The organism is Streptomyces sp. MGP-BFMKR1 (assembly GCF_057766585.1).
The window spans coordinates 3,762,501-4,685,246 of the sequence record NZ_CM173408.1 but is presented as its reverse complement, the minus strand read 5'-3'; the positions used below and the strand labels follow the sequence as shown (position 1 = coordinate 4,685,246).

At 73.0% G+C, this 922,746-nt stretch carries 743 protein-coding genes, 22 tRNA genes, 1 other RNA gene, 11 pseudogenes, 2 CRISPR repeat arrays and 1 riboswitch (1 of these 780 cut by a window edge); of the genes and pseudogenes, 422 read left to right on the top strand and 355 right to left on the bottom strand.

Features of this window, described 5'->3' with window-relative positions; genetic code table 11:
• From AC3CHW_RS18245 to bldG, 10 genes are all read right to left on the bottom strand, one after another.
• A protein-coding gene (locus AC3CHW_RS18245; RefSeq protein ID WP_488467153.1) for an alpha/beta hydrolase crosses the window boundary here: on the bottom strand, positions 1-614 show its 5' portion. Its footprint begins 1,105 nt before the window's first position; only the first 614 of its 1,719 coding nucleotides appear in the window; the start codon lies at positions 612-614; its stop codon lies off the left edge, out of view.
• Positions 615-878: 264 nt separating this feature from the next.
• A complete protein-coding gene (locus AC3CHW_RS18240) occupies positions 879-2,189 on the bottom strand; it encodes a DNA polymerase III subunit delta' (RefSeq protein WP_488467152.1) in 1,311 nt (436 codons plus the stop codon).
• 392 nt (positions 2,190-2,581) lie between these two features.
• Positions 2,582-6,400 (bottom strand): dTMP kinase, encoded by a 3,819-nt coding sequence (gene tmk / locus AC3CHW_RS18235; RefSeq protein ID WP_488467151.1) that lies wholly within the window; start codon positions 6,398-6,400, stop codon positions 2,582-2,584.
• Positions 6,401-6,774: 374 nt separating this feature from the next.
• Positions 6,775-9,672, bottom strand: coding sequence for a type I DNA topoisomerase (topA, locus tag AC3CHW_RS18230; protein ID WP_488467150.1), 2,898 nt, complete (start codon positions 9,670-9,672; stop codon positions 6,775-6,777).
• Positions 9,673-9,935: 263 nt separating this feature from the next.
• A complete protein-coding gene (locus AC3CHW_RS18225) occupies positions 9,936-10,133 on the bottom strand; it encodes a hypothetical protein (RefSeq protein ID WP_277321305.1) in 198 nt (65 codons plus the stop codon).
• A gap of 575 nt (positions 10,134-10,708) precedes the next feature.
• Positions 10,709-12,373 (bottom strand): DUF7059 domain-containing protein, encoded by a 1,665-nt coding sequence (locus AC3CHW_RS18220; RefSeq protein ID WP_488467149.1) that lies wholly within the window; start codon positions 12,371-12,373, stop codon positions 10,709-10,711.
• Positions 12,374-12,750: 377 nt separating this feature from the next.
• Complete coding sequence (locus AC3CHW_RS18215) at positions 12,751-13,356, bottom strand: small secreted protein (RefSeq protein ID WP_488467148.1); 606 nt, start codon at positions 13,354-13,356, stop codon at positions 12,751-12,753.
• A 474-nt stretch (positions 13,357-13,830) separates the two neighbouring features.
• Positions 13,831-16,233, bottom strand: a complete 2,403-nt coding sequence (locus AC3CHW_RS18210; protein ID WP_488467147.1) for a sodium-translocating pyrophosphatase — start codon at positions 16,231-16,233, stop codon at positions 13,831-13,833.
• Between the two features lie 1,282 nt (positions 16,234-17,515).
• Positions 17,516-17,965 (bottom strand): ATP-binding protein, encoded by a 450-nt coding sequence (locus AC3CHW_RS18205; RefSeq protein WP_187064160.1) that lies wholly within the window; start codon positions 17,963-17,965, stop codon positions 17,516-17,518.
• Positions 17,966-18,105: 140 nt separating this feature from the next.
• Positions 18,106-18,447 carry an anti-sigma factor antagonist BldG gene (bldG, locus tag AC3CHW_RS18200; RefSeq protein WP_098752640.1) on the bottom strand — a complete coding sequence of 114 codons (342 nt, stop codon included), beginning with the start codon at positions 18,445-18,447 and terminating at the stop codon, positions 18,106-18,108.
• Positions 18,448-18,501: 54 nt separating this feature from the next.
• Here bldG and AC3CHW_RS18195 point away from each other — a divergent pair, with 54 nt between their 5' ends.
• Complete coding sequence (locus AC3CHW_RS18195) at positions 18,502-21,027, top strand: DEAD/DEAH box helicase (RefSeq protein WP_488467146.1); 2,526 nt, start codon at positions 18,502-18,504, stop codon at positions 21,025-21,027.
• Here the strand turns inward: AC3CHW_RS18195 and AC3CHW_RS18190 are convergent.
• The 7 genes from AC3CHW_RS18190 to ssd form a co-directional block, all read right to left on the bottom strand.
• Positions 20,975-21,604 (bottom strand): Rv3654c family TadE-like protein, encoded by a 630-nt coding sequence (locus AC3CHW_RS18190; RefSeq protein ID WP_488467145.1) that lies wholly within the window; start codon positions 21,602-21,604, stop codon positions 20,975-20,977. The two genes, AC3CHW_RS18195 and AC3CHW_RS18190, sit on opposite strands and share 53 nt — an antisense overlap.
• 64 nt (positions 21,605-21,668) lie before the next feature.
• Positions 21,669-22,103 (bottom strand): TadE family type IV pilus minor pilin, encoded by a 435-nt coding sequence (locus AC3CHW_RS18185; protein ID WP_488467144.1) that lies wholly within the window; start codon positions 22,101-22,103, stop codon positions 21,669-21,671.
• On the bottom strand, positions 22,090-22,302 hold the full coding sequence (locus tag AC3CHW_RS18180; RefSeq protein WP_488467143.1) for a DUF4244 domain-containing protein: 213 nt from the start codon (positions 22,300-22,302) through the stop codon (positions 22,090-22,092). The genes AC3CHW_RS18185 and AC3CHW_RS18180 overlap by 14 nt, the downstream gene beginning before the upstream one ends.
• Before the next feature lie 44 nt (positions 22,303-22,346).
• The gene (locus tag AC3CHW_RS18175; RefSeq protein ID WP_488467142.1) at positions 22,347-22,925 is read right to left on the bottom strand and encodes a type II secretion system F family protein; all 579 of its coding nucleotides are present in this window, start codon (positions 22,923-22,925) and stop codon (positions 22,347-22,349) included.
• Between the two features lie 306 nt (positions 22,926-23,231).
• Positions 23,232-24,197 carry a type II secretion system F family protein gene (locus AC3CHW_RS18170; RefSeq protein ID WP_488467141.1) on the bottom strand — a complete coding sequence of 322 codons (966 nt, stop codon included), beginning with the start codon at positions 24,195-24,197 and terminating at the stop codon, positions 23,232-23,234.
• An 11-nt stretch (positions 24,198-24,208) separates the two neighbouring features.
• Entirely contained in the window at positions 24,209-25,366 is a 1,158-nt protein-coding gene (locus AC3CHW_RS18165) for a TadA family conjugal transfer-associated ATPase (RefSeq protein WP_381160545.1), read from the bottom strand.
• Positions 25,363-26,466 (bottom strand): septum site-determining protein Ssd, encoded by a 1,104-nt coding sequence (gene ssd, locus AC3CHW_RS18160; RefSeq protein WP_488467140.1) that lies wholly within the window; start codon positions 26,464-26,466, stop codon positions 25,363-25,365. The genes AC3CHW_RS18165 and ssd overlap by 4 nt, the downstream gene beginning before the upstream one ends.
• 449 nt (positions 26,467-26,915) lie before the next feature.
• Here ssd and AC3CHW_RS18155 point away from each other — a divergent pair, with 449 nt between their 5' ends.
• On the top strand, positions 26,916-27,770 hold the full coding sequence (locus AC3CHW_RS18155) for an HAD family hydrolase (RefSeq protein ID WP_398608148.1): 855 nt from the start codon (positions 26,916-26,918) through the stop codon (positions 27,768-27,770).
• 451 nt (positions 27,771-28,221) lie between these two features.
• On the opposite strand, the gene AC3CHW_RS18150 is transcribed toward AC3CHW_RS18155, so the two are convergent.
• Entirely contained in the window at positions 28,222-29,067 is an 846-nt protein-coding gene (locus tag AC3CHW_RS18150; RefSeq protein WP_488467139.1) for a Fic family protein, read from the bottom strand.
• Positions 29,068-29,169: 102 nt separating this feature from the next.
• Here AC3CHW_RS18150 and AC3CHW_RS18145 point away from each other — a divergent pair, with 102 nt between their 5' ends.
• Positions 29,170-30,159 carry an ATP-binding protein gene (locus AC3CHW_RS18145; protein WP_466307903.1) on the top strand — a complete coding sequence of 330 codons (990 nt, stop codon included), beginning with the start codon at positions 29,170-29,172 and terminating at the stop codon, positions 30,157-30,159.
• Here the strand turns inward: AC3CHW_RS18145 and AC3CHW_RS18140 are convergent.
• Positions 30,140-31,576 (bottom strand): polysaccharide deacetylase family protein, encoded by a 1,437-nt coding sequence (locus AC3CHW_RS18140; protein WP_488467138.1) that lies wholly within the window; start codon positions 31,574-31,576, stop codon positions 30,140-30,142. The genes AC3CHW_RS18145 and AC3CHW_RS18140 overlap by 20 nt on opposite strands.
• 478 nt (positions 31,577-32,054) lie before the next feature.
• On the opposite strand from AC3CHW_RS18140, the gene AC3CHW_RS18135 reads away from it, so the two are divergent.
• The 6 genes from AC3CHW_RS18135 to AC3CHW_RS18110 all read left to right on the top strand — a co-directional run bounded on the left by AC3CHW_RS18135 (position 32,055) and on the right by AC3CHW_RS18110 (position 40,989).
• Entirely contained in the window at positions 32,055-34,850 is a 2,796-nt protein-coding gene (locus tag AC3CHW_RS18135) for a SulP family inorganic anion transporter (RefSeq protein WP_488467137.1), read from the top strand.
• Positions 34,851-35,000: 150 nt separating this feature from the next.
• Entirely contained in the window at positions 35,001-36,962 is a 1,962-nt protein-coding gene (gene acs / locus AC3CHW_RS18130; protein WP_217201660.1) for an acetate--CoA ligase, read from the top strand.
• A 541-nt stretch (positions 36,963-37,503) separates the two neighbouring features.
• A complete protein-coding gene (gene nhaA, locus AC3CHW_RS18125) occupies positions 37,504-38,898 on the top strand; it encodes a Na+/H+ antiporter NhaA (RefSeq protein WP_488467136.1) in 1,395 nt (464 codons plus the stop codon).
• Between the two features lie 101 nt (positions 38,899-38,999).
• Entirely contained in the window at positions 39,000-39,464 is a 465-nt protein-coding gene (locus AC3CHW_RS18120; protein WP_381160529.1) for a phage holin family protein, read from the top strand.
• Complete coding sequence (locus AC3CHW_RS18115) at positions 39,461-40,396, top strand: alpha/beta fold hydrolase (protein ID WP_488467135.1); 936 nt, start codon at positions 39,461-39,463, stop codon at positions 40,394-40,396. Before AC3CHW_RS18120 ends, AC3CHW_RS18115 begins: the two co-directional genes overlap by 4 nt.
• Before the next feature lie 407 nt (positions 40,397-40,803).
• Positions 40,804-40,989 carry a hypothetical protein gene (locus AC3CHW_RS18110; protein WP_232109925.1) on the top strand — a complete coding sequence of 62 codons (186 nt, stop codon included), beginning with the start codon at positions 40,804-40,806 and terminating at the stop codon, positions 40,987-40,989.
• A 533-nt stretch (positions 40,990-41,522) separates the two neighbouring features.
• Here the strand turns inward: AC3CHW_RS18110 and AC3CHW_RS18105 are convergent.
• The 3 genes from AC3CHW_RS18105 to nth form a co-directional block, all read right to left on the bottom strand.
• Complete coding sequence (locus AC3CHW_RS18105; RefSeq protein ID WP_488467134.1) at positions 41,523-42,722, bottom strand: MarP family serine protease; 1,200 nt, start codon at positions 42,720-42,722, stop codon at positions 41,523-41,525.
• A 12-nt stretch (positions 42,723-42,734) separates the two neighbouring features.
• Positions 42,735-43,685 carry an NUDIX hydrolase gene (locus AC3CHW_RS18100; protein ID WP_488467133.1) on the bottom strand — a complete coding sequence of 317 codons (951 nt, stop codon included), beginning with the start codon at positions 43,683-43,685 and terminating at the stop codon, positions 42,735-42,737.
• Between the two features lie 209 nt (positions 43,686-43,894).
• Positions 43,895-44,719 (bottom strand): endonuclease III, encoded by an 825-nt coding sequence (gene nth / locus AC3CHW_RS18095; protein ID WP_488467132.1) that lies wholly within the window; start codon positions 44,717-44,719, stop codon positions 43,895-43,897.
• Between the two features lie 274 nt (positions 44,720-44,993).
• Between nth and AC3CHW_RS18090 the strand changes: the two genes are divergently transcribed.
• Positions 44,994-45,668: a Crp/Fnr family transcriptional regulator gene (locus tag AC3CHW_RS18090; RefSeq protein WP_030027155.1), complete on the top strand. Its 675-nt coding sequence runs from the start codon at positions 44,994-44,996 to the stop codon at positions 45,666-45,668.
• Between the two features lie 558 nt (positions 45,669-46,226).
• On the opposite strand, the gene AC3CHW_RS18085 is transcribed toward AC3CHW_RS18090, so the two are convergent.
• The 6 genes from AC3CHW_RS18085 to sp36 form a co-directional block, all read right to left on the bottom strand.
• Positions 46,227-47,057, bottom strand: a complete 831-nt coding sequence (locus tag AC3CHW_RS18085; protein WP_176162615.1) for an MBL fold metallo-hydrolase — start codon at positions 47,055-47,057, stop codon at positions 46,227-46,229.
• Entirely contained in the window at positions 47,054-48,034 is a 981-nt protein-coding gene (locus AC3CHW_RS18080; RefSeq protein WP_488467131.1) for an NUDIX hydrolase, read from the bottom strand. Before AC3CHW_RS18080 ends, AC3CHW_RS18085 begins: the two co-directional genes overlap by 4 nt.
• 426 nt (positions 48,035-48,460) lie before the next feature.
• Positions 48,461-48,871 (bottom strand): VOC family protein, encoded by a 411-nt coding sequence (locus AC3CHW_RS18075; RefSeq protein WP_398608158.1) that lies wholly within the window; start codon positions 48,869-48,871, stop codon positions 48,461-48,463.
• A gap of 71 nt (positions 48,872-48,942) precedes the next feature.
• Complete coding sequence (locus AC3CHW_RS18070) at positions 48,943-49,302, bottom strand: helix-turn-helix domain-containing protein (protein ID WP_488471098.1); 360 nt, start codon at positions 49,300-49,302, stop codon at positions 48,943-48,945.
• Positions 49,303-49,560: 258 nt separating this feature from the next.
• Complete coding sequence (locus AC3CHW_RS18065; protein ID WP_176162617.1) at positions 49,561-50,028, bottom strand: RidA family protein; 468 nt, start codon at positions 50,026-50,028, stop codon at positions 49,561-49,563.
• Entirely contained in the window at positions 50,025-50,186 is a 162-nt protein-coding gene (gene sp36 / locus AC3CHW_RS18060) for a Sp36 family protein (RefSeq protein ID WP_176162618.1), read from the bottom strand. The genes AC3CHW_RS18065 and sp36 overlap by 4 nt, the downstream gene beginning before the upstream one ends.
• Positions 50,187-50,258: 72 nt before the next feature.
• On the opposite strand from sp36, the gene bagA reads away from it, so the two are divergent.
• The 3 genes from bagA (at position 50,259) to bagB (ending at position 53,334) form a co-directional block, all read left to right on the top strand.
• The gene (bagA, locus tag AC3CHW_RS18055; protein ID WP_488467130.1) at positions 50,259-51,236 is read left to right on the top strand and encodes an ATPase BagA; all 978 of its coding nucleotides are present in this window, start codon (positions 50,259-50,261) and stop codon (positions 51,234-51,236) included.
• Between the two features lie 338 nt (positions 51,237-51,574).
• Complete coding sequence (locus AC3CHW_RS18050; protein WP_459247819.1) at positions 51,575-51,727, top strand: hypothetical protein; 153 nt, start codon at positions 51,575-51,577, stop codon at positions 51,725-51,727.
• Positions 51,724-53,334, top strand: coding sequence for an ATPase BagB (gene bagB / locus AC3CHW_RS18045; protein WP_488467129.1), 1,611 nt, complete (start codon positions 51,724-51,726; stop codon positions 53,332-53,334). The genes AC3CHW_RS18050 and bagB overlap by 4 nt, the downstream gene beginning before the upstream one ends.
• A gap of 792 nt (positions 53,335-54,126) precedes the next feature.
• Here the strand turns inward: bagB and AC3CHW_RS18040 are convergent.
• Positions 54,127-54,480: a WhiB family transcriptional regulator gene (locus AC3CHW_RS18040; RefSeq protein WP_176162621.1), complete on the bottom strand. Its 354-nt coding sequence runs from the start codon at positions 54,478-54,480 to the stop codon at positions 54,127-54,129.
• A gap of 386 nt (positions 54,481-54,866) precedes the next feature.
• On the opposite strand from AC3CHW_RS18040, the gene AC3CHW_RS18035 reads away from it, so the two are divergent.
• Positions 54,867-57,161, top strand: a complete 2,295-nt coding sequence (locus AC3CHW_RS18035; RefSeq protein WP_488467128.1) for a transglycosylase domain-containing protein — start codon at positions 54,867-54,869, stop codon at positions 57,159-57,161.
• A 201-nt stretch (positions 57,162-57,362) separates the two neighbouring features.
• On the opposite strand, the gene AC3CHW_RS18030 is transcribed toward AC3CHW_RS18035, so the two are convergent.
• Positions 57,363-57,827, bottom strand: a complete 465-nt coding sequence (locus tag AC3CHW_RS18030) for a GatB/YqeY domain-containing protein (RefSeq protein WP_488467127.1) — start codon at positions 57,825-57,827, stop codon at positions 57,363-57,365.
• 77 nt (positions 57,828-57,904) lie between these two features.
• Between AC3CHW_RS18030 and AC3CHW_RS18025 the strand changes: the two genes are divergently transcribed.
• The 7 genes from AC3CHW_RS18025 (at position 57,905) to AC3CHW_RS17995 (ending at position 70,950) form a co-directional block, all read left to right on the top strand.
• A complete protein-coding gene (locus AC3CHW_RS18025; protein WP_187062841.1) occupies positions 57,905-58,846 on the top strand; it encodes a metallophosphoesterase in 942 nt (313 codons plus the stop codon).
• Positions 58,847-59,274: 428 nt separating this feature from the next.
• Positions 59,275-59,348 (top strand) — tRNA-Pro (locus tag AC3CHW_RS18020).
• 1,420 nt (positions 59,349-60,768) lie between these two features.
• Positions 60,769-62,439 carry a TIGR02677 family protein gene (locus tag AC3CHW_RS18015; RefSeq protein ID WP_488467126.1) on the top strand — a complete coding sequence of 557 codons (1,671 nt, stop codon included), beginning with the start codon at positions 60,769-60,771 and terminating at the stop codon, positions 62,437-62,439.
• Positions 62,436-63,809 carry a TIGR02678 family protein gene (locus tag AC3CHW_RS18010; protein WP_488467125.1) on the top strand — a complete coding sequence of 458 codons (1,374 nt, stop codon included), beginning with the start codon at positions 62,436-62,438 and terminating at the stop codon, positions 63,807-63,809. Before AC3CHW_RS18015 ends, AC3CHW_RS18010 begins: the two co-directional genes overlap by 4 nt.
• On the top strand, positions 63,806-68,044 hold the full coding sequence (locus AC3CHW_RS18005; protein ID WP_488467124.1) for a TIGR02680 family protein: 4,239 nt from the start codon (positions 63,806-63,808) through the stop codon (positions 68,042-68,044). The genes AC3CHW_RS18010 and AC3CHW_RS18005 overlap by 4 nt, the downstream gene beginning before the upstream one ends.
• The gene (locus AC3CHW_RS18000) at positions 68,041-69,303 is read left to right on the top strand and encodes a TIGR02679 family protein (protein ID WP_488467123.1); all 1,263 of its coding nucleotides are present in this window, start codon (positions 68,041-68,043) and stop codon (positions 69,301-69,303) included. The genes AC3CHW_RS18005 and AC3CHW_RS18000 overlap by 4 nt, the downstream gene beginning before the upstream one ends.
• A gap of 405 nt (positions 69,304-69,708) precedes the next feature.
• Positions 69,709-70,950 carry a beta-ketoacyl-[acyl-carrier-protein] synthase family protein gene (locus tag AC3CHW_RS17995; protein WP_488471097.1) on the top strand — a complete coding sequence of 414 codons (1,242 nt, stop codon included), beginning with the start codon at positions 69,709-69,711 and terminating at the stop codon, positions 70,948-70,950.
• 132 nt (positions 70,951-71,082) lie between these two features.
• Here AC3CHW_RS17995 and AC3CHW_RS17990 read toward each other — a convergent pair whose 3' ends face one another.
• A complete protein-coding gene (locus AC3CHW_RS17990) occupies positions 71,083-71,928 on the bottom strand; it encodes a class I SAM-dependent methyltransferase (RefSeq protein ID WP_488467122.1) in 846 nt (281 codons plus the stop codon).
• A gap of 70 nt (positions 71,929-71,998) precedes the next feature.
• On the opposite strand from AC3CHW_RS17990, the gene AC3CHW_RS17985 reads away from it, so the two are divergent.
• Entirely contained in the window at positions 71,999-74,137 is a 2,139-nt protein-coding gene (locus AC3CHW_RS17985; protein WP_488467121.1) for a S9 family peptidase, read from the top strand.
• Between the two features lie 258 nt (positions 74,138-74,395).
• Here AC3CHW_RS17985 and AC3CHW_RS17980 read toward each other — a convergent pair whose 3' ends face one another.
• The 10 genes from AC3CHW_RS17980 to ffs all read right to left on the bottom strand — a co-directional run bounded on the left by AC3CHW_RS17980 (position 74,396) and on the right by ffs (position 87,349).
• Entirely contained in the window at positions 74,396-75,355 is a 960-nt protein-coding gene (locus tag AC3CHW_RS17980; protein ID WP_488467120.1) for an SURF1 family protein, read from the bottom strand.
• A gap of 266 nt (positions 75,356-75,621) precedes the next feature.
• Positions 75,622-77,247, bottom strand: a complete 1,626-nt coding sequence (locus tag AC3CHW_RS17975) for a hypothetical protein (RefSeq protein WP_488467119.1) — start codon at positions 77,245-77,247, stop codon at positions 75,622-75,624.
• Positions 77,244-77,819, bottom strand: a complete 576-nt coding sequence (locus AC3CHW_RS17970) for a SigE family RNA polymerase sigma factor (protein WP_222624680.1) — start codon at positions 77,817-77,819, stop codon at positions 77,244-77,246. The genes AC3CHW_RS17975 and AC3CHW_RS17970 overlap by 4 nt, the downstream gene beginning before the upstream one ends.
• Before the next feature lie 1,260 nt (positions 77,820-79,079).
• On the bottom strand, positions 79,080-80,168 hold the full coding sequence (locus AC3CHW_RS17965; RefSeq protein WP_488471096.1) for an aspartate-semialdehyde dehydrogenase: 1,089 nt from the start codon (positions 80,166-80,168) through the stop codon (positions 79,080-79,082).
• 68 nt (positions 80,169-80,236) lie between these two features.
• Positions 80,237-81,508 (bottom strand): aspartate kinase, encoded by a 1,272-nt coding sequence (locus AC3CHW_RS17960; RefSeq protein ID WP_176162662.1) that lies wholly within the window; start codon positions 81,506-81,508, stop codon positions 80,237-80,239.
• Positions 81,509-82,129: 621 nt separating this feature from the next.
• Positions 82,130-82,798: a DUF5063 domain-containing protein gene (locus AC3CHW_RS17955; RefSeq protein ID WP_176162663.1), complete on the bottom strand. Its 669-nt coding sequence runs from the start codon at positions 82,796-82,798 to the stop codon at positions 82,130-82,132.
• Positions 82,791-83,390: a recombination mediator RecR gene (recR, locus tag AC3CHW_RS17950; RefSeq protein WP_176162664.1), complete on the bottom strand. Its 600-nt coding sequence runs from the start codon at positions 83,388-83,390 to the stop codon at positions 82,791-82,793. Before recR ends, AC3CHW_RS17955 begins: the two co-directional genes overlap by 8 nt.
• A gap of 441 nt (positions 83,391-83,831) precedes the next feature.
• On the bottom strand, positions 83,832-84,167 hold the full coding sequence (locus AC3CHW_RS17945) for a YbaB/EbfC family nucleoid-associated protein (protein ID WP_176162665.1): 336 nt from the start codon (positions 84,165-84,167) through the stop codon (positions 83,832-83,834).
• 315 nt (positions 84,168-84,482) lie between these two features.
• Positions 84,483-87,095: a DNA polymerase III subunit gamma and tau gene (locus tag AC3CHW_RS17940; protein ID WP_488467118.1), complete on the bottom strand. Its 2,613-nt coding sequence runs from the start codon at positions 87,093-87,095 to the stop codon at positions 84,483-84,485.
• A 155-nt stretch (positions 87,096-87,250) separates the two neighbouring features.
• Positions 87,251-87,349: signal recognition particle sRNA small type (gene ffs / locus AC3CHW_RS17935), an RNA gene on the bottom strand.
• Positions 87,350-87,459: 110 nt separating this feature from the next.
• On the opposite strand from ffs, the gene AC3CHW_RS17930 reads away from it, so the two are divergent.
• Positions 87,460-87,547 (top strand) — tRNA-Ser (locus AC3CHW_RS17930).
• Positions 87,548-88,071: 524 nt separating this feature from the next.
• On the opposite strand, the gene AC3CHW_RS17925 is transcribed toward AC3CHW_RS17930, so the two are convergent.
• Positions 88,072-88,245 (bottom strand): hypothetical protein, encoded by a 174-nt coding sequence (locus AC3CHW_RS17925; protein WP_488467117.1) that lies wholly within the window; start codon positions 88,243-88,245, stop codon positions 88,072-88,074.
• A gap of 123 nt (positions 88,246-88,368) precedes the next feature.
• Here AC3CHW_RS17925 and AC3CHW_RS17920 point away from each other — a divergent pair, with 123 nt between their 5' ends.
• Complete coding sequence (locus tag AC3CHW_RS17920) at positions 88,369-89,907, top strand: helix-turn-helix domain-containing protein (protein ID WP_488467116.1); 1,539 nt, start codon at positions 88,369-88,371, stop codon at positions 89,905-89,907.
• 314 nt (positions 89,908-90,221) lie between these two features.
• On the opposite strand, the gene AC3CHW_RS17915 is transcribed toward AC3CHW_RS17920, so the two are convergent.
• Both AC3CHW_RS17915 and AC3CHW_RS17910 read right to left on the bottom strand, forming a co-directional pair.
• A complete protein-coding gene (locus AC3CHW_RS17915; RefSeq protein WP_488471095.1) occupies positions 90,222-91,106 on the bottom strand; it encodes an IS5 family transposase in 885 nt (294 codons plus the stop codon).
• A 131-nt stretch (positions 91,107-91,237) separates the two neighbouring features.
• Positions 91,238-91,555, bottom strand: a complete 318-nt coding sequence (locus AC3CHW_RS17910; protein ID WP_488471094.1) for a tyrosine-type recombinase/integrase — start codon at positions 91,553-91,555, stop codon at positions 91,238-91,240.
• Between AC3CHW_RS17910 and AC3CHW_RS17905 the strand changes: the two genes are divergently transcribed.
• Complete coding sequence (locus tag AC3CHW_RS17905) at positions 91,451-91,678, top strand: peptide deformylase (protein ID WP_488471093.1); 228 nt, start codon at positions 91,451-91,453, stop codon at positions 91,676-91,678. The two genes, AC3CHW_RS17910 and AC3CHW_RS17905, sit on opposite strands and share 105 nt — an antisense overlap.
• A gap of 240 nt (positions 91,679-91,918) precedes the next feature.
• On the opposite strand, the gene AC3CHW_RS17900 is transcribed toward AC3CHW_RS17905, so the two are convergent.
• The gene (locus tag AC3CHW_RS17900; RefSeq protein WP_488467115.1) at positions 91,919-94,558 is read right to left on the bottom strand and encodes a P-loop ATPase, Sll1717 family; all 2,640 of its coding nucleotides are present in this window, start codon (positions 94,556-94,558) and stop codon (positions 91,919-91,921) included.
• Between the two features lie 674 nt (positions 94,559-95,232).
• Between AC3CHW_RS17900 and AC3CHW_RS17895 the strand changes: the two genes are divergently transcribed.
• From AC3CHW_RS17895 to AC3CHW_RS17885, 3 genes are all read left to right on the top strand, one after another.
• A complete protein-coding gene (locus AC3CHW_RS17895) occupies positions 95,233-96,237 on the top strand; it encodes a DUF4241 domain-containing protein (protein WP_488471092.1) in 1,005 nt (334 codons plus the stop codon).
• Entirely contained in the window at positions 96,137-97,084 is a 948-nt protein-coding gene (locus AC3CHW_RS17890; RefSeq protein WP_488467114.1) for an excalibur calcium-binding domain-containing protein, read from the top strand. Before AC3CHW_RS17895 ends, AC3CHW_RS17890 begins: the two co-directional genes overlap by 101 nt.
• Positions 97,085-97,505: 421 nt before the next feature.
• On the top strand, positions 97,506-98,027 hold the full coding sequence (locus tag AC3CHW_RS17885; protein ID WP_488467113.1) for a DinB family protein: 522 nt from the start codon (positions 97,506-97,508) through the stop codon (positions 98,025-98,027).
• Between the two features lie 174 nt (positions 98,028-98,201).
• Here AC3CHW_RS17885 and AC3CHW_RS17880 read toward each other — a convergent pair whose 3' ends face one another.
• The 6 genes from AC3CHW_RS17880 to AC3CHW_RS17855 form a co-directional block, all read right to left on the bottom strand.
• On the bottom strand, positions 98,202-99,350 hold the full coding sequence (locus tag AC3CHW_RS17880; protein WP_398608172.1) for a hypothetical protein: 1,149 nt from the start codon (positions 99,348-99,350) through the stop codon (positions 98,202-98,204).
• The gene (locus AC3CHW_RS17875) at positions 99,347-99,676 is read right to left on the bottom strand and encodes a helix-turn-helix domain-containing protein (RefSeq protein ID WP_488467112.1); all 330 of its coding nucleotides are present in this window, start codon (positions 99,674-99,676) and stop codon (positions 99,347-99,349) included. Before AC3CHW_RS17875 ends, AC3CHW_RS17880 begins: the two co-directional genes overlap by 4 nt.
• A complete protein-coding gene (locus AC3CHW_RS17870; RefSeq protein WP_488467111.1) occupies positions 99,673-100,416 on the bottom strand; it encodes a hypothetical protein in 744 nt (247 codons plus the stop codon). Before AC3CHW_RS17870 ends, AC3CHW_RS17875 begins: the two co-directional genes overlap by 4 nt.
• The gene (locus AC3CHW_RS17865; protein WP_488467110.1) at positions 100,413-100,904 is read right to left on the bottom strand and encodes a hypothetical protein; all 492 of its coding nucleotides are present in this window, start codon (positions 100,902-100,904) and stop codon (positions 100,413-100,415) included. The genes AC3CHW_RS17870 and AC3CHW_RS17865 overlap by 4 nt, the downstream gene beginning before the upstream one ends.
• Positions 100,901-101,749 (bottom strand): hypothetical protein, encoded by an 849-nt coding sequence (locus AC3CHW_RS17860; protein WP_488467109.1) that lies wholly within the window; start codon positions 101,747-101,749, stop codon positions 100,901-100,903. The genes AC3CHW_RS17865 and AC3CHW_RS17860 overlap by 4 nt, the downstream gene beginning before the upstream one ends.
• A 169-nt stretch (positions 101,750-101,918) precedes the next feature.
• Positions 101,919-102,545 (bottom strand): Crp/Fnr family transcriptional regulator, encoded by a 627-nt coding sequence (locus AC3CHW_RS17855; protein WP_488467108.1) that lies wholly within the window; start codon positions 102,543-102,545, stop codon positions 101,919-101,921.
• Positions 102,546-102,971: 426 nt separating this feature from the next.
• Here AC3CHW_RS17855 and AC3CHW_RS17850 point away from each other — a divergent pair, with 426 nt between their 5' ends.
• Complete coding sequence (locus tag AC3CHW_RS17850) at positions 102,972-103,895, top strand: aminoglycoside phosphotransferase family protein (protein ID WP_488467107.1); 924 nt, start codon at positions 102,972-102,974, stop codon at positions 103,893-103,895.
• A 121-nt stretch (positions 103,896-104,016) separates the two neighbouring features.
• Complete coding sequence (locus AC3CHW_RS17845) at positions 104,017-104,913, top strand: phosphorothioated DNA-binding restriction endonuclease (protein ID WP_488467106.1); 897 nt, start codon at positions 104,017-104,019, stop codon at positions 104,911-104,913.
• A 67-nt stretch (positions 104,914-104,980) separates the two neighbouring features.
• On the opposite strand, the gene AC3CHW_RS17840 is transcribed toward AC3CHW_RS17845, so the two are convergent.
• The 10 genes from AC3CHW_RS17840 to AC3CHW_RS17795 all read right to left on the bottom strand — a co-directional run bounded on the left by AC3CHW_RS17840 (position 104,981) and on the right by AC3CHW_RS17795 (position 113,256).
• On the bottom strand, positions 104,981-105,619 hold the full coding sequence (locus AC3CHW_RS17840) for a hypothetical protein (protein WP_488467105.1): 639 nt from the start codon (positions 105,617-105,619) through the stop codon (positions 104,981-104,983).
• Positions 105,616-106,326: a hypothetical protein gene (locus AC3CHW_RS17835; RefSeq protein WP_488467104.1), complete on the bottom strand. Its 711-nt coding sequence runs from the start codon at positions 106,324-106,326 to the stop codon at positions 105,616-105,618. The genes AC3CHW_RS17840 and AC3CHW_RS17835 overlap by 4 nt, the downstream gene beginning before the upstream one ends.
• Positions 106,327-106,579: 253 nt before the next feature.
• On the bottom strand, positions 106,580-108,580 hold the full coding sequence (locus tag AC3CHW_RS17830; RefSeq protein ID WP_488467103.1) for a M6 family metalloprotease domain-containing protein: 2,001 nt from the start codon (positions 108,578-108,580) through the stop codon (positions 106,580-106,582).
• Between the two features lie 434 nt (positions 108,581-109,014).
• On the bottom strand, positions 109,015-109,149 hold the full coding sequence (locus tag AC3CHW_RS17825) for a hypothetical protein (RefSeq protein WP_488467102.1): 135 nt from the start codon (positions 109,147-109,149) through the stop codon (positions 109,015-109,017).
• Positions 109,150-109,197: 48 nt separating this feature from the next.
• Entirely contained in the window at positions 109,198-109,386 is a 189-nt protein-coding gene (locus AC3CHW_RS17820) for a hypothetical protein (protein WP_488467101.1), read from the bottom strand.
• Positions 109,387-109,391: 5 nt separating this feature from the next.
• Complete coding sequence (locus AC3CHW_RS17815; protein ID WP_488467100.1) at positions 109,392-110,156, bottom strand: DUF5994 family protein; 765 nt, start codon at positions 110,154-110,156, stop codon at positions 109,392-109,394.
• 80 nt (positions 110,157-110,236) lie between these two features.
• Complete coding sequence (locus AC3CHW_RS17810; RefSeq protein WP_488467099.1) at positions 110,237-110,371, bottom strand: hypothetical protein; 135 nt, start codon at positions 110,369-110,371, stop codon at positions 110,237-110,239.
• Positions 110,368-110,844 carry a DUF5994 family protein gene (locus tag AC3CHW_RS17805; protein WP_398608186.1) on the bottom strand — a complete coding sequence of 159 codons (477 nt, stop codon included), beginning with the start codon at positions 110,842-110,844 and terminating at the stop codon, positions 110,368-110,370. The genes AC3CHW_RS17810 and AC3CHW_RS17805 overlap by 4 nt, the downstream gene beginning before the upstream one ends.
• A gap of 223 nt (positions 110,845-111,067) precedes the next feature.
• Positions 111,068-112,495: a pyridoxal-dependent decarboxylase gene (locus AC3CHW_RS17800; protein ID WP_488467098.1), complete on the bottom strand. Its 1,428-nt coding sequence runs from the start codon at positions 112,493-112,495 to the stop codon at positions 111,068-111,070.
• Between the two features lie 131 nt (positions 112,496-112,626).
• Positions 112,627-113,256, bottom strand: coding sequence for a TetR/AcrR family transcriptional regulator (locus tag AC3CHW_RS17795; protein WP_488467097.1), 630 nt, complete (start codon positions 113,254-113,256; stop codon positions 112,627-112,629).
• A gap of 97 nt (positions 113,257-113,353) precedes the next feature.
• On the opposite strand from AC3CHW_RS17795, the gene AC3CHW_RS17790 reads away from it, so the two are divergent.
• From AC3CHW_RS17790 to AC3CHW_RS17775, 4 genes are all read left to right on the top strand, one after another.
• The gene (locus AC3CHW_RS17790) at positions 113,354-115,072 is read left to right on the top strand and encodes an MFS transporter (RefSeq protein WP_488467096.1); all 1,719 of its coding nucleotides are present in this window, start codon (positions 113,354-113,356) and stop codon (positions 115,070-115,072) included.
• Between the two features lie 158 nt (positions 115,073-115,230).
• Entirely contained in the window at positions 115,231-116,832 is a 1,602-nt protein-coding gene (locus tag AC3CHW_RS17785; RefSeq protein ID WP_488467095.1) for an ABC-F family ATP-binding cassette domain-containing protein, read from the top strand.
• Positions 116,833-117,125: 293 nt separating this feature from the next.
• The gene (locus AC3CHW_RS17780) at positions 117,126-118,085 is read left to right on the top strand and encodes a hypothetical protein (RefSeq protein ID WP_488467094.1); all 960 of its coding nucleotides are present in this window, start codon (positions 117,126-117,128) and stop codon (positions 118,083-118,085) included.
• Between the two features lie 279 nt (positions 118,086-118,364).
• A complete protein-coding gene (locus AC3CHW_RS17775; RefSeq protein WP_488467093.1) occupies positions 118,365-119,123 on the top strand; it encodes a sulfite exporter TauE/SafE family protein in 759 nt (252 codons plus the stop codon).
• A 705-nt stretch (positions 119,124-119,828) separates the two neighbouring features.
• On the opposite strand, the gene AC3CHW_RS17770 is transcribed toward AC3CHW_RS17775, so the two are convergent.
• Positions 119,829-120,626 (bottom strand): VOC family protein, encoded by a 798-nt coding sequence (locus tag AC3CHW_RS17770; RefSeq protein WP_488467092.1) that lies wholly within the window; start codon positions 120,624-120,626, stop codon positions 119,829-119,831.
• Between the two features lie 705 nt (positions 120,627-121,331).
• Between AC3CHW_RS17770 and AC3CHW_RS17765 the strand changes: the two genes are divergently transcribed.
• A complete protein-coding gene (locus AC3CHW_RS17765; protein WP_488471091.1) occupies positions 121,332-123,602 on the top strand; it encodes an ATP-binding cassette domain-containing protein in 2,271 nt (756 codons plus the stop codon).
• Between the two features lie 133 nt (positions 123,603-123,735).
• Here the strand turns inward: AC3CHW_RS17765 and AC3CHW_RS17760 are convergent, their stop codons facing one another.
• The 8 genes from AC3CHW_RS17760 to AC3CHW_RS17725 all read right to left on the bottom strand — a co-directional run bounded on the left by AC3CHW_RS17760 (position 123,736) and on the right by AC3CHW_RS17725 (position 128,476).
• Complete coding sequence (locus tag AC3CHW_RS17760) at positions 123,736-124,527, bottom strand: SDR family NAD(P)-dependent oxidoreductase (protein WP_488467091.1); 792 nt, start codon at positions 124,525-124,527, stop codon at positions 123,736-123,738.
• A gap of 79 nt (positions 124,528-124,606) precedes the next feature.
• The gene (locus tag AC3CHW_RS17755; RefSeq protein WP_488471090.1) at positions 124,607-125,137 is read right to left on the bottom strand and encodes a cupin domain-containing protein; all 531 of its coding nucleotides are present in this window, start codon (positions 125,135-125,137) and stop codon (positions 124,607-124,609) included.
• A gap of 358 nt (positions 125,138-125,495) precedes the next feature.
• Positions 125,496-126,668 carry a methyltransferase domain-containing protein gene (locus AC3CHW_RS17750; protein WP_488467090.1) on the bottom strand — a complete coding sequence of 391 codons (1,173 nt, stop codon included), beginning with the start codon at positions 126,666-126,668 and terminating at the stop codon, positions 125,496-125,498.
• Between the two features lie 27 nt (positions 126,669-126,695).
• The gene (locus tag AC3CHW_RS17745; protein ID WP_488467089.1) at positions 126,696-126,917 is read right to left on the bottom strand and encodes a DUF397 domain-containing protein; all 222 of its coding nucleotides are present in this window, start codon (positions 126,915-126,917) and stop codon (positions 126,696-126,698) included.
• Complete coding sequence (locus AC3CHW_RS17740) at positions 126,907-127,122, bottom strand: DUF397 domain-containing protein (RefSeq protein ID WP_488467088.1); 216 nt, start codon at positions 127,120-127,122, stop codon at positions 126,907-126,909. Before AC3CHW_RS17740 ends, AC3CHW_RS17745 begins: the two co-directional genes overlap by 11 nt.
• Positions 127,123-127,190: 68 nt before the next feature.
• Positions 127,191-127,400, bottom strand: coding sequence for a DUF397 domain-containing protein (locus tag AC3CHW_RS17735; protein ID WP_387596561.1), 210 nt, complete (start codon positions 127,398-127,400; stop codon positions 127,191-127,193).
• 52 nt (positions 127,401-127,452) lie between these two features.
• Positions 127,453-127,674, bottom strand: a complete 222-nt coding sequence (locus AC3CHW_RS17730) for a DUF397 domain-containing protein (RefSeq protein WP_488467087.1) — start codon at positions 127,672-127,674, stop codon at positions 127,453-127,455.
• A complete protein-coding gene (locus AC3CHW_RS17725) occupies positions 127,661-128,476 on the bottom strand; it encodes a helix-turn-helix domain-containing protein (RefSeq protein ID WP_488467086.1) in 816 nt (271 codons plus the stop codon). Before AC3CHW_RS17725 ends, AC3CHW_RS17730 begins: the two co-directional genes overlap by 14 nt.
• Before the next feature lie 116 nt (positions 128,477-128,592).
• Between AC3CHW_RS17725 and AC3CHW_RS17720 the strand changes: the two genes are divergently transcribed.
• The 4 genes from AC3CHW_RS17720 to AC3CHW_RS17705 all read left to right on the top strand — a co-directional run bounded on the left by AC3CHW_RS17720 (position 128,593) and on the right by AC3CHW_RS17705 (position 132,145).
• Positions 128,593-128,976 carry a hypothetical protein gene (locus AC3CHW_RS17720; RefSeq protein ID WP_488467085.1) on the top strand — a complete coding sequence of 128 codons (384 nt, stop codon included), beginning with the start codon at positions 128,593-128,595 and terminating at the stop codon, positions 128,974-128,976.
• A complete protein-coding gene (locus AC3CHW_RS17715) occupies positions 128,973-129,206 on the top strand; it encodes a DUF7848 domain-containing protein (protein ID WP_488467084.1) in 234 nt (77 codons plus the stop codon). Before AC3CHW_RS17720 ends, AC3CHW_RS17715 begins: the two co-directional genes overlap by 4 nt.
• A 235-nt stretch (positions 129,207-129,441) precedes the next feature.
• Positions 129,442-131,289 (top strand): alpha/beta fold hydrolase, encoded by a 1,848-nt coding sequence (locus AC3CHW_RS17710; RefSeq protein WP_488467083.1) that lies wholly within the window; start codon positions 129,442-129,444, stop codon positions 131,287-131,289.
• Positions 131,290-131,314: 25 nt separating this feature from the next.
• Positions 131,315-132,145: a M55 family metallopeptidase gene (locus AC3CHW_RS17705; protein WP_488467082.1), complete on the top strand. Its 831-nt coding sequence runs from the start codon at positions 131,315-131,317 to the stop codon at positions 132,143-132,145.
• Positions 132,146-132,266: 121 nt separating this feature from the next.
• Here AC3CHW_RS17705 and AC3CHW_RS17700 read toward each other — a convergent pair whose 3' ends face one another.
• Positions 132,267-132,854, bottom strand: coding sequence for a TetR/AcrR family transcriptional regulator (locus tag AC3CHW_RS17700; RefSeq protein ID WP_488467081.1), 588 nt, complete (start codon positions 132,852-132,854; stop codon positions 132,267-132,269).
• A gap of 168 nt (positions 132,855-133,022) precedes the next feature.
• Between AC3CHW_RS17700 and AC3CHW_RS17695 the strand changes: the two genes are divergently transcribed.
• Positions 133,023-133,985: an alpha/beta hydrolase family protein gene (locus tag AC3CHW_RS17695; protein WP_488467080.1), complete on the top strand. Its 963-nt coding sequence runs from the start codon at positions 133,023-133,025 to the stop codon at positions 133,983-133,985.
• Between the two features lie 185 nt (positions 133,986-134,170).
• On the opposite strand, the gene AC3CHW_RS17690 is transcribed toward AC3CHW_RS17695, so the two are convergent.
• A complete protein-coding gene (locus tag AC3CHW_RS17690; RefSeq protein ID WP_398608205.1) occupies positions 134,171-134,560 on the bottom strand; it encodes a Dabb family protein in 390 nt (129 codons plus the stop codon).
• Positions 134,561-134,646: 86 nt separating this feature from the next.
• Between AC3CHW_RS17690 and AC3CHW_RS17685 the strand changes: the two genes are divergently transcribed.
• The gene (locus AC3CHW_RS17685) at positions 134,647-135,273 is read left to right on the top strand and encodes a TetR/AcrR family transcriptional regulator (protein WP_488467079.1); all 627 of its coding nucleotides are present in this window, start codon (positions 134,647-134,649) and stop codon (positions 135,271-135,273) included.
• A 96-nt stretch (positions 135,274-135,369) separates the two neighbouring features.
• Here AC3CHW_RS17685 and AC3CHW_RS17680 read toward each other — a convergent pair whose 3' ends face one another.
• A complete protein-coding gene (locus AC3CHW_RS17680; RefSeq protein WP_488467078.1) occupies positions 135,370-136,347 on the bottom strand; it encodes an NAD(P)-dependent oxidoreductase in 978 nt (325 codons plus the stop codon).
• A 283-nt stretch (positions 136,348-136,630) separates the two neighbouring features.
• On the opposite strand from AC3CHW_RS17680, the gene AC3CHW_RS17675 reads away from it, so the two are divergent.
• Both AC3CHW_RS17675 and AC3CHW_RS17670 read left to right on the top strand, forming a co-directional pair.
• Positions 136,631-141,655, top strand: coding sequence for an AfsR/SARP family transcriptional regulator (locus tag AC3CHW_RS17675; protein WP_488467077.1), 5,025 nt, complete (start codon positions 136,631-136,633; stop codon positions 141,653-141,655).
• Positions 141,656-141,828: 173 nt separating this feature from the next.
• Positions 141,829-142,317: a beta-class carbonic anhydrase gene (locus AC3CHW_RS17670; RefSeq protein ID WP_176162727.1), complete on the top strand. Its 489-nt coding sequence runs from the start codon at positions 141,829-141,831 to the stop codon at positions 142,315-142,317.
• 46 nt (positions 142,318-142,363) lie between these two features.
• Here AC3CHW_RS17670 and AC3CHW_RS17665 read toward each other — a convergent pair whose 3' ends face one another.
• Complete coding sequence (locus AC3CHW_RS17665) at positions 142,364-143,053, bottom strand: NAD-dependent epimerase/dehydratase family protein (protein ID WP_488467076.1); 690 nt, start codon at positions 143,051-143,053, stop codon at positions 142,364-142,366.
• Positions 143,054-143,404: 351 nt separating this feature from the next.
• On the opposite strand from AC3CHW_RS17665, the gene AC3CHW_RS17660 reads away from it, so the two are divergent.
• The 3 genes from AC3CHW_RS17660 (at position 143,405) to AC3CHW_RS17650 (ending at position 145,250) form a co-directional block, all read left to right on the top strand.
• Complete coding sequence (locus AC3CHW_RS17660) at positions 143,405-144,091, top strand: HhH-GPD-type base excision DNA repair protein (protein WP_488467075.1); 687 nt, start codon at positions 143,405-143,407, stop codon at positions 144,089-144,091.
• 113 nt (positions 144,092-144,204) lie between these two features.
• Complete coding sequence (locus AC3CHW_RS17655; protein WP_003986294.1) at positions 144,205-144,501, top strand: type II toxin-antitoxin system VapB family antitoxin; 297 nt, start codon at positions 144,205-144,207, stop codon at positions 144,499-144,501.
• A gap of 119 nt (positions 144,502-144,620) precedes the next feature.
• Positions 144,621-145,250, top strand: coding sequence for a LytR C-terminal domain-containing protein (locus AC3CHW_RS17650; protein ID WP_488467074.1), 630 nt, complete (start codon positions 144,621-144,623; stop codon positions 145,248-145,250).
• 132 nt (positions 145,251-145,382) lie between these two features.
• On the opposite strand, the gene upp is transcribed toward AC3CHW_RS17650, so the two are convergent.
• Positions 145,383-146,018, bottom strand: coding sequence for a uracil phosphoribosyltransferase (upp, locus tag AC3CHW_RS17645; RefSeq protein WP_176162730.1), 636 nt, complete (start codon positions 146,016-146,018; stop codon positions 145,383-145,385).
• 158 nt (positions 146,019-146,176) lie between these two features.
• On the opposite strand from upp, the gene AC3CHW_RS17640 reads away from it, so the two are divergent.
• The 5 genes from AC3CHW_RS17640 (at position 146,177) to AC3CHW_RS17620 (ending at position 149,136) form a co-directional block, all read left to right on the top strand.
• The gene (locus AC3CHW_RS17640) at positions 146,177-146,362 is read left to right on the top strand and encodes a hypothetical protein (protein WP_176162731.1); all 186 of its coding nucleotides are present in this window, start codon (positions 146,177-146,179) and stop codon (positions 146,360-146,362) included.
• 424 nt (positions 146,363-146,786) lie between these two features.
• The gene (locus AC3CHW_RS17635; protein WP_488467073.1) at positions 146,787-147,335 is read left to right on the top strand and encodes a tRNA adenosine deaminase-associated protein; all 549 of its coding nucleotides are present in this window, start codon (positions 146,787-146,789) and stop codon (positions 147,333-147,335) included.
• A 60-nt stretch (positions 147,336-147,395) separates the two neighbouring features.
• On the top strand, positions 147,396-147,860 hold the full coding sequence (tadA, locus tag AC3CHW_RS17630; RefSeq protein WP_176162733.1) for a tRNA adenosine(34) deaminase TadA: 465 nt from the start codon (positions 147,396-147,398) through the stop codon (positions 147,858-147,860).
• Positions 147,861-147,996: 136 nt separating this feature from the next.
• Positions 147,997-148,083, top strand: a tRNA-Ser gene (locus AC3CHW_RS17625).
• 294 nt (positions 148,084-148,377) lie between these two features.
• Positions 148,378-149,136, top strand: a complete 759-nt coding sequence (locus tag AC3CHW_RS17620) for a DUF4232 domain-containing protein (RefSeq protein ID WP_488467072.1) — start codon at positions 148,378-148,380, stop codon at positions 149,134-149,136.
• 224 nt (positions 149,137-149,360) lie between these two features.
• Here AC3CHW_RS17620 and AC3CHW_RS17615 read toward each other — a convergent pair whose 3' ends face one another.
• The 3 genes from AC3CHW_RS17615 to AC3CHW_RS17605 all read right to left on the bottom strand — a co-directional run bounded on the left by AC3CHW_RS17615 (position 149,361) and on the right by AC3CHW_RS17605 (position 152,692).
• The gene (locus AC3CHW_RS17615) at positions 149,361-150,749 is read right to left on the bottom strand and encodes an APC family permease (protein WP_398608216.1); all 1,389 of its coding nucleotides are present in this window, start codon (positions 150,747-150,749) and stop codon (positions 149,361-149,363) included.
• A 235-nt stretch (positions 150,750-150,984) separates the two neighbouring features.
• Complete coding sequence (locus tag AC3CHW_RS17610; protein WP_488467071.1) at positions 150,985-151,542, bottom strand: DUF4232 domain-containing protein; 558 nt, start codon at positions 151,540-151,542, stop codon at positions 150,985-150,987.
• A gap of 202 nt (positions 151,543-151,744) precedes the next feature.
• A complete protein-coding gene (locus AC3CHW_RS17605) occupies positions 151,745-152,692 on the bottom strand; it encodes an ornithine cyclodeaminase family protein (protein ID WP_488467070.1) in 948 nt (315 codons plus the stop codon).
• 703 nt (positions 152,693-153,395) lie between these two features.
• Here AC3CHW_RS17605 and AC3CHW_RS17600 point away from each other — a divergent pair.
• From AC3CHW_RS17600 to AC3CHW_RS17585, 4 genes are all read left to right on the top strand, one after another.
• On the top strand, positions 153,396-154,778 hold the full coding sequence (locus AC3CHW_RS17600; protein ID WP_488467069.1) for a GNAT family N-acetyltransferase: 1,383 nt from the start codon (positions 153,396-153,398) through the stop codon (positions 154,776-154,778).
• A gap of 262 nt (positions 154,779-155,040) precedes the next feature.
• A complete protein-coding gene (locus AC3CHW_RS17595; protein WP_398608220.1) occupies positions 155,041-155,286 on the top strand; it encodes a hypothetical protein in 246 nt (81 codons plus the stop codon).
• Positions 155,283-155,636, top strand: coding sequence for a DUF1036 domain-containing protein (locus tag AC3CHW_RS17590; RefSeq protein ID WP_459246609.1), 354 nt, complete (start codon positions 155,283-155,285; stop codon positions 155,634-155,636). Before AC3CHW_RS17595 ends, AC3CHW_RS17590 begins: the two co-directional genes overlap by 4 nt.
• A 150-nt stretch (positions 155,637-155,786) precedes the next feature.
• Positions 155,787-159,188 carry a hypothetical protein gene (locus tag AC3CHW_RS17585; protein WP_488467068.1) on the top strand — a complete coding sequence of 1,134 codons (3,402 nt, stop codon included), beginning with the start codon at positions 155,787-155,789 and terminating at the stop codon, positions 159,186-159,188.
• Here the strand turns inward: AC3CHW_RS17585 and AC3CHW_RS17580 are convergent.
• The 4 genes from AC3CHW_RS17580 to AC3CHW_RS17565 form a co-directional block, all read right to left on the bottom strand.
• Positions 159,176-159,907, bottom strand: coding sequence for a C39 family peptidase (locus AC3CHW_RS17580; protein WP_488467067.1), 732 nt, complete (start codon positions 159,905-159,907; stop codon positions 159,176-159,178). The genes AC3CHW_RS17585 and AC3CHW_RS17580 overlap by 13 nt on opposite strands.
• A gap of 50 nt (positions 159,908-159,957) precedes the next feature.
• Entirely contained in the window at positions 159,958-160,665 is a 708-nt protein-coding gene (locus tag AC3CHW_RS17575; protein WP_488467066.1) for a peptidoglycan-binding domain-containing protein, read from the bottom strand.
• A gap of 440 nt (positions 160,666-161,105) precedes the next feature.
• Positions 161,106-161,777, bottom strand: coding sequence for an NAD(P)-dependent oxidoreductase (locus AC3CHW_RS17570; protein WP_488467065.1), 672 nt, complete (start codon positions 161,775-161,777; stop codon positions 161,106-161,108).
• 205 nt (positions 161,778-161,982) lie between these two features.
• Positions 161,983-163,044, bottom strand: coding sequence for an EamA family transporter (locus AC3CHW_RS17565; RefSeq protein WP_488467064.1), 1,062 nt, complete (start codon positions 163,042-163,044; stop codon positions 161,983-161,985).
• Between the two features lie 79 nt (positions 163,045-163,123).
• Here AC3CHW_RS17565 and AC3CHW_RS17560 point away from each other — a divergent pair, with 79 nt between their 5' ends.
• From AC3CHW_RS17560 to AC3CHW_RS17520, 9 genes are all read left to right on the top strand, one after another.
• Complete coding sequence (locus AC3CHW_RS17560) at positions 163,124-164,017, top strand: LysR family transcriptional regulator (RefSeq protein ID WP_488467063.1); 894 nt, start codon at positions 163,124-163,126, stop codon at positions 164,015-164,017.
• A 46-nt stretch (positions 164,018-164,063) separates the two neighbouring features.
• Positions 164,064-164,756 carry an alpha/beta hydrolase gene (locus AC3CHW_RS17555; protein ID WP_398608226.1) on the top strand — a complete coding sequence of 231 codons (693 nt, stop codon included), beginning with the start codon at positions 164,064-164,066 and terminating at the stop codon, positions 164,754-164,756.
• Between the two features lie 250 nt (positions 164,757-165,006).
• Positions 165,007-165,336, top strand: coding sequence for an ArsR/SmtB family transcription factor (locus AC3CHW_RS17550; protein WP_176162745.1), 330 nt, complete (start codon positions 165,007-165,009; stop codon positions 165,334-165,336).
• A complete protein-coding gene (locus AC3CHW_RS17545) occupies positions 165,333-165,602 on the top strand; it encodes a hypothetical protein (protein ID WP_176162746.1) in 270 nt (89 codons plus the stop codon). Before AC3CHW_RS17550 ends, AC3CHW_RS17545 begins: the two co-directional genes overlap by 4 nt.
• Before the next feature lie 248 nt (positions 165,603-165,850).
• Entirely contained in the window at positions 165,851-168,226 is a 2,376-nt protein-coding gene (locus AC3CHW_RS17540; protein ID WP_488467062.1) for an MMPL family transporter, read from the top strand.
• 284 nt (positions 168,227-168,510) lie between these two features.
• On the top strand, positions 168,511-171,123 hold the full coding sequence (locus tag AC3CHW_RS17535; protein ID WP_488467061.1) for a sensor histidine kinase: 2,613 nt from the start codon (positions 168,511-168,513) through the stop codon (positions 171,121-171,123).
• Positions 171,120-171,791 carry a response regulator gene (locus AC3CHW_RS17530; protein ID WP_488467060.1) on the top strand — a complete coding sequence of 224 codons (672 nt, stop codon included), beginning with the start codon at positions 171,120-171,122 and terminating at the stop codon, positions 171,789-171,791. Before AC3CHW_RS17535 ends, AC3CHW_RS17530 begins: the two co-directional genes overlap by 4 nt.
• Positions 171,792-171,917: 126 nt before the next feature.
• Positions 171,918-172,238: an SCO4225 family membrane protein gene (locus AC3CHW_RS17525; protein ID WP_488467059.1), complete on the top strand. Its 321-nt coding sequence runs from the start codon at positions 171,918-171,920 to the stop codon at positions 172,236-172,238.
• Between the two features lie 272 nt (positions 172,239-172,510).
• Positions 172,511-172,738 (top strand): hypothetical protein, encoded by a 228-nt coding sequence (locus AC3CHW_RS17520; RefSeq protein WP_488467058.1) that lies wholly within the window; start codon positions 172,511-172,513, stop codon positions 172,736-172,738.
• A 28-nt stretch (positions 172,739-172,766) separates the two neighbouring features.
• On the opposite strand, the gene AC3CHW_RS17515 is transcribed toward AC3CHW_RS17520, so the two are convergent.
• Complete coding sequence (locus AC3CHW_RS17515) at positions 172,767-173,309, bottom strand: GNAT family N-acetyltransferase (protein ID WP_488467057.1); 543 nt, start codon at positions 173,307-173,309, stop codon at positions 172,767-172,769.
• Between the two features lie 251 nt (positions 173,310-173,560).
• On the opposite strand from AC3CHW_RS17515, the gene AC3CHW_RS17510 reads away from it, so the two are divergent.
• From AC3CHW_RS17510 to cpt, 5 genes are all read left to right on the top strand, one after another.
• Complete coding sequence (locus AC3CHW_RS17510; protein ID WP_488471089.1) at positions 173,561-175,621, top strand: bifunctional serine/threonine-protein kinase/glutamate ABC transporter substrate-binding protein; 2,061 nt, start codon at positions 173,561-173,563, stop codon at positions 175,619-175,621.
• Between the two features lie 169 nt (positions 175,622-175,790).
• Positions 175,791-176,621 (top strand): helix-turn-helix domain-containing protein, encoded by an 831-nt coding sequence (locus AC3CHW_RS17505; protein WP_488467056.1) that lies wholly within the window; start codon positions 175,791-175,793, stop codon positions 176,619-176,621.
• Positions 176,618-176,836: a DUF397 domain-containing protein gene (locus AC3CHW_RS17500; RefSeq protein ID WP_488467055.1), complete on the top strand. Its 219-nt coding sequence runs from the start codon at positions 176,618-176,620 to the stop codon at positions 176,834-176,836. The genes AC3CHW_RS17505 and AC3CHW_RS17500 overlap by 4 nt, the downstream gene beginning before the upstream one ends.
• Before the next feature lie 39 nt (positions 176,837-176,875).
• Positions 176,876-177,691, top strand: coding sequence for a M23 family metallopeptidase (locus AC3CHW_RS17495; protein ID WP_488467054.1), 816 nt, complete (start codon positions 176,876-176,878; stop codon positions 177,689-177,691).
• A gap of 40 nt (positions 177,692-177,731) precedes the next feature.
• Positions 177,732-178,265: a chloramphenicol phosphotransferase CPT gene (gene cpt, locus AC3CHW_RS17490; protein WP_488467053.1), complete on the top strand. Its 534-nt coding sequence runs from the start codon at positions 177,732-177,734 to the stop codon at positions 178,263-178,265.
• A gap of 55 nt (positions 178,266-178,320) precedes the next feature.
• On the opposite strand, the gene AC3CHW_RS17485 is transcribed toward cpt, so the two are convergent.
• The 6 genes from AC3CHW_RS17485 to AC3CHW_RS17460 form a co-directional block, all read right to left on the bottom strand.
• Positions 178,321-179,220, bottom strand: a complete 900-nt coding sequence (locus tag AC3CHW_RS17485; RefSeq protein WP_488467052.1) for a class I SAM-dependent methyltransferase — start codon at positions 179,218-179,220, stop codon at positions 178,321-178,323.
• Positions 179,221-179,383: 163 nt separating this feature from the next.
• Positions 179,384-180,016 carry a helix-turn-helix domain-containing protein gene (locus tag AC3CHW_RS17480; protein WP_488467051.1) on the bottom strand — a complete coding sequence of 211 codons (633 nt, stop codon included), beginning with the start codon at positions 180,014-180,016 and terminating at the stop codon, positions 179,384-179,386.
• 81 nt (positions 180,017-180,097) lie between these two features.
• Positions 180,098-180,316 (bottom strand): hypothetical protein, encoded by a 219-nt coding sequence (locus AC3CHW_RS17475; protein ID WP_398608239.1) that lies wholly within the window; start codon positions 180,314-180,316, stop codon positions 180,098-180,100.
• A 955-nt stretch (positions 180,317-181,271) separates the two neighbouring features.
• The gene (locus AC3CHW_RS17470; protein ID WP_488467050.1) at positions 181,272-182,285 is read right to left on the bottom strand and encodes a CU044_5270 family protein; all 1,014 of its coding nucleotides are present in this window, start codon (positions 182,283-182,285) and stop codon (positions 181,272-181,274) included.
• On the bottom strand, positions 182,282-182,935 hold the full coding sequence (locus AC3CHW_RS17465; protein WP_459246593.1) for an RNA polymerase sigma factor: 654 nt from the start codon (positions 182,933-182,935) through the stop codon (positions 182,282-182,284). The genes AC3CHW_RS17470 and AC3CHW_RS17465 overlap by 4 nt, the downstream gene beginning before the upstream one ends.
• 154 nt (positions 182,936-183,089) lie before the next feature.
• A complete protein-coding gene (locus tag AC3CHW_RS17460) occupies positions 183,090-184,586 on the bottom strand; it encodes a hypothetical protein (protein WP_488467049.1) in 1,497 nt (498 codons plus the stop codon).
• A gap of 1,166 nt (positions 184,587-185,752) precedes the next feature.
• Here AC3CHW_RS17460 and AC3CHW_RS17455 point away from each other — a divergent pair.
• The 6 genes from AC3CHW_RS17455 (at position 185,753) to AC3CHW_RS17430 (ending at position 191,860) form a co-directional block, all read left to right on the top strand.
• On the top strand, positions 185,753-187,282 hold the full coding sequence (locus tag AC3CHW_RS17455; RefSeq protein WP_488467048.1) for a hypothetical protein: 1,530 nt from the start codon (positions 185,753-185,755) through the stop codon (positions 187,280-187,282).
• Positions 187,283-187,463: 181 nt separating this feature from the next.
• On the top strand, positions 187,464-188,279 hold the full coding sequence (locus tag AC3CHW_RS17450) for an NUDIX hydrolase (protein ID WP_488467047.1): 816 nt from the start codon (positions 187,464-187,466) through the stop codon (positions 188,277-188,279).
• Positions 188,280-188,543: 264 nt separating this feature from the next.
• The gene (locus AC3CHW_RS17445; protein WP_176162760.1) at positions 188,544-188,708 is read left to right on the top strand and encodes a hypothetical protein; all 165 of its coding nucleotides are present in this window, start codon (positions 188,544-188,546) and stop codon (positions 188,706-188,708) included.
• 100 nt (positions 188,709-188,808) lie between these two features.
• Positions 188,809-189,102, top strand: a complete 294-nt coding sequence (locus AC3CHW_RS17440; protein WP_187089972.1) for a Dabb family protein — start codon at positions 188,809-188,811, stop codon at positions 189,100-189,102.
• 656 nt (positions 189,103-189,758) lie between these two features.
• Positions 189,759-190,841: an RNA polymerase sigma factor SigF gene (locus AC3CHW_RS17435; protein WP_488471088.1), complete on the top strand. Its 1,083-nt coding sequence runs from the start codon at positions 189,759-189,761 to the stop codon at positions 190,839-190,841.
• Positions 190,842-191,029: 188 nt separating this feature from the next.
• Positions 191,030-191,860: an RNA polymerase sigma factor SigF gene (locus tag AC3CHW_RS17430; RefSeq protein ID WP_176162762.1), complete on the top strand. Its 831-nt coding sequence runs from the start codon at positions 191,030-191,032 to the stop codon at positions 191,858-191,860.
• 399 nt (positions 191,861-192,259) lie between these two features.
• Here AC3CHW_RS17430 and AC3CHW_RS17425 read toward each other — a convergent pair whose 3' ends face one another.
• Positions 192,260-192,463 carry a hypothetical protein gene (locus AC3CHW_RS17425; RefSeq protein ID WP_398608246.1) on the bottom strand — a complete coding sequence of 68 codons (204 nt, stop codon included), beginning with the start codon at positions 192,461-192,463 and terminating at the stop codon, positions 192,260-192,262.
• A 547-nt stretch (positions 192,464-193,010) separates the two neighbouring features.
• Here AC3CHW_RS17425 and AC3CHW_RS17420 point away from each other — a divergent pair.
• The 3 genes from AC3CHW_RS17420 (at position 193,011) to AC3CHW_RS17410 (ending at position 197,573) form a co-directional block, all read left to right on the top strand.
• Positions 193,011-193,604 carry a MarR family winged helix-turn-helix transcriptional regulator gene (locus AC3CHW_RS17420; RefSeq protein ID WP_488467046.1) on the top strand — a complete coding sequence of 198 codons (594 nt, stop codon included), beginning with the start codon at positions 193,011-193,013 and terminating at the stop codon, positions 193,602-193,604.
• Positions 193,605-193,718: 114 nt separating this feature from the next.
• Positions 193,719-196,349, top strand: coding sequence for an MFS transporter (locus AC3CHW_RS17415; RefSeq protein WP_488471087.1), 2,631 nt, complete (start codon positions 193,719-193,721; stop codon positions 196,347-196,349).
• 420 nt (positions 196,350-196,769) lie between these two features.
• Positions 196,770-197,573, top strand: a complete 804-nt coding sequence (locus AC3CHW_RS17410) for a YceI family protein (RefSeq protein WP_488471086.1) — start codon at positions 196,770-196,772, stop codon at positions 197,571-197,573.
• Positions 197,574-197,714: 141 nt separating this feature from the next.
• On the opposite strand, the gene AC3CHW_RS17405 is transcribed toward AC3CHW_RS17410, so the two are convergent.
• The 3 genes from AC3CHW_RS17405 to AC3CHW_RS17395 all read right to left on the bottom strand — a co-directional run bounded on the left by AC3CHW_RS17405 (position 197,715) and on the right by AC3CHW_RS17395 (position 201,154).
• Complete coding sequence (locus AC3CHW_RS17405; RefSeq protein WP_398608249.1) at positions 197,715-198,521, bottom strand: TetR/AcrR family transcriptional regulator; 807 nt, start codon at positions 198,519-198,521, stop codon at positions 197,715-197,717.
• 44 nt (positions 198,522-198,565) lie between these two features.
• Positions 198,566-200,173, bottom strand: a complete 1,608-nt coding sequence (locus AC3CHW_RS17400; protein WP_488467045.1) for an MFS transporter — start codon at positions 200,171-200,173, stop codon at positions 198,566-198,568.
• Positions 200,174-200,332: 159 nt separating this feature from the next.
• Positions 200,333-201,154 (bottom strand): response regulator transcription factor, encoded by an 822-nt coding sequence (locus AC3CHW_RS17395; protein ID WP_488467044.1) that lies wholly within the window; start codon positions 201,152-201,154, stop codon positions 200,333-200,335.
• 172 nt (positions 201,155-201,326) lie between these two features.
• Here AC3CHW_RS17395 and AC3CHW_RS17390 point away from each other — a divergent pair, with 172 nt between their 5' ends.
• The 3 genes from AC3CHW_RS17390 (at position 201,327) to AC3CHW_RS17380 (ending at position 203,447) form a co-directional block, all read left to right on the top strand.
• A complete protein-coding gene (locus AC3CHW_RS17390) occupies positions 201,327-202,226 on the top strand; it encodes a TIGR03620 family F420-dependent LLM class oxidoreductase (protein WP_488467043.1) in 900 nt (299 codons plus the stop codon).
• Positions 202,227-202,407: 181 nt separating this feature from the next.
• Positions 202,408-202,950, top strand: coding sequence for an NADPH-dependent FMN reductase (locus AC3CHW_RS17385; protein ID WP_488467042.1), 543 nt, complete (start codon positions 202,408-202,410; stop codon positions 202,948-202,950).
• 134 nt (positions 202,951-203,084) lie between these two features.
• A complete protein-coding gene (locus AC3CHW_RS17380; protein WP_488467041.1) occupies positions 203,085-203,447 on the top strand; it encodes a DUF4180 domain-containing protein in 363 nt (120 codons plus the stop codon).
• A 46-nt stretch (positions 203,448-203,493) separates the two neighbouring features.
• Here AC3CHW_RS17380 and AC3CHW_RS17375 read toward each other — a convergent pair whose 3' ends face one another.
• Both AC3CHW_RS17375 and AC3CHW_RS17370 read right to left on the bottom strand, forming a co-directional pair.
• Positions 203,494-204,459 carry an amidohydrolase family protein gene (locus AC3CHW_RS17375; RefSeq protein WP_488467040.1) on the bottom strand — a complete coding sequence of 322 codons (966 nt, stop codon included), beginning with the start codon at positions 204,457-204,459 and terminating at the stop codon, positions 203,494-203,496.
• 114 nt (positions 204,460-204,573) lie between these two features.
• Positions 204,574-204,647, bottom strand: a tRNA-Met gene (locus AC3CHW_RS17370).
• Between the two features lie 273 nt (positions 204,648-204,920).
• Here AC3CHW_RS17370 and AC3CHW_RS17365 point away from each other — a divergent pair.
• A complete protein-coding gene (locus AC3CHW_RS17365) occupies positions 204,921-205,487 on the top strand; it encodes a hypothetical protein (protein ID WP_488467039.1) in 567 nt (188 codons plus the stop codon).
• A gap of 284 nt (positions 205,488-205,771) precedes the next feature.
• Positions 205,772-206,518, top strand: coding sequence for a class I SAM-dependent methyltransferase (locus AC3CHW_RS17360; protein WP_488467038.1), 747 nt, complete (start codon positions 205,772-205,774; stop codon positions 206,516-206,518).
• A gap of 483 nt (positions 206,519-207,001) precedes the next feature.
• Positions 207,002-207,579: a CRISPR direct-repeat array (repeat unit 29 nt; unit sequence GTGTTCCCCGCGCGAGCGGGGGTGGTCCG).
• 393 nt (positions 207,580-207,972) lie between these two features.
• On the opposite strand, the gene AC3CHW_RS17355 is transcribed toward AC3CHW_RS17360, so the two are convergent.
• Positions 207,973-208,743, bottom strand: a complete 771-nt coding sequence (locus AC3CHW_RS17355) for a GntR family transcriptional regulator (RefSeq protein WP_488467037.1) — start codon at positions 208,741-208,743, stop codon at positions 207,973-207,975.
• Between the two features lie 844 nt (positions 208,744-209,587).
• Here AC3CHW_RS17355 and AC3CHW_RS17350 point away from each other — a divergent pair.
• The 3 genes from AC3CHW_RS17350 (at position 209,588) to AC3CHW_RS17340 (ending at position 211,989) form a co-directional block, all read left to right on the top strand.
• The gene (locus tag AC3CHW_RS17350; protein WP_488467036.1) at positions 209,588-210,346 is read left to right on the top strand and encodes a GntR family transcriptional regulator; all 759 of its coding nucleotides are present in this window, start codon (positions 209,588-209,590) and stop codon (positions 210,344-210,346) included.
• Between the two features lie 140 nt (positions 210,347-210,486).
• A complete protein-coding gene (locus AC3CHW_RS17345; RefSeq protein ID WP_488467035.1) occupies positions 210,487-210,972 on the top strand; it encodes a hypothetical protein in 486 nt (161 codons plus the stop codon).
• 222 nt (positions 210,973-211,194) lie between these two features.
• A complete protein-coding gene (locus AC3CHW_RS17340; protein ID WP_488467034.1) occupies positions 211,195-211,989 on the top strand; it encodes a hypothetical protein in 795 nt (264 codons plus the stop codon).
• Positions 211,990-212,036: 47 nt separating this feature from the next.
• Here AC3CHW_RS17340 and AC3CHW_RS17335 read toward each other — a convergent pair whose 3' ends face one another.
• Together AC3CHW_RS17335 and AC3CHW_RS17330 are read right to left on the bottom strand one after the other, a co-directional pair.
• Entirely contained in the window at positions 212,037-212,786 is a 750-nt protein-coding gene (locus tag AC3CHW_RS17335) for a glycosyltransferase family 2 protein (protein WP_488467033.1), read from the bottom strand.
• Between the two features lie 2 nt (positions 212,787-212,788).
• Positions 212,789-213,574 carry a GntR family transcriptional regulator gene (locus tag AC3CHW_RS17330; protein ID WP_488467032.1) on the bottom strand — a complete coding sequence of 262 codons (786 nt, stop codon included), beginning with the start codon at positions 213,572-213,574 and terminating at the stop codon, positions 212,789-212,791.
• 213 nt (positions 213,575-213,787) lie between these two features.
• Between AC3CHW_RS17330 and AC3CHW_RS17325 the strand changes: the two genes are divergently transcribed.
• The 11 genes from AC3CHW_RS17325 to AC3CHW_RS17275 all read left to right on the top strand — a co-directional run bounded on the left by AC3CHW_RS17325 (position 213,788) and on the right by AC3CHW_RS17275 (position 222,285).
• The gene (locus AC3CHW_RS17325; protein WP_488467031.1) at positions 213,788-214,300 is read left to right on the top strand and encodes a hypothetical protein; all 513 of its coding nucleotides are present in this window, start codon (positions 213,788-213,790) and stop codon (positions 214,298-214,300) included.
• 116 nt (positions 214,301-214,416) lie between these two features.
• Positions 214,417-214,656 (top strand): hypothetical protein, encoded by a 240-nt coding sequence (locus tag AC3CHW_RS17320; RefSeq protein WP_488467030.1) that lies wholly within the window; start codon positions 214,417-214,419, stop codon positions 214,654-214,656.
• 47 nt (positions 214,657-214,703) lie between these two features.
• A complete protein-coding gene (locus AC3CHW_RS17315) occupies positions 214,704-215,480 on the top strand; it encodes a DUF2637 domain-containing protein (protein ID WP_488471085.1) in 777 nt (258 codons plus the stop codon).
• Between the two features lie 72 nt (positions 215,481-215,552).
• Entirely contained in the window at positions 215,553-217,673 is a 2,121-nt protein-coding gene (locus AC3CHW_RS17310; protein ID WP_488467029.1) for a cell division protein FtsK, read from the top strand.
• Positions 217,674-217,814: 141 nt separating this feature from the next.
• Positions 217,815-218,066, top strand: coding sequence for a hypothetical protein (locus AC3CHW_RS17305; RefSeq protein ID WP_488467028.1), 252 nt, complete (start codon positions 217,815-217,817; stop codon positions 218,064-218,066).
• A 44-nt stretch (positions 218,067-218,110) separates the two neighbouring features.
• The gene (locus AC3CHW_RS17300) at positions 218,111-218,299 is read left to right on the top strand and encodes a hypothetical protein (protein ID WP_488467027.1); all 189 of its coding nucleotides are present in this window, start codon (positions 218,111-218,113) and stop codon (positions 218,297-218,299) included.
• A 35-nt stretch (positions 218,300-218,334) separates the two neighbouring features.
• Positions 218,335-218,535 (top strand): hypothetical protein, encoded by a 201-nt coding sequence (locus AC3CHW_RS17295; RefSeq protein WP_488467026.1) that lies wholly within the window; start codon positions 218,335-218,337, stop codon positions 218,533-218,535.
• Positions 218,532-218,768: a hypothetical protein gene (locus AC3CHW_RS17290; protein ID WP_488467025.1), complete on the top strand. Its 237-nt coding sequence runs from the start codon at positions 218,532-218,534 to the stop codon at positions 218,766-218,768. Before AC3CHW_RS17295 ends, AC3CHW_RS17290 begins: the two co-directional genes overlap by 4 nt.
• Positions 218,769-218,991: 223 nt before the next feature.
• Positions 218,992-220,668, top strand: a complete 1,677-nt coding sequence (locus AC3CHW_RS17285) for a DnaB-like helicase N-terminal domain-containing protein (protein WP_488467024.1) — start codon at positions 218,992-218,994, stop codon at positions 220,666-220,668.
• A gap of 262 nt (positions 220,669-220,930) precedes the next feature.
• Positions 220,931-221,143, top strand: a complete 213-nt coding sequence (locus AC3CHW_RS17280) for a helix-turn-helix domain-containing protein (protein WP_488467023.1) — start codon at positions 220,931-220,933, stop codon at positions 221,141-221,143.
• Positions 221,140-222,285: a site-specific integrase gene (locus AC3CHW_RS17275; protein ID WP_488467022.1), complete on the top strand. Its 1,146-nt coding sequence runs from the start codon at positions 221,140-221,142 to the stop codon at positions 222,283-222,285. Before AC3CHW_RS17280 ends, AC3CHW_RS17275 begins: the two co-directional genes overlap by 4 nt.
• A gap of 56 nt (positions 222,286-222,341) precedes the next feature.
• On the opposite strand, the gene AC3CHW_RS17270 is transcribed toward AC3CHW_RS17275, so the two are convergent.
• Together AC3CHW_RS17270 and AC3CHW_RS17265 are read right to left on the bottom strand one after the other, a co-directional pair.
• Positions 222,342-222,414 (bottom strand) — tRNA-Arg (locus AC3CHW_RS17270).
• 698 nt (positions 222,415-223,112) lie between these two features.
• Positions 223,113-223,202 (bottom strand) — tRNA-Ser (locus tag AC3CHW_RS17265).
• Between the two features lie 257 nt (positions 223,203-223,459).
• Here AC3CHW_RS17265 and AC3CHW_RS17260 point away from each other — a divergent pair.
• The 7 genes from AC3CHW_RS17260 (at position 223,460) to AC3CHW_RS17230 (ending at position 234,828) form a co-directional block, all read left to right on the top strand.
• Complete coding sequence (locus AC3CHW_RS17260; protein ID WP_398608258.1) at positions 223,460-223,906, top strand: SSI family serine proteinase inhibitor; 447 nt, start codon at positions 223,460-223,462, stop codon at positions 223,904-223,906.
• 607 nt (positions 223,907-224,513) lie between these two features.
• Complete coding sequence (locus AC3CHW_RS17255) at positions 224,514-229,493, top strand: response regulator (RefSeq protein WP_488467021.1); 4,980 nt, start codon at positions 224,514-224,516, stop codon at positions 229,491-229,493.
• Between the two features lie 300 nt (positions 229,494-229,793).
• Positions 229,794-229,973 carry a ribbon-helix-helix domain-containing protein gene (locus tag AC3CHW_RS17250; protein WP_398608260.1) on the top strand — a complete coding sequence of 60 codons (180 nt, stop codon included), beginning with the start codon at positions 229,794-229,796 and terminating at the stop codon, positions 229,971-229,973.
• Between the two features lies 1 nt (position 229,974).
• Complete coding sequence (locus tag AC3CHW_RS17245) at positions 229,975-230,313, top strand: VOC family protein (RefSeq protein ID WP_387604662.1); 339 nt, start codon at positions 229,975-229,977, stop codon at positions 230,311-230,313.
• Between the two features lie 52 nt (positions 230,314-230,365).
• On the top strand, positions 230,366-231,244 hold the full coding sequence (locus tag AC3CHW_RS17240) for a class I SAM-dependent methyltransferase (protein ID WP_488467020.1): 879 nt from the start codon (positions 230,366-230,368) through the stop codon (positions 231,242-231,244).
• A 346-nt stretch (positions 231,245-231,590) separates the two neighbouring features.
• Positions 231,591-233,252 (top strand): ABC-F family ATP-binding cassette domain-containing protein, encoded by a 1,662-nt coding sequence (locus AC3CHW_RS17235; protein ID WP_488467019.1) that lies wholly within the window; start codon positions 231,591-231,593, stop codon positions 233,250-233,252.
• A 376-nt stretch (positions 233,253-233,628) separates the two neighbouring features.
• The gene (locus tag AC3CHW_RS17230; RefSeq protein ID WP_488467018.1) at positions 233,629-234,828 is read left to right on the top strand and encodes a polysaccharide lyase family 7 protein; all 1,200 of its coding nucleotides are present in this window, start codon (positions 233,629-233,631) and stop codon (positions 234,826-234,828) included.
• 74 nt (positions 234,829-234,902) lie between these two features.
• Here AC3CHW_RS17230 and AC3CHW_RS17225 read toward each other — a convergent pair whose 3' ends face one another.
• From AC3CHW_RS17225 to AC3CHW_RS17215, 3 genes are all read right to left on the bottom strand, one after another.
• Positions 234,903-236,555 (bottom strand): long-chain fatty acid--CoA ligase, encoded by a 1,653-nt coding sequence (locus AC3CHW_RS17225; RefSeq protein WP_398608264.1) that lies wholly within the window; start codon positions 236,553-236,555, stop codon positions 234,903-234,905.
• 617 nt (positions 236,556-237,172) lie between these two features.
• Complete coding sequence (locus AC3CHW_RS17220) at positions 237,173-237,370, bottom strand: hypothetical protein (protein WP_488467017.1); 198 nt, start codon at positions 237,368-237,370, stop codon at positions 237,173-237,175.
• 3 nt (positions 237,371-237,373) lie between these two features.
• Complete coding sequence (locus tag AC3CHW_RS17215) at positions 237,374-237,793, bottom strand: helix-turn-helix domain-containing protein (RefSeq protein ID WP_187087822.1); 420 nt, start codon at positions 237,791-237,793, stop codon at positions 237,374-237,376.
• A 546-nt stretch (positions 237,794-238,339) separates the two neighbouring features.
• Between AC3CHW_RS17215 and AC3CHW_RS17210 the strand changes: the two genes are divergently transcribed.
• Positions 238,340-238,672: a hypothetical protein gene (locus AC3CHW_RS17210; protein ID WP_488467016.1), complete on the top strand. Its 333-nt coding sequence runs from the start codon at positions 238,340-238,342 to the stop codon at positions 238,670-238,672.
• Positions 238,673-238,780: 108 nt separating this feature from the next.
• On the opposite strand, the gene AC3CHW_RS17205 is transcribed toward AC3CHW_RS17210, so the two are convergent.
• The 3 genes from AC3CHW_RS17205 to AC3CHW_RS17195 form a co-directional block, all read right to left on the bottom strand.
• Entirely contained in the window at positions 238,781-239,320 is a 540-nt protein-coding gene (locus AC3CHW_RS17205) for a SigE family RNA polymerase sigma factor (protein ID WP_488467015.1), read from the bottom strand.
• Positions 239,321-239,660: 340 nt separating this feature from the next.
• Positions 239,661-240,887 (bottom strand): DUF1906 domain-containing protein, encoded by a 1,227-nt coding sequence (locus tag AC3CHW_RS17200; RefSeq protein WP_488467014.1) that lies wholly within the window; start codon positions 240,885-240,887, stop codon positions 239,661-239,663.
• Between the two features lie 729 nt (positions 240,888-241,616).
• On the bottom strand, positions 241,617-241,931 hold the full coding sequence (locus tag AC3CHW_RS17195; protein ID WP_488467013.1) for a hypothetical protein: 315 nt from the start codon (positions 241,929-241,931) through the stop codon (positions 241,617-241,619).
• 473 nt (positions 241,932-242,404) lie between these two features.
• On the opposite strand from AC3CHW_RS17195, the gene AC3CHW_RS17190 reads away from it, so the two are divergent.
• Positions 242,405-242,572 carry a hypothetical protein gene (locus AC3CHW_RS17190; RefSeq protein ID WP_187059829.1) on the top strand — a complete coding sequence of 56 codons (168 nt, stop codon included), beginning with the start codon at positions 242,405-242,407 and terminating at the stop codon, positions 242,570-242,572.
• 156 nt (positions 242,573-242,728) lie between these two features.
• On the top strand, positions 242,729-243,625 hold the full coding sequence (locus tag AC3CHW_RS17185; protein ID WP_488467012.1) for a LysR family transcriptional regulator: 897 nt from the start codon (positions 242,729-242,731) through the stop codon (positions 243,623-243,625).
• A gap of 62 nt (positions 243,626-243,687) precedes the next feature.
• Here the strand turns inward: AC3CHW_RS17185 and AC3CHW_RS17180 are convergent, their stop codons facing one another.
• Both AC3CHW_RS17180 and AC3CHW_RS17175 read right to left on the bottom strand, forming a co-directional pair.
• Positions 243,688-244,431 carry an SDR family oxidoreductase gene (locus tag AC3CHW_RS17180; protein WP_488467011.1) on the bottom strand — a complete coding sequence of 248 codons (744 nt, stop codon included), beginning with the start codon at positions 244,429-244,431 and terminating at the stop codon, positions 243,688-243,690.
• Positions 244,432-244,558: 127 nt separating this feature from the next.
• Positions 244,559-245,338, bottom strand: a complete 780-nt coding sequence (locus tag AC3CHW_RS17175; protein WP_488467010.1) for an SDR family oxidoreductase — start codon at positions 245,336-245,338, stop codon at positions 244,559-244,561.
• A 2,558-nt stretch (positions 245,339-247,896) separates the two neighbouring features.
• On the opposite strand from AC3CHW_RS17175, the gene AC3CHW_RS17170 reads away from it, so the two are divergent.
• Entirely contained in the window at positions 247,897-248,685 is a 789-nt protein-coding gene (locus AC3CHW_RS17170; RefSeq protein ID WP_488467009.1) for a GntR family transcriptional regulator, read from the top strand.
• Here the strand turns inward: AC3CHW_RS17170 and AC3CHW_RS17165 are convergent.
• Entirely contained in the window at positions 248,669-249,802 is a 1,134-nt protein-coding gene (locus AC3CHW_RS17165; RefSeq protein WP_488467008.1) for a helix-turn-helix domain-containing protein, read from the bottom strand. The two genes, AC3CHW_RS17170 and AC3CHW_RS17165, sit on opposite strands and share 17 nt — an antisense overlap.
• 1,031 nt (positions 249,803-250,833) lie before the next feature.
• Between AC3CHW_RS17165 and AC3CHW_RS17160 the strand changes: the two genes are divergently transcribed.
• The 16 genes and pseudogenes from AC3CHW_RS17160 (at position 250,834) to AC3CHW_RS17085 (ending at position 262,713) form a co-directional block, all read left to right on the top strand.
• Complete coding sequence (locus tag AC3CHW_RS17160) at positions 250,834-251,079, top strand: DUF6284 family protein (RefSeq protein WP_488467007.1); 246 nt, start codon at positions 250,834-250,836, stop codon at positions 251,077-251,079.
• Entirely contained in the window at positions 251,076-251,732 is a 657-nt protein-coding gene (locus AC3CHW_RS17155) for a GGDEF domain-containing protein (protein WP_488467006.1), read from the top strand. The genes AC3CHW_RS17160 and AC3CHW_RS17155 overlap by 4 nt, the downstream gene beginning before the upstream one ends.
• Entirely contained in the window at positions 251,729-252,076 is a 348-nt protein-coding gene (locus tag AC3CHW_RS17150; RefSeq protein ID WP_488467005.1) for a hypothetical protein, read from the top strand. Before AC3CHW_RS17155 ends, AC3CHW_RS17150 begins: the two co-directional genes overlap by 4 nt.
• Positions 252,073-252,954 carry a DUF2637 domain-containing protein gene (locus AC3CHW_RS17145; RefSeq protein ID WP_488467004.1) on the top strand — a complete coding sequence of 294 codons (882 nt, stop codon included), beginning with the start codon at positions 252,073-252,075 and terminating at the stop codon, positions 252,952-252,954. The genes AC3CHW_RS17150 and AC3CHW_RS17145 overlap by 4 nt, the downstream gene beginning before the upstream one ends.
• Positions 252,954-253,325 (top strand): RRQRL motif-containing zinc-binding protein, encoded by a 372-nt coding sequence (locus AC3CHW_RS17140; RefSeq protein WP_488467003.1) that lies wholly within the window; start codon positions 252,954-252,956, stop codon positions 253,323-253,325. Before AC3CHW_RS17145 ends, AC3CHW_RS17140 begins: the two co-directional genes overlap by 1 nt.
• Before the next feature lie 198 nt (positions 253,326-253,523).
• Entirely contained in the window at positions 253,524-253,976 is a 453-nt protein-coding gene (locus tag AC3CHW_RS17135; RefSeq protein ID WP_488467002.1) for a hypothetical protein, read from the top strand.
• A gap of 15 nt (positions 253,977-253,991) precedes the next feature.
• A pseudogene (locus tag AC3CHW_RS17130) lies at positions 253,992-254,111 on the top strand (plasmid transfer protein TraA); the annotation flags it as partial.
• 8 nt (positions 254,112-254,119) lie between these two features.
• A pseudogene (gene traA, locus AC3CHW_RS17125) lies at positions 254,120-254,539 on the top strand (plasmid transfer protein TraA); the annotation flags it as partial.
• Between the two features lie 17 nt (positions 254,540-254,556).
• A complete protein-coding gene (gene traB / locus AC3CHW_RS17120) occupies positions 254,557-256,629 on the top strand; it encodes a plasmid transfer protein TraB (RefSeq protein WP_488467001.1) in 2,073 nt (690 codons plus the stop codon).
• A gap of 171 nt (positions 256,630-256,800) precedes the next feature.
• Positions 256,801-257,250, top strand: coding sequence for a hypothetical protein (locus tag AC3CHW_RS17115; RefSeq protein WP_488467000.1), 450 nt, complete (start codon positions 256,801-256,803; stop codon positions 257,248-257,250).
• An 18-nt stretch (positions 257,251-257,268) separates the two neighbouring features.
• The gene (locus AC3CHW_RS17110) at positions 257,269-257,979 is read left to right on the top strand and encodes an exonuclease domain-containing protein (RefSeq protein ID WP_488466999.1); all 711 of its coding nucleotides are present in this window, start codon (positions 257,269-257,271) and stop codon (positions 257,977-257,979) included.
• 276 nt (positions 257,980-258,255) lie between these two features.
• The gene (locus AC3CHW_RS17105; RefSeq protein WP_488466998.1) at positions 258,256-259,158 is read left to right on the top strand and encodes a bifunctional DNA primase/polymerase; all 903 of its coding nucleotides are present in this window, start codon (positions 258,256-258,258) and stop codon (positions 259,156-259,158) included.
• Between the two features lie 352 nt (positions 259,159-259,510).
• On the top strand, positions 259,511-260,761 hold the full coding sequence (locus tag AC3CHW_RS17100) for a DUF3631 domain-containing protein (RefSeq protein ID WP_488466997.1): 1,251 nt from the start codon (positions 259,511-259,513) through the stop codon (positions 260,759-260,761).
• A 108-nt stretch (positions 260,762-260,869) separates the two neighbouring features.
• Positions 260,870-261,043: a hypothetical protein gene (locus AC3CHW_RS17095; RefSeq protein ID WP_488466996.1), complete on the top strand. Its 174-nt coding sequence runs from the start codon at positions 260,870-260,872 to the stop codon at positions 261,041-261,043.
• Between the two features lie 2 nt (positions 261,044-261,045).
• Positions 261,046-261,234 (top strand): helix-turn-helix transcriptional regulator, encoded by a 189-nt coding sequence (locus AC3CHW_RS17090; protein WP_488471084.1) that lies wholly within the window; start codon positions 261,046-261,048, stop codon positions 261,232-261,234.
• Between the two features lie 72 nt (positions 261,235-261,306).
• The gene (locus AC3CHW_RS17085; RefSeq protein WP_488466995.1) at positions 261,307-262,713 is read left to right on the top strand and encodes a tyrosine-type recombinase/integrase; all 1,407 of its coding nucleotides are present in this window, start codon (positions 261,307-261,309) and stop codon (positions 262,711-262,713) included.
• A 144-nt stretch (positions 262,714-262,857) separates the two neighbouring features.
• Here the strand turns inward: AC3CHW_RS17085 and AC3CHW_RS17080 are convergent.
• Positions 262,858-262,944, bottom strand: a tRNA-Ser gene (locus AC3CHW_RS17080).
• A gap of 138 nt (positions 262,945-263,082) precedes the next feature.
• The gene (locus AC3CHW_RS17075; protein WP_488466994.1) at positions 263,083-264,807 is read right to left on the bottom strand and encodes a S1C family serine protease; all 1,725 of its coding nucleotides are present in this window, start codon (positions 264,805-264,807) and stop codon (positions 263,083-263,085) included.
• A 256-nt stretch (positions 264,808-265,063) separates the two neighbouring features.
• On the opposite strand from AC3CHW_RS17075, the gene AC3CHW_RS17070 reads away from it, so the two are divergent.
• The 3 genes from AC3CHW_RS17070 (at position 265,064) to AC3CHW_RS17060 (ending at position 267,952) form a co-directional block, all read left to right on the top strand.
• Positions 265,064-265,894: a glycerophosphodiester phosphodiesterase gene (locus tag AC3CHW_RS17070; RefSeq protein ID WP_488466993.1), complete on the top strand. Its 831-nt coding sequence runs from the start codon at positions 265,064-265,066 to the stop codon at positions 265,892-265,894.
• A 38-nt stretch (positions 265,895-265,932) separates the two neighbouring features.
• Positions 265,933-266,649, top strand: a complete 717-nt coding sequence (locus AC3CHW_RS17065; protein WP_488471083.1) for an ATP-binding protein — start codon at positions 265,933-265,935, stop codon at positions 266,647-266,649.
• Positions 266,650-266,968: 319 nt separating this feature from the next.
• The gene (locus AC3CHW_RS17060) at positions 266,969-267,952 is read left to right on the top strand and encodes a DUF5926 family protein (RefSeq protein WP_488466992.1); all 984 of its coding nucleotides are present in this window, start codon (positions 266,969-266,971) and stop codon (positions 267,950-267,952) included.
• A 3,154-nt stretch (positions 267,953-271,106) separates the two neighbouring features.
• Here AC3CHW_RS17060 and AC3CHW_RS17055 read toward each other — a convergent pair.
• Positions 271,107-271,790, bottom strand: a complete 684-nt coding sequence (locus AC3CHW_RS17055; RefSeq protein ID WP_187062876.1) for a bifunctional DNA primase/polymerase — start codon at positions 271,788-271,790, stop codon at positions 271,107-271,109.
• A gap of 831 nt (positions 271,791-272,621) precedes the next feature.
• On the opposite strand from AC3CHW_RS17055, the gene AC3CHW_RS17050 reads away from it, so the two are divergent.
• Complete coding sequence (locus AC3CHW_RS17050; RefSeq protein ID WP_488466991.1) at positions 272,622-274,331, top strand: PP2C family protein-serine/threonine phosphatase; 1,710 nt, start codon at positions 272,622-272,624, stop codon at positions 274,329-274,331.
• A gap of 354 nt (positions 274,332-274,685) precedes the next feature.
• Entirely contained in the window at positions 274,686-276,143 is a 1,458-nt protein-coding gene (locus AC3CHW_RS17045) for an aminopeptidase P family protein (RefSeq protein ID WP_308117933.1), read from the top strand.
• 221 nt (positions 276,144-276,364) lie between these two features.
• Here AC3CHW_RS17045 and AC3CHW_RS17040 read toward each other — a convergent pair whose 3' ends face one another.
• Complete coding sequence (locus AC3CHW_RS17040) at positions 276,365-276,997, bottom strand: TetR/AcrR family transcriptional regulator (RefSeq protein WP_459246562.1); 633 nt, start codon at positions 276,995-276,997, stop codon at positions 276,365-276,367.
• A gap of 205 nt (positions 276,998-277,202) precedes the next feature.
• Between AC3CHW_RS17040 and AC3CHW_RS17035 the strand changes: the two genes are divergently transcribed.
• Both AC3CHW_RS17035 and AC3CHW_RS17030 read left to right on the top strand, forming a co-directional pair.
• A complete protein-coding gene (locus AC3CHW_RS17035; protein WP_488466990.1) occupies positions 277,203-277,697 on the top strand; it encodes a hypothetical protein in 495 nt (164 codons plus the stop codon).
• Between the two features lie 82 nt (positions 277,698-277,779).
• On the top strand, positions 277,780-278,616 hold the full coding sequence (locus tag AC3CHW_RS17030) for an NmrA/HSCARG family protein (RefSeq protein ID WP_459246560.1): 837 nt from the start codon (positions 277,780-277,782) through the stop codon (positions 278,614-278,616).
• Here the strand turns inward: AC3CHW_RS17030 and AC3CHW_RS17025 are convergent.
• Complete coding sequence (locus tag AC3CHW_RS17025; RefSeq protein ID WP_488466989.1) at positions 278,520-279,638, bottom strand: DMT family transporter; 1,119 nt, start codon at positions 279,636-279,638, stop codon at positions 278,520-278,522. The two genes, AC3CHW_RS17030 and AC3CHW_RS17025, sit on opposite strands and share 97 nt — an antisense overlap.
• A 68-nt stretch (positions 279,639-279,706) precedes the next feature.
• Here AC3CHW_RS17025 and AC3CHW_RS17020 point away from each other — a divergent pair, with 68 nt between their 5' ends.
• Complete coding sequence (locus AC3CHW_RS17020) at positions 279,707-280,585, top strand: AraC family transcriptional regulator (RefSeq protein ID WP_488466988.1); 879 nt, start codon at positions 279,707-279,709, stop codon at positions 280,583-280,585.
• A 30-nt stretch (positions 280,586-280,615) separates the two neighbouring features.
• On the opposite strand, the gene AC3CHW_RS17015 is transcribed toward AC3CHW_RS17020, so the two are convergent.
• Positions 280,616-281,848: a hypothetical protein gene (locus AC3CHW_RS17015; protein ID WP_488466987.1), complete on the bottom strand. Its 1,233-nt coding sequence runs from the start codon at positions 281,846-281,848 to the stop codon at positions 280,616-280,618.
• A gap of 321 nt (positions 281,849-282,169) precedes the next feature.
• Complete coding sequence (locus AC3CHW_RS17010; protein ID WP_398612146.1) at positions 282,170-282,685, bottom strand: ATP-binding protein; 516 nt, start codon at positions 282,683-282,685, stop codon at positions 282,170-282,172.
• A gap of 608 nt (positions 282,686-283,293) precedes the next feature.
• Between AC3CHW_RS17010 and AC3CHW_RS17005 the strand changes: the two genes are divergently transcribed.
• The 6 genes from AC3CHW_RS17005 (at position 283,294) to efeB (ending at position 289,929) form a co-directional block, all read left to right on the top strand.
• The gene (locus AC3CHW_RS17005; RefSeq protein WP_488466986.1) at positions 283,294-284,145 is read left to right on the top strand and encodes a hypothetical protein; all 852 of its coding nucleotides are present in this window, start codon (positions 283,294-283,296) and stop codon (positions 284,143-284,145) included.
• Between the two features lie 93 nt (positions 284,146-284,238).
• A complete protein-coding gene (locus AC3CHW_RS17000; protein WP_488466985.1) occupies positions 284,239-285,075 on the top strand; it encodes a YcnI family copper-binding membrane protein in 837 nt (278 codons plus the stop codon).
• 252 nt (positions 285,076-285,327) lie between these two features.
• Positions 285,328-285,990 carry an SCO family protein gene (locus AC3CHW_RS16995; protein WP_176162813.1) on the top strand — a complete coding sequence of 221 codons (663 nt, stop codon included), beginning with the start codon at positions 285,328-285,330 and terminating at the stop codon, positions 285,988-285,990.
• A complete protein-coding gene (locus tag AC3CHW_RS16990; protein ID WP_488466984.1) occupies positions 285,987-286,511 on the top strand; it encodes a copper chaperone PCu(A)C in 525 nt (174 codons plus the stop codon). Before AC3CHW_RS16995 ends, AC3CHW_RS16990 begins: the two co-directional genes overlap by 4 nt.
• Before the next feature lie 5 nt (positions 286,512-286,516).
• Positions 286,517-288,670: a copper resistance CopC/CopD family protein gene (locus AC3CHW_RS16985; RefSeq protein WP_488466983.1), complete on the top strand. Its 2,154-nt coding sequence runs from the start codon at positions 286,517-286,519 to the stop codon at positions 288,668-288,670.
• Complete coding sequence (efeB, locus tag AC3CHW_RS16980; protein WP_398612141.1) at positions 288,667-289,929, top strand: iron uptake transporter deferrochelatase/peroxidase subunit; 1,263 nt, start codon at positions 288,667-288,669, stop codon at positions 289,927-289,929. The genes AC3CHW_RS16985 and efeB overlap by 4 nt, the downstream gene beginning before the upstream one ends.
• Before the next feature lie 259 nt (positions 289,930-290,188).
• Here the strand turns inward: efeB and AC3CHW_RS16975 are convergent, their stop codons facing one another.
• Complete coding sequence (locus tag AC3CHW_RS16975) at positions 290,189-291,535, bottom strand: NsdA family TPR-like regulatory protein (protein ID WP_488466982.1); 1,347 nt, start codon at positions 291,533-291,535, stop codon at positions 290,189-290,191.
• A 167-nt stretch (positions 291,536-291,702) separates the two neighbouring features.
• Between AC3CHW_RS16975 and AC3CHW_RS16970 the strand changes: the two genes are divergently transcribed.
• Positions 291,703-292,821, top strand: a complete 1,119-nt coding sequence (locus AC3CHW_RS16970; protein ID WP_488471082.1) for a methyltransferase domain-containing protein — start codon at positions 291,703-291,705, stop codon at positions 292,819-292,821.
• A gap of 171 nt (positions 292,822-292,992) precedes the next feature.
• On the opposite strand, the gene AC3CHW_RS16965 is transcribed toward AC3CHW_RS16970, so the two are convergent.
• The 6 genes from AC3CHW_RS16965 to AC3CHW_RS16940 form a co-directional block, all read right to left on the bottom strand.
• Positions 292,993-294,177, bottom strand: coding sequence for a Gfo/Idh/MocA family protein (locus AC3CHW_RS16965; protein ID WP_488466981.1), 1,185 nt, complete (start codon positions 294,175-294,177; stop codon positions 292,993-292,995).
• Positions 294,178-294,264: 87 nt separating this feature from the next.
• Entirely contained in the window at positions 294,265-296,028 is a 1,764-nt protein-coding gene (locus tag AC3CHW_RS16960) for a type 2 periplasmic-binding domain-containing protein (RefSeq protein ID WP_488466980.1), read from the bottom strand.
• Between the two features lie 65 nt (positions 296,029-296,093).
• Positions 296,094-296,957: a carbohydrate ABC transporter permease gene (locus tag AC3CHW_RS16955; RefSeq protein WP_176166239.1), complete on the bottom strand. Its 864-nt coding sequence runs from the start codon at positions 296,955-296,957 to the stop codon at positions 296,094-296,096.
• Positions 296,958-297,064: 107 nt separating this feature from the next.
• Positions 297,065-297,961: an ABC transporter permease gene (locus AC3CHW_RS16950; RefSeq protein ID WP_232110316.1), complete on the bottom strand. Its 897-nt coding sequence runs from the start codon at positions 297,959-297,961 to the stop codon at positions 297,065-297,067.
• Between the two features lie 416 nt (positions 297,962-298,377).
• Positions 298,378-299,160 carry a DeoR/GlpR family DNA-binding transcription regulator gene (locus tag AC3CHW_RS16945; RefSeq protein WP_176162819.1) on the bottom strand — a complete coding sequence of 261 codons (783 nt, stop codon included), beginning with the start codon at positions 299,158-299,160 and terminating at the stop codon, positions 298,378-298,380.
• 580 nt (positions 299,161-299,740) lie between these two features.
• Entirely contained in the window at positions 299,741-300,127 is a 387-nt protein-coding gene (locus AC3CHW_RS16940; RefSeq protein ID WP_459246547.1) for a VOC family protein, read from the bottom strand.
• 283 nt (positions 300,128-300,410) lie between these two features.
• Between AC3CHW_RS16940 and AC3CHW_RS16935 the strand changes: the two genes are divergently transcribed.
• Positions 300,411-301,415 (top strand): helix-turn-helix transcriptional regulator, encoded by a 1,005-nt coding sequence (locus tag AC3CHW_RS16935; protein ID WP_488466979.1) that lies wholly within the window; start codon positions 300,411-300,413, stop codon positions 301,413-301,415.
• Positions 301,416-301,623: 208 nt separating this feature from the next.
• Here the strand turns inward: AC3CHW_RS16935 and AC3CHW_RS16930 are convergent, their stop codons facing one another.
• Positions 301,624-302,511 (bottom strand): SIS domain-containing protein, encoded by an 888-nt coding sequence (locus AC3CHW_RS16930; RefSeq protein WP_488466978.1) that lies wholly within the window; start codon positions 302,509-302,511, stop codon positions 301,624-301,626.
• 798 nt (positions 302,512-303,309) lie between these two features.
• On the opposite strand from AC3CHW_RS16930, the gene pheA reads away from it, so the two are divergent.
• The 3 genes from pheA to AC3CHW_RS16915 all read left to right on the top strand — a co-directional run bounded on the left by pheA (position 303,310) and on the right by AC3CHW_RS16915 (position 307,184).
• Positions 303,310-304,245, top strand: coding sequence for a prephenate dehydratase (gene pheA, locus AC3CHW_RS16925; protein WP_398612160.1), 936 nt, complete (start codon positions 303,310-303,312; stop codon positions 304,243-304,245).
• An 846-nt stretch (positions 304,246-305,091) separates the two neighbouring features.
• The gene (serS, locus tag AC3CHW_RS16920) at positions 305,092-306,369 is read left to right on the top strand and encodes a serine--tRNA ligase (RefSeq protein WP_488466977.1); all 1,278 of its coding nucleotides are present in this window, start codon (positions 305,092-305,094) and stop codon (positions 306,367-306,369) included.
• Entirely contained in the window at positions 306,366-307,184 is an 819-nt protein-coding gene (locus AC3CHW_RS16915) for an HAD family hydrolase (RefSeq protein ID WP_387599260.1), read from the top strand. The genes serS and AC3CHW_RS16915 overlap by 4 nt, the downstream gene beginning before the upstream one ends.
• A gap of 157 nt (positions 307,185-307,341) precedes the next feature.
• Here AC3CHW_RS16915 and AC3CHW_RS16910 read toward each other — a convergent pair whose 3' ends face one another.
• Together AC3CHW_RS16910 and AC3CHW_RS16905 are read right to left on the bottom strand one after the other, a co-directional pair.
• Positions 307,342-307,794: a phospholipase gene (locus AC3CHW_RS16910; RefSeq protein WP_187060146.1), complete on the bottom strand. Its 453-nt coding sequence runs from the start codon at positions 307,792-307,794 to the stop codon at positions 307,342-307,344.
• A gap of 302 nt (positions 307,795-308,096) precedes the next feature.
• Positions 308,097-309,149, bottom strand: a complete 1,053-nt coding sequence (locus tag AC3CHW_RS16905; protein ID WP_488466976.1) for an Lrp/AsnC family transcriptional regulator — start codon at positions 309,147-309,149, stop codon at positions 308,097-308,099.
• A 126-nt stretch (positions 309,150-309,275) separates the two neighbouring features.
• Between AC3CHW_RS16905 and AC3CHW_RS16900 the strand changes: the two genes are divergently transcribed.
• From AC3CHW_RS16900 to AC3CHW_RS16890, 3 genes are all read left to right on the top strand, one after another.
• Positions 309,276-311,225: an MFS transporter gene (locus AC3CHW_RS16900; protein WP_488466975.1), complete on the top strand. Its 1,950-nt coding sequence runs from the start codon at positions 309,276-309,278 to the stop codon at positions 311,223-311,225.
• Between the two features lie 453 nt (positions 311,226-311,678).
• Positions 311,679-312,092: a peptidase inhibitor family I36 protein gene (locus AC3CHW_RS16895; protein ID WP_187059933.1), complete on the top strand. Its 414-nt coding sequence runs from the start codon at positions 311,679-311,681 to the stop codon at positions 312,090-312,092.
• A gap of 182 nt (positions 312,093-312,274) precedes the next feature.
• Positions 312,275-312,712 (top strand): hypothetical protein, encoded by a 438-nt coding sequence (locus AC3CHW_RS16890; protein ID WP_488466974.1) that lies wholly within the window; start codon positions 312,275-312,277, stop codon positions 312,710-312,712.
• Between the two features lie 55 nt (positions 312,713-312,767).
• On the opposite strand, the gene AC3CHW_RS16885 is transcribed toward AC3CHW_RS16890, so the two are convergent.
• Positions 312,768-314,066: a glycosyltransferase gene (locus AC3CHW_RS16885; protein WP_488466973.1), complete on the bottom strand. Its 1,299-nt coding sequence runs from the start codon at positions 314,064-314,066 to the stop codon at positions 312,768-312,770.
• A gap of 670 nt (positions 314,067-314,736) precedes the next feature.
• Between AC3CHW_RS16885 and AC3CHW_RS16880 the strand changes: the two genes are divergently transcribed.
• The 3 genes from AC3CHW_RS16880 to AC3CHW_RS16870 all read left to right on the top strand — a co-directional run bounded on the left by AC3CHW_RS16880 (position 314,737) and on the right by AC3CHW_RS16870 (position 318,948).
• On the top strand, positions 314,737-315,933 hold the full coding sequence (locus tag AC3CHW_RS16880) for a S1 family peptidase (protein WP_488466972.1): 1,197 nt from the start codon (positions 314,737-314,739) through the stop codon (positions 315,931-315,933).
• 264 nt (positions 315,934-316,197) lie between these two features.
• Positions 316,198-317,493 (top strand): XRE family transcriptional regulator, encoded by a 1,296-nt coding sequence (locus AC3CHW_RS16875; protein ID WP_488466971.1) that lies wholly within the window; start codon positions 316,198-316,200, stop codon positions 317,491-317,493.
• Between the two features lie 486 nt (positions 317,494-317,979).
• Positions 317,980-318,948: a LysR family transcriptional regulator gene (locus AC3CHW_RS16870; RefSeq protein ID WP_488466970.1), complete on the top strand. Its 969-nt coding sequence runs from the start codon at positions 317,980-317,982 to the stop codon at positions 318,946-318,948.
• Between the two features lie 249 nt (positions 318,949-319,197).
• On the opposite strand, the gene AC3CHW_RS16865 is transcribed toward AC3CHW_RS16870, so the two are convergent.
• Positions 319,198-319,638, bottom strand: a complete 441-nt coding sequence (locus AC3CHW_RS16865; RefSeq protein ID WP_488466969.1) for a VOC family protein — start codon at positions 319,636-319,638, stop codon at positions 319,198-319,200.
• A gap of 239 nt (positions 319,639-319,877) precedes the next feature.
• On the opposite strand from AC3CHW_RS16865, the gene AC3CHW_RS16860 reads away from it, so the two are divergent.
• Together AC3CHW_RS16860 and AC3CHW_RS16855 are read left to right on the top strand one after the other, a co-directional pair.
• Positions 319,878-320,594 carry a FadR/GntR family transcriptional regulator gene (locus AC3CHW_RS16860; RefSeq protein ID WP_398610842.1) on the top strand — a complete coding sequence of 239 codons (717 nt, stop codon included), beginning with the start codon at positions 319,878-319,880 and terminating at the stop codon, positions 320,592-320,594.
• A 202-nt stretch (positions 320,595-320,796) separates the two neighbouring features.
• Positions 320,797-322,119 (top strand): CynX/NimT family MFS transporter, encoded by a 1,323-nt coding sequence (locus AC3CHW_RS16855; RefSeq protein ID WP_488466968.1) that lies wholly within the window; start codon positions 320,797-320,799, stop codon positions 322,117-322,119.
• Positions 322,120-322,437: 318 nt separating this feature from the next.
• Here the strand turns inward: AC3CHW_RS16855 and AC3CHW_RS16850 are convergent, their stop codons facing one another.
• The 4 genes from AC3CHW_RS16850 to AC3CHW_RS16835 all read right to left on the bottom strand — a co-directional run bounded on the left by AC3CHW_RS16850 (position 322,438) and on the right by AC3CHW_RS16835 (position 325,620).
• Positions 322,438-322,944 (bottom strand): beta-class carbonic anhydrase, encoded by a 507-nt coding sequence (locus tag AC3CHW_RS16850; RefSeq protein WP_398610844.1) that lies wholly within the window; start codon positions 322,942-322,944, stop codon positions 322,438-322,440.
• A 411-nt stretch (positions 322,945-323,355) separates the two neighbouring features.
• Entirely contained in the window at positions 323,356-323,745 is a 390-nt protein-coding gene (locus AC3CHW_RS16845) for a hypothetical protein (protein WP_488466967.1), read from the bottom strand.
• A 109-nt stretch (positions 323,746-323,854) separates the two neighbouring features.
• A complete protein-coding gene (locus AC3CHW_RS16840) occupies positions 323,855-324,823 on the bottom strand; it encodes a dihydrodipicolinate synthase family protein (RefSeq protein WP_488466966.1) in 969 nt (322 codons plus the stop codon).
• The gene (locus AC3CHW_RS16835; RefSeq protein WP_459246532.1) at positions 324,823-325,620 is read right to left on the bottom strand and encodes an aldolase; all 798 of its coding nucleotides are present in this window, start codon (positions 325,618-325,620) and stop codon (positions 324,823-324,825) included. Before AC3CHW_RS16835 ends, AC3CHW_RS16840 begins: the two co-directional genes overlap by 1 nt.
• A 338-nt stretch (positions 325,621-325,958) precedes the next feature.
• On the opposite strand from AC3CHW_RS16835, the gene AC3CHW_RS16830 reads away from it, so the two are divergent.
• Positions 325,959-326,531 (top strand): helix-turn-helix domain-containing protein, encoded by a 573-nt coding sequence (locus tag AC3CHW_RS16830; RefSeq protein ID WP_176162838.1) that lies wholly within the window; start codon positions 325,959-325,961, stop codon positions 326,529-326,531.
• A 300-nt stretch (positions 326,532-326,831) separates the two neighbouring features.
• Here the strand turns inward: AC3CHW_RS16830 and AC3CHW_RS16825 are convergent, their stop codons facing one another.
• From AC3CHW_RS16825 to AC3CHW_RS16805, 5 genes are all read right to left on the bottom strand, one after another.
• Positions 326,832-327,320: a hypothetical protein gene (locus AC3CHW_RS16825; RefSeq protein WP_488466965.1), complete on the bottom strand. Its 489-nt coding sequence runs from the start codon at positions 327,318-327,320 to the stop codon at positions 326,832-326,834.
• A 410-nt stretch (positions 327,321-327,730) separates the two neighbouring features.
• On the bottom strand, positions 327,731-328,450 hold the full coding sequence (locus tag AC3CHW_RS16820) for an ABC transporter permease (protein ID WP_176162840.1): 720 nt from the start codon (positions 328,448-328,450) through the stop codon (positions 327,731-327,733).
• 18 nt (positions 328,451-328,468) lie between these two features.
• On the bottom strand, positions 328,469-329,386 hold the full coding sequence (locus tag AC3CHW_RS16815; RefSeq protein WP_488466964.1) for an ABC transporter ATP-binding protein: 918 nt from the start codon (positions 329,384-329,386) through the stop codon (positions 328,469-328,471).
• 151 nt (positions 329,387-329,537) lie between these two features.
• Positions 329,538-330,476, bottom strand: coding sequence for an ABC transporter permease (locus AC3CHW_RS16810; RefSeq protein ID WP_488466963.1), 939 nt, complete (start codon positions 330,474-330,476; stop codon positions 329,538-329,540).
• Positions 330,466-331,575, bottom strand: a complete 1,110-nt coding sequence (locus tag AC3CHW_RS16805) for an ABC transporter ATP-binding protein (protein ID WP_488471081.1) — start codon at positions 331,573-331,575, stop codon at positions 330,466-330,468. The genes AC3CHW_RS16810 and AC3CHW_RS16805 overlap by 11 nt, the downstream gene beginning before the upstream one ends.
• A gap of 431 nt (positions 331,576-332,006) precedes the next feature.
• On the opposite strand from AC3CHW_RS16805, the gene AC3CHW_RS16800 reads away from it, so the two are divergent.
• The 5 genes and pseudogenes from AC3CHW_RS16800 (at position 332,007) to AC3CHW_RS16780 (ending at position 338,366) form a co-directional block, all read left to right on the top strand.
• Entirely contained in the window at positions 332,007-332,876 is an 870-nt protein-coding gene (locus AC3CHW_RS16800; RefSeq protein ID WP_488466962.1) for a M24 family metallopeptidase, read from the top strand.
• Between the two features lie 298 nt (positions 332,877-333,174).
• Positions 333,175-335,004: an SDR family oxidoreductase gene (locus AC3CHW_RS16795; RefSeq protein ID WP_488471080.1), complete on the top strand. Its 1,830-nt coding sequence runs from the start codon at positions 333,175-333,177 to the stop codon at positions 335,002-335,004.
• A 179-nt stretch (positions 335,005-335,183) separates the two neighbouring features.
• Positions 335,184-336,188, top strand: a complete 1,005-nt coding sequence (locus tag AC3CHW_RS16790; RefSeq protein WP_488466961.1) for a metal-dependent hydrolase — start codon at positions 335,184-335,186, stop codon at positions 336,186-336,188.
• 234 nt (positions 336,189-336,422) lie between these two features.
• A pseudogene (locus AC3CHW_RS16785) lies at positions 336,423-337,175 on the top strand (MerR family transcriptional regulator); the annotation flags it as partial.
• Positions 337,176-337,946: 771 nt separating this feature from the next.
• Complete coding sequence (locus AC3CHW_RS16780; protein WP_459246525.1) at positions 337,947-338,366, top strand: hypothetical protein; 420 nt, start codon at positions 337,947-337,949, stop codon at positions 338,364-338,366.
• A 258-nt stretch (positions 338,367-338,624) separates the two neighbouring features.
• Here AC3CHW_RS16780 and pspAB read toward each other — a convergent pair whose 3' ends face one another.
• The 6 genes and pseudogenes from pspAB to AC3CHW_RS16750 all read right to left on the bottom strand — a co-directional run bounded on the left by pspAB (position 338,625) and on the right by AC3CHW_RS16750 (position 345,542).
• A complete protein-coding gene (gene pspAB, locus AC3CHW_RS16775; RefSeq protein WP_176162848.1) occupies positions 338,625-339,209 on the bottom strand; it encodes a PspA-associated protein PspAB in 585 nt (194 codons plus the stop codon).
• Between the two features lie 444 nt (positions 339,210-339,653).
• A complete protein-coding gene (gene htpX / locus AC3CHW_RS16770) occupies positions 339,654-340,556 on the bottom strand; it encodes a zinc metalloprotease HtpX (RefSeq protein ID WP_488466960.1) in 903 nt (300 codons plus the stop codon).
• A 498-nt stretch (positions 340,557-341,054) separates the two neighbouring features.
• Positions 341,055-341,957: a class I SAM-dependent methyltransferase gene (locus AC3CHW_RS16765; RefSeq protein WP_488466959.1), complete on the bottom strand. Its 903-nt coding sequence runs from the start codon at positions 341,955-341,957 to the stop codon at positions 341,055-341,057.
• 325 nt (positions 341,958-342,282) lie between these two features.
• A pseudogene (locus AC3CHW_RS16760) lies at positions 342,283-343,270 on the bottom strand (IS481 family transposase).
• Positions 343,271-343,389: 119 nt separating this feature from the next.
• Positions 343,390-344,292: an LLM class flavin-dependent oxidoreductase gene (locus AC3CHW_RS16755; protein WP_459246522.1), complete on the bottom strand. Its 903-nt coding sequence runs from the start codon at positions 344,290-344,292 to the stop codon at positions 343,390-343,392.
• A gap of 347 nt (positions 344,293-344,639) precedes the next feature.
• Entirely contained in the window at positions 344,640-345,542 is a 903-nt protein-coding gene (locus AC3CHW_RS16750; RefSeq protein ID WP_488466958.1) for a DUF72 domain-containing protein, read from the bottom strand.
• A 332-nt stretch (positions 345,543-345,874) separates the two neighbouring features.
• Between AC3CHW_RS16750 and AC3CHW_RS16745 the strand changes: the two genes are divergently transcribed.
• Positions 345,875-346,795, top strand: coding sequence for a Cof-type HAD-IIB family hydrolase (locus tag AC3CHW_RS16745; RefSeq protein WP_488466957.1), 921 nt, complete (start codon positions 345,875-345,877; stop codon positions 346,793-346,795).
• 40 nt (positions 346,796-346,835) lie between these two features.
• Here the strand turns inward: AC3CHW_RS16745 and AC3CHW_RS16740 are convergent, their stop codons facing one another.
• Positions 346,836-348,338 carry an MFS transporter gene (locus AC3CHW_RS16740; RefSeq protein ID WP_488466956.1) on the bottom strand — a complete coding sequence of 501 codons (1,503 nt, stop codon included), beginning with the start codon at positions 348,336-348,338 and terminating at the stop codon, positions 346,836-346,838.
• A gap of 258 nt (positions 348,339-348,596) precedes the next feature.
• Here AC3CHW_RS16740 and AC3CHW_RS16735 point away from each other — a divergent pair, with 258 nt between their 5' ends.
• A complete protein-coding gene (locus tag AC3CHW_RS16735) occupies positions 348,597-349,304 on the top strand; it encodes a TetR/AcrR family transcriptional regulator C-terminal domain-containing protein (RefSeq protein WP_488466955.1) in 708 nt (235 codons plus the stop codon).
• Positions 349,305-349,487: 183 nt separating this feature from the next.
• Here the strand turns inward: AC3CHW_RS16735 and AC3CHW_RS16730 are convergent, their stop codons facing one another.
• From AC3CHW_RS16730 to hisC, 5 genes are all read right to left on the bottom strand, one after another.
• The gene (locus AC3CHW_RS16730) at positions 349,488-351,386 is read right to left on the bottom strand and encodes a sensor histidine kinase (protein WP_488466954.1); all 1,899 of its coding nucleotides are present in this window, start codon (positions 351,384-351,386) and stop codon (positions 349,488-349,490) included.
• Positions 351,387-351,425: 39 nt separating this feature from the next.
• Positions 351,426-355,310 carry a thiol reductant ABC exporter subunit CydD gene (gene cydD / locus AC3CHW_RS16725; protein ID WP_488466953.1) on the bottom strand — a complete coding sequence of 1,295 codons (3,885 nt, stop codon included), beginning with the start codon at positions 355,308-355,310 and terminating at the stop codon, positions 351,426-351,428.
• A gap of 295 nt (positions 355,311-355,605) precedes the next feature.
• Positions 355,606-356,610, bottom strand: coding sequence for a cytochrome d ubiquinol oxidase subunit II (gene cydB / locus AC3CHW_RS16720; protein WP_488466952.1), 1,005 nt, complete (start codon positions 356,608-356,610; stop codon positions 355,606-355,608).
• Between the two features lie 24 nt (positions 356,611-356,634).
• A complete protein-coding gene (locus AC3CHW_RS16715; protein ID WP_488466951.1) occupies positions 356,635-358,236 on the bottom strand; it encodes a cytochrome ubiquinol oxidase subunit I in 1,602 nt (533 codons plus the stop codon).
• 670 nt (positions 358,237-358,906) lie between these two features.
• Entirely contained in the window at positions 358,907-359,992 is a 1,086-nt protein-coding gene (hisC, locus tag AC3CHW_RS16710; protein WP_398610864.1) for a histidinol-phosphate transaminase, read from the bottom strand.
• A gap of 360 nt (positions 359,993-360,352) precedes the next feature.
• Between hisC and AC3CHW_RS16705 the strand changes: the two genes are divergently transcribed.
• From AC3CHW_RS16705 to AC3CHW_RS16695, 3 genes are all read left to right on the top strand, one after another.
• Complete coding sequence (locus tag AC3CHW_RS16705; RefSeq protein WP_470509013.1) at positions 360,353-361,453, top strand: LacI family DNA-binding transcriptional regulator; 1,101 nt, start codon at positions 360,353-360,355, stop codon at positions 361,451-361,453.
• Between the two features lie 1,050 nt (positions 361,454-362,503).
• Positions 362,504-363,625, top strand: coding sequence for a metallophosphoesterase (locus AC3CHW_RS16700; protein ID WP_488471079.1), 1,122 nt, complete (start codon positions 362,504-362,506; stop codon positions 363,623-363,625).
• Positions 363,626-363,814: 189 nt separating this feature from the next.
• A complete protein-coding gene (locus AC3CHW_RS16695) occupies positions 363,815-364,705 on the top strand; it encodes a hypothetical protein (protein ID WP_488466950.1) in 891 nt (296 codons plus the stop codon).
• 287 nt (positions 364,706-364,992) lie between these two features.
• Here AC3CHW_RS16695 and AC3CHW_RS16690 read toward each other — a convergent pair whose 3' ends face one another.
• Entirely contained in the window at positions 364,993-365,892 is a 900-nt protein-coding gene (locus AC3CHW_RS16690; protein WP_488466949.1) for a LysR family transcriptional regulator, read from the bottom strand.
• Positions 365,893-365,968: 76 nt separating this feature from the next.
• On the opposite strand from AC3CHW_RS16690, the gene AC3CHW_RS16685 reads away from it, so the two are divergent.
• Positions 365,969-366,787, top strand: coding sequence for a CTP synthase C-terminal region-related (seleno)protein (locus AC3CHW_RS16685; protein WP_459246510.1), 819 nt, complete (start codon positions 365,969-365,971; stop codon positions 366,785-366,787).
• Here AC3CHW_RS16685 and AC3CHW_RS16680 read toward each other — a convergent pair.
• The 3 genes from AC3CHW_RS16680 to thiC form a co-directional block, all read right to left on the bottom strand.
• The gene (locus AC3CHW_RS16680; RefSeq protein ID WP_398610868.1) at positions 366,784-367,203 is read right to left on the bottom strand and encodes a PIN domain-containing protein; all 420 of its coding nucleotides are present in this window, start codon (positions 367,201-367,203) and stop codon (positions 366,784-366,786) included. The genes AC3CHW_RS16685 and AC3CHW_RS16680 overlap by 4 nt on opposite strands.
• Positions 367,200-367,421, bottom strand: a complete 222-nt coding sequence (locus tag AC3CHW_RS16675) for a type II toxin-antitoxin system VapB family antitoxin (RefSeq protein ID WP_488466948.1) — start codon at positions 367,419-367,421, stop codon at positions 367,200-367,202. The genes AC3CHW_RS16680 and AC3CHW_RS16675 overlap by 4 nt, the downstream gene beginning before the upstream one ends.
• A gap of 124 nt (positions 367,422-367,545) precedes the next feature.
• Positions 367,546-369,336, bottom strand: coding sequence for a phosphomethylpyrimidine synthase ThiC (thiC, locus tag AC3CHW_RS16670; protein ID WP_232544161.1), 1,791 nt, complete (start codon positions 369,334-369,336; stop codon positions 367,546-367,548).
• Between the two features lie 551 nt (positions 369,337-369,887).
• Between thiC and AC3CHW_RS16665 the strand changes: the two genes are divergently transcribed.
• A complete protein-coding gene (locus AC3CHW_RS16665; RefSeq protein WP_488466947.1) occupies positions 369,888-371,297 on the top strand; it encodes a YibE/F family protein in 1,410 nt (469 codons plus the stop codon).
• Between the two features lie 191 nt (positions 371,298-371,488).
• Here AC3CHW_RS16665 and AC3CHW_RS16660 read toward each other — a convergent pair whose 3' ends face one another.
• From AC3CHW_RS16660 to AC3CHW_RS16645, 4 genes are all read right to left on the bottom strand, one after another.
• The gene (locus AC3CHW_RS16660) at positions 371,489-371,926 is read right to left on the bottom strand and encodes an SsgA family sporulation/cell division regulator (protein ID WP_187060338.1); all 438 of its coding nucleotides are present in this window, start codon (positions 371,924-371,926) and stop codon (positions 371,489-371,491) included.
• Between the two features lie 102 nt (positions 371,927-372,028).
• Positions 372,029-372,862, bottom strand: coding sequence for an IclR family transcriptional regulator (locus AC3CHW_RS16655; RefSeq protein WP_488471078.1), 834 nt, complete (start codon positions 372,860-372,862; stop codon positions 372,029-372,031).
• A gap of 385 nt (positions 372,863-373,247) precedes the next feature.
• A complete protein-coding gene (locus AC3CHW_RS16650; protein ID WP_488466946.1) occupies positions 373,248-373,469 on the bottom strand; it encodes a DUF5326 family protein in 222 nt (73 codons plus the stop codon).
• 548 nt (positions 373,470-374,017) lie between these two features.
• Positions 374,018-374,335, bottom strand: a complete 318-nt coding sequence (locus AC3CHW_RS16645; protein ID WP_277321085.1) for a cupin domain-containing protein — start codon at positions 374,333-374,335, stop codon at positions 374,018-374,020.
• 43 nt (positions 374,336-374,378) lie between these two features.
• On the opposite strand from AC3CHW_RS16645, the gene AC3CHW_RS16640 reads away from it, so the two are divergent.
• The 4 genes from AC3CHW_RS16640 (at position 374,379) to AC3CHW_RS16625 (ending at position 378,368) form a co-directional block, all read left to right on the top strand.
• Positions 374,379-374,756, top strand: a complete 378-nt coding sequence (locus AC3CHW_RS16640; RefSeq protein ID WP_398610871.1) for a phage holin family protein — start codon at positions 374,379-374,381, stop codon at positions 374,754-374,756.
• A 252-nt stretch (positions 374,757-375,008) separates the two neighbouring features.
• Positions 375,009-376,241, top strand: a complete 1,233-nt coding sequence (locus tag AC3CHW_RS16635) for a cystathionine gamma-lyase (RefSeq protein ID WP_488466945.1) — start codon at positions 375,009-375,011, stop codon at positions 376,239-376,241.
• 467 nt (positions 376,242-376,708) lie between these two features.
• Positions 376,709-377,614, top strand: coding sequence for a LysR family transcriptional regulator (locus AC3CHW_RS16630; protein WP_187059757.1), 906 nt, complete (start codon positions 376,709-376,711; stop codon positions 377,612-377,614).
• 229 nt (positions 377,615-377,843) lie between these two features.
• Positions 377,844-378,368 carry an NUDIX domain-containing protein gene (locus AC3CHW_RS16625; RefSeq protein ID WP_488466944.1) on the top strand — a complete coding sequence of 175 codons (525 nt, stop codon included), beginning with the start codon at positions 377,844-377,846 and terminating at the stop codon, positions 378,366-378,368.
• Positions 378,369-378,454: 86 nt separating this feature from the next.
• On the opposite strand, the gene AC3CHW_RS16620 is transcribed toward AC3CHW_RS16625, so the two are convergent.
• From AC3CHW_RS16620 to AC3CHW_RS16610, 3 genes are all read right to left on the bottom strand, one after another.
• Positions 378,455-380,518 (bottom strand): pyridoxamine 5'-phosphate oxidase family protein, encoded by a 2,064-nt coding sequence (locus tag AC3CHW_RS16620; RefSeq protein ID WP_488466943.1) that lies wholly within the window; start codon positions 380,516-380,518, stop codon positions 378,455-378,457.
• A 75-nt stretch (positions 380,519-380,593) separates the two neighbouring features.
• Complete coding sequence (locus AC3CHW_RS16615; protein WP_488471077.1) at positions 380,594-382,270, bottom strand: globin domain-containing protein; 1,677 nt, start codon at positions 382,268-382,270, stop codon at positions 380,594-380,596.
• A 1,041-nt stretch (positions 382,271-383,311) separates the two neighbouring features.
• Positions 383,312-383,953: an HAD family hydrolase gene (locus tag AC3CHW_RS16610; RefSeq protein WP_488466942.1), complete on the bottom strand. Its 642-nt coding sequence runs from the start codon at positions 383,951-383,953 to the stop codon at positions 383,312-383,314.
• 267 nt (positions 383,954-384,220) lie between these two features.
• On the opposite strand from AC3CHW_RS16610, the gene AC3CHW_RS16605 reads away from it, so the two are divergent.
• Positions 384,221-384,724, top strand: a complete 504-nt coding sequence (locus tag AC3CHW_RS16605) for a DUF2269 domain-containing protein (protein ID WP_381158594.1) — start codon at positions 384,221-384,223, stop codon at positions 384,722-384,724.
• Here the strand turns inward: AC3CHW_RS16605 and AC3CHW_RS16600 are convergent.
• Complete coding sequence (locus AC3CHW_RS16600; protein WP_488466941.1) at positions 384,714-386,012, bottom strand: MFS transporter; 1,299 nt, start codon at positions 386,010-386,012, stop codon at positions 384,714-384,716. The two genes, AC3CHW_RS16605 and AC3CHW_RS16600, sit on opposite strands and share 11 nt — an antisense overlap.
• A 376-nt stretch (positions 386,013-386,388) precedes the next feature.
• Between AC3CHW_RS16600 and AC3CHW_RS16595 the strand changes: the two genes are divergently transcribed.
• Positions 386,389-386,826, top strand: coding sequence for a MarR family winged helix-turn-helix transcriptional regulator (locus AC3CHW_RS16595; RefSeq protein ID WP_398610926.1), 438 nt, complete (start codon positions 386,389-386,391; stop codon positions 386,824-386,826).
• 21 nt (positions 386,827-386,847) lie between these two features.
• Entirely contained in the window at positions 386,848-387,321 is a 474-nt protein-coding gene (locus tag AC3CHW_RS16590; RefSeq protein ID WP_488466940.1) for a GNAT family N-acetyltransferase, read from the top strand.
• 264 nt (positions 387,322-387,585) lie between these two features.
• Here AC3CHW_RS16590 and AC3CHW_RS16585 read toward each other — a convergent pair whose 3' ends face one another.
• Both AC3CHW_RS16585 and AC3CHW_RS16580 read right to left on the bottom strand, forming a co-directional pair.
• The gene (locus AC3CHW_RS16585) at positions 387,586-388,992 is read right to left on the bottom strand and encodes an SGNH/GDSL hydrolase family protein (RefSeq protein ID WP_488466939.1); all 1,407 of its coding nucleotides are present in this window, start codon (positions 388,990-388,992) and stop codon (positions 387,586-387,588) included.
• Positions 388,993-389,449: 457 nt separating this feature from the next.
• Positions 389,450-390,877 carry a serine hydrolase domain-containing protein gene (locus AC3CHW_RS16580; protein ID WP_488466938.1) on the bottom strand — a complete coding sequence of 476 codons (1,428 nt, stop codon included), beginning with the start codon at positions 390,875-390,877 and terminating at the stop codon, positions 389,450-389,452.
• Positions 390,878-391,291: 414 nt separating this feature from the next.
• Between AC3CHW_RS16580 and AC3CHW_RS16575 the strand changes: the two genes are divergently transcribed.
• Entirely contained in the window at positions 391,292-391,699 is a 408-nt protein-coding gene (locus AC3CHW_RS16575; RefSeq protein ID WP_488466937.1) for a VOC family protein, read from the top strand.
• A 283-nt stretch (positions 391,700-391,982) separates the two neighbouring features.
• Here AC3CHW_RS16575 and AC3CHW_RS16570 read toward each other — a convergent pair whose 3' ends face one another.
• Positions 391,983-392,696, bottom strand: a complete 714-nt coding sequence (locus tag AC3CHW_RS16570; RefSeq protein ID WP_488466936.1) for a helix-turn-helix transcriptional regulator — start codon at positions 392,694-392,696, stop codon at positions 391,983-391,985.
• Between the two features lie 251 nt (positions 392,697-392,947).
• On the opposite strand from AC3CHW_RS16570, the gene AC3CHW_RS16565 reads away from it, so the two are divergent.
• Entirely contained in the window at positions 392,948-393,709 is a 762-nt protein-coding gene (locus AC3CHW_RS16565; RefSeq protein WP_488466935.1) for a B3/B4 domain-containing protein, read from the top strand.
• Positions 393,710-394,475: 766 nt separating this feature from the next.
• Positions 394,476-394,994 (top strand): DNA-binding protein, encoded by a 519-nt coding sequence (locus AC3CHW_RS16560; protein WP_488466934.1) that lies wholly within the window; start codon positions 394,476-394,478, stop codon positions 394,992-394,994.
• Positions 394,995-395,282: 288 nt separating this feature from the next.
• Here the strand turns inward: AC3CHW_RS16560 and AC3CHW_RS16555 are convergent, their stop codons facing one another.
• Both AC3CHW_RS16555 and AC3CHW_RS16550 read right to left on the bottom strand, forming a co-directional pair.
• Complete coding sequence (locus tag AC3CHW_RS16555) at positions 395,283-395,939, bottom strand: M15 family metallopeptidase (protein WP_488466933.1); 657 nt, start codon at positions 395,937-395,939, stop codon at positions 395,283-395,285.
• Between the two features lie 493 nt (positions 395,940-396,432).
• Positions 396,433-396,915: a hypothetical protein gene (locus tag AC3CHW_RS16550; RefSeq protein WP_488466932.1), complete on the bottom strand. Its 483-nt coding sequence runs from the start codon at positions 396,913-396,915 to the stop codon at positions 396,433-396,435.
• A 971-nt stretch (positions 396,916-397,886) separates the two neighbouring features.
• On the opposite strand from AC3CHW_RS16550, the gene AC3CHW_RS16545 reads away from it, so the two are divergent.
• Positions 397,887-399,218 (top strand): DUF5933 domain-containing protein, encoded by a 1,332-nt coding sequence (locus AC3CHW_RS16545; RefSeq protein WP_488466931.1) that lies wholly within the window; start codon positions 397,887-397,889, stop codon positions 399,216-399,218.
• A gap of 255 nt (positions 399,219-399,473) precedes the next feature.
• Here the strand turns inward: AC3CHW_RS16545 and AC3CHW_RS16540 are convergent, their stop codons facing one another.
• A complete protein-coding gene (locus tag AC3CHW_RS16540) occupies positions 399,474-399,776 on the bottom strand; it encodes an immunity protein TriTu family protein (protein WP_488466930.1) in 303 nt (100 codons plus the stop codon).
• A gap of 282 nt (positions 399,777-400,058) precedes the next feature.
• Between AC3CHW_RS16540 and AC3CHW_RS16535 the strand changes: the two genes are divergently transcribed.
• The 4 genes from AC3CHW_RS16535 to AC3CHW_RS16520 all read left to right on the top strand — a co-directional run bounded on the left by AC3CHW_RS16535 (position 400,059) and on the right by AC3CHW_RS16520 (position 402,413).
• Entirely contained in the window at positions 400,059-400,619 is a 561-nt protein-coding gene (locus AC3CHW_RS16535; RefSeq protein ID WP_488466929.1) for an RNA polymerase sigma factor, read from the top strand.
• Positions 400,616-401,665 (top strand): hypothetical protein, encoded by a 1,050-nt coding sequence (locus AC3CHW_RS16530; protein WP_488466928.1) that lies wholly within the window; start codon positions 400,616-400,618, stop codon positions 401,663-401,665. The genes AC3CHW_RS16535 and AC3CHW_RS16530 overlap by 4 nt, the downstream gene beginning before the upstream one ends.
• Positions 401,666-401,862: 197 nt before the next feature.
• Positions 401,863-402,165 (top strand): beta-ketoacyl synthase N-terminal-like domain-containing protein, encoded by a 303-nt coding sequence (locus AC3CHW_RS16525; RefSeq protein WP_488466927.1) that lies wholly within the window; start codon positions 401,863-401,865, stop codon positions 402,163-402,165.
• Positions 402,162-402,413, top strand: coding sequence for a hypothetical protein (locus tag AC3CHW_RS16520; RefSeq protein WP_488466926.1), 252 nt, complete (start codon positions 402,162-402,164; stop codon positions 402,411-402,413). Before AC3CHW_RS16525 ends, AC3CHW_RS16520 begins: the two co-directional genes overlap by 4 nt.
• A gap of 69 nt (positions 402,414-402,482) precedes the next feature.
• Here the strand turns inward: AC3CHW_RS16520 and AC3CHW_RS16515 are convergent, their stop codons facing one another.
• Both AC3CHW_RS16515 and dnaB read right to left on the bottom strand, forming a co-directional pair.
• Positions 402,483-403,079, bottom strand: coding sequence for a hypothetical protein (locus AC3CHW_RS16515; RefSeq protein ID WP_488466925.1), 597 nt, complete (start codon positions 403,077-403,079; stop codon positions 402,483-402,485).
• 415 nt (positions 403,080-403,494) lie between these two features.
• Positions 403,495-404,973, bottom strand: a complete 1,479-nt coding sequence (dnaB, locus tag AC3CHW_RS16510; RefSeq protein ID WP_277324159.1) for a replicative DNA helicase — start codon at positions 404,971-404,973, stop codon at positions 403,495-403,497.
• 465 nt (positions 404,974-405,438) lie between these two features.
• Here dnaB and AC3CHW_RS16505 point away from each other — a divergent pair, with 465 nt between their 5' ends.
• Positions 405,439-406,776, top strand: coding sequence for an MATE family efflux transporter (locus AC3CHW_RS16505; protein ID WP_488466924.1), 1,338 nt, complete (start codon positions 405,439-405,441; stop codon positions 406,774-406,776).
• A 582-nt stretch (positions 406,777-407,358) separates the two neighbouring features.
• Here the strand turns inward: AC3CHW_RS16505 and rplI are convergent.
• The 4 genes from rplI to rpsF all read right to left on the bottom strand — a co-directional run bounded on the left by rplI (position 407,359) and on the right by rpsF (position 409,090).
• Entirely contained in the window at positions 407,359-407,805 is a 447-nt protein-coding gene (gene rplI, locus AC3CHW_RS16500; protein ID WP_176162894.1) for a 50S ribosomal protein L9, read from the bottom strand.
• Positions 407,806-407,824: 19 nt separating this feature from the next.
• Complete coding sequence (gene rpsR / locus AC3CHW_RS16495) at positions 407,825-408,061, bottom strand: 30S ribosomal protein S18 (protein WP_004950692.1); 237 nt, start codon at positions 408,059-408,061, stop codon at positions 407,825-407,827.
• A 54-nt stretch (positions 408,062-408,115) separates the two neighbouring features.
• Complete coding sequence (locus tag AC3CHW_RS16490) at positions 408,116-408,718, bottom strand: single-stranded DNA-binding protein (RefSeq protein ID WP_488466923.1); 603 nt, start codon at positions 408,716-408,718, stop codon at positions 408,116-408,118.
• An 81-nt stretch (positions 408,719-408,799) separates the two neighbouring features.
• Positions 408,800-409,090, bottom strand: a complete 291-nt coding sequence (rpsF, locus tag AC3CHW_RS16485) for a 30S ribosomal protein S6 (RefSeq protein ID WP_006604399.1) — start codon at positions 409,088-409,090, stop codon at positions 408,800-408,802.
• Between the two features lie 249 nt (positions 409,091-409,339).
• Here rpsF and AC3CHW_RS16480 point away from each other — a divergent pair, with 249 nt between their 5' ends.
• From AC3CHW_RS16480 to AC3CHW_RS16470, 3 genes are all read left to right on the top strand, one after another.
• Positions 409,340-409,657 (top strand): hypothetical protein, encoded by a 318-nt coding sequence (locus AC3CHW_RS16480; RefSeq protein ID WP_176162896.1) that lies wholly within the window; start codon positions 409,340-409,342, stop codon positions 409,655-409,657.
• Positions 409,658-409,932: 275 nt separating this feature from the next.
• A complete protein-coding gene (locus AC3CHW_RS16475; protein WP_176162897.1) occupies positions 409,933-411,051 on the top strand; it encodes a lipid II:glycine glycyltransferase FemX in 1,119 nt (372 codons plus the stop codon).
• Positions 411,052-411,180: 129 nt separating this feature from the next.
• The gene (locus AC3CHW_RS16470) at positions 411,181-412,212 is read left to right on the top strand and encodes an alanine racemase (protein ID WP_176162898.1); all 1,032 of its coding nucleotides are present in this window, start codon (positions 411,181-411,183) and stop codon (positions 412,210-412,212) included.
• A 136-nt stretch (positions 412,213-412,348) separates the two neighbouring features.
• Here the strand turns inward: AC3CHW_RS16470 and AC3CHW_RS16465 are convergent, their stop codons facing one another.
• Both AC3CHW_RS16465 and AC3CHW_RS16460 read right to left on the bottom strand, forming a co-directional pair.
• A complete protein-coding gene (locus tag AC3CHW_RS16465) occupies positions 412,349-413,881 on the bottom strand; it encodes a glycosyltransferase family 87 protein (protein WP_488466922.1) in 1,533 nt (510 codons plus the stop codon).
• Between the two features lie 250 nt (positions 413,882-414,131).
• Entirely contained in the window at positions 414,132-416,924 is a 2,793-nt protein-coding gene (locus AC3CHW_RS16460) for a transglycosylase domain-containing protein (protein WP_488466921.1), read from the bottom strand.
• A gap of 381 nt (positions 416,925-417,305) precedes the next feature.
• On the opposite strand from AC3CHW_RS16460, the gene AC3CHW_RS16455 reads away from it, so the two are divergent.
• From AC3CHW_RS16455 to AC3CHW_RS16445, 3 genes are all read left to right on the top strand, one after another.
• Positions 417,306-417,998 carry a PadR family transcriptional regulator gene (locus tag AC3CHW_RS16455; protein ID WP_488466920.1) on the top strand — a complete coding sequence of 231 codons (693 nt, stop codon included), beginning with the start codon at positions 417,306-417,308 and terminating at the stop codon, positions 417,996-417,998.
• Positions 417,999-418,051: 53 nt separating this feature from the next.
• On the top strand, positions 418,052-419,134 hold the full coding sequence (locus AC3CHW_RS16450; protein ID WP_488466919.1) for an inositol-3-phosphate synthase: 1,083 nt from the start codon (positions 418,052-418,054) through the stop codon (positions 419,132-419,134).
• A gap of 82 nt (positions 419,135-419,216) precedes the next feature.
• On the top strand, positions 419,217-420,533 hold the full coding sequence (locus tag AC3CHW_RS16445; protein ID WP_488466918.1) for an MFS transporter: 1,317 nt from the start codon (positions 419,217-419,219) through the stop codon (positions 420,531-420,533).
• A gap of 78 nt (positions 420,534-420,611) precedes the next feature.
• Here the strand turns inward: AC3CHW_RS16445 and AC3CHW_RS16440 are convergent, their stop codons facing one another.
• Positions 420,612-422,102 (bottom strand): CCA tRNA nucleotidyltransferase, encoded by a 1,491-nt coding sequence (locus AC3CHW_RS16440; RefSeq protein ID WP_488466917.1) that lies wholly within the window; start codon positions 422,100-422,102, stop codon positions 420,612-420,614.
• 188 nt (positions 422,103-422,290) lie between these two features.
• Between AC3CHW_RS16440 and AC3CHW_RS16435 the strand changes: the two genes are divergently transcribed.
• The 7 genes from AC3CHW_RS16435 (at position 422,291) to trxA (ending at position 432,540) form a co-directional block, all read left to right on the top strand.
• Positions 422,291-424,648 carry a DUF6049 family protein gene (locus tag AC3CHW_RS16435; protein ID WP_488466916.1) on the top strand — a complete coding sequence of 786 codons (2,358 nt, stop codon included), beginning with the start codon at positions 422,291-422,293 and terminating at the stop codon, positions 424,646-424,648.
• A gap of 639 nt (positions 424,649-425,287) precedes the next feature.
• Positions 425,288-427,477, top strand: a complete 2,190-nt coding sequence (gene murJ, locus AC3CHW_RS16430; RefSeq protein ID WP_488471076.1) for a murein biosynthesis integral membrane protein MurJ — start codon at positions 425,288-425,290, stop codon at positions 427,475-427,477.
• Between the two features lie 110 nt (positions 427,478-427,587).
• Positions 427,588-429,315 (top strand): protein kinase family protein, encoded by a 1,728-nt coding sequence (locus AC3CHW_RS16425; protein ID WP_398610927.1) that lies wholly within the window; start codon positions 427,588-427,590, stop codon positions 429,313-429,315.
• Between the two features lie 37 nt (positions 429,316-429,352).
• Positions 429,353-430,042 (top strand): RNA polymerase sigma factor SigM, encoded by a 690-nt coding sequence (gene sigM, locus AC3CHW_RS16420; RefSeq protein ID WP_398610901.1) that lies wholly within the window; start codon positions 429,353-429,355, stop codon positions 430,040-430,042.
• On the top strand, positions 430,039-431,034 hold the full coding sequence (locus tag AC3CHW_RS16415) for a zf-HC2 domain-containing protein (protein ID WP_488466915.1): 996 nt from the start codon (positions 430,039-430,041) through the stop codon (positions 431,032-431,034). The genes sigM and AC3CHW_RS16415 overlap by 4 nt, the downstream gene beginning before the upstream one ends.
• Positions 431,035-431,203: 169 nt before the next feature.
• Positions 431,204-432,163, top strand: coding sequence for a thioredoxin-disulfide reductase (trxB, locus tag AC3CHW_RS16410; RefSeq protein ID WP_176162910.1), 960 nt, complete (start codon positions 431,204-431,206; stop codon positions 432,161-432,163).
• Between the two features lie 47 nt (positions 432,164-432,210).
• Positions 432,211-432,540, top strand: a complete 330-nt coding sequence (trxA, locus tag AC3CHW_RS16405; protein WP_176162911.1) for a thioredoxin — start codon at positions 432,211-432,213, stop codon at positions 432,538-432,540.
• 70 nt (positions 432,541-432,610) lie between these two features.
• Here the strand turns inward: trxA and AC3CHW_RS16400 are convergent, their stop codons facing one another.
• From AC3CHW_RS16400 to rpmH, 9 genes are all read right to left on the bottom strand, one after another.
• Positions 432,611-433,228 (bottom strand): GNAT family N-acetyltransferase, encoded by a 618-nt coding sequence (locus AC3CHW_RS16400; protein ID WP_176162912.1) that lies wholly within the window; start codon positions 433,226-433,228, stop codon positions 432,611-432,613.
• A 258-nt stretch (positions 433,229-433,486) separates the two neighbouring features.
• The gene (locus AC3CHW_RS16395; protein WP_488470928.1) at positions 433,487-434,653 is read right to left on the bottom strand and encodes a ParB/RepB/Spo0J family partition protein; all 1,167 of its coding nucleotides are present in this window, start codon (positions 434,651-434,653) and stop codon (positions 433,487-433,489) included.
• Complete coding sequence (locus tag AC3CHW_RS16390) at positions 434,650-435,798, bottom strand: ParA family protein (RefSeq protein ID WP_198427423.1); 1,149 nt, start codon at positions 435,796-435,798, stop codon at positions 434,650-434,652. Before AC3CHW_RS16390 ends, AC3CHW_RS16395 begins: the two co-directional genes overlap by 4 nt.
• A gap of 296 nt (positions 435,799-436,094) precedes the next feature.
• A complete protein-coding gene (gene rsmG, locus AC3CHW_RS16385; protein ID WP_176162915.1) occupies positions 436,095-436,835 on the bottom strand; it encodes a 16S rRNA (guanine(527)-N(7))-methyltransferase RsmG in 741 nt (246 codons plus the stop codon).
• A gap of 103 nt (positions 436,836-436,938) precedes the next feature.
• Entirely contained in the window at positions 436,939-437,445 is a 507-nt protein-coding gene (locus AC3CHW_RS16380) for a Jag family protein (protein WP_176162916.1), read from the bottom strand.
• A gap of 14 nt (positions 437,446-437,459) precedes the next feature.
• The gene (yidC, locus tag AC3CHW_RS16375; protein WP_398610904.1) at positions 437,460-438,686 is read right to left on the bottom strand and encodes a membrane protein insertase YidC; all 1,227 of its coding nucleotides are present in this window, start codon (positions 438,684-438,686) and stop codon (positions 437,460-437,462) included.
• A gap of 3 nt (positions 438,687-438,689) precedes the next feature.
• On the bottom strand, positions 438,690-439,007 hold the full coding sequence (gene yidD / locus AC3CHW_RS16370) for a membrane protein insertion efficiency factor YidD (protein WP_398610905.1): 318 nt from the start codon (positions 439,005-439,007) through the stop codon (positions 438,690-438,692).
• Entirely contained in the window at positions 439,004-439,426 is a 423-nt protein-coding gene (gene rnpA / locus AC3CHW_RS16365) for a ribonuclease P protein component (RefSeq protein WP_176162919.1), read from the bottom strand. The genes yidD and rnpA overlap by 4 nt, the downstream gene beginning before the upstream one ends.
• Positions 439,427-439,443: 17 nt before the next feature.
• A complete protein-coding gene (gene rpmH / locus AC3CHW_RS16360; RefSeq protein ID WP_003949374.1) occupies positions 439,444-439,581 on the bottom strand; it encodes a 50S ribosomal protein L34 in 138 nt (45 codons plus the stop codon).
• A 543-nt stretch (positions 439,582-440,124) separates the two neighbouring features.
• Between rpmH and dnaA the strand changes: the two genes are divergently transcribed.
• The 11 genes from dnaA (at position 440,125) to AC3CHW_RS16305 (ending at position 456,009) form a co-directional block, all read left to right on the top strand.
• Positions 440,125-442,095 carry a chromosomal replication initiator protein DnaA gene (gene dnaA / locus AC3CHW_RS16355; RefSeq protein ID WP_488471075.1) on the top strand — a complete coding sequence of 657 codons (1,971 nt, stop codon included), beginning with the start codon at positions 440,125-440,127 and terminating at the stop codon, positions 442,093-442,095.
• 1,322 nt (positions 442,096-443,417) lie between these two features.
• The gene (gene dnaN, locus AC3CHW_RS16350) at positions 443,418-444,548 is read left to right on the top strand and encodes a DNA polymerase III subunit beta (RefSeq protein ID WP_176162921.1); all 1,131 of its coding nucleotides are present in this window, start codon (positions 443,418-443,420) and stop codon (positions 444,546-444,548) included.
• A 229-nt stretch (positions 444,549-444,777) separates the two neighbouring features.
• Positions 444,778-445,713 (top strand): phosphogluconate dehydrogenase (NAD(+)-dependent, decarboxylating), encoded by a 936-nt coding sequence (gene gnd / locus AC3CHW_RS16345; RefSeq protein ID WP_488470927.1) that lies wholly within the window; start codon positions 444,778-444,780, stop codon positions 445,711-445,713.
• A 70-nt stretch (positions 445,714-445,783) separates the two neighbouring features.
• Positions 445,784-446,929 (top strand): DNA replication/repair protein RecF, encoded by a 1,146-nt coding sequence (gene recF / locus AC3CHW_RS16340; protein ID WP_488470926.1) that lies wholly within the window; start codon positions 445,784-445,786, stop codon positions 446,927-446,929.
• Entirely contained in the window at positions 446,926-447,537 is a 612-nt protein-coding gene (locus tag AC3CHW_RS16335; RefSeq protein ID WP_387599506.1) for a DciA family protein, read from the top strand. Before recF ends, AC3CHW_RS16335 begins: the two co-directional genes overlap by 4 nt.
• A 695-nt stretch (positions 447,538-448,232) precedes the next feature.
• A complete protein-coding gene (gyrB, locus tag AC3CHW_RS16330) occupies positions 448,233-450,293 on the top strand; it encodes a DNA topoisomerase (ATP-hydrolyzing) subunit B (RefSeq protein WP_488471074.1) in 2,061 nt (686 codons plus the stop codon).
• Between the two features lie 61 nt (positions 450,294-450,354).
• On the top strand, positions 450,355-452,964 hold the full coding sequence (gene gyrA, locus AC3CHW_RS16325; RefSeq protein ID WP_176162924.1) for a DNA gyrase subunit A: 2,610 nt from the start codon (positions 450,355-450,357) through the stop codon (positions 452,962-452,964).
• A 135-nt stretch (positions 452,965-453,099) separates the two neighbouring features.
• On the top strand, positions 453,100-453,693 hold the full coding sequence (locus AC3CHW_RS16320) for a DUF3566 domain-containing protein (RefSeq protein WP_187061973.1): 594 nt from the start codon (positions 453,100-453,102) through the stop codon (positions 453,691-453,693).
• 355 nt (positions 453,694-454,048) lie between these two features.
• A tRNA-Ile gene (locus AC3CHW_RS16315) sits at positions 454,049-454,122 on the top strand.
• 157 nt (positions 454,123-454,279) lie between these two features.
• Complete coding sequence (locus tag AC3CHW_RS16310; protein ID WP_208809277.1) at positions 454,280-454,414, top strand: DLW-39 family protein; 135 nt, start codon at positions 454,280-454,282, stop codon at positions 454,412-454,414.
• 221 nt (positions 454,415-454,635) lie between these two features.
• The gene (locus AC3CHW_RS16305) at positions 454,636-456,009 is read left to right on the top strand and encodes a hypothetical protein (protein WP_488470925.1); all 1,374 of its coding nucleotides are present in this window, start codon (positions 454,636-454,638) and stop codon (positions 456,007-456,009) included.
• A gap of 2,221 nt (positions 456,010-458,230) precedes the next feature.
• Here AC3CHW_RS16305 and AC3CHW_RS16300 read toward each other — a convergent pair.
• Positions 458,231-459,106 (bottom strand): annotated as a pseudogene (locus AC3CHW_RS16300) (serine/threonine-protein kinase); the annotation flags it as partial.
• A 74-nt stretch (positions 459,107-459,180) separates the two neighbouring features.
• A complete protein-coding gene (locus AC3CHW_RS16295; RefSeq protein ID WP_176162927.1) occupies positions 459,181-459,729 on the bottom strand; it encodes a helix-turn-helix domain-containing protein in 549 nt (182 codons plus the stop codon).
• 113 nt (positions 459,730-459,842) lie between these two features.
• Here AC3CHW_RS16295 and AC3CHW_RS16290 point away from each other — a divergent pair.
• Positions 459,843-459,915: transfer RNA gene (locus AC3CHW_RS16290), tRNA-Ala, on the top strand.
• 277 nt (positions 459,916-460,192) lie between these two features.
• Here AC3CHW_RS16290 and AC3CHW_RS16285 read toward each other — a convergent pair.
• From AC3CHW_RS16285 to AC3CHW_RS16275, 3 genes are all read right to left on the bottom strand, one after another.
• A complete protein-coding gene (locus AC3CHW_RS16285) occupies positions 460,193-460,765 on the bottom strand; it encodes a Uma2 family endonuclease (protein WP_488470924.1) in 573 nt (190 codons plus the stop codon).
• Between the two features lie 206 nt (positions 460,766-460,971).
• Entirely contained in the window at positions 460,972-462,066 is a 1,095-nt protein-coding gene (locus AC3CHW_RS16280) for a sensor histidine kinase (protein ID WP_488470923.1), read from the bottom strand.
• The gene (locus AC3CHW_RS16275; protein ID WP_398610913.1) at positions 462,059-462,754 is read right to left on the bottom strand and encodes a response regulator transcription factor; all 696 of its coding nucleotides are present in this window, start codon (positions 462,752-462,754) and stop codon (positions 462,059-462,061) included. The genes AC3CHW_RS16280 and AC3CHW_RS16275 overlap by 8 nt, the downstream gene beginning before the upstream one ends.
• Before the next feature lie 236 nt (positions 462,755-462,990).
• Here AC3CHW_RS16275 and AC3CHW_RS16270 point away from each other — a divergent pair, with 236 nt between their 5' ends.
• On the top strand, positions 462,991-464,103 hold the full coding sequence (locus AC3CHW_RS16270) for a lipid II:glycine glycyltransferase FemX (RefSeq protein ID WP_488470922.1): 1,113 nt from the start codon (positions 462,991-462,993) through the stop codon (positions 464,101-464,103).
• Between the two features lie 122 nt (positions 464,104-464,225).
• Here AC3CHW_RS16270 and AC3CHW_RS16265 read toward each other — a convergent pair whose 3' ends face one another.
• Positions 464,226-465,569 (bottom strand): UDP-N-acetylmuramoyl-tripeptide--D-alanyl-D-alanine ligase, encoded by a 1,344-nt coding sequence (locus AC3CHW_RS16265; RefSeq protein WP_488470921.1) that lies wholly within the window; start codon positions 465,567-465,569, stop codon positions 464,226-464,228.
• Positions 465,570-465,741: 172 nt separating this feature from the next.
• On the opposite strand from AC3CHW_RS16265, the gene AC3CHW_RS16260 reads away from it, so the two are divergent.
• The 4 genes from AC3CHW_RS16260 to AC3CHW_RS16245 all read left to right on the top strand — a co-directional run bounded on the left by AC3CHW_RS16260 (position 465,742) and on the right by AC3CHW_RS16245 (position 469,855).
• A complete protein-coding gene (locus AC3CHW_RS16260; RefSeq protein ID WP_459250310.1) occupies positions 465,742-466,719 on the top strand; it encodes a D-isomer specific 2-hydroxyacid dehydrogenase family protein in 978 nt (325 codons plus the stop codon).
• Positions 466,712-467,752 carry a D-alanine--(R)-lactate ligase gene (gene vanA / locus AC3CHW_RS16255; protein ID WP_488470920.1) on the top strand — a complete coding sequence of 347 codons (1,041 nt, stop codon included), beginning with the start codon at positions 466,712-466,714 and terminating at the stop codon, positions 467,750-467,752. Before AC3CHW_RS16260 ends, vanA begins: the two co-directional genes overlap by 8 nt.
• The gene (gene vanX, locus AC3CHW_RS16250) at positions 467,749-468,357 is read left to right on the top strand and encodes a D-Ala-D-Ala dipeptidase VanX (RefSeq protein ID WP_488470919.1); all 609 of its coding nucleotides are present in this window, start codon (positions 467,749-467,751) and stop codon (positions 468,355-468,357) included. Before vanA ends, vanX begins: the two co-directional genes overlap by 4 nt.
• Positions 468,358-468,466: 109 nt before the next feature.
• Positions 468,467-469,855 (top strand): MFS transporter, encoded by a 1,389-nt coding sequence (locus AC3CHW_RS16245; RefSeq protein ID WP_488470918.1) that lies wholly within the window; start codon positions 468,467-468,469, stop codon positions 469,853-469,855.
• Positions 469,856-469,917: 62 nt separating this feature from the next.
• Here the strand turns inward: AC3CHW_RS16245 and AC3CHW_RS16240 are convergent, their stop codons facing one another.
• Positions 469,918-470,640 carry a DUF5324 family protein gene (locus AC3CHW_RS16240; RefSeq protein ID WP_398610920.1) on the bottom strand — a complete coding sequence of 241 codons (723 nt, stop codon included), beginning with the start codon at positions 470,638-470,640 and terminating at the stop codon, positions 469,918-469,920.
• A 257-nt stretch (positions 470,641-470,897) separates the two neighbouring features.
• Here AC3CHW_RS16240 and AC3CHW_RS16235 point away from each other — a divergent pair, with 257 nt between their 5' ends.
• Both AC3CHW_RS16235 and AC3CHW_RS16230 read left to right on the top strand, forming a co-directional pair.
• Positions 470,898-471,431 (top strand): peptidylprolyl isomerase, encoded by a 534-nt coding sequence (locus AC3CHW_RS16235; protein ID WP_176162937.1) that lies wholly within the window; start codon positions 470,898-470,900, stop codon positions 471,429-471,431.
• 226 nt (positions 471,432-471,657) lie between these two features.
• On the top strand, positions 471,658-472,554 hold the full coding sequence (locus tag AC3CHW_RS16230) for a rhomboid family intramembrane serine protease (RefSeq protein WP_398612179.1): 897 nt from the start codon (positions 471,658-471,660) through the stop codon (positions 472,552-472,554).
• 653 nt (positions 472,555-473,207) lie between these two features.
• On the opposite strand, the gene crgA is transcribed toward AC3CHW_RS16230, so the two are convergent.
• The gene (gene crgA / locus AC3CHW_RS16225; RefSeq protein ID WP_176162939.1) at positions 473,208-473,465 is read right to left on the bottom strand and encodes a cell division protein CrgA; all 258 of its coding nucleotides are present in this window, start codon (positions 473,463-473,465) and stop codon (positions 473,208-473,210) included.
• A gap of 145 nt (positions 473,466-473,610) precedes the next feature.
• Between crgA and AC3CHW_RS16220 the strand changes: the two genes are divergently transcribed.
• From AC3CHW_RS16220 to AC3CHW_RS16200, 5 genes are all read left to right on the top strand, one after another.
• Positions 473,611-474,381 (top strand): DUF881 domain-containing protein, encoded by a 771-nt coding sequence (locus tag AC3CHW_RS16220; RefSeq protein WP_381158501.1) that lies wholly within the window; start codon positions 473,611-473,613, stop codon positions 474,379-474,381.
• Between the two features lie 302 nt (positions 474,382-474,683).
• Entirely contained in the window at positions 474,684-474,842 is a 159-nt protein-coding gene (locus tag AC3CHW_RS16215) for a hypothetical protein (RefSeq protein WP_176162941.1), read from the top strand.
• Between the two features lie 46 nt (positions 474,843-474,888).
• Positions 474,889-475,563 carry an aminodeoxychorismate/anthranilate synthase component II gene (locus AC3CHW_RS16210; protein WP_488470917.1) on the top strand — a complete coding sequence of 225 codons (675 nt, stop codon included), beginning with the start codon at positions 474,889-474,891 and terminating at the stop codon, positions 475,561-475,563.
• Positions 475,560-476,816 carry a class E sortase gene (locus AC3CHW_RS16205; protein WP_488470916.1) on the top strand — a complete coding sequence of 419 codons (1,257 nt, stop codon included), beginning with the start codon at positions 475,560-475,562 and terminating at the stop codon, positions 476,814-476,816. The genes AC3CHW_RS16210 and AC3CHW_RS16205 overlap by 4 nt, the downstream gene beginning before the upstream one ends.
• A gap of 84 nt (positions 476,817-476,900) precedes the next feature.
• Positions 476,901-477,650, top strand: coding sequence for a class E sortase (locus tag AC3CHW_RS16200; RefSeq protein ID WP_488470915.1), 750 nt, complete (start codon positions 476,901-476,903; stop codon positions 477,648-477,650).
• 424 nt (positions 477,651-478,074) lie between these two features.
• Here AC3CHW_RS16200 and pknB read toward each other — a convergent pair whose 3' ends face one another.
• The 6 genes from pknB to AC3CHW_RS16170 form a co-directional block, all read right to left on the bottom strand.
• Positions 478,075-480,132, bottom strand: a complete 2,058-nt coding sequence (gene pknB, locus AC3CHW_RS16195; RefSeq protein ID WP_488470914.1) for a Stk1 family PASTA domain-containing Ser/Thr kinase — start codon at positions 480,130-480,132, stop codon at positions 478,075-478,077.
• A 170-nt stretch (positions 480,133-480,302) separates the two neighbouring features.
• Positions 480,303-481,769 carry a peptidoglycan D,D-transpeptidase FtsI family protein gene (locus AC3CHW_RS16190; protein ID WP_398612184.1) on the bottom strand — a complete coding sequence of 489 codons (1,467 nt, stop codon included), beginning with the start codon at positions 481,767-481,769 and terminating at the stop codon, positions 480,303-480,305.
• Positions 481,766-483,181 carry an FtsW/RodA/SpoVE family cell cycle protein gene (locus AC3CHW_RS16185; RefSeq protein ID WP_359320569.1) on the bottom strand — a complete coding sequence of 472 codons (1,416 nt, stop codon included), beginning with the start codon at positions 483,179-483,181 and terminating at the stop codon, positions 481,766-481,768. Before AC3CHW_RS16185 ends, AC3CHW_RS16190 begins: the two co-directional genes overlap by 4 nt.
• A gap of 21 nt (positions 483,182-483,202) precedes the next feature.
• Positions 483,203-484,741: a Stp1/IreP family PP2C-type Ser/Thr phosphatase gene (locus AC3CHW_RS16180; protein ID WP_398612199.1), complete on the bottom strand. Its 1,539-nt coding sequence runs from the start codon at positions 484,739-484,741 to the stop codon at positions 483,203-483,205.
• 66 nt (positions 484,742-484,807) lie between these two features.
• A complete protein-coding gene (locus AC3CHW_RS16175; protein WP_187089277.1) occupies positions 484,808-485,329 on the bottom strand; it encodes an FHA domain-containing protein FhaB/FipA in 522 nt (173 codons plus the stop codon).
• A gap of 10 nt (positions 485,330-485,339) precedes the next feature.
• Complete coding sequence (locus AC3CHW_RS16170) at positions 485,340-486,218, bottom strand: FHA domain-containing protein (RefSeq protein WP_176162948.1); 879 nt, start codon at positions 486,216-486,218, stop codon at positions 485,340-485,342.
• Positions 486,219-486,598: 380 nt separating this feature from the next.
• Between AC3CHW_RS16170 and AC3CHW_RS16165 the strand changes: the two genes are divergently transcribed.
• Positions 486,599-486,682: transfer RNA gene (locus AC3CHW_RS16165), tRNA-Leu, on the top strand.
• Positions 486,683-487,254: 572 nt separating this feature from the next.
• Here the strand turns inward: AC3CHW_RS16165 and AC3CHW_RS16160 are convergent.
• Complete coding sequence (locus AC3CHW_RS16160; protein WP_398612185.1) at positions 487,255-487,899, bottom strand: FMN-dependent NADH-azoreductase; 645 nt, start codon at positions 487,897-487,899, stop codon at positions 487,255-487,257.
• A 166-nt stretch (positions 487,900-488,065) separates the two neighbouring features.
• Here AC3CHW_RS16160 and AC3CHW_RS16155 point away from each other — a divergent pair, with 166 nt between their 5' ends.
• Entirely contained in the window at positions 488,066-488,428 is a 363-nt protein-coding gene (locus AC3CHW_RS16155) for a winged helix-turn-helix transcriptional regulator (RefSeq protein ID WP_187089280.1), read from the top strand.
• A gap of 273 nt (positions 488,429-488,701) precedes the next feature.
• Here AC3CHW_RS16155 and AC3CHW_RS16150 read toward each other — a convergent pair whose 3' ends face one another.
• Positions 488,702-489,136, bottom strand: coding sequence for a MarR family winged helix-turn-helix transcriptional regulator (locus tag AC3CHW_RS16150; RefSeq protein WP_398612186.1), 435 nt, complete (start codon positions 489,134-489,136; stop codon positions 488,702-488,704).
• A gap of 575 nt (positions 489,137-489,711) precedes the next feature.
• On the opposite strand from AC3CHW_RS16150, the gene AC3CHW_RS16145 reads away from it, so the two are divergent.
• The 3 genes from AC3CHW_RS16145 to AC3CHW_RS16135 all read left to right on the top strand — a co-directional run bounded on the left by AC3CHW_RS16145 (position 489,712) and on the right by AC3CHW_RS16135 (position 493,024).
• Positions 489,712-491,175 (top strand): DUF2252 domain-containing protein, encoded by a 1,464-nt coding sequence (locus AC3CHW_RS16145; RefSeq protein ID WP_488471073.1) that lies wholly within the window; start codon positions 489,712-489,714, stop codon positions 491,173-491,175.
• A gap of 44 nt (positions 491,176-491,219) precedes the next feature.
• Positions 491,220-492,065: a hypothetical protein gene (locus AC3CHW_RS16140; protein ID WP_398612187.1), complete on the top strand. Its 846-nt coding sequence runs from the start codon at positions 491,220-491,222 to the stop codon at positions 492,063-492,065.
• A gap of 614 nt (positions 492,066-492,679) precedes the next feature.
• The gene (locus tag AC3CHW_RS16135) at positions 492,680-493,024 is read left to right on the top strand and encodes a rhodanese-like domain-containing protein (RefSeq protein ID WP_387599569.1); all 345 of its coding nucleotides are present in this window, start codon (positions 492,680-492,682) and stop codon (positions 493,022-493,024) included.
• Positions 493,025-493,240: 216 nt separating this feature from the next.
• On the opposite strand, the gene AC3CHW_RS16130 is transcribed toward AC3CHW_RS16135, so the two are convergent.
• The 5 genes from AC3CHW_RS16130 to paaA are packed head-to-tail and all read right to left on the bottom strand — an operon-like array spanning position 493,241 to position 496,941.
• Positions 493,241-494,410 carry a 2Fe-2S iron-sulfur cluster-binding protein gene (locus tag AC3CHW_RS16130; protein WP_488470913.1) on the bottom strand — a complete coding sequence of 390 codons (1,170 nt, stop codon included), beginning with the start codon at positions 494,408-494,410 and terminating at the stop codon, positions 493,241-493,243.
• Positions 494,407-494,925 (bottom strand): 1,2-phenylacetyl-CoA epoxidase subunit PaaD, encoded by a 519-nt coding sequence (gene paaD / locus AC3CHW_RS16125; RefSeq protein WP_488470912.1) that lies wholly within the window; start codon positions 494,923-494,925, stop codon positions 494,407-494,409. Before paaD ends, AC3CHW_RS16130 begins: the two co-directional genes overlap by 4 nt.
• Positions 494,919-495,635, bottom strand: coding sequence for a 1,2-phenylacetyl-CoA epoxidase subunit PaaC (paaC, locus tag AC3CHW_RS16120; RefSeq protein WP_488470911.1), 717 nt, complete (start codon positions 495,633-495,635; stop codon positions 494,919-494,921). Before paaC ends, paaD begins: the two co-directional genes overlap by 7 nt.
• A complete protein-coding gene (gene paaB / locus AC3CHW_RS16115; RefSeq protein ID WP_176162955.1) occupies positions 495,632-495,919 on the bottom strand; it encodes a 1,2-phenylacetyl-CoA epoxidase subunit PaaB in 288 nt (95 codons plus the stop codon). The genes paaC and paaB overlap by 4 nt, the downstream gene beginning before the upstream one ends.
• A complete protein-coding gene (gene paaA / locus AC3CHW_RS16110) occupies positions 495,916-496,941 on the bottom strand; it encodes a 1,2-phenylacetyl-CoA epoxidase subunit PaaA (protein ID WP_176162956.1) in 1,026 nt (341 codons plus the stop codon). The genes paaB and paaA overlap by 4 nt, the downstream gene beginning before the upstream one ends.
• 644 nt (positions 496,942-497,585) lie before the next feature.
• Here paaA and AC3CHW_RS16105 point away from each other — a divergent pair.
• Genes AC3CHW_RS16105 through AC3CHW_RS16095 form a run of 3 tightly spaced genes read left to right on the top strand, consistent with a single transcriptional unit; the run spans position 497,586 to position 500,304 of the window.
• Positions 497,586-498,263, top strand: a complete 678-nt coding sequence (locus tag AC3CHW_RS16105; protein ID WP_488470910.1) for a DUF5819 family protein — start codon at positions 497,586-497,588, stop codon at positions 498,261-498,263.
• Positions 498,264-498,271: 8 nt separating this feature from the next.
• Positions 498,272-499,612, top strand: coding sequence for an HTTM domain-containing protein (locus AC3CHW_RS16100; RefSeq protein WP_488471072.1), 1,341 nt, complete (start codon positions 498,272-498,274; stop codon positions 499,610-499,612).
• On the top strand, positions 499,609-500,304 hold the full coding sequence (locus tag AC3CHW_RS16095; RefSeq protein WP_217195679.1) for a TrmH family RNA methyltransferase: 696 nt from the start codon (positions 499,609-499,611) through the stop codon (positions 500,302-500,304). Before AC3CHW_RS16100 ends, AC3CHW_RS16095 begins: the two co-directional genes overlap by 4 nt.
• Positions 500,305-500,533: 229 nt before the next feature.
• Here the strand turns inward: AC3CHW_RS16095 and AC3CHW_RS16090 are convergent, their stop codons facing one another.
• The gene (locus AC3CHW_RS16090; RefSeq protein ID WP_398612194.1) at positions 500,534-500,848 is read right to left on the bottom strand and encodes a DMT family transporter; all 315 of its coding nucleotides are present in this window, start codon (positions 500,846-500,848) and stop codon (positions 500,534-500,536) included.
• 20 nt (positions 500,849-500,868) lie between these two features.
• The gene (locus AC3CHW_RS16085) at positions 500,869-501,273 is read right to left on the bottom strand and encodes a DMT family transporter (RefSeq protein WP_488470909.1); all 405 of its coding nucleotides are present in this window, start codon (positions 501,271-501,273) and stop codon (positions 500,869-500,871) included.
• 218 nt (positions 501,274-501,491) lie between these two features.
• On the opposite strand from AC3CHW_RS16085, the gene AC3CHW_RS16080 reads away from it, so the two are divergent.
• Entirely contained in the window at positions 501,492-501,971 is a 480-nt protein-coding gene (locus AC3CHW_RS16080; protein ID WP_488470908.1) for a MarR family winged helix-turn-helix transcriptional regulator, read from the top strand.
• Between the two features lie 162 nt (positions 501,972-502,133).
• Here the strand turns inward: AC3CHW_RS16080 and paaN are convergent, their stop codons facing one another.
• A complete protein-coding gene (paaN, locus tag AC3CHW_RS16075; RefSeq protein WP_398612197.1) occupies positions 502,134-503,855 on the bottom strand; it encodes a phenylacetic acid degradation protein PaaN in 1,722 nt (573 codons plus the stop codon).
• Positions 503,856-504,028: 173 nt separating this feature from the next.
• Between paaN and AC3CHW_RS16070 the strand changes: the two genes are divergently transcribed.
• A complete protein-coding gene (locus tag AC3CHW_RS16070; protein WP_488470907.1) occupies positions 504,029-505,831 on the top strand; it encodes a 3-hydroxyacyl-CoA dehydrogenase in 1,803 nt (600 codons plus the stop codon).
• A 2-nt stretch (positions 505,832-505,833) separates the two neighbouring features.
• Complete coding sequence (locus AC3CHW_RS16065) at positions 505,834-506,421, top strand: TetR/AcrR family transcriptional regulator (RefSeq protein WP_176162964.1); 588 nt, start codon at positions 505,834-505,836, stop codon at positions 506,419-506,421.
• A 488-nt stretch (positions 506,422-506,909) separates the two neighbouring features.
• Here AC3CHW_RS16065 and AC3CHW_RS16060 read toward each other — a convergent pair whose 3' ends face one another.
• Positions 506,910-507,404, bottom strand: coding sequence for an Lrp/AsnC family transcriptional regulator (locus AC3CHW_RS16060; RefSeq protein WP_176162965.1), 495 nt, complete (start codon positions 507,402-507,404; stop codon positions 506,910-506,912).
• Positions 507,405-507,575: 171 nt separating this feature from the next.
• Between AC3CHW_RS16060 and pdhA (AC3CHW_RS16055) the strand changes: the two genes are divergently transcribed.
• From pdhA (AC3CHW_RS16055) to AC3CHW_RS16015, 9 genes and pseudogenes are all read left to right on the top strand, one after another.
• Entirely contained in the window at positions 507,576-508,715 is a 1,140-nt protein-coding gene (gene pdhA, locus AC3CHW_RS16055) for a pyruvate dehydrogenase (acetyl-transferring) E1 component subunit alpha (RefSeq protein WP_488471071.1), read from the top strand.
• Positions 508,712-509,791 (top strand): alpha-ketoacid dehydrogenase subunit beta, encoded by a 1,080-nt coding sequence (locus AC3CHW_RS16050; protein ID WP_488470906.1) that lies wholly within the window; start codon positions 508,712-508,714, stop codon positions 509,789-509,791. Before pdhA (AC3CHW_RS16055) ends, AC3CHW_RS16050 begins: the two co-directional genes overlap by 4 nt.
• Positions 509,791-511,536, top strand: a complete 1,746-nt coding sequence (locus AC3CHW_RS16045; protein WP_488470905.1) for a dihydrolipoamide acetyltransferase family protein — start codon at positions 509,791-509,793, stop codon at positions 511,534-511,536. Before AC3CHW_RS16050 ends, AC3CHW_RS16045 begins: the two co-directional genes overlap by 1 nt.
• Before the next feature lie 371 nt (positions 511,537-511,907).
• Positions 511,908-512,852: an NTP transferase domain-containing protein gene (locus tag AC3CHW_RS16040; RefSeq protein WP_488470904.1), complete on the top strand. Its 945-nt coding sequence runs from the start codon at positions 511,908-511,910 to the stop codon at positions 512,850-512,852.
• A pseudogene (locus tag AC3CHW_RS16035) lies at positions 512,849-515,506 on the top strand (molybdopterin molybdotransferase MoeA); the annotation flags it as partial. The gene AC3CHW_RS16040 and the pseudogene AC3CHW_RS16035, both read left to right, overlap by 4 nt.
• 479 nt (positions 515,507-515,985) lie before the next feature.
• Entirely contained in the window at positions 515,986-517,041 is a 1,056-nt protein-coding gene (locus AC3CHW_RS16030) for a potassium channel family protein (RefSeq protein WP_359320491.1), read from the top strand.
• Positions 517,042-517,448: 407 nt separating this feature from the next.
• On the top strand, positions 517,449-518,429 hold the full coding sequence (locus AC3CHW_RS16025) for an NAD(P)H-quinone oxidoreductase (protein WP_459248439.1): 981 nt from the start codon (positions 517,449-517,451) through the stop codon (positions 518,427-518,429).
• A gap of 470 nt (positions 518,430-518,899) precedes the next feature.
• Entirely contained in the window at positions 518,900-519,832 is a 933-nt protein-coding gene (locus AC3CHW_RS16020; RefSeq protein WP_488470903.1) for a hypothetical protein, read from the top strand.
• A 66-nt stretch (positions 519,833-519,898) separates the two neighbouring features.
• The gene (locus AC3CHW_RS16015) at positions 519,899-520,459 is read left to right on the top strand and encodes a bacterial proteasome activator family protein (RefSeq protein WP_488470902.1); all 561 of its coding nucleotides are present in this window, start codon (positions 519,899-519,901) and stop codon (positions 520,457-520,459) included.
• A gap of 325 nt (positions 520,460-520,784) precedes the next feature.
• On the opposite strand, the gene AC3CHW_RS16010 is transcribed toward AC3CHW_RS16015, so the two are convergent.
• Complete coding sequence (locus AC3CHW_RS16010; RefSeq protein ID WP_488470901.1) at positions 520,785-522,440, bottom strand: Stk1 family PASTA domain-containing Ser/Thr kinase; 1,656 nt, start codon at positions 522,438-522,440, stop codon at positions 520,785-520,787.
• 306 nt (positions 522,441-522,746) lie between these two features.
• Between AC3CHW_RS16010 and AC3CHW_RS16005 the strand changes: the two genes are divergently transcribed.
• Complete coding sequence (locus tag AC3CHW_RS16005; RefSeq protein ID WP_488470900.1) at positions 522,747-524,378, top strand: protein kinase domain-containing protein; 1,632 nt, start codon at positions 522,747-522,749, stop codon at positions 524,376-524,378.
• A 246-nt stretch (positions 524,379-524,624) separates the two neighbouring features.
• On the opposite strand, the gene AC3CHW_RS16000 is transcribed toward AC3CHW_RS16005, so the two are convergent.
• From AC3CHW_RS16000 to AC3CHW_RS15990, 3 genes are all read right to left on the bottom strand, one after another.
• Positions 524,625-525,866, bottom strand: coding sequence for a phosphotransferase (locus AC3CHW_RS16000; protein WP_488471070.1), 1,242 nt, complete (start codon positions 525,864-525,866; stop codon positions 524,625-524,627).
• A gap of 81 nt (positions 525,867-525,947) precedes the next feature.
• The gene (locus AC3CHW_RS15995) at positions 525,948-526,412 is read right to left on the bottom strand and encodes a pyridoxamine 5'-phosphate oxidase family protein (RefSeq protein WP_488470899.1); all 465 of its coding nucleotides are present in this window, start codon (positions 526,410-526,412) and stop codon (positions 525,948-525,950) included.
• A gap of 443 nt (positions 526,413-526,855) precedes the next feature.
• A complete protein-coding gene (locus AC3CHW_RS15990) occupies positions 526,856-527,515 on the bottom strand; it encodes a response regulator (protein ID WP_176162974.1) in 660 nt (219 codons plus the stop codon).
• Positions 527,516-527,862: 347 nt separating this feature from the next.
• Here AC3CHW_RS15990 and pdhA (AC3CHW_RS15985) point away from each other — a divergent pair, with 347 nt between their 5' ends.
• From pdhA (AC3CHW_RS15985) to AC3CHW_RS15960, 6 genes and pseudogenes are all read left to right on the top strand, one after another.
• Positions 527,863-529,014, top strand: a complete 1,152-nt coding sequence (pdhA, locus tag AC3CHW_RS15985) for a pyruvate dehydrogenase (acetyl-transferring) E1 component subunit alpha (protein ID WP_468059713.1) — start codon at positions 527,863-527,865, stop codon at positions 529,012-529,014.
• 1 nt (position 529,015) lies between these two features.
• A complete protein-coding gene (locus AC3CHW_RS15980) occupies positions 529,016-530,005 on the top strand; it encodes an alpha-ketoacid dehydrogenase subunit beta (RefSeq protein ID WP_398608486.1) in 990 nt (329 codons plus the stop codon).
• A 20-nt stretch (positions 530,006-530,025) separates the two neighbouring features.
• A complete protein-coding gene (locus AC3CHW_RS15975) occupies positions 530,026-531,516 on the top strand; it encodes a dihydrolipoamide acetyltransferase family protein (protein WP_488470898.1) in 1,491 nt (496 codons plus the stop codon).
• Between the two features lie 528 nt (positions 531,517-532,044).
• On the top strand, positions 532,045-532,983 hold the full coding sequence (locus AC3CHW_RS15970) for a (2Fe-2S)-binding protein (protein ID WP_488470897.1): 939 nt from the start codon (positions 532,045-532,047) through the stop codon (positions 532,981-532,983).
• 42 nt (positions 532,984-533,025) lie between these two features.
• On the top strand, positions 533,026-533,667 hold the full coding sequence (locus tag AC3CHW_RS15965; protein WP_488470896.1) for a DJ-1/PfpI family protein: 642 nt from the start codon (positions 533,026-533,028) through the stop codon (positions 533,665-533,667).
• Between the two features lie 105 nt (positions 533,668-533,772).
• A pseudogene (locus tag AC3CHW_RS15960) lies at positions 533,773-534,663 on the top strand (S41 family peptidase); the annotation flags it as partial.
• 72 nt (positions 534,664-534,735) lie between these two features.
• Here the strand turns inward: AC3CHW_RS15960 and AC3CHW_RS15955 are convergent.
• Positions 534,736-534,945 carry a hypothetical protein gene (locus AC3CHW_RS15955; RefSeq protein WP_488470895.1) on the bottom strand — a complete coding sequence of 70 codons (210 nt, stop codon included), beginning with the start codon at positions 534,943-534,945 and terminating at the stop codon, positions 534,736-534,738.
• 201 nt (positions 534,946-535,146) lie between these two features.
• On the bottom strand, positions 535,147-536,034 hold the full coding sequence (locus tag AC3CHW_RS15950) for an NAD(P)-dependent oxidoreductase (RefSeq protein WP_488470894.1): 888 nt from the start codon (positions 536,032-536,034) through the stop codon (positions 535,147-535,149).
• Positions 536,035-536,552: 518 nt separating this feature from the next.
• On the opposite strand from AC3CHW_RS15950, the gene AC3CHW_RS15945 reads away from it, so the two are divergent.
• Together AC3CHW_RS15945 and AC3CHW_RS15940 are read left to right on the top strand one after the other, a co-directional pair.
• Positions 536,553-537,332 (top strand): GntR family transcriptional regulator, encoded by a 780-nt coding sequence (locus AC3CHW_RS15945; protein WP_488470893.1) that lies wholly within the window; start codon positions 536,553-536,555, stop codon positions 537,330-537,332.
• Entirely contained in the window at positions 537,329-538,651 is a 1,323-nt protein-coding gene (locus tag AC3CHW_RS15940; protein WP_398608493.1) for an MFS transporter, read from the top strand. The genes AC3CHW_RS15945 and AC3CHW_RS15940 overlap by 4 nt, the downstream gene beginning before the upstream one ends.
• 234 nt (positions 538,652-538,885) lie before the next feature.
• Here AC3CHW_RS15940 and AC3CHW_RS15935 read toward each other — a convergent pair whose 3' ends face one another.
• Complete coding sequence (locus tag AC3CHW_RS15935) at positions 538,886-539,707, bottom strand: maleylpyruvate isomerase family mycothiol-dependent enzyme (protein ID WP_488470892.1); 822 nt, start codon at positions 539,705-539,707, stop codon at positions 538,886-538,888.
• Positions 539,708-539,845: 138 nt separating this feature from the next.
• Here AC3CHW_RS15935 and AC3CHW_RS15930 point away from each other — a divergent pair, with 138 nt between their 5' ends.
• The 4 genes from AC3CHW_RS15930 to AC3CHW_RS15915 all read left to right on the top strand — a co-directional run bounded on the left by AC3CHW_RS15930 (position 539,846) and on the right by AC3CHW_RS15915 (position 545,448).
• Positions 539,846-540,667 (top strand): carbon-nitrogen family hydrolase, encoded by an 822-nt coding sequence (locus tag AC3CHW_RS15930; RefSeq protein ID WP_488470891.1) that lies wholly within the window; start codon positions 539,846-539,848, stop codon positions 540,665-540,667.
• 198 nt (positions 540,668-540,865) lie between these two features.
• Positions 540,866-541,393 (top strand): TM2 domain-containing protein, encoded by a 528-nt coding sequence (locus AC3CHW_RS15925; RefSeq protein WP_398608496.1) that lies wholly within the window; start codon positions 540,866-540,868, stop codon positions 541,391-541,393.
• Positions 541,394-541,502: 109 nt separating this feature from the next.
• A complete protein-coding gene (locus tag AC3CHW_RS15920) occupies positions 541,503-543,416 on the top strand; it encodes an NHL domain-containing thioredoxin family protein (protein WP_488470890.1) in 1,914 nt (637 codons plus the stop codon).
• 223 nt (positions 543,417-543,639) lie between these two features.
• The gene (locus tag AC3CHW_RS15915; protein ID WP_488470889.1) at positions 543,640-545,448 is read left to right on the top strand and encodes a cytochrome c biogenesis protein DipZ; all 1,809 of its coding nucleotides are present in this window, start codon (positions 543,640-543,642) and stop codon (positions 545,446-545,448) included.
• Positions 545,449-545,607: 159 nt separating this feature from the next.
• Here AC3CHW_RS15915 and AC3CHW_RS15910 read toward each other — a convergent pair whose 3' ends face one another.
• Positions 545,608-546,372 carry an anti-sigma factor gene (locus AC3CHW_RS15910; RefSeq protein WP_488470888.1) on the bottom strand — a complete coding sequence of 255 codons (765 nt, stop codon included), beginning with the start codon at positions 546,370-546,372 and terminating at the stop codon, positions 545,608-545,610.
• Positions 546,369-546,953 (bottom strand): sigma-70 family RNA polymerase sigma factor, encoded by a 585-nt coding sequence (locus tag AC3CHW_RS15905; RefSeq protein WP_187061324.1) that lies wholly within the window; start codon positions 546,951-546,953, stop codon positions 546,369-546,371. The genes AC3CHW_RS15910 and AC3CHW_RS15905 overlap by 4 nt, the downstream gene beginning before the upstream one ends.
• A 426-nt stretch (positions 546,954-547,379) precedes the next feature.
• On the opposite strand from AC3CHW_RS15905, the gene AC3CHW_RS15900 reads away from it, so the two are divergent.
• Positions 547,380-548,057, top strand: a complete 678-nt coding sequence (locus AC3CHW_RS15900; RefSeq protein ID WP_488470887.1) for a fasciclin domain-containing protein — start codon at positions 547,380-547,382, stop codon at positions 548,055-548,057.
• A gap of 187 nt (positions 548,058-548,244) precedes the next feature.
• Here AC3CHW_RS15900 and AC3CHW_RS15895 read toward each other — a convergent pair whose 3' ends face one another.
• From AC3CHW_RS15895 to AC3CHW_RS15880, 4 genes are all read right to left on the bottom strand, one after another.
• A complete protein-coding gene (locus AC3CHW_RS15895; RefSeq protein WP_488470886.1) occupies positions 548,245-549,093 on the bottom strand; it encodes a DUF4232 domain-containing protein in 849 nt (282 codons plus the stop codon).
• A gap of 245 nt (positions 549,094-549,338) precedes the next feature.
• Positions 549,339-551,753 carry an AfsR/SARP family transcriptional regulator gene (locus AC3CHW_RS15890; protein ID WP_488470885.1) on the bottom strand — a complete coding sequence of 805 codons (2,415 nt, stop codon included), beginning with the start codon at positions 551,751-551,753 and terminating at the stop codon, positions 549,339-549,341.
• Between the two features lies 1 nt (position 551,754).
• Positions 551,755-553,050 carry a M18 family aminopeptidase gene (locus tag AC3CHW_RS15885; protein WP_398608503.1) on the bottom strand — a complete coding sequence of 432 codons (1,296 nt, stop codon included), beginning with the start codon at positions 553,048-553,050 and terminating at the stop codon, positions 551,755-551,757.
• Between the two features lie 466 nt (positions 553,051-553,516).
• Positions 553,517-555,343 (bottom strand): acyl-CoA dehydrogenase, encoded by a 1,827-nt coding sequence (locus AC3CHW_RS15880; protein ID WP_398608504.1) that lies wholly within the window; start codon positions 555,341-555,343, stop codon positions 553,517-553,519.
• Between the two features lie 164 nt (positions 555,344-555,507).
• Here AC3CHW_RS15880 and AC3CHW_RS15875 point away from each other — a divergent pair, with 164 nt between their 5' ends.
• The 7 genes from AC3CHW_RS15875 (at position 555,508) to AC3CHW_RS15845 (ending at position 561,450) form a co-directional block, all read left to right on the top strand.
• A complete protein-coding gene (locus tag AC3CHW_RS15875) occupies positions 555,508-556,014 on the top strand; it encodes an SseB family protein (protein WP_398608505.1) in 507 nt (168 codons plus the stop codon).
• 237 nt (positions 556,015-556,251) lie between these two features.
• Positions 556,252-556,410 carry a hypothetical protein gene (locus AC3CHW_RS15870; protein WP_187089397.1) on the top strand — a complete coding sequence of 53 codons (159 nt, stop codon included), beginning with the start codon at positions 556,252-556,254 and terminating at the stop codon, positions 556,408-556,410.
• Positions 556,411-556,469: 59 nt separating this feature from the next.
• A complete protein-coding gene (locus tag AC3CHW_RS15865; protein ID WP_488470884.1) occupies positions 556,470-557,435 on the top strand; it encodes a pirin family protein in 966 nt (321 codons plus the stop codon).
• A 250-nt stretch (positions 557,436-557,685) separates the two neighbouring features.
• Positions 557,686-558,948: an AI-2E family transporter gene (locus AC3CHW_RS15860; RefSeq protein WP_488470883.1), complete on the top strand. Its 1,263-nt coding sequence runs from the start codon at positions 557,686-557,688 to the stop codon at positions 558,946-558,948.
• A gap of 866 nt (positions 558,949-559,814) precedes the next feature.
• The gene (locus AC3CHW_RS15855) at positions 559,815-560,141 is read left to right on the top strand and encodes a hypothetical protein (protein ID WP_398608509.1); all 327 of its coding nucleotides are present in this window, start codon (positions 559,815-559,817) and stop codon (positions 560,139-560,141) included.
• A 54-nt stretch (positions 560,142-560,195) separates the two neighbouring features.
• Positions 560,196-560,513, top strand: a complete 318-nt coding sequence (locus AC3CHW_RS15850; RefSeq protein WP_398608510.1) for a hypothetical protein — start codon at positions 560,196-560,198, stop codon at positions 560,511-560,513.
• A 103-nt stretch (positions 560,514-560,616) separates the two neighbouring features.
• Positions 560,617-561,450: a CPBP family intramembrane glutamic endopeptidase gene (locus AC3CHW_RS15845; protein WP_398608511.1), complete on the top strand. Its 834-nt coding sequence runs from the start codon at positions 560,617-560,619 to the stop codon at positions 561,448-561,450.
• Between the two features lie 135 nt (positions 561,451-561,585).
• Here the strand turns inward: AC3CHW_RS15845 and AC3CHW_RS15840 are convergent, their stop codons facing one another.
• A complete protein-coding gene (locus AC3CHW_RS15840; RefSeq protein WP_488470882.1) occupies positions 561,586-564,147 on the bottom strand; it encodes an ATP-binding SpoIIE family protein phosphatase in 2,562 nt (853 codons plus the stop codon).
• Positions 564,148-564,391: 244 nt separating this feature from the next.
• On the opposite strand from AC3CHW_RS15840, the gene aspS reads away from it, so the two are divergent.
• Positions 564,392-566,221 (top strand): aspartate--tRNA ligase, encoded by a 1,830-nt coding sequence (gene aspS, locus AC3CHW_RS15835; protein ID WP_488471069.1) that lies wholly within the window; start codon positions 564,392-564,394, stop codon positions 566,219-566,221.
• Positions 566,222-566,343: 122 nt separating this feature from the next.
• Here the strand turns inward: aspS and AC3CHW_RS15830 are convergent, their stop codons facing one another.
• Both AC3CHW_RS15830 and AC3CHW_RS15825 read right to left on the bottom strand, forming a co-directional pair.
• On the bottom strand, positions 566,344-567,903 hold the full coding sequence (locus tag AC3CHW_RS15830) for a hypothetical protein (protein ID WP_488470881.1): 1,560 nt from the start codon (positions 567,901-567,903) through the stop codon (positions 566,344-566,346).
• Between the two features lie 159 nt (positions 567,904-568,062).
• A complete protein-coding gene (locus tag AC3CHW_RS15825; protein WP_398608514.1) occupies positions 568,063-568,521 on the bottom strand; it encodes an Lrp/AsnC family transcriptional regulator in 459 nt (152 codons plus the stop codon).
• A gap of 63 nt (positions 568,522-568,584) precedes the next feature.
• Between AC3CHW_RS15825 and AC3CHW_RS15820 the strand changes: the two genes are divergently transcribed.
• The 3 genes from AC3CHW_RS15820 (at position 568,585) to AC3CHW_RS15810 (ending at position 570,787) form a co-directional block, all read left to right on the top strand.
• Positions 568,585-569,334, top strand: coding sequence for an AzlC family ABC transporter permease (locus AC3CHW_RS15820; RefSeq protein ID WP_488470880.1), 750 nt, complete (start codon positions 568,585-568,587; stop codon positions 569,332-569,334).
• Complete coding sequence (locus tag AC3CHW_RS15815) at positions 569,327-569,656, top strand: branched-chain amino acid transporter permease (RefSeq protein WP_488470879.1); 330 nt, start codon at positions 569,327-569,329, stop codon at positions 569,654-569,656. The genes AC3CHW_RS15820 and AC3CHW_RS15815 overlap by 8 nt, the downstream gene beginning before the upstream one ends.
• Positions 569,657-569,983: 327 nt before the next feature.
• Positions 569,984-570,787 (top strand): hypothetical protein, encoded by an 804-nt coding sequence (locus AC3CHW_RS15810; RefSeq protein WP_488470878.1) that lies wholly within the window; start codon positions 569,984-569,986, stop codon positions 570,785-570,787.
• A 28-nt stretch (positions 570,788-570,815) separates the two neighbouring features.
• Here AC3CHW_RS15810 and AC3CHW_RS15805 read toward each other — a convergent pair whose 3' ends face one another.
• The 3 genes from AC3CHW_RS15805 to AC3CHW_RS15795 all read right to left on the bottom strand — a co-directional run bounded on the left by AC3CHW_RS15805 (position 570,816) and on the right by AC3CHW_RS15795 (position 575,053).
• Entirely contained in the window at positions 570,816-571,283 is a 468-nt protein-coding gene (locus AC3CHW_RS15805; protein ID WP_232109887.1) for a DNA-binding response regulator, read from the bottom strand.
• Positions 571,284-571,540: 257 nt separating this feature from the next.
• The gene (metG, locus tag AC3CHW_RS15800; protein ID WP_488470877.1) at positions 571,541-573,184 is read right to left on the bottom strand and encodes a methionine--tRNA ligase; all 1,644 of its coding nucleotides are present in this window, start codon (positions 573,182-573,184) and stop codon (positions 571,541-571,543) included.
• Positions 573,185-573,310: 126 nt separating this feature from the next.
• Positions 573,311-575,053, bottom strand: coding sequence for a vWA domain-containing protein (locus tag AC3CHW_RS15795; protein ID WP_488470876.1), 1,743 nt, complete (start codon positions 575,051-575,053; stop codon positions 573,311-573,313).
• A 426-nt stretch (positions 575,054-575,479) separates the two neighbouring features.
• Here AC3CHW_RS15795 and AC3CHW_RS15790 point away from each other — a divergent pair, with 426 nt between their 5' ends.
• The 4 genes from AC3CHW_RS15790 to AC3CHW_RS15775 all read left to right on the top strand — a co-directional run bounded on the left by AC3CHW_RS15790 (position 575,480) and on the right by AC3CHW_RS15775 (position 580,324).
• Positions 575,480-577,573, top strand: a complete 2,094-nt coding sequence (locus AC3CHW_RS15790; RefSeq protein ID WP_488470875.1) for a PhoX family protein — start codon at positions 575,480-575,482, stop codon at positions 577,571-577,573.
• A gap of 415 nt (positions 577,574-577,988) precedes the next feature.
• Entirely contained in the window at positions 577,989-578,702 is a 714-nt protein-coding gene (locus AC3CHW_RS15785; RefSeq protein ID WP_488470874.1) for an NUDIX domain-containing protein, read from the top strand.
• 210 nt (positions 578,703-578,912) lie between these two features.
• Positions 578,913-579,464: a cupin domain-containing protein gene (locus AC3CHW_RS15780; RefSeq protein WP_488470873.1), complete on the top strand. Its 552-nt coding sequence runs from the start codon at positions 578,913-578,915 to the stop codon at positions 579,462-579,464.
• Between the two features lie 134 nt (positions 579,465-579,598).
• Entirely contained in the window at positions 579,599-580,324 is a 726-nt protein-coding gene (locus AC3CHW_RS15775; protein WP_488470872.1) for a class I SAM-dependent methyltransferase, read from the top strand.
• A 19-nt stretch (positions 580,325-580,343) separates the two neighbouring features.
• Here AC3CHW_RS15775 and tgmC read toward each other — a convergent pair whose 3' ends face one another.
• The 4 genes from tgmC to AC3CHW_RS15755 form a co-directional block, all read right to left on the bottom strand.
• Positions 580,344-581,306, bottom strand: coding sequence for an ATP-grasp peptide maturase system methyltransferase (gene tgmC, locus AC3CHW_RS15770; RefSeq protein WP_488470871.1), 963 nt, complete (start codon positions 581,304-581,306; stop codon positions 580,344-580,346).
• 389 nt (positions 581,307-581,695) lie between these two features.
• Entirely contained in the window at positions 581,696-582,265 is a 570-nt protein-coding gene (locus tag AC3CHW_RS15765; protein WP_488470870.1) for a GNAT family N-acetyltransferase, read from the bottom strand.
• A gap of 146 nt (positions 582,266-582,411) precedes the next feature.
• The gene (locus AC3CHW_RS15760; protein ID WP_488470869.1) at positions 582,412-583,017 is read right to left on the bottom strand and encodes a flavoprotein; all 606 of its coding nucleotides are present in this window, start codon (positions 583,015-583,017) and stop codon (positions 582,412-582,414) included.
• A gap of 297 nt (positions 583,018-583,314) precedes the next feature.
• On the bottom strand, positions 583,315-584,544 hold the full coding sequence (locus AC3CHW_RS15755; RefSeq protein ID WP_488470868.1) for a helix-turn-helix domain-containing protein: 1,230 nt from the start codon (positions 584,542-584,544) through the stop codon (positions 583,315-583,317).
• A gap of 217 nt (positions 584,545-584,761) precedes the next feature.
• Here AC3CHW_RS15755 and AC3CHW_RS15750 point away from each other — a divergent pair, with 217 nt between their 5' ends.
• Positions 584,762-585,583, top strand: coding sequence for an ATP-binding protein (locus AC3CHW_RS15750; RefSeq protein ID WP_488470867.1), 822 nt, complete (start codon positions 584,762-584,764; stop codon positions 585,581-585,583).
• Complete coding sequence (locus tag AC3CHW_RS15745) at positions 585,580-585,885, top strand: DUF7848 domain-containing protein (protein ID WP_488470866.1); 306 nt, start codon at positions 585,580-585,582, stop codon at positions 585,883-585,885. Before AC3CHW_RS15750 ends, AC3CHW_RS15745 begins: the two co-directional genes overlap by 4 nt.
• Positions 585,886-586,159: 274 nt before the next feature.
• On the opposite strand, the gene ligD is transcribed toward AC3CHW_RS15745, so the two are convergent.
• Entirely contained in the window at positions 586,160-587,065 is a 906-nt protein-coding gene (ligD, locus tag AC3CHW_RS15740) for a non-homologous end-joining DNA ligase (protein ID WP_488471068.1), read from the bottom strand.
• Positions 587,066-587,320: 255 nt separating this feature from the next.
• Here ligD and AC3CHW_RS15735 point away from each other — a divergent pair, with 255 nt between their 5' ends.
• Positions 587,321-588,151 (top strand): MerR family transcriptional regulator, encoded by an 831-nt coding sequence (locus AC3CHW_RS15735; protein ID WP_488470865.1) that lies wholly within the window; start codon positions 587,321-587,323, stop codon positions 588,149-588,151.
• A 62-nt stretch (positions 588,152-588,213) separates the two neighbouring features.
• On the opposite strand, the gene AC3CHW_RS15730 is transcribed toward AC3CHW_RS15735, so the two are convergent.
• Together AC3CHW_RS15730 and AC3CHW_RS15725 are read right to left on the bottom strand one after the other, a co-directional pair.
• Positions 588,214-589,215 carry an endonuclease/exonuclease/phosphatase family protein gene (locus AC3CHW_RS15730; RefSeq protein WP_488471067.1) on the bottom strand — a complete coding sequence of 334 codons (1,002 nt, stop codon included), beginning with the start codon at positions 589,213-589,215 and terminating at the stop codon, positions 588,214-588,216.
• Between the two features lie 620 nt (positions 589,216-589,835).
• Positions 589,836-590,921 carry a CAP domain-containing protein gene (locus tag AC3CHW_RS15725; protein WP_488470864.1) on the bottom strand — a complete coding sequence of 362 codons (1,086 nt, stop codon included), beginning with the start codon at positions 590,919-590,921 and terminating at the stop codon, positions 589,836-589,838.
• A gap of 588 nt (positions 590,922-591,509) precedes the next feature.
• Between AC3CHW_RS15725 and AC3CHW_RS15720 the strand changes: the two genes are divergently transcribed.
• Complete coding sequence (locus AC3CHW_RS15720) at positions 591,510-591,935, top strand: DoxX family protein (RefSeq protein ID WP_488470863.1); 426 nt, start codon at positions 591,510-591,512, stop codon at positions 591,933-591,935.
• Between the two features lie 215 nt (positions 591,936-592,150).
• On the opposite strand, the gene AC3CHW_RS15715 is transcribed toward AC3CHW_RS15720, so the two are convergent.
• Complete coding sequence (locus tag AC3CHW_RS15715; protein WP_488470862.1) at positions 592,151-593,074, bottom strand: LysR family transcriptional regulator; 924 nt, start codon at positions 593,072-593,074, stop codon at positions 592,151-592,153.
• 74 nt (positions 593,075-593,148) lie between these two features.
• Here AC3CHW_RS15715 and AC3CHW_RS15710 point away from each other — a divergent pair, with 74 nt between their 5' ends.
• The 4 genes from AC3CHW_RS15710 (at position 593,149) to AC3CHW_RS15695 (ending at position 597,144) form a co-directional block, all read left to right on the top strand.
• The gene (locus tag AC3CHW_RS15710; RefSeq protein ID WP_488470861.1) at positions 593,149-593,457 is read left to right on the top strand and encodes a hypothetical protein; all 309 of its coding nucleotides are present in this window, start codon (positions 593,149-593,151) and stop codon (positions 593,455-593,457) included.
• 575 nt (positions 593,458-594,032) lie between these two features.
• Positions 594,033-595,085 carry an ATP-binding cassette domain-containing protein gene (locus AC3CHW_RS15705; protein ID WP_217189374.1) on the top strand — a complete coding sequence of 351 codons (1,053 nt, stop codon included), beginning with the start codon at positions 594,033-594,035 and terminating at the stop codon, positions 595,083-595,085.
• On the top strand, positions 595,082-595,954 hold the full coding sequence (locus AC3CHW_RS15700) for an ABC transporter permease (protein WP_398608533.1): 873 nt from the start codon (positions 595,082-595,084) through the stop codon (positions 595,952-595,954). The genes AC3CHW_RS15705 and AC3CHW_RS15700 overlap by 4 nt, the downstream gene beginning before the upstream one ends.
• A 404-nt stretch (positions 595,955-596,358) precedes the next feature.
• The gene (locus AC3CHW_RS15695; RefSeq protein ID WP_488470860.1) at positions 596,359-597,144 is read left to right on the top strand and encodes a VOC family protein; all 786 of its coding nucleotides are present in this window, start codon (positions 596,359-596,361) and stop codon (positions 597,142-597,144) included.
• 154 nt (positions 597,145-597,298) lie between these two features.
• On the opposite strand, the gene AC3CHW_RS15690 is transcribed toward AC3CHW_RS15695, so the two are convergent.
• A complete protein-coding gene (locus AC3CHW_RS15690) occupies positions 597,299-597,970 on the bottom strand; it encodes a class I SAM-dependent methyltransferase (protein ID WP_488470859.1) in 672 nt (223 codons plus the stop codon).
• A gap of 408 nt (positions 597,971-598,378) precedes the next feature.
• Positions 598,379-600,715: a heavy metal translocating P-type ATPase gene (locus AC3CHW_RS15685; RefSeq protein ID WP_488470858.1), complete on the bottom strand. Its 2,337-nt coding sequence runs from the start codon at positions 600,713-600,715 to the stop codon at positions 598,379-598,381.
• Between the two features lie 304 nt (positions 600,716-601,019).
• Between AC3CHW_RS15685 and AC3CHW_RS15680 the strand changes: the two genes are divergently transcribed.
• A complete protein-coding gene (locus AC3CHW_RS15680) occupies positions 601,020-601,232 on the top strand; it encodes a hypothetical protein (RefSeq protein WP_488470857.1) in 213 nt (70 codons plus the stop codon).
• 451 nt (positions 601,233-601,683) lie between these two features.
• Here the strand turns inward: AC3CHW_RS15680 and AC3CHW_RS15675 are convergent, their stop codons facing one another.
• The 8 genes from AC3CHW_RS15675 to AC3CHW_RS15640 form a co-directional block, all read right to left on the bottom strand.
• Positions 601,684-603,054, bottom strand: coding sequence for a response regulator (locus AC3CHW_RS15675; protein ID WP_488470856.1), 1,371 nt, complete (start codon positions 603,052-603,054; stop codon positions 601,684-601,686).
• A gap of 219 nt (positions 603,055-603,273) precedes the next feature.
• Positions 603,274-604,125, bottom strand: a complete 852-nt coding sequence (locus AC3CHW_RS15670) for a class I SAM-dependent methyltransferase (RefSeq protein ID WP_488470855.1) — start codon at positions 604,123-604,125, stop codon at positions 603,274-603,276.
• A gap of 127 nt (positions 604,126-604,252) precedes the next feature.
• Positions 604,253-604,879 (bottom strand): dihydrofolate reductase family protein, encoded by a 627-nt coding sequence (locus tag AC3CHW_RS15665; protein ID WP_488470854.1) that lies wholly within the window; start codon positions 604,877-604,879, stop codon positions 604,253-604,255.
• Positions 604,876-605,454, bottom strand: coding sequence for an SRPBCC domain-containing protein (locus AC3CHW_RS15660; protein ID WP_488470853.1), 579 nt, complete (start codon positions 605,452-605,454; stop codon positions 604,876-604,878). The genes AC3CHW_RS15665 and AC3CHW_RS15660 overlap by 4 nt, the downstream gene beginning before the upstream one ends.
• Positions 605,451-605,789 carry an ArsR/SmtB family transcription factor gene (locus AC3CHW_RS15655; RefSeq protein ID WP_176163029.1) on the bottom strand — a complete coding sequence of 113 codons (339 nt, stop codon included), beginning with the start codon at positions 605,787-605,789 and terminating at the stop codon, positions 605,451-605,453. Before AC3CHW_RS15655 ends, AC3CHW_RS15660 begins: the two co-directional genes overlap by 4 nt.
• A 91-nt stretch (positions 605,790-605,880) precedes the next feature.
• The gene (locus tag AC3CHW_RS15650) at positions 605,881-607,221 is read right to left on the bottom strand and encodes a wax ester/triacylglycerol synthase domain-containing protein (protein ID WP_488470852.1); all 1,341 of its coding nucleotides are present in this window, start codon (positions 607,219-607,221) and stop codon (positions 605,881-605,883) included.
• Positions 607,222-607,383: 162 nt separating this feature from the next.
• Positions 607,384-608,133 carry a class I SAM-dependent methyltransferase gene (locus AC3CHW_RS15645; RefSeq protein WP_488470851.1) on the bottom strand — a complete coding sequence of 250 codons (750 nt, stop codon included), beginning with the start codon at positions 608,131-608,133 and terminating at the stop codon, positions 607,384-607,386.
• A gap of 310 nt (positions 608,134-608,443) precedes the next feature.
• Positions 608,444-608,701 carry a hypothetical protein gene (locus tag AC3CHW_RS15640; protein WP_176163032.1) on the bottom strand — a complete coding sequence of 86 codons (258 nt, stop codon included), beginning with the start codon at positions 608,699-608,701 and terminating at the stop codon, positions 608,444-608,446.
• Between the two features lie 316 nt (positions 608,702-609,017).
• On the opposite strand from AC3CHW_RS15640, the gene AC3CHW_RS15635 reads away from it, so the two are divergent.
• On the top strand, positions 609,018-609,611 hold the full coding sequence (locus AC3CHW_RS15635) for a helix-turn-helix domain-containing protein (protein ID WP_398608544.1): 594 nt from the start codon (positions 609,018-609,020) through the stop codon (positions 609,609-609,611).
• Between the two features lie 299 nt (positions 609,612-609,910).
• On the opposite strand, the gene AC3CHW_RS15630 is transcribed toward AC3CHW_RS15635, so the two are convergent.
• Positions 609,911-610,852: a hypothetical protein gene (locus tag AC3CHW_RS15630; protein WP_488470850.1), complete on the bottom strand. Its 942-nt coding sequence runs from the start codon at positions 610,850-610,852 to the stop codon at positions 609,911-609,913.
• A gap of 5 nt (positions 610,853-610,857) precedes the next feature.
• The gene (locus AC3CHW_RS15625) at positions 610,858-611,481 is read right to left on the bottom strand and encodes a papain-like cysteine protease family protein (RefSeq protein ID WP_488470849.1); all 624 of its coding nucleotides are present in this window, start codon (positions 611,479-611,481) and stop codon (positions 610,858-610,860) included.
• Positions 611,482-612,252: 771 nt separating this feature from the next.
• Between AC3CHW_RS15625 and AC3CHW_RS15620 the strand changes: the two genes are divergently transcribed.
• Positions 612,253-612,948 (top strand): hypothetical protein, encoded by a 696-nt coding sequence (locus tag AC3CHW_RS15620; RefSeq protein ID WP_488470848.1) that lies wholly within the window; start codon positions 612,253-612,255, stop codon positions 612,946-612,948.
• Positions 612,949-613,111: 163 nt separating this feature from the next.
• On the opposite strand, the gene AC3CHW_RS15615 is transcribed toward AC3CHW_RS15620, so the two are convergent.
• The 3 genes from AC3CHW_RS15615 to AC3CHW_RS15605 form a co-directional block, all read right to left on the bottom strand.
• On the bottom strand, positions 613,112-616,507 hold the full coding sequence (locus AC3CHW_RS15615) for a helix-turn-helix transcriptional regulator (protein ID WP_488470847.1): 3,396 nt from the start codon (positions 616,505-616,507) through the stop codon (positions 613,112-613,114).
• Between the two features lie 341 nt (positions 616,508-616,848).
• Positions 616,849-617,391, bottom strand: coding sequence for a hypothetical protein (locus AC3CHW_RS15610; protein ID WP_488470846.1), 543 nt, complete (start codon positions 617,389-617,391; stop codon positions 616,849-616,851).
• A complete protein-coding gene (locus AC3CHW_RS15605) occupies positions 617,388-617,897 on the bottom strand; it encodes a SigE family RNA polymerase sigma factor (RefSeq protein ID WP_187059642.1) in 510 nt (169 codons plus the stop codon). Before AC3CHW_RS15605 ends, AC3CHW_RS15610 begins: the two co-directional genes overlap by 4 nt.
• 220 nt (positions 617,898-618,117) lie before the next feature.
• Between AC3CHW_RS15605 and AC3CHW_RS15600 the strand changes: the two genes are divergently transcribed.
• Complete coding sequence (locus tag AC3CHW_RS15600) at positions 618,118-618,603, top strand: hypothetical protein (RefSeq protein WP_488470845.1); 486 nt, start codon at positions 618,118-618,120, stop codon at positions 618,601-618,603.
• A 295-nt stretch (positions 618,604-618,898) separates the two neighbouring features.
• On the opposite strand, the gene AC3CHW_RS15595 is transcribed toward AC3CHW_RS15600, so the two are convergent.
• Positions 618,899-619,921, bottom strand: coding sequence for an AraC family transcriptional regulator (locus AC3CHW_RS15595; protein ID WP_488470844.1), 1,023 nt, complete (start codon positions 619,919-619,921; stop codon positions 618,899-618,901).
• A 91-nt stretch (positions 619,922-620,012) separates the two neighbouring features.
• Here AC3CHW_RS15595 and AC3CHW_RS15590 point away from each other — a divergent pair, with 91 nt between their 5' ends.
• A complete protein-coding gene (locus AC3CHW_RS15590) occupies positions 620,013-620,861 on the top strand; it encodes an NmrA family NAD(P)-binding protein (protein ID WP_488470843.1) in 849 nt (282 codons plus the stop codon).
• A gap of 83 nt (positions 620,862-620,944) precedes the next feature.
• Here the strand turns inward: AC3CHW_RS15590 and AC3CHW_RS15585 are convergent, their stop codons facing one another.
• Positions 620,945-621,889: an NADP-dependent oxidoreductase gene (locus tag AC3CHW_RS15585; protein ID WP_488470842.1), complete on the bottom strand. Its 945-nt coding sequence runs from the start codon at positions 621,887-621,889 to the stop codon at positions 620,945-620,947.
• Positions 621,890-621,961: 72 nt separating this feature from the next.
• Here AC3CHW_RS15585 and AC3CHW_RS15580 point away from each other — a divergent pair, with 72 nt between their 5' ends.
• Positions 621,962-622,432, top strand: a complete 471-nt coding sequence (locus tag AC3CHW_RS15580; protein ID WP_488470841.1) for an SRPBCC family protein — start codon at positions 621,962-621,964, stop codon at positions 622,430-622,432.
• Positions 622,433-622,534: 102 nt separating this feature from the next.
• Positions 622,535-623,085 (top strand): annotated as a pseudogene (locus AC3CHW_RS15575) (GNAT family N-acetyltransferase).
• Positions 623,086-623,113: 28 nt separating this feature from the next.
• On the opposite strand, the gene AC3CHW_RS15570 reads toward AC3CHW_RS15575, so the two are convergent.
• The gene (locus AC3CHW_RS15570; RefSeq protein WP_488470840.1) at positions 623,114-624,124 is read right to left on the bottom strand and encodes a GNAT family N-acetyltransferase; all 1,011 of its coding nucleotides are present in this window, start codon (positions 624,122-624,124) and stop codon (positions 623,114-623,116) included.
• A gap of 78 nt (positions 624,125-624,202) precedes the next feature.
• On the opposite strand from AC3CHW_RS15570, the gene AC3CHW_RS15565 reads away from it, so the two are divergent.
• Complete coding sequence (locus AC3CHW_RS15565) at positions 624,203-624,814, top strand: TetR/AcrR family transcriptional regulator (protein WP_488470839.1); 612 nt, start codon at positions 624,203-624,205, stop codon at positions 624,812-624,814.
• 51 nt (positions 624,815-624,865) lie between these two features.
• On the opposite strand, the gene AC3CHW_RS15560 is transcribed toward AC3CHW_RS15565, so the two are convergent.
• From AC3CHW_RS15560 to AC3CHW_RS15545, 4 genes are all read right to left on the bottom strand, one after another.
• On the bottom strand, positions 624,866-625,120 hold the full coding sequence (locus AC3CHW_RS15560; RefSeq protein WP_488470838.1) for a DUF6332 family protein: 255 nt from the start codon (positions 625,118-625,120) through the stop codon (positions 624,866-624,868).
• 140 nt (positions 625,121-625,260) lie between these two features.
• Positions 625,261-625,878: a YdcF family protein gene (locus tag AC3CHW_RS15555; RefSeq protein ID WP_488470837.1), complete on the bottom strand. Its 618-nt coding sequence runs from the start codon at positions 625,876-625,878 to the stop codon at positions 625,261-625,263.
• 51 nt (positions 625,879-625,929) lie between these two features.
• Complete coding sequence (locus AC3CHW_RS15550) at positions 625,930-627,195, bottom strand: helix-turn-helix domain-containing protein (RefSeq protein ID WP_488470836.1); 1,266 nt, start codon at positions 627,193-627,195, stop codon at positions 625,930-625,932.
• A 28-nt stretch (positions 627,196-627,223) separates the two neighbouring features.
• Entirely contained in the window at positions 627,224-628,402 is a 1,179-nt protein-coding gene (locus tag AC3CHW_RS15545) for a helix-turn-helix domain-containing protein (protein ID WP_488470835.1), read from the bottom strand.
• A gap of 208 nt (positions 628,403-628,610) precedes the next feature.
• Here AC3CHW_RS15545 and AC3CHW_RS15540 point away from each other — a divergent pair, with 208 nt between their 5' ends.
• Genes AC3CHW_RS15540 through AC3CHW_RS15530 form a run of 3 tightly spaced genes read left to right on the top strand, consistent with a single transcriptional unit; the run spans position 628,611 to position 629,760 of the window.
• Positions 628,611-628,847 (top strand): hypothetical protein, encoded by a 237-nt coding sequence (locus tag AC3CHW_RS15540; RefSeq protein WP_488470834.1) that lies wholly within the window; start codon positions 628,611-628,613, stop codon positions 628,845-628,847.
• Complete coding sequence (locus tag AC3CHW_RS15535; RefSeq protein WP_488470833.1) at positions 628,844-629,281, top strand: hypothetical protein; 438 nt, start codon at positions 628,844-628,846, stop codon at positions 629,279-629,281. The genes AC3CHW_RS15540 and AC3CHW_RS15535 overlap by 4 nt, the downstream gene beginning before the upstream one ends.
• Positions 629,278-629,760 (top strand): NUDIX hydrolase, encoded by a 483-nt coding sequence (locus tag AC3CHW_RS15530; protein WP_488470832.1) that lies wholly within the window; start codon positions 629,278-629,280, stop codon positions 629,758-629,760. The genes AC3CHW_RS15535 and AC3CHW_RS15530 overlap by 4 nt, the downstream gene beginning before the upstream one ends.
• 191 nt (positions 629,761-629,951) lie before the next feature.
• Here the strand turns inward: AC3CHW_RS15530 and AC3CHW_RS15525 are convergent, their stop codons facing one another.
• Positions 629,952-630,422, bottom strand: a complete 471-nt coding sequence (locus tag AC3CHW_RS15525; protein ID WP_387599880.1) for an NUDIX hydrolase — start codon at positions 630,420-630,422, stop codon at positions 629,952-629,954.
• A gap of 483 nt (positions 630,423-630,905) precedes the next feature.
• On the opposite strand from AC3CHW_RS15525, the gene fxlM reads away from it, so the two are divergent.
• The 5 genes from fxlM to AC3CHW_RS15500 all read left to right on the top strand — a co-directional run bounded on the left by fxlM (position 630,906) and on the right by AC3CHW_RS15500 (position 638,609).
• Positions 630,906-632,126, top strand: coding sequence for a methyltransferase, FxLD system (gene fxlM, locus AC3CHW_RS15520; RefSeq protein WP_488470831.1), 1,221 nt, complete (start codon positions 630,906-630,908; stop codon positions 632,124-632,126).
• A gap of 80 nt (positions 632,127-632,206) precedes the next feature.
• A complete protein-coding gene (locus AC3CHW_RS15515; RefSeq protein WP_387599885.1) occupies positions 632,207-632,410 on the top strand; it encodes a hypothetical protein in 204 nt (67 codons plus the stop codon).
• Between the two features lie 94 nt (positions 632,411-632,504).
• The gene (locus AC3CHW_RS15510) at positions 632,505-635,351 is read left to right on the top strand and encodes a lantibiotic dehydratase (RefSeq protein ID WP_488470830.1); all 2,847 of its coding nucleotides are present in this window, start codon (positions 632,505-632,507) and stop codon (positions 635,349-635,351) included.
• Positions 635,348-636,568 (top strand): lanthionine synthetase LanC family protein, encoded by a 1,221-nt coding sequence (locus AC3CHW_RS15505; protein WP_488470829.1) that lies wholly within the window; start codon positions 635,348-635,350, stop codon positions 636,566-636,568. The genes AC3CHW_RS15510 and AC3CHW_RS15505 overlap by 4 nt, the downstream gene beginning before the upstream one ends.
• Positions 636,569-637,814: 1,246 nt before the next feature.
• Positions 637,815-638,609 (top strand): phosphotransferase, encoded by a 795-nt coding sequence (locus tag AC3CHW_RS15500; RefSeq protein WP_488470828.1) that lies wholly within the window; start codon positions 637,815-637,817, stop codon positions 638,607-638,609.
• A gap of 1,621 nt (positions 638,610-640,230) precedes the next feature.
• Here AC3CHW_RS15500 and AC3CHW_RS15495 read toward each other — a convergent pair.
• The 4 genes from AC3CHW_RS15495 to AC3CHW_RS15480 all read right to left on the bottom strand — a co-directional run bounded on the left by AC3CHW_RS15495 (position 640,231) and on the right by AC3CHW_RS15480 (position 651,696).
• A complete protein-coding gene (locus AC3CHW_RS15495; RefSeq protein WP_488470827.1) occupies positions 640,231-641,988 on the bottom strand; it encodes a GmrSD restriction endonuclease domain-containing protein in 1,758 nt (585 codons plus the stop codon).
• 1,277 nt (positions 641,989-643,265) lie between these two features.
• Positions 643,266-648,473 (bottom strand): DNA repair ATPase, encoded by a 5,208-nt coding sequence (locus AC3CHW_RS15490; protein WP_488470826.1) that lies wholly within the window; start codon positions 648,471-648,473, stop codon positions 643,266-643,268.
• Positions 648,474-648,738: 265 nt separating this feature from the next.
• Positions 648,739-650,859, bottom strand: coding sequence for a flotillin family protein (locus tag AC3CHW_RS15485; RefSeq protein ID WP_488470825.1), 2,121 nt, complete (start codon positions 650,857-650,859; stop codon positions 648,739-648,741).
• Between the two features lie 207 nt (positions 650,860-651,066).
• Positions 651,067-651,696 carry a hypothetical protein gene (locus AC3CHW_RS15480; protein ID WP_488470824.1) on the bottom strand — a complete coding sequence of 210 codons (630 nt, stop codon included), beginning with the start codon at positions 651,694-651,696 and terminating at the stop codon, positions 651,067-651,069.
• A gap of 273 nt (positions 651,697-651,969) precedes the next feature.
• Here AC3CHW_RS15480 and AC3CHW_RS15475 point away from each other — a divergent pair, with 273 nt between their 5' ends.
• Positions 651,970-653,049 (top strand): PucR family transcriptional regulator, encoded by a 1,080-nt coding sequence (locus tag AC3CHW_RS15475; RefSeq protein WP_459246870.1) that lies wholly within the window; start codon positions 651,970-651,972, stop codon positions 653,047-653,049.
• Between the two features lie 354 nt (positions 653,050-653,403).
• The gene (locus tag AC3CHW_RS15470; RefSeq protein WP_277320898.1) at positions 653,404-653,979 is read left to right on the top strand and encodes a TerD family protein; all 576 of its coding nucleotides are present in this window, start codon (positions 653,404-653,406) and stop codon (positions 653,977-653,979) included.
• Positions 653,980-654,128: 149 nt separating this feature from the next.
• On the opposite strand, the gene AC3CHW_RS15465 is transcribed toward AC3CHW_RS15470, so the two are convergent.
• Entirely contained in the window at positions 654,129-655,136 is a 1,008-nt protein-coding gene (locus tag AC3CHW_RS15465; protein ID WP_488470823.1) for a M56 family metallopeptidase, read from the bottom strand.
• A 3-nt stretch (positions 655,137-655,139) separates the two neighbouring features.
• Positions 655,140-655,523 carry a BlaI/MecI/CopY family transcriptional regulator gene (locus tag AC3CHW_RS15460; RefSeq protein ID WP_488471066.1) on the bottom strand — a complete coding sequence of 128 codons (384 nt, stop codon included), beginning with the start codon at positions 655,521-655,523 and terminating at the stop codon, positions 655,140-655,142.
• A 402-nt stretch (positions 655,524-655,925) separates the two neighbouring features.
• Between AC3CHW_RS15460 and AC3CHW_RS15455 the strand changes: the two genes are divergently transcribed.
• Genes AC3CHW_RS15455 through AC3CHW_RS15445 form a run of 3 tightly spaced genes read left to right on the top strand, consistent with a single transcriptional unit; the run spans position 655,926 to position 659,358 of the window.
• Positions 655,926-656,675 (top strand): hypothetical protein, encoded by a 750-nt coding sequence (locus tag AC3CHW_RS15455; RefSeq protein WP_488470822.1) that lies wholly within the window; start codon positions 655,926-655,928, stop codon positions 656,673-656,675.
• Positions 656,672-658,009, top strand: coding sequence for a hypothetical protein (locus tag AC3CHW_RS15450; protein WP_488470821.1), 1,338 nt, complete (start codon positions 656,672-656,674; stop codon positions 658,007-658,009). The genes AC3CHW_RS15455 and AC3CHW_RS15450 overlap by 4 nt, the downstream gene beginning before the upstream one ends.
• Positions 658,006-659,358, top strand: a complete 1,353-nt coding sequence (locus tag AC3CHW_RS15445; RefSeq protein WP_488470820.1) for a hypothetical protein — start codon at positions 658,006-658,008, stop codon at positions 659,356-659,358. Before AC3CHW_RS15450 ends, AC3CHW_RS15445 begins: the two co-directional genes overlap by 4 nt.
• Before the next feature lie 22 nt (positions 659,359-659,380).
• Here AC3CHW_RS15445 and AC3CHW_RS15440 read toward each other — a convergent pair whose 3' ends face one another.
• Both AC3CHW_RS15440 and AC3CHW_RS15435 read right to left on the bottom strand, forming a co-directional pair.
• Entirely contained in the window at positions 659,381-660,352 is a 972-nt protein-coding gene (locus tag AC3CHW_RS15440) for a nucleotidyl transferase AbiEii/AbiGii toxin family protein (protein WP_488470819.1), read from the bottom strand.
• A 48-nt stretch (positions 660,353-660,400) separates the two neighbouring features.
• Positions 660,401-661,636 (bottom strand): hypothetical protein, encoded by a 1,236-nt coding sequence (locus tag AC3CHW_RS15435; protein WP_488470818.1) that lies wholly within the window; start codon positions 661,634-661,636, stop codon positions 660,401-660,403.
• An 81-nt stretch (positions 661,637-661,717) separates the two neighbouring features.
• On the opposite strand from AC3CHW_RS15435, the gene AC3CHW_RS15430 reads away from it, so the two are divergent.
• The 17 genes from AC3CHW_RS15430 (at position 661,718) to AC3CHW_RS15350 (ending at position 684,786) form a co-directional block, all read left to right on the top strand.
• Entirely contained in the window at positions 661,718-664,627 is a 2,910-nt protein-coding gene (locus AC3CHW_RS15430; RefSeq protein WP_488470817.1) for a CRISPR-associated endonuclease Cas3'', read from the top strand.
• Positions 664,628-664,931: 304 nt separating this feature from the next.
• On the top strand, positions 664,932-666,812 hold the full coding sequence (gene casA / locus AC3CHW_RS15425) for a type I-E CRISPR-associated protein Cse1/CasA (RefSeq protein ID WP_488470816.1): 1,881 nt from the start codon (positions 664,932-664,934) through the stop codon (positions 666,810-666,812).
• Positions 666,809-667,474, top strand: a complete 666-nt coding sequence (gene casB / locus AC3CHW_RS15420) for a type I-E CRISPR-associated protein Cse2/CasB (RefSeq protein ID WP_488470815.1) — start codon at positions 666,809-666,811, stop codon at positions 667,472-667,474. The genes casA and casB overlap by 4 nt, the downstream gene beginning before the upstream one ends.
• Positions 667,475-667,609: 135 nt before the next feature.
• On the top strand, positions 667,610-668,770 hold the full coding sequence (gene cas7e, locus AC3CHW_RS15415; protein WP_488471065.1) for a type I-E CRISPR-associated protein Cas7/Cse4/CasC: 1,161 nt from the start codon (positions 667,610-667,612) through the stop codon (positions 668,768-668,770).
• Positions 668,767-669,675, top strand: a complete 909-nt coding sequence (gene cas5e / locus AC3CHW_RS15410) for a type I-E CRISPR-associated protein Cas5/CasD (RefSeq protein ID WP_488470814.1) — start codon at positions 668,767-668,769, stop codon at positions 669,673-669,675. The genes cas7e and cas5e overlap by 4 nt, the downstream gene beginning before the upstream one ends.
• A gap of 6 nt (positions 669,676-669,681) precedes the next feature.
• Positions 669,682-670,485 (top strand): type I-E CRISPR-associated protein Cas6/Cse3/CasE, encoded by an 804-nt coding sequence (gene cas6e / locus AC3CHW_RS15405; protein WP_488470813.1) that lies wholly within the window; start codon positions 669,682-669,684, stop codon positions 670,483-670,485.
• Positions 670,486-670,796: 311 nt separating this feature from the next.
• On the top strand, positions 670,797-671,129 hold the full coding sequence (locus tag AC3CHW_RS15400; RefSeq protein ID WP_176163073.1) for a hypothetical protein: 333 nt from the start codon (positions 670,797-670,799) through the stop codon (positions 671,127-671,129).
• 53 nt (positions 671,130-671,182) lie between these two features.
• Positions 671,183-671,494, top strand: a complete 312-nt coding sequence (locus AC3CHW_RS15395; protein ID WP_176163074.1) for a pore-forming ESAT-6 family protein — start codon at positions 671,183-671,185, stop codon at positions 671,492-671,494.
• A 199-nt stretch (positions 671,495-671,693) separates the two neighbouring features.
• Positions 671,694-672,074, top strand: a complete 381-nt coding sequence (locus tag AC3CHW_RS15390; protein ID WP_176163075.1) for a DUF6507 family protein — start codon at positions 671,694-671,696, stop codon at positions 672,072-672,074.
• A gap of 13 nt (positions 672,075-672,087) precedes the next feature.
• Positions 672,088-674,670: a hypothetical protein gene (locus tag AC3CHW_RS15385; RefSeq protein WP_488470812.1), complete on the top strand. Its 2,583-nt coding sequence runs from the start codon at positions 672,088-672,090 to the stop codon at positions 674,668-674,670.
• A gap of 89 nt (positions 674,671-674,759) precedes the next feature.
• A complete protein-coding gene (locus AC3CHW_RS15380) occupies positions 674,760-675,071 on the top strand; it encodes a hypothetical protein (protein ID WP_488470811.1) in 312 nt (103 codons plus the stop codon).
• Positions 675,072-675,466: 395 nt separating this feature from the next.
• Positions 675,467-675,781 (top strand): hypothetical protein, encoded by a 315-nt coding sequence (locus tag AC3CHW_RS15375; RefSeq protein WP_488470810.1) that lies wholly within the window; start codon positions 675,467-675,469, stop codon positions 675,779-675,781.
• Entirely contained in the window at positions 675,775-677,106 is a 1,332-nt protein-coding gene (locus AC3CHW_RS15370; protein ID WP_488470809.1) for an EsaB/YukD family protein, read from the top strand. Before AC3CHW_RS15375 ends, AC3CHW_RS15370 begins: the two co-directional genes overlap by 7 nt.
• A 57-nt stretch (positions 677,107-677,163) precedes the next feature.
• Entirely contained in the window at positions 677,164-678,450 is a 1,287-nt protein-coding gene (locus tag AC3CHW_RS15365; RefSeq protein ID WP_488470808.1) for a CpaE/TadZ family protein, read from the top strand.
• The gene (eccCa, locus tag AC3CHW_RS15360; RefSeq protein ID WP_488470807.1) at positions 678,447-682,520 is read left to right on the top strand and encodes a type VII secretion protein EccCa; all 4,074 of its coding nucleotides are present in this window, start codon (positions 678,447-678,449) and stop codon (positions 682,518-682,520) included. The genes AC3CHW_RS15365 and eccCa overlap by 4 nt, the downstream gene beginning before the upstream one ends.
• Positions 682,521-682,527: 7 nt before the next feature.
• Positions 682,528-684,066: a DUF6177 family protein gene (locus tag AC3CHW_RS15355; RefSeq protein WP_488470806.1), complete on the top strand. Its 1,539-nt coding sequence runs from the start codon at positions 682,528-682,530 to the stop codon at positions 684,064-684,066.
• 312 nt (positions 684,067-684,378) lie between these two features.
• Positions 684,379-684,786: a hypothetical protein gene (locus AC3CHW_RS15350; RefSeq protein WP_176163082.1), complete on the top strand. Its 408-nt coding sequence runs from the start codon at positions 684,379-684,381 to the stop codon at positions 684,784-684,786.
• A gap of 199 nt (positions 684,787-684,985) precedes the next feature.
• On the opposite strand, the gene AC3CHW_RS15345 is transcribed toward AC3CHW_RS15350, so the two are convergent.
• The 3 genes from AC3CHW_RS15345 to AC3CHW_RS15335 form a co-directional block, all read right to left on the bottom strand.
• Complete coding sequence (locus AC3CHW_RS15345) at positions 684,986-686,119, bottom strand: PP2C family protein-serine/threonine phosphatase (RefSeq protein ID WP_488470805.1); 1,134 nt, start codon at positions 686,117-686,119, stop codon at positions 684,986-684,988.
• 552 nt (positions 686,120-686,671) lie between these two features.
• A complete protein-coding gene (locus AC3CHW_RS15340; RefSeq protein WP_372454558.1) occupies positions 686,672-687,349 on the bottom strand; it encodes a S1 family peptidase in 678 nt (225 codons plus the stop codon).
• A gap of 662 nt (positions 687,350-688,011) precedes the next feature.
• The gene (locus tag AC3CHW_RS15335) at positions 688,012-690,351 is read right to left on the bottom strand and encodes a serine/threonine-protein kinase (protein WP_488470804.1); all 2,340 of its coding nucleotides are present in this window, start codon (positions 690,349-690,351) and stop codon (positions 688,012-688,014) included.
• 262 nt (positions 690,352-690,613) lie between these two features.
• On the opposite strand from AC3CHW_RS15335, the gene AC3CHW_RS15330 reads away from it, so the two are divergent.
• Positions 690,614-691,942, top strand: coding sequence for a hypothetical protein (locus AC3CHW_RS15330; RefSeq protein WP_488470803.1), 1,329 nt, complete (start codon positions 690,614-690,616; stop codon positions 691,940-691,942).
• Between the two features lie 147 nt (positions 691,943-692,089).
• Here AC3CHW_RS15330 and AC3CHW_RS15325 read toward each other — a convergent pair whose 3' ends face one another.
• The 13 genes and pseudogenes from AC3CHW_RS15325 to AC3CHW_RS15265 form a co-directional block, all read right to left on the bottom strand.
• Positions 692,090-694,279 (bottom strand): hypothetical protein, encoded by a 2,190-nt coding sequence (locus tag AC3CHW_RS15325; RefSeq protein WP_488470802.1) that lies wholly within the window; start codon positions 694,277-694,279, stop codon positions 692,090-692,092.
• Positions 694,276-696,378, bottom strand: coding sequence for a hypothetical protein (locus tag AC3CHW_RS15320; protein WP_488470801.1), 2,103 nt, complete (start codon positions 696,376-696,378; stop codon positions 694,276-694,278). Before AC3CHW_RS15320 ends, AC3CHW_RS15325 begins: the two co-directional genes overlap by 4 nt.
• Entirely contained in the window at positions 696,375-699,056 is a 2,682-nt protein-coding gene (locus AC3CHW_RS15315) for a hypothetical protein (protein ID WP_488470800.1), read from the bottom strand. Before AC3CHW_RS15315 ends, AC3CHW_RS15320 begins: the two co-directional genes overlap by 4 nt.
• Entirely contained in the window at positions 699,053-702,934 is a 3,882-nt protein-coding gene (locus AC3CHW_RS15310; RefSeq protein WP_488470799.1) for a tubulin-like doman-containing protein, read from the bottom strand. Before AC3CHW_RS15310 ends, AC3CHW_RS15315 begins: the two co-directional genes overlap by 4 nt.
• 172 nt (positions 702,935-703,106) lie before the next feature.
• Positions 703,107-705,419, bottom strand: coding sequence for a VWA domain-containing protein (locus AC3CHW_RS15305; protein ID WP_488470798.1), 2,313 nt, complete (start codon positions 705,417-705,419; stop codon positions 703,107-703,109).
• A 72-nt stretch (positions 705,420-705,491) separates the two neighbouring features.
• Positions 705,492-706,043 carry a Pycsar system effector family protein gene (locus tag AC3CHW_RS15300; protein WP_488470797.1) on the bottom strand — a complete coding sequence of 184 codons (552 nt, stop codon included), beginning with the start codon at positions 706,041-706,043 and terminating at the stop codon, positions 705,492-705,494.
• Positions 706,043-707,149 (bottom strand): hypothetical protein, encoded by a 1,107-nt coding sequence (locus AC3CHW_RS15295; protein WP_488470796.1) that lies wholly within the window; start codon positions 707,147-707,149, stop codon positions 706,043-706,045. The genes AC3CHW_RS15300 and AC3CHW_RS15295 overlap by 1 nt, the downstream gene beginning before the upstream one ends.
• Complete coding sequence (locus AC3CHW_RS15290) at positions 707,142-709,730, bottom strand: hypothetical protein (protein WP_488470795.1); 2,589 nt, start codon at positions 709,728-709,730, stop codon at positions 707,142-707,144. The genes AC3CHW_RS15295 and AC3CHW_RS15290 overlap by 8 nt, the downstream gene beginning before the upstream one ends.
• Before the next feature lie 5 nt (positions 709,731-709,735).
• Positions 709,736-710,659 carry a nucleotidyl cyclase domain-containing protein gene (locus AC3CHW_RS15285; RefSeq protein WP_488470794.1) on the bottom strand — a complete coding sequence of 308 codons (924 nt, stop codon included), beginning with the start codon at positions 710,657-710,659 and terminating at the stop codon, positions 709,736-709,738.
• A gap of 125 nt (positions 710,660-710,784) precedes the next feature.
• Positions 710,785-711,495, bottom strand: coding sequence for a Crp/Fnr family transcriptional regulator (locus tag AC3CHW_RS15280; RefSeq protein ID WP_398608609.1), 711 nt, complete (start codon positions 711,493-711,495; stop codon positions 710,785-710,787).
• 815 nt (positions 711,496-712,310) lie between these two features.
• On the bottom strand, positions 712,311-713,048 hold the full coding sequence (locus tag AC3CHW_RS15275) for a DUF5701 family protein (protein WP_488470793.1): 738 nt from the start codon (positions 713,046-713,048) through the stop codon (positions 712,311-712,313).
• A gap of 76 nt (positions 713,049-713,124) precedes the next feature.
• Positions 713,125-714,096 carry a Vgb family protein gene (locus tag AC3CHW_RS15270; RefSeq protein ID WP_488471064.1) on the bottom strand — a complete coding sequence of 324 codons (972 nt, stop codon included), beginning with the start codon at positions 714,094-714,096 and terminating at the stop codon, positions 713,125-713,127.
• An 81-nt stretch (positions 714,097-714,177) separates the two neighbouring features.
• Positions 714,178-714,663, bottom strand: a pseudogene (locus AC3CHW_RS15265) (alpha/beta hydrolase fold domain-containing protein); the annotation flags it as partial.
• A gap of 447 nt (positions 714,664-715,110) precedes the next feature.
• On the opposite strand from AC3CHW_RS15265, the gene AC3CHW_RS15260 reads away from it, so the two are divergent.
• Together AC3CHW_RS15260 and AC3CHW_RS15255 are read left to right on the top strand one after the other, a co-directional pair.
• Positions 715,111-715,767, top strand: a complete 657-nt coding sequence (locus AC3CHW_RS15260; protein WP_488470792.1) for a TetR/AcrR family transcriptional regulator — start codon at positions 715,111-715,113, stop codon at positions 715,765-715,767.
• A 216-nt stretch (positions 715,768-715,983) separates the two neighbouring features.
• Positions 715,984-717,051 carry an aldo/keto reductase gene (locus AC3CHW_RS15255; protein WP_488471063.1) on the top strand — a complete coding sequence of 356 codons (1,068 nt, stop codon included), beginning with the start codon at positions 715,984-715,986 and terminating at the stop codon, positions 717,049-717,051.
• A 121-nt stretch (positions 717,052-717,172) separates the two neighbouring features.
• On the opposite strand, the gene AC3CHW_RS15250 is transcribed toward AC3CHW_RS15255, so the two are convergent.
• Entirely contained in the window at positions 717,173-718,759 is a 1,587-nt protein-coding gene (locus AC3CHW_RS15250) for an alpha/beta hydrolase (protein ID WP_488470791.1), read from the bottom strand.
• Between the two features lie 313 nt (positions 718,760-719,072).
• On the opposite strand from AC3CHW_RS15250, the gene tpx reads away from it, so the two are divergent.
• Entirely contained in the window at positions 719,073-719,573 is a 501-nt protein-coding gene (gene tpx / locus AC3CHW_RS15245) for a thiol peroxidase (RefSeq protein WP_176163098.1), read from the top strand.
• Between the two features lie 351 nt (positions 719,574-719,924).
• Positions 719,925-720,881 carry a GNAT family N-acetyltransferase gene (locus AC3CHW_RS15240; protein WP_488470790.1) on the top strand — a complete coding sequence of 319 codons (957 nt, stop codon included), beginning with the start codon at positions 719,925-719,927 and terminating at the stop codon, positions 720,879-720,881.
• On the opposite strand, the gene AC3CHW_RS15235 is transcribed toward AC3CHW_RS15240, so the two are convergent.
• On the bottom strand, positions 720,878-722,365 hold the full coding sequence (locus tag AC3CHW_RS15235) for a hypothetical protein (protein WP_488470789.1): 1,488 nt from the start codon (positions 722,363-722,365) through the stop codon (positions 720,878-720,880). The genes AC3CHW_RS15240 and AC3CHW_RS15235 overlap by 4 nt on opposite strands.
• 223 nt (positions 722,366-722,588) lie before the next feature.
• Between AC3CHW_RS15235 and AC3CHW_RS15230 the strand changes: the two genes are divergently transcribed.
• The 9 genes from AC3CHW_RS15230 (at position 722,589) to AC3CHW_RS15190 (ending at position 732,676) form a co-directional block, all read left to right on the top strand.
• Entirely contained in the window at positions 722,589-722,900 is a 312-nt protein-coding gene (locus AC3CHW_RS15230; RefSeq protein WP_488470788.1) for a hypothetical protein, read from the top strand.
• A 203-nt stretch (positions 722,901-723,103) separates the two neighbouring features.
• Positions 723,104-723,874: a helix-turn-helix transcriptional regulator gene (locus AC3CHW_RS15225; RefSeq protein ID WP_459246910.1), complete on the top strand. Its 771-nt coding sequence runs from the start codon at positions 723,104-723,106 to the stop codon at positions 723,872-723,874.
• 466 nt (positions 723,875-724,340) lie between these two features.
• Positions 724,341-725,441 carry an iron-siderophore ABC transporter substrate-binding protein gene (locus tag AC3CHW_RS15220; protein WP_398608617.1) on the top strand — a complete coding sequence of 367 codons (1,101 nt, stop codon included), beginning with the start codon at positions 724,341-724,343 and terminating at the stop codon, positions 725,439-725,441.
• The gene (locus AC3CHW_RS15215) at positions 725,438-726,481 is read left to right on the top strand and encodes a FecCD family ABC transporter permease (protein WP_488470787.1); all 1,044 of its coding nucleotides are present in this window, start codon (positions 725,438-725,440) and stop codon (positions 726,479-726,481) included. Before AC3CHW_RS15220 ends, AC3CHW_RS15215 begins: the two co-directional genes overlap by 4 nt.
• Before the next feature lie 65 nt (positions 726,482-726,546).
• Entirely contained in the window at positions 726,547-727,584 is a 1,038-nt protein-coding gene (locus AC3CHW_RS15210) for a FecCD family ABC transporter permease (protein WP_488471062.1), read from the top strand.
• Positions 727,581-728,459, top strand: coding sequence for an ABC transporter ATP-binding protein (locus tag AC3CHW_RS15205; RefSeq protein WP_488470786.1), 879 nt, complete (start codon positions 727,581-727,583; stop codon positions 728,457-728,459). Before AC3CHW_RS15210 ends, AC3CHW_RS15205 begins: the two co-directional genes overlap by 4 nt.
• Positions 728,460-728,580: 121 nt before the next feature.
• Complete coding sequence (locus AC3CHW_RS15200; RefSeq protein WP_488470785.1) at positions 728,581-729,165, top strand: MSMEG_1061 family FMN-dependent PPOX-type flavoprotein; 585 nt, start codon at positions 728,581-728,583, stop codon at positions 729,163-729,165.
• 227 nt (positions 729,166-729,392) lie between these two features.
• Complete coding sequence (locus tag AC3CHW_RS15195) at positions 729,393-731,102, top strand: ABC transporter ATP-binding protein (RefSeq protein ID WP_488470784.1); 1,710 nt, start codon at positions 729,393-729,395, stop codon at positions 731,100-731,102.
• A gap of 116 nt (positions 731,103-731,218) precedes the next feature.
• On the top strand, positions 731,219-732,676 hold the full coding sequence (locus AC3CHW_RS15190) for a TerD family protein (RefSeq protein ID WP_488470783.1): 1,458 nt from the start codon (positions 731,219-731,221) through the stop codon (positions 732,674-732,676).
• A gap of 96 nt (positions 732,677-732,772) precedes the next feature.
• Here AC3CHW_RS15190 and AC3CHW_RS15185 read toward each other — a convergent pair whose 3' ends face one another.
• Complete coding sequence (locus AC3CHW_RS15185) at positions 732,773-733,867, bottom strand: carboxylate-amine ligase (protein WP_398608623.1); 1,095 nt, start codon at positions 733,865-733,867, stop codon at positions 732,773-732,775.
• A 403-nt stretch (positions 733,868-734,270) separates the two neighbouring features.
• Positions 734,271-735,077, bottom strand: coding sequence for a hypothetical protein (locus AC3CHW_RS15180; RefSeq protein WP_488470782.1), 807 nt, complete (start codon positions 735,075-735,077; stop codon positions 734,271-734,273).
• Positions 735,078-735,544: 467 nt separating this feature from the next.
• On the opposite strand from AC3CHW_RS15180, the gene AC3CHW_RS15175 reads away from it, so the two are divergent.
• The 5 genes from AC3CHW_RS15175 (at position 735,545) to AC3CHW_RS15155 (ending at position 740,968) form a co-directional block, all read left to right on the top strand.
• A complete protein-coding gene (locus AC3CHW_RS15175; RefSeq protein WP_488470781.1) occupies positions 735,545-736,462 on the top strand; it encodes a zinc-binding dehydrogenase in 918 nt (305 codons plus the stop codon).
• A gap of 91 nt (positions 736,463-736,553) precedes the next feature.
• On the top strand, positions 736,554-737,477 hold the full coding sequence (locus AC3CHW_RS15170; protein ID WP_488470780.1) for a cupin domain-containing protein: 924 nt from the start codon (positions 736,554-736,556) through the stop codon (positions 737,475-737,477).
• A 276-nt stretch (positions 737,478-737,753) separates the two neighbouring features.
• Positions 737,754-738,257, top strand: a complete 504-nt coding sequence (locus tag AC3CHW_RS15165) for an SRPBCC family protein (RefSeq protein WP_398608627.1) — start codon at positions 737,754-737,756, stop codon at positions 738,255-738,257.
• Positions 738,258-738,301: 44 nt separating this feature from the next.
• On the top strand, positions 738,302-739,936 hold the full coding sequence (locus AC3CHW_RS15160; RefSeq protein ID WP_488470779.1) for a phytoene desaturase family protein: 1,635 nt from the start codon (positions 738,302-738,304) through the stop codon (positions 739,934-739,936).
• Between the two features lie 147 nt (positions 739,937-740,083).
• The gene (locus AC3CHW_RS15155) at positions 740,084-740,968 is read left to right on the top strand and encodes an SDR family oxidoreductase (RefSeq protein ID WP_398608629.1); all 885 of its coding nucleotides are present in this window, start codon (positions 740,084-740,086) and stop codon (positions 740,966-740,968) included.
• 89 nt (positions 740,969-741,057) lie between these two features.
• Here the strand turns inward: AC3CHW_RS15155 and AC3CHW_RS15150 are convergent, their stop codons facing one another.
• Together AC3CHW_RS15150 and AC3CHW_RS15145 are read right to left on the bottom strand one after the other, a co-directional pair.
• Positions 741,058-741,384: a hypothetical protein gene (locus AC3CHW_RS15150; RefSeq protein WP_398608630.1), complete on the bottom strand. Its 327-nt coding sequence runs from the start codon at positions 741,382-741,384 to the stop codon at positions 741,058-741,060.
• Between the two features lie 93 nt (positions 741,385-741,477).
• Positions 741,478-742,449 (bottom strand): AraC family transcriptional regulator, encoded by a 972-nt coding sequence (locus tag AC3CHW_RS15145; protein ID WP_488470778.1) that lies wholly within the window; start codon positions 742,447-742,449, stop codon positions 741,478-741,480.
• 103 nt (positions 742,450-742,552) lie between these two features.
• Here AC3CHW_RS15145 and AC3CHW_RS15140 point away from each other — a divergent pair, with 103 nt between their 5' ends.
• Positions 742,553-743,407 (top strand): NAD(P)H-binding protein, encoded by an 855-nt coding sequence (locus AC3CHW_RS15140; RefSeq protein WP_488470777.1) that lies wholly within the window; start codon positions 742,553-742,555, stop codon positions 743,405-743,407.
• Between the two features lie 178 nt (positions 743,408-743,585).
• Here AC3CHW_RS15140 and AC3CHW_RS15135 read toward each other — a convergent pair whose 3' ends face one another.
• Positions 743,586-745,007, bottom strand: a complete 1,422-nt coding sequence (locus tag AC3CHW_RS15135; protein ID WP_488470776.1) for an ATP-binding protein — start codon at positions 745,005-745,007, stop codon at positions 743,586-743,588.
• A 443-nt stretch (positions 745,008-745,450) separates the two neighbouring features.
• Between AC3CHW_RS15135 and AC3CHW_RS15130 the strand changes: the two genes are divergently transcribed.
• A complete protein-coding gene (locus AC3CHW_RS15130; protein ID WP_488471061.1) occupies positions 745,451-745,795 on the top strand; it encodes an XRE family transcriptional regulator in 345 nt (114 codons plus the stop codon).
• 285 nt (positions 745,796-746,080) lie between these two features.
• On the opposite strand, the gene AC3CHW_RS15125 is transcribed toward AC3CHW_RS15130, so the two are convergent.
• A tRNA-Gly gene (locus AC3CHW_RS15125) sits at positions 746,081-746,154 on the bottom strand.
• Between the two features lie 534 nt (positions 746,155-746,688).
• Between AC3CHW_RS15125 and dcd the strand changes: the two genes are divergently transcribed.
• Both dcd and AC3CHW_RS15115 read left to right on the top strand, forming a co-directional pair.
• A complete protein-coding gene (gene dcd, locus AC3CHW_RS15120) occupies positions 746,689-747,264 on the top strand; it encodes a dCTP deaminase (RefSeq protein ID WP_381161447.1) in 576 nt (191 codons plus the stop codon).
• A gap of 90 nt (positions 747,265-747,354) precedes the next feature.
• On the top strand, positions 747,355-747,852 hold the full coding sequence (locus AC3CHW_RS15115) for a phosphoribosyltransferase (protein WP_176163124.1): 498 nt from the start codon (positions 747,355-747,357) through the stop codon (positions 747,850-747,852).
• Positions 747,853-747,951: 99 nt separating this feature from the next.
• On the opposite strand, the gene AC3CHW_RS15110 is transcribed toward AC3CHW_RS15115, so the two are convergent.
• Entirely contained in the window at positions 747,952-749,094 is a 1,143-nt protein-coding gene (locus tag AC3CHW_RS15110) for a Yip1 family protein (protein ID WP_488470775.1), read from the bottom strand.
• 279 nt (positions 749,095-749,373) lie between these two features.
• The gene (locus AC3CHW_RS15105) at positions 749,374-750,597 is read right to left on the bottom strand and encodes a GNAT family N-acetyltransferase (protein WP_488470774.1); all 1,224 of its coding nucleotides are present in this window, start codon (positions 750,595-750,597) and stop codon (positions 749,374-749,376) included.
• A 624-nt stretch (positions 750,598-751,221) separates the two neighbouring features.
• On the opposite strand from AC3CHW_RS15105, the gene AC3CHW_RS15100 reads away from it, so the two are divergent.
• Positions 751,222-751,731 (top strand): SRPBCC family protein, encoded by a 510-nt coding sequence (locus AC3CHW_RS15100; RefSeq protein WP_488470773.1) that lies wholly within the window; start codon positions 751,222-751,224, stop codon positions 751,729-751,731.
• Between the two features lie 95 nt (positions 751,732-751,826).
• Here AC3CHW_RS15100 and AC3CHW_RS15095 read toward each other — a convergent pair whose 3' ends face one another.
• A complete protein-coding gene (locus AC3CHW_RS15095) occupies positions 751,827-752,459 on the bottom strand; it encodes a hypothetical protein (RefSeq protein WP_488470772.1) in 633 nt (210 codons plus the stop codon).
• A 265-nt stretch (positions 752,460-752,724) separates the two neighbouring features.
• Positions 752,725-754,998, bottom strand: a complete 2,274-nt coding sequence (locus AC3CHW_RS15090) for a (Fe-S)-binding protein (protein WP_488470771.1) — start codon at positions 754,996-754,998, stop codon at positions 752,725-752,727.
• 623 nt (positions 754,999-755,621) lie between these two features.
• Here AC3CHW_RS15090 and dnaK point away from each other — a divergent pair.
• The 4 genes from dnaK to AC3CHW_RS15070 are packed head-to-tail and all read left to right on the top strand — an operon-like array spanning position 755,622 to position 759,875.
• Entirely contained in the window at positions 755,622-757,487 is a 1,866-nt protein-coding gene (dnaK, locus tag AC3CHW_RS15085) for a molecular chaperone DnaK (RefSeq protein WP_217197908.1), read from the top strand.
• Positions 757,484-758,185, top strand: a complete 702-nt coding sequence (gene grpE / locus AC3CHW_RS15080; RefSeq protein ID WP_176163130.1) for a nucleotide exchange factor GrpE — start codon at positions 757,484-757,486, stop codon at positions 758,183-758,185. Before dnaK ends, grpE begins: the two co-directional genes overlap by 4 nt.
• Before the next feature lie 30 nt (positions 758,186-758,215).
• Positions 758,216-759,403, top strand: a complete 1,188-nt coding sequence (gene dnaJ, locus AC3CHW_RS15075) for a molecular chaperone DnaJ (protein WP_187062818.1) — start codon at positions 758,216-758,218, stop codon at positions 759,401-759,403.
• A 1-nt stretch (position 759,404) separates the two neighbouring features.
• Complete coding sequence (locus tag AC3CHW_RS15070) at positions 759,405-759,875, top strand: heat shock protein transcriptional repressor HspR (RefSeq protein ID WP_176163132.1); 471 nt, start codon at positions 759,405-759,407, stop codon at positions 759,873-759,875.
• A gap of 107 nt (positions 759,876-759,982) precedes the next feature.
• Here the strand turns inward: AC3CHW_RS15070 and AC3CHW_RS15065 are convergent, their stop codons facing one another.
• On the bottom strand, positions 759,983-760,621 hold the full coding sequence (locus tag AC3CHW_RS15065; RefSeq protein ID WP_488470770.1) for an NAD(P)-dependent oxidoreductase: 639 nt from the start codon (positions 760,619-760,621) through the stop codon (positions 759,983-759,985).
• Positions 760,622-760,743: 122 nt separating this feature from the next.
• Here AC3CHW_RS15065 and AC3CHW_RS15060 point away from each other — a divergent pair, with 122 nt between their 5' ends.
• The gene (locus tag AC3CHW_RS15060) at positions 760,744-761,202 is read left to right on the top strand and encodes a winged helix-turn-helix transcriptional regulator (protein ID WP_488470769.1); all 459 of its coding nucleotides are present in this window, start codon (positions 760,744-760,746) and stop codon (positions 761,200-761,202) included.
• Between the two features lie 78 nt (positions 761,203-761,280).
• Entirely contained in the window at positions 761,281-762,093 is an 813-nt protein-coding gene (locus tag AC3CHW_RS15055; RefSeq protein WP_488470768.1) for a GNAT family N-acetyltransferase, read from the top strand.
• A gap of 194 nt (positions 762,094-762,287) precedes the next feature.
• Here AC3CHW_RS15055 and AC3CHW_RS15050 read toward each other — a convergent pair.
• From AC3CHW_RS15050 to AC3CHW_RS15040, 3 genes are all read right to left on the bottom strand, one after another.
• Positions 762,288-762,360 (bottom strand) — tRNA-Trp (locus AC3CHW_RS15050).
• A gap of 427 nt (positions 762,361-762,787) precedes the next feature.
• Positions 762,788-763,192, bottom strand: a complete 405-nt coding sequence (locus tag AC3CHW_RS15045) for a TIGR03618 family F420-dependent PPOX class oxidoreductase (RefSeq protein WP_488470767.1) — start codon at positions 763,190-763,192, stop codon at positions 762,788-762,790.
• Positions 763,193-763,252: 60 nt separating this feature from the next.
• Complete coding sequence (locus AC3CHW_RS15040) at positions 763,253-763,756, bottom strand: hypothetical protein (protein WP_488470766.1); 504 nt, start codon at positions 763,754-763,756, stop codon at positions 763,253-763,255.
• A 560-nt stretch (positions 763,757-764,316) separates the two neighbouring features.
• Between AC3CHW_RS15040 and clpB the strand changes: the two genes are divergently transcribed.
• Together clpB and AC3CHW_RS15030 are read left to right on the top strand one after the other, a co-directional pair.
• The gene (gene clpB, locus AC3CHW_RS15035) at positions 764,317-767,004 is read left to right on the top strand and encodes an ATP-dependent chaperone ClpB (protein ID WP_488470765.1); all 2,688 of its coding nucleotides are present in this window, start codon (positions 764,317-764,319) and stop codon (positions 767,002-767,004) included.
• A 171-nt stretch (positions 767,005-767,175) separates the two neighbouring features.
• Positions 767,176-767,712 (top strand): type III secretion system chaperone family protein, encoded by a 537-nt coding sequence (locus tag AC3CHW_RS15030; protein ID WP_176163136.1) that lies wholly within the window; start codon positions 767,176-767,178, stop codon positions 767,710-767,712.
• A 1,074-nt stretch (positions 767,713-768,786) separates the two neighbouring features.
• Here AC3CHW_RS15030 and AC3CHW_RS15025 read toward each other — a convergent pair.
• Complete coding sequence (locus tag AC3CHW_RS15025; protein ID WP_187087930.1) at positions 768,787-769,980, bottom strand: pyridoxal phosphate-dependent aminotransferase; 1,194 nt, start codon at positions 769,978-769,980, stop codon at positions 768,787-768,789.
• A 1,065-nt stretch (positions 769,981-771,045) separates the two neighbouring features.
• Here AC3CHW_RS15025 and AC3CHW_RS15020 point away from each other — a divergent pair.
• From AC3CHW_RS15020 to AC3CHW_RS15005, 4 genes are all read left to right on the top strand, one after another.
• A complete protein-coding gene (locus AC3CHW_RS15020) occupies positions 771,046-771,564 on the top strand; it encodes a DUF2617 family protein (protein WP_381161418.1) in 519 nt (172 codons plus the stop codon).
• A 125-nt stretch (positions 771,565-771,689) separates the two neighbouring features.
• Positions 771,690-773,363, top strand: a complete 1,674-nt coding sequence (locus AC3CHW_RS15015) for a polyamine aminopropyltransferase (RefSeq protein ID WP_488470764.1) — start codon at positions 771,690-771,692, stop codon at positions 773,361-773,363.
• Positions 773,364-773,589: 226 nt separating this feature from the next.
• A complete protein-coding gene (locus AC3CHW_RS15010; protein ID WP_488470763.1) occupies positions 773,590-774,687 on the top strand; it encodes an SRPBCC domain-containing protein in 1,098 nt (365 codons plus the stop codon).
• A gap of 179 nt (positions 774,688-774,866) precedes the next feature.
• Positions 774,867-775,736: an aldose epimerase family protein gene (locus tag AC3CHW_RS15005; protein ID WP_488470762.1), complete on the top strand. Its 870-nt coding sequence runs from the start codon at positions 774,867-774,869 to the stop codon at positions 775,734-775,736.
• A gap of 101 nt (positions 775,737-775,837) precedes the next feature.
• Here AC3CHW_RS15005 and AC3CHW_RS15000 read toward each other — a convergent pair whose 3' ends face one another.
• The gene (locus AC3CHW_RS15000) at positions 775,838-777,466 is read right to left on the bottom strand and encodes a serine protease (RefSeq protein ID WP_488470761.1); all 1,629 of its coding nucleotides are present in this window, start codon (positions 777,464-777,466) and stop codon (positions 775,838-775,840) included.
• Between the two features lie 131 nt (positions 777,467-777,597).
• Between AC3CHW_RS15000 and AC3CHW_RS14995 the strand changes: the two genes are divergently transcribed.
• The 10 genes from AC3CHW_RS14995 to AC3CHW_RS14950 all read left to right on the top strand — a co-directional run bounded on the left by AC3CHW_RS14995 (position 777,598) and on the right by AC3CHW_RS14950 (position 789,109).
• Entirely contained in the window at positions 777,598-778,452 is an 855-nt protein-coding gene (locus tag AC3CHW_RS14995; RefSeq protein ID WP_488470760.1) for an RNA polymerase sigma factor, read from the top strand.
• Positions 778,449-779,546: a CU044_5270 family protein gene (locus AC3CHW_RS14990; RefSeq protein ID WP_488470759.1), complete on the top strand. Its 1,098-nt coding sequence runs from the start codon at positions 778,449-778,451 to the stop codon at positions 779,544-779,546. Before AC3CHW_RS14995 ends, AC3CHW_RS14990 begins: the two co-directional genes overlap by 4 nt.
• Before the next feature lie 64 nt (positions 779,547-779,610).
• Complete coding sequence (gene pyrE, locus AC3CHW_RS14985) at positions 779,611-780,150, top strand: orotate phosphoribosyltransferase (protein WP_187059911.1); 540 nt, start codon at positions 779,611-779,613, stop codon at positions 780,148-780,150.
• A 218-nt stretch (positions 780,151-780,368) separates the two neighbouring features.
• Entirely contained in the window at positions 780,369-781,391 is a 1,023-nt protein-coding gene (gene fbaA / locus AC3CHW_RS14980) for a class II fructose-bisphosphate aldolase (RefSeq protein WP_187059910.1), read from the top strand.
• A gap of 536 nt (positions 781,392-781,927) precedes the next feature.
• Positions 781,928-783,412, top strand: a complete 1,485-nt coding sequence (locus AC3CHW_RS14975; protein ID WP_488471060.1) for an MFS transporter — start codon at positions 781,928-781,930, stop codon at positions 783,410-783,412.
• Between the two features lie 191 nt (positions 783,413-783,603).
• Positions 783,604-784,017 carry a DUF3151 domain-containing protein gene (locus AC3CHW_RS14970; RefSeq protein ID WP_187061747.1) on the top strand — a complete coding sequence of 138 codons (414 nt, stop codon included), beginning with the start codon at positions 783,604-783,606 and terminating at the stop codon, positions 784,015-784,017.
• Positions 784,018-784,289: 272 nt separating this feature from the next.
• Positions 784,290-785,255 carry a tryptophan 2,3-dioxygenase family protein gene (locus AC3CHW_RS14965; RefSeq protein ID WP_488470758.1) on the top strand — a complete coding sequence of 322 codons (966 nt, stop codon included), beginning with the start codon at positions 784,290-784,292 and terminating at the stop codon, positions 785,253-785,255.
• Positions 785,248-786,627 (top strand): kynureninase, encoded by a 1,380-nt coding sequence (locus AC3CHW_RS14960; RefSeq protein ID WP_488470757.1) that lies wholly within the window; start codon positions 785,248-785,250, stop codon positions 786,625-786,627. Before AC3CHW_RS14965 ends, AC3CHW_RS14960 begins: the two co-directional genes overlap by 8 nt.
• Positions 786,624-787,733, top strand: a complete 1,110-nt coding sequence (locus AC3CHW_RS14955; RefSeq protein ID WP_488470756.1) for an alpha/beta hydrolase family protein — start codon at positions 786,624-786,626, stop codon at positions 787,731-787,733. The genes AC3CHW_RS14960 and AC3CHW_RS14955 overlap by 4 nt, the downstream gene beginning before the upstream one ends.
• A 161-nt stretch (positions 787,734-787,894) precedes the next feature.
• A complete protein-coding gene (locus AC3CHW_RS14950; RefSeq protein WP_488470755.1) occupies positions 787,895-789,109 on the top strand; it encodes a cytochrome P450 in 1,215 nt (404 codons plus the stop codon).
• A gap of 423 nt (positions 789,110-789,532) precedes the next feature.
• On the opposite strand, the gene AC3CHW_RS14945 is transcribed toward AC3CHW_RS14950, so the two are convergent.
• Both AC3CHW_RS14945 and AC3CHW_RS14940 read right to left on the bottom strand, forming a co-directional pair.
• Complete coding sequence (locus tag AC3CHW_RS14945; RefSeq protein ID WP_488470754.1) at positions 789,533-791,185, bottom strand: ABC transporter permease; 1,653 nt, start codon at positions 791,183-791,185, stop codon at positions 789,533-789,535.
• The gene (locus tag AC3CHW_RS14940; RefSeq protein WP_488470753.1) at positions 791,182-792,108 is read right to left on the bottom strand and encodes an ABC transporter ATP-binding protein; all 927 of its coding nucleotides are present in this window, start codon (positions 792,106-792,108) and stop codon (positions 791,182-791,184) included. The genes AC3CHW_RS14945 and AC3CHW_RS14940 overlap by 4 nt, the downstream gene beginning before the upstream one ends.
• 297 nt (positions 792,109-792,405) lie before the next feature.
• On the opposite strand from AC3CHW_RS14940, the gene AC3CHW_RS14935 reads away from it, so the two are divergent.
• Complete coding sequence (locus tag AC3CHW_RS14935; RefSeq protein WP_398608749.1) at positions 792,406-792,924, top strand: GbsR/MarR family transcriptional regulator; 519 nt, start codon at positions 792,406-792,408, stop codon at positions 792,922-792,924.
• A 208-nt stretch (positions 792,925-793,132) separates the two neighbouring features.
• Here the strand turns inward: AC3CHW_RS14935 and AC3CHW_RS14930 are convergent, their stop codons facing one another.
• Positions 793,133-794,284: a hypothetical protein gene (locus AC3CHW_RS14930; protein ID WP_488470752.1), complete on the bottom strand. Its 1,152-nt coding sequence runs from the start codon at positions 794,282-794,284 to the stop codon at positions 793,133-793,135.
• A gap of 187 nt (positions 794,285-794,471) precedes the next feature.
• Between AC3CHW_RS14930 and AC3CHW_RS14925 the strand changes: the two genes are divergently transcribed.
• Positions 794,472-795,755 carry an adenylosuccinate synthase gene (locus AC3CHW_RS14925; protein WP_398608664.1) on the top strand — a complete coding sequence of 428 codons (1,284 nt, stop codon included), beginning with the start codon at positions 794,472-794,474 and terminating at the stop codon, positions 795,753-795,755.
• A 94-nt stretch (positions 795,756-795,849) separates the two neighbouring features.
• Here AC3CHW_RS14925 and AC3CHW_RS14920 read toward each other — a convergent pair whose 3' ends face one another.
• Positions 795,850-797,784 carry a protein kinase domain-containing protein gene (locus AC3CHW_RS14920; protein ID WP_488470751.1) on the bottom strand — a complete coding sequence of 645 codons (1,935 nt, stop codon included), beginning with the start codon at positions 797,782-797,784 and terminating at the stop codon, positions 795,850-795,852.
• Between the two features lie 717 nt (positions 797,785-798,501).
• On the opposite strand from AC3CHW_RS14920, the gene AC3CHW_RS14915 reads away from it, so the two are divergent.
• From AC3CHW_RS14915 to AC3CHW_RS14905, 3 genes are all read left to right on the top strand, one after another.
• Positions 798,502-799,872 carry an aminotransferase class III-fold pyridoxal phosphate-dependent enzyme gene (locus tag AC3CHW_RS14915; RefSeq protein WP_488470750.1) on the top strand — a complete coding sequence of 457 codons (1,371 nt, stop codon included), beginning with the start codon at positions 798,502-798,504 and terminating at the stop codon, positions 799,870-799,872.
• Positions 799,873-800,187: 315 nt separating this feature from the next.
• Entirely contained in the window at positions 800,188-800,880 is a 693-nt protein-coding gene (locus AC3CHW_RS14910; protein ID WP_398608667.1) for a GntR family transcriptional regulator, read from the top strand.
• A gap of 293 nt (positions 800,881-801,173) precedes the next feature.
• Complete coding sequence (locus tag AC3CHW_RS14905) at positions 801,174-801,824, top strand: hypothetical protein (RefSeq protein ID WP_176163159.1); 651 nt, start codon at positions 801,174-801,176, stop codon at positions 801,822-801,824.
• Positions 801,825-801,909: 85 nt separating this feature from the next.
• Here AC3CHW_RS14905 and AC3CHW_RS14900 read toward each other — a convergent pair whose 3' ends face one another.
• Positions 801,910-802,872, bottom strand: a complete 963-nt coding sequence (locus tag AC3CHW_RS14900) for an SLATT domain-containing protein (RefSeq protein WP_459247009.1) — start codon at positions 802,870-802,872, stop codon at positions 801,910-801,912.
• A 1,044-nt stretch (positions 802,873-803,916) separates the two neighbouring features.
• On the opposite strand from AC3CHW_RS14900, the gene purD reads away from it, so the two are divergent.
• The 4 genes from purD to AC3CHW_RS14880 all read left to right on the top strand — a co-directional run bounded on the left by purD (position 803,917) and on the right by AC3CHW_RS14880 (position 811,447).
• A complete protein-coding gene (gene purD / locus AC3CHW_RS14895) occupies positions 803,917-805,167 on the top strand; it encodes a phosphoribosylamine--glycine ligase (RefSeq protein WP_488470749.1) in 1,251 nt (416 codons plus the stop codon).
• Positions 805,168-805,813: 646 nt separating this feature from the next.
• The gene (locus tag AC3CHW_RS14890; RefSeq protein ID WP_488470748.1) at positions 805,814-807,757 is read left to right on the top strand and encodes a hypothetical protein; all 1,944 of its coding nucleotides are present in this window, start codon (positions 805,814-805,816) and stop codon (positions 807,755-807,757) included.
• Positions 807,758-808,722: 965 nt separating this feature from the next.
• Positions 808,723-810,288, top strand: a complete 1,566-nt coding sequence (locus AC3CHW_RS14885) for a N,N-dimethylformamidase beta subunit family domain-containing protein (protein ID WP_488470747.1) — start codon at positions 808,723-808,725, stop codon at positions 810,286-810,288.
• A 244-nt stretch (positions 810,289-810,532) separates the two neighbouring features.
• Positions 810,533-811,447: a phosphoribosylaminoimidazolesuccinocarboxamide synthase gene (locus tag AC3CHW_RS14880; RefSeq protein ID WP_488470746.1), complete on the top strand. Its 915-nt coding sequence runs from the start codon at positions 810,533-810,535 to the stop codon at positions 811,445-811,447.
• Between the two features lie 102 nt (positions 811,448-811,549).
• Here the strand turns inward: AC3CHW_RS14880 and AC3CHW_RS14875 are convergent.
• The 4 genes from AC3CHW_RS14875 to AC3CHW_RS14860 all read right to left on the bottom strand — a co-directional run bounded on the left by AC3CHW_RS14875 (position 811,550) and on the right by AC3CHW_RS14860 (position 812,838).
• A tRNA-Gly gene (locus AC3CHW_RS14875) sits at positions 811,550-811,622 on the bottom strand.
• A 446-nt stretch (positions 811,623-812,068) separates the two neighbouring features.
• Positions 812,069-812,141 (bottom strand) — tRNA-Gly (locus tag AC3CHW_RS14870).
• A 73-nt stretch (positions 812,142-812,214) separates the two neighbouring features.
• Positions 812,215-812,289 (bottom strand) — tRNA-Gly (locus AC3CHW_RS14865).
• Positions 812,290-812,520: 231 nt separating this feature from the next.
• On the bottom strand, positions 812,521-812,838 hold the full coding sequence (locus tag AC3CHW_RS14860; protein WP_176163164.1) for a histone-like nucleoid-structuring protein Lsr2: 318 nt from the start codon (positions 812,836-812,838) through the stop codon (positions 812,521-812,523).
• A 355-nt stretch (positions 812,839-813,193) separates the two neighbouring features.
• Between AC3CHW_RS14860 and purS the strand changes: the two genes are divergently transcribed.
• From purS to AC3CHW_RS14840, 4 genes are all read left to right on the top strand, one after another.
• Positions 813,194-813,439, top strand: a complete 246-nt coding sequence (gene purS / locus AC3CHW_RS14855; protein ID WP_176163165.1) for a phosphoribosylformylglycinamidine synthase subunit PurS — start codon at positions 813,194-813,196, stop codon at positions 813,437-813,439.
• On the top strand, positions 813,436-814,116 hold the full coding sequence (purQ, locus tag AC3CHW_RS14850; protein WP_398608672.1) for a phosphoribosylformylglycinamidine synthase subunit PurQ: 681 nt from the start codon (positions 813,436-813,438) through the stop codon (positions 814,114-814,116). Before purS ends, purQ begins: the two co-directional genes overlap by 4 nt.
• Positions 814,117-814,290: 174 nt before the next feature.
• Complete coding sequence (gene purL / locus AC3CHW_RS14845) at positions 814,291-816,588, top strand: phosphoribosylformylglycinamidine synthase subunit PurL (protein WP_488470745.1); 2,298 nt, start codon at positions 814,291-814,293, stop codon at positions 816,586-816,588.
• 261 nt (positions 816,589-816,849) lie between these two features.
• Positions 816,850-817,692 (top strand): sterol carrier family protein, encoded by an 843-nt coding sequence (locus AC3CHW_RS14840; protein ID WP_488470744.1) that lies wholly within the window; start codon positions 816,850-816,852, stop codon positions 817,690-817,692.
• A gap of 55 nt (positions 817,693-817,747) precedes the next feature.
• Here the strand turns inward: AC3CHW_RS14840 and AC3CHW_RS14835 are convergent, their stop codons facing one another.
• Both AC3CHW_RS14835 and AC3CHW_RS14830 read right to left on the bottom strand, forming a co-directional pair.
• Positions 817,748-819,379 carry a sulfatase family protein gene (locus tag AC3CHW_RS14835; protein ID WP_488470743.1) on the bottom strand — a complete coding sequence of 544 codons (1,632 nt, stop codon included), beginning with the start codon at positions 819,377-819,379 and terminating at the stop codon, positions 817,748-817,750.
• Positions 819,380-819,819: 440 nt separating this feature from the next.
• A complete protein-coding gene (locus tag AC3CHW_RS14830; protein WP_315971006.1) occupies positions 819,820-819,912 on the bottom strand; it encodes a putative leader peptide in 93 nt (30 codons plus the stop codon).
• Between the two features lie 197 nt (positions 819,913-820,109).
• Between AC3CHW_RS14830 and AC3CHW_RS14825 the strand changes: the two genes are divergently transcribed.
• Complete coding sequence (locus tag AC3CHW_RS14825; protein WP_488470742.1) at positions 820,110-820,961, top strand: hypothetical protein; 852 nt, start codon at positions 820,110-820,112, stop codon at positions 820,959-820,961.
• Between the two features lie 263 nt (positions 820,962-821,224).
• On the opposite strand, the gene AC3CHW_RS14820 is transcribed toward AC3CHW_RS14825, so the two are convergent.
• Positions 821,225-822,115 carry a LysR family transcriptional regulator gene (locus AC3CHW_RS14820; RefSeq protein WP_488470741.1) on the bottom strand — a complete coding sequence of 297 codons (891 nt, stop codon included), beginning with the start codon at positions 822,113-822,115 and terminating at the stop codon, positions 821,225-821,227.
• Positions 822,116-822,398: 283 nt separating this feature from the next.
• Here AC3CHW_RS14820 and AC3CHW_RS14815 point away from each other — a divergent pair, with 283 nt between their 5' ends.
• The gene (locus AC3CHW_RS14815; protein ID WP_488470740.1) at positions 822,399-822,875 is read left to right on the top strand and encodes a dihydrofolate reductase family protein; all 477 of its coding nucleotides are present in this window, start codon (positions 822,399-822,401) and stop codon (positions 822,873-822,875) included.
• 139 nt (positions 822,876-823,014) lie between these two features.
• Positions 823,015-823,587 (top strand): dihydrofolate reductase family protein, encoded by a 573-nt coding sequence (locus AC3CHW_RS14810; protein WP_488470739.1) that lies wholly within the window; start codon positions 823,015-823,017, stop codon positions 823,585-823,587.
• Positions 823,588-824,183: 596 nt separating this feature from the next.
• Here the strand turns inward: AC3CHW_RS14810 and sigJ are convergent.
• Entirely contained in the window at positions 824,184-825,122 is a 939-nt protein-coding gene (sigJ, locus tag AC3CHW_RS14805; RefSeq protein WP_488470738.1) for an RNA polymerase sigma factor SigJ, read from the bottom strand.
• Between the two features lie 219 nt (positions 825,123-825,341).
• Here sigJ and AC3CHW_RS14800 point away from each other — a divergent pair, with 219 nt between their 5' ends.
• Both AC3CHW_RS14800 and AC3CHW_RS14795 read left to right on the top strand, forming a co-directional pair.
• Positions 825,342-825,815, top strand: coding sequence for a carboxymuconolactone decarboxylase family protein (locus tag AC3CHW_RS14800; protein WP_488470737.1), 474 nt, complete (start codon positions 825,342-825,344; stop codon positions 825,813-825,815).
• Positions 825,816-825,985: 170 nt separating this feature from the next.
• Positions 825,986-826,525 carry a YceI family protein gene (locus AC3CHW_RS14795; protein WP_488470736.1) on the top strand — a complete coding sequence of 180 codons (540 nt, stop codon included), beginning with the start codon at positions 825,986-825,988 and terminating at the stop codon, positions 826,523-826,525.
• 122 nt (positions 826,526-826,647) lie between these two features.
• Positions 826,648-827,042: direct repeats of the CRISPR family, unit length 29 nt; unit sequence GGGACCATCCCCGCACGCGCGGGGACCAG.
• Positions 827,043-827,306: 264 nt separating this feature from the next.
• Here AC3CHW_RS14795 and AC3CHW_RS14790 read toward each other — a convergent pair.
• The 4 genes from AC3CHW_RS14790 to AC3CHW_RS14775 form a co-directional block, all read right to left on the bottom strand.
• On the bottom strand, positions 827,307-828,470 hold the full coding sequence (locus tag AC3CHW_RS14790) for a methyltransferase domain-containing protein (protein WP_488470735.1): 1,164 nt from the start codon (positions 828,468-828,470) through the stop codon (positions 827,307-827,309).
• A 520-nt stretch (positions 828,471-828,990) separates the two neighbouring features.
• Entirely contained in the window at positions 828,991-829,239 is a 249-nt protein-coding gene (locus AC3CHW_RS14785; RefSeq protein WP_488471059.1) for a DUF7848 domain-containing protein, read from the bottom strand.
• A gap of 29 nt (positions 829,240-829,268) precedes the next feature.
• The gene (locus tag AC3CHW_RS14780; protein ID WP_488470734.1) at positions 829,269-829,850 is read right to left on the bottom strand and encodes a hypothetical protein; all 582 of its coding nucleotides are present in this window, start codon (positions 829,848-829,850) and stop codon (positions 829,269-829,271) included.
• Positions 829,847-830,245 carry a hypothetical protein gene (locus AC3CHW_RS14775; RefSeq protein WP_488470733.1) on the bottom strand — a complete coding sequence of 133 codons (399 nt, stop codon included), beginning with the start codon at positions 830,243-830,245 and terminating at the stop codon, positions 829,847-829,849. Before AC3CHW_RS14775 ends, AC3CHW_RS14780 begins: the two co-directional genes overlap by 4 nt.
• A 283-nt stretch (positions 830,246-830,528) precedes the next feature.
• Here AC3CHW_RS14775 and AC3CHW_RS14770 point away from each other — a divergent pair.
• From AC3CHW_RS14770 to AC3CHW_RS14745, 6 genes and pseudogenes are all read left to right on the top strand, one after another.
• Positions 830,529-830,723, top strand: a pseudogene (locus AC3CHW_RS14770) (helix-turn-helix domain-containing protein); the annotation flags it as partial.
• A 525-nt stretch (positions 830,724-831,248) separates the two neighbouring features.
• Positions 831,249-831,668: a hypothetical protein gene (locus AC3CHW_RS14765; protein ID WP_398608757.1), complete on the top strand. Its 420-nt coding sequence runs from the start codon at positions 831,249-831,251 to the stop codon at positions 831,666-831,668.
• Between the two features lie 21 nt (positions 831,669-831,689).
• Positions 831,690-832,268: an HD domain-containing protein gene (locus tag AC3CHW_RS14760; protein WP_387604405.1), complete on the top strand. Its 579-nt coding sequence runs from the start codon at positions 831,690-831,692 to the stop codon at positions 832,266-832,268.
• A gap of 184 nt (positions 832,269-832,452) precedes the next feature.
• Entirely contained in the window at positions 832,453-833,019 is a 567-nt protein-coding gene (locus tag AC3CHW_RS14755; protein WP_488470732.1) for a GNAT family N-acetyltransferase, read from the top strand.
• Positions 833,020-833,053: 34 nt separating this feature from the next.
• Entirely contained in the window at positions 833,054-833,512 is a 459-nt protein-coding gene (locus AC3CHW_RS14750) for a DNA-processing protein DprA (RefSeq protein WP_488471058.1), read from the top strand.
• 62 nt (positions 833,513-833,574) lie between these two features.
• Positions 833,575-834,105 (top strand): NUDIX hydrolase, encoded by a 531-nt coding sequence (locus tag AC3CHW_RS14745; RefSeq protein WP_488471057.1) that lies wholly within the window; start codon positions 833,575-833,577, stop codon positions 834,103-834,105.
• Between the two features lie 199 nt (positions 834,106-834,304).
• Here AC3CHW_RS14745 and AC3CHW_RS14740 read toward each other — a convergent pair whose 3' ends face one another.
• Complete coding sequence (locus AC3CHW_RS14740) at positions 834,305-834,985, bottom strand: HAD family hydrolase (RefSeq protein ID WP_488471056.1); 681 nt, start codon at positions 834,983-834,985, stop codon at positions 834,305-834,307.
• 454 nt (positions 834,986-835,439) lie between these two features.
• On the opposite strand from AC3CHW_RS14740, the gene purF reads away from it, so the two are divergent.
• Together purF and purM are read left to right on the top strand one after the other, a co-directional pair.
• Positions 835,440-836,996: an amidophosphoribosyltransferase gene (gene purF, locus AC3CHW_RS14735; protein ID WP_372454935.1), complete on the top strand. Its 1,557-nt coding sequence runs from the start codon at positions 835,440-835,442 to the stop codon at positions 836,994-836,996.
• A 40-nt stretch (positions 836,997-837,036) separates the two neighbouring features.
• Positions 837,037-838,116 carry a phosphoribosylformylglycinamidine cyclo-ligase gene (gene purM, locus AC3CHW_RS14730; protein ID WP_488470731.1) on the top strand — a complete coding sequence of 360 codons (1,080 nt, stop codon included), beginning with the start codon at positions 837,037-837,039 and terminating at the stop codon, positions 838,114-838,116.
• Between the two features lie 101 nt (positions 838,117-838,217).
• Here the strand turns inward: purM and AC3CHW_RS14725 are convergent, their stop codons facing one another.
• Both AC3CHW_RS14725 and AC3CHW_RS14720 read right to left on the bottom strand, forming a co-directional pair.
• Positions 838,218-838,466, bottom strand: coding sequence for a DUF3073 domain-containing protein (locus AC3CHW_RS14725; RefSeq protein ID WP_176163184.1), 249 nt, complete (start codon positions 838,464-838,466; stop codon positions 838,218-838,220).
• 907 nt (positions 838,467-839,373) lie between these two features.
• Positions 839,374-840,519: a Leu/Phe/Val dehydrogenase gene (locus tag AC3CHW_RS14720; protein WP_187060181.1), complete on the bottom strand. Its 1,146-nt coding sequence runs from the start codon at positions 840,517-840,519 to the stop codon at positions 839,374-839,376.
• A gap of 191 nt (positions 840,520-840,710) precedes the next feature.
• Here AC3CHW_RS14720 and AC3CHW_RS14715 point away from each other — a divergent pair, with 191 nt between their 5' ends.
• Positions 840,711-841,547 (top strand): DUF8083 family protein, encoded by an 837-nt coding sequence (locus AC3CHW_RS14715; protein ID WP_176163186.1) that lies wholly within the window; start codon positions 840,711-840,713, stop codon positions 841,545-841,547.
• 555 nt (positions 841,548-842,102) lie between these two features.
• Positions 842,103-842,309: a developmental transcriptional regulator BldC gene (gene bldC / locus AC3CHW_RS14710; protein ID WP_003949541.1), complete on the top strand. Its 207-nt coding sequence runs from the start codon at positions 842,103-842,105 to the stop codon at positions 842,307-842,309.
• Positions 842,310-842,846: 537 nt separating this feature from the next.
• Here bldC and AC3CHW_RS14705 read toward each other — a convergent pair.
• From AC3CHW_RS14705 to hrpA, 3 genes are all read right to left on the bottom strand, one after another.
• Positions 842,847-843,104: a DUF6274 family protein gene (locus AC3CHW_RS14705; RefSeq protein ID WP_488470730.1), complete on the bottom strand. Its 258-nt coding sequence runs from the start codon at positions 843,102-843,104 to the stop codon at positions 842,847-842,849.
• 588 nt (positions 843,105-843,692) lie between these two features.
• A tRNA-Asp gene (locus tag AC3CHW_RS14700) sits at positions 843,693-843,767 on the bottom strand.
• A gap of 139 nt (positions 843,768-843,906) precedes the next feature.
• A complete protein-coding gene (gene hrpA, locus AC3CHW_RS14695) occupies positions 843,907-848,364 on the bottom strand; it encodes an ATP-dependent RNA helicase HrpA (protein WP_488470729.1) in 4,458 nt (1,485 codons plus the stop codon).
• Positions 848,365-848,678: 314 nt separating this feature from the next.
• On the opposite strand from hrpA, the gene AC3CHW_RS14690 reads away from it, so the two are divergent.
• The 4 genes from AC3CHW_RS14690 to AC3CHW_RS14675 all read left to right on the top strand — a co-directional run bounded on the left by AC3CHW_RS14690 (position 848,679) and on the right by AC3CHW_RS14675 (position 852,502).
• Positions 848,679-849,977: an ABC-2 transporter permease gene (locus AC3CHW_RS14690; protein WP_488470728.1), complete on the top strand. Its 1,299-nt coding sequence runs from the start codon at positions 848,679-848,681 to the stop codon at positions 849,975-849,977.
• A gap of 173 nt (positions 849,978-850,150) precedes the next feature.
• On the top strand, positions 850,151-851,077 hold the full coding sequence (locus tag AC3CHW_RS14685; RefSeq protein WP_459248843.1) for an NADP-dependent oxidoreductase: 927 nt from the start codon (positions 850,151-850,153) through the stop codon (positions 851,075-851,077).
• 399 nt (positions 851,078-851,476) lie between these two features.
• Positions 851,477-851,938, top strand: coding sequence for a helix-turn-helix domain-containing protein (locus tag AC3CHW_RS14680; RefSeq protein WP_398608690.1), 462 nt, complete (start codon positions 851,477-851,479; stop codon positions 851,936-851,938).
• A gap of 3 nt (positions 851,939-851,941) precedes the next feature.
• Positions 851,942-852,502, top strand: coding sequence for a VapC50 family PIN domain-containing toxin (locus tag AC3CHW_RS14675; RefSeq protein WP_488470727.1), 561 nt, complete (start codon positions 851,942-851,944; stop codon positions 852,500-852,502).
• Between the two features lie 194 nt (positions 852,503-852,696).
• On the opposite strand, the gene AC3CHW_RS14670 is transcribed toward AC3CHW_RS14675, so the two are convergent.
• The 7 genes from AC3CHW_RS14670 to AC3CHW_RS14640 form a co-directional block, all read right to left on the bottom strand.
• A tRNA-Phe gene (locus tag AC3CHW_RS14670) sits at positions 852,697-852,773 on the bottom strand.
• 20 nt (positions 852,774-852,793) lie between these two features.
• A tRNA-Asp gene (locus tag AC3CHW_RS14665) sits at positions 852,794-852,868 on the bottom strand.
• 69 nt (positions 852,869-852,937) lie between these two features.
• Positions 852,938-853,351: a Uma2 family endonuclease gene (locus AC3CHW_RS14660; RefSeq protein ID WP_488470726.1), complete on the bottom strand. Its 414-nt coding sequence runs from the start codon at positions 853,349-853,351 to the stop codon at positions 852,938-852,940.
• Positions 853,352-853,583: 232 nt separating this feature from the next.
• A complete protein-coding gene (locus tag AC3CHW_RS14655; RefSeq protein ID WP_488470725.1) occupies positions 853,584-854,246 on the bottom strand; it encodes a Uma2 family endonuclease in 663 nt (220 codons plus the stop codon).
• Positions 854,247-854,589: 343 nt separating this feature from the next.
• Positions 854,590-854,666 (bottom strand) — tRNA-Phe (locus AC3CHW_RS14650).
• Between the two features lie 20 nt (positions 854,667-854,686).
• Positions 854,687-854,761: transfer RNA gene (locus AC3CHW_RS14645), tRNA-Asp, on the bottom strand.
• A gap of 38 nt (positions 854,762-854,799) precedes the next feature.
• Positions 854,800-854,872 (bottom strand) — tRNA-Glu (locus AC3CHW_RS14640).
• 213 nt (positions 854,873-855,085) lie between these two features.
• On the opposite strand from AC3CHW_RS14640, the pseudogene AC3CHW_RS14635 reads away from it, so the two are divergent.
• The 5 genes and pseudogenes from AC3CHW_RS14635 to AC3CHW_RS14615 form a co-directional block, all read left to right on the top strand.
• Positions 855,086-855,355 (top strand): annotated as a pseudogene (locus AC3CHW_RS14635) (metallopeptidase family protein); the annotation flags it as partial.
• Positions 855,344-855,649 carry a metallopeptidase family protein gene (locus AC3CHW_RS14630; protein WP_488471055.1) on the top strand — a complete coding sequence of 102 codons (306 nt, stop codon included), beginning with the start codon at positions 855,344-855,346 and terminating at the stop codon, positions 855,647-855,649. The pseudogene AC3CHW_RS14635 and the gene AC3CHW_RS14630, both read left to right, overlap by 12 nt.
• A 371-nt stretch (positions 855,650-856,020) precedes the next feature.
• Complete coding sequence (locus AC3CHW_RS14625) at positions 856,021-856,530, top strand: hypothetical protein (protein ID WP_459248847.1); 510 nt, start codon at positions 856,021-856,023, stop codon at positions 856,528-856,530.
• A gap of 237 nt (positions 856,531-856,767) precedes the next feature.
• Positions 856,768-859,347, top strand: a complete 2,580-nt coding sequence (locus tag AC3CHW_RS14620; RefSeq protein ID WP_488470724.1) for a DEAD/DEAH box helicase — start codon at positions 856,768-856,770, stop codon at positions 859,345-859,347.
• 172 nt (positions 859,348-859,519) lie between these two features.
• A tRNA-Lys gene (locus AC3CHW_RS14615) sits at positions 859,520-859,595 on the top strand.
• A gap of 115 nt (positions 859,596-859,710) precedes the next feature.
• Here AC3CHW_RS14615 and AC3CHW_RS14610 read toward each other — a convergent pair.
• The 6 genes from AC3CHW_RS14610 to AC3CHW_RS14585 form a co-directional block, all read right to left on the bottom strand.
• Positions 859,711-860,253 carry a GNAT family N-acetyltransferase gene (locus AC3CHW_RS14610; protein ID WP_488470723.1) on the bottom strand — a complete coding sequence of 181 codons (543 nt, stop codon included), beginning with the start codon at positions 860,251-860,253 and terminating at the stop codon, positions 859,711-859,713.
• A gap of 189 nt (positions 860,254-860,442) precedes the next feature.
• Entirely contained in the window at positions 860,443-861,078 is a 636-nt protein-coding gene (locus tag AC3CHW_RS14605; RefSeq protein ID WP_488470722.1) for a hypothetical protein, read from the bottom strand.
• A 99-nt stretch (positions 861,079-861,177) separates the two neighbouring features.
• Positions 861,178-861,828: a DUF6286 domain-containing protein gene (locus AC3CHW_RS14600; RefSeq protein WP_488470721.1), complete on the bottom strand. Its 651-nt coding sequence runs from the start codon at positions 861,826-861,828 to the stop codon at positions 861,178-861,180.
• A complete protein-coding gene (locus AC3CHW_RS14595; RefSeq protein WP_398608699.1) occupies positions 861,828-862,166 on the bottom strand; it encodes a hypothetical protein in 339 nt (112 codons plus the stop codon). The genes AC3CHW_RS14600 and AC3CHW_RS14595 overlap by 1 nt, the downstream gene beginning before the upstream one ends.
• The gene (locus tag AC3CHW_RS14590; protein ID WP_187059692.1) at positions 862,163-862,396 is read right to left on the bottom strand and encodes a hypothetical protein; all 234 of its coding nucleotides are present in this window, start codon (positions 862,394-862,396) and stop codon (positions 862,163-862,165) included. Before AC3CHW_RS14590 ends, AC3CHW_RS14595 begins: the two co-directional genes overlap by 4 nt.
• Before the next feature lie 101 nt (positions 862,397-862,497).
• Positions 862,498-863,010, bottom strand: a complete 513-nt coding sequence (locus AC3CHW_RS14585) for an Asp23/Gls24 family envelope stress response protein (RefSeq protein WP_387604367.1) — start codon at positions 863,008-863,010, stop codon at positions 862,498-862,500.
• Positions 863,011-863,471: 461 nt separating this feature from the next.
• Here AC3CHW_RS14585 and AC3CHW_RS14580 point away from each other — a divergent pair, with 461 nt between their 5' ends.
• Positions 863,472-864,041, top strand: a complete 570-nt coding sequence (locus AC3CHW_RS14580; RefSeq protein ID WP_488470720.1) for a GNAT family N-acetyltransferase — start codon at positions 863,472-863,474, stop codon at positions 864,039-864,041.
• 225 nt (positions 864,042-864,266) lie between these two features.
• Here the strand turns inward: AC3CHW_RS14580 and AC3CHW_RS14575 are convergent, their stop codons facing one another.
• The gene (locus AC3CHW_RS14575; protein ID WP_381165410.1) at positions 864,267-864,647 is read right to left on the bottom strand and encodes a winged helix-turn-helix transcriptional regulator; all 381 of its coding nucleotides are present in this window, start codon (positions 864,645-864,647) and stop codon (positions 864,267-864,269) included.
• Positions 864,648-864,791: 144 nt separating this feature from the next.
• On the opposite strand from AC3CHW_RS14575, the gene AC3CHW_RS14570 reads away from it, so the two are divergent.
• Both AC3CHW_RS14570 and AC3CHW_RS14565 read left to right on the top strand, forming a co-directional pair.
• Positions 864,792-865,193 (top strand): RidA family protein, encoded by a 402-nt coding sequence (locus AC3CHW_RS14570; protein ID WP_398608701.1) that lies wholly within the window; start codon positions 864,792-864,794, stop codon positions 865,191-865,193.
• Between the two features lie 176 nt (positions 865,194-865,369).
• Entirely contained in the window at positions 865,370-866,617 is a 1,248-nt protein-coding gene (locus AC3CHW_RS14565) for an SGNH/GDSL hydrolase family protein (protein ID WP_398608702.1), read from the top strand.
• A gap of 12 nt (positions 866,618-866,629) precedes the next feature.
• Here the strand turns inward: AC3CHW_RS14565 and AC3CHW_RS14560 are convergent, their stop codons facing one another.
• Positions 866,630-867,532 carry an alpha/beta fold hydrolase gene (locus AC3CHW_RS14560; RefSeq protein ID WP_488470719.1) on the bottom strand — a complete coding sequence of 301 codons (903 nt, stop codon included), beginning with the start codon at positions 867,530-867,532 and terminating at the stop codon, positions 866,630-866,632.
• A 262-nt stretch (positions 867,533-867,794) separates the two neighbouring features.
• On the opposite strand from AC3CHW_RS14560, the gene AC3CHW_RS14555 reads away from it, so the two are divergent.
• The 6 genes from AC3CHW_RS14555 to AC3CHW_RS14530 all read left to right on the top strand — a co-directional run bounded on the left by AC3CHW_RS14555 (position 867,795) and on the right by AC3CHW_RS14530 (position 874,976).
• Complete coding sequence (locus AC3CHW_RS14555; protein WP_398608755.1) at positions 867,795-868,148, top strand: winged helix-turn-helix transcriptional regulator; 354 nt, start codon at positions 867,795-867,797, stop codon at positions 868,146-868,148.
• A gap of 411 nt (positions 868,149-868,559) precedes the next feature.
• Entirely contained in the window at positions 868,560-869,489 is a 930-nt protein-coding gene (locus AC3CHW_RS14550; RefSeq protein WP_488470718.1) for a DUF6227 family protein, read from the top strand.
• A 288-nt stretch (positions 869,490-869,777) separates the two neighbouring features.
• Positions 869,778-870,947 (top strand): PP2C family protein-serine/threonine phosphatase, encoded by a 1,170-nt coding sequence (locus AC3CHW_RS14545; RefSeq protein WP_488470717.1) that lies wholly within the window; start codon positions 869,778-869,780, stop codon positions 870,945-870,947.
• A 185-nt stretch (positions 870,948-871,132) separates the two neighbouring features.
• A riboswitch (cyclic di-AMP (ydaO/yuaA leader) is annotated at positions 871,133-871,262 on the top strand.
• An 11-nt stretch (positions 871,263-871,273) separates the two neighbouring features.
• Positions 871,274-872,395, top strand: a complete 1,122-nt coding sequence (locus AC3CHW_RS14540) for a M23 family metallopeptidase (RefSeq protein WP_488470716.1) — start codon at positions 871,274-871,276, stop codon at positions 872,393-872,395.
• 122 nt (positions 872,396-872,517) lie between these two features.
• On the top strand, positions 872,518-873,483 hold the full coding sequence (locus tag AC3CHW_RS14535; protein WP_488470715.1) for an aldo/keto reductase: 966 nt from the start codon (positions 872,518-872,520) through the stop codon (positions 873,481-873,483).
• Between the two features lie 863 nt (positions 873,484-874,346).
• On the top strand, positions 874,347-874,976 hold the full coding sequence (locus AC3CHW_RS14530; RefSeq protein WP_488470714.1) for a response regulator transcription factor: 630 nt from the start codon (positions 874,347-874,349) through the stop codon (positions 874,974-874,976).
• A gap of 57 nt (positions 874,977-875,033) precedes the next feature.
• On the opposite strand, the gene AC3CHW_RS14525 is transcribed toward AC3CHW_RS14530, so the two are convergent.
• Genes AC3CHW_RS14525 through AC3CHW_RS14515 form a run of 3 tightly spaced genes read right to left on the bottom strand, consistent with a single transcriptional unit; the run spans position 875,034 to position 880,619 of the window.
• Complete coding sequence (locus tag AC3CHW_RS14525; RefSeq protein WP_488470713.1) at positions 875,034-878,000, bottom strand: Z1 domain-containing protein; 2,967 nt, start codon at positions 877,998-878,000, stop codon at positions 875,034-875,036.
• 1 nt (position 878,001) lies between these two features.
• The gene (locus AC3CHW_RS14520; protein ID WP_488470712.1) at positions 878,002-879,096 is read right to left on the bottom strand and encodes a PD-(D/E)XK motif protein; all 1,095 of its coding nucleotides are present in this window, start codon (positions 879,094-879,096) and stop codon (positions 878,002-878,004) included.
• Positions 879,093-880,619: an ATP-binding protein gene (locus tag AC3CHW_RS14515; RefSeq protein WP_488470711.1), complete on the bottom strand. Its 1,527-nt coding sequence runs from the start codon at positions 880,617-880,619 to the stop codon at positions 879,093-879,095. The genes AC3CHW_RS14520 and AC3CHW_RS14515 overlap by 4 nt, the downstream gene beginning before the upstream one ends.
• A gap of 284 nt (positions 880,620-880,903) precedes the next feature.
• Here AC3CHW_RS14515 and AC3CHW_RS14510 point away from each other — a divergent pair, with 284 nt between their 5' ends.
• The gene (locus tag AC3CHW_RS14510; RefSeq protein WP_488470710.1) at positions 880,904-881,428 is read left to right on the top strand and encodes a ricin-type beta-trefoil lectin domain protein; all 525 of its coding nucleotides are present in this window, start codon (positions 880,904-880,906) and stop codon (positions 881,426-881,428) included.
• A gap of 170 nt (positions 881,429-881,598) precedes the next feature.
• Here AC3CHW_RS14510 and AC3CHW_RS14505 read toward each other — a convergent pair whose 3' ends face one another.
• Positions 881,599-882,537: a GlxA family transcriptional regulator gene (locus tag AC3CHW_RS14505; RefSeq protein ID WP_398608713.1), complete on the bottom strand. Its 939-nt coding sequence runs from the start codon at positions 882,535-882,537 to the stop codon at positions 881,599-881,601.
• Between the two features lie 493 nt (positions 882,538-883,030).
• On the opposite strand from AC3CHW_RS14505, the gene AC3CHW_RS14500 reads away from it, so the two are divergent.
• Positions 883,031-883,471 carry a DUF6010 family protein gene (locus tag AC3CHW_RS14500; protein WP_176163273.1) on the top strand — a complete coding sequence of 147 codons (441 nt, stop codon included), beginning with the start codon at positions 883,031-883,033 and terminating at the stop codon, positions 883,469-883,471.
• A 181-nt stretch (positions 883,472-883,652) separates the two neighbouring features.
• On the opposite strand, the gene AC3CHW_RS14495 is transcribed toward AC3CHW_RS14500, so the two are convergent.
• A complete protein-coding gene (locus tag AC3CHW_RS14495; protein ID WP_488470709.1) occupies positions 883,653-884,792 on the bottom strand; it encodes a LuxR C-terminal-related transcriptional regulator in 1,140 nt (379 codons plus the stop codon).
• A gap of 219 nt (positions 884,793-885,011) precedes the next feature.
• Here AC3CHW_RS14495 and AC3CHW_RS14490 point away from each other — a divergent pair, with 219 nt between their 5' ends.
• Positions 885,012-886,460, top strand: a complete 1,449-nt coding sequence (locus tag AC3CHW_RS14490) for an FAD/NAD(P)-binding protein (RefSeq protein WP_488470708.1) — start codon at positions 885,012-885,014, stop codon at positions 886,458-886,460.
• Positions 886,461-886,552: 92 nt separating this feature from the next.
• Here AC3CHW_RS14490 and AC3CHW_RS14485 read toward each other — a convergent pair whose 3' ends face one another.
• Positions 886,553-887,035 carry an SAM-dependent methyltransferase gene (locus AC3CHW_RS14485; protein ID WP_488470707.1) on the bottom strand — a complete coding sequence of 161 codons (483 nt, stop codon included), beginning with the start codon at positions 887,033-887,035 and terminating at the stop codon, positions 886,553-886,555.
• A gap of 42 nt (positions 887,036-887,077) precedes the next feature.
• On the opposite strand from AC3CHW_RS14485, the gene AC3CHW_RS14480 reads away from it, so the two are divergent.
• Complete coding sequence (locus tag AC3CHW_RS14480; protein ID WP_488470706.1) at positions 887,078-887,257, top strand: hypothetical protein; 180 nt, start codon at positions 887,078-887,080, stop codon at positions 887,255-887,257.
• A gap of 131 nt (positions 887,258-887,388) precedes the next feature.
• On the opposite strand, the gene AC3CHW_RS14475 is transcribed toward AC3CHW_RS14480, so the two are convergent.
• The gene (locus tag AC3CHW_RS14475; RefSeq protein WP_488470705.1) at positions 887,389-887,970 is read right to left on the bottom strand and encodes an HD domain-containing protein; all 582 of its coding nucleotides are present in this window, start codon (positions 887,968-887,970) and stop codon (positions 887,389-887,391) included.
• A 230-nt stretch (positions 887,971-888,200) separates the two neighbouring features.
• On the opposite strand from AC3CHW_RS14475, the gene AC3CHW_RS14470 reads away from it, so the two are divergent.
• From AC3CHW_RS14470 to AC3CHW_RS14445, 6 genes are all read left to right on the top strand, one after another.
• Complete coding sequence (locus tag AC3CHW_RS14470) at positions 888,201-889,427, top strand: helix-turn-helix domain-containing protein (RefSeq protein ID WP_488470704.1); 1,227 nt, start codon at positions 888,201-888,203, stop codon at positions 889,425-889,427.
• A gap of 104 nt (positions 889,428-889,531) precedes the next feature.
• The gene (locus AC3CHW_RS14465; RefSeq protein WP_488470703.1) at positions 889,532-889,957 is read left to right on the top strand and encodes a hypothetical protein; all 426 of its coding nucleotides are present in this window, start codon (positions 889,532-889,534) and stop codon (positions 889,955-889,957) included.
• A complete protein-coding gene (locus tag AC3CHW_RS14460; RefSeq protein WP_488470702.1) occupies positions 889,954-890,538 on the top strand; it encodes a hypothetical protein in 585 nt (194 codons plus the stop codon). The genes AC3CHW_RS14465 and AC3CHW_RS14460 overlap by 4 nt, the downstream gene beginning before the upstream one ends.
• Positions 890,535-890,849, top strand: coding sequence for a DUF7848 domain-containing protein (locus tag AC3CHW_RS14455; RefSeq protein WP_488470701.1), 315 nt, complete (start codon positions 890,535-890,537; stop codon positions 890,847-890,849). The genes AC3CHW_RS14460 and AC3CHW_RS14455 overlap by 4 nt, the downstream gene beginning before the upstream one ends.
• Positions 890,850-890,916: 67 nt before the next feature.
• Complete coding sequence (locus tag AC3CHW_RS14450) at positions 890,917-891,312, top strand: DUF6193 family natural product biosynthesis protein (RefSeq protein WP_488470700.1); 396 nt, start codon at positions 890,917-890,919, stop codon at positions 891,310-891,312.
• Positions 891,313-891,432: 120 nt separating this feature from the next.
• Positions 891,433-892,077, top strand: a complete 645-nt coding sequence (locus AC3CHW_RS14445; protein ID WP_488470699.1) for a hypothetical protein — start codon at positions 891,433-891,435, stop codon at positions 892,075-892,077.
• A 98-nt stretch (positions 892,078-892,175) separates the two neighbouring features.
• Here the strand turns inward: AC3CHW_RS14445 and AC3CHW_RS14440 are convergent, their stop codons facing one another.
• Together AC3CHW_RS14440 and trmB are read right to left on the bottom strand one after the other, a co-directional pair.
• Positions 892,176-893,867 (bottom strand): PrsW family intramembrane metalloprotease, encoded by a 1,692-nt coding sequence (locus AC3CHW_RS14440; protein ID WP_488470698.1) that lies wholly within the window; start codon positions 893,865-893,867, stop codon positions 892,176-892,178.
• A gap of 648 nt (positions 893,868-894,515) precedes the next feature.
• Positions 894,516-895,361, bottom strand: a complete 846-nt coding sequence (trmB, locus tag AC3CHW_RS14435) for a tRNA (guanosine(46)-N7)-methyltransferase TrmB (protein ID WP_488470697.1) — start codon at positions 895,359-895,361, stop codon at positions 894,516-894,518.
• 492 nt (positions 895,362-895,853) lie between these two features.
• Here trmB and AC3CHW_RS14430 point away from each other — a divergent pair, with 492 nt between their 5' ends.
• The 3 genes from AC3CHW_RS14430 to AC3CHW_RS14420 all read left to right on the top strand — a co-directional run bounded on the left by AC3CHW_RS14430 (position 895,854) and on the right by AC3CHW_RS14420 (position 898,371).
• Positions 895,854-897,395: an eCIS core domain-containing protein gene (locus AC3CHW_RS14430; protein ID WP_488470696.1), complete on the top strand. Its 1,542-nt coding sequence runs from the start codon at positions 895,854-895,856 to the stop codon at positions 897,393-897,395.
• Positions 897,396-897,478: 83 nt separating this feature from the next.
• Positions 897,479-897,814 carry a zinc-binding dehydrogenase gene (locus AC3CHW_RS14425; protein WP_488470695.1) on the top strand — a complete coding sequence of 112 codons (336 nt, stop codon included), beginning with the start codon at positions 897,479-897,481 and terminating at the stop codon, positions 897,812-897,814.
• Positions 897,815-898,107: 293 nt separating this feature from the next.
• Positions 898,108-898,371: a hypothetical protein gene (locus AC3CHW_RS14420; RefSeq protein ID WP_176163282.1), complete on the top strand. Its 264-nt coding sequence runs from the start codon at positions 898,108-898,110 to the stop codon at positions 898,369-898,371.
• 159 nt (positions 898,372-898,530) lie between these two features.
• Here AC3CHW_RS14420 and lhgO read toward each other — a convergent pair whose 3' ends face one another.
• Complete coding sequence (gene lhgO / locus AC3CHW_RS14415; protein ID WP_488470694.1) at positions 898,531-899,736, bottom strand: L-2-hydroxyglutarate oxidase; 1,206 nt, start codon at positions 899,734-899,736, stop codon at positions 898,531-898,533.
• Positions 899,737-900,041: 305 nt separating this feature from the next.
• The gene (locus AC3CHW_RS14410; RefSeq protein ID WP_398608730.1) at positions 900,042-901,622 is read right to left on the bottom strand and encodes an NsdA family TPR-like regulatory protein; all 1,581 of its coding nucleotides are present in this window, start codon (positions 901,620-901,622) and stop codon (positions 900,042-900,044) included.
• 1,272 nt (positions 901,623-902,894) lie between these two features.
• Between AC3CHW_RS14410 and AC3CHW_RS14405 the strand changes: the two genes are divergently transcribed.
• Entirely contained in the window at positions 902,895-905,204 is a 2,310-nt protein-coding gene (locus tag AC3CHW_RS14405; protein WP_398608731.1) for an asparagine synthase-related protein, read from the top strand.
• 236 nt (positions 905,205-905,440) lie between these two features.
• Positions 905,441-909,670, top strand: a complete 4,230-nt coding sequence (locus AC3CHW_RS14400; RefSeq protein ID WP_488470693.1) for a BTAD domain-containing putative transcriptional regulator — start codon at positions 905,441-905,443, stop codon at positions 909,668-909,670.
• 167 nt (positions 909,671-909,837) lie between these two features.
• Here the strand turns inward: AC3CHW_RS14400 and AC3CHW_RS14395 are convergent, their stop codons facing one another.
• From AC3CHW_RS14395 to AC3CHW_RS14385, 3 genes are all read right to left on the bottom strand, one after another.
• Positions 909,838-910,800 carry a glycerophosphodiester phosphodiesterase family protein gene (locus AC3CHW_RS14395; protein ID WP_488470692.1) on the bottom strand — a complete coding sequence of 321 codons (963 nt, stop codon included), beginning with the start codon at positions 910,798-910,800 and terminating at the stop codon, positions 909,838-909,840.
• A 378-nt stretch (positions 910,801-911,178) separates the two neighbouring features.
• On the bottom strand, positions 911,179-913,176 hold the full coding sequence (locus tag AC3CHW_RS14390; protein ID WP_488471054.1) for a sigma-70 family RNA polymerase sigma factor: 1,998 nt from the start codon (positions 913,174-913,176) through the stop codon (positions 911,179-911,181).
• Between the two features lie 1,260 nt (positions 913,177-914,436).
• Positions 914,437-915,300: a TetR/AcrR family transcriptional regulator gene (locus AC3CHW_RS14385; RefSeq protein WP_176163287.1), complete on the bottom strand. Its 864-nt coding sequence runs from the start codon at positions 915,298-915,300 to the stop codon at positions 914,437-914,439.
• A 323-nt stretch (positions 915,301-915,623) separates the two neighbouring features.
• On the opposite strand from AC3CHW_RS14385, the gene AC3CHW_RS14380 reads away from it, so the two are divergent.
• Positions 915,624-916,967 (top strand): NAD(P)/FAD-dependent oxidoreductase, encoded by a 1,344-nt coding sequence (locus AC3CHW_RS14380; RefSeq protein WP_398608735.1) that lies wholly within the window; start codon positions 915,624-915,626, stop codon positions 916,965-916,967.
• A gap of 239 nt (positions 916,968-917,206) precedes the next feature.
• On the top strand, positions 917,207-920,545 hold the full coding sequence (locus AC3CHW_RS14375) for an ATP-binding SpoIIE family protein phosphatase (RefSeq protein ID WP_488470691.1): 3,339 nt from the start codon (positions 917,207-917,209) through the stop codon (positions 920,543-920,545).
• A gap of 73 nt (positions 920,546-920,618) precedes the next feature.
• On the opposite strand, the gene AC3CHW_RS14370 is transcribed toward AC3CHW_RS14375, so the two are convergent.
• Positions 920,619-921,947, bottom strand: coding sequence for an MFS transporter (locus AC3CHW_RS14370; RefSeq protein ID WP_488471053.1), 1,329 nt, complete (start codon positions 921,945-921,947; stop codon positions 920,619-920,621).
• Positions 921,948-922,097: 150 nt separating this feature from the next.
• On the opposite strand from AC3CHW_RS14370, the gene AC3CHW_RS14365 reads away from it, so the two are divergent.
• The gene (locus AC3CHW_RS14365) at positions 922,098-922,658 is read left to right on the top strand and encodes a MarR family winged helix-turn-helix transcriptional regulator (protein WP_187062714.1); all 561 of its coding nucleotides are present in this window, start codon (positions 922,098-922,100) and stop codon (positions 922,656-922,658) included.
• Positions 922,659-922,746: the final 88 nt, after the last annotated feature.

The window sequence follows — 922,746 nt, the reverse complement described above, 5'->3', positions numbered from 1 at the left end:
CCCACCCCGCGCGGGTCGAACGCCACCATGTCGTACCGGGCCCGCACCGCGCGCGGATAGCCGATCCCCGCGTACGCCTGGAGATAGCCGATCGCCGAGCCGCCCGGGCCGCCCGGGTTGACCAGCAGCGAGCCCAGCCGGCGCGGCCCGTCCGTGGCCCGCTTGCGGGAGACGCCGAGCCGCACGTCGCGGTCGGCGTCCGGCCGCTCGTAGTCCAGCGGCACCCGCAGCGTGGCGCACTCGAACCCGCTGGCCCCGCACGGCCGCCAGCGCAGGCGCTGCTCGTAGTAGTCCCTGAGCGGGGCCGGGACCGCCGGTGGCAGCGGGCGCAGGGCGGTGGTGGCGCGTTTCGCCCCAGGCCACTCGTCGGGTGGGCCCGTCTCGCGCGCCCGGGCGTCCGCCCGGCCCGCGCCGCCGCCGTCGCTCCCGCCGCGCCCACCGGCCTCGCCCGTCCGCCCGTGCTCGCTGCCGGACGGCGGCGAGGGCGGCCCCGGCGCGGTCGCTGTGGCCGCCGAACTCGGGGACGGGACGCCGCTCGACGAACAGCCGGAGACCAGCAGCGTCGCAGCCGCGACCACGGTCCCGGCCGTGCGGAACAAGCGACTCGTACCCATCGTCGACCCCTCAGTCGTACGCGGCGTGGACGCGCGTCAGCCGCACGTCGGCGGTCGCGCACGGATTCGGAGAGTATCGACAGGCGTACACACAGCCGCCACTCGTGGCCTCCGTACGGGTGAACGCCACGCTGAACCAGCCCCCGACCGGACCCGTCCCACCGGCCAGGTCGAGCGGCGGCGCGGGACGGCGGCGGCGAGGCTGTGTCGTACGCCCCACGTCTGGGCCGTACGTGCGGCCGGGCGCGGCGAGGGTGGGACCGGTCAGCCCGCGCGCAGGGAGAGGGTCATGGCCTCGACCGCGAGGAGCGGGGCCACGTTCCGGTCGAGCGCTTCGCGGCAGGCGCGGATCGCCTCTATCCGGCGCAGTGTCCGCTCGGGCCTGGAGTTCGCCGCGATGCGCTCCAGCGCCTCGCGCTGCTCGGCGTTGGCTATGGCCACCTGCGAGCCGAACTGCAGGGCGAGCACGTCGCGGTAGAACGCCGTGAGGTCGGTGAGGGCGAGGTCGAGGCTGTCGCGCTGGGTGCGCGTCGAGCGGCGCTTCTGCCGATCCTGCAGGTCCTTCATCACGCCGGCCGTGCCGCGCGGCAGCCGGCCGCCGGTGCCCGCCGCGGCCCCGAGCGCCGCGCGCAGCTCCTCCGTCTCCTTCGTGTCGACCTCATCGGCGAGCTGCTTGGCCTCCTCGGACGCGGCGTCCACCAGCTCCTGCGCGGCCTTGAGGCAGCCGCCGACGTCGTCCACCCGCAGCGGCACCGAGAGCACGGCGGCGCGATGGGCCCGGGCGCGCTCGTCCGTGGCCAGCCGACGGGCCCGGCCGATGTGGCCCTGAGTGGCGCGCGCGGCGACCGCGGCCCGCTCCGGATCGATGCCGTCGCGCCGCACGAGCACGTCGGCGACGGCCTCCACCGGCGGGGTGCGCAGGATGAGGTGGCGGCACCGGGAACGGATCGTCGGCAGCACGTCTTCCAGGGAGGGGGCGCACAGCAGCCACACCGTGCGCGGGGCGGGCTCCTCGATCGCCTTGAGCAGCACGTTGCCCGCGCCCTCGGTCAGCCGGTCGGCGTCCTCCAGGACGATGATCTGCCAGCGCCCGCTGGCCGGGGAGAGCTGGGCCCGGCGCACCAGGTCGCGGGTCTCCTTGACGCCGATGCTCAGCATGTCCGTACGGACCACCTCGACATCCGCGTGCGTACCGATCAGGGCGGTGTGACAGCCGTCGCAGAAGCCGCAGCCCGGTGCTCCGCCCAGCGCGCGGTCGGGGCTGACGCACTGCAGGGCCGCCGCGAAGGCGCGGGCCGCCGTCGAGCGGCCGGAGCCGGGCGGGCCCGTGAACAGCCAGGCGTGCGTCATCTTCGCGCCCGAGGGGCGCGGCGCCGTGGCGCCCGCTCCCGCCGCGCCACCGACGTCGGCGCCCGCACCACCGGCGCCGGGCTCGCCGGCGTCCGCCGGCGGCGACGGGCGCTGCCGGCCGCCGGCCGCGCTCGCGTCCGTGACCAGCGCGTCCGCGTCCAACGCGGCAGCGGCGAGCTGCTCAGCGACCCGGCTCTGCCCCACCAGGTCGTCCCACACCGCCATGACGCCTCTCCCTGCCTGCCGTGCCCTGCCGTACCCCGCCTGTCCCGCGCCCCCGACTGCCCCGCGCCCCGCTCCGCCAGGGGCGGCGGGGACGGGCCGCGACCGCGGACTTCGGGCGGCGTGCCGCCCACGCCCCACCTCCGGACTCCGTCCGGCACGGGCCGGGCTCCCCCACTCCCCCGTCCCGAGCCGTACCGATGCGCTCACGTGCCCGCGGCAGGTGCTCCGAGCGCCGCGGCACCCGGCTCACCTGTCCGCCAACCATTGTGGAGTACGGCACTGACAATGCCGGGCGCACTCGCGCTGACCTGCGAAGACAGCCGCCCGGTGGCGGGGGACGGGCCCTGCCGCCGGGCCGGGCCCTGCCGCCGGAGCCACCCCGAGGCCCCGGCTCAGCCCTTGCGGCCCCAGCCCCTGCGGCCGTTGCCCGGGCGACCGTTGCCCGTGCTGCCCGGGCGGCCCTGGCTGCCGGGGTCCTGCGGTCCGGGCCGCTCGTTCGGGGGCTGGTCGCGGCCGTCATAGCCGCCCGGAGGTACGTCGTGACCGCCCGGAGGTACGTCGTAGCCGCCCGGGTGGCGCTCATCGGGTCGGGCGTAGTGGCCGCCGCCCGCCGCGTCGTGCGGGCCAAGGAGTTCGTCGGCCAGCGTCGGCAGGTCGTCCAGCGGGGTCTCCTCGGCCCACTCGGGGCGACGTCGCTTGCGGCCGTGCGGGTCCGCTCCCGGGTCGTCCGCCTGTCCCGCGCCGCCCTGCCCCGAGGGGGCCTGACCGGCACCGGGGCCGGCGCCGGCCTGCGTCGGGTCGAACTGCGGCAGCTCCCGCGTGCGCTCGTTGCCGGACTCCGGGGCGGCCTGGCGCGCGCCGTCCGCGCCGTCGGCGGCGTCGGCGGCGTCGGCGGCGTCGGACTCGGGCCGGAACATCCACGGCGGCACCCGGTCCGCCGGATCCGCCGGGCGCTCGGCCTCCGGACGCGCGCCCTCGGCGCCGACCGCGGGCAGCACGGCCGTCTCATCCATCGCGCCCGTGGGCGTCTCCGGCTGGGGCGGCGTCGGCAGTTGCGTGGTCTCCTCCGTGTCCCACGCCTCCGGCGTACCAGCGGCCTCGCGTGTGCCGGCAGCCTCGCGCGCGCCCGCGGCATCGCGCGGGTCCCGCACACCGTCGGCCCCGCGCGCCTCGCGTGCCGCACCCCCATCGCGTGCCCCCGGCGCGCTGGGCGTGCCCTGCGCCGGGGAGCCCGCCTCGGGGCGCACCCGCGGCAGCACCCGCGTCGCGTCGTCGGCCGAACCGCCGCTCCGCGCGCCGCCGCCCGTGCCACCGCTGCCCGCGGCAGCGTCCGGTCGCGGTGCCCGCGGGTCTATCCGCGGCGTCTCCACCGTCTCCGTCGCGTCGGGGCCCGCGGTGGCCCGGGACTTGGCGGCGGGGGGCCCAGCGGCCGGGCCCGCGCCGGCGCCCGCCGCCCTCGTACCCGCCGGCCCGCCCCTGCCCTCGTCGGACGGCTTGACCAGCGGCGTCGGCACCGTGGGCGCCTCGTCCCGCGCCCTCGACGGGCCGGGCTTCGGCGGCGCCGTGTCGGTCGCTCCCGGCGCGCCGCCGAGCCCCGGCTCCGGCAGCGCGGCAGCCGCCTCGGCAGCCAGGCGGGCCTGCTCGGCGCGGAGCAGCGCCTCCTCCGCCTTGCGCTGCTTCTCCAGCCGCCGCGCCTCGGCCTCGGCTCGCAGTCGGGCCTCCTCCTCGGCCTGCCGGCGCTGCCGCTCCTCCTCCGCGGCGCGGGCGCGCTCCTCGGCCTCGCGCCGCTGCCGCTCCTGCTCGGCGAGCCGGCGCTCCTCCTCGGCCCGCTGCCGGGCCTCCTCCGCCTGCCGCTCGGCCTCCAGGCGCTTGGCCTCCTCGGCCTCGCGGCGCTTGCGCTCCTCTTCCTCGGCGCGCAGCCGGGCGAGCTGCTCCTGTCGCTCGCGCTCGAGCCGCTCCTCCTCGGCCTTGCGCGCCGCCTCCTCCTCGGCCCTGCGGCGGGCCTCTTCCTCCGCCTTCCTGCGCGCCTCTTCACGGGCCTCGATCTCGGCCTGCGACAGCGGCAGCACCTGGTCGAGGCGGTGCCGTACGACCGTGCTGACGGCCTCGGGCTCCTGGCTCGCGTCGACCACCAGGTAACGCGCCGGGGCCGCGGCGGCCAGAGTCAGGAACCCGGCCCGCACCCGCTGGTGGAACTCGGCGGGCTCGGACTCCAGCCGGTCGGGCGCCTCCGTGAACCGCTCGCGGGCGGCCTCCGGGGAGACGTCGAGCAGCACCGTCAGATGCGGAACGAGGCCGTCCGTCGCCCAGCGCGAGATACGGGCGATCTCGGTCGGCGACAGGTCGCGCCCGGCGCCCTGGTACGCCACCGATGAGTCGATGTAGCGGTCCGAGATCACGACGGCGCCGCGCTCCAGCGCGGGCCGCACCACCGAGTCCACGTGCTCGGCCCGGTCCGCCGCGTACAGCAGCGCCTCGGCGCGGTGCGAAAGGCCCGCGCTGGCGACGTCGAGCAGGATCGACCGCAGCCGCTTGCCGATCGCGGTGGCGCCGGGCTCGCGGGTGACCACGACCTCGTGGCCCTTGCTGCGAATCCACTCCGCGACGGCCGTGACCTGCGTCGACTTGCCCGCCCCGTCGCCGCCCTCGAAGGCGATGAAGAAGCCGTTCGCGGCCGGCGCCTCCGCCGGCTCGCCGCCGCGCACCGCGTCCCGCAGGTCGCGCCGCAGCGGCACGCCCTGCCGGTCGTCGGTCTTGCCGAGCACCAGCGCGGCCACCGGCAGCAGCAGCGCGCCGACCAGCATCAACGTGAACGCCGCGCCGCCGTGCGCGAAGACGAAGTCGCCGTTCTCCAGCCGGTGCGGGCCGATCGCGGCGGCGAGCAGCGGGGCGACGAGCACGCCGAGCGCGAGCGCGACCCGGACGACCGCGTGCAGGTGCTCCGTCGTGCGCGGTCGCCGCGACTCCTCGGTCTCCTGGTCGAGCAGGGTGTGTCCGATGTTCGCCGCGATGCCCGCCGCGACGCCCGCGAGCAGCGCCAGCAGCAGCACCGTCGCCGGGTCGGGGACCAGGCCGGTGGCGAGCAGCGCGAGCCCGGTGGCGGTGATCGCGAGCGCGAACAGGCGGCGGCGCGAGAGTGCGGGCAGCACCCGCGGCGCGCACCGTACGCCGATCACCGGACCGCCGGCGATCATCAGCGCGAGCAGTGAGAACCCGACCGGCCCGCCCCCGAGGTCAGCGGCCTGGAGGAGGGCGACGCCGAAGGCCGCGGCCATCGCCCCGGCCACCGCCGCGCACGCCGGCACGAGCACCGGGATCGCTCCCGTGCGCCCCTTGTCGGGCGCGGTGTGCCGCGCGCCACCCGCCCCGCGCACCGGAACCTTGGGCCGGCGCAGGCCCTCCAGCGGGGAGCGCGCGCGGGTGGCCTGCGCGCCGGGCAGTTCCAGGAAGAAGAGGACGGACACCGAGGCCGCGAAGAGGCCGGCGGCGACGTACGAGGCCAGTGCCGGCTGGTGCTGGTGGAACCAGTCGATGCCGGAGCCGAGTACGTTGCCGAGCAGGGTGACGACGAGCATGCCGGCCGCGGCGATCGGCAGCGAGACGGCGGTGGTGCGGAGCGAGAGCCTCCGCAGCGCGTCGAGGTGGTCGGGCAGCGGTCGTACCGCCGCGCCCTCCAGCGGGGGCGGCGGCAGCAGCGCGGGGGCCGCGCCGTCCTTGGCCACCGTCCACAGCCGCTCGGCCACGCCCACCACGAAGGCCGTGACAAGGAGCGATGCCACGGCGTCGGACGGCATCCAGTCGATCCACAGCGGGGCGATCACCAGGAGTACGAGCCGCACCCCGTCGGCGCCGATCATGGTCCAGCGCCGGTCGAGCGGCCCGGAGGGGCCGATCAGCGAGGCCAGCGGCCCGAGCAACACCGCGCCGAACAGCAGCGTGGCCAGCAACCGGGCGCCGAACACCGCGGCGATGGCGAGCGCCGCACCGCGATACCCGCCGCCGAACGCGCCCGCCGCCACCGCCGCCTGGAACGACAGCGCCAGCAGGGCCAGCACGGCGAGCGCGTCACCGATGCCGCTGACGAACTGCGCACTCCACAGCCGTCGCAGCGGTGGGTAGTGAAGCAACGCTCGTACGGCGCGCTCGCGGGAGTCCGCGGCGAGAGCGCCGGCTGAGGAGCTGACGGCCGTTGGCTGCTCGGTTCGCGTCATCCCGCCAGCCTATCCGGGTCACACGAATTGCCGTGCCCGAGCCCGAACATGTGGACGGGCGCATCGCGGCACACGCCCGGACGAGTCGGTCACAGCGGGGCGAACCAGCCCCGGAGGGGGGTGCACAGGGGGCGCGTGAGCCCATCGCGCGCCACGGAATCCGCCGTGACCGCCCGTCCGAACTCGGCTACGGACCACACGATCCGGCCACCGCGCCCCCGCGCCCCTCACGCCACCTCCCCGCCGGCGGGCGCGGCTCCCACCGAACGCGCGGGGCGTACGCCCCGGGCGCGGCCTCGCCGTCCCTGGGCACGGAAACGGGCCGCGCCGGCGGAGCGGCGCGGCCCGTCGACCGCCGTACGTACCCGCGTGCGCTACTCCGACGCGTCGCCCGTCGACCTAGACGCCGTCGCGGCCTTCTTCGCCGGCGCCGCGGCGGCCTTCGCCGCCGACGCCGTCGTCTTCTTGGCCGCCGTCTTCTTCGCGGTGGTCTTCTTCGCCGCCGTCGTCTTCTTGGCCGCGGTCTTCGCCGGCGCCTTCTTCGCGGTGGACTTCTTCGCCGGTGCCTTCTTGGCCGTCTTCTTCTTCACCGGCCCCTTGGCGCGCTTCTCCGCGAGCAGCTCGTAGCCGCGCTCGGGGGTGATCGTCTCGACGTCGTCGTCACGGCGCAGCGTGGCGTTGGTCTCGCCGTCGGTGACGTACGGGCCGAACCGGCCGTCCTTCACCACCACCGGGCGCTCGCTCACCGGGTCGGTGCCCAGCTCCTTGAGCGGCGGCTTCGCCGCGGCCCGGCCACGCTGCTTGGGCTGGGCGTAGATGGCCAGCGCCTCGTCAAGCGTGATCGTGAAGAGCTGGTCCTCGGTCTCGATCGATCGCGAGTCGGTGCCCTTCTTCAGATACGGCCCGTAGCGGCCGTTCTGTGCGGTGATCTCCTCGCCGCTCTGCGGATCGACGCCCACCACGCGCGGCAGCGACATCAGCTTGAGCGCGTCCTCCAGCGTCACCGTGTCCAGCGACATCGACTTGAACAGCGACGCCGTGCGGGGCTTGACCGCGTTCTTGCCGGTCTTCGGCGCGCCCTCGGGCAGCACCTCGGTCACATACGGTCCGTACCGACCGTCCTTGGCGACAATCTGTCGCCCCGTGTCCGGGTCGGTGCCGAGTTCGAAGTCACCGCTCGGCTTGGCCAGCAGCTCCTCCGCGTACTCCACGGTCAGCTCGTCCGGCGGCAGCTCGTCGGGCACGTCCGCGCGCTGCCCCGGCTCGCCCTCGGTCGGCGAGGGCTTCTCGACGTACGGGCCGTAGCGGCCGACCCGCAGCACGATGCCGTTGCCGACCGGGAACGAGGACACCTCGCGGGCGTCGATCGCGCCGAGGTCGGTGACCAGTTCCTTCAGTCCGCCGAGGTGGTCGCCGGCCCCGCCCGCGGCGGGGGCGGCGGCGATGTCGCCGGCCGTCGGGTCGTTCTGGTCAATCCCGAAGTAAAAGCGTCGCAACCACGGCACGGCCTGGGCCTGACCGGCGGCGATCCGGTCGAGATCGTCCTCCATCTTGGCCGTGAAGTCGTAGTCGACCAGCCGGCCGAAGTGCTTCTCAAGCAGCCCGACCACGGCGAAGCTCAGGAAGGACGGCACCAGCGCGGTGCCCTTCTTGAACACGTAGCCGCGGTCCAGGATCGTCCCGATGATCGACGCGTACGTCGACGGGCGACCGATCTCGCGCTCTTCCAACTCCTTGACCAGCGACGCCTCGGTGTAGCGGGCCGGCGGCTTGGTGGCGTGACCGTCGACCGAGATCTCCTCGGCGGTCAGCCGGTCGCCCTCGGCGACCTGCGGCAGCCTGCGCTCGCGGTCGTCCAGCTCGGCGTTCGGGTCGTCGGCGCCCTCGACGTACGCCTTCATGAAGCCGTGGAAGGTGATCGTCTTGCCGGAGGCCGTGAACTCCACGTCCCGGCCGTCGCTGGCCTGGCCGCCGATGCGCACGGTCACCGAGTTACCGACCGCGTCCTTCATCTGGGAGGCGACGGTCCGCTTCCAGATCAGTTCGTACAGGCGGAACTGGTCGCCCGTGAGCCCCGTCTCCGCAGGCGTGCGGAACCGGTCGCCCGAGGGGCGGATCGCCTCGTGCGCCTCCTGCGCGTTCTTCACCTTGCCGGCGTAGCTGCGCGGCTTGTCCGGCAGGTAGTTGGCCCCGTAGAGCTGCGTGACCTGCGCCCGGGCCGCGGTGATCGCGGTGTCCGAGAGCGTGGTGGAGTCCGTACGCATATAGGTGATGAAGCCGTTCTCGTACAGCTTCTGGGCCACCTGCATGGTCGACTTCGCACCGAAGCCCAGCTTCCGGCTGGCCTCCTGCTGGAGCGTCGTGGTGCGGAACGGGGCGTATGGGGCGCGGCGGTACGGCTTCGACTCGACCGAGCGCACCGCGAAGTTCGTCTCGGTGAGCGCCGCCGCCAGCGCGCGGGCCTGCTCCTCGTCCAGGTGCAGGACGGCCGAACCGTCCTTGAGCTGACCGACGGAGGTGAAGTCGCGGCCCTGCGCGACCCGGCGGCCCTCCACCGAGGCCAGCCGCGCGGCCAGGGTGCCGGGGTCGCTGGCGTCACCGGTGCGGCCCGTGGCGAACGTGCCGGTCAGGTCCCAGTACTCGGCGGAGCGGAACGCGATGCGCTCCCGCTCCCGCTCCACGACCAGCCGCGTCGCCACCGACTGCACCCGGCCCGCCGACAGCCGCGGCATGACCTTCTTCCACAGCACCGGCGAGACCTCGTACCCGTAGAGCCGGTCGAGGATGCGGCGGGTCTCCTGGGCGTCGACCAGGCGCTGGTTCAGCTCGCGCGGGTTGGCCACGGCGGCCCGGATGGCGTCCTTGGTGATCTCGTGGAAGACCATCCGGCGCACCGGGACCTTGGGCTTGAGGACCTCCTGGAGGTGCCACGCGATGGCCTCGCCCTCGCGGTCCTCATCGGTGGCCAGGAAGAGTTCGTCCGACTCGGCCAGCAGCTCCTTGAGCTTCTTGACCTGGTCCTTCTTGTCGTGGTTGACGACATAGATGGGCTGGAACTCGGCGTCGACGTTCACCCCGAGGCGCGCCCACGGCTCGCCCTTGTACTTCGCGGGGACCTCGGCAGCGCCGTTCGGCAGGTCGCGAATGTGCCCGACGCTCGCCTCGACCACGTATCCAGGGCCGAGGTAGCCCTTGATCGTCTTCGCTTTGGCAGGCGACTCGACGATCACGAGTCGTCGGCCGCCCTTCGCGGTCTCGCTGGTCGGGGACAACTTCGCTCTTCTCTCCGGTCGACGCTCAGTGGCTGGGCCACCACACGTACGGTGCTCGCGGTGGCAATACGGTGACGCTGCGGAGTGTGACGGTACCTCCCGCCTCGGTGTCAAACGGAAAAAGCCCGCAACGCCACTCGAAGGGTAAGCCGATGGTCGCCTAACCACTCCTCCTGCTGCGCACCGCCTAGGCGCTGTCACGGTAACCCGACAACCGGGCCGCGTGCCGCACGGGCCGGCACTCCACCGGGTCGGTCAGCCGGTCAGACGGAGCCCAGGCACCAGATTCCGCCGACCAGCGCGGCGGTGCCGAGAACGGTGGAGAGGACCGCGGCGACCGTCGGGTGCGAGCCGTCCAGGACCGGCTGGCGCTGCCGCAGCCGGACCGCCGTCCACAGCAGCAGCGCGACGCCGAACAGCGCGAATGCCGTGCCAGCGAAGGCCGCGGGTCCACTCTCCATGCGAGGAGGGTGGCACGTACGGGCGGCTTCCGGGCGAACGCCACGTGAACGTCCTCACATCGCTGTCCGCCGGGCCGGCACGCGCGCCCGCCGCTCATTTTCGGCCGAGCCCGAGCCGAACCCAGCCACCACCCGCCGCACACCCCACCCTGCACAACGGCCCCACACTCTCCAGACGCCCACACCACGTCGGCACAGGACAGCGCCGACGGCGAGACACCGCCGACGGCGACGCGCACGCCCACCGGGGCCGGCGGTCGGCGCACGGGCGGCAGCACCCGGGTCACCCAGCCGACGGCGGACTCGGCACGGCGGCACCTCTTTTAACAGGCGCCCCGTCCCGTCCATGTGTGGCGAGCCGCACCCCGCGCCCCACCCGTCGCCGACCGGCACTCGCCCACCACTGCCCACCGCTGCCCGCCCCGCCCGGCGGCCGGCGCCCGCCCCTCGCTCACCTTCCACCGCACACCGTCCCGCACGCCCCTCGTGCCCCGGGTCGCCCCCTCCGTGCTTCTCTCCGCCCCACCCGCTCCGCTGGGCGAAGCCCCGCCCACACCGCGCGGGGCGGAGAGCCGCTACACCTCCGCGTCCCCGACCGGCTCCAGGAAGCCCTGCTCGACCAGCAGCCGGATGGCTTCCGGCGTCCGATCCCGGAGCTGCACCGGGTCCTCGCCCAGCAACTGGGCGATCGCGTCCAGAATCCGCCCCGCGCTCAACGAGCCGTCACACACCCCGGCGAACCCGGCGCCGACCGTGTCCACCTTCGTCGCGCGCCGCATGCCCCGGTTCTGCCGCAGCACCACATGCTCCGGGTCCTCCGCACCCGGCAGCCCCACCTGCTCCTGCACCACCTCGGGCGCGAGCCGGAAGCGGGCCGCCAGCAGGGCCGCGTCGTCCGTGGCCCGCAGGAAGTCCTGGCGCTCGAAGTGCGCCCGCACGCTCTCTCCCAGCGGCTGTTCCACCGGGTGCGGCCACTCCTCCACCGTCACCGACGGGTTGGCGGCACCGGACTTGCGCAGGGTGATCCAGCCGAAGCCGACCGCCGTCGTGCGGCGCGCAGCGAACTCGTCCAGCCAGGCGTCATACCGCTCCGCGTACGCCGCCGGGTCGCCCTGGTGGTCACCGCCGTCCCGCAGCCACAGCTCCGCGTACTGCGCGACGTCCTGCACCTCGCGCTGCACGATCCACGCGTCGCAGCCCGGCGGCACCCAGCCCGCGACCCGGTCCCGCCAGTCCTCCCCCCGCACGTGCTGCCAGTTCGCCAGCAACTGGCAGTACCCGCCGTCCGTCAGGTGCTCGGCCGCGCCCTCCACCAACGTGCGGCAAAGGTCGTCCCCGCCCATGCCGCCGTCCCGGTACGTGAACCGCGCGCCGGGGGAGATCACGAAGGGCGGGTTGGACACGATCAGGTCGAACGTCTCCCCCCGCACCGGCTCGAACAGCGAACCCTCCCGGGCCTCCGGAACAGCCGCCCCCGACAGCGCGAGGGTCAGCCGGGCGAACCGCAGGGCCCGCGGATTGCGGTCGGTCACGGTCACACTGCTGGCGTGCTGGGCGGCGTGCAACGCCTGGATCCCGGACCCGGTGCCCAGGTCGAGGGCCCGTCCGACCGGCTCCCGGACGGTGATGCCGGCCAGCGTGGTGGAGGCACCGCCCACGCCGAGCACCAACTGCGACCGCGGCACGGCGCGCTGCTCCTCGTCGGTCGGCCCCACGTCGACCGCCCCGGCGGCTCCGGCCGGCGCGTCCGACGCGGCGTGCGCCCCGGGTCGTACGGCGATCCCGCCCGCGCCCCCCACCGCGCAACCGAGGTCGGAGACGATCCACCAGTCCTCCCCGCCCGGCCCGCCGTACGGCCGCACGTCCACGCTCGCCCGCACCGCGCCACCCCCGGCCGCCGCGCCCCCGCCGGCATCCGAGGCCGGCACGTCGGCGGTGCCGGCGGGCACCAGCCAGCCGTCGGCCAGGCAGTCCTCGACCGGGAGCACGGCGGCGGCCCGCTCGTAGGCGACCGGGCGCTGCAACAGGAACAGCCGGACCAGGGTCTCCAGCCCGCTGTCACCACCGGTCGCGCGGAGCGCCGGCACGGTCTCGCTGCGTCCGAGCGCGGCGTAGGCCGGGGCGCCGAGCAGGTCGAGGAGACCGTCGGCGGTGAAGTCGGCGGCGAGCAGGGCCGCGCGAAGGCGTTCGGCACGCTGCGGATCGGCGTGGGGCAACTGGTGCGTACTCACGGTCCCCATTGTCGGGGCAACCACCGACAATCGGCGAAGGCCCGGCGCCGCGCCGGGTGTGGCGGGGCGCCGGGCCCGTTGTGCCGCCGCTCTCGCGGGGCCCCGGTTCCGCCCGTACGGCCTTCGTTCCGCGCTCGTACGGGCCGTCAATCCGCACACACGGGGCCCTCGCCCGCGCTCGCGGCGACCGTCGGACGGCTCCGAGGATCACCAGGTCGGCCTGGTTGGCCGGCGCGCCCACCGGGCTCCGGCCGGCGCGCTCGCGCACCGCCACTCGTCCGAGCGCCCGCGCGCGTCCCTCTGGTCAGGTTTCGTCTGGTCGGTCTCTTCTGGTCAGCTTCGCCCAGTCGGGTGGTCGGGACCCCCGCGAGCACGGCGACGACTCGTCAGGAACCCGCTCCCGCCGGCGCGTTGGCGTCCAACGAGGGGGCCGGCGCGCCGCCGCTGGGTCGCTGGCAGCCCTTCTGCTTGGCCATCGCCTCGCCCACCTCGCCCTCCTGGAGCCGCTTGAACGCGTCGTTGCTGTTCTTGCCCAGCTTGTTGAGTTCCTCGGCGATGCCGTTGAGGCCCTTGGCGAACTTCGACTTGTCCTTGGTGTCCAGCTTGTCGACGGCCGTCTTGAGGTCCTCGTACGCCCGCGATCTGGCGTTGAGGTCCTTGAGCGCCTCGGTCTGCGCCTTCTCGCCGTCGTCCACCGGAGGCGCGCCCGCGTCCTTGACCGACTTGCCCAGCGCCCGATAGGCGTCGGAGATCTGCTGGAACGCCTGGGAGTCGGTCTGCTGGAGCTTCTTGGAGTCGGGTTCGTCGGCGGCGCCCTGGATGGCCGCGTTGGCGTCCCGGATCTTCTTCAGCTGTGGCTGCATGCCGCCGCAGACCTTCTCGGCCCAGCTCTCGACCTTCTTGTCGCCGTCGTCGCCGTCACCGCCGCAGCCAGTCAGCGCCAGTACGAGTGCCGCACCGCCGGACAGTGCCGCCACAAGCTTCTTGTTCACCGGATTGGTCCCTTCCATGGCCTTCGGCCCCGGAACTTACACGCCCGCAGAGCGAGAGCTACGAGTTGAGCATCCCTTATATGCCCTATTGGGGCTATTTACGCCGCACTGGGCGTGGCGTTCACCTCGCCATCCGGACGACCGGCCGCCCGCGTACCCCCGCACGCCACCCGTGCCTCACCGCGCCGCGCCGCGACCGATCCGTATCACACGACCCGACGGGACGTCACAACCGAAACACGGCGGGCGGGTGGCGCCAATGCACGCCACCCGCCCTCGCGTTACCCCCGGCGCCCGTGGCGCCACGCCCCCGCGCCACCCGCCGCTAATCCCTCCGCCGGCCCCGCCACACACGGCCGCCGCGCGCGGCCACCGACGGCGTACGGGTGGCCCAACGCGTACCGCCACCGCGTGGCATGCGGTGGCGGTACGCCAGGCGTGCGGCCTGGCCAGCGGTGTCGTGCTCGATCTGGCTCAGGAAACCACCGCGGGATCGATGTTCTGGGCCTTCCGGTCGGTGCTGGGCTCCCCCTCGTCACCGACCGCGATGCCGCGCCGCTTGGAGAGGTAGACCGCCCCGATGATGGCCAGGATCGCCAGTACGGCGATGACGGCCCGCAGGCCCGGGCTCGCGTCGTCGCCGTAGCTGAACTTCACGACCGCCGGCGCGATGAGCAGCGCCACCAGGTTCATCACCTTCAGCAGCGGGTTGATCGCCGGGCCCGCGGTGTCCTTGAACGGGTCGCCGACCGTGTCGCCGATGACCGTCGCGGCGTGCGCCTCACTCCCCTTGCCGCCGTGATGGCCGTCCTCCACCAGCTTCTTCGCGTTGTCCCAGGCGCCGCCGGAGTTGGCGAGGAAGACCGCCATCAGCGTGCCGGCGCCGATCGCCCCGGCCAGGAACGACCCCAGCGCGCCGATGCCCAGCGAGAACCCGACGGCGATCGGGGCGAGCACCGCGAGCAGGCCGGGGGTGGCCAGTTCGCGCAGCGCGTCCTTGGTGCAGATGTCGACGACGCGCCCGTAGTCGGGCTTCTCGGTGTAGTTCATGATCCCGGGCTTCTCCCGGAACTGCCGGCGCACCTCGTAGACCACCGCGCCCGCCGACCGCGACACCGCGTTGATCGCCAGGCCAGAGAAGAGGAAGACGACCGCCGCGCCGAAGACGAGCCCCACCAGGTTGTTCGGCTGCGAGATGTCCATGCTCAGGTTCATCTCGCCGGCCACGTTCGCGTTGACGTCGTTGACCGCCTCGGCGATCGCGTCGCGGTACGAGCCGAACAGCGCCGCCGCGGCCAGCACCGCCGTGGCGATCGCGATGCCCTTGGTGATGGCCTTGGTGGTGTTGCCCACCGCGTCCAGGTCGGTGAGCACCTGCGCGCCCTCGCCCCGGACGTCGCCGGACATCTCGGCGATGCCCTGCGCGTTGTCCGACACGGGTCCGAAGGTGTCCATGGCAACGATGACACCGACAGTGGTGAGCAGTCCGGTGCCGGCCAGTGCCACCGCGAACAGCGCCAGCATGATCGAGGTGCCGCCCAGCAGGAACGCCCCGTACACGCTCAGCCCGATCAGGGCCGCCGAGTAGACCGCCGACTCCAGGCCGAGCGAGATGCCCGAGAGCACCACGGTCGCGGGCCCGGTCAGCGAGGTCTTGCCCACGTCCCGCACCGGCCGCCTGCTGGTCTCCGTGAAGTACCCGGTGAGCTGCTGGATCAGCGCGGCCAACACGATGCCGATCGCGACGGCGACCAGGGCGAGGAACCGCGGGTCACCGTCGTGCGCCAGGATCTCCTTGTCCGTGATGCCGTCGAGGTCGGCGTACGAGGACGGCAGGTACGCGAAGACCGCCGCGGCCACCAGGACCAGCGAGATCCCCGCCGAGATGAAGAAGCCCCGGTTGATCGCCGTCATGCCGCTGCGGTCCGTGCGGCGCGGCGCCACCGCGAAGATCCCGATCATCGCGGTGACCACCCCGATGGCCGGAACGATCAGCGGAAACGCCAGGCCCGAGTCGCCGAAGGCGACCTTGCCGAGGATGAGCGCGGCCACCAGGGTCACGGCGTACGACTCGAAGAGGTCGGCCGCCATGCCGGCGCAGTCGCCGACGTTGTCCCCCACGTTGTCCGCGATGGTCGCGGCGTTGCGGGGGTCGTCCTCGGGGATGCCCTGTTCGACCTTGCCCACGAGGTCGGCGCCGACGTCCGCGGCCTTGGTGAAGATGCCGCCGCCCACACGCATGAACATCGCGATGAGCGCGGCGCCCAGGCCGAAGCCCTCCAGCACCTTCGGCGCGTCGGCCGCGTACACCAGCACCACGGAGGCCGCGCCCAACAGGCCGAGCCCCACGGTGAACATGCCGACCACGCCGCCGGTACGAAAAGCGATCTTCATGGCCGCGTGCGAAACCTCGGTCAGGTCTTTACGCGGCTGACCTTCCTCGGGCGTTGCCGCACGTGCCGCAGCGGCAACTCGCACATTACTGCGAACCGCGAGCCACATGCCGATATACCCGGTCGCCGCCGAGAATCCGGCGCCGATCAAGAAAAAGAGCGAACGACCGCCACGCTGCGACCAGTTGTCGGCCGGCAACAGCATGAGCAGGAAGAACACGACGGCCGCGAAAACGGCGAGGGTACGCAACTGCCGGGCCAGATAGGCATTCGCGCCCTCCTGCACCGCGGCCGCGATCTCCTTCATGCTGTCCGTGCCCTCGCCGGCGGCGAGCACTTGGCGTACGAGCACGACCGCGACGGCCAGCGCCGCCACCGCCACGGCGGCGATCACCAGGACGATCAATCGGTTGCCGTCGGTCAGCTCGGCAGCGGCCAGGGTTGGGGACAGGTCTAGCTGATGAGGGGTAAGAGGCCCCGCCATTCGTCCTCCTTGACGTTTGGCACATGGGCGCGCAGCAGTTTCGCGACCGCGAAACAGCCGCCACGCTCAGGCGTCCTGAGCTCAAGATGTGGACGGATTGTAGGGATCAACGCGAGATCAAAACAGTGCACCTCTAAGGGAATTCGCCTGCATCAGCGGTGATCAAATGGTTCGGCCCCAACAATTTCCCCCATACGAAGGAAAGCGTCCATCACGCTGACGCCCACGGAATGATCTCAGGGTCTTATGAACGCCCCTGCTCAGAGCTTTGCCCTCACCTCAGAAGACAACAATGAACAGCTTTGGAGCATTACATTTTTCCGCGCCGTTGACGCGCGCCCCGGCTCCGTCAAGCAGCGCTTCCCCTCGTCCCGCACTCGCCAAGAGGGCGCGAAGTGGGCGCAACCGAGCCCACCCCCGCCCGCCGGCTCGCGCTCCGTCCGACGGCGCACGGCAACGTCACCACGAGCCCGCCCCGACGCGCCCGCGGCCGGATGCCTACAACTTCTTCGCTCCGCGAGCACCACGGCCCCGCCGCACGCCGACAGCCCCGCACACGCCCACCGACCACCCGGGCACCCCCGGCCGGCCCCACGTCTGGCACACCCGCCCGGAGTACCGCCGAAATCGCGCCACCGGCGGGCCGCGCAGAACGTCGCCAGATCCGGCCTGGAGCAGTCGGGATCGACCAAGAACGGTCAGAAGAACCCAGACCTCAGACTCCAAACCCGAGCCCGATCCGCCAGCCCCAGCCTCATACAGCCGGCACGCCACCGCACCGCCACGGCGCCTGGGCAGCCGTCAGCGCCCGCAGACCGCTGCAAGAAATGAGAGCTCGGGGAACAGTTCCAGACCCCTACGAGCACGACACCGCCGTCCTCGCACGCACGGCCTGCACCGCTCCACACGCGAACGCGCACACGCGAGCGCCACCGCTACACGGGCAGAAGCCCGCCAGGACTCACGTACGGAACCCACCCTCGGCCTCGCGTCACCACCCACCGGCGCCACGCGCGTACGGGCTCCCGCGCACGCGAGAACGCGGCTCGGCGCTGCCAGGTACGACAGCCCGAGTGGCCGGGCCCAACATCAGCATCAGGCTCGGGCGCGTCTGGAGCACTCGGGCCGGGCCGGAAGCGGAGAACTGGGGTTCAGCACCGCGCGGTAATCCGCCGAGCGCCAGAAGGACTCAGACGCACGGACGCGTCAGGAAGGGTCAGACGCGCCAAAAAGGACCAGACGTGTAAGGAAAGGTCAGACGCGTCAGGAAGGATCAGGCGCGTCAGGAAGGGGCGGACGCGTCAGCGGTGGGCCAGCTCATGCGGATCACACCGCCCGCCTCGTCCGAGGTCACCTCGACATCATCGACGAGCCCGCTGATCACCGCGAGGCCCATCTCGTCCTCCGCCTCGGCACCGGACTCATCGCCTGACAGCGCATCGCCGGCGCCGTCACCATCGGTGGCACGCCCGGGCACGGCTCGCGGTGCCTCGTCCCCGACCTCGATGGAGAACTTCTTCTCCTCCTCGGTCAGGGCCACCCGCACCGGCGCCGAGACACCATTGCTGACGTGCAGTCCGACGGCCCGAGAGCACGCCTCGCCAACGGCGAGCCGCACCTCGTCCAACACGGCTTCGTCGACTCCGGCCCGGCGCGCCACAGCGGCTGCCACCAGCCGGGCGGTGCGGACGTGCTCTGGAAGGGCACTGAAACGAAGTTCGACGGTGGCCATGCCATCCCCCTCGGTCATACGTGCCCTTTTCCGCGTCTACCGAAAAGGGCGAACTCGCGGAGGGGCCGGGCCGTCAGCCCGGTTCCCCCCGCCACGACGATCTTCCACCCCGCACCACTGGAGCGGGACGTCCGGCACCGTCAGTCGGTGGCGGAGACGGCGTCATCAACCGAGGTGTGAATGGGGAACACCTTGGTCAGGCCGGTGATACGGAAGATCTTCAGAATGCGCTCCTGGTTGCAGACCAAGCGCAGCGAGCCCTCATGGGCGCGCACCCGCTTCAGCCCGCCGACCAGCACGCCGAGCCCGGTGGAGTCGAGGAAGTCGACGCCCTCCATGTCAACGACCAGGTGGTAGCTGCCGTCGTTCACAAGCTCGACCAACTGCTCCCGCAGTTTGGGCGCGGTGTATACATCAATCTCGCCACCGACTTCGACGACCGTACGGTCGCCAACGGTCCGGGTCGACAGGGACAGGTCCACGGAACCTCCAGCACCTTGCATCGAGCGGTCGCCCCCCATGGATCGGCAGCCGCGATGGCATTCAATCACTTACCAGTAGGCGCGCACGACGCCTTGAGCCCATTGTCCGCCACGCCAGTGACAGACTCTGGGTCAATGGCCCACAATCAACTCCCTCGGTCCGCTGGAACACGTCGCTCCCCGCGGGCCATGTTGGATCACCTCGCCGCCGGGGCGGACCGGGCAGCGCGCATCACTCATACGGAGCACTTGCCCCCGCGCGCGGGTCAGCATGCCGACTGGCCTTCGCAGATCCGGCCGGAAGTGATCGATGCCATCGCGGCGACGGGCATCGACCGCCCCTGGAGCCATCAGGCCCGGGTGGCGGAGCACGCGCTCCGCGGCGAATCTGTGATCGTCGCCACGGGCACGGCCTCCGGCAAGTCGCTCGCCTACCTCGCCCCCGTACTCAGCACCCTGCTCGACGGCGCCGAGCTCCCCAGCGACCCGAACACCACCAGTCAGGGCACCCGGGTCCAGGCGAGCCCGCGCACCGGCGCACGGGCCAGTACCCGGCGCGCGACCGCGCTCTACCTCGCCCCCACCAAGGCGCTCGCCGCCGACCAGCGCCGCGCGGTCACCGACCTCGCCGAGCCACTCGGCTCCCGCATCCGCGCCGCGGTCTACGACGGGGACACGCCGGTCGAGGAACGCGAGTGGATTCGCGGCTACGCGAACTACGTCCTGACCAACCCCGACATGCTGCACCGGGGCATCCTCCCCGGGCACCCGCGCTGGTCCTCCTTCCTCCGGGCCCTGCGTTACGTCGTCATCGACGAGTGCCACACCTACCGCGGGGTCTTCGGCTCACACGTCGCCCAGGTGCTGCGCCGGCTACGCCGCGTCTGCGCCCGCTACGGCGCTGAACCCGTCTTCCTCCTCGCCTCCGCCACCTCGGCCGAGCCCGCGCGGTCGGCCGCCCGGCTCACCGGCGTCACCCCGGTGGAGATCACCGAGGACTGTTCACCGCGCGGCGAACTCGTCTTCGTCCTCTGGGAGCCTCCCCTCACCGAACTCCACGGGGAACGCGGCGCGCCCGTACGCCGCACCGCCACCGCCGAGACCGCCGACCTCCTCACCGACCTCGCCGTGCAGGGCACCCGAACCGTGGCCTTCGTGCGCTCCCGCCGCGGCGCCGAACTGATCGCCCTGATCGCCCAGGAGCGGCTCGCCGAAGTGGCCACCAGCCTGCGCCACCGCGTCGCCGCCTACCGCGGCGGCTACCTCCCCGAGGAGCGCCGCGCCCTGGAGCGGGCCCTACACAGCGGCCAACTCCTCGGCCTGGCCGCCACCACCGCCCTCGAACTCGGCGTCGATGTCGCGGGCCTGGACGCCGTACTGCTGGCTGGTTATCCGGGCACCAGGGCGTCGCTGTGGCAACAGGCCGGCCGAGCCGGACGCGCCCGCCAGGGGGCTCTCGCCATCCTCGTCGCCCGTGACGACCCCTTGGACACCTACCTCGTCCACCACCCCGAGGCCCTGTTCCAACAGCCCGTCGAGTCCACCGTGCTGGACCCCGACAACCCGTACGTGCTCGCTCCACACCTGTGCGCCGCCGCCGCCGAACTCCCGCTGACCGAGGCCGACCTGGATCTCTTCGGTCCGGCCGCCGTCGGCTTGTTGCCGCAGCTCGAACAGCGCAAGCTGCTGCGCCGCCGCGCCACCGCCTGGCACTGGACCCGGCGGGAGCGGGCCGTCGATCTCACCGACATCCGGGGTGAGGGCGGCAAGCCCGTCCAGGTGGTGGAGGCCGGAACGGGCCGGCTGCTCGGCACCGTGGACGCCGCCGCCGCGCACAGCACCGTCCACGAGGGCGCCGTCCACCTGCACCAGGGCCGCACCTACCTCGTCCGCCACCTCGACCTGGAGGATTCGGCCGCCTTGGTGGAAGAGGCCAACCCGCCCTACTCGACCACGGCCCGCGACACCACCGGCATCGCCATCCTGGAGACCAGCGCCGAAGTGCCGTGGGGCGACGCCCGGCTGTGCTTCGGGTCGGTCGAGGTCACCAATCAGGTCGTCTCCTTCCTCCGTCGCAAGCTCATCACCGGCGAGGTGCTCGGCGAGACGAAACTGGACCTGCCGCCTCGTACCCTGCGCACCCGAGCCGTCTGGTGGACCGTCACCGAGGACCAGTTGGAACGGGCCGACGTCACCGCGGAGGCCCTGGGCGGCGCCCTGCACGCGGCCGAACACGCCTCGATCGGCATGCTGCCGCTGTTCGCGACCTGCGACCGCTGGGACATTGGCGGCGTGTCCGTACCGCTGCACCCCGACACCCTGCTGCCCACCGTGTTCGTCTACGACGGGCACCCCGGCGGCGCGGGCTTCGCCGAGCGGGCCTTCCACACCGCGGCCCGCTGGCTCACCGCCACCCGAGAGGCCATCGCCGCTTGTGAGTGCGCCGCCGGGTGCCCGTCCTGCATCCAGTCACCCAAGTGCGGCAACGGCAACGACCCGCTGGACAAGAAGGCCGCCGTGCGCCTCCTCACCGAACTACTGGCCCAGTCCCCGCCCCCGTCCGCCGAGTCCGCGCCATAGCCGGTATCGACGGCCCCAACGCCGGCCCACGCTCGGGCCCCCGCTGTGGGACGGTCGCGCCGACAGACCTCCTGAACGCTGACCAGGCCAGCGCGATGCCGAACACCACGGCCGCCGGTGCGGGGTGCGGCGTACGGGTCCCGCCGGCGGCCGGGCCGGTGGCCCCCGGCGTCGTCGGGCCACGCTCGGCACCGAAGTGCCGGACGCTCCCGACCGGGGCGGGAAGTCCCACGGTCGCCGGCCCCGCCCGCGCTCGCACGCGAGGGGTCAGTGCCTTCGACGCTCCGGAGGGGAGCACCGATGCCACCCGGGCCGCCGGCACTTCCGCGACGAGGTCCGCGATCTCGCCGCGTACCGTGCACTTCACCACGCGCGCGCCCTGCGCTCGGGCCACCCGTCCCGCCAGACCGCAGGCCACACGCTCGCCCTGCAACGCGTGGTCGGCAGCGGCGAGCGCCGCCAAGTCGGCCGCGCCGCCCGCTCGATGCCGGGCGACCACCACCGCCCCCATGGTCAGCACCACGGCGAACACCACGCACAGCGCAGAGGCCGCCACGGCCACCCATATCGTCGCCATCCCGCTGTCCCTCCACCTCCCGCCGCCGCGCACCCTCGTCACCCCAGCGGTCGGCCGACGCGGTTCAGCCCGTCGTGATCGTGTCCTCAGCAAGGGCCACCGCCTCCCCCTGGAGCGTGATGGCCAGCGGGCCTGGCCCTGCCGCGCGGGTCTCGACCCGCACGTGCACGAGTTCTCCCTCTCGGCTCATGGTGATCCTGGCGTCGCGCGGCGCGGCCGATCGAGCGGCGGCCATCGCCGCGGCCGGTGTCTCCGAACGTGCCGCGGCCCGGGCGCCCGCCCGCGCCGCGTCCACGCACTGGATGTGCGCGGAGGCGGCCATCAACCCCCAGATCAACATCAGGGTGAACAGGGCCAGTGTCGGTAGGACAACCGCCGCCTCCGCGCTGACGGCCCCGCGATCACCACACCGAGCCGTACGTGGAGGAGCACCACGGGCCCCTGGGGCCCGCGTCGGGCCGCGTCCAGATCGCCCAACCGGCCTTCTAGAACTGCGCATCGAGCGCCTTCTGGATGACCGACTGGAGCGCACCCGTGACGGCCCCACTCGTCACCACCTTGTACAGGACGGCCGCGAACGCACACGCGGCGATCGTCCCCACCGCGTACTCGGCGGTCGCCATCCCCGCATCCAGCCTGCTCCGAAGCGCCGCCCGCCAGTTCACGCACCGCCGGGCACCCCAAAGCACCAGCCTCATCGTCCCCACGTTTCCCTCATCTCCTCGTCGTTGTTGTGTGTCGCTCAGGTAGTCAGCAGTCCGTCCGCCAGCCCGATGACCACCGGTGCCACGCCCACCAGCAAGAAAGCGGGCAGGAAGCACAGGCCGAGCGGGGCGGTGGCGAGGACCCCGGCGCGCCTGGCCCTGGCCGTGGCGGCTCGGCCGCGATCCGCTCGGCAGTCGGCGGCCAGGCGCGTGACGGGCTCGACGGCGGGCGCGCCCGTCACCGTTGCTCGCTCCAGCGACCGGGCGAGCCCAGCGGCGCCCGGCAGGGCGGCTACGCGCCCCCAGACGGCGGAGGGTTCGCCGCCGAGGCGCAGCTCCGCCGCCGCCCAGGCGAGGTGCCGCCCCAGGGGCCCACCCAACGAGTTCCCCACCGCTTCGGCAGCCTCCGGCGGCCCCGCCCCCGCGGCCAGACAAGCAGCCAACATCTCGGCTGTGAGCGGCAGTTGGGAAGCGATCAGCGCCTCCTGCTCGCCCGAGAGCGCGACGCCCGCCGTGCCGATCTCCCCCTCAACCAGCTCGCCTTCGTGCGTGGCTCCGCTCTTTCGTTGCCACCGCCAGGTGCCGTACGTCAGGGCGAGCCCCGCTCCGTACCCCATCCAGCCGTCGAGGAGGATGGGGCCAAGGCACCCGCAGCCGCCGGCAGTCAGGCGTTTCCGTACGATCCCGATGCGTGTCGCAGCCGGCCGCTCGAAGGGGGGCCAACGGCACCAAGCCCGGGTCGCGCCTCCTTGCGGAGCACGCGAATCGCCCGGCCAGAGTGCGGCCAGCCGCCGTGCGCCACGCCGGGCCCGTGCCGCGCCGAACGCCAGCGCCGCGCACCCAGCAAAGCACGCCAGCGAAACAACCATCCCCAGCCTGTGGATAACTTCTCCGAACACCGCACACCCACCCAATCAACCCGGTTAGTCCTGCTTTGTGGCACGCTTCGTCGGCTCTGCGGCGCGACGAACGATGTGCGCGGTCCAGGCCAAGCCCGCCCACTCCAGCAGCACACCGAGCAGCAGGCAGCTCAGACCGGCGGGGGTGTGGAGGAGGACGTGCAGCGGAGCAGCGCCGAGCACACTGCCCAGCACGAGCCCGAACGCGGGCAACAGGGTGAGCATCGCGGCCGTCGATCGCACGCCCGCCAACTGCGCCCGTAACTCCTCACGTTGGTCGCGCTCCGCGCGCAGAGCCGCCGCGACGCGATCGAGCCCGTCCGCGAGCCCCGCGCCCCCGTCGACCGCCACCTGCCAGCACGCGGCCACCCCCGCCAACCCTTCCGCGCCCGGCAACCGAGCCACCTGACGCAGCGCGGTGGGCACGTCGCCGCCGAAGCGTGCGGCCGTCGTGACCGCTTCCCACCCGTCGGGCAGGTCCGCCAGGTCGACGGACCGCAGGGCTTCCCCGGGTTGCCGCCCGGCGCGCAGTTCGCCGGCGACGGCGGCGCAGAGTCCGATCACTGCCGCGCTCCGGAGCGCTCGGCGCCGCTCCACCGCCCGGGCCCGCCGCCACCGCCAGCTCACGGGAGCCGCCAGCGCGGCACCGAGCAGGGGCAGTAGGGAGTCAGTCAGCAAGGCGAGCACGCATCCCGCCGGCAGGCAGGCCAGCTCGCCGCCGAGGTCCCATCGCCGCACCGGGGCCGGCAGTCGTTCGCGCCAGCGCAGCCAGCCGCCACCCTGGCCCAAGGGCGCGAGGAGACGCGCGAGGCCGCCACTCGGTCCCATGCGCTCGCTTGGCCTCGATGTGGTGACGCTCGCCGGGGGCACCGCGCAGTCCGCCAGTATCAGCCTGCCGCGCCGCAGGCGGCGATCCGAACCCGCGCCGTCCCACATGACCGCGACCAGGCAGAGCACCACGGCGCACAGCACCAGAGGCTCAACCGTCACCGCGCCGCCCGTCATGCGCCGCCACCTCCCCGCGCGCACAGCTGCTCCAGACGGGCCCAGCCTGGCGCCCGCTGGAATCCGTGCGGGCCCCATAGGGCCGCGGGAGCCGTCGTTACCAGCCCTTCCCGATCGCGCTCCAGCACGTGCAGTTCGGCGATCCGACGGCGTCCTCGCCGGTCTCTCGCCAGATGAACGATCACGGACAGCGCCGCGGCCAACTGGCTGTGCAGCGCCGCCCGATCGAGCCCGGCCGTCGAGCCCAGCGCCTCCAGCCGGGCCGGAACGTCTCCCGCCGCATTCGCGTGGACCGTCCCGCAGCCACCTTCGTGGCCGGTGTTCAACGCCGACAGCAGGTCCGTCACCTCGGGCCCGCGCACCTCGCCCACCACCAGTCGGTCGGGTCTCATGCGCAACGCCTGCCGCACCAGGTCGCGCAACGTCACCAGGCCACGGCCCTCCTGGTTGGCGGGGCGCGTCTCCAGCCGTACGACATGGGGGTGGTCAGGCCGCAGCTCCGCGGAATCCTCGGCCAGCACAATGCGCTCACCCGGCCCCACCAGGCCCAGCAGGGTGCTCAACAGGGTCGTCTTCCCCGACCCCGTGCCACCGCTGATGACGTACGAGAGCCGGGCGTCCAGGATCGCCCGGAGCAGCGCTTCCCCGCCGGGCGGCACCGTGCCCGCCGCCACCAGCTCGGCGAGCGTGAACGCCCGGGGGCGCACCACGCGCAGCGACAGGCACGTGCTCGCCACGGCGACCGGGGGCAGCACGGCGTGCAACCGCGTGCCGTCCGGCAGCCGGGCGTCCACCCAGGGCTTCGCGTCGTCGAGCCTGCGGCCGGCCACGGCCGCCAGCCGCTGCGCGAGCCTGCGCACGGCCGCCGCGTCGGCGAACTGGACCTCCGTGCGCTCCAACCCCGCACCCCGGTCGATCCAGACCTGGTCGGGCGCGGTGACCAATACGTCGGTGACGTCCGGGAGGGCGAGCAACGGTTCGAGGGGGCCAGCGCCCACCAGCTCGGAGCGCAGGTCCCGCACGACTCCGAGGACTTCCGTGTCACCGAGAAGCCGTCCTTCCGCCCGCAACGCGGCGGCCACGCGCGCCGGCGTCGGGTCCGCTCCGCTGCCCGCCAACCGCGTGCGCACGGCATCCAGCAGGGTGCTGCTCATGCGACACCCCCGCCGGGCAGCGCCCGCGCCCAGAAGTCGGCACAGAACCTGGCGAGTGGTCCACGCTCGCTCGTACCCGGCGGTTCGCCCGACTCCAGCGCCGCGAGCAGGCCCGATTCGGGCGGCAGCTCGCCGGCCAGCGGAAGGTCAAGCAGCCGGGCGACCTCCTCGTCAGCCAGCCCGTCGCCGGTCGGGCCCCTGACCACCACCCGCAGATCGCGCAGCACCATCCGCACGCAGGAGGCAACCCGATGAGCCGCCGCCACGGACCTCAGCTCGGCTGGCACCACCAGGAGCGCCATGTCGAGCTGTGCGAGCACCTCGGCCGCGGCGCTGTCCACACGTCGCGGCAGATCGACCACGACGGCACCGCCTCGGCGGCGTGCCGCGGCGAGGACCGAGCGGACCGCCGGCGCCGGAACGGCCACCACGCTGCCCCGGTCCCAACTGAGCAGGCGCAGGGAGTGCAACTCGGGCAGCGACTCCTCGAGTGCTCCCGCCGCCACTCGGCCCTGCGACTCGGCGAAGGCCGGCCACCTGAGCCCCGGCGCGCTCTCCCCACCGAGCAGGACGTCGAGGCCGCCACCCAGCGGATCGCCGTCGATGAGCATGGTGCGCTGCCCAGCCCGAGCGGCCGACACCGCGAGGGCGCAGGCCAGGGTGCTGGCTCCGGCGCCGCCCCTGCCCCCGATGACGCCAACGGTGACGGCCTGGTCGCCCACGCCCTCGGTGACGTCGGCGATCCGGTCCACGAGCCAGGTCTCGGCATCGGGCAGGAAGAGCACGCACTCGGCCCCCATTTCGATGCCCCGCCGCCAGATGCCCGGGTCATCGAGGTCCCGGCCGATGAGCAGCACACCCTGCCTGCGGGGTACGCCCGCCAAGCGCCGTGCGCAGTCGTCGCCGACGAGAACCAGAGGCGCGCCTTCCCACCCGCTACTGCCGGCGAGCGTTCCATGCGCCACTTCCGGCGCCGAGCCGGCTGCGGCGCACAACCGCAACAAGTCGTCGAGAAGCGCTTCGTCTTCCGTCACGATCAGCGGTCTACGCCGTAGATCGGTGGCCTCCCCCAGTTGACCGGAGGCGTTAGTTCCAGCCATGGTCCCCTCCTCATCTCGCTACCCGCTGTCGAACCCGCGAACATCGCGGGAATCGACTGTGCAGCGATCCAAGAAATCTCGGGGATCTTGGTCCAAAACTGTGGATAACTCGTCGGCTGTGAATATCGCCGTCCCCTAAACCGGCGACTTCCACGCCAACGCTGCGATTACGCAGGGTTACGGGGCAGACTCATGGAGGGAGCACGACGAACGGACACCAGGGGAGAAAAATGATCAAGAGCGACGCACCGAAAGGCGTCTGGACATGCGACGACCCCCGCCGGGGGGGAGAGCGGGGGTCGTCCCCACGACCGACTCGGGGGGGGAGGAGCCGGACGGGGTTAGCACGGTCGCGAACGATCCGTGACTTCCATGGTGTACCCGAGGGCCTTCCTAAGCAAACCCACTCGCCGCCGCTTACGCCGAATGGTGGGCCCTATGCTCAGCTTGTGGAAAACCACTCCTTGCCGCGCACAGCCGCCTTCTTTGATCTGGACAAGACGGTCATTGCGAAGTCGAGCACTCTCACGTTCAGCAAGTCCTTCTACCAGGGCGGCCTGATCAACCGCCGAGCCGTACTACGCACCGCATATGCACAGTTCGTCTTCCTTGTCGGAGGCGTCGACCACGACCAGATGGAGCGGATGCGGGAATATCTTTCCGCGCTCTGCCGCGGTTGGAACGTACAACAGGTGCGGGAGATAGTGGCTGAAACTCTGCACGACCTGATCGACCCCATCATCTACGACGAGGCCGCCTCCCTCATCGAAGAGCACCACGCGGCGGGCCGCGACGTCGTGATCGTCAGCACCTCCGGAGCGGAGGTCGTCGAGCCCATCGGAGCGCTACTCGGCGCCGATCGGGTCGTGGCCACCCGGATGGTGGTCGAGGACGGCTGCTTCACGGGCGAGGTGGAGTACTACGCGTACGGCCCCACCAAGGCCGAAGCCATAGCCGAGTTGGCCGAGTCCGAGGGTTACGACCTGTCGCGCTCGTACGCGTACAGCGACTCCGTCACGGACGTCCCCATGCTGGAGTCAGTCGGCCACCCACACGCCGTGAACCCCGACCGGAGCCTGCGCCGGGAGGCGAGCGCCCGTGGTTGGCCCATCCTGAACTTCAACCGCCCGGTTCGACTGAAGCAACGCGTCCCCTCCCTGTCCATGCCACCGCCCCCGGTGCTGGCGGCAGCCGCCGCCGTAGGAGCCGCCGCCGCGGCGGGGCTGGTCTGGTACACGGCTCGACGCCGTACGCCCACACGCAGTCTCGTCGCCCTGCAAGCCGGGCAGAGTGCCCGAGTTTGACACCAAAAGTAAATATCTGCGAGAGGGGGTTCCGCTTCCTCGCCGAGGAGAGTAGAAAGGAATCAACGGCCCGCGAGACCAGGGGACATCCGAGAGGAAGCCCTTCGTATCAAGGCCCACGGACCGCGCACAGACGCTTGGCACCCACGCGACGCCGACCCGTCGATTACGGGCCAGCCGCACCAGGAAGCGGGCAAAGTTCCCGACCTGATGGGCAGAGTTTCGAGCACGCATGGTAACCGAGCGGATGTGCCAGCGGCGGCACCATAAGCAACTGGTGCCGCCGCAACTCTGCCCGCGACACACAGTGCGTCGCGTCAACCCGCTCACCACAGCAGCGTCACCAGTCCGGCTTCGCCAACCCCCGCCCAGTCACAGCGGCACCGGACGTTCGGGGCCGATGCGTAGCCACGAGCAACCCCACGCGTGCGGCGAGGAGACCCGCCCCCCGTCAGGCCGCTCCGCGCTGGAGCGCCTCACACACGGCGGTGGTCTCGCGCACCCCGAGTTCGACCGCCCGCCCACAGTGCACGATCCACGCGGCGACCCCCTCGGGGGTTCCCGACGCATAGCCCTCCAGGGCGCCGACGTACTCGGCCCGCCCCTGTTCGGCGTAGCCGACCTCAGCCGGGCAGATCGACTTGGGGTCCAACCCGCTACCGACCAGAACCACCCGTTCAGCGGCGCGAGCGACAAGCCCGTTGTGCGAACCGAACGGCCGCAGCGCGAGCAGTTCCCCGTGCACGACAGCCGCGACCACCAGAGCGGGAGCCTCCGTGCCCGCGAGCAGCAAACGAGCCAGCCCGTCCAGTCGACCCGCCACCTCGTCAGCGTCCGGCAACGGCAGTTCGATCAGGGGCTCGTCCACCCCTTCGCCAGCCAGCCTGGGCCGCCCCACCACATCCGTCTCGCCAGCCACCGACCCGCCTCGTGCGACATCGCCCGCCGCTACGAGATGCAGCCTGGCCAGCACCCGAAGTGGCGACTGCCGCCACACGCTGAGCAGTTGCCCCGCCTCGGCCGTGAGACGCAGTGCCGCCCCAACGGTGCGCGGTTCACCCTGTGCGCCGAAGTCGGTGCGCCGCCGCACCTCCTCCAGCGCCCAGTCGGCGCCGGCGAGCGCCGCCGATCCGCGAGCACCGCGCAGCGCGGCCTCGGCGGTGACCTCGTGGCTGCGCCGGCGCATGACCCGGTGGCCGTACGCCCGGTCAACGGCCTTGCGGACGGCGTCGACGGAGTCGGCGACGCCAGGCAGGGCCACCAATGCGGACAGCGGATCGGATGTCGCACTACTCATGAGTACGACACTACGCACATCGGAGGCCGCGCCCCTCATTGGAGTGGTCTTCTTCACCAAGAGCAGCATCCAGCCCCACCCGCCCATCTACGCTAGGTGAACATGAAGATCGCTTTCGTGGGGAAGGGCGGCAGCGGCAAGACCACGCTGTCCTCGCTCTTCATCCGTCACCTCGCCGCCGCCCGCGTCCCCGTCATCGCCATCGACGCGGACATCAACCAACACCTGGCAGCCGCGCTCGGCCTGGACGAACACGCGGATTCCGCACCGCCCGCCATGGGTGCCCAACTCCCGCTCATCAAGGAGTACCTGCGCGGCACCAACCCGCGCATCGCCTCGGCCGAGACCATGATCAAGACGACGCCTCCCGGGGCCGGGTCGCGGCTGCTGCGGGTCGGCGACGACAACCCCGTCTTCGACGCCTGCGCCCGCACGGTCCGTCTCGACGACGGCGAGGCGCGCCTGATGGCGACCGGCCCCTTCACCGAGTCCGACCTCGGCGTGGCCTGCTACCACTCCAAGGTCGGCGCGGTGGAGCTGTGCCTGAACCACCTCGTCGACGGCCGAGAGGAGTTCATCGTCGTGGACATGACGGCGGGCAGCGACTCCTTCGCCTCCGGCATGTTCACCCGCTTTGACATGACGTTCCTCGTGGCGGAACCGACCAGGAAGGGAACCGCGGTCTACCGGCAGTACAAGGAGTACGCGCGGGACTTCGGCGTCGCGCTGCGCGTGGTGGGCAACAAGGTGCAGGGCCCCGACGACCTCGCCTTCCTGCGCGACGAGGTCGGCGAGGACCTGCTCGTCACCTTCGGCCACTCGGAGTGGGTCCGGGCCATGGAAAAGGGCCGTCCGCCCCGGTTCGACACGCTGGAAGCGACCAACCGGCAGGCGCTGCGCGTCCTCCACGAGACCGCGGACGCCGCGTACGCGTCGCGCGACTGGGAGCGCTACACCCGCCAGATGGTCCACTTCCACCTCAAGAACGCGGAGAGCTGGGGGAACGCGCGGACCGGCGCGGACCTGGCGGCCCAGGTCGATCCGGCGTTCACCCTGGACGAGCGATCCGCCGCTAGCCGGCAACCGGCCTGAGCCAGCCCCTGACACCACTGCTGTACGGCTGCCCCACGGCTCCGGGCGACCCTTCAGCGACACGCGGTGCGGTCCCCGACTGCCCGGGGGCGGGGTGCGCGCCGTGCGTACGCGCCGCGTGAGCGCCCTGGTCCGTGGCGCGGTCCTCGGTCGCCGCGTCGCTCGCGGGGCGCTGCCCGTCCGGCGGGGTCACGGCCGACGGGGCCGTGGTGGGGTCGAGGTACGCGGCCCAGCCACCCTTCGGCCGCTCACCGACGTCCAGCTTGCGCAGCTTCTCCAGGACTCGCGGGTCCTGGGCGTCCATCCAGTCGGCGAGCTGCTTGAACGACACGCAGCGCACGTCCGGTCGTGGGCACACCCTCTTGATGGTCTCCTCGACGGCACGCATGTACGTGCCGCCGTTCCATGACTCGAAGTGGTTGCCGACCAGCAGCGGCGCCCGATTGCCGCGGTACGCGCGGTCGAAGGCGGCCAACAGTCCGTCGCGCATCTGGTTGCCCCAGGTGGCGTGCTTGGCGCGGTCTCCGCGGGTCGTGCCGGACTGGTTGACCAGGAAGTTGTAGTCCATGGACAGCGTCTCGAAGGCGCGTCCCGGCATGGGGACCTGCTGCAGCGGGAAGTCCCAGATGCCGCCCTGCTTGGTGGGCCAGACCTGCCGGCCGCCGGAGGCGCTGGCGTCGTAGCGGAAGCCCATGGAGCGGGCGGCGGGTATCAGGTTGCGCTGGCCTTCGAGGCAGGGGGCACGGCCTCCGACGAGTTCCGCGCTGTAGTCGAACGGCAGCGGCTGGGCGTCGAGGAGGCCGGTGTTGGTCTTCCAGTTCTTGACGAACGACTCGGCCTGCCGGATCTCGCTGCGCCACTCGTCCACCGACCAGGTGCCGACACCCCTGTCGGGGCCGCAGAAGTGGCCGTTGAAGTGTGTGCCTATCTCGTTGCCGTCACGCCACGCCCCGGCGAGCTGCGCGGCGGTGGCCCGTATGCCCTTGATGTCGTTGAAGCCGATGTCCGAGGCGCCGGGCGCGTGCTGGGGCGGGCGGTAGAGCTCCTTCTTGCTCTCGGGGAGCATGTACACACCGCTGAGGAAGTACGTCATCGTCGCGTCGTACCGGTTCCCCACCTCGCGGAACCGGGAGAACAGTCGCTGACTGTCCTCGCCAGCGCCGTCCCAGGAGAAGACGACGAACTGCGGCGGTCGCTGTCCGGCGCGCAGACGCTGGACGTTCGGCTGACGGGGCTGGGCGCCGGTGTACGCGGTCGAGCCGTCGCCTATCAGGCGCAAGGGCTTCGCGGCCTTGGGCGCCGGCGCCTTCTCCTCGCTCTCCGCGTCGGAGTCCCCTGAGCCGCCGGAGCAACCGGCTATCCCGACGAGTATCGCCGTCAGGAACAGCCCCGCCGTGGCCTTGCGTGCAGTCGTCATCTGCCGCCTCGCTTCCTGACTTCTGAGCGCCCACGGAGAAGCGGGCAAACACCTCATAAGTCATCTAATAGGTAAGAAGCGAGGAGACTTCCTAAACCGGCACTCACTCGATAGGTGGAATGACTGGCGCGGCCGATCGGAACCTCTTCCGTGCGGCCTTTACCTGGGATTACGATTCGTTTACCGATGCTTGAGAGTAACGGATCGAGTGCACACCGTTATCGCTCACGGTGGGTTCGCCCCTTTTAGCGCCATATCTGGCCGAACCCCCCAGTCGCTGCCGGTCACCCACCCCGTAGTCCGGCGCACGGGCATCGCCCCGGCACCGCCGCCAACCGCAGTCCTGGCTCAGCGGTGCACGGCTTCCTCTAGACCACCCATACGGGGGCTCCGTCGGAGCCCACAGCAGCCCACCGCAGTACGCCGTGCCCACGGTCGTGGCCTCGTCCGCGACCGCGCAGACCCGGAGGAGACGGGAATGTTGCAGCTCTGGAGCCAGGTCGACCGCGCCTCCGCGCGCAGGGACCTCGCTGCCTCGATCGTCATCTTTCTCATCGCCATCCCCCTCTCACTCGGGTTGGCGTTGGCCACTGGCGCGCCCCTTCAGGCCGGGCTCATCGCAGCCGCCGTCGGTGGCATCGTGGCGGGGCTGCTCGGCGGTGCTCCGCTCCAGGTCAGCGGCGCCGCTACCGGGCTGGTCGTGGTCACGGCCGACCTGGTCCAGCGCTACGGGTGGTCCGCGACGTGCGCCATCACCGTGGCGGCGGGGTTGGCCCAGATGGCCCTGGGGGCGCTGCGGGTCGCCCGGGCGGCGCTCGCGGTCAGCCCGGCGATCGTGCACGGGATGCTGGCGGGTATCGGCGTGGTCATCGCCATCGGCCAGTTGAGGGTCATGCTCGGCGAGAACCCGGGCGGCTCGACCGTCGACAACCTCACCGCTCTCGCATCCGAACTGTTCCGCCCGCACGCCGCGGCGATGCTGGTCGGCGCGGTGACGGTCGCCGTGCTCGTGTTCTGGCCACGGCTCCCGGGCCGCGGCGGGCGGCTGGCGCGGCTGGTCCCGGCCCCGTTGGCCGCGGTCGGCGCCGGGACCGCGCTGAGCGCCGGGCTCACCGTCCCCCGCGTCGACCTGCCCTCGTTGCAGTTCCAGGGCCTGCCATCGCCGCCGGATGGCCCGGTGCTCGGGGTGGCCGCCGCCGTGCTGACGGTGACGTTGGTGGCCAGCATGGAGTCCCTGCTCTCCGCCGTCGCGGTCGACCGGTTGCAGGCCACGCGACCCGGCACGCGCGCGACACAGACCCGGCTGGACCGCGAGTTGGCCGGGCAGGGGGCGGCCAACGTGGCCTCCGGCCTCCTCGGCGGCCTACCGGTGGCCGGTGGCGCCATGCGCGGCTCGGCCAACGTGAAGGCCGGGGCGGCGAGTCGGGGTTCCACCGTGCTGCACGGGATCTGGGTCCTGCTGTGCACCGGGCTGCTCGCCACGGCGCTGGAGTTCATCCCCCTGGCGGCGCTGGCGGCACTGGTCATGATGGTCGGCATCCAGATGGTGAACTTCGCGCACATCAAGCACGTCCAGCGGCATCGCGAGTTCCCGGTCTACGCGGCGACCCTGGGGTCGGTCATCCTCTTCGGAGTACTACAGGGCGTGGCCATCGGCGGAGTGGTGGCCGTCATCACCGCGTTCCGCCGCCTCACCCGCACCCAGATCACGGTCACCGGCGAGACCGACTGCCTCCGAGTACGCGTCAACGGCCAGCTCACCTTCCTCGCCGTGCCCCGACTGAGCCGCGTACTGAGCCAACTGCCGGACCGTCGCAGCGTGGTGGTCGAGCTGCACGGCTCGTTCATGGACCACGCGGCGTACGACGCCCTCCAGTCCTGGGCCCAGGGGTACCGCTCGGCCGGCGGTTGGGTGCAACTCGGCGGGCGCACCGGTCGCCCCCTGGTCGAGCCGGCCAGCGCCCACGCGCATGCCCAGCCGTGTAGACCCTGGATGCCGTGGCGCAACCACCACTGCACCCGGCCCCTGGCCCCCGCTCGACAGGACAAGCCGAGCAGCAGTCAGCTCATCGGCGGAGTCAGCGCCTTCCAGCGCAACACCGCGCCTCTGGTCCGCGAGGAGTTGGCCCGGCTGGCGCGCGAGGGTCAGCGTCCCAGCCAGCTCTTCCTGACCTGCGCGGACTCCCGTCTCGTCACCAGCATGATCACCTCCAGTGGGCCGGGGGACCTGTTCACCGTGCGCAACGTCGGGAACCTGACGCCGCCGTCGGACGACGACAGCGCCTGCGACTCGGTGGCCGCGGCCATCGAGTACGCGGTGGACGTACTGGAGGTCAGCTCCCTGACCGTCTGCGGGCACTCGGGGTGCGGAGCCATGCAGGCGCTGCTCAACTCCGTGGGCAAGCCCGCCGACGACACCTCGCTCTCCCGCTGGTTGCGCCATGGTTGGCCCAGCCTGGAACGACTGGAGCGGATCAAGAAACGAGAGGCCGAGCAGGCGTCCGGCGGTGATGCGAGCCCCCACCCGACCGTGGCCCTCGACGGGCGTCCGGTGGCGGACGACACGGAGTTGCTGGCCCTGGTGAACGTGCAGCAGCAGCTTGAGCACCTGATGGCCCACGCGTGCGTGGCTCGCCGGGTGCGCGAGGGCACGCTCGCGCTGCACGGCATGTACTTCCACGTGGCGGAAGCCCAGGCGTACGTCCTGGACCCCGCCTCCGGAGTGTTCTCCGCCGTCGCGCCGGAGCGCCCGGCCCGACCGGAGCACGCCGATCTTTCCGATCAGCTTCCCGACGCGCTCCTGGCACCGGAGGCCGCGCTCCTGCCCGGATCGGGCCCTTACACGGACGAGCAGCGCGAGTGGGACCGCGACCACGCCTGCCCCCGGCCACCGCACACCGGCGGGGCGGATCGGGCGGAGGCCACCGCGCTGCGCCTGGGCTCCCGGCAGGACGAGCCTGCGAGCGGCCGACCGCGTCCGCACGAACACGCGCCTTCGACGGCGGGCTCCGGGACGACCCGGGTCCCCGAGCCGGCCGGCAGCGCGACCCGCTCGGCAGGCCATGCGGGCCAGGGCGTTCGGGCGACGGGCGCGGCCTCGGGCGCGGCGGCGGGCGGGGAGACCGGTCGGGATCGCGGTTCGGGCCCGCACTCCACCGAGACCGCGGGCTCGGCCGGGCCGGGGCACGCGGGCGAGGGGGCTGCTCCCCGCGGGGCCGGCACAACGCACCGTGATCAGCGTCCGCACAACCAGTCAGGCAAGGCCATGCCGTAAGAATCCCGGAAGCGGCCGGAAGCAGGGGCCAGGCGGCGACACCCGGTAAAGGTCTACACCAATTTTTATCAACAGCCCTTGTCAGAGCGTGCCGCAGGCTGATGAGCTATGAGCTGGGACACAACGGGCACCCTGGGAATGGGAGAAGTCGTGAGCAACGAAAGCCTGGCCAACCTGCTTCGTGAGGAGCGGCGTTTTGCGCCACCCGCCGACCTGGCCGCGAACGCCAATGTCACCGCGGAGGCGTACGAGCAGGCGAAGGCTGATCGGCTGGGCTTCTGGGCCGAGCAGGCCCGTCGGCTGAGCTGGGAGACGGAGCCGACCCAGACGCTGGACTGGTCGAACCCGCCCTTCGCGAAGTGGTTCGCCGACGGCAAGTTGAACGTCGCGTACAACTGCGTCGACCGGCACGTGGAGAACGGGCTCGGCGACCGCGTCGCGATCCACTTCGAAGGTGAGCCGGGCGACACGCGCGCGATCACCTACGCGGAGTTGCAGCGCGAGGTGTCGCGGGCGGCCAACGCGCTGACGGAACTGGGCGTGGCGGCCGGGGACCGGGTGGCGATCTACCTGCCGATGATCCCCGAGGCCGTGATCTCGATGCTGGCGTGCGCGCGCATCGGCGCACCGCACTCGCTGGTGTTCGGCGGTTTCTCGGCGGACGCGCTGGCCACGCGGATCAACGACGCGGACGCCCGCGTCGTGATCACCGCCGACGGTGGCTACCGCCGCGGCAAGCCGTCGGCCCTCAAGCCCGCCGTGGACGAGGCCCTGACCCGCCCGGGCACCGAGAACGTGCGCAGCGTCCTGGTGGTCCGCCGCACCGGAGAGGACACGGCGTGGACCGAGGGCCGCGACGTGTGGTGGCACGACGTGGTGGGGCGCCAGTCCGACCAGCACACCCCGGAGGCGTTCGAGGCGGAGCACCCGCTGTTCATCCTGTACACCTCGGGCACCACGGGTAAGCCGAAGGGCATCCTGCACACCACGGGTGGCTACCTGACGCAGATCTCGTACACGCACAGCGCGGTGTTCGACCTCAAGCCGGAGACGGACGTCTTCTGGTGCACGGCGGACGTCGGCTGGGTGACCGGCCACTCGTACATCGTCTACGGGCCGCTCTCCAACGGCGCCACGGAGGTGCTGTACGAGGGCACGCCGGACTCGCCGCACCAGGGGCGCTGGTGGGAGATCGTGCAGAAGTACGGGGTCTCCATCCTCTACACCGCCCCGACGGCGATTCGCGCCTGCATGAAGTGGGGCGATGACATTCCGGCGAAGTACGACCTGTCGTCGCTGCGCATCCTCGGGTCGGTCGGTGAGCCGATCAACCCCGAGGCGTGGATGTGGTACCGCAAGCACATCGGCGGGGACCGGGCGCCGATCGTGGACACCTGGTGGCAGACCGAGACCGGCGGCATGATGATCAGCCCCCTGCCGGGCGTGACCGCCACGAAGCCGGGTTCGGCGCAGGTTCCGCTGCCCGGCATCGCGGCCACCGTGGTCGACGACGACGCGAACGAGGTACCGAACGGGTCCGGTGGGTACCTGGTGCTGACCGAGCCGTGGCCGTCGATGCTCCGCACGATCTGGGGTGACGACCAGCGCTACCTGGACACCTACTGGTCCCGCTTCGAGAACCGGTACTTCGCGGGCGACGGCGCGAAGAAGGACGAGGACGGCGACATCTGGCTGCTCGGCCGGGTGGACGACGTCATGCTCGTCTCCGGGCACAACATCTCCACCACCGAGGTGGAGTCGGCGCTCGTCTCGCACCCCAAGGTCGCCGAGGCGGCGGTGGTCGGCGCGGCTGACCCGCAGACCACTCAGGCCATCTGCGCCTTCGTGATCCTGCGCGGCGGGGTGACGGAGGACGCGGGTCTCGTCGACGAGCTGCGGGCGCACGTCGCCAAGGCCCTGGGGCCGATCGCCAAGCCGAAGCGCATCCTCCCGGTCGCCGAGCTGCCCAAGACCCGCTCCGGAAAGATCATGCGGCGACTGCTGCGGGACGTCGCGGAGAACCGCGACCTCGGCGACGTCACCACGCTGACCGACTCCTCGGTCATGGACCTGATTCAGTCGCAGCTCCCGGGCGCCGCCAGCGACGACTGAGTGGAGGACTGAGCGGGAGTAGGCAGCACACCACCCGGAAGACGGGGACGCGCCGGGCCAGCCAGCCCGGCGCGTCGCTGGCCGGCCCACAGCCCAGCCAGGGCGGGCCGGCCACGGCACCCCACGGCCGGCCCCGCCGCCCCGCGCCCGCCACGCCCACCCCCATGGGCCGGCCCGCGTCCGGCGCCATCCGCCTCGGCCCCACCCCCGCACGACCCGCCGCGCGCCGGGCCTGACACCTCGCCGCGCGCCGGGCTTGGCGCCTCACCGCGCGCCGGGCCTCGCGCCAGGCGGCCCCCAGCGACTGAGGCCCGCGTCGCGGGGTACCGGCAGCAGCGGAAGCACGCAGCTCAACCCCGTGAGGACGGGACCGCCCAGCGAAAGTCGCGGCTGCGCGGCTGGAGCGCGGATCGGCCGTTCCGGTTAAGGTGGGGGCCGTCGCGTAAATTTGGCGACAAAGTTACAGGGTGCGCCGGGAAGTCTGGTCGGCATACACCACAGGTGTATCCGCAGCCGCCCCGCTCCTGGAGGTCAGCCCGTCGTGGCCACGCCCGGTAACCGTAAATTCCTTGGACGACTCTCCCTCCCCGAGCGGAACTACGTCGCGGAAGCGCTCCGCACGGAGACGGTGGGCGGCGTACTGCTGCTCGTCGCCGCGGTGGCGGCCCTGCTGCTGACCAACACGCCACTCGGCGACACGTACAACGACGTCCGGGACTTCTCGTTCGGGCCCGAATCCCTCCACCTGCACCTGAGCGTCGGCGCGTGGGCCCAGGACGGCCTGCTCACCATCTTCTTCTTCGTCGCCGGCATCGAGCTCAAGCGCGAACTCGTGGCGGGCGAGCTGCGCGACCCGAAGGCCGCCGCGCTGCCGGTGATCGCGGCGGTGTGCGGCATGGCGATGCCCGCGCTCGTCTACGTCGTGGTCTCCCTCAGCGGCGGCGGCAGCCTGGACGGCTGGGCGGTGCCGACGGCGACGGACATCGCGTTCGCGCTGGCCGTGCTCGCCGTGATCGGGACCGCGCTGCCCGCCTCGTTGCGCGCGTTTCTGCTCACCCTGGCGGTCGTTGACGACCTGTTCGCGATCCTGATCATCGCGGTCTTCTTCACGACCGACATCAACGTGGTCGCGCTCGTGCTCTCCTTCGTCGGGCTCGCCGTCTTCTGGGGGCTGCTCCGGCTGGGGGTGCGCGGCTGGTACGTGTACCTGCCGCTGGCCGTGGTGATCTGGGCGTTCATGCACGCCAGCGGCGTGCACGCGACGGTCGCCGGCGTGGCCATGGGCCTGATGCTGCGGTGCACCGTGCGCGAGGGTGAGGAGCACTCCCCCGGCGAGCGCATCGAGCACCTGGTGCGGCCGGTGTCGGCGGGGCTGGCGGTGCCGCTGTTCGCGCTGTTCGCGGCGGGCGTCTCCATCTCGGGCGGCGCGGTGGCCGACGTGTTCACCAAGCCGGAGACGCTGGGCGTGGTGCTCGGCCTGGTGATCGGCAAGACCATAGGGGTCTTCGGCGGCTCGTGGCTGGCCGCTCGGTTCACCAAGGCGGAGCTGAACGACGAACTGGCCTGGGCCGACGTGCTGGCCGTCGCCTCGCTCGCGGGCATCGGCTTCACCGTCTCGCTGCTCATCGGCGAGCTGGCCTTCACCGACGACCCGCTGCTGGCCGACGAGGTGAAGGCGGCGGTGCTGATCGGCTCGGTGCTGGCCGCGGTCTTCGCCAGCGTGCTGCTCAAGATGCGTAACAACAAGTACAAGAAGTTGTACGAAGAGGAGGAGCGGGACGAGGATCAGGACGGCGTTCCGGACATCTACGAACTCGACCAGCCTGACTACCACCTCCGAATGGCGGCGATCTACGAGGAGAAGGCCGCCGAACACCGCAGACTGGCGGAGGCTGCCGCGGCATCACAGCGCACCGACGGCGACGGTCCGGCATGATCTAAGAGGCTTCAGATCCGCGCCAAGCCGGTAGAAGCTCCGTAGTACGTCCGTACGCGGCCCCGCGGGGCCGGCAGCTAGAGGAACGAGGGAGACAGGCGATGAGCGCAGCCGACGAGGGCGGAAACCGTAGCCTCGGGCAGCTGGTGTCCACGGCCACCAGTGAACTGTCCGCGTTGGTGCACGACGAGATCGCGCTGGCCAAGGCCGAGTTGCGGCAGGACGTCAAGCGCGTCGTGATGGGCAGCACCGCGGGGATCGTGGCCGGTGTCCTGCTGCTGTTCTCACTGCCGGTGCTCAGCTTCGCCCTCGCGTACGGCCTCCACGCCTGGACCGACCTGGGCCTGGCCTGGTGCTTCCTGATCGTGGGCGGCCTGTACTGGCTCCTCGCGATCGTGCTCGGGCTGATGGCGCTGGCCAAGTTCAAGAAGGTCAAGCCGCCGCAGAAGTCCATCGCTTCGGCCAAGGAGACCGCCGCCGTGCTGGGCAACGTCAAGCCCCACCCCCGCGCGCCGGGCGAGGCCGTCCCCTCCGGCGCCCACGTTGTGACACGCTCGACTGCATGACGGCTCCGGAACCCCCTGCTCGGCTCGCGTCCGTCGTACGACCCGACGGCCCGTGGACACACCGGGACGTCGCGGCGAACGGCGCGAGGTTTCACATCGCCGAGATGGGCGATGGGCCGCTGGTCCTGTTGCTGCACGGCTTCCCGCAGTTCTGGTGGGCGTGGCGGCACCAGTTGCCGCGGCTCGCCGAGGCCGGGTTCCGCGCGGTGGCGATGGACCTGCGCGGGGTGGGCGGCAGCGACCGTACGCCCCGCGGCTACGACCCGGCCAACCTCGCGCTCGACGTCACCGGGATGATCCGGTCGCTCGGCGAGCCGGACGCCGCGCTCGTCGGGCACGACCTCGGCGGCTACCTGGCGTGGACGGCCGCGGTGATGCGGCCCAAGTTGGTGCGCCGGTTGGTCGTGTGCTCGGCGCCGCATCCGCGCCGCTGGCGTTCGGCCATGCTCAGGGACGTCAAGCAGAGTCGGGCCAGCAGCCACGTGTGGAGCTTCCAGCGCCCGTGGCTGCCCGAGCGGCAACTCGTCGCGGATGACGCCGCGCTGGTCGGACGGCTGGTCACGGACTGGTCCGGGCCGCGGCTGCCCGACGAGGAGGCCGTGGAGGTCTACCGGCAGGCGATGCGCATCCCCTCCACCGCGCACTGCTCCGTCGAGCCCTACCGGTGGCTGGTGCGCTCGCTCGCGCGCCCGGACGGCGCGCAGTTCTACCGTCGGATGAAGCGCCCGGTGCGGGTGCCGACGCTGCACCTGCACGGCTCGCTCGATCCGGTGACGCGGGTACGCAGCGCGGCGGGGTCCGGCGAGTACGTCGAGGCGCCGTACCGCTGGCGGCTCTTCGACGGGCTGGGCCACTTCCCTCCCGAGGAGGACCCGATCGCGTTCTCCACGGAATTGATCAACTGGTTGCAGGACCCGGAACCCGACCGCTGAAGCGGCCGGGTGACGCGGAGCCCGTACGGCGACGGGTGCGCCACCCGAGCGGGCCGGTCGCCGCCGAACAGGGTGGTCGCCGCCGAACAGGGGGCCGCATCGCGCGCGCCGGCGCCCGGCGCCCGGTACGCCCTCCCCGACCGCCCGGGTCCTGAATGCGCCGCGCCCGAGCCGGCGCTCGGCGGGGCCGGGTAGCGTTGCCGTACGAGGCCGCCGGCGCGTACGCTCTCCGCCGCTGTCGTACGCCGTTCGCGGGCGTGCGAGGGTCCGGAGTGCGCCGGCGCGTTCGGCGGCTCGCCGAAGCGATCCGACGCCGTGTACCTGGGGCTTCCGCTTGCCTGCCGCATAGGCCAATTGACGGACCCGCAGGTGATTACCGACCTTGGGCCAGGGGCAGAGTCCCCGGTATGGGCTGGACGCACGACTACCGTGACGCAGCGAACGATCGCGGCCTCGACGCCGCGCTAACCGTCTCCGAGCGGGGCGGCCCCGGGCAAGTACCGGGCCATGATCCTCGTATCGGCATTCCCCGCATCATCCGCCGCCGCGCCCGCTGGGTGTCGGCGCGGCTGCGCCATCCGCGTAGCCGATAGCAGCACTTCCGGCGAGCGGACCGCCCGCCCCGTGCGGCGGACTCCTCTCGTCGGTTCCCCGGTTTCCCGTACCGCGCGCCAAGCGGTCAGCGTGCTCCCGGAGCGATGAGGGGCAGCGTGCGGAGCCCGTACTCGTCGGGCGTCGCACGCCGCGTGACACGCCCCTGCCAGGAGCCGTTCGCCGCCGTGCCGGGCCCGGCCGTACCGCGCCGCTCACCTTCAGCGCACCGTGGCACACCGCTGACACGGCATGAGGGGACGCGGCGCGGGTGCTTCCGGTTAGCCGGCGTGCGCCGGCGCTGGTGCCCGCATGGGCTGCTGCGCGCCCAGGGCTGCGTGGATGCCGTCGCCTCGGGGGCACGGGCCGGGCGTACCGGCGCGGGCTGGGCCAGGCGTACCGGCGCGGACTGGGTCGGGCGGGCTGGGCTGGGCGGGCTGGCGCGGGCGTGTGGGTGGCGCGGGCCTCGGCAGAACGCGCGCGGGCGCGTAGGGGAGCGGGGTGGTTCGCCTGTTCCGCTCCCCTACGCGCCCGCTCACATGGCGCAGCCCTGGGTGTCCACCTGGTCGTCGGCCGTGCGGCCTTCCGTGATGTTCTCCTGGACCTCGCTGGCGGTCAGCGCGTACCCCGTGTTGGCGTCGTCGAGGGAGCGCGCGAAGACGACGCCGTAGACGCGGCCCTCGGGGGTCAACAGGGGCCCGCCCGAGTTGCCCTGGCGGACGGTGGTGTAGAGGGAGTAGACGTCGCGGTGGACCGTGCCGCGGTGGTACATGTCCGGACCGTCGGCCTCGATGCGGCCACGGACGCGAGCCGCCTGCACGTTGAAGTCGCCGTTCTCCGGGAAGCCCGCCACGATCGCGCCGTCGCCGCTGCCCGCGTCACCCTCCGCGAACCGGAGGGCGGGGGCGCGCAGCGCGGGGACGTCCAGTACGGCGATGTCGCGCTTCCAGTCGTAGAGCACGACCTCCGCGTCGTACAGCCTGCCCTCCCCGCCGATCTGCACGGTGGGCTCGTCGACACCGCCGACGACGTGGGCGTTGGTCATCACGCGGTGCGGCGCGTAGACGAAGCCCGTGCCCTCCAGGACCTTGCCGCAGCTCGACGCGGTGCCGACCACCTTGACGATGCTCTGCCGGGCGCGCTCCACGGCGGGGCTGTTGGCGAGCTTGGGGTCGGGGGCCGGCACGGAGGTGATCGGCTCCTCCGCGAACGGCGAGAACACCTGCGGAAAACGGTTCTCCGCCAGCACCGAACTGAAGTCGTCGAACCAGGTGTTGGCTTCCTCGGGGACCACGCGGGCCACGCCGAGCAGCACCTTGGAGTTGCGGACCTCCTTGCCCAGCGTGGGCAACGAGCTGCCGGCGATGGCGGACCCGATCAGCCAGGCGACCAGCAGCATCGCCATGACGTTGACCAGCGCACCGCCGGTGGCGTCGATGGCGCGCGCCGGCGACCAGGTGATGTGCCGGCGCAGCTTGTTGCCCAGGTGGGTGGTGCACGCCTGGCCGATGCTGGCGCACACGATCACGATGACGACCGCGGAGATCGCGCCGAACGAGCCCGGTGAGGCGTTGTCGGTGGTCCGGTCCCATATGACCGGCAGCAGGTACAGGGCGACCAGGCCGCCGCCGAGGAACCCGGTGACCGACAGCACGCCGACGACGAAGCCCTGGCGGTAGCCGATGACGGCGAACCACGCGGCGGCGACCAGCAGCAGGATGTCCAGCACGTTCACGAAGTCACCGTCTCACGCACGCCAGTCGAGCGGGACGTGGCGTTCCCTGTCCCACGGCCGTTCCCAGCCAGCGAAGTGCAGGATGCGGTCGATGACGCCAGCCGTGAACCCCCAGACCAGCGCGCCGCCGACGAGGAAGGCCGGCCCCCGGTGGCCGCTGGGGTGCACGGCGACGGCGCGGTTGGCCGGGTCCGTCAGCTCGGCCACCGGCACCGTGAACACCCTCGCGGTCTCGGCCGGGTCGACCGGCGCGACCGGGCTCGGCCGGCGCCACCAGCCGAGGACCGGGGTCACGACGAACTCGCTGACCGGGATGTACAGCCGCGGCAGCACGCCGAAGAGCTGTACGCCTGACGGATCGAGGCCGGTCTCCTCCTCCGCCTCGCGCAGCGCCGCGCGCAGCGGCCCGTCCCCCACCGGATCGCCGTCCTCCGGATCGAGCGCCCCGCCGGGGAAGGAGGGCTGCCCGGCGTGGGAGCGCAGCGTGCCGGCGCGCTCCATGAGGAGGAGTTCGGGGCCGCCCGGGCCCACGAACGGAGGGCTGAGCGCGGGGGCGACGGCGCCGCGGGCGCGTTCGGCCTCGCGGGCGCCGCCACGTTCCGCGGCGCCTCCGGGTTCGGGGTGACGCGCGCCGGCGTACGCACCGGGCGCGGGTCCGTCGGCCGCCCCTGGCTCCCCGGTCGCCGCGCGCCGGTGCGGTGCGCCCCCGGGCGCGGGCGCCCGCGCCGGCTCACCGGTCGACGCCGACCCGCGCCCCTGCGCCGTGGAGCCCTGCGCCGAGGAACCCTGCGTCGTGGCGGGCTCGGCGGGCGGGCCCTCGCCGAAGAGGACCAGGACGGCGGACTGCCGGCCCGAGCCGTTCTCGGGTGGCAGAAACCGGCTGAGTTGACGCGGCTCTATGGTGCGCGCCGCCCGCGCGACCGGGAGCAGCCAGTCAGGCAGCCCCTGCTCACTGACGGGCACCGGCCGACCGCCCCTGGCCGCTCCCCCGGCACCCGCCGGCGCGCGTACGCCCCCCGCCGGGCTACCGGGCGCCGAGCCGCCCCCGAGCGGAGCGCCGCCAGGCCCCCGGCGTCCGGGCCGCGAGCCACCGGGTCCCGGGCCGCCGGCCGCGAGGCCCCCACCGCGCGCGGCGCCCGCGCCGGGGGCCGCCGCGTCTCCCGATCCGTCCGTCACGCGGCCCCCAGCGGCGGGGCGGGCTGGCCGGGGAAGTCGGCGGGAGGCCGCAGCCGCTGGCCCGGCTGGCCGCCCATCTCGTACTTCAGCAGCTTCCGCGCCTTCTCCGGATCGGTCTCGCCCTCCCCGTACGACGGGCAGAGCGGGGCGATCGGGCAGGCGCCGCACGCGGGCTTGCGCGCGTGGCAGACGCGGCGACCGTGGAAGATGATGCGGTGCGAGAGCATCGTCCACTCGCTCTTCGGGAACAGTGCGGCGATCTCCGCCTCGACCTTCTCCGGGTCCTCCTGCGTCGTCCACTTCCAGCGCCGCACCAGCCGCCCGAAGTGGGTGTCCACAGTGAGTCCGGGGACTCCGAAGGCATTGCCCAACACGACGTTGGCCGTCTTGCGGCCAACGCCGGGCAGCGTCACCAGGTCCTCAAGGCGGCCCGGCACCTCGCCGTCGAAGCGGTCGCGCAGCGCGACGGACAGGCCGAGCAGCGACTTCGCCTTGGCCCGGAAGAAGCCGGTCGGGCGGATGAGCTGCTCCAGGGCCTCGGGCTCGGCCGCCGCCATCTCCTCGGGCGTCGGGTAGGCGCGGAAGAGGGCCGGCGTCGTCTGGTTCACCCGCAGGTCGGTGGTCTGGGCCGAGAGCACCGTGGCCACCAGGAGCTGGAACGGGTTCTCGAAGTCCAGCTCCGGATGCGCGTACGGATACGTCTCGGCCAGCTCGCGGTTGATGCGCCGGGCGCGGCGGACCAGCGCGAGGCGCGATTCTGGCTTGCCCGGTTTCGCGGCCTTGGCGGCTTTCGCGGCGGGCGGCTGAGAGCGTTCGCTCACAGCAGAACTACCTGATGCGGACGGTTTCCCCCTGCCTCCGTCGGAGGGCCCTCCCGGCCCCTTGCCCTGTGCTCTCACCGGCGTATTGGACACTCGGCCAGCGTAAGGCCAGCCACCGACATCCGCCCCGAGCGCCGGAAAACCACTGCACGATCGGACCCCTGCCGTAGGGTCCTTGATGTCGGTGCGTCAAACTTGTGATTGATCGCACTGTTTTACCGTCCGGCATCATGGAGACCACGGTCCCCTGTGCATGTCGACAAGGAGAGATCTCGTGGACGACGTTCTGCGGCGCGCCCCGCTCTTCGCGGCGCTCGATGACGAGCAGGCCGCTGAGCTGCGCGCCTCCATGGGGGAGGTCACCCTCGCGCGGGGTGATGCGCTCTTCCACGAAGGGGACCCCGGCGACCGCCTGTACGTGGTCACGGACGGCAAGGTGAAGCTGCACCGCACCTCGCCCGACGGGCGCGAGAACATGCTGGCCGTGCTCGGCCCCGGCGAGTTGATCGGCGAGCTGTCGCTGTTCGACCCCGGGCCGCGTACGGCCACGGCGACCGCCCTCACCGAGGTGAAGCTGCTCGGCCTCGGCCACGGCGACCTCCAGCCGTGGCTCAACGCCCGGCCCGAGGTCGCGACGGCGCTGCTGCGCGCGGTCGCGCGCCGGCTACGCAAGACCAACGACCAGATGTCCGACCTGGTCTTCTCGGATGTTCCCGGCCGTGTGGCCCGGGCGCTGCTCGACCTCTCGCGGCGCTTTGGCGTGCAGTCCGAAGAGGGCATCCACGTCGTTCACGACCTCACGCAGGAGGAGTTGGCCCAGCTCGTCGGCGCCTCCCGGGAGACCGTCAACAAGGCGCTGGCCGACTTCGCCGGCCGCGGCTGGCTGCGCCTCGAGGCGCGCGCCGTGATCCTGCTCGACGTCGAGCGGCTGGCCAAGCGCAGCCGCTGACCCGCGGCCATGGGCGGCCCGACTGGTCCGGGCCGCCCGCCGTGCGCCGGGCGCACCACCCCGGCGTCCGCGGGCTCGCGGGGCGCGCGCCGCCGGCACGCCTGCGCCTCGGCACTCCCGCAACGGGGCCTCGCCCTGCGGGGCTACCGGCCTGAGCCGCCCCGGCGGCGGCTCCGCACGCCCCGGCGCGCATCGGGGCGTGCGTACGTTTCGTACGCGGCGCTCCGCACCACGCCCGCCGCGACACACCGCACCAACCCACGCCGCCGCGCGCCGCTCCCCGTCGATCCACGGCGCCCCGCGCCGCTCGCCCGGCCCGGTGTGCCTCACGAGCCCCGAAGCACCTGCGCAGCCCCACATGGCCCAGCCGGTACCAACCGGCCCACGCAACCTCGTACGGCCCGTAAGAGGCCGGCTACGGCCGTTCCCGCGCGGTCCCGTGCGCCCGCGCGCGACCGGCCCGACAAGCCCGCTGTGCGCCCGCGCGTACGGGGCGTGCCCGGTGGCGGCGAGCGCTGGGAGCGGGCCAGGCCGGGCCAGGCCACCTCAAAGGTCAGGTCAGATCAGGTCACGTTCGCCCAGGTACTCGAGCTGGGCGCGGACGGACAGCTCGGCCGCGGGCCACAGCGAGCGGTCGACGTCGGCGTACACGTGCGCGACGACCTCGGACGCGGTGCGGTGACCGTTCTCGATGGCCGTCTCCACCTGGGCCAGCCGGCTGGCCCGGTGCGCCAGGTAGTACTCGATCGCGCCCCGCGCGTCGGCCAACACCGGGCCATGCCCCGGCAGCACCGTGTGCACGCCGTCGTCCACGGTCATCGAACGCAGCCGGCGCAGCGAGTCGAGGTACTCGCCGAGCCGCCCGTCCGGGTGGGCCACCATCGTCGTGCCACGGCCGAGCACCGTGTCCCCGGTGAGCACCACGCCGTCGGCCGGCAGGTGGAAGGAGAGCGAGTCCGACGTGTGGCCGGGCGTGGGCACGACGCGCAGCTCCAGGCCGCCGGTGGTGACCACGTCACCGCCGGCCAGCCCCTCGTCGCCGAGGCGCAGCGCCGGATCGAGGGCGCGCACGCGGGTACCGGTCAGCTCGGCGAACCGGGACGCGCCCTCGGCGTGGTCCGCGTGGCCGTGCGTGAGCAGCGTCAGGCCGACCCGGCGGCCGGCCTGTTCGACGGTGGCCACGACGTTGGCGAGGTGCCCCTCATGCAGCGGCCCCGGGTCGATGACGACGGCGAGGTCCGAGTCCGGCTCGGCCACGATCCAGGTGTTGGTGCCGTCGAGCGTCATGGCCGACGGGTTGGGCGCGAGCACGCAGTGGGCCCGGGCGGAGGCAGGGCCGCCGATGGCGCCGCCGCGCGGCTGGCCGGGAAGTGCGGCTGCGTTGGTCATGCGCTGGCTCCGTCCGTGGCGGCGGGAGGGGGTGGCGTGGTCGATGTGTCGGGTGTGACGTGCCGGGTGAACTCCTCGTGCCCCGGCCAGCTCAGTTCGATCTCGCCGTCCCGCAGCGTGGCGCGGGCCAGGATCGGCGTCAGGTCCTGGTCGGCCGCGGCGGCCAGCGCGGCGGCGGCCGTGGCGTGCGGGATGAGCTCGCGCAGCGTCGCGATGGTCGGCGGCATCATCAGCAACTCGCCGCGGTCGTAGCCGGCGGCGGCCTCCCGCGGCCTGATCCACACGGTGCGGTCGGCCTCCGTGGAGGCGTTCCGGGTGCGCTGACCGGCGGGGAGCGCGGCGGCGAAGAACCAGGTGTCGTAGCGGCGCGGCTCGAACTCCGGGGTGATCCAGCGCGCCCAGCCGCCGAGCAGGTCGGAACGGAGCACGAGCGAGCGGCGGGCCAGGAAGTCGGCGAACGACAGCTCGCGGGCGACCAGCGCGGCGCGGTCCGCCTCCCAGTCGTCGCCGGTCGTGTCGGCGACGACGGTCCGCGCGTCGGGCCCGGCCAGCAACACCCCGGCCTCCTCGAACGTCTCCCGCACCGCCGCGCAGACGATGGCCTGCGCCGTGCCCTCGTCCGTCCCGAGCCGCTCCGCCCACTGCGCGCGCGAGGGGCCGGCCCACCCGGTGTCGCGCTCCTCGTCCCGCGCGTCCACGGACCCGCCCGGATACGCGTACGCGCCACCGGCGAAGGCCATGGAGGCGCGGCGGCGCAGCATGTAGACGGCGGGGCCGGCCGCCGTGTCGCGCAGCAGCAGGACGGTCGCCGCCCGCCGCGGCTCGACGGGCACGAGCGCGCCGCTCGCCAGCGCCCGGATGCGCTCGGGCCACTCCGGCGGGTACCACTGTGCGGCGCTCGGCGCCACGTCCCCGGCCCCTGGCTCCGCGACGGCCTTCGACGTGCTGCTGGACCCCAGACCATTCGTAGTGGACATGGCCGGATGCTATGCGCTGGTCCACGGATGTTCGAGAGGCAACCGTGACGACGGGGCGAAGCCGGGCCCCGCGGGTCCGCTCACCCAGTCGTGGAGCCCAGGAGGCGACCACGGGCGCGCTTCGGACGAGCGCCGGCCCCGAGTGCGCCGGGTGGTGTGGATGGTGTTTCGGTACGTCCGCGCGCGGGCGCGTCAGGCGCGCCGGCGCACGGAGAGCGGGGATGGGGCCGGCGACGGGGCCAGGGCCGGCCGAGTCGGGCGTACGCGGGTGGGCCGGGCGCTGTGACGGGGCGCCGGGCGCTGTGGCGGGGTTGGGCGAGGGCAGTCCGCGCGGGCGCACCGCGTACCGCGCGCCGGCCCCGCTGAGGCGCCGGGGCCCGGGCCACCGCACACCGCGCGGCCCGGTCGGTGCCCCGGAGCGCGCCCTCAGCCCTTCGGCTGGGTGAAGCGGATGCGGTTGCCGAACGGGTCGCGGAGGCCGCAGTCCGTGCCGTACGGGCGCTCGGTGGGCTCCTCGGTGAACTCGACCCCCTGCTCACGCAGCGTCTCGTACGTCTTGCGGCAGTCCTCCGTGGTGAAGATGAGCCAGCCGCCCATCGCCCCCTTGGTCACCAGGTCGCGCACCTGGGCCGCCGTCTCCTCGGACATCGCCGGAGCGCCGGGCCTCTCCAGCAGGATCTGGCGCTCGGGGTGGCCGGGGATGCTGACGGCCAGCCAGCGCATGAAGCCCATGTCTACGTCGGCGGCGACCTCGAGGCCGAGCTTGCCGACGTAGAAGTCGAGGGCCTCGTCCTGGTCGAGAACGTATATCTGCGAATGTGTGATGGCGTTGAACATGTGCATCACGTTAGTGAGCGGGGCGGCCGAAAACTTATCCAAAACTGCTCACTCCGTGGACGACCGCCGCGTCAGTCGCTCGGTCGCGACCAGGCCATCGTGAAACAGGTCGGCACGCCGGTGGCCGCCGCCTGCTTGCGGTACGCCCGCGGCGACTGGCCGACGATGTCGCGGAACGTACGGCTGAAGGTGCCGGAGCTGCCGAAGCCGACGTCGAAGCAGATGTCCGTGATGCTGCGCTCGGTCTCCCGCAACAGGAACATCGCCCGCTCGACGCGCCGGCGCTGGAGGTAGCGGTGCGGCGTCTCGCCGAACGTGGCGCGGAAGACGCGCGCGAAGTGCGCCGGCGACACGTGCGCGATACGGGCCAGGGCCGGCACGTCCAGCGGCTGGACGTACGAGCGGTCCATCGCGTCCCGGGCCCGCAACATGCGGCGGTTGCTCTCTTCTACGGCGCGGCTCACGGCGCCATCACACCACGCCCACGCGCACCGGCACCCGAGCCGAACCCCGCAGCGAGCACCCCCCAGCGGGCACCCGAGCCCGCACCCGCAGGCCGGCGCGCGCCGGCGCCAGCGCCGCCCGTCAGCCGGCACGCGAACGGGCGCGCGGCCCGACGGCCGCGCGCCCGCTCACCTCCACGACATACCGGGGGTTCCGCGAAAAGTCTCGCGGAGGCATCCGTCGTACTACGCGTCCGCTACCTCGACCTGGATCTCGACCTCGACCGGCGCGTCCAGCGGCAGCACCGAGACGCCGACCGCGCTGCGCGCGTGCACGCCCGCGTCGCCGAGCACCTCGTGCAGCAGTTCGCTCGCGCCGTTCAGGACGCCCGGCTGCCCGGTGAAGTCGGTCGCCGAGGCGACGAAGCCGACCACCTTCACGACCCTGACCACCCGGTCCAGGTCGCCGACCTGCGACTTCACGGCAGCCAGGGCGTTGAGCGCGCAGATCCGGGCCTGCTGCTTGGCCTCCTCCGCCGTCACCTCGGCGCCGACCTTGCCGGTCACCGACAGCTTGCCCTCGACCAGCGGAAGCTGGCCCGCGGTGTAGACGTACGACCCCGTCCGCACCGCCGGGACGTACGCGGCCAGCGGCGCGGCGACCTCGGGCAGCGTCAGCCCGAGTTCGGCGATCCGCCGCTCGACGGCGCTCACGCGCCCTTCTCCCGCTTGAGGTAGGCCACGAGCTGCTCGGAGTTGTTCGGGCCGGGAACGACCTGGACGAGCTCCCAGCCGTCCTCGCCCCAGGTGTCCAGAATCTGCTTGGTCGCGTGTACGAGCAGCGGCACGGTCGCGTATTCCCACTTGGTCATGGTGCCGACTGTAATGCCTCTCCCCGGGAGCCTCGTGCGTAGCCCGAAAGGGGACTGGTTAGGCTCACAGATGTGAGCAGGCTCCATGTCGTTAGTGGCAAGGGCGGCACCGGCAAGACCACGGTCGCCGCGGCACTCGCGCTGGCTCTCGCCACCGAGGGTCGGCGCACGCTGTTGGTGGAGGTGGAGGGCCGACAGGGCATCGCCCAACTCTTCGAGACGGAGGCGCTGCCGTACGAGGAGCGCAAGATCGCCGTCGCGCCGGGCGGCGGTGAGGTGTACGCGCTGGCCATCGACCCCGAGCTGGCCCTGCTCGACTACCTCCAGATGTTCTACAAGATGGGGAGCGCGGGCCGCGCCCTCAAGAAGATCGGCGCCATCGACTTCGCCACCACGGTCGCCCCCGGCCTACGGGACGTGCTGCTGACCGGCAAGGCGTGCGAGGCCGTGCGGCGCAAGGGCAAGGAGGGCCGCTTCGCGTACGACTCGGTTGTCATGGACGCCCCGCCGACCGGGCGCATCACCCGGTTCCTCAACGTCAACGACGAGGTCGCGGGCCTGGCCCGGGTGGGCCCCATACACAACCAGGCACAGGCCGTGATGCGGGTCCTCAAGTCGCCCGAGACGGCGGTGCACTTGGTGACGCTGCTGGAAGAGATGCCGGTCCAGGAGACCATGGACGGCATCGCCGAGCTGCGCGCCGAGGGCCTGCCGACCGGCGCCGTGGTGATCAACATGGTGCGGCCCGCAGTGCTGGACGCGGCGGCCGTCGGCATCGCCGCGACCCAGGAGCGCGCCGGCATCGCCCAGGTTCTCGCGCGCGCCGGTCTGGGCGCGGCGCACGCCGGCGGACGGGCCGAGCAGTTGGTCGAGCCGCTGCTGGAACAGGCCCACGAGCACGCGGAACGCGTCTCCCTGGAGCGCGTCCAGCGCACCGAACTCTCCCAACTCGACCTTGCCACGCACGAGTTGGAGATGCTCCCGAACGGCGTCGACCTGGCCGGCCTGTACCGGCTCGCGGCCGACCTGCGGAAGCAGTGGCCGGCGTGACGAACCGGCGCACGCTCCGGCTCACCGCCGTCCCGTACGCCGGCAGCGGTCGCCGCACGACGCGCCCGCGTACGCGAGGGCACGCGCGCACCCCGGGGTCGCGCGGCGGAGCCCGACCCACGCCGGGCGCGCACAGCACGCGCCCGTACGACCCGAACACGTCCAGCACGTCCAGCACGTCCAGCACGTCCAGCACGTCCAGCACGAGCGGGCACGGCGGGCACACCAGGCACATCAGTCACGACAGGCGGCCCCCCGGCACGCCGCCGCGCGTCACCAGTACGCGCGGCACACAGACACAGACACAGACGCGAGAGAGGCACGGCGCGAGCACGCGCATGGCGACCACGTACGGCACGAGCGCCCCCGGCGTGGGCGCGCCCGGCGCGCGTACGGACGAGGCACGGGCGCACGGGACGGGCACGCACGCGGCGCGCACGCGCGGCGCGAGTCGGTACGCCGTGCGCGCGTACGGGCAGGAGGCGGCATGACGATGGACACGGCGCCACGGCTGGATGCCGACGCGGTGCTCGACGACCCGCGGACCCGCATCGTGGTGTGCTGCGGTTCGGGCGGGGTCGGCAAGACCACGACGGCCGCGGCGCTGGGCGTACGGGCCGCCGAGCGGGGTCGCAAGGTGGTCGTGCTCACCATCGACCCGGCCCGCCGACTGGCGCAGTCGATGGGCATCGACTCGCTCGACAACGTCCCGCGCCAGGTCAAGGGCATCGACGACACGGCCGGCGGCGAACTGCACGCCATGATGCTGGACATGAAGCGGACCTTCGACGAGTTCGTCGAGGCGCACGCGGACGCCGAACGCGCTGCCGCGATCCTGCGCAACCCCTTCTACCAGTCCCTGTCGGCCGGGTTCGCCGGCACGCAGGAGTACATGGCCATGGAGAAGCTCGGCCAACTGCGCGCCCGCGACGAGTGGGACCTGATCATCGTGGACACCCCGCCGAGTCGCTCGGCGCTCGACTTCCTGGACGCGCCCAAACGCCTTGGCTCCTTCCTCGACGGGAAGTTCATCAAGGTGCTGATGGCCCCGGCGAAGGTCGGTGGCCGGGCGGGCATGAAGGTTCTCAACGTCGGTATGTCGATGATGACCGGCACGGTGAGCAAGCTCCTCGGCGGGCAACTGCTGCGCGACGTACAGACGTTCGCGGCGGCCATGGACACGATGTTCGGCGGCTTCCGGACGCGCGCCGACGCCACGTACCAGTTGCTCCAGGCCCCCGGCACCGCCTTCCTCGTCGTGGCCGCCCCGGAGCGGGACGCGCTGCGCGAGGCGGCGTACTTCGTCGAGCGGCTGGCCGCCGAGCGGATGCCGCTGGCCGGCCTCGTGCTGAACCGGGTGCACGGCAGCGGTGCCGCGCAGTTGACGGCCGAGCGGGCGCTGGCGGTGGCGGAGAGCCTGCAGACCGCCGCCGCGGCGGGCGCGGGCACCCCGGACGACACGGCCACCGAGCGGGACTCCCGCGCGGCCGACGGGACCGTCGGGAGCGATGAGATCGACGGCGCCTACGGGGCCGGCGGGGAGCCTGTGGACGGGTCGGCTCCGGTCAACTCAACGGAAAATCTGCCAGTCGGCGGCATTGTGGATCGTCCTACCGGGCAGGGGGAAGGCAGTTCGTCTTCGCCCACGATCCGCACACCGCACGACACGGCCGAGCGCGCCGACCCCACCGGCGCCCCGGCCCACGACGAGGGGCCGCACGCCACCACCACACCGCAGACCCCACCCAGCGCGCCCGCCACGGGATCGGACGACCCGGCCGCCGCCACCGACATCGAGGCCACCACTCCCCCGGAGACCTCGCCGGAGGCGACCGCCGCCGCGACCGAGCCCTCCGCGGCCACCCCAGCCACGGACGACGCCCCCGACAGGGCCAGCGCCGAACAGTTGGCCGCGGGGCTCCTCCTGCTGCACGCGGAGCGCATGTCGCTGCTCGCGCGCGAACAGCGCACGCGGGACCGCTTCACCGCCCTGCACCCGGAGGTCCCGGTGGCCGAGGTCGCGGCGCTCCCGGGCGACGTCCACGACCTGGTCGGCCTGCGCGCCGTGGGCGACCGCCTGGCGGCACAGCGCTCCTGAACAACGCGCCCGGCACCGCCCGGTCGGGCCCAGGCGCGCCCTGACCAGGGGGCGGGCCTGACGAGGGTGGGCTCCGTACAGCGCCGGACCGATGCGCCCGGGCCGCGCCGCGAGGGCGTGTCCCCACGCACCGCGTCGGGTGGGCTGTACGCAAGGCAGGACAGCGACACGGAGCACCTGGCGGCGCGCGCGGACAGGCGAACCACGAGGTGGTTGAGCGGCAACGGGCTACGGAATCACCAGCCGGCCGATCGACAAAAGGTGCGCTATGCCCGGCATGTCAGACGTATTTCCAGCCACTGTCGCGCACCACCCAGGCCGGCGCTCCTCGGCGGAACACGCGCGGGCCGACGGACTTCCCAGCCGGCCACCGCGACCACCAGCATCGCCCACTCAGGGCCCAGGCCAGCGGCTCCCGCTGGGCGAACAACGACAGGCAGGCACGCACGCCGCCGCAACGGGGGCAGCGATGCCGCGTCACAACACGACAAGGGGTAACGCGAGCAACGAGCCCCGGGGCCGTCAGCGTGCCGCGCGCCACCGACCGGGCCGTACGACGCCAGGGGGACGCGGCGTGACGGCTCGACAGGAACGCGAAGGAGAACCAACGCGCGGCTCGCCCGCATGTCGCAGGGCGACTCCACGCGCCACACCGGGCCGGGGGGCCTCACCCATCGAGGCTGTAACGGTGACCGGCAGCAGGGGTCGGCTCGGTGGCGACGCTCCAGGTGAGCGCGCGTGCGAGACGACCGAAAGGGTGTGCCCCGTAGGGCGGTCGCGGTCCGCCAGCGGCTATCCGACCGCCGCGTAGTCGCTGTCGTAGTGGTCGTACTCGTCGTCATCGAGGCCGACGGGCAGGATGCCCGCGCCGCGCTCGTACTCCGTGCGCGCGGTCTCCAGGAGTCTGCGCCAGGACGTGACCGTCGGGCGGCGGCGCAGCAGCGCCCTCCGCTCCCGCTCGGTCATGCCGCCCCACACGCCGAACTCGACGCGGTTGTCCAGCGCGTCCGCGAGGCACTCCGTGCGCACCGGGCAACCGGTGCAGACGGCCTTGGCCCTGTTCTGCGCCGCGCCTTGTACGAAAAGTTCATCCGGATCGGTAGTGCGGCAGGCTGCCTGCGCACTCCAGTCGGTTACCCAGCCCATGCTGGCGCCGTCCTCTCCCGAATTGAGGCTCCCCCACGGCGACAAACGGCATATTCACCGTCGCCAGTTGAGGACGTTACGGAAGGCAGGCAGGGCGCAACACCCCCTGCGGGCCCAATCTTGAATGGCCCGAACGGACTATGCGTACGCGGCAGATCACCCAACGGAGTGACCTGACGACATTGACGTCTTTTCCGACAATGCGGTGCAGATTCCCCTCAACATTTGGGGCAATCTCGCGACACCTACCGACAATGCGGACAGGTCTCATCACTCACTGGAGTGACAGCTGAGGTGTTGCGGCAGCGTACGACTGGGGCTGGCGAGAAACAGCGTATGCGAACAGGCGGGCGCCTGTCCGGCGAATGAGAACGTAGGCTGCCTCCATGGGAAAGAAGCGCTCCGGCGGAGGTCTCACGACGACCCAGCAGGCCGCGAAGTTCCTCGGCGTCAGCGTGCTGGCCGGAGCCGTGCTGGCGGGCATCGCGCTGCCCGCGGCGGGTGTGCTCGGCCTGGCGGCCAAGGGTTCCGTCGAAGGCTTCGACGAAATACCGGCCAACATGAAGACGCCGCCGCTCAGCGAGCGGACCACGATCCTCGACGTCAAGGGCAACGAGATCGCGAAGATCTACTCCCGCGACCGGACCGTGGTGGACCTGGCGGACATCTCCCCGCACATGCAGAAGGCGATCGTCGCCATCGAGGACGCGCGCTTCTACGAGCACGGCGCGGTGGACCTCAAGGGCGTGCTGCGCGCGCTGAACAAGAACGCGCAGTCCGGCGGCGTCTCCGAGGGCGCGTCCACGCTCACCCAGCAGTACGTGAAGAACGTCTTCATCGAAGAGGCCGGCAACGACTCGGACAAGTTCGCCGCCGCCACCGAGCAGAGCATCGGCCGCAAGATCAAGGAACTGAAGTACGCGATCCAGGTCGAGAAGGAACTGGGCAAGAAGCGCATCCTGCAGAACTACCTGAACATCACGTTCTTCGGGCAGCAGGCGTACGGCGTGGAGGCCGCCGCCCGGCGCTACTTCAGCAAGAGCGCCAAGGACCTCAACCTGGAGCAGTCGGCGCTGCTCGCCGGTCTCGTCCAGTCGCCGAGCCGGTACGACCCGGTCAACGATCCACGCGAAGCGACCAAACGGCGCAACATGGTGCTCAAGCGGATGGCCGACGTGAAGGACATCACGCCGCAGCAGGCCGAGGCCGCGCGCAAGAAACCGCTCGGCCTCAAGGTCAGCGAGCCCAAGAACGGCTGCATCACCGCCGTTCACGGCGCCGGCTTCTTCTGTGACTACGTGCGCCAGGTCTTCCTCACCGACCCGATCTTCGGCAAGACGTCCAAGGAGCGGGCCAAGCGCTGGAACCAGGGCGGCCTGACCATCCGTACGACGCTCGACCCGCAGGCACAGAACTCCGTACAGAAGTCGATCACCGATCACGTCTACCAGACAGACTCGGTGGCCACCGCCGTCACGCTGGTCGAGCCGGGCTCGGGCCGGGTCATCGGGATGGGCCAGTCGCGGCCGTACGGCTTCGGCGACAACGAGACCCAGATCAACCTGTCGGCCGACCGGAAGATGGGCGGCTCGAACTTCGGCTTCCAGACTGGTTCGACGTTCAAGCCGATCACCGCTGCCGCGGCCCTGGAGAAGGGCAAGCCGCCGCACCAGGAGTACTCGTCGCCGTACGAGATGGAGTACCCCAGCCCGGTGGCCACGTGCAAGGGAAGCTGGCGCAACGACGGCAAGCCGCCCGCGACCGTGCAGAACGAGAACCGCGAGGAGGTCGGCCCGTACCGGATGCCGGAGGCGACCGCGAAGTCGGTCAACACCTACTTCGTCCAGTTGATCAGCGAGATCGGCGTCTGCCCGGTCACCGAGCTGGCCGCCAAGATGGGCATGCGCCCGGCGGATGGCAACAAGCTCAAGCAGGTGCCGGCCCTCACCCTGGGCAGTGAGGGCATGTCCCCGCTGACCATGGCCAACGCGTACGCGACCTTCGCCAACCGGGGCGTCTACTGCACGCCCGTCTTCATCGACTCGATCACCGGTCCGGGCGGCAAGAAGCTGAAGGTGCCGGAGTCGTCGTGCTCGCGGGCCATGTCGACCAAGACGGCCGACACGATCAACACCCTGCTGCGCGGCGTCGTCGAGGACGGCACCGGTAGGAAGGCGGGGCTGAGCAGCCGGGCCAGCGCGGGCAAGACGGGTACGACGGACGAGCGGAAGGCCGCCTGGTTCGTCGGGTACACGCCGAACATGGCGGGTGCCGTGTGGGTCGGCAGCCCCGGCCCGAAGGACGTCGAGATGGTGGACATCACCATCGGTGGCGTCCACCACGAGAAGGTGTTCGGCGCCGACACACCGGGTCCAATCTGGAAGGACGCGATGAGCGGCGCGCTGGAGGGCAAGCCGGCGCCCGGCTTCAAGACCGTGCGCATCGACGACCCCGACAAGAAGAAAAAGAAGAAGCCGGGGCGCGGCGACGACGACAAGCCGCGTAAGCCCCAGAAGCCGGCGCGCCCCGGGGGCGACAGGGGCGACGACGACCCGTGGCCCGACATCACCATCCCGCCGGGCGTGATCGGCGGCGGCGACGGCGACAGCGGTGGCCGAGGCAACGGCGGCCGGGGCAACGGCGGTGGCAACGGCAACGGCGGCTGGCCGGACTTCGGCTAAGCGAGCCGCGGCGGTAGCGGTAGCGGTCGGTAGTACGGCGGGGCCCGTCGTACTACTACGGGAGGGGGCGGGTGGCGCAGCAGCGCCGCCCGCCCCTCCCGCGTACGCGGCTCCCCCGTGCGCCCCCGCCGCGCGCCTCCCGCCCGGCGGTGGCCCGGCGGGCACGGGGCCCCTACTGGCACTCCCCTACGAGGCGCCGGGTCAGCCGGCCAGGGCGCGCTTGACCGCGGCGGCCACCCGGCCGCCCTCGGCACGGCCCGCGACCTTCGGGTTCACGATCTTCATCACGGCGCCCATCGCGCGCGGGCCCTCGGCCCCGGCGGCCTTGGCCTCCGCGACCGCCTCGCTGACCAGCGCGTTCAGCTCGTCGTCGGTGAGCTGCTTGGGCAGGTACTCGGCGAGCACCTCGCCCTCCGCGCGCTCCCGCTCCGCCGACTCCGCCCGACCGCCCTCGGCGAACGCCTCGGCCGCCTCGCGACGCTTCTTCGCCTCGCGCGTGATGATCTTCTCCACCTCGGCATCGGACAGCTCGCGGGCGGTCTCGCCCGCGACCTCCTCCTTGGTGATGGCCGTGATGGTGAGCCGCAGCGTGGAAGAGCGCAGCTCATCGCGGGCCCTGATGGCTGCGGTGAGGTCGTCCTGAAGCCTGGTCTTGAGCGTGGTCATGCCGTCGAGTCTGCCAGGAGGCCGGGCCGGGCGCCCTGTGATTTCAGGGGTGCCGCGGGTTCTGCGACGATGGGATCATGCGCGCGCGATACGGAGCACCCCTGGGAATCACCGCTGGAATCACGGCAGTCGGCGCGGCCGGCCTGGCCTACGCCGCGGGCTTCGAAGCCCGCTCGTTCCGGCTCCGACGCGTCAGCGTCCCGGTACTGCCACCGGGCGCGGAACCGCTCCGGGTGCTCCAGGTCTCTGACATCCACATGGTGTCCGGGCAGCGCAAGAAGCGGCACTGGCTCCAGAAGCTGGCCGGGCTGCGGCCCGACTTCGTGGTCAACACCGGCGACAACCTCTCCGACCCGGAGGCCGTCCCCGAGGTGCTGGACGCCCTCGGGCCGCTCCTCGAGTTCCCCGGCACGTACGTCTTCGGCTCGAACGACTACTACGGTCCCAAGCTGCGCAACCCGGCCCGCTACCTGCTGGAGAAGGCCAGCGGCCGGCACGGCCTCAACGGCAACCCGCCGGTCGTGGGCGCGGTGCACAACCCGTGGGAGGAGCTGCGGGACGCGTTCGACGCGGCCGGCTGGATCGGCCTGTCCAACACCCGGGGACGGCTGAAGCTGGACGGCTTCGAGATCGCCCTGACCGGCCTGGACGACCCGCACATCAAGCGCGACCGGTACGCGAAGGTGGCCGGCGGCCCGGAGACGGACGCCGACCTGTCCCTGGCGATCGTCCACGCCCCGTACCTCCGCAGCCTGGACGCCTTCACCGCCGACGGCTACCCCCTGATCCTCGCGGGCCACACGCACGGCGGCCAGGTCTGCATCCCCTTCTACGGGGCCCTGGTCACCAACTGCGACCTGGACACGGAGCGGGTCAAGGGCCTGTCCACCCACCGCGCCGGCGGCAACCGCTCCTACCTCCACGTCTCCGCCGGCTGCGGCACCAACCGCTACACCCCCATCCGCTTCGCCTGCCCGCCAGAGGCCACCCTGCTGACCTTGACTCCGCGGGAGGGGTAGCGCGGTCGGGGTGGTGGGGTGTGGCGGGCCTGTGGGTGGGTTCGCGGGGTTCGGGTCTGGGGGCGCGGGGTGCTGATGGGGGTGGGGAGCTGAGTTCGGGGGCGTCGGGTGAGGTCGGGTGTGGGGCGCTGGCTCGGTGAGGTCGGGGGTGCACTGGGCCTGGGGTGTCCGGCGGTGCCCGGGTTGAGGTGGTGGGTGTGGTGATGTGGCTCACGGGGGGCGATGGGGCCGGTGCTGATCGTTGGCTGTGCCCCGCCCCGCCCCGGCCCCGGTTTCCGCGCGCCGGGCGTCGGCCCAGCACTGGATTCCGTGCTCCGTGCGTCGGCCCAGGTAGGCCCGGTGGGTGGGGGCCGGGGATGGGCCGGACGGGGCTTCGGAACCGGATTTCGTCTACGGCGGCGGGTCCGCTAAAGTAGACCTCGTTGCTTCGGGGTGTAGCGCAGCTTGGCAGCGCGCTTCGTTCGGGACGAAGAGGTCGTGGGTTCAAATCCCGCCACCCCGACTGAAGGAACAGCAGGTATCCAACCTACTCGCGTGAGTAGGTTGGATACCTGCTTCGTTTGCGTGACTATCTGAGTGACTACCGCTCCGGCCCGCGCTTGAAGATGCCGTCCATGGCCACCGCCCCAGTCTGGATCACGGGGCGGATCTGCTTTCGGTAGACCTCCTCAGTCACGGCTGTCCCAGAGTGACCGACGAGCCGAGAGATCTCTTCCAGCGGGACACCGACTGGTGCGCGGAGAAGTGAGGCTGGTCCCACGGCCGATGGTGACGGGCCGGCGCCCAGCCACCATAGTCGCGGCCCTCACAGACGCGGCAGAGCGGAATGCGTCAGCCGGAGCAGGCGCGGTAAGCCTCCTCGCCGGTCGTTACCCGAACCGCGCTTTCCCTCAACGCCTGTGGCGCGGCCTGGCTGGCGACGAACCGGGAACGCCAGTGCCAACGCGGTCACGGTCACGACCACTCATAGATACCGCTGCGGGAGGCTGCCTCGTAGACGCTGGCCACCGCGGCAACGGGGCCTCCGATGCGTGAGGGCCCGAAGTGGCTCTCCAGGCTGAGCCGCCTCCCTCCGCTCCGGGGAGCACCGGCCTGACCAGTGGGCTTGCGCGACTAGCCACCCGCCGATCCAAGGTCTGCTCACCCATTCACCGCGTGCTCCGGCACGCACCAGATCCCAGGATTGACATGTCCACACCAAGCCAAGCCATCACTCGAGCGACCCGCACCCGCACGGAACGCCGCCGAACGCGCCGGAAACGCCGGCCCAGGCCCCCTCGGGGCACCGACGCGCGGAGAACGTCCGCGCCTGGGCCGCGGCCGGGCTGTCCGCAGCGCTCCTCGTCGCCGGCGCCGCGCTTTCCCTGGCCGGCCACGAGGTGGCCGGCAACATCGTCATCGGCGCTGGCGCCGATCTCCTGAGAGGGGGTTTGCGCACTCGGAAGTAGGCGTCACGGGCTCCCGCTGCCGGACTCACCCCGTCCGGCAGCGGGAACGGGCCCGTAAGCGACCATCGCTCCAGGTGCGAAAGCGGCACGGCACCTACTTCCTGCCTCGGCACGCAACAGGCGATCGCCAACGCGATGAACCGGCTGGACGAACACGAGGAGCTGTTGCGTGACCAACTCGCGTTCACTCGGGAGACGCGCGACAACGCGCTGAAGAGCATCCTGTCGACCTCTGTCGACCTCGTAGGTCAGCGCTCGTAGGTCAGTGCTCGACACAGGGGTCCCGAAGCTGGGCCCACGCGGCGCCTGCCCGCGTGGGCCCGCTCGAAGGGTGTCGCTCCGGCCTGTGGTCCCGCGGCCGGCGGTCAGGCGCCGCCGGACTCGTCGCCGCCCCCCTCGGCACACCCTCCCAACCTCACCTTTTTTCTCCGCACACCCCACCACCCCCAAGCCCCTCCACGTAGCCTCGCAGGCATGGAGGAACCCGCATCCGGAGGACCGGTGGAACCCGGTGACGACGCGGCGCGCCGGCGGCTGGACGCGTACACGTACCTCAGTGCGCCGGAACGGCTGGAGCACATCGCGATCATGCGGGTCTTCTGCGGGACGCTGCTGGCGGACCTGGCCGTTCCGGATGTGCTGGCGAAGCTGCGCCAGGCCGGTGGGCCGGGGGCCGCGCTCGACGTCGACACCCTCACGGTGCGGCTCGAACAGTTGGAGCGGTGGGGCAACCTGCTGCGCGGCAGCCACACCGTGAAGGCGTCCAGCATCGCCGAGTACCAGCGGTCCCGGGCGCGCTACCAGCTGTCGCGGATAGGAGAGCGCGTTCAGCGGGATGCTGACGGGGTGCTGGCCGAGGCCGATGCCGCCCGTGAGGTGAGCAACGAGCTGCTGGCCCTGGTCGAGCGGGGACTCGGAGAACTGGTCGAGTTGGTGGGCGAGCCGGGGGGTGTGGAGCCGCAGGAGGGGTTGGAGCGGGTCAGCACGCTGTTCGTGCAGTTCGCCGAGTTCGCCGACTCCGTACGGGACTTCTACGCCTATCTCGGACAGGTGCTCGCCCGGTACGACCTGGACAGCGCCGAGTACCAGGGCTTCAAGGAACTGCTTCTGGACTACGTCGAGGCGATCACGGAGGACGTGGCCTTTCGCGCCCCTCGCATCTCGGCGGCGCTTGACACGCTGTGGCCACACCTTCCCGGCCTGCTGGAACGGCTCGACGCGCACGCCCAGGGGCTGGCCGGGCTTTCGGCGCAGGGGGAGGGGCGCTCGGACGCCCGGGTGCAGCGCAGCCGTGGGCGCGAGTTGGCCGACTGGGAGGGGTTGCGCGGCTGGTTCCGCGATACCGATGGGCAGGGCAGTCAGGTCGACCAACTGCGGGACGCCACCCTGCGGGCGCTCCAGTCGCTGTTGGCCAACGCCAAGCGGATGCTGCGCTCGGCCACCGGGGAGATGTCCCGGCGCCGGGACCTATTGCGGCTGGCCCGTTGGTTCGACGAGGCGGCGCCGCAGGACGCGCACGACATCGCCGTCGCCGCGTTCGGCCTGTACGGCGCCCGCCATCTGGGCGTCCCACCCGGCGGCGACGAGGTGGTCCCCGCGTACACGAGTTGGTGGACCGGCCCGGTGGTAGAGGTACCGGTGGCGCTGCGCGAGCGGGGCAGCCGCGCGCAGCGGGGTCGGACGGCGGCGGTGGAGGACCACTCCGCGCAGAAGCGCCGACTGCGGGAGGCCGCGCGCGAGAAGGCCGCTGCCAGGAGGGCCGCCGCGGACGAACTGCGCAGTGCGGCGGGTCGGTTCGATGACGTACGGCTCACGTCGGCGGCGTTGAGCCTGCTCCTGGAGTTGCTGGCCACGGCGCTCGGGAACGCGCGGCTCAGGCGGGCCGGCGCGGCGAGTGAAGCCAGCACGGCGAGCGAGGCCGGCGCGGCGGGGTTCGGTCTGGACGACGCGCGGAGCGAGGACGCGGACCTGGACATCGGGCTCACCGTGCACCGGGCGGCGGGGGCGCGAACGCTGCTCCGCTCGGCCGACGGTGATCTGCTCCTGGACGATCTGGAGCTGGGCATCGGGCGCGCCCGCGCACCGTCCGACGGCTGCGCCCCGGCCGGCGGTACGGAGGCGGAAGCTGAGGTGGGCGTGTCATGAGCCTCCCCTCCGCCCACGACGTGGCCCTGGCCACGGAACGCCGCACCGCCGCGCGGCTGCTGCTCGCCCATCCGCTGATCACCTCGGACGGTCCGCACGCCGACGTGTTCCCGCTGGTCCGCCGGCACGCCGACTGGCTGGGTGGGCGGTTCCAGCGGGTGCTGGGCTACCGGCTGCTGGTCGACAGTTCGTACGCCCGGCTGTTCAAGGCGGGGCTGGGGGCGCGGACGGGACATCGGCTGGTGCGCTCCACCGGCACGCCCTTCACGCCGCACACGTACGCCTGTCTCGCGCTGGCGCTGTCCGTGTTGGTGACCGCGCCCGAGCAGATGCTGTTGTCCCAGTTGGTCGCCGACATCCGGGCGGCGGCGGCCGATGCCGAGGTGGAACTGGAGGAGACGGGGCGGGCGGCCGGTAAGCGGACGTTGGTCGCGGCGCTGCGCCAGCTCGTCGAGTGGGGCGTGCTCGTCGAGACGCACGGCCAGGTGGCCGTTCTCGCCCAGGATTCCGGCGGGGAGGCTCTGATCACGGTGGACCGGGAGTTGGCACGCGTGGTCGTGGCCGGGCCGCTGGCCCAGTCCCGGGACGGTGCCGACCTGGTGCGGCGGGCCGCGGACCCGGGGTTCGACGGGCCCCGTACCTATGTGCGTCGGATGCTGGTGGAAACGCCCGTCGTCTACCTCGACGAGCTGACCGACGCCGAACGCGACTGGCTGCGCACGCGCCAGCGCCGCGAAGCCCAGTCCTTCCTCGACATCCTGGGTCTTGAGACGGAGATCCGGGCCGAGGGGGTGGCGCTGGTCGACCCCGATGAGGAGTTGACCGATCTCCACCTGCCCGGCACGGGGACCGTCGCCCAGGCCGCGCTGTTGCTGGTGGAGCGACTCGTGGCCCGGCTCCGCCCGGCCGAACCCGGCCATCCGGCGACCGGTGGCGTACTCGTCGTCGGTGTGGCCGTGCCGGATGGTCTGGTGGATGAGGTCCTCGCGGAGCTGGTCGCCGAGTACGGCGGTCGGAGCAACTGGCAGCGCGCGTACGTGGAGGACCCGACCGCCCTGCGGGAGGCCGTCCTCGACCTGCTGTTCCGGATGCGGCTGCTGGCCCCCGCCGGCTCCTTGCGGTCCGCGGGCGCCGGGTTGCCCGACGGCTACGCCGAGGAGGTGCCGGACGGGCGCCAGGTGACCGACGTGCGGGACGCCCGACCCGACGGCGAGGGCTGGGTACTGCTCGCCGCAGCGGCCCGTTACGCCACCCGCGTCACCGTACGCACGGCCGGCGCGCCCCGCCCGGACAGCGGCACACCGGCCGACGCGCGGCCCCCGGGGCAGCGCTCTGGACCCACCGACGTACAGCAGGAGTTGCCACTATGACCGCCGATGCGCGCAGCCTGGTTCCGCTGCCACGTTCCGGCCAGCCGAGCGCCGCTGGTTCGCGGTTCCGGTTGCACCGCGCGGGCATTCTGAACGTCTGGCAGTACGACGAGCAGGAGTTCACCTTCGGTGACGGACGACTGCTGTTGCGCGGCAAGAACGGTGCGGGCAAGTCGAAGGCGCTGGAGATGCTGCTCCCGTACCTGCTGGACGGCGACGCCCGGGCGTTGGACGCGACCGGCACCGGGCGCACGACGCTGCCCTGGCTGATGCTGGACGGCTTCGAGCAGACCAACCGTCTCGGCTACCTGTGGGTGGAGTTCCGGTCCACCCACGCGGACGACGAACACCATCACCTCACGCTCGGGGCCGCCGTCCGCGCCTCGAAGTCGACGCAGAAGGCCATACCGACCTTCTTCATCACCCCGCTACGGGTCGGCACGGACCTGCGCCTGGTCGAGGCGGGCAAACCACTGCCCGTGGACCGGCTCAGGGAGACCGTCGGCACCGACAACGCCACCGAGCGCCCGGTCGAGCACCGCGCCCGCGTGGCGCGGGACCTCTTCGGGATCACCGACCCGACGCGCTACCGCAACCTCACCCAGCTCCTCCACCGCCTGCGGCGCCCCACGGTCGGGGACCGCATCGAGCACGGGGGCCTGGCCACCCTGTTGAGCGAGACCCTGCCCGGCCTTGACGAGGAGGTGGTGGAGAAGGTCGCGCGCAACCTCCACGACCTGGACGCCGTACGGGACGAACTCGGCCGCCTGGAACGCACCGACGCGGCGCTGCGCACGTTCCTCGCCGACTACCGCCGCTACCTCGCCGGCGTCCTGCGCGCCTCGGCCCGCGACGTACGCGTCGAACTGGACGCCCTCTCCCAGCGGCGCCGCACGGCCGGGGACGCCGAGCAGCGCACGGGTGAGCTGAGGAGGCGGGAGGAGGAGGCGCAGGCCGCGCTGGAGACCCTGCGCGCGGAGGAGGAGGCCGCCCGGACCGAACTCGCCGCGCTGCACGCCAGCCACGCCTACCGCAACCTGCACGAACTGTCCGAGCGCCGTGCCACCGTGGCGGCCCTGCACACGACGGCCGTGACCGCCTTCACCGCCCTGCGCAGCGCCCACGAGGCGGAGGAGGATGCGGCCGGACGGCTGGCCGCGGGCATCGAGGACCTGGGAAGCCGGCTCACCGAGTTGGGGACCGAGCACCGGGAGCTACTGGCCCAGGCGGAGCGGGCGGGGCTGCCCAGCGGCCATCTCGGCGATGCCGTGGCACTGCCGCGTACGGTGCGCTCCCCCGCCACGCAGACGGAGCTGACCAGCCCGGACGGGGCACGGCACACCGTGCGGCACCGGCCGGTGGCCCGTGTGGACGCGGCCACCACGGAGGCCGGGCTGCGAGCCTGGCACACGCAACTGGGCGATGCCGAAGCCGTCGTACGCAACCGGACGCGGATGGTCGACGAGGTGACCAGGCTCGCGGCGCGGGCCGAGGAGGCGAAGGCCGGGGCCGCGCTGGCCGACGCGGAGCGGGAGCGCCTTGAGGGCGAGGCCGAGGAGGCCGCCGGCCGGCTCGAAGGCAGCCGCGCGAAGGTCGTCGAGGCCAGCCGCGAGTACGCCGCCCAGGTCGCCGCGTGGGCGGAACACACCCGGACCGCGACGGGCCCCGACTGCCCGCCCCTGGACGCCGTACTCGCCGAGGTGGCCAGCGAGACGTCACCCGACGCGCCGTTCGCGGAGCGCACGCTGCCGCCCGACGTCGACGCCCGCGCGCGCCGGTCGGCTCACGCCGCCCTGGAGCCGTACGCCGATGACCTCACCCGGCACCGCGACGAGCTGGCGCTGCGCGTCGGCCGGCTCGGCGAGGAGATCGACCACCTCGCGCGGCAGGAGCGGGACTGGCAGCGGCGCGGCGACCCCGCGCCGCCGGCCCCCCACCACCGCGCCGCCGAGCGCGATCCGGCCGCTGGCGCGCCCTTCTACCAACTGGTGGACTTCGCCGAGCACGTGCCCCTCGCCGACCGGGCCGGCCTGGAGGCCGCTCTCGAGGCGAGCGGCATCCTCGACGCCTGGGTCAGCGCGGACGGCACCCCGCTCGACCCCCACACCCGCGACACCGTACTGCGGCCCGGCGCCGTGCCGCCGGGCGTCCCCACCCTCGCCGCGGCCCTGTGCCCGGCCCCGCGGCCGGCGGGTGGGGTGGCCGCCGAGCACGTGGAACGCCTGCTCGCCGGCGTCGCGCTGGCGCCGGCCGCGGAGTCCGGGCCGGTCAGCGCGGTCCACTACGACGGGAGCTGGCGTCTTGGCGCTCTCCGCGGCCGGCACCACAAGGACGTCGCCGAGTACGTGGGCGCGGCCGTGCGCGCCGAGACCCGCCGCCGCGTGCTGGCCGAGCTGGCGGAGCAACTGAGCGACGGGCGCCGGCGGTTGTCCGAGGCCAGCGCCGACCTCGCCGCGGCCGACGCCCGGCGGCGGGCCCTCACGCTGGCGGAGCGGGACCTCCCCCGGGCCCGGCGGCTCGCCGACACCTGGAGCGCCACGGCATCGCACGAGGAGGCCCTGCGGGAGCTGACGCGCAGGACGGCGCGGGCGGCCCGGCTCGCCGAGGCGGCGCGCGCTCGCGCGGTGGCGGCGCGCACCGAGGCGGACGCCACCGCGACCGCCCACGACCTGCCCGCCGACGCCCCGTCCCTGGACCGGGTGCGCACCGCGCTGGCGGCCCTGCTCAGCGGCGTCGGGCACGTGCGCAGAACGGTCAGCGGCACGGTCGGCTGGCTCGCCGGCAGCCAGGCGGACGACGAGCGGTACCAGCGCGCCCACCAGGGGCGGCTGGCGGCGGCGGAAGGCTACCGGCTGCGCGGCGACCAACTGCGCACCGCGCAACGGGACCTGCGGACCCGCGAGGCGGCCGTCGGATCGTCCGAGGCGGAGATCCTCGCCAACGAGGCGCACGTCAAGGACCGCGTCGCGCACGCCACCGGCGCCATCCCGGCGGCCGAGCACACGCACGGCGAACTCCGCGATCAGCGCGTGCGCGCGGAGGAGGACGAGAAGCGGCTGCGCGGGAAGCTGGCGGAGCAGGAGGCGACGGTCATCGGCACCGGGCGCACCCTGCGCGCGGCGCTGGACCGTCCGGAGGTCGTCAGCGGTGCGGGCCTGGAGCGGTCCGCCTGGGCGGCGTACGCGCAGGACAGTCCCGGCGCGGACGTGCGCGACCGGCTGCGCGCGCTGCGCTCCCTGGCCGACACGGTGGAGCAGGCGCTCGGCCGCCCGCGGGGCGAGGTGTCGGACAGCACCCTGCTCAACCGGCACACGGAGCTGCGCGACCAACTGGCCGGCGGGTACGACGCGCAGTTGGAGGAGCGAGACGGCATCAAGGTGTGCCGACTGCTCGACGACCACGGTTCGCACGACGTCGCGGCCGTGGGCGAGCGGATCGCCGCCCAGACCGCGGAGGACCGCGGTCGGCTCACCGAGCGCGAACGCGAGGTGTTCCAACGGTTCCTGACCGGGGAACTCGGTGATCACCTCTCGGCGCAGGTGATCACCGCGGCCCAGTTGGTCGCGGCGCTCAACGACATCCTGAAGACCGTACGCACCTCGCACGGCCTCGGCGTCGAGCTGCTGTGGAAGCTCGACGTGGACGTGGACGCGGACGTACGGGCGGCCGTCGAGCTGCTGCGCAGCCCGTCGAGCCTGCGCACGCGCGAGCAGACCGAGCGGTTGCGCGAGGTGTTGCAGCGCCGCATCGAGGACGCCCGCCGAGCCGATCCATCGGCCGGCTACACCGTCCACCTGCGCACCGCCCTCGACTACCGCGCGTGGTTCCGCTTCCACAGCTACGTGGTGGAGGACGCGGCCCCGGGACGGAGGAGGAAGCTGACCGGTCGCACCGGGCTCAGCCAGGGCGAGCAGCGCGTCCTGTCCTACCTGGTGCTCTTCGCCGCCGCCGCCGCGCACTTCACCAGCCTCGCCGAGGCGGCCCCACGGGCGCCACGGCTGATCCTGCTGGACGACGCGTTCGCCAAGGTGGACGAGCCGACCCACGGGCGACTCGGCCGCATCCTGGTCGACCTCGATCTCGACTTCGTCCTCACGAGCGAGCGACTGATGGGCAACTGGGCCGAGGTTCCCTCGCTGCACATCTACGAGTGCCTCCGCGACCCTCACGTACGCGGGGTGGCCACGCTGCACTACACCTGGAACGGCCGGCAGCGGCGGCTGGCATCGGTGTGAGCGGGCTCCCGACCGCCACCCGCGACTGGCTGGCGGGGCCCGGCCTCGCCAGGCTGTGGGCCGCCGTGCGCAAGCGGCTCGAAGCCAACGGCGTGCGGGCGATCGGTTCGCTCCGGCTGACCGCGGTGAACTCCCAGGAGCGGACCGACCTGTCATTCCTGTTGGGCAGGACCCTCACGGGCACGACCGTGACCGTCCGCCTCGACGCGCTCGACGCACGCCTGCGCGCCTCCGCCGCCGGACTCGGGCTGCGCGACGTGGTGGAGGCGCTCGGCCCGCCGCTCACCGACCGCCGCGCGGCCCGCGCGGGGGCCGCGGCACAACGCGAGCACGTGTGGGCGTCGCTCACCGCGTCCCTGGACGCCTCGCCGCTCGCCGGGCAGGAGTGGGCCCGCCGGTGGTCCGACGGGGTGCGCCGGGCCGGCGTGCCACGGGGAGTGGCGCCCGACGCGGCGGTGCGGACGCTCCAGCAGGCGGTCCACGCCCTGACGGCGCTGCTCGACCCGGAACGCACGGACACGCGGGGCCGCGGGGAGCTTGCCGCGCTGGTAACCGGCTCGGCGCATGGCCTGGACGACGGCACATGGCTGGCCCGCCTCGTCCAACGCGGTATCGCCCTGGCGCACGACGCCGACGTCCCGGGCGATGCCGCCGGCCGGCGCGCGTTGTGGCGGCTGGTCTCCGTCTCCCCGGACGAGGTCTCCAGCACGGTGCTGACCTACGGCCTGCGCCCGGTCGGCGACGGCTGGCGCGAGCGGGCCCTGCGCGAGCGGGCCGACCAGTACGCCGAAACCCACCTGACCCCGCGCGACCTGCTCGACCTGCGGCTCCGACTGCCCGCCGGCACCGTCGTCCACGTCTGCGAGAACCCGCGCGTGGTGGAGGCCGCGGCCGACGCGGCCTGTACCAGGCCCCTGGTCTGCACCTCGGGCAGCGCCGCCACGGTCGTACGCACTCTCCTCGACGCCCTGGCGACGGCCGGCTGCCGCCTCGTCTACCACGGCGACTTCGACTGGCCGGGCATCACGCTGGCCAACCGGATCATCCGCCGCTACGAGGCCCTGCCGTGGCGCATGGCCGCCGCGGACTACGAGCGGCTGGTCACCCTCCGCCGGGCCGACGGCGTCCCGCACCTGCCGCTCGACGGCGCTCCGGTCGAGGCGGACTGGGACCCGGGCCTGGCCCCGGCCATGTCCGCCCTCGGCATCGCGCTCCACGAGGAGGCGACCCTCGACCTGCTGGTGGAGGACCTGGCGTAGCCCCCGCGATCCGGCACCGCACGCGGGCACCGCGCGGCGGCCTGGGGCGGGGCAGCGCCTGCCGGGCGTACGAACAGGCCGGCGGGGAGGCGCTTAGGGGCCGGGCCCACGCCCACGGGTTGCGGCTGGGGCTTGAGGGGCGCGCGACGCGCGGGCACGGCGTGTGCGGCGCGCCCGTGGCATGCGTCGGCGGCCCGTGCGCCGCCTCTGTCGGGTGGGGTGGGGCGGGGCGCCGTAGCCGTGTGGCGTCGAACATCGTTCTCCCCCAGATGGCGCACGTCGGCACGGCCGCACCGGGTGCCTGATCTGGCACAGTCCTACGCGTTGAGGATGTGGCCGCGCTTCGTCTCCCCGCTCCGGGCGGTGTGCGCGCCAACGCCGAGGGAGCGGTCCGTGAGGAGAACGATGGGTGTCGCCACGGCGCGGACCGCCGACATCGCCGTGACGGGGCTCGGGGTGCTCTCGCCCGTCGGGTTGACGCCCGAGGCGAACTGGGCCGGGTTGTGTCGGGGGCGTTCGGTCGCCGCGTACGACGCGGAACTCGCGGGGTTGCCGGTCGACTTCTCCTGTCGGGTGCCCGGGTTCGACGCCGCGGCGGAGTTGGGCGCGCGGTGGGCGCGGCGTACCGACCGGTTCAGCCAGTTCGCGGTGGCCGCGGCGCGGCGGGCGGTGGCCGACGCGGGGCTCGACCCCGGCGCGTGGGACGGCGAGCGGGTCGGCGTGGTGCTCGGTGTCGGGTCCAACAGCCTGCACACGTACACCGCCGAGTTCCGCGAGCTGAACGACGATCGGCCGGACCGTGTGTCGCCGCTGGCCCTGCCGCGCAGCGTGCCGAACATGGCCGCCGGGGAGGTGGCGATGGACCTGGGAGCGTGCGGGCCTGGCTTCACCACCGCCAGTGCCTGCGCGTCGGGCGCGACCGCCATCGGGGTGGCCCGGGACCTGTTGCGCGGGGGCGCGTGCGACGTCGTGCTCGCCGGCGGGAGCGAGTCGGCCTGCTGTCGGATGAGCGCCACGTGCTTCGCGCGGCTGCGGGCGCTGTCCCGCCGGACCGCCGAACCGGAGCTGGCCAGCCGTCCCTTCGACGCCGACCGCGACGGGTTCGTACTGGGTGAGGGCGCGGCGGTACTGGTCATGGAGCGGTACGCCGGCGCGCGGGCGCGCGGAGCCCGGGTGCGCGCGCTCCTGCGCGGTTACGGCGCTACCAGCGACGCCCACCACCCCATCGCGCCGCTCCCGGACGGCAGCGGCGCGGCACGTGCGATCCGGATCGCCCTGCGGGACGCGGAGTGCGCGCCGCACGAGATCGGGCACGTGAACGCGCACGGCACCTCGACACGCCTCAACGACGCCGCCGAGGCAGCCGCGTTGAGCCGGGTGTTCGGCCGGCACCCGCCGCCGGTGACGGCGCCCAAGAGCGTCGTCGGGCACGCCCTCGGCGCCGCCGGGGCGCTTGAGGCGGCGTACACGGTCCTCAGCCTTGAGCACCAGGTGATCCCGCCGATCGCCAACTTCGGCCACCAGGACGGGGACCACAAGCTGGACGTGGTCGCCGGCGCACCGCGCCGCGCCGCCATGTCCGCCGCGATCACCTGCTCGTTCGGCTTCGGCGGCCACAACGCGGTGCTGGTCTTCACGACCGAGTGACGGGCCGGGTGTGCCGGGCCTCGGCCTTGGGCCCCGGGCAGCACGGGGGCGCGGCGGCGCCGGCGCACGCGGGCGGATGGCGCACGGGGGCGGACGGCGCGGGGCGGCTACGGAGCGCCGCCCGCGGGCGGATCAGTGGTGCGCCGGGGGCTTGGAGGCGCGCAGCGAGTACATCAGGGGGACGCGTGGTTGGTCGGGGGGCAGCCGGTAGTACGGGGTGCCGGCCTCGGGCTGGAGCGAGCCGAAGCGTTGGAAGAGCGTCATGTCGTGCTCGTGCAGGAACTCGATGCGCAGCCCCGCGGCGGCCAGGGCACTGATCACCGAGCCCAGCGGATGCTGCCATTCCACTCGACGGTTGCAGCTGGTCGGGGCGGTGATGTCGGCGTACGTACCGGGGGTCTCGTCGATCCACGGCTCGCGGTTGAAGTAGTCGTACGCGATGCGGCTGGCGGTCGCCTCGTCGAGCGCGTCCACCAACGGGTGGAACTCGGAGAGGTAGAGGAAACCGCCCGGCGCGACGAGGGCCGCGACCGTCTCCGCCCAGCGCACGATGTCGGGCAGCCAGCACAGCGCGCCGATGCCGGTGTAGACGATGTCGTACGCGCTGTCCGGCACGGCCTCCACCGCGTCGTAGACGTCGGCCGCGACGAAACACGCGCGGTCGGGGCCGTAGCCCAGCTCGGCGGCGAGGTCGCGGGCGGCTTCCACGGCCGGCGCGGAGAAGTCGAGGCCGACGACGTGGGACGCGCCACGGCGGGCGAGGGAGAGGGTGTCGAGACCTATGTGGCACTGGAGGTGCAGGACGCTCTTGCCGGTGACGTCGCCGAGTTCGTCGGCCTGGAAGTCGCACAGCGGGTCCCTGCCCGCGCGGAAGGCGTCGAGGTCGTAGAAGTCGCTGGTCAGGTGGATGGGAACCCGCTCGTCCCACATGGCGCGGTTCGCTTCTCGCCAGTCATCGGGGGCAGGGAGATGTGCCATGCCCGGGAGGTTATCCACAGGCAGAAGGGCTCGCCAGCGAGTTGTGGGTCGGTCGGCGCAGAATGGGGTCATGACTGAGAGCAGCGAAGCGGTGCGGGGCGGGGCCGGCCAGGCGGACGGGAGCACGGGCGGGAGCGCGGAGCGCGGCGACCGGGAGGGTGCCGGTGGCCCGGCAGCGGGTGCGGCCGGCGCCGTGGGCGCGGAGTGGCCGGACTGGGAGAAGCGGTTTCGCGCGGCGCGCGTGGGGCTGCCGGACTGGGCGGAGGGCGCGCCCGAGCGGTCGCTGTTCGTCTCGAACGCCACGGGGACGTACGAGCTGTACGCCTGGGACCGCACCACGGGCGAGCAGCGCCAGGTGACCGACCGGCCGAACGGCACGACGGACGGCGTGCTGTCCCCCGACGGCCAGTCGATCTGGTGGTTCTCCGACACCGACGGGGACGAGTTCGGGATATGGCAGCGGCAGCCGTTCACGGGCGGGCCCGACGAGCCGGCCGTGCCGGGCCTCGCGGCCTCCTACCCCGCGGGGCTCGCGCTCGGCCTGGACGGCACGGCGGTCATCGGCCGTTCCACGGACGAGGACGGCTCGGTCATCCACGTCGTACGGGGTGCTCGCGCGGCGAGCGACACCGGTGCCAGCGCCGGCACCGGCACCGCCGCCCTGGCGGCCCGGTCCGGGGCGGCGGGCGCGACCGACGTCGAGCCGGGCGAGGGCCAGGCTCCGGTCCCCGTGGAGATCTACCGGCACCGCCAGTCGGCGGGCGTCGGCGACCTCTCGCACGACTCGACCCTGATCGCCATCGAGCACACCGAGCACGGCGACGCGATGCACTCGGCGATCCGGGTGGTGCGCCTGGACGGCACCACCGTCGCCGAGCTGGACGACACCAAGGGCGGCGCCGAGGAGCTGGGGCTCGCCGTGCTGGGCTTCGCGCCGGTGTCGGGCGACCCGCGGCTGCTCGTGGGCCACCAGCGGAGCGGCCGGTGGGAGCCGATGATCTGGAACCCGCTCACCGGCGAGGAGCGCGCGCTCACCATCGACCTGCCCGGTGACGTGGGCGCCGAGTGGTATCCGGACGGCACCGCCCTGCTCGTCGACCACAGCTACCAGGCGCGCAGCGAGCTGTGGCGGTACGACCTGGCGTCCGGCGAGCTGTCACGGGTGGAGACGCCCAAGGGCACCATCTCGGGCGCGACGGCCAGGCCCGACGGCTCAGTGGAGTTCCTGTGGTCGTCCGCCCAGCACCCCCCGCAGGTCCGCTCGACGACCGGCCGCGTCGTGCTGGAGCCCCCGCCGCTGCCGGGCGGGCTCAGCCGCGCCCCGGACTCGGTGCCAGTGGAGGACGCGTGGGTGGAGGGCCCGGCCGGCCCGGTGCACGCGCTGGTGCAACGCCCGGCGGGCGAGGGACCGTTCCCCACCGTCTTCGACATCCACGGCGGGCCGACCTGGCACGACAGCGACGCGTTCGCGGCCGGCCCGGCCGCCTGGGTGGACCACGGCTACGCGGTGGTGCGGGTGAACTACCGGGGCTCGACGGGTTACGGGCGGGCCTGGACCGACGCGCTCAAGCACCGCGTCGGGCTGATCGAGCTGGAGGACATCGACGCGGTGCGCGCGTGGGCCGTCTCCTCCGGGCTGGCCGACCCGGAGCGGCTGGTGCTCAGCGGCGGCTCGTGGGGCGGCTATCTGACGCTGCTCGGCCTCGGCACCCAGCCCGACGTGTGGGCCGTGGGCCTGGCCGCGGTGCCGGTGGCCGACTACGTCACGGCGTACCACGACGAGATGGAGGCGCTGAAGGCGATGGACCGCACGCTCCTCGGCGGGACCCCGGAGGAGGTGCCCGAGCGGTTCGCGGCCTCGTCCCCGCTCACCTACGTCGACCAGGTCCGGGCGCCGGTCTACATCTCGGCCGGCGTGAACGATCCGCGCTGCCCGATCCGCCAGGTCGAGAACTACGTCACCCGGCTCGAGCAGCGCGGCGCGGTGCACGAGGTGTACCGGTACGACGCCGGGCACGGCTCCCTCGTCGTGGAGGAACGGATCAAGCAGGTGCGGATGGAGATAGCGTTCGCGGAACGGCACCTGGGGCGCGGCGGCCAGTCGAACTCCACGGCTGACACCGTCAGCCCGGCCAGCACCTCGGACGGGTCCACGGGCGGGGCCGCGGGCAGCGCCGCCTCAGACCCGGCCACTGTCGCCGGCTCGTAGCGCCGGGCTGGCTCCTTACGGGACGGTTGGGCGCGGGACGGCGGGCCATACCGCCGGCCCGGCCTATCGCCTGATGGGCGAGCGGCGCGCGGACGGGGCGAGGGGCTGGCGGGGCGTAGAGGGGCTGGCGAGCGGTGTGCTGCGGGCCGGCGGTGCGCCGTGGGTCAGCGGTACCCGCGCGGAACCGGTGCGCCCGCCGGGGGCGGGCCACGGTGCGCGGCGCGAGGGCGGCCCCGCGTGTCGGGGCTGGGCGACCCGTCAGCCGCGGGTCGCCCCGGCCGCCTCGGGGGCGGGCGCCAACTCCGGCGCGCGGTTCTGGTCGGGTCGCCGCTCCGGGGCTGACGCCTCCGGGGCCGGGTCGGGCGAGGCGGCGTCGGGGGCGGGACCGGGGTCGTCGGGGCTGTCCGGCCCGTCGGAGGGGCCGGGACCGGAATCATCGGAAGGAGGGACGATACCCAAGGCCACGTCGCGGGCGTGTTCCACCTCGCGGCGGAAGAGCCGGAACCACATGAAGATGACGAAGCCAGCGAAGACGAACCACTCACCGGTGTAGCCCAGGTTCTGGAACGCCTTCAGGTCGAGCCCAGTGCCCTCGGCCGCGGCCGGCGGCACGGGCTCCAGCGGGGCGGCGGCCTTCGTGACGGTGACCCACGCGTTGTGCACGTCGTACGGCACGAGGTTGACCAGCGTCGCCGCGCTGATCATGCCGAGCTGCCCCCTCGGCAGGCCGCCGCGAGTCTGGACGCCGTTGCTGGTGCTGTGTTCCGACGCCTGGAGCGCGCCGACCACGGTGACCTCGCCGGCCGGTACGGCGGGAACCTTGGCCCGGTCCGCCGGGGAGTCCGCGTCGCCGGGCAGCCAGCCTCGTACGACGGGCAGGGCACGGTCGCCGTCGATGCGCAGCAGCGTGAGGACGTAGAAGCCCTCGCGGTCGTCCAGCGAACGGTCCGGGACGAGCAACTGCCGCGCGGCGTCGTACCGTCCGACCGCCCTGGCCTGCCGGCCCGAGGTCTCCGTGGTCACGGGCAGCAGTTCGGCGAGGGGGGCGACGGCAGCCGACTCCGCCTCGGCGGCGTGGTCCTGCTGCTCCTGGTGTGAGTCCACCCGCGACTCGAAGCGGCCGAGCTGCCAGCTACCCATGAACAGGCACAGCGGGATGCTCAGCGCGGCGAAGACGTTGATCCCCCACCACCGGGGCGTCAGCAGAAACCGATACACACCACCACGGTACGGGCTGGCACCGCGGAGGAAGCAGGAGGGGCCTCGGCCACCGGGGCTCGGAGGGGGCGGGAGGCGGGGTGGGGAGGGGGCGGGGGGTGGGGCGGGGGCGGGGGGGGGAGGGCCCCTCGGGGGAGAGAGAAACAGACGGGCCAGGAGTCGCCCTCCCCCGCCAGCCGACACAGACCCAGACCCAGACCCAGACCACAGCCGCCGACGCACAAGGCTCACCACGGCCCGCCAACAGGCCAGCGTCGCCGCTCGCCCTACGGGCTGGGCAGGGCTCCGGTGTGGTAGACGGTGCCGGCGCACGCCTCGGGGACGGTGGCGCTGGCCACCACCGGGTCACCCGCGTCCGGTGTGTGGCTGATGACCACGCTCGACGGGGTGGCGGGCTCCTCGCCGCCACCGCCGCCACCGGTGCCGCTGCCAGGGCCCGCGGTGTCGCCGGGTGCCTCGGAGGCCGGCGCGCCCTCCGCCGGGGTCTTCTGGGGCTCCCCGGTCGTCGGCGTGGGGCTCGGCGTACTGGTGTCGGCGCACCCCGAGGTGCCGCCGCCCGGGGTGGGAATCCAGGCGTACCGCACCTCGTACGCCTGGCCGGGCTGGAGGATGAGTTCCTCGGTGGCGGCCGAGGGCGGGGGCAACTGGGTGGCCGGGTCGCCCACCGTGTGGTCGACGACCTGGACGCTGGACGGGTCGGCCGCGCCCTGGGCCATCGCGCCGACGACGCCGCTGCCCTCGACGGTGCAGGGGTCGCCCGAGGTGTTGACGACGCGGAACGAGCCGTACACCTGACCCTCCGCGTCGGCCGCGCTCGCGCTGCTCCCGCCGTCGCCGAGTTGGTCCCTGGCGCAGGTCGGCGAGGTAGCGGCCAGGGTGCTCGACGGGTTGAGCGGGGGCGGGGCGACGGAGTGGGTGGGCCGTGGAGTGGGCTTGTCCTTCTTCTTTTCCTTCTTGTCTTCTTTCGCTTTTTCCTTGTCCTTCTCGGACGGCTGCTTCGACTGCTCGTCCTTCGGACCGCCCTCGCCGTGGTGACCACCGGTTACCGCTTCGGGGGTGCGCTCGCTGCTCGCGGCGTTGGCCGGGCGGCCGTGCGAGTCGTCGCCGATGGCGGTCACGTGCACGAAGGCGGGGATCGCCGCCCCGCCGAGCACGATGGCAGCGGCTGCGCCGACTAGTGCCTGGCGGCGGCGCGTACGACGGGCCGGTACGGCGCGGCGCAGGTGATCGAGCGCCTCCGGGGTCGGCTCCAGGTTCTCCACGGCGCCCTGGAGCATGCGGCGCAGGGCCTGTTCGTCCAACTCTCCGCCGAGCCCCGCCAACCCGCCGCCGAACTCTTCCCCAGCGGTCTCGGGCTCGGCCGACACATCGGCGGACCGGTCCGCGCTCGCCGCGCCACCGCCGCCGCCCGTGCCGCCCGCGCTCTCGGCCCGCTCGGCCTCGAACCGTTCAGATCGCTCGGCCTCGAAGCGTGCGTCGCCGGCCTGCTCCTCTACGGGTGCGGGCCGCCCCGCCACCGACTGCCCCTCCACCGGCAACTCGGCTGTAGGTCGCTGCTCGGGCTCGGGTCGACGCGCCCCTAGCCCAGCGGGCTCGGGCTCTTCCGACGCGGGCCGGTCGGCTCCGGTGGGGCCGGCCTCGGGCTGGTCGCTGGCCTGCGCGGCGTCGCGCGGGGTGTCGGCCGGGGTGGGTGGTTCGGGGGCGTCGTCGGCGGAGGCTCCTTCGGGCCCGCCGGCGGTGCGCTCCTCGGCATCGGGACCCGCGGCCGAACCCGCCGTACCGCCCGGTTCGTCGGAAGAGTTCTCAGCGGCGACGGGCGCCTCGTGGGTCTCGTAACGGCCATGACGATCCTGCCGGTCGGACCCACCCGGCCTCGCGTGCTCGTGGTTCATGCCGGGGCCTCCATGGCGACGCGAAGCGCCGCGATACCGCGCGATCCGTACGCCTTGACCGAACCCAGCGATATTCCGAGGGTTTCCGCGACCTGCGCTTCGGTCATGTCGGCGAAATAGCGCAACACCAGCACCTCGCGCTGCCGGCGCTGCAATCCACGCATCGCCTGGATCAGTTGGTCGCGCTCCAGCAGTTCGTACGCGCCCTCTTCGGCACTCGCCATGTCGGGCATGGGCTTCGAGAGCAGCTTCAGCCCGAGAATGCGGCGGCGCAATGCGGAGCGGGAAAGATTGACGACGGTCTGGCGCAAATAGGCGAGCGTCTTTTCCGGCTCGCGTACGCGATTGCGCGCGGAATGGACGCGTATGAACGCCTCTTGGACAACGTCCTCACACGACGCCGTATCGTCCAAAAGCAGCGCGGCGAGACCGAGCAGCGACCGGTAATGGGCGCGATAGGTCTCGGTGAGGTGATCGACTGTGGTGCCCGCTGCCATCGCCTCGTCAATGTCCCCGCGCTGTGAAGGTACTTGGACGGGACGAGCGGCTGGCCACGGCGCGATCACCGGCATACCGCCAGAGGTACGCGGGCGCGGCGGGCGCACTGCTGCGCTGCCGCCCCCCAGGGCTGTTGCGATGCCAAGTACCTCTGCCACGCCTGTTGGACACGCTTCCCCCCGTCAGGGTTGTACGCGCGAGGCGCCGTTCCGAGCAATGCCGCAGTTACCCCCATGCGCAACGACCCTCCCTCAATGCCCCATTTGTAACAGCGCCCGTGAGGGGCGGTGACGAAGACGCTCCCCCGCGATCCGCGGTTGCGGCGAGCGGAGAGCGAATACTCGAACAAAATGATGTCGCAGATCAAGCGAGGCGACCCCGTCATTCGGCCACGAAATCTTCACATGTTGTACCGCAGGCCAGCGGACGCCCCCGCACCGCCCCACCCCTTGAGGTCGCCCCTCCCATGGGTCGCCCTCACCCCCTGTACACACCCCTCACCCGGCAGCAACACCCACAGCACCGGCACCGCCCGCACCACACCCGCGCCTCCCCTCGCCCCCACACCGGCCGGGCCTCTACAGCCCCCCACATCCCACACACCCCACGCCTCCCACATCACCCACGCGGAGAACCGCTCACGCGCACCGCGCCGCCCGCCCCGAACCCACACGAACCTCGTTCACAGCTGCAACGCACCACGCGCCACCCGCCGCACCATCCGCCGCACGAACCCGGCCTCCCCTACCGCGCGGCCGAACACCCACACACCGCGACCGGCCTCGCCACCCCGAACCAGCCGTACGGCCCCTACCAGGGACGTACGCCGAACTCGCCGGCGCCAGGCGGGCCCACGGCGTACGCGCTCCGCGACGGACGCGCCGGCCGGGCGCGGCGGAGGGGCCACGGCGAGGGCGTGCTCGACAACGCGTAGCGGCGTATGGCACCGCAAAGACCACGGCCCCCGCTGCGCGTCCGCCTCGCGGTGTGGTGCGTCGCGAGGCGGAGGAGCTGGCGGGGGCTTGTGGCCGATGGCCCGTGGGCCACCGGCCGTCGGTCGGCGGCTGCCCGTCGGTGACTGTTCGTCAGGGGCAGAGCTGGTCAGCGGCGGCTCGGCTGGTGTCGGCTTCGGTCGGTTCCGGCTGTCGGTCAGTGCCGACTCGGCCAGTTCCGACCATTGGCCGGTTTCGGCTGCCACTCGGTGTCGGCAGAACCTCGACTCCGACCGTCCGCCACCTCAGACCGTCGGCCGACTTCGCCAGACGATCAGTTTCAGCAGACGATCAGCTTCAGCAGTCGATCAGTTCCAGCGAGAGATCAGCGTCAGCAGGAGATCAGTTTCGGCTGTCGGTCAGTTCCGCGGCCACGACCTCGGCGATCTGGGCCGTGTTCAGCGCCGCGCCCTTGCGCAGGTTGTCGCCGCAGACGAACAGTTCGAGCGCCTTCGGGTCGTCCATCGAGCGGCGCACGCGGCCCACCCAGGTGGGGTCGGTGCCCACGACGTCGGCGGGGGTCGGGAACTCGCCCTCGGCCGGGTTGTCGCACAGCACCACGCCCGGCGCGCTGGCCAGGATCTCGTGCGCGGCCGGCACCGTGACCTCGTTCTCGAACCGCGCGTGCACGGTCAGCGAGTGGGTCGTGATCACGGGCACCCGGACGCAGGTCGCGGTGACGCGCAGCTCGGGCAGTCCGAGGATCTTGCGGGACTCGTTGCGGACCTTCAGCTCCTCCGAGGTCCAGCCGTCTTCCTTGAGCGAGCCGGCGAAGGGCACCACGTTCAGCGCCATCGGCCCGGGGAAGGGGCCGGTGTCGCCGACCGCGCGGCGTACGTCGCCGGGCTGCGTGCCCAGTTCCGTACCGGCGACCTTGGCGAGCTGCGCGCGGAGGATGTCCACGCCCTCCTTGCCCGCGCCGGAAACGGCCTGGTACGAGGAGACGATCAGCTCGCTCAGCCCGAACTCGGCGTGCAGCGCCCCCATCGCGACGATCATCGACAGGGTGGTGCAGTTGGGGTTCGAGATGATGCCGCGCGGGCGTACGCGCGCGGCGTGCGCGTTGACCTCGGGGACGACGAGCGGAACGTCCGGGTCCATACGGAAGGCGCCGGAGTTGTCGACCGCCACCGCGCCCTTGGCCGCGGCGATCGGCGCCCACTGCGCGGAGACCTCGTCCGGTACGTCGAACATCGCGACGTCGACGCCCTCGAACGCCTCCTCGCTCAGCGCGACGACCTCGACCTCCTCGCCGCGCACGGTGAGCTTGCGGCCCGCCGAGCGCGGTGAGGCGATCAGTCGGATCTCGCCCCAGATGTCCGCCCGCTCCGAAAGGATGCCGAGCATGACCGTGCCGACGGCGCCGGTCGCGCCGACCACGGCCAGCGTCGGCTTGCCCGCACGGCCCGCGGCACCGCTGTCGCCACTCACGCTCGTCACGCCTCCCACACCACTCACCACGTTCACACCGCTCTCACCACGTCCGCCGCCGGCACCGGTCATCGCCCGGTGCCGCCGTACACGACGGCTTCGTCGCTCTCACTGTCGAGGCCGAACGCGCTGTGCACCGCGCGCACCGCGTCCTTGACCTCGTCCTGCCGGGTCACGACCGAGATGCGGATCTCGGAGGTGGAGATCAGCTCGATGTTCACGCCGGCGTTCGACAGCGCCTCGAAGAAGGTCGCCGTCACCCCGGGGTTGGTCCGCATGCCCGCGCCGACCAGCGAGATCTTGGCGATCTGGTCGTCGTAGCGCAGCGAGTCGAAGCCGATCTCGGGCTGCGCCTTGGTGAGCGCCTCCATGGCCTTGTGGCCGTCGGTCTTCGGCAGCGTGAAGGAGATGTCGGTCAGCCCGGTGGACGCGGCGGAGACGTTCTGCACCACCATGTCGATGTTGAGCTGGGCGTCCGAGATCGTACGGAAGATGGCAGCGGCCTCGCCGGGCTTGTCCGGCACGCCGACGACCGTGATCTTGGCCTCCGACGTGTCGTGGGCCACCCCGGAGATGATCGCCTGCTCCATGCCTTCTTCTCCTTCGGGCTTGTTCCGCACCCAGGTGCCCACGTGGCCGGAGAACGACGACCGAACGTGGATGGGGATGTTGTAGCGACGGGCGTACTCGACACAGCGCAGGTGCAGCACCTTGGAGCCGCTGGCCGCGAGTTCGAGCATGTCTTCGAACGCGATATCGACTATCTTGCGCGCCTTCTTCACCACGCGCGGGTCGGCGGTGAAGACGCCGTCCACGTCGGTGTAGATCTCGCACACCTCGGCGTCGAGCGCCGCCGCGAGCGCGACGGCGGTCGTGTCCGAGCCACCGCGGCCGAGCGTGGTGATGTCCTTCTTGACCTGGGAGACACCCTGGAATCCGGCCACGATCGCCACGGCGCCCTGATCGAGCGCGTCCCGGATGCGACCGGGCGTGACGTCGATGATGCGCGCTTTGTTGTGGACCGAGTCGGTAATGACACCTGCCTGGCTGCCCGTGAAGGACAGCGCTTCGTGGCCGAGGTTTTTGATCGCCATCGCCAGCAACGCCATGGAGATGCGCTCTCCAGCGGTCAGCAACATGTCGAACTCACGCCCGGCAGGAATCGGCGAAACCTGCTGAGCGAGGTCGATCAACTCGTCCGTAGTGTCGCCCATCGCGGAAACCACGACGACCACCTGGTGGCCGTTCTTCTTGGCTTCCACGATTCGCTTGGCGACGCGCTTGATGCCCTCGGCATCCGCAACGGAGGAGCCGCCGTACTTCTGCACGACAAGGCCCACGTGCGCTCCTCGCTTGTCTCTTCTGGGGTCATCCCCCAGACCCCCACCAGGGGGAACTGCGGTCGGCTCAGTCTAACGAGCAAGTCGGATAAGCCCTCCCAATATCACATAGCGAGACACATAACTCACTTCATGATCAGGCAGGACGCACCCACGCTCACCCGCTCAGCGAGCAACCCTGCCCGCTTCACGCGAGGGCACACAGGAACGTAATTCAGGTCACAATGCGGCGCCCACACCCAGGCGGCCGAAATACCACCCATCCGGGTGTCGCGCCGCCGGTCCCGCACCGAAATGCGGACGTACGGCAGGTGAACCAGCCACGCGGCACGACCACCACCGACCAGCCGGCGCCCGGGGGCCGAGGGCGCGCCCGAGGCCGGCGTTGCGCGCGGGGGCCGACCCTGCGACCGGGGCCGATGGCGGCCGGGCCGGCTGACGGGCGATGGCCCGCCGGCCGACGATCCGGCCCCGGCCAGCGGGCCTGCCACAGGCGCCCCCGCGGACGTGCCTACGGGGACGCCTACGAACGTCCCCCTACGGGTGCGCCCACGAACGTACTTACGGGCACGCCCACCCGCGCGCCCACGAACGTACTCACAGACGTACTTACGGGTGCGCCTACCCGTGCGCGGAGGACGGCAGGCCGAGCGGGGCGGCGATCTCCGCGGCCATCACCCGTCCCGCTTCCTCGGCCAGCTCGTCGTCGCCGTCGGCGTTGCTGTCCGTGTCCAGGCCGTCGAGTTCGTCGAGCGGGCTGTCCAGGCGGACGTGCGCGACGAGCGACTGAAGGGCACGCAACGCGGCGGACGCGGTGGTGCCCCAGTTCGACAGATAGGAGAACTGCCACCACCACAGCGCCTCGCTGACGCGGCCGTCGCGGTAGTGCGCCATGCCGTGCCGCAGGTCGGTGATGATGTCGGCGAGGTCGTCGGAGATGCGACAGGCGACCGGCTGCGAGCGCGGCACGTACGGGTCGAAGACCTCGGAGTACACGTCGATCGGGTCGAGCAGCGTGGCGAACCGTTCGCGCAGGTCGTCCACGTCCGGCTCGGGGCCGACGTCGGGCTCGTAGCGCTCGTCCGGTACGAAGTCCTCGTGGGCGCCGAGCCGCCCGCCCGCGAGGAGCAACTGCGAGATCTCCAGGAGCAGGAAGGGAACCGCGCTGTCCGGTTCGTCCCCCTTGGCGACCTCCGTGACCGCGACGATGAAGCTCTCGATCTGGTCGGAGATCTGTACCGCGAAGTCGGCCGGGTCGTGGTGGCTGTCGTGCAGCGTTGCGTCAGACATCGAGAAGTCTTCTCCCTTCGAAGGCACGTCCCAGCGTGACCTCGTCGGCGTACTCCAGGTCTCCCCCGACGGGCAGGCCGCTCGCCAGCCGCGTGACCCTCAGGCCCATGGGTTTCACCATGCGCGCGAGGTACGTGGCGGTGGCCTCCCCTTCGAGGTTGGGATCGGTGGCCAGAATCAGCTCGGTGACGGCGCCGTCCGCGAGCCTGGTCAGCAGTTCCCGTATCCGTAGGTCGTCCGGGCCGACGCCCTCGATGGGGCTGATCGCCCCGCCGAGCACGTGGTACCGGCCGCGGAACTCACGCGTCCGCTCGATCGCGACGACGTCCTTCGGCTCTTCCACGACGCAGATGACCGCGACATCGCGGCGCGGATCGAGACAGACACGGCACTGCTCGGCCTCGGCGACGTTGCCGCACACCGCGCAGAACCGCACCTTCGCCTTGACCTCGGTCAGGGCGTGCGCCAGGCGACGTACGTCGGTCGGCTCAGCCTGCAGGATGTGGAAAGCGATCCGCTGCGCGCTCTTGGGACCGACGCCGGGAAGCCTGCCCAACTCGTCGATGAGGTCCTGGACCACGCCTTCGTACACGGAACGCCTCCTCCTTCTGTGTGTATCTCTGTCAGTGGCTGATGTGGCTGGTGTGTCGGCGGCCTGTACGCGTCCTGTACGGAGCACGGCCGGCCGGGGCCGTTACCGGACCGGAGCGGTCCGGACGCGGTGCGGGAGCGGTTCGGGAGCGGGGCCGGGGCCGGCCTCGCTCGACGGAAGACGTACCGCACGACGCGTCGAACGACGTGTCGGACGTCCTGTCGCGAGATGTATCGAGTTGAAGAGGAGCCGTGGGTCGGGGCCGTCGGGGCGGGGGGCCGCACGGGCCGCTCCGCTCCCTCGGGGCCGGGGCGCGGGGAGCGCCGATCCGGCCGCCGCCCAGGGCCCGCGGCCGGGGCCGCGACGGGCCCGCGTCGAGCGCCCTGGCCGGATCGCCGGGGTTCGGCTGGCGGATCGAGGAGTACGGGCGCGGGGAACGCGTTAGAAGGGGAGCCCGGGCATCCCGCCGAGCCCTTGAGCGAGCGGCCCGAGCTTCTGCTGCTGGAGCTCCTGCGCGGACTGGTTGGCGTCCCGGACCGCGGCGACGACGAGGTCCGCGAGGGTCTCCGTGTCTTCAGGGTCCACCGCCTTCGGGTCAATGACCAGGCCCTGGAGCTCGCCGCCCCCGGTCACCGTGGCCTTGACGAGACCACCGCCCGCCGAACCCTCGACCGGCGTCCGCGCCAGCTCCTCCTGAGCCGCCGCGAGGTCCTGCTGCATCTTCTGCGCCTGCTGCAGCAACTGCTGCATGTTGGGCTGGCCGCCACCGGGAATCACGGGCTCGCTCCTGGCTGTAGACGAACATGTTCAGTAGCCCGAGCCTACGTGTTCGGCGGTTCCCACGCCCTACGCCGTACGAAGGAGGCCAGAGGCAGCAGTACGACCACGGGTGTGGGCCGCTCCGCGCGGCGGGAACGGGGGTACGGGGCCGGGGCACGCGGCCCCCGCGCGAGGCCGCGGGACCCGGGCTGGACCCGGGGTGAGTCGGGGCAGCGCCTGCGGGCGAGCCCGGGGAGCGCCCGCGTGGGGCTGGGCAGCGGCGACTCGCCGCCCCCACCCACGCGCTGCTCACTCACTTCTCCGCGCTCCGCGCTACTCGTTGGCGATCTCTTCGATGACGGTCGCGCCGAGCTCGCGCACGATGAGGTCGTAACCACTGAGCGCGTTCTCGACCAGGTCCGGATCGTCCTCGGCCGGCATGTCGTACTCCGGCGCCACGGGTGTGGGCGGGCCCTCTCCGTACGCGCTGCCGCCGCCTGGGCCGCCCAGCGCCGCGCCGCCCGCACCGGGGCCGCCCGTCGCGCCCGTCGCACCGGACGCGGCGGCCTGTCGGGCGCGCTGGGCTCCCTCACCGCCGGGTCTCGGGCCGCCCGCACCCCCCGGGCCGCCGCCCAGCCCGGGCCCGCCGGAGCCGCCCGCGCCCGCCGGGCCGGCCGCGCCCTGGCCGCCGTCGCCGGGGGCTGCCGGCGGCTGAGGAGCCTGCCGGGGCGGGGCGGCCGGCGCGCCCGAGCCGAACCCGCCGCCGCCCGCACCCGGGCCCGCGCCCGGGGCGAAGCCGCCACCACCACCGCCGCCGAAGCCACCACTCGCGCCGAACCCGCCGGGGCCGGCGCCGGGCCCGGAGGCCGGGGCCTGTCCCGCGCCGCCCGAGGGGTCGACGACGGCCTCGATCCGCCACTGCACGCCGAACCGGCTGTTCAGCGCCTGGCGCAGCACGTCCTCGCTGCCGCCGGCGACGAAGCTGTCGCGAGCCCCCGCGTTGGAGAAGCCCACCTGGAGCGTGGTGCCGTCGAAGCCCGTGACCTGCGCGTTCTGGCTCAGCAAGATCCAGGTGAAGCGGCGCTGGTTCTTCACCGCCTCCAGGATGTCGGGCCACATCGCGCGCACCTGCGCGGCGCCCTGACCCGCGTCTCCCCCCTGGGGCGCGGCGCCGGGCGCGGCACCACCCGCAGGGCCCGCACCGTTCGCCGGGCCGGCCGGGCCGGCCGGCGCGCCGCCGCCCGCCTGCGCCCCGTACGTACCCCCGCCCGCGCTGCCCGCACCGTACGCGCCACCGCCCGCGCCGGACTGCGCGCCGGTCGTCCCACCGGTCCCGGGCCAGGCGCCGGCCGGGCGGCCCGCGCCAGCGCCGGCGGCCGGGGCTCCCGCGCCGCCGCCCGCACCCGCACGCGTGGGCCAGGCCCCCGGGCGCTGGCCGCCGGCCGGCTGCCCACCGGGCTGGCCCGCGCCGTCGGCCGGGCCCGGGCCGCCGGGGGCGGCCTGGCTCTGGTCGGCGGCGGGCGGCTGGCCGGCCCCGGCCGCCGCGGGCCAGCTACCGGGCGCGCCACCCGCACCGCCCCCGGCGGGACCGGGCTGCCCGGCGGCGGGAGCGGGCCCTGGCACCGGGGCCGGGGGCACGGGAGCTGGGGGCACGGGAGCTGGGGGCACGGGAGCTGGGGCCGGGGGCGCCATCGGCTGCGTCGGAGCGGGAACGCCGTGGCCCTCGGGCCCGGGCACGTACCCCATCGGCGGCGCACCGGCGGGCGCGCCGACGATGCCGTTGGTCATCGCGCTCCGCTCCAGCTTGTCCAGCCGGGCCTGCACCGAGCGCTCGTCGTCGAAGGCGGCGGGCAGCAGCACCCGCGCGCAGATGAGCTCCAACTGCAACCGGGGCGAGGTCGCCCCACGCATCTCCGTGAGCCCCTCGTTGACCAGGTCGGCGGCGCGGCTCAGCTCGGCCGCGCCGAACACCGACGCCTGCGCCTGCATCCGCTCGATCACGTCCGCGGGGGCGTCGATGAGTCCCTTGGTCGCCGCGTCGGGCACCGCCGCGAGAATCACCAGGTCACGCAGCCGCTCCAGCAGGTCGGCGACGAACCGCCGCGGGTCGTTGCCGCCCTCGATGACGCGGTCCACCACCTCGAACGCCGCGGCCCCGTCGTCCGCCGCGAACGCGTCCACGACCGCGTCCAGCAGCGTCCCGTCCGTGTACCCGAGCAGGGAGGTCGCCATGGCGTACGTCACGCCGTCCTCGGCCGCCCCGGCGAGGAGCTGGTCCATGACGGACATCGAGTCACGCACCGACCCGGCCCCGGCCCGCACGACCAGGGGCAGCACACCGTCCTCGATCGGAATGTCCTCGCGCCCACAGACCTCGGCCAGGTACTCGCGCAGCGTCCCGGGGGGCACGAGTCGGAAGGGGTAGTGGTGCGTACGCGACCGGATCGTCCCGATGACCTTCTCGGGCTCGGTCGTCGCGAAGATGAACTTGAGGTGCTCCGGCGGCTCCTCGACCACCTTCAGCAGGGCGTTGAAGCCCGCCGAGGTGACCATGTGCGCCTCGTCGATGATGTAGATCTTGTACCGGCTGGAGGCCGGCCCGAAGAACGCCTTCTCCCGCAGGTCACGCGCGTCGTCCACGCCACCGTGCGAAGCGGCGTCGATCTCGATGACGTCGATCGAACCGGGCCCGTTACGCGCCAGGTCCCGACAGGACTGGCACGTACCGCAGGGCGTCGGCGTCGGGCCCTGCTCGCAGTTCAGACAGCGGGCGAGGATGCGCGCGCTCGTCGTCTTGCCACAGCCGCGCGGCCCACTGAACAGATACGCGTGGTTGACCCGGTTGTTCCGCAGCGCCTGCTGCAACGGGCTGGTGACATGCTCCTGCCCGATGACCTCGGCGAAGGTCTCGGGGCGGTAGCGACGGTAAAGCGCGAGGGACGACACGCATACGACGATATCGGCCCGCACTGACAACCGACCCGCGTCCGCAGCCCGCAGACCGCCACCCGGCGTCGTCGGCGCCCCGGGCCGGCCGAAATCCCGACTGAGGCACTGATCACACCCTCACGCGCCCCCCGTGCCCCGCGCCCGCCCCCACCAACGCAAGCGCCCCCCACGCACCCGCCAGAGCCCACTTACCCTTGCTGCCTTCCGGCCCTGGGGGAGTTAGGTGAGATAGCGCCACGTGAGGGGCTGAGCCCCACCTTAGCGGATACCGCCCCCTCCCCGGGACCGCCCCCCTTCCCCTCTCCCGCCCTCCCCGGATCGGGTTCGCGAGCACTGCTTGCGGTCTTGTATTGTTTGCGGCGGAGGATTCGCCTAGTGGCCTAGGGCGCACGCTTGGAAAGCGTGTTGGGGGCAACCCCTCACGAGTTCGAATCTCGTATCCTCCGCCAGTGCTCTCACCGGGCACGTTGTCGAAGGGCCCCACTGCTTGCAGTGGGGCCCTTCGACGTGTGTCGTCTCAGTTTCAGTCTCAGTCAGTCGGCGACGTGACGGAACTCCCGGGCCGTGAGGACAGACAGGTACTCCGGAGTTCGGCTCGTGGTGTCAGCAGCGGGGCAGGCTTCAAAGCCCCGGCCAGGTGGAACAGCTGCGTGCAGATCCATGTCGCGTCGACCCCTCCCGCGCCCCACGGGTAGCCACCCGTACTGCGGCCGTGACCGAGGGTCGCCGATCCGACCGACCCACCTTCAGGAGAGCCCCGCCGCCTTCGTCGCTGCGGCAAAGGCCCCCTGGCAGTTCGCCGAGGTCCGTCTACTGCCCGCCCACCAACGCATGGGACCCGGCCTTCAGCGCCCTGCCCAGTAACCGGCTGGTACCCCGACTGCTATGCCCTACGGACCCCGCTAGCTTCACCGTGCGTCTGTGAAGTCACCCAGTCAGCTTCGCTGAACGTGCCAAGGCCCTTGTACTGACGTCAACGGGCGAGGATGCCGACCGCGCAGGTCACCACCAAAGTCATGCCCGCCAAGGCGACGGTCACGGGGACTGCCAGGCTCGGGCGGCTGTGGACGAGGTAGAACAGTGCACCACCCAGCAGCGCGGCAAGCAGGGTCAGAATTAGGGCGAGAAGCGCGGTCGTCGTAGTCATGAGGTTCCCCTGAGTCGGTCCATCGCGGCTGTACCCGATCATGGAAGGCACCTGTGTGTTGCGGCACGCGCACACCGGTGCGGCCTCGCGCAACAAGGCAGGGGATCCAACGGAGGGGAACGAATGACTCAAGGGGAGCTGGTTCCGCGCGGATCACGAACGATGGTCTTTCAAAAGGACATCGACGGAACGCAGATCGGGCCTGACCGCTACGCGCTCGCCCTCGCGCTACGCGAGCTGGCTCAGCGTTTGGCCGTGACCCTCGGCCGTTACTCCGTACGTGTTGCCTGGGACCGCTCGACGCTTTCTCGGTACTTCAGTGGCGCACTAGTCCCGCCCGCGGAGTTCGTGGAGCAGCTCATTGACGACGGCAACCGAGAGACGGGCACCGAGTTGACCTTGGCTGCCCGGGACACAGTACGCAAGCTGCATCGGACCGCCCTGCGCGTCACAAGCCCCTACTCCGCCGACCTGCAGGATCTACGGGACAAGCTCGCGGAGGCCGACCGGGAAAGCCGTGATCTGCATCAAGAAGCCCGGCTCCTGCGTGAGATGGTCCGCAACGCGCATGAGCATCTCGATGAGCAACAGGCCCGGCTGCGCCAGCTGGAACAGGCTGGCGCGGCCGTCCGGCTCGCACACCGCGCTGAACTAGACCAGCGGACCGCGGACTTCGACTCCCTGCGAGCCGAGCGGGACGAGCTCCAGGAGACACTGATCCGGCTGACAGCAGAGCTGGCGGAAGCCGAACGCCGCGCGCGAGAGGCTGAGGAACGATGCATCAGGCTCGAGCAGCAGCTGGACACTGCCGAGGCTCAAGCCGAGGAACGTGATGCCGAGGCGAACGTGCACACCGTCACGAGTACGGCGACCGCGGAGGCCACAATCAGCCCGGGGATCAGCGTCCACCTCGGCATCACCCGGGAGGCCGGGGCCCGACTCGCGCGGGCCCTCGACGAGCAAGCGCCATCGCCTCTAACCGAGGCGCACCTGCGGCAGGTACTTGGCCGGCCGGGGATTTACCAGCTCCTTCGCGGTGGCCCAAGCCAGCCAAAGGAGCTCATGTACGTGGGGAAGGCTGACCGCGCTCTGCCGCAGCGATTGGACTTCGCCCGTCTGAGGATCCTGGGCCGCAAGTACATCTCGTTGGACGACATGTACTTCACATACGTCTACGTCGAGGATGACTTGTCTGCAGTCGCCCCGGAGAACCTCGTCACCAAGCACCTGCAGGAAGAGCGCGGAGTCAGCCCTTTGTGGAACCAGAACGGGTTCGGCAACAATGATCCAGGGCGCAGGCGGGACCAGGCACGGCTACAACCCCAGCACTTTGACGTGGCCCACCCCATCGACCTGGACTGGTCGCTCCGTCACGACGGGCGCCGGCAGTTGTTGTCTCCAAGAAACTTTGCCACCTACCTCAAGGCAGAACTGCCCTACGCCTTCAGGCAGGCTTTGGAACCCGCCCAGGCCGAGGACGTCTCGCTAGAGGTGCCCCAAGGTCCTCTGAGCGCCGACACAGCCTTCCGGCTCCTTGCGCGGAAGCTGGGGGAATCCTGGCAGATCAGCGCGCTCAAGGGGCACGTGATCCTCTACAAGGAACACACCGAATACCCCAACGCCCTCCGCTACTACCGCGGCGAGAACGTTTCGGACGCGTAATGACGTGAACTGCAGGAGCGGGACACCCACTGGTCCCAGTTCTGGTCTCATTCGCCCTCGTCCGGGACGGTACAGGCCAAGCCACGCCGAACGCTCCGCCGCAGGTCAGGGCACCCACAGCCCCCACCAAACCCCCAGGCGGACAGTTGGAAAGCGTGTTGGGGGCAACCCCTCACGAGTTCGAATCTCGTATCCTCCGCCGCGGCTGACCAGCCATAGCGAAGGCCCTGACCGGGGTTTCCGGTCGGGGCCTTCTTCGTGTCGTGGTCTCGGTTGGGGTTCTGGGCCTCAGAAAGTGTTGGGTTATCCGTTGGTCACTTGTGGTTGAGGTCTTCGGTGAGGCGTCGGGCTGCTTCAGTTTCGATGGGGCCGTGTGGTTCGACGTCCTCGCCGGCGAGTCGGGCGGCCATGAGCCGGATCATGGCGACCTTGATCATCGCTTCGGCGTGCGTCGTCTTGCGCTCGTAGTCCCGGGCCAATCTTCTGCACCGTCCCAGCCAGGAGAAGGTTCGTTCTACCACCCACCTGCGGGGCAGCACCTGGAAGCCTTTCACGTCGGCGTTGCGCGGGACCGCGACGATCTCCACGTTCTCCGTCTCCGCAGCCCAGCCGATGAGCCGGGAATCGACCACGTTGACGTAGCCCCCGTCCACCCAGACCAGCCCCACCTGGGGAAACAGCGTCCGTATGCCGCTCAGGACGCGCTTGGCTCCGGCGCGGTCTTGAACGGATGCGGAGTGCACCACCGCCCGTAGGACCAAGCCGCAGGTGTCCACCAGCAGGTGGCGCTTGCGGCCCCGCACCCGCTTACCGGCGTCGTATCCGACCTCCTGTCCGCCCTCGCTGGTCTTCGCGGACTGGGAGTCCAGTACCGCTGCGGACGGCTGCGGGTCCCGCCCGTCAGCTTGGCGAACCTGATCACGCAGCGCGTCGTGAACACGGTCCCAGGTGCCGTCCGCGCTCCATGCGCGAAACCACCGGTAGGCGGCATCCCACGGAGCCAAGTCATGCGGAACCAGCCGCCAGGCACAGCCACTGCCCAGGACGTAGAGCACCGTGTCGATGATCAGCCGACTCGAGAACTTCAACGGTCGGCCACCCCGGCGAGGGTCCCGCCGCGGCAGCAGCGGCTCAATCACCGCCCACTGACCATCCGTCAACGAGGTGCCATAGGCAGGCTTACACGCGCAGACACACATGCCTGTGATCTTCGCGGCCCCCAAACCACGAAGATCCCCATTACCGACTACAACCAGCACCTGACCAGTTACCCAACACTTTCTCAGGCGGCGTCTTCGCCGGGGTCCCCTGGGTCAGATCCGATGTCGCCTCACAGAGCCGCGCCGATCTTCCTGCCGACGTCGTTCAGCGTCGGCTCGGTGACATGCTGGTAGCGCTGGGCCATCGAGGTCGAGGACCAGCCCATGATCGCCATAACGATCCGCTCTGGCACACCGAACAGGAGGGGGACGGTCGAGGCAGTGTGTCGGGCGTCGTGGAAGCGGCCGTCGCGAATGTCGGCCTCGCGGAGGAGCCGCTTCCAGTGGTGGTAGTCGGTGCTGGGATTGAGCGGCGCGCCGGTCTTCGAGGTGAAGACGTAGCCCTTCTCCGCCCAGACGTTCGCGGCTTGGTCCCCCGGCCGCTGCAGATCACCGTGGAGACCACCACCCTGGACAGCCAGGTGGCCACCACTATCTACGAACGTGGACTCGCCCGCCTGCTCCACCACGAGATCGACCATCCGGTGGCCTGCTCTACACCGCACGCATAGTTGCCGATGCCGAGCCCCTCCCTGTCGAGCAGTACAGACAAACAGGACAAGCGTGGGCTTACAAGCAGTGAAGCATAGCGCGGCGAGTGGCGAAATCGCATTTCTGGCAACAAGATGCCAGGGCAGGGACGACCCATCTATATCGGCGGCGACATTCCGAGACCAGACACGATGCTGCCAATTTCGCTGACATTTGAGGGGTCGAATCGGGAACGTCGGGTCGACCCCTCACTGAACGGTTCAGGCCTGTCCCTTCCGAGTCATGCTGAGCGCCTTGCGATACATCTCAGGCACGCGGTAGCGCTCCACCCTGTCTCGCGGACCAGGCACTTCCTCTAGCAATCCGACATCACGAGCAAGCCTGACAAGGTCGGGTGATGTGCCCACCAACTGCTCGGCCGCGAAGGGTGTCGATCCGATCGCGCGCAGCCTGCTCAATAGCGGATCAAGTTCAGGAAACTCATCACGCTGGAGCGCGTCTAGGGCCGACTCACTGACCTGGTCCAGAGACTCCACCAACGCACGAGGCCTGATGATGGATCGAGAATAGCGATTCCCCTCTTCGAAACCCCGTTCCAACTCGACCGCAGCTGTCATCATCTGAGCCAGCGCCCTGGGGGCGTGATCGCCGTTAGCGTCAGCAAGCCGGGACCAGACCCAGTTATCGGTATAAGCAGTTCGGCCGCCGGACACCCGTTCGCTTGCCAGGATCACCCAGGCATTGCGAACAAACTCCTCCGGCCAGTACTCGACCGGGGTGCCTTCCAGTCGAAAGTCCGGCTTGTTTAGCCGAGCCGTCACCAACTGCCGGAACGGTCCCGACCGCCACGCCTGCTTGATCGCAATGCGCAGATAGTCCACCTTGTTCGACCATCGCAGATGAGCCGCACGGGCGCTTAGGTGTGACTTATTGGGAACTTTGACCTCGCGCCAAATATCCTCGCGCAGCAACACCTTGAACTTCAACCGTCGCAGCTGCGGCCCAAGCTCACCCACCGAAGTCAACAGGCCAGCCACACCATCGTTGCGACGCCTGCGGTCGTTGTCACTGTTACCAAAACCGGTGTCAAGAGCATCGAACAAAAGCATTTGCTCTGCGTCGAGACTACGGTCAATTTCCTGAATCCACTCACCGACCAGAAGGGGTGCCTGCTGATTCGACAGCAGCGATCTCACGTCCCTCAGCAGGTCCGACTTAAGGTAATCACCACCAGCGGCAGGCACACTGATAGGACCGTCCACCCAGGCGGGCTGCGGGACGTTGGGCAGGCTATTCATGATAGCTAGACCGAAAAGCACAGGCCACACCTGTCGCCACTCCAGCCCCCGATCCTTCAGCTCATTCTCGAGGGCTGAATAAACGTTGGCGTCCGGCGTCCAGGTCAGGTGGGTGTCGAGTCCTGGCGGGCTGGTGACAACAATAGCCGTGGGGGCCTCGGCGAGCCTGCGGAATACGGCTGTCTTACCGGTTCCCTTGCGCCCGATGACGACCACAGTATCCGTGGCAAGCGCGCGATCCACATCAGCAGTACTCAAGAATGTACCGTGCAGTTCCTCCAACGCCTGATTCTCGGCCGTCTCCCCAGCGAACTGAAGCGACGCCAGAACCTCGGACTTGCTTGGTTCTAGAACCTCGTCGACCTGCTCGCCGAGCGCATCACGCGGCTCGACGAGTCCAGTGATCCAGTCCGCCACCACGATAAAGTCATCCGCGCCTTGGATGCGCATGACCGAGTCTGATACTGCCAGCGCCTCCTGGTAGCTGATGACTTGGACAATCTCCTCGAGTGCCTCAAAGGCCGGACCACCCTCGGCGTTCCGTGCCACAGACAGCCATTCTCTGATCCACTCCTGTGCGCGCTCGGAGTACAACCCACGCACCTCAGGTGTGGCCGGCACTGGGGAGACGACAAAGCGAACTTCCGGAGTGCACAAGCTCCCCTCTACCGACCTGCGAGACTTTGCCGCCAGCAAAGCCCGAGTTAGTGCCCGAGTGCCTGCCCTCGCCTGAGGATGTGGATAGAAGGCGATGATGTTGACATCAGAGACGTCGAACAGCAGAGGTGCCGCCAGCGGGCTAATGCCTGTACGGGAGTCGATGAGAACCACATCTGGGCTCTCGGCCAGGGTAGACACCGTCTCCACCAGCAACCGAAGAGGGTTAACCTCGTCCTCTCCGTACCAGGCCGACGGGTCAAGGTGGGAGAGAAGCCGGGCATACTCAGCGCCAGGGTGCCCCGCTGGGAGCAGGAACAAACCGGCGTCCTCAGTAACCCGCAGCACATGCTCGTCGAGCGCGTCGATCTCACCGCTCACCTCGGCTGCAGCTAGAAGCGGAACAACTCCCATGCCCTCGGTTACGCGGTCTTCGACGTCGAAGAGCGATGCTAGGCCAGGGGCCTCCAGATCCATATCGATGCAAAGGACCGTCAAGCCCTGCCCGGCGATAACTCGTGCGGCGTGTGCCAGAGCAGTCGACCGACCAACTCCGCCACGTAGTGAATAGAACGTCGATACCACCGGCGACGGGAGCGTGCCGTAGTCCTCGGATGGGAAGCGCACCGTGATCTCGTCCGCCTGACCACTTGCCAAGGCCTCCGGCCACAAGGGCAGCTGCGCTGTGACGGGCGCGACGCCCGGCTCGTCCAGCTCCAGAAACTCCACCTCATCAGGAGTTAGCAGATCATACCTAACGATTTCCACATCCGGAATCAAGGCTTCAATGCGCTCCCGTCTCGCTCGCGGGGTCATGTCCGAAAACTGCGCCGAGATCACACCCACCCGGACGCCGGCATATGGATCGGCAGAAACCCGAACGCGGTCCCCAAATGCCTCTTGCAGTGCCCTTTCCATACCACTGATGTCATCCGGTTGTGTCACGGCGAGTTCCTCCTGTGTGCTCTTCCCTGCGCTGCCGTGCGACGTCGCAACTGCTTACTGCACCAGCTCGCGAAGCGATTAGCCGCCTTGATGTCGTCCTCGATCGTGACATCCTCTGGCAGGGTGGTCTGGTACCTGAGGCTGACGTCGCGGTCCGCGAGGAAGCTCCGAACATCCCGAGGCAGTACCAGTGGACTGAATCCTGCTTGTACCAGGATCGCCAGCACGTTGTGCCCGTCCCGACCCCGCGGCACGGCACGTCCTCGCGCTAGGCACAATGCCTTGGCGAAGCACTCGGCAGTGAACCCTAGGTAGTACAAGCACGCCACGTGCCGTCCCGCCAGGTGTAGTTGCACCGCGTCCGACCGTCTCTCCAGGGCAACGTCCTCCCACTCCTGCGGACTGCCTGGGTCCTTGTACAAGCCGTTCCCCCCGTTTGGGCTTCACCTGCGGCCACTCTAGAGGTCCATACAAACTTCTGGCTGACCTATCAGCATTGCCAGGCTGCTGGCCAGCGTGGCGGGGAGAGGCAGCCCGATCACCGCTCGCCAAGCAGCGCGAGCGCCGCTCTGGTTGCAGTCTTGGTTGCGTACACCCTGGTATAGCCGCGTTCAGCGGACCGTGGAGTGGACGCTGACCTGGGCGACGACCAAGCCCTCGATGGCCTCGCCGACATGGAGTTCCTCGGCTACGACGTCGACGCCGGGTCCGGCTGTTCGGCGATGCCATCGCCGGCGCCCCGCTCGGCGACCCGCTCGCCGAGGACTACGACCTTGGGAGGCGGCCCTGTTCGGCGAGAGGAACTCCATGATGCGCCGCCGGTTGTTCTCAGTGACTCCGAGAGCGGCCACAGTCTCCGTTGCTTCTCTTCGGGCCGGGGCGACGGCCACTACCCGACGTGGGTCGGCCGAAGCATCGACGGCACGATCACCGGCTTCGTAACGGAATTCTCCGTGGTATCACAGCCGGGCCGCAGCCCTGCCCCGCCGACAAGTAGAACGGGCTCACCCACCGTTCAGCGGTTCGTTTCTTCGCAGGTGAGAACGGATGTAAATCCCGACGGACGGCGTTCGGGGGATTTGGAAGCGTGTTGGGGTCAATTCCTCACGAGTTCGTATCTCGTGTTCTCCGCCAGTGCTCTCACCGGGCCCAGCCGCGCCCGGGCGGCTCACCCTGGAGCGCCGCCAGTCCGACACCCCGATCAGGCACGCGACCACCCTCGCGAACGCGCACCCACCCACCCGCCACAGGCACTGGCACAGACACAGGGGCACTGGCACAGCCCACCCGCTACCCAACCCGTCCGACCGGGCAACCAGCAGCCAGCCGCCAGCAGGCACCAACCACCAACCAACCGCCACCCACCCGCCAAATCCAGCCAATTACCCCCGTTCGACAGCAAGGGCGCCGAATCGCTCCGTACGCTCGCGCGTCTGCTGAATTCGCTCGACTCTCCTCGGGACAACCATGCACTCGCCGCACCCGTATGCCCCGCAGCCACCAGCGACTCCGAGACGTTGGTGGCAGCATTCCGTGCTCGTCGTCGTACTGCTGATCTTTCTGCCGCCGGTCGGGGTCGTGTTGGCCTGGCTGGCGCGGTGGAGTCGGGTGAAGAAGATCGTCGCGACGGTGCTCTCGCTGCTCTGGCTTGTGCTGATCATGGTCGCCGACCCGGATGACACGTCGGACGACGAGGAGTCGAAGGCGAAACCCGCCGTTCGGGAGTCGGTCACGCCCGCCCCGACGACCAGTGACAGGGAGGCGGCGCCGACTCCCCGGGAGAGTAAGAAGGCCGTACCCAGTTACGTCGGGAAGATCCTGCGGGAGGCGAAGACGGCCGCCGGCGCGGACGGGTTCAGTGTCGTCTCGCACGATGCCTCGGAGGGTGACGCGGGGCAGTGGGACGCCGACAACTGGCGCGTGTGCTTCCAGACGGAGGTCAGGCGGGGCGGGGCGAAAACCACCCTCGACTTCGGGGTCGTGCGGAAGGAGGCGCCCTGCCCGGAAGCGGACGGGGAGCCGGTTCCCTGGCCGAAGATGCCGGACGTGGTGGGCCAGACGTTCGCCGAGGCGTCGGCCTCCGTGGAGAAGATCGGGATCACGGACGTCACGGCCGAGGGCGCCTACACCGACGTCACGCCGCCCGCCGAACCGGATGACTGGACGGTGTGTTTCCAGGAGCCCGAGGCGCGCGAGGAGGTGCGCGAACCGGGTTCGCGCGCGGCCGTTCTGAAGGTGGTCGAACCGGGGGCCTCCTGCCCCGAGAGCGAGGGCACCCGGTCGCGTCCGGACCCCGACGTGCCGGACCCCGACGTGTCGAGCCCCGGTGACGACGACGCGGATCGCTCCGACGGGTCGGCGGCCTCCGGGGGGTCGTCCTCCTCCGGGAGCACCGGAGGAGGCGGCGTCTACTACGCGAACTGCGCCGCCGTCCGCGCGGCCGGGGCGGACCCCATCCGGCAGGGTCAGCCGGGGTACCGACGGGGCCTGGACCGCGACGGCGACGGGATCGCCTGCGATCGCTGAGCGGCGGGCGGGGTGGGGCCGCCGGGGGGCGGGGGCTCCATCCGAGGTGGCCTGATCTCGATGCCTGGCGCTGCCAACTGGCTGGCTCAAGAACGTCCTTGGCGGCGGCCGGGCGCCCCTTTCGGGGCGCTACGCTCGGTTCAGGCGATCTGGAACGGATCAATGCGGGGAGCGAGGAGGCAATCCTCCTCGCATGCGGTGCGGTCGCGGCTGTGGTGCGTGCGAAGTGGAACCTGTCGGCCGGTGGGTGCTTTCCCCTCGGGTGGCGCGTTCCTCGGCTGGCACCGTGGTGGCCCTCCGGCAGCCCGGCCCATCCGGCCCACCCGGCCCGGACGTTCTATCCGTCGTATGCGACCTGTCCGGCGTCGCATTCCGCTCCCCGATGCCCCCCGCACCCGCTCAGCGAAAGGATGTCCCAGCAATGGCGCACCACGTCCCGGTGGCTCCGCACACCGAGGAACGCCGGATTCCCCGCCACCAGCTCGGTGAGAAGGACATGTTGTGGGCCTGGTTGCGTTTCGCCCGGGCGACCGTCGTGGCCAAGGCGACCGGGCTGTCCGAGGAGCAACTGCGCGCCAGGTTGGTGCCGTCGGAGACGACGGTGGGCGGGATTCTCAGCCATCTGGTCACGGTGGAACGGCACTGGTTCGGCATCGTCCTCGGTGGCCAGGAGCACCCGATGCCGTTCGGGCCCGATGACCCGGACGGCGACTGGCGGGTCGCCGAGCACGACCGCCTGGACGACCTGCTCGACCGCTACCGCGCGGCCTGCGACGCCAGCGACAAGGTCATCGAGTCCCTCCCGCTCGACAGCTTCGGCGCCCAGCAGACGGGCGACTACACACTGCGCTGGGCCATGGCGCACGTCACGGTGGACACCAGTCGGCACGCCGGGCACGCGGACCTGCTGCGGGAACTCCTCGACGGCGAGCGGGGCTGGTAGCCGCCCGCGCACGGGGACGGGCGTCGCGGGCGGGCACCCCGGGCAGGCGTCGCGGACGGACACCCCGGGCAGGCGCCTGCCCGGGGCAGGCATCGCGGACAAGCATCGCGGGCGACGTGGCGAGGGGCCCCGACCACCCGTGGTCGGGGCCCCTCGACGTATCCGCGTCGGGTGTCAGGCGGGTTGGTGGGTCGTACGGGGTGGGGTGCTGGGGTCGGGGAGGAGGGCGCGGGCCCGGGCCTCCAGGGTGTCGACCCGGGTGAGGACGGACGCGACGACGCGCATCGCGGCCAGGATGTCGCCGCCGGGGCCACGGAGCACGCGGGAGTAGCCGATGAACGTCTTCATCATGGCGCCGAACTCGGTGACCTCCGTGGCCGCCGCGCGCGTGGACTCGGCCATGTCGATGATCTGGTGGAGGAAGTGTTCGTTGTCGGCGTCGAGTTCGCCGCCGAGGTGGGACTCCGCCATGTCGAACGCCGCGTGGATGCCCGCCTCGATGTCCGCCATGCGCTCGGCGAACGCCTCGCTGTGCGCGCGCAGCGCGGTGGCCGGCGCCGCCATCTTCCGCGCGAGGTTCCCCACGATCACGAGCCGGGCGCTCGTCGAGCCCTTGGCCGCCGTCACGGCGTCCATCTGCGGCGTGCTCTCGTACACGACCGCGGCGATCTGGTGCAGCGCGTCCCCCATCGCCTCGATGTCCACCAGGACGGCGTCCATCTGTTCCTCGGCCTGCGCCATCCGGTCGACGAGGCCGGGCGCGTCGGGTTCCTCCTCGGTCGCCTCGTCGGCGCCGGGTACGGGGAGTGGGGTGGCCGCGCCGAGGTCGGCGACGGGGCCGAAGCCCTGGGCGACGCCCGCTGCCAGCACGCGGCTCAACTGGTCGCGGGCCTCGTGGAGGCTGACCTCGCTGCGCCGGAAGCGGATCGTGCGCAACTGGCGGATGTTGAAGGGGAGGTTGCCGTTCTCGCCGATGAGGATGGCGGACCGTTTGCAGCCGAGCCGGTAGCCGAGTTCGAGGGTGACGTTGGGGTTGCCGCCGCTGACGTCGGCGATCACGATGTCGTCCTGCTGGAGTCGGCGGTAGACCTGTTCGGTGATCTCGCCGGTGTCGGTGAGGGTGTCGGCGCGTACGGGTGTCATGTGGTGTTCCCGGCAGGCCGCGACGATGATCTCCTCGTACACGCGCATCGACTCCTCGTACAGCCGACGCTCCGGGGTGCCGTGTTCGGCGTGCTTGTCGCCGATGGGGCCGATCACGAAGCAGCTCGGTGCCGGGGCCGGCGGTCGCTCCTCCGGCGTGGTGTCCCGCCCGGCGCTCACAGGGTCTCCTCCCGTTCCGCGTCCGTGCTGGTCAGCAGGGCGGACGCGGTGGCGCCCGCCTCGATGTCCGCCGCGTAGACCGGGAGGCTCTCGATGCCGAGGGACCGCAGCAACCAGGTGGTCGGGACGCGGTACTGGCCGCCGACGCGGAGCACCGGGCAGGGGAAGTCGCCCTGCCGGACCAGCCGGTAGGCCGTGCCGGGGCTGACGGCGAAGGCGCGGGCCGCCGTGGGCAGGTTGACGGCCGTCGGGAGGTCGAACGCCTCGGCGAAGGTCAGGACCCGGTGGGCGTGGTGGGCGTGGTGGGTGTGGTGGGTGTGGCTCATCGCGGACTCCCGTGCGGGTGAAGGGTCAGGGTGCCGATGGGTCGCCCGGGGCTCGGGCGGCGAACGCGGTGGACCAGTTCCCGCAGCCCGAGGCCGTCGGCGAGGGCGCCGATGCGCTCGCCTTCGACGCGCTGCCGGAACTGGGTGAAGCGCAGCGAGGCGGCGAGGCCGTCGGCGCGGTCGGGCGGGGTGATGTGGACGGCCCAGCCCTCCGGGGCGGTCTGCTCGTACGAGATGGTGGGGGCGTTCCACACCGGGCTGGTGTCCGGGACGGCCCGTTCGTGCCAGGTGCTGCGGGCGAACCGCCAGGCACGGCTCGCGGCGCGCCGCATCACGCGCTCGGCGGCGCCGGCGCGGAGCGGGTCCACGGTGGGCAGCCCTTCCAGCAGGCCCTGGACGGTCTCGGCCTCCAGGTCGGCGCGCTCGGCCGGCAGTCGGCGGGCGATGCGCCCTACGCTGCGGCGCAGTCGGGGCAGGGCGTACCAGACGGCCAGCAGCGTGGCGGTCTCGCCGGGGGCCGGCGCCGTGGTGGCCTCGCCCAGGACGTCGGACCAGATCGCCCGCGCCGTCGCCCCGTCGCGCGCCGGCCCGTGCACCAGGGCGCGCGCCGCGCACCGGTGCAGCGGTTCGGTTCGGGGTGCGGCGGGGTGGCCGGGGGTGCTGGCGCCGGCGTCGTCCGGGAGGGCCTCGACGTGCGCCTCGATGGAGTCGAACAGGCTGGTGTGGTGCGGCAGGGTCACGTGCTTCTCCAGTGGTCGGCGCTCAGGCGGTCGACGCTCCGGCGGTCGGCGCTCAGGTGGCCCGCGCTCGGACGGTCGGCGCTCGGGTGGGACGCGGGAGGTGAGTCGGTGGGAGGCGGGTCGGTGGGAGGCGGGTCAGTGGGAGGCGGGTCGCCGGGGGTTGGTGGGTGGGAGGGCGGCGGCGGGGGGCTCTCGCTGGTGGGGACGAGGGCGAGGAGCGTGGCGGTGGTGGCGTGTACGCGGCCGGCCAGCACGTCGATGCGGCCGGCCAGGTTCCGGGCCAGGGCCAGGGCCCGGACGAGGGGGGACGGCCCGCCGGGTGGCGCGGTGAGCGGGCACGACGGCGGGTAGGTCAACCCGAAGTTGTTGACGACGATGCGGTGCGCGGAGGCCCCGTTGATCGCGGCGCCGTGGCCCACGTACTGGCTTCCGCCGCAGCGCGGGGAGCAGCCCTGGTCGTGACGGTCCTCGTCAGACGTGGCGCTCACGGGCGGTCGGAGTCCTGTCGGGGTGCCGCGTGGTGGTGGAGGTCGCGGACGACGCAGTCCATGACGGCGACGCCGGACTCCACGTGCTGGTGCCGGCCGGGCGGCGGCGCGGCCTCGGCCGGGGCCGGGTCGGCGGCTCCCCGTGCCCGGTTCGGCGCTGCCGGGGTCTGTCCGGACGCTGCCGGCTCCGTGGTCGCGGCGGCCTGGCGGAGCATGTCGCCGGACGGGGTCGGTACGTACATCCAGGCGGTCTGCCGGAAGTCCTTGCCCGCGACCTCGGCCAGGACCTCGGTGAAGCGGGCGGGCGGCAGGCCGCAGTAGCCGCCCCGGACCACCGTGTCGTAGACGCGGTCGGAGACGATCGCGACGAGCGGCGTGGCCCGCGGGTCCGTCTCCTTCAGGCGGCGGCGCACGGGCTCGGAGTCCAGCAGTCGCTGGCTCTCGCCGCGCGCTGCCGCGTTGCCGTCGCCGGCCCGCCCCGGCGCGACGGGCAGTGGGCCGATGTGGAGGCTCATCCGCAGCCGGACGGGCGGCCGGGACCCGATGTTGTGGCGCAGCAGGTGGGCGTTCAGCTCGTCGACGAAGGGGCTCACGAGGTACGGGACCCACGCCGGGTCGCAGCCGAAGGAGAGGCCGTCTCCGGTGTTCGTCTCGAATTCCCGGGACACGTCCCCCAGTTCGGCCGCTTCGAGGGCGCGCCGCACGAGGTCGGTGATGGTCGCGCTGAGCGGGCCCTGCGCGATGGAGGGGAGTCGGGTGGAACCCATCGCGTCAACCGCGACGATTCCGAAGTGGGGCGGCAACGGGCTGCTGTGCGGGATTCCGGTACGCGGGGCTTTGGTCATGCGGGAATCTCCTTCGGGGAGGCGTCCGACTGTGGTGTGCCGAATCGATGGTCGGCGCTCCCCGGGAATCCCGCGCGGAAGAACTTCCCCGGCGGAAGAACTTCCCTCTGAGGCGGTGACGTCCGCCACATTCCCCGGCCGTTGCCGGCCGGGGAATGGGCGCGGTTCTCTACTCCTCCCTGCGGCGGGCCAGTTGCCGCAGTGCGCGTTCATCGCGAATGCGGAGAGCGGGCCACCGAACCGAGATCGCGTCGCGCCGCTCCAACTCGGAGACGGCGCTGGACAACGTCCGTGGGGTCACGCCCAGGGCGAATGCGAGCGTCTTCTGCGGAATTCCCGAGATGAGGGGTTCGCCTGCCGTACGCGCCAGGTCGAGGAGTAGCCAACTCAGGCTGCTCCGCACGCCGAGGCCCCGGGCGCCGACCCTGACGTTGGCCTGCCGGTGCAGTTCCTGCGCGTGCACCAGCAGGTCCTTCATCAGGTCGCGGCGCTCGACGCCGGCGAGGAAACGTCCACTCTCGACGACCTGGACGATGGTCTTGCAGGTGGCCTCCACATTCGCGTTCCGTACCCCACCCGAGAACGCGGACGTCTCGCCGATGAGTTGTCCACGTCCACGGATTTCCAGGAACGTGTCGGTACCATCCGGGTTCGGTTCAGTCACCAGCACCCACCCCTTCACCACGCGGAGAACACTTCCCCCCGGCTCCCCTTTCAGGAACACGCGCTGGCCCTTCGGATACGACGCGGTGCGCCCCGAACGGAAGATGCTGTCCCAACGACGATCAACGACCATCGGTTTCTCTTCGCTTCCTCTCATCACCTGACGAACCGGCCACTCCGCCGCCCTCACGGAAATTATTTCCCCCCACGGCGCCGACCGAAAGGGCGTGCGGGAGCGGCTTTCAGCGCCCCGCACGCCCCCCATATCACGCATGCCTCCATGCGCCGCCTGGTCAATTCGCGGTTTTACGCGCCGTATTTCCCAGCGCCCTGCCGGGCCCGGGTGCCGAATACCGGAACTCGTGCCGCGCGATACGGGACCCCTCCCCGCCCCCGAAAAACCCGCCCCACAAAACCCCGCCCCCGAAAATCCCCGTGCCTGACCGACCGCCACCCGCTACCGTGACCCCATGCAATGACGCCTGCCCGCGTGTCGGGCGCCACCGAGGCTCCTTCGGCTTCGCGACCATCCGGAATTCCACGAAGGAGACACCTCGACATGAGTACGCCGTATTCCCTCGCCGTCCCCGACGCGTTCGCCGCGTCGTACGGCCACGACAACCCGTCCGGGCGCGCCTGGATCGCCCGACTCCCCCAGCTCGCCGACGCGATGCTGAGCCGCTGGGAGTTGCGCGTCAGCGGGCCCGTGGCGCACGGCATGGCTTCGGTCGTGCTGCCGGTGACCCGTGCCGACGGGACGCCGGCCGTGCTGAAGTTGCAGCAGGAGCGGGAGGAGACCGCGGGGGCGGCGAGTGGGTTGCGGGCCTGGGGCGGCGGTGGCGTGGTGCGGATGCTCGACCACGATCCGGGCTCGGCGAGCATGCTGCTGGAGCGGCTGGACGCGAGCCGGCCGCTGTCCTCGGTGGCCGACGACGGCGAGGCGATGCGCGTCCTGGCCGGGTTGCTGGCGCGGATGACCGCGGTGGCCGCGCCCCCGGACGTGCGCCGGCTCGCCGACATCGCCACGGCGATGCTCGCCGAAGTGCCGCGCGCGGTCGAAGGGTTGGCTGACCCGGACGAGCGGCGGCTGTTGCGCACCTGCGCGTCCGCGGTCGCCGAGCTGGTCGGCGAGGCGGGCGACCGGCTGCTGCACTGGGACGCGCACTACGACAACGTCCTCGCCGGCGAGCGGGAGCCCTGGCTCGCCATCGACCCCGAACCGCTCGCCGGCGACCCCGGGTTCGAGCTGCTGCCGGCCATGGACAACCGCTGGGCGGAGGTCGTGGTGCCCGACGGCGTGACGCGTACGGTGCTGCGCCGATTCGACCTGCTGACCGAGGCGCTCGGCCTGGACCGGCGGCGCGCCACCGGCTGGACCCTCGGCCGCGTCCTGCAGAACGGCCTGTGGGACATCGAGGACGGCAGGTCGGCGCTTGAGCCCGCGCAGGTCGCCATCGCCGGCGTCCTGCTGGAACACCGCTGAGGTCAGGCGCACGTCCGGGGCGGGTGCGCACAGCGCCCGCCCCGGGCCCGCCGGGTGCGTGCGGCGGGCCGACTCGGACCGCGCGAACGCGTTGGACGCGGGGTTACTACGATCGACGGCCATGGACTGGCTGGAGCGGGTCACGGGCTTGCGGCAGTGGTCGCGGAACGGCACCCGCGCCCCGCACAAGCCGTTGCTGCTCCTGTACGCCCTCGGCCGGTTCCAACAGGACGCCGACGGCGCGTTGTTGTACAGCGCCGTCGAGGCGGACCTGCGTCGGCTGTTGGTCGAGTACGGGCCGCCGCACCGGACGACGCCCGCCTACCCGTTCCACCACCTGACCAGCGACGGCGTGTGGGAGGTGCGCACCGCGCACGGGGTGGGTAGTCCGGGGCCCAAGGTGCTGGAGTTGCGGGGTTCGCGGGCCGCCGGGCGGCTGGCGCCCGAGCTGCGGGCGGCGCTGCGGCGGGAGCCGGGGCTCGCCGGCCGGATGGCGCGGGTCCTGCTCGACTCGCACTTCCCGCCCTCGCTCCACGGCGAGCTGTGCGACGCGGTCGGCCTCGACCTGGAGCCGGCCGTCGACCTGCCGCTCCTCGCCGCGCGGCGGCAGCGGCGGGACCGGCGGCTACGGGAGTTGGTGCTGGACGCGTACGCGTACCAGTGCGCCTTCTGCGGTTACGACGGGAAGCTCGGGGGTCTTGCGGTCGGCCTGGAGGCGGCGCACGTGCACTGGTGGGCCTTCGGCGGCCCGGACACCGTCGACAACGGACTCTGCCTGTGCTCGTTGCACCACAACCTCTTCGACCGCGGCGCCCTCGGCGTCGACGACGGCCGCCGCGTCCTGGTGTCCCAGCGGTTCGCCGGTGGCAGCCCGGCGGCCCGCGCGCACGTCACGGAGCTGGCGGGCCGCCCGCTGCTCCGCCCACGGCCGGGCGCGAGCGATGTCGCCGTCACCCACCTGGCCTGGCACTCCCGGCACGTCTTCCGGGACGGTCCGCGCCCCTCCGTCCACGCCTGACCGGCCCCGACCGCGCGCCCCCACCCCACGCGGCCGGCCCGCGCGCCCGCGTACGCGCCGGCCCACCTCACCCCGCCGTGCCCACCACCGTGACGACGACGGCCGCCAGTGCCAGGCCGAGCAGCAGGACCGGCGCGCCCGATGGGAGGCCGGTGGGGCGGACGGAGCGGGCGGTGGGGAGGGAGTCCGGGTCGAGGCGGGCGGCGCGGGCCTGGGCCTCGCGCGGTGGGTTGGGCGGGAGGATGACGCGCCAGGGCTGCCGCGGGTCGTACTGGACCACGGCCCGGTCGCGGTGGAGCAGGTCCTGCACGTCGAGCGGGTGGCGGACGCGTATCCGGTACGGGTCGCGGTCCTCGGGCACTACGGTCAGGTCGAACGCGAAGACGCTGCTCCGCGCGTTCCGGTCGGCGGCCGGCCGACCGGTGGCCCTGTCGACCGCGCGCACCCCGTGGACCAGGGCGGGGGCGTACGCGCGCGGCCCGTCGGGGCGCAGCGGCCAGGCCGCGTCCTTGCCGGTGTCGCGCTCGCCGATGAGGCCGAGGACCGCCAGCGTCAGGGAGCCGGTGAACAGGCCGGTCAGCAGCAGCCAGCGCGGCCCGAAGAGGGCGCCGCAGGCGAGGGCGGCGAAGACCGCGCCGGTCACGGCGACGCAGAGCAGCAGGTACGGGGCCAGCCGGCGGCGCAGGCCGTACGGCAGGCCCGTCACACCAGGTCCCGGGTGGTGCGGCGGACGATGGCGACGCGGGTACGGCGCGGGTCGCTGGGCCGCTCCCGGTCGTACACGGCGAGGACCGTGCGCCGGAGCGCGACCTGTTCCGTGACGGCCCGCACCTCGTGCGGCGTGCCGTGCGCGTCGTGGAAGGCCACGGTGACCTCGCCGTACCCGCCGCTCAGCCGGTCCCAGCCGGAGAGCGTGGCCGCGGCCGTGTCGTAGCGGCGGGAGAGGCGGCGCAGCGCGGCGGTGCGGCGGAGGCTGGTGGCCGCGCCCCACCAGGCCAGCAGGGAACCGAGCCCCACGGCGCACCACAGGGCGGTGAGCCAGTCCGCGACGGAGAGGGCGGTGATGGGGACGATGACGTGGAAGTCGGTGAGGGAGTCGTGGGTGACCTGGCCGTCGGCTATCGCGTCGTGCCAGCCGACGATGCAGGCGACCGCGCAGAAGACGACGACCACGCCGCCGCTCGCGCGGTGCAGGAAGCGCGCGGCGAGGACGCCGAGGAGCGCGGCGGCGCCGGTGCCGAGCAGGGTGGACACCGCGGCGAACTGGTCGCTGGCGCAGGTTCCGGCCCCGTCGCAGGTCCACTCGACGGTCGCCGCCTCGTGGCTCGACGCGTACCACGCCACCCACACGAACCAGGCCAGCAGAGCGCAGGACAGCGCGCGCAGCGCGTGTCCGTAAGCCCTCGGTCGCACGTCGGCCCCCTTCCGTGCGGCCACCTGGGTGCCGGGCCGCGCCTGGGCGGACCCTATCCGCCGGCCGTACGGGCTGTCGGTGACCCCCACCACCGGGCCGCCGCGCCCGCCGCCCTGACGGGGCCGCCGCGCCGCCCCGACGGGACGGCCGGGCCCCGGCCGCACGGCGCGTGCGGGCGGGACCCGGCCGGGTTCGGCTCGGCTCAGGGCTCAGGGCTCAGGGCTCAGGGTCGGGGTCGGGGCGGATCGGGGATCAGCGGCCCGACTTCCGCAGCGAGCAGGTGGCCCGCGTGGTCTTGCTCGGGTCGCTCTCGGAACGGGCCGTCAGGGTGACCTTGCCGCGCTGCTCGGCGCCGGGTCCCGCGGTCACGGCCACGTCCACCGGCACCGAGGCGCCGGCCTTTGCGGTGGCGAGCCGGTTCGGCAGCCAGGCGGACCAGCCACGGCCGGAGGCCGCCGCCGACAGTCGGTACACGTCCGAGTCCAGGTACCGCGTGGCGTCCTCCGGGTGGGTGCCGGAGTCCGTGGCGGCCTCGCCGGTGTTGGTCAGCGGGAAGGTGCACACGGCCCGCTCCTTGCCGGGCTTGCCGTGCGGGGTGCCGCGGTCGAGGTCGAGCCCGCGGTCCTGGCGCCCGGCGCCGTCCAGGGAGCGCACGCCGACGGTGTACGAGAGCACGCCGGCGCCGTCGCGCTTGATGTCGAGCACGTAGAAGTGCAGCCGGTTGGCCTGGTCGACGTACTCGTAACTGCTGCCGGAGTCGGCGCCCGCGTGGAAGAGGGCGTCGCTGAGCTGGCGGTAGTCGCCCATGGTGATCTTCTGCTCGGTGCCGTCGGGGCGCTTGAAGTCGACCAGGTCGATGTCCTCGGGGTGCGCGTCGACGACCCAGGCGAACGGGGCCCGGTCGGCGTTCTTCGTCTTGGTGAGCAGCACGCCGTTGTCGGGCGTGAAGGAGTCCATGCCCATCCGGTCCACGACCTCGACGGTGTAGTTCTGGTAGCCGCCGCCGTCGCACAGCGGGTCGGTCGCGCGGTCGCACTGCGGCGACAGGTCGCGGGCCATGGTGATGTTGACGCCGGTCAGCCCCTTCTCGCCGGGCGGCGCCGAGCGCGCGGTCACGCTGGCGACGACCATCCCGGAGTCCCCCAGGGCGTCGCGGTCGAGCCGTAGCACGTTCTCCTCGTCCACGATGCCGAGCTTGAGCTTGTCCCGCAGCACGTGGTGGGCGCCCATCGAGGCGCCCGAGGTGGCCGGGGTCCGCCAGCGGGTGTGCGGGCCACCGGGGCCGTTGAACGAGCCCCGCGAGAGCATGCCCCAGATGCCGGAGTACGAGCGGCTGAGCGGCTTGCCGTACGGGTTGTTGTAGTTGTCGGCGATGCCCAGGATGTGGCTCAGCTCGTGGGCGAAGACGGCCATGCCGGAGCTCTCGGCCTGGGTGGAGGAGCCGTCGGCGGCGTTGGGCCAGATGCGGGCCGCGGCCTGCCAGGAGGTCCAGGGCACGTAGCGGGTGCTGGCCGCGTTGCCGCCGTCGGCGGTGGGCGCGGGCGGGCCCCACTGGGCGGGGACGGCCTTCGGGTCGGTGAACTTCATCTGCCCGAACTCCTGCCAGGCGGCCGACTCGTCCACTCCGGCGGTCAGGAAGAAGACGAAGTCGAACTCGCCCGGCTTCTGGGAGCCCACGTCCTTGACCCACGCGCGCTCGCCGTCCTCGCGGAGGTCCTTGCCGCAGGTTTCCCGCAACGGGCAGGCGCCGGGGTTCATGCCGGGCTCGATGCCGTACTGGTAGGACTTGTACGGCAGTCGGTAGACGCCGAAGGCGGTCAGGTCCACGCCGACCCGGCCACCGGAGTCCTCCATCCAGTACTCGTTGATGGTGTGGCCCCGGTTGAGCTTGCCCGGCTTGTTGAGGAAGTCCTCGTAGAACTGGGGAAGCTTGGCGCGCGGCACGTCGCTCGCCTCGGGCAGCGGGTTGCCGAACTTGGCCTTGCCCGCTGGCTGGCTGACCGAGAAGCCCTCGTCGGGGTAGTCGAGCAGGACGAGGGCGCCCTTGAAGGTGCGGTCAGTGGGCTCGAGGTCGGGGTTGGCCCAGTCGGTGCCGGGGACGGAGCGGTACTCGGCCCAGGTCATGTCGTCCGGGTTGCGCCAGTTCTGCGGGTCGATCGGCGCGGCGAGCCGGGGCCGCTGCGCGGACTCGGCTTCGGCGTCGGGCGAAGCGCCCGCTGGCGCGACGGCCAGCGCCACCAACACGCCGAGCACCAGGGCGAGTAAGCCAAGCCGCCGGACGCCCCGCGGCGGCCGGGGCACCGACGCGCGCGGCGCGACGGGGCCGGTACGGGAGGAGCGCGGGCGCAGCGCGCGGGACAGGCGCGCGAAGCGTGTCGTCGGCGATATGTGGGCTGCGCGGGACGCGCGGAGCGGGCGGCGGCTGCGCCGGGAGCGGGGTATGCGGCGCGCGCGCGAGCGGCGGAGGAACAAGACTCACCTCGTGGTCTGATCGCTGTGAGAGATCATTGGACGTGGACATGGCAAGTCGTTCAATGGGGGTTTCCCACCGCCGTCAAGGTAAGTCGGGGGGCGTCGGTGCGCCAGAGTGCCGACCGCGCGGTCGTGAGGTCACCGGCGCACAGCACCGCCACCCCCGGCCCGCACGACGCTGGACGCGTCACGGGGCGAGGGCGTGCGGAAGGTGTTCACGTACGACGGCCGCGTACGAGGGCGTCGCGTACGAAGGTGTCGCGTACGAGGGCGCCACGTGCGGAGGCGTCGCGTGCGGAGGCGTCGCGTGCGGAGGCGTCGCGTACGAGGGCGTTGGTGGGCGCGGTCACCCGTGGGCGCGGTGGGCCCGGGTCACCGGCGGGGGCCGCGGCCCGTCGTCACCCGCGGGGGCGGCGGCGCGGGCGGAAGCGGGACCGGTCGGCGTCGGGGTGGACGCCGCCGCCACGGGAGTGGTCGTACGGATAGTGGGCGATGCGGTCCTCGTGCTGGGCGTTGAGCTGGTGGATCACGAGCATGCCCAGCGCGATCATGGCCGCGATCACGAAGACGGTGATGAGGATCTCCACGGTTCTCACCTTCCCGGTCGTGCGGGTGTGGCCGTACCGGCCACGGGCTTGGGGTCGGGGGGCGCGGGTCGCCGCGCGGGCAGCCGCCGGGTCGCGGCGGCCGATTCGCCGGCCGGCCTCCCGTCGCCGCCGCGTACGGGCGCGCCGCGCACTCCGGAGTCACCTGGGAGGTTGGAGCCGCCGCCTTCGGCGACCCACCCGGTTTCCCGCGCCCACTCCTCGGGCGACGGGTCGGTGACGGGTGTCGCGAGGCCGGCCGCCGCGTCCCGCTCCGCCTCGGCCAGCAGCGCGCTGCCGGTCGCGGAGCGGCGCGGGTCGGCCGCGGCGGCCAGCATCCGGGCGGCCGTGCCGGGTGCCGTCTCCGGCGGAACGATCAACAGGTCCCAGCGGCCCACGCGGCGGGAGAGCAGGAGCAGTTGGTGCGGGTCCTGCTCGCCCTCGAACCAGCCCACCTTCACCAGCCGCCCGTCGACGGGTACCTTGCGCGGGACGGTGGGCCAGTGCGCGGGATGCACCGCGACCCGGGCGATACGGCCCCAGCGCTCACCCAGCGCCCTCATCAGAAGCGGGAGTTCGCGGGTCAGGTCGCGGGAGTGTGGCCACCACGCGCCGTCCAACAGCGCGGGCGCGGAGCCGACGGGTACCAGCGAGAGCCGGGCCACCTCGGGCGCGTCGGGCGACCGGCCGGGGGCGGCTGGCGCGGGCGCCCCGGCCCGCGCGAGAGCGGCCGGCCGCGGGGCGGGGGCCGGCTGGCGGAGGCGGGTGGCCATCGGGCTCAGGGTCCTTTGGGAACCGGTCGCGGTCATGGCGCGAACCTCGCTCCGGGCGCGGCGTGCCGAGCCCGGCGTCATCAGTCGCCGAGAACGACCCTGGCGTGGCGGCCCGGGTGCGGGGTGCTCTCGGTGACTCCACCGTACTCCTCGTCGGCCACCAGCGAGCCGGGCGCGACGGCCGCCCGTGGCCCGCCGGCTCCGCCGCCCGTCACCTGTCGTCGGTGGCGGCGGTGTCGATGAGGATCTGTTCGGCATCGCTGACGTTGTCGGCCCGTACGGCCCTGGCCATGGCGGCGCGGGCCGCGTCGGGGCGGGCCCGCGGCGGGACCACGAGGAGGGTGAAGTGATCCTGGTCGCCCCGGGTGATGAGGACCGTGTCGTCGCCGATCGGGAAGGCGTCGATGTGGATCACGCGGTCGTCGACGACCAGCCGCGTGGGCAGTTCCTTCCAGGCGCTGGCGTCGAGGCCGACGCGGGTGATCGGGCCGAGGTGCTCGGTGAGCGCGCTGATCAGGGCGGGCAGTTCGGCTCCGACGGCGCGGGACCGCGGCCACCAGGCGCCGTCGAGGATGCCCTGTCTGACCCGCGTCGTCTCCAGCCGCAGCAGGGCCGTGCCCGGCTTGACGGCGTGGTGGACGGCGTCCGGCAACAGTCCGTCGGCGCCCGTCTCGTCGGCCTGGGCCATGGTGTCCTCACCCCCTGTGGGTTCGGCGACCCTCCCCCGCTCGGCACCGGCGTGTCGGCGACGTCGTCGAAGGGTCTGACCTCGCCTCTTCACCGTACTCCCGAGGCCACGACCCGCACTCCGACGCCGAGACCGGCCCGTGGGGCGCGCCGGCGGCGCCCGTGCGGGTACCGCGTGACACCAGCGGTGGCGCGCGGACTCACTCGGCCTAGATCGCCGTCGTTTACGGTGGACGGTGGATGACGACGCCGGAGACCACGGCCGTGTGCGCCCCACGCGCGGTGGAGGGCGCCACAGGCGGAGAGCGACCGAGCGGCCCACGACGCCCCCCGCCTGCCCCCGCCCGCAACCCTTCGGAGACCTTCATGAACGCCTCGGAACGCCTGCCCGACGCCGGGCACGCCGACATCAGCATCGTGGCGTCCACGCCCGATGTCGCCCGCCAGGTGGCGGAGATCCTCCGGCGCTGCTTCACCTCCACCGAGCAGCGCAGCTTCCCGGTGGACTCGCACGGCGGCACCCGCCTCCAGCTCACCGTGGACACCACCAGGACCGCGGAGCCCGCCCGGACCTGGCTGGAGAGCAGCGCCGAGAAGGACCACCCCAGGGCGAACGGCTGAGCCTGCCGGGCGCCGGGCACGTCGCCGCCGAGGTAGTCGACCTGGAAGACGAGTTCGGCGGGGAGCGCGTCCGCGTCGCGCCACAGTGCCCAGCCCACGCCCAGCGGCGCGAGCCCGTACTTGTGCCCGGACGCGTTGATCGACGCGACCCGGTCGAGGCGGAAGTCCCACACCAGGTCCGGGTGGAGGAACGGCGCGACGAACCCGCCGCTGGCGGCGTCCACGTGGATCGGCACGTCCCAGCCCCGCTCGGCCTCGATCCGGTCGAGTGCGGCGGCGATCTCGGCGACGGGTTCGTAGGCGCAGGTGAAGGTCACCCCGAGGATCGCGACGACGCCGATCGTGTTCTCGTCCACGTACGCCGCGACCTGCTCCGCCCGCAGCCCCGTCGCGCCCGGCTCCAGCGGCACCTGGCGCAGTTCGACGTCGAAGTAGCGGGCGAACTTCTCCCAGCAGACCTGCACCGGCCCGGCGACGATGTTGGGCCGGTCGACGGGTTCGCCCCGCGCCTGTCGCCGGGCGCGCCAGCGCCACTTGAGCGCGAGCCCGCCGAGCATGGCCGCCTCGCTGGACCCGGTGGTCGAGCAGCCGACGGCCCCGCGCGGCCGGACGCCGCCACCGCCCTCGCCACCGCCACCCGCGCCACCGCTGCCGCCACCACCGCCGCCGTCCCCGTTGCCGCCGCTCGACGGTGCGTGCCACAGGTCGGCGATGATGCTCACGCAGCGCGCCTCGATCGCGGCGGTCTGCGGGTACTCGTCCTTGTCGACCATGTTCTTGTCGACGCACTCGCTCATCAGCCGCCCGACGTACGGCTCGGTCCACGTCGTGCAGAACGTGGCCAGGTTCTGGGCCGCGTTGCCGTCGAGGAGCAGTTCGCTGTGGAGTAGTTCGTAGACCACGTCGGGCGGCGCGTGCTCCGCCGGCATCCGGTGCTTGGGCAGGACGTGGGCGCTCAGCGGTGACGCGAAGACGTCGGTGTACGGATCGTCCGCGTCCGCGTGCGCGTCCTTGGCTCGGTGCAGGGCCATGGGTGTCATCCTCCGGCGACGAACGCGGCGATCCCCCTGGAACGACGTATACCGGACGGCCCCCGATCCCGCCCCGCGAGTTCCCGTGCCCCGCGGACGCGCGCCCCCGTCGCCGTAAGCCCGTCACGCCGTCACGCCGTCGCCCCGCGCCCCGCCTCCCGCTGGTCGAACAGCTCCGTGAGGTGGTGCCGGAGCACGGCCAGCGCGGCCTCGGGTGGGCGCTGGCCGACCAGGACGCTGGTGCCGAGGCCGTGGCTGAGGGCCAGCAGCCGGGCGGCCTCGATGGCGGGGTCGGCGGTGGGGGGCAGTTCGCCGGCGGCGCGGGCCGCCGCGAGCGCGTCGGAGAGCTGCGCCTCCAGGTGGTTGGGGCCGGCCACGAAGGGGCGCGCGGCCAACTCCGGGTCGGTCATCGCGAGCACCGCGTACGAGGTCCAGATCAGGTGGAAGGCGCGGCTCGCTTCGTCGGTGGGCAGCGCCTCGGCGCAGAACGCCTCGGTGAACGCCCGCGCCGTGACCGGCCTCGGCAGCCCGGCCAGCCGGTCCGCCCAGCGCCGCTGGCTCTGCTGCTCCAGGGTGCGCAGGGTCGCGTGGACGAGGTTGGCCTTGGTCTCGAAGTAGTACTGCACCAGCCGGAGCGACACGCCGGCCTCGGCCGCGACCGCGCGCAGGGTCACCGTGTGCAGGCCCGTGCGCGCGACGACGCGTACCAGGGCGGCGGTGATCTGCGCGCGGCGCTCGGCGTGGTCGACGGTCTTCGGCACCGCCGGCCCTCCCCTGCTCGTCGGTCGGGCCCGCTCCCCAACGCGCCCCGGAACCTTTATGGTACCGCCGTACCATAAAACTCGGGAGGCGGGTGCCATGGCGGAGCACGAGGCGGGCGACCCCCACCGGCCCCCGCCGGCCGCGACGGGCGGGAGGCCCGACCCCGCGTGGGGCGGGCCGGCCGGCGAGGTGGCGGGCGGTACGGGTGGCGACGCGGGCAGCGCGGCACCCGACGGGCGGGGCACGGCGGACGGTCAGCGGGATCAGGACGGTCAGGGCGCGCGGGCCGCGCGGGGCAGTCAGGGCGCTGAGCGCGGCGCGCGGGGCGCGCGGGAGGGTCAGGGCGCTGCGGGCGCGCGGGGCGACGGGCGGCGCGCCGTGCTCGCGCTCGCCTGCGCCGCGCAGTTCATGGTCATCCTCGACGTGTCCGTGGTGAACGTCGCGCTGCCGTCGATCAAGGACTCGCTCGGCTTCGACGCGGTGGCCCTCCAGTGGGTCGTCGGCGCGTACGCCATCGCCTTCGCCGGCCTGCTCCTGCTCGGCGGCCGGCTCGCCGACCTGTACGGCAGGCGCCGGGTCTTCCTCTGCGGGCTCGCGCTGTTCTCGCTGTCCAGCCTGGTCGGGGGGCTCGCGGGGGCGCCCGGCGTGCTCATCGCCATGCGCGCCGTCCAGGGCCTGGGCGCCGCCGTCCTCGCGCCGGCCACCCTGACGATCCTGACCACCACCTTCGCCGAGGGGCAGGGCCGCACCCGGGCGCTGGCCACCTGGACCGCCGTCAGCTCGGCCGGCGGCGCGGCCGGCAACCTGATCGGCGGGGTGCTCACGCAGTCGCTGTCCTGGCGCTGGACGTTGCTGATCAACGCGCCGATCGGGCTGCTGACCGGCCTGCTCGCGCTGCGGCTGCTGCCCGCCGACCGGGCCCGCGAGGCGGCCCGGCGGCTCGACGTGCCGGGCGCGGCGCTGGCCACGATCGGCGTGACCGGCCTCGTCTTCGGCGTGACCCAGGCCGAGCGGCACGGCTGGGCCGGCCCGGCCACGCTGGCCGGGCTCGGCGGCGGCGCGCTGGCGCTGGCCGGGCTGTGGTGGGTGGAGGCGCGGCACGCGGGCGATCCGCTGATCCCGCGCGCGCTGCTGCGCGCCCCGGGCGTGCGGGTGGGGAACGCGGTGATGCTGCTGGCCGGGGCGTGCTTCATCCCGATGTGGTACTTCCTCTCCCTGTACATGCAGGACGTCCTGCACTACGGGGCGCTCGCCACCGGCCTCGGCTTCCTGCCGCACACCCTGGCCGGCATCGTGGCGGCCCGGCTCGCCCCGCTCGCGATGCGGCGGGTCGGCGCCCGCGCGCTGATCGTGGCCAGCGCCCTGCTCGCCGCGGGCGGCTTCCTGTGGCAGAGCGCGCTCGGGCCGCACAGCGACTACGTGACCGGGCTGCTCGGGCCGGCCCTGGTGATGTCCACCGGGATGGGCCTGTTGATCACCCCGATCACCACCACCGTCACCTCCGGCGTCGCGCCGGACGCCGCGGGCGCCGCGTCGGGCCTGATGAACGCCGCCCGGCAGGTGGGCGGGACGTTCGGCCTCGCGGTGCTGGTCTCGGTCGCGGGCACCGCGGCCGGCGCGGTCGCCGGCTACCAACGGGCGTTCTGGGCCATCGCCGGCCTGTGCGCGCTGGTCGCGGCCCTGGCCGCCGCGCTACCCCCCAGCCCACCCGCCCGCACCACGGACCCCCGCCCCACACCGGACACTCCCGACGCCCCGGACGCCCCGGATGACGATCCGCCGAACCCACCCACGGGGGCCGAGGCCACCCGCTAGACGCCCCCGCCCCCGCTGGGCGCTCCCGGCGAATTACGGATGCGTCCCGCACCGCCCGCGAACTAGCCTGACGGCATGTCCACGCCCCGGATCTCCTAGCTCAAGGACCCGCTTCCACGCCACCCGTGTGTCCTTCTGCTCATCCGGAGCGTTTCCTCATGATCACTGTTCGCGGTCTCGACGTGCGCGTCGGCGCCCGTCTGCTGCTGTCCGACATCTCCTTCCACATCGCCCCCGGCGACCGCGTCGGCCTGGTCGGCCGCAACGGCGCGGGCAAGTCCACCCTGCTGACCCTGCTGGCCGGGCAGGCAGCGCCGGTCGCCGGCAGCGTCACCCGCACCGGCCCGGTCAGCTACCTCCCGCAGGACCCGCGGGCCGCCGACCCCACCACCACCGTCGCCGACCGGGTGCTCTCCGGCCGCGACCTCGACCGGGCGGTCGCCGCGCTGCGCGCCGCCGAGGCCGCCATGGCCGACGCGGCGGACCCCGGCGCGCAGCGGCGGGCCATGGACGCGTACGCGCGGGCCGAGGCCGAGTTCCAGGCGCGCGGCGGGTACGCGGCCGAGGCGGAGGCCGCCCGGGTCGCGGCCGGCCTCGGGCTGCCCGACGACGCCATGGGCCGGCCCGTCGCCGAACTCTCCGGCGGCCAGCGGCGCCGCGTCGAGCTGGCCCGCATCCTGTTCGCCGGGCAGGGCACGCTGCTGCTCGACGAGCCGACCAACCACCTGGACGCCGACTCCGTCACCTGGCTGCGCTCCTTCCTCGCGGCGCACCAGGGCGGCCTCGTACTGATCAGCCACGACACCGGGTTGATCTCCGACACCGTCAACCGGGTCTTCCACCTCGACCCGGACAGCGCCGGCCTGAGCGTGCACAACACCGGCTGGCGGACCTACCTCACGCAGCGGGAGGCCGAGGAGCGGCGGCGCGGCCGGGAGCGGGCGAACGCCGAACGCAAGGCGGCCACCCTGCACGCGCAGGCGGACAGGATGCGGGCCCGGGTGGCGACGGCGGTGGCCGCCAGGAACATGGCCCGCCGCGCCGACCGGATGCTCGCCGACCTCGAACCGGCCCGCCGGCGCGAGAAGGTGGCCAGGTTCCGGCTGCCGGAGCCGGCCCCGTGCGGCCGGATGCCGCTCGGCGCGGTCAGCCTGGTCAAGGCGTACGGGCAGCGCCGCGTGCTGGACGGCGTCGACCTGGCCGTGGACCGGGGCAGCCGCCTTGTGGTGCTCGGCCTGAACGGCGCCGGGAAGACGACGCTGCTGCGGCTGCTGGCCGGCCGCGAACAACCCGACGCGGGCCGCGTGGTGCACGGCCCGGGGCTGCGGCTCGGCTACTTCGCGCAGGAACACGACACGCTGGACGGCGCCCGGACCGTACGGGAGAACCTGGCGAGCGCCGCCCCCGGGCTCACCGACGGCGAGGTGCGGCGGGTGCTCGGCTCGTTCCTGTTCAGCGGGGACGACGCGGCCAAGCCGGCCGGCGTGCTCTCCGGCGGCGAGAAGACCCGGCTCGCGCTGGCCGGCCTGGTGCACTCCGGCGCGAACGTACTCCTCCTCGACGAGCCGACGAACAACCTCGACCCCGCGTCGCGGGACGAGGTGCTCGGCGCGGTGGGCACCTACCCGGGCGCGATCGTCATGGTCACCCACGACGAGGGCGCCATCGCCGCCCTGCGCCCGGACCGCGTCCTGCTCCTGCCGGACGCGGACGAGGACCTGTGGAACGAGGAGTACCTGGAGCTGGTGGGCCTGTCGTAACCGCACCCGATCGCTCCCGCGCGGGTCCGCCACCCGGCGCCCACCACCCCGCGCCCCACCCCCGGGGGCGCCGGGCCCGGCCGCGCGGCCCCGGCGCGTACGAGGCTGCGCGGGGCCGGGCATGCGGGCCCGCGCGGGGCCGCACCGTACGCGCCGGCGATCCGGACCCGCCGGGCATTTCCCCCGTACGGGTGATCGCCGCTTCGTTGCGGCGCTGCGGCTGGACGCGGGGCCCTAGCTTGGCGCGTTGGTGAACCTGGTGGCTGGTTCCGCTGACCGGAGGTGCTCTCCCCGTGCAAGGTCCCGCTCCGCAAGACGACCAGCACCCCGACGCGGCCTCGGACGGGCGGGGCGCGCTGTCCCCCGACGCCGTCGACGCCCTCCTCGCCGACCTCGGCTCGGCCGCCCGCCAGGTGCTGGCCGAGGCCGAGGCGGTGGAGCGACGGATGGAGGAGCTGACCGACGCCGACGAGGAGACGATGGTCCGCGACCGCGCGGCGGGCCGCAGCGTGTACGCGCCGACGTCCGCGCTCGCCTCGGCCCGGGCCAGGCTCTCGGCCCACTCGGCCCTCGGCCACCGGGAGACCGCGCGCGCCTTCGTCTCCTGGTGGGCCGACGCGGCGACGGTCGCCCTGGTCACGGCCGCCTGCCGCGCCGCGCCGCACGAGGTCCGCATGGTGGCCGCCAACCCCGAGATCGCCATGGACGACGAGGACCTGACCCACCTGCCCAAGATCTCCGACCACTCCCGCCAACTCGTCGAACTCGGCGCGCACATGCACGACAACGGCGACGGGCTGTACGAGATGGTCGCCGACCTGGCCGTGCGCAGCGGCGTACGCATCGGGCGGGACGCGCGGGGCGCGGTGACGGTGTACGAGGACGGGCAGCCCGACGCGCGGCGCCACCGCCTGTGGGGCAACCGCTGGGCCGACCACCAGGTGCCCACGCTGCCGACGTCCGAGCAGCTCACCGTCCTCCTCGGGGGCGCGCCCGCCGACGTGCTGGCCCGGCTGCACGCCGCGCTCGCGGCCATCGACGCGACGCTGGTGGCCAAGGCGCACGCCGAGCGGCTGAGCGACAAGGACGGCCCGTGGACGCCGGCCGAGATGATCGAGTACGACCAGCTCTCCGCCCAGGTCGAGGGGCTGACCCGGCAGTTGGCGGCGTACGCGCAGGCCGCCGCGGACTGCGTCCCCGCGGCCCGCGCCCTCGCCCGCCGACACGAGACCGCCCCCGCGCCGGCCACCTGAGCGCGGGCCGAGCCCGCCGCCTCCCGGGCCCACCTCCCGACCCCGCGCCCGGAACCCGCGCCCGGAACCGTGCCCCGAACCCGCGCCCAGATCCCGCGCCCCGGCCCGCCGCCCCCGGCTCCGCCGGCCTGGGCCAAGCCAGCGCTGGGGGGCCCACAAGCGATGTCGAGGATTGACGTGGCCTTTCGCCGCGGATGACGATCTCTGGCGGGCCCGGCGCACGCCGGCGCCCGGCGCGAGCCGGAGCCTCCGGCGCCGCGAGCGATCGGAGGATGATCCGTGGAAGCGCTTGAGGCGGTGGCCATCGGGGCCGCGGGCGTCGTGGCCGGTGGCATGAACGCGGTCGTCGGCTCCGGGACCCTCGTCACCTTCCCCACCCTGTTGGCCTTCGGCTACCCGCCCGTGGTCGCCAACGTCTCCAACAACATCGGCCTGGTGCCCGGCTCGATGAGCGCCGCGTACGGCTACCGGCGCGAGCTGCGCGGGCAGCGCGGGCGGGTGCTGCGGTTCGCCGTCGCCTCGCTCATCGGCGGGCTGATCGGCTCCCTGTTGCTGCTCAAGCTGCCAGAGTCGACCTTTGACGCCGTGCTGCCCGCCCTCATCCTGATCGCCTGCGTGCTCGTCCTCCTGCAACCGCGCCTCAACCGCTGGCTGAGCAACCGCAAGAGCGGCCCCCGACACAAGGACGGCGGCGTACCGGTGTGGTGCGGCGTACTGGGCACGGGCGTGTACGGCGGGTACTTCGGCGCGGCCCAGGGCGTGTTGATGATGGGGATCTTCGGCGCGTTCCTGGACGAGGACCTGCAACGATTGAACGCGGTGAAGAACGTGCTCGGCTCCGTTGTCAACGGCGTGGCCGCGGTCGTCTTCATCATCGTCGCGGACGTCTCGTGGGCCGCCGCCGCGGTGGTCGCCACCGGCGCCACGATCGGCGGCCTGATCGGCGCCCGCATCGGCCGCAAGCTGTCACCGACCGTGCTGCGCGGCATCATCGTGGCCGTCGGCCTCACCGCGTCCGTGGTGGTGATCGTGCGCTGAAGCCGAAGTCCCGCACTCACCCAGTCCTCAGGCTGGTCCGTCTTCGGGCTGGTCCGCCCTCCCGCGACCCGCCCACCGCAAGCCACCGCCGCGCCGACAACGGCCGTTGGGGCAGTGCTACCACCCATCTGCTCGATCACGGGGCGGAGTCGATCAAGGGCGGCCCGGGCGTCGGGCCACCCTTGATGACCGGTCACACGTACATGGCTGCGTTCTGCATCGCCAGGTGCATGAGCCGTGCCCAGTCGGGCGCGGGCGCGGCACTGGACCCACCAATCAACACGTCCTGGGACGTGCCCGCCGCGCCCCAGGGTTCCGCTGCTGTCGCAGCCGAAGTTGTCGTTACTGTCGCCCCGACCGCGAGCGTGGCTACCAACCCCGTGGCGGCGAGTACACGACGAACACGCATGACATACCCCTCTTCAAGAAACCCCGCCCAGGTGCGGGCTGAGTCTCTGGACTCTGACAGGAGATGGTCAGCAGCGATTCCGAAGAAAGGGATCTTGTCGCGTATGCGACCGTGTTTGTCTCATCCGAGACCCGCCCGCCGCCCCCGGGGCCCGACCGTCACGCGACGGAACCCCACGGCACGCCACGCGGAACCCCGTCAGCCCAGCCCACCTCGCGCCGGCGCACGTCACATGGGTTCACGTCCCGCCACCTCACGTCACGTCGTCACACACCCCCACCTCACGTGACGCCACCTCACGTCACATCGGTCATCTTCGGCGTCTCGCCCGCCGTCCTGGTCACGTCGATCACGGCGAAGCCGGCGCCCTGCGGGTCGACGAGGGACGCGAACCGGCCATACGGGGTGTCCATCGGGCCGAAGTGCGCCTGGCCGCCACCGGCGGTCGCCCGGGCCACGGCCGCGTCGCAGTCGTCCACGGCGAAGTAGACCTGGAGGTGCGAGGGCACCTCGGCCGGGAAGTCCTCGCCCATCGCCATCCGGCCGAGCACCGGCCCGTCGGCGAGGCTGAAGACCCTGAAGTCCATCTGCTCGTCGTTCACCTGCTGCGCGCGGTAGGGGAAGACGGCGGCGAAGAACGCGTCGGACTGCCGCGGCTGGCGCGTGTACACCTCGGCCCAGCAGTACGCGCCGGGCTCGGCGACCTTCTCGAACCCCTTGTGCTGGCCCGCCTCCCAGACGCCGAAGGCGACCCCGCTCGGGTCGCGGGCGATCACCATCGTGCCGAACTCGCTGACCCGCATCGGCCCCATCACCACCTCGCCGCCGGCCGCCCGGATCGCCTCGGCGGTCGCCGCCGCGTCGTCCGACGCGAAGTACAGGCACCACGCGGACCGCTCCTCGGCGCCCGGCATGGGCGGCACGACGGCGGCCACCGCCTTACCGTCCGCGTACGCCTGCGTGTAGTTGCCGAACTCCGTTGAGCTCTCCCCGAAGGTCCAGCCGAGCACATCGCCGTAAAAGGTCTTGGCGCCCTCGAAATCGGTGAACATCGCGTCGGCCCAACACGGTGTTCCTGTCGCGAAGGTGGTCATGGTCCACATGTCCTCTCGGTCGCTGCGCCCGCCGGCCGGTGGGCGGTTCCGTTCCGCGCTCTCGTCAGTCGGTTCCCCTTTGCCACCGGTACGGAATTCGCGCCGTAACCCGCGGCTCACCGGGGCCGCGTCCGGCGTAAGCGCCGGTCAACGGGGGTGCCCAAGCTAGCGGTTCGCGGCCCGCCGGCCAGCGAGCGACGCGACCTATTCCTACACCCCTTCCAGGTCATTCACGGTCCGCATCGCGGAATTCCGGGCCGTAATTCCGACAGGCGAGAACGTGTGTTCCGGTAGGCGAAAACGGCTATCTCGCCGGCAACAGATCGAGCGGGAAAAACGCGCGAAGTACTTCCCGGAGGGGGTAATGTCTGCGCACCGTCCCGCTTTTTTCCGTCCCGCCGTGCCCGGCGCCGCCGCGCCGTCATGCCGGCACGCCGTCGTGCTCGCCGCGCCGTCGTGCCACCGCACCGTCGTGTTCGCCGCGTCACCGCGTCATCGCGTCGCCGCGCCGCCGAGCCCGGCAAGAAGAGGAGATCCGCCATGCCCGCCGTACCGCCGCTCAACCCGCCCGTCTCCCTCACGCCGACCACGGGCCCCGACACGACGCCCACCCCGCCGGCGGTGACGCCGGCCGCCCAGGCCCCACAGACCACGCCGGCCACCGCGACGCCCGCGGGCACGGCGACCGAGGCCACCGAGGCGGCGATGGCGATAGCCACCACCGCGGCCGACCAGCACTCGGTGATCCAGGTGCGCGGCGCCCGCGAGAACAACCTGCGGAACGTCTCGCTCGACCTGCCCAAGCGGCGCCTGTCGGTGTTCACCGGAGTCTCCGGGTCCGGCAAGTCCTCGCTGGTCTTCGGAACCATCGCGGCCGAGTCGCAGCGGCTGATCAACGAGACGTACACGGCGTTCGTCCAGTCGTTCATGCCGAGCCTGGGCCGCCCCGACGTGGACGCGCTGCACAACCTGAGCGCGGCGATCGTCGTGGACCAGGAGCGGATGGGCGCCAACTCCCGTTCCACGGTGGGCACCGCGACCGACGCGTACACGATGCTGCGCATCATCTTCAGCCGCCTCGGCACCCCGCACATCGGCACCTCCAGCGCGTTCAGCTTCAACGTGGCGGAGGGCATGTGCCCCGAGTGCGAGGGCGTCGGCGAGGTCTCGAAGATCGACGTCGAGCAGCTCGTGGACCGCGACAAGTCGCTGAACGAGGGCGCGATCACGGTTCCCGGCTTCGCCGTGGACTCCTGGTACTGGCAGGTCATGGCGGGCTCAGGGCTCTACGACCCGGACACCAAACTGCGGGACTTCACCGAGACCGAGTGGGAGGACTTCCTCCACAAGCCCAGCACCAAGTTGAAGATCGGCTCCAACAACATCACGTACGAGGGCCTGGTCACCAAGGTCCAGCGGGTCTACCTCAGCAAGGACCGCGAGTCGATGCAGGCCCACCTGCGCGCCTTCGTCGACCGCGCGGTGGTCTTCGCCACCTGCCCGGCCTGCGCCGGCTCCCGGCTCAGCGCCGCCGCGCTGTCGTCCACGATCAACGGCGTGAACATCGCCGAGTGCTCCGCGATGCAGATCAGCGACCTGGCCGCGTTCGTACGGGACATCTCCGACGCGTCCGTCGGCCCGATCGTCACGTCGCTGCGCGAACTCCTGGAGTCGCTGGTCGAGATCGGCCTCGGCTACCTCAGCCTCAACCGCGCCTCCGGCACCCTGTCCGGCGGCGAGGCGCAGCGCGTGAAGATGGTGCGCCACCTGGGCTCCAGCCTCACGGACGTGACGTACGTCTTCGACGAGCCGACCGTCGGCCTGCACCCGCACGACATCCGGCGGATGAACGACCTGCTGCTGCGGCTGCGCGACAAGGGCAACACGGTGCTGGTCGTGGAGCACAAGCCGGAGGTGATAGCGATCGCCGACCACGTCGTCGACCTGGGCCCGGGCGCGGGCTCCGAGGGCGGCCAGCTCTGCTACGCGGGCGACGTCGCGGGCCTGCGCGCCTCCGACACGCTCACCGGCCGCCACCTGGGCCACCGGGCGCGGCTGCGCGAGCGGCCCCGCGAGCCGCGCGGCTGGATCGAGATCCGCGGCGCCGACGCGCACAACCTGAAGAACGTGGACGTCGACGTCCCGGAGGGCGTCCTCACGGTGGTCACCGGCGTCGCCGGCTCGGGGAAGAGTTCGCTGATCCACGGCTACCTGAGCAACCGGGAGGGCGTGGTCGTCGCCGACCAGTCCCCCATCCGCGGCTCCCGCCGCTCCAACCCGGCCACCTACACCGGCCTGCTCGGCCCGATCCGTACGGCCTTCGCCAAGGCGAACGGCGTCAAGCCGGCCCTGTTCAGCGCCAACTCGGAGGGCGCCTGCGCGAACTGCAACGGCATCGGCCTCGTCTACACCGACCTCGCGATGATGGCCGGCGTCGCCTCGACCTGCGAGGAGTGCGAGGGCAAGCGGTTCACGCCCGAGGTGCTGACGTACACCCTGCGCGGCAAGAACATCAGCGAGGTGCTGGGCCTGTCGGTCGCCGAGGCGTACGCGTTCTTCCCCACCGGCCAGGCCCACACCATCCTCGGCCGGCTGCGCGACGTGGGCCTGAGCTACCTGCGCCTCGGCCAGCCGCTCAACACCCTCTCCGGCGGCGAGCGCCAGCGCCTCAAGCTGGCCATCCACATGGCCGAGAAGTCCTCGACGTACGTCCTGGACGAGCCGACGACCGGCCTCCACCTCGCCGACGTGGACAAACTCCTGGCCCTGCTCGACCAGTTGGTCGACGCAGGCAACACGGTCGTGGTCATCGAGCACCACCAGGCCGTCATGGCCCACGCCGACTGGCTCATCGACCTGGGCCCCGGCGGCGGCCACGACGGCGGCCAGATCATCTTCGAGGGCACCCCGGCCGCCCTGGTCGCCAAGGGCGAGACGCTGACGGCGGAGCACCTGCGGGAGTACGTGGGCGGCTGAGGCGTGCGCCTCAGCCGCCGATGACCGCACGGGGGGCTGGGGGCGCTGCCCCGGCCGGCCGCCGGCCCCCGGTCCGGCCCCCGGCCCGGACCTGGCCGGGGGCTGCGCGGGGCCGGGGTCCGCCGCACAACCCTCACCAGGTCGGCCGCGCCGACACACCCCCGTCCACCACCAGGTCGTGGCCGGTGACGAACGAGGCCATCGGCGAGGCGAGGAACACACACGCGTCGCCGATGTCCTCGGACCGCCCCAGCCGCCCGGCCGGCACGGCGGCCTGCCAGCGGCGCACGCCGTCGGGCCAGGCGTCGGCGAGTCCCGGGCGTGCGATGAGCCCGGGCGAGACGGAGTTGACCCGGATGCCGTACGGCCCGTACTCCAGCGCCGCCGACCGCGCGTGCATCGCGACGGCGGCCTTGGAGGCGTTGTAGTGCGCGTGGCCGGGCGCGGGCTGGCTCGCCTCGATGGAGGCGATGTGCGTGATCGTGCCGCCGCCGCCCGCGCGCATGACCTCCGCCGCGGCCTGGGTGCAGGCGAAGGTGGCGCGCAGGTTGGTGTCCACGACGGCGGACCAGTCGGCGAGTGTCATGCCGGGCAGCGGCTGTACGGGCTGCACGCCGGCGTTGTTGACCAGCGCGGTCAGCCGGCCCCCGCGCCAGGCGGCGGCCTCGCGCACCAGCCGGTGGCACTCCGCCTCGTCGGCGAGGTCGGCACCCAGCGCCAGCGCGGCCCCGCCCGCGTCGCCGATCTCGGCGACCAGCGCGCGGGCGGCGTCCTCGCTGCTCCGGTAGTGCGCGACGACGGCCGCGCCCGCCGCCGCGAACCGCCGCGCGATCCCCTGCCCGATCCACCCACCGGCCCCGGTGACCAGCGCCACCTGCCCGCTGAGGTCGGGCAGGTGGGTGGGATGTGTGCTGGGTTGGTTCACGTCGGGTACGCCTCTCGGTTCGCTCGCAGGGTTACGGGCCGCTCGCCCCGGTGGGTGTTACCCGCCACGCGCGCCCACCTCACGGCCGGCACAGCGCGCGCACCCGCTCCGCCACGCGCGGGTAGCGGGCGGCGAGGTCGTCGGCGTCGCCGTGCTCGTACGTGTCGTCCGTGAACCCGGGCGCCATGGTGCACCCGAGCAACGCCCACGCCCCGCCCCCCGCGACGGCCCCGCCCATCCAGGTGCCGGCGGGCACGGTGAACTGCACGCGCTGCCCACCCAGTACGTCGGGCCCGAGCACCACCGTACGGTCCGACCCGTCGGGCGCGAGGAGCAGCAGTTCGATCGGATCACCGAGGTAGAAGTGCCAGGTCTCGTCGGAGGCGAGCCGGTGCAGGGCGGAGTACCCGTCGGCGTCGTCGGTCAGCAACACGACGATGGCCGACCCCTCCGGCCGCCCGTCGGCCCGCTCCGCCCCGGCCCACGTCCGCAGGTACCGCCCGCCCTCGCGCGGTATCGGCTCCAGGCCGTAGTGCGCGATGAGTTGGGCGGGGGTGGGGGGCCGGCTCGCGCCGGCGAGTCGGGGTGGGGTGTCTGGGGTGTCGGGCATGTCGGCGCTGCTGTCGCTGGTCATGTGCGGCCCTCCGCTGACGGTCGGGGCCAGCGTACGGGGGGTGGGGGTGGGGTGGGTCAGCAAAATGGCCTGCACACCACGATGTGGCGTGCAGGCCAAAGAAAAGAGGGACAGTGGCCTAAGCGAGTGCCCCTTTAAGTCTGCTGGCAATCTAGCACGGTGCCCACGAGCGGCTACCAGCCAGCGGCCACGTCGACAGGGTGCGGTGATGGTCACTTCCGCAGGAGATCGCGGAGGCCGCCGCCGAGCTCGCCCGTACGAGCGCCTAGCCGCACGAGGTGCTGGTCGCGCTGGAGAAGGTACCGGGCCGACCACCTCCTGGTGGGTGCCGGTATCAACCAGGCACGTCGGGGGCGTGGGGTGCGGCTTCCGGTGCGGGGTCTCCGTACGAGGCCCGCCACGCGCCCCGGGCGAAGTGGACGACCCCGTCGGGGGTGATGTGGACGCGGCTGCCGTAGAGGGGGAGTTTGCCTTCCGCGTTGAGTCGGTCACGGATGCGTTCGAGCCTCGTCCAGAGGCGCTGTGGGCCTCCCTGGTGCACCTCGGGCGGGTCGATCCAGGTCGCCGAGGCGCGGGCCCAGGAGCCGTCAGGGTGGGCCAGCCAGGCGGTGCGCTGCTTGTTGCTCTCGTCGTAGTACGAGGTCACGCCAGGCACGGCGAGTTGGAGCATGGCCTGCAACTCCCACGACTCGGTCACGTTCACCACCGGATACCGGCCGGTGTGGACCTCCTCACCTTCCTGGTCACGTGCCTCGTCCGAGAGCGCCGCCGGGTTCGCCGGGTAGTCCGCTCCCGACCGGGTGACCATGAACCCGGCACGGTCCCACTCGACCTGCCCTCGCGCGCTACCGTCCGGCTCCTTGTCAGCCGTGACGATCACGTTCATACGGGCGAGGGTGGTCACGAGCCGCCCGCCCGGGCGAAGCGCGGCCACCACGCTGGCGAGGTTGGGCAGGGCCACCAGCGACACGACGCGGTCGAAGATGTCGGGCAACGGGCCGGTGGCGTCACAGGTGACCACTTTGGGCGCCAGCCCGATCGAATCGAGCCGCCGCGTCGCGGCTTCGGTCAGGTACGGGTCCACATCCATCGACGTCACCCGGTCCGACCCGAACCGGCGGGCGACGAGAGCGGTACTTGTTCCGGTACCGGTCCCGATCAGCCCCACGTCGGCGCCGTCGTACAGGAGGCCGTGGCGCAGCATCCGGATGACGAGGCTCGGTGCCGTACTGGAAGAGGTTGGGCGACCGGAGGGGTGATCGTCGGGGCTGGCGGCGTCGGCGTGCGACCCGCCGACTCGGGCAACCAAGCTGTCGTCCGCGTAGGCAGCACGCAGCCAGGCGGACTCGTCCGCCTGGCCATCGCGCAGGGACCACTGCCCGCCCTCCCACTCCCACCAGCGCGGCACGAGAATGTGCCGGGGCGTGGCCGCGAGTGGTCCGCGCCAGCGCGAGGTGGGGGCGGCGATGTCGGCCGCCAACTGCTGAGCGAGCAGTTGCCAGTTCAAGCGCGGGACCCCAGTCGTTCGTACGGGTCAGTCGAACTCGCCGTCACGCACGGCCCCGACGAACGCCGACCAAGCCGCCGTGTCGAAGACCAGTGCCGGGCCCTGCGGGTCCTTGCTGTCGCGGACGGGAACGGCACCCGGGTAGGCCGCGCTGACCTCCACACAATTGCCGTTGCTGGCTCCGCTGTAGCTCGACCTGCGCCAACCGCTCAGGTCCGGCGAAGCGGGGAGGCTCGGGTTATTCAACACGGCTGAACTCCCCTCGCCGCACCGCGTTCACGAACGTTGACCACGCCGCCACGTCGAAGACCAGCGGTGGACCCAGCGGGTCCTTGCTGTCGCGGACGGGGACGGCACCACTGGACGCCACCGACGGCGCCCACTCCACGCAGTTTCCGTTACTGCCGCCGCTGTACGAAGACTTGACCCATGTGACCGTAGCGAGATCCACCATCACCCTGTGATCGCCCCTTTCGCGGCCACCAGCCCGGCACCCGACAGGCGCACGACGCGGCAGGGCCGCTACGCGAACTCTCCCCGCCGCACCGCGCCCACGAACGCCGACCAGGCGCCAGCGTCGAAGGCCAGAGCCGGCCCGTTCGGGTCCTTGCTGTCCCGAACTGGGATCACACCGTTCGCGACCAGAGACGGCGTCCACTCGACGCAGTTAGCGCCACCGTTGCCGCTGTAGCTCGACTTACGCCAGACGACCTGAGAAAGCTCCACGTTCATCGTGCGACCACTCCTCTCGGGACCATCCACCTGGCAGCCACGTCAGGCGTCGCTACGCGAACTCTCCCCGCCGCACGGCCCCGACGAACGCCGACCAAGCCGCCGTGTCGAAGACCAGTGCCGGGCCCTGCGGGTCCTTGCTGTCGCGGACGGGGACGGCACCCGGGTAGGCAGCGCTGACCTCCACGCAATTGCCGTTGCTGGCTCCGCTGTAGCTCGACTTACGCCAACCGCTCAGAGCCGACGCGTCCGAAACGCCCTTACCGCACTGCATCCGCATACTCCTCTTCAACTGCCTTGATGAACCTCAGGGATTCGCGATGCGACAAGGCGTCGCCCAGGGCGAGATCGTAGGACACGAGGCACCGCTCCACTACCGCAGGCGAGTCCAGCACTGTGCCAGTGCTCAAACCTTCCACATAGGCAAGCGGTGCCATGTCATCGAAGTGCATCAGGGTGACGGAGCTCTCCAGTACCGCATGGGCACCAACGCTGAACGGCAGCACGTGCACACGGATGCGCTGCCGCGCCCCCAAGTCGTGGATGTGACGTAGTTGCTCAGCCATGACGGCTGGCCCACCGACACTGCGCCGTAGCACCGCCTCATCCAGAAGCGCCCACAGCTCCGGGCGCACCGGGTTGTCCAAAATGTCGGCACGCGCGCGGCGTGTGCGAATGCGATCCGCACAGCGATCTTCGCTCAGGCGAGGGAATCCAGCGGCGAACACGGCTGCCGCGTAATCCGGCGTCTGCAAAAGCCCGGGCACCAACGACTGGCCGAACTCCCGGATCATCACCGCCAGTGGTTCCATCTCCGCCACACCCGCGAAGAACGTCGCGAGTTTGCTCTCGGGTAGAAAACGGCGGAGGACGCCCCCCGTCTCCAGCACCTGGTCAAGGCGCACCGCATCCTCGACGGAGGGAAAGCGACGGCCCGCCTCAATGTGGGCGATGTGCGAACGCGACATGACGGCCCGCGCTCCCAATTCCTCCTGTGTCCAGCCGCGCGCTTCCCGTCTCTCCCGCAGTTCCTCGCCGTATGCGTTCCGGCCCTTGGGCCCATTCGTCAGCGCCATGTGGTGACCCTTTCGTGCTCAGTGCTTTGGCACGCCAAACCCTCTAGCGACCGTACTCCGTCGCCTCCCACTCTGTAATCGGTCCAGTGCAGTACGTGAGAAAGGGGTGCCTGGCCATGAGCAACAGTGCACATGTGGGGAACAACTCGGTGGGGCTCGAACAACAGCAGTCGGCTAACGACACAAGCGATCACCTGGTCGTCGAGGCGGCCCCGGACACCAGCGTGGCGCGGAACCGCGAGACCATCCAACTGGCCATGAGCCGCGAACTGTTGGCCCACGCCAAGGACGTACTCTCCGTCCCCCGCCAGCCCGCCCACGTGCTCCGCTACACCTGCGCCCGGCTGACCGAGAGCCTGGACGACGTCCTGAGCGTGGCCGACGAGCGCGGTCAGCGCCTCTCGGCGGGTGAGCCGAAGTCCCGTGGGCCGGCGCTGTACTGGGGTAACCCGGCCCACGACGACTGCGGTCACACCGGCCGAGAGGCCGGCCCCGCATGACGTACGCCGTGTACCGGTTCGTCCAGCACACCATTCGCCAGGCGCCGGAGGGTGGCGTGACGTACGAGGCGTTCTGCATGACCGCCGGCTGCCGGGCCGAGTCGGGTGGGTTCGAGGACCAGGACGACGCGCAGGACTGGTGCCTGCGGCACACCGGTCGCAGCCCGGGGCACGACCTGTTCCGCCGCGTGGTCACCGACTACGCCCGCGTTCTGCGCGACGAGGAGTGAACCGCGCCGGCGGCACGGGCCACGGCGAACCAGGGGGCCGCTCCCGCGCGGGAGTCCGCGCCGGGGCGGCCCCGCCGCGTGCACGACGTGACCATCGCCGCGTCGCCCGCGGCGCGCCGGAAAGCGGCCTGGTCCCCACTCCGGGACGGCTTTTTGGCCACCCCGGGGATTCGCATGAGAAAAGGGTTCGGGGGCGGGATCATGATGACCATCCTTGGGAGGAGGGATCGGCATCGTGAGGGACAGCCGACTGGGCCTCGTGATGGTCCACGGGTTCATGTCCGGGCCGAAGGTATGGGAGCCGCTACGCGAGCTGATCATCGCGGACCGGAGTCTCGGCTTCGTCCACCCGCTGACGTTCGAGTACGCGACCGGGTTGTTGCCGGTCAGTCCGCTGCGGGTCTTCCCGTCGATCGACACGGTCGCCGACAGCCTGCGGGAGTACCTGGCGACGGAAGCCGGTGCGTTCGACCACCTGCTCCTGGTCACCCACAGCCAGGGAGGGCTGGTCGCCCAGCGCTACCTGGCTCGTATGCTCCAGGACGGCAGAGGCCGCGAACTGGCCCGGATCCAGCGGCTGGTCATGCTCGCCTGCCCGAGTAACGGCTCCGAACTGCTGCTGTCCCTGCGACGACGCGCGCTGGGCACGCGCCATCCGCAGGAGAAGGATCTCCGCCCGCTGAACGACCAGGTCAGCGCCACCCTCCGCACGGTCGTACGCGACGTCGTGCACGCCGCCGAGGTCACCGACCGCACCTGTCCCATCCCGGTCTCGGTCTACGCGGGCGAGAGCGACGGCGTGGTGTCCCGGGTCTCGGCGCAGTCCGTCTTCCCGGACAGTTCCGCCCTGCCGGGCGACCACTCCAGCATTCTTCGGGCCGACTCACCCCAGCATCGGACGTTCACCACTCTCCGCCGCCTCATCCTCGCCACCCGCAGCGAGCCGTACGTTCCCGAGCCCACCGCACCGGAGTACTTCTCGCTCACCCCCGCCGCGGGGCCGTCCCCAGCCAGGCACACACTTACTCCCGGGTCCGCGTCCACGCTCGCGGGAAAGCCCTCCGGGGGGCGGCGCCGGGTCACCGTGATGGTCTCGGTCGCCGCCATGGCGGTCGTCGCATCGATCCTGTACGTCGTCGCGACGCCGTGGACGAGGAGCGACGACTCCGCCGCGACCGGCCCCGAACCACCCGCCGTGGCGACCGGTTCGAGCACATCGGGACCGCCGCAGAAGGGTCGCGAGGACAGCGGCGTCATCCCGCCCGAGGAGTTCCCGGCGACGAACACGTTCTGGTTGGCCGACATCAACGGCGACGAGAAGGCCGAATACCTCACGGTCGACAAGAACCAGAACTTCGAGTTCTGGTGGAACGGCGGCGTCAAGGACCAGCGCCTGCGTTCCGACGGCAAGGGGGAGAACTCGTACACCCCCGCACCCGGCGCGGACGGCGCCGCGTTGCGCTTCGGTGACATCGACGAGGACGAAAAGCCCGACTGCATGGTGGTCGATCAGACCGGCGGGGTGACCGTCCACACCTGGGTCGAGAAGAATCCGAGCGGCTCCCGCATGTGCATGGCCAGGTACGACGGTGATGCCAGCGTTCCCTTGCTCGACACCGCCGATCGCGTGCCGCACCTCAGGGAGATCCAGTTCGCCGACATCGACGGAGACAAGCGCGTCGACTACCTGTGGATCGAACCGAACAGCAGGACAACCGTCTGGTTCAACCGGAGCCGGGTGGCCAAGGGCGGCCGTCTCGTACACCTGGGTTGGTCTCCTCCCACGGTGATCGGCAAGGACACCTTCGACCGTGAGTTCAGGTACGCCGACCTGAACGGAGACGCGCGCGCCGACCAGATCCTCATCACCCTCAAGGGCGGCGCGCGGGCCTGGCTCAACAAAGACGGCGCGGAATCGGGCATCGCTACCAAGGACATCTGTCAGATCGTGCCGGATACGCACGCCCCGCCGGAGGAGATCCAGTTCGCCGACGTCGACGGAGACGACAGGGCCGAGTTCTTGCACGTCGACAAGACGGGCGCGGTCCACGTCCGGAACCCCGTAGTCCGCGAGGGTTGCTAGGCCCCGGCCGTAGACTCCCGCGACCATGAAGGTACTGATATCCGTGGACATGGAAGGCGTCTCGGGGGTCGTGCACCCGAGCGAGACCAATCCGACCGGTTACGACTACGAGCGCGCGCGGCAGCTCATGACCGCCGAGGCGAACGCCGCGATCGCCGGCGTACTCGACGCCGAACCCGCCGCCACCGTGCTGGTCGCCGACGCGCACGGGCCGTTCCGCAACCTGCTGCCGGAGGCGCTGGACCGGCGGGCGCGGCTGGTGCGCGGGAAGCCGCGCCCGTTGGGCATGCTGGCCGGGCTCGACGGCTCGACCGAGGCCGTGCTGCTCGTGGGCTACCACGGGCGGGCCGGCGCCGGGCCCGCCATTCTCGCGCACACCATGAGCGACGCCGTACTCGACGTACGCGTCGCCGGCCGCTCGCTGGGTGAGATCGGCCTGAACGCCGCGATGGCCGGACACCTGGGCGTACCGGTGGTGCTGCTGAGCGGCGACGACACGGCTTGCGACGAGTTGTCCGAGCTGGTGCCGGGCGTGCGTACCGTCGCCGTCAAGCAGGCCATCGGGCAGAGCGCGGCCGTCACCCTGCACCCCGAGGAGGCCCGGGAGCGACTGCGCGACGCGTCCGCCCGAGCCGTCACGCGGGACGGGCTACGGGGCCAGCGGCTGGCCTTCCCGGGCCCGGTGGAGGTCGAGGTCGACCTCGCCAACCCGACGACGGTGGACCTGGCCACCCTCGTACCGGGCGTCGCGCGCGCCGCGGGCGGCCGTACGGTCGCCTTCACCGCTGCCGACTTCGCCGAGGCGTACCGGCTGGTGCTCCTTCTTGTACAGCTCGGGACGATCAAGCCGGGGTGACCACGCGCGGGTGCGGGCCGGGGTGGCGCGGGCCCGGAGTGCGACGGTGGGGCCGGGCCCCAACTACCCAACAGTTGGCGGGGGTTGAGGCCCGACTCCCCGGGCCCGCCCGCCGGGCCCGTTACCCCTTCCGCAACCCGCGCAGCAGCAGGGCGACCAGGCGGCGGGGGTCGTAGTCGGGGTCGCTGTCGCGGCCGATGCAGAGGTTGCCGACGCCGCGCATGAGTTCCTGCGGCGGCGTGCCGGGCTCGATCTCGCCGGCCTCGACCGCGGCGTCGAGCAACCGCGCGCAGACGGGCACCAACCGTTCCAGGAAGTAGGCGTGCAGCGCGGCGAAGCCGCTGCCGTCGGACTGCATGGCCTTGGCCAGGCCGTGCTTGGTGACCAGGAAGTCGACGAAGAGGTCCACCCACGCGCGCAGCGCGGCGAACGGCGAGTCCGCCTCGGCGAGCAGCGTCGGGCCGGCCTCGGCGCACGCGTCCACCTGGTGCCGGTAGACGGCGACGACGAGGTCGGACCGGGTCGGGAAGTGGCGGTAGATCGTGCCCATGCCCACCCCCGCCTCGGCCGCGATCCGGCGGATCGGCGCGTCGACGCCCGAGGTGACGAACACCGCCGCGGCGGCGGCGAGCAGCGCCTGTTCGTTGCGCTGCGCATCGGCCCGCTTGCCCCTGGGCGGCGTCTTCCCGGACTGGCCCGCAGTCGGCATCACGTACTCCTACCAGCGACGTTGACAAAGCGGAACAGTGCTCCGTATCGTAATTGGAACAGTGCTCCGCTTTCAGCTTAGCTGAAGCCGGGCCCTCCCGTACGCCTCGCCCGCCGCGCCCGCTCCCGGGCCCCGGCGGCCGACGCCCTCGAAGGGAACACCCAGCCCATGAGTGACATGACGCAGTCGAGCGACGCCGCCCTCGGGGCGCCCGCTCCCGTCCTCTCGGTCAGCCCGGTCGTCCTCCCCACCCCCGAACGGGCCGTTGACCTGGAACTCCGCGTCTCCGCGCCCGTCCACGGAACCAACCTGCCGATCCTCCTCCTCTCGCACGGCCAGGGTTACTCGAACCACCTCTCCTCACTGAACGGCTACGCGCCGCTGGCCCACTTCTGGGCGGCGCACGGGTTCGTCGTCCTCCAACCCACCCACCTCAGCTCACGCTCGCTGAACCTGCCGCCGGACACCCCGGGCGCCCCGCTGCACTGGCGCTCGCGCGCCGAGGACATGACGCGCGTCCTGGACCGGCTCGACGAGATCGAGGCCGCCGTGCCGCACCTCGCCGGCCGCCTGGACCGCGAGCGGGTCGCGGTCGCGGGGCACTCGATGGGCGGGCACACCGCGAGCCTGCTGCTGGGCGCCCGGTACGTCGATCCGCGCGACGGCGGCGAGGTGTCGCTGGCCGAACCCCGGATCAAGGCGGGCGCGTTGCTCGCCGCGCCGGGGCGCGGGGGCGACGCGCTGGTCGAGTCGGCCGCCGAGTTCGTCGCCTTCCTCACCCACACGGACTACGCCACCATGACCACGCCCGCCCTCGTGGCCATCGGCGACCGGGACGGCTCGTCCCACCTCACCCACCTCGGCCCGGCCTGGCACGCCGACCCGTACGCGCTGGCCCCCGCCCCCAAGACCCTGCTCACCCTGCACGGCGGGGAACACGGACTCGGCGGGGTCGCCGGCTACGACGTCGCCGAGACGACCGACGAGAGCCCCGAGCGCGTCTCCGCCGTCCAGCGCCTGACCTGCGCGTACCTGCGCAGCCAGCTCTACGCGGGCGACCCCGCCTGGCAGACGGTGAGCCAGACCCTGACGACCGGCCCGAACGCGCTGGGCCAGGTCGAGTCGAAGTGAGCGGTGGGTAGGCGGCGCCCCTGTTGCGGCATTCCTGTTCCGGCGCCCTTGTTCGGGCGCCCCCTCCCGGCGCCCTTGTTCGGGCGCCCTCCGTCCCGGCACCCCCGCTCCGGCATTCCTGTTCCGGTGCCCCTGTTCCGGTGCCTCCGTTCTGGCGCCCCCGTTCTGGCCTGTGCCGGTAAGGGCTAGGCCGCCAGCAGCGGGGTGAGTTCGGCGGCCCACTCCGGGTAGAGCGCGACCTTCTCCTCGTGCAGGGCGAGGACGTCCCGGGCCAGGGTGGGCGACATGTCGTCGGAGAGGTCCGGGCCGATGGCGATCCTGGCCAGGTACGGCATGATCTGCGGATCGCCGGCCAGGTGCACCGGGTCGTGCATGTAGCGCCGCAGGGCCGGCAGGTCGGCGATGCCCACGCAGAAGGCGTGGGTGAGGCCGTCGGGGTCGCCGAGGTTCTGGCCCACGGTCGAGAACGACACCGACTCGACGGCGGCCGTGCGCCGGAACACCTCCAGCACGCGCTCGCGCTCCTCCTCGGTCGCGGTCTCCTTGAACGCGAAACGCAGCATGTGAACGATCACGTCTGCCTCACCTCTTCCTTCCACCTTCTCGTTGAACCCGTTGGTTCAGAAAACTTGTCTCTTCGGTTCAGCCTTAGACTGAACCCATGGGTTCAGAAATGTCAACGGGCGGCGGGGCGGCGCCCCGTGGGCGGACGGAGCGGCGGCAGGCGATCCTGGACGGCGCGTTCACGGTCTTCGCGCGGCAGGGCTACGCGCAGGCGTGCGTGAAGGACATCGCCCAGGAGGCGCGCGTGGCCAAGCCGACCGTCTACAACCACCTGCACGACAAGGAGAGCCTCTACCGCGAGGCCGTCGAGGCCGCCGCCGACCGGATCGGGGCGCGGAGCCTCGCCGCCGTCGAAGGGCTACGCGAGGCCGCCACCGACCGCGCCCCACGCGACCGGCTCACGGCCGTGGCCCGCGACCTGCTCCGCACCTGGAACGACGAAAAGGCGCGTGCCGTACGGCAGTTGGCCTGCGCGCAGGCCGCGCAGTTCCCCGACCTGGCGGCGAGCGTGCGCGAGCGCACGGCCCTGCGCGTACGGTCCGCCCTCGCCGACCGGCTGGCCCGGCTGGCCCTCGCCGGCCACCTGCGCGCGAGCGACCCGGAGCAGGCCGCCGAACACTTCCTCTCGCTGCTCACCGGCCCGCTGGAGTACCGCCCGACCGCCGACCCGGACACCGTCGCGGCCAGCGCCGTGGACGTCTTCCTGCGCGCGTACGGAGCCTGACCCGGCCGCCCTGGCCGTGGGGCCCACGCCTGGGGCCGCCCGCCGGGGCCCGCCCGGGCTGACCGACGGATGACCTGGCCGGCTTACCCCGCCACCTCACCCACTGCCGCCTCCCCGCACCCCCCGCGCCCCCCGCACCGACTCGATCGCCCGCGCCAGGCTGTCCGCGCCGTGGCCGAGGGCGAGTTGGTCCGCGAACAGGGACTGGAGGGGGGCCAGCAGGTCCGTGGGGATGCCCTGGGCCTGGCTGGCGGTGAGGATGGAGGCGAGGCCGGCCGCGTTGATGTCCAGGTTGGAGGTCTCGGTGGCGTACGCGCCGGCGTCGATCTCGGCCGCGAAGCCCGGCAGCGCGGCGGCGGCGTCCCGGAGCCAGCGCACCAGCGGGTCGGTCAGGTCGGCGGCCGTGATGCCGTACGTCTCGGCGAGCGCCACCGCGTGGAAGAAGCCCGCGAACATGCCGTACATGCCGCTGAGGATCGCCGTGTCGTAACCCGCCGCCGTCTCCGGGCGCTCGCCGGTGAACCGGGCGGAGCCGAAGAGTTCGAGCCGTTCGCGGTGGGCCGCGAAGGCCGCGGGCGAGCCGCTGTAGAGGACGAACGCGCTCGGCGTGCCGATGGTCTGCGGCACCGCGTACACGGCCCCGTCCAGGTACGACGCGCCCTGCGCGGCCACCCACGGGGCGATGTCGCCGACCTGTTCGGGGGTGCCGGAGGTGACGTTGAGCAGGACGCGGCCGGCGAGTACGTCGGCGGCGGGGGTGAGGAGTTCGCGCACCACGGCGTAGTCAAGCACGCAGACGATCACCAGGTCGGCCGCCGCGACCGCCTCGGACACCGTCTCCGCGCGCCGCGCGCCGCGCTCGACCAGCGGTTCGGCACGGGCGGCCGACCGGTTCCAGACGGTCACCCGGTAACCGGCGTCCAGGAGCGTCCCGGCCAGCACGCGGCCCAGGTTGCCGAGCCCGATGACCGCGATGTGCTGGTCGTGATCGTTCCCAGGTTGGGGTTGGGGTTGGGGCTGGGGCTGGGAGGGGGTGGTGGGTTGGGACTGGGGCTGGGGCTCGGTGCTGGGCATGGCGTGGCTCCTGTGGTGAGTGTGGGTGTGGGGTGTGGGTGTGGCCGGCGTACGTCGCGTACGTGGCGTGGTGCCCCACGGCGCCGGCTCGGCGGCCCCCGGGGCGTGGTCTCACCCTGCGGGTAGGGGCTGCCGGTCGGCTGTCGGTTCGCTGTCGTTCGTCCGTCGCGGGCGGGCGCACCGGTGGGAATGTGTCCGAGCGCACCGGTGGGGACGCGGGCGGGGAGGTGGAGGGAACGCGGGTGGGAACGGTCGTTCGAGGCGGCGGGCTATCGTGATCTCCATGCGATTCGGGGTGCTGGGCCCGCTCGCCGTGTGGACGGCGGACGGCGCGCCCGTGCCGGTCCCGGGGGCGAAGGTGCGGGTGCTGCTCGCGCGGCTGCTCGTGGACCCGGGGCGGCCGGTGGCCGTGGAGCGGCTGGTGGACGCCCTGTGGGACGACGACGCGCTCCCCGCGCACCCGACCAACGCGCTCCAGGGCAAGGTGTCGCAGCTCCGCCGCGTGCTGGCGGCGGCCGAGCCGGGCGGTCGGGACCTGCTCACCGCCGGCCCGGCCGGCTACGCGCTGCGGGCCGGCGCCCCCGCTGACGTTCCCACTGCCGCGGACGGCGCGGCCGTCGACGCGGCCCACTTCGCCGCGCTGCTCCGCCGGGCCCGCGACACGGCGGACCCGCGCGCCCGCGTGCGGGTGCTGACGCGGGCGCTTGAGCTGTGGCGCGGCGAGGCGTTCGCCGACTTCGCGGACCGCCCGTTCGCGCGGGCGGCCGTCACCCGGCTCGACGAGGACCGGCTGACCGCGTGGGAGGAGCGCGCCGAGGCCCGCCTCGCGCTGGGCGAACACGCCGCGCTGACCGGCGAGCTGAGCGCCCTGGTCGAGCGCTACCCGCTACGGGAACGGCTGCGGGCCGCGCACTTGCGGGCCCTCTACCTGGCCGGGCGGCCGGCCGAGGCCCTGGCGGAGTACGCCGCGCTGCGCCGCCGCCTGGCCGACGAGCTGGGCCTGAGCCCGAGCCCCGAACTCGCCGCCCTCCAGCAGGCCATGCTCCGCCAGGACCCGTCCCTCGACGCGCCGCCGGCCCCGCCCGGGGCATGCGTCGCGGGCGGGGCCGCGCCCGGTGTGGTGCCGAACCGCGTACCGGGACCCGCCGCCCCGGCGTCCCCCCGCCCCGGCCCGGGCCCGGGCACCCGCCCCGGCCCAGGCCCCGGCCCCCGCCCGGGCAACCTGCCGGCCCCCGTCTCGCCACTCATCGGCCGCGCCGACGCCGTGTCCGCCGTCGCCGAACTCCTCGGCCCGCACCGCCTGGTGACCCTCACCGGACCGGGCGGCGTCGGCAAGACGCGCCTCGCCCTGGCCGCGGCGGCCCGGCTCCGGGGCCGCGCCATCGCCCCGTACGCCGACGCCCCGTACGCCGACGATCCGACCGTCGAGGGCCCGACCGTCGAGGCCCCGTCCGCCGACGACGCGACCACCGATGGCGGCTTTCCGGACGGGGTGTGGCTGGTGGAACTGGCCACCCTCGACACCGAAGCCCAGGCGGGCCCGGACGCGGACGCCAGCGCGAACCCGGACGCGTACGACGCGGGGACGTATGCCGTGGTCGAGCGCGTGCTGAAGGTGCTGGCCATCCGCGACGACATCCCGCACTCGCCCGGCCCCCAGCCCGGCCCCGGACCCGCGCCCGGCCCCGGACCCGATTCCGCCTCCGCCCCTGACCCCGCCTCCGCCTCCGCTCCCGCCGCCGGCCGAACGGATCCCTCGCGCGCGTGCGGTGCCGATCGGCTCGATCGGTTGGTGTGGGCGGTGCGCGCGATGCGGATGTTGTTGGTGCTGGACAACTGCGAACACCTCGTGGAGCCGGTCGGGCGCGTGGTGGCGGCGCTGTTGCGGGCCGCGCCCGGGCTGTGCGTGCTGGCCACCAGCCAGGAACCACTCGGCGTCGCCGGGGAGCGGGTGTGGCCCGTCCCACCCCTGGAGCTGCCGGCCCCGGCGAGCGACGCGGACCCGTCCGCCCTCGAAGAGTTCGGGTCCGTCCGACTCTTCGTGGCCCGCGCGGCGAGCGCCCCCGGCTTCGCCCTCACGGCGGCCAACGCCCCGGCCGTCGCGGCGCTCTGCCGCCGCCTGGACGGCCTGCCGCTGGCCCTGGAGTTGGCGGCGGCCCGGGTGCGCACGCTGGGCGTGCACGGGCTCGCCGCGCGCCTCGACGAGCGGCTCACGCTCCTCTCCGGCGGCCACCGCGACGCCCCCGCCCGCCACCGCACCCTGCGCACGATGATCGACTGGAGCTGGGGGCTGCTGTCCGACCCCGAGCGCGTCGTGCTGCGCCAACTCGCCGTCTTCGCGGGCGGCTGCACGCCGGAGGCGGCCGAGGCCGTGTGCGACCAGGCGGCGGTCGCGGGGCAGGACGGCTCCGGCCGGGTGCTCGACGTGCTCGCCCGGCTGGTGGAACGGTCCCTGGTGGTGCTGGACGACGGGCCGACGGGCCCGCGTTACCGGCTCCTGGAGTCGGTGAGCGCGTACGGCGCGGAGCGGCTGCGCGCGGCCGGGGAGGCGGACGCCGTACGCGACCGGCACGGCCGGTACTACGCCGACCTCGCGGAACGGGTCGCGCCCCGGCTGCGCGGCCCCGAGCAGCGGCACTGGCTTGAGCGCCTGGACGACGAGGGAGCCAACCTGCGCCGGGCGCTCGACCACGCCGTACGCCATGACGCCGGCGGCGACCGCGCGTTGCGCCTGGTGAACGCGCTCGCCTGGTACTGGGTGGTGCGCGGCCGGCTCGCCGAGGCCGGCCGCGCGCTGGCCGCCGCCCTGGCCACGGGCCCGCACCCGCCCGCTGCCATCACCCCACCCCGCGCCCTGGCCACCGCCTGGCACACCGCCATCGCCCTCACCACGGGCACCGTCGAGCACTCGGGCCCCATCGACCACCCGGACCACGTCGCGAAGCCGCCCGGCCCGACGGCGATCGACGCCCCCGGCGCCCCCGACATCCCCGCGAGCACCGAGATCGTCGGCATCGCCGACACCCCCGCCACCACTGAGCCCGGGGAGGGCGGCTCCGGGGCCCGCATCCGGGCCGTCCTGTGGGCGTACGACGCGCTGGACGACCCGCACGGCCGCGCCACCGCGCTGTGGCTGCTCGGCACGGCCCAGTTGGGGGCAGGGGACGTGGCGACCGGTGAGGAGTTGGTCGACCAGGCCCTCGCCGGGTTCCGCGCGCTCGGTGACACCTGGGGCACCGCCGCGGCGCTCAGCGTGCGGGCCCGGCACGCGATGGCGCGCGGGGACCTCGACGCGGTGCGGCACGACGGTGAGTTGAGCGCGCGACTCTTCCGCGGCCTCGGCGACCGCTGGGGCCAGGCGCAGACCGTCTTCCCGCTCGCCACGCTGGCCGAGATCACCGGCGACTACCCGCGCGCCGCCCGACTGCACCGCACGGGCCTGGAGATCGCGGAGGAGTTGGGCCTGGGGGCGGAGGTGTCCCGGCGCCACACGGGGCTCGGCCGCATCGCCCTGCTGACCGGCGACACCACGCGGGCCCGCGCCCACCACACCCGCGCGCTCCACCTGGCCCGCGCGCAGAACTTCCGATCCGGCCAGGTCAGCGCCGAGATCGGGCTCGCGCTCGGGGCCCGGGCCGAGGGCGACCACGACACGGCCGAGCGCCATCTGGACGCGCTTCTGGACTGGTTCCGGGAGACGGGTTACGGCCCGGGCGGCAGCCTCGTCCTGGCCGAACTGGGCTTCGTGGCCGAACTGCGCGGCGACGCGGCCACCGCGCTCGCCCGGCACCTGGACGGCTACGCCGTCGCGCGCGGACTCGGCGACCCGCGCGCGCTCGCCCTGGCCCTGGAAGGGTTGGCGGGCGCGCGGGCCCTGGCCGGCGCGGCCGGTGACGCCGCCGCGCTGCTCGGCGCCGCCGCGGCGGCCCGCGACTCGGTGGCCAGCCCGCTGCCGCCGGCCGAGCGCACCGACGTGGACCGCGCCGCCGCGGCGGCCCGCGCGGCCCTCGGCGCCCCGGAGTTCGCCGCCGCCTTCACCCATGGCACCCGCCTGTCCCCCGCGGACGCCGTACGGGACCACGTCCCCGGCCCCAGCGCGTCGTGGCCCCCTGACCTGCTGCCCCTCGCGATCGAGACGCGCCACGCGGCAACCGCACGTCCCCGTCCCGCGTCTTCGCCCTCGCGCACGGCAGACACGGCAGACACAACGGGCACGGCAGGCACGACAAGGCAGGACAGGCACACCGAGAACGGCGACGGGGGAACGGTGAACGACGTCAGCTACACCGAAAAGTCACGGATTCCGCTGGCCACCACGGTCGAACTCTCCATCAGGTCGCTGCGGGTCGGCGGGACCCATACGCCGCTGTCCCACCTCAACATGGTGGCGATGGCCGACGCGTTCCTGCGCGGCCAGTGGCTCGGCGGGGGCGGGGCCGAGCGCGCGCTCGACGGGTTGCCCACGGGCAGCGGCGTCGTGCCGGTGGTCCGCGCCTCGGGCTCGGTCAAGCCGGTGAAGGCGCGCCGGGCGCGGGAGTTCGCCGACGCGCTGGGGCAGATGGCCGTGCACCGGAGCGGCGGCGCCGAGGCGGTGGCAGCGGCTGCGGCCCAGGCGCGCGGCGAGGGCGTACCGCTGTGGATAGCCCGCCGCCAGGCGCCCGGGCCCACCAGCCCGATCACCGTGACCGTGGACCGCCGGCTGGTGCGCGCCGACGTGTGGGGCGCGGACACGCCGGTCGTCCGCCTGCGCGGCCCGTACGGCATGCCGTCCGGAACCCGGGACGCGGCCGGCATGCTCGCGGTGACCGTGGACGAGCGGCCGGCGTCGCTCGCCGTGCGGCAGAGCTGGCGCAGGTCGCAGCGCGCCGTCACCCTGCGGACCGAGCAGGGCGAGTGGGAGCTGCGCCGGTACGACCACCGAGGTTCCGAACTGCGCCGCGACGGCCGGCCGGTGGCCCGCCTGACCCGGGCTGAGCCGGCCCGCACCCGTAGCCAGCCGCTGCTGCCCCTCGCCGGCGTGCGCTACGAGAGCGCGGACCCGCTCGACGCCGTGCTGGCCCAGTTCTTCGCGATCGCCTTCGCCCTCGGCGACGGCACCGGCTCGATCCGCTTCGGCACCCGCCGCCCCGCTCCCGACCCGGGCGAGCCGATCACCTGGGAGCAGCCGTGGTTCACGCACATCGGCGGCGGCAGCGACGACTCGGGCGGCGGCTCCAGCGGGGACGGCTGGGGTGACGGCGGCGGGAGCGACGGCGGCGGGGGCGGCGATGGTGGCGGGGGCGGCGACGGCGGTGGCGGGGGCGAATAGTCGCCTCCGCCGACGCCACGTGCGGCGGCCCCAACTGCCATGTCGCGCGCGGTTGTTGCGGCGGTGCTACAGGCACGTGTACGGGCGGCCCGGTGGCTTCCGGAGGGTGTTCGCGCACCCGTACCGTGCTGTGGCGATCACCAAGCGTCGCGCCGAGAGGAAGCTGGTGCAGCATGTCCGTCACCGACGAGTACCTGGCCAACAACGAGACGTACGCCGCTTCCTTCGAAGGGCCGCTGCCGTTGCCGCCCTCCCGTCACGTGGCGGTGGTGGCCTGCATGGACGCGCGCCTGAACGTGTACGCGGCGCTGGGCATCCGGGAGGGTGAGGCGCACGTCATCCGTAACGCCGGGGGCGCGGTCACCGAGAACGAGATCCGGTCGCTGGCGATCAGCCAACGGCTGCTCGGTACGCGGGAGATCGTGCTCGTCCACCACACCGACTGCGGGATGCTGACGTTCTCGGACGACGCGTTCCGGCGGCAGATCGAGGAGGAGACGGGCATCCGACCGCCGTGGGCGGCGGAGGCGTTCGGCGACGTGGAGCAGGACGTGCGGCAGTCGGTGCGGCGGATCAAGGCCAGCCCGTTCGTGCCCCACACGGACGCCGTGCGCGGCTTCGTCTTCGACGTGGCGACGGGGCGCCTCAACGAGGTGAGGTGAGGTGAGCGAGGGCTCCGGCCGTCCCCGCCCGGGCCCGCGCCGCCGCCTACTCCACCCCGGCCCCGCCCGCGATCCGGTTGATCTCCCGGCTGCGCAGCACCCGTTCGCCTTCGCCGCCGCCGCGCCGCCCGACGACGGCGATCATGGCCTGTCCCAACCGCTCCGTCGAGGTCACCTGCCCGGGCGCGACCCGGCGCAGCACCGGGTACGCCCAGGAGGTGGCCGCGTACGCCGCCCGGTACAGCGGCGTCTTGGACCGCTCGCCGTGCACCGGGTGGATGTAGTTCGGCCGGAACAGGTACGCGTCCAGGCCGTCCATCGCCAGCAGCGCGTTCTCCGTCTCCCCCTTGACCCGCGCCCACCTGGCCCGGGACCGGCCGGTGCCATCGGTGCCCTCGCCGGAGACGTAGGTGAAGGTGAGCCCCGGGCTGCGCTCGGCCAGCTCGCGCGCGCCGGCGAGCGTGTAGTCGTACGTCACCCGCCGGTACTCCGCCGCGCTCTTGCCGCTGGCCGATATGCCCAGGCACCAGAAGCAGGCGTCGAGGCCGGCCAGTTCGGCGCCGACGGGCGCGAAGTCGGTGAAGTCGCCGTGAATGACCTCGCGCAGCTTGGGATGCCGTCGCCCGAGCGAGGTCCGGCCGACCGCGAGCACGCTCTCCACCCGGGAGTCGAGCAGGCACTCCCGCAGCACGCCCTGGCCGACCATCCCGGTCGCGCCGAAGATCACTACCTTCACGGCAAGCCGTCCCCTCTACCGATCCGCTCCGCCAGCCGGGTACGCGCCGTACCGGCCACCCGCCGACCCGATCCTGCCCCGCCCCCGCCCAGGACGCCACGCCCCGACCCCTGACATCCGGCCCCCGACACCCGAGACCCGGCACTCGCCGAGCCCGGGGCCCGGCCCGACCTGGCGTCGCCCGACCTGGTGTCGCCGACCAGGCGCCGCCCGGCGTGGCGCGCGGTCGCGGAGGGCGGGGGCGCGGGAAAGGATGGCCGTACCGTACGTCCCCCGCGACCGCCCGGCACGAGAGGAGGACGGGGACAGCCCGGGCCGCGTCCGCCGCCGGCCCCGGCGCCCTGACCGCCCATGGACACCAGCATCCGGCTCGCCCAGGAGCCCGCCGCCGACGCCCTGCTCAGCCGCAGTCCGCTGGCCACCCTGATCGGCATGCTGCTCGATCAGCAGGTCCCGATGGAGTGGGCCTTCGCCGGTCCGCACACCATCGCCAGCCGGCTGGGCGCCGACGACCTCGACGCCCACGACATCGCCGGCCGCGACCCGGAGGAGTTCGCCGCGTTGCTGTCGGCCAAGCCCGCCGTGCACCGCTACCCGGGCTCGATGGCGGGGCGCGTGCAGCAGCTCTGCGCGTATCTGGTCGAGCACTACGACGGCGACCCCACCAACCTGTGGCGCGACTGCGACGACGGCAGGGAGGTGCTGCACCGCCTGAACGAGCTGCCGGGCTTCGGCAAGCAGAAGTCCCAGATCTTCCTGGCCCTGCTCGGCAAGCAACTCGGCGTGCGGCCGGCGGGCTGGCGGGAGGCGGCGGGGGCGTACGGCGAGGAGGGCGCCTACCGCTCCGCCGCCGACATCACGGGCCCCGAGACGCTGGCCAAGGTCCGCGCGTACAAGCAGAGCGCCAAGCAGGCCGCCCGCGCGGCCAAGGGCGAGACGGGCGGCGGGGCGGGCGGCGGGGCGGGCAGTGGGACGGGCGGCGGGGCGCGGAAACCGGCCGCCGGGGGCGGGCGGGGCGGGGCCAAGCCGCGCCGTTGAGCCGGAGCCGACCGGTGTCGGTGCGCGTCAGCTCCCGATATGCGGCCCTATGTCGGCTCCGTACTCTCCGCTCATGGCTGCGCCGGGTGCCACCGGCCCGGTAGGCTTTCCGTGTGATCTTCAAGCGCATCGGAAACGGGCGGCCGTACCCCGACCACGGCCGGGAAAGCACCCGCCAGTGGGCGGATGTGGCCCCACGCCCGGTACGTCTTGACCAGCTCGTCACCACGAAGCAGCAGCTCGATCTGGAGACGCTGCTCGCGGAGGACTCGACGTTCTACGGCGACCTGTTCGCCCACGTCGTGAAGTGGCAGGGCGACCTGTACCTGGAGGACGGGCTGCACCGCGCGGTGCGCGCGGCGTTGCAGCAGCGCCAGGTGCTCCACGCCCGCGTGCTGGAACTGGGCTGACACACCCGCTCGGCCGACCGCGTCGGGCGGCGCTCTCGGCTGCGCCGATCGGGTTGGGGCCGACTCGAACGGTTGATCATTTAGTAGGCATGAGCGGCTGACCGCACTACGCTGCCGGCATGAGCATGCTGACGCCCCCCGGCATGGGCGGAAAGTACCGCATCACGGGTGACCGGTACCCGCGGATGCGCCGCCCCAGAAATCGCCATCGGATCGTGTTCGCGGCCATCGGCTCAGCCCTCGCCCTCGGCGTCATCGGCTGGGGAACGCTCCAGCTCATCGACGTGTTCACCGGCGGCGGTGGCAGCACCGCGCACGCCTCCGAGGACCGTGGCGCCTGCGAGCCACAGGGCACGCCGTCACCGTCGGCCAGACCGCTCCCGAAGCCGGCGGCCATCACCGTCAACGTCTACAACGCCACGACCCGCAGCGGCCTGGCCAAGGAGACCGCCGACGAGCTGCGCAAGCGCGGCTTCAAGGTCGGCAAGGTCGGCAACGCCCCGGCCGCGTACGACAAGAAGGTCAAGGGCGCCGGCGTGGTGCTCGGCCCCAAGGCGGCCACCGACGGCCGCACCGACGTGCTCGGCACGCAGCTCGCCGGCGCCCAGACCAGGACCGACGCCCGCAAGGGCCAGGACCTCGACCTGATCATCGGCGACGGCTACCGCAAGCTGGCCGCCGAGCGGGACGCGCGGCGGGCGCTCACCGCCCTGTCCCAGCCGGCGCCCCGCCCCAGCACGAACTGCTGACCCGCCCAGCCGCCGGGCTGCCGAGCCGCTGACCCGCCGGCCCGTCGGCCCGCGCCCGCCGTGATCCGGAGCGCCCCGGAGCGCGTCCGCCCCCGCGCCCCCGCTTCGGGGGGCGGCGGGCCGCCCGTGGGCTCAGCCCGCGGTGCCGTACATCCGGTCGCCCGCGTCGCCGAGCCCGGGCACGATGTACCCCTTCTCGTCCAGCCGCTCGTCCACGGACGCGGTGACCACCGTCACCGGCGTCCCCGCCAGCTCCCGCTCCATCACCTCGACGCCCTCCGGCGCCGCCAGCAGGCACAGCGCCGTCACGTCGTCGGCGCCCCGCCCGATCAGCTCCTTGATGGCCGCGACGAGCGTGCCGCCCGTGGCCAGCATCGGGTCCAGCACGTACACCTGACGGCCGGAGAGGTCGTCGGGCATCCGCGAGGCGTACGTCGAAGCCTGGAGCGTCTCCTCGTTCCGCACCATCCCGAGGAAGCCCACCTCGGCCGTGGGCAGCAGCCGCACCATGCCGTCGAGCATGCCGAGGCCGGCCCGCAGGATCGGCACGACGAGCGGGCGCGGGTGCGAGAGGCGCACCCCCGTCGTACGGGTGACCGGGGTCTCGATGTCCACCTGCTCGGTGCGCACGTCGCGCGTCGCCTCGTACGCGAGCAGGGTGACCAGCTCGTCGGAGAGGCGCCGGAAGGTCGGACTGTCGGTGCGCCGATCGCGCAACGTGGTGAGCTTGTGCGCCACCAGCGGGTGGTCGACGACGTGGATACGCATGGCAACGACAGTAACCGAGTGCACGTGCGACGACCGCTTCGCGCCCGGCCGCCGACAGTCTGTCGCCGCGGTGGCATCAAACCACCGATTCGGGGGAAAGTGGGCACGTACGCCCGGCCCGCCGCACCGGAGCCGGGCCCCGCCCGAGGTGGTGTGTCATGTCCGACCCAGACGAACGCGGCGACGAGACAACGCCGGAGGACGAAGCCGACCGGCGCCGACGGCGCGCCGCGTTCCTGCGCGAACTGCACGAGGCGCGCGAGCTGCGCGACCGCGTCCAGCCCCGCCGCGCCCGCGCGGCGCGCATGCGACAGGCCATGCGCATGCGCACCTTTCGCTGGTAGCGGAGCGACGACAGCGCCCCCGACAGCGGTGGCGCGCCTGTGCGACCGGCGCGCCGCCCCGGGGGCCCGCCGCGACACACCGCCCGCGCGGGGCGCGTTTGGCCGCCGTCGCGGACGGACGTCCGGGCGCGCGGGACCGGCCGCCGCGGCGCGCGGGCCGACCCCGCCGAGCACCCCCCACCCACCGTCGACGACGCACCGACACACCCCGGCTGAGCAGCGGGCGCGCGCCGGTCGAGCGCGCGCTGAGTGATCACCGAACTACCGAACGTACGTCCGGATCACCGAGCGCTTCCAGGGATGATCCGTCAGTGACAACGCGTCAGAGAGCCGCCCGACGCACTTCGGAAGACCCTTCGCGGCGCGCTGGTTTCTGCCACGATTCCGAGTGGCGGGGCGCTGCCCCGTCGGTCCCGGCACGCCTATGACCAGTGGGAGAGTCACGGTGTACTTCGCCGCACTGCTCGCGCGCACCGAAGACGGGTGGGAAGCGAGCGACACAGACCTCGACGACGTCGAGTCCCTGTCCGATCTGACCGAGTTGGCCCGGGGGGCCGCGGTCGATGAGGACACGGTGCTCGTCTACATCGAGCAGGAAGAAGCGTGGTTCGGCCTCGTTCGGGTGGACGGCGAGGACGACCCGCGCACCTACGTATCGGACGCGGCGGCAGCCGCCCGCAGCTCGTACGGCGCGATGCTCACCGACGAGCTGACCGAACACGACGCGGAAGCCGATCTCGACCGGCTGGTCGACCTCGACGGCACGGAGGACGGTGAGCCCGACGCGGAGGAGGACGACGACGTCGCGCCCGACGTCGCGGGCGAGGCCGTGCCGGCCGGCCCGCTCGGCGACCCGGAGGTCCTCGCCGACCTCGGCATCAGCGCCAGGGAGCTGCGCGCACTGGGCGATGACGCGCTCAGCGAGATCGCGGACGTCCTCGGCTGTGGGGAGGTTCTGGAGGCGGTGCGCTGACGGCGGGTGAAGCCGCCGCCCGCCGTCGGCCGGGCGGCGGGACGGCCGCACACTGGTGCCATGACTGATCCCCTGCGCGCCCCCTGGCTCGGGCCGATGCGGCACGCCCTGGAGGAGGCCGTACGGGCCCCGGAGACCGGCGACGTCCCGGTCGGCGCCCTGGTCCTGGGCCCGGACGGATCCGTGCTCGGCCGGGGGCGCAACGAGCGCGAGGCGACCGGCGACCCCACGGCGCACGCCGAGGTGCTCGCCATCCGCGAGGCGGCGGCCCAGCTCGGCGAGTGGCGGCTGACCGACTGCACGCTGGTGGTCACGCTGGAGCCGTGCACGATGTGCGCGGGGGCGATCGTCCTCGCGCGCCTCGACCGGGTCGTCTACGGGGCGGTGGACGAGAAGGCGGGCGCCGTCGGCTCCCTGTGGGACGTCGTACGCGACCGCCGCCTCAACCACCGCCCCGAGGTCATCCACGGCGTCCTGGCCGACGAGTGCGCCGCCCTGCTGACCCACTTCTTCCGCGACCGCTAGGCGCCGCCCCCGTCCCCGTCTCGTACGGGCCGCCACAGGCGTCACACGCGCCACAAACGGGACGGAAACCCCCCAAACTTCCTCCGACCCGGAACCGATTTCGGCGCACGGCCCACCGTCCGCTAAGCTCTCTCTCGGTAGCGTGTCCGAGCGGCCTAAGGAGCACGCCTCGAAAGCGTGTGAGGGGGCAACTCCTCCGTGGGTTCAAATCCCACCGCTACCGCTTCTGGGAAACCGCCCCTGACCTGTGAGAACGGGTCAGGGGCGGTTTTTCGTTGTCGCGCGCCGGGTGGCCGGGGCCGGGTGGCCGGGGTTGTGGTGGGTGCGCGCGGGGGCGTGGGCGCGGCCCGGGCCCTGGTGGGAGGGGCCTAACGGCCGGGCGTTACCCGCTCACGTCGGCGCGGCTGCGGGACGTGACTGAGGTGTTGTCGGAACGTCAGCGGCCCCGGGAAAGGTGGTTCCCACGCCGCGGGAACGACACCGAAGAGTCCCGCACCGCACGTAGGAGGAACCGCTCATGCGCACTTCTCGGACTCGCACCGCCACCCTGGCCGCCGTCACCGCCGCGCTGGCGCTGGGCCTGACCGCGTGCGGCAGCTCCGACGACGGCTCGAAGGCGGCGGGGGGCGACAAGACCACCGGCACCACGCAGCACCAGACCGCGCCCCCCGAGGACGGCGACGGCGGCAAGGGCAGCACCACCGGCGGCGCGGACGGCGGCGCGGACGGCGCGGGCGACACGAGCGCCAAGGGCGGCGCGGAGCGGGCCAGCGGCGGGGGTGACAGCAAGGAGGCCGCGCGTTCCAAGACGGCCCCGGACACGGCGGACAACGGCACGGCGGCCGACGTGCGGCAGTGCGTCGGCGACGAGATCACGGTCGACGCGGACCACCGCTTCGCCGGCGAGCAGGGCGACCACCTGCTGCTCACCGTGTCGAACGCGGGCGACGAGCCGTGCTGGGTCACCTCGTACCCGTCCGTGAAGCTCGGTGACGACCTCGACGACCCGGCACCGCTGCCGCACTCGGAGAAGGACCGCCCGGGCGGCGACGAGCGGATCACGCTCCACCCCGGCACCCCGGTCTACAGCGCGGTGAACCTCTTCGACCACGGCTCGGACAACCGCACCGCCACCTCGTTCGCGATGGCGCTGCGGGACACGAACGGCCAGACCCAGCCCTACTACTCCGTCGACGTCAAGGGCGACCAGCCGAAGTTCACCTGGACCGAGGCCGACGTGCTGAACTGGAGCACCGAGAAGCCGTACGACTTCTGAGCCCCCGTGTTCTGAGCCCCCGTGAGCCTCTCCGACACCGCGCCGCACGCCGACTCCCGCCAGGGCGTCGCCTGCCAGTGCCCGCCCCCGACCTGGGAGAACAGGCCGGGGGCGACGCGCTTTCACGCCCCTGCGGGATCGGTGGGCCCCCTGGCGCGGTCGCGTGGCGGGTGGGTGCGGTGGGTGCGGTGGGGCTGGTCGCCGTCAGGGCGAGGGGCGGTGGGTCAGGCGTCCGCGTCCACGCGGTGGGTGTCGCGCGCGCCGGGGGGCAGACTGCCGCGGCGGCTCCGGCCGGCGGCGATGACGGCGAGGACGACCGCGAGGCCGAGGATGGCCCCGCCGCGAAGCCACACCTCGGCCTCGATCTGCGTGGCGAGCACGACGCAGGAGGCGGCGCCCAGGACGGGCAGGACGACGGGGGCGCGGAAGTGGCCCGGCTCGCCGGGGTCGGAGCGCAGCGCCAGGGCCGCGGCGTTGACGAACAGGAAGACCACCAGGAGCAACAGGACCAGGGTGGAGGCCAGCGTGGCCACACTGCCCGTGAGGGCGAGCAGGAGGGCCGGCCCGGCGGTGGCGATGATCGCGACCCAGGGAGTGCGTCGGACGGGCAGTACCCGGGTGAGCACGCTGGGCAGCAGCCCGTCGCGGGCCATGCCGTACGCCAGGCGGGACGACATGATCCCGGTGAGCAGGGCGCCGTTGGCGACGGCCACCAGGGCGATCGCGCTGAAGAGGAGCGGGGGGACCCCGCCGGCGGCGCGGACGACTTCGAGGAGCGGCCCGCTGGAGTCGGCGAGCACCCCGGTGGGCACGGCGGCGGAGGCGGCGACGCCGACCAGGACGTAGACGACGCCGGCGGTGGCGAGCGCGCCGAAGAGGGCGCGCGGGTAGGAGCGGCCGGGGTCGCGGGTCTCCTCGGCGACGTTGACGGACGTCTCGAAGCCGACGAAGGAGTAGTAGGCGAGGACGGAACCGCTCAGCACGGCCGCCGCGGGATCTTCCTGCGGGGTGCCCAGCTCAAGGAGTCGCCCGGGGTCGCCCTCGCCCCGCAGCAACAGCCAGGCGCCGAGGGCCACGATGATCACCAACCCGCCGACCTCGACCAGCGTGGCGACGACGTTGGCCCGGGTGGACTCCCTGATGCCGCGCGCGTTGACCAGGCCCAGCAGGACGAGGAAGAGGCCGGCGACGAGAGCGACCGGCAGGGTGACGAAGGCGGTGAGGTAGTCGCCGGCGAAGCCGCGGGCCAGGGCGGCGACCGAGACGATCCCCGCCGCGAGCATGCAGAAGCCGGTGACGAACCCGGCCGCCGGTCCGAACGCCCGGGTGGCGTAGTGGGAGGACCCACCGGCCCGCGGGTACTTGGTCACCAGTTCGGCGTACGAGGCGGCGGTGAGCAGGGACAGCGCCAGCGCCACCAGCAACGGCACCCACACCGCCCCGCCGGACGCCGCGGCGACCTGCCCCACCAGCACGTACACCCCGGCCCCCAGCACGTCGCCGAGGATGAAGAAGTACAACAACGAGGTGCTCAGGGCGCGCCGCAGCGCGGGCTCGGGGGCTCTGGTGGGCGGCTTCGGGTGCGTGGACGGTCTCGCGTTCGCGTTCGGCATGCGCCCACGTGTCCCCGCTCCGCAGCGCCGTAAGCCCCCCGACGCGCGTGGCGGACCTCGCACCGCCGGCCTGGGGCGTCGTGCCGTGGGCGAGCCGGCACGGCGGCGAGAACCGCCCCGCTGGCCCCGGCGCGGTCGCCCGACACAAGCCGCCCGGCGCAGGCCGCCCGGGCACACGAGAGCCGGCCGTACGGCGCGGGGGGGAGGTACGCCGTACGGCCGGAGCCGGGGTGGATCAGCCGTAGTTGACGGCGTCGTTCACGTTGCTCTGCCAGTAGGTCACGTGCGGGTCGTTCACGTACGTGGTGCCGCCGGGGAGCTTCAGGACGACGCCGCGGCCGACGCTGCCCTGGTCGTTGGCGGAGTTGAAGTAGAGGCCGAGCTTGGAGGTGTGGTAGCCGTCCTTGCCGTCGTCGGCGGCCGACGAGGTCATCGCGGTGGCGTACGCGGACTGGCCGGGCTTGAGGGTGACCACGGACTGCGGCTTGGTGCTCTTCCACGGCTGCGCCGGGGACTGGGCCTCACCGAACTGCAGGTAGGCGTAGTTGTAGGCGTAGCAGGTCTTCTTGGACGTGTTCTTCGCGGTGATCAGCACGTGGTTGAGCGGGCGCTGCAACTTCTGCACGGTCACCTTGGTCTCCGCCGCCGTGCACGCGGCGGCCTTCGTGGCCTTGGTGCTGTGCGAACCGGCGGCCGTGGCCGAGCCGGCGCCGAACGCGGTGACCGTCACGGCCGCCACGGCGGCGAGTGCGGCGCCGCGCAGGACACGGGTGGAAGCGGCGGAAAGACGCATGACGTTCCTCCTGGGGTGGATAAGTGCGGGCTGTTCCCGACATCAACGAGCTTCCCCAATTGCCCTAACACGCCCCTAACAGTCGGTTGGCGAACCGACATCGCAACTCGTGCTTCTGGCAAGCGAGTCGGGTTCCGCCGCGTTAGGGGCGTGGTGTCCGCGTACGGGCGGACCGGGCGCACCGGCGCACCGGCCCGTCGGGTCACGCCAGGAGGTCGAGGGCGGTCCCGGTGCCGGCGGCTTCGGCCCGCTGGTAGGCCAGCCAGCTCAGGGCCAGGTCCTGCCAGGGCAGGCCGACCGGTGCGTAGACGGTGAGTCGCCGGCCGTGGGGGCGGGCGGGGGCCTCCCCACGGATGACCTCGCCGAGGGAGGCGGCGGCCGTGGACGCGGGCAACCCGGCGTTGGCGAGGGCGCCGTGGGTGGCGACCAGGGTGGCGTCGTCGACGACCAGTCGGGCGGAGCGGAGGACTTCGGGGGCCAGCTCCCGCTTGCCGGGTTCGTCGGCGCCGAGCGCGGTCAGGTGCTGGCCCGGCCGCAGGTCCGCCAGGTGCAGCAGGGGCTCGCGCGACCAGGTGGCCAGCACCACCACGTCCGCCTCGGCGGCCACCTCCGCCGGCGTGGCCGCCACGGTGCCGCCGTGTCGCCGCGCGAAGGCGCTCGCCCGTCCCGGGTCGGTGTCGTGGACGACGAGCCGGTCCCAGGAGCGCAGCGCGCGCAGCCCACGGAGGGTGAGTTCGGACTGGGCTCCGGCGCCGATCACGCCGACCGTATCGGCGCCGTCGGCGGCCGGTCGGGCGAGCAGGTCGGTGGCGAGGGCCGCGGCGAGGCCGGTGCGCCAGGCCGTGACGGTGGCGGAGTCGATCAACGCCAGCAGGGCGCCGTCGACGCCGCTGTGCAGGCAGATCACGCCCCGCAGGGCCGGGCTCGCGCCGGGGAACTTCGCGTTGACCTTGACCGTGTAGGCGGGCGTCCCGGGCAGCAACCCGGGCAACAGGGCCGTCGCCGTGCCGGGGAACGGCAGGTCGGTACGTACCCGCTGGCCCGGCAGGGCATCCTGCGCGGCGACGGAGAACCCCTCGCGCAGCGCCTGGACGCAGGCTGCCGGGTCCAGGAGTTCCAGCAGGTCCGTGCGGGTCAGGAGGCGCGTCATGCGGGTCAGGTTGTCACGCGGGTGCGGGGCGGGTGCGCGCGGGCGCGGGGCGGTTGCGCGGGGGCGCGGGGAGGGTGACGCCCGGGCGGGTGGCGGTTGCGCGGGGGCGCGGGGAGGGTGACGCCCAGGTGGGTGGCGGTTGCGCGGGGGCGCGGGGAGGGTGACGCCCAGGTGGGTGGCACCGGGGAGGGTGGCCCCTGGGGGTGGGTGGCATCGCGGCGTGAGTGACGTCGGGGGTGGGTGACGTCAGGGTGGCTGGTTTCGGGGGTGGGTGGCGTCGGGGTGGGCGTGCTACGTTCGGTCGCGTCACGTTTGGCTGCGCAGCCACCCACTGGGTCGGCTGCGGGACGAGAGGGGGAGGTGAGTCGATGGTCGCCGTAGAGGCCGCTGCCGTGTGCAGTGCCCGCCGGACCAACCTCACGTCCCGGGCCCCGGTCTGACCTGACGTTCTCCACTCCCACCCACCTGCCTTCGGCCTGTGGTCTGCTGGGGGCGAACGGTTCGCGTGCATCGGGGCCCCCGTTCAAGGGTCACTACGTTGCCTCAACCTTTTTCGGACCAACCCTCTTCACCCTCTTCACTCGTGCCCGCCTCGCCACGGTTGGCTTCGCCGTCGTCGCCGCGTCCGCCGTCCGCTCCCTCGCCGCGCCCCCGCGCGCGGGGCGGAGCGGAGGTACCGGGCCGTCCCGACGGCCCCGATCCGGTGACCGAGGCGCTCTTCGCCCTCCACCGTGGGCTGCCCCGGCAGGGGGCCGGCTCGGACGCCACCACCCGGCGCCTGCTGGAGTTGGCGGGGCCGCTGCCCGGGCGCCGGCCCCGGGTGCTCGACGCCGGCTGCGGGCCAGGCCGGGCCGCGCTGCTGCTGGCCGAGGAGGCCGGCGCGCGGGTCACCGCGGTCGACGTGCACCAACCCTTCCTGGACGAACTCACCGCCGCGGCGGCGAGCCGGGGCCTGGACGAGCGGATCACGGTGCTCAACCGCTCGATGGACCAGTTGCCCTTCCCCGATCACAGCTTCGACGTGATCTGGTCGGAGGGCGCGGTCTACACCGTCGGCTTCGAGACCGCCCTGCGCTCCTGGCGCCGGCTGCTCGCGCCCGGCGGCGTCCTCGTCGTCACCGAGATCGAGTGGACCACCAGCACCCCGTCGGCCCAGGCCCGGGCCTTCTGGGACCCCGTCTACCCGCTGCGTACCAGCGCCGCGAACGCCGACGCCGCCCGCGCCGCCGGGTACTGGGTGGACGCCCACTGGCCGCTGCCCGAGAGCGACTGGTGGAACGAGTACTACACGCCGCTCAGCGAGCGGATCGCCCGGGCCGACCCCGCCGATCCGGCCCACCCGGGGATGGGCCAGGCGCTGGCCGCGGCGCGCGCGGAGATCACCCTGCGGCGCCACCATGGCAGCGACTACGACTACGCCGGGTACGTCCTGCACCCCGACGACACCGCCCCGGGCGCCGCTCCCGGCGCCACCCTCGAGGCCAGCACCCACCCCGGCACCGCCCCCGACACCACGGCCGCGTCGACGATCGCGACCGCGACCGACGCCCACCTCCTCACGAACCGGAAGACCATGAACACCTCCTGGACGACGCGCCCCGAGACCACCGCCGACGTCACCGCCATCCGCGAGATCAACACGGCCGCCTTCCCCACCGACCTGGAGGCCGGCATCGTCGACGCGCTGCGCGCCGACCCCGAGGCGTGGATCGACGGGCTGTCCCTGCTCGCCGAGGCGCCCGACGGCACGCCCGTCGCCCACGCCCTGCTCACCCGTTGCCACGTCGACGGCGCCCCCGCGCTCACCCTGGGCCCGTGCGCCGTCCTGCCGTCCGCCCAGCGCACCGGCGCCGGCTCCGCCGCCATCCGGGCGGGGCTCGACGCGGCCCGCGCGCGGGGCGAGGGCCTCGTACTCGTGCTCGGGCACCCCGAGTACTACCCGCGGTTCGGCTTCACCCCGGCCTCCCGCTTCGGCATCCGCGCGCCCTTCGACGTCCCGGACGAGGCCATGATGGCCCTCGCCCTCGACCCCGCCCACCCGATCCCCACCGGCACCATCGAGTACCCCGCCGCCTTCGGCGTCTGATCCCGAACCCCGCCGTGCCGACGCCCCGCGCGTCGGCACGGCGGGCACGGCGGATACGACGGACACGGCGGGCACGACGCCGCACGGAACAGGAATCGCGCGCTGGGCGTGGCCCGGCGTGTTCGACGACGCAGGGAAAATGTACGAAGTTAACTATTTCCCGCGCCCTTTGCAGCCATAGCACAATTCCCCCCGAGTCACTAATCTGACTGCGGGCCGCTGAATTCGGGGGCGGCGTGCGCCCCGGAAGGAGAGCGGACTCATGAACGACCATTCCGCGCATGAATACCCGGTAGACCCCACCACGGATGTGGACCCCGAACAGCTCGCGGCGGCGGTGGCACGATCCTCGGACATCGCCCCGGCGCCCGAGGCCACCGATTCCCCCGACGGCGTCTCGGAGGTGCGTTCCGGCCACGCCGAGGCAGCCGCCGAGCCGGCGGCGCGCAGCTCGAATCGCGGCCCGGCCGTGCGCCGCCACCCCGGGCCAGCGGAAGCTGAGGGGTGAGTGACGTGCTGAAATTCCTCAACGGCTACTCCGCCAAGATCAACGTCATGATCGAACGCCTCGACAACGGCTGCCGGCCCGAGCCGTGGCGCAGAACGGGCTGGTGGGTGATCGAACCTGGCGGTTCGGCGGTCGCGTACGGCGGGGACCTCGCCGACGTCAACCGTTACTGGTACTGGTTCGCCTTCGCGACCGACGGCCGGAAATGGAGCGGCCCGTTCCCGGAGAACGTCCCGCATTCCGTGTTCGACTGGTGCCCCGACGTGGCGAGCAGCCCCTCGATGAATATCGGAATGCGCGAGCTGGACGTCAACGGAGCCGATGACAAGGTATTGCGACTGGTCCAGTAGTTCATTCACCCATTCCGTCTCCCGGCCCGCGAGTTCCCCACGCCGGCGTCGCGTCGCGGTACGGCGGGGTCCGAGGAGGTGATGTGGTGCCCGGCCCCTGGCGATAACTTCGTACGCTAACCGCTGAGTTGACGTACGAGGGGGCGGGCGATGGCCGAGGGTGCGGACGGTTCGTGTTCCCCAGCGGGGCAGGGCCCCGACCCCGCGTCCGGTGTGCGCTCTGCCGTGGCCGGGGGCAGCCGGTCGGTCGCGGCGGCGGGCGATCTGGGCATCGCGCTGTCCGGCGACGGCGGCCAGGTGATCGTGCACGGCGATGTGCTGGTCGGCGAACGGTCCCGGGGGTGGCGCTCCGGCTATCTGCTGGAAGTGCGCGAGATGCGGGCGCACCGGTTCGAGGGCCGCGCGGGCGAACTCGCCGCCATGGCCGCGTTCGCGACGGCAGCCGAGGGCGAGGCCGGCGGGTACTGGCGGTGGCTGGCGCCCGCGTGGACGGGGAAGACGGCGTTGATGGCCGAGTTCGTGCTGAACCCGCCCGAGCGCGTCGACGTGTTGGCCTTCTTCATCACCGCGCGGATGGCCGGCCGCGCGGACCGTACGGCCTTCCTGGACGCGCTCGGCGGGCAACTGCGGGGGTACCTGCGCGAGGGCGACGTCGAGTGCGCGACCCAGGGCGCGTTCCTGGACGGACTGGAGCGCGCGGCGGCGCAGGCGCGCGCTGCCGGGCGACGGATCGTGCTGGTCGTGGACGGGCTCGACGAGGACACCGGCGTACGCACCGGCAGCAGCGGCCACAGCATCGCCGCCCTGCTCCCCCGCACCCCGCCACCGGGGCTGCGGATCATCGTCGCCGGCCGGCCCAACCCGCCGGTCCCCGGCGACGTCCCCCGTAGTCACCCCCTGCGGGACCCGGGCATCGACCACCCGCTGGCCACCTCGCCCGCGGCCCGGGCCATGCGCGAGGACGCCGAGCGCAGCCTCGAAGCGATGCTGGACGCGGGCGGGCTCGGGCGGGAGTTGGTGGCCCTGACGGCGGCGGCCGGTGGCGGCCTCAGCGCCGCGGACCTGGCCGAGTTGACGGGCGACTCGCGCCGCCGCGTCGAACTCGCCCTCAGCGGCGTCATCGGCCGCTCCTTCCAACGCCGCCCCGCCCAGTGGGCCAAGGACGCCGACGGCCAACCCCTGCCCCTGTACTCGTTCGCCCACCAGGAACTGCTGGACGGGGCCCGCGACATCCTGAGCCCGGCGGCGCTGGCCGAACAGCGTGCGCGGGTGCACGCGTACGTGGCGAGGGCGCGGGAGGCGGGGTGGCCGCCGGAGACTTCGGAATACGCACTGGCGGGGTATACGCAGTTGCTGCGCGAGCTTCGGGACACGGGCCGGCTTGAGGCCCTGGCCCTCGACCAGGCGCGGCACGAGCGGCTGTGGCAGACCACGGGCACTGACAGCCAGGCCCTGACGGAGATCGCGGATGCGATGGGGTTGCACCGGGCGGTGGAGGACCCGGATGTGGCGGCGTGTGTGCGGTTGGCCTATCGGCGGGATCGGGTGTGGGAGAAGGCGGCGAGTGTTCCCGTTGGCGTCATCCTGACGTGGGCGCAGTTGGGGCAGGTGCGGCGGGCGTTGGCCGCAACGGGACACCGACGGGGAGAGTTTGACCTGCCGAAGTTACTGGGCGGCATAGCCTCGACGGTCGGTGACGACGCCGCTGCCGTAGCTCAGATTGTCACGGCGGCCCGCTCCATCGTCGAGCCCGTCACGCGTCTCTACGCAGTCGCCGACGTGGCCGAGAGGTTGGCCTCAACCGGTGATGAGAAGCAGGCCAGGCACCTCGCGCACGAGGTAGTCGACCTAGCGGACACGTTCAAGTCGCGGCCATGGCAGGTTGACGCGTTGACTGTCGCCGCCAGGGCCCTGGAGGCCACTGGGCAACGTCAGGACGCCGCCCAGTTCATGGAGCGGGCAGTCGCCCTCTCCCTGGGAGCTGCTGAGCCAGAGGAGCGCGACTCGTCACTCTTGTCCGTCGTGTCAGGGCTGGCCGAGGCCGGCGTGCGTACACAAGACGCTCACCTCACACAGCGATCCATCGGTCTCACCCAGTCCGTCCTGGCCCCAGGCGTCCGGTCGCGCGCCCTGGCACATATTGCTCTTGTGTTCGCCAGAAAGGGCAGACACAAGGAATCGTCTCACCTCATTCAGCAGGCCACCGATCTCGCCCACACCCTCGCAGGGCGTCAGGAGCGCGACCTGGCTCTTGCGCTCGTCTCCAGGGCTCTGGCCGCGAACGGTCAGTACGACGAGGCCAGAACCACTGTTCAGGCCATTGACGAGCCCCGCCAACAAGCCTTCTCATTGGTCGCCATCACCCGGTCACTGGCTGAGAAGGGGCGGTATGACGACGCGCTCCAACTCGTCCGCGCCCTCAGCCTTCCGGAAGAGCGAGGTGAGGGCCTGGGGGCTGTGGCGTACGAACTCGCGAAGTCGGGCGAGCGCGAACCTGCCGTGTGGCTCGCGGAGCAGGCACTCGACATCACGCGTACGCAAACAGACAGCCCGGGGCGTCGGGCATGGGCCCTTTCTCTCATCGCTTCTCACCTCTCGGGCGCCGGACGTCGGGCGCGGGCACTCCAGTTCGCCCGGCAGGCAGCCGATGTCGTGCACAGTATCGACGCTCCACACCGACAATCGAGCACACTGCATGATCTCGCCACGGCGTGGATTGCCGTGGGCGAGCACGAGCGCGTGACCGAACTGGCACAAGACGCCGCCGACCTGTGTCATGCCGCTATCCCTAGGCAGGACGCCTGGAAGCTGGCGGCAGCGGCTCGTACGTTCATCGCAGTCGAACGGTATGCGGAGGCCATCGCCCTCGTTCAGCCCATCACCGATCCTCAGTGGCAGGTGCGGGCGCTTGGTCCCGTAGTCGAGGCGCTGTCCGGCGCCGGTCTCCACGCGGAGGCAATCGAACTGGCACAGCGCGCATTCGACAGCAGGGAGGCACACGCCGACGCCGACCATCGGGCCCAGGCGTCTATCGTCCTGGTCAACGCATGGGCCTTGGCCGGGCAGGTGCGCGACGCACTGCGCGTCGCCCACGACATCGACCGCCCACAGGAGCGAGCCGAAAGTCTGGCCAACGTGGCGCGCATCCTCGCCACCGCTGGTGACCACGAGCGCGCCGCGCCCGTCATCCGTGAGGCGCTGGAGGCCATCCGCAGCGTGGACAGGCCCACCTATGCCGCGCTTGCGCAAGCCGTCGTCGTCGAGGCACTGATGGGGAACGGCCAGCCTGACGAGGCCCTCAGGCTGGCCCGGTCCATCACTGGCCACCTCGTCAACCAGGCGCAGGCCCTGGCCAGGGTCGCCGCCGGGTACGGCCCAACGCACCAGGGCCGGGCCCTACTCGCCGAGGCGCTGACGATCGGCGCGCCGCTGCCGATGGCGGCCGAGATCGCCCGCGTCTCACCCACCGCCCTCGAAGAACTGGCCCGATGCGTGGAAGCCGAGGTGGTGCACCCCGAGTCACCCGACAAGGGCACCCCTCAGGCCGAGTAACCCTTCGGCGGGACCAGGCTGGCCAGTTGGTCGAAGGACAGCCAGTACACCTGGTTGCCGCCGAAGGACGCCGGGTCGGCGATGAGGACCGTGCGGTTCGCGTCGTCGTAGCCGATGACGGTGAAGTAGTGGTAGATCGTCTGGTCCGACGGGTAGCCGGGGGGCTGGTTGCCTGGCGGGGCGACGATGTTGGTGACCAGCGGGTAGTTGTTGTCGATGTCGAGCACGATGTCGTGCCACAGCATGTCCTTCTGCTCCTGCGTGGGCGGGTCGTTCGGCATCTCCTTGGTCTCGTACCAGCCCGTGCCGAGGTTGGCGTTCAGCACGCCCGTCACCTGGCTGATGTGGTCCGTACCGGCCTCGGTCGTGCCGAGTTGGGCGGCCAGTTCGGCCTGGCTCGGGGCGGCGACGCGGGCCGAGAGGGCGATGCGGGTGGCGGCCGGGCCGCACCAGTAACCCGTCTCCTGGACCTGGTAGTCGACCGGGAGGGTGTGCGCGCTCGACGTGTGGACGCCGGCGATGGTGAGCCGGGTGCCCGGCTCGTTCCGGCCGCTGACGACCGCCGTGCCGGCCCGCGAGCCGTGGTCGAGCACATCGGGCACGTGGAGCGCCGAGGCGGGGTGTGGGGGTGTCGGGCGGGCCTGGGCCGTCGTGGCGGGGGCGAGGAGGGCGCCGGTCGCGGCGGTGGCGATGGCCGTGGCGAGCAGTCTCTTGCGCATGCGGACTCCTGGTGTGTGTGGGGGGATGTCGTACGAGGAAGGCGCGCGGGTCAGGGGATCGGCGGGACCGTGGGGCTCTCCTGGGCGAGCAGGTCGCGGGCGAACTGTTCCCACTGGGCGTACCGGTCGGGGAACGCCGAGACCTGGACGGCCTGGCAGACGTCGCCGGGCGGCATGGTCTGCCAGCCGTCGATCTGGAGGAGGCCCGGGTTGCTGCCGAAGGGGGCCACGCCGTAGAAGGACCTGGACGAGGTGGGCACGTCGGTGATCTGCTCCGGCGTGCCCCAGCCCGTGCTGGGGCGCTGCTGGAAGATGCCCAGGGAGTCGTGGTCGACGGGTACCAGGTAGTTGACGAACTTCGACTCCTGCATGGCGGTCATGAGCGCGATGACCTGGCCCTGTTCGGGGATGCCCGCGCCCTTGCCGACGCCGATGACGGTCCGCGCGTTGGCGAGTTCCTCGGGGCCGAGGTCGGCGGCCGTACGGAACGTCTGGTGCAGCTCCACGTCGGACGCCCGCTCCAGCGCCCGCGCGGTCGCCCGGTCGATGGTGCCGGTCCGGGGCAGGCCGTGCCGGGCCTGGAACCACTCCACGCCGTGCCCGGGGGCCGCTGGCCCGGCGGAGGCCGACACGTGGGGCGGGGTCGTGCGCGGCGTGGCCGCCTGGGCTGCGCCGGGCGTGCTGAGCAGGGCGCCGGCGGCAACCAGCGCGGCGGTGGCGGCGGTCGTCGCCGTCGGGCGGGTGGGGATGATGCGCAACGCCACTCCTCGTACGTTCGGGGTCGTCGTGGCATCCCCCGCCCGGTACGTGGGCGTACGCGGGCGCGCTCGCGCGCCGCGTCGTCCGCCGTCGACGGCCGCATCGGGGCGTACTCGATGCTCCGGCGTCGCCTGGACGACACATCGACGCCGCACGCACGGCACGTTGTGCGGACACAACGCGGTGGGGGGACGCGTGTGCAGCGGTCCGGCCAGCTTGCTGGCATGGGCATGCCACGCGCAACCCATCGGACGTGACGCGCGTAGTTCACCTACCCGGGGACAGCGTACGAACACGCGTCACCGACCGTCGCTGACCGGCCAGTTGCCGTGCCATCACGCGCCACGCCCCGCCCGCTCAGCCGCCGCGCAGGCCGTCCACCCGTTGGACGGGGCACCCTCCGCTCCACCCGGCGTTCAGCCCGATCCCCCCGCCCCCGTCACCCCGCCGACGGTTCGGCGGGGCGTGCGGCGACCGTGAAGAGGTGTTCGGGCCCGGGGTTCTCCAACTCGTCGAGGACCGCGACGGACAGGTCCTCGGCGCTGATCCACGAGGCGCCGTCGGCGTCGGTCAGCAGCGTGTCGGTGCCGCGCCGGTAACGTCCCGTACGCGCCCCCGGGTTGAGCTGGGCCGGCGGGCACAGGTACGCCCACGGGCCACGCGCGTCGGCCCGGCAGGCGTGCAACTGGGCGATTCCGGCGGCGGCGACGGCCCGTATCGCGGGCGGCACGTACGCGGGGTCGTCGGCGACGAGGAGTTCGGGGTTCGCCGGGCTGCGCAGCGCGCCCGCGCCGCCGACCACCAGGACGGGGACGCCCAGCGGGCCCGCGATGGCCAGCACCGCGCGGGTGGCCCCGACCAGGAACTCCTGGTCGACCGGTTCGGTGCGCAGGGCCACCACGACCGCGTCGGCGGCGGGGCGGTTCGCCGAGCCGGCCAGCGCGGCGCGCAGGGCTCGCGGGTCGCCCGCGTCGACGGCGACCGCCGTCACGTACGGGTCGTCGCTGGTCGGCTTCCGCGCCAGGGCCAGCACCCGGTGCCCGCGCGCCCGCGCCTCGGCCACCACCCGGCTGCCCACCATGCCGGTGGCGCCCAGTACGGCGATCGTCATGGCGCCGTCCTTCCGCGCTGGCGCGCGGGCCGGCGCGTTCGTGGGTTCGGCGGGTGTCGCGGTCGGTGTGGGGTGGTGGGTCGTCATCGGGGTCGCCTCCGTCGTGAGTCGGTGGTGTGGGTGGCGTGGGTGGCGTGGGTGGCGTGGGTGGCGTGGGTGGTGTGGGTGGTGTGGGTGGTACGGGTCCTCGCCGTCGCGTGCGGCGTCATCGCGGCCGGCCTCCCGGCAGCGGGGCGCCCGGTATCGGAGCGCCCGGCTCCGGGGTCGCGCCCGGCTGCGGGGCGACCCGGCTCACGGAACGGTCGGCCTCCTGGCGTACGCCCACCGCCGACCGACCACCCGCCCGCGCCCGCACCGCACGCCGGGACAGCGGCGGGGCCGGGAACTGGGCGGCCAGCAGGGCGGCGAGGGCGAGCGCGAAGCCCAGGGCCTGGAGCGGGCGCAGCGACTCGCCGAGGAAGAGGCCGATGACCGTCGCGACCAGCGGCGACAGCAGCACCAGCGGCGCCGTCGCGCCGACCGGCAGTCGGCCGATGCCACGGAACCACAGCGTGTACGCGATCAGTCCACCCATGCTGCCCAGCCACAGGTAGCCGCCGACGGCCTCGGCGTCGATCCGTTCCGGCACGCCCTCGATCGCGAGGGTGAGTGGCAGCAACAGCAGTCCGCCGACCGCGAGTTGCCAGCCGGCCAGGGTGAGCGGGCCGACGCCGGCCGGGCGGCCCCAGCGCTTGGTGAGGACGACGCCGCCGGCCATGGCGGCCGTGCCGCCGAGCCCGGCGAGCACGCCGACGGCGTCGAGCCTGGCCTGCGGCCCGAGCACGACGAGCCCGACGCCGACCATGCCGGCCACCCCGCACAGCCAGCGCCAGGCCCCGGGCCGGTCACCGAGCGCCACCGTGGCCAGGCCCGCGACGAGGAGCGGCTGGGCGGCGCCGAGGGTGGCGGCGACGCCGCCGGGCAGGCGCTCGGCCGCCAGGAACAGCAGCGGGAACAGCGCGCCGATGTTGAGCACGCCGAGCACGGCGGCCTTCCACCACCAGTCCCCGCGCGGCAGCACCCGGGTGATCGCCAGCGCGAGCAGCCCGGCGGGCAGGGCGCGCAGCAGGCCGGCGAACAACGGGTGGCCCGGCGGGAGGAGTTCGGTGGTCACGGCGTACGTGGTGCCCCAGGACAGGGGCGCGAGCGCGGTCAGGGCGACGGTGGCCGCCCGCCGCGCGGACGGGCCGCGCGGCGGGCCCGGCGACCGGTCGGTCAGGGCATCCATGCGGGGAAGTCTGGGCCGCATCGGATCATGCACGCAAAGCATGGTTGCGATGGCTTCTATGAACCAACAGCATGGTTGGATGGATCTGCAACAGATGCGGTACGTCGTCGCCGTCGCCGAGACGCGCAACTTCACCCGCGCCGCCGAGCGCTGCTCCGTCGTGCAGTCGTCGCTCAGCCACCGGATCGCCAGCCTGGAGCGGGAGCTGGGGGTCACGCTGTTCGCCCGCTCCAGCCGGCGTACGGAGCTGACCAGCGCCGGGGCGGCCTTCCTCGCGCGGGCGCGGGAGTGCCTGGCCGCCGCCGACCGGGCGGTCGCCGACGCCGCCGCAGCGGCCGGGGTGGTGCGCGGCCGGCTGGCCGTGGGCGTGATCGTGACCACGGCCGCCGTGGACGTGCCCGAGCTGTTGCAGCGCTTCCGCGCCCGCCACCCGGACGTGCGGGTCCTGCTGCGGGCCGGCGGCAGCGACGAGTTGGTGGCCGCGATCCGCGCGGGCGACCTGGACGTCGCCTTCCTCGGCCTGCCGCGGGACGCGCGCCCGGCCGGCGTGGAGTCCCTCGTCCTCGACCACGACGAGCACGTGTTGGTGGTGCCGGCCGGGCACCGGCTCGCCGGGGCCCGGCGGGTCACGCTGCGCGAGGTGGCCGGGGAGACGTTCGTGGACTTCGTGGCCGGCACGGCCGCCCGGGCCCAGTCCGACCAGGCGTTCGCCGCCGCCGGGCTGGCCCGCGACGTGGCGTACGAGGCCGGCGTCGCCGAGCTGATCACCCGGCTGATCGCGCGCGAGCTGGGCATCGCGCTGCTGCCGTCCGCGTTCATCCGGCCGCTGGCGGCCGACGACCCGGCGCTCGCCCTGGTCCCGGTGGTCGACGGGCCGCGCCGCGTGGAGTACCTGGCCTGGAGCCGGTTCAACCCGAGCCCGGCCACCCGGGCGCTGCTGGACGTGCTCGGGGTGCGCGGGCCGACGGGGTGAGGTCTGCTGGAGAGGAGACCTCCTGCTTCGCTGAAGGGTGACCCTCATGGCTGACAGGCCCGCGATCGTTCTCGTCCACGGCTTCTGGGGCGGTGCCGCGCACTGGGCCAGGGTCATCACCGAACTGCGTCGCCGGGACTTCCGCTCGCTGCACGCGGTGGAGAACCCACTCACCTCGCTGGCCGACGACGCCGAACGCACCCGCAAGATGGTGCGGCAGATCGACGGCCCGGTGCTGCTGGTCGGCCACTCGTACGGAGGCGCGGTGATCACCGAGGTCGGCGACCTGCCCCAGGTCACCGGCCTGGTCTACATCGCCGCGTTCGCCCCGGACGCCGGGGAGAGCCCCGGCCAGATCAGCCAGGAGAAGCCTCCGGCGGCGTTCGAGAACATCGCCCCGGACTCCGACGGCTACCTGTGGATCAAGCAGGACGCCTTCCACGAGAGCTTCGCGCAGGACCTGCCGGCGGACGAGGCGCTGGTGATGGCCGTGACGCAGAAGGCGCCGCTGGGCTCGACGTTCGGCGACAACGTCACCGCGCCGGCCTGGCGCGCGAAGCCGACCTGGTACCAGGTCTCCACCAGCGACCGCATGATCCACCCCGACAACGAACGCCGGATGGCCCAGCGCATGAACCCGCGCAAGGTCATCGAACTGGACGCCAGCCACGCCTCGTTGGCCTCGCAGCCCGGCCCGGTCACCGACCTCATCGAGGAGGCCGCGAACACGCGCGCCTGACGGACGCCGCCCCGACACGGGTCGGCTGACGGGAGCGAGGCCGGGCTGGGCGCCCGGGACGCGTGCCGAGCGGCGCGCGGACGGCGCCCGGCCCGCCGCCTTTCCGCCCGCCCCCGCGGCGGCTCGGGGCTGCCACCGCGTTACCGCGACAGCGCCACGCTCCACCATCACGACTCCGCCGCAACGGAGTTGCCCCTGCCGTCACTCATGGGCACCTGCTAATCTTTCTTTGCATGTGCTGGACGTTGACATGAGAGACCCCACGCCGACGGGCGACGACCTGGTGCAGGTGCTGTCCACCCTGTCCAACCCGCACCGCCTGCGGGTCGTCGCGGCGCTCGCGGGCGGACGGAACTACGTGAGCCAACTGGCGCGCGAACTGGACATCAGCCGCGCGCTGCTCCAGGTCCACCTGAAGAAGCTGGAGGCCGCCGGCCTGGTGGTCTCCCAGTTGGAGCTGTCCGAGGACGGCAAGGCGATGAAGTTCTACGAGGTGCGTCCTTTCTCGGTCCACCTGACACCGGAGTACGTCATGGACGTCGTCCAGACGCTGACCATCGAGAAGGGACCACGGGGTTGAACGAGCACGAATGGCAGGAAGTCATAGGGACCATCGGCATCTTCGTCCTGCTCATCACCGTGGTCCTCACGGTCATCTGGCAGGTCGGCGCGAGCCGGCGGGCCAGGCTCCAGCTCGCCCGCGAGGGCGAGTACCAGCGCATCGCCGAGGCCGCCATCGCCGGGCAGCGGACGATCGAGCAGCAACTGGCCCAGATCGGCGGCCAGGTGGCCGACCTCCAGGGCCGTACGGACAAGATCGAGCGGGTGCTCAAGGACGTCGAGTAACCCTCCCCCGACCCAGGTCCTGGACCGTCCCAGGCGGTCCCGGACCGACATGCCCGGCCGCGTCTCCAGGCCGGAGTTTCCGGTCCTACGGGCCGGGTCCGGGCCTTCCCGATCACGGTTCCGGGCCGTCGAGCGGCAACTCGACGGCCCGGGCACGGGGAGCCGAACCACCTCGCCAGCGGCGACGTAACGCCCACCACCGGCGAGCTTGCGCGGGAACACTCCACCGAGAAAGAGGAGAGCAGCTCATGCTGCCCAGAATCAAGTCCGGCCAGCATCCGCCCGACGACGCCGGGCCGGACAGCGCGGCGTTACGGGAAGACCCCCACGCGGCCGGCCCGAACGATCCCCAGGCGGCCGGCCCGCACGACTCCCACGCGGCCGGCCCGCCCGCCTCCCGCGCCGCCGGGCGGGCCCGGCCGAGCCTGGTCGCGTCCGTCGCCGGATGGTCCGCCCGGCACCGGGCCGCGGCGATCACCGGGTGGCTCGCGCTGGTCGTGCTGGCCGTACTCGCCGGCGCCATGGCCGGCGGCCAGGAGGCCCGTTCGGTCGACCCCGGCGAGGCCGGGCGCGCGCAGGAGTGGGTGCGGACGCAGCACAGCGGCGACTCCATACGGGAGAACGTGCTGGTCACGTCGCGGAACGCCGGTGAGGCCCGGCGGTTCGCCGACCACGCCGAGCTGCGCGCGGCCACCGCCGACCTGGTGGCCGAGCTGCGCCGGGCGCCCGGGGCGGTACGGGACGTGGGCTCGCCCCTCGGCGCGCACGGCGCGCGCTGGCTCTCCCGGGACGGCCGCGCCGGCCTCGTCACCTTCGAAGTGGCGGGCCCGGACGAGGAGTTCAGGGCGCACTACGCGGCCGTCGAGCGCGCCGTCGACCAGGTGCGGGAGCGCCATCCGCGGGTCAGCCTGGCGCAGGCGGGTGACCACAGCCTCTCCGAGGCGATCAACGACGGCATCAAGGACGACCTCAGGACCGCCGAGGCCACCTCCCTGCCGCTCACCCTGCTGATCCTGCTCGTCGTCTTCGGCTCGCTGATCGCCGCGGGGCTGCCCCTGCTGCTGACGGCGACGACCGTGGTGGCCGCCTTCGGCCTGCTGCGACTGGTCACCCGGTGGGTGCCGTTCAACAGCGCGGCCTCCGCCATCGTGCTGCTCATCGGCATGGCCGTGGGCATCGACTACGCGCTGTTCTCGCTGCGCCGGGTGCGCGAGGAGCGGGCCGCCGGGCACGACGTGCGCACCGCGCTGGGCATCACCGCGCGCACCTCGGGGCACGCCATCGTGGCCTCCGGGCTGACCGTCATGGCCTGCGTGGTCGGCCTCCTGTTCACCGGCGTGGACGTCTTCAAGGGGCTGACCGCCGGCACGGTGCTGGTGGTCGGGCTCGCGGTGGTCAGCGCCGTCACGGTGTTGCCCGCGCTGCTCGCCGCGCTCGGGGACCGGGTCGACCGGGCCCGCGTCCCGTGGCTCGGCAAGCGCCGGATCGCCGCGCGGGAGTCCCGGCTGTGGGGCCGGGTGGCGCGGGCGGTCGTACGGCGGCCGGTGCTGACCGGCGCGAGCGCGGCGCTCACCCTGCTCGTCATGGCGCTGCCCGCGTTCGGGATGCGGCTCCAGGACGCCGCCGTGACCGCGAGCCTGCCGCCGGGCACCTCGGTCGCGGTGGACGCCGCCAACGAGGTGCAGCGCGCCTTCCCCGGGGCCGCCACCTCGGCCCGGGTGGTCATCGCGCGCACGGACGGCTCGGCGGCCGACACCCCCGCCGTGCGCGCCGGCGTCGACCGCCTGCACCAGCGGGCCGCCGCCAGCGGGGGCGCACTGCGCGAGCCGATCACGGCGGTGCCGGTCGGCGACGTGCTGGTGGTCCGGGTGCCGCTGGCCGGCGCCGTCACCGACCCGGTCGCCAACCGGGCCCTGTCGACCCTGCGCGAGCGGGCGCTGCCCGCCGCCTTCGGCCCGGTGCGGGGCGTCGACTACGCGGTGGCGGGCAAGACCGCCATGCCCCACGACTTCGCCGAGCGGGTGCGGGACCGGACCCCGTTCGTCTTCGCGTTCGTCCTCGGCCTCGCGTTCCTGCTGCTCGCGGTGGTCTTCCGGTCCTGGACCGTTCCGCTGGTGTCGATCCTGCTCAACCTGTTGTCGATCGGCGCCGCGTACGGGGCCATGGTCTGGGTGTTCCAGGACGGCCACCTGGAAGCGCCACTCGGGTTCACCTCGTACGGCGGGGTGGTGAGTTGGCTGCCGCTGTTCATGTTCGTCATCCTGTTCGGGCTGAGCATGGACTACCACATCTTCATCCTCAGCCGGGTCAGGGAGCGGTGGCTGGCGGGGGCGGAGCCGCGCGCGGCGGTCGTCGGCGGCGTCGCCGTCAGCGCCGGGGTGGTCAGCAGCGCGGCGCTCATCATGACGGGCGTCTTCACGGTCTTCCTGACCCTGTCCGCCATCGAGTACAAGATGCTGGGCCTCGGCATGGGGCTGGCCATCCTCATCGACGCGACGCTCGTGCGCGGGGTGCTGCTGCCGGCGGCGATGTCCCTGCTCGGCGACCGGGCCTGGCACCCGCCGCGCGGACCCCACCGCCCCCGGCCCGTCCCCGCGCCCCGCGACCGGCCGGCGGCGCGGTGACGGGCCCCCGCCACCGGGTGGCGGGACCGCCCGGCGGCGGGGCCCGTTACCCGGCGGCGGAGGCGGAGGTGGCCGGGGCCGGCCCGACGGGGAGGCGCTGGCATGCCGGCCCGACGGGCGGGGCGGTGGGATGCCGGCCGACGGGAGGGGCGGAGGCGGCGGGGCGGAGGCGCGCCCTGCCCCCGGAGGGACGCGCCGCCGGCGTCTCCACCCCTGGTTAGAGCAGGTGATCGCCCTGTGGCCCGATGCTCGGAGCGGGGGCGCGACCCTAGCCTGGCTGCATCATGCGACGAACTGACGACCGGCTCCTGCCGGCCCTGCTGCTCGGCGCCCAGGTGGCCGTCTGGCCCGGCGCCGCGTGGTTGCGCGGCGGCGCCCCGAGCGGCGCCGACCTGCTCGCGGCGGCCCTGGTGGGCGGCCTGGTGACGGTCGCGCTCGCGATCCGCCGGGCCCGTCCGGTGCCCGTGCTCGTGCTGGTCGCCGCCGGGTGCGCGATCGGCGCGCAGCCGCTGCCGACCGGGGCGCTGGCCGTGCTCGGCAGCGCCGGCGTCGCGTTGGCGCTGTTCTCGGTCGCCGTCGAGCGGGAGGCCACCACGGCGTGGCTGTGCGTCGGCACGCTCGCCCTGTGGCAGCTCGCGCACGGCCTCAGCCTGCACGGGCTCGGCGACAGCCAGGGCCTCGACCTGGTGTGGACGGCCCTGCTGTACGCGGCGGCGATCGGCGCGGGCCGGTACGCGCGCCGGGCGCGGGCCGCGCGGCGGGCCGCCGAGGCGCGGCTGCGCCAGGCCAGGGCCGAACGGCACCGGCTGCCGGCGGCCGAGCGGCGCCGTATGGAGCGCGAGTTGCACGACGTCAGCGCCCACCACCTCACGGCCGTGGTCGTCACGGTCGAGGCCGCGCTCGGGCTGCGCGAGCGCCGGCCCGAGCTGGCGCGGGAGGCGTTGACGTTCGCCGCCGAGACCGGTCGCGAGGTGACGCGGGCGCTCGGCGCGGTGCGCGCGCCGGCGCCCTCGCCGCAGGACCACCCGGCGCCTCGGGAGCGGCTGCGGGAGCTGGTGGCCGGCTTCCGCGCCCTCGGCCAGCCGGTGACGGTCGAGGCGGAGTCCCTGCCGGACGGCGTGCTCGGCGACACCGCGTACGGCATCGTCCGGGAGGCGCTGACCAACGCGGTACGGCACGCCCCGGGCGCCGCCACCACGGTCCGGTGCGCCCACGGCGACTCCCGCACCGACATCGTGGTGCGCAACGCGCCGCCCGCCGCACCCGGCCCCGGCACACCGCCCGGCCGGGGCCTCGGAGGCGGACGCGGCCAGCACCTGCTGCGCGGCCGGGCCCGGGAGGCGGGCGGCACGCTGACCAGCGGGCCGACGCGGGACGGCGGGTGGGAGGTGCGCGCGGTGCTGCCGGGGCGCACCTCGGCTGCGCCGGTGGCGGCCGTCCCGCGCTCGTACCGGGTGGCCCAGTACGTCACCGCCGCGGCCCTGTGCCTCCAGCCGCTGTTGCCCACCCTCATCGTCCGGGACGAGCCGACGTCCACCGACGCGGGTGGCTCGGCCGGCGCGCTGTTCGCGCTGCTGGCCACCGCCCAGGTGCTCACGTTGTTGTGGCTGCGCCGGGCGCCACGGGCCACGCTCGCCGCGCTGCTCGCCCTCGCGCCGCTGTGGCCGGTGGCGATGGCCACGGGCGGGTACGCGGGGCCGGTGCTCCTGCCGCCGCTGCTCGGCACGCTCGCCACGGGCCTGGCGCTCGCCGCCGTGGCGGCGCGCGCCCCCGGGCACGCCGGGCCCCTCCCGCGCGCCGGCGTGCGAGACGGCCTGACCGGCCCGGGCGCGCTGACCGGCCGGGCGCTGACCCTGCCGCGCCGGGTCGTGCCGCGCCGGGTCGTGCCGCTCGTGGCCGCCAGCGTGCACGCGACCATGGCACTCGCCGCGGTGCTCGCCACCCGGTCCGCCGGTCGGGGTGGTGCCGGTGGTCACGCCGTCGGCACCGGTTGGGCGCTGGCCGGGGTCGGCGCGGCCGGGGCGGCGCTGGTGTGCGGGGCCGCCTGGGCCGGCGGCACCTGGTACGGCAGGCGGCGCCGGGTGGCGTCCGAGGCGCACCAGGACCGCGTCGCGGCCTGGACCGAGGAGGCCGTACGGGACGCCTGGGCCGAGCGGCGGCGCATCGCCGTCGGCCTGGAGACCACCGTGCTGGCCCGCACCGCCGACGTGGTCGAGGCGGCGGAGGCGGGCCGGCTCGCGCAGACCGCGGACCGGGCCCGCGACGCGCTCGCCGCCATGCGCGCCCTGCTCGACACGGTCCGCGTCGCGGAGGCCCGCGCCGAACGGCGTCCGCAACCCACGCTCCAGGCCCTCGACCTGCTCGTCCACCAGTGCCAGGCCACCGGTCGCCAGGTGCGGGCGCGGCTCACCGACCGGGTGCCCGAACGGCTGCCGGCCGCCGTGGACATCGCCGCCTACCGGGCCGCCGAGACCATCCTGCGGGCGGGCGGCGACGAGCCGGCCGCACTCGTACTCGACGCCAGGGACCACGTGCTGACCCTCACCGCGACCGGCGTGCCCCACGCCACCCGGCCCGCGTCGCGCGAGCGGCTCGCGGCGCGGGCCGACGCCCTCGGCGGCGGCCTGACCGTCACCGGGCCCGACGCGCTCGTACTGCGGCTGCCCCTCCCCGCGCCCGCACCGACGACGACCGAGCCGGGCGACGACCACCGCCCGCCCGCGCCGGACGCCCCGCTCCCCGTGGCCGACACCGCGCGGCCAGCCGGCGGCACCCCGCCCCACACCGAATCCGCCCCGACCCACCCCACCAACCGCGCTCAGCGCGCCGGCGACGGACCGCGCCCCACCACGGACGACCCGGGACCGGCCGCCCGGGAGCAGGAGGAGAACCGATGACGCTCAGCGTGCTGGTCGTGGACGACCAGGCGGTCGTCCGGGCGGGTTTCGCCGCCATCATCGACGCCGAGCCGGACATGACGGTCGTCGGCGAGGCCGGCGACGGCGCCGCCGCGGTCAGCCTCAGCGACCGGCTCGCGCCGGACGTGATCGTGATGGACATCCGGATGCCCGGCATCGACGGCATCACCGCCACCCGGGTCCTGACCGGGCGCCAGGACCCGCCGCGCGTCCTCGTACTGACCACGTTCGACCTCGACGCCTACGTCTTCGAGGCGCTGCGCGCCGGCGCGTCCGGTTTCCTGCTGAAGGACGTGCGGGCCGCCGAACTGCTGGACGGCATCCGGGTCGTGGCGGGCGGCGAGAGCGTGCTGGCCCCCTCGGCCACCCGTCGACTCATCGCCCACTACGCCACCGGCCCCCGGCCCGGCGGGGACGCGTCGGCCATCGACCAACTGACCGCGCGGGAGCGCTACGTGCTCTCCCTGGTCGCCACGGGCCTGAACAACACGGAGATCGCCACCGAACTCGGCATCGCCATCGGCACCGTCAAGTCCCACGTCAACGCGCTGCTGCGGAAGCTCGCGGTGCGGGACCGGGTGCAGGCGACGATCCTCGCGTACGACGTCGGCCTGGTCCGCCCGACCCCGCCGCCCCCACCCGCCTGAGCCCCCCACCCGCCTGACCGCCCCCACCCGCCTGACCACCCGAGCCCCACCCCGACACGAGCCGCCGCCGACCCGGACCGCCCGCGACCCGGCAGCAGCACGCCCCCACCCAAGGAGAGCCGCACCATGCCCGAGACCACGCCGCCACACCCGTTTCCGCGCGCCGTACGCGACGCGTTCCGCAGCGTCTTCGCCCGCGTCTACCTCGCCGCCTGCGCCATCCTGCTGGTCTGGGCCCTCGTGGTGAGCCGGGCCGACAACCCCGACGCGTCGTTCGCCGGCGTCGTACCGCTGCTCGCCACCGCGCCGCTGAGCCTGATCCTGCTCGTGCTGCCCGACCACGAGGCGATGCTCTACGTCGCCATCGGCACCGGCGCCCTGGTCAACGCCCTCCTCATCGGCTGGTGCGCCCGCGCCCTGCGCCGTGGACCACGCCCCCCGCGCTGAACCGTCGCGGGGCGAGGGGCCGTTCGCTCCCGCCTGGTGCCCTGGCCGACCCGCCGGCGCGCCGCCCGGCCCGGGCCGGTGGCACGGCGTCGGAAGGTGACGCACGTTCCGGGAGAAGCGCTCGTGGCGTTCGATCACCGGGTACTCTCGCGGCAATCGCTGGGTGTCGGCTCCAGCCGGAGATTCCACGCGTGAGCACGCGTGGACTGCCCCGTTCGCGCCGCCGTCCAGCACGGGTCCCCTCGCGGGGAGAGCGTCTCGGAGGTCGACGCATGCCTGGCTGGCTGTTCCGTCCCTTTCTCGTCGTGCTCTACGTCCTACCGCTGCTGACCGTCGTGTTGCTGTCCGCGCCGGCGTGGCTGACCTGGCCCTTCCTGCCCGCCGGGCGACAACGGGTCGTGCTGGAGGTCATCGACCGGCTGGTGCGGTGGACGCGTACGGTCATGACCCACCACGCCGCCCCCACCTCACGCGGCCGGGGCGCCGCCACCGGGCCCTGAGCCGCCGCGTGCTACCGGCGGCCCCGGCTCACGGTGCCGTGAGCCGCTTCTCCAACAGGGTCACGCCGTACGACCGGCCGCCGTCGCCGTCCTTCGCCGCCTGCTCGCCGACCACGACGTACCCCGCGTCCTCGTAATAGGCGCGCAGCCGTGGGTTGTTGGACAGGCAGTCCAGGCGGCAGAGCGTGCGCCCGTGGGCGAGGACGCGGCGCTCGGCCACCGCGAGCAGGCGGCGGCCCGCGCCGGGCGGGGCCGCCTGCCGGTCGACCACCAGGCGGTGCACGTAGCCGGCGACCGGCGGCTGCTCCCCCCACGCCGCCACGTCCTCCCACCACAGCTCCCACCCCCCGACGGTGGGGCCCGCCGGCCCGAGCGTGGCCAGCCACAACTCGCCCTCGCGCAGCCGCGCCCGGAAGTGTTCCGGGCCCAACTCGCCGGGCCGCCACTGCTGGATGCCCCGCGCGCGCTGCCAGCGCGCGGCGGCGTCCCGCAGGCGAACGAACTCGGTCACGTCACCCGCGTCGGCCCGCCGGAAGGACAGGGCCGCGAGGGGATCGGTCGTGTGCGACATGGGCCTGATCGTCCCCGACCCGGTACGCGGCCCGACCGGCGCCCCCCGCCTCCGCCCGCGCGCGCCCGCCGTACCGAACTCGCGCGCTCGCCCGCCGCGCCGAACTCGCCGCCCAGGTAACGAATGGGCGGCGGGCGGGGCCGCTGCCCGGTCCGATCGTCGCGCCCCTGTGGCAAAGTCAGCCCCGGCGTCGGGCGCGGACCGCCGCGTGCGCGCGGGGGTCACGAGGGTGAGGGGGACCCGTGGGTCGGGTGATCGACGGTCGGTTCGAGCTGGTGGAGCGGCTCGGCGGGGGCGGGATGGGTACGGTGTGGCGCGCCCGCGATCTGGCCCTCGACCGCGACGTGGCCCTCAAGGAGGTCCGCCCGCAGGACCCCGCGCTGGCCGAACACGACCCCGAGGCGGCCCGCCAGCTCCGCGCCCGCGTCCTGCGCGAGGCCCGGGCCCTGGCCCGGATCAGCCACCCCAACGTGGCGACGATCCACCACATCGTGGACGGCGCCGAACACCCGTATCCCTGGCTGGTCATGGAACTGGTCCCGGGCGAGAACGTCGCCGACCGACTGGCCCGCTGCACGCTGTCACCGGCCGAGGCGGCGCGGCTGGGCCGGGGCGTGCTGGCCGGCCTGGTCGCCGTGCACGCGGCCGACATCCAACACCGCGACGTCAAGCCGGCCAACGTCCTCATCCGGCCCGACGGGCGCCCGGTCCTCACCGACTTCGGCATCGCGGCCATCCAGGGTTCCACCGTGCTCACCGCGGCCGGCTCGCTGATCGGCACCCCCGAGTACATGGCGCCCGAACGCGCCGCCGGCCAAGACGGCGACGCCAAGGCCGACCTGTGGTCGCTCGGCATGATGCTGTACGTGGCCGTCGAGGGCCGCCACCCCCTGCGGCGCGCCAACACCCTCGCCACCCTCGCGGCCATCGTCGGCCAGGACGTCCCGCCCCCCACCCGCGCGGGCGCGCTGACGCAGCCGCTACGCGCCCTGCTCGTACGCTCCCCCGGCCACCGCCCCGACGCGGCCACGCTGGACCGCCTCCTGGCGGCGGCGGAGTCGGCCCCCGTCGCGCGGGCCGCCCGGGGTGCAGGGCATCCAGAGCGGGCGAAGGCCGTACCCGCACCCGACCGACAATCCCCCACCGATCCACCCACCCCCGGCGCGCACCCGCTCCCCGCGGCGGCCGACGCCCCCGCCAGCCCCGCCACGCACTCCGCCCGCCCCTCCGACAGCTTCGGGCCACCGCCCGCGCCCTCCACGCCCCCGTCCGGCGACTACCGCCTCACCCCGCCCGCCGCGCGCCCGTCCGCCCGGCCCGCCGCGCCGGCACCACACCCGGCGTTCCTCGCGCCGGCCCCGCTGCCCGCCCCGCCGCAGGGCCCGCCGCCCGCCGCGCCACCCGCCGGCCGGCCCTCGCGACGTAACGCGCTGTACGCCGCCACGGCCGGCGCCCTCGCCCTCGCGGGCCTCCTCACCTGGAACCTGCTGCCCGACGGCGGCTCAGGCAAGAGCGGCGAACGGCCTTCCCAGGGCCGCCAGCCCACGGCCGACCCCACGTCGCCCACCGGCGAGACCCCCGCCAAGGTGGACGACGACAAGGGGGACGACGACAAGGGGACAGGCAAGAAGATCACCATCGGCGTCAAGTCCGACCAACCGGGCCTCGGTTTCCGACGCCCCGACGGCACCTACGCGGGGCTCGACGTGGACGTCGCGACGTACATCGCCAAGGCGCTCGGCCACACCCCCGCCGACATCGTGTGGAAGGAGGTGCGCAGCAGCGACCGCGAGACCCTGCTGGCCAGCGGACGCGTCGACCTCGTCGTGGCGACGTACACGATGACCGAGGCGCGCAGGAAGCAGATCGACTTCGCCGGCCCCTACCTGACCGCACACCAGGACGTGCTTCTCCCCAGGGGCGACACCTCGGTGCGTAAGCCGTCGGACCTGAACGGTAAGAAGGTCTGCACGGTCGCCGGCAGCACACCGGCCCAGCGCCTGCGGACGGATATCGCGCCCCAGGCGCAGCTCGTGGAGTACGAGTCCTACGCGCGCTGCATCGACGCGCTGGCCCAAGGCTCGGTGGACGCGGTCACCACCGACAACGCGCTGCTCGCCGGGTACGCGTCCCTCCAACCGGGCGCCTACCGCCTCGCGGGCCTGTTCCTTTCCAACGAGCAGCCGTACGGAGTGGGCCTGCCCAAGGACAGCCCGCTGACGGGCGAGGTCGACAAGGCGCTCGAAAAGATGGTGGACGACGGCTCGTGGGACACGGCGGTCCGCAAGAACGTGCCGCTGCTGGAGCCGTGACGGCGGGCGAACGCCCTTACGGGCGGATGCCGTTGGCTGGGGGAGCCATGTCCCACCCTGCGATCCGGAATGCGGATGACTACGGTGCGTAGTGCGGCGGTTGCGCAGCCGTGCGTAGGCTGACGCGCGGCTCGTATCTCACCGTCGTTGACGGGAAAAGAGGTTGCGCATGTCCGCCCGCCCCCGCGACTTGACCCCCGACAGGTCCGCCCGACACCTCTTCGGCGCGGAGATGCGCCGACTCCGCGAGGCGGCGGGCATGTCCCTTGATGCCCTGGGGGACGTCCTCAAGTACGGCAAGAGTTCGCTGCATCGTTTCGAGACCGCCCAGACGATGGTCCCGCCCGATCTCCCGACCAAGCTGGACACCGCGTTCGGCACGGACGGACTGTTCGGCAAGCTCTACGAGTTGGCCCGCAAGGAGGTCCATCCGGACAGGTACCGGCGGCGCATGGAGTTGGAGGCGCAGGCCCGGGTCATCAACGAGTACGCCGGACACACGGTGCCTGGGCTCATGCAGACACGGGGGTACGCCAGGGCGTTGCTCCGCGTGGGTCACCCACACGCCACCTCTGACGAGGTCGAGGGCTTGGTCGCGGCCAGGCTGGGTCGGCAGACGTCACTTCAGGCGGACCCACCACCGGAGTTGTCCGTCATCCTGGATGAGGCCGTGCTACGTCGCACGGTGGGTGGGCCACTCGTCATGCACGAGCAACTGGCGGCTCTCCTGCCCTTGGTCGACGGTCCGGCCACGGTTATCCAAGTCCTGCCGTTCTCTCACGGAGAGCATCCGTTCCTGGGTGGGTCGCTGACGCTCATGACGGTGGGAAGGGGAGACGTGGCGGCGTACGAGGAGAGCATCGCAACAGGACACCTGTTGGAGGACCCGGAGGGCGTCGCCGTCCGCTGCCGGGCCTACGATCGGATGAGGGCCCACGCTCTGTCGCCCGAAGAATCCGCGGCTCTCATCCGCTCGACGATGGAGGCACTAGCCACATGACCACTTCTCCCTCGGCAAAGCCCGCTCTCGCCTGGGTCAAGTCCAGCTACAGCAACACTGACGGCGGCAACTGTGTCGAGTGGGCGCCCTCCGCCGCCACCCACGGCACCGTCCCCGTCCGCGACAGCAAGAACCCCGACGGTCCCAGCCTGACCTTCGACACACAGGCGTGGGCGGCGTTCGTGAACGCCGTGCGGCGGGGAGAGTTCGCCTAGTCAGCCACCTAACGTCCCACCCGCTCCAGAAAAGGTCCCATGCTCCTCCTCCTGCGCAAGCATCACGGCCTGCTGATCGCCGCGGGAGCCGTATGCATCATCATCAATAGCAAGGGCATCGGGGCGCTGTGGTTCACCGGCGTCGGCCTGCTGCTGGGTGGCCTGCTGTTGCGGTGGGTCCTGACGCGCGCGCAGCGCCCGCCGAGGGGCGGCACCCCGCCCGTGGCCCTGGGCGCACCCGTGCGGGGCCACTGGGTGGCGCTCAACGGGCCCGCCACCAAGGTGCCCAGCCACACCCACAGCCTGGCGCAGACGTACGCCATCGACCTCGTGCGCCGACCCGCGCCGGAACCCGTCTGGGTGTGGCCGATCGCGCGCCGCCCGGCTGCCTACCCGGCGTACGGGGAGCCGCTGCTCGCGCCGGCCGACGGCCGGGTGGTGGCCGCCGCCGACGGGCAACGTGACCACTTGTCCCGCACCTCGCTCGCCGGCCTGGGCTACCTGTTGGTGGAGGGCTTCGTACGCTCCCTCGCCGACCCCCGCCACATCCTGGGCAACCACCTCGTGCTCGACCTCGGCGACGGTACGTACGCCGTCTTCGCCCACCTGCGGCGGCGCTCGCTGCGGGTGGCCGTGGGGGACCGGGTCGCGGCCGGTCAGCCGCTGGCCGAATGCGGCAACTCGGGCAACTCCTCCGAGCCCCACCTGCACTTCCAGTTCATGGACGGCCCCGACCTCACCTCGGCCCACGGCCTGCCGTTCACCTGGCGGTACACGGACGACGACGGCCGCGAACAGGTGGGCGTGCCCGCCGACCGCACCCGCTTCACACCCGCCGCCCCCGGCCCCCGTTAAGTCGCTTGCCCGCCCGCCGCCCCGCTCCTACGGTGACGCGGTGACGACTCAGGTGATCGTGCTCAACGGCGGGTCCAGCTCGGGCAAGACGCGGCTCGCGCGGGCTTTGCAGGAGGTGTTGCCCGAGCCGTGGCTGCTCATGGCGGTCGACTCGCTCATCGAGGCCATGCCGGCGTCCCTGCGGAACGCCGGCGAGGGCATCGAGTTCGCCGACGACGGCGGGGTCACCCCCGGGCCACGGTTCCGGGAGCTGGAGGCGGCCTGGCAGACCGGGGTGGCCGCGATGGCACGGTCCGGCGCCCGGGTGATCATCGACGACGTCTTCCTCGGCGGCCCGGCCTCCCAGGAGCGGTGGCGGCGGGCGCTGGCCGGGTTGGACGTGCTGTGGGTGGGTGTCCACTGCGCCCCCGAGGTCGCGGCCAGCCGCGAACTGGCGCGCGGCGACCGCGTGCCGGGCATGGCCGCCGCACAGGCGCGGCTCGCACACCGGGGCGTGGCGTACGACCTGGAGGTGGACACGACGCGTAGCGGGCCCGAGGAGTGCGCGCGCTCCGTCGCTGCCCGGCTCGGGTAGACAGTGCCCGACGGCCCCACGGCCCCACGGCCCGGTCTGGGCGCCGGCCCGCCCCCTACCCCCGCTTGTCCAGCACCAACGCCGTGTACCCCACCTCCCGGCTCGCCGCCACGTGGGCCCGGATGACGGGGCACAGGGCCTGCCAGTCGGCCGGGGTGAACTCGCGCAGGCTCGGCCAGCGGGTGCGGAGGGCGAGGCGGCCGGGGCGGGTGGCCACGACGGCTCCCACCGTGCCGATGAGGCGGGCCGAGCGGCGGACGACCGGGCGGGTCCAGTCGTGTACGGCGCGGACCTCGAAGCCGGCCTTGGTGGCGCTGGCCAGGTAGCGGTCGAGCCGCTCGAAGTCGTCGAACTGCCAGGACGCGCGCACCAGGCCCCGTGGGTCGAGTTGGTCGATCCGCGCGGACCGTTGGTCGGGCCAGGTGAAGTCCACGAGGACGAGCCGGCCCCCGGGGCGCAGCACGCGGTGGCTCTCGGCGAGGAAGGCGTCCCGCCCCTCGGGGCCGAAGTGGAACGCGGCCTCCAGGCAGTACACCCGGTCGAAGGAGCCGTCCGCCAGCTCCGTACCGCCCGCCTCGTCGGGCAACCGGGTCACGTCCGCGACGGCGAAGGACACCCGGGGCCGGTGCCCGAACCGCGCCCTGGCCAGGGCGATCTGGTGCTCGCCGAGGTCGACGCCGAGGGCCCGGCAGCCGGCGTCGGCGAGCCGGGCGGTGGTGTAGCCGCGCCCGCAGGCGGCGTCGAGTACCAGGTCACCGGGTGCCGCGTCGAGGAGCGCCAGCGACCGCCGTACGAGCGCCCGCTGGAAGTACCCGCCGCCGCTCACGGCGGCGGGGAGCGTGGGCAGCGTGAAGTAGCCGACGTTCAACAGGTCGCCCCAGCCCACGTGTTGCAGGAACCTGAGGAAGATGTTGCCCTCGCCGTACCCGTCACCCGCATGCGTATCGGCACCCATGTCACTCTCCCGACTCCCACGAAATCCCGCCTGACCAGCCCGCGAGCATGGCACAGTCGCTGGCCACCGGTGACGTTCCCCGAGGTCGGGGCGGACACGTTCGTACGGGGCGGGTTGACCGGGGGGACCTGTCGCACAGGCGAGGGTGAGGGCGTACGGCGGACTACGCGGGCGTGCTGGCGTCCGCCGAGAGGTCCGGCACCAGCCCTCGCGCGCGGGGTGTTTCTTCGGGGCGTATGCGCAGCAGGGCCAGGTACCAGCGGCGGGCGGAGGTTGGTGGGATGCCGCAGGCGTGCAGGACGGCGGCGAGCATGTCGGCCGTCACGGGACGTTCGCCCCGGAGCACGGCACCGTAGGTGTGGTGGGAGAAGCCGGGGCGGCGGCTGGCCAGGTCGCGCAGGCTCAGGCCGCACAGCCGCCGCATGTGGTCGAGAAGCTGGGCCAGTTCCGCCTCGTCCCGCACCCAGCGCGGTGGGGTGATCTCCCGGGTGCTGGCCCACCGCTTGAGCACGGCGGCGTACCGGGCGTCGGCCTGCTCCGTGCGCTGCGCGAGGCGAAGGCGTTCCCATGAGGGACGGAGCGTGCCGGGGTCGACCCCGCACGCTCGGAGGTAGCCCTCCACTGTGCGCCAGGTGGGGAGCTTTCGACCGCCGTGCGCGTCCGAGAGCGAGGCGACGCAGACGCCGCAGCGCAGCGACATCTCGGCCAGGCTCGGGGTGCCCGCGCGCGCCCGCACGGCACGCAGGGCGGCGGCCAAGGTCACCAGTTGGTCTTCATCGACGGGCAACGTGTTCATGGGGCGGGCCATCGCACTCCTTGCCTCGGGTTCTCCGTGGGCCGTGGCCCGGGACGACGGCGCCCCGGGCCACGGGGATCGTCAGGACTCCGAGAGACGGCGGCGCACTTCGGCGGTCACCAGGCCGCCGACGCCCACCACGGCCACGGCCTCCGGAAGGGCCGTACCCAGTGCGAGCAGGGCGACGAGCGCACCCAGCACCACGACCAGGAGCACGAGATCCATCCAGGACAGACGCGAACGCTGGGCGGCGGACTCGGACGGGGTGGTACTGGATTCCTCGGGATGCCTCAGGGACAAAGAAGACTCCAAACCGGGAGACGACAGATCGCTGTGGACCAACCCTTTTCCGGTTGCAGCCGGAAAAGCGGCATACCAGTGACGCTACTGACGTCAACGCGCGCAGGTGCGCGATAGGTTCCACCGCTTTCCGCACCTTTCCATGCATCCTCGATCTCGCCACCCACCCGCTACGCTGCACGGAAATCGAAATCGTGACTATATGCCGGGAATGAGCGTTCATGCGACTGAAAAGCGCACGTTTACGCAGGTCACCCCGCATCTCGCGAGCCGAAGAGAAGATCTTGAATTTCGCAGACACGACGCGAATAACTCTGTGGATCCCTCCCACTCCGCGCGAAGTCAGCGCGCTCGCACGGTTGTCTCGCACCTTTGCGGCGAGCGCGCGCGACCATTAGTGTATTTCCGCAGGTCGGCCCGGACTTGCCGGCCCCGGCGGCGGAGCTTTTGGCGTTGGGGGATTGCCAAGCGGCGAAATGATCGGCAGACTGGGTCGTGGAGTTGCACGCCGAGCGTGCCCCGGGAGCCGATCCGTATTGCTGTGGACGCACCAGGGATTGCCAGGGGATCTTTCGTTGCAGCGAAACCCCCACCATCTTCTCCGCCCGCCGCCCGAGAGGGCGTGGCAGGGGCGAGCACCGAATGGCCCGACCGACCACGGCCGGGCCATTCGTCGTATCCGCCCCGCGCGGCCAGCACCCCGCGGTCAGCGCCCGCCGTCCCCTCCACGGCGAGCGCTGACCGCCTTCCCTCGTGCCGGTCGCGGGCCGGCGGCCCCTGCTCCGCGGGGCCCGCTGACCGGCGGGCGCCCCGCGCCGTGGGCCGCCGGGGGCGGCCGGGCGGGCGGGGGCTCGTTGAGCCCGGGTGGGCTCGTCCTGTGGGGCGCGGGCGACGCGGGGCCAGCCGGCGCCCTCGGGGTGGGGGCGCGCAGCGCGTTCCGGTGGCGCGCGCCCGGTTACAGCATCGAGGTCTCGCCCGGGCTCGGGCCGGGGGTCGACCGGTCGGGCACCCGCAACTTCTCGTCCACCACGGCCACGTCGAGCAGCGCCGACTCCGTGGTGCCCAGGTAGGTCAGGGTCCGCGGGTCGAAGACCCAGGTCGTCGGGTCCGACGGGGGGAAGCGGAAGGTCAGGCCGACGCCGTGGCGGCCGGCGCCGTCCCGTACGTCCTCCTTGACGGTGGTGCCGGGGAGCCGGCCGGCGGCGCGCAGCAGCGCCGCGTTGAGGTTGGGCTCCAGGGTGGTCGTGTCGATCACGCCGTTGATCAGCTCGAAGACCGCCTCGTCCCGGCTCGGCCCCTGCCCTCCGGTGTCCTCGTAGAGCTTGTTCAGCAGCACGTCGGGGTCGGTGGGCAGGGACCCCAGGCGGGCGAGGGGCCACGGCGGTGGGGAGTCGTTGGTGCCCGTCATGCTCTGGCTCGTGGGCTCGTAACGGCTCTGCGGGGCCTCGCCCTCGGTCACGGGGGTGACCCGGATGACCCCGCTCGCATCGGCCCGCGCCGCGTACCAGTCCTCGCGCTGGCCGAAGCCGCGCAGCCCGAAGCCGAGGACCTGGCCGTCCCCGAGGTGCCGCACGTAGACGTACTGGTCCGGGCGGACGGTGACCGGCGGGCGGCCGGCCTGCGCCGCCGCGGCCTGGTCCAGCAGGTGGACCGCCGACGGCTCGTCGCTGACGCTGACGGCGTGTGGCGGCGTGTCCTGGCCGGCGGTGCGGACGAGGACGGCGACCACGGCCGTCGCCACCACCACCACGATCGGCACCACCACGGTGGTGAACCGGCGCCAGCGGGGCCGGTGGCGCGCGCACGGCGTCTCCTCGTCCGCCAACTGCCGGCCGATCTCCCGTACGATCCCCTCCCGCAGCTCGCGATGGCGGTGCGGGGCGAGCCCGGGCACGTCGGGGGTCGGCAGCAACACCGCCAACTCCTCGCACTCGCCCGCCTCGTCTCCCTTCCGCGGAAAGGCGCTCATGGGTTCCTCTCTTCCGTGACCCCGCGCCCGGAGCCGGCCGCGCACGGACCGACCACCAGGGGCATCGGCTCGGGCGGGCGGACGACGGCCCGCGGGGGCTTTCTCCTCAGTTCGGCCTCGGTGAGCTTGCGCAGCCGCTTGCGGGCGCGCGAGAGCCGGGAGCGCACGGTGCCGACCGGCACGCCGAGCGCGTTGGCCACCGTGGTCGAGTCCAGGCCCTCCCACACGCACAGCGTCACCACCTCGCGCTCCAGGCGACGCAGCCCGGCCAGGGCCCGGCGCGCGGCGGCCAACTCCTCGCTGTCCACCATCCGCTGCGCCACCTCGTCCGCGAAGTCGGGCACCGCGTCGCCCACCGGGAGCCGGGCGAGCGCGTTACGGTGCCGGCGCGCGGCCCGCGCGGTGTTGCGCAGGACGTTCGTGGCGATCCCGAGGAGCCACGGGTGCAGGTGGTCGTCGCCGTCGGGAAGCACCCGTTCGCGCAGCCGCCACGCCTCCAGGAAGGTCAGGGACACCACGTCCTCGGCGGTGGCCCAGTTACCGGTCAGCCGCAGGGCGTGCCGGTGGACGGCCGTCGCGTGGTCGTCGAACAGCCGCCGGAACGCGTCCGGTTCCCCGTCTCGCACCCGCGCCCGTAATGAATGCTCCACACCCTTCACCTGTCCGACCGCCCGACCGCGTTCGCGTGATCTGGGTCACACCGGCCCGCGTGCGGTCGGACGGCCGGCCGTCGGCCGCTCGGGTGGCGGTCAGAGGGCGCTCGGGCGGCGGACGGAGACCACTCAGGCCACGGACAGAGGGTGCTCAGGTGGCGGGGCCGATGCCGAACGGGCTCACGACGTACGCGCACTCCGTGTACGTGTAGCCGGGCTCGATGCGCGCCGTGTCGGTGCCGGAGGAGTTGCTGGTGCCCTGCGACTTGTGCAGGAAGTACGTGGTGCCGACGGGCAGCGACAGGGTGCGCTGCGGGTAGCTCTTACCGCTCTGGCACGCCTTGCTGCGCGCCTGCGCGCGGTTGGCGTACGTCGTGCAGCCGTCGCACGCCGAGAGCGTGAACCTGCCGGTGACCGGGCCCGTGTAGAGGATCTCGACCGCGTTCGGGCTGTCGTTCTTGACCGTGACGGTCACGCCGCCACCGGAGGCCGTCGTCGGCAGCCGCTTACCCGCGTCGGGCAGCTTCTTGGCGATCTCCGCGGCGATGGCGATCTTCTGCGCGCGCGGCCGGTTCCCGTCGTCGCGGTAGGTGCGGGCGAAGTCGTTCATCGTCGTCAGGGCCGCGTCGAACCGGCCGTCCTGGTACTGGTCGACCCCGCACGCGTAGGTGCCGGCGCGCACGTGCCCGCTCGCCGTGCCCGCGTCCCGGGTCAGCGCGGCGGACCCGGCGCCGGCCGCCCTGGCCAGCGTGCTGGCCTGGACGCTGAGGGTGCGCAGGTTGGTGACGGCCGTGCACGGCTCGGCGCCCTTGATGCCGCCGGCCGCCGTGCTGATCGCGGCGCTCACGGCCGGTTCCACCCTCGCCGCCGGCGCGGAGTCGGGGAAGTCGGCGAGCAACTCGCCGAGGTGCTTGGTCTTGCCGCCGTCGGCGGACGCCTGGCCGAGCCCGCTCACCCCGCACTCGTACAGCGAGTTCGCCAGCCGGTCGTCGGGCCAGCCGGTCAGCTTGCCCAGGTGCCGCTCGTCGATGCGCCGCGGAACGGTCCGCAGGAACGTGAGCGGCTCGATCGCCGCGCAGAAGTCCCTGCGGTCGTACGTCGCCCCCACGCTCTCGTAGTACGTCTTCATCCGCTCCGGCACGCGCTTGGCGGCCCGCGAGCCGGGGTGGTCGTCGGCGAGGGCGGCGTAGCCGTCCAGGGCCCGGCGGTAGTCGGCCTCGGCCGCGTCGAACGGCTGCCCGGCCCGCGCGCTGACCAGCTCGTCGGCCTCCGCGAGACGGTCGAGCAGCATCTCCTCGGTGGCCTCGTCGCGGGCGCTGTCGTACGCGAGGTAGCCGCCGCCCGGCGCGGCGAGCAGCGCCAGGCCGAGCAGCACGGCCACGGCCGCGCGCGGCGGCCACGCGAGCGGCCGACGCAGCCCGAGGAACGCGCCGTGCGCGGCAGCCGCCGCCAGCACCGCCAGGTACCCCGCGACGACACCACCGGCCACGCCGTCCGGCTCGGCCGGCAGCGCCAGCAGGAGCAGCCCGGCCGTGGCCGCCCAGCACACGGCGACCGCCCACCACACGCGCAGCAGGGCGTAACCGACGCCGAGCCCACTGAGGTTGAGCAGCCCCACGGCCACCGCCCGCAGCGGAACGGGCGGCACGGGCGGCGCCGGCGGCACGGGCGGCGCGCCGAACGGCGGCGGCGGAGGCGCGCCGAACGGCGACGGAGGCGCGCCGGCGGGCCCCGGCGGCAACGCGGACAGATACAGCGTGGGCCGCTCACCGGACGGCCGATCCCCGGGCGGGGGCGCGACGGGCGGCGGCGTGACGGGCGGCCGGTCCCCGGGCGGCGGCGTGGCGGACGGCGGGGGCGCGGGCCAGCCCGGGGGTGCTCCCGGGGGCGGTGGTGGCGGCGGCGCGGCGCCGTAGGTGGGTGGGGCGGGGGGCGCGGGCGGTGGTGCGGCGCCGGGTAACGGGGGCGGGGGCCCGGGGGGCCCTGCCGGCTCTCCGGCGCCCTTACCTCTGCCGGCCGCGTCGCGCTCTTCCCACACCATCGACGTACCCCCCTGGGACGTTGCTGCCGTACGCCCGGCCGGCCGACCGCCGCCGCGCCGCACCCACGGCCACGACACCAACCCACCCCACCGGACCGGCCCCGTTCGGACCCCGCCCGCCCGGCCCCCTGCCGGACGCGCGGCGCGTACGACCCTACGGGGCACGCGGTCGGACGAACAGCCCGTTGGAAGGTCAACTCGGGCCTTCGGGCGATCACTTGGCCGGGCGACGCACGGCAGGTCGCTGCGCGACTCGGCACGCGGCGGGTCGGCTCGGCTCGGCTCGCGGCGGTCGACGCGGCACGCGGCGGGTCGGCGTTGGTGGGCCGGGGCGGGAGGTGTGGCGGCCGTACCATGCAAGCCCCGCATATGCCGGCATGTGGACACCGCGATTTCGGCCAACTACGCGTAATCCGCGCGCTCCTGGGCGAGACGGGACGCTAGCGTGAGGTGTCGAAGGAGCGGACCTACGCCCGCACGTACGCGGGTGAGGCGGGTCCGTACGTCCATCGTCAGCGGAACAGATGGTGCGCGCCGCGACGCGGCGACGCCGCACGCGCGCGGCGGAAGCCAGCGGGGCACGGCCCGGACCCGGCGGGGCGGCGGCACGGCCCGCGGGCTCGGCCCTCGTCCGGCCGCGACCGGCCGTGCCCGGTGCCGAGGGGGCCCGCCCCGGGCGTGCGCCGGTGCCGGCTCCCAACGCGCGCCGCGAACCGGTGGTTGGGGCGGCGGGGCGCGAACTCCGGGACGTCAGCGGGACAGAGGGGGAGCGGATGACGCGGCAGCATGACGAGCAGGTGGCCAGAGTGCGGCCCAGTGGTCTCAGGAAGGGCGCGGTCATCGCGCAGTCGCTGGACAACCAGTGGGTCAACGCGGAACTGACCCGGGACATGATCGCGCGCGGCCGGTCGCTGAGCGAGGTCGACGACGTACGCGGTAAGGAGGTGCGGGCCGAGTACTTCCGCGGCCTCATCAACACGCGACAGGTCGTCGCCAACCGCACCTACTTCTACAACAACGCGGCGATCAGCCGCGACTACCTGTACGACGACGCCGCTCGCCGGGCCCACCAGAAGCTCCTGGCCGACGGCTCCCTGGTCCCCTTCCTCCTGCACGAGCGGGAGCCGACCGACCGACCAACCAACGTCGACCTGGACGAGACGGCCTTCACCGCCTGGCAGGAGACCCTGGCGACGCTGCCCGCGACGGCGCGTATGACCTGCCTGCGGATGTCCTGGAACGACGAGCAGAACCGGTTGGACACGCAGAACGCCCTGTTCCGCCCTTTCGCCGCCCGGGTGCAGGCCCTGACCGCCAAGGACCTCCCGCTACTGGCCCAGCAGGTCGGTGTGGAGGAGGAACGACTGCCCGCCTTCGCCCGCCGCATCGGCCAGGTCGTGGACCACAGCAACGAGCTCAGCGTCGAGGGGCGCCCGGTCACCCGCAACGTCCTGTACGAGCGGTTCGTCTCGGTGCCGGGCCGGCCGGTGTCGGAGGGCCGGTACGACCGGGACAAGCCGTTCGCCGGGGAGATCAAGCAACTGATCGACCTGATCTACAACGTCAACCTCGCCGACGCCCTGAGCATGTATCCGCTGACGCCGGGCGGCAGCCTGCAGCGTGTCGCGCTCCAGGAGTGGCGGGACCTGCGCGGCTCCTCGTCCCCCTCGGGGGCGGGCCGGATCATCGAGGACCCGGATGAACTCTCCGAGCTGCTGCGCTTCCTCCAGCGGCAGGCGTTCAGCACGGTGCAGGGCGGCCTCACGCCGGCCGAGCTCGACGTCCTCGAACTCGGTGACATCGCCACGCTGCGGGAGACCGGCGCGTGGAACGCGTACATCACCGCCTTCGACCACCTCCTCGCGGACCCGGCCACCTTCGGCGACCGCGTGGGGCTCGTCTTCGACCGTTACATCGCGCTCAACCGGAAGATCGTCGAACTGGCGGCGGCCCGGCGTGGCGGCCACTCCGCGTCCTGGTCCCCGGTGGTCGAGGTGGTCGTCAACGTCGGGGGCTCGGTCGTCACCGCCGTCACCGGCGACGAGAACTGGTCGCTGACCGGCGCGCTGGGCGCCACCGCGCTGGACACGTACGGCGGTTCCGTGCGGCTCGTCCTCCGCAACCGGATCGCCGGGCGCCGCGAGCAGAAGTTCGCGCGCGAGATCGCCACCGTACGGCTGGAGACGCTGGCCGCGTGGCAGCGCTTCCAGGGCCTGGTGGAGAGGCTCCCCGGCTACCGCGAGGTCGCCCCGAACCCGGGCGCCAACAACTCCACCACCATGCGGGACGACCTGGAGTACTGAGGCCCAGGTCCGGCCCCCTGTGGGGGCGGGGGCCGGCCGCCGGGCGCCCGTGCGGTCGGGGCGCGTGGTCGGACGCACGGGTGACGCGCTTTCGGGCACCCGGAGTTGGCACGAGCGGCGGATGGCGAACGTCCGCGCGGCGGACACTGGGTACGGAACGACGTCCGCCACGAAAGGCGCCATGAACCGCTACGACCGGCTGCGCGCCGAGCGCCCCGACCTGTTCGTCAACAGCCCGGACGGGATCGACCTCCTACTGTCCCCCGAGGCGGTCGAGGCCGCGCGACGCGGCGCCGGAGCCGCTCCCGACGCGCCGGTCGGCGTCGTCTACGAGGACTCCTACGTGACCGTCGTGCGCGACGCGGTGCGCTTTCCCGACGGAGCGCACGGCCTCTACCTGCGCGTTCTCCCCCGCGTCGCGGACCCGGGCGTGGTCGTCCTACCGCTCCTGCCCACCGGGCGCGTCGTCCTCGTCGAGCACTACCGGCACGCCACCCGGGCCTGGCACTGGGAGGTTCCGCGCGGCATGGGCGAGCCCGGCGCGACCGGCGCCGACAGCGCCGCGCGTGAACTGCGCGAGGAGATCGGCGCCCGGGCGACCGAGCTGGTCCCGCTCGGCGACGTCCACCCCGACACGGGCCTGTTGGGCAGCCGCGTCCAACTCTTCGCCGCCCGCATCCCCCACCCCACGCCCGCCACCACCCCGCCGCCCGGGGAGGGGGCGGGCCGCGAGCCCGGTGACGGCCGGCAGGACGAGGGGCAGCGGGACAGCGCTGGTGACGTCCGGAAGTACGGCGGCCAGCCGTACCCCGGCGCGCGAGACGTCGCCGAGGGCATCCGGCGCATGATGACCGTCCCGTACGCCGCCCTGGGGGAAATGATCGCCACCGGCGCCGTCACCGACGCCTTCACCATCGCCGCGTACACCCGCGCCCGCCTGGCCGGGCTCCTGGACACCCCCGCCCCGCCCGCGCCCACGAGCGCCGACGGCGGCTGACGGCCGACCAGTCCGGCGCCCTCCGGCGGACGAACGGACGAACGGGCGAACGGACGAGCGGGAGGGGCGGCCGACGGCATCGACATGCCGGCGCCGGCGCGCGACGGCAGGGGCCGCGCCCGGAGAACGGACCCGTCCGCGCGGTGCCCTCCCCTCCCTCACGCCACTGAAGAGCGCGTGAACGATCGCACTACTCACTCGATCGGCCCACCCCTGTGGATAGACTCTCGCGAGCTCACAGAAGACGCAGGGGAGGCGAGCGGTATGGCTCAGGCGAGGAAGATCGCTACCTACATACTTGTCGTCTTCGTGCTGTACACGATCATCAACTCCCCGGCGCGGGCCGCCGAGCTCGTCCAGATCGGGTTCGAGGGCATCTCGGACGCCGCCAAGGGCATCGGCGACTTCATGACCGAGCTGGTCAAGTGACCGGTCGGGCAGCAGACCGCCCGACCGCCGAGCACCCACCACCCGCGTCAGCCGCCGCCACGCACCCACCACCCGCGTCATCCGTACGGAGGGCAACCCAGTGATCCGTCATCTGGTCCTTTTCAAGCTGAACGAAGGCGTCTCCCGCGACGAGGAGCGCGTGGTCGCCGGCGTGAAGGCGTTCCAGGAGCTGGACGGGGTCGTCCCCGAGTTGACGTTCTGGGAGTGCGCCTGGAACATCACCGACCGGCCCATCGCGTACGACTTCGCCATCAACTCGGCCGTCGCCGACCGGGACGCGCTCACCCGCTACCTCGAACACCCGGCCCACCAGGCCGCCGCCGCGCGGTGGCGCGAGTTCGCCACCTGGGTGATCGCCGACTACGAGTTCTGAGCGACTTGCTCCGTACGACCCGCGGCCCCCTGCCACACGGCGGGGGGCTGTTCGCCGTCTGGGGCAGCGGAAGCGGGCCCCGCGTCGGCCGCCGCGCGCGTCAACTCACCCATCAACACGGAGCTATGCGGTGCTTGCACACAGCGGACATGTCTTGTGATGCTATGACCGCTTTTGCCGGATGATTGGGTTGGGACGACCTGAAGGGTGGCGTGACCGTGACGGCCCGTACTGCACCCAAAGCCCCACCTCAGGCCGGCACCGGCGAGCGCGCGGCCCGCACCGAGCCCACGACCGCCCCCGCGACCGACCCAGCGACCGACCCCGCGCCAGAGCGGGACGCCGCCGTAGCCGCGCCACCCGCCGCCGACCCACCCGCCAGCGCCACCACCCCGACCACCCCGCACCGCCCGGACGACCCAGCTCCCGCCCCCGCAAGCGAGCCCCCCGCCGACCAGGGCCGCCCGGAACCCGCCGCCACCCCGGGCCCCGCCCCGAGCGGGGACCCGAGCCCGGCGGCGGCCGACGCCGACGCGGCCCGCGCCGGGGCGGGCGACACCGCGGCCCGTACCGGTACCGACGCTGCCCGTACCGGCACCAACGCGGGCGCCGGCCGGCGTCGACCGGGCGGCACCGCGACCCGAGGCGGGGAAACGATCCGGCCCACGGGCGGCCCCGGGGCCCCCCGCCGCGCGCCCGACGCGTCCACCCCCGCGGCGACGGCCCCCGACCCACCACCCGCCCGCCGGCCGGCCACACCACCGGCCACCGCCCCACCCGGCACGGGCACGGACGCGAGCGCGAGCACGGGGACAGACGCAGGCACAACCGCGGGCGCGAGCACAGGCACGGCTACCGGCGCGGGCGCGAGCACAGGCACAGGCACGGCTACCGGCGCGGCCGGGGCCGCTGCCGCGCCAGGTGTCGAGACCGCGTCGGACGTCGAGACCGAGGGCGGCGCCACCCCGCGCGAGCGGCGCAGCGCGGACGCGCGGGCGCTGACCCAGGTGCTGTTCGCCGAGTTGTCGGGGCTGGAGCCGGGCACCCCGGAGCACGCCCGGGTGCGGACCGCGCTGATCGAGGCCAACCTGCCGCTCGTGCGGTACGCAGCGGCCCGCTTCCGCAGCCGCAACGAGCCCATAGAGGACGTCATCCAGGTCGGCACCATCGGGCTCATCAACGCCATCGACCGCTTCGATCCGCATCGCGGAGTGCAGTTCCCGACCTTCGCCATGCCCACGGTCGTCGGCGAGATCAAACGTTACTTCCGTGACAACGTACGGACCGTCCACGTGCCACGGCGGCTCCACGAGCTGTGGGTGCAGGTCAGCGGCGCGACCGAGGACCTGACGGTGCTGCACGGCCGCTCCCCCACCACCGCGGAGATCGCCGCCCGGCTGGGCATCGGCGAGGACGAGGTGCTCGCCTGCATCGAGGCGGGCCGCTCGTACCACGCGACGTCCCTGGAGGCCGCGCAGGAGGGTGACGGACTGCCAGGGCTGCTCGACCGCCTCGGCTACGAGGACCCCGCCCTCGCCGGGGTCGAGCACCGTGACCTCGTACGCCACCTGCTCGTCCAACTGCCGGAGCGCGAGCAGCGCATCCTCCTCCTGCGCTACTACAGCAACCTCACCCAGTCGCAGATCAGCGCCGAGCTCGGCGTTTCCCAGATGCACGTCTCGCGGCTGCTGTCGCGCAGCTTTGCTCGGCTACGTTCCGCAAATCGAATCGAGCCGTAACCCGCGAAGGGGACCCCACGAACGGCCCTCAGGCAGTAATGTCGACATGGCGCTACAGCGTGTTGCCGACATGTGACATTCTGCAGGAACGGTGTTTGGCGCGGCCGATCTTCCGGTATTCAGGGGGAGGTTGCGTTCCTTCACCCGCGAGCGCTACCGCGACCGTCCGCGACCTCAAAGGGGGTGGCATGTCCGTAGATTTGGGCAGCTCGAAGGTGCTCACCACTGACGCATCACGCGTGCTTGACGATGGCGGCGCCATCGACACTCGCACCCTCTCCCGCTCCCTGTTCCTGCGGCTCGCCGCGCTCGACCAGGACAGCGCGGAGCGCACGTACGTACGCGACACCCTGATCGAGCTCAATCTCCCCCTGGTCCGGTACGCGGCGGCGCGCTTTCGCAGCCGCAACGAACCGATGGAGGACATCGTCCAGGTCGGCACCATCGGGCTGATCAAGGCGATCGACCGGTTCGACTGCGAACGGGGCGTGGAGTTCCCCACGTTCGCGATGCCGACGGTCGTCGGCGAGATCAAGCGGTTCTTCAGAGACACCAGTTGGTCGGTGCGGGTCCCGCGCCGGCTCCAGGAGCTGCGGCTCGCCCTGACGAAGGCCAGCGACGAGCTCTCGCAGAAGCTCGACCGTTCGCCCACCGTTCCCGAACTCGCCACCTGCCTGGGCGTTTCCGAGGAGGACGTGGTCGACGGCCTCGCCGTCGGCAACGCGTACACCGCCAGCTCCCTCGACTCGCCCTCGCCCGAGGACGACGGCGCGGACGGCTCGCTGGCCGACCGCCTCGGGTACGAGGACAGCGCGCTCGAGGGCGTGGAGTACCGCGAGTCCCTCAAGCCGCTGCTGGCCCAACTGCCGCCGCGCGAGCGCCAGATCATCATGCTCCGCTTCTTCGGGAACATGACGCAGTCGCAAATCGGCGAAGAGGTGGGCATCTCCCAGATGCACGTCTCCCGGCTGCTGACGCGCACCCTCGCGCAGCTCCGCGAGGGCCTCATCGCCGACTGATCGCCCCCACCACCGAGAGCTCCACTCCCACCCCGCTCCTCCAGCACGCCGCTGCCGCACGCCCACCGCGCGCCGCAGCCGGCGGGAGGGGCGGGGTGCGCACGTCCCGGCCACCCAGGCCGGCCGACCCGGCCATGCCCGCCGGGGCGACTGGCTCCGCGCGGGCGGCCCACCTTCGCGCAGGCGGCCCGGCCCGCGAGCGCCAACGGCGGCGCACCCTCGCGCGCGACCCGGCCCGCGACGGCCGCTCACCGCACACGCGGGCCCGCCACGGCGCGGCCATCCCGTACCCCGGCCACAGAAACGGTCCGGCAGCCCGTCGGGCGCCGTGCGCGGGGCGCTGGCGGGGTGGCGGGCTGCCGGGGGGTGGGCGTACGGGGACGGTCGGGGCGACGCGGGTCAGGCCAGGGCGAGCCAGGCGACGGCGGCGACGACCGCCACCGCGACGATCACACCGATGATCACGCCGAAGCGTGGGCCGGACGAGGTGGGTCCGGCGGCGGGCTGGGGCTGCTGCTGCGTGCCCTCGTCAACAAAGGCGCGGAACATCTGGGTGCTGCCAGCCGGGTCGTGGTTGCCCTCGGGGCCAGGGTTGTTCGCCATGGGCCCCGACCCTAGCGAACCTGTGGAATCGCGCACACCCCCGGGGTTTCCAGGGGGTTTGATCGGCCCTTTTCCGACTTGACCGGGGGCCGGCACAGGCTTTGTCGGGTGTTTACTCCGCGACCGGTCATTTCATTTGCCTGTAGCAACTAACTTCTCTTATGGTTGCCCTAAGCAACTTGATCACCGGGTCCGACGAGCCCGCCGCCGGCGACCGACCTCCGGCCCACCAGACCGGGGGCGCCGCCGGGGCCAGCGGCCACGTACGGGCCCGGCGCCACGCACGGGCCGCACCCGCAGCGGCTCACACACCCCATACCTCAAGCCCACCGAGACCGGGCAGGCCGAGCCGGGCCTGTTCCGGCCCGTTCCGGTCGGCGCCACCGGCGCGCACGCCGGGCCGGCGCCCGGCGCGGCGCACGCCCCCCGGGCACGGCGCCCCGGCAGCGCAGCGCGCCACCGCCGAACGCCGCCGAACAGGGCCGTCCGCCCGGCCGGCCCCCGGCGCACGCCCGCCGCGCACCCGCCACACCAGGAAGGAGCACCGATGGCGACGCAGGAGCAGTACCGCGAGTTGGCGCGGCAGTTGTCGGCCACCGCGGCCATCCAGCGCGACCTGGGCCGCGCCCTGCCCGCCGACTGCCCGCCGGCGTCGGCCATCGTGCTGATGGTCCTCAACCGGCACGGCGAGATGCGGATGAGCAAGCTCGCCGAGCTGCTGTCCATCGACATGTCCGTGACCAGCCGGCACGCGGCGCACGTCGCCGAGCGCGGCTGGATCGACCGGCAGCCCGACCCGCAGGACAAGCGGTCCCGGCTGCTCCGGATCAACGCGCGTGGCAGATCCCTGCTGGACGAGGTGGCCGACCGCTACACGGAGGTGCTCGCGCACTACCTGAGCGACTGGTCGGACGCGGACCTCGGGCAGCTCAACACGCTGCTGGCCCGGCTGCGGGGCAGCTTCGGCGACTGCCGGGCCCGCCCCTCGCCGTTCGCCGCCCCGCCGCCGCGCGCCCCGGCCGCGGACCTGGCGGCGGCGCCGGCACCGACCACCGCCGTCCCGGCCCCGGACCCAGGCCCCGCCCCGGGCCCGCCCCCGTCGGCGGACGACGACATCACCCGTACACCCGCGAAGCGATAGGCGAGAAGGAACTCAATGGCAACGACCACACCACCCGGTGTGCGGGGAGACGCGCAGCCCTCCGTGGGCGGGAAGCACGCCGCGGGCGCCTCCCACGCCTCCCCCGCCGGGCCCATGTCCCACCGGCAGATCCTGGAGGCGCTGTCCGGGCTGCTGCTCGGCATGTTCGTCGCGATCCTGTCGTCCACGATCGTCACCAACGCCCTGCCGCAGATCATCGGCGACCTGGGCGGCAGCCAGAGCTCGTACACCTGGGTGGTCACCGCGGCGCTGCTCGCGATGACCGCCTCCACCCCGCTGTGGGGCAAGCTCGCCGACCTGTTCAGCAAGAAGCTGCTGGTCCAGATGTCCCTGGTCATCTACATGGCCGGGTCGGTCATCGCCGGGCTCTCGCAGAACACGTCGATGCTGATCGCGTGCCGCGTGGTGCAGGGCATCGGCGTCGGCGGGCTCACCGCCCTCGCGCAGATCGTGATGGCCGCGATGATCTCGCCGCGCGAGCGCGGCCGGTACAGCGGCTACCTCGGCGCCACCTTCGCCGCCGCCACCGTCGGCGGCCCGCTGCTCGGCGGCGTCATCACCGACACGAGCTGGCTCGGCTGGCGCTGGTGCTTCTACGTCGGCGTGCCGTTCGCGATCGTCGCCCTGATCGTGCTGCAGAAGACGCTGAGCCTCCCCGTCGTCAAGCGCGACGTGAAGGTGGACTGGGCCGGCGCGTTCTTCATCAGCGCCGCCGTGTCGCTGCTGCTGATCTGGGTGACGCTGGCCGGTGACAACTACGACTGGATCTCCTGGCAGACCTACGCCATGGTCGGCGGTTCGATCCTGCTCGGCCTGATATTCGTGTGGGTCGAGTCGCGGGCCGCGGAGCCGATCATTCCGATGCGGCTGTTCCGCAACGCGACGATCACCCTGGCCTCGGTCGCCAGCCTCTTCGTCGGCATCGTGATGTTCGCCGGCACGGTCTTCTTCAGCCAGTACTTCCAGTTGGCGCGCGGTGAGTCGCCCACGATGTCGGGCGTCATGACCATCCCGATGATCCTGGGTCTCGTGGTGTCGTCGACCGTCTCGGGACAGGTCATCACCAAGACCGGCCGCTGGAAGGCGTGGCTGGTCAGCGGCGGCGTGCTGCTCACCGCCGGCATGGGGCTGCTGGGCACGCTGCGCTACGACACCCCGTACTGGCACATGTCGGTCTACATGGTCCTGATGGGCCTCGGCATCGGCATGATGATGCAGAACCTGGTGCTCTGCACGCAGAACCAGGTCGCCCCGAGCGACCTCGGCGCCGCCAGCTCCGTCGTCACCTTCTTCCGCTCGCTCGGCGGCGCGGTCGGCGTCTCGGCGCTCGGCGCGGTGCTCGCCCACCGGGTCACCCAGTACTCGGAGGACGGCTTCCGCGAGCTCGCCGAGCGGGGCGGCCAGGTCCCGCCGTCCGGCGGCAGCGGCGGTGGCGGCATCCCCAAGCTGGACGAGCTCCCGCCGCCGGTGCGCACCGTCATCGAGAGCGCGTACGGGCACGGCGTGGGCGACATCTTCCTGTACGCGGCCCCGGCCGCCCTGCTGGCCTGCCTGGTGACGCTGTTCATCAAGGAGGTCGCGCTCCAGACGAAGGTCGCCGGCCACGACGCCGGGCCGACCGAGCCCCGGGTGGCCGCGGCCTCCGTGGCGCCCGCCAAGGACGCCGACGACGCGCGGGAGGCCGCCGCTGACCGGGAGGGCACGCTGGTGCTCGCCTCGGTCGGCGCCGCCGGCGCGCGGGCCGAGGAGGCGGTGACCCGCGCGGGCGCCGCCACGCCGAACGGCAGCGGTCCGGTGGCGCCGGGCCCCGACCAGACGACGGTCGCGCTCGGCGCGGCCGGCGTGCCGCAGCCGGCCGCCGTGGCCGAGGAGCGACAGGCCGTGGCGCGGGCGGCGGCCGGCGAGGCCGGCGGTGGCGTGTCGATCCACGGGCGGATACGCGGCGGCGACGGTGCCGGGGTCCCCGGCTCCGCCGTCACGCTCATCTCCCAGGGCGGCGACCAGCTCGGCCGGGCCGTGGCCGCGCGGGACGGCTCGTACGCGCTCCAGGCGCCGGGTGCCGGCTCGTACGTGCTGATCGCGGCGGCCGACGGGCACCAGCCGCAGGCGGCCACCGTCGTCGTCGGGCAGCAGCCGCTCGCCCACGACGTGCTGCTCACCGGCGTCAGCGGGCTGACCGGCGCGGTGCGCGGGGTCGCCGACGGGCTGCCGGTGGAGGCGGCCATGGTCGTGGTCGCCGACGCCAGGGGCGACGTGCTGGCCAGCGGGGCGACCGGCGCGCAGGGCGAGTTCGCCTTCACCGAGCTGGCCCCCGGCGCCTTCACCCTCGCCGTCAACGCGCCCGGCTACCGGCCCGCCGCGCTGCCGGTCGAGGTCGGCGGCCAGGGCAGCACCCACGTCGAGGTCGAGCTGCGCTCGGGCGCCCGGGTACGGGGCACCGTGCGGGCCGGCGCCGAGGGCAGGCCGCTGTCGGACGCGCGGGTCACGCTGGTGGACGCGGCCGGCCGGGTCGTGGCCACCACCGGCACCGGCGAGGACGGCGCGTACGCCTTCACCGACCTGGACGCCGGCGAGTACACCGTCATCGCCAGCGGCTACCCGGCGGTGTCCCGGGCGCTGCCGGTCTCCGGGCCCGGCGTCGACGGCCACGACATCACCCTCGCCCACCCGGACGGCACCGACCGTCCCGAGGCGACGGGCGACGGCGACCTGACCGGTCGCTGACACGACCCCGACCCCGGGCGCCCGCTGAGCGAACGATCCCCGACACCACGACGGGGGTCGAGCGAAGCGCCCGGAGTCGGAGCGGGGTCTGTGGAGGGCCCCGGGGCCTGGAGTGGGCCCGAAAAGCCGCGGCGGCGGCGAGCGCACAGGCAGGGGACGGCCTGCTCGCCGCCGCCGTGGCCGCACTCCACGCACGGGCGCTCCGGCGGATCGACCGCCGGACCGCCCGCGACAACGATCGATCCGGCACCCGCGACGGTGCCGCAACTCGGGAGCGGGAACGGCATGACGACCATGGGAGCGGGCCACGGCCGGGCGGACGAGGGCGCGCACGGCACGCCATCGGAGGCCGGGGACGGCCACGCCGGCACCGGCCCGGCGGCCGGCGCGGACGGCGCCCGCGGCGGGCTGCGCGCCCGGATGCGCACGCGGGACAACTGGGCCGTGCGGCACGCCGTGCTGACCGTCACCGACATGGCGGGCCAGCAGGTGGCGCGGGCGGCGGCCGACGAGGAGGGCGTGGTGCGCACGGCCGAGCCGCTGCCGCCCGGCCCGTACACGGTGATCGCCACCGCCGTCGGCTACGCGCCGGCCGCCGCCACCGCCCTGGTCACGGCCACCGGCCGGGCCGACGTCGGCACCCTGGTGCTGGCCCGGCAGGGTGGCGTGGAGCTGCCGCCGCCGGGCACCTGGTCGCTCGACCCGGTGCACTCCTCGGTCACGGCCATCGCCCAGCACCTGGGCATCTCCAGCATCCGGGGCCGGTTCCTCGGCTTCGGCGGCCGGGTGGAGATCGCCGAGGACATCGAGAAGTCGCGCGTGACGGCGGTCATCGAGGCGGCCAGCATCGACAGCGGCAACGACATGCGCGACGGCCACCTGCGCTCGGCTGACTTCCTGGACGTGGCCCAGTTCCCGCAGATCACGTACGCCAGCACCGGGCTCACCCCGGTCGGCTCCGACCGCTGGACCGTGCACGGCGACCTGACGATGCGCGGCGTCGTACGGCAGGTGGACCTCGACCTCACGTACCTGGGCACCGGCCAGGACCCGTGGGGCGGGGTGCGCGCCGCGTACCGGGCGACGGCCGAGCTGCGCCGCGAGGACTTCGCCATGCACTACAACCAGGTGGTCGCGGCGGGCATCGCGGCCATCGGCACGACGCTGCGGGTCGAGCTGGACATCCAGACGGTCCAGGGCGACCTGCCGCAGCAGACGGCGTAGGGCCCGCACCCTCCCGGCCCCGGCTCGGGCGCCCGCCGCGCACCACGGACGGCGGGCGCCCGCGCGCGTCGTCGGGGAGGGCGCGCGTACGGGAGCGGCGCCCGCGCCCCGGGCGCGTACGGACGCCGGGTAGCAGCCGGCTTACGCCTCGCGCGCCGCGTCGGCCGGGTGGCCCGCGCGCTCGCGCATGACCTCAAGGCCCGCGATGACCATCTCCAGGGCGAAGGCGAAGTCGCGCTCGCGCATCTCCTCCACCGTCGAGCCGCCACGGGCGCGCATGATCCGGCTGGCGTTGCCGAACGACTCCTCAAGCTCCGGGTCGGCCTCGATGGTGTCCATGACGTGGAAGAAGTAGTCGTCCTGGCTGATGCCGGCCTCCCGGCAGCGCAGCGCGAAGCGGCCCTCGATCGTGCCGAAGCCGTAGACGAACTGGAAGACCACGCTCAGCGCGCCCGTCATCCCCTCGTCGGGCACGCCGCTGCGGCGGATGACCCGCTGCGCGGCCTCGGCGAAGGCCCGCGCGTTCGGGCCGATGTTCAGGTACTCGCCGACCAGCTGCGACACCCACGGGTGCTGGACGAGGATCTTCCGGTACTCGCTGGCGAGTTGGCGGAGCTGGTCGCGCCAGTCGACCAGCTTGCCCGCCTCGTCGACCTCGCCGTCGGCCGGTAGCCGCATCTCGCCGTTGACTTCGTCGAGGGCGAGTTCGAGCAGGTCGTTCTTGGTGGCCACGTACCAGTAGACGGACATGGCGGTGACCCCGAGCTCGGCCGCGAGCCGGCGCATGGAGAAGCGGGCCATGCCCTCCGCGTCCAGCAGCCGCACCGTCGCCGCGATGATCTTCGCCCGGTCCAGGCCCGCGGGCTGGTCGGCCTTCCGCTTGCCGCTCGACGGCCCGGCCAACCACACGCTGGGCCGTGGCCTGCTCGTGCCGCTGCCGGTTGCCATCCGCGCTCCTCCATCGATCGACCGCCCGGTACCCGTACCCGATGCTATGTCGCGCCGGCCACCCCGTCGGCCTTCCGTACGGGCTCCGCCGTACGTTCCGCTCGCCACAGCAGCAGCGCCGCCAGCACGCCCCCGAGGAGCACCGCGCCCGCCCCGACCAGCTCGCTGGCCTGGATGCCGCTGGCGAACGCGTCGTGCACGGCGGACCGGTCGGACGCGGTGTCCACCCGCTCCAGCGCGGTCGGCAGCGAGCCCGCGCCGGCCGCGGCGGCGGGCAGCAGCGCGGCGAAGCGGGAGTTGAGCACCGCGCCGAGGGTCGCGACGCCGAGACCGTTGCCGAACTCGGTCAGCGTGCCGTTGACCCCGGCCCCGACGCCGGCCTTGGCCGGTGGGATGGCCGACATGATGGCGGTGGCCATGGCCGGCATCGCCACCGCCATCCCGGACCCCATCAGGACCAGGCCCGCGAACACGCCCCCGTACCCGTCCCGGCCCAGCAGCCCGACGACCGCCAGGCCGCCGGAGAGCATCGCCATGCCGGCCAGGATGGTGCCCGGCGTGCCGAACCGGGTCAGCAGCCAGGCGCCGACGCCGGCCACGTTGAGCACCACGATCATCAGGGCCAGCGGCGCGGTGCGCAGGCCGGCGGCCAACGGTTCGTAGCCGAGGACGAGTTGCAGGTGCTGGGTGAGCAGGAACAGCGAGCCGCCCATGCCGAAGGCGATCAGGATGCCGCCGGCGACCGCCCCGACGAAGCGCCGGTTCTCGAAGAAGCTGAGGTCGAGCATCGGGTACGGGACGTGCCGCTCCCAGGCGGCGAAGGCGCCCAGCGCGACGAGCCCGACGACCGCCGCGACCAGCACCCGGGCCGAGAGCCAGCCGTGCTCGGGCCCGGAGATGATCGCGAAGACCACACCGGTCATGCCGACCGTGGACAGCAGCGCGCCCGGCAGGTCGGGCCGCTCCCCGCCGCCGCTGCGCGACTCGGGCACCATGCGGGCGACGGCGACCACGCCGATCAGCGCCACCGGCACGTTGATCAGGAAGATCGCGCCCCACCAGAAGTGGTTGAGCAGCGACCCGCCGATCAGCGGCCCGGCCGCGAACCCCAGCGAACCGACCGCGCCCCACAACCCGATGGCCTTGGGTCGCTCGTCCTCGGCGAAGACCTGCACGACGACGGCCAGCGTGGTGGTCATCAGCAGCGCGCCGCCCACGCCCATCCCGGCGCGGGCCGCGATCAACTGCCCGGGCGACTGCGCGTACGCGGCGGCGACCGAGCCGAGTCCGAACACGAGGAGCCCGGTGACCAGCATCTTCTTACGGCCGTACCGGTCGGCCGCGCTGCCGGCGCTGAGCAGCAACCCGGACTGCACCAGCGCGTAGGCGTTGATCATCCACTGGACGTCGGCGGTGCTCGCGCCCATCTCGCGGGTGAGCGAGGGCACGGCGACGGTGAGGATGGTGTTGTCGAGCAACACGGTGAGCTGCGCGAGGCAGATGACGGCGAGGATCAGCCAGCGCCGCGGGTGCCGGGCGGGCGCCTCGGCGGTGGCGTCACGGGTGCCCGCGTCGGGCGCCGCGGGCCCGGCCGAGAGCGGGGGGCCGTCGGGGGACGAGGGGCGATCGGGCGAGGGGGGAACGGCGGCCATGAGCACGTCCTTATGCGGTGTACGAGCACAGCGACGTACACCGTATAGGAATCCCCTCTACGCTGTATAGCTCAATGCGCCGCCAGGCTCAGGCTCAGGCCGTCCGACCCGGCCGGCTCGCACCGGCTCGGTGCCGGGTTCGCACCGACTCCCTCCGTTTCACACCGGCTCGGGCGCGGACCGCGACCGCGCACGCGGCCCGCGCCGTGGCGTCGCCTTCGGCGCGGGTGACGGCTCCGACGCCACATCGGCGGCCTTGATCAAGTAGCCCATGCCGCGCCGGGTGTGGATCATCGGAGCCCGGCCGGCGTCGATCTTCCGTCGCAGGTAGGAGATGTACAGCTCGACGACGTTGGGCCGGCCGCCGAAGTCGTAGCTCCACACCCGGTCCAGGATCTGCGCCTTGCTCAGCACCCGCCGCGGGTTGCGCATCAGGAAGCGCAGCAACTCGTACTCGGTGGCCGTGAGCCGGATCGGCACGCCGCCGCGCACGACCTCCTGGCTGTCCTCGTTCAACGTCAGGTCGCCGACGGTGAGCACCGACCCGGCGCGCGGGGTCGGCACCACCGAACGCCGCAGCAGGCCGCGCAGCCCCGCGATGACCTCCTCGACCCCGAACGGCTTGGTGACGTACGCGTCGCTGCCCGCCGTCAGCCCGGCCGTCCGCTCCCGCGCGGCCTCCCGCGAGGCCAGGAACAGCACCGGCAGGCCGGGCACTTCGCGGCGCAGGCCGGCCAGCGCGGCGCGGGCGTCCGCGTCCGGCAGCGTGAGGTCCAGGACGGCGGCGTCGGGCCGGAAGGCGCGCGCCACCTCCGCGACCCCGCCACCCCCACCCGCCGTGCGCACGTCCCAGCGCTCGGACCGGAGCGCCATCGACAGCAACTCGGCGAGCGGTGCCTCATCTTCGACTACGAGGACCCGTACGGGGCTGCCGTCGGGTCGCGTCAGCTCGGTGTGCCCGGTGGGCGATGACGTGGCCATGGCGCAAGCGTGGGGCGGCAGCGTGAGAAGGACCTTGCGGCTTTCTGTGAATCCGCTGAGAAACGGGGCCCGCGCGGGCGAAGGGACGTCACGGGCCAGACAGTGCTCACCCGGTTGGCCGCAATCCCCGCATGGCCGGAATAGGCGTGCGACCGGGCCCGCTGTACCCGGCATGGCATTTCATGAACGTCTTGGTCGGGTCGGTGTGTGGAGCCTGGGCCTGCGCGCGGATGACCCGACGCGCGAAGCGGAGCTGGGCGAGGCAGCGGCGGAGCTGGAGGAGTTGGGGTACGGGACGCTGTGGATCGGCGGCAGCCCGTCGGTCGACCAGGCCGTCCCGCTGCTGGCCAGCACGGAGCGGGTCACCGTCGGCACCAGCATCCTCAGCATCTGGGACCACGCCGCGGCGGACGTCGCCGCCCGCCACGCGGAGGTCAACGCCGCGTACGGGGGCCGGTTCCTGCTCGGCCTCGGCGTGAGCCACGACGAGATCGCCCAGAAGAACGACCACCCGCTGGCGAACCGCCCGTACTCGGCGCTCAAGGAGTACCTGACCGCCCTGGACACCGCCCCGACGCCGGTCCCCCGGGACCAGCGGGCGCTGGCCGCCCTCGGCCCGAAGATGCTCGAACTCTCCCGCGACCGCGCGCTCGGCGCCCTCCCGTACCTGGTCACGCCCGAGCATGTGGCCCAGGCCCGCGCCACGCTCGGCCCCGACGCGGTGCTGGCCCCCGAGTTCAAGGTGGTCCTGGACCCGGACCCGGTGCGGGCCCGCGCCATCGCCCGCGCCTATCTGTCGTTCTATCTGGGCCTCGCCAACTACACGAAGAACCTGCTGCGACTCCGCTTCGCCGAGGAGGACTTCGTGGGCGGCGGCAGCGACCGACTGCTGGACGCCAGCTTCGCCATCGGCACCCCGGAGACCGCCCGCCAGCGGGCCGACGAGTTCCTCGCCGCCGGCGCCGACCACCTGGCCGTACAGGTGGTGACCGGAAAGGAACAGGAGCAGCCGGTGCGGCTCCCGCGCGCCGAGTGGCGCACCCTGGCCGAGGCCCTGCCGCTCACCAACTGACGCACTCCGAGGCCGCGGAGCCGGCCCGCACGGAGCGGTACGGGACGGGACGGGACGGGACGGGTGGCCCTGCCCCGTCGACCGACGGAGAGGGTGACTCCGTTGTCCACAGCTCAGGAGTTGTCCACAGGGCGATCTCCCGACCCGTCCGCTCCGGCGCCTCGTCCCGTACCGTCGGCACATGAGGATTCTCGCGATCTCCGGCAGTCTGCGCGCCACATCGTCCAACGGGGCGGTCCTGGAAACCGCGCTGGAAACCCTTGACCGCTCGACGTGGACCGTGACGTACGGCGAGATCGGCACGCTCCCGCACTTCAACCAGGACCTCGACGGCGAGGACGCGATACCGCACGCCGCGGTGGCCGCGCTGCGCTCGGCCGTGGCCGAGGCGGACGCGCTGCTGTTCGTCAGCCCGGAGTACGCGCACGGCGTGCCCGGCACGCTGAAGAACGCCATCGACTGGCTGGTCAGCACCGGTGAACTCGGCGGCAAGCCCACGGCCGTCATCACCGCGTCCCCGCACCCGGCCGGCGGCGAGTTCGCCTACACCCAACTGCGCGAGACCCTCGGCATGTTGCACGCCGAACTCGTCGACGACGCCTGTCTGCGCATCCCGGTGGTCGGCACGAAGCTGGACCGCGAGACGGGCCGCGTCCGGGACGAGGCCACTCGCGCCGAGCTGACCGCGGCCCTGTCCGCCCTGACGAAGGCCGCCCAGGTCTGATTCCGGCTCCCGTGGCCCCGCACACCCGCGCCCCGAGGCCGCGCCCGCCTCGCTCCCGCCGCCCGAGGCCGCGCCCGCCACCCGAGGGCGCGCCCACCGTCCGCCGTCCACCCCGCCGAAACGAGCCCGCCCCCATGAGCGACCCGCACACGATCCACGCCGTCCCCGTGTTCCGCTACCCCGCCGACGGCGCGCCCCTGGCCACCGAGCAGGACGCGCTCGACCTCGTCGGCAACGCCTCCTACCAGGGCGCGCGGTGGGTCGTCATCCCCGCGGACCGGCTCGACCCCGCGTTCTACGAGCTGCGCACCAGGCTCGCCGGCGACATCGTCCAGAAGTTCGTCAGCTACCGCGTGGGCCTCGCCGTCATCGGCGACATATCCGCCCACACCGCGGCCAGTTCATCCCTGCGGGACTTCGTCCGGGAGTGCAACCGCGGTCGCCAGACCTGGTTCGTCGCCGACGAGGACGAGCTGCGCGAGCGCCTCGCCGGTTGACCGACGGCGACACCCGCTCCCTCACGGCGCGGCGGCACCCGCTCCCTCACGGCGCGGTATCGCGCCGCCCGATCCCCCACAGCCGGGCGGCGTTGTCGTAACAGACCGCGCGCAGCCACGCCGCGTCCTGGTCGAGCCGGGTGAGGACGTCCAGGGCGTGGTGGTAGCCGTACGGGATGTTGGGGAAGTCGCTGCCGAAGAGGATGCGGTCCCCGAGCGCCGCGAGCCGGGGCCGCTCCGCGCGCGGGAACGGCACGAACTCCTCGGTGAAGTCGGTGAAGGCCATCGTCGTGTCGAGGTGCACGCCGGGGTACCGCTCGGCCAGGTCGAAGAACTCCGTGTACTCCGGCATCCCCAGGTGCGCGACGATCAGCCGCAGCCGCGGATGCCGGGCGAGCACCTTCCCGATCGGCCCGGGCCCGGTGAACGCCCCCGGCGCCGGCCCCGACCCGCAGTGCGTCACGACCGGCACCCCGGCCTCGGCGATGGCACCCCACACCGGATCGAGCAACGGATCGGCCGGGTCGTACGCGCCCACCTGCACGTGCGCCTTGAACACCCGTACGCCACCCGCCAACGCCTCCCCCACGTACCCGGCGGCCTCCGGCTCCGGGTAGAAGGTGCCCGTCCGCAGGCAGTCCGGCGTACGGTCGGCGAACTCGGCGGCCCAGCCGTTGAGCCAGGCGGCCATGCCTGGCTTGTGCGGATAGACCATAGACGTGAACGCCCGCACGCCGAACCGCCGCAGCGTGGCCAGCCGTTCGTCCTCCTGCTGCCGGTAGGTGATGGGCCAGGGCCGGCCGAGCAGCGGCCCGGCGGAGTCGAAGTACGCCCAGACCTTGGCGAGTACCCGCTCGGGCATGAAGTGCGTGTGCACGTCGATCAGCCCCGGCAACCCCAGCTCGCCCCAGAACCCGACGACCCGCTCTCGCTCCCGGGCGTCGGCGGTCACCTCCCGCCCCACGCCCTCACCACGGCCGCCCCCGTCACGCCCATCCCCCGCACGATCCATGACAGCCACCGTGCCAGACCCCCCGTCCGGCGACCAGAGCCGCAGACCCGCCCCACGCCACCCCGACAAACGACCGAGGGCCCGGCACTAGGTGCCGGGCCCTCGACCTTCAAGTAGCGGGGACAGGATTTGAACCTGCGACCTCTGGGTTATGAGCCCAGCGAGCTACCGAGCTGCTCCACCCCGCGTCGATGAATGCAACCTTACGGCAACTTCCCCAGAGAGGGAAATCGATTCTCCGCCGCAGGTCAGGGACGCGCCGAGGCCGGCGCCGGGCCCCGGCCGGGCCGGGAGCCCGGACCCGTACCTCCCCCGCCCCGCCCGTCCCCGGTCGGCGCACCGGCGCCCACCGCATCCTCCCGTCGACGGAACCGTCGATCTACCTGACGGCCCACCTCACACCCCGCTACGCTGCCGATCCCCCCACGGTTCACGCCCGACCTTCATATCTGGGGACCCCCTTGAACGACCGCTCACAGCAACCACCCAGCCCCAACTGGGCGACTCCGCCCCCACCGCCGCCGCGTAAGACGCGCAAGCAGAAGGCCGTCATCGCCGCGGCCGTCACGTTCGGCGCGCTCCTGACCATCGGCGTGATCGGCGCCATCGCCGACGACGGCGACGAAGACGACGGCAAGACCGCCGACCGCGTGGCCGCCCCGAAGACGACGGCCCCCGAGCCGTCGCAATCGCCGACCCCCGACGCGACAGCCACGACACCGGAGCCTGCCCCCGAGGACGCCACTCCCAGCGAGAGGCCCACCCCCGAGGCAACCCGCGAGAACACCGAGAAAGAGGGAACAGCCCTTCTCCCGGACTTCGTCGGCAAACAACTCCAAGCCGCGCAGGACGCCGCCCAGGAGGCCGGCTTCTACAACCTGACCTCGCACGACGTGACGGGCGAGGACCGCTTCCAGGTCTACGACCGGAACTGGCACATCTGCTCACAAACACCCGACCCCGGAGCACACGAGCCCGACGTCCAGGTGGACTTCGGCGTCGTCAAGAACAACGAGACGTGCCCCTGACGCCGGCGACGCGGACACCCTCCGTCCTGATCGCGTCGGACTGAGCACCCCGAGCGAAGAGGCCCCCGACCGGCCAACAACTCCCGACCCGGTCCGCCTACACCTTCTCGTCACAGAACACGCGCGCCGTGCTGTACCGCCCGACGGTCGATACCAAGGGCGATGAACTCGCGATCAGGGCCCTGACCAGGCGGAGCACTGAGTCACTCCGAGAGACGAGCGGAAACCGGAATGAGTAAATTGCCCCAAAGAGGAGAAAGCGGAGTGAAGTCATAACGGTGGAGGTGGGGAACCTGCGTACGGAGGAAGAGTCCTACCGGCAGACCTTCAGCCTGTTTCTCGCCGGGACGGACGAGAAGAAGGTCACCCACGCCTATCTGCGGGACATCGTGGAGCGACTGCCCGCCCGACGGGTGCTGCTGGACGTGGGACCCGCCGACGGCACCACGACGCGGCACCTCGCCCCGTACTTCGAGCACACCGTCTGTATCGAGCCGAGCGCGCCGATGCGGCGCGCCCTGGCGTCAGCGTGCCCGGAGGCCGAGGTGGTGGCAGAACCGGTCCTGGAGGCGAGGATCGACGCGCGGGTCGATCTGGCACTGCTGTCCCACGTGCTGTACTACGTTCCGCGCTCGCAGTGGGTCGCGACGGTGGAGCGCATCATGGGGTGGCTGGCGCCGGGCGGCCTCCTGCTCGTCCTCCTGCAAGACCCTGACGACGCCTGCATGCGCATGGTGCGCCACTTCACCGGACTGCGCTTCGACTTGAGGGAACTGGCCGAGGAACTCACCGCCCCCGCGCACGGGCCGAACGGCGACATCGCCCTGGACGTCGTGCCCGCCCGATACCGCAGCCGGGATCTGGAGGAGACCGTCACGGTCGCCAGCTTCCACCTCAGCCTCCCCGGCGAGCCCCGGCCCGCCCGAGACGCGGTCAAGGCGTACGTCCAGGAGCACCTGCGCGACGGTGACGGCGGGTACGTCCTGCGCCACGGTCAGCTCGTACTCCGCATCCAAAGCCCCGCCTCGTAGCAGGTAGCCCCACGGGGCGGCGCCCATGAGCTCCGAAGCCGCCGCTGCCCGCGAGGTGGAGGAGGAGACCGGCTGGTGGCCCGGCTGCAGGAAACCGCTGGTGCACGCCGAGCGACCGTTGATGTCAGCGTTGCCGTCACCCCACACGCCAGAGGCCCCCTCCAGTTACTGGAGGGGGCCTCTGGGCTGCTGCGCGCTCGGCAGGATTCGAACCTGCAACCTCTTGATCCGTAGGCAATCTGGGGCCGAGGCGGCGGCTGGAACGGGGACTGCTGGGCTGGGGCGGGGATGCGTGGACGTCCGTGGCGGTCCGAGGTCGCGTGCTGTGGTTGTCACGCAGTTAGACACTCGGCGAGTGTCGGCTTCGTCGGACATGCAGTGAGGTTGTCGCCGTGCGGAGTTCTGGCACGATGGCCGCGTGGGAGCGTCTTGGGCGTCGGTCAACGGATGGCAAAGGCGTTGCAGCGTCGCAGGTCGCGAAGGGTGTTCCCCGCGTGGGCGGGGGTGGTCCGCTCGGCAGGCGGGGCGATGCCGAGCGGCACTGGTGTTCCCCGCGCGAGCGGGGGTGGTCCGTGGTCGATGGGGTACCAGCCGCCGCAGGACGCGTGTTCCCCGCGCGAGCGGGGGTGGTCCGCCCACCACGGTCCGCACCTGCGGCTGGGTGCGGTGTTCCCCGCGCGAGCGGGGGTGGTCCGCAGGCCGGCCGGGGCTTCCTTACCGGCCTCCAGTGTTCCCCGCGCGAGCGGGGGTGGTCCGGCTGCGGCGTGACCGGCCGGGAGTCGGGTCCGGTGTTCCCCGCGCGAGCGGGGGTGGTCCGTCATGCGGCGGCCTGTGTGGGCGCCTGACGGGGTGTTCCCCGCACAAGCGGGGGTGGTCCGCTCTGCGCCGACGCCTTCGAGGCGGTATGGGCGTGTTCCCCGCGCGAGCGGGGGTGGTCCGATCTCGGCCTCGCTGAACTGCGGGAACGCCTCTTGTTCCCCGCGTGGGCGGGGGTGGTCCGTACGCGCACACGCAGCCCGGCGGCGACATCGGGTGTTCCCCGCGCGAGCGGGGGTGGTCCGTAGTCGTTCCAGTCCGCCGCCCGCTCCAACAGGTGGTCCCCGCGTAGGCGGGGGTGGCTCGGGGCGCTGCTGGACTCGCACGTCATCTCAGTCGTGTTCCCCCCGCGAGCGGGGGTGGCCCGCTTTTCGGGGCTCACTCGCCCGACGACATCGAGTGTCCCTCCCGCGAGCGGGGGGGGTGGACCGGCCGCCAGCGCGGTCCACGTCCAGGCCCACCGGTGTTCCCCGCGCGAGCGGGGGCGGCCTTCCGAAAGCCAGCGCATGCGGCAGGGCGCAAGGACCGCGGCACAACGCGGTGCGTCCCCGCATAGGCGCAAGCACTGGGCCCCGCCCACCAAAACGGCCGCACCGGCAACCCGCCGGTGCGGCCGTTCGTACGTGAGAGGACTCGGGTCAGTCAGCCCCCACCTCACTCAGCGGCGTAATGAACACCGCCGACACCCGATCCCCCGCCATCAGCATGTCCGCCGTCTCCACCACATTGCCCCGTGCGTCGATGGACGTCCGCTGCACCGCCAGGACCGGGGTCCCAGGGGCGGTTCGGAGCAGCTTCGCCTCCTCCATTCGGGGAACGCGGGCCGTCACGCGCTCCTCGATGTGGTCGAAGGTGACCCCGGCGTCGGTGAGCCAGTTCAAGTACGCGTCCCCCCACGGTGAACCGTCGAGCACGGTACTGACCTGGAGGGGGTCGACCATCGACCGCAGTACGTAGGAGTAGACGACGCTATACGGGCTGGCGTCGGCGGCATCGCTCGCTCCGTACACGAACCTCAGCAGCGGGGTGCCCTCCGCAGCGCCCATGCGCTCCGCCAACACCGCGCCCGCGGTCGCCTCCTCGCAGCTCATCATCACGTGTACGTCAGGCTGGGCCGGACCGTTCGTACGCGTACCAACGCGCACTCCTGCCTCGACCCCGGCACGACAACGGTCGTTCGTGTAGTCCAGGTGCCGGCGCTTGCCGAGGACGAAGTTCCCCGCGCCGTGGCGCTTGTCGATCAACCCCTCCGTTTGCAGGGTCTCCAGCGCACGTCGCATGGTCGGCAGACCCACGTTGTACCGCTTGGCCAACGAGGTCTCCGCGGGAAGTCGGATGCCGTGTGCGAGGGCGCCGGTGTTGATGAGCTGGCGCAGGTCCGCGGCGATCTGCTCGTATCGCGTGGCCATCGAGTCAGGGTCCTTCCGTTCGCGATGAGTTCGACTGCTCGCTGTGCTGGAGGCGGATGCGCTGGGTGGGTGCGCGGCAGATCAGGGGTGCCCTCGGCGCTTGGCGGCGGAGGGCACCCGCGTATGGCGCGGTGCCCTTCTGCCGGCGGCGAGAAGGCCGGAGCCAGCCAGCAGCCACCCGCGGGCTTCGGATGCCGGGAGAGTTCACCGCGCCGCGCCACCCTCGCGCGCCTGGCGCATGGCGGCGGCCACCGCCAACGGGTCAGCCAGTGTCGCCGAGCGCCGGCTGTGGCAGGCAGGGCAGAGGTAGCCGACCCAACCGGGCCCGGACGCGCCTTCCACCGTCACGGCGCGAGGTTCATCCGTCGAACGGTCACAGCGTGCGCAGATCCGAGTACTTCCACGTGTGTTGGTGTCATCGCTCATGCCATCGGCTCCTTCGGACTGAGAACCACCCAGCGGCGGCCCATGTCGCCGCGGGTTGGATGACGCCTCACCCGAGGGTTCGCTCATGAGCGGAGGTAGCGGCCCTTCCCCCGTACGGACGACCGCCCACGCGACGCGTCCGCCCGCACTGTCCGTCAGGCCGAACCGATCAGCCCGGTCTAACGCCGCCAGAACGACACTCCAGCGATCCGCTGACAGCGATTCGGACACGTCGGTCTCGATACGGATGTGGTCAGGCCGACGCGTCACCCGCGGCTCGCAACCAGCGGCGACCAGGCGTGCCGCAATCTCCTGCGCTCGGGATGCGGGAGCGGGCACGGGCAGTCCTCCGTCACAGCGAAATAACTCACGGTGAAGCTAGTTAACTAGACTAGAGCTAGTGGACTAGATTTGCCACATGCCTGACCAGCCGCCCTACCTCGCCGTCGCCGACCAACTACGGCAGCGCCTCACGAACGGCGAGTGGTCACCCGGAGATCGCCTGCCCTCCCGAGCGGCGCTCGCGGACGAGTACGGCGTAGGCGACAACGTCGTACGGCGAGCGCAGGAACTGCTCATCACGCAGGGCCTCCTCGAAGGCCGCGCCGGCTCCGGCACGTACGTGGCCGAGCCGCGGGAGCGACTTCGCATGGTCCGCTCCTGGTCCCGCGACGATCGCGACGGTTCACCCTTCCGCGCTGACATGGCCGGCCTCGGTAAGCGGGGAACGTGGGAACACCGCACGGAGGCGAAGGTGCCAGCCCCGCCGGAGATCGCGGCACGGCTCGGCATCGCCGAGGGCGACCCGTGCGTGCGCACGGCGTACGAGTTCCTGGCGGACGGCAAACCGGTGCAGCTCTCCACCAGTTGGGAGCCGTACGCGCTGACGGCCGGCACGCTCGTGGTTCTGCCCGAGGGCGGCCCGTACGCGGGGCACGGGGTGATCAAGCGGATGGCCGCGATCGACGTCACGGTCAGCCGGGCCGTCGAACAGCCCGAGCCCCGCCCGGCGACCGCCGAGGAGGCCACCCTTCTCGGCGTGCAGAAGGGCGCACTGGTCACCGCGATCCAGCGCACGTACTTCGCTCAGGACGGCCGCCCAGTGGAGACGGCGGACATCGTGGTCCCCGCGGCACACTGCGAGATCGTGTACGAGATCCCGATCAACGAGGCATGACGCGGCGTCGGGCGCCGCGAGAAGCCCGAGATGATGAGTTGCCTGAGGCTTGAGGGGGAGTCTTGGACACAGTCGCTCAGTTGGTCACGATCGCAGCGGTCGTCTTGGGCGCGCTCACTTCGTACGCTACGAATGAGCTCATGGAACGGGGCAAGCGCAAGCGGGAGTTACAGTCCCGCTGGGACGGCCACAAGCTCGACGCGTACGCGAACTACATCGGGCGCGTACGCGCGTCCATCCACGCGTCGGTGCTGCTGTACGAGGTCCGCAAGGAGATGCGGACGGCGACCCGCAGCGAGCGCGAACTCGCGGACGACCTGACTCAGATGGGCGTCGAGCAGGCCCTCGCCTTCGAGCGGGTGATGCTGCTCGCCCACGACGGCGTGATTGATACCGCGCACTCCGTGCAGAAGGCCACGGCCGTCATCGAGTGGCACGCGCGGGGCATCCAACAGTGCACGTTGCCGGAGTGGCGAGCGCTGCACGTCAAGGCGTTCGAGGTGATCAACCGCTTTCATGAGCGGGCGCGGGTGGACTTGGGCGTGAGCGGAAGGTTTGAGGGGCGGGAGCACTCGGAGCGGGGGTTGTTGTTGCCTGGCAACCAAACGGAGAGCGGGACTTCTTAGTCTTGGCTTCGCCCTAACCCTGTGCGTTTCAAGTCAGGCTAGGGCTCTAAAGCGATCAGAAGCGCTCAGCGTCCGGAAGGATACGTTCAGAATTCACATCTGGGCGTTTCGATCGCCCTTCGTGGCTGAATCGTCTCGCTTGACGATTACTCGTCTATGCGCCAACTCTGACGTACAGCTAAGGTTTCCCGTCGCAAGCCACTACGAAGGGTTGGAAGCCCCATGGGAGAAGCACGGAAGTACACACCAGGCACCCACGCGGCGCTAATGACACTTTGCCGCGGCGCGTGCTACTGGCCTGGTTGCAACGAACCGGTCACTCGACTCGTAGACGGAGAACATATCCTCAATCTGGAAATCGCCCACATCCGGGCGGTCAATAGCGGCGGGAAACGCTTCGACCCCAACCTTACCCTTGAAGAGAAAAATGAGTTCAAGAACCTATTGCTACTTTGCAAGGTGCATCACGTACGGGTAGACGGTCGAGATAGCAATCAGTACTCGGTTGAAATGCTGGAGGGCTGGAAGCAGCGGCGAGAGGCTGATGGACTCGCCGCACTGGAAGGGCTCCGCGGTCTCACCGAGGATCGGCTCAAGGATCTCGTGACCGAATCATTCGAAGCATTCTTCGAAGAGACACACGATGCTCTCGCCGAGCTAGCGCAGATTGCGCCAGAAGCAGCGGAAACACTACGTGTACTCGTCGCCGAGCTAGCCGATCCTCGTGTGCATGGTTTCGGGATCGACCCGGATGCAGCGGCAATGCTGTACGAGGCGGCTCATGACCTGAGGGGTTTGGAGGATAACGCAAAAACCTTGAGCTCGGCCGCTCGCGGCCTTCGCCAACTCCACGATAACGCGAACACTCTGAGGTCAGCCGCCGAAGATCTTCGCGGCCTAGAAGATAACGCCAACACCCTCCACAGGGCCGCCGAAAAGCTCAATTCTTTGAGCGACCTCGTATATCAACTTCAAGAGGCAGCACGCCAACTGCGGAGTAACGGCGGCGGATTCTAAGAAAGGCGATCCCGTGACACGCGTGCCCCCTCGGATGCCTGCCGCCGTCAGTATCGCCACCCCTCCAACCCCGCCAAAACCCGCGCCCGAGCCTCCACCACAGCGAACCGGGCCGCCTTCTCTCCCTCATGAACATGCGCGGCCTGACTCGTCACCTGCCCCGGCCACTTGCGGTACAGCAGTCCCGTCTCCGCGCTGAACCACCCGCGGCTCACCGCGTTCAGCGCCAGCAGCAGCCCCGTGTCCTCCGACGCGGGCAGGGCCATCCAACCCCCTAGCGCCAACAGCAAGTCACGCCGGACGAAGAGCGTCGCCGGGTGCACCTGGGCCCGGTAGCCGTTGGCCTTCCAGTGGTCGAGTACGGCGCCGCGTTCGATGGGCCCCTCTGGCGGGTCCTGGTCGAAGCCGACGGTTGAGCCGTCGGGCAGGAGGTCGAGGACACGGGAAGTCGCCCAGACAAGACCGGGGTTGTCCGTGAGGGCGGCCAGGTCGCGGGCGAGGGCGCCCGGCGTCAGTTTGTCGTCGGCGTCCAGCACCTTCACGTACTCGCCCTTTGCCCGCGCCAGTGCCAGCGTGCGCGCGACGCCTGCCCGGCCGGGGCGGCCCTGGTCGAAGCTGACGCGCGGGTCGTTGGGTACGTGCGGGGCGACGTCGTCCGTCTCGCCGTCCTCCTGGACCACCCACTGCCAGTCCCAGCCGTCCGGCAACTCCTGTTGCAACAGCGACTTGTAGGCGTCGGGCAGGTAGTGCGCCGCCGGTGCGTGGACCGCCGTTATCACCGTGATGAGCCTGGTCATGGTCACCACCTGGCCAGCGGGGTCGTCACGAGGATTTCCGTGCGGTCGCCCGGCATGGTCACGTCGGCGACCTCGACCACGCGGCCGTTCGTGTCCACGCAGATCTTCCGCAGGATGATGACCGACACGCCGGCGCTGAGCCCCAGCGCCTCGGCCTCCTCCACCGTTGGTGGGCGGGCCGTTATGCGCTCGGTGATGCGGTCGAGTTCGATGCCGACCGTGTAGAGCTGGTTCTGTGAGCCGCCGGGCCAGGGTTCGTTCGACGCGTCGAGCAGGTCGGGGTTGCCGGCGACCATGTCGCGTACGAGGTAGGAGTGCGCGAGGTTGAACGGCGCGTCCTCCTCGCTGTACCGGGTCCGGTAGACGCGCTCCAAGAGCGGGGTGCCGACTTCGATCCCGAACGTTTCGGCAAGATCCTCGTCCGCCTTCGCGTCGTGGTACTCGGCGCTGAACACGAGGTCCGAGACGGTCAACCCAGTGTCGTGTTCGGTCGCGCCCGTGGCGCGGCGCTCCGCCTCGTCCTCGCGGACACGGTCCTTCTCCCACTGGTGGCGCTGGTTCGTGCGCTGCACCAGCTTGCGCGGTTTGCGGACGAAGTTGCCACGCCCGTGCCGCTTTTCGATCAGCCCCTCCGCCTGGAGCACGGCCAGCGCCTGACGCACGGTCGGGACGCTCTTGCGGTACTCGTCGGCGAGGTTCGTCTCTGCGGGCAGTTTCTCACCAGGCCGGAGCTGACCTGCGCGAATGCGCTGCCGCAGCTCTCCGGCAATCCGCTCGTACGCGGCCATGTGCTGCTCACCATCCCTGGTTGTCGGACGGCCTCAGCATAAGTCCTTAAGAGGTGTTGACGACAACAGGAGTACGCCCTTATGGTCAACGCAACTCCTAAAGAGGAGTTGAGGACAAGAGGTCTTCATGACGTCTTGTCCTGCATCGCAATGCCCGCCTACGACCGGCGGAGCCAGCGGCACCGCGCCCGGAGGCGCCCGTGAAACGGCCCGATGGAAGCGCTCGCACCTTCAGAACTGCATGACACGGCGCCTGGCGAGCAGACCGTGTCCCCCTTGTCCCTGCCGGCACGGCCGTCGCGGCATCAGCGCGGTGCGGTTGCTGCCGGCCACTCCCCATCCCGTAAGGAGATTCCGTTGCTTCTCGCCATCGGTGACATCGTGCGCGTCCGCAGTGACCGGTCCATCGGCGAGGTGGTGGGCGTGGAGAAGGTACGCCGCGCCAGCCTGATCAGCGTGCGCGTCAGCGGCGGCGCCGTTCGGGTTGCGCTGCCGAGCGAGGTCGAGCGCGTGGCTCGCGTGCTCAGGCCGCACACCACCGCCCGCGCTATCGCGACGGCCGCGCTTCTCGCCGTCAGCGTCGGCGTGGCGGTCGCGGTCGGCAGCGCCGTTCAGAACCTCGGCGGTGGCACGACGCTCACCGTGTTCGTGACTGCCACGTCCACGGCCGCCCTCGGCGACGGCCTGGCCCGGTTGCTGCTCCGGCCTCGACGCTTCCGCGTCTGACGCCCTCGCTCCACTTCTCGTTCTGCCCCGGCGTGGCGGTCCTCCCGTGCAAAGGACATAACCGCCGCTCCGGTCTCCCGAACCGCCCTTGTGACAACTGACGACAGGAGTGTGACGTGTCGAAGTACCGCCTTCGTGGCCGTTCGACCACCGACCACCGCCAGTTCTTCATAGCCCTCGGTACGCCGCCCGAGCTGTGGCTCGGCGTGCCGGGTGAGAGCGCGGAGGAGCGCGCGGCCCGGCTCTACGCCGCGCGCGACATCCTCGACGACCACCCCGAGCTGATGTGCCCCATCACCGAGGCGGTCTTCGCCGCGCTCAAGGACGAGGCCGTGGACCTGTTGGGGGCAGCGTGAGCGCCCCCAAAGGACTTCTCATCGCCGCGCTGATCGGCGTGGTGAGCATGGCGTTCCGAGTGTCGTGGAACGCGCTGCGCGACATCGCCGAGACGGTCGGAGCGGACGCCACGGCCGCGCTGCTCTACCCGTTCGTCGTGGACGGCTTGATGGCTCTCGCCCTGGTCGCCACCCTCCGCCTCACCGGCGACGATCGCCGGTTCGCGCTCCGCGTGCTCGCGACATACACGCTCGCCTCGCTCGCCCTGAACTACGTACACGGGCTGGCGCAGCTCGACGGCACGAGCGGGGACGGAGACCCGACGCAGCTCACCGTCTGGAGCCCCGCCAACTGGGCCCTGGTCCTGATGGCCACCTCGCTCCCCGTCGGCGCGATCTTCTTCGGCTCCGACCTGGTCGCCAAGGTGCTGCACCACCGGCCGGACGCTCAAGACGCCCGTACGGGCCACCGCGTACACCCCGCCGCCGGAACATCAGGCGTCGCCGTCCCGCCGCCACTGCCGTACGCCGCGTACGCGCAGGCCACACTCCGTACGCCCGATCCGTACGCGCCCCAGAACGCACCCCGTACGGAAGCCGTACGGCCGCCCCGCCAACCCGTACGCGGCGCGAACCCCGAGGCGTTCGCCAAGGCCGAGTTGCAGCGGGCCCGGCAGCGCGCCGAGCAGGCGTACGCCGATTCGCTCGACGCTGGGCGGCCCATCGGCCCGGCCGCGCTCGGCCGCGAGTTCGGGTTCAGCGAGGGCTGGGGCCGCAAGCGCATCAGGGCTGTTGAGGTGCGTCGCGAGGCTGAGGGCAGCCGCCTCGCCGCCGCCTCTTCCTGAGCCGCGCCGCACCCGCACACGTCACGTCGCGGGGCTCGGCGGCGGCCAGCCCCGTGCACCTCTTGAGGAGCGATGCACACCGTGTCGGACGACACCACGCCTGACCAACCCCGAATCAGCCCAGAAGGCCACGCCGAGGTCTTCGACATCGCCAACAAGCGCCCCGCGGAAGCCACCCCCGTGGACGGCCCGCAGCCCGTCGGCCCCGGCTTCCTGAGCCGTGTGGTCGGGGCCAAGCGGCGACCCGTCATCCCCGGCTGGCTCCGCTCTCGCACCGAACTGATCACCGCCGCTCGCTGGTTGGCGCGGCACTACGGCCACCTCGTGGCGTACCACGGCTGGCGAAGCCCCGTGTACGCCGCGCGGCTCATCGTCCAGTGCCCGCGCGGCGCGGCCCGTTTCGTCGGCGGGGCCATGCGGTGGGTCGCCGACGCGGAGGGCGAGCCGGTGCGGCTCGCGTCGGTTCGGCGCGAGGACGCGGCCGAGTATCTGAAGCTGTCGCGGCAGCGGGACAACCGGGTCCGACTGCGCACGCTCGTCGCCGTACTTGCCTCGCTGGCTGGCACCGGCACGGCCCTTGCGCTGTACGTCCTGGCGCCCAGTTGGCTCCAGTGGGTGTCCGTCGCCGCGTTAGTACTGGCGCTCGGCCAAGCGGGCAGTGAGGCGGACCAGCCGGTCACGACCCGCGCCGTCGAACTCCCCAAGGCCCAGAAGCTCACCAGTGACATGGTGCTGCGGGCTCTCGGCTCGCTCAGCATCAGTCAGGTCAACCAGGCCATCGCCAAGGGGCGCGAAGCGCTCGCGTTCACCGCGCCGATCAGCCGCGACGGGCCCGGCTGGCGCGCGGAGGGTGACCTGCCGTTCGGTGTGACCGTCGCCGACGTGATGGACCGCCGCGACCGACTCGCCTCCGCGCTGCGCCGGCCACTCGGGTGCGTGTGGCCCGAAGCGGTACCCGAAGAGCACACGGGGCGCCTGGTGCTGTGGGTCGGCGACCAGGACATGAACAAGGCCCAGCAACCGGCATGGCCGCTGGCCAAGTCGGGCCGGGTGGACCTGTTCGAGCCGGTTGCCTTCGCCACTGACCAGCGTGGCCGGTGGGTGCGGCTCACGCTGATGTACGTGGCGGGGATCATCGGCAGCGTGCCCCGGATGGGCAAGACGTTCCTACTGCGACTGCTGCTACTTATCGCCGCGCTCGACCCGCGCGCCGCGCTGTACACCTTCGACCTCAAGGGCACGGGTGACCTCGACCCGGTGGGTGACCAGGTCGCGCACCGGCACCGCGCCGGTGAGGACGCGGAGGACATCGAATACGCCCTGCACGCCTTGCGGGAACTCCGCGACGAGTTGCGCCGCCGGGCGAAGGTGATCCGCTCCCTCCCGCGCGACGTCTGCCCGGAGTCCAAGGTGACTACGGAACTGGCGTCGAAGCAGTCGCTTGGTCTGCACCCCATCGTGGTCGGTGTGGACGAGTGCCAGGTCTGGTTCGAGCACCCCACGCACGGTGGCGAGTTCGAGGAGATCTGTACAGACCTGGTCAAGCGCGGTCCTGCCACCGGCATCGTGCTGTTGCTGGCGACTCAGCGCCCCGACTCCAAGTCGCTCCCGACCGGCATCAGCGCCAACGCCGGCATGCGGTGGTGCCTCAAGGTCATGGGCCAGATCGAGAACGACATGGTCCTCGGCACCGGCGCCTACAAGCGGGGCGTGCGGGCCAACATGTTCGCCTGGGCTGACAAGGGCATCTGCTACTTCGTCGGCGAGGGCGAGGATGCTCGTATCGTCCGCTCCGTCTACGTGGACGCGCCCGCCGCCGAGGTCATCGCCCTGCGCGCCCGCACCCTCCGCCAGGAACTCGGCCTCCTCACCGGCCACGCCCTCGGCGAGACACCGGAGACCGCCCCCGCCGCGTCGTTCGACCTCCTCGCCGACATCCTCGCGGTCGTCGGCCCGAACGAGCCGAAGGTGTGGAGCGAGACCGTCGTTATCCGCCTCGCCGAGTTGCGACCCGAGGTCTACGACAGCTGGGAGGCCGAACAACTCGGCGCCGCGCTCAAGCCGTACGGCATCACCACCGGCCAGGTCTGGGGCACCGCCCCGGGCGGCAAGAAGGCCAACCGGCGCGGCATCACCCGTGCCCACATCACCGCTGCCCTCGCCGAACGTAACGGTCGACGGGCGGTGAGCTAGCCGCGCACCGCCGCTAGACCTAGCGCCCCACCCCGCTAGATCTAGCGGCCCCGCTAGCGGCTCTAATCCCTCCTGACCAGGCAACTAGCTGCTAGCAGCGCGCGCCGCACTCACCTTCCAACACACCTCGGAGGCCCTGCCGTGTCCCCTGCCCTGACCGCTAACGCCCTTCTCCTCTTCGTCACCCTCGGTTACGCGGCGCTCTGTGCCGTGAGCCCGTTCGGCGTCTGCCGCCGCTGCAAGGGCTTCGGCTGCTACGTGATCCACGACCGACGCGGCCGGGCCAAGCCCGGCAAGACCTGCCGACGCTGCAAGGGCGACCGCAAGCGCGTCCGCTTCGGCCGCCACCTCTTCAACGTCGCGAGCCGCGTCCACCGCGACGGCGCCCGCTGAACCCCTCACCCTCGCCCATCCCGATATCCCCGAAGGAGCTTCCCGTGGCCGTGTCCCTCTCCCTCGTCGTCGTCTTCGGTGGCGTGCTCGGTTTCCTGCTCAGGTTCCGGGCCGTCAGCGTCGGCAGCGCGTTCGTCGCCACCAGCTTCGGCTTCTACCTCGCCTCGACCGGCGCCGCCGAGCCCATCAACGAGTTCAACCTCGCCGTGATCCAGGCCCTCGGCGAGCTGTGACCCCCACCCACCACCAGACCAGGAAGGCACCCATCATGGACGGACAAATCACCCTCATGGCCGCAGCCGAACTCCGCGACGCCATCGCCGCCCGCGCCCGCGGTGAACTCCCCGCCGCCATCAACGCCCTGATAAACATCGACGCCGACTCCTGGCAGGCCATCGAGCACCGCCTCGCCACCCTCGGCGGGGACCTGCCCGCCTTGCTCAACGCCCTCGTCGGAGACAGGGCGTGACGGGCCCGCGCGACGCCGAGCCGCTGCCGTACGTGCCGTCCGGGCCGATCGCGAAGGAGCCGTGCCACTTCGTGCCGCAGGCCGATCGCGCTCGGGCGCTACGGGCCGAACTCCGCGCCGCCGGCGTCGAACTCGGCGCGTACGACGAGCGCATCATCGCCTGGCTCACCGGCTGGGAGTGGTCCACGGTCGCCGTCGTCGCGAGCCTGATCCACCGCGCCCACCGCAGGTAGCTACGCCCGGGGCGGCGGCACTCCCGTGCAAAGGACATCGCCACCGCCCCGGTCTCCCTGCCCGTCCGAAGACCAACAGGAGATCCCCATCATGACAGCCGAGGCCGTGCCGCCGCCGGCGAACCCCGTGCGGCACTCCGGCGGTGGCCGAGCGGCAGACCCGGCGGTCCCTTCGTGGACACCACCGCAGGACACCGACGCAGAACAGAGCGTCCTCGGAGCCATGCTGCTGTCCACGGCGGCCATCGAGGATGTGGCGGAGGTGATGGACGCCAGCGACCACTACCGCCCCGCCCACGAAACGATTCACCGCACCATCCGCGCCATGCACACCGACGGTCAGCCAGTGGATCCGATCACCCTCGCCCATCGACTCGCCGAACGCGGCGACCTCACACGCGTCGGCGGCCCGAGCTACCTGCACACCCTCGTGCAGGCCGTACCGACCACCGCGAACGCCGGGTACTACGCCGAGATCATCCGGGACAAGGCCGAGCGCCGCCGCCTCATCGAGACCGGAACCCGCATCGCGCACCTGGCCGCGGACCCCGGGGCGAACTCGACGGACGTCCGCGCGGCTGTCCTCGCAGAGGTCAACGAGCTGGCGACCGAGCCGACAGCAGCGGAGCCCCCAACGGCCAGCCCGCCCGGCCCGCCGAACCCGCTCTACGACGCCCATCCCGGTGTCCACCGCCCCCACCGGCCAGGCCCGACTCCGCACCCGGACGTGTTCTGCGGCTGGGTCGGCGAGACCGTACGCGAACTGGACGCCACCACCGAGGCCGACCCGGTCGCCGTACTCGCCAACCTCCTCTCGGCAGCGGGCGCGATCATCGGCCGCCGCCCGCACGTGATGGTCGGCAACGACCGCCACCCGTGCCTCATCTGGGCGCTCACCGTCGGTCCGACCTCATCGGGCCGCAAGGGATCGGCTACGTCCACCGCGCGCCGTGTGCTCGCCGAGGCCGTGCCCGACTTCTTCGGCCCGGACCACACCCCGAGCGGCCTCAACTCCGGCGAGGGCCTGATCGAGTACGTGAAGGACACCACCGACGAGGACGCCCGGCCCACCAGCACCGACAAGCGCCTGTGGGTGGTCGAGTCGGAGTACGCGGTGACCATGAGCCGCGGCCGACGTGAGGGCAGCAGCCTGCCCGGCGTGCTCCGGCAGGCGTGGGACGGCGACTCGCTCGGCTCCATGACCCGCGACTCCCTCAAGGCCACCGAACCGCACATCGCGATCCTGGGACACATCACCCCGGACGAGTTCCGCTCGAAGATGCAGGACTCGGAGTTGGCGGGCGGCACGTACAACCGCTTCCTGCCGATCTTCTGCCACCGCAACGCCCTGTTGCCCGGCTCACGCGGCGCGAGCCGCGAGCTGGTGGCCAACCTCGCCGCGGGCTGGCGCACGGTCCTGGCCGACGCGGCCCGCGTGGACGAGGTGGGGTTCAGCCCGGACGCCTGGGCCCTGTACTGCGAGGAGATCTACCCGTCTCTGAGCGACGACGCGGCGGGCGGCGCCATCGCCCAGTTCACGGGCCGTGCTGCGCCGTATGTGCAACGCGTGGCCATGGTCTACGCGCTGTGCGACCACACGGCCACCATCACCGAGCACCACATGCGCGCGGCCTGGCACCTCCTGCGCTACGCCCGTGCCTCCGCCGTCCACCTCCTCGGTGACGCCAGCGGCGATCCACGCGTGGACAAGCTGGCCGCCGCCGTCCGCGCGGCCGGCGGCGACGGCCTGACGGGCAAGGCCGTCCACAGGCTGTTCAAAAACCAGAGCAAGGCCGAACGCGACCGCATCACCGCCGCCCTCCTCGCCCAACCCGGCTACACCCGCACCCAACGCCCCACCGGTGGCCGCCCCACCACCGTGCTCACCTACACCGGCTGAGGCGCGAAGGGCACAAAGGGCGGCATCCGCCGCGACCTGCGAAATCGCTGATCAAGAAGCCAGCCAAGAAGCGGGGCGCCATCTCTGGCCGTCCCGGCGGGCCTGGCCTTAGCGCCGGCCTTCCCGTCCCGCTTCGCACCCGGCGAACCCGCAGCTCAGACGGCTTTCTGCCCTTCGCGTCTTTATGCCCCCAGCGCGCCCGAAGGGGCATTTCGATGGCGCTCCTCCCCACCCACACCCCGCAGCACCTCGGAGACGCTTCATGACCCTCGCGGTACCCGAACCTCCCGCTCCGCTGCTCTACCGCGTACCCGACGCCATGAAGACGCTCCGCGTGTCCAAGGACACCCTTTACCGCCTCATCCGGACGGGTCGCCTCCGCACCGTCAAGGAAGGCCGCGCCCGGCTCATCCCCGCATCAGCCCTACACGAGTACGTCGCTCTGCTGGAGCGCGAGGCAGGAGATGACACGTGACCAAGCGTCGAAGCCGCGGAGACGGCGGCCTGCACTGGGACGACAAGCGTCAGCGCTGGATCGCCACCGCGAGCCTTGGCTACGACGCCAGCGGCAAGCGCATCGTCAAGCGTGGCAGTGGTCGGACGAAGACCGAGGCGAAAGCCAAGCTGAAAGAGGTGCTTCGCGACTACGAGGACGGTATCGCGATCGCGCCCACCGGCTACACGGTCAAGGACGCGGTGGCCAACTGGCTCGCCTTCGGACTGACGGTCGTGGACGCTGCCACGGTGAGCAACTACACCACGCTGTGCGAAAAGCACGTCATCGCCAGCCTCGGCGCTCGAAAACTGCGGGACCTCAGCGCGGACGACGTTGACAAGTGGCTGGCGGCCAAGGCGAAGACGCACAGCACGCGCACGCTGCGGCTCCTGCACTCGTGCCTCAACCGCGCCGTGAAGCGAGCCATGGCCAGGGACAAGGTGAAGCGCAACGTAGTCGAGCTGTGCTCCGTTCCGAAGGGCCAGGCCGGGCGCCCCTCGAAGGCGCTCAACCTGGCTCAAGCGGGTGCCGTGCTCGACGCGGCTGCGGATTCGCGCCTGCATGCGTACATCGTGGTCGCGTTGCTTGCTGGCGCTCGAACCGAGGAACTGCGGGCACTCACCTGGAGCCACGTGGACCTCGAAGGTACGGGCCCGGGGAACGTGCCACACATCGCGGTGTGGCGCTCGGTACGGGCCAGCGGGGACACGAAGACCCGGAAGTCTCGCCGGACACTCGCTCTGCCCGGGCGTTGCGTCGCGGCCCTCGGCGAGCATCGGCAACGCCAGGCCGCGCAGCGTCGGGCGGCTGGTGAGCGCTGGGCTGAACACGATCTGGTGTTCACCTCGGCGGTCGGCACGGCACTCGACGCGTCGAACGTCCGCAAGTACTTCCGGCAGGTGCTCGCCACCGTCGACGGGATCGATCCGGAGGACTGGACGCCAAGGGAACTCCGGCACAGCTTCGTCTCGCTGCTCTCCGACAAGGGCATCCCCGTCGAGGAGATCGCCCGACTCGTCGGCCACTCCAGCACGAGCGTCACGGAGACGGTCTACCGCAAGCAGATCAGGCCCGTGATCCAGACGGGCGCGGTGGCCATGGACGAGATCTTCGAACCGTAGTCACGCAGATAGACACGCAATAACAAGAGGGGCCCCGATTCGGGGCCCCTCATCTGCGCGCTCGGCAGGATTCGAACCTGCAACCTCTTGATCCGTAGTCAAGTGCTCTATCCGTTAAGCTACGAGCGCTTACTTCCCGGCGTTTTCTTGCCCGGTCGGCGTTGCGGGAACAACATTACATGACCTGCGCCGCGAGGTGAAATCCATTCCCTCGACCCGCTCTGACCTGCGGAAATGCCCGTAGAGCATGATCGGCACCGAGGAAGCGCGGCGGTCGCGCACCAGTGGCCGGGAGGGGCGAGGGGCCGAACGCGCCACGGGGTGCGACTGGCCGCCGTACGCCGGCCTCCGCCCGCGCAGGCCCCGTCCGGCCCAGCACACACCCCCACCCTCACCCCGCTCCCAGCGCGTGATCGCGCCCGGGCGCCGCCGGAGCGTCCGCGGGAAAAGGACAGGGGCATGGGGAAAGCACGGGGGCGCGGACGACGGGCGCGGGCCGTACGGGCGGCTCGCGTGGTTGCCGTCACACCGAGCCAAGCCGAGCCGAACCGAGCAGAGCCGGCCCAAGCCGAGCAGAGCCAAGCCACGCCGACCGGAGCCGAGCCGGGTCGGACCGACCCGCGCCGGAAAGCCCACCCCGCGCGGAAGGTCCGCCCCGTGCCGGAAGGTCCGCCCCGCGCCGGAAAGCCCACCCCGCACGGAAGGCCCGCCCCCGCGCCGGAAAGCCCACCCCGCGCGGAAGGCCCTGCCCGGGCCCGGGCGGGGGCAAAAGCTTCGGGCAACGCAAAAGCCCCGGCCGTGCGAGACGGTCGGGGCTTTGTACAGAGCGGAGGCTCCGGGATTTGAACCCGGGATGGGGGGTTACCCCAAACCGCATTAGCAGTGCGGCGCCATAGACCAGACTAGGCGAAGCCTCCATACACGGACCACGCGAGCGCGCGGCGTGTGTGCAGATGATGGCACAGCCCTGCGGGCTGTCACCAATCGCGGCCTACGGTACTCGGCGTTTGGCCGGGGCGGCAAAGGCGTATCGCTGCCGCGAGGGTGGTTTTTTTGGTGCTTTCCGGCGATTCGTCGCTTCGTAGCGGACTTCCTGCGCAACGGACACCCCACCGGCGCGTTAGTCGGACAAGGGCGCGCCGCGCCCCGTAGTCGCACGATCTTGGAGTCCTGGATGTCACCGCACCGCCTCTTCGTCGCCGCCGCAGCCGCCGCGGCCGTGGTTCCCGCCTTACTGAGCGTCGCGCCGCACGCCGCGGCCAAGCCGCTGCCGGTTCCGGCGCCCGGGCCCGCGCACCACCTCACCGTCACGGTGTCGGACACCGGCGAGGTCGCGGACCAGCGGACGTACCACCTCTACTGCCACCCGACCGGTGGCAACCACCCGGACCCCGCGGCGGCCTGCGCCGAGGTGTCCAAGAAGACGGTGTGGGGGGCCGACCCGTTCGCGCCGGTGGCGAAGGGGACGGCTTGCACCAAGATCTACGGTGGGCCGGCCACGGCGCACGTCGGCGGGCGTTGGTCGGGGCGGCCGGTCAGCGCCGACTTCTCGCGCGTGGACGGCTGCGAGATCAGCCGGTGGAACAAGTTCGCGACGTTGTTGGGGACCCCCCGCAACTGATGGCCCGGCCCCGGCCCGGCGCGCTCGGCGCGGGGTCTCGGCCCGGAGCGTTCGGTGGGACCTCGTGCCCCCGCCCAGGATCTCGGTCCCGGACGGGGGCACGTTTCTGACGGCGTGCCATCGCCCCGTTCCCGACGTCGCTCGCAGTGGCGGCCTTTCGGGCATGTTTGCCATTTCCGAAGTTCTTTGTGGTTTCTTCGATTCGGTGATGTTCGCGGTTATTCCCTCTTGCTCGCCGCGATTCCGTGGCGAATCGCGCGTATCGGCTCCGTGGCGCGTCGCGCGCGCCGGCTCCGTACCTCCGCGCGTGTCGGCGCCGTACGGGCCGCGTGTCGCCCTGATTCCGGCCGCGTACGGGGCCGGGGGACGCGGTCGGCGCGGGATGGAGGGGGGTGTGGGGAGGTCGGGCTGGTCCTGGTTCGGGGGCGAGCGTGGGGCCCGGCGAGGTTTGCCCCAGGGTGCGCCACGCGCGTCGCGGCTCACGCTCATCCGCCGCCGCGTCGAGGGCACCTGCCCGTAGACTCCTCCCCTAGTGACACCAGCGGGACGGGCGGCAGGATGGCGCCGGGTGTCCGCACGGAGCGTAGATCTGGGAGGAAGCGTCGTCGTGAGCAGCAGGCCATCGCGAGGCGCTGCTCGCCTCGCGGCGATACTCGACGCGCTGCCCGACGCCCTGTTGCTCGTCAACGCCAACGGCACCGTCGTCAACGCCAACCACATCGCCCTGGAGACCTTCGAGGCGCCGGGAACGGCGCTGGTCGGGCGGGGGTTGCTCGACCTGTTGCCGTCCTTCGACTCCAAGCGCATCCCCGGTTCGATGCGGCCGAGCGGCGAGGTCGAGGGCGTCCGGACGAAGCCGACCCGCATGATCGCGCGGCGGACCGACGGCATCCAGTTCCCGGTCGAGGTGACCAGCGCCAACCTGGAGGACGGCCGCACCCCGTACGTGGACCACCACAGCTACACCGGTGACGAGCTGCTCATGCTCGTCGTGCGCGACCTGACCGGCACGCTGGACACCGAGGCCGAACTCGCCCGGCAGCAGCGGCAGACCGAGATGATCCTGCGGGCCGCGGCCGAGGGCGTGGTGGGCGTGGACATCGAGGGCAAGGTCGTCCTCGTCAACCCGTCGGCCGCGCAGATCCTCGGCTACCGGGCCAGCGACCTCGGCGGGCAGGAGTTGCACCCGCTGGTCCAGCACACGCGCGCGGACGGCACGCCGTTGCCGTACGAGGAGACGCCGCTCGCCGACACGTTGCGCTCGGGCCGCAAGCACCGGGTGCGGGGGCAGGTGCTGTGGGCCAAGGACGGCCGGGCGGTGCCGGTGGACCTGACGACGGCGCCGGTGCGGGACGGCGAGCAGTTGGTGGGCGCGGTGATGACGTTCACCGACCGGCGCTCGTACGACGCGCTGGCCGCGCGGCACGCGCAGCTCCTCGCCGTGCTCGACGTCTCGCTGCGCGGGCCGTTGGCCGAGCTGCGCGGTGAGCTGGGCGGGCTCGCCGCCGACCCGGCCGGGCAGTTGTGGCCCGAGGCCAACCAGGTGCTGCACTACCTCGCCGCGGGCTACGCGCGCATGACGACGTTGGTCGACAACGTCCTCAGCTACCAGCGGCTCGCGGCCGGCAAGGAGCGGCTCGCGCGCGAGACGGTGTCGCTGGACGCGGTGGTGGCCGCCGGCGTCGAGGGCGCGATCGAACTCATCGGCCCGGGCCGGGCGCAGTTCGCGGTGCACGCGCCGCCCATCGAGGCCGAGGTGGACCCCGTACGGCTGGCGCAGGCGCTCGCCCATCTGATCGCGGACGTGGCCGGGCTGGACGCGACCGGCAACGCGCTGGCGATCGGGGGGGCGGCGGTGCGGGACCCGGGGGCGCACGGCGCGCCGGGGGGCGCGCCCCAGCCGGCCGCCGCGCCCGGCGACTCGACGATCGTGGTGGCGGCGGCGCAGCGCGGCGATGTCGTACGGATCGAGGTGCGCGGCCCGCACCCGGGTGGCGACCCGGTGCACGAGCCGATCGTGCGCGGCATCGTCCGCAAGCACGGCGGCGTGTTGCAGACGCACGAGATGCCGGGCATGGGCGGCAGCGCGTACGTGCTCGAAGTGCCGGTCTCCGCCGACGGCAAGCCGCTGACCAGCGGGCGGGCGGACACCGACGACAGCACGGGCGCGGTGCGCGTCCCCGTGGACCAGGAGAACTCCACCACCGTGATGCCGGTGCCCAAGGAGCCGGCGCGCGGTACGGACGGCGCGCGGGCCGCGGGCGTCGCCGGGGGTGCCGACGCCGCCGGTGGCGCGCCGTCGTCCGGGCGTCGGGCGCGTCGCGCGGGCGGCGAGGGCGAGGCGGCGGGCCAGGGAACGCCGGGCGGCGCGCCGGGCGCGGCCGGGAGTGGTGATGGTGACGACGGTGGCGCCGACGCCGATGCGGGCGCGCGGCAGCGGCCCACGGGGCGCCGGCGCGCGCGCCGTGACCCCGCCGAGGAGCAGCCCGCTGGCCAGGGTGGCGAGGCCGGCGCGGGCGGCATCCCGGTCGGGCCCGGCATTCCGGTGGGGCCGGGCGCGCGGGGCGCGGCCGGGCCGGCGGCGACGGACGAGGCCAGCAGCGGTCAGCGGCGCCGGGCGAACCGGCACGCGCGCGGCGACGGCGGTACGGGCCAGGCGCCGGGCGAACCCGGGAAGATGGGCGCCGTCGAGGGGCCGGCCGGCCCCGACGACGGGCCGCGCGCCGGCGACGCCCGGCCGGTGCCCGCGCAGGGCCTGCCGGCCGGCGGACCCGCCCCCACCGGGCGGCGGGCCAGGCGCGGCCCGCAGGGCGGCGAAGCGGACGCCGCCGCCCCGGGCCCGGGCCAGCGGTCCGACCCGCGACACGGCGGCCAGCTCGCCGTGCCGGCGCAGGGCCAGCCGGGCGGCCCGGGCCAGCCGGGTCAGCCGGGCGGTGGCGCCGACGGGCGGCGCGGCGCGCACGCCGGCCGGCACGAACAAGCGGGCCAGCCGGGCCAGGCCGACGCGGCGGGCCAGGCGGGGCAGGCGAACCAGGCCGGGCACGCGGGCCAACCGGGGCGGCGGCCCGAGCAGTTGGCGGCCGGTACTGGTCAGGGCGGTACAGGTCAGGGCGGTACTGCTCAGGGCGGCGCGTTGGCGCTGCCGCCCGCCGCGAGCGACGCGCGGGGCGGGCCGCAGGGGCCGGGCGGCCTGGAGCCGGCCGCGCTCCTCGGCGCGGCGGGCCGACCGGGCGGGCGCCCGGCGAACCCCGAGACGGGACGTACGGAGCAGGGGCCGGGCCAGGCCGGGGCGGACCCGCGCTCCGGGGGTTGGGCCGCCGCGCCCAGTGGTGGGCCGGCGGCGGCGATGGACCCGCAGCAGCCGGGCGACGGGTCGCGGCAGGGCGAGGCGGCACAGGGCGACGGGTCGCAGGGCACGGGGCGGCGGCGGGCGCGTCGAGCGCTCGGCGAGGCGGCCGAGCACTCCGTACCGCAGCAGGCACACCCGCAGGGCCCGGACCAGGGCCCGCCGCGGGGACCGGGCCAGCGGGCGGGCTCCGGGCAACAGCCGATGGCGCAGCAGCAGGCGCACGAGGTGGCGGCCGGGCGGGTGCCGTTCGCGCTGCCGCCGGCGGCGGCCGACCAGCAGGACGCGGGAGGCCAGGGCACGCCGCCGCAGGGCCTCGGCCCGGTCGGCATGGTGCCCGCGCAGTCCGCGTACGGCGCGACCGGCCCCGCCGCGCAGGGCGGGCCGGGCCAGGCCGGCGGCGCCGGCGCGGCGGGCGCGCCGTGGCCGCCCGGCGTTCCGGAACCGCGCGCCGAGGCCGTGCCCCCGTGGGCCGGGCCGCACGACCCCGAGGCGCAGCGACAGCGGCCCGGCGCGACCGTCGGCAACGGGCCGTACGACCAGGGCCCGCCGGGACAGCAGGCCCAGCGACCGCCGCAGGGCGCGGGCCAGCACGGGCCCGGCCAGCAGGGTCAGGGGCAGCGGCGCGCGCGGCGCCCGCTCGCGGACGAACAGCCGCGCCCCGGCACCGACGGGCACGACGGCCAGCCCGGGCACCCCGGCCACCTCGGCCATGCGGGTCAGCCCGGACAACCCGGTCAGCCCGGTCAGCCCGGTCAGCCCGATGTCCGGTCGCAGGGCGGCCGGCCCGGTGAGCAGCCGCCGACCGGGCGGCGCCCGCTCGGCGACCCGAGCGGCGCCGGGCAGGCCGCCACGGGCGGTGACGCGGCGCGCGCCGCCGACCCGTGGGGCGGCCGACCCGCGCTGCCCGGCACCGGCCCGCAGCGCGGCGAGCCCCAGCACGGCGACCCGCACCGGGGCGACCCGCACCGAGGTGAGCCCTCGCACGACACGCAGGGCCGCCCGATCAGCGTGCGCACGCTCGGCCAGGGCATGCCCTTCGCGCAGGCCATCCCCGACCCGACGGCCCCACCCCAGCAGCCGCACCACCCCGCGCAGGGTGGCCAGCCCCCGCACGGGGCGGGCCAGCCGCCCGCGGGCGGGGCGGCCGGTTCGGGTCGGCGCCGCAAGCTGGCGGCGCGCCCCGACGCGGGGTACCCGGACCCGAACGGGCCCGAAGCCGGCCCCGATGCCGCGGGTCAGGGCCGGGACGGTGAGCCGACGGGGACGGGCCGGCCGGACGGCGCGGCGCTGCCCGGCCTGGCGCAGCCGCCGCACCGCGCGCAGCAGCCGATGCCGCAGGCCGCCCCGCACCACCCCGGCCAGCAGCCGCCGCAGCAGCGGCTGGCCTCCGGCGCCGGGCGGGCGTTCGCCATAGGCGCGCCGGACGAGGGCGCCGAGGGCCCCGAGCCGCTGGACGGGCCCAACGGCGCGGTCGAGGTCGTGGACGACCACCGCCCGCCGATGGACGACGAGTTGCCGCCCGAGCCGCTGGACAACCCGCGCCGGCTGCTGGTCTGGCCGGCCCCCGACATGTCCACGCAGCAGGCGCTGAGCGACCGGGGCTACCGGCCGGTGATCGTGCACTCGCGCGAGGAGGTCGACGCGCAGATCGCCGCCTACCCCGCGGCGCTGTTCGTGGACCCGCTGACCGGCCCGATCACGCGCACGGCGCTCCAGTCGCTGCGCACGGCGGCGGTGGCGGCCGAGGTCCCGGTGCTGGTGACGGCCGGACTCGGGCAGGCGACGCGGGAGGCGGCGTACGGCGCCGACCCGGCCGTGCTGCTCAAGGCGCTGGCCCCGCGCGACAGCGAGCAGCACCCGCCACGGGTGCTGCTGATCGAGGAGCACGAGCCGATCGCGGGCGCGCTGTCGGAGACGTTGCAGCGGCGCGGCATGCAGGTGGCCCGCGCGAACACGGACGCCGAGGCGGTCAACCTCGCCGCCCAGACCCGGCCCAACCTCGTGGTCATGGACCTCATGCAGGTACGTCGTCGGCGCGCCGGCATCGTGGACTGGCTCCGTGGCAACGGGCTGCTCAACCGCACCCCGCTCGTCGTCTACACCTCCGCCGACATCGACCCCGGCCAACTCTCCCGGCTCACCTCCGGCGAGACCGTGCTCTTCCTCGCCGAACGCTCGACCAGCCCCGAGGTGCAGGGCCGCATCGTGGACCTCCTCGCCAAGATCGGCACGAACTAGCGCCGACCCGGCCCCACCCCGGCGGGCGCCCGCTCGTCGGGCGTCCGTTCGGCCGGCGCCCCCTCCGGCGCCGGCCCACGCCGCCGTAGGCCCGTACGCCCGCGCCGCCATCGCCCGTGCGCCCGCGTGCCCGTACGCCCGCGCCCGCTCGCTCGTACGCCCGCGCGCCCGCGCCCGACGCCCCCCACCCGGCCGCCGCACGCCCTCACCGCACGCCCACGGCCGCACCCACCGCGCGCTTCCCCGCGACCCGCATTCGCCCCTAGAAACATAGCCCACTAGCTTGCTAGCATCGCTGCCGTGAGTGACGAAGAGGTCAAGCAGTTCAACGTGTACGTGCCGGTCGGGCTGATCAAGCAGGTGAAGCACCACGCCATCGAGACGGGTCAGTCCCTGTCGGCCGTGGTCACGGACGCGCTACGCGCCTACCTCGACGACACCCACGGGCAGCGACAGCAACCGTCTGACAAGGAGAGCTGAGATGGCGACCGAGGGGATCGAGGCCGTGTTCCTGGAGACGCACAACTGGGGGAAGGCGGCGAGGTTCTGGCAGTCGATGGGGTACGAGCTGGAGTTCGCGACGGACCACCAGTCGGGTCAGCTCCGCAACGGCGACGGGCCGTACGTCTTCATCGCCGAGGTTCCCGAGGACCGGGAGCCGCGTACCCGGATCGTGTTGAAGGTGGCCGACGCGCGGGCGCTCGACCTGGACGCCGACGTCGAGGTGGTCACGCCGTTCGAGAAGACGCACTACGGGACCGCCGAGATGACCGTCCGCGACCCCGACGGGCGGCTGTGGAGCCTCCAGGCTCCGGCGTAGCGCCAGCGCGACCACCGGCGTGGGCACCGGACAGCGGAGGGAGCGGGTCAGCGTGGACGAGGACAAGAGCGTGCCGGACCACACGGCGGTGCGGGTGGCCCTGTGGCGGGCCCTGCACGTACGGGTGGACCCGCCACCGCACGTGCTCCGGGATGAGGTCGGGCTGCGGCTGGCCGGGCCCGGCGCAAACTGGCGGCGGCGGCCGGACATGGACCCGCTGGCCAGCGGCGGCGCGCGGGCGGCCATCGTGGCCCGCGCGCGCTTCGTCGAGGACCTGGTCGCCGAGCGGGCGGGCCACGGGGTCGACCAGTACGTCGTGCTGGGCGCCGGGCTCGACAGCTTCGCCCAGCGCAGGTCGCAGGCCGCCGCCGGGGTGCGGGTCTTCGAGATCGACCAGCCGGCCACCCAGGAGTGGAAGCGCCGGCGCTTGGCGGAGCTGGGCTACCCGACGGCCGACGCGGCGCACGACGGGCCACCCGACGGGCCGCACCTGGTGCCGGTGGACTTCGAGGCGGGCGAGGACTGGTGGGAGCGGCTCGCCGACGCCGGTTTCGACCGAGCCCGGCCGGCGGTCGTGGCCTGCACCGGGGTCACGCTGTACCTCACGAAGGAGGCCACCGCCGACACCCTGCGCCGGCTCGCCCGGCTGGCCCCCGGCTCGACGCTCGCGATGACGTTCCTGCTGCCGGCCGAGCTGATCAACCCCGCCGACCGCGCCATGCTGGAGGCGACCAAGGTCAGGGCGCGCGCGGCCGGGACGCCGTTCATCGGGTTCTACGCCCCGGACGAGATGCTGGCCCTGGCCCGCGACGCCGGCTTCCGTCACGTCCGCCACCTGCCCGGGGCCGCGCTGGCGGACCGCTACTCCGCCGACCGGACCGACGGCCTGCGCCCCTCCAGCGGGGAGGACTTCCTGCTGGCCAGCGTCTGACGCCCCACGGGGGCCAGCGTCTGACGCCTCACGGTCCGGCGGTCTGGCGTCCCACGGGTCCGGCGGCGAAAAATCCACGGGCCGGGCGGTGCACCGGCTGTTAGCCTGCTTCGTATGCAGTATCTGTTCTTCCTCTGATCGGGCCACCGGCTCCGCCGCCCCCTCGTGGTGGGCGCGCCGAGAGCCGTGACGTCGTCCACGGCCCCCGCCCGTTCCGGGCCGGGCCGCCCGTCAGCCCGAAGGCGCACACACCCCGCTCGTACGCGGCTGGTCACTCCCCTCGTACGCGGGTGGCCTCCCCTCCCGTACGCGGGTGCCGTGCGCCCGTTTCCGGAGGAAGAACACCATGCCCACCCTTGCCTTGCCAGCCCGCGACCGGGCCCAGTTGACGTGCGCCGACGTCCACGTCGCGCGCGGTGGCCGCACCGTGCTGCGCCACCTCGACCTCCAGGTCTCGCCAGGGGCGCGCTGGGGCGTCGTCGGCGAGAACGGCCGCGGCAAGTCCACCCTGCTGCACGTCCTGGCCGGCGCCCTGGTGCCGGACGCGGGGACCGTGCACCGCGTGGGGACCCTCGCGCTGGCCGAACAGCAGATGCCCGCCGACGACGGGCGCACCGTCGGCGACTTCATCGACGAACACCTCTCCGACGCCCGCGCCGCCGTACGCGACCTCGACGCCGCCGCTGCCGCCCTGGCCGCCGGCCGGCCCGGCGCCGACGCGGCGTACGCGAACGCCCTGGAGGCGGCGCAGGCGCTGGACGCCTGGGACGCCGACCGCCGGGTCGACGTGGCGCTCGCCGGCCTCGGCGCGGTCAGCGACCGCGCCCGCCCGCTCGACACGCTCTCCATCGGCCAGCGCTACCGGGTCCGGCTGGCCTGCCTGCTCGGCGCCGACGACGACTTCCTGCTCCTGGACGAGCCGACCAACCACCTCGACCTCGCCGGGCTCCACTTCCTCACCGAGCGGCTGCGCGCGCACGCCGGCGGCTCCGTCGTGGTCAGCCACGACCGGGCGCTGCTCGCGGACGTGGCCACCCACGTGCTCGACCTCGACCCCACCCGGGACGGCCGGCCGCGCGTCTACGGCGGCGGGTACGACGGGTACCGGGAGGGCCGCGCGGCCGAACGGGCCCGCTGGGCGGCGGAGTACGAGCAGCAGCAGGCCGAGCACGTGCGGCTCGCGCAGGCGCTGTCCGAGGCGCAGAACCGGCTCAGCACCGGTTGGCGCCCCGACAAGGGCACCGGCAAACACCAGCGCGCCACCCGCGCCGGCGCGCTGGCCCGCGCCGTGCACCGGCGCCAGGACGACCTGGCCCGACACCGGGTCACCGCGCCGGTGCCGCCCCGCCACCTGGCGCTGCCCGAACTGCCGGCCCGCCCCGGCGTCGTGCTGCTGCGCGCGGACGAGGTGGCCGTGGCCGGGCGGCTGCACCGGCCGGTCAGCCTGGCCCTGGAGTCGGGCGACCGGCTGGCCGTCAGCGGCCCCAACGGCGCGGGCAAGTCCACGCTCCTGGCCGTACTGGCCGGCGAACTCGCCCCCGACGCCGGCCGGGTGCACCGGCCGCACGGCGTACGCCTCCACCTGCTCGGGCAGGAGTCGCCGCGCGCCACCGGCGAGCGGGCCCGCGAACTGTACGAGGCGCACACCGCGCGGCTGGTCAGCGCCGGCGTCCTGGCGGCGGGCGAGATCGTCGGGCTCGGCGCGCTCGGGCTGCTCGGCGCGCGGGACGCGAACAGGCCGGTGGCCGAGTTGTCGATGGGCCAACAGCGGCGCCTCGACCTCGCGCTGGCCCTCGCGTCCCGGCCGCACGTCCTGCTGCTCGACGAGCCCACCAACCACCTGTCCATCGCCCTGGTCGACGAACTCACCGAGGCGCTGCGGGCCACCGCCGCGGCCGTCGTCCTGGCCACCCACGACCGCCAGCTCCAACGCGACGTCAGCTCCTGGCCGCACCTGGCCCTGACGCCGCACCGGCTCCCGCTGTCGGCCACGGGCCCGCGCCCGTAGCGGGCCCCGTACGCCGCCCCCGGCCGGTGGCCTGGCGCATGGCGGGGCGCCGGGGCCGGGGACGGGCCGGCGGCGGGCCGGGGGCGGGATTGTTCACCGAGCCCGCGGCGGCTTGCTGAACAACCCGCGCCGGCCTGGGATGGAGCCGGAAGCCACGGGGAGCGCCGACGATCCGGCGTCGCCCACCGCACCGCTCGCCGTATCGCCCACCGTGTCGCCCACCGCACGGGGGTCGGGGGGCGGCTCGGTCGGTGGGTGCCGGTCGCGAGGGGAGGCGCGACGGTCCCCGTGGCCTCCGCAGCGCCCGGCCGTACCCCGCCGCCCACCGGCGCGGGGGACACAGGACGATCCCGACGAGGAAGAGGAACAGTTCCCCATGGCCGATACCTTCACGCCGCGATGCCGTACGGCGCTGGCCGTCGCCACGGCCCTCGCCGCCTCGCTCGCCGCGCTCACCGCCGCGCCGAGCGCCGCGCGCGCCGCCGAGGCCGAACTCACCCCAGGCGCCGGCGCGGTCACCGCGAGCACGAGCGACGACAACGCGCCCGCCAACGTCGTGGACGACGACTTCGACACCCGCTGGTCGGGCGAGGGCGACGGGGCCTGGCTCCAACTCGACCTCGGCGCCGCCAGGACCGTGAGCCAGGTCAAGCTGGCCACCTACCGGGGCGACAGCCGCCGCAACCGGTTCCAGCTCCAGTACTGGACCGGCTCCTCCTGGTCCACCGCCTTCGACGGCAGCAGCAGCGGCACCGGCACGGGCCTGGAGTCGTTCACGATCCGCCCCGTCGAGACGTCCAGGATCCGTTACGTGGGCCACGGGTACGCGGGCGAGGACGGCTCCACCGGCACCTGGAACAGCCTGACCGAGGTGCAGGTCTGGGGCGGCACCTCCGACGGCGACGGCGACGCCCGGGTGCCGGCGGACGTGCTCGACCTCACCAACTGGAAGCAGACCCTGCCCATCGGCGAGGACGAGCGCCCCACCGAGATCACCCAGCCGGAGCTGGCCCGCTACTCCCACGACCCGTACTTCAAGGTCGCGCCGGGCGGCAAGGCCGTGCAGTTCCGCGCGCCGGTCAACGGGGTCACCACCAGCGGGTCCAAGAACCCCCGCTCCGAGCTGCGCGAGATGAAGAACGGCGGCAAGGACAAGGCGAGCTGGTCCACGACGTCGGGCACCCACACGATGACCGTCCGCGAGGCGTTCACCCACCTGCCCAACGAGCGTCCGTACGTGGTCGGCGCCCAGATCCACGGCGGGGACGACGACCTCACCGTCTTCCGCCTGGAGGGCAAGAAGCTCTACGTCACCAAGGAGGACACCACGCACCACAAGCTGGTCGACGACAACTACCAGCTCGGCACGGTCTTCGAGGCCAAGTTCGTGGCCGGGGGCGGCAAGGTCAAGGTCTACTACAACGGCGAGTTGCAGACCACGATCTCGCACTCCGGCTCCGGCAACTACTTCAAGGCCGGCGCCTACACGCAGGCGCACTGCGGCAACTCCAAGCCGTGCAGCTCCAGCAACTACGGCGAGACCAACATCCACCACCTGACCGTGCGCCACGACTGAGCGGGAACGGGGCGAGCGGGAACGGGGGCGGGGACGCGGGCGGAGCACCGCCCGCGTCCCCGCCCCCGGCGTCGTCAGCCGAGCTGGCGCACGTCCAACTCGCCGTCCGCGTACTGCCTGCGGATCACCTTCTTGTCGAACTTGCCCACGCTCGTCTTGGGCACCGCGGGCACCAGCGCCCAGCGCTCGGGCAACTGCCAGCGCGCGACGCGCTCGGCGAGGAAGGCCCGCAGCTCCGCGTAGTCCACGCCGGCACCCTCCCTGAGCACCACCGTCGCCAGCGGGCGCTCGCCCCACTTCTCGTCCGGCACCGCCACCACGGCCGCCTCCGCCACCTCCGGGTGCGCCATCAGGTGGTTCTCCAGCTCCACCGAGGAGATCCACTCGCCGCCCGACTTGATGACGTCCTTGGCCCGGTCGGTCAGCGTGAGGTAGCCGTCCGGCGTGATGGTGCCGACGTCACCGGTGCGCAGCCAGCCGTCCGGGCTGAACTTGTCCTCCGGGCGCAGCGGCACCCCGGCCGCGCCCCCGTAGTACGCCGCCGCGATCCACGGCCCGCGCACCTCGAGCTCGCCCGTCGACTTCCCGTCCCACGGCTGGAACGTGCCGTCCGCGCCGGCGAGCCGGGCCTCCACCGAGGCCGGGAAGCGCCCCTGCGTCTGCCGGTAGGCCCACTCCTCCTCCTCGGACAGGCCCTTCGGCGGGTGGGCGATGCAGCCGAGCGGCGAGGTCTCGGTCATGCCCCAGGCGTGCAGGACGCGGATCGCGTGCCGGTCCCAGAACGCCCGCATGAGGGACGGCGGGCAGGCGGCGCCGCCGATGATGACGCTGCGCAGCGAGGCCACGTCCCGCTTCCGCGCGTCCAGCTCGGCCAGCAGCCCCTGCCAGATGGTGGGCACGGCGGCGGCCAGCGTGGGGCGCTCGGCCTCGATCATCTCGGCGAGCGGCGCGGGCTGGAGGAACCGGTCCGGCATCAGGAGCGTGGTGCCGGCCATGAACGCGGCGTGCGGCAACCCCCACGCGTTCACGTGGAACATCGGCACCACGGGCAACATGGTGTCCGCGACCGTCATCGCGAACGCCTCGGCGTTGTTGACCTGCATGGCGTGCAGGTAGATGGACCGGTGGCTGTACGCGACGCCCTTGGGGTCACCCGTCGTCCCGGAGGTGTAGCAGAGCACCGCGGCCTCGCGCTCGTCCAGCTCCGGCCAGTCGAAGCCGGTCTCCCGCCCGGCCAGCAACTCCTCGTACTCGTGCACCTGCGGTCGCGCGTCCGCGAGCACCGACCGGTCGCCGGGCCCGGCCACCACCACGTGCTCCACGGTCGGCAGGTGCGGCAACAGCGGCGCGAGCAGCGGCAACAGCGAACCGTTGACGATCAGGACCCGGTCCGCCGCGTGGTTCACGATCCAGGTGAGCTGGTCGGCGGGGAGGCGCAGGTTCAACGTGTGCAGGACGGCGCCCATGGACGGGACGGCGAGGTACGCCTCCATGTGGTCGCTGTTGTTCCACATGAGGGTTCCCACGCGCTGGTCGCCCCGTACCCCCAGCTCGTCGCGGAGCGCGTGCGCGAGCCGCGCGCAGCGCCGGCCGATCTCGGCGAACGTCCGCCGCTCGGGCGCCGCGTCCCCGGTCCAGGTGATGACCTGCGAGTCGCCGTGCACCACCGAGCCGTGCCGCAGCAAGCGACTGACCGTCAGCGGTACGTCCTGCATCGTGCTCAGCACCGGGGCCTCCCAGAAAACGAGTGAGGGTTACGCGCGAGTAAGGGATGGGCTGCAATATCGCAGTCACCCGGTGGGATGTCACTACTACGGGGCGACGCCGGGACCCGTTTCGGACGCCCGGCGCGGCAGCGCGCGACCCCCGGCGACCGCCGGCACGGGCCGCGAGGCCGGCAACAGAGCGGGCACGGGGCCGCGGCGGCGCGGGGCGGGCCGGGCGGCGGGCGGAAGTGTGAGTTCCGCTACGTCACCGGCTGGCAGCGCGCCTGAGATCGGTCGGGCTGGCGAAGACGCGCGCGGGCACGGGCGGCCGGGGGCACGGGTGGCAGCGGTCGGGGCGGCGCGGGTTGGGACGCGGGCGGCGCGGGCGCGGGCAGGCAGGCGGGGGCTACGGCCGCGGGCAGGCCGGTGCCACGGCTGCGGCGGGGAAGCGGCACAGGGAGCCGGGTGGCACGGGGCGCGCGAGGGTCGCGGATGACGCTCCGGCGCGCGGGTGGCTCCGGTGACGCGCGGGGCGGCGCGGGCGGGTGGGGCGACGAGGGCGCGCAGGGCGGCGCGGGAAACACGTGGCTCGGGTGGCGCGCGGGCGGCTTGGGCCGCGTGGGCGTGGGCCCGTCCGCTCAGGCGCGGCACAGGCATCCGGCCGCCAGGCACCCGTCCGTCATGTGCCGTACCCCGTGCCGGTAGGCGGCCCGCTCCGCCTGGACGATGACCCGCGCGCACCTCCGCCGCTCAACCGTCCGCGTCACGACGGTCGTGACGACCGCTGTCGCCAGCACGGCTGTGGTGAGGCGGAACGTGGTGCGGGTGCGAGTCACGGTCTACTCCTGTTGCTGGTGCCGCTCCGTCGCGGCCGAGAGTGGGCGTAGGGCCGCGACGGTGGCGAGGAAGACCCGGCGTGGTTCCGGGTCGACGATGCCGAGGCCGTCGGCGGCCTGTTCGGGCGTGAGGGTCGGGGGAGTAGGGGCGTGGCGCCGGATGGCTTCCACGTCGTCAGCCGTGAGGACGCGCGCGTGGGTGAGGACGTCGACGAACGGGACGTCGAGCGCGTCCGCGACCGCCGCGAGGACGCGCATGTCCGCCGCGGCGTGGTCGCCGCGCAGCAGACGTCCGACGGTGGGAGGCGAGATGCCGGCGTGCTCGGCGAACCGGCTGCGGCCACCTCCCCGGGGGCCGAGGTCGTAGCCGCGGGCGATCAGACGGTCACGGAGCCATTCACCAAAGGTGGGTACATTTTTCACGCATGCAATGTACCGGTCGTGACAGATTCACGCCCGCCATGTTCCGGCCACTAGTCGGCTCAATCCATACGGTACACACCTCACTCATCACTATGGAACAGCCTGTTCCGAACGGCCATGCGATTCTGCGACGCGCTGACCTCGCTGTCAATCCCGAAACACCGGACATGTTCCTGACGCACCCTCACCCCAACTTTCACATGCGAACGTCTATGGTAATTTTCTTTCACGCACGATAATTAGGTGTCGTCGGGACGGACCGCCATGGATGACCGGCGCGAACCCGTGGTGCCGTCCCGCGCGCCGCACACCGTCGATCGCCGCGACAGCACCGCGAACGGGTCACGGCGACCGTCGAGTTGGCTCCTGGCCGGCCGGATCGACCGAGGTGGCGCGCCGCGCCACCCGGGCACGCGGCGCCGCCTGACCGCACACGCGGGACGAACACGCACAGAGGCAACAGAGGAAACAGAGAAAACAGGGAAAAGGAGCCGCCCCGGTTCGCGCCCGGGACGACCCGCACACCATCTCGGAAAGGCACTGGACGTGACCACTCAGCCCACGCACCCCGCCAGACCCCGCACCGGAGGACTCCGCACCCGACTCCGCGCCGCCCCCGCGCTCAGCGCCCTACGGATCGTCCGCGACCTCGCGGGCCTGGTGCCCGCGGTCGCCGCCCTGCTGCTCGCCCCCGCCCACACCACCACCAGCGGCGGCACGCCACACCCGGTCACGCTCGTGATCCTGGTCGACGACCGGAGGTGCTCCGCCCCGACTCCCACGCCGCACACCAGCACGCCCGTGACGGTCCACGCCGCGACGACGCCCACGTCACCCGGGCACGCGCTCACCGCTACGCCGTACGGACCGGCTGTCTGACGCCCCTACCCGTACGGACCAAACCCGCCGCCCCGGCGCACGTGGGCCACGGGTGGCTCGGCCCCGGGCGACCACGGCTGGGCGGGCCACGCGCGGAGCCGGATCACGCTACGCGGCCCGGCTCAGCTCCGGGTCCTCGCGGAGCTTGCCGAGCGCGCGGGACACGGCGCTCTTCACGGTGCCGATCGAGACCCCGAGCACCTCGGCGGTCTGGGCCTCGCTCAGGTCCTCGTAGTACCGCAGGACGACCATGGCGCGCTGCCGGTCGGGGAGCCGCACCACCGCCCGCCACATCGCGTCGCGCAACACCTGCTGCTCGGCCGGGTCGGGCGCCGGGGTCAGGTCGGGCTCCGGCAGCTCCTCGCAGGCGAACTCGTCCACCTTGCGCTTGCGCCACTGCGACGTGCGCGTGTTGACCAGGGCCCGGCGCACGTAACCGTCCAGCGCGCGGTGGTCCTCTATTCGCTCCCACGCCAGGTACGTCTTGGTGAGCGCCGTCTGAAGCAGGTCTTCCGCGTCGCTCGGGTTCGCGGTCAGCGAGCGGGCGGTACGCAGCAGCACCGGGCCGCGGTCCCGTACGTAGGACGTGAACGACGGGAACCCGGGGGTGCTAGCAGTGGATGCGCTGTTGCACACAGGCGTGGTCATGCCGTTAACGCTAGAAGCGGAGTCCTTCCTGCGGATCGGCCGCAGGTGCCGAAGGAAAGTCCGCCTCTGGTTGTACGGGTAGTGCTGGCATCACCTCCTACGGGCGGAGGGCTCTCAGGGTCTGTCAGGGTTGCGTCACGGGGCGTGGGCCACGGATTCCGCGCGCCCCCGCCTGCCACGCCTGCCCCGTCGGGCCCGGGACGCGTCACCGGTCGTGAGACCCAGGTATGAGCCGCGCCCCGGACGCGCCGCCGCCCCGCCCCCGCCCGACCGCCGCGCCCGCCGGCGGCGGGGGCCGGTGCGCGGTGGTCAGGGCGGCGGCGGGGCGCCGGGCCCGGGCTCAGCGGATGATCGCCACGGGGGCGTCGACGCGGTTGCGGTCGATGGCGAGCCGGCGGCCTCCGTGCCGCTCGGTGACGTCACCCGCGTACTGGTGGATACGCCGGTTCGGGTGCCAGGCGCGGCGGTTCAACCACTTCTCGCCGTACAACGACGGGGGTACGTTCCAGCGCGCGAACCACATGACCTCCGGCAGGTCCCGCTCCCCCGCCTTGCGGGCCCGCTCCATGTGGCGCACGCCCGAGTTGGCGCTGCTGTAGAACCCCGGCACGTAGTTCTGCTGGCGCACCTCACGGTTCCACGAGCGCACGAAGGCCAGCGTGGTGCGGGCGCAGCGGCGCTGCCCGAGGCGGTACGCCTCCATGTCGAGGTAGAGCGCGCTGCCCGGGGCCATGCCCAGCCTGCGCGCCTGGCTCACCGCGTCCCGGGCCTCCTGTCGGCCCTGTGCCCAGGCGTTGCCCCCGATCGTGAACTTCCGCTTGATGTTCGCGATCACGCAGGGCGACTGGGAGCCGACGTAGATGGGAAGGACGTTCCAGCCCATCTGCTTGGTCTCGCGCAGCCAGCTCCTGTTGAGGTGTTTCTGGTTCTTGCAGTGTCGGCCGCGGCCCCCGAAGTAGACGCCGACGCCACGGTACGGCGAGGCGAGCCAGGCCCGCATGGTGCTCACCGACGGCGCCTGGCACCGGTCGAACGCCCAGCCCTGGAAGATCTTCCGCTTGGCCCCGCCCGCCTTGGTCCCGTCGGCCTTGGACGTGTCCGCCGCGGGCCGGTCGACCTTCGGCTTGGGCGCCTTGGGCTTGCCCCCCGTGGGCTGCTGGACCTTGGGCTGCTGGGGCTTCGGTTGCTGGGCCTTGGGCTGCTGGGGCTTCGGCTGCTGGGGCTTCGGCTGCTGGGGCTTCGGCTGGTCAGTCCTGGGCTGCTCCGTCTTCGGCTCGGTGGCCGGGCGGTGCGCGGCGGGGGGCTCCGGGGGCGTCTTGTACGGGACGCGGACGGGGGCGGCCCGCCACTCCGCACCCATGGGCGCGAGCTGGGCCGTGCGGGCGGGCGAGGTCCGCAGGAGGGGGGAGTCGACCGACAGCGGGCGGTCCGGGCCGACGCCGGTCGGCAGGGTGCGGGGCAGGAAGTCGTCGCCCGTGCGCCCGTACGTACGGTCCTCCGCCACCGACACCGGGCCGGCCACCAGCACGCCGCACAGCGAGGCGAGCGCCGTCAGTACCGCGATCACGGCCCCGGCCAGCCGCCCGGAGCGGCGGCACCACCCCGGACGCTGGGGCGGCGGCCCCTGGCGCGGCAACAGCCAGGGCGGTCGACCCCGCGGCGGTCCCAGCCGCCGCAGCCACGTGCTCCGGTGCGGGCGGCCGTCCACGGGCTGTCTGAGGGGCCCGAGGGGCCGACGGCGTCGCAGACGCCAAGACCGCGGGCCCTGCCCGCGCGTGCCATACGTTTGTCCCATAAAAGGAGTGAAGGCACCGCCCTACCGTGGCGCCCGCAGACACGCCTGTCGTTCAGCCGTCTGCCCCCGCGATCGCGACCCCGACCTAGCCCGGACGTGGTACCCCGGCGACACCCGCCCCCGCCCCGAGCAACCGGCCCCGGCCCGGCTTCGGGCGCGGGTCGCGCTCCGGCGCGCCCGGGCCCGGCAGTCGGGTCCGCGCCCGGCCCCGGTTTCGCTACGGCCCGCCCCGGGCCCGGCCGCGAGGCCCGCGCGCCCGGGTGGACGCCCGCCCGCTGCCAGGCGCCCCGGCGACACGGCGCGTACGCCGATGCCTACGCCGATGCCGGTGCCCATGCCGACGGCCACGGTCGCGGTGGGCCGGTGCTCGGGGCGGGCCGGCACCCGGGGCGCACAACAGTCGCGCGGCGGGCCCGGAAGGGCACCGCCGCGCGACCGATCACCTCATGTCGGCCTCGTCGCCGCGCACCAGCGGCCGAGGCTCACCTCCCGCTCACCGCCTCACCACAGGGGGCCGAAGCTCACGTTGGTGTTGTGCTGGCTGATCGGGGTGAGGCCCGAACCGATGACGCTCGCGTTGTTGTTGTTGTTCGTGGCCCCCGAGCCGTTGGCGTTCTGCTGCGTCGTGGTCGAGTTCCCGAGGTTCAGCCCGGCCCCGCTACCGATCAGCGCGGCGTCGCCGTCGTTCGACTCGGCCTTCGAGAGGCCGGCCGCGATGGCGCCGCTGTCCGCCTGGGCCACCCCACCCATGAGGACGATGGCCAACGGGAGCGCGGCGACGGCCGCCAGAACGCGTGCGGTGCGAGTGCTTGCCATGTCAATTCCTCCTGGAATCACGGGCGTTGGTCATCGGGCAAGGAAGTGGGCCCACCGCCTCGCCGCCGTGTCGACGTCGCGAGACCAGAGTTGCCCACCGGGCCTGCCGTGAACGCTGCGCAGCCCCCGATTCCCCCGCAAGCATGACGCTTCACCCCTAAACCCGCTCACACCAACTGGCCCGCCATCACGCTCCGTTGCGCCTCGCCCCGCGCCCGCGCCGCTCCCCGTACGCCCCGCACCACCCCCCACGCCAGAGCGCTCCCGCGCGCGGCCGCCACCGCACGGCGCGTACCCGGCGCACGCCGGTCACACCCACCCCACCGGGAGGCTCACCGGCGCCCGAGCCCCGATACCGAACAAGGGCCCGCGCCCCTCCCCCGTACGAGTAGTGCCCATGGCGTCCGCGCCCCGCCCCCGCGGTTCGCCCCGCACCATGGGCGGCGGCCAGGACCGCGCCCCAGGAGACCTACGTGAGCACCGTGCAGAGGCCCCCGCACTGCCCCACCTGCGGAACCCGCCCGCTGTGGAAGGACACGAGCGCGATCAGATCCGGCAAGGAGGACCGCTGGCTCTGGTACTGCACGACGTGCCTGCGCACCTACCTCCCCACCGGCGACCACAAGCGCAGATACGCCTGACCGACCCGCCGCCCCACCGCGCCCCGGTACGCCCCCCGGCGCCCGGGACGGCGAGCGTGGGAATCTACGCCGCCGGCCGCGGGTTACGTACCTCCGCACAGCCCGCGACGGGACGGACCGCGAAAAGAGGCCGGGAGGCCGGGAGGCCGGGAGTCAATGAGTCTTCGCCAGTACGAGTACGCCCTGGCCGTGGCCGAAGAGGGTTCGGTCACGGCGGCGGCGGAGCGGCTGAACGTGGCCCAACCCTCGGTTTCCCAGCAGATCCGCGGCCTGGAGCGGGAGCTGGGCGTGGAGTTGTTCGCCCGCACGCCGACCGGCCTGGTGCCGACCGTGGTCGGCCGCGCGTTCCTGCGGGAGGCGGAGATTGCGGTCAACGCGTCGCGCCGGGCGCGGGCGACGGCCCGGGCCGGAGCGGACGAGCTGGTGGGCGAACTGGTGGTGTCGGTGCAGATGGGCTTCGGCACCCGGCAGTTGCCGGGCGCGCTGAGCGCCCTGCGCCGCCGCTTCCCGCGCCTTGAGGTCACCGTCTTCGAGGAGCCGAGCGCCGCCGAGATGGAACGCCTCGGGCGTCGCGGCGTACTGGACCTCGCCCTGATGGCGGTGTGCGAGCGCAGCCCCGCCAACGCCCACCACCTCGGCGACGAGGAGTTCGTCGTGGTGCTGGGCGCCGGGCACCCGCGACTCGCCGCCGACCGGGTCGACCTGCGCGCGCTGGCGGGAGAGCCATGGGTGCGGTTCGACCGCGACAGCGCGCTCGACGGCGTGCTGGTGAACGTGGCGCGGGAGAACGACATCACCCCGATCACCGCCGCCCGCGTCTCCCAGACGGCGACGGCCGCGCGCTGGGCCGCCCAGGGCCTCGGCGTGACGCTCGTCCCAGCCTCCGCGGTGCCACACGAGCACGCGCACCTGGTGCGCCCGGTGGACCCGCCCGTCTCCCACCCCGTCATCGCCGTGGTCCGACAGGCCGCGGGCCCCGCCGAGACGGCGCTGCTCGAACTCCTCCGCCAGGAGTCCTGGCCCCGTCCCGCCTCCCTCACACCGGCCCCCTGACGCTCGCCTGACGCCCACGGACTGAGCACCGACGGCTACCGGCTGGGGCTGGGACAGCCGGCTCAGAGCTGGGTGGCGCCGCCGTCCACGGGGAACTCGGCGCCGGTGGTGTACGTGGCGTCGAAAGCGAGGAACGCGGCTGCCCTGGCCACCTCTTCGACGGTGCCGAAGCGCCGCATGGGGACGCCCGCGACCTGCCGCGCCGTGAACTCCTCGGCGGCCTCCGCGCTCATCGCCCGCTCCAGCACCCCCGTGTCGATGGGACCGGGGCTGACCGCGTTGACCCGGATTCCGCGCGGCAGCAACTCCTGGGAGAGGCTGCGGGCCATCGAGCGCAACGCCGCCTTGCCGGCCGCGTAGACACTGGCGTCCGGCACACCCATGACGTTGGCGACCGACGTGGTGAGGACGACGCCCGCGCCCGCGCTCAGCAACGGGGCGAGCTTCTGCACCGTGAAGTAGGCGCCCTTGACGTTGATGGCGAACAGTTCGTCGTACGCCTCCTCGGTCGTCGACGCGAAGGGCGTGAGCGCCGCGACGCCGGCGTTGACGAACAGGGCGTCGACCGAGCCGAGTTCGCCCCTCACCCGGTCGGCCAGCGCGTCCAGGTCGGCGAGTACGGCCACGTCGCCACGGACGGCCACCGCGCTCTCGCCGAGCCGCTCCCGCGCGGCGTCGAGGGTGGCCCGCGAACGGCCGGTGATCACCACCCGCGCCCCGTCCGCCACCAGCAGCTCCGCCATCGCCAACCCCATGCCGCTGCCGCCGCCCGTGATCACGGCGTTCTTCCCGCTGTACTTCCCCATGCCCAACCCTCTTCTCGCTCTGACCGCTCTTCTCACGCATCACGCATCACGAACTCGCGGATATTCCGCAGCCCGCCCCACCCGCGCATTCCCGGGCGTCGCCAATTCCGCCGGAATTCCGGTGGCGTCAGCCCCTGGGGAATTCCCCGCCGTCCACGATGAGATTGCTCCCGGTGAGCCAGCCCGCCCGGCCGGACACGAGGAACAGCACCGCGTTCGCGATGTCGTCGGGCTGACCGTCGCGGCCCAGCGGCGTGGTGTCGTCGGCGTTGGTCTGGCTCGGCGCCCCGTTCAGACGCGCCCACTGCTCCCGCGTCGCCTCACCACCGGGAGTGGCGACCCGACCGGGCGACACGGCGTTGACCCGAACCCCGTACGGGGCCAGTTCCAGCGAGAGGCCGCGACTGTACGACTCCAACGCCGCCTTCGCCGCCACGTAGTGCAGGAACGGCCCCACCGGGGTGAGCACCGCGGCCGAGGAAACGTGCACGATCGCCCCGGAACCCCGTTCCCGCATCCCCGGCGCGAGCAGCGCGTCAAGACGTACGGCCGCCAGGTAGTTCAGGTCGAGCGCCCCTTGCCACTCCTCGTCGGGGATGGCCAACGCCCCCGGGTGCGGCCCCGCCCCACCCGCGTTGTGCACCACGATGTCCACCCCGCCAAGCCGCTCCCGCACCGCCGCGGCCAGCGCCTCCGCCCCGCCCCGCGTCCGCACATCCGCCGCCACGAACCCGGCCCCCGCCGGCACCGCCCCCGACGCCTTTGACCTGGCCGTCGTCACCACCTCGGCCCCCGCCCCCAGAAGCTGCCGCACGACGGCCGCCCCAATCCCCCGCGTCCCACCCGTCACGAGGGCGCGCTTTCCCGCGAGTTCCTTCATGTCCGTTCCACCGTCATTCGTAGCCATGCCACTTACCCCCTCGAATCGCTCAGTCATGGTCCACTCGATGGGGGAGAGAATTCCGCCGCGCACGGAACACGAATTTCCGCAGAATGCGCGGCTCTCGTTCCTTCGCATCGAGTTGTTTCACGGTATGACCGGCACATAATGCGAGGCAAAGACGTAAGTGCAGCGGGCCCTATAGGGAATCCCTATAGGACCTGCCCGCCGACCACGGGCCGGAGAGCGTTCCCCGTCGCGCGCCGAGGCCGCGGGGGTCGTCGGCCGTCGACCATGCCCATGTAGCCGACCATGACCATGTAGCGGGCTGGGGGTGGGCTCCGCGGGGCCGCCAACGCACCAGGGGCGCCCCGGCATGCCGGGGCGCCCCTGGTGACCAGCTAAAACGCTGAACTGGGCGGAGGCTGAGGGATTTGAACCCTCGGTGACGTCGCCGCCACGACGGTTTTCAAGACCGGTGTGGTGGTGGGGGTGGCGGGCTTCTGACCTGGGGATAGGTGTGGGCTGAGCTGCACTTACGGGGTGATGGCCCGCGTATGGCCCATGAGGTTGGCGATGGACCCTCAATCCTGGGCCCCGGCAGGGGGCGGTAGCCTCGTACGAGTTGGGTCGGCGATAGGGGCTTGATGAGTATCTTGCCGGATTTGAGCGATAGATCGCGATCGGCGGAAGTTGCAAATAACCGGGCTTCCGTCGGATGAAGCCGCAGGTCAATTGCTCTGGTCCCCGCGCGCGCGGGGGTGGTCCCTGCTCCCCGTCACCGCTGCGCACCCCGCATTCCTGGTCCCCGCGCGCGCGGGGGTGGTCCCAGCACCAAGGACGCGGTGGTCGAGAACTGCCGCTGGTCCCCGCGCGCGCGGGGGTGGTCCCGTACGAGAAGGAGCGCCCCCGTGCTCGACCCCCTGGTCCTCCCCGCGCGCGGGGGTGGTCCGCGACGCAGGTACAGCCACCAGTACCGGGGCAGCTGGTCCCCGCGCGCGCGGGGGTGGTCCCAGCCCCAACGCGCCGCCGCTGCGGGCCCCGCTCTGGTCCCCGCGCGCGGGGGTGGTCCCGGGAACGGCCCCAGCCGGTGCGGACACACCGGCTGGTCCCCGCGCGCGCGGGGGTGGTCCCCACACCGGCATCGTGCTCAGCGTGATGCCGGGCTGGTCCCCGCGCACGCGGGAGTGGTCCAAGCTGCCTGGTCTGGTTGGAAGAGGCCGCGGCCTGGTCCCCGCGCACGCGGGGGTGGTCCTCCGCAGGAGTTCGCGCGCGCCATGTACGCCATTTTGGTCCCCGCGCGCGGGGGTGGTCCTCCAAGCTGGCCGGTCAAGGTCGGTGGGCATGGCTGGTCCCCGCGCGCGGGGGGTCCCAGATCGGCGTGGGAATCAGACATGAGGATCTTCTGGCTCCCCGCGTGCGCGGGGGTGGTCCCACCGTCTGGGTGAAGAAGCCGTTGGGCTTGTTCTGGTCCCCGCGCGCGGGGGTGGTCCCGATCCGGGAGCCGCTTCTACATCGATCCCGTGCTGGTCCCCGCACACGCGGGGGTGGTCCCCTGCCGACGTGCGCCGAGTGCGACCGCCCGGTCTGGTCACCGCGCACGCGGGGGTGGTCCCTCCACCAGCTCAAGGGCGAGATCAGCGAGCGCCTGGTCCCCGCGCACGCGGGGATGTGCCCGCGACCGCGCGATCCTGGATGTTGGTCCCGGTCTGGCCCCCGCGCACGCGGGGATGCGCCCCCGGGCGGCGCTCGCGCACTACCTTCGCGGACCTGGTCCTCGCGCACGCGGGGATGTACCCAGCACGACGTACGGGGAGCTGCGCGCTGCCCGCTGGTCCCCGCGCACGCGGGGGTGTACCGCCGAGTGAGGCCAAGGGCACAGCCGAGGAGTCTGGTCCCCGCGTACGCGGGGAAGGACCCAGCAAGGGGGCCGAGGTCTGCCAGGGGCCGGGCTTGGTCCCCGCGCACGCGGGGATGGACCCGCGGCGGCCGATAGGCGCTGCGACGCGCCTTGCTGGTCCCCGCATCTGCGGGGATGGACCTGCGGCCGGGCGGCCGTGGACGATGGACAGGTGCTGGTCCCCGCGCACGCAGGGATGGACGCTGGCTACGCGAGGTACGGCGGCTGGCCTGCTCCTGGTCTCCGCGCACGCGGGGTGGACCTACTCACGTGAGTAGGTTGGGGTGCTTTGCCCTGGCCCCGCGCACGCAGGGGCCCCTGGGCAGCTTCCTGCGCACCGTGCGCAACATCTGGTCCCGGCACTCGGTGGTGTTCCGGGCACCAGGCTGCCTCGCGTGGACGATCACACGCGCTTCCCGCGCGAGGGCTGATCTCGTTCAACGTAGGGCCACGTACCCCTTGGTAATGCGCTCCCCTGCATCAACGACATGGCGTTGAGGTGTCGCCCATGGGCCCAACATCGAGGTACCGGCTCAGCCGCGCCTTTTTCCCTGCGTGAGATGCGACGCAGGCCCGTGGCAGATTTCAGGCACTGCAAGCGCACCGCCACGTCCCTCTCCCGACGTGGGAAACTTGCTTTGCGGTCAGAGCCACGAAAGCGATCCGAACGGAGAGCACTGCGCCGATGGGGCCCAAATCTGCGAAGGTCTACGAGACGATTCGTGAGTGGATCACCTCCGGCAAGCTGTCGCCCGGTGACAAGCTGCCGTCCGAGCGGTCCCTCGTGGAGGAACTCGGGATCGGGCGTACCGCCCTGCGGCAGGTGCTCGCCAAGCTCGTGGCCGAGCGAGTGTTGGAGGTTCGCGGGCGGAGTTCGTACCGGGTGCCTGGTGGGGTCAGCGTCGCGACGCCGGAGGGGCTGGAGCCCTGGCAGGTTCACGGGAAGCGGACGATCTACGACAACCGGTGGGCGAAGCTGAGCCTGTGGGATGTCGAGCCGCCCGGCGTGAAGCGGTTCGAGCATCACGTTGTCGAGCTGCACCACGTGGCCGTGGCCGCTGTTCTGGACGATCAGGACCGGGTGCTGATGATGTGGCGCTACCGGTTCGTTCCAGACCAGTTCGGTTGGGAGCTGCCGGGCGGCATAGTCGACGCGGGCGAGGAAGCTCATGCCACGGCGCTGCGGGAGGTTGAGGAGGAGACCGGGTGGCGGCCGGCCGAGCTGGAGCACGTCGTGACGTACCAGCCGATGGTGGGCATGGTCGATTCGCCGCACGAGATTTTCGTGGGGCGCGGCGCGGAGCGTGTGGGTGAGCCCAGCGACCTGGAGGAGGCGGGGCACATCGAGTGGGTGCCGCTGGCCGACATCCCCGGGTTGATGGCGCGTGGCGACCTGATGGGGTCCGGCACCCTGGTCGCGCTGCTGCACGTGTTGGCCAACCGGCCCGCGGGTGGTTTCACAACCTCGCGGTGAGCAGGTCGATGCGTCGGCGGTGCCGCACCGAGCCCGTGCGGTTGGCCAGCAGACGCGCCTGACGTAGCTGGTCCTTGGCCTGGTCGTACTCGCCGCGGGCGAGGTGGGCCTGCGCCAGGTCGCATCGCAGTCCGGACTGGGCTCGGGTGAAGCTGGGGTCCATGACGTCGAGCGCCGCGTAGAGGTTGGTCACGGCGTCCGCGTCGCCGAGGAGGGCGAGCGCGTTGCCGCGCCAGCGGGTCAGGTGACCGTCGTTGAGGAAGATGCTCAGCATGTCTGGGTCGCGTGGCTCCGGCCCGGCCGGGATGCTGGCCGCGGCGCGCTCCAACGCCCGGTGGCAGGCGTCGGCCTGCCCGACCTGCGCGTACAGCTCGGCTTCTGCCGCGTACAGCCAGGCCCGAAGCCGTGGTGAGACGCGGTCGCCAGCCATCCGTTGGGCCTCGTGGATCAGGTCAACGGCGAGGTGGGGCCGCCCGGCGTCGCAGAGTACGTACGCCTGCTCGCCCATGGCATGGGCCACGTACATCGGCGCGTCCGCTTCGAGCGCGGCGCGCTTTCCGAGTTCGTAGTGGCGCCACGCGCGGTCGATCGCGCCCGCGTGCAGTGCCTGCCACGCCGCGAGCGTCGCCGCGCCGGCCAGGGCCAGTGCGACCGGGCGCCGCGCGTCGGGCAGCACGGCGAAGGTGAGCGCGTCTTCGAGGGCCGCGAGGTGGCCCGACATCTGGTCGACCAGCCCCGCGGCGCCCATCTGCCGGTCCACGGTCCGCAGCAACTCCGTCTGGTCCATGAACGTCTTCACCATGGACTGGCTGACCGAGCGGGACGCGTCGATGCGGTCGAGCAGGTCGTCGTAGCCGTCGGTCGTGGACGGCTGGCCCGATGGCGCCGCGCTGGGCCGTAGCTCGGCGTCCGTGATGCCCAACAGGGGGCGGAGCAGGGCCGCGTAGCGCTCCGACAGTGGGCGCTTGCCGTTCTCCCACTCGGAGACGTACACCCGTAGGCTCGCCGTCGCCGCGACGTCGATGAGGTGGCGTTCGGCGTACCGCTCGATCTCGCGGATCAGCCGTTCCTGCGACCACCCGCGCGCCTTTCGTGCGCTGCGAAGACCCTCGCCCATTGCTGCCGCCTAGCCGTCGATCCGGTGACTGCCGTTCTCAGCATGGCGCACATCGGGGCAGGTCAAAAGTGGTTAACACGCCTGGGGTTAAGGGTTGTTGGCTACCGAACATGCCCCCGCGAACGGTGTCCTTGAAGGGCGCCAGGGGACACCCGCCAAAGTCCGTTCTCACGACGGGGGTTGACTCTGGTGCGCACCAGATGCCAACCTTCTGGTGCGCACCAGTTGGCGCGCACCTCGCCCGGAGGGCTCCGTGAAAAGAGCCCGAAGGCCGCGACCGCTCGTTGAGAACTCCACAGTGATCTTTGAGAGACGCCGCCGTTGTTTGCATAGCACCTTTGATCTGCGGCGTCCCGGCGACCGTCAGCCGTGATGGCGGTCTGGGGCCACTCCTCCCCGGGGCAAGAAAAGGGGCTCTGCCTGCTGACCGCTTGGGAGCGGGTAGGGGGCCGCGCGAGCATCCCGATCTTTCCGGTCGGGCAGCGTGTGGTCAGTGATCACCCGAGGTCCGTTCGATCGGAGGGACCTGTGATGCATCGCCGAAGTACCTAGGGTGCGCGCCGGTTGGACCGGCCGGCGCGTAGCCCGTCGCGTCATCCGCCGCGGGAGCCCCCGCCACGCACAGCGTGAGCGAGGGCTCCGCGGCCCGCTTCTCTACGTCGCCGTGATGCCCTCTGCCCGCTGTGGTGGGCGGGGGCGGCGGCAGGGGGCGCTTGTACGTCTTGGCCGTGGCCGTGTGGCCACCGATTCGATGGAAGGACGGTCGCTGTGAACGTTATGAAGCTCGTGTTTGCGCGGCCGTCCGGCTGCTACCAGCCGTAAGGCCACGGCCCCCTTTTCAACGCTTGGCCGCGGTTCGACTCCGCGGTTTGAGCCCTGTGTTGCTCAGTCGCCCCTGGCTCGTGAGAGCCGGGGGCGGTGAGGAGCGCCGGGATCACCAACCCGATCGTTCCCACCCCGCAAGAACACGGCCCCGGTGCTGGAACACCGGGGCCGCCGTACTGGGCCGACCCTTGAGAGGACACCGACCCATGACCCATTTTGACACTCTTCCCAACGGCGAGCCGCCGCGGCGGGCGCTGGCGGCCATCCAGCGCGAGTTGCCGGTGATACTGGCCGAAGTCGCCTTGCTGGACGCGCAGATTAGCACGTTGGACCAGCCGTTGAACGACCTCACCGCGCGCCGTCTACGGGACGCTGAGCGCGAGGTAGCGCGGGCCCGACTGGCGGTCGCGGAGCGCGGCCAGCGCGGGCGGGACACGAGGTGGGCGGCATGAGCCATCTCGCTACGACTACCGCTGCGGTGGCGCCACTGTTAACGGGTTGGTCGGCCACCACGTGGTGGCTGCACCGGCGCCTGAACCAGGCCCGGCTGGACCCGCTGTCCGGACTGCCCACCCGTGCTCGCTTCGAGACAAGCGTGGAACGTCTGCTGCGGCGCCGGGTGCCGGTGCTGCTGGTGGTCATCGACCTGGACGGGTTCAAGGCCCTCAACGACGCCCACGGCCACCTGGCTGGGGATGCCGCGATCACCGCGACCGGCAGCCGCCTCAACCGCTGGGCCGCCGCACACGCCGAGCGGTGGGTGGTGGCGCGGTTGGGTGGGGACGAGTTCGCCGCCGCCTTGACCATGCCCCACGTGGAGGATCTGCCTGTCGCGCTGGGCCGGTTGCACGAGAACCTGTGTGCTGCGGTGCCCTTCGAGGGTCGCACCATGGCGTTGGGGGCGTCGGTGGGCGCGGTGTGGTCGCCGCACTGGCCACTGGCCGAGCGCTCCCGACTGCTGCGCGGGGCGGATGAGGCGATGTACGCGGTCAAGCGCACGGGTGGCGGGTGGCGTATCGCCCACAGCGACCACACCGCTATCGCCAGCGTCAACGGCCGCCGCCCGGGCCGCCCCGGCACCCACCCGACGGGGGGCGCCAGGTGAATGCGCTCACGGTTGAGGAGTTGGCCACCCCGCTACGGGCGCTGCGCCTGCTGGCCACCGACTTCACGCACCTGCCCGCCCCCACCATCAGGGTCACCGACATCTTCCCCAGCCGCCTGGAACTCTCCTTCCACGGCGACGCCGACGACCTGGGTGGGTTCGCCGCGTTCGAGACCTGGCGCCAAGCGCTACGTGTCGAGCCGGATGCCGTGGAGTTCGCGGTGCAGTCCGGTGGGCGCACGCACGTCCTGAGCGCCTACACCGAGTTCGCTGGGGCCAGCGTGCGCCTGGTCGCCTACGGGCCGGGCCCGACGGCGTCGGCCGGTGGGGAGGGGGCGTGGTGAGCGCTGGTTCTGCTTCCCGTCAGGCGTTGGCGGGTGGGGCTGGTGCGGTGACCGTGTTGTTGACGGCCGGCGCGTTTTGGCTCTCCTACGAGCACCTGCACGACACCGCCACCGCCAACGGGCTGAATGGCGCCCGTGCTTGGGCGTGGCCGGGCACGATCGACTTGTTCATCATCGTCGGCGAGTTGCTCATGCTCCGCGCCTCGCTCATGCGCCGCACCGACGAGTGGGCCATCGGGCTGACTGCCTCCGGTTCGCTGGGTTCGATCGCGTTGAACATCGCTGGTGTGGGGGAGGGGAGTCGGCCGCTGGAGTACGTGGTGGCCGCCGTACCCCCGGTCGCCGCGCTGCTCGCTTTCGGTGCCCTGATGCGCCAGGTACATCAGCGCCTGACGACCCCGCCCGGACCCGAGTCGGACGCGGACGTACCCACCACGGTCGAATCCGTACCCGTGGTCCCTGAGCCCGTACCCGTGGTTCCGGAGCCCGTACCCGTCGGGGTGCGGCTGCTGCCCCTCGTGGCCCGCCTCGAACCGGCCCCGGAGGATGACCGGGCGCCGGGTGTACCCGCCGATGTGGAGCCCGTACCCGGGGTCGAGGCACCCGCCGACGCCGTACCCGAGGACGTACCCGCGCCGCCCGGCGCTACGGCCTTGGCCCCGGAGTCGCTGGAGCTGGGGTGGGTGGAGCCGCACGACGACAGTCCCGCGCCGTCGGCTGAGGACAGCCTGACCGCTGATGCTCGGCAGCGCTTTGCCGGGTTTGTGGAGCGGGGGCGGCCGGTGCCGTATCGGCAGCTTCGTGAGGCGTATGGCATCGGGCAGCAGCGTGCTGAGCGCATCCGCGAGGAGCTGCTGCACACGCTGGTGGCGACCTGATGTCCCCCGCGTTCAGCCGTTGCTACGACCCCACCGGCGCCCGGTACGGCATCCCCACCTACCCCTGGCGCCTGGCCCCCGACGGCCTAGCCACGCGCCGCCAACTGCGCGCCCGCGGACTTCGGCCCGCAGGCCAGCCGGTCGCGGCACAGATCATGCGCCGCTCGCGTCACCGTAAGGCAGGGGTGGCCATCGCGTACCTGTACCGCCTGGACCTGGCACGGCCGGTGCGCCCGATGACGCCGGGGCGGGTGCGGGCGTTGGCCGCCGCGATGCGCGCTCGGCGTACCTGCCCGGGCTGTCGTTCCGATGCCGGGTACTGCATCCCGACCTCGCTGGGCCTGTGCGTGACGTGCGCGTACCCCGCCTGATCCTCACCCCGAGTACGCCCGTACCCGCCGTACCCGTCCCGCCCCGCCCGCTCGTACTCGGCGTACTCGCGCTGGGTACGAGCGGGCGCCGCGGGCGGGCTGGCGAGAGGCCCCGGCGTACCCCCTCCTTCTCGATCGAGAGGACTCGATCTCGTGTCCCGTCGTAGTCGTACCCGTGCCGTGAAGACGGCCGGGGGCGTGACCACCATCCGTATCCCGCGCCAACGCGGGCGTCGTTCTCAGCCGTTCGTGGTCGTCGTGCCCGAGCGGCCCTCCTGGGCCCGCGAAGCCTTGGGTTTCGCCGGTCGCATGCTCTGGCGCGCTCGCCGCGCCCTGGCTCCCACGGCCGCCGCGCTGTTCGCCCTGGCCACCACTGCACTGCTGCATGCCGTGGCGTGGTGGTCCGGGCTGTTCCTGGCCGCTGTGGCGATCGCGCCGCTGGTGTGGCTCGTGCGCACCCAGCACACCCACCCCGCCACCGGCACCGCGCTGGGCTGGCGTATCGCGCTGACCCTGCTGGCCGTGACCGCCCTGGTGTGGCTCGCGCTGGCGGCCGGGTTTGGCCCGCTGTGCGGGCCGCTGCCGCTGGCCTGGCTCGTACTGGCCACCGGCGCGCAAGCCGCCTGGCTCTTCGTCCGCCGCTCGAAGTAGAAGGGAGTTCACCTGATGGCATCCACCATGGGCCAGCCCAGCGGCGCAGCAGCGGGCGGGGCGGCCAAGCCGAACAAGTTCTCCAACGCCGGCGCCGCGGCCGGCGGGTTCGTCGGGGCCATGGGCAGCACGTTCGTGCCCCCGATCAACGTCACCGTCAACCGCAACACCACCACACTCTTAGCCAGGGCCGCGAACGTGCGCAGGCACAGTCGCTGTTGCCGGAGCCGGACTTCACCTCACCGGCGCAGGTCCGCAACTACTGCAACACCCTGCGAGCCGCCTCCATCACGCTGGCCATCGAGGTGGCCATGGCCGCCGAAATCCTCAAAGGCGTCCTCGCCGCCGTCCCCGACCCAGACGGCCGGTTGGGCGGCTCGCGAATGCGGGCCGCACGCGTGGCCCGCAAGTTGCAAAAGTCCGCTGACGAGCTGCGCTCGGCAGGGGTTGCCGCCGCGGCGACGTACGCGGTCTTCCAGCAGCAGTACGAAGAGGAGATCAACCGCGTCCGCCACCGCGCCCGGCGCCCGCAGACCCCACGCATCGACTGGACCCAGCAGTAAGGGGGGTGGCACCGGTCATGAGCAACCGCAACCGCTATCGCGCTCGCATCCGCGATGACGAGCACGCTGACACCACCGCCGGTGGTGGTCCGGTTGGCACGTATCTGCTGCACCGGGTCAAGCCGCACCTTCCCCCGTGGCTGGGGGTCGCCGGGACCGGGTTGGCCGGCGTGCTTGGCCACGCCCGGTGGGCGGACTCCGCCGCGGCCGGCGTCGGACTCACCCTGGCGTCGGTGGCGCTGACGGGCACCACGTGGTGGGTGGGCCGCTCCACCGGCGCCCAACGCCGGCTGCACTCGGCCATCACCGTGGCATCAGGCTCCGCGTGGCTGACCGCCGCCTGCCTGGCCGGCCCCACCACCACCCCGGTAGGCGACGTGTTCCTGATGGGCGGGCCCGTACTGGCCCTGACCTGGAACGTGCGCCTGGTCATCGGCCGCACCACCGACCCCAGCGGCGAGAGCTCCGACAAGGGGTTGTTGGCGAAGGTGGGGTTGGCGCGGGCGCAGCTCGGGGCGACGAAGGTCGAGCCGAACCGCGTCACCGCACCCGTGGCGCTGGAGCCGGGGGAGCAGACCAACGACGACGTCACCAAGGCCCTGGCCCGCCTGGCATCAGCGCTGGACCTGCCGAAGAACGCCGTGCGCTACACCCCCGACCCCTCCTCCGAGCGTCGCGGGGAGCTGGTCATCGTCCCCGAAGACATGCTCTCCCAGGTGGTGGAGTGGGAAGGCCCCTCCAACCTGGGCGGCTCCATCACCGAACCCCTGGACCTGGGGCGGTACGACGATGGGGCGCCGTTGTTGATCTGGTTGCCGGGTGATCCGGAGGCCGGGCGCAACTCCACTCACCTGCTGATCGCGGGCGGCACCGGCTCCGGCAAGGGCGACACCGCCCTGAACCTGCTGACGGAGATCCTCTCCCGCCGGGATGTGATCGTGTGGTTCTCCGACCCCAAGGCGTTCCAGGACTTCGCCCCGCTGCGGCCGGGCCTGGACTGGGGTGTGGAAGGCGGCACGGACACCGAGGTTCTGATCGAGGCCGTCAAAGCCGCGATCCCTGAGCGCACGCGCTGGCTGGGTGCCCACGGCTACCGCCAGTGGCTGCCCCAGTGCGCGCAGCCCCAGACCGATCCCGGCCACTCCTGCCGTGCGGACGGACAGGCGTGTGGGTGTGCGGGGATGCCGTTCCTGGTGGCCTGGATGGAAGAGGCCGCCAACACCCTGCGCGCTCAGGGCGACGACGTGTTCACCGGCATCGCCCAAGAAGCACGCTCGGCCGGCATCAGCCTGGTCGTCTCGCTCCAACGCCCCTCCTACGACCAGATGTCCACCAGCACCCGCGCCTCCCTCCCCTCCGTGATCGCCCTAGGCTGCGACCCACGCGACGAAGGGTTCTCCCTGCCGGAGTCGGTCATCGACGCCGGTGCGCATCCGGGGGCGTGGGGCAACCGCAGGCCCGGGTACTGCTACATCGTCTCCCCGGGCATCGCGGAGGATCGCTACCCCTCCCCGGGCCGCACCCGCCGCTTCACCACCCGCGCGATCGCGGTCATGGAACTGCTGGCCACCTGGGCCCAGCGCAACGGCGCCACCGCCGACCCCATCACCGCCCGCGCCGCGGCCAGCGTCGCCGGCCGCACCTACACCGGCCGCACCACCACCAACCCCACCCCCAACACCCACACCGGCTCGACCGGCTCCGGCCCGTCCGATGGCGGGGCGGGCTTCGCGGAAGAGGACGAGATGGGCCCCGAGCCGCACTACGACCCGGACGACGCCGGCATCGACCCCGAAGCCGACCTCGCCGCCCCCGAACCCGGAGACGACGCCCCGATCTTCGGCACGCCAACCGGGCGCCGACCGAGCCCGGAAGAGGCCCGGCGCCTGTTCGCCGACGCGCTCGCCCAGTTCGAAGCCGAGGGCCGAATGATCGTCGGCCCCAAGGACTTCATGGACTGGTGCGACGCCCACGGCTACAGCCGCCCCTGGGTCTCCGCGCGACTCAAGGACGCCGCCTTGGAAGGGCGCCTGGAGCCGACGAACACCACCGGTCGGTGGCGGATCGTCCCCGCCCTGACGGCCGCGTGACACCTGACACCGTCACGCCCGCCTGACACCCAAACCCCTAGGCACTCGCGCTGTCACACCCGCCTGACACCAGGCCCTGACACCTGCGAAACCCCGCCTGACACTCCGATCCCTGTGGGCCCGCGCGCATCTTCGGCGCGGGCCCACACCGGTCGAGAACGGAGTTCCGCCATGGACCACGAACGGCCCCCGGCCGTCGTCCACCACCCCGTTCCACTCCCTTCCCAGCCCGCGCCCCTGGCGCCCATCCAGCCCGCCACTGCACCGGCCCTCTCCAGCGTCCAACTCCCCGACGGCCGCATCGTCACCGGCTACACCCTCACCCCGCACCCGCACCCGGCGCCGGTTCCGGCGCCCGTTGAGCCGCGGCCGGCCATCTCCCGCACCGCGGTCAACGTGGCGCTCGGCGGCATCGGGTTCGGCGCCATCTGCGGCGGACTGGTCCTGCTCACCACGTTCATCGCCGCCCTGGCCGCGCTCATACAGCAGCTCATCATCCTGGCCGCCGTCATCTTCGGCGGCTGGATCGCCGCCCAAGTCCTCCACCACCGCCCCGCTCGCAGCGGCACCACGGTCAACATCCGCAAAGCCGTCATCAAGCGCAACCACTTCCGCGCCTGAGCCAAAGGAGACACGCGCGTGAGCACCACCGAACACCCCCACAGCCCCACCTGGCCGGACGGACCCATGCTGGCGTTAGACCTGGAAACCACCGGCATCGACCCCGAAACCGCCCGCATCGTCTCCGCCGCCGTAGCCGCCGTCGGAGGAGGCGCCTCGCCCGAAACCACGACGTGGCTCATAGACCCCGGCGTCGAGATCCCCGCTGAGGCCACCGCCATCCACGGCATCACCACCGACCAGGCCCGCACCAACGGCCGACCCCCGGCCGAAGCACTCACCGAAATCACCGCCGCGCTCGCCGAACCGCTGGAATCCGGGGCGCCGCTGGTCGTCTTCCGGGCCCCGTACGCACTCACCGTCCTCGCCCGCGAATGCACCCGCGCCGGCATCGCCTTCCTGAACGAGGTAGCGCCGGTCATCGACCCGGCCGTTCTCGACAAGCACGTTGAGCGCTACCGCACCGGACGCCGCACCCTGCCCGCGCTCTGCGCCCACTACCGCGTCCGCCACGACGGCCCCAACAACGCCACCGAAGACGCACTGGCTGCTGCCCGCCTGGCCTGGCGCCTGCCCCGCGTTCACCCCAGCTTGGCCGCCATCCCGCTCGCCGAACTCCACACTCGCCAGCAGACATGGGCAGCAGAACAAGCGGCGGGTCTACAGGCACACCTGCGGCGCACCGACCCTGGAGCAACGGTCAACGGCGCCTGGCCGCTCGTGCGCTGAGCGGCGAACCCCGCAAGCGCGGGGACCACGCGTCCTGTGGCGGCTGGTACCCCATCGACTACGGACCACCCCCACTCGCGCGGAGACCACGGCGCCATGGCACGACCCGTGACCTTCGACCGCGGACCACCCCCGCTTGCGCGGGGACCACTCTTCCCGACCTGCGACGTTACGACGCAGATTCCAACTCTTCACCCAGTCCAGCAGAACGGGGCGGCCCGCGTCTCGCCAAAGCCTTGGGCCGCCCCTCCGTCCGTCACAGAACGGAGCACCAGCATGACACCAACCCCCCGTCCGTCGCTGCTTGTCGCAGCACTGGACGCCGCCGCGCGCGGCTGGCCCGTCTTCCCCCTGCGCTCCCGCGACAAGCGACCCACCGGCCACGCCGAACCCTGCTGCCCGCACGTAGGACCCTGCGCGGATGGCCACCGCACGTGGGAACAGCGCGCCACGACCGACCGCTCCGCCATCTGCGCCGCCTGGTCGCTGCGCCCGTACAACATCGGCATCGCGACCGGCCCCGCCAACCTGGTCGTCATCGACCTGGACCAGCCCAAGCTCAAGGGCAACGCGGACACGCCTAACGGCGCGACGACCTTCCTGGCGCTCTGCGAGCGCGCCGGACAGCCCGTCCCCCGCACCTACCGCGTCCGGACCGCCAGCGGCGGGTGGCACCTGTACTTCACCGCCCCACCCGGCACCCGGCTGAACAACACCGCAGGCCGGCTGGGGCCGCTGATCGACACCCGCGCCTGGGGCGGATACGTCGTCGCCGCTGGCAGCAGCACCCCACACGGCACCTACGAGCTGGCCGACAGCGCGCCCGTCGCACCGCTGCCCGATTGGCTCGGTCAGTTGCTTCGCCCCGCACCCTCCCAGCCTGCCCGCCCCCTCAAGCTCCCCGTCGTCAACGGCTCCAGCGCCGCCCGCGCCGCGCTGGAGCGCGAGTGCGCGGTGGTGGCCACCGCGCCGGACAAGCAGCGCAACACCACGCTCAACCGCTGCGCCTTCAAGGTGGGGCGCTTCGTGGCCTGGGGCGACATCCCCCGCCACGTGGTGGAGGACGCCTTCCAAGGGGCGGGGGAGGCCCGGGGACTCACCGCTGCCGAGTGCCGCGCCACCATCCGCAGTGCGCTGGACAGCTCCATCCGCAAAGCCCGCCGCCGGGACGCGGCATGAACACCCCCCGCCCCGCCCCCTTGGAAGGCCACCCCGAACACCCGTCGAAGCCTGGCCTCGCCAAGCCGACCGACGCTCCCACCGGCCGTAGTGCGCCGAAGAACGCCGCCCGCAAGGGCGTCCGATCAGCACTTCGCCCTGAGCCGCACGAACCCTCCGGGCCCCGACCGGTCGCCTGGCTCCACATCACCGCCCCCGGCCGCGGCTCCACCCCCACCGCCCGCTCGTGGTGCGCGTGCGGGCGCGACCGGTACGCCGCGGGCCACCGTCGCGTGCTCGCCCTGATCACCGACCACGCCGCCCACCCCGACACCTGCTCCCTCCGAGCGCCCCGAGAAAGGAGGGTCGCCGCATGACCCCCGCCACGCCACCCGCGCCGTCCATCGACGGCGCCTCCCTGCTCGATGAGGTCGAGGCGTTCCACCGCCGGTTCAATGTCTTCCCGAGTGAAGCCGCCTACGTGGCCGTCACGTTGTGGGATGCTCACGCCCACCTGATCAGTGCGTTCGACTCCACGCCGCGCATCGCGTTCCTGTCCCCCGAGCCCGGCTCGGGGAAGTCACGGGCGCTGGAGATCGTGGAGACGCTGGTGCCCAACCGCCTGGTGGCCGCACACGCGTCCGCGAACGCCATGTACCGGGCGGTGGGAGACACCGGCCAGCTGCCCACCGTTCTGTTCGATGAGGTGGACACCATCTTCGGCCCCAAGGCAGGGGACAACGAGCCGCTGCGGGGCTTCATCAACGCAGGCCACCGGCGCGGCGTCGGGGTACTGCGGTGCGTGGGAGACGGCTCCAACCAGGAAGCGCGGGAGTTCCAGACGTTCTGCGCCGTCGCCATGGCGGGACTCGGCTCGCTGCCCGACACGATCCTGACCCGCTCGGTCATCATCCGCATGCGCAAGCGGGCCCCCAACGAGACGGTCGAACCGTACCGTCAGCGCGTCCACGAGAAGCAGGGAAACGCGCTACGCGATCGACTCGCCGCATGGGCCGAACAGGTCCACGCACAGGTGGCGGAAGCCTGGCCGGTCCTTCCCGAGGGCATCAGCGACCGCCCCGCAGACGTCTGGGAACCCCTGCTCGCCGTCGCCGACGCGGCCGGAGGGCACTGGCCGGAGCGCGCCCGTTCGGCCTGCGTCGCACTGGTGAGCGCCGCCAAGGAGGGAGACAAGGCGTCGCTCGGCATCCAGTTGCTCACCGACCTGCGCGACAAGGTGTTCTCCGGAGCCGACCGCATGCCCACGGCCGCCATCCTCGAATGCCTGCACGCCATCGAGGACGCCCCGTGGGGCGACATGGACGGCAACGGCAAGGCGCTCACCTCCCGGGTGCTGTCCAAGATGCTGGGCGAGTACGTCACGGCCGAGAACAAGCCCATCCGCCCCCGCTCCATCCGCACCGCTGGCGGGGTCCCCAAGGGTTACTACGCCGAGGATCTCCTGGACGCGTGGCTGCGCTACTGCCCCCTCCCCCCGGAGATTGCCGCTACATCCGCTACGTCCGCTACATCGCAGGTCAGCGGCCGTGAATCCGTAGCGGATGCGCCTTCCGGCGTCCGCTACATCACTCACCGAACCGCTACGGGCTCCCGCACCGCGTAGCGGCAGCCACCCGCTACATCAGGCTCATCCGCTACCCCGAACAGGCTCCTGACCTGGTGCGTAGCGGATGTAGCGGATGTAGCGGATTCCTCAGGAGAAGGGACAGCGATGCGCATCCGTCTCGAAGGAACCGAAGAGGAATGCCGCCGCGCAGCCGAAGCCCTGGCCAGTGTCTTCCTCGTGCTGGAGGCCAGCCGCCCGTACCCCAACCGACCGCCGAGCCGCCTGGTACGCGTTTACCTCACCATCGACATGAACGCCTCGACATCCGAGGGGGCGTGACCGTGGCCCGCGCGCAGATGCTCAAGCTCCACGAAGTCCTCGAAGAGATCGAGATGAGTCGTGCCGCCTTCTACCGCATGCGCGCCCGCGGAATGGCACCTCGCATCAGGAAACTCCCCAACGGCCAACTCCGCGTAAGCCGCCGCGATCTGGACGCGTGGTGGCAGCGCTGCGAGCAGAACGCCGCCTGATTCCCCAGTAGTTCGACCGAATCGAACGAGCGGGGCCCGTCGCCAAAGCGGGCCCCGCTCACATGGAGAACGATGCTCACATACGACGTCGATTTCTGGTCTATTCGCAGACGAGCCGGACGCCGCAAACCGTATGAACTTCGGTGGCGCGTAGGCGCCAACTCTCACTCCAAGAGCTTCGTCACGAAGACCCAAGCCGAGGGTCGTCAATCCGAACTCATGGCCGCACTCCGCAAACGGGAGCAGTTTGACGAGGAAACCGGCTTGCCCGCCAGCGAGTTGGCGGCGCTGGCCTCCCCGACCTGCTATGAGCACGCGGTTGCCTACGCCCTGATGAAATGGCCGCGCGCCGCGGCCAAGCATCGTGCCAGCATCGCGGAAGCGCTCGCCGTCGTCGTCCCGACGCTCGTCACGACCAGCACAGGAGCGCCCGAAGCCAAGGTCTTGCGAGCCGCGCTCTACCAGTGGGCGTTTCGCGCAGCGAAGAGCGCCGATGGCGTGTTAGCACCCCGCTATTCCTCGGAGGAGCCGCCCGAGGAAATCCGCATGGCGCTGGCCTGGATAGCCAGCCACTCCGTGAAGGTGAACTCCCTGGAGAATCCCGAGCGGCTCAGACCGGCACTCGAAGCGTTGTCGCTGCGGATGGACGGAAAGAGGGCTGCGGAGAACACGGTGCGGCGCAAGCGGATGGTGCTCAGCAACTTCCTGCGCTACACGGTAGAAGAGAAACGGTTGCTCTCCGCCAACCCCCTTTCCCAAGTGGATTGGACACCCCCGGAGACCGACGACGAGATCGACTTCCGGTACGTCCCGGGCCCTGCGCTCGCCCGTTCGCTCATCGCTGCGGTGGCTGCGGCCAACCCCCGCGGGCAGCACCTGGAAGCGTTCTTCGGATGCATTTACTACGCCTATACACGCCCCGGTGAAGCCGTCGCACTCAAAGAGACGGACTGCGTTCTGCCACCCGATACGGAGGAGCACGCGGAGGACTGGGGCGAGCTGCTGTTGGAGGAAAGCCGCCCGGAGGTGGGCAGCGGGTGGACCGACGACGGCACGTCCTACGAGGCGCGCGGCCTCAAGCGGCGGGCCCGCGGTGCCACCCGGCCGGTCCCCATCCCTCCCGTGCTGGTGCGGATGCTGCGCGAGCACATCCGGCGCTACGGAACGGCGCCGGACGGCCGGCTGTTCCGTGCGGCGGAGGGTGGGCGCGTGCGGTCCACCGAGTACTGCGACCTGTGGGATACGGCCCGGGAAGCGGTGCTCTCGGAGGGCGAGGCGGCGACGCCTCTCGCGGAGGTCCCGTACTCGCTCCGCGCGGCCGGCGTCTCCCTCGCGATCAAATCCGGCGTCGATCCGGTCGAAGTCGCGCGCCGGGCGGGGCACAGCATCGCGGTGCTGTTCCGCTTCTACGCCAAGGTGCTCCGCGGGGACCAGTCGCGCTCCAACCAGCTCATCGCGAAGGGCCTGACTGAGGACTGACCGGCCCCGCGTTGGCCCGCGTCTGGCCCAAACAGCCTGGTCAAACCTGGGACAGACGCGAGACGAAGTGAGACACCCCCAACGCACCAGGGGCGCCCCGATGCTCGGGGCGCCCCTGGTGACCAGCTAAAACGCTGAACTGGGCGGAGGCTGAGGGATTTGAACCCTCGGTGACGTCGCCGCCACGACGGTTTTCAAGACCGTTCCCTTAGGCCGCTCGGGCAAGCCTCCCGTGCCCCGCCGACCTGCTGCGAGGCGTCTACAGCCTAGCGGCTCTCCGGGTCCGGTCGCCGCCCCGGTCCGAAGGTCGGACCGGGGCAGTGGCGGGGTCAATCGCGGTGGTGGGGCACGGGGGTGGGGGCGGCGGGGTCAGCTGTCGCCCTTGCGCTCGCCCAGGGTGACCTGGACCTTGTTCTCCTTGCCGTTCCTGAGGAAGGTGACGACGACCTTGTCGCCGGGCCGGTGCGTCCAGATCTCGCTGATCAGCGTCGGGCCGCTGTCGATCACCGTGTCGTCCAGCTTGGTGATCACGTCACCGGCGCGCAGGCCCGCCTTGTCGGCCGGGCCGCCCGGGGTGATCGGGTCGGTGGTGCCCTGGCCCTGCCGGGAGATGGTGGCGCCGGCGCCGGTGTCCTTCATGTTCACCGTGGCCTCGATGACCGGGTAGACCGGCTGCCCCGTCTTGATCAGTTGCTCGGCGACCTGCTTGGCCTGGTTGATCGGGATGGCGAAGCCGAGGCCGATGCTGCCGGACTGCTGGCCCTGGCCGCCGAAGCCGCCACCGCCGCCCGCCGGCTGGATCGCGGAGTTGACGCCGATGACGGCACCGGAGTCGTTGAGCAGCGGCCCGCCCGAGTTGCCCGGGTTTATCGACGCGTCGGTCTGCAGTGCGCTCATGTACGACGCCTTGCTGCCCCCGCCGTCGCTGGAGGAGACCGGCCGCTTCTTCGCGCTGACGATGCCGGTCGTCACGGTACCCGAGAGCCCGAACGGCGCGCCGATGGCCACCGTGCCGTCGCCGACCTCGACCTTGTCGGAGTCGGCGAGCGGCAGCGGGGTCAGGGCGCCGGGCGCGTCCTTCAGCTTGAGTACGGCGATGTCGTACCCCTCGGCCCGGCCCACGACCTCGGCGCGGTACTTCTTGCCGTTGGAGAACGTGACCCGCAGTTCGCCGCTGTCCGCGGCGGACGCGACGACGTGGTTGTTGGTGAGCAGGTGGCCCTGCTTGTCGTAGACGAAGCCGGTGCCGGTGCCGCCCTCGCCGGAGGTGCTCTGCGCCTCGATGGTGACGACGCTCGGCAGCGTCTTGTCCGCGATGGCCGACACGGAGCCGGGGGCGCGGTCGGTGGACTTGGCCTCTCCGGTGGCGGAGATCGTGGTCGACTCGTTGTCCTTGTCCCGCTCGGCGGCCCAGAACCCGATGCCGCCGCCGATGCCGCCGGCGACCAACACCGCCGCCAGGACGCCCGCGAGGATGCCGCCCCGTTTGCGCCGTGGCGGCACCGGCCCTGGCGCGCCGGCGCCCCAGGGCGCGTGCGGGTCGCCGGGCCCGCCACCCGGGCCGTACGGCTGGCCGCCGCCCGACCACCAACCGCCGTCCCCGGCACCACCCGCACCGCCCGCACCACCCGCACCGCCCGCGGGCGGTGCGCCCACCGTCCCGTGCGGCGTCGCGGCGTGCGCGGCGTGCGGCGCCGGGTGGCCGGGGGTGGTGGCCGACTGCGCCACGGGGGTCGGCTCCGCGAGGGGCGCCGGCGTACGCCCCGCGTCGGCGGGCGGGCCGGCCGGGCCGTCCTGGCGCGCGGGCGTGTCGACCGACGTGATCTCGGCCGTCGGGTGCGCCGCGGGCGCGCCGGCCACCGTCTCGGCGTCGGCGGGCGACCGCGCGGGGTCCGCCCCGCCGCCGGGCGCGGAACCAGCCGCGTCCGGGGCGGTCGGCCGGGGCGTGGACTTGGCCGGCGCGCTGGTCGTGGGCGGGGCGAGGCCGTAGTCCGGGGCGGGGTGCTCGGCGCCGGGCGCGGCGGGCGGCGCTGGAGGCGCCGTGCGCGGCTCGGTCTCGGGCGGAACAGCAGCGCCTTCGTTTTCCGTGCTCACAGCTCACTCCTCAGATGCACGACGTTTCGGTCAGGTGGCGGGCGGCCATCGCGTACGAAGGTCTGCCACCAGCCTTTCCCACGGCCTGTCAGGCCGCCGTAAGGAGCGGCGGGGCCGCCCCGGAGGGCGGCGGACCACCGGCAACCTCACCCGACACCCCCCGCTTCGACCTGGGTGCAACGGACGAAACGGACGAGCCTCCGCGGGGGCGGGTGCCACCGAGGCGGCGCGCGCCGGGCGGTGGCACCATAACGCGGTGACCTATGCGCGCCCGGCCAGGGACAGTCGTCCCGGCCCGCACAGCCCGTTCGTCGTCGCCCACCGCGGGGCCTCCGAAGCGGAACCCGAGCACACCCTGATCGCGTACGAGCGAGCCATCGAGGAGGGCGCGGACGCCCTGGAGTGCGACGTACGGCTGACCGCCGACGGGCACCTGGTGTGCGTGCACGACCGGCGGGTGAACCGGACGTCCAACGGACGGGGGGCGGTCTCCAGCATGGAGCTGTCCGACCTGGCCGCCCTTGACTTCGGTTCTTGGAAGGGGAAGGCCGCCGACGCCGAACTGCCGGACCGGGACGCCGCCTCCGTGCTGACCCTGGAGCGGCTGCTCGAACTGGTCGCCGACGCGGGGCGCCCGGTCAGCCTCGCCATCGAGACCAAGCACCCGACGCGCTGGGCCGGCCAGGTGGAGGACCGGCTGCTGACGCTGTTGCACCGGTTCGGCCTGGCGGGCGGCCCGAGCGCGCCGGACGAGCCCGCGCCGGTACGGATCATGAGCTTCTCGGCGCGCTCCCTGCACCGGGTGCGCGCGGCGGCCCCCGGCCTGCCCACCGTCTACCTCACGCAGTTCCTCTCGCCCCGCCTTCGGGACGGCCGGCTGCCCGCGGGCGTGAGCATCGCGGGCCCCAGCGTGCGCATCGTGCGCAACCACCCCGGGTTCGTCGCCCGCCTGCACCGCGCGGGGCACCGGGTGCACGTATGGACCGTGAACGAGCCGGCCGACGTCGACCTGTGCGTACGGCTGGGGGTCGAGGCCATCATCACCAACCGGCCGAAGCAGGTGCTGTCCCAACTCGGGCGCACATAACGCCCATGACACGGAGTGCACCGGCGCATTCGGTACGTATGCGATCACGGCGAGTACGCCACCCGATCGCAGTTGGCCGGTTTCCGATCCACTTCCTCCGGGCATCCACCCCTTGGCATGGGGCAAAGGAGGTCTCGGGGGTGGCGTTGGTGGTGGCACAGGAAGTGCCGACGTCGTCGACTATGTCCGTTCCCCATGGCCCTGCGGGCGTGGGTGAGGCGCGGCACCGGATGCGCGGGGAGCTTCGCTCCAGCGGGGTGCCGGAGTCGGTCATAGACGACGCAGTATTGATCCTTTCCGAATTGCTCAGCAACGCGTGTCGGTACGGCCGCCCGCTGGACGCCGACGACGGCGCGGTGAGCGACTGCGACACCGCGGACGGCGGGGCCGCCGGCGCGATGCGCGCGGCCTGGCGCGTGGAGGCGTGCGGCAGGCTCACGGTCGAGGCGACCGACGGCGGCGGCCCGACAAGACCACTTCCGGCCACGCCGTCGATCACGGCCCGCGGCGGCCGGGGCCTGCACATCATCACGGCGCTCGCCGAGGAGTGGGGCGTACGGGACGGGCACGGCGAAGTCACCGTATGGGCCGTCTTGTCCCCACATGACGCGCCGCCTGAGGCGCCCTCGCGCATTGTCCTCACCCCCGAACTGCGCTACGCGACGCCGCGCCCCGAGCCGTTGGGCGGACGGGGCGGCGCCCTGGACGGCCTTGAAGAGTTGAACGAACTGGGCGAGCTGGACGGCACCGCCTGAGCGACCCCCGTCCCGCTCCCACGGCCGGACGGCCCCAGCCCACGGCCCCGCGCCCCGGCCTCACCGGCCCCGTCGCCGCCGTCGGCCCAGTCAACCTCCGGGCGCCCCGGCCCAGCGCGCCGACCGGGCCAGAGCCGGAAGCGAGCCCGGGGCCCCGCACCGGTCTCTGGCGGGCCGCCCCCGGCGACCGACTGCCGGATTCCGGTTCCGTGTCGGGCCGCGCGTCGCGCCGCCTGGCGCGCGCTCTGGCGGACCCGCGTACCGGAAGGGCTAGGCTCGCGACGCGTAGGAGCCGTACCGACCGGGAGACAGCCACGCCATGGCCAAGAAGCGCCGCCCCCAGCCGAAGACCACGCCCCAGGGCGCGGCCGATGCCTACCCCGTGGTCGGGGCACGCGAGCCCTGCCCGTGCGACTCGGGCCGGCGCTACAAGGCGTGCCACGGCCGGGCCGCCGCGCACGCGGTGACCGAGTTGGTGCAGCGCCCGTTCGAGGGGCTGCCCGGCGAGGCGGACTGGGTCGCGCTGCGCGAGCTGGTGCCCGCCGCGACCGCGGAGCTGCACCTCAAGGACGGGCTGCCGGACGGCGTTCCGTCGGTCACCCTCGCCACGGTGCTGCCCATGGCCTGGCCCGCGCTGCGCCGCGACGACGGCGCCGTGCTGCTCGGTCTCCAGAACGACACCACGTCGGGCGACCTGAGCCGCGACCTGGCGAGCACGTTGCGCCGCGCACTGACCGCCGAGCCGGGCACACCCGTCGCGGCCGGTGACGAGCGGGGCGCCGGCTGGGCGCCGGGCGACGGGCCGCGCCTCCAGGACCTGCTGGACCTCGACCGCCCCTTCGAGCCGGTGGTGCACCAGGGGTTCGAGTTCTGGATCGAGGACGCGGAGAACGCGAGCGCCGAGGTCAGCGCGTCCCTGGAGCGGGCGAACGAGGCCGCGATCCCGACGGTGCGGCTGACCGGCGTCGAGTCGGCGTACTGGTGCGAGACGCCAGACAAGAACCACCTGCGGTGGGTGATGACCCACCCGGAGGAGAAGCTCCTCGACGCGCTCGCCCGGCTGCACGCGGCCGGCGTGTCCTCGCTCGGCGAGGGCACGCGGCTGGTCGGCTCGTTCCGCGCGCACGGCCTGACCGTGCCGGTGTGGGACCTGCCGACCGCGATGCGCGCGGACGACGTGGAGAAGCCCGCCGCTGAGTTCGCGGAGCGGCTCGCCGGCGCGCTCGCGACCGAGGCGCCGCTGACGCCCGACGAGCGCCGCGCGCGCAGCGGGCTCACCAACCGTCAGGTCACCCTGAGCTGACGCCCACGGGCCCACCCGGGCCCGTCCGGACTCGTCCGTGCGCACCTCTCCCGGGGCGCCCCGCACCGCTCGCTCACCGCGACCGGGCAGGGCGCCTCGCGGCGTTTCCCGGCCCCGGGGCGGGGGCCGCGCGGGACGCGTGACGCCCCGGGGCGCGGCTGGGCGGGAACGCGGGGCGCGGGGCGGCCGGCACGAGAAACCCGGCGCGGGGGTGGTGCGCGGCCGACGGAAAAGGGCCGCCACGGGCGGAAGGCCAGGGGGAGTGCCGCGGTACCGGAGTAGCGCGGTACCGGAGTACGGGAGACCGGAACGGCGAGCGGGGCGGGCGCGAGGGAGGGGGATGCCGTTTTCGGAATATCGTATTCCGCATACGCCCTGTTCCACGGCGCCGTTTCCCCACCAATGACACGTCCGCTCGACTGCCCGTTTGCCCGATTGTTTGCACGGCGCGTACGCGGATGCCGTTCGCGGGGCGTCCGGTGATCGAATCCGATCCCGATGGATGAGCCCCGCCGAATGGGCCCGTACGCGACGGCAACGCGCCGCGACTTCCCCGGCTTTCGTTCTTCCTCACACGCCACGGCCGAGTGGGGGATATCGCAGCGTCTTTGCGGAACGCGTTGTTCGTACGGTACGGACAAATCTTTCGTCCGGTCCGCACAATGCGCGCCCGATCCGCACGTGACGGCGGCCGACACCGCGTGCGCGGAGCGCCCGTCGTCGCGCCCGGTTTCGCTTCGGACGCGAATGTCGAACAGGGGCGACGGCCACGGCGCCGGCACCGCCGCCGCGCGCCCGCGCGTCGGGGGAGGCTCCCGCGCCACCCGCACCCCGCGCCGCCCTGCCGGACCTGGGCCGCTCACACCCGCACGACCAGCGCGAAGACCCGTTGGGGCGGGCCCGGCGAGGTCCTGGGCGGCCGTGTCCGGACGGGGGGGGGAGGGTCGCCCCGGGGTCCGTGTGGGGCTCGTGGTGGGCGCGGCCCGGGTGGCGGCTGCGTCGGCTGGGCGGGACGCCGCGCCTTAAGGAGTTCCCGACCGATTCCCGGGAGTTTGTGGCCGCCGGAAGGGTTGAGGAGTCCGGCGGTTTCCTTGAGGTGCGGGTTCGGCGTGGTGCGCCGTTCCGGGGCGTGGTAGGCGCGGCGGGCGGTCGGGCGTGGTGTCCGCGTACGGCCACGGGGCACCGCTGTTGCGTACGCGACATGAGTGAGCCGCGATTGCGTCGGGATAGCGGAGTTAGGCCAGTCGGCGGACGGCGAGGGGTGCGGCGATCACGGCGTGTCCCCGACGGACACCGCACAGATGATCTCCAGACGATCCAGATGCGTGACCCTGGTCACAACTCCCGGTATTAGCCAGGAAATACGCGTCTTGAAATCCGCGATCGAATTTGCGAACTGCCGATCTCTTGTTACCGTTCTAGGAGCCCGGTCGCTGGTGCATCCCCCGTCGCCAGCGACCGGGCGCTTCCATGCCCGGCCCACGTCGCCGGCAGCCAGGGGAAACCACGTCCCCGGCCCGTTCATTCCGCCCCGCGCGCCACCGAGTTGCCGCGCCGAGGGCCCAGCGCCCCGCCGGCCCAGCGCCCGCACCGCGCGGAGCGCCCGCTCGCAGCGCCACCCGCCGCACGGCCCCCTTCGCGCACCGCGCCCCACGCCCCCTGCCGGGCCCGGTTTCTGGCTCGGCGTCAGACGCCCCGCCGACCCGCGCCACGGCCTGGCCAGGGCCGCGCGCCCGGCAGCCGGCCCGCACCCTCCCAGCTCGGGGCCGTACGCGCCGCCCAGCGCCCGCCTCGTGCCCGCCCGCGGCCTCGGCCGGCCCACCGAGCGGCGACGGCGTGTACCGCCGCCCGACGCCGCCTGGTGGGCCCCGTCGCGTCCCTCCCGGCGCCGCCTCGGGCCACGCGGACGCGGCGGCTCGGCGCGGCGCGTCCGGACCGCCGGGCGGCGGCAGCACCCGGACGGGCCTTCGCCACGCCGGCCGCCCGGCACCTGGTGGGCCGGCCGCTCACCGCCCCGGCCGCGGCACCGTCGGGTCCACGTCACACCGGCCCCTCGCGTCGCATCGCACACCGGCAGCACACCGCTTCCCCCGGCGCACCACACGACATCCGACGCACCATCCGACACCGGGTCGCCGGGGCCCGCCGGCCGCCCGGCCCAAGCGGCGCTCCAGGGGCGCCCTACCAGGTCACCACCCGTACGCTGGCCAACCGCCATCGGTTGCCGGGTCGGCCGCGCCCCGCCGCACCCGGCGCCGCCACAGCCGTCTTTGGCCGCCCCACCGCGCCCCTCATCACCACGTTCGCCAGCACGCGCGCCCCGCCGCGCGTTGGCCCGCCGCCGCCCCGGCCCTGGCCCCCGCGCACCGGGACGCCGCCCGTGCGGGGCGGCCCAGGAGCGGGTCGCCGGGGTCGGTCGTACCGGGGCCCGACGCGGCGGTACGCGGCGCGTCACACGGCTCGGGGCCACGGAGGCGCGACATCACTTCTGTCACATAGGTCACTGCCGTCACATTTGAGCTGGACTTGAGGGGCGAGTTCAAGCCAGTACCGAGGAGTTGTATCCGCGCGTCGGCGACCTCAGCGTGGCGCGATCACGCTTGCACTCTGCGTAACCACAACCCCCGCGCGGCCCCGCGCGCAACCGGGCGGCGAGCGGCGCGGGGCGGGGGCAATTGGAGGTTTCCGCGCTTCCGCCGCCGCCCGCGGGGTGACCCACGGTGGCGCCGCGCCGGGCGCGCGGCGGGGCCATTCGGTGTACCGGGCATTGAAGAGTGGAAGACAGCGGGTGACGAGCGGGGTGGCGCGCACGGCGCCGGTAGGCCGCCCGTACGACCCGCCACGCCCCACGGGCCACGCGCCGGCCCATACGGCGGACCAGCCCCGCACTCCCCCGTCGTACGGCCGTACGGTCCACGCCATCGCGCGTCGTACGCCCCGCGCGGGCGCCCCTCGCACCGGTTCGCGCTGGTTCGCGCCGGCGTCGGCCGGTGCGCCTCGGCGGGGTCGGTCGGCCCGGGAGAAGAGGGCCGGAGGCGCGGGCTCCGGGGCGCGGGGCGCTACGGCGCCGGAAACGCCACCGGCCCGCGCGGAGGCGGGCCAGCGGGGTTGGCAGGTGCGCCGCCGCCCGGGTGGGGACGGGGCGGCGGGGTGCTCAGTAGGCGAGTTCGCTGCTGCTGCCGCCCGGGGCGTTGGCGCTGGCCTCGACCAGCGCGTCGGCTACGGCGCCGACCTGCGGCAGCCACGGGCGCAGGACGCCACGGGCGGCCGGCCGGGGGGCGCGCTCCCAGCGCACCTGACCCGCACCGGTCTGCGACGGCGGCAGGGCCACGTACCCGCCCTCGCCGTGGAAGCGCAGCGAGCTGGGCACCCAGTCCTGCCGGTGCAGCAGTTCGCCCAGTTCCTCCAGCGAGTACGGGGCGACCAGCAGCGACCAGCGGGTGGGCGTGGCGATCACCGGGCCGATGGCGATGCCGGCCAGGTCGAGGGCGGCGACCGCGCGGGCGCCGGCGACGGCGGGCAGGCTCACCGCGCTCGGGGCGCGGTTGCCGGTGGCGAGGATGATCGGCGCGGTGGGCCGGTTGGTCCACCACCACTGCACCATCCGGGCGTCGGTGGTGGCGGCGAGCAGGCCGGGGTCGAAGGGGTGCGCGCCGGGCACCACGCAGTCAGGGTGTGGGCACCCGCACTCTCCGGGCCTGCCACCTGGCGGGATGCCGACTCCGGGCAGGATCGGCCAGTGCCATTCGGTGGCACAGGTGAGCGCCGCGCCGAGCAGCGCCGTCCTCCTGCCCCGCCGCATCGAGAACTTGCGTCGCCTTCCGGGGATCTCGCGCATGAGCGCTCGTTCCTTTCCGTGAACGCCGAGGGCTGCGGACTGCCGTACGCGGCAGCGGACGATGGATCTCCATGGCGTCCGCCTGGTCGGGACGGCGCCGTGGCACTGCGGTGGCACTGCTCACACGGTGGCACTACTGACACTGCTGGCACTTCAGGCACTGCGGACGCTACGGCCTTTTCGCAACATCCCTGCATTTCGTTTGCGCAGTGCGGCGCTGAATCAACGCCGTCGATCACATTGCGTGAAACTCATGTCACCGCACGGGTCGGGGGTGTGCCTCTCCCCGACCGTGCTCCACGAGGAGCCCCTTGCGGTCGAACCTGGACCATGGCGAGGGGTGGCGTGCGCGGCGCGCCTGCCGACTGGTGCTCAGTGTGCGTCCCCCGCCACTGCTGAGGGTGGGCTCGACCGTCATCGATGAAGACGCTCGGACCCGCGATGGGGTTCCGGGTCGACCCAACTGCCCCCGCCCTTCAACAAGTGCATACCCCCCGAGGTGGGTATGACGCGCTGCCGGATGACGACAGTCGACCCCAAATCGATTGCTCGAAGGGCATTTTCCAGACAACTTCGATTCACCACAGACACCAACAACCCCACCGCCCCAGTGCTAGACATCGCCTTACGGGTGCGTGTACATGTGGAGCATTCGTAGCGACGCAACATGACATGGGGGTTTGCGATGCTATTGAGACGAATGCCCCTGCTTTCCGATCCCATGCCGCGGGCCGATAAAGCGCTAAAGATCGGAACGAATACGGGCATACTGCTCGATGAGCCCCGCCGCGTCGGCGGCCAGCCCCTATCCAGCGCCGGGAGCGGTCAACCATGAGTGCGCGCCGTCTTCCGAAAGTGGCTGGAATCGATTCTGCTGTGCCCGGCCCCTCCCAGAATCCCGCGCCCATCCCAGCCGCTCCCTCGCCCCCCGCCGACGCCACTCCATCGGCGCACCAGTCGGCCTCCGCGCCCCCTACGGGCCCCACCGGCGCGCCGTCCGCCGGCGGCACCCCGTACACCGCCGTGCAGGACCGGCTCGCCGGCTGGGTCTCGGACCTCACCACGCTGCACGAGCTGACCGAGCGGCTGGCCCACGCGACCACGCTGGACGACGCGCTGCGCGAGTTGCTGCGCGCCGGCGCCGCCCTCGTCGGCGCGCAGCGTGGCATGGCCGCGCTCGAACCCACCGACGGGCTCGGCCCCGAGCTGACCATCGGCCTCGGGCTCGGCCGGGCCGAACTCGGCCACATCGAGACCATCCCGCGCGCCTCCGGCTCCGTCGGCCGGCTGCTCGACGGGCTGCCCGCGCCCGCCGCGCGGCCACCGTACGGCGGCGAGCGCCCGGGGCCCGCGCCGACCGGTCAGCCGACCCCGGACGGCGCCGCCCCACCCGACGCCGCCTGGCCCAGCGAGGTCGCCCACCCCGACATCGCCAGCGAGGACGACCTCGACCCGCACCACCGCGAGGTGGCCGCCCGGCTCGGCTACGCCGCCAGCTACGCGCTGCCGTTGGAGCCGCGCGCCCAGCCGCTGGCGCCCCCGCACGACGCGGCGGGCCACGGCCCGGACGACGCCACCGCGCCCGGCGCGGACGGGCCCGCCGGGCGAACCCCCGTCACCCCGGTGAACCCCGCGCTCGTGGTTGACCCGGCGCCACCGCGTGGCCGGATCGGTGCCGTGGTGTGGCTGTACGACGAGCCCACCGAGCCGACCGCGCGCCAGCGCCACCTCGTCGGCCTCTACTGCCGGTACGCCGCCGAGCACATCGGCCGCCACATCGAACTGCACCGGGACCGCCGCACCGTCGCGACGCTGCGCGAGGAGTTGCTGCCGAGCCGGCTGCCCCGGGTTCCGGGCGTGCGGCTCGCGGCCCGGCACCACACCGGCCCGTTCGGCGGCGGCGACTGGTACGACGCGCTCCCGCTGCCCGAGGGCGCGCTCGGGCTCAGCATCGGCGGCGTCACCGGCAGCGGGCCGAGCGCGGTCGCGGCGATGGGCCGGCTGCGGGCCTCGCTGCGCGCGTACGCGGTCCTCGAGGGCGAGGACCCGGTGGCCGTCCTGTCCGACCTCGAACTCCTGCTCCGGCTGACCGAACCCGCCCGCGCCGCGACCGCCCTCTTCGCCTACTGCGAGCCGGCCCACCGCTCGGTGGTCCTCGCCGGCGCCGGGCACTGCCCGCCGCTGCTCATCGGCGACGAGCACACCGCGTACGTGGAGACCTCGCTGTCCGCGCCGCTGGGCATGCTCGCCTGCTGGGAGGCGCCGAGCGTGGGCATAGAGCCGGGCCCCGGCGAGACGCTGCTGCTCTACAGCGACGGGCTGCTGCGCCGCACCGGCGCGCCGATGGACCAGGCGTTCGCCCGTCTGCACGCGGCGGCTGCGAGCGTGCCCCGGGCCGGTCGCCGCGACCCGGACGCGGTGGTCGACCACGTGCTGCGGGCGGTGCTGCCCGACGGCCCGGGCGCCGGGCGCGGCCCGCTGGAGGCCGCTGCCGCCGCCGACAACGAGGACATCGTGTTGTTGGCCGCCTGCTTCGACTAGTGACCACCCCGCCCCGCGCGCCCCGAACTCGGCGGCGAGGCGGGCCCGGCCCCGCCCGGCGGGCCCGGCGTGACAGGCGTCACGCGCCGCGCGGCCGTGCCGTCGCGGAGCCGTGGGCCGGCCGCCTGCGCCGCCCGTGCCCGGCGCCGGCCCCGCGAAGCCGCCCCGGGCCGGCGCGGCCGGGAGCGGGCCCGGGGAACCCCGGGGCGGGCCGGTGGGCACTTCTCCCAGGTGGAGCTTTCGGGCCCCTCCGTACCGATGCGTCCCGCCCCTGCGGGGGACGCGCCGCTCACCCATACGATGGGTAAGGTCCCCAGGCCCGAGGCCAGGGGCGGTCCAGTTCGAGGAGGAGACGTGACCGAGGAGCCCACTCCGGAGACCCTGGAGAGCGACAAGCCGATCAAGCAGCGTAAGAACGCGCTCTACCTGGGCGTGTCCGATGAGCTGGCCGAGAACATGCAGAGCGGCTGGGCGGACACCGAGCTGCACGACCTGCGGCCGATCCCGCAGGCAGAGCACACCGCACGGCGCCGTGCCGCGCTCTCCGCCCGCTTCCCGGGCGAGCGGCTGGTGATCCCCGCGGGCAACCTCAAGACCCGCTCGAACGACACCGAGTACAGCTTCCGCGCCTCCAGCGAGTACGCGCACCTCACCGGCGACCAGACGCAGGACGGCGTCCTCGTCCTGGAGCCGACCGGCGCCACGGGTCACACGGCCACCCTCTACCTGCTGCCGCGCTCCAACCGCGCCAACGGCGAGTTCTGGCTCGACGGCCAGGGCGAGCTGTGGGTGGGCCGGCGCAACAGCCTCTCCGAGGGCGAGCAGCTCTACGGGCTGCCCTGCGCGGACGTGCGCGAGGTGGCCGGCGCGCTGGCCGAGGCGAGCGGCCCGGTGCGCATCGTGCGCGGGCACGACGCGGGCCTGGAGGCGGCGCTGACCGACAAGGTCACCGCCGAGCGCGACGAGGAGCTGAAGTCCTTCCTGAGCGAACTGCGCCTGGTCAAGGACGAGTTCGAGATCGCCGAGCTGCAGAAGGCCGTCGACTCCACGGTGCGCGGCTTCGAGGACGTCGTGCGCGTGCTCGACAAGGCCGAGGCCACCTCCGAGCGCTACATCGAGGGCACCTTCTTCCTCCGAGCCCGGGTCGAGGGCAACGACATCGGCTACGGCTCCATCTGCGCCGCCGGCCCGCACGCGACCACCCTGCACTGGGTGCGCAACGACGGCCCGGTCCGCCCCGGTGAGCTGCTGCTGCTCGACGCCGGCGTCGAGACGCACACCCTCTACACGGCCGACGTCACCCGCACGATGCCGATCAACGGCACGTTCAGCCCGCTCCAGCGCAAGATCTACGACGCGGTGTACGCGGCGCAGGAGGCGGGCATCGCGGCGGTCAAGCCGGGCGGGAAGTACCGCGACTTCCACGACGCCGCGCAGCGCGTCCTGGTCACCCACCTCGTCGAGTGGGGCCTGGTCGAGGGCCCGGTGGACCGGGTGCTCGAACTCGGTCTCCAGCGCCGCTGGACGCTGCACGGCACCGGCCACATGCTCGGCATCGACGTGCACGACTGCGCGGTCGCGCGGCGCGAGACGTACTCGGACGGGACCCTGGAGCCGGGCATGTGCCTGACCGTGGAGCCCGGCCTGTACTTCCAGGCCGACGACCTGACCGTGCCCGAGGAGTACCGCGGCATCGGCGTGCGGATCGAGGACGACATCCTCGTCACGGAGGACGGCAACCGGAACATGTCGGCCGCCCTGCCGCGCACCGCCGACGAGATCGAGCAGTGGATGGCCCGCCTGAAGGGCTGATTCCGCACCGTACGGCGGCTGGCACGCGCCGGCCGGCGCGTGGCCCGTACGCGGGTCCGCCCGTACGCCGCCGCACACCGCACCACCCGCCACACCGGCACCCACGCGGCCCGGTGGCGAAGCGCCCGACGAGCTTCGCCACCGGGCCGCGTCGCGTGCGCCCGCCCGCCTCGCCCGGCCCCCGGCCCCCGGTCCCAGAGAGGCGGCGGGCCCAGCCCGCGCTACCGCTCGCCCGCGTCGGCGGCGGGGTGGCGGAAGACGCCCGCGCGGGCGGCCTCGTAGGCCGCGGCGGCCGTGGTCTCGGCGAGGTCCTGGTCGATCGGGCCGCGCGAGATCAGCAGCCGGTAGTAGAACGGCGCCCCGAGCGCGGCGATCACCGCGTCGGTGTCGGTGTCGGCCGGCACCTCGCCGCGCTCGATGGCCCGCCGCACCAGCACGGCGGCCTCGCGGCGGCGGTCCCGGAAGAAGTCGCGCAGCATCTCGGCGGCGTACGGCTGGCGCACCGCCGCCGCCACGACCGCCTCCATGACGCGGCGGTTGCGCGGCGCCGCGTAGAACCCGCCGATCCCGCTGGCCAGCCCGAGCAGGTCGGCGCGGAGCGAGCCGGTGTCCGGCAGCGCGATGTCGGCGCTCTTGTCGATCATCAGCTCGCAGATGATCCGCTCGACGCTGCCCCAGCGGCGGTAGACGGTCGCCAGGTGCACGCCGGAGCGCTGGGCGATCTTCTCCATGGTGAGTTCGCCGTAGCCACCCTCGCCGAGTTCGTCGAAGGTCGCGGTCAGGACGGCGGCCCGGGTACGCGCCGTCCGGCCTCCCGGGCGGACCGACCCGGGGGTGGGCTCCTCTTCGCTCATGCGCTCCCCAAGTTGCCCTGCACGATCACGGCCCATATTCTCCTAGCCAATCTAACGCGAACGCGCTCGCATTAGATTCGCGCAGCACGCCGCGTGGCAGGGGCCCCACAGGGGAGGACCTCTGCCATGCGGCAGGCTCGCCGCACCGCGCCACGGCGGCCCGTCGCACTGGCCGCCGCGCCGCGCCGCCCCGTACGGTACGGCCATGACCGGCACCCCCGCCCCCGTGCCCGGCCTGCCCACCGCCGTCCGGGACGTGAGCGTCCGGGTCCTGAAGAACATCGGGAGCTGCGGCCCGTACGCCTATGTCGTGGCGCAGTTCGAACCGCCCGACCCGCGCGACGGGCCGCCGGGCCCGGACGGGTTGGAACTGCTCAACGCGGTGCCCGAGCGGCACCTGCCTCCGGAGTTCCTGCCGGCGCTGCGGTCGGGGCTGGTGGCGGGGCTCGACGGCGTGGCCGCGACCGTGCTGCTCACCGACGGCGGCTTCCACGAGGTGGACTCCTCCGAACCGGGCTTCCGCCTCGCGGGGCACTGCGCCGGGCGGGCCGCGCTCATCGGCGCCGGCCTGCTGCCGCCGCACGAGGCGGCCTCGCTGCCCTGGACGACCTGGCCGGGCCGCCCCTGGCTGGGGCCCAAGCGGCGCGCGGGCCGGGGAGCCGGGGGAGGAACCGGCAGGCGCGGCGCCGGCGGCCCTTGAGCTGAACCGTGGTTCATGTTCCAGGATCTCCTCCACCGGCGGGCCGCGCGGAGGCGGTCCCGCCACGAGCGAGGAGCCTGCCATGTCCGATGCCTTCACCGTGCTCGTCACCGGCGCGACCGGCAACCAGGGCGGGGCCACCGCCCGCGCCCTGCTGGCCCGCGGCCGGACGGTCCGCGCCTTGGTCCGCGACCCGGACAAGCCCGCCGCGCTGGCCCTGCGGACGTTGGGCGCGGAGCTGGTCAGGGGTGACCTGAACGACGCCGGGTCGCTGCGCGCGGCCATGGCCGGCGTGGACGGCGTGTTCAGCGTGCAGCCGCTGGCGTACGAACCGGAGACGCTGGCCACCGAGGTCCGCCAGGGCAAGGCGGTGGCGGACGCCGCCCGGGAGACGGGCGTGGCGCACCTGGTCTACAGCTCCGTCGGTGGCGCCGAACGGAACACGGGCATCGGCCACTTCGAGACCAAGGCCGAGATCGAGCGGCACATCCTGTCCCTCGGTCTGCCCGCGACGATCCTGCGGCCGGTGTTCTTCATGGACAACCTGCTGCACTACGCCGACGCGCAGGGCGAGCGGGTGCTGGAGCTGCCGGTCAGGCCGGAGCGGCCGATGCAGATGATCGCCAGCGAGGACGTCGCCCGCTTCGTCGACGCGGCCTTCACCGACCCCGACCGCTACCTGGGCCGGCAGCTCGAAATCGCGGGCGACGAGCTGACGTTCACGCAGGTGGCGCAGGTCTACGAGCGCGTCACCGGCACCCCGACGCGGCTGGCCCCCCTCCCCATCGAGGAGCGGATGTTCGCGTGGTTCGCCGAGGAGGGCTACCGGGCCGACATCCCGTCGCTGCGCGCACTCCGGCCGGACATGCTGACGTTCGAGGAGTTCCTGCGCGCGCGGCTCGCGCCGGCGCGCGACTGACCCCCCGGCCCGCGCGGTGGCCGGGCCCCGCCGCGCGGGCCGCCCCGGGTCGCGGCCAGCAGCGCGCCGGCGAGCAGCACGCCCGCGCCCGCGCCCTGGAGCCGGCCGAAGGACTCGCCGAGGACGAGGGTGGCGCAGAGCGTGTTGATGACGGGAACGGTGAACATCATCAGCGAGGCGGTCGCCGGGCCGACGCGGCGCACGCCGCGGTAGTAGAGGAGGTTGGCCACCGCCGCCGCGCCCACCGCCAGGTACGCGAGGTTCAGCCAGGTGCTGACCGACAGTTGGGACCACGCGGTGGCGGGCAGGTCGGGCGCCGCGAGCACGCCGAGCAGGGCGGCGCCGGCACACATCGCGTACGTCGTGGCCCGCAGCGGCGCCATGCCGGCCATCGCGCGCGGCCCGGCCAGCGTGTACGCCGCCCAACACACCGCGCTGAGCAGGAACAACGCGTCGCCCCACAGCCGTTCGCCGCCACCCGCCGCGCTGCCGCCGGCCCCCAGGAAGAAGATCGCCGCGCCGACCAGGCCGAGCCCCAGCCCCAGCACGCGCCCCGCACTCGGCCGCTCCCTCCCGGTCACCAGCAGGAACGCGCTGGTCAGCACGGGGCTCAGCACGGGGATCAGGATGCCAGCGTCCAGCGCGGGAGCGAGCGAGAGGCCCCAGAAGAAGCACCCGTTGTACGCGAAGACCCCGAGCACCCCGGCGGCCATCGCCGGCCAGGCACCGCGCACCGGGACCGGCGGCCCCCCGCGACCGAGGAACCGCAGCGCCACCAGCAGCGCGAGGGCGCCGCCCCCGAACCGCAGGAAGGCGCCCACGGTGTGCGGGACGTCCGCCACCACCGCCTTGGAACTGGAGAAGGCCACGCCCCACAGCGCCATCGTCGTCAGCAACAACAGGTAAGGATGGCCGGCGCGCCGCCCCGGGCTCGCGCCCGTCTCCGTACCCGCCGTCCCCGTACCCGTGTCCGCCGCCCCGCTCGCGTTCGTGTCCGTGCTCGCGTCCGTGCCCGTGTCCATGGTGCTGACTGTGCCGAGCACGGACACCGCACGCCTTGAACGCTGGTGCGCCCGGCACAATGTCCGCCATGTCAGGCGGATCAGCGGACAGGTCCACGGGTGGGGTGGCGGGCGGCGGGAACCGGGCGCGGTACTGGCGGGACGCGACGCGGCCGGTGGAGGCCATGCACGCGCACTTCCACGACCACGTGTACGCGCTGCACAGCCACGACACGTACTCCTTCGGCATCACCGACGAGGGCGCCCAGCGCTTCCGCTGTCGGGGCGCGGACCACACCAGCGCCGCCGGGATGGTGATGGCGTTCAACCCCGACGACGTGCACGACGGGCGCGCGGCCGTCGAGTTGGGCTACCACTACCGCATCGTGCACCTCGGCCCCTCGGTGGTCGGCGGCATCCTCGCCGACGCCGCCGACACCACCGGCGGCCGGTCGCCCGCCATGCCGCTGTTCACCCGCCCCGTGCTGACCGACCCGTGGCTGGCCCGCGCCCTGACCAGGCTGCACGTCGCCCTGCTGGGCCCGGCCGACGCGCTGGCCCGGGACGAGACGCTGACCTCGGCCGTCCTCGCGATGGCCGGGCGCGGCGCGACCCGCGCGCCGCGCGTGCGCACCCTCGCGGGCGGCGGCCAGCGCCGGGCCGCCCGCCGGGCCCGCGCCGCGCTGGACGAGGCGCCGCTCACCCCCGTGTCGGCGCAGCGGCTGGCCGCGGTGGCCGGGTGCAGCCGGTTCGCCCTCTACCGGGCCTTCCGCGCGGAGTACGGCATGGCGCCCAGCGACTACCAGCGGCTGCTGCGCCTGCGCCGGGCGCGCGCCCTGCTGGCCAGCGGCGTGCCGCTGGCCGAGGCCGCCACCGCGACGGGCTTCGCGGACCAGGCCCACCTGCACCGCTGGTTCAAGCGCAGCTACGGCATCACGCCCGGCACCTACCAGCGCGCGGCGGGCTGAGCCGGGCAGGGCGGACGCGGCGAGCGCCGGTCAGGCCCATGGAGCCGCATGGTGCTGTGGGTTGGCGCTCGGTGTGGGGGACGAGCGGGGTGAGGGCGGGCGGGGGGCCGTCGGGCGCGCCCGTTCGAAGCGGAAGCTCTGGTCCTCGTATCCGGTGCACAGGGCCTGCACCAGTTCGGCGCCCTCGGTACGCGGGGGCAACAGGCCGAGGCACAGGCCGCTGTCCAGCGGGCGCAGGCGGTAGCCACGGCCCACGGGTTCCAGCCGGAACCTCTGGTGCGGTTGCCCGGTGCACTCGCGCGGGGACACCAACTCCTCGCCCTCCCCCGCGCCGTGTGGTGGCTCGTCCACGCTCAGGCAGCCCTTGTCGTGGACCGGATGGTGCCACTGCACGCGGTAGGTCGAGCCGCTGACGTGCTCCAGGAACACCCGGGGTTGCGGGGCCCGCTCGCACGGGAGTTGGACGGCGACGGGGCGGTCGGTGCGGCGGTTGCGTTCCCGGCCCTCCGTGACGCACAGCCGGGGCGCGTCCACCGGACGCATCGTCACCCAGCCGCTGGGCTCGGGCGGAGGGGCCGCGCCTTGGCCGTCGCCGGACGGGGACTGGAGCCAGAGGGCGAGCGAGAGCGCCAACGCCGCGCCCACGCCGGCTCCGAACGAGACCGGCACGAGGGACCTGAAAGGCCGACGGGCGACGGCGGGCCACCAACGGCCGTGCCGGGCAACGGGTTCGGGCGGCGGCTCGGCGCCCCGCGCCGGGGCGGCCGACCCCGCTTCGGCCGCCGAGCGGGACGCTCCCGAGCGCGCTGGGGGTGGGGCCGGGTCGGGGGGCACGGGGTGCCCGGTCGCGGTCTCCGGCGGTCCCGGCGGCCTCCGCTCCCGACGCGGGTCCACCCCCTCGGTCCGTGGACCCGACTCCTCGGTGCGTGAACCTGGCTCCTCGGTGCGTGGACCCGCCTCTTCGGTCCGTGGTGGGTCCGTCGCCGTGGCTCGCGCGCTCGCCGCGAGGCGCTCGCGCGCGTCCAGCCAGGCGCCGACGGCGGCGTCGCCACCACAGGCGCGCACGAAGGCGATGACGAGTTCCGCGCGCGGAAGCGCCGTACGCGCCAGGGCCCCGGCGACCGTCGCGCGCGGCAGTACGTCACCCACGGCGTGCGCGCGGCGCTCCAACTGCCGGTAGCTGAGACCGGCCTCGTCCCGTAACGCGCGCAGTGCGGCGACGTACTCCGCGGGTGTCCGCGCCGCCCTCGGGTCAGATCCCACTGTCCCTCCCCCTGCCAGGCACCGCCTCGCCCAACGAGCCTAGCGGCGGGGGAATCCGAGACCCGGCAGGCGCGGGCGAGGCGACCGAACCGCGATTTGTGTCGGCCGGCCCAGGGGTATGGGCGACGCCCGCCGCTCGGGCGGGAGCGGGCCGCGGGCCCGTCGGGCAGCACGCGGCTCACCGCCCGGCGCCGAGCGCGGGGCGGGCCGGGTCGCCGGGGCTCTGGGGGCTGCCGGAGCACTGGGGGCGCCGGGGCTGCCGGGGCGCTGGTCAGGGCGCCGGGTGCGGGGCGTCGGCGAGGGCGTGCGTGGCGGGGGTGCTCAGGACGCCATGAAGGGCGCGTCGTCCCGCCACTTGAGAATCTTGTCGAAGCTGACGACGGTGCCGTCGCGCCCGGAGCGGTTCCGGTAGCGGACGCGGTCGGTGAGCTCCTCGATGAGGAACAGCCCGCGCCCGTGCTCGGCCAGGGGCGTGTCGCGGGGGGTGACGGGCTGCCGGGCCTGGTGCGCGGGGGCCTGACAGGCGGGTTGCGGGGCGCGCGCGGAGTGCGCGGCCAGCGTGCGGGCGTGACGGCCCCGGGGGAGGCCCGGACCCGAGTCGGTGACCTCGATACGACAGGTGTCGCCGTCGATGAAGGCCGTCACGCGGTAGTCGGTGGTGGACGCGTCGCCGCCGTGCTCGACGGCGTTGGCGCAGGCTTCGGAGAGGGCGAGGGAAAGATCGTAGGAGACATCGGGGTCCACACCCGCCGTCTCCATGGCGCCCACCAACAGGCGCCGGGCGAGGGGCACGCTCGCGGCCTCGCGCCGCAGATGGAGGGACCACCAGATGCTCATGCTCCAGCCTCCCGGTCGCGGCTCGACATATCGATACGTATTGCCTGTCCCGGAGGTCGGTAAGCCCGCCTCCGGTGTGACTACGCTCATTCGGCGGATGCGGTTGAGGGCGTAAGCGGTGTAAGGACCTGGGGCGCAGGGCCATCCGTGTGACGCGGGTGGCGCCTTCCGATGGCCCGCGGCACCCGTGCCGCCGGTCGCCGGTGGGGCGTCCGGGGCGGGGCGTACGCGCCGGATGTCGGAGCGAGCCCCGCCCGGCGGCGTACGCGGTCCCGGACGAGAGCCCGGGACCACGCCGTCCCCCACCGCTTCCTCACTCACCGCATCCCGTCGCTCACGCGAGTCCCCCGGCACCCCGGTGTGAAACCCGCCGTGCCGGGGCGCTTTCCGCCGGGCGGGGCGGGCCGTCGTCCCACGGGCCACCCGAACGCGCCGCCGCCACGTGGCCCACCCCGTAGGCCATGCGACGGGCGTCGGCGAGGAACCACCGAAAGGCCCCCACCCCTGCCGTGAGGGGACGTTCCGCCCGGTGGGATGATGGCGCGGCCATGTTCTGCCGCACGTCGCTCCGTCCTCGCCCCTCGGGGAGCTCACCGCTCCGCGGGCGGATGGTGCGTGCCGGCGCCGGGTTGCGGCTGCTGCGCGCCGCGTTCTTCACCACCGTCTGTGTCGCGCTGACCGCCGGCGGCCACGTGCTGGCCTCGTGCGCGGCGGTGCCCGGGTGGACGCTGGGCGTGGCGTGGCTGGTGACCTTCGCCGTGGTGGCCCCGCTGGCCGGGCGGCAGCGCTCGCTGCCGGGCATCGCGGCCGGGCTCGCCGCCGGGCAACTCGTCCTCCACTCGCTGTTCGCGCTCGCCCAGCGCGGCGTGGCCGGCCTGCCGGCCGTCGGGCACGCGCACACGCACGGCGACGGCGCCCAGGCGCTGCCCCCCGGCGTGGCCTCCGACAGCGCCGACGGGCGGCTGATCGTCCTCGCCGCGCGGCTGGTCTGTGACGAGCCGGGCCAGATCTCGGTGGACAAGGCGCGGCGGATCGTCGACGACTCCGGGCTCGACCCCGAGCGGCACGCGCAGGCCGGCACGGCCGTCGCGGGCGCGGCCCGGCACGCCTCCGGGTCCGTCCTGGACGCGGTGCTGCCCTCGCTGCCCATGCTGCTCGGGCACCTGCTGGCCGCGCTCACCGCCGGCTGGCTGCTGCGCCGTGGCGACGCCGCCCTGTGGCGCGTTGTCGCGCTGTCCGCGGCTCCCGCCCGCGAGGTCGCCGACGCGGCGCTGGTACGCACCCTGCGGGCCGCGTTCGCGCTGGTCGGCGCGGTGTGCGCGGGGCTGTCCCGGTCCGCTGTCGGGCCGCGCCCGTGGACGGCCAGGGCGGCGGGCGAGACGCCCGCGCGGCCCCGGGCCCTCGCGCTGCACCACGCCGTGATCCGGCGCGGGCCGCCGCGCTACGACCTGGCGGCCTGACGCGAGACGCCCACTCCGGTACGGCCGGGGCGGTGTCGCGCGGTCGCCCACCGCTGCGCTCACCTTCCCCGTCACGTCCCAGGAGATCCCGTCATGAACGCCGTGCACCCCTCGCACCCGGCGCCCGCCGCCACCGACACCCACCCGACCCCTGTCCCCGCCACGGCCCCGGCCGCGACCCGCGCGCGGCGCGCGGGCGGCGCGGGGCGGCGGCTCGCCGGCGCGGGCGCGCTCGCGGCCGGCGCCGTCCTGCTGTGCTCCGTGCCCGCCCTGGCGCACGTCAGCGTGCAGCCGGGCGAGGCCGAGCGGGGCGGGTACGCGACGATCAACTTCAAGGTGCCCAACGAGCGCGACGACGCCTCGACCGTGAAGCTCGAGGTCAGCTTCCCGGCCGAGCACCCGATGTCGTCCGTGATGCCGCAGCCCGTGCCCGGCTGGCAGGTCAAGGTCACCAAGGGCAAGCTCGACAAGCCGCTGGAGTCGCACGGCAAGAAGATCACCGAGGCGGTCAACAAGGTCACCTGGACCGCCGACGGCGACGGCGTGCGCCCGGGCCAGTTCCAGCAGTTCCCGCTCTCCGTCGGGCAGCTCCCGGAGAAGGCGGACCACCTGGTCTTCAAGGCCCTGCAGACGTACTCCAACAAGGAGGTCGTCCGCTGGATCGAGGAGCCCAGGGAGGGCGCCCCCGAGCCGGAGTCCCCGGCCCCGGTACTCAAGCTCGTCGCGGCCGACGCCGCCGGTACGGGCGGCGCGACCGACGCGAAGAAGGACGCCGACGCCGCGGGCGAGGGCACCTCGGGCCAGCCGGCGAACGCCGGCTCCGACGACGACAGCGACACCACGGCGCGCGTGCTCGGCGGCGTGGGCATCGCGGCCGGCATCGCGGGCGTGGCCTTCGGCGTCCTCGCCGGCCGCCGCCGCTCGGCCTGACCCCGCCGCCCGCGCCCCCGCCCGCGCCCCCGCCCGGGCCACGCACGGCCGCTCCGTCCGCCCGACCCGTCGCCCACCGTGCCCGCCGCTACCGCGGCGCGGCACGGGACGCGCGCGAGCGGGCCGTACCGGGCTGAGCCGTGCGCGGGCGGGTCGCCGCGCGTACGGGAACCGACCGTCCCACCCGCTCCCCTGCCCTCACCCACTCCCTCACCCGACCGTCCAGCACCAGCACCCTCTGGAGAGAACTCCATGCGCAGCAAGTCCGCGGGCGTCGCCCTCGCCGCCGTCACCGTGCTCAGCCTCACCCTCGCCGCCTGCGGCGGAGGCGACTCGGACGACAAGGGCGTCGCCACCGTCAAGTCCTCCCCCTCGGTCAAGGACAAGGGCGCGATCGTCCTCGACACCCCGAAGCAGAAGCCCGACCTGGTGCTCACCGACACCGACGGGAAGAAGTACGACCTCATCGAGCGGACCAAGGGCAAGCCGACCCTGGTCTACTTCGGCTACACCTACTGCCCCGACGTGTGCTCGATGGTCATGAGCAACGTCGCCCTCGCCAAGGCCAAGCTGCCCAAGGCCGACCAGGACAACCTCCAGGTCGTCTTCGTGACCACCGACCCGGACCGGGACACCCCGAAGCGGATGCGGAGCTGGCTCGACGGGCAGGGCGGCAAGGACTTCACCGGCCTCACCGGCGACATCGAGACCATCCAGGCCGCGGCCAAGCCGCTCGGCATCTTCATCGAGAAGCCGAAGAAGGAGAAGGACGGCACCGTCACCGTCAACCACGGCGCCGAGGTCATCGGCTTCTCGCCCAAGGACGACAAGGGCCACTGGCTGTACATGACGGAGACCACCACCACCGCGTACAGCCGCGAGCTGCCCAGCATCGTGAAGGGGCAGAACCCGTGACCCGCCCGCCACAGGGCCCGGCGACAGCGCGGGGCCTCCGCGCGCGCCGGGTGTCCAAAACGGCGCTCGCCGGCGCCACCTCGCTCGCCCTCGGGCTCGGCGGGCTGCTGCTCACCGCGTGCGGGTCGGACGACGACAAGGACGCGGGCGGCTCCGCGAAGCTGGCCGTGGCCGGCGCGTACCTGCCGCAGCCGCCCACGCCGGACATCGCGGCCGGCTACCTGAGCGTGCGCAACTCCGGCGACGCCGCCGACCGGCTCACCTCGGTCACCACGGCGCTCTCGGACCGCGTCACCATGCACACGACCGAGGGCACCGCCATGCGCCGGGTGACGGAGTTCGAGGTGCCCGCGGGCGGCGAACTCAACCTCGCCCGCGGCGGCGACCACCTGATGCTGGAGAAGCTGTCCCGCCAGCCGAAGGTGGGCGAGACCGTCACGCTGACCCTGCACTTCGCCAAGTCCCCGGCGATCGAGGTCAGCGTCCCGGTCAAGCCGACGTCGTACCAGCCGGAGGTCTGACCCGCATGCCCCAGCCCCCTGCCCAGCCCCGGTTGGACGACCGTTCGTCCGCGCCGGCGCGACCGGGCGCGTCCCGGTCGCGCCGGGCGCTGACCGTGCTCGGCGCGCTGCTCGCGGCACTGCTGTGCGCGCTCGGCGCCGGCGCGTCCCCGGCCGCCGCGCACGCCGCGCTGACCGGCACCGACCCGGCGAAGGACGCGGTGCTCCAGCGGGCGCCCGAACGCGTCACGCTCACCTTCTCGGAGGGCGTGCTGCTCTCGGACGACTCGGTGCGGGTGCTCGACCCGCGGGGGGAGCGGGTGGACGACGGCAAGCCGGCGCACGTGGCCGGCAGGTCGTCCACGGCCACCGTGGGGCTGCGCTCCGGGCTGCCCGAGGGCACGTTCACGGTGGCCTGGCAGGCGGTGTCGGAGGACAGCCACCCGGTGGGCGGCGCGTTCACCTTCTCCATCGGCGCACCCTCCAAGACCTCCGTCGTGCTGCCGAGCGCGGAGCCCGACGAGACGGTCTCGGCGCTGTACGGCATCGCCCGGTACGCGGCGTACGGCGGGTTCGTGCTGCTGGTGGGCGGGTGCGTGTTCGCCGGTCACTGCCACGCCAACCGCGCCGTGCGGCGGGTGGCGGCGACCGGCTGGGGGACGCTGTTCGGCGCCACCGTCACGCTGTTGCTGCTGCGCGGCCCGTACACCAGCAGCGGCAGGGGGCTCGGCGCCGCGTTCGACCTCGGCCTGCTGCGGGACGTCCTGGACACCAAGCCGGGCACGGCGCTGCTGTGCCGACTGCTGCTGCTCGCCGCGGCGGCGGTGTGCGTGGCGGTGCTGTTCGGCTCGTACGCGCCGGCCGGCGACGGGCGGGCCCGCGGCACGACCGGCCGGCCCGCGCGGCCCGCGCGCGGTGGCGGCCGGACGCCCGTGGCCGGTCCCGCCCTGGCCGGGCGGACCGACCTGGCGTGGTCGGTCGGCGTCGGGGGCGCCCTCGTCGCCGGTGGGCTCGCCGCCACCTGGGCGCTGGCCGAGCACGCGTCGGTGGGCATCCAGCGGGCGCTGGCCGTGCCGGTGGACATCGTGCACCTGCTGGCCGTGGCCGTCTGGTTGGGCGGGCTGACCGCGCTACTGGTCGCGCTGCGGACCGAGGCGCGGCTGCCCCGGCTCGCGGTGCGCCGCTTCTCGCGGTTGGCCTTCGGCTCGGTGGTCGCGCTGGTGGCCACCGGGCTCTACCAGTCCTGGCGGCAGGTCGGCTCGTGGCACGCGCTAACCGACACCGAGTACGGGCGCTGGCTGCTGGTGAAGGTCGGCCTGGTGGTGCTCCTGGTGGGCGTCGCCGGCCTCTCCCGGCGCTGGACGTTCCGCCTCGACACCCCCCACGACACCGCGCCGGCCACGCGCGGCGCGGCGGCGACGGCCAAGGCCGAAGCCCGGGCCAAGGCCGCCTCGGAAGCCAGGCCGGAAGCCGAGCCGGAGCCCACGTCGGAGCCCACGTCGGAGCCGAGGCCGGAACCCGGGGCAGCGGCCAAGGCCGGGGGCAAGCCCAAGAACAAGACCAAGACAGCGGCCAAGGCCGGGGCCAAGGCCGGAGGCAAGGCCGCCGACGGTGGGGCGCGGGCCGCGCAGTTGGCCCGGCAGCGGGCGGCGGTCAGCGCGGCCCGCACCCGCCGCGAGCGCGACGCGGACCCGACGCGCTCCGGGCTGCGCCGCTCGGTGGCCGTCGAGACCGGCGTCGCCGTCGTCCTGCTCGCCGTCACCACCGTGCTCACCGGCACCCAGCCGGGCCGCGCGGAGACCGAGCAGGAGGCGGCTGGGCAGAGCGTCACCACGGGCCCGGCCACCCTCAGCGTCCCGTACGACACCGGGGGTCCGAACGGGCGCGGCACCGCCGAGGTGACGCTGGACCCGGGGCGCTCGGGCGACAACACCTTCCACGCCTACCTCACCAACCCCGCCGGCAAGCCCGCCGACGTTCCCGAACTCAAGGCGTCCCTCACCTTGCGGGAGCGCGGCATCGGCCCGCTCGGGATCTCCCTCAACCGCGTCTCGGCGGGCCACTGGAGCGCGACCGGCGTGCAACTTCCCATGCCAGGCGACTGGCAGCTCTCGTTGACCGTACGCACCTCCGACATCGACCAGGTGACGGAGACCGACACCCTGAAGGTCGGACCATGACTTTGGACTCCATCTCCCGCCGCCGCCTGCTTGGCACCGCGGGGGCGGCGGGCGCCGCCGGGCTCGTCGCCGGCGGCGCGAGCGCCGTGGCGGCGGACCGCGCGACCCGCGACGACGCCGGCACCACCGCGCTGACCAGCATCGGCGCCTCGGCCGTGGACTTCGGCGGCCGGGCCCGCGCGCACGGCACGCCGCAGGCCGGCATCCTCGACCCGCACCAGGTCCACGGCCACCTCGTCGCCTTCGACCTCGCCCCGCGCGCCGACCGCAAGGCCGCCGCCGCGCTGCTGCGCCGCTGGACCCAGGCCGCGCGGGCGCTCGTCGAGGGCCGCCCCGCGGACCGCGAGGACACCGGCAGCGCCCTGGACGCGGGCCCCGCGTCGCTCACCGTCACCATGGGCTTCGGGCGCACCTTCTTCGGCAAGGTGGGGCTGACGAAGCAACTGCCGCAGGCGCTGGCCCCGCTGCCGGACTTCTCCTCCGACGTGCTCGACAAGGCCCGCAGCGACGGCGACCTGTGGCTCCAGATCGGCGCCAACGACGGCCTGGTGGCCTTCAACGCGCTGCGCGTCCTGCAACGCGTGGCCGGCGACACGGCCAGGGTGCGCTGGCAGATGACCGGCTTCAACCGCACGCCGGGCGCCACCGACAAGCCGCGCACCACCCGCAACCTGATGGGCCAGATCGACGGCACCAACAACCCCAAGCCCGAGGAGGACGACTTCGACGCCCGCGTCTTCGTCCCCAAGGGCGGCGACGCCAGCTCCCCCGCGTGGATGGCCGGCGGCTCGTACGCGGTGGTGCGGCGCATCCGGATGCTCCTGGACACCTGGGACCACCTGTCCCTGGAGCAGCAGGAGCGCGTCATCGGCCGCCGCAAGTCGGACGGCGCCCCGCTCTCGGGCGGCACCGAGACCACGCCGGTCGACCTGGAGAAGTTCACCGAGGACGGCTCGATCGCCATCCGGGGGGACGCGCACGTACGAGTGGCCGCGCCCGAGTCCAACCAGGGCGCGGCGATGCTGCGCCGCCCGTACTCGTACCACGACGGCTTCCGCGACGACGGCCAGCCGGACGCCGGGCTGCTGTTCATCGCCTGGCAGGCGGACCCGATGCGGGGCTTCGTGCCCGTCCAGCGCAAGCTGGACCGGGGCGACGGCCTCTCCCGCTTCCTGCGGCACGAGGCGAGCGGCCTGTTCGCGGTCCCGGCGGCGGCGAAGCCGGACGAGTACGTGGGGCAGCCCCTGCTGGAGGGCTGAGCGCGCCGTCAACTACCCTGCTGGACAAGGGACTTCGCGTACGCGACGCGGGCCGGTGGCCGGGCCGCGGGGGCAGCCCGGCCCGGCCACCGGGGTGGTGGCGGGGCCGGGGCCGCCCCCCGAACGGTGCGATGGGAGCGAGATGACCCGGACGGCGCCGCATGCGCGGGATGGGCTCCTGCGGGTACGCGTGGGCGGTGTCGGTCGAGCCCGTAGGACCCGCGTGTGGCCCTCGGCGTAAGGCGCGGTCCTGCGTGGTTCAGGCCATCAGGGATGGCGCGGCAAGGCGTACCCGCTCGTTGAGATCACGCGCGGCTGAGTTCTTAAGGTGCGGGCGGATCAGGCGGGTCATTTCTGTGACGCGCCTGTCCACCTTCCAGGATTGAATCGATGGGTACCCGTCCACCACTTTTCCCCAGGTAGCGCACGCCGCGTCCAAATGACCCAATGCTAGCTGTCGCTCTGCCAGCAGTGCACCGAATTGCAGATCACCCCTGCGGGAATCATGCTCTGGGTCCCGCAAGCGAAAGCAGAACTCCAGCGATTCCACACTTCCGGCACTATCCCCTAGATAGTGCCGGACTTGCGCTGTGTGATAGGCGAGTGTAGCCGCATTGTAGCCGCCGAATGTTCCCGGTCGGCTCTGCGCCTTGCTCAGTTCGGCCTCAGCTTCCGTGAGAGATCGGAGGGCGTTGACACGGTCCCCCGCAACGGCATAAGAGTGAGCCTGTTGCCCTGCCATGAAAGCGATCATTCTTGGTCCGGCAACAGGAGATGCCTCGCTGGCAGCATTGGCGAGGTTGACCGCCGTAGGACCGTGTTCCAGGTCTACCGATTGAACAGACATACCACGGAGAATGTGACAGTAGGTCATGTGGTCGGCACTGGCGCCGGCTAATTTCAGGCCCTGCACATAGTACCGCTGAGCGATACCGTGCAAGCCTTCGTCTACCGCCATCCAACCCGTGAGATAACTAAGAAAGGAAGCGGCGGACATCATTTCCTTACGCACTCTGCCCGGCGCGTCCGCTTTCAGATAGGGGGCAACAATGTTCACCATAAACGCTGCGGCCATCGGCCGCGCATAGCGACCACCGAACTCATCATCAAGACCAGAAAGCCGATCCGTCATCGCACTTACGGATTCGACCTCCGGCATGCCGATGCGCCCCATTCGGCCATTCTGCACAGCCTCCATACGCCCCACGACGTCCTGCCATCCGGGAATGGCTAGAGCGACTGAGAAGAGGCGTGCACCGACCCCTATAACGCCGCGCCGCGATGGGTCCATATCCTGTCTTCCAAAATTCAGAAGCCCCTCTACGATGCCATCATCGGATGCGTTTTCAGCAGGTGCTGGAAAACCTGCCTCAGCATACGTAACCGGGCGCCCGAGGCGCCGGGCAAGACCCTCCAGAATTAAGGGGCGGGTACCCTCCTTGGGAAGATGTCCCGCCAACCACTGATGAATGGAAGCCTCGCGGTAGCGCAACGGCGTCCCGCGCTCCGTGCCGATCTTGTTGACCTCCTGCGCCATCTGTCGCAGCGTCCAACCACTTTCGCGGTACAGCCGCATCAGACCCTCGTTCGCCCGCCGGTCGCCCACGCGTGCCCACCTCCCCGCCGCTTAAATGACGACCGTTGGCACTTGATCGACATCAATCCCAACGGCCAGTACGGCTTCATCCCCGAACTTCAGCAGCCCATCACGCACGCCATCGCCGATGCACTAGAAGGACATACGTGACCACTCTTGGGGCGGAACGCCGCCGCATGACCGCTGCCATGACGGTAACCGGAGCACTTCGTTCACCACACTGGATCGACGCCTTCGACTCTGTGCCACGTGAACTCTTCGTTCCGTGCTTCTCAATGCGCACAGGAGCCGAATCCCGCGTCTACCAGAAAAGCGACCCCGGGTACGCGAGTGCTGTCTATACAGACACTTCCCTGATCACTCGATCGGACACGGCGGGAACTGCCACCAGCTCGTCAAGCGAACCGTCACTCATGGCCCGGATGTTGGAGGCGTTCGCCTCCGCCGTTGGCCCCGTTCTGGAGATTGGCACCGGCACCGGGTACAACGCGGCTCTCCTGTGCCACCACTACGGCGCCGACCAGGTGGTCAGTGTGGACGTTGACCCCGAACTCACAGCGGAGGCCCGCGAGAAGCTGGCCCGCCTCGGCTACAAGCCGACAGTCGTTACCGGCGACGGTACCGCTGGATGTGCGGAGCGTGCCCCTTACGGCGGTCTCCTGGCTACCTGCGGGGTGGAGCGCATCCCCACACCCTGGCTCGCCCAGATCCGACCTGGCGGCGTCATCGTCGTGAACATTGGTATTGGCGTCGCCCAGCTCACAGTGGACGACGAGCACAGCGCGTCCGGGGGATTCCTTCCGGACACCGCCTCGTTCATGCGCGCTCGCCCCTCCTCCGAACACGTCGCCGAACGAGCCTCCAAGTACGCCAGCCTTGTTGTCAACGGAAGTGGCCGAAGCCGTACGTTCGACGTTCCGAAAGCGCCAGGCAGCCGCGAGCAGTTCCTACGCGAGCTGATCCATGCCGAATGCCTGGAAGTCGCTATGACTCAGCATGAGGTCTTGAGCCTGTCGCTCGTTGCCGACACCGGCACGACCGTTCACGGTCTGGTGCACCCGCGTACAGGTTCTTGGGCACGCGTCACCCTGGGCAGTGATGACACCGTGCTGGTGGTTCACGATGGCCCTCTTGACCTGTGGACCGAGCGCTTCGCGCTTCTCTCGGATTGGATCGACGCTGGCCGACCGTCCCCTGATGCCTACTGGCTCACGGTGGACGCCAGCGGGGAACATATCCTTCGTCGGGACGTTCCCGGGGGAACCGCCTGGAAACTCGGCAAGCCCACTCAGTGAGACGGGCCGTCCGCCCCGCCTTTGCCACACCTGCGCGTTCGCGCCCACGACGCGGGCCGGTGGCCGGGCCGCGGGGGCAGCCCGGCCCGGCCACCGGGGTGGTGGCGGGGCCGGGGCCGCCCCCCGAACGGTGCGGCCCCGGCCCCGCGGCTCGGGTGCCGCGGTCCCGGTTCAGGCGCCGGCGGCGCGCTCCTGGCCGGCCGCGTAGTAGGCGAGCAGTTCCGGCGCGAGGGGCGGCACGTCGAAGGGGGCGCCGCCGGCGCGCAGCGAGCGGGTGGCCAACTCGCCGGCGGCCACGCTCATCCGGGCGGCCACCGGCGAGGTGTCGGTGGCGCCGCCCTCGCGCACGAAGCGGCAGAACTCCGCGATGATCCGCTCGTCCGCGCCGCCGTGCGAACCCTTCGCCTCCGGCACCCGGAACTCCGCGTCGCCACCGGACCGGTAGCCGGTCGGGCCGGTGTTCCACAGCTTGACCAGGTCGCCCGGGCCGTCGCCGAAGTTCTCGATCCGGCCCTCGGTGCCGATGACCGTGTAGTTGCGGAAGTAGTCGGGGCTGAAGTGGCACTGCTGGTACGCGGCGATCACGCCGTTGTCCAGCCGCATGTTCATCACCGACACGTCCTCGACGTCCACGACGTGGTGCAGGTCGCGGCGCGCGGTCGGCGGCCAGTCGAACTCGCGCAGCCAGCCCTCCGGGCGCGGCGTGTCAGGCTCCCGGCGCGGCAGGTCGCCGTAGACCATGAGGTCGCCCAGCGCGTTCACCCGCTCGGTGTAGCCGCCGGCCAGCCAGTGCACCACGTCGATGTCGTGCGCCGCCTTCTGGAGCAGCAGCCCCGTGGTGCGCCGCCGGTCCGCGTGCCAGTCCTTGAAGTAGTAGTCGCCGCCGTACGAGACGAAGTGCCGCACCCACACCGTCTTCGGCTCGCCGATGTCGCCCCGCGCGATCAGGTCGCGCATCAGCCGCACCACGCCCATGTGCCGCATGTTGTGCCCGACGTACAGCCGGGTGCCGCTCTCGTAGCCGGCGCGCAGGATCGCGTCGCACTGCTCGACGGTGATGCCCAGCGGCTTCTCCACGTAGGCGGGCTTGCCGGCGGACAGCGCCGCGCGGGCGATGGCCTCGTGCGTGTCGTCGGGCGTGGCGACGATGACCGCGTCGATGCCCGGGTCGTCCAGGAGCGTGCGGTGGTCGGCGACGGCCCGCGCGCCATCGAACCGCTCGGGCACCCTGGCGCGCACCGCTTCGTCGGTGTCGGCGACGGCGGCCACGACGCTGCCGCGGCCCGGCCGGTGCGCGGCGACGGCCAGGTTGGCGCGCAGCCCGAGGCCGATGACTCCGATGCGCAGGTCTTCCATGTCCTTCTCCCTCGGTGACCGGCGCGCCCCGCCCCCGGGGGGCGACGGCAGGGCGCGCCGGCGTGGATGGCCGGTCTCCCGGTGCGGCTACTTGCCCTGCTTGCCCTGTTTGCCCTTCTTCTCGCTGGCCAGCGACTCCTCGTACTCCCTGCGGATGCGGTCGCCGCCGCCGGAGCGCCAGCTCTTCAGGAGTCCGTCGAAGTCGGAGAGCGACTTGCGGCCGGCGATGATGTCGAGCACGCCGTCGTTGAGCGCCTTGGTCAGGGACGCGCCCTTGTCGGCGTTGGTGTCGGAGTAGTGGCCGATCACCGGGCTGGCCTGGCCGATTTTGAGGAGTTCCTGCTGCCAGCCGTGGATGCGGCGGGTCAGGTCGGACTTGCCGGGCAGGTAGAGGTACTCGGGGGCGTTGGCGAGGAAGGCCAGCGGCATGGCGGTGGTGACGGCCTCCGCGTTGCCCTTGTCGGTCAGCACGACGTCGCCGTCGCCGGTGCGCTTGTGGTGGGTGCCCTCGGCGCCGTTCTCCAGGAACAGCCGCTCCTCGGTGCCGAACGGCGCGGCGAGGTAGTCGAGCACGCCGAGCAGGGTGGGGATGCGCTTGCTGTCGGCGCCCTTGCTGATCGCGGTGAAGCCGACCGAGCCGGCGCCGAAGTCGAAGTGCGCGGTGACCCCGGGCTTCGCGGCGAACGGCACGATGACGCCGAAGGGGAACTCGTACGTTTTCACGTCCACCAGGAACGACGGGAAGGACTGCACGTAGGCGCCCAGCGTGCCCTGCGCCATCTTCTCGCGCGTGGTGGTCAGGTTCGGGTCCGGCCAGAAAAGCCCGGCCTTGAACACCTTGACCGCGAATTCCAGGGCCTCGAAGTACTCGTCGGTCTCGTACCGCGCGGTGAGCTTTCCGCCGTCGAGCCGCCAGGACGAGGGCGCGCCGAACCACTGCGCGAACATGTTGTGCGCGTTCACGTACGCCGGTTCCAGGACGTACTTCTTACGCCGCGTGTCGAGGAGTTCCTTTCCCTTGTCCAGGAAGTCCTGCGCGCTGTCGAAGGCGTATCCGCCGACGGGCTTCCAGAAGTCCTCGTTGACGACGTAGATCTGTCCCATGCGCCCGTACGCGACGGGAACTCCGGCGATCTTCCCGTTGATGACGGCGGTCTTCCACGCGTAGTCCGGGAGGTTGGCCAGGTTGGGGTACTTCTTTACGGCGTCGCCGGACAGGTGCGAGGTCAGGTCGTGGAACTTGGCCTGCAGGAGTTGCGGGACCTTGCGCAGGCCCTGGTTGGGCGGGAACCACACCAGGTCGGGAATGTCGCCGCTGGCGATGATGGCGTTGAACTTCGTGAGGTACGCGTCGGCGCCGCTGTCCACGACGATGTTCATCTTGAGCTCGGAGCCGAGCCGCTTGTTGAGTTCTTTCCAGTAGCGGTTGCGGTCCATCGCGGGCGCCGGCGTCGTGAACGTCTCGGTGAGCGCGCTGATCGAATCGCCGTCGCCCGGCGGCTTCGGCACCGAGCGCACCAGCTTCTTCGGGTAGCGCAGGTACGCGGCGTCCAGGCCCTCCGCGTTGCCGGCGAGGTCGGCGGGCGCGACGTTGGCGGGCACGTACGTCGGCAGCTTGACCTTGCGGAATCCCTCGGCGCCCTTGCCGGTGGCGCTCGTTCCGGTGGTGCAGGCGGTGAGCGTGCCGAGCCCGGTCGCGGCGATTCCGGCGGCGCCGGCGACGCCGAGGAAGCGGCGCCGGTCGAGGCGGTTGAGCGCGGCGAACACGGACGGGGAGTCCGTTCGCGTCTCGCGCCGACCGGTCGCGTGCGCGCTGTTCTCCTGTTGCCTGTCGGACTGCTGAGGGGGCATCTGACGTTCTCCTGACGGGTGGTGCGCCGAGAAAAAGGGTGCGGGGGTGACAGACGACGGGCCTTTCAGCCCTTGATGGCGCCGGTGAGCACGCCCTTCGCGAAGTACTTCTGGAGGAAGGGGTACACGCACAGAATCGGAATGAGCGCGAGGATGAGCACGGCCATCTGGAGCGAGATGGACGGCGGGAGCTGACTGACGCCCATCGCCTTGGCGTTGATGCTCTCGCCCTGTACGACATAGGAGCGCAGGACGACCTGGAGCGGGTATTTCCCGGAGTCGTTGAGGAACAGCAGCGCGTTGAAGAAGCTGTTCCAGTAGCTGACCCCGTAGAACAGGCCGACGACCGCGATGACCGCCTTGGACAGCGGCAGCACGACCCGGCACAGGATGGTCAGCTCGCCGGCGCCGTCGAGCCGCGCCGCCTCGTACAACTCGGTCGGAATTCCCTGGAAGAAGGCCCGCACCACGATGACGTTGAAGACGTTCAACAGGACCGGCAGGACCAGCGAGGCGTAACTGTCCAGCATGCCGAACTCCTGCACCACCAGATAGGTGGGGATGATGCCGGGCGTGAACAGGAACGTGCCGAGCACCAGCAGCAGGATCGGCTTGCCGCCCACCATGCCGGGGCGGGACAGGCCGTAGGCGAGGGCGATCGTGCACAGGACGCTCAGCACCGTGCCGACGCCCGTGACCACGACGCTGACCATCGCCGCCCGGGTCACCACGCCGCCCTGGAGCAGCACGTTGTACGCCTCGAACGTCGGGTGCTCCGGGATCAGCACGTAGCCGCCGTTGGCGTCCAGCTCCTCCTGGCCCGCCAGGCTGGTGCCGAGCGCGAGCAGGAACGGGTAGCCGACGGCCACCACGATCAGGACCAGGACGATGGCCTTGGCGCCCTGCCCGTACCAACTGGGCCGCTCCATCCACGGCGGGCGCTCGGGGCGGGCCCGGCGGCGCCGGAAGCGGGGGCCGCCGGGGCCGCCCGATGGGCCTGGGGCGGGCGACTTGCGCGGGGACAGCAGCGAGGTGGTCACTTGTACACTCCCTGCTCGCCGAAGCGGTGGGCCAGCTTGTTCGCGGCGAGGATCAGCACCAGGCCGATCACGCCCTTCATCAGTCCGGCGGCCGTGCTCATGCCCCAGTCGCCGTCCACGACGCCGTGGAAGTAGACGTAGGTGTCGAGGACTTCGGACGCCTCGGCGCCCACCGCCTCGCGCTGGAGCAGCATCTGCTCGAAGCCGACGTTGAGGATGTCGCCCAGGCGCAGGATCAGCAGCATGATGATCACCGGCCGGATGCCCGGCAGCGTCACGTGCCACATCCGCCGCCAGGGCCCCGCGCCGTCCATCGCCGCCGACTCGTACTGCGCGGTGTCGATGGAGGCCATCGCGGCGAGGAAGATGATCGCGCCCCAGCCGCAGTCCTTCCAGATCATCTGGGAGGTGACGAGCAGCTTGAAGGTGTCGGGGTTGGTCATGATGTTGCCGACGCCGACTCCGTGGTCGTTGAGGAAGCTGCTCACGGTGCCGGTGCCGCCGAGCACCTGCTTGAACATCGCCACCACCACGACCCAGGACAGGAAGTGCGGCAGGTAGACCACGGTCTGCACGAAGCGCCGCAGCGTCTCACCGACCAGCGAGTTCAGCAGCAGGGCCAGCGCGATCGGCGCGGGGAAGTACAGCAGCAGTTGGAGCGCGGTGATCTCCAGCGTGTTGTACACCGCCGTCCAGAACTCCGGCTGCTCGACGAGCGCGCTGAAGTTCTGCAGGCCGACGTACGGGCTGTGCTTGAAGCCCAGGAACGGCTGGTAGTCCTGGAAGGCGATGACGTTGCCGAGCAGCGGCAGGTAGAAGAACGCCCCGAAGTACGCCACGCCGGGCAGGCACAGCGCCAACAGCACCCAGTCGCGCCGCAGTCGGTGGCGCAGCGGAACGCGACCGAGCTTGCGCTGAGCTCGCTTTCCCTTCGGGCTGGGGGCCGCAGAGGGCGGGGCTTCGTGCTGCGACGTGCCCGGACGGGCAGACGAGGAAACGGAAGCCGTCACATTCACCTCCGGCAGTGAGAGCGAGAGCGGATGCGGGGCAGCCCGCCCGGGACGCGCGGAGACCGCCGTGCGAGGTGAGGTGACTGCCGAGTCCTCGTGGTGGGAGCACGCCGGGGCGCGCGGCGGGAAGCCGCACGCGGCGACGTTCACCACGAGGCGGCTTCATCTTGCACGCCACTGCTCGAAGGTGACAAGAGGTGTTCATAAAGATCTGCAAACGCGCAGAATCACACTCCATGGTGCGTGACCTGCGCGTGCCCGGGCCCTGCCGGGAGAGGCGGCGCCTCTCCGGGCGGGCCTCACGCCTGGATGACGGTCACCCCGCGCTCCTCGAACCGCTTGGCCTGCTCGGGCGCGTTCGAGTCCGTGACCAGCACGTCAATGGCGCTCACCGCACAGATCCGGGCGAACGCCTGCTCGCCCAGCTTGGAGCTGTCCGCCACCACCACGAGCTTGCGGGCCTGCCCGGCGAGTAGCGCATTGATGCTCGCTTCGCCCTCGTCGTGCGCACTGGCGCCAAGTTCCGGGTGCAGGGCACCCACGCCGATGAACGCGATGTCCAGGCTGATCTCGCGCAGGATGTGCCCGGCGAGCGGCCCGATCAGCTCGTAGGACTGCGGCATCGCCACCCCGCCGGTGGCCACGATCTTCACGTGCGGGCGCACGGCCAGTTCGTTGGCGATGTTCAGCGCGTTGGTCACGATCGTCACCACCGGCTCGTCGGCCTTGTCCGGCCCGTCCGTCCTGGTGGCGATGGCGCGGGCCACCTCGGTGGTGGTCGTGCCGCCGTTGAGGCCCACCACCATCCCCCGGCTGACCAGGCCGGCGGCGGCCCGCCCGATCCGCTCCTTCTCCTCGCCGTGCCGCATGGCCTTGTAGCGCAGCGGCAGGTCGTACGCGACGGTGTGCGCCACCGCGCCGCCTCTGGTCCGGGTGAGCAGCCGCTGTTCGGCGAGATGGTCGAGGTCCCGGCGGATCGTCGCCGCCGACACGTCCAGCTCGGCCGCGACGCTGTCCACCTCCAACTGCCGCCGCTCAGCGAGCAGTCCCAGCAGCATGTTGTGTCGTTCGTACCGGTTCACTACACCTCCACCACGTCGCGACCGCGAGCTGGCGGCGCGGGCCTTCCGCTGGCGCGGGGCCTTGCGGGTCGTCGTCGTTGTCGTACTGCCATGTGTCCTGAATATCGCTGGGCTCCGCGCGTAGCACCGCCGCGCCCGTACGGGTTCCCGCTGGTCACCGCGGTGCCGGACGGGCCACGCCGCGGACGGCCGGGGCCGCGCCACGTCGTGCGCCGCGTACCACGCCGTACGCGGCCTCATGCGGCCGTACGCGGCCACCCCACGCACGGCGGGACCGCGCGCGACGGCCCCGCGCCTACTGTGCCCCGCCGCGGAGCAGGGTGGCATACGCACCCACATGACTGCTCACTCATGAATCTTGGCTTATCAATCCAAACAAAAACATCCAAGAGCGCACAGCCGTGCGGCGGGGTCACCCGCTCCAGGCATGATCGCGCGCCACCACTCCGCCCGCGACACTGACCCCACCGAGCACGAGAGGCCCGGCCCGCACCGATCCGTCGCACGCGAACGGCCCGGCCGCCCGCCGGAGGGGCGGACGGCCGGGCCGTGGCAGGGGGGAAGCGGGCAACCCGCCAGGTCAGGTCAGGGTCGAGACGCAGAAGGGGTGGCCAGCGGGGTCGAGCAGCACCCGCCAGCGGTCGGGCTCCGGCTGGAACTCCGCCTTGGTGGCCCCGAGGGCGAGGAGCCGGGCCTCGGCGGCCTCCAGGTCGTCCACGCCGAAGTCGATGTGCGCCTGCTTCTCCTGGGCCGGGTCCGGCCAGGTCGGCCGGCGGTAGTCGGCGAGCCGGTTGAACCCGAGGCCGGGCGCGCCCTGCTCGCCCAACATCACGAAGTCGTCGGACGAGAAGGCCACGGGCAGGCCGAGCACCTCGCCGTAGAAGCGGGCCAGGACGGCGGGGTCGGGGCAGTCGAAGGTGACGGCGGCATAGCGGAAGGCGGGCGCGGAGGTGGTTTCCGTAGACATGGCCCAGACGCTAGGCCGTGACCCGGACAGTTCCGGTCCGGGTCATCGACCGGATGTGCCGGGCCCGGCCAACCCGCTGGTCAGCGGCCGGACCCGGCGCGGCTGGCCGGCCGCTGACCAGCGAGTTGGGGCGGCGCGGGGGAAGGTTCAGGAGGCGCGACTCGGCGCCCCGGGGCGGCGCCGGGGAAGGTCCATGGGCACGGCTCGGTGGCCCGGGGCGGCGGTCCGAGGTGGCCCGGGGGTGGCGGTCCGAGGTGGCCCGGCGCGTGGAAAACTGCGCCGGGTGACCGCTGCCTCCGCCCGCCTGCTGCGCCTGGTCGCCCTGTTGGCCGCCCGCCCCTCGTGGACCTGCGGTGAGCTGGCCGCACGCATGGCGGTCACCGACCGCACGGTGCGGCGCGACATCACCAAGCTGCGGGAACTCGGTTACGCCGTCGAGTCCGACCCCGGCCCCTGGGGCGGCTACCGCCTCCGCCCGGGCTCCCGGACGCCGCCGCTGGTCCTCGACGACGAGGAGGCCATCGCGGTGGCGGTCGGGCTGCGCGGGGCCGCGCTGGGCGGCTCGCTCGGCGGCGACCAGGCGGCCCTGTCGGCGCTACTCAAGCTCGGGCAGGTGCTGCCGCGCCGGGTGGCGGACCGACTGGCGGCGATGGACTCCGCCCTCGTGCACATCCCCCGCCCCAACGAACCGCAGATCGCGGCCGACATGCTGCGCGAGCTGGCCGCCGCGTGCCACCGGGGCGAACGCGCCCGCCTGGCCTACCGCGACCGGAACGGCAAGGCCACGGTCCGCGAGGTCGATCCGTACCGCCTCGTGCACACCGGTCGCCGCTGGTACTTCGTCGCCCGCGACGTGGCCCGGGACCAGTGGCGGACCTTCCGCGCCGACCGGGTCGACCGCCTGCACCCCAGCGGGCGGCCGGTGGAGCTGACCGACCCGCCCGACCCGGCGCGGCTCGTCTCCCGCTCCATCGCGTGCCGCCCCTACCCGCTCACCGTGACGATCCGGCTGCCGCTGCCCCAGGACGAGGCGCTACGGCTGATACCGGCGACCGTCGGCGCGCACCGCTCCGATGGCCCCGACGCCACGGTCGTGGACGTCGGCGGCCCCGACGCGGACGGCCTCGCCCGCTACCTCATCGGCCTGGCCACCCCGCTGCGCGTGCTCTCCCCCGACTCCGTACGACAGGCCCTGGTGCGCCGCGCGCGCGAACTTCTGGCCGCCAACGCGGATGACACCGACGACGCCGGCAACACCGACAACGCGGACGAGGTCGGGCCGGAATAGGGGCGCGCGGTGGGGTGCGTACGGGCGGCGCCGGCGCGTGCGCGGGGGCGTCAACCCGGGCCCGCCCGCGAGCGGGCGGGCCGGCCCGGGCCTCGTCCCGCGCGTCCGGCCCCCTGTCGGCCGGCGCGCGGAACTGGCCCCGCCCTCGCCCTCCGCGGAGGGGTCCCGTCGAGAGCGGGGCTGATCGGGAGGTTCTCGCGGGGCCTGGTCAGCCGTCGGCGAGGATGACCGAACGGGTCAGGTGACGCGGGTTGTCCGGGTCCAGGCCGCGGCGGTCGGCGATGGCCAGCGCGAGCCGCTGCACCCGTACGAGTTCCGCCAGCGGGTCGAGCCCGCCGGCCACCCACAGCGCGCCGGTCTCGCGCACCTGGGCGGCCAGCCCGTCCGGTGCCGCGCCGAGCATCCAGGTCGCGGTGCCGGTGGTGCTGATGCTGATCGGGCCGTGCCGGTACTCCATCGCCGGGTACGACTCCGTCCAGGCCAGGGCCGCCTCGCGCATCTTGAGCGCGCCCTCGTTGGCGAGCCCGACCGTCCAGCCCTGGCCCAGGAAGGAGAACTGGTTGGCGTCCACGAGGCCGTCTGGCAGCGGCTCGCTCAGCGCGGTCTCCGCGTCCCGCACGGCGGCCTCGGTGTGCAGCCCGAGGCTCGCGCGCAGCAGCGTGAGCGCGCTGGTGGCGAACCGGGTCTGCACGACCGAGCGCTCGTCGGCGAAGTCGAGCACGACGACCCGGTCGGCCGCCGTCATCACCGGCGTGCTCGGGTCCGCGGTGATCGCGAGCGTCCGCCCCCCGCCCCCGCGCACCCGGGCCAGCAGGTCGAGCACCTCGGTGGTGGTGCCGGAGCGGCTCAACGCGACGACGCGGTCGTAGCGGCGGTTGGGCGGGAACTCGGAGGCGGCGAACGCGTCCGTCTCGCCCTGGCCCGAGCCCTCCCGCAGCGCGGCGTACGCCTGGGCCATGAAGTACGAGGTGCCGCAGCCCACGACGGCCACCCGCGCCCCGCGCTCGGGGAACGCGTCCCGCTGCGCCTCGGCCAGCTCGGCCGCGCGACTCCAGCACGCGGGCTGACTGGTCAGTTCCTTCTCGACATGCGTCACGGCTACTCCGAAGCGAGAGGGGATGTTTATTGATGCAGTCTAAGTGACAGTTTCAAGCATGTTCAAGCATTCGTCATCCACTTCCGGACCTCTTTCCGGACCTCTCTCACGCCGCCCACGCCGCCCGCGACGTACGGAACGGCGCACCGCCCTCGGCCCGCCCCCGACCCGAGCGCCGGCCCGCCGACCGCGCCAGCACCGCGCCGACCGGCGCGCGCCCGCGCGCACCGCTCAGGGTGCTCACGCCACCGAGGCGCCACACCGACCCTACGCAGCCACCCTCACCCCGGCCGGGCCTTCACCGCCACCCCATGTGCCGCGCGCCGGGCGGGTGTTGAGGGGAGGGCGGATGGAGGGTGCTGTGTGCGGTCACCGTCGGGCGGCCATCGGCCAGCCGAGCGGGAGGGAGAGCGGCTCGGGGGAGGTGAGGGGGCGTCAGTTCGTCGGTGAGTGGCGCGCGGTGAGGCGCGGGGACGGGCCTCGGGGTGCGCGCCCCGGCGTACGAGGCGGCGCCGGCCGGCAGCCGCCGGAGATCCGCCGGCGGCGCCCCGGGTCGGCGGCCGACCCCGACCGCCGACCCCGACGGCCACCGACCCCGACGGCGGCGTGCCACGGGGGGCCTGCCGCGCACCGGTATCGTGGCGACTTCCCACCAGATCCACGGGCAGCATGCCGCGCGGCCCGCGCACCGCCTCGGCGGGTGCGTGGGGGTTGCCGGGTGCGGGGCACCGGCCCCGCGCGCCGTCGCCGCGTCGCGGCGCGCGCCCGACGGACGTCAGATCGCGAGGACCCATGGTGATGTCGCCCAGCCGCTATACGTATCTCGGCCCGGAGGGCACGTTTACCGAGGCCGCGCTGCGCACGCTGCCGGAGGCGGCCACGCGCGAGCTGATCCCGATGGTGTCCGTGCCGGCCACGCTGGACGCCGTGCGGTCGGGCGAGGCCGCGGCGGCGCTGGTGCCCATCGAGAACTCGGTGGAGGGCGGCGTCACCGCGACCCTGGACGAACTCGCCACCGGCGGGCCGCTGATGATCTACCGCGAGGTGCTGCTGCCCATCGCCTTCGCCCTCCTCGTCCGCCCCGGCGTGAAGCTCTCCGACATCAAGACGGTCACCGGTCACCCCGTCGCCCAGCCGCAGGTGCGCAAGTGGCTCGCCAAGCACCTGCCGCACGCCGTGTGGGAGTCGGCCGCCTCCAACGCGGACGGCGCGCGGCTGGTGCAGGAGGGGCGGTACGACGCGGCGTTCGCGGGCGAGTTCGCGGCAGCGACGTACGGGCTCGAACCGCTGGTCTCCGACATCCACGACGCGCAGAACGCCCAGACCCGGTTCGTCCTGGTCGGCCGCCCGGCCCGGCCCGCGGCGCGCACCGGCGCCGACAAGACCTCGGTCGTGATCTGGCTCGGCGACGACCACCCGGGCGCGCTCCTCGAACTGCTCCAGGAGTACGCGGCCCGCGGCGTCAACATGATGCGGATCGAGTCCCGGCCCACCGGCGAGGGCATCGGCCGCTACTGCTTCTCCGTGGACTGCGAGGGCCACATCACCGACCGCCGGGTCGCCGAGGCACTGATGGGCCTCAAGCGGATCTGCCCGAAGGTGCGCTTCCTCGGCTCGTACCCGCGAGCCGGCGTGGACCCCTCCGAGGTGGGCGAGTTGCGGCACGGCACCTCGGACGCGGACTTCGTGGTGGCCGCCGAGTGGCTGGCCCGTTGCCAGGACGGCCGCGCCTGAGCCCCCGGGCCCCGGCCCCTGCCCCGGCCCCTCCCTCTTCCCCTTCTCCCTCTTCCCCTTCTCCCTCGCGCACCGCCGTACGGCCGTGTCGCCGTATCGTCGCGCGCCGCGCCGGCGGCCCTCCTCTCTCTGCCATCCCCGCGTCCGGGGAGAGGAGAGGGGTTGCGGGAGGCGAAGGGGAGCGGGGCACGCCCGGGGGAACGGCTCGGGGCGCACGGCCCACGGCTCACCCGTACGAGGCACGGCAATCCACACAGTTGCAAAGTTATCCACAGGTGGGGGTCGGCCTGTGAATAAGTCGACATGGAGATTCCGGCCTAGCCGACAATAGCCGCAAACCGCCCAGCGCCCGACAGACTTCGCTTCTCCCTTCACACCGCCCCCGCTTTCCCGATCGGCGGCTCCGCACCCGCAAAGAAGGGACCCAACTCACTCGATAGTGGGTGTGAGATGGAGATGGTCGGGGAATCCATGGCCCAGCAATACGCGGTCGAAATGTCCGACCTTGAAGTCCACAGATTGTGCACACAGCCTGTGGATAAGTTGTGCGCCACGGCGGCCCACCTGTGGACAACCCGGCCCGCCAACTCCCCTTTCCACAGCGGAAATCAGTCAGCCTGGCGCGACTTCGTCCCCCCTGTGGGGGAATGCGCACCGTATTCTTGACGGGTCGCGGCCGGTTTTCCGGCGAGCCGGCCACCACATTTCCGGGCGATCCCCACCGACATCAACGCCACAACTCCACCCACTCCGCTTTCCGGAGCAAAGTTGGGCAAATTTAGGCAAAGGCGTCCGCAAAGGAATATCGCGTCGAGCCAGCGGAGCACGCACCGGTAACCTGGAGGGGTGATTGACCTTCGCCTGCTCCGTGAGGACCCCGACCGTGTGCGCGCCTCCCAGCGTGCCCGTGGAGAGGACGTCGGCCTCGTCGACGCGCTCCTCTCCGCCGACGAGCGGCGCAGGTCGTCCAGCGTCCGCTTCGACGAACTGCGCTCCGAGCAGAAGCAGCTCGGCAAGCTGATTCCCAAGGCCACCGGCGACGAGAAGGCCGAGCTGCTGCGGAAGGCCGGCGAGCTGTCCGCCTCCGTCAAGGCCGCCGACGCCGCGCAGGACGAGGCCGCCGAGGAGACCCAGCGACTCCTCCGCCAGCTCGGCAACCTGGTCCACCCCGACGTCCCGGTCGGCGGCGAGGAGGACTTCACCGTCCTGGAGACCGTCGGCGCCCCGCGCGACTTCGCGGCGGAGAGCTTCGAGCCCAGGGACCACCTGGAGATCGGCCAGCTCCTCGGTGCCATCGACACCGAGCGCGGCGCGAAGGTCTCCGGCTCGCGCTTCTACTACCTCACCGGCGTCGGCGCGCTCCTGGAGCTGGCCCTGGTCAACGCGGCCATCGCGCAGGCCACCGCCGCCGGCTTCACCCCGATGCTCACCCCCGCGCTGGTCAAGCCGCGCGCGATGGAGGGCACCGGCTTCCTCGGCCAGGCCGCGGAGAACGTGTACCACCTGGAGAAGGACGACTACTACCTGGTCGGCACGTCCGAGGTGCCGCTCGCCGCGTACCACATGGACGAGATCCTCGACGCGGACAAGCTGCCGCTGCGGTACGCGGGCTTCTCGCCCTGCTTCCGGCGCGAGGCCGGCACGTACGGCAAGGACACCCGCGGGATCTTCCGGGTGCACCAGTTCGACAAGGTCGAGATGTTCTCCTACGTCGCGCCGGACGACGCCGAGGCCGAGCACCAGCGGCTGCTCGACTGGGAGAAGCAGTGGCTGACCGGGCTCGAGCTGCCGTTCCAGGTGATCGACGTGGCCACCGGGGACCTCGGCGCCTCGGCCTCGCGTAAGTACGACTGCGAGGCGTGGATTCCGACCCAGGGCAAGTACCGCGAGCTGACCTCCGCGTCGAACTGCGACGAGTTCCAGGCCCGCCGCCTCGCGGTGCGGATGCGCGACGGCAAGCACGTGAGGCCGCTGGCCACGCTGAACGGCACGCTGTGCGCCGTGCCCCGCACCATCGTCGCGATCTTCGAGAACCACCAGCGCCCGGACGGCTCGGTCGCCGTCCCGCCGGTGCTGCGCCCCTACCTCGGTGGGCGCGAGGTGCTCGAGCCGGTCGCCCCGTGAGCGCCGCGCCCGCGTCACCCCTTCCGTACCAGCTCATAGCGACCGACCTCGACGGCACGCTGCTGCGCTCCGACCACACGATCTCGGAGCGCACCCGCGCGGCGCTGAAGCGCGCCACGGCGGCGGGCGCCCTGCACATCGTGGTCACCGGCCGCGCCGTGGGCTGGACCCGGCACATACTGGACGACCTCGGCTACCAGGGCCTCGCGGTGTGCGGCCAGGGTGGGCAGGTCTACGACGCGGGCGAGCACCGGCTGCTGACCTCGGTGACCCTGGACCGCCGGCTCGCCGCCCTCGCGCTCGCCAAGATCGAGTCGGAGGTCGGCCCGCTGTACCTGGCCGCCGGCCGGGACGGCCTGGAGGGGCGGGTGCTGTTCGGGCCCGGTTACCAGGTCGAGGACCGCACGCTGGAGTCCCCCGTCTTCGAGCACGTGGACGAGGTCTGGGAAGCGCCGATCAACAAGCTCTACCTCCAGCACCCGACGCTGACCGACGACGAGTTGGCCGCCGCCGCGCGCGGCGTGGCCGGCGACCTGGTGGGCGTGGTCATGGCCGGCCCCGGGATGGTCGAGATCCTGCCGCTCGGCCTGACCAAGGCGACCGGCCTCTCGCTGGCCGCGCGCCGGCTCGGGGTCACGGCCGCGGGGACGATCGCCTTCGGTGACATGCCCAACGACGTGCCGATGTTCGGCTGGGCCGGCCACGGCGTGGCCATGGCCAACGCCCACGCCGAGCTGCGGGCCGTCGCCGACGAGGTCACGGCGTCCAACGACGACGACGGCATCGCGGTGGTGCTGGAGAAGCTGTTCCCGTAGCGGACGGCCACCGTCCGGCGGGGTGGCCGGGCGCGCGGGTGGCCCGGCGCGCCTGGTCGGACGGGCGTACGGACGACCGGTCGGCCCGGCGCGCGCACGGCCGGTGCGGGCGGGCCGGCGAGCGCGTCGCCAGCCCGCCCGCACGGGGCGCTGCCGCTTAGCCGAACTGCTTGACCGCCTGGTAGTACGTCCACGCCGTGCCGTCGCAGGCCGTCTTCTGGGCGCCGCTGTACCGGTTGCACACGCGCTTCAGGTCCTCGTGGAAGGCGCTGTCGAGGCGGGGCTTGTTCGCGCTGAACGTGCCCGCCTTCTTGTAGTTGCGGTAGCCGAAGTCGTGGCGCGCGCAGGAGTTCTGGAACGGGAAGCCGAACGGGTTGTCGGGCGAGCTGCTGCAGTAGTCCGTCGACCAGTCGAAGCCGTACGCAGCCCACGCGCCCTGGTTCTGGCGGGCGGAGTTCCACGCGTTGTAGCTGGTCGCGCTGGTCTGCGTCCAGCTTGAGAGCACCTGCGGCTTGTCGGCGGGGGCGGCCGAGGCCGGCGAGGCGACCAGGGTGACGGCGCTGACCGCGGCGACCGCGGTGGTGGAGAGGGTGGCGACCATCCGACGCATGAGGGTTCCTCCGTTGAGTACGCCTGGGGCGGGTGAGTACGGCGCGTGCGCGTGCCTGACGTACGCGAGGGGTGTGGGGCCGCTGGCGTACGGGGGGTGTGCCGGGTGCGCGGCATGCGCGAGGTACGGGTCGAGCGCGTGCGAGCGTGCGACGGGTATACGCGCATAGACAGCGCGCGTAGACACTGCGCGTAGACCCGCGTGCGAGGAACAGGGTTCCGCAGGTACCTGTCAAACAACAAGAGCCGTGCACGGACGTTCATATGAACAGCACGCGACCAGTCGGCTCGCCCCGGCGCGCGCTAACGCCGCCTGCGCGGCGACGCCCCCGCGAGCACCGGCCCCGGGCCCTTGATGCGGCGGATCATCGGCGAGGTCTCCAGCAGTCGGATCGCGGGCAGGGCCGCGATGCTCGTGGTGAGGTAGCGGTAGAGGGCGGGGACGTCCGTGCAACTGACCATGGCGAACAGGTTGTGCTGCCCCGTACTCGCGAAGCAGCAGGCCACCTCCGGGTGTTCGGCGATCCGCTCCCCGGTCGCGTGCAGCTCGGCCGGCGACACCGACATCCACAGGGCCGCGCGGGTGTCGAGCCCGAACATCCGCATGTCGTAGTCGACGTCGAAGAACAGCACGCCCTGCTGCCGGAGTTCGGCCAGCCGGCGCCGCACCGTCGACTGGGACCAGTTGGTGGCCGCGGCGAGTTCGGCGAGCGGGGCCCGCCCGTCGATCTCCAGGACGCCGAGCAGCCGCGCGTCGGCCTCGCTGAGCACCACCGGAGCGCTCGCCTCCGCGGGCCGGTCCGCCGCCGGCTCCGCCTGACCCCCGCCCGGGCTCGGCGGGCCGCCGCCCTCCTCCGTACGCAACAGCGCCACCTGCCGCTCCGAGAGCGCGCCCGACTTGTTGACCAGCCCCTGCTGCCCGCCGAAGAACTGGTGCAACAGGCACTGCGCCGTCACCCCCACCACCTGCGGCGTGCGCGGCAGTTCGCGCAGCAGCAGCTCGTCGCCGTCCTGCCCGCTGCGGCTGCGCACGACCACGGCGATCTCCGTGCCGCCGGTCATCAGGCTCACCCAGGAGGTGTCCGCGCGGCGGGCCAGCGCCTCGGCGACCGACAGGGCCGCGTCGGGCCGGCACTGCACCCGCAGCGACCACTCGACCTCGCCCAACGCCGTGGTGTCCGTCAGCCCCAACACCCGCACCAGGCCGCGGGTGCGCAGCCGGGTGTAGCGGCGGGCCACGGTCTGGTCCGAGACGCCGAGCACGGCGGCGATCCGGGCGAAGGGGGCCCGCCCGTCGATCTGGAGGGCGTGTACGAGCTGGCGATCCACGTCGTCGAACGCATCGGTTTTCACCATTCCACGCTAGCCCGTGTCGGATATCGCCACGCAGCGGGGCGCTGGCTAGGGCGGGGCGGCTTCCGGGCCGGAGGGTGGGCGCCGGCTCGCACACGAGCGCACACCACGAACGAGAGAGAGAACGTCATGGCGAGGGACGCGGGCCCGGGGGCCGGGGCGGGCGCCGGCACCGAGGTCGGTGCGCGCGGCAAGTGGTGGCCCCTGGTGGCCATCACGCTGGGCAACTTCATGCTGATCATGGACGTCACGATCGTGAACACCGCGCTGCCCGAGATCGCGCGGGATCTGGACGCCTCCTTCACCTCGCTCCAGTGGGTGATGGACATCTACGCCCTGGCGCTGGCCGCGCTGCTGATGGCGGCGGGCTCGGCGGCCGACCTGTTCGGTCGCCGCCGGCTCTACCTGCTCGGCCTCGCCGTCTTCGCGCTGTCCTCGCTGGCCTGCGGCCTGGCCCCGGACCCGGGCCTGCTGATCGCGGCCCGCGCGCTCCAGGGCGTGGGCGCGGCGGCGATGTTCGCGACCAACACGCCGCTGCTGATGGCGACGTACACGGGCCGGGACCGCGGCGTGGCCTTCGGCGTGTGGGGCGGTACGAGCGGCGCCGCCGCGGCCGTGGGGCCGGTGCTCGGCGGGCTGCTCACCGAGGGCCTGGACTGGCGGGCCATCTTCCTGGTCAACCTGCCGCTGACGGTCTTCGCCGGCTGGCTCACGCTGCGCACGGTCGGCGAGTCCACCGGCCGCGCCGGGGGCCGCGTGGACGCGGCGGGCGTGGTGCTCTTCACGGGCTTCGCCGGCGCCCTGACGTACGGGCTGATCCGCGGTGGCGAGGAGGGCTGGGGGGACACGGGGACGACGCTCTCGCTGGCCTCGGCCGGGCTGGCGCTGGTCGGCTTCGTGCTGGTGGAGCGGCGGTTGAAGCAGCCCATGTTCGACCTGGGACTGCTGCGCAGCCCGGCGTTCGTGGCGCTGATGGTGGCGGCGGTGGTGCTCCAGGCGTCCGCCTTCCCCTACCTCACCTACGTCGCCATGTGGCTGCAGTCGGTGCTCGGCATGAGCCCGATCGAGGCGGGGCTCGCGGTGACGCCGCTCGCGGTGGCGGCCCTGGTCGTCGGCGTGATCGGCGGCAAGCTGCTCAGCCACCTGCCGCCCCGGGTCCCGGTGAGCGGCGGGTTGCTGCTGGTCGGCTCGGGGGCGCTGCTGAACGCCGCGCTCGTGGACGGCGACGCGGGCTGGGCCGCGCTGGCGCCCGGGCTCGCCGTGGCCGGCCTCGGCGTCGGCCTGGCCACGCCGGTGCTGGTGTCTGCGGCGCTCGGCCTGGTGCCGGGCGAGCGGGCGGGGATGGCGAGCGGCGCGGTCAACACCTCGCGTCAGTTCGGGTACGCGCTGGGCATCGCGGTGCTCGGCACGGTCTTCGCCGCGCGCGTGCGGTCCGTCTTCACGGACGGAGCCGCGGCGGCCGGGGCCGCGCCGGAGACGGCCGCCGGCGCCCCGGACCCCGAGGCGGCGGGCCACGCGGCCGAGGCGATCAGCGGCGGCCACGCCGCCGACGTCGTCGCCGCCGCCCCGCCCGGGCCCGCGCGGCACGCGGTCGAACGACTGGCCGGCGACGCGTTCGTGGCCGGCATCGACCGGGTGTGCCTGATCTCCGGCGTCGTCGCGGTGGCCGCCGCGCTGCTGGTCTTCGCGGTCGTACGCGGCGAGCGCGGCCAGCGCGGCCAGCGCGACCAGCGCGACGGGGCCGGCTCGGCGCCGGGCACCACGGGCCGGGCTCCGGGAACCGCAGGAGCCCCGGGAGCACCTGGCGCCCCGGGAGCCGGGGAGACGCAGAGCGCCGGGGTCGCGGGCACCGCGCGGGTCGCGGGGGCCGCGCGGGTCGCGGGCACCGCGCGGGTCGCGGGCACCGCGCGGGTCGCGGGCACCGCGCGGGTCGCGGGGGCCGCCAGGGGCACTGAGGGTGTTGGGGCCGCCGGGGGCGCTGGGGCTGCCGGAAATGTTGGGGGTGTCGGGGTCACTGGGGCCGCCGGGGGCGTGGTCGGGGCCGCCGGGCCGGGTGGGGTGGCGCCGGCCGGCGCCTGATCGGTGGCGGCCCGCTGGGGACCTGGTGGGGTCGTGCTGGAGAACCGCTGGCATCCGGTAGGGGGCGGCCGGGCGGCGGAAGTTCGCACCCGGAACGGGCCGCCCGTCCGCCCCCGGCCCGGCACGCGCCGAACTGGGGGCGAGCGGGACGCCTCCCGCTTCCGTCACGGCACGCGCCGACCAACCGGAACGCCCTGGGACAAAACGCCTTTTGTTGCGCCCCCGGGAGCGGGCTGCGCAACAACGGGACGCCTCCCAAGACTGCTGCTCGGTGCGACGGCCACCGCTGGGCCTGGGCCGATGCCACGGCCCGACGGTCAGCCCCGTACCGAACCATGAGTTGGACAGGCGGCGCGCGCCGCACGGCCGCTCGCGGGACGACGGCGACACCTCAGATCGCCCCGCCCGCACGGCCGCTGCGGCGCCGCCCCTCACCGGGAGGAACTCCGAACCATGAACGTACGCAAACGGCTCGTGCTGTTCACGGCAGCGGTGACCGTCTCGGGCGGCCTCGTCGCCGCCCCCTCGGCCACCGCGGCCTTCGCCGACCAGCACAGCGAGACCAGCGCGACCGTGCTCAAGGCGCCGAAGGACTGTCCCAAGGGCTACCTGTGCGTCTACCCGAAGTACAACTTCAAGGGCAAGGTCAAGAAGGTCCAGGACAAGAACCGCGACCTGCGGAAGTACGGCGGCGCCTTCAAGGCGCCGAAGTCGGCCTACAACAACGGCAAGAAGTGCAAGCAGGCGGTCGTGTACGCCAAGCCGAACTTCAAGCCGAAGGGGTACAAGCTGAACAAGGGCACCGGCTGGAAGAAGATCGGCAGCAACCTGCCGACCCTCTACTCCAACAGCTGGGCCGGTTGCTGACCTGAGTCCTCCCCTCGCGGTGGCTCCGCCCGCGCCCTCGGCGGCGGGCGGAGCCACCGTCCGTTCCCGTGGCGCGGGGCAGGCGGACGGCGTCCACGCGCCGGGGCGGTCGGCGCGGGGGCCGGGCCGGTTGAGTAGCGGTACTCATCCGGCTCCCCGCCCGCCGCTGCCAGGGTGGGCCCATGCCGTACCTCGCCCACTCCGCCTCCCCGACGTACCCCGCGCGCTCCCCGTACTCCGCGCCCGCGCCGGAGGTCGCGCTCAGCGACGCGGGCGCCATCGCCATCGGCGTCCCGCTGTGGCTGGCCGCCATCGGCTGCGTCGGGTACGTGTTCTGGTGGGCGCTCAAGGGCGTGCTCGCCTTCGTCTTCGTGGCGTTGGCCGGCGTGTTCGGCGTCAGCCTGGACCCGGAGCGCCTCGGGGCGAGCCTGCTTCGGCCGGCCGTGCCCGCGCTGGTCGTACCGGTCAGCGCGGCGCTGTGCGGCCTCGCGTACGGCGTGCCGGCGATGCGGGCCGCGCCCGGCAGCCACCAGTTCGCCGTGCTCGGCGCCCTCGCCCTGCTCGCCCCGCTCGCCGCGACGCTGCACGCGTCCCACCGGCTGACGGCGGCTGACGACTGACGACTGACGGCTGATGCCCGGCGCGGGCAGCGGGCAGCGGCTCACGGCTCATGGCTCACGCGGCGCCGGCCGGGCCCCCCTCGCCGACCGCATCGACCGGGCCGACCGCGTCAGCCGTGCCGACCGCGTCGACCGCGTCGACCGCGCCGACCGCGTCGATGAGCAGCCTGGCGGCCACCGTCGCCCCGTCGGTGCGGACGGTGCCGGCCACGGCGCTCGCCCGGGCGCGGGTGTCGGGGCCCAGGGCCGTGGTGAGCGCGGCGGACAGCGAGTCAACGGTCGGCGTCCGGCCCTCGTGCGCTACCCCGATGCCCAGTTCGGCCACCCGGGCGGCCCAGTACGGCTGGTCCGCGATCTGCGGGACCACGACCTGGGGCGCGCCGGCCACGGCGGCGGTCGTCGTGGTGCCGGCGCCGCCGTGGTGCACGACGGCGGCCACCCGGCGGAACAGCGCCTGCTGGTTGACCTCGCCGACGACGTGGCAGTCGGCGCCGTCGTCGATCGGGGCCAGGTCGGCCCAGCCACGGGCGAGGACGACGCGGCGGCCCCGCGCGCGGCACGCCTGGATGGCCACCCGGGCGACGTCCCGTGGTGCGTAGCTGGCCATGCTGCCGAAGCCCACGTACACCGGCGGTTCGCCGGCGCCCAGGAACGTGTCCAACTCGGCCGGCAGCGGGCGGTCGTCGGGCAGCAGCCACGCCCCGGTCTGCACGACGTCCAGGTCGGTCAGGTCCCGCGACGGGCACAGCGTCGCGTCCGCGGCCAGCCACGGCCGGTCGGTGAGGACGTGGTCGCGGACGTTGTCCACGGGTGGCAGGCCGATCGCCGCCCGGTGCGTGTTGAGCGCCTCGCCGTAGAGCGCGTTCACCCGCTGGGCGTCCTCCTTCCACAGCACCCGGTTGTCGGTCTCGTCCCGCGCCGACGGCGTGCCCGGCCGCGCCCCGGGGCGGGCGTGCCGTGACGGCAGACCCAGGGTGTGGAAGCAGGCGAGCACGTAGCGGATGCCCAGCTTCTCCGCCACGTCCCGGGCGCCGGCCGGCATCAGCCCGGTGGCCAGCAGCGCGTCGCAGTCCTGGGCCGCCGCCGTGAGCGTGTCGAACCGCGCGGCGACCAACTGCGGGGCGAGCCGGAAGGCGTCCTCGGTCGTCGGGGGCTTCGGCCCGGCGACCACCGAACGCACCGTCGGCCCGAGCGGCACCAGCGGCACGCCGACGCGCGCCAGCAGCGTCGCGAACTCCTCGTCCGGCGGCGCGCACACCCGTGCCTCAACCCCGAGTTCGCGCAACGCCACCGCCAACCCCGCCAGCGGCTCGACATCGCCGCGCGATCCCCACGTCGTCAACAACACTCGCACTTCGGGACTCCCGGTTTCCGCAGGTCAGGCTCTCGGCCGCCGATTGTGCGGTACGCCCGGGGGCTTGCCGCAAGCCCCCGGGCGCGCTATACGTTGAGAGTGGCGAGGAGGAGGAACTCCTTGCCTTCCGCTTTTTTGCCTTCCGCTTTTTCGCGCGCAGTCGCCGTGGCGTTCCGTTCCGCCTCCGCCGGTTTCCGCCCCCGCTCCGCGCTCCGACGCCCCGCGGCGTCCGGCGGCACGCCGCCCGGCCGACCCGCCCCGTTGCCGCTCCGGCTCCCGCTCCCGCGCTCCACGGCGTACGGGACGGACGGTGCGTACGAGTCGAGGGCGTACGGGTCGGGACGTACGAGTCGACGGCGTACGGGACGGGACGTACGGGTTGGGGGCGTGCGGGACGGCGGGGCGAGGGTGAAACGCGGCCGGGAGCGAGGCGCGGAAACGGGGCGGCGGCGTGCCGCCGGCGGCTCCCACCTTCACAGAGTTACGCAACTCTGTTGAAAAAAGGCGCGTGACGAAACCTTGTTCCCCCTGTGTCGGTTGCGCGAAAGTTCGGGACGCGGCGACCGGTCCCCACCCGCGCCGCCAGCCGAGCGCCCCTCCCGAGACCCGCACTTCCGCGGGGCTCATCCCCCTGCCTGGGCCGCTCGCGCTGCAACCGGAAGGAAAGAGCGTGAGAGGTTCCCGCACGTACGTCCTCGCCGCCGCCGTCGGCGCCCTGCTGTCGGTCACCGTGGTCTCCGGCGCACAGGCCAAGGACGACTCCGCCCCCATGACGCCCCGGTACCAGCCGGAGATGGTCAAGGCGCTGGCCACCACGCTCGGCGTGAGCGAGGACGCCGCGATCGAGCGGCTCGACTCGCAGACCGAGCAGCAGAACACCCTCGCCAGCCTCGGCAAGAAGCGGATCGCCACGCAGGGCGCGTTCTTCGACAAGGCCGGCACGCTGGTCGTGAACGCACCCGACGCCAAGACCGCCGACCGGATCGAGGACGCGGGCCTGACGGCGCGCGTCCCGGCGCGCGGCGAGTCCGCGCTCAACGCCATCAAGGCCAAGCTCGACGCCCAGGCCGCGCGGCAGACCCCGTCCGGCATCGCCGCCTGGTCCGTCGACCTCCCGTCCGACACCGTTGTCGTCGAGGTGGCCGACGACAAGAGCGCCGGCGCCCGCGCGTTCCTGAAGCAGGCCAAGTCGTTCGGCAAGGCCGTCCGCGTGGTCGAGGGCAAGCAGCAGCTCGCCCCGCAGGCCCTCGTCTACCCGGGCAGCCGGATGACGTTCAACGGCTACCTGTGCTCGGTCGGCTACGGCGCCAAGGACAGCTCGGGCCGCCAGTACCTGGTGACCGCGGGCCACTGCATCGAGGACCTGCCCGACCTGTACTACGACAACCAGCACTTCGCGAAGGGTGAGCGGACCCGGTTCGCGATCGGCACCAACAGCGTCGACATGGGCATCGCCCGGGTCGACTCCGACGACCAGATCGCCACCAAGGTCGGCACGTACGGCTCGGCGGGCACCATCGCCGTCAAGGGCAGCAAGCGCGCCGCGTCCGGCGCCGCGCTGTGCAAGTCCGGCCAGACCACGAAGTGGACCTGCGGCGCGGTCAAGTCGTACAACGTCACCGTCACCTACGTCGACCAGAACGGCGGCCCCGACACGGTCGTGCGCGGTCTGGGCAGCTCCTCGGTGTGCACCCAGGGCGGCGACAGCGGCGGCGCGTACATATCGGGCAACCAGGCCCAGGGCATGACCTCCGGCGGCCCGACCAACCAGAAGTGCAACGGGAGCGTCAACTCGCCCGGTTCGTCCTACTTCCAGCCCCTCGACGACGCCCTGTCGTACTACGGGCTGAGCCTCAACCTCGGCTAGGTCACACCTTCCTCACGGGACACGGGGGCTGCTCGCCGGATACGGTGAGCGGCCCCCGCACTGTTTGGCATCGGTATCGCGAGGTCCCCCGCGCCGTCACCACGCATCCACCCCCCGTCCCCCACCCAGCACCCCGTGCCACACCGGCACCACCGCGCACCCCGTCGGTGCCCCCGGTACTCCCGTACCCCGGCACCACCGCGCACCGCTCCGTACCGACGCGCGCCACGCCCTCGCGAGACCGTGCGACCCCCCGGAGACGTCATGGACAAGATGCCCCACGGCGACCCGGCCGGCGGCCCGGGCCACAGAGCCCCGGCGCCGACCGCCTCACCGGCCCGTACCGCCAGGCCCACCCGCTCCCGCCCGAACGGCTCCGCACCGAACGGCGCCGCGGTGAGCGGCTCCCTACCGAGCGGCGCCAACCCGAACAGCGCCGCGCCGAGCCGCACCGCGCATGACGGCGGCCCACCGGGTGGCACCGCGTCGAGTCGCACCGCGTCGGGCGGCGCGTCGCTCGGGGCGGTCACCTTCACCAAGCCGCGGGTGATCGCCGCGACCGGGGCCCCGCCCAGACCCCTGGTACGGGCCAACGCGACGCCGCTGGCGGGTCCCGAGGACGCCGCCCCCAGCACCGCCGCCCCCCTCACCACACACGTCACCCCCGCGACCTCCTTCGCCGCCGTCTTCCGCGAGGCCCTACGTCAACGCGGCCTCCCGCTGGAACGGGTCAGGGAACGCCTAGAGGCCCGCGGCATCCGGATCAGCCTGGCCACCCTCAGCTACTGGCAGCGCGGCCGGAGCCAACCGGAGCGGGCCCAGTCACTGCGCGCCGTGGACGCGCTGGAGGACATCCTCGCGCTGCCCACCGGCGCCCTGCGCTCGCTGCTCGGCCCGCACCGGCCGCGCGGGCGCGCGGTCTGCGAACTCCAGGACCTCAGCGCGTCGCAGCGCGTCTTCGGCGAGAACTCCACCGTCGAGCAGGCCCTGGGCGCCGCGTTCGCGCACTTCAACGAGGACCTGTGCTCCGTCGTCATCCGCGAGACGCTGCGCCTGGACGAGCGGCGCTGCATCCGCAGCACCTCCGTGCACCAGGTGCTGCGCGCGACCCGCGACGGGGCCAGCCGGTTGACGGTCGTGCACTGCATCGACGACACCTCCGCCGAGTCGATCGACGTCGTCGTACGCTGCGGCAAGCCGGGCTCCGTACGCTTCCTGCCCGAGCTGCGCTGCATCATCATCGAGGTGCTGCTCGGCCGCGAGTTGGCGCGCAACGAGACCGCGGTGATCGACTACGAGGTGCTCCTCGGCCCGAGCAACGTGCCCTCCACCCACCACGAGCGGCGCACCCGCGTGCACCTGCGCGAGTACCTGCTGCACGTCTACTTCCACCCCGACGCCCTGCCGGCGGGCTGCCACCGCTACTACCGCGAGCAGATAGGGGCCGAGAAGCGCAACAGCCGCCGTATCGCGCTCGACGTCTCCCACTCGGCCCACATGCTCCCGATCCGCTGCCCGGCCGGCGTGCACGGCATGTCCTGGGAGTGGCCCGCGGACTGACCACTGGGCTGAACGCTGGGTTGACCACTGGGCTGACCGGCGAACTGACACGTCGCGTGTGCCGTGCCCACGCCGTGCCGCGCGCTCAACCACCGGCCGCGCCCTGGCGACCCGGCCCACGCACCCCGGCGAGCCCGGCCCTCCCGGCCCGGCCTCGGGCCAGCCGCCTCCTGCCCCACCACGCGTCGGCCTGCCCCGCCCCGGGCGCCCTGGGTCGGGACGACGAGCCGGGCCAAGGGGCCCGGGCCAGAAGGTCGAACGGGCCGGAGCCGAGAGGTCGGGACGAGGGGGTCGGCACCCGCCCGTCATCACGCCGCGCTTCCGGACGCGCGGCGCCGTGACGAGCGGGTTGCCGCCCGGGGCTCCGTTGCGCCGACTTCGCCCTGCCATGAGGATCTGCGCCGGCAACCCCCAAGTCAATCCACGGGTTTCCTTGCAACTCCCCAAGCTCTGGCTTGGCTCGTCGCGCTCGTCTAGCGTGACCCAATGACCCTCGACGATCTCCGCGCGTTCCTCGCGGTCTGCGAGGCCGGCAGCCTCAGCGCCGTGGCCCGCGACCTGTCCTGCACCCAGTCGGCCGTCAGTCAACGCGTGCGCCGCCTGGAACGCGAACTCGGGCTGCCGCTGTTGGAACGCCAACCGCGCGGGGTCGCCCCCACCCCCGCCGGCCGACTGCTGCGGCACGCCGCGCACGACGGTATCGGCGCGCTCGACCTGGCCGTACGGCAGTTGCGCGAGATACGCGACGGCGCGGCCGGCACCGTACGCATCACCACCGGCGCCATCTCCGTACGCCACTTCATGTCGCAGGCCGTCGTCTCCTTCCGGGCCCGACACCCGCAGGTCGGCCTGGAGTTCCAGACCTCCAACTCGGGCCGCGGCTGCCTCGACGCACTGGCCGCCGACGCCGCCGACCTGGCCTGGATCACCATCGGCCCGCCCGTGCGCGGCGTGCAGCAGCGCCCGGTGATCAGCCTCCCGTGGGTACTCGCCGTACGCGCCGACGACCCGCTGGCCACCCGCGCGACCATCGGTCCCGAGGACCTCGCCGACATCCGGCACATCCGCCTCCCGGAGAACTCGACCTCGCGCCGCTCCCTGGACGGCCACTTCGCCCAGCACGGCACCGAACCGGACGCCAGCACCAGCGTCGCCGACTGGGACACCGCCATGCTGCTGGCCGAACTCGGGCTCGGCCACGCCATCGTGCCCACCCTCCCCAACTGGCGCGCCGCCGAACACCCCGGCCTGCGCCTCGTCCCCATCCCGACCCTCCCCCCGCTCGCCACCGGCTGGGCCGTCCGCCGCTGGGAGACCCTCAGCCCGGCCGCCCTGGCCTTCGCCGACGCGGTGGCCACGAGCCTGACCCCGCCCCCTCCAGCCACGCCCACCCCGCCCCCCGACGCCACCGGGGCGACCCCCGAGCCCGACCCCCTCGTCCCCGCACCGGCCTGAGCCCCTCACACAAGCTCGCCCGCAACGCGGCGCGCCTCCCTTGCTGGCTTTGGGAACCCCTCGTGCGCACGGGACTGGGGACGGCGCCTCCGGGGCGCCCACCCTCGGAGACGGTCTGGGCCGTGTCGCGCGACCTGGCCGACCGCCCGGTGGCCGCCGATCGGAGATCGGCACCGGCGAGCGCACATGACCGGCCCCGCCGGACCGCCCCGTGGTGTCACCGAACCGCCCCCGTGGTTTCGGTGCCGCCTACGAGCGGGCCGCCCCCGCGGCCACGCAGAATTCGTTCCCTTCCGGATCCCGCAGCACGAGATGGTGGGTGTCCACCTCCGCGGCGACGGTCGCGCCGGCCGCGACCAACCGCTCGGCCTCCGCCGATATGCGCGCCCACCGCTCGGCCGGGGTGCCGTGGCCGGGCACCCGGATGTCGATGTGCAGACGGTTCTTCGCCGTCTTCGGCTCGGGCACCCTGAGTATCGAGAGCCGGGGGCCGTTGCCCGCCGGATCGCAGAACCACGCCCCGTCGTCCGCTGTCTCCCCCTCCGGCAGGTCGAACTGCGCGAGCCATTCGGCACGCGTGGCGAAGGGGGTCGGCGGCGGCTCGTCCACGTACCCCAACGCCGTCTTCCAGAAGGCGGCCAGCAGCTGCGCGTCCGCGCAGTCGAGCGTCAGATCGAAGGATGCTGCCATGACGTGACCGTACTGCTCACCTCTGACAGTCGACTCTGACGTGCGGAAACGGCCCGCCGCACGCACGGTCGAGTCCATGGCCCGCGGACTCGGCACCCGCACACCGACCGCTCAGGCGGTAGGCCGCCCGCCCAGCGGACCGGCGGCGTAGCGCGCGTCACGCTCGGCGGGGAGGACTCATCCCGATCGCCAGTTGTAGGATGACCGGGCAACCTGACGGACACGAGAGAGCGAGAACCATGACACTGCGGGCAGCGGGGCGGACGTCGCTCGTGGACACCGTCGTCGAGCAGTTGCGCGCGCAGGTGGCGGGTGGCACCTGGCGGGTCGGGGACCGGGTGCCGACCGAGCACGCGCTCGCCGAACAGCTCCAGGTGGGTCGGAACACCGTGCGCGAGGCCGTACGCGTCCTCTGTCACTCCGGGATGCTCCAGTCCCGACAGGGTGAGGGCACGTTCGTCGTGTCCACGGCCGACCCGGCCGCCGTCATGCGCGGCGTCCAGCGCGCCGGTATCCGGGACGTGCTGGAGCTGCGCATCGCGCTGGAGGCCGAGGGCGCCCGACTCGCCGCGCTCCGGCACAGCCCGGCCGACCTGGAACGGATGCGGGCCGCGCTCGCCGCGCAGGCCGCGCTCGCGCACGCCGACGGCCCGCCGCCGCCGGGCACGGACCTGGAGCTGTACGCGGACCACGACGTCGCGTTCCACCGGGCCGTGGTGGACGCGGCGCACAACTCCGCGCTGAGCGCGACGTACGGCTGGTTCAGCAGCTCCGTACGCGAGGCGCTGCTCACCGCGCTCGGCGACCACGACATGCCGCACATCGACCCCGGTGACCACCACGCGGTCATCGACGCGATCGCCTCCGGCGACCCGGAGGCGGCGGAGGGCGCGGCCCGGGCGCTGCTCGCCGCCCCCATGCAGGCGGTGGACGCGCTGCTCTCCCCGAACCCCTAGCCAGCCCCCGCGCGCACACCCGCACGCGCCCGAGAGCCACCGCTCCCGAACCGATCGAGACTCCCGCCCCCGCAGCTCGCCACGGGCCCCGCGCCCCGCCGGGTCCCGCGACCCGCTCCGCCCGGAACCCGAGCCCGCTCACCAGCCCGGGAGCCCGTCCGGCACGCCCCCACGCCCGAGAACGACGAAAGGTAAGCCGCCTATGTCCGGGATATCCGGGCCCAGCACCGCGCCCGATGACCGGCTCATCGATGCCGAAGAGGACCTGGTCCCCACTCCACCGGTGGCCGCCGCGCGGCGCACGCTACGCGCGCACCCCGCCCTGCTCCTCCTCGGCATCGTGCTCGCCGCGCTCAACATGCGCGCGGCCCTGGCCGGCGTTTCCCCCCTGCTCGGCGAGATCAGCGACCACTTCCACCTCGCGGCGACCGCGACCAGCCTGGTCACCACCATTCCGCTGGTCTTCATGGGAGTGGCGTCGCCGCTGGCGCCGAAGCTGGCCCGCCGGTTCGGCACCGAGGCGGTGTTGCTCGCCGCGCTGGTGTTGTTGTGCGGCGGCATCCTGCTGCGGGTGGCGCCCCCGGTGGTCACGCTGTTCGTCGGTGGCGCGTTCGTCGGCACGGCCATCGCCTGGCTCAACGTGCTGATGCCCGGCCTGGTCAAGCGGGACTTCCCGGAGCGCGCGGCGGCCATGACGGCCGTGTACTCCACCGCGATGATCATCGGTGCCACCGCGTCCGCCGCCGCGGCCGTCCCGCTGGAGAACGCCCTCGGCGGCTGGCGCGGCTCCCTCGCCTCCTGGGCGCTGCTGGCCGCGGTCGCCGCCCTGCTGTGGGTTCCCCAGGCGGTCATCGCCCGCCGTGGCATCCGGCACGGCCAGCCCGCGGCAACGCCGGCCCGCCCCAGCACCGTGCCCGTCGGCCCCGGCTCCAAGGCCACCGCCGACCCCGACGCCTCGCGCCTGTCCCGCACCCCGCTGGCCTGGCAGATCACCCTGTTCATGGGGTCGCAGTCGCTCGTCGCCTACGTCGTGATCGCCTGGCTGCCGACCGTCTTCACCGACAACGGGATGAGCAAGTCGACGGCCGGGCTCATCTTCGCCTACAGCACGCTGCTACAGGGCGTCGGTTCGTTCGTCGTGCCGCTCCTCGCCGGGCGCATGCGGCAACAGCGGATGCTGGCGGTCGGTGTCGCCTCGCTGATGGCCTGTGGCGTCGTCGGGTTGCTCGTCTCACCCACGGGCGGGGCCTGGCTGTGGGCCACGCTGCTCGGCGTCGGGCAGGGCGGCGCGCTCGGCCTCGCCCTGACGATGATGGTGCTGCGCGCCCGCGACGCGCACACCGCCGCCCGTCTCTCCGGCATGGCCCAGACCTGGGGCTATCTGCTGGCCGCCGCTGGCCCACTGGTCCTCGGCGCGGTACACCAGGTCACCGACGGCTGGACGCTGCCGCTGCTCCTGCTGCTCGGCGTCTGCGCGGGCCTGGCCACCCTCGGCCTCGGCGCGGGCCGCAACCTGAAGGTCTGACCTCCCCGTACCAGTTCCCCTCCCCTCCCAGCCGTCCACCGCACCACGCCCGCCCCGGGGCCCCGCTCCGGGGCGTCGGCGCGTACGCCACCGGCCCCGTCGAGCCGTGATCGCGCGCTGTCCCCCGGGGGGCGGCGCGGGGCACGGCGCCGTGGGCGGCGCGAGGCGGAGTCGTAGGGGCACGGGCCGCAGGGGTGGGCCCGCAGGGGTGGGCCCGCAGGGGTGGGCCCACAGGTGCCGGCGCGGGCCGGGTCAGGGCCTGGCCGCGCCCGGCGGTGGCGCCTCTCGCCGGCTCCTCCCGGGGCGGGGCGCGGCAGTTCAGGCCGGGCCCCGGCACTCCACCTCGTGCAGCCGCCGCGTGTCGACGTCGTAGATGAAACCGCGCACCGACTCCTTGTGGGGCACGAACGGGTTCCACCGGACCCGGGCCACCGACTGCCGCACGTCCTCCTCAAGCTTCTCGAACCCCTCCGCCGCCCACGGGGGCCGCACCCCCGTCTCCGCCTCGATGTCCCGCTTGAACGCGTCGTCCGACAGGCCGAGCATCCCGCACTTCGTGTGGTGGATCAGCATCACCTCCCGCGTCAACAACTCCCGCTGGCTGACGACCAGCGACCGAATCGCGTCATCGCTGGCCGCGCCCCCCGCGTTGCGGATGACGTGTGCCTCGCCGAGTTTGAGGCCGAGCATCGCGTACACGTCGATCCGCGCGTCCATGCAGGTGATCACCGCCAAATGCCTGCTGGGCGGCTCACCGGAGGGAGCAACGGGTGCCGAGGTCGCGTAGGACTCGTTGTTGGCCAGGTAGATGTCGGTGACGGACACGGGGAGCCCTGCTTTCTGTAGCCGACTCCCCGCACCGTAGGAAGTCCGCCGGCCGTACGGGACGCGCGCGCCGACGCATACACGCAACCGCAGTACCGCACGCCCGCCACCCGGACGCATCCGACCCCGCCCCTCCGCACCACGCGGCCCCCGCGCGCCGCACGGCTCCTGCCCCGCCTCGCCCTGCCTCGCCTCGCGTCGGCGCCGCCGCCCGGCTCACGCCGAGGCGCGCGCAGCGCCCGCTGGGGCCGCCGCGGCCACATCGGCGGGTGCCTCCCGGCGCAGCACCCGGACCCCGGCGCTGGCGGCGACCGTGCCTAGCCGCAACCGCCTGGCCAGTGCGTTCACACCGCGATGCACCTCCATCTGTCTCCGCCACCGGCCCACGCCGGCGATTGATGCCTCATCCCGTCAGTGGCCCGTCTGCCCCAACGCCCGCAAAACGGACGGCGCTTCGTCGGGGTGGAGTCGTATCTCGGTGTCGCCGGACTTCGAGCGGAAGGCGACGCTGCTCTCGTCCGCCGACACCGGGAGCAGCGGGGGCCAGGGGCCCAGCGTCTGTCGCCCTCGCCCCTTCTCCTGCCATGCGGCTGGGTGTGGGCCCACCGCGAGGTGGCCGTTCTTCCACTGCCCGCCGGTCAGTCGCGCGTCCCGCACGTCGCAGGGGACCAGTGCCGTCTCTCCCCGGGCGAGACGGCGCAGCCGCTGCTGCCGCCTGCGCCGCTGGGCCCACTCGAACGGGTTGGCGTACGCGAGGGCTTCCGCGACGACACGGAACACGACGAGGATCAATTCCGGCATGGGGCGATGACAACAGGCCGTCGTGGACCTCCCCGTACAACCGCCCTGCCTTCAGCGGGAGGACAGTGCTCCCGGGCACGGACCGGCGCGCGGACGCGGTGCGGTGGGCTCATGCCGGTTGTCCAGCCGCACGGGCCTCTGCCTGGTCAGGGATCGGGTGGTTGTCGAGCCGCTCCAGCATCCGGCGCAGCTCGGCCACGTGGGCCTCCGGTAGTGGCAGCAGGGGTGGCCTGGGTCTGCCAACGGCTCGGCCACGGATCTCCAGGCCGGCCTTGATCGCCCGCGGCAGCCCGTACCCCACGATGAACCGCAAGAACGGCAGCAGCTCCGTCAGTACCCCATCGGCCCGCTCCTGATCCCCGGCCGTCGCCGCGGCGTACAACTCCAGGCACCACCGCGGGGCCAGGCAGGGCGCCGCGGTGCACCAGCCGACCGCGCCGGCGCGGAAGGCTTCGAGAGCGAGCGGATTGCTCCCGTTGTAGACCGACAACGCGCCGTCCGACAGTTCCCGGATGGCGCGGAAGCGTGTCGCGTCACCGGAACTCTCCTTGACCATCGTCAGGTTGGGGATCTGCCGCGCGAGAGCGACCACCGTCTCCGGTGGCAGGTCGACGCCGCTCGTGCCCGGGTTGTTGTAGAGCATGACCGGCAGGTCGCTCGCGTCGGCGACGGCGGCGAAGTGCCGCGCGAGTTCCGCGTCGGTCAGCTTCCAGTACACCTGCGGGAGCACCATGATCGCGGTGGCGCCGTGCCGGGCGGCCACGCGGGCGCGACGTACCGTGCCCTCCGTGCTGTAGTGCGCGACGCCGACCACCGTGGGGACCCGTCCGGCGACGGCGCCGAGCGTCGTCTCGCAGACGGCGTCCCACTCCGTCTCGCTGAGGTAGGCGCTCTCGCCGGTGCTCCCCAGGGGGGCGATGCCGTGGCTGCCGGCGGTCACGAGGTCGTCGGTGAGGCGGTGCAGCGCGGGGAGGTCGAGCGCACCGGTCTCCAGGGTGAACGGGGTGACGGGGTAGGAGATGACGCCGGTCAGCGGTGGCTGTGTCGAGGAGGTTTGTGTCGTCCGTGTCCGCGCCATCAGAGGTGCACCTCGCCCGTGACGCAGTCGGGGTGGCGGCGGAGGGCCTTGCGCGCGTAGTAGGCGAAGTTCGCCTGGTGGCGGCGGTCGGTGGAGGTCCAGTCGTGGGCTTCGCGGGCCAGCTCGGGCGGCAGAGGCTTGATGGTCCCGGCCGCCATGGCGAGTAGTTGCAGGCGCGCCGCGCGCTCGATGAGCAGGGCCAGGTTGCACGCCTCCTCGACGGTGGCGCCGGTGACGAGTTGGCCGTGGTGGGCCAGGAGGATGGCGCGCTTGTCGCCGAGGGCGGCCGAGATGATCTCGCCCTCCTCGTTCCCGACCGGGACCCCGGGCCAGTCCTTGAGGAAGGCGACGTCGTCGTACAGCGGCGTGGTGTCCATCTGCGAGACCACGAGCGGGACTTCCAGCATCGCGAGCGCCGCCGTGTGCAGCGCGTGGGTGTGGACGATGCAGTTGACGTCCTCACGGGCCCGGTAGATCCAGGAGTGGAAGCGGTTGGCGGGGTTGGGCATGCCCTCGCCCTCAAGGACCTGGAGGTCCTCGTCCACCAGTAGGAGGTTGTCCTCGGTGATCTCGTCGAAGCCGAGGCCCAGACGCTGGGTGTAGTACGTGCCGGGCTGCGGGCCGCGCGCGCTGATCTGGCCGGCCAGTCCCGAATCGTGGCCGCCGTCGTAGGCGATGCGGCAGGTCAGGGCGATCTTCTGGCGGGTGGTCAACTTCGAGTCTCCGAAGTGGCCGTTCATCTGCTGCTCGGCGCGGTCCACGAGCACGGCCTTCGAGTCCTGCAGTGTGTTTGCCATGGTCTGCTCCAGTTCCGAGGCGCCGGCGATGCCGACGCGCCCCGTCGTCCGGCGTTGCGCCTGCTGTGCGCAGCACCTCTGCGAGGAAACTGTGTTCACCATAGGACACCTTGTGTCCTGACGCAAGGGTTCCGCGCCACGGGCGTTCCGACGGTGCGTGGCCACCCGCAGGGCGGGCCGCGCGGTGCACGGCCGCTGCCGCCCCCGCCGTCCGCCAGCCGGCGCCACCGGCCGACGGGGTGGGCCGGGGCCGGGCCAGCGCTGGGCCGGCGGGACATACTTGGTGTCCCGCCCGGCCGAACCCAGCCCGCGCGGGGTGGCGTGAAGGGGAGAAGTCAGTGATCAATCGGGTACGGCAGCTACGTAAGGAGCGCCTGCTGACCCTGGAGGCGCTCGCCGAGCGCACCGGGGTCACGAAGAGCTATCTGTCCAAGGTCGAGCGCGGCTACAGCACCCCGTCCATCGCGGTCAGCGTGTCGCTCGCCAAGGCCCTGCACGTCCCGCTGGGCAACTTGTTCACCGACGCGACGGACGCCTCCGAGATCACCGTCACGCGGGCCGGCGAGCGCCAGGTGCTCTCCTCGGACGAGGAGCCAGGAAGCCGGTACGAGGGGATAGCCCTGGAGGCGGGTGACAAGCGGATGACACCGTTCATGCTCTACCCCCCGCACGACGCCGGGCCGGCGCCGTTCCGGGACCATCCGGGCGAGGAGTTCGTCTTCGTCCACGCCGGCAGCGCCGAACTGATCTTCCCCTCGATGACCGTCCCCCTCGAACCGGGCGACTCCGTCTATTTCAAGGCCACCACGCCGCACAAGGTCCGCTCCACGAGCGCCGAGCGCGCCGCCGTACTCCTGCTGGTCAGCGACGACCGGGAGGCGGCACAGACCGCCCACCCACACCTGCCCTGACACGGCCCGCAGCACCCCGGGGCGAGCGCCGGTGGGAGCCGCAGGACAGGTGACAGCGCCGCCCGACGCGAATGGCGCCCCAGAGGATGCGACGGGGGAGGCGACGGGGACGGTCAGGCAACCGCGCAACCGAGCCTCACATGGGCCGGCGAAACGCTCACCCAAGAAGGCCCGAACCCGCGTGGGCGGTGGCGTGCGGGCCAGCCTCGACCGCCCAACGCCCGCCGCGTACCCGTACCGCTACCGGGCGCGGGCCCGGACTCGCGCCGGCGCCCAGACTGCCGCCGGGCGCTACCTCCCTCACTGCGCCCGGTGTACCTCCACGCCTTCCGGCAGGCCGAAGCGCTCCAACAGGTCCGAGTACCAGCCGTCGCGCAGGGCCGTCTCCACGGGCTCGGGCGGGCAGCAGGTCAGGCCGGCCTCCTCAGCCCAGGTCAGGGCGTCGGCAACGGCCTGGCTCCGGTGATAATCAGGCGGCATCGCCTCGTAGGCCGTGGCCGCCTCCTCGGAGAACACCCCCTCCCAGCGCCGGCCGGACGGCGTCGCCCCGTACGCCACCGCGCAGTCCTCGTCCATCACGTAGATCGCCATGGCCGGGGCACCCGTCGTCGCGACCAGCTCTGCCACCGACGGGCTCGGCCGTACCCCCCAGCGGTCATTCAGCCACAGTTCGCGCCAGTCCCCCCGGACGTACTCCGCCAAGACCGCGCTCCCGTGGGCGGCGACGGCGGGCTCCTTCGCTAGCGTGTCATCGCCCTTGGCGACGATGATCCAACCCGAGTACCCCATGCCACAGACGCTACTCGCCACCTCTGACAACACCCCCCACGGCAACCCCCATGCCAACGGTCAAAAACTGTTCAACCTTTGGCTTGTACAAGTCCCGTTGGGGTGACGGCCACCTGGAGGTGGCGGGCCGATGACCGTACGGTGCCCACGCGGTCAACCTCCCGTGTGATGGCCGGTTCCACACCCTCCACGCGGCACCGCGCCCGTGCCAGCGGTCATCTCCCGGCGACACAGAGGGGTGTGGCCGCACGACGAAAGCGCTCCCGCCACGCGCGTGCGACCAACCCAGCCAGTTCAGGCCGGAGCCGGGCGGCGACAAGCGCGACGCCACCGGCCCTCAGCGCCATGCCACCCGTCGCGCGGCCCCACCCGACGACTGCCAACCGTCGGGTGGGGGCGCGGTGGTCCGGTTACTCCTCGCCGGCCAGCGTGAGGCCACGCAGCTTCTGGCCCGCGTACCAGGTGGCGGCCACGGTGACGCCGACGAGCAGCACGACGGCCACCGGAAGGCCCACGTCGGAGGTGATGACGTCGCCCTGTCCGATCTTCTCGGCGGCGGCCAGCGACCACTGCTGGACGCTGAGTTGGCGCGCGCCGGAGACGTACGTACCGAACACGGACTCCCACACCAGCGCGTACACCAGGCCGGCGACGACCGCGTGCCGGGTGACGGTGCCGAGCAGCAGGAAGATGGCGCTGTAGGCGATGGAGGCCATGGCGGCGGCCGAGGTGTACGCGCCGGCTATGCCCTGGCTGTTGCCGTTCAGGATCAGGCCGGCGATCAGGGTGGGTATGGCGGAGAAGGCCATCGTGACGCCGACCGCCACAAAGAGCTTGGTGACGATGATCGTTGGCCGCTTCACCGGCTTGGCCAGCAGGTACACCACCGAACCGTCGTCGATCTCCGGGCCGATGGCGCCGGTACCCGCGATGACGCCGATGAGCGGGACCATCACGGACAGCGCGAAGCCGCCCAGGATCGCGTCGGCGGTGGCGTCGTCGGCGCCCGTCATCAGCCGGATCGCGATCGAGATCACGATCAGCAGCGCGGGCAGCGAGAAGAGGATCAGTGCGCGGCGCCGGCCGAGCAACGCCCGGTAGGTGAGCCGGGCGACCGTGGGGTTGTACATCGCTGAGGGCTCCTTGCGTTATGCCGCGACGAGGTAGGAGAAGACGCTCTCCAGGGACTCGTCCGAAGGCGAGACCGTGAGGAGCGTGATGCCGTGCTCGCAGGCGACGCGCGGCAGCAGTTCGGTGAACCGGTTGAAGTCGACGGCCTGGATGCGCAGCGCGCCCTCCGCGGCGTCCACCTCGATGCCCGCCGTGGAGGCGTCCGCGATCAGCGCGGCGGCCAGCGCACGGTCGTCGCTGGAGCGCACCAGGTAGCGGTGCGGGCGGTCGGTCATCAGCCGGCGGATCTTGCGGAAGTCGCCCGACGCGGCGTGCCGGCCGGCGACGATCACCTCGATGTGCGCGGCCAGTTGCTCGACCTCTTCGAGGATGTGCGAGGAGAACAGCACGGTGCGCCCCTCGGCGCCCATCTGTCGCAACAGGTCCATGAGCTGCATCCGCTGGCGCGGGTCCATGCCGTTGAACGGCTCGTCGAGCAGCAGCACGGACGGGTCGTGGACCAGCGCGGACGCCATCTTCACGCGCTGCCGCATGCCCTTGCTGTACGTGGAGATCTTGCGGCTCGCCGCGTACTCCATCTCCACCGTGGCCAGCGCCCGCTGTGCGGCGGCGCGCGGCTTGGGGAGCCCGTGCAGCTCGGCGTTGGCCAGCACGAACTCCTGCCCGGTGAGGAAGTCGTACATCGACTCGCGCTCGGGCACGATGCCGATGTGCCGGTAGCTCTGCTCGTTGCGCCAGATCCGCGTGCCGTCCAGCGTGACGGAGCCGGTGGAGGGCGCGAGGAAGCCGCCCATCATGTTGATCAGCGTGGACTTGCCGGCGCCGTTGGGGCCGAGCAGGCCGGTCACACCCGGGCCGATGGTCATCGTCACGTCGTTGACGGCGACGACGTTCCCGAACCAGCGCGAGACGTTGTCGATGATGAGAGTGCTCATGGGCGCGGCCCATTCCTTCGAGGGGTGGTGGCGGGCGACGGACGGGCGGACGCGTCCGAGAGGTGGCGGTGACCGTGCGGGTGGCGCGCCAGCAGTCGATCGCTCGCGGTCGCGGATCGATCAGCCGGGCGCCCCGCCCGCACGCGGGCGGTCACAGCCCGACCTTCCGGTAGCGCCGGACCAGCAGCCCGTACGCGCCGGCGACCAGCACGGCGTACACCAGCAGGTACACGACGCCAACCGCTGCGTCCGGGCCGAACTGGCCGGGTGCGGCGGACGTCGCGCTGAGGAAGGCGGAGCCGATGCCGTCGATGAGCGTGATCGGTGAGAAGAGGCCGATCCACTCGATCGCGCCGGTCTCGCCCTGCTCGTCGGCTATGCCCTGCATCACGCTGACCGCGCCGTACGAGATGGTCAACACGGCGATGACGGCGGCCACGCCGAAGCCGCGGCGCGGTGTGAGTGCGGCGATCACCAGGCCGATGCCGGCGAAGAGGAGCGAGAGCAGAGCCACGGACAGCATTCCCTGTGCGAACCCCTTCGTCTGGTCCACGAAATCGAGCTTTCCGAGCAGCGCCCCCACATAGAGGATCAGCACGGGTGTCGCGGTGAGCAGGAAGATGGCCGAGGCCATCGCGGCGAACTTCGCGACCACGTAGTCGGTCGTCTCGATCGGCCGCGAGAAGTACAGCGGCACGGTCTTGAAGCGCAGGTCGCGCGAGACCGACTGGGGCGCCTGAGCGGCCACGAACAGGCCGATCACGGCCTGCAGGATGATCGCGTACCGCGTGTACTCGACCGGCAGTTCATCGGTCTTGGTGGCCACGGCGACCGCCACGATGATTCCCGCGGGCAGGCACATCACGCCGACCAGCAGCATCGGCAGCACCTTGGACTTGGCGGAACGGCCGAGCCCGTAGGCGCCGCGCAGGCTCTGTGAGAAGAGCGAGCGGCGGGCGTAGGCGCGGCCGAGGCGCGGGCCGTCGTAGTGCCGGTAGCCGATGTTGTGGATGACATCGGCGGCCGGCGCCGCGCCGCGCGGGGCCTGCCGCGCGCCGGGCGCATCGCCGGCTTGCGTCTTAGGCGACATCGCCGCTGCCTCCTTCCTGGTGCTGGCGCGCGGCGTCCTGCTGCGCGGGGTGCTGGTGAGCGGGCGAGTGTGGGGCAGCGGACCGCGGGGCGGGCTCGCCGGCCGCGGGCTGCGAAGGGGACGGCTGCGGCCTGGCCCCGGGGGACGGGTCGGCCGTCGCGGAGTCGGTGCGGAACACCTCCGCTATGCGGTGCCTGCGCTGCTCCATCCGCACCAGGCCGAGGCCGAGTCCGGCGACCGCGTCGCGCACCGCGTCGTACGTCGGATCGCCGGTGACCTCGACGAACAGGACCCTGGTGGACGTCGGCGAGCCGTCCGCCTCCCGCTCGGCCGTGGCCACCGCGATCCCCGCGCCTTCGAGCGCCTGACGCAACGCGGCCGTGCCGTCCGGATGCGCGTCGCTGTCCGTGACCTCCACCGCGAGCGAGGCCGTGACCTGGGTGAAGTCGTCGGTCGACGAGGACCGCAACAGCTTGCCGCCGTCGATGACGACGACGTGGTCGCAGGTGCGCTCCAACTCGCCGAGCAGGTGCGAGGTCACCAGGACGGAGATGCCGAAGTCGGTGTGCACGCGGCGGATCAGGCCGAGCATCTCGTCCCGGCCGACCGGGTCGAGGCCGTTGGTCGGCTCGTCGAGCAGCACGAGCTGCGGGTCGTGGACGAGCGCCTGCGCGAGCTTGACCCGCTGCTTCATGCCGGTCGAGTAGCCGCCGATCGGGCGGTACCGCTCCTCGTACAGACCGACGTGGCGCAGCGTGTCCGCCGTGCGCTCGCGCGCGGCGGACGGTGGCAGCCCGGACATGCGCGCCATGTGCACGACGAACTCGGTCGCCGAGACGTCCGGCGGCAGACAGTCGTGCTCGGGCATGTACCCGACCCGCTCTCTGATCGCCCCGCCTTCGCTGGCGACATCGAGGCCGAGCACGGCGGCCTTCCCCTCGCTGGCGGGCGAGAGGCCGAGCAGGATCTTGATCAGCGTGGACTTGCCGGCGCCGTTGGCGCCCACCAGTCCGGTCACGCCCGGGGCGATGTCGAGAGAGAGCCGGTCGAGGGCGGTCACCCGGGGGAACCGCTTGCTCAGACCTTCGGTAGCGATCACAGTCACGTGTTCGAAGGTAGTGCCGCTTCTCGCTTCCGGCGTCCCTCCACGGGCCCCTTCGCTCTACGACCGGAGTCGTAGAAGCCCGTAGGGGTACAGGCCCGAAGGAGAACACCCGGCGTACTCCTTCGTCGCTCCGACCTGGCATGACCAGCGGTTTCGACGTAAGGGTCGGGGTGGGGGCGGCCCTGCCCCACAAGGATGCTCCGCGGGCGGAGCCAGGTGTTACCGAGGGTTTTCCACAGGCTGGTCGGAGCTATTGACGTAGCCGGCGGTCATTGTCACATTCATCAGTGTCAAGTTGCGGGGCCGGAAGACGGGCCTTCCCGAACCTTCCGTGTCCGTTGGCCTGCCCTGTCTGCGGGCCTGTCCTCGGCCGGGGACCGCGGCGGGGCGACGGGGCTTCACGACCTAGGGACGGGACGGGTGCCATGACCACATCGGTGGACGATCGGCTCAGCGCGCGACTTGCCGGCCGCGCGCCCGAGCTGCGCGGGTTCCGCGAGGTGCAGCGGCTCGCCTACGCATGCGCGGAGGCCGTCGCCGCGCAGTTGCGCCCCGGCGTGAGCGAGCGCGAGGCGGCGCGGATGCAGCGGGAATGGCTACGGGAGCGCGGCGTGCGCGACTGGTTCCACCTGCCGTTCGCGTGGTTCGGCGACCGCACGGCCTTCACCAACTTCCGCTTCCCGCTCCAGTTCTTCCCCACCAACCGGAAGCTGGAGCCGGGGATGCCGTTCATCCTCGACATGGCCCCGATACTGAACGGCTACACGGCGGACATCGGCTACTCCGGCTGCCTCGGCCCGAGCCCGCTGCACGACAGGCTGCTCGCCGACCTGGAGGAACACCGCGAGTTGATCCTGCGCGAGGTACGGGAGCGGCGCCCGCTGCGCGAGATATACGAGGACGTGGAGCGGCTGATGGCCCGGCAGGGTTACACCAACCGCCACCGCGCCTACCCCTTCGGTGTCATCGCCCACAAGGTCGACCGGGTCAAGCAGCGCCGCTGGGCGCCCACGGCCTTCGGGTTCGGCACGCAGAGCCTCAGGGGGCTGGCCAGCGACGCGCTGCACGGGCACCGGGAGGGCTGGTCGCCGCTGTGGAGCCCGTACCGCTTCTCCGACCACCCGCCCCAGCCCGGCCTGTGGGCCGTGGAACCGCACCTCGGCTTCCGGGGCGTGGGCGCCAAGTTCGAGGAAATACTCGTCGTCACCGACTCCAAGGACCCCGAAGAAAGCGCCTATTGGCTGGACGACGACCTCCCGCACGTGCGGCGTTGGGCTGAGGAGAAGACGGCGTGAGCGCACGCGCCGGAGGGCCGGACGGCGAGCGCCGCGAGGCGCCGGGCACGACGGGCCCCGATCGCGAAGACGAGATCGACGGCGCTGTCGGGGCCGGCGAGCTGGCTTCACGGACCGGCCCTGCGACGCGGGCGGGGCCCGCACCGGTGGAGGCGGCGTGGACGCGGGCGGGGCCCGCGCCCGTGGTAACGGCGTGACGGGCAGAAGCGGCACGGGCGCGCGGGGCGACGCGAAGGTCAGCGGTTCCCGGGCGACCAGCAGGATCAGGGCAGCGGACAAGGCCGTGGAGGCCGATGGAATGGAGGCGAACGCAGTGGCAGCGAGCACCGGTGCGCAGGGCACGGTGGCGGCGGGAGCGCTGGCCGGGGCGACCGAGCGCTGGGTCAGCACCGGCGGCGTGCAGTTGTGCGTCGCCGAACTGGGCGACCGTGAGCGGCCGACCGTCGTGCTGGTGCACGGCTTCCCGGACAGCAAGGAGGTGTGGAGCGAGGTCGCGAAGCGGCTGGCCGACCGGTTCCACGTCGTGCTGTACGACCTGCGCGGCTGCGGCCGATCGAGCGCGCCGAAGCCGCTGCGCGGGGGTTACACCCTGGAGAAGCTGACCGACGACTTCCTGGCCGTCGCGGACGCCGTCAGCCCGGACGCGCCGGTGCACCTGGTGGGGCACGACTGGGGCTCGGTGCAGGGTTGGGAGTTCGCCACCGTCGGGCGTACCGAGGGCCGCATCGCCTCCTTCACCACCATGTCCGGCCCCTGCCTGGACCACCTGGGCATCTGGCTGCACAAGCGCGCCACGCGGCCCACCCCCCGCCGAGTCGGCCAACTCTTCGGCCAGGGCGTCAAGTCCTGGTACGTGTACGCGTTCCACACCCCCGTGGTGCCCGAGGCGCTGTGGCGCGGTCCGCTCGCCAAGGCTTGGCCAGCGCTGCTGTCCCGGGTCGAGAAGACGCCCGCCCGCGGCGAACCCGGCGGCGACTACCCGACCTCGTCGCTGCCCACCGACGGGGCCCGCGGCGTGTGGATGTACCGGGACAACGTGCGCGCCAGGCTGCGCCGCCCACGCACCGACGCCTACGCGCACGTCCCGGTCCAGCTCATCCACCCCACCGGTGACGTCTTCGTGTCGGAGCGGGTCTTCGATGACCTCGACCAGTGGGCGCCCCAGTTGACGCGGCGCAGCCTGGTGGCCAAGCACTGGGCACCGCGGACCCGGCCGGACCAGATCTCCGCCTGGATCACGGAGTTCGTCACCACCGTGGAGGACGGCACACCCGCCAGGAAGCCGCGCGCCACGAGCCAGTACGCGGCGCGCTTCGGCGGCCAGCTCGTGCTGGTGACGGGCGCGGCCAGCGGCATCGGCCGGGCGACCGCGTTCGCGTTCGCGGAGGCGGGCGCACGCGTGGTGGCCGTGGACCGGGACGCGGAGGGCGCCGCCCGCACCGCCGAGATGTCCCGGCTCATCGGCGCCCCGGAGGCGTGGAGCGAGCAGGTCGACGTATCCGACGGGCTGGCGATGGAGAAGCTGGCCAACAAGGTCGCCGACACGTACGGCGTGGTGGACGTGCTGGTCAACAACGCGGGCATCGGCGTCTCCGGCGCCTTCATGGACACCAGCCCCGAGCACTGGCAGCAGGTACTCGACGTCAACCTGTGGGGCGTCATCCACGGGTGCCGCACCTTCGGAAAACAGATGGCCGACCGTGGGCAGGGTGGCCACATCGTCAACACCGCCTCCGCGGCGGCCTTCCAACCCACCCGCATGCTGCCGGCGTACGCCACGTCCAAGGCCGCCGTGCTGATGCTCAGCGAGTGCCTGCGCGCCGAACTGGCCGGCAAGGGCATCGGCGTCTCGGCGATATGCCCCGGTATCGTCAACACCAACATCACCACGACGACCCGCTTCGTGGGCGTGGACCGCGAGGAAGAGCAGCGCCGCCGCACCCGCAGCACCCGGCTGTACGGCAAGCGCAACTACCCGCCGGAGAAGGTCGCGGACGCGATCCTGCGCGCCGTGGCCCGTAACCAGGCCGTGGTCCCGGTCACGCCGGAGGCCCGCGGCGCGCACCTGCTGTCCCGCTTCGCCCCCAAGGCCCTGCGCGCCCTGGCCAGGCTCGAACCCAAGGGGTGACCGTGACCCCGCGCTGCCCACGGGCGGGGCCCACCAGTCACCAGTCACCAGTCACCAGTCACCAGTCACCAGTCACCAGTCACCAGTCACCAGTCACCAGTCACCAGTCACCACGTAACGCGCGGGCGTCGGCGGGGTTGCGGGGCGGTTGGTGGGACACCGGAAAGGAGTCGTACGCCATGGACGGACGTGCAGTACCGAGCGGACACGGGCACGGGCGCGGGGACCAGGGCGGGATCACTGGGGCCGGTGAGCGCCCTGCGGGCGGCAGCGCCGAGCGCGAGCCGGGCAGCGGTGCGCGCATCGCGCCGCGCCGGGTCTCCTTCGACTGGGACGGGACACCCCTGCACTGGATCCCGGGCGAGCCGACGGCCACCCATGTGATCAACGTGCTGCACCTGCTGCTTCCGGCCGGCGAGCGGTGGTTCGTGAAGGTCTTCAAGGAGGCTCTGCCGCTGGTCACCGACCCGGACCTGCTGCGCGACGTGAAGGGGTTCATGGGCCAGGAGGCCACGCACAGCACGCAGCACACCTACGTCCTCGACCACCTCGCGGCCCAGGGGCTGGACACCGCGCCGTACCTGCGTCGCTTGGACTTCCTCTTCGATGTCCTGCTCGGCGACAAGCCGCCGTTCAGGCAGCCGCTGCCCCCACGCGAGTGGTTGCGCTTCCGGCTTGCGGTCATAGCGGCCATAGAGCAGTTCACGGCCGTGCTCGGCGACTGGGTGCTCGGCGCCGACGCGCTGGAGGACGCCGAGACCGACCCGGTCATGCTGGACCTGCTGCGGTGGCACGGCGCCGAGGAGGTCGAGCACCGCTCGGTCGCGTTCGACATGTACCAGCACTGCGCCGGCACCGGCGCGACCGGCTACGCGCGACGGCTGTACGCGATGGCCGTGGTGGCACCCGTGATGCTGTGGCTGTGGGCGTCGGGCACCGCCTACCTGCTGCGCCACGACCCGGTACTGGGCCGACGCCTGCGGTATTCGCTGCGCGAGCACAACCGGGCGGTGGCCAAGGGGTTGTTGCCCACCTGGGGCGAGTTGGGCCGAGCGATACCCCGCTACATGAAGCGGTCCTACCACCCCTCGCAGGAGGGCTCGCTGCGCCGGGCCGTGGAGTACCTGGCCTCCTCCCCCGCGGCCCGCTCGGCGGCAGGCGCGTTCGCCCGCGCCACGCTGTAGGAGCCCGCCGACAACCACCGTCCAACCCACCCCCACGACCCCGCCACCACACAGAGCCGCAGCGCAACAACAGAGCCGCGGACACAGGGAACGCGTAGCAACAGCAGGCAGCAGGCAGCAGGCAGCACAACGACAACGCGGCCCGCGTGCACGACGACCGCACAGCACTCGATGGCTACCGCCATGAGAACAACGAGAACGACACAGTCACCGGAAGAAAGAAAGGGGCAGAGCGTGTCGGAAACCACCGCCGAACCGGCCGCATCCCCTGAGTACCGCATCGAGGAGCTGGCCCACCGCAGCGGCGCCACGGTCCGCACCATCCGCGGGTACCAGGACCGCGGCCTGCTGCCGAAGCCCGAGCGGCGCGGGCGGGCCAACGTGTACGGAGACGCGCACCTGGCCCGGCTCCAGCAGATCGCCGCGCTGCTGGAGCGCGGCTACACGCTCTCCAGCATCAAGGAACTCCTTGAGGCGTGGGACGCGGGCCGCGACCTGGGCGGGGTGCTCGGACTGGTCGCCGAGGTGGAGGGCCCGTGGACCGACGAGAAGGCCGCCCGGATCACCCGGGCGGAGTTGGCCGACCGGTTCGGCGGCAACCCTGACCAGGCAGCCATCGCGGAGGCCGTCGAACTGGGCATCCTGGAGCCGGACCCCGACTGCTCGGACGCCTACGTGGTGCCCAGCCCCCGGGAGCTGTCGGTGGCGGCGGAACTCCACGCGGCGGGGGTGCCGCTGTTGGCCATCGCCGACCATGTACGGGAGGTGCGCGGTCAGATCGAACACATCGCGGTCCGGTTCCTGGATTTCACGACGGAGCACGTCTTCCAGCACTACCTGGACCACCCTCCGACGGACGCCGAGGCTCAGGAGGCGGCGTTCCTGATCCGCCGCTTCCGCCCGCTCGCGCAGCAGACCATCGACGCGGAACTGGCCCGCGCGATGCGGGCGGTGGCCACCCGGTACCTGCACCACCACCTCGACCAGTTCGGTCCGCTGCCCCGCCCGGACGGCCCCCGGCCCGGCACCCTCCAACCCGCCGCGGCTCACCCCCGCCCCCGGCGGCCAGGCGACGCCCAACCCCCGCCCGGCTCCCGACCAGCCCCCCAGCCGGCTGACCCGCCTGTCGCCCAGAACGTCACCCGGTCAGGGCCCCCGCCCGACGCTGTCAGCAGCAGCGGGGACAGCGGACCGGTCGGGGGGCGAACCGGCAGCGGGCCGGGGGACCGCAGCGGGCCCCAACCACCGGCCGGAGGACCCGGCGTGCGGGACGAGTGGCGGCAGCCTCAAGGCGACCAAGCGGAGGTCACGCTGCCCGCTGACATCGTCCGCGCCGTGCGGGAGTTGGTCGGCGACGCCAACGTGTCCACCTTCATAGCGGGCGCGGCGGAGCGCGAGGTGTGGGCCCGTCGCATGGACCGCCTGGCCATACCCGAGGCTCCGCCCGCGGAGGCCGGCGGCTGAACCACCAGGGTGTGGGCCGCCCGGCCCGGCCGCCTCAGTTCCAGCCCCACCCGCGCCAGCCCGTCTCCACGCCCACCCCCACACCCACACCCAGCTCAGCTCAGCCCGCGCCGCGACCAGCCCACCACCCAGCCCGCGCCCATGGCGCACCACTCCACCCGTACATTCCGTCCGGCATCATGGGAAGGCATGAGACCTACGAACGTCCCGCCCGGTTCGCCGGGCGGCAATGGCGGGAGCGGGGCCGGGGCGTATGGGCCCGGCGGGCGGCGTATCGACAGTACGGAGAGCGCCGTGGCCGCTGTGCTGGCCGTCGCGGAGCGGTACGGGCGCCAGGCCAGCGTGGAGCACTCCATCGGGGCGGACCAGTCGGGACGGCGCCTCGCCGCCGGGGCGTTCTCCGTCTCCGACCCGGACGGCTCGCTCCCGCACGAGGCGTTCATCGAGATCCCAGGGCGCCCGACCGTACAGATCCACACGTTCAGCGAGGGCGACGCGAACATCACCCTGGACACCGTGGAGTTCACCGGCGTCCCGCGCGAGCAGGCGCCCGCCTTCCTCGACGCCGTCTTCGGCGGGCGGGCCTGGATACGCACCCGGTTGTTCCCGGCCTCCCAGATGCTGATCGTTCCGCTGCCCGGCGACGTCACGTACAAGGAGCCGGTCCTGGGCACGGGGAACCTCACGCCCTGGCTGAACAGCGTCATTCGCTGAGGCGAAACCCGGCGTGTCGGCGCGGGCCCACGCGCGGGCACGCGCGGCGACCTCACACGCCAGGCCGGCATCGCGGGCCAGACCGGCATCGCGGGGCAGACCGGCATCGCGGGCCAGACCGGCATCGCGGGTCAGACCGGGAGCCGCGCGGGCCGGGTCGGCGAGCGGTGGTCGCGCGCCGGGGTTGGGGGCGGCCAGTCGACGCGTCAGGACGGAGAGGCGAGCGGAGGTGGCAGGAGGAGGAACAGGGCCACGGCGTCAGAGGCCGGGCGCGCCCCATACCGGGAACCAGCGGCCCAGGTCCTTCTCGATGCGTAGGTCGTCGGTGAGCAGGGCGCGGACCTGGAGTTCGAGTCCGTTGTCCCGCTTGTTGGACGCGTCGGGCAGTGGGGCGAAGGGGTAGAAGGTGCCGCGCTTGTAGAGGTAGACGAGCGCGAGGGAGCGGCCTTGCGCGTCGCGGAAGCCCAGCAGCGAGCAGAGGAGTTGGGGCCCGAACCCGCCGTCGCGCAGCGTGGTGTTGACCGCGTGCAGGTCGTTGACCAGGGCGGCGGTGTCATCCGGGGCGTGCTGGGTGAGGAGCCAGGTGAAGCCGTAGGCGTCCTGGCTGAACTCGACCGGAATGCCGCCGCGCTCGGTGTCGGCGTCGAGTAGGTCGCGTACCTCGCGTTGGAGGCCGGCGAACGCGCCGCCCTCCACGCTCGCGAAGCAGACCGAGCCCTGCCCGGTCGGCGTGAACCCCGCGCCGGACTCCAGGGTGATCGCCGCCGACGGCAGTGCGAACAACTGGTCGAGATTGGGGCGGGCCGGCTTGCTGCGGCCGAGCAGGGTGTCCAAGAAGCCCACGAAGATCGTCCTTTCAGAGGCGGAGGGGGAGGGTGGAGGGGGAGGCGGGGGGCGGGGCGGGAGGGGGGAGGGAGGGGGAGGCAGGGGAGACAAGCCCGACAGTCGCGTCGCCCAGACCAGCCCCGCCCCACCCCATCCCGCCAACGCCGCCGCGAGCCGCGCATCGGCCGAGGCCACCGCCAGAGCCGTCCCGAAGCGACGGCCAGACCGACCGGCAGACCGGCCGCCAGACCGCCGGCCAGCGCGACCGCCGGGCGACGACCGCAGAGACCGGCTGACCGGCGACACCGGGGCGACCGCCGGCGAACCCCGGAAGGGCTGACCGACGAGGCCGGGCCCGAGCCGGGGGGCCGGAGCAGGCCACCCGGCCAGAGGCTGGTCGGGCTCTGGCCAGAAGCGCGGAAGACCGGGCGAACGGAGCGAGGGGGGAGACGGGGGCGGCAATCAGGGTCGGCCGAGCTGTGCGGAGATGCGTCCGAGCTGGTCCAACCGCTGCTCCAGCGTCGGGTGCGAGGACATCAGCTTGCTGAGGCTGCTGCCGGAGAAGGCGGGGGCGAAGTAGAACGCGTTGTACGGCTCGGCCTGTCGCAGGTCGCGGGTGGGGATGCGGGCCATCTCGCCGGTCACCTTGGTCAGCGCGGTGGCGAGCGCGGAGGGTCGGCCGGTCAGCAGCGCGGCGGCGCGATCCGCGGAGAGTTCGCGGTAGCGCGAGAGCAGCCGGGTCAGCAGAAAGCTGATGACGTAGACGACGGCGCTGACGAGCGGGATGACGAGGAGGGCGATGCCGAGGCCGTTGTCCCGGTTGTTGCCCCGCGTGAGTCCGCCCCACAGGGCGATCCGGGTGATCAGTCCGGCCAGTACGCCGAGGAAGGAGGCGATGGTCATGACCGCGACATCGCGGTGCGCGACGTGCGACAACTCGTGCGCGATGACCCCCTCCAGTTCCTCCGGTTCCAGCCGGCGCATCAGCCCGGTCGTGGCGCAGACCAGCGACTTCTGTTGGCTGCGGCCGGTGGCGAAGGCGTTCGGTACGTCGCTGTCGGCTATGGCCACCCGGGGCTTGGGCATGTCGGCGAGGGCGCACAGCCGGTCCACGGCGCCGTGCAGCTCGGGTGCCTGCTCGGGAGTGACCTCGCGCGCGCCCATGCTGAACGCCGCGATCCGGTCGCTGAACCAGAACTGGGCGATGAACATCCCGCCCACCAGCAGCACGATCATGGGCCACGCGTTACCCAGCAGCGCCACCAGGACGCCGACGAGCACCACGTACAGCAGCCCGATCAGGAACATCGTGCTTACCATGCGCCTGGCCAGCCCACGGTCCGGCGCAAATCGCGTACGTGACATAAGCCCCTCCTCTGCGCTCTCTTACGATTCTCCCCCTTTGTGGGGTATTCGTGAGATAAGTGCAGACCTCGGGCGCTGCGAGTGGAGCGCGGCCCAGGGGTGGAGAAAGGTGCGCGACCGGTCGTACGGGGCCTCGACACACCCGGGCAAGGGAGTGCCACCAGCCTCCCTGGACCAGGCAACCGCGCAGGTCAACGCGGGTGCGGCGGGATTGCGGCGGAACGCCAATTCCGATCCGGCAGGCTCCTGCGCCGATCAGGTGCGAGGCGCGCCGTTGCTTCGCCGAGCGGGGTTCTCGGCCGGATGCCGGTCGGCCAGACCGGCCCAGTCGCGCGCCTCGGCCGACCGGTACGGAGCACAGCGCCGCGCCGGCCCGGTCCAGCGCCTGGGCGCGGCCGACCGGCGCGGTGCGGGGTGTGTTCCGCCGCGAAGTGGCGGAGGTGACATAGGGGTGGGGGGTAGTAAAGGGGCGGGGGGTAGGAGGGGTGGGGGGCGAGGTCAGGTGGCGCGGAGGAAGGCGCTCGTGGCGACCTGGCCGATCATGCGCAGCCGGGTGTCGCCCGCGAGACGCTTCTCGGTGGCCTCGCGTACGCCGGCCCACCGGCCGTCTCCGTAGTCGTCCATCACGATCACCGCGCCCGGCGCGGCCACCTGCTCGGCCCACTCCAGATCGTTGGCGACCCCCTCGAACGAGTGGTCGCCGTCGATGATCAGGACGCCGTACTGCCGGTCGGACAGTTCCTCGCGTACGGCGGGGTCCTCCGAGAAGCCCTTACGCAGTCGCAGCCGCGCGTCCTCGACGCCGGCGTACGCGAGGTTGGCGCGCACCACCGCCTCCGTGACGGGAGTGCCCGACGGGTCGGAGGAGATCTCGAAGCCGGGCTGGAGCTGCACGGGAGCGAGCGGGTCAACAATGGTGAGCTGATACGGAAGGCCGGTCCGCAGCAACTGGCGGGCCATGCCACCGGCGAACAGCCCGTACAGCGTGCCGATCTCCAGGATCTCGCCGTTCGGCGGGTTGAGCAGCGGCGTGGCGGCGAGCTTGCCGAGGATGTTGCGGGTGGAGCCGGCGATGCGCCCGACGCCACGGTTCTCCAGCTCCACCAGGGTGCGGTAGGCCAGAACGGTTTCCTTGTACGCGCCGTCGCGTCCGGTCACGGCGGCGATCTGAGCAGCGAGTTCCACGATCTCTTCGCGGCTTGGCTGCCGGTCAGTCAGTCTGCCGTCGCGCCCGAGCAGCAGGTCAGTGGAGTGCGCGCGGCGCAGCTCCTCGCGGAGGACGGTGAGTTCACGGCGGGCTGAGCGAAGCTTTCTGTCAATGCGCTGGTCGAGCTGGTCAAGTACGGGCCGCAGCGCGCGACGGGCGGAACGGGAAGCGATCAGTGTGCTGTGGAACTTCACACAGCGGACCCTAGGCGCGCGCCCCGGCGCTGTGAAGCCGTGTCAGCCAGCCGTTGAAGGCCGTCAGTCAGATGAACTACATGGTCAGCGCCCGTCTTTCGGGCATTCACCAGAGGTTGCCCGTGCCGCCACCTGCCGGCCACCGTGCGAGAGGGGGCGACCCCGAGCCGTACCCCCCTCTCACCTCACCGCCGCCCACGGACGCCTGTCCTCTCCCTTGGCCGCCCGGCTCCGAACCGCGCCCGCCCGGGCCACCGTGCCCGGGAGCCACCGTGCCCGGGGGCCGCCGCGCCCCCGAGCCACCGCGCCCCCGCGGCCCCCGTTCCTAGCTGTATTGCCCTGTGAGGTTGGGGACGCGGCTGGCGGGTGGTTGGCCTTTCAGTGCGGTGTGTGCGCGGTGGTGATTGTAGGTGTGCAGCCACTGCGGGAACGCGGCCTGTCGCTCGGCTTCTGAGCGGTAGGGGCGGGCGTAGGCCCACTCCTCCAGCAGGGTGCGGTTAAAGCGTTCGACCTTGCCGTTGGTCTGCGGCCGGTAGGGCCGGGTGCGCTTGTGGACGATGCCCTCCGCGGCCAGGGCCGTGCGCCAGTCGTGGGAGCGGTAGCAGGAGCCGTTGTCGGTCAGCACCCGCTCGACGGTGATCCCGGCCTGGGCGAAGAAGGCGTGGGCTCGCTGCCAGAAGCTGGTGGCGGTCTCTTTCTTCTCGTCCGGGTGGATCTCGCTGTAGGCCAGGCGGGAGTGGTCATCGACAGCGGTGTGCAGGTAGCTGTAGCCGAGGTTGGGGCGGCCGTGGCGGGTGCGGGGCCGTGCGGGGTCGCGGTGCGCGGAGCTGTTGCGACCGCCCTGGGCCCTGCCGTGGACCTTGTGTCCGCCGCCGTCGGGGATGTTGCCCAGCTTCTTGATGTCGACGTGGACGAGTTCGCCGGGCCGGTCGCGTTCGTAGCGCCGCACCACGCGACCGGTGGTCCGGTCCAGATGGGCCAGGCGGGCCAGGTGGTAGCGGGTCAGGACGCGGTGGACGGTGGAGGGCACTAGGTGCAGGAAGTGCGCGATGCGGGCCGGTCCCCACCTGCGCAGCAGGCGGACCTTGATGATCCGTCGCTCGGTGCGGGTGGGGGCTGCGGTGAGGCCGGCTGGAGCGGTCTGTCAGACCGGCCTGGCCGTGCCTGCGGTAGCGGTCGGCCCACCGCTGCGCTGTGGTCGGCGAGACCTGAAAGCGTTCGGCGGCCCGTCGAAGCGGCCAGCCGTCCTCGACCACACAGCGGGCAAGGCGCAGGCGTCCGGTCTCGGTCAGGGGTGCATTACGGTGGGACACGAGGGCCTTTCTGTTGGTGTTGACGTCGCAATCCACACCGAACCGGAAGGCCCTCGCCCATTCAAGATCCCTCAGCCGAGACCTGGCTCACCCGTCCACAACCTCCCCGGACAGAACACCTAGCCGTTGAGCTGGGCCAGGCCCTCCGTCGCGATCTTCTCGAAGACCGCGGGGTCGGCGGCGAAGACCGAGTCGGGGATCGGGGCGTGCAGCACGATCTCGTCGAAGCCGAGCTCCGCGTGCGCGCCGGCGAAGTCCACGAACGCACCCACCGAGTCCAGGGGCCGGTCCGGGGTGAAGCCGGTGAGCAGGATCTTCTCCAACTCGCCGACGTCACGACCGGTCTCCGCGCACGCCTCGCCGAGCCGCTCGACCTGTCGACCGATGGCAGCGAGCGAGTCGGCGGCGGTGGCGTCCTCCGCCAGCTTCGGATCGCCGGTGGTCACCCACGCCTGCCCGTACCGCGCGGCGAGCCGCAGCCCGCGCGGCCCGGTCGCGGCGACCGCGAACGGGAGCCGGGGGCGCTGCACGCAGCCGGGTATGTTCTGCGCCGCGCCGGCCGCGTAGTACGCGCCCTCGGCGGTCACCTCGCCCTCCGACAGGAGTTGGTCGAGCAGCGGCACGAACTCGCCGAACCGCGCCGCTCGCTCACGCGGCGACCACGGCTCCTGGCCGCTCCCGAGCAGCGTCGTCGCGTCGAACCCCGAGCCGCCCGCGCCGATGCCCAGCGTGATCCGGCCGCCGGAGATGTCGTCGAGCGTGATGAGTTCCTTGGCGAGCGTCACCGGATGGCGGAAGTTCGGCGACGTGACCAGCGTGCCGAGGCGTATGCGAGAGGTCGCCGCGGCGGCGGCGGTCAGCGTCGGGATGGCGCCGAACCACGGGCCGTCACGGAAGGTCCGCCAGGACAGGTGGTCGTAGGTGTAGGCGGTGTGGAAGCCGAGGTCCTCGGCGCGCTCCCACTCCGCACGACCACCGTCGGACCAGCGGCGGATCGGCAGAATCACGGTGCTCAGTCGCATGGGTCGAGAGTAGGGGCCGGGTACGACACTCGGGTACGCCGCCCACCAACCGCACCACCCTCGCCCCCGCCCCGTCGCCGGCCCACCCGCGACACCCCTCGCGCAAGACGGCTCGCACCCACCCGCCGCCAGGCCGCCCGCCGACCCATCCGCGCCCGCGCCCGCCAGGCCACCCGCCACCCGTCACGCGTCACCCGCCAGCCCCACCCCGCCGCGCGCCCGCCCGCGGAAGCCACGCACCACGCACGCCCCCCGCGCCCCGCGCGCCACCGCGAACACCACCTCACACGCATCGGCGGCGGCATCCGCCCGCACCGGCCAAGCCCACCCAGGCCCACCCAGGCCCGTCAGCCCTCGTCGAGCGTGCCGGTGGTCGGCGCGGGGAGGCCGAGCAGGTCGCGCATCGACCCCGCCGCCCTGACGGCGGCATCGGCGCAGCAGTTGTTGAAGAGGACGTGTACCTCGTCCGCCCGCTCGGCCAGCGCGCGGACGCGGGGCGTCCACTCCGACAGTTCGGCGGGCGTGTAGTCGTGGCGGAACCGGTCCTCCTTGCTGCCGGTCCCCCAGGCGTCGCTGCGGCCGTGGAAACGTACGACCGCGAGCTGGGGTCGGGTGACCCGCGCGACCGGTGGTACGGAGGTGGGCAGCGTCCGCGCCATGTCCACGGCCACCGCTGACGCGTCCAACTCGGTCAGCAGGTCGGCCGTCGCGGCTTCGCGGTCCTCCTGCCACCAGCCGGGGTGCCGGAACTCCACGGCCATCGGCCAGCCCGCCGCGCGCTCACGGCACCGGCGCAGGTACGCCTCCGCCGACCTGCCGGGCGCGAGGTGGCGCGGGAACTGGAAGAGCACGGTCCCCAGCCGTCCGGTGCTTCGCAACGGTTCCAGCGCTCCACTGAACCGGCTCCACACCTCGTCCAGCAGTCCCGGGTCGGTGCCGGCCCGGGGGCCCTGGCGGGCGAGCGCCGGGCGCAGGTCGGCCGGCAGCGCGCCGGCGCGCGTCGGATGCCCGGTGAGCAGGGAGAACGCCTTGACGTTGAAGCGGAAGTCGGCCGGCGTGCGCGCGGCCCAGAGCTGGCTGTTACGCGCGCTGGGCAGGCCGTAGTAGGTGGCGTCCACCTCCACCACCGGAAACCGACTGGCGTAGTGCCGCAGTCTGCCCTCCGGGTCCCGGTGGCCAGTCGGGTACCAACCGCTGGCCACCAACGCCTTGTCCGTCCACGAGCAGGTGCCGACCCGTATCCGTCCCATGTCGCCCGTCTTCCCCGGGCCCGGCCGCGTCAACGTCCCTCGGCGCCCAGCGGCCTCCGCCGCGTCGGCCGACGCCTGTTCGGGGCTCGCCCAGCGGACCTGGGGAACCTGGGAGGCCGGGGAGGGCCTGGGAGACCCGGACGGCCGGTCACCGCTCAGCGACGCCCTGACCCCCACCGCGACCCGACCCCCGGACCCGTCCCCGTCCTCGGCCCCGGTTCCAGGCTGGGCCTGGGCCCCCGACCCCGATCCCCCCGCTGCTCCGACCGCGAGGGGGCGTGCGCAGGCTGCGGCACGCCCGTACGCACACCAGTGCGGAGCGATGCGGAAGGATGGCAGGCGTGACCCCAGCTACCGAGCAGCAGCCCGAGCCCCCCGCGACCGACGGCACGGACGCCGCCCCCGCGACCGACGGTGCGCCCGCCGTCCCCGCGGCCCCCACCGTGCCCCGGCTCATCGCGACCGACCTCGACGGCACCCTGTTGCACGACGACAAGTCCGTGTCCGAGCGCACCGTCGCCGCCCTGGCAGCCGCCGAGGCCGCGGGCATCGACGTCTTCTTCGTCACCGGTCGCCCGGCCCGCTGGATGACCGTCGTCAGCGACCACGTACACGGTCACGGCCTGGCCATCTGCGCCAACGGGGCGGCGGTCGTGGACCTGCACCAGGGGCCCCGGTTCGTCCGCGTGCGCCCGCTGCTGCCCGAGGACGCGCTCGCCGTCGTGCACGCGTTGCGCGCCGCCGCGCCGGGTACCGCGTTCGCCGTCGAGCGCACCGGTGGCATCCACCACGAACCGCAGTACCCGCCGCTCTCGTTCGACGCCGCCCTGACGCTGGGCCCCGTCGAGAAGCTGCTGTCCGAGGACGCGGACCAGGCGGAGCAGCCCATCCTCAAGCTGCTCGCCTACCACCCCGACCTCGCCCCGGACGACTTCCTCGCCCTGGCCCGCGCGTCCGCCGGGGCACACGCCTCGTTCACCCGCTCCAGCCCCAGCGCCCTGCTGGAGATCAGCGCCCTCGGCGTCAGCAAGGCCAGCACGTTGGAGCAGTGCTGCGCCGAGCGCGGCATCACCCGCGACCAGGTGATGGCCTTCGGGGACATGCCCAACGACGTGGAGATGCTGACCTGGGCCGGCATGTCGTACGCGATGGCCAACGCGCACCCCGCCGTCCTCGCCGCGACGGACCGACACACGCTGGCCAACAACGAGGACGGCGTGGCGGCCGTCATCGAGAGCGTGCTGAACCGCTGAGGGGCCGGCCGGCCGCGGCGGGAGCGGGCGGCCGAGCCCGTCAGGACAGCGGCGCGCCCTCCTCCGCCTGTTCGCGCTCCGTACCCTCGCGCGGCGGCGCGCCCGTGCCGCGCGCCCGACGGGCCAGCGTCAGCAGCGCGACGACGCACGCGGCGCCGAGCAGGATGCCGAAGGCGACGGTGAGCGCGGTGGTGTAACCGTGCACGGTGGCCGCGATCGACGTGGGGTGTCCGGGGCGGGCCAGGTACGAGGCGGCGGCGCTGGCCGCGACCGTGTTGAGCAGGGCGGTGCCGAGCGCCGCGCCGAGTTGCTGGGCCGCGTTGTACGCCGCCGACGCGGCCCCGATCTCGTGCCACCGCATGTCCGCCGTGGCCAGGCTGGCCGTCGGGGGCATGACACAGCCGAGGCCGAGCCCGGTGAGGACCAGCGCGGGCGCGAGGTAGAGCGGCAGGATGTGCGCGCTGTCCGCCGTCAGCCAGGTCAGCAGGAACATCCCGGCGGCTGCGGCGAGCAGGCCCGGCACGATCAGCGCGGCGGGCGGCACGCGGCCGTGCAGCTTGCCGGCGACGAACGTGGAGCCGACCAGCGCCGCCACGGCGTTGATGATCAGCGTGAGGCCGGCCTCGACCGGCGAGTACCCGAGCACCGTCTGCGTGTAGTAGCTCATGAACAGGTAGAAGCCGAACATCGCGACGAACATCAGGGTGATCGCGGCGAACGCGGCGCCGCGGGCCCGGTGCGCGAGCACGCGCAGCGGCAGCAGCGGGTGCGGGGCGCGCGCCTCGATGGCCGCGAACGCCGCCAGCATCAGCACCCCGCCGACCAGCAACGCGAGCACCCTGGCCGACGCCCACCCGTGCGGTTCGGCCTCGTTGAAGGCGTAGACGAGGGCGGCGAACCCGCCCGCGCTGAGCAGGGCGCCCGCGACGTCGAGCCGCCCCCCGTCGCGGACCGGGCGGTCCCCCGGCACGAGGACCGTGCCGCCCACGGCCAGCAGTGCCAGCGGCACGTTGATGTACAGGCACCACCGCCAGCTCGCGTACTCCGTGAGCAGTCCGCCCGCGACCAGGCCGAGCGCCGAGCCGGCGGCGCCGACGGCGGCGAACACGCCGAAGGCGCGGCCCCGTTCGCGCGGGCTGGTGAAGGTGATCGTCAGCAGCGAGAGGCCGGCCGGCGCGAGCAGCGCGGCGAACACGCCCTGTAGGGCCCGCGCCGCGAAGAGCAGTTCGGCGCTGGTCGCGGCCCCGCCGAGCGCGGACGCGGCGGCGAAGCCCAGCAGGCCGACGCGGAACGCGCGCCGGTGCCCGAGCGCGCCGCTGACCCGCCCGCCGATCAGCAGCAGACCGCCGAAGGCCAGCGCGTAGGCGGTGATGGCCCACTGCCGGCTCGCGTCGGACATGTCGAGCGCGCGCTGCGCGGAGGGCAGCGCGATGTTCACGATCGTCCCGTCCAGGACGACCAGGAGCTGGGCCGTGCTCACCGCCAGCAGCGTCCACCAGCGCCGCCGTCCCGCTGAGGCCGGCTCCCCCGACGTTTCTTCCATGATCCACGCACCGCCTAACAATGTTTGAGTTTGCCTAACGACGTTAGAGACGACGAACAACGTACTACACTGACCCGACCGGTCACGGCCCCGAGGCGCCGGCACCGGCCCGACCGACCGCCTCGGCCACGGGCCCCGCACGGCGGCGGCCCGGTGCGCCAGCGGAAGCGGTGGGACAGCGCGACCGGTGCGGCGGCGGGACCGGTGGGACAGCGGAACGGCCCAGCGCGACTGGGCGTCGGACGAAAGTGGGACACCGTGGGTGAAGCGCGCGGCCAGCGCGGCGGCGGGGACGTACGGAGCGTGTGGCTGCGGCCCCGCCGCACCTCGCGCGGCGAGCCCCCGCTGTCCCGCGCGCGCATCGTCGAGGCCGCCGTCGCCCTGCTCGACGAGGAGGGCATCGACCGGCTCACCATGCGACGGCTCGCGGAACGCCTCGCCGTCATGGCCCCGTCGCTGTACTGGCACGTCGACACGAAGGACGACGTCATCGACCTCGCCGTGGACGCGATCTTCGGCGAGGTGCCCCCGGCCGCGGACCGGACCGGGGACTGGCGGGCCGACGTGACCGCCGTGCTGACCGCGTGGCGCGCCGCGCTGCTACGTCACCCGTGGGCCGCCGCGGTCCCCGCCCGCCGCCGGCCGACCATCGGCCCGCACTTCCTGGCCTGGATGGAGATCCTCCAGTCCACGCTGGTACGCGCGGGCTTCGCCGAGAAGGGCCTGTCCGCCGCGACCTGGGCGCTCTACAACCACGTGATGGGCTCGGCCGCGTCCGAGACGGCCCTGCGCATCACGGACGAGGAACGCCGGTTGGGCCAGGAGCAGTTGCGGGCCAACAGCGACCGGTACCCGACCCTGGCGGAGCGCGGCTACCTCTACGACGACGACTGGGACGGCAGTTTCACCACCGGTCTCGGCTACCTGCTCGACGGCCTGGAGGCCCAGCTCAAGCAGGCCCCTTAGCCCTTCCTCGGGCTGCGAGCCCCGCCCGACCCCCTGCGTTCCCCGGCTCCCCGCGCTGCTTGGCCGGCAGGCCGGGTCCGTACCCAACCCCCGCGCCCCGCCGCGCCCCCGCGCCCGCCGTCGCACCCGCCCGCCCTCACGCCCCACCTGCCGGGGCCGGCGCTCACTCGCCCCGGCCCCGGCTCAGAGCGGCGCCTCCCACACCACGGTCGTCCCCCTGCCACCACCGCTCTCACCCTCCCCACCGGCGCCCGAGCCACCGACACCGGAGCCACCGGCACCCTCGCCACCGCCGGAGGCCGCCCCCGTCACGCCCCCGCCACGGGCGAGGCCGGGCCCATAGCCGCTGGAGCCGCCCAGCGCCTCCGCGCGGCGGGCCAGGTTGCGCAGCCCGCTGCGCCGGCCGCCCTCCGGGATGCCCACGCCGTCGTCAGAGACCGTCAGGCGTACCCCGTCGCGTCCGTCGGGCAGCCGCGCCGTCGCGTCCACGACCACCTCGATACGCGAGGCGCGGGCATGCCGGAACGCGTTGGACAGCGCCTCCCGCAACGCCGCGATCAGGTTCTTGCCGGTCAGCTCGGACACCCGGGCGTCCACGGCGCCCACGAACACGGCCGACGGCTGGAAGCCCAGCGGCACGGCCGCCGTCCCGATCTCGCGCAACACCCGGGTCCGCAACCCGGCCGGCGCCTCGGTCGGGCCCTGCTGGAGGGCGAAGATCGCGGTACGCACCTCCTGGATGGTGGCGTCCAACTCGTCCACGGCCTTGCCGATCTTGTCCTGGACCGCCGGCACGATCGCCTTGCGCTGCGCGCCCTCCAGCATCATCCCGGTCGCGAACAGCCGCTGGATGACCAGGTCGTGCAGGTCGCGCGCGATCCGGTCGCGGTCTTCGTACACCGCGAGCCGCTCCCGGTCCCGCTGGGCCTCGGCGAGCACCAGGGCGAGGGCGGCCTGCGCGGCGAACTGTGTGGCCAGGGTGCGTTCGGTCTCGGTGAACGGGCGCGCGCCGCGCTTGCGGGGCGTGGTCAGGATGCCCAGCACCCGGGAGCCGCTGCGCAGCGGCAGCATCATGCTCGGCCCGAACCGCTGGGAGATGCTCGTCGTCATGCGCGGGTCGGTCGCCGAGTCCTCGACGAAGATCGGTTCACCGCCCATCAGGTGCGGCACGATCGGTGCCTCGGGCGCGACGACCGTGCCAAGGAGGCCCATCGGCTCGTCGGCGTCCACGGCCACGATCTCCAGGCCGCCGGCCTCGGTCGGCAGCAGCACGATGCCCGCCGTCGAGTCCGCCAGCCGCCTGGCCTTCTCGGCCACGACGACCAGCGCGTCCTCCGCGTCGTTGGCGGACAGCAGGGCGGTGGTGACGGCGACCGAGCCGTCGATCCAGCGTTCGCGCTGTCGGTCCTCCTCGTCGCGGCGCGCGTTGCCGACGGCGAGCGCGGCCTCGACCGCGAGCACCCGCACCAACTGCCGGTCCGACGCGCTGAACGGGCCACCGTCGCGCTCCGCCAGGTAGAGGTTGCCGAAGTTCTCCCCCAGCGCCCGGAGCGGCACCGCCAGGAAGGTGCGCATCGGCGGCCGGCTCGGCGGGAACCCCGCCGCGTACGGGTCGTCCGTGAGGTCGTCGAGCCGCATCGGCTCGGGCGGCTCGGCGAGTCCGCTCGGCAGCCCGGCCGCCGGCGGCGATTCGTCCGCCGGCGCCGCGAGCCGCTCGCGGACGTCGTCGCCGACGCCGTACGAGACGAAGTCGGAGAACCGCGTGCCCGAGGCGGTCATGACGCCGATGGCGGCGTAGCGCGCGTCGACCAGCTCGGCGGCGCTCCGCACCAGCCGGTCGAGGGTGACGTGCAGGTCGCGGCCGGCGCCGACCGAGCGCATCGCCTCCAGGAGGCGCGGCACGCACGCGGTCAGCTCCGCCGGCAGGCCGCGCAGGTCGCGGGTGGCGGCGGTGGCGGCCTCCAACGGGTCGCGCGGTGGCCCGCCCCCCACCGCGCCCCCGGCCGCGCCCACCCTCGCTCCCGCCGCCGCTGCCGTCGGACCGGCTGATTCGCTGGGCTCGGAGGCCCCCGTGACTGCCATGGAGGCGAGCGTAGTTAGTCCCTTTTGCCAGGGAAAGTGTTAGCTTCGGCCCGGTGCGGGTGCCACCTCCCTGGCCCCCTCGTCCACCGGCTCGCGACCGCCGTACGCCCCGGCACACCCCATCGCGGGAGGGCGCTCGTTCGCACCGTTGTGCTCTGCGACGGCGTCCGTGACGTGGCCGGCCTCCGTGGCGCGCTCGCGCTCCAGCATCCGCCGGAACGGGCCGGGCACCGCGACCAGCTCGTCGTACGAGCCGCGCTGCACCACCCGCCCCGCGTCCAGCACGAGCACCTCGTCCACCGCTTCGAGCCCCGCCAACCGGTGTGTGATCAGCACGGTCGTCCGCCCCTCGGTGGCCGCCAGCAGATCGCGGGTCAACGCGTCCGCCGTCGGCAGGTCGAGGTGCTCGGCGGGCTCGTCGAGGACCAGTACGGGGAAGTCGGCGAGCAGCGCCCTGGCCAGCGCCAGCCGTTGGCGCTGGCCACCGGAGAGCCGGGCGCCGTGCTCGCCGACCAGCGAGTCGAGGCCGTCCGGCAGCCCGTCGGCCCAGTCGAGCAGCCGGGCCCCGGCCAGCGCCGCCCGCAACTCGTCCGTGCTCGCCCCGGGCCGGGCCAGCCGCAGGTTCTCGCGCAGCGAGCTGTCGAAGAGGTGCGCGTCCTGCGCGCACAGCCCCACCAGCCGGCGCACCGCGTCCCCGGCCAGTCCCGTGGCGTCCGCACCGGCCAGCGTGTACGTCCCCGCCTCCGGGTCCAGGAAGCGGAGCAGCACCTGCGCGAGCGTGGTCTTGCCCGCGCCGGACGGCCCGACCACGGCCACCCGCCGCCCCGCCGCCAGCTCCAGGTCGAAGTCGGCGACGGCCGGCCGCCGCTGCCCCGGGTAGCGCGCCGTGAGCCCCCGTACGACCAGCGGGTGCGGCTGCTCCGGCGGGGTCGTGGCCGGGTCCGGCTCGCGGACCGGCGACGGCGCGTCCAACACCTCGTGCACCCGCTCGGCCGCCCGCCGCACCCGCTGCCGGTAGCGCACGGCGCTCGGCAGACCGGCGACCGTCTCGAAGGCGGCGAGCGGGGTGAGGACGACGACCGCGAGCCACAGCCCGTCGAGCCGCCCGTCGCGCACCGCCTGCACGCCCACCCACGCGGTGGCCGAGACCGTGACGCCGCAGCTCAGCGCCGCGAGCCCGGCACCGAGCGCGCCCGCGCCGGCGGCCCGCCGCGCGATGGTGGTGAGCAGCCCGTCGGCGCGGCGCACCGAGGCCGTACGGGTGGGCAGCGCGCCGGCCACCGTCAGCTCGGCCGTGCCCGTCAGCAGATCGACCACGCCCACCGACAACGCACCGCGCGCGGGCGCCAACTGCCGCTCCGTACGCCGGGCCCACGCGCTGGTCAGCAGCGGCACCCCGACGCCGGCCGCCAGCAGGCCCACCGCGAGCAACGCGCCCGCCTCCGGCAGCAACCAGGCCATGAACCCGACGGACGCGGTGCCCACGACCAGGGCCGAGCCGACCGGTAGCAGCCAGCGCAGGAAGTAGTCCTGCATCGCGTCCACGTCCGCGACCAGCCGGGACAGCAGGTCGCCGCGCCGGCTCTCGCGCAGCCCTGCGGGCGCGAGCCGCTCAAGGCGTCGGTAGACCGCGACCCGCAGGTCGGCCAGCACGCGCAGCGCGGCGTCGTGCGAGACGAGCCGCTCCGCGTAGCGGAAGACGGCGCGGCCGATGCCGAACGCCCGGGTCGCGGTCACGGCCACCATCAGGTACAGCACCGGTGGCTGCTGCGAGGCCCGCGAGATCAGCCAGCCGGAGACGGCCATCAGCCCGACGGCGCTGCCCAGCGCGAGGCTGCCGAGCAGCAGGGCGAGCGCGAACCGCCCCCGCCGCTCCCGGCCCACCGCGCGCACGAGGGCCAACGCCCCACGCTCCCGCCGCCCCGGACCCTCCTCGGGCGCGGGCTGCGGGAGCCGCCCGCCCGTGGCCGGCTCCGCCGGCGCGTCACCGGCGGCCGGGCCCACCGGCTCGACCACCGGCTCGACCACCGCCCGGTCCGCCCCCGAACCGTCCTGCTGCTGCGCACCCGACCGGGCCACGCCCGCGGGTCGGCCGTCGGCGACCGCCCGCGCGGCGCGAACGGTCGCGCCCGTGGCCGCCACGGCCGGCAGCGCGCCGCGCTCGCCGGCCGGCGTCGCCTCGGCGGTCGGCCCGACGTGCACCACGCGGTCCGCGATGGCGAGCAGGGCCGGCCGGTGGACGACGAGCAACACCGTGCGGCCGACGGCCAGCCGGCGCACCGCGTCCACCACGAGGGCTTCCGTCTCGCCGTCCAGGTTCGCGGTCGGCTCGTCGAGCAGCAGCACCGGCCGGTCGGCGAGGAACGCCCGGGCCAGCGCCAGCCGTTGCCGCTGGCCCGCGGACAGGCCCACGCCGTCCTCACCGATCACGGTCTGCGGTCCGTCCGGCAGCGCCGTGACGAAGTCCAGCGCGCTCGCGTCGCGCAGCGCGCCCCGTACCGCCTCGTCGTCGGCGCCCGGGCGGGCCAGGCGTACGTTCTCCGCGATGGTGCCCGCGAACAGGTAGGGCCGCTGCGGCACCCAGGCGACCTGGTCCCGCCAGGCCCGCCAGCCCGCGTCCGTGAGGTCGGCCAGTCGCGTGTCGCCGACGCGCACCCCGCCCCGCTCCACGCCGCTGCCCGGGCCCACGAACCCGAGCACCACCTGGAGCAGGGTGGACTTGCCGGCACCGCTCGGCCCCACGACGGCCACGGTCTCGCCGGGCGCGACGGCGAACGAGGTCACGTCGAGAGAGGGTTCGGTACGCCCGGGGTGCCGCACCACCAGGCCGTCCACCACCAGCGCGGCCGACCGCGCGTCGGGCACCCGGTCCGGCCGTCCCGGGCCGCCGGCGGACGAGCCGCCCGCCGCCTCACCGGGCACACCGGGGTTCGCCGCCGCGTCACCGGACACCCGGGCATCCGCCGCATCGCCGGTCTCCAGAACGGCGAAGACCTCGTCGGCCGCCGCCAACCCCTCCGCCGCCGCGTGGTACTCCGCCCCGACCTGGCGCAGCGGAAGGTACGCCTCGGGCGCGAGGATCAGCACGACGAGCCCCGCGTAGAGGTCCATGTCCCCGTGTACGAGCCGCATACCGATGCCCACCGCGACCAGCGCCACCGACAGCGTCGCCAGCAGCTCCAGCGCGAACGAGGACAGGAAGGCGATGCGCAGCGTCTTGAGCGTCGCCCGCCGGTAGTCGGAGGTGATCGCGCGAATGGACTCGGCCTGCGCCTTGGCGCGCCCGAACACCTTGAGCGTCGGCAGCCCCGCCACGACGTCGAGGAAGTGCCCGGAGAGGCGGGAGAGCAGCCGCCACTGCCGGTCCATCCGATGCTGGGTGGCCCAGCCGATGAGCATCATGAAGACCGGGATGAGCGGCAGCGTGATCACGATGATCAGCGCCGACACCCAGTCCTCGGTGACGATCCGGGCCAACACCGCCAGCGGGACCACCACGGCGAGCCCGAGCTGCGGAAGGTAGCGGGCGAAGTAGTCGTCCAGGGCGTCGACGCCCCGGGTCGCCAGCGTGGTCAGCTCGCCGGTGCGCTGGGTGCTCAGCCATCCCGGCCCGAGTGCGGTCGCCCGGGTCAGCAGCCGCATCCGTAGCTCGGACTTGACCTCGGCGCTGGCCCGATGCGCGGCGAGTTCGGTCAGCGAGGCGACCGCCGCCCGCCCCACCGCGACGCCGACCAGCAGCATCAGCGGTTCCGCCAGCCCGTCGACGGACTCGCCGCGCTGGAAGGCGCCCACCACGATCTCGGCGATGAGCATCGCCTGGGCGATGACGAGCCCGGCACCGATCAGCCCGAGAGCGACCGAGGCGAGCAGGAAGAAACGGGTGGCGCGGGCGTAGCGCAGTAGCCGCGGGTCGATTGGTTTCACGTGAAACACCGACCTGGTTTCACGTGAAACACGCACGCGGACCGTTTCACGTGAAACAGGCGCGCGGACGGTTTCACGTGAAACACCCGACCGGCCCACCGTCGCCGACCGACCGCGACGGTGCCCTCGCCGGCGCCCGCACCCGCACCGGCACCGGCACCGGCACCGGCACCGGCACCGGCCAACCTGGCCGCGCTTCGGGGCCGTTCGGTTCCGACACCGCCGCGCCTCCCGAACTCCGCCACGCGCCCGCTCACCGCATACTCCCCGCGTCGCCTCATCTGTCGCGCCGACATCAGTGCGCGTCGACGGGAATGTGCTGGGTCCCGATCCGCTGCCGGAACACCCAGTACGTCCACGCCTGGTAGGCCAGCACGACGGGGGTCATGACGCCCGCGACCCACGTCATGATCTTGAGCGTGTACGGGCTGGACGCGGCGTTCTCGGCGGTCAGACTCCACTCCGTGTCGAGCGAGGAGGGCATGACGTCCGGGAACAGCGACAGGAAGAGCATGGCCACGGCCGCCGCGATGGTGACCCCGGAGAGCCCGAAGGCCCATCCCTCGCGGCCCCGACCGTTCATCACCAGCGCCCCGACCAGCGCGAGCACGGCGATGACCAGCGCCACGAGGCTGCCCGTGCCGCCCGAGTCGAGCTGCGTCCACACCAGGAAGGCCGCCGCGAGGGCCGCCGTCACCAGGCCGAGCCGGCCGGCGAGCCGGCGCGCCCGGGTGCGGATGTCACCGACGGTCTTCAGCGCCGCGAAGACCGCGCCGTGGAAGGTGAACAACGTCAGCGTCACCAGCCCGCCGAGCAGCGCGTACGGGTTGATCAGGTCGAGCAGGTTGCCCGCGAAGTTCTTGTCGGCGCCGATCGGCACGCCGCGCACCATGTTGGCGAAGACCGCGCCCCACAGGAACGCGGGGATCAGCGAGCACCAGAAGATGGCCCGCTCCCAGTTGCGCTGCCAGTTCTCCTCGCTGCGCTTGTGCCGGTACTCGAAGGCCACCCCGCGCACGATCAGGCAGATCAGGATGACCAGCAGCGGCAGGTAGAAGCCGCTGAACAGGGTCGCGTACCAGTCGGGGAAGGCCGCGAAGGTGGCGCCGGCCGCGGTCAGCAGCCACACCTCGTTGCCGTCCCAGACGGGCCCGATGGTGTTGATCAGCACCCGGCGCTCGGTGCGGTCGCGGGCGAGCAGCTTGGTCAGTACGCCAATGCCGAAGTCGAACCCCTCGAGGAAGAAGTAGCCCGTCCACAGGACGGCTATCAGCACGAACCAGACGTCGTGGAGGTGCATGGTCGGTCTCCGTTCCAGCCGTCGTCAGTACGCGAAGGTCATCGGCTTGTCGGCGTCCTCGGCGGACGCGGCGTCCCCGCCGCCGGGGGCCCCGGGGTCGCCAGGCTTCGGGAAGCGCAGCTTCGGGTCCTTCGCCGGTGGCTTCTCGTCCACGTCGGGCCCGGCCTTGGCGTACTTGGTCAGCAGCTTCACCTCGATCACCGCGAGCACGCCGTACAGCAGCGTGAAGACGCTCATCGAGATCACCACCTCGGTCTGGCTCACCCCGGGGGACACCGCGTCCGAGGTGCGCATCAGCCCGTAGACCACCCAGGGCTGGCGGCCCATCTCGGTGAAGATCCAGCCGAAGGAGTTGGCGATCAGCGGGAAGCCCATGGTGAGCAGGCCGATCCGCCAGGACCAGGTGGTGAAGAAGGCGCTCATCTCGCGGTTCTTGGTGAGCATCAGCCGTGGGACCTCGTACTCGCCGGTCCGCTTGTCCGGCGCGAGCCACAGCTTTCGCCGGGTGGTCCACAGGCCGATCACGCCGGCCGCGAAGGAGGCCATGCCGAACCCGATCATGAGGCGGAAGCCCCAGAAGGTCATGAAGATGCTCGGGATGTAGTCCTCGGGCTCGCCGCCGTAGAGCTTCGCCTCCTGCTCGGCGATGTCGTTGATGCCAGGCACGGAGGCCGAGAAGTTGTCGTGCGCGAGGAAGGAGAGGATGCCGGGGACACTGAACTCGACGCTGTTGTGGCCCTCGCCCACGTCGCCGACGGCGAAGATCGAGAAGGGCGCCGGCGCTTCGGTCTCCCACAGCGCCTCGGCCGCGGCCATCTTCATCGGCTGCTGCTCGAACATCACCTTGCCGAGCCGGTCACCGCTGATCGCGGTGCCGAGCCCCGCGATCACCGCGATCACCAGCGCGGCCCGCAGCGAGGAGCGCATCGCGCCGACCTGCCGGCGCTGCTTCGCCGGCAGTTCCTCGCCCCGGTCCTGGGCGCGCTTGGCGCGCAGCAGGTGGTACGAGGCGATGCCGACGACGAAGGCCGCGCCGGTGAGGAAGGCCGCGGTCAGCGTGTGGAAGACGACGACCAGGGTGGTGTTCTGGGTGAGCACGGCCCACATGTCCGTCAGCTCGGCCCGGCCGGTGGCCTTGTCGATCGAGTAGCCGACGGGGTGCTGCATCCAGGAGTTGGCGGCCAGGATGAAGTACGCGGAGAGCGTCGTGCCGATGGCGACGATCCAGATGCACGCGCAGTGGATCTTCCTCGGCAGCTTGTCCCAGCCGAAGATCCACAGCCCGATGAAGGTGGACTCGAAGAAGAAGGCGATCAGCGCCTCCATGGCGAGGGGAGCGCCGAACACGTCGCCGACGAAGCGCGAGTAGTCGGACCAGTTCATACCGAACTGGAACTCCTGCACGATGCCGGTGACGACACCCATCGCGATGTTGATCAGGAAGAGCTTTCCCCAGAACTTCGTCGCGTGAAAGTACTTCTCCTTGCCCGTGCGCACCCAGGCGGTCTCCAGACCGGCCGTGAACGCCGCGAGGCTGATCGTCAGCGGAACAAAGAGGTAGTGGTAGACGGTCGTGATGCCAAATTGCCACCGTGCCAGGGTCTCCGGAGCCAGAGCCAGGTCCACGTCGTGTCTCCTTGCCGTCTTGCTGAGCCGCGCACCCGCCGGGGTGATCCGCCCCATTGATCACGGTCAAAGGGGGATGCATCAGACGAGCTTGTGAACGCGTTCACATTCACAAGGAATTATGACGCACATACTTTCGTCAGCCCGCACCGGGGGTCCCCCGTCACCGCCCGCAGACCACCCCCACTCGGCCCCGCCCGGCCGGCCCCACCCGCGCGACGAGCCGACCCGCACGCCCCACCTACCGCCGAACACCCCAGCACCAGCACGGAATACGCCCCCGACCGCCCACGACACCGCTGCCCGACCCACACCCACCCCCCACCCCGAGCCCACCCGCCACCGCCCGAGCCACCTCGGCCCCTATGACGTGGCACACCCTGTGGCAAACGCCACTCTCCGCGCCCGCGATCCACGGCCCGATCGGGAACAGCGGGCCAAGCCCCCGGGACGCGCCCCCGCCCAGCAGCCGCACGAGCCGGGCCACACCGGAGGCGACCCCCATGCCCACGCCCGCAGACGTACAGCGGCGCACGCACGCGGCACGCGAAAGGGCGCGGCCGAAGCCGCGCCCTCGTGCGTCGCGCCAGTGGTGCCGGCCCCCCGGCACACCGCGCCGGCGGCGCCGGGCCCCGGATCCCGCTCAGGGCTCCGGGGATCGGCGGACCGCTCAGATCTCCTTGCGGAACGCCTCCGCCGCCTTCAGGAACAGGTCGTTCGCCTCGGTCTCGCCGATCGTGATCCGCACGCCGTCGCCCTGGAACGGCCGGACGACCACGCCACCGCGCTCGCACGCCGCCGCGAAGTCCAGCGCGCGGTCGCCGAGCCGCAGCCAGACGAAGTTGCCGTGCGACTCGGGGACGGTCCAGCCCTGCGCGACGAGCGCCTCGTAGACCCGGGTCCGCTCCTCGACCAGCGCCGCCACCCGCTCGCTCAGCGCGTCCTCGCTGCGCAGCGACGCGATGGCCGCCTCCTGCGCCACCTGCGTCACACCGAAGGGCACCGCCGTCTTGCGCAGCGCCGCCGCCACCGGGTCGTGGCCCACCGCGAAGCCGACCCGCAGCCCGGCCAGCCCGTACGCCTTGGAGAAGGTCCGCAGCACGCACACGTTGGGGCGGTTCCGGTACAGGTCGATCCCGTCCGGGACGTCCTCGTCGCGGATGAACTCGCGGTACGCCTCGTCCAGCACGATCAGGATGTCGGACGGCACCTGGTCGAGGAAGCGCTCCAGCTCCGCGCGGCGGACCACGGTCCCGGTGGGGTTGTTGGGGTTGCACACGAATATCAGTCGGGTCCGCTCGGTGACCGCGGCGAGCATCGCGTCCAGGTCGTGGCCCTCGTCGGCCGTCAACGGCACCGGCACCGGCGTCGCCCCGGCGATCTGCGTGACGATCGGGTACGCCTCGAAGGAGCGCCAGGCGAAGACGACCTCGTCGCCCGGCCCGGCCGTCGACTGCACGAGCTGCTGCGCGATACCCACCGAGCCGGTGCCGGTGGCCAGGTGCTCGATCGGCACCTCGAACCGGTTGGACAACTCGGCCATCAGCCCGGTGCAGGCCAGGTCGGGGTAGCGGTTGAGCGCACCGGCGGCACGCACCGCCTCCTCCAGGACGCCGGGCAGCGGCGGGTAGGGGTTCTCGTTCGAGGACAGCTTGTACGTGGTCGCGCCACCCGGCGCCGCCGCGGCGGGCTTGCCTGGCTTGTAGGTCGGAACGCCGTCGAGCGCAGCGCGCAGCTTGGGGCTCTTTTCAGACACCGCAGATCCTCCTTGAACCGTTCCGGGCACAGCAGTCACCTAACAGACACGCAATACTGTTTACCTTATGAGGATTCCCCCGGGTGCCGTAAAGACCATGGGGAGCGCCCTTCCGCTGGCTGTGCGCCGGTAGCGAGCGCCGTGGCGCGCGTCACCCGTGAGAGTGAGTTGAGACCTCTCCGAAACATAAGCCAATCAGCAGGCACGACCGCCGCGTGGCCGAGCAGAGACCCAGCAGAGCTGCCAACTGCCTTTATTTCCAAGGTTATTAAGGGTTGTTGCTCATGCAGAATCGTGCCTGTTGACAGTGGATTACCGATTCCTCCGAACGCACCCATCGAGCCCTACTATCGGCTCGCCATGACAGCAGCAGGGAAGCACCAGGTGAGCCGGTCGACCGGCCGCCGGCTGGGGCGAGCGGGCATCCGGGACGTGGCCGCCGCAGCCGGGGTCTCGATCACGACCGTCTCCGACGCGCTCAACGGCAAGGGACGGCTACCGGACGCCACCCGTCGCCACGTCCGCGAGGTCGCCGACCGGCTGGGCTACCGCCCCTCCGCCGCGGCCCGCACGCTCCGTACCGGCAAGTCAGGTCTCATCGGACTGACCGTGACCACGTACGGGGATGAACCTTTCACCTTCACCGAGTTCGCCTACTTCGCCGAGATGGCCCGCGCGGCCACCTCCGCCGCGCTGGCCCGCGGCTACGCCCTCGTCATCCTGCCCGCCACCTCGCGCCACGACGTGTGGTCCAACGTGGCCCTGGACGGCACCGTGGTCATCGACCCCTCCGACCAGGACCCGGTGGTGGCCGAACTCGTACGCCACGGCATCCCCGTCGTCTCCGACGGGCGCCCGGCCGGATCACTGCCCGTCACCGCCTGGGTGGACAACGACCACCAGGCGGCCGTGTGTGGACTGCTCGACCACCTCGCCGAGGCGGGCGCCCGCCGCATCGGGCTCCTCACCGGCACCACCACGGACACCTACACCCGGCTCTCCACCTCCGCGTACCTCTCCTGGTGCGAGCGCGTCGGCCAGGACCCGGTGTACGAGGAGTACCCGGCGCACGACCCGTGCGCGGGCGCCGTCGCCGCCGACCGGCTGCTGGCCAGACCCGACCGGCCGGACGCCGTCTACGGGCTCTTCGACCCCAACGGCACCGACCTGCTCGCCGCCGCCCGGCGCTACGGGCTGCGCGTCCCGGACGACCTGCTGCTCGTGTGCTGTAGCGAGTCCAGCGTCTACACCAGCACCGACCCGCCGGTCACCACCCTCTCCCTCAAGCCGCGCCGGATCGGCACCGCCGTCGTCCAACTCCTCATCGACGCCATCGAAGGCGTGGACGCCGGTGGCCCGGTCGAACAGGTCATACCGACGGAACTCATCGTGCGCGCGTCGTCGCAGCGACGGTCGCCCCGGACCACCGTGAGCGCCCCGCGCGGACCCGCGGGCGCCTAGCTCCGCGCGCGCCCCCGCCCTCGCTCTCACCACCTCCCAAGCCACCCCACGCCCCTTGTCCCACGGCGTGCCCGCCCCCTCGTCCCGCCCGGCCCCGCTGGGCCGGCCGGCCCACACCCGATCCGGTCGCCGCCGCCTCGTGGCGCCGTAATGCGCCCCTGCCAAGCGGCCAATTCGGGAGAAATGGCCGGCGAACCCTGCGCTCGACCCATTTCGCGACCCCTGGTGCGTCACAACCCCCGACGGTCATTCCTATGATGGGCGGACGACACCGCGGACCGCCGTCGACCAGGCAAGGTCCAGAAGGTGCACGGCGGCGCGATGGTGGAGGGGTCGATGACTCAGGGGGCCGGTCTGGGACCCACGGCACGGACCACGTCTTCGCATCCGGATGCGGAGCACGACGCGCGGCCCGACCAGGGCGAAGCGGAACACCCGCCTGCCCCAGCAGCGCACCCCGCCCCAGCTCAGGTCAACCCCACCGCACCGCAGCCGGACCCGGGGCGCGCGGCCCAAGGCCCGCTCGGCGCGGAGCCGCTGGGCCCCGACGCCGCCCACGGAGCGCACGCCGGCGCGCCCGATGGCGCGACCGCCCAGCCTCCGGCCCCCGCGCCCACCCTGCGCATGAGCCACGTCAGCCCCGCCTCCGCGCGGGTGCGCCCCCTCGCGGCCGGCTCCACCCCGCAGGCCCCGTCCGCCGCCCAGCCGGGACCCGCGGCGCGGGACCAGCGGGTGCCCCGGACCCCGTCCCCACGCGCACCGCAGACGTACGCCCCCCAGGCGGCCCCGCAGCCGAACGCGCCCCAGGCGGCGCTCCGTCCGGCCACACCACACCAGCCGCACGAGCCCCGCCCGCCGCACGCACACCCGCAGGGTGCCCCCGGCCCGCACCCGGCCTCCGCCTCCCAGTCGGCCACCCGGCAGCCCAGCAACCCGCAGTCGTACGCGCCGGGCCAGGGCGCGCCCGGCCACGCGACGCCCCCGGCGGACCCGTCCCAGCCCGCGGCCCAGCCCGCAGCCCAGCCCGCGGGCCGCGCCGCGCCCGCGAGCGTGCCAGGTCAGGGCCGCGGGCAAGCCGTACCGCCGGCGGAGTACGCGCCGGGCACCGTGCCCGCGCCGCGGCAGCCGACCTCCGCCGCGCCCCCGGCCCGGGCCACGGCCGGCGGGGCCGACCACCCCGGCGCCCCCGCGCACACCGACCCCGAGTACACCCCGACCGAGCGCGACCTGCCCGTCATCGCGCGCGGCGTGGGGCCCGGCAGCACCATCGCCGACCTGTCCACGGCCGGCTTCGCCGACGCGATCGAGCCAGTGCCCGCGGCGGCGCCCGCGCGCGCCGACCAGGAGGGCCTCGGCCCGCTGTTCGTCGTCGGCGACGTGCACGGCTACCTCGACGAACTGCGGGCCGCGCTGGCCGAGCAGGGCCTCATCGACGCCGAGGGCAACTGGTCGGCCGGCAAGGCCAGACTCTGGTTCCTCGGCGACTTCACCGACCGTGGCCCGGACGGCATCGGCGTGATCGACCTGGTCATGCAGCTCTCCGCGCAGGCCGCCGCGGCCGGCGGCTACTGCAAGGCCCTGATGGGCAATCACGAACTGCTGCTCATCGGCGCCAAGCGCTTCGGCGACACCCCCGTCCAGTCCGGCGCCGGCACCGCCTCCTTCCAGGCGGCGTGGCTGCTCAACGGCGGCCAGCGCACCGACATGGAGCGGCTTGAGGACCACCACGTGCAGTGGATGTCCCGGCTCGACGCGATGGTCGAGGAGGACGGGCACCTGCTGCTGCACTCCGACACCACCGCCTACCTGGAGTACGGCGACTCCATCGAGGCCGTCAACGACACCGTCACCGAGACGCTCCAGCGCGGCGACGCCGACGAGTGCTGGGACCTGTTCCGCAAGTTCACCAAGCGGTTCGCCTTCCGGGACGAGGCCGGCGCGATGGCCGTACGCGAACTCCTCGACACCTACGGCGGCGAGCGCCTGGTCCACGGGCACAGCCCGATTCCGTACCTGCTCGGCGAGGTCGGCGCCGAGGACGCCGACGGCGAGGACAGCCGCCCGCTGGTCAGCGGCCCGCACGTGTACGCCGACGACCTCGCCATCGCCATGGATGGCGGCGTCACGATGGCCGGAAAACTCCTTGTCGTGCAATTCCCGCTGCGTGGTTGAGGGTTAGGCCGCCGGGTAGACGGGCAATGAGGAATCCCACCCGTGCGGAGCGATTTTCGGATAGCACCCTGTTATCCCGCACCGCGACAGCTCTACCATCGGCTTATCCGTAGCAGGCTCTCCTCCGTTCCCGCCCGTGACCGGTAACAGCCGGTATCAAGGCCCTACGGAGCATCGGGGGATGCACCCATGAACAGCGCTCCACACCTGCTCACCGAGGATCGCCCGGACTTCGAGCGTGTTCTCGACGAGGCGCTGCGCACGACAGAACAGCGACACCCTGGCCTGAGCACCACGGGCCAACGGCTCAGCACACACCAACTACGCACGATGGCGCTCAGCGCAGCGACCGCCATATCGGCGTGTGCGGCAACGGAGTACGACCGGTACGTCCAGGCGCGGGAATCCCTGCGCACGCCCGCGCCCCCGGCACGGCCGGAGGGGAGCGAGGGCACCCCGCCAGGCGGCGTGGTCTCCCTCAGCGAGTCCGTGGGTGAGGTCGCCGACGGGTCCGGCGCGGGGCTCGTGGCCGTTCTCGCCGTGCTGGCACCGGTGCTCGCCGGCGCCGCTGCGGCGATCTTCCTGGTCGTCGGCTACGTCCTGCGGGTGTTCGCACCGGACGCGTCCGTCGGCGCGCCCCTGGTGACCACGGGCTGGGTGTTCGCGGCCTGCGCCGCGAACTGCGCCCTGATCGCCGGGGCGGGACTCCTGGTCACCGCCCTGCGCAACGGCGGGGGCCGGCGCGCCAGGGCCCGGGCCGCCGAGGTGGACCGGGCGCGCGAGAGGTGGCTGCGTGCCCTGTTGGAGCGGGGCATGGTGCCGTTCCTCAGCGAGGCGATGGCGAACGGCGAGGCACCGACGGGCACCGACCACGGTGGCGACGCCGCAGGCCCGTCACCCTCAGCCGGGCACCGACCGCCCCGCGCCAACGCGCCCAGTCGCACGCCCCACCTGGGCTACAGCCGCCCCGGCTTCACCAGCCCCGGCGACGGTGGTTCCGACCCGGCACCGGGCCCGCGCTACAGCAGCCCGGACTTCACCAGCCCGGAGTTGGGCGGCCGAGACCACCGGCCGTCCTAGCGCGCCCCGGCGAGCGCTCGCGGCGAGCCCTTGTCGCGAGCGCGACCGGGTGGCGGTGGGCGAACCACCCGGCCCACTGCTCTCCCGGTGCCTCGTACGCCGTTCGCCGCCGACCCGACCTGACCGACATCGACCACACCCACCGGCCCTGGCCGCCATACGACGGCGGCCAGGGCCTTGGCGTGCGCGGCGCCAGTCGGCGACCGGTACGTACTCCCGTTGCCCCCGGCGACTAACTCCCGTGCTCCTAAGCGTGGTTGGACCGAGCGATCCCCCGGCGTAGGCGATCACTGCGCGGTTGCCGTGCGGCCGGCGATGAGGTCGACCAACTGCCGCGCGGGCTCGGCCGGGTGGGCGGTGTGGACGAGTTCCGTACGGTGCACCAGGCGGGGCTCGTCGGCCGGAACGGCGGTGACGCCGGGGAGCGTGGCGGCCAGCGGCAGGGGGAGGGCGGCGAGCCCGAGGCCCGCGGCGGCGAGGGCGGCGAGGCCGTGCAGGTCGGTTCCCCGGTGGCGGACGCGGGGGCGGAACCCCTCGGTTCGGCAGACGGCACGGAGCCGGTCGAGGGGGACGGCGGTGTCGGGGGCGTCGATCCACTGGGCCTGCGTCAGGTCGGTGAGCCGGACCGAACGGCGCCGGGCCAGCGGGTGGTCGGTGGGGAAGAGCACGGCCAACGGCTGCTCGGCCGCCGCGAGCGTGGCCGTGGGGCCCAGGTCCGGCAGGGGGAGCGGGTCGCTGGGCGCGGCGACGCCGTCGACGAGGCCGAGATCGGCGCGGGCGGTGAGGACCTCCTCGATCACGGCTTCCCGGGCCAGGACCCGTACGTCGAGGGTCAGCAGGGGGGTGGCCGCCCGCAGTTGGGCGAGGGTCCGCGCGATGGTGCCGGTCAGGGCGGCGGCCGAGCAGGCGAGGGTCAGGTGGGCGGGCTGGGCGTGGTGCAGCCGGGCGACGTCGGCGCGGGCGGCGTCCAGCCGCAGGAGCAGCGCGGGGGCGTGCTCAAGCAGCCGGGCCCCAGCCGGCGTGGGCGCGACGGGCCGCCGTTCGACCAGCCTGGCGCCCAGGTCGGCTTCGAGCGCGGCGACGTGCTGGGAGACCGCGGACTGGGTGTAGCCCAGGGCCTTGGCGGCACCGGAGAAGGAGCGGTGGTCGAGCACCGCGACGAAGGTGCGCAGCAGATGCGTGTCCATGCGCATCAGGATCACTTATGGCCCGTACAGGAATCATCGTTAGACGCGATACGCGCTGGTCAGCAGGATAGGGAGCATGCATTCCACAGCCACAGCACGCGTCGCGCTGGTCGCCGACCGCTCCGACGCCGTTCGCTCCCACGCCCGCGTCCCCGGCCTCCTTGAGGCCCTGCGCGTCAGGGACGGATGGGACCTGGACGCCTACTGGATCGCCACCCAGGACGCCGACGAGGCGGTGGTGGACGGCTTCGACGCGGTCTGGGTCCTGCCGGGGAGCCCGTACCGCAGCGAGGCCGGCGTCCTGGCCGCGATCCGTGGGGCACGCGAGAAGGGCATCCCCTTCCTGGGCACCTGCGGCGGATTCCAGCACGCCCTCCTCGAGTTCGCGCGCGACGTCTGCGGCCTGGACCGCGCCGCCCACGCCGAGAACAGCCCGGAGGCCCCGGCGGAGGACGCCGTGATCGTCCCGCTGGCCTGCTCGCTCGTCGGCCACGAGGGCGTCGTCCGCCTCTCCCCCGGCTCCCGGGCCCGCGACCTCATCGGAGCCGACCGCGCCCGGGCGCGCTACCACTGCGACTACGCGCCCAACCCCGACTACCTGGACACCCTGCGCGCCCACGGCCTGGCCTTCACCGGCACCGACGAGGCGGGCGAGGTCCGCGTCGCCGAACTGCCCGACCACCCCTTCTTCCTGGCCACGCTCTTCCAGCCCGAACTGGACGGCGACGGCACCCGCGCCCACCCGCTGATCACCGGCCTGGCCGAGGCCGCCGTCGGCCACGCCCGCACCCGAGAGCACGGCGGCGTCCAGGGCGCCGCCGTGCTCGCGGCGGATGTCCTGGGAGATCTCATCGAGCAGAACATGGCGGGCGGAAAGCACCACACGACGAGCTAGCGCGGAGCGTCGCGGACGCTGCGTTGGAGGACGTCGGTCAGCACCCCGGCAGCGGTGGCGAAGTCGTTGTCGTCGTGCAGCACGATCAACCCGTGGTGGGCCGCGGTGGCGCAGATCATCAGATCGACGGTGGACAGCGCCCGGACAACTCCACCGCTCTGGGCGAGCCTGAACTGGGCGGACTCGATCCAGCCCCACGTGTTCTTCGGCAGGGGCACATCGGGATACAGGTCGGCGAACATCTCGCCCATCTGTTCGTAGTGGGCGAGGTTGCGGGCGGAGCGACGGAACTCGGTGCGCTGGGGAGCACACGAGCCGATGACGCGGAGATCGATGTCCTCACCCCACGCGTCGTTCAGGTGCTCTTCGCGCAACAGCCGCCACACGGCGGTCGAGTCCGCGAGGTAGCGGATCACCCGGCCCTCCGCTTCTCGGCCTCACGACGCTCCTGCCACCCCTCGTAGTCCCACTCCTGGGCGGCCTGGAAGTGCCGAGCCCGCCGGGCGGCCCGCTCGTGTCTCTCGGCGTACTCGCGCAGGGCCTCGTTCACCACCTCTTTCTTGGTCGCGCCCCCGGAGAAGCGAAGGGCCTTCGCGAGGGCGTCGTCGTCCAGGTCGATGGTCGTCACGCTCATATTTGCCTCCGCTATATAAGACCAACAGCACCTTTGAATATAACAACGGCCGCCCGATTCCGGCCCGTGAACGCGCCCGAGCGCCGTCCCGGGTGGGTCGGGACGGCGCTCGGGGGGTGGTCGGTCAGTCGGCGATCGGCAGGTACACCCGGTTGCCGGCGGCGGCGAACTCCCGGGACTTCTCCGCCATCCCGGCCTCGGCCGCGGCGGCGTCCAGGGCGCCGCCGTGCTCGCGGCGGATGTCCTGGGAGATCTTCATCGAGCAGAACTTCGGCCCGCACATCGAGCAGAAGTGCGCCGTCTTGGCGGGCTCGGCCGGCAGGGTCTCGTCGTGGAAGGCGCGGGCCGTGTCCGGGTCGAGGGCCAGGTTGAACTGGTCCTCCCAGCGGAACTCGAACCGCGCGTCGGAGAGCGCGTCGTCCCATTCCTGGGCGCCGGGGTGCCCCTTGGCCAGGTCGGCGGCGTGGGCGGCGATCTTGTACGTGATGACGCCGGTCTTCACGTCGTCGCGGTCCGGCAGGCCCAGGTGCTCCTTGGGCGTGACGTAGCACAGCATCGCGGTGCCCCACCAGGCGATCATCGCGGCGCCGATGCCCGAGGTGATGTGGTCGTACGCGGGCGCGATGTCCGTGGTCAGGGGGCCGAGCGTGTAGAACGGGGCCTCCTCGCAGATCTCCTGCTGGAGGTCGATGTTCTCCTTGATCTTGTGCATCGGGACGTGGCCCGGGCCCTCGATCATGGTCTGCACGTGGTGCCGCTTGGCGATGGAGTTCAGCTCACCGAGCGTCTTCAGCTCGGCGAACTGCGCCTCGTCGTTGGCGTCCGCGATGGAGCCGGGGCGCAGCCCGTCGCCGAGCGAGAACGTGACGTCGTACGCCGCGAGGATGTCACACAGCTCCTCGAAGTTCTCGTAGAGGAAGCTCTCCTTGTGGTGCGCGAGGCACCAGGCCGCCATGATCGAGCCGCCGCGCGAGACGATGCCGGTCTTGCGGCGGGCGGTGAGCGGCACGTACCGCAGCAGCACGCCCGCGTGCACCGTCATGTAGTCGACGCCCTGTTCGGCCTGCTCGATGATGGTGTCCTTGTAGATCTCCCAGCTCAGCTCCTCGGCCCGGCCGTCCACCTTCTCCAGGGCCTGGTAGAGCGGCACGGTGCCGATCGGCACGGGGGAGTTGCGCAGCACCCACTCGCGGGTGGTGTGGATGTTGCGGCCGGTGGACAGGTCCATGACCGTGTCCGCGCCCCAGCGGGTCGCCCAGGTCATCTTCTCCACCTCCTCCTCGATGGAGGAGGTGACGGCGGAGTTGCCGATGTTGGCGTTGACCTTCACCAGGAACCGCTTGCCGATGATCATCGGCTCGATCTCCGGGTGGTTGACGTTGGCCGGCAACACCGCGCGGCCCGCGGCGATCTCCTCGCGGACCACCTCGGGGGAGACGTTCTCGCGCAGCGCGACGTACTCCATCTCCGGCGTGACCTCGCCGCGGCGCGCGTAGGCGAGTTGGGTGACGGCCTGTCCGTCGCGGCCCCGGCGGGGCTGGCGGGGGCGGCCGGGGAAGACCGCGTCGAGGTTCTTGAGCCCGCCGCGCGGCGAGGTGTGCTTGATGCCGTCGTCCTCGGGGCGCAGCGGCCGGCCGGCGTACTCCTCGGTGTCGCCGCGGCCGATGATCCAGTTCTCGCGCAGCGGCGGCAGCCCGCGCCGCACGTCGGTGTCGATGTTCGGATCGGTGTACGGGCCCGAGGTGTCGTACAGCGTGACGTCTCGGCCGTTGGTGAGGTGCACTCGCCGCACCGGTACCCGCAGGTCGGGGCGTGAGCCGCTCAGATAGCCCTTGTGCCATCCGATGTCGCGCGGCGTGCCGTCGGTGTCGTTCGCCTCAACGGAGGCAGGCGTGTGTGCGTCAGATGCGGTCATGAGACCTACTCCCTACGCCGGCATTACCCGGTAACAGGTTCGGCGGTCGACGCAGCCGTTTCCGCTGGCGGTTCGCCGGTGTCGACCGGTCGTCCCGTACGGAGGTCAGCGCCCTCTCAGCCCGGTGCTCCGAGCTCCCGCGATTGCAAAGGTGCCACCACGCTAGCCGCTCCCCGGCGGATTGGGCCAGGGGGCCTTGCGATGATCGGACCATGACTCCCACCGAGCCAGGGCCCCAGCGGCGGCCACACCCCCACGCCGGGCCGCCCGCCCCCGGGCAGCCACCCGGCCCCGGCCTCCCCCCACCGCCACCGTCGTCCCCACCGCCCGGCCCCGCGGAGCCGGGCGCGGACGGCGGACGGCCCGCGGGGGGAGCCGGGTTCGACGGCGAACCCGCCGGCCACGACCACGGATCGGACCACGGGCCCAGGCCCGGGCCCGGGTCCGGCAGCGGACACGGGTCCGGGCACGGCCGTGGCCATGGGCACGGGCATGGGCATGGGCACGGGCATGGGCATGGGCACAGCCATGGGCACGGTCCCGCCGCTCCGGTGTCGCGGCACCTGCGCAAGGTGATCGCGGCGGTGCTCATCCCGTTCAGCGTGGCGGTCGCCGTCGGGCTCGCCGTGCTGTGGCCGGGCGGGGCGCCGGGCCACAAGGGCGATTCGGGCCTCGGCTTCGACCGGACGACCGAGTCGGGGCGGGTGGTACGGATCGACCAGGTGCGGTGCGCGGACGTGCACGCCCAGCCGCAACAGCCCCCGCCCGGCCAGCAGTCGGGCGACCCGGCGGCGGGCGGCGCGGCCAAGGACGAGATGTGCGAGAAGGCCACGATCGAGGTGACGTCGGGCAAGGACAAGGGCCGTACGTTCCCCGAGATCGTGCAGCCGTCCGCGTCCCGGCAGTACGAGAAGGGCCAGAAGCTCATCCTGGCGTACGCCCCCAAGGCGCCCAAGGACCTGCAGTACTCGGTCTCCGACGTCGATCGGGAGATGCCGATGGCGTTGCTGGCCGGGCTGTTCGCGCTGGCCGTGGTGGCGGTGGGCCGGCTGCGCGGGGTGTTCGCGCTGGTGGCGCTCGCGATCAGCTTCGGCGTGCTGACGCTGTTCATCCTGCCCGCCATCCTGCAGGGTTCGAACCCGCTGGTGGTGGCGGTGGTCGGGGGCAGCGCGATCATGCTGGTCGCGCTGTACATGTGTCACGGGCTGACCGCCAGAACCTCCGTCGCGGTGCTCGGCACGCTGATCTCGCTGCTGCTGATCGGCCTGCTCGGCTCGCTGTTCATCGGCTGGGCCCATCTGACCGGCAACACCGACGACCAGACCGGCCTGGTGCACGGGCTCTACCCCGACATCGAGATCCAGGGCCTGCTGCTCGCCGGCGTCATCATCGGCTCGCTCGGCGTCCTCGACGACGTGACCGTCACTCAGACCTCGGCGGTGTGGGAACTCAAGGAGGCCGACCCGTCGGCGCACTGGCGCACGTTGTACGCGGCGGCCATGCGCATCGGGCGGGACCACATCGCGTCGGTGGTCAACACGCTGGTGCTGGCCTACGCGGGCGCCGCGCTGCCGCTGCTGCTGCTGTTCTCGATCGCCGACAGCGGCGTGAGCACGGTCGCGACCAGCGAGATCGTCGCCGAGGAGATCGTGCGGACCCTGGTCGGCAGCATCGGCCTGGTGGCCTCGGTACCGGTGACCACCCTGCTCGCGGCGCTGGTCGTCTCCGCGGACCGCACGCCGGCGAGCGTGCCGGCCACGGCCGGCGGGGCGGGCTCTGCGGGCGGGACGGGCTCTGCGGGCGGGGGGCGCGGGGCCGGCGCGTCGGTCGGCCGGCGGGCTGACGGTGCCGACCCCGCTCCCGCCCCGGCGCCGAACGCCGGCCCCGGACCGAGCGCGCCGGCCGGGCGTGGCGCGGGCCTGCCGGGGCGCGGGAAGGGCCGCCGCCGGCGGGCGAAGTAGGGCGTAGGTGAGGCGGGGGCCGCCGGGGCCCGGGCGCGGGGGCCGCCGGGGGTGGGATGCGGCGGCCGGCGGCCGGTGGCGCACTTGGGTGCGTGGGGGGCTCGAAGGGCCGCCGGGGCGCGGGTACGTAGCGCCTACGGGGGCCCAGGCGAAAAAACGTCCAGGCAACTCACCGTGAGCGGCGCCCCGCCTCACCCTGCGTAACGGTCTCCCGCCAGGATGCGGTCCAACACCGCGTCCAGGCTGCAGGCCGGATCGCTCGCCTCCTCCTCGCAACCGAACGGAACCAGTCGGTCCGTCCGGTCCAGGAAGGCCACCAGCGGGGCCGCGCCGACCCTGAACAGGGCTCCCTCGGCGCCGACTTGGAGCCGGATCAGCACATCCGAGAGTTCGTCCGGGCCAGTTGGGCAGATGTGCACGTCCCCCTCGCCGATGGGCCCGCAGAGCCCGTCGAGGAGCAACTCACGGGCGAACGCCCAGCTCACGGGGGCGTCGCCGGGAAGGTGGAAGGTGAACCGCACCGCGTAAGGATCGGCCTTGTCGTAGCCGAGATCGACCGGAATGCGGAAGGAGAGCTCCTCCGAGACGAGGAAGGTCATCGTCACCTCTGCCTGGACTGTGTCACGCATCGTTCGCCGCCCCGAGTCGGTGGGAATGGCCAGGTTTCAGCCAACCTGGCCCTCTTGACGCCATCGTCCGCTAACACTCAGCGGATCACAAGGAGTGAGTTTTCAGATACTGATAGAGAACGACAGGGAGCCGATAAGCGCTCCGACTCTGGAGCGTAGCGAATCGACAGCGGGGCGGAGTCGTTCCGCTCGGGCCAGGGGGGTGGAAACCGCCAAGGTCGCCGCCGTCTCGCCGGCTATCAGGGGGATGGCCGCGCAGACCGTGCCGAGCGCGTACTCCTCCCGCTCGCAGACGGGCTGAAGCGGCCGTCTCGCGGCGCACCGGCGGTGGAATCCTGCCTCGTCACGCACCGAGTACGGGGTGAGGGCCCGTACCGGGTAGCGCGCGAAGTGGTCGGCCCGTTCGGCCTCGTCGAGCTGGGCCAGCAAGCACTGTCCGATGGCGTGCGCGTGTGCGGTCTGCCGGAAGTCGGCCCACTCTTCGACCGCTGGCGCCCCGGGCGCGTCGGCGGTGGCGAGCACGTCCACCTCACCCTCGCGGTACACGGCGAAGTAGACGGCCACTCCGAGTTCGCCGGCGAGCGCGGTGACCGTGCGGGCAAGGCGGTCGGCCGGGCCCGGCACCAAGCCGGACTGTCCTGGCTGGTTGCCCGGCTGGTAGTCGGGCTGGCTGCCGGGCTGGTAGTCGGGCTTTCCTGGCTGGTCGGGTGGCGCCGGCAGCCCCGTGCGGCCGGCGCCGAGTCTTCGGACGGCGTCGCCGTAACGGAACAGGCCGCTCTCGCGGTGGAGGTAGCCCTCGTGGGTGAGGGTGCGCAGCAGGTGGTACGCGGTCGGTAGCGGCAGGCCCGCCTCGCGCGCCAACTGCTTGGCGGGCGCCCCGTCCTCGTGCGCGCCGACCGCCTCCAGGAGGCGTAACGCGCGTTGAACGGAGCTGATGAGGGTCGGTTCCGAGGCGGTGTGAGCCGCCCCCGCGCGGGGCGGGGACGGTTCGTCGGCCGCACGCGTACGCGGGTGCGTTCCCGTGTTGTGGACCGGTCGGCGCGGCGGTCTCGTGCCTGCTGACACCACAGTCACCCCCAGGGCTGCGGGCGGGCGTACACCCGCCGGGCGGGGGCCGCCCCCGCCACCGCGCTGCGTCATCCGGCTCGCGCCCGTCGGGGCTCGGGCCGGACCGCAACGTTTCCGCACTCTAACCGGAAGATGGGCTTCTGGTTAGGTAAGTGGTGGGTTGCCGCGCAATGCGTCATGTCCGGGGCCAGAACGCGCCGTTGAAGGTCTGCACCAGGGGGGCCGTGGTCCCTACCAGCCGTCGCGCGGGTCCCTACCAGTCGTCGCGCGATGACCGGGAGGAGGACGTGAACTTACGCACCGCGTAGACCAGGCCACCGATGACGGCGACCAACAGCAGCGCCCGGAACAACAGCCAGGCGACGAAGCCGACGACGCTGGTGATCAGACCGCCGAAGACCACGATGACGAGAAGGGGCACGACGACCCACTTCACCCACCACGGAAGGCCCTGGAGTATCTGCTTCGCGGCCACGATGGCTCCCTGCTTTCTGTTCGCCCTGCTCGATCCCGTGATCTCGCTGCTTCGCTGGTCTCCCCCTCGTACTCCCGATGCTAGAGCGGCGCGGCGGCCCGTGGGGCGCGGACGGCCCCCGTACTCCCCTGACCCGTCCCCTACGGGTCCACCGCCTCCGCCTGGCACCCACGGACCACGTCGGGTACCCGGCGACGTCCCGACGGAACGGCCGCCGGCCTGGTGGGGGCCGGGACGAGGGGCCGTGGTCGCGGCTCGGGGGCCGTCAGGGTCGGGCCCGCCGGCCGGGCGGTGCGGGAGAGCGCGGGCCGGGGCGGCGGCGAGGGGCCGGAGGCGGGCGCGGAGGCGGGCAGGGGGCGCGGAAGGGTCAGCGAGCGGGCCGGGGAACGCGGCGTCGATGGAAGCCAGGGCGACCGGTCCCCCGGAGGCACGCGACGGCGATCGGAGCGTGCGGGGCCGTTCCGCCGGGCACCCCGGGGCGGGGCGGCCAGCCGGCGCGGCGGGCGGGGGCGCCCCAGGCCGGGGCGCCCCGCGTCGTGCGCGTCGGGTCAGCTCTCGGGCGGCGAGAAGACCACCATGACCCGCAGGTCCTCCGAGATGTGGTGGAACTTGTGCGGCACACCGGCGGGCACGTAGACGACGCTGCCGCGCGCGACCGGAGTGGTCTCCGTGCCCACGGTGATCGCCGCACGCCCGCTCACCACCAGGTACACCTCGTCCTGCCGGTGCGGCTGCTGCGGATCGGTGCTGCCCGCGTCCAGCGCGTACAGCCCCACGGACATGTTGCGCTCGCGTAGGAACTGCAGGTACGCCCCCTCGTTGGCGGCGCGCTCCGCCTCCAGCTCGTCCAGCCGGAACGCCTTCATGCCCTCTCCACCCCTTGCTGTCTCATCTGCAACGATCGCTTCCATGAGGAATTTCGTAGTAAAGACGCTCGCCAACGCGGCGGCCCTGTGGGTCGCCATCTGGCTACTCGAAGACATCACCTTGACCGGCGAGAACACCGGCCGCAAGACGGTCACCCTGATTCTGGTGGCCCTGCTCTTCGGGCTGGTGAACTTCGTCGTCAAGCCGGTGGTGAAGTTTCTCTCGTTTCCGCTGTTCCTGGTCACGCTTGGCCTGTTCACGCTGGTCGTGAACGCCCTGATGCTGATGCTCACCTCGTGGCTGGCCGACACGATGGACCTCAGCTTCCACGTGGAGGGCTTCGGTGCCGCCTTCGTCGGCGCGCTGATCATCTCGATCGTCTCCTGGGCCCTGAACGCGGCCCTCCCCGACCGGGACTGACCCCGTGGCGCAGCCGGGCGTCACCCGCGGACGACGGCCCTCCGGACGCCGCCCCGGGGCCACCCCGCAGGCCGGCGGACCGGCGGGCGCGCCACCCGCGGCCCGGCCCGGGGCGCGGGGCGCCCACTATGAGGCGCGGGCACCCGAGCGGGTCGGAGCACCCGGCCGGGCGCGGGGGCCGGAGACACGCAGCACACGCCGCAGGACGCGGACGCACGAGCGGCCCTCGCGAGGGCACGGAAGGAGCGGACCATGGGCGACCCATCCGAGGAGATCACCGCGCGGGGCGAGGCGCGCGGCGACGGCACGCGCGCGGTGCGGGCCGGGCTGCCCGAGCCGGCCGCGTACGAGCCGACGCTGCCCGGGCCGGTCTTCGCCGCCCACTTCCACCTGCCCGGCGACGCGGACCCGCTGGGCGGCCCGTACACCTACGGCCGGGACACCAACCCGACCTGGACGCTTCTTGAGCGGGCGCTCACCGAACTGGAGTGCCCCGCCGAACCGGAGTGCCCCGCCGAACCGAATCCGACCGCCCCCGACTCGCCGCCGCGACCCGAGACCGTCGTCTTCGCCTCCGGTGCCGCAGCGATGTCGGCCGTGCTCTTCTCACAACTGCGCCAAGGCGACACCGTCGTGCTGCCCTCCGACGGCTACCACCTGCTGCACGCGCTGCGCGACCGGCTCACCGGCTACGGCATCACCGTGCGCACCGCCCCCACCGGCGGCGACGCGCAACTTTCGCTCCTCGACGGGGCGCGGCTGCTGTGGCTGGAGACACCGTCCAACCCGAACCTCGACGTGTGCGACGTCCGGCGGCTGGCCAAGGCGGCCCACGAGCAGGGCGCGCTGGTGGCGGTCGACAACACGTTGGCCACCCCGCTCGGCCAGCGCCCCCTCGCGCTCGGCGCCGACTTCTCGCTGGCCAGCGGCACCAAGGCGGTCACGGGCCACGGCGATCTGCTGCTCGGTTACGTCACCTGCCGCACCCCCGAGCTGGCCGCCGACGTACGGGCCTGGCGCAAGAGCGTGGGCGCCGTCCCGGGCCCGATGGAGACCTGGCTCGCCCACCGTTCGCTGGCCACCCTCCAACTCCGCGTCGACCGACAGGCGGTGACCGCACTGGCCTTGGCGCGCCTGCTGCTCGACCGGCCCGACGTCACCGGCGTACGCCACCCCGGCCTGCCCGGTGACCCCGCGCACGAGGTGGCGAAGCGGCAGATGCGGCACGGTCGCTACGGGTGCGTGGTGTCCTTCGCCCTCCCCGACCGCGCCCACGCCCAACGGTTCCTGGGCGCCCTGCGCCTGGTGAGCGACGCGACGAGCTTCGGCGGCGTGCGGTCGACCGCCGAGCGGCGCGAACGGTGGGGCGGGGACGACGTACCGGAGGGCTTCATCCGCTTCTCGGTCGGCGTGGAGGACACGGCCGACCTCCTCGCGGACGTACGGCAGGCCCTGGACGCGGCGGCCGACGGGGCCGCGGAGTAGGAGAGGGGCGGAGCGCAGGGGGATGTGAGGCGTGGGGGGTGGTGGCGTTCGGTGGCGTGGTGCCGGCTGCCGCTGGGTGGCCGCGATGGCCGCGATGGCCGCGATGGCCGCGCGGGGACGGGTGTCGCGGGCGGCGGGTGCGCGGAGGTGGCGGACTCACGAGAGTCGGGCCCACCCACGCGGTGGCGGGCTCGGGTGCGACGTGGTCGGGTCCGGCGTGATCAGATCCGGCGGGCTCAGGCCCGACGGGACCAGGTCTGACGGGCTCGGGTGCGGCCGGCCTGAAGGCAGTGCAGGCTGGCAGAACCTCCCCCCTCGTGGCTCTGCCAGCCACGGTTCAACGCTCATCGAACCGCGCGACCTAGGCTAGTTGACTCTGCGTCAGTGTCCAATCACCCTAGCGACATGAAGCTATCGACATATTTATAGTTGGGGTACGGCGGGGCGACCAATACTGAGGGGAATCGATGGACCTGGCCCTGCTCCGTACGTTCATCGCGGTCTACCGCGCGGGCTCGCTGACCCGCGCGGCCACACTGCTCGGGCTGTCGCAGCCGGCCGTCACCGGCCAGATCCGTTCGCTGGAACGGCAGTTGGGGCGCCCCCTCTTCATCCGCAAGGCCCGTGGCGTCACCCCCACCAGCGCCGCCGACGAACTCGCGCAGCGGTCCGCGCCGCACATCGACGCGCTCCTGGAGATCACCGAGTCCGACAGCGCGGACGTCACCGCCCGGCGCACGCTGCACCTCGGTGGGCCGCCGGAGTTCACCACCCTGCGCGTGCTGCCCGCGCTCGCCCACCTCGCGCTGGACGGCCTCGACATCCGCGCCGCGTTCGGCACCGCCGACGAGATGTTCACCGGCCTGTCCGCCAACCAGTACGACTTGGCCATCACCACGGTCCAACCGCGCGGCCGACTGCTGACGGCGACGCCGCTGTGCGACGAGGAACACGTACTGGTCGCCGCCCCGCGCTGGGCCGCCCGGCTCGGCGCGTCCCTGCTGCGCGCGGGCGGCGGCCCCGCGGTGCTGCACCGCGCGCTGGAGCCGGTGCCGATGGTCGAGGTGCACGAGAGCCTGCCGCTGGTCACCTCGTACTGGGCGGCCGTGTTCGACGCGCCCGTCACCGCCTCCGCCACGATCATCGCGCCCGACCTGCGGGCCGTGCTCGCCTGCGTGATGGCGGGTTCGGGGGTGGCCGTCCTGCCGCGTTACCTGTGCATGGAGGCGCTGGACAAGGGCGAGGTGGTGGCGCTCATCGACCCACCGGTGCCGCCCCTCCGTACGTACTTCCTGGTCAAACGCACCGGCTCACCGGCCCCGCACCTCGCCCGCGCCCACGAGTGGCTACTCCGCGCCGCCGTCGACTGGTGAGCCGGCTGGTACGGGGAGGGGGGCGCGGGGTACGGGCCGGGGAGCCGGTTGCTGGGCCGGCTGGTACGCGGGGGCCGCGCGCGAGCAGTCGGCGGTCGAACGGCGCCGGCGGGAACGGCCGGGGGAGCGGAGTGCACGGCGGGCGCGGAGGGTGCGGCGGGCGCCGGTGCGCGGGCTCTACCAGGCCGGGAAGGGTTTCGCGAGGCGGCGCGCGCGGCAGACCTCCCCTATGACCGAACGGCCTGTGGTCAAGCGCACCGCCCGCGCCATCCTGCTCGACGGCGACCTCGACGCCGACGCCACGCCCCAACTCGTCCTGATCAAGCGGACCAAGCCCGGCGAGGCCCCGTACTGGATCACGCCGGGTGGCGGCGTGGAGCCTGGGGACCCGACGGTCATCGACGCCCTGCACCGCGAGATGGACGAGGAACTCGGCGCCAAGGTGACCGACGTAGTGCCCGCCTTCGTGGACACCGTGCCGATCGACGCGGCCCGCGACACCCTCCCCGAGCAGGGCGTTCCCGACCAGGGCGTCAAGGTCCAGCACTTCTTCGCCTGCCGACTCGCCTCGATGGACCTGTCCAGGCGGCACGGCCCCGAGGTGGACGCCCCGCGCGGCGAGTACGAGGTGGTGCGGGTGCCGTTCACCCGTGAAGGCATCGCCTCGGTGGGCGTGGTGCCGCCGTCGCTCCGCGCCTACCTCGACGCCAACATCGAGGGCGTACGGGCGCTGCTCGCCGGCGACCTCGGCTGAGGCGCCTCGCCCCGGCCGACGCGCCTCGCCCCGGACCGCTTTGCCCTGTGGCTCCCCGCCCCGTGGTTAGGCGGGTCGCCCGGAGGTTAGGCGGGGTACGGGCCTGATGGGCGCGGGCCGACGCGGGAATGATCCGTCGGTGAGTGGCCCGCCGGAGTGTGGCCCGTCGGGGCGTGGTCCGTCGGGGCGTGGCCCGTCGCGGGGTGGTCGGCGTTGAGCGGGGGCTTGGGCGCGGAGTGCGGCTCGACGAACCAGCCCGCGAACGGCTCCCGCTCCGCCTCCCCGGCCGCGAGCGGCTGCCGCGCGCGGTCCAGCACCCGTTCCACCGTCTCCTGCCACACCTGCCGGTCCTGGTCCCAGTGCCGGCGCCGGCCCTCGTCCCGAACCGTCTGCCCTTCCCACGGGTCACGATCCCGCCGCTGGTCCGGACCCGCACCGATCGCCGGCACGGGCGGGTTCGGCGTGCCGACCGGCGGCTGAGCCTCCTCGGGTACGCCACCGGCCAACGGCCCGGGCGAGCCCGCCGGCTGGGCGAACCCCGCCAGGGGGGCCGGGGCCAGAGCCGGCGGCTCGGGCAGGAGCGGGAGCTGGGGCAGGGGGGGCGGCTGCGGCAGGTGCGGAGGTTGCGGCGGCGCGAGCGCACCTGCTGCGGGTGACGACGGCGGCGCCGGGGGCCAGGGCGGCAACGGGGGGCCGGTTACGAGGAGGGGATCGCTCAGGAGCGGCGGGTCGTTCGGAAGTGGTGGGTCGCTCAGGGGCGGTGGGGGCGGGGGCCATCCCACGACTTCGGCGGCGCCGGCCGTGGAGGCGTCCCGGCGTTGCGCGTCGAGCGGGGGCGGCGGCGCGGTCGGCAGGTCGTCCCCGCCACGGGCGTCGTCGGATGAGGCAGGCACGGAGGGCTCGGCCGCCGCCCGACCGGACGCCTGACCCTGCGAGCGCCGGTGACCGGTGAGCTGGCTCCGGGACAACTGGGCGGTGGGCCGGTCCCACGCTTGCTGCGAGAAGTCGGCTGGTCCCCAGGGTTGTTGCTGGACGTGAGGTTGGTCCTGGCTCTGCGGCTGGGCGGCGGGCTCGTCCTGGCCCTGTGTTCGCCGCCGCTCGGCGAACTCGTCCCAGGGACGCTCGCCCACGGCCGGCGTGTGTTGGTGCTGGTCCTGTCCCTGGTGTGGAGGCCGGTCCTGGTGCTGAGGCTGCCGCTGGTGTGGAGGCTGCTGCTGGGTGAGCGGCTGGTCTTGGGGGTACGGGGCAGCGGGTGTTCGGGGCTCGTCTCCGTGCGGGGCGGGCGCCTGGGGCTGGGGCTGGTGAGGGACCTGCGAGGCGTGGGGGGCGTGGGGGCGGGGCTCCGAGGCGCGGTCGGCGGAGGCCGGGCGCGGGTCCTGCTTGCGGCCTCGGCCCGGCCCGCGACGGTCCTGGCCGCGGCGGGCGCGCGCGGCGGCGGCCGTACCGAAGTAGTCGCCGCCCTTGCGCCGGTTGTCGTCCGTTCCCCAGGCCCGCCCCTCGCCGTGCGGCGGGCGCTCCACCTTGGCCAGGTGCGGGATGTGCTTGGAGCAGTGCACGTACGCCTCGTCGACGGTCACCTCGACCCACACCGCGGCGCGCCGGCCCGGCACCGGGTCGACCGGCAGGTGCGGGCGCTCGGCGCGCATGTCGTCGTCCGCGACCACCCGGGCCCGACCGTTGATGTGCAGGCCGATCCGGTCCTGTTGGAAATCGAGCAACAACAGGGCTACGTGCGGGTTCTCCTCGATGTTTCCCAGGCTCGCGAAGACGCCGTTTCCCCGGTATTCGGGATAGGCGACGGTCCGGTCGTCCAACACCTGGAGGAATCCCGGAGATCCGGCCCGGAACGTGTTGTCGCATTCGCCCTTGCCGTCCGAGGTCGCCAGGAAGAACATCTCCTGGCGCTGCACGAACTCCCGCATGCGCGCGTTGAGGTAGCCGAGCATCTGCTCGTCGTAGAACCGCTCGGCCCTTTCCTCACTGCCGAGCCGTTCCTGCAACACGCGCTCGCCACGACTGCCCCATGCCTGTTCGGGCTGGCCGGGGGCGTCCCGATCGGATTCCGCGTGTATGCGGCGTTCGCCGTCGGGCGCGGTTTCCCGTTGGTGGTCCGGTGTGCCCTCAACGGTGCGTTCCGGTCCGATCTCCACGTATTCCACAGTTTCGAGTCCTCATTCGCTCCTCGTCCCCCGCCTTCACGCCCCGCACCGTCGCCGCGCCGTCGGCTAACCGAGCGCCCCCACCAGTTCCTCGAGCGAATCGTGGCGGATGCGGTGTCGCGGTATGCCGATTCCGCGCAGGGTGCTCACGCCGCTGCGTATCAGCCCGGGCGGTCCCGAGAGATAGGCGTCGAAGGCGTTCCACGGCCCGTACTTCCGCACCGCGTCGGGGAGCGGTCCGCGCAGTCCACTGGTGGGCCCGTCCGATATGACGGGGCGCACCGAAAGCCACGGATGCTCGCGCGCAAGGCGCGTCATGGTCTCGATGTCGTAGAGGTCGTGGTCGCTGCGGGCGCCGTAGAAGACCTCGACCGGGCGCTGTCTGCCGTGTACGGCGACGTCTTCGACGAGCGCCTTGATCGGCGCGATGCCGGTTCCGCCACCGAGGCACAGCAGTCCGTTGTCCGTCTCGTGGTCGACCACCATCGAGCCGGCGGGAGCGCCGAGTTTGATCACGTCACCGGGGTTGGCGTGGTGCACCAGGGAGGTGGAGACCCAACCGGCGGGGACGGCCTTGACGTGGAACGACAACAGCCCGTCCGAACGCGGTGCCGACGCGAACGAGTAGTGCCGCCACACCCGCGGCCACCAGGGCGTCTCCAGGCTCGTGTACTGGCCGGCGCGGAACGGGTACGGCTGGTCGGGGCGCACCGTGACCACCGCGATGTCGGGCGTGCGCAGCTCGTGGTGCACGATCTCGGCCTGCCACCAGGCCGGCGCGTGCAGCTCGTTCTCGGCCGCGGCGTCGATCATCGTCTGCGAGATCGTGGTGTACGCCCGCACCCACGCGGCCTCCGCCGCCTCGCCCCAGGTGTTCGGCGCGTACCGGGCCAGCGCGCCGAGCAGGCTCTCGCCCACCGCCGGGTAGTGCTCCGGCTGGGTGCCGTACTTGCGGTGGCCCCGGCCGAGGTGCGTGAGGTACTCCTCGAGGAGCGCCGGCTCGTCGGCGTGCCGCGCGGACGTGAGCAGCGCCTTGAACAGCCGGTCGCGCTGCGCGTCCATGGCCGCCGGGAACATCTCCCGCAGCTCCGGGTGGTTGAGGAAGAGGAGCGCGTAGAAGTACGAGGTCACCTTGTCCGAGATGGGCTCGATCTCGGACAGCGTGCGCCGGATGAGCTGGGTGTCGGCCGACGCGCTCTCCGGCAGGTCCGCGAACGCCCCCGCCGGTCGCGCGGCATGACCCGCCGGCTCCTCGCCGAGCGGCGAACCGAACCCCGGACGGCTCAGCGGCGAACCGGGCCCCGGCTCCCCGACACCTGGCGGCGGCACCGCGGCGGCGCGCAGGGCGATGTCGGCACCGCCGGCGTAGCGGGCGGCGTCGGAGACGGGGGTGGCGTCGGGGGAGCGGTTCGCCTCCGGGCCGCCGTCAGGACGGCGCGCCGGCACCGGCCGCAGGCCGTCGGGACCTGACTGACCAGCCCCTTCCAGCGTTCCCGAACGCGCCGCCGCGCGCGGCTCACCGGCCGGTGCGGCGGGGCGGTCGGTCGGTACGGAGGGGCGTCCGGCTGGTGCGGTGGGGCTGGTGGGCGAGGGGGCCGCCGCCCGCTCGGTCGCGGGCACGAGGCCGGCCGCGCGGCTCGTAGGGGCCAGCGCGGCATCGGCGGCCCGCCCGACGGCGGGCGCGGGCGAGGAGCGCGGCGCGGAACCGGCGGTGATCGCCTCCACTTCCGGCGCGGGGCGCATCGCGGGCACCGACCCGGTCAGGCGTACGTCACGCTCGGCGGGCGACGCGGCGGGGCCCGCGTCCGGGTGCCCGGGTGAACCGGGGTGGGCCGGGCTCGCCGCCGCGCCGGTCGCCGCCCCGCGCTGGTGCGGCTCGGCGGCGCGCTGGTGCTCCCGCTGCTGTGCCGGGGCCGCCTCGTACGGGTCGGGGCGCGGCGCGGGCGGTGGGGCACCCTGGCTCGCCCCGCGACCCACTGGCCTGATGGCCGCCACGGAACGGCCGCGGGCTCGCGCGCCCTCGGCCTCGGTCGCCGCGCGCGGTGCCGCCCCGTTGTCCGGGCCGCTCGCCGGGTCCGCGCTCGCCGGGCCGCGCTGGCCCCGGGCGGGTGCGTCGGCTACCTGCCTGGTCGGAGTGAACCAGCCTCGTTCACGGTTCTCGCCATGGGTGTCGCCAGAACCACCGGACTCGCTGTCGTCGGCTGACGTGGTGGTCGGAGCGTTCATGGTTGCCTCGCCTCGAACATCTCTCTGCCGGACTTCGTCAGTCTGCGTCGCTGTCGGTCTTGGCCGTCGCGGCCTCACCCGCCGTCACGGCGAGCCACCGACACCGCACGCTCTCTCGGTCCCGCCGCCCCTCTCCCTCCCTGTCCGGGGGACCCCTTGTTCAGCGACACACGTACGGTGGGCGGTCCGCGCCGCCCACTCGCATCACGACCCCCTGACATCTCACGCATATCGTGCGGGGGCCAGTTCCCGAACCGTGCCTCAGACCTCTCACGCGTACCGCCCTTCCCCTGCCGGCCGTCGCGCTCCGCGTTCCCCGACCCAAGCGGCGATACGCCCTGGTGCGTGGCGCTTCGTCGGCCAGCGTGGCACCCCTCGCCCACGGCCCGCGGCAATAGCCTGAACTCCCGGTTCCCGTACTCCCGTTCCCGCTAGGCTGGGCTCACCGGTGTACCCCACGGGGGTGCCGATGGCGTTCTTGCGTTCGAACGGGGTTGACCATACCCGCCCCGGTTGAATGCACAAGTCCCGTGCTAGCCGGCCCTTATGTCCGTCTTATCAGGGCAGAGGGCGGCGGTTGCTGGTCAATTCGTACGCGTCGCGCAGATCGCGCCCCACATAGGCATATGAGGCGATCCCCGCCAGGTGCCGGTCGGCGTTGACCGCGACAGATGTCGGCAGCACCGCGAACAGCTCGGCGTCCGACATGGAGTCTCCATACGCCACACATTCCGACCGCGTCACCCCGAATCTCTCACATAGTTCATCCGCGATCTTCACCTTGGCCGCCGGATTGAGAATGCCGTCCGGTCGCACCGGCTCCCGGAAGGGGACGGCCGGAAACACCGAACCGTAGGTCGCGTGCGCTCCCCACTCCAGCAGGCGGCGCACGAAGAAGTCCGGCGACAGCGATATCACCGCACACCGTTCGCCGCGCGCCGTGATATCCGCCCATACCTCGCGTATTCCGTCCAGCCACGGCGCCCCCTCGAACGCGAGCGCCACCTGTTCCTCCGTGAGCTCCGCCCACAACTCGCGCACGCGCAGGGCGAACTCCGGCGGCGCCAGCACCTGGCGCGCGAACGCCCGCTCCAGGTCGGCGATCTCCTGTTCAAGGCCCAGTTGTCGAGAGATCTCGACGGGCGCGGCCGACCCGTACATCAGCGTTCCGTCGAGGTCGAACAGATGGAGTCTGGTCATGTCTGCCGAGCGTAAGCGCACCGCGGGCCGTGGCACCGCCTCCTTGTTCCTCTGGCCGCTTCGTCGTGCCGCTCTCTCTGTTTCTCCCCTTGCCGCCTCGCCCGCCTCGCCCGCCTTGTCCGCGTGGCGCGCCCCGCGCCTGGCCTCGCCGGCCGTGGGCAGGTCGGGCCGGAACGTCGGTGGCGGGCGGGCTGCTCCCCGTGGAGGCCCCGCGGATACTCCCGCTGTGCGACGCCGCGCGGGGCTGGCGACGGCACCGTGGGGAACATGCGTCAGCTCACCAGACCCACCCGTCGTGCCGTTCTCGTCGTCCATGTCGTCGTCTCCGTCGGCTGGCTCGGGGTGACATGCGGACTGCTCACCCTCGCCATCGCGGGGGCGGCCACCGACTCGGCCGAGGCCGCCGAGGCCGCGTACCGGGCGATGAAGGTGTTCGGCGACTGGTTGGTCATTCCGCTGAGCCTGTTGGCCTTGGTCAGCGGGCTGGTCCTGGCTCTGGGCACGCCCTGGGGGCTCGCTCGGCATCGCTGGGTCTACACGAAGTTCTGGCTGAACCTCGCCACCGCGGGGCTGTCCGCGTTCGCCCTGCGGGGCCACATCAACGAGGTGGCGGCCCAGGCGAGCGCCGGTGGCCACGTGGCGAACCCGGCCGACGTGATCATCCCGCCCGCGGTGGCCCTGGCGACCTACGTGTTCATCACGGCCATCTCCGTGCTCAAGCCCTGGGGGCTGACGGCCAGGGGCCGCCGGCACCGGCGTGTCAGGTGGTGAGGTCCGCCGCCGGGTGAGGTGCCGCGTCGCCCGCCGACGTCCGCACGGCGGGGCCGCTCGCCCCGGCGGTCTCGGCCTCCGCGCCCGGCGTCGCCGGCCCGCCCGTCCGCACGACGCGGCTCCGTGGGGCCCGGTACTCACCGTCCTGCCGGCGCTCCAGCCAGGCCGCGAAGACCGCGACGCCCAGGGCCGACAGCGCCAGGCCCACGCCGACCACGTTGGGCGCCGTGTACCCGAAGCCGGCGGATATGACGAGCCCACCGAGCCACGCGGCGAGTGCGTTGCCGAGGTTGAAGGCGGCGATGTTGGCCGCCGACGCCACGGTGGGAGCCTCGGCGGCGTGGTCCATGACCCGCTTCTGGAGCGGCGGCACGGTCGCGAAGCCGAAGAGGCCGATCAACACGAGGGTGATCGCCGCCAGGACCTTGTGGTGGGCGGTGAGGGTGAACAACCCGAGCACCGTGGCGAGGCCGACGAGGCTCGCGTAGAGCAGCGGCATCGCGTGGCGGTCGGCGTACCGGCCTCCGATCACGTTGCCGGCGACCATGCCGACGCCGAAGAGCGCGAGCAGCCACATCACGCTGGACTCGGCGAAGCCCGCGGTCTCCGTCATCATCGGCGTGACGTAGGTGATGGCCGCGAACACGCCGCCGAAGCCCAGCACCGTCATCGTCATGGCGAGCCAGACCTGCGGGTTACGGAAGGCGCCGAACTCCTTGCGCAGCTCGGGCGTGGCCGGCTCGGGACGGGCCGGGACCAGCTTGGCGATGCCGAGCAGACCGAGCACCCCGAGCGCCGCGACGATGAAGAAGGTGACGCGCCAACCCGCGTGCTGACCGATCAGCGTGCCGGGAGGGGCACCGATGACGTTGGCGAGCGTCAGCCCCATGAACATGCTGGCGATGGCGCCGGCCCGCTTGTTCGGGGCCACCAGGTCGGCGGCGACCACGGAGCCGACACCGAAGAACGCCCCATGCGTGAACGAGGCGAGCACCCGCCCCACGAGCAGCACGCCGAACGCCGGCGCCAGCGCGGTGAGCAGATTGCCCGCGATGAACAGGCCCATCAGCATCAGCAGCATCTGCTTGCGGGTCAGCCGCGTGCCGATCGCCGTCATGAACGGCGCCCCGACCACCACCCCCAGGGCGTACCCCGTGACCGCGAAGCCCGCGGTCGGGATCGACACCCCGAAGGAGTCCGACACCTCGGGGAGCAGCCCCATGATCACGAACTCGGTCGTGCCGATGCCGAAGGCACCGATAGCAAGGGCCAGGAGTGCGAGCGGCATAACGGCATCCCCCAAAAAGTTGCGCACAGCAGGTACGAGCACACACAATAATTGCAGACGCGGGTTAATTGCAAGCGCGGGCTATTTCACGGGTGGCCTATCCTGGTTCGTACGACACCGAAGGGGGCGTCTCATGGCACACCAGCTCGGCTCGGCCACGGATTTCCGGCAGACCGCGGACCAGGGCGAGGCCCGTCACCCGGACCGCGATCAGGCCCCGGCCCCAGCCGCCCAGCGGACGGACCAGACTCCCACCAGGACCGCCAGCCCCTCGCCACGCTCCCCCTCGGCGGATGGGGAGTCGGCTCACACGCGGGAATCGGGCCACGCGCCGGAGGCCGAGCGCGACGACCCGCCCGCACCGCCCGGGCGCGCCCTGGCTCACAGTTGGTGCGCGCTGTCCGCGCTGCACAGCCGCCTTGAGGCGCACATAGAGCGCGCGCTGGAGGCCGCGGCGGAGCTGAGCGTGCGGGAGTACTCCGTGCTCGACGTGCTGAGCGAACAGCACGACGGCGAGGGCGGCCACCTGCGCATGAACCAGCTCGCGGACGTCGTCGTACTGAGCCAGAGCGCCACGACGCGCCTGGTCAGTCGGCTGGAGGAGCGTGGCCTGCTGGTCCGCTACCTCTGCCCGACCGACCGTCGGGGCATCTACACGGACGTCAGTGACGATGGCCGGAAGCTGCTGGAGCGAGCGCGGCCGGTGCATGACGCCGCGCTGCGAGAGGCCCTCCAGGAGGCCGCCAAGCGACCCGAATTGGCGCCTTTGGTCACGGCTGTCCGTACTTTGGGGCCGACATCGAAACCCGAATGACCGGGGCGTAGCCTCCGGATCATGAGCGATTTCGAGCAGTCCGGGGCGACGGTCGAGTTTCGGCGGGTACAGGCGGAGGACCTTCCCGCCATCGTGGCGATGTTGGCCGACGACGCCCTGGGCGCCCAGCGCGAGTCGCCCGCCGACCTCACGCCGTACCAGGCGGCCTTCGAGCGGATCGCCGCCGACCCCAACCAGTGGCTGCTCGCGGCCGTCCGCGACGGTCGCCTGGTGGGCACGCTGCAACTCACGTTCGTCCCCGGCCTGTCCCGGCGCGGCGCGACCCGCTCGATCATCGAGGGAGTGCGCGTCCACGGCGACGAGCGCGGCAGCGGGCTCGGCACCCAGATGATCGAGTGGGCCATCGACGAGTCACGCCGTGCGGGCTGCCAGTTGGTGCAACTCACCTCGGACGCGACGCGCATCGACGCGCACCGCTTCTACGAGCGGCTCGGCTTCGAGGCGTCCCACCTCGGGTTCAAGCTGCAACTCTGAACGGTCGGGAGCGGTCCGGAACGGTCGAAAACGAGTCGGGCCGGGCCGGGTTGGACCGATGGGGCCGGGCTGGATCGGGTCGGGCCGAAGTGTCGTGCGTGCGATGGGCCGTGCCAGGCCGCACGGGGGCTGGATCGAGCCGGAACGGGGACGGGCTTCGGCCCGCCGTCGGGACGGCGGGCCGAAGCGACATTCCGGGGACCCTGGGCGATCAGTGTGGGTAAGCGGGCGGGCGGCGGGGCGTAAGCGAGTGGTCGCGGTCGTTCAGATGGTGTCGAGATCGATCGCCTCGGCCATCGCGCGGTAGCCGGCGTCGTTCGGGTGCTTGTGGTCGCCGCTGTCGTACGCGGGGTCGAGCGCCAACGGGTCCGCGGGGTCGGCCAGCGCGGCGGCGAAGTCGACGTACGCGTCGAACTCGCCGGACGTGCGGATCCACGTGTTGATCTGCTGCCGCTTCGCCTCGGCACGCGGCGTGTGGTACTCCGCTCCCTTGAACGGCAGGATCGTCGCGCCCACCACGCGCACCCCCTTGGCACGGGCTCGGGCGATCAACTCGCGGTAGGCATCGATCAGTTGTGTGGCGGAGAGTTGCGGATTCGGCTTGTAGGTGGGCAGGTCCACCTCGCTGAAACCGATGTCGTTGAGCCCCTCGAAGACGATCACCGAACTCACCCCGGGCTTGTCCAGCACGTCCCGTTCGAAGCGGTCCAGGGCCCGGTCCCCGTACCAGGCCGAGTCGTTGAGCAGCAGGTTTCCGCCGATCCCCGCGTTGAGCACCGGGCGCGCTCGGCCGGCAGCCGACAGGCGCTCGGCGAGTTGGTCCGGGTAACGCTTGTTGGCGTCCACGGTGGAGCCGTACCCGTCGGTGATCGAATCACCGAACGCGACCACGGCTCCCCGCCGGGACGCGCCGGGCCGCGACGCGCCGTCGGAGGCTTCGGGAGCGTCGGGGTTGGCACCGCCGCCCGCCCGGTCGGCGATTCGCCCTGAATGCGGCGTGTGTGTCGATCGGTCGCCGGTCAGCTCGACGTCGGAGAGGTAGTACCAGGAGCGGGTGCGCTCGCCGAACGCGGAGCCGGTGCGGTCCCCACGGTGGTCCCCCCGCGCGCGGTAGCTGTGGGCGTACGCCTGCGCGTGGAAGGTCGCGGGGCCGGTGGGCTCGGCGAAGTACAGCGTCACCGTCACCGTGTCGAAGGCGCTGACCCGCAGCGGGGCCGCGTCGCTCGCGCCCTCGCCGCCGGCCGGGATCGTCACCGACGGGCGGTTGCCGAACGTCAGCTTCCGCAGTGTCTGGGGTCGTACGGCCGCGCCGCCGGCGCTGCGTGCGATGGTCGCGCCGGAGATCCTGAGCGGCCGTTCGCCGTAGCGGTTGGAGAGCTTGATCCGCGCCGCGCTGCCGCCGCCGGTGACCCGTACGACCTGGCGCACGGTCTGGCGGTCGAAACCGGCCTCGGACCAGTTCTCCTCGAAGCCGGCGCTCGGCCGCTGCACGGGCGCCACCCACCCCGCCGACCAGGTCGTGGCCGCCCGAGCGCGATCCGTATCGGTTGTGCCGGATGGTGTCTGCGGTGTGGCCGTGGCCCGGGGGCGGGCGCCGGCCACGCCCGATGTGGCGAGCACGGCGGTGAGTGCGACGAGCGAGATGGCAAGACGCGACGACGCGGAACGCATGGCTGTCCTCCTGGGTGGGGATGGGGCGCGGCGCGAGTGCGGTGGGTCCGCGGTGGCCTCGCGAGCCGCCTGGGGAACAGCCTCTGGTGCGCCGGGCGCGCCACCCAGCCACCGCCGGCGCGTAGGACGGCCGTGCGTACGCCCGCGCTGCGTACCACCGTCAGGGTCAGGCTGCGCGCCCTCGCGCGCGCGAGGCGCTGACCAGCGAATGTGTGCCTGGCCGGACGATCTCTGACCGCGACCACCCCGCCGCGGCGGTGGGCGGCGGGGTGGCGGACCTGCGGGTGCTCGGGGGCTCGGGTCCGTGGGTCTGTGGTCGGGGCTGTGTGCGCAGCCGGGGTGGGGCGTGCGGCCCGTGTCGTACGGGTCCGTGTGACCGGTGGAGTGCGCAGGCGCGCCCCGTACGCGATCGGCTCCGGTCGGCGTCCCGTACGCGATCGGCTTCGGTCGGATGGGGTCAGAAGCCGCGCCAGCCCTCCGGGTCGAGCGTGCCCGGGACCGACTCCGCAGGCTCGTAGGGCTTCCGGGAGAAGACGAAGGTGCCCAGGTCGAGGTGGGTCTCCGGGTCCGTGGCTCCGGTGCGGCTCGGTTGTTCGGTGCGCACGACGCGCAGCGTCTCTCCGGCGTAGTAGCCGTCGAGTCCGATCCAGGTGCCGTCCGGCTCCGGGCGGAAGCGGGAGCCGCGCCCGCCGCCCCGCAACGGGGCGAGTTCCAGCCAGCGTTCGGCGCGCAGTCGCAGCAGGAAGGGGGTGGTGCCCCAGTACCAGGCGCCGGTCAGCGCCAGGAGTTCCGAGTCCACGTCGGGCAGCGGGCGCCACGGCTCGGGGACGGGCGGTTCGTGCTGCGCGACGATGCCGATGAGGTCGGCGACGAGGGTGGCGATGGACGGTCCCGAGGTGGCGTTGGCCAACGCGACGCCGGCAAGGTTCTCGTCCGGGCTGACCCACACCGTGCTGAGGAAGCCGGGCATGGAACCGGTGTGGCCGAAAAGGAGCCGCCCGTCCCTGCGGACTACCTGTAGTCCCAACCCGTAACTGTCGTCCCACGCCGCACCCTCCGGCGCGCTGGCGGGCCGGCGCATTTCGGCCAGCGTCGCGGCACTGAGCACGCGGTCGTCGCCCTGCGCGAGGAACACCACATAGCAGGTCAGATCCGTCACCGTTGACCACAACTGCCCCGCTGGGCCCATCACTCCCATGTCCTCGACGGCCTCGCGCTGCATCACGTCCGCCCACGGGTGCACCGCCCAGCCATTCGCGTGCGGGGCCTCGGGCGTGGCAGACGTACGGGTCATGCCGAGCGGCACCAGCACCTCGCGGCGCAGCACCTCGTCCCACGGGGCGCCCCGCAACTGCTCGACCAGGGCGCCGAGGAGCGCGTATCCGGGGTTGGAGTAGTGGAACGTGTGCCCTGCGGGGTGGCGGTGGGGGCGCTCGCCGAACACGTCGCCCAGTTCCGGGCGCAGGTCACCCGGGGTCCGCTCCCACCACGGGCCGGGCGCCTCGGCGGCGAGGCCGCTGCGATGGGCCAGCAGTTGGGCGATGGTCGCGTCGCCCACGGACGGATCGGCCCCCTCCGCCGCGAGCCGGTCGGCCAGGTGCGCGCGGATCGGGTCGGCCAGATCGAGCAACCCCTCGTCGCGCAGCCGCATCACCAGAACCGCCACCAGCGACTTGGTGATCGAGCCGATGCGGTACTGCGTGTCGGCGTCGGGCACCTGATCGGCCAGCGCGCTCCGCGCCCCCGACCACACCAACTGTCCGTCCCGCACCACCGCCCCCACCAGTGACGGGGTGCGACCCTCGGCCTGCCCGACCGCGAGGCGGTGCAGCAGGGCGCGACGAGTGGCGGGAAGGAGTTCATCGAACGGGGCGGTCTCGGTCATGGTGCTCCTGTCGGCGATCGAACCTGCGGGTCCCGACCTCGGACCTTAGCCACCGGGTCGCCCACGCCGACACCGAGAATCGGGGCACGGCGTTCGCTTGGTCATTCACCTGGTCATTCGCTCGGTGATCTGCTTGGTGATTCACTCGGTGATTCGCTTCACCATCTGTTCGGTCGTCCGGCCGGCCGTGCGCCCCGTCTCCCGGCCCGGTCAACCGGGCGCGTCGTAGAGCCGAGTCGGGTCGCGCGGGTCGGTGGTTCGGTGGTTCGGTGGTTCGACGGGTGGGCAGCTCGGCGGGTGGGTGGCGCGGCGGCGAATCGGAGTCGCACGTGCGAGGCGTACGGTTCGCCCTGCGATCGGGACACGTCCGATTCCTTCAAGACCCTGCCCGCTGCGCCTGCCTAACGTGACCGCATGACACCTCGATTCGATCTCATCGGCATGGTCGTGGACGACATGGCCGCCACGCTCGCCTTCTACCGCCGCCTCGGCCTCAGCATCCCGGCCGACGCCGACGACCAACCGCACGTCGAGGCGGAGTTGCCCGGCGGAACGCGGATCGCCTGGGACACCGTGGCGACCGTACGGTCCTTCGACCCCGACTGGACCCCGCCGCAGGGCGGAGGCCACCGGCTTGGCCTGGCGTTTCTGTGCGACGGCCCGGGCGAGGTCGATGCGCTCTACGCGGAGCTGACGCGGGACGGGTACGCCGGTCACAAGGCGCCGTGGGACGCGCCGTGGGGGCAGCGGTACGCGGTTCTCCGCGACCCGGACGGAAACACGGTGGACCTCTTCGCTCCGTCGGGTGCGGTGGCGTCCTAAGAGGCGCGCTCGACCCTTGTCTGGGTGCCGTTGCGGTTTTCTGCTCTGTCGCTTCTTCTCTGTCGACTTCCTGCTCTGTCGACCTGGTAGGAGGGGTATGAACGGCCCGGCGGTTTGGGTGGTGGGCTGACCTGGATGATCTGGGTGACCAGGATGATCCGGATGATCTGGATGATCTGAGTGGCCTGGGTTGAGCGTGCGGGCTGTGCCCAGCGTGGGGGTGCCCGCACGCGGGCGCCCGCGCATCGGCGCGCGCCCTCGCGACGCGCCCCGCCGTGGCTTGCTAGTCGGCGGCCAGCAGCTCCGTCACCGGTACGCCCGCCAGCGCGCGCACCTCCCGGGCGAGGTGCGCCTGATCCGCGTACCCGACACGGGCCGCTACCAGGGCAAGTGGCTCACCCGCACGGGCCAGTTCCAGCGCGTGGCCCATCCGCAACACCCTGGCCAGGGTCTTCGGCCCGTATCCGAACGCGTCCAGGCACCTGCGCCGAAGCTGCCGCTCGCTGAGCCCGATGTCCCGCGCCAGGGCGGCAACCGTGCCACCGGCGCGCAACCCGCGTACCACCCGCGCGTGCGGCAGCGACGACTGTCCGTCGCGCGCCCGCCCGGCCCGTAGCCGCTCGGTGACGGCCCCCTCCAACGCCTGCGCCCGGGCCGCCGTCGGCACGGCCGCCATCCGCTCGGCCAGCCGTGCGGCCTCCGCCCGCGGCCACACCTCGTCCAAGGGCACCCGCTCGTCCCGCAGCGCCGACGCGGGCAGGCCGAACACGGCCGGGCCCACGCCGGGCGCGAACCGTAGCCCGGTGTGCGCCGCCCCGGGCCGGTCGACGACAAGGTGCGCCCGGGTGTCGGGCCCCGCCACGAGCAGCCGGCCCGCGGACCAGATCAGGTCCGTGCACCCGTCGGGCAACACCCGTGCGACGCCGCCCGTCCCAGCTCCGGCACGGCGCTCCCACACCACCGTCCCCGCATGTCGCGAGCGCCACTCTCGGTACATGCCACCAGCATGCCTCGGTAACGACCCGCACCTCGTAACGGGAGGTCCGAGGGGCAGGTCACACCAGGTATGCCCCTCGTATCGACGGGCGTCAGCGCGCCCCGGCCCCTTGGTACATTGCCGGCCCGGCTCCCCACGCGTCCCAGGTGGGCAGCCCGGCCAGAGCACGCGCCGGCCATGACGACGCCCGCCACCGGGCGGGTGGCCGACTGGCCGGCCGTCGCCAGCAGGCGGAACCCCTGAGGAGAGAAGTGAGCCCCGAAACGCAGGCCGAGTCGACCCCACGGACCGGCGCGACGCTGGACGCCGCGACATGGCTGGCGTCGGTCAGCATCGACCCGGCCGTGGCGGCCCTACGCCCCGACTACCACGCCCTGCTCATCACGGTCGAGGGACTGCGCCCCGGGCCGAGCGACGCGTTCAGCGAGGAGATGCTCGCGCGGGCCGAGGCCACCGCGCGCGAGCGCATCGGTGACGGGCCGCTGGAGGAACACCCGCACATCGCCGCCTGGCGCGAGGCGTTCCGTTCCTTCGGCGCCAAGCCGCAACGCACGCGGCCCAGCGCGGAGGCCCTGCTGCGACGGGCCGCCGACGGGTTGCCCCGCGTGGACCGGCTGACCGACATCTACAACGCCGTGTCGGTGGGCCACTTCCTGCCGCTGGGCGGCGAAGACCTCGACCACTACGCGGGCCCGGCACGACTGGTGCGCGCCGACGGTACGGAGGTCTTCGACACCACGGCGGGCGGCGAACCTGCCACCGAACACCCCACCGCCGGCGAAGTCGTCTGGCGTGACGACCTGGGCGTGACCTGTCGGCGCTGGAACTGGCGTCAGTGCACCCGTACCCGACTGACCCACGACACCACCCGCGCCCTCTTCATCCTGGACGCCCTCGGGGCAATGGACGACCAGGCCCTCTCGGCGGCGGGTGACGCGCTCACCGATGCGCTGACCACCAGCAGCCCCGGGGTGAAGATCAACACGCGGCTGCTGCGCGCCTCTGCGGCCTGACCTCGCCGTCTGCGGCTCAGGCCCCACTCGCCGCTTTGTCACGTTCGGGCCCGCCTTGCCTTCGCCCCGCCTGCTCGGCGCCGGGTGCCTGGTCCCGGTGCCCGGTGCCCGGTGCCTGGTGCCCGGTGGCTGCGCCGAAGGTCGTGCCAGGGCGGCGGGCGGGGGTGGGGGAGCTGCCGGGCGGTGGTGTGGCATGGCGTGGCGTGGTGGCGGCGGGGTCGGGCTCGGCCGGGGCTGGCGCTGCGGCCCGGCCTGCCTGGGCGGTCGGTACGCCGATCCAGCGGGTTGGCCGGCACGCCGATCCAGCGGGCTAGTTCGGTGGCCCGGCTCGGCAACAGGCTGGCCCGATAGCCTGCGCGGCGTTGCGGGCCGCGGGCGGTGCGAGGGGACGCGGGCAATCAACCTATGGGGGCCCCTCCCCCCTCCCCACCCTCCCCCTCCCGCCACCCCTCCCCACCTTGTTCCGCTGTGCACGCGTGCCGCGTGGTGCGGCGCGCGTGGTCGTGTCGTACGTGCCGCTGTGACGCGGCGGCGCTGCGCAGCCCGTGCCGTCTCGTGCACCGCCTGACCTTGTACCGCGTGGCCGTCTCAGGCTCCCCCGCAGATCGGAACCGTGCCAGCCCAGCGCTGGCCCCCGTCCCCTTTGCGCCCAGGACCGGAGCACGTGCAGGCGGCAGCGCTCAAACGCCCTAGAGGTCACGCAACACAAACAACTCGTTCACAATAGATCATTGACAACCTCATATGCCTGCCGCACCCTTGCTCCATGTCATCGACCACTGACTCGCCTCGCGAGCAGCCCGCCGCCTTCGCACCGGCAGACCCCGACCAAGCACGGGCCGCACGCGTCTACGCCTCCCTGTTTCGCATCGCCGAACGCCACGCGGCCAGCGACGAGCAGCGCCAACGGCAGGTGCATCCCTCGATCATCGGGGCGCACGAAGCCATCAGGCTGGTCTCCTTCCTCCTCAGTGGGGCCGCACAGCGGGAGGAGGGCGAGCCCGAGGTGGACCACACCGACATCACCGCGGCCCTGACCCTCGTACCGCTGGCGCGGGGCGAGATGGACGAACTGGAGGCCGGGCTCCTCCAGATGGCGCGAGGTCGCGGAATGACCTGGCCGGAGATCGCCTTTGGCCTCGGCCTCGGCACCCCCCAGGCCGCCAGGCAGCGCTACGAACGCCTCCTCGCCCGCACCGGCGGCGAAGCGGAACAACAGGCGCCGGCACCAACCAAGAAGGCCCCCGCGGCGACACCGGAGCCCGCTCCGGGCGCCGAGTCGTAGCCCCTGCCACCAACAGAACCCGCAGACCACCCCACCAGAGCGCACACGCCTGCCCCACCCACCCGCCTGGCCACCCGCCCGTCAGACGAGCAGCCACCCCAACCCAGCCCGGCAGTCATCACGCGCCAGAAGGCCCGAGCAACGCCCCAACACGCCCCCGCCCCAGAGCGCTCACACCCCACGCCCTGCCCGCCACCACCACGCCAGCGCCGCACCACGCCCACGCAAGAGCGGCGAAGCGCGGAACGCCGACACAAGGCCAAGGCGGTGCGCGGCGACACGACACGGTCAGTCGAGTTCCGTGGGGCCGTAGCAGGCGGCTATCGCGCCGCTCCCCAGTGCCCAGTACCGGTCTCCGTAGGACCAGTGCCACCACTCCGTGGGGTAGTTGACCAGCCCTGCCGAAGTGAGTGCGACGCCGAGGATGTCACGGTGCTCGCGGGCCTCGGCAGTGATGGTGTCCGCCTGCGTGTAGCAGGCTCCCGCGCTCTCCTCCGGTGACGCGTTCATGCGGGTGCCCAGATCGAGTTCGCGGCCGTCGGCGTCGGCGAGAGTCAGGTCGACGGCCGCACCAGCGCTGTGCGGGGCTATCTCGGGAGGGGACACGTAGCGACTGGCCGCCGAGCGCACCTGGTCCGCTGACCACTCGGGGTGTTCGGCGCGCAGGCCCTCCGCGTACTCGTCGAAATACCGGCGCTGCAACACTGGCGGGCGATACCCCTCGACGAACAGCAGCCGCATGCCCCGGGGCAGTTCAGCCTGCGCCGCCCGCAACCGGTTGAGCACGCCTTCCCGCAGGTAGGCGAAGGCACCGGCGGAGTCCTCCCACTTCCGTTCGTCGACCAACAGGGAAGCGTCTCGGCGCACGTCCACGAGCGGCTCACCGCACTCCTGAACAGGAACGGACGCGACTCTCGGGTCGGACATCAAGACGATCTCAGTCATGGGGCAATCATCACCCAGCTCCGCCCAGCCTGGGTGGGGCTGTGGATAACCCCGCCCGTGTGGATAACCCTGCTCACGCAGGGACGCGCGGCGATGAACCGCAGGGTGTCCACTGTCGCCAGCGACTGCCGGCGGAAGGCTCGAAAGCGCGCCCGACAGCCCAACGACGCGTTGCGCAACGCGACGCGACACCGGCGCGACGCACTCCACGCCACAACGCGAGTAGGGCAACGCCCCAGACGACAGCGCACCTGAAAGCCCACCCACCCACGAAAGCCGCCCTGGGGCGACAACGCGACAAGGGCCCGACAGGTCCGACAGGACCCGACAGGACCCGCCGCAACCCAACACAGCCCCCCAGGTCGGCGGAGGACCTCCTCACCCCGTACGGCGGTCGCTCCGCTCGTCCACTACCTCGCTCCCCTGAACAGTTCGCCTGAACAGTTCGCCGGCCAGGCCCGTTGCGGGCGGCCGTACGAGCACGGGGTGGGCCCTACTTCACCGTGTACTTGCACATCGACTTGCCGCCGCTGTTGTCCGCGACCTGCTTGCCGTCCACGGTGATGACGCAGTCGGCCGGGCGCAGCATGCCGTCAGGGCCGGTTACGGAGCCGGGCACGACGGAGACGCCGAGGCCGACCTTCTTCTCCGCGTCGGTCTCCAGCGTGATCGTGGACGTCTTCTTCCACGGCAGCTTGACCGTCTCCATCTTGTTGCTGTCCAGGTTGTAGTAGATCTGCGACGACCCGCTCCCGCGCACCTCTAGCGTGACCTCGCGCTTGACCGCGGCACCGTCGCCCGCCGCCGCGCCGTCCTGCTTCGGGTTCACACCCTCGCTCACGGACTTGTCGGTCTTACCGGCCTTATCGGCTTGGTGATCCTTGCCCTTCTTCGACGAATCACCGTTGCTCCCACAGCCCGCGAGGAGAACCGTGGACAGAGCCACCGCAGCACCAATGACGATCTTCTTCCGCATGCTTCCCCTTCTCGAAATGAGCGTCCGATCGTAGTACTCGCCCGCGGGCGGAACTGTCACATCCGCAACGCCCACGCCCCCTCACCCGAACCACCCCGTTCGCCCAGTTCACCCCGTTCTCCCTATCCGCCCCATTCCCCCCACACCACGCACCACATCCCGCGATGTGCCATGCCCCCCACACCTCACGTCCCACGCCTCGCCCCGAGGGCAGTTCACGCCACAGCCGAGGGCGCACGCACGACACCCCCGGCGCGGGAACCCGCACGGAACCGGGAACTGGGCACTGGGAACGCGCAGCGCGGCAACGGTCGACAGCCGGACCGGCCGCGCGACCACCACCCGCCAGCCAAAGCTCGCCAAGCGTCGCGCACCGACGGCGCACCCACCCCGCCCAACCGACGCCACCCCACCTCACCCCCAACCTCACCCGCCCCCACCCACACCCCGCCCCATCTCGCCCTCACGGAGGAGCCGGCCGCCACACCTGGCGTAGGCCGACGTACGCCAACACCCTCCCCACGTCTGCCGGTTCGCGTTCTTGCGTACACGCACGCGAGGCACCGGATAATCCGTCCGACCGCCACCGCCTCGACGCCCCCAGCAGGCCCAGGGAAAACCGATCACCCCCGAAGCACCGACCCACCGACAGCACAGCGCGAGCCCAACGCGAGGCACAACGCGAGGCACAACGACCACCCGATGACCGCACAACGACCGCGCAACGGGCGCACAACGGGTGCGCAACGAGCACAGCATGAACCGGCCTTCGTACCGTCCGTGACCAGCGAAACCCACCCACACCGCTCCTATAGCATGATTGAACTCACGACCCTGCCCCTCATTGCCCACCTGCCCCCGGAAACCAAGCTATCCGGCAAGGATGATCTCCTTACTGGGCCTCTAACAAATCGGCCAAACAATTGATATCTGTAGCTTCGCGGGTATTTACACGAATAAATTTCAAAAGAGTGCTCACCGCATGTCGCCAACCACGGGTGATCCTGTGGGCAGCGGTGAGCGTGGTGGCCCTCGCATTCCTCATCGCGCTGGAGATCGCCGCGCGCCACTACGGCGTACGGGGGCCGATCAGCAACCAGGTGCGAGAGGTGATATTCGCACCTAAATCGGGACCGCTGCTCTACGCCAGCATGGCGTTGATGATGGTGGTGCTCACCTGGCGGGAGCGGTTCATCGCCTTCGGCTTCGCGGTCGGCATCGACGTCGTCTTCGCGTTGGTGCGGTGGATCTTCGACGCCAAGATGATGTTCGGCAACGGCGCCCTGTGGGTGCTGTTGGCTTATGGCGTCATCGCCATCACCCGCCGCAGCGGCCGGGAACGCGTCCTGTTGCTGAAGGGTGTCGGGCTTGGCCTACTGCTGGTGGCCGGCCGGAAGACCGGCGACGCCTGGCTGCTCATCACGTGGAAGACCCGGCCCACGGTGCTCGACCAGTACGTGGCGACCGCCGACCACGCGCTGGGCAGCCCGTCATGGCTGGTGGGCCGACTGGTCGAGGCTTCGGGAACGGTCGGCTACCACGTTCTCGACTACGTCTACGCCCAACTCGCGGTGGCCGCGGTCGTCGTCGCGCTCTACCAGCTCCGGCACGTCGCGGTCGATCGCCGCTTCCCCACCCACCACCTGGTGCGCACCTTCCTGGTGATCGGCCTGCTCGGGCCGGGCATCTACATGATCTACCCGGTGGTCGGACCGATCTTCGCGTACGGCGCCGACGGTGGGCAGTACGCGGTGGCCAACCTGTGGCCGGACACGCTGACGCCGGTCGGCGTCCCGCAGAGCATGCCCTTCGACGACATCACCCCGCGCAACTGCATGCCCAGTCTGCACACGGCGTGGGCTACCGCGATCTTCATCCACTCCCGCAACAGCTCGCGCTTCCTGCGGCACGCGGGAACGTTCTGGCTGCTCGCCACACTCGGTGCCACGCTCGGATTCGGCTACCACTACGGTGCGGATATCGTCGCCGGCGTGGTGTTCGCGGTCACGATCGAGGCCGGGCTGCGCACGATCGACCACGACTGGGACCGGTCGGGAATCCGGTTCGTCGCCTACGGCACGGCGATCTTCACCGCGATGCTGCTGTCGTACCGCTTTCTCTCGGTGGAGATGGCCGACTACGCCTGGGCCTTTGGCCCGCTGCTGATTCTGGCGATGGTCTCGGTCGTCTACGGCTACATGCGGCTCACGAAGCGGTGGGAGCCGAAGACCGTACCGGTGCGGAAATCGGAACCCGAACCGGAAACGGAACCGCAGCCTCAGCCGCAGCCCGAACTCATTTGATCGTGAGCTGACGGGTATGACCGGCCCCCGCCTGCCTGGCCCGAGCAGGCGGGGTTGAGGGCAGGGGCGTACAACGACCAACGGCCTGCTCGCTGACCGCAGCGAGCAGGCCGTACGGTTGCGCGGCTCGTACGGCTCACGCAGGTTGCCCAGCTTGCACAGCTCACGCAGCTTGCACGGCTCACGCGCGGGCGCGCGCGCCCGTGGCGCCCCGGTGGGGGCGGCAGCCGTAGGGCGGCGCCAGCCACCGCGCGGCTACCGCACCCCTTCCTCGGTACTCGCGACGGCGTCGAGGAGGTCCTGGACGGTGCGCAGTTCGCGATGCTCCTGGCGGACCAGCCCGGACGCCACGTCCCCGTACTCAAGCTCGGCTTCTCCGCTGCTCCAGACGGTGAGGGCGGCGATGTGGTCGTCAGTTTCGAGCGTCATCACGACGCTGCTCTTGGCTCGGCCGTCCGCCGGCGAGCGCCGGAGGTCCCCCAGGATTCCGCGGGTCCGCAGGCTTTCCTCGTGTTCGGCGAACCAGTCCGAGAGCCACTGCGTCCACGCGCCGCCCACCCGCCCCCTCCTCCGCCCTTCCCCTGTCCCGCCCCGCGACGGAGCGACCGCTCCCCGCCGTACGCCCGTCCCCCCACACCAACGCCAACATCAGCGCCAACGCCAACGCCAACGCCAACAGCAACAACAACACCCACGCCAACGTACGTACCACCCGGTCGCGCCCGCCCCACCCGCAGAGGCCCCACAGGCGCCCCGCAGGTGCCCCGCGAACGCTTTCGGTGGGCGCGGACAAGAAGGGGTGGGGGCCGCGGAAGGCGTGGCCCGTGGAAGGGGAGGTCTGTGGCGACGGACGAGGAACTGCTGACGCGCTCAAGAAGCGACGCGTCGGCCTTCGAACCGCTCGTGGAGCGCCATTCGCGCGCGCTCCACGGCTACTTCGCGCGCCGTGCGCCCGGCGCGGCGGACGACCTGCTGGCCGAGGCGTGGCTACGGGCGTACGCGGGGCGCAACACGTACGACGCCGCACGCGGGCCCGCCCGGGCGTGGCTGTTCGGCGTGGCCCGCAACGTACTGGCCGCGCACTGGCGCGGACAGGAACGGCGCGCGTCCGCCACTGCGTTCGCCGACGAGGCGAGCAGCGATCCGTGGCACGCCGTCGACCGGCGGTTGGACGCGGCGGCGGTCGGGCCGCTGATGCGCCAGACGCTGGCCGAGCTGCCGGCCGTGGAACGGGAACTGCTGTTGCTGATCGCGTGGGAACAGCTCAGCCCCACCGAGGCAGCGGTCGTCGTCGGCGTGCCCGCGGGCACGGCCAGGTCCCGGCTGCACCGGGCGCGCACGCGACTGCGTGCGGCGCTCGGCCCTTCCGCCCCGCTTTCCCTGACAGGAGACCTCGCATGACCGGCCAGGACACGCACACCGACGACGGCGCCCTCCTCGACTTCCCCGGTGCCGGGCGGTTGCGCGCCGCGGGCAGGGTCGCGCCGCCGTCGGCGGACGTCGTCGCAGCGGCGCTGGCCGCGGTGCGGTCGGCGGCCGACCCGGCGGCGGGCGCCGAGCAGGCGACAGGCGCCGGCCAGGCAGAGGTGGCCCACCAGGCGGAGAGGGCCAGCCGGGTCGAGGCAGTCGATCCGCTCATCGGACTCGAACGGGAGCCGGCGGCCGAGATCGTTCCGGCTCGGACGTGGCGGCGGCGCCTGCCGGTGCTGGTCTCGGCGGCGGCGGTCGCGGCGATCGCGCTGGGGGCCACGCTCCAGCCCTTGTCGGACTCCGGTGACGCGCGGGTCTCCCCGGCGGCCGAACGGGCGGGGACGGCCCCGTACTGGGAGGTACGGACCCTCCAGTGGAACCGGACCCTCGACCGGGACCAGCGGCCGGACGAGTCGTACGAGACGATCTGGGTGAGCCGGAGCGGCACGCGCGGGAAGCCCGGCAACGGCCTGGTGCAGGACTACACCCGGGAGGACATGGGCGGCACGGTCTGGGTGGTCTGCGGCAAACCGGTCGGGTGGGACGAGCTTCGGAAGCTGCCCACCGACCCGGCGGCGCTACGGTCCCGGCTCGTCGGCAAGGCCACCGGGGACTCGGTGCCCGAGGAACTCTTCGACGGCATCGAGGACCTGCTCGCCCGGTCACCCGCCGAACCCAGGTTGCGGGCCGCGCTGTTCGAGGTCCTCACCGGCATCCCCGGGGCGCGCGTGACGGAGCGGGCCAAGGACAGCACGGGTCGCGCCGGCACGGTCGTCGAACTGGACGCCGACACCTGGCGTCGGCAACTGATCGTCGACACCAAGGCGTTCCACGTCCTCGAGACCGTGGACCGGGCGCGGAACGACGGCCTGGCATGGGGGAGCCAGAAGCTCCGATCCGGGGACGTCATCCACCGCACCACCTACCTCTCGGTCGGCCCCGCCTGGCAGCAACCGCCCCTGTCCCCACTGAAGTAACCGCCCGAACTGTCGCCAGGTCGCGCGCCGGCCCCGCCACCTTGTCCGGTCACCACAATCCCTCCCCCACGAAACGGTCACTCGCCGCCCTGAAGACACCTCACGACGCTGGCATGATCCCGTAAGGGTGCAGCAGGCGCTCTGTAGTAACCGAACACCCCAAGGGGGCTCGTGTGAGCCGTAGCGATCGTGTGTTGGTGACGGGTGTCGGTGCGATGACGCCGCTGGGGGCCGATGCGCCGTCGACGTGGGCGGGGCTGTTGGACGGCAGGTCGGGAGCGCGCCTCCTGGACGAGGAGTGGGCCGCGGACCTGCCGGTGCGCGTGGCGGCCGGGCTTACGGTGGACCCCGCCTCCCTGCTGCCACAGGCCGAGGCCAGGAAGCTGGACCGTGGCGAGCAGGTCGCCATCCTCAGCGCGCGGGGGGCCTGGCAGGACGCGGGGGTTCCGCGGGTCGAACCGGAACGGTGCGCCGTCGTGTCGGCAACCACGCCGCGGTGACGGCGACGAAGCCGATGACGGGGCACACGATCGGCGCGTCGGGAGCGGTGGGCGCCATGGCCGCGCTGTTCGCGCTGTTCGCGCTCAGGGACGGCGCGCTGCCGGCCACCCGCAACCTCGACGAGCTCGACCCACGCGTGGAACTCGACGTGGTACGCGGCGAACCGCGCACCGGTCAGTGGTCCGCCGCCCTGGCCAACTCGTTCGGCTTCGGCGGCCATAACGTCAGCCTCGTCCTCACCAGGTGACGCCGCGCCCCTGCCCGACCACCACGCGCCGCCGGGCGCCGTGCGACGTGCTCGCACCAGCGGCTCGTGTCATCGCGCGGACGTGGTGGTGGCGGGGCGCCGGACTTCCACGATGACCGCGGTGCCGGCCACGGATCGGTCCTCGTGCATGGTGATCCGCTGGCCGGGCCGGACGTGCGTCCAGTGGGAGGGGGTGAGGGGTACGAGGCGCACCGTGGCTCGCCCGCCGGGCTCCAGCACGGGCATGTTCTCGACCCAGAGCCTGGCGATGCTGACCGCGCGTCCGCCGGTGGGTGAGAGGAGTCCGATGTCCCACATAGGCCGCAGGACGCTGGCGCCGGAGAGGGGCGTCGTACGTCGCGCCTCGGCGGCGGGGCGGAGCGTCAGGGCCGCGCGGATCACACCGTTGCGGAGTTCGGAGCATCGCCAATGGCACCACGCCGCGCTCCGTTCCAGCCGGAGCTGATCAGCCGCTTCGGCGAGCTGTTCCCAGAAGGCCAGCGGGAGCGAGCGAGCCTCCCCCAGCTCCTCCAGCAGGCCCAGGGCGATCTCCCACTCGTCGTCAACGAGGCAGTCCCAGATGTCTCGCACCGTGATGTCGTTCTCGGTGGCGGTCTCTTCCGGAACCAGCAGGGAAGCCGCTTCGAGCAACTCGGGGACGTCCATGCGCTCATCCTCGACCACAGGCATGTGCTGCCCGGCTCGCATTGTCAGACCCTCCGCCTAGTGTGCGGCGAGATGGGGCCGGTTCCGAGGCCACCAGCACCGGAGAACGGCAGCCTCCCTGGTCTGCTCGGGGGCGGCTTCGGCCCAACCAGCGTCCAGGCACCGTCGAGGGCCACGAGCGCAGCCTGTCAGCCCGGCCCCATCTCACCCAGGGAACGGGCCATGCCGCGATGATGCCAAGCGGCTTCCGCCGAGCCGAGAGGTCAGCCCGGCCGTGACCCCGAACCCGCCGCCGTACTCGCCGAGGCGCCCCGCCTCGTGGACTTGCTGCCATTCGGTGGGGGAGGCGGCTGCGATCGGTGTGAGCGCGGGGCTTTGGGGTTCGGCACGGCATACGAGGCCCCACACCCACCCCCTACGTCTGCGCCATGTCCACGAACCGCGAGTAGTGGCCCTGGAAGGCGACCGTGATCGTCGCCGTCGGGCCGTTACGGTGCTTGGCGACGATCAGGTCCGCCTCGCCCGCCCGGGGCGACTCCTTCTCGTACGCGTCCTCGCGGTGCAACAGGATGACCATGTCGGCGTCCTGCTCGATCGAGCCTGACTCACGCAGGTCGGAGACCATCGGCTTCTTGTCCGTACGCTGCTCGGGGCCACGGTTGAGCTGGGACAGTGCGATCACCGGCACCTCCAGCTCCTTGGCCAGCAGCTTGAGGTTACGGGACATGTCCGAGACCTCCTGCTGCCGGCTCTCGGGCCTTCTGGCGCCGCCCGACTGCATCAGTTGGAGGTAGTCGATGACCACGAGCTGGAGGTCGTTGCGCTGTTTGAGGCGGCGGCACTTGGCGCGGATCTCCATCATCGACAGGTTCGGCGAGTCGTCGATGTACAGCGGGGCCGCGGTCACCTCGGGCATCCGGCGGGCCAGCCGGGTCCAGTCGTCGTCCGTCATGCTCCCGGACCGCATGTGGTGCAGCGCCACCCGCGCCTCGGCCGAGAGCAGTCGCATAGCGATCTCGTTGCGACCCATCTCCAGCGAGAAGATGACGCTCGGGAGATTGCCCTTGATCGAACAGGCCCGGGCGAAGTCCAAAGCCAGGGTGCTCTTACCCATCGCGGGACGCGCCGCGATGACGATCATCTGTCCCGGGTGCAGCCCGTTCGTCAGCGAGTCGAGGTCCGTGAAGCCGGTCGGCACGCCGGACATCTGGCCGCTGCGGGAGCCGATGGCCTCGATCTCGTCGAGCGCGCCCTCCATGATGTCCCCGAGCGGGAGGTAGTCCTCGCTGGTGCGCTGCTCGGTGACGGCGTAGATCTCGGCCTGGGCGTTGTTGACGATCTCGTCGACGTCGCCGTCCGCCGCGTATCCCATCTGCGTGATGCGCGTGCCCGCCTCCACCAGCCGGCGCAGCACCGCCCGCTCGTGGACGATCTCCGCGTAGTACTCCGCGTTGGCGGCAGTGGGCACGGACTGCACGAGCGTGTGCAGATACGAGGCGCCGCCGACCTTGGTGATCTCCCCGCGCTTGGTGAGCTCGGCCGCCACCGTGATCGGGTCGGCCGGCTCGCCCTTGGCGTAGAGGTCGAGGATGGCCTGGTAGATGGTCTCGTGCGCGGGCCGGTAGAAGTCCTGGCCCTTGAGGACCTCCACCACGTCGGCGATGGCGTCCTTGGAGAGCAGCATGCCGCCGAGAACGGACTGCTCCGCGTCCAGGTCCTGCGGCGGTACGCGCTCGAAGCCCGAGCCGTCCCAGCCACCGCCCTCGCGCCCCCGGTCGTGCTGGTCGTCGCGGCGGCCCTGGCCACGGCCTTCGCCCCGGCGGGGGCGCGGCGTCGTGGGCAGTCGATCACCGGGGCCAGCGTCGGGCCAGGGGTCGTCCATGGGCTCGGGCATGCTCACCCCGCCACCTCCTCCCGTCCGCGACGCGGACCCTCGCCGTGCTCTTCTTTCTTACGGCACGGCTCTGACAAACAGGACGCTCGACTCCGCTTACGGCGCGTCGAGTTCGACGCTCCTCACGCCAGAAAAAGGGTGCGCGCGCCGGACCACGGTAGGCCCGCGAAAGCCGTCCGCCAATCTGGTTATCCACAGGCCATGTGGATGATCGAAGCCATCCTGTGGAGAACTCCCGGAAAGCTGTGCATGGGGCGGGGGACGGCGCTGTGGACAAGCAGCCCTCCAACCCACGCCCACCCTCGTGAGCTGGGCTTTTCTTATCCCAGGGCTGTGCAGAAGAAAAACTTGCCCAGTCGGCCGAAGATCGCGACAAACGGCACAGAGAGCACCACGCAGAGCGACCTCAAGTAAGGACTCCTCAGTGATTGCATCTCTTACCTGTGGACGATTACATTGGGCCGCATGATCCAGGCTCCCGCGAAGGACCGGCGCGCGCGCGGCCGGCACGATCGAGAGATCATTGCGCTCGCCGTTCCCGCCTTCGGCGCCCTCATCGCGGAGCCCCTCTTCGTGATGGTCGACAGTGCCATCGTCGGCCATCTGGGCACGCCGCAACTCGCCGGACTCGGCATCGCGGCGGCCCTGCTGCTGACCGGGGTCAACATCTTCGTCTTCCTCGCCTACGCCACCACGGCCGCCGTCGCCCGCCGGGTGGGCGCGGGCGATCTGCCCGGTGCCATCCGGCAGGGCATGGACGGCATCTGGCTCGCCCTGCTCATCGGCGCCGCCGTGGTCACGGTGGTGCTGCCCACGGCGCCCGGCCTGGTCGATCTCTTCGGCGCCTCCGACACCGCCGCGCCCTACGCGATCACCTACCTCCGCATCAGCGCCCTCGGCATTCCCGCCATGCTCATCGTCCTCGCCGCCACCGGCGTGCTCCGCGGCCTCCAGGACACCCGCACTCCGCTCTACGTCGCCATCGGCGGCTTCGCCGCCAACGCCGCGCTCAACGCCGCACTCGTCTACGGCGCCGGCCTCGGCATCGCCGGCTCCGCCTGGGGAACCGTCATCGCGCAGTGGGCCATGGCCGCCGCCTACCTCACCGTGGTGGTACGCGGCGCCCGTCGGCACGGCGCGTCGCTGCGCCCGGACGCGGCCGGCATACGCGCCTGCGCCCAGGCCGGAGTGCCGCTCCTGGTGCGCACCCTCTCGCTGCGTACGGTCACCCTGATCGCCACCGGCGTCGCGGCCAACCTCGGCGACACCGAGGTCGCGGCCCACCAGATCATCCTCACCCTGTGGAGCCTGCTGGCCTTCGCGCTGGACGCCATCGCCATCGCGGGCCAGGCGATCATCGGCCGCTACCTCGGCGCCGGCGACAAGGAGGGGGCCCGCGCCGCCTGCCGCCGCATGGTCGAGTGGGGGATAGCCTCCGGCCTGGTGCTCGGCGTGCTCGTCATCCTCGCCCGCCCGCTGTTCATCCCGCTCTTCACGTCCGACCAGGTCGTGCAGGACGCGCTGCTCCCCGCGCTGCTGGTCGTCGCCATCTCCCAGCCCATCTCCGGCGTGGTCTACATCCTCGACGGCGTGCTGATGGGCGCGGGCGACGGTCCCTACCTCGCCGTGGCGATGATCATCACCCTGGCCGTCTTCGCACCGGTCGCCCTCCTCGTCCCCACCCTCGGAGGCGGACTCACCGCCCTGTGGTGGACGATGGCGCTCATGATGACCATGCGGATGCTGACCCTGTGGATACGCACCCGCTCGGGCCGCTGGCTGGTCACGGGCGCGACCCGGTAACCCCCGCACCACCGTCCGCCTTCGCACCGCCGTCCACCTTCGGGCTTCCGCCCTCCGGGCCGCCCAGGGCGACCACCGTTTCACGTGAAACAGCCCCGGCCACGCACCGAAGACCGGCAACCGGCAACCGGCACCCACCGCGTACACCGTCATCGCCCCGGGCCGCCGGCACCGCCAGCACCGCCACCGGCCGCCGCACCAGCCCCGCCATCGGCCCGGCCCCGCTCCCGCACCGGCCATGTTTCACGTGAAACCGCCGCGCGCCCGGCCGGCAACTCACAGCCGGCCACTCACAGCCGGCCACTCACAGCCGGCAGCCCGCACTACATACCGCCGCATGCTCCCGCGGACACATGCACGAACGCGGTACGAGGGAAGCGGGACGAGGGCGCCGAGGGCGGAAGCCCGCACGTTTCACGTGAAACAGCGACAGCGAACGCACACGGAAACCCCCATCGCCCGCACCCACGCACCCGCGCACCCGCGCACCCCCGCCAGGCAACGCGAAGGGGCCGCACCCCGCAGGGTGCGGCCCCTTCCACCGTCATGCTGTGCGAACACAGCTCATCGGCGTGCTTGCGGTCAGGCCGCGACGACCTCGACGCCGACCTTGGCCGAGACCTCGGGGTGCAGGCGCACGGACACCTGGTGCGCGCCCAGGGTCTTGACCGGCGTGCCGAGCTCGATGCGGCGCTTGTCCACGTCCGGGCCACCGGCGGACTTGATCGCCGAGGCGATGTCAGCCGGGGTCACCGAGCCGAAGAGGCGGCCGGCCTCGCCGGCACGGGTCGCGAGCTGGACCCGCAGACCCTCGAGCTTGGCCTTGATCTCGTTGGCCTGCTCGATCGTGGCGATCTCGCGGATGCGACGACCGCGACGGATCTGCTCGACGTCCTTCTCGCCACCCTTGGTCCAGCGGATCGCGAGACCGCGCGGGACCAGGTAGTTGCGAGCGTAGCCGTCCTTGACGTCGACGACGTCGCCCGCGGTGCCGAGGCCGGAGACCTCGTGGGTGAGGATGATCTTCATCTGTCAGTCACCCTTCCCTTTATCGCGCGGACGAGGTGTAGGGCAGCAGCGCCATCTCACGGCTGTTCTTCACAGCCGTGGCGACGTCACGCTGGTGCTGCGTGCAGTTGCCGGTCACGCGGCGGGCACGGATCTTGCCACGGTCGGAAATGAACTTCCGCAGCATGTTCGTGTCCTTGTAGTCCACGTACGCGGTCTTGTCCTTGCAGAACGCGCAGACCTTCTTCTTCGGCTTGCGCGGAGGCGGCTTCGCCATGGTGTTTCTCCTGTGTGATCAAGAAGGGTGTGATCGCCCCTCAGAGCTCGCGCTCTAGAAGGGCGGCTCGTCCGAGTAGCCGCCGCCCTGCTGGCCGCCGCCGGAGCCACCGCCCCAGCCGCCGCCACCTTGCTGGCCGCCGCCGGCCGGCGCGCTGGTCGCCCAGGGGTCGTCGGCGGGAGCACCGCCGCCGCCCTGCTGGCCGCCACCGGAGCCGCCGCCCCAGCCGCCGCCACCCTGACCGCCGCCCTGGCCGCCGCCGAAGCCGCCGCCACCGCCCTGGCCGCCGCGACCGGAGGTCTTGGTGACCTTGGCCGTGGCGTTCCGCAGGCTGGCGCCGACCTCGTCGACGTCCAGCTCGTAGACCGTGCGCTTGATGCCCTCGCGGTCCTCGTAGGACCGCTGCTTCAGTCGGCCCTGCACGATGACGCGCATGCCGCGCTGGAGCGACTCGGCGACGTTCTCCGCTGCCTGGCGCCAGACCGAGCAGGTCAGGAAGAGGCTTTCGCCGTCCTTCCACTCGTTGGTCTGACGGTCGAAGGTGCGGGGAGTGGACGCGACACGGAACTTCGCGACCGCCGCGCCGGACGGGGTGAAGCGCAGCTCGGGGTCGTCGACAAGATTGCCGACGACCGTGATGACGGTCTCGCCTGCCATTGGATGAACCTCTCGGCGGGTGTGCTGCTGGCTGCTGTGCTACTCAGGACGCGTCCCGAGCACCGCTGAACGCTTACGCGGTCAGTGGGTCTCGGGGCGCAGGACCTTGGTCCGGAGGACCGACTCGTTCAGGTTCATCTGGCGGTCGAGCTCCTTCACGACCGCAGGCTCGGCCTGCAGGTCGATGACCGAGTAGATGCCCTCGGGCTTCTTCTTGATCTCGTACGAGAGACGCCGACGGCCCCAGGTGTCGACCTTTTCCACCTTGCCGTTGCCCTCACGGACGACGGAGAGGAAGTTCTCGATCAGGGGAGAGACTGCGCGCTCCTCCAGATCGGGGTCGAGGATGACCATCACCTCGTAGTGACGCATGTGGAACCCACCTCCTTTGGACTCAGCGGCCACGGTCGTTCCGTGGCAGGAGGGTCGTGATGCGTAGCGCCTGGTGCGGACCGGGTACCCCTGGGGGCTCTGGGCAGACACCGGCGCAGACCGTACACACTACCCGGGACGGTGCTTCCGGTTGAAATCCCGCCGCGTCTGACCGCAACCTTGAGGCATCGAGTGTGAGCGGCGTTACTCCTCGCCGCCCCGCGTCCCTCGCAGGACCCGGAGGTTCCCATGGCCCAGGCAGCACGTTCCCAGCACGGTCTTCTCTCCTTCCTCGACACCGACGGCAAGCCGCATCCGGTGGAGAACACCTTCGCCGCGGCGACCATCGTGCTCGGCGTGGTGGCTTTCGTCACAGCCATGTTCCACGACCTGCACCTGATCAGCTCCTGGACGGGACTGGTCGGCATCGTGACCGGTGCCTGGGGTCAGTTCATCTCGGCGACCACCGCCGAGCGGTTCGTACTGATCATCGGGTTGGGCGCCGCCGCCATGGGCTTCTTCCTCGGCATGGCGCACGGCGGCCTCTTCGGCGGCGTGCTGGGCTGACGCCCGCCGCACGCCCCGGGCCCCGAGCGGCCCTCGGCGCGCGCCGTGCCGTCACCGTCCCCGACGCTCCCCGCCCCCTCGTACCGCTCGTCCCCGACCCGTTCCGCGCGGGCCGGGGGCGGGCGGCGCGCTGCCCGCGCTCCCCGCCGCCACGGGAAACCCGTACCACGCTCTTCGCCGTAGGCCCGGCCGGTGACGTGCCCTGCCACAGTAGGCTTCGCGGCGAGAGCCGGAGCCCCGACACTGGGGACACACCTGCCGAGGAGCGCCCCGCAATGAGCCTGACCCTGAGGACCATCAGCCGCGAGCAACATCTGGCGTACATCCAGAGTCTGCCGGCGGCGAGCCACATGCAGGTTCCGGCGTGGGCGGACGTCAAGACCGAGTGGCGCTCGGAGAGCCTGGGCTGGTTCGACAGCACGGGCCAGGTCGTCGGCGCCGGCCTGGTGCTCTACCGGCAGCTCCCCAAGATCAAGCGGTATCTGGCCTACCTACCCGAGGGCCCGGTGCTGAACTGGTACGCGCCGAACCTGGAGGACTGGCTGCGGCCGATGCTCGCGCACCTCAAACGGCAGGGCGCGTTCTCGGTGAAGATGGGCCCGCCCGTGATCATCCGGCGCTGGGACGCCGCCGCGATCAAGGCCGGCATCCAGAACCCGGACGTCAAGCGGCTGCGTGACGTGGAGGCCACCCACATCGAGCCGCGCGCCTTCGAGGTCGCCGAGCGGCTGCGGAAGATGGGCTGGCAGCAGGGCGAGGACGGCGGCGCCGGCTTCGGCGACGTCCAGCCGCGCTACGTCTTCCAGGTGCCGCTGGAGAACCGCTCGCTGGAATCCGTCCACAAGGGCTTCAACCAGTTGTGGCGGCGCAACATCAAGAAGGCCGAGAAGGCGGGCGTCGAGGTCGTCCAGGGCGGCTACGAGCACCTGGGCGAGTGGCAGCGGCTGTACGAGATCACCGCCGAGCGCGACCACTTCCGCCCGCGTCCGCTCAGCTACTTCCAGCGCATGTGGACGGCGCTCAACAGCGAAGACCCCAACCGGATGCGGCTCTACTTCGCCATGCACGAGGGCGAGGCGGTGGCCGCCGCCACGATGCTGATCGTGGGCGGGCACGTCTGGTACTCCTACGGCGCCTCCGCCAACCACAAGCGCGAGGTGCGCCCGTCGAACGCGATGCAGTGGCGCATGCTGCGCGACGCGTACGCGCTCGGCGCCAGCGTCTACGACCTGCGCGGCATCAGCGACTCGCTCGACGAGACCGACCACCTCTTCGGCCTGATCCAGTTCAAGGTCGGCACCGGCGGACAGGCGGCCGAGTACCTGGGCGAGTGGGACTTCCCGCTGAACAAGCTGCTCCACAAGGCGCTCGACATGTATATGTCGCGCCGCTAGGGCCCGCGGCGGGACCTCGTACGAACGAGCGCCCACCGCCCGCTCGCCCGACCACGCCGGGAGTAACCGGCACCCGCACCGACCACGATGAACCCCGAGCCGACTGACGAGAAAGGTCTCCCACCAGCCATGGCGCTCACCCTCTACGTCGACACCGCGCGGTGGCGGGCCCACCAGCAGAGCGTCCTCCAGCAGTTCCCTGGCATGGTCCCGGTCTGTAAGGGCAACGGCTACGGCTTCGGCCACGAGCGGCTGGCCGAGGAGACCACCCGTATCGGCTCCGACATCCTGGCGGTCGGCACCACCTACGAGGCCGCGCGCATGAAGGACACCTTCAGCGGCGACCTGCTCGTCCTCACGCCCTTCCGCCGCGGCGAGGAGCCGGTGCCGCTGCCCGACCGGGTCATCCGCTCGGTCTCCTCGGTCGACGGCGTGTACGGCCTGGTCAACGCCCGCGTCATGATCGAGGTCATGAGCAGCATGAAGCGGCACGGGGTGACCGAGGAGGACCTGCCGAAGCTGCACGCGGCGATCGAGAACGTGCGGCTCGAGGGCTTCGCCATACACCTCCCGCTGGACCGCACCGACGGCTCCGACGCGGTGGAGGAGGTCATCGGCTGGATGGACCGGCTGCGCGCGGCGCGGCTGCCGCTGCACACCATGTTCGTCAGCCACCTCAAGGCCGAGGAACTGGCCCGGCTCCAGCAGCAGTTCCCGCAGACCCGCTTCCGCGCCCGGATCGGCACCCGGCTGTGGCTGGGGGACCACGACGCGACCGAGTACCGGGGCTCGGTGCTCGACGTCACCCGGGTCTCCAAGGGCGACCGCTTCGGCTACCGGCAGCAGAAGACCGCGGGGGACGGCTACCTCGTCGTCGTCGCCGGCGGCACCTCGCACGGCGTGGGCCTGGAGGCCCCCAAGGCGCTGCACGGCATGATGCCGCGCGCCAAGGGCGTGGCCCGGGCGGGCCTGGCGACCGTGAACCGCAACCTGTCGCCGTTCACCTGGGCCGGGAAGCAGCGCTGGTTCGCCGAGCCGCCGCACATGCAGGTGTCCATCCTCTTCGTCCCGAGCGACGTGCCGGCCCCCCAGGTCGGCGACGAACTGGTGGCCAGCCTGCGCCACACCACCACCCAGTACGACCGGATACTGGACCGCTGACCCGGCGCGAGCGCCGTCGGGGCCCGCCCGCCCCGCCGTCCCGCGCCTCCGACAGGCCCCGCGCTCACGTGCGGGGCCTGCGGCGTTTCCCGTGCCACCGACCGCCCCGGGGCCGGTCGCCCGCCGGGCCCGTGCGCTACTCCAGGTACGTGCCGCCGTGCGCGCCACGGCCGGCCCGGCCCCCGTGCGGGTACGCGTCGCCCGGGCCGTGCCTGACCACGGGCCGGCGCAGCGTGAACGCGTCCGGCGCCCCGTCGAACACGCCCCCCGACGGGTCGTCGGAGCCGTCCCGGCGCACCGGGTCGTACTCGGGCAGCAGCACGTCCCGGACGACCACCGCGCACAGGTAGAGCGTGCCGAGCAGGTGCAGCACGATGGCCAGTTGGTAGCCCTCGGTGGGCAGCCCGTGGTGCTTGTCGCCGCTGTGGGTGTACGCCAGGTACATCCAGACGCCGAGGAAGTACAGCAGTTCGCCGGCCTGCCAGATGAGGAAGTCGCGCCAGCGGGGCCGGGCGAGGGCCGCCAGCGGGACCAGCCACAGCACGTACTGCGGCGAGTAGACCTTGTTGGTCACGATGAACGCGGCGACCACCAGGAAGGCGAGCTGTGCCAGCCGGGGCCGGCGCGGGGCGCACAGCGTGAGGGCGCCTATGCCGATGCAGGCCAGCAGCATCAGGAGGGTGGCGTAGGTGTTGGCGTCGTCCAGCGGGTTGCCGGAGCGCTGGGAGACGATCAGCCAGACGGAGCCGAAGTCGACGGGCCGCTCCTGGCTGAAGGTGTAGAACTTCTTCCAGCCCTCCCTGATCGCCAGGTCGCCCTGCTGGTCCTGGGTGAGCATGACGGGCAGGTTGACCACGAGCCAGGCCGCCGCGGCGCCCGCGATGGCCGACCACCAGGCGCGCCAGCGCCGCGCGCGCAGGCACAGCAGCAGCAGCGGGCCGATCAGCAGCACGGGGTAGAGCTTGGCGGCGGTGGCGAGCCCCAGGAGCACGCCGGCGGCCAGCGGGCGGCTGCGGGACCACGCGAGCAGGGAGGCGGCGGTGAGCGCGACCGCGAACAGGTCCCAGTTGACGGTGGCGGTCAGCGCGAAGGCGGGGGCCAGCGCCACCAGCAGCCCGTCCCAGGGCCGCCGCCGGTGGGTGCGGGTCACGCAGACGGCGATGACGACGGCGCACACCATCAGCATCCCGGAGTTCACCAGCCAGTAGATCTGGGCCCGGTGCTGGTCGCTGCCGTCGTGCGGCGTGAGCCAGGAGGCGACCTCCATGAACAGCCCGGTCAGGACCGGGTATTCGAGGTACTCCATGCTCCCGGCGACGTCCTGCGGGATGCGGTCGAAGTACGGGACGAGGTCGATGGAGAAGCCGCGGCCGGCGTACAGGTGGGGGATGTCGGAGTAGCAGGCGCGCGTGTACTGGGTGGTGGTGCCGAAGAACCAGCCGCCGTCGTAGCAGGGCACCTTCTGCGCCATGCCGAGGGCGAACATGCCGATCGTCACGAGCGCGATGATCCGCACCGGCGTCCACCAGTTCACGCCGGACAGCGCCCGGCGCCCGACGGGCCCGCCGATCAGCTCGCTGCCGGCCGCCGCCACCTCGTCCTCGGCGGTGGGCCGTACGGGGTTCCGGGCGGCGGTGGCACGCGGGTGGGGGCCGTGGGCGCTCGTCATGCGCACATCCTGCCGTACGAGGGGCGCGGCGGCGGTGTGGGCCGGTGCCGGGGGCCGCCGCATGGGCACGTACCCGGCACGCGACGGGCACACGGCCACCGCACCCGGCCGCCGCGCCCGGGGCACGGGCTCGGCCCGCTGGCTCCCGGCAACGCCGCAGGGCGGGCCCGCGAACGGACCCGCCCTGTGGATCTTCCCTCACCTCGCCCGCGCCGCCCGGCCGTAGCCGGGGGCTGGCGGGCGAGAGCGGCTACAGCCAGCCGTGCTCGTTGTCATCCTCCGTGGGCGTCGTGCTGGGCGAACCGCCGCCCGGACCGCCCGGACCGCCCGGCCCGCCGGGATCGCCACCACCCGGCCCGCCCGGATCGCCACCGCCCGGTCCGCCCTCGTCACCGCAGGTCGGATCGAGGGGACCGCAGGTGTCGGTCGGCGTCGTCGGGGGCGTCGTCGGCGGTGTCGTCGTGGGCGTCTCGGTCGGGGTCGTCGGAGGCGTCGTGGTGGGCGTCTTCGTCGGCTCCTCGGTCGGCGCCTCCGTCGTCGGCGGTGCCGTCTGCGTGGGCGGCGGGCTGGCGCCGTCCCCGTAGATCTTGTCGCCGATCGGGGAGGGCTTGGGGAAGGTCAGCTTCTTCTCGTTCTTGAGCGCTTCCTTCATGTAGCCGGCCCAGATCTTGGCCGGGTACGAGGCACCGTGGATGCTCTCGGAGCCGGTGTCGGAGCCCACGCCGTACATCGGCAGGAACTTCTGGTTCTTGGCCTGGTCGTCGACCCGCCACATGCCGATCGCGGTGGAGAGCTGCGGGGTGTACCCGGCGAACCAGGCCGACTTGTTGTCGTCGGTGGTGCCGGTCTTGCCCGCCGCCTCGCGCCCGATCCGCGCGGAGGTGCCGGTGCCGTCCTCGACCACGGTCTTGAGCACGTCGGTGACGTTGTCCGCCACGTTCGGCTCAAACGCCTGCTCGATCTTCTCCTCGTGCACGTACTCCTCGGCCCCGTCCCGCTCGACCTTGGTCACGGAGTACGGGTCGGCCTGCTTGCCGCTGGCCGCGAACGTGGCGTACGCGCCGGCGAGCCGGATCGCGCTCGGCGACGACGTGCCGAGCGAGAACGTCGGGGTGATGGAGGCGAGTTGGCTCTTGCTGAGTCCGGCGGCGAGCGCCGCGTCGCGCACCTTGTCGGTGCCGACGTCCATGCCGAGCTGGATGAACGGCGTGTTCACCGAGAACTGCATGGCGGTGCGCAGGTCGATCTTGCCCCTGCTCTCGTCACCGTCGTTGCGCTGGTGCCACTCCTTGCCGTCCTTGTCCAGCCACACCTCGCCCTTGTAGTCCCGCAGCGTCACCTTGTTGTCGCCGTTGTAGATGCTCTTGGGCGAGACCAGGGTGCGTTGTTCTCTGGACTGTTCGGGGGGCAGGGCAGGATCGCGCTTGCCGTCCGTCATGGCCGCCGCCAGTACGAACGGCTTGAACGTGGAGCCGACCTGGACGCCGGTGTCGTCCGCGTTGTTGGTGTAGTGCTCCAGCGCGTTCTTGCCGCCGTAGATGGCGACGATCTTGCCGGTCCCCGGCTCCACGGACGCCCCACCGAACTGGACGTGTTTGTCCTGCGGGCGCTTGTCGGGCCGGATGTTCTCCTTGGAGACCTTGTTGACCGTCTTCTCCAGCGCCTTCATCTTCTCGCGGTCGAAGGTGGTGTGGATCTGGTAGCCACCGCGGTCCAACTCGGCCTTGGAGATGTCGGAGTTGGCGATGATGTAGTTGTCGGCGAGGTCGGTCAGATAGCCGATCTGACCGGCCTTGTTCGTCGCCAGCTTGGGCTTCTGCGGCTCGGGGAACTTGGTGATCTTCTCCCGCTCCGCGCTGTCGAGCCGGCCGACCTTGACCTCACGGTCCAGCGTCCACGCCCAACGCGCCTCGGCCCGCTTGCGGTTCTTCTCCTTGGTCGCCGCCATGCCCTGGCCGCCGGCCGGGTCGTAGAGGTTCGGACCGTTGAGCGTCGCGGCGAGGAACGCGCTCTCGCTCGTGGTCAGGTCCTCGCAGTCCTTGTCGTAGAACGCGCGGGCCGCCGCCTGGATGCCGTAGGCGCCACGGCCGTAGTAGGCGGTGTTCAGGTAGCCCTCGAGGATGTCGTCCTTGTCCTTGGTGGCGCCCACCTTGATGGAGATGAAGAGCTCGGTGACCTTGCGCTTGAGCGTCTGCTCCTGGCCCAGGTAGGTGTTCTTCACGAACTGCTGGGTGATGGTCGAACCACTCTGCGTCTGGCCGCCCTTGGCCATGTTGACCACCGCGCGCGCCACACCCATCGGGTCGACGCCGGCGTCGTCGTAGAACGAGGCGTTCTCGGCGGCGATCACCGCGTTCCGCATCGACTTGGGGATCTTGGAGAGCGGCACGATCTGCCGGTTCAGGTCGCCTCCACCGGAGACGACCATCTGCTTGCCGTCCGCCCAGTAGTAGACGTTCTTCTGCGTCTTGGACGCGGCCTGCGCCGTGGGGACCTCCACCAGCATCAGCGCGATGCCCACCGCGCCGACCAGCAGCGCGAAGAAGACCAGGCAGGTGCCGGTGACCAGCTTCCAGGAGGGCATCCAGCGCTTGAAGCCGCGCTTGCCCGCCCGCGGGTAGTCGATGAACCGCTTCTTGGTACGGCCCGTGGCGCCCGCCCCACGGCCGCGCCCGCGCCCGCCTCCGGCACCGGCCGCGCCCGCGGCTCTGCGTCCTCCTCCAGCCCCACCGGCGCCGCCGGGCGCGCCGGGCCCACCGGCGCCGGCCGCCCCGTGGGCCGCGCTCGCTCCGGCCCCGGCCCCGGCGCCCGCTCCCGCGGCTCCGGCTCTCCGGCGGCCCCCGCCCCCGCGGGCCGCACGGCGGGACTCGGCCCGGCCGCCGCGGGGCGCTCCCGCGTCGGGTGACTCATACGCATCGGAGCCCGGCCCCGTACTGCTCGGTGGTGGCGCTGCGCGGCGGCCTGGCGGCTGCTGCGCCGCGCGCCGGGCCGCTGCTCGTCCGCCGCCCTGGGGCTGCGGCGGCTTGCGACGGTGCTCGCTCATGGAACGACTACTCCTCGGGCAGGCGCGATCGCCTGGAAGCGGCAAGTGGCTTGCGGTCCCCCCAACGTGCGCGCCAGCGCCGAAGGGCGGCCGGACGCACGGCATCCAGGACGAAGACGCCTCGCGGCGCCCCACGGTTCCCGGTGGTCTGCATGGCGAACAGAGTACGCACGGTCAAAACCTGCCCACTCATCATCTTCATTCCAAATCAGGCACGTTGGGTCGCACGAAACGGTGATGTGACCTCGTTCACCGTGCCCGCTCTTGTCCCGGGGAGTGTGCCGTTCTATCGTCTGGATGTATCGAGTCGATACATCAGCTCGGCATAAGTGCACGCAACGCGCCATCGGCAGACCATCGGCAGTAGGGGAAGGGTGGGGGATGAGCAGGCGTTCCGGCGTTCTGGAGTTCGCCGTCCTCGGTCTGCTGCGCGAGTCCCCCATGCACGGGTACGAGCTGCGAAAGCGGCTGAACACCTCGCTCGGGGTGTTTCGCGCCTTCAGCTACGGGAGCCTCTATCCCTGCCTCAAGACGCTGGTCACCAACGGCTGGTTGATCGAGGAGTCGACCGGGACCGCCGAGGACGCCACCGCGCCGGCCGGCCGCGTGGTGCCCTCCAGCGCGGCGCTCGGCGGGCGGCGAGCGAAGATCGTCTACCGGCTGACGCCCGAGGGCAAGGAGCGCTTCGAGGAGCTGCTCTCCCACACCGGGCCCGACGCCTGGGAGGACGAGCACTTCGGCGTCCGCTTCGCCTTCTTCGGTCAGACCTCGCGGGATGTGCGGATGCGCGTCCTTGAGGGGCGGCGCAGCCGCCTGGAGGAGCGCCTGGAGAAGATGCGGGCCTCCCTCACGCGCACCCGCGAACGGCTCGACGACTACACGCTGGAGCTCCAGCGGCATGGCATGGAGTCAGTGGAACGCGAAGTCCGCTGGCTCAACGAGCTGATTGAGAGCGAGCGGGCGGGGCGCGAGCAGCGCCGGCCCGCCGAACAGGACACATCGCACGACACGGGCGGCCTGCCCCGGCATCGGGGTAGTACCCGGCCGGACCCGTCCGACGATACCGCCAAGTGAGGCCCCGCACTCCGCAGGGCCTCGTCGAAGAACACACACAGGGAGCAACCGGAATGGGTTCGGTTCGCGTAGCCATCGTTGGCGTGGGCAACTGCGCCGCCTCGCTGGTCCAGGGCGTCGAGTACTACAAGGACGCCGACCCGGACAGCCGCGTCCCGGGTCTGATGCACGTGCAGTTCGGTGAGTACCACGTGCGGGACGTCGAGTTCGTGGCTGCCTTCGACGTGGACGCCAAGAAGGTCGGTCTCGACCTCGCGGACGCGATCGGCGCCAGCGAGAACAACACCATCAAGATCTGCGACGTCCCGCAGAGCGGTGTGACCGTCCAGCGCGGCCACACGTACGACGGTCTCGGCAAGTACTACCGCGAGACCATCGACGAGTCGCCCGAGGCGCCCGTCGACATCGTCCAGATCCTCAAGGACCGCCAGGTCGACGTCCTCGTCTGCTACCTGCCGGTCGGTTCCGAGGACGCGGCGAAGTACTACGCGCAGTGCGCCATCGACGCCAAGGTCGGCTTCGTCAACGCGCTGCCGGTCTTCATCGCGGGCACCAAGGAGTGGGCCGACAAGTTCACCGAGGCCGGCGTGCCGATCGTCGGCGACGACATCAAGTCGCAGGTCGGCGCCACCATCACGCACCGCGTGATGGCCAAGCTGTTCGAGGACCGCGGCGTCATCCTGGACCGCACGATGCAGCTCAACGTCGGCGGCAACATGGACTTCAAGAACATGTTGGAGCGCGAGCGCCTGGAGTCCAAGAAGATCTCCAAGACGCAGGCCGTCACCTCGCAGATCCCCGACCGCGACATGGGCGCCAAGAACGTCCACATCGGCCCGTCGGACTACGTGGCCTGGCTGGACGACCGCAAGTGGGCGTACGTGCGCCTGGAGGGTCGCGCGTTCGGCGACGTCCCGCTGAACCTGGAGTACAAGCTGGAGGTCTGGGACTCCCCCAACTCCGCCGGCGTGATCATCGACGCGCTGCGCGCCGCGAAGATCGCCAAGGACCGGGGCATCGGCGGCCCGATCCTGTCGGCCTCCTCGTACTTCATGAAGTCCCCCCCGGTGCAGTACTTCGATGACCAGGCCCGGGAGAACGTCGAGAAGTTCATCAAGGGCGAGGTCGAGCGCTAAGCGCTCCCACTCGACACCCTCAGCGCGTGGCCCCCGAGGACGAATTCCTCGGGGGCCCGCGCGCTGTGTGAAGCTGTGCGCCATGCCCGTTGTGCGAGGTCTGCGCGTGCTCCTGCGGATCGGCGACTTCCGCCGTCTGCTCACGGTCCGACTGCTCTCCCAGGCGGCCGACGGCGTCTACCAGGTGGCGCTCGCCTCCTACGTCGTCTTCTCCCCCGAGAAGCAGACCTCGGCCGCCGCCATCGCCTCCGCCATGGCCGTGCTCCTGCTGCCCTACTCGCTCCTCGGCCCGTTCGCCGGCGTACTCCTCGACCGCTGGCGCCGCCGCCAGGTCCTGCTGTACGGGAACCTGGCCCGGGTCGTGCTGGCCGCGGGCACGGCCGCGCTGATCGTGGCCGAGGTGCCCGACGCGCTCTTCTACGCCTCCGCCCTCACCGTCACGGCCGTCAACCGCTTCGTGCTGGCCGGGCTCTCGGCGGCGCTGCCGCGCGTGGTCGCCACCGACGAACAGCTCGTCCTCGGCAACTCGCTCTCCCCGACGGCCGGCACCCTCGCCGCCACCGCGGCCGGCGGCCTGGCCCTGGTCGTGCGCATGGCCGCGCCCGACGGGGCCGCGTCCGACGCGCTCGTCATCCTGCTCGGCTCGGCGCTCTACCTGTGCGCGGCCCTCGCGGCCCTGCGCATGCCGCGCGACCTCCTCGGCCCCGACCCGCACCAGCTCCAACCCAGGCCCACCCAGGCCCTGTTGAGCACCGCCCGCGGGCTCCTCTCCGGCCTGCGCCACCTCACGCGGCGCCCCGCGGCGGCCCGGGCCCTGTACGCGATGACGCTCATGCGGTTCTGCTACGGCGCCCTCACGGTGATGGTCCTCATGCTGTGCCGCTACGCCTGGGCCGACGGCGACTCCGACGGGCTGGCGCTGCTCGGCCTGGCGGTGGGGATCTCCGGGGTGGGCTTCTTCGTGGCCGCCGTGTGCACGCCCTGGGCCGTGGCCCGCTTCGGCCCGCTGGGCTGGGTGGCGGCCTGCGGGGCGACGGCGGCGGTGCTGGAGCCCGTGCTTGGCCTGCCCTTCGCGCCGGCCCCGATGATGGTCGCCGCCTTCGTCCTCGGGCTCACCACCCAGGGCGCGAAGATCGCCACGGACACCATCGTGCAATCCTCCGTCGAGGACGCCTACCGGGGCCGGGTCTTCTCGCTGTACGACGTGCTCTTCAACGTGGCCTTCGTGGGCGCGGCGGGGGTGGCGGCCCTCATGCTGCCGCCCGACGGGGCGTCGGCGCCGCTCGTACTCATCGTGGCCGCGCTGTACCTGGCCGCCGTGAGCCTGGTCGTGTTTCACGTGAAACACGACCGCCCTCGCGCCGACGTTTCACGTGAAACCGAGCGCCGTTTCACGTGAAACACGCGCCCGACGCCATGAGTACGGGCCCCCGGCGCCAGCGCGCGAGGGCCCGTACTCGGTCACTTCGTCCGCCCGTTACGCCGGGGCCTGGGCGGCCCACCACTCCCTGAGCGCCTCGATCGCGGCCTCGCGCCCCAGCGGGCCCCGCTCCATCCGCAGCTCCAGCAGGTGCTTGTACGCCTTGCCCACCTGCGGCCCCGGGGGCAGCTCCAGGATCTGCATGATCTCATTGCCGTCCAGGTCGGGCCGGATGGAGTCGAGCTCCTCTTCCTTCCGCAGCCGCTCGATCCGCCGCTCCAGACCGTCGTACGCCTGGGAGAGCGTGGCGGCCTTGCGCTTGTTGCGGGTGGTGCAGTCGGAGCGGGTCAGCTTGTGCAGCCGGTCCAGCAGCGGGCCCGCGTCGCGCACGTACCGGCGCACCGCCGAGTCCGTCCACTCGCCCGTCCCGTAACCGTGGAAGCGCAGGTGCAGCTCCACCAGCCGGGAGACGTCCTTGATCATCTCGTTGGAGTACTTGAGCTTGGACATCCGGGACTTGGTCATCTTCGCGCCGACCACCTCGTGGTGGTGGAAGGAGACGCGGCCGTCCGACTCGAAGCGACGCGTCTTCGGCTTCCCGATGTCGTGCAGCAGCGCGGCGAGCCGCAGCACCAGGTCGGGGCCGTCCTCCTCCAGGGCCATCGCCTGTTCCAGCACGATGAGCGTGTGCTCGTACACGTCCTTGTGCCGGTGGTGCTCGTCCCGCTCCAGGCGCAGCGCGGGAAGCTCGGGCAGCACGCGCTCGGCGAGCCCGGAGTCCACGAGCAGCTTGAGCCCCTTGCGGGGGTGCGGGGCCAGGATGAGCTTGTTCAGCTCGTCGCGGACCCGCTCGGCCGAGACGATGTCGATGCGGTCGGCCATGGCCGTCATGGCGGCGACGACCTCGGGGGCCACCTCGAAGTCGAGCTGGGCCGCGAAGCGCGCGGCGCGCAGCATCCGCAGCGGATCGTCGGAGAAGGACTCCTGCGGCGTCCCCGGGGTGCGCAGCACCCGGGCGGCGAGGTCCTCCAGGCCGTGGTGCGGGTCGATGAACTCCTTCTGCGGGAGCGCTACGGCCATCGCGTTGACGGTGAAATCTCGCCGGACGAGATCTTCCTCGATGGAGTCCCCGTAGGAAACGTCAGGCTTCCGCGAGGTCCGGTCGTACGCTTCGGACCGGTATGTGGTGACCTCGATCTGAAAGCTCTGGTTCGCCCCGTCCTGGCCCGGTGCCTGCTTCTGGCAGCCGACCGTGCCGAAGGCGATGCCGACCTCCCAGACCGCGTCCGCCCAGGGCCGGACGATCTTCAGCACCTCTTCGGGCCTGGCGTCCGTGGTGAAGTCCAGGTCGTTGCCGAGGCGGCCGAGCAGCGCGTCCCGTACCGAGCCGCCGACCAGGGCGAGCGAGTGCCCGGCCTGCTGGAAGCGGGTGGCGAGATCGTCGGCTACGGGGGAGACCCGCAACAGTTCGCTCACCGCGCGGCGCTGCACCTGGCTCAGCTCGTAGGTCGGCTGCGAGGTCTGGGTGTCATGGTTGGCGTTCGGCACAACAGAAAAGGGTACGTTGCCCAGGGGCCACCGGCCTCCTCGATTCGCGCGGGCCCGCCGGCCCCGCGCCGCCCCGCCCTGTGACGATCATGTGGAGCACTCCCCAGCACTTCGCCACACCGGATCTCGTTACCATGCGTGGACGCACAACCGACGACCACTGACGACGACGAGGGACGGGCGAGCGCGTGGCCGAGGCGGCAGAGCTCCAGGGGACGACTTCTGCTCCCGCCCGACGATGGCTGCGCCGCGCCGGGGCGCTACTGGCCGCCGTCCCCCTCCTCGCCGGCCTGATCCAGGTCACGGCGCCGAACGAGGCGACCGCCGCCCCCAAGCCCACCGGGTCGCGCTCGGTGGACGTGGCGATCGATTCGCTGACCCCCGCGACCCCCACCGCCGACGACACCCTGACCATCAAGGGCACGGTCACCAACAAGAGCGCCACGACCATCGACAGCGCGCACGTCGGGCTGCGGCTCGGCCAGGTGATGAGGGGCCGCAGCGCCATCGACACGGCCGCCACGCGGACCGGCTACTTCCCGGGCTCCGACGGTGTGGAGATCGACAGCAAGTACGCGGAGAAGGTCGGCAAGCTGCCGGCCGGCGGCAGCCAGGACTTCAGCCTCGCCATCCCCCTCAAGCACCTCGCGCTGACCCAGGACGGCGTCTACCAGATCGCCGTCTCGCTCGTCGGTGAGACGGCCGACCAGCCGTCCTACCTCCGGGTCCTCGGCATCCAACGCACGTTCCTGCCCTGGCAGACCACCCCGCCCGGCAAGAAGACCAAGCTCAGCTTCCTGTGGCCGATCATCTCCACCCCGCGGGTCACCGCGCGCACCGCCACCGACGAGCAGCAGACGCCCATCTTCCGCGACGACGACCTGGTCAAGGAGCTGGCGCCGGGTGGCCGGCTCCAGCAACTCGTCGCGCTCGGCAAGGACCTGCCCGTCACCTGGGTGCTCGACCCCGACCTGCTCGCCACGGTGGACGCGATGACGCGCAAGTACGACGTGCGGGACGGGGACGAGACGACGCCCGGCCGCGGGCAGGCCGTCGCCCGGCAGTGGATGGCCGCCCTCGACAAGGCGGTCGAGGGGCACAAGGTGGTGGCCCTGCCGTTCGCCGACCCCGACCTCGCGTCCTTGGCCCACCGCGGCAAGGTCGTCTCCGGCACGCTGAGCCACCTCCAGTCGGCCACCGTGCTCGCCAAGACCACGGTGGAGTCCACCCTCCAGGTGACGCCCCGGACCGACTTCGCCTGGCCCGTCGACGGCGCCATCGACTCCTCGATCGTCGACGTCGCCACCTCGGCCGGCGCCCACCACGTCATCACCCGCGGCGACAGCCTCCAGGAGAGCCGCGCGCTCACGTACACGCCCACCGCCGCCCGCCCCATCGGCGGCGGCACCACCGCGATCTCCGCCGACGCCCGCCTCTCGACCGTCTTCGACGGCGACATGTCGCGCGCCGAGAACTCCACCCTGGCCATCCAGGAGTTCCTCGCCCAGACCCTGATGATCACGCAGCAGACGCCGGAGCGGCAGCGCAGCATCGTCGTCGCCCCGCCGCGCATGCCCACCGCGAACCAGGCCCAGGCGATGGCCACCGCGCTCGGCGGCCTCGAGCCACGCCGCTGGAGCGAGCCGCAGGAGCTGAGCGACGCCGCCAAGGCCAAGCCCGACCCGGCCGCCAACCGGCAGGTGCCCAGCCGTGGCGACTACCCGAAGGCGCTACGCAAGCAGGAGCTGCCCACCACCGCGTTCTCCCAGATACAGCAGACGCAGCGCACCCTCGACCGCTTCCGCAAGGCGCTCACGATCGAAGAGCGCGTCGTCCCCCCGTTCGGCACCGCGATCATGCGGGACATGTCGACTTCCTGGCGCCACGACCGCGGCGCGTCGGCCTACCGCGACGACGTGAGCGGACACCTGCGAAGCCTCACCGAGCAGGTCGGCATCATCCAGAAGTCGCCGGCCACCCTCTCCGGCCGCAGCGCCACCATCCCCGTCACCGTCAAGAACGACCTCGTGCAGGGGGTCGACGGGCTCCGGCTGGTGCTCACCTCCAACCAGCCGCTGCGCCTCAAGGTCAGCGACCCGCAGGACATCAAGATCGACGGCGGGCACAGCCAGTCGGTGAAGTTCGAGGCGAACGCCCGCGCCAACGGACGCACGACGATCGTCGCCCAGCTCTTCACGGAGGACGGCCAGCCCTACGGCGAGCCGATGATCTTCGAGGTGAACGTCACGTCGATCACCTCGACTGTGATACTGGTCATCGCGGTCGGCGTACTGCTGCTCGTCCTCGCGGGCATCCGGATCTACGTGAAGCGCAGGCGGGCCGGCTCGGAACCCGCGGGCCCGGGCGACAAGCCCGGTGACCTGGACCCGGATTCGGCCCCGGACCCGGATACCGACCCGCGGACCGGGCCCGAGGCGCCCGCCGAAACAGGCCCCCAGGACCCCGCGCAGCCGAGTGACCGGTCTTCGGACACCGGATCGCAAAGCAATGGCCCATCCGGCTCAGGTGAGAAAGTGGACCGTTGAGGAATGGTGGGGCCAGACGGCCGCGGACGATGAGGTGGGGTAGCGATGAACGCGCCGTACAACGGTGACCGCGACCGTGACGCGGGCGCGGACCCCACGGGTCAGGGGTCTCCGTACCAGTCCGGCGCCTCCGCCCACGACCCCTCGTACGCCCCCACCTACCACCAGCCCTCCTACCCGCAGGACCCGTACATCCCCGACCCGTACGCCCAGGACACCTACACGCAGGCGTTCTACCAGCAGCCGTACGTCACGGGCTCCTTCCCGGTCTACACCGACGAGGCGTACCAGCAGTACGCGCCGTACAGCGAGCCCTCCTACCCGCAGGACCCCTACGGCCAGGGCGGCTACCCGCAGGACGGGTACGCCCAGGACGGCTACGGGCAGGGCGGCTACGCGCAGGGCGGGTATCCCCAGGAGGGGTACGCGCAGGACGGTTACGCGCAGTACCCGTACCCGCAGCACGACCCGCGGGCCCAGGGCGGCGACGCCCTCTACGACCAGCAGGCGCACCCGCCGCCCGGGTCGGCCGACCCCACGCAGCACCTCTACCACCAGGCGCCTCCCGCTCAGCAGCCGCCGGACCCGCGCGTGTGGGCCCCCACGCCCGCCCCCGAGCCCGACGGCGCCTCGCGCTACCTGCCCTACGGCGACAACGGCGCCGACACCCAGTACGTGGGCGTCGACGACCTGATCAGCCAGGGCTCGGACGAGCGCCCGGAGCCGGACGCCTTCGCCCACCTCTTCCGCGACCAGCAGCCGTACGAGCCGCCGCGCCCCCCGCAACAGGACCAGGGCGGCTACGACCAGTACGGCCAGCAGCCGGCCCAGGCCGACTACGGGCAGGGCCAGCAGTACCCGCAGCAGGGCGGCCACTACCCGCAGCAGCACGGCGGCCACGCCCAGCACTCCCCACCGGCCGGCTACGACCAGCAGGCGCAGCAGCCGCAGTACTACCAGCAGGACCAGCACGGCCAGGGCGCCCAGCAGGCCCAGTACCAGCAGCAGCGCCCCGCCCCCCGCGGCGGCCCGGGGCCGCGCGCCCCGCACGGCCGCCACCACCGGCCGGTGGCGCCCGGCGCGCCCGGCGGTCCGGGCGGCCCCACGGCGAGCCCGGGGACGGACGCCACCGTGATGCTGGGTTCCCCCGCCGCGGCCAAGGCGGCGGCGCAGGGCGCCGCGCGGCGCGGCGGCAAGGCGTCCAGCCTGCTCAAGTCCAGCGCCCTGATGGCCGCCGGCACCATGGTCTCCCGGCTGACCGGCTTCGTCCGCCAGGTGATGATCGTCGCGGCGCTCGGCGCCGCCACCCTCGGTGACACCTACACCGTCGCGATGACCCTGCCGGCGATGATCTTCTTCCTCACCGTCGGCGGCGGCCTCAACTCCGTCTTCGTGCCGCAGCTCGTGCGGGCCATGAAGGAGGACGAGGACGGCGGCGTGGCCTTCGCCAACCGCCTGCTGACCATCGTCATCGTCATCCTCGTCGGCCTCACGGCCGTGGCGATCTTCGCGGCGCCGCTGTTCGTGCACATGATGTCCCCCGAGATCGCCGGCGACCCGGCGGCCAACGAGGTCGCGGTCACCTTCGCCCGCTACTGCCTGCCCACCATCTTCTTCATGGGCGTGCACGTGGTGATGGGCCAGATCCTCAACGCGCGCGGCAAGTTCGGCGCGATGATGTGGACGCCGGTCCTCAACAACATCGTCATCATCGCCACGTTCGGCATGTTCATCTACGTCTACGGGTCGGCCAGCAAGTCCGAGTTCGGCGTCACGACGATCCCCGCCGAGGGCATCCGCCTGCTCGGCGTGGGCACCCTGCTCGGGCTCGTCGTCCAGTCGCTGGCGATGATCCCGTACCTGCGGGAGGCGGGCTTCCGGTACCGGCCGCGCTTCGACTGGCGCGGCCACGGCCTCGGCAAGTCCGCCAAGCTGGCCAAGTGGACCGTGCTGTTCGTCCTCGCCAACCAGGCCGGCGTCATCGTCGTCACCCAGCTCGCCACCGGCGCCGGCTCGGCCGCGGCCGACGAGGGCTACCCCGGCACCGGCATCCTCGGCTACTCCAGCGCCCAGCTCATCTGGGGCATGCCGCAGGCCATCATCACCGTCTCGGTCATGGCCGCGCTGCTGCCCCGGCTCTCCCGGGCCGCCCACGACGGCGACGTCGGCGCCGTCCGTGGCGACATCTCGCAGGGCCTGCGCACCTCCGCCGTGGCCATCGTGCCCATCGCCTTCGGCTTCGTGGCGCTCGGCATTCCGATGTGCACCCTGCTCTTCGGCTCGTCGGGCATCGAGGCCGCCCGCGCGATGGGCTACATCCTGATGGCCTTCGGCCTGGGCCTGATCCCGTTCTCCGTGCAGTACGTCGTCCTGCGCGGCTTCTACGCCTACGAGGACACCCGCACGCCGTTCTACAACACGGTCATCGTCGCGGCCATCAACGCCGCCGCCTCCGGGCTGTGTTACGTGCTGCTGCCCGCCCGCTGGGCCGTGGTCGGCATGGCCGCCTCCTACGGCCTCGCGTACGCGGTCGGCGTGGGCATCGCCTGGCGGCGCCTGCGCGACCGGCTGGGCGGCGACCTGGACGGCCGCCACGTGATGCGCACCTACTCGCGACTCTTCGGCGCCTGCGTCCCCGCCGCCGTCCTCGCCGGCCTGACGGCGTACGCCATCACCGACGCGCTCGGCAGCGGGATCGCCGGCTCGGTCGCCTCCCTGGTCGGCGGCGGAATCGTCCTCATCGGAATCTTCTACATCGCGGCGAAGCGCATGCGCATTCAGGAGCTGACCGCAATGGTCGGAATGGTCCGAGGACGTCTTGGCCGTTGACCGCAGCACAACCATCGTCCACCACCGCGTGTCGTGCAGGGTGGCGGACTGTGGGCACAATTGTCGTGGCCGTGGAACAGGCGCAACGTATGGGGAGGCAGGGAACGACGGTGGCGGACCGGAGTACGGCTGCCGTCGACGTGGCCGATAGCAGCGGCGGAGAGCCGCTTGCCGCCAAGGCGGACAAGGCCACGACCGACGAGGCTAAGGCGCAGCAGAAGGCCAGCAACACCACAGAGACCGCGCGCCCTGTCGAGACGGACAAGGGCGCATCGGCCGACACAAGCCCCCCCGAACTGCACAGTGGTCACAAACTCGCCAGACGCTACCGCTTGGAGGAGTGCGTCACCCGTCTGGACGGATTCAGCAGTTGGCGTGCCGTGGACGAGAAACTGCGCCGCGCCGTCGGCGTGCACGTCCTCCCCGCCGACCACCCCCGCGCCCGTCCCGTCCTGGCCGCCGCCCGCTCCGCCGCGCTCCTCGGCGACCCCCGTTTCGTCCAGGTGCTGGACGCCGTCGAGGACAACGACCTCGTCTACGTCGTCCACGAGTGGATCTCCGACGCCACCGAGCTGACCACGGTGCTCGCCACCGGCGCGCTGGAGCCGCACGACGCCTACCAACTCGTCAGTCAGGTCTCCCAGGCCATGGCGTCGGCCCACCGTGAGGGACTGTCCCACCTGCGGCTGACGCCCAGTTCCGTGCTGCGCACCGAGTCGGGCCAGTACCGCATCCGCGGCCTGGCCGTCATGGCCGCCCTGCGCGGCATCACCACCCCCCAGCCCCAGCGCACGGACACCGAGGCGATCGGCGCCCTGCTCTACGCCGCCCTCACCCAGCGCTGGCCGTACGAGAGCGACGCGCACGGCCTGGCCGGGCTCCCCAAGGGCGTCGGCCTCATCGCGCCCGACCAGGTGCGCGCGGGGGTGCACCGCGGCCTGTCCGAACTCGCCATGCGGGCGCTGGTCAACGACGGTGCCACCGCCTCCCGGCAGGAGTTGCCCTGCACCACCCCGGAGGAGCTGGCCGCGGCCGTCGCCGAGATGCCGCGAATCCGCCCGCCGGAGCCGTCGTTCACCGCGACCCCGGCCTACCAGCGCACCACCTACCAACAGGGCGCCTACGCCCAGCCGCCGGCCCGCGGCGGGAACGGCGCGGTCCGGCTCGCCCCCGCGCCACCACCGCCCCCACCGCCGCTGCAGAGCCGCGCCGGCCGCGCGCTCAAGTGGGCCGTCTCCAGCCTGCTCATCGCGGCCATCGGGCTCGGTAGTTGGCAGCTCGCGGACATCCTGATCAAGGAGGAGAGCAAGCCGGGGGACTCGGGCCACAACCAGAGCGAGAAGGACGACGACCGCCCCAGGAAGCCGGCCCACAAGCCGCTGGAGCTCGCGGACGCCACCGAGTTCTCGCCACTGGACGCCCCGTTGGCTGCGGAGAGGGTCTCCGCGGCCATCGACCAACAGCCCGGCACCGCCTGGGTCACCAAGCGCTACGAGGGCTACGCCAACTTCGGCAACCTCAAGAACCGGTCGGACGGCAGCGGCATCGTCGTCGACCTCGGCAGCGCCAAGAACGTCGCGGGCGTGCAGGTTGACTTCTACGCACCCGGGCAGAAGGTCGAAGTACTCGCCGCGGACCCGGCGGCGACATCCCCCGCCGCCTTGGCGGACTTCCCCCAGGAGCTCACCAAGCTCAAGACGGCGGAGAGCAAACTCGACGCCACTCTCGACAAGCCGGTCCGAACGCGATACGTACTGATCCACATCACCGAGCTGCCCAGCGACGGCTCCGCCGACGGCTACCGCGGGGGCATCTCGGAGATCAAGATCACGGGTTGACCCACGTCAAGCGGCCGGCACGAGAGGGGGGCTCCCGTTGCACGACGCCGTGCACGGCGACGCGAACGACCGCGAGCTCCTGGCTCGCCACGTGGCGGGCGACCCCGACGCGTTCAGCGAGATCGTCCGGCGCCACCGCGACCGACTCTGGGCCGTGGCGCTCCGCACCCTCGGCGACCGTGAGGAGGCCGCGGACGCCGTTCAGGACGCCCTGGTCTCCGCCTACCGGGCCGCGCACACGTTCCGGGGCCAGTCGGCCGTCACCACCTGGCTGCACCGGATCACGGTGAACGCCTGCCTGGACCGGGCCCGCAAGGCCGCCACCCGCAAGACCTCGCCCACCGACGACACCGAGCGGCTCGAGCAACTCCTCGAACCGCAGGAGTCCGCCGCGGGCCCGGCGGAGCGCCAGGACCTCCACCGCGAGCTGCTACGGGCCCTGCGCACGCTCCCGCCCGACCAGCGCGCGGCCCTCGTCCTCGTGGACATGCAGGGGTACCCCGTGGCGGAGGCGGCCAAGGTGCTGGGCGTGCCCACCGGCACCATCAAGAGCCGCTGCGCCCGGGGCCGCGCCCGCCTGCTGCCCCTGCTGTCCCATCTCCACCCGAAGGAGCGGGATAGCTCCGATCCCGACAGGGGAAGGAACCGGGCGCAGGGGACATCCGTCTCACCGCCGGCAGGGCCGAACGACACAGATCCCGTGAAGGGCGGAGGTGGGCGAGCGTGACGTCGACGACCGACACGGACGAGCACCCTGAGGTCGCGGAAATCTCCGCGCTCACCGAGGGAGTCCTGCCGCCCGACCGCGCGCGCCCCGTGCGCGAACACCTCGCGGGCTGCGCGCTGTGCGCGGACGTCCGCACCTCGCTCGAGGAGATCCGCAGCGCCCTGGGCACGCTGCCCGGCCCGACGCGGATGCCCGCCGACATCGCCGGCCGGATCGACGCGGCCCTTGCCGCCGAGGCGCTGCTCGACGCCACGACCGGCGACCGCGAGCCGGCCGATATCGCGGCCGTGGGCGAGGGCGGCGGCGTACGGGAGAGCGACGCCGAGACCGAGTCCGAGGGCGCCTCCGAGAGCGAGGCCGGCGATGTTTCACGTGAAACGGCCGCCGAGCCGATCGGTGTTTCACGTGAAACGACGCCCGGCGGCCCTGACCGCCCACCGGGCCGCGCCCGCTCCACCACGGGACCCGGCCGGCAGGCCCCCGGCCCCCGGCCCAGGCGGGGCCGGCGCTGGCGCACCGCCCTGCTCGGCACGGCGTGCGCGGCTGCCGTGCTCGGCGTGGGCACCTTCCTCGTGCAGAACGGCACCGACGACGGAACGCCGCAGCGCCCCACGGAGGGCGAGACCCGCGCCACGATGTTGACCGCCGCCACCCTGGAGAGCGAGGCGCGGGCCCTGCTCGCCGCGGAGGGAAAGACCCGCAAGCCGCGGAACCCGCCGGGCGAGGTCGGCGCGAACACCACTCCCCGCACACCGCTCGACGGAAGTAGCGCGACCGTGCCCTCGTGCGTCCAGCAGGCCACCAAGCGCCCCGAGACGCCCCTCGCGGCGAGAGAAGACTCCTTCAACGGCACCCCCGCCTACCTGGTGCTGCTGTCACACCCGGGCGACGACTCACGCGTCGACGCGTTCGTCGTGGACGCCGCCTGCGTCCGGAAGTCCCCCTCGCCGCCCGGCACCGTGCTGATGCAGCGCAGCTTCGCCCGCGACTGAGCGTTCCGGCCACCGCGCTGTCCGTCACACGAACACGGCCGGAAGGCCGGGCGTCCCGGGAATGCCGGCCCCGTAGTATCCGTTGGGTGAGATGGCAGCAGTTTTCCGGGAACGATCGCCGGTCGGTTGCCCCCCAATCCGTCGTCGGCAGAGACAAGGAAGACATCCCGTGAGCGACGTCCGCAACGTGATCATCATCGGTTCCGGGCCCGCCGGCTACACGGCCGCGCTCTACACGGCCCGAGCCGCGCTGAAGCCCCTGGTCTTCGAGGGTTCCGTGACCGCGGGGGGTGCGCTGATGAACACCACCGACGTGGAGAACTTCCCCGGCTACCGTGACGGCATCATGGGCCCGGACCTCATGGACAACATGCGCGCCCAGGCCGAGCGCTTCGGCGCCGAGCTGATCCCGGACGACGTCATCGCGGTCGACCTCACCGAGGACATCAAGACGGTCACCGACTCCGCCGGCACCGTGCACCGGGCCAAGACCGTGATCGTGACCACCGGCTCGCAGCACCGCAAGCTCGGCCTGCCGCGTGAGGACGAGCTTTCCGGGCGAGGCGTCTCGTGGTGCGCGACCTGTGACGGGTTCTTCTTCCGGGACCAGGACATCGCCGTGATCGGTGGCGGTGACACCGCCATGGAGGAGGCCACCTTCCTCTCCCGGTTCGCCAAGTCCGTGACGATCGTGCACCGCCGGGACACCCTGCGCGCCTCCAAGGCCATGCAGGACCGCGCCTTCGCCGACCCGAAGATCTCCTTCATCTGGGACAGCGAGGTCGCCGAGATCCACGGCGACAGCAAGCTCTCCAGCCTGACGCTGCGGAACCGCAACACGGGCGAGCTCTCCGAGCTTCCGGCGACCGGCCTCTTCATCGCGGTCGGCCACGACCCGCGCACCGACCTGTTCAAGGGCCAGCTCGACCTGGACGACGAGGGCTACCTGCAGGTCGAGGCCCCCAGCACGCGCACCAACCTCCCGGGCGTCTTCGCCGCCGGTGACGTCGTGGACCACACCTACCGTCAGGCGATCACCGCCGCCGGCACGGGCTGCTCCGCGGCCCTGGACGCCGAGCGCTACCTGGCCGGCCTCGCGGACAACGAGCCGCCGGCCGCCGCCGTCTGACCCCTCCATCCCTCCCGCCCCCGCACCATCGAAACGAGGAAATCGCCGTGGCTGGCACTCTGAAGCATGTGACCGACGCCTCCTTCGAAGAGGACGTCATCAAGAACAAGAAGCCCGTGCTGGTGGACTTCTGGGCCGAGTGGTGTGGCCCGTGCCGCCAGATCGCCCCGTCCCTCGAGGCCATCGCGGCGCAGCACGGCGACAAGATCGAGATCGTCAAGCTCAACATCGACGAGAACCCGGCCGTGGCCGCCAAGTACGGCGTCATGTCCATCCCGACCATGAACGTCTACCAGGGCGGCGAGGTCGTGAAGACCATCGTCGGCGCCAAGCCGAAGGCGGCCCTTGAGCGCGACCTGTCCGACTTCCTCGGCTAGTCGACCGCGCTGTTGCGTCGTGGGCCCGCTCCCCTGGGGGGCGGGCCCACACGCATGTCGGCGCAGTCCGCTACAGCGGGCGCAGCACGGGCTCCTTCTGTACGGCGCCCAGCAGTCGATCCAGCGCCAGCTCCACGTCTTCCTTCCAGGAGATGGTGGCCCGCAACTCCAGTCGCAGCCGTGGGTAGCGCGGGTGCGGTCGCACGGTCTTGAAGCCCACCGCCAGCAGGTGGTCGGCCGGCAACACGCAGGCGGGCCCCTCCCACCGCGCGTCCCCGAACGCCTCGATGGCCTTCACTCCGCGCCGCATGAGGTCCTTGGCCACGGTCTGCACCATCACCCGGCCGAGCCCCTGTCCCTGGAATCCGGGCATCAGCCACGCCGTCATCAGTTGCACGGCGTCGGCGCCCACCGGGCTGGTGGGAAAGGCCAGGGAACGCGGCACGTACGCCGGCGGCGCGTAGAGCACGAAGCCCACCGGCAGCTCGTCCACGTAGACCACGCGACCGCAGGAGCCCCACTCCAGCAGCACGGCCGAGATCCAGGCTTCCTTCTCGACCTCCGGGCGCCCGGCCCTGACGGCCGCCTCGCCGCTGACGGGGTCGAGTTCCCAGAAGACGCACGCGCGACAGCGCTGGGGGAGGTCCGTGAGGTTGTCCAGTGTGAGCGGTACGAGCCGACGCCCCATGTAGCCAGTTCCTCGCTTCCCTCATCGGCCGCGATCCGTGCGGCCGACCCGTGCGCCACGCCCGAGCAGGCCGCCCGCGAAGCCGACGGCAGCCTCCCACGGGGCCCTCCCCGCACCGCCGGTCACCGTGGGCGGGGCGCCCGCGCGTCGCCGCGCCGCCCGTACGCATCGTAGCCACGAGCGGATTCCCCCGGTACCGCCCGCCACGCACAGAGCGGGCCGCGCCCCGGGCGGGGCACGGCCCGCTCCGGCAGGGTGCTACTCAGCGGAGGAATCGTCCTCCGTCGGCTGTTCCGCGGTCTGCCCCGGGCCGGAGTGCTGCTCCAGCACGCGTCCCTCGCCCGGCGCCAGGGTGCCGAGGATGCGCTCCAGATCGTCCATCGAGGCGAACTCGACCACGATCTTCCCCTTCTTCTGGCCGAGGTCGACCTTCACCCGGGTCTCGAAGCGGTCGGACAGCCGCGAGGCCAGGTCCGACAGCGCCGGGGACACCCTGGCCCCGGCCCGGGGCCGCTTGGCCTTCTGCGTGCTGTTCGGCTGCGTGCCCATCAGGGTGACGATCTCTTCGACCGCGCGGACCGACAACCCCTCCGCCACGATGCGGTGCGCCAGCCGGTCCTGCTCCTCGGAGTCCTCGACCGAGAGCAGCGCCCGAGCGTGCCCCGCCGAGAGCACGCCGGCCGCCACGCGCCGCTGCACCGACGGCGACAGACGCAGCAACCGCAGGGTGTTGGTGACCTGCGGGCGGGAGCGCCCGATGCGCTCGGCCAACTCGTCGTGCGTGCAGTTGAAGTCCTGGAGCAACTGGTCGTAGGCCGCGGCCTCTTCCAGCGGGTTGAGCTGAGCGCGGTGCAGGTTCTCCAGCAGCGCGTCCAGCAGCATCTTCTCGTCGTCGGTCGCCCGGACGATCGCTGGGATCTTCGTCAGGCCCGCCTCACGGCAGGCGCGCCAGCGCCGCTCGCCCATGATGAGCTCGTAGCGCTCCGGACCCACCTGGCGGACCACGATCGGCTGGAGGAGGCCGACCTCCTGGATCGAGGTGACCAACTCGGCGAGGGCGTCCTCGTCGAACTCGGTGCGCGGCTGCCGAGGGTTGGTGGTGATGGAGTCCAGCGGCAACTCCGCGAAGTGCGCGCCCAGACCGTCGTCCATGGCTTTCAGGGGCGCGGACTCCTCAACGGGCGCGTCCTCGGTTTCACGTGAAACACGCTGCGCCGGGGCGGCCTCGTCCTCGGGCTGGCCACCCGGCGGCAACGTCGTCACCTTGGCGGCTGCCACGCCCCGCTCCGGCGACAGCACCGGAACCGCCGTCGGCGAGGCCGCGCCGGCGCCGATCGCGGGCACCGACGGGCCGTCCGCTCCCTTGGGTGCGGCGGGAATCAGCGCACCGAGTCCGCGGCCCAGCCCTCTCCGTCGCTCAGTCACTGCATCCCCTCCGACATGGTGTGCTGGTCAAGCTGTGGGTTCGCACGCGGCGTCGCGTGCGCATGCTGCCCCTCGTAGTAGACACCAGCCCCACGCAGCGCGATCTCCCGGGCCGCCTCCAGGTAGGAGAGCGCACCGCTCGAACCGGGATCGTAGGTGAGGACCGTCTGCCCGTAGCTCGGTGCCTCGGAGATCCGCACGGAGCGCGGGATGCTCGTGCGCAGCACCTCGTTGCCGAAGTGGCTGCGGACCTCGTCGGCCACCTGGGAGGCCAGTCGCGTCCGGCCGTCGTACATGGTCAGCAGGATCGTCGAGACGTGGAGCTTGCGGTTCAGGTGTCCGCGCACCAGCTCGACGTTGCGCAGGAGCTGTCCCAGGCCCTCCAGCGCGTAGTACTCGCACTGGATCGGGATCAGCACCTCCGCGCCCGCCACCAGGGCATTGACCGTCAGCAGGCCGAGCGAGGGCGGGCAGTCGATGAGGATGTAGTCCAGCGGCTGGTCGTACGCCTGGATGGCACGCTCCAGCCGGCTCTCCCGGGCCACCAGCGAGACGAGTTCGATCTCCGCGCCGGCCAGGTCGATGGTCGCCGGGGCGCAGAACAGCCCCTCCACGTCGGGGACGGGCTGCACGACGTCGGACAGCGGCTTGCTGTCGACCAGCACGTCGTAGATGGAGGGGACCTCGGCGTGGTGGTCGATCCCGAGGGCCGTGGAGGCGTTGCCCTGCGGGTCCAGGTCCACGACGAGCACGCGGGCGCCGTGCAGCGCGAGGGAGGCCGCCAGGTTCACGGTCGTCGTGGTCTTGCCGACGCCGCCCTTCTGGTTGGCGACCACCATCACTCTGGTCTGCTCCGGGCGGGGGAGCCCCTCGCCCGCGCGCCCCAGCGCCGCTACGGCGAGCTGCGCCGCACGGCCGATGGGGGCGGAGGCTTCTCCCTCGTACCCGGACGAGGCATCCATCGGGGGCGGCGTTTCACGTGAAACATCCTCCCCGGGAGCTGAGGGCCCCACGGGCGCGCCCGGGGAGGGCTCAGCGGTACGGGGACCGGGGACCGGTTCGGTCATCGGTCCCGCGATGTTGGCGTCGGACCGCAAGGATTCACCCTCCTCGACATCAGGCTCGCAATGAACAGAGCCTGCCATGCTTTCGGGGTTGGGAACCAGCGAGGCCCGTTCTCCTGTGGATGAATCGGCTCTGGTGCGGGGTTGAGGGTCGCGCGGCGCGGCAGCCGCACGACCGCGACTGATGATTCCATGCAGCAGGGAACGACGTTTCACGTGAAACACGATGCATGGGCATGCCGATCACCGGACCCCGACACTCCGGTCCGCATACTTTTGGCAGCTTGTATGGAGCATTGCCCGAAGTACGCGCCCCACCTCCCTCGGCACCTCTCCGTCACGAGCGCGTCCCGGCGAGCCGGCCTCCCCGCGCGCGCTCACCGGCGTCGACGCGGCCCCTTGCGAGCCGCCTTGGCCCGCTTCGCGGCGAACCGCACCCCGCCCGGGCTCTCGCCCACCTCGACCCGCACCACGGTGGACGGCGGATCGACGATGCCCTCCCCCACCTGCAACACGGAGGTCTCCACCACGCCGAGCTTGCTCAGCGCGGCCCGCGCGCTCTTGAGCTCCTCCTCCGCGGTGTCGCCCTTCAGCGCCAGCATCTCGCCGTACGGCCGAAGCAGCGGCACGCCCCAGCCGGCCAGCCGGTCCAGCGGGGCCACGGCGCGAGCGGTCACCACGTGCACCGGCTGGAGCTTGCCGAGGACCTCCTCGGCCCGCCCGCGGACCACCGTGACGTGGTCGAGGCCGAGGAGTTCCACGACCTCCTGCAGGAAGTTGGTCCGTCGCAGCAGCGGCTCCAGCAGGGTGATCTGCAGGTCCGGCCGGGTGAGCGCGAGGGGGATGCCCGGCAGCCCGGCCCCCGAGCCCACGTCGCACACCGTGACACCCTCGGCCACCGCCTCCGAGAGCACCGCGCAGTTCAGCAGGTGTCGCTCCCACAGCCGCGGCACCTCGCGGGGCCCGATCAGGCCGCGCGTCACGCCCACATCGGCCAACAGCTCGGCGTACCGCACGACCTCCGGAAAGCGGTCGCCGAACACCTCCCGCGCCGCCTCCGGCGCTGGGGGAAGTTCCTCCGCTGCCTCCGCCACGAGGACCGTCCTTCCTCTCGACATGCCGTTGCCCTTGCTGACAAACACCGGCCCCGTCTGCGCACAGACGGGGCCGGACGTACGGGTTGTTCTTCCCGAGCCCTCGGCCCGGAAGGGAGTCACCGGATCACGCGGGAAGCACGACCACCCGGCGCTCGGGCTCCTCACCCTCAGACTCGCTCCGCAGGCCCGCCGCCGCCACCGCGTCGTGCACCACCTTGCGCTCGAAAGGCGTCATCGGGTCCAGCTTCACGGGCTGGCCGCTGCCCTTGGCCTCTTCCGCGGCCTTGGCGCCCAGCTCCGACAGCTCGGTGCGCTTGCGCGCCCGGAACCCCGCGATGTCCAGCATCAGCCTGCTGCGGTCGCCGGTCTCCCGGTGCACCGCGAGCCGGGTCAGCTCCTGCAGGGCCTCCAGCACCTCGCCGTCGCGGCCGACCAGCTTCTGCAGGTCCCGGCTGGTCGATTCGCTGATGATCGACACCGCGGCGCGGTCCGCCTCGACGTCCATGTCGATGTCGCCGTCGAGGTCCGCGATGTCCAGCAGACCCTCAAGGTAGTCAGCCGCGATCTCGCCTTCCTGCTCCAGGCGAGTCAGAGTGTCGACACCCTCGGCCGGGGTGGTGCCTTCCGTCACGGATGGACTCCTTCTTACTTCTTGGATGGGTGCTTCGGGCCGCGCTGGCCCTTGCGCTGCCCGGACTTGGCGTTACGCGAGGAACCGGAGGCGGAGCTGCCGGTCGACTTGCCGGGCTGCGCCCCCTTCTTCCCCTTCTCCAGCGAGGTCTTCTCGGCGCCCGTTCCGGACGTCCCGGCGCCCTTCGCGGTCTGCGCCGTGGCCTTGGCCCGGCCCTGTCCCCGCCCGCTCTTCGCCCCGCCCGCCGGGGGTGTCGCGGCACCGTCCGGCTTGGCGCCCGGTGCCTTCGCCGCGCCACCGGCCTGCGCCGCCGCGGCCTGGCGCTGGGCCTTGGTCTGCTTCTTGGGCTGCTGCCGGTTGGCCCGGGCGACCTCGACGGCCTGCCGCGCCTCGACGACCTCCGGGTCCTCCTTGAGCTTGCCCTTGGCGCGCAGCCGCTCCTGGCGGTGGGCGTAGGCGACGCTGCCGGGGGTGGGGTTGCGGCGGATGATGAACATCTGCTGCCCCATGGTCCACACGTTGGTGGTCAGCCAGTAGACGAGCACACCGACCGGGAAGTTGATGCCGAAGACGGCGAACATGATCGGGAAGATGTACATCAACATCTTCTGCTGCTGCATGAACGGCGTCTTGACCGTCAGGTCGACGTTCTTCGTCATGAGCTGACGCTGGGTGAAGAACTGCGACGCCGACATCAGGATGATCATCGTGACCGTGACGACGCGGACGTCGGTGAGCGTGGCACCGAGCCCCTCGACCTTGGACGCGCTGCTCATGAACTTCACGGACAGCGGGGCGCCGAAGATGTGCGCCTCACGGGCGCTGTCCACGAGGTCCTGGTTGATGAAGCCGACCGGGTGGTTGTTCGCGATCTTGTTGAGCACCTGGTAGAGCGCGATGAAGAACGGCGACTGCGCGAGGATCGGCAGGCAGCTGGAGAGCGGGTTGGTGCCCGTCTCCTTGTAGAGCTTCATCATCTCTTCGGACTGGCGCTGCTTGTCGCTCTTGTAGCGCTCCTGGATCGCCTTCATCCGGGGCTGGAGCGCCTGCATGTTCCGCGTGGCCTTGATCTGCTTCACGAAGAGCGGGATCAGGCAGATGCGGATGAGCACCACCAGCGAGACGATCGACAGGCCCCAAGCCCAGCCGCTGTTCTTGTCGAAGACGAGGCTGTACAGCGAGTGGAACTGGACGATGATCCAGGAAACTACGTCATAGAGAGGACCGAGGATCGTGTCCACGAATCAGGCTCCTTGGGCGTTGGGCTGAGACTCAGGCTGCGCGGCGGGCTCGGCGGTGGAGTGCCCACGCAGACGACTCCGCAGCCACTGGTGCCACACCGGACGCTTCCGGGCGGGTACGTGATCGACACCTCCGTGCGACCACGGGTTGCAGCGCAGAATGCGCCAGGCCGTCAGCGCCGTGCCCTTCAGTGCGCCGTGCACGTTGATGGCCGTGTAGCCATAGTGCGAGCACGACGGGTAGTACTTGCAGACCGGCCCCAGCATGGGGCTGATGGTCCACTGGTAGAGCTTGATCAACCACAGCAGCGGGTACTTCATCGCGGCACCCTCCCCTTGGTCTGACCCCCGAGGTTCACCGAGGGAGTCTCCGGGGAGGCCCCACCCAGCAGCCGCCGTAGCGCGGTGTCGAGATCGCGGGCCAGTTGCTCGTGGCCTGCCTCGCCCGCGCCGGGCAGCGCCCGTACGACTACCAGGCTACCGGGGGGGAAGCGGTCGAGTCGGTCGCGCACCAGGTGGCGCAACCGCCGCTTCACCAGGTTTCGGGTGACGGCGTTGCCGACCGCTTTGCTGACGACGAAACCCGCACGCACCTGAGGAGCTGTCTCCCCAGGTGGGTGCGGGTCCGATGTACCGCTTCGCAGATGCACGACAAGGAGCGGGCGCCCGGCCCTGCGTCCTCGGCGTACCGCGGTCGCAAAGTCCTCGCGCCGCCTCAGCCGATGCTCGGTAGGCAGCACGTCATGACCTGTGCTGGTCAGGCGGACAGACGGGCGCGACCCTTGCCACGGCGGGACGCGAGAATCGCGCGGCCGGCACGGGTGCGCATACGCAGCCGGAAGCCGTGGGTCTTCGCGCGGCGGCGGTTGTTCGGCTGGAAGGTGCGCTTGCTCACTCGGGGGCTCCAGAAATGAATGTGTAGTGGCGGGACATCGCCTGGCTGTCACCGTGCGCCCACGAGAAGCTCGTATACGCCCGATTGCACCGCTTTCTCACCACGGATCGTGGATGTATGCCCATCGGAGGCAGGCGGCAGCAGCCATCGACAACTCGACCTGGTTACGGTACGCGCGGCTACGCCATTCGGTCAAACCAACCTGGGCGCATCGCTCCACCACCACCGTATACCGGGGCGCCAGAGCACGATGCGACGCCGCATGGCACATTTGTACACACCCTGTGGACAACGACTTGAACCACGCGCGTCGGCCTGACTACCGTGGCGGAACTCCGAATCCTTCCCGCCCGTCCCAAGAACCACGCATTCGTGGGACCTGTCGGCGTCCCCCTCCGAGTGAGTGAGTGAGCGTGCCCTGTGGCTGACGTACCTGCCGATCTTGCCGCAGTGTGGCCACGCGTGTTGGAGCAGCTCCGCGGCGAGGGCAGAGGGCAGGGCGTCGAGGCCAAGGACGAGCACTGGATCAACCGCTGCCAGCCGCTGGCGCTGGTCGCCGACACCGCCCTGCTCGCGGTGCCCAACGAGTTCGCCAAGGGCGTGCTCGAGGGCCGGCTCGCGCCCCTGATCAGCGACGCGCTCAGCCGCGAGTGCGGCCGTCCGATCCGTATCGCGATCACGGTGGACGACTCCAAGAACGAGCCCGCCGCACCGCAGCCCCAGGGCCCCGCCCCGCACCACCCGTCCGCCCCGCACCAGGGCCACGGCGGCCAGCAGTCCCGCTACGGCGACACCCCGCGGGACACCTTCGACAGCCGTGACGGCTATGACGCGCGGGACGGCAGGGACGCCAGGGACACCCGTACCGGGCGCGACGGATACGACGGTGGCCGCGAGGGCTACGAGTCCCGCGACGCCTACGAGCCCTACGACGGCCGGGACGCCTACGACAAGCGGGACCCCTACGACGCGCCCGTCGCCCGCGAGGCGTACGAGGGTCGCGAGGGCTACGACGGGCGCGAGGCCCGGGACGCGTACGACACGCGCGACGGGCGCGAGACGCGGGACGGCTACGACGGGCGCGAGAGCTACGGCCGCCCCGGCGACGAGCTGCCCAGCGCCCGCCCCGCCTACCCCGGCTACTCGCAGCAGCGCCCCGACCCCGGCGCCTGGCCGCGCTCCGGCGGTGCCCCGCTGCCCGAATCGCGCGGCGACTACAACACCTGGCAGCAGCCCCGGCTCGGCGGCTTCCCGGACGCGGACCCGTACGCCCAGCGCGGCCAGCACCCGCAGCACGGGCCGCCCGCGCACGGGGGCTCGCCCTACGAGACGCAGCGCCGCGACCCCGCCGACCCCTCCTCCGTACCCCCCAGGCCCGGGCCCGGCGGTCAGGGCCCCGGGCGCGGTGGTCCGCCCGCGCCGACGGGCGCGCCCGGGCCGCTCGCCGCGCAGCCCGCGCCGGCCCCGGGTCCCGGTGAGCCCACCGCGCGGCTGAACCCGAAGTACCTCTTCGACACCTTCGTCATCGGCGCCTCCAACCGCTTCGCGCACGCCGCGGCGGTGGCCGTGGCGGAGGCGCCGGCCAAGGCGTACAACCCGCTGTTCATCTACGGGGAGTCGGGGCTCGGCAAGACGCACCTGTTGCACGCGATCGGGCACTACGCGCGCAGCCTCTACCCGGGGACGCGGGTGCGGTACGTGAGCTCGGAGGAGTTCACGAACGAGTTCATCAACTCCATCCGCGACGGCAAGGCGGACGCGTTCCGCAAGCGGTACCGCGACATGGACATCCTGCTCGTGGACGACATCCAGTTCCTCGCGAGCAAGGAGTCGACGCAGGAGGAGTTCTTCCACACCTTCAACACGCTGCACAACGCCAACAAGCAGATCGTGCTGTCCTCGGACCGGCCGCCGAAGCAGTTGGTGACGCTGGAGGACCGGCTGCGCAACCGCTTCGAGTGGGGCCTGATCACCGATGTGCAGCCGCCCGAGCTGGAGACGCGCATCGCGATCCTCCGGAAGAAGGCGGTGCAGGAACAGCTCAACGCGCCCCCGGAGGTGCTGGAGTTCATCGCCTCCCGCATTTCGCGCAACATCCGGGAGCTTGAGGGCGCGCTGATCCGGGTGACGGCGTTCGCCAGCCTCAACCGGCAGCCGGTGGACCTGGGGCTGACCGAGATCGTGCTCAAGGACCTGATCCCGGGCGGCGAGGACGCGGCCCCGGAGATCACGGCCACCGCGATCATGGCCGCGACCGCGGACTACTTCGGGCACACCGTCGACGACCTGTGCGGCGCCTCCCGCAGCCGGGTCCTGGTGACCGCCCGGCAGATCGCGATGTACCTGTGCCGCGAGCTGACGGACCTGTCGCTGCCGAAGATCGGCGCGCAGTTCGGCGGCCGTGACCACACGACGGTGATGCACGCCGACCGCAAGATCCGGGCCCTGATGGCCGAGCGGCGGTCCATCTACAACCAGGTGACCGAGCTGACCAACCGCATCAAGAACGGCTGACGCCCACACCTCGCCGCGTCTCCGCTCCGTGGGGCCCGCCTCCGGGCCCCACCTCTCGTTCCCGTACCTGGCCCGCCCGGTCCGCTCCTGGCCCGCCCCCGCACCACGTCCGTGACCGGCCGGCCCCCGCGCGCCCGGGGCGCCCCGCGTCCCTACGGCCCCGCGTTCCCAGGCTGCCCCGCGCCCGTCGCGCACCGCCCCGCGCCCACCTCCGCGGCGCGGACGATCCCCATGCTGTGGATGGTCCCGCCGGTCGCACCAATCCCGCCGGCTCGGCCGGATCGGCCGGCTCCGCCGCATGCCCGCAGCCGCGCCGCCTCGTCGCCGTGCCCCGCCGTTCTTGGGGCGTCCTGGCCGTTCTCCGACGCGTCCTGGCGGAGGCGCGGCGCCCTCCGTCGCGGCGCCCCGGCGGATGCCGAACACACCTGCCGTGCGGCGGCGGCGCTTCGTCAGGACGCTTCCTCCGGCGCCCCCGGTGCCGCTCCGGAAGCGCCATTTCGCGTTCATCGACCGGCCCGGAAGCCGTCGTGGAGCGGATACGGGACGGTCACGGCGGGGACACCCGCGAGGGAAGGTGTTCGATTACGGAGGGGGACACGGGTCTTCTCCACAGATGTGGGCACTATTTCGCGTCCACAGGCTGGGGACTGCTGGACTGTCCCAAGCGTGTCCACAGGCCACCCCGGTGAGAGAGGATCTCCCGAGGTCAGGCGCGTGTGGATTTGTGGCAAACCGTCATCCACAGGCTGTGGGCAACATTTCGTCCACAGGGCGTCCCGATCGGTTGTCCACTGGCTACCCACAGCTCAGCCGGCCTTGTGCACAGCTTTTGCCGCCTTCTCCACACCGTTGTCCACTGTTCGGCAACGCGACACCCTCTCTCACCGGAGCGAGTGAAAGGCGTCACACCAAGGTGCCGGGTTGGGCTGTGGGGAACGTGGGTAAAACTGGGGACGCGGCTGGGGAGAAGTAGGGCCTCCCTGTGTATCGGGTGTGCAGAACTTTCGGTGGTCCACAGAGACCCCGGGTTATCCACCACCGTCGCCCACAGGGCCAGTGGACAAAAAACGCACCGTGACCTGCGCAAAAGCAGTTATCCACGGTTTCCACAGCCCCTACTACTACGACCACACATTGAGAGCGAGAAGTTCGTTTCGAAGTGGGGCCTGTGCACAACTCGGGTCCGGGTCGCTCCCACGCCCTCGCACCGACTTGACCCCGAGGCGCACCCGCTGTCGGTGGCGTGCGTCAGACTGGTCTCCGGCAATCAGCCGACGACGAAGGCCAGCAGGGCGAGTCAGAAACAGCAGGAGGCGGTTCCGGTGAAGATCCGGGTGGAGCGCGATGTACTCGCGGAGGCAGTGGCCTGGGCAGCCCGCAGCCTCCCGGCCCGTCCGCCCGTCCCCGTCCTCGCGGGCCTGCTGCTGAAGGCGGAGGAGGGCTCGCTGAGCCTCTCCGGCTTCGACTACGAGGTCTCCGCCCGCGTCTCCGTCGAGGCCGACGTCGAGGAGGACGGCACGGTCCTGGTCTCCGGTCGACTGCTGGCCGACATCTGCCGCGCGCTGCCGAACCGCCCGGTGGAGATCTCCACAGACGGTGTACGCGTGACCGTCGTCTGCGGCTCCTCGCGGTTCACCCTCCACACCCTGCCTGTGGAGGAGTACCCGGCGCTGCCGCAGATGCCCAGCGTCACCGGCACCGTGCCCGGCGAGGTCTTCGCCGCCGCCGCCGCGCAGGTGGCCATCGCCGCCGGTCGCGACGACACGCTCCCGGTCCTCACCGGCGTGCGCATCGAGATCGAGGGCGACCACGTCACCCTGGCCTCCACCGACCGCTACCGCTTCGCGGTCCGCGAGTTCCTGTGGAAGCCGGAGGCGGCCGATCTGTCCGCCGTCGCGCTGGTGCCCGCCAAGACGCTCCTCGACACGGCCAAGTCGCTGACCAGCGGCGACACCGTGAGCATCGCGCTCGCGGGCTCCGGCGCCGGCGAGGGCCTGATCGGCTTCGAGGGCGCCGGCCGGCGGACGACGACCCGCCTGCTCGAAGGCGACCTGCCGAAGTACCGCACGCTGTTCCCGACCGAGTTCAACTCGGTCGCGGTGATCGAGACCGCGCCGTTCGTCGAGGCGGTCAAGCGCGTGGCGCTGGTGGCCGAGCGCAACACCCCGGTGCGCCTCAGCTTCGAGCAGGGCGTGCTGATCCTGGAAGCCGGCTCCAGCGACGACGCACAGGCTGTGGAGCGCGTGGACGCGCAGCTTGAGGGCGACGACATCTCGATCGCCTTCAACCCGACCTTCCTGCTGGACGGGCTCAGCGCGATCGACTCCCCGGTGGCCCAGCTCTCGTTCACCACCTCGACCAAGCCCGCCCTGCTGAGCGGCCGGCCGGCCGTCGACGCGGAGGCCGACGAGGCGTACAAGTACCTGATCATGCCGGTGCGCCTGTCCGGCTGAGGCACGTGGCCCTCGGGCCGCGGGGCGCTTCCCGCGGCCCGGCGAGCGGATCGCGCCGCGGTGGCTCAGAGTGAGCACGAGGGCGGGTCCCCCGTCAGCCCCGGGTGGCCCGCGCACGGCGTACGGCGGCGCCCCGTATGAGCGGCGGAGCCCACAGTCGTGCGGGCGGGGCCGGGCGTAGGCTCGGTCGCGTTACCCAACGCACTCACTCCGGCAAGAAGGATTAGTGATGGAGCTCGGTCTCGTCGGTCTCGGCAAGATGGGCGGCAACATGCGCGAGCGCATCCGCCGCGCAGGCCACACCGTCATCGGATACGACCGCAACCCGGACCTCGCCGACGTGGCGAGCCTGGAGGAGCTGGTCGGCCAGCTCCAGGGGCCGCGCGTGGTGTGGGTGATGGTCCCCGCCGGGGCGGCCACCCAGTCCACGATCGACGAACTCGGGGCGCTGCTGTCCCCCGGTGACGTCGTCGTGGACGGCGGCAACTCGCGGTGGACGGACGACGAGAAGCACGCGGCGGAGCTGGCCGAGAAGGGCATCGGCTTCGTGGACTGCGGCGTCTCGGGCGGCGTCTGGGGCCTGGAGAACGGCTACGCGCTGATGTACGGCGGCGACGAGGAACACGTCGCCAAGGTGCAGCCGATCTTCGACGCGTTGAAGCCCGGTGGGACAGCCGAGCGAAGCTCGTCCGGCCAGGGTGGCGGTGGGCGACGGGAGGGCCAGTTCGGCTCGGTGCACGCGGGCAAGGTCGGCGCCGGCCACTTCGCCAAGATGGTGCACAACGGCATCGAGTACGCCATGATGCAGGCCTTCGCCGAGGGCTGGGAGCTGCTGGAGGCGGTGGACTCGGTCACCGACGTCCGCGAGGTCTTCCGTAGCTGGCAGGAGGGCACGGTCATCCGGTCCTGGCTGCTCGACCTGGCCGTGCGCGCGCTGGACGACGACGAGCACCTGGCGAAGCTGCGGGGGTACGCGCAGGACTCCGGCGAGGGCCGGTGGACCGTGGAGGCGGCCATCGACCACGCGGTGCCGCTGCCGGCGATCACCGCGTCGCTGTTCGCCCGCTTCGCGTCGCGGCAGGACGACTCGCCGTCGATGAAGATGATCGCCGCGCTGCGCAACCAGTTCGGTGGCCACGCGGTGACGAGCAACACGGACAAGTAGCAGCAGGTCAGCGCGTGTCGTAGGAGGCGCGCTCGGACGTTGGTCGACGGGGGAGGTCGGTACGGAAACCATGCACGTCTCGCATTTGTCACTCGCCGACTTCCGCTCGTACGCCCGGGTCGAGGTTCCCCTTGACCCGGGCGTCTCCGCGTTCGTCGGCCCCAACGGGCAGGGCAAGACCAACCTGGTCGAGGCCGTCGGCTACCTGGCGACCCTGGCCAGCCACCGGGTCTCGTCCGACGCGCCGCTGGTGCGGATGGGCGCCGAGCGGGCGATCGTGCGGGCCGCGGTCGTGCAGGGCGACCGGCAGCAGCTCATCGAACTCGAACTCAACCCGGGTCGGGCCAACCGCGCCAGGATCAACCGGTCTTCGCAGGTCAGGCCGCGTGACGTGCTCGGCATCGTGCGGACGGTGCTGTTCGCGCCGGAGGACCTGGCGCTGGTCAAGGGCGACCCCGGCGAGCGGCGGCGGTTCCTCGACGAGCTGATCACGGCCAGGTCGCCGCGGATGGCCGGGGTGCGCTCGGACTACGACCGGGTGCTCAAGCAGCGCAACACGCTGCTCAAGACGGCGGCCATGGCGCGCCGGCACGGCGGCCGGCAGCTCGACCTGTCCACGCTGGACGTCTGGGACCAGCATCTGGCCCAGGTGGGCGCGGAGTTGCTGGCCCAGCGGCTCGACCTGGTGGCCGCGCTGCGCCCGCTGGCCGACAAGGCGTACGAGCAACTCGCCCCCGGCGGCGGCCCGGTGGTCCTGGAGTACCGGAGTTCCGTCAGCGAGACGGCGGGCGGCGCCGCGCTCGGCGCGGAGACGGGTCGGTCGGAGCTGTACGAGTTGCTGCGCTCGGCGCTGGGCGAGGCGCGCAAGCGGGAGATCGAGCGGGGCGTGACGCTGGTCGGCCCGCACCGGGACGATCTGCTGCTGAAACTGGGCGAGTTGCCCGCGAAGGGGTACGCGAGCCACGGCGAGTCCTGGTCGTACGCGCTGGCGCTGCGGCTCGCCTCGTACGACCTGCTGCGGTCCGAGGGCAACGAGCCGGTGTTGGTGCTGGACGACGTCTTCGCCGAGTTGGACGTGCGCCGCAGGGAGCGGCTGGCGGAGCTGGTGGCCCCGGGCGAGCAGGTGTTGGTGACGGCCGCGGTGGACGACGACGTGCCAGGGGTGCTGGCCGGCGTGCGGTACGCGGTCTCCGAAGGCGTGGTGGAGCGCATATGACGTGGCCTGTGGCGGGCGGTCCGGGCGGGGAGCGGGACGGGGCCCGGGGGCCGCGGGCCGGCGCGGACGGCGACGGTGGCCCGGGCGCGAGTCCGGCCGGTGCGGCGGCCGAGCCCACGGGCGTGGACCTGGCGCGGGTGGCGTTGCGGGCGGCGAAGGAGCGCGCCCGCGCGCACGGCGCGGCGGCGCAGCAGAAGAAGCAGGCCAGGCGCGGCGGGTTGCGCTCGGGCGCGCGGGCGGACGGGCGCGATCCGCTGCCGTTGGGCGCGGCCATCAACCGGCTGATCACCGAACGCGGTTGGGAGGCGCCCGCGGCGGTCGGCGGCGTGATGGGCCGCTGGCCCCAGCTCGTCGGGCCCGAGGTCGCGCAGCACTGCGAGCCGCAGCGGTACGACGAGGACGCGCGGGTGCTGACGGTGTGTTGCGACTCCACGGCCTGGGCCACCCAGCTCCGGCTGCTGGCGCCGCAGCTCGTGGCGCGGCTCAACGCGGACCTGGGCCACGGCACGGTGCGCACGCTCAAGGTGCTCGGCCCCGGCGGCCCCCCGCGGCGGTACGGCCCGCTGCGCGCGCCCGGCAGCCGTGGCCCGGGCGACACCTACGGCTGACCTGACGCGCGGGCCCGCCCCGGCGCCGGAAGCGCGGTGCCGGGTCTCCTCGCTCCGCTGTCGCGGGGGCTCGTGTCGCTGTCGTAGGGCGTGTGCGCCGCGCGTCTCGTGCCCCACGGGCACAACGGCGTCAGAAATCAGCCGTGGGCCGCGCGGGGGCGTGCGTCGGTGTCGCATACGGGGGTGGCGGAGCGAGGTGGCGGGGCCGCTGTGGTCTGCGCCCGCGTGATGTGTTGTTGGCATATTTCCCGCGACCTGCGGCGATGCGCCGGCGGGCGCGGCCGGCGCGTCCCCGGGCGCGCGCGGCGGGCGACGCGCAGCGTGCGGGGGCGGTGGCGCCGCGGCGCGCGCCGTCGACGTGGGCGCGGGGGGCGATGCCACGGGCACGGGGCCGGTGGCGGGTGACCGGGCGTGGGACGGGCGGGAACATTGAGACGCGGGTCACATCGCCGGTCGTTGATGGGTCGAAGCGCTGAGTGCCTGTGTGAGCCTCCTGGAAGCCCAGGCCAGATATGGGGAGTAGGAAGGCGCCGGTTCAGGGCGGCAGTCGCCGACTCAGGCACCCGCAAGCCCCAATTCTGTCGGCGGTTACCGGTAGACTGGAGTACACCGTCGCCGCTTGCGCACACGGTGGCTCACCGTGCGTGCGGGGCATTCGAAAGACAAGGCCGGTCCTCCGTACCAGGGGTTCGGCTCTGCTGTGCCAGAAAGGGCGCTTCGTGGCCGATTCCGGCAACCCCAACGAGAAGATCACCGCTTCCCCGACCGAGGCTGGCACCGCCGCGGTGGGTACGGACGTCAACGGGGCACCTCCGCCCTCGTACGACGCCAGCGCGATCACGGTCCTGGAGGGCCTGGACGCGGTCCGTAAGCGACCCGGCATGTACATCGGGTCGACCGGTGAGCGCGGTCTGCACCACCTGGTCCAAGAGGTGGTGGACAACTGCGTTGACGAGGCGCTGGCCGGACACGCCGACCGGATCGACGTGACGATCCTGGCCGACGGTGGCGTGCGCGTCATCGACAACGGGCGCGGTATCCCCGTCGACATGCACCCGGTGGAGAAGAAGCCGGCCGTCGAGGTCGTGCTGACCGTGCTGCACGCGGGCGGCAAGTTCGGCGGTGGCGGTTACGCCGTCTCCGGTGGTCTGCACGGCGTGGGTGTCTCGGTCGTCAACGCGTTGTCCACGAAGTTGGCCGTGGACGTCAAGCGGGACGGTTTCCGCTGGACGCAGGATTACAAGCAGGGCGTACCGACGGCCCCGCTCGCCAAGAACGAGGCGGTGTCGGAGACCGGCACGACGGTGACGTTCTGGGCAGACCCGGACGTCTTCGAGACGACGGAGTACTCGTTCGAGACGCTCGCCCGCCGGTTCCAGGAGATGGCGTTCCTCAACAAGGGACTGACCATCGCCCTGACCGACGAGCGCGAGGCGCACGTCGACGAGGAGGGCAAGCCGCTCTCGGCCACGTACCACTACGAGGGCGGCATCGTCGACTTCGTGAAGTACCTGAACTCGCGCAAGGGCGAGCTGGTGCACCCCACGGTGATCGACATCGAGGCCGAGGACAAGGAGCGGCTGCTCTCGCTCGAGGTCGCGATGCAGTGGAACACCCAGTACACCGAGGGTGTCTACAGCTTCGCCAACACGATCCACACCCACGAGGGTGGCACCCACGAGGAGGGCTTCCGTGCGGCGCTGACGTACTTGATCAACAAGTACGCGCGGGAGAAGAAGCTGCTGCGTGAGAAGGACGACAACCTCACCGGCGAGGACATCCGCGAGGGACTGACCGCGATCATCTCGGTCAAGCTGGGCGAGCCGCAGTTCGAGGGCCAGACCAAGACGAAGCTGGGCAACACCGAGGCCAAGACCTTCGTCCAGAAGATCATCAACGAGCACCTGGCGGACTGGCTCGACCGCAACCCCAACGAGGCCGCGGACATCATCCGCAAGTCGATCCAGGCGGCCACCGCCCGGGTCGCGGCCCGCAAGGCGCGCGACCTGACCCGCCGCAAGGGCCTCCTTGAGACGGCGTCGCTGCCGGGCAAGCTCAGCGACTGCCAGTCCAACGACCCGACGCAGTGCGAGATCTTCATCGTCGAGGGTGACTCCGCCGGCGGCTCGGCCAAGTCCGGCCGCAACCCGCAGTACCAGGCGATCCTGCCCATCCGCGGCAAGATCCTCAACGTCGAGAAGGCGCGGATCGACAAGATCCTCCAGAACACCGAGGTGCAGGCGCTGATCTCGGCGTTCGGCACCGGGGTGCACGAGGACTTCGACATCGCCAAGCTCCGCTACCACAAGATCATCTTGATGGCGGACGCCGACGTCGACGGCCAGCACATCAACACGCTGCTGCTCACCTTCCTCTTCCGCTTCATGCGACCGCTGGTGGAAGCCGGGCACGTCTTCCTGTCCCGCCCCCCGCTCTACAAGATCAAGTGGGGTCGGGACGACTTCGAGTACGCGTACTCCGACCGTGAGCGCGACGCGCTGATCGCGGCCGGGCGGGAGCAGGGCAAGCGCATCCGGGACGACTCCGTGCAGCGCTTCAAGGGTCTCGGCGAGATGAACGCCGAGGAGCTGCGCGTGACGACGATGGACGTCGACCACCGCGTGCTCGGCCAGGTCACGCTGGACGACGCGGCCCAGGCCGACGACCTGTTCTCGGTGCTGATGGGCGAGGACGTCGAGGCGCGCCGCTCGTTCATCCAGCGCAACGCCAAGGACGTCCGCTTCCTCGACATCTGAGTCGGCCCCTCCCCGGCCGCGGAGCCGGGCTCCCCGCCGCCTGAAAGGATCTTGACCAGCAATGGCCGACGAGAACCCCCCCACCACCGAGAACCCCGAGCTGACCCCGCAGGCCGAGGGCGCCGGGATGCGTGTCGAGCCGGTCGGGCTCGAGACCGAGATGCAGCGCTCGTACCTCGACTACGCGATGAGCGTGATCGTCTCGCGCGCGCTGCCCGACGTGCGGGACGGCCTCAAGCCGGTGCACCGGCGCGTGCTGTACGCGATGTACGACGGCGGCTACCGGCCCGAGAAGGGCTTCTACAAGTGCGCCCGCGTCGTCGGCGACGTCATGGGTACGTACCACCCGCACGGTGACGCCTCGATCTACGACGCGCTGGTGCGCCTCGCGCAGCACTGGTCGATGCGGCTGCCGCTGGTGGACTCCAACGGCAACTTCGGCTCGCCCGGCAACGACCCGGCCGCCGCCATGCGGTACACCGAGTGCAAGATGGCCCCGCTGGCCATGGAGATGCTCCGGGACATCGACGAGGAGACCGTCGACTTCCAGGACAACTACGACGGCCGTAACCAGGAGCCGACGGTCCTGCCGGCGCGGTTCCCGAACCTGCTGGTCAACGGCTCGGCCGGGATCGCGGTCGGCATGGCGACCAACATCCCGCCGCACAACCTGCGCGAGGTCGCCGAGGGCGCCCAGTGGTGCCTGGCCAACCCGGAGGCATCCGCCGAGGAGCTGCTGGACGCGCTCATCGACCGGATCAAGGGCCCCGACTTCCCGACCGGCGCCCTGGTGGTGGGCCGCAAGGGCATCGAGGAGGCGTACCGCACCGGGCGTGGCTCGATCACGATGCGCGCGGTGGTCGAGGTCGAGGAGATCCAGAACCGCCAGTGCCTGGTCGTCACCGAGCTGCCGTACCAGGTCAACCCGGACAACCTGGCCCAGAAGATCGCCGACCTGGTGAAGGACGGCAAGATCGGCGGCATCGCCGACGTGCGGGACGAGACGTCCTCGCGCACCGGCCAGCGGCTGGTCATCGTGCTCAAGCGGGACGCGGTCGCCAAGGTCGTCCTGAACAACCTGTACAAGCACACCGACCTGCAGACCAACTTCGGCGCCAACATGCTGGCCCTGGTCGACGGCGTGCCGCGCACCCTCTCGCTGGACGCCTTCATCCGGCACTGGGTCGCCCACCAGGTCGAGGTCATCGTCCGGCGCACCCGCTACCGGCTGCGCAAGGCCGAGGAGCGGGCGCACATCCTGCGCGGTCTGCTCAAGGCGCTGGACGCGATCGACGAGGTCATCGCGCTGATCCGGCGCAGCGACACGGTGGACATCGCGCGTGAGGGCCTGATGGGGCTGCTCACCATCGACGAGATCCAGGCCAACGCGATCCTGGAGATGCAGCTCCGCCGGCTGGCCGCGCTGGAGCGGCAGAAGATCGTCGCCGAGCACGACGAGCTCCAGGCGAAGATCGACGAGTACAACGCGATCCTGGCCTCGCCCGAGCGGCAGCGGCAGATCATCAGCGAGGAACTGACCGCGCTGGTGGAGAAGTTCGGCGACGACCGGCGCAGCAAGCTGGTGCCCTTCGACGGCGACATGTCCATCGAGGACCTGATCGCCGAGGAGGACATCGTCGTCACGATCACCCGTGGCGGCTACGTCAAGCGCACCAAGACCGAGGACTACCGCTCGCAGAAGCGCGGCGGCAAGGGTGTACGGGGCACGAAGCTCAAGCAGGACGACATCGTCTCCCACTTCTTCGTCTCCACCACCCACCACTGGCTGCTGTTCTTCACCAACAAGGGCCGGGTCTACCGGGCCAAGGCGTACGAGCTGCCCGACGCCGGGCGCGAGGCGCGCGGCCAGCACGTCGCCAACCTGCTGGCCTTCCAGCCGGACGAGCAGATCGCCCGCATCCTGGCCATCCGGGACTACGAGGCGGCGCCGTACCTGGTCCTGGCCACCAAGGCCGGCCTGGTGAAGAAGACGGTGCTCAAGGACTACGACTCGCCGCGCTCCGGCGGCGTCATCGCCATCAACCTGCGGGAGACCGAGGAGGGCGGCGAGGACGAGCTGATCGGCGCCGAACTGGTCTCGGCCGAGGACGATCTGCTGCTGGTGAGCCGCAAGGCGCAGTCCATCCGGTTCACCGCGACGGACGAGGCGCTGCGCCCGATGGGGCGCGCCACCTCGGGTGTGAAGGGCATGAGCTTCCGCGAGGGTGACGAGCTGCTCTCGATGAATGTCGTCCGGGCCGGTACGTTCGTCTTCACCGCCACCGATGGCGGGTACGCCAAGCGGACGGATGTGGATGAATACCGCGTGCAGGGGCGTGGTGGCCTCGGTATCAAGGCCGCCAAGATCGTGGAGGATCGCGGCTCGCTCGTCGGCGCACTGGTCGTCGAGGAGAGTGACGAGATCCTGGCGATCACCCTCAGCGGCGGTGTGATCCGTACGCGGGTCAACGAGGTCAGGGAGACGGGCCGTGACACCATGGGCGTTCAACTGATCAATCTGGGCAAGCGGGATGCCGTGGTGGGCATCGCGCGCAACGCCGAAGCGGGACGCGAGGCCGAAGAGGTCGAGGACCTGGTCGAAGCGTCCGACGAGGCGGGCCCGGAATCAGCCGAGGGCGAGGCGCCCCCGGCCGGGAGCGATGAGGAGTAAGTCGTGACTGGAGCCACGGGCGCCGAGGGTGCCGAGGGCCATCGGCCCGCGGGACCCGCGACCGCGTCGAGCGGCGGCGCCCGTGGCTCGGCTGCTGACTCCCGCAGGGGAGCGGCTGACTCCCAGAGGGGAACCGTGACGGACACCCGAGGTGCCAAGCAGGGCTACGAGTCGTTCTCGGCGAGCCCACTGCCCAATGAGCGGCCGGCTTCGCAGCAGTCCCAGCCCTACCACCCGCCGCACGCCTACGCGCCCCCCGCGGGCGCGCCGGGCGCGGCGTCGGAGGGTGGGCAGGGGCCGGCGCCCCAGCAGGCGGTGCGCCGACCGCGTACGCCCGCGGGCGCGCGTACCGTGCCGCGCACCCGCAAGGCGCGACTGCGGGTGGCGAAGGTCGATCCCTGGTCCGTGATGAAGGTGAGTTTCCTGCTCTCCATCGCGCTGGGGATCTGCACGATCATCGCGGCCTCCGTGCTGTGGATGACGATGGACGCGATGGGCGTCTTCTCCACCGTGGGCGGCACGATCAGCGACGCCACGGAATCCAACGAGGGTGGCGGCTTTGACCTGGAATCCTTCCTGTCGTTGCCTCGCGTGCTGGTCTTCACGTCGGTCATCGCGGTCATCGACGTGGTTCTGGCGACCGCCCTGGCAACGCTGGGGGCGTTCATCTACAACCTGTCGGCGGGCTTCGTCGGCGGCGTTGAGCTGACGCTGGCGGAGGACGAGTAGGACGGCGGCGCGGTAGCGCCACACTGAGACGGCGTCGCGGCCCGGTTCGGGCGGCGGCGCCGTTCGGGTGTTCGGGGCCGTGGGAACGCGGCGGTGCCGTGGGAGCGTGCGGGGCCGGCGGCGCGGGCCGGGCGCGGCCCGGGGGCCTGGCGGCCTGGTGCCCGGTCGGGGCACTGCCGGCCCGGTCGGGGTGCTTGCCAGCCCGGTCGGAGCGTGGCTCGCGTGGGCCGGGGCGAGGGCGGTGAGCGGGTGGGAATTCGGCGGGGAAGGGCGGCCCGAGGGCGGGCGTCCGTGGGCCCGGCGGATACCGATTTTGGGACAGGGCTGGTGGTGCGCTAATCTTTCGGTGCAGCGCGGGGCTATAGCTCAGACGGTTAGAGCGCTTCCCTGATAAGGAAGAGGCCACAGGTTCAAGTCCTGTTAGCCCCACCGATGCGAACGGCCCGGATGGCGAATAGCCAGCCGGGCCGATTCTTTTGTCCACCCACTGAGTTGGGCCAGGGCCTAGGTCACTGATCGGTATCGGTTGGTGTGTATAGTCGAGCGCCAGAAGGTCTCCTACGTCAAGGAAAGACGAGGTCGCGCGGTGAAGAAGCTTCTCCTGGTCGCACTGGCCGCAATCGGCGGGCTCCTCGTGTACCGCCAGATCCAGGCGGATCGCGCCGAGCAGGATCTGTGGACGGAGGCGACCGACTCCGTGCCCTCAGGTTCGGGTGTGTGAGTCGCACTAGTCGTTATTGCGGGGCCTTGATCGCGTAGCGCGGTCGGGGTCCCGTAGTGCGTCGTGGGCGCGTGGGGCATCGCGGGTGAGCGGGGTTTCGCGGGCGCGCGGCTGGCGGGCCGGCGCGTGATGTCCACCCCCTTGAGTTCACGTAAGCAAAGAAATAGCTTGCACGAGCAAAACGTGGTGCCGGGAACCGCTACGCCAAGGAGTGACGCCCGATGGACGACCGCCGCCGCAGGCACCCCTCCCGCCTGGTCGCCCTGGCGGCCCTGTGCGCGGCGGGCGCGGCCGGCGGGCTGATACCCGGCCCCGCACAGGCCGTCCCCGGCGCCGACGCACGCACCTACCGCACCGCGGGCACGCCCATCCGTGGCGGCCTGACCAGCGACGACGCCCCGTCGCTGGCGGTTGGCGGGCCGCGCGTCGACAGCATCGGCGCGGGCGAGACCCGGTTCTACGCGGTCGACCTCGACGACCGGTCCACCGCCTACGTGTCGGCCGTCGCCGCGCCACCACCGGGCGCGCACATCGACGCGTACCGGGACGAGATACGCCTGACGCTGACCCGGCTGGACGGCGGGCGGTGCGACACCGCGATCGCCGGGGCCGACGCGGATGACGTGGCCCACCCGTTCGGCACCGCCGTGGTGCGCCAGCCCGGTTCGGGCACGGCGGCGCGGTGCGGCGCCGCGGGCCGGCACCTGGTCAAGGTCGAGCGGCCCGACTCGACGGCCGGCCGCGACGAGCGCTGGACGCTGGAGCTGCGCTCCATGCGCGAGCCGGGGATCAAGGGCGAGCCCAGCGGACAGCCGGCGAAGGACAGCGAGGGCGCCGACGCGCCCCTCCCGCGCTCCGGCAGCCCCCGACAGCGCGCGGGCGGCACCGGGTTCAACGACGCCACCCCGCTCACCTCGGGCGCCTGGCAGGACACCGTCGCGCCCGGCCAGACCCGCTTCTTCAAGGTCCCCGTCGACTGGGGACAACAGCTCCTGACCAGCGTCGAAGTCCCGGCCCCCGAGGGCTCGTCGGGCAAGCCGACGGGCAGCGCGGGCTTCCTGCGCGACGCGCTCGGCGCGGCCGTCTACAACCCGGCGCGCGCCCTGCTCGCGACCAACCACTTCGTGCCCTACAAGGGCAACCCGAGCACCTCCCGGATCGGCACCGCGCCGCTGGCCTACGTCAACCGCACGGAGCGCTCCCGGGCGGCCGTGCGGACCGCGAGCGTCGCCGGCTGGTACTACGTCGCCGTCACCGTGAGCCCGCGGATGAAGCGCTACTTCGAGGACGGCGTACCGGTGACCGTGCGCGTCCACCTGAAGGGCGACGCCGAGCCGGGCCCCCGCTACGACGGCAGCGCCACGGCCGGCGGCTTCGGCATCGGCGCTGATCAGGGGCGGATCGGCCAACCGGGGCCGGGGGTCGCCGAGGAGGCCGACGACGACCGGCTGCGGGCCGTCGCGTACGGCGGGTTCGGGCTCGGTACGGCGCTGTTGGCCGGCCTCGGCGCGTGGAAGCTGACCGCGCGCCGGCGCACCGCCGCCCCGGCGGTGGGCGCGGGACCGCACGGCGGGGTCGACAACTCCGCCCGGTAGCCCGGGGGTTGTGGTCGGCGGCGCGGGCGCGTGGTGGGCTGTCGCGGTCCGGGGCGGGTTAGCTGGCCAGCAACGCCCAGGTGCCGACGGCGAAGCAGAGGGCCGCGGCGACCAGGATGGCGAGTGTCACGGCGCGCGAGGGACCCGCTGGGCGCGGGGCCGCGTGCGTGGCCGCCGGCGGCGCCACGGCGTGCGCTGCCGGGGTCGCCGCGCCCCCCTGACCGGGCGGGCCAGACGGGCCAGGCGGGCCGGGCGCCTCGCCCGCCGAGCCGGGGGACACGGGGCCGGGGTGCGCGACGGGCCGTGCGGCCGGGCCGGTTGACGCCGGTAGGTGCGTGGTCGCGGTCGGCTCCGGGGGCGGGGCGGTGATCGGCGTGCCCGGGGCGCCGACCGGCCTGACGACCGCGGTCGAGTCCGTGTCGGCATGCGCCGCCGTGACGGCCGACGAGGGGTACGCCGGGGGCGGCGCCGGCGTGTGCGGGCCGTACGGCGGGAGCGGTGAGCCCTGCGGGTACGCCGTCGCGTGCCCGGCGCCCTGCGGGCCGGACGACTGCGCGGCGGGGTACGGGAGGGTCGGCGGCGTGGGCGTCGGCGTCGGCGTGGTGTGCGGGCCCTGCGGATAGCCGTACGCGGCCTGGTAGGGCGGCTGTTGGGCCGGCGGGAGATGCGGGGTGGCCTGGACGTGCGGGCCGCCCGACGCGTTGGACGGTGGCGCGCCGACGTACGCGCCCGGCGCCTGCGGCGGCGTGCCGGCGTACGGGGGTGCGAGGGGGGTGGGGGTCGGCGTGGGCTCCGACGGCAGCGGGGGCTGCGCCGTGGGCGCCAGCGGCGTGGGCGTCGGCGTGGCGTCGGGCGGCCAGGGAGGGGTCGGTCGCGGGGGCGCGGGTGGTGCCGGGGCGGCGGGCGTGGCCGCCGGCGGCAGCGGGGCGTGCGACGGCGCGCTGGGGGTGGCGTCGTGCGGCCCGGGCGTGGGGCCGGCCGTGGCCGGTGCCTGGTCGGGCGCGGACGCGGGGCCGGACGCGGGGTCGGGGTCGGCTGGTCCGGCCGGTGCCGGGGTCGGCGCCGGTGGCTCTGGCGCGGGCTGCGGCGGGGCGAGCGGGAAGCTGCCGGTCTGCGACATGGCGGGCTCCGCCTCGGTGGCCGTCGGCGGCCCGGGCAGGGAGCCGGTGTCCACGTCGGGCCCGCCGGCCGCGAGATCCCGCCCGGCGCCGTGCGCCTGCCTCTGCCCCTGTTCGGGGTGCGCGGGTGTGGGTGGCGTGCTGGCCGGTGGGGCGCTGCGGGACGGGCCCGAGGTGGCGTCGGGGGTCGGGTGGGGCCCGGTCCCGCCGCCGGCGACTGCGGGGGCGCTGGCGTCGGCGGTGGGGCTGGGGGCGGCGGTGGTGCCGTACGCCGCGTACGCGCCGCTTGAGGGGTCGCGCGCCGTGTCGTACGCGGGGCGCGCGGCCCCCGTGGCGGGCGGCTGCTGCGGGGTGCTCTCCGTACCCGGCGCCGACGCGGGCGCGGGGCCGGTGGGCTCGGCCGGGCCGGGGGGCGGAGCGGAGGGCGTCGCGGGCCCCTGCCAGGAGCCGTGCGGCAGCCCGAACCAGGAGTCGGTCGTCGTATGCGTGCCCGTGGGTTCCGCGCCGGTGGCGTGCGGGCCGGTCGGGTACGGGCCCGGGCCCGGGGCGTGCTCGATCGGAGTTGCGGACGGGGTGCGGCCAGCGACGGGCTCCGCCGGCGCGCGCCCGGCCCGCGCACCGGGACCCCCGGCGGCCCGACTCCCCGGCTGACCGCCCGCCCGGCCGGCGGCCGGTGAGCCCGCTTGGTCCCCCGCCTGATCTGCCGCCTGCGGACCCACCTGGTCCCTCGCCTGGTCGCCCGCTGGCGAGCCCAACTCGCGTTCCCCGGCCGGCCCATCGCCCCGGGGCTCGTGCCTCGCTGACGCGCTCGCGGGGGTCCGGCCCACCGGGTCCTGGTGCGCTGCGGGATCGTTCGCCGTGGGCCCGTTCGCCGCCGGTTCGCTCGCCGTGGGCCCACGGCCCGGCCCGCCCTGCTGGTCCGCGGCCGGGTACCTGCCGGCCGGGTAGGGCCCCGTCGCGTAGGGCCCGGTGGCGTAGGTCTCGGTCGCGTCCGGCTGCGCCGGCCGGTCGTAGGCCCCGTACGCGTCGTACGCCTCCGCCAGCGCGTGCGGGTCCGTGTGCTGGACGAGGCGGGCCGCGCGCGGGATCGGGACCGGAGCGGTCGGGCCGTCGGGGCCGAAGCCCGGTGGCAGCGGTCCGAGGTGGTCGAAGACCTCGACCGCCTCGTCATCGAAGTCGGGCTCCGGCAGCAACTCCATCGCGGAAAGGAGCGCTTTGCGGGCGCCGTTCGCGGTACGGAAACGGGCCTCCGGATCGGGCAGGAGGAGGTTCGCTATCACCTGCCACAGCGGTTCCGGAATACCGTCCGGCGCATTCGGCACACCGTGTTCCGTAAATCGCTCGATGAGCGCTTCCGCGTCCGGCTTGCGCCCGCTGAGGAGATACAACGCCACCAGCCCGACCGTGAACAGGTCGGCCGGAAAGTCCGGCTCGGCACCGAGAATCTGCTCGGGCGCGAAATAACCGGGCGTGCCCACCACGAAGTTGGTATCCGTGAGCCGGGGTTCGCCCTTGGTCATGGCGATACCGAAATCCCCTAGCCGCACGTGGGGGCGGCCCGTTCCGGTGGCTTCCAGGAGCACGTTGGCGGGCTTGATGTCCCGGTGGATCACGCCTTCCCTGTGCACCGCCTCGACGCCGGAGAGCAACTGGTCGAGCAGCGTGCAGACGTAGGAGGGCGGCAGCGGCCCGTAGTCGCCGATGAGGTGCGCGAGCGAGCCGCCGCGCACCAGGTCCATGGTGAACAGCACCTTGTCGTCGTCCGCGGCCCAGCTCGCCGGGGCCAGCACGTGCGGATGGTCGATCCGCAGCGCCTGCTCCCGTACGAACCTCAACAGCGTGTGCGCGTCGCTCTGTTGGAGCACCTTGGCGGCGACGTAACGCGCTCTGCGATGGTCCCAGGAGCGCCATACCGCGCCCACCCCGCCGCGGCCGATCGGATCGACCAGCTCGTACCGACCAGCGAAGATCTCACCCATCGCGCCCCGACCGTCCACTCGCCCATCGACTCGACCCGGCCCGACTCAGTGCGACTGGCCGGCCGGTGCGGACCTCAACCCTGGTGTGACTCGTAGTGGGCCACCGCGTCCGCGGTGCGGCCCGCGCCGTACACGCGGAGAAACTCTGCCAGTTCGGGATGGGTGGGGGTGAGGGAGTCGGCGGCATCGATGATGTCTCCGGCGGCGGCGACCGACCGCAGCAACGACTGGATCTCGCGCACCACGCGGCGCACGGTGGGAGCGCCGCTGCTGGCCGTGGTCTGCGAGGTGTTGTTCAACACGGACCCGCCGGCCGACTTCTTGACCTCCTCCATCCGCTCGGCGGCCTCGGCGGCGCTGACCCGCCCGTCCGCGACCTGGCTGGACAGCTCCTGGAGCGCCTGCACCCGCTGCACCACGGCCGGGTTGCCGATCTTCGCCCGCTGGCCGCTCATGAGCTGCGACAACATCGGCGCTGAGAGCCCGAGAACGGAGGCGAGGCGGGCCTGGTTCAGCCCGAGATCGTCGATCAGACGGCGAAAGAGAGCGCCCAGCGGTTCCCCGTACCAATTGCGTTGCAGGTCTCGTGCGCGGGCGGTGGCGTCCTGCTGTGCTGCGTCCATCTCGCTCTCCCCTTCGCTGCCGCGAATCTTGCGTGGCATCCTACGGAGAGCGGTACGTACGAGCGATACCCGGTCGGGAAAGCTATCGGGTAACGGGTATCCTGATCCGCGAAGGGGCCTTAGCTCAGTTGGTAGAGCGCCGTCTTTGCATGGCGGATGTCAGGAGTTCGACTCTCCTAGGCTCCACTTCACGAAACCCCTCTGACCTGCGGAAACGCGGTTAGGGGGGTCTTTTTGTCGGGTGTTTTCCGTGCGGTGGCCAAAGCGCGGTGGGCTACCTCGCGCTGACATCGCCGCGTTATCCCGGCCCGGGGCGGGGACAGGGCGACGGTGGGTGTTTGTGGAGACCTTGTGATTACTTCCGGCGACGCCCGGGAGGCGACGCGCTGATCGCTTGTTTCCGAAGCTGGTGGACAAGGCCGGTACCGCCCGCCGCCCCCGACACCGGGCCCGGCCGACTCCGTCAGGGCACGAGGCTGGTGAGGCCGATGTCGAGGTCGAACGGGACGGTCGTCTTCAGGCGGTTTCGGTGGATGCCGGTGGGTACGTAGGCGTGGGTCATGGGGTCGAGCTCGTAGGTGTGCACGGCGGGGGCGCCGGCTTCGTCCTCGACGCGCCAGAAGTGGGCGATCTCGGCCTGGGCGTACTTGAAGGGCTTGAGGGAGCGGTCGCGGTCAGCCGACTCCTCCGAGACCACCTCGATGACGAGGGCGACGTCGTCGGGCGCGTACCAGGTGCGGTCGGGGCGGTAGGCGGCGGTGGTCACCAGGATGTCGGGTTCAGGGCGGCTCTTGGTGTCGAGACGGACGGTCATCTCCCGCTCGACCTCGTACCCGGCGGGGGCTGCCTGGCGTAGGGCGAACGTCATGTTCTCCACCAGCCGGGAGTGCCAGGACCGCTGCGGGGTCACCATGAAGATGAGGGCTCCGTCGATCAGCTCGGTGTGCCGCGGTGCTTGCGGAAGGTGGTCCAGGTCGTCGGCCTCCCAGCCGCTGGGCCTGGGCGGGATCATCCAGTCGGGGAGTCCGGCGGTCACGGTTTCCTCCAAGCGCTGCGTAGGGAGCGAATCAGGGGCCTGGTCGCCGAGGCGCCGGCACGGGGCCGGTATCTGGCCGAAGCGTGGTCGTTGCCGCTTCCCGGCGAGCGGAACCCGGCGCTCTTCGTATCCCGGAGTACGCGCCCGCGGCGGCGTACCGCGCCCGTGCCAGGCCCGGCGACGAGGGCTGTCGGTTCGCCGGGCCCTCACCCGTCGGCCGACGCGGATGTCGCCGGCAACTCCACCCTGACCCGCAGTCCGCCGGCGGGGCGTGGGGTGAGGGTGAGGGTGCCGTCGTGGGCCTGGGTGATGGTTTTGGCGATGGCCAGGCCCAGGCCGACGCCGGCCTGGTCGGTGTGGATGCGGTCGGTGCCGCGCCGGAAGGGTTCGGTGAGGGTGGCGACCAGTTGCGAGCCGAGGCGCTCGCCGGTGTTCTCGACGGTGAGCGCCACGGTCCGCGGGCCGACCTCGGTGTGCGCCCACACGCTGCCGTCGGCGGGCAGGTTGTGCACGATGGCGTTCTGCACGAGGTTCGTGACCAACTGGAGCAGCAGGGCGGGCGATCCGGTCGTGGGGGCGATGTCGCCGCGGGTCTCCAGGGTGACGCCGTGCTTCTCCGCGAGCGGGAGCAGCGTCTCGGTGGCCTCTTCCGCGACGAGGGAGAGATCGACGGGTTCCCGGGCGAAGGATCGTTGGCCCGCGCGGCTGAGGACGAGGAGCGCCTCGGTGAGGTCGATGGCCCGGGTGTTGACGGTGTGCAGGCGGTCGACGAGCGCGCCGGTGTCGTGGTGGGGGTCGGCGCGGGCGACGTCGATGAGGGTCTTCGAGATCGCCAGCGGGGTGCGCAGCTCGTGCGAGGCGTTGGCGGCGAACCTCCGCTGCTCCTCCACGTGCGCCTCGAGCTGCGCGAGCATCGTGTCGAAGGCGTCGGCGAGTTCGCGGAACTCGTCCTGACGGCCCGGGAGGCAGATCCGGTGGGAGAGCGATCCGGCGGCGGCCGTACGGGTGGCGCGGGTGATGCGGTCCAGGGGGGCGAGCATGCGTCCGGCGAGGATCCACCCTCCCAGCAGGCCGAAGACCAGGAGGAACACCATGACCAGGGCGGCCGTCGGGGCGAAACCCTCTACGAAGAGGAGGCCCGGGGTCTCTTGTACCGCTCCCGACTCGTTGGTACGCAGCCACCCCTCCTGGAGCATGTACACCCCCACCGCGATGAGCGACAGGACGCCCGCGACCATCAGGAACCCGGCGTAGCTGAGGGTGAGTTTGAGGCGGACGCTCAGGCCCGGACGCCTATCCATGGCCGCCACCTCCGGACCCGGTGCCCGCGGCCGTGTCGATGCGGTACCCGACGCCCGGCACGGTGGCGATGATCCCGGGTTCGCCGAGGCGTTTGCGCAGCGCGGAGACCGTGATGCGCACGGCGTTGGTGAACGGGTCGGCGTTCTCGTCCCACGCCCGCTCCAGGAGTTCTTCGGCGCTGACCACACCGCCTTCGGCGGCGACGAGGACTTCGAGCACCGCGAACTGCTTGCGGGTGAGCGCGACGTAGCGGTCGTCGCGGTAGACCTCGCGGCGGAACGGGTCCAGGCGCAGGTCCGCGATCTTCCGTACGGGGGGTCGGGCGTGGGCCCGCCTGCGGTCGAGCGCCCTGAGCCGGAGTACGAGTTCCTGCAGCTCGAAGGGCTTGGTGAGGTAGTCGTCGGCGCCGAGGCCGAAGCCGGAAGCCTTGTCGTCGAGGCGGTCGGCGGCGGTGAGCATCAGGATCGGCATGCCGCTGCCGGAGGCGACGATGCGCCGGGCGACCTCGTCGCCGGAGGGTCCCGGGATGTCGCGGTCGAGGACGGCGATGTCGTAGCTGTTGATGCTGAGCAGCTCAAGGGCGCTGTCGCCGTCGCCCGCGATGTCCGCGGCGATGGCTTCCAGGCGCAGGCCATCGCGGATGGCTTCGGCCATGTAGGGCTCGTCCTCGACGACCAGAACACGCATGTTTCTCAGGTTAGGAGCCGGCGCCTATCGTCGACGTATCGAAAACCGCATACGTGCCGGCAACACCACGCTGCCTTGACTGGGCGCATGGCGTACAGCGAACCAGCACGAACAGCAGCCAGGGCCCCGGTCCGCCCCTCGGTCGAGTCCCTGGCGCGGCCCCCGGCCCAGCCCTCGCTCCAGCCCTCGGACCCGTCCGCGGTGCCCTCGTCCTCCGTGGCCGGCGGGAGGCGGACGTGCGGCTGACCGTCGGGCGGATACTCGCCACCGAGCACTTCGCGTTCGTGCGGACCCAGCGGTCGGTCAGCTTCCTGCAGACCCCGGCCTGGGGCCGCGTCAAGACCGAGTGGCGCAGCGAGTCCCTCGGCTGGTTCGACGGCGGGCGGCTGGTCGGCACGGCGCTCGTACTGCACCGCCCGGTGCCGCGACTCGACCGCTACACGCTGGCCTACCTGCCCGAGGGACCGGTCATCGACTGGAGCGGCGACCTCGCCCCGTGGCTCGACCCGCTGGCGACGTACCTCAGGGCGCGCGGCGCGTTCGCGATCCGCCTCGGCCCGCCGGTGTGCACGGACACCTGGAGCGCGGCCCAGGTGAAGGAGGGCATCGCCGATCCGGGCAGCCGGCACCTCACCGACCTGCCCAGCCAGTACGTCGACCCGGTCGGTGCCAGCGTGACCAGCGGGCTCAGGGACGCCGGCTGGCGGCCACAGAACCCACGGGACGGGTTCGGGGTAGGACACCCGCAGTTCAAGTACGAGGTCCCGCTGGCCGGCAAGAGCGCGGACGACGTGCTCCGGGGCATGAACCAGCAGTGGCGCCGCAACATCAAGAAGGCGGCCAAGGAGGGGGTCGAGGTCACGGTCGGCACGGACCTGAGGGCCTTCCACGACCTCTACGTCCACACCGCGGAGCGCGACCGCTTCACGCCCCGGCCGCTGCGTTACTTCGAGACCATGTTCGCGGCGCTGAGCGCCGAGGACCCCGAGCGGATCAGGCTCTACCTGGCCCACCACCAGGGCGACCTGGTCGCCGCCAGCATCCTGATCCGCGTGGGCGGGCACGCGTGGTACTCGTACGGCGCCTCCTCCACCGCCAAGCGCGAGGTGCGCGGCTCCAACGCCTGCCAGTGGGCGATGATCCGCGACTCGCTGGCGGCCGGCTGCGACGTCTACGACCTGCGCGGCATCACCCCCACCCTGGACGCCGACGACCCGCACGTCGGGCTGATCCAGTTCAAGGTCGGCACCGGCGGGCAGGCGGTGCGGTACGTCGGCGAGTGGGATCTGCCGCTGCGACCCGGCGTCTACCGGGCCTTCGACTTCTACATGCGGCGGCGCGGGCGCTGAGTTCGGACGGCTGCTCGCTCTGGTACGGGCTGGGCGTCCGGCCTCCGTGGCCCGACCCCGGCCCTCGACCGCCGGGGCCCACGCCAACGTACCCGTTCACGTCCACGCCCGCGCCCGTCTGGTCAGGCGAGCGCGGCGGCGACCAGGTCGAGGCGGGCGCCGCGCGACGCCTTGACGAGGACGACGTCGCCCGCGGCGAGGTGGTCGCGCAACCAGTGGATGGCCGCGTCGTTGTCGGCCAGCGGCACGGCCCGTTCGCCCGCGCCGTCGGCGACCGGGCGGGCGCCGTCGCCGACGGCGACCACGACGTCGGCCCGGGCGGCGGCGTACGCGCCGACGGCGCGGTGCTCGGCCTCGCTGGCGTCGCCGAGTTCGAGCATCTCGCCGAGTACGGCGATGCGGCGCTTGCCCTCGATCGCCGCCAGCGCGTCCAGGCCGGCGCGGGTCGAGTCGGGGTTGGCGTTGTACGAGTCGTTGAGCAGCCTCGCGCCACCGGCAAGGTCGCGCAGCTCCATGCGCCACCGCGACAGCGAGGCGGTGGCGAGCGCCGTCGTGGCCATGGTGAGCGGGACACCGGCGGCCAGCGCCGCCGCTGTGGCAGCCGCCGCGTTGAGCGCCTGGTGGGCGCCGGGGACCGCCAGCGTGACGGGGGCGGAGGTGGCGGAGGTCCGTAGCGTGAAGGTGGGCCGGCCGAGGTGGTCGAGGGTCGGGTCGAGGGCCCGCACGGTGGCGCGGGCGGTCCGGCCGAAGGTCAGCACCGGTCCTTCGGTGAGCGAGCGCATCGCGAGCACCCGGGGGTCGTCGGCGTTGAGCACGGCGATGCCGCCGGGCGCCAGCCCCCGCACCAGCTCGCCCTTGGTCCGCGCGATCGCCGCGCGCGACCCGAACTCGCCGATGTGGGCCTGGCCGACGTTGAGGACGACGGCGATGTCGGGCGCGACCAGGGCGGTGAGCTCGGCGATGTCGCCGACGTTGCGGGCGCCCATCTCCAGGACGAGGAAGCGGGTGGTCTCGTCGGCGCGCAGCATGGTCAGCGGCACCCCGAGCCCGTTGTTGAGGGTGCCGATCGTGGCGGTCGTCGGGCCGGCGCCCGCGAGGATGGCGGCCAGCAGGTCCTTGGTGCCGGTCTTGCCCTGGGAGCCGGTCAGCGCGAGCACGGTGAGGCCGTCGCGCAGCCGGCCCACGACGTGCACGGCGAGCGCCTGGAGCGCGGCCCGCGCGTCCTCGACGACGACGGTGGGCAGCGGTGTGGGCCGGGAGCCGAGCACCGCCACCGCGCCGGCCCGGCCGGCCTGACCCGCGTAGTCGTGGCCGTCGACGTGGTCGCCGGCGAACGCGACGAAGAGGCCGCCCGGCTCGGCCTGCCGGCCGTCGAGCACGGCCGGCGCGGTCACGGTCACGGAGCGCTCGCCCGCGACCGTCCCGCCGACGATCTCGGCGATCGCGCCGAGGCTGAGCGGGATCATGACCGCACGGCGCGCGGGCCGCGGCGCGGGGGCAGGCCGGTGGGGCACCTGCCGGAGCGGATGGTGGCTGATTCGTTGAACGGCATGCCGCCAGTCAAGGCGGTCGGGCATATCGCCGGCATATCGAAAAGCCCATACGTTCCGGCAACGCCGCGCCGCGTTCACTGAGCGCATGACCAACAGCAAACCGGCCCACATCGCGATTTTCGGGTGCGGCCCAGATGAGGCCGCTTTGTTCCGAGAACTGGCCCCCCGTTTCGGCGTGACGACGACCCTCACCGAAGCACCGGTGACCGAGGCCAACAGCGAATTGGCGGCGGGTAGCCGATGCGTCAGCGTCGGCCACAAGGCGCCCGTATCCCGAGCCACGCTGCGCGCGCTCGCCCAGGCCGGCGTGGCGTACATCTCCACGCGGAGCATCGGATACAACCACATCGACGTGGAATACGCGGCCGGCCTCGGCATCTCGGTCGGAAACGTCAGCTATTCGCCGGACAGCGTGGCCGACTACACGTTGATGCTGATGTTGATGGCGGTGCGGGACGCGAAATCCATTATCCGTCGGACGGACGTACACGATTACCGGGCGAGCGAAGCGCGGGGGCGTGAGCTGCGCGACCTGACCGTCGGAGTGGTGGGCACGGGCCGCATCGGCGCGGCGGTCGTGGACCGGCTGCGGGGATTCGGTTGCCGAATACTGGCCCACGACCATCACCCGCGGACCGACGCCCGTTACGTTCCGCTCGACGAATTGCTGGAGCGCAGCGACCTGGTCTCGCTGCATACGCCGCTCACCGCGCGGACCCACCACCTGCTGAACCGGCGGCGCATGGCGCGGATGAAGCGCGACGCGCTGGTCGTCAACACGGGACGCGGCGCCCTCATCGATACCGAAGCCCTCCTCCAGGCTCTGGAGAGCGGCGAACTGGGCGGCGCGGCGCTGGATGTCCTCGAAGGGGAGGAAGGCGTCTTCTACGCCGACTGCCGGGACAAGCCCATCGAGAGCAAGGCGCTGGTGCGCCTGCAGGAGCTGCCGAACGTGCTGATCAGCCCGCACACCGCGTACTACACGGACCACGCGCTGCGCGACACCGTCGAGAACTCCCTCACCAACTGTCTGACATTCGAAAGCGAGAACCGGCATGGCTAGGTTGAAGGTCGGAATTCTGTTCGGGGGGCGTTCCGAGGAACACCCGATATCCATCAAGTCCGCGTGCGAGGTCGCCCGAAGCCTCGACGTCGAGAAGTACGAACCCTTCTACGTCGGGATCACCAGGAGCGGCGCGTGGCGGCTCTGTGACGGGCCCGCCGCGGACTGGGAGCGCGGCGACTGCCGCCCGGCCGTGCTGACGCCGGACAGCGGTGTGCACGGGCTGCTCGTCGAGGAGCGGGGGCGGTACGAGACGGTCAGGCTGGACGTCGTGGTGCCCGTGCTGCACGGCACGCTCGGCGAGGACGGCGCGATACAGGGCCTGCTGGAGCTCTCCGGCATTCCCTACGTCGGCTGTGACATCCAGAGTTCCGCGCTGTGCATGGACAAGTCCCTCACCTATCTCGTCGCCGCCAGCGCCGGAATCGCCACGCCGAAGTTCTGGACCGTCGCCGCGCACGAGACATTCGACGCCACGCGGCTCAGCTACCCGGTCTTCGTGAAGCCCGCCCGCTCGGGGTCGTCCTTCGGCGTGACGAAGGTGACGGAGGAAGCGGAATTGCGGGGCGCGGTGGACCTCGCCCGGCGGTATGACGCGAAGGTGCTGATCGAAGAGGCCGTCGTCGGCAGCGAGATCGGATGCGCCCTGCTGGGGAACGGACCGGATGTCTTCACGGGCGAGGTGGACCGCATCGCCCTCTCGCACGGTTTCTTCCGCATCCACCAGGAGGACGCGCCGGAGACCGGTTCCGACAACTCGAAGGCGATCGTGCCCGCCGACATACCGGAAGAGGCGCGAGCACGCGCCCAGGAAACGGCCAAGGCCATATACCGCGCCCTCGGCTGCGGCGGGCTGGCGCGAGTGGACATGTTCCTCAAGGAGGACGGCGAGGTGGTTCTCAACGAGGTCAACACCTTTCCCGGAATGACCTCGTACAGTCGCTATCCGCGCATGATGGCGGCGGCGGGCCTCTCGATGTCCGAGGTGATCGACCGTACGGTGTCGCTGGCACTGGCGGGAGAAAACCGATGACGGACGACTTCGTCTTCGTGGACGAACTCATACCCGGAATACGGTGGGACGCCAAGTACGCCACCTGGGACAACTTCACCGGAAAACCGGTGGACGGGTATCTGACCAACCGCATCGTCGGTACGAGGGCCCTGTGCGCGGCCCTGGAACGTGCCCAGGAGAAGGCCGAGTCCCTGGGCTTCGGCCTGGTGCTCTGGGACGGCTACCGCCCTCAGCGCGCCGTCGACTGCTTTCTGCGCTGGTCGCGGCAGCCGGAGGACGGCCGGACAAAGGCGCGGCACTACCCGAACATCGACCGGGCCGAGATGTTCGAAAAGGGGTACGTGGCCGCCAAGTCGGGTCACAGCCGAGGCAGCACCGTGGATCTCACGCTGTACGACCTGACCACCGGCGAGCTCGCCCCCATGGGTGGCGGCCACGACCTGATGGATTCCCTCTCCCATCACGGCGCGGCGGGAATCACCCGGGCCGAAGCGACGAACCGGGAACACCTGCGTTCGATCATGGAGGCTTGCGGATTCGCCGCGTACGCGTGCGAGTGGTGGCATTACACGCTGAGGGCGGAGCCTTATCCGGACACGTATTTCGACTTCCCCATCACGTAGGCGCCCCGGGCCGTCGAGCCGGTACCCGTGGTCGGGCTCGCCCGGGCGCCCGCGGAGCGCCCGTAAAAGCGGGGGACGGTCGGTGGGGGGCCGGGACATCATGCCTGGCGTGGACCTGACGAAGAGGGCGACGGGCCGGACCCGTACGCGCTGGGGCGTGCTCGCCCAGCGGGACTTCCGGCTGCTGTGGGTGGGCGAGACCGCGAGCGGGTTGGGCAACGGCATCACCGCGGTGGCCCTGCCACTGATCGCGGTCGAGGTGTTGGACGCCAGCTCCACCGCCGTCGGCCTACTCGCCGCCGCGGTGTGGCTGCCCTGGCTGGTGGTGGGGTTGCCGGTGGGCGCGTGGGTGGACAGGACACGCAAGCGTCCGCTGATGCTCGCGTGCGACCTGGTGTCCGCCGCGGCCCTGCTGAGCATCCCCATGGCGGCGTGGCTCGGCGCGCTCACGTACGGACACCTGGTCGGCGTCGCCCTGGTGTGCGGCACGGCGGCCGTGTGCTTCAACCCGGCCTACCACGCGTACATACGCACCGTCCTCGACGGGCGGGACCTGCTCGAAGGCAACGCCAAGCTCCAGGGCAGCGAGGCCGCGACCCAAGTGGTCGGTCCTGGCGCGGCGGGGCTGCTCGCGCAGGCGTGCGGCGCGGTGGCCGCGCTCGTGGCCGACGCGGTGACGTTCCTGGTCTCCGCGCTCTGCCTGCGACGGATCGCGGTGGTCGAGCCGGACCGCGCCCCCGAAGCCGAACGGGTACCCCTGCGGCGGCAGATCGGCGAGGGGCTCCGCTTCGTGGGTCGGGACCGGTACCTGCGGTCGATGGTGGCGTGGGGCGCCGTGATCAACATGGCGCTGATGGGCTACCAGGCGGTGCAGGTCGTGTTCCTGGTGCGCACCGTCGGGTTGAACCCGGCCATGGTCGGCCTGTTGCTGACCAGTGGCAGCGCCGGCGGCATCGTGGGGGCGCTGGTGGCGACGCGGGCCACCCGGCGGTTCGGCACCGCGCGCGGCCTGCTGCTCCTCCAGGCCGTCACCGCGCCGTTCGTGTTGCTCCTGCCGATGACGACGGCCGGGCCTGGGCTGTCGCTGTTCGCGGCGGGGGCGTTCACCGTCGGGATCGGCGTCTCCGTGGCCAACGTCGTGGTCGGCAGCTTCCGGCAGAGCTACTGCCCGCCCCACCTGCTCGGCCGGGTCGTGGCGACGGCCATGGTGATCAACCACAGCACCATCCCGCTCGGCTCGCTCGTCGGCGGCGTGCTGGGGGACGCCGTCGGCTACCGCACCACCATGTGGATCATGACGGCCATCGTGGCCCCGTCCTGGCTCATCCTCGCCATGAGCCCGATGCGCCGCCAGCGCGACCTGCCCCGGGAGCGGGCGGGATCGGACACGGAACCGCGGGTGGAGACGGGTGCGCGGACGGAGTCGGGTGCGCCGGCGGAGTCGGGTGCTCGGGCGGAGTCGGGTGCGCAGGCGGAGGCGCAGACCTCGCGATGGTGACGCGCCCGCGCGCCGGCGGGCGCCCGTGGTGGGCGTCCGCCGGCGCGGCGGTGGTTCGCGCGTCAGGACTTGTCGCGCTTCGCGGCGTCCGCCGCCGCCTGCTTGGCCTCGACCTCCGGGTCGAGCCCGTCCCGCTCGGCGCGCTCGGCCGGCGTCAGGGGCTCGCGGTCGCCGACCTCCGTCGCGGCCGGCGGCTCCACCAGCCAGTCCGGGTTGGCCTGCTTGTCCCACCACTTCCACGCGGCGTACGCCCCACCGGTCAACAGCCCCAGTACGACGAACCGCTTGGCGAACTTGCCCCGGCGCGCGCGCCGGCGCTGCTTCTTCTGTAGCCGTTCGACGTCGGCCGCGGTGATCTGGCCACGGAGCGCGGCCAGGGCCGCGCCGCCGCGCGCCGCGGCCTCCTCGCGCACCGGGTCCGCCGCGGCGCGGGCGTTGGCCAGCGCGCTCTCCACGCGGGGGCCGGTGTAGTCGGCGGCCTGGCGCGCGGCCCTGCGGGTGCGGGCCGCGGCGCGGTGCGCGGCGCGGTCCACCGTGGGCGGCACGGCGCCGCGCGCGTGTTCGATGCGCGGGGCGAGGCGGCTGTGGTACTGGTCGCTGGCCGTCGCCCGGGCCTGGTGTGCCGCGTGCGACACCTTCGGCGCGAGCTTGGCGCGGGCCTCGTACGCGTAGTGCACGGCGGCTTCCTTGGCCTGGCTGGCGTGTGGCCCCACCACCTCCACCGCGTGGCGGACGCTCTCCTTGGCCGGGCCGGTCGCGTCTCGCACGCTGTCCTTGCGGGTCACGGAATTTCCTCCTCCTCGGTGGCGTATCCGGGGTCCGTCAGACGCCCCTCGACGCTTAGGTCGCCTTTCCACCCATTTGCAGATCATGCCTGTTCGTTGATCGCCGGGCACCTGCGGTCGGGCATCCGGGTCATAGGGGCCCTGCGCGTACAAGGCTACGGAAAGGGGCGCCGCGCGCTGTTTCCGGCGGCTACTCGTCTCCCCGGCGTCCATGCGAGGATCGGGAGACGTCCAGTGAGAACTATGGAAGGTAGATCGTGGCTGAGCAGCTCTACGCCACCCTGAAGACCAACAATGGGGACATCGAGGTCCGGTTGCTGCCGAACCACGCACCCAAGACGGTCAAGAACTTCGTCGAACTCGCCGAGGGAACGCGCGAGTGGATCGACCCGACGACCGGCAAGGCGTCCAAGAAGAAGCTGTACGACGGCACGGTCTTTCACCGGGTGATCAGCGGCTTCATGCTCCAGGGCGGCGACCCCCTGGGCAACGGCACCGGCGGTCCGGGCTACAAGTTCGGGGACGAGTTCCACCCCGACCTGTCCTTCAACAAGCCGTACCTGCTGGCCATGGCGAACGCGGGCCCGGGCACCAACGGCTCGCAGTTCTTCATCACGGTCTCGCCCACCACGTGGCTCACCGGCAAGCACACCATCTTCGGTGAGGTGACCAACGACGCCAGCAAGAAGGTCGTGGACGCCATCGCGAACACGGAGACCAACCCGCGCACCGACCGCCCGGTCAACGACGTGGTCATCGAGTCCGTGGTGATCGAGACCCGCGAGGGCTGAGCACCGCGCCACTTCGCCGCACCATCCGCCGCGCCGCCCCGGCCCCGCCGGGGCGGCGCGGCGTGGGCGGCACCACCGCGCGCCCGTCCGGCCGGGCGTGGGCCGACATCGGGCGCGGGGGCGAGGAACCATCCCACCCCGCCCATCCGTACACCCCACAGGCGGGTGGCGCGACGGTCGTACACTGCCCGGCGCACGGGCACCGGGGGAGAGGTAAGGGGAGACCATGGAGGACCAGGCGGTCTGCTGCTACCGGCACCCGGAGCGGGAGACGGGGGTCAGTTGCACCCGCTGTGACCGGCCGATCTGCCCCGAGTGCATGGTCAGTGCCTCGGTCGGCTTCCACTGCCCGGAGTGCGCGGGCGGGGCCCACGCCAGCGGTGGCGGCGGGTCGTCCGGCAGTGGCCTGCGGCGGCCGGCGAGCACCCAGCCCCGGACGATCGCGGGCGGCTCGCTCGCGAGCGACCCCCGGCTGATCACCAAGATCCTGTTGGCGATCAACGTGCTGGTCTGGATCGTCGTGCTGTCCAACGGCAACCAGATGATCAACGATTGGGCGATGGTGGGCGAGTGGCCGCCGTCCGACTCCGGTTTCGCGCCGGTCCAGGGCGTCGCCGAGGGCGAGTGGTACCGCCTGCTGACGGCCACGTTCCTGCACGAGGAGGCGTTTCACATCGCCTTCAACATGCTCTCGCTCTGGTGGCTCGGCGCCCCGCTGGAGGCGGCGCTCGGCCGGGTCCGTTTCCTGGCGCTCTACCTGCTGTCCGCGCTCGGCGGCAGCGCGCTCAGCTACCTGCTGGCCGACGCCTCGCAGGCGTCGCTCGGCGCCTCCGGTGCGATCTTCGGCCTGCTCGGCGCCACGGCCGTGCTGATGCGCCGGCTCAACTACGACATGCGCCCGGTCGTCATCCTCCTGGCGCTGAACCTGGTCTTCACCTTCGCCTGGAGCGACATCGCCTGGCAGGCGCACATCGGCGGCCTGATCGTGGGCACCGCGGTGGCCTACGGCATGGTCCACGCCCCGCGCGAGCGCCGCGACCTGGTGCAGGCCGGGACCTGTGTGGCGGTGTTCCTGGTCATCCTGGGCACGGTGCTGCTGCGCACCGCGCAGCTCACGGGCTGAGCCCGGCCGGAGCTCGCGCGGGCGGGTACGCGCGGGCGCGCGGAAACCCTATGAGTGACTGGCCCACGGGGGTTGTCCACAGCGCGCCGCGTGTCCTGTGGGAACGTCTGTCCAGGTGCGTACGGAGGGGCGTTTCCGCAGGCAGACGCGGTATGGGCGGTAGTGAGCAGGGCTCGGGGCGGTCACACCGGCGTCAACATCGCGGAGGTTATCCACAGATCGTCGTAAGTTTTCCCCACTGTGGATCGCTCTGTGGATAACTCAGGTCAGAGCTTGCCCGCCCGGACGCGAACACCGCGCCCGCGGCGCATCCCGGGGGCGACCGACCCTGCCACACCGGGCCCGACTCCGCCACCTCCCGTACGCACGCGGCGACGGGGGCAACGACCGGCAGCGGCCGGCGCCGCCCCCACCGGCGAGCAACACACGGCGAGCAACACACGGCGAGCAACACCCGGCGCGCAACGCCCGGCGCGCTCGTCCCCTCGCGCTCGCCCAGCGAGGCGCTGTCGCACGACGAGCGGCTCCGGGCCCGCGGGTGGCGTCACGCGGGCGAGCGGCGCTCAGGCGGCGGGCGGCGTCAGGCAGCGCGTGGCGTCACGCGGCGTGCGGTGCACGCGACGAGCGGTGCCACGGCGTCATGCGGTGTGCGGCTACTTCCACTGCGTCGAGACGACGAACCCCGCCGCGATGAAGCCGAACCCGACGACGATGTTCCAGTTGCCGATCGGGTCGATGGGCAGGCTGCCGTCGGTCACGTAGAAGACCACGATCCAGGCCAGGCCGATCAGGAACATGGCCAGCATCAGCGGCGCGACCCAGCTCCGCCCGCTGTTCAGATTTATGGTCGTGGCCTGCTTCGCCGACGGCGGCGTGAAGTCGTCCTTCTTGCGGATACGTGACTTCGGCACGAGGAACTCTCCTGTCGATGCGCTGCGTGACCGCGCGGAAACCTAGTGGGACGGGGCGCCGGGAGCACTGAGCGGGGAGCACTTCCTTTCTCCCGGGCGTCCGTTAGCGTAGTGCTTCCGCGGCGTCGAGAGAGATAAGGGTACGTTGAGTAATTCAGCCGACTCCCCTGGACCGGCCCCTCGGCGCTTCGCTTTTCGCCCGATCCGGTTGTTGACGATCGCCATCTTCGCCCTCGCCGGGCTTATTTTCTGGATCAGCTTCAACACCGCCCAGGGCACCAACATCCGCAGCGACGAGTCCATGCTGCGGCTGTCGGACCTCATCCAGGCCCGCAGCGACAAGAACGCCGCGCTGGACGAGAAGACCGCGAAGATGCGCTCCGACGTGGACGCGTTGCTGCACCGCGACGACGACCGCAGCGCGGCCGACGAGGAGCGGCTGCGCGCGCTGGAGAAGGCGGCGGGCACCCAGAAGCTGCGCGGCAGCGCGGTCACGGTCACCCTCACCGACGCCCCGCCGAACGCCACCCCCAGGATCTCCGGCGTGCCCGACCCGCAACCCAACGACCTGGTCATCCACCAGCAGGACCTGCAGGCCGTCGTCAACGCGCTGTGGCAGGGCGGCGCCGAGGGCATCCGGGTGATGGACCAGCGGCTGATCTCCACCAGCGCCGTGCGCTGCGTCGGCAACACGCTGATCCTCCAGGGCCGCGTCTACTCCCCGCCGTACAAGATCACCGCCGTGGGCGAGGTCTCCGCGCTGCGCGACGCGCTCCGGGAGTCCCCGGCGATCCAGAACTACCAGGAGTACGTGAAGGCGTACGGCCTCGGCTGGCAGGTCGACGAGCACGACTCGGTGACGCTGCCCGGCTACTCCGGCACGGTCGACCTGCACCACGCCCGCCCCGCCGACTAGCGGCGCGCCGCCGGCCCCCGCGCCCCGCGCCCACCGGGCGGCCCGCCCCCCCCTCGCGCCCCAAGCCGCCGGCGCGTCCCGCCCCGCGCGCGACGCCCGGCCCCCGAAGACCGCCGGCGCTCCCGACAGCGATCCGCCCCGAAACGATCCCGGCCGCGCCCCGACCCGCCCCGGCGGGCCCGCGCGCGCCGCCCGGAGCGTCCCCCGCCTCTTGTCCGGCTGGCCCACGACCCGGCCACCGCGCCCCTTACCCTGGTTCCGCAAGCGACTCATCCATCGGCTCAACGGCAAGTAGGGGCGGCATGTACGGCTGGATCTGGCGGCACCTGCCGGGCAACGCGTGGGTGCGGGCACTGATTTCGCTGCTGCTCGTGCTCGCCGTCGTCTACGTGCTCTTCCAGTACGTCTTTCCGTGGGCGGAGCCGCTGCTGCCGTTCAACGACGTGACGGTTGATGAGTGACCGCGGCGACGGCAGGAACCGATACGGCAGGAACGGCAGGCACCCGATGACCGCGCGCATTCTCGTCGTGGACAACTACGACAGCTTCGTCTTCAACCTCGTCCAGTACCTCTACCAACTCGACGCCACCTGCGAGGTGCTGCGCAACGACGAGGTGGAGCCCGCGCACGCCGACGACGGCTTCGACGGGGTACTGCTCTCCCCCGGGCCCGGCACCCCCGAGCAGGCGGGTGTCTGCGTGGACATGGTGCGGCACTGCGCGCGGACCGGCGTGCCCGTCTTCGGCGTGTGCCTGGGCATGCAGTCGATGGCCGTCGCGTACGGCGGTGTCGTCGGGCGCGCCCCCGAGCTGCTGCACGGCAAGACCTCCGCGGTCACCCACGACGGCGCCGGCGTCTTCAGCGGGCTGCCGTCCCCCTTCACCGCGACCCGCTACCACTCGCTCTCCGTCGAGAACGGCGCCTTCCCCGCCGAGCTGGAGGCCACCGCCTGGACCGACGCCCCGGGCGAGGGCCCGGGTGGCGGCGCGGGCGCGAGCCGCATCGTGATGGGCCTGCGCCACCGGGAACTGCCCATCGAGGGCGTGCAGTTCCACCCGGAGTCGGTGCTCACCGAGTGGGGGCACCTCATGCTGGCGAACTGGCTGACCCGGTGCGGCGACGCGGGCGCGGTGGAGCGGGCGGTGGGGCTGGCGCCGGTGGTCGGCAAGGCCGGGGCGTGACCGCACTGCGCCCCGACCGCGCAGCCGCCGCCCCCCGCCCGGGCCCGACCGACAGCACGGCTCCGGCCGACCCGATCGCGACCACCGGCGCCGGAGCGACCGACACCGCCGCCCGGGACACTGTCGCCCGGGGCACCACTGCCCCAGGTACCACTGCCCCAGGTACCGCCGCCCCGGGCGCTGGCCGGCCCGCCGCCGGTCGGCCGTCCAACGAGGAGACGGTGGGCCTCCGCGTGCCAGGGCTGGTGCGCCGCGGCGCACCGGGGCCCGGGCCGATGCCCCCGTTGGTGGACGCGGAGACGATGGCCCTGCGTCAGGCGCGGCCACCGCGGCGCGGGGAGTTCCCGCTCCCGCCCGAACGGCCGCGCCCGTCGGCCGGCGACGCACCCGGCGGCCGGGCCGCGCGGCGCAAGGCCGCCCGCAAGGCGGCGGGCCGCGCCGGCCGTCGCGCCGCCGCCCGCCGCGCGCCCGGAGCCGCCCGCGCCGGCCCGCCGGCCGTGGCGAACGCCGGGGCCGCGACCGGACCCGCGGCGCCCACGACCCGGCTGGCGGCCCGCCGGGCCGAGCGGGCGCGCAGGCCCGGCGTGGCGACCCTGGTCAGCCGGGGGTTGGGCGAGCTGTTCATCACCATCGGGGTGCTGATGCTGCTGTTCGTGGCGTACCAGCTCTGGTGGACGAACATCATCGCGCAGCAGCAGGCGCGGGAAGAGCGCGAGAAGTTACAGAAGCAGTGGGCGCAGGACGACAAGCGGGCGCCCGGGGAGTTCGAGCCCGGCGAGGGGTTCGCGATCATGTACATCCCCAAGCTCGACGTGGTGGTCCCGGTGGCCGAGGGGATCGATAAGCGGAACGTGCTGGACCGCGGCATGGTCGGCCACTACGGCACCGGAAAGCTCAGGACCGCCATGCCGTCGGACAAGCGGGGCAACTTCGCGGTCGCCGGCCACCGCAACACGCACGGTGAACCCTTCCGCTACATCAACCGGCTCCAGCCCGGCGACCCGATCGTCGTGGAGACCCAGGACGCCTACTACACGTACGAGATGGCCGCCATCCTCCCGGAGACCTCGCCGTCCAACATCGGCGTCATCGGCCCCGTACCGCCCGGTTCCGGCTTCACCGGACCGGGGCGCTATCTCACGATGACGACGTGCACGCCGGAATTCACCAGTAAGTATCGAATGATCGTGTGGGGCAAGATGGTTGAGGAGCGCCCCCGCTCCCAGGGCAAACCGGACCCGCTGGTGAAGTGAGCGGACCCGGCGGACCGGGAGGGGCGGTAGCTCGACCGAGGTGCGAGGGCACCCGGTGGCGAACCAGGAACGAGGTACGACGCGGTGGTACGGACCGACGAGGACGGCCGGGGCGAGCAGCCGGGCGGGCCGGGCGCCACGACCGCCGCACCGCCGCGCGGCAGTCGCACCCGGAGCCGGATCGCGACCGCCGTCGGCGTCTTCGGCGAGCTGCTGATCACGGTGGGCGTGCTGCTCGCCCTGTTCGTCGTCTACTCGCTGTGGTGGACGAACGTGATCGCCGACCGGGAGGCGAAGAAGCAGTCCGACAAGGTGCGCGAGAACTGGGCCAAGGGCCCGGGCGCCCTCGACACCAGGGACGGCATCGGCTTCCTGCACGCCCCCGGCCTCAAGGAGGGCGAGATACTCGTCAAGAAGGGCACCGCCACCAAGACCCTCAACAACGGCGTCGCCGGCTACTACACCAAGCCGGTCAAGTCCGCGATGCCGTGGGACAAGAAGGGCAACTTCACGCTGGCGGCGCACCGCGACGGCCACGGCGCCAAGTTCCACAACATCGACAAGCTGGACGAGGGCGACGCGGTCGTCTTCGAGACCCGCGACGTCTGGTACGTCTACCGCGTCTACGCGAAGCTCCCGGAGACCTCCAAGTACAACGTGGACGTCCTCGCGCCGATACCCAAGGAGTCCGGCAAGAAGAAGCCCGGACGCTACCTCACCCTCTCGACCTGCACCCCCGTCTACACCTCCCGGCACCGCTACATCGTGTGGGCGGAGCTGGAACGCACCGAGAAGGTGGACGCGAACCGCACCGAGCCGGCGGAGCTGCGCTAGGCCCGCGCGGCTCCCCTTCCGCCGCCGGGCCCCGCCCCCGCCCCCGCCGGAGCCACGCTCCACCCGCCCTCGCGGCCTCCCACCCTCCCGCTCCCACGGCCTCTCGCTCCCACGCGCCGCCCGGAGCGCCCACGCGCCGCCCCGAAGCGCCCGCTCGCCGCCCCAGGCCGCCCGCTCAGCGCCCCGCGACCCACCCCGCGCCTCCAGCGCGCTCCACCCCGCCCCCGCGCCGGCCACGGCGCGCCTGCGCCCGTAGCGCGCCCGGTGCGCGCCTGACGCCCGGCCGCGCAGGGCGCGACCTACGGCGAACGGCCCGCCGTCCGCGCCGAGGAGCGCGGACGACGGGCCGTCCGTCAGGTGCTGTGGCCGGCGCCCGGACGGTCCCGGCGGGGCCGCGGACCGCGCCTGGCACGGTGGCCGGGGGTCAGCCGAACCAGCCTCCGTTGCCTCCGTTGCCTCCGTTGCCGCCGTTCCCGTGCTCGCCGCCGTTGTCCCCGCCACCCGGCGTGCCGCCGCTGATCGTGGTGAGGTTCACCGCGGTGTCCTTCGGGACCTGGCTGCCGGCGCCGGGCTGCGAGAGCAGCACGACGGCGTTGTCGTCCTGCGGGCCCCTGACCTCGCCGACCCGCAGGCCGAGGCCCTCCAGGGTGGCGCGGGCGTCGCCGAGCTTCTGCTGGGTGAGCACCGGCACCTGGACCGGGGCCTCGCTCTCGTCGCCGCCGTCGCCCCCTTCGTCACCGCCCTCGTCGCCCTCCTCGGGCGCCTTGGCGATCGTCAGGGTGACCACGGACTCCGGCACCACCGGGGTGCCGCCGGTCGGGGTCTGGCTGATGACCGTGCCGGCCGGCTTGTCCGGGCTCTCCTGTTCCTGGGTCTCGACCTTCAGGCCCTGGCCCGTCAGGATTTGCTTGGCCTCGTCGGCGGACTTGCCCAGCACGTCCAGGACGGTGACCTGCTCCTTCTTCTTGGCCACCGTCAGCGTGACCTCGGTGCCCTTGCGGACCTTGGTGCCGCCGTCCGGGGTCTGGCTCAGGACCTTGCCGGCCTCCTGGTCGGACTCGGTCTGCTCGACGACCACCGTGAACTCCTTCTCCTCCAGGAGTTTCTTGGCGTTGTCGACCTGCTTCTCGGTGACGTCGGGCACCTCGACCTTGGTGACCGCGAGCCCCTTCGACAGCACTACCTCGACGGTGCCGTTCCGCTTGACCTCGGCGTCCGGGCCGAACGCGGGCGTCTGTTCGCAGACCGTTCCCTTGGGCTGCTTGCAGAACTTCGCCTCGCCCTCCTCGATCGTGAAGTCGCCGTTCTCGGCCGTCTTCTGGGCCTCCGCGAGCGTCTTGCCGACCAGGTTGGGCACGTCGACCATACTGTCGTTCTTGTCGCCGCCGAACAGCGCCTTGCCGATGAAGATCGCGCCCACCAGCACCAGGATCGCGGCGATGACCAGCAGGATCGTCGAGGTGTGGCTCTTCTTCTCGCCGCGGTGCCGATCCCCGCGCTCGTCGTAGCCGAAGCCGCCGTCGTCGTCGCGCGCGGGCGGCAGCATGGTCGTCTGCGCCGCGGCGTCCTGCGGCCGGAGCATGGCCGTCGGCTGGTCGTCGCCGTAGCCGACGGCGCCGAGCGCGGCCGTGGCCGCCACCGGCTGCCCGTCGAGGGCCGCCTCGATGTCGGCGCGCATCTCGTCGGCCGACTGGTAGCGGTAGTCCGGGTCCTTCACCAGCGCCCGCAACACGATCGCGTCCATCTCGGGCGTGATCTCGGGGTCGTACGCGCTGGGCGGCTGCGGCTCCTCGCGCACGTGCTGGTAGGCGACGGCCACCGGCGAGTCGCCGACGAACGGGGGCCGCACCGTCAGCAGTTCGTACAGCAGGCAGCCGGTCGAGTAGAGGTCGCTGCGCGCGTCCACCTGCTCGCCCTTGGCCTGCTCGGGCGAGAGGTACTGGGCGGTGCCGATGACGGCGGCGGTCTGGGTCATCGTCATGCCGGACTCGCCCATCGCGCGCGCGATGCCGAAGTCCATCACCTTGACCTGGCCGGTGCGCGTCAGCATGACGTTGGCCGGCTTGATGTCGCGGTGGACGATCTGGTTGCGGTGCGAGTACTCCAGGGCCTGCAGGATGCCGACGGTCATCTCCATCGACCGCTCGGGCAGCAACTTCCGCCCGGAGTGGAGCAGTTCGCGAAGGGTCGAGCCGTCGACGTACTCCATCACGATGTAGGGGATCGAGACGCCGTCGACGTAGTCCTCGCCGGTGTCGTACACCGCGACGATCGCGGGATGGTTGAGCGAGGCGGCCGACTGGGCCTCACGGCGGAACCGGGCCTGGAACGACGGGTCGCGTGCGAGGTCGACCCGTAGCGTCTTCACAGCGACGGTGCGGCCCAGGCGCGTGTCATGGGCGAGGTAGACCTCCGCCATGCCACCGCGGCCGAGCACCGAGCCCAGCTCGTACCGGCCGCCGAGGCGACGCGGCTCTTCCATAGCTTCTCCAGCCCTCTCCGTCATTCCCGACCGCACCGGTGTGGGGGCCCGGCGGTGTGCTGCTCGGCATACCGTACCCGCCGCGTATCACGGGTCCTGGCCGCCACCGTGACCTGATATCCGACCGGTATCGCGCCGTGCGGAGATCTGGATCATCGGGGTGGCCTGGGTCACTTCTCGCTGTCGAGCACGGCCTTCATGACGGACTTGGCGATCGGCGCCGCCAGCCCGCCACCGGAGATGTCGCCGCGGGACGCCTGCGAGTCCTCGACCACCACCGCGACCGCCACCGGGGAGCCGTCCTCGCCCTTGGCGTAGGAGATGAACCAGGCGTACGGCTTCTCGCTGTTGGCCACACCGCGCTGGGCGGTGCCGGTCTTGCCACCGACGGTGACGCCGGAGATGCGGGCGCTGGTTCCCGTGCCCTTCTCGACGACGTTCTCCATCATGTCCTGGAGCTTGTGCGCGGTCTCCGACGACATGGGCCGCGACATCTCGTCGGGCTCGGTCTGCTCGACCACGTTGAGGTTGGGCGCCCGCAGCTTGTCGACCATGTACGGCTTCATCATCTTGCCGTCGTTGGCGATCGCCGCGGTGACCATGGCCATCTGGAGCGGCGTCGCGCGGTTGCTCGCCTGGCCGATGCCGGCCATCGCGTTCTGCGGCCGGTTGTCCTCGGGGTAGACGCTCGCGGCGGTACGCACCGGGGTGTCGACGGTCTCGTTGAACCCGAACTTCTCGGCCTGCTCGATCATCTTCTCGTTGCCGAGGTCATCGCTGATCTTGCCGAAGACCGTGTTGCACGAGACCTGGAGGGCCAGCTTGAGGCTGGCGTCCTTGCAGGGGATGTTTCCCTCGTTCGGCAGCGGCTGGCCGGTGGTCAGCGGCAGCTTCCACGGCAGCGGCGAGTTGGTCTTCTCGTCGATGCTGTCGTACAGGCCGTTCTCCAGGGCGGCGGCGGCCGTGACGACCTTGAACGTGGAGCCGGGCGGGTACGTCTGGCGCAGCGCCCGGTTGAGCATCGGGACGTCCTTGTTGTTCTTCTCGTCCAGCCGCTTCCACTCCTCCTCGTCCTTCTTCGAGCCGCCCGCGATGGTGGACGGGTCGTAGCTCGGCGTGGAGGCCAGGGCGAGGATCTTGCCGGTGCGCGGGTCGAGCGCGGCGACGGCACCCTTCTTGCTGCCGAGCCCCTCGAAGGCGGCTTTCTGGGCCTTGGCGTTCAGGGTGGTGATGACGTCGCCACCCTTCTTGCTCTTGCCCGTGATCATGTCGAGGGTGCGGTTGAAGAACAGCCGGTCGTCGTCGCCGGTCAGGATGCCGTCGTGCAGGTTCTCCAACTGCGTGGCGCCGTAGACCTGCGAGGCGTAGCCGGTGACCGGCGCCCACATCTCGCCGTCGGTGTACGTGCGCTTGTACTTGAAGTCGGTTCCGTTGGTCTCCTTGGAACCGGTGATGGCCTTGCCGTCCACGATGATGTTGCCGCGCGGCTGGCTGTAGCGGGCGATCTCCACGCGGCGGTTGTGCTTGTGGTCGGCCAGCTCGTCGGCCTGCACGAACTGGATCCAGTTGTCGCGCACCAGCAGGGCGAGGACCAGAAGCCCGCAGAAGATCGCGATCCGGCGCAGGGGCTTGTTCACGGTCGGACCACCTGGGTCATCTCGGCGTCGGGTGAGGGAGCGGGGGCGGGGGCCGGGCGGCGCGCGGTGTCACTGATCTTGATCAGGATGGCGACCAGCGCCCAGTTGGCCATCACGGACGAACCACCCGCCGCCAGGAACGGCATGGTCATACCCGTCAGCGGGATCAGCCCCATCACGCCGCCGGCGACGACGAAGACCTGGATGCCGAAGGCCGCCGAGAGGCCGATGGCCAGCAGCTTGCCGAACGGGTCACGGGCGGCCAGCGCCGTGCGCACGCCGCGCTCCACGATCAACCCGTACAGCAGCAGGATCGCCATCGTGCCGGCCAGGCCCAGCTCCTCGCCGACGGTGGCCAGGATGAAGTCGGAGTTGGCGGCGAAGCCGATCAGGTCGGAGTTGCCCTGCCCGAGCCCGGTGCCCATCACGCCGCCGGAGCCGAACGCCATCAGCGCCTGCGCGATCTGCTCGGTGCCCTGACCGGTGTCGTAGACCGCGAACGGGTCGAGCCAGGCGTCCACGCGCTGCTGCACGTGCGGCTCGAAGGTGGCCACGCCCACCGCGCCGATCGCCGACATCAACAGGCCGAACACGATCCAGCTCGTGCGCTCGGTCGCCACGTACAGCATCACGACGAACATGCCGAAGAACAGCAGCGAGGTGCCGAGGTCGGTCTCGAAGACCAGGATCAGGATGCTCATCGCCCACACGACGAGGATCGGCCCCAGGTCACGCCCGCGCGGCAGGTAGAGCCCCATGAAGCGGCGGCTGGCCAGCGCCAGCGCGTCCCGCTTGACCATCAGGTAGCCGGCGAAGAACACCGCGATCACGATCTTCGCGAACTCGGCCGGCTGGATGGAGAAACCGGCCACGGTCACCCAGATGCGGGCACCGAACTTGGCCGGAAAGAAGACCGGCATCACGAGCAGGACCAGCGCGCCGGCCATCGAGATGTACGTGTAGCGCTGCAGGATGCGGTGGTCCTTGAGCAGCATCAGCACGCCGATGAAGAACGCCACGCCCATCGCCGAGTACATGAGCTGGTTCGGCGCCGACGCCTGGTAGGCGAAGCCCTGCGCCTCGGCCGTCCTGGCCAGCCGCTCCGACTGGTCGAGGCGCCAGATCAACACCAGGCCGAGCCCGTTGAGCAACGTCGCCAGCGGCAACAGCAACGGGTCGGCGTACGGCGCGAACTTGCGCACCACGATGTGGCCCACGCTGGCCAGCAGCCCGAGGCCCAGGCCGTAGCTGAGCATGCCCGACGGCATCTCGTCGCTGAGCGCGAGGCCCACGTTGGCGTACGCGAACACCGGGATGATCACCGCGAAGGCGAGCATCGCGAGCTCGGTGTTGCGACGGCTCGGCGGACCGGCCGTACTGATCGTGGTCGTGCTGGTGGTACTGCTGCTCATCGCTGGCGGCCCCCTACCGCTTCACTGCTGGGTGCCGCCGCACTCGTCGGCCAGTTCGCGCTCCGCCGGGGACAGCGAGGGCGTTGGCGTCGGGGTGGGGGACGGAGTGGTCGTGTCGGTACGGGGCTGCGCGCCTGGCTTGCCGGCCTGGTCGCCGGTCTGGCCCTCTCCCTTGCCGAGGTCCCGCTGCTGGTCCTCGGCCTTCTCGCGCTCTTCCTGAGCGCGCTTCTGCTGGTCGAGCTTCTGGCAGGTGCCGGCGAGCAGGCCCAGTTGCTTCGCCTTCTTCCGGGCCTGTCCCAGGTCGCTCATCGCGATGGTGTCCTCGACGCGACCACGCTGGTCCACCGGCAGGTACCTGAGTTCGATGTCCGCGAAGTCCTGGTGGACCTTGTTGAGGCTGATCCACGCCAGGTCCTGGCTGATGCCCTGGTAGATGGCCACGTGGTCACCGTTGGCGCCGACGTAGTACTGGTTCTGGGTCCAGCGGTAGCCGCCGTACAACCCGCCGCCGACCACCGCGAGCGCCAGCGCGATGTACGCCGAGCGCTTGATCCACTTGCTGCGACCGCCCTTGGTGAGCGCCTCGCCGCCGTCCGGGTAGCCGCCGAAAGCGCCGTCGTTGGGCCGGCCGATGGACGGCTCGCCGCTGCCGGGCGGGCCGAAGCCGCCCGCGTCCTCGCCGCTGGCCTGCGGCGGCACGGGCTTCCTGCCCAGTTCGGCGGCGCGACCCGCGGGGGTCTGCGCGGCGCCGCCGTCACCGAGCTGGATCTGGTTCTCGGCCACCGCGCCGACGATCACCGGGGTGTCGTTGAGCTGCGCGGTCATCGCGTCGCCGCCGTCCACGTCCAGGACGTCCGCGACGATGCACGTGATGTTGTCCGGGCCGCCACCGCGCAGCGCGAGCTGGATCAGCTCCTGCACGGTCTCGTGCGGCCCCTGGTAGCTGGCCAGCGTCTCCTCGAGGGTCTGGTGACTGACCACGCCGGACAGCCCGTCCGAGCAGATCAGGTACCGGTCCCCGGCCCGCACCTCGCGGATCGACAGGTCGGGCTCGACGTGGTCACCGCTGCCCAGGGCTCGCATCAGCAGCGACCGCTGCGGGTGTGTGGTGGCCTCCTCCTCGGTGATCCGCCCCTCGTCCACCAGCCGCTGCACCCAGGTGTGGTCCTGGGTGATCTGGGTCAGGGCGCCGTCGCGCAACAGGTACGCGCGCGAGTCACCGACGTGTACGAGGCCGAGCCGCTGACCGGTCCACAGGAGCGCGGTGAGCGTGGTGCCCATGCCCTCGAGCTGCGGGTCCTCCTCGACCATGACGCGCAGTTGGTCGTTGGCCCGCTGCAGGGCGCTGCCCAGCGAGGTGAGGATGTCGGAACCGGGCACGTCGTCGTCGAGCTGGACGAGGGTGGAGATCACTTCCGAACTGGCGACCTCACCGGCCGCCTGCCCGCCCATGCCGTCGGCGATGGCCAGCAGCCTGGGGCCGGCGTAGCCGGAGTCCTCGTTGCCCTCCCGGATCATGCCCTTGTGCGATCCGGCGGCGAAACGCAGCGACAGACTCATGCGCACCTCGCCCGTCGGCTCCGGGTACATCCGCACGGTGCCCACCCTCCGGTCGTCATGTTCCTACTACTTCCGCAGCTCGATGACGGTTTTGCCGATGCGGATCGGCGCACCGAGCGGAATCGGCGTCGGCGTGGTGAGCCGGGTCCGGTCGAGATACGTACCGTTCGTGGACCCGAGATCCTCGACGATCCACTGCCCGTCACGGTCTGGATAGATCCTGGCATGCCTGCTGGAGGCGTAGTCGTCGTCCAGCACAATCGTCGAGTCGTGGGCCCGACCGAGCGAGATCGTCTGGCCCTGGAGGGCGACGGTGGTACCGGTGAGGGTGCCCTCGGACACCACCAGCTTGGTGGGGGCGCCGCGCCGCTGCCGACCGCCCCCCCGGCCGCCGGGCTGCTGTTGCTGCCGCTGCTGCGGTGGGCTCGCCTGCTGCCGCTGCGCCCGGTCGCTGCCGCGCCGTGACCCGCGCTGGGTCACCCGCGTACCGAACAGATCGCTGCGGATGACCTGTACGGCCACGATGACGAACAGCCACAGTACGGCGAGGAAACCCAACCGCATGACCGTGAGGGTCAGCTCTGACATTGCCCCCGCTTCACCCTTCGGCTTGCCGATAAACGATGGTGGTGCTGCCCACGACGACGCGGGAGCCGTCGCGGAGCGTAGCGCGCGTGGTGTGCTGTCCGTCTACCACGATGCCGTTGGTCGATCCCAGATCCTGGACCGTCGAGGGCGTTCCGACCCGGATCTCGCAATGCCGGCGCGAGACGCCCGGATCGTCGATCCGCACGTCGGCGTCCGTGCTCCGACCCAGCACCAGGGTGGGCCGGGAAATCTGATGGCGGGTGCCGTTGATCTCGATCCACCGCCGCGTCTGCGCTCCCGGGTGCGGCCCCGCGCCGGGCTGACCCGCCCGCGGCGCGGGACGCGCCCCGGGCGGCGGGGCACTGGGCATCGGCGGCGGACCACCGGGCGCGTGCCCCCCACGGGGCGGCACCGCCCGCAATCCCGGTCCCTGCCCGCCCTGCCCGGGCGGCGGTCCCTGCGGGGCGCCGTGCGGCGGCCCCGCGGCCGGGCCCGGCTGCGGGCTCTGACTCTGACTCGCGGCGAGTGTGCGGCTGCGCACCCGGTACAGACCGGTGTCGAGGTCGTCGGCCTTCTCCAGGTGCACCTTGATGGTGCCCATGAAGGTGTAGCGCTGCTGCTGGGCGTAGTCGCGGACCATGCCAGACAACTCGTCACCGAGCTGTCCCGAGTACGGGCTGAGCCGCTCGAAGTCCGGCGCGCTCAGCTCGACGATGAAGTCATTGGGGACGACGGTGCGGTCGCGGTTCCAGATGGTGGCGTTGTTGTCGCACTCACGCTGGAGCGCCCCCGCGATCTCGACCGGCTGGACTTCGGACTTGAACACCTTGGCGAAGGTGCCGTTCACGAGACCTTCGAGACGCTGCTCGAAGCGCTTCAGTACTCCCACGGGGCACCTCCTTCCTTAGTCTTCCTCGGTCGTGTCGTCTTGATACTGCTTACTGATCGTATCCACGCGTCGGGAAATCGGCTGGTTCCCCTTCCTGGCCCGGTGCGAGGAGTGTCACCCCTCACAGCGGAGTCTCCCCCTTCACCGGGATCGTAGATGTGCCCCAGAGCTAGTGTCCCGCAACTGAGCGGGTCCCCGGGTCGGCTGGGGGTCTGTTGGCCGATGGGGTGCGGATAACGGGTGTGAAGGCACCCCGGCCAGCGTGCTAATCTTCTCGATGTCGGAAGGCGCCCCCACCGAAAGCGGATGGCCCCCCACCGGTCGATTTCGATCGGAGAGGCACATCACTTAAGGTGAGCAAGTCTCACGACGACACCCATGCGCGGGTGGCGGAATAGGCAGACGCGCTGGATTCAGGTTCCAGTGCCCGAAAGGGCGTGGGGGTTCAACTCCCCCCTCGCGCACAGAGAAGAACCCCCGCTCCGGAGAAATCCGGAGCGGGGGTTCTTTCGTTGCGCCCGCGTTTCGGCGGGCGGGCGGCGCGGCTGCGCGCCTGTGCTCGCACGCGTGGGCGTGGGGGTGGGCGGGGCGGGGTGCTCGTATGTCGGCGCGGCTGCGCGACCGCGTCCCTACGTGCCTGCGTGCTTGCGTTTCTGCGTGGCTGCGCGCCTGCGTGCTTCCGTTTCTGCGGGTGCGGGTGCGGGTGCGGGTGCGGGTGCGGGTGCGGGTGCGGGTGCGGGTGCGGGGGTGCGGGTGCCCGCTGATCCGCGTCGCGTGGCTGGGCTTCTGCGGCTTCGGTGGGCCTGGGCGGGCCCTGCGTGCGCTCGGTGCTCGCGGTCCGGTGGCGTACGGGGCCGGGCTGGCGGTGGCGTACGGGGAGGCTGTGCGGGGTGGCGGTCGGGTCGCGTGGTGCGGGGGTGGCGGCGTGTGGGCGGACGCCCGTTGCCGCCACCCCCGCGCCGTGCTCCGGGTACGCGTCCGGGCCTGACCCCGCGCGGGGTCAGGCCCGGTGAGGCCAGGTCCGGTGGGGTCGGGCTCAGAAGCGTGCGGCCAGGGCCTTGGCCTTGGTGGTGGCGTCCTCGTGGGCCTTGGCGCGCGAGGCGTCGGACAGCTCGACGAGGTCCGCCATGGCCGGCGTCGTACGGGCGAGGGTCAGCTCGGGAACGATGAAGTCCACGTCGAGGCCGAGCATGCCGTTCAGGGCCTTCTCCAGGTAGTTCTGGACGAACTCGAAGGATTCCCTCGGAGTGCCGGGCGCGTACGAGCCGCCACGGCTGGCCACCACGGTGACCGGGGTGCCCGCCGCCGACGGGGTTTCGCCCGCCGTACGACCCACGATGATCACCTGGTCGAGCCACGTCTTGAGGGTGGAGGGGATCGTGAAGTTGTACATCGGGGCGCCGATGAGCACCGCGTCGGCCCGCTCCAGCTCCTCGGCTAGCTCGACGCGCAGGGCGAAGGCGGCCCGCTGCTCGGGGGTGTGCTCGGCGGGGTCGGAGAAGCCGGCGGTCGCGGATATCTCGTCGATGTGGGGCAGCGGGTCGGCGGCCAGGTCCCGGTAGATGACCGTGCCGTTCGGGTGCTGCTCCTCCCATGCCGTGCGGAAGGACGCCGTCACGGCGCGCGAGGCGGAGGCGTCCAGCGAGTAGAGCGACGAGTCGAGGTGCAGCAGGGTGGGCATGGCGTGCCTCCGGAATTCGTACGTCTCGGGCGTGACAAGGGGTGATGTGGCCGGCGCTGCCGACGTCGCACGGCGTGGCCTGCGGCTGAACTTCCGTGCGTACCTATTGATAACACAGCAGCTTACTTTTTTATAGCTGCGAAGGGTTGAGCGGTACCCTGAGGTCATGACGGACGCGACCGAACACAGCTGCAGGCAGGCCGATGCCGGCGTGACGCGCGTCTTCGGGCTGTTCGGTAAGCGCTGGACCGGCCTGATCGTGGCCACGTTGATGAACGGCGGGGGCAACTTCGCCGAGTTGCGCCGGGCCATCCCCGGGATCAGCGAGCGCATGCTCTCCGACCGGCTCTCCGAGCTGGCCGCCGTCGGCCTGGTCTCCCGCGAGGTGGACCCCGGCCCGCCGCTGCGGGTCTTCTACCGCCTCACCGAGGGCGGCGAGGCCATGGAACCCGCCCTCAAGGCCCTCGGCGCCTGGGCCGAGACGTACCTGCCCGACGGCGGCCAGTGCCCTGATCGCTTCCGCACGTGAAGTGTGGTGCGCACGTGAAGTGTGGTGCGCGCGTGAGGCGACGCGCTGGCGTGGTGCGGGCGTGAGACGACGCGCTGGCGTGGTGCGGGCGTGCGTTTCGTGCGGATGTGGGCGGGTGTGCTGCGGGACGCGGGCGCGCGTGGGCGGGGCGCGTATGCGCGTGGGCGGGTTACCGACGCGGGTGACGTGCTACGGGCGGACGTGGGCGTGCGTGGGCTTCGGGTCTGATGGGGGTGGGCTGCGGCGCTGTTCCGCTGGTGGGGCGGGGGCTGGTCAGTCGAGGGGGTCGCTCGTCGCGTTGTAGCGGCGCAGGTACGTCGCGAACTGTTCGAGGTCGGCGACGTCCCAGTCCGCGAGGCGGCGCTGCATGAGGGCCCGGCGGCTGGCCGTCACACCGCGGAGGACCTCGGTACCGGACGCGGTGAGGTGCAGGACCTGCACCCGGTGGTCGGCGGGGTCCGTTCGGCGCTCGACGTATCCGAGCCGCTCCAGGGCGGAGATCTGGCGGCTGACGGTGGACTTGTCCAGGAGGTAGTGCGCCGCGAGATCGGTGGCGCGGCAGCCGTCCGAGTCCTCCAGGTGCGCGAGCAGGGTGAAGGAGACCAACGACAGCTCGGGGTGAATGCGGGCGGCCACGGCGCGGGCCCGCCGGGCGAAGGTGGTCATCTCGCGCCGAATGGTCTCCACGGAGGCGTCTCGGTCCACCACGCTGCTCCTCGTCCTCCCGGTTGCGGCTTCCTTGCGACAAGGCACTGTCCACAGTAGGGCGTACTGCCTGGCGCGACGTTCCCGCTGGTCAGGGCGGCCCTCTGGCGTTGGCGGCCACTCGAACGTGGCCTTGCCGAGCGCGACCTCACGAGGTTATCCACAGGTCGCCACCGACCTCCCGACCTGTAGGTACCGTTCCCTCACACGCACCGAACCGGGTGCGCGTCGGGGTTGGGGAGGTCGAAGCGGTGGCTGCCGAGAGCGGTTCTGACGCGGTCGTGACGAACGCGGTCGTGACGAACGCGGTCGTGACGGACGTGGGCGTGTCTGACGTGGACGTGCCTGGGGCGGACGTGCCTGGGGTGGGCCCGTCTGGCGTGGTGGTGGCCGACGCGGTCTCGCCTCATGTGGCTCAGGTGCTTGATGCGTCTGGGGCGATGATGTCCGGGGCCGTGGTGTCCGGCGCGGGGCTGCCTGGCGTGGTCGCGTCTGGGGCCGTGGTCGCCGGCGCGGTGGTGCACGGTGTCGATGCGCCGGGTGGGGCGCTGGTCGGAGCGGCGGTCGGTGGTGGGGTGATGGGCGGGCTGCCGGGTGACACAGGGCCGGCGGGCGCGGAGCGCGTGGCGTACGGGGAGCGGGTGCCGCACGTGCCGGGCTTCGCCCGGCGCGACGGGACCGGCCTCGGCAAGCGCGAGGGGAAGGCGCTGCGGGAGCGGATGCCGCGCCACGCGCACGCCCGCTTCGAGCCCGACGGCCAGCGCCCCGATGCCGTCACCGCCGTACGCGAGTCCAACGCCGGGCGGCTGGCCGAGCTGGTCCCCATCCGCGTCGGCCGCATGGTGGCCTCCCCCTTCGCCTTCCTGCGCGGCACGGCCGGCCTGATGGCCCACGACCTGGCCCACGGGTCCACGACCGGCATCGGGGCGCAGTTGTGCGGGGACGCGCACGCGGCCAACTTCGGCCTCTACGGGGACGCGCGCGGGCGGCTGGTCATGGACCTCAACGACTTCGACGAGACCGTGTACGGGCCCTGGGAGTGGGACCTCAAGCGGCTCGCGGCCTCGCTGGTGCTCGCGGGGCGCGAGGCCGGCGCGGACGAGGACGTGTGCCGCGCGGCGGCCCGGGACGCGGCGGGCGCCTACCGCCGCACCATGCGGCTGCTGGCCAAACTGCCGACCGCCGAGGCGTGGAACGCCATAGCCGACGAGGAACTCGTCTCCCACACGGATGCGAAGGACCTGCTCGGCACGTTGGAACGGGTCTCGGAGAAGGCCCGGCGCAACACCAGCGCGCGCTTCGCGGCCCGCTCGACCGAGGCCACGCCCGACGGCGGACGACGCTTCGTGGACGCCCCGCCGGTCCTGCGCCGGGTGCCCGACGAGGAGGCCGCGGCAGTGACCCTGGCGCTCGGGGACTACCTGCGCACCCTGCCGGAGGACCGACTGCCGCTGCTGGCCCGGTACGCGGTGCACGACGTGGCCTTCCGCGTGGTCGGCACCGGCAGCGTCGGCACTCGCTCGTACGTGGTGCTGCTGCTCGACCACCGGGGCGAGCCGCTGGTGCTCCAGGTGAAGGAGGCCAGGCTCTCCGCGCTACTCCCCCATGTGAGCAAGATCTCCTTGGACCCGCGCTGGAGCGCGGCGCCCGCGCCCGCGGCCGAGCAGCACGAGGGCAGGCGCGTGGTGCTCGGGCAGAAGCGGATACAGGTGGTCAGCGACCAGTTGCTGGGCTGGACGACGGTGGCCGGGCGGCCGTACCAGGTGCGGCAGTTCCGCAACCGCAAGGGAAGCGTGGACCCAGCGGCCCTGGCCGCGGACCAGATCGACGACTACGCCCGGATGACGGGCGCGCTGCTGGCCCGGGCCCACTCACACAGCGCGGACCCGCGCGTCATCGGCGGCTACTGCGGCAAGGGAGAGAAGTTGGACGAGGCGATGGCGGAGTTCGCGACGGCCTACGCGGACCGCACCGAGGCCGACCACGCACACCTGGTTACCGCCGTGCGGGCCGGGCGAATAGCGGCTGAACTCGGCGTGTGAACCGGACGCGGCGGGGCTGGCGAGGCGGCCCGTAGGCTGGCTGCGTGACGAACCCCGAAGCGCAGACGAACGAGGAAGCGCGCCAGCAGCAGGCAGACTCCGCGCCGGGGGCCCCGCCACGCCCCGAGGAACGGCTAGAGCGCGCGGTGCGGGCCGCCGAGCAGGCGTTGATCGAGTTCGAGATCGCGCTGGAGACCTTCCGGGTCGAGGTGGAGAACTTCTCCCGGCTGCACCACCAGCGTCTGGGCCCCATGTACACACGGCTGGACGAACTCGACGCCCTGATCGCGGAAGCGATCGCGGCGCGGTCGGGCGACGAGGAAGACCTGCGCCGGGCGCGGGAGGCGCGTTCGCTGGTGCTGCCCATGCCGCAGGTGGAGGAGCTGTTCCAGGGCTGGATGGACTCCGACGGGATCTCGCCCGAGGCCCAGTCGATGCTCACCGAACGCTCGGTCAAGCCTCCGCCCCGGGTCCGGCCCAGTGACGAGGCCCGTCGCGTCTTCCGCGACTTGGTCCGCAAGGCCCACCCCGACCTGGCCCGCGAGGACGCCGAACGAGAGCGCCGGGAGGCGTTCCTCGTCCGGGTCAACGCCGCCTACGCGGACGGAAACACCGAGGAGCTACTCGAACTCGCCGCGGAGTGGGAGTCCGGCCCACCCCCCGAGCCGCAGTGGCCCAGCCGCAGCGAGGAACTCTACGCGCGGCTCGAATGGCTCGCCGCACGGAAGGAACTGCTGGCGACCATGGCGGAGGAGCTGGAGTCCAGCGCCATCGGCGCCATGATCAAGATGGCCCAGGACGACCCGGACGGCCTGCTCGAAGAGATCGCCGAGCAACTGCTCGCCCAGGTCGCCGAGCGCGAGGCCCAGCTCGCGGAACTGCTCGGCTAGCAGGCGGCCGGGCCGGAGCGAACGCGTCGGGTGGGCGGTCGGTCCGGCGGGTGGGCGTGCGCGCGTGCGGCGAGTCGGGCTGCTGGTCGCGTGTGCCGGGCTGGGCGGAGGGGGCGCGTGCGGCGGGGCCGGGGCGGTGGGGTGTGTTGTGGGCGGGTGTGGGTGTGGGGGCGGGTGCGGGTGGGGCTGGGGGCGGAGGAGGGGGAGGGGAGGGAGGGGGCGGGGGGAGCCCCCCGAAGGCCGTAAGAAGTCCGTAACCCGAATCCCGTGAGCTGGCCCCCCTCCGCCGCCTCAGACCCGACGGCTACCCACGTGCCCGCGGCCATCATGAGCCTCAAGCCCGACCGAACCGCCACGTGCCCCAGTCACCCTTACAAGCCCCAGGCCGCCCCCCCCAGCCCACCGGCAGCCCACCGGCCCGACGCCAGGCACGAGGCCGTTGTCTCGTGCCTGGCGTCGGGCTTGGACGCTCGTCGGTTGCGGGCCGCGGTGGGCGGAGGCTGGGCGGAAGACAGGCGGTTCCTGGTCGGTTTGGGGTGTCGCGGGCCTGCAAGATTGGGTGGGGGAAGACCGGATGAGCTCTGAAGAAGACCGAGAGAAGAAGAGGTGCCTTGATGGCGTTTGCCCAGATGCCCGAGGTGGAGGCCGCGGCGGTACCGGCTGACGGTTTCCTGCTGGATGTCCGTGAGAACGACGAGTGGGCGGCGGGGCACGTCGAGGGCGCGCTGCACGTGCCCATGAGCGAGATCGTGGCCCGGTTCGGCGAACTGACCGAGGCGGTCGCCGATGGTCGCAGGGTGCACGTCGTGTGTCGCGTGGGCGGGCGGTCCGCGCAGGTGGCGCAGTACCTGATGGCGCAGGGCCTGGACGCGGTCAACGTCGGCGGTGGCATGCTGGCCTGGCACGCGGCGGGGCGCCCGATGGTGAGCGAGGGCGGACAGCCCGCGTCGGTGCTGTAACGCCTGAACCAGCCCACGACGGACGGCCGGGCGTTGCCGCCCGGCCGTCGTGGTGGTCGCCGTCGCTACGGCCTCGGTGCTGCTACGGCCTCGGCGCCGGGGCCGCCGCGGGCGGCCGGAAGACTGCCGTATCGCCTGGCCGCCGGGCCCTACCGATGGGCCGCACCGGCGGGCTCCTACCGCCAGGCTCCTACCGACGGAACTGTCGTCGGCTGCTCAGCGGTCGAAGTCGAGTTCCACCTGTTCGCTGACCGGGTGCGACTGGCAGGCCAGCACGTACCCCGCGTCCAGCTCCTCCGCTTCGAGCGCGAAGTTACGGTCCATGTGGACCTCGCCGGAGACCAGGAAGGCCCGGCAGGTGCCGCAGACGCCGCCCTTGCACGCATACGGTGCGTCGGCTCGGTTGCGCAGCACCGTCTCCAGCAGGGATTCCGTCCCGCCCACGGGCCAGGTGCCCGACCTGCCGTCCAGAGTGGCGGTCACCGTGCTGTGAGCGGGGGCGACGCTGCTGGTGGTGGGGAGCGAGTCGTCTGCCACGTGGAAGATCTCCTGGTGCACCCGAGCACGCGGAACGCCCAGCTCGCTGAGGGCGGCGTCGGCGGCCCGTACGAGCCCGTACGGGCCGCACAGGAACCAACCGTCCACGTCGGCCACCGGTACCAGCGCGGGGAGGAGGTCGGTCAGCCGCTCGCGGTCGAGGCGGCCCGACGGCAGGCCGACCTGCTGCTCCTCGCGCGAGAGGGCGTGCACGAGCTGGAGGCGGTCCGGATAGCGGTCCTTGAGGTCGGCGACCTCTTCCAGGAACATCGTGGAGGCGGCCGAACGGTCGCTGCGTATCAGGCAGAAGCGGGCGGTGGGGCGGCGAGCCAGCAGGGTCGCGACGATGGACAGCACGGGCGTGATGCCGCTGCCGCCGACGATGGCCGCGTAGTGCCCGCCATCCGTCACGCGGTCCGATTTCCGTTGCGAGCCGTCCTGGTCGTCCACGGCGTCCGCGTCTTGTGAGTCTTCCGCCCTCTCCGCCTGGGGCGTGGGGCCGACGTCGAGGACGAATCGACCGGCTGGCGCCATCACCTCCACCTCGTCACCGGCGACGAGTTCCTTGAGCGCGTACGTGGAGAACTCACCGCCCTCGACGAGTCGCACGCCCACCCGCAGGCTCGTGGGGCCGTCCGCGTCGAGTGCCGGGGAGCAGATCGAGTAGGTGCGGCGTATCTCGGTGTTGCCGGTGAAGCGGCGCAGGGTGATGTGCTGCCCAGGGGTGTAGCGGTAGAGGCTTCGCAGGTCGGGGGGGACGGCGAAGGTGATCGCCACAGCATCGTCGGTGAGCCGTTCGGTGGCCGTCACACGCAGCCGGTGGAAGGCGCTGTGGCGGGCCCCGCTCATGACAGCTCCTTGAAGTGGTCGAAGGGTTCGAGGCAGGACTCGCAGCGGCGCAGTGCCTTGCAGGCGGTGGAGGAGAACCGGCTGAGCAGGCTGGTGCGCGTCGAGCCGCAGTGTGGGCAGCGGATGGCCAGGTCCACCGCCACCGGCCCGCTGGTGACCGGTCCGGTGGTGCGCGGCGGGGCTATGCCGAACTCCTTGAGCTTGCGTCGCCCGTCGGCGCTGATGGCGTCGGTGGTCCAAGGCGGCGAGAGGACCGTGCGGACCGTGACCTCGGGCATGCCGTGCTGGTGCAGGACCTGCTCGATGTCGGCGGACATGGTCTCGATCGCCGGGCAACCGATGTACGTGGGCGTCAGCTCCACCTCGACCCGCCCCGGCCCGGTCACCCGCAGCCCGCGCAGCACGCCCAGCTCGGCGAGGCTGAGCACGGGCAGCTCGGGGTCGGGGACGGAACCGGCGACTTCGCGCAGTTCCCGCTCCAGTGGCGTCTCGCCCACGGGGCTGGTGGTCACCATGTCGCCCCCGGGTGACTGCGGTGCAGGTGCTGCATCTCGGCCAGCATGCGGCCGAAGGGCTCGGTGTGCACGCCCTGTCGCCCACCGCCGGCGGCCCACGCGCCGCTCTGCGGTCCGTTGGGCAGCGTGAGCGTGGCCTGTCGGAGCACGGTGGTGATGCGGTCCGTCCAACGCGCTCGCAGCGTCGCCCAGTCCACCGCGAGGCCCTCGATCGGCTCGAACGCCTCGCCGGTGTACCGCCACAGGGCGTCCAGGGACTGCTGCATCCGCTGGTGGCTTTCGGCCGTTCCGTCGCCGATGCGCAGCGTCCAGTGCTCCGCGTGGTCGCGGTGGTAGTCGACTTCCTTGACCGCTTTGGACGCGAGTTCGGCGATGGCGGTGTCGCCCTGCGCCAGCTCCTCGTACAGCAGTCGCTGGTAGCTGGAGAAGTAGAGCTGGCGGGCGATGGTGTGGGCGAAGTCGCCGCGCGGCTGCTCGACCAACTGGAGGTTGCGGAAGGCGCGTTCCTCGCGCAGGTAGGCGAGTTCGTCCTCGTCGCCGACCAGGGAGAGCAGGACGCGCGCCTGCCCGAGGAGGTCGAGGGCGATGTTGGCGAGGGCCAGTTCCTCTTCGAGGACGGGGGCGTGCCCGGCCCACTCCCCCAGCCGGTGCGAGAGGACCAGGGCGTCGTCCCCCAGGGCTAGCGCCGCGCTCGCGGGTGCGGGGTTCATAGGTGCCGTACTCCCTCGGGGATCTCGTAGAACGTCGGGTGGCGGTACGGCTTGTCGGCCGCGGGCTCGAAGTACGAGTCCTTCTCGTCCGGCGACGAGGCGGTGATCTCGGCGGAGGGCACGACCCACACGGAGACGCCTTCCGAGCGGCGGGTGTACAGGTCGCGGGCGTTGCGCAGGGCCATGGCGGCGTCCGGCGCGTGCAGGCTGCCGGCGTGTGTGTGGCTCAGGCCGCGCCTGCTGCGCACGAATACCTCCCACAGGGGCCAGTCCGCCGTGCTCATGCGATGTCCTCTTCCTGTGTGTCGCCCTGCTGTTGGTCTTGTGGGGCGCGGTAGCCGTGCCTGCTGCGCTCGGCTTGCTTGGTCGCGTAGGCGGTGGCGGCCTCGCGCACCCAGGCGCCTTCCTCGTGCGCCGTGCGGCGTTGGTTGATGCGCTGTTCGTTGCACGGTCCGTTGCCGCGCAGCACTTCGCGGAACTCGTCCCAGTCGATGGGGCCGAAGGCGTAGTGTCCGCGCTCCTCGTCCCAGGTCAGGTCCGGGTCGGGGAGGGTGAGCCCGAGGGATTCGGCCTGCGGGACGCAGATGTCGACGAAGCGCTGTCGTAGCTCGTCGTTGGAGTGCCGCTTGATGCGCCAGGCCATGGACTGGGCGGAGTGCGCCGACTCGTCGTCCGGGGGGCCGAACATCATGAGGGAGGGCCACCACCAGCGGTTGACGGCGTCCTGGGCCATGGCGTGCTGGGCCTCGGTGCCCTTGCTGAGAGCGAGGAGTAGTTCGTACCCCTGGCGCTGGTGGAACGACTCCTCCTTGCAGATGCGGACCATGGCGCGGGCGTAGGGGCCGTAGGAGCAGCGGCAGAGCGGGACCTGGTTGGTGATGGCGGCGCCGTCGACGAGCCAGCCGATGGCGCCGACGTCGGCCCAGGTCAGCGTGGGGTAGTTGAAGATCGAGGAGTACTTCTGGCGGCCGGCGTGGAGCCGGTCGAGGAGTTCGTCGCGGCTGGTGCCCAGGGTTTCGGCGGCGCTGTAGAGATAGAGGCCGTGGCCCGCTTCGTCCTGCACCTTGGCCATCAGGATGGCTTTGCGGCGCAGCGAGGGGGCGCGGGTGATCCAGTTCGCCTCGGGCTGCATGCCGATGATCTCTGAGTGCGCGTGTTGAGCTATCTGCCGCACCAGCGAGGCGCGGTAGGCGTCTGGCATCCAGTCGCGCGGCTCGATGCGCTCCTCGGCGGCTACGGCCGCGTTGAACTGTGCCTCGTAAGCCGCGTCGTCCTGGGTGCCGGCGTCCGGCGCCATCGTCGTCATGTCACGCTCCTCGCCACCCGACCCGCAGGTCGTCGAGACCTCGTCGGTCGGTGCGTCCGTGGGCCGGGGGATCGGGCCCGCTGTCAACCGACCGATCGTTCGGTTCAATGTTCTCCGGTGCCTCAATTGGTGTCAAGGCTGTGGATAACCGGGCTGTGGATAACTCGGAGGTGCTGTGCTGGGTGAGGCACCGTAGGTACCGTCTCCGGGCGTACGTGGGAGCGGCGCCGCGCGCTGCCAGGATGGGAAACGGGGTGGGTATGCAACCGGACGAGCGAGCCGAACGGCCTGAGCAGGCCGGCGCGGGCGGCGAAGGGCCGGGTGCGTGCGGGGAAGAGGTGACGCCGGCACCGCGCGGTGCCGCCGCCGACGCCGAGGCCGACGCTGCGGGTGAGGCCGCTTCGAGTACCCCTGGTGCCCGGCCGGAGTCGGACGCGGAGGCCACGGCCGCGGCTCCTGGCACGGTCGCGGCTCCTGGTGCGGGGCGACAGCCCGCTCCCGGACTCGACACCGGACCCGACACCGAGCTACGCGACGAACCCCGTCTCGTACCGCCTCCGCGTCCGTTGCCCGAGGCACCCGCCGGCTTCCGCGCGCCCGACGCCCGGACCGCCGGGGAAGGCGTGGCGCGGGGGCGTGTTTCGTTGCCGGGGCAGATCGTCATCGGGGTGGCGATAGCGGTCGCGGTGGTGGCCGTCGCCGTGCACCTGGCGATGTCGTTTCTGCACGTAGCGCCGTCGAACACGGTCAGCAGAGAACACAGCGAGGCGATCGGCGATTACATCTACCCGGAGTTGGAGCAGAACTGGAAGCTTTTCGCGCCCAATCCCCTCCAGCAGAACGTAGCCGTCTCGGCGCGCGCCGAGGTGCGTACGCCGGACGGTGGCACGGCCATCACCTCGTGGACCAACCTGACGGCCCAGGACGGCGCGGCCATCCGGCACAACCCGCTGCCGAGCCACTCGCAGCAGAACCAACTGCGCCGAGCCTGGGAGTTCTACGCCGGCTCGCACGACACCAAGGAGCAGCCGATAGGCGTGCGCGGCCAGCTCTCCGAGCAGTACGTGCGCCGCATGGTGGCGCACCGGTTCGGGAGCGAGCACGAGGGCGGGACCGTGGAGCGCATACAGGTACGGGCGGCCACCACGCCCGTTGCCCCGCCCTCCTGGAGCGAGGAGAAGATCGACCTCAAGACGGTCTACCGCGTCCTCCCCTGGTGGACCGTCACCAGCGACGACCTGCCCGGACGTAAGGCCGCGGACGGCACGGCGCTCAGCGAACGGCAGCCCCGGGGCGGCCAGACCAAGGAGAGCAACCGGTGAACCTCCGCATGCTGGGACGCCGGCTGGAGAGGGCCGCGGCTCGCGGTCAGGCCAAGATCACGGGAACGGTGCTGGGGCCGTACCAGAGCGCCATCGTCAGGATCGGCTTCTCCTTCACCTGGCTGCTGTTCCTGCTGCGCGAATGGCCCCACCGACAGGTGATGTACGGGCCGGACAGTCCGTGGGCACCCGAGATGGCCCGCCAACTGATCGACGGGACCGGCGCGTTCACCGTGCTGATGTGGTCGGACGGCCGCGTGTGGTTCGAGGCCGTGTACGCGATGGCCATACTCTCCAGCGCGCTGTTGCTGCTGGGGTGGCGTACGCGCACCATGTCCGTGCTCTTCATGGTCGGCGTGCTCTCGCTGCAGAACCGCAACGTCTTCGTGGGGGACGGCGGCGACAACATCATCCACCTGATGGCGATCTATCTGGTGTTCACCCGATGCGGTCACGTGTGGTCGCTGGATGCCCGACGCGCGGCACGGGAGGCCCGGTCCCCGGATGGCCAGCCGTCCCCCGCGCGCAGTGCCGGGAGTGGCACCGCGGCGGCCTCGGGTGTGGCTGGCGCGTCAGCGGGGGCGCGCGTGCCCGGTCCGCGGGCGGCGGTCGAAGCGACGAGGGTGGCGGGCCGGTCCGATCCCTCTCCCGGCACCGGCCTGCTGGGGAGCGACGGCACCGGTGTCGTGCTGTGGACGCTGCTGGGCACCGTGCTCGCCGTCGTCACCGCGCTGGGCGAGCTGAGCAACGGCTGGTTGTTGATCTTCTGGGGGCTGTGGGCGATACACGCGGTGTGGTGGGCCGTCTGCCACTACGCGCCGGGCGAGCCGCGCACGGTCATGGACGCGCTGGGCAACCTCGTACACAACGCCGCGCTCGTCGTGATCATGGGCCAGGTCTGCCTGATCTACGCGACCGCTGGCTGGTACAAGATCCAGGGCACTCGCTGGCAGGACGGCACCGCCGTGCACTACCCGCTCCACCTCGACTACTTCTCGCCCTGGCCCGGCCTGACCGACGCGCTGGGCAGCAGCGGGACGCTGGTCATGCTGCTCAGCTACGGGACGGTCTTCGTCCAGGTCGCCTTCCCCTTCGCCCTCCTCAACCGGCGGGCCAAGAACGTCCTGCTCGCGGTGATGATGATGGAGCACATCGGCATAGCCGTCGTGCTCGGGCTGCCGTTCCTCTCGCTGGCGATGATCGCCGCGGACGCGGTGTTCCTGCCGACCAACTTCCTGCGTTGGGTCGGCTCCGCCCTGGGACGGGCCCGGGGGCGACTGCCGCGGCGGACGCCCGCCCCGCCCGGGCCGGACGTGCGAGCGTCAGCGGACCGTACCCTCGTGGGGTGACCAGCCAGACCGCACCAAACGCCACGGACCAGCCCGTTCCCCCGGCCGACGGGGACGAGCCGCTCCAGTACGACGAGGGCTTCCAGCCACAGGTCGGGGTCGGACCGCACCCCGAGCCGTGGCCCGTCGGCGAGCAGTACGACCCGCGACTGCTCGCCGAGGGAGACCGTCGCAACGTCGTGGACGGCTACCGCTACTGGACACACGACGCGATCGTCGCCGACCTGGACACGCGGCGGCACGACTTCCACGTCGCCGTGGAGAACTGGAGCCACGACTTCAACATCGGCTCCGTGGTGCGCACGGCCAACGCCTTCCTGGCCAAGGAGATCCACATCGTCGGCAACCGCCGCTGGAACCGGCGCGGGGCGATGGTCACCGACCGCTACCAGCACATACGGCACCACCCGGACACCGCCGACCTGACGGCATGGGCCGCGCGAGAGGAACTGCCGATCATCGGGATCGATAACCTGCCCGGCGCCGTGGCGCTGGAGCGCGTCGAGTTGCCGCGCCGCTGCGTGCTGCTGTTCGGACAGGAGGGCCCCGGGCTCACCCGGGAGGCGCGGGAGCAGGCGAGCATGGTGTGCTCGATCGCGCAGTTCGGCTCCACGCGTTCCATCAACGCGGGCGCGGCGGCGGCCATCGCCATGCACTCGTGGGTACGGGTGCACGCCACGATCACGGATTGACCGTACGGGCCGGCCCCTGGCGGTAGGCGAGCGCCCTCCCGCGCCTCTGCCCCGCGCCGGGCGCCCACCCCGAGGCTCCCCCCGGCGGGCACTTCTCTGCGCACGCCGGGCCGCTGAACCGTACGCCGGGACGCTGACCTGCGCGTCAGTCCGGCGTTCGGTGGTGCCGTTGTTTCTCTGCACAACTTTCTCTGCACAACCCGCCAGTGCTTCGCATGCGCGGTCAGGATCAGGCGGTGAGCTTGAGGCCGACGATGCCTCCGATGATCGCCATGAAGGAGATCGCCTTCGGTGTGGTGATGCGCTCGTTGTACAGGATCGCGCCCAGGGTGACGGTGCCCAACGAGCCGAGGCCGGTCCAGATGGTGTAGCCGACGCCCACATCCAGCGTCTTGAGGGACAGGCTGAGGAAGTACACGCTGACGACGGTGGTGGTCACGGCGACGACGGAGGGCCACAGCCGGGTGAAGCCCTTGGAGGCGTTGGTGCTCAGCGCGAAGGCCACTTCGAAGACGGCGGCGATCAACAGGTAGATCCAGGCCATGGTGGTTGGCTCCTCGCCGTTCAGTGAGCGGCCGGCGCGCCGGCGGGGCCCACGCCCTCGGCCGGACCGGGCGGGGTCGGGGTCTGCGGCCCGGCGCTGGACGAGGTGGAGTCCCCGGTGAGCTTGAGGCCGATCACGCCGCCGACGATGGCCAGGAAGGAGATCACCTTGCCGAGGCCGAGACCCTCGTCGAAGATCACTGCGCCCAGGCTGAGAGCGCCGAGCGAGCCGAGGCCGGTCCAGATGGTGTAGCCGACACCCACGTCCAGCGTTCTCAGGGCCAGGCTCAGGAAGAACACGCCCCCCGTCGCGGCGGCGACGGTGAGCAGCGAGGGCCAGAGTCTGGTGAAGCCCTCGGTGGCGTTGGTGCTGAGGGCGAAGATCACTTCGAAGACGGCGGCGATGAGCAGGTAGATCCAGGACACGGTGGTGCTCCCTGGGCATGGGCGGGGTCGGTTCGGGGGTTCGCCACGGCACGAGCGCTGAACGCTCGAACCGGCGAAGTGGCGGCGGGGGGAAGCGGCAAGTGGGGGCGGGGGAAGGTAGCACCAAAGAGGTAAGTTGCATGTACGTGCAATTTCTTTCGGGAGTTTGTCCGTACGGGTAACCTCATGTCAAGCGGCCTGGCGCGCGGGAGGGTGCGATGGATGACGAGTTGCTGTGGGGTGGCGTCATCGCCCTGCACGCGCGCGTGGAACAGAGCCTTTCCGTGGCCCTGCAACGGCAACACGGCCTTGGCCTCTCCGAGTACCGCGCCCTCGGGCACCTGGCGTTGGCCACCGCGAGTGGCCTGCGCATGCAGGATCTCGCGGCCAAGGTCGGGCTCAACCAGAGTTCGACGACCCGGCTCGCGGGGCGCCTGATCACGGCCGGCTTCGCCTTCCGGGACCTGTGTCCGGACGACAAGCGAGGGGTCTACACCGTCATCACGGACGCCGGCCGCGCGCGGCACGCGGAGGCTCGCGGGACGTACGAGGAGACGCTGGCCGCCGCCCTCGCCGATGCCGCGTCCGACCCCGAACTCGGCCTACTCGTCCGCACCTTGCGCACCTCGGCGCCGCGACTGGCACGGTCGCCCGGAGCGGAGGGCCAGGACGCGGTGCCGCGCACCGCGGCGACCTGAGCGCCCCCTCGCCCTCGGCGCCGCCGAAACCTACGGCCGCCAGCCCAAGTCAGAGTGGCGCGTGCCGGGCTCGGGTAATGCGTGGCGCCGTGGCTCTGCCGCGCCTCTGCCCCGGTGGGCGCCTCCGCCGACGGGCGTTGCCGGCGGAGGCGTTGGATGCGGTCACGCCTGGCGACGTACCTCGATCGTCCGGAAGCGGTTGGCCACGAACGCGCCGTCGCACAGGGCCGCGTTGGCGGCCGGGTTTCCGCCCGAGCCATGGAAGTCGGAGAACGCGGCGGTCTGGTTCACATAGACGCCGCCCGTGAGATTCAGCGAGAGCTGGGCGCACTCTTCCAGGCACGCCTCCTCGGCCAGCCGCTCCATCTCCGCCGACGTCGTGTACGCGCCGACCGTCATGGCGCCCTTCTGGCGAATCGTGTGCCGCAGCAACTCGATCGCCTCCGGGGTGGAATCCACGGCCACGGCGAAGGAGACCGGACCGAAGCACTCGGACAGGTAGGCCGCGTCGGCTTCCGGGCTCTCCCAGACCTTGCGGGCCCCGTCGGCCTTGACGATCGTCGGCGTGCGCACGGTCGCACCGGGGAAGTCCGGGTGGGTGACCGCACGCGAGGCCAACGCCACCTCGCCGAGGCTCGCCGCCGCCTCCACCCGCTCCTTCACCTGCGGGTTGACGATGGCGCCGAGCAGCGCGTTGGCACGCGCCTCGTCACCGAGCAGACCGTCGACGGCCCCCGCCAGATCGCTGACCACCTCGTCATACGACTTCGGTCCCGCATCCGTCTGGATGCCGTCGCGGGGAATCAGGATGTTCTGCGGCGTGGTGCACATCTGGCCGCTGTACAGGGACAGCGAGAACGCGAGGTTGCTCAGCATGCCCTTGTAGTCGTCTGTCGAGTCCACTACGACGGAGTTGACCCCGGCCTTCTCCGTGAACACCAGCGCCTGTCGGGCGTTGGCCTCAAGCCAGTCGCCGAACGCCGTCGAGCCGGTGTAGTCGATCAGGCGGATCTCCGGTCGCACGGCGAGCGTCTTGGCCAGCCCCTCGTCGGCGCGCTCGGCGGCGAGAGCCACGAGGTTGGGGTCGAAGCCCGCCTCGGACAGCACCTCGCGCGCGGCGCGCACGGTCAGCGCGAGCGGCAGCACCGCACGCGGGTGCGGCTTGACCAGCACCGGGTTGCCGGTGGCCAGCGAGGCGAACAGGCCCGGGTAGCCGTTCCACGTGGGGAAGGTGTTGCAGCCGATCACCAGGGCGATGCCCCGTGGGACGGCTGTGAACTCCTTGTTCAGGTGGAGCGGGTCCCGCTTGCCCTGTGGCTTCGACCAACTCGCCGCCCCCGGGACGCGCTCCTGCTCCCGGTAGGCGTACGCCACCGCCTCAAGGCCGCGGTCCTGGGCGTGCGGCCCGCCGGCCTGCAGCGCCATCATGAACGCCTGTCCCGACGTGTGCATGACGGCGTGCGCGAACTCATGGGTCCGGGCGTTGATCCTGGCCAGGATCTCCATGCACACCAGGGCACGGGTCTCCGGGCCGGCCTCACGCCAGGCGGGCATCGCGGCCCGCATGGCCGGGAGCAGCACGTCGATGTCGGGGTGCGGATACAGCACGCCCAGCTCGATGCCGTACGGAGACACCTCGTCGCCGACCCAGTCGTCCGTGCCCGGCTGGCTGAGCTCGAAGCGGGTGCCCCGCAGTTCGTCGAAGGCCGCCTGGCCCTCGCCGGCACTCAGGCTGCCGCGCCCGGACTCGTCCGTGCCGCCGTACGCCTTCGGGTGCTCGGGGTGTGGCGACCAGTACGCACGTGTCTGTATGGCCTCCAGCGCCCTGTCGAGCGTGGGGCGGTGCTTCTCGATCAACTGGGCTGCGGAGAGCTCGGTGGCCATGGAGGACCAACTCCTCGTCGAGCTGGGCGGGACGGGGGCAACAGAGCTAGATTAACCGAACGATCGGTCGGGGCAAGGGGGTCCGAGGAACCTGTGGATAAACATCGAAAGACGCCCGGATTGGCCCTGTGGATAACCGACGCGTGGACCCATCTTCGGGGAGGATCAGCGACATGACCACCGCAGCCGGAGCCGCCGCTCACACCATCAAAGCCGCCCCCGAGCCCCATGCCGCGGCGCAGCTCGGGACTCTCGGAACCGCCTCTGACCAGCCCGTTACCAGCCCCGAGGCCAGCGGTCCCAGCTCGGCGTCCGGCAGGGCCGGCGTCGGGACCGGCGGGGAGTCGGCGTCCCGCGTCGACGGCGCACCGCCGCGGGACGCCGAGGCCGATCCCGGGTCCGCGGACGGCTCGGGCGCCGAGCCGCGGCGAGCCCCGTCGCGCGCGTCGGCCATAGCGCGTGACCGGGTCGTGGCTGTCGTCGGCGCCGGCACCATGGGCCAGGGCATCGCGCAGGTCGCCCTGGTCGCCGGGCATCCGGTGCGGCTCTACGACGCGCTGCCAGGCCGCGCGGCGCAGGCCGCCGACGCCATCGGGGCCCGCCTCGACCGGCTGGTCGACAAGGGCAAGCTGCCCGCCGCCCAGCGCGACACGGCCCGGGCCAGGCTGCTGCCGGCCGACGGGCTAGCCGAGTTGTCCGACGCGGCCCTGGTCATCGAGGCGGTGGTGGAGCAACTCGCCGTCAAACAGGAGCTGTTCACCGAGTTGGAGCGAGTCGTCGCCGCCGAGTGCCTGCTCGCCACCAACACCTCCTCGCTGTCCGTCACCGCCGTCGCCGGCCCCCTCCAGCACCCAGGCCGCCTCCTTGGCCTGCACTTCTTCAACCCGGCGCCGCTGCTGCCGCTGGTCGAGGTGGTGCGCGGCTTCGCCACCGACGAGGCCGCGGCCGACCTCGCGTACGAGACCGTCGCCGAGTGGGGCAAGACCCCGGTGCGCTGCGCCGACACCCCCGGTTTCATCGTCAACCGGATCGCCCGCCCGTTCTACGCCGAGGCGTTGCGCTGCTACGAGGAACAGGCGGCCGACCCCGCCACCATCGACGCCGTGCTGCGCGAATCGGGCGGCTTCCGCATGGGGCCGTTCGAGCTGACGGACCTGATCGGCCAGGACGTGAACGAGGCCGTCACCCGATCCGTGTGGGACGCCTTCTTCCAGGACCCCAAATTCACGCCGTCGCTCGCCCAGCGGCGCCTGGTCGAGTCCGGGCTGCACGGTCGCAAGACGGGGCGCGGGTGGTTCCCGTACGGCGACGGCTCGGGAGACAAGGCGGCGAGCCGGCCCGCCCCGCGTACGGCCGAGCCGCGGACGCCACCCGAGGCGGTGATCGTCCACGGTGACCTGGGGCCTGCGGCGGTGCTTCCCGAACTCATATCCGACGCCGGCATCAAGGTCACCTACCAGGGTTGGGACGACGGCGGAGCGGGCTTCATCGAGCTACCGGGCGGCGCTCGGCTCGGCCTCACCGACGGCTCCGCCGCCACGACCGCACCGACCGCCGACACCCTCTGCTTCGACCTGGCCCTGGACTACCGCACCGCGACCCGCGTCGCGCTGGCCGCGTCCGAGACCGCCCGGCCCGGCTCGGTCAAGGCCGCCGTGGGCCTCTTCCAGGCCCTGGGCAAGGACGTCAGCGTCATCGACGACATACCGGGCCTGATCGTGGCCCGCACGGTGGCGATGCTCGTGGACTTCGCGGCCGACGCGCTGGGTCGGCGCGTCGCCGAGGCGCACGACATCGACACGGCCATGCGAAAGGGGGTGAACTACCCGCGCGGCCCGCTGGAGTGGGGCGGCGAACTGGGCCCCGAGTGGGTGCGGCGCGTGCTGGAGAACCTGCACGCCGCCTACCCCACCGGGCGCTACGCTCCCTCGCCGCTCCTGGTCCGCCGTGCGGCGGCGCGCCGGGACCTGCTCTAATCGTGGCCATGGCCAAGCGCGACACCTACACGCCCGAATCGCTGCTCGCGGTCGCCGTCGAGGTGTTCAACGAGCGCGGCTACGACGGCACCTCGATGGAGCACCTCTCGCAGGCGGCGGGCATCTCCAAGTCCTCGATCTACCACCACGTCAAGGGCAAGGAAGAGCTGCTGCGGCGGGCCATAAGCCGGGCGCTCGACGGGCTGTTCGGGATTCTCCGGGAACCCGACGCCCTGGAGGGCGCGGCCATCGACCGGTTGCAGTACGTGGTCCGGCGCACGGCCGAGGTGCTGATGGCGGAGCTGCCGTACGTGACGCTGCTGCTGCGGGTGCGGGGCAACACGGACACCGAGCGGTGGGCCATGGAGCGGCGGCGCGAGTTCGACCACGAGGTGGCCGAGCTGCTCAAGACGGCGGCGGCCGATGGCGACCTGCGCCCGGACGTGGACGTGCGACTGGCCACCCGGCTGCTGTTCGGGATGATCAACTCCATCGTCGAGTGGTACCGGCCGGGTCGGGGTGGGGCGGCGACCAGCGACGAGGTGGCGGACGCGGTGGTGCGGACCGCGTTCGCCGGGCTGCGGGTCTGAGCCCGCGAGCCCAGGCCGGCGCGGTGGGCCGGGGCCTGCCGTTGGGTCGGGCTCGGGCGCGCCGCTGGGTCGGGTGAGCTGGCTGGGCATTGGCGGCGGCCGGGCGCTGGGTGCCGATCGGGGCCGCTGGGTGTCGGTCGGGTGAGCATGGGCTGACTGATCGGGCGAGCCCGGCTGGTCACACGGGTCTGCCGGTGACCCGGCCCGCTGGCCAGGGCGCCGAGCGCGAACCGGAGCTGGGCCAGCCACTCCAGGGTGGACGGGCCAACCCGCGCCACGAACGCGGTCCACGACGCCTCTGTGGGCCGGCGCGGCTCAGCCTCACCGGGGCGCCGGGCAGGCGCCGGGGGCCGGGGTGCTGGGCGGGCACCGAGGGCCGGGGTGTCGGACGGGACCAGAGAGCTGAGGTGCCGGAGTGCCGAGTTCGCTCGGGTAGCGCGGGGGCGTGCTGGTCGGGAGGGGGGAGGGGGCCGGTTCGCGTGGTGCGGTCAGAGTTCCGTGTCCAGGCCCAGGTCGGTCTCCTCGAAGACCAGCAGGGTGCGGGTGCCGAGGACCTCCGGTATGGCCTGGATGCGGGTGAGGACCAGTTCGCGCAGGGCGCGGTTGTCGGGTGTGTGGACCAGCAGCAGTACGTCGAAGTCGCCGCTGACCAGGGCGATGTGCGCGGTTCCCGGTAGTTCTTGCAGCTTTTCGCGGACCGTGCGCCAGGAGTTCTGCACGATCTTGAGGGTGATGTACGCGGAGGCACCCTGGCCCGCCCGCTCCTGGTTGATGCGGGCGCTGAAGCCGCGTATGACGCCGTCGTCGATGAGCCGGTTGATGCGCGCGTAGGCGTTGGCCCGCGAGATGTGTACGCGTTCGGCCACGGAACGTACGGAGGCGCGACCGTCCGTTTGCAGCATCCGCAGAATGTCGCGGTCGATCGGGTCGAGTGGCCGTGCCGGTGGCAGCTCGCTCGGATTGGCCATCTGTTCGTCTGACATGCGGTCTCGCCTCCCCTCCATGGACGCCCTGCGTTTATCTCAGGCTGTGGATAACCGTTTGTCCACAGGCTAGGCCCGCATGTAGCCAAAATGCCGAGGCGACCGAACAATCGGTAGGGGAGGCGCGTCACACCGCGCACTCGGATGCAGCCCCATGAGGAGGTGCTCGACATGACGGTCCTTGAGCAGCCCGGCTCCTACCGGCCCACCCCGCCACCGGCCTGGCAGCCTCGTACCGACCCCGCGCCCTTGCTCCCCGACGCGGAGCCGTACCGGCTCCTGGGCACGGACGCCGTGGCCGATGCCGATCCGGGGTTGCTGTTGCGGCTCTACGCCGAGTTGGTGCGTGGCCGTCGGTACAACGCGCAGGCCACGGCGTTGACCCGGCAGGGCAGGCTGGCCGTCTACCCCTCCTCCACCGGTCAGGAGGCGTGCGAGATCGCCGCGGGTCTCGCCCTCGCCGACCAGGACTGGCTCTTCCCCAGCTACCGGGACACCCTCGCGGTCATCGCGCGTGGGGTCGACCCGGTGGAGGCGCTGACGCTGCTGCGCGGCGACTGGCACACCGGCTACGACCCGGGCGAACACCGGGTGGCGCCGCTGTGCACGCCGCTGGCCACCCAACTGCCGCACGCCGTGGGGCTGGCGCACGCGGCGCGCCTCAAGGGCGATGACGTGGTCGCCCTGGCCATGGTCGGCGACGGGGGCACCAGCGAGGGCGACTTCCACGAGGCGCTGAACTTCGCCGCCGTCTGGCGGGCGCCCGTCGTCTTCCTCGTACAGAACAACGGCTTCGCGATCTCCGTGCCGCTGGCCAAGCAGACCGCGGCGCCGTCCCTCGCCCACAAGGGCGTGGGGTACGGCATCCCCGGCCGCCTCGTCGACGGCAACGACGCCGTCGCCATGCACGAGGTGCTGACCGAGGCCGTCGAGCGGGCGCGTACGGGCGGCGGGCCCACCCTGATCGAGGCCGTGACCTACCGCGTGGAGGCGCACACCAACGCCGACGACGCCACCCGCTACCGCACGGACGCCGAGGTGGAGGCGTGGCGCGCGCACGACCCGATCGAACTCCTCGAACACGAGCTGCGATCGCGCGGCCTGCTGACGGACGACGTGATAACCGAAGCGCGCGACGCGGCCGAACAGATGGCCGCCAGGCTCCGCGAGCGCATGAACGCGGACGCCGCGCTCGACCCGATGGACCTGTTCACGCACGTGTACGCCGAGAAGACGAGCCAACTGCAGGAGCAGGCGGCCCAACTGCGTGCGGAGCTTGACGCCGAGCTCGACGCGGAGGAGGAACGATGACCACCGCGGCCATCCCCACCACCCGCAAGGCGGGGCGCAAGCCCGCGAGCATGGCGCAGGCGTTGACCAGCGCGCTGCGCGACGCCATGGCCGAGGACCCCACGGTGCACGTGATGGGCGAGGACGTCGGCAGTCTCGGCGGCGTCTTCCGGATCACCGACGGGCTGGTGCAGGAGTTCGGCGAGGAGCGCTGCACCGACACCCCGCTGGCCGAGGCCGGCATCCTGGGCACGGCGGTCGGCATGGCGATGTACGGGCTGCGGCCGGTCGTGGAGATGCAGTTCGACGCCTTCGCCTATCCCGCGTTCGAGCAGCTGATCAGCCACGTCTCGCGCATGCGCAACCGCACCCGGGGCGCCATGCCGATGCCGCTGACCATCCGCATCCCGTACGGCGGCGGCATCGGTGGTGTCGAGCACCACAGCGACTCGTCCGAGGCGTACTACATGGCGACGCCCGGTCTGCACGTGGTGACACCGGCGACCGTCGCCGACGCGTACGGCCTGCTGCGCGCGTCCATCGCGTCCGATGACCCGGTGGTCTTCCTGGAGCCGAAACGGCTGTACTGGTCGAAGGCCGACTGGTCGCCGGAGCAGCCGGAGCAGGTCGCTCCGATCGGCCGCGCGGTCGTGCGGCGCGCGGGCCGCAGCGCCAGCCTGATCACCTACGGGCCCTCGGTCCCGGTCTGCCTGGAGGCGGCCGAGGCGGCGCGCTCCGAAGGCTGGGACCTGGAGGTCGTTGACCTGCGCTCGCTGGTGCCGTTCGACGACGAGACGGTGTGCGCGTCGGTGCGCCGCACCGGGCGCGCGGTGGTGGTCCACGAGTCCACCGGGTTCGGCGGCCCCGGCGGGGAGATCGCCGCCCGGATCACCGAGCGGTGCTTCCACTACCTGGAGGCGCCGGTGCTGCGGGTCGCGGGTTTCGACCTCCCGTACCCGCCGCCGATGTTGGAGCGGCACCACCTGCCGGGCGTGGACCGGGTGTTGGACGCGGTAGCCCGCCTCCAGTGGGAGGCCGACTGGACCTCCGAGCCCGGTCGGGGTGGGGCCGAGCGTCTCGCGGGGGGTGCTCACTGATGGCGGTGGTGCGCGAATTCGCCCTCCCCGACCTGGGAGAAGGGCTGACCGAGGCGGAGATCGTGCGATGGCTGGTGGCCGTCGGCGACGTGGTGGCGGTCGACCAGCCGGTGGTCGAGGTCGAGACCGCGAAGGCCATGGTGGAGGTGCCCTGCCCGTACGGGGGCGTGGTCACCGCGAGGTTCGGCGAGGAGGGCTCGGAACTGCCGGTCGGAGCGGCCCTCCTGACGGTGGCGGTGGGCGACCCGTCCGAGGGGGCCGAGCCGGACACCGACGGCACGGGCCCGGCGGGGGCGGCGGACCCGACCGGTTCCGGTCCCGCGGGCGTCCGCGCCGGCGACGGTGACGGCGGTGTGGGCGCCCCAGCGCGAGGCGGCGAGGGCGACTCGGAGGGGTCGGGAAACGTACTGGTCGGGTACGGGACCGGAGCCCCGGCGGCACGCCGACGGCGACTGCGCGCCGCGCCGCTGGGCACCTCCGCGCGACGTGCGACCGAGGCGGTGGGAGCCGGCGCGGGCACGGTCGGCGCGCAGCGGGAGGGCGGGGCGGATACGGCGGCTGCCGCGACCGCGACCGCGACGGCCGTGGCGGGCACAGCGACCACGGCGGGCACGCGCGGATCGGCGGCGGTCGGTGGCGGTGCGTCTGGCGGTGCGTCTGGCGGTACGGACGGCGGCACGTCTGGCGGTACGGACGGCGACGCGCAGGCGTCCGGGCGGCCGACGCCGGTGATCTCCCCGCTGGTGCGACGGCTGGCCCGGGAACACCGGCTGGACCTGGGTGAGGTGGTGGGCTCCGGGCGCGATGGGCTGATCCTGCGCTCGGACGTCGAGCGGGCGATAGCGCGGATGACCGTGGCGTCGAGCGACGCGGAACGCTCGGAGCGGGAGCGGGCAAAGGCCGGTACGGGCCCGTCTGCGTCGGCTGCATCGGCGGGATCGGCTTCGTCGGCGGCGGCGCGTGGAACCGTCGCGAGCCCGGAGCGGCAGCCGTCGGCCCAGGTGGTCGGCGCGTCCGGGGCGCTGGCGCGCGGGGGCGGGCTGGCCGGCGCCCGGGAGGCGGAGCGGATACCGCTGCGCGGGGTGCGCGGGGCCGTGGCCGAGAAGCTGTCCCGTAGCCGTCGGGAGATCCCCGAGGCGACCTGTTGGGTCGATGCCGACGCGACCGAACTCCTCGCGGCCCGCGCCGCGATGAACGCGGCCGGCGACCCCAAGGTCTCGCTGCTCGCCGTGTTGGCGCGGATCTGCACGGCCGCGCTCGCCCGGTACCCGGAGCTGAACTCAACGGTGGACACCGAGGCCCGAGAGATCGTCCGGCTCCCCGAGGTGCACCTGGGCTTCGCCGCCCAGACCGACCGTGGCCTCATGGTCCCCGTCGTACGCGACGCGCACCTGAGGGACGCGGTGGAACTGTCGGCGGAGTTCGCGCGGCTCACGGAGAGCGCACGGGCGGGGCGGCTCACCCCGGCCGAGCTGACCGGCGGCACCTTCACGCTCAACAACTACGGGGTGTTCGGGGTGGACGGTTCCACCCCGATCATCAACCACCCCGAGGCGGCGATGCTCGGAGTGGGGCGCATAGCCGACCGGCCCTGGGTCCGCCGAGGTGAGCTGGCGGTACGCCGCGTCGTGCAGCTCTCGCTGACCTTCGACCACCGGGTGTGCGACGGCGGCACCGCCGGCGGGTTCCTGCGCTACGTGGCCGACTGCGTCGAGCAACCGGCGGTGTTGCTGCGCACGGTGTAGCGGGTGAGCGACCTGCGTGAGTGAGCGACGTACGTGGGTGAGTGAGGCGCGGGTTGGTGGTGCGCGGTGGGGTGGGTGGGCCCGTGGGTGAGTGGTGCGGGCCCACTGCGGGGCTCGGGCGCGGCGGAGGGGCGCTCGGGCCCGGGTGGGTGTGGGTGTGAGCACGGGTGAGGTTGGTGGACGGGGCTGTGTGGGGGTGGGCGTTGGGCAGCGGGTGGGTGTGGGGTGGATGGCTGGGAGGCGGGTGAGGGCACGGGCGTGGGAGGGGTGGCGACGAGACCGGCAGTGGTTGGGGTGGGTTGGGTGGTTTCCGTGGGGTGTGGGGGCGGGGGCGGCCATACTCGGGGCATGACGGGTGAACGGGTGGACGGGTGACGTACGACGCCGTGGTGCTGGCCGGCGGTGCGGCGCGGCGGCTCGGGGGAGCGGACAAGCCATCCCTCCAGGTCGGGGGGCGTTCGCTGCTCGACAGAGTGCTCGGCGCGTGTCGGGACGCGCATCGCACGGTCGTGGTGGGCCCGCGCCGGCCGACGGTGCGACCGGTCCACTGGGTGCGCGAGGATCCGCCGGGTGGTGGACCGGTGGCGGGGCTCGCGGCCGGGGTACGGGAGACGACGGCGGGAACGGTGCTCGTGCTCTCGGCGGACCTGCCGTTCATGACGGCCGGGACGGTGCGGGACCTGGTCGCCATCCCGCCCGACCACGAGGGGGCGCAGCTCATCGACGGGCAGGGCCGGGGGCAGCCGCTCGCCGCCGCCTACCGGGCCGAGGCGTTGCGCCGCGAGCTGGGCCTGCTGTACGCCGAACACGGCCGCCTGTCCGGGTTGCCGCTCCGGCTGTTGACCGGTGAGCTTCGACTGCGCGGGGTGTGCCAGCAAGCGGCTGCCGCGTTCGACTGCGACACCTGGGACGCGGTGGGCGTCGCCCGGGCGCGGATCAGGGAGCATGGCCGTGTGCTGGATGAATGGATCGACACAGTCAAAGCGGAACTCGGTATCGACCTCGACGTCGACGCGGCGGCCCTGCTCGACCTGGCCAGGGACGCGGCACACGGCGTGGCACGTCCCGCCGCGCCACTGACCACCTTCCTCGTGGGCTACGCGGCCGGGCGCGCCGCCGACGCGGGCCCGGAGGCGGTGGCGGAGGCAACCCGTAAGGCGGTCGCGCTCGCGGCGCGCTGGGCGCGGGAGGGCGCCGAGTCGCCGCCGGGCGTACCCGACGCGGCGAATGGCGAGGCGCCGGGGCCAGTGGTCCCGGGTGGAGGCGGTCCCGAGGGCCCCGGCATCACCGGGGACGCGGAGCGGTCAGCGGAATGAGCGGTCGACAACGGGCGGGCTCGGCGGGCGACGAGAGCGCCGAAGCGGCGCTGGACCGCGCGACGGACGAGGCGCTCGCCGTGGCGGCCTCGGGCCGCGCCGTACGGCCGAGGGAGCGGCGGAGCGCCGAGCCGTACGCCGACTCGCGACGGCCGAACGGCGTGACCGACGCCGACCCCGACCCCGCCTCCGGCCCTGGCCCCGATCCAGCCCCTGGCTCCGGCGCTGGCCCCGACCTCGGCCATGACCACGACCCCGGAACCGTCCCCGGTCCGGAGCAGGCGGCCGAACCGTGCCCGGCGTCGGACCGAGGCGGCCGTACGGACCAGCCCGCCGCCAGCCCGTCCAGCTCGCCGCGCGCGCCCGCCCCCCGAACCGGGCCGACCAGCGAAGTCGCTCCCGCCGAGGCCGACGCCAATCCCAGTCCGACCGCCGACTCCACCCCGACCGCCAACCCCAGCTCGACCACCCACCTCAGCCCGACCGCCGACCCCACCTCGACCGACAGTCCGGCCCCAGCCCCCGGCCCGGCCCCGGCGCCCGGCCCCACCTCGGCCCCCGGCCCGACTTCGGCTGGTACCCCGAGCCTGGCCGACGCCCGGACCTCGGCCGACAGCCCGAGCCTGACCGACGACCCACCCCCGCCCGGCACGTCCCCGGCCGGTAACGCGCCCCCGTCCGGTGGCCCGACACAGGTGGCCGGCTCGGCCGAGAGTGTCGGCCCCGCGCGGGTCGGCAACTGGGCGGTGGGCGGCAGCCGTACGCGGGAGGCCGGCACCTCGGCGGGCACCGGACCCGTCGACGATGGCGCGGGTGCCGGGCCCGCCGGCGACGGCGCGGGCCGTGTCGCGGACGCGGGGCATGCCGCGGCAGGAGGCGTTCGCGCGGGTGCGGCCAACGCCCGGAGGCATAGGGAGAGCGTGAGTTGGTCGGAGGCTCGTACGGCAGCGGTGCGTGCGGTGAGTGTGCCGCTGCCCGCGGCGTCGACGCCGTTGGGTGAGGCGCTGGGACGCGTGTTGGCGGAGCCGTTGACCGCGCTGACCGACCTGCCGCCCTTCGACACCTCGGCCATGGACGGCTGGGCGCTCGCGGGTCCCGGGCCCTGGCGGTTGCCGGCGCGTGGCCGTGGGGTGTTGGCGGGGCACGCGCGGCCGGAGCCGTTGGAGGACGGACAGGCGGTACGCATCGCCACCGGCGCCAGGACCCCGCCCGGGGCCACCGCCGTACTGCGCAGCGAGCACGGCACGGAGTGGGACGGGCGCACGGTGGACCCGAGCGCGCGGGAGGCTTCGTCGCGGTCCGCTTCCTCGTGCGGTCATCACGCTGACCAGCCGGCCCCCGGTGCGGGCCCCGAGTCCACTGGCACCACCGACCCGGCCGCCGCTACGGGCGGGCCCGAACACCCGCGTACGGGCGAGCCCGAGCATCCGCGTACGGGCGGGCCCGAACACCCGCGTACGCGCGACGGTCACCATGCCGACCCCGCGACGTACCAACCGTCCGCGCCACCCCGGGGACCCGCCGCCCCGGCGCCGGACCACGACCACGCCCACAGCCAGGCCCAAGCCCGAAACCAGGCCCACACCCAGCACCAGGTCCACGCCCCGTCCGGGGACCAGCACCAGGCCGGCTGGGTCCACGCCTTGCCCGGGCATCCCGTCCAGCCTGGGCAGGACATCCGGCCGAGGGGACAGGAGTGCGGCAGGGGCGACCAGTTGTTGCCGGCCGGGACGCTGGTGACGCCTGCCGTGTTGGGGCTCGCGGCGGCGGCCGGGTACGACGAGTTGGTGACGGTACGCAGGCCACGGGCCGAGGTGTTGGTGCTGGGCGACGAGTTGTTGCGCTCGGGGCTGCCGCACGACGGGCTCATCCGTGACGCGCTGGGCCCGATGCTCGGGCCGTGGCTCCAGGCGCTCGGCGCGGACGTGGTGGCCACCCGTTGGCTGGGGGACGACGCGGCGGCGTTGCGCAGCGCCATCGAACGGTCCCCCGCCGACCTGGTGATCACCACGGGCGGTACGGCGGGCGGCCCGGTGGACCACGTCCACCCCGTGTTGCGGCAGCTCGGGGCCCACCTGCTGGTGGACGGCGTCGCCGTACGCCCCGGCCATCCCATGCTGCTCGCCCGGTTGGACGGGCGTCGGCACCTGGTGGGGCTGCCGGGCAACCCGCTGGCCGCCGTGTCCGGGCTGATGACGTTCGCCGAGCCGTTGCTCCGTACGCTCGCCGCCCGGCCGCGACCCGATGCCGGGCCGGCCGCCGGGCGGGGGCGAGCGGACGGAACGTACGACAACCAGCGCTCCCCGCGCTCCCCGCGCTCCCCGCACAACCAGCACTCCCCGCGCCGGGGTCGTGGTGAGCCCGGTGGAACCGCCGAGCGGCGGCCGGCCGCCGGGCGGTCGGGGGAGGCCGGCGGGTCGGGTGGACCGTCGACGTGGATGCCGCTGGCCGACGAGGTGCCCTGGCATCCCCGGGACACCCGCCTCGTGCCGGTGCGTCGCCGGTCCGGGGGCGCGGTGCCGCTGCACTTCAGCGGGCCGGCGATGTTGCGCGGCATCTCCGTCGCGGACGGGTTGGCCGTCATCCCGCCCGGGGGCGTGGCGCGGGGCGACGAGGTCGAGGTGTTGGGCCTGCCGTGGGCGGGCGCCGGCGGCGTCGGCCACTGGCCCGGCACCCACCACCACCTGCCCGAACGCGCCCCGGACCCCGATGCCGGCCCCCGTTCCGGGCCACCCGCCGGCTCCGACTCGGCCCCCGGAACCGCCACGCTCCCCGCCCCCGGCACCCCGACCTCCGACGCGCGCACGCCCGGCACCCCGGCCACCGGCGCCCCCACCCCACACGCGCGCACGTCCGAACCCGTCGCCGAGCAACCTCACGCCCTGCCCGACTCGTCTCTGCAGGGGGCAGTCCGCGAGCAGCCGGAAGGTTCCCCACCCAGGGCCCGTACCGACACCGCCCGTACCGACAACACCCACCCCCATACCGCCCACACCGACAACGCCCGCACCAATACCGCGCACCCGCACACCACGCACCCCCACACCACCCACCCGCACACCGCCCGTACCGACGACGTCGCCCCGGAACGTGAGCGGGACAGACCCGAAGCCAGGCCGCCCGGAGGAACCGAGTGAAGCTGCCCTCGCAGGACACGGCAGCGCGTAACCAAGAACCCGTCTCTCACCACGTGCAGTTGCCGCGCTTTCCCGCGGGGCCACTGCGGCAGGTGGGGCGGCGGTTGCTGATCGCGCTCTTCGTGATGGTCACCACGGTGTTGCTGGTCTACCTGGACCGCGAGGGGTACCACGACAACGCCGACGGTACCGTCGACTTCCTCGACTCCGTCTACTACTCGACCGTCACGTTGTCGACCACCGGGTACGGCGACATCGTTCCGCACAGCGACGGCGCCAGGCTCACAAACGTGCTGCTGATCACGCCGCTGCGCGTGCTGTTCCTGATCATCCTGGTCGGTACCACGCTGGAGGTGCTCACCGAGCGCACCCGCGAGCAGTTCCGTCTCAACCGTTGGAGGAGCGCCTTGCGCGACCACACCATCGTCGTCGGTTTCGGCACCAAGGGGCGCTCTGCCGTGCAGACGCTGTGTGCGACGGGGCTGCGGAAGGACCAGGTCGTGGTGGTGGACCCGAACCACAAGGTGATCGAGACGGCCAACGCCGAGGGGTTCGCCGGCGTCGTCGGCGACGCGACCCGCAGCGACGTGTTGCTGCGGGCGGAGGGGCAGCGGGCCAGCCAGTTCGTGATCGCCACCCAGCGCGACGACACGGCGGTGCTGGTCACGCTCACGGCGCGGCAGTTGAACAAGAACGCCACCATCGTGGCCGCCGTCCGCGAGGAGGAGAACGCGCCGCTGCTGAAGCAGTCCGGCGCGGACGCGGTGATCACCAGCGCCAGCGCGGCCGGCCGGTTGCTCGGCCTGTCCGTGCACAGCCCGAGCGCGGGCGCCGTGATGGAGGACCTCATCCAGCAGGGCAGCGGCCTCGATCTGATCGAGCGCCCGGTGGTCAAGTCGGAGGTCGGCAAGCAGGTACGGGAGACGGACGACCTGGTGGTGACGGTGCTGCGCGGCCACCGACTGCTCGGTTACGACGACCCGGAGGCGAGCCCGTTGCAGGCCACCGACCGGCTGATCGTCGTCGTACGCGCCCGCCCCGCGGCCGAGTGACCGCCCGTCCCGGGCGGCCGGCGAACCGGCCAGGACAGGGAGCGAGCGACCCCGGCCAGCCAGTGAGCTGACCCGGGCGGCCAGCGAGCCCGGACCTGCGGTGAGCCGGGCCCGGCGGTGAGCCAGACTCGGCCGTGCGCCACGGCCGTCGGCGGTGGCGGCCCGAGCCGCCACCGCGAGCCCGTCGGCCCGCGCGGGCTGGTGAGCCCGCCAGCCCGCGCCCCTGCCGGGCGTACTGCCCGGCGTACCGCCCGACGTACGGAGAGCCCACGGCCATCCACGGCCGCCCACGGCCATGCCATGGCCACGCCACGGCCATCCACGGCCACGCCACGGCCGTCCCGCCGTCCACATTCGCCCGTGGCGTGGCCCGAGTGGGAGTGGCCGGCGCGGGTAGCCTCGCGTGCATGCGTGCGATCACCGTCCCAGAGCCAGGCGGACCCGAGGCCCTCGTCTGGGCCGAGGTTCCCGATCCCGAGCCCGCCGAGGGAGAGGTACTCGTCGAGGTGGCGGCCAGCGCCGTCAACCGCGCCGACGTGCTGCAACGGCAGGGCTTCTACGAACCGCCGCCCGGCGCGTCGCCGTACCCGGGGCTGGAGTGCTCCGGCCGCGTCGTCGCCGTCGGCCCCGGCGGAGGCGGCGGCTGGGCGGTCGGCGACGAGGTGTGCGCGCTGCTGAGCGGCGGCGGGTACGCGGAGAAGGTCGCGGTACCGAGCGGACAGGTGCTGCCCGTGCCGGCCGGGATGGACGTCGTCACGGCGGCGGCCCTGCCGGAGGTGGTATCCACCGTTTGGTCCAACGTGTTCATGATTTCTCACCTCCGCCCCGGCGAGACGCTGCTGGTGCACGGCGGCTCCAGCGGCATCGGCACGATGGCCATCCAGCTCGCGAAGGCGGTGGGCGCCACGGTCGCCGTCACGGCCGGTAGCGAGCAGAAGTTGGCCGCGTGCGCGGAGCTGGGCGCCGACGTGCTGATCAACTACCGGGAACAGGACTTCGTCACCGAGCTGCGCGCCGCGACGGGCGGCGCGGGCGCGGACGTCATCCTCGACATCGTCGGCGCGAAGTACCTGGACGCGAACGTACGAGCGCTCGCCATCAACGGTCGGCTCGCGATCATCGGCCTCCAGGGCGGCGTGAAGGGCGAGCTGAACCTCAGCACGCTGCTCGGCAAGCGGGGCGCGGTGACCGCGACGTCGCTGCGCGGGCGCCCGCTGGCCGAGAAGGCGTCGATCGTCGCGGCGGTACGGGAACACGTGTGGCCGCTGATCGAGAGCGGCCGGGTACGGGCCGTGGTGGACCGGACGCTGCCCATGCACCAGGCCGCCGAGGCCCACCGCGTGATCGAGGGCAGCGCCCACGTCGGCAAGGTCCTGCTGACGCCGTGACGCCGTGACGCCGTGACACCGTGACGCCGTGACGCCGTGACGCCCGGGGTCCCCGGGCCTCCGGGCCCTGGGCTCCCGGCCGTCCCGTCACACGGCCTCGTCACGCCGCTCCGTAACCCAAGATGCCGGACATATCGCCCCGTGTGACGCTGGGACCGTCAGTCGATGGATGACGGGACCGAAGGGACGCGGACGTGGTCTCAGCGCACCGGCACCGTTCACGACGCGAAGACGTTCCCCGGCCAGTCAGCCCCCCGCGCGCCACCACCAGCACCCGCTCCCCGCGCGCGACCACCAGCGTCCGTCCCCCGGCCGCCACCGCCGCCCCCGGCTCCGGCCCCGCGAGCGGCGGACGCCCCCGCACGGAGGCGCTCCGCCCCCCGACCGCACCCCGCCCCGCCGGTGTTGTCCGGCGGGGCGGGTGGTTGCTGGGCGGGGTGTGCGCACTGGTCATCGCGGTGTCGGGGCCCGTGTCGTCCGGGCACGCGCTGCCCTCGGGGCCACCCGAGCCGTCCGGCGGCCGGCTCGCGGGCAACGGCCCGGGCGAGGGGCGCACCCACCCCGGCCGCGTGGTCCCGCTCAACGGCCTGGAGAACGGCTCGGCCCCCTCCGTACAACCGGGCGACCCCACCGGCCCCGGCCGCCCGCCCGGCCACGAGCGCCCGGCCCCCTCCGAACACGGCGACGCCGCCCGCCCGGACCCCGACCGCGAGCAGGGCCGCGACCCGGCCGACCAGACCGACCCCGATACCGGTCCCCGTCCCGACCCCGACCAGGGCACTGACCACGGCACCGGCCACGACGAGGAGCACGGGGAGGGCCACGGGGACGGCCGCGACCCCGGCGACCCGAACGACCCGAACGACCCGAACGACCCGAACGACCCAGACGGCGACGCGGACGACGCGGACGCGAACGACAGCGACGCGGACGACAGCGACGCGGGTGACGGCGACGCCTCCGCCGCGCCCTCCGACGGCCACCCGTCCCCCGACGCCTCCGCCGCACCGTCCACCGGCCGGGACGCGGCGTCGACGGCGCCGCCCGGTTCCGCGTCCCCGGCTCCGGGCGACGCGTCCCTCGGGCCGGCCGCGCCCGAGGGCCGGCCGCCCTGGGGTGGGTCGCGCGACCACGCGGAGGCGGGGCGCCCCCCGAACGGCTACGGCTGGCACCTGCCCGGCCACCCTCCGGTGCCGCTGCTGCCGTCGGGCGAGGCGGACGGCACGGGCGGCGGGGGACGGCCGGCCGGGGCCGGATCGGGGACGGCGCCCGACGGCGCCACGGGCGGGGAGAGCGCCGCCGAACCGGGCTACCGGGTCATGCGCGTCCTGCCGCTCGGTACGGGCATGGCGCTCACCGGCCTCGGCCTCGCGTACTTCGGCCTCCGCCTGCGCCGGCGCTGAGCGGCCGGTGGCCGGAGCCCGCCCCCGCACCGGCCGTTCGGCGTGACGTACGGAACAATGGGAGTCATGAACCAGCCGATGAACGAACGGTCGCAGGAGAGCCCGCACGTCCTGGTCGTCGGTCCGGACGGGATGGCTCTCGGCAGTGCCGGCTCCCAAGAAGGCGGCGGCGACGACGCGCGCGAGATGCCCGTGACGGACATGGTCGAGCAGCCGGCGAAGGTCATGCGCATCGGCAGCATGATCAAGCAGCTTCTGGAGGAGGTCAGGGCGGCGCCTCTGGACGAGGCGAGCCGGGTTCGGCTGAAGGAGATCCACTCCAGCTCCGTCAAGGAGCTTGAGGACGGTCTCGCGCCGGAGCTGATCGAGGAGCTGGAACGGATCTCCCTGCCCTTCACGGACGAGACGGTCCCCACCGAGGCGGAACTGCGCATCGCGCAGGCACAGTTGGTCGGCTGGCTGGAGGGCCTCTTCCACGGCATCCAGACCGCGCTGTTCGCCCAGCAGATGGCGGCCCGCGCGCAGTTGGAGCAGATGCGCAGGGCGCTGCCGCCGGGCATGGGCGGCGGGGACGAGGAAGAGGGCCAGCAGCCCCCTGGCGGGGCCCGCTCCGGCCCCTACCTCTAAGCCCCTAAACCCCTCTGCCCCCTCTGCCCTTTCGTCCCTCACCCCCCACCCCACACACCCCAGGGCGCGTGGCGTACCGACGTACGCCACGCGCCCCGCGCGTGCGCCACCCGGCCACCGGGACCCGCTCGCACAACCCCGCCCCCGACGCCATCGACCCGCACGACGCCATGGTCCCGCGCGCCGCCATCGGCCCCGACGCCATCGACGCGCGACGCCAGTGCCCCGCGACGACAGCGGCCCCCGCGACCGCTCGGGTCGGGGGGCCGTCGTGCCGGGCGTTCGGCGCTGGCTGCTCGGGGTCTGCTCCGGGTCTGCTGCGGACCTACTCCGGGTTGCCCGTCGAGACCGTCAGCTCGACCTTGTCCTCGTCCGGGTCGAAGGGCTCGCGCTTGTCGAAGGTGTACTCCATGACGGTGCCCTTGCCCCAGGTGTTCTCGTTCATCGGGACGACCTCGTACTTCCAGCCCGCCTTCTTGAGGCAGTTCTTCACCGAGTCGATGTAGAGGTACTGGAACTCCGGCATGATGAACGAGCCCGGCTTGTCCGGGGCGTCGTACGCCTCGGTGCACTTCTCCGGGTCGATGGTCTTGGTCTTGTCGCCTTCCTTGAAGCCGGCCGCCGTCGTGGTCTCCTGGGTCGGCTTGGCCTGCTCCTCCTTGCCGCCGTCGTCACCGCCGCCGCCCTTGAGCGCGAAGGCGACGATCACGGCGATGACCGCGACCGCCGCCACCACGGCCGAGCTGATGATGACCTTCTTGCTCCCGCCGTCACCGCCCTGCCCGCCGCCACCGGCCGCGTGGCCCGGCGTGGTGGCGTACGGGGGCGGGGTGCTGGGGCCGCCGGCCTGGTACGGAGACGGGGTCGGGCTCGGGTAGCCGGCCTGCTGCGGCGCGTACGGGCCGGGCGGCGGCGTGGACGGGCCGAAGCCGCCGCTCTGGTAACCGGCCTGCTGGGGCGGCTGGTACGGGGTCTGCACGCTGTGTTGGGCGGGGGCCTGCGCCGCCTGCTGGTCGACGGGCGGGAAGACCGCCGAGCCGACGCCGGCGCCGCTGCGCTGCGGGCCGCCGCCGGTGATCACCGCGGGGGCGGCGCCGGACTGGCCGCTGCCGAGGATGCGCGCGCACTCGTCGCGCATCGCCTCGGCGGTGGGGAAGCGCTCGTTCGGGTTCTTCTTCAGCGCGCGGGCCACGAGCGCGTCCATGGCCGGCGTCAGCGAGCGGTTGACGGTCGAGGGGGCGACCGGCTCCTCCTGCACGTGCGCGTACGCGATGGCCAGCGGCGAGTCCGCGTCGAACGGCAGCCGCCCGGTGGCCAGCTCGAAGAGCATGATGCCGACCGAGTACAGGTCGGAGCGGGCGTCCACGCCACGGCCGAGCGCCTGCTCGGGGGAGAGGTACTGCGGGGTGCCGACGACCATGCCGGTCTGGGTCATCGAGGTGACGCCCGACTGCATGGCGCGGGCGATGCCGAAGTCCATGACCTTGACCACATTGCGCTTGGTCATCATCACGTTGCCTGGCTTGATGTCGCGGTGCACCAGGCCCATCTCGTGGCTGACCTCGAGCGCCGCGAGCACGTCCGCTGTGATCTTCAACGCCTTGTCGGCGGGCATCGCGCCGTACTGCCGCACGTCCGCGTCGAGCACCGAGCGCAGCGGCTGGCCCTCGACGTACTCCATGACGATGTACGGCATCAGGCCACCGTCGAACTCGTCCTCGCCGGTGTCGAAGACCGAGACGATGTTGGTGTGTGACAGCTTGGCGACGGCTTGGGCCTCGCGACGGAAACGTTCGCGGAACGACTGCTCTCGGCCGAGTTCGGTGTGCAGGGTTTTGATGGCCACCTGGCGGTCCAGGGCCGTGTCGTACGCGAGGTGCACGGAAGCCATTCCGCCCTCGCCCAGGAGGTCTTGGAGCTGGTAGCGCCCGCCGGCGATGGAGTGGCCCTGGTAGCGGCCCTGTGCGCCGTGCTGGCTCATCGTGTACTTCCCCCTTGGCGCACTGCCCTGGCCATTGGGCATTTCACACGCCCGTTGATCCCTCTATCTCGGCCAAGTCTGCCCCAGGGGGCCGACACGTCAAGCCGCGTGCCCGTTCCGTGACCGGATGCGCAAGAAGCCGTCACGTGATTTGCCAGGCTCCGCCCGAAACAGGTTTGATGGCCGGTCCATCACGAACCGGTGGGCCGCCCGGAGCCTGTAGCGTGCCTTAGCGAAGTACGACCCCAGCCGCTGGCCTGGGGAACCCTAGCCCGTGTGAGTGGATAGAAACGACGGCGAGGACTGATGGCACAGACCCAGGGCGCTGAGGGGCCCTCCGATTCTGACGCCACCGGAATTGGAATGTCCGATTCGCCGGAGTTTTGGGGCAACGGCGGGCTGATCGGCGATGGACGGTACCGGCTGACGCACAAGCTCGGCCGCGGCGGCATGGCCGAGGTGTTCGGCGCCGAGGACGTGCGCCTCGGGCGCACGGTGGCCATCAAGCTGCTGCGCGCCGACCTCGCCGAGGACCCGGTCTCCAAGGCGCGCTTCACGCGTGAGGCGCAGTCCGTGGCGGGCCTGAACCACCACGCGGTGGTCGCGGTCTACGACTCGGGCGAGGACCTGGTGGGGGCCGGCGGCCGGCAGCACGTGGTCCCCTACATCGTGATGGAGCTGGTCGAGGGCCACACCATCCGCGACCTGCTGCTCAACGCGGAGGCCCCGCCGCCGGACCAGGCGCTGATCATCGTCTCCGGCGTCCTCGAAGCGCTCGCGTACAGCCACCAGCACGGCATCGTGCACCGCGACATCAAGCCGGCCAACGTCATCATCACCCACAGCGGCGCCGTCAAGGTCATGGACTTCGGCATCGCCCGCGCCCTGCACGGCGCCGCCAGCACCATGACGCAGACCGGCATGGTCATGGGCACCCCGCAGTACCTCTCCCCCGAGCAGGCGCTCGGCAAGGCCGTCGACCACCGCTCCGACCTGTACGCGACCGGCTGCCTGCTGTACGAGCTGCTCGCGCTGCGCCCGCCGTTCACCGGCGAGACCCCGCTCTCGGTGGTCTACCAGCACGTGCAGGACGCCCCGATCCCGCCGTCCGAGGTCTCCGACGGGGTGCCGCCGGAGCTGGACGGGCTGGTCATGCGCTCGCTGGCCAAGGACCCGGACGACCGGTTCCAGAGCGCCGAGGAGATGCGCGGCCTGGTGCAGTACGCGCTCCAGATGCTGCACGAGGAGGGCGGCTACACCGGCACCTGGAACACCGGCCCCGTCGCCCACCTCGGTGCCAGCACCCCCGCCATGGGGTTGCCGGGCGCCTCCGCCATGCCGCACCCCGGCGGCGGCGACACCTCCCAGCAGCCGGTGTTCATCGGGCCCGGCCGGGACGACGACGGCGGGTTCGACGGCGGCCCGCGCGGCGGCGGCGGGCGCGGCAAGATGTGGCTGTTCGCGGCGCTGGCGCTGATCGCCATCGTGGTGGGCGTCGTCCTCGCGCTGAAGGCGGGCGGCGACGGCGAGGGCGGCAAGACGCCGACCAAGACGGTATCGCCGTCGGCCTCCGAGAAGGAGACCAAGGAGCCGACGAAGGAGCCCACGGAACCGTCGTCGCAGCCGACCGAGACCGGCGACGACGGTACGACGGGCGGGACCGGCGGCTGGACCCCGCCGCCGTCCCAGGGCCAGACGACACCGCCGCCCAGCCAGGGCCAGACGACGGAGCCGACGACCGACCCGACGACCGATCCCACCGACGGTGCGACGGAGCCGACCGACCCGGCGACCACGGACGACCCGAACCCGACGACGGACCCGACGACCGACCCCGTGACCGGCGGCAACCAACCGACCGGCGACCCGGGCGGCGGCAACGCGGGCAACGGCGGTGACGCCGGCGGCCCGGGCGGCAACGAGGGCGGCGAGCAGTAGCCGACCCACCCCCGGCACACCTGGCCCACCCGGTCCACCCGGCCCGGCACACGACGGCACAGCGGCGCGGCCCGTACCCCCCCGACTGGGGGCGTACGGGCCGCGCCGCCGCGTGCGGGCCCGCTCGTACGGCCACGGCGACCTGACCTGACCTGACCGGGCCGGACCTGGCCTGAGCTGGCCTGAGCTGGCCTGGCCTGGGCCGGGCTGGCCATGCGGGCGCTCCCGCCCGGCCGTGGGCGTGGCTCACTCGCAGAAGGCCGCGCGTACCGCCTCGTAGCGGCTCGTCCACCAGACGGCCAGGGCGGCCACGGCGGGGAACTGCGGGTCGGCCCGGTGGTCGCCGCGCTGGTAGCGCCAGCGGAGTATCCAGAAGTCGTTCAGCCGCTCCCACCACACCCGGTGCACGGCGGCGGCCAGCTCCTGCGGGCTCGCGCCGGTCGCGGCGCGGTAGCCGCGGGCGTACGGGCGGACCTTGGCCAGCGCGAGGGTGCCGCCGGGGCGGACGAAGAAGATCGCGGCGGCCCGTACCGCCTCCTCGGCGCGCGGCTGGACGCCGAGCCGGTCCCAGTCGACGATCGCCGCCGGTTCGGTGCCTCGGTAGAGCAGGTTGAGCGGGTGGAAGTCGCCGTGCACCCAGCCCGACGCGGGCGTCGTGGCGGGAGTCGGGCGGCGGTGGGCGTGGCGTTCGATGAGCGCGCGGCGCTCGATGAGGCGGTGCTCGGCCAGCTCGTCGAACGCGTCGCGCGGGCGCCGGCGGCGGGCCAGCGCGAGCAGGTCGTCGATGAGGGCGAAGGTCTCGGCGGGATCGGCCGCGACCGGCGAGCCGGGCGGCGCCCCCATCCACGGCGCGGGCGACGGCGCGGGCCCGGGCGACACGTGCGCGGCGTGCGCCGGGTCGCACGGCGGCGGTGCCGGCGACAGGGACGCCGAGCGGGGCCCGGGCAGCAGCCGCGGGGCGGAGGGCTCGGGGCGGCTCGGCGGTGGCGCGGCCCACGACGGCGCGCGCTCCGGGGCGCGGGCCGGGACGGGCGCGGGCGGGGCCGGGGGCTCGGGCGCGGGGGTGGCCGGGTGCGGGGTGGGCTCGGCGCGCATGACGCGGTCGAGGCAGACGTGGACGACGCCGAGCAGTCTGCCGAGCCGACGGCTCTGCGGGCCGGTGAGGTCGCCGCCGTCGCGGTGGGTGCCGTCGATCCAGGGGTGCAGGGCGTAGCAGCGCCCGCCGACGACAGTGACGGTGCTGCCGTCGGCGGCGGCCACCGGCGGCGCGACGGGCACTCCGAGCCCGGCCAGTCGCAGCGTGGCGCGGTGCTGGCGGGCGATGGCCGCCTGGTCACCGTCGAGGTGGTGCTTGAGGAAGTACCGGCCGCGGGTGGTGGTGAGGCGGTAGCCGCGGTTGAGCAACCCCTCGGTCAGCGGCCGGCAGGAGAGCGGCTCTCCGAGGGCCGTGTAGCGCCCGAGGAGGGCGGCGAGGGTGCCCGGGCCCAGGGTCGCGGCACTGTCGTCGGGGGCAAGCCCGCGGGCGGCGACGGCGGTAACGGGTGAGCGCGGCACCCGCCAGATGGTAGATCACACAGCGTGCGCGCTCCGACGCGCAGGGACACCGCTCAGTTGGTGCACGGTGACGAACTGGGGCTCGACGCGCAGGTACACCGGGTCGTACGGGACGCCGTCGGCCGTGCTCGGCGCCTCGCCGAACAGGGCCAGCTCCGCGTCGCTGGGCGTGAACAGCCGGGCGGTGCCGACGAACTGCACCGACCAGACGTCGACCGCGCCGCTCTCGGAGCCGTCGGCCGCGGCCTCGGCGTGGGCGCTGTCGGCGTTGTCCGCGCCGTAGGCGACGACGCTGCCGTCGCAGGCGCTGTGGTAGCCGAAGCCGCGGTGCAGGCGCAGCAGCGCGTGGCCGTCCACCACGATGTGCCGGGCGACCGTCACGAAGGGCAGCGCCCGCATGCTCACGGAGACCCGGCCGTAGCGGGCCTTGCTGAGCAGTGCGATAGCGCGGTCGTCGGCCGTGGGCGTGTCGGTGGGCATGGCACCACCCTGCCCGCCCGCACCCGCCCCATATAGGGGCACCCGCCCCGACGGCCCGGGACGTTGGTCCCGATTGGGGCGCGCACCCGCGCCCGGGGCAACCAGCGCGGTGCGGTGGCGTACGAGGGCGCGCGCCGCCCCGCCGTACGCCCCTGCCATCCAGGTACTCACCCAGCCGCCCGCCCCGGCCCCCGTCCCACGGGAAGCGCCCGCATCGCGGGCCCGGTCTCGCGCGCGTCGCCCGTATCGCTCACCCGGTCTCGCGCGCATCGCCCGCATCGCGCGCCCGGTCTCGCGCGCATCGCCCGTATCGCTCACCCGCCCCGCGCGCATCGCCCGCATCACCGGGAGGGTGGCCGCCGCGCAGCCACGCGGGCCCGCCGGGAAAGTCGAATCGCTCGGGTCGCCGGGGAAATCGTCGGTGGAAAACGCCGGCCGAATCGTCAGTGGCGCTCGGCCTGGAGGCGGGCCACGTAGGCGGCGGCCTGGGAGCGGCGTTCCATGCCGAGTTTGGAGAGCAGGCTGGAAACGTAATTCTTGATCGTCTTTTCGGCGAGGTGCAGTCGCTCGCCGATCGCGCGGTTGGTCAGGCCCTCGCCGATGAGGTCGAGAATGCGGCGTTCCTGTTCCGTGAGGGCGGCCAGTCGCTCGTCGCCCTTCGGGGTGTTCCCGTCCCGTAGCCGTTCCAGGACGCGGGCCGTGGCGACCGGGTCGAGCAGGGACTTCCCGGCGGCGACGTCGCGCACCGCGGATAGCAATTCATTGCCACGGATGGCCTTGAGGACGTAGCCGGACGCGCCGGCCATGATCGCGTCGAAGAGGGCCTCGTCGTCCGCGAACGAGGTGAGCATCAGGCACTTGATTCCCTCGTCCCGGGACCGCACCTCCCGGCACACCTCGACGCCGCTGCCGTCCGGCAGTCGTACGTCCAACACGGCGACATCGGGCCTGGTCGCGGGGATGCGGACCAGCGCGTCAGCGGCCGTTCCGGCCTCGCCCACGACCTCGATGTCCTCCTCGACCGAGAGCAACTCGTGCACACCCCGACGCACGACTTCATGGTCATCGAGCAGGAATACCGTGATTTTTCCTTCTTCGCGCACGATCCCAGTCTCACACACGAACTCTTCCCGTGCTCTTGCCCTCCGGGATAACGTGCCGTTGTTCCGGCGGCCTGCGAGGCTGTGACCAGTGCATGTTCCCCGCTTTCTCGATTTACTTGGAAATCCAAGCAAAATCGCAGGTCAGATGGGGTTTCGCAGACCTGCGACACACTGGGTAACGTGAGTTTCGCGGGCCACCCGCCGGAGCACCTGTCACGCCCGGTCGGGGCATCGGCGCACCCACCCCGTGCGCCGGGGACCGCCGGGCGGAGCCGCCCTTTCGCCTTTGGCGCGAGGACCACCAGCCGCCGGCGGACCCCGGGGGCCGGACAGACGGAGGAGCACACGTGACCGTGGACAGCACTGCCGCGCGCAAGCCACGCCGCAGCAGCAGCACCAAGCGCACCAGGGCCAAGCAGCCGACGGCTGACCAAACCCAGCTCGTACAGTTGCTGACGCCCGAGGGCGAGCGGGTCGAGCATCCCGACTACTCCATCGACTTGACCCCCGAAGAGCTGCGCGGGCTGTACCGGGACATGGTGCTGACGCGACGCTTCGACGCCGAGGCGACGACCCTCCAGCGCCAGGGCGAGCTGGGCCTGTGGGCCTCGCTGCTCGGCCAGGAGGCCGCGCAGATCGGCTCGGGACGCGCGCTGCGCGACGATGACTACGTCTTCCCCACCTACCGAGAGCACGGCGTCGCCTGGTGCCGGGACGTCGACCCGACGAACCTGCTCGGCATGTTCCGTGGCGTGAACAACGGTGGTTGGGACCCGAACTCCAACAACTTCCACCTGTACACGATCGTGATCGGCTCGCAGACGCTGCACGCCACCGGCTACGCGATGGGCGTGGCCAAGGACGGCGCGGACTCGGCCGTGATCGCGTACTTCGGGGACGGCGCCTCCAGCCAGGGCGACGTCGCGGAGGCGTTCACCTTCTCGGCGGTCTACAACGCGCCGGTGGTGTTCTTCTGTCAGAACAACCAGTGGGCCATCTCCGAGCCCACCGAGCGGCAGACCCGCGTCCCGCTCTACCAGCGCGCCCAGGGCTACGGCTTCCCGGGCGTGCGGGTGGACGGCAACGACGTGCTGGCCTGCCTCGCGGTGACCCGGGCCGCCCTGGAGCGGGCCCGCAGCGGGCAGGGCCCGATGCTGGTCGAGGCGTTCACCTACCGGATGGGCGCGCACACCACCTCCGACGACCCGACGCGCTACCGCGCCGACGAGGAGCGGGAACTGTGGGAGGCCAAGGACCCGATCCTGCGGCTGCGGACGTACCTGACCCGCGAGGAGTTCGCGGACGAGGCGTTCTTCACCGACCTGGAGCAGGAGTCGGACGCGCTGGCCAAGCGGGTGCGGGACGCGGTGCGGTCGATGCCCGACCCCGACCACATGGCGATCTTCGAGAACATCTACGCCGACGGGCACGCGCTCGTCGACGAGGAGCGCGCCCAGTTCGCCGCGTACCAGGCTTCGTTCGCCGAGGAGGGTCACTGACATGGCTGCCGGTTCCACCGAGAAGCTGTCGATCGTCAAGGCGATCAACGCATCCCTGCGCAAGTCCCTGGAGACCGACAACAAGGTCGTGATCATGGGTGAGGACGTCGGCAAGCTCGGCGGCGTCTTCCGGGTCACCGACGGGTTGCAGAAGGACTTCGGCGAGGAGCGGGTCATCGACACCCCGCTCGCCGAGTCCGGCATCGTCGGCACCGCCATCGGCCTCGCGCTGCGCGGCTACCGCCCGGTCGTGGAGATCCAGTTCGACGGGTTCGTCTTCCCCGCGTACGACCAGATCGTCACGCAGCTCGCGAAGATGCACGCCCGCGCGCTCGGCAAGGTCAAGATGCCGGTCGTCATCCGCATCCCCTACGGCGGTGGCATCGGCGCCGTCGAGCACCACAGCGAGTCGCCCGAGGCGCTGTTCGCGCACGTCGCGGGGTTGAAGTGCGTCTCGCCCTCGAACGCGTCCGACGCGTACTGGATGATGCAGCAGGCCATCGCCAGCGACGACCCGGTCATCTACTTCGAGCCCAAGCGGCGCTACCACGACCGCTCCGAGGTCAACACCTCCGCGATCCCCGGCCCGCTGCACGCGGCCCGGGTGGAGCGGGCCGGCACCGACCTGACGCTCGCGGCCTACGGGCCGATGGTGAAGGTCTGCCGGGACGCCGCCGCGGCGGCTGCCGAGGAGGGCAAGTCGATCGAGGTGCTCGACCTGCGGTCGATCTCGCCGATCGACTTCGACGGGATCGAGCAGTCGGTGCGCAAGACCGGCCGGCTGGTCATCGTGCACGAGGCGCCGGTCTTCTTCGGCTCCGGTGCCGAGGTGGCCGCGCGCATCACCGAGCGGTGCTTCTACCACCTGGAGGCACCGGTGCTGCGGGTCGGCGGGTTCCACGCGCCGTACCCGCCGTCCCGGCTTGAGGACGAGTACCTGCCGGGGCTTGACCGGGTGCTCGACGCCGTTGACCGAGCGTTGGCGTACTGAGGGCCTGAGGAGCAGCGACGATGAGCAACACCGCACAGCGCTTCCGTGAGTTCAAGATGCCCGACGTGGGCGAGGGACTGACCGAGGCGGAGATCCTCAAGTGGTACGTCCAGGTCGGTGACACGGTCACCGACGGCCAGTCCGTCTGCGAGGTGGAGACGGCGAAGGCTGCCGTCGAACTGCCCATCCCCTTCGACGGCGTGGTGCACGAGCTGCGCTTCGACGAGGGCGTGACCGTCGACGTCGGCACCGTGATCATCTCCGTGGACACCCAGCCGGACGCGGGTCCCGTCGAGCCGGCGGCCCCCGCGGGCGGCCAGGCGGCGCCGGCGGCCGAGCCCGCGGCCGAGCAGGGCGGCGACGAACCCGAGCCCGAGCAGCAGGGCCGGCAGGCCGTGCTCGTCGGGTACGGGGCGGCACCGTCCTCCACCAAGCGCCGGCCCCGCAAGGCGCAGCCGGCCCAGCAGACGGCCCCCTCCTCGGTGGCCGCCGCGCTCCAGCAAGAGCTGAACGGGCACGGGGCGGCCCCGGCCGCTCCGGCGCCGGCCCCCGCGCCGGCCGCGCCCGCGGCCCCGCAGGCCCCGGCCGGCGCGCGTCCGCTGGCCAAGCCGCCGGTGCGCAAGCTGGCCAAGGACCTCGGCATCGACCTCGCGAGCGTCACGCCCACCGGCGACGGCGGCGTGATCACCCGCGAGGACGTGCACGCGGCGGCCAGCGCCGCGGCCCCGCAGGCGGCCCAGCCACAGGCAGCCGTGGCCGAGGCCCAGCCGGTGGCCGCGGCGACCGGCGCCGAGCCGGCCGTGGCCGGCGGCGAGGTCCGGGTGCCGATCAAGGGCGTACGGAAGGCCACCGCGCAGGCGATGGTGGCCAGCGCCTTCACGGCGCCACACGTCACCGAGTTCATCACGGTGGACGTCACGCGCACGATGAAGCTGGTCCAGGACCTCAAGCAGGACCCGGAGATGGCGGGGCTGCGGATCAACCCGCTGCTCCTGATCGCCAAGGCGTTCCTGGTGGCCATCAAGCGCAACCCGGAGATCAACGCGGCCTGGGACGAGGCGAACCAGGAGATCGTCCACAAGGACTACGTGAACCTGGGGATCGCCGCGGCCACGCCGCGCGGTCTGATCGTCCCGAACATCAAGGACGCGGGCCGCAAGACGCTGCCGGAGCTGGCCACGTCGCTGGCCGACCTGGTCGCGACCGCCCGCGAGGGCAAGACCACGCCGGCGGCGATGTCGGGCGGCACGGTGACCATCACCAACGTCGGCATCTTCGGCGTCGACACCGGCACGCCCATCCTCAACCCGGGCGAGTCCGCGATCCTCGCGATCGGCACGATCAAGCTCCAGCCGTGGGTGCACAAGGGCAAGGTGAAGCCGCGCCAGGTGACCACCCTCGCGCTCTCCTTCGACCACCGCCTGGTCGACGGCGAGTTGGGCTCGAAGGTGCTCGCCGACGTGGCGGCGGTCCTGGAGAACCCCGGAAAGCGGCTCATCACCTGGGGCTGACGACCCGAGGTGACCGAGGGGGCTCGCCGCCGCCCCCGCGCCGCCGGGACCGGGGCGTGACGGCGGCGTAGACCGACACCAGGGGCCCGGGCGCACACGATGCGCCCGGGCCCCTGGCATGCCCGGCCCTGGCACGCCCGACCCTGACTGACCCCGGCCCTGGCCGAGCCCGGCCCCGACCGCCCCCGACCGAGCCCGGCCCTGGCCGTGTGCCAGGCGCTCACCGGTGTCCGGCCGGCCCGGCGGCGCTCGCGCAGGCAGTACGACCCGGCCCCCGCGCTTGTCGTACCGGTCATCGCCGAAGCACCCGGACGGCCGCCCCGGGGCGGGCCGGGGCGCGGGTGGCGTGCGGGCGGGGCGCGTACGGGGGCGGCGGGGGTCGGGCGGGGCGCGCCGGTGGCTCCGGCGCGTGGCGGGCGGACTGCCTCGACGGTGTCCACCCGTTGGGCGTCGATGATCAGAAGCACGCTCAGATACCGCTAAGGTAAGGCTAGCCTTGCTTCTGAACTTGGTGCTGAGGAACTGCCGATGACGCTGGCCCTTGCCCCGGCCTGCCCGCCCGACGACGCCACCGCCCCGACCTGCGCGCACCTGCTCGCCCGTGGCTACGAACGCCTGGCCGCGCTCTGCGAGCCGCTCCACCTGGACGTCCGATGGCCCACCGAGGCACCGACCCCAACTCCCGGCGCCGCCTACCCGTTTGCCGAACACGCCGCCCGCGTCAGCCAAGCTGACAACCCCTCAGCCGCCGAGCCCCACCGCCCCACCCTCGAACAACTCGCCACCGACACCGAGTTGCTCGCCGCCTTCCTGGACGCCGAGGCGACCCGCATCGCCGCCGGCGGCGACGCCGTCCCGCGCCGTCACGCCGTCGCGGCGCGCGCCCTGCACGGCTGCCTGTGGTCGGTGTCGCTGCTGCTCAGCGGCGTGTGGTACCTCGAACGCCGGGTGCCGCTGCTGGACCAACGCGCGGTGCGCTGCGACCTGTCGAGCAACCGGTACGAGGTCACCCCGGGCGGCTTCCTCTGCCTGCCGGACGACCCGGCGGCCGGACTGCCCGGGGTGCGGACCGTGCCGGACGAGGAGGCGCTGCGCGCGGAGCTGCGGGACGGCTTCGCCGCGCTGGTAGGGCCGTTGCTCGCCGCGATCGGCCCGTGGTTCCGGCGCGGTCCGCGCGCCCTGTGGGGGATGGCCGGCGACGACCTGGTCTCCGGCATCTGGACGCTGGGCCGGCTGCTCGGCGAGGAGGAGCACGCGGCGCGGCTGGCCGGCGAGGTGCTGCCGCACGCCATCGCGCCCTACCCCGACGGCGCGGGCTTCCGCCGCCTGACCGGCGCCACCGGCCGCGCCCATCTGACCCGCACCCGCACCGGCTGCTGCCTGTACTACGCGATCCGCCCCGCCGAAGCCTGCGGGACCTGTCCCAGGACGGGGGACGCGGAGCGGCTGCGGCGGCTTGAGGGCTGAAAATGCCGGGCCGTGTGGGGCGGGTGCTGATTCGATGGACGCATGAGTAGCGACGGACGTGCGATTGACGACAGCGGTGCGGGCCCGATCCGTACCATCGGCATCTTCCTCTTCCCCGCGGTGGAGGAGTTGGACGCGATCGGCCCCTACGAGGTCCTGGCGTACTGGACCTACCACTACCCCGACGACAACTGGCGCGTGCTCACCTTCTCCGCCGACGGCGCGCCCGTCACCTGCGCGAAGGGTCTGACCGTCCAGGCCCACCGCAGCGAGGCCGAACTGCCCGACCTCGACGTGCTCATCTACCCCGGCGGCCGGGGCACCCGCCCGGTCCTCACCGACCAGGCCCATCTGGACTGGGTGGCCCGCCAGCGCGAGCGCGTCCCGCTGATGGTCAGCGTGTGCACGGGCGCCCTGGTGTACGCGGCGGCCGGCCTCCTCGCCGGCCGCCCGGCCACCACCCACTGGGCCTCCCTCGACCACCTCCGCGAACTCGACCCGACCATCGACGTCCGCGCCGGCGAACGCTTCGTGGACGACGGCGACCTGGTGACCAGCGCGGGCATCTCCGCCGGCATCGACATGACCCTCCACCTCGTCGGCCGCCTGGTCTCGCCGGAACGCGCGGAGGCGGTCCGCAAGGGACTTGAGTACGAGCCGCAGCCGCCGGTGTTCGCGGGGTAGCGGTGGGCCAGGCGTCACGCCGCGCACCCCCGAACGCCGCCGAACTCGCCTTCGGGGTGGGGAAATCCCCACCCCGGCCAGGGCTGCTAGGCCGATGGTCCCGACACCGCCGACGGAGCGAGCATGGGGCTCCGCGACATGGTGCGTCCGCTGCACGACGCGCACGTGTCCGTCGAGGCCGGCGCCACCGGCCGGTTCTTCGCCGTCCGGCCCGGCACCACCATGCCCGACGAGGCGATGGACGCCCGCGTGACCTCGTACATCGAGGACCGCGACCTGGGCGGCCGGCCGCTCACGCGGTACGCGGGCGCCCGGATCGGCTATGCGGACCTGCCGGGCGACCGGGGCTACCTGCGGATCTCCGGGTTCCTCGGCTACTCCGAGACGCCGACCTACGAGGCCAACAAGGCGGCGCTCGACCGGGCCCTCGACGCCATCCTCACCGCCGAGCGCACCCGGAAGCTGCGCGGGCTCGTCATCGACCTGCGGGTCAACGGCGGCGGGGCCGACTCCTTCGGCCTCCGACTCGCCTCACGGCTCACCGACCGGCCCTACTTCGCGTACGCCAAGCGCGCCCGCAACGACCCGAGCGACCCGACCCGGTTCACCGACCCGCAGCCGCAGTACGTCACGCCCGCCCGCGCGCCCCGGTACGGCGGACCGATCGCGGTGCTCACCGGCGGCTCGACGATCAGCGCGGGCGAGACGTTCACGCAGGCCCTGATGGACCGGCCGGGCCGAACCGTCCGCATCGGCGAGCACACCCAGGGCGTCTTCTCCGACACGCTGGAGCGCGCCCTGCCCGGCGGCTGGCGGATCAACGTGCCGAACGAGGAGTTCCGGACCCGCTCGGGCCAGTCCTTCGACGGCCCCGGCATCCCGCCGCACCTGTACGAACCCGTCTTCACCGAGGAGGAGTTCGCCCACCGCCGCGACTCGGCCTTCGACCGGGCCCTGCGGGTGCTGCCGAGCGGCGGCGCGCTCGGCGCCGCGTAGCCGGCCGGTCGTTCCTCGGCCCGCGCGCCACGTGGCTCCCGGCCAGGTGCCGGGGGGACGCGGCAGCGGCGGCTACCCGCGCCCCATCCAGGAGGTGTCCTCGCCGGTGTGCCCGCCCGTCCCCGCCGACCAGGCCCGCACGTCACGGCGCGCGGAGCGCACGGCGTGTGACATGGCGGCACCGTCCTGGGCCACGCGCCTGCGGCGGCGCAGGCGGTGGTCCGCCACGGCCGTGACGGCGATCAGGGCGACCAGACAGGAGCCGATGACGACGAAGACCATGTTTCGTACGGTACGCACCGGTTGCCGTGATCGGTAGTCGTCGAAGAGTCGCGATGCGCGGGCCCGTGCGGGTGTGGGCGGGCGGCCGGACCGGCCCCGCCCCGTCGCGCGCCCAACCGCGCCCACGCACCACATCCACCCGGCCCCCCCGCCCAAGGGCCGGCACAGGGCCCCGCCCAAGGGCTCGCCCAGGCCCCCCGCTCAACCCTGCGGGCGGGCGATGCTCTCGTACATGCGGGTCGCGCTGTCCGCGCCGTGGCCGGCGCGGATCTGCCGGTCCATCAACTCCCGGAGCAGGGCCGGGACCTCCGGGCTGATGCCCTGGTCCTCGCTGACGTGCACGATGTGGTGGAGGGCCGACCGGTTGAATTCCAGGCTCTGCAACTCGGCCGTGTAGTCGCCCTTGTCGATGAATTCGGCGGCTCCGTCCGCGGCGGTCGCCATGGCCTGGACGAACGGCACGTAATACGCGGCGAATTCCTTCGCCGATACGCCGGCGGTGCCGATGAGCGCGGCGCCGTGGTAATAGCCGGCGAACATGGCGTACATGCCGGAGAGCAACGCCGTCTCGTACAGCGCCGACGTGCCCACGTCGGCGCCGACGTGCTTGCTGGTGCCCAGGCGCTCCAGGGTGGCGCGGTGGGTGTCGAACAGGTGCTGCGGGCCGCTGTAGAAGAGCTGCGACTCGGGCTTGCCGATCATGGTCGGCACGGCCATGATGGCGCCGCCGAGGTAGTCGGCGTCGTGCTCGGCCAGCCAGGTGGAGATCTCCCTCGCGTCGGTGGGCGTGAACGTGGTCAGCATCGCCACCGTGCGTCCGGCCAGCGACGACACGGCCGGGGCCAGCGCCTCGCGGACCGAGTCCTTGTCGAAGAGGCAGACCACGACCAGCGGGCTGGCCTCGATCGCCGCGGACAGTTCCGGCGCCTCGACCGCGCCGCTGGCGACCAGGTCGTCCGCCCGGCCGGGGGTGCGGTTCCACACGGTGGTCGGGTGGCCGCCGGCGACGAAGGCCGCGGCCAGCGCCCTCCCCATCGCGCCGAGGCCGAGCACGGTGACGGGGGCGGGCGTCGGGGAATTCGCGTTCATGAGGGCACTCCTGGAGTGGGTGTGGGCATGGGTCGACAGAAAAAGAGAGGGAAGCGGAAAGGCCGAAAGGGGAAAGGGAGAAGAGGGCAGGGGGAGTTCGCGGCGGATGCCAGCGGAATACGCCCCCGGGGCGCGACCGAGCACCAGAAAGCGGCCGTGCCATTCCCCCGGGCCCGGGCGGTGGGCCCACCGGAATTCCCCGGGCGTGTGGTCATCGTTTCGCGCTCCGGCGTGGCCCACAAGTACCGACTTCGAGGTGCGCGCTAACCCTCAGGTAAGCGGATTCCGGCCCGCTGCGGTCGGCCTCGCCCGGTAGGCGCCCGGCCCCGGCCCCCGGCCCCGGCGCGGAAGGACGCGGCCCCACCCCTGAGAGGACGCGGTCCCGACGCGGGGAGCGCGCGGCCGGCCTTCGGCCGCCCTGGCCTGGTGCGCCGGCGCACCAGACGCTGGCGGAGGGGGCGCGTCCGGATGACGGACGCGCCCTTCGCACGCATCCCTGTTGTATCTATCCTGTGTGCATGGCCCCTGCACCTACCGTCCCCGCCCGGCCGCCGGCCCCGCAGACCTCCTCCCACCCGTCGCCCGCCCCCTCTCCCCGACCCGTCGGCAGCAGCGCGCCGGCCGGTGACGTCGGCGCGGGATGCGCCGCCCCGCGCGCGGGCGCCGGTGGCTCCGCCGCCGACCGGGTGTACGCGTACGTCAAGCAGGCCGTCCTGGAGCGTCACTACGAGGGCGGCACGCTGCTCACCGAGGGGGACCTGGCCGAGGCCGTCGGCGTCTCCCGCACGCCGGTGCGCGAGGCGCTGCTCCGGCTTGAGGTGGAAGGGCTGATCAGGCTCTATCCGAAGAAGGGCGCCCTGGTGCTGCCGGTCTCCGCGCAGGAGATCGCCGACGTCGTGGAGACCCGGCTGCTGGTCGAGGAGCACGCCGCGCGCAAGGCGGTGCCCGCCCCCGCCGAGCTGATCGACCGCCTGGAGGAGTTGCTGGACCAGCAGCGGGCCCAGGCCGCCGCCGGCGACCTGGCCGCCCTGGTCGCCAGCGACCGCTGCTTCCACGCCACCATCGTGCGCAGCGCCGGCAACCAGATCCTGGAGCGCCTCTACGACCAGTTGCGCGACCGCCAACTCCGGATGGGCGTCGCCGTGATGCACGCCCACCCGGACCGGGTGGCCAAGAGCATCGCCGAGCACGCGGAGATCCTGGCCGCGCTGCGCGCCGGCGACACGGACGCCGCGGCGGCGGCCGTGCACCAGCACGTGAGCTGGGTGCGCCACCTGGCCCGGGGTGAGGACCGGTGAGCGCGCCGGGAGAGATACGGACCAGCGACGCGAAGGGGCTGCCGGGCGACCCACCCGGCGGGCGCCGCGCCGTGGCCGTCTGGGGCCTGGGCGTCGCCGTCTACTTCGTGGCCATCACCTTCCGCACCAGCCTGGGCGTCGCGGGCATCGACGCGGCCGACCGGTTCCACATCAACGCCTCGGCCCTGTCCACCTTCTCCATCCTGCAACTCCTGGTCTACGCCGGCATGCAGATCCCGGTCGGCCTGCTGGTGGACCGGCTCGGCACCAAGAAGGTGCTGGTCCTGGGCGCCGTGCTGTTCACCGTGGGGCAGTTCGGCTTCGCGCTCTCGCACTCGTACGGCATGGCGTTGGCCTCGCGCGCGCTGCTCGGCTGTGGTGACGCGATGACCTTCATCAGCGTGCTGCGGCTCGGCGCGCGCTGGTTCCCGGCCCGGCGCGGCCCGCTCGTCGCGCAGATCGCCGCGCTGATCGGCATGGCCGGCAACCTCATCTCGACGCTGCTGCTGGCGCGGCTGCTGCACGACCTGGGCTGGACGCCGACGTTCGCGGGCAGCGCGCTCGGCGGCGTGCTGGTGCTGGTGTTGGTGCTGCTGTTCCTGCGCGACCACCCGCCGGGCCACGAGCCCGAGCCGCATCCGCACGTCGGCAAGGGCTTCGTCCGCCACCAGGTCGCCGCGGCCTGGCGGGAACCCGGCACCCGGCTCGGCATGTGGACGCACTTCACCACGCAGTTCCCCGCGATGGTGTTCCTGCTGCTGTGGGGCATGCCGTTCCTGGTCGAGGCGCAGGGTCGGTCGCGCGCCGAGGCGGGCGAGTTGCTGACCCTGGTGGTGCTCTCCAACATGGCGATCGGCCTGGTGTACGGGCAGGTCATCGCCCGGCACCACGCCGCGCGGGCCCCGCTGGCGCTGGGCACCGTCGCCGCCACGGCGCTGTTGTGGGCCAGCGTGTTGGCCTGGCCGGAGCGGCACGCGCCGACGGCGCTGTTGGTCGTGTTGTGCGTCGTGCTGGGCGCGTGCGGCCCCGCGTCGATGATCGGCTTCGACTTCGCGCGCCCGGCCAACCCGCCGGAGCGCCTGGGCACCGCGTCGGGCATCGTCAACATGGGCGGCTTCATGGCCTCGATGGCCACCCTGCTCGCCGTGGGCGTGCTCCTCGACGCGACCGGTCACAACTTCCGGATCGCCTTCGCCTCGGTCTTCTTCCTGCAGGCGCTCGGCCTGTCCCAGATGCTGCGGCTGCGCGGCCGGGCGCACCGGCGCGAGCGCGAACACGTGGTCGCCAGCCGCGTGGAGGCGGTGCACGTACCGGCCTGAGGGCCGCCGCCGGTGGTGGTGGTGACGGGCTGGGTCTCCGCGTCACCGTGCGCCTCGCGCGTCCGCGTGCGCCTCGCGACGTGTTCGCACGTCGCGGTCGCCGCGTCGCACGTCGCCGCGTGCCCGCGCACGGGGGCGGGGGACACCCCGTGGCCGCGGGCACAGGCGTCGGGTCGTGACGGAGGGTTCGCGAAACGTTACGGCGGGTGGGTCGGTGGTGCCGGGGCGTACCGGCTACGGCGTGATGGCGAAGTTGGCCAGGATCGCTTCCGCGAGCGGCTGGTCGCCGTCGATCTTCACCTTGTCGGCCACCGCCGTGTGGCGCACCCGGCCGGCCGCGAGCCTCAGGTAGGTCTCCCAGTCCAGGCTGATCGTCACCGCGGGGCCGAGCGAGACGCTGGCGTCGAGCTTGCCCTTGCCGTCCGCGTCCACCCGCACCGTGCGCATGAACTCCAGCGGGCCCGTCACGTCGAAGACCACGGCCGAGTTGGCGGGCGCCTTCGCGCGCTGCGCGACCACCCCGGGCAGCCCCTTGAGCAGCACGTCACGGGTGATGTGCGCGCCGGGCGAGTCCAGGTTGCCGGGCTGGTCGAGGGCCCGGCGCAGGTCCTGTTCGTGCACCCACACGTCCAGGGCGCGGGTGGTCAGCGCCCGGGAGAGGGTGACCTCGCCGACCGGGCTGCGCACGAGCGTCTCCGGATCGCGCTTCTCGTTCCGCAACTGCCGCGAGCGGCGGATGATCGTGTACTCCAGTTCGGAGGTCATCTCGGGCGCCGTGTGGCAGCGCCGCACGTCGACCTGGACCTCCACGTACCGCGCGAACTCGCTGTTCACGTGGTAGAGATCGCGCGGCAGGCTGTGTATCGGGCGCGGGTCGCCGAGCATTTCGCACTCGAAGCCGATGACGTGGGAGACGACGTCACGCACCGACCATCCCGGGCACTCGGTGGCCCGGTTCCACTCCCCCTCGACGAGGGGGTTCACCAACTCGGATATCGCTTCGATGGAGTGCGTCCATGCGTCGATGGCAGGTTGCAGGCTGGGATGGACGGTCACGGGACCCCTCGGGCGGTTCGTACGCGGGCTGGGTGCTGTTTGGCAGTTAAGTTACGCTGCGCACGGGCACCCCGGCAGTGCTTTCCAGACTGATCGTAGGCCCGGTTGGACAGCTCGATCGTCGAGAGCGGTGGTAATGTGCGCGCTTCACTGATCCAGATCGGTGTGGACCCGGACGAGCCGGTGGAATCCCGGCGAGAGCGTGCGGCCACCTTCGTACGGGACACCCACCGGCAAACCGGTGCGGACCTCGTCGTGCTTCCCGAGCTGTGGACCGTGGGGGCCTTCGCCTACCGGGAGTTCGCGCCGCGGGCCGAGGCCCTTGACGGGCCGACGGTCACGGCCATGTCGGCCGCCGCCCGCGACGCCGGCGTCTGGCTGCACGCCGGGTCGATCGTGGAGCGGGCGCCCGCGATCGAGGGCCAACCCACCACCGACGACGGCGCGACGCTGTTCAACACCTCGCTCGTCTTCGACCCGTCGGGCGCGCTGGTCCGCACCTACCGCAAGATCCACCGGTTCGGCTTCGACAAGGGCGAGGCGGTGCTGATGGGCGCCGGCACCGAGGTGGTCACGGCGGTCCTGCCGGAGACCACCATCGGCCTGGCGACCTGTTACGACCTGCGCTTCCCCGAGCTGTTCCGGCTCCTGGTGGACGCGGGCGCGCAGCTCCTGGTGATCCCCGCCGGCTGGCCCGAGCGGCGCCGCGAGCACTGGACGCTGCTGGCCCGCGCCCGCGCGGTGGAGAACCAGGCGTACGTGCTGGCCTGCGGCTCGGCCGGCACCAACGGGGGCGTACCGCAGGCGGGTCACAGCATCGTCGTGGACCCGTGGGGCGAGGTGCTGGCCGAGGCGGACGCGACGGAGTCGGTGCTCACGGTCGACCTGGACCTGTCCCGGGTGGCGCGCACCCGGGCGGACTTCCCGGCCCTGCGCGACCGGGTGTTGGGCGTCCGCTAGCCCCCGCGCCCGGCGCACCGGGCGGCGGCTCCGTCGACCCGTACCTCCCGTTCCTCCCGTTTCGCCCGTGGTCGAGGTGGCCGAGGTGGCAGCGGCGGAGGCCGGCCCGGGCTGACAGGATGGGAGACCAGCAGAGACCGAGCGGCGCCCGGCGCGGGCCGTGCGCCACCACCGCGACCGACCTCGGGGGGTAACGCCATGACGCACGCGAACCCGTACGGCACGCCCCAGGGCGGACAGGGCGACCCGAACCCGTACGGCGGACAGGGCGGCCCGAACCCGTACGGCCAGCAGGGCGGGCCGGGCCCGTACGCCGCCCCCAGCGGGCCGAACCCGTACGCGACGCCCCAGGGGCAGCCCGGTTACGGCTACCCGCACAGCGCCCAGGGCCAGCCCAGCTACGGCTACCCGCCGCTGAACATCGCCCAGCCGGTCCACGGCGGCTATCCGCGACAGCTCGGCGGGCACGTCCCGGTCCCCGACGCGCCCCACGGGTACGACCCGTACGGCCGGCCGTACTCCGACAAGTCACGGGTGATCGCCGGCGTGCTGCAGATCCTCTTCGGCTGGGTGGGCGCCGGCCGGTTCTACACCGGGCACGTCGGCATGGCCGTCGCCCAGCTCGTCACCTGCGGCGGGCTGCTGGTGTGGGGCCTGGTCGACGGCATCGTGCTGCTCGCCAGCGACGACAAGACCGACGCGCGCGGCCGGCTGCTGCGCGCCTGACCGCCACCGGAACGCGAGCCCGCGGCCACGGGACGCCGGGGTGGGCGGTGGCCGGTGGGGGTGGCGGGGCCGGGGAATGCGCGCGGGGCCGGTGCTGTTGGATGGGGACATGGCTTCACGTGCGCGCGTAAGGGCCCCCGAACTGATCGGTGCGGGCGGCTGGCTGAACACCGGCGGCAGCGACCTGGCCCTCGCTGACCTGCGAGGACGCATCGTCATCCTGGATTTCTGGACCTTCTGTTGCGTCAACTGCCTGCACGTGCTCGACGAGCTGCGCGAGCTTGAGGAGAAGCACCGGGACACCGTGGTGATCGTCGGCGTGCACTCGCCGAAGTTCGTGCACGAGGCCGAGCACCAGGCCGTCGTGGACGCCACCGAGCGGTACGAGGTGCGCCACCCCGTCCTGGACGACCCCGACCTCGCCACCTGGAAGCAGTACGCGGTCCGCGCCTGGCCCACCCTCGTCGTCATCGACCCCGAGGGGTACGTGGTGGCGCAGCACGCCGGCGAGGGCCACGCGCACGCGATCGAGCGGCTCGTGGAGGAGCTGGAGGCCACCCACGAGGCGAAGGGCACGCTGCGGCGCGGCGCCGGCCCGTACGTCGAGCCCGAGCCCGTCCCCGGCGACCTGCGCTTCCCCGGCAAGGTCATCCAGCTCCCCGGCGGCAACCTGCTGGTCTCCGACTCCACCCGGCACGCCCTGGTGGAGCTGGCCCCCGACGGCGAGACCGTGGTGCGGCGGATCGGCAGCGGCGAGCGCGGCCTGGCCGACGGGGACGCGCGGACCGCCAGGTTCAACGAGCCGCAGGGCCTCGCGCTGCTGCCGGCCGGACCCGACGGCGGCCAGCGGGTGGTCGTCGCCGACACCGTCAACCACGCCCTGCGCAGCTTCGACCCGGCCACCGGCACCGTCGAGACCATCGCCGGCACCGGCCGCCAGTGGTGGCAGGGCGCGCCGACCTCGGGCCCGGCCCGCGAGGTGGACCTGTCCTCGCCGTGGGACGTGGCCTACTTCGCCGACCGGCTGTGGATCGCCATGGCCGGTGTCCACCAGTTGTGGACGTACGACCCGGTCGCCGGCACCGTCCGGGCCGCCGCCGGCACCACCAACGAGGGCCTGGTGGACGGCCCGGCCGAGCAGGCGTGGTTCGCCCAGCCGTCCGGCCTCGCCGCCACCGCCGACCGGCTGTGGATCGCCGACTCGGAGACCTCCGCCCTGCGCTTCGTCGAGCGCGACCCGCGGGCAGCCGACGCGGCGGACGGGACGGACGCGGGGGACGCGTCGAAGACGGCCGACGCGGCGGACGCCTTCGTGGTGCGCACCGCCGTCGGTACCGGCCTCTTCGACTTCGGCCACCGCGACGGCCCGGCCGAGCAGGCGCTGTTCCAGCACCCGCTGGGCGTCACCGCGCTGCGCGACGGCAGCGTCGCCGTCAGCGACACGTACAACAAGGCGCTGCGCCGCTACGACCCGGCCACCGGCGAGGTCAGCACGCTGGCGACCGACCTGCGCGAGCCGTCGGGCGCGGTGCTCGTCGGGGATGACATCGTGGTCGTCGAGTCCGCCCGGCACCGACTGACCCGGCTGCGGCTGCCCGAGGAGGCGGTGCGCGTCGAGTCCGTCGCGCACCGCACGCGGCGCGCGGCCACCGAGGTCGCCCCGGGCACGCTCCGGCTCGACGTGGTCTTCCAGGCCCCGACCGGCCAGAAGCTGGACACCCGGTACGGCCCGTCCACCCGGCTGCTGGTCAGCGCGACCCCGCCGGAGCTGCTGGCCGACGGGGCGGGCGCGGGCGCGGACCTCAGCCGCGAGCTGCGGCTGGCCGACGGCGTCAGCGAGGGCGTCCTGCACGTCTCGGCGATGGCCGCCTCCTGCGACGACGCCCCCGACATCGCCTACCCGGCCTGCCACGTCCACCAGCAGGACTGGGGTGTCCCGATCCGCGTCACACCGGCCGGAGCGGACCGGCTGCCGCTGGTCCTGGCGGGCCTGGACGCGGAGTCGGGCCCGGACGCCGAGTAGCGGGGCCCCCGCGCGGGGGCGACGAAGCGGCATGACGAGGAAGCCCGGGCGCGCGCCGAGAGGTCGCGCCCGGGCTGACGCGCGTCTGGGGGAGCGCGTCGCGCGGGCGACCGGCGCGGCGTCGGGCGCCGCCGGGTGCCCGTGCCAATCCGCGGGCCCGTCAGCCGCGAAGTACAGGTGAGGAGCCCGGGCCCACCGGTCTCCTGACCGAAGGGCGGACCCCGTGCTCACCTTGATCCTGATCGGACTGCTGGGAGGTCTCATCACGGCGGTCTCGCCGTGCATCCTGCCGGTCCTGCCCGTCGTCTTCCTGGCCGGTGGACCGGGCGGGCAGGAGCCGCCACCGGGCGGCGCCCGGCGCGCGAAGGCGCGCGGTCGGGCGGCCGGGGTGGGCGGGCGCGCGGGGGGCGCGGTCGCCACCGCCGACGCGGGCCAGGAAGCGGAACCGGGGACGGCCCGGCGGACCCGGAACCGGCGGCCGTACGCCGTCGTGGCGGGCCTCGTGGTCAGTTTCAGCTTCTTCGCCCTGCTCGGCGTGACGCTGATCTCCGCGCTGGGACTGCCCGACGACATCCTGCGCTACGTCGGCCTGACGCTGCTGGTCCTCATCGGCCTCGGGCTGGTCTTCCCCCGCGTCGAGAGCCTGTTGGAGCGGCCGTTCGCGCGCATCCCGCAGCGCCAGGTGGGCAAGGAGGGAAGCGCGTTCGCGCTCGGGGCGGGCCTCGGGCTGCTGTACGTGCCCTGCGCGGGCCCGGTCCTCGCGGCCATCACCGTCGCCGGGGCGCGCGGCCGGATCAGTCTCGACATCGTCGCGCTGACCGTCTCCTTCGCCGTCGGCACCGCCATCCCGCTGCTGGCCTTCGCGCTCGCCGGGCGCCGGGTCTCCGAGCGCGTCGCCGCCTTCCGCACCCGCGCCCGTGGGCTGCGGATCGCGGCGGGCACCGTGATGATCGTGCTGGCCGCCGCGCTGGCCTTCGACGTCACCGCCGCCATCCAGCGCTCCCTGCCCGACTACACGGCCTCCGCGCGGCGCGGCATCGAGGACAGCGACACCGCCCGGCAGAAGCTCTCCGGCCTCTACGGCAAGGAGAACAAGGAACTCTCCCGGTGCGAGGACGGCGTCGACGAGTTGCGCTCCTGCGGCAGGGCCCCGAGCCTCAAGGGCATCACCAAGTGGCTCAACACCCCGCAGGGACGGCCGGTGAAGCTGGAGGCGCTACGCGGCAAGGTCGTCCTCATCGACTTCTGGACCTACTCGTGCGTCAACTGCCAGCGCAGCCTGCCGCACATCAAGGCGTGGGACCGCGCCTACCGCGACGCGGGGCTGCGGGTGATCGGGGTGCACTCACCCGAGTTCGCGTTCGAGAAGAACGCGTCGAACGTCGCCGACCAGACGCGGAAGATGGGCATCGACTATCCGGTGGCCCTCGACAACAAGCTCGCCACCTGGGACAACTACCGCAACCGGTACTGGCCCGCGAAGTACCTCATCGACTCCGCCGGCACCGTGCGCTACTTCCGCTTCGGGGAGGGCAAGTACGAGCAGACCGAGGGCCTGATCCGCGACCTCCTCCGGCAGGCCGACCCCGGTGCGCGGCTGCCCGCCGCGACGACGGGCCGCGCCGACGAACTCACCGAGGACCGCACCCCCGAGACGTATCTGAGCACCCACCGCATCGACCGTTACGTCGGTGATCCGCTGGCGGCGGACGAGCCCAAGCGGTACCGCCTCCCCGCCGACCTGCCCCGCGACGCGGTCGCCCTGGGCGGCACCTGGACGGCCGGGTACGAGCACTTCACCGCGGGCCGTGGGGCGCGGATCGCCCTGGACTACCGGGCCAGGAAGGTCCATCTGGTCCTCGCTGGTCAGGGACCGGTGGAGGTCCTGGTGGACGGCAAGCTGACCCGGACGATCCAGGTCGACGGCACCCCCACGCTCCACACGCTCGTCGACGAGGACGACGCGCACCGGGTCCGCCTTGAGGTGCGCCCCGCTCCGGGGATCGAGGCGTACGCCTTCACCTTCGGCTGATCCGACCGGCGGTCGGGCGGCGGTCGAGCGGCGAGCCCGCTCGACCGCCCCCCACTGACCCGACTGGCCCCACCGACCCGACTGGCCCCACCAACACGACGGCGCGGATGCCGGCCCCGACCGGGCCGGCATCCGCGCCGCGCGCGTGCGCGCCGTGCCCTAGTTGTTCTGCCCGGGCAGTTCCAACGCCGCCACCGGCTCGGTCGTCGGGCGTGGCGAGCCGCCCGCCGGCTCCACGGTGATGCCCATGCCGCGCGCGCCGCCCACGGCACCGCTCATGACGGCACTGGTGCCGGTGCCGCCACGGCCCAGCAGCCCGGCCGGACGCATGACCCCGCCGTCGTCGAACCACATCTGGTAGACCCGGTCCGCCGGCAACCGCCGGGCGTCGGCGATCACGGCGGCCCGGTCCTGGGAGCGGGAGGCGACGACGGTGGCGACGCCGCCGTCCTCGATCCGGCCGCTGGTCATGGTGGCGTCCGGCGCCGCGAGCACCCGGGCCAGCGCCCGCGCCTGCCGCTGGACCCGTTCGGCGCCACCGCGGGCCTGCTCGGCCTCGTGGTGCTGCCAGACCGCGACGCCGCCCAGGCCGGCCGCCACGGTCACGCAGGCCGCCAACGCCAGGTGTGTCGCGCGCCGGGCGAACCACGTCGCGCCGCGCCCGCCGCCCGCCGCCCGCCGGGGGTCGTCGGGCGGCACCTGGCGTACGGCGGTGATGCCGCGCAGCACGCGTTCGCGCATCGCGGGAGGCGGGACGAGCGAGGTGGCCAGGCCGAGCCGGGTGGCCGTCCCGGCGAACTCGCGGACCTCCCGCGCACAGGCCGCGCAGTCCGCCAGGTGGCGTTCGAAGCGCACGCGCTCCGGCTCGGGCAGGGCGTGCAGGGCGTAGGCGCCGGTCAGCGTGTGCAGGTCCGCGGCGTTCATGCGGTGCCCCCCAGGCAGTCGCGGAGACGGATGAGCCCGTCCCGCATCCTCGTCTTGATGGTGCCCAGCGGCAGCTTCAGCAGCTCCGCCACCTCACGGTAGGTCAGGCCCCGGTAGTAGGCGAGGGTCACCGCCTGCCGCTGCCGCTCGGTCAGGCCGCCGAGGCAACGGCGCACCTGCTCCCGCTCCAGTCGGCTCTCGACCTGCTCGGTCACGTCGTCGAAGGCCGGGGTGTGGTCGAGCCGGGCCACCCGTTCCTCGCGGTCCACCCGGGCCTGGGCCGAGCGCACCCGGTCGACGGCACGGCGGTGGGCGAGCGTCATCACCCAGGTCATCGCGGAGCCCCGGTCAGCCTGGAAGCGGGCCGCGGTCCGCCAGACCTCGACCAGCACCTCCTGGGTGACCTCCTCCGACTGCGCGGGGTCACACAGCACCCGGCGCACCAGGCCCAGCACGGGCCCCGCGACGGCGTCGTAGACGTGGGCGAAGGCTTCCTGGTCACCCTGGGCGACCCGTTCCAACAACTCCGTGAGGCCAGGCCCGTGCCCGGCGGTGCCGCCGATGCGTACGGGTTCTCGCACGATGTCGCCCTTTCCGTGGTCGGCCGCCCGCTGTCGCGGGTCCGCTCCCTGTTCGTAGCCGTCGGCGCTCCGGATTGGTCCGGCCCGCGCCGCGACCGGAGGCGGGGAGCACGCGGCGGGCCGGGGGCGTACGGCGCGGCCCGGCGGGCGGCCCGGTCCAACTCTTTCGGAAGAACGGCCAATCCGCCCGGGGCGGCGCTCCGAATAGCGAGTGTGACGGCTCACCGAAGACCACTCCCGCCGTACACCGGACGGCCACGGCGCCACCCGGTGCGCGACGCGAACCCGCCGTCTCCGGGGCGCGGCGGCCGGGCCCCGGAGACGGCGGTCCCACGAACCGGCACCCGCCCGCCCCCGACGACCGCCCGACAACCGCCCCCGACGTCCGCGCCCGACATCCCCGCAGCCTCCCGAAGGAGCACCATCATGCGCACCACCCTCCGCACCCGCCGCACCGGCCGTCTCGCGCTCGCACTCGTGGCGGCGGCGGCGCTGCCGCTGACGCTGACCGCGTGCTCGGACGACGGCGACGACAAGGACAAGGACAACGGTGCGGACAGCTCCGCGTCGGCGAAGGAGAAGCCCGGCGCGCCGGAGGAGGAGACGGGCTCGGCCGACAGCGCCATGGCCAAGCCGTTCGGCCCGGCCTGTGCCTCGGTCCCCGATGAGGGCTCCGGCAGCTTCGACGGCATGGCCAAGGACCCGGTCGCCACCGCGGCGTCCAACAACCCGGAGCTGTCCACCCTCGTCTCGGCCGTGCAGAAGGCCGGCCTGGTCGAGACGTTGAACAGCGCCGAGAACATCACCGTCTTCGCCCCCACCAACGACGCCTTCGCCAAGATCCCGAAGGCCGACCTGGACAAGGTGATGAGCGACGAGGCCATGCTGAAGAAGGTGCTGACCTACCACGTCGTGGGCCAGCCGCTGCCGCCGGAGAAGCTGGCCAAGGGCTCGTACCCGACGCTGGCCAAGAGCCCGCTGACCACCTCGGGATCGGGCGAGAGCTTCACGGTCAACGACAGCTCCAACGTGGTCTGCGGTGACGTACGGACCTCCAACGCCACCGTGCACCTCGTCGACTCGGTGCTCATGCCCCCGATGTGACGTCGAGCGACGACGTGACGAAGGCCCGCCCCGGATCTCGGGGCGGGCCTTCGGGCGGATGACGGGGCGACGGCTTCGGGGGTGTACCGGTGGGCCCGTCTCCGCCGGCTCGGGTCCGGCGCGTGGCGCCGGGTCCGTCGGCTGACGGGGAGCGCGGGGCGTGGGTCAGGCGCCCCGCGGTGGGTGCTTACAGGGAGTCCAGGCCGGCGCCCCAGTAGGTGACCGAGGAGTCGTCGTCGAGGAGGAGTCCGGCACCGGCCGGCGCGGAGACGGTCGCCTCGCCCGACAGGGGCTGGTTGTCGGCGTCCACGAGGGTGACCGTGAGCTGCTTCTCGCGGTGCGGGGTGGAGCCGTCCTCGCTGCCGAGGCCGATGGTGGCGGTCGTGGACTCGCCGGGCGCCACCGTCCGCACGGCCTGCGGCTTGTCCCCGCCCACCGCGAGCGGCGCCTGCGCGTTCGGGTAGCCGATGAGCGGGACGTGGTACGCGTTGCAGGCGGTGGAGCCGGTGTTGGTGAGCTTCAGGGTGATCGCGGGAATCGTGCCGCCCGTGTGCTCCAGCGTGATCTGGGTGTCCGCGACCGTGCAGGGCTTGTCGGTCGGGCCGCCGTCCTCGCCGTCCGAGCCGGTGTCCGCGCCGGCGTCGGAGGTGGTGTCGGTCGGCTGCTCCTTGGCGCCCTCGACGCCCGGGCCCTTGCCGCCGGTCTCCGTGGTGTCCTGGCCGGCGCTGTCCGCGCCGCCCGTGCCGCCCGTACCGCTTCCCTGACCGACCGGGGAGTCGCCCTTGCCGTCCGTGTCGGCACCGCTGTCGGCACCGTTCTTGGCGTTCGTGTCCTTCGCCGCCGCCTCCAGCGACGGGGTGGAGTCGGCCTTGCCCTCCGTCTTGGTGCCCGAGCTGTCGTCGGAGCCGCAGGCGGTCAGCGTCAGCGCGGCGAGCGCGGTGACCGAGGCGGCGGCGATGCGGACCGCGTTGCCGCGGAGGCGGCCGGTGCGGGCGGCGCGGGCGGTCTTGCTGGCGGTAGCGGTGGTGTGCGACATGTTCTGGTCCCCCCAGGAGCGGTGGTCGGTTGGTATGGCTCAAGCCTGCCGGGGGCCGTTGCCGTGCTGCTAACCCCTGCCTAACAGGCCCGCGTTAGCCACCTGACCAGCACAAACAACCGTCACTACGGGGGGATTGGACGCCGTGGGCACCGCTCACCAACACCCACCAACGCCCAGACGCGCGACGGGGCCGCCCCCAGGGGCGGCCCCGCTGTGTTCGATTCCGCGCGGACAGTGGTGCGTTAGCCTCCGCTCTCCGGCGGCGGCCCGGACGAGGGCGGTGACCCGGGCGGCGGGGGTGCGGCCGGGGGCGTGCCCGGCGGCCGGGGCTGGCCGCCGCTCGTCTTGCCGTCCCTGGCGAACAGCTTGACCAGGTCGCTCATCGTGTAGCGGCCGGTGGCCTCCTCGTCGACCAGGTGCATCTCGGCGAGCCGGTCGAGACCGTCCAGCGTCACATCCGGGTCGGAGCCGGCGAACGCGGCCACCGCCGTGGCCTCCACGTGCCGGTCGAACCCCGAACCGAGCGCGGCCAACAGCCGCGCGTCGTCCGCCGAGAGCCGGGCCACCGACATCCGCAGCGCGGCGGCGATGCCGGTGTCCTCGGCCGACAACAGGGCCAGCCGCCGCTGCTCGTCCCGGAGCGCCGAGGCCAGCCGGCCGAGCCGCCACCTCGGCCGCGCGGTGAGCTGCGCGGAGGCGGCCCGCAGCGCGAGCGGCAGCCCGTCGCACAGGTCCACCAACTCCCGCGCGGCGTCCGGATCGTCGGCGACCCGGTCGCCGCCGAGCATGGCCGTCAACAGGTCCACGCCGTCCTGCGGGGTCAGCGCCTGCAACGGCACCGGCCGCGCGGCGTCGGTGGCCACCAGGCCGTCGAGCCGGCTGCGGCTGGTCACCAGCGTCACGCAGCCCGAGTCCGCGCCCTGACCCCCGCCCGGCAGCAACGGCCGCACCTGCGCGGAGCTGCGCGCGTTGTCGAGGACGACCAGCAGCCGCCGCCCGGCGACCCGGGACCGGTACAGCGCCGCGGCGCTCTCCGGCGAGCCCGGGATGCGGTCCGGCGACGTGCCGAGGGCCAGCAGGAAGTCCCGCAACACCTCGACGGGCGGGGCCTCTTCGCGCTCGCCGAAGCCGCGCAGGTCCGCGAAGAGCAGCCCGTCCGGGTAGGCGGCGGCGTGCTGGTGCGCCCAGTGCACGGCGAACGCCGTCTTGCCGACCCCGGCCGGACCGGTGATCAGCGCGATGGGCGCCTCGCCCGGCGCCGGCGTGCGCACCAGCGCGCTCAGCGCCTCGAGTTCGGCCTGCCGGCCACGGAACCGGGTGGGCGGCCGGGGCAACAGCCACGGCGCGCTCGCCCCGGCCCGCGCCCCGCCACCGCCCGGCGGGTACGCGCCGGGCTGCCCGGCACCGGCCGCGCCCCCGGAACCCGCGGCGCCCGCGACCCCCGCGCCCTCACCGGAGGGCTGGGGCGCCGGCGGGTACGCCTCGGCCGGCGGGTACGCGGCACCGGCCGGCCCGCCGTCGGCCGGCGGGTAGGACCCGGCAGGGTACCCACCGTCGCCGTGCGGCCCGGCACCCGGCTGGGCCCCCGGCCGCGCCGCCGGCTGGGCCCCCGGCCGCGCCGCCGGCTGGGCCCCTGGCCGCGCCGCCGGCTGGGCCGTGGCCGGGGCCTGGGCGCCCGCGCCGTACGGGGCCCGCTCGCCGGCGTAGGGGCCGCTCTCGGCGGCGGGGGCGGTCCGGCCGACCCTCGGGTCGTCGGGGCCCTGGCCCGTGGCCGGGCCGCCGCCCGGCGCCCTGCCACGGGGCGCGGCGGGTCGCTGGCCCCCCGGCGCGCGCTGGGCGGGCACCGCCGCGTCCGCGTTCAGGATCTCCTCGTACGCGCGGCGCAGCCCCTCGCCCGGGTCCACGCCGAGTTCGTCGCTGAGCAGCCCGCGGGTGCGGTGGTACCAGCCGAGCGCGTCTGACTGCCGGCCCGCCCGGTACAGGGCGCGCATCAGCGTCGCGATCAGGCCCTCGCGCAGCGGGTGCGCGACGGCCTCGGTGTGCAGCACGGCGGCGGCCACGTCGTACTGCCCCAGCTCCTCGTGCGCGTACGCCAGCGCCTCCACCGCCGACAGCCGCCGCTCCTCCAGGGCGTGCGCCGCCGCGGCGTACGGCGGGCTGGTCACGGTGCCGGTCAGGGCGGGGCCGCGCCACAGGCCCAGCGCCTCGCGCAGCATCGGCACGGCGTCGGCCGCCGCGCCCGCCCCGCCCGGGCCGGCGGTCGGGCCGGTGACCTGCCCCGGGCGGCCGGCCGCGTCCCGCCAGCCGGTCATCTCGCGGGCACGGGCCACCAGTTCCTCGAACCGGTGCGCGTCCACCCGCTCGGCCGGCAGCCGCAGCAGGTACGCCGAACCCTGCGTCGTCAGCTCGACCCCGTGGGTGTGCGCGCCACCGTCCGCGAGCGTGGCCCGCAGCCGCGAGACGTGGCCCTGGACGACGGTGCGGGCGTGCTCGGGCGGATCGTCCTCCCACAGCGCGGTGATCAGCCGCTCCACCGGCACCGTGGTGTTCGCCTGGAGCAGCAGCATGGCCAGTACGCTGCGCCGTTTGGCCGGGCCGAGCGGCAGGTCACCGTGCGCGGTCCGCACGGCGACCGGGCCCAGCAGTGAGAATTCCAAGTCAGCCCTCCAGGAACGCGGCCAGCACGTTCGCGAGCAGGAACGGGTCGTCGGCGCCGCACAGTTCGCGGGCCGAGTGCATGGAGAGGATCGCGACACCGATGTCGACGGTGGCGATGCCGTGCCGGGCCGCGGTGATCGGTCCGATCGTGGTGCCGCACGGTACCGCGTTGTTGGAGACGAAGGACTGCCACGGCACCCCGGCCCGCTCGCAGGCGGCGGCGAACACCGCGCGCCCGCTGCCGTCGGTGGCGTACCGCTGGTTGACGTTGACCTTCAGGATCGGGCCGCCGTTGGGCATCGGGTGGTGGCCCGGCTCGTGCCGCTCCGCGTAGTTGGGGTGCACGGCGTGCCCGGTGTCGGACGAGAGGCACACCGTGCCGGCGAACGCGCGGGCCCGGTCCTCGTACGAGCCGCCGCGCGCGAAGACCGAGCGCTCCAGGACGGTGCCGAGCAGCGGGCCGTCGGCGCCGGTGTCGGACTGGCTGCCGTTCTCCTCGTGGTCGAAGGCGGCGAGCACCGGGATGTGCGGCAGGTCGGCGCCGTGGCTGGCGACGGCGGCCAGCGCGGCGGCCTCGGCGTGCACGGACAGCAGGTTGTCCAGGCGCGGGCCGGCCACCAACTCGCGGTCCCGGCCCAGGTAGGCGGGCGGCTCGACGCTGTGCACCATCAGGTCCCAGCCCGCGACGTCGTCGGCGGCCACGCCCGCCTCCTCGGCCATGTACGCGATGAGGTCGCCCTCGCGCACCCCGCCGATGCCCCAGATCGGCGTCAGGTGGCGCTGCCGGTCGAGCTTGAGGCCGTCGGTGTTCACGCTCCGGTCCAGGTGCACGGCGAGCTGCGGCACCCGCAGCAGCGGCCGGTCCACGGCCACCAGCCGGTGCGCGCCGTCGCGCAGGGTGAGCCGTCCGCTCAGCCCGAGGTCGCGGTCGAGCCAGGTGTTGAGCAACGTCCCGCCGTAGATCTCGACGGCGATCTGCCGCCAGCCGTACGAGCCGGTGTCCGGCATCGGCTTGACCCGCAGGTTGGGCGAGTCGGTGTGCGCGCCGACGATCCGGAACGGGGTGGCCGGTCCCGCGCCCTCGGGCACGTACCAGGCGATGATCGCGCCCCCGCGCAACACGAACTTCCCGCCGCTCGCGCCGTCCCACGCGTCCACCTCGGCGACCTGGCGAAAGCCGGCCTTCTCCAGCCGCGCGGCGACGGTGGCCACCGCGTGGTACGGCGACGGACTCGCCGTGAGGAAGGACAGCAGATCATCGGTGTGGCCGCGATCGAAGCGGGCGGGGCTACTCATGCCCCTCAGCATAAAGATGCCGGCGAGGGGGGCTGAGGCGAGAACGCGGCGCGTCGCCCGATCATCAGCTCATCGCAGCGAGCCGGCCGCACAGAATTCGGCCGCATCCCACCGCACCGTGCCGCCGCCCCGCCCGCCTCAACGGCCCCGACCGGCCCGCCCATCCGCTCTGTCCCGGCCCGCCGCACCCGACGGCGGCCAACCTCCCACCGACCCCCGCCCGACCCCGCCAAAGCCCCTCCCGATCCCGCCAGGGTTCCTCCACGGCCCGGCCCCGCCAGGGCCCCGCGCCGGCCCGGAAGCGGCCGACGGGGCCCGCTTCCCCGTGGGGTGGGAAGCGGGCCCCGTCTCGTGGGGTGACAGTGGCCTGGGTGCCCCGGGGCGCCGGTGGCGGCCCGGGGGTACGGGGCGCGCGGCCCCGCCGGCGACTCCTGGCGCGACCTAGAAGGCGGCAGTGACTCTCGGCCTAGAAAGCGGCCTCGTCCAGCTCCATCAGGGACTGGTCGATGGACTCGGCGAGCGCCCGCTGGGTGCTCACGCCCGGCAGCACGTTGTGCGCGAAGAACTTCGCGGCGGCGACCTTGCCCTGGTAGAAGGGCACGTCCTTGGCGGTGGCGGTGGGCAGCTTGGCCGCCGCGACCGCGGCGCCGCGCAGCAGCAGGTAGCCGACGATCACGTCACCGGAGGCGAGCAGCAGCCGGGTGGTGTTGAGGCCGACCTTGTAGATGGACGTGACGTCCTTCTCGGTGGCGGCCAGGTCGGTCAGCATCGCGCTGACGATGGCCTCCAGGTCGACGGCCGCCTTGGCCAGCTCCTCGCGGGCCGCGGCCAGCTCGTCGCCGCCCCCCGCCTCGGCGAGGAACTTCTTGATCTCGTCGGAGAGCGTGGTCAGCGCCTGGCCCTGGTCGCGGACGATCTTCCGGAAGAAGTAGTCCTGGCCCTGGATGGCGGTGGTGCCCTCGTAGAGGGTGTCGATCTTGGCGTCCCGGATGTACTGCTCGATCGGGTACTCCTGGAGGTACCCGGAGCCGCCGAAGGTCTGGAGCGACTGGGCGAGCTGCTCGTAGGACTTCTCCGAGCCGTAGCCCTTCACGATCGGCAGCAGCAGGTCGTTCAGGCCGTGCAGCGCCTTGGCGTCCTCGCCCGCGGCCTCCTTGACCAGGATCTCGTCCTGGACGGAGGCGGTGTACAGCACCAGGGCGCGCATGCCCTCGGCGTACGCCTTCTGCGTCATCAGCGAGCGGCGCACGTCGGGGTGGTGGGTGATGGTGACGCGCGGGGCGGTCTTGTCCGTGAAGGCGGCCAGGTCCGGGCCCTGCACGCGCTCCTTGGCGTACTCCAGGGCGTTGAGGTAGCCGGTGGACAGGGTCGCGATGGCCTTCGTGCCGACCATCATCCGGGCGAACTCGATGATGCGGAACATCTGCCGGATGCCGTCGTGCTTCTCGCCGATCAGCCAGCCCTTGGCGGGGTGCCGGTCGCCGAAGGTCATCTCGCACGTGTTGGACGCCTTGAGGCCCATCTTGTGCTCGACGTTGGTGGCGTAGACGCCGTTGCGCTCGCCCAGCTCGCCGGTCTCGAAGTCGAACTCGTACTTCGGGACGAGGAACAGCGACAGGCCCTTGGTGCCCGGGCCGTGGCCCTCGGGGCGGGCGAGGACGTAGTGCAGGATGTTCTCGGACATGTCGTGCTCGCCCGAGGTGATGAAGCGCTTGACGCCCTCGATGTGCCAGGAGCCGTCGTCCTGCTGGGTGGCCTTGGTGCGGCCGGCGCCGACGTCGGAGCCGGCGTCCGGCTCGGTCAGCACCATGGTGGAGCCCCACTGCTTGTCCACCGCGAGCTTGGCGATGTGCTTCTGCTGCTCGGTGCCCTCCTCGAAGAGCACGCCCGCGAACGCCGGGCCCGAGGCGTACATCCACACCGCCGGGTTGGCGCCGAGGATCGTCTCGGCGAAGCCCCAGAGCAGCGAGCGCGGCGCCGTGGTGCCGCCCAGCTCCTCCTGGAGGCCGAGGCGCCACCACTCGGCGTCCATGTACGCCTGGTAGCTCTTCTTGAAGGTGTCCGGCAGCGGCGCGGTGTTCGTGTCCGGGTCGAAGACCGGCGGGGTCCGGTCGCCGTCCGCATACGAGTCGGCCAGCTCGTTCTCCGAGAGGCGGGCGATCTCGGACAGCACGCTCTTGGCGGTCTCGACGTCCATCTCGGCGAACGGGCCGGTGCCGTACAGCTTGTCGCGGCCGAGCACCTCGAAGAGGTTGAACTCGATGTCGCGGAGATTCGACTTGTAGTGCCCCATGGCGACGGCTCCGTAAGGCTCGACCCAGCGAGGCGCCGACGGCGCCCGGCCGGGGGTGGGATCGGTTCTCGTATGCGTTTCAAACGATGACCGCCATGATGCTACCCACCGGTAATAAGAGGCAACCCTCAATAGCCCAACTGTGACTCAGTACGCTCTATGACATGTACGGCTACGACCAGAACGCGGGCGGGCAGCAGTACGCCGCCCCGCCACCGCCGCAGCAGCCGCCGCACGGCCACCAGGGCCAGCACGGCCACCAGGGTCAGCCGGGCGCGGGGTACGGCGAGCAGCCGCTGTACCCGGAGCCGTCGCCCCCGTCGCTGGCCGACGCGGTCCGCGCCTTCACCACGGGCACCATGGCGCCCGAGGACTTCCAGCAGATCTTCTCCACCTCGAAGGTCTACTGCCCGCGCGGCGACAACCCCGGCTTCCTCGCGCTGCACAACACCCAGCAGCCGGTGATCCCGATGTTCAGCTCGCTCAAGGAGCTGCGCCGCTACGCCGGCAAGGAGTCCAAGTACTTCGTGATCACCGGCGCCGAGGTCCTCGACCTGCTCCCGACGGGGTACGGCTTCGTGCTCGACATGGAGGGCCAGCACCGCATGGTGTTCGACGCGAAGGCCGTGGAGCAGATGGTGGACTACGCCATGCGGCAGATGTACGGCTGAGGCCCCGCCCCTCGCCGGGGCGTCCCCCGCCCCCACTGGCCCGACGAACCCGGGCCGGACCGCGTACGCGCGGCCCGGCCCGGGTTTCGTCGCGTCCGGGGGCGGTGTGGCGGGTGGGGGCGCGACCCGGGTGGCGTGGCCGAAAGTGGCGCCTGGCGTTCCGGGCGGGAATGGCCGCGTCTTGCCAGTCGTTCACTATTCAACTAAGTTGAATCCCGAACGACCGAGGAGGCCGTCATGCCCGCCGTAACCGTTGAGAACCCGCTGACGCTGCCGCGCGTCGCCGCACCCGCCACCCGCGCCGGCCAGGAGCCCGCGCGCCCACGGCCCGTGCTGAACGTGACCACCGCGCCCAGCGGCCTGGAGGGCGAGGGCTTTCCGGTGCGTCGGGCCTAGGGAAGTCGTCATCACGGTTCTGACCTGCGGAAACCTTTCTCACTCACGCGGAGATTCCCATGCCTGCCATCACCCCGGCTGACCCGCTGGCCCTTCCCCGGGTCGGCGCCCCTACGGACGCGAAGCCTCGCCCTGTGCTCACCGTGAGTACCGCCCCGAGCGGCTTGGAGGGGGAGGGCTTCCCCGTTCGTCGCGCCTTCGCCGGCATCGACTACCGGCACCTCGACCCGTTCATCATGATGGACCAGATGGGTGAGGTGAACTACGAGGCAGGCGAACCGCGTGGGACTCCATGGCACCCGCATCGAGGGTTCGAGACCGTCACGTATCTGATGGACGGAAGCTTCATCCACCGTGACTCCCACGGTGGGGGCGGTGTCATCAACGACGGTGACACCCAGTGGATGACGGCCGGGTCCGGACTGCTCCACATCGAGACTCCGCCCGAAGAACTTGTCATGTCCGGCGGGCTGTTCCACGGAATCCAGTTGTGGGTCAACCTGCCGGCCAAGGACAAGATGATGGCGCCGCGCTACCAGGACATCGGCGGCGGCAGCGTCACGTACCTGACCAGCGCCGACGGTGGTTCCATAGTCCGGTTGATCGCCGGGGACCTCGACGGCAACGAGGGACCTGGGATCACTCACACGCCGATCACGCTGGTGCACGCCACGGTGAGTGCCGGAGCCGAGCTGACCCTTCCGTGGCGGCCCGACTTCAACGCGCTCGCGTACGTGCTCGCTGGAAACGGCTACGTCGGAACGGACCGGCGGCCCGTGCGCCTGGGGCAGACCGTTGTCTTCGGTAGCGGCGATGCGCTCACGATCGGTGCGGACGCGAAGCAGGACTCCCGATCGAACGCCCTGGAGGTGCTGCTCCTCGGCGGGCAGCCGATCCGTGAGCCCATGGCGCACTACGGGCCGTTCGTGATGAACACCCGCGCCGAACTCCAGCAAGCGGTCGATGACTTCCAGGCGGGCCGGCTGGGCGTCATCCCGTCGACCGAGCGCCTGCCGCACGCGTAGGACGCGGTGCGCGCCCTGACCCACCCCCGGGCCGTCCGGCCCGGGACCAGAGCCAGGCCAGGGCGTCCGATGGGGTGCGGCCTCACGTCGGGCGCACCGGGCCATGCGACGGCGGCGCCGGCCGTTGGGGCGGCCGGCGCCGCCGAACGACCTCCCCGCGCGGCGGCCCGCTAACCGACCCGTGACGGGCCGTCACCCGCGCGGCGGCTGTCGGCGGGTGGCGTGGGGGCGCACGTGGTGGGCTGGGGGCGTGCCCAGTGATCGCCCTGCTCCGCCGCGCGCGCCGGAGCCCGCCCTGTTGCCGTACGAGGTGCGCCGGGTCGCCGCCTGGTGCGGGGTGCTGCTGTTGATGGCCGCCGTGGCCGGGGTGGTCGTCTGGCTCACGGTGGTGCTCAAGGCCGCCGTCACGCCCGTGCTGCTCGCGCTGCTCGGCTCCGCCCTGCTCGGGCCGCTGTACCGGTGGCTGGTGCGCAGGCACCTGAACGCCTCGCTCGCCGCCGGGCTCACCTGTCTGGCGCTGCTTGCGGTCGTCGGCGGGGCCGTCTACATCGTCGTGCAGGCCCTCGTCGACAGCGGCGACCAGATCGTCGCCTCGGTCAAGGACGCGGCGCGGGACCTGTCGGGGGACTTCGACATCGCGGGCAACTCCGTGGATGACATGGCCTCCAACGGGCGGGAGCTGGCCGACAAGTTCGGCGGTACGGCGGCGACCGGGCTGCTCTCCGGGCTCAGCGTCGTCGGCCAGATGGCCGCCGCCGCGTTCCTCGCGCTGCTGCTCACCTTTTTCTTCCTGCGCGACGCCGACCGGGCGGTGCGCACCCTGCACGCGTACGCGCCGCGCGGTACGGGCCCCCGGCTCGAGGCGGTGGCCCGGCGGGCCTTCCAGGCCGTCGAGGGCTTCATGCGCGGCACCACGGTGATCGCGCTCATCGACGCGGTGTGCATCACCATCGGGCTGCTCGTGCTGAGCGTGCCCGGCGCGGTGGGGCTGGGCGCGCTGGTCTTCGTCGGCGCCTACATCCCCTACCTGGGCGCGTTTCTCTCCGGCGCGGTGGCCGTCCTCGTCGCCTTCGCCGACGGCGGCCTCGCGATCGCGCTGTGGGCGCTGGGCGTCGTGCTGGCCGTCCAGGTCCTTGAGGGGCACGTGCTCCAGCCGGTGGTGCAGAGCCGCACGGTGCAGATGCACCCCGCCGTCGTCATGATCACCCTCACGGCGGGCGCCAGCCTGGCCGGCATCCTCGGCATGCTGCTGGCCGTCCCCCTCACCGCCGCGGCCTTCGGCGTCGTCTCCGACCTGCGCGACCACTACGGCCGCGAGGCGCCTGACTCCGGCGCGGGCGACGGCGACCCGGGCGACCCGGGTGATTCTGGTGGGCCTGGCGGGGGCGGTGGCGGACCCGGTGGTGGCGCGGGCCCCGGTGCCGCGGGCGCGACGGCGACGGGGTGCGGGGGCGGCTCCGAGGGGCGCGACGTGGGGCCGTACGCGGCCGGGGGGCCGTACGAGCGGCCTTAGCGGGGTGTGGGGGTGTAGCTGGGCGGGGGTGGGCGGGTGGCCTCGTCGGACGTCCCTTGACCGTCCCATAGGCATGAGACGGCTCCATGAGTGCGGGCAAACGATCAGGGAGTGAGCCGGCCTGGCGGGCAAGACCTCGGCGGCACATGCCCAACGGGTCGCCGGTCCGTGTGCAGTCCTGTTTCCGCAGATCAGGCGAGGGGTGGGCACCCGCCACGCCAAGCGTGACGCACACCACATGACTTGTCCGTTGTTGACGCATGGTGTCCGGATTTACCGCGTCCTCTCAGGGAGAGGGGAGCGGAGGGCTATTTTGTCCTGTTCGTCTCGTCCGGCATCTCCGCAATGGTCGCTCCGTGTGATGGAGTGGTGACTGTTCCACTTTTGGGGGCCTTTTCTTGGGTGTGGCGAAGGCTCTAGGCTTCACGCCGTTCCCGGGAAATGGTCAAGCCGATTGGTCGCCGCGCAGTCATGGTTGACGACCGCGGCGAAATTGGAAAGGGGATGGTATCGCCCCTGGCGGCTCGAACGGTGAGCTCACTCCGTCGCGGAAAGGATGACGATAGGCGGAGCGCAGCACGCGCCGGTACTCGGCCGAAATTCGCGTTGCGTGAGTGATGAGTGAATGCGATCGGAAGAGGATCGCAGGGTGTGACTCAATGTTGTGTGAATGCGCAAGAATGCGGGGGCCGGCTTCCGGAGGCAACCATCAGCCGGCCCCCGCTTGTCCAGTCCCGACATCGAAAGAATGAGACACGATGAACAAGACCATCAAAAGTATAGCCCTCTCGGTGACGGCCGTGATCGCGGTGGGCGTTGCCGCTCCGGCAGCTCTTGCCCAGTCGCCTGGAGCTGAACGCGTGAGCGTGAGCGCTCCCTTGTCGGGGGTCAACGAGAGCCAGGCGGTGCGGCAGCTCGCAGCGAACCTCCTGAAGTACGAGGGAGACCGCTTCAACGCCCAGGAGCGCGCAGAGCTTCAGGCGTTCGCGAACGGCACCAACATCGGGACCAAGGGCAAGCTCGACTCGCTGGTCAAGCTCCTCAAGAAGGTCAAGGGGTTCGCCAAGGCGGTCAAGGGTTCGTACAAGTCCTTCAAGAACTGGTACAAGAATCTGCCCTGGTACGTCAAGGCGCCCTTGGCCGCCGCCGGCGTCGGCAGCCACTTGTGGGAGATCTGGAACCTGTTCCACTGATCCGGATAGCGACACGGTAAACGGTTGATTCAAGAGGCCCCCGGATCCTCGGGCATGAATGACCTGGGGGCCTCTTGTCGTCGTTGTGCAAGGAGGACTGTCATTCCTGAAAAACAAAGCGGTGTCCGAAAGGTCGAAAATTCGGGTTTGCCTGCGTGGCTGCTCATCCTCTTCGGATTGGCGCTGAGCTTCGGACTGCGCCAAGCACTGGGCTACGGATACTGGCTCGTACTGTTGGTCGCTGTCGCCGCCTCGCTCGCCCTCGGTGGTGCTGACCAGGCCATTCGCCGGGTGGCGAGAAATCATCGGCGTCGCGGAAACACCACGCGTACACCTGACGCTGACAGCCGTGCCACCAACGATGGCATCTGAGGCAGCGCGACCCCCTCTCGCTCGGCATTCTCACCCGGTTGGCCTTCGGTATCACGAGCAGGCCCGTGACGACCGCTTCGGGCCGCGAGCCTCGGTCAAAGAGTTGCTGACCGTTCTCCTGTTCCTCCTGGCCGCGGTTCTGGGTGTACTGATGGTTGGGGTCATTGGCGCGGACGTGTTCGAAGTATCCGCGAGTACGGACAGCGATCAGGTCTTCTCTGATCCGCTCGCGGATACGGCTCTGCTCTTCATCTCCATCGCCGCGGGCCTGCCTGCGGTACTGCTGGCGGTACGGCGATTCGGCCGGCACCGTTCGGGCGCGCTGTCGTCGGTCACCGGACGCTTTAGGTGGCGGTGGGCAGGCCGCTGCGCAGCGTTGGCTTTCCCTCTGTACGCCGTGCAGCTCACGCTGTATCTGGCATGGGTCCCTGACGAATCCGGCTCACCCTCCGAGGGCTCTGCCACGGCGCCCGCGTGGCCGGCGGTCGTGGGGGCCCTCGTCCTTGTCTTGGCGCTCGTGCCCTTTCAGGCGGCAGCGGAGGAGTACGTATTCCGAGGTTGGCTCACCCAGTTCGTGGGCCGGTTCGCCCGCTCCCCCTGGCCCGGGACTGTGGCCTCTGCCGTGATGTTCGCGTGCGCCCACGGCTGGGGCTCGCTGTCCGGCTTCGCGCTACTTCTCTCCTCATCTCTGTGGTGGGGCATGCTAGTTGTCCGCACCGGCGGACTAGAGGCCGTTGTCGCTCTGCACATCGCCAACAACATGCTTGTCCTCGGCCTCGCCACGGCACTCGGCGAACTGGACGAGACCGACTCCGCAGCCACTGCCCCGTGGCAGGCCCTCGTGCTTGAAACAACTTTCACACCCTTGTACTACGTGGCGATCACCTGGCTCGCGCGACGCCTACGCCTCGCCGGGACCACCGTGCCGGGGCAGTGATCTCCGGGGGCTTGGGTCTGGCCCCCGCGCCGCCGCCGATCGGCTGTCCCGCTGCCGCCCGGCCTCCCGCCGCTGCCCGCTCGCCATCGCCCCAGCCCGGCGCCGCTCGGGCCCTCCGTCGCCGCTCGGCACCGCTCAGCCCGACGCCGCTCCACCCTGCGCCGTCGCGTCCGGCTTGGGGAAGGGCGGCTGCCCCGGCGCGGGGGGCGGCTCCGGCCGAGGGGGCGGCTCCGGCGTCGGGGCGGGGGTGGTGGGCGTACGGGCCGGCGTGACGGTGGCGGTCCTCGTGGCGTGGGTGGCCGGGGCGGTGGTGGGCTGGGCGGCCGGCTCGTGCAGCTCGACCCAGATGCACTTGCCCTCGCCCCGTGGGTCCACGCCCCAGGAGCCCGCGAGCATCTCCATCAGCAGCAGTCCGCGGCCTGAGGACGCCAGTTCGCCCGGGTGGCGGCGGTGCGGGAGTTCGTCGCTGGCGTCGGCTACGTCGAGGCGTAGCCGGCGCGCGCCCGGCTCGCCGCTGATCTCGGCGATCACCAGCGCGTCGTCGTCGGTGTGCATCAGCACGTTGGTGACCATCTCGGACAGCAGCAGGACGGCCGACTCGACCTGGTCGTCCGATGCCCAGTCGTGCAGCATCTGGCGGAGTTGGAGCCGGGCCTGCGAGATCTGCTCCGGCTGGGCCTGCGCCACGGTGATGGCGGCCCGGCGCCTGCGCGGGCCCGCCGCCTCGGGGCTCGGCAGACCGCGGGATATCAGGACGAAGGCGATGTCGTCCTCGCGGCGGTCGGCCAGCGGCCCGGTCCGGTAGTGCGACGGCGGCCCGTGGACGGCCTGCAACAGCGCGTCGGCGAGCGCGTCCAGGTCCTCCTGACTGCGCAACCGCGGCTCGGCCCCGCCCACGCCGCCCGCGCCGCGCACGCCGGCGGCCACCTCCCCACCGCCCTCCGGCTGCTCGCCACCACCCGCCCGCGCGCCGCTACCCGTGCCCGTCCCCGCGCCGGCGCCCGTGCCCGTCCCCGCGCCGGCGGCCGGGCCCACCACCGCCCCCGGGGACGCCCCCGTACCCGGGCGCGCCCCCGCCCCCGCGCTCCCCCCAGCGGCGTCGCCCGCCCCCGCCCGGGCGGGGGCGTCCAGGTCGCGCAGGTGTTCGCCGAAGACCGCGCGGATGCGCTCCCAGCCGGTCTGCAGGTCGTGGCCGCCCGTCTCGATCAGGCCGTCCGTGCAGACCAGCAGCGTCTCGTCCGGTTCGAGGGTGAGCCGCGTCGTGGGGTAGTCGGCATCGGGGACGACGCCGAGCGGCAGGCCGCCCGCCGTCGGGCGGAGCATGACCGTGCCGTCGCCGTGCGCGATGGCCGGGTCCGGGTGGCCCGCGCGGGCGACGTCCAGGGTGCCGGTGGCCGGGTCCACCTCCATGTACAGGCAGGTCGCGAAGCGCGGGTCGGCGTTCTCGTCGTCCTCGATGTGCGGGCCGCTGCCGGCCCGGGCCCGGCCGCCGGTGTCGGTCAGGCTCGCGAAGAACCGGGAGGCGCGGGAGAGCACCGCGTCCGGGTGGTGGCCCTCGGTGGCGTACGCCCGGAGCGCGATCCGCAACTGTCCCATCAGCCCCGCCGCCCGCACGTCGTGCCCCTGGACGTCGCCGATGACCAGCGCCGTACGGCCCGACGGCAGCGGGATCACGTCGTACCAGTCGCCGCCGACCTGGAGTCCGCCGCCGGTGGGCACGTACCGCGCGGCGATGGTCAGGCCCGGCACCTCTGGTCTGCGGTCGGGCAGCATCGCGCGCTGGAGGCCGTCGGCGAGTTCGCGCTCGGTGTCGTGCAGGCTGGCCCGCGACAGGGCCTGCGCGAACATCCGGGCGATGGTGGTGAGCACCGAGCGCTCGTCGGGCGTGAAGGACACCGGCTGGCTGAAGGCGCCCATCCAGGCGCCGATGGTCCTGCCCGCCACGATCAGCGGCAGGAAGGCCCACGAGTGGCGGCCGAGCGGCTGGGCGAGCGCCCAGGCGGCGGGGAAGCGGCGGCGGTAGTCCTCGGGGGTCGGCAGGTAGATCGCGCGGCCGGTGCGCACCGCCTCGGCCGCCGGGAAGTCGCTGTCCACCGACATGTCGAAGAACGGCCCCTCGTCCTCCTCCCCGTACCCCTGATGGCCGATGACGGTGATCCGGTTGCCCTCGACGCCGAAGACCGCGAGGCCGTCGGGGGTGAAGCCGGGCATGGAGAGCCCCGCGGCGACCCGTAGCACCTCGGCGCTGGACTGCGCCTCGGCCAGCGCGCGCCCCGCGTCCAGCAGGAACGCCTCGCGGTTGCGCCGCCAGTCGCCGGTGACGGGGGTGGCCGCCGCGGTGCCGGGCACCGGGGTGGGGACCTCCTCAAGGGTGCCGACCAGCTCGAAGTGTTCGCCGCGCACGATGGGCCGGGTGCGGCTGCGCACCGTGCGCAGCACGGTGCCGTGCTCGTCCACGACCCGCAGCCTGGCCTCGGCGAGGGTGCCCTCGGTCAGGGCGAGGTTGATGATGCCGTTGATCTCGGTCCAGTCGACGGGGTGGAACCGGGCGCGGGCCGTGGCCTCCGGGAGGGTGACGGGCACGGCGGGCAGCCCGAGGAGCCGGGCCGCCTCGGCGTCGAGGGTGACCTTCGCCGAGGCGTTGCCCCACCGCCACAGGCCGGTCCTGATCGTGGCCAGAACATCCTCGGTACGCATTGCCCTACTTTATGTTCATTTATGGATTTGCTACCAGTGAGGACGGCTGGTCGTCGACCCGACCGGCGGGCCGGGCGGTGACGTGCCGCGGTTCCGGGCATCGACCGGGTACCTTGCCCGCGATGCCACGGCGGGCAGGGCGGTAGGCTGGCACCTTGCCCGCAGTGGCACTCGCGCCCGGGCCCCGGCTCAGCCAAGCCTCGCCCGCGCCGTCCACGCCCCGCTCAGATGACTTGGATGAATGATGCATCGGTACCGGTCCCACACCTGCGGCGAGCTCCGTGCCGCTGACGTCGACACTGAGGTGCGGTTGAGCGGCTGGCTGCACAACCGACGGAACCTGGGCGGCATCCTCTTCATCGACCTGCGCGACCACTACGGCGTGGTGCAGCTCGTCGTACGGCCCGACACGGCCGCCAACGAGGCGCTCAGCTCGCTCACCAAGGAGACCGTCGTCCGGGTGGACGGCCGGGTCATCGCGCGCGGCGCGGACAACGTCAACCCCGACCTGCCCACCGGCGACATCGAGGTCGAGGTCAGCGCCGTCGAGGTGCTGGGCGCCGCCGACCCGCTGCCGTTCACCGTCTTCCCCGAGGACAACGTGAACGAGGAGCGCCGCCTCGAGTACCGCTTCCTCGACCTGCGCCGCGAGCGCATGCACCGCAACATCATCCTGCGCTCGAAGGTCATCGCCGCGCTGCGCTCGAAGATGACCGCGCTCGGCTTCAACGAGTTGGCCACCCCGATCCTGTCGGCCACCTCGCCCGAGGGCGCCCGCGACTTCCTGGTGCCCTCGCGGCTGCACGCCGGCAAGTTCTACGCGCTGCCGCAGGCCCCGCAGCAGTTCAAGCAGTTGCTGATGATCGCGGGCTTCGACCGCTACTTCCAGATCGCGCCCTGCTTCCGCGACGAGGACGCCCGCGCCGACCGCTCGCCCGGCGAGTTCTACCAACTCGACGTGGAGATGAGCTTCGTCGAGCAGGAGGACGTGTTCCAGGTCATCGAGAAGGTGATGACCGACCTGTTCAACGAGCTGGGCGACGGCCGCGAGGTCACCTCGCCGTTCCCGCGCATCCCCTTCCGCGAGGCGATGCTCAAGTACGGCTCGGACAAGCCCGACCTGCGGGCCCGCCTGGAGCTGGTGGACGTCTCGCACGTGTTCGCGGGCTCCGGCTTCAAGGCGTTCGCCGACAAGCACGTGCGCGCCCTGGCCGTGCCGGACACCGGCGAACAGCCGCGCAAGTTCTTCGACCAGCTCGGCGAGTACGCCGTCGAGCAGGGCGCCAAGGGCCTGGCCTGGGTGCGCATCGGTGAGGACGGCAAGCTGACCGGGCCGATCGCGAAGTTTCTTAACCAGGACGACGTGGCCAAGCTGGTCGCCGAGGTCGGTGGCAAGGCCGGCACGTCGATCTTCTTCGGCGCCGGCGACTTCGACGAGGTCTCCAAGATCATGGGCGCGGTGCGCGTCGAGGCCGCCAAGCGCGCCGGGCACTTCGAGGAGAACGTCTACCGGTTCTGCTGGGTCGTGGACTTCCCGATGTTCGAGAAGAACGAGGACACCGGCGCGATCGAGTTCTCGCACAACCCGTTCTCCATGCCGCAGGGCGGCCTGGAGGCGCTGCGCACCAAGGACCCGCTGGACATCCTGGCCTGGCAGTACGACATCGTCTGCAACGGCACCGAGCTGTCCTCCGGCGCCATCCGGAACCACGAGCCCGAGGTCATGTACGAGGCGTTCGGCATCGCGGGCTACTCCCAGGAGGAGGTGGAGCGCGAGTTCGGTGGCATGCTCCGCGCCTTCAAGTTCGGCGCCCCGCCGCACGGCGGCATCGCGCCGGGCGTGGACCGCATCGTGATGCTGCTCGCGGACGAGCCCAACATCCGCGAGACGATCGCCTTCCCGCTCAACGGCAACGCGCAGGACCTGCTCATGGGCGCGCCCAGCGAGGTGGACGAGGCGCGGCTGCGCGAGCTGCACCTGTGGCTGCGCAAGCCGGCGCCGGCCAAGCAGGCCGCGGCCAAGGAGCCCAGGGGCGCGGAGCCGCAGGCTCACCCGGCCAAGCCGGTCAAGTAGCCCCGCGCGGGCTCGCCCGTACGAGGCCGCCACGGCGCCCCGGACCCGCGTGGTCCGGGGCGCCGTGGCGTGTGGCGGCGCCGACCGTGGCGGCGGCCGGCGCCACCGGCGTGGGCCGCGGCTCACCCGCGGCGGATCAGCGGCTCGAAGGCGGCGCGGACGTCGGCCGTGGTCTCCTTGACGGGCATGTCGGACGGCGGGCCGAAGTCCGTGAGGTAGTACTCGTACCTGAGCCACCGCGGGCAGCTCGCGCCGCCGATCTCCACGGTGCGGTCGGCCACGAGCTTGCCGGTGCGCAACGCGTAGACTTTCACCGGGATCGCGATCTTGTGGAACGTCACCTGCTCGACGCCGCCGACGGCGTTCTTCGCCTCGTACGGGCACGTCCGGACGGCGCTGCCCTTGTCGTCGGCCTCCGTCTCGTCCACGCAGACCACCAGCGCGGCCTTGGTGGCGTCATCGGCCCGCCAACTCTTCGGGAGCCGGTCGGTGTATGCGTCGTTGCCGTAGATCAGCGCGCGGTTGGTGGCGCCCTCGCGGGCCGCGGGCGCGGCGCTGTACCTGGCCGGCTTCGAGCAGTACGCGGGCTGGCCGCCGTACGCATCGCCGAGTCGGTCGCGTACGGTCGCCAGCTCGATGGCCAACGTGGCCCGGTGGGCGCCCTTCCGGGCCTGACCGGAGAGCGCGTTGTCCGGGTAGCGGTCGATGAGCTGCCGGTAGCGCTCGCGTGCGTGCTCCCACTCGCTGTCGCCGCCCAGGTCGTCGGCGCAGCTCACCAGGGCCTGCGGGGCGACCCGGCGCACGGTGTCGGCCGTCCGGCGCAGGACGTGGTGGCGCGGCTTTCGCTCCCGTAGCCAGTCGGTGACCTCCGCGGTGCGGCAGGCGTCGCTGACGGGCAGTCGGCCGAGGAACGCGTCGAGCGTCCTGCCCACCGTCGCGTCGTGGCCCGACTCCTCAAGCACCTCGGTCAGCGTGGCGAACCCGCTGTCCAACGCGTCCGTGTCGCCGGTCAGGCCGCGGGTCAGGTCCTCGCGCGCGGTGTCCAGGCGCCGGCAGGCGTCGGCGGTGGCATCCCCCCGCTCGGCGGCGCGGACATCGGCCACCCGCTGACCGAACCCCACCTGGTCCTGCGCCGCCAACACCGCCGCGCAGTCGCCGCGTTCGCGGGCCCGGGTCACGTCGTCCTCGATGCCCGCCGCGTCCAGCCGCAGCAGCCCCACGCTCAGCAGCACCGCCAGCGTCAGGCCGGCGGCGACCAGGCGGTACCCGCGCGCGGTGGTGCGCGGGTCGCCGCGGCGGGCCAGGTACCAGCCGTGCGCGGTCGTCAGCAGCCACCAGCCGAGCACGGCGAACTCGCACCACGGCTCGGCCCGGCCCAGCAACACCGCGACCAGCGCGACCGCGCCCGCGACCTGCACCAGGGCCAGCAGCCGGCGGCCGAGGAAGAGGTAGCCGACGCCGAGCAGCGAGGCGTTCCCGAGCGCGACCGCGAGCGGGTCGTACGTGCGCCTGCGCGGCGGCTTCGGCGGCGGCCAGGGCGTCCCCCAGTCCGACGCCGGGTCGGGTGCCGCCGCGTCGTCCGATGTCGCGTCGTGCTCGCCGACGTCCGGGGGAACGGGTCGCGAGCCTGGTTCCGGCGTGGCGTGCGGCGTGTCGTCCATCGCGGTCTCTTCCCGGTTCACGGAGCTTGCGTGGCCGTAGCCCATTGTTGGCAGCCGGCCCGGGAGGGGTCCCGTGGCCGGCACCGGGGCCGGACGGGCCAGCCGCTGGCCGGGCGTGAGGAGCGTGAGAGGGCGTGACAGGGGGCGCGGGCGGGATGGGGCGCGGGTTCCGCGTACGTCCTACGGGATGGTCTTGATCTCCTTCATGGTCAGGTGGGACTCCAGGCGGAGTACGGCGGGCAGGCTGCTGAGCTTGTCGGTGATGAACGCCTCGTAGGCGGCGTGGTCGGCGACCGCGACGCGGATGAAGTAGTCCGGGCGCCCGTACATGCGGCGGAACTCGGTGACCTCCTCGAAGGCGGACACGGTGTCCTCGAACTCCTGGAAGCTCTTGCGGTCCTGGGCGTAGATCTCGACGTTGACGAGGACCTCCAGGCCACGGCCCAGGGCCTGCGGGTTGATGACGGCCCGGTACCCGGCGATGACGCCGGCCTCCTCCAGCCGCTTGACCCGGCGCAGGCAGGGCGGCGGGGTCAGGCCGACCCGCTTGGCCAGCTCGACGTTGGTCAGCCGCCCGTCCTGGCCCAGGTGAAACAGAATGTCGCGATCAACGGCATCGAGTGTCACTTTGTTGCTCATGCGGCGATTCTAGGGTCAGAGGTGGCAACCATATGAGGCGTCATCCATCCTAAAATTCCACGCATGGAGACCAGCCCCGTCGCCACCGAGGACCGCCCTCGGTGCTCACCCGCCCCGCCGCCCGCGCCGCACTCCGAGGCGCGCGCGGCGTTGCGGGACTCCGCCGGTGTGGGCCTGGCCTTCCTGCCGCTCGGGCTCGCCTACGGGGCGCTGGTGACGCAGTCGGGTCTCCAGTGGTGGTGGGCGGGGCTGTCGGCGGCACTCGTCTTCGGCGGATCGTTCGAGTTCCTGCTCATCGGCATGGTCGCCGCCGCCGCCCCGCTCGCCTCGATCGCGGTCTCCGCGCTCCTGGTGAACGTCCGGCACGTCTTCTACACGCTGTCCTTCCCGCTGCACCGCGTGGGCGGCCGGCTCGGCAAGACGTACAGCACCTACGCGCTGTGCGACGAGGCGTACGCGCTGACCACCGGTGAGCAGGCGCGCGGCTGGTCCAGCCGTCGCATCCTGTGGTTGCAGTTCTTCCTGCACCTGTGCTGGGCGGCCAGCTCCACCGTCGGGGCCCTGCTCGGCTCCTTCATCCCCGACCGCGTCACCGGCCTGGACTTCGCCCTGACCGCCCTGTTCACGGTCCTCGCCCTGGACGCCGTCCGCGACCTGCGGGGCCACCTGGCCACTCCCGCCCTGGCCGTGCTCAGCGCCCTGTTCGCCCGCCTCCTCTTCCCCGGCCAGCTGCTCCCGGCCGCGTTCGCCCTGTTCACCGCCGCCCTGCTGGGCCGTCGCCTCGCCACGTCCCGGACACCGCGCCATGCCTGACACCCGCTACGCCATCGCCGCCGTCCTCGTCTCCGCCGCCGTGACCTGGGCCCTGCGCGCGCTGCCGTTCGCCGCGCTCACCCCGCTGCGCGAGAGCGGGACCGCCCGGTACCTCAGTGCCCACATGCCCGCCGGCGTCATGGTGATCCTGGTCGTCTACTGCCTGCACGACCTGCCGGTGACCGAAGCCCGCGCCACCGCCCCGCTCGCGGCCCTGGCCGTCACCGTCGGCCTCCACCTGTGGCGCCGCACCGCCCTGCTGAGCATCCTCGGCGGCACCGCCACCCACGTGATCCTCGCCAGCACGGTCTTCGCCCACTGACGCCACTGACACCACTGACGCCACTGACGTTACTGACGCCGCCGCCGACGCCGAGTCGGCCGGCGTCCCGCTCCGGAACGCCGAACGCCGAACACCGAACGCGGCACGCCCCCGCCACCGCCCGGAGGACCGCCCGCTGCCCGAGTGTGACGAAACATCAGTTTCGTTGCCTCACCCACCGGAGAAGGAACGTATCGGCAGCGGCACACTGGACGCATGTGGCACGTTGGGAGGTTGAGCGGCTTTCGACCCCGTGTGAGCCGTCCGTGCCGTCTGTCACCGTCCGGCGTCGGTCCCCGCCCGCGCCCTGCCCGGAAGAGAGCGATCATGCCCCCGCAGTCGCCTTCGCTACCGTCCCCCCGTCGTCCCTTAGCGCGCGGCCTGGCCGCCACGCTCTTCGTCGCCGGCGCGCTCGGCGCCCTCGGCGCCTGCGGTCTCTCCACCGAGCCCGAGCCCGACGCGACCAGAGCCCCGGCCGGTACGGCGGCCAAGGCCGAGGCCAACGGCGGCCGGGCCGGCCGGGCCGCGCCCACCGCGCTGCCCCGCCAACTGCCGGGCATAGGACCGAAAACGCTGGCCAAAGTCCCCGAGCGCAGCCGACAGGTGCTGCTCGTGACGGGCGAGGGCCGCGACTCCTCGCGGTCGAGGGCGGTGCTGTACGAGCGCACCGAGGAGGGCGCCTGGCGCGCCGGCACGTTCTGGCCCGCGCACAACGCGCGGCGCGGCTGGACCGACAAGCACATGATGGGCGACCTGCGTTCGCCGATCGGCGTCTTCGGCCTCACGGACGCGGGCGGCCTGCACGCCAACCCGGGCAGCCGGCTCCCGTACGAGCGCTCCGACTCCTTCACGGCCGTCGGCCGGGGCTTCGAGGGCGAGCCGCTGGCGGGCTCCTTCGACTACGTCGTGGCCATCAACTACAACCGGGTGCCCGGCACGTCCCCGCTGGACTGGACCCGGCCGATGGGCGCCTCCCGGGGCGGCGGCATCTGGGTCCACGTGGACCACGGCGGCCCGACCCAGGGGTGCGTCAGCCTCGCCGAGCGCGACATGCGGGACCTCGTCCGCGCCCTCGACCCGGAGCGGCATCCGGTCATCGTGATGGGCGACGCGAAGTCGCTGGCCCGCTAGGCATCCGCCCGGGCCGCCGGGCGCCGGGTCACGGCGCGCCGCGGCGGCCACAGTCGGGGCGTGGGCACTCGCGCCGGGTGCGCTCGCCGCGCGGCAGCAGCGTCCTGATCCGGTCGGGCGGCAGGACGCCCTCCTCGCGGGCCGTGCGGTGCACGGCCCGCAGCAGCCGCCGGCGCGTCGCCTGATGGCGCCAGAGCACCGCGCGTACGCCGTACTCGAGCACCGCCATCAGGTCGTTCTCGGGCAGCTCGTCCGTGATGACGACGACCCGCCGCTGGCCGCCGCGCACCAGGCGGCGCAGCTCGGCGCCGGCCAGCTCGTCGAACCGGCCGGCGAGCAGCACGGCCACGGAAACGCCGCCCGGCGGCGACTGCTCCCCCGGGCGCGGCCCGTCGAGAAGTTCCACCCCCGGCTGGTCCCGCAGGTGTCGGACGACCCCGTCCCGGGAGAGGGGGTCGGTGCCGTGCACCGTCACGGTCACGCGTTGATCGGCCACTGCGTCCTCGTTCTTCACGTACTTCCCGTGTCCCTACCTCTCACAGGGTGCGCGCGTGGCCTAAACGTTCGGTTGGCGAAACGTCAACGCGTGGCGGCGGTACCGGGCGGACCCCCGGCCTGGCCGGCCGGGCCGGCCCGGGTCGACCGGGAATCGGCCCAGGTGGATGGCTACACGCACGACGCCCGGCCGGGGGCTCCGGCCGGGCGTCGTGGTGTCGCGTGCGTGTCGCGCGTGTCGCGTGCGCGGGGTGGCGGTCAGCCCTTCGCGGGCTCCTCAAGGCGCGGGAAGAGGATCTCGCCCTTGGTGACCGTGGCGCCCGCGGGCAGCGCGCCCCAGGTGCCGGCGGACTGCACGCGCTGGTCGGCCAGCGGGCCCAGGTGCGCCTCGGCGCCGAGCGAGGCCCACAGCTTCTCGCAGGTGGCGGGCATCACGGGGGCCAGCAGCACGGCGGTGCCGCGCAGCGCCTCGGCCGCCGTGTACAGGATGGTCGCGAGGCGGGCCTGGCCCTCGGGCGAGGTGTCCTTGGCGACCTTCCACGGCTCCTGCTCGGTGAGGTAGCCGTTGACCTGCTTGATGAAGTCGAAGACCGCCGCGATGCCGCCGGCGAAGTCCAGCTCGTCGCCGATCCTGGCGTCCGCCTCGGCGACCGCCCTGGCCAGCCCGTCGGCGACGGCCTGCTCGGCGTCGCCGTGCGCGGTGGCCTCGGGCAGCGTGCCGCCGAAGTACTTGCCGACCATGGCCGCCACGCGGGAGGCCAGGTTGCCGAAGTCGTTGGCCAGCTCGCTGGTGTAGCGGGCGCTGAAGTCCTCCCAGGAGAACGAGCCGTCCTGCCCGAAGGCGATGGCCCGCAGGAAGTACCAGCGGTACGCGTCCACACCGAAGTGCGAGGTCAGGTCCTGCGGCTTGATGCCCGTCAGGTTGGACTTGGACATCTTCTCGCCGCCGACCATCAGCCAGCCGTTGGCGGCGATCTTGCCGGGCAGCGGGAGTCCGTTGGCCATCAGCATCGCGGGCCAGATCACCGCGTGGAAGCGCAGGATGTCCTTGCCCACCAGGTGCACGCTCGCCGGCCAGGTCGCCTCGAACTTCGCCTGGTCAGAGCCGTACCCGACGGCCGTCGCGTAGTTGAGCAGGGCGTCGATCCACACGTAGATGACGTGCTTGTCGTCCCACGGCACCGGCACGCCCCAGTCGAACGTGGACCGGGAGATCGACAGGTCCTGCAGCCCCTGCCGGACGAAGTTCACGACCTCGTTGCGGGCCGACTCGGGCTGGATGAAGTCCGGGTTGTTCTCGTAGTGCTCAAGGAGCCGCGGGCCGTACTCGGAGAGCTTGAAGAAGTAGTTCTCCTCCTTCAGCATCTCCACGGGCTTCTTGTGGATCGGGCACAGCTTCTGACCGGCGAACTCTCCCCCAGACTCCGTCTGGGAGGTGCCCCCACCGCCGTCCAGCAGCTCGCCGGGCGTCTTGTACTCCTCGCAGCCCACGCAGTACGGGCCCTCGTAGCCGCCCTGGTAGATCTCGCCCTTGTCGTAGAGATCCTGGACGAACTCCTGGACGCGGTCGGTGTGCCGCTTCTGCGTGGTGCGGATGAAGTCGTCGTTCGCGATCTCCAGGTGCTCCCAGAGGGGCTTCCACGCCTCCTCCACGAGCTTGTCGCACCACTCCTGCGGGGTCACCCCGTTCGCCTCGGCGGTGCGCATGATCTTCTGACCGTGCTCGTCCGTGCCGGTGAGGTACCACACCTTCTCGCCGCGCTGGCGGTGCCAGCGGGTGAGCACGTCGCCTGCGACGGTCGTATAGGCGTGGCCCAGGTGGGGAGCGTCGTTCACGTAGTAGATGGGGGTCGAGACGTAGTACGTGCTCGCCCCTCGCTGCTCGGTTCCAGTGGCCGCCATGGTCGAAATCCTAACGGCCACCGGATGCCGTCGCCGACGCGTTTACGCACGGTGACGGCCCCGCGCTGGGCGTGCGCGGGACCGTCCGGGTGGGTCGGGGGCGGCCCGGGGTCCGGGCGGCCGGGGTCAGCGGAGCACGCCCGCCTCCCGGGCCTCGATCAGCCACTCCGGGAACTCCACCATCAACTGTCCGTACAGCTCCGCGTCGGACAGGTCGCGCGGTTCGAGGCCCGCGTGGAAGAAGCCCGCGTTGTCGACCGGGCGCCGCTCGGGCACGGCCAGGTCATCCAGCTTGCGCAGGAAGTCGAAGCCCTTGGCCTGCGGGTCGCCGAAGCCGACGAACTGCCAGAAGATCGGCAACCGGGCCGCCTCGCACAGCGCCCGCTCGGCCGCCGGCTTGCTGGTCGGCGCGCCGTCCGTCTGGAAGATCACGAACGCGGGGTCGGTCGACCCCGACTTCTCGTAGTGCTCGACCACGGCGTTGATGGCCCAGTGGTAGTTCGTACGGCCCATGTGCCCGAGCGAACCGTGCAACTCCTCGATGCGGCCCGGGTAGTTGGCGAGGTCCAGTTCGGCGGTGCCGTCCACGTCGGTGGAGAAGAACACCACGGGCACCACGCCGTCGTCGTCGAAGTGCGCGGACAGGCCGAGCGCCTGCTCGGCCAGGTGCTGGACGGTGCCGTCCTTGTAGTAGCGGCGCATGGAACCCGACCGGTCCAGGACCAGGTACACGGCGGCCCGCTGCCCACCGAGCCCGTGCTTCTCGACCACGGCGGACGCGGCCTTGTACAGGCTGACCAGGCCCGGAGCGGCCTCCTCCATCTTGGCGAGGGAGAGCGCGGCGCCCGGGTTGGTGCCCGCGTCGGCATCCGCCGACGCGGCGGCCACCGGCTCGGGCTCGGCCATCGGCTCCGGTTCGGCTTCGGTGCGCGGCGCGGTTTCCGCCTCGGGCCGCGGCTCGGTCTCGGTCTCCGGCTCGGCCTGCGCGTCCCCCGCCGGGGCCGGTGCGGCTGCCGCCGCCGGCTCGGGCGTCGACTCGGCGTCCGGCGTGGCCACGGGCTCGGCGTCCGGCTCCGCCACGGGCTCCGCGTCGGCCGCCAGCTCGGGCCCGCTCTCGGCCACGGCGACGGGCTCGGGTCCGGCCTCGGCCACGGCGAGGGGCTCGGGCGCGGCGTCCGGCCGGGTCTCCGGTACGGGGTCCAGGTCCGCCGCGGGCTTCGGCTTCGGCTCCGGCTCGGGGTCCGCCACGGCCGTGGCCTCCGGCTCGGCGTCCCGTACGGGCTCGGGGTCGGGCTCGCCCGCAGCGGCGACGGCCTCGGTTTCCGCATCCGCCTCGGACTGAGGTGTGACGGCCTCGGCCTCGGGCTCAGGCGTGACGGTCTCGGGCTTCGTCTCCGCCTCGGGCTCGGGCGCCGGGGTGGCGGCGACGGCCTCGGGCTGTGTCTCCGTCTCGGGCTCCCGCTGGGTCTCGGCCGCCGCCCCGGTCTCGGCCGCCGGCGTGGCGGTGACGTCGTCGGCCAGCGGCTCGACCGTGGGTTCCGCCACCGGCTCGACGTCCGATGCGGCCACGGGCTTGGCCGGGGACTCGGCCGCCGGCTCGGCCGAGGCCGGGGTCGGGTCCAGGTCCGGTTCCCGGGTGCTCTCGTCGTCGGGGAGCGGCTCGCGCGGGGCGACGCGGATGACGGTCGGGCCCGACGCGGACGCCGCGGCGTGCTCGTGCTCGGTAGCGGAGGAGGGGGTGGCCGGATCGGTGGCGGGCGGGGCCGACGGCTCCGAAGCGGGCTCGGCCGACGAGCGCGGGGCCTCGCTCTCGTCGGTTGCCGTCCGTGAGCGGCCGAAAACTTTGCGCAGCAGGTCCCGTATGCCCATGGATGAAACCCCTCACCTGTCGAGTGCGATGCGCGTCCGTCATGGCCGGTAGGTGCCGGTAAGCGCCGGTGTATCCCGGCGGGCAGCCGAACGGGCCTGGCCTGGCCGGACACGTAAGGCTAACGGGCCTTGGGGCGCCGGCCGGAGCGAGCCCGCGGGCGGGGGCGCGGGTGGTCCGATACGAGAGGTTGGTGCCGGGGAGGCGACGGGCGTCAACTCGGGCATAACCGGCGGGGCGTGGCGTCCGGATGCCGGAGCGCTCCGGCCCAAACCTCACCGTAAGTGACGACTGACCGTCGTCGTTCACCGCTGATTAACCCTCACTTCGCCGTTTGGCGACACCGTCCCCATAGCTTCGCGGCGGATGGATTCCGACACCGTGTCGGCGCGGGCCTGCGCCGCTGGATCGAAGACGAAGGAATTGACGTGCGCAAGCTCCTGCCACTGATCAGCTCGCACCCGGGTGCCCGTTCCGCACTGACCTGCCGCTACCGCTGTGGTGACGCCTGCTTCCACGAGGTGCCCAACACCAGCGACAACGCGTACGTCGGCGACGTCATCGCGAACGTGCTCTCGCGCCGCAACGTGCTGCGCGCCAGCGCCGTCGTCACCGTGACCGCCGCGGCCGGTGCCGCCGTCGGTCTCGGCCAGGCGCCGCAGGCGTCCGCCGCCACGCCGGCCGTCGCCGCGCACGGCGGCAAGGGCCACGGCAAGTCGCACGTCAAGAACCGTGGCGCCCGGGGCCTGCGCTTCGAGCCGGTCGCGCCGAACACCAAGGACGCCGTCGTCATCCCGCGCGGCTACGAGCAGAACATCGTCATCCGCTGGGGCGAGCCCATCCTGCCCGGTGGTCGCGACTTCGACCCGGACAACCAGAGCGCCAAGGCGCAGGCCAAGCAGTTCGGTTACAACAACGACTACATGGCCGTGCTCGACGTGCCGCACGAGCGCCACCGGCAGCTCCTCGTGGTCAACCACGAGTACACCGACGAGGTGTTGATGTTCGCCGGGTACGACGCGGACAACCCGACCCGCGAGCAGGTCGAGATCGCCATCGCCGCGCACGGCCTGTCCGTCGTGGTCGCCGCCGAGGACCGCCGCTCCGGCAAGCTGACCGCGCTGCGCCGCCACCACCTCAACCGCCGCGTCACCGGCTCGACCCCGTTCGAGGTCACCGGGCCGGCCGCGGGCAGCAAGTTCCTGCGTACCTCCGCCGACCCGCGCGGCAAGCGCATCCTCGGCACGCTCAACAACTGTGGCGGCGGCATCACGCCGTGGGGCACCGTGCTCTCCGGCGAGGAGAACTTCAACCAGTACTTCGCCAACGGCGGCAAGGTCACCGACCCCGACACCAAGGCACGCTACGCCCGGTACGGGATCGGTGGCGAGGCCAGCGAGCGCAAGTGGGAGCGTTTCGACAAGCGCTTCGACACCCTCCAGGAGCCGAACGAGCCCAACCGCTTCGGCTGGGTCATCGAGATCGACCCGTTCGACCCGCACTCCACGCCGCGCAAGCTGACCGCGCTCGGCCGCTTCAAGCACGAGGCCGCCGAGCCGCGCCTGACCGACGACGGCCGCCCGGTGCTGTACATGGGCGACGACGAGCGGTTCGACTACTTCTACAAGTTCGTCTCCTCCAAGCGGATGATGCACGGCAACAGCCGGTACGCCCGCGCGCACAACCGCACGCTCCTCGACGAGGGCACGCTGTACGTCGCCAAGTTCACCGGCGACAGCCCGGCCGGCGAGATCGACGGCTCCGGCAAGCTGCCCGCCGACGGCGAGTTCGACGGCTCCGGCGAGTGGATCCCGCTGGCCACCGGCACGACGTCGCACGTCGAGGGCATGACGGCCGAAGAGGTCTACGTCTTCACCCGGTTCGCCGCCGACAAGGTGGGCGCCACCAAGATGGACCGCCCCGAGGACGTCGAGCCCAGCCCGCGCACCGGCCGCGTGTACGTCGCGCTGACCAACAACAAGGACCGCGGCAAGGCGGGCAAGGCCCCCGCCGACGAGGCCAACCCGCGCAACGGCAACAAGCACGGCCAGATCCTGGAGCTGGCCGAGCACTGGGACGACCCGGCCTCCGACCGGTTCAACTGGCGCCTGTTCCTGGTCTGCGGCGACCCGAGCGACCCGAGCACGTACTTCGCCGGGTTCCCGAAGGACAAGGTCAGCCCGATCTCCTGCCCCGACAACATCACCTTCGACGCGCACGGCAACCTGTGGATCTCCACCGACGGCAACGCCCTCGGCAACCACGACGGCCTGTTCGGCGTGGCGACCGCGGGTGAGCGGCGCGGCGAGGTCAAGCAGTTCCTGACCGTCCCGAACGGCGCCGAGACCTGCGGCCCGATCGTCCAGGACCAGCGCGTCCTGGTCGCCGTCCAGCACCCGGGCGAGATCGACGGCGCGAGCGTCGAGAAGCCCAAGTCGGCCTGGCCCGACGGCCCGGGCAAGCTCGTGCGCCCCTCGATCGTCAGCGTCTGGCGGCGCGACGGCGGCGACATCGGCGCGTAGCGCCCACCGGGCGCGGCCCCTGGCCGCGCCCCCGGTACGGCTCCTGGCCTCGCGGAGTGCGAGGCCGGGAGCGGGGATCGCCCGGCGGGGCGGCGCGTGGGGCACCACCGCGCCGGGCGATCCCATCGGAAGGCCCGGCCCCGTCGGCGCCCCACGGGGGAGCGCGCCGCCGGGGCCGCCCTCCAGGGACGGACCCGGAGGGCCGGGTCGGCTGGTTGTCGCCCGCGACGCGCGGCGGAGGGGGCCGCGCGACGCGCGACGACCGTGCCGAACCGACGGCCGTACGAGGCGCACGAGGCGTACGAGGTGTGCCGACGGCCGTACGAGGCGTACCGGAGCCCGGCCCGTGGCGTACCGACGGCCGGCCCGTACCGAAGCCCGGCGGAGCGCCGATCCGCCCGGTTAGCCTGATCGGATGATCAGTGACCAACCCCTGGCGGCGCGCGTGCGGTTCACCGCGTCCGGCCTCGTGGTGACGCGCATCCCCGGCGAGCCGGGCGTCTACACCCTGCCCCGCGTCGGCCAGACCGTGCCCGCCGCCGAGCGTCACACGCTGCCGCGGGCCGAGGCGCTGCTCGCGTCCATCCGCCCCGTCGGCACCAGCGAGAGCGTGCTGCGCTCCTGGGTCGCCGGCCGTCGCACGTGGGGCGCGGCGCCCTGGTCCGACCCGGCCGCGGTGACCCCGGAGCGGATACGCGCCGCCGCCCTGGTCATCCGGGACGCGCACCTGCTGCTCATCCGCTTCCGGGGGGACGACGGGGAGTGGTACGAGATCCCGGGCGGCGGCGTCGAGCCCGGCGAGACACCCCGGGACGCGGTCGTCCGCGAACTGCGCGAGGAGACCGGCCTGACGGTCACCCCCACCCACGAGGTCGCCCGCGTCTGGCGCCGCCGCCGGTTCGGCCACTACTTCCGCGTCACCACCGAGGGCCGCGTCGGCGCCCCGGAGGAGCTCGACATCGAGGGCGGCGAGCTGACCTGGGTCCCCGTCGCCCAGTTGCCCACCACCCCCCTGTGGCCACGCCGCCTGTCCTGGCGCATCACCCACTGGCACGCCACCGGCTGGCCCACCCGCCCCCTCGAACTGGCCGACAACATCCAGGACTTGAGCGCCCCGTGCACGTGGTGACCCGGCCGCGGGACGCGTTCCGCGCGGGTGCGCGCGGCGTACGGGGAGGGGCGGCGTACGGCCGCGCGCGGCGTACGGGGATGGCCGGCGCACGGCCGCGCGCGGCGCGGAGCGTACGAAGCGATGCCAGCCTCGACCCGAACTTGACCCACGACTCCCGTACGGGAATGACCCACACGGTCGGGTCATTCCCTTCATAGGGTCATTCACATGACGACGACGAAGACCACCGCGCCCACGACCCCCCAGGCCACGACCAGCACCACCACCACCACCTCTGCACCGCTGCCAACAGTGCTGACCCGCCACGCGGACGCCGAGACCTGCGCCGACCCGAGCAGCGTCATGACGTTGCTCGGCGAGTCAAGCGCCACCCCCGGCGGATTCACCAGCTACCGCTCCAGCTTCGCCAAGGGAGCCGCCGGGGCGCCGGCTCACTTCCACACGAGGGCGACGGAACTGTTCTTCGTGCTCGGCGGCTCGTTGCGGGTGCTGGTGGGCGAGGAGGTCACCACCCTGAACCAGGGCGACTTCCTGGCCGTGCCGCCCCACACCCCGCACGCCTTCGCCGCGGCCCCCGACGCCGAGGCCGACGTCCTGTTCGTGTTCACCCCGGGCCTGCCCCGCTTCGACTACCTGCGCCTGCTCGGCCGGGTCATGCGGGGCGAGGCCGACCCGAAGGAGATCGCCGAGTCCGCGGAGCGTTTCGACAACCACTACGTCGACAGCCCCGTCTGGCGCGCCGAGCTGGGCCAGGGCTGAGACACCACCCGGCGGGGGGCCCGGAGATGAGCCCGACACCGCGCCACCCGTACGGCGTTGGGCGGAGCGCCCCGCCATCGCCTTAGGTGAAACTGACTAGGAACACGGGCCCGCCAACGCCTAGTTTCGGCAACATGGCTGATGAGTGCTTCGAACATCCGCGGCTCGCCTCGATCTACGACCTGCTCGACCCCGACCGCACCGATCTCGACGCGTACGTCGAGATAGCCACGGAATGCGGCGCCCGCCGCGTGCTGGACATCGGCTGCGGCACGGGGGTGTTCGCCCTCTTACTGGCGGAGCGCGGCATCGACGTCGTCGGCGTCGACCCCGCCGGGGCCTCCCTCGACGTGGCCCGCTCCAAACCGGGTGGCGAACGGGTGCGCTGGATACGCGGCGACGCGACGGACCTCCCCGACCTGGGCGCCGACCTCGCCACCATGACGGGCAACGTCGCCCAGGAGCTGACCGACCCGCGGACCTGGCAGAACACCCTCCGAGGCGCCTACGCGGCCCTGCGCCCCGGCGGCCTCCTGGTCTTCGAGACCCGCGACCCGTCCCGCCGCGCCTGGGAGGACTGGAACCGCGAGACCTCCCACCGGGTCACGGGCATCGCGGACGTCGGCGCCGTCGAGAGCTGGGTCCAGGTCACGAAGATGAACTGGCCCCTGATCAGCTTCCGTTGGACCTACGTCTTCGCCTCAGACGGCCAGGTACTCACCTCGGACTCCACCCTCCGCTTCCGCGACCGCACGGAGATCGAACGCGACCTGGCCGCCCACGGCTACGTCCTGGAGGACGTCCGCGACGCGCCGGACCGGCCGGGGAAGGAGTTCGTGTTCGTGGCGCGGCGGGTGTAGGGGCCTCGGGGCGTTGTCATCAACACGGCAGGAACCAACCGGGAGCCTCGGGGTCGTTCATCCACACGCGCTGTCCGGTGCTGGTGACGGTCATGCCGAACTGGCTTTGCTCGGGCCGACCGGCCCGTTCCCACTGGGTGAAGGCGTCTTCCACCGAACGCCACAAGGGCAGGGGGCCGTGGCTGTGCACGACCCAACCACCACCGTCAGTCCGCTCTGTCCATGCCTGGGAACCTGTGGCCACGTCCAAAAGGATCACCTGGTCACCGCCGCCGAGCAGTTCGGCAGATGGGGCGGCGAGCTGGGTGAGGAATCGGCCGGTCCATGACCACACGGCCTGTGGATCAACGTGCGTCGAGCGCTGTTCCCCGTCGTGCAGGAAAAACGATGCCCGAGGCGGGGGCTGATGGGGGCGGGCGAGCATGTAGGAGATGGTCTCGCCCGTGAAACGGCCGGTCGCGGTGCCGTCAGCGTGGGCTGTGAGGTGGACCAGACCCGAAGCCTGCGCCCACCCACCCAGCGCGGTGGTGATGGTCCCGCCCGCGCGGGCCTGCCACAGCCACTGATGGGGGATCGTGCGAACGGAGCAGGTAGCGACGATGCGGTCGTACTCCGCGCCCTCCTGGTGCCCTTCCAACCCATCGCCCACGACCAGCGTGGGCGACAGTTCGAGACTGTGCAGGACGGAGCGAGCGCGGCGGGCCACGGCAGGGTCCACCTCGATGGAGGTCACGTTTTCGGAGCCGAGGCGGTGGCAGAGCAGGGCCGTGGAGTAGCCGGTCCCGGTGCCGATCTCCAGTACGCGTTCCCCGTCGCCGATGGCGGCGGCCTCCCACATGCGCACCACCAGTGAGGGCAGGGTGGCGGAGGAGGTTGGCAACCCGCGGACCGGGCCAGAGGCATCGCCGGCGTCTACGCCGGCGACCTGGGTGACCTGTGTGTCGTTGGCGTACGCGAGTGCCAGCCAGTCCGTCGCGGGCAACTGGTCACGTCGCAGCGAGGTGTAGAACGTCCGCGTTCATCGCGGTCAACTCGGTAGACGGCTTCACCGATGAACGCCTCACGCGCGACGGCTTCCACGGCTGAACGCCAGCCCGGGTCGGTGAGCGACCCCTGAGCGCTGATCTCGTCGGCGAGCGCGCGTCGCAGGAGAGTGGCGTCGGTCATCGTGCTCCCTGCTCAAGGAGGTTGGCCAAGGTGGCGGTCATGGGCAACTCCGTCGCGGGTTCCATCCAGGCGTACTGACCCGCAGGGTTGCACTCGATGAACAGCCAGTTCTCTGGATCACGCTCTGGACCGGTGAGAGCCAGGTCGAACGCGCCGTAGACCACGTCGGGACGACTTGAGGTAGCCGGGCAGTGCGCTTCAGCATCACGCGGTGCTGGCGTCAGCCTGCCCGGACTCCCACTCCTCCCGCAGGATGCTGTACGTGATGGAGTCCCGCCAGGCTCCGCGGACGTGGACGTGGGCTCGGATGCGGCCCTCCTCGGTCAGACCAGCCGCGAGGAGTGTGCGCTCCGAGGCGATGTTGTGAGGCGAGCGTGCGGCCCACAGGCGGTGGAGGCCGAGTTCCGTGAAGGCGAGATCACAGACCAGGCGCACGACCTCGCGCCCGTACCCCACGCCCCAGGTGTCCGGGCGCAGGGCGAAGCCGAAGGTGGCCGCGCTGGGCTGATGGGGGTCGTTGGCCAGCCGTACGAATCCGATCGGCTCGCCGCTATGGCGTGCGGTGGCGGCCAGCGCGTACTCCTCGCGCGGTGTCGCCGACGCGGAGGCGATCCAGCGGGCAACGATCAGATCGACCTGTCCGCGCGAGCGCGGAGTGAAGGACATGTGCTCGGTTGCTTCGGGGCTGCCGTAGATCGCGTGTACGGCGTTCACGTCGTCGATGGTGACTTCGCGGAGGGCGAGGCGGGAGCTGTGGCGGGTGATCGGATACAAGCGGTGGCCTCCGGTGGGTTGGGCGACAGCCGGACAGGTCGGCTTGGGCGTCGCTCCGGTACGTGCGGTGCGTGTACCCAACCCCTGGCAGGACTAGGAACACACGCTGCTGAACCCGTGCAGGTCCCCAAGCCACCTCGCGCAGGCTACGGGCGCAGTGGGCGGGATGCGGGGCGGCGGGGGGTTGGTTCGCGATCGGTCACCGCACCGTGCTGGGCCTCCGAGATCGCGGGCAGGGCGGCTACGGCCGCCTCCCACGGAAACGCGGACGCGTCACCCTGCCTCGGCGGGTGCGGCTCGTATCCGCCCGGCCCGAGGAGGAGGGTCACGCCCTGGTCGCGCAGCGTCTGTGCGCTGCGGGGTACGGCGGGTTGGGCGGCCTGGGCCTGGTTGAAGTAGGGCATGGCGACAACCGGAACGCCCAGGTGGACCCCCTCGGACACGAGACCGATCGCCAACGTGTCGGCGATGCCGGCCGCCCACTTGTTCAGGCTGGTGCAGCTCAGCGGCGCGACGAGCATGGCATCGGCGGCGGGCAAAGCGTCGGTCTCGCCGGGAAGTTTGTAGGCGGACCGTACCGGGTGCCCCGTCAGGCTCTCCAACTCGTCACGCCGAGCTTCCCACCAGCGGGCGGCCGACGGCGTGAGGACCAGGCAGGTGTCCCAGCCCGCGCCCTGGGCCGCGCGAACGCCCGCGTCGATGTACTGGGTGGGTCCTGCCGCGCAGGCGATCAGGTAGAGGACGGGTTTCATGCCGGGAGTCCACACCGGGAGGTGCGGCGTACGCAACCGGGCCTGGCGCCGTGCGGTGGCGTCGTACTGAGGAACCGTCCCAACGGGAGTTGGTCTCGGCGTACGCAGTCACCGCCTTCGGCCGTCAACCTCCCTACCAGACCCGCGCCTTGGAGTGTCACGAGAAGGCATGTGGGGCCCGGCTGCCAGTACCGTTCACAGTGTCCACAGAACGGAGACGAGCCATGCCTCACTGGTCCGACTACAGCAACGGCGAGCGCTCCAAGATTCCCCTGTGGTGCCGTACCCGCGATCAGCTCACGCCGCACCAACGCGTACGGCAAGTTGGTTGAGACCCGGCATGGACGGGCTGACGGCCAGCATTCCCGAGATCATGACCTTGACGCTGGAACGTCGGGCGTCCTGGGGCGTCTCCTCAGCGTGCTGTTGCAGCAGAGCGAGCGCGGAAGGAAGGTCTCCCATGTCGCGATAGAGCTTGGCGCTGTCGTGGCGCACCCTGGCCTCGCGTTCACGAGTGGGCAGCCGTTTGCCGTTCACCGCGGCCAGGTGCTTGAGGGCGGCCCGGCTGTCGCCAAGTACGTGATGGATGCAGAGCCCGTAGCGCTCTACCTGGTCACTCGTCATGGGACCTGGTGCGTCGACCCACGTGGTGGTGGCTGGGCCACGGGCAGCAGTGTCGCGGGCCTGCTCGTACAGCGAGGTGGCGCGTGTCGTGTTGCCAGCCTGAGCGGCTCCGTAGGCCGACTCAAGGAGTAGGTGCGCTAGGACTGGCCTCGCGCGTTCTTCACCTGACAGATCGGCTACGGCTTGATCTGCCACCTGAGCCGCCCACTCGTGGTGACCGCGTTGGCGCAGCACGACGTACTGAGCACGTGCGGCCATCGCTGCTACTACCGGATTCCGCGCTTGCCGAGCGGCCTGCACGGATCGGTCGGCGGTCAGCCAGGAAACGTCCGTGCGTTCCTTCACACTGACCGCTGTGGCTACGACGTAGGCGCGGGCCAGCGTCTCGGCCCCGCCCGGTCCACTGTGACGAGCGTGGGCCCGCGCGGCGGCAACGAGATGCGGCACGGCCCGCGCGGCCTCTACGTAGCGTGCCTCACCGATCTGGCGCGCGACTGTGTCGAGCCCCGCGTGTAACTGCGCCCCGTTCATCGTGGGCTTCCCGATGTCCCGGAAAAGCGCGGCGTCCCAGCCTGGCCCCGGGGCCCCGTGTCCTGTCGCCGGCGTTGCGGGGATCGTCGCCGCACCGATTCCTATGCCGGCTGCCGCCACTAGCAGTTCACGCCTGCGCATGTCGTCCTCGCCTCCATTCTGTTCGTCCGTCTCCGTAGCTCCGAGCATTGCGGGAGGAACGCTGAGCGCACGTGCGAGCGCCCGTCGCTCAGCGGGCGTTGGCGACTCGGCCCCGCGTTCGATGCGGCTGATCTTCGCTTGGCTCATGTTGCACGTGGCACCAAGCTGGGCTTGCGTCATGCCACCGGCCAGCGCCCGGCTCGCCTTCAATGTCCGTCCGAGAGACGTCATAGCTCGAAAGTACCGGTGGATTTCTGACTAGGGGAGTCACATCGTGACTGGGGCAGTCAAGCGCCGCATCATCTCTACATCTCCGCGCGCTCGCCGAGTTAACTCTCTAGCAGTCATCTGGTGACCGCGCAGCGTGATCACGTGTCTTTTCGCGTTCTCACCGCACGGCTCAGCGGGCGTAGATACCTCCCGCCTGGATTCCCCGCAGAGGACCAACATGGCCTTCCCCGCCGTCCCATCTCCTCACGATTCCATCCGCACTGACGCGGCGCCCCTCGCCTCCGCGACTCCCGTAGCCGTCTACGTCTGTTGGCCCAGACATCGAAACGTCAACGTGGAGCGTGCGCTCACGCGTGTGCGGCGTCACCTTCAGGCGCACGCGTTCCGGGCCGTGGGCCTGTGGGTGGAGAGGGCTGACGTCGAGGAGTACGCACAGCGGCCACGGTGGGCGTCCGTGCGATGCCAGGTGGAGAGCGGGGCCGCGCGCGGCATCGTGTCGCTGTGGCCAGTCATGTTGTGGTGGACGCCTTGGCAACGGGACGAACTGGCGCGGTGGTTGAATGCGCACGGCGCGTTCGTCTCCACTGTCGAGGGCGAGCTGCCCACGATGGGGTGTACCCGGCCAGTAAGTGATCGACCTTTGGGGCGCTGCACTGCGTCGGTCACGTTGGCGCCGCTCCGAAGCTCGGTACCGGTGGCGCGTCGCTTCGTCACCGCGTGCTTGGTCAGCGCGGGCCATCGGGAGGTGATCGACGCTGCCGCGCTGCTCACGAGCGAACTCGTGGCCAACGCTGTGGACCACGGCACCAACGGGGTTCAGGCAACCGTCGGAGTCCATGTCTGGTGTGAGGCCACCCGACTTCACGTCGAGGTACGCGATCCATCGGACGCGCCGCCTCGTCGCAGCGCCGTGAGCGAGTTGGACGAGCAGGGCAGGGGGCTGGCTCTCGTGGACGCGTTGGCCACGCGGTGGGGGTACGACAACACTTCGCCGGGCCCGGGTAAGCGCGTCTGGTTCGAGGTGGCCTACGCCGCATGAGCCACCGTCCCACCCGGCAGCACCGGCGCCGTTACCGCTACGTGGAGATGACGTTGGCCCCCGACCCGGAGGCCATCCCGTACACCGTCCAGGCCACCTGCACCACCTGCGGTGAGCAGTCACCCGCTCCCGAACCCACCGAGACCATCACCGGCATGCACCACCAGGCCCAACGCTGGTGCACCTCCCACGCCGCCCGCGACCACCCCGACGGGCGCCACCTGCGCTACACCGCCACCGTCACCCTCCACTGGCACATCACACCCCACGAAGACATCGGCCCCGCCGCGCCTACGAGGTGAGGTGGCTCGCGACGCGACGTGTGCCGTGCTCCTCGAACTCATACCGGCAGTCGCCAAGCCGGCCCGCTCGGCGCACGGCTATATCCCAGCGCCGAGCAGCGCTGGCCCACGCCGGGCATGGAGCCTGACCCGTTCGCGGCGCTCAGCGCGTACCACCCGAGCGAGAGTGAGGACGGAGACCGGGCGGGTTCGCGCCCCCCGCGCCCCCGCGCGTTCCCCCGGCTTCCGCGCGCGCCCCGCGCGCATGCTCCCGCGCGCCGCGCGCCCGGACGCGCTACCGCAGCTTCGCCAGCCGCTGCTGGGCCGTGCGCAGGGATCGGCCGCGCAGGGAGCCGGCCGGCCAGGGGTTGGGGGCGGTGAGGCGGTCGGCGATGGTGGTCAGGGTCCAGCGGTCGGCGCGCAGGTCGGGGTCGTCCAGTTCGTCGGCGGCGATCGGGGTGGCGACCGGCGCGCCGGGCTTGGCCCGTACGGCATAGGGGGCAACGGCAGTCTGGGCGTAGCCGTTGCGCAGGGTGTCCAGGTAGAGGCGGTCGCCCCGGGCCTCCTTGCGGGGCTCGGTGGTGAGCCGGTCCGGGTGCCGGGCCACCAGCAGGTCGGCGGCCTCGCGTGCGAAGGCCCGTACGGTGTCGAAGTCCGCCGCGCGGTCGAGCGGCACGATCACGTGCAGCCCGCGCGAACCGGTGGTCATCAGGCGGGCGGGCAGGCCGAGTTCGTCGAGCAGCTCGCACGTGCGGTGCGCCGCCCAGCGCACGTCCGCGAAGGCGGCGGCCGGGTCGTCGCCGGCCGGCTTGGACGGGTCGAGGTCGAAGACCAGCCGGTCGGGGTGGTCCGGGCGGTCGGCGCGGGAGAGCCAGCGGTGCGGGGTGATGGACGCCTGGCTGGCGAGGTACGCGAGGGTGGCCGCGTTGTCGCAGACCACGTGCGTGACCGTGCCGCCCTCCTTGGCGACCTCGGCCAGCGGCACCCAGTCGGGGAAGTAGTCGGGGGCGTTCTTCTGCATCAGCGGGCGCCCGCCGATGCCGTCCGGGTGGCGTTCCATCATCACCGGCCGCCCGCGCAGCTCGGGCAGCGCGCGCCGGGCCACGGCGCGGTAGTGCGCGACGAGGTCGGCCTTGGTGAGGCCGTCGTCGGGAAAGAGCACCTTGTCCGGCCGGGTCAGTTCGAAGGCGTGCCTGCCGATCCGTAGCCGGCGCGGCTCGCCAGAGGACCGGCCCCCGCCCGACCGCCTGTCCTTCGTACCCTTCGCGCTGTTCTCGCCGACCGTGCCGTGCTCGCTGTTGTCGCTCACGTCGACAACGGGTTACCGCCCGCGCGCCCGGCAAACCCCCGCGGGGCGCGTCGCGGGCTCGCGCCGCAGGTCAGGGCGTGTGCCGGGGGGCCGTGGGCGAGCGGGCTTGACCATGACACCGTGTGAGGCCCTGCACTGGAGGGCGTCATGTTCAGCATCGGAGACTTCGCCAAGCACGGCCGCGTGTCGGTCCGCATGTTGCGTCACTACGACGCCATCGGGCTGCTGCGCCCCGCCCACGTCGACCCGTACACCGGCTACCGCGGTTACGAGGCGAGCCAACTCGCCCGCCTCAACCGCGTCATCGCTCTCAAGGACCTCGGTTTCACGCTCCAGCAGGTGCGGGCCGTGCTCGACGAGGAGGTGGACGTCGGTGAGCTGCGCGGCATGCTGCGGCTGCGGCGGGCCGAGGTGGCGGCGGCGATGGCGGCCGACGCGGCCCGGCTGGCCGGCATCGAGGCGAGGCTCCGGACGATCGAGAGTGAGGGAACCATGTCCGACCACGAAGTGGTGCTCAAGAGCGTGCCGGCGGTCCGGCTGGCCGAGTTGTCCGGCACCGCGGAGAGCTTCGGGCCCGAGCACATCGGCCCGGTGATCGGCCCGCTGTACGAGGAGCTGCACGGCCGGCTCGCGGCGGCCGGCGTCGCGCCGACGGGGCCCGCCGTCGCGTACTACGAGCCGGCGCCGGGCGCCGGCCCGGAGGGGGCGGTCACGGTGCACGCGGGGATTCAGGTGGCGGTGGAGCCCGCGGCGGGCCAGCCGTTCGACGTGGTGGACCTGCCCGGCATCGAGCAGGCCGCGACCATCGTGCACCGCGGCTCGATGGACACCATCCTGCCCACGGCCCAGGCGCTCGCCCGCTGGACCGACGCCCACGGCTACCGCTCCACCGGCTACGCCCGCGAGCTGTACCTCGACTGCGAGGGGGGCAAGGAGAGCTGGGTGACCGAGTTGCAGGAGCCGGTGGCGAAGGCGTAGCCAGCGGGTAGGGCACGGCCGGGGGCGTCGCGGGGGGCGCGGCGCCCCCGGCGCGCTCGCCGCTAGCCGTGCAGTTCCAGATCGACGAGGAGCGCCCGGTGGTCGGAGTGGGGCAGGTCGACGAAGCGGGCCGCACGCGCCGACCACGCGTCGCTGACCAGCACATGGTCGATCTGCGCGCCCAGCAGCGGGGTCGTCAGGGTGGGCCAGGACGGTGTACGCGAGACACCCGCGAGCCGGGCGCTGTCCCGCAGGCCGGTGTCGAGGAGGCGGCGGAAGGCCGCGTGGTCCTGGGTGGCGTTGAAGTCGCCGGCGATCAGGGTGGGCGCGTCCCCGCGCCGCTCGGCGTACGCGCGCAGCCGCGCCAGCTCCGCGCGCCAGACGTCCAGCTCGCCGGGGGTCGGCGGCATCGGGTGCGCGACCTGCACCCGTACCCACCGCCCGGCGATCAGCGCCCGCGCGCCGGGCATCGCGAGCGAGCCGGGCACCCCTGGCTCGTTCCGCAGCGGGTACACGCTCAGGATCGCGGACCCCTCCGCCGGACCGCCGGCCGCGATGTTGCGGTACGGGTAGGCCGCGCGCAGCGCGGGCGCCTCCAGGGCCGCCACGCACCGGTGGTCGCACTCCTGGACCGCGACCAGGTCCGGCCGCTCCCGCCGCAGCGCGGCCAGCAGCCCGTCGGTGGCCTGCCCGTACTCCAGGTTGGCGGAGAGCACGCGCGGCCGGGCGACGACGGGCCCGCTCGGCCCACCGGCCCCGGCGCCCTCGTACGGCTGGAGGAACCAGCCCGTCGCGAGGAGCACGGCCAGCGCCCACGCGCAGCCGAGCGGCCACCGGGCCAGCGCCGCGAGGAGGAGGCCGAGCGCGGCGGGCAGCAGCAGCCAGGGCAGGAACGCGAGCAGTTGCGGGACGGGGGTGAAGCCGTCCGCGTCGGCGGCCCGGTGCCCGAGCACCACGCTGACCAGTACGAGCAGCAGCGCCGCGCACCCCGCGAGCATCCACCGGCCCACCCCGTGAGGCAGCCGCCCCGCGCCCCGAAGGCCCCGCGCCCGCCAGGCCGGCACCTGCCGCGACCCGGCCGCGGTCCCCGACGCGGCTCCCGTGGCCGTCCCCGACGTCCCCGCGCGGGCCTCGGCCGTCGCGCCCCGGGGCGTCGCGTGCGCCGCCCCGCCGGTACCGTTCGCGCCGCGCGCGGCGTACGCGCCGCCCTCGGCGCCGCCCGGCTGCGGCTGGTCGGCGACTGCGTCCCGGCTGTCCACGCTGTGGCCCTTCGTTCGGCGGATGGGTGGGCCGCCGCGCCGTACGCGCCGCCGCCCTCGCCCCGATCCTCCTACACCGCTCCGGCACCGGGTCGGCCCGTCCCGCGCTCACCGCACCCACCGTGCCCCCCGCGCCCACCGCCATGGCGCGCGGCGGCTCCGGCGGCTCCCACCGCCGTGGCGCGCGGCGGCCCGTGCCGCCGCGCCGGGCGGCGGGCGGCGGGTGGTCCGGTCAGCGGGCCGTCGTGCAGAGCCGCCGCTCCAGCTCGCCAGGCAGCGGGTAGGCGCGCTCCGGCGGCAGCAGCCGCTGGGCCTGCGCGGCCCTGCCACTCTGGAGCAGCGTCGCCCTGCCACCCGCCCCGCGCGCGCCGCGTGGCGTTTTCCGCCTGCCCCGGGGCGCGGTTCGCTCCCCGGGGCAGGGCGGGTCAGCGGCCCGTCGCGAACACCTGGGTCCACCAGGGTCCGCCCGAACCCTGGTCGACGCCGATGCCCAGCTCGCGGAACGAGCAGTTCAGGATGTTGGCGCGGTGCCCGGGGCTGTTCATCCACGCGTCCACGACCGCCTCGGCGTCCGCCTGGCCACGGGCGATGTTCTCGCCGACGCTGGACCAGGTGTAGCCGGAGCGCGTGACGCGGTCGCCGACCGTCGAGCCGTCGGGCCCGGTGTGGGAGAGCCGCTGCGTGTCGGCCATGACGCCCGCGTAGGTGTCGGCGACCCGGCCCAGGGTGCCGTCCGCGGTCAACGGCCGGCAACCCGCGTCCGCCCGCTCCTCGTTGACCAGCGCCAACACCTCCGCCGTGGTGCCGCCACGGCCCGCCTCGCGCGGCTCCTGGCCCGCACGCCCGGGGCCCGCGTCGGAGCCCGGCCGGGTGGTCGGGCCGGGGCGGGACCCGCCGACGGTGCTGCCGGCCGGGCCGTCGGCCGTGTCGTCGGTCGTGCGGTCGGCGGAGCCGTTGCGCGCCGCCCCGTCGGCGGTCGCGCCGCCGGGCCGGTCGCCGCCGCTCCGTGGCCCCGTCGAACGGGAACTCCGCTCACGCTCCGCCTTCTTGGCGGCGTCGGCCGACGGCCGCGCGCTCTTCGACGGACTCGGCCCGGGCGTGCCGGGCGTCCGGTCCGCCCCGCTTGGCGTGCGCGACGCCTCCGCGGCCGGACTCGCGCTCTCGACGATACGGACCCGGTCGGCCGGGCCCGCCCCGTCGGCCACGGAACGGTCGTTTGCCCCGGAACCGTCGAGGGCGACGTACGCCGTGCCGCCACCGCCCGCGACCAGCACCGCGAGGGCCAACGGCGCCCAGACCGGGCGCCGTTTCGCCCGGCCCCGGTGGCCGCGCCGCGCCCGGTGCGAGCGCGGCGCACCGGCCATGTCCGCGCCGTGGGAGGCGTCGGTGGCGTCGACAGGGCCGATGGAGCCGGCGGGTCCGGTGGTGTGGGCGGCGGACTGGGGGTCGGACCGCGGGCTGTTCGGTACGGGCTGCGTGGGTCTGGAAGAGGTGCGGCGACGTGCGCTCATGAGTTCGGGTCCTCCATGGGGGGTCGCACAAAGATTGCATACGAAGGGCCCGCGGTCACCCGTACGGGTGAGTGGTCCGCGCCGCGCTCGGCCCGTACAAAACCGCTTATCTACCGAGGTTTTCCGTCCATCGGCGCGCGCCGTCGAGGTGCGGAGCGGGCCCCGTTGTCGTGCCCGGCCACCGGTGCCGCCTCCCGCCGTCCGGCCGCCCTTCCCTCGCGTGCGCCGTCTTGCACCCGACCGGTGTCCCCCGCACGGGCCCTCCCGTGGTCTTCCCCGGCCGGCCGTCGTCGTCCCTCCCCGCGTGCCGGGCCGACCCCGCGCATGCTGGTGCGGGTGGCTCGCGCGGCCGGGCCGTGTGCCGTCGCACATCGCCGTGCGGGGGCCTTGATGCGCGGGCGCGGCATGTGGTTACTTACGAGTAAGAAGAGGTCTGTGCGGGCGCTGGGAGCCAGCCGCGCGGCGCGGACGGCCACCTTCCGCCGGGCGCCCGTACGACGCGTCGCGCGTCGGTCGGGCGCGCCGTCGCGGCTCCGTGGGTCGGCGGCGTCGGCCGGTCCGTGGCCCGCTCACCCGCTGGAGCTCCCGATGGCTGTCCCCCGCCCCACCGCTCCGTGCCCCACCACTCCGCGCCCCACCACTCCGCGCCGCGCCGCCCGCGCGCTGGCCGGCCTGCTCGCCGGCGCCGGCGTCGCGCACTTCGCGGTGCCGCGCCCGTTCGACGCGATCGTGCCGCGCGCCCTGCCCGGCAGCCCCCGCACCTGGACGCACGTGAGCGGCGCCGCCGAACTCGCGCTCGCGGCCTGCGTCGCCCTGCCGCGCACCCGCCGCGTCGGAGCCCTGGCCGCGGCCGGCTTCTTCGCCGCCGTCTACCCCGCCAACGTCAAGATGGCCCGCGACTGGCACCACCGCTCGGCCCCGCTCAAGGCCCTCGCGTACGGCCGGCTACCGCTCCAACTGCCGCTGGTGGGCTGGGCGTTGTACGTGGCGAAGCGGGCGGAGGGGCGGGGTTGAGACGGTCGGGGCGCGCGGTCTCGTCCGACTGGGCACGGCCGGGTGGGTGACCGGGCGCCCCTGGGGCGGGCTCGGCCGGGTGGGTGACGGGGCGCCCCTGGGGCGGGTCCGGCCAGGTGGGTGACCGGCGCCCCTGGGGCGGGTCCGGCCAGGTGGGTGACCGGCGCCCCTGGGGCGGGTCCGGCCAGGTGGGTGACGGGGCGCCCCGGGGCGGCTTACGGGCGCGTGCGGTCGAGCCGGCGGGCGATGACGGCCTGCTCCTGGAGCGCGGTCAGGGCGCGGGCGATCACGGGTTGCTGCCGGCTGCCGCTGCGCACGCAGGTCAGCACGCGGCGGCAGGGCGGGGGGTCGCCGCGTACCGGCACCCGGGTCACGCCGGGGTGCGCGGTCAGCGGGACCAGCCGGGGCACCAGGCAGACGCCGAGGCCGTGCGCGATCAGGGCGAGGACCGATGACCAGTCCCCGGCGTGGTGGTCCGTCCGGGGCGCGAACCCGGCCGCCCCGCACAGCGATTCGATCAGCCGGTGCTGGTCGTGGTGGGGCGCGATCCAGGTCTCGGCCGCCGTCTGCGGCAGGTCGACCACGTCGAGGCCGGCCAGCGGGTGGCCGAGCGGCACCACGAGGTCCTGCTGGTCGTCCATGAGCGGCTGCTGGTCGAAGCGCGGGTCGTCCACGGGCGGGCTGTCGGGCAGTGGCGTCAGTACGGCGATGTCGATCCGTCCGGACAGCAACTGCTGGTAGCACGCGCCGGTGTCGGTCTCGGTGACCCGTACGCGCAGCGGTGGCGCCGCGCGGTGCAGCGCGCTGGCGGCCGGCGCGAGGAGGGCTCCGAAGGCGGTCGCGAAGCCGCCGATGTGCAGGGTCGTGTGCTGGTTGCCCTCCTCGTCGGCCAGGTCGGCCCGTATCCGCTCCCACTGCGCGAACAGGCCGTCGGCGTGCCGCAGCAACACCCGGCCGGCCGGGGTCAGTCGCAGCCGGCGCCCGTCGCGCACCAGCAGCGTCGCGCCCACCGCCTGTGAGAGCTGGCGAAGCTGCTGGGATACGGCGGAGGGGGACAGGTTCAGCGCCCGGGCGGTGGCCGTGACCGTGCCCTGGGCGTGCAGTACGCGCAGGGCCTGCAGGAGCCGCAAGTCAACCATGCGGGAATTCAACACGGTTCCGTGCTCAAACTTGCGATGGACGCGCACGAGGGTGTGGGCGGAGCCTGGGCCTCATGGAGATCCCAGGCGAGCAGAGGCACGGCAACGACCCTGAACGGGGGTACGTCGACGGGACGGGCCCCGCTCCGGCGCCCGACCTGGGCGCGGCCCCCGGCGCCGGCACCGGCCGGTGTGCCGACTGCGGCTGGCCGCTGGCCGAGCCGGTGCGGGTGGTGTCCCGGCACCGGACGACGGAGGGCGTGGTCGTGTACGCGCGGTGCGTCTGCGGGCGGTTGCGGGTGTGGGTCGAGCCGCGCGGCGGGGCGGCGCGGCGGCTGGTGATCGGCGGTACGGACGCGCCGCTGCCCTGCGGCGGGGAGTGAGCCGGGCGTAGGCGGAGGCCGGCGGGCGCGGGTGGGGCGGGACAGGCGGGACAGGCAGGGCGGGCGGGTCCGGGGCGGCCGGGCCCGTCGGCGCGTGCGGGGTGCGCGGGGCGCGCGGTGCGTGCGGGGTGCGCGGAAACCACAACGGCCCACGCTGACCTGGGCAGTTACATGATCCACAGGGCGTTGTCAGACCCCCGTACTACAGTCGTCAGCACTAGAACACCAGAGCGGATGTCATCCACAACCGCCAGGTCGCTCCCGGCGGTTCGGAGGCGTTCGAGGGTGTCGGTGCGCACCGACACCACCGCCGCGCCTCGCTGTCCCCATGTCGCCACGTCACGTAGTCCCCAACCCCCCCAGCACGGTTCCCGGGCCAGGCCGGACCTCCGGAATGGCCCGCGATCCTCCAGAGCTATACGTAACTGACATGAATTGCCCAGAAAAGCCGGGAATCGCCCCGCACCTCGTGGGACGCCCAGCCCGGACCAGCCCCAACCCCCGAGCGCCGTCGCGCCCGCCCCACCAGCCTCCCCCCAGCCCCGACGGAAGCCGCCCGTGCGAGAGGAAAGACCATGAGTAAACCCGGAGCCGACCTGGCGATCGAGACATCCGGCCTGGTCAAAGTGTTCGGCGAGACCCGCGCCGTGGACGGGATCGACCTGGCCGTGCCCACCGGCACGGTGTACGGGGTGCTCGGGCCCAACGGGGCGGGGAAGACCACCGCCGTCAAGATGCTGGCGACGCTGCTGCGCCCGGACGGCGGCGAGGCCCGCGTCTTCGGCCACGACGTGCTGCACGAGGCCGACGCGGTGCGCAGCCGGGTCAGCCTCACCGGGCAGTACGCGTCGGTGGACGAGGACCTCACCGGCATGGAGAACCTGGTCCTGCTGGGGCGGCTGCTCGGCCACCGCAAGCCGGCGGCCAGGGACCGCGCCGCGCAGTTGCTCGCCGCGTTCGGGCTGTCCGAGGCGGCGGGCAAGCAGGTCAAGCACTACTCCGGCGGCATGCGGCGCCGGATCGACATCGCCGCGAGCATCCTCAACACCCCCGACCTGCTGTTCCTGGACGAGCCGACCACCGGCCTCGACCCGCGCAGCCGCAACCAGGTCTGGGACATCGTGCGCGCCGTCGTCAGCCAGGGCGCCACGGTGCTGCTGACCACGCAGTACCTGGACGAGGCGGATCAGCTCGCCTCCCGGATCGCCGTCATCGACCGTGGCCAGGTCATCGCCGAGGGCACCAAGGGTGAGCTCAAGGCGTCGGTGGGCGCCGGGTCGGTGCACGTCCGGCTGCGCCACGCCCACCAGCGCCCGGAGGCCGAGCGGCTGCTCGCCCAACACCTGTCCGCGCAGGTGCAGTTGGACCACGACCCGGTGGCGCTCACCGCCCGCGTCGGACTGGCGGGCAACGGTGACGGGGCCACGGAGCAGGCGGCCCGGGCGCTGCACGAGCTGTCCAGTGCCGGCATCACGGTGGACAACTTCTCGCTCGGCCAGCCCAGCCTGGACGAGGTCTTCCTCGCCCTGACCGACCGCCCCGCCACCCGCCCCGACGACCCGACCGACGACGCCCGGGGCCAGGCCGGCTCCGGCGGCCCGACCCGCAAGGAAGGGGCGGCAGCATGAGCACCGCACCGACGACCGACACCCGCCCCGCCCGCGCGGCCGGCGACGACGAACTCGCCCCGGTCACGGTCGAGAGCCTGGCCGCCGTGCTGATCGCCAAGGAGCGCCCACCCCGGCCCAGCGCCTGGTCCACGTCGCTGGCCTTCGGCTGGCGGGCCGTGCTCAAGATCAAGCACGTGCCGGAGCAGCTCTTCGACGTCACCGCCTTCCCGATCATGATGGTGCTGATGTACACGTACCTCTTCGGCGGTGCGCTGGCCGGCTCCACCACGGACTACCTGCAGTTCCTGCTGCCGGGCATCCTCGTGATGAGCGTCGTCATGATCACGATGTACACCGGCGTCGCGGTCAACACGGACATCGAGAAGGGCGTCTTCGACCGCTTCCGCACGCTGCCGATCTGGCGCCCGTCGGCCATGGTCGGCTATCTCCTCGGCGACGTCCTGCGGTACGCGATGGCGTCGGCCGTGATGCTGACCGTGGGCCTGATCCTGGGATTCCGCCCGCACGGCGGAGTGGTCGGGGTGCTGGCGGGGATCGCGTTGCTGATGGTCTTCTCGTTCTCCTTCTCCTGGATATGGACCATGTTCGGGCTGCTGTTGCGGAGCGAGAAGTCCGTGATGGGCGTGAGCATGATGGTGCTCTTTCCGCTCACCTTCCTCAGCAACATCTTCGTGGACCCGAAGACCATGCCCGGCTGGCTCCAGGCGTTCGTCAACAACAGCCCGGTGACCCACCTGTCGTCGGCGGTCCGCGACCTGATGGACGGCGGCTGGCCCGGCGTGGAGATCGCCTGGTCGCTGGGGTGGTCCGGCGTGCTGGTCCTGGTCTTCGGCACGATCACGATGCGGCTGTACAACAGCAAGTGAGGCCACCCGGCCCGGCCACCCGGCCCGGCCACCCGGCCCGGCCACCCGGCCCGGCCACCCGGCCCGGCCACCCGGCCCGGCCACCCGGCCCGGCCACCCGGCCCGGCCACCCGGCGCGGCCGGGCCCGCGCCGGCCGCGCACCGGCCGCGCCCGGCGTACGGATCCTGCCCGGCCGCGGGGCCGGCCGGCACGCGGCCCCCGGCCGGCGCGCGGCCCCGCTCGGCGTACGGGCCTGGCCGGCGTGCGGCCTCCGTCCAGCGTGCGGCCCCGCCCTGCGCGCGGGCCTGGCCTGGCCGGACCGCGTCGAACGGCGCGCGGCGACGGTCGCTGCCATCCTGAGAGGACGGAGGGTGTGGCACCGCCCCGCGGGGCCACGCTCAGACGACGTCGGAGGTCCAGCGACATGCTCACGACTCACTACGTGCCGGGCGCGCCGGTCTGGCTCGACCTCGGGGCGCCCGACACCGGGGCAGCCGCCGCGTTCTACGGCGGGGTCTTCGGCTGGGAGTTCCAGTCGGCCGGGCCCGACGCGGGCGGGTACGGGATGCTCCAGCTCGACGGCAGCACCGTCGCCGGGCTCGGGCCGCTGATGGAGGAGGGCGCCAGCCCGGCCTGGACGGTGTACTTCCAGACGGCGGACGCGGAGGCCACGGCCCGCGCGGTCGAGCGCGCGGGCGGCGCGGTCCGGACGGAGCCGATGGACGTCTTCACGGCCGGCCGACTGGCCCAGTTCACGGACCCGACAGGCGCCGACTTCGCCATCTGGCAGCCCGGCGACACCAGGGGCATCGACGCCGTCAACGTGCCCAACACGCTGTGCTGGTCCGAGTTGCACACGACGGACGCGCAGGCCGCGGTCGACTTCTACCGCCAGGTGTTCGGCTGGGAGGCCGAGCGGACGCCGATGACGGAGGTCGACTACACGGTCGTCTCGCCGCCGGGCGGCGGCCGGGACGCCGCGCACGGCGGCATCATGCAGTTCCCGCCGCAGGTCGAGGTGGGGGAGCTGCGCTCGAAGTGGTACCCGTACTTCGAGGTCGAGGACTGCGACGTGGCCGTGTCCGCCGCCGTCCACCACGGCGGCACCGCCCTGACCGCCACGGACGATGCCCCGGGCCTGGGCCGGATGTCCATGGTCCTCGACCCGTTCGGCGCGCAGTTCGCGCTGATCACGAGCGAGGCGGGGTAGGGCCGTCGGGGTGCGGGGTCGCAACCCGCCACCCGGGGCCGCTCGACCGCCAGCCGCCACCGGAGGCCGGCGCCCTGCCCGCCTGTCACCCCGCCCCCGCCCCGGCGCGTGCCGTCCGCCAACCGTCGCAACGCGCGCCGTCAGGAGCGGGCGCTCACTCCTCCACCGTGGCCTCGAAGAGCGCGGTGCAGCCGTGCACCGTGAGGGTGAAGTCGCTGAAGCGGGCGCTGAGTTCGCGGCGGAGGTCCTGCAGGCTGTCGTGCCGGTTGTTGAAGTCCCTGCTGGCGTTGAGGCGGTTCATGGCGGCCCGCGCGGCCTTCGTGACGGGCACGCCCTGGGAGAGCACGGTGCTGCCGAAGACCTTGCCGCCGGGGCGTACGCACGCGGCGGCGTGGTCGAAGGCGACGCCCTTGTGGGCGAAGTCGCCCGGCACGCAGTGCAGCATGAGGTTGAGGGCCGCCGAGCCGTGCGACCGCTTGGGGAGCGGGAACGGCTCCAACACGTTGCCCTGGACCGTGGACACCTTGTACTGGGACAGACGGCGCTTGACGTGCGTCAGACAGTGCGGGTTCATGTCGAGCAGCGTGACGCGCTGGTCGGCGCTCGGCATGGTGCATTTGCTCAGCAGGAATCCGGAGCCGACGCCGATGTCGAGGTGTTCGGAGGAGATGTTGCGGTTGTAGAGCCGCAGCAGTTCGTGGCGGGGGACCTTCCACAGCACCGGGCACGTGAATCCGTAGACGGTGAGGTCGTAAAACTTCAGGGTGGCGGGGTTGTACCCTTTCTGTCCCGCCACGACGTCCTCGGACGTGGGGATGATGGCCATGAGGCCCTCCTCGCGATCGTATGGTGCGCCTTGCGGTGAAGCCGGCCCCCGGCGTGCGCGGAAAGGGGTGTGCGCGACGGGCGGGGCGGCTTCCGTGGGAATAGCGAAAAAGCGCGGCTAATGGGTTGGTGTGCGGGAATGCGGCGAATGGAAAGAGAATGTGTAAGGGAAAGGGGAAACGGGTTCCCGCGGCTCGTTGAAGGATAACGGCCCGTGTCGCGAGGATAACGGGAAGTAGCCGCACTGTCGCCCGCGCAATGAAATGCGGGTCATAAGATCAGCCGGCCGTCGGGGCGGGCAGTATCTGCCGTTCACGCGTCAGCGGGGCCGGGGGAGTTCCCGGCCCCGCTGATGGTGGACCCCGAGGTTCCGCGCGCCGTGCGCCAGCGCCGGCGCGCGCGGGCGCCGCTAGCTCGCCGCCCGGAAGCGGCGCAGCCGCAGGCTGTTGCCGACCACGAAGACCGACGAGAAGGCCATGGCGGCGCCGGCGATCATCGGGTTCAGCAGCCCGGCCGCGGCCAGCGGCAGCGCGGCGACGTTGTAGGCGAAGGCCCAGAACAGGTTGGACTGGATGGTGCGCAGGGTGCGCCGGGAGAGCCGGATGGCGTCCGCCGCGGCCCGCAGGTCGCCTCGTACCAGCGTCAGGTCGCCGGCCTCGATCGCGGCGTCGGTGCCGGTGCCCATCGCCAGGCCCAGGTCGGCCTGGGCGAGCGCGGCGGCGTCGTTGACGCCGTCGCCGACCATCGCCACCGAGCGCCCCTCGGCCTGGAGCCGCTTGACCACGTCCACCTTGTCCTCGGGCATGACCTCGGCGATCACCTCGTCGATGCCGACCTCGCGGGCGACGGAGCGGGCGACGGCGGTGTTGTCCCCGGTCAGCAGGATCGGGGTGAGGCCGAGGGCGCGCAGCCGGGCGATGGCCTCCGCGCTGGTGTCCTTCACGGCGTCGGCGACCTCCAGGACGGCGCGGGCCTGCCCGTCCCAGGCCACCACGATGGCGGTCCGGCCGGCGGCCTCGGCGGCGGCCTTGGCCTCGGCGAGTTCGGTGGGCAGCTCCATGGCCCACTCCGTCAGCAGCTTCTCCCGCCCGACCAGGACGGCGTGGCCGTCCACGATGCCCTGCACGCCGAGCCCGGGCACGTTGGCGAAGTCCTCGGGGGTGGGCAGCGATCCGACGCGCTCGGTCGCGCCGGCGGCGACCGCCCGCGCGATGGGGTGCTCGGACGCGTGCTCCAGCGCGCCGGCCAGCCGCAGCGCCTCGTCCTCGGTGGTGCTGGCCGTGGTGTGGGTGGCGAGCAGGGTCATGGTGCCGGTGGTGACGGTGCCGGTCTTGTCCAGGACGACGGTGTCCACGCGCCGGGTGGTCTCCAGCACCTCGGGACCCTTGATCAGGATGCCGAGCTGGGCGCCGCGCCCCGTACCGACCAGCAGCGCGGTCGGCGTCGCGAGGCCGAGGGCGCACGGGCAGGCGATGATCAGTACGGCCACGGCCGCGGTGAACGCCGAGGTCAGGCCCGACCCGTTGCCGAGCCAGAAGCCCAGGGTGCCGACGGCGAGGGCGATGACGATGGGGACGAAGACCGCGGAGATCCGGTCGGCGAGGCGCTGGGCGGCGGCCTTGCCGTTCTGCGCGTCCTCCACCAGCTTGGCCATCCGGGCGAGCTGGGTGTCGGCGCCGACCCGGGTGGCCCGTACGACCAGGCGTCCGCCCGCGTTGAGCGTGGCGCCGGTGACCGCGTCGCCGACCGCGACCTCGACCGGCACCGACTCGCCGGTCAGCATGGCCGCGTCCACGGCCGAGCTGCCCTCCACGACCACGCCGTCGGTGGCGATCTTCTCGCCGGGGCGGACCACGAAGTGGTCGCCGACCGCGAGGTCCTCGATGGCGACGCGCTCCTCGCGCTCGCCGCGCACCACGGTGACCTCCTTGGCGCCCAGCGAGATGAGCGCCCGCAGCGCGGCCCCCGCCTTGCGCTTGGAGCGGCCCTCGAAGTACCGCCCGGCCAGGATGAACGCCGTGACGCCGGCCGCCGCCTCCAGGTAGATGTTGCCCGAGCCGTCGGTGCGCTCGATGGTCAGCTCGAAGCCGTGCGTCATGCCGGGGGTGCCCGCGGTGCCGAAGAACAGGGCCCACACCGACCACAGGAACGCGGCCCCGGTGCCCACCGATATCAGCGTGTCCATGGTGGCCGCGCCGTGCCGGGCGTTGGTGAACGCGGCGCGGTGGAACGGCCAGGCGGCGTACGTCACGACGGGGGCGGCGAGGGTCAGCGAGAGCCACTGCCAGTTCTCGAACTGCCAGGCCGGCACCATCGCCATGGCGATCACCGGAATGGCGAGCACCACGGCGGTGATCAGCCGCTGGCGCAGCGGGGTGAGCGGGTCGGGCCCGCCGTCGCCGCCCTCGCCACCGGTGCTCCCCGGGGCGCGAGCCGGCGCGGAGCCGGCCGCGGGGGCGCTGGCGTCGCGCCCCTCGGCGGCGCCGTCGGTCGCGGCGGGGCGCCGCGGGCGGGCGGGGACGGGCGGGGCCGCGGTGTACCCGGTGGCCTCGACCGTGCCGATCAGGTCGTCGACGGTGACCCCGTCGGCGAAGCTGACCTTGGCCTTCTCCGTGGCGTAGTTGACGGTGGCCGTCACGCCGTCGATGCGGTTGAGCTTCTTCTCGATCCGGGCGGCGCACGAGGCGCAGGTCATCCCGCCAATGGCGAGCTCAACCTCGGCCGGCTCAGTCACCGTGCTGGTCATCCCTTAGCTCCTCACTCCCGGTGGGCGCGGGCACGCTCGCTGGTCCGTCCGCGCCCGCTGTCGCCGCCGCTGTCGATCAATACCCCTAGGGGGTATCGGCTCTGCCCTTTCAGGTATACCCCCCAGGAGTACGAGACGCAAGGGTGCGCGGACGCTTGACTATGTACCCCCTGGGGGTATCTTCAACAGGGTGGACGCGCGGATCGGCGGCCACGCCAGCGACTGAAGACCGACTGACACACCGACTGATGGCCAGCTGATCGCCAACTGATCACTGACTGAGAAGCAACCGAGGGAGCCCGCCATGCACACAGGTCTGAAGGTGGCCGCGTACGTCGTCGTGCTCGCCGCGACGTTCGGCACCGCGTACGGGGCGGGCACCGCCATCGACCCGGTGGCCGAGCCGAAACCGGCCACCCACACCGAGCACTCGCCCCAGCACCCGTCCGGCCACGCGCCGGACCGTGAGGCCGGGCACGGCTTTGGCCACGAGCCCGAACAGTCCCACCAGCGCTAGCCGCGCCGCACGGCCCGGGGGCCGCGCGTCCGGAATTGCCTGCGGGGCGGTACGTAAAGCCCTCGTCAGCGAACCGATATTGGCTGGAACGGAACCCCGTGCATATGTACGGGTCCCACCCCTACGTACCCCAGGAACGCGCACTCACCCCCCTGGCGCCCTTCCGTGCGCCCCACCCACTCGCCCCCTCGCCCGCTAATCCCCCCGTCACCGCGCCGCCGCCCGCCGCCCTTCACCGGGCCGCCTCCCCGCCCACCTCGCATTCCCCTGCGGGCGCGTTCCCGTACGCGCTCCTTTCCGTACCCCGTCCTTCGCCGATTGCGCGTCCCACATCCCGGCGGCCCGCGCGCAGGTGGATTCCCACGCGCGCGCAGGAAACGCGTACGAAAAGGGAAGAAAAGAAGGGCGAAGAAAAGGGAAGCGGAAAGTCGAGCGCCGAAGGGCGGGTTTCTCAGGGGATCGCTCGGAAATCGGAGAACCGGAAGTTCGGGAACCCGGTGTACGGGGTGGCGTGGCGGGAGTAGTGGCGGCGCTCCAGGAAGATCTCGGTGAAGGTGGAGACCTTGGCCCGCAGCGCCCACGGGTCGACGGGCTTGGCGATGTAGTCGACGGCGCCCGCGGCGTAGCCGCGCGAGGAGTGTTCGGGGTCGGCGCCCATGGCGGTGAGGAAGAGGAGGGGGATGTCGCGGTTGCGGGGGCGGCGCTTGATCTGGGCCGCGGTCTCGTAACCGTCCATCTCCGGCATCTGCACGTCGAGCAGGATGACCGCGAAGTCGTCGTGGTCGAGCAGGGCCTTGAGCGCCTCCCGCCCCGAGGTGGCCGCGACGAGTTCCTGCCCCAGGGTGGCGAGCACCGCCTCCATGGCCAGCAGGTTGTCGCGCTGGTCGTCCACGATGAGGATCTTCGGGCGCGGCCCCGCCCCCCAGGTCGCCGCGGCGGGCGGCGGGTAGGCCGCCGCCGGGTACTGCGCCGGCCTGCCGGCGGTGGCCGCCCCGGCCCGGCTGGCGGCGGTGGCGGTGGCGGTGGCGGTTGCGGCCGTGGCGGTGGGGTGCGCGGCGGCGGAGGCGTGGGCGGTGGCGTACGGCGGGGCGTGGGTGAAGGGGGAGAGGCCGACCGCCTCCGCCTCGTCGGCCGCGTGCGTCTCGCCGGACGCCACGCCCTGCGCCTCCACGGCGGCGAGTTGCCGTTCCAGGAGCTGGCACCGGGCCTCGGCGAGGAGGCCGCGGCGGCGCACCTCCTCCAACTCGTCGGTGAGGCGGCGCACTTCCTGGCGCAGCCGGTCCTGTTCGTGGAGGAGCTGTTCGCGGTCGTGATCGGGGCAGGCCAACTCCTGTTCCAGCGTCTCGACCCGGGCCCGCTCCGCCGCCCACGCCGCCTCCAACTGGCCGAGCCGCACCTCCAGGTCGGCGATCCGGTGTTGGCGCTCCAGCAGCGCCCGGCCCAGCGCGTCCTCGGTCAGGGTGGCGCTGCGCGCCGCGCGGTCGGCGTCGGCGAGCTGGTTCTGCAACACCTCGACGGCGTGTCCGACCGAGCCGCTGGTGTGGATGGCGGCCCGGTGTCGCTCGCGGAGCAGTTCCACCGCGTCCGGCGTGGTGGGTACGGAGCGCGCCGCGGCCAGGTCGGTGAGCAGGTCGAGCACGAACTCCCACGGCGGTACGCGGGTGCCGCTCAGGTAGCGCGAGATGGTGCCGGGGTCGCGGTAGCGGCGGGCGGCGTAGCGCCGTACGGAGATTCCGAGGCCGGCGAACAGCTCGCGGAGCATGACGGCGAACTGCCGGCACTCGTCGCTCAGGTCGTCGGCCAGCGGGCGCAGTTCGCCCATGGTTTCCCCCTGCGGGTGTCCGGGGCCCCTCCCCGCCTCGAACGGCGGTCGCGGCGCGCGCCGCCGAACCCACGCGCACAGCTTGGCGCAGCGCCCGGGCGTTGCACGGCACGCACCACCGTGCCGGCAACACCCGGCAACGGGCGGGCCGTCCGCCCCATCACGGGCGCCCGGGGACCGGCCCCCGGGCGCCCGTGACGCCCTTTCGTGGTGCGGGGGTTACGGCGTGGCGCGTGCCCGCAGGGCGAACATCAGGGGGATCTTCGGGTCGTGGTCGGGCAGCCGCCACCAGCCGCCGTCGGCCGGCACCATGCCCGCAAAGCGCGGCCACGGCAGCAGCTCGGTCTCGCGCAGCACCTCGATGGACAGGCCGGCGCCGAGCAGCGCGGTGACGATGTCACCGAGCCCGTGCCGCCACTCGTAGCAGGTGGTGGCCTGGTCGAGCGGCGGGCCGTCGGTGTACGTGTGGGCCACCTCGACCCGCAGCGGCCCGCGGCCCCCCAGGTAGTCCTGGCGCAGCCGCAGGTGCTGTTCGCCCGGCTCGGGCACGGCGCCGAGCGACTGGAGCAGCGGGTGGAACTCCACCAGGTACAGGAACCCGCCGGGCCGCAGCAGGCCGGCCACGGTGCGGGCCCAGCGGGCGAGGTCGGGCAGGTACCACAGGGCGCCCTTGCCGGTGTAGACGACGTCGAAGCGCCGCCCGTCCAGGGCGTCGACCGCGTCGTGCACGTCGGCTTCCACGTACGTCACCTCCCGGCCCGCGTCGCGCGCGATGCGCCGCGCCTCGGCCACGGCCGCGCCCGAGAAGTCGAGCCCGGTGGTGGTCGCGCCGCGCTCGGCGAACGCGAGGGTCTCGGTGCCCAGGTGGCATTGCAGGTGGAGGACGTCCCGGCCGGTGAGGTCGCCCAGGTCCGGCCACTCGAAGTCGGCGAACCAGTGGCCGCTGTCGCGGGCCTCGTTCAGGCCGTAGAACTCGCTGGCCACGTGGATGGGCGTGCGGGCGTCCCAGTTGTTCCGGTTGACGTCGATCATCTCGGCGACGTTGCTGGGTTCGTGTTCGTCGGCAGTCACGCGCCCTTTGTACGTCGCGAGCGCGCGCCCCACTAGTGCGCCGTGCGCCCCCTTGCGCGCCGTATGGATCACACTGACCGTGCCGGTCGGGCTTCCGGGCCTCCCCCGTGGCGTGACCCGGCGCCTCCTAGGTGAAGGCGGCGACGCCCTCGTACGTGCCCAGCGGCGCTTGGCCCGTCGTCTCGTACTCCAGGAGCAGCAGGCCGTTCGGCGTCGCCTCGTGGTGGGCCAGGCGGAGGCCGGACGGGGCGCCAGGGCCGGTCAGCAGGCGCCGGCCGGTGCGCAGGACCGTGGGCGCGACGACGAGGCGGAGCGTGTCGACGAGGCCCGCCGCCAGCAGCGCGTCGCCCAGCCGGGCGCTGCCGTGGATCTGGAGTTCCCGGCCCGGTCGCGCCCTCAGCTCGGCGACGGCCTGGGCCGGGTCGCCCCTGAGTACGGTCGTGGGGTGCCAGGTCCCCTCGGTGAGGGTGTTCGACACGACGTACTTCGGCAGCGTGTTCATCCGCTCGGCGAACGGGTCGGCCGGGTCGGTGATCGCCGGCCAGTCGCGGGCGAACGCCTGGTAGGTGCGCCGGCCGAGCAGCAGGCCGTCGGCGAGGTCGAGCCAGTCGGAGGCGCGCTGGACGAACGTCGCGTCCATGTGGGGCACGAGCCAGCCGCCGGCGGTGAACCCGTCGCTGGTGTCCTCGTCCGGCGAGCCGGGGCCCTGACAGACGCCGTCGAGCGTGACGAACTCGGTGAGGGTGATCTTCATCGCGGGTCCCCGCCCTCCGTGCTCGTGCCGCGCGGACCCGTGCCCGGGCCCGTGTTCCGCGGGTCCGCGCTCTGCGGGTCCGCGCTCTGCGGGCCCGCGCTCCGCGGGGCCGCGCTCTCGCTGAACGCGGCCAACTGGCCGACGACCGTGCCCCAGCCGTCGGCGAAGCCGAGCTTCTCGTGCAGGGTGCGGGCCTCCGGGTCGCCGTGCCGGACGACCAGCCGGTACTCCGTACCCTCCGGGTGGTCGCCGAAGGTGATGGTGGCGGTCATCGCGACCGGGACGGGGTGCGCGGGCCGCCAGGTGCCGTCGACCGCGTTGGTGAACACGATGCGCTCGCCCGGGTCGACGGCGAGGAAGCAGGCGTCCAGATGGGGGACGAACGCGCCCCCGCCGTCGCTCAGCCGCGTCACGAAGGCACCGCCGGGCCGCAGGTCCAGGCGGTCGACGCGGCAGCGGGACGGGGCCGGGACCCACCACCGCTCAAGCCGGGCCGGGTCGGCCCAGGCGCTCCACACGGTGGCGCGCGGGGCGCGGATGACCCGCGCCAGCGCGAGGTCGAGATCGGGGTTCACGGGCTGTTCTCCTCCGGGTTGGTGACGAACTCCTCCAGTCGGTCGGTGCGCTCCGCCCAGATCCGGCGCTGCTCCGCGAGCCAGTCGTCGACGAGGGCGAGCCGCTCGCGGCTGAGCACGCACGTGCGCACCCGGCCGGTCTTGACCGTGCGTATGAGTCCGTTCGATTCGAGGGTGCGTACGTGCTTCATGAACGACGGGAGGGTCATCGGGAACTCGCTGGCGAGGTCGCCGACGCTCAGCGGCCCGTGGCCGAGGCGCCGGATGACCGCGCGCCGGGTCGGGTCGGCGAGGGCGACGAGCACGCCGTCCAGTTGCGCCGAATACTGTGCCATGCGGCTAAGTATTGGGGCCGGCGATGGTAAGCGCAAGGGCTAAGTATCGAGGTGGTGGCCGGCGGCCGTCGGTGGCCGGGCTGGCATCGCCCTACGCCGGAGCCCCCGGCCCCACGCCCCCCGCCTCCTCGACGGCCTCAGCAGCCCCTGCCATTCCGGCCTGTGCCCCGGCCGGATCGGGGCACAGGGCCTGCCGCCAGTGGCGGGCCAGGTCGGCGGCGCGGGGCAGCGCCGCGTCGTACACGACGCCGCACCGTACGACCCCGCCCGCGCGCGTGAACGAGACGTAGCCGAGCAGCCCGTCGTGCACGTCGTAGAACATGGACGCCCCGGTCAGCCGGGCGCCGAGGCAGGTCAGCTCCTCGTCCGCGACGGTGACCGAACTGGCCCCGATCGGCACGGCGTTCTTCACGTAGCCCATCGCCCACTCGCCGGCCCGGTGCGGGGCGGCGCGCACGGCGAGCCGGCGCGCGTCGCGGGTTCCGGTGCGGCGCACGGCGTCGGTCTGGCGACGCACCAGGGTCGCCGCGTCGCCGAGCCGGGGCGCCGCCGACGGCAGCACCAGCCGGTAGCCGACCACGTGGTTGCCCGGCGCGTACCGCTGGCCCGGGCCGCGCGTGGACATGGCCACCAGCACCGGCAGGTCGGGGCACGCGCCCGGCGCGCCGTCCCGGCGCCAGGCGCGCACCGCGCGCGCCAGGCCGGTCAGGCAGACGTCGTTGACGCTGGTCCGCCACGCGTCGGCGAGCTGGCGCAGCCGCGCCAGGGGAACGTCCTGGCTGGTCCACGCGGTACGGCGGGCGGGGTGGGCGCGCAGCGCGGGCCAGCCGCGGACGCCGCCGAGTTGGCGTACGGCGTCCGACGCGGCCAGCAGCGCGCCGGCCGGCCTCGGCAGCCGAGCCGGGTACAGCGGCGGGCCGGCCGCCGCGGCGTCGCCGAGCAGGGCCAGCGCGGAGTGCGCGGCGCCCACCCCGTCCTGCACGGCGTGGTGCACCCGGAGCGCCAACCGAAACCCGCCCCGCGCCCCCGCGCCCCCCGCCGCGCCGTCCCGCTCCGCCGCCCCGTCCAGCAGCCACAGGTCCCACGGCGGGTGCTCGGCGCCCGGCAGCGGGTGGCTGAGCAGCGCGTTCGTCGCGTCGGCCAGCGCGCCGGGCTCGGCCAGGCCGGTGTGCCGGCGCACGTGCGTGCCCGGGTCGAAGTCGGCCGTACGCGGGCGCCACCGGCGGGCCCGGCCGTCCGGGCGCAGCAGGTTCAGCGCGGGCAACCCGGCCGCGCGCCCGAGCACCCGCTCCGCGAGCGCGTCGACGTCCGGCGCGGGCCCGGCGAAGTCGAGGAAGAACCCGGTGGTCGGCTGGTGCTGACGGGCCAGCGCGAGGAAGGCCCGGTCGATCGGCCCGATGGCGTGACCGCCGTTGACGTTCATCTCCGACATCTCCCCGGCCTCTCCCCGATCTCCGACCCCTCCGACCCCTCCGACATCTTCGGCCCCTCTGGCATCTCTGACGTCTCGGCTTCCCGTCCACGGCCGGCCCCGGGCGGGTCGTGGACGGGCCGACAGGTACGTACCCACCCCGGCGACGACCGGGTGCTGCCGCTACGGCTGGGCGATCAGCGCGAAGCGGTGACAGTGGGCGGCCAGCGGCTGGCCCGCGCGCATCGTGGCGTGCAGGGCGCGCAGCGGCTCGGCGTACCGCTCCACGCTGAAGTCGGGGACGTGCCAGGGCGTGATGCGCAGGAACAGCACCAGCGCCCCGACGTCGTGGAAGGCCGCCGGCAGCCGCGCCTCGTCCTGCCAGGTCACGGTGAAGCCGGCGGCGGTGAGCTGGTCGGTGGCGGCGCGCAGGTCCCAGTCGGCGTAGCCGTGCGCGGGCGCGCCGAGCGCCTCGTTGACCTCCGCGAGGTCACCGCCGCCCACCTGCTGGGTGACGAAGGTGCCGCCGGGGCGGAGCACGCGGCGGATCTCGTGTGGGTCGTACGACTCGTGCCGGCTGATCACCAGGTCGAACGAGGCGTCATCAAACGGCAGTTGGTCGTCGTCGCCGACCTCGGCCACCTCGATCCCCAGCGGTTCGAGCCGCTCGCGCGCCACCGGCACGTTGGGCGCGAACCCCTCGGTCGCCGCGGTCCGCGCGGGCAGCGGCGCCAACGAGGCCAACACCTCACCACCGCCCGTCCCGAGATCGAGCAGCGCGCCCGCGCCCGGCAGCCGCTCGCGTACCAGCCCCGGATAGCTCCACGGCAGGTCGGCGTCGCCCCGCTCCTCGTACCGCCCACGGAACACCCCGAAGTCCCAGCCCTCGAACGGTGTCGTCAACCCCTCGGCGACCAACTCGTCATACCCCACGCCGCTCAGCCCTCCCCGTTCCCCTGCGTTCCCCTGCCGCTTCCCGGCCCGCCCGACGCCACGGTTCGCGCGCCGGGCACCGGGGTTCGACGGTATACGGGCCGGTGGGGGAGTGGGTGGGGTGGGCGGGGGCGGACGCCCACCGGCGGGTGGTCAGCCACCCGCCGCAGCCGCACCGGCCGGCGCGCCCCCACCCGCCCGCACTGGGCGGGGGCCGCGCGCCGGGTGTGCCGAGGGAGGGGCGGGTGGCGCGGGCTGGGGCGGGCGGCGGCGCGGCCACGTGGGCGCGGCCGTGGGGTCAGGCCCGCGCTCAGGCGTCGGGCGCGCGGTCCAGGCTGATGGCCAGGCGTAGTCGCGGGTCGGTGGCGGCGTGCTGCCAGCGCACGCCGAGCACCTCGTACCGTCGGTCGGCGGCGAGCCAGTCGGCCGCAGCCTGGAACAGTTCGCCGGGTCGCGCCCCGCCGAACTCCACGGTGTTCCCCGCGTCGACGGTCACCCACAGACCCTCGTGCTCGTCGGTGAACACGCCCGCTCTGGAACGCAGTTCGTCGGTCAGGTCACTGTGCATGTGTGTCCCCCATCGTCGGTCCGAGTATCGCGTACGAGTCCGATACACGGGCCCGCCGGGTGAACCGGTCGGGTGGTCGGGTCCCGCCTACGGAGCCGCACGTCACGGTCTCCATCGAGTGCCCCGCACCCAGCGGGTTCAAGCGCGGGGAGTGGCGGGGTGGCACCGGGTTCGGGCCGGGGGAGGGGGCGGCCGTCGGGCGGCGCGCGGGGCGGTTCCCGTGGCGTGGCGCGGAGCGCGCGGCACCCGCCGCTCCGGTGTGCGCCTCCGGCAAACACCGTTGCCGGTTCCGGGACGGGTGGGGTGCAATGGCGGCGTGGAACACTCACCCGCCATCGCCCAGGCCCTCACCGAGGTCGGTCCCCGGCTCAAGCGGCTGCGCACCGAGCGCGGTGTCACGCTGTCCGCGCTCGCGCAGGCCACCGGGATCTCCAAGAGCACGCTGTCCCGGCTGGAGTCGGGCCAGCGGCGGCCCAGTCTGGAGTTGCTGTTGCCGATCGCGCAGGCCCACCAGGTCCCGCTGGACGAACTGGTCGGCGCGCCCGAGGTCGGCGATCCCCGGGTGCGGCTCACGCCGCGCCGCGCGCACGGGAACACGGTGTTGCCGCTGACCCGGCAGCCCGGCCCGCTCCAGGCGTTCAAGATGGTCCTGCCGGCCAGCCGCGACACACCCAACCTGTGTACCCACGAGGGGTACGAGTGGCTGTACGTGCTGGCCGGGCGGCTGCGCCTGGTCCTCGCCGACCACGACCTGACGATGGGCGCGGGGGAGGCGGCCGAGTTCGACACCCGGCTGCCGCACTGGTTCGGCACCACCGGAGAGGGCCCCGTCGAGGTGCTCAGCATCTTCGGCCGGCAGGGCGAGCGCATGCACGTACGGGCCAAGCCCACCGCCCGCGCGAACGGCTGACCTCAGAGCGGCCCGGCCCGGCCCGGTTCAGTCCTGCCCAGTCCGGTCCTGCCCGGTTCTGCGCGGTCCGGCCTTGCCCGGCCCGGCGTGGGCCCGGGGCGCGGCCTCGTCGCCGTGCGTACGGCCACCGCCCCCGCCGGGTGGCTGGCGGGGGCGGTGGCCGGGGTCGGGCGCGGCGCACCGGCCGGGGCGGGGGCGGAACGGCGGCCGGCGCGGCGCGGCGACCGGTGTGGTGCGGGCGGGCCCGGCTGCGGTTGACCGGTCAGCCGGTCAGCCGGTCAGCCGGTCAGTCGGAGTCGTCAGCCGGTCGCGGTGCGGCGGCGGAGGCGGACGGCGACCGTTCCGGCGCCGATGAGCAGGGCGCCGCCCGCGACGCCGGCCGCCGCGAGCCCGGCGCCGGACAGGCCGGTCGACGACGAGCCGTCGCTCGCGGTGGTGCGCGGCGTGTCGGGCGCGGGCTGCGCCGCGGCCGGTCCGTCGCCGCCGAACTGGCCGTTGCGCTGGTAGTCGGAGCCGGGCAGCTTGTCGGCGTACCGGTCGTGCACGCGGTCCTGGTACGCCGCGACGCTGGTGCCCCGCGCGCCGACCGCGTCCCGGGCCGACTTGTTGAGCGGCAGCACCCGGTTGCCGTCCAGCGCGTACCAGGCGGCGATCTGCGGCTCGGTGAAGACCAGGTCGCCCGCGCCCTTGCGGCCGAAGCTGACCTCGTCGGTGCCGGAGATCACGTTGGCGACGGCCCAGCGCTGGGTCTTGGCGTCCCGCACGGTCCACACCGTGGCCGTGGCGCCGGAGGCGGAGCGGGCCTCGGAGGCCAGGTAGGCGAACTCGGCCACCGGCTCGGCCGCCGTGCTCCGGCCACGGACGAAGTCCGGGTTCAGCGAGTAGACCGGCACCGCCGGGCCCACCAGGCGCGGGGCCTGGGCGGCGGCCTCGGCACGGGTGACGCCCGCGTCGAGCGTGTCGCGCTCGGTGGCCCGCTCCCGCTCGGCGAGCCGGACGAAGAAGGAGCCGACGCGGTCGGTGGTGTCCTGGCTGGCCAGGGTCTTCGCGGCGGCGGCCCGGTCGGCGGACGTCACCGAGGCGGGCGCGACGGGCCGCGCGCCGTCGTCGGCGACGGCCGCCGTCGGGGCGAGCAGGGCGAGCACGCTGATGCCCACGCCGACGCCCGCGGCGAGCGAGGCGCCGCCGAGCCCGCTGGGGCGAGAGTGAGGGGTGAGTCGGGAACGGGTCGTGTTCGTCATGGCGTTCACTTCTCCCCGTACAGCGACTCGGCCCAGCGGAACTGGCTGTTGCTGCGGTAGGTGTTGTAGTTCATCTCGGCGTAGCGGGGGCTGCTGGGCCACGGGTCGGCGTACATCAGCGTCTGGCGGCTCGCGTCGTACCCGTACAGCACCTGCGCGTGGCCGCCGCCCGAGGTCCAGTAGATGCCGGTCTCGACGGGCGAGTTGGCGTCGATGGTCTGCTGCACGGTCTGGAAGGGCAGCGTGCCGGCGGTGCGGCCCGGGTCCATGCCGAGCTTGGACCACGAGCGCTGTACGTCGGTGAGGTAGCCGGGCCGGTTGGGGCAGGCGGACGTGGGCGGCAGGCCGCGGGCGTAGGTGCAGAACGTGTTCTGCGAGGTGTCCTGGCCGCGCCCGAGGTACCGGGCGATCGACAGACCGGTGGCGGCCCAGCACCACTGGCTCTGGCTCTGCACCAGTTCGGTGAAGGCCAGTTGGGTGGAGGCGGTGACGTCGGACGGCGCGGCCTGGGCGGCGGGGGCCGGGGCCGGCGGCGCTGCGGCGACCGACGTTCCGGACAGCGGCGCCGCCAGACACGCCACGGCGGCGATGCCGCTGAGCGCGACCGTCAGCCGCCGCCGTCCTCTCATCGGCGCGGAGTCGGGTGGCGCGGCCGGGGTGACGGGGGCGCCCACGGGCGCCCGGTGTTTCCGCGGAACCATCGTATTCTCCTTCTCGCCCGGCGCGCGGGGGCGCCGGGTGACATCGGGGGAAGTGAGCGGTGGCGTGCGCCGCGGCGGGAGCGACCGACCGAGCGGAACGGAGCACGCCACGTCCGGTGTGCCGCGCGTCCGGCGCGAGGGGAGTGCGGCGCGCGTGGTGCGGGAGGTGCCGGTGGTACGGGGGTGCGGTGGTGATGTGGAGAGTGCTGTGGTGCGGCGGGGCCGGGGCGTGGGGCCTGGGCCGAGCGGGCTGCGGAGAGTGGGGAGTTGGGGGCGGGTTTCGGTGGGAGGTGGTGGGTTGGGGCGCCCGTGGGGTGGTGGGTGGCGCCCCCGTGGGGAGTGGGGTGGGGCGGAGGTGGCTCCGTCCGCCGGCTGGAACAAAGCTGGGCCCGGCGCCCCGCGGCCCGGAACCCCCCGGGCGCGAAGCAGGGGGTTTCCCGGTACCCCCCTCGCCCCTCCCGGGCCCGCCCGTCGCCGGCGTTCGCCGGGTGGTCGCCCGCGCTCGCTGGGCGGCGGCGTCAGTGGGTGGGTACAGCGGGTGGGTACAGCGGGCGGGTTCTGCGGCAGCGGCGGTGTCAGTGGTGCGGGGTAGCTTGTCGATGACGGGTGGGGGAGGCCCGGCACGGGGGTGCCCCGGGCGCGGCAGCGGCCGGTACGGGGAGAGCACGGGGGAGTACGAGGGAGAAGGGGGCTGGGGGCGTGAGCGACGGATTCGGGTGGATAGCCGAGGCCGGCGGTGGCGGCGGGATGCAACTGGTCGCGGTGCGGGGCGTCGACGTCGAGCAGCTCGCGGTGATGTTGGGCGCCGAGCCGGGCACCGTCATGGACGCGGCCACCTGCAACGCCGTCGTGGCGGCGGCGGGCGGCACGACGCGGCTGCCGGACCTGGCCCGACTGGGCAGCCACGGCGGTTGGGCGTACGCCTTCGAGACCGGTGGTGGCCTCTTCCGTACGGACCGAGACCACCTGAACCACCTGTGGGAGGGCCGCACCTCCGTGCGCGTCTCCGACACGGGGATGGACCCGCCGCTGGTCACGGCCGTGGTGGACGGTGTCTGGGACTGGCAGTACTGCGACGGCTCGGTGCACGAGCGGGTCAGGGCCGACCACCCGCTCACCGCGCGCATGACGGCCGAGATCGGGTTGGGCAGCGCCGTGCCCGACCCGGACTTCCCGGACGATCCCGACGAGTGCTCGCTGTTCGTCCCGGACATGGCCGACGTGTACCGCCTCTTCGGCGCGTACTACGGCCTGTCCCTGCCGCGCCACACCATCGGCCAGCCGTTCCACACGAACACCGCGCTGCACGGCGCGTTCACCGCCCCGCGCACCCTCCCGGACGGCCAGCCCCACCCCGCGTACGCCACGATCCCCCGGCCCCGACCCGGGTCCTGAGAGTCCTGAGCCCGACTCGGGTCCTAAGCCTGACCTGGGCCCTGCCCTGGACGCTGAGCCTTGTCCTGACCTGGGCGGCCCTGAGCCTGGCCGGGGCCTCGGCCGTCACTCGGCCGGGGACACACCGGGCCTGGGGCGCCCCCAGATCCCACGCTCCCGGGGCTCAGACCGTCGGGTCGGCTGCCCTGCCCGGCGCGTGGCCCGGGGCGTGCCGGAGGCGGATGAGTTCGGCGCGGGAGCGGACGCCGAGCTTGCGGTACACACGGGTCAGCGTGGACTCGACGGTCTTGGCCGAGAGGAACAGGCGGCCGGCGATCTCCCGGTTGGTCGCCCCGTCGCCGACGAGTTCCGCCACCCGGTGCTCGGCGGGCGTCAGCGCGTGCCACCGCCCCGTGGGCAGCGCGGCGGGCGGCTGTCCCGGGCCAACGCCCAGCGCCGAGCCCGCCCCCGGAGCCGCCCCCGCCTCCGGACTCCCGAACGGTCCGCCGCCCGGCGCCGCGCCCGCCGTGCCCGCCACGCCAGCGCCCAGCGCCGAGACCGACCCCGCCGGGGCCGCCGCCCGGCCCGCCCCCGACCGCGCCGCCGCGCCGGGCGCCGGGGCGGCGGACCGTCCGCAGGTGACCCGGTGCAGTTCGGTGTGGGCCTGGTCGAGCCAGGGGCGGGCGTCGGCCGTGCGGAAGAGCGCCGCCGCCTCGTGCCACGCGGCGAGCGCGGCCGTGGCGTGCCGGCGTCGGCGCTCCACGGCGCCGAGCGCCAGCAGGTCCCGGCCCTGCTCCAGCGGGAGCCCGAGCGCGCGGTGGCCGGCGGCGGCCTCGCGCAGCCCGGCCGCCGCGCCCGGCAGGTCGGCGGACTCCGCCCGCAGCAGCGCGTCAGCCCGCAGCAGCGACAGGGCGACGCCCGACCGGCCGAGCCGGTGCGCGGCGCCCCGCGCCTCGGCCACCACCGCCCGCGCCTGCTCGTGGTCGCCCACCGCCACCAGCGCCTCGGCCAGGTCCGCCGCCCAGGGCACGGCCGCCGGGTCCACGACCGAGCGCCGGCGGGCGATCGTACGGGCCTGGCCCAGGCACTCCACGGCGGCGACCGGCGCCCGCGAGCGCAACTGGATCTGGCCCAACAGGCACAGCGAGAGCGGCAGGAACACCACGTCCCGCTCGTCCCGCGCGACCCGCACGCCCTCCCGGGCCAGCGCCTCGGCCCGTTCCAGGTCGCCGCCGGCGGCCTCGGCGACCGCGGCCGAGTAGCAGACCTGCCCGAGGTTGGCACCGAGCGCGCGGGCCAGGCCGAGCGCCTCGTGCGCGGCGGCCAGCGCCTTGCCGCAGCGGCCCGCGCGCACGTCCACGTCGATGCTCGCGCACAGCAGGAACAGCATCTCCTCGGCGTCGTCCGACTGCCGCGCCCGGCGCAGCAGTCGGCCGAGTTCGGCGTCCGCCGCGGCCAGCCGGTCGGCGAAGAAGTCGAGCCGCGCCCGGATGGCCCGTGGCCCGTTGTGCCCGCCGGTCGGCCCGGCGTCCTGCGGCCGGGCCAGCGCGCGGTCCAGCGGCTCCTCCGCGTCGGGCCGGCCCTGGAGCGTGCCCACGAACGCCTGGAGCGCGAGCGCGAGCAACTCCGTCGAGCGGTCGCCGCCGCGCCGCGCGAGCGAGGCCGCGCGCGCCGCCTCCGCCCAGGCCAGCGGCGTGTCGCCGTCACTGATGTGGGCCTTGATGCCGCGCAGGTAGTGCAGCCGGGCCCGGGCCCCTGGATCGTCGCCGGCGTGCGCGAACGCGTCGGCGAACACCTCGTCCAGGTCGTGCAGCGCCTGGTTGGCGGCGTTGATGATGAGCACGCAGGCGCGTACGTGCTGCGCCGGGTCGGCGGCCCGGGCGGTGACCGGCTCGGCCAGTTCGCGGCACAGCTCGTAGTCGGCCGCCGCGTACGCGTGCGCGGCGCCGCTCAGCAGCCGCTCGCAGCGGCGCCCGGGGTGCCCGGCCGGGGTGCGCAGCGCGGCGAGCCGGGCCAGCGCCGCGGCCTCGTCGGGCGCTCCGCGCCGCCGGGCCTGGTCGGCCGCGCTGGCCAGCGCCGAGGCCAACTCCTCGGCCGGGCCCGGGGCGGCGAGCGCCAGGTGCCGGGCGTGTTCGACGGCGCCCGGGGTGGCGGCGGCGAGCCGGGCGTGCGCCGTGCGCCGCTCGGCGGCGGACGCGGTGGCGTAGAGGGCACTCGCGTACAGCGGATGCGCGAAGCGCACCTCGGCCCCGTCGTCGGAGACGACGAGCAACCCCGCCGCCACGGCCTGCGCGACCGCCCGCTCGACCAGCCCCTCCGGAGCGGCCGGCACGAGCACGGCCCTGCCCCGCGTGGACGCGCACCCCGCGCCCACCCCCCGTGGGCCGGCGCCGGACGCGGAGACCCCGGACGTGGAGGCGTGCGACGCGGAGACCCCGGACGTGGAGGTGTGTGACGTGGAGACACCGGACGCGCAGACCCCGGACGTGGAGGCGTACGACGTGACGACACCGGATGTGGAGACTCCCGGACCGGGAGCGGCGGGCGACGAGGCGTCGGAGGCGAAGGCGTGGGGCGCGGAGGCGCCGGATGCGGAGGTATCGGGCGCGGAGGCATCGGGCGGGGAGAGGGTGGGGGCGTGCGCGAGCGCCGGGGCGTGGTCGCCGGTCGGCGCGCCGGTGTCCGTGACCACCGCGCGGGCCGCCGCGCGCAGCGACTCCAGCTCCACCGGGCCGCGCCGGGCCGCGGCCACCAGCAGCAGTACGCCGCGCCCGGCCGGCTCCACCCGCGCCAGCCGCTCCGCCGCCCGCGCGCCGATCCGCTCGGGCACGGGTAACGGCTGGTCGCGGGAGGGAAGTTCGGGGCGCCCGTCGAGCAGGCGGACGACCTCCAGCGCGTCGAGCAGATCGCCCTCGCACGCCTCGTGCACGCGCCGGACCAGCCAGTGCGGCAGCTTCCTGGTGGTGTGGCGGTCGAGCACCGCGCGCAGTTCGGACACCCCGGGCGCGGGCAGCTCGCGCACGAGCACCTGGCCCGGGCAGAGCGCGACGCCCAGCGGCGGCCCGCCGCTGACGCCCACGGTCTCGGTCACCACGGCCCGTACCCGCGCCGGCCCGAGCCGCCGGGCGGCGTACGCCAACGTCTGCGCGCTCGGCTCGTCCACGCAGTGCGCCCCGTCCACGGCGAGCAGCACCGGCCCGCGCGCGGTCAGCCCCCGCAACAGGGCCAGCAGGCCCAGCCGCACCCCGAGCGGGTCGGGCCCGTCCGGCGCAGGCCGCTCGCGGCGCAACGCGGCGCGCAGCGCGGAGCGTTGCGGCGGCGGCAGCGCGGCCAGCGCGTCATCGGGCAGCGGGTCGAGGAGGTCGGCGAGCGTGGCGTACGGCAGCGGGCGCTCGGCCGCGCCGGGCTCCGACCACAGGACCGTTCCCGCGTGGTCCCGGGCGCCCTCGACCAGCCCGCGCAGGACGTACGACTTGCCGGCGCCGCGCGGCCCGTACAGCACGAGGCTGCCACCGTCGGCGAGATGGCGCCGTGCCGCGAGCACCACACCGTGCCGCGTATCGGGATCACTGTGCACCACGGGCGGTCCTCCACGTCCTCGATGACCCCCGCCCGCGCGGCTGTCTGGTGCGGGTGGTGTTCCCGGTACGTCCGTGCGGCACGTGGCCCGCGTCGTACGGCTCGCGAGCACGGTCTGCGACGCACGGTCTGCGACGCACGGTCTGCGACGCACGGCCTGCGGTGTACGGGGCGAGTGGGGGAGGCGGGGCGGGGGTGGAGTTGGGCGGCGCTGGGTCGAGTTTCTTACATGGTCATGCCATGTCTCTCCGCCGTCAACGTCCCGTACGGCCCGGCCGTCCCCTCAGGCCGCACCCGCCCCGCACCGGTCCCGCCTACCGCCCCGCGCGTACCCGGTCCCGGTCAGTGCCCGGGCCGCGCGCCCGGCGGCTCGGGCGTCGCGACGCCCGCGGGACCGGTGCCGGGGCCGGAGTCGGAGCCGGGGCCGGGGTTCGAGCCGGGGCCGGGCGGGGTGCGGAGGTCCGGGGTGCGGGGCGTCCCGACGGAGGGCGGGGGCGCGGCGCCCGGCGGCGTGCCCGGGGTCGCGGGGACGGTGGGGTCGGTGGGGAGCGGTTGTGGGTGGGGCCCGTCCGTGGGCGGCGTGGGCTCGGGGGCCGGTGAGGTGGCGGCGGGCCGCGAGGTGCCCGACGGGGACAGGGGCTGCTGGTCACGGTCGGGCCCGGTGCCGGGCAGCCCGACGGCGGCGGCCACCGTGAGCGCCGCGACCGCGACGACGCCGGCCGCCGACGCGGCGACCCGCCGGCGGCGCATCCGCCGCCCGCCCGCCACGGCCGTGTCGACCACGCTGGTCAGCGGCGGTTCCTGGGCGGAGTCCAGGATCTCCGCGAAGGCGTGGCGGAGTTCGGCGCCCTCGTGCGCGCCGCCCGCGTCCCGGTCCCGACTCACCGCCCGCTCCCCTCGCCCACCAGGCCCTCGACGAGCCCGCGCAGCCGCTTGAGCCCGCGCGCGCTCTGGCTCTTGACCGTACCCGGGGTCACCCGTAGCGCCTCCGCCGTCTGCTCCACGCTCCAGTCCTCCCAGAACCGCAGTACGAGCACCGCCCGGTACCGCGGCGGAAGCTCCATCAGCGCGGACCGCATCACCAGCCGCAACTCCGGCGCGTCGGCCTCGGCCTCGGGCGCCTCCGGCACCTCCTCCACGGCCTCCTCGCGCCACCGCCCCTTGCGGTGCTGGTCGATGAAGGTCCGGGTGAGGATGGTGCGCGCGTACGCGTCCACGTTGCCGTCCCGGCGCACCCGGCCCCAGGCCGCGTACAGCTTCATCAGCGTGGTCTGGGTCAGGTCCTGGGCGAGGTGCCAGTCCCCGCAGAGCAGGTAGGCGTTGCGCCGCAGGTGCGCCTGGCGCGCCTCGGCGTACTCCCGGAACTCGCGCTCCCGGACTGCTTCCCTCACCCGCCGCCTCCCGCCACCCGCATCGCGCCGTCCCCTCTCCCATACGGGGCGGGGCGGGCGCAGGTTGCACGCCGGCCCGAAAAAGATTTCCGCGCCCCGCCGTGCAACCCGCCGCCCCCCGCCCCCGTACCTCTCTCACGCAAGGCCGTGATCCGCCCGGGGGATCGGCGGCCCCGCGCACGGCCGGACGCCTCCGGCCCCGTTCACACGAGGAGTCACCATGACCAAGCGCCTGTTCAAGGGCCGCACCCGCCGCCTGATCCTCTCCATCGCCGCCAGCGGTGCCGTGGCCGCGGGAGGCTGGGCCACCGTCGCGAGCGCCGACTCCGGTCCGAAGCCCGCCCCGAAGCCGGCCACCTCGGCGCCGGACGCCCCGCCGGCCGAGGTCGCGCAGCCCGCGCCCGTGCCGCCGAAGCCGGGCACGCCGGCGCCCGTGCCGGCCAAGCCGGGCACGCCGGCCCCGGTGCCGGTCTCGGCCAAGCCGGGCACCCCGGCGCCGGTCCCGCCGGGCGCCAAGCCGGGCACCCCGGGCGAGGTCGCGAAGCCCGCGCCGCAGGACGCCCCGGGCCGGCCCTCGACCCCGCGCCCCGCCCCGGAGGTCCTGGAGCCCGGTGACCAGAGCACCCCGCGCCCGGCCCCGGCGGTCCCGGGCCAGCCCGACAGTCCGCGTCCGGTGCCGGCGGCCCCGGCGCCGTCCGTCCGCTAACCCGCGGCCACGCGCCGCCGGTTCGTACCCGAACCGCGCGGCCCCGGGCGGGCGACGGCGGGGCTGACCACCCCGCCCCCTCGTCGCCCCCGGGGGAAGCGCACGCGGCCCGCCCCGCCAGGGCGGGCCGCCCAGCGCGCCGCGCTCCGGGCCCGCGACACGGGCCCGCTCCACCCCCCGGAACCAGCCCCCACCCGGCCCGGCTTCCCGAAACCAGCACCCGGCCCGGCCCTCCGGGATCAGCCGGCACCCGCCCCGACCCCCGGAGCCAGCCCCCGCCCTCGACCCTCCGGGATCAGCCGGCCCCCGCCCCGGCCGTCGCCCGCCAGGTCGGCGGCGGGTCGCGGTGGTCGCTGGGCCGGGTGCCCCGGAGCCGCTTGAACGCCACGCTCAGCGCGAAGGCGTTGGCGTACCCCACCCGGCGCGCGATCGCGTCCACCGTCTGGTCGGTCTCCCGCAGCAGGTCGGCGGCGAGGGTCACGCGCCAGCCCGCCAGGTAGGCCATCGGCGGCTCGCCCACCAGCGCGGTGAACCGCCGGGCGAGCGCGGCCCGCGAGACGCCGACCTCGGCCGCCAGGTCCGCCACCGTCCACGGCCGCTCCGGCGCCTCGTGCAGCAGCCGCAGCGCGCCCCCCACCAGCGGGTCGTCCAGCGCCCGGCACCAGGCGGGGGCGCCGGCGCCCGGGTCGTCGAACCACCTGCGCAACGCGGCGACCAGCAGCAGGTCCAGCGTCCGGTCGAGGACGAGTTGCTGCCCCGGCCTGTTACGGGCGACCTCGTCGGCCACCACCTCCACCGACGGGTACGGCCCGCCGTCCGCCGGCACCACCAGCACCGCCGGCAACGCCCGCAACAGCCGCTCGCTCACCTCGCCCCGCCCCTCGAAGGCCCCACTGACCAGCACCGGAGCCGCGCCCTCGACGGCGTCGGCGCGGCCCGGGCCCGCGCCATTCCCAGCAGCCCCGCCCCGACGCGCGCCCGGCGGCTCGCAGGCGCCGCCCGCGCGCCCACCGGCGGGCTCGATGCCAGCGGCCGTCGGACAGTAGTCGGCGCTGGTCACCACGTGCGCGGGGGCGGTCGCGGGATCGTCGGCCACCGTGTACGGCGCGTCGCCGCGCACCACCGCGATGTCGCCCACGCCGATGGCCACCGGCTCGCCCCGCTCGGGCACGATCCACGCTCGGCCGCGCGCCATCATCGCCAGCGTCAGCGGGGCGCCGCTGGCCATCCGCAGCGCCCACGGCGGACGCATGATCGTCCGCCGGAACACGGCCCCCCGCGCCCGCACCTGTCCCAACAGCTCCGATACGGCATCCATGGCGGCAGTGTAGGCAGCACGTAGACGCTCAGACATCGACGGGCGCTTCCCAGCCATGGAACGTCTCAGACTCCGGCGCTTGACTGGGGCCATGTCCGAACAGCACCCCATCCTCGTCACCGGCGCCACCGGCAAGTCCGGCCGCCGCGTCGCCGCCCGACTCCGCGCCCAGGGCCACCCGGTCCGCGCGGCGGCCCGTACCGGCGAGCACCCCTTCGACTGGACCGACCCCACCACCTGGGACGCCGCCCTGCGGGGCGTGCGGGCCGTGTACGTCGTGCAACTGGACGGCACCAAGCTCGTCCGCCCCTTCCTGGAGCGGGCCGCCGCGCACGGGGTCCGGCGCGTCGTCCTGGCCTCCGGTCGCGGCATCGACAACCCCGACTACGCGACGGACAGCAACGGTGTCCTGGACGGCGTCCTCGACAGCGAGGCCGCCGTGCGCGAGAGCGGCCTCGAGTGGACGATCAGCAGGCCGGGCTGGTTCGCGCAGAACTTCAGCGAGGGCTTCTTCGCCGACGGCGTCCGCGCCGGCGAACTGCGGCTGCCCGCCGGCGACGGGGCCGCCAGCTTCGTGGACGTCGAGGACATCGCGGCGGTGGTGACCGCCGCGCTGACCGAGGACGGACACGCGGGCCAGACCTACGAGCTGTCCGGGCCGGCCGCGCTCACCCTGACGGAGGTGGCCGCCACGATCAGCGAGGCCACCGGCCGCACCATCCGCTACGTACCGATCACCACCGACCACTACGTCGGCGAACTGGTCCAACACGGTCTGCCGCTCGCCGACGCCGAAGCTTTCGCGCACGTGCTGGAGCCGCTGCGGAACAACACGGACGCCTATCTCTCCGACGGCGTCCACCGCGCCCTCGGCCGGCCGCCGCGCACCTTCGCCGAGTTCGCCAAGGCGACGGCCGCGGCGGACGGTTGGCCGACCTGACGCCGCTGGTCGCGGGGGCGCACCCGGGCGGCGGGCACGACCTCGCCGCCCCCTGTCCCCGTCAGACGACCGTCAGACGGCCGTCAGGAGAAGTCCAGCACCAACCGACCCCGCACCCCGCCCGCCTCCAGCAACCGGTGCGCCTTGGCCGCCTCGTCGGCCGGCAGCACGTCGGCCACGTGCAGCGACAGCACGCCGTCGGCGGCTTGGCGGCTCAGCGCGTCGAGCCGCTCGGTGTCGGTGAGGGCGTCCGCCACCATCACCGGGTGCACGCTGACGCCGCGCCCGGCCGGGCCCGCCCAGCCGCGCAGCGAGGCCAGCGCGCCGCCGTCGGCGACGGCGGGTACGACCTCGATGGTCTGGTTCGAGCCGTCCACCAGGCCGGGCACACCGTCCGGCACCAGCGTGCGGACGCGCGCGGCCACCTCGGCGCCGCGCTCCACGATGTGGTCGGCGCCGAACCCGCGCACCCGCTCGACGTCGCGCGCGGCGGCGTCCGCGATCACGGTCAGCCCGTCGGCCGTCGCCAGCTCGACCGCGTACCCGCCCACCGCCCCGGCCGCTCCCGTCACGGCCACGGTCCCACCGGCCGGCACGGCCACCGCGTCCAGGGCCAGCCGCGCGGTCATGGCGTTCATCAACAGGGTGGACGCCTCCGCGAAGCTCGCCCCCTCGGGCGCCGGCACCACCGACGCGGCGGGCACCACGACCTGCTCGGCGTACGCCCCGCCGCGCGGCCCGACGAACAGCACCAGCGCTATCACCCGTTGCCCCACCGAAAGCCGCCCGTCGGCCCCGGGCCCGAGCTGGTCGATCACGCCAGCGGCGTCCATCCCGGGCACGAACGGCGGCCGGCGCCCCGGCATCCGCACGGCATGGCCGCCGGTCCGCAGCATCACGTCGGTCGGGTTCACGGCCGCCGCGTGCACCCGAATCCGCACCTCGCCGGGCCCCGCCTGCGGCTCGGGCAGCTCCAGCGCGCGCAGCGCGTCCGGACCGCCGAACTCCTCCACCCCAATGGCTTTCATGCTTCCCACCAACTCGCGCGACCGGCGCGGCATTCCGGGTCCCGCGTACGCCACCCGTGCATGATCGCTCCCATGAACAGCCACCACCCCGCCCAGGGGCCCGCCGCGTACGCCTGCATGATCGTCCGCAAGCCCGCCGACGAGGCGTTCCGCGCCTTCGCCGACCCGGCCGTGACCTCCCGTTTCTGGTTCAGCCGGAGCAGCGGGCCGATGGTCCCGGGGGCCGAGCTGCGCTGGGAGTGGGAGACCTACGGGGCGTCGGTCGGCGTCCGGGTGGGCGAGGTACGGCAGGGGGAGCTGATCCGCTTCGAGTGGGGCAACCAGGAGCAGCCGACCACGGTGGAGCTGACGTTCACGCCGCGCCCGGCGGGGGCCACGTTCGTCGAGGTCACCGAGGTGGGGTTCCAGGGCTCGGAGGAGGAGCTGACCCGCTGGTTGAACGACACGGTCGGCGGGTTCACGACGGCGCTGTGCGCCATGAAGGCCCTCCTGGAACACGGCATCGAACTGGGCGCCGTCCCCGACCACCACCCGGCCCCCTGACCGCCCCGGGCGCCACCGGTCCGCACCCGCACCCGCACCCACACCCACACCCACACCCACGAGGGATTGTCGCCGGCCGGACACGTCGGATAAGAAGCTCGCATGCTACGAGGCGGCACGGTCGGGCTCCGGGCCCGGCACGCGGACGACATCCCGGTCCTGCACGCCGAGTTGTACGACGACGTGGCCAACACCTCGCGGGCGGCCGGCCGCCCGTGGCGTCCGATCCCGCCCGGCTCGCCGCACGCGCCGTTCGCGGTGGACGACACGGAGCAGGCCAACGAGGGCAACGTCCCGTTCTCCGTACTGGAGTTGGCTGGCAACACCCTGATCGGCACCGCGATGCTGTGGGGCATCGACCCCCACAACCGCTCCGCGCACCTCGGCCTCGGCCTGCTCCCCGCCGCCCGCGGCAAGGGGTACGGCACCGACGTGGTCGCCGCGCTGTGCCACTACGGCTTCGCCGTCCGCGGCCTGCACCGCCTCCAGATCGACACCCTGGCCGACAACACCGCCATGCTCCGCTCCGCCGAACGCAACGGCTTCGCCCGCGAGGCCGTACGGCGCTCCTCGTCCCGGGTCCTCGGCACATACCTGGACCAGGTGCTGCTCGCCTCCTCGCCGAGGACTGGCGGCCGGCGGCGCGGGGGTAGCCCGCCGCCGGCTGGGCGGCCCGCCCGATCACGCGCCGCCGCTGGCGCCGCCACCACCCGCACCCACCACGGCGGGCTCGTCGTCCCAGGCCAGCGAGGACATCCGCCACCCCGACGGCGTCCGCAGGAACTGGGTGGTCTTGTGGCCCGCGCCCTCGAACCACGTGCCGTGGTGGTAGCCAGACTTGCGGTAGTGGCTGAACCGCTGCGCGACCGAGCCGAAGATCTCGGTCCGCTCGCTGACCTCCCACTCGCGGAACTCCGTCAGCGTCCCGTCCGTGAGCATCTTCTGCCGGGGCTCGATGAACCCGTCGAGGTCGTAGAACACGGGCTCGTCACCGACGTTCGCGATGATCCGCCCCTGCGGGACGAACAGGTCGCGGATGACCCCGAGGTCCGGCCGCCGCTCGCCGGTGTTGTCGAAGGCGCCGACGAACGCGCCCATCAGCCGGTCCAACTCGGCCTGTACGCCGCCGCTGTTCCGACCCGCCCCCTCGCGCGGCGGCCACTCCTCGGCCAGGACCGACCAGACCTCGCTGTCGTGCCGTACGCCCCGGTACGGGTACCGCTGGCGCAGCACGCCGTCGCGGCGCATGCCCAGCCGGCGCGCGACCTCGATGCTGCGCGCGTTGCCCGGCGAGACGAACCACTCCACGCGGCTCATCCCGCGCTCCCGGATCGCCCAGTCGACCAACGCCCGGCAGGCCCGGGTCACCAGCCCCCGCCCCTCCCCGGCCGGCTCCACCCAGCAGCCGACCTCGCACACCCCGGTCGCGCTCTCGAAGCGGGTGAACATGACGCCGCCGACCAGCGTGCCGTCCAGCCACATGCCGTAGATCCGGCCGCCGTCCGCGGCAAGGCGGTCGGCGTACCGCTGGAGGGTGGCCGTGGCCGACTCCAGGTCGGTGCTGAACGTCGCCCACGGTATCCACGGGTCCACGGTGGCGCGGGCGCGGTCCATGTGGGCCAGGAACTCCTGCGCCTGCCAGGGCTCCAGGGGGCGGAGTTGGGCGTGATCGCCGAGCGGCAGGGAGAACATGCGGGCCTCGCCTTCTGCGTGCGTTACGAGCCGCGCGAGCAGCGTGCGTAACAAGCGTTCGGTACGTAAGCTGGCAGTATGCCGCCCGCACCCGGAGATCGTGAAGCCCGTCGCGAGGAAGTGTCCGAGGCCGTGTGGCGCGTGCTCGCCGAGAAGGGCTTCGGCGGCCTGACCCTGCGGGCCGTCGCCGCGGCGATGGGGGTCTCGACCGGGATGCTGATGCACTACTTCCCGACGAAGCGGGCCCTGCTCACGCACGCCCTGGACCTGCTGGAGTCGCGCACCGCCGACCGCCCGCGCCGCCCGCACCCCGCCCCGGGCCTGGCCACCGTGCGCGCCATGCTCCTGGACATCCTCCCGCTGACCCCGGACGACACCGCCCGCAACCGCGTCTGGGTCAGCTCCTGGGACCTCTCCCTCGCCGACGAGGACCTGGCCACGGCCCAGGCCGCCCGCTACACCCGGCTGCGCTCGACCCTCCGCCCCCACCTCGAAGCCGCCCGCGCCCTCGGCGAACTCCTCCCCACCGCCAACCCGGACCACCTCGCCGCCAGCGTCGTCGCCTTCACCCACGGCCTCGTCGTCCAGGCGCTGTTCGACCCCGCCCACTTCCCCCGCGACGTCCAGATCACCCTGCTCGACGGCTTCCTCACGTCGGTGGGGCTGCGGGCCCCGGACGACCAGCCGTGACGGGTGATGGCTGGCTCGCCTAGCCACCTACGAGGAGGGGCGGCTTCGCGGTCAGCGGCCCGGTCGCCGCCGCGCGTCGAACCGGGACAGCACCCACACCACCCGCCAGACCCCGCCCACCACTCCCAGGAAGGCGCCGCCCTTCAGCATCCCCCTGGCCGCCAGCCCAGTGAGCCCGAAGGCGAACGTGAGCGCGAAAGCGACGGCGAAGACCGCTCCGGCCAGCACGGCGGCGGACGCCAGGGCGAACCCGATCTCCACCGTCATGGCGTCCTTCTCCCACCGCGACTCACGCCCCATGTCCATGCCGGCACTCTCGCACCAAAGCGCCCTCACAGCAGGGAAGTTGAGGCTTATATCCCTCCCGACCGCCGCCACCGCCCCGCCGCCCGCTGTGCCGACGGTGGCGGACCCGCGGTGCGGCCGGGCCCCTCCGCCGGAGTCGGTCAGCCTCGCCAGGCTCCGTCGTCCCCACGCCGCGCGTCCCGAAAACTGCCGTCGCCCACGCGCCGGGGGCACTCCTCCCACTCCCGCACCACCCGCCGCCGCCCGATCGGCACGCGCGACCAGTTGGTACGGGTCACGGCCTGCCCCTCGTAGGCGGACTCCCACGAGATGGCGTGGAACGGCCCGATGTCCGGCACGAGGGTGGTGAGGCAGTGCAGGGCACGCCGGTGGTACCACTTGCCGACCGCCGCGACCCTGAGCCCGGATTCCAGCGCCTCGCGCAGGTGGGGCAACGCGAACTCGACGTTCTGCCAGGTGTTGGCGGAGGTGTCCTCATACCGGATGGCGGCCTCGGGCACGCCGCGTCCGAGTAGCAGCCTGCGCAACGCCCTCGCCTCGACCACTCCGTTGTGCCGGTTGACGCCCCCGGTCAGGATGATCAGCGGCGCCGTCCCCCGGTGGTAGCGCTCGACCGCGATCTCGGCCGGTCGCGCCTGGTTGGTCCCGAAGACGAAGAGCGCGACGGGGAGTTCGTCCGGCGGGGGCGCGTCGATATCGACGTATGAGGTGATCTCACGGATGTGTTCGGTGGTGAGGGGGGCGGGGGACGTGGTCACGGGGGCTCCTCGGGTGCGAAAGCTCGCCTGCCAGATCGGGTCGAGTGCACGTCACGCAGTCGAGTATTCGGCAAGTAGGGCCGCAACCTCCGGAACGTCTGCGTAACGGCGCAGGGTGCGGAGGATTGCGCGAACGCGTTCCGCGACCCTCTCCGATGCGATCTCCGACGACAGCGCGATGACTCGCTCCGTTACGGCTGCTGATTCCTCAGGCTCGTTTGCATCGGCGAGCGCCACCGCGAGCCATGAGAGATAGAGTGCCATTTCTCGCGCATGCGTGGCGTCGTATTCGGAAAGCACCTCCCGAAGTAGCGGAACTGCCCTCAATGGGCGGCGCAGTTCCGTGTAAATGCGGGATTCCATGATTCGCAGTTCACCCGAGTTCACCCAGTAGAGATAGGCGGGAGTCTCGTAACCCGCGGAGTTCGCGGAGTCTTCGCTGAGTGCTTCCGCAGCTTCCCCGAGCGCTCGCATGGCCTGCTGGCTGTGGGCCGAGCCTGCGGCTTTCGTGTGTGCCCACGCCACACGGTCCCAGTACAGCGCACGGGCTTTCGGTGGCGCTTCGGGGCCAGCATCAGCCAGCGCTGTTTGCGCCAGGGCCAGTCCTTCGGTTTCACGGCCGGTATTGACCATCTGATAGGCGAGGGACCCGGCAAGGTTTCCGACAAGGGCGCCGTCCTCAGCTTGCCGCGCAGCGCTCATGCCCAGCCGGTAGATGCGCTCGGCCTCTTGATGTAGGCCGGCATCACTGGCGATCCAGCCGGTAATCTGCGACAACTCGCCCACCTGACGCAAGAGTTGGCGGCCGATAGCTACGGAGAATGTACTTTCCCGATACATCTTCACAGCGCGTCGAAGTTCCCGGCAGGCCGGATGGATGAGATCTCCCCCGGCGAGAAGGTCGTCGGCAAGCCTGAGCCCATGCACGCGCTGCCTCAGGTCATCGACCTGAGTTACGCCGAGGCGGCGGCCCACCCTCCTTTCCGTCACGCTGAGCGGGTCGCCTTCGGGTAGGAAGTCAGCCAACGACAGTACAGGGGGCACCACGGAGTCTGTTGATTCGCCGCCCGGCGCCGCGCGGCCAGGTGATAGCGACCGGTTCATCGGATCGCCGGGATTGAGGGCGATGTCGACTAACTCGCCACCGGCGCCTACGAGTGTGTCCAACGATTGTGCAAGCTTTACCGACGGCTTCTGCTTGCCGTTGAGAACACGGGACAGGTAGGAGATGTCATAATTTATGGCGCGTGCGGCGGCTTTTATCGAATAGCCGCTCTCGTGAAGGGCTCGGCGGGCAAGATCGGCGAACTCGCGCATCGTGAACCTCTGAGGTTGATCGGTGAAACTACTGAGAGAGCTCGTAAGGATCGGCGTCCAGAGCCCCGTCGATCTGGTCGAGCGCGTCTCGCAGGCCGCTGGGAACCGCGCTCATTCTCTTTCCTCGGCGGGTTGCCTGCCTCAAGATTTTCAGGGTTACGCCGGATGATGTCTCGCTGATGGCGGGAATCAGTTTGGCGGCCTCTTCTTCGGCTGCCCGCCACGACTTCACGGCGACCAGGCTGTCGAGGAGGCGTACGGACGCCACGTTCTCGTATCCGACCTGGGCGCCATGGTGCTTCTCCGTGGCTCGTTCGAGCGTCGGAATGGAGTCGACCCACTGCCCGGTCTCGTGCTGCATACGTCCTTGTTGACGATCGATTTCACTCAGCGAGATCCACCAGGCCCAGTGCGGTTCATTTCGCGGAGAACTCTCCTGCAACAGGGCACGAGCCCGGTCAAAGGCACATGCGGCGCTCGTCGGGTCGCCCGTGCCGGCGAGGCCCTGACCTTCTCGTGCTCGGAACACCGCTTCGACGCGCGGTGTCAGTCGACCTTGACGTAACACCGATCGGGCGATGGCCAACTCCTCTCGCGGGCGACCGGCCCACCCTGCGATCATCCCGAGGTTCTGGAGGGTGATCAGTTCCGTGGAGCGGTCGCCACAGAGTGCAGCGAGGAACAGAGCCTCCTGGCTGAACCGGCGGGCAGCGTCGAACTGGCCCTCGTTGTTGAACAGGGCCCAGCCCGCGATCTCCGCCAGTTCCGCAGCCGCGGACTGAATATCGCGCTCGTGCCTGAGCGCGTAGTCGCCCTCGCCCAGGCGCCGGTGCACCACCTTGAACGAACAGGCGGCCAGCCCCGCGATGGGTAGCCCACGCACCTCGTTGTCGAGAGTGATCAGGCGTTGGGAGATATGCCGGATGGCGAGCACGAAATCCTCGCCCTGCGCCGTGTCGAGGTCGGGCAGGTCGTGACGTAGTGGCTGGTTCGTCGGGTCGGCGGGCTTCATGACGACAGCGGCTAGTTCGCCCCCGGCCCCGACCAGGTCGTCCAGCGATTGCGCGAGTTTGACCGACGGCTTCTGCTTCCCGTTGAGAACGCGGGAGAGGTAGGAGATGTCGTACTTCGTGGCCCGCGCGGCGGCCTTTATCGAATATCCGCTCTCGTGAAGGGCGCTGCGGGCAAGATCGGCGAACTCACGCATCGTGAACCTCTGAGGGTTGACCGGTCGTGTTGTCCAGAGTAGTCAAGCGACGTCAACTCCCGTGTGATCGCGTTATGTCGAAGCATGGGCGCATGCAAGGACCCCTGTGACGCGGTGAGCGTCCGAAGGGTCGCGACGTTGACGAAAGGCGAATGGTCGCCATGGGCCCACGGTTGAACTGGCACAGCAAGCGCGAGGGGAGCGTCCGGTGACAACCGACCTCCCCGAGCCCACCCCCGCCGACGCCAACTTCGAAGCGCTCGTCGACAAACACGAGCGCGAAGCGCGGCAGGACGCGCCCCATTCCTGCGCCACGTGCCGGGCCCTGTGGATCGTGGCGGAGCGGGCCGCGGCCCTGCGTGACGCGACGCAGCGCCGCAAGGCCGTCGAGGCGCTGCACGCGCACCGCCGCCGCGACCACCGGGGCGAGGAGGCGGCGCGGTGAACACCGACGAGCGCGTACGCCTCGTGCTCACGGGCGAGCACGAGGTGCGTACGTCGGAGGGGGCCGTACTGCGGTTCTTCCTCGCGCGCGGCCCGCTGGCCGACCCCGGCTTGGTCTGGGAGCACGCGACGGACGTGGAGTTCCAACACGCCTACGAGCTGGCGCTGTTCGACCCGCACGGGCTCGACGCTCAGCTCCTGTTGCCCAACCCGCACCGCATGCAACTGGCCCTCGACGCCCTGATGGGCCCGGGCAGCTTCTTCTGGTCGGACGGCGCGGACGTGTCCGGCGTGCTGACCACCAACGGGAAGGCGCCCGAGGAGTGCGGGTTCGGCCTGGCCACCGTCCAGTCGAGCACGAGCACGAGCACGAGCACGAGCACGAGCACGAGCGCGGACGGGGACGGGGACGCGGACGCGGGTGGCGCGGGATGAGCCGGCGCGAGGTGCGCGTCGACGTACTGGTGTGGCGGCCCCGCGACCCGTCCGCTCCGGCCGACCTGTCGTACGGCTGGCCGCGCGTGCTCCAGGTGCGGAGTACGGGGACGCCGTGGCAGCTCCCGGGTGTGGTGCTCCGCCGCGGCGAGGGGATCATGTCGGCGGCGGGGCGCGCGGCGTACGCCCTCGGGCTTGAGCTGCCGACCGTGCACCGCGCCCTCGCCCTGGACCAGCGCCCGGCCGCGGGCAACGCGGCGGAGCAGTTGATCGTCATCGTGGACGGCGGCTGGACCGACGGCGACGACGTGCACGTGACCGACCACAGCACCTCCCCGTGCCCCCACGACTGCCAGCACGAACGCCGCTGGGCCAGCGCGGACGACCTTGCCGGCGAGACCGGCATCGCCACCGCGCTGAGCGCGGCGCTGGGCAAGACGCCGGCGTTCGTGGTGGGCCGGGGCGGGGAGGTGGTGTGAGGACGGAACGCAGGGGGCTCCGGCCCCCTCGCCCAGCGCGTGGGCCGCGCGATGCGCGGGCGCGTGGCCGTATCCGCACGACGATGTCGAAGACCCGAACCGCGCGCCGGTCTCGCCCCAACCGGTATCTGCGCATGGCCTTTTGGCTCGCATTCCCTGGTGTCGACATGCAGGCTATTGATCAGGCGAATTCAGCCCAGGTACGGCGAGGTTCGATGCTCCAGGTAGTGCCGAATCCGTAGCCGCTGTGTGCGGTGCATCGGCAGATCGTCTACGGATTCGGGGGACACGAAGCGCAACTCCGTTGACTCGTCGGAGATAGTCAGCGTCCCGCCGATCACGCGCGCGGTGAAACAGACATTGAATTGCCGCCGCACCTCGCCATCCGTGTAGGCGATGATGTGGCGTGGGTCGGTGTACGTTCCCACCAACCCGGTGATCTCGACGTCAAGGCCCGTTTCCTCCCTGACCTCGCGCACCGCGCACCCGGGCAGGGAGTCGGTCATATCCATGCCGCCGCCGGGCAGCGCCCACAGGCCGTTGTCCCGCCGGCGCTGGAGCAGGACGCGCCCCTCGTCGTCGGTCACCACGGCTGAGGCCGCCACGACCAGGCTGTTCGGCTCGGGTGCGTTCGGGTCGTCGTCGTACTCGGTACGGGACAAGGTCAGTCCTCCTGTCGGGCCGGAACGGCGGACTTCCAGATGGCCGCGATGCTGTCAGCGTACGTATCGAATATGGCGCCTGTGCCAGCGCGTTTGATGGGTCATTTGAGGGCCGTGTGCGCATTGACTACTCACCCGCGCGTTTACGGGCGTCTGATCTTCTTCCGCGATGGGCCGGGGCGAGACGAATGATCGGCAGGACGTAGACGGTCCCGGACGGTCCGGGGCGGATATGAGTAATTCCGCGCGGGGGCGCGAGCGCCTAGGCGCGTACCTGCGGGTCGCGATCCGCCGGGTGCGGCCCCGGTAGCGATGCGAGCGTCAACGAGGTGAATGCGAGGCGCCCGTTGTGGTGACGCACCGAAGAAGCGTCACAAACACCTTCGCCGCGCGGCCGTCGCGTGGTGTCATGGCGAGTGCGGCCCTAAAGGCGCCTATACCTGGGGCAGTTGCTGTCCTATTCCGCGGGGGAGGAATGTCCGGGTGCCCGAAATCGACGTGGCCAGCGAATCGCCCGAAGAGTTACGACGGCGGATGGTGGCGGACCTGCGAGCGCGCGGGGCGATCCGTTCGCGTCAGGTGGAGGCGGCCTTCCTCGCCGTACCGCGACACGTCTTCGCCCCCGAGGCGAGCCCCGAGGAGGTCTACGGAGCGCCGGAGGCCATCTTCACGAAACGCGATGCCGCGGGTCGGCCCGTCAGTTCGGTGTCCGCCCCGTGGCTGCACGCGCGGATGGCCGAGGTGGCCGACGTGGCTCCGGGAATGACGGTGCTGGAGATCGGCTCCGGGGGGTGCAACGCCGCGTTGCTCGCGGAGTTGACGGGCCCGCGCGGCTCGGTGACCTCCGTCGACATCGACCCGGACATCGTCGCCCGCTCTCGTGCGCTGTTGGATGAGACCGGGTATCACGGCGTGCGGGTCCTGGAGGCGGACGGCGCGCAGCCGGTCTCCGGCGCCCCGACGCGGGGCTTCGACCGCATCCTCGTCACGGTCGGCGCGGCCGACCTCGCCCCGGCCTGGTGGGACCAGCTCGCGCCGGGGGGCAGGCTGGTGGTGCCGCTGAGGTTCCGCGGCCTTTCGCGGACGATCGCCTTTCACCGCGAACGAGGGCACCTGCGCGGTGACGCGCTCATCGTCAGCGGCTTCGTGGCCATACAGGGTGGCAGCGCGCACGCCCCCCAGGTCGTACGACTGGCCGATGACGACGTGCGGTTGGTGGTCGACGAGGACCAGACAGCCGACGTACCGGCGCTGGTCGAGGCGCTCGCCGGCCCCCGGTTCGAGCGCTGGACCGGCGTCGAGCTGGGCGGTTCGGAGCGGGTACTGCCGCGCCTTGAGGTGTGGTTGGCGGGCGCGCTCGCGCCCTACGGAAGGCTCCGTGCGACGCCGCGGGCGGCGGAGCGCGGCCTCGTCGGGTGGGTACTCGCGCGGGGCACGCCCGCGGTGTGGGACCAGACGTCACTCGCCTACGTCACGTTGCGGGCGGTGCCGCTCGCGGCGTCGGAGCGGTACGAGCTTGGCGTGATCGCCCACGGGCCTGGCCGTACGGACCTCGCCGGACGCCTGGCCGAGGCGGTCGAGCGGTTCGACCGCGAAGGCGGGCGCACGTCGGAACCGGTGGTGCGCGCCTACCGGCGCGACGATCCGGAGATCACCGGTGGCGTCGTCGTGGACAAGCCCCACGTCCGCCTGACGATCACCTGAACCGCTGGGGCCGCCAGCCGGGCGGCCAGCCCAGCACGCGCTTCTCCCGGCATCGGGCCGGGAGGGTGAAGGGAGTGGAGATGGCAATACCGCTCACGCCGGCCGAACCCGCCGGTGAAGTGGCCGAACCGACGAAGGCGTTGGCCAACGCCTTCGATCTGGACCCCACCCGGCACGACATCGCACGGCTGGGCATCTGGCTGGGCGAGGGAGACGAGGAGGGTGACACCACCGGCGACGGCTGCGGGGAGTCGCCCCCGCAGGGCCCCACAACCGGTTGCTGAACCGGTGCTCGCCGGGTCGGGTACGCCCCGCGTGCCCGACCCGTGCGGTCGTGTACGTCGACCGCGTGTGCCACACGGGGAGGGAGCGTCCGCGGTGCGTCGAGTCTTTGACCCCGGGCGGGTGGCGATGGCCCGTATCCCGCTCCGGTCCCTTGGCGACGGCGCGGCCACCGACAACGTCGCGCTGCTGAGGGAAGGCGTGTTCCTGTCGAGCCGAAGCGCTGCCCAGCAGGAGGGCACCGAGCGGGGGAGTGCGACGTGGCGCGCCTACGACGTGCGCTCGCGCTCCCGCACCACTCCGCACGGGGTGTTCGTCGGCGTCGCCACGGCCACACTGAACGCGTCCACCCCGCGCCTGAGGCTGGCGGGTGGCCACCGGGCCGTGACCTCTCCCAGCCCGGTCTGGCTGCTCAGTGTCGCTGACGAAGTGCTGCACGCGGGCCCGGAATTGTTGTCCGCGCTCGTTCTGACGGCGGCCCCGGAAGCCCGGGTACGCGGCGACCGGTTGGTGATCGACCACCTCGGCCACGCGGGGGCGCGGGTGACGAGCGTACGCGCTACCGCGGTGTCGCGGTGGCTCCTGCACGTCACCCGCCAAGGCGTCTCGGCCATCACCGTGATCGACGGACTGCTCCGTCGCCACCCCGGAACCAGCACGCGGCAGGCGCGGCGGGCGGTGGTGGAGATGATCGACACGGGGTTTCTGCGCACCGACGTCCTCCCCACGGACTCAGGTGCCCGCCCGCTGCGGCACCTGTTGGGCAAGCTGCCGCCCAGGTCGGCGGCGCGGGCCTCCCTGACACGCCTGGAGCAGCTCCTGACCCGGAGCGACGCACTCGCTCCCGGGGTGCCCGAACGGCGCGCCTTGTTGGAGGAGGCCAAGGACAGCGCCGACGCGCTCCACCTGGTGGACCGGCCGCTGAGGGTGGACACCCTGGCCGACGCCGACATAGCCCTCCCCCCGGCCGTCGGGGAGCGGGCCGCCGAGGCGGCCGGAGTGCTGTGGCGTGTCGGCCACCGGCGCGGCCCCCTGGCCGCGTACCACAGCCGCTTCCGCGCCACCTACGGTCGCCACCGGCTCGTGCCCGTGTGCGAGGTGCTCGACCCCGTGGTCGGCCTGGGTCCGCCAGGCCCTGACGACGCACTCGGCGCCCAGGAGGAACCAGCACCGCGCCGCACCGCCGCGCTCGCCCGACTCATGGCCAACGCCCTCACCTCGGACACGGGCGAACTCGCCCTGACCGAGGCCGACATCGACGAGTTGGCCAACGCCTCTCCGCTGCCACCGCCACGCACCGCCGAGATCCACCTCCAGCTTCTCCGCGTAGCGGGCGATCTCCGGGTGGCGGTGTGCCCCGGTACGGGTTCGCAGACCGCTGGTGCCGCCCCGGGGCGCTGGGTCGGCCACCTGCCGGGGCTCGCACACCACGAGGAGGCGGACACGGGGAGCGGAGCGCTGATCGCCGAGATCGTCTGTTCACCGCCCACCGGCCCCGCCGTCACCCTGGCCGCGGAAACCGGGACCGCCCCCTGGCGCATTCCGATCGGCGTCCCCGCCCGACCCGATGACCTCAAGCTCGACGAACTGGCCCTGACCACCAACGGCACCCACCTGGTCCTGTGGTCCACCTGCCACGACCGACCCGTGACCCCCGTGCTCCACAACCGCCTCGCCCACCAACACCTGTCCCCAGTCGCCTCGTTGCTCGCGCTCCTCGGTCAGGCCGGCACACGGCCCTGGCACCCGTGGAGCTGGCACCCGTTCGACCCCTGGCCGCGCACGCCACGCGTGCGCTACCGCGACATCACCCTGGCCCCGGCCCGTTGGCGCGTACCCGAAGCCCTCACGGCAGCCGCGACCCACCGCTCCGCGTTCCAGGCCCGCCTCGCCACCTGGTCCAGCCGCACGCGGCCCACGCCGCCTCGCGTTCTGATCGCCGAGGAAGCCGACCGCCGCCTCCCGCTCGACCTGCACGACGGCGACCAGCGGGAGCTGCTGCGCCGTAGCATCCGCCGGGGCACGCGCACCCTGGCCGAGCCCTTCGGCAGCGCGGAAGAACAAGCCGTGGTGGAAGGCGAGCACGGCGGCCGTCACCTGATCGAACTCGTCGTCCCCCTCACCCGACGCCACGCCCCACCCCATCCCACCCTCGACCCGCGGGTCACCCCACGGTCGGCCGGCGGCGGGCACCCACCTGGCAGCCAGTGGCTCTTCGCCACCCTCGCCGCCCCCGCGCACGTGCACGACGCCATCCTGATCGCACTCGCCCCGTACCTCGCCGCCTTCGCGCTGGAAACCGACCGCTGGTTCTGGCTGCGTTACAGCACCCCGGCGCTGGGCCCCCACCTGCGGCTGCGGTGGCACGGCGCTCCCCAGGCCCTGAGCACGCGTGTCCAACCCCGGCTCGCCGCCCTCGCCGACCAGCTCCACCACCGTGGACTGCTGCCCGCCACCGCGTTGCGACTGGAGACCTACGAACCGGAGACCGAGCGCTACGGCGGCCCCCAGGCCATCCGTGCGGCCGAGCGACTCTTCTCCGTCGACAGCCGACTCGCCCTGGCCGCCCTGCCCCGTGAGGAGAACGAGCGACTCGTCCTTGCCGCCATCACCGCCGCCGACATCGCGCGGACGCTCGCACCCGACCGGCCCCGCGCCGCGCTCGCCCCCGGTCGCCTCACCACCGTCCAGCGCCGGCGGCGTGACGATCTCCGCCGCCGACTGGTCGAGCCGGCAGCGCAACGACACGGAGCGGACATCGCCGCCGTCCGCGTCGAGCACCACGCCGCGCTCACCGCCTACCGCGACACCCTCACACCGGAGATCGCCGCGCACTGCGCCAGTGACGTCATCCACCTCCACGCCAACCGCATGCTCACCACCGACCCGCACCACGAGCGCCTCATGCGTACGCTGGCCGCCGACCTGTTACACCGCACGTGACGGCGGCGGTGCGCACCGCCGCCGCCCGCCTGGCCCTGGAGACCAGCCGAACCCTCCGCGACCCCGAAGCCATCGCGCGGAGCCTGCCGTCCCGGTCCGTACACACCCTCTCCTACGGCCTGGCCGGCACCGCTCTCCTCCACGCCTGCCTCACGCACGCCGAACCCGGCTCCGCCCGTACGGCCGCGGCCCACTGGCACGCGGCCACCCGCTCCCTCGGCACGGCCCCCGCCGACGGCATCCACACCGGTCCCGGCGCACTCGCGGCCTCTCTGATCATCGGCTGCGGCTACCTCCCACCGGCCGACCCGCACCACGCCCTGGTGCCCCGCGCCACCGCCTGGCTCACCGCCCGCGCCACCGCGCTGGCCCGCCACCACTACCGACTCGCCGCGTCCCAGCACGGCACACCCTGGGCGGTCTACGACGCGATCAAGGGCCTCACCGGCATCGGCCGCGTACTCCTCGCCGCCCGCCCCCGCAGCCGCGCCGAGGCCGAACCGGGCCTGTACGCGGCCGTGGACGCGCTCACCGATCTGACGCTCACCGCCCGCGGCGCCCGCCCCGGCTGGTGGCTCGCCGCCGACCGCCACCCACCCACCACCCTCCCCATCCCGGCCTCCGGCGCCGCCACCACCGGCATCGCCCACGGCATCGCCGGCCCCCTGGCCTTCCTGGCCACCGCCCACCGCGAAGGCTGCACGCGCCCCCGCCAGCTCGAAGCGATCCGCACCGCGGCGCGATGGCTCGTCGAATGGCAGTCACCCGACCACACATGGCCGCCCCACGTCAGCGGCCAGACCCTGGACCGCGACGACAAGGCCGCCCCGCGCGCGCGGGGACGTACCACCGCCTGGTGCTACGGAACCCCCGGCATCGCCGTCGCCCTCACCGCCGCCCATCACGCCCTCGGAACTCCCGACCCGCACCACGCGGCCCACGCGGCGCTGAACGCCCTCGGCGCCAGACCACCAACCGACTGGGACACCACCGGTACCGCCCTCTGCCACGGCACCGCCGGCGTACTCCAGTGCGCCCACCGACTCGCACACCCACCCCTGCTGACCCGAGCCGCCCACGCCACCGTGTACAGCCGCCCACCCCACCCCCACGGCTTCCTCACCGGCCGAGCCGGCACAGCACTGGCACTGGCCGAATTCAGCGGCGTGCTGCCGCGCTTGGCGCATGGGTGGGACAGCGTTTTGTTGATGTCGTGAGGGGAGGGGGCGTCCCCGCGTGCGGGGACCAGGCACCGACGGGTCGTGGTCGGTGCAGCGGAAGCGGGACCATCCCCGCGCGCGCGGGGACCAGTGCTGGAGGGGCCGGTAGGCGTCGAACATCGCGGGGCCATCCCCCCCGCGGGGACCAGCGGCGTGGCCCGGGTCTCCGGGCGCGCGCCCGGGGGCCATCCCCCCCGCGCGGGGACCAGCGGCGTGGCCCGGGTCTCCGGGCGCGCGCCCGGGGGCCATCCCCGCGCGCGGGGACCAGTGCCCCCGGCCCGGGTTGTGGGCGATGGACCAGGGGCCATCCCCGCGCGCGCGGGGACCAGGCGCGGTTCGGCCCGGCCCCCGACAACTCCGGGGGGCCATCCCCGCGCGCGGGGACCAGCGCCACAGGGCATCCAGCGTGCCGTCGGCATCGGGACCATCCCCGCGCGCGCGGGGACCAGAGCAATTGACCTGCGGCGTTACCCGGAGCCCACCCCGTTTTCTGCAACTTCCCGAGATTGCGGCACCAAGGGCATAGGGGATGAATCACTCACCGTCCGCGCCTCCCTTCACCAAGCCCCCAGGCTATCGGCCAGCCCGTAAGCGACGTACTCCGTGAGTGACGCGCCAACCCCGGCTAATCCCTCCAGGCGAGCAGGCCGAGTTGAGGGGAGGCGCACCGCTCCGGCACGGCAACCCACCCCCGACGGTGGCGCATCCGGCACGGAAGAACGTGAAGTACCCGTCCCGCGTGCCGCGTTGGCCGCTCGTCGCTTCGGCGGCAGAGTCGGGAGGGCGGCCGGGGAACACTCCGGAAGTGGCCGGTTACGCAACGTCGGGCCCTCCGGCGGCAGCCGGCAACACTCACAAGCGGATGTGCGACATCCGTGCGGTAGGCGGTCGAAATGGGGAAGGACAAGGAAAGAAGTCGATCTGTAACGGTCGACGAGCGATAGTCAAACGGCACCGACGGAACGCCAGCCACCAACCAACGGCGTCAGCGACCCTCGCGGGGAGGGGCTAGCCGGTCCGTAAAGTAAGGCCAGGAGAAGGGGAATTGGGCATGTGGCACACCTTAAGCGAATGTGATCACGACTGGATCGGTTGGAGCGGCAAGACCCGCTGCCGCAAGTGCGGCGCGACCCAGAACTGAGCGCGTTGGCAGGCGAGCAGTACTGACCAGTCCACTCCAAGGACGGTAGGGGCACGGGAACGTCCGGCCGGTGCCCCTGCCCCGGCAAGTGATCGGAACACGATGACCGAACGTGTGCGGTGGGCCGACCTACCCGCCGTCCTGAAACGCGCGATCGAGGCGCGTACAGGCCGCATCACCCGTACCGAAGAGGTTCCCGAGGGCCTGAACTGCTCGCTGGCCCTCGTCCTCGACACCCAGCGCGGCGAATCGGTCTTCCTCAAGGGCGTACGCACCTCAAGCCACGCGGACCGGGCCGGACTCCTCCAGGAACAGCAGGTCAACTCCCTCGTCAGCGAGCTGGGGGTGGGGCCGGGAATCCGGCACAGCTTCGAGTGCGAGGGCTGGCACTGCCTCGCCTTCGCGTACGTCAGCGGCGCGCACGCCAACCTCGGCCCGGCGTCCCGGGACCTGCCGGCGGTGGCGTCCACCCTCCAGCGCGTACAGGAGGCCCCGCCGCCGCGACTCCCGCTGCCCCGCTTCGCCGAACGCTTCGCCGCGCACCTCCGCCCCGGCGAGGCGGAGGCCCTTGGCGGACCGTATCTGCTGCACACCGACACCAACCCGCACAACCTCATGATCGAGGCCACGAGCGGCGTCGCCTACATCGTGGACTGGGCCATGCCCGCGCTCGGCCCTGCCTGGATCGACGTCGCGTACACCGCCGTACGCCTCATGGAATGCGGCCACACCCCGGAGGCCGCCCGCGCCTGGCTCGCCGATTTCGCGGCCTGGCGTACCGCCGAGCCCGCAGCCGTGGAGACGTTCGTCAACGTCGTCTGCCGCCACTGGATCGCCACGGTCGGCGAACGCGACGCCGAGCCGAGCAATGCGCGGTTTCGGAGCTTGCTTGTGTGAGCGGTGGGCCGGTGGCCGTCGTGCGGGGGGAAGCGGAGACACCCGCTCTCCTAAGGCGGTGGTCGCAGGTTCGAGACTTGTTGGGATACCAGCACAGGTGCTCGGACTTGAACGCTCCCAGGGGCGTTTAGCATCCACTTGTGACATCAACAGGGCGGTTGCGCTTGTGGCCAGGCCGCTTCTCTCAAAGTAGCCAGTCCGTGTAGCCCAAGGCTTCGCGTTTGGTGTCGTGTGCAAGGTGTGCGTACACGACCGTAGTGCTGATGATTTCTGAGCGGGCCGGGCTCTGCTGTCACGACACGGGACGCGGCTCCGGCCGCTGTGAGTAGGTCGGCAGTGTCGTACCAGCCACCAAGTGGCAGCCCGGCTCGGCTCGACCGCCCATGCGGTGGGCCAGTGGCGGTCACGGCTCCTCGAGCAACCTATCGCCGGTCTTGGAGACATACTGACACCCGGCGGACCGTGATCGGTCACTGCCGAGCGAGTCGCTGCGCTGGTCACCAGGTCACTGGAGTCGATACTCAAGGACGCGACGCACTGCTCGACGCGGTTGATGGCAAAGGAAACAGGTCTGGTGCAGTCGGCGTGTCACGGATATGGCGACGGGAGTTCGGCCTGCAGCCGTATCAGCCGCCCCGCTCGCAGGTCTCGACGGGCCCGTACTTCGTCGCCGAGGTCCACGACGTCGTCGGTCTCTACCTCGAGCCGCCGGAGCAGGGCCTGATCTTCTACATTGACGAGCAGTCAAGCTCCAGGCGCTTGACTGCTCGCAGCCCGTGCTGTCGATGATGCCCGGTGTCCCGCAGCGGGTCACCCATGACTACTTCCGCGCCTCCGCGCCGGCATCACTACCTGATAGCCGCACTTGAGGTGGTCACCGCACAAAGTCATCGGATCGCTCCACCGGCGCTGCCGTGTCTAATAGTTCAAAATTGGCCCATCAAGCTTGGTATATTCTCGGCCGGCTGGGAGGTCCGCCTGGGGCTGGACAACTACGCTACTCATAAAAGGCCACCTTTTAACGCCTGGCTGATGGAGCACCCGCTATCCCATTTCTACTTCACACCCACCGGATCGTCCTGGCTGAACCTAGCAAAGCGATGGTTCGTCGAGCCGACAAACAATAGATGCGGCGGGGCTGCCACAAGACCGTCCAAACTCCACAGTGAGACCCCGAACCTGGACTGCCGGTTGACACAGTACCGATGCCCGAGGCCCTACACCTGTGCGAAGTCCGCTGACGAGACCCTCGAAACTCCGCCATATTTGAGCAGAATATCCGATTCGGAAGATCTAGCTCAGCTCACTGCATGCAGGTTCAGTACCGCCCGGATCTGCACTCCCTCCCCTCGGCTCGATTTGGCACCGGCTAGTGCTCGTGCCGTGGAATCAGCGACCAGCCGCTTGCTGTCTGAGAAGAAGCGGTGGCAGTGAGCCGCGCAACACCACAGCTTTAATAAGCCACTGTGGAAGCATCCTCGAAGAATCGGCCTCAAGCTGGGGCTTTATCGGTAGGCCAGTAGGCTTCTCGACAGACCGGAACTCACGGATTCGCGATTGCGTACGGCAAGCGGTGCCGCATCGAACCGTCCTGTTGTCGTAATCGCCAGTGTGTCTGTCGTCAGCTGAAGCCCTTTGCCAGTGCCGCAATCTTCCTAACCTCGGTTACTTCTTTCGTCGAAGAACCATGCCTAATGAAGACACGATCCCCGCAATATGAGAGGTCGTTTTGCCCGGGAATTAGGACTCTGATTACTGAAAGTCCCTTGTATTCGATCGTATCCACGCCGCTCAAAATCTGAGTCGCCAAAGGTTCGCTAATTGGCTGCTGGGATAGTTTCGTCACGAAGTTCTGCACGTAGGCGTCCAGCGAAAGTTTAAGAGCCTTCGCTTCCCTGTCAACGCCCACGACGTAGTGATGCCGGCCGACTGGTACAGCGGTCACAGGGTAAAGCGCTTCTACCCGCTTTACATCGGCATCCTTGTCTGCAACTCCTATGAACAAATACCCTTCATGCCCTCGCTGAACGTTAGCGATTCCACAGATGGTTTCGGCTAGTCGTCCGAAGAGGGCGCCATCTCGCGTCTTGCGGTCATCTAGTCTAAGGATGCCCTGCTTGAACTCATATCGACTAGTTTCGATTCTGGATCTACGCAGCGAGTTCTCGAAATCCAATGACAGGCCTGGGCCATGCCCAAATACGGGTGGGATCGTGGCGACAAAATACCTCTGAATCAGTCCTGTGATCATGTCAATATTAGACGTGCGATCTTCTGCTGAGGTGTAGTGCCGTGCACTCTTGAGGCGGGGTCCTACGTTCCTCAGGGCCGTCACAATGGCGGCGTTGTCGATAGGCGACTTCTGCTGGCGGACAATGAGTTCGAAGAATGACATGAAAATTGCATAGAATGGAGTGCGGATCGGGTTCCCGCCACCCGGGCGGACCAGGTTCCGGAGGCCATTGGGGCCAGCGAGCTGCGAGTCAATAACCTCCGTCAACACAGAGAAAGTCGACTGAATCTCTGCTAGAAGGCGTCTACTTCCATAAGCGGCCAGAGATCTTTCTAGGCGCTTATGCTTTTCGCTTTGCGAGTCATAGATCTCATCGAACTCTTCTTTGCTTGCGGGGAAAGGGCTTCCGGACAAGATGGAGGCAGAAATGTCTGCAACCATTTGCTCATCATCTCCCTCTCGCAACTGCTTTACGTTAAGGATGCCGTGCCTGATCCATACTGTGTCTTCAGCTCGGACACCGTACTGCTGGTTCTCACGGGAGGATTCGATGGAAATGCTCGGCATGTCGTGCAGTAGGACTACGTCATCCGAGACGTCCCCCCGCAGCGAACTCGCCACCGTACGCACTAGCTCCGAGAGCGGGTTGAGCATCCCCGCTTGCCGCTTTTCCTGGGCGCTCAATTGTCGCCCGTTCGAGTTGATGCGGCTGAAGACGTCGGTAATTTGTCCCTCGGTCTGAGTTGGGAAAATTGTGACAGCCAGCTGATAATCAACCAGGTTCGCGCACTTATCTGCAGGCAGGAGGTTCTGAATGTGTGCAGGTTTGAATGCGCCAGCGGCAGCCGCCTGACGCGCTCTGGCGCTTTGACCTAGATCAAAATGCATGCCATTGTAGTCAAATTTCTGTTCGATGAATGAGAAGATTGCATCAAGGCGCTGCATACCATCGATGATTTCATACTTGCCGCTGCCGTGAATTTCGGGCCTTTCGGCTAGGAGGATTAGGGGGATTGGGTATCCGTCCAGAATGCTATCGATCAGAAGTTGCTTCTCCGCGACTGACCAGACGAGCTTTCGCTGATACCTTCGATTCACGAGGAGCGAATCTTCTCTGAAAAGCCGGTAAGCCTCTGTAACGCTCATGCCTCGGGGGGTGATGGAAACGTGGACTTCCGACGACAAGATCCGCTCCCTTGGAGTAACAGTGTTCTTTCTCAGCTTGGCACGTACGAGCAGCTTACATCCGCTTTTGCTGCGACTGCCGGTATCAACGGACGTCTAGCGGGCCAGGATCCTCCTCCTCTATATCGGTAGAACCCGGGCCGGCTCTGGGTTGCTACTGCACACTGCGTACGCGGCCAAGGTGAAGCATTGCTGCGAAACGTGGCATCCCGACGAAGGTTCGCGCGATGCATGCGGAAGCTGGTGACACGCTCCCGGTACGGCGTGGCGCACCGCGAGGAAGGGCGGTGGAGGGGAGAAGCGCAGGAAACTCTACCTCCAGCTGTCATCCGTGTGAGTGATCTTGGTAGCGACAGATGTGGGCGCCCTTGCCAGGTTCGGCGCCTATGTCCCGGTCGGGCAAGGGTCTTGTGCAACAAAGGGGCGATCGGACTCTAAAGCGGTGCTCGCAGGCCGGCACTCTATCGGAGCGCAGGGGAGGGGGCGTCTACGAGCTCTCGCAGGCGCCCACTTGGGGGCTTATAGTCGACGGCTGGCGTGCCGGAATCAGACGGGACATGTGGGTCGCCTGGTCGGTGGTCAGATTCGGCGAGACCTCCAAACCTCGACCGAGCGCCGCAGTAACGGGAATGTCGGCGCCATGTCGCCCCCTCAGCCCGGGGCACCTGCGCTCGGTCGCTCTGCCTAATCCGTCCGGGTCAGGCCAAGGTCGATGCGAAGGGCCGTAGACCGCCTGACCAAGATCGTCGCTTAGTCGTGCGCTGACGTATCGCAGGTCGCACTCCCTCGCTCGCGAGTGGCCGAGCGCGACGCGCCCTCCACGCTGAGATTTATCTGCCCTCCTCGCGCCACCAGTACGTGTGCTAGCGATACCCCGCTTAGGGGCCACCGCTTGAAGATGATGCCGAGTTCGGTGTTGCTGCGGCTACCCCCGCGCGGGGAAACCAGAAGCGGCGGCCACTTTCCGGATGTGAGGCCAGAGCTGGGGGCGCTCCCGCACGCGGGGACCAAAGAGCAATTGACCTGCCACGTTACCGGGACCTCATCCCTTTTTTGCAACTTCCTGCGATCCCGACATTTCGAACATCCGACACCTATCGCACGCCAACCTCGCACCCCCCTCGGTCCTCGCCCAGGCTATCGGCCGCCCAGCACATCCCGTACCCCGCACGGGACCCTCGGCCCCTGACGGCCAACCGGCAAACGCCCCGCATCAGTTAGGAAGTTCGCCCCAACCCTCACTCCCCGCCCCCACCCTCCCCACCCCCACCCCGCGCCGCATGCCGCCCCGTCGGCTGGCTCAGCAGGTGCCGAGGGGCCGTAGCCCGCGTGATGGCGGACTCCACCGCCGCGATCCGGTCGGCCAGCAACCCCAACACCGCCACCGCCTCACCCAGCCCCGCCGCACCCGGCGTACCCACACCCACCGGCGTACCCACACTCACCGACGCGCCTCCACTCTCACCCACATCAGCAACCCCACCCCCATCCAAGCCGCAAAGCTCCTTCCACCGCACCGCCTGCTCCTCCGTCAACGTCCCGCGCAACGACGCCAACTTCAACAGACTCGACTCCGCCGCGGCGCCCAGTGTCTGGGCCTCGTTGCGGTAGTGGTCGTCGATGAGGGCGGAGAGTTCGGCCGCGTTCATGGCGGGGGAGATGCGGGAGGTGATCTGGTTCATGTCGCGGTACGAGCCCTGGAGGCCGAACGGGGGTTCCGTGCGGGTCTCGTCCGACTGGGCGGCCGACGCGATGTACGCCGCGTTCACCGCGAGCACCGTCTTCCGGGCCGCGAGCACGTGTCGGAGTACGGCCAGCACGCGGGCCAGTTCGGCCGGTGCGTACGGGTGGGTCAGTCGGTCGCGCTGGGCCGTGGGCTCGGCCGACGCGAGGCGGACGAGGAGGTCGAGGTCGGCGCGGTCGCGGGTCGCCAGGGGGGCGAGGGTCGGGTTCGACGGCAGCGCGTTCTCCACGAAGCTGGCCTCGAACGCCTCCTCCCTGCCGGTCAGGACGTCGCCGAGGTTCCACACGTCGGCCCGGTTGGCGAGCATGTCCGGGACGCGGAAGCGGCGGCCGGACTCCGTGTACGGGTTGCCCGCCATGCACACGGCGAAGCGCTTGCCGCGCAGGTCGTACGTGTGGGCCTCGCCGTCGCGCACCCCGTCCATGCGCCGCGTCGCGTCGCACAGCGGGATGAACTTCTGGAGCAGCTCCGGCGACGTGTGCTGGATGTCGTCCAGGTAGAGCAGCACGTTGTTGCCCGCCGCCAGCGCGAAGTTGATCTTCTCGACCTCGCGGCGCGCGGTCGCGTTGGGTGCCTCGGCCGGGTCGAGCGAGGTGACGCCGTGGCCCAGCGCCGGCCCGTTGACCTTGACCAGGAGCAGCCCGAGCCGCTCCGCCACGTACTCCACCAGCGTCGTCTTGCCGTACCCGGGCGGAGAGACGAGCAGCAGCAGCCCGCTGCTGTCCGTCCGCTTCGCGTGGCCCGAGGCGCCGATCTGGCGGGCCAGGTTGTCGCCGATGAGCGGCAGGTACACCTCGTCCACGAGGCGGTTGCGGACGAAGGACGACATGACTCGCGGCCGGTACTCCGCGATCCGCAGCCGCGCTCGCTCCGTCGCGATCAGCTCGGCGCGCCGCCGCTGGTACGCGCGGAAGCCGGGTGCCACCCGGGCGGCGAAGTCGGACGTACGGGCGTGGAACTCGTCGATCCGCAGCTCCAACGCCCGGCCGACGATCCGCGGGTGCGTGCCGAGCAACCCTTCCACCCGGGCCGTCAACTCCGCCTCCACCGTCCGCCGGTCGAGGCCCGGGCAGATCTCGATGGCCACCGCCTCGGCCAGGTCCCCGGGACCGATCCCGCCCGCGCCCTCGTCGTCGCTCCCGTCGTTTCGGCCACCCGCCGCCGCGTACGCCGTGAGCCAGCCGTGCACGAGCCGGTACGCCGCCGCCGGGTCCCCGGCGGAGAGTTGGGCCCGCACATCAGCCCCGTACGGGGGCACGTCCCCGGCCGGCCCCGCCGCGCGGCCGAACGCGTCCAGCAGCTCCCGCGCGGCCGGGCCGGTCACGAACGCGCCGCCGCGCGCCAACTCCTCCACCAGGTACGCCGCCGCCAAACCCGCCGTGGCCTGGGCCCTGTCCCCGGCCCTGTCCTCGGCCCCGCCCTCGTCTCCGACGGTCTCCGCCGCGCCTTCGGTGTCGGGCGCGGTCAGAGTGAACTCGCCGATACGGGCGGCCAGTTCGGCTCGGAGCGCCCCCAGGCCCGGCGCCGAGCCGAACGTGTCGCGGGCACGCGCCAGCGACACCGCCTCGCGGGTCCAGGACGCGCGGGCGGTCTCGGTCGTGCCGTGGGCCCAGAACAGGGCGGCCCGCGCGCGGGCGCCCGCCGGGTAGCGGAGCAGGTCGGCGCCCTCGTGCAGGCGGAGCACGGCGGTCAGGATCGCCGTCGCGTCGCGGTCGTGCACCCCGCGCTCGTACCCCTCGTCGTACGCCTCCTCCGCGGCCCGCCGCACCTGATCCGCCAACTCTTCCGGGGTGGCGGCGGACAGCGCCGGGGCGCGGTGGTCGGCGAGCAGGCGGGCCGCCAGGTGCTCGGCCCGGTAGACCTCGGGGGACTCCGACGGCAGGGTCTGCCGCCAGTAGGCGCGGGTGGCGGCGAAGGCGGGGTCGGTGACGGGGGCGCGGTAGTCCGTGCCGGTCAGCGCGAGCACCATGGCGCGCCCGTCCGCGTCCGGCAGCAGCGTCAGCTCGGACGTCTGGGCGCTGACGGCGAACCGGTGCTCGCCCAGCCTGATCGTCTCGCCGCCGTCCGCGTACAGCTCCGTGCGGTCCCGCAGCGCGCGCAGCGCGTCCTCCCGGGCCGCCGCCAGCCGACCCGCCAACTCTTCGGCGCGTACGCCCTCGCCGAGGGCGCGCAGTTGGTCCGCGGTCCGCCGGACCTTCACGACCAGGGCGTCGGAGGCGAAGAAGGTGGCCACCGCCTCCCGGTCGGGCAGCGCGCCGGCGCGGCGGGTCAGGGTCTCCAGGACCCGCGCGGCCGAGTCGGCCAGTGCCGCCGCGCGCCGGGCCGCCGCGTCCTCCAGGGTCTGCCGGCGCGCCGCGAACGCGTCGCTGACCTCGGTGCGCCGGGCGTCGATCTCGGCGCGGAACCCGTCGTGGTCGGCGAACCGGGCCTCCAGGTCTTCGAGCCGTAGCAGCAGCGTGGCGAGTTGGGCGTCGCACTCCCGTGGATCGTCGCACGCGGCGAGCGCGCCCGTGACGGACTGGCCGAGCAGCGCGAACTCCGCCGCGAACTCCGCGCGCCCCTCCCGGTCGGCCAACTCCCGGCGCCGCGCGTCCAGGGTCGCCCTGGCGCGGTTGAGACCGCCGGTGACCTCGGCGATCCGCTCCAGGATGGCGGTGCGTACGGTCGCGTCACCGATGTCGAGCCGGGCGATGACCTCGGTCACCCCGCGCAGCTCAGCCGACCGCTCCGCGACCCGCTCGGCCAGCGGGTCGGCCGCCGCGACGGTCTCGATCGCCTCGGCCGCCACGGTCAACTCCTCGGCCTGCGCGCGGTAGCCGGCGAACGCGTCGGCGCGCTGGAGGAAGGCGACGGCCCGGCGGGCGGTGCCGGCGATGTCGGACTCGACGTCGTCGGCGAGCGTGTCGATGCGCGCGACGTCGGCGTACCGCATCTCCTTCAGCGTCACCAGCCGGCCCTGCGCCTGGCGCAGCTCGCCGATCCGGGCCACCCACTCCTCGGCCGTGGCCGGCGCCTCGCCGCGTACCCGGCGCACCAGTCGGGCGATGTGCGCCGCGCAGTCGGCGAGCGCGTCCGTGGCCCGCCGCGTCAGGTCCTGGACGGTCGCGAACTCCGCGAGCACCTGCTCGGCCGTCTCCCGCACCTCGGTCAGCGGCCCGCGCAGGTCGCCGACCTCCGCGTCGCCGAGCCAGTGGAAGCGGTCCGCGGCCCGCGCGCAGGCGGCCACCAGCGCCCGGTACCGCTCCGCCGTCGGCTCCGTGTCGGCCACCTGCCGCGCGATGGACAGGCACTCCGCGATGCCCCGCACCAGGTCCGCGTTGCCGATCCGGGCCAGCGGCCCGGCGCCGGCGGCGGAGCCCGCGGCGTACGTGTCGGAGACGTACGGCGTGCGCCAGAGCTGCGCCGGGTGCACGCGCGCGGGCTCGGCCGGTCCGTCGTCGGCGGCGGACGCGGCGGCGCGCAGCGCGACGAGGGTGCCGTCCTCGAAGAGCGCGTAGCCGAGGCAGGGCAGCGGCGTCGCGATCTCTTCGCGGATGGTGTTGTACGCGAGGAGGAGCGTGCGCCCGGTGGCCCGGGCGTGGAAGGCGTACAGCACGTCCTCGCCGTTCGGCGACCGCACCGCGTGCGTGAACGCGAGGCCGTCGGTGTCCGCGTCGAAGGTCTTCACGGCGCCGGTGGCCAGGCAGTATCCGCCGGGGAAGACGATGCCCTGGTCGTCGGGGAGGCGCTGGCAGGACTGGCCGATGCCGTCGAGCCGGGCCACGGCGTGCGTGACGGTGTGGAAGACCAGGTACCGCCAGTCCTCCTCCTTGTACGGGCGGATGCGCAGCAGGACCAGCGGCCCCACCCGCGCGTACGCCACGTCCGCGTCGGCCAGCGACTGGAGCGGCTCGTCCACCGGCTCGCGGTAGACGCCGTCGCCGCGCTCGGTGGTGTTCTCGGTCTTGACGGTCAGCGCCCCGCCGACGGTCGCGACGTAGACCGTGCCGCCGTCGACGGCGATGTGCGGGAACCGGCCGAGCACGTGGTCCTCGCGGGTGGTCGCCGTCCACGTGACGTCGTGCGGGGCGGGGAAGGTGTGGTCGCGCTCGCCGCGCGCGTCCAGGAACCGGACCGGCCCGCCACCGGTCGCGGGCAGCGCCCAGCGCAGCACGCGCAGGTCGTCCGCCTTCTCCCCGGTCTGGAAGACGGCCAGCAACTTGCCGCCCACAAGCCGCAGTTGGAGGAGTCGCGCGGCCCGGTAGTAGCGGTAGAGCGCGTCGAACTCGTGGAGGAAGGCCGGGTCGTCGAGCAGGCCGGGCGCGGCGTCGGTGGGCAGCGGGTTCAGCTCGCGGTCGTAGAGCGCGAACACGTCGCCGACGGCCGTGGCGCCGGACTCGGGGCCCGCGGCGGTGTTGTAGCCGAACAGCAGCAGCTCCCCGACGGCGACCACGTCGCGCGGCACGCTCGCGCGCTCGGTGCGCACCTGCTCGGTGCCGGTCAGCGTCAGCTCGGTGGAGCCGAACGCGGCGGTACGGGACGCGTTGAGCGCCTCGGCGCGCCGGGCCAGCTCGGCCGCCCGCGCCCCGAGCCGCCCGCGCAGCACCTCGTACGTGCCGGCGTCGAGCCCGTTGTCCGCCTCGTTCTCCGTCCCGCCCCGCGTACCGTCCCCCGCCCCGACGCTCGTCCCGACCCCCGTGCCGCTTCCCGTCCCGGTCTCCATCTGGCTGTACTCCCTGCTGTGGCTGGCGGCGCGGTGGGTGGGTTGGTGGGTGAGTGGGGTGGTGGGTGAGTGGGTGAGTGGGGTGGCGTACGCGTACGTCTACGGGTCCGGGTGCGGGTACGTCTTCTCGGGCCGGGTCCGGGCACGTCTTCTCCCGGTGCGGGTCCGGGTGCGGGTGCCGGGCCGGAGCTGCCGCCCCCCGCGCGGCAGCTCCGGGCACCTCGACCGTCCCCCTCCGTACGGTCGGCTCGGTGGGCGGCCCGGCTCAGGCCAGCGGCGCGCCGTTGACCGAGGGGGCGGTCGGGCCGGTGCGCGGGTCCGCCGGCGGGTGCGGGCCGGTGACCGGTCCCGCCACCTCGCCGCGCCCGACCAGCTCGGCCACCGGCATGTCGGCCAGGCCCAACTTCTGTGCGGAGGCGAGCAGTTGACCGAGCTGGCCGGAACCCGACGGCATGAGCTTCATCAGCAGCGCCGAGACGGTCAGATTCTGTACGTCGGCGGTCGTCGTCGAGCCGAGCACCTTCGTCAGGTCGTCGGTGAACGACGCCGAGCCGTCCAGCCACGGGCCGGCCAGGGCCTGCGCGGTCTGCGAGTGCTGGACGAAGCCGTCCACGCTCTTGCCCAGCGAGATCGCGCCGACCAGCCGGTCGAAGAACGCGGTCTCGCCGCCCACGATGCTGATGTCGGCGCTCTCCAACCCCGTCGCGAGGACCGTGGCCTGTGCCTCGGCCACCTGCCGCTGCGCCTCGATGCCGGCGAGCCGCACGTCCTTGTCGGCCGCAAGGCGCAGCCGGAACTCCTCGTGCGCCCGGGACGCCTCGTCCAGCGCGGCCATGGCCGCCGCCTTCTCGGTCAGCCCCGCCGCCTCGGCCTTCAGCTTCTCGCCGATGGCCGCCGCGTCGGCCATGGCCTGCTCGCGGGTGCCCTCGGCCTCGGCCCGCAGCCGGGCCGCCGTGGCCTCGGCTTCGGCGCGGCCGGCCTTCTCGATGACCTCCGACTCCTTGTCCCGTACCTGTACGGCCGCGAGCCCCTCGGCCGCCGCCTCGGCCTGGATGCCCTCGGCGAGTCGGATCTTGGCCCGCGCGTCCATGTCGGCGGTCTTGGTCCGGGCCTCCGCCAGCGTCAGCTCCTCGGCGGCCCGGTGGACCGCCGCCTGCTCGGCCGCCTCCGCCGCCTTGATGTCCTTGACCAACTGCTCCTGCGCCACCGCCTCGGCCGCGATGACCAGCGCCTGCCGGTCCCGCTCGGCCTCCTCGACCGCGCGCAGCCGCTTGATCGACTCCTCCTGCTCGGCGACCGTACGGTCCACCGCGATCCGCTCCCGCACCACCTCGGCGATCTCCCGGCGCTCGGCCTCGACCTCCTTCTCGGCCGAGATCCGGGTCAGCTCGGTCTCCCGGTCCCGGGCGATGACCTCAAGGAGGCGGTCCTTCTCGATCCGCTCGTTCTCGATCGCGATGACCCGCTCGCGGTTCTTCTGCGCCACCGCGACCTCGCGCGCCTGGTTCTCGCGCTGGATGCCGAGCTGTTCCTCGGTCTTGAGGAACGCCGCCTGCGCGCGCAGCCGCTCCTCCTCCACCACCCGCGCCGTCTCGGCCTCCTCGCGGGCGCGCACGGTGTCGACCTCCCGCCTCTGCTTGATCTCCGCGTCCGCCTGGCGCCGCTCCAGCTCCAGGATGGCTTCGCGGGCGTCCACGTTCTGCCGGGTGATCTCCTTCTCCTCGTGGCGCTGGTACTCGTTGGTGCGCACGTGCTCGACGGCCGTCAGCTCGGTGATCTTCCGGATGCCCTGGGCGTCCAGGATGTTGTGGCTGTCGAGCTGGTTCAGCGGCGTCTGCTCCAGGTGGTCGATCGCCGCGTCCTCCAGGCTGTAGCCGTTCAGGTCGGTGCCGATGACCTCGATGATCCGGTCCCGCAACTCCTCGCGCTTGGTGTACAGGTCGGTGAAGTCGAGCTGCTTGCCGACCGTCTTGAGCGCCTCGGAGAACTTGGCGTTGAACAGCTCCTGCAACGTGGCCTTGTCGCTCGCGCGGGCCGTGCCGATCGCCTGGGCGACCTTGATGACGTCCTCGACGGTCTTGTTGACGCGTACGAAGAACGAGATGCGGATGTCGGCGCGGATGTTGTCGCGGCAGATCAGCCCGTCGCGCCCGGTGCGCGAGATCTCGATGGTCTTTACCGAGATGTCCATCACCTCGGCCTTGTGCAGCACCGGCAGCACGACCTGCCCGGTGAAGGTGACGTCCACCGAGCGCGTCTTGGAGACGATCAGCGCCTTGCCCTGCTCGACCTTGCGGAAGAGCCGACTGATCACGAACAGCAGGGCCAGGGTGATGAGCAGGACGACGGCGATGAGCACGCCGATGCCCAGGGTGATGGCATCCATGAGAGTCCCCGTGGGAGAGATGGAACGGGCGAACGTCGGGCCACGGCACGCACGCGAGAGCGGCGGTGCGGTGCTGTGTGGTGTTGGTGTTGGTGTTGGTGTTGGTGAGATGCGAGCGGTGTGGTGGGACGGGGGTGCGGCGCGGCCTGGGCGGCGGGTGCGGTGGTGGGTGGTCCCGCCGTACGGGAGGTGGTGTGGCGGGGTGGGTCAGCCGCGCGGGTCGAGGGCCGCGTCGAAGGGGGCGACCCAGAAGAACTCGCCCGCCTCCTCGTACGCGTACAGCAGCCCCGTACTGCCGAGTCCGAGCCCGAGTCCCTTGCCGGCGGACCGGGCCTCGCCCTCGTTCCGGCGGACCTGGACCAGTGCCGTGGAGCCGTCGCGGGCCGTGACCTCGGCCTGACCGAACCCCGTGTCCACCCGGCCGGTGCGGATGGTGCAGGTCAGCCCGATGAAGTCCTGCCGGGACGGCGCGGGTTCGTCGGGGAAGAGGCGCGCCAGCGGGCGGACCACGCGCCGGGTGAGCCACCACGAGCCGAGCACCGAGGCGCCCAGCAGGGCGGCTTCCAGGGAGAGCAGCGGGGCGCCGGGCAGGCCCGCGTCTGTCAGCAGTACCGAACCGGTGAAGCTGAGGAACCAGCCGAGGACGACGAACACCGAGGCGGAGACCGCCACCGGCACCCCGCCCAGGTGCAGCGCGTCGGCGTTCACGTCCGCGTCGTACGTGTCGTGCTCGGCGGCGCCGAACAGGACCAGCAGCCAGAAGCCGACGACGACCATCAGGGCGGCGCTGAACACCACCGTGGGGAACCCGGCGGCCACACTCAGGAATTCGGCCATGGTCACTGCCCCCTCAACGCGTCGCCCGCCCACGACCGCGGTTCTTCCGTGCCCCACCGTGCCGGGACACTCACTTCCGGCCGCCGGCATCGAAGCGAGCCGGCCGCCCTGGTGGCCCCATCCTGGCAGCGCGAGCCGCGTCCCCGCATTGCCGGATGCCGGCAATCTTTACGCCGCCTTAATGCCGCTCGTCGCCCCCGGCATGCCGCGTGCCACCCTTGATCCCCGCACGTCGACGAGGCGGCAGCGGCGTGCGGAGTGACCGGAGGGGCCATGGCGGAGCTGGACATATCCGAGGACTACGCGGACTACGAGGACTACCTGGCGGGGTACGCGGACATCCTCACCGGCGCCTGCGCCACGGGCCGACGGTTGGTCCGCGACGAGTTGGAGGCCCTGCGCGGACGCGGCGAACGCGCCGCCGAGGCCGGCATCGGCCTGCGCACCCTGATCCACGCCCACCTGGTCACGGCCCAGGCCGTACGCCCCCAGTTGCGCGGCCCGGCCGCCGACCACCTGCTGGCCGCCATCACGCAGGCCGTGGACGCGTTCGCCGAGGGCTACGAACGGGCGCAGCGGCTCGCCGTCCGCCAGGAGGAGGCCGCGCGCCGCGAGTTCATCGACGACCTGCTCTACGGCCGCAGCGACCTGGGCCGCCTCGCCGAACGCGCCGAACGCTTCGGCCTGATCCTGGCCCACGCGCACGCGGTCGCGGTGGCCCAGGGCGCCGAACCGTACGACGACGGCTACCCGGTCACCCGCAGAATCGAATCGTCACTGCTGGCCCGCTTCGGCGACCGCCGCATCCTGCTCACCACCAAGGACGGCAGGCTGATCTGCATCGCGCCGGGCGACGAGTCGGACGTACTGCGCTACTTCGCGAAGCAGGCGTACGCGGCGACGGACGGCGGCCAGGTCGCCATCGGCCGCGCCCACCCCGGCGTGGGCGGCGTCGTCCACTCCTACGAGGAGGCGCTCAACACCCTCGACCTGGCCGCCCGCATGCACCTGGACGACCCGGTCCTGCACGCCGCCGACCTGCTCGTCTACCCGGTCCTCACCCGCGATCGGCAGGCCATGGCCGACCTCGTACGCACCGTCCTCGGCCCCCTCCAACAGGCCCGTGGCGGCGCCCAGCCCCTCATCGACACCCTGACCGCCTACTTCGACACCGGCTGCGTCGCCGCCGAGGCCGCCCGCCGCCTGTCCCTCAGCGTCCGCGCCATGACCTACCGCCTGGACCGCATCCACAAACTCACCGGCTCCGACCCCGGCGACCCGGTCCACCGCTACACCCTCCAGACGGCGGTCATCGGGGCACGGTTGTTGGGGTGGCCGGAGGAGGGGGTGTAGGGGGCTGTGTCGGGTTGGGCGCGCGCCCGGCCCCGCTTCCGACCAACCCGGCACGCGCGGGGACGTCCACCCTTCGTCCGTCAACAGCGCCGTGTACGCCGGACCAACCCCGCACGCGCGGGGACGACCAACCCTCGTCGGTCAACAGCGCCGTGTAGATCAGGCCAACCCCGCCGTTGCGGGGCCCACTTGGCGGATGCCGGTCCCGCCCGCGCGGTGCGCCGTGGCGCACCGGTGCGACGCTACCGCGCCAGGGGGCGGGGCCGCGCGCCGATCTTCGCCGGTCGATAGTTTCTACAGTGCTGTAGATTTACGCCAGCAGCCAACGCAGGCGCGACAGGGGAAGGGCACAACATGGGTGTTTCGCTGGCCAAGGGTGGCAACGTCTCGCTGAGCAAGGAGGCGCCGGGGCTGACCGCCGTGGTCGTCGGGCTCGGGTGGGACGTGCGGACGACGACCGGGACCGACTACGACCTCGATGCCAGCGCCCTGCTGTGCGACGACTCCGGGAAGGTCGCGTCCGACCGGCACTTCGTCTTCTACAACAACCTGACCAGCCCGGACGGTTCCGTCGAGCACACCGGCGACAACCTCACCGGCGAGGGCGACGGGGACGACGAGGCGGTCAAGGTCAACCTGGCCGGCGTGCCCGCCGAGATCACGAAGATCGTCTTCCCGGTGTCGATCCACGACGCGGCGGCCCGTGGCCAGAGCTTCGGTCAGGTGCGCAACGCCTTCATCCGCGTCGTCAACCAGGCCGACGGCGTGGAGCTGGCCCGCTACGACCTGACCGAGGACGCCTCGACCGAGACCGCCATGGTCTTCGGTGAGCTGTACCGGCATGGCGCCGAGTGGAAGTTCCGCGCGGTGGGCCAGGGTTACGCGTCCGGCCTGGCCGGCATCGCGGCCGACTTCGGCGTCAACGTCTGATCGCGCGGGGCGCGCCCAGCGTCCCGCCCCCGGGGCCGCGCACTCCGTAGCGAGTCGCCGGCCCCGCCTCGTACGGGGCTGCCCGGACCCGCCCCCTGGCCGGGCAGCCCTCCTCCACGACGTGGTTCGTCGACGCCTCGCGGCCGGACCTACAGCGGTGTGGCCGCCTTGAGCACCACGAACAGCGCCACCGCCGCGTTCAACGACGACAGCGCCGAGGCGGCGGTGCCGGCCGCCGCGATGAGCGCCGCGGCGTACAGCGAGCCGTCGGCGGGCGGCCACAGCCGGGCCGACGGGACGGGCCCGAGCAGCGCGGCGATCCGTCGCGGCACCGGGCCGACGGCCGCGAACCCCGCGATGCCGGGCGCCGGCGAGGGCCCGGAGATCAGCGCCGCCTTGCCCACGGCCGTGGCGACCACGCGCCGGTCGCCCACCTCGCGCGCCGCCTCCTCGTCGGCCCAGCGCTCCGCGCTGAAGGCCACCGCCGTCCAAAGCGGGCGCAGGAACGGGTTGGCGCTCGCGGTCAACCGCGAGGCCAGCAGGTAGCGGTGGTGCCGCCCGGTCAGGTGGGCCCGCTCGTGGGCGACCAGCGCCCGCCGCTCCGGGGCGCCGAGCCCGGCCAACATGGCGTCCGAGACGACGACGCGCCCGGAGCCCGACCGGCCCGGCAGGGCGTACGCGTACGGCACCTCGTCCGGCAGCACGGTCAGCGCGGGTGGCGCGGGCGGCTCCGCAGACGTGGCCCTCATCGCGGAAGTCGTGGTGGGTGCTGGCGTCGGGGCCGGCTCGGCGGGCAGGTCGCCGAGCGCGCGCCAGGCGCCGTTGCGTACCCGGTAGTGCCGCCACAGGGTGTGCCCGCAGGCGGCGGCGACCAGGGCCAGCACGCCGATGGCGGCGAAACCCACGTTCTCGTCGTACGGGACCGCCGCCCGCACCTCGGGGGCCGCCCAGCCGTCGGGCAGCGGGTTGCCGGGGAGCTGGGCGGTGCCGACCACGCCGAGCAGGGCCAGGCACAGCGTGCTGCACACGGCGAGTATGGCCCCGACGGCGGTCAGCAGGACGGTCGCGGTGCGCGGGTGCAGCCGCCGCTCGGCCAGCCGCGACATCGGCCACGCCGTGAGCGGCAGCACGAGCGGGAGGACGACGAAGACTCCCACCGGTCACGGCTCCCGTTCGCGATCGAGGGGTACGGGGTCGTCACCGCGAGGCTCCGCCTGCGCCTGCGCCTCCGCGGGCGCGTCGTGCAGCAGCTCGCGCACCAGTCGCTCGTCGTCGGCCGAGAGGCCCGACACGAAGCTGGCGAGCACCGCGTCCCGGTCGCTGTGCCCGTCGAGCACGCGCCGCATCCGCTGCGCCGCGAGCCCCGCCTCGTCGGCCGCGGGCGCCCACCGGAAGGACCGGCCCGCGCGGTGCCGGGTCACGCTGTGCTTGCCGTGCAGCCGGGTCAGGATCGTCACGACCGTGGTGTACGCCAGGTCGCCGCCCAGCTCCTGCTGCACCCGCGCAGCGGTGACCGGCTCGCCGGCCCCCTGCAACACCCGCATCACCAGCGCCTCCAGCTCGCCCTGGCCACGCCGGCGCCCCCGCTGCGGCGAAGGCCGGGTCGCGTCCTCGTCCTTGTCGTCACCCACAGGTCTCGCTCCTTCCCGCGCGCCGTCCCCGATCGCCGGAGCCACGGCCCACCGCCCGGGCGCGCGCCCGGGGGCGCACCTGCCCGGAGGGGCCCGCGCGCCGTCCCGACCGATCCGGGAGAGCGTAACGGGCGGCGGGGCGGGGTGGGGTCCCGTGGGTGCGGTGGGGGCGTGCCACCCGCTGGCCGAGCCGCGTTCGCCGCCGTGGCCGGGATGTGCCGGACGGCCGGCGACGAGGCGCGCCGGTTGGCTACGCTCGGCGCGCGGGGCCCGGGCTCCGCCGTGCGTCGAAGCCGTGTGGGGGAGGGGCGAGCGGTGAGCGTGACGGGTGAGGACATCGTCCGGGTGAGGGCCGGCGAGCACGGGGTGGTCGACCGGACCGGCGGCCAGGGCCCGACCGGGACGCCAGCCCCCGTCACGGCCGCACTCGCGCGGGCCGCGCTCACCGCTGCGTTGCTCGGCCGCTTCGACGGGCCGCTCCGCCCGCCCGCCACCCGCGCGCCCATCGCCCACCCGAACGGCTTCGTCAAGCTGCCGCTGGCCCAACTCCCCGTGGACGGGCGCCGGCTGTTCCTGCACGTGTGGCGGACCGGCGGCCAGGACGCGCAGATCCACGACCACCGCTGGCACTTCGCCGCCACGGTACTGACCGGCGAGCTGTACAACACCGTCGTCGAGGTCGCCCCCGACGAGGCACCCTGGGGCCCGGCCGGCGCGCCCGACCCGGACCCGGACGCGTACCACGTCGTGCGCTACCGGCCCCAGGACGGCGGCTTCCACCTCGACACCAGCGACGCCTACCGGGTACGGGTGACCGGGACCCGCACCCACACGGTGCCCGCCGGCGGCCAGTACGGCATGTCGGCGTACACCCTGCACCGCGCGGGCGCCGCGCCCGGCACGCTGACGCTCGTCGCCAGAGGGCGGCCGGTGCGCGACGACAACCGGGTGCTCGCGCGCGGTCCGGTGACCGGCGGGTTCCGGCGCTGGCGGTACGTGGACGCCGACGCAGGCGCGGACGAGCGGGGCCGGTACCTGCGCGCGGCCCTGGAGGCCCTCTCGTGAGCGGCGCCGCGCCCGACAGCGGGAGCGCGCAGGACCCGGGCGCCCTGGTGCGGCGGGACACCGTGTTGATCGTGGCGGTACAGATCGACGCACCGCCGCCGGAGCCCTTCGCGGCCGGGCCGCTGGTGCGGCGCTGGCAGCGCGCCGACGGGAACGACGTGTACTCCACCGCCACCCGGCGCGCCGAGTACACCAGCCAGCGACTGGCTCCGCTGTTGTGGGATGCGACGGTGCGTTGGCACACGGACGAGCGACTCGACCCCGGCGCCGCCCCGCACGGGTTCGAGCTGACCGCCGTCGAGCTGATCCGGCTCAACGACTCGGTCCTCGGCATGTTCCGACGGATGGGGGCGAGCCCCGAGGCCAACGGCGTTGCCTTGCTGCACGGGCACCTGCCGGCGCTGCCACCGACGGAGATGCCCACGGCGTTGCGGCAGTGCGCGGACGTCGACGCACACCACGCGGGCGGGGCATACCGCGACTGGGCCGCTCGGCGGCTTCCCCCCGGCTGCCGCCTCTCCGCCACCGAACGCGAGGCCCTCTACTGCACCTTCATCACCGCCCGGGACGACCTGCCACGGCTCAACCAGGGCGAGCGACACGCCAGTTGGTCCACGGTCGACCAGTGGCTGTGGCAGATGTACCACGCGTCGGACTTCGAACCGGGAGACGAGGCACCGGACGAGCTGGCCTCCCTGCGTTTCCGGCTGCGCAACAACGTGCGCGGCGTGCTCGGCCTGCGCGGCCTGGTGCTGGTCGGCACCGAACCCGACCCCGGGCGTGAGGTACTGCGCAACTACTACAACGGCACCACGCACCACCTGATCAGCCTGTACGCCGACGCCCTCGCGCTGGCCCGGCTGCACCAGGTCGTGCTGACCGCGTTCGGCACCGAGGTGGCCCGCATCGCCGAGGGCAAGCCGAAGCGTCGCGAGGTGGGTCAACTGGAGCGCGACCTGCTGGTCTTCCGCCGTGGCTACTGGAGCGCGGACTTTGGCCGACAGGACACCGTGGACGCCGTGACCCGCACCTGGCAGCGCGCCGCGGGCCTGTCGGAAACGCTCCAGTCCCTCAAGGACGACCTCGGCGAGTTCTCCCGCCAGGTGCAGGCGGAGGAGACGGAGATGAGCAACGCCATACTCGGGCTGCTCGCCGCCATCGGCCTGCCGTTCGGCGTGGGGCTCGGCATCTGGCAGGGGCTGTCGAGTTCGAGCCTGACCTCGCTCGGCTGGTCTCTGGGTGGCATCGGCGTGGCCATCGTGCTGCTCCTGGTGACCTTCCCCGGACTGCGCCGGCTCTTGCTCGAACTCTGGCGCGATCGGAGGCGCTCATGACCCCCGCGTACCGCTGGCCGCCTCGACCCGCCCCCGGCTTCCCACCCGACTGCCCCGACGCGGGCGACGTGCTCGCGCGGTTCGCCGCCGCCGGCGACCGGACCGCGACGCTGGTCGTCGTCACCAGCGGCCTGCGGGCCCGCGTGGAGGACAGCGGCGACCACGAGGCGGGGCTCGACCGGGTGCGCCGCAGCCTGGCGGCCGTCGGTCGCGCGGCTGGTGACGGGTGGCAGCCCGGGTACTACGGCAAGGACCTGGTTCTCGTACGGGCGGCGACCGACGGGCCCGACGAGCCACCGCCCGCACCACTGGCCGCGGGCGACGGCGGGGTCCGGCATGGCTGGGCCTGGGGCCACGTGCCGTTGGCCGGGGACGCCGACGAGCGGCGCACCGCCCTGCTGCGTGCCTGCTACGCCGTCGCCATGGCCGCCCGACTGCGCCGGGACCGGCCGGAGCTGCCCCAGCACAGGGCGGCCGACGTGCTCGCCCGGGTCCCGGAACTGCTGTCGGCCCGGGCCACCGCCGCCCTCCTCGCCGGCGTACTCGTACGCCCACTGGACGGGCACCCCGCGCAGGCGGGCGCGGGCGACGGGGAGGACCCACGGCTGCCCGGGGTGGCGTCGGCGGACGGCCTGCCCGCCCTCGCGGCGGCGCCGCCCGCGCGCGGCCTGTACGCGGTCACCGACGTGCACGACATCGAGTGGGGCACCCGCTCCCGCGCGGGCGACGGCGTCCGCCTCACGCGGGGTAACGCCCGCGAGCTGCTGCCCCTGGCTGAGGCGTGGCACGCGGCGCGCACGCCGGTCGACGAGCTGGTACGCCGCGCCTACCCGTTGCGGGCCCGGCGCGAGGCGCTGCTGGCTGGCCATCTGCGCGCCCTCAGCGACGGCGTCGCGGGCGCGGGCCGGCTGTTCGCGACCCTCGGCGACGGCCTGTCGGGGGTGGTGAACGACGCGGAGGCGCTGCGTACGGCCGTGGCCGGGGCCAACCGGTGGAGCGAGGGGCAGATGCACAGCGGCGCCGGGGCCGCGCCGCTGGACGGACCAGACCTGGACGCCGCCCGCCGGCGCGCGCACTTCAGCCTGCACGTGACCAAGACGCTCAAGGGCACGGAGCACGGGCAGCGCGTCCTGCACGTGTACGGGCAGCCGCTGGGGCCGGACGCCGCCGAGGCGGCCGTCGCGTTCCTGGTCGACCTCGACGCGGCGGACCCGGGCGCACCCGGCGCCCACCACCTGGCCCACGCCCTGCGCTGGCGGGACGACTGGCGGCGGCACCTGTCGCCGTCGCGATTCGCCTGGCTGGAGCGGGTGTTCGCGACGATGGACGGTCAGCCAACCGCCGGTTGAGAGGGCGGGTCGGTACCCGGCCTCACCCCACCCCCCACTCCCACGCGCCAGGAGACCACACCCGCCCCGGCCCGGACGCCGTGGCACCCCCCGACCCGCACGCCGGCCCGGACGCCGTGGCGCCCGCCGGCCCGGGCGGGGCGGCACCCTCCGGCCCGTACGGCTCCACCGGCACCTCAAGCACCGGCTCCCAGAACCCCGCGAGCCGGGCCACCGCCTCCGGTAGCCGGCCGAAGGGCCAGCCGGCGCGGAAGGTGGCCGTGTCCCAGAAGTCCAGCCACTCCAGGGGCGGCGGAGGCAGCGTGGTCGGCCAGTCGCGGCCCATGGCGGCGAACTCGACGGCCACGTCGCGGCGCAGCTCGTCCAACACCAGCTTCGGGGCGCGGGGGCTGGTGGCGGCGATGAGGAAGTCCGCGAGGTCGGCCCAGCGGGTGTTGATCTTCCCGGCCTCGCGCCGCCGCGCGTACCGCAGCAGCTTCTGCGCCAGGCACCGGCTGAACGTCGCCGCGGGAACGGTGACCGAACCCGCGTCGGCGGGGAACGCGAGCGGGGCGGTGCGCGTGTCCCGCGCCGCCCTGGCCTCCGGCACGAGGAGGACGTTCAACAGGACACGGTCGTCGGCCCGTTCGTGGCCCACGCCTACCAACGCCCGGTGTACCGCCGCGCGCCCCGGCGAGCTGAAGACCACCGGCTCCGTACGGAGCAGCCGTACGTGTGCGCCGTCCGGCCCGGGCGGTAGGTCGGCCCCGCGCAGCAGCTCGTGTCCGGTGTCGGCTGGCACGGCGAGGTCCACGTCACCCGGCAGGCGCGCCGTCGGCCCGAGCCAGCCGAGGAGTGCCGTCGAGCCCTTGAGGTGCCAGTTCACGCCCCGTAGCGCGCGGTCGAGAGCCGCCAACACCCCGCCCACAGCCCGCAGTTGTCGCCGGTCGACCGTGGGCAGGCCCGCCCAGTCCGCCGCTGTCCACGTTCCTCGTACGCCGTCCGCCCCCGCCACGTGTACCGCCCCCTTCACCGCGTCCGCCGTGCACCAGTTCCGTGGGCGTCAGAGCAGGGTAGCCACCGAAGGGGGTGACGCCCCGGCGTGGCCACCGTCGGCCACCCACGCGCGCAGGCGCGGCGTCGGCTCGGGCGCCAGGTGCGGGCGTCGGCCCACCACGGCCACCCGGGTCGCCAGCTCTCGGAGCGCCACGGGTGAGCCGTCGTCTCCGGCCGACGCCAGCACCGGACCGGGTACGAGCGCGGCCAACTCCGGGTGCCGCCCGGCCAGCGCCAGCAGCCGTGCCGCCGCGAACGGGTCCCGCTCGGCACCGCCGAGCAGTTCCACCACCGCCGCCCGCCCGTGTGCCGTCCGCGCGGCCCCGTCCAGGTACCGCACGACCCGTGGCAGCAGCGCCGGCCAGCGGCGTACCACCGAGGGCACCTCGGCGGAGATCCGCGCGTCCGGGGCGAGGCGCGGCAGCGCGTACCGCAGCGCGCGCAGATCGCCCCCGTCCACACCCGCCCGCCACACCTCCGCCGGTTCGCCCGCGACGTCCCGCGCCGGGCCCGCGAGCACCGTCGCGGCCGGCCGCAGGCCGCTCTTGTCGGCCGACAACGTGAGCCCGAGGGCGGCCAGCCCGTCCCGTACGGCGGCCCGCACCCGCTCCGCCTCGTCCGCGTCCCGGACGAAGACGTGCCAGTCATCGGCCCAGCGCAGCCACCGCCCCGGCACCAGCCGCCCGAGCACCGCGTCGACCGGGGCCAGGGCCGCGCCGGCGACGCGGTTGGCCCAGTGGTGGCTGGAGAGCAGGCAGTGCCCGGCCTCGGCGGCCAACCGCGTGAGGAGAGTGGCGAGTTCCTCCGTCATCCAGGCCGCGTCGAGGAGTGTGGACAGTGGCAGCGAGCGGCCGAACCGGTGCACGTCCAGGCTCAGCACCAGGGGAAGGTCGCCCCGCCCGGCGAGTGCGCGCATGCGTGCCCCACGGGCCCCGAATGCGGTGCGGTAGTCCCAGGTCAGCGCGCGGTAGCTGAACACCTCGGCGGCCGGTTCGTAGCCGCGCAGGGCGCGTTCGACCGTACGGTGCAGATGGGCGCGGACCGTGGCCGGTACGACGGGCACCGCCTCGACACGACGGGCCAGCGGCACCCGCAGCCACCCGACCTCCAGCGCGGCCGGCGCCGGAGCCCGCCCGCGCACCAGGTCCCGCAGCGCGTCGGCCGCGCCGAGCGCGTCGGGTATCCATTCCGTCAGCAGGTCGTGGCCGAAACTCGCGCGCAGGGCCGGGGCGTCGTCCGTCACGGCGGCATGATGCCACCGGACGGCGGTGGGGCCGTCCCCGCACGGCCACCCTGGCCACGGACGACGGCGAGGAGAGCCAGCATGGCCGACGGCCCGCACCGCGACGCGCATCGTGACACGCACCGCGACGCGCACGGTGACGCGTACCGCGACACCTGGGACGCGACCGCCTCACTGCGCGTCTGCGTGGCCAAGACGCCGGACCACGCCGGCGGCACCATGAGCCTGGTCGCCACCCATCTGCTGGACACCGCCGCCGTCGCCGAACGCATCTGGGACGGCTTCCTCGGCCCGACCACCCGCCGCCAACTGGACGCGGCGGCCGGCGGCCCCGGCCGGGGCCGCACGCTGCTGGCCTGGATCTGCGGGCTGCACGACATCGGCAAGGTCACCCCGGCCTTCCAGTGCAGGTTCTCCGAGTACGCCGCGTCGCTGCGCGCGGCCGGCCTGAGCTGGCGCCCGAGCGTCCACCGGTTCCCCTGGCGGCACGGGGCCGCCGGCGGGTTCCTGCTCAAACCGATGCTGCGGGCAGCCGGTTGGCCGAGGGAGCACATCGCCTGGGTGTGGCCGCTGGTGGCCGGGCACCACGGGTTCCTGCACTCGGCGGACGAACTCGAACCGCCGCCCGAGGGCCTCGGCGGGCCCCAGGGAGACGAGCGTTGGGAGCGGGCCCGGCTGGCCCACGTCCGCTACGTCACCGAGCAGCTCGGCCTGCCCTCCCTCGCGGACGCCGCCCCCGCGACCGTACCCTCGCGCGCCCTGCAACTCACGGTGAGTGGCCTGGTCGTCATGGCCGACTGGATCGCCAGCGGCGAGGCCGCGTTCGTCGGCATCGACGACTTCGCCAAGGTGAGCATGGCCGGCGCGCGCGAGCGGGCCGCCGCGGCCTGGTCGCGGATCGGCCTACGCGGCGGCTGGGGCGCGCTCCCCACCCCACCGCCCGACGCCTTCGAGCGCCGCTTCCAGCACCCGCCCCGCCCGATGCAGAGGCTGGCCATCGAGACCGCGCGGGACATGGCGGCCCCCGGGCTGCTCGTCATCGAGGGCCCCACGGGCGAGGGCAAGACGTGGGCGGGGTTGATGGCGACGGAGATCCTGGCGGCGAAGTTCGGCGCCGACGGCGTCTTCGTCGGCATGCCGCAGTGGTCGGCCAACGACCCGACCTTCGCTCGGGTGCGCGAGTGGGTCGGCCGCATCGACCCCGAACTGGCGCCCCACGTGGCGCTCCTGCACGGCCAACGCAACCTCATGCCGGAGTGGAGCGCCCTGATCGGCGCCTCCGCCGAGCACCAACGGGACGCGGTGGGGACGTGCGACGAGGACGGCGACGCGCCCCCGCAGACGGGGCCGGGGCAGACACCGGCCGAGTGGTTCTTCGCGTACGAACGCGGTCTGTGGTGCCCGTTCGTGGTGAGCCCGACCGACACGCTGCTGCGCGCGATGACGCGCACCAAGTTCGCCATGCTGCGGATGCCGGGCCTGCTCAGCAAGGTCATCCTCCTCGACGAGGTGCACGCCGCCGACGTCAGCGGCTCGCTCTTCCTCCTGGAGGGCCTGCGCTGGTTCGGCGAGGCCGGCATGCCGGTGGTGCTGCTCTCCGCGACGCTGCCCGCCGCCCAGCGCCAGGCCCTGGCCGACGCGTACCTGGCCGGCGCCGCGCGACGGGAGGAGTACGGCCACCCCGAGCTGGTCCACCCCGACCGACAGCCCGCCGTCACCGCCGTATGGCACACCCCGCACGGCCCGCGAAGCCTGACCCGTACGACGACCCCGCGCCGCCCGTCCGCCCCGCTGGCGGTCGAGCTGATGCCGGAGACCGTCCCGGGAGCGGGCACGGAGGTCGCCGCGCGCGCCGCCGCCGACGCGGCCGTGGCCGACCGACTGGGAGACGAACTCGCGGACGGCGGCTGCGCGCTGGTCATCCGCACCACGGCGGAACGGGCCCAGACCCTGTGCGCCGAGGTACGCCACCGCCTCCCGGACACCCCCGTCGTCCTGCTCCACGAGCAACTGACCGCCGCCCAGCTCGCACACCGCATGGCGGAGTGCCTGCGCGTGCTGCGGCCCGCCCGGGCCGGCGAGTCCGCGCCGCCGCCCCGCCCCGAGCGCCTGATCGTGATCGCGTCCCCGGTGGCCGAGCAGTCCTGCGACCTCGACGCCGACCTGCTCATCACCGACCTCGCCCCGCTGGACCTCCTGCTCCAGCGCATCGGCCGGGTGCACCGCGGGGACGGCACGCCCCGCCCGGCCCGACTCCGCACGCCCCGCGTGATCGTGACGGGGTACGCCGAGGGTGACCCCACCCGGCCCGAGGCGGCGCCGCCCCGCTTCCCGGCCGCCGCCGAGGAGCGGTACGGGCGCCACGCCCTGCTGCTCGCGGCGGCCCAGATCCTGCGCGCCACGGGACCGGGCCGCCCGTGGTCCTACCCCGCGGACGCGCCGGCCCTCGTGGCGGCCGGATACGGCGCGGGCGCCGACGCGGTACCGGCGGCCTGGCGGGACGACTGGGAGGCGGCGCGCGCCACCTGGGAGAAGATCCTGCGCGCCCGGACGGACAAGGCGGGGAACCACCTGCTGACCCGGCAGGGCGAGCGGGAGGCCGTGACACTTGAGGGAGCGCACCGCCTCGCACACCGGCACCTCGACGGAGCCGACGGGCTCGACGACCTGGTCCACGACCACACGAACCGGCGAGCCGCCCTGCTGGTCGCCGACGGCGCGGGCCACCGAACGGTGTCCGGAACGGCGCTGCCTGCCGGCAAGCCCGCCACCGCGACCTGCGACGCGGTGATCGCCGACACGGTGAGCCTGCCTCCGACGTGTCACGACGCGGTGTACAAGGCCCTTTCGCCGCTGCGGAGTTGGGCGATGTCACCCCTCCAACACACCCGGGTTCTCATCCTCTCGCCCGACGGAACGGCGGTCCTGGCCGGCCGACGGCTGCGCTACGAGGAAGTGTTGGGGCTCGTGGACGAGGGGCCCGCCGGCTGACCGGCAGGGCGGAGTAGGACGACGACCGGCGCGGCGCCGGCCGGCGCGTACGGGTCGCGCACGCGCCGGACGTGCCCGAACACCCCCGCACGTACGCGGGGCCAACCTTCGCCGTGAGACGAGAAAAGGGAACATCCCCGGCGTGCCGGGGGCGCGGACCAACACCATTCAGCAATCGTGTTGGGCAATCCTTGCATTCGTCCCGCGCACCGTAGCCGTCTGTGCCAGTCTGGTCACTCCCCCCACCTAAGACGTGAAAAGTTCCCCGGAGGCTGGGTTGTGGAGTTTGCTCGATGAACCGTGGTTGCTCGCGCGCACTGCGGACCAGGGGGAGGCGGCTGGGCCCCATGCCGGGGCGCAGTCGGCGGAACGCGCGGTAGGCGTACGAGAGTTGCTACTGGACGCCCACCGGTTCCGGGACATCGAGGTGGACATCCCCACTCAGAAGCCGGCGATCTTCCGGCAGCTCCTGCTGCCGCTCGTGGTGGACGCGCTGGGTTTCCCGAAGGACGCCGCTGACTGGGCCAAGCGGTTCGCGCGGGGGGCGTTCTCGGACGCCGAGCGCGAGGAACTCGTTCGCTACTTCGACACCTACGGCGGCCACTTCGACCTGTTCTCCGAGACCGACCCGTTCGCGCAGGTGGCGGGGTTGCGTACGGCGAAGGGTGAGACGAAGACGTCCGCGCTGTTGGTCGCCACCGCGGCGCAGGGCAACAACGTCCCGCTGTTCTCGTCCCGTACCGACGCCGACCCGCTCGAACTGACCCCGGCCGAGGCCGCCCGCTGGCTGCTGCACACGCACTGCTGGGACACGGGTGCCATCAAGACCGGAGTCGAGGGCGACGGTCAGGCCAAGGGTGGCAAGACCACGGGCAATCCGGTCGGTCCGCTGGGTCAGTTGGGCGTCGTCATGCCACGGGGCACCACGCTCTACGAGACGCTTCTGCTGAACGTTCCGTACGGCACGACCCGTCTCAAGGACGACCTGCCCCAGTGGCGGCGGCGTGAACGTGAGGGTGACGTGACCGGCTCGACGGCCACGCCGAGCTGGCAGACGCGGCCGGCGGCCGGCCCGTTGGAGACGTGGACCTGGCAGGCCCGGCGCGTCCTGCTCGTCCGCGAGCAGACGGCCGACGGGAGCGAACGCGTCACCCGGGCCGTCGTGGCCGCCGGGGACCGGCTCTCCCAGGTCTCCCAGGACCACGAGACCCACACGGCCTGGCGGCACGAGAGCCCGGTGTCGTACGCGCGGCGCAAGGGCAAGGCGGCCGAGGTACCGCAGATCCGACCCCTGCGGCACCGGGTGGGGCGCGCCGCGTGGCGCGGGCTCGACGCCCTGCTGGCCGTGGACCGCCGCTCGTCCGACCCGACCAAGGCCCCGGCCGATCAGCACACCTACATCACGAGTGAACTGCTGAAACAGCTCAGTACGACGCGCCAGGACTACGACAGGCCGGCGTCAGACTATGCGCTCCAACTGGAGATGACCGGCATCGCGTACAGCTCCAAGCTCGGCTCCATCGAAGACCTGTTCTTCGACGAGATGCCCCTGCCGCTGACGGCGCTGGACCGGGAGGGCAGGACGCGTGGCGCGCTGCTCGGCGCCGTCAGCCAGGCCGAACAGCTCTCCCTCGCCGTCAACCGGCTCGGCGCCGACCTACGTCGGGCCGCCGGCTCCGACCCCCTGCCGCGCGGCGCCTGGGAGTACCCGGGCGAGGCCCTGCTGCACGCCCTCGACCCGGTGGTGCGGGTGCTGCTGGTGGATCTCCGGAAAGCTGACGAGGACGTCGAGAAAATCACCGCGCGGTTGGCGGAGTGGGAGGAGCGCGCCGGGAAGGAGGCGTGGAAGGTGGCGGAGCAACTGCTCAGCAACGCCGCCGCGCCCGGTCTCTTCCATGGCCGCGTGGTGACGCGGGGTGACACCAGCCGGGTGTACCGGCTCAGCGAGGCGGAAGCAGCGTTCCGCAAGAGCCTCGACAAGATCCTCTGGCAACGCGCCGAGCGCCGCGCCGAGCAGCGGCGCGCGCGGGCCGCCGAGGCCGAGGCGGAGGCCGCCGAGAGGGAAGCCCCACAGCCGGACGCCCCCGAGGCCGACAGCCCCGACAGCCCCGACAACCCCGACACCCCGGGCGCCCCCGATACCCCCGACTCCGACAACCCGACGACCGAAGGGCCCTCGCGGTGAGCATCCCACCCCAGGCCACGCCGAACTCCGCGACCGCGTCGAACCCCGCGACCGCGCCGGACCCGGGCCCCGCGCGGGTCACCCGGTACTGGCACCGGTACCTGGACGTCAGGAAGGGGAGCTGGCATCGGTTCGCGCCGACCGGCCCCCCGGGTGAGGAACTGGCAGACCTGCGTGCGGGGCTCGGTCAGGACGCCGGCACGGTGCCCGCGATGTGGCCGTACTACACGAGCCCCACCGACGGAGACGTCACGCGGGAACTCGAAGCCGAGCACGGCGCGCTCGCGCTCTACGGCCTGCACCAGCAGAGCCAGCAGCGCCCCATGCACAAGCCGGAGGTGGGCCTCGGTTCCGCCCTGCGCTCCCTGCGGGTGGCCGACCGGTTCAGTCCGGAGGCGCTGGACCGGCGCGTGGCGGCGGCCGTGAACGCCACGTCCGTTCCCGCGCTGCTCTACCGGTTGCGCGGCCTGGTCCCGCAGCTACGGGCCGAGGGCATCGGCCTGGACTACGACCGGCTGATGCGGGACCTGGAGCGGTGGACCCACCCGGAACAGCGGCAGCGCGTCCGCCGGACGTGGGGGCTGGCCTACCACGTGTGGAAGCCCGCCAGCCAGGACACCGAAGGCGCCGGAACCGACGGCGAAGGTCCGGCGCGCTCGTAACACCGGGCACGCCCCTGACACCGGGCACGCGCCCGCCACCGGGCACGTCCCCGCCGCCCCACCCACAGACCCGCTCACTCACCAGGCCGGAAGAACCGTCCGGCCCCTTACTCGACCCCTGGAGGTCCCGTGGAGCTGCCCGCTCCCCGCGCGTACGTCGACGTACACATCCTGCAGACCGTCCCCCCGGCCAACCTCAACCGTGACGACCAGGGGAACCCCAAGGAGGCGTTCTTCGGCGGGGTACGTCGCTCCCGCGTCTCGTCGCAGGCGTGGAAGCGCGCCACGCGCCTGCACTTCACCGACCACCGCGAGCCCGACCAGGACCAGGCGACGCGCACCCGCCGCGTCGCCGCCGCGCTCGCCGGTCGCATCGGTGACACCACCGGGCTGGACGACGAGGGCGCGGCGCGCCTCGCCACGGCGCTGCTGGCCCCGTTGAAGATCCGCGCGGGCAAGAAGGAGGGCGACACGGCGTACCTCTTCTTCTACGGGCACCGCCAGCTCAACGCCGTCGCCGCGCTCGTCCGGGACCGGGCCGCCGAGCTGGTCGGCCTCGACGACAAGGCGCTGGCCGCCGAGATGGAGAAGCTGCCGATCCAGGAGGTGTTCACCTCGGGACACCCACTGGACGTGGCGCTCTTCGGGCGCATGGTCGCCGACATCCCGGCGCTGCGCGTGGACGCCGCCGTGCAGGTCGCGCACGCGCTGTCCACGCACGCCGTGGAGCTGGAATTCGACTACTTCACCGCCGTGGACGACGAGGCGCGCAAGGGCCAGGAGACGGGCGCCGGCATGATCGGCACCATCGGCTTCAACTCCGCCACCCTCTACCGGTACGCCAGCGTCGGGCTGCACCAGCTCCGGCACAACCTGGACACCGACGAGGACGCGATCAAGGGCGTGCAGTCGTTCGTCACCTCGTTCGCCCGCTCCGTACCCAGCGGTTACGGCAACTCCTTCGCCCACCGCACGCTGCCCAGCCTGGTGGCCGTCGTGGTCCGTTCCGACCAGCCGGTCAACCTGGTCTCCGCCTTCGAGGAGCCCATCGCGCCGGACGCGGGCATCGCGGCCAAGTCGGCGCGGCGGCTGGCGAAGGAACACACCGAGGCGGTCAGCCAGTGGGGCGACGCCCCCGACCACACCGCCGTGTGCCACGCGTTCGACGAGAGCTCCGACACGGGGAGCGTCATCCGGGAAGCCTTCGGTGACGCGGTGACCTTCCCGCGACTCCTCACCGGCCTGGGCGAGCACCTGACCTCCCTCGTCGCCCCGAGCGTCCCGGCCGCCCGATGACGGTCCTCGACCCCGCGCCCGCCGCCGCCACGCCCCCCGACGCCGCCGGCGAGCCAGCCGTGCTGCTGTTGCGGCTGGCGGGCCCGCTGCAAGCCTGGGGCTACCACGTCACCGCCAACAACCGCCGCGACACGCACTCCGAACCCACCAAGTCCGGCGTGATCGGCCTGCTGGCCGCCGCCATGGGCCGCGACCGCGACGAGCCGCTGGGCGACCTGCTCGACCTGCGCCTAGGCGTACGCGTCGACGTGCCCGGCACGCTGCTGCGCGACTACCACACCGTCTCCGACTACCGGGGCCGCCCGCTGCCCCAGTCCGGCGTGTCGGCCAAGGGCGTGCAGCGGCCCACGCAGCCGGCCAAGTACACGCACGTGACCAGCCGTTACTACCTCCAGGACGCGACGTTCCTGGCCGCCCTGGCCGGCCCCCGAGACCTGCTCGAACGCCTCGACGCGGCCGTCCGCGCCCCGGCGTTCCCGCTGGCCCTGGGCCGCCGCTCGTGCCCACCCACCCAGCCACTGGCGCTCGGGTTGCGGGAGGGGGAGTTGGCGCGGGTGATACGGGAAGAGCCGTGGCTGGCGTCGAAGCGGGCTCGGACGCAGCACGCCGCACGGATCGGCCGCGAACGGGGCGTCAACCGCCCCGTCTACACGGCGACCACCGACGTGTCCGTGACCGTGGAGACCCCCGAGGGCGACGACGAACTCCGCGACGCCCCGGTCTCCTTCGACCCACACGCCCGCCGCTTCACCACCCGCCGGGTGTGTCGCGAGTGGTGGGAGATCCCCACCGGATTCCCGAAAGCCGTCCTCGAACCCGACCCCGATCCCCACCCCGCCCCCGATCCCGACCCCGCCGCCCACGACGACGCCGGGCACGACCCGTTCGCCCTGCTGGACAGGTGACCTGCGATGACCTACCTCTCCCGCGTACGCATCAACCCGCTGCGGGCGGAGAGCCGCCGCCTGCTGGCCAGCCCCCGTGCCATGCACGGAGCCGTGCAGGGCGGCCTGCCGGGCGAGTCGGACGAGCGCGTGTTGTGGCGCCTGGACGCGGACAACCCGCGCCGGCCCCACCTCATCGTCCTCACCCGCTCCAAACCCGACTGGACGCACGTGATCGAGCGGGCCGGCTGGCCGGACGCGGACGGCGAGCACGCGCTCGTACGCGACTACGCCCCGCTCCTCGCCCACATCGCCACCGGCCGCGAGTACGCGTTCCGGCTGACCGCCAACCCGGTCCAGAACACCACGACGCCCCTCGCCCTCACCCCCGCCCAGGCCGAACGCCTGGCCGAGCTCCCCGAGGGCAAGAAGCCCCGCGGCTTCCGCCTGGCCCACCGCACCGCGGCGGCCCAACTGGGCTGGTTCCTCGACCGCGCCGAACGCTGGGGCTTCGAGGTCCCCAAGTCCCGCACCGACCTCGCGGCCCCCGGCCTCACCCCGGATGTCCCGCCCGCGCTTCCGCCTGCGGCGGGGCACGCCTCCGACGCCCACGAGGTCCGCATCACGGCCCGCCACCGCCACTCCTTCGCCAAGGGCGGCCGGGGCGCCCACGTCACCTTCCACAGCGCCACCTTCGAGGGCCACCTCCGCGTCACCGACCCCGAAGCCCTCACCGCCCGCCTCCTCGGCGGCATCGGCCCGGCCAAGGCGTACGGGTGCGGGTTGCTGACGTTGGCGCCGGTGGCGGGGATGGGAAACGGGGCGGGGTGAGCTTGTGAACGGGGCGCCGGTGCCGCCGCTCGGCCGGCGCTGGGGCCGGAGGAGGGGAGCAGGGCACAGTCGTATGCGCTCCGGAGCGCGATCCAGCCACCCTTGAAACTTCAATCGCCCTGGTAGACGGGGGTGTTGCAGCTCCCCGTATGTATGTGTTGTGTCTCAGGTGTTCGATACACGTTGCACCGCAGGGGTGCGGCACTGTGTACTCGGATCAGCACACTGTCGTTGTATCGTCGCGGCAGGTGATCAACGGGGCGTGTCCGTCGGTGGGGGCGGAGACCGCACGGGAGGGGTTACCAGTGGGCATGAAGTTCGACATGGGCAGCCAGACACTCTCCACGCTGACGAGCCAGTCGCGCTACTCGTCGGACGATCTCGGCGGCCTGATCAGGCAACTGGTCGACGCGGCGCAGCCGCTGGAGGGCAAGTTCAACGGGCAGGGCAAGGCGGCGTTCGACCAGTTCAAGGCGCGGTCGGACGAGGTCACCGCGGGGCTGAACGCCGCGCTCGCCAAGATCCTCGGCGGCCAGACCGGTATGGACAAGGCGTTCACCTCCGGCGACCAGGAGGCGGCCGAGAACGCCAACCAGTCGATGGCCTCGGCCAACTTCGACGCGGCACGCTTCGGCGGTCGCTGAGCCGGCGCACACCACCCGGCAGCCGTAGCCAGACGCAACTGAGGGGGAGCACCATGGGTGCGAATTCTGACCGCAACAGCTACGACGGCGGCGCCTCCAGCGAGGTGCAGGGGAGCCTGGGCAGCATCGTGGCCCGGCTGGAGGCCGTCATCACCGACCGGGACCGCCAGGTCAAGGCCGCGATGGCCGACTTCCAGGCGGATGGCGTCTCCGACCAGTACCACGCTGCCGAGCAGCGCTGGAACCGTTCGGCGAGCGAGGTGCGGGAGATCATCCGACTCGTTCGTACGACGCTGGAGAAGAACGACGGCACGGCACAGTCGGCCCTGAGCCGCGCCAAGTCGGCCGTGGACGGCATCGGCTGAGTCCGCGCGTCGAGCACGGCCAGCCGACCGCGCGGAACCCGGCGCGCGGGCCGGCAGGCCCGCAGGGTAGGGCCGTGCGGGGTGGACAGCGTTACGTAGCGCGCGCCGGTGCGGCCCCTCGGGCGAGCGGTAGCGCAGTGGCATCCGTACGCCCTGACGTGGGGTGCGGGCAGCACACAGATGGTGGGGGAGGCAGTCGATGACGGGCTGGGACCTACAGCCGCCGGACATCGGACGGACACTGCAGGACACGGTCAAGATCGCCAAGGAGCTGCAGGCGCAGGCGAAGGCGTTCGGTGAGCACCTGAAGGGCGCGGCGACCGCCGCGGGCACGCTCGCCATGGGCGGCGAGAAGCCGGAGGCGGGCCTGGTGGGCCTGGCGCTCTCCGAGTTCGCCCCGCACGCGGAGAAGGACCTGCGGTTCGTCGCGGCACGCTCCGCGAAGTCCGTACAGGGAGCGAGCGAGGCGACGACCGCGTACATGAACGGGAACTTACAGATGGCTGCCGACGCCCAGCGGGAGGCCCGCAAGGCGCCCGATCCGGACTTCGGCAAGCCCACGGGGGAGAAGAAGAAGTAGGTGGGGGGCCGTCATGGGTGACACGCCGGACCGGATCGACCCGTCGGGCATCCCGACGTTCACGGGGAACCTGCCGGAGCTGGAGAAGCACATCGCGGGCCTGCGCGGGGACGCGAGCAAGGTGCGGAAGACGGGTGCGGACACGCACACCGAGTTCCAGAAGCTCTCGTCCTTCTACAAGGCGCCGGAGGCCGACCAACTCTTCGCCACCACCCAGCCGGTACGGGACACCGCCGACCGGTTCGCGGACGACCTGACCACGGTCGCCTCGGCTCTGGAGGGGTACGCGACCGAGGTCCGCCCGATCGTCGCCAAACTCAAGCGTCTCCGGGCCGAGGCCGTGGCCTTCGTCGAGGACATCGAGGACGACGACGACTGGCAGTACGACGGCGACAAGGTCGACAAGAACAACGACCTGGTCAAGGACGTGTCCGCGACCGTCGCCCAGTTCTGGGCCGCCGAACGCGCCGCGGCCAACAAGATCACCAGCCTGGTCAACGGCGGCACCGTGTGGCGGGAAGACGACGGTTCCGGCGGCAAGAACATGTACGGCTACAGCGTCGACGACATGAAGAAGGCGGGCGAGACCCCCTGGGGCAAGGCCGTCGAGGAGAAGCACCACGCCTGGGAGATCGGGCACTGGGCCAAGAGCTTCGTGTGGGACGGCTTCATCGTCGAGGGCGTGTGGGGAACGCTCAAGGGGCTCGGCGGCCTCGTCGGCCTCCAGGGCTGGGAGACGTTCAAGCAGTCCTGGAAGGGCCTTGGCCAACTCGCCACGGGGCTGGCGATCCTGACGGTCCCGGGCGGGTTGATCGCGTACGACCTGCTGCCGGAGGGCGGCGTCAAGAACTGGGCCCGCGACAGTCTCAAGACCACCAAGGAAGTCGGCAAGTCCATGGTGGCCTGGGACGAGTGGCGCAAGAACCCGGGCAAGGCGGCGGGCCTCGTCGGCTACAACGTCCTGACGACCGTCGCGACGGGCGGCGCCGGCGCGGCGACGAAGACCGGCACGGCGGGGAAGATCGCGGCGACGGCGGGCAAGGTGGGCCGCGCCGTGGACCCCATGACGTACATCGTCAAGGCCGGTGCGGCCGGGCTCGGCAAGATGCCGAAGATCGGCGACGTGACGGCGAGCCTGACGGGCCTGACGACGGTCAAGGGCGTCGAACTGCCCGACGGCAGCATCCGCCTCCCCGACGGCCAGGTCTTCGACCCGGCGAGCCCGAACCCGCCGGAGCTGCCCCCGGGCAAGTCGGGCGTGGAACTGCCGAACGGCGTGCCGCGGCTGGACGTGCCGGAGGGCGCGGTTCTCACACCGGAGGGTGAGTACCTATGCAAGGACGGCACGTACCTCAAGGCGGACGGCTCGCTGAAGCAGGCTGGCGATCAGGCGATGCACGAGCCGAGCGCGGGCGACCGCGCGGCGTTGGACGCCGCTGGTCCCGGAGCCGGCTCGCGTACGGGGGACGGTGCTCCGGTGGGCCGTTCACCCGACGAGGCGGCTGGCGTGCGGGTGCCCGAGCGCGAGCTGGTTGTGGTGGGCGCGCGTGGTGGGGACGACGTGGCCCGGGTGGGTGATGACGCGTCGCGGGTCGGCAGTGATGTGGGGCGCGCGGGCGATGACGCGTCGCGCGTCGGCGGTGATGTGGGGCGCGTGGGCGACGATGTGTCGCGGGGCGGTACGGGCCCGGGTGCGGGCGCGGTGGGTGACCGGCCGCCGATGGGGCCGGTGGCGCATGCGGGCGGTGACGGGCCGGGGAGCACGTCAACGAGCGGCCAGACGGCAACGATAGACGGTGGTGACGCTTCAGCTCTGGACGACGTGACGAACGAGCCCCGCGCGGGCGGTACCCCGGGCGCGGAGCAGGGAACCACGGGAAACTATGGCGGGCGCGGCGGGACTATCGATACGCAGTTCAGTGACACGAGTGGTGCCCCCATGGCGGACGAGACTATCGATCCAGCTGGTGGGCAACGCGACTCGGGGGCGCCCTATGAGGAGGTCCCAAGTGCGGAGGCGGCGGCGCTGGCCGATGCCGGCGCGGACGATGCTGCCCACGCGATGGGGCGCGACCTGGACGCCATCCAGGCGACTGACTCGACGATTCCCGCACCGCCCAGAACGCCCGGTGATGTCATCCTCGACAGCGGTGACCACGTCTACTTCCGCCCGCATTCAACAACCATCGGGTATGACTCTGCAACTCTTGTGAATCGGGACCTTACGGCTCCGCTGGATGGCTATCACGACGTCATCGTGCATGGTAACCCGCAGGGATATTTCAAGCCGGGTAGAGTCAATCATGCGGGAGTCGATTTTCCGCCGGGGGAGGTGCATGCCTCTCATATCGTCCAAGCGATAAAGAATAACCCAGACTACGCTGGCGGGCCCGTTCGGTTGGTATCCTGCGATTCTGGGCGGGTCCTGGACGGTCTGGATGAGTTGCCCGCTGCTCAGCGAGTAGCTAACCAGTTGGGGGTGCCAGTGATGGCCCCCACTGACAAGGTGGGTATTTATAGAAACCTACCGCCTGGTCAAACGTCCAAGGTTTTCAACGGCGGTTACTGGCGGATCTTCCTCCCAATGGTGGACTAGAGGCAAGAGGGGTATTTCACGTGAAGGTTCTCGGATATTATAAGGAGTGCTGGCGGGCTGGCTCTCCGGACCTCTCGATCAGGGATTTCGTGAGAGAGCAGGCAGGCAAGAGCGAAGAAATGGTCCTCTCGTATCTTCGTGGTGCAAGCACGATCTTCGCGGCCATGGGAATGTCTGTGGATGTGTTGGGATCGAGCGAACAGGTGATCAGTGGAGATTCGATTCACACGGATGGCGAGTGGGTCTGGCGTAAGGACCTGGGTTTCTATGTAGGTGCCTACCACCTTGAATTGCCTCGCGAATTCATTGATCGCGTGCAGGAGCACAGTGGGCGCGCTCCGGAGGTATCGCATGAGCGCCTCGTGGAGCTGACCTACGAAGTTGACCGTGCATTTGGCTGAGAGCGCTTTGCCGTAAGTAGCGAATCCGACTCGCGTCGGCGGTGGCGCCGCATAGCCCGGGCTTGCCTGAATGGCTCAACTGCCAGGCGCCGTGCGCCCGCTGGAGTATGCGGTCCATCATCGATCGCGACTATGGGGCGTGTTGCCGGGGCGCTCGGGTGGGGCGCGCTCCCGACCGGTTGGGCAGGCGTCACCCGCCTGCGGGGGATTTCTTTCGCGGCGACGTCAACCCCCGGCCAAGCCAGCCTCATCAGGGAACCGGGTGACGTGTCACTGCCTGACCGCCACGCGCGCGGCCTCGGTGGCGGTTCAGCAACCGCCACTCCCCCCGCCGACTGTCACACCCACCCCGTAAGGTGTACGCAACGCAGCACGGAGCGTGAGGGAGGGGAGCCTTGGCGCGGGACTACGACAGTCAGTTGCTGGAGTCGGTGGCCGTGCGGCGGCGGCGGTTGCGGGATGCGGCGTTGTTCGGGGCGCAGCGGTCGCGGCGGTCGCTCGACGAGAACGTGGGGAAGATCCTCGGGGGGATCGCGCTGGCTGCCGTCGTGTGTGCCGGGTGTGTGGGGTGGTCGTTCATCTCGGACAAGTTGGCCGACCAGGAGCGGGAGAAGGAGAAGCGGGAAGCGCCGCGGGCGGTGTCGGTCGCGGTCGTTGACGGGGAGCGGCTGGCGTTGGGGCCGGTGGTCCGGGTGGGTGCGTCGTGGTGACGTCCACGGAGCGGCGGGCGGGGCTCAGTCGCGTGACGCTGGTCGGTGGGCGGCGGCGGATCGACATGCTGCTGCCGGCGGACGAGCCGGTTGGCGAACTGTTGCCGAGCATCATCGAGATGGTGGGGGACCGGCCGGGCAGGGAGCCGATGTTGCGGCGGCTCGTCCTCGCCAACGGGGCGGTGCTGGCGCAGGACGACACGTTGGCCTCGTTGGGGGTGCCGGACGGCGCCGTGGTGCGGCTGGTGCGGGAGGTGGAGACGCCCGCCGCGCCGGTGGTGCACGACGTGAGTGACGAGACGGCGGACGATCTCGACGTGCGCGGGTGGCGTTGGGACGAGCGCACCCGCGTGTGGGCGGCGGGGGCCGCGCACCTGGTGCTGGCCCTGGTCGCCGCCGCGTACGCGCGGCACTGGCTGGGCGCCGACGAGACGGGTGTCCCGCTCGTGGTGGGCGCGTTGGTGGCCGCGGCCGTGGGGGCGCCCGTGGCGCGGTGGGTCGCGCGGCCGGTCGGGACGGTGCTGGTGTTGCTGGCCGGTGGGCTCGGGGTGTTCGGGGCCTGGACCGTGACCAGTTCGTCCGGGGCGCACGACGTGCGGTTGATAGCCGTCGGGAGCGCGGTGGTGGGGACGCTGGCGCTGCTCGGGCTGAGCACGCCGATGGGGCGGGGCGCTCTGGTGGGTGCCGGGGCGGTGGCCGCCGCCGTGGGGGGCTGGGAGCTGGGCTGGGCGCTCACGGACGGGTATCGGGTCGGTGTGGTGCTGGGCGTCGGGTCCGTGTTGTCGTTGGGGCTGCTGCCGCGGCTCGCGCTGATGGGAGCCGGGCTGACGCGCCTGGACGACCAGCGGGCGCAGGGCGCGTCGGTGAGCCGGCACGGGGTGGACGTGGCGCTGGCGGCCACGCATCGCGGGCTGGCGTTGGCCACGGTGACCGCCGCGGTTTCGGCCGCGGCGGGAGGCTGGCTGGCGGTCGAGCACGCCGACGCGTGGACGGTGGGGGTGGCCGCCCTGCTCGGTGTCGTGCTGCTCTCGCGGGCCCGGGCCTTTCCGCTCGGCGTGGAGGTGGTGGTGCTCCAGGCCGCCGCCGTGGTGCTGATGACGCGCCTGCTGGTGTTGTGGGCCGAGCGCGGTACGACGTATCCGCTGCTGGCCCTGGCGGGCGCGGCCCTGGTGCCGCTGGTCGTGCTCGCGGTGCGTCCGCCGGATCATGTGCGGGTACGGCTGCGGAGGTTGGCGAATCTGGTGGAGGCGGTGGGCGTCGTCGTGCTCATACCCGTGGCCATCGGGGCGTTCGACGTGTACGGGCGGCTGTTGGACACGTTCTGAGGCACGTGGTGAAGCACGGTGTGGGACACGCTGTGAAGCACGTTCTGAGAAGGGGCTATGGCGGCGGCGCAGGGGGACTGGCAGCACGAGGTGTTCCGGGAGTTGGGCGGCCCGCGAGGCGGCGTGCCGCCCGTGGCGGCTCCGCCGGAGGCGGCCCAACGCGGCGGCGGGCGACCCGAGCCCGAGGACGCCCGGCCGCGCGAGGCGATTCCCGCCGTGGAACCGGCGGCTCCGGGCCACCCGGGACACGCCTCAGGCCAATCGGGACCGGCTCCGGGCCAGCCGGGGCGGGCCCCAGGGCAGCCGGGGCAGGCCCCGGGCCAGCCGGGACCGGTCGCGGGCCAGCCGGGGCACGTCCCGGGCCAACCCGCCCCGACCGGGCCCCCGGCCCCGTACGCCGACGCGCGGCCCCTGGTGACGCCGGAGTCCGTGCCCCTGGTGCCGCCCGAACTGGCCGGCGCCGAGGGGCCGGTGCGGCGCGGCGAGGGTCCGGCTCGGCGGGCCGGGCGGGCGTTGGTGCGGCTGGTGTCGTCGGCCGCCCGGGAGAGTGCCGCGTTGACGGAGGCGGTGCGCGCCATCCAGCAGCCGGTGACCACCGGCCGGCAGATCGCCGTGACCAGCATCCGCGGGGGCAGTGGGAAGTCCACCGTGGCCGCGCTTTTGGCGCTCACGTACGCGCACTACCGGGCCGACCCCGTGCTGGCGGTGGAGGCCGATCCGGCGCTTGGCACGCTGCCGCGTCGGCTGGGCGCGTCGGAGGTGCGTTGGACCTGTGCCGACCTGGCCCGGATCGTGGACCCCTCGATGCGGATCACCGACCTCACCGGCTACCTGGTGCCGCACGCGAGCGGCGGTTGGCTGTTGCCGGGGAGCCAGGGGGCGGTGGGGGCCCAGCTCGACGTCGACACGTACCGGACCGTGATGACCTCCGTGCGGCGTTACTTCGGGACGACGGTCGTGGACTGCGAGACGCTGCCGGCCACGGTGGCCCGTACGGCGCTGACGACCACGCAGGCCCGGGTGTTGGTGACGCCCGCGACGGTGGAGGGGGTCGCGGCGACGCGGGCCGTGCTCGACTGGGTCGGCGGGCTGCACCGCAGCATGCTGCCCACCACCGTGGTCGTCCTCAACCACACGGTGCCGCACGACAGCCTGAAGGTGGGCAGGGCCGTCGAGCGGTTGGAGGCCGGCGGCGCGCGGGTGGTGGCGCTGCCGTACGACCGGCATCTGGCGCCGGGCGGTGAGGTGCGCACCCGGATGCTGGCGCAGCGGACCGTGGAGGCCACGGCGCGGCTCGCCGCGACCGTGTTGGAGCGGTCCATGGCGCGGGAGCGGCGGCGATGAGCGTACGTGTCGTGCACCGGCCGGCGCGGACCACGCGCCCGCTGCCCGCGCCGGCCGAGCGGCGCATCGAGCCGCCGCCCAACCTGCCGGAGGGCAAGGCGGGGTCGGTGGCGACGTCGCTGCTGCCGATGGCGGGCGTGCTCAGCTCCGTGGTGATGATGACGGTGGTGCGCAACAGCCAGTTCGCCGCGATCGGGGCGGTGGTGCTGGTGGTGGCCGTGATCGGCGGTGTGTTCCTGTTGTTCTCGCAGCGGGGGCGGGCCCAGCGCACCCGGCGCACGCAGCGCGAGCGGTACCTGGAGTACCTGGAGGGGTTGCGGGAGGAGCTGAGCCGGGAGAACCGCGAGCTGCGGGCCGCGGCGCGGGTGTTGGCGCCGCCGCCCGAGGCGCTGTACGACCTGGTGAACGACCCGGCCAGGCGGTGGGAGCGGCGGCGGCTCGACCGGGACTTCCTCGACGTGCGCCTCGGCACCGGGCAGGCGCCGGTGCGGGCGCTGGTCATGGAGCAGCAGAGCGGCAGCGTGCTGTCCCCGCCGGACCCGTTCATGCTCAACGAGGCGGCCGGGCTCCAGGAGCGGTTCGCCTCCGTGCCCGAGGCGCCGCTGACCGTGCCGCTGGACCGGGCGGGCAACGTGAGCGTGATCGGGGAGCGCGCCCAGGTGCTGCGGATCGCGCGGACCATCGCCGTGCAGGTGGCGGTGTTGCACGCGCCGGACGACGTGGCGTTCGCGTTGGCGGCTCCCGAGGAGCGGCTCGACGACTGGGCGTGGGCCAAGTGGCTGCCGCACTTCCTGGACCCGCAGGAGTGGGACGGTCCGGTGCACGCCCGGCGCATCGCGTCCTCACCGCGCGAGCTGGCCGCGGCGCTCACCGGCGAGCTGCGGCAGCGGGCCGGGTACGCGGCGGAGGTGCGGCGCGGCCTCGCCGGGCGGGAGGCGCTGCGGCTGGGCAAGCGGTTGCTGCTCATCCACGACACGCACGGGGCGACGGCCCACGAGCCGCCCCGCCCGGACGAGGCGGTCTCGCTTCCCGACATGGGCGTCACCGCGCTGCACCTGCTGGCCCGCCGGGTGGACGAGCCGGGACAGGTCTCCGTACGCGTCACCGTCAGCGACGACGGGCGCACCGTGACCGTGGAGGACCTGCGCGGGGAGGCGCCGACCACGGTGACCGGCACGTTGGACGAGGTGACCGCGGCCGGCGCGATGGGCCTGGCCCGTTCGCTCGCCCCGCTGCGGCTGTCGGCCGAGTCCGCCGCGTCGGGCACCCCGCTGTCCGGGCCGGTGGACTTCCCCGAGCTGATCGGCGTCCCGGACCCGGCCGCGCTGGACATCCCCAGGCTGTGGGCGCCGCGCCGGGACCAGAACTTCCTGCGGGTGCCGATCGGGCTCAGCGACGCCCACGAGCCGGTGCTCCTCGACCTCAAGGAGTCGGCCGAACTGGGCATGGGTCCGCACGGGTTGTGCGTGGGCGCCACCGGCTCCGGCAAGAGCGAACTGCTGCGCACCCTGGTGCTGGCGCTCGTCGCCACCCACCCGCCGGACGACCTGGCGATGGTCCTCGTGGACTACAAGGGCGGCGCCACTTTCGCCCCCTTCGCGTCGCTGCCGCACGTCGCCGGCGTCATCACCAACCTGGAGAACAAGGCCGGCCTGGTGGAGCGCGTGCACGCCAGCCTGTCGGGCGAGGTGAAGCGGCGGCAGCAGGTGCTCAAGGACGCGGGGAACATCGCGGACATCTCCACGTACGCGGCCACCCGCGCCCAGCGCCCCGAGCTGGGCCTCGACCCGCTACCGCACCTGTTCGTGGTCATCGACGAGTTCGGCGAACTGCTCACCGCGAAGCCGGACTTCATCGACCTCTTCCTGTCCATCGGCCGCATCGGCCGCTCCATCGGCGTGCACCTGCTGCTGTCCAGCCAGCGCATCGAGGGCGGCAAGCTGAAGGGCCTGGACACCTACCTGTCGTACCGGCTCGGCCTGCGCACCTTCTCGCCGGACGAGTCGCGCACGGTCCTGGACACCGCCGACGCCTTCCACCTGCCGCCCATCCCCGGCTTCGGCTACCTCAAGGTGGACACGAGCGCGTACGACCGGTTCAAGGCCGGGTACGTCTCGGGCCCGTACCGCGGCCCCGCCCGGCTCGACACGGACGCGGACGCGGGGCCGACCGCGCTGCCCTACCCCACGTACAACACGCTCGCCGCGCGCGGTAGTGAGGCCGGTGACGGCGAGGAGGGCGGCGGGGCGCCGGTCGCGCCGCCGCCGCGCCGCACCGTCGGCCCCACCCTGCTGTCGACCATGGTCGACCAGCTCGCCGGGGCCGCCGCGCCGGTCCAGCAGATCTGGCTGCCGCCGCTGCCGGAAGCGCTGACGCTCGACGCCACGGCCGGCCCGGTGCGGGCGGAGTCACGGGGCCTGCGGCTGGCCGGGCGCCCGCCCGGCGGTCCGCTGCGCGTCCCGCTGGGGCTGCTGGACGACCCGGCGCGGCAGTGGCAGGGCCAGTGGGTGCTCGACCTGACCGTCGCCGGCGGGCACGCCGCCGTGATCGGCGGCCCGGCGGCCGGCAAGACGACGCTGCTGCGCACGCTGGTCCTCGGCCTCGCCCTGACCCACACCCCGCAGGAGGTCGGCGTCTACGGCCTCGACCTCGTCGGCGGCGGTTTGCAGGCGATGGCGGGGCTGCCGCACGTCGGCGGCGTCGCCGGCCGCTCGGACCGCGAGCGCGCCGCCCGCACGGTGGAGGAGGTCCGCGCGATGCTCACGGCCCGCGAGGACGTCTTCCGCGAGCGCGGCATCGACTCCGTGGACGAGCTGCGCCGGCTGCGCGCCCAGGGCGAACTGCCCGAACTCGGCTCCACCGACGTCGTGCTGGTCATCGACGGCTTCGGGGAACTGCGCGAGGCGTTCGACGAGTTGGACGACGCCGTGGTCGAACTCCTCAAGCGGGGCAGCGGGTACGGCATCCACGTCGTGGCCGGCATGTTGCGCTGGAACGAGGTGCGCATCGCCGCCCAGTCCGCCTTCGGCACCCGCGTCGAACTGCGCCTGAACGACCCGTCGGACAGCACGGTGGGCCGCCGCCTCGCCGAGACGCTCACCCCCGACGAGCCGGGCCGGGCGCTGACCGACGCCAAGCTCTTCGCCCAGGTGGCCCTGCCCCGCATCGACGGGCTGGCCACGGCCGACGAGCTGGGCGCGGCGACCGAACAGGCGGTGCGCGCCGTCCGAGCCGCCTGGTCAGGACCGCCGGCGCCGCCCGTGCGGGTGCTGCCCGCCAGGCTCGGCGCCCACCGGCTGCCGGGCCCGGAGGCCGAGCCGCGCCGGGTGCCGCTGGGGCTCGACCAGAACGCGCTCCAGCCGGCGCTGCTCGACCTGTTCCGGCGGGACCAGCACCTGCTGGTGCTCGGTGACGGCGAGTGCGGCAAGACCAACGTGGTACGGCTCGTCGCGCACGGCCTCATGGAGCGCTACACCGACGACGAGGTGGTCTTCGCGGTCCTCGACCCGCGCCGCGGCCTGCACAGCCTCATACCCGAGGCGTACCGGGGCGGGTACGCGTACAACACCAACCTGGCCGCCGGCCTCTCCGGTGCCATCGCCACCGAGCTGGCCCGGCGCATGCCCGACGACGCGCTGGCGCCCGAGGTGCTCGCGGCGGGCGCCAGCGATCCGACCGGGCCGCGCATCGTGGTGCTCGTGGACGACTACGACGTGTTGGCGGTAGCCGGTCAGCAGCCGTTGGAGCCGTTCCTGCCGTTCCTGCCGTCGGCTCCCGACATCGGGCTGCACTTCGTCATCACGCGGCGCGTCGCCGGCGCCTCGCGGGCGATGTACGAACCGTTCCTGATGACGCTGCGCGAGAGCGGCACGGCCGCCCTGGTGATGACCGGCGACCGGTCGGAAGGCCAGCTCTTCCCCGGCGTCTACGCCCAGGACCAGCCCGTCGGGCGGGGCACGTTGGTGCGACGCGGCGCACCGCCACGGCTGATCCAGACGGCCCACGCCCCGCCCACCACAGCCAGGGACCACGCGTCCGCAGCGCACGAGCAAGGGGACGAGCACAGGTGATCGCCGCATGACCAAGGACGTGATCGCGCTCACCGAGCGCATGCCCGACACCTGGAGCCTGCTGACCGGGCTGCTGTCCGGCGGGCCCGACGTCACCATGGGCACGGCCGCCGACGGCGCGGTCATCCAACTCTTCGACGCCGAAGGCCGCCCGCTGGCCTCCGTCGAGACGCCCACGCTGGTCCGGGTGCCCGGTGAGGTGAGCCGGCTGCTCGGCATCCGCGCGGACGGGCCGGTGTGGTGGACGGAGGTCAGGGCGGCCACGGCCGGCCAGGGCTCCGACCGGCTCGCCGGCGTCATCGCCTCCCGCCTGGTGTCCCAACTGGGCGGCCGGGTCTGGCCGGCCGACGCGTTCGTCACCGACCTCGGCCGGCCGGTCAGCGGGCTGACCGGCGCCGCGCGGCCCGCCGCCGCCCAGCCCGCCGTCGACGTGCTGAGCGACCGGGCGGCCGTGGTCATCCAGGACCGACCGCTGGTGGCGATGACCTCGTGGCTCGCCGAGGCGCTGCGCGCCGCGGCGGACAGCGACCGCGGGTTCCAACTCGTGACCCCGGCCTCCGCCCGGCTGACCCTGGCCACCCGGGCCGCGCTGGCGGGCGCCCCGAACCGCTGGGTCGTGGGAGACGGGGCGAGCGGGTACTACGACGGCCTGTCCGGTACGGAGCTGCGCTGGTCCGACGGCGCCTTCATGCCGGCCGGCGCGACCGCGTCCGCCTTCACGGCGGGAGACGCCCTGACGGCGGGAGGGACCGCCGCGCCGGCGGCCGGGCCCGGGGAGGCGGCGGGGGACGGGCCGACCCGCGAGACGCAGCTCGCCCTGTCCATCCGTACCCGCAAGCCGGCCGAGGCCGAACTGCTCCTCGGCGGGGCGCTGGAGGCCGCCTGGCGACACCTGCTGGGTGGGCCGCCACGCGGCTGGGGCACCGCCGAGCCGGCCGGACAACCCTGGTCGCGGGCGGAGTTGACCGACTTCGTACGGGACCGCTCGCCCGAGCCGACCTGGGTCGTCGCCGTCGGGGACCCGGACCGGCCGGCCGTCGCGACGCTCCGCACGGAGCTGACCACCGGCGGTGTCGAGGAGGAGCTGACCCTGACGTTGGGTTACCGCGCACCGGGGGAGGAGGCCGCCGCGGCCGATGCTGCCGAGGTGGCCGGCGCTGCCGAGGTGGCGGACGCGTTCGCGCCGGCCCGCTTCGCCGATCTGGCCGCGGAACTCGCGGCCGAGCACGGCCTGGTCTCGATGCTGGTGCAGCGCCGCGCGGCCCGGGCCGACCTGACGGTGCCGCCCTGGTTGGAGGGGGCGCCCACGGTGCTGGGTTTCGCCGTGGGACGCGAGGACGTACGGGCCGCCGGCCTCACCCGCGCCCGCCGCCCACCGCTGCCGATACGTCCGATCCAGCTCGGCCCGCTGGACCGGGCCGCCTTCTACTACCCCTTCGCGGAGACCGAGCCGGGCGCCGGCTGGGACGCCCTGGAGGACCTGGTCACCCACCTGCGCGAGGCCGCGTCCCCCACCCCGGAGTCCCCGGGCGCGGCGCGCGGTTAGCCGCACCGCCGTATTCCGCCGCCCCGCCCTCTCCCGTCGTGGCGCGCCGTGGGGAGCACCGGTGGGTAGGGGGCGCCCGCCCCACCACAGGGGGCACGGAGGGGGCTCGTGTCGTGGTGGGCGTGGGGCCCGCAGGGTGTGCCGGGGCGGGGGCAGGCATCATGATGGGGCACCTCACGTGGCGGGGCGGGGGAAGGCTGGTGCCGGCGGGTGCGTGAGGTCGCTGTTGTTCCTGAAACAGACACTTGCCGTGCCCCGGAGCCGACGTGAGCTGGCCGGCTGGCGCGGCCCGGACCATCGGGGGAATCCGCGATGAGGGTGGAGTGGCGCCTTTTTCACGCACAGGTCAGGCCCGTTCCCGAACCCCTCGACACGCCGCGGGTGTTGGCCGGCGCGTATGCCGGCGCGTTCGTGTCGGTCGCGGTGCTGGGGGCGCTCGGCCTGCTGGCGGACCCGGTCACGGTGCTGGTCGTGTTGGGCGCGCTCGCCGTTGGCCTGGGCGTCTGCGCGCGCCTGGTCGCCGCCCCGGGCATAGCCGCCGTGTGCTGGGTCTTCCTCAACAGCGTGGCCATCACCCCGCGCGGGCGGCTGAGCTGGGCCGGCTACCCGGAGGCGGGCCGGATCGGGGTGCTGCTCGCCGCCGCGGTGTTCGGCACGGTCATCGCGCGGGTCAGCCACGCGCGGCGGGCCTACCGGCGTACGACCGTGGGCCATCACTGAACCGTCGCCCGCCGCACCACCGCCCGCCGTGCCACCGCCCGCTGATCCACCGGGCGCTGTACCGCCGACCGGGGCCCGCCCCAGCCCGCGCGCCCGCTCGCCCGCGTCCCAGCGCCCCGCGTGCCCGCGTGCCAGCCTTCCCGCGCCCCCGCGCCCCGCGTGCCCGCCTGCCCGCGCGCCCGCGCCTTCGCGCCCACGCTCAGCGCACCGTGTCCGTGGTGGGTGGCGGGCAGGGCTCGTCGGACCGGTAGCGGACCAGCAGCATGGCCGCGTCGTCGTGGGGTGGGCCCTGGGTGTGGGCGACCAGGTCCTGGCGCAGGGCCTCCACCGCGGTCTCGGGGTCGGGGTCGCGGAGCAGGGCGGCGCGTTGTTCCAGTGGGTAGAAGCGGTCCTCGGCGTCGCGGGCCTCGCTGACGCCGTCGGTGTAGAAGAGCATCTGGTCGCCGGCCGCGAAGTCCACGGTGTGCGGGTGCGGGCCCTTCGTCCCGTGCAGGGCGAGGCCGAGCGGCAGGGCCCGTTCGGGCGGGGCCAGGAACGCCGCGGTGCCGTCCCGCCGTACCACCAGCGGGGCCGGGTGGCCGTAGTTGAGCAGCGTCATCGACGGCTCGGACCCGCAGCCCGGGTCGGTGCCCGGGCCCGACTCGGCGAGCACGGCCGTGACGAACTTCTCCGCCGTCAGGTGCCGCTCAAGGGCGTGTTCGAGGCGCTCCCCGACGGCCGTCAGGGTGGGCTCGTCGTAGGCGGCCTCGCGGAACGCGCCCAGCACGACCGCCGCCGTCTCCACCGCCTCCAGGCCCTTGCCCTGTACGTCGCCGACGATGGTCCGCACCCCGTACGGCGTGGCCACCACCTCGTACAGGTCGCCGCCGATCCGGGCGTCGGCCACCGCCGAGGTGTACGACACGGCGACGCGCAGCGACCCGGCGGCGAGCGGTACCGGGCGCAGCAGCACGCGCTGCGCGACCTCGGCGATCGAGCGCACGCTGGCCAACTCCTCCTCGCGCTGCTGCCGCATCACCGCGGCGACCAGGCCCGCCACCGTGACGCCGGCGACCGACACGAGCGCGGTGATCCCGCGACGGTGGGCGAGGAGGTCGTCGTAGACGCCGAGCCCCACGGTCAGGGCCAGCGCGAGGGAGCCGATCCACGCGGTGCGCCGCCAGCCGCCGACGAGGCCGGCGAAGGCGGGGCCCAGCGACATCAGTGGCAGGAACCCCACGCCCGCGCCCGCGGTCAGGTCCACCACGGCCACGACCACCATGACCGCGTACGGGATCGCCTTCAGCACGCGGGACGGCCGATGCGCTGCCACCACGGATACAAGCCCTTTCATCGGGGTGCGCCCGTGGTTGCCTGCCCGGTCGGGCCGCGCCGGTCGGCGGGCCCTGGGATCGCCCCCGTGCCGCCGCTGACGGCCCGCGCCCCCGCCCCCTGCCACCCGTGCGTCAGCGGGCCGCAGCCCCGCGCGGGGGTGGGTTTCGCTGGTGGGTGCGCTGCGGCGGAAGGCACGACGGGGACAGCGAGCGCTTACCACCCCCACATGAGTGTGCACCGTTCGCCACTTTTCCGCTGCCTCTTACCGTGGCGCTTTCCACCCGACACGCCTTGAATGTCAGGTATATCCGGTGGTGGTCGGCGAGTTCGGGCCGCGGCACCGGCCGCCGGCGGCGCCGTCCCGGGCTCGTCCCGCCTCGTCCCGGCCCGTCCCGGCCCATCACCTCGGCGTCGAACGACGAAGGGCGCCGGTCGTCGCCGAGGCGATCGACCGGCGCCCGGACGGGAGCGGGGGCGCCGCACCGCGGTGGTGTGACCGCGCGGTGCGGCGCCCCCGTCCCGAGGCGTTCCGTCAGCGCGCGTCACCGCGCGCGTCGGGGGGTGGCGTTGCTCAGACGCCCGCGACCTGCTGGATCCACGAGCGGTACGCCGTCACGTTGGTGTACGCCGTGGTGGTCTGGCGGTCGCTGGTGGAGGCCACGCCGACCTGGATGCCGTTGGCCATCATCGGGCCGCCGGAGTCGCCGCCGGCCGTGATGCCGTTGCCGCGGCGGGCGCAGATGGCCTGGCCCTGGTACGCGTCGCGGCAGCCGCCGGTCACGGTCACGTTGGCGACCTTCAGGAACTGCGACTGGCAGTTGATCTCGGAACCACACTGGGACGTCGCGCCCCAGCCGTACACCTGGACGCTCTGGCCGGTCTGGACCGAGCCCGGCTGACCGAGCTTGGCGTAGGTGGCGGACACGGAGCGGTCGAGGCGGACCAGCGCCAGGTCGGACGACGCGTGCGTGACCGTCTGCGCGCCGTTGGCCATGGTGCCGCCGCTGGTCTGGTCGAGGCTACCGATGCGGAACGAGAGGCCACCGCCGGTCACACAGTGCTTGGCGGTGAGAATCCAGTTGGCCGAGATGATGGTGGCGGTGCAGGTCTGCCTCCCGTTGGAGAACAGCCGAGCGGCCCAGGGGCCACTCTGTGCGTACCCGCCGCCGATGATCTTGGTTTCAACGCTCGACGGGGTCGAGGGCTTGGGGGCCGGCTCGGCGGCGGTGGCGGTGCCGGCGAGCGTCATGACGGATGCCGAAGCGGCTACGAGTGCGGGGATCAACCTGGATATACGCAAGGTTCCTCGTTTCCGAAGACGCGCGATTTCTCGTGCGTCGGTTTGCCAGGGGGCGCTACCAGCATTCCGAAACCTTGTTGAAGCGGGTAGTAACAATTTTCCATAACACGCGGCTATAGCCCGGGCACCGTCAGGTGCGCCGCGGGCGGTGTCCGCGTGGCGGGTCGGGTCGCCGGATGACCGTGCGTGTGTGCAGGTCAGGGGTTAGGTGGAGGGGTGCTTACGGGCGTCGGGGTGGGCGCCCGCGATTCCCCTCCTTCGCGGCGTAAAGGGCGGAAGGCGTGATAACCGCGCCATCTCGTGACGTCCCGGCGTAAGGGGATTTCTGTTTCCGGAGAGCGGATGTGCGTTTATTGGGCGAGAAAGTGGGAGGTGGTTGCGATAGGTAGTCGAGGCAATCCCGTACTCAATAGGTATCCGCCACAAGCGTCCGGTGGATGAATTGCATTCCTTGGGGAGTTGACGTCGAAGGGGTGGCGATAGGTTCCCTCGCCACACCTTCCGAACGCCGCGCGGCGTCGTGCCGGCGTGCGCCCACGCCGGTCCCGGCCCCGGGTGCGCCACGGGGTCAGGCACGGGGTCGGGTACGGGCCCGGGCGCCGGACGGGGCGTCAGCCGATGCGCGTGAAGGGGGTCATGTCCTGCTGGAAGCCGACGGTCCGGTAGAGCTTGCCGTCGCTGCCGAAGGCGAACGACGAGGCGTTGTCCGAGGGGCAGTAGCCGTTGGACGCGACCGTGTCCACGTCGGTCGGGCCGACCGACATCCGCTTGCCGCCGTCCTCCATGGCGACCAGCGTGGCCGTTGACGTGCAGTGCCCGGCCCCGTCATAGCTCAGGGTGATCACGTGCTGGCCGGGCGACGCCTGACGGACCACCATCCGCTGCGAGACCGGGCCGGCGTAGTTCTTGCGCTCCCAGGTGCCGAGGTAGCGCTGCGGGACCGCGCCCGACGAGGTGGGCCGGGAGGACGGCGGCCGTTGGGCGTCGCCGGAACCGGGCTTCTCCCTGGCGGGCGGGTCGGCGTCGTCAGGTGCGGAGTCGTTTCCGCGGGGCCTGTCGGCCGCGTCGTCGCCGGCGGCGGGCGCGTCCCCGCCCTCGCGTGCGGGGTTGTTGGCGTCCGCGTCGTCCCGACCCGGGTCGTCCTCCCCGTCCTTCGCGGCCTTGTCCTCGCCCTTGCCCTTGGCGTTCGCCGCGTCCTTCGGGTCGCGCTTCGCGTCGTCCCCGGACGTGCTCGCGGACGGTGTGGGCGCGGCGGTGCCGGACGCGGTGGGGCCGGCGGCGGTGCCGCCCCGGGCCCCGTCGTCCGACGCGCCGTCACCCCGGGCGAGCAGCGCCGCGACGCTCGCGGTGGCGATCACGGCGAGCACCACCGTCGCGACCACCCAGCCCCTGCGCCGCCGCTCCCGGCCGCCCCGGTCGCGGGCTGGGCCGCTGGCGGGCCCTCCGGCCGGGGTGCCGACGGGATCGGGAGCGGAGACCTTGGGGCGGCGCGCGGAGTGGCTGGCCGCACGGCCCTCGGGGTGGCTCGCTTGCGGGGCTGCGGGTCGGTCCTCGATCCGGTCTTCGGGGGCGGGCTTGGCGGGGTCCGGCGCCTTGGCGGGGCCCGGTTCGGCGGCGGAGCCCGGCTCCGTGGTCGAGCCCGACCCCTCGGCGGCGGATGTCGCGGCGGGCGCCGGCGGCGCGACGGACGCCTCAGCGGCCTCAGCCGCGTCCGATGTCTCAGTCGCATCCGCCACCTGGGATGCGTCAGCCGCCGGCGTGGTGAGGGAGGCCCCGGCCGGGACGGGCCCCGCCGCGACCCCGGCGACCCCCGAAGCCCCCGCGCCCCCAGTGGCCCCCGCACCCTTCACAGCCCCCGCGCCCCCCGCCGCCTGCGGGCGGAGGCCGACCGTCGGCCTGTCCGGAGACGGGACGGCGTCCGCCGGCGGGCCGGGAACGTCGGGTGTGCCCGCTCCGGGAACGTCGGGCGTGCCCGGAGCGGGGTGGTGGGGTGTGCCCGGGGCCTCCGTGTCGAGGAGTCGGGCCGCCTGTTGGGCGAGCCGGGCCACCAGGGCCGGGGGCAGCCACGCGCCGTCGCCGGGCGCTCGGCGCGCGCGGGCCGGGTCGGCGAGCAGGGCGGCCACGGTGGGGCGGTCGGTGGGGGACTTGGCCAGGCAGCGGGCGATCAGCGCGCGCAGCGCGTCGTCCTCGACGGCGGTCAGGTCCGGCGCCGACTGGACGATGCGGAACATCACCGCGTGCGGGTTCGGGGCGCCGTGCCCGAACGGCAGCCGGCCCGTGGCCGCGTACATCGCCACACAGCCGAGCGCGAAGACGTCGGCCGAGGGCCCCACCGCCTCGCCGACGACCTGCTCCGGGGCCATGAACCCGGGCGAGCCGATCACCATGCCGGTGCTGGTCAGCAGGGACTCGACCGAGGGTTGCAGGGCGCGGGCGATGCCGAAGTCGATGACCCGAGGCCCCTCGATGGTGAGCAGCACGTTGGACGGCTTGAGGTCGCGGTGCACGATCCCGGCCTCGTGGATGCCCCGCAGCGCCCGCGTCAGGCCGTCGAACAGCTCGTGCAACGAGGCCGTCGGCAGCGGCCCGTGCTCCCGTACGACCTGCTCAAGCGAGGGGCCCGGTACGTACCCGGTGGCCACCCACGGGCGTGGCGCGTCCGGGTCGCCCTCCAGGACCGGGGCGGTGAACCGTTCGCCGACGCGCCGCGCCGCGGCCACCTCGCGCCGGAAGCGGGCCCGGAACTCCCTGTTCGTCGCGTGTTCCTCGTGCACGACCTTCACGGCCACGGTCCGGCCGCCCGCCGAGCGGGCCAGGTAGACCCGGCCCATGCCGCCGGAGCCGAGCCGGCCGAGCAGCACGTAGGGGCCGACGCGGGGTGGATCGGTCGGTGTCAGGGGCTCTATGCCGCTGATGCCGTCGCCCCGGTCGCCGTCGTGGTCGTTGTGCATGACGGACTGATCCCCCGATCGCCCCTGTGTCGTCGTTCGGCGGAAGATCACCGAACTCGGAGGCAGGATAGACGCCGTGGGTGACCGCGGTGCGGCGGCCACGGCCGCGCTCGCCCTCCGTGACCTGCGACGTACCGTCCGGCACCGGAACCGCCACGGCCGGCCGGGGCCGGATCGCGCGCGTCGGCCGGAACCGCCCGGTGGGCGGGGCGAAGTGACGATTGCGGGCGCATCCACAGGCTCGGCCTGCCACGCTGGCATCGTGAAGTACGCGGTGAGTGTGGACGCTCAGATACCGAGTGGTGACCCCGAGTTGGATGCCCTGCACCGGGTGGGCGTGGTGGCCCTGCTGGAGCGTGGGTTCGAGTCGGTGGAGGCGATCGACGGACCGGACGGCGTCGAGGTGGACGTCCTCGACACCTTCGTGGGCGTGCATCCCGGCGGGGCGCTGATGAAGGTCTTCGTGGACGCTCCGATGCTGGAGTTGGCCGAGGAGGCGGTGCGCTCGCTGGTGGACGAGTTGTTGGAGCGCTCCGAACTGCTCGCGGGGTGGACCGTGGCGCGCTGCGCCGTCGAACTGCACGCCGACCTCGCGAAGGAGAGCCTGGACGCCGCCGGCGGCCCCGGCGCCCCGCCCGACGACCTCGCGTCGCGCCGCGCGCGGCTGCGCGGGCAGGGCGGTGACGGGCCGGTGGCCGAGGCGGCCGGCGACCTCGTGGACTCCGCCGCCATGCGGGACACGTTCCGCGGACTGGCCGACCAACTGCGGGCGTTCGGCCCCGAGGCGTTCGGCGGTCCCCCGGAGTCGGCCGGGGCGGATGAGGCAGTCGGGGCGGATGGGGCCGGTGGTCCGGACGCGGCCGGTGGCCCGAGCGGGGCGCACGACCGACAGGGGCCGGTCGTCTCGGCGGCGGACGCGCGGCTCGCGGCCGGCGCCCTGGTGTACGGGACGGACCTGCTGCTCGACGAGTTGTTCCAGGACGTGTGCGCGCTGGACGAGGACGGCGGCAGCGTCGCCGACTGCGACGAGCCGATGTGGCTCCTCGACGAACTGCCCCGGCGCTACGCGCTGCGCTACGACGCCCGCTTCGCCCGCCGCTTCCTGGTCACCGCCATCGCCCTGACCACCCGCTTCACCCAGGGCACCTTCGAGCAGCCGAGCTGCGTGGCCGAGGAGTTGGCGCTCCGGCTGCTGCTGCGCGAGGCGGAGATCGCGCTCGACCTGTTCGGCCTGTTGGACGACGGCGTCTCGCTCGCCCTGGAGTGCTTCGCCGACTCGGTGTACGAGGACATGAACCACGAGTGGCTCTACGACGACTCGATGGACGGCATCGACGAGAGCCCGGTCGGCGCCTACCTCGGCGTCGCCCCGATGGGCATCTCGCGCTGGTTCACGCCCTTCGCCGCCGGCCGCTACGTCCACCCGTACGCGGCCGACGACGAACCCGACGACGAACCGGATGACGACCTCGTCGGCCCCGCCGACCTCACCGACTCGGGCGACCCGGATGACCCGGACCGCCTGGACGACCCGGATGACCTCGACGGCCCGGGCGACCGGGACGACGACGGGCCGTCCGGGTTGGCGTAGCGGCCCACCGCACGCGCGTCCGCCAGCCCGGGGCGTACGCCACCGCACGCGCGTACGCCCACCAAGCCGCGCAGGCCAACGCGCCCACGCGCCCGCGCCCCAGACGCCCCGCCCGCTCCCGCCCGGGGCGCGCGGGGCGTGGGCGCGTCACGCCATGTTCGCCAGCAGGATCGCGAACAGCACGATCAGGGCGACGACCGTGAGGCCCATGGCCAACAGCACCCAGAACGTGCCCTGTCCGTCGCCCTTCGGCAGTTTGGGCAGCCAGGCCGGGCGGCCCCGCGCGGGGCGCTCGGGCGCGGCCGGTTGCTGGTCGGCCGGGGCGGCAGAGGTGGGTGGGGCGGCGGGGGCCGGCTGCGGTGGGGTGTCACCGGCGGGGATGGTGGGGGGCGGGCCGGGGCGTCGGAGCAGGTCGCGCACGATCTGTTGCCACAGGGCGGCTGGCAGGTGGGGCGGCAGGTCGCTGGTGGGCGCGAGGACGGTGCGCTCGATCCACAGGTGGGACGCGGGCGGTTGCTGTCGGCAGAACCAGTGGAAGACCTCCAACAGTGCGTGCCGGTGCTGCTCGTTGTGGGCCACCGGGGCGACGGCCCAGGTGAAGAGGTCGGCCGCCTGGTGTACCCGCTCCTGGGGCGTGCGGTGCTCGCGGTCGCCGGGGTTCGGGTCGTAGTACAGGCTCCGGCGCAGCACCTCGGCGCACAGATCGTGTCGGAGCTCGGCCGTGCGCTCCCGGAGGCGGCGCGTGTCGCGGAGTTCGGTCAGCAACAACTCGCGGGCGTCGGCGGGCAGCGCGGGGTCCTTCAGCTCGGCGATGAGCGTCGCGTCCGACACCGCCTTCAGGCGCCGCGTCAGCCCGGCGTACTGAAGGGTGTTCGTGTGCCGGTACAGGTGCAGGTCCTCGCGGAGCGGGACCGCCCCGGCGACGCGGCCCTGTTGCCCGGCGTCGGAGGTCGGGCCGGGCTGCCGCTCCGCCGCGCGCGCGGCCCCGCCCGGGCCGGCCGGGGCGGGGTCCGGGTCGGACGTGGCGGCCGGCTGGCCCGGGGGCGCGGCGGCCGGGTGGCCCGCTGGTACGGCGGCGGGGTGGTCCGTCGGCGCGGTGGCCGGGTCGTTCGCGGGCGGGCCGGGCGCGCGGGCGGGCGGCGGCGCGGCGTGCCCCGGGGGCGCGTCGACGGCGGTGTCGGCGGTGTCGGGAGCGGGGGCCGGGGTGGCCGGGGCCGGGTTCGGGCGTTGGAGGGAGACGCGGGGGGCCGACGCGGCAGCGTGCTGGTGCGGGGGCGGTTCGGTCCCGGTGCGGGCCGGCGCGGGCGTGGCGCGCGAGGGCGCCGGCGCCGGGTCGGCGGCCCGGGCGGCGGTGCCGCTCGGGCCGAGCCGGCTCAACACCGCCCGCAGCCGCGCCTCCCGTTGCGGCCACGGCAGCGCCGCCGCGCCCCGGAGCCCGTCGGCCAGCGGGGCCACGCCCGCGGGTTGGCCCGGGTGTGCCAACAGGTAGTCCACCAGCGTCAGCGCCGCGCGGTGCTCGGGCCGGGCGGTGGGCGGCGGATCGGTCACCACGCGCGCCAGCGGGCCCGAGCCGCCCGCGTCCGGCTCCCAGCGCGGGACGCAGGTCAGCCGGAGCGGGTGGGTGTCGACGGTGTCGTACGTGGCGAACGTCCACTCGCGGTTCAGCCAGTGGCCGAAGATCAGGAACAGCCCCAGGTACACCAGCGGCGCGCTGTCCCGGTCGGCCACCACCGGCAGCGCGTCCGAGCGCAGCGACACGCGTGGCTCGGGGTCGCGCAGCCACTCGGCGGTGACCATGATCAGCTCCTTGCGGACCTGGCGCAGCCGGTCCGTCATCCCCGGCAGCCGGTCGCGGGCCACCGTGTCCAGCTTCGCGCTGGGCACCGGGGGCTGTTCCCCGACGGCCTGTTCGGCCTTCTCCCGCCGGCCCCAGCCGCCGTAGGCCAGGCCCAGGCACAGCCGGGTCTTGAGGCTTCCGGTGTCGCCGAGCAGGACGTGGCTGACGGTGCTGGGCCGGCCGCCCCGGTCGGTGGTGGGCCAGCGTTGGACGAGCATGACGTCGCCGTCCTGGGACAGCGTGCGCACCACGCTGGACCGGGCGTCCGACGCGCCGGACACCCAGAGCAGCGGGCCCAGTTCGCGGCCGAGTTCCTCGGCCCGGTCGGCGGAGCAGGAGTGCGCGACGGCCTTCATGCCGGTGCCCTGACGGCCCTGGTTGCCGTCCCAGCGGAAGACCATCTGGTGCACCTGGCCCGTGCCCGCACTCGTACCCGCGCCCGGGCCCGTGCCGTCGCCCGGGGCGCGTTGGGTGGGCCGGCGCTCGTGGAAGTCGTTCACAGCCTGTCCTCTCCGTCGGGCCGCACCGGGCCCCTGCCTCGATGCGCCGGTCCCGCGTCCCGCGCCCATCCCACGGCGTGCGCGTCGGCGCCGCCCGGAACGTCGATCAGCCCGTGCATCGCCAGCAGTGACAGCAGCGGCTCCAGCACCCGGCGCGGGCTCGCGCCCGCCGGGTAGCGCCCGCCGGCCTCCTGGCCGCCAGTGGCCGAGGCGACGTGCAGCGTGCACCGGCGGATCGCGTCGAAGGGCCGCAGCCACGCCTGGCCGGCGTGCTGCCGCAGCAGCCCGTACACGTCCCGGCTCTCCGCGTACGCGAGCGCCGGGTCGAGCGGGGCCCGTGGCACCTCGTCCAGCCAGCGGCCCACGGGGGGCTGGAAGCGCAGCAGGTCGGCCTTGGCCAGCACCACCGCGCCGGCCACGTCCAGGTAGGGGCCGCTCTTGGGCAGCCGGTCGAGGACGGTGCCGAACGCCTGGTCGCCGTCCCGGTTGACCTCAAGCCCCCAGCGTTCCCTGGCGTGGTCCAGGTGGGGCAGCGGCAGCGCCAGCGCGGGGTCCACGACGAAGACGATGGCGTCGACGCCGAGCAGGAAGCGCAGCGCCGCGTCCGTGCGTACCAGGTCCTCGCCGCCCAGGTCGAAGAAGGCGACCGGCCGGGTCCGCCCGCGGGCGTCGGTGATCAGCAGGGACTCCACGAAGCGCGCGAAGCCGTCCAGGCCGATGCCCTCGGTGTGGCCCAGCACCTTGCCGTTGCGCAGCGGCTGCACCCGTTCCCGTACGAACCTGGCGTGCTGGGCCGGGTTGACGGACTGCCAGCTCAGGCCGTACGGCTCCAGGCCGCCGTCGGTGATCTCGGCGATCATCTGGGTCAGCAGGTGGCTCTTGCCGGTCGACGACTGGCCGACCATGGCGACCGTCAGCGGCCGGCCGTAGGTGAGGTAGGGGACCGGGATGTAGTGCGGCGGGAAGTCCGGGTCGGCCCCGCACTTCTGGACGGCGCCGCGCATGACATCCTGCCGCCGCACCGGACTGGAGATGCCGGAGATATCCAGCTTCTGGTACTGCATCCGGCTGTCGGTGTCGTACAGCGCCGACAGGTCCAGCCGGATGGCCTCCAGGCAGTACGGGCACAGCACCTCGCCGCCGGCCAGCTCGGGCCCCGGTGGCCGGTCGGGCGGCGGGGACTGCCGTTTGAGGCGCAGCGCGTGGTCGAAGGCGTCCCGATGCGGCTCGCCGCCGTCGGTCGCCGCGGCGAGCGCGACGCGCCCGGCCGCGCCCGGGGCCAGCAGGTCGAGCAGGTCGGTCGGCGAGGGCCGGTCGGCGGCCAGCGGGGCGAACGCGCCGCGCAGCGTCTCGGCGAGCACCCGGTGCTCCGCGAGGTCGGCCGGCGCCCGGTCGCTGGGCCCGGGCCGGCCCGTCACGAGCTGGTAGAGCACCTGGGCCGCGCTCCACACCGCGTCCCGCGCGTCCACCAGGCCCTCGCCGCGCCGCTGTTCGGGCGAGCAGTACGGGGCCCGCCCCCAGCGGGTGCGCCGCCGCCCGGCGCGGGCCACCCCCTCCAGGCCCCACAACTGCACCGAGGTGCCGTCCCAGAGCACGGTGCCGGGCGAGACGCCGCGCGGCACCAGGCCCTGCGCGTCGAGCAGGCACAGCGCGAGGACCAGGTCGCGGGCGAAGGTTCGCTGGTCGGTCGCGGACATCACGTGGGTGCGCAGGGCGGCGGTGCCGCGCGGCGCGGCGTAGAGCAGGAACGGCTCGGCCGCGTCCAGCTCGTGGCCGACGACGCGGGGGAAGAGGGCGGCGTAGTCGGTGTCCTCCAGGAGCTGGTGCAGCCGCAGGGCGGTGCCGGCCTCGGTGTCGAGCAGGGCGCGCGCCGCCGGGTTGGCCGCCTCGGACGCGGCGAGCCGGACCTGTACGACCTGCTGTTCCTCGTCGCCGAGCAGCCCGTTGCGGACGCGCTGCGGCAGTTGGGGGTCGCGCCGGGACTCGCGGCCGAACCGGATCGGGGCGGTGTGCCGCCGCCCCGCCGGCGTGTCGAAGGCCAGCATGGCCCGATGCGCCCCGGTCTGCTCCACCCGGTGCGGGTGCGAGGTGCTGGTCACCGGCGGTCGCCGTCCCTTCGGTGGTACGGGCGCGCGCCGTCCGCGAGCCGGTCGCGGCCGTCGAAGCCGTCGAATCCGTAGTCGGCGGTGCCGGTAGTGCCGTCTGTGCCGAAGGTGCCGTCTGTGCCCTCGTCGTTCCCGAGCTGCCGTGGCCGTACGGTGTCCACCACGCCCATCCGCAGCGGGGTGAGCCGGATCAGGCCCGCGTAGCGGCCCGTCGCCGTCCACAGCGCGTCGTCGGGCTGCGGGGCGCCGTTGGCCCGCCAGGCGCGCTCGACGTCGCCGCGCACCGCGTCCGGGGCGAACCTGAGCCAGACGGCCGCCTGCGGGTCGCGGTTGAGCAAGGTGGCCTGCTCGGGCGAGGAGAGCTGTACCACGGCGTGCCGCTCGGGCTCGGCGCCGACGAGTTCGGCCACCCGGTGCGGGTCGGTGCCGAGCAGGTTGGCCGAGGTCGGGCGGGCCCGGTGGCGGTCGGCGAACGGCGGCGGGGCCAGCACCCCGTTGCGCTGGAGGTGGCGGCGGGCCGTGCCGAGCAGGTCGCGCACCCGCTCGTCGTTGCGCCGCACGGCCAGCGCGCCGGCCTGGCCGCGCTCGACGGCGCCCCAGTAGGGGCCCATCGCCACCACGGCGGCGTCCGCGAGGTCGGCGGTCAGGGTGGCGACCAGGTCGGCCCCGCCCTCGCCGGTCTCGCGCTCCAGCCAGCGCGGCGTCACCGGCGTCTGCCACGGGTCGGCGGGAAGGTCCGCGGCCGGCGCCGCGCCGGGCGCGGCGTCCGGCGCCGGGTCGGCCACCGGGCCCCAGGCGTCCGCGCCCTCCCAGTCGTAGTCGCTGGCCCAGTCGGCGTCCGCGCCGTCGACCACGCCGAGCGACTCGGTCTCCAGCGCGGACGGGCCGGTGAGCCAGTCGTCGCCGGCCGAGGGGCCGGCGTCGCCGGTGGCGGCCGTCGCGGTCGGCGCGGGCTCGGCCCGGGCCTCGGCCTCGGCGGCGGCGGCCGTCGCGCGCAGCATGCCGGCCACCGAGCGGGCCGCGTCGGCGCAGTACAGCCGCTCGTCGGCGGCCCAGTGCTCGCGCACCGCGTCGGCCAGCAGCGCGTCGAGCCCCTCCAACGCCTGGCGCAGCGCGGCTATCCCGTACGCCAGCGCCCAGGCGTCGGCCGCCGCGTACCAGAGCCGGCGCGCCGTCTCCACCGCGAGCGCGAGGCCGAGCAGCAGGCCCGCGGCGCCCAGCCACGGCGGCGGGTCGGCCAGCGCGCCGCCGGCCACCCCGAGCGCCGCGCCCACGCACACCGCGACCCGCGGCCCCACGGCCCACCGGTCCGGGTGGCCGGAGCCCCAGAGCCGGGCGGCCCCGAGCACCACCACGGCGATGAAGACCAAGGGCACGAGCGTGGCCAGCGCGATCAGCGGGCCCTGCCACAGGCCGCCCGACACGCCCGCCAAGCCGGCCGCGGCGATGCCGATCGCGGGGGCCGGCACCGGGTCGCCGCTGCCCCGGGTGCGGTGGGCCACCGCCTCGGGGGAGTGCTCCGCCAGGCGCGGCAGCAGCGCCGACCCCGGCACCGGCTCCACCCGGCCGGCCAGGCCGGTGAAGCGCTGGGCGACGGCGCGCAGCGCGAGCCCCTGCCCGAGCAGCTTGCCGGCGAACTCGCGCAGCCCCTCGCCGATCCGCTCGCCCACGCCGTCGGCCGACGGCACCCGCAGGCCGAGCGCGGCCAGCCGGGTGGTGGCCTCGGCGGTGGAGGGGGCGGTGCCGGACGAGCTGCCGCTGCGCAGGGCCGTGCCGACCAGGTCCCGGTACTCGTCGAGCGAGCGGTGCGCCTGCTCGATGTCGGCCTCGAACGCGTCCCGCCGCGCCGAACTCAACAACCCCGGGAGCGCCTGGAGTTCGGCCAGCGCCGCGTCGGCGTCGTCGAGCGCGCCCGCGCACGCCCGGTAGGCGCCGTCCGCGACGCCGCCGGCCTCGCGGTGCTGCCGGGTCCGCCCGCCCCGGCCGGTGGCCAGGCCGCGCAGCGGCTCCGGCAGGTCGGCCGCCGACCAGGAGCTGCCGGCCATGCCGGGGGCCAACTCGGTGTCCTCACCGGCGAACCGGGTCAGGGCGTCGCGCCAGGCCCGGTCGCGCACTTCGGGCGGCAGGTCCTGCTCAAGCAGGCGTACGCCGGGCGCCGCGACGGCCTCCGGCAGCGCCCTGGCGTCCGCGAGCACGCGCAGGAACACGTCCGGCACCGACAACACGTCCACCAGGACCGCCAGGGCCCGCGGGTCGTCCGGCGCCGGCTGCTCCAGGGCGGTGCGGGCCGAGCGCAGGTCGCCGGCCCACAGCAGGGCCGTCCCGGACGAGCGCAGCACCGCGGGCCGGATCAGCCGCCGGTCGGGCTGGTACGCCTCCACGGGCTCGCCGTCGTCGTCGTACGAGCCGGGGGCGCTGCCCACCAGCAGGACGATGATCCTGACCTCGCCCACGGCCCGGTAGCCGGTGAGCAGTTCGTACTGGTGCTGGTGGTCGGTCAGCCCGGACGGCGTGTCCACCACCAGGATCAGCGGGTGGTCGGGCTCGGGCAGCCCGGCCAGGCCGAGCTGCCGGCCGACCGTGTCGCGCACGGCCCGCGCGGTGGCCAACTCCGGTGCCTGAACGCGCAGGTCCAGGTGGACGACGGCGCCGATCTCCTCCGCCGCGCTCATTCCGCGTCACCGTCCCACGGGTTGTCACGGACGCGGTCGCGGGCGCCCTCGTCGTCACCGGGGCGGGGATCGGCGGGACGGGGGCCGCCGGGGCGGGGGCCGGCGGGATCGTCCCACGGCGCCCAGGGCGTCTCACGGTCGCCCGCGCGGTCGACCGCGCGGTCGCCGGCGCGGTCGTCCGCCGCGCGCCGGCGCTCGTCGTCGTACGCGTCGTACGCGTCGTCGGCGTAGCCGCCGGCGGCCCCGGCCCGGGGCGCGGTGCCGTATTCGGACCCGGGCCCCGATCCGCGCGGGGCCGCGCGGTCCGCGCCGTCCCGCTCGTCGCGGCCGGCCCCCGGCCGGCCGCCGAACCGGGTCTCGCCCGCGCCGCGCTCGTGCCGCTCGCGGTCGTGGTCCCGCTCGTCGCGTGCGTCGCGGAACCCGTCGGCGTCGTCGTACCGGCCCCCGCCCCGCCGCTCGGACCGGCCGCCGAACCGCGCGTCGGGATCGGGCCGTTCGTCCGCCCGGTCCCCGGCCCGTTCGTCGGCCCGATCGTCGGAGCGCGGGGCCCGTTCGTCGGAGCGCGGGTCGAAGCGCGGGTCGAAGCGCGGGTCGGGGCGCGGGCGGCGCGGGCGCTCGTCGGCGTCCGGGTAGCCGGGCGGCTCGGTGCGCGGACCGGTGCCCCAGTCGTCGTCGGACAGCGGGCGGCGCGGATCGGGCGCCTCGTCGCGGTCGCGGCGGGTGTGCGGGGTGCCGCCACGGATGTGCTCAAGGAGCGTGCGCAGCGTCGGCTGGATGGCGCGCTGGTCGGTGAACTCGGTGTCCAGGGCGGCCGGCAGGGTCTCGGCCCAGAACTCCCACAGCGGGCGCACCCACCCCTCGACCCGCTCGCCGCCGCGCTCCCGCCGGTCCTCAAGCAGGTCGAGCTGGCGCGGGGCGATCTTCTCCACCAGCTCCACGAACAGCGGGTGCGGCTCGCTGCCGTTGCGGGCCAGGCCCAGCGGCTGGGCGCCCATCAGCTCGCGACAGTAGTCCTCCACGATGCGCTCGTCGTCAAGGACCGTCCACCGCTCGTACGCGCGCAGCAGCTCGGCCCAGCTCGACACGCCGCCCGGGAAGTCGCCGAGCCGCAGTCGTACGCCCGGCACCTGGTCGCCGGTCTCCGGGAACAGCCGCAGCCGCACCCGGTCCGGCGAGCTGGAGTCGCCGTCCACGACGTCCACCTGGCCGTTCCACATGCAGCACAGCAGCCGGTGCAGGATGGTGCGCCGGTCCTCCTCGCTGCTGACCATCCAACTGTCCCGGTAGCCCAGCCGCTGGCGCCACCGCAGCACGTCCTGGGCCTGCTCGGAGTCCTTCGCCCTGGCCCACTGGCGCAGCACCTTGCGGGCCTCGGGCACCTGGGTCAGGCTCATCTCGCTGCGGAAGAGGACCACGGTGATCGAGTCGCTCTCCACGCCCCGGTACTCCACCGAGTTCTTGGCGTCCGACGGCAGCCGCAGCGCCTTGCCCAGGTGCTCCTGCACCTCCTCGACGGCCTGCACCCGCGGGTGGGTGACGAGCACCCGCAGCGGCCCGGTGCCCTCCGGCGTGAACCCCACCGGCAGCAGCCCGGTCAGCTTGCGCCCGAACAGGTCCAGGGCCTCCTTGCTGACCTGCTCGGCCGCGTCCCCGTCGCCCGCGGCGGCGGCCAGCAGCGTGCTCATCGACGGCAACAGCGGACGCTCCTCCAACTGCTCGCCGCTCTCGGCGAACAGCCGCGTGATGCGCCCCTCCAACTGCGCCTTGACGATGGCCACCGCGTTGTCCGGGCTGCGCCGGCTCAGCGCCTGCACCCGGCGCCAGGTGTCCCCGTCGACCAGCTTCAGCAACAGCGCGGCCTCGGTGTCCTGCTCGCGCAGCCCCTCGCGCCGCAGCAGCCGGGTCACCAGATCCTCGTAGAAGTGGTTGAGGGTGCGCTGTGGTGGCAGCAGGTACGAGATGCCGGTGCGGTCCTCGTACAGTTCGAGGCCCTTCTGCGCGGAGACCTTCCGCTCCCGCTCGGAGTGCTTGAGGAAGGCGTCCACCAGGCGGCGCAGGTCGGCCGCCGCCGCCTCGGCCTGCGGCTGCCAGCGCTGCTGCTGCTCGCGCCACGCCTCGTGCCACACGGTCTGGCTGCGCCACCGGTACCAGGCGTCCTGCTCCTGGAGCACGGCCTGCACGTCGGCGTCGCCCCAGCGGGCCGGGGACATGCCGGCGAGCCGGCCCTTGATGCGGGGCGTCTTCGGCGGCTGCTCGCTCTGGCCCGGCGGGCGCTGCGGGGCCACCGAGCGGCTGCCGAGCATGCCGAGGAAGCCGAGCCTGGCGATGGGCTCGTCGCTCTTGGGCAGGCCGCGCACGACGCGTTCGGCCAGGAACGGGTCGGCGGTCTGGAGCAGCTTGTCGATGGCCGGGCGGGGCGCGAACCGGTCGGCCATCGAGGCGCACTGCCGCTCCGCGACGGCCTGCAGGTCGAACAGCAGCCGCTGCATGTCCGAGATCCGCTCGCCGAGCGCCTGCTCGATGGCCCGGCTGCCGCGCGGCAGCGGGTCGGGCTCGGGGACCGCCAACTGCCGCCGTTCCCACAGCTCCTCAAGCTGCGCGTCGGCGAAGAGCTGGCGGATCAGGGGCACGGCGCCCGCACGCAGCGAGGTGCGCGGCTGCTCCACGAGGTCGGTGACCGCCTCCCGCAGCAGCCGGCCGGCCACCAGGTCGGCGAGCTGGTCGATGGGCGCGGTCATGGAGGCGACGAGGCTGGTGGACACGCCCTGGCGGCCGATGCCGGTGGGGGAGATGGCGCTGCGGTGCACGCCCCGGTTGATGAAGCTGGCGGCGAAGGTCTGGAAGTCGTCGTCGGAGGCGAGGGCACGCCCCCGCGACGAGCCGTCCCCCAGTTCCGTGCCGACCAGCGACATGACCAGCGACACGATCGAGCGCCGCAGGTCGTCCTGGCGGATGCCGGCGGTCGGGCTGAACAGGAACGCGGTGGGCAGGATGCCGGTCCGCAGCCGGATCGTGGTGGTGCCCGGGTAGCGGATGCCGATGCCCGCGTCGTGGTCCAGGTCGCCGATCTCGGCGCCCTCGGTCGGCGCGTTCTGCGCGTCCACCATGCGGAACAGGTCCACCAGCGCGCGGGCCGCGTTCAGGTCGGCCTCCCGGCCGCCACCGGAGGAGGTGGGGAACGAGGAGGGCATCACGACCAGCGGGTAGATCTTCGCGCCGTCGAAGCGGCGGAGCTGGAACGCGTGGTTGATCAGGTGCAGGTAGTCCAGGAAGATGCCGGCACCGGTGCCGCCGGCCACCGAGAAGGCGACGAACACGTCGCAGCCGTTGACCTTGCCGCCGCCGAGTTCGCTCAGCTCGCCGGCCGACCTGGCGATCGCGTCGATGGCCTGGAGCAGCGGTTCGAGCACCGGCGCCAGGCTGTGCCGCAGGGTGGCGAACAGGGCGGCCCGCCCGACGGTCGGCAACTGGCCGGCGCCGTTGTGCAGCGGCGCCACCTTGGGCTCGTCGACGCGCGGCGGCAGCCAGTCGGCGACCTCGTCGCGCAGGCTGGCCCGCAGCATCTTGGTCACCTCGGGCGAACTGTCGAAGTTCGGCAGCAGGTTGTGGGTGGCGCGCGAGGTGTGCGCGTACGCGGCCCGCTGCGAGGCGTCCACGTTGAACTGCGGCAGCCGCTGGAGGTCGGACTCGCTGTAGTCCGCGTACACGAACTGCAGGCAGTCCGGGAGCTGGTACGGGGCGTGGCCGGCCAGTCGGCTGGTGAGCGCGACACCGTCCGGGCCGCACAGCTCGGCCCGGAGCTTGCGCTCCAGTTCGGCACCGACGAGACCACCGGTGCCGCCCAGGCCGACGAAGAGCATCGGCTGGAAGATTTTCATGGGTTTCCTCCCCGTTGGCGGCCGGGTTCGGCGGCCGGTTGTCCTCGGTGCGATGGCGCTGCGCTGCGGTGCGGTGCGCGGTACGTGGACGGCTCGTGGCGCTGGTGCTGGTGCTGGTGCTGGTGCGCCGGTGGCGGGGGCGGGCCGGCGGTGGGGCCGGCCCGCCCGGGCGTCACCGGTAGGCGTCGTACGTGCTCGCGCCGCCGTCGCCGGCGGTGGGGGCCGGCGGCGGGGCGGTGCGGGAACGGGTGGTGCGCGGGCGGCGGCCCCGTGGGGTGCGGGTCTCCTCGCCGAGGGACAGGCTCAGCTCGTCGGTGAGCGGGACGGTGCCGGTCGCGGTCAGCCGCGACCGCTGGCCGCCCCGCTGGCGGACCACCGCGCCGCCCTCGGGGCTGCGCTGGACGGCGTACGGGCCGTGGTTGCTGCGCTGGATGCGCGGGTTGCGGTGCGGCTCGACGACGGCGAACTCGTACCACTGGTTGCGGCCCGGGCCCGCGGTGTGGTCGTGCAGCACGTCGCCTTCGGCGGAGACCAGGCGCAGCACCAGGCCGCGCGGGTCGCGGCGGCCCCGGCGCTGCCGCGTCCAGACCGCGGCCCCGAGGGCGAGGGCGAGCAGCGCGGCGCCGCCCGCGACGAAGACCCACCAGTACCGGTCCCAGAAGCCCGGCTCGGGCGTGACCCGCACCGAGACCGAGGTGCGCGCCAGCACCCGGTTGTCGGCGGTGGCGTCGGCGACCGTGACCGTGCCGGCGAGCCGGAGCCCGTCGTCGCCGAGCCGGCTGCCGAGGATGTCCTTCGGCGCGACCTTGAACCGCACCGTGTGGCTGGAGGAGTCACCGGGCCCCACCGTGATCTCCGCCGGGCTGATCGACAACAGCCCGGGCCGCACGTCCGTGACGGACAGCCGCAGCGTGTGCGGGGTCCTGCTGTTGTTGTGAACCGCCAGCGTGCCGCTGACGGTGGAGTCCGGGTGGGCGGTGGCGGTGGGCGCGGTGAGCGCGGCCGTGACGTCCGGGGTGCCGAGCGCGACGTCGCCGGTCGCGCTGCGGGTGTCGGCGCTCAGCCCGGAGGCGGTGAGCGTCCCGCTCACCTTCACGGCGCCGTCCGCGCCGCGCGGGACGCGTACGGTGCCGGCGAACGAGCCGTCGCTCGCCGTGTCGTCGGGTTCCTTGCCGTCGTCCGCGAGGGTGACCGGCTGCGGGGCGAAGCCGTCGCCGGTGAGTTCGCTGCGCACCCGCAGCCCCGCGTAGTCGTCCGGGTCCTTGATCTCGTAGCCCTCGCGGGTCTGCAACCGCATGGTCACGGTGGCCTTCTCGCCGGGCAGCGGGGACGGCGGGTCCATGATGATCGCGCCGCGCAGCTCGCCCTGCCACAGCACGCTCACGCCCACCGGCAGCGAGCGGTGTCCCTCGGGTGCCTCGGCCACGATCTTCCAGGTGCCCGGCACCGGGTCGGTGATCTTCAGCGCCTCGACGGTGTGTCCGGCGCCCGCCAGCTCGAACCGCGAGTCGCGGTCGGTGCCGCTGGTCGGGACCTTGTGCCCGCTCGGGTCGCGGTAGCTGATGGTCACCTCGGGGTCGCCCTTGTCGACCACGATGCTGCCCACGGTCGCCAGCGGCGAGATCTCCACCTCCAGGGTGGCCGGCGGGCGTTCGCTGGTGCCCTGCTCGTAGCGCAGGCAGTGGGCGGCGGCGAAGATCCTCTCCAGCGTCGGGCCGACGTCCTTGGCGCCGGAGACCTTGCTCGCCCGGGGGCTCGCCGACGGCAGTTCCACGCAGCCCTTCTGGTAGCCGCCGGCGGCGATGCGGTCGAGTTGCGCCTTGTCCGGGTCGGAGCCGAAGCCCAGCGGCCAGATCTGCACGTTCCGCGCGGCGGCGTTCCTCAGCTCGCGGGTCAACTGCCGCTCGCCCTCGGCCGCCCGGTGCGCCGGGTCGCCGTACTGCGGGCTGCCGGAGACGTCCATCTTGCCGTCGGTGAGCAGGAACAGCACCCGCGGTTCGGTCGGGTCGGTGCCACGGGTCAGGTCGTGTACGCCCTGCCGGATGGCGCTCGGGAAGTCCGTGCCGGTGCCCTCACTCTTCTTGCGGCTGCGCAGCTTGCTCACGCACGCGCCGATCGACTCGCGCCCCGCCGCGTCCAGCGTGGTCCGCGGGCACACCGGGTCGATGGCCCGTTGGTCGGCCTTCTCGGCGGCGGCGAAGCCGAAGACGCTGACGTGCGAGGACGGGGAGACGTCGCCGAGCGCGATGCGCGAGGCGGCGGCCTTCTCGGCGGCCATGTCCTCGGGCGCCAGGCTCGCCGACTCGTCCACGGCCACCGCGTAGTTGACCGCCTTGAAGGCCGGTTCGGGTGCTTCGGGTGGTGCCGGCCGCGCGCCGGCGGGCGTGAGCAGGGACGCCAGCACGGCCGCGCCGCCCAGCGCGGATACCGCGACGCGCCGCGCCCAACCCCCTGGTGTCTGCCGTTTTCCCGTGACTGTTCCCACGACCGTCCCCTCGTGTCATGTCTACTTCATGTGTGGCGCCGGCGCGTGCCGTCGCCCTCGCGCGGTCGCGACTCAGCGCGCGGTCAGGCTCCAGGCCAACGCCAGCACCGCGGAGGGCGCCAGCGTGCTCACTCCCCAGCGGATGGCCCGGTACTTGGCGGACAGGATCGAGCTGACGTCCACGGCCTGCACGAGCAGCCACCGGACCGGGTCGCGGCCGGCCTCGCTGAGCTGCGTCGACAGCCGTCCGAGATCGTGCGGGGGCAGCAGATCGCGGAAGTACGTCACCCCCTCGCACGGGCGGAGCGTGCCCGTGCGCGGCAGCAGCGCCCGCACCAGCGCGGTCACCGCGACCACCCACAGCACCCCCGCGACGAGCAGCGCGACGTCGCCCAGGCCGCTCCAGCCGGGCGTGCCGTGCCAGCCGATCAGGAACGCCGGCATCGCCAGCGCCCCGGACAGCAGCACGCCGGCCTTGGAGTCGGCCCGGCCGAGGTCCTCGCGGACCGTGGTCAACAGGCGCTCGGCGATGCGTTCCCCCGCCCGGTCGTGCCCGCGCTGACCCCCGTCCGGCACGGGCACGACCGGGTCGGGGGAGGTTCGCGCGCCGCCGTCCGCCGTCATCACTCCTCCTCCGCCCACGCCCACCCGTCGTCCCGGCGGCGCCGCCGCGGCGGCTCCGGATCGGCGTCGTCTCGGGCCCCGTGCGGCTCGTACGGGTCATGCGGGTCATGCGGCTCGTACGGGTCGTCGGCCGGGCGGCGGCGCGGCGGCTGGTCGGGGCGGGGCGGCTGGGCCGGCTCGTCCAGCACCCAGTCGGGGGTGAACGGCGGCTCGGCGGGCAGTTCCGGCGGGGTGCGGTGGGCCGGCCGGGTGCCGATGGGGCCCTGGACCTGCTGCCGGCCCTGGTTGAGCAGGTTCAGCGCCTGCGTCTCGATGTCGGTGGACTGGATCTGGCCGCTCTCGACCATCGCGAAGAGCCGTTCCACCCGCTCCTTCTCGTCCTGCCTGCCCTCCTGTCGGATCTTCTCCAGGAACGCCTTGGCCTCCTCCGGCTCGGCCGCCAGCATGTAGCTGAGCTGGTCCAGCTCGCCGCCCTGCAACATGGCCCGGAACTGGGCCTGGTGCACCCGGGTCAGCTCGGCCGAGGCGTGCGCGTCGCGGATGCCGTCGCTGTGCTGGATGGTCCGGTCGTCGACCCGCAGCCGCACGTACAGCCGCACCCGCAGGCCCAGTTCGTCCCCCAGGTCGTCCCAGCGCCCGCTGGCGCACTGCTGGGTGATGGCGCGGTCGGCCTTCTCGGCCTGGCTCACCCGGTACGTGGACGAGACCTCGCGCAGCCGCTCCAGGGCGGGCGCCCGCAGTTGCCGGGCCACGTCGGTGACCACCTTGGTCGCGGCCAGGTGCGGGTCGGTGACCGTCCAGTGGAGGTCCACCTCGGCCTTGAAGAACGTGGTGCCGCCCATCGCCGGCAGCTCCATGGTCAGCGTGGTCACGTACGTGCCCAGGGCGATCTCGCACACCGCAGTCGGCCGGGCCAGGGCGCGCTTGTCGACGTGCTGGGCGCCGGCGACGGTGACGATGCTGTAGCCGCCGTTGCGGTAGAAGAGCACCGACGCGGTGCGGGGGCTGGTGTGGCGGAAGGGGCCGTTGGGCGCGTAGTCCCGTAGCAGCGGTCCCGCCAGTGTCTGCCTGTCGCCGTACGCCACCATGCCCGCGTCCTCACCCATGGCTCTCCTCCACCTCGTGCCGCTCCGGTCGCCGTGCCTGGTCCGCGCCGTCGCGCGGCGTCGCCAGCCGCCACAACTGGCGGGCCAGGGCGTCGGGGAGCGGGTCGTCGGGATCGTTCATCATGCGGCGCAACAGCCAGTCCAGGCGGCGCCGGTCAGCTTCCGTACTCAGGAGCGCGGGCAGCAAAGCGGCCAGGCCCGGCTTCGTGCCCTCCGCACTGCCCTTACTGTCCTTGCGTACGGCCGACCGCAGCAAGGTCTCGAGCGCGTCCGTCGCGACTTCTTTGGAGCGCGGCGTGTTGAGCGCCGTCCACATCAAGTCCGCGACAGGACCGACCAGTTCGGGTCGCGTGGCGGCCAGGGCCAGCATCAGCGGCCAGTGGCCGCGCTCGCCGAGGTCGGAGTTCGGGTCGTCCGCCAGCACGTCGGCCACCTCGTGCCCGGCCAGCCGCACCGTGGTCACCAGCCCCAGGTCCTGGTAGGCCGGGTTGCGGTGCCGGGTCCAGTCGGACATCCGGCGCAGCACGGCGGCGCTGTCGGGCCGTGTCAGCAGCCGTACGACGTTGAACGAGGCAACGGCCATCTGCTCGCCCTCGCCCCGCACCCCGATCCGGGCCAGCGCGTCCAGCGTGTCGCCGACGCTGGCCGCGGCGTTGCCGTAGCCGAGCGCCATGGCCGCCGTCCAGCGCAGCTCCCGGGTGCCGTTCCTGGCCCAGTCGCCCACGAGACCGCGCACCACCGCGCGGTGCGAGGCGTGCCCGGCGGCCTGGTCGAGCAGGGTGGCGGCGAAGACGCGGCGGCGGGCCGTGGTCGCCTCGGCCAGCGGCCGGACCAGCTCCGCGTGGCCGTGGTCGAAGTCCCGTACGCACAGTTCGCCCGCCGCCACCGCCGCCCGCACCCACACCTGGGCCCGGGGGTCGTCGGCGAGCAGCCGCAGCCAGCGCACGACCGGCGCCCGCACCGGGAAGTGCCGGTCCCACACCTCGCTGAGCACCGCGCCGGGCAGCGCCGTGCCCCGGTACCAGATGAGCCGCGCGGCGAACTCCGTGCCGGCCATCTCCACGTGCCCGTCGGTGAGTTCGGCCCGCGACAGGGCGAGTTCGGACTCCGGGTCGTCACAGAACAGCGGCCTGGTCGGGGTGGCGTCCGGGTCGCTCTGGACGGACAGCTCCCAGGTCAGCAGGTGCGCCGCGGTCGCCACCGCGCTCCGCGTCGCCCCGCCGAGCACGGCCAGCGCGATCCGCGAGGCCACCGGGTGGAACAGGGCCGCCGCCTCCGGCCGGGTCGGCTGCTCGCCCGCGCCGGCCGCCTGGGCGGTCAGCGCCCGGTCCACGCCGGCGAACCACTCCTGGGCCTGCCGCGCGGCCAGGCTCCGGCAGCCGGCCAGCAACTCCTCGTACGACAGCTCCTCCAGCAGGTGCCCGGCCAGCAGCGACGCCAGCAACTCGGCCTCGGCCGGGCGCAGGTCCGCGAGGCCCACCGCCTCGGTGACCTCGTCCCGGGCGGCCAACTCCTCGGCTTGCCGCAGCAGTTCGGCCACCCGCCGTTCGGCGTCCCCCGCCGCCTCGTCCGCCACGGCCGCGACGTGGTCCTCGACGCGCTCGCGCAGCCGGGTGGTCAGCAGCTCCCGGGTGTCCGCCGGCGGGCACAGCACCCCGTACCGCCCGGCCAGCAGCGGGTTGGCCGCCGACCCGACGGTGACCACGAGCACCGCGTACGAGCCGCAGGCGGCCAGCGCGGCGGCCAGTTGGTCCAGGTCCATCGCCTCCGGCGGCACCGCGCCGGGCCGGCTCAGCTCCAGCTTCAGCAGGTAACCGGTGCCCCGGGCCGCCTGCTCGGCGCCCTCGCCGGACAGCGAGTCCGCGAGCTGCCGCACCCCGCCCTCCGGGTCGACGCGCCGCACCCGCGCGGCCGGCGGATCGGCCGCGTCCGCGTCGTCCCTGGCCTGCGCGGTGACCTCGTCGAGGAGCGAGAGCGCGGTGCTGGTACGGCCGGTGCCCGGCGCCGCGCCGAGCACCAGCAGCCGGCGCGCGGTGAGCGCGGTCCGCAGCCGCACGTACCCCTCGGGCTCCACGTGCACCCGGCGTAGCCGGCGTAACTCCTCGTCGGGCACCGGCCCGCCGCGCACCCCCGTGAGCGGCTGCCGGGCGTCCATCCGCAGGTGGATATCGCCGATGTGGGCGCTGCCGATGTACGAACGGTCGAAACTGTTCCAGTCCCGCCCGGTGTCGAACAGGAGTTGGCTGGTGCGCCGGGCCCGCGACGCGGCGGCCAGGTCGGTGGGCCCGTCCTCGCTCTCCTCGCCGGCCAGCGGGTCCCGGGTGTGCTCCTTGAACCGCCCCGCCGCGCGCTCGCGCTCCTGCTCCCGCTCGGCGGCCTCGTCCTCGCCGGACTCGCCGCCCTCCGCCCCGGGCCGCTCACCGTCCCCGCCCCGTTCCCTGTCCCGGCCGCGCTCCTTGTCCCGACCCCGCTCCCTGTCCCGGCCGCGCTCGCCGCCCCGCTCCCGCTGGTCGGCGCGCGGCGCGGGGGCGTCGTCCCGCGCGGGTTCGGCCGCGCCGCCCGCCTGCTGCTCCTCGGCCATGCCCGTCAGCCCCTTCGCGGTCCGGTGTCGCCGGCGTTGCGCCCGATGTGTACGCCCTGGTGGTACTGGTTGCCCCAGTTGTTGGAGAGGTCGCCGTGAACGGTGTACCGAACGTCGCTGGGACCGGTCCCGTACGCGCCCTCGCCGTCACCAGCGCCGCTGTCACCAGCACCGCCGACCCCGGCCTTCCGGTCGTCGTACGCGTGCTCGGGGCCCGTGGCGTCGGCCGCGCTCTGGGCGTCGGCGGGGCCCCCGGCCCCCGTGGCCTCCGTGGGTCCGGTGGGGCTCCCGCTGGCGTCCCCTCCCGCCGGCGGCCCCTCCGCCGTCGCGGGGATGCGGGGCGCGGGCCGGCCGGGGAGCCGGAACCAGGCGGTGACCTCGCCCTCCTTGAGCCGCAGCCGGGCGGCCGTGTAGTGCGCGGCGTCGATGTACTTGCCGCCGCCGCGCACCACGTCCTCGTGGAGCGCGTCGGAGACGACCAGCACCAGGTCGGCCCGCTCGGCGTCCAGCAGCGCGCGGGCCACCGGCGAGTCGGCCAGCCGGCACGCGAGGTCCACCGCGCGCCCGCTGATGCCCCGCTCGTCGTGGCGGACCGGGCCGACGTGCAGGCCGACGCGCAGGCCCAGCGGCCGGCTCAGCCCGCGGTTCTCGTGCCGCAGGTGCTCGTGCACCTCGACCATCCACAGCCCGAGCAGCCGCGTCACCGGCACCCGGCTGGCCACCGCGGCCAGCACCCCGTCGCCGCGATCCTCCAGGTGGACGGCGTCCCGGGCCACCTTGGCCTGCCGGAACGCGGCCTCAAGCACCCGGTAGAGCTGGGCCCGCATGGACGGCTTGTCCGCGTCCTCGTACTCCCCGGACCGCCGCGCGTCGACGCTGATCACCAGCTCGTAGCGCGCCTCGGCGGCGTCCCTCGCGTCGTCGTCCACGCCGTCCCCCTGTCGTCTCGTCTGCCGGCCCCCTCAGCTTCGGGCCGAGGGCCGAAGGCCGTCTGTAGCCGTTTACACAAGCCCGCCCACGCCGCCGCCCGCGCGCCACGGACCCACCCCGCGCCTCACTCCTGGTGTCCGTCCGCGAGCAGGGTGAGCAGCGCGGGGTCGAGGATCTCCACCATTCGGTTGCCGGTCCGTACGACCTCCTGGTCGCGCAGCAGCCGCAGCGCCTTGGCCACGGCCTCCCGGGTGGCGCCGACGGTGGCCGCCAACTCGTCCTGTGCCAGCCGCACCACGGCCCGCGTGGGGCGCGCGCCGGGGAGCGCCGGGGCGTACGGGCCGGTGGGGTTGGCCCGCGACAGTTCGGTGAGCCGCGCGGCCAGGCGTTGCAACACGGTGAGCGAGGCGAGCGCGGACCGCTCCTGGTCGGAGCTGCGCAGCCGGAAGGTGAGTTGGCGTATCACCAGCCCACTCACGCGCGGGTGCAGGGCGAGGAAGCGCCGGAACGCGTCCCCGGAGATCACCTGGACCTCCACCGGCCCGAGGGCGCGCACCGTGGCGCTGCGCGGATGACTGTCCAACGCGGCCATCTCACCGAGGAGTTCACCCGGTCCGCGCAACCCCAGTATCAACCGGGTGCCACCGCGATCCGTGGACACGGAAACGGTCACCCATCCCCGTAGGACGATCATTACGTGACTGGTCCGGTCCCCCTCCGTCAGAAGGTGGGCATCAGCCGCGTATGTCCGTTGGCCTCCGAGGGCCATCACGCTCTCGTGTTCCTGAGCGGTCAGGGCGCGCGCGAACCCCACCTCATCGCCGAGCAGCCCCATGGCCACTCCCCCCACGGCAATCCGTATGGCCTGATTCCACTGGCCTAGATGCTCGCAGAGTGAAGCTTGGTTGGGAGGGGAATCCGCCACATTGCTCGCCCACCGAATGCGCGGCAAACCCCCAGGTAGAACGGCTGTCGCGGGCCGATCCGCAACCGCGATCCCCTTCTCGCGCCCCCTGCGCGCCCTCTCTGCGCCCCCGCACTCCCCCCGCGATCACATCCGTGGTTCACCCACTCTCCCGAGGTCAGCCCCCGTGCGGCGGGCGCACCACCCGCAGGCCGCAAGAATTCGGACAACGCCGGTGTGCTTGGCGAAAACTCGGGTTCCCGCTGGCGACGTGCTGGTTCAGGCTGCACGACGGAGCGGTGGCATTTTTCGGCCCACCCTCCACCCCTGGCCGCGACACCCACCACCCCACCCGGCGCGCGGCCGGTATTCGCCCTCGCGCCTGTCACCGTCACCGGTCGCGGACGGGACGGCTCCGCCGTCAACGGGCGTGCTTGTGCGGCGAGTTGGTCGCTGGGCGGGCGGGTTCGGTCAGGGGTGGGCGGGGGTGGTCGGGTTCGGCCGGGGCGGTCGGGGCTCCCTGGCGGTCGGCAGACGGCAAGCGGCCCCGCCCGGGGGACGGGGCCGCACGAGAGCGACGGCCGTACGGCACCCACCGGGTGGGATGACGACACCGGTTGAGAAACCCCGCCCCCGCTCCGGGCCCCGGCCCCGGGCCCCGGCCCCGGGTGCCGGCCCCGGGCCCCGGCCCCGGGTGCCGGCCCCGGGTGCCGGCCCCGGGTGCCGGCCCCGGCCCCGGCCCCGGGTTACGCCGCCGGCGTCGCCGCGCGTCGGCCGCCCGCCGATGCCACGCCCAGCCAGGTGTGCGGGTTGCCCTCCCAGCACCATCCCAGCTTCGGGGCCTTCTGGCTGATCCACAGGGCCGGGACCCGGCGGTCGCCGCTGCGCGAGCCGCCCAGCGAGAAGCACTTGTTCCTGACCAGCACCTGCGGGAAGTGCGTGATCAGGGCGATGCCCTCCTCGATGGTGAGCGGGGTGCGGCCCCGGTCGGCGATGGTGCGCAGCGCGTCGTCGGGGACGGCGCCGCAGAACTCCTCGCCGCGCTCGACGTCGAGCACCAGATAGGCGTCGTGGCCGGGCAGCGCGACCTCGTCGGTGGCGACGAACCGTTCCAGGGCGCCGGGTTCGAAGCTGCGGTCCACGAAGCCGGGCAGCCGCCCGCGGTGCAGGGTGGTGCGCGGCATCGTCTCCTCGATCGGGACGACGCTACGGGTGACGACCAGCACGAACGGCACCCGCCCGGTCACGGCCTCGTCCCCGGGCTCACCCGCCGCGTCTGTGGTGTCCGTCGTGTCCGCTGCGTCTGTCGTGTGTGACGCGTCTGCCGTGGCGGCCACGGCGGCCTCGCGCAGCGGGGCGAGGAGGGCGGCGAACCGCTCGGCGTCGAGCCCGGAGGCCGCGGGGTAGCCCAGCTCGATCAGGTTGCCGACCTGGCGGTCGAAGGCGGTCGCGGCGTCAGGGGAGGTACGGGGCGTACGGGGCAAGGAGGTTCCTTCCGAGCGGGGCTGGGGTGGAGTGGTTGGGGCTGGGGCTGGTGCTGGGCTGGTGGGAGGGGGCTGCTTACGGGGTGTCAGCGCGGCCGGGGGCGACCCTGGCCAGCGCGCCGGTTTCCAGGGCGCACCACACGGCGCCGTCGTGCGCGGTGATGCCGTGCGGTTCGCAGGTCCGGCTCGGTAGGTCGTACGCGGTGATGTCGCCGTCGGTGGTGATGCGCCCGACCCGGCCGCTGCCCCACTCGGTGAACCACAGCGCGCCGTCGGGGCCCGTGGTGATGGCGTGCGGGCGGGCCGTGCGGTCGGGGAGCGGGTACTCGGTGATCGCGCCGTCCACGGTGATCCGGCCGATCTGCCCGGCCCCGATCTCGACGAACCACAGCGCCCCGTCGGGACCGGCGGTGACGCCCACGGGGCCCGCGGCCTCGGTCGGCAGCGGGTAGGCGGTGCCCTGGCCGTCGGTGGTGATCCGGCCCACGGCGTTGCCCTGGTTGAGCGTGCACCACAGCGCTCCGTCGGAGCCCGTGACGAGGGCGGACGGGAACGCGCCGGGTGCCGGGTACTCGGTGACGGTGCCGTCCGGGGCGATCCGCGCGACGCGGTCGACGGCGGAGAGCGTGCACCACATCGCCCCGTCCGGGCCGGCCGCGATTCCGTACGGGCCGGCGTCGGCGGTCAGCGGCGCGTACCACCTGACGGTGCCGGCGCCGTCTGGGGCCCCCGCGTCACCCGCGCCACTCACGTCGCCCGCGTCACCCGCGTCGCCGCCCACCGCGATCCGGCCGACGCGGTGCGCGCCGTACTCGGTGAACCACAGGGCGCCGTCCGGCCCCGGGGCGATCACCGTCGGGCCCGCGCCGACGGGGTGCGTCGTGACCCGGCCGGCCGCGTCCCGGCGCCCGACGGCGCCCTGGTGGACGAGGGTGAACCAGAGCGCCCCGTCCGGCCCGCTCGCCACCCCGTACGGCCCGGCGTCCGGGCCGCTCACGGTGTACGCGCGGACCGGGTCGGCCAGCCACCGGCCGATCCGGTCGAGCACCACCTCGCCCGGCTCGGACAGGTGGAAGGCGTGCGGCATGTCCTCGTACGCGTCCAGGCGCACGCACACCCCGGCCGCGTCGGCCGCCTCGGCGAAGCGGCGGGCGTCGTCGTAGAGCACCTCGTCCGTGCCGACGGCCACCAGCAGCGGCGGCAGCCCGTGCAACTCCCCGTACAGCGGCGACTGCGGTGCCTCGCGCGGGTTCGCGCCGGCGAGGTAGTCGGTGGCGACGGCGGTGAGGACGGCGCGGCTCAGCACGTCCCGGCCGTCGGCCGCGTCCAGCGAGGCGCCGGTCAGCGCGAAGTCGGTGATCGGCGAGATCGCGACCGCCGCCCCCGGCACCGGCCCGCCGGTCCGCGCGATCTCCAGCAGGGCGGAGAGCACGAGGGTGGCCCCGGCCGACTCGCCGACGAGGGCGATGTCCGCCGCGGGCACACCGGCGTCCACCACCGCCCGCCAGGCGGCCAACACGTCGTGCAGCGCGGCGGGGTAGGGATGGGCCGGCGCCAGCCGGTAGTCGACGCGCAGCGTCGGCCGCCCGGTCGCCCGCGACAGCCGGTAGGCCATCACGCGCTCGGCGTCGGGCCTGCTGTGCGCGAACCCGCCGCCGTGTACGTAGATCACCGCGCCGCCCCGCGCGCCGGGCGCCCGTACCCAGTCGCCGCGCACGTCCGTCTCGCGCCCGTCGGCGTCGCCCGCCGTGGCGTCGCGCACGTCGGCGTCGGCCGGCAGCGGACCGGCGACGAGCGAGCCGGCGCGCAGCGCGTCCACGCCCTCGCGCTCGGCGCCCGCTCGGCCGGGCGCCGCGGGAATGGCAGTGACGTTCAGCAAACAGTCCTCCGTGGGTGCGTGGTGCGCGGATACGTCGTGGACGTCGACTCGGCCCCGTAGGCGTCCGCGGCGCGCGACTGCGCGCGGCGCTTGGCCTGTTCGGGAAGTTTACGACGGAGGTAAACTTACACACAAGCTATTCGGGGTGTCAACGTATTTATAGAACGAGGGTAAGATTCCCCCATGGGTATCGAGTCGAGCACGACGAAGAGCGCGGCCCCGGGCCTGCGCGAGACGAAGAAGCGCGAGACGCGGCAGGCCATCTCCGACCACGCGACCAGGCTCTTCATCGAGCGCGGCTTCGAGCGCACGACCATCGCCGAGATCGCCGACGCCGCGCGCGTCGCCAAGAAGACCGTGACCAACTACTTCCCGCGCAAGGAAGACCTGGCCCTGGACCACCAGGACGCGTTCGTCGCCTCCCTCGCCCGCCACGTCGCCGACCGCGAACCCGGCGAGTCGGCCCTCGCGGCGCTGCGGCGCGCGTTCCTGGCGGCGGTCGCCGCCCAGAACCCGATCGCCGGCTTCGCCGGGCCGGCCTTCACCCGCATGATCGCGGAGAGCCCCGCCCTGACGGCCTGCCTGCGCGGCCTGCACGACCAGCGCGAGGAGGCCCTGGCCGCGGCCCTCGCCGACGCCACCGGGGCCGCCCCCGACGCCATCGCCCCACGCACGGCCGCGGCCCTCATCGGCGGCGTGCACCGCGTCCTGTTCCGCCGCATCCAGGACCTCACGCTCGCGGGCCGCGCCAACGCGGAGATCGCGGCCCTCCTGGAACCCGAGGCCGTCCAGGCGTTCGCCCTCCTGGAGCCGGCCCTGGCGGACTACGCGCGAGCCTGACGCCCGCCTCGGCGGAGGACGGTCGAAGCATTCGGCCGCTGACGTGAACCAACCCCCTCGTGGTCAGCGGTGTGTCGAGCCCGGTGGCGCCGTCGCGCTGGGCCCGCCCTCGCAACGGCCCGCCCCCGGCAGGCGGTGCGCCCGCGTCCAGCGCGTCAGCCCCGCGACCCCTTGACCTGGAGTCCACTCCAACGCATACCGTGCCGGCGCATGGACATGCGCTACCGCCCGCTGGGGCGTACGGGGATCGACGTCAGCACGTACTGCCTGGGCACCATGATGTTCGGCTCCGTGGGCAACCCGGACCACGCCGCGTGCGCGCGAATCGTGCACTCCGCGCTCGATCGCGGGATCAACTTCGTCGACACGGCCGACATGTACTCCGCCGGCGAGTCCGAGACCATCGTCGGCAAGGCGCTGCGGGGCCGCCGCGACGACGTCGTCCTCGCCACCAAGGTGCACTTCCCGATGGGCGAGGGCCGCAACCGCGGCGGCAACTCGCGGCGTTGGATCACGCGGGCCGTCGAGGAGAGCCTCACCCGGCTCGGCACCGACTGGATCGACCTCTACCAGGTGCACCGGCCCGACCCGGACACCGACATCGAGGAGACCCTGTCCGTCCTCGGCGACCTCGTGCGGCAGGGCAAGATACGCGCGTTCGGCTGCTCCACCTTCCCGGCCGAGGAGATCGCCGAGGCGCACCACGTCGCCGAACGCCGCGCCCTGCCCCGCTTCCGCACCGAACAGCCGCCCTACTCGCTGCTCGCCCGTGGCGTGGAGACCTCGGTGCTGCCGACCTGTCAGCGGTACGGCATGGGCGTCCTGACCTGGAGCCCGCTCGCCTCGGGGTTCCTGACCGGCGCGTACCGCAAGGGCCGACCCATCGACATGACCACCGGCCGGCCCGCGCTGCACCCGGCCCGCTTCGACCCGACGCTGCCGGAGAACGCGGCCAAGCTGGACGTCGTGGAACAACTCGTCGAGGTCGCCGACGACCTCGGCCGCACGCTCCCCGAACTCGCCATCGCCTTCCCCCTCGCCCACCCCGTCGTCACCTCGGTCATCGTCGGCCCGCGCACCCAAGAGCAGTTGGACAACCTGTTCGCGGGGGCCGATCTCACCCTGGACGACGCGACCCTCGACCGCATCGACGCCATCGTCCCGCCCGGCACCGACCGCTACCGCGCCGACGGCGTCTGGCGCCCCGCCTCCCTGACCGACCCGCACCAGCGCCGCCGGCCGGTGGCGGGCCGGGCGGCGGGCGTCGTCGCCCAGCGCCCCTGACCGGCCCAACGCCCCCCACGCGTACGCCCGGGAGCCCCCACGCACCCCGCCCCCGCTCCGGCCAGCGACGGGAGCGGGGGCGGGGTAGCCAAAACTCAGGTGGTCAGGAGCCGGGACAGCGTCAGCGGCCCGCAGTCGGGGCGGTGGCCGGGGACGGGAGGCGGACCGACTTCTGCTGCTTGGGCTCGGGGGCCCGGCAGGTGAGGTCCTTGGCCGGGAGCTTGCCGGTGGTCAGGTACGTGGTGGCCGTCTTGTCGGCGCAGGAGCCGGAGCCGTAGATGCCGTGGCCCTCGCCGCCGGCGACGGTGACCATCCGGGAGCCCTTCATGGCCCGGTGCGCGCCGACGCCGCTGGGCAGCGGGGTCTGGGAGTCCCACTCGTTCTGCAGGATCAGCGACGGCACCCGGTTGTTGACCTTGGTGGCCGGCTCGCTGCCCTTGCCCCAGAAGGCGCACGGGGTGATGTTGGACGCGAAGTCGCCGTACAGCGGGTACTTCGCCTTGTCGCGGATCGCGTCGCGGCGGTACGTCTCGGGGTCGTGCGGCCAGTTGCGGGTGTCGGCGCACACGACGGACCAGAAGGCCGCCGTCCCGTTGTCCTCGGCGGCAGCCGCCCGGCCGAACGTCGGCGGGGCCGCCGGCTTGAGGACGTCGGGCAGCCGGGCGAGGCGCGGCTTGCCGCCGTCGGCGGCCTTCTTCAGCTCGACGACGGCCTCGGCGGCCTCGCGCACGCTGAAGAAGACGGCGCGGCCGGCCCGGATGTCGTCGCCGGTGATCTTCTGACCGTCGATGACGATGGGGTCGCGGTCGGCCCGCGCGACCAGCTTCCAGAACGTCCCGCGCACCTCGCGCGGGGTCTTGCCGAGCGCGTACTTCGCGTGGCGCTCGGCGGTCCACCGGGTCCACCGGTCGAAGGCCGGCTCGGCGCCCTCCGCCCAGATCTGGATCATCCCGCGCCAGATCCGCTGCGGGTCCACCGCGCTGTCCAGCACGAACCGGTCGGCGCGCGCGGGGAACATCTGCGCGTAGACCGCGCCGAGGTAGGTGCCGTACGAGTACCCCAGGTAGGAGACCTTCTTCTCGCCGAGCGCGGCGCGGATCGCGTCCATGTCGCGGGCGGTGTTACGGGTGGTCAGGTGCGGCAGCTTCGACCCGTTCTTGGCGGCGCACTTCTTCGCGACGGTGCGGGCCCACCGCACGTCGCTCGGGAAGGTGGCCGCCTTGTACGGGCGCTCCCACACCTGCTCCTCGTACGACAGGCCACAGGTCACCGGTGCGCTCTGGCCGACGCCGCGCGGGTCGAAGCCGATCAGGTCGTAGCGGCTCTTGACCGACGTGGGCAGTTGCTCGCTCATGTACACCGGCATGTCCAGGCCCGCGCCGCCGGGTCCGCCGGGGTTCAGCAACAGCACGCCGCGCCGCTGGTCCGGCGAGGTCGCCTTGATGCGGGATATCGCTATGTCGAGCTTCTTGCCCTGGGGCCGGCTGTAGTCGAGCGGCACCTTGACCGTGGCGCACTGGAAGGCGGCCGGCGCGTCGGGGTCGCACCGCTTCCAGTTGAGCTTCTGCTGGGCGAACTGCTGCTGTGTGGCGGCGCGTGGCGCGCCGGCGGTGTCCGCCGCGGTGGCCGTGGTCGGGGCCAGCGCGGGGATCAGCGCGGCGACCGCGCTCGCTGCGATGAGGGAGGCGGCTGGTCGTCTGTTGCGCACGGGTGGGGGCCCTCCTGTCGGTGGTGGTCGTACGGATCGACCTTCTCGCGTACGACAGTTCGGACGGAACCGTCTGTCGGACGGGGCCGGGCTCCACCCGTGGGCGGACGACAGGCCGGGCGACTGGTCCCACGGTCGTAGTCGCCGGCCCGGCGGGCGGGGGAGCGGGCCGGTCCGGGACGGCGCGTCGGGTGTGACGCGGGCCCGTCCGCGATGCGGGCGCCGGCAGGGGGCGCGCGGCTCCGGGGGCCGCCTCCGCACTAGGATCGGGCGTGCTGCACCGACGATGGACACCGCTGGCAGGAGGCTTTTCATGGCGCAGGTTACGTTGAAGGGGAACCCGGTCCAGGTCACCGGCGAACTGCCCGAGACGGGGGCCCAGGCACCCGCGTTCAGCCTGGTGGGCGAGGGCCTGGCGGACAAGACGCTGGCCGACTACGCGGGCCAGCGCAAGGTTCTGAACATCTTCCCGAGCGTGGACACCCCGACCTGCGCGAAGTCCGTGCGCGAGTTCAACGCGCGGGCCGGCAAGCTCGACAACACCGTGGTGCTCTGCATCTCCGCCGACCTGCCCTTCGCCCAGGGCCGGTTCTGCGGCGCCGAGGGCCTGGAGCAGGTCAAGACCCTGTCCACGCTGCGTGGCCGCGAGTTCCTCGACGCCTACGGCGTGGCCATCGCGGACGGCCCCATGGCGGGCCTGGCCGCGCGCGCCGTGGTCGTGCTCGACGAGAACGACAAGGTCCTCCACACGGAGCTGGTCGGCGAGATCGCCGACGAGCCGGACTACGACGCCGCGCTCGCCGTCCTGAGCTGACCCTCACCCGGCAGCCCGCACCGGGCCCCGCCCCGACCGCACACCAGGGTCGGGGCGGGGCCTTGCGCGTGGGGCCCTGCGCGTGGGGCCTTGGGCGTGCGGCCCCGGGCGTGCGGCCCCGGGCGTGCGGCCTTGGGCGTGGGGTGGAGGGGTCTGCGGATCACGCGTGGCCCGTGTCGCGCGTGGCCCGCATCGCGACGGCCCGGGTGCGCGGTGGTCAGGGGCGCGCCGGCGTGGGGGCCACGCGCACCAGGCGGGCCCCGGTACGCGGAGAAGCGCGGCCGTTACGATGACGGCGTACCGCATCGCGTGGCGGCCTGTTCCCCTGACGTTCTCCCAGGAGGCCCAGCCATGCCCGCACGCCCCGCGGACCACCCCGCCCCTCGCGTACGCCCGTTCCGGCGCTCCGACCGCGACCAGCTCACCGACCTGCTCAACCGGCACGCCGCCGCGGTGCTCCCCGGCGTGTCCGCGTCCGTGAACACCGTGCTCGGCAGCCTGGAGCAGCGCCCCGACGAGTACGTCACCGACCCGTGGGTCGCCGACCGGGCCACGCTGGTCGCCGAGGACCACTCCCGCCTGGTGGCCGCCGCCCACCTGCTGCGCTACCGCGACGACGCCGACGTGGACCCCTCCTACCGTGGGTCCGGCTCGGTCGAGTGGTTCCTCCACGTGCCGGCGGCGGCCGGCCCGGCGAACCATCTGATGGCCGCCTGCCTGGCCCAACTCGCCACCTGGGACACCCGGCTGTGGCACGCGGACGGCAACCTGCCCGTGCCCGGGGTGTACGGCGTGCCGGGGCCGTGGCCGCACGTACGCGCGCTGTACGAACGCGCCGGGTTCCGCCACACCGGCGGCACCGAGACCCTGCTGCTCGCCACGGTCCGCGAGCTGCCGACCGGGCCCACCCCGCACGGGCTCACCGTCGACCGCACCCTCGGCGACCTGGGCACCCGCTTCACGGCCCGGCGCGACGGCCACACCCTGGGCCACCTGGAGGTGGACACCGGCCTGGAGCGGGCCGAACGCCGCCCCCGCGACGGGGCCCTGGCCGACCTCTCCGACATCGATCTGGCCGATACCGACCTGTCCGACGACGCCCCGGACGAGGTGTTCGCCGCCCTGCTCGCGCGGGCCGCCGAGTGGCTGCGCTGGTGCGGCGTGGACCGGGTGCTCGCGTACGTGGACGGCGCCGACAACGCCGATGACACCGGGGACGCCGCGGCCCGGGAGGCCGAGCGGCTGCGCCGGCACGGCTTCGCCGAGGTGACGCGCACCGCGCGTGGCTGGACCCGCACGCGTCCCTAGGCCGGCGTCGGGCCGGCCGGGCCCGGTCGCGCCCCGGCCGGGTCCTCGTCCAGTTGGGCCGCCGGGTCCTCCAGTCGGACGGAGGTGAGGGCGCGTAGGGCGGCGACGGGCAGCAGCAGGCCGCTCTGCCCGTCCTCGCCGTGGGTGAGGACGAGCCCCGCGAGTCCGCCCGTACGGGAGAAGGCCGGGGCGCCGATCAGGCCGTACACCACCTCGCCGGCCACCCGTAGCCAGTCGCCGGAGCGGCCCCTGACGTCGAGGACGCACGAGTAGGGTCCGTCGACCGAATACGCGCTCACCAGGAGTTGGCGGCCGGGGCGGGGGAGCCAGTCGAAGGTCAGCGGCTGCTCGGGTACGGGGACGGGCTCGGCGAGGCGCAGCACCACCAGGGGAGCGAGGTGCCGGCGCAGGTGCCGGCCGAGCATCGGTGCCGCGAGCGTCTCGACCGGCGTGGCCCGTACCGTGCGCTCGGCGGCGACCACGTACAGCTCGGTTTCCAGATCGTCGGGGTCGGAGTGCACTCTCAACGCGGTGATGACCGTCCGGGAGTCCAGCAGCAGGCCGTTGCCCAGGTGGTCCTCCCCGTCGTGCACCCGAACGCTCACCGCCGCGACCATCTCCTCGTCCACCTGCCAGTCGTCCGCGTTCACGGTGACGCTGCCGTTCACGTGGCCGAACTGGTAGACCGAGTTGACCGGCGCCGAGCCGGGCGCGGCCATGAACCGGTTGTGCACCTGGGCTCCCGCGGTCCCGGCCGGCTCGTCCTCCTCGGGGACGCGGGTCGTCTCGGTCGCGCGGTGCACCACCTCCGGCAGCAGCGCGTCCTCACCCGCCTCGGCCGACCCGCCCTCGGCCTCCGCGAGTTGGCGTTCCAACTGTTCGCAGCGCTCCTCCGCCCGCTGGTGCCGCTCCCGCACCCGGGCCAGCTCCTCCCTGAGTTCGCGCACCTCCTCGCGCAGCCGCGCCTGTTCGTCGGCCCGCTCGCCGCCGGCGGCGTCGCCCAGCGGCCCGGGCGACGTGGGCGCGGTGGCGGACGCCTGGAGTTCGTGGAAGCGCATCTGGAGGTCGCGTACGCGGTGCTCGCGGTCCTGGAGCGCGTCCTCCAACCAGCGCTCGCGGGCCGCCGCCCGGCGCGCCTCCTGGTCGGCCTCGGCCAGCTTCCGCTCCAGCAACTGCACTTTGTGCGCGGGGGACTTGCTGCCGTTCAGCGCCGCGTGGTGCAGATCGCGGAGCATGCCGATCGTCTCCTCGGTCGGCACGGTGCCCCGCTCCTCGGCCACGTCGTGCAGCAGGTTGAGGACGAACTCCCACGGCGGCATGCGGCTGCCGCTCAGGTAGCGGGAGACGGTGGAGGAGTCGTACGCGCGGCGGGCCGCGTACCGCCGGGTCGATACGCCCAGGCCCTGGAACAGGTCCCGCAACGCGACGGCCAGCGCCGCCGCTTCGGGCCCCACGCCCTGGTTGACCGGCTTCAGTTCGCTCATCGTGCCCGCCGCCCCCGATCCCTCCGCGTCGCACCCACGTGCCGTACGCGCCTCGCGCTGCCCCGTCTCGTACGCGCGTGGTGCCAGTGTCGTACGTGGCTCCCGCGCGCGTGTTGCCAGCCAACCGGCAGCACCGCTGCGCCTGCCGCAGCACCCCGCCCCGCCGCGAGGCTTGACCACATCGTCACAGACGCCCTTGCCCACCGTGAACGGGGACTTCGCCATGAGCCAGCGCACCACCCGGACCCAGCGCACCACCCGGACCCAGCGCACCAGCCGGCCCCGGCGCACCAGCCGGGCCCCCAGCGCCCGCCCTGCCCGGCCTGCCCGCCGCACCAGTCGTACCCACCGCGTCCTGCGCGCCCACCGCGCGCACGACCTGATCGTCTTCCTCGCCGTGCTCGGTACCGCCGTGGGGCTCGTGCTCGGCGGCGTCGCGCCGGAGTCGCTGGCGACGATCGCCGTCGCGGTCTCCGGCCTGTACGCCGCCTGGCGCGGCGGCGGCGACCGCCCGCGGTCGCCGGAGGGTCGGTGAGGCGGGCGGAGACCGGGTCTTAGGGTGAGGCCATGTCGTCCCCTCGGCACCCGGCCGCGCCCCGCCCGGTCGTCCCCCGTCCGGCCACACCCCATCCGACCGAGGCGCCCCGCCAGTCCGGCACACCCCGCCCGACCAGGGCGCCCCGTCCTGCCGGGGCCTCGCGTCCGGCCGGCGCGTCCCGTGCGCCGGCCGCGCGACCCGTGCGCGAGACGCGGTCGCTGCCGGTGGTGGCCGCGGGGGCGGTCGAGGTGCCGTTCGCGATCCAGCCGTACGACGAGGTCGTCGCGCACGACACCACCTGGGGCGAGCACTCGCACCCGTTCCACGAGCTGCTGTGGAACGAGCGCGGCGCGTCCAGCGCCGTCGTCGGGGCGCGGGTGTGGACGATCACGCCCGCGCTCGGGCTGTGGATGCCGGCCGGCACGCTGCACTCGGGTTCGGCGATCGCGGGGACCTGGTTCCGGGCGAGCTTCTTCGGCTTCCACACCACGCCCTCGCTCTCCGACACCCCGGTGGCCGTCGAGATCACCCCGCTGCTGCGGCTGCTCCTGGAGCGGCTGTGCGAACCCGGCCTGTCCGCCTCCTCGCGGAAGGTCACCGAGGCGCTGGTGCTCGACGTGCTCGAACCCTCGCCGCGCGAACTCCTTGTCCAGGCACCCACCTCGGCCCTGCTGCGTCCGATCGCCGACGCGCTGCGCGCGGACCCCGGCGACCAGCGCACCCTGTCGCAGTGGGCGGCGGAGCTGGCCGTGAGCGCGCGGACGATCAGCCGGGCCTTCGCCGCGGAGACCGGCACCAGCTTCGCGCGCTGGGTCGCCTCGGTTCGGGCACAGCACGCCGTGGCGCTGCTGGCCCGGGGCTGGGAGGTGGAGGCCGTGGCGGCGGAGGTGGGCTACCGGTCGGCGAGCGCCTTCGGGGCGGCCTTCCGCCGGACCACCGGCCTCACCCCGGGCGCGTTCCAGGTCTCCTGACCGGCCGGGGGAGCGCACCGGGGATCAGCCGCCGAGCGAGCGGGCGCCGGGTCCGGCTCCCCGGGCGGGCCCCGGGATCGGCCCCCGAGCGGCCCATGGGCGGGACCGTCCTCGGCCTTCCCCGGATGTCCACGGCCCTCCGTACGCCACCCCCGCGCCCCCACCACGCCCCCACCAACCCAGGCCCCACCACCCACACCCCCACCCGGCGCCACTTTTTCGGACAGGGCCGACCTGCCCACAGGCCGCATCTCCCCATGCGCGCCTTGGGTTCGTGTCCGGATCGCTACATCGGCTGTCTCGTAAGACTGGTTGCGACAGCGATCGGCGACCTCTTAAGGTGCGAAGGCAAGGCTTACCTAAGTACTTGTGTTCGACAGTGGTGCACTACTCCACGACGGCCTCCCCGGACCCAGGCGTGCGAGGACCGGCACCTGGCCATCCGGATCAGTGGGGTTCGACCATCATGCGTTCCATTCGCTTGCGCCTGTTCACCGCGGCAGCCGCGACCGCCGCGCTGTTGACCGTCGCGGCCTGCGGCGGCTCCTCGTCGGACGGCGACGACGCCAAGGCCGACGACACCAAGGGCTCGGCCTCCGCGGGGACCGACGGTTCCGCGTCCAGCGACGGGCCCGTCGCCGACGGCACGTTCCCGATCACCATCAAGCACGCCCTGGGCAAGACGACCATCAAGAAGAAGCCCGAGCGCGTCGCCACCGTCAACTGGGCCAACCACGAGGTGCCGCTGGCGCTCGGCGTGGTCCCCGTCGGGATGGCCAAGGCCGACTTCGGTGACGACGACGGCGACGGGGTGCTGCCCTGGGTGGAGAAGAAGCTGGACGAACTGGGCGCCAAGACGCCGGTCCTGTTCGATGAGAACGACGGTATCGACTTCGAGGCCGTCGCCGACACCCAGCCGGACGTCATCCTCGCCACCTACTCCGGCATGACCAAGCAGGACTACGAGACGCTGAGCGAGATCGCCCCCGTGGTGGTCTACCCGGACGCCCCGTGGGCGACGCCGTGGCGCGAGATCATCCGGTCCAACAGCAAGGCCATCGGGCTCGCCGGCAAGGGCGAGGCGATGATCAAGGACCTGGAAGGACGGATCGCCCGCACCGTCGCCAAGTATCCGCAGCTCAAGGGCAAGTCGGCGATGTTTATGACGCACATCGACCCCGGTGACGTCAGCGAGGTCGGCTTCTACACCGCCAACGACACCCGCACGCTCTTCTTCGAGGACCTCGGCCTGAAGATCCCGGGCAGCGTCGCCAAGGCGTCCAAGGGCACCGACAAGTTCGCGCTCACCCGCAGCGCCGAGCAGATCGACGAGTTCAACGACGTCGACATCGTCACCGGCTACGGCGACGACAAGGGCACCCTCGCCAGGACGCTGCGCAAGGACCCGCTGGTCTCCAAGCTCCCGGCCATCAAGCGCGACTCGATGTACCTGCTGCCCGGCACCTCGCCGCTGGCGACCGCGGCCAACCCGACGCCGCTGTCGATCTCGTGGGTGCTCGATGACTACGTCGCCGCGCTCGCCAAGGCCGCGGACAAGGTCACGTGACCACGGACACCACCCCTCGCACGCCGGACGTCGCCGTGGTGCGGCGTCCGGCGCGCGTGCGCGCCCTGTGGCTGCTGGCCGCCGTCCTGGTGCTGGCCGCGCTGATGGTGGCCTCCGTCGCCTTCGGCTCCCGCACCGTCGGCTGGTCCGACGTCTGGGCGGGGCTCGGCGGCGCGGAGGACACCCTGGAACGGGCGGCCGTCGTCAAGCGCGTACCGCGCACGTTCCTCGCGGTGCTGATCGGCGCGGCGCTCGGCCTCGCGGGCGCGGTCATGCAGGGCGTGACCCGCAACCCGCTGGCCGACCCGGGCATCCTCGGCGTCAACATGGGCGCCTCGCTGGCCGTGGCCGTGTCGGTCGCGTACTTCGGCCTCACCTCGCCGACCGGCTACGTCTGGGTCGCGATGGCGGGCGCCGCGCTCGCCGCCGCGTTCGTCTACGGCGTCGGCACGCTGGGCCGTGGCGGCGCCACGCCGCTCAAGCTGGCCCTGTCCGGCGCGGCCACCTCCGCCGCCTTCGCCTCGCTGGTCACCGCGGTGCTGCTGCCCCGCAACGACCTGGCCGGCAGCTTCCGGCTGTGGCAGATCGGCGGCGTGGGCGGTGCCTCGTACGAACGCATCGGGCACGTCCTGCCCTTCCTCGCCGTCGGCTTCGCGATCTGCCTGCTGTCGGCCAAGGCCCTCAACTCGCTCGCGCTCGGCGAGGAGTTGGCGGCCGGGCTCGGCGAGCGGGTCGCGCTGGCGCGCGGCGTGGCCGCGCTGGGCGCCGTCGTGCTGTGCGGCGCGGCGACCGCGGTCGCCGGCCCGATCGGCTTCGTCGGCCTCGTCGTCCCGCACGCCTGCCGGCTGCTGGTCGGCGTGGACCACCGCTGGCTGCTGCCGTTCTCCGCGCTGCTCGGCGCGGCGCTGCTCACCGCGGCCGACGTCGTCGGCCGGGTCGTCGCCCGGCCCGCGGAGATCGACGTGGGCATCGTGACGGCGCTGATCGGCGCCCCCTTCTTCATCTGGATCGTCCGTCGGCAGAAGGTGCGTGCCCTGTGAGCACCGGCTCCCCCACCGCCCCGTCCACCCCCTCACCCACCTCGGCCCCCCTCGCCCCGACCACGGTGGAGGCCGTGGAGGCCGTGCGGGCCGTGGCGCGCGGCCGGGTCCGCCGGGCGCTGCGCCGGCGCGCGGTCATCGTGCTGCTGGCCGTCCTGGTGCTGCTCGCGTTCGTCGGCTCGCTGATGTACGGGCAGACGAACTACCCGCTGGCCGACGTGGTCCGGGTGGTCCTGGACGAGAAGGTGCCCGGGGCGACGTTCACGGTCGGCCGGCTGCGGCTGCCGCGCGCCGCGCTCGCCGCCGTGGCCGGCTTCAGCTTCGGCCTGGCCGGCGTCACCTTCCAGACCATGCTGCGCAACCCGCTCGCCAGCCCCGACGTCATCGGCATCAGCTCGGGCGCGAGCGCGGCGGCGGCCGTCGCCATCGTCATGCTCTCGCTCGGCGAGACCCAGGTGTCGGTCCTGGCCATCGCCGCCGCCCTCGCCGTGGCCCTGCTCGTCTACACGCTGGCGTTCAAGGACGGCGTCGTCGGCACCCGCCTCATCCTCATCGGCATCGGCATCGCGGCGATGCTCGACAGCGTCGTCGCGTACGTGCTCTCGCAGGCCGCCGAGTGGGACCTCCAGGAGGCCATGCGCTGGCTGACCGGCAGCCTCAACGGCACCACCTGGGACCAGACCAGGCCCGCCGCGCTAGCGCTGGCCGTACTCGGACCCGTACTCCTGTCGCAGGCGCGCAACCTGTCGGCCATGCAACTCGGCGACGACACCGCCGCGGCGCTCGGCGTACGCGTCGAGCGCACCCGGATCACGGTCATCATCGCCGCCGTCGGCCTCATCGCCTTCGCCACGGCGGGCGCCGGCCCGATCGCCTTCGTCGCCTTCCTCTCCGGCCCCATCGCGGCCCGTATCACCGGCCCCGGCGGCTCGCTGCTGGTCCCGGCCGGCCTGGTCGGCGCGCTGCTGGTGCTGGTCGCCGACTTCACCGGCCAGTACGCCTTCGACACCCGCTACCCGGTCGGCGTCGTCACCGGCGTGCTCGGCGCGCCCTACCTCGTCTACCTGATCATCCGCACCAACCGGGCGGGAGGCTCGCTGTGACCCAGTCCCATTCCCTGGCCGCCGAACGGCTCACCCTCGGCTACGGCGACCGCACCGTCGTCGACTCCCTCGACCTGACCGTCCCACCGGGCCGGATCACGGCGATCGTCGGCGCGAACGCGTGCGGCAAGTCGACGCTGCTGCGGTCCATGTCGCGGCTGCTGCCCCCGCGCGCCGGCCGTGTCGTCCTCGACGGCAAGGAGGTGCACCGGCTGCCCGCCAAGGAGTTGGCCCGCACCCTCGGCCTGCTGCCGCAGTCGCCGGTGGCGCCCGAGGGCATCACCGTCGCCGACCTCGTCGGCCGCGGGCGCCACCCGCACCAGCGGATGTTCTCGCGCTGGAGCGGCGAGGACGACGCGGCGGTGGCGGCGGCGCTGGAGGCCACCGACACCACGGCCCTCGCCGACCGCTCCGTGGACGAACTCTCCGGCGGCCAGCGCCAGCGGGTGTGGATCGCGATGGCGCTGGCCCAGCAGACCGACATCCTCATGCTCGACGAGCCGACCACCTTCCTCGACGCCAGCCACCAGGTCGAGGTCCTGGACCTGCTCACCGACCTCAACCACGAGCGCGGCACGACCGTCGTCATGGTCCTGCACGACCTCAACCTGGCCGCCCGCTACGCCGACCACATCGTCGCCCTGGCGGGCGGCCGACTCCACGCCTCGGGCCCGCCGCACGAGGTCCTCACGGAGGAGTCCGTACGCGCCGTCTTCGGCCTGAACAGCCGCATCATCGAGGACCCGGTCTCCGGCCGCCCCCTGATGCTCCCCATCGGCCGCCACGGCACCAGGCCACCGGCCCCGGCGGCGCAGGCCCCGCCCCAGGAGCCCGCGCCGGCACCCGAGCCCGCCCCAACGCCTGAGCCCCACTGAGACGGCGTACGCCGCCCGACGTACGAGGGCCGCGACAGACCGCGCCCCCACCACACCACGCCCCACGCCCCACGCCCCGCGCCACGCACCCCGAACCACCCACCCACCACCGGGAGACGCCTTGCCCAGCAGGACCGACGCCGCAGCCCCGGAGCACGCGCACGCCCCGGCCACGCCCCCCGCGAGCGGTCCGGGTCACGTCACCCTCGACTCGCACGCCGAGCTACGGGAGTTGCTCGGCGAACCGCATCCCCTCGTCATCGACAAGGTCCACCCCCGCCTCGACCCGGACGACCTGGACTTCGTCGCCCGCTCCCCGTTCTGCCTGCTGTCCACCTCGGACGCGTACGGCACCTGCGACGCGTCACCGCGCGGCGGCGCCCCCGGCTTCACGCACGTCGTCGACCCCGGCACGCTGGTGCTGCCGGAGCGCCCCGGCAACCGGCGCGGCGACAGCCTGCACAACATCCTCGACAACCCGCACGCCGGACTCCTCTACCTGGTCCCCGGCAGCCGCACCATCCTGCGCGTCAACGGCCGGGCCCGCGTCCTCACCGACGCCCCCTTCTTCGACGCCCTGACGGCGGAGGGCGGGCGCCCGAGCCTGGCCATCCTGATCGACATATCCGAGGTCTACCGCCACTGCCCCCAGTCCCTGAACCGCTCGTCGCTGTGGTCGCCGGCGACGTGGGAAGCGGAGGCGTGACGGCGCCGAACCGCCGTCCGGGGAGGGGCCCGGACGGGTAGGGCGCGGCCGGGGCGAGGGAGGTTGCGAGACTGGCTCCCAGCCGGTTCCCATCCCGTTCCCGCCTCGAATCCCCCGGAGGGCCCAGCGTGTTGACAGGCTTCCGCTCGACCCGCGGGGCCGACGACCCCGACGAGGTCGAAACCCCGGGCCCGGGCCCGACGGCGTCGCCGACTAGCTCCGCCGAGGTGGGGGAGGAACCCGCCCGCCGCGTCGGGCCCCGCGACCTGGTGCGCATGACGCGCGGCCACCGCGGCCCCATCGGGGGGGCCCTGCTGCTCTCGCTGCTGGGCGCGGTGCTGGGCCTGGTACAGCCGCTGCTGGCGACGCGAACGATCGACAACTTCTCGCACGACCGGCCCTACCTGCTGCTGACCGTCGTCCTCGGCGTCGTGTTCGTCGTGGAGGCGGTGCTCGCCGCGCTCGCCGGCTACGCGTTGGAGCGGGCCGGCGAGGGGTTCGTCCTCGGACTGCGGCTGCGCATCGTCGACACCCTGCTCCGGCTGCCCATGCGGCGGTACGAGCGGCAGCGCCTCGGCGACCTGCTCACCCGCACCACCAGCGACACCACGCTGTTGCGTGACTCGATCGCGTACGACCTGTCGGAGGTCGTCGTCGGCTCCTTCGTCGTGGTCGGCGGGGTCACCATGATGATCTGGCTGGACGCCGGGCTGTTCCTCGTCGTCCTCGCCATCGTCGGCGCGATCGGTCTGGCGACGACGCTGCTGTTGTCCGGCATCCGCAGGGCCGTCGAGGACGCCCAGGACAGCTTGGGCGCGATGTCCGCCGAGTTGGAGCGCGCGCTGTCGGCCATCCGCACCGTACGCGTGATGCGCGCCGAGGACCGCGAGCGCGAGCGCATCGGCGCGCGGGCCCGCGAGGCGTACCGGCAGAACCTGCGCGCCGCCAAGCGGGACGCCGTGGTGGGGCCGGCCATGACGCTGGCCATGCACGCCTCGATGATGGCCGTCCTGGTGGCCGGCGGCATCCGGGTCGCGGGCGGGGAGTCCTCGCTCGGCGACCTCGTCGGGTTCCTGCTGTACGTCACCTACGTCACCGGCCCGCTGTCCAACCTGTTCGACGTCATGGCCACGCTCCAGAAGGGCATGGCGGCGCTGCAACGCATCGAGGCCGTCGCGCAGTTGCCCGGCGAGGCCGACGACGTACCCGCGCCCGTCGCGTCGGTCGGCACGCCGCCCCCGGCTCACCCCGACGCCCCGGCCGTCGAGTTCCGGAACGTCGCCTTCGCGTACGAGGTGGGCCAGCCCGTTCTGCGCGACGTGTCCTTCGCCGTGCCCCGCCACACGCACACGGCGTTGGTCGGCCCGTCCGGCGCGGGCAAGTCCACGCTGTTCGCCCTACTCGCCCGGTTCTACGAGCCCGACTCCGGCCAACTCCTCCTCGACGGGCACGACGTGGCGCGCGACCTCACCATCGACGCCTGTCGGTCCGCGCTGGGCCTGGTCGAGCAGCACGCCCCGGTGCTGTACGGCACCCTCCGCGAGAACATCACGTACGCCAAGCCGGACGCCTCCGACGCGGAGATCGACCGCGTGGTGGAGTTGGCCAGCCTGAGCGCCCTGGTGGAGCGGTTGCCGAAGGGGCTGGACACCCCCGTCGGCGAGCACGGTGACCTGCTCTCCGGTGGCGAGCGGCAGCGGGTGGCCATCGCCCGCGCCCTGCTCCCCGGGCCGCGCCTGCTGCTCCTGGACGAGCCCACCTCCCACCTGGACGCCGCCAACGAGGAGGCGCTGACCCGCACCCTTCGCCGGATCGCGGCCGAGTGCACGCTGCTGGTGATCGCCCACCGCCCGTCCACGATCCGCGCCGCCGACCTGGTGGTGACCCTGGACGCGGGCCGCGTGACCTCCATCGCTCCCCCGACCGAGCCCGCCTGACCGGGCGTCTGAGACGCCTGATGCCCAAGATGCCCGTGGGGCGAGAGTGCCGCATTGTCGTGCTATGTGACAGGCTGACCCGACAGTGACCGGGGAAACAGCGGAGGCGGGGGAGCATGCCGGAGCTTGGCAAGGGTGGGAACACGGCGGTGGCGGCGGGGCGGCTCGTCGCGGCGTTGCACGCGGTGGGTGACGCGGTCGACCTGAGCGCGCTGTTGGTCGCCGCGGACGGCAGGGTCAGGTCGGACGACGACATGGTCTTCTACAACCAACCCGCCGCCGAGTCCGACGCGGTACGCCACCTCGCCGTCGACGCCGCCGGCCCCGAGCGCATCGAGGTGGACCCGGCCGGGCTGCCCGCCGACGTGGACCGGGTCGTCCTGGTGGGGAGCTGCGACCCCGACGACGCCAGCCGCACCTTCCACGGGGTGAAGCAGGTGACGATCCGCGTCGAGCAGCCGGGCGCCGAGCCCATCGTCTTCCACCAGCCGGACCTCACCGACGGCGAACGCGCCGTGCTCCTGGCCGAGATCTACCGCCGAGGCCCCGGCTGGAAGCTGCGCGCCATCGGCCAGGGGTACGCCAACGGACTCGCGGGCCTCGCCACCGACTACGGAATCGCCGTGGCGGAGGACGCCGAGCCCGACAACGCCGAAGCCGATGTCGAAGCCGACGCCACCAGCGGCACACCCGCCCCGGCGGCGGCCCCGACACCGACCCCGGACCCGGCTGCGTCCTCAGCCCCGGCTTCAGCCCAGACCCCAGCCCCGGCTTCAGCCCAGACCCCAGCCCCGGCCCCCGCCCGGGCCAACCTGCGGAAGCCGCCGCTGGGCAGCATCAGCCTGGACAAGGGCGGGCGCACCGCGATCGACCTGGACAAGCACGACCGGGAGCTGGTGGTCGAGGCCGCGCTGGAGTGGGACGGCGGCAGCGAGCGGCGGCGCAAGCTGGGGGCCGACCTCGACCTGTACGCGCTGTTCGTACCGGCCAGCAAGGCGCTGCGCGGCCCCAAGGCGCCCGGCACCCTCGTCAAGGCCGGCCACCAGCCGCAGGGCGATCCGCTGGTGGCGCCGAGCGACGCGGAGCCGGACCAGGCTCAGCCCACGGGCCAGTCCAAGAAGGCCAAGAACAGCAGGAACAAGCAGGCCAAGGGCGGCGAGGCGGTCTACTACAAGCACCTCGGCTCGCTCAAGGCCCGCCCCTACATCCGCCTCGACGGCGACGCCCGCGCCCCCGGCCGTGAGTCCGTGCGCATCGTACGGCCCGACGAACAGGGCTACGTCCTGCTCTGCGCGTACTCCGCCGTCAGTAACGGCTACGGCTCCTTCCGCAGCTTCGGCGCGAAGGTCGTCATCACGGACGGGCGCGGCTCCACGGTCACCGTCCCCCTCTTCGAGAACACCATGACCCGCTACTGGGTCGCCATCGCCCTCATCGACTTCGGCTCCCCCGACGGGGCGGCCATCCACCACATCGAGGCGTACAGCGCCCGTATGACCGAGCGGCGCCCGGTGTTGCACGTGGACGGCACGGTCGAGATGAACGGCGGCCCGGTGGAGTTCAAACGGCGGTAGCCGCGACGCGCGTACGAACCGCCCCCGCGCGCCCGTCAACGGTGGGGCGGCGGGGGCGACTCCGGGGTCAGGGGGGCAACGCCGGCGGTGGAGCCGTCAGCGCGGGTCGCCGGCCGCGGTGATCATCTCCACCACCGCGGGCAGCCCGCCGGCGGCCAGGGCCCGGCGTTGTCGGTCGGCGCCGGTGCCCTCGCTGAGCAGCCGGTGGGTCAGGTTCGTCACCTCGCGCGTGTCGCCGGCCTCCTTGAGTGCGGGCGTGACGTGCGCGAGCAGCGCCTGCACCACGTCGCCCGCCGCCCGACGCCGGCCGTCCGGATCGATGAGGTCGCCGCTCAGCCCGTGCCGGGCGGCCTGCCACACCGCGAGCCGCAGCAGCTCGGCGCTCGCCTCCGGCGCCGCGACCCCCAGCTCCGCCTCCCGCATCGCGGTGTCCACCAACGCGCGCACCAGGCCGGCGAACAACATGGCCTCGTGCGGGTGCAGTTGCACGTCCAGGGACCGCACCTCGACCGTCGGGTAGCGCTCGGACAGCCGTGCCTGCCAGTAGAGCTGCCCCACGTCGCGGATGACGCCGGTGTCGAGCAACTGCCGTACGCGCTCCGCGTAGTCGTCCTCGTCGGCGAAGTGCGGCGGCATGCCGCCGACCGCCCAGCGGCCGAAGACGATCGTGCGCCAACTGGCGAACCCGGTGTCGTCGCCTTTCCACAGCGGCGAGTTCGCCGCCATCGCGATGAGCGTGGGCAGCCACACCCGCACCCGGTTCAGCACCTCGACGCCCACCCGCCGGCTGGGGACGGCGACGTGTACGTGCATGCCGTTGACGAGTTGCTCCCCGACCAGTTGTGGGGCCTGCTGCTGGATGGCGCGGTACCGGGCCTCGTCGGTGACCGCCACGGGCGCGTCATCGGGGAGCGGCGGCGTGCCGCTGACCAGGAGGCCGCACCCGTGTTCCCGGGCCGCCGCCGCCACGGCGCTCCGTAATCGCACCAGATGCCCTTCCGCCTCCGCCAGCGTGTGGCAGACCGGCGTGGCCACCTCGACCTGTGCCTGCAACAGCTCCGACTGCACCTCTTCCGCGGCGACCAGGGGCTCCAACTCGGCCGCTCTCAGCACGGCCTTAGCGTGTGGTGCCGTTTGTCCCGTCACCCGATCAACCAACAGGTACTCCTCTTCCACGCCAACGGTTGCCATCGGCAGCTCTCTCCGTTCGCACCGCGCACCCCCACCTGAGCAGATGGGGCCATGCGCACCAGCCGGACGCCTCGTGGTTGGCCCGGCACCGCCCGCCCGCGGGCTCTCTCCCCGGGCCGTCACCCGATCCCGCCGGGGCCCCGCTCGGCTTTGCTCGGTTGTGCTTCGGTCGTGCCCGGTCCTGCTCGGTCGCAAATCTAGGTGGCCCGCGATAGTCCGGGTACGGTGCCGTGCTTGACCGATGGGGCCCCGTGGACCGCCCCGTGGGTCCACGCGGTACGGGGGCGCGTGGGCCACTGGCTCACCGCTTCGGGTCGCCGCACCGCCCCCGCCACCGCCGTACGACGCGGGCGCTGCCGCGCTGCCGCGCGACGCCGCGACCCGGTCACCGGCCGCCGGCGAGCTACCGCCAGGGCCGGCGCCCGGTGATGGCCTGCCACCTGTCACGTTGCTCGTCCAACGCGTCCGTGGCCCGCCCGACGTCCGGGTCCACGCGCTCGGCCGCCTTCACCTCCGCCACGTGCGTCCGCGCGGCGTCGACGTCCTCCGTCGCCGCGCGGGCCGCCGCCAGGTCGGCCTCGGCCGCCGCGATGTGCCGCTCCCGCGCCGCCCGGGCGTCCCGCGCTCGCGCGACGGCGCTCCGCACGTCCAACACGAACTGGCGCACGTTCGGCTCCGGGTACTCGCGGTGGGCGTAACAGACCTCGTACGGCACGGAGGTCCCGGCCGCCAGCGTCACGCACGTCCCCGCCGGGTCGTCCGACGGGACGCAGTCGACGGTGAGCGTGGCGAGGGGGATGTCCGTGCTGGGCCCGCTGGCGGGCGTGCGGTGGCGGCCCGTCTCGTCGAGCGGACCGTCCTCGTCGAAGAGCCGGAGCACCTCCTCGTGCACGGCGATCCGGCCCAGCCAGGTGACCCGGCTGCCGGGCGCGGGGTCGCGCAGGCCCCGCAGCCGCCGCTCGGCGCCGGCCACCTCGGCCTGGTACGCGGCCCTGGCCTGGCTGAGCTGCTCCGTGGCCGCTTCCAAGCGGTGGGCGCTGGCGCGCCTGGCGACCGTGAGCTCCTCGCGCAGGCGGCGTAGTGCGCCGCGGGGCTTCGCGTACTCCGCCCCGAACATCGCGGCCCACGAGCCCGGATAGGACGCCCACCGGTAGGCGACGACGCCGAGCGAGACCGCGACGATCCACCCCAGCGTCTGCACCCACGCCATCCGCGCTCACCCCGCCCCGGTCCGCCCCCGCGCGGGGGCATGGCACCCGCCGCGCTACCCGGGCAACTAGACCACCGGGAGGGGGCGGTGGGGCGGAGGTTGAGCCGGTGCGCCCTGCCGGGTGCGCCGCACGCCCCCCGTCGCGCGCCGCACTGACACAGATGGTCAACTCATTGATCCACACGGGACTGGTCACCGTCTCAGGGCTGCGTAGGGTTCCAAGAGGGCGGCAGCGAGGCAGCCAGCGCGGCGTCCGCCCCCTCGATCCACCGCCGCGCCGACGCGCGTTCCCGCCAGAGCGCGGAACATGCGGCACACGCGGACACGTACGGCCCGTACGACACAGACGTCACGTACGGCTCGTACGGCACACGTGCGCCAAGCGCGGCCTCACGACGCCAGTCCGAGAAGCCCGCCAGAAGCCCAACTCCCCCACAACGGCCCTACCAGAGAGAGAAGTTGATCCCATGCGCGCACTCGTCGTCGCTCGGGGCGAGGCCGGGCCCGTCCGGTTCGCCGAGGTGGATGAGCCCGTACCGTCCGCCGGGGAGGCGGTGGTGGAGGTGCGGCACATCGCTCTCAACTTCGGAGAGCTGACCTACCTGCACCTGTGGCCGGACGGCGCCGTGCACGGGCACGACGCGGCCGGGGTCGTGGTGCGTGCCGCCGCTGACGGTTCGGGGCCGCCCGAGGGGACGCGCGTCGCGCTGGGCATGACGCCCCACGCGTGGGCGGAACGGGTGGCCGTCAGCCCGGCGTGGCTCGGCACCGTTCCCGAGGGCGTGGAGCTGGCCGACGCCGCCGCGCTGGGGATCGCCGGGGTCACCGCGCTGCGGGTGCTACGTACGCGGTCCCTGCTGGCCCGGAACATGCTGGTCACGGGCGCCAGCGGGGGCGTGGGGCACTTCGCCGTCCAGTTGGCGGCGCTGGCCGGGGCCCGGGTGACGGCGCTCGTCGGCTCGCCGGGCCGGGCGGCCGGACTGCGCGAACTCGGCGCCGACGCGGTCCTGACCGACCCGGCCGAGCTGGCCGAAACCGAGGACCGGTTCGACCTCGTCCTGGACACGGTCGGCGGGCCGCTGGTGGCCCAGGCGTGGAGCCAACTCGCCGAGGGCGGCGCCCTCCACCTGGTCGGTTACTCGTCGGGGGAGGCGACCACGTTCCCGCCGGAGGCCCTGTTCGGCTTCGGCGAACCCCGCACCATCGCCACCTACGGCGACCGGACCTCCACCAGCGGCGAGCTGACGGACCTGCTGGGGCTGGTCGCCGCCGGCCGGCTCTCGGTCCCGGTCGGCCTGCGCGGCGACTGGCGGGAGGTGGACGAGGCCGTGCGGGCGCTGTTCGCGCGCACGGTGCACGGGAAGGTCGTGCTCGACGTGGCCTGAGGCCGTGGGCGGGGACACGGACGAACACGTCGTCCGTACGCCGCCTCCCCGCCCGGGGAGGCGGTCGGCCGGGGTGGACGAGGATGGGCCCATGGACGTGCTGGCGGAGGTCTTGCGGGTGTCGGGGGCGCGGGGCGCGCTCGGCGTCGTGGTGGAGGCCGGTGGGAGCTGGGGCCTGTGGTGGGACGCCGCGCCGGGAGCGGTGCTGCACGTGGTCTCCCGTGGCACGGTCTGGCTCCACACCACGGGCCAGCGGCCACTCCAGGTGCGGGCCGGGGACGCCGTCCTCGCGCCGCCGGGTACCGCGCACGGAATCGCCGGGGCCGCCAGCGTGACGATGGGCTCCTGCGACCGCGAGGCCGCGGCCCGGGCCATGGGCGACGGCCGGGCCCTGCGGCTGGGCTCGGAGCCGGCGCACACGGAGGTGATCGTCCTCCACTACGAGCACGACCCGGAGGTGAGCACGCCGGTGCTCACCTCACTCGCCCGGCCGACGCACGTCACGGCCGGCCAGAACGCGCAGTTCAGCAGGACCGTCGAACTCCTCGCGGCGGAGCTGGCGGAGCCGCGGCTCGGCACCACCGCCGCGATCAACAGCATCGTGGACCTGCTGCTCGTCCAGTTCGTCCGCGCCTGGCTGGCCCGCCACCCCGAGGAGCGGTCCACCTCGTGGCTGGGCGCGCTGCGCGACCCGGTCGTACGCGACGCCCTGGCACACGTGCACGCCCGGCCCGAGCACCCCTGGACCACGCAGTCCCTTGCCGCCGCGACGAGCGTCTCCCGGGCGACGCTGACCCGGCACTTCCGGTCCGCCCTCGGGCAGACGCCGGGCGCGTACGTGACGCGCTGGCGCCTCGACCTGGCGGCCGTCCGGCTCCGCGACACCGACGAACCGGTCGAGTCGATCTCCGGCGCGGTCGGCTACGCCTCCCCGCACGCCTTCAGCCGCGCCTTCCGACGCGCCCGGGGCACGGCCCCCGGGGAGTACCGCGCCCGCCTGCGCCCACCGGGGTAGCCGCGCCGGGCCAGCGGCGCCCACCGGCGCGCCCACCGGAGCCCGCCGGAGCCCACCGGCGCGCCCACCGGAGCCCGCCGGGGCCCACCGGGGCGACCGCCGTGCCCGTGATCCGGGCCGGTCGCCGCGCCCGTGACCCGGGCCCGGCCGCCGCGCACGGGGGCGCGGCGGACTCCCCCGTAGGGGCGCGGGAGGAACCGGCTGGTTGGACGGAGGCGAAGCGGGGCACTCGTGGAGCGCTGACGCACCCGACGGCAGACCAACCGAGGAGGCGCCTTGGCTGTTCGCCATCGCCTGATCAAAGCCCCGCCGAGCACCGTGTGGGCCGTGCTCGCCGACGGCACCCGGTACGCGGAATGGGTGGTGGGGACCTCCTCCTCACGCCCGATCCACGGCCACTGGCCGCAGACGGACGCGGCCATCGGCTACGAGGTACGGATAGGCCCCGTCTCGCTGACCAACCGGACGACCGTCCGCTTCTGCGAGGAGGGCAGCCGGCTGGAGCTGGAGGCCCACGCGGGCGCCCTGGGCACCGCGCGCATCGCGATCGAGCTGCGCCCGTGGGGCGAGCACTGCCTCGTCCTGGTCGACGAACACCCGTTGCAGGGTGCGGGCGGCTGGCTGCACAACGCGGCGTTCGAGCCGCTGATCCACCTGCGCCACCGCGCGATGCTCGGCCGGCTCGCCGGGCTCTGCGAGGCGGACGACGACCAGCGGCGGGCACACGGCCGGGCTCCGACCACGACACCGGCCACCGCCGCCGGCCCGCAGGGCGAGTGATGGCGGGGGAACACGACAGGGCCGCGACGGAAGGGACGACACGGGTGACGCCGGGGACGACGACGGACGCCGTGGTCATCGGCGCCGGGCCCAACGGCCTGGTGGCCGCCAACCTGCTGGCTGACGCCGGCTGGAACGTCCAGGTGCTCGAGGAACAGCCCGAGCCCGGCGGCGCGGTCCGCCACGACCAGGGCGTCGACCCCGCGTTCACCAACGACCTGTTCAGCTCCTTCTACCCGCTGGCCGCCGCGTCCCCCGTCCTGGCCGGGCTCCGGCTCCAGGACCACGGCCTGCGCTGGAGCCACGCGCCGCACGTGCTGGCGCACCCGCTCAGCGACGGCTCGTGCGCCGTGCTCGACCGGCGCGTCGACACCACCGCCGCGTCCCTCGACACCTTCGCGCCCGGCGACGGGGACGCCTGGCGGCGGCTGCACGACGCGTGGGACCGGATCCGCCCCGACCTGCTGGACGCGCTGTTCACCCCGTTCCCACCGGTGCGGGCCGGCACCCGCCTTGCCCTGCGGCTCCGCGCGGCCGGCGGGCTGCGCCTGGCGCGCACGCTCGCGCTGCCGGTGCGCCGGATGGGCGAGGAGGAGTTCACCGGGCAGGGCGGCAGGCTGCTGCTGGCCGGCAACGCGCTGCACGCCGACCTCGCCCCGGAATCGGCCGGCAGCGGCGGCTTCGGCTGGCTGATGGCCATGCTCGGCCAGACCTACGGCTTTCCCGTACCCGTCGGCGGCTCCGGCGCCCTGACCCGGGCCCTGGTCCGGCGCCTGGAGTCCCTTGGCGGGCAGGTCCGCTGCGGGCAGCGCGTCGAGTCCGTGGTCGTACGGGACGGGCGCGCGGTGGGCGTGCGGACGGCGGGCGGCGAGACCGTCGAGGCCGGCAGGGCGGTACTCGCGGACGTGTCCGCCCCCGCTCTCTACGGCGACCTCGTCGCCCCGCGACACCTGCCCGACCAACTCCATTCCGACCTGCGACGCTTCCAGTGGGACTTCGCGACCTTCAAGGTGGACTGGGCGCTGGACGGCCCGGTGCCCTGGCGGGCCGAACAGGCGGCGCGGGCCGGGACCGTGCACGTGGCCGACGGCGTGGACGAGCTGACGCGCTTCGCCGCCCAGATCGCCATGCGCCAGGTCCCCGACCGGCCCTTCCTGCTGTTCGGCCAGATGACCCGGTCCGACCCCACCCGCTCACCCCACGGCACCGAGGCGGCCTGGGCCTACACCCACGTGCCCCACCGCATCACCGCGGACGCCGGCGACCAGGGCATCACGGGCGACTGGCACCCCGACGCGCGCAACCGCATGGCGGACCGGGTCGAGCAGCAGGTGGAGCGGTTCGCGCCGGGCTTCCGCGCGCTGATCCGCGCCCGCCGCGTCCTGGCACCGCCCACCCTCCAGGAACTCGACGCCAACCTGATGGGCGGCGCCCTCAACGGCGGCACCACCGCCCTCCACCAACAGTTGGTCTTCCGCCCCGTACCGGGCCTCGGCCGCCCCGAGACCCCCGTGGCGGGCCTGTTCCTCGCCTCCGCCAGCGCCCACCCGGGCGGCGGCGTCCACGGCGCCCCCGGCGCCAACGCCGCCCGCGCCGCCCTCCGCCGCCACCTCCCACCCGGCCTGGCCCGCGCCCAACGCCTCCTCACGGCCCGGGACCGCACCGGCCGCAAGACCTGAGCCCCCCGAAGTCCCGTACGCGACAAGGGAGTTGACCGTACGCCGCGACCTCGCTCGCACGACCGGCCGCGCGAGCACCCACCCGAGGAGAAACGACAGCACCCACCCGGGGAGAAAGCACAGCACCCACAGAAGGAGCAGGTGGCCATGGGCGGCAGTCCGCTCGACAACCGCACGGTGGTGGTGACCGGGGCGGCGCGCGGCATCGGCGCGGCCCTGGCCCGGGAGGCCGCCGCCCGGGGCGCCCGGGTCGCGCTGCTGGGGCACGAACCGGCCGCGCTGCGCGCGGTGGCCGACGCCCTGCCCACCACCGCCCTGCCGCTGCCGGTCGACGTGACCGACCAGGCGGCACTCGACGCGGCGGCCCGCGAGGTACGCCGTCGGCTCGGGCCCGCCTCGGTGGTGATCGCGAACGCGGGCATCGCCGAGGGCGGCCCGTTCGCCACCTCCGACCCCCGGTCGTGGCACCGCGTCATCGACGTCAACCTCGTCGGCAGCGCCCAGACCGCCCGGGCCTTCCTGCCCGACCTGTTCACCACGGCGGGCCACTACCTCCAGGTGGCGTCCCTGGCGTCCATCGGCGCGGCGCCCCTGCTGAGCGCCTACTGCGCGGCCAAGGCGGGCGTCGAAGCCTTCGCGCACGCGCTGCGCGCCGAGGTGGCGCACGAGCGGGTCAGCGTGGGCATCGCCTACCTCAACTGGATCGCCACCGACATGATCCGCGACCTCGACGAGTACGCCCTCCTGCGCGAACTGCGGGGCCGCATGCCCCCGCCGGCCCGCCGGAGCGGACCACCCCAGCCGGCGGCGGCCCGCCTGATCCGCTCCGTGGAACGCCGCCGCACGGCCGTCTACGTGCCCGGTTGGCTCCGCCTCACCCAGCCGGTACGCGCCGCCGTGCCCCCGCTCGTCCTCCGCCTCTCCCGCCGCGAACTGCCCCGCCTCCAGGCAACCGAGCCCTGGCGACCCACGGGCCCCCTGGGCGCCGGCGGCCAGGCCGACCAGGCCGCCGCCTCCTCCCCGGAGGAGTGAGCGCCGAACCCCCGGCTGTCCTCGCGAGTGCCGTGGCGTACGCGCGACCACGGCGAGACGCGGACGACGCGGCGCCGCCCGCACATCCCCTACCGCGTCGCGTCACACGTCTCACAGCGGCTCACAGCCGCCCGCTCGGTGTTGCCCTGGACGGCGCGGAGCGGGTGGGAGGGCGCGAGGCGACGCCACGCGCCGGGGGAGGGGGCGGGCACCCAGCCGTAGACGGGCGGCCGGATGTCGGCCGGGTCGATGTGCGGGCAGCCGGGAAGGTGGGCCTTGCCGCTGGCGTGCACGATGATCGCAGCCGCCGGCCAGCCGCCCCATTCGCTGGTGGGCGCGCTGCCGTGAGGCGCGCGGGGTGCTCGGGGTGCGCAGTCCGCGCAGTTGTGCATCTCGTGGCGCTCGCAGTACCGCATGATCCCCACCCTGCCAGGCCCCGAGCCCCCGCCTGGCGCGATCGTGCCAACTAGCCCACATAGTCCGGTTGTTCGAGCCCGCCGCCGGCCACGTCAACTCGCCGGAACGGCCCGCTCCGCCGCCTGCGTGGCGACGGCTGCCCGCCGGTACGCGCTCGGGCTCTCACCCCGGAGCCGCTTGAACGCCGCGCTGAAACCGAACGCGTCCGCGTACCCGACCCGGCGGGCCACCGCCGCCACCGTCAGTTCCGGGCGGGTCAGCAGGTCGGCGGCGAGCGTCATCCGCCACTCGGTGAGGTAGGCCACCGGCCCGTTCCCGACCAGCTCCGTGAACCGCTTCGCCAACGTCGTCCGCGACACCCCCGCCCGGCTCGCCAGCTCCGCCGTCGTCCACGGATGCGCCGGGTCCTCGTGCATCGCGCGCAGGGCGGGCCCCGCCACCGCGTCACCGAGCGCGCCGTACCACCCGGGCGGCTCCGCCTCCGGACGGTCGAACCAGTCCCGCAGCGTGCACACCAGCAGCCAGTCCAGCAGCCGGTCGAGCACGATCTGGTGCCCCGGCCGGCCGCCGCCGATCTGCGCCTCCAGGTAGTCCCGCATCGGCGAGCAGTCCTGCTCGTCGGGGACCACCAGGACCGGCGGCAGGGCCCGCAACAGCCGCTGCGGAAGCTCCTCCCGCACGTCGTAGGCGGCGGCCAACAGCACGGTGGCGCAGTCGAACTCCCGCCCCCGGTCCACCGCGTCCGGCGCGTCCTCGCCCCAACGCACCTCCCGTACACCCGACGCGCCCGCCGTCCCCGACACGCCCGCCGCCGCCGTGACGTTCGCCGGGTCGTCGGTGAAGGTGAACGGCGCGGGCCCCCGGACGATCGCGGCCTCGCCGAGCGCCACGTGCCGCGCGTCCCCGGTCTCCGGCACGATCCAGCCGGCGCCGCGCATCGGTATGCACAGGGTCAGGTACGCGCCGTCGGTGAACCGCAGCGACCACGGCGGCCACAACACCGAACGCCCGAACACCGCACCCTTGCCCCGCACGCCCCGCAGCAGCTCGTCGAACACGTCCATGGCGCCAACGATAAGCAGGTCCGGGCAGCGCCCCGGACGATCGCCTATGGACGACGGACGGACGCCCATGGTTCGGCCACCGGCCGCGCGGTGGACTTGCCCCATGACAACGCAGCGCACCCACGGCACCCCCTCCGCCATCCTCGTCCTCGGCGCCACCGGCAAGACCGGCCGCCGCCTCGTCACCCGGCTGCGCGAGGCCGGAACCGCCCCGGTCCGAGCCGCCTCCCGGTCCGGCGAGGTCACCTTCGACTGGACCAAGCCCGACACCTGGGAGCCCGCGCTCGCCGGCGCCGGCGCCGTCTACCTCGTCGCCCCCGAGGACCCGTCCCCCATCGACGAGTTCGTACGCCAGGCCACGGCGTCCGGCGTACGCCGCTTCGTGGCCCTCTCCGGCCACGGCATCGAGAAGGCGGGCGACGACTTCGGCCGGGGCATGGCCGCCGGTGAGCAGGCGGTCCGGGAGTCCGGCGTCGAGTGGACCGTGCTGCGCCCCAACAACTTCTTCCAGAACTTCGACGAGGACCTGTGGCTGGCCCCCCTCCGCGCGGGCCGCCTGGCCCTGCCGATCGGGGAGACGCCCGAACCGTTCATCGACGCCGACGACGTGGCGGCGGTCGCCGCGAAGGTCCTCACCGAGGACGGCCACGCGGGCCACACCTACGAACTGACCGGCCCCCGCGCCCTCACCTTCGCCGAAGCCACCCAAACGATCGCCGAGGCCGCCGGCCGCCCCATCCGCTACGAGGAGCTCACCCCCGCCGCCTACCGCGCCGAACTCCTCGCCGAAGGCTGGCCTGAGCCCGCCGCCGACGCCCTGAACGCCATGTTCACCCTCCACCGCGCGGGCCACACCGCCAAGGTCACCGACGACACCCACCGCATCCTGGGCCAAGCCCCCACCGACCTGAAGCCCTGGGCCCACCGCGTGGCCGCTCGCGGGACGTGGGCGGGGTAGGGGTGGTGGTTGTTTGTCTGGCGCGCCAGACAAACAACCACCACGCGGGGGCCCCGCGTCGCAGGCGGTTACTGACGGAGGCTGGAGGAACCGGCAGCGCCGAGGACCTTCGAGCGGGCCTCGGCCAGCTCCTCGTCCTCCCGGGAGGAGCCACGCACGCCCCGTGGTGGGCGCCGGCTCAGTTCTCGCGCCACGCGGTGAGCAGTTCCTCCGGACCGTACGTCGCCTGGAGCCCGGCGCAGTCGACGCCGCTGCGGGAAACCGCGATCAGAGGCACGGGATCATCGGTGACCGCCGCCCGGTGCTTGTGCAGCGCGGCGAGGTCGTGGCTGTCGAACGACGCGTTCTCCAGCCACTTGACCGACCCGAGGAAGAGCAACTCCTTGGCCACCGGCTGACGGTCGGCGCCGACCAGGTCGATCTCGACGTCGTTACCGCGGGTCCAGTACCCGCCGATGGCCGGGGCGGCGGGCAGCACGTCGTCGGGCAGCAGCCTGGCGAGGGATTCGCGTACGAGCGGCTCGACGGCCCGCCCTCGCCAACTGGTCCACCGCTCCTTGATCCGTGTCAGGGCGAGGTCACCGCGCATGCGCTCGATCTCCGCCATGTGAGGGTCGAGGAACGCCAGCCAGAAGCGCAGATACGGGTCGGCCACCCGGTAGCGGCGCTCCTTGGACGGCCTGAGGGAGACGGGTAGTTCGGCCGCGACCACGCGCTTGGCCGTCAGGAGGTCGGTGGCCCGGGTGAGGGTCGTGTGGGCGATGCCTCCGGCCGCCCGGGCGATGTTGGTGAACGTGCGCTCGCCGCTCCCGATCGCACGCAGCACTTCCCGGCTCATCGCCTGGGGAGGGAACTCGGCGGCCAGCGACCGTTCGGCGGAGACCAGGAGAGCGGAGATGGGATTGTCGAGCGAGGTGCGGAGGAACTCCCACAGCGAGGCCCCCCGCGGCCACTCGGCGCAGACGAGAGGCAGACCGCCGGTCACCAGCGCCGCGTCGAACGCGGCCGCGGGCTCCAGGCCGAGCATGTCACCGATGTCGGCGGGATTGAGCGGTCCCAGAACCATCTCGCGCCCGCGCTGGTGGAAGGGCCGGTCGTAGCTGTTCAGCGCCTCCATCATCGACAGATCGGAGCCGACCAGCAGCAGGAGCACCGGCTTGCGACTGAGCAGCCGGTCCCAGGCCCGCTGCAGCATCCCCTCGAACGCGTCGATCCGGTCCATGAGGTAGGGAACCTCGTCCATCACGATCACGCTCGGTCTGTCGTCGGGCAGGATCTCCGCCAGCAGACGGAACGCGGCGTTCCACTGGTTCGGAGCCTCCTCGACGAACAGCGACCGTTCCGGCAGCGTGGAGGAGGCGACGGCATCGGCCAGCTCCGTCAGCTCGTCCTCGGCCGATCCCCCCGCCGCGGTGAAGAAGAGGTACGGGACCTCGGCCCGGCCGAGAAACTCCTCGACCAGACTCGACTTCCCGACCCGACGGCGCCCGCGCAGCAGAACACACTCACCGGGTTTCTGGGCCCCGCCCCCCTCGCGGACCCTCGCAAGGGCCGCGCCCAGCACCCGGAGCTCCCGCTCACGTCCGATGAACCGATGCATCCCTTACGCTCCCGTCGAAGATAGTATCTCCAGCGATACTATCGCGCACGGCAGTATGTGGCCGGATCGCCTGCTCGCTCGTGCCGGAGATCGGTGGCGTGAGGTTGATGGGCATCGCCTGCTGACCTCTCGACGCGGGCCCCCAGTCAGGGAGGCGGCTCAAGTCGTGGAGCCGACCGCCTCAGCGGGGTAGGGGGCGACGAGCGGAGTGGGCCGCCATCCTGGCCGCCTCCGTCGCGCGCTCCGTGTGGGCTGCGGAGGCGCATCGTGACGCCGGCCTGAGTGAGGAGTAAGGCCCCGGTCGCCGACCAGGCCCTTCGGTAATCACGAGAAGCCCCGCCTGGGCCGGTGTGAAGACGCCGCTGGCCAGCTTGCCGGCCTCCTCGCTCAGTGGGCCGAACACCGTTGCATTGGCTCAATGGGAAGTGATCTTGTCGCGGAGGTTGCGGCGTGGTTCGAGGCGCTGGCCGAGAAGGACTGGGGCACGCGAGCGGCGCGAGGCCGCCGGGCTGCTGCCGGTGCGAACGGCGGAGGAAAAGCAGGCAGCGAGGGACCGGCTGACCGCGGAGATCCGCGCTCACAAACTCGCCGAGGCGCGGCGTGAGCAGACGCTGACCCAGCGTCAGGTTGCCGCTTCCATGGGGGGCTCCACGCCTCGGGTCTCGGCGATCGAGCACGGCGAACTGGACCGCGCCGAGCTGGCCACGATTCGTTCTTACGTCGAAGCCCTGGGGGGACGGCTACGAGTGGTCGCTGACTTCGGGGACGCCGAGTACACCGTCGCCTGAAACCACCTCCGCTCCGAGTTTCCGTGCGCGAAGGCCAGGGGCGATCGCGATGCCTCAGGCACGGGAGGCGGGAGAGGCTCGGCGAGAACCCAGGCCCGGCGCTGATTTGTGCTTTCGCTGTTCCTACGATCTTCGCCGCACCGGGCACAATGCTCTCGACGCAGGTTGGCGCGACGCTCAGAGACACCATGGCCCGCGCCGGGCGGTCGCCACACCGGGCACGTGATACCTGACGTGGTCTAGACAACAAACAACCCCCGGGCCGCTGGCCCAGGGGCTTTCATGTGGAGCGGGTGACGAGAATCGAACTCGCGCTCTGAGCTTGGGAAGCTCATGTTCTACCATTAAACTACACCCGCGAAAACGAGCCACCCGATCTCGCATCCCACGTCCCCGTGGGGCACCTCGACAGGGCCTCGCATCGCGCATCACTCTACCTCATCCTCGACCCCCGGTGCATGGACCGTGGGGTCTTCGTGCTGTGTGGGGACGGGGGCCCGGGGCGAGGGAGCGGGGCCGGGGTGAGGGGGTGGGGATGCGGATGTGGGGGACGGGAGTTGGGGCGTACGGTGGGAGCGCGGAGTGCCGGGTTCAGGGCTGCCTGATCTATCCCCTAATGTGGCTTTTGTCGTTCACGTAGCTGGGGAAGGGGACCGATGGAGCGCACCGTCGTCCGTTGTGCCGAAGGGCACGTGTTCAGCACCGCTTCGTTCCCGATGCAGAACCTGACCGCCGACCGTCTTGGGCCCGGACGCTTGTTGCGCTGTCCGCGGTGTGCCCGGCTTCGGCATGCGGTTCCTGTGGTGCTGGAGAAGCGGTAGCTCACGTTCAGTGAGGGCCCGGCCCGGTTGGGCCGGGCCCTTGGGGTTTGTTTGTCCGCGTATCCTCGTGGCGTGCTTCTCTCAGACAAGGACATCCGGGCCGAGATCGACTCCGGCCGGGTGCGGATCGATCCGTACGACGACCAGATGGTGCAGCCGTCGAGCATCGACGTGCGGCTGGACCGCTACTTTCGGGTGTTCGAGAACCACCGCTACCCCCACATCGACCCCGCCGTCGAGCAGGCCGACCTGACGCGCGAGGTGGTCCCGGAGGGGGACGAGGCGTTCATCCTGCACCCCGGCGAGTTCGTGCTGGCCTCCACGTACGAGGTGGTGAGCCTGCCCGACGACCTCGCCTCGCGGCTGGAGGGGAAGTCGAGCCTGGGGCGGCTGGGGCTGCTGACGCACTCCACGGCTGGCTTCATCGACCCCGGGTTCTCCGGGCACGTGACGCTGGAGCTGTCGAACGTCGCGACGCTGCCGATCAAGCTGTGGCCGGGGATGAAGATCGGCCAGTTGTGCATGTTCCGGCTGACCTCGCCGGCCGAGCACCCGTACGGTTCCGAGCGGTACGGGTCGCGTTACCAGGGGCAGCGCGGGCCCACCCCGTCGCGCTCCTTCATGAACTTCCACCGGACCACGGTCTGAGCGGTCCGGTGGTGCGGCGGCGCGGTCCCGGGACGCGGGGCGGGGCGGTCGCGCGGCCAGGGAGTCACGAGAGACAGCGGGGCAAGTGAGATGAGTGCGGTGCGGGAGAACCTGACGTACGACCTGTTCGGTCGGGCGATCCGGGAGTTGGCGCAGACGATCGCGGACGACGGGTACGAGCCGGACATAGTGCTCTCCATCGCGCGCGGCGGCGTGTTCGTCGCCGGTGGCCTCGCGTACGCGCTGGACTGCAAGAACATCCACCTGGTGAACGTGGAGTTCTACACCGGCATCGGCACCACGCTGGAGATGCCGGTCATGCTCGCGCCGGTGCCCAACGCGATCGACTTCTCCGACAAGAAGGTGCTCATCGCCGATGACGTCGCCGACACCGGCAAGACGCTCAAGCTGGTGCACGACTTCTGTGTAGGCACCGTCGCCGAGGTGCGCAGCGCGGTGATCTACGAGAAGACGCAGTCGCTGGTGAAGTGCGAGTACGTGTGGAAGCGCACCGACCAGTGGATCAACTTCCCCTGGTCCGTCGAACCGCCGGTGGTCCGCCGCGACGGGCAGGTACTCGACGCCTGAGCCGTCGGCACACCGAGATCGGACACCACCAAGGGCCCGGAACACGCGACGACCGTCGCGGTTCCGGGCCCTTGGTGGTGCGGGCGGGGGCGTCGCGCCCTACAGCGTGCCCAGTTTGATGATCGACAGCAGCGCGACGAGCTGGATCGCGCTGGCGCCCAGTGCCTTGGGCCACGGCAGGTCGTGGGACTTGCTCACCATCGACGTGAAGAGCGCGCCCGCCGCGAGCCAGGTCGCCCAGCCCAGGATCTGCACCAGGGAGCTGTCGCCGCCCAGGAACATCGCGAACAGCAGGCGTGGGGCGTCCGTGATGGAGGTGATCAGCATCGACAGGCCGATGGTGGGCGCCCAGGCGCCGTCGCCGCCGAGTTGGCGGGCGAGGGTGTGGGTGACCGCGCCCAGGATCAGGCCGCTCAGCATGACCGCCACCGCGGTGCTGAACATCCACGGGATGCTGTTGGACAGCGAGGCGTTCAGCACCTCCTCGCGCGCCTGGTCGAGGCCGAAGACCGCGAGCAGCCCGTAGACGAAGGTCACGGTCAGCGCCGTGGGCCACATCGGATAGTCGCGCATCTGCCAGAACGTCGGGCCCGGGCGCAGCACGATGCCGCGCAGCAGGTCCTTCCAGTGCAGCCGCGGGCCGGCGGGCGGAGGCGCGGGCTGGCCGGCGCGGTAGGCGGTGCCGTCGTCGTACCCGTCGTCGCCGTAGCCGCCCTGCGGCCCGTACGCCGGGTCCTCGCCGAGGCTGAACTGCTGGGTGTGGCCCGGGTTGTTGTTCGGGTCGTACGCCGGCTGGCCACCCCCGCCGCCGGGGCCGGGGTAGCCGCCCTGGCCGCCGTCCGGTGCGTAGTACGGGTCGTGGCCGCCGTCGCCGAAGTACTCCGGCTCGTCCGGCCGGCCCTGCGCCGGGTGCGGCCACTGGACGCGGCCCGCGCTCGGCCCGTACGGCCCGGGGCCCGGCCCCTGCGGCGGGCCGGGCGGGTAGCCCTGGCCGCCGCCGGCCTGGCCGTACGGCGGCGGGGCGCCGTGCTGCCCGTACGGCGGCGGGCCGCCCTGTTGTCCGTACGGCGGGGGCGCCTGCCGCGGACCGGGCTGCCCGGGCTGCCCGGGGTGCCCGCCGTGCCCCGGGTGCCCCCCGGGGGTGGGGCGTCCGGAGGGGCCGGGGTACGGCCCCTGCTGCCCCTGTTGTCCCTGCTGTCCCGAGCGGGAGTCGCGTCCGCGTCCGATCCTGAATCCAGCCACGATTCGAACGTACCTGGTCCCGCGGACCTCGGTGACAGGGCGGCGGAGAATACCGGGTCCATTGCGGCCGAGCTGTGACATCCCCTAGGGGAACCCCGGGGGGCTAACCCCCTGCTGACCTTGGTGTTTGGTGCACCCGTGGCAGCGTACGCCGTGCGGGCACGGCGCCGGGGCCCTGCGCCGGGGCGCGCGCCGGCTCCGGTGCGGGCGGCGCCGGTCGCGGGCGCCCCCGGCGAGGCCGGGCGCGCGGGGGCGGCGCGGGGCACGACGCGGACGGCGTCAGAAGTCGTCCACCGTGAACGGCGCGAGGTCGGTGCGCAGCGCGGTGTCGAGGCTGGCCGCCGCGCCCGGCGTGTGCTCGGTGACCAGGCCCGCGTGCGCCAACTCGCGCAGCGGGATGGTGCCGAGGTAGCCGGAGCCGAGTTCGCGCACGTCGAGGCCGAGGTCGGCCGGCGCGTCGGTCGGCTCGTACGTGGCGGTGCCCTGCCGCACCGACAGCCGGTGTCGGCCCGCGTTGGCCGGGACGTGCGCGTCCCGCACGTCGAGCACGACGTCCACGTCGGCGGCCCAGGAGCGGGCACGCAGCGCGGCGCCCACGTCCACCAGGCGCACCCGCAGGCCGGTCTCCTCGCCGGTGACGCGCACCTGGTCGCGGTCGGCGCAGAAGTGCAGCAGCGGGTCGTCGAGCGGGCGGGCCCACGCGGTCACCTTGTGGGAGAGGTCGATGCCGGCGAGGTAGCGCCACAGGGCCGCGGCGACCGCCGGGGTGTCGGCCTCCAGCTCGCCGATGTGCACGCTGCCCGGGCCGTGGCCGTCGGACTTGGTGCGGTAGATGACGTACCCGGCCAGCGGCTCGCCCAGGGCGACGATCCGTGGCGGGCTCATGTCGTCGTCCTCGGGGTCCTTCTCGACCATCCACTCCTCGCGCCACCAGCGCTCCGTACGGGCCGTCCGGCCGGCGCGCACGGCGCGGGTGCGCTCGTAGTACGGGCCGAGCAGCGCGGGCGCGTCGGCCGGGTCGACCAGGCGCAGGGGGCGCTCGTCCGGCGCGATGCGCAGCGCCAGCGGCCGGGACGAGTTGATCTCGACGGCCAGCCCGCGGGTGCCGGTCCCGAAGCCGTACCGGCCGTAGATCGCGTCCTCGGAGGCCCACAGGCAGGCCAGCGGCGTGCCCGCGGCGCCGAACCCGCGGTACAGCTCGGCCATCATCCCCGACAGCACGCCTCGCCGCCGGTGGGTGGGGGCCACGGAGACGAAGGTGAGCCCGGGGGCCGGCAGCTCGCCGCCGGGCAGCGAGAGCGTGAAGTCGTAGGTGGCCATGAGGCCGACCAGCCGGTCGCCGTCGTACGCGCCCACGCGCGTGCACTCGCGCAGGGTCTCGTAGTGGTGCTTGCGCTCGTCGTTCTCGGGGGTTTCGAGGAAGGCGAGATAGGAGAGGGCCAGTGCCTCGTCGAGGCGGGTCTCGGGCACCTCACCGAAGCGTAGGTCGGAGCTTTGTTCCATATTCCGGACCGTAGCCGCGAAGAGTCGCACAGGCATCCGCTTTTTTGACCACGTCAGGACCATTTTGCGACGGGTGGGCGGATGGCTGGTGGCTGATTCGGCCACCCCCGCCCGGTGACCGCCTCGGCTGTGACCTCGGGCCGCGTCCGAGGCCGGCCCCCGCAGCGGGCCAGCGACTGCGGGGGCCGGGTGCCCGAGGCGGCCCACCCCCCGACGAGGCGGGCCGCCGACCGGCACCGGCGGCCCGTCGGCAGAACGGGGCGCCGGTGGCGCCGGTGGCGCGTCGGGCGGCGGTTCGCTCGCCGTGCCGGGCGTCACAAGTAGCCCTGAGAGCACCGGAGTTGGCGGCGAACGCGACGCTTTCGCGCCGTGCCAGCAACTGTGCCGGGTCGTCGTGCGGCGGGGGAAGTGAATCCTGATAGGTCTTGCGCGCGTATCGATGCACCGTTGGCTATCGGTGGTGGCTAAGGGTGGTGGTTATGGGTGGTGGCTAGCGGTGTGGCCGAGGGGGCGCGAGGCCCTCTGTGTTACGCCAGTGATCGGTGGCATGATCCGGCGGGGCCAGGCACCAGGTACCACGTACCAGGCACCACGCACGAGCCGACGCGAGGGGAGACGTAGGGGATGACAGCCATGCCACCGTCCGACGCGCACGCGGGAGCGACCGGGCTCGGGCAGCCCGGCGCGACCGGCCAGATCGCGGTCGCGGCCCCGCCCGAGCGCGTCTACGCGCTGGTCACCGACCTGCGGGTGCTCGCCGAACTCGGCGAGGAGGTCCGCGCGCACCGCTGGGTCGGGCGGCCGGGGGCCGCCGTGGTCGGGGCGCGGTTCCGGGGGAGCAACCGGCGCGGCGCCCGCCGCTGGCGCACCACCGCCCGGGTCACCGCCGCCGACCCGGGCCGATGTTTCGCGTTCGAGGTGAGCAGCGGGCCGTTGCCGGTGTCGGTGTGGCGGTACGACATCCGGGCCGCGGCGGACGGCGGCTGCCTCGTGGTGGAGAGCACCTGGGACCGGCGTCCGCGGTGGTTCAGGGGCCTCACCGCGCTGGCCACCGGCGTACGCGAACGCACCGCGGTCAACGACCGCAACATCGCCCGCACCCTCAGCCGGCTCAAGGAGCGCGCGGAACGCTGACCGCGCGGTCGCCGGCCCGACCAGTGGCCCACGTCGGGGTGCGCACCCGCCGGCGCGTGGCGCCGGCCCGGTGGGCCACTGCTCGGGGCGTGCGGCTAGCGCGCCGCTCGCGCCGCCCCGTTCGTCGACGGCGTGGCGAACAGCTCAGCCTCGGGCCAGATCGGGACGGCCTCGGCGCCCGCGGCGCGCACGGCCGTGCCGTCGAAGGTCGTACGGGTCTCGGGGATGTCCTCGTCCGGCCATTCCACGACCAGTTCCAGCGGGCCTTCGGGCGGCAGTTGGGACAGGTGGAGGACGAGGTGCTCGTGGAAGCCGTCGCCGCCGCCCTCAAGGCGCAGGCTCGGGTCGTTGGAGCCGTTGGTCGCGGTGGTGGGGGCCGGGTCGAGCGTGGTCACCTTGCGGCCGTCGCCGAGCAGCATCCCGCAGCGGAGGGCGCCGGCGGCGGAGCGGCCGGCCCGGCGGGGGGAGTGCGGCTGGGCGAGGCGGCGGCGGAAGATCTCCACGCGGATGGTGACCGACCGCGGCCACACGTGCCAGCCGCTGAGCATGAGCCGGGTGTCGGGACCCGCGCCGAGTTCGGCGGTGTGCGGTAGGCGGGCGGGGATGAACCAGCGCTCCGGCGGAAGCGGCTCGTCATGGGGTGCTTCGTAGGCCGGTAACGACGGCTCGTTGGGGGGCTGGGGCTCTTCGGTCGGGTCGGCACTGATCAACCCTTCGAAAAAACTCATGTACAGATGGTGACAGTCGGGCCAGACATCTGTCCGCCGAATGCACAGGAACCGAGGTCAAAGGGGCCTTGGGGGCAGGCGGTACGGCCCCCGAAGCGGACGTACCCTCCGCCCCCCGGCACCCGGCGGCCTCCGCCCCCGGCACCCGGCGCGGCGCCGGGCCCCGCCCCGTACCGGGCGCCAGAACGCCGGTGGGCGCGGACCGTTTCGCGTGGTCCGCGCCCACCGGCGGTTGGCGCTTCCGTTGGCCCGGTGCGGGGCCGGGCTACTTCACGGGCTCCGGCTCGGGCGCCGTCGCCGGCTCGCCGTCACCGCCCGGGCCTTGCTGCTCGGGCGTCCTGACCGAGTCGAGGAGGAGTTGCGCCACGTCCACGACCTGGAGCGACTCCTTCGCCTTCCCGTCGTTCTTCTTGCCGTTGACCGAGTCGGAGAGCATGACGAGGCAGAACGGGCAGGCCGTGGAGACGATGTCGGGGTTGAGGGACAGCGCCTCGTCCACCCGCTCGTCGTTGACCCGCTTGCCGATCCGCTCCTCCATCCACATCCGGGCACCGCCGGCGCCGCAGCAGAAGCCGCGCTCCTTGTGCCGGTGCATCTCCTCGTTCCGCAGCCCCGGCACCTTGGCGATGATCTCCCGAGGCGGCGTGTAGACCTTGTTGTGCCGGCCCAGGTAGCACGGGTCGTGGTAGGTGATCAGGCCCTCGACCGGGGTCACCGGGACCAGCCTGCCCTCGTCGATGAGGTGCTGGAGCAACTGGGTGTGGTGGATGACCTCGAACTCGCCGCCGAGCTGCGGGTACTCGTTGGCGATGGTGTTGAAGCAGTGCGGGCAGGTCGCGACGATCTTCTTCTTCGCCTTGGGCTTCCTGGTCGACTCGTCGTCGCTGTCCTCGCCGAAGGCCATGTTCAGCATCTCGACGTTCTGCTGGCCGAGCTGCTGGAAGAGGAACTCGTTGCCCAGGCGGCGGGCGGAGTCGCCGGTGCACGCCTCGTCGCCGCCCATGATCGCGAACTTCACGCCCGCGATGTGCAGCAGCTCGGCGAACGCCTTGGTGGTCTTCTTGGCCCGGTCCTCCAGGGCGCCCGCGCAGCCGACCCAGTACAGGTAGTCGACCTCGGTCAGGTCCTCGATGTCCTTGCCGACGACCGGGACCTCGAACTCGACCTCCTTGGTCCAGGCGAGCCGTTGCTTCTTCGCCAGGCCCCAGGGGTTGCCCTTCTTCTCCAGGTTCTTGAGCATCGTGCCCGCCTCGCTGGGGAAGCTGGACTCGATCATGACCTGGTAGCGGCGCATGTCCACGATGTGGTCGATGTGCTCGATGTCCACCGGGCACTGCTCGACGCAGGCGCCGCAGGTGGTGCACGACCACAGCACGTCCGGGTCGATGACGCCGTTCTCTTCGAGGGTGCCGATCAGCGGGCGCTCGGCCTCGGCCAGCGCGGCGGCCGGCACCTGCGCGAGCTGCTCCGCGCTGCCCTTCTCCGCGCCCTCCGCGTCCTTGCCGCCACCGGCGAGCAGGTACGGCGCCTTGGCGTGCGCGTGGTCCCGCAGGCCCATGATCAGCAGCTTCGGGGAGAGCGGCTTGCCGGTGTTCCAGGCCGGGCACTGCGACTGGCACCGGCCGCACTCGGTGCAGGTGGAGAAGTCGAGCAGGCCCTTCCAGGAGAAGTGCTCGACCTGCGAGACGCCGAACTGGTCGTCCTCGCCCGGGTCCTCGAAGTCGATCGGCTTGCCCTCGGAGACCATCGGCGGCAGCGCGCCGAGCGCGGTGGAACCGTCGGCCTCGCGCTTGAACCAGATGTTGGGGAAGGCCAGGAAGCGGTGCCAGGCCACGCCCATGTCGGTCTTGAGGGCGACCGTGATCATCCAGATGAACGAGGTCGAGATCTTGATCATCGCGACCAGGTACGTCAGGTTCTGCAACGTGCTGACGTCGAGATCACGGAAGGCGGCGACGAGCGGGTACGAGGCGAAGAACCCGGCCTCGTACGAGGTGACGTGGTGCTGGGCGCCCTCCAGGCCGCGCAGCGTCATGATCGACAGGCCGACGATCAGGATGACGGCCTCGACGAAGTACGCCTGGCCGAAGTTCGACCCCGTGAACCGGGACTTGCGGCCGGCCTTGCCGGGCTTGCTGAGCTGGCGGATCACGATGAGCGTGAGGATGCCGAGGGTCGTCATCAGCCCGAGGAACTCGGTGAAGACCTCGTACGGCAGCCAGTCGCCGATGACCGGGATCAGCCAGTCCGCCTGGAAGAGCTGCCCGACGGCGTTGACGATGGTCAGCAGCAGCGAGAAGAAGCCCACCGCCACGAACCAGTGCGCGACGCCGACGACGCCCCAGCGGTTCATGCGGGTGTGGCCGAGGAACTCCTTGACCACGGTGATCGTGCGTTGCGCGGGTTCGTCGGTCCTGGTCCCCGCGGGTACGGGCTGGCCGAGCCGTAGGTAGTGGAAGATCTGTAGCAGGGCACGGCCGAACAGCGCGACGCCGACCGCGATGAGGACCAGCGACACGATGATCGCGGCGAGTTGCATGGCGGCTCCTCGAACCTTCGAGAGCGGGCTTACTAAGCAGTAACTTATCTGGTCTTCGCCGAGATTACCGAGGATCACGAGAGCGGTGCACAAGACGAGCCGGTGATATGCGTCGCTCAGGCTTGCCTTATCGCCTTCCGTTGCCCTCCTGGGCGTCTACCAGTCTCCCTCTTTCCCCGGCCGGAACGGGCTTCGCCCTGCGTTCCGCGGCTCCGTGGCGTGGCCCCGTGGGCTGGCCTCCGTGCGTCCCGTGACCTGGTCCCGTGGGCTGGCCCTCGGGGGGCGTGGGCTGGCCTCGTGGGGTGGGGGCGGCCGGCGTGGGGTCCGGCCCGGCGTCGGGCCGGGCGGCGAGGGTCGAGGGCGGGCGCGCGCGGGTGCGGGGGGCCGGCGCGGGATGTCTCATGGGGAGGGGGCGTCGGACGGCTGGCCGTGCGGGCGGGGTGTCGCGGGAGCGGTCTCGGGGTCGTGGCGGTGGCTTCGCGTGGGGCGCGGGCGCTGGTTTTCGGCCGCGTGCGGATAAGGGCCGTATAAAAGTTGAGCCTGCCTGACTCACCTCTGTTGACAGGGAAATCTGGATCAGGCACGCTTGAGCCTGTTCCACTCAAGTTGGCTGGAGGATTGACATGGCACGTGCGGTCGGCATCGACCTGGGTACGACGAACTCCGTCGTCAGTGTTCTCGAGGGCGGTGAGCCCACCGTCATCACCAACGCCGAGGGCGCCAGGACCACGCCGTCCGTCGTCGCCTTCGCGAAGAACGGCGAGGTGCTGGTCGGCGAGGTCGCCAAGCGCCAGGCGGTCACCAACGTGGACCGCACCGTTCGGTCGGTCAAGCGCCACATGGGCACCGACTGGAAGATCAACCTGGACGGCAAGGACTTCAACCCGCAGCAGATGAGCGCCTTCATCCTGCAGAAGTTGAAGCGCGACGCCGAGGCGTACCTGGGCGAGAAGGTCGCGGACGCGGTCATCACCGTCCCCGCGTACTTCAACGACTCGGAGCGTCAGGCCACCAAGGAGGCCGGCGAGATCGCGGGTCTGAACGTCCTGCGCATCGTCAACGAGCCGACGGCCGCCGCTCTCGCCTACGGGCTGGAGAAGGACGACCAGACCATCCTCGTCTTCGACCTCGGTGGCGGCACCTTCGACGTGTCGCTCCTTGAGATCGGCGACGGCGTCGTCGAGGTCAAGGCCACCAACGGTGACAACCACCTCGGTGGTGACGACTGGGACCAGCGGGTCGTGGACTACCTGGTCAAGCAGTTCAACAACGGGCACGGCGTGGACCTGTCCAAGGACAAGATGGCGCTCCAGCGTCTCCGCGAGGCCGCGGAGAAGGCGAAGATCGAGCTGTCCTCGTCCACCGAGACCACGATCAACCTGCCCTACATCACGGCGTCCGCCGAGGGCCCGCTGCACCTGGACGAGAAGCTCACCCGCGCCCAGTTCCAGCAGCTCACGGCCGACCTGCTGGAGCGCTGCAAGACGCCGTTCCACAACGTCATCAAGGACGCGGGCATCCAGCTCTCCGAGATCGACCACGTCGTCCTCGTCGGTGGCTCCACCCGCATGCCCGCCGTCGCCGAGCTCGTCAAGGAGCTGACCGGCGGCCAGGACGCCAACAAGGGCGTCAACCCGGACGAGGTCGTCGCCATCGGCGCCGCCCTGCAGGCCGGTGTGCTCAAGGGTGAGGTCAAGGACGTCCTGCTGCTCGACGTCACGCCGCTGTCGCTTGGTATCGAGACCAAGGGCGGCATCATGACCAAGCTGATCGAGCGCAACACTACGATCCCGACCAAGCGCTCGGAGATCTTCACGACGGCCGAGGACAACCAGCCGTCCGTGCAGATCCAGGTCTACCAGGGTGAGCGCGAGATCGCGGCGTACAACAAGAAGCTCGGCATGTTCGAGCTGACCGGGCTGCCGCCGGCGCCGCGCAACGTGCCGCAGATCGAGGTCACCTTCGACATCGACGCCAACGGCATCATGCACGTCTCCGCCAAGGACCTGGGCACCGGCAAGGAGCAGCGGATGACCGTCACCGGTGGCTCCGCGCTGCCGAAGGACGACATCGAGCGCATGATGCGCGAGGCCGAGCAGTACGCGGACGAGGACCACAAGCGCCGCGAGGCCGCCGAGACCCGCAACCAGGCCGAGCAGCTCGTCTACCAGACCGAGAAGTTCCTCAAGGACAACGAGGACAAGGTCCCCGGTGACGTGAAGTCCGAGGTCGAGGCCGCGGTCACCGACCTCAAGGAGAAGCTCAAGGGCGAGGACAACGCGGCCATCCGCGAGGCGACCGAGAAGGTCGCCACCGTCAGCCAGAAGCTCGGCCAGGCGATGTACGCCGACGGCCAGGCGGCTGCCGGGGCGCCGGGTGCCGAGGGCGCGGCCGATGCCGCCGGTGCGGGCCAGGCCAAGGAAGACGACGTCGTGGACGCCGAGATCGTCGACGACGAGAAGGACAACCGCCAGGGCGGTGCGGCGTGACGGAAGAGACTCCGGGCTTCGACGAGCAGCCCGACGTCCCTTCCGACGCCACCTCCGACGCCGCGTCGAAGCCCGACGCGGCGAAGGGGGCCGGGTCCGCCGACGCGGCGGGCCCGGCGGCCTCGGCCGGGGACGCACCAGATGCCGGCCTCGACGAGAAAGCACAGCACGACGTGGCGCTGACGGCTCAGCTCGACCAGGTCCGCACCGCGCTCAACGAGCGCACCGCTGACCTCCAGCGCCTCCAGGCGGAGTACCAGAACTACCGCCGCCGGGTGGAGCGCGACCGGGTAACCGTCAAGGAGATCGCCGCGGCCAACCTGCTCTCCGAGCTGCTTCCGGTCCTCGACGACGTCGGTCGGGCCCGCGAGCACGGCGAGCTGGTCGGCGGCTTCAAGTCGGTCGCGGAGTCGCTGGAGACGGTGGTGGCCAAGATGGGCCTCCAGCAGTTCGGCAAGGAGGGCGAGCCCTTCGACCCGCTGATCCACGAGGCGCTGATGCACAGCTACGCGCCGGACGTCACCGAGACCACGTGCGTGTCGATCCTGCAGCCGGGGTATCGCATCGGCGAGCGCACGATCCGCCCCGCGCGGGTCGCCGTCGCCGAACCGCAGCCCGGCGCCACGCCCGGCAGCGGTCAGGCGGGCAAGGGCGACGACGCGTCTGACGAGGAGAACGGTGGCCCGGACGAGGGCTGACGTGACGTACGGAGAGGAGGGACGTCGAGGATGAGCACCAAGGACTTCGTCGAGAAGGACTACTACAAGGTCCTCGGCGTCCCCAAGGACGCCACCGAAGCCGAGATCAAGAAGGCGTACCGGAAGCTCGCCCGCGAGTACCACCCGGACGCCAACACCGGTGACGCCAAGGCCGAGGAGCGCTTCAAGGAGATCTCCGAGGCCAACGACGTCCTCGCCGACCCCAAGCGGCGCAAGGAGTACGACGAGGCGCGGGCGCTGTTCGGGAACGGCGGGTTCCGCCCGGGCCCGGGCGGCCCCGGCGGCACCGGGAGCTTCAACTTCGACCTGGGCGACCTCTTCGGGGGCGGCGGCCCGCAGCCCGGCGGCCCGGGCGCGGGGGGCTTCGGCGGCGGACTCGGGGACGTGTTCGGCGGCCTGTTCAACCGCACCGGCGCGGGCACCCGCACCCAGCCGCGGCGCGGTCAGGACATCGAGTCCGAGGTGACACTCAGCTTCACCGAGGCGGTCGACGGCGCGACCGTGCCGCTGCGGATGTCGAGCCAGGCCCCCTGCAAGGCGTGCCAGGGCACCGGCGACAAGAACGGCACCCCCCGGGTGTGCCCGACCTGCGTCGGCACCGGGCAGGTCAGCCGGGGCGGCGGGGGCGGCTTCTCGCTCACCGATCCGTGCGTGGACTGCCGGGGCCGGGGCCTGATCGCCCAGGACCCGTGCGACCAGTGCAAGGGCAGCGGGCGGGCCCGCTCCTCGCGCACCATGCAGGTCCGCATCCCGGCGGGCGTCAGCGACGGGCAGCGCATCCGGCTGCGCGGCAAGGGCGCCCCCGGCGAGACCGGCGGCCCGGCCGGCGACCTGTACGTCGTGGTGCACGTGGACGCCCACCCGGTCTTCGGCCGCAAGGGCGACAACCTGACCGTGACGGTCCCCGTCACCTTCGACGAGGCGGCCCTCGGCGGCGAGGTCAGGGTTCCGACCCTGGGCGGCCCTCCGGTCACCCTCAAGCTGCCGGCGGGCACCCCCAGCGGACGCACCATGCGCGCCCGGGGCAAGGGCGCGGTCCGCAAGGACGGCACCCGGGGCGACCTGCTGGTCACCATAGAGGTGGCCGTGCCGACGGAGCTGAACGACAAGGCGCGGGAGGCGCTGGAGACCTACCGCGAGGCCACGGCGGACGAGGACCCGCGGGCCGAGCTGTTCCAGGCCGCGAAGGGAGAATGAGATGGACGGCCGAGGCGCACGCCCAGGCGGCGGCAGCCGCAACCCCTACGAGCTGACCGACGACTCACCGGTGTACGTCATCTCGGTCGCCGCTCAACTCTCCGGCCTGCACCCGCAGACCCTGCGCCAGTACGACCGCCTCGGCCTGGTCTCCCCCGACCGCACGGCGGGTCGCGGGCGCCGCTACTCCGCCCGCGACATCAGCCTGCTGCGCCAGGTGCAGGCGCTCAGCCAGGACGAGGGCATCAACCTCGCCGGCATCAAGCGCATCATCGAGCTGGAGAACCAGGTGGCCGCGCTCCAGCAGCGGGTCGCCGAACTCCAGCAGGCGGTGGAGGGCGCGGCGGCGGCGATGCAGCAGCGCGAGGCCGCCGTACACGCCTCGTACCGCCGTGACCTGGTCCCCTACGACCAGGTGCAGCAGACCAGCGCCCTGGTGGTGTGGCGGCCCCGCAGGCCGGGGCAGGACTAGCCGCACCCGCGCGTGCGCGGTAGTGGACCCGCCGACCCCTCGGGGACGGCGGGTCCGTCGCTGTCTGGACGCGGGCGCGCGCGGGCCACCGGCCCGACCGGTCGGGCTCAGGTCACCGCTAGGTGGGTGCGGTGGTGGCGCGGCGCGGTGGCCTCGTCGAGCAGGGCGGCGGCGAAGTCGGGGTAGGAGATCCGATCCGTCATGTCGCCGTAGGGGCGCACCGAGTACCGGCCGCCGCGCGCTCCCTCGTGGTCGAAATCGCCGGACGGGCTCACATACACCCAGTCCAACTCGGCCCCCGCGGCGCGCAGTACGTCGCGGCCGGCCGCGTGCGCGAGGCAGAAGGGCCGGAACTCGGCCGGGAAGCCGGGCGCGTCCAGCAACGGTGTGCCGTCGGGCCCGGGCAGCAGGGCGGCGATGCCCACGCTGACGAGCCGCCCGACGCCGGCCTCGCGCAACCCCGCCACCAGGGCGCGGGCGCTGGCGGGGAAGAACGCGCCGGGGTCGGTGCCCTCGCCGTATACCGCCGTGACGTTGATCGCGGCCGAGTGCCCGGCGGCCAGGGCGGCCACGCGGGCCGCGTCGGTGACGTCGCCGACGGCGATCCGTACACCCGCGTCCGCCGGCCCCTGGTAGCGGGCGGCGGCTCGTACGACGGCGGTGACCTCGTGCCCACGGCCGCGGGCCTCGGCGACGGCCTGCCGTCCGGCCCGGCCGGCCGCGCCGAAGATGACGATCCTGCTCATGTCGGAATACCTCCGGGTGAGTTGGTGCTCCGGAAGGTATCCGGGCGGTCGGTTACCTTCCGGATACCGCCGGGGTCGCCGACGAGCGCCCTCGGCGGCGAGGAGAGTCAGGAGGGGGCCCCATGACGCGCCGCGAGCCGCTGCCGGCCGACCTGTTCGACGAGGTGTGCCCGTCCCCGCTGCTGCCGTTCCGGTTCGGTGACAAGTGGGGCGCCCTGGTGTTGCGCTGCCTGGAGGACGGCCCACGCCGCTTCTCCGAACTCCGCGTCCCGCTGCACCGCGTGACCCCGAAGGTGCTCACCCAGTCGTTGCGCGGCCTGGAGCGCGGCGGCCTCATCGTGCGTACGGAGTACGTGGCCCCGCGCCGCGCGGTGGAGTACGCCCTGACGCCGCTCGGCCGCAGCATGCTCGGCCCCATGCGGGCGGCGTGCGCGTGGGCGGCCGACCACTGGGACGAACTCCTCGATGCGCACGAGTCGCACGGGTCGCGAGAACCGCACGGGTCGCACGGGTCGCACGGGTCGTACGACGAGGCCGTCGGGGGGAGGCGGCGCGGTGTCGGCATGGGGCGGCGGGGGTGAGCGCGGGTGGCCCGGGCCCGGGATCGGCGGCGGGGCGTGGCCGCCGGGCCGTGGGGCGGTCCTCGTACGGTGAGGGGTGTGTCGAGCGTGGAACTCGTCCCAGGTGACCGGGGACTGCTGGCCCTCCAGGTGGGGGCGAACTGGCCGGTCGACGGGAACGGCCGGCTGACCGGGCCCGGCGCGCCCCGGCTGGTGGTCGCCGCGGCGGCCGACGGGGTGGTGGTCGCGGCGAGCGCGGGGATGCCCGACGCGGTGGTGGCCGGGGCGCGGGCCGCCGTGGTCGGCGTACGCCCGGAGCCGCCACCGACCCGGCGCGCGCCCCGGGCGGCGGGCGCGACCGGGGAACCGGGGCCGTCGGGTGCGGCGGATGGACCGGCCTCGTCGCCCGCGGTGCCGACTGGTGTGCGGCGGGCCCGGGAACTGGTCGAGGAGGCCACCGGCCCGGTCACGCTCTCGGCGGGGCCCTGCTACCTGATCCCGCCCGAGGTGCGGTACGCGCCGACCGCCCGCGTGGTCACCTCGGACGGGGGCGACCCGGCGGCGCTACGAGCGGCCAATCCGGGCAACTGGGGCGCGGGGGAGTGGGACGACCTCCTCGACGGCGCGCTCGGGCCCTGGGCCATGGCCGTGGCGGCGGGCCGGGTCATCGCCATCTGCCACACCCCGTGCTGGTCGGCGCGGGCGGCGGAGGCGGGGGTGTGGACCCGCCCGGGCTGCCGCGGGCGCGGCCACGCGGCGACGGTCACGGCGGCCTGGGCTCGCGTCATGGCGGCGGCCGGGGACGGCAGGCGGCTGTTCTACAGCACGACGGCCACCAACCACGCCTCCCAGCGGGTCACCCGCCGCCTCGGACTCCGCCAACTCGGCTGGATGTGGAAGCTGACCGCCTGACGAGCCCGACCACGCGGGTGCGGGGTTGGGCTGCTGAGGGGCGCTGGTGGAGTGCCGTGACGATCGACACGCGTTCTCGTCGCGGGGCGTCTTCGGGTGCGGTCAGCCGTGGCGCGCGCAGCGCGAGGGCCAGCTCCCGCGCCTGAGGTGGCGTCAGTAGCTGGCCCGTGCCGTGCCGTTTTCGACTGCTGTAGCAGGGGCGGCAGGAATCGAACCTACAGCCTTCGGTTTTGGAGACCGGTGCTCTGCCAATTGAGCTACGCCCCTTCGGTACGTGTAGCTTGCCACGGCACGGCGGTCGCTAACCAGGGCATTGTCCCGGCATGTGGACACGGGGGACGAGAGGTACTCGTCGGGGCGCTTGACGGATGCCGGGCGGTGGCTGACGAGCCGTGGGATTTCGTGGCGATTCGTCGCTCGTGCGGCGGTACGTTCCGTGCGCGGGCCGGGGTTTTTCGGTGCTGGTGGGCGGCTGGCCGCGGCCGTTGGCAGCTTGTTGCGACGGCGCGTCGCGGTGCGGGGCGATGGCGCTCGCGCGGGGCGCGCGCTCCCCGCCGGCGCGCGACGGGGTGCGACCCACCTCGTACGACCGGCCCACGGTGGCTCGCGGCGGCTCGCGGCGACCGAGGGGCAGAGGGAGCCGGCCACGGCCGGCCACAGCCGGTCAGAGTCGGCCGGAGTCGGCCGGAGTCGGTCAGACGTTTCCCATCGCCCGCGTCAGGGTGATCTCGATGGCGACGCGCTCGGGGTTGGGGCTGGGCTGCCGGCCGTAGCGCTCGGCGTACCGGCGTTCCGCCTCCGCGACGCTGGCCTCGTCCGTACGTACCCGGGCCCGGCCCTCCAGCGTGGCCCACCGGGCGCCGGCGAACTGGCAGACGGCGACCAGGGCGCCGTCGGGGCCGGCGGCCTGGACGTTGGCCGCCTTGGTGCTGGTCTTGCGGCAGATGATCCGGGCGACGCGGGCCGCGGGGTCGAAGGTCACGCCGACCGGCGTCACGTGCGGGGTGCCGTCCGGGCGGGGCGTAGTGAAGGTGCACAGGTGGCGCTCGTGCCAGAACGCGACGTAGGCGGGGTCGGGGTGGTCGAGGTCGATGGCCATGCCGGGCAGCGTAATGGGCCCCGCCGGTGGGGTCGCACCGGGACATACGCCGCGAACGCGTCAGGTGGCCGGCCCGGGGCCCGGGGGCTGGTGCCGCGGCGGGTGGGGAGGCGCGGGTGGTGGCGGGGCCGCCCGGGCGCGGCGGGTGTCGATGCGGTAGCCGACGGCGAGGGCGATGGTGCCGAGGACCAGCAGGCAGAGCAGGGCGCCGGGGAGCCAGACCGCGCGGTGCAGCGGGGCGGTCGAGGAGTAGGCCCAGTCGTCGCCGGCGAAGATCCTGTCGCCGACGGCCACCGGCGGGTTCTTGATCTCGCCGTGGCCGGTGCTGCCGTCGGGGAAGACCCACTCGCTGCCGCAGGAGGCGGCGGGGGCCGTGCCGACGCCCTCGGTGCAGCGTTCGAGGGTGCGTACGGTGGCCGTCTCGCCGGTGATCAGGCGGTGCGCGTTCGTGCCGACCCACAGCGCCACGGCGCCGATCAGCACCAGCAGCAGCCCGAACGCCGCCAGCGGCGTGCCCAGCGCGCGCAGTCGGCTCCGCGTCGTGCGTCTCGCGTCCTCACTCATGGCTCTGACCCGCCCTCGTAGTCCGCCTGATCCTCACCCGTCTGGCCGATTGTCGTACGTCTCCCCCGCAATCGGGCCGAGTGTGCCTGGTCGGACCGGTGCGGCGGGGCCCGCGCGCGGCCGGGCCGTGCGCCCACGGGCCGCGCCGTCCGCGCGCGCCAGCGCCCCGCGCGCCGGTCGGGGCCTGTGGGGCGGGCCGCCCGCCCCCGTACACCCCCGTCCCCCGGTCCGCCCCGCCCCGCGCCGCCCGGCACGCCCGCGTCCCTCCGGCCGGCCATGCTGGGCCCGGGGTGGGGGGAACCCGGACGGTGGGCACTCGGGTTGGGAGGGCGGGACGCCGGCGGGGGTGCGGTGAGGCGGCGGTGGGGCGGCGGGGAGCTGGGGCGCGGGCCGACGGATCGGCGGGTGGTCGGGCGACAGATCGGTGGCGGCCCAGCGAGCGGGCCTCGGGGCTGATCAAGGCAACAAAAACTAAGTTGAGTGGAATAGACTCAACTTACCGTAGGCTGTAATGAGCAAGATGGTGGGACCGTGGTCGAGGAGCGAGGAGGAGCGCGACCGTGGATGCCGAGCTGACCAACAAGAGCCAGGAGGCGCTGAGCGCCGCCAACGAGCGTGCCGTGGCGGGCGGGCACGCCGATCTGACCCCCGCCCACCTGCTGCTGGCACTGCTCAGCGGGCAGGACAACGAGAACCTGATGGACCTGCTCGCCGCCGCCGAGGCCGACGCGGCCACGCTGCGCTCCGGCGCCGAGCGGCAGCTCGCCGCGTTGCCGAGCGCCCAGGGCTCCACCGTCGCGCCGCCGCAGCCGAGCCGGGACCTGCTCGCCGTGCTGGCCGACGCGTCCCAGCGGGCCAAGGAGCTCGGCGACGCGTACATTTCCACCGAGCACCTGCTCATCGGCATCGCCGCCAAGGGCGGTCCGAGCGGGGAGCTCCTCAACCAGCAGGGGGCGAGCGCCAAGCGGCTGCTCGACGCCTTCGAGACCAACAGGGGCGGAACGCGGGTGACCAGCCGGGACCCGGAGGGCACGTACAAGGCGCTGGAGAAGTTCGGCACGGACCTCACGGCCGCCGCGCGCGACGGCAAGCTGGACCCGGTCATCGGCCGGGACCAGGAGATCCGGCGCGTGGTGCAGGTGCTCTCGCGGCGCACGAAGAACAATCCGGTACTCATCGGCGAGCCGGGCGTCGGCAAGACCGCCGTCGTGGAGGGGCTCGCGCAGCGCGTCGTCAAGGGCGACGTGCCCGAGTCGCTCAAGGACAAGCGGTTGGTCTCGCTGGACCTCGGCGCGATGGTGGCCGGCGCGAAGTACCGCGGCGAGTTCGAGGAGCGGCTCAAGACCGTGCTCGCGGAGATCAGGTCCAGCGAGGGCCGGATCATCACGTTCATCGACGAGCTGCACACCGTCGTCGGCGCGGGCGCCGGCGGCGACTCCGCGATGGACGCGGGCAACATGCTCAAGCCCATGCTGGCCCGCGGCGAGCTGCGGATGGTCGGCGCGACCACCCTGGACGAGTACCGGGAGCGGATCGAGAAGGACCCGGCCCTGGAGCGGCGCTTCCAGCAGGTGCTGGTCGCCGAGCCGACCGTGGAGGACTCGATCGCGATCCTGCGCGGGCTCAAGGGGCGGTACGAGGCGCACCACAAGGTGCAGATCGCCGACGCCGCGCTGGTGGCCGCCGCGACGCTGTCCGACCGCTACATCACCTCGCGCTTCCTGCCCGACAAGGCCATCGACCTGGTGGACGAGGCGGCGTCCCGGCTGCGCATGGAGATCGACTCCTCGCCCGTCGAGATCGACGAGTTGCAGCGCGCCGTGGACCGGCTGCGGATGGAGGAGCTGGCCCTCAGGAACGAGTCGGACGAGGCCAGCAAGCAGCGCCTGGAGAAGCTGCGCCGCGACCTCGCCGACAAGGAGGAGGAGCTGCGCGGCCTCGGCGCCCGCTGGGAGAAGGAGAAGCAGGGCCTGAACCGGGTCGGTGAGCTCAAGGAGCGCCTGGACGACCTGCGCGGACAGGCCGAACGCGCGCAGCGCGACGGCGACTTCGACGCCGCGTCCAAGCTGCTCTACGGCGAGATCCCGGCCGTGGAGCGGGAGTTGACCGCCGCCGCGGAGGCGGAGGAGGAGGCCAAGAAGGGCGACCGGGACAAGATGGTCAAGGAGGAGGTCGGCCCGGACGACATCGCCGACGTCGTCGCCTCCTGGACCGGTATCCCGGCCGGCCGCCTGCTTGAGGGCGAGACGCAGAAGTTGCTGCGCATGGAGGACGAGTTGGGCCGGCGGCTGATCGGCCAGCACGAGGCGGTGCGGGCGGTCTCCGACGCCGTGCGCCGCACCCGCGCCGGCATCGCCGACCCCGACCGCCCCACCGGTTCCTTCCTCTTCCTCGGCCCGACCGGTGTCGGCAAGACCGAGCTGGCCAAGGCGCTCGCGGACTTCCTCTTCGACGACGAGCGGGCCATGGTCCGCATCGACATGAGCGAGTACGGCGAGAAGCACTCGGTGGCCCGCCTGGTCGGCGCCCCGCCCGGCTACGTCGGATACGAGGAGGGCGGCCAGCTCACCGAGGCGGTGCGCCGGCGCCCGTACTCGGTGGTGCTCCTGGACGAGGTGGAGAAGGCCCACCACGAGGTCTTCGACATCCTGCTCCAGGTGCTGGACGACGGCCGGCTGACGGACGGCCAGGGCCGCACGGTGGACTTCCGCAACACCATCCTCATCCTCACCTCCAACCTCGGCTCGACCTTCCTGATGGACCCGCTGCTGAAGGAGGAGCAGAAGCGGGAGAAGGTGCTGGAGACGGTGCGGGCCTCGTTCCGGCCCGAGTTCCTGAACCGGCTCGACGACCTCGTGATCTTCCACGCGCTCGGCACGGGCCAGCTCCGCCGCATCGCCGAGCTGCAGATCGACCACCTCCAGCGCCGCCTCGCCGACCGCAGGCTGGTCCTCGACGTCTCGGACGCGGCCCTGGAGTGGCTGGCCAGGCTCGGCCACGAGCCGACGGTCGACGCGCCGGAGGCGGGCGGCGGACCCGACCTGTCGTACGGGGCCAGGCCGCTGCGGCGGCTGGTGCAGACGGCGATCGGCGACCAGCTCGCCCGGGCCATCCTCGCCGGCCAGGTGCGCGACGGCGACACCGTGCGCGTCGACCACGAGCTGGGCGCCGACGGCCTGACGGTGTCGGCCAGCTCCGGCGCGCAGGCCGCCGCGCCGGAGCCGGCAGGGTCCGCCGCGGCCGGCTGAGCCGGCTGAGCCGGGCCGCCCGGGCGGCCCGGCGCCGGGTGTGCCGCGGGTTGAGCGGAATCGCCCGACCCGCGGCGGCCGGGGTGAGCTGGGCCGGTGGCGCGTGCGGGGTTGCGGTGACCGGGCGGTGATGAGGGAGGATGGCGGAATCCGTACGAAGGGAAAAACACGGTGAGCATCGACCCGACCTCGATTCCGAATTTCGGGGGCCAGCCCGAACCTCAGGAGGCTGGGCCGAGCGGCCCGGTCCTCCCCGACCAGGACCTGGTCAAGCAGCTCCTCGAGCAGATGGAGCTGAAGTACGTGGTGGACGACGAGGGTGACCTCGCCGCTCCGTGGGAGCAGTTCCGCACGTACTTCATGTTCCGCGGCGAGGAAGAGCAGCAGGTCTTCTCGGTGCGCACGTTCTACGACCGGCCGCACGAGCTGGAGAACAAGGCCCAGCTCCTGGAGCTGACCGACGACTGGAACCGCCGCACCCTGTGGCCCAAGGTCTACAGCCACACGAACGACGACGGCAGCGTCCGGCTGATCGGCGAGGCGCAGATGCTGATCGGCACCGGCGTCAGCCTGGAGCACTTCGTCTCCTCGACGGTGAGCTGGGTGCGGGCGTCCATCGAGTTCGACAAGTGGCTCGTGGAGCAGCTCGGCCTGGAGGCCGACATCGAGGGCACGCCGGGCGACGGCGCCGCCCCCGGCGCGGAGTAGCCCCGCCCCCGCACGAGGCCGCCCCACCCGGCGCCGCTGGCACAGCCCATCGGCCCGGGCGCGCGCACGGCTGAGCGACGACACGAGGCCCGGTGAGCACGGCCCGCCCCACCAGGCGGCCGACGCCCACCGGGCCTTTCGCGTGCCACGGGGACGTACGCGGATGTACGCGGGCGTACGTGTGTGTACGAGGGCGTACGGGGGCAGGCGGGCGGCCTTACGGCCGGAGCGGGGCAATAGAGGGCCGGGCTCCCGGGAATGCAGGCGGGAGCCCGGCCTCCTTCACGATGCGCCACCCCGCCCGCGCCCGCGACCGGAGACGGCCGAACGGGTTCACGCCTTCCCGGCGGCCCCCCGGCCCGAGGCGCTCTGCCGAGTGGCTGCCCTGCGCGCGTGTCGGCTGCGCACGACGCGGCGACAGGAGTCGGCTGGGGCGGCTGTGAGACCTACGGATCGATCATGTGACGACGTACGCCCATGAAGCGCGCCCGGCGTACGCCCCCGTCTAAGCCAGTGCGGACAAGTGCGCCCCAGCCGTACGACGTACGCCCGCGGCACGTCTACTTCCTTTCGCCGCTGGCGTATGCCGGTGGACCGCCGGCCCCGGCGCGCAGACGACCGACCCCGCGCCTGCACCGCACGTGCGGGGCGCGGCACGGGTGCCCCGGAGCCGGCCCTCCACACCCGTTCGGCGGGTACCCCGCGTTCCGCGTCCTGGTCCAGCGGGGGCCCGCCCCGCACCGACGGGCGGGAGCGAGCCGGCGCACTCGACCGGGTGATTGTGCGCCCCCCCGGGTGCGGGCCCGGGGCGCGCACCGGATTACGCCGGGGCGCCACGGAGGCGCCCCGGCGAACCGGGGCTCACTCCCGGCCAGCACTCGGGCGGGGTGCTGTGTGGACTCTGGCCGAGATGTGGGGGCGTGCGGGGCGCGCGGAGGGTGGGGCGTACGCCGTGCGCTCGGGCCGCGCGGGAGGAGGGGTGGTGCGGCGGGATCGGGGCTGGCCGGGGGCCGGGCCCGACTCGCGGGCCCGGCCCCGGCCCCGACTTGCAGTGGAACGGGGGCGTCGTGTGGGTCAGGGGGTCAGCTGCTTGAGGCGGTCCACCGCCTCCTCCAGCACGCTCATCCGCTTGCAGAACGCGAAGCGCACGAACGGCGCGCCCGCCTCGCGGTTGTCGTAGAAGAACTGGTTGGGGACGGCCACCAGGCCGCAGCGCTCGGGGAGGCCGCGGCAGAAGGCCAGGCCGTCGCCGTCCGCGGAGATCTCCGGGCCCAGCGGGCGGATGTCGGTGGTGATGAAGTACGTGCCGGCCGGCCGGAAGACGGTGAACCCCGCCGTGGCCAGGCCGTCCGCGAGCAGGTCCCGCTTGACGGCGAGTTCGTCGCGCAGGCCGGCGTAGTACGAGTCGGGCAGGGTCAGGGCCTCGGCGATGGCGTGCTGGAACGGGCCGGAGGCCACGAACGTCAGGTACTGCTTGGCCGAGCGGACCGCCGCCAGCAGGTCCGGCGGCGCGGTGACCCAGCCGACCTTCCAGCCGGTGAAGGAGAACGTCTTGCCCGCGGAGCTGATGGTCACCGTGCGCTCCCGCATGCCGGGCAGCGACGCCAGCGGGATGTGCTGGTGGTCGTCGAAGACCAGGTGCTCGTAGACCTCGTCCGTGACCACGTACAGGTCGCGCTCGATGGCGATGGTGGCGATCGCCGCCAGCTCCTCGCGCGTGAGCACGGTGCCGGTGGGGTTGTGCGGGGTGTTGAGGAGGATGAGCCGCGTGTTGTCGGTGACGGCGTCGCGCAGTTCGTCCACGTCGAGGCGGTAGCGGCCGGCCTCGGGGTCCGGGCGCAGCGTGACGGGGACCCGGGTGCCGCCGGCCATGGCGATGCCGGCCGCGTACGAGTCGTAGTAGGGCTCCAGGGCGACCACCTCGTCGCCCGGTTCCAGGAGCGCGATGAGCGAGGCGGCGAGCGCCTCGGTGGCGCCGGCGGTGATGAGGACCTCGCGGTCGGGGTCGTACTCCAGGCCGTACCAACGCTGTTGGTGCGCGCAGACGGCCGCGCGCAGTTCGGGAACGCCCGGGCCCGGGGGGTACTGGTTGCCGCGCCCGTCGCGCAGCGCGCGCACGGCAGCCTCCCTGACCTCCTCGGGACCGTCGACGTCGGGGGAGCCTTGACCGAGGTTGATGGAGCCGGTTCGGATGGCGAGGGCTGCCATTTCGGCGAAGATCGTCGTTCCGAATTCGGCGAGGCGGCGGTTGAGCGGAGGTCGCTTCATACGTCACATCCTCCGCCGAACCTCTGGATTTGCTCAACTCTGCTTTGGCCGGGAATGGCCCCGGGCATCAGAGCGGTACACGCGGGGAGTTCGCGCGTGCGCGACGCGGACAAGCGCCCCGGAGCGCATGAGGGGGCTTTGCGGACTTCGCCGCGCCGCACCGTGTGTGCGGCGCACCCATCGCGTGCGGAGTTTCGCGGACGATCTCACCAGCAATAACTGCACAGGCATCGATAAAGAGCGAAGCGCCGGAATCAACAGAAACGCTGGAATCTACCGAAACTAGAGAATCTGCGGGACCTACGGGGCAACGGGGATATCGGGGGAGCAAGGGGGACAACGGGGGGACGGGGCGCCGGGAAGGACCCACTCGGCGCGCACGCGCCGCGCCAGCGGGGGCCACGAGGGCCCACCGCCGCGCGTCACACGGGCCCGCGCCCTCCCGGTCGCCCACCGCGCCGGCCGCGCCTCGCTCCGGGGGACAACGGGGAACGAAAGGTCGTGAGGGCATGGGATTCGCGCTCTTCCTGTACATCGTGGTGATGGTGGCGATCGTGCTCGCCTGGTTGAGCAGGGTGGCCGGTGGTGGCAAGAAGCGCCGCGGGGGCGGCGGGAGTTGGTGGGCCGGCGGTGGTTCGTCGGGTGGTGGTGGCGGTGCCTCGTGCGGTGGCGGGTCCTCGTGTGGCGGGGGCTCGTCCTGCGGTGGTGGCGGTGGCGGAGGGGGTTGCGGCGGCGGTGGGGGTGGGGGCGGCTAAAAGCCGGTAATGCGGCGGGCTCGTGCTGGTTTTGCATATGCGCCCGGCGGGCTGAGGCCCGTCGGGCGCTCAAACGTTGAACAATTGATCTGGGGGGCGCTCGGGGGGATGGAAACCTGGCGAAGATGGGTAAAAAGGCTGTGCCGCCACGCATTTCATGATTCCGTGTCTCTCGGACCCTATGGACCCCACGGACCCCACGTGGTCAGCAGCCGGCGCATAGTGACCCCTTGGTCCCCTCGGGATGGGGGTTGCCTTATGGGGAATAAGGGCCGGCCCATCTTCCACTGCGTGCTTCCGGAGCCGACCCATGCTCACGATCCTCAAGACTTCCTACACCGATACCCGCGCCTCCGACCTCGCCTGGTGCCTGGGCCGCGAACCGCAGCCCGCGCTCGCCGTCCTCGACCTGCAACTCGGCGACGCCGCCGTGCAGTTACGGCTGCTCGGCGCCTCGCACCAAGTCCTCCTGGAGGGCCGCGACGGGCGTTGTTCGGAGACGGTGGCGTGCATGCCCGGAAGTAGTACCCCCCTCCCGCTCGGCGTATCCAAGCTGCTCGAAGGGCGGGAGTACGAGTTCGCGGCGCGCATCGAGACCCTCTCGCGCGGCTCCTTCGCGGGGCGCGCGCAGGAGTTGCTGGCGCTGGTCGCCGACCACCCGCACGGCCTCGCCGGCACCTTCCCGGGCAGCCCGCACGCGTTCACGGCCATGCTCGCCCACCGGCAGGAGGGGCAGATCGGCTGGCGCACCTGGCACGCGTACCCGCAGGAGGGGTGTCTGGTGGCCACCCGCACGCGGCTGGGCGCGCGCGTGGTGGCGGCGCTGTAGTCGCGCGCGGGGCGTTCAACGTTGCCCGCGAGAGGCGCGGTTGAACCGCGAATGCCCTGGAATGCGATGCATTCCCCCCGTGTGAGTGACCGATGGTGAGACGGGGGTAACGTAACGTTCACCCCATGATCGACCCGCCGGTGCCCCTTGTGTCCGTTGCCGAGGAATCGCCGACGGGGCCCGCGGGGCCGTCCCGGGTGCCGGCCCCGGTCGGGCGGTTCGCCGTCCTGGCCACCGTGTTCGTCTGCGCGGCCTGCGGTCTCGTGTACGAACTCGAACTCGTCGCCCTCGCCTCGTACTTGATGGGTGACTCGGTCACCCAAGCATCCGTCGTGCTGTCCGTCATGGTCTTCGCGATGGGCACGGGCTCGCTGCTGGCCAAGCGGCTGCGGGTGCGGGCGGCGTGGGCGTTCGGGGTCGTCGAGGCGCTGCTCGCGCTGGTCGGCGGGGCGTCGGCGATGGCGCTGTACGCGTGCTTCGCGTGGTACGGGGACACCCGGTGGGTCATCGTCGGCTTCTCGTTGGCCATCGGCGTGCTGATCGGCGCCGAGGTGCCGCTGCTGATGACGCTGATCCAGCGGGTGCGGCGGCAGGACGCGGGCGGGGCGGTCGCCGACCTGTTCGCCGCGGACTACGTCGGCGCGCTCGTCGGCGGACTGGCCTTCCCCTTCCTGCTGTTGCCGAGGTTCGGCCAGTTACTCGGCGCCCTGCTGACCGGCGCGGTCAACGTCGTCGTGGGCGGGGCGCTGGTGCTGTGGGTCTTCCGGCGCGACCTGTCGCCGCGCGAGCGCGGCACGCTGATCGGCGCGAACGGCCTGGTGCTGCTCCTGTTGGCCAGCGGAGCGGTGCTGACCGAACCGTTCGAGGGCGCGGCGCGGCGCGCGGTGTACGGGCCCGACGTGCGGGTGGCCGTCCACACGGACGTGCAGGAGGTCGTCATCACGGGCGGGGCCGAGGCTGGGGCCGGCTCGGCCGGGGCGCCGCTCGCGCTGTACCTCGACGGCGAGCTGCGGGTGAGCGCGCGCGACGAGTTCCGCTACCACGAGGCCCTGGTCCACCCGGCGATGGCCGGCCCGCACGCGCGGGTGCTCGTCCTCGGCGGCGGTGACGGGCTCGCCCTGCGCGAGGTGCTGCGCTACCCCGGGGTGCGCACGGTGACGGTGGTCGAACTCGACGGCGAGGTGGTGGACCTGGCGCGCACGGACCCCGGGCTCAGCCGGCTCAACCAGCGCGCGCTCGCGGACCCGCGGGTGCGGGTGGTGCGGGCGGACGCCTTCGGCTGGCTGCGCGAGCGCGGCCGGCCCGGCGGCCCGAGCCCCGGCGGCCAACCGGGCGGCGGCTACGACGTGGTCCTCTCCGACCTGCCCGACCCGGGCCTGACGGCCAGCACCAAGCTCTACTCGCAGGAGTTCTACGGCCTCGTGCGCCGGGTGATGCGGCCCGGCGCGCGGCTCGCCGTACACGCGGGGCCGCTCGACGGGCGCCCGCGGGCGTACTGGACGGTCGACGCGACGGTGCGCTCCGTCGGGCTGCGCACGGTGCCGTACGGCGTCGTCGGGCGCCTCGCGCGCGACTCGGAGCGGCCAGGCGGCGGCGAGCGCGGGTCGGGCCCGTCCGGTGACTGGGGCTTCGTGCTGGCCGCCCGCGACCGGCCGGAGCTGCGACTGCCCGCGGCGCGGCCCGCGCTGCGCTCGCTCACCCCGCGGGCGCTGCGCGCCGCGCACCGACAGGCGGAGCGCCGGCACCGGCCGGGCGCGCCCACCTCCACGCTGATGCACCCGCGCTACGGGACGGGCTGAGCCGGGACCCGCGCCGGCGCGAGGAGGTTGGGGCGGCTGGGGCGCCCGGTGGACGGGCCGGCCGGCCCGGGGCGCGTGGTTGTCGTAGCCATGTCACTTACCGTGGTGGTCGTGGCCGTGTCCGTGACGGTGCGTCCACGGCGGGGTGGTCGGGGTGGCGACGCGGCGCGGTGAATGTGGACGCGACGATGTCTGATCCCGGACGCGGTGAGTACGCTCGGGGGTCATGGAGCATGAGGTGTTCGTCCCGGTTCCCGTAGACGACGTACGGCGCGCGCTCACCGAGCCCGCGCGCATCGCCCGCTGCCTGCCCGGGCTCCAGCAGGACGATGACGCCGGCTCAGACGCCATCGCCGGCCGGCTGCGGCTGCGCATCGGTGGCTCCTCCATCACCTACCGGGGCGTGCTGCACATCGCCGAGCACGGCGACCGGGTCGAGTACGCGGGCGACGGCGCCGAGTCGCGCGGCGGCGCCGGCGTGACGGTGACCCTGGCCGTGGCCCCGCAGGCGGCTGACGGCGGCACCACGCTGCGCTGCGCCGGCGAGGTCGAGCTGACGGACGGCGAGGGCCGGCTGACCGAGTTCGACGCGGAGACGGTGGCCTCGGCGGCCCGCCGCCTCCTCGACCGGTTCGCCGAGGAGTTGACCGCGGACCTGGCGGCCGAACCGACCCCGGCCCCGACCGCACCGGCGACGGCCGACGACGCGACCGAGGCCGGCGCTACGGCTGACGCGGACGGAGACGGGGACGGGGAGGCCGAGGCCGGCGCGACGGCCGGACCGACCGGGTCGCCCGGGTCGGCGGCGGAGGCACCCGCCGCTGCGCCAGACGGGACGCCGGACGACGTGTCGCGAGATGACGCGGCCAGCGGCGACGCGGCCAGCGGTGACGCGCTCGGGGACGACCTGCCCCGGGACGACGCGACCGCGGACGAGCTGCCCCAGGAGGACGTGACCGGAGACGACGTGACCGGCGACGGCGTGACCGGAGACGCCGGCGTGGTCGAGCAGCCCGCCGACGCGACCGCGTCCTCGCTCTTCGAGACCGAGGTCCCGCCGTCCTCCCTGGAGCCGGACGCGCTCGGTGCCTCGGCGGCGGCAGCGGCGGAGGTGCCGCCGGCCGAGGCGGCGCACGCGCGGCGCACGATGATCGGCCGCAGCGCCGAGGAGGTGGACCACGCGCCGCCGCGCGGCCGGTACGCGCCGGTGCCCGCGCCCGAGACCGCGTCCACCGCGGCCACCCTGCGCTGGGCCGCGCCCGCCGCGGCGGCCGTGCTCGCCTCGGCGGTCGTCGTGGGCCGGGTGCTGCGCCGCCGCAGGTAGGGCCGTACCGGCGACCGAGACGGCGCCCGGGCGCGGATCGCCGGCCCGGGCGGGCCGTGGGGGCGTGCGCCGGAGCGGGCGGGCGTCGGCGGGGGCGGGATGGCGCCGGGCGACCGAGGTGGAGCGGCACGCGGTGGGCAGCGGGACGCGGGCCCGGGGGCGCCGTTAAGGTCGGCGGGGTGAGCACCCAAGAGACCACGGAAGGCGCCCCGGGGGCGCGCGACGTACGGCTGGTGGCACCCGGATTCGCGGAGTTGACGATCCGTCCGGAGGACGGCTGCCGCATCAGCTCGCTGATCATCAACGACCTGGAGGTGTTGCGCCACGGGGACCGGTACGGCTCCTTCCCGATGGCGCCCTGGTGCGGGCGGATCGAGCTGGGCCAGTTCCGCAGCTTCGTCACCGCGCCGGGCGGGGGCGACGAGGCGGGCCGTAGCGGTGGCGTACGGCACCAGATGCCGATCAACGCGACGCCGCACGCCATTCACGGCACGGTCCGCGACCAGCCCTGGCGCACCGCGACGGTCGACGACCAGTCCGCCACCTTCTACTGCGACCTGACCGACCCCTGGCCGTACCGCGGGCGCGTCACCCAGACCTTCGAACTGACCGACGACGCGCTGACGTTGACGATGGGCGTCGAGTCGCGCGGCGACTCCTTCCCCGCGCAGGCCGGCTGGCACCCGTGGTTCCTGCGCCAGCTCGGCCCGACGGGCGCGCCGGTGCAGATCGCGTTCGACCCCGCGTGGCAGGAGGAGCGGGGCGTGGACCACCTGCCCACCGGGCGGCGCGTCGAGCCCGGGCCCGGCCCGTGGGACGACTGCTTCGGGATGCCGGACGGCGTGGACGTCACGCTGACCTGGCCCACCCAGTTGGAGCTGAGCATCACCAGCGGGGCGCAGTGGGTGGTGGTCTACGACGAGCAGGAGGAGGCGGTGTGCGTGGAGCCGCAGTCGGGCCCGCCGAACGGCCTCAACACGGTGCCGCGCCTGGTGACGCCGATCGACCCGCTGGAGGTCTCGACGACCTGGCGCTGGAAGCGGTTCTGAACCACGAGACCCGGGCCTGGTCCCCGGCCGGCCCCCGCCGCGCGGGGGGCCGGCCGGGCCGGGCGTCGCGCGGGGGCGGCGGCCGGCCCGGCCGGGGTGGGTCACCGCGTCCGGTAGGCGCCGATCGCGGTCTGGGTGAGCGTGTTGCCCGCGGTGTCGGTCAGCTTGGCGCGCAGCGAGACGCTGGTGCCGGACGTGAACGCCGGGATGGTCGCGACGCCGCGTACCACCGCGGTCCGCTGCCACGTGGTGCCGCCGTTGACCGAGAACGCGACATCGAGCGCGCGCGTGTGGCCCTTCGCGGCGCCCTGTACGGCGACCGGGACGCGCAGCGTCGTGCCGGCCGGCGCGGCGCCGGTCAGGTCGAGCGCCGGCGTGAAGCGCACCGCGCTCACCGGCACCCTGGTCGCCCCGCCCGTGCGCTGTGAGGCGAAGGTCCACGACGCGGTCACGGTGGTGGCGGCGCCGGGCAGACCGGCGCGCCGCGCGGTGGCCGTGACGCGGTAGGCGGCCCGGTCGGCCGGCACGTCGAAGGTGGCCTGGCCGGGCTCGCCCGTCACGGTCTGCACACGCTTCCCGTCGCGGTACAGCGTGACCCGCGCCGCGTCGTACTCCGGCGTGGACGGCACGTGCCCCTCGCCGTCGGCGAGCAGCGGGACGTCCACGGTGAGGCGGTCGCCGTCCCGTGTGACGCCGGAGCCGCCGGTGAGGCTGGGGCCGAAGACGGCGTTGTTGAAGGTGCGTGTGGTGGTGTGGCCGGGGCGGGTGGCGACGCGCTTCGCCTCGTACGTGGTGCCGCCCTGGCCGTCCTCGTCGCGGGGGGTGGTGTAGCCGATGTCGTAGGGCCCGCGCGCGGGCTCCACGAGGAGGCTGGTGGTGCCGGGGGCGGGCACCGGCAGCGGGTAGGCGGTGGACAGGTCGTCGCTGGGCGTGACGTCCAGCACGGACGTGCCCTCGGTGCCCGGGCGGGCGGCGCCCCGGATCCTGATCTCGCCCAGGTCCTTGGCGGCCGGCCGGCGGTAGAGCCCGGTCGGCGCGCGGTCGCCGGTGACGACGTTGCCCAGCGCGTAGCTGTGCCGCTTGGTGGCCCAGTACGCGTCGTACCACGTCTTGACCGAGCCGGGCTCGGCGGCCGGGCCCAGGTGGGCGACGCGCAGGGTGGGCGTCGCGATGGCCATGTTGGTCTCCCGGACGACGCCGTCGTACTCGGCCGACAGGCCCATGTTGCCGAGCCGGAAGTCGGCCGTGCTGTCCGGGGGCCGCACGTCGACCAGCTTGGTGGTCCGGGCGTCCACCGTGACGGACAGGTCGCGGTCGAGGTCGAGCCTGGGTTGCACCACCCAGTCCGTGCCCTCCGCCGAGTTGCCGCTCCACACCATCGAGGCGAGGAGGTAGCGGCCCTGGGGGAGCCGTACCGTGGTGGTGCCGGTGTCGCCCTCCGGCTCGAAGCCGTGGCGCTCGCCCTCCCCGGCGAACTCGGTGAGGGTGGTCTTGTAGAACTGCGAGGCGCGCCCGTCGCGGCCGATGTGGTGGATGGTGAGGGTGTGCGTCGGCTGCTCGGCGATGGCGCTGGTCCGGCCGGTGGCCGGGGCCCCGGCGGGGTGGGTGCCCGAGGCCGTGGCGTTCCAGGCGGGCAGGGTGCTGGCGACGACGGTGGCGGCCACGGCCAGCGCCCGCAGGGCGGACCGGCGGGGCATCCGGGGGGACCGGGGCGACGGAGAAGTAGTCATGATCAGCACTGCGCGTCCGCGCGCCGGAGTTCCCGTGACCCGCGTCACTCGCCCCGGGCGGGGCGCGGCCTGTGGCGCAGGTCACCGGAACCGGGGCGGCCCGGGAGGCAGGGCTCAGTGTGGAATCACTCATGAGACATCGCTTCCGTAGCGGGGATCGCGACGCCCTGGGGGAGCTCTACGACGAGCACGCCCAGGTGCTGTACCGGTACGCCCTGCGGGTGACCGGCGACTGGGCGGAGGCCGAGGACGTCGTGTCGACCACGTTCCTGGAGGCGTGGCGCGGCCGGGAGAAGGTGCGCCCGGGCGAGGAGAGCCTGCGCCCGTGGCTGCTGGGCATCGCGACCAACGTCATGCGCCGCAACGCCCGGGCCCGACGCCGCCGCGACGTGGCGCTCGCCCGGGTTCCGGAGCGCGGCGCGGTCCCGGACTTCGTGGACGACCTCGTCGCGCACCTCGCGGACACCGAGCAACTGCGGGCCGCCCGCATCGCCCTCGGCAAGCTGCGCCGCCGCGACCGCGAGGTGTTCACGCTGGTCGTCTGGGCCGGCCTGGACTACGCCGCGGCGGCCGAGGTGCTCGGCGTGCCGGTCGGCACGGTCCGCTCGCGGCTGTCCCGCGCCCGTGGCCGGCTGCGCGAACTGGCGACCGCCGAGACCCGCAGAGGCCGTGAGGACAGCCAGGACCGTAGGGACAGCCAGGGCCGCGAGGGTCGTCAGGCCACGGCTTCGCAGGGCCAGGCCGCCGCACGGGGCGCGGCCTCCGCGACCCCGTCGCCTCGGGGCGCGCCGCCCGCGCCCGGTGGCCCGCCCCCGCAGGGCCCGCGGACGCCACGGGCCGCCACCCGGTGGCCGACCGTCGTGTCCGGCCCCGGCTCCGCCCCGGCGACGCCGGCCCCCACCCCCACCCCCACCCCCTCCCCCGACTCGCCTCCGCCGGGCCGCTTCTCCGTGGCCCCGTCGCTGACCCAGGAGAACCACGGATGAACGTCACCCCGCGACGCCGTACGCCGGACCGGCCCGAGGAGGCCGAGCGGCAGGAGATGACCGCGCTGCTGCCCCCGCCGTCCGTCCCCGACCTGACCCCGGAGCGCGAGCGCGCGCTGCGGCAGGCCGTGCTCCGCGAGGCCGCCCGCGAGGAGCCGGCCGCCGCGCGCGGCGGCCTCGGCCGTACGGCCCGTGCGGCCCGCCCCCCACGGCGCCGCTTCCAGGTCCGCTTCGTGGCACCGGCCCTGGCCTGCGCCGTGGCCGGCGCCATCGTCGCGGTGAACCTGTCGTCCACGGACGACGAGCCGCGCGACGGCACCCGGATCGAGGCGCAGGAGACGCCCGAGGCGACCCGTCTCCTGGACCGCGTCGCGCTCGCCGCCGCCGAGGGCGAGCGGCCCGAGGTCGCCGCCGACCAGTTCGTGTACGTCAGGAGCAAGGTCGCCTACGCGGGGCGCAGCGCCGGCGGCGGTTCCGTGACGCTGCCGCCCGCGCACACCCGGCAGGTGTGGCTGGCCGCCGACGGCAGCCGCCCGGGCCTGCTGCGCGAGGCGGGCAAGCCCGACAGCACGCTGGGCGACGACGCGCCGGTGTACACCGTCGACCGTCCCGGGGCGACACCCCGGCCGAGCGCGACCGGTTCCGGCCCGTCGGTGACCAACCCGACCCACACCTACGTCGCCACGCTGCCCACCGACCCGGTCGCCCTGCTGGAGCTGATCCGCCAGCAGACCCGTGGCCAGGGCCAGGACCCGGACCAGCGGGCCTTCACCGCCATCGGCGAGCTGCTGGCCGAGACGTGGGCGCCGCCGAAGGTCAACGCCGCGCTCTACCGGGCGGCCGGGAAGATCCCCGGGGTGACGGTGGTCCGCACGGCCAAGGACGCGGCCGGGCGTGAGGGCGTCGCCGTGGCCCGTACCGCGCGTGGCCAGCAGACACAGTGGATCTTCGACCGGACCAGCCACGCGTTCCTCGGCGAGCGCACGGTGAGCACCGAGGCCGGCGACGCGGGCCCGGCCGGGACCGTGCTCGGCACCTCCGCGATCCTCGCCAAGGCCGCCGTCGACCGCGCCGGCCAGGCCCCGCGAGACTGACCCCAGCCGGCCACCAGCCGGCCACCAGCGGGCGTCGCCGCTGGACACGGCTAACCTCGTGCGTATGAGCGACGCGCGTGATGCCCTCCTGGAGCAGATCAAGAACAAGGCCGTGGTGCACGGCAAGGTGACCCTTTCGTCCGGTCTTGAGGCCGATTTCTACATCGACCTGCGCCGGATCACCCTGGATGGCGAGGCCGCGCCGCTGGCCGGTCAGGTCATGCTCGACCTGACCGCCGACCTGGAGTACGACGCGGTGGGCGGGCTCACGCTGGGCGCCGACCCGGTGGCGACGTCGATGATGCACGCCGCCGCCGCGCGGGGCCGCCGCCTCGACGCGTTCGTGGTCCGCAAGGCCAACAAGGCGCACGGCCTCCAGCGGCGCATCGAGGGCCCGGACATCGCGGGCCGCCGCGTGCTGATCGTGGAGGACACCTCGACCACGGGCGGCTCCCCGCTGACCGCCGTCGAGGCGGCGCGCGAGGCGGGCGCCGAGGTGGTGGCCGTGGCCGTCATCGTCGAGCGCGGCGCCGCGCCCGCGATCGAGGCCGCCGGCCTGCCGTACTACCAGGCGTACGGGCTGGCGGAGCTGGGTCTCGACTGACCGTCGCACGCCCGTAAATGATCACTTGACCTGCGCTTTTGTCGAGGGTGGGGGCCGTTTCACGTGAAACGGCCCCCGCCCTCGACGCGTTCGGCGTCCAGTGCGCGACACGCCGTGGAGCTGAGCCGGACGAGTCTGGAAGGATGGGGGCGACGATGACGTCGCCCCCTAGGTCAGGGCATTCACAACGCAACCGGCACTTCACAAGGAGCGGACCCATGCCCATCGCAACCCCCGAGGTCTACAACGAGATGCTCGACCGGGCGAAGGCAGGCAAGTTCGCCTACCCGGCAATCAACGTGACCTCGACGCAGACCCTGCACGCGGCACTGCGTGGCTTCGCCGAGGCCGAGAGCGACGGCATCATCCAGGTTTCCACCGGTGGCGCCGAGTTCCTGGGCGGCCAGTACAGCAAGGACATGGTCTCCGGCGCGGTGGCGCTGGCCGAGTTCGCGCACGTGGTGGCCAAGAAGTACCCGGTCAACATCGCGCTGCACACCGACCACTGCCCGAAGGACAAGCTGGACGGCTTCGTCCGGCCGCTGATCGCCCTCTCCCAGGAGCGCGTCGCCGCCGGTCAGAACCCGCTCTTCCAGTCCCACATGTGGGACGGCTCCGCCGAGAAGCTGGACGAGAACCTGGCCATCGCCAAGGAGCTGCTCGCCGAGGCCGTCAAGGCGAAGATCATCCTTGAGGTCGAGATCACCCCGACCGGTGGCGAGGAGGACGGCGTCACGCACGAGATCAACGACGAGCTGTACACCTCCGTCGCCGACGTGGAGAAGACCGCCGCGGCCCTCGGCCTGGGCGAGAACGGCCGCTACCTGCTGGCCGCCTCCTTCGGCAACGTGCACGGCGTCTACAAGCCGGGCAACGTCGTGCTCCGCCCCGAGCTGCTGCGCGACCTCCAGGACGGCCTGGCCGCCAGCTCCGGCAAGGCTGACCCGTTCGACTTCGTCTTCCACGGCGGCTCCGGCTCCACGGAGGAGGAGATCCGCACCGCGCTGGGCAACGGCGTCGTGAAGATGAACCTCGACACCGACACCCAGTACGCCTTCACCCGCCCGGTCGCGGACCACATGTTCCGCAACTACGACGGCGTGCTCAAGGTGGACGGCGAGGTCGGCAACAAGAAGACCTACGACCCGCGGAGCTGGGGCAAGCTCGCCGAGGCCGGCATGGCCGCCCGCGTCACCAAGGCGTGCGCCGACCTGCGCTCCACCGGCACGAAGCTGAAGTAACCCCGCACCGCCGGCCCCCGGCGGCCCCGGCCCTCGTGGCCGCCGGCCACCGGCCCGGTTCCCGCGCGCTGCCTCCCGGGGCCCGGCGTCCTCCCCTGGTTCGCCCAGGCGGAGGGGCCGGGCCCTTCGGCGTACGAACACGCGGGCGGCGGGTGGCGAACCCAGGACCGGGGAGCCCCGGGTGATCCGGGCGGGGCGTCCGCGCGCTCTCCTAACTCGGTGCTCCGGTGGCGGGTTCGCGGCGTGCTGGGGTGTCCGGGTAGCCGGGCGGTGTCCCGACGCGGAAGATCGCAGACATGACGGACCCGCGACGCCCCGGCCCCGAGCCCGACCCCGACACCCCGCCCGACGCCGACGCCGACGCCGACTCCGGCCCCGGCCCCGGCTCTGGCCCCGGCTCGGAGTCCGGCCGTGAGCACCGGCGCACGCCGGACGGGCTCGCCGGGGACGGGAAGCCGGGAGGGGCGGTCGAACCGGTGGGACCGGTCGAACCGGTGGGACCGGCCGAACCGGTCGAGCCCGCCGGGACCGTGGCCATGGGGACGTCCACCGGGCGGTGGGTGCTGCTGACCACGGTGCTCGGCTCCGGCATGGCCATGCTCGACAGCACCGTCGTCAACGTCGCGCTGCCGCGCATCGGCGAGGACCTGGGCGCGGACCTCGGCGGGCTCCAGTGGACCGTCAACGCGTACATGCTCACCCTCGCCGCACTGATCCTGCTCGGCGGGGCGCTGGGCGACCGGTACGGGCGGCGGCGGGTCTTCGTCGTCGGCGTGGTCTGGTTCGCGCTGGCCTCGCTGCTGTGCGGGCTGGCCCCCAACGCCGAGGTGCTGATCGGCGCGCGGGCGCTGCAAGGCGTGGGCGGGGCGCTGCTCACGCCGGGCTCGCTGGCGCTCATCCAGTCCGCGTTCCGGCAGGAGGACCGGGCGCGGGCGGTGGGCGCCTGGTCGGGGCTCGGCGGCGTGGCGGCGGCGGTCGGCCCGTTCGTCGGCGGCTGGCTGGTGGACGGCCCCGGCTGGCGCTGGGTGTTCCTGCTCAACGTGCCGCTGGCCGCGGTGTGTGTACCGGTCGCGTTGCGGCACGTACCGGAGTCCCGGGACCCGCGGGCGGGCGGCCGGTTCGACGTGGCCGGCGCCGCGTTGGGCGCGCTGGCGCTCGGCGCCGTGACGTACGCGCTGATCGCGGCCCCGGACGCGGGGGCGTCGCCGCTGGTCGTCGGGGCGGCCGTGGGCGGGCTGCTGCTGGCGGCGGGCTTCTGCTACCTGGAGGCGCACCGGGCGGAGCCGATGCTTCCGCTGGGCCTGTTCGCGATCCGCCAGTTCACCGCGATCAACCTGGTCACGCTGTGCGTGTACGCGGCCTTCGGCGGCTTCTTCTTCCTCTCGGTGGTGCAGCTCCAGGTGGTGGTGGACTACTCGGCCCTCCAGGCGGGGGCCGCGCTGCTGCCGACCACGGTGCTGATGCTGCTGTTCTCGGCCCGCTCCGGCGAACTGGCCCAGCGCACCGGGCCCCGGCTGCCGCTGACGGTGGGGCCACTGCTGTGCGCGGCGGGGATGCTGCTGATGATGCGGGTCGGCCCGGACGCGGTGTACTGGCGCGACGTGCTGCCCGCCCTGGTGGTGCTCGGCGCGGGCATGGTGACGCTGGTGGCCCCGCTCACCGCCACGGTGCTGGCCTCGGTGGACGTCGGCCGGGCGGGCTTGGCCAGCGGCATCAACAACGCGGCGGCCCGGGCGGCGGGCCTGATCGCGGTGGCCGCGCTGCCGCTGCTCGCGGGCATGGGCCCGGAGGCGTACCGCGCGGCGGACGAGTTCGAGGAGGCGTTCCGGCGCGCGATGCCCTGGTGCGCCGGCGTGCTGCTGCTGGGCTCCGCGCTGGCCTGGGCGACGGTCCGCGCGGACACCTTGGAGCACCCGGCGGGCCAGGCACAGGCCGAGCCCTGCCACCCCGAGTGCGCCCACCACTGCGGCGTGGCCGCGCCCCCGCTCGACCCGGGCGAGCCCCCCGCGCGCTCCGACTAGCCCGGCCAGGGGGACACGAACCAGCCTGAGCACGCGGGCGCGAACCAGCCGGCCACGCGGGCGCGAACCAGCCCGGCCGCACGGGCACATACCGGCCATATCCGTGCGGGTCGGCGGCGTAGGAAATCGGCCAGCCACGGGCGCTACCCGCGTGGCGGCTCCGCGCGGCCCTGTCCGGCAGACTGGAACCCATGGCCATTCACGAGAACCTGCTCGGGGGACCGCCCCCGACCCACCTGCCCGACGACCCCGGGCCGCGCGAACTGCTCGCCAGCGGCGCCGCGCCCGCCGAGGTCGCCGCCAAGTACCCCGCCTCCTCGCTCGCCTGGGCCCAGCTCGCCGACGAGGCGTTCGGGGCGGGGCGCGTCGTCGAGTCGTACGCGTACGCCCGCACCGGCTACCACCGGGGTCTGGACGCGCTGCGCCGCAGTGGCTGGAAGGGCCACGGCCCGGTGCCGTTCGAGCACGAGCCGAACCGTGGCTTCCTGCGCGCCCTGCACGCGCTGGCGCGGGCCGCGCAGGCCATCGGCGAGACGGAGGAGTACGAGCGCTGCTCGACCTTCCTGCGCGACTCCTCGCCGACCGCGGCGGACACGCTGAGCTGAGTCGGCGTGGGCTGACCCGGGCCGCCTGAACCGTGGGCGGTTCGGGCATACGGGACGAGATTCCCAGGCGTTCACCCGTCACGGGTGTCCGAATACAGGGCCTGCCGGTCGTGCACCTCGACCCGGCAGGCCCTTGCCGTGCGCGCCGCGCACCCCGCATGATGCGCGCAGGACCCGATGATCAGCGATCGTGGGTTCAAGAGGGGACCGGGGCTCCGATGCCGAACAGGAAGGGGCGGACCGCTACCCGGAAGCAGGACTGAGGAGACGCCATGTCCCAGCACACTGGACATTCCGGTACGAACGAGGCTGAACCCGAGACTCCCAACCTCGATTTCCAGGGCACCACGCCGTACGACGACTACGTCAAGGCGTCCGTGCTCACCCACCTCCAGCACCCGCTCTCCGACGACCCGGGCGAGATGGTCTTCCTGGTCACGAGCCAGGTGATGGAGCTGTGGTTCACCGTCATCACGCACGAGTGGCAGACCGCCGCCGACGCGCTGCGCCGGGACGACGTGCCCACCGCGCTGGCCGCCCTCAAGCGCTCCACGTACGAGCTGGAGTCGCTGAACGCCTCCTGGAAGCCGCTCGCGCACATGACGCCGGGCGAGTTCAACGCCTACCGCAGCGCGCTCGGCGAGGGCTCCGGCTTCCAGTCGGCGATGTTCCGCCGGCTGGAGTTCCTGCTCGGCGACAAGGCCGCCTCGATGCTGGTCCCGCACCGCGGCGCGCCGCGCGAGTACGCCGAGCTGGAGAAGGCGCTGGCCGAGCCGAGCCTGTACGACGAGGTGGTGCGCTACCTCGCCCGACAGGGCTTCGACATCCCGGACGAGGTGCTGCACCGCGACGTGACCCAGCGCTACGAGGCGCACCCGGCCGTCGAGCGGGCCTGGCAGCGCATCTACTCCGGCGCCGGCGCCCCGAGCGCGGCTGACGAGGACGCGGCGGCGCCCGAGGCGCGGCCGAAGAAGGGCGAGCAGTCCCCGGAGGCCGCGCGGGCGGTGGCCGTGGCCGCCGCCGTCGGCGGCGCGGGCGGCGGCCTGGTCGCGCTCGGCGAGGCGCTGACGGAGGTCGCCGAGCTGGTCTGGCGCTGGCGCAACGACCACCTGGTGGCCACCCGGCGCGCGATGGGCGCCAAGACCGGAACGGGCGGCTCGGCGGGCGTCGCCTGGCTGGAGAAGCGCGCCGGCAAGCAGGTCTTCCCCGAGCTGTGGACGGCGCGTAGCTATGTCTGAGCACCCGCTGACCGAGCCCGCGACACCGGGCGCGACGCCCGCCACCGCCGGAGCCGCCGCACCGGCCGCCGCACCAGCCACCGCCCCGGCCACGGCCACCGCCACGGGCCCGGCCACGGGGCGCGCGCACGCGGCCGAGGCCGCCCGGCGCGACCGCGAGGACCCGCTGGCCGGGACCCGCGAACGCTTCGTGGTGGACGCGGCCGACGACCCGAACGGAACGGTCTACCTGGACGGCAACTCGCTCGGCGCGCTGACGCGCGGCGTGCCGGCCCGGATGGCCGACGTCATCGAGCGCGAGTGGGGCCGCGACCGGATCAACTCCTGGTCGGACAACCACTGGTGGACCGCGCCGGAGCGGATCGGCGACCGGGTCGGCGCGCTCGTCGGGGCCGCCCCGGGCCAGGTCGTGGTCGGCGACTCGACCAGCGTCAACGTCCTCAAGGCGGTGGTGGCGGGCGTGCGGCTGGCCCGTGGCGCCGAGGGCGCCGAGCCGGCGGGCGCCGACGCGGCGCCGGCCGGCGGGCGGGACGAGATCCTGGTGGACGTGAGCACGTTCCCCACGGACGGCTACATCGCCGAGTCCGCGGCCCGGCTCACCGGCTGCGCGCTGCGGGCCGTGCCCGCCGAGGCCATCGCCACCGAGGCCACCCCGCGCACCGCGCTGGCCCTGGTCAACCACGTCGACTACCGCACCGGTCGGCTCCACGACCTGCCGGGCACCACCGCCGCCCTGCACGCGGTGGGGGCGGTGGCCGTCTGGGACCTGTGCCACAGCGCGGGCGCGCTGCCGGTCGACCTGGACGCGCACGGCGTCGACCTGGCCGTCGGCTGCACGTACAAGTACCTCAACGGCGGGCCCGGAGCGCCGGCCTACCTGTACGTCGCCGCCCGGCACCAGCCACGCTTCGACTCCCCGCTGCCCGGCTGGAACTCGCACGCCGACCCCTTCGCCATGGCCGGCGCGTACGCCCCGGCCGACGGGGCCGTCCGTGGCCGGGTCGGCACGCCGGACATCCTGTCGATGCTGGCGCTTGAGAGCGCCCTCGACGCGTGGCAGGGCGTCAGCGTCGAGTCCGTACGGGCCAAGAGCCTCGACCTGGCGGACTTCTTCCTGACCTGCGTCGCGGCGTACGTGCCGGCTGGCGCGGTCGAGACGCTGACGCCGGTGGCGCACGCGGAGCGCGGCAGCCAGGTCGCGCTGCGCTGCGCGGACGCCGGCGAGGTGACGGAGCGACTGCTCGCCCGTGGCGTGGTCATCGACTACCGCCGCCCCGACGTGCTGCGGTTCGGCTTCACGCCGCTGTACACGGGCTACGCCGACGTGGAGCGGGCCGCGTGGGCGCTGGGGGAGGTGCTGAGCGCCGCATGAACCCCGCGATGACGCGCGCGGAGCGGGAGGAGGCGTCGGCCTTCGGCCACGCCGAGGCACCGCCGACCGCCACGGTCGGCTACGGGCCGCACCCCGACCAGGTGGTGGACCTCTTCCTGCCCGAGGCGGCCCGGGCCCTGCCCGACTTCCGGGCCGAGTCCGGCTTCCGGGCCAAGTCCGGGTCCCGGGCCGGAGGCGGTGCCCCGCCGGCCGGGGCCGCCGCGCGCGTCATCGCCGACTCGCCGCCGCCCGCCCCCGGGGCGGTGCCGCCGGTGCCGCTGGTCGTGCTGTTCCACGGCGGCGCCTGGCGCGCCCCGTACGACCGGCGGCACCTGTCCCCACTGGCCGCCTACCTGGCCGGCCACGGCCTCGCGGTCGCGTCGGTCGAGTACCGGCGCGGCCCGCTCGCCGACGGCCCGGCGGCGAGCGCCGCCGGGCCCGGGCAGCCGCGCGCCGGCCGCTGGCCGGAGACCTTCGACGACATCGCGGCGGCGCTGGACGCGCTGCCCGCCCTGGTACGCGGCCTCGCGGCCGGCCCGGCCGGCCCGTCCGTCGGTGGGTCGTCTGACCCGGCCGCCGGCCGGGTCCGCTGGGCCGACGTGGACGCGGACCGGCCGGTGCTCGTCGGGCACTCGGCCGGTGGGCACGCCGTGCTGTGGGCGGCGGCGCGCCACCGGTTGCCGGTCGGCTCCCGGTGGCGGTTGCCGGCGCCGCCCGCGCTGCGCGGCGTGGTCGGCCTCGCCGCCATCGCCGACTTCGGCACGGCCCGCGCCCTCGGCGTCTGCTCGCACGCCGTGGACCAACTGCTCGCCCCGCAGCATCCGCCCGCGACGCCCGGCCCCGGCCCCGCCGAGCTGCTCGCGCACCGGCTGGCCTGCACCGACCCGTCCGCCCTGGTGCCGAGCGGCGTGCCCACCACGCTGGTGCAGGGCGGCGCGGACATCGACGTACCGCCCGCCGTCGCGGAGGCGTTCGTGGCCGTCGCGGCCCGCGCCGGGCAGCGGGTCCGGCTGGTCCGCGTCGAGGGCGTCGGCCACTTCCCGCCCATCGACCCGGCCACGACGACGGCCCGCACCGTCCTGGCGGAGATCACCCGCCTGACCTGACCACCTCGACCTCTGGCGCCTTGGCCACTGACCGCCCTGCCCTCCCGACCCCGCGCCCCGACCCGCACGCGGCCCGGCCCACCGGCCCGCCCCACGCGCTGCCCCGGCCGGGCCCGGCCCGGCACCTGGTGGCGCCCCGGGCCGTCCGGCACAGTGGGGGCATGACCGAGGCAGCAGCGGCCTTCGACCCCTGGGACCCGGGATTCGCCGCCGACCCGTACCCGGCCTACGCGACGTTGCGGGAGCGCGGGCGGGCGCACTACTTCGCGCCGACCGACCAGTGGCTGATCCCGCACCACGACGACGTACGGGCGCTGCTCACCGACCGGCGGCTCGGGCGTAGCTACACCCACCGGTTCAGCCACGAGGAGTTCGGCCGCCCGGCGCCGCCGCCCGAGTACGAGCCGTTCTTCACGCTCGACGGCAACGGCCTGCTCGACCTGGAGCCGCCGGCGCCCCCGCGCGTCCGCCGCCTGGTCTCACAGGCGTTCACGCCCCGCACCGTGGACCGGCTCGAACCCGTCGTGCGGCGACTGGCCGCCGGCCTGGTGGACGGGCTGCTCGCGGACGGCGGCGGCGACCTCATCGCCGAGGTCGCCGAGCCGCTGCCGGTGGCCGTCATCGCCGAACTCCTCGGCGTGCCGCCCGCCGACCGTGGTCCGCTGCGCCCCTGGTCGGCCGATATCTGCGCGATGTACGAGCTGAACCCGAGCCCGGAGACCGCCCGCCGCGCCGTACGCGCCAGCGTCGAGTTCTCCGCCTACCTACGGGGGTTGATCGCCGCGCGGCGCGCGGCGCCCGGCGACGACCTGATCAGCGCCATGATCGCGGCCCACGACGCGGAGGACCGGCTGACCGAACAGGAGATGGTCTCCACCTGCGTGCTGCTGCTCAACGCGGGCCACGAGGCGAGCGTCAACGCGACGGGCAACAGTTGGTGGGCGCTGTTCCAACACCCCGGGCAACTGGCCGCGTTGCGCGCCGACCCGACGCTGTTGCCCACGGCGATCGAGGAGTTGCTGCGCTACGACGGGCCGCTGCACCTGTTCGAGCGCTGGGTGCTGGACGGCATCGAGGTGGGCGGTACGCACATCCCGCGCGGCAGCGAGGTGGCCCTGCTCTTCGGTTCGGCCAACCACGACCCGGCCCGCTTCGCCGCGCCGACGCGGCTCGACCTGTCCCGTACGGACAACCCCCACCTGTCCTTCGGCGCGGGCATCCACTACTGTCTCGGCGCGCCGCTGGCCCGCGTGGAACTGCGGGCCGTCTTCGAGGAGTTGCTGCGCCGCGCGCCCCGGCTGCGGGCCGTGGCCGAACCGCCCCGCAAGCCGGGCTTCGTCCAGCGCGGCCTGCGCGAACTGCGGGTCGAGGCGTAGCGCGCCGGCCCGTGAACCGGGCGCGTTCCGCCGCCACTTGCTCCCGGCATACCCAGGCTCATCCACAGCCTGTGGATAACTCTGCCACCCGGAGTCAACCCGGCCGCCCCGGCCACCCCCGGTCCTCCGCCACCCGGCCACCCCGGCCCTCCGCCACCCGGTCACCCAGGCCGCCAGGCCAGGTCACCGGGCCAGGTCACCGGGCACGCTCCGGTCGGCCCGGTGGCGCACGCAGTGCGGCGCCGGTCTCCGATACGGGGGTGAACGGAGTCCGACGCCGCACGTCCTGCGGGCCTGGCGAGTGCCGCGCGTCCGCGTCGTCACGTGGCCGCGCCGCCAGGGGGCCGAGTGGCCCGGTTGGTTCGGTTGGTTTCGGTTGTTTCGCTTGGTCCGCGCCGCCGGGTGGCCGGGTGGCCGCCGCGGCTAGTTGCTCATGTCGCGTCGGCGCAGTCCGGCCAGGCCGGCCGCCAGCAGGGCGACGGTCACCAGGAGCATCCACAGGAACGGGGTCGCCGTGATGTCCCCACCCGGCACCTTCGGCAGGTGGCCGAAGGGCGAGAGGTTCATCACCGACTGGTCCAGCTCCATCGCCGGGCCCAGCCAGCCGATGGCCACCACGAACCCGACCACGCCCCAGGTGACGGCCGTGAACTTGGGCAGCACGCCGAACAGGAACACCGCGATCGAGGTGATCACCCACACCGCCGGGGCCTGCAACAGCGTGGCGCCGAGCACGCGCGGCACCTGCCCGCCGAGGTCGCCGGAGGCCGCCCCGTACGCGATGCCGAGCGCGAGGCCGCCCGCCGCCAGGATGACGACCGGGCCGAGCAGGGCGACGACCAGGTGGCTGGCCGCCCACTGCACGCGGCTGACCGCGTTCGACAGCAGCGGCTCCGCGCGCTGGTCGGTCTCCTCGCCGCGCAGCCGCAGCACGGCGCTGGCCGTGTGGATCGTGACGACCAGGCCCAGGATGCCGACCATCGAGGCGAGGAAGGCGTCCGTGAGCCCCTCCTGGCCGCCCATCCGCAGGAACGTGTCGCGGGTGCTCTCGCTGTCACCGAGGAAGTCGTCGGCGCCGTCGGCGATGCCGCCGAACACCGCCCCCGCGAAGGCCAGGCCGGCCACCCACGCCAGCATCGTGCCGCGCTGGAGCCGCCAGGCGAGCCCGTAGACCGTGCTCAGGCCCGGACCCGCGGCGGCGGGCCCCGGACGGGAGGCGAAGAAGCTGGCGCCCACGTCGCGGCGGCCGGCCAGCGTGTACGCGACGCCCATGGCGACCACCGCGAGCACGGCCAGCAACAGCAGCGTCCACCAGCGCTCGTCGGCGTACGGCCGGGCGTTCTCCGCCCAGCCGAGCGGCGAGAGCCAGACCAGCACGTGGCTTGAGCCGTCGGAGCCGTCCTTGGCCGCGTCGCCGCCCATCCGCAGCACGAACGCGACACCCACGGCGGCGGCGGACAGACCGCGCGCCACCCGGGCGTTCTCGGTGACCTGCGCGGCGACCGCGGCGATGGCGCCGAAGACCATGCCGCTCAGGCCGACCGCGAGCCCGAGGGCCAGCGCGCCGCTGCCGCCCTCGCCGGCCAGGCTGACCGCGATGAGCAGCGTGACGGCGGCGTTGGCGATGCCGACGGTGATCAGCGCCGAGGTCAGCCCCGCGCGCCGGCCGACCATCCCGGAGGACAGCGCCTCCTGACGGCCCGTCTCCTCCTCCTCGCGGGTGTGCCGGATGACGATGAGCAGGCTCATGATGGCGGCGAAAACCGTGAGGAAGGCCCCCACGCGCCAGACCGTCAGCGCCCCGAGCGAGTCGTCGAAGGCCGCGCCGAACAGGGCCCGCGTGGACCCGTTGGCGTTCATGTCGGCGGCCAGGTCGGCGCGCTTCTGCGGGGTGTCGTACGCGCTGTCCAGGCGGCTCACGGTGCTGCTCGCGGACAGGCCGAGGCACAGCACCCAGATCGGCAGCATGACCCGGTCGCGGCGCAGCGCGAGCCGCAGCAGCGTGCCCGTGCCGGCCAGGTCGCGGGACGAGCCCTTGGGCGGCGCCGCGATCCGCGCGTCGGCTACGGCGGTCATCGCGCGATCGCCCCCTGCGTGGAGTCGGCGGAGTCGCCGCCGTCGCTCTGGTAGTGGCGCAGGAACAGCTCCTCCAGGGTGGGCGGCGTCGAGACGAGGCTGCGCACCCCCGCGTCGCCGAGCTGCTTGAGCACCGGGCCCAGGTGGTCCGTGTCCACCTGGAGCTTGACCCGCCGGCCCTGAACGTCCACGTCGTGCACGCCGGGCAGCGTGGTCAGCCCGTTCGGCTCGCTGTCCAGCTCGGCCGTGACCGACGTACGGGTCAGGTGGCGCAGCGAGGTGAGCGAGCCGGACTCGACGGTCTTGCCCTTGCGGATGATGCTGACCCGGTCACACAGCGCCTCGACCTCGCTGAGGATGTGGCTGGAGAGGAGGACGGTCCGCCCGCGCTGCCGCTCCTCGGAGACGCACTCGCGGAAGACCTCCTCCATGAGCGGGTCGAGCCCGGAGGTCGGCTCGTCGAAGATGAGCAGTTCGACGTCCGAGGCGAACGCCGCGACCAGCGCGACCTTCTGCCGGTTGCCCTTGGAGTAGGCGCGCCCCTTCTTGGTGGGGTCGAGGTCGAAGCGGTCGAGCAGCTCGGCGCGCCGGGTCTTGTCCAGGCCGCCGCGCAGCCGCCCGTACAGGTCGATGACCTCGCCGCCGCTGAGGTTGCGCCACAGCGTGACGTCGCCGGGGACGTAGGCGAGCCGCTTGTGCAGCTCCACCGCGTCGTGCCACGGGTCCTTGCCGAGGAGTTGGACCGTGCCGCTGGTCGCTCGCAGCAGCCCGAGCAGTACGCGGATGGTGGTGGATTTGCCCGCGCCGTTGGGGCCGAGGAAGCCGTGCACCTCGCCCGTGGCGACGTCGAGGTCGAGGCCGTCCAGCGCGTGCGTCCGGCCGAAGGACTTGTGGAGGTCGGACACGGTGATTGCCGTCGTCATAAGGCCGAAGCTACTCTTCTTTCAGAAATTTGTGAAGTTAAGGAAACGTATAATCAGTGAGGAGGCTTTGAGAAGCGGGGATGGTGGGTGTTGGGCGAGACGACGGAGTGCGAGATGACGGGTCTCAAGGCGACCGGTGGCGCGACGGCGGCGGGGGCCGCCGCGACCGGGGGCGGACCGGCGAGCGGGACGACAGCGGACGGGACGGCCGGCCGGACCGCCGAGCGGGGGACGGCGGAGACCGGCGTACCGGCCGACGGGTTGGCAGGCGCGCCCACTGACGCGCCGGGCGGCGGGCTGACCAGCGCGGCGGCCGAGGAACTGGCCGGGCGGGACGAGGACGCCGTCAGCCGGTTCATCGAGCGGTTCGCGGCGGAGCTGGTGGAGGCGGGCCTCCAGCGCATGGCCTCCCGGGTGTTCGCCGCGCTGCTCGCCTCCGACACCGGCTCGCTCACCTCGGCCGAACTCGCCGAGCAGCTCCGGATCAGCCCCGCCGCGGTCTCCGGCGCGATCCGCTACCTCTCGCAGGTCCACATGGTCGGCCGGGAGCGCGAACCGGGCTCCCGCCGGGACCGCTACCAGGTGCACACGGAGCTGTGGTACGAGACGATCACCCGCCGCGACCAGGTCCTCACCCGCTGGGAGCAGACCCTGCGGGACGGCGCCGACGCCCTCGGGCGGCACACCCCGGCGGGGGCGCGGATGGCCGAGACGGCCGACTTCTTCGAATACCTCCAAGGGGAGATGCTGGCGATAATGGACCGCTGGCGGGAGCGGCAGATCGCGCGCCGCGAGGGCCGCGCGGTAGCCGGCTGACGGCCTCCGGCCGGGCGGGCGGGAACGAGGCGAATGGTTCCTGCGCACGCCTGGCCGACCCCGGTCCCGCCGCCCCAGGCCGGGGCGGGCGGGGTCCGAGGTCGATACCGGGGGCGATGCCCGCAGCCGATGCCCGCAGCCGATGCCGTGGGAGGCCGTGCCAGCGCCCGAAGCCGTGCCATGTGAGGCCGAGCCGGGGCCCGGCCGGCTAGCGCGGCAGCGTCACCGACCAGGCGTCCGGCAGCAGACGCCAGGTGCGGGTGCGGACCGGGCCCGCCGTCACCGTGTCGGCGCGGTAGTGGAAGTCGGGGCCCGAGACCGTGATGGCCCGCGCGCCCAGCCTGACCGGGCTGCCCGACGCGTGGCCGTACACCACCACCTCGGCGAGGCCGCGCGAGCGCGGGGCGCCGTCGGGCGGGCGGGCCGGGGCGCCGCCGAACAGCGGCCGGGTGGCCACCGAGACGCGCTCCACCGGGTGGTCGAGGTCGGCGAGGAGCACGCCGTCCGCCTCAACGCGCAGCCGCACAAGCGACGGCCTGGCCCGGCGCGCCGGCGGCCCGCCGGCGCCGGCGCGGCCCGCGACCGGCGTGGTCAGCAGCGTGAGGGCGGTCCTGGCGGTGCGGGCCGCCGGCGACCACCACGGCTGCGGCCGGTCCGCCACCGACTCGCGCCCCTGCCGCTGGCGGGGCACCCTGCCGTCGTCGGCGCCGGCCCGCGTCTCGCCGTCGGCGCCCGCCGCGCGTTCGGCGCCCGGCGCCGCGTCCCCGGCCGCGCGGCCCGGGGCCAGCTCCGGGGCCTGGGCCGCGCCGGGGCCCGTGGTCGGGCCGGCGTCCGCGGCGGGGGTGGCGGGTTCGGCGGGCCAGGCTGTCTCGCCCGCGCGCGCCGAACCCGGCGGGCCCGCCGCGTCGACCGGGTGGCCGCCGGCGCCGCCGTACGGCACGCTCAGTTCGCCGATCACCACGCCGTCGCTGTCGTCCACCAGCAGGTCGAGGCGCCGGTCGAAGCCGTCGATGACGGTGCGGGCGGCGCGTACCGCGTCGGTGGGGATGCCGAGGGCGCTGGCCAGGGCGACCGCCGCCGGCGGCCCGACCGGGACCATCGCGAGCGGCGTCGTGGCGAGCGTGCGCTCGCGGTGCAGCAGCGTGACCACGCGCAGCAGGGCACGGTCGTCGCCCACCACGACCGGCCGTCTGCCGCCGCGCCGGGCCAGCGCGCGGGTGACCTCCTCAAGGCCCTCCGGCAGGCAGATCTTCGTGGTCGCGCGGGCGCACAACACGTCCTTGGCGATGCGCACGGACTCCCCGTCGACGCGCCGGGCGCCCGGGTCGATGATCATGAGCAACGGTGGCGTTGCGCTCACGCGGGGCTCTGGAGCCGACACCTCGGTCCTTCCTCAGGTAGCATCTCGGTGCAAGAGCCCCTTGCGCTATTGCGCCAGGGGCTTGGTCTATTCCGGGGCACCGGTTCGACGGCTCTGCTGGCGGAAGCGCGACATCGCGCACCGTCACGCACGTGGGACATGCCCCGCCCGGAAGGGGTGTACGCCTGTGCCCGCACTTGTGCTGCTCGGTGCTCAGTGGGGTGATGAAGGCAAGGGAAAGGCCACCGACCTGCTCGGTGGTTCGGTGGATTACGTCGTTCGCTACCAGGGCGGCAACAACGCCGGTCACACGGTCGTCGTGGGTGACCAGAAGTACGCGTTGCACCTGCTCCCTTCCGGAATCCTTTCTCCTAGCTGCACGCCGGTCATCGGCAACGGTGTCGTGGTCGACCCGGCGGTCCTGCTCTCCGAGCTGAGCGGGCTGAACGAGCGCGGCGTGGACACGTCCAAGCTCCTCATCAGCGGCAACGCGCACCTGATCACGCCGTACCACCAGACGGTCGACAAGGTCACGGAGCGCTTCCTCGGCAAGCGGAAGATCGGCACCACCGGGCGCGGCATCGGCCCGGCCTACGCGGACAAGATCAACCGCGTGGGCATCCGGGTGCAGGACCTGTTCGACGAGTCGATCCTCATCCAGAAGGTCGAGGCGGCGCTCAACGACAAGAACCAGATCCTGGTCAAGCTCTTCAACCGGCGCGCGATCAGCGCCGAGCAGGTGGTCGAAGAGTACCTCGGCTACGCGGAGCAGATCAGGGACTACGTCGCCGACACCACGCTGATCCTCAACAACGCCATCGACGAGGGCAAGGTCGTCCTCTTCGAGGGTGGCCAGGGCACGCTGCTCGACGTGGACCACGGCACGTACCCCTTCGTGACCTCCTCCAACCCGACCGCGGGCGGCGCCTGCACCGGCGCCGGCGTGGGCCCCACGAAGATCAACCGGGTGATCGGCATCCTCAAGGCGTACACCACGCGGGTGGGCGCCGGACCGTTCCCGACGGAGCTGTTCGACGCGGATGGCGAGGCGCTGCGCACCATCGGCGGCGAGCGCGGCGTGACCACCGGGCGCGACCGGCGCTGCGGCTGGTTCGACGCGGTGATCGCGCGCTACGCGACGCGCGTCAACGGCCTCACCGACTTCTTCCTGACCAAGCTCGACGTGCTCACCGGCTGGGAGCAGATCCCGGTCTGCGTGGCGTACGAGATCGACGGCAGGCGGGTCGAGGAGCTGCCGTACAGCCAGACCGACTTCCACCACGCCAAGCCGATCTACGAGAACCTGCCGGGCTGGTCGGAGGACATCACCAAGGCGAAGACCTTCGCCGACCTGCCGAAGAACGCACAGGGCTACGTGAGGGCGCTGGAGCAGATGTCCGGCGCGCCGATCTCCGCGATCGGTGTCGGCCCGGGCCGGGACGAGACGATTCAGGTCAACTCCTTCCTCTAGGCCCCACGCCGGGCCCGTTCGCGGGCCCGCCGAGTGAACGTGCGCCGGGCGCGCTGGTCAGCCGACCAGCCGCCCGGCGCACGCGCGTGTGGGGCTAGCGGAGGCCGGGCCCGTACGGCGAGCCGTAGCCGCCGGGGCCGGCGCCCTGGCCCGGCATCGGCTGGCCGGTGACCCGGCGCTCCTGCAAGGCGGACAGCCGGACCACCACGGCGATGGCGAACACGGCGCACGGGATCGACACCACGTCGGCGAAGACGGACCAGGCGACGGAGGTCTGGTGTTCGCCGTACGTCTCGGCGTCGGCGAAGACGAAGAAGCTGATGGTGTTCATCACGAGCATCGCCAGGAAGAGCACCCACCAGGTGTTGAGCAGCCCGCGTCCGGTGCCGGGCTGCGGCGGGTAGCCGGCCGGGGTCGGTGGGGCGCTGGTGGTCCAGACGTCGTTGGCCATCTGCTTGGGGAACCAGAACTGCACCACCGGGATGAACCAGGCCCCCGCGGCCAGCCCCGAGCTGAACCGCTGTCGGCCCGGCGCGAGCGCCTGCGCGTTGACGTAGACGCGGCGGAACCAGATCACCCACAGCACGACCATGGGGATGGAGAGGAAGAACCACAGCGCGTCGAACCCCTCGGTGACGCCCTCGTCGTCCTCCAGCGCGGTGGAGTCCACCGTGTCCGAGAAGAAGTCGTCGTAGGTGCCGTAGAGCCGCAGGCTGAAGATCAGGTCCATCAGCATGATCAGCAGCCCGATGGAGAACAGCACCACGGTGGCGTTGGCCAGCCCCCGGGGGGAGCGCCAGACGGCGGGCGGGCGGTAGCCGACGTGGGTGGTCGGGTAGAGCGGTGCGGCGACGCCGGTGTGCGGGTGCCCGGCGTGCGGCCCCATCGTCGGCTGCCCGGCGTACGCGGCGTGCGTGGTGGTCATCGGCGGCTGGCCGGATATCCGCGGGCCCGGGGGTATCGGCGGGCCGAACTGCGTGCCCGGCGGGGTGCTCGGGGGCGGGGTGCCGGGTGTCCGCGGCTGCGCGGGCGGCTGGCCCCCGGGCGGGGTGGCGCCGCCCAGCGGCGCGAAGCCCACCCCGGTCTGCGGCATCTCCGCCTCCAGCAGGCGCAGCGCGTCCCGGCCGAGCCGGGCCAGCAGCTCGCCCGGCAGCCACGGGCCCGCGTCGCCGCCGACCTGGCCGGCCGCGAGCGCCCCGGCGCCGTCCGGGCCTGCGCCGCCCGCGTGGGCCAGCACCTGGTCCAGCGTGAAGCGGCTGGCCGGGTCCTTGGTGAGGCAGCCGTCGATCAGCTCCCGCAGCCCCTCCGGCAGCCCGGTCAGGTCCGGCGCCTCCTGCGCCACCCGGTACATCAGGGCGTGCACGCCGCTGTCGACGGTGCCGAAGGGGGAGCGCCCGGTGGCCGCGAAGGCCAGCACCGAGCCCAGGCAGAACAGGTCGCTCGCGGCCGTGATCGGGTCGCCGCGCACCTGCTCGGGGGACATGAAGCCGGGCGAGCCGACGACCGCGCCGGTCATCGTCAGGCCGGTGTCGCCGACCGAGTCGAGGGCCCGGGCGATGCCGAAGTCGATGACGCGCGGCCCGTCGATGGTGATCAGCACGTTGGACGGCTTGAGGTCGCGGTGGATCAGCCCCGCGCCGTGGATGTCGCGCAGCGCCAGGGCGAGCCCGCGGGCCAGCGCGCGCACGGAGTTCTCGGGGAGCGGGCCGTGGTCCTCGGTGACCACGTGGTGCAGCGAGGGCCCGCCGATGTAACCGGTGGCGACCCAGGGGGTGGCGGCTTCGGTGTCGGCGTCGAGCACCGGCGCGGTCCAGTCCCCGCCGACCCGTTGCGCGGCCCGCACCTCGGCCTGGAATCTGCGCCGGAAGTCGCTCTGGCTGGCCAACTCGCCCCGTACCAGCTTGACCGCGACGGTACGGCCGCGCGCCGAGCGGGCCAGGTAGACACGGCCCATCCCGCCCTCACCGAGCCTGCTGAGCAGGCGGTACTCGCCGATCCAGCGAGGATCGTCGGCCCCCAGGTCTTCCATGCTGTTGTGGCTCCTGCCCCTCGTTCCGCGCGGTGCCGCCGGCCGCTGCTGCCGCCGCGACGTCCCGTGCGCGCTGCCGTGTCTGCGCGTTCGACCCGCCGCGTGCGCGAGCGGACCGCCACCCCTGCCGTACTGCCGTGCCCCGCGCGGCGGGGGCCGCGCGGTGTCGGTCGTGCCGTCCGGTCGTGGCCGTGCGCGTGACCCCCGTCCGCGCCCTGCCGCGGCGGTGGCCGGCCGGCCCTCGGTGCCGGGCCCGCTGTGCGTGCCGCCCGCTCCCCCCGGTCTTCCCCCGCCCCGCAGAGAATAAGGGGCGGGTGGCGAAAAGCGGCCCGCGCCTCGCCCCGGAACCGCCCGGGGCGCGGGTTCCGGCCCGGGCGGGCGGGGTTGTGGGACAGACGGCCCCGGAAACCGGCCGGTAACGCGTTCCCGGGCCTCCCGCCGCACCGGGTCGGTGCGCGACGCTGGGTCGATGGTGCCCGCGCCAGCCCCCGTCCGCGTACCCGTATCCGTACTCGTGCGCGTACCCGTATCCGTACTCAGGCCCGGGCCGCACCGCCCGTGCCGGGGCCCGGCAACGTGTCCAGGCGGGTGGCGAGCACCATACGAAGTGCCGGTATCCGGCCCGCGCCGGCCTCCCTAGGCTGAGGAGACCGGCCCCGCACCCCGCCGTACCGCCGGCGCCGTCCACCGAGCCGCGAGCGATTGAGGTACCGAAACGTGTCCACGCACCCCGCCCCCGCCCCCGATCCCACCACCGGTGCCGCGGTCAAGGCCGCCGACCGCGCGCACGTCTTCCACTCCTGGTCGGCACAGGGCCAGATCGACCCGCCGGCCATCGCCGGGGCCGAGGGCTCCTACTTCTGGGACTACGACGGCAACCGCTTCCTCGACTTCTCCTCGCAACTCGTCAACACCAACATCGGGCACCAGCACCCGAAGGTCGTGGCCGCCATCCAGGAGCAGGCGGCGAAGATGTGCACGCTCGCGCCCGGCTTCGCGGTGGACGTGCGCTCCGAGGCGGCCCGGCTGATCGCCCAGCGCACCCCCGGCGACCTCGACAAGATCTTCTTCACCAACGGCGGCGCCGAGGCGGTCGAGAACGCCGTACGGATGGCGCGGGTGCACACCGGGCGCCCCAAGGCGCTCTCCGCGTACCGCTCGTACCACGGGGCCACCAACGCCGCGATCAACCTGACCGGCGACCCGCGCCGGTGGGCCTCGGACAGCGCGTCGGCGGGCGTCGTGCACTTCTGGGCGCCGTTCCTCTACCGCTCGCCGTTCCACGCCGAGACCGAGGAGCAGGAGCGCGACCGCGCGCTGCGCCACCTCGCGGACACCATCACCTTCGAGGGCCCGCAGACCATCGCCGCGATCATCCTGGAGACCGTCCCGGGCACGGCCGGCATCATGCCGCCGCCGCCCGGCTACCTGGCCGGCGTCCGGGAGATCTGCGACGAGTACGGGATCGTCCTCATCCTCGACGAGGTCATGGCCGGCTTCGGGCGCACCGGCCGCTGGTTCGCGCGCGACCACTGGGACGTCACGCCCGACCTGCTGACCTTCGCCAAGGGCGTCAACTCCGGCTACGTGCCGATCGGCGGCGTCGCCATCTCCGCCGAGATCGCCGCCACCTTCGACCAGCGGCCCTACCCGGGCGGGCTCACCTACTCCGGACACCCGCTGGCCTGCGCCTCCGTCGTCGCCACGCTGACCGCGATGGAGGACGAGGGCATCGTGGACAACGCCGCCACCATCGGCGAGCAGGTCATCGGCCCCGGGCTGCGCGAGATCGCCGAGCGCCACCCGTCGGTCGGCGAGGTGCGTGGCCTCGGCGTGTTCTGGGCGGTCGAGCTGGTCCGGAACCCGGAGACCCGGGAGCCGCTGGTGCCGTACAACGCGAGCGGGCCGGCCAACCAGCCGATGGTCGACTTCGCGGCGGCGGTCAAGCGGGGCGGGCTGTGGCCGTCGGTGGTCATGAACCGCACGCACGTGGTGCCGCCGTGCACGATCTCCGCGGCGGAGACCAAGGACGGCCTGGCCATCCTGGACGAGGCGCTCGCCGTGGCGGACGCGCACGTCGTCGGCTAGCCGGAGCCGTCCCGAGGGGCCGCGCGGGCGGTCCGTACGAGCGGTCAGCGCGGGCGGTCCGTACGGGCCGTCCGCGCCCGTTCGAGGGGGACGGCGCGGGGACGTAACGTTGCCCACACCGGTTCGCACACAATCCCACGGAGTTCTTCGCCAGACCGCCCATCCTCGGGCCAGAGCACTGCACTCCGTGCAACACCTCCACACTCCGCGCAACGGCCCTCGCATATCGTGATGCGGGGGCCGCTCGCTTGTCCGCCGGCTCGTGCGCCGGCGGAACCCCACATCACGCGGGCGGCCGTGGAAGGAGACGGACCCATGCCCGGCACCAGCCAGGTCAAGCGCAGCACGCTGCGGCAGCAGATAGCCGACGCGCTGCGCGACGAGGTGCTGGCGGGGCGGCTACCGGCCGGGCAGCAGTTCACGGTCAAGGAGATGGCCGAGCAGTACGGGGTCTCCGCGACGCCGGTCCGCGAGGCGCTGCTCGACCTGTGCGCGCAGGGCCTGCTGGACGTGGAGGAGCACCGCGGCTACCGGGTCCACGAGTTCACCATCGGCGACTACCGCGACATGGTCGAGGCGCGCACGCTCATCGTGGAGGGCATGTTCCGGCGCTCGGTCGCCACCGCCATGGACTCCACGACGCCGCAGGCGCTCGCGTCGGTACGGCGCCGCGCGGAGGAGGCCGAGCGGGCCGCCCGTGGTGGCGACCTCGACATCCTCATCGGCTACGACCTGCGGTTCTGGCGCGAGCTGAGCGGGCTGGTGGGCAACTCGTACATCTCCGGCATCCTGGAGCGGGTGCGCGTGCAGAGCTGGGTGTTCAGCGTGCCGTACCTGCGGCGCGCGCCGGACCTGCGCGGGAAGCTGTGGGCCGGCCACTGCGAGCTGGTGGAGGCGATCACCCGGCGCGACGTGAAGACCGCCGAGGAGATCGTGGCCGCGTACAACGCGCACAGCCTCTCCCTGGTCGACTCCCTCCCGGGCCCGCGCCCCGCCCCCACGCACTGAGCTTCGCGTCCTGACCTTCGTGCCCTGAGCTTCGCATCCCGCGCCCCGCGCGGGCGGGCTTCGCTGGTGGTGGCTTACGCGTTGGTGGGCTTACGCGTTGGCGGGCTCGCGCGGGCGGGGGAGTGGCGGTGGCGCGGGGTGTCGTTCGCCCGGTGTTCGTACGGCGTTCGCGGGGCGGGACCGCGGGCGGGGCGGGCGCGGGGCCGGGGTGCGGCGTTGTCCGTCGGCACCCTTCGCGCAGCGGTGGCCGGGCATTACGCTGGCTCGACCGCTGCCAACGAGAGTGAGTACACGTGGCATGTGACCTCTGGCTGGTCCCGCTCGTCGACGTCCTCTGCCATAGCCCCGACAACCCGTTCGCCGAGGAGATCGCCGCGTACGACCAGGCGCTCGGCGAGGCCGGACTGCCCCCGGTGCCCGTCTTCGGCTACACCCCCGGACTCTCCGGCGCGGTCGCGCCGATCGCCGGGTTCGACTACGACGCCCTGCACTACCTGCGCCGCGCCTACCTGCTCCGGGTCTGCGGCCTCGAGGTCACGCCGGTCGACGAACTCGGCGGCGACTACGAGCAGTTGCTGGAGATGTTCGAGAGCACGGCCCAGGAGTCCCACCTGGTGTGGCACTACGACCACGCCGGCGCGTACGTCCCGGTCGACTTCGCGAGCCCGCTGTCCAACGACGGCCTCCTCGAAGGCGGCGGCCCGCTCGGCTCCAGCCACGGCCTGCTGCGCGAACTCCTCGAAGTGGGCCCGGCGCTGGGCATCGACCCGGCCAACCCGCCCGCGCCGCCCGCCCCGCCGGCCCGCCCCACCGACCTGGAGGAGCCGGCGGCCCCGATCCCGTACGAGGACAGCCCGTTCGCGCGGGAGCGCCACGTGTGGCTGTCGCTGCACGCCGCCGCGACCCGCAGCCTGGGCCAGGGCTCGATGATCGTCTTCAGCTGACCGCCCGCCGCTGGACCGGCGCCTGACCGGCCGTCCCCTCGGACGGCCGGTCGCGGTCGCGCTTTCGGCGTTGGCGGTCGCGCCGCTAGCGGGGGGACTCGGGCGGGCGCTGGCGCGGCATGTTGGGCCGGGTGCCGGGGGGCAGCAGCAGCCGACTGAGCGGAGTGCCCGACTCCGGGCGGGCGTGCCACGCCAGCGACTGGGTGCTCAACGGCGCCGAGCGCGACCCGAACTCGATCATCCAGTCCGCCGTCTCGGCCCGCACCAACTCCGTGACGTCCTCCACGAAGCGCCGCAACACCCCGAGGCAGCGCTCCGCCGCCTCGCTCGCGGTGCCGTCGGTGGGGCCCAGCACCTCGCGGACGCTCTCCACCGACCAGTCGAACTGGAGGGCCTCCAGCCGCCGGTGCACCGCCTGCGCCGTGGCCATGTCCCGCATCCATCCCGAGGTGAGCCCGAAGAACCGGTCGCAGGCCAGGCACGCGACGGCGGCGACCAGCGCGAGGCAGCCCCAGGCCGCGCCGGCGCTCAGCGTGTGGGTCAGCTCCAACAGGGGGAGCACGGCGCCCACCGTCGCCGCCAGCGCGGCGCCGGCGCGCAACGCCCGCGCCGCGCGCCGCTTCCACGCCCGGTCGGCGAGGTACCAGTCGGCGACCCGCAGCGCCCCCTCCTCGGCCCACCGGTACAACTCGTCCAGGCGCTCCGTCGGCTCGCCCCAGTCGCCGAGCGGGATCGGCCGGCCCAGCAGGTCGGCCGGGCGCCGCCGGGCCGCCCGCCATCCACCGTGCGGCTCGTCGCCGGCCCGCGCCGCCCGGCCGCCCGGCCGCCCCGCGTGCGGGTCCCGGCCGTCGTCGCCGGACGGCCAGTGATCGCCGGCCCCCGAGCCGTCGTCCGGCCCACCGGGTCCCATCGGACCTCCGGGGCCACCCGGCGCTCCCGGGCCACCGCAGCCGCCACCGGACTCACCGCCCCCACCCGCCGCGCCGGTCCCACTCGTTCCACCTTCGCCGCGCGGAAGCCCCTCGGGTCGCATCTCCGGCTGACTCACCCGTGCACTCCCTGCGTCCTGGCTGACTGCGTTCCGGCCGGCCGCCCCGCCGACCGGCCGGCCCTGCGGCGCGCGGCGGCACCGGCCCCGCGCCCTCGATGGCTGCTGCTCCGCACGTGCTGCTGTGCCCGCGACCGGTTGCCCGCCGCCCATGCTCGTCGCTCGCGTCCGTTGCCTCTGCCCGTTCGTCCCCGCCGGCCCCACGCCGACGCGTCCGCCTGCCACCCGCGCCACGGGCCCGGCGCCCCGGCGCCCGGCCGACGGTCGAACCCGCCGCCCGCGCGGCTGCCCGCGCACCTCCCGTACGCGCCGTCCCGCGCGCCGCCCGCACGGCGCCGTGCGTACGCGACGTCCGTCCGTGCCGCCGGCTCCCCGCCCCGCGAGCGGTGGCCCCGGGGCGGCCGGGCCCGGTGGTGGGCCGCCCGGTCGGGGCGGCGCGCCCCGGAGCCCTAGGCGGAGCGCAGCCATCTTCCTACCGCCGAACGGCTGGCATTGCGCCTTAGAACGGGGAACATCACCCCAAAATGCGGCCAGAACCGGCTTTATGTCGGAAATAGGGTCGAGCGTGTCTCACCCGAAAGAGTGGCCGGCCCGCACCCCAGCCGCCCCGCCTCCACCCGGCACGACCCCCGGCCCCCTCGTAACGCGCGGCCCCACCCCCGCGTTACGGACCCCGGCCTCCCTCGTACGACGGACCGATCCTCCTGTCGTACGACGGGCCGAGACCGCCGTGTACGTCGGACCACGGGCCCCCCGCGTGTCGGACCACGGGCCCCCCGCGTGTCGGACCGTGGGCCCCTCGCGCGTCGTACCGCGGCCCCCCGCGCGGCGGTCCGCCGCGAACCGGTGCGCTCGCTCGGGGCGAGGTGGCGCGCGGGTCGGTGGCGCGGCGGCGGGGCGCGCGGAGCGGAGGGCGTACGGGGCGCGGAGGGGGCCGAGGGGCGGGTGGGGCCGCGCCGGCGTGCGGGTTCCGCGCCGTTCCCGGGGCGTCGTCGCCGCGCCGCGGGTTAAGGGCCCGTGGCCGCGACGTTTAGGGTGGGGCCCGTGAAGGTCCTCGTCATCGGCGGCGGCGCCCGCGAACACGCCCTGTGCCGCTCACTGTCTCTCGACCCCGACGTCACCGCCCTGCACTGCGCCCCCGGCAACGCCGGCATCGCCGAGGTCGCCGAGCTGCACCAGGTGAACGCCCTCGACGGCACCGCGGTCGCCGAGCTCGCCGGCACGCTCGGCGTGGACCTCGTCGTGGTCGGCCCCGAGGCGCCCCTGGTCGCCGGGGTCGCCGACACCGTGCGCGACCGTGGCATCCCGTGCTTCGGCCCGTCCGCGGCGGCGGCCCGCCTCGAAGGCTCCAAGGCGTTCGCCAAGGACGTGATGGCCGCCGCCGGCGTGCCCACGGCGCGCGCCTACGTGTGCGTCAACGCCGCCGAGGTGGACGAGGCGTTGGACGCCTTCGGGCCGCCCTACGTCGTCAAGGACGACGGCCTCGCGGCGGGCAAGGGCGTCGTTGTCACCTCCGACCCGGCCGCCGCCCGCGCGCACGCGCTGGCCTGCGACCGCGTGGTCATCGAGGAGTTCCTGGACGGCCCCGAGGTGTCGCTGTTCGCGATCACCGACGGCGAGACCGTCCTCCCGCTCCAGCCCGCGCAGGACTTCAAGCGCGCCTACGACGGGGACGAGGGCCCGAACACCGGCGGCATGGGCGCCTACTCGCCGCTGCCGTGGGCCGACCCCAAGCTGGTCGACGAGGTGCTCACCACCGTCCTCCAGCCGACCGTCGACGAACTGCGCCGCCGCGGCACGCCGTTCGCCGGACTGCTCTACGCCGGGCTCGCGATCACCTCGCGCGGCGTGCGGGTCATCGAGTTCAACGCCCGCTTCGGCGACCCGGAGACCCAGGTCGTCCTGGCCCGCCTGAAGACGCCGCTGGCCAGCGTGTTGCTGCGGGCCGCGACCGGCACGCTGGAGATGGAGCCGCCGCTGCGCTGGAGCGACGGCGCGGCGGTCACCGTCGTCATCGCCTCGCACAACTACCCCGGCACGCCGCGCACCGGCGACCCCATCACGGGCCTGACCGAGGCCGCCGGGCGCGACAAGACGTACGTGCTGCACGCCGGCACGAAGCTGAGCGAGACGGGCGACATCGTGAGCGCCGGCGGCCGGGTGCTGTCCGTGACGGCCACCGGCTCCAACCTGGCGAAGGCCCGGGGGCGCGCGTACGAGGCGGTGAAGCTGATCGAACTCGACGGCTCCCACCACCGGACGGACATCGCCGCCCGCGCGGCCGACCCCGAGTAGTTCCGTTCGCGCGGCCGACCCCGAGTAGTTCCGCCCGTGACCGCCCCCCGTCCGCCGGGGGCGGGCACGCCCGCGCCCGCGCGCCGGCGTGCCCCGGGCACAGCCGCACCCGAGGGCCCACGCCCCGCAGCCGCCGCCCGAACCGCCCTCCGGGCCACGGTCCGCGACCGTCCCCAGCCGGGTAGCCCGCCGCGCGCGCCCGCGCCGCCCGCTCACGCGGCGCCTCCGCTTGCCGGCCCACGCGCCCACGCGCCCACGCGCCCGCCCGGCCAGGCGCCCGGCGCCGGCGTGCCCGCCACCTCGCGCCCGGTGGGCGGCGCTCCGGAGGGCCCGCGCGGGGGCCGAGTGCGCCGGCGTCCGCCCCATGGGGCGCGGGTTCCGCTCACTGACCGGAATGGTTCCTACCCCTGGCCGATGCCATTCCATCGAGTGAGCGGCTGGCTATCTGGGTGACGTGTTTGCCCGCCCCAACTAGTCTGCCGCGGAGCCACGCTGCGGCAACTGGCGCAGCGGCTTCCGTACGGACAGGGGGCCCTTCGCACACCGACATTGCGGTGTCAGTAGCCGGTGCGACAGTGGTGGGGTACGCACGCCGGCGGCATCCGCTGTCGCACTCACCGCAGGGCAGTAGGGGGTGGTCAGACTCATGGCAGGTCCGAAAGCAGAGACACCCGGGGCCCGAGCGCGGGCGCTCGCGGTGCTGCGCGTGCGCGGCACGGCGCAGGCCGTGGCGCTGCTGCCGGCCGCCGTCGCGGTCGTCCTCGTCGCCGGCGGCGCCACCGGGCACATCGGCGGCTCGGGGAGCGGCTGGCGGACCGCCCGCTGGGTGGCGATCGGCGTCGCCGTGCTGACCCTCGCGGTGGCCACGGCCGTCGGCGTGGTCATCGCCCGCGCCCGCCCCGCCCTGAGCCCCACCGTCCCCGTCCCCGAGGAGTCGGCCCCCGACCTGTACCGCATGGTGCGCGACCTCGCGGACCGGCTGGGCGTCCCGCCCCCGTCGGCGATAGCCCTGACGCCGGACTGCGACAGTTGGCTGGAGGACCGCACACATGAGGAGCGGCGAGCGCGGCGAGCGCGCCGGGCGCGCGCCCGGCGACGCGCCGAGGCCGGCGCCCGGGACCGCCGCAGCGCGCTGTTCGGCCGCCTCCGGCTGGCCCCGTCCCGCTCCCCGGGGCTCGCCCTCGAGGTCGCGGTCCCGCCCGCGCCCGCGGAGGCTCCGCGGGACGCGACGGGCCCCACGGGACCGGTGCTCGTGATCGGTTCGCCCTTCCTGTGGTGGATGCGGGTCGCCGAGCTGCGCGCGCTGCTCGCCCCGGTCGTGGCGGGCACGGGCCCGGCCGCACACCCGGACATCGCCGCCGCCCGCCGCTTCGTGCGCAGCCTGGACGCCGCCGTCGCCCTGGCCGCGACCGACCCCCGCCCGGACCCGGCCCCGCACGAGACCGAACCGCCCGACACCGCCCCGTACGCCGTCCCCCACGCGGCCCCGGCCCCGGCCGGCCCCTCGCCCGGCCTCGCCTTCGTCGGCTGGGTGGCGCGGCTGCTGCTGCGCGCCTGCCGGGACGACGCCGCCGAGATGGAGCGGGGCGTCGCCGCCGCGTCGGCCCAGCGCGCGCAGGGCGTGGACTACGGGCTGCGCATCGCCGCCCAGGAGCAGGTGGGCCTCGCGTACGCCGGCTGGGACCGACTGCTGACGCGCGTAGCGCTGCCCGCCTGGCGGATGGGCCGCTGGCCCGCGCAACTGGACGTCGGCGTCGTGGCGGCGCTCACCGAGCTGTCCCGGCGCGACCGACTCGCGGAGGGCTTCGCCTCCCGGCTGGGCGAGCGCCCGGCCTGCGACCTCCTGGAGGAGCCCGGCGCGGTGGACGAGGCGATCTCGCTGCTGGCGGCCCGGCTGTTCCACGGCGGCCCGGCCACCCCGGGGCCCGACTGGTCGCCGGTGGACTGGGGCGCGTACCCGGAGGAGGTCGTGGACCGCAAGTGGCGCCTGGAGGCGGCCCGGCTGCACGCCGCCCTGGACACCCTGCCGCGCCCGGCCGGCGAGCCGGTCCCCAGCGCGCCCGGCGGCGGCTACGGCCCGGGCTTCGAGCCCGACCTCGGCGCGGAACCCACCCTCGACCGGATCCTCGACCGGCTGAGCGCCCCGGGCGGCGCCGAGCACGACCCGGAGGCGATAGCCGAGCGGCTGGCCGCCCGGCTCTCCTCGGAGCTGGCCCGCGAGGAGGCAGCCCAGCGCCGGTCCGCCGCCGCGGGCGGCGCGCCCGGCCTCGCGGCGAGCGGCCAGGGCGTGGCCGGCGAACCGTGGTTGGACGGCCTGGCCCCGCTCTTCCCGCTCCAGCCGCCCCGGACCGGCCGGGAACTCCTGGCCGACCACGTCACGGCGATGGTCTGCTGCGCGGCCGTGGACACCGCGGGCGCCGCACCCGGCCTCGACTGGCTCGACGGGCCGGCCCTCCTGGTGGACGGCAGCCGCAAGACGGACCTCACCGCCCCGGTGCTCAGCCTCACCGAGGACGGCGACCCCGACCCGCTCCGCGCCTGGCTCGGCGGCGTGGGCGTCCGCCCGGACAAGCCCATCCGTCTGGTCTAACCCACCCCACCGCATCCGCCCCACCCACACACCCACACACCCACCCACCCACACCCGCGTACACACCCGCAGGCCGTCACGCCCCTGCGACCCCGCGCGGCACCCCCACCCACACGGCGGGCTCCCACCCACGGCGCGCTCACACCCCGCGCCGCCCGCCCCGCGCCACCATCCCCACGTACGGCACCGGGCCCACGCCCCCACGCCCCCGTACGGCGCTCGCCCGCACCTCCCACCCACCGCGCCTACACCCGGCCCGCGCTCGCGCCATGCCTCCACCGGCCCGCGCCCACCCCGGCTCACCGCACCACACACCCCCGCCACACTCTCCCTCGCCACCTCACACCCAAACCCACGCCCACACCCGACCCCCCCCACCCACACCCCCGCACCCGCCTCACTCCCACCCACCTCCGCCCACATGCCCCGAACACGCCAACCCGCCCCACCACACCCACTCGACACCCACATCACCCAGATCACCCGCAGCCCTCCCATCCCTCTCAGCCCCCGCACCACCCCAACCACCCCCGTCCCGCTGGCAACCCACTCGCCGAGGTGGCCGCCCCCCGCGCGCGCCCCTGTGCCTCTGGCCGGTTGGTGGCCCGTTGGGGCGTGCGGCTCGTGCCCGGGGCTGAGGCGCTCGGGGCGCTTTTGCCGTGGTGACGTGCGCCCCCGGGCATTCCGTACGCGCGGTCCAGGGGACGTCGGTTGGCCAGTTCTCTGCTTCATTTCGCGACGAACAGTGACGGTGTGGGCGCGAAATGTGATGTGCTGGGATCAGTCGTTGTCATTCGAGGGATAAGCGCAGGGGCTTACCGGGGGCCGGCCGGTGGACGGGGTGACCTACACCGGACGACGGGGAGTGACGAGTTCCCGTACGGGGGGCCTGGTCCGCATCGACCCGACAGTACGGCGCACTCGGTCGTGCGGACGCGGATGCGGCACGCAGGGAGGGAGCGCACGTGGGGACGGAGCACATCCGGCGCTGGGAATCCGGCGCCCTCGCACACGCCGTGTCGGACCCGTTCGGCATGGGCCCGTTGCCCTGGCTGCGGGGGAGCGAGCACTACTTCGGCGACACCGGGCACGTCGTGCCCTGGTACGTGGACCACGTGGACGCGCCCGGCGCGAGCACCTTCCCGCTGCCCCGCGCGCACGACGCGGGCCCGGGGGACGCGGACGACCGGCTGCACGCGCGCTGGGGCGCGTACGCCGCCGCGCGCCGCTCCGGCCACCGCAGCGGCCCACGGATGGCCGACGACGTGCACCGGCAGATCAAGGGGTTCGCCAGCGCCGGCGCCGTGGCCCCCGGCGACGCCATCGACTTCCGGGTGACGGTCAATCCGCCGCAGGAATTCAGCGTGGACATCTACCGCATCGGCCACTACGCCGGCGAGGGCGCCTCGAAGATCACCACCAGCCCCCGGCTGGCCGGCATCGTCCAGCCCGCCCCGCTCGCCGCCGACCGCACCGTCTCCTGTCACCACTGGTGGCTCTCCTGGCGGCTCCAGGTCCCCACGTACTGGCAGGTCGGCGCGTACGTCGCCGTCCTCACCACCATCCGCGACGGCTTCCGCAGCCACATCCCGTTCACGGTCCGCGACCAGGACCCGGCCGACCTGCTGCTCGTGCTGCCCGACGTCACCTGGCAGGCGTACAACCTCTACCCCGAGGACGGCCGCTCCGGCGCCAGCCTGTACCACGCGTGGGACACGGACGGCCGGCTGCTCGGCGAGGAGGACGCGGCCACCACGCTGTCCTTCGACCGTCCGTACGCGAGTGCCGGGCTGCCGCTGCACGTGGGGCACGCCTACGACTTCATCCGCTGGGCCGAGCGTTACGGGTACGACGTCGCGTACGCCAACACCCGCGACCTGCACGCCGGTCGGGTCGATCCGACGCGCTACCGGGGCCTGGTCTTCCCCGGGCACGACGAGTACTGGTCCGTTCCCATGCGCCGCACCGTCGAGCAGGCCCGCGACGCCGGCACCTCGTTGGTCTTCCTGTCGGCCAACACCATGTACTGGCAGGTGGAGTTGGTGCCCTCGCCCATGGGCCCCGACCGGCTGCTGTCCTGCCGCAAGCGCCGCGGTCCCGGGCGGCCGGCGCTGTGGCGCGAGCTGGGCAGCCCGGAGCAGCAGTTGATGGGCATCCAGTACGCGGGCCGGGTCCCCGAGCCGGCCCCGCTGGTCGTCCGCAACGCCGACCACTGGCTGTGGGAGGCAACGGGCGCGGGCGAGGGCGACGAGCTGCCGGGGCTGGTCGCCGGCGAGGCCGACCGGTACTTCCCGCGCACCAGCCTGCCGCAGCACATCCGCCGGATCCTGCTCGCGCACTCCCCGTACGAGGACAGCGACGGCGTGCCCCGCCACCAGGAGACCTCGCTCTACCGCGCGCCGAGCGGGGCCCTGGTCTTCGCCTCCGGCACCTTCGCCTGGTCACCGGCGCTGGACCGCCCGGGCCATGTGGACGCCCGCATCCAGCGCGCCACGGCCAACCTGCTCGACCGCATCTGCAAGCGCGACTGACCGCGCGGCCGGCACGAGCGGAGCAGCGCGGCCCACCGCCTCACCCGCCGCCCCCGCTCCCGCCGCCCTCCCGCCCCCAGACCGCCACCCACCGCCCTGACCAGCGGCGCTCCCGTACCCCGATCAGCGGCGCCCGTCACGCCGGCGCGCCCGCCACGTGGGCCCGGCGACCGGGCCCACGTCGGCCCCGCGCGTCCCGATACGCGAGAATCGAGGCTCTTGGACCAACCCACCGGGAGGAACCGTGTCCGGATTCGTCGAGAAGCCCGAGCCCGTGCAGGTGCCCGGTCTTGAGCATCTGCACACCGGAAAGGTCCGCGAGCTGTACCAGAACGCGGCCGGCGAGCTGGTGATGGTCGCCAGCGACCGGATCTCCGCGTACGACTGGGTGCTGCCCAGCGAGATCCCGGACAAGGGTCGGGTCCTCACCCAGCTCTCCCTGTGGTGGTTCGACCAGCTCGCCGACCTCATGCCCCACCACGTGGTGCGGGCCTGCGACACCCCGGAGGACCTCCCCGCCGGGGCCCCCGCGGACTGGGCCGGCCGCACCGTGGTGTGCACGGCGCTGCGGATGGCCCCGGTGGAGTGCGTCGCGCGCGGCTACCTGGCCGGCTCGGGCCTGCGGGAGTACGCGGAGAACCGCACCGTCTGCGGCCTCGCCCTGCCCGAGGGGCTGGACAACGGCTCCGAACTGCCCGCCGCGATCTTCACCCCGGCGACCAAGGCCGCCGTCGGCGACCACGACGAGAACGTCAGCTACGAGGAGGTCGCCCGCCAGGTCGGCGCCGAGAGCGCCGCCGAGCTGCGGCAGGCCACCCTCGCCCTGTACAGCCGGGGCCGCGACATCGCCCGCGAGCGCGGCATCATCCTGGCCGACACCAAGTTCGAGTTCGGCTACGACGGCGAGCGGCTGGTCCTCGCCGACGAGGCGCTGACCCCGGACTCCTCCCGGTTCTGGCCCGCCGACCAGTGGGAGCCCGGCCGCGACCAGCCCTCCTTCGACAAGCAGTTCATCCGCGACTGGCTCACCTCGCCGGCCTCCGGCTGGGACCGCACCGGCGAACTGCCCCCGCCGCCGCTGCCGGCCGAGGTCGTCGAGCAGACCCGCGCGAAGTACGTCGAGGCGTACGAACGGCTCACGGGCCTGACCTGGTCCTGACCCGCCCCGGCCAGCGTGCCGGCCCGACGCCGGGCCGGCACGCTGGTCGAACGCCCGGGCATGCGGAAGGCCCCCGGTCGATGACCGGGGGCCTTTTCCCTGAGCGGACGACGAGGCTCGAACTCGCGACCTCAACCTTGGCAAGGTTGCGCTCTACCAACTGAGCTACGTCCGCATGCGCCGCGCGTTTCCGCGTGGTGCGGGTCCTACTATAGCCAACGTTTCGGGCGAGCGAAGCACCCGAGCGCGCCCCGACCGTCCACCTGCCCGGCATAGCTGGCCGGGGACCGCGAGGTTGTGGCCATCGCCACACCCTCCGGGCCGGGCGGGAGCAGGGGAACCTGGCGGCGACCGGCCCCCCGGGTGGCGTAGCGCACCCGCGCGGAAGACGCCGGACGGCTGCGGACGGTCGCCGATGGGATGGGGCGGGCGGGCGGACGGTCGCGGCGGGGGGATGGGGCGGTTGCGGCTCGAGGGGCCGGCCGAGCGTCCGACCGGAGTGTCCGTCGCGCCGCGCGTCGCACGCGGGGCCGGGAAGTCCGGGAGCGGTCGCGGACAACGCGGGTGCACATATGACGAAGGCCCCGACCGTAATGGTCGGGGCCTTCGCCATATTCACTGAGCGGACGACGAGATTCGAACTCGCGACCCTCACCTTGGCAAGGTGATGCTCTACCAACTGAGCCACGTCCGCGTTTGCTACCGATCAGCTTTCACTCATCGGCGCGGGGACCACTCTACCTGACCCGAATGGATCGGTTGAGCAGTGGAGCGGGTGACAGGGATCGCACACTGCGCCTCCCCCTTGGAAAGGGGGCGCTCTACTACTGAGCTACACCCGCATGATCGAAGTTCTGGGCTTTTCGGCCCGTGCCCTTCGGCGTGCTCCAGACTCTAGCGGATCAATGGGGGTGCGATGCAACTCGGTGCGCAAGGGCGCCTCGGGTTGCTCTCCCCGCCCGACCCGCGGACGCTTCCGCGACCGGGCGAGAGGGTGGGTGGGAAGCGGGAAGCGATCGGCCTTTCCGCTCCGGGGTCGGCGCAGCCGGCCGCCCCGGAGCGGGTGGCTTCGATCAGCTCGCCTCGTTGAAGGCTTCGTAGACCTTCTTGGGGATGCGGCCCCGCGGCGGCACCTCCATGCCGTGCGACTGGGCCCAGGCCCGCACGGTGGCCGGGTCGGGGGCGACGGCGGTGCGCCGGTAGGTCTTGCCGGAGCGGGACCGCTTGCGGCCCGCCTCGACGTACGGGGCGAGAGTGCCGCGCAGTTTCTTCGCATTGGCAGAGTTGAGATCGATCTCGTACGACCTGCCGTCGAGACCGAACGTGACCGTTTCCGAGGCTTCTCCGCCATCGATGTCGTCAGAGACTGTGACCACTACACGCTGTGCCACGGATATCGGTCCTTTCGGGCTGCATCGCCTGGCTGTCACCGGCTGTCGCCAGTTGACGTGCCGCGGTGCATGGGTTCCGGAGGTCAGGGATCAATGCTTTTTCATTTGTACAGCGGTGAGCATTGCATTGTGAAGCCCCGGTAATTCTGTCCGCGTGTCCCCGCGCAATCCGGACGATACGTTTTCCCCTCGATTTCCCCCAGGGCTCGACACCCCCGATGCATAAACGTGACCGAGGGTTCACCTTATCTATGCGCGTAGATTTTGCAGGGATGTAGGGTTATGTCATCTGCCTTCGGGTCCCTGGGGGTCGCTCCCCAGAACTCACAGCCGCACCACACCACCGGGAGTGCCAGTGGCACGCGTCGTAGTCGACGTCATGCTCAAGCCCGAGATCCTTGACCCGCAGGGCCAGGCCGTGCAGCGCGCGCTGCCCCGCCTGGGCTTCGAGGGGATCTCCGACGTACGTCAGGGCAAGCGCTTTGAACTTGAGGTGGAGGGACCGGTCGACGACGACGCCCTCGCCCGTATCCGCGAGATGGCGGAAACGTTCCTCGCGAACACCGTCATTGAGGACTTCGTCGTAAAGGTCGAGTCGTGACCGCACGCGTGGGAGTTGTCACCTTCCCGGGCACCCTCGACGACCGCGACACCCAGCGCGCGGTCCGTATCGCGGGTCTTGAGGCCGTACCGCTGTGGCACCGGGACAAGGATCTTCATCAGGTCGACGCCGTGGTGTTGCCCGGCGGCTTCTCGTATGGCGACTATCTCAGGGCCGGAGCGATCTCCCGCTTCTCGCCGGTGATGGAATCGATCATCGAACAGGCCAAGGCCGGCATGCCGGTCCTGGGTATCTGCAACGGATTTCAGGTTCTTACCGAGACGCATCTGCTGCCCGGCGCGATGCTGCGGAACAACCATCTGCACTTCGTCTGCCGCGACCAGAAGTTGCGGGTCGAGAACGTGAACACCGCCTGGACGACCGACTTCACGGCCGGCCAGGAGATCCAGATCCCGCTGAAGAACATCGACGGCCAGTTCGTCGCGGACGCGCGCACGGTCGACGAGTTGGAGGCGGAGGGCCGGGTCGTCTTCCGCTACCTGGACGTCAACCCCAACGGCTCGCTGCGCGACATCGCCGGCATCACCAACGCCGCCGGCAACGTCGTCGGCCTGATGCCGCACCCGGAGCACGCGGTGGACCCGCAGGTCGGCACCGGCGGCACCGACGGGCTGGGATTCTTCACCTCGATCTTGAAGAAGTTGGTTGCGGCATGACGCTCGACACCGGAACAGCCGAGGGAGCGACTGAGATTCCCTGCCGCAGCGCGTCTGGCCCTGTGCCGCGAAGGAGCGACCGAGCATGACCCTCGACACCGGAACAGCCGAGGGAGCGACTGAGATTCCCTGCCGCAGCGCGTCTGGCCCTGTGCCGCGAAGGAGCGACCGAGCGTGACCCTCGACACCGTGAAGCACGCGGGCGAGACGCCCGACGTGGAACTGCCCTGGGCCGAACTCGGCCTGAAGGAAGACGAGTACGCGCGGGTCCGGGACATCCTCGGGCGCCGGCCGACCGGCGCAGAGCTGGCCATGTACTCCGTCATGTGGTCCGAGCACTGCTCGTACAAGAGCAGCAAGGTGCACCTGCGCCAGTTCGGCGAGAAGGCCCCCGCCACCGACGCGCTCCTGGTGGGCATCGGTGAGAACGCCGGCGTCGTGGACATCGGCGAGGGGTACGCGGTCACCTTCAAGGTCGAGTCGCACAACCACCCCTCGTACGTGGAGCCGTACCAGGGCGCGGCCACCGGCGTCGGCGGCATCGTGCGCGACATCATCGCGATGGGCGCCCGCCCGGTCGCCGTCGTGGACCCGCTGCGGATGGGCGCCCCCGACCACCCGGACACCAAGCGCGTGCTGCCGGGCGTCGTCGCGGGCATCGGCGGCTACGGCAACTGCCTCGGCCTGCCGAACATCGGCGGCGAGCTGGTCTTCGACGCCTGCTACCAGGGCAACCCGCTGGTCAACGCCGGGGCGATCGGCGTGATGCGGCACGAGGACATCCACCTGGCCAAGGCCAGCGGCACCGGCAACAAGATCGTCCTGTACGGCGCCCGCACCGGCGGCGACGGCATCGGCGGCGCCTCCATCCTGGCCTCCGAGACCTTCGACGCTGATCCGAACAGTGCCTCCGGCACGGGCAAGCCGTCGAAGCGCCCGGCGGTCCAGGTCGGCGACCCGTTCCAGGAGAAGCTGCTCATCGAGTGCACTCTGGAGGCGTTCGCCGAGAAGCTGGTCGTCGGCATCCAGGACCTGGGCGCGGCCGGCCTGTCCTGCGCCACCTCCGAGCTGGCCTCCAACGGCTCCGGCGGCATGCGTGTCTCGCTGGACGACGTGCCGCTGCGCGACTCCACGCTCTCGCCCGAGGAGATCCTCATGAGCGAGTCGCAGGAGCGCATGTGCGCGGTCGTGGAGCCGGACAAGGTGGACCGCTTCCTGGCGATCTGCGAGAAGTGGGACGTCCTCGCCACCGTCATCGGCGAGGTCACCGACGGCGACCGGCTGGAGATCTTCTGGCACGGCGAGAAGATCGTGGACGTGGACCCGCGCACGGTCGCGCACGAGGGCCCGGTCTACGAGCGCCCGTACGCGCGCCCCGACTGGCAGGACGCGCTCCAGGCCGACGACGCGGGCAAGCTGCCCCGCCCCGGCTCCGCCGACGAGCTGCGCGAGCAGGTCCTGAAGCTGGTCGGGTCGGCGAACCAGGCGTCCAAGTCCTGGGTCACCGACCAGTACGACCGCTTCGTGCAGGGCAACACGGTCCTGGCGCAGCCCGAGGACTCCGGCATGATCCGGGTCAGCGAGGAGACCGGCCTCGGCGTGGCCATCGCCACGGACGGCAACGGCCGGTACACCAAGCTCGACCCGTACACCGGCGCGCAGCTCGCGCTGGCCGAGTCGTACCGCAACGTGGCCGCGGCCGGCGCCAGGCCGCTCGCGATCTCCGACTGCCTGAACTTCGGCTCGCCCGAGGACCCGGCCGTCATGTGGCAGTTCGTGGAGGCCATCCGTGGCCTGGCCGACGGCTGCCAGCAGCTCGGCACGCCGGTGACCGGCGGCAACGTCTCGCTGTACAACCAGACCGGCGAGGCGGCCATCCACCCGACGCCGGTGGTCGCCGTGCTCGGCGTCATCGACGACGTCGCCCGCCGCACGCCGATCGGCTTCGGCACCGAGGGCCAGTTGCTCTACCTGCTCGGCGACACCCGCGAGGAGTTCGGCGGCTCGGCCTGGTCCCAGGTCGTCCACGACCACCTGGGCGGGCTGCCGCCCAAGGTGGACCTGGAGCGGGAGCGGCTGCTGGCCGAGATCCTGATCTCCGGCTCCCGTGACGGCATGATCGACGCGGCGCACGACCTCTCCGACGGCGGCCTGGTGCAGGCGCTGGTCGAGTCGTGCCTGCGGGGCGGCAAGGGCGCCCGGATCGTGCTGCCCGAGGGGCTGGCCGCCTCCGGCGACGCGACCGACGACGCGTTCGTCGCGCTGTTCTCGGAATCCGCGGGCCGCGCGGTGGTGGCGGTGCCGCGCAGCGAGGAACTGCGCTTCACCGACATGTGCGGCGCGCGCGGGCTGCCCGCCACGCGCATCGGCGTCGTGGACGGGGACACGCTGGAGGTGCAGGGCCAGTTCAGCATCCCGCTGACGGAGCTGCGCGAGGTGCACGAGGCGACCATCCCGGCGCTGGTGGCCTGATCAGGGCGTGAGCACCTGAGCCGCGCCCGCACCGCGCGCGAGACGAGCCGGCGAGGGCCCGTACGGAACGCTCCGTACGGGCCCTTCGCCGTGTCCCGGCAGCCGGCCGCGCGCGCCCGGGCCGGAGCGCCTACCGGCCGGGGGGCGTACGGGCCGGGTCGGCGCGCGTACGGGTGGGGCGTCGTACGGGCCGGGGGGCGTACGGACCGGGTCGCGTACGGGCGCGGGCCGTACCGGGGCGCACGCTCTACCCTGTGGATCATGGCTTCCGCTTCGCGTAAACCCCGAGCTCGTAGCTATGACCCCGTGAAGGTGCGGGCCGCGCTCGATGGGCAGGTCCGGGCCGTGCGGGACGCGGTCGCGGTGCTGTTTGCGGCCTCCGACGCCACCCCGCTGCTGGCCGCGCCCTCGCGGCTGCGGGCGTGGACGGTGCGGCAGTTGATCGTGCACATCGCCGTCTGCATGGAGACCCTGCCCCGCCGCCTCGCCGCCGACCCGGCGCCCCGGGGCGCGACCGCCGACCTCGACCTGCGCGACTACGTCAACGCGCTGGGCGCGCAGGCCGACGAGATCGCCCAGGCCACCATCGCCGAGGCGGACGACCTGTCCGGGGCGGGCGAGCCCGCCGAACTCCTCGACCGCTACGACGCCGCCGCCGCGCGGCTGGCCGAGGCGGTGGCCGGCGCGGCCGGCACCGAGTTGGTCAGCACCCGGTTCGGCCGGATGACGGTGGACGACTTCCTCGTCACCCGACTGCTGGAACTGGTGGTGCACGGCGACGACCTGACCGCCGCCACCGGCACCGCGATCAGCCACGACCGGCAGGCCCTGGCCTCGGTCGCGCGGCTGCTGGCCGACGCGCTCGCGGCCAAGGCGCCGGGCGGCTCGGTCGAGTTGCGGGTGCCGCCGTTCGCGGTGGTGCAGTGCGTGCAGGGCCCTCGGCACACCCGTGGCACCCCGCCCAACGTGGTGGAGACCGACGCGCTCACCTGGCTCCGCCTCGCCGCCGGCCGCACCGCGTGGGAGCGGGAGGTGGACGCGGGCACGGTCAGCGCCAGCGGCGAGCGCGCCGACCTGTCGGGGTACCTGCCGGTCATGGGGTAGCGGGGCCCGCCGGGGCCGAGGTGGCGGGCCCCGCCCCCGAGACCGCCGTACGACCTCAGTCCTCGTACGGCAGCAGCCCCGCGTCCACCCTCTCCCACGCGGCGCGCAACCGGGCCAGCCGCGGCTTGTCCGTGCTGGCGTGGTTGGCCTGTTCGCGCGGGTCGTTGGTGAGGTGGAACAGCTTGTCCCGGCCGTCCGCGCCCCGGTAGTACTTCCAGTCGCCGCGCCGCAGCGCGCGCTCGCCGCGCACCCGCCAGAACAGGTCGCGCTCCGCGAGCCGTTCGCCGCGCAGCAGGTAGCCGGCGAGGCTGACGCCGTCCAGCGGATAGGCCGGGTGCGGCCGGGCGCCGGCGATCTCAAGGAGCGTCGCCGTCCAGTCGTACGAGGCCACCGGCTCGTGGCTGACCTGGTTGCGGCGCAGCCGGGCGGGCCAGCGTACGAGGTTGGGGACGCGGATGCCGCCCTCCTCGAGGGTGAACTTGTTGCCGGACAGCGGCCACTGGTACGACCAGCGCTCGCCGCCGTTGTCGCTGGAGAAGACCACCAGCGTGTTGTGCTCCTCGCCGGAGTCGCGCAGCGCGGCCAGCACCGTGCCGACCGACGCGTCGAGGTCCCGCACCATCTGTCGGTACTTCGCGAGCGAGCCGCCCTCGCGGTGGTTGAGCACGCCCTTCTCGCCCGCCCTGATGCGGGCGGTGAGCCGCGCGCTCTCCTCCTCGTCGCCCTCGGCTATCCACGGCCAGTGCGGGGTGGTGAAGTTGAGGTTGAGCAACCAGGGCTTCCCGCCGTGCCCGCGCCGTACGTAGTCGCTGGCCCGCTCGGTCAGAATCCGGGTGTAGTACCGCAGGTCCTTGTACTCGGCGTCGCCCTCGTACAGGTCGTACTCGCCGCTGAGCCCGAGCTTCGAGTAGTACTCCAGGGCGCCGCCGAAGTTGCCGAAGAACTCGTCCCAACCAGAGCGGGTGGGGCTGTAGTCGGGCAGGTAGCCGCAGTGCCACTTGCCGATCAGCGCGGTGGCGTAGCCGGCGTCGCGCAGCAGCGAGGCGAGCGTGGGGTGGTTCGGGTCGAGCCCGACGCTCTTGTCGGCGATCGGCTCGGCGAGCCCGCCCCTGGTACGCCCCGGGTAGCGCCCGGTGTAGAGGCTGAACCGGGTGGGGGAGCAGGTCGCCGAGCCGGAGTACGCCTGGGTGAACCGCACGCCCTGGCGCGCGAGCCGGTCCAGGTGCGGGGTGTGGATGTCGGGCGAACCGTACGAGGACAGGTCGGCCCAACCGAGGTCGTCGGCCAGGATGAACAGGATGTTGGGCCGCCGCGACCGGCGGTCGGCGGCGGCCTCGAACTCGGCTTCCGCCTCGCCCTCGTGGCCCGGCCGCCCCGCGCGGGTGCCGGCCGCCGCCGCGCCCGTGTCGCGGGCGGCGCGGCTGGTGGCGGCAGCGGCGGGCCCGGCGGCGGCCACGGCGGCGGCGGTCGCCGCGGTCGCCCCGACGACGCCGCCGAAGGCGCGCCGGCTCAACTGGCTGGGCAGCGGGGTGCGGGTGGTGTGGGGGGTGGCAGTGGTGCTGGGGGGTCCGGCGGGGGCCGGGGGCTGTGGGGCGAACTGCTCGCCGGAGAGCGGGGGGTTGGGTTGCTCGCCGGCGTTGTGGTGCTCGGGTTGCTCGGCGGGGTGGGGCTGGGGCGAGGTGGGCATGGCGGGTCCTTCGCTGGGGTGGGGCGCGCGACGGCCGCCGCCCGGCGCCGGCGGAGCCCGTCGGGGCTCGGCGGCGGGGCGGCACCCGTCAGGCACCGGAAAGTCGAAAGGGAGGAGCAAAGCCTCAGAAGTGCCCCGCACCAGGCCAGTTGGTCAGTCGACCGGGCAACTGGTGGGCCGGACCGGATTCCGGGGACGGAAACCGGGCAGCGCTCGAAGCGGCATCCGGGCGGAAGCCGGGGCGCGAACCAGAGCGGAAGCGGAGCGGAGGGCGTACGGCCGTGAGGGCCAGGCGAACGAGAACGCTCAAGAAGGCACGACGTATCGGCGCGATGCGCTCACGCGTCGTACGGAATGCGCGCCGGAACGAACCGGCGCCGAGCCGTTCAGCAAGGCAGGCCGCAGGCCATGGGGCGAAGCCGCGAGGCCGCTCGGGCGGGTCAGGCGTGGCGACAGATCGCGCTCGCGACACGGACCAGGTCAACGTGGCGGCGCGCTACCAACAAGATCGAAGGATCAAGGACGAGCGGCATGGTCCAGGAGCCTGTCGGACGGCATGCCCGCCTGTCAATGCCAGGTGAGCCACGCCCGGGATGCGCGGACTGTACTGCGGTGCCTGGCCAACCGGGTGACAGCCGCCACCCGAATCACCCGCTGAAGTCGCGCGCTCACGAGAAGTCGCCTTGTGTGGGCATTGCGATCCGACCGTTTCAGAAAGGAACGTCACGCGATGTCTTCTCTCCCCTCCACCTCCGCCGCCCGAGCCCATTCCGTCGCCCGCCGCGCCGGAGCGGCGGTGGCCACCGCCGCCGTCGCCCTCGGTCTCGCGATCGTCCCCGGCGTCGCCGCCGCCGACCCCGGGTCGGCCGAGGCCGCCGCGCCCGTCGCCGCGCCCCGTGGGGCCATCGCGGTCGTCGAGGGCGCCACCCAGTTCGCCGTGACGCCGCAGGCCCTGGAGCGGCTCCAGCAGCACGGTCTGCGCTTGGTCCGTCTCGACGCCAAGGGTCAGACCCGGGAGGCGGTACCCGCCGGCGTACCCCTGCGACTCGACGTCACCAGCGGCGTCGTCACCAACGTGGACGGCCGCATCGGCGGCCGGGTGCTGTACGAGGACCGGGGTCTCGCGGTGGTGAACACCAAGACCCGGCAGGTCGCCCGGCTCGCCGAGTTCGAGAGTGACCTCACGCGCAACGCGGTGCTGGCCACCGTCAACCAGTCGGACACGATCGCGATCGGCCGCGCTCCCAGCCAGCGGATCAGCCGCGAGACGCTCGACGTCGCCGCCCGACAGGTGCGGCTGACCGCCCCGGTCCGGCTCTCCGGGCGCGCGGCCGAGCGGCTCAACCGCACGACGGGCACGGACGCGTTCGAGCGCGGCGAGATCCTGGCGCGGGTCACCAGCCAGTTCAACCTGGACGAGGAGCAGGACGTACGCGCCGCCCTCGGCCTGGACAAGGACTTCAACACCGTGGAGAAGTCCCAGTCCACCCGCCAGGAGGCCCAGCAGCGGCCGGGCCGCGCTGCAGACGAGATGGCCACCGAGGAGAATGTGAAGAAGGCGTTCCCGAACGCGGCCGGCTGAGCCGACGCGCCCCCGCACGGCGGCCAACACGGCGTGTCTCACCGCGACTTCGCCGCCGCCTTCACCCGCTCCCCAGCCGCCGCGCGCCCCGCCGACGAGACTCTCCCACTCGGCGAACAGGGCGCGCGGCGGCCGGTGTGGGAGCCCGACGGGCGCGGCCGAGCGCGTGCCTCGCGCTCGCTCCGGGTCACGCGACACGCCACGGCGAGCAGGGACGACACGGGTGAAGGGTGGGGCTCGGGCGCCAGGGTGGGCGTGGGGGCTCAGGCGCCCGGAGGGTTGGCCTCGACCGCGCTCTGGACGAACGCGCGGACGCGGGCCGTCTCGTTGCCGGGCAGCCAGACCGGCCCCCAGGTCACGGGCGGGGCGTCGTGCAGCGGGACGTACGCGATGTCGGGGCGGGCGTGGTACTGGGCGAAGTGCGCGCCGACCGGATACACGCCCCGGCCCAGCGCGACCGTGGTGAGGATGTTGCTGAGCCCGTCACACTCGGGCCCTTTGAGCGTCGGCTGGCCGCTCGGCGTGAAGGCGGGCGTACGGTCGTCACGGAACTCCCGCGAGACCTCGTCCGGCAGTTGGACCAGCGGGACCTCGGCCAACACGTCGAGGGAGAGCGACGCGCGGCTGGCCAGCGGGTGTGCGGCGGCGATGGCCAACACGCGGGGTTCGGCGAGGAGTACGGGCCCGTTGCGCGCCCCGGGGAACGGGAACGAGGCCACCAGGATGTCGATCTCACCCTTGCGGAGCCGGGTGGCGCTCGTGCCCAGCTCGCCCGCCTGGAGGTGGACCGCGCAGTCGGGGTGGCGGGCGGCGAAGCGGGTGGTGGCCCTGAGCACGAGTTGCTCCGTGGCCGGCCCCAGGAAGTGGATGAACAGTTCGCCGGTGACGCCCTTGCCGGCGTCGACGGCCCTACGCAACGACGCCTCGACCGCCGCCACGGCCGGGCCCAGCTCATCGACGAGTTGCTGGCCCAGCGGCGTCAGCCGCACCTGGCGGCTGGTCCGCTCGAAGAGGTCGGCGCCGACGCGGCTCTCCAACCTCTTGATGGTCTTGCTGACGTGGCCGGTGGTGAGGTGGAGTCGGGCGGCGGTGCGCCCGAAGTGCAGTTCGTCGGCGAGTAGCAGGAAGGTCTCCACCTCGTGCCGTTCCCACATGTCCGCCCCCGTGCCCCGTGCCCCCGCGCCGGCGGCTCGGCGTGCGCGCGGCGCGGCGCGGCTGCGCGCGTGGCGGCCCGGCGTGCCGGTCCTACGGCGTCGTTTCCTGTGAGGCAACGATCGTAGCGTAATCGTGGCTTGATGACGCGGCTCCGGCAGAGCATCGTAGGGGTCACCGGGGGAGACACCCCGGAACCGGCCCGGCCCGCGAACGCCGCCACCTGCGGCGGAGCGGCCGGACGAACGTGAGCCATCGGGTACGCCAGGAAGGGGGACCGTCGGAATGCAGCCACCAGAGCCCGCGCCGCAGCGCACCGGGCCGCGCCCCACGGCCCGCCGGATCGTCGCCCACGCCTTCATGACGTTGGACGGCGCCCTCGTGGCGCCCGAGGAGTGGCAACGGAGCGGGGACGGCGCGGGGTTGACACTCCTACGAGGCGCGCCCGGGCCCACCGAGCCCCACGCTGACCCCGACGACGTCAGCATCCCCGACGACGTCACAACCGACGACCCCATGGCCCAACTCGCCGCGCTCAAGCGGCAGCCCGGCCGGGACATCGTGGTGACCGGCGGTGACACGGCGATCCGGGCCCTGCTCCAGGCCGGCCTGGTGGACGACTTACACCTGCGGGTCCACCCCCTGGTGGCCGGCCACGGCCCACGCCTCTTCCCCGACACCGGCTCCCGCATCCCCCTCACCCTCGTGGCGGCGTCCGCCTCCCCGGCGGGCGTCCTCCACCTCCGCTACCGCCCCGACTGACGGGCATCAGGGCACAGTTCGTACGACATTCCGGCCACCGAGCCACGCCGCCCTCCGAGGCACGGGGCGCAGCCGCGACGGCGCGGGCGCGACAGCGGCCCGAACCAGCCACAGCACACACTCTCTGGGAGAACCTGCCATGCGTACGTTGATCAGCACCGCCTTCGTCTCGCTCGACGGCGTCGTCGAGGCCCCGGGCGGCGAGTCCGACTACCGCAACGCCGGCTGGACCTTCAAGGACGTGGAGTTCCTGCCGGAGGCGTACGAGATCAAGGGCCAGGAGCAGTCGGAGGCCACGGCGATGATCTTCGGCCGGGTCAGCTACGAGGGCTTCGCCCCGGTCTGGCCGGTGATGGAGGAGTTCGCGGAGTACAAGGACATGCCCAAGTACGTCGTCTCCACCACCCTCCCCGAATCGTCCCTGGTCGACGGCTGGGGCCCGACCACGATCCTGCGCTCGCTGGACGACGTGGCCGCGCTGAAGGAGACCGAGGGCGGCCCGATCATCATGCACGGCAGCGTCAGGCTCCACCACAGCCTCTCCGACGCCGGCCTGATCGACCGCTACCACCTGATGGTCTTCCCCCTCCTCCTCGGCGCGGGCGAGCGCCTGTTCAGCGACACGGACAAGGACACGCAGAAGCTGAAGCTGGTCGAGCACAAGGCGTACGCGAACGGCATCCAGAAGGTCATCTACGACGTGGTGCGCTGACGCTCCCCGCTGCCGCGCGGAGCGCGGGGGCGGTGGGGGCGGGTCTGCTGTGGGGCGGGCCCGTCCCCTTGAGGACCGGTGGGCATCCGCATGCTGGCGGGTTGCCCGGGTGCGGGAGGCTGAGGGGGAGGGCCGGGCCGGTGGGGCGCCTGGGCGTAGGGGGACCAGCCCCGCGCGCGGGGACCAGGTGCGCCGCTGGACCTGGCCCGTGGGCGCGGCGGGGCCATCCCCGCGCGCGCGGGGACCAGTGCGCCCCGGGGCGACGCGGCGCGCAGGTGTTGGGGCCATCCCCGCGCGCGCGGGGACCAGGGTGTCAGTGCCGGGAGCAGCGAGCGAAGGAGGGGGCCATCCCCGCGCGCGCGGGGACCAGGGGGCGATGGCCGGGCATCACGAGATGGCCGGGGGGCCATCCCCGCGCGCGCGGGGACCAGAGCAATTGACCTGCGACTTTATCGGCCCGGACCTCGACTTTTTGCAACTTCCGCGAAGTCCGGCATAACTCGCAATCCTGTCAAACCGCTCACGTCGCCCTCCCGGCGAAGCCTCCGCTCAGGCTAGCGGGCGGGCCCGTCGATGCGCACGGCAGCTCAACGACCTCAACCCGCCGTCCACGGTCGCAACTTGTCCGGGTTGCGGATGCCCCAGATGTGGGTGATGCGGTCGCCGCTGACGTCGAGGGACATCACCGACACCGTGGCGCCGTCCAGTTGGAGGACCACGCCAGGCTGGCCGTTGACCGTGCGTTCCACCATCATCAGGTCGGGCGCCTGGGTGGCGATGGTCATGAGGTGGTGGGCGACGTCCTCCCGGCCCGAGATCGGGTGGAGCGCGGCCCTGGCGCGACCGCCGCCGTCGCTGACCGCCGTGACGTCGGGGTCGAGGATGCCGATGAGGGCGACGATGTCCTTGGCGTCCCACGCCTGCTTGAAGTCGCGGACGACGTTCGTGCGCTGCTCGACCGAGGCCGCGGGGGCCTGCGCGCCGCGCAGTCGGCGGCGGGCCGACGAGGCGAGCTGGCGGCAGGCCGCCGGTGTACGGCCGACGATCTCGGCCACCTCGGCGAACGAGTAGCGGAAGACGTCGTGCAGCACGAACGCCACGCGCTCGGCCGGCGTCATCGACTCGAGGACGACGAGGAACGCCATGTTGATCGACTCGTCGAGCGTGACCCGGTCGGCCGGGTCGGCGGCACTGCCCCCCGGCCGCCCGTCGGCCCACTCCGCGGGGTCGGGCACCGGCTCCGGAATCCACTCCCCGACGTAACGTTCGCGCCGGGCGCGCGCCGAGCCCAACTGGTCCAGGCAGATGCGGCTGGCGACCTTCATCAGCCAGCCGCCGGGGGCCTCGATGGCCGCCTGCTGCCTCGGTGTCATGGCGTACCAACGCGCGTACGTCTCCTGTACGACGTCCTCGGCGTCGGCGAGGGAGCCGAGGAGCCGGTACGCGAGGTTGATCAACTGCCGCCGCTCGCTCATGATCGCGCCCAGGCCCGGGTCGACCGGGCCGCCCTCTTCTGGCTCCGTCTGGGTCCCCATGGTGTCGCCGCTCCCTCGTCGTCCGTTCCGGCGCCTGCGTCTTCCCTGTCTTCCCTGCTTCTCCCTTACGACGAGACAGCCCATCGAAATGTGAGGTCACGACGCGTCGCCTCACATTCTGCGGGGCTGTCTCGTCGTACTGCTGGGAACGAACACGGTCCCGCCTACCGCCCTTCCGCCATCGCCGGCGGAAGGGACCAGCAGAAAAGGAAAAACGCCATGGACGTGCGTTACGACTTCTTCGCCCATTCGGTCTCCAGCAAATTCCTGAAGCAACTCGTCTCGGCGGCCAAGCCGCTCATGGAATCGTCGCTGCCGGCCTCGACGCGGGAACTCGTGGCACTCCGCGTCAGCCAGATCAACGGCTGCGGATTCTGTGTCGACATGCACACCAAGGACGCCGTCGCGGCCGGCGAGACGCAACAGCGCCTGCACCTGGTCGCCGTCTGGCGGGAGGCCACGGTGTTCACCGACTCCGAGCGCGCGGCCCTGGAACTGGCGGAGGAAGGTACCCGCCTCGCCGACGCGGCCGGCGGCGTCAGCGACGAGGTCTGGGCGAACGCCGCCAAGCACTTCGACGAGGACCAGCTCGGGGCCCTGATATCGACCATCGCGGTCATGAACGCCCTCAACCGGTTGAACGTCATCACCCAGCGCCCCGCGGGCGACTACCAGCCCGGCCAGTTCGGCTGACCGACAACCCCCGAGTTCCGCACCTTTCCGGCGCCTGGCACCACCTCATGACGACGACGGCCGGGCCGGACGTACGGGCCCCGCGCCCGCAGTACGCGCCCACGGCCCGGCCGTCGCGCGCCAGGCGCCGCTCCGCCCGCCATCCCCGCACCCACCCTGGAGCAACCACCATGTCAACGACCCGCCCCAGCGAACTGACCGGCGACTACGTCATCGACGCCACCCGCACCCGCATCGGTTTCGTGGCCCGACACACCATGTCCACGCGGGTGCGCGGGCACGTCGACGCGTTCGAGGGCAGCGTGCACCTCGACGGCGAACACCCCTGGAAGTCCTCCGTACGGCTCGTCATCCAGGCGAAGGACGTCCAGACCAAGAACCGCCAGCGCGACACCCTGGTACGCGACAAGTTCCTGGACGCGAAGAACCACCCGACCATCACCTTCACCTCAACCGACGTCCTCCAGTCCGACGCCACCCACTACGAACTCACCGGCGACCTGACGATCCGCGGCACCACCAGATCCGTCACCCTGAACGTCGAACTCACCGACACCGAGCCCGACTCCCAGGGCAACCTCTGGGCCCACCTCAAGGGCACGACGACCATCAACCGCAAGGACTGGAACGTGAACTGGAACGCCTTCACCTCGGCGATGGTCAGCCCGACGGTGGTGGTCGAGTTCGATGCGGTCGTGGTGCGGGGGTGAGTTGGCCCTGGCGGGAGCTGTGGGGAATGAGGGCTGGGCTGTGAGGGTGGGGCGACGGTCGGTGGGGAGCCCCGCAGGTGCGGGGACCAGACCGTGGCCCTCCGCTGGCGCACCGCCCACGCGGGTCCATCCCCGCACGCGCGGGGACCAGCGGCGAGCGCGGTGTGCACCAGCTTCCGCCAGGGACCATCCCCGCACGCGCGGGGACCAGCTGGAACCATGGCCGTAGGGGTCGCGCGCGATCGGGACCATCCCCGCACGCGCGGGGACCAGGGCCTTCGTGATCACGCGATGGGCCCTTTCAGGGGACCATCCCCGCACGCGCGGGGACCAGATCCCGGTCGCGACCGGGTTGGCCGCGCTGGCGGGACCATCCCCGCACGCGCGGGGACCAGAGTCGGCCGCCGTGGTGAAGGTGTGACGCGGCGGGACCATCCCCGCACGCGCGGGGACCAGATCTTTTCGCGAGGCGAGGGGGTCGGGTGGCGGGGACCATCCCCGCACGCGCGGGGACCAGAGCAAGTGACCTGCGGGTTTCTTAGGCCGGACCCCGGTTTCTTGCAACTTCCGCGAACTCCGACCTTCCGCCCAAATGTGATGGTTGCGACATCTCGCCCAACGCGCTCTCCCCTCAAGCAGGCGCAACAGGCTAGTGCCCCCGCCCTCGCGTCCTCAGCAGGTCCAGACACGTGGCGCGGGCGGTGTACGGGGGCTGGCTCCCGGTTGGGGAACCAGGAGGGCCCTTCGCCAGGCGGATGGCGGGGTCATTCCGCGAAACGGCTCAGATGGAGAACGTCCATGCGCCATCCGGGGCGATCAGCCTGCCGGTGTCCGGACCGAGTTCGACGCTCATCAAGTGCAGAGGGAACTGATTTCGCTCTTCCCACTTACGCCGGACGCGCTCCAGGTCGTCCCAGAGTCGGCGTGCTCCGCCCTGGTGCACGGTGCGCCGCGACGCGTCACCGCTCTCCTCTGCGCGTGCCCACGAACCGTCCGCCGCGAGGAGCCAGACCACGCGCCGACCGTCCGGCATGGTGGCCATACGGGTCTCAACACCGGGGGTGTCCAGCTCGTACAACCACCGAAGTGGCCATTCCTGCCAGAGGTTCGGAATAGGGCCGTCAGGGGAGCGCACATCCAACCCGTCGGCCTCCCGGGCGGCTGTGAATACGTCGTTGAGCTTGGGCGGGTAGTCGGGGCTCTGGCGGGTTTCCATGAACGTTGCCGGGTCGGGTTGGACGCTTCCCCGCGCAATGCCGTCGTTTCGCATGTCGCCCGTGATCAGTAGGGCCGTGTGGGCGATGGTGGTCACGAGCCTGCCACCGGGACGCAGCGCGCGGAGCCACGTTTTCGGTACAGGGCGGACGGACACCGTGGCCATGATGCGGTCATAAGCGGGGTCGGGGAGTTCCCCCGTCGCGTCGATTGCTTCGATCCGAGGGATGCGGCCGAATTCAGCGAGGCGGGCGCGAGCGGCCTCAACGAGATACGGGTCCACGTCCACACTCGTCACGTGCTCGTCTCCGAGACGTCGCGCGAAGAGGGAGAGCGCATAGCCGGAGCCGGTGCCCACCTCCAGGACCTGATGCCCGGGGTCCGCGTTCAACCGGTGCATCATCGAAACGATCAGACTCGGAAGCGTCGAGGACGAGGTGGGACTACCCGCCGCCCGTTGTTCCGCCTTCGCGTGGTCGGCGTGCAGGGGGCCGACGCGCGTGACGAGGGTTTCGTCACTGTAGGCCGCTGCGATCCGCGCCCTGGAGTCTTCGGCGTGGGCTACCAACTCCCACTCTTCCGTCGGGCTGTTCGGCACGCGTTCCCACCAGCGGGGTACGAGCAGGTGGCGGGGGGTCTTACTGACTGCTTCGTGCCACTCCAGAGCGTTCGCGGCCACCTTGTCGGCTAGCGCCCTCGCCGCGTCGCCCCATGATCCCGATGCGGTCATTCGGTTCCTACTTTTCTTGGTCCGGGAGGTACAGCAGTCGGGGCCCCCGGACGCGCGGGGACCAGCAGGCGCCCGTGGCGTGGGCCTGCCAGTGCTCGGGGCCATCCCCGCACGCGCGGGGACCAGTTCAATGCCACCTGGCGCACAATCGAGTTGGTGGGGCCATCCCCGCACGCGCGGGGACCAGAGCGCCTCCGCGACCGACGAGACGACCGTGAAGGGGCCATCCCCGCACGCGCGGGGACCAGAGCAATTGACCTGCGGGTTTGTCAGGCCGAACCTCGGTTTTCTGCAACTTCCGCGAACTCCGACCTTCCACCCAAACTCGACACCCGCCACATCTCACCCAAGGCGCCCCGCCCCTAACCAGGCTCAACAGGCTATCGCCCAACCCCGCCGGCACGACGCGCTCCGACGACCGCGCGGCGAAGGCCGGCGAGCGCAAGCCACCCACAGCGGGCACCCCGCAACTCGCCGACCAGACACCCCCACCCCCACGCCCTCACACCCCCACGCCCCCTCACAACGCCGCCCGCCCAATGTCCTCAGCCGGCGTAACGCGCCACCGCAAAGTGACCGTCGCGGCAAAGCGGAAGTGGCGCCCGTCCGCATGGTCGCGGGCCGCGTGGCGCGTACACCAGCGCTGCGCGCGCTCGTGTTGGGCTGTGATGGACTCCGACGGCTCGGGCTCCGGCGACAGGTCGTCGCACGCGAGGCACCTGGCCCGGACGATGTACGGCGTAGCCTCCGGATCAGGGGCGAGGGACATCTCGACGTACCGGTAACGGCGGCGATGGGTCATGTCAGTGGTGGCTGGTGGGCGCCGAGGCGGGCGGTGCGGGCGCATGCGGGATGGACCTCCAGGGTGCGAGGAGCGGCGTCGCCGGGACCGGAAAGACCGGTGACGGTGACCGCGTCGGCTGGTTCCAACTCGCGCTCGCACAACGGGCACTGGGCAGCAAGGGCATCTGGCCCATGCGCGATCCGTACGGCGGAGACGAGGACCGCCCCGAGGTAGTACGGATGAGCCAGGTACCGCCCTGACCAGTCAGCAGGGAACCGCCAGTGCAGCCCGGGCTCGGCGCGGTGGTGCGTGGGCGGTACGCCGACGTAGTGGGTGCCAGGCCCGGCACCCAACACGGCAACGTGTCCGCGCAACCGCTCCCAATGGACGTACGCCGACGTGTCGCCGGCCGGCACCAGCCAGTACGCGCAGGCCATCCGCTCATCGACGATCGCGGCGCAGCTTTCCGTTCCGTCGAGGATCTGGAAGGCCCATTTCGCCACGGCCGAAGAAGTGCGAACGGCGTCCCACTGGCGTCCTGCTGGGAGGAGTAGCACCTCGTCGTGGAGCGGGGGAGCCCAGCTCGTGTCGATCACGACGCCCGTCCCCGCCCCCGGCCGCGCGCGTTGACGACCGCAGTCGCCAGCAGTTCCGCGTCGGTGAGCAGGCGGTCGCCCGTCGGGGCCACCCGCCACCACACCGTGTGGTCACGTGTCATGCCGGGGACGAAGAGGAAGGAGTCGTCGTCTCCCCGGACGCTGACCACCGGGTGACCGTGAAAGCGCTGCACGGCCGACGCGTTGGGCTCGATGAGCCAGGTCTGACGGCGCTCGACGTCCTCCTCAATCACCGCCCCGGACGCGTCGCCGAGCGCGGCGAGTACCCGATCACCGAGATACGTCGGCACCGTCAGCGCGTGCCAGCCCAGTTCTCCAATCCGCGTCCAGCGCACGCCGCCGCCGGGCGGAATCCAGTCATGAGGGGCGGCCACTCCATCAGGGGCGGCCTCTCGGGCCCCCGCGTCTCCGCCGGCATGCGGACGCGCTGCAACGTGCTTACTGCTGCTCATGTCGAGAGTTCCCGTCTCATCGATGCCACGTGTCACTCGTGAGCGTTCAGCTGACCTATGCGTCTGGGATTCAGCGCACGTCGCCCCTATGGTCGAAATCCGTAGGGGCGATGTCGCTCGTGGCAGTAACGTACGGTGAGCGAAACCTCGAAAAAACTGACGCCCAGTACGAGTTGAGCAGACCTAGCCAGCAGGAGCCCATGGCATGGCGTCACGGCAAAAGGTGTCGAAGTACGGAACCCTGACCACAGGTCCGGGATCACCTGGGCGGGCCCGTGAAGGGGTTGTCACAGGGCACCTTTTCAAGGTCACGAGAGAACGGGCAGGGCTGACCCAGCAGTCCCTGGCCGAGGCGATCGCGGTCGACGTCACCACCGTGCAGGGGTGGGAATCGGGGCGCCGTTCCCTCACGGCGATCCCGTCCGCGCAGTTCCGACAGATGCGACGCCATTTGCTACGCAGCGGGGCCGACCCCGCTCTCCTGGTCCTCTTCGATGCCGCGATGGATGCCGACGCCGTCCTGAGCCATGGCCTTTGCGATCGCCGATCGAGTGACGTACACGGCCATCCCTTGGCCAATTGGGTCTTCACTCGCTCGGCCACGCACATGATCGCTTGGGCGCTGACGGGAACTCCTCCCGCAGCGCTCCCTCACCCGCCCCCAGGGTTGCCTCGGCGACGTGGCCCCACGCCGGACGGGCCCTTGCTGGGAGACCCTGAACGCCGAGCGTTCTTCGACGGCCTGCGGCGAAGTGCCGAAGTGGCGGACTGGACGGGTGCAGAGAGCGCCTTGCTGCGACGGCAAGCGCTCTACCTGTGCAGCTACGACGTGGCATCGGATACGCATGCGTGGATGACTGACATGCGGGGTAGGCAGGCGCGAGCTTCCCAACGCAGTGCTTGGAACTGGGCTGACGCTCGGTCGTTGGCGACATCGCTCACGCGGCACGGGGAGCGCGACGCACTGCACGCGTTCATCGAGCGGGGCATGAGTGATGACGCGGGTGAGCTGGCCAACCTGAACTACTGGGCCTACTGGTTGGGGCTCGACAATTTACCTCGGTCCGACGACGCGTTCATGGCTGGGCGCGCGGAGTGGGACGCGAAGGCGCTACTTCGCAGCCTGGTAGGTCGCATGTCACCAGAACTCGGCTGCATCGACCTGAACGTTCACTCCGTGTGGTCGTTGCTCGCTGTACGCCCGGGTGCGCTAGCAGCGGACCATGAACTGTGCCGCGACCTCAAGCAGCGGGTAACGCGGCTACTGGATGGTGGTGTTGTGTCCACAAGGTCCAGGCGCGAGTTGGATGCCGTGCATTACGGTCTGAAGCTGAACGCCCCGTGACCTACCGAGAGGACAGCTCGCATGCCTGACGACGATCAGCACGCCAAGGGTTCCGTTAGCTATCTGATGGAGATGGGCGCGCTGAAGCGGGGAAAGCGTTCCGGGTGGTGGATTGCGGGTGTCAAGGACCCCGAAACCATCGCTGAGCACAGCTTCCGTGTCGCGGTCGTCGGAGCCGTGCTGGCAATGATGGAGGGTGCGGACCCCGCCAAGGTGGCTTTGCTGTGTACCTTCCACGACACCCAGGAGACGCGGGTTGGTGACATCCCGTGGATCGGGCGACGGTACCTCACGGCAGCCAAGAACGAGGACGTCACGAGGGACCAGCTCGCCGAAGCCCACCCGGCAGTGGCCGCAGGCATCCAAGCCGTGGTCGATGAGTACGAGCACGGCGATTCCCTCGAAGTGCTCGTCGCGCACGACGCGGACAAGTTGGAATGCATGATCCAGGGCCTCGAGTACCTGGAACAGGGTTACAGCAATGCCCGCGAGTGGGTCGACAGCACACGGGCGAAGCTCAAGACAGCCTCGGCGATCGAACTGGCCAATGCAGCCCAGAACATGTCTTCGGTTGACTGGCAGCGTACCTATCTGCGCTAGCCCGTGTGCACCATTGAAGCGAAGGGCGTGCCCGGCGTGGAGGTGAGTCCGTGACCGAAGCAACGGTCCACGAGGCTAACCCGTCTCGTATCAGACCGATACGAGCCCGGGAAAGGTCGTTTCTAGGTGCAGAGGGTTCCGCATATACTGCCCGTATCCGCGAATCGACAGGTGGCGGGGCCCAATGACCCCGCAGAGTGCCGTCCACGTGGAGTGGATGAACGGAGATGCTGCGGCCCGCGCCGAAGAGGCATTCACACTCGTCTATGCGGAGGCGTTCGCGGAGCCTCCCTACGAGAAGACCGTGCGGGACGTCGAGGCGAACTTCCGCCGTTTCCGGTCGCAGGTACGCAAGGCCACGTTCCGAGCGGCTCTGGCCCGCAGCGTTGAGGGGGAGCCGGTAGGCATCGCCTACGGCTATCCGCTCAGCGCGTCGACTGGCTGGTGGGGCCGCCTCACTACGCCCGTCGCTGACGAAGTACGTCGCGAGGACGGGCACCGTACATTCGGCCTCATCGAACTGGCGGTTCGTGCCCCCTGGCGGAGACAGGGAGTGGCCAAGCGCCTCCACGACGCGATTCTCAATAACGCCACGGAAGAGCGCGTCCTGCTCAACGCCCGCCCGGACGTTCCCGCAGCGCAGGCCGCCTATCGCTCGTGGGGTTACGAGAAGGTCGGCGAGGCGTACCCGTGGGACGGCGCGGCCTCGCATGACGTCATGATCCTTGAATTGAGGAAGTCCACCCCATGACGGGTCGCCTGTGATCCATTGCGTGCCAAGACCGCTGGCTGTGGCGATCACGGGCACCAGGGACACGAGGCATCGCGAGAGCACCTGGTATTCCGCCTTGTTCCGCGTATATCTCGCTCCGTGGGCGACCCAGGACGCACAGTTCTACATCGGTGGCGCAAAAGGCATCGACAGCCTGGCCCTATGCCATCTCGCCGAGGAATCCCGCTCGCGTATCACGGTGGTCGTCCCCGGTACGGTCGAGCAGCAGCCGGCCGAGGCGCAGCACACCATCGAACAATGCCGAAGGCGGGACCGCATCGCCGAAATCGTCGCGCTACGGGCCCCGGAACTCCGTACTGCGGCGTTCCACGCCCGTAACCGTTGGATGGTCGACCGGGCCGACATGGTGATCGGCTTTCCCCTTACGGAGAGCGCCGAAGGCTCGGGCACGTGGCAGACACTCAACTACGCCGCAGAACTGGGGAAGCCGCGCCTGATCGTGCCCGTATGAGCGGCCGGCTGGACTGCAACGCACCCGGCTCCTGGCGTGACCATGCGTGGTGGGATGAAGCCATGGAGTGGACATCGCACAGTGAACGCACCGTGTACGAGAACCGCTGGGTCACGGTCAACATGGCTGACGTCGAACTGCCCGACGGCCGACGCCTGGACCACACCGTCATTCGCCTGCGGCCGGTGGCTGTCGCCGCAGTAGTCAACGAAGCGAATGAGGTTCTGCTGTTGTGGCGGCACCGATTCATCACGGGCGCCTGGGGATGGGAACTCCCATCCGGCGGCATCGCCGAAGGCGAGGACCCGGCCCGGGCTGCGGCGCGTGAACTCGAAGAGGAGACGGGTTGGCGACCCGGGCCGATGCGGCACCTGTTGTCCGTGGACCCGCAGCCAGGGATCTCCACCTCGCGACACCAGGTGTTCTGGGCGGAGGGCGCCACCCGGGTCGGCCCTCCGGAGAACGCGTTCGAGTCGTCACGCCGTGAGTGGGTGCCGTTGAAGACGGTGCCCGACCTCATCGCCTGCGGCGACATCAGGTCGGCGAACGCGGTCGCCGCCCTGCTCATGCTGCATCGACTTCGGCTCGGCTGATCGGCGGAGGGCGGGTCAGCCCCGCACGCGCGGGACCAGTATCCGCAGAAGGTGCCGACCGCCCCGAAGCCGGAGTCAGTCCCGCACGCGCGGAGAGCCAGAGCAGCCGACCTGCGGATTCGCCGCACCCAAACCCCCGGTATCTCACCCACAGGCAGCCCCAGTTGAGCAGGGCGCCCAACGTACCGCCGCGCCCGCCTCACCGCGCCCCCTCACTCTTGGCGTCCTGCCGACCCACCGCGTGCCGGCGCCCCACAAGGCCCACAATGCTCGCCAGATCGTGGAGAGAGCCGATGCTCCAGTCGGCGCCGGCCGTATCGGCCCACAGATATCCCAGCGGCCCCCGCTGTAGATGCGCCGTACGCAGCCCCGCCGCACGCGCCGGCGCCACGTCGTTCGCGGGGTGATCACCCACGTACAGAACCTCGCCGGCCGGCACACCCGCCAACTCCACGACGCGTTCGAAGAACTCCGCGACCGGCTTCGCGACACCCCACTCACCAGAGGTCGCCACCGCATCCACCGGCAACCGCAGTGCACGCAGCCGCTCGGCCGCTTCGGCCGTCTGGTTCCCGGCCACGATCACTCGCGCCCCAGCCTCACGGAGCGCCGCGAGGGCCGGGCGAACATCCGGGTAGAGGTCGGCCTCCTCCAGAGGCGCACCCATTCCCGCGGCTTCCATCGCGGCGCGCTCGGCCGCGACGTCGATGCCCGGGCGAATCATCCGTACCGCGTCGGCGTTGTCCCTGCCCTGCGCGACAACAGCCCCGACCAGCGCGGACAGCGTGTGCCGAGGTACGCCAAGCCAATCGGCCCATGCCGCCCAGCCGCGATCGTCGCGTATCAGGGTTTCTCCGACATCGAGCGCCACCGCACGCATCACGGACCGAGCGTATCGAGCGACCGGGAGACGGAGCCTCGCAAGCGCGGGGCCCCGCCCAGCCGAGCACCAGGGTCAGCGCCCACGCGAGCCCACCCCACCCCGTCACCCACAGTGCCGCCCCCCACACCCCCGGCCCCCTCACCGCCCCACCAACACCCACCCACCCACCCCCACCACTCCCCGCAACAACACCCCCCTCCCCGATGTGTCCCTCATCTCATCTGAGCCCGCTCGGCCCCTGAACTCGGCCACCGCGCAGCGTCACTGCGAGGTCACCGTGTCGGCGCCGAGGCGCGATCTCACGGCCTCCTCACCGCACCGCACGCCCCATCCAGCCCGCCTCAGGGCCATCTCCGCTCGGGCCCTAAAATCTCACCCGTAACGGAATGTAACCGTCCACTCCCAAGGTCGACCGAACGCCTGACCCCCGACCGCGGGTACAGTGTGTGTTGTGCGTGGTGACGGACTACTCAGCCACGATCTCCTTCCCGGCGAGAAGGGCCCCCAAGACGCCTGCGGCGTCTTCGGTGTCTGGGCTCCGGGTGAAGAGGTCGCCAAACTCACCTATTTCGGGCTGTACGCGCTGCAGCACCGTGGACAGGAGTCCGCGGGCATCGCAGTGAGCAACGGCTCCCAGATTCTCGTCTTCAAGGACATGGGCCTGGTCTCTCAGGTCTTCGACGAAACCTCCCTCGGCTCCCTCCGCGGCCACATCGCCGTGGGGCACGCCCGCTACTCCACCACCGGTGCGTCGGTGTGGGAGAACGCGCAGCCCACCTTCCGCGCGACCGCGAACGGCTCGATCGCGCTGGGCCACAACGGGAACCTCGTCAACACCGCCGAGCTGGCCGAGATGGTCGCCGAGCTGCCCCGCGAGGGCGGTCGGGCCACCCAGGTCGCCGCGACCAACGACACCGACCTGGTCACCGCGCTGCTCGCGGGCCAGGTCGACGAGGACGGCAAGCCGCTGACCGTCGAGGCCGCCGCGCAGCGCGTGCTGCCGAAGGTGCAGGGCGCGTTCAGCCTCGTCTTCATGGACGAGCACACGCTGTACGCGGCCCGTGACCCGCAGGGCATCCGGCCGCTGGTCCTCGGTCGCCTGGAGCGCGGCTGGGTCGTCGCGTCCGAGACCGCCGCGCTCGACATCTGCGGCGCCAGCTTCATCCGCGAGATCGAGCCGGGCGAGATGGTCGCCATCGACGAGGACGGGCTGCGCGCCTCGCGGTTCGCCGAGGCCCGGCCCAAGGGCTGCGTCTTCGAGTACGTCTACCTGGCCCGCCCCGACACCGACATCGCCGGCCGCAACGTCTACCTCTCCCGCGTGGAGATGGGCCGCAGGCTGGCCGCCGAGGCGCCGGCCGACGCCGACCTGGTGATAGCCACGCCGGAGTCCGGCACGCCGGCGGCCGTCGGGTACGCCGAGGCCAGCGGCATCCCGTACGGGTCGGGGCTGGTCAAGAACAGCTACGTGGGCCGCACGTTCATCCAGCCGAGCCAGACCATCCGGCAGCTCGGTATCCGGCTCAAGCTCAACCCGCTCAAGGAGGTCATCCGGGGCAAGCGCCTGGTGGTCGTGGACGACTCGATCGTCCGCGGGAACACCCAGCGCGCGCTGGTCCGGATGCTGCGCGAGGCCGGGGCCGCCGAGGTGCACATCCGCATCTCCTCGCCGCCCATCAAGTGGCCGTGCTTCTTCGGTATCGACTTCGCCACCCGCGCCGAGCTGATCGCCAACGGGCTCTCCGTCGAGGAGATCGGCAAGTCGCTGGGGGCCGACTCGCTCTCGTACATCTCGATCGACGGGATGATCGAGGCGACCACGATCGACAAGCCGAAGCTGTGCCGCGCCTGCTTCGACGGCGAGTACCCGATGGACCTGCCCGACCCGGAGCTGCTGGGCAAGCACCTCCTGGAGTCGGAGACGGCCGGGGTGGCCAAGCCCGACGCGGACGGCGTCGCGACGCTGACCGCCGGTGTGGGCGGGGCCGACGCGCTCCGTCGCCCGTGACCCGCACGCACCTCCTCATCACAACCTGAAGGTTCCAGCCATGCCTGAGACATCTCCCGTCGGCGGCGGCGCCAGCTATGCCGCTGCGGGTGTCGACATCGAAGCGGGCGACCGCGCCGTCGAGCTGATGAAGGAGTGGGTGAAGAAGGCCACCCGGCCCGAGGTCGTCGGCGGCCTCGGCGGTTTCGCCGGGCTCTTCGACGCCTCCGTGCTCAAGCGCTACGACCGCCCGCTGCTCGCCTCGGCCACCGACGGCGTCGGCACGAAGGTGGACATCGCCCGCCGCCTCGGGGTCTACGACACCATCGGCCACGACCTGGTCGGCATGGTCGTGGACGACCTGGTGGTATGTGGCGCCGAACCGCTGTTCATGACCGACTACATCTGCGTCGGCAAGGTCTACCCGGAGCGGGTCGCCGCCATCGTCAAGGGCATCGCCGAGGGCTGCGTCCTCGCCGGCTGCGCCCTGGTCGGCGGCGAGACCGCCGAGCACCCGGGCCTGCTCGGCGCCGACGACTTCGACGTGGCCGGCGCCGGCACCGGCGTGGTCGAGGCCGACCGGCTGCTGGGCGCCGAGCGGATCCGCCCCGGCGACGTGGCCATCGCGATGGAGTCCTCCGGACTTCACTCCAACGGGTACTCGCTCGTGCGGCACGTGCTGTTCGACCGGGCCGGCTGGAGCCTGGACCGCGAGGTGGCCGAGTTCGGTCGCACGCTGGGCGAGGAACTCCTGGAGCCCACCAAGATCTACGCCCTGGACTGCCTGGCGCTCACCCGTACCGCCGAGGTGCACGCGTACTCGCACATCACCGGCGGCGGGCTCGCGAACAACCTGGCCCGGGTCATCCCCGACGCGCTGCACGCCACCATCGACCGGGCGACGTGGACCCCGGACCCGGTGTTCGACGTCGTCGGCCGGGCCGGTTCGGTCGAGCGTGCCGAGCTGGAGAAGACCCTGAACATGGGCGTCGGCATGATCGCGATCGTGCCGCAGGAGTCCGTGGACGTGGCGCTCACCACCCTGGCCGATCGGGGCGTGGACGCCTGGGTCGCCGGCGAGATCACCGAGCGCGGCGACCGCGCCGAGGCCGTGACCCTGACCGGTGACTACGCGAGCTGAGTCCCCCGTGGGCAGCACAGAACCCGGTCCGGGGCGCAGGGCCCTGGACCGGGTTGGTGTTGGTGCTGTGAACGCCGTAGACGTGCCGTGGACGCGAGACGTCAAGCGCGACGACGATGCGCCGGAGAGTCCGAGGGCTCATCATCACCCTCGTCGTTGTAACGATCCGCGTACTCCGCGTACGGATCGTCGTCCTCCAGCTCATCGTCGAGCGGCTCGCTGTTCGGCGGCTGCTTCGTCGTCGATGCGCCTAGCTCGTTGGCCAGGCGTGAGAGATCCGTCCCACCGCTGTTGTACTTCAGCTGGCGGGCGACCTTTGTCTGCTTGGCCTTGGCCCGGCCGCGCCCCATGGCTCGACCCCCTCGGTGACGGGGCTCGACGGCCCCAGAGTCTTGACACGCGTTCATGAGTCGGAGCGGACTCTCGACGGAGAGACCGGTCCGTAGGGCTTCAACGGTACCTGTTTCTCTGGCCATACGGTACGTCGCCCACGGCACGTGCCACCTGGCAGAACCTACGAGGCGCCCCGTCCTCGCTGGTCAGCAGCGATTTTAACGCGTTGGAGGCGCCGACCCGCCGACGGGCCGTGAGCGATCTCTCCCTTATCGCCCCCCGTGACACGGCGCGGGCCGCCGGCGCCCGCCCCTGGCGGCCTCCGGCTGCCGGCCGGTGACCGGGCGGGGGCGGCCGGGTGACGGGGGTGCGACGTTCGGCCCAACGGGGGCGGTGTCCGGCCGTTGGCCACGCCCCGTGGAGCGGCCTCGGCCGGGCCCGCGACAGGTGGCGCGATTCGCCCGGCTGGCCGCGCCCACCTGGGGTGGGCCACTTGGTGGGGGCCACCGGGGCGACCGCTCATGTCAGCGGTGGCGTGCGCGAGCGCGGTCGGGAGTGCGGCGGCGCGGCGTGCGCGGGCGCGGACCGGGTGCGGCGGGGGAGTGCGGCCGGGAGCGGGCTGGCGGGCAGTCCGGGGGCCGGTCGGTGGGGCGGGTCCTGGCGCGCGGGCCGTCGAATTTCGGCCGTCGCGGTGGACCGGGAAGGGCGGGCCCGCGGCGCTCGGGCGCGTGCGGTGCCGTGACAGGGGTGGCGTACGGCTGCCGCGCGCCCGGGCGCCGGGGCGGGCGGAAGCGGCGACGGAAGCCGCGGCAGGGGTGTCGCCGCGGCTTGCGCCCCCGCTTCCGCGAGGTCGCTGCCGCGCGGCTGCCTCGGGGAGGCCGCTTCCGCGCGGGCGCGTCCGGCAGGGCGTGGGCCCCGCGGGGGTCAGCTGCGGCGGGCCTCGGCCATCCGCTGCTCGGCGATCCGGTCGGCCGCCTCGGCCGGCGGGATGCCCTCGGAGCTGGCCCGCTCGAATATGGCCAGCGTCGTGTCGTAGATCTTGGTCGCCTTGGCCTTGGCCCGGTCGAAGTCGAAACCGTGCAGCTCGTCGGCGACCTGGATCACGCCACCGGCGTTCACCACGTAGTCGGGCGCGTACAGGATGCCCCGGTCGGCGAGGTCCTTCTCGACCCCGGGGTGGGCGAGCTGGTTGTTGGCCGCGCCGCAGACCACCTTGGCGGTCAGGGCCGGCACGCTGACGTCGTCGAGGGCGCCGCCGAGCGCGCACGGGGCGTACACGTCGAGTTCGCCCGTGATCAGGTCGCTGGTGCTGTCCACGACCGTGACCTGCGGGAACCGTGCCCGGACGCGGTCGATGGAGGCGTCCAGGACATCGGTGACCACCACGTCGGCGCCGTCCTCGATCAGGTGCGCCACCAGGTGGTGCCCCACCTTGCCGACGCCGGCGACGCCGACCCGGCGACCGCGCAGCGTGGGCTCGCCCCACAGGTGCTGGGCCGAGGCGCGCATGCCCTGGAAGACGCCGAAGGAGGTGAGCACCGAGGAGTCGCCGGCGCCGCCGTTCTCCGGGGAGCGGCCGGTGGTCCAGCGGTTCTCGCGGGCCACCACGTCCATGTCGGTCACGTACGTGCCGACGTCGCAGGCGGTGACGTAGCGACCGCCGAGCGAGGCCACGAAGCGACCGTAGGCGAGCAGCAGTTCCTCGCTCTTGACGCCGCCCTGCTCGACGCTGGCCGGGTCGCCGATGATCACGGCCTTGCCGCCACCGTGCTCGAGCCCGGCGAGGGCGTTCTTGTACGACATGCCGCGGGCGAGGTTGAGCGCGTCCAGGACGGCTTCCTCATCGGAGGCGTAGGCGTGGAATCGGGTGCCGCCGAGGGCGGGGCCCAGGGCGGTGGAGTGGATGGCGATCACGGCCTTGAGGCCGGACTCGCGGTCCTGGCAGAGCACGACTTGCTCGTGGCCGCCCTGTTCCGACTGGAAGAGCACGGAGAGCGGATCGCTCGCACGCACGGTCGGGCCGTCGACGCTGACGGTATGACGTACGTCAGTCACGGTGGTGACTCCCATATGTCGCGGTGGATGCCCTCCGGGGGGTGGGGGAGGGCCGGTCGGCAAGAGCGTAAGACCTGGGGCGCCGGAGGTTGGGCACAGTGCGGAGGATCACTCACTCGGGGACGATGGGCGTGGGACGATGCGAGCGACCGGGAGGCGCGGTACGGCGCTCCCCGGCGACCAACTCCGGCCATGAGGGAGCGGGCGTGACCTTGGCGTCTTCGGTGGTTGTCCCGTATGCGGCCTATCTACGGGTCTATGAGCCGTTGGCCGCCTTTCCGGAGCCGGAGCGGAGCCACTGGGCGGAGTACGCGCGCCGCGAGCACACGCCCAGCGCGCAGGACGAGCTGCGGCGGTCGCTGGCGAACCTGCTCCCGGTGCCGCCGGTCCCGGTCCCGGTGCACGAGAGCGACGACGCGTTCGTGGCCTCGGTGGACGGCGTCACCTGCGTCTGCCCCTGGCGCACCCGACTGCGCGGCTGGCTGGCGCTGGAGGAGATCTCCCAGCGGCTGCCGGGGCCGCTCCTGGACGCCGCGCTGCCGCCGGTGGTGCGCCGGCAGGCGGTGGCCGATTTCGAGCGCTGGTCGGAGCGCAATCCGGACGCCCGCCCGTGGATCCGCAGCGCGACCTGGCACGTGCCGGTGCGCTGGTTCGTCCTGTTCGCCGACGCGGAACGGGAGTACACCAAGGGCGAGGACGGCCTCGTGCTGCGGTACCGCACGCCGATGGTCGAGGCCAGGCGCCGCGTCGCGCGCGGCCTCAAGGCGCTCAAGGAGGCGCTGGAGGAGGGCCCCCTGATCGACGGCCTGGTGGACGTCGGCCGCTGGCTGGAGGAGTTCCACCCGCGCTCGCTCGTGGAGTTGGACTACGGCGGCCTGGTGCACGCCCTGCCCGAGGGGGAGTTGGCCGACGACCACTCCGCGGCGGACGTCGCGGAGGGCCTGGCGGCGCTGCGCGCGGGCGACGGGGCGCGGGCCGGGGTCGCGTACGAGCGCCTGACGGACCGTTGGAGCTCTGTACGGGATCGGCAACGATCTAGCTGAAGTAACGTCACAGACAGCGGTTTAGAGCCGTTACGGAGTGTTGCGCGCGGCGCTGCGGGGTCAAGCTGGGAGCGCTGCCACGAGGGGGCGGGCGTGGGCGCGGCCGGATCGGGACGTAGGTCCCGATCCGGGCGATTGCCTCAACCGTGATCTAAAGCACTGAGTTCGGGCCTTGCGGCCATCCCCCATCCTCGTGTCAAAATAGGACAAGGAGTCCACGAAGGGCTCCTTCCGTCCAACTAAGGGCGGATGTATCGGTATTGCGCTCCTTGGTGGGTCCGGTGACGCGTGGTCCTTCTGTGACTGATCGTCACGGCGGCGTGACTGTCCGCTATGGCATAGTCCATCGGCTTCCGTCGAGGTTGAACACCTGAGAGGGCAATTCCATCGGTTTGGCCGACGTGGCTGGACAGATGGTGTAGTTGTAGTGCCGAGGACAAGCCGTTCGTCCTATAACCGACTCGGCCCGCGTCCGCCATTTCGGGCAACGCGGGTCAAGGTGCAGAATTTAGAGGAAAGAACCGTGATGGTTCGGTTCTCCCGAGGAGGCCGCTCATGACCGCTCGCACCCCTGATGCCGAGCCGCTGCTGACCCCGGCTGAGGTTGCCACGATGTTCCGCGTGGACCCGAAGACGGTCACACGGTGGGCCAAGGCAGGCAAGCTCACGTCCATCCGCACGCTCGGAGGGCACCGGCGCTACCGCGAAGCGGAGGTCCGTGCACTTCTGGCGGGCATTCCGCAGCAGCGCAGCGAAGCCTGAAATAACCGCATAACCGGGCATTTCCGGGTCCCCCAATCCGGTCCTCGCCCGTTTCGCTCCACACGACCGGCGTCTGCCCCAACAGGCGCCACGCCCGCTTGACTTGGGTGCGTCGTCGATCGCGCTGGACTCCGCCGGGTCCAGCGCGGTCTTTTTGTGCCCGCACACCTTGCCCCAGACCTCCGGAACAGCCTGCCCCGGCCGCCCGCGCGGCGGACAGCACCGGGCGGTGGGCTGTCCGATCGCGAGGACCCGGGGGTGCGGAACCCTCCCCGAGGGGGTGGGAAACCGACCGAACCGGCCCGGTATCGGGGGCTCGCGTCGACGGCCTGGTCGCGACCAGTCCCGGGTGCAATTGCACATATTAAATTGAGAGGGCGTAAGCGGGGTGTGAGTTCCCCCGCCACGGAAACTCTTTCGGTGACTCCCATCACAGCACGCCGCACTTGTCTGCTATGCCTCAAGTGCGATATGCGGTCCCCGTATCCGGACGCCTCCACCCTGTCACCGGACACGGGGCGTACACAGCGCCGTTGGTCACCGCTCCGGAGGACTTTCGTCCCCCTTCGGCGTCTGCCGCGCCGCCCGACCGGCCCCGCTGGCCGGCTCGGTGCCACGGGCGAGGCCCACGCCGCTTCGCGCCGATGCCGTGTCGGGCTGCCCCGGCTGCTCCAGGGCCAGCCGCAGCAGGCGGTGGCAGACCGGGCAGTGCCGGGTCAGATGTCGGTAACCGGATGCTGCGGATAGATGGGCGCGCAGCAACGCCCTCGTCTCGTGCTTCGCCGACGTCGCCATATGCGTACCTCCCGGCCCCCACGGCCTTCCTGACTGGGTACCGCCGGCGCGTGCCCCAGTCAAGGTGCACCGGCGGGTAACACGTGCGGGCCGACCCGTTCCGGTCGGCCGGGGCGCGGCGTTGGCGCCTCGTCGGAACTGCCGAAAGGCAGGTAGGGACGTTTGAGAAAGGCCCGGGAACGCCGTGCGGGGCGCCCGCCGGGACGCCTGTCAGGTTGTTGCCCCGCCGCCGCGCGGTCGGCGGCCGGGGACGGCTGGCCGCCACGGGCGCCTCGGCCCGCTCGCGGACGCTGACGGGGCCCGCCACGGCGCGTTCCGCGCCACCCGCCCGGCTGGCTACGGTCCGCTGTCGCCTGGGGGTGCCTTACGGGTCCCGCCGCCCGGCCGGGCGCCGGACCGGGGCCGTCGGGCCACGAGGCCGGCGCGTACGGGACGGGGTCAGCGGGGCGCGGTGACCGGGCGGGGCGCGGTGGCCGGGCGGCGGCACGCGACGTGGGGGCGAGCGGGGGCGAGCGGGGGCGTACGGAAGAGAGTGCGGAAACGGCGATGAGGCCCGCACCCTCGGGGTGCGAGCCTCATCGTCTACCGCGGTCCTGACGGGATTTGAACCCGCGGCCTCCACCTTGACAGGGTGGCGAGCACTCCAAACTGCTCCACAGGACCAAGCTTTCGCGCCGTGTTGTGCTTGTCCGGCCGCGAGAAGAGACTCTACAGCAGGTCAGGGGGTGGGGTCGAACCGCGCTCCCGGGCCGCCCCCGCCGGGGCCCCGAGGTCCGGGGAGGCGGCTGTCCGGGCAGCGGGGTCAGGGAGCGACGGCGTCCACGGCCTTCACGATCCGCTTGTCGGAGATCGGGTACGCCGTGCCCAGGGCGTGGGCGAAGTAGCTGACCCGCAGCTCCTCGATCATCCAGCGGATCTCCAGCGCCTCCCGGGGCACGGGCCGGCCCGGGTGCTTGAGCTCAAGCTGTTCCAGCAGCCACAGGTACTCGTCGCGCATGTCGTGCACCTTCGCCATCCGGGCGCGGTCCCGCTCGGCGTGGTGCGGCAGTTGCTGGAGGCGGCGGTCGACGGCCACCAGGTAGCGCATCAGGTCGGGCAGTCGCCGTACGCCGTGCTCGGTGACGAAGCCCGGCTTGATCAGCGCGGCGAGCTGCTCCCTGATGTCGGCCAGCGACGGCGCGAGGACCACGCTCGTGGTGGCCTTCAGCCGGCGCTCGCACGCCTGCCAGGCGGCCAGCACCTCGCGGACCTTGCGGATGGTGTCCATCGTCACGTCGGTCACGTCCGCGCGGACGGCGTCGAAGAGCTTGCGGAAGGACTCCTCGTCCCACGCCGGGCCGCCACGGGCCGCGATCAGCCGGTCGGTGGCCGCCGCGACGCAGTCGTCGAACAGGGCCTGCACGCTGCCGTGCGGGGAGCGGGACAGCGCCAACTTGGCCCCGTTGTCGAGCTTGCCCTGCGCGAACTTGGCCGGATTCGACGGCAGGTTGAGCAGGATCAGCCGACGGGTGCCCGCCCACATCGCGCGCTCCTGCTCCGCCTCGGTGTCGAAGAGGCGGACCGCCACCGAGGCGCCCTCGTCCACCAGCGCCGGGTACGCCTTGACGGGCTGGCCGCCGCGCCGGGTCTCGAAGGTGCGCGGCAGGGAGCCGATCGTCCAGGAGGTGAGCCCCGAGCGCTGCTCGATGCCCGCGCTCTCCTTCGAGGTGGCGAACACCCTGGTGATCGCGGCCTGCGTCTTGGGCTGGAGGGACGCCTTGAGGGCGACCAGGTCCTTGTCCTCGGCGAGCTTGCGGCGCCGCTCGTCCACCACCCGGAAGGTGATCTTGAGGTGGTCGGGGATCTTGGTGGTGTCCCAGTCGTCGGGCGTGATCGTCACGCCCACCATGCGTTGCAGCTCCCGGCCGAGCGCCGCCGTGAGCGGGCCCTGTGGCTCGGCGCCGCTGAGCCCCGCCGTCGGCCTGACCCGCTCCAGGAAGCGCCGGGCGTAGTCGGGCGCCGGCACGTAGTTGCGGCGGATCGGCTTGGGCAGCGAGCGGATCAGCTCCGTCACCAGGTCCTGCCGCAGGCCCGGGATCTGCCAGTCGAAGCCGTGGTCCTCGACCTGGTTGAGCACCTGGAGCGGGATGTGCACGGTCACGCCGTCCGCGTCCGCGCCCGGCTCGAACTGGTAGGTCACCCGGAACTTCAGCCGGCCCTGCCACCAGGTGTCGGGGTAGGCGTCCTTGGAGATGCCCTGCGCCCGCTTGTTGATGAGCATCGACTTCTCGAAGCTGAGCAACTCCGGCTCGTCCCGGCGTTTGTGCTTCCACCAGGAGTCGAAGTGCGCGCCGGACACGACGTGTTCGGGCACGCGCTGGTCGTAGAAGTCGAAGAGGGTCTCGTCGTCGACCAGGATGTCGCGGCGCCGGGCCCGGTGCTCCAGCTCCTCGACCTCGCCGAGCAGCTTGCGGTTGTCGTGGAAGAACTGGTGGTGGGTGCGCCAGTCGCCCTCGACCAGGGCGTTGCGGATGAACAGGTCACGGCTGGTGATCGGGTCGATCCTGCCGTAGTTGACCTTGCGCTGGGCGACGATCGGCACGCCGTAGAGCGTCACCCGCTCGTACGCCATGACCGCCGCCTGCTTCTGCTCCCAGTGCGGTTCGCTGTAGGTGCGCTTGACCAGGTGCTGGGCGAGCGGCTCGACCCACTCCGGCTCGATCTTGGCGTTGACCCGCGCCCACAGCCGCGAGGTCTCCACCAGCTCGGCCGACATGATCCACCGCGGCGGCTTCTTGAACAGCGCGGAGCCGGGGAACACGGCGAACTTGGCGTTGCGCGCCCCCAGGTAGTCGCCCTTGCCGCGGGGCTTGTCGGAGCCCTTGGCCGACGTCTTGGCGCCGGCCTTGGCCGGGTCCTCGGCGATCTCCTTGAGCCCGATGTGCGAGAGCAGGCCCGCCAGCAGCGACTGGTGCACCTGGTCGGCGGGGATCTCGGTGTCCGCGGCGGACACCTCGATGCCCATGGACTTGGCCACCGTACGCAACTGGCTGTAGATGTCCTGCCACTCGCGTATCCGCAGGTAGTTCAGGAACTCCGAGCGGCACATCCGGCGGAAGGCGGAGGACGACAGTGCCTTCTGCTGGTCGCGGACGTACCGCCACAGGTTGAGCAGGGCCAGGAAGTCGCTGGTCTCGTCCTTGAAGCGGGCGTGCTGCTGGTCGGCCTGCGCCTGCTTGTCGGCGGGGCGCTCGCGCGGGTCCTGGATGGACAGCGCGGCGGCGATGACGATCACCTCGCGCGCGCAGCCGTTGCTGTCGGCGGCCAGGATCATGCGGGCCAGGCGCGGGTCGACCGGGAACTGCGCCAGCTTGCGGCCCAGCGGGGTCAGTTGCTGGCCACGGCCCTTGCGGCCCGGGCCGCGCCCGCCGCCGCGTCCCTTGCCGCCGCGCCGGTCCGCACGGTCGTCGCCACGGTCACCACGGGCGTCGGCGGGCTGTCGCGCGTCGGTCGGCTCCTCGCCGCCGCCCGGCTCGCCCTGCTCGGCGGGCTGGTCGGAGGTCTGGTCAGCGCTCTGGTCGGTGGTGCTCTGGTCGGCGGCGCTCTGGTCGGCGGGCTGCCGCTGGGGCTCGATGGCGCCCAGCTCGTGCAGCAGGTCGACGCCGTCCTTGATGTTGCGCCGGTCCGGCGGGTCGATGAAGGGGAAGCGCTCGATGTCGCCGAGCCCGGCCGCCGTCATCTGCAGGATCACCGAGGCCAGGTTGGTCCGCAGGATCTCCGCGTCGGTGAACTCGGGGCGGGTGAGGAAGTCGTCCTCGGAGTACAGCCGGATGCAGATGCCGTCGCTGGTACGGCCGCAGCGGCCCTTGCGCTGGTTGGCGCTGGCCTGCGAGATCGGCTCGATGGGCAGCCGCTGCACCTTCGTGCGGTGGCTGTAGCGCGAGATGCGGGCGGTGCCGGGGTCGATCACGTACCGGATGCCGGGGACGGTGAGCGAGGTCTCCGCCACGTTGGTGGCGAGCACGACGCGGCGGCCGGTGTGGCGCTGGAAGACCCGGTGCTGCTCGGCGTGCGAGAGGCGCGCGTACAGCGGCAGGATCTCGGTGTTCCGCAGCTTCTTCTTCTCCAGCGCGTCGGCCGTGTCGCGGATCTCCCGCTCGCCGGAGAGGAAGACGAGGATGTCGCCCTCGCCCTCGCGCTGTAGCTCGTCCACGGCGTCGCAGATGGCGGTCACCTGGTCGCGGTCGCCGTCCTGGCCGCCCTCTTCGAGGAGCGGCCGGTAGCGCACCTCGACCGGGTACGTACGCCCGCTGACCTCGATGATCGGCGCGCCGGCCGGCTCGGCACCGGCCCCGGGGGCGGTGGGCGCCGCGCCGGAGCTGGGGGCGTCGGCGATGGGCGCTTCGGCGGTGGGCGCGCCCGGCGCACTGGCCGCGTCCGGGGCGCTGGGCGCGTCGTCCCGCGTGCGCCGGCTCGCGCCGCGCTGGGGTCGGCCGCCGCGCGCCTCCCGGCCGCCGGCCGCGCCCGTCGCGCCGCCGCCGACCGTGGCGAAGCTCGCGAAGTGTCGGGCGAACCGCTCCGGGTCGATGGTCGCCGAGGTGACGACGACCTTGAGGTCGGGGCGGCGGGGCAGCAACTGCGCCAGGTAGCCGAGGATGAAGTCGATGTTGAGGCTGCGCTCGTGCGCCTCGTCGATGATGATCGTGTCGTACTGGCGCAGCTCGCGGTCGGTCTGGATCTCGGCCAGCAGGATGCCGTCCGTCATCAGCTTGACCAGCGTGTCCGGGCCGACCTGGTCGGTGAACCGCACCTTCCAGCCGATCGTCTCGCCGAGCTGGGTGCCCAGTTCGTCGGCGATCCGCTCGGCCACCGTACGGGCCGCGATCCGGCGCGGCTGGGTGTGCCCGATGAGCCCGCGCACGCCGCGGCCCAGCTCCATGCAGATCTTGGGGATCTGGGTGGTCTTCCCGGAGCCGGTCTCGCCCGCGACGATCACCACCTGGTGGTCCCGGATGGCCGCCAGGATGTCGTCCTTCTTCTGGCTGACCGGCAGCGACTCGGGATAAGTGATCTTCGGGACGGCGGCGCGGCGGTGGGCCACCCGCCGTTCGGCCTGCTCGATCTGGCCGGCGATCTCGGCGAGCACGGCCGCGCGGGCCTCGGGCTGACGAATCCGGCGCGCACCGTCGAGTCGGCGCCCCAGCCGCTGCGCGTCGCGCAGCATCAGCTCGGGAAGCCGCTCCAGCAGGGCGGGCAGGGCAGGGGCAGGCTGAGTGGACATACGCCGCCAAGGATCTCACCTCGCCGAAAGAGCTGGCGAACCATTTGCGCCCCGGCGCCCGCGCCGAGGCGAGGAACGACCGCTCGCGGCCGGATCACGCCCCTCCGGCCGGGCCAGCGCCCGGGCCCACGCCCTGACCTCCGCCGGACGCGCGCCACGGCCCCGGGCGCGGGCGCGCCCCTGGCGATGACGGCCACGCCGCCGAACGTCCGAGTGACTCGGCCCGAGCGACTCGGTCCAGGTGGCTCGATCCGAGTAGCTCGGTCCGGGTGACTCGGGAGGAATGTCCGCGATGGGTGGCTTAGCGTGACGTCATGGACGACCCGCGTGAACGGCCCGTCCCGGGCGACGAAGCCGACCCGGACCGCCCCGCGGGCACCCCGGCCGGGCCGCGCGCCGACCCGACCGCGCCGGGCGGTGCGCCGGAGCCGCCCGTGCCCCCGGCCGGGCCGGCGGCGACCGGGCAGCTGGCGGCGGACCGGCATTCGGCGGCGGCCCGGCCCCCGGCCACTGCCCGGCCCCCGGCCGCCGGCGCGCACCCCGAGGCGCGCGGGGCGCGCGGCGAGCGCTCGCGGTGGGCGGTGTTCAAGGTCTCGCCGTTCTTCCCGGCCGCGGTGCTGGTGGTCATCCTGGCGGCGGCTGCCGGCCTGTTCGCCGGCTCGTACACGTACGTGATGGCCAACCCGACCCCGCACCACGTGCCGACGGCGGTGGTCGGGGCGAGCGACAGCCCGCGCGGCAAGGCGTTCGTGCGCGGCATGGAAGAGGCCCTGGACGCCTCGCTCGAACTGCGCGAGTACGCGACGTACGCGCAGGCCAAGCGGGCCGTGGACGAGCAGCGGGTGTTCGCCGTGCTCTACGTGCACCAGCCCGTCGGCGGCCGGCCGGGCGGCGCCGGGGACCGCGTCGAACTGGACGTCTCCGGTGCCTCAGGCGCCTCGGTCGCGGAGATCTTCACGACGGCGGGGCCGCGGGTCGGCGCGCGGGTGGGGGTGCCGGTGACGGTGCGGGACCTCAACCCGCTCCAGCGGGGCGACCCGCGCGGGCTGGCCATCTTCTACATCTCGCTCGCCGCGGTGATCATCGGCTTCGTCGGCGCGATCCAGCTCAGCGTGCACGCCCGCGCCCTGAACCCGGCGGAGCGGATCGGCTTCACCGCCGCGTACGCGCTGCTCGGCGGGTTCGCCATCGCGGCGGTGGTGGACTGGCTGCTGGACGCGCTGCACCTGCCGTTCGTGGAGTCGTGGCTGATCCTGGCGCTGACGCTGTTCGCGTCCGGAATGGTCTTCACGATGTTCAACACCCTCTTCGGCCGCTGGGCCATGCTGCCCACCTGGGGGCTGATGGTGCTGCTCGGCAACCCGTCGTCGGGCGGCGCCGTCTCCTGGCCGCTGCTCCCCTCCGTACTGGGCCACATCGGCCGCTGGCTGCCGCCCGGCGCGTCGGTGAACGCCCAGCACACCGCGGTCTACTTCGGCGGCCACCAGCACGCCTTCCCCTTCCTCGTGCTGGCCGGCTGGGCGGTGGTGGCCAGCACGGTCTTCTGGGTCTGGCGCCACCGCCACCCGGGCGGCCGTGCGGCGCCGGCGCCATCGGACGCGCCGGCGGCCTAGCGTGGAAGAAGCCCACCCGGCACGCGCCCCACCCGGCACGCGCCCACCTGGTGCACCCCCCGCCCACCCGTATCCGACCCACCCGCACGCATCCCATCCGCGCCCACCCGCGCCCATCCGCCGGGCCGCCGCGAGAGTGGCCCGGCCACGCGAACCCGAGGAGCAGGAGCATCGTGAAGGCTGTGAGCTACCGCGCGTACGGCGGACCCGAGGTCCTGGAGTACGGCGAACTGCCCGACCCGAAGGTGGGGCCCGACTCGGTACTGGTCGAGGTCAGGGCCGCCTCGGTGAACCCGGTCGACTGGAAGGCGCAGGCCGGCCACCTCAACTCGCTGCTCGACGTCGTCTTTCCCGTGGTCCCCGGCTGGGACGTCGCCGGCGTCGTGGTCCGCGGCGGCCTGGACACCCCGGAGTTCGAGGAGGGCGACGAGGTCATCGGCTACGTGCGCAAGGACACCCTGTCGGGCGGGACGTTCGCGCAGTACGTGGCCGCCCCGGTGCGCACCCTGGCCCACAAGCCCACCAGCCTCACCTTCGAGCAGGCCGCCGGGCTCCCACTGGCCGGACTCACCGCGTACCAGGCGCTGGCCAAGGCGCTGCGGGTGCGGGAGGGCGAGACCCTCCTGGTCCACGCGGCGTCGGGCGGGGTCGGCTCGCTGGCCGTACAGATCGGCCGACACCTGGGCGCCCGCGTGATCGGCACGGCCAGCCCCCGCAACCACGACTTCGTACGCTCCCTGGGCGGGGAGCCGGTCGCCTACGGGGACGGGCTCACCGACCGGGTGCGCGGGCTGGCACCGGACGGCGTGGACGCGGCCTTCGACCTGGTGGGCGGGGAGGCGGTCACGGTCTCCGCCGACGTGGTGAAGAACCCGCGCCGCATCGCCTCGATCGTGGACCCCGCGGTCACCCCGCTGGGCGGGCGCTACCTGTGGGTCCGCCCGGACGCGACCGACCTCGCCGCCCTGTCCGCCATGGTCGACGCCGGCGGCCTCACGGTGCCGGTCGCGGCCACCTTCCCGCTGGAGCGCACGGGCGACGCCCAGCGCCTGAGCGCCGAGGGCCACGTCCGGGGCAAGGTCGTCGTCACGGTGTCGTGAGGCCCGGGCTCCGCCCTGCCCTGCCCGGCTTTGCTCTGCCCGGTGGCACGCACACGGGAAGGCCCCGACCGTTAACTTGCGTTAACCCGGTCGGGGCCTTCTCGTTTCCTGCGGTGGTGGCTGGGGCCGGGGTCGAACCGGCGACCTATCGCTTTTCAGGCGGGGAAGGCTCAGAAAGATGTTGCACTTGTTTCGCTTATTGCGGATACTTCGATGAGCGGGTCAGTGTCGAGCTTGACCCCACCACCGCCAAAGATCCTTTACTGCCCTCAGCGACGGTGGACCCGCCGCCTGCGCCAGCAGGTTCCGGGACGCGCCGCCGTCGTCGCCAGCATGCCGCCGCGCCAACGCTGGCGGACTTTTTACTGGCGCTCACCCACAGCATCTAGGGGCGCGCTCATGACCAAGACTGATTTCCGTCCGGTGAAGCTACCGGATGACAAGCAGGAGACGGCCAACCACGCACTCGCCAGGGTCAGGAGCTACCTGGTCGAGCATCAAGATGCCTCCCAGATCCAGGTCAGCGTTCGGGATGGAGGCGACCGAGAGCCCCTGGTCCTTCCCCGTGAGGCCGTAGAGCTTCTCGCGTCGCTGCTTGCCCACCTGGGTGCCGGTCGGGCCGTGTCCATCGTGCCTTCGGACGCCGAGCTCACTACTCAGCAAGCCGCGGACATGCTTCACGTGTCCCGACCCTTCCTCATCGGGCTGCTGGACGCTGGAGAGATCGAGTACCGGACGGTTGGCACGCATCGCAGAATCACCGCGTCGTCTCTGCTGGAGTACCAACGCGAGGACGATCGGCGCCGCAGGCTGGCGGCCGATGAGCTCACCAAGCTCGGCCAGGAGATGGGAATGATCTAGCTCGTGGCCATTATCGCCGTCTACGACGCCAACGTCCTGTACCCGAGCACCTTGCGTGACGTCCTCATCCGCGTGGCGCAAGGCGGCTTGGTGCAAGCGAAGTGGACAGACCAGATCCTCGACGAGACCTTTCGCAACCTGAAGCGGAACCGGCCCGACGTGGACCCGTACAAACTGGACCGAACGCGGGAGCTCATGGCTGGCGCGATTCGTGACGTGTTGGTGAAGGGGCACGAGCCGCTGATCGACGTGATTGATCTCCCGGACCCTGGTGACCGCCATGTCCTCGCGGCAGCCGTCCGTGCGAAGGCCCAGGTCATCGTGACATTCAACCTGAAGGACTTTCCCCCGGACAAGCTGTCCCCCTGGGACGTGCAGGCAGTCCATCCCGACGCGTTCATCGAAGCACAGGTGGGGCTGTCGCCTCAGTTGGTGTACGCGACGCTGACGCAGATAGCGGATGCCTGGAAGCATCCGCCGAACGCGGTGGTCTCTGACGTGATCGCCTCGTTGGAGAGGGAGGGCCTGGTGGCGTCGGTGGCCGCGCTCCGAGCCCTGGCGTAGTCGCTTTCTCGGCACCTGGCTCTGCCCCGGCCGTGCTCGGCCGGGGCAGAGCCGTAGATGACCGGTGGCCAGCGTTGGCGAGACGACACGAAGGAGCTCCGGACGTATCGGGGAGGGCCCCTTCGTACCCCGGCAGAGCGCGAGAAGAAGGCCCCGACCAGTTAACCCGGTCGGGGCCTTCCCGCTTCCTGCGGTGGTGGCTGGGGCCGGGGTCGAACCGGCGACCTATCGCTTTTCAGGCGATCGCTCGTACCAACTGAGCTACCCAGCCACGCAACCTCGCGGTTGCGGCGGTCCTGACGGGATTTGAACCCGCGGCCTCCACCTTGACAGGGTGGCGAGCACTCCAAACTGCTCCACAGGACCCAGCACACGTGCGAGCCCAGTCTCGCACATGGTGTCGCGTGCCCCCAACGGGATGCGAACCCGGATTCGTTACCTCGCTACCCCCGGTTCCGCCGGCCCGGGCTCGGGGCGGGGGAGCTCGTTGAGGTCGAGGGTGAAGACGCGGCCGTCGGCCAGGGGAATGGGGAGCCTGCCGGTGCCGTACGAGTGGGTGTGCGCGGCGCTGTAGCCGGTGCCGTTCGGCTGGGTGTGGACGACGACCTCCTGCGCGTACGGGTCCATGATCAGGTAGACGGGGATGCCGTAGCGGCCGTACTTGGCCGTGCAGTCGGCGTAGTCCTTCCGGGCCGAGGAGATCGAGACGACCTCGGAGACCAGCAGGACGTCCTCGAAGCTGTACCGCTTTCCCCGCTTTCCCCGCTTTCCCCGCTTTTGAGCGTCCTCGCGCAGGATCGCGAGGTCGGGGGGCGGAGTTCTCGTCGGCGGGGAAGTCGATGTACACATCGGAGGTCACTTCGCGTGACGGCCCAGGGCGAGCGTGTCGATCTGCAGGGAGCGAATCGTGCTGGAGTGCTCCTCGCTCCGCGGTGTCATGCGGTAGCGGCTTGTCCAGACGAAGGAGCACAGCGCTTCCGCGAGTGGGAAAGCTGGGCAGCGTTCAACTGGGTGCTGCCCGATTCCTCGGTCTCCGGTGCGCCTGAGAGCACCCATCGTGTCTCAGGCACAGAACGCCGTCTCAGAACGCGAGATCTTCCCAGGTGATGTCCAGGCTGAAGGGCTCGGGGAAGGCGATTCCCGGGCCTACTGGTTCCCATTCCCCCACGGGGACGTACAGGGCCTGGCGGAGTGGCTTGACGACGAGCCCGGCGACTGGTGCCGTGGCGACCTCGTAGGCCCGCACCGCGGTGATGTCCCAGGTCCCGGGCGAGTCGAGTTCGACCTCCCAATACCAGGGGATACCGGCTTCGGCGTACCGGTCCATCTTCCAGGCTCTGCGCTTGGGGGTATCCGAGCCTGACAAGACCTCGCCTGCCAGTACGACGTCGCTCGCGAACGTGTCGGCGCCGCGGGGCAGGCAGCGGCGGATGAGGAAGTCCGGGGTGAGGAAGCTGGACTTGTCCGGGGTGAAGAACACGTTGGTCTCCACCTCGACCTGCCAGCAGCGCTGCTCGCCGTCACCAGCGGCACCCCGCATGGCCTGGCGGGCGCCGGCCTCAAGGGCGTTGCGCATCCGTACAGCAAAGCGTTGGTGCTCCAGGGGGCCACGCCGGTTCCAGACGACCTTCCGGTCCCAGAGCTCGATCTGGGCCGCGACGTCCTCGGGAAGTCTCTGGAGTTCGTCCCAGCTCAGGAACTCAGGGAGGTCGGTACCCGGTGCGTTGGGCGCGCCTGCTGACATGCCACCTCCCGTGCCCGCGCACCCTCACGATAGCGGGACCTGCCGGACCGCGCGCGGACGGATGCGGCACGGGAATTGCCGGGTCACTCGAAGACCGGCGTCAGCATGCTCGTCCCGTTGTCACCGCGGTCCGGGCACCGGGGCGGGGAGACTCGCGGAATCCTTCGCGGGAGAAGGAGCCGCCTCGGACGCGGAAACACAGGCCCGCCCGGGGCCGTGTCAGCACCACCCGTGGTGACACGTCAGCACGGAAACTTTGGCAACGTTTCCGAAGGTAAAGCAGTAGCGCCCTGAGGTGTGCGAAAGAGCCCCGGGCAGCATGCGCTCCAGGGCTCTTTCGTCGTGGTGGCTGGGGCCGGGGTCGAACCGGCGACCTATCGCTTTTCAGGCGATCGCTCGTACCAACTGAGCTACCCAGCCACGCAACCTCGCGGTTGCAGCGGTCCTGACGGGATTTGAACCCGCGGCCTCCACCTTGACAGGGTGGCGAGCACTCCAAACTGCTCCACAGGACCAGAATCTATGCACAAGCGAAAATGCATAGAGTGTTGCGTGCCCCCAACGGGATTCGAACCCGTGCTACCGCCTTGAAAGGGCGGCGTCCTGGGCCACTAGACGATGAGGGCTGATGGCCCACCTGAGCGCCTTCCGGCGCCGTCGGGGACGTGAGAAGCATATGGGATGCCGACGGGGATCGCCAAAACGGTTACCCGCGCGGTGGGGGCGGGGGTGACCTGGGGCGTCGCGGCGGTGCGCGGGCGACGGGTGGTTTGGGGTGTGCGGGGGGTGTTCGACGCACGCGTGGGGCGCGGACGGGGCGCCTGCCCGACAATGGCCGGGTGCTGGAAATGACGCGCGAGGAGTTCGAGGAACTGGTCGCCGAGGCCCTGGACCGCATTCCGCCCGAGCTGACACGGCTCATGGACAACGTGGCGGTGTTCGTGGAGGACGAGCCGCCCGCGGACGATCCGGAGTTGCTCGGGCTCTACGAGGGGACGCCGCTGACCGACCGGGGCGAGTGGTACGCGGGCGTGCTGCCGGACCGGATCACCATCTACCGGGGGCCCACGCTGCGGATGTGCGCGGGCCGCGAGGACGTGACGGCCCAGGAGTCGGCCGGGGCCGGGGAGCCGCCCGAGGGGGTGGCCCCGGGCGCGCGGGAGGCGCCGGAGGGGGCCCGGGTGCCCGTGGTGGGCGAGGCCGGCGCCACGGCCGGGCCCGCGGCGGGGCCGGGGGCGGAGCCGGGAGCCGAGCCGGGGGGTGTTTCGGCCGAGGGGCGCGGCGGGCCGTCGGACGCCCTGCGGGACGCCGTACGCGACGAGGTGGCCATCACCGTCGTCCACGAAGTCGCCCACCACTTCGGCATCGAGGACGAGCGGCTGCACGAACTGGGTTGGGGATAGCGCCCCGTTCGGCCCGGGCCGGCCCCGGCCGGCCCCGGTTGGCCCGCCGGTGGTCGGGGGCGGTGCGCGGCCCGGGCGTGGTGCGTCGTCGCGGTCGGAGCGGGCGCGGGGCGCGGTCGCGTGCGGGTCGGGCGCGGCGTGGGTGCGCGGTCCGGGGGGTTTCCGGGGTGTGGGAGTGCCGTGGCTCGTGCGGCGCGTGTCCTGGGTGGGGCGGGGCCAGTTGGGCAGATGGCCCGCACCGTGCGCCGGAAGGTAACCCACTCATGCCCGGAATGTCCGCCTGTGCTCCTCGTGTTCCCCGCGCCCCGCGCACCGTGTCCCGCGCCGCGGCGCGTACTCCGGCGCGTGCCGCGGCCGTGATGCTCGCCGCCATGGCGTTGGCGGGCTGCATGAGCGTCTCCGAGCCGGACCGCTCACAACCGGCCGGCGGCGAGGGGAGGAGCGGTCAGCCGGACGGCGCGCTGCCGGTCCCCGACGGTGGTGCCGTGCTCCCCGACGGGGCGCGCCGGGGGGCCGCGCAGCCGCGGCCGGACGGCTCCGGGAGCGCCTCCTCGTCCGCCGAGCCGGATGCCGAGCGGGCGGACGCGGAGCGCGGGCCCGAGGACGGCGAGGGCAGGGACGAGTCGGGGGAGGCGGGACGGCCCTCGCAGGCGCCGCCGCCCGCCGCCGACCCGCCGACCCGGCCCGATGTGCCCGCCCCGTCGCCCACGGGCTCGGTGCCCCGCCCGCGGCCGACCGTGCCGCGGCCGAGCAGCCCGCCGCCGGAGCCCAGCCCGCCCGCCCCGACGACCGCGCCGACCACCTCGCCGCCCCCGAGCACGCCGCCGCCGGCCGAGGGCACCGAGCCGGCTCCCCAGCCGAGACCGCTGCGCGAGCGGTGAGTGCCTGGCCCGGGGCGCGGAGGGGCGTGGGGGCGGGATTTGCCTTCCGGGGGGCGGGGTGCGTATGGTGGTAGATCGTTTGATCCCATTTGCCCGGCCGACTTCGGAGAACCCTCCCGGAGCGCGCCGCGTGGCGCGTTCCTTTCCTTGCCGTGGCTGACCGCATCGAGGCGGTCGTTTGCGAAATCACACGGAGTCTGGGCGCGTGCCGTAACTCCGGAAGGTTTCGCGTTTCGCATGTCCATTTCTGCTGAGCACACCGTCATGCCCGAGGTCGAGGAGACCGGCATGATCCCCGAGGCCGCCGCGACGTTCGTCGCCGAGGCCGACGCCGCTGACGCCCCCGTCGCGGCTCCCGCCGAGCCCGTCGAGGCCGCTGAGCCCGTCGTGGCCGCCGAGTCCGCCGCCGCTGCCGAGTCCGCTGAGCCCGCCGAGTCCGCCGCCGCGGGCGAGGACGAGGGTGCGGACGAGGCCACCGCGTCCGACGAGGCCACCGCGTCCGACGAGGCCACCGCGTCCGGCGAGGCCACCGCGTCCGGCGACGCCGCCGACGAGGACGCTGAGACGTCCGTCACGTTCGCCACCCTCGGGTTGCCCGAGCAGGTCGTCCGCAAGCTGAAGCAGAACGGCGTCACCACCCCGTTCCCGATCCAGGCCGCGACCATCCCGGACGCGCTGGCCGGCAAGGACATCCTGGGCCGAGGCCGTACCGGCTCCGGCAAGACCCTTTCCTTCGGCCTCCCGCTGCTGGCCCAACTCGCCGGCGGTTTCACGGAGAAGAAGCGCCCCCGTGGCCTGATCCTGACCCCGACCCGCGAGCTGGCCATGCAGGTCTCCGACGCGCTCCAGCCGTACGGTGACGTGCTCGGCCTGAAGCTCAAGGTCGTCTGCGGCGGCACCTCGATGGGCAATCAGATCTACGCCCTGGAGCGGGGCGTGGACATCCTGGTCGCCACCCCGGGCCGACTGCGCGACATCATCAACCGTGGCGCCGCGACCCTGGACCGGGTGCAGGTCGCCGTGCTCGACGAGGCCGACCAGATGGCCGACATGGGCTTCCTGCCCGAGGTCACCGAGATCCTCGACCTGGTGCCGTCCGGCGGCCAGCGGATGCTGTTCTCCGCGACGCTGGAGAACGAGATCGACACCCTCGTCAAGCGCTACCTGTCCAACCCGATGACGCACGAGGTGGACGCGGCGCAGGGCGCGGTCACGACCATGACGCACCACGTGCTGGTCGTGAAGCCGAAGGACAAGGCGCCGGTCACCGCCGCCATCGCGGCGCGCAAGGGCCGCACCATCATCTTCGTCCGCACCCAGATGGGCGCCGACCGCGTCGCCGAGCAGCTCGTGGACGCGGGCGTACGGGCGGACGCGCTGCACGGCGGCATGACGCAGGGCGCGCGGACCCGGACGCTGGCCGACTTCAAGGACGGTTACGTCAACGTCCTGGTCGCCACGGACGTCGCCGCGCGCGGCATCCACGTGGACGGCATCGACCTGGTGCTGAACGTGGACCCGGCCGGCGACCACAAGGACTACCTGCACCGCTCCGGCCGTACGGCCCGAGCGGGCAAGAGCGGCACCGTCGTCTCGCTGGCCCTGCCGCACCAGCGCCGGCAGATCTTCCGCCTGATGGAGGACGCGGGCGTCGACGCCTCGCGCCACATCGTGGGCGGCGCCGGCGCGTTCGACGACGACGTGGCGCGCATCACCGGCGCCCGTTCGCTCACCGAGGTGCAGGCCGAGTCGGCGGCGAACTCGGCCAAGCAGGCCGAGCGCGACGTGCAGGACCTCACCCGCCAGTTGCAGCAGGTGCAGCGGCGCGCGACCGAGCTGCGCGAGGAGGCCGACCGCCTGCTGGCCCGCGCGGCCCGCGAGCGCGGCGAGGACCCGGCCGCGGCCGTCGCGGCGGCGGCGCCCGCCGAGGCCACCGCCGTGCCGGAGGCCGCCACGGCCGGCGCCCAGGACGGCGGCGCGGACGCGTCCGCCACCGCCCCTGCGACGCGGGAGCGCACCGAGCAGCAGGCCGCGGACGCCGCGCCGAGCCGCCCGGAGCAGGAGCGCGGCGGGTACGAGCGCCGCGACGACCGGGGCAACTTCGAGCGCCGCGACCGCCGTGACGACCGCCCCCAGGGTGGCTTCCGTCGCGACGACCGCTCCTCCGGCAACTTCCGTCGGGATGAGCGTCCGTCGGGTGGTTTCCGGCGTGACGACCGTCGGGATGACCGGCGCGATGACCGTGGTGGTCGTTCCTTCGAGCGTCGTGACGAGCGTCCGCAGGGTGGCTTCCGTCGGGACGACCGTCCCTCCGGTGGCTTTCGTCGCGACGACCGCCCCTCGGGCAACTTCCGTCGGGATGAGCGTCCGTCGGGTGGTTTCCGGCGTGACGACCGTCGGGATGACCGGCGTGACGACCGTGGTGGTCGTTCCTTCGAGCGTCGTGACGAGCGTCCGCAGGGTGGCTTCCGTCGGGACGACCGTCCCTCCGGTGGCTTCCGCCGTGACGACCGCCCCTCCGGCGGCTTCCGTCGCGACGACCGGCGCGACGACCGTGGCGGTCGTTCCTTCGAGCGCCGTGACGACCGCCCGCAGGGTGGCTTCCGCCGCGACGAGCGCCCCTCCGGCGGCTTCCGCTCGGACCGCCCGTACAACCGTGACCGCCGCGACGAGCGCCCCGCCGGCGGCCACCGCCCGGCCAACGGCGACCGCCCGCACGGCCGGCGCGACGACCACCGTGGCGGCACCGGCACTGGCACCGGCACCGGCACCTTCGGCCGCCGCGACGACAAGCCGCGCTGGAAGCGCAACGGCTGACCGATGAGTGAGTGATGGGGCCCGTATGGCACGGTGGTGTGCTGTACGGGCCCCGTCGCTCGCGCCGCGGGCGCGGCGGCGGTACGCGTACGCACCCCGCGCGGCCTCGTGCGGCGCCGAACTCCTGATGCGCTCGGGGCTCGGCAGACGGCCGGGCTATGCTGCGTGGTGCGGGCCATTAGCTCAATTGGCAGAGCAGTGGACTTTTAATCCATTGGTTCAGGGTTCGAGCCCCTGATGGCCCACCAGTCGGACCGCCCGGAACCCCGGTCAAGTAACCCTTGGCCGGGGTTTTTCGCGTCTTCCGCGCGGGCGGCGCGGGGACGGCGCGGGCGGGCGCGCGAGGGGCGTGGGGGCGGTCCGTCACAGGGGGTTGAGCAGCATGAGGACCTCGTCGCGGTCGTCCGTGGGGGACAGCCGCAGGGCGGCGGGCCAGCGGCCGACCTCCCGCCAGCCGAGCCGCCCGTAGAAGATCTCCAGGCCGGCTCCGCCGCGCACGGCCAGACGCAGTTGCTCCAGGCCCATCTCGTCGCGGGCGATCCGGCGGGCCGCTGCCATCAGCGCGCCACCGATGCCGCGCCCGCGCGCCTCGGGGCGGGTCTGGACGTGGTGCACGGTGCCCCAGTGGGCGACGAGGGGGAAGGTGTCGCGGCGAATGTTCAGCCAACCCGCCACCCGCCCGCCCTCCAGGGCCACCAGCAGCCGGGAGGTCCGCGCGCCGAGGCCGTCGACGATGGCGTCGAGGGCCGGGGCGGCGTGCTGGGCGTCGATGGGCGGGAAGGGGAAACCGGCCGCCCCACCGGCGTTGGTGACGTCGACCCAGCAGTCGACGAGCGCCCGCCGCAAGGCCGGCTCGACGTCGGTGGCGGCGGTGGCCTGACGCAGCCGCAAAGAGTCAATGGTCATGGCGCCGCAGTCTCGCAGCGACCACTGACAAGCGGCCCACGGGGCGGGTTTCCTGGGGGCGCCCGAGTGTCCGGACGGGCGGACGGACGGGCGGACGCGCGGGCGGCGCTGGGTGGCAACGCGTGCGGCCGACGGGGCAGATCGGGGCGGATACGGGCCTTACGGCCAGCCCCCGCGTACGGCCGACCCTCAGCGAGTCCGACGCGTCCCCGGCGTCGTGACGCGCAGGCGTAGGCCGGAGTGGAGGTGGGGGAGGCCGGCGCTGTGGCGGGCGTGGGCGAGGGGGCCGGTGTACAGGGCGGCCAGGACCGCGCGGGGGTCGGCGCTCGCGTCGAGCACCACCGTCATGCGGGCGCGCGGGCGGCGGGGGCCGCCGGTGAGGCGTACCCGGGCCCGCCGTACCCCGGGCAGGTCGGTCACCTGCGCGGCCATCACCCCGGACAGCGCGGAGGTGCGCAGCGTCGGGGCGTGCGGGGCGGGCTTGGCACGTCTCGGGGCGCCGGGGGCGGGGAGGGGGAGGCGGCGTGGCTCGCGTGGGCCGGTCTGGGCGAGGAGCCAGCCCGCGAGGAGGAGCAGACCGAGCGTCAGGCAGCCGAGGACGGCGGCCGGCCACCAACCGTGGTCGCGCAGCCCCGTCGCCTCCAGCCGGTCGGTGAACGCGGCGCGCGGGTGCCCGCTCGGCCACCACGACGGGAGCGCGAACGGCAGTTGGCCGCGGGCGTCGAGCCCCGTCACGGCCACCCAGCAGCCGGCGGCCAGGCCGGCGATCCCGAGCAGGGCCAGCAGGGTCCTGTTCAGCCAGTGGCGTCCACGACTGACCTCCATCGGCTCCTCCTCCTTCTTCCGCGCGTTCCTCGCGTTCTCCGCGTTCTCCGCGTTCTCCGCGTTCTTCGCGTCCTTCTCTTCGCTTCGTATGGCCGGCGGTTACCGCGCCTCGGGTTCTGTCGGTGTGCCGGGTGCGTCCGGCTCGTTTCCGTGCAGGACGGGAGCGGGGGCGGCGGTGAGGCGGAGGCGGATGCGGGGTGGGTGGGCCAGGCCGAGGCGGTCCGTGGCGGCGAGCAGTTCCTCGTGGAGCGCGGCGCGCACCGCCGTGACGTCGCCGTAGGCCACCGTCGCCCGCACGCGGGCCCGGCGTCGGCCGCGTACCCGCACCCGGGCCGCGGTGACCCCGGGCGTGCGCAGGGCCGCCTCGCGGAGCAGGGTCGCGGCGCTCGCCCGGTCGAGCACGGCGCGTACGGACGGCGCCGGGGGCGCCATCGGCAGCCGGCGGCGGCCACCGGGGGTGAGGGCGATGACCATGAGGTACACGCCGAGGACGGCCAGTATGGCGGCGGCGCCGATCACCCAGCCGCTGGTGCCGGGGGTGTCCGCCAGCCAGTCCTTGGTGTGCGTGCGCCAGGGCGCGGCGGGGTGCCCGTAGCCCATGGCCACCTGGTCGTACAGGAGCATGCCGCAGGCGGCGGAGCCGAGGAGGGCGAGTACGGCGGCCGGGCCGCGCCGGGCCGACCAGGCGCGGTGGGGGGTCCGGGCGCGCGCCGGGTTCTCGGGCGACTCGGGTTCGGATGCTGTGCTCACTACCGCACCTGCCTGCCGTCCGTGGTGGCGGCCTCGGACAGGTGGAGGCGCTCCACGCGGATGCGGACGGTGCCGACGGGCAGGCCGATGAGGGCCGCGGTGCGGTGGCTGACGTGTTGGTGCACGGCGTCCGTGGTGGCGGGTATGTCGATGGGGTACGGCAGGTCGAGCGCGAGGGTGAGCCGGGCCGTGCCGCGCCGGGTGGTGCCGGTGGCGCGGGCGGTGGCCGTCGGGTGGGCCAGGTCGTGCAGGGCCTCGCGGGCCGCTGCGGTGGCGGTACGGGCGATGACGCGGTCGGCGATGGTGGTGGCGCCGCGCTGGGCTGCGGGAATGGTCACTTGAGCCTGCTGCGGGTGGTTCGGGTCCGGTGGGTGGTGCGGTCCTGGGGCGTGCGGGCCTGGCCGGGGCGGGCGAACTGGCTCCAGTGCAGGTCGCCGTCGGCGAGCTTGCCGACGATGAACCCGATGGCGCCGAGCGCGGCGACGAGCAGGAACGCGGTGAACCCGCCGAAGTAGCCGGCGAATCCGAGTGCCATGCCGACCGCGAGGCCCACGATCGCTGTGCTCATGTCCTACTCCTTGTGCGGCGTCGGGACGGGGTGGCGGGCCCGGCCGCCCCGGGGGTTGCCCGGGGCGGCCGGGCCGGTGGTGCGGGGCAGCGGCGGCGGGGCTACTGGACGCGGGCCTCGTCGTCGTTGTCCTCCTCGTCGAAGGGGAGGTGGACGTCGATGACGGCGATGTTGACCTCGACGACCTCAAGGCCGGTCATGCGCTCGACGGCGGCGATGACGTTCTCGCGGATGTCGGCGGCGACGTCGGTGATGGGGACGCCGTACTCGACGACGATGTCCAGGTCGATGGCGGTCTGGCGCTCGCCGACCTCGACCTTGACGCCGCTGGTGACGTTGGGGCGCCCGCCCGGGACGCGCTCGCGGACGGCGCCGAGGGTGCGGGCGAGGCCGCCGCCGAGGGCGTACACGCCGGAGACCTCGCGGGCGGCCATGCCGGCGATCTTCTCGACGACGCCGTCGGCGATGGAGGTCTTGCCGCGGGTGGCGGGCTGGCTGTCGGCGCCGGACGAGTCCTTGAGCGTGGTGGTGCCGGAGGTGGAGCCGGCGGCGGGCTTGGTGCCGCCGGTGCGGGGCTCGTTGATCGCGGGGGTGGCCGTCTTCGGTGTCGTCATGGGGTCGGGTCCTCTCCTCGGTGTCTCGGGTGCCGCCGCGGCGTGACCGTGCGGTGGTGGCGCGCCGCGGGGTTCGGGTCCGCTGGCCGCCGCGGTCGTGGTTCCTTTGTCTGCCGCCCGTGGCGCGTGCCGGGGCTTCTTCGGTCCGTCGTCCTGCCGTGTTCGTGCCGTGTTCGTCTGACCGTCGCCGGGTGTCGGCTTCGGGTGCCGGTCCGGCGACCCGACGGGCCGACCGGTGGGCGGCTACGGTGACTTGGACCCCCCATTGCCCCGATCCTCACGCGGGAACCGGAATTTATCTGAATGGGGGTCACCGGATCCCGCCGGCCCCGGCCCCAGCGCACCACCCGCACCAACTGCCCCACCCGTCCCGCACGCGGGGCGGGTCGCGCCGTCTGGCCCGGCCGACCGCGTAACACGGCGTTACGCGGAGGAAACAGGCGCTCGGCACAATCCGCCCCATGAGCATCGAGCACCCCCCGAAGCCCGCCCCTCCCGTCCACGACGCGCGTCACGCGCCGCCGGCCGGCCGCACCTGGCTGGTACAGGTTCCCTGGACCCACCCCGACGCGGAGGCGCTGCGCGCGCGGCAGCGGGCCGAGATCGCCGAGGTCTACGGCACCACGGAGAGCGAGCCCGGCCCCGCGCCGTCGGCGGCGGACTGCGCCGTGTTCGTGGTGGCGTACGCCGGACCGGGCGCGCGCGGGGCGGACCGGGCGGCCGGTGGGCACCCGGGCGGCGGCGTGCCGGTCGGCTGCGGCGGGCTGCGTGAACTCGGCGGCGGACTGGGCGAGGTGAAGCGGATGTACGTCGAACCGGCCTGGCGCGGTACGGGAATCGCCGGGGAACTGCTCGGCGCGCTGGAGGAGTGGGCGCGGCGACGGGGGTGGCGCGCGCTCCGCCTGGAGACCGGCGACCGCCAGCCGGCCGCCGTGCGCTTCTACGCCCGCCACGGTTACGCGCGGATACCGAACTTCGGCGCGTACGCCGGCCTGCCGGGCTCCTGGTGCTTCGAGCGCGCGCTGCGCTGACCCGGCCGGGCCGCGCGGTGCGCGGGAGTTGGCGTACGCGTGGTGGCGTACGGGGCGGCACGCGGCCGTCGGGGTGCGGGGGCGAGGGCGTCGGCGTGCGAGGGGAGGCGTACGGGGCCGCGTACGGCCGTTGGCGTACGCGCTGGCCGGCGGCGGGGCGCCGGGGGCGTACGAGCGTGTGGCGGGTCGGCCGGAAGTCGGTCGGGCGGGGTGGGCGGTGGGGCGTCAGGCGTCGAAGCGGTTGCGGGACGCCTCGATGTGGCCGAGGTAGCGGTGGGTCCAGCCGCACATGCCGTCGACCGTGGCGCGCAGGGCCCGCCCCGGCTCGGTGAGGGTGTACTCGACGCGCGGCGGCACGGTGGGGTGCACCGTGCGGTCGACGAGGCCGTACCGCTCCAGCATGCGCAGGTTCTGGGTGAGCATCTTGTGGCTGATGCCCTCGACCTCGTCGCGCAGGGCGCTGAAGCGCAGGGTGCCGTCGCCGAGGGCCTCGATGATGAGTAGGGCCCACTTGTTGGCCACGTCCGAGAAGATCTCCCGCGCCAGGGAGTCCACGCGCCGCAGGTCGGCATCCTCGGGCGAGCCCGTGAAGTGCTTGGTCACCATCGGGTTCCCCAGTCACGAATAAGTGCGTACTTCCAGTTCAGCGGCCACTTTCCTACAGTTCCCGAGTAACCGCAAGAGAGTACGGGGCGCGCGGCGTCCCCGGCGGTGACCGACCATGCGGCACACGAGCAAGGGAACGAGACTGTGGCCACCAACGATGTCCTCACGTACGACGTGCCGGCCGAGCGCGAGTTCGGCTACGCGCAGGCGATCAGGTCCGGCGAGCTGATCCACGTGTCGGGGCAGCTCTCGTTCGACGCGGCGGGCGAGTTCCGGCACGCGGGCGACTTCGCCGCCCAGCTCCAGCGGACCCACGCCAACATCGACCGGGTCCTGGACCACTACGGCGCCACTCGCCGTCAGATCATCACGCAGACGCTGTACGTCGTGGACCTGCTGCGCAACGCCCCCGCGGTGGCGGCGGGCAACCTCGCCTACTTCGGCGACCACCGCCCGGCCAGCACCGTCGTCGGCGTCTCCGAACTCACCTTCCGTGGCCAGGTCGTGGAGATCGGCTTCGTGGTGGACACCACGCTCCCCGCCTGAGCGCGGGGGCGGCGGCACCGATGAGGTAGCCGGAAGGGAGGGGGTAGACGGGTCAGGCGGGGTAGACGAGCCGGTGCATGGGGGTTGACTCGGGGCGGTTTCCTTGCTTCCCGCACCGGTGTGCGGTTTGGCTGGGGGCCGACGGTGGCGTGGACCCGGGAGAGGTGGGAGCGGCGGTGCGTACGTGGACGACGGAGGCGCTGGCCGGCGAGGGGCCCGTCGCCCTGCGCGGGGCCCTGGAGGTGGAGGCCACGGCGCGCGGCGTGCTCCCGCATCGGCTGCCCGCCGCGGCGCGGGCCCAGGTCTCCGACGGCTTCTGCGCGCTGGCCGAGGCCCAGCCGTCCGGGGTGCGGCTCGCGTTCCGTACCGAGGCGACCGTCGTGGAGCTGGACGTGGTGCCCTTCCCCGGGGCCCCCGCCGGCGACGCCTCCGCCCTCGCTGACCCCGCCGGCGCGGACCCGGCGGCCGGCGCCTTCGGCCCGCCCGGTCCCTGCGCGGGCGTGTACGACCTCGTGGTGGACGGGCGCCTGACGGCCCGGATCGCCGCCCCCCTCGGCGCGCCCGACGGGGTGGTCGCCGTGCGGTTCGACGGGCTCTCCGGGCGGGAGCAGGACGTCGAGATCTGGCTGCCGCACGCGGCGATCGTGGAGCTGGTCGCGCTGCGCGCGGACGCGCCGCTGCGCCCGCCGCGCGCGGCCGGCGCCCCGCCGCCGCGCTGGGTGCACCACGGCAGCTCCATCAGCCAGGGCGCCGGCGCCGCCGGTCCGACCGGGGCCTGGCCGGCGGTCGCGGCCCGGCTCGCCGGCGCGGACCTGGTCAACCTGGGGCTGAGCGGCAACGCGCTGCTCGACCCGTTCACGGCCCGCGCCATCCGGGACACGCCGGCCGACCTGATCAGCGTGAAGGCGGGCATCAACATCGTCGCCCTCGACGCCTTCCGGCTGCGCACGCTCGGCCCGGCGCTGCACGGCTTCCTGGACACCGTGCGCGAGGGGCACCCCACGGCGCCGCTGCTGGTCATCTCGCCGTTGCACGCGCCCGTGGTCGAGCGGGTGCCGGGCCCCATGTACCCGGACCCCGACGCCCCGGGCCCCGGCGTCAGCTTCCGCGGCTTCGGCGACCCGGCCGAGGTCGCCAGCGGGGCGCTCACGCTCACCACGATCCGCCGCGAGCTGGGCCGCGTCGTCGCCCAACGCGCCGAGAGCGACCGGAACCTGTACTACCTCGACGGCCTGGCCCTGTACGGCGAGCGGGACTTCGCCGAGCTGCCGCTGCCCGACCAGCTCCACCCCGACGACGCGGCCCAGCGGCGCATCGGCGAGCGCTTCGCCCGCCTCGCCTTCGGTCCCGGCGGCCCGTTCGACACCGCGAGCACGCGCGCGGGCGCGGCCTCTGGTCGGGGTGCCGCGCACCGGCGCGGTTGAGCCTGCGGTGGGTCAGGCCGCCAGGAAGGGGCCGAGCAGGGCGAGCAGTGCGCGCGGGCGGTGCAGCGGGATGATGTGGCCGCAGTCCTCGATCAGGTGGCCCGTCAGGTCGTCGGCCACGGGGCGCAACTGTCGTTCGAGGGCCCGCCCGACCGGTTGGGCGCCGACGGCGAGGGTCGGCACGGTCAGCCGGCCGGCGGCGACGGCCCGTTGAAGCTGCCGGGCGCTGGTGGGAAGGGCCCGGTAGTACGCGAAGGCGCGGCGCAGCGCCTCGCTCCCGGTGTACGCGTGCGTGAAGGCGTCCCGCAGCGCGGCCGGTACGCCGTCGCCGAGGGTGCCCGCGCGCAGGAACCAGTCGACGTACGCCGCCTCGTGGCCGACCAGCACGGACTCGGCCAGGCCCGGTTCCGCGTGGAAGCCGAACCACCAGGGCGGCCCGCCGGCGAGGAAGTCCTCCGCGCCCGGCAGTCCGCCGAGCAGCGATTCCATGACCACCAGGCGGCGGACGCGGTCGGGCCGGCGCATGGCGAGCAGGAAGGCCGGCGGGGTGCCCGCGTCGATGCCGACCACGGACGCGGTGTCCGCGCCGAGCGCGTCGAGCAGGGCCTCGGCGTCGTGCGCGAGGCTGCCGGCGTCGTAGCCGTCCGTCGGCCGCGCGCTCGCGCCGAGGCCCCGCAGGTCCGGAGCGATCACCCGGTGGTGCTCGGCCAGCTCGCCGATGACGTGGCTCCACACCCGCCAGGTGTGCGGGAAGCCGTGCAGCAGCAGGACCGCGGGCCCCGAACCGGCGACCGCCACGTTCAGCTCGACGCCCCGGACCGCGACGCGACGCGTCTCGACGCCCGGCGGCACGGGGGCGGGTGGCGGGGACGGCGCCGGATGCGGGGCCGTGGAGGTGGGCTGAGCGGTGGACATGGCGGGCTCCCTGGGGCGGGGCGGCGGGGACGGGCTGACGGAACGCCCGGCAGGCGTGTGGGTTACGAAAGGTGACGGCCTGACGATAGGTAACTAGCCTGGGCGCGTACCAGACGGCACTTCTCCCTCAGGTGGTGAGCTCCAGGTGACCCCCTCGTCCCGCCCCGCCGACGCTTCCGGTTCCGCCGGGCCCCGCGACGCGGCTGGCGCCTCCGGCGCGCCCGGGCCTGCCGCGCGGGCGCGCGGGGACCTCTTCGACCCGCTGTGCCCGACGCGGCGACTGCTGGACCGGATCGGCACCAAGTGGACGTCCATGGCGATCAAGGTGCTGGCCGAAGCGGCCCCGGGCGAGGTGCGCTTCGCGGAGTTGCAGCGCCGGATGACGGGTGTCTCGCAGAAGATGCTCTCCACCACGCTGCGCGGGCTGGCCCGGGACGGGCTGGTCAGCCGTCGGGTGGAGGCCACCGTGCCGCCCCGGGTGCACTACCGGCTCACGCCGCTCGGCCTCTCGCTGGAGGAGCCGCTGGCCCGGGTGCGGGCCTGGGCCGAGGAGCACATGGCCGAGATCGACCTGGCCCACCGGCGCGCCGACGCGGCGCCACCGGACGGGGCCTGAGCCCCGCTGGGGCCCCTGGGTCGGCTGGGTCATCCGGGGTGGCCGCGAAGCCTGGGGCTGGTGCGGTCCGGCGACGAACGCCGATTTCGCGTCACAGTTGCGCGGTGTCCGGGCCCGGCGAGCCGGCGGGGATTTGCGGGTGAGTACGGGCAAACTCGTGGGGCGCACAGGGGGCGCATGACGGGCTGGGAGCGTGCGCCGGCGCATTCAGCGCTCGTCGCGGGGGCCGGCCGGCCGACCGCGGAGCCGGACGCGCCGGGCGGCTCGGGGGTGGCGCGGAACCGACGTACGAGCGCATCGCGTGGGCCGCATCCGGGAAACCCGCCGCGTCCGCAGTATCCACTTCGCTACCGTAAGTGGCGAGGGGGTCGCTGGGGGGCGCGGCGTGGCAATGGTCGGGAGGAGAGGGACGTGGGGCACGCACAACCGGGCGGAGAACCTTCCGCCGCGCACCTCGACGGGCTGCTGACCCGGGCCCAGAACGGGTTCGAGATCACCGACGCGCAGGTCGAGCGGCTGCGCGGCGCGTTGATGCACCAGTCTGAGCTGCGCTCTTGCCGCCAGTGCAACGGGCGCACGGCCACCGTGGGGTGCAACACCTACCGCCACGTCTTCCTGCTTCCGGACGGCAGCAGCGAGCTGTTGTGGGAGCTGGAGCACAACACGACACCGGCCGCCGGACCCTGCTCTTCCGCCGCGCCGGGCGAGCCGTGCGCGGAGCGTGAGGCACCCGGCGAGCGACGGATCGACGCAGGCCAGGCCGGTGCGGGCACCCCGTCCGGCCCGTCGGCGGGCCCCGGCGGCGGGCCGCGCGGCGACCCGGCCGCCGCGCGACAGGTGTGCTACGAGGTGTACGCGGACGAGCGCGCGTTGGAGATCGCCGAGCGCCGGGTGCACGAGCGCATCGGCGGCGCGCTCTGGGACGAGCTGGACAGCGTTCCCGTGTGGTTGCCGGAGCAACTACGTACGCCGGTGGGCCCCTTCGCGCCGCGGCGGACGTACGCCGTCGACGACTCCGCCGACCACGCGCGACGCGTGCTGCGCCGGGCGGAGAACCCGGACCGCCCGGGCGACGACGTGCGCGCCCGACTGACCACCGCGTTCGCTCACGACATCGCGCTCGCGACCAAGCCCCGGCTGCGCACCGGCGGCCCCGACGCCACCTGGTGCCGGTTCTACGAGCACGCGTTCCTGCTGGCCGGCGGGGACGAGGTGGTGCTGTGGGAGCTGGAGCACAACCTGACGCCGGACGGTCGGCTGGTGTGCGAGGTGTACCTGGACGAGGCCGCGGCCGAGTGCGCCGCGGACCGCCACGCCCGCGCCTTGGGCGTCGAGCTGTAACCCCGCACCGGGCCGGCCCGGTGCTCAGCCCCCCGCCCAGGCCACCAGTCGCCCCGGCCACCCAGTCGTCTCTCGGCCACCAGCCACCCGGCCCCACGGCAGGTGTGACCCACGGCGGGCGCGGCCCACGGCCGGCGGACCCACGGCTGGCGGACCCACGGCAGGCGTGGCGTACGCCCGCTTGGCCGCCTCCGGGTCGCTCGTCCGGCGCGTGAGCCCCAGGCTGGGACGGACGCATCCGGCGGGGCGCTGTGCCGGATGCGGGCCAGCCGAGAGCGGGAGCGACGCGTGGGGAGTCCTGGGTGGGCCGGTGCGGGCGCGGACTCGCCGCGAGCCGCGTGGGCCCGGAGCGTCGCCCGCTGGCTGCCCGGGGTCCTGCTGGTCGGCGGCGTCGTCTTCGACCTCCTGATGCCGATGCACTACACCGCGTCGCCCTTCCTGTCCGCCGCCTCCCTGGTCGCCGCGCCGCTGCTCTCGCTGCGCGGCACGGCCGCGGTGGCCGCGACGGCCGCCGTGGTCTCGGTGCTGCTCGCGGTCTGGCACAGCGGCAACGACCGGGCCCTGTCGGTGACCGAGGTCGTCACCGTGTGCACCGTCGCGCTGCTGGCGCTCGCCATCAACCGGGTGGTGCGGCGCAACTTCCGCCAACTCGCGACCGTACGCGTCGTCGCCGAGGCCGCCCAGCGCGCCGTGCTGCCCACGCCGCCGAGCCGCATCGGGTCGCTGCGGATCGCCGCCCGGTACGTCGCGGCGCAGACCGACGCGCGGATCGGCGGCGACCTGTTCGCCGTGCAGGAGTCGCCGCACGGCGTGCGGGCCATCATCGGCGACGTACGGGGCAAGGGTCTGGAGGCCGTGGAGGCCGTCGCCGTGGTGATCGGGGCCTTCCGGGAGGCCGCCGAGCAGGAGCGGACCCTGGAGGGGCTGGTCGACCGGCTGGAGCGGGCGCTCGACCGGGAGGGCGACCGGCGGGTGGGCCTCGACCAGTTCGAGGGGTTCACCACCGCCGTGCTGGCCGAGATCGGCGACGGCAGCGGCGGGCTGCGGCTCATCAACCGGGGCCACCCGCCGCCCCTGTTGCTGCTCCCCACGGGCCAGGTGCGCGAGCTGAGCCCCGAGGCCGACGCCCTGCCGCTCGGCATGCGGGACGTGGCGGCCTGGCGGGACACCGTGGAGGAGCTGCCGTTCCCGGCCGGGGCGGCGCTGCTGCTGTTGACGGACGGGGTGACGGAGGCGCGCGACGCGAGCGGGCGGTTCTACGAGCCGGCGCGGCGGCTGAGCGGCCGTCGGTTCGCCAGCCCGGACGCCCTCCTGGACGCGCTGATCGCCGACGTGATGCGGCACACCGAGGGCCAGCGCGCCGACGACATGGCGCTGCTCGCGCTGCGCCGGGCCGGCGCGCCCGGCGTGGTGGCCGTCCGACGCGGCCAGCGGGCGGCCGACGAACGCGCTGGGTAGCCGATCTTGACCACTGTGCTGACGATGTGCTGGCGCCTCGTCAAAGCGGAGCCCTTATTCCCCGGAACGGCTTGGAATCACACCCGGCCCTCTATTAACGTTCGATAACGCAGCGCGGTCGTCACAGCCGCCGCCCAGGGCGGCACCGTGCGCCGTCGCCGAATCCCGTAGGCGCGTCACCGCGGATCAGCGCGGTGCCGAGGCGAGGGAACCGGGGAACCAACCCTTGGGGTGAATCGGGTCGTACGCGACCCGTAGGAGACCTTCCTGCTCCGAACCCGTCAGCTAACCCGGTAGGCGAGAAGGAAGGAAAGGAGCACGCCTCCGTGGCGTCCAACAGGTCTGCCCTCGACCAGGCTTCACCCGCGCACGACGGGATCGACGAACTCGCCGGGCCTCCCTGGGGGGAGCCCCGGGACGACCTCCGCGACGGCCCCTGGGAGGAGTGGAACCCCACCGCCGAATCCGTCGCCCCGGTCCGGGGCCGGCACCGCGTGGTCAAGCAGCGCGGCACCACGATGGCCCGCGGCGGCGCCGTGCTCGGCGTGGGCGTCATCGCGGCGGTCGGCGCCGGCGGCATGGCGAGCGCCAAGGACCGCCCCAAGGCCCCGATATCGATGCCCGACCTCGGGCACGTCGCCGACGAGGTCATGCACTCCCTGCCCGACGCCGACGAGCTTCCCGGCGTCGGGTCCCTCATATCCGACGGCGGGAGCGGCGACCAGCGGTACGAGGCCGCGCCGCGGGCCGCCGGCCAGGCGCCGCTCAGCCAGGCCGGCCTGACGGCCGAGGAGTCCGCGAACGGCACGACCAACGCGGGCGAGGTGCTGCGGGCCCGCATCCTCCAGCAGGCCGAGACCCAGCAGAGCGCCGCCGACGAGGCCGAGCGCGAGGCCGCCGAGCGGGCGGCGGCGCGCAAGGCGGCGGACGAGGCGGCCCGCAAGAAGGCCGCCGAGGACGAGAAGCAGCGGGCCGCCGAGGCGGAGGCCAAGCGGAAGGCGGAGGAGGAGGCCCGGCGCAAGGCCGAGGCCGAGCGCCGCGCGAAGCTCGCCGCGAGCTACGCGATGCCGCTCAGCTCGTACACGGTGACCTCCACGTTCGGACAGGCCGGCGACATGTGGTCGGCGAACCACACCGGCCTGGACTTCGCCGCTCCGACGGGCACGCCGGTCAAGGCGGTGCACGGCGGGACCATCACGCAGGCCGGCTGGGCCGGTTCGTACGGCTACCGGATCGTGTTGACGCTGCCCGACGGGACCGAGGTCTGGTACTGCCACCTGTCGTCCATGACGCAGACCTCGGGCGAGGTCTCCACCGGCGACGTCATCGGCCGGGTGGGCGCGACCGGCAACGTGACCGGCGCGCACCTGCACCTCGAAGTGCGCCCGAGCGGCGGCGCGCCGGTCGACCCGATGGCGTGGCTGCGGGAGCACGGGCTCCAGCCGTAGCGAGGGCGGGCGCGGGCCCCGCGCCCTTCCTCCGCCCGCACGCCGGGGGCGCGCTCCCGCCGGCGCCGCCGCGCGCGGGGTGGCGGGGAATAGGGGGCCGGGCCGGGGCGTTGACTCCGCACATGGTCGAACATGCGCAGAGCACGCGGTCGCGCCGGATCGGCGACATCGAGGTCTTCCCCCTCTCGCTGGGGGGCAACGTCTTCGGGTGGGGCGCCGACGAGGCGCAGTCCTTCGCCATCCTGGACGCGTACACGGAGGCCGGTGGCAACTTCGTCGACACCGCCGACGTCTACTCGGCCTGGGTGCCGGGCAACTCGGGCGGCGAGTCGGAGACCATCATCGGCAACTGGCTCGCCGCGCGCGGCAGGCGCGATCAGGTGGTCGTCGCGACCAAGGTGGGCGGCGGCTCGCCGGAGCGGCGCGGGCTGCGCGCCGAGGTGATCAGGGCCGACGTGGAGGCGTCCCTGCGCCGGCTGCGCACCGACTACATCGACCTGTACTACACGCACTACGACGACGAGTCGCTGCCGGTCGAGGACTTCCTCACCACCCTGGACGGCCTGGTCCGGCAGGGCAAGGTCCGCCAGATCGCGGCCTCCAACATCACGGCCGCCCGGCTCACCGAGGCCCTGGACGCCTCCGAGCGGGAGGGCCTGGCGCGGTACGTGGCGCTTCAGCCGCACTACAACCTGGTCTCCCGGGACACCTACGAGGGCGAGCTGTCCCGCGTCGCGGCCGAGCGGGGCCTGGCGACGGTTCCCTACTTCGCGCTGGCGGCCGGCTTCCTCACCGGCAAGTACCGGCCCGGCGGCACGCCGGAGGGCTCGGTGCGCGCCGAGTCGGTCCAGCGGTACCTGGACAGCGAGCGGGGACCGCGGGTGCTCGCCGCCCTCGACGAGGTGGCCGCGGCGCACGGCGGCGTCGAGATCGCGACGGTGGCCCTGGCCTGGCTGGCCGCGCAGCCCACGGTGGTGGCCCCGATCGCCAGCGCCCGCACCCCGGAGCAGCTCCCGCCGCTGCTGGCCGTGGCCGACCTGAACCTCACGGCTTCGGAGATATCCGCGCTGACCGAGGCGTCGGCCTGATCCGGTAGCCGCCGGCGCCGCCGGTGGGACGAGCGCCGGTTCGCACCGCGGGCCACGCGCCCACGACGCCCACCGGCCGTGGTCGTACGCCACGCGTCCCCACGTCACGCGTCCCTACGCCACGCGCCCGTGCCCGCGTACTCCGGCATCCGTACGCCGCCCGCCCGGATGCCGCCCGACCGCGTGCCCGGGCCCTGCCCGGGTGCGGGGACGCGCCGCGCGCGGCGAGCGGACGGGGCGTCAACTTCCCCTCGCTCGGCCCCCGGTCGGCCGCCGCCGTACACGCGCCGACGAGGCGGAGCCCGCCGGAGCGACCCGCCGCCGGGGGCCGGCTACCGGCCCGGTCGGGCGGCGGCGTTGGCCTCGCGGGCCCGGGCCGGTGGGCGCGGAGGGAAAAACGGCCGCTTCGGTTCTCAACTCCGGGCATTTTTCGGGCAAAGAGAATGCGCCGATTCGGGCATCGGGGAAGGGGCCGCGGCGCCCATCCATAACTCCCCCATTGCCCAGGCATTACCCGCCGCCGAACGCCTCCTGGGCGCAGCGGGAAACCCTCGGCGGGTCGTGAGGTATTACGCGTCATTGCCCGCGATTACTCATCCGCTACTCGCCGACTACAGCGGGGGATTGTGCACGCGTACTAAGTCTCGTCAACCGGATGTGCTAAGTTCCGGCTACTCGATGGGGCTGCCGATGGCCGGCGCTGATCGACGTCTGACCAACGTCGAGCGGCTATTCACGCTGACTTTCCGGAAGCGTTCGACTACGAAAAGTGTGCGCTCGCCGGGTGTTTCTGTCGGCTTGGTCGCCCTGTTCAGGCGCATCGGCGGCGCGGCCGTCGACCTGAATCCAGGCAAGGGGAAGCCATGGGTCGCATTGTTCTCGTCATCAGTTCTCCCTCGCTGCACCGGCGCGTGGGTGACGCGCTGACGGCGCCCGGCTGGGGTGTCGCCTCCTGGACCAAGACCCAGCGCGGTCGGCTCACGCCCGCCGTGGACGTGGCCGTCGTGGAATCCCGCGCCCTCGCCGCCGAACCCTCCTTCGCCCGTCTCGGAACCCGGGTCATCGCGCTGGTCAACGGCGTCAGCGACCCGTTCTGGCGCTCGCCGTCGCGGCAGTCGGTGGCCGGCGTCGTGGGCCGCGACGACCCCGACCACGGCTATGTCGCAGCGGTGCGCGAGGTGCTCAGCGGCCGGGGCTGGATCTCCCCGGAGCTGGTGCCCTGCGTGCTCGCCGGCTCCGGCGCGGCCCAGCGCCCGCCGGCCCCGCAGCCGCCCACCGCCGGCCGGCTCACCGGCCGCGAGGAGGACGTGGCGGTGCTCGTCGCGGAGGGCCTGTCCAACCCCGAGATCGCCGACCGGCTGAGCGTCGAGCTGAGCACCGTGAAGTTCCACGTCTCCAACGTGCTGCGCAAGCTGGGCTGCCGCAGCCGGGCCCAATTGGCCGCCGTCTTCCACGCGTACGACCGGAACGCGCGCGCCACCGCGGTGAAGTAGCCCGGCCGGGCGCGCCCGGGGCGGCGGCGTTCGCCTCGGCGGTCGGCAGGGGCCGCCTCAGCGGTCGGCCGGCGCCTCGCGGACGTCCACGATGGGCGCGTCCCGCAGCGCGGAGATCTTCGCGCGGAAGTGCACCAGGCGGCGCTTGGTGTCGATGGCGCTGCGCGGCGGCAGCAGCGCGAACGCCATGATCACGCGGGAGGCGTCGGCCACGCCGTCGGTGATGGCGTCGTGCACGGGGCGGTCGCCGGTGATGTCGAGCACCGGGTAGAGCAGCGCCACCCCCTGCGACGGGTTCACCAGCGACCCGGCCCTGCCCGCCTCGGCGATCAGCCGCTCGGCCGCCACCCGGTGCTCGAAGCCGGTGACGCGGCTGAACGAGTCGCGGAACGGGGCCTTGCTGCGCTGTGCCAGGGACAGCGGCGGCGAGTCGACGATGGTGGCCTGCAACCGGTCCCTGGCGACCAACTGCGGGGCGACCAGCAGCCAGTCGTCCACCCGCGCGAGCCTGCCGTCCAACTGCTTGAGGTAGGTCAGGTGCGGCTGGAACAGGTCGGGCCGGCTCCACTCCAGGCTCTCCAGGACGCTCACCAGCCTGCCGTGCCCCACCATCGTCGTGCGGGCCGGGAAGCGGCGAACCAGCGCGCTGGAGCTGTCCGGCGGATTGGTGAACGGCACGTCGGCGCCGCCGAGTTCGGCCAGCAGCGGCTGCCAGCGCTCGGCGTTGCGGCGCACGGAGGCGGGCTGGCCCGCGTAGGCCGCCGGCTCGATCCAGGTGCCGGGGGAGCGGATCTCGATGAGTTCGGCGTTGTACATCTTGTTGGCGCTCGTGGGCTTGAGCCACGGCAGGTGCTGCGCCACGAGCGGCGGCACCTGCGCTGGCGTGACCTGCGGCTTCCCGTCGATCAGCGGCGCGTACCGGTCCAGTTCGGCGCGGAAGCTCTCCTCGTCCCGGCAGACCGCCTCGAACGCGTCGTACAGGTCGATCTCCTTCTTGCCGTACGCCTCGCCACGGCTGATGTACAGCCGCACCAGGTCCCGGTAGCCCTTGCGGAAGCCGAACCAGCGGCCCATCTGCATCAGCGTGTCGGCCTGCGTCGTGGTGCGCCGGTAGTAGGAGATCGTCAGGCCCTCGACGGTGAAGCCTCGGGACAGCTTCGCGCCGCCGACCAGGATCTTCCACAGGGACCGCTTGTCGAAGTCGGCGGTGCCCTGCTCGATGTCCTTGTCGCTGTTCACCACGAGTACGGGGTTCTCGTCGCCGCCGATGCGGATGTAGGCCGCGCCGATGTGCTCGGCCACCTCCGCGAAGCTGGCCGGGGTGGCGTAGCCGGCGTGGCGGGCGGCGGAGACGGGCGCGAAGTCGGTCTCGAACAGGGCGCGCAACCGGGCGTGCCCGATCGGGCCCAGATAGCCCGCGGAATGCCACATCGCGGTCAGCCGTTCGGCCAGCGCCCGGTGGTCGGCGGTGCGCACCGACTCGTGTACGAGCATCGTGTGGTGCGGGTACGACACGCCGCGCGGGTCGTGCCGCTCCCGGTAGAGCTTGACGGCCGCGGAGAGCACGAACGCGTCCATGGCCTGCTGGAGCGAGGCGCTGTCCGCCTCGCCCGAGGTCGGCGGGATATCGCGCACGTGCGCCTTGCCCTGCGAATTGGCGTACGTGCGCTCCGACCACGGAATTCCGGAATCGAGGTCGTGGAAGGCCCGAATGCCCATGTAGTCCGGGGGCGCCGGCAGCGAGACGATGAAGTCCTTCGGGAAGATGTCGGCCGTGTCGCTGGGGTCGATGAAGACATTGGCGAACGGGGTCGCGGTGTACCCCACGTACTGCGCCCGTGGCAACTGCGCCAACAGGCTGGAGACCAGGCCGTTGATGGCGGTGCGTTCGGCCTTGCCCTCGCGGAGTTTCCGGGGGTCGGAGGTGTTGACGGACGCCTGGTCGGATTCGTCGTCGATGATGAGGACGGGGATCTCGGCGAGCGGCGTGCGGATCTTTTTCAGGTCCTTGAGCAGTTTCGTCAATACCGTCTTGTTCTTCTTCACCACCATCAGCCGGGCCGCGCTGCGGTGCAGGTTGCGCGGGTCGTGCAGCGGCAGCGCGGGCTCCTGCTTCTCGAACTCCAACGCGGTGATGCCCTGGAGGAGGCGCCGGTAGTCGTTGTCGCGGGTGGTCATCCGCATGATGTCGAAGGCGCCGAGCACCGACGGGAGCCCGCCGTGGGTGAGGAACCCGCCACGGTGCCACTCCGGGTCGTCCGCGTAGTCCGACTCGGTCTCGTCGCCGCCGCGCAGGATGTTCTCGCGGCCGACCAGCTCCATGTCGAGCCGGCGCTGGGTCTGTTGGCGCAGCAGGTTCAGGGTGCCGGCGAGCACGATCACCAGCCGGTAGCCGGAGTCGATGGCCTTGGCGATGACGCCGGTGAAGTTGGCCGTCTTGCCCGACTGCACGTGCCCGACGACCAGGCCCTTGGACTGGTAGACGGTGCCGGTGGCCGGGTTCGCCAGCCGCTCCACCACCCGGTCGGTGGCCTCGTCCAGGGCCGCGAGCGCCTCCGCGTGCCACCCCTTGCGCTCCAACACCCGCTCGTACGCCGGCCAGTACCAGTTGCGGCTCTGCTGCGCGGCCGGCGTGTACCAGGGCGTGAACTCGGTGCTGATGACGGTCGGCGCGTCGGCCACGGCCACCGGGACCAGCTCGGTCAGCACCTTGCGGGTCCGCTCCTCCAGCGCGAGCAGCGCGTAGATGTCCGCGCGGCGCGCGTCCGTGCACGGCGGGGACGTGGACCACGCCGGGGCGCCGGCGAAGTCCCAGGCGGTGACCGCCCGCCGCCACAGCTCCACCAGCGGGTGGCCCGCGTACCCGCCGAGCAGCCGGTCCCGGAACCCCTCCTCGGTGGTGTCGGGCGCCGGCTCCACGCCCTGCGCCCAGTAACCCAGCCCGCGCGCCAGCGGCTGCGGCCCGGCCTGGCGCAGCGCGGCGAGGACGATGGTGTGCAGCCGCAGGGTGGGGTCGTCACTCATGTCAGGCGCTCCGGGTGGTGCGGGGGGAGGCGGTGGCCAGCGGGGTGCTGCCCGCCGGCGGCGGGCTGGTGGGCGAACCGGCGAGCGGGAGCCCGTCGGCGGCGGGCAGTCGCAACGCTTCGGGCGCGTCGGCCGCGCCCGGCAGGCCGGTCAGGTCCACGCCGTAGGTGAGCGCCACGATCCGCTGCCTGGCCTCGCCGGACAGCGCGGCCAGCACCTCGGGGCCGAGCCGTGGCACCCGCTCGTCGGCGGCGCTCACGACCAGCGGCGCGCTGCGCAGGGACCACCGCTCCGGGTCGGGCGCCGCCGCCAGCGGGCCCAGCCACTCGCACCGGGCCAGCAGCTCCGTCAGCCGCGGCCCGAGGTCCGGCGCGTGCTCGGCGACCTGTTCCCGTACGGAACGCACCCGCTCGGCCAGCGTGTGGCCGGCCGAGCCGCCCCGGGTGAACTGGAGGGACAGCAGCCACAGCGGCCGGCCGCCGGTCGGCACGAGCTGCGTGGTGCCCCGCACGGTGTGCAGCCGGCGCTCGCTGGCCGTGCTCTTGACCTCGACGTCGTAGCCGGGCAGCCCGAAGTCGTGCTCCTCGCTCGCGGGGCCGCGCCAGGACGCGACCGCCACCGGCCAGCCGAAGTGGTGCGCGAACCACTCCAGCGCGTGCAGCTCGCCCAGCAGCCCGACGCGCTTCTCCTCGCTGATGCCCCGGTTGCGCGCGAGCAGCTCGGTCCACGAGGCCAGCGTCTCGGTGAACGCGCGGGCCGGGCTGTGCCCCGCGCGCCGCACCCGCTCGGCCACGCCCTGGAGCAGGTCGTGGAAGTCGCGGAACAGCGCCCGCTCCGCCGTGGCGATCTCCAGCATGCGGCGCCCCTGGGCCGCCACCGGCCTCACCACCACCGCCGTCAGGCTCGACAGCGGCACCCGGTCACTCGGCTCCAGCGCGATGCGCAGCCCGGTGCGCGCCCCGTACGCGTCCACGAAGAACTCGATGCGCGGCTCGCCCGCCAGCGGGATGACGGTCGGCGTGCCGTCGTCCACGTAGCCGGCCACCGTGGGCCACTCGACGTGCGGAGTGCCGGCCGGTGGCGGCCCGCTCGTCACTGCTCGTCCATCCGGTCCAGTTCGGTGCGCGCGGCGGCGAGCAGGATGGACTGCCAGAGCTGGAGGTTGTCCTTCTCCCGCGAGCCGCTGTACTCCTTCTCGAAGACCTGGTGCAGCAGCAGGTAGAGCAGGGACTTGACCATGGGCGCGTCGTTGAGCCCGCCACGCCGGCCGCCGAGCAGCGCGGGATGGTACGTCTTGTTCAGCAGGATCGCCCGTTCCTCGCGGTCGATCGCGAAGAACACGTCGCTGCCCAGCTTCTCCCAGCGCAGCGCCACCGGCTCCTCGCCGGGGATGAGCGGCAGCTCCTCCTCGATGGTCCGCTTCACCTCGGCCGCCATGCCCTTGCCGGGCGCGATGACCGGCTTGCGGTCCACGCCGGCCCGCTTGCGCGCCTCGCGGTAGGTGGCCTCGGCCGCGTCCAGGTACTCCTTGAACGCGTAACCCTCCGCGTCCGTCGCCTCGGTGAGCGCCGCCGCGAACGCGGGCGACGCCTCCACGCCCGCCTTCTTCACGGTCAGCCGGAACGCGTCACCGCCGTCCGCCGGCAGCTCGACCGCGACCCGGGCCAGCGCGAGGTGCGGCTCGGGCTGCCGGAACCCGTTCCAGCCGCCGGCCTGCACGAGCCGGTCGTTGCGGTAGAAGTAGAACCCCTGCTTGTCCAGGACGGTGCCGACCGCGCGGTACTCGTCCAGGTTCGACTTCGGCGTCCACACGTGCCCGGTCAGCGGCACGGCGCCGGCGCCCTCGACGTGGGCGGTGAACACCTTGGGGAAGCCGGGGGCGCCGGTGACGGGGTAGCCGAACGGGTCGAGGGACTCCACGCCGAAGTCCATGTAGACGGTGCGGGTCTGTACGTCCTCGACGGCGATGGTGATGTTGAAGTCGTCGCGGGCCAGGAACCGGTGTAGGAACAGCCCGAGGTGCAGGCCGAGCTTGGGGATCATGCGGGTCAGGTAGCGGTCCGTCTGGCCGCCCCCGCCGTGCTTGGGGAAGTCCCGTACGCCGTCCCACCGCACGATGGTGCCCTGCCAGGTGATGGGCCGGTCGTGATAGCGGTCCATGAGGTCCTGCGCGTAGCCGGACTCCACGATGTCGCACTGGAAGCTCTCCTTGGCCTGCGCGGTCACCCACCGCCGGCCCACCGCGCGGCTGCGCTTGGTCTTGCTGATGACCGTCACCGACTCGGCGTGGCTGAGCGAGGCCGACTTGAGGCCCGTACCGAAGACGCCGAGCGACTTCTCGCCGTACTCGCGCCGCCCGCCGACCGTCATGGCGACGTCGAGCGCCTCCTCGTCCATGCCGCGCCCGTCGTCCACGACGAGCAGGCTGACCAACTCGTCGCCGTTGCGCAGCACATGGATCACGACGTCCTTCGCGCCGGCGTCGATCGAGTTGTCGATCAGGTCGGCTAACGCGACCTCGAACCCGTATCCCTGACTGCTCAACGCGTCGATGAAGCGCGGGTCCGGCGGGAGCCGCTTGCTGCCGGTGGTGGGAACCTCGAAATGCCAGTCGCTCATGGCCTACCTGCCTCAGAAACACTGCTCGCAACGTTTCCCGCCCCGACGGAGGCGGTGGGGGAAACGCACGCCGGAGGGTTCCTGGGATCGAGGCAGATCGTACCCGTCGGCATGTGGAACAGGGAGAAGTCGGCGAAAGTCAGTTTTCGACACTTCGGGGCGCAGCGCATGGGGAGGGGCGGGCGCGGGGACGTTTCCCACACCGTAATGACCCAGATCCGTTGACCGGGGCCGGCGCACGTGCCGGAACCCGCCGCGGATCCGCCGATCGAAGGGTTCCGCTCATGTCGCACGCGTTCCGCAAGCTGCCCGTGCCCGCACTCCTCGCCCTCGCGTCCCTCGCGCTGCCGTCGACCGCCGTGGCGGCCACCGCGCCCGCCGCCCCCACGACCGCCGTACGGGCCACCGCACCCGCCACCCCGACCCCGGCCGCAGCCGGCACCACCTGCCTGGCGCACGACTATCCGAGATCCCGCATCGTCAATGTGGAGTCGTGCAACTCTTCGGACGCGCAGCACCGGTGGAGCAGAAGCGGCGAGTTACTCCGCCTGTCCGCGCACTGGGGCATGTGCCTGTCCAGCGACTATCCGCGAACCCGGGCGGTCAACGTCGAGTCGTGCGACTCCGGCTCCACCAAGCAGCGTTGGGCGGTCAACGGCGAGCTGGTCTCCCAGTCCGCGCACCCCGGCATGTGTCTGGCCACCGACTTCCCCCGGACCCGCATCGTCAACGTGGAACCGTGCGCCCCTTCCGACCCGCAGCACCGTTGGACGATCCAGGGCGAGCAGATCAGCCTGACCTCGCTGTGAGCCACTGACACGGCGCCGCCCCCCGCTGGCGCGCGGGGCGGCGCTGTGCTGGGCTGTGCTGGTCGACGCGGGGCGGGCGGCGCGGGCGTCGCGTACGCCGGCGACGCGGACGCCGCCGGCCGACCGGCCACCCGCGTGCACTCGGCCAAGAGGTCGTCTGCCGTGGCCGCTCAACCGAACGTGCGCCGGTAGGTCTGCGGGCTGACGCCGGTGGTGCGTTTGAAGCGGTCACGGAAGGTGGTGGGTGAGCCGAACCCGACCTGGCCGCCGATGCGTTCCACGGAGTGCTCCGTGGTTTCCAGCAGGTGCTGTGCCTGGCGGATGCGGGCCCGGTGGAGCCACTGGAGCGGCGTGGTGCCGGTCTGGTCGCGGAAGCGTCGGATCAGGGTCCGGGTGCTGGTTCCGGCCCGCTCGGCGATGTCGGCGAGGGTGAGGTCGCGGGCCAGGTTCTCGCGTAGCCAGGTGAGCAGCGTCTCCAACTCGGAGCCCTGCGGTGTGGGCGCGTGGTCGTAGACGATGAACTGCGCCTGCCCGCCCTCCCGTTCGAGGGGCATGACGGACAGGCGGGCGGCGTCGGCGGCGACGGCCGAGCCGTAGTCACGGCGGATCATGTGCAGGCACAGGTCCGCGCCCGCCGCGGCGCCGGCCGAGGTGAGCAACTGGCCGTTGTCGACGTAGAGGACGTCCGGGTCGACGTCGAGGCCCGGGTGGGCGGCGGCCAGCAGGCCGGCCGCGCGCCAGTGGGTCGTGACGCGTAACCCGTCGAGGAGCCCGGTGGCGGCCAGCGGGAAGGTGCCCACGCAGATGGAGGCGATCCGGGTGCCGTCGGCGGCGGCCGACCGCAGCGCGTCGCGCACAACGGGAGGGAGCGGGGCGGCGACGTCGGCGACGCCCGGCACGATGATCGTGTCCGCGTCCCGGAGGCCCTCCAGGCCCCAGTGGGCCCGCAGGGTGAAGGCTCCGGCGTCGACCTCGTCGCGCTCGGCGCACACCCGTACCTGGTAGCCGGGCCGCCCGTCGGGCAGGCGGACCCGGGAGAACACCTCGATCGGGGTGGACAGGTCGAACGGGATCACCTGGTCCAACGCGAGCACGGCAACCGTATGCATGGCCAGAACCTACCTCCCCGCCAGCCGGTCGGACCGGGGCCGCCCTCCCGGAACGCCCACGTCAGCGCGGTTCCCACGCGATGGAAGGACGTTGGCACTATCCCGTTGAAACCTGTCACTCGTGCCACTGGGCGAGCACCCGGGAAGCCGGTTGACTTCGGAGCGTCCCGATGGAAATCGACGCCGAAGGAACCGCGCACCCATGCACATCCAGGTCGTCAGCGGCACCGGAGGACGGACGTCGTGCGCCGTCGGCGCCCTCGACCCGGAGCGCGCCCACGCGGCCGGTGGCGCCGGAGACCACCGTCGCCACCGTCACCGTCACCGTCAGCGGCGGCCTCGGCCGCCGCGCTGCCCGCGACGGCCGCCGGCGTACGGACACTCCTGACCCTGCCCACCCGGGACCGCGCACCGGCCAAGACGTCGGTGCTCGCGCCGCGACAGCTCGACCGCGGCGACGCGGCCCGCCCCAGGAGGAAGAAGTCATCCCCTCATGAACCTCGTGTCACCAGTGATCGTCGGCATCGTCTACTGCCTGCTGATGTCCCTGATCAAAGAACCGTACCGACGCCACTTCAACGCGGTCATGGTGGGCGGAGCCGGCGCCGCCTATCTGAGCGGGGGCGGCTTCGGCCCGTGGGAGTTCCCGTTCGTCGCACTCACGGCCTACGTCGCCTACCGCGGCCTGAACTCCTGGAACTTCGTCGGCGTCGGCTGGCTGCTCCACACGGCCTGGGACATAGCCCACCACCTCAAGGGCAACTCGATCCTGCCCTTCTACCACGACGCCTCTCTGGCCTGCGCCATCTGCGATCCGGTCATCGCCCTGTGGTGCTTCCGCGGCGGACCTTCCCTGATCGCGCTCGCCCGCCGCCGGTTCCGGCCCGGCCGGACGGCCGACCACGCGCACGACCACGTCTCCGCCCCCTCCTGACCGGACCGCACCGGCACCGGGCGGCCGGCCCGCGAGCCGGCAGACCGCCCCCGCCTCCCGGGACGACGTCCCGCCGGCCGGGGCGGCGGGCCCACGAGCGCGGGTGGCGGCGTACCGCCCGCGAGCGCGCGGGTGGTGGCGTACCGCCCAGGAGCGCGCGGGTGGTGGCGTACCGCCCAGGTCAGACGGCGCGGGCCCAGACGGACGGTCGCCCCGGGCGGCGGACCTCCGCCGACTCGGGCATCGCGGGCCAGTAGTGGTCGGTGAACAGGCGGGCGACCAGCGCGCCTCGGCTGGCGACGCCGGCCTTGGTGAACACCGTCTTGAGGTGGTCGCGCACGGTGTGCGGCGAGATGAACAGCGTCGTGGCGATCTCCGCCGTGGTCAGCCCGCGCGCCGTGAGCTGGGTGATCTCCAGCTCGCGCGGGGTCAGGCCGTACGCCTCGGCGACCAGCACCGCCAGGTCGGCGGGGGTCGCCGGCTCGATGACCAGGGCCACCGGTCCCGGCCCGCCGCCGGCGCCGGTGAGGGACGAGGCGTGGCAGGTCAGCCAGCGGCCCTCGGTGGTCCGGATGCGCACGCGGGCGCTGCCGCGGTCGTGTCCGGCGGTGACGGCGCGCGCCTGGAGCGCCGCGCCGATCACCCAGATGGGCAGCTCAAGCCCCAACGCCGTGGGGAACGAGGGCCCCTGCGGCAACCGGGCGAGGTGGTGCCGCGCCTCCTCGTTGACCGAGGTGGCCTCGCCGTTCTCGTCGAAGAGGATCAGTCCGGGCGCCGGCGAGTCGGTGCCGCGCGCGGTCACGGTCGGCCGGGCGAACGTCCGCAGCCGCTCGGCCAGCGGCAGCGACAGGCCGGCGAGCAGCGCGGTCTCCCGCGAGTCGAAGGACTCGGCCGTACGGAACAGGCTCAGCAGCCCCCAGGGCCGCTCGCCGATCTGGAACACCGCGCGCAACTCGTCGTACATGCCCTGGTCCCGCAGCAGCCGCCGGAACCGGGAGCTGCGCGCTGGCAGGTCGCCGGTGGCCGCGCGCAACCCGGCCGCCGGCACGGCGGCGCGGGCCAGCTCGCGGAACGGGAGGACGTTCTCCTCCAGGAGTTCGCTGCGCCAGTAGGCGGCGCAGCCCTCGCCCTGACCCAGGTTCTCGACCAGCATCGGGGCGGTGATCAGGCCGGTGTCCGGGTCGGCGGCGGTCCACACGGCCGAGTCGAACGGCACCAGGCGGCGCAGCCGGGCCGACACGCGGCTGAAGAGTTCCAGCGCGTCGGTCGCCTCGTCGGCGGCGGCCAGCACCGACTGGTGGTGTCGGTGGTGATCGGTCACGCGTACCCCCTCGCCTGTCCCCGGCCGCCCGCCGCCTGTCTCGGCCCCGCGCCGCGTCCGGTCCACGCCCCTCAGCCTGCCCTGTCACCCCACCGAACAGAACCCCTCATCTGAGGGGGTCGGCGCCCACCGATCCCCCGGAAACGGGGGATGGGGCCGGCCGCGCGGAGCCGGCAGGGTCGGTGCCGTACGCACACCGACCGCTCGGAGAGGAAGACCATGGACATCGCCATCATCGGGGGAGGCGCGGCGGCCGTCGGACTGCTGGACGCGCTGGCCACCCACCTGCCCAACGCCCCCGGGGCGGCGCACGCCGCCGGCGGGATCGGCACCCTCACCGTCTTCGAGCCGTCGCCGCACCTGTGGCGGGGCCGCCCGTACGGTCCGGACCTGGCGGCCGTGCTGGTCAACACGCCGCCCGCGCTCATGTCGGTCCGCGCCGGGGACCGTGACCACTTCGCGGCCTGGCTCGGCCAGCGCGACGCGGACCACATCGACCACCTCCTCGGACAACCCCTCGTCCCGCGGGCCCTGTACGGCGAGTACCTGGTCCACTGCGCGGAGAAGGCCGTGGCCGCGCTCGGCGAACAGGGCCACCCGGTGCGCGTCGTACGGGAGCGGGTACGGGAGGTCGTCGTCCGCCCGGACGCGCGGCTGGTGCTGCGCACGGACGAGGGGCGGGAGTACGCGGCGGACCGCGTGGCGCTGTGCGTGGGCGGCGGCACGCCCCCGGACCCGTACGGGCTCGCCGGCGCGGCGGGCTTCACGGCCGACCCGTACCCGCTCGCCGACTCGCTCGACGCCATCGCCGCGAGCGACGACGTGACGGTCCTCGGCAGCGGCCTGACCGCCGTCGACGTCGTCGTGGCGCTGGCCGCGCGCGGCTACCAGGGCCGGATCTCGCTCCTGTCGCGCGGCGGCGTGCTCCCGTACGTCTGGCAGCGCCCGACCGGCCGCCGCCCGACCCACGTGACCGTGGAACGCGTGGCGGAGCTGCGCGACACGCGGGGACACCTCGCGCTCACCGACCTCGCCGGACTGTTGCGCGCGGAGATGGCGGAGGCCGGGGAGGACTTCGACGCCCTCGCGGCCCACCTCCGCGCCACGCGTACGGACGACCCGGTCGAACGCCTCCGGCAGCAGCTCGCCGAGGTCGGCGACGCCCGGATCGGGCGCCGCGTGTTGCAGGAGACGGCCCACTCCGTCGGCCCGTACGCCTGGCCCCTGCTACGCGAGCCCGACCGCGCCTGGCTGCGACGCCACCTGCGGACGGCCGCGAGCGTCGTCTCGCCCATGGTGCCGGTGAACGCGTCCGTCCTGCTGCGGCTCGCGGACTCCGGGCAACTCACCATCTCCGCCGGCGTGCGCGCCGTCGAGCCGGTGAACGGACGGTTCCGCATACGCGACGCCGCGGGCGAGCGCACGGCGAGCGCCCTGGTCAACGCCGTGAACGCGGCCCCCCAGGCGGTCCCGGCCGGAGCCCGCCACCTGGTCCACTCCCTGACCCACGCCGGCCTGGCCACCCCCCACCCGGCGGGCGGCGTGGTCCCCACCGACCCCCGCCTCCACGTGGTCGGCGACCTGGCCGGCGGCGGCCCGTTCCTCACGTCGAGCATCGCGGGCGTCGCGGGGCAGGCGGCGCGGGTGGCGGGGGTGCTCGGGCGCTGAGCGCTGGGTGCTGTGTGGGAGTCGGCCGTACGGAGCGGCTCCGCCGGGGTGGGACGGGTGGGACGGGTTGGACGGCCGACGGTGAGCCGTTGTCAGCGCTGGTCGGCCTCGCGCCAGTAGTCGGGGAGCATCTCCGCGACCCACGCCGGGACGCTGACCGGTCCGCGAGGACCCATCTGCGGGAAGTACGGGGCGAGGTCGATGACGGGCGTTCCGTCGACGGCGTCGAGGTCGGTCACGTGCAGGTCGCGCCCTTCGACGCGGAGCAGGCGCGGGTAGGAGGTCGCCAACTGGTTGGGCCGGCGGTGGTTGCGGTGTACGAAGGTGCCCGTCGCCGGCCACCGCGGATTCCCCCGCGGACTGCGGGCGTGCAGGGCCACATCGTCGGGCGAGGCACGGTGGAAGTGCCAGACCACGGTGAGGTGGGAGAACTCGCCCAGTCCCTGGAGGGTTTCCAGGGGATACCCGTCATGCAACCGGATGACGGACTCGACCCCGCCCTGGTAGTCGTCGCTCGGTTCCTGGTGCCCACCGATCACGGTGGCCACGGGGGTGACGGTGAGAGAGTGCGGCATCGCGGCTCCTTGGGAGTTTGGGAGTGAGGGGGCGGGTGCCTGGTGGCACAGGCGTGCACGGCCGTCGCCGCCGCCCCGTCCCCGCTCGCCGTCCAGGCGGCGGAGCGGGCACTCGACGCGGCGCGGCGACAGGAGGGGTCCTGGCACGCCGCCGACGCGCAGGACCAGGCATGGACGTGGGCCGAGGTGGCCCTGGCCTGCGCGGCCACCGGCGCCGAGTAGCCGCCACGGGCGGTGGGCGTGTGGTGTGGGGGAGCGTGGGAGAGGGGTGCGCGGCCCTGGGTTACTGGGAGCGGGAGTGACAGCGGCTGTCGTTCGGGCCGAACGCGGCCAGGCAGGGGCCCACGTCGGGTTCAGGGTTGCTCTTCGCCGAGGGCCGCGCGTAGCCAGTCCAGGGAGCCGGTCGCCAGGACCGCGTCGGCGAGTTCTCTGGCCGTATCGGTGGTGAGCCGGCCGCGACTGTTGTCGATCCAACGCTGGGCGTTCTCGTAACCCTGTGCCTTGTACTCGACGCCCTGGATCAGGCACTCCAGTTTGTCGGCGTCCCGTGCGCAGATGGCCTCCGGCGATTCCTTGGCCTCGTACTCGGCGACGATGTCGCGCACAGCGGTGGCCAGGGCCTCGGGCATGCCAGCGACCTGGTCGTCCGTGACGGCGCGCGGGTCCGCCTGCGGGGCGTACTTCTTCCCCAGGTAGTTGACGTCGCCGGTGCGGGTCTCCTGCGAGTCGTGCCAGACCGCGAGGAAAGCGGCCCGCGCCGGGTCGGCGCCTTCGAGCGTGGCGATGATCGTCGCGAGCAGGGCGGTGCGCCAGGAGTGCTCCGCCACCGACTCGGGGTCGCGTACGCCAGCCATCCACCAGCCGGTGCGCTTGCTCTGTTTCAGCGTTCCCGCCTCGTACAGGAAACGCGCGACCGCGGACAGGTCTTCGGACACCGTCGGACTCCTCTCACGCCTCAGCGAGGCGGATCGCGTACCGGATGCTCTCCAGCTCCCGGCGCCCGCGCGCCGAAAGTTTCCGGCCGGCCGGCCGACATAGTGTGCGAATCAGGCAGGTACGCGGTGCGGCACCACGACGCCTGGGGCCACAGTGTTCAGGGAAGACCAGCTTTGGCCAATCCCGTCCGCCGTACGCTGGCCGCGTCGCCGAGCACGCTGGGAGCATCATGACGAGGCACATCGGGCACAACATCACCGAGCTCCGCAAGGTTCGCAAGCTCTCCGTACGACAACTGGCCACGCGGATCAACGTCTCCGTCTCCAGCATGGAGAAGTACGAGCGTGGCACTCGCACCGTCCCACCAGGCGTCATCGCCCAGTTGGCCAGCGCGCTGGCGGTGGGGCCCGAGCGGATCACCGGGCAGCCGTACCTCAATGGCGCGGAGACAGACGACCAGATCCAGGCCGTCATCCCGGACCTGCGCCGCATCATGATCACGTACGACAACCCGGACGCCCTGCCGAGCGCACCGCGCCCACTGGCCGAACTCGCCGCTGAGGCGCGGTCCGTGGCTCGGATGCGTCAGGATGGCCAGTACGTTCCCATGGGGCCGCTGCTGCCGGGGTTGCTGACCGAGCTGACGCACGTCGCGCTCAGCGCGCGCGGCGCGGAAGAACAGCGGGCGTACTGGTGGCTGGCCCGCTGCTACCGGGCTTCCAACTCGCTGGCTCACAAGCTGGGCTACCACGATCTGAGCATGACGGCGATCGAGCGCGTGCAGTGGGCGGCCGACCGGTCGGCCGACCCGTTGATGCAGGTCACAGCCGCGTACCTGAAGGCCGGAGCGATGCTGAGGGTCGGCAGCTTCCCGTCCGCGCGGCGGGTGCTGGAGGGGCTGGAGACCGAGGTCTCGCGGCTGGCGCCCGAGGAGTCGCTGTCCGACCAGCAACTCGCCGTGCAAGGGGCCATTCTCCTCAAGCTGGCCGTGGTGGAGGCCCGTGACGGCCGTCCGGAGCGGGCTGCGGAGCGTCTCGCCGACGCGCGCGCCGTGGCGCTGTTCATGGGCGAACGCGACTCGGACCACTACGAGATGAGCTTCGGGCCGACAAACGTACGCATCCACGAGATCGCGGCACTGATCGACGGGGGCGACACGGAACAGGCGCTCGCCCGACTCGCGGAGTGGGGCGGTGAGCGGGGCCGTGACGAGTGGCAACCCTCGCGCGGCATCGCCGCCGAGCGCGCGAGCCACCACCACATCGACGTGGCCTCGGCCCAACTCGCCGAGGGCGACCGCGCCCGCTCCTTCGCCTCGCTGCGCCAAGCGCGCACGATCAGCCCCAACCACACCCGGTTCCACCCCACGGTCAGGTCCGTGTCCGGCACGCTGGTGCGCCTCGACCGGTCCAGGGACGAGGAGTTGGCGGCGTTCGCGCGGTGGGCTGGGGCGTGAGGCGTCAAGCTGACGGCTAGGAATTCATCCGCACACTTTGTGCGGCCACGGCCGTCACTACGCGGAACGATCCCCTCACCAGACGCAACCGAGGGGATCGTCCCGTGCCCGTACCCATGCCTGCCGAATCGTCCTCGCCCCCACCCCACGACTGGATTCCCCCCGGCGGTGGCGTCCGTTGGACGCGGGTGGGGGAGTTGGGGTGGCACAGCCTCACCCTGTCGTTGTACCTGGGCAACCGGGTGCTGTCGGCGCTCGGTGAGGCGGGTGGGGCGGTGATTCAGGAGGACGTGGAGCAGCGGCTCACCTGGCTGATCGAGCCGGACGCGGCGGCCGTGCGGCACCTGCGCGACCACCCCGAGGTCACCCTCGCAGGTGACGACGACAGCTACCTCTTCGTCCCCGGGATGACGCGCGACCACACGGTGTGGTGGCGGGTCACTCCCACGCGTGACCGGTTGATCACCAGCGCTGAGCTGCTCGCGGACGCGTTCGCGGTGGTGCGGCCGAGGACGGGGGGTCGGCCGTGATCAATCTGGGGTGGGCTCCGCCGGTGGGTGGGGACGTGGTGGTGTTGCCGGCGGGCTGCGAGTGGGACGCGGTGCGCGCCTCGACGGCTGTCGCGTCGGCCGCGTTTCAGATCCTGGACGGTACGGAGAACTGCGCGGCCATCGTGGATGCGCGGGCGGGGTGGGTCTACTGGTTGTTGCCGCCGGGGGAGCGGGGTGGGTTCGCGCACTGGGAGCGGCTGGGCCAGTACGTCACCCTGCTCACGGCGGGTAGCGGCACGCACTATGTGGGGGTGCCGCCCTCGCATCGGCGTGCGGGGCCGGGGTTGCACTGGCGGATCACGGGGGAGTGGTCGGGCCGCTACCTGGCGCAGCCGTACTACCTGGGCGCGGTGTTGACCTCGGCCGTCTGCCTGGCGCATGGGCCTGGGGCGTTGCCGGGGCAGTGTGCGTGGTGTGAGCGGGAGTTGGACCCGGCGTACGCGGTGACCGTGCACGGCCGCCGCGCGGCTGGCGACGCCGCGCCCCAGCCGCTGTCCGTTCACCCGGCCTGTGCCCGCGCGGCCCGCCTGCGCGCCAACAGCCAGGAGCCGCGCGCATGAACCACCAGCCTCGCCCGACCCGGCAGCACGGGCGGCGGCGTTACCGCTACGTCGAGATGACCCTGGCGCCTGATCCCGAGGCCACCCCGTACACCGTCCACGCCACCTGCACCACCTGCGGTGACCAGTCACCCGTTCCCGAGGCCACCGAGACCATCACCGGCATGCACCACCAGGCACAACGCTGGTGCACCTCCCACGCGGCCCGGGACCATCCCGACGGGCGGCATCTGCGCTACACGGCCACCGTCACCCTCCACTGGCGCATCACCCCCAACGAGGACATCGGGCCGGCGGCGCCGGCGGGGTGAGGTGCGGGGAGTGGCCGATGAGTCCGGCGGTTCCGGGGCGTTACCTCGCTCTGTGCATGATGTCGTCGTGGACACGGATGCGGTGAGCGCCGCCATGGTGGAAGCGGGTTGGCAGAGTGTGCGCGACGACGGGCGGGTGCGGGCCGAACTGCTGGCGGCGGCCTACGCGGAACCCCGCCTGCGGCAGTTGTTCCCCTGGACCGGGATGATGGAGTTGCACTTCAGCCGGTGCACCGAACCACGGTGGACCTGGGACATTCCGTACGTCCAGCCTGACGCTGACGGTGGCTACCGGGTCTCCGGGCCTGAGCGGGGCGAGACGGTGGGCTCCACGGCCACAGCACAGGACGCGGTCGCCATGGTGGTCCAGCGCCTACCCGCCGGCTGCGGGCCCGCCTTCGTGGGTACACCGGAGGAACTCGCGGCCCACGAGGGCAGGACGCGGCGTGCGGGCGAAGGATGAGGGCATCCGGGGTGCCCGGGCTGTCCAGTGACGACGCGGGACCCGGCCAGGTGGTGGGTGTGATCACCGCGTACTGCAACGGTATGCAGAAGTGCCCACACTGGGTCAATGAGTAGTCCGGTGAGCGAAGAAGAGCACGAGATCGAGGACCTGCAACGGGAAGTAGCCAGCCTGCTGCTGGACCACGTATACGCCTCGTTGTTGGAAGACCAGCACGTCCGGGGCGTTCTACCCGCCCCTGCCGGGGCTCCGGCGGTTCGAGTGGTCCTCGGTGACAGGAACGAGTGCGAGCCATCGCGACTGACGGCGTACGAGATCCCGTTGGGCGCTGGCGACGAGCTGCGGACTTCTCACGACGTCGTCGGTCTGCTTCGCGCGGTGCACACCGGAACACATATCTACCCGTCGAACAGGGTCACTTCTGTCCTGGGTATGGACCTGTACCTGGTTGATCCGGCGCACGTGCAAGAGGCACCGTTCACCACGGACGACTGGGCCGCCACATTCCTGCGGTGCCTCGCCCATCCAGCGCAGGAGCGGGGGGCGGCGGGCCTGCGTGGGTTCCTGTTCAAGGAAGGGGGCGTGTTGCGGCTTTACCTGGACAGCGACGACGTACCCGGCGTGATCGCCGCCGACGTACGCCCCGGCGGTGCGCTGACCGCCCTCCTGGCAGCGCTGCCCTCGTTGCTCGGCGACGAATGGCGGACCTCGGACGCGGTCGAGGACCCGCACTGCCGGTACCTGGTAGACCTCACCGACTGGTGAGCACATAACCGTACGCACCTCGGCTCCGTTGCCTCAGCCGCCCGGCTGGCGCCGTCCCGCGCCATCGCCGCTCGGCCGGCCTCGCGCAGTGCGTGAACCTACGACTGCCCCGACTGCTGCTGCCCGTTCCAGGCGTTCGGCTGCGCGGCCGGCGCGCTGCCGTTCGGAGGCCCGTACGGTCCGTACGGCTCCTGCGGGCCGGGCCCACCCCCGTACGCGCCCTGTGGCGGCGCGCCCCACGGCGGACCCCCGTACGGCGGCGGGTACGGGTGCTGCTGCCACGGGCCCGGGGCGCCTGGGCCAGCCGGGTTCCCTGGGGCGACCTGCCCGCCTGGTGGCGGGGTCCAGCCGGGGATCGGTGCGGGGGCGGCGGCGTGGGGCCAGGCCGGGGTGGGGTGGGGGCCGGGCGGGGGCCAGCCGTATGCCGGGGCCTGGCCGTGCAGAGGGGGCGGGCCGTGCATCGGGCCTGGGCCGTGCAGGGGGGTGGCCGGCAGGTAGGCGTAACCCGGTGGGAGGCCGTACGGCCACTGCCGTGGGGGTGGCGGGGTCGGGACGGAGAGGGCGGCGTGGGCCAGGGCCGGCTGGGCGATGTCGCGGCGTTGCCAGAGGCGGTCCAGGAGGGCCTGTTCCCGCGTGGGGAAGTCGGGGCCCGCCGTGCCGCGGTAGGCGCGGTGGCGGAGGAACGCGAGGGAGGTGGCGCTCGCGATGTAGTCCGCCACCGCCTGCGCCGCCGCCGGGCCCCGGGTGCGGCGGGCGAGGTCGCGGGCTATGGCCCGGGCCCGCATCGAGGACAGCGCGATCGGCTCGGGGGGCGTTATCCACCCCGTCGCCTGGTACGCGGGGAGCTGGGCCCGGATGGTGCGCAGCTCCTTGCCACGGGACCAGATCGTGAACCAGGTCAGCAGCGCGAACAGCGGCACCATGCACAGCCCGTACACCGCCAGGAAGCCGTAGCCGCCCATGGACGCCGAACCGTTCCACGCGCCGTGCAGCACCATCGACAACAGCAGCCCGGCGATCGGGATCAGCACCCGCCGGGTGCGCTGCCGCAGCGGTCGGGCCGCCGCGATGCCGAAGCCGATGCCGGTCACGGCGGTGAACAGGGGATGCGCGAACGGCGACATCACGGCCCGGATGAAGAACGTCGCCGCCGTCGTGGACTGGAGTCCCGAGTAGCCGAACTCCTGGTCGCTGACGAAGGCGTTGCCCAGGTAGAGGATGTTCTCGGTGAACGCGAAGCCCGTCGCCGTGATGCCGGCTATGACCACGCCGTCGACCACGCCGTTGAAGTCGCGCCGCCGGTAGAGGAAGAGCAGCAGTACGGCGGCGGCCTTGGCGGTCTCCTCGACCACGGGCGCGACCAGCGTCGCGCCCCAGGTATCCCGGTCGGCCGACGAGGACTCGACCACCGTCGTCATCAGCCAGTCGGTGGCCAGGCTGTTCGCGAGCAGCGCGACGAGCGTCGCGGCGCACGACCCCCAGGCGAACGCGAACAGCAGGTTGCGCCAGGGTTTGGGCTCCACGCCATCCGCCCAGCGGAACGCCGCGACGAGCAGCGGCACGGGCAGGATGGCGAGGCCGAGGCCCACCAGGAAACCCTCGGTGCCCGTCTGCTCGCGGACGAGGGCCAGGATGACCAGGCCGGAGAGGGAGAGCAGCACGATCAGCGCGGCGGCGCGCAGCGCCCGGCTGTGGCGCATCCGCTCCCACTTCTCCCGACAGCCGGCCCACGTCCGCTGCCACCGGCCACCGCCGTCGCCGCCGTCGCTGCCGTCACCGTGCGGCGCCACCGCCGTAGCCCCGTACGCATACCCGTATCCGTATCCGTATCCGTGACCGGCCCGGGGTTCGGTTCCGTACTCGGGTGCGTACGGAGGTGGGGCGGGGGCGTGCGGTGGTGTCGGCGGTGGTGTCGGGAGCGGGGTCGGTGGCGCTGGTGGTGCGGCTGTTGGTGCGGCTGGCGGTGCCGGTGCCGGTGCCGGTGCCGGTGCCGGTGCTGGTGTGGCGGGGGCGGCTGTCTGTTGCGGCTGCGGCTCAGGCTGCGGTTGCGGTTGCTGCCCAGGCTCGGGTTCCGGCTGGGGCTGCTGCTCGGCCGCAGCGGGCTGCTCCGCAGCGGGGTGCGTCGTGGCGGACTGCTCCGTCGTGGGTTGTGGCTGCTCCGCCGCCGGCGGGGGCGTGACGGGGCGTGGCTCGGCGGGCGCGGGGTGTCGCGGCCGGTCCTGGTCGGGCCGTGGCGCGCCGGTCTCGCGCGGGGCGGGTGGTTCGGCCCGTACCGCGTTGGACTGCTGCGCCCCCTCGGTCACCCCTTCCGGAGGGGCCGCGGCCGGGTGGTGGCTCGCGTGGTCCGGTGGCGCGGGGTGGTGCGGGGACGAGGACTCGTGCACTCGGCGACCCTAACGAAGGGGGCAGTGGTGGCTCTCCGGATTATGCCCGGCCCCTCACGGTCGTGCGGGGTCGTCTCCGGCGTCGGCGTGAACGGGCCGCCCGCCCTCGCTCGCGTGCCCGGCGCGCTCGTCCGCGTGCCCGGCGTGCGCGTCGTCGGCGCTGGCCGGTAGCGCCTGGACGCGCCGGAACAGCAGGTCGTGCACCGGGTGGCCCTTGTCGATGCCCTGGCCCTCGAACTTGGTCAGCGGCCGGAACTCGGGCCGCGGCGCGAATCCGCCGTCGGCCTGGGTGTTCTCGAAGTACGGGCTGGCGGTCAGGACCTCCAGCATCTGCTCCGCGTACGGCTCCCAGTCGGTGGCGCAGTGCAGCAGCGCGCCGGGGGCCATGCGGGACGCGGCGAGCGCGAGGAACTCCGGCTGGATGAGCCGCCGCTTGTGGTGCCGCTTCTTCGGCCACGGGTCCGGGAAGTACACGCGCAGCCCGGCCAGCGCCTCGGGCTCGATCATCTCGCGGAGCAGGATGATCGCGTCGCCGTTGGCCACCCGTACGTTGGTCAGGCCCGCGCGCTCGGCGAGGGCGAGCAGGTTGCCCTGGCCGGGGGTGTGCACGTCAGCGGCCAGGATGCCGGTGCCGGGGTCGGCCGCCGCCATCCGCGCCGTGGCCTCGCCCATGCCGAACCCGATCTCAAGGACCACCGGCAACGCGCGGTCGCCGAAGAGTTCGCCCAGGTCAAGGCGGCGCATCCCGTCGATGTCGAGCCCCCACCGGGACCACAGCCGGCGCAGCGCCTCACCCTGGCCCGGGGTCACCCGGCCGCGGCGCGGCCGGAACGAGCGGATGCGCCGCTCGTGGTGCGACCCGGCCGGATCGACGGCCGGACCGTCGGGGAACCGCGTCATCCGCGTGGCCCCCGCCGCGCCCCCGCTCGCGGCACCGGCCGCGTCGGGGTCGCCCGATGGGCGCGTGCTCCCTGAGACGTGTGGGGCATGCGGGGTGGGCTGCTGGGGGGCGGTGTGGTTCTCGGACACAGTGGTTCGATTCTACGGGCCACCCCGGCCAGCCCCGTCCGGCCACGGAGCCGGCTCCCCGCGCCCCTGGAACCTCGGATTCCGTACGGCCCGCTCACCGTCCCGCCTGTGCTGCCGGCCCGCGCGTCCCCGTACGCCCCGCGTCGTCGAGCCCGTCACGGAGCGGTGGCCTGTCGGAGCGGGCTCGGGAGCCCGAGGCGGACGCGGGCCGTTCGCGGCGGCGGACTCCGGACGCTGACGGTCCCGGGCCGGCCCGGGCACGAGGACTTCCCCCGAGGGCGTCCGCCCGTACCTTCCGGGCCGCGCGCGACGGGCGTATGCGTAGCGGGGGGAGACCATGTCACGCCGACGGAGGGAAGTCCCATGCGTTCCCACGAGCCCGACAGGGCGCAGCAGGGCGCCCAGCCGCGCCGCGCCTCGGCCGCCCGCTCGCACGGGGCCCGGCCGAGGCCCGTCCGGCCCGCGGCGGGCGGCCTGGAGAGGGGCGCGCCACTCGCCCTGCCACGCGGTGCGGGGAACGCCGCGGTGGTGCGCGCGCTGGAGGAGACCCGCCTTACGGACGGCGACGGGAGCGGTCACGAGCAGGCGCCGCCGCCTTCGGTGCAGCGCTCAGCGGTGCACGAGGTGCTGCGTTCGTCCGGTCGGCCGCTGGAGGAGCCGCTACGGGCGGAGATGGAGGCGCGGCTCGGCGCGGACTTCTCCGACGTGCGTGTGCACACCGACGCTGTCGCCCGGCGCTCCGCGCAGGAGATCAACGCGCGGGCCTACACCTCGGGCAGCCACATCGTGGTCGGCGAGAGCGGCGCGGACAAGCACACCCTCGCCCACGAGCTGACCCATGTCATCCAGCAACGCGAGGGCGCGGTGGCCGGTACGGAGACCTCCGGGGGGCTACGCGTCAGCGACCCGGCCGACCGGTTCGAGCGCGCGGCCGAGTCCAACGCCGCCGCGGTGATGCGCCGCCCGGTCCCGGCCATCGAGGGGCCCGGCGCCGTTCACCCGGCGCCGTCCGGGGGCGACGCGGCGGTGGGGGGCGCGTCGGTGGGGGGCGCGTCGGGCCACGCTGCTTCCGTGCAGCGGACGCTGACCTTCCAGGGCAAGGAGCTGACGCTGGAGGAAGCGCGTGGGCGCGTGCTCAAGGTCCAGTCGGCGGCCCTCACCCCGTCCGAGAAGCAGGCGTTGGGCGAGCTGGTCGCGGACACGCACAACCACGACCTCACCAAAGACGAGGAGCTGGTCCAGCTACTGAGGAAGAAGCTGCGCGCCGAGTGGGGTGTGACCGACGGGGAGGCGGAGCTTTTCGACAGGTACCAGGGCGGCGAGTACGCGGCGTGGAACAAGGCGCTGCGCAGCGGGGAGGTCACCGAGCAGTACTCGGTGGCCGGTAAAACGACCGACATGATCCAGGGGCTGGCACGCATCGCCAAGACCAAGCAGCTGGTGCAGCGCACGCTGTCCTTCGAGACGCGCGAGCAGTTCCTTGCCTACGCCAAGCAGTTCGAGGAGGGCAAGGAGTACACGGCGGTGCAGTTCGAGTCGACCACGCGGCGGCTTGGTATGACGCCGGACCTACCGGGAAAGCCCGTATACGTAGTCGACCTGCGCATCGACGCGCAGGGGTTTCACGGTGGCGAGATGTCGTCGGCGATCAACGTGGTGCAGAAGAGCGAAGGTGAGACGGTCTTCCCGCCCGGTACCAGGTTCAAGGTCACCCTGGCGCCCGAACAGCCGCCGGCGGGAACGGAGTTCACCACCACAAGCCCGTTCAAGGCGACCATCGAGATGACCGAGCTGCCAGACCTGGACACCAGCAAGCAACGAATGCCGACCGAGCAGGAATTCAGGAAGGCTCGCATGGACAAGTTGATGGGTGGCCAGACCAGGGCAAGGCAGAAGTCCTTCTGAACGAGACCCCGGGGCGCGCGGCCCGGCGCGGGGCTCGTACCGTCCAGGCTGTCCGCACAGCCCGTCAGGTGCGGCTCCACGGGGTGATCAGCGCGCTCGGTGACAAACCCTTTGGCCATGCCGCCGCGGCACTCGACTTCGTCGGCGGTGACGCGGCGGCTGTCTCCCGGGAAGTGCTCAGAAACCCGGGGCGAGTCGCCTCCATCGTCGACACCACCGTCACCGAGAAGGGCGGTCACCTCGTATGGGCCCGCCCCAGCTCGGACGACCTCGCCGCGCTGTGCGCACTCGCGGACTCCGGCAAGCTGCTCGTCACCGTGGACCGGGTTCTCCCCCTGGCCGAGGCGGCCGACGCCTGGCGGGCGGTCCAGGAAAGCCACACCCGCGGCAAAATCGTGCTGGACGTGGACGCGAGCTGAGCCCTGGCCGCCGTCGCTCGCCGCGCGGTCAACGACGCCGTCATCGAGGCCGATACCGGCTTCTGCCACCTCGCCGGCACGCGAGCCCGAGCCGGGGAACCGGCCATGGCCGGCGAGCGCGCCCACCGCGCGTGCGACCGGCGCCTACCACCGCGACCGGGCCCACCCGTCGTACGAAATGCGCGTGACGGCTGTGACAAAAGTGGCCTCGTGAGGTGAACATAGACGGTGCACTTGTCAGGAACACGTGCGCCGGCGAGGCGGGCAGGAAGCGAGCATACGGGGGCGAGGGAATGGCCTGGGAGAGACTTGACGTACCGGACGCGCCGGTGGGGGCCCGGCGCGGGGCGCTGTGGTTCAGCCCGCCGCCCGAGCGGCGGCCCCTGCCCACCCTCTCGCCGTCCCGGCCGCGCTGGGCCCGCCTGCTGACCGGGCTGATCACCGGGGCCATCGCCACCACGCTGCTGTGCGCCGCCGGGGACGCGTTCGGCGAGGAGCGTGAGGAGCGCGGCCCACGGGTGGGTGGCGGCCACGTCCAGGAGACCTCGCCTCACTGACCCGCCTCTCCCACGCGCACGCGGGCCTGTGCCCGTGCGCGGAGCCGCACCCGTGCGCGTGGCCGTACGCGGAGCCGCACCCGTACGCGGGGCCGTGCCCGTGCCCGTACGCGCGACCGTGCTCGCCGAACGGGCCCGGCCCGAGGGGACCCGCGCGCGTCAGATGTGGCGCAGGGCTCGGCGGGCGACCTCGCGGCCGATGGCGAGGGAGGCCGTCGCCGCGGGGGAGGGGGCGTTGAGGACGTGCACCATGCGGGGTGACTCCTTGAACAGGAAGTCGTCGACGAGCGTGCCGTCCGGCAGCAGGGCCTGGGCCCGCACGCCCGCCGGGGCGGGTATCAGGTCGTCGGCCGTGACGTCGGGCAGCAGCCGGCGCACCGCGCGGGTGAAGGCGTGGCGGGACAGCGAGCGGTGCAGCTCGCCCATGCCGTACCGCCAGTGGCGGCGGGCTATCCGCCAGGAGCCCGGGTACGCCAGCGTGCGGGCCAGCTCGCCGGGGCGCACGGTCAGCCAGTCGTAACCCTCCCGGGCCAGCGCGGGCACCGCGTTGGGGCCGATGTGCACGCTGCCGTCGATGCCGCGGGTCAGGTGGACGCCGAGGAAGGGGAAGGCGGGGTCGGGCACCGGGTAGACCAGGCCGCGCACCAGGTCGGCGCGGGCTGGGCGCAGCTCGTAGTACTCACCGCGGAACGGGATGATCCGCATGCCCGGGTCGTCGCCCGCCAGGCGCGCGACCCGGTCGCTGTGCAGGCCGGCGCAGTTGACCAGGGCCCGCGCGCGCAGCACCTCGCCGGTCGCCGTGCGGACCGCGACCGCGCTCGCGCGCCGGCCGATGACCTTCACCCGCGCCCCGTACCGCACCGAGGTGCCCGCGTCCTGGGCGAGCTGGGCGAGCTGGGCCGAGACCGCGCCGAAGTCGCAGATCCCGGTCGTCCCGATGTGCAGCGCCGCGCGGCCCCGCACCCGCGGCTCGTGCGCGGCTATCTGGGCGGGGCCCAGCTCGCGCACGGGGATGGCGTGCTGCCGGGCGCGCTGCGCCAGCGCGTGCAGCCGGGGCAGCTCACCGCGGTCGGTGGCGACGATGAGCTTGCCGGTGACCTCGTGCGCGATGCCGTGCTCGGCGCAGAACTTCACCATCTCCGCCGAGCCCTGGAGGGCGAACGCGGCCTTGAGCGAGCCGGGCGGGTAGTAGATGCCGCTGTGGATGACGCCGCTGTTGTGGCCGGTCTGGTGGCGGGCCGGGCCGCCCTCCTTCTCCAGCACGACGACCCGGGTGCCCGGCGCGGCGCGCGTGATCGCGTACGCCGTCGACAGGCCGATGATCCCGCCCCCGATCACCAGCACGTCAGCGTCGTACCTCACCACGTCACCTCCCCTACGCGTCCGATCGTCGCCCCGCTCGCCCGGCTCGCGCGGGCCGGGCGGCCCGAACAAACCAGGGCATCCGCACACACGCGGCGCGAAACACCGCCGCGACATCCGCCCACATCACCGACGCTCACCATCATGACCTGCGCCACTGACAACCGGCCGAAACCAAAGCGGCGCTTGCGTTCCGACCGGGTGTGCGAAAGGCGACGCGCGGGTGACGGGGCCGTGCCCGTCCGTCCCGTCGCGAGGGCCACGGCGGGACGGTCGGCCGGCGGCCTGGTGTGCGGCCGGGCCCGGGTTCACGCCGGGGCGACCAGCAGGGGCCGCGCCCGCTCGCGCAGCTCCACCACGCGCGGCTCGTCGCCGTAGGGTTCCAGCCGGTGCAGCAGGTCCCGCACGTACTCGGTGGTGCGCGCCGACGAGATGCGGCCGGCGACCTCCACCGCGCGGGTGCCCGCCGCGCAGGCCGCGTCCAGGTTGCCGGACTCCAGTTCGGCGACGGCCGACACGACGAGCCGCAGCCCGTGCGAGCGCACGAACTCCTCGGTCGGGCAGGCCAGCGCGCGTTCGGTGAAGCGGCGCACCTGGCGGGGCAGTTTCAGGTCGCGGTAGCACTCGGCCGCGTCGGCGGCGAACCGCTCGTAGGAGTAGAAGTCCAGCCAGGACGGGTCGGGGTCGCCGTCGCGGGAGCGCTCGAGCCAGCCCTCGGAGGCGCGCAGGGCCGCGCCGCACGCGGGGCCGTCACCCGCCTTGGCCTGGGCGCGGGCCTCGACCAGCCGGAAGAAGCTCATGGTGCGCGCCGTCGCCAGGCCGCGGTTGCGCTCCAGGGCCGCCTGGGCCAGGTCCACGCCCTCGTCGGCGAAGCCACGGTAGGTGGCCTGCAGGCTCATCGACGCGAGCACGTACCCGCCCAGCGGCACGTCGGCCGCGCCCCGGGCCAGCCGCAGCGCCTGAATGTAGTAGCGCTGCGCGGCCTCCTGTTGGCCGGTGTCGAACGCCATCCAGCCGGCCAGCCGGGTCAGCTCGGCCGCGGCGCCGAACAGCGCGCGGCCCACCTCGTCGGTGTACGCGCCGAGCAGCAGCGGCGCCGCGTCCACCCGCAGGCACTCGGGCACCATCGAGGAGCGCCAGTCGCCGCCCCCGTACTTGGAGTCCCAGCGCCGGGCGTCCTCGGCGGCCTCGCGCAGCTTCTTCACGTCGCTGTGCCCGACCCGCTGCGGCGCGCCGTCCTGGCCCGGGACCGCGTGCTGGTGCTGGTGGGCGGGCTGGTGCGGAGCGTGTGGCGGGGCGGGTTGGCCCTGTGGGGCGGGCTGGGCGCGAGGTGTGGAGGGGGCGCGCGAGGTGGGCGGGGCGGGCTGGGCCGCCGGGGCGGGCGCGGCGCGTGGGGTGGGCGGCGCGGTCTTCGGTTCGCGGGCCACCGAACTGTCGGCGGGGGATATCAACCAGCGCGAGGCCGGCGTGGCGTAGGCGGTGACGGCGAACGATCCGGCCAGGCTCTGCCAGATGCCCCCGCCGCCGCGCCGACCGGCGAGATCCAGCCGGTACAGGTCCGTCGCGGAGCGCACCGCCTGGCCGATATCGCGCGGAAAGGCCAGGCCCACCTCGGGCGCGGGATCGGCGTCGGCGAGGCCGATCTCGTGCAGGGGGACGGGGCGTCCGAGCTTGCTCGCGATGGCCGCCGCGATCAGGTGCGGGGCCGCTCCCTGCGGCACCATCCCCTTCGACACCCATCGGGCCACCGACGTCTTGTCGTAGCGGAGGGTCAAACCCCGTTGCGCGCCAAGGTCGTTGACCCGGCGCGCGAGCCCGGCATTGCTGATTCCCGCGAGGGCGAGAACCGTGCCGAGCTTCTCGTTCGGCCCGCGTAGCTCCCTGGACATGCGCACCCCTCGACAGCACCCGACGGCCGCCCCGGCATAGGCACGGGGCATTCGTAAACCCAGCGTAGTTCGCTGCATCCCGACCGTTAAGGGGCGCTGTCTTGGATGGCGGGATTGTGGTCCGTTACGGCGTGCGAGGTCTGGCGTGTGCTCCTGTCATGTGTGGCCGTGCGCCCGGCCGTGCGCTCTGCCCGCTCCTGAGTGGGAGCGCTTCTCTTGGGGTGCGTGGGTCGGCCCGCTGTGTGCTGGCTGAGTGGGCTGGGGGACGCCGCCGCCTCATTCCCCGCGGGTGGCGGAGCGGTCCGGGGGGCGTGGTACGCCTCTCGGGCCGCCGCGGCGGCCCCGCCGCGCGCCGCGATCGGCGGCGCGGCCCGGGCGGTCGGCCCGGCCGGGGTGGAGGGCGCCCCGAACGCCGCGATGAGATTGGCCGATTTACATCCCCGGCGGTCCCGCCCCGCCCGGGGCGCCCGGCGCGCCGCCACGGATTCCGCTTAGCGTCGACCCGGGGCCCACGCCGCGCCGGTCAGGCGCCCGGCGACGACCGGTCGCCCGCCCTCCGCACCCGGCCCCGCGAGGCGCTGCCCGCGGCCGGCGCGGTGCCCGCCGGCATCGATGTCCGTGCGTCTCGGGCCATGGTCGCCCCGCCCGCCGGGCGCCGCCCGAGCGGCCATCGAGGCCCGGCCGGCCCTCGCCCGCAAGCCTCCTCGGGCCCGGCCGCGCGGCCCGTACGCCGCCTGCCGCGCACCCCGCCCCGGCGGCCGGCCCCGCCCCCGCGCCGGCCGCCCGCGGCCCGTGCCGTGGCGGAGTCACCTCTTCCGAACCGGCCCGCCGCCGTGCCCCGTTGACCCGCTCCGGGCGTGCGCCCGCATGCTCCGCGGTCCCTCCGCTTCGGCCCCGCCCCACCGACCGGCGGGCACGCAGCGTGACGAAGAGGCCCCGCTGCGGGGTGGTGGCGGGCCCTCCAGATGGCGCATGAGTGACCGGATTCCGACGGGAGTTGGCCCCGACGTGGTGGTGGCGTGGGCCCGGGTTCGCCTGTCGCTCGCTTCGCTGGGCTCGGCTGTGAGGGCGCGTACCGGGTCCCGCCCGCATCGCGTGGTCGTGGCAGCATTGGCCTCGACGGAGAGGCACCACGCGGTGGTGGCCGGCCCGTTGGGGGAGTGGCCGCGCGCTCCCGGCGCCCGCGTGTTGGCTCCGGCGATGCGGAAAGCGCGGGCTTACTGTGCATGATGGCTGCTCCTTCTTAGTTGTCCACAGCCTGTGGAGGCGGCGATGCGGTGGTTGGTGGGGTGGGGCAACATCGCCTCCGGGCCCTCCCTCGCCCGGAAAGGCGCCCTGCAACCGGTCGGCGCCCAGCTCATCTGGGGCGACCTCGATCCGTTGTGGGCCGTCGGCGACTGGCGCCCTGACGAGGTCCGCGTCGTACACGCCGACGGCGCGGCGCGGCTGGCCGTGCTCGGCTGCTGCGGCGCCAGCGACGACGAGCTGCGCACCGGACTGCTCGCGGCCCGGGGCGGCGCCCTGCGCCACCTCACCGCCTGGCCCGGCAGCTACACGGCCGTCGCCCAGATCGGCCGCCGCCTGACCATCGCCGGCGACCTGGCCGGCGCGCGCCCCGTCTTCTACACACCCTGGGAAGGCGGCACGGCGTACGCGACGGCCGCGCTCCCGCTCGCCGACCTCATCGAGGCCCAACTCGACATCGGCCACCTCGCCGCCCTGCTGGCCTGCCCCGACTCACCCGAGGCGATCGGCGACGGCACCCCGTACCAGGGCGTGCGCCGGGTACCGCCCGGCCACGCGCTGGTGCTGCGCGGCGGCTCGCCCACCGAAGGCTTCGACCGGGACGGCCGGGCCCACGGCCGCGACGGGCCGGGGAGCCACGGGCCCGGCGGGTACGAGGCGGGCGGCCCGTACGGCACCGCGCACCGGGCCGACGGCGCGTACGGCGCCGCCTACGGCGACGGCCCCTACCGCGACGCCGGCCACGGCACCCGGCACGCCGGCTCGCGCGGCGCGCAGCGCGGCGGCTCGCGCGACGTCATCGGCTACGAGCCCACCGCCTCGCTCGCCGTCGCCGCCCCCCAGCTCGACCCCGGCCAGGCCGTGGAGGGCGTGCGCGAGGCGCTCATCGAGGCGGTACGGGTGCGCCTCGCCGCGCCCCGGCACGCCCCCGAGGCCGAGGGCCCGGGCCTCGACCCGGGGCCCGTGCCCGGCATGGGCCCCGCCGAGCGGCGCGCCGCCCGGGGCGCGCCCGCCGCCGGCGTCGGCGCCGACCTGTCCGGCGGCAGCGCCTCCGGCACCCTCGCGCTGCTCGCGGCCGGGCTGCCCGGCGTGCCCGGCACCCCGCTCGGGCACGGCACGGAGGCCGGCGAGCGGCTGCTCGCCGTCACCTTCAACGACCTGGCCACGATCGCCGGCCGGGTCCGCGAGGCCGAACTCGAACGCGCCCGCGTCATCGCCGCCAACCCCCGCCTGCACCACGTCGTGGTCGCGGCCGGCGCCGAGGCCCTGCCGTACGCGGCCCTGGAACGCGGCCCGCTCACCGACGAACCGGGCCCCGCCCTGGTCAGCGCCGAGCGACACCGGCGCAGACTCTCCGCCGGCAGCGCCGACCACCTCGTCGGGCACGGCGCGCGGCAGGTTCTGGACGCCCACCCGGCCCGCCTCGCCGACCTGCTCCTCGACCGGCGCCGCCGGCATCTGCTGCGCCCGGCCACGGCCCTGGCCCGCGCCGACGGCCCGTCCGCGCACTCCTTCTTCGTCCCCTTCACCGTCTACCGCGCGGCCCGCAAGCTGGCCCGCACGCCCTACCGCGAGGGCGTCGAGGCGGTGGCCAGCAAGCTGCTCGACCGCCACTTCGCCGAGGCCGACGGCGCGGAGAGCGACGGCATCGGCGGCGCCGTCGGGGCGTCGCTGGCCGCCCTCGCCTGGTGCCGCCCGGGCCCGGCCGCGCGCTGGCTGACCGGCGAGGCACTCGCCGAAGTATCGGTTCGCCTGGAGACGGCCGCCGCCCGCCCGGTCCTCCTACGGCGCCCCGGCGAGCGCCGGGCCGACGCCGCGCTGGCCCGGCACGCCGCCGACCACCGCGTCTTCGAGCAGGCCGCCGAGATCCGCAGCCAGCGACTGCACGCGCCGTTCCTGGACAACCAGGTGGTACGGGCCTGCCGCGCGCTCCCCGAAGCGCTCCGGGTGCAGCCGGGGGCGCGGGCCTCCGTCCTGCGCGCCGTACTGGCCGGGGCCGGCATCCGCGACCTGCCGCCCGGTTGGGGCACGCCCTCGCACGCCAGCCACACCGTCGCCGCCCGCGCCGGCCTGCGGCACGCCATCGACGACCTGATCGCGCTCTTCGACGCCCCGCTGCTCGCCGACGCGGGCCTGGTGGAGGCCCGCGTGGTGCGCAAGGCGCTGCGCGCCGCCGCCGACGGCGAACGCGTCCCGCTGGACGGCATCGCCGAACTCGTCTCCACCGAGGTGTGGCTGCGCCGCCTGCTGGCCCGCCGCGGCACCTGCTGGACCGGCAGCGCGGCCCCCCGCCAGCGCGCCGTGGCGGGCGGAGTCGTCCCGCGCCCCAGCCTCTGACCTCCCCTCACCACCCCTCCCACACCCTTCCCACCACCGGCACGCCGCCACGGGGACGGCGGGTCGCGCCGAGCCGACGTATGGTCAACGCCTCGTGGTCGTCGCTCCCGGGTCGCCGCACCGCCGGGCCCATCCCGCGAGCGGTCCGGCATCGACGCACGTCAGACGGGTGGCGCCGGGGGCGACGGCGAGGGCGGAAGCGGCGGTTCGACGAACTGAACGAGGACAATGGGCGAGTGCGGTATCTGATCCTGGGCACCACCGAGGCGTACGACCACCGAGGGCAACCCCTGCCCGTCGGCGGCCCGCGCCTGCGCGCGCTGCTCACCTCGCTCGCCGCGCACGCCACCCGCCCGGCCACCGCGCTCGTCCCGGCCAGGGCCCTGATCGACGACGTGTGGGGCGACGAGCCGCCGCACGACGCCCCCGCCGCGCTCCAGGCGCTCGTCGGACGGCTGCGCCGCAACCTGGGCAAGCCCGCCATCCAGTCCGCCCCCGGCGGCTACCGGCTCGCCGCCGCGCCCGACGAGATCGACCTGGCCCTCTTCGAGCAGCGCGCGGGCGCCGGCCGGCGCGCCCTCGAAGCCGGCGACGCCGCGACGGCCGCCGCGCTGCTGCGCGACGCGCTGGCCCTGTGGCGCGGCCCGGCCCTCGCCGACCTGCCGGACCGCGCGGTGGCCGCGGCCCGCGCCGACGCGCTCCACCTCACCGCGCTCCACCAGCGGATCGACGCGGAACTCGCGCTCGGCCACGGCACCGACGTCATACCCGAGCTGCGCGAACTCATCGCCCAACACCCGCTCGACGAACCCTTCCGCGCCCAACTCATCCGCGCCCTACGGGCCGCCGACCGCTCGGCGGACGCCCTGGCCGCGTACGAGGAGGCCCGCCGCACCTTCGCCGACCGCCTCGGCACCGACCCGGGCAGCGAACTGCGCCACCTGCACGCCGAACTCCTGACGGGTCCACTGGCCTCGACCAATCCGCCCCACCGTCGGGACACGCCGCCGCCCCCTCCCGGCGCCGGCGCCGGGGCCGGGTCCGGGTCCGGATCCGGCGAGCTGGGTACGGTTTCCGCCGCGCAGGCTGTGCCAGCGGATCAGGCCGTACGAGCGGAGCAGCCCGCGGCAGCGGAGCCCGTACCCGACGAGCGGCCCGAACGAGCCGGCCGGGGCGCCTCCGCCACGCCCGCCACGCCCGCGCCGCCGGTCGGGCCGGTCACATCAGCAGAGGGCGCCCAGGGCGGCCCGGACGCTCAGGGCGCCCCGCGCACGCCGGGCGCGGCGGCGGGGGCCGGGGCCGGAGCGGGGAACGGGATCGCCGGGGCGCCGCGGGGCAACCTGCGGTCCCGGCTCACGAGCTTCGTCGGGCGGCGGGCCGAGATCCAGTCGTTGCGGCGGGAGTTGGACGGGGCCCGGCTGGTCACGCTGACCGGGCCCGGCGGCTCCGGGAAGACCCGGCTCTCGGAGGAGGCCGCCGCCACCGTCGCCGCCGCGTACCCCGACGGCGTGTGGATCGCCGAACTCGCCCCGCTGGACAGCCCCGCCGACGTGTCCGGCGCGGTACTCAGCGCCGTCGGCCGTCGTGACACGAACCTGCACGCCGGGGGGCTCGAACCGCGCACCGCGCCGGAGAGCACGTCACCCACCGCGCGCCTGGTCGAACACTGCGCGCACCGCAGGCTGCTGCTCATCCTCGACAACTGCGAGCACGTCATCGAGGCGGCGGCCGAACTCGCCGAGACCCTGCTCACGCACTGCCCGCAGGTCACCGTGCTCGCCACCAGCCGCGAGCCGCTCGGCGTGCCGGGCGAGGCCGTGCGCCCCGTGGAGCCGCTGGCGCCCGCGCCGGCGCACCAGTTGTTCGCCGAGCGCGCCGCGGCCGTGCGGCCGGGCTTCGACCCGGCGCGCGACCCGGAGACGGCCGGGGCGGTCGCCGAGATCTGTCGCAGGCTGGACGGGCTGCCGCTGGCCATCGAACTCGCCGCCGCCCGGCTGCGGATGCTGTCGCCGCGCCAGATCGCGGACCGGCTTGACGACCGGTTCCGCCTGCTCACCAGCGGTAGCCGGACCGTACTGCCGCGCCAGCAGACGCTGCGCGCGGTGGTCGACTGGTCGTGGGACCTGCTCGACGAGCGCGAGCGCACCGTGCTGCTCCGCGCCTCGGTCTTCGCCGGCGGGTGGGACCTGTCGGCGGCGGAGGCGGTCTGCTCGGACGCGCCGCCCGAGCCGCCCGCGCGCCCCGAGCCGCCCGCGCGCCCCGAGCCGCCCGCGCGTCCCGACTCCGCCCGCGCGCCCCGCTCCGCCGCCCCCGCCACGGCGTCCGCCGACGCCATCGACCCCGCCGACGTGCTCGACCTGCTCGGCGCGCTGGTCGACAAGTCGCTCCTGGTCGTCAGGCACACGCCGGTCGCCGCCGACGGCACCGGCGGCGACGCGCGGTACCGCATGTTGGAGACCATCCACGAGTACGTCAGCGAGCGCGTCGCCGAACGCGCGCTGGCCAGCCCGCGCGGCCGGGCCGAGCGCACCGTGACCGCCCGCAGGCATGCCCGCTACTTCCGGGACCTGGCCCAGACCGCCGAACCCCGGCTCCGCTCCGCCGACCAACTGCCCTGGCTGCGCCGCGTGGAGACCGAACTCGACAACGTCCGCGCGGCGCTGCACCGCTGCCTCACTCCGGCCGAGCACCCTGCCACCACCGCCACCACGCGCCCCACCAGCCCCGACCACCCAGCCAGCGGCGGCCTCAGCGACAACCACGACCATAGCCGCAGCAGTCACAGCAGTCACAGCGGCCACAACGACCACAGCCACGGCCACCACCACGGCCACCACCACGGCCACCACCACGGCCACCACCACGACCACGACCGTGGCAACGGCATCGCCGACGCGGAGATGGCGATCGACCTCGTCTTCGCCCTCGGCTGGTTCTGGTGGCTGCGCGACTACCGAACCGAGGGCGCGGGTTGGGTCCGCCGCGCCCTGGCCTTCGAGTCGGCGCACCACCTCGCGGTGTACGAGCCGCCCGGCACCCGAACGCCCGGCCCCGGTGCGTACGCCTCCGACGCGTACGCCTCCGACACGCATGTCTCCGACGAGGACACCTCCCACGGAACCGACGGCAACGGGCGCGACTCCGCCGGGCTCGGTTCCGCCGAGCGCGGGGCCGCCCGCACCCGGACCCGCGCCTGGCCCGCGATCCACGAACCCGACGCGCGCGTCGGCTCCGGCGCGCAACCCGAGTTCAACGGCCCGCCGTCGGCGGACGACCCTGCCGCCGTCGCGCGCTACTGGCGCCGCCTCGACCTGCAACTCCTCCTCTACCTCCTGCTGTCCGAGCAGCGATCGGCCGAGGTGCTGGGCGACCCGGAGGCGCTGGCCGCGGCCCGCGCCATCCGCGACGCGTACGCCGGCCAGCGGGGGAAGGTCGGCGTGCGGTTCCCCGGGCTGCTGTGGCCGTTCGCCGGATACCTCACCGACGGGCACGCGGGCGTCGCGCCGCTGCTCGACCAGGCGGCGGAGAACTGCCGCCGCGACGGCGACGAATGGGCGCTCGGCGTCACGCTGATGTTCCGCACCCACCTGACCATCGACATGACCGGCGGCGTCCACCGCGTCGACCGTGACTGGGCCGAACTACAGGAGATCAGCCGCCGGGTGGGCGACCGCTGGATGCTGACCCAGATCAACGAGGCCAGCGGCGAGTTGGCGGCGGTCCACGGCCGCTACGCGGAGGCCCGCGCCCACTACCGCGAGGCGCTGCGCCTCGCGCGCGAGCTGGGCGCGTACACCGAGACCCCGTTCCTCATCTCCCGCCTCGCCGAACTCACCTTCTCCTGCGGCGACCCCACCGCGGCGACCGCGCTGCTCGACCAGTCGGACGCGGAGGCGGAGCGGTTCGGTGGGGTGGAGGCGCGGGCGTTCAACAGGTCGCTGCGCGCGTCCATCGAGCTGACGCGCGGCGACGTCGCGAGCGCCCGAGCCCTGGCCGACCAGGCCCGCGAGGCGGCCCGGCACGCCTCTCCGCCCCCGCAATTCACCGTGGTGCTGAGCAGCCTGGAGGGGCGGATCGCCGCCGAGGAGGGCGACCCGCGCGGCGGGTTGCGCCGGCTGCGGGACGCGCTGGCCGATGGCAGCGCGGCGAACTGTACGGAGGTGCTGCTCGCCCACGCGGCCGAGACCACCGCGTACGTGCTGGTCAAGCAGGGCGAGCAGCGCGCGGCGGCCCGGCTGCTCGGCGCCGCCGACGGCTGGCGCGACCGGTTGCCACGCACCCCGCTGGCCCGGGCCACGACGGACGGCACCGCCCGCGCGGTGGGGGAGGCCATCGGCGACGCGGAGTGCGCCGCCCTGCGCGCGGCGGGCCGTGGGCTCTCGATCTCCGCCGCGGTCGCGCTGATCAGCGACGTCCTGGCGGCGTCCGACCCACCACCGCCCGGGCCCACCTTGGCCGAGTCGTAATCCGTCCTGACCCGTCCCAGCTCCTACGAGCCCGCCCCAGCTCGTTCTAGCCCGTCCTCGCCTGGCGGGTTGGCGGGTTGCCGGATTGGCGGGTTGTCCGGGCTGACGGGTTCAGCGGTGCGTGGTGGCCGGTGGGCGCGCCGGGCCGGCCGGTGGGTGCCCGGGGCTCAGTGGTCGTGCCGGTCCCGGATCATCTGCCGGGGGGAGTCGACGAGGACGGCGGTGGCGCCGAGCCGCGTCGCGGTGCGCAGATCCTGGGGCGTGTTGATGCCGAGCATCACGATGGGCGTACGGCTCTTGGGACGCCCCTTGTCCGCCGAGCGGAAGCAGTCGACGGATTCGCGGGTCCACAGTTGGGCGGTGACGGCGGACTCCCCTGTGCCGAGGGTGAACTTCTCCTGGAGCGTCACCTGCCGCTTCAACTCGAACCCGGCCCACGAGCCCGCGGGCGGCGTGCTCTTGCACGCGCGCTCCAGGGCCACCTCGGCGAGCCGCTGCCGCGTCGCGTCCCGCGACTCGGCCACCCGCGCCCGCGGGTCCTTGGCCAGCAGCCCGGTGACCTCCGCGTCGGTCGAGTACAGCCGCACCCGCCCCCACGCCCGCTTCTCGTCCAACACCCGCGTCACCGCGTCCACGACGTGCCGGGCCGGCGCCTGCTTGAGGTCGAGGTAGACCTGCTTGCCCGCGGGGACGGCGTCCAACGCGGCGGCCAGCGTCGGTATGCGCACCGGACGCGCGCGGTACGGGTACCCACCCCGCTCGTCCTTGAAGTGGTACCCCGCGTTCAACGCGGCCAGGTCGCGCAACCGGTGGTCCGCGACGGCCCCGGAGCCGTCGGTGAGCGACGAGAGGTCCGTGGGTCGGTACAGCACGGGAACGCCGTCCCGGGTCGCCTGCACGCTCAGCCACTGCCCGTCGGCCCCGGCCCGCAGGGACGTACGGATGGCCACCAACGTGTTCTCCGGGGCGTCGGCCGTGCCCGCGCGGTGCGCGATCACCAGCGGCTTCGACCGGGCGTGCCCGGGCGCCGCGTCGCCGGAGCGCGCGGTGGCCGGGCTGCTGCCGGTGAGCGCGGGGACGGCGGCGGCCAGCACGGCGACGGCCACCGGCACGGAGAGATGACGGCGCATGGGAACTCCTGCGGGGACACGGGGGGACGGACGCCGCGACCCGGGGGGTCGCTGCCGGGCAAGCTAACCCCCGTTGATGAACCAAACGGGTCTACCAGGCGAAAAGGACGGCAACCGGAACGTCAGCCTCCCACCGTCCCACCGTCCCACCGTCCCGCTGCCCCGCAGCCCGCCGCCCCAGCCCGTGCCCACCGCCTCCCGACCGCGCCCGAACGGCCACCGGTACGTTCCCCCCGCCCGCACCATGACCGGCACGTACGCACGGCCACCGATGCGTACGTACGCCACGCCGGCACCCGCCCTACGGGCATCCGGCCTACGGGCACCCGGTCTACGGGCACCCGGCCCACGGGCACCCGCCCGCGCCAGCACCCCGCCCTACCGGCACCCGATGCGCGACTGGGCCCAGTCCCCGAGCGCCACCCGGCCGAAGACCGAGTGCGGCTCCACCACCAGCCGGATCGACTCCTGCCCGGCCAGCGAGACGCGCACCGGAACGGCCGGCTGACCCGCCCGCACGATCCCGGAGCGCCACAGCCTGGTCGCACCGCCGTACACGGCGAACCGCGCCGCGCCCACGCCCTGCGTCAGGTCGTCGAGCCCGACGTGCGCCTCGTACGTCGTGCACGTGCGGTTCAGGTCGATCGTCACCGACGCCGGCGCGTGCATCGTGGCCCCGTGCGCGTACCGCTTGCCGCCGATCGACAGCCCCTCGCGCTGCCACAACGGGCTGCTCTCGACGAGCCGCAGCTCCGGCTTGGTGCCGTCGCCGACGCCCGCGTACTCCAACCGGTTGACCTGGTAGACCGTCGGCTCCGGGCTCGGCGTCGGCGTGGGCGTTGGTGTCGGGGTGGGTTCGGGCTTGGGCGGGGGAGTGGTCGCGGGGGGCGGTGTCGGGCTCGGCGGGGGCGGCTGGGGGACCGGGGTGGTCGGCGTCGGCCGGGGCGCCGGCGTGGGCGCCGTCGGCTGGGGCGTGGGTTCGGGCCTTGGGGCAGGCGTGGGCCTGGTCGCGGCCGGCGTCGGCCGTGGCGGCGCGGGCTCGGCCGGCGGGGGCGGCGGGAGGCTCGGCTCCGGCGGCGGGTTGTGCGGGGTGCCGGGCACCGCGATCGTCGGCTCCTTGGCCCGCGGCTCCTCCTTCGGCTCGGAACCGCCCGAGAGCGCGTACGCGAGGATCGCCCCCGCCACGACCACCACGCCCGCCGCGATGCCCACCTTGGCCGCGGATCCGAGCCCCTCCCCGGCCGCGCCGGCCCCGGCACCCGCCCCGCCTCCCGTGGCCCCGCCGCCGGAGGCCGCCGCGCCCGAGCCGGCCAGGCCGCCGGCCGCTCCGCCCGTCGACCCGCTCGCCGCCGCTGCCGCGCCGGTGGCCGCCCCGGCGCCCGCGGCTCCGGCCGCGATGCCCGCGGCCTTGGCCGCGTACCCGGCGGCGAACCAACCGATGACCGCGACCGGCAGCACCGCCCGCAGCCGCGCGTTCACGTCCGCCACCTCAAGCGCCGCCATGCGGCACGCGGCGCACTCCTCAAGGTGCTTGCGCAACCCGCGCTCGGCCCGCACCCGCAGCCCGCCCCTGGCGTACGCCCCCAGCCGGTCCGCGTACCGCGCGCACTCCCCACTCGCCACCTGCGCCGTGTTGACGTGCGCCTGGAGATACGCCTGCTTGAGCTTCTCGCGCGCCCGGTGCGCGAGGACCGCGGTCGCGTTGTCCGTCAGCCCGAGCAGCGGCGCGACCTCGCGCAACGGCTCGTCCTCCACCGTGGTGTGCCACAACACGGTCTGGTAGTGCTCGGGCAGGCTACGGAACGCCCGCACCGCCAGCGTCCGCTCCGCCTCGTGCATCGCCCGTACGTCCGCGCCCGCGTCGAAGTCGAACCCCGGGGCGCCCTCGTCGCGCGCCGCCGCCCGGGCCGCCGCCGTCTCCGCGAACACCGCGAAGTCCTCGACCAGTTGCTCGCGCTTGGCGGTCTTCGTCCACGCCGCCGCCACCCGGCGCACCGTCGTCAGCAGGTAGGCCCGCACCGCCGTGCGCGGCCCGGCCCCACCCCGCACGGCCTGCAACGTACGGGCGAACACCTCGGCCGTCAGGTCGTCAGCCGTGTCCGCGTCCCGACAGCAGCTCCGGGCGTACCGGCGCACGGCTGGCGCGTGGCGCCGGTACAGCTCCTCGTACGCGCTCCCGTACGCCTCGCCCCCGCCGGCCCGCATCCGCTCCAGCAACTCCGTGTCGGCCAGCGGCGGATCGCCCGCTGAGCCACCACCGGAACCCCCACCCGAGACCCGCCCCTCGGCCCCGGCGGCCTCCCCGACCCCCGAGGCGACCGCACCCGCCCCGGCCGCCGCGTCGGCCCCGGCCGACACACCGGTCCCGGTCGACAGACCGGTCCCGCCCGCCGCGCCGGCTTCGCCATCCGCCGGCTCGCCACCGTCCGGCCGCGCCCCGCCCCGCCCCTGCCGCGCCTGCTGGCCGGCCCTGGCCCGCTGCTGCGGAACGCTGGGCTCGGCGGTTCGGGGTTCGGCCGGTCGGGGTTCGGCCGGTCGGTATTCGGTGGGTCGGAGTTCGGTGGGCTGGGATTCGCTCGGTCGGTTCCTGGGCGGGGGCGGCCCGGGGGCGGACTCGCGCTCGGACGGGCCGCCCTGGCCAGGTATCTGACCGGCCGGGAGGCTGCCGCCGGAGGGGTACGACTCGGCGTCGGTCACCCCGTCCTCTTCACGACCGCACCGTTCGTCCGGCCCCTCAACGCCCATCGACGTAGCCCCCGTACGCACCCTCAGACCCGAACACGCGGCAAGCGTGCCACAGCGGTTGCTGACCCAGTCCTGTCCCTTCCAGCAACCACCCTCCCGGGGTTGCTTCGCAAGGGTGAGCCCCCACGGTTCACCCAAATGGGGAACCCTTTCTGCGCTCCTCACCCCGACGCACCCACCCCCACACCACCCTCCGCACGGCAAACCCTGGCGTCCGCACATACGGCGGGTGGGTACCCCGACAGGACGCCTGCGCACCGGGCGGCCGACCGATCGCTTGTGTTGGCCGCACCATGCGTTGCCGGAGCGAACAGTCACTCACGCGCGGAGTTGGCCCCGTGCTGGGTTGGACCGTGGTGGTGGGCCTCGCGCCGAGTTGGCGGCGGTGGCGGCGGCCTCGCGCGTGGGCTGGCCCGACGGCGGGCCGACGCGCTGGCGGGCCGGCTCCGCGGCTGGCCTCGGCCTCGCGGCGCTGGTGGCTGCGCGGCGGGTTGGTCTCGCGGCGGAGCGACAACGCGGAGGGTCGGCCGCCCGTACGGCTGGCTCGGCCTACGGCTGGCTCAGCGCGGGCTGGCGGCACAGGTTGGCCGAACGCGGGCCGGCCGAGTGATGGCCGGCTGGCAGGGGCCTGCCCGGTGATGGGTTGGCCAGACCGGGCCCGGTGATGGGTTGGCCAGACCAGCGGCCAACGGGCACGAGCCGGTGGAGGGCGCTGCCTGGCTGCCTGACTGGCTAGCTGGTCCGTGACCGAGTCAGGCGTCGGCCCCATGGGCCCGCGCGCCGTGGGAACGGAACGCGGGCCCATGAGCGACCGTCGATCTCGCCGGGTACGGGCACAGGCACGTGCCCGTACCCGGCGGGTGCTCGTCGCGCTGGTGGGTGACGGTGAGGTCAGGCCACCGGGCGCGAGCGGAGCCCGTCCAGCAGGATGTCGAGCAGTCGGGCCGATGCCGCCGCCTGCTGTGCCGCGTCGGGCAGCGACGGGGCAGCCGTCGCTATCACCAACAGCACGTCCGCGACCGTGACATCCGCCCGCAACTCACCCGCGGCCCGCGCGCGGTCCACGAGCTTGCCGACGACCTCGAGGAGCGCCGTGGCACCGCCGTCGTCCGGATTCTGCTGCGCCGTTCCGTCGCTCACCGTGCCGTGCACCGCCGTGGGCCCTGTCGGCGCGGCGGCCACCGGCGCGATCGCGCCCGAGCCGGCTCCCGGCGCGCCCACACCCGCCGCGACGTCGGTTCCGGCGCCCTCCGGCGAGTCCGGCGTGCTGCGCTGCTCCACGAGCCGCAACTCCGGTGCGGCCGGCGGCGACTGCCGCTGGTGCGGAACGCGAGCCTCCTCGGCCTCCGCCTCCGCGTCGACGCCCACCCGCAGCACCTGCGGTGGCAGCAGCCGGCCCGCGCCGGACGCCACCGAGGTCCGCAGGAAGCGCGACAGCGCCGACCACGGCTCGTCCTCCTGGCGGAGTGCGGCGCGCGCCTGGTCAGTGAGGCGCGCCGTCTCCTCCTCGGCTATCCGACGGACCAGCACGTCCTTGCTGGGAAACCGCCGGTAGACCGTGCCGACCCCGACTCGGGCCCGGCGCGCCACGTCCTCCATCGGCGCCCCGTAACCCAGCTCCCCGAACACCTCACGAGCAGCTCGCAGCACGTGTTCGAGATTGCGCTGAGCGTCTACGCGCAGCGGCGTATTGCGGCCATTCCCCCCGTCCGTCGTGGCAACGCTGGATGACCAATGCGAACTCTGAATGTGCATAACCGATCCCCCGGTAATGAACGTCTCCCCCCGGAGACTCCCCGCCCTGGCTGCCGGGGCTGTGTCGACACCCCGACGAAGTACGAACATAGTTGAGCCCAGGTCAAGAATGAAGGGGTAGTTCCGTCCAGAGCGCCCCCCGATCGGAGTACGCGGCCGATCTCTCCCGATTCGCCGCTGGCCCAATGCCCCGCGATCGCGCGCTGACCTGCGCACCTTCCCGTCATGTGACCGAACCAAAGCCTCCACTTCCCCCGAACCCTCCGGTCATACATTTCGTCAGGGCTGTGGACAAAGTCCGGTTGGGGGTGCGTCATGGGAGGGTGAAGGAACCCGCGCGCATTCTTGTTGTCGGCGGTGGCTACGTCGGGATGTACACCGCGCTGCGCCTCCAGCGGAAGCTGAAGCGCAGCGAGGCGCAGGTCATCGTGGTCGACCCCGAGCCGTATATGACCTACCAGCCGTTTCTCCCCGAGGCGGCGGCCGGTTCGATCTCCCCGCGGCACGTAGTGGTGCCGCTGCGCCGGATCTTGCCGAGATGCCAGGTGGTCATTGGCGAGGTCACGACGATTGATCACGCCAAGCGCACCGCCGCCGTCCGTACTCTCGCGACCGCCGAGGAAGGCGCCGGCGCGATCGAGATTCACTACGACGAGCTGGTACTCGCGCCCGGGTCCGTTTCCCGTACTCTCCCGATCCCCGGATTGGCCGAATTTGGAATCGGTTTCAAGACCGTCGAGGAGGCCATCGGGCTGCGTAATCACGTCCTGGAACAGCTCGACATCGCCTCGTCCACCCGCGACCCGGAGGTCCGGGACGCCGCGCTCACCTTTGTTTTCGTGGGTGGCGGCTACGCGGGCGTCGAGGCGCTCGGCGAGCTTGAGGACATGGCGCGATACGCCGCGCGCTATTACCACAACCTCTCACCAGATGACCTGAAATGGGTGCTGGTCGAGGCCACCGACCGCATCCTCCCCGAGGTCGGCGAGGAGATGGGCCAGTACGCCGTGCGCGAGCTGCGCAGGCGCAACATCGACGTACGCCTGGAGACGCGGCTCGACTCCTGCGAGAACCGCGTGGTCGTCCTGAACGACGGCACCCGGCTGCCGACGCGCACGCTCGTGTGGACCGCGGGCGTCAAGCCGCACCCGCTCCTGGCCGCCACCGACCTGCCCACCAACGGCCGCGGTCGGCTGCCGTGCACCCCGGCGCTGCGGCTGAAGGACGTCGACCACGCCTGGGCCGCGGGCGACGCCGCCGCCGTACCCGACGTCACCTCGGACGACCCCGACGCGCTCTGCGCCCCCAACGCCCAGCACGCCGTGCGCCAGGCCAGGGTGCTCGCCGACAACATCGTCGCCACCCTGCGCGACCAGCCGCTCGCCGACTACGCGCACAAGTACGTCGGTTCGGTGGCCTCGCTCGGCCTCCACAAGGGCGTGGCGCACGTCTACGGCCGCAAGCTCAAGGGGTACCCCGCATGGTTCATGCACCGGGCCTATCACCTCAGCCGAGTGCCGACCCTCAACCGCAAGGCGCGGGTGCTGGCCGAATGGACCTTGTCCGGGCTGTTCAAGCGGGAGATCGTGTCGCTCGGCTCGCTGGAACACCCGCGCGCCGAGTTCGAACTCGCCGCCGGCACCGGCCGCCACCCGGAAGCCAGCTAGCCGCGCGTCACACCGCGCACGCGGAGCCGGGAACTCCCCCGGCGCGACTGGCGTCTGACGGATGTCAGTCCGGTCGGCCACACTGGACGTGTGACCATGGGTGGGCTCGTATCTGCGAAGAGTGACAAGCACGAGGATCTGGACGTTTGCTGCATCTCCCAGGGGCCATGCCCCCGCACTGCTGTCCGCCACCCCGCGTCGGTGCGCCGCTCTGCCACGACTCCGCGAGGTAATCCTCTGTGAACTTCACGCGTTGGAGCGTCCTCTTCCCTGGTTCCCAGCGACGTGCCGCCCGCGGTGACCGCGCAGCGCGCACCCCGTCGACGGCCGCCGGCTCCGTCCCGGCGGCCCGCGGCGAACGGGGCACCGCCGGACCCGGTCCCGAGGCCACCGCCGGCTCCCGCCCCGACCCCGGCGAGGTCCCCACCCTCGAAGAACTGTCGGCCCAGGCCCTGTTCACCCAGGTCCCGGCCCCGGTCGCGGTCGTCTACGGCCCTGACCACCGCATCGCGTACGTCAACGAGGCGTACGCGGCCCTCTTCGGCACCTGCACCCCCGGCCTCCCCGCCCGCGAGGCGCTCCCCGAACTCCAGGAGATGGGGCTGCTGCCGCTGATGGACCAGGTGCTGCGCAGCGGCACGCCCCGTACGGTCAAGTCGCGCCGCGTGCCGCGCGGCGGCCTGGCGACACCACCCGCACCGGGCGCGCAGGACGCGGAACCCGCGCACGCGAGCCCGCGCGCCCCCACCCAGCCAACCCCGCGCCCCGACACGCCACCGACCGCACCCACCGGCCCGACGCCCACCGCCGCCCCCGACGACGCACCCACGACGGACGGCACCCCGTCCCGCGCCACCGGCACCTCGGCTCGGGCAGACGGCGCCCCGAACCGCACCGACGGCCGGCCAGCGCGCGCCGGCGGCGGAGCGGTACGCATCGGCGGAACCGCCCTCCTCCGCGGCGTGCTCCGCGGCGCCAGCGGACCACCCACCCCACCCGTCACCTCCCGCCCAACAGCACCACCCGAACCGGGCACGTCGGCCCAGCCCGACTCCCGTCCGCCCGACTCCACGCCGCACACCGAGGCGTCGCCTGGTGACGCACCGGCCGACGCCGCCACCACCGAGACCGCGCCGACCGCGCCGACCGCGCCGACCGCGTCGGCGGCGACCGGCCCGGCCGCCGCCAGTGCCGCGGCCACCGCAGGAGAAGGCTCGACCACGGGACCCGGCTCGGCCCCGGGACGCGGCCCGGCGGTGGACGGCAAACCGGCCCCAGACGACGGCTCGGCCACGGAAGGCGACGCCGCGACGAACCGAGGCCCGGCCACGGAACGTCGCCCGGGCCCCGCCCCGTCACCGACAGCGGCACAGGCCGCGGCACCCGCACCGGCCACCGCACCGCACCGCGCCCCGAGCACCCCGCACGGCTCGGACACCACCGCCGAAGCCGCCCACCCTCGCGGCGCGACCCCGGCCCCGGACGTGATGCGCGGCGGGGCCCGACGCACCGGCGCACCCCGTACCGCGACCACCCCCGCCGAGCCCGCCACGGCGTCCACCACGGACTCGCCCGCGACACCGGCTCCAGCCCAGGCGTCGGCTCCAGCCCCGGCGTCGGCTCCAGCCCAGGCCGCCGACCTGACCGCCGACCCCATCTGTGAGGCAGTCGCCGACCCGCTCGCCGATCTGGCCATCGAGCCGCTCCACCACGCTGACCCGGAACCCCGCGCGGTGCCCGGCGCCCGGGGCGGGCCCGAGCGACACACCCGCGGCTGGCACTGGCCGGGCGCCGCCCGCCTGGCCCCACGCGTGGCACCCACCGCCGCGCCGCCCGCCCCGCGCGCCCGCGACAGCTACTACACCTTCACCTGCACCCCCATCCAGGTCGCGCCACCGCTCGCCGCCACCACCAGTCACCCCGACACCGCCTCGGCCGCCGCCACCGAGGCGACCCCCACCCCGCACAGCGCTCCCCCCTCGGCCTCGCACGCCATCCCCGAGGCCACCCCGACCACCGAGGCCGACACCGCACCGGCCCCCGCCCTCACCGACTCCGCGCCCACCGACCCCCGGCCCGCGGACTCCACCCCCGGCGCCCCGACGAACCCGTCGACGAACCCACCCCGGGCGCACAACGCCGCAGCCCCGGCGGCACCTGACGCCTCCCGGCCGTCACACGCCGAACCGTCACACGCCGAACCGTCACACGACGCCTCCCAGGGCGGGGACGCCCCGCGACCCACCCCACCCGACGCGCCGACCGACGACGCCCCGTCACCCGCCCGACTGATCATCGACACGCCGAGTCACCCGACCCCGGCCACCCCCGCCACCGACGCTCCGCTCGGCACCGTCCCACCCGCCCAGCAACCCACCACCTTCTACCGGGGCGTCCTCGTCTACGCCGCCGACGTCACCGACCAGGTCGAGGCGGTCGAGCGCCTCCGCGTCAGCGAGCGCCGCCAACGCGAGGCCGCCGTCACCCTCCAGCGCAGCCTCCTCCCACAGAAGCTCGAACAACCCGACGACCTACGCGTCGCCGCCACCTACCAACCCGGCGGCACGGAGGCGGCGGTCGGCGGCGACTGGTACGACGTGATCACCCTCGGCGCCGGCCGCACGGCCCTGGTCATCGGCGATGTCATGGGCCGCGGCCTGCGCGCGGCGGCCGTCATGGGCCAGTTGCGCACCGCCGTACGCGCCTACGCCCGTCTCGACCTCCCGCCCCACGAGGTGCTGCAACTCCTCGACGGCCTGGCCGCCGAGATCGACGCCAGCCAGATCGCCACCTGCGTCTACGCCGTCCACGACCCCAACGAGGGCCGGCTCATCTACGCCTCCGCCGGGCACCTGCCCATCCTGGTCCGCGACCCCGACGGCACGGTGCACCGCGCCGCCGAGCCCACCGGGCCGCCGCTGGGCACCGGCGGGTGGCTGCACGCCTCGGGCTCGGTACCACTGAGCCCCGGCTCCAGCGCCGTCCTGTACACGGACGGCCTGGTCGAACGGCGGGACCGGGACATCGACGAGGGGGTGGCCGACCTGGAGCGCGCGTTCGCCGGCGCCGCCGGCTCGCCCCAGGTGATGTGCGACCGGCTGATCCGGTCGCTCGGCATCACCGCCGACCACGACGACGACGTCGCCGTCCTGGTGCTCCAGCACCCCGCCCGCACCGGGCACGACGCCGAGCTCTTCCACAACGCCGCGCTCGAACTGCTCGGCGGCGTCGAGGCCGCGCCCCGCGCCCGTGCCTTCGCCTCGGGCGTCCTCGCGAGCTGGCGGTTCCCGACCGAGCTCCGCGACCTCGGTGTCCTGGCCACCAGCGAACTCGTCGCCAACTCCCTCCAACACGGCACACCCCCCATGCGCCTGCGCCTCCGGCGCACCGATCGCCGACTGATCATCGAGGTGACGGACGGGGACGACCACCTGCCCCGGCGCCGCCGCGCCGAACCGGCCGACGAGGCCGGCCGCGGTATCTCGATCATCGCCACCATCGCCTCGTCCTGGGGCTCACGCCGCACCCCCGACGGAGGCAAAGCGGTGTGGTGCGAGTTCGCCCTGCCCCGCCACTGACCCCGGCGTGCGTCAGCCGGGGCGTGTCGCGGCGGGGCCGGGCTCAGCTCACCCTCCGCCGGAGCCTCCGGGCTCAGGCAGCCGTGGTCACTGGCCCCCGCTGGGGCTCGGGTATCGGAGCCCCGGCGTCGGCCTCCGCGCGCGGGCTGGGACCGGGAACGGTCGCGGGGGCTATCGCGGCGTGCAGTGGGTTGTCCTGGAGTGGCGTGAGCCGCCGCCCCATCCGCAGCGCCAGCGCCGTGATGCCGAGCGAGCACCCGATGAGCATCACGATGTACGCCACGTACAGACCACCGCCTGCCATCAGGCCACCCACCGCCGGCCCCACCGCCAGGGCGAGCTGCTTGACCAGCGCGAACGCCGAGTTGTACTGCCCCACCCGCGAACCGGGCGCGAGGTCGGCCACCAGCGGCGCCACGGTCGGCGACAGCATCGCCTCGCCGAGTCCGAACAGCGCGTACGTCGAGATGATCGCCGCCGTGGCCATCGCCTGGCTGCCGTGGATCAGGCCGGAAGCCCCGGCGACCACCCAGGCCACCGTCCAGATGAGCCCGACCAGAGCGATCACCCGGCTGCGTCGCCGTCCCTCGACCAGTTTGAGGACCACGAACTGCGCGATCACGATGACCGCCGTGTTGGCCGCCAGCGCCACACCCAATGTCGCGGGTGAGATGCGGGTGACCTCCACCGCGAACGCCGAGAGTCCCGACTCGAACTGTCCGTAGCAGGCGAAGAACATCACGAAGCCCAGCACACAGAGCTGGACCATCGCCCGGTCAGCGAGCAGCACACGCCATCCGCCCTTGGCGCCCTTGTCGGCCGGTATCGCGTCCTCGACCTTCGGGACCTGGGGCAACCGCACGGTGGCGATCGCCGCCCCCAGCACCAGGAACATCGCGGACTCGATCGCGAAGAGGCGAACGAAGCTCGACGGGTGCGCCGTGTCCACCAGCAGCCCGCCCAACAGGCCACCGAGACCGAGGCCCAGGTTGTTGAGGAAGAACTGCGTCGCGAAGGCACGCGAGCGCGTCGCCGGCGTCGAGCACCACACGATCATCGTGGCCAGCGCGGGCTGGATCACCGCGATACCCGCACCGAGCATGCCGGCCGCCGCGATCACCGCTGGCTCACTGGACGCGAGCCCGAGCCCTATGGACCCGATGGCCGCGGCGACCGTTCCCGCGATGGCGACGGGCAGCGGCCCTCGCCGGTCGATGACCCGACCGGTGAAGGGGAGCACGACAAGCGCGGCCACCGCGAACGTCGCGAGCACCACGCCCGCGGTGCTCGCACCAAGATCGCGAACCTGTGCCACGTAGATGAACAGGAACGGGACGGTGAAGCCGTTGCCGAACGCGCTCAGCGCGTTGCCCAGCTGGATACGGCGCAACGCGGCGCCCATCGCGGTGGTCACACTCACCTGCCTAGGTAGGAGAAGAGACGGAACAGAGAAGAGAGCTGAGTCTCGAAGACTTCAGCCCTAAAGTTCGATGCTTAAGAGTACACAGAGAAGGACTTCAATGCCAAGGTGGCCCGTGTCATACTGCCCGGCATGCCCGAGACACCCACGCCGAGCGAGAGTGCGAGCGAGCCGACCCTCGAGGAACAGATCGCGGCCTACCAGCGCGAGTTCCGCGACCTCGACCCCCAGGTCGAGCAGGTCGTCTCCGCCCTCCAGCGCCTCAACCGGCGCATGAACGTCGCGTACGGCCGCCAGACCACGACCCTCGGCATCAGCAACGCCGAGTGGGAGGTCCTCAAGGCCCTGGTCCTCTCCGGGGCCCCCTACCGACTCGGTCCCGGCGAACTCGCCAAGCGACTCGGGCTGACGCCCGCCGCCATGACCCACCGGATCGACCGCATGGCCGCCGAGGGGCTCGTGACGCGGGAGCGGGACGAGAACAACCGCGTCCGCGTGATCGTGGAGCTGACGGACGAGGGCCGGGAGCAGTGGCTCGCGGCGATGCGGCTGGCGACGGTCTTCGAGGAGGACCTGCTCCAGGACCTCAGTACGGCCGAACGCCACCTCCTCGGCGAGCTGCTCACCCGGCTGCTGCGCCGCGTGGAAGAGGCCCAGCCCGACGCCGGCGGCCGGCTCACCGACCTCGACTGACCCAAGTTGACACACCCTGGACCCGTCCGTAGTGTTCTCCGAGTTGCCACGGCGCCGTAACGGTTCTGTAGCAGCGCCTCGCGCCGCA

Excerpts from the sequence above, each read along its gene's own strand:
- AC3CHW_RS17195 (WP_488467013.1), bottom strand. The coding sequence starts at position 241,931 with ATGGCAAGCACTCGCACCGCACGCGTTCTGGCGGCCGTCGCCGCGCTC.
- AC3CHW_RS17500 (WP_488467055.1), top strand. The coding sequence starts at position 176,618 with ATGACCACTTCTCCCTCGGCAAAGCCCGCTCTCGCCTGGGTCAAGTCC.
- AC3CHW_RS16960 (WP_488466980.1), bottom strand. The coding sequence starts at position 296,028 with ATGCCCCCTCAGCAGTCCGACAGGCAACAGGAGAACAGCGCGCACGCG.
- AC3CHW_RS16210 (WP_488470917.1), top strand. The coding sequence starts at position 474,889 with ATGACCGCGCGCATTCTCGTCGTGGACAACTACGACAGCTTCGTCTTC.
- AC3CHW_RS16230 (WP_398612179.1), top strand. The coding sequence starts at position 471,658 with ATGGAGGACCAGGCGGTCTGCTGCTACCGGCACCCGGAGCGGGAGACG.
- AC3CHW_RS17380 (WP_488467041.1), top strand. The coding sequence starts at position 203,085 with ATGAGCGACCCGCACACGATCCACGCCGTCCCCGTGTTCCGCTACCCC.
- AC3CHW_RS15105 (WP_488470774.1), bottom strand. The coding sequence starts at position 750,597 with ATGGAACAAAGCTCCGACCTACGCTTCGGTGAGGTGCCCGAGACCCGC.
- AC3CHW_RS14515 (WP_488470711.1), bottom strand. The coding sequence starts at position 880,619 with ATGAGCGACTGGCATTTCGAGGTTCCCACCACCGGCAGCAAGCGGCTC.
- AC3CHW_RS15010 (WP_488470763.1), top strand. The coding sequence starts at position 773,590 with ATGGAGCATGAGGTGTTCGTCCCGGTTCCCGTAGACGACGTACGGCGC.
- AC3CHW_RS17020 (WP_488466988.1), top strand. The coding sequence starts at position 279,707 with ATGTCAGGCGGATCAGCGGACAGGTCCACGGGTGGGGTGGCGGGCGGC.
- AC3CHW_RS17570 (WP_488467065.1), bottom strand. The coding sequence starts at position 161,777 with ATGACGATCGCCGTACTGGGCGCCACCGGCATGGTGGGCAGCCGGGTG.
- AC3CHW_RS17925 (WP_488467117.1), bottom strand. The coding sequence starts at position 88,245 with ATGACTACGACGACCGCGCTTCTCGCCCTAATTCTGACCCTGCTTGCC.
- AC3CHW_RS15280 (WP_398608609.1), bottom strand. The coding sequence starts at position 711,495 with ATGGGGCTGCTCGGCGATGAGGTGGGGTTCGCGCGCGCCCTGACCGCT.
- AC3CHW_RS15710 (WP_488470861.1), top strand. The coding sequence starts at position 593,149 with ATGGAGATCCCAGGCGAGCAGAGGCACGGCAACGACCCTGAACGGGGG.
- bagB (WP_488467129.1), top strand. The coding sequence starts at position 51,724 with ATGACGATGGACACGGCGCCACGGCTGGATGCCGACGCGGTGCTCGAC.
- pheA (WP_398612160.1), top strand. The coding sequence starts at position 303,310 with ATGTCGCCCAGCCGCTATACGTATCTCGGCCCGGAGGGCACGTTTACC.
- AC3CHW_RS17620 (WP_488467072.1), top strand. The coding sequence starts at position 148,378 with ATGCGCACTTCTCGGACTCGCACCGCCACCCTGGCCGCCGTCACCGCC.
- AC3CHW_RS15690 (WP_488470859.1), bottom strand. The coding sequence starts at position 597,970 with ATGGCCATCATCCCCACGTCCGAGGACGTCGTGGCGGGACAGAAAGGG.
- AC3CHW_RS15515 (WP_387599885.1), top strand. The coding sequence starts at position 632,207 with ATGGCAATACCGCTCACGCCGGCCGAACCCGCCGGTGAAGTGGCCGAA.
- AC3CHW_RS16265 (WP_488470921.1), bottom strand. The coding sequence starts at position 465,569 with ATGATCCCGCTCAGCCTCGGCGCGATCGCCGAGATCGTCGGCGGGACG.
- AC3CHW_RS14745 (WP_488471057.1), top strand. The coding sequence starts at position 833,575 with ATGGAGTGGACATCGCACAGTGAACGCACCGTGTACGAGAACCGCTGG.
- AC3CHW_RS16005 (WP_488470900.1), top strand. The coding sequence starts at position 522,747 with ATGGCACAGACCCAGGGCGCTGAGGGGCCCTCCGATTCTGACGCCACC.
- AC3CHW_RS17230 (WP_488467018.1), top strand. The coding sequence starts at position 233,629 with ATGGCCGATACCTTCACGCCGCGATGCCGTACGGCGCTGGCCGTCGCC.
- AC3CHW_RS17735 (WP_387596561.1), bottom strand. The coding sequence starts at position 127,400 with ATGAACGTGGAGCTTTCTCAGGTCGTCTGGCGTAAGTCGAGCTACAGC.
- AC3CHW_RS17505 (WP_488467056.1), top strand. The coding sequence starts at position 175,791 with ATGTCCGCCCGCCCCCGCGACTTGACCCCCGACAGGTCCGCCCGACAC.
- AC3CHW_RS15445 (WP_488470820.1), top strand. The coding sequence starts at position 658,006 with ATGACCCCCGCGTACCGCTGGCCGCCTCGACCCGCCCCCGGCTTCCCA.
- AC3CHW_RS17995 (WP_488471097.1), top strand. The coding sequence starts at position 69,709 with ATGGGTGTCGCCACGGCGCGGACCGCCGACATCGCCGTGACGGGGCTC.
- AC3CHW_RS15755 (WP_488470868.1), bottom strand. The coding sequence starts at position 584,544 with ATGACGTCTCTCGGACGGACATTGAAGGCGAGCCGGGCGCTGGCCGGT.
- AC3CHW_RS15290 (WP_488470795.1), bottom strand. The coding sequence starts at position 709,730 with ATGGCCGAGGAGCAGCAGGCGGGCGGCGCGGCCGAACCCGCGCGGGAC.
- AC3CHW_RS14505 (WP_398608713.1), bottom strand. The coding sequence starts at position 882,537 with ATGCATACGGTTGCCGTGCTCGCGTTGGACCAGGTGATCCCGTTCGAC.
- AC3CHW_RS16625 (WP_488466944.1), top strand. The coding sequence starts at position 377,844 with ATGACCGAACGGCCTGTGGTCAAGCGCACCGCCCGCGCCATCCTGCTC.
- AC3CHW_RS14960 (WP_488470757.1), top strand. The coding sequence starts at position 785,248 with ATGTCTGAGCACCCGCTGACCGAGCCCGCGACACCGGGCGCGACGCCC.
- hrpA (WP_488470729.1), bottom strand. The coding sequence starts at position 848,364 with ATGTCCACTCAGCCTGCCCCTGCCCTGCCCGCCCTGCTGGAGCGGCTT.
- AC3CHW_RS17855 (WP_488467108.1), bottom strand. The coding sequence starts at position 102,545 with ATGGTCGTTGATCGTCGTTGGGACAGCATCTTCCGTTCGGGGCGCACC.
- AC3CHW_RS15300 (WP_488470797.1), bottom strand. The coding sequence starts at position 706,043 with ATGACGGCGGACGGCGGCGCGCGAACCTCCCCCGACCCGGTCGTGCCC.
- AC3CHW_RS17640 (WP_176162731.1), top strand. The coding sequence starts at position 146,177 with ATGTCCGACCCAGACGAACGCGGCGACGAGACAACGCCGGAGGACGAA.
- AC3CHW_RS14385 (WP_176163287.1), bottom strand. The coding sequence starts at position 915,300 with ATGCACATTCAGAGTTCGCATTGGTCATCCAGCGTTGCCACGACGGAC.
- AC3CHW_RS14755 (WP_488470732.1), top strand. The coding sequence starts at position 832,453 with ATGACCCCGCAGAGTGCCGTCCACGTGGAGTGGATGAACGGAGATGCT.
- AC3CHW_RS16965 (WP_488466981.1), bottom strand. The coding sequence starts at position 294,177 with ATGGAAGACCTGCGCATCGGAGTCATCGGCCTCGGGCTGCGCGCCAAC.
- AC3CHW_RS18220 (WP_488467149.1), bottom strand. The coding sequence starts at position 12,373 with ATGGGGACCGTGAGTACGCACCAGTTGCCCCACGCCGATCCGCAGCGT.
- AC3CHW_RS17790 (WP_488467096.1), top strand. The coding sequence starts at position 113,354 with ATGGCGGAGCACGAGGCGGGCGACCCCCACCGGCCCCCGCCGGCCGCG.
- eccCa (WP_488470807.1), top strand. The coding sequence starts at position 678,447 with ATGAGCGTACGTGTCGTGCACCGGCCGGCGCGGACCACGCGCCCGCTG.
- AC3CHW_RS17515 (WP_488467057.1), bottom strand. The coding sequence starts at position 173,309 with ATGTCGCACACGACCGATCCCCTCGCGGCCCTGTCCTTCCGGCGGGCC.
- dnaB (WP_277324159.1), bottom strand. The coding sequence starts at position 404,973 with ATGCCCGAGCCCATGGACGACCCCTGGCCCGACGCTGGCCCCGGTGAT.
- AC3CHW_RS18040 (WP_176162621.1), bottom strand. The coding sequence starts at position 54,480 with ATGGGCTGGGTAACCGACTGGAGTGCGCAGGCAGCCTGCCGCACTACC.
- AC3CHW_RS16630 (WP_187059757.1), top strand. The coding sequence starts at position 376,709 with ATGGACCTGGCCCTGCTCCGTACGTTCATCGCGGTCTACCGCGCGGGC.
- aspS (WP_488471069.1), top strand. The coding sequence starts at position 564,392 with ATGCATCGGTACCGGTCCCACACCTGCGGCGAGCTCCGTGCCGCTGAC.
- AC3CHW_RS16450 (WP_488466919.1), top strand. The coding sequence starts at position 418,052 with ATGGGTTCGGTTCGCGTAGCCATCGTTGGCGTGGGCAACTGCGCCGCC.
- AC3CHW_RS17800 (WP_488467098.1), bottom strand. The coding sequence starts at position 112,495 with ATGGCCCTGCACCGAGCCAAGGACGCGCACGCGGACGCGGACGATCCG.
- AC3CHW_RS14660 (WP_488470726.1), bottom strand. The coding sequence starts at position 853,351 with ATGTGTACATCGACTTCCCCGCCGACGAGAACTCCGCCCCCCGACCTC.
- AC3CHW_RS15595 (WP_488470844.1), bottom strand. The coding sequence starts at position 619,921 with ATGGATGCCGTATCGGAGCTGTTGGGACAGGTGCGGGCGCGGGGGGCC.
- AC3CHW_RS17350 (WP_488467036.1), top strand. The coding sequence starts at position 209,588 with ATGCCTGACCAGCCGCCCTACCTCGCCGTCGCCGACCAACTACGGCAG.
- AC3CHW_RS15695 (WP_488470860.1), top strand. The coding sequence starts at position 596,359 with ATGCTCACGACTCACTACGTGCCGGGCGCGCCGGTCTGGCTCGACCTC.
- cydB (WP_488466952.1), bottom strand. The coding sequence starts at position 356,610 with ATGCACCTCCACGACGTCTGGTTCGTGCTGATAGCCGTCCTGTGGACG.
- paaD (WP_488470912.1), bottom strand. The coding sequence starts at position 494,925 with ATGGTGACCACCAGCCCCGTGGGCGAGACGCCACTGGAGCGGGAACTG.
- AC3CHW_RS15630 (WP_488470850.1), bottom strand. The coding sequence starts at position 610,852 with ATGACGAACACGACCCGTTCCCGACTCACCCCTCACTCTCGCCCCAGC.
- AC3CHW_RS15485 (WP_488470825.1), bottom strand. The coding sequence starts at position 650,859 with ATGGATGCCATCACCCTGGGCATCGGCGTGCTCATCGCCGTCGTCCTG.
- AC3CHW_RS15780 (WP_488470873.1), top strand. The coding sequence starts at position 578,913 with ATGACGACGACGAAGACCACCGCGCCCACGACCCCCCAGGCCACGACC.
- AC3CHW_RS16740 (WP_488466956.1), bottom strand. The coding sequence starts at position 348,338 with ATGGAAGAAACGTCGGGGGAGCCGGCCTCAGCGGGACGGCGGCGCTGG.
- AC3CHW_RS18030 (WP_488467127.1), bottom strand. The coding sequence starts at position 57,827 with ATGACCACGCTCAAGACCAGGCTTCAGGACGACCTCACCGCAGCCATC.
- AC3CHW_RS17585 (WP_488467068.1), top strand. The coding sequence starts at position 155,787 with ATGGCCGAGGGTGCGGACGGTTCGTGTTCCCCAGCGGGGCAGGGCCCC.
- AC3CHW_RS15140 (WP_488470777.1), top strand. The coding sequence starts at position 742,553 with ATGACAACGCAGCGCACCCACGGCACCCCCTCCGCCATCCTCGTCCTC.
- AC3CHW_RS17990 (WP_488467122.1), bottom strand. The coding sequence starts at position 71,928 with ATGGCACATCTCCCTGCCCCCGATGACTGGCGAGAAGCGAACCGCGCC.
- AC3CHW_RS17705 (WP_488467082.1), top strand. The coding sequence starts at position 131,315 with ATGAAGGTACTGATATCCGTGGACATGGAAGGCGTCTCGGGGGTCGTG.
- AC3CHW_RS15155 (WP_398608629.1), top strand. The coding sequence starts at position 740,084 with ATGGGCGGCAGTCCGCTCGACAACCGCACGGTGGTGGTGACCGGGGCG.
- AC3CHW_RS16690 (WP_488466949.1), bottom strand. The coding sequence starts at position 365,892 with ATGGACACGCATCTGCTGCGCACCTTCGTCGCGGTGCTCGACCACCGC.
- cas5e (WP_488470814.1), top strand. The coding sequence starts at position 668,767 with ATGACGGTCCTCGACCCCGCGCCCGCCGCCGCCACGCCCCCCGACGCC.
- AC3CHW_RS16570 (WP_488466936.1), bottom strand. The coding sequence starts at position 392,696 with ATGTACCGAGAGTGGCGCTCGCGACATGCGGGGACGGTGGTGTGGGAG.
- AC3CHW_RS15115 (WP_176163124.1), top strand. The coding sequence starts at position 747,355 with ATGAGTGCGGTGCGGGAGAACCTGACGTACGACCTGTTCGGTCGGGCG.
- AC3CHW_RS17330 (WP_488467032.1), bottom strand. The coding sequence starts at position 213,574 with ATGGCCGCGTACGAGCGGATTGCCGGAGAGCTGCGGCAGCGCATTCGC.
- AC3CHW_RS15045 (WP_488470767.1), bottom strand. The coding sequence starts at position 763,192 with ATGGCCATCGACCTCGACCACCCCGACCCCGCCTACGTCGCGTTCTGG.
- AC3CHW_RS14625 (WP_459248847.1), top strand. The coding sequence starts at position 856,021 with ATGGCGTTGGCGGGCTGCATGAGCGTCTCCGAGCCGGACCGCTCACAA.
- AC3CHW_RS15875 (WP_398608505.1), top strand. The coding sequence starts at position 555,508 with ATGTACGGCTACGACCAGAACGCGGGCGGGCAGCAGTACGCCGCCCCG.
- AC3CHW_RS17850 (WP_488467107.1), top strand. The coding sequence starts at position 102,972 with ATGAGTACGCCGTATTCCCTCGCCGTCCCCGACGCGTTCGCCGCGTCG.
- AC3CHW_RS17105 (WP_488466998.1), top strand. The coding sequence starts at position 258,256 with ATGACACCAACCCCCCGTCCGTCGCTGCTTGTCGCAGCACTGGACGCC.
- AC3CHW_RS16475 (WP_176162897.1), top strand. The coding sequence starts at position 409,933 with ATGAGCCTGACCCTGAGGACCATCAGCCGCGAGCAACATCTGGCGTAC.
- AC3CHW_RS17675 (WP_488467077.1), top strand. The coding sequence starts at position 136,631 with ATGCGATTCGGGGTGCTGGGCCCGCTCGCCGTGTGGACGGCGGACGGC.
- AC3CHW_RS17885 (WP_488467113.1), top strand. The coding sequence starts at position 97,506 with ATGGCGCACCACGTCCCGGTGGCTCCGCACACCGAGGAACGCCGGATT.
- AC3CHW_RS17385 (WP_488467042.1), top strand. The coding sequence starts at position 202,408 with ATGAGGATTCTCGCGATCTCCGGCAGTCTGCGCGCCACATCGTCCAAC.
- yidD (WP_398610905.1), bottom strand. The coding sequence starts at position 439,007 with ATGAAGTACCCGCTGCTGTGGTTGATCAAGCTCTACCAGTGGACCATC.
- AC3CHW_RS17315 (WP_488471085.1), top strand. The coding sequence starts at position 214,704 with ATGGCGTTCCGAGTGTCGTGGAACGCGCTGCGCGACATCGCCGAGACG.
- AC3CHW_RS16280 (WP_488470923.1), bottom strand. The coding sequence starts at position 462,066 with ATGGATAGGCGTCCGGGCCTGAGCGTCCGCCTCAAACTCACCCTCAGC.
- AC3CHW_RS18240 (WP_488467152.1), bottom strand. The coding sequence starts at position 2,189 with ATGGCGGTGTGGGACGACCTGGTGGGGCAGAGCCGGGTCGCTGAGCAG.
- AC3CHW_RS15715 (WP_488470862.1), bottom strand. The coding sequence starts at position 593,074 with ATGGTTGACTTGCGGCTCCTGCAGGCCCTGCGCGTACTGCACGCCCAG.
- AC3CHW_RS16695 (WP_488466950.1), top strand. The coding sequence starts at position 363,815 with ATGAACAGCGCTCCACACCTGCTCACCGAGGATCGCCCGGACTTCGAG.
- AC3CHW_RS18035 (WP_488467128.1), top strand. The coding sequence starts at position 54,867 with ATGGGAAAGAAGCGCTCCGGCGGAGGTCTCACGACGACCCAGCAGGCC.
- AC3CHW_RS17395 (WP_488467044.1), bottom strand. The coding sequence starts at position 201,154 with ATGGCCACGTCATCGCCCACCGGGCACACCGAGCTGACGCGACCCGAC.
- AC3CHW_RS17160 (WP_488467007.1), top strand. The coding sequence starts at position 250,834 with ATGACCCATTTTGACACTCTTCCCAACGGCGAGCCGCCGCGGCGGGCG.
- AC3CHW_RS16505 (WP_488466924.1), top strand. The coding sequence starts at position 405,439 with ATGATCCAGGCTCCCGCGAAGGACCGGCGCGCGCGCGGCCGGCACGAT.
- AC3CHW_RS16865 (WP_488466969.1), bottom strand. The coding sequence starts at position 319,638 with ATGGCAGCATCCTTCGATCTGACGCTCGACTGCGCGGACGCGCAGCTG.
- AC3CHW_RS14705 (WP_488470730.1), bottom strand. The coding sequence starts at position 843,104 with ATGGCGACGTCGGCGAAGCACGAGACGAGGGCGTTGCTGCGCGCCCAT.
- AC3CHW_RS14990 (WP_488470759.1), top strand. The coding sequence starts at position 778,449 with ATGAACGTCACCCCGCGACGCCGTACGCCGGACCGGCCCGAGGAGGCC.
- AC3CHW_RS14820 (WP_488470741.1), bottom strand. The coding sequence starts at position 822,115 with ATGTGGGAACGGCACGAGGTGGAGACCTTCCTGCTACTCGCCGACGAA.
- AC3CHW_RS15100 (WP_488470773.1), top strand. The coding sequence starts at position 751,222 with ATGACAGCCATGCCACCGTCCGACGCGCACGCGGGAGCGACCGGGCTC.
- paaB (WP_176162955.1), bottom strand. The coding sequence starts at position 495,919 with ATGAGCACGGCGGACTGGCCCCTGTGGGAGGTATTCGTGCGCAGCAGG.
- AC3CHW_RS15145 (WP_488470778.1), bottom strand. The coding sequence starts at position 742,449 with ATGGACGTGTTCGACGAGCTGCTGCGGGGCGTGCGGGGCAAGGGTGCG.
- AC3CHW_RS15585 (WP_488470842.1), bottom strand. The coding sequence starts at position 621,889 with ATGAAAGCCATTGGGGTGGAGGAGTTCGGCGGTCCGGACGCGCTGCGC.
- purM (WP_488470731.1), top strand. The coding sequence starts at position 837,037 with ATGCCTGAGACATCTCCCGTCGGCGGCGGCGCCAGCTATGCCGCTGCG.
- AC3CHW_RS14725 (WP_176163184.1), bottom strand. The coding sequence starts at position 838,466 with ATGGGGCGCGGCCGGGCCAAGGCCAAGCAGACAAAGGTCGCCCGCCAG.
- AC3CHW_RS17660 (WP_488467075.1), top strand. The coding sequence starts at position 143,405 with ATGGACACCAGCATCCGGCTCGCCCAGGAGCCCGCCGCCGACGCCCTG.
- AC3CHW_RS15600 (WP_488470845.1), top strand. The coding sequence starts at position 618,118 with ATGACCAAGCGCCTGTTCAAGGGCCGCACCCGCCGCCTGATCCTCTCC.
- AC3CHW_RS16660 (WP_187060338.1), bottom strand. The coding sequence starts at position 371,926 with ATGCGTGACACAGTCCAGGCAGAGGTGACGATGACCTTCCTCGTCTCG.
- AC3CHW_RS16675 (WP_488466948.1), bottom strand. The coding sequence starts at position 367,421 with ATGAGCGTGACGACCATCGACCTGGACGACGACGCCCTCGCGAAGGCC.
- AC3CHW_RS15650 (WP_488470852.1), bottom strand. The coding sequence starts at position 607,221 with ATGTCGGAGATGAACGTCAACGGCGGTCACGCCATCGGGCCGATCGAC.
- AC3CHW_RS17540 (WP_488467062.1), top strand. The coding sequence starts at position 165,851 with ATGCTGCCCAGAATCAAGTCCGGCCAGCATCCGCCCGACGACGCCGGG.
- AC3CHW_RS16015 (WP_488470902.1), top strand. The coding sequence starts at position 519,899 with ATGAACCAGCCGATGAACGAACGGTCGCAGGAGAGCCCGCACGTCCTG.
- AC3CHW_RS18225 (WP_277321305.1), bottom strand. The coding sequence starts at position 10,133 with ATGGAGAGTGGACCCGCGGCCTTCGCTGGCACGGCATTCGCGCTGTTC.
- AC3CHW_RS17280 (WP_488467023.1), top strand. The coding sequence starts at position 220,931 with ATGACCCTCGCGGTACCCGAACCTCCCGCTCCGCTGCTCTACCGCGTA.
- AC3CHW_RS17485 (WP_488467052.1), bottom strand. The coding sequence starts at position 179,220 with ATGGGTGCCGATACGCATGCGGGTGACGGGTACGGCGAGGGCAACATC.
- AC3CHW_RS15230 (WP_488470788.1), top strand. The coding sequence starts at position 722,589 with ATGAGCCAGCGCACCACCCGGACCCAGCGCACCACCCGGACCCAGCGC.
- AC3CHW_RS15980 (WP_398608486.1), top strand. The coding sequence starts at position 529,016 with ATGGCTGCCGGTTCCACCGAGAAGCTGTCGATCGTCAAGGCGATCAAC.
- AC3CHW_RS15475 (WP_459246870.1), top strand. The coding sequence starts at position 651,970 with ATGGCGGAGCTGGACATATCCGAGGACTACGCGGACTACGAGGACTAC.
- AC3CHW_RS18080 (WP_488467131.1), bottom strand. The coding sequence starts at position 48,034 with ATGTCCACTACGAATGGTCTGGGGTCCAGCAGCACGTCGAAGGCCGTC.
- AC3CHW_RS15400 (WP_176163073.1), top strand. The coding sequence starts at position 670,797 with ATGAAGTTCGACATGGGCAGCCAGACACTCTCCACGCTGACGAGCCAG.
- AC3CHW_RS16080 (WP_488470908.1), top strand. The coding sequence starts at position 501,492 with ATGGATGACGAGTTGCTGTGGGGTGGCGTCATCGCCCTGCACGCGCGC.
- fbaA (WP_187059910.1), top strand. The coding sequence starts at position 780,369 with ATGCCCATCGCAACCCCCGAGGTCTACAACGAGATGCTCGACCGGGCG.
- AC3CHW_RS15675 (WP_488470856.1), bottom strand. The coding sequence starts at position 603,054 with ATGGGCGAACTGCGCCCGCTGGCCGACGACCTGAGCGACGAGTGCCGG.
- AC3CHW_RS15335 (WP_488470804.1), bottom strand. The coding sequence starts at position 690,351 with ATGCACAACGACCACGACGGCGACCGGGGCGACGGCATCAGCGGCATA.
- AC3CHW_RS17115 (WP_488467000.1), top strand. The coding sequence starts at position 256,801 with ATGGACCACGAACGGCCCCCGGCCGTCGTCCACCACCCCGTTCCACTC.
- AC3CHW_RS15570 (WP_488470840.1), bottom strand. The coding sequence starts at position 624,124 with ATGTTCTCCCTGCCGCTCGGCGATCACGCCCAACTCCGCCCCCTGGAG.
- AC3CHW_RS16590 (WP_488466940.1), top strand. The coding sequence starts at position 386,848 with ATGAGCGATTTCGAGCAGTCCGGGGCGACGGTCGAGTTTCGGCGGGTA.
- dnaK (WP_217197908.1), top strand. The coding sequence starts at position 755,622 with ATGGCACGTGCGGTCGGCATCGACCTGGGTACGACGAACTCCGTCGTC.
- bldC (WP_003949541.1), top strand. The coding sequence starts at position 842,103 with ATGACCGCTCGCACCCCTGATGCCGAGCCGCTGCTGACCCCGGCTGAG.
- AC3CHW_RS14575 (WP_381165410.1), bottom strand. The coding sequence starts at position 864,647 with ATGGTGACCAAGCACTTCACGGGCTCGCCCGAGGATGCCGACCTGCGG.
- AC3CHW_RS16145 (WP_488471073.1), top strand. The coding sequence starts at position 489,712 with ATGGGCGGGCTGCCGGGTGACACAGGGCCGGCGGGCGCGGAGCGCGTG.
- AC3CHW_RS15840 (WP_488470882.1), bottom strand. The coding sequence starts at position 564,147 with ATGCGTACCGAGGATGTTCTGGCCACGATCAGGACCGGCCTGTGGCGG.
- AC3CHW_RS15190 (WP_488470783.1), top strand. The coding sequence starts at position 731,219 with ATGCCGGAGCTTGGCAAGGGTGGGAACACGGCGGTGGCGGCGGGGCGG.
- AC3CHW_RS16215 (WP_176162941.1), top strand. The coding sequence starts at position 474,684 with ATGTACGGCTGGATCTGGCGGCACCTGCCGGGCAACGCGTGGGTGCGG.
- pyrE (WP_187059911.1), top strand. The coding sequence starts at position 779,611 with ATGAGCGACGCGCGTGATGCCCTCCTGGAGCAGATCAAGAACAAGGCC.
- AC3CHW_RS17495 (WP_488467054.1), top strand. The coding sequence starts at position 176,876 with ATGCTCCTCCTCCTGCGCAAGCATCACGGCCTGCTGATCGCCGCGGGA.
- AC3CHW_RS16045 (WP_488470905.1), top strand. The coding sequence starts at position 509,791 with ATGGCGGTGGTGCGCGAATTCGCCCTCCCCGACCTGGGAGAAGGGCTG.
- AC3CHW_RS14975 (WP_488471060.1), top strand. The coding sequence starts at position 781,928 with ATGGGGACGTCCACCGGGCGGTGGGTGCTGCTGACCACGGTGCTCGGC.
- AC3CHW_RS16795 (WP_488471080.1), top strand. The coding sequence starts at position 333,175 with ATGGAGGCGAACGCAGTGGCAGCGAGCACCGGTGCGCAGGGCACGGTG.
- AC3CHW_RS16905 (WP_488466976.1), bottom strand. The coding sequence starts at position 309,149 with ATGGTGAAAACCGATGCGTTCGACGACGTGGATCGCCAGCTCGTACAC.
- AC3CHW_RS16985 (WP_488466983.1), top strand. The coding sequence starts at position 286,517 with ATGCCCCAGCCCCCTGCCCAGCCCCGGTTGGACGACCGTTCGTCCGCG.
- AC3CHW_RS14580 (WP_488470720.1), top strand. The coding sequence starts at position 863,472 with ATGAGCATCGAGCACCCCCCGAAGCCCGCCCCTCCCGTCCACGACGCG.
- AC3CHW_RS14950 (WP_488470755.1), top strand. The coding sequence starts at position 787,895 with ATGACCGAGGCAGCAGCGGCCTTCGACCCCTGGGACCCGGGATTCGCC.
- AC3CHW_RS17180 (WP_488467011.1), bottom strand. The coding sequence starts at position 244,431 with ATGGGGAAGTACAGCGGGAAGAACGCCGTGATCACGGGCGGCGGCAGC.
- AC3CHW_RS17235 (WP_488467019.1), top strand. The coding sequence starts at position 231,591 with ATGCCCACCCTTGCCTTGCCAGCCCGCGACCGGGCCCAGTTGACGTGC.
- ssd (WP_488467140.1), bottom strand. The coding sequence starts at position 26,466 with ATGGCTGGAACTAACGCCTCCGGTCAACTGGGGGAGGCCACCGATCTA.
- AC3CHW_RS16615 (WP_488471077.1), bottom strand. The coding sequence starts at position 382,270 with ATGCGCCCCGCGCCGGAAGTGGAGGCGATCACCGCCGGTTCCGCGCCG.
- AC3CHW_RS14370 (WP_488471053.1), bottom strand. The coding sequence starts at position 921,947 with ATGGGCGCCGCGTTGCGCCGTATCCAGCTGGGCAACGCGCTGAGCGCG.
- AC3CHW_RS14530 (WP_488470714.1), top strand. The coding sequence starts at position 874,347 with ATGGGTCGCATTGTTCTCGTCATCAGTTCTCCCTCGCTGCACCGGCGC.
- AC3CHW_RS14680 (WP_398608690.1), top strand. The coding sequence starts at position 851,477 with ATGACCAAGACTGATTTCCGTCCGGTGAAGCTACCGGATGACAAGCAG.
- AC3CHW_RS15430 (WP_488470817.1), top strand. The coding sequence starts at position 661,718 with ATGGCCGACGGCCCGCACCGCGACGCGCATCGTGACACGCACCGCGAC.
- AC3CHW_RS16580 (WP_488466938.1), bottom strand. The coding sequence starts at position 390,877 with ATGACCGAGACCGCCCCGTTCGATGAACTCCTTCCCGCCACTCGTCGC.
- AC3CHW_RS17050 (WP_488466991.1), top strand. The coding sequence starts at position 272,622 with ATGAGTGCGCGCCGTCTTCCGAAAGTGGCTGGAATCGATTCTGCTGTG.
- AC3CHW_RS18150 (WP_488467139.1), bottom strand. The coding sequence starts at position 29,067 with ATGAGTAGTGCGACATCCGATCCGCTGTCCGCATTGGTGGCCCTGCCT.
- AC3CHW_RS15705 (WP_217189374.1), top strand. The coding sequence starts at position 594,033 with ATGAGTAAACCCGGAGCCGACCTGGCGATCGAGACATCCGGCCTGGTC.
- vanX (WP_488470919.1), top strand. The coding sequence starts at position 467,749 with ATGACGGACGACTTCGTCTTCGTGGACGAACTCATACCCGGAATACGG.
- AC3CHW_RS15750 (WP_488470867.1), top strand. The coding sequence starts at position 584,762 with ATGGCCTTCCCCGCCGTCCCATCTCCTCACGATTCCATCCGCACTGAC.
- dnaJ (WP_187062818.1), top strand. The coding sequence starts at position 758,216 with ATGAGCACCAAGGACTTCGTCGAGAAGGACTACTACAAGGTCCTCGGC.
- AC3CHW_RS18005 (WP_488467124.1), top strand. The coding sequence starts at position 63,806 with ATGACCGCCGATGCGCGCAGCCTGGTTCCGCTGCCACGTTCCGGCCAG.
- AC3CHW_RS15745 (WP_488470866.1), top strand. The coding sequence starts at position 585,580 with ATGAGCCACCGTCCCACCCGGCAGCACCGGCGCCGTTACCGCTACGTG.
- AC3CHW_RS16135 (WP_387599569.1), top strand. The coding sequence starts at position 492,680 with ATGGCGTTTGCCCAGATGCCCGAGGTGGAGGCCGCGGCGGTACCGGCT.
- AC3CHW_RS18010 (WP_488467125.1), top strand. The coding sequence starts at position 62,436 with ATGAGCCTCCCCTCCGCCCACGACGTGGCCCTGGCCACGGAACGCCGC.
- AC3CHW_RS16855 (WP_488466968.1), top strand. The coding sequence starts at position 320,797 with ATGTCCGGGATATCCGGGCCCAGCACCGCGCCCGATGACCGGCTCATC.
- AC3CHW_RS18190 (WP_488467145.1), bottom strand. The coding sequence starts at position 21,604 with ATGGCGACGATATGGGTGGCCGTGGCGGCCTCTGCGCTGTGCGTGGTG.
- AC3CHW_RS17525 (WP_488467059.1), top strand. The coding sequence starts at position 171,918 with ATGCCCGAGACCACGCCGCCACACCCGTTTCCGCGCGCCGTACGCGAC.
- AC3CHW_RS18145 (WP_466307903.1), top strand. The coding sequence starts at position 29,170 with ATGAAGATCGCTTTCGTGGGGAAGGGCGGCAGCGGCAAGACCACGCTG.
- sp36 (WP_176162618.1), bottom strand. The coding sequence starts at position 50,186 with ATGACCAAGTGGGAATACGCGACCGTGCCGCTGCTCGTACACGCGACC.
- AC3CHW_RS17580 (WP_488467067.1), bottom strand. The coding sequence starts at position 159,907 with ATGCGCAAGAGACTGCTCGCCACGGCCATCGCCACCGCCGCGACCGGC.
- rplI (WP_176162894.1), bottom strand. The coding sequence starts at position 407,805 with ATGAAGATCATCCTCACCCACGAGGTCTCCGGCCTCGGCACCGCGGGC.
- tpx (WP_176163098.1), top strand. The coding sequence starts at position 719,073 with ATGGCGCAGGTTACGTTGAAGGGGAACCCGGTCCAGGTCACCGGCGAA.
- AC3CHW_RS17915 (WP_488471095.1), bottom strand. The coding sequence starts at position 91,106 with ATGTGTGTCTGCGCGTGTAAGCCTGCCTATGGCACCTCGTTGACGGAT.
- AC3CHW_RS14890 (WP_488470748.1), top strand. The coding sequence starts at position 805,814 with ATGGCAGGTCCGAAAGCAGAGACACCCGGGGCCCGAGCGCGGGCGCTC.
- gnd (WP_488470927.1), top strand. The coding sequence starts at position 444,778 with ATGGAGCTCGGTCTCGTCGGTCTCGGCAAGATGGGCGGCAACATGCGC.
- AC3CHW_RS18135 (WP_488467137.1), top strand. The coding sequence starts at position 32,055 with ATGTTGCAGCTCTGGAGCCAGGTCGACCGCGCCTCCGCGCGCAGGGAC.
- AC3CHW_RS14405 (WP_398608731.1), top strand. The coding sequence starts at position 902,895 with ATGCGGTGGTTGGTGGGGTGGGGCAACATCGCCTCCGGGCCCTCCCTC.
- AC3CHW_RS17010 (WP_398612146.1), bottom strand. The coding sequence starts at position 282,685 with ATGAGCATCTGGTGGTCCCTCCATCTGCGGCGCGAGGCCGCGAGCGTG.
- AC3CHW_RS18205 (WP_187064160.1), bottom strand. The coding sequence starts at position 17,965 with ATGGCCACCGTCGAACTTCGTTTCAGTGCCCTTCCAGAGCACGTCCGC.
- vanA (WP_488470920.1), top strand. The coding sequence starts at position 466,712 with ATGGCTAGGTTGAAGGTCGGAATTCTGTTCGGGGGGCGTTCCGAGGAA.
- AC3CHW_RS15255 (WP_488471063.1), top strand. The coding sequence starts at position 715,984 with ATGCGCTACCGCCCGCTGGGGCGTACGGGGATCGACGTCAGCACGTAC.
- AC3CHW_RS17430 (WP_176162762.1), top strand. The coding sequence starts at position 191,030 with ATGTCCGTAGATTTGGGCAGCTCGAAGGTGCTCACCACTGACGCATCA.
- AC3CHW_RS15655 (WP_176163029.1), bottom strand. The coding sequence starts at position 605,789 with ATGGCACAGTATTCGGCGCAACTGGACGGCGTGCTCGTCGCCCTCGCC.
- AC3CHW_RS15950 (WP_488470894.1), bottom strand. The coding sequence starts at position 536,034 with ATGAACGCGAATTCCCCGACGCCCGCCCCCGTCACCGTGCTCGGCCTC.
- AC3CHW_RS16155 (WP_187089280.1), top strand. The coding sequence starts at position 488,066 with ATGACGGACGCGACCGAACACAGCTGCAGGCAGGCCGATGCCGGCGTG.
- AC3CHW_RS18195 (WP_488467146.1), top strand. The coding sequence starts at position 18,502 with ATGGCATTCAATCACTTACCAGTAGGCGCGCACGACGCCTTGAGCCCA.
- AC3CHW_RS18110 (WP_232109925.1), top strand. The coding sequence starts at position 40,804 with ATGGGCTGGACGCACGACTACCGTGACGCAGCGAACGATCGCGGCCTC.
- thiC (WP_232544161.1), bottom strand. The coding sequence starts at position 369,336 with ATGACCGCATCTGACGCACACACGCCTGCCTCCGTTGAGGCGAACGAC.
- AC3CHW_RS15865 (WP_488470884.1), top strand. The coding sequence starts at position 556,470 with ATGCCTGCCATCACCCCGGCTGACCCGCTGGCCCTTCCCCGGGTCGGC.
- AC3CHW_RS15795 (WP_488470876.1), bottom strand. The coding sequence starts at position 575,053 with ATGGGCATACGGGACCTGCTGCGCAAAGTTTTCGGCCGCTCACGGACG.
- AC3CHW_RS14590 (WP_187059692.1), bottom strand. The coding sequence starts at position 862,396 with ATGAGCACAGCGATCGTGGGCCTCGCGGTCGGCATGGCACTCGGATTC.
- AC3CHW_RS17375 (WP_488467040.1), bottom strand. The coding sequence starts at position 204,459 with ATGGATCGTGCGGGGGATGGGCGTGACGGGGGCGGCCGTGGTGAGGGC.
- AC3CHW_RS17520 (WP_488467058.1), top strand. The coding sequence starts at position 172,511 with ATGCCTGGCTGGCTGTTCCGTCCCTTTCTCGTCGTGCTCTACGTCCTA.
- AC3CHW_RS17450 (WP_488467047.1), top strand. The coding sequence starts at position 187,464 with ATGAACCGCTACGACCGGCTGCGCGCCGAGCGCCCCGACCTGTTCGTC.
- AC3CHW_RS15025 (WP_187087930.1), bottom strand. The coding sequence starts at position 769,980 with ATGAAGCGACCTCCGCTCAACCGCCGCCTCGCCGAATTCGGAACGACG.
- AC3CHW_RS17325 (WP_488467031.1), top strand. The coding sequence starts at position 213,788 with ATGGAAGCGCTCGCACCTTCAGAACTGCATGACACGGCGCCTGGCGAG.
- AC3CHW_RS16790 (WP_488466961.1), top strand. The coding sequence starts at position 335,184 with ATGGACGGACGTGCAGTACCGAGCGGACACGGGCACGGGCGCGGGGAC.
- AC3CHW_RS17530 (WP_488467060.1), top strand. The coding sequence starts at position 171,120 with ATGACGCTCAGCGTGCTGGTCGTGGACGACCAGGCGGTCGTCCGGGCG.
- AC3CHW_RS14910 (WP_398608667.1), top strand. The coding sequence starts at position 800,188 with ATGCCCGGCACCAGCCAGGTCAAGCGCAGCACGCTGCGGCAGCAGATA.
- AC3CHW_RS16940 (WP_459246547.1), bottom strand. The coding sequence starts at position 300,127 with ATGTCTACGGAAACCACCTCCGCGCCCGCCTTCCGCTATGCCGCCGTC.
- AC3CHW_RS14920 (WP_488470751.1), bottom strand. The coding sequence starts at position 797,784 with ATGGAAGACCTGGGGGCCGACGATCCTCGCTGGATCGGCGAGTACCGC.
- AC3CHW_RS15700 (WP_398608533.1), top strand. The coding sequence starts at position 595,082 with ATGAGCACCGCACCGACGACCGACACCCGCCCCGCCCGCGCGGCCGGC.
- AC3CHW_RS17650 (WP_488467074.1), top strand. The coding sequence starts at position 144,621 with ATGAGCATGCTGACGCCCCCCGGCATGGGCGGAAAGTACCGCATCACG.
- AC3CHW_RS17085 (WP_488466995.1), top strand. The coding sequence starts at position 261,307 with ATGCTCACATACGACGTCGATTTCTGGTCTATTCGCAGACGAGCCGGA.
- AC3CHW_RS16400 (WP_176162912.1), bottom strand. The coding sequence starts at position 433,228 with ATGGGGCGTCGGCTCGTACCGCTCACACTGGACAACCTCACGGACCTC.
- AC3CHW_RS15965 (WP_488470896.1), top strand. The coding sequence starts at position 533,026 with ATGAGTAGCGACGGACGTGCGATTGACGACAGCGGTGCGGGCCCGATC.
- AC3CHW_RS16160 (WP_398612185.1), bottom strand. The coding sequence starts at position 487,899 with ATGCCCACCCTGCTGCACCTCGACTCGTCGCTCTACTCGCTGGACGCC.
- pdhA (WP_488471071.1), top strand. The coding sequence starts at position 507,576 with ATGACGGTCCTTGAGCAGCCCGGCTCCTACCGGCCCACCCCGCCACCG.
- AC3CHW_RS17030 (WP_459246560.1), top strand. The coding sequence starts at position 277,780 with ATGTCCGATGCCTTCACCGTGCTCGTCACCGGCGCGACCGGCAACCAG.
- AC3CHW_RS15020 (WP_381161418.1), top strand. The coding sequence starts at position 771,046 with ATGCTCACGATCCTCAAGACTTCCTACACCGATACCCGCGCCTCCGAC.
- AC3CHW_RS15825 (WP_398608514.1), bottom strand. The coding sequence starts at position 568,521 with ATGAGCAACAAAGTGACACTCGATGCCGTTGATCGCGACATTCTGTTT.
- AC3CHW_RS17670 (WP_176162727.1), top strand. The coding sequence starts at position 141,829 with ATGTCCGTCACCGACGAGTACCTGGCCAACAACGAGACGTACGCCGCT.
- AC3CHW_RS14795 (WP_488470736.1), top strand. The coding sequence starts at position 825,986 with ATGTCAACGACCCGCCCCAGCGAACTGACCGGCGACTACGTCATCGAC.
- AC3CHW_RS14655 (WP_488470725.1), bottom strand. The coding sequence starts at position 854,246 with ATGTCAGCAGGCGCGCCCAACGCACCGGGTACCGACCTCCCTGAGTTC.
- AC3CHW_RS15390 (WP_176163075.1), top strand. The coding sequence starts at position 671,694 with ATGACGGGCTGGGACCTACAGCCGCCGGACATCGGACGGACACTGCAG.
- AC3CHW_RS14840 (WP_488470744.1), top strand. The coding sequence starts at position 816,850 with ATGGCTTCCGCTTCGCGTAAACCCCGAGCTCGTAGCTATGACCCCGTG.
- AC3CHW_RS14455 (WP_488470701.1), top strand. The coding sequence starts at position 890,535 with ATGAACCACCAGCCTCGCCCGACCCGGCAGCACGGGCGGCGGCGTTAC.
- AC3CHW_RS15685 (WP_488470858.1), bottom strand. The coding sequence starts at position 600,715 with ATGACCAGCACGGTGACTGAGCCGGCCGAGGTTGAGCTCGCCATTGGC.
- AC3CHW_RS17725 (WP_488467086.1), bottom strand. The coding sequence starts at position 128,476 with ATGGCGCTGACGAATGGGCCCAAGGGCCGGAACGCATACGGCGAGGAA.
- upp (WP_176162730.1), bottom strand. The coding sequence starts at position 146,018 with ATGCGTATCCACGTCGTCGACCACCCGCTGGTGGCGCACAAGCTCACC.
- AC3CHW_RS16705 (WP_470509013.1), top strand. The coding sequence starts at position 360,353 with ATGACAGCAGCAGGGAAGCACCAGGTGAGCCGGTCGACCGGCCGCCGG.
- AC3CHW_RS14800 (WP_488470737.1), top strand. The coding sequence starts at position 825,342 with ATGGACGTGCGTTACGACTTCTTCGCCCATTCGGTCTCCAGCAAATTC.
- AC3CHW_RS15560 (WP_488470838.1), bottom strand. The coding sequence starts at position 625,120 with ATGGACATGGGGCGTGAGTCGCGGTGGGAGAAGGACGCCATGACGGTG.
- AC3CHW_RS17455 (WP_488467048.1), top strand. The coding sequence starts at position 185,753 with ATGACGCGGCAGCATGACGAGCAGGTGGCCAGAGTGCGGCCCAGTGGT.
- AC3CHW_RS17895 (WP_488471092.1), top strand. The coding sequence starts at position 95,233 with ATGGAGTTCCTCGGCTACGACGTCGACGCCGGGTCCGGCTGTTCGGCG.
- AC3CHW_RS17170 (WP_488467009.1), top strand. The coding sequence starts at position 247,897 with ATGGGGCCCAAATCTGCGAAGGTCTACGAGACGATTCGTGAGTGGATC.
- AC3CHW_RS14395 (WP_488470692.1), bottom strand. The coding sequence starts at position 910,800 with ATGCGCCGTCATCTCTCCGTGCCGGTGGCCGTCGCCGTGCTGGCCGCC.
- AC3CHW_RS15725 (WP_488470864.1), bottom strand. The coding sequence starts at position 590,921 with ATGAGCGCACGTCGCCGCACCTCTTCCAGACCCACGCAGCCCGTACCG.
- AC3CHW_RS15880 (WP_398608504.1), bottom strand. The coding sequence starts at position 555,343 with ATGGGGCACTACAAGTCGAATCTCCGCGACATCGAGTTCAACCTCTTC.
- AC3CHW_RS16130 (WP_488470913.1), bottom strand. The coding sequence starts at position 494,410 with ATGAGCGGGGCCCGCCACAGCGCCTTCCACCGGCTGCGTGTGACGGCC.
- AC3CHW_RS16480 (WP_176162896.1), top strand. The coding sequence starts at position 409,340 with ATGGCCCAGGCAGCACGTTCCCAGCACGGTCTTCTCTCCTTCCTCGAC.
- AC3CHW_RS16455 (WP_488466920.1), top strand. The coding sequence starts at position 417,306 with ATGAGCAGGCGTTCCGGCGTTCTGGAGTTCGCCGTCCTCGGTCTGCTG.
- AC3CHW_RS15955 (WP_488470895.1), bottom strand. The coding sequence starts at position 534,945 with ATGGTCTTCGTCGTCATCGGCTCCTGTCTGGTCGCCCTGATCGCCGTC.
- AC3CHW_RS15550 (WP_488470836.1), bottom strand. The coding sequence starts at position 627,195 with ATGCGCGAGTTCGCCGATCTTGCCCGCCGAGCCCTTCACGAGAGCGGC.
- AC3CHW_RS14585 (WP_387604367.1), bottom strand. The coding sequence starts at position 863,010 with ATGACGACACCGAAGACGGCCACCCCCGCGATCAACGAGCCCCGCACC.
- AC3CHW_RS17405 (WP_398608249.1), bottom strand. The coding sequence starts at position 198,521 with ATGGCAACCGGCAGCGGCACGAGCAGGCCACGGCCCAGCGTGTGGTTG.
- AC3CHW_RS17445 (WP_176162760.1), top strand. The coding sequence starts at position 188,544 with ATGGCTCAGGCGAGGAAGATCGCTACCTACATACTTGTCGTCTTCGTG.
- AC3CHW_RS14810 (WP_488470739.1), top strand. The coding sequence starts at position 823,015 with ATGCGTACGTTGATCAGCACCGCCTTCGTCTCGCTCGACGGCGTCGTC.
- AC3CHW_RS15580 (WP_488470841.1), top strand. The coding sequence starts at position 621,962 with ATGAACAGCCACCACCCCGCCCAGGGGCCCGCCGCGTACGCCTGCATG.
- AC3CHW_RS17060 (WP_488466992.1), top strand. The coding sequence starts at position 266,969 with ATGGCCAAGAAGCGCCGCCCCCAGCCGAAGACCACGCCCCAGGGCGCG.
- AC3CHW_RS16275 (WP_398610913.1), bottom strand. The coding sequence starts at position 462,754 with ATGCGTGTTCTGGTCGTCGAGGACGAGCCCTACATGGCCGAAGCCATC.
- AC3CHW_RS14940 (WP_488470753.1), bottom strand. The coding sequence starts at position 792,108 with ATGACGACGGCAATCACCGTGTCCGACCTCCACAAGTCCTTCGGCCGG.
- AC3CHW_RS17000 (WP_488466985.1), top strand. The coding sequence starts at position 284,239 with ATGAACGCCGTGCACCCCTCGCACCCGGCGCCCGCCGCCACCGACACC.
- AC3CHW_RS15470 (WP_277320898.1), top strand. The coding sequence starts at position 653,404 with ATGGGTGTTTCGCTGGCCAAGGGTGGCAACGTCTCGCTGAGCAAGGAG.
- recF (WP_488470926.1), top strand. The coding sequence starts at position 445,784 with ATGCACGTCTCGCATTTGTCACTCGCCGACTTCCGCTCGTACGCCCGG.
- AC3CHW_RS14470 (WP_488470704.1), top strand. The coding sequence starts at position 888,201 with ATGACGAGGCACATCGGGCACAACATCACCGAGCTCCGCAAGGTTCGC.
- AC3CHW_RS15870 (WP_187089397.1), top strand. The coding sequence starts at position 556,252 with ATGCCCGCCGTAACCGTTGAGAACCCGCTGACGCTGCCGCGCGTCGCC.
- AC3CHW_RS15175 (WP_488470781.1), top strand. The coding sequence starts at position 735,545 with ATGCGCGCACTCGTCGTCGCTCGGGGCGAGGCCGGGCCCGTCCGGTTC.
- AC3CHW_RS18115 (WP_488467135.1), top strand. The coding sequence starts at position 39,461 with ATGACGGCTCCGGAACCCCCTGCTCGGCTCGCGTCCGTCGTACGACCC.
- AC3CHW_RS14995 (WP_488470760.1), top strand. The coding sequence starts at position 777,598 with ATGAGACATCGCTTCCGTAGCGGGGATCGCGACGCCCTGGGGGAGCTC.
- AC3CHW_RS15490 (WP_488470826.1), bottom strand. The coding sequence starts at position 648,473 with ATGGAGACCGGGACGGGAAGCGGCACGGGGGTCGGGACGAGCGTCGGG.
- AC3CHW_RS17970 (WP_222624680.1), bottom strand. The coding sequence starts at position 77,819 with ATGCCGGTGATCGCGCCGTGGCCAGCCGCTCGTCCCGTCCAAGTACCT.
- AC3CHW_RS15220 (WP_398608617.1), top strand. The coding sequence starts at position 724,341 with ATGCGTTCCATTCGCTTGCGCCTGTTCACCGCGGCAGCCGCGACCGCC.
- AC3CHW_RS15350 (WP_176163082.1), top strand. The coding sequence starts at position 684,379 with ATGAGGGTGGAGTGGCGCCTTTTTCACGCACAGGTCAGGCCCGTTCCC.
- AC3CHW_RS16090 (WP_398612194.1), bottom strand. The coding sequence starts at position 500,848 with ATGGCCTGGATCTACCTGTTGATCGCCGCCGTCTTCGAAGTGGCCTTC.
- AC3CHW_RS16895 (WP_187059933.1), top strand. The coding sequence starts at position 311,679 with ATGAACGTACGCAAACGGCTCGTGCTGTTCACGGCAGCGGTGACCGTC.
- AC3CHW_RS15720 (WP_488470863.1), top strand. The coding sequence starts at position 591,510 with ATGGCTGTCCCCCGCCCCACCGCTCCGTGCCCCACCACTCCGCGCCCC.
- AC3CHW_RS18025 (WP_187062841.1), top strand. The coding sequence starts at position 57,905 with ATGCGCGCGCGATACGGAGCACCCCTGGGAATCACCGCTGGAATCACG.
- AC3CHW_RS15260 (WP_488470792.1), top strand. The coding sequence starts at position 715,111 with ATGGGTATCGAGTCGAGCACGACGAAGAGCGCGGCCCCGGGCCTGCGC.
- AC3CHW_RS16050 (WP_488470906.1), top strand. The coding sequence starts at position 508,712 with ATGACCACCGCGGCCATCCCCACCACCCGCAAGGCGGGGCGCAAGCCC.
- AC3CHW_RS16750 (WP_488466958.1), bottom strand. The coding sequence starts at position 345,542 with ATGGGACGGATACGGGTCGGCACCTGCTCGTGGACGGACAAGGCGTTG.
- AC3CHW_RS17175 (WP_488467010.1), bottom strand. The coding sequence starts at position 245,338 with ATGGCTACGAATGACGGTGGAACGGACATGAAGGAACTCGCGGGAAAG.
- AC3CHW_RS15895 (WP_488470886.1), bottom strand. The coding sequence starts at position 549,093 with ATGTCGCACACCACCGCTACCGCCAGCAAGACCGCCCGCGCCGCCCGC.
- AC3CHW_RS16390 (WP_198427423.1), bottom strand. The coding sequence starts at position 435,798 with ATGGCAGGCTCTGTTCATTGCGAGCCTGATGTCGAGGAGGGTGAATCC.
- AC3CHW_RS16755 (WP_459246522.1), bottom strand. The coding sequence starts at position 344,292 with ATGCGACTGAGCACCGTGATTCTGCCGATCCGCCGCTGGTCCGACGGT.
- AC3CHW_RS16635 (WP_488466945.1), top strand. The coding sequence starts at position 375,009 with ATGGGCGACCCATCCGAGGAGATCACCGCGCGGGGCGAGGCGCGCGGC.
- AC3CHW_RS17100 (WP_488466997.1), top strand. The coding sequence starts at position 259,511 with ATGACCCCCGCCACGCCACCCGCGCCGTCCATCGACGGCGCCTCCCTG.
- AC3CHW_RS18140 (WP_488467138.1), bottom strand. The coding sequence starts at position 31,576 with ATGACGACTGCACGCAAGGCCACGGCGGGGCTGTTCCTGACGGCGATA.
- AC3CHW_RS16955 (WP_176166239.1), bottom strand. The coding sequence starts at position 296,957 with ATGGAGCGGCCCAGTTGGTACGGGCAGGGCGCCAAGGCCATCGTCCTG.
- AC3CHW_RS16900 (WP_488466975.1), top strand. The coding sequence starts at position 309,276 with ATGGCGAGGGACGCGGGCCCGGGGGCCGGGGCGGGCGCCGGCACCGAG.
- AC3CHW_RS14485 (WP_488470707.1), bottom strand. The coding sequence starts at position 887,035 with ATGCCGCACTCTCTCACCGTCACCCCCGTGGCCACCGTGATCGGTGGG.
- AC3CHW_RS15000 (WP_488470761.1), bottom strand. The coding sequence starts at position 777,466 with ATGACTACTTCTCCGTCGCCCCGGTCCCCCCGGATGCCCCGCCGGTCC.
- paaA (WP_176162956.1), bottom strand. The coding sequence starts at position 496,941 with ATGACGACGATGGCGCCGGACGCCGGCACCCAGGACGACGCGGCTTAC.
- AC3CHW_RS15060 (WP_488470769.1), top strand. The coding sequence starts at position 760,744 with ATGACGCGCCGCGAGCCGCTGCCGGCCGACCTGTTCGACGAGGTGTGC.
- AC3CHW_RS15185 (WP_398608623.1), bottom strand. The coding sequence starts at position 733,867 with ATGGCAACCGTTGGCGTGGAAGAGGAGTACCTGTTGGTTGATCGGGTG.
- AC3CHW_RS15665 (WP_488470854.1), bottom strand. The coding sequence starts at position 604,879 with ATGAAGATCACCCTCACCGAGTTCGTCACGCTCGACGGCGTCTGTCAG.
- AC3CHW_RS17535 (WP_488467061.1), top strand. The coding sequence starts at position 168,511 with ATGCGACGAACTGACGACCGGCTCCTGCCGGCCCTGCTGCTCGGCGCC.
- AC3CHW_RS17260 (WP_398608258.1), top strand. The coding sequence starts at position 223,460 with ATGTCACCGCACCGCCTCTTCGTCGCCGCCGCAGCCGCCGCGGCCGTG.
- AC3CHW_RS17480 (WP_488467051.1), bottom strand. The coding sequence starts at position 180,016 with ATGAACACGTTGCCCGTCGATGAAGACCAACTGGTGACCTTGGCCGCC.
- AC3CHW_RS17185 (WP_488467012.1), top strand. The coding sequence starts at position 242,729 with ATGAGTCTTCGCCAGTACGAGTACGCCCTGGCCGTGGCCGAAGAGGGT.
- AC3CHW_RS15500 (WP_488470828.1), top strand. The coding sequence starts at position 637,815 with ATGACCGAACGTGTGCGGTGGGCCGACCTACCCGCCGTCCTGAAACGC.
- AC3CHW_RS14605 (WP_488470722.1), bottom strand. The coding sequence starts at position 861,078 with ATGGAGGTCAGTCGTGGACGCCACTGGCTGAACAGGACCCTGCTGGCC.
- AC3CHW_RS14490 (WP_488470708.1), top strand. The coding sequence starts at position 885,012 with ATGGACATCGCCATCATCGGGGGAGGCGCGGCGGCCGTCGGACTGCTG.
- AC3CHW_RS16100 (WP_488471072.1), top strand. The coding sequence starts at position 498,272 with ATGCTGGGACGCCGGCTGGAGAGGGCCGCGGCTCGCGGTCAGGCCAAG.
- AC3CHW_RS16550 (WP_488466932.1), bottom strand. The coding sequence starts at position 396,915 with ATGCGGAAGAAGATCGTCATTGGTGCTGCGGTGGCTCTGTCCACGGTT.
- AC3CHW_RS18175 (WP_488467142.1), bottom strand. The coding sequence starts at position 22,925 with ATGGGGTACGGAGCGGGGCTCGCCCTGACGTACGGCACCTGGCGGTGG.
- AC3CHW_RS16070 (WP_488470907.1), top strand. The coding sequence starts at position 504,029 with ATGACCACCGCAGCCGGAGCCGCCGCTCACACCATCAAAGCCGCCCCC.
- AC3CHW_RS15945 (WP_488470893.1), top strand. The coding sequence starts at position 536,553 with ATGGCCCCTGCACCTACCGTCCCCGCCCGGCCGCCGGCCCCGCAGACC.
- AC3CHW_RS15015 (WP_488470764.1), top strand. The coding sequence starts at position 771,690 with ATGATCGACCCGCCGGTGCCCCTTGTGTCCGTTGCCGAGGAATCGCCG.
- AC3CHW_RS17610 (WP_488467071.1), bottom strand. The coding sequence starts at position 151,542 with ATGCGTCTTTCCGCCGCTTCCACCCGTGTCCTGCGCGGCGCCGCACTC.
- AC3CHW_RS16835 (WP_459246532.1), bottom strand. The coding sequence starts at position 325,620 with ATGGCAAACACACTGCAGGACTCGAAGGCCGTGCTCGTGGACCGCGCC.
- AC3CHW_RS17815 (WP_488467100.1), bottom strand. The coding sequence starts at position 110,156 with ATGGCCACCCGCCTCCGCCAGCCGGCCCCCGCCCCGCGGCCGGCCGCT.
- AC3CHW_RS17245 (WP_387604662.1), top strand. The coding sequence starts at position 229,975 with ATGGCGACCGAGGGGATCGAGGCCGTGTTCCTGGAGACGCACAACTGG.
- AC3CHW_RS16685 (WP_459246510.1), top strand. The coding sequence starts at position 365,969 with ATGCATTCCACAGCCACAGCACGCGTCGCGCTGGTCGCCGACCGCTCC.
- AC3CHW_RS15785 (WP_488470874.1), top strand. The coding sequence starts at position 577,989 with ATGATCAGTGACCAACCCCTGGCGGCGCGCGTGCGGTTCACCGCGTCC.
- AC3CHW_RS17550 (WP_176162745.1), top strand. The coding sequence starts at position 165,007 with ATGAGAGACCCCACGCCGACGGGCGACGACCTGGTGCAGGTGCTGTCC.
- AC3CHW_RS15530 (WP_488470832.1), top strand. The coding sequence starts at position 629,278 with ATGAGCCGGCGCGAGGTGCGCGTCGACGTACTGGTGTGGCGGCCCCGC.
- AC3CHW_RS16730 (WP_488466954.1), bottom strand. The coding sequence starts at position 351,386 with ATGGCAGTCACGGGGGCCTCCGAGCCCAGCGAATCAGCCGGTCCGACG.
- AC3CHW_RS17055 (WP_187062876.1), bottom strand. The coding sequence starts at position 271,790 with ATGCGCGAGATCCCCGGAAGGCGACGCAAGTTCTCGATGCGGCGGGGC.
- AC3CHW_RS18210 (WP_488467147.1), bottom strand. The coding sequence starts at position 16,233 with ATGGCGGGGCCTCTTACCCCTCATCAGCTAGACCTGTCCCCAACCCTG.
- AC3CHW_RS17860 (WP_488467109.1), bottom strand. The coding sequence starts at position 101,749 with ATGACCAAAGCCCCGCGTACCGGAATCCCGCACAGCAGCCCGTTGCCG.
- traB (WP_488467001.1), top strand. The coding sequence starts at position 254,557 with ATGAGCAACCGCAACCGCTATCGCGCTCGCATCCGCGATGACGAGCAC.
- AC3CHW_RS17730 (WP_488467087.1), bottom strand. The coding sequence starts at position 127,674 with ATGCAGTGCGGTAAGGGCGTTTCGGACGCGTCGGCTCTGAGCGGTTGG.
- AC3CHW_RS16465 (WP_488466922.1), bottom strand. The coding sequence starts at position 413,881 with ATGACGAGCGCCCACGGCCCCCACCCGCGTGCCACCGCCGCCCGGAAC.
- paaC (WP_488470911.1), bottom strand. The coding sequence starts at position 495,635 with ATGAACCCCGCACCCGCGAGCGCGGCGCTAGCCCTGGGGGACGACGCC.
- AC3CHW_RS17555 (WP_398608226.1), top strand. The coding sequence starts at position 164,064 with ATGGCTGACAGGCCCGCGATCGTTCTCGTCCACGGCTTCTGGGGCGGT.
- rsmG (WP_176162915.1), bottom strand. The coding sequence starts at position 436,835 with ATGTCGAGAGGAAGGACGGTCCTCGTGGCGGAGGCAGCGGAGGAACTT.
- AC3CHW_RS17410 (WP_488471086.1), top strand. The coding sequence starts at position 196,770 with ATGCGCACGCGGGACAACTGGGCCGTGCGGCACGCCGTGCTGACCGTC.
- AC3CHW_RS16995 (WP_176162813.1), top strand. The coding sequence starts at position 285,328 with ATGCGCAGCAAGTCCGCGGGCGTCGCCCTCGCCGCCGTCACCGTGCTC.
- AC3CHW_RS15170 (WP_488470780.1), top strand. The coding sequence starts at position 736,554 with ATGGACGTGCTGGCGGAGGTCTTGCGGGTGTCGGGGGCGCGGGGCGCG.
- AC3CHW_RS14500 (WP_176163273.1), top strand. The coding sequence starts at position 883,031 with ATGAACCTCGTGTCACCAGTGATCGTCGGCATCGTCTACTGCCTGCTG.
- AC3CHW_RS16295 (WP_176162927.1), bottom strand. The coding sequence starts at position 459,729 with ATGGACGCAGCACAGCAGGACGCCACCGCCCGCGCACGAGACCTGCAA.
- AC3CHW_RS14945 (WP_488470754.1), bottom strand. The coding sequence starts at position 791,185 with ATGACCGCCGTAGCCGACGCGCGGATCGCGGCGCCGCCCAAGGGCTCG.
- AC3CHW_RS16555 (WP_488466933.1), bottom strand. The coding sequence starts at position 395,939 with ATGACTGAGATCGTCTTGATGTCCGACCCGAGAGTCGCGTCCGTTCCT.
- AC3CHW_RS14740 (WP_488471056.1), bottom strand. The coding sequence starts at position 834,985 with ATGCGTGCGGTGGCGCTCGATGTCGGAGAAACCCTGATACGCGACGAT.
- paaN (WP_398612197.1), bottom strand. The coding sequence starts at position 503,855 with ATGGCCACCGAGCTCTCCGCAGCCCAGTTGATCGAGAAGCACCGCCCC.
- AC3CHW_RS16185 (WP_359320569.1), bottom strand. The coding sequence starts at position 483,181 with ATGAGCAGCAGTACCACCAGCACGACCACGATCAGTACGGCCGGTCCG.
- AC3CHW_RS16745 (WP_488466957.1), top strand. The coding sequence starts at position 345,875 with ATGGCAGGCGTGACCCCAGCTACCGAGCAGCAGCCCGAGCCCCCCGCG.
- AC3CHW_RS15760 (WP_488470869.1), bottom strand. The coding sequence starts at position 583,017 with ATGAAACCCGTCCTCTACCTGATCGCCTGCGCGGCAGGACCCACCCAG.
- AC3CHW_RS17605 (WP_488467070.1), bottom strand. The coding sequence starts at position 152,692 with ATGACGCGCCTCCTGACCCGCACGGACCTGCTGGAACTCCTGGACCCG.
- AC3CHW_RS16575 (WP_488466937.1), top strand. The coding sequence starts at position 391,292 with ATGACACCTCGATTCGATCTCATCGGCATGGTCGTGGACGACATGGCC.
- AC3CHW_RS17740 (WP_488467088.1), bottom strand. The coding sequence starts at position 127,122 with ATGGTGGATCTCGCTACGGTCACATGGGTCAAGTCTTCGTACAGCGGC.
- AC3CHW_RS16910 (WP_187060146.1), bottom strand. The coding sequence starts at position 307,794 with ATGCGTCGGATGGTCGCCACCCTCTCCACCACCGCGGTCGCCGCGGTC.
- AC3CHW_RS17205 (WP_488467015.1), bottom strand. The coding sequence starts at position 239,320 with ATGACCACGCCTGTGTGCAACAGCGCATCCACTGCTAGCACCCCCGGG.
- AC3CHW_RS15680 (WP_488470857.1), top strand. The coding sequence starts at position 601,020 with ATGCACACAGGTCTGAAGGTGGCCGCGTACGTCGTCGTGCTCGCCGCG.
- AC3CHW_RS16600 (WP_488466941.1), bottom strand. The coding sequence starts at position 386,012 with ATGCCGCTCGCACTCCTGGCCCTTGCTATCGGTGCCTTCGGCATCGGC.
- AC3CHW_RS17005 (WP_488466986.1), top strand. The coding sequence starts at position 283,294 with ATGGTGCGTGCCGGCGCCGGGTTGCGGCTGCTGCGCGCCGCGTTCTTC.
- AC3CHW_RS17755 (WP_488471090.1), bottom strand. The coding sequence starts at position 125,137 with ATGCCCGACACCCCAGACACCCCACCCCGACTCGCCGGCGCGAGCCGG.
- AC3CHW_RS16490 (WP_488466923.1), bottom strand. The coding sequence starts at position 408,718 with ATGGCAGGCGAGACCGTCATCACGGTCGTCGGCAATCTTGTCGACGAC.
- rpsF (WP_006604399.1), bottom strand. The coding sequence starts at position 409,090 with ATGCGTCACTACGAGGTGATGGTCATCCTCGACCCCGATCTGGAGGAG.
- AC3CHW_RS16870 (WP_488466970.1), top strand. The coding sequence starts at position 317,980 with ATGACCCTCGACGATCTCCGCGCGTTCCTCGCGGTCTGCGAGGCCGGC.
- AC3CHW_RS17845 (WP_488467106.1), top strand. The coding sequence starts at position 104,017 with ATGGACTGGCTGGAGCGGGTCACGGGCTTGCGGCAGTGGTCGCGGAAC.
- AC3CHW_RS15040 (WP_488470766.1), bottom strand. The coding sequence starts at position 763,756 with ATGAGTGAGGACGCGAGACGCACGACGCGGAGCCGACTGCGCGCGCTG.
- cas6e (WP_488470813.1), top strand. The coding sequence starts at position 669,682 with ATGACCTACCTCTCCCGCGTACGCATCAACCCGCTGCGGGCGGAGAGC.
- AC3CHW_RS17765 (WP_488471091.1), top strand. The coding sequence starts at position 121,332 with ATGGCGATAGCCACCACCGCGGCCGACCAGCACTCGGTGATCCAGGTG.
- AC3CHW_RS17400 (WP_488467045.1), bottom strand. The coding sequence starts at position 200,173 with ATGGCCGCCGTTCCCCCCTCGCCCGATCGCCCCTCGTCCCCCGACGGC.
- AC3CHW_RS16515 (WP_488466925.1), bottom strand. The coding sequence starts at position 403,079 with ATGGACGTCCCCGAGTTGCTCGAAGCGGCTTCCCTGCTGGTTCCGGAA.
- AC3CHW_RS14965 (WP_488470758.1), top strand. The coding sequence starts at position 784,290 with ATGTCCCAGCACACTGGACATTCCGGTACGAACGAGGCTGAACCCGAG.
- AC3CHW_RS16810 (WP_488466963.1), bottom strand. The coding sequence starts at position 330,476 with ATGTCGCCTAAGACGCAAGCCGGCGATGCGCCCGGCGCGCGGCAGGCC.
- AC3CHW_RS14610 (WP_488470723.1), bottom strand. The coding sequence starts at position 860,253 with ATGACCATTGACTCTTTGCGGCTGCGTCAGGCCACCGCCGCCACCGAC.
- AC3CHW_RS17285 (WP_488467024.1), top strand. The coding sequence starts at position 218,992 with ATGCTGCTGTCCACGGCGGCCATCGAGGATGTGGCGGAGGTGATGGAC.
- AC3CHW_RS16645 (WP_277321085.1), bottom strand. The coding sequence starts at position 374,335 with ATGAAGGCGTTCCGGCTGGACGAGCTGGAGGCGGAGCGCGCCGCCAAC.
- AC3CHW_RS17165 (WP_488467008.1), bottom strand. The coding sequence starts at position 249,802 with ATGGGCGAGGGTCTTCGCAGCGCACGAAAGGCGCGCGGGTGGTCGCAG.
- AC3CHW_RS17345 (WP_488467035.1), top strand. The coding sequence starts at position 210,487 with ATGGAACGGGGCAAGCGCAAGCGGGAGTTACAGTCCCGCTGGGACGGC.
- AC3CHW_RS15150 (WP_398608630.1), bottom strand. The coding sequence starts at position 741,384 with ATGCGGTACTGCGAGCGCCACGAGATGCACAACTGCGCGGACTGCGCA.
- AC3CHW_RS18180 (WP_488467143.1), bottom strand. The coding sequence starts at position 22,302 with ATGAGGCTGGTGCTTTGGGGTGCCCGGCGGTGCGTGAACTGGCGGGCG.
- htpX (WP_488466960.1), bottom strand. The coding sequence starts at position 340,556 with ATGTCACGTACGCGATTTGCGCCGGACCGTGGGCTGGCCAGGCGCATG.
- AC3CHW_RS17615 (WP_398608216.1), bottom strand. The coding sequence starts at position 150,749 with ATGCCGAACGCGAACGCGAGACCGTCCACGCACCCGAAGCCGCCCACC.
- AC3CHW_RS15495 (WP_488470827.1), bottom strand. The coding sequence starts at position 641,988 with ATGAGCGTTACAGAGGCTTACCGGCTTTTCAGAGAAGATTCGCTCCTC.
- AC3CHW_RS15820 (WP_488470880.1), top strand. The coding sequence starts at position 568,585 with ATGGAGACCAGCCCCGTCGCCACCGAGGACCGCCCTCGGTGCTCACCC.
- AC3CHW_RS18165 (WP_381160545.1), bottom strand. The coding sequence starts at position 25,366 with ATGAGCAGCACCCTGCTGGATGCCGTGCGCACGCGGTTGGCGGGCAGC.
- AC3CHW_RS15240 (WP_488470790.1), top strand. The coding sequence starts at position 719,925 with ATGCCCGCACGCCCCGCGGACCACCCCGCCCCTCGCGTACGCCCGTTC.
- AC3CHW_RS14790 (WP_488470735.1), bottom strand. The coding sequence starts at position 828,470 with ATGACCGCATCGGGATCATGGGGCGACGCGGCGAGGGCGCTAGCCGAC.
- AC3CHW_RS15090 (WP_488470771.1), bottom strand. The coding sequence starts at position 754,998 with ATGCAACTCGCCGCGATCATCGTGTCGCTGGTCCTCATCGCGGTCGGC.
- AC3CHW_RS16335 (WP_387599506.1), top strand. The coding sequence starts at position 446,926 with ATGACGTGGCCTGTGGCGGGCGGTCCGGGCGGGGAGCGGGACGGGGCC.
- AC3CHW_RS16175 (WP_187089277.1), bottom strand. The coding sequence starts at position 485,329 with ATGTCAGAGCTGACCCTCACGGTCATGCGGTTGGGTTTCCTCGCCGTA.
- metG (WP_488470877.1), bottom strand. The coding sequence starts at position 573,184 with ATGGCGGCCACTGGAACCGAGCAGCGAGGGGCGAGCACGTACTACGTC.
- AC3CHW_RS17140 (WP_488467003.1), top strand. The coding sequence starts at position 252,954 with ATGTCCCCCGCGTTCAGCCGTTGCTACGACCCCACCGGCGCCCGGTAC.
- AC3CHW_RS17470 (WP_488467050.1), bottom strand. The coding sequence starts at position 182,285 with ATGAGCGCCTTTCCGCGGAAGGGAGACGAGGCGGGCGAGTGCGAGGAG.
- sigJ (WP_488470738.1), bottom strand. The coding sequence starts at position 825,122 with ATGGGGACCCAGACGGAGCCAGAAGAGGGCGGCCCGGTCGACCCGGGC.
- AC3CHW_RS17155 (WP_488467006.1), top strand. The coding sequence starts at position 251,076 with ATGAGCCATCTCGCTACGACTACCGCTGCGGTGGCGCCACTGTTAACG.
- tadA (WP_176162733.1), top strand. The coding sequence starts at position 147,396 with ATGACTGATCCCCTGCGCGCCCCCTGGCTCGGGCCGATGCGGCACGCC.
- AC3CHW_RS17635 (WP_488467073.1), top strand. The coding sequence starts at position 146,787 with ATGACCAGTGGGAGAGTCACGGTGTACTTCGCCGCACTGCTCGCGCGC.
- AC3CHW_RS16640 (WP_398610871.1), top strand. The coding sequence starts at position 374,379 with ATGAGGAATTTCGTAGTAAAGACGCTCGCCAACGCGGCGGCCCTGTGG.
- AC3CHW_RS14835 (WP_488470743.1), bottom strand. The coding sequence starts at position 819,379 with ATGCCCACCTCGCCCCAGCCCCACCCCGCCGAGCAACCCGAGCACCAC.
- AC3CHW_RS15735 (WP_488470865.1), top strand. The coding sequence starts at position 587,321 with ATGTTCAGCATCGGAGACTTCGCCAAGCACGGCCGCGTGTCGGTCCGC.
- AC3CHW_RS16445 (WP_488466918.1), top strand. The coding sequence starts at position 419,217 with ATGCCCGTTGTGCGAGGTCTGCGCGTGCTCCTGCGGATCGGCGACTTC.
- AC3CHW_RS16305 (WP_488470925.1), top strand. The coding sequence starts at position 454,636 with ATGGACGACCGCCGCCGCAGGCACCCCTCCCGCCTGGTCGCCCTGGCG.
- AC3CHW_RS17875 (WP_488467112.1), bottom strand. The coding sequence starts at position 99,676 with ATGAGCCACACCCACCACACCCACCACGCCCACCACGCCCACCGGGTC.
- AC3CHW_RS18120 (WP_381160529.1), top strand. The coding sequence starts at position 39,000 with ATGAGCGCAGCCGACGAGGGCGGAAACCGTAGCCTCGGGCAGCTGGTG.
- AC3CHW_RS17040 (WP_459246562.1), bottom strand. The coding sequence starts at position 276,997 with ATGAGCGAAGAGGAGCCCACCCCCGGGTCGGTCCGCCCGGGAGGCCGG.
- AC3CHW_RS17700 (WP_488467081.1), bottom strand. The coding sequence starts at position 132,854 with ATGCCGACTGCGGGCCAGTCCGGGAAGACGCCGCCCAGGGGCAAGCGG.
- tmk (WP_488467151.1), bottom strand. The coding sequence starts at position 6,400 with ATGACGCGAACCGAGCAGCCAACGGCCGTCAGCTCCTCAGCCGGCGCT.
- AC3CHW_RS16815 (WP_488466964.1), bottom strand. The coding sequence starts at position 329,386 with ATGAGCACTCTCATCATCGACAACGTCTCGCGCTGGTTCGGGAACGTC.
- AC3CHW_RS16560 (WP_488466934.1), top strand. The coding sequence starts at position 394,476 with ATGTCATCGACCACTGACTCGCCTCGCGAGCAGCCCGCCGCCTTCGCA.
- AC3CHW_RS15565 (WP_488470839.1), top strand. The coding sequence starts at position 624,203 with ATGCCGCCCGCACCCGGAGATCGTGAAGCCCGTCGCGAGGAAGTGTCC.
- AC3CHW_RS17065 (WP_488471083.1), top strand. The coding sequence starts at position 265,933 with ATGCGATCACGGCGAGTACGCCACCCGATCGCAGTTGGCCGGTTTCCG.
- AC3CHW_RS15345 (WP_488470805.1), bottom strand. The coding sequence starts at position 686,119 with ATGAAAGGGCTTGTATCCGTGGTGGCAGCGCATCGGCCGTCCCGCGTG.
- AC3CHW_RS17695 (WP_488467080.1), top strand. The coding sequence starts at position 133,023 with ATGAGTGACATGACGCAGTCGAGCGACGCCGCCCTCGGGGCGCCCGCT.
- AC3CHW_RS15920 (WP_488470890.1), top strand. The coding sequence starts at position 541,503 with ATGGCTTCACGTGCGCGCGTAAGGGCCCCCGAACTGATCGGTGCGGGC.
- AC3CHW_RS16530 (WP_488466928.1), top strand. The coding sequence starts at position 400,616 with ATGACCGGCCAGGACACGCACACCGACGACGGCGCCCTCCTCGACTTC.
- AC3CHW_RS16970 (WP_488471082.1), top strand. The coding sequence starts at position 291,703 with ATGACCGCTGCCATGACGGTAACCGGAGCACTTCGTTCACCACACTGG.
- AC3CHW_RS17975 (WP_488467119.1), bottom strand. The coding sequence starts at position 77,247 with ATGAACCACGAGCACGCGAGGCCGGGTGGGTCCGACCGGCAGGATCGT.
- AC3CHW_RS16260 (WP_459250310.1), top strand. The coding sequence starts at position 465,742 with ATGACCAACAGCAAACCGGCCCACATCGCGATTTTCGGGTGCGGCCCA.
- AC3CHW_RS14785 (WP_488471059.1), bottom strand. The coding sequence starts at position 829,239 with ATGTCCCTCGCCCCTGATCCGGAGGCTACGCCGTACATCGTCCGGGCC.
- AC3CHW_RS17805 (WP_398608186.1), bottom strand. The coding sequence starts at position 110,844 with ATGGCCCAGGCCGACGAGACGGGCGCCGACGGACTGTTGCCGGACGCC.
- AC3CHW_RS15355 (WP_488470806.1), top strand. The coding sequence starts at position 682,528 with ATGACCAAGGACGTGATCGCGCTCACCGAGCGCATGCCCGACACCTGG.
- AC3CHW_RS15925 (WP_398608496.1), top strand. The coding sequence starts at position 540,866 with ATGACGCACGCGAACCCGTACGGCACGCCCCAGGGCGGACAGGGCGAC.
- AC3CHW_RS14970 (WP_187061747.1), top strand. The coding sequence starts at position 783,604 with ATGGCCATTCACGAGAACCTGCTCGGGGGACCGCCCCCGACCCACCTG.
- AC3CHW_RS15385 (WP_488470812.1), top strand. The coding sequence starts at position 672,088 with ATGGGTGACACGCCGGACCGGATCGACCCGTCGGGCATCCCGACGTTC.
- AC3CHW_RS15995 (WP_488470899.1), bottom strand. The coding sequence starts at position 526,412 with ATGCCCACCGACACGCCCACGGCCGACGACCGCGCTATCGCACTGCTC.
- AC3CHW_RS15095 (WP_488470772.1), bottom strand. The coding sequence starts at position 752,459 with ATGAGTTTTTTCGAAGGGTTGATCAGTGCCGACCCGACCGAAGAGCCC.
- AC3CHW_RS14560 (WP_488470719.1), bottom strand. The coding sequence starts at position 867,532 with ATGTCCACCGCTCAGCCCACCTCCACGGCCCCGCATCCGGCGCCGTCC.
- AC3CHW_RS17560 (WP_488467063.1), top strand. The coding sequence starts at position 163,124 with ATGGATCTGCAACAGATGCGGTACGTCGTCGCCGTCGCCGAGACGCGC.
- AC3CHW_RS16180 (WP_398612199.1), bottom strand. The coding sequence starts at position 484,741 with ATGAGTCTGTCGCTGCGTTTCGCCGCCGGATCGCACAAGGGCATGATC.
- AC3CHW_RS17425 (WP_398608246.1), bottom strand. The coding sequence starts at position 192,463 with ATGGCGAACAACCCTGGCCCCGAGGGCAACCACGACCCGGCTGGCAGC.
- AC3CHW_RS15315 (WP_488470800.1), bottom strand. The coding sequence starts at position 699,056 with ATGAGCGCGGCGGAGGAGATCGGCGCCGTCGTCCACCTGGACCTGCGC.
- AC3CHW_RS17595 (WP_398608220.1), top strand. The coding sequence starts at position 155,041 with ATGAACGACCATTCCGCGCATGAATACCCGGTAGACCCCACCACGGAT.
- AC3CHW_RS16840 (WP_488466966.1), bottom strand. The coding sequence starts at position 324,823 with ATGGCGCGGACACGGACGACACAAACCTCCTCGACACAGCCACCGCTG.
- AC3CHW_RS14535 (WP_488470715.1), top strand. The coding sequence starts at position 872,518 with ATGGTCGAACATGCGCAGAGCACGCGGTCGCGCCGGATCGGCGACATC.
- AC3CHW_RS14955 (WP_488470756.1), top strand. The coding sequence starts at position 786,624 with ATGAACCCCGCGATGACGCGCGCGGAGCGGGAGGAGGCGTCGGCCTTC.
- AC3CHW_RS16060 (WP_176162965.1), bottom strand. The coding sequence starts at position 507,404 with ATGTCAGACGAACAGATGGCCAATCCGAGCGAGCTGCCACCGGCACGG.
- AC3CHW_RS15070 (WP_176163132.1), top strand. The coding sequence starts at position 759,405 with ATGGACGGCCGAGGCGCACGCCCAGGCGGCGGCAGCCGCAACCCCTAC.
- AC3CHW_RS16860 (WP_398610842.1), top strand. The coding sequence starts at position 319,878 with ATGACACTGCGGGCAGCGGGGCGGACGTCGCTCGTGGACACCGTCGTC.
- AC3CHW_RS15395 (WP_176163074.1), top strand. The coding sequence starts at position 671,183 with ATGGGTGCGAATTCTGACCGCAACAGCTACGACGGCGGCGCCTCCAGC.
- AC3CHW_RS18075 (WP_398608158.1), bottom strand. The coding sequence starts at position 48,871 with ATGTTCAACGCCATCACACATTCGCAGATATACGTTCTCGACCAGGAC.
- AC3CHW_RS15850 (WP_398608510.1), top strand. The coding sequence starts at position 560,196 with ATGAATGACCTGGGGGCCTCTTGTCGTCGTTGTGCAAGGAGGACTGTC.
- AC3CHW_RS15460 (WP_488471066.1), bottom strand. The coding sequence starts at position 655,523 with ATGCGGGTGTTGCAGGGGGCCGGCGAGCCGGTCACCGCTGCGCGGGTG.
- AC3CHW_RS15815 (WP_488470879.1), top strand. The coding sequence starts at position 569,327 with ATGCCTGACACCCGCTACGCCATCGCCGCCGTCCTCGTCTCCGCCGCC.
- AC3CHW_RS16460 (WP_488466921.1), bottom strand. The coding sequence starts at position 416,924 with ATGAGCGAGCACCGTCGCAAGCCGCCGCAGCCCCAGGGCGGCGGACGA.
- AC3CHW_RS16470 (WP_176162898.1), top strand. The coding sequence starts at position 411,181 with ATGGCGCTCACCCTCTACGTCGACACCGCGCGGTGGCGGGCCCACCAG.
- AC3CHW_RS17310 (WP_488467029.1), top strand. The coding sequence starts at position 215,553 with ATGCACACCGTGTCGGACGACACCACGCCTGACCAACCCCGAATCAGC.
- AC3CHW_RS18185 (WP_488467144.1), bottom strand. The coding sequence starts at position 22,103 with ATGCGCAGTTCTAGAAGGCCGGTTGGGCGATCTGGACGCGGCCCGACG.
- AC3CHW_RS17095 (WP_488466996.1), top strand. The coding sequence starts at position 260,870 with ATGCGCATCCGTCTCGAAGGAACCGAAGAGGAATGCCGCCGCGCAGCC.
- AC3CHW_RS17335 (WP_488467033.1), bottom strand. The coding sequence starts at position 212,786 with ATGACCAGGCTCATCACGGTGATAACGGCGGTCCACGCACCGGCGGCG.
- AC3CHW_RS17025 (WP_488466989.1), bottom strand. The coding sequence starts at position 279,638 with ATGGACACGGGCACGGACGCGAGCACGGACACGAACGCGAGCGGGGCG.
- AC3CHW_RS17295 (WP_488467026.1), top strand. The coding sequence starts at position 218,335 with ATGGACGGACAAATCACCCTCATGGCCGCAGCCGAACTCCGCGACGCC.
- AC3CHW_RS18015 (WP_488467126.1), top strand. The coding sequence starts at position 60,769 with ATGGAGGAACCCGCATCCGGAGGACCGGTGGAACCCGGTGACGACGCG.
- AC3CHW_RS14720 (WP_187060181.1), bottom strand. The coding sequence starts at position 840,519 with ATGGGAGTCACCACCGTGACTGACGTACGTCATACCGTCAGCGTCGAC.
- AC3CHW_RS15295 (WP_488470796.1), bottom strand. The coding sequence starts at position 707,149 with ATGGGTGAGGACGCGGGCATGGTGGCGTACGGCGACAGGCAGACACTG.
- AC3CHW_RS15900 (WP_488470887.1), top strand. The coding sequence starts at position 547,380 with ATGCGCACCACCCTCCGCACCCGCCGCACCGGCCGTCTCGCGCTCGCA.
- AC3CHW_RS14410 (WP_398608730.1), bottom strand. The coding sequence starts at position 901,622 with ATGTCCAGGGAGCTACGCGGGCCGAACGAGAAGCTCGGCACGGTTCTC.
- AC3CHW_RS15365 (WP_488470808.1), top strand. The coding sequence starts at position 677,164 with ATGGCGGCGGCGCAGGGGGACTGGCAGCACGAGGTGTTCCGGGAGTTG.
- AC3CHW_RS15590 (WP_488470843.1), top strand. The coding sequence starts at position 620,013 with ATGTCCGAACAGCACCCCATCCTCGTCACCGGCGCCACCGGCAAGTCC.
- AC3CHW_RS17955 (WP_176162663.1), bottom strand. The coding sequence starts at position 82,798 with ATGTCTGACGCAACGCTGCACGACAGCCACCACGACCCGGCCGACTTC.
- AC3CHW_RS14510 (WP_488470710.1), top strand. The coding sequence starts at position 880,904 with ATGTCGCACGCGTTCCGCAAGCTGCCCGTGCCCGCACTCCTCGCCCTC.
- AC3CHW_RS17415 (WP_488471087.1), top strand. The coding sequence starts at position 193,719 with ATGTCCCACCGGCAGATCCTGGAGGCGCTGTCCGGGCTGCTGCTCGGC.
- trmB (WP_488470697.1), bottom strand. The coding sequence starts at position 895,361 with ATGACGCGGTTCCCCGACGGTCCGGCCGTCGATCCGGCCGGGTCGCAC.
- AC3CHW_RS17035 (WP_488466990.1), top strand. The coding sequence starts at position 277,203 with ATGACCGGCACCCCCGCCCCCGTGCCCGGCCTGCCCACCGCCGTCCGG.
- AC3CHW_RS18050 (WP_459247819.1), top strand. The coding sequence starts at position 51,575 with ATGGCGACCACGTACGGCACGAGCGCCCCCGGCGTGGGCGCGCCCGGC.
- AC3CHW_RS15970 (WP_488470897.1), top strand. The coding sequence starts at position 532,045 with ATGACGCTGGCCCTTGCCCCGGCCTGCCCGCCCGACGACGCCACCGCC.
- AC3CHW_RS14365 (WP_187062714.1), top strand. The coding sequence starts at position 922,098 with ATGCCCGAGACACCCACGCCGAGCGAGAGTGCGAGCGAGCCGACCCTC.
- AC3CHW_RS15340 (WP_372454558.1), bottom strand. The coding sequence starts at position 687,349 with ATGACGCTCGCCGGCACCGCCACCGCCGCCGAGCCGGCCCCCAAGCCC.
- AC3CHW_RS16825 (WP_488466965.1), bottom strand. The coding sequence starts at position 327,320 with ATGGGGTACTCGGGTTGGATCATCGTCGCCAAGGGCGATGACACGCTA.
- pknB (WP_488470914.1), bottom strand. The coding sequence starts at position 480,132 with ATGGAAGAGCCGCGTCGCCTCGGCGGCCGGTACGAGCTGGGCTCGGTG.
- AC3CHW_RS15135 (WP_488470776.1), bottom strand. The coding sequence starts at position 745,007 with ATGCATCGGTTCATCGGACGTGAGCGGGAGCTCCGGGTGCTGGGCGCG.
- efeB (WP_398612141.1), top strand. The coding sequence starts at position 288,667 with ATGACTTTGGACTCCATCTCCCGCCGCCGCCTGCTTGGCACCGCGGGG.
- AC3CHW_RS16610 (WP_488466942.1), bottom strand. The coding sequence starts at position 383,953 with ATGACCAGACTCCATCTGTTCGACCTCGACGGAACGCTGATGTACGGG.
- AC3CHW_RS15480 (WP_488470824.1), bottom strand. The coding sequence starts at position 651,696 with ATGGCCGAATTCCTGAGTGTGGCCGCCGGGTTCCCCACGGTGGTGTTC.
- AC3CHW_RS17720 (WP_488467085.1), top strand. The coding sequence starts at position 128,593 with ATGAGCAACAGTGCACATGTGGGGAACAACTCGGTGGGGCTCGAACAA.
- AC3CHW_RS17715 (WP_488467084.1), top strand. The coding sequence starts at position 128,973 with ATGACGTACGCCGTGTACCGGTTCGTCCAGCACACCATTCGCCAGGCG.
- AC3CHW_RS16845 (WP_488466967.1), bottom strand. The coding sequence starts at position 323,745 with ATGCCGGAATTGATCCTCGTCGTGTTCCGTGTCGTCGCGGAAGCCCTC.
- AC3CHW_RS17785 (WP_488467095.1), top strand. The coding sequence starts at position 115,231 with ATGATCACTGTTCGCGGTCTCGACGTGCGCGTCGGCGCCCGTCTGCTG.
- AC3CHW_RS17920 (WP_488467116.1), top strand. The coding sequence starts at position 88,369 with ATGACTCAAGGGGAGCTGGTTCCGCGCGGATCACGAACGATGGTCTTT.
- AC3CHW_RS15310 (WP_488470799.1), bottom strand. The coding sequence starts at position 702,934 with ATGAAAATCTTCCAGCCGATGCTCTTCGTCGGCCTGGGCGGCACCGGT.
- AC3CHW_RS16800 (WP_488466962.1), top strand. The coding sequence starts at position 332,007 with ATGACCACATCGGTGGACGATCGGCTCAGCGCGCGACTTGCCGGCCGC.
- AC3CHW_RS14690 (WP_488470728.1), top strand. The coding sequence starts at position 848,679 with ATGGACGACCCGCGTGAACGGCCCGTCCCGGGCGACGAAGCCGACCCG.
- AC3CHW_RS15625 (WP_488470849.1), bottom strand. The coding sequence starts at position 611,481 with ATGAGAGGACGGCGGCGGCTGACGGTCGCGCTCAGCGGCATCGCCGCC.
- AC3CHW_RS15885 (WP_398608503.1), bottom strand. The coding sequence starts at position 553,050 with ATGAGTAGCCCCGCCCGCTTCGATCGCGGCCACACCGATGATCTGCTG.
- AC3CHW_RS15640 (WP_176163032.1), bottom strand. The coding sequence starts at position 608,701 with ATGCACAGTGACCTGACCGACGAACTGCGTTCCAGAGCGGGCGTGTTC.
- gyrA (WP_176162924.1), top strand. The coding sequence starts at position 450,355 with ATGGCCGACGAGAACCCCCCCACCACCGAGAACCCCGAGCTGACCCCG.
- AC3CHW_RS17770 (WP_488467092.1), bottom strand. The coding sequence starts at position 120,626 with ATGACCACCTTCGCGACAGGAACACCGTGTTGGGCCGACGCGATGTTC.
- AC3CHW_RS17340 (WP_488467034.1), top strand. The coding sequence starts at position 211,195 with ATGGGAGAAGCACGGAAGTACACACCAGGCACCCACGCGGCGCTAATG.
- AC3CHW_RS17420 (WP_488467046.1), top strand. The coding sequence starts at position 193,011 with ATGGCGACGCAGGAGCAGTACCGCGAGTTGGCGCGGCAGTTGTCGGCC.
- AC3CHW_RS14830 (WP_315971006.1), bottom strand. The coding sequence starts at position 819,912 with ATGCCGCTCGTCCTTGATCCTTCGATCTTGTTGGTAGCGCGCCGCCAC.
- AC3CHW_RS14620 (WP_488470724.1), top strand. The coding sequence starts at position 856,768 with ATGTCCATTTCTGCTGAGCACACCGTCATGCCCGAGGTCGAGGAGACC.
- AC3CHW_RS15810 (WP_488470878.1), top strand. The coding sequence starts at position 569,984 with ATGCCCCCGCAGTCGCCTTCGCTACCGTCCCCCCGTCGTCCCTTAGCG.
- AC3CHW_RS14825 (WP_488470742.1), top strand. The coding sequence starts at position 820,110 with ATGTCTTCTCTCCCCTCCACCTCCGCCGCCCGAGCCCATTCCGTCGCC.
- AC3CHW_RS18070 (WP_488471098.1), bottom strand. The coding sequence starts at position 49,302 with ATGTTGCGGGCCCGGGACGCGATGGACCGCTCGTACGTCCAGCCGCTG.
- AC3CHW_RS17985 (WP_488467121.1), top strand. The coding sequence starts at position 71,999 with ATGACTGAGAGCAGCGAAGCGGTGCGGGGCGGGGCCGGCCAGGCGGAC.
- AC3CHW_RS14525 (WP_488470713.1), bottom strand. The coding sequence starts at position 878,000 with ATGAGTGACGACCCCACCCTGCGGCTGCACACCATCGTCCTCGCCGCG.
- AC3CHW_RS16890 (WP_488466974.1), top strand. The coding sequence starts at position 312,275 with ATGCCGTACCTCGCCCACTCCGCCTCCCCGACGTACCCCGCGCGCTCC.
- AC3CHW_RS17565 (WP_488467064.1), bottom strand. The coding sequence starts at position 163,044 with ATGGATGCCCTGACCGACCGGTCGCCGGGCCCGCCGCGCGGCCCGTCC.
- AC3CHW_RS15975 (WP_488470898.1), top strand. The coding sequence starts at position 530,026 with ATGAGCAACACCGCACAGCGCTTCCGTGAGTTCAAGATGCCCGACGTG.
- rpsR (WP_004950692.1), bottom strand. The coding sequence starts at position 408,061 with ATGGCGAAGCCGCCTCCGCGCAAGCCGAAGAAGAAGGTCTGCGCGTTC.
- AC3CHW_RS16010 (WP_488470901.1), bottom strand. The coding sequence starts at position 522,440 with ATGAGCCAGCACGGCGCACAGGGCCGCTACCAGGGCCACTCCATCGCC.
- AC3CHW_RS15180 (WP_488470782.1), bottom strand. The coding sequence starts at position 735,077 with ATGGCGTGGGTGCAGACGCTGGGGTGGATCGTCGCGGTCTCGCTCGGC.
- AC3CHW_RS16875 (WP_488466971.1), top strand. The coding sequence starts at position 316,198 with ATGGACAAGATGCCCCACGGCGACCCGGCCGGCGGCCCGGGCCACAGA.
- AC3CHW_RS14815 (WP_488470740.1), top strand. The coding sequence starts at position 822,399 with ATGCAGCCACCAGAGCCCGCGCCGCAGCGCACCGGGCCGCGCCCCACG.
- AC3CHW_RS17355 (WP_488467037.1), bottom strand. The coding sequence starts at position 208,743 with ATGGCCACGCGATACGAGCAGATCGCCGCGGACCTGCGCCAGCTCATC.
- AC3CHW_RS16585 (WP_488466939.1), bottom strand. The coding sequence starts at position 388,992 with ATGCGTTCCGCGTCGTCGCGTCTTGCCATCTCGCTCGTCGCACTCACC.
- AC3CHW_RS17685 (WP_488467079.1), top strand. The coding sequence starts at position 134,647 with ATGGGTTCAGAAATGTCAACGGGCGGCGGGGCGGCGCCCCGTGGGCGG.
- AC3CHW_RS15545 (WP_488470835.1), bottom strand. The coding sequence starts at position 628,402 with ATGCGTGAGTTCGCCGATCTTGCCCGCAGCGCCCTTCACGAGAGCGGA.
- AC3CHW_RS15910 (WP_488470888.1), bottom strand. The coding sequence starts at position 546,372 with ATGAACGCCGCGGACCTGCACACGCTGACCGGCGCCTACGCCCTGCAC.
- AC3CHW_RS16820 (WP_176162840.1), bottom strand. The coding sequence starts at position 328,450 with ATGTACAACCCCACGGTCGCCCGGCTCACCTACCGGGCGTTGCTCGGC.
- AC3CHW_RS17390 (WP_488467043.1), top strand. The coding sequence starts at position 201,327 with ATGGCATTTCATGAACGTCTTGGTCGGGTCGGTGTGTGGAGCCTGGGC.
- AC3CHW_RS18085 (WP_176162615.1), bottom strand. The coding sequence starts at position 47,057 with ATGACCAACGCAGCCGCACTTCCCGGCCAGCCGCGCGGCGGCGCCATC.
- AC3CHW_RS14420 (WP_176163282.1), top strand. The coding sequence starts at position 898,108 with ATGGCCTGGGAGAGACTTGACGTACCGGACGCGCCGGTGGGGGCCCGG.
- AC3CHW_RS14430 (WP_488470696.1), top strand. The coding sequence starts at position 895,854 with ATGCGTTCCCACGAGCCCGACAGGGCGCAGCAGGGCGCCCAGCCGCGC.
- AC3CHW_RS17680 (WP_488467078.1), bottom strand. The coding sequence starts at position 136,347 with ATGCCCAGCACCGAGCCCCAGCCCCAGTCCCAACCCACCACCCCCTCC.
- AC3CHW_RS14760 (WP_387604405.1), top strand. The coding sequence starts at position 831,690 with ATGCCTGACGACGATCAGCACGCCAAGGGTTCCGTTAGCTATCTGATG.
- AC3CHW_RS16605 (WP_381158594.1), top strand. The coding sequence starts at position 384,221 with ATGCGTCAGCTCACCAGACCCACCCGTCGTGCCGTTCTCGTCGTCCAT.
- AC3CHW_RS15235 (WP_488470789.1), bottom strand. The coding sequence starts at position 722,365 with ATGAGCGAACTGAAGCCGGTCAACCAGGGCGTGGGGCCCGAAGCGGCG.
- AC3CHW_RS15775 (WP_488470872.1), top strand. The coding sequence starts at position 579,599 with ATGGCTGATGAGTGCTTCGAACATCCGCGGCTCGCCTCGATCTACGAC.
- AC3CHW_RS15065 (WP_488470770.1), bottom strand. The coding sequence starts at position 760,621 with ATGAGCAGGATCGTCATCTTCGGCGCGGCCGGCCGGGCCGGACGGCAG.
- AC3CHW_RS16025 (WP_459248439.1), top strand. The coding sequence starts at position 517,449 with ATGCGTGCGATCACCGTCCCAGAGCCAGGCGGACCCGAGGCCCTCGTC.